This is a genomic window from Streptomyces sp. NBC_00075, assembly GCF_045041225.1.
Lineage (GTDB): Bacteria > Actinomycetota > Actinomycetes > Streptomycetales > Streptomycetaceae > Streptomyces > Streptomyces adonidis.
In genome coordinates, this window is record NZ_CP108243.1 from 455,523 (window position 1) to 1,378,268 (window position 922,746).

At 70.8% G+C, this 922,746-nt stretch carries 772 protein-coding genes, 3 tRNA genes, 1 other RNA gene, 7 pseudogenes and 3 riboswitches (1 of these 786 cut by a window edge); of the genes and pseudogenes, 362 read left to right on the forward strand and 421 right to left on the reverse strand.

Annotated features, from left to right (window positions below):
- Window positions 1–37: 37 nt before the first annotated feature.
- On the forward strand, window positions 38–658 hold the full coding sequence (locus OG787_RS02140; RefSeq protein WP_235472576.1) for an L-threonylcarbamoyladenylate synthase: 621 nt from the start codon (window positions 38–40) through the stop codon (window positions 656–658).
- On the opposite strand, the gene OG787_RS02145 is transcribed toward OG787_RS02140, so the two are convergent.
- The 5 genes from OG787_RS02145 to OG787_RS02165 form a co-directional block, all read right to left on the reverse strand.
- Entirely contained in the window at window positions 644–1,579 is a 936-nt protein-coding gene (locus OG787_RS02145; RefSeq protein WP_369035719.1) for an ROK family protein, read from the reverse strand. The two genes, OG787_RS02140 and OG787_RS02145, sit on opposite strands and share 15 nt — an antisense overlap.
- Before the next feature lie 400 nt (window positions 1,580–1,979).
- A complete protein-coding gene (locus OG787_RS02150; RefSeq protein ID WP_405534116.1) occupies window positions 1,980–3,770 on the reverse strand; it encodes a dipeptide ABC transporter ATP-binding protein in 1,791 nt (596 codons plus the stop codon).
- Complete coding sequence (locus tag OG787_RS02155; RefSeq protein WP_369035676.1) at window positions 3,767–4,651, reverse strand: ABC transporter permease; 885 nt, start codon at window positions 4,649–4,651, stop codon at window positions 3,767–3,769. The genes OG787_RS02150 and OG787_RS02155 overlap by 4 nt, the downstream gene beginning before the upstream one ends.
- Window positions 4,648–5,607 (reverse strand): ABC transporter permease, encoded by a 960-nt coding sequence (locus OG787_RS02160; RefSeq protein WP_369035677.1) that lies wholly within the window; start codon window positions 5,605–5,607, stop codon window positions 4,648–4,650. The genes OG787_RS02155 and OG787_RS02160 overlap by 4 nt, the downstream gene beginning before the upstream one ends.
- Before the next feature lie 10 nt (window positions 5,608–5,617).
- Window positions 5,618–7,414 carry a peptide ABC transporter substrate-binding protein gene (locus OG787_RS02165; protein WP_405534117.1) on the reverse strand — a complete coding sequence of 599 codons (1,797 nt, stop codon included), beginning with the start codon at window positions 7,412–7,414 and terminating at the stop codon, window positions 5,618–5,620.
- A 184-nt stretch (window positions 7,415–7,598) separates the two neighbouring features.
- Between OG787_RS02165 and OG787_RS02170 the strand changes: the two genes are divergently transcribed.
- The 3 genes from OG787_RS02170 (at window position 7,599) to OG787_RS02180 (ending at window position 10,632) form a co-directional block, all read left to right on the forward strand.
- A complete protein-coding gene (locus tag OG787_RS02170) occupies window positions 7,599–8,804 on the forward strand; it encodes an ROK family protein (RefSeq protein WP_369035679.1) in 1,206 nt (401 codons plus the stop codon).
- A 17-nt stretch (window positions 8,805–8,821) separates the two neighbouring features.
- Window positions 8,822–10,345, forward strand: a complete 1,524-nt coding sequence (locus OG787_RS02175; RefSeq protein WP_405534118.1) for a M81 family metallopeptidase — start codon at window positions 8,822–8,824, stop codon at window positions 10,343–10,345.
- Window positions 10,346–10,425: 80 nt separating this feature from the next.
- A complete protein-coding gene (locus OG787_RS02180; RefSeq protein ID WP_235472584.1) occupies window positions 10,426–10,632 on the forward strand; it encodes a hypothetical protein in 207 nt (68 codons plus the stop codon).
- A gap of 100 nt (window positions 10,633–10,732) precedes the next feature.
- Here the strand turns inward: OG787_RS02180 and OG787_RS02185 are convergent, their stop codons facing one another.
- The 6 genes from OG787_RS02185 to OG787_RS02210 form a co-directional block, all read right to left on the reverse strand.
- Complete coding sequence (locus OG787_RS02185; RefSeq protein WP_405534119.1) at window positions 10,733–12,643, reverse strand: DUF2264 domain-containing protein; 1,911 nt, start codon at window positions 12,641–12,643, stop codon at window positions 10,733–10,735.
- Complete coding sequence (locus OG787_RS02190; protein ID WP_369035682.1) at window positions 12,640–13,671, reverse strand: hydroxyacid dehydrogenase; 1,032 nt, start codon at window positions 13,669–13,671, stop codon at window positions 12,640–12,642. Before OG787_RS02190 ends, OG787_RS02185 begins: the two co-directional genes overlap by 4 nt.
- Window positions 13,672–13,736: 65 nt before the next feature.
- Window positions 13,737–14,600: a carbohydrate ABC transporter permease gene (locus OG787_RS02195; RefSeq protein WP_369035683.1), complete on the reverse strand. Its 864-nt coding sequence runs from the start codon at window positions 14,598–14,600 to the stop codon at window positions 13,737–13,739.
- Window positions 14,597–15,586 (reverse strand): carbohydrate ABC transporter permease, encoded by a 990-nt coding sequence (locus tag OG787_RS02200; protein WP_405534120.1) that lies wholly within the window; start codon window positions 15,584–15,586, stop codon window positions 14,597–14,599. Before OG787_RS02200 ends, OG787_RS02195 begins: the two co-directional genes overlap by 4 nt.
- Before the next feature lie 47 nt (window positions 15,587–15,633).
- On the reverse strand, window positions 15,634–16,983 hold the full coding sequence (locus tag OG787_RS02205) for an ABC transporter substrate-binding protein (RefSeq protein WP_405534121.1): 1,350 nt from the start codon (window positions 16,981–16,983) through the stop codon (window positions 15,634–15,636).
- Between the two features lie 102 nt (window positions 16,984–17,085).
- The gene (locus OG787_RS02210) at window positions 17,086–18,186 is read right to left on the reverse strand and encodes a substrate-binding domain-containing protein (protein ID WP_405534122.1); all 1,101 of its coding nucleotides are present in this window, start codon (window positions 18,184–18,186) and stop codon (window positions 17,086–17,088) included.
- A gap of 234 nt (window positions 18,187–18,420) precedes the next feature.
- Between OG787_RS02210 and OG787_RS02215 the strand changes: the two genes are divergently transcribed.
- The gene (locus OG787_RS02215; RefSeq protein ID WP_405534123.1) at window positions 18,421–19,305 is read left to right on the forward strand and encodes an MHYT domain-containing protein; all 885 of its coding nucleotides are present in this window, start codon (window positions 18,421–18,423) and stop codon (window positions 19,303–19,305) included.
- A 137-nt stretch (window positions 19,306–19,442) separates the two neighbouring features.
- Window positions 19,443–20,483, forward strand: a complete 1,041-nt coding sequence (locus OG787_RS02220) for an LLM class flavin-dependent oxidoreductase (protein ID WP_405534124.1) — start codon at window positions 19,443–19,445, stop codon at window positions 20,481–20,483.
- 13 nt (window positions 20,484–20,496) lie between these two features.
- On the opposite strand, the gene OG787_RS02225 is transcribed toward OG787_RS02220, so the two are convergent.
- The gene (locus OG787_RS02225) at window positions 20,497–21,498 is read right to left on the reverse strand and encodes a TauD/TfdA dioxygenase family protein (RefSeq protein WP_369035689.1); all 1,002 of its coding nucleotides are present in this window, start codon (window positions 21,496–21,498) and stop codon (window positions 20,497–20,499) included.
- Between the two features lie 209 nt (window positions 21,499–21,707).
- On the opposite strand from OG787_RS02225, the gene OG787_RS02230 reads away from it, so the two are divergent.
- Entirely contained in the window at window positions 21,708–22,319 is a 612-nt protein-coding gene (locus OG787_RS02230) for an HIT family protein (protein WP_369035690.1), read from the forward strand.
- Between the two features lie 6 nt (window positions 22,320–22,325).
- Here OG787_RS02230 and OG787_RS02235 read toward each other — a convergent pair whose 3' ends face one another.
- A complete protein-coding gene (locus OG787_RS02235; RefSeq protein ID WP_369035691.1) occupies window positions 22,326–23,114 on the reverse strand; it encodes an IclR family transcriptional regulator in 789 nt (262 codons plus the stop codon).
- 212 nt (window positions 23,115–23,326) lie between these two features.
- Here OG787_RS02235 and OG787_RS02240 point away from each other — a divergent pair, with 212 nt between their 5' ends.
- The 10 genes from OG787_RS02240 (at window position 23,327) to OG787_RS02285 (ending at window position 47,652) form a co-directional block, all read left to right on the forward strand.
- Window positions 23,327–24,151, forward strand: a complete 825-nt coding sequence (locus OG787_RS02240) for an AraC family transcriptional regulator (protein ID WP_369035692.1) — start codon at window positions 23,327–23,329, stop codon at window positions 24,149–24,151.
- A gap of 335 nt (window positions 24,152–24,486) precedes the next feature.
- Window positions 24,487–24,753 (forward strand): acyl carrier protein, encoded by a 267-nt coding sequence (locus tag OG787_RS02245; RefSeq protein ID WP_105968940.1) that lies wholly within the window; start codon window positions 24,487–24,489, stop codon window positions 24,751–24,753.
- Window positions 24,737–25,618, forward strand: coding sequence for a thioesterase domain-containing protein (locus tag OG787_RS02250; RefSeq protein ID WP_369035694.1), 882 nt, complete (start codon window positions 24,737–24,739; stop codon window positions 25,616–25,618). Before OG787_RS02245 ends, OG787_RS02250 begins: the two co-directional genes overlap by 17 nt.
- Window positions 25,619–25,725: 107 nt before the next feature.
- The gene (locus OG787_RS02255; protein WP_405534125.1) at window positions 25,726–32,604 is read left to right on the forward strand and encodes an SDR family NAD(P)-dependent oxidoreductase; all 6,879 of its coding nucleotides are present in this window, start codon (window positions 25,726–25,728) and stop codon (window positions 32,602–32,604) included.
- Window positions 32,605–32,690: 86 nt separating this feature from the next.
- Window positions 32,691–40,421 carry a beta-ketoacyl synthase N-terminal-like domain-containing protein gene (locus tag OG787_RS02260; protein ID WP_405534126.1) on the forward strand — a complete coding sequence of 2,577 codons (7,731 nt, stop codon included), beginning with the start codon at window positions 32,691–32,693 and terminating at the stop codon, window positions 40,419–40,421.
- A gap of 26 nt (window positions 40,422–40,447) precedes the next feature.
- Entirely contained in the window at window positions 40,448–42,064 is a 1,617-nt protein-coding gene (locus OG787_RS02265) for a PfaD family polyunsaturated fatty acid/polyketide biosynthesis protein (protein WP_405534127.1), read from the forward strand.
- A complete protein-coding gene (locus OG787_RS02270; protein WP_405534128.1) occupies window positions 42,061–43,797 on the forward strand; it encodes an acyl-CoA dehydrogenase family protein in 1,737 nt (578 codons plus the stop codon). Before OG787_RS02265 ends, OG787_RS02270 begins: the two co-directional genes overlap by 4 nt.
- Before the next feature lie 16 nt (window positions 43,798–43,813).
- Window positions 43,814–45,604, forward strand: a complete 1,791-nt coding sequence (locus tag OG787_RS02275; protein WP_405534129.1) for an acyl-CoA dehydrogenase family protein — start codon at window positions 43,814–43,816, stop codon at window positions 45,602–45,604.
- Between the two features lie 12 nt (window positions 45,605–45,616).
- Window positions 45,617–46,327, forward strand: coding sequence for a 4'-phosphopantetheinyl transferase family protein (locus OG787_RS02280; RefSeq protein WP_405534130.1), 711 nt, complete (start codon window positions 45,617–45,619; stop codon window positions 46,325–46,327).
- Between the two features lie 35 nt (window positions 46,328–46,362).
- On the forward strand, window positions 46,363–47,652 hold the full coding sequence (locus OG787_RS02285) for an NAD(P)/FAD-dependent oxidoreductase (protein WP_405534131.1): 1,290 nt from the start codon (window positions 46,363–46,365) through the stop codon (window positions 47,650–47,652).
- A gap of 5 nt (window positions 47,653–47,657) precedes the next feature.
- On the opposite strand, the gene OG787_RS02290 is transcribed toward OG787_RS02285, so the two are convergent.
- The gene (locus OG787_RS02290; RefSeq protein WP_405534132.1) at window positions 47,658–48,287 is read right to left on the reverse strand and encodes a MerR family transcriptional regulator; all 630 of its coding nucleotides are present in this window, start codon (window positions 48,285–48,287) and stop codon (window positions 47,658–47,660) included.
- A gap of 121 nt (window positions 48,288–48,408) precedes the next feature.
- On the opposite strand from OG787_RS02290, the gene OG787_RS02295 reads away from it, so the two are divergent.
- The 3 genes from OG787_RS02295 to OG787_RS02305 all read left to right on the forward strand — a co-directional run bounded on the left by OG787_RS02295 (window position 48,409) and on the right by OG787_RS02305 (window position 51,016).
- Entirely contained in the window at window positions 48,409–48,831 is a 423-nt protein-coding gene (locus OG787_RS02295; protein WP_405534133.1) for a DUF3291 domain-containing protein, read from the forward strand.
- 89 nt (window positions 48,832–48,920) lie between these two features.
- Window positions 48,921–50,399, forward strand: coding sequence for an MFS transporter (locus tag OG787_RS02300; RefSeq protein ID WP_405534134.1), 1,479 nt, complete (start codon window positions 48,921–48,923; stop codon window positions 50,397–50,399).
- A 182-nt stretch (window positions 50,400–50,581) separates the two neighbouring features.
- Window positions 50,582–51,016, forward strand: coding sequence for a cupin domain-containing protein (locus tag OG787_RS02305; RefSeq protein WP_405534135.1), 435 nt, complete (start codon window positions 50,582–50,584; stop codon window positions 51,014–51,016).
- A 30-nt stretch (window positions 51,017–51,046) separates the two neighbouring features.
- On the opposite strand, the gene OG787_RS02310 is transcribed toward OG787_RS02305, so the two are convergent.
- The 4 genes from OG787_RS02310 to OG787_RS02325 form a co-directional block, all read right to left on the reverse strand.
- On the reverse strand, window positions 51,047–53,413 hold the full coding sequence (locus tag OG787_RS02310) for a SpoIIE family protein phosphatase (RefSeq protein WP_405534136.1): 2,367 nt from the start codon (window positions 53,411–53,413) through the stop codon (window positions 51,047–51,049).
- A 127-nt stretch (window positions 53,414–53,540) separates the two neighbouring features.
- Window positions 53,541–54,008: a peroxiredoxin gene (locus OG787_RS02315; protein WP_369035707.1), complete on the reverse strand. Its 468-nt coding sequence runs from the start codon at window positions 54,006–54,008 to the stop codon at window positions 53,541–53,543.
- The gene (locus OG787_RS02320) at window positions 54,005–54,385 is read right to left on the reverse strand and encodes a DoxX family protein (RefSeq protein WP_369035708.1); all 381 of its coding nucleotides are present in this window, start codon (window positions 54,383–54,385) and stop codon (window positions 54,005–54,007) included. The genes OG787_RS02315 and OG787_RS02320 overlap by 4 nt, the downstream gene beginning before the upstream one ends.
- Before the next feature lie 84 nt (window positions 54,386–54,469).
- Window positions 54,470–55,183: a TetR/AcrR family transcriptional regulator gene (locus OG787_RS02325; RefSeq protein WP_405534137.1), complete on the reverse strand. Its 714-nt coding sequence runs from the start codon at window positions 55,181–55,183 to the stop codon at window positions 54,470–54,472.
- 112 nt (window positions 55,184–55,295) lie between these two features.
- Between OG787_RS02325 and OG787_RS02330 the strand changes: the two genes are divergently transcribed.
- A complete protein-coding gene (locus tag OG787_RS02330; RefSeq protein WP_369035710.1) occupies window positions 55,296–56,069 on the forward strand; it encodes an SDR family oxidoreductase in 774 nt (257 codons plus the stop codon).
- A gap of 95 nt (window positions 56,070–56,164) precedes the next feature.
- On the forward strand, window positions 56,165–57,808 hold the full coding sequence (locus OG787_RS02335; protein ID WP_405534138.1) for an MGH1-like glycoside hydrolase domain-containing protein: 1,644 nt from the start codon (window positions 56,165–56,167) through the stop codon (window positions 57,806–57,808).
- A gap of 120 nt (window positions 57,809–57,928) precedes the next feature.
- Here the strand turns inward: OG787_RS02335 and OG787_RS02340 are convergent, their stop codons facing one another.
- The 5 genes from OG787_RS02340 to OG787_RS02360 all read right to left on the reverse strand — a co-directional run bounded on the left by OG787_RS02340 (window position 57,929) and on the right by OG787_RS02360 (window position 61,235).
- Entirely contained in the window at window positions 57,929–58,450 is a 522-nt protein-coding gene (locus OG787_RS02340; RefSeq protein WP_369035712.1) for a MarR family winged helix-turn-helix transcriptional regulator, read from the reverse strand.
- 30 nt (window positions 58,451–58,480) lie between these two features.
- Window positions 58,481–59,668, reverse strand: coding sequence for an NAD(P)/FAD-dependent oxidoreductase (locus OG787_RS02345; RefSeq protein ID WP_405534139.1), 1,188 nt, complete (start codon window positions 59,666–59,668; stop codon window positions 58,481–58,483).
- Complete coding sequence (locus OG787_RS02350; RefSeq protein ID WP_405540384.1) at window positions 59,665–59,862, reverse strand: ferredoxin; 198 nt, start codon at window positions 59,860–59,862, stop codon at window positions 59,665–59,667. The genes OG787_RS02345 and OG787_RS02350 overlap by 4 nt, the downstream gene beginning before the upstream one ends.
- A gap of 63 nt (window positions 59,863–59,925) precedes the next feature.
- Window positions 59,926–60,630 carry a response regulator transcription factor gene (locus OG787_RS02355; protein WP_369035714.1) on the reverse strand — a complete coding sequence of 235 codons (705 nt, stop codon included), beginning with the start codon at window positions 60,628–60,630 and terminating at the stop codon, window positions 59,926–59,928.
- A gap of 77 nt (window positions 60,631–60,707) precedes the next feature.
- The gene (locus OG787_RS02360; protein ID WP_369035715.1) at window positions 60,708–61,235 is read right to left on the reverse strand and encodes a MarR family winged helix-turn-helix transcriptional regulator; all 528 of its coding nucleotides are present in this window, start codon (window positions 61,233–61,235) and stop codon (window positions 60,708–60,710) included.
- Between the two features lie 313 nt (window positions 61,236–61,548).
- Here OG787_RS02360 and OG787_RS02365 point away from each other — a divergent pair, with 313 nt between their 5' ends.
- Window positions 61,549–62,472 carry an SGNH/GDSL hydrolase family protein gene (locus tag OG787_RS02365; protein WP_405534140.1) on the forward strand — a complete coding sequence of 308 codons (924 nt, stop codon included), beginning with the start codon at window positions 61,549–61,551 and terminating at the stop codon, window positions 62,470–62,472.
- Window positions 62,473–62,540: 68 nt separating this feature from the next.
- On the forward strand, window positions 62,541–63,578 hold the full coding sequence (locus OG787_RS02370; RefSeq protein WP_369035717.1) for a zinc-binding dehydrogenase: 1,038 nt from the start codon (window positions 62,541–62,543) through the stop codon (window positions 63,576–63,578).
- A 96-nt stretch (window positions 63,579–63,674) separates the two neighbouring features.
- On the opposite strand, the gene OG787_RS02375 is transcribed toward OG787_RS02370, so the two are convergent.
- Window positions 63,675–64,901, reverse strand: coding sequence for a cytochrome P450 (locus tag OG787_RS02375; protein ID WP_369037766.1), 1,227 nt, complete (start codon window positions 64,899–64,901; stop codon window positions 63,675–63,677).
- Window positions 64,902–64,985: 84 nt separating this feature from the next.
- Window positions 64,986–65,636 (reverse strand): TetR/AcrR family transcriptional regulator, encoded by a 651-nt coding sequence (locus tag OG787_RS02380; RefSeq protein ID WP_369037765.1) that lies wholly within the window; start codon window positions 65,634–65,636, stop codon window positions 64,986–64,988.
- 159 nt (window positions 65,637–65,795) lie between these two features.
- On the opposite strand from OG787_RS02380, the gene OG787_RS02385 reads away from it, so the two are divergent.
- The gene (locus tag OG787_RS02385; RefSeq protein ID WP_405534141.1) at window positions 65,796–67,316 is read left to right on the forward strand and encodes an MFS transporter; all 1,521 of its coding nucleotides are present in this window, start codon (window positions 65,796–65,798) and stop codon (window positions 67,314–67,316) included.
- Between the two features lie 34 nt (window positions 67,317–67,350).
- Window positions 67,351–68,286: a hydroxymethylbilane synthase gene (gene hemC / locus OG787_RS02390; protein WP_369037763.1), complete on the forward strand. Its 936-nt coding sequence runs from the start codon at window positions 67,351–67,353 to the stop codon at window positions 68,284–68,286.
- Window positions 68,287–68,344: 58 nt separating this feature from the next.
- On the opposite strand, the gene OG787_RS02395 is transcribed toward hemC, so the two are convergent.
- From OG787_RS02395 to OG787_RS02410, 4 genes are all read right to left on the reverse strand, one after another.
- Window positions 68,345–68,902 (reverse strand): hypothetical protein, encoded by a 558-nt coding sequence (locus tag OG787_RS02395; protein ID WP_405534142.1) that lies wholly within the window; start codon window positions 68,900–68,902, stop codon window positions 68,345–68,347.
- 202 nt (window positions 68,903–69,104) lie between these two features.
- A complete protein-coding gene (locus OG787_RS02400; RefSeq protein WP_369037761.1) occupies window positions 69,105–69,956 on the reverse strand; it encodes an ABC transporter permease in 852 nt (283 codons plus the stop codon).
- Window positions 69,916–70,812, reverse strand: a complete 897-nt coding sequence (locus OG787_RS02405) for an ATP-binding cassette domain-containing protein (RefSeq protein ID WP_405534143.1) — start codon at window positions 70,810–70,812, stop codon at window positions 69,916–69,918. Before OG787_RS02405 ends, OG787_RS02400 begins: the two co-directional genes overlap by 41 nt.
- The gene (locus OG787_RS02410) at window positions 70,809–71,264 is read right to left on the reverse strand and encodes a MarR family winged helix-turn-helix transcriptional regulator (RefSeq protein WP_369037759.1); all 456 of its coding nucleotides are present in this window, start codon (window positions 71,262–71,264) and stop codon (window positions 70,809–70,811) included. Before OG787_RS02410 ends, OG787_RS02405 begins: the two co-directional genes overlap by 4 nt.
- A gap of 309 nt (window positions 71,265–71,573) precedes the next feature.
- Between OG787_RS02410 and OG787_RS02415 the strand changes: the two genes are divergently transcribed.
- Window positions 71,574–72,398, forward strand: a complete 825-nt coding sequence (locus OG787_RS02415; protein ID WP_369037758.1) for a SigB/SigF/SigG family RNA polymerase sigma factor — start codon at window positions 71,574–71,576, stop codon at window positions 72,396–72,398.
- Between the two features lie 153 nt (window positions 72,399–72,551).
- Here the strand turns inward: OG787_RS02415 and OG787_RS02420 are convergent, their stop codons facing one another.
- Window positions 72,552–72,899, reverse strand: a complete 348-nt coding sequence (locus OG787_RS02420; RefSeq protein ID WP_405534144.1) for an ANTAR domain-containing protein — start codon at window positions 72,897–72,899, stop codon at window positions 72,552–72,554.
- Window positions 72,900–73,065: 166 nt separating this feature from the next.
- On the opposite strand from OG787_RS02420, the gene OG787_RS02425 reads away from it, so the two are divergent.
- A complete protein-coding gene (locus tag OG787_RS02425; RefSeq protein WP_405534145.1) occupies window positions 73,066–73,878 on the forward strand; it encodes a VOC family protein in 813 nt (270 codons plus the stop codon).
- A gap of 229 nt (window positions 73,879–74,107) precedes the next feature.
- Here OG787_RS02425 and OG787_RS02430 read toward each other — a convergent pair whose 3' ends face one another.
- Window positions 74,108–74,611 (reverse strand): pep a2, encoded by a 504-nt coding sequence (locus tag OG787_RS02430; RefSeq protein WP_405534146.1) that lies wholly within the window; start codon window positions 74,609–74,611, stop codon window positions 74,108–74,110.
- Window positions 74,612–74,849: 238 nt separating this feature from the next.
- Here OG787_RS02430 and OG787_RS02435 point away from each other — a divergent pair, with 238 nt between their 5' ends.
- The 8 genes from OG787_RS02435 to OG787_RS02470 all read left to right on the forward strand — a co-directional run bounded on the left by OG787_RS02435 (window position 74,850) and on the right by OG787_RS02470 (window position 86,467).
- Window positions 74,850–75,146 carry a DUF5133 domain-containing protein gene (locus OG787_RS02435; RefSeq protein ID WP_369037767.1) on the forward strand — a complete coding sequence of 99 codons (297 nt, stop codon included), beginning with the start codon at window positions 74,850–74,852 and terminating at the stop codon, window positions 75,144–75,146.
- Between the two features lie 64 nt (window positions 75,147–75,210).
- Window positions 75,211–77,199 (forward strand): maltotransferase domain-containing protein, encoded by a 1,989-nt coding sequence (locus OG787_RS02440; RefSeq protein ID WP_405534147.1) that lies wholly within the window; start codon window positions 75,211–75,213, stop codon window positions 77,197–77,199.
- Between the two features lie 4 nt (window positions 77,200–77,203).
- On the forward strand, window positions 77,204–78,922 hold the full coding sequence (treS, locus tag OG787_RS02445) for a maltose alpha-D-glucosyltransferase (RefSeq protein ID WP_405534148.1): 1,719 nt from the start codon (window positions 77,204–77,206) through the stop codon (window positions 78,920–78,922).
- A gap of 28 nt (window positions 78,923–78,950) precedes the next feature.
- Complete coding sequence (locus OG787_RS02450; RefSeq protein ID WP_405534149.1) at window positions 78,951–80,327, forward strand: maltokinase N-terminal cap-like domain-containing protein; 1,377 nt, start codon at window positions 78,951–78,953, stop codon at window positions 80,325–80,327.
- A 5-nt stretch (window positions 80,328–80,332) separates the two neighbouring features.
- Window positions 80,333–82,549, forward strand: coding sequence for a 1,4-alpha-glucan branching enzyme (glgB, locus tag OG787_RS02455; RefSeq protein ID WP_405534150.1), 2,217 nt, complete (start codon window positions 80,333–80,335; stop codon window positions 82,547–82,549).
- Between the two features lie 185 nt (window positions 82,550–82,734).
- Window positions 82,735–84,642, forward strand: a complete 1,908-nt coding sequence (locus OG787_RS02460) for a long-chain fatty acid--CoA ligase (protein WP_369031213.1) — start codon at window positions 82,735–82,737, stop codon at window positions 84,640–84,642.
- Between the two features lie 101 nt (window positions 84,643–84,743).
- Window positions 84,744–85,637: a Gfo/Idh/MocA family protein gene (locus OG787_RS02465; protein ID WP_369031212.1), complete on the forward strand. Its 894-nt coding sequence runs from the start codon at window positions 84,744–84,746 to the stop codon at window positions 85,635–85,637.
- Between the two features lie 374 nt (window positions 85,638–86,011).
- Window positions 86,012–86,467, forward strand: a complete 456-nt coding sequence (locus OG787_RS02470; protein WP_369031211.1) for a cyclic nucleotide-binding domain-containing protein — start codon at window positions 86,012–86,014, stop codon at window positions 86,465–86,467.
- Window positions 86,468–86,485: 18 nt separating this feature from the next.
- On the opposite strand, the gene OG787_RS02475 is transcribed toward OG787_RS02470, so the two are convergent.
- Window positions 86,486–87,787: an MFS transporter gene (locus OG787_RS02475; RefSeq protein ID WP_405534151.1), complete on the reverse strand. Its 1,302-nt coding sequence runs from the start codon at window positions 87,785–87,787 to the stop codon at window positions 86,486–86,488.
- A gap of 33 nt (window positions 87,788–87,820) precedes the next feature.
- Window positions 87,821–88,561, reverse strand: coding sequence for a TetR/AcrR family transcriptional regulator (locus OG787_RS02480; RefSeq protein ID WP_405534152.1), 741 nt, complete (start codon window positions 88,559–88,561; stop codon window positions 87,821–87,823).
- Between the two features lie 160 nt (window positions 88,562–88,721).
- Here OG787_RS02480 and OG787_RS02485 point away from each other — a divergent pair, with 160 nt between their 5' ends.
- On the forward strand, window positions 88,722–89,939 hold the full coding sequence (locus OG787_RS02485; RefSeq protein WP_369031208.1) for a saccharopine dehydrogenase family protein: 1,218 nt from the start codon (window positions 88,722–88,724) through the stop codon (window positions 89,937–89,939).
- A gap of 22 nt (window positions 89,940–89,961) precedes the next feature.
- Here the strand turns inward: OG787_RS02485 and OG787_RS02490 are convergent, their stop codons facing one another.
- The gene (locus OG787_RS02490) at window positions 89,962–91,416 is read right to left on the reverse strand and encodes a M1 family metallopeptidase (RefSeq protein ID WP_405534153.1); all 1,455 of its coding nucleotides are present in this window, start codon (window positions 91,414–91,416) and stop codon (window positions 89,962–89,964) included.
- 131 nt (window positions 91,417–91,547) lie between these two features.
- Between OG787_RS02490 and OG787_RS02495 the strand changes: the two genes are divergently transcribed.
- A complete protein-coding gene (locus OG787_RS02495; protein WP_405534154.1) occupies window positions 91,548–91,913 on the forward strand; it encodes a DUF488 domain-containing protein in 366 nt (121 codons plus the stop codon).
- Here OG787_RS02495 and OG787_RS02500 read toward each other — a convergent pair.
- Both OG787_RS02500 and OG787_RS02505 read right to left on the reverse strand, forming a co-directional pair.
- On the reverse strand, window positions 91,910–93,583 hold the full coding sequence (locus OG787_RS02500) for an FAD-binding dehydrogenase (protein ID WP_405534155.1): 1,674 nt from the start codon (window positions 93,581–93,583) through the stop codon (window positions 91,910–91,912). The genes OG787_RS02495 and OG787_RS02500 overlap by 4 nt on opposite strands.
- Before the next feature lie 17 nt (window positions 93,584–93,600).
- Entirely contained in the window at window positions 93,601–94,242 is a 642-nt protein-coding gene (locus tag OG787_RS02505) for a TetR/AcrR family transcriptional regulator (RefSeq protein ID WP_369031204.1), read from the reverse strand.
- A 126-nt stretch (window positions 94,243–94,368) separates the two neighbouring features.
- Here OG787_RS02505 and OG787_RS02510 point away from each other — a divergent pair, with 126 nt between their 5' ends.
- From OG787_RS02510 to OG787_RS02520, 3 genes are all read left to right on the forward strand, one after another.
- Window positions 94,369–94,995: an alpha-ketoglutarate-dependent dioxygenase AlkB gene (locus tag OG787_RS02510; RefSeq protein ID WP_369031203.1), complete on the forward strand. Its 627-nt coding sequence runs from the start codon at window positions 94,369–94,371 to the stop codon at window positions 94,993–94,995.
- 90 nt (window positions 94,996–95,085) lie between these two features.
- The gene (locus OG787_RS02515) at window positions 95,086–95,826 is read left to right on the forward strand and encodes an MBL fold metallo-hydrolase (protein WP_369031202.1); all 741 of its coding nucleotides are present in this window, start codon (window positions 95,086–95,088) and stop codon (window positions 95,824–95,826) included.
- Window positions 95,827–95,890: 64 nt separating this feature from the next.
- Window positions 95,891–97,144: a DUF4032 domain-containing protein gene (locus OG787_RS02520; RefSeq protein WP_369031201.1), complete on the forward strand. Its 1,254-nt coding sequence runs from the start codon at window positions 95,891–95,893 to the stop codon at window positions 97,142–97,144.
- A 1-nt stretch (window position 97,145) separates the two neighbouring features.
- On the opposite strand, the gene OG787_RS02525 is transcribed toward OG787_RS02520, so the two are convergent.
- Window positions 97,146–98,018 (reverse strand): universal stress protein, encoded by an 873-nt coding sequence (locus OG787_RS02525; RefSeq protein WP_405534156.1) that lies wholly within the window; start codon window positions 98,016–98,018, stop codon window positions 97,146–97,148.
- 223 nt (window positions 98,019–98,241) lie between these two features.
- Here OG787_RS02525 and OG787_RS02530 point away from each other — a divergent pair, with 223 nt between their 5' ends.
- The 4 genes from OG787_RS02530 (at window position 98,242) to OG787_RS02545 (ending at window position 104,934) form a co-directional block, all read left to right on the forward strand.
- On the forward strand, window positions 98,242–99,918 hold the full coding sequence (locus OG787_RS02530; RefSeq protein ID WP_369031199.1) for an FAD-dependent oxidoreductase: 1,677 nt from the start codon (window positions 98,242–98,244) through the stop codon (window positions 99,916–99,918).
- Window positions 99,915–101,402, forward strand: coding sequence for an ATP-binding protein (locus tag OG787_RS02535; RefSeq protein ID WP_405534157.1), 1,488 nt, complete (start codon window positions 99,915–99,917; stop codon window positions 101,400–101,402). Before OG787_RS02530 ends, OG787_RS02535 begins: the two co-directional genes overlap by 4 nt.
- Complete coding sequence (locus OG787_RS02540) at window positions 101,399–101,749, forward strand: UBP-type zinc finger domain-containing protein (RefSeq protein WP_369031197.1); 351 nt, start codon at window positions 101,399–101,401, stop codon at window positions 101,747–101,749. Before OG787_RS02535 ends, OG787_RS02540 begins: the two co-directional genes overlap by 4 nt.
- 191 nt (window positions 101,750–101,940) lie before the next feature.
- Window positions 101,941–104,934, forward strand: a complete 2,994-nt coding sequence (locus OG787_RS02545) for an AAA family ATPase (RefSeq protein ID WP_405534158.1) — start codon at window positions 101,941–101,943, stop codon at window positions 104,932–104,934.
- Window positions 104,935–104,955: 21 nt separating this feature from the next.
- Here the strand turns inward: OG787_RS02545 and OG787_RS02550 are convergent, their stop codons facing one another.
- Window positions 104,956–106,137, reverse strand: coding sequence for an ROK family protein (locus OG787_RS02550; protein ID WP_405540385.1), 1,182 nt, complete (start codon window positions 106,135–106,137; stop codon window positions 104,956–104,958).
- Between the two features lie 157 nt (window positions 106,138–106,294).
- On the opposite strand from OG787_RS02550, the gene OG787_RS02555 reads away from it, so the two are divergent.
- Both OG787_RS02555 and OG787_RS02560 read left to right on the forward strand, forming a co-directional pair.
- Complete coding sequence (locus tag OG787_RS02555; protein WP_405534159.1) at window positions 106,295–108,424, forward strand: alpha-galactosidase; 2,130 nt, start codon at window positions 106,295–106,297, stop codon at window positions 108,422–108,424.
- Between the two features lie 112 nt (window positions 108,425–108,536).
- The gene (locus OG787_RS02560) at window positions 108,537–110,207 is read left to right on the forward strand and encodes a CAP domain-containing protein (RefSeq protein ID WP_405534160.1); all 1,671 of its coding nucleotides are present in this window, start codon (window positions 108,537–108,539) and stop codon (window positions 110,205–110,207) included.
- A gap of 8 nt (window positions 110,208–110,215) precedes the next feature.
- Here OG787_RS02560 and OG787_RS02565 read toward each other — a convergent pair whose 3' ends face one another.
- A complete protein-coding gene (locus tag OG787_RS02565; protein ID WP_369031193.1) occupies window positions 110,216–111,031 on the reverse strand; it encodes an SAM-dependent methyltransferase in 816 nt (271 codons plus the stop codon).
- 181 nt (window positions 111,032–111,212) lie between these two features.
- Here OG787_RS02565 and OG787_RS02570 point away from each other — a divergent pair, with 181 nt between their 5' ends.
- The 4 genes from OG787_RS02570 (at window position 111,213) to OG787_RS02585 (ending at window position 115,861) form a co-directional block, all read left to right on the forward strand.
- Entirely contained in the window at window positions 111,213–111,890 is a 678-nt protein-coding gene (locus OG787_RS02570) for an AIM24 family protein (RefSeq protein WP_369031192.1), read from the forward strand.
- Between the two features lie 214 nt (window positions 111,891–112,104).
- On the forward strand, window positions 112,105–113,778 hold the full coding sequence (locus OG787_RS02575; protein WP_405540386.1) for a serine/threonine-protein kinase: 1,674 nt from the start codon (window positions 112,105–112,107) through the stop codon (window positions 113,776–113,778).
- Between the two features lie 168 nt (window positions 113,779–113,946).
- Window positions 113,947–115,089, forward strand: coding sequence for a hypothetical protein (locus tag OG787_RS02580; RefSeq protein ID WP_405534161.1), 1,143 nt, complete (start codon window positions 113,947–113,949; stop codon window positions 115,087–115,089).
- Window positions 115,090–115,189: 100 nt separating this feature from the next.
- Window positions 115,190–115,861 carry a DUF2238 domain-containing protein gene (locus OG787_RS02585; RefSeq protein ID WP_405534162.1) on the forward strand — a complete coding sequence of 224 codons (672 nt, stop codon included), beginning with the start codon at window positions 115,190–115,192 and terminating at the stop codon, window positions 115,859–115,861.
- On the opposite strand, the gene OG787_RS02590 is transcribed toward OG787_RS02585, so the two are convergent.
- Entirely contained in the window at window positions 115,846–116,346 is a 501-nt protein-coding gene (locus OG787_RS02590) for a DUF6328 family protein (protein WP_369031189.1), read from the reverse strand. The two genes, OG787_RS02585 and OG787_RS02590, sit on opposite strands and share 16 nt — an antisense overlap.
- 152 nt (window positions 116,347–116,498) lie before the next feature.
- On the opposite strand from OG787_RS02590, the gene OG787_RS02595 reads away from it, so the two are divergent.
- Window positions 116,499–116,846 (forward strand): hypothetical protein, encoded by a 348-nt coding sequence (locus OG787_RS02595; RefSeq protein WP_369031188.1) that lies wholly within the window; start codon window positions 116,499–116,501, stop codon window positions 116,844–116,846.
- A gap of 18 nt (window positions 116,847–116,864) precedes the next feature.
- On the opposite strand, the gene OG787_RS02600 is transcribed toward OG787_RS02595, so the two are convergent.
- Entirely contained in the window at window positions 116,865–117,848 is a 984-nt protein-coding gene (locus OG787_RS02600) for an aldo/keto reductase (protein WP_405534163.1), read from the reverse strand.
- 253 nt (window positions 117,849–118,101) lie between these two features.
- Here OG787_RS02600 and OG787_RS02605 point away from each other — a divergent pair, with 253 nt between their 5' ends.
- Entirely contained in the window at window positions 118,102–119,829 is a 1,728-nt protein-coding gene (locus OG787_RS02605; protein WP_405534164.1) for a cholesterol oxidase substrate-binding domain-containing protein, read from the forward strand.
- Between the two features lie 7 nt (window positions 119,830–119,836).
- Here OG787_RS02605 and OG787_RS02610 read toward each other — a convergent pair whose 3' ends face one another.
- The 5 genes from OG787_RS02610 to OG787_RS02630 all read right to left on the reverse strand — a co-directional run bounded on the left by OG787_RS02610 (window position 119,837) and on the right by OG787_RS02630 (window position 124,998).
- Entirely contained in the window at window positions 119,837–120,451 is a 615-nt protein-coding gene (locus tag OG787_RS02610; RefSeq protein WP_405534165.1) for a TetR family transcriptional regulator, read from the reverse strand.
- Window positions 120,448–121,947 (reverse strand): MFS transporter, encoded by a 1,500-nt coding sequence (locus tag OG787_RS02615; RefSeq protein ID WP_369031185.1) that lies wholly within the window; start codon window positions 121,945–121,947, stop codon window positions 120,448–120,450. The genes OG787_RS02610 and OG787_RS02615 overlap by 4 nt, the downstream gene beginning before the upstream one ends.
- 105 nt (window positions 121,948–122,052) lie before the next feature.
- Window positions 122,053–123,294, reverse strand: coding sequence for an FAD-dependent monooxygenase (locus OG787_RS02620; RefSeq protein WP_369031184.1), 1,242 nt, complete (start codon window positions 123,292–123,294; stop codon window positions 122,053–122,055).
- A gap of 150 nt (window positions 123,295–123,444) precedes the next feature.
- Window positions 123,445–124,152, reverse strand: coding sequence for a ribonuclease H (locus OG787_RS02625; protein ID WP_369031183.1), 708 nt, complete (start codon window positions 124,150–124,152; stop codon window positions 123,445–123,447).
- Between the two features lie 45 nt (window positions 124,153–124,197).
- Window positions 124,198–124,998: a VOC family protein gene (locus OG787_RS02630; RefSeq protein WP_405534166.1), complete on the reverse strand. Its 801-nt coding sequence runs from the start codon at window positions 124,996–124,998 to the stop codon at window positions 124,198–124,200.
- Between the two features lie 119 nt (window positions 124,999–125,117).
- Between OG787_RS02630 and OG787_RS02635 the strand changes: the two genes are divergently transcribed.
- The 3 genes from OG787_RS02635 (at window position 125,118) to OG787_RS02645 (ending at window position 127,356) form a co-directional block, all read left to right on the forward strand.
- Window positions 125,118–126,134: a zinc-binding alcohol dehydrogenase family protein gene (locus tag OG787_RS02635; RefSeq protein ID WP_405540387.1), complete on the forward strand. Its 1,017-nt coding sequence runs from the start codon at window positions 125,118–125,120 to the stop codon at window positions 126,132–126,134.
- An 84-nt stretch (window positions 126,135–126,218) separates the two neighbouring features.
- Window positions 126,219–126,608, forward strand: coding sequence for a hypothetical protein (locus tag OG787_RS02640; RefSeq protein WP_405534167.1), 390 nt, complete (start codon window positions 126,219–126,221; stop codon window positions 126,606–126,608).
- A gap of 112 nt (window positions 126,609–126,720) precedes the next feature.
- The gene (locus OG787_RS02645) at window positions 126,721–127,356 is read left to right on the forward strand and encodes a DUF3105 domain-containing protein (RefSeq protein ID WP_369031180.1); all 636 of its coding nucleotides are present in this window, start codon (window positions 126,721–126,723) and stop codon (window positions 127,354–127,356) included.
- A gap of 58 nt (window positions 127,357–127,414) precedes the next feature.
- On the opposite strand, the gene OG787_RS02650 is transcribed toward OG787_RS02645, so the two are convergent.
- From OG787_RS02650 to OG787_RS02675, 6 genes are read right to left on the reverse strand one after another with little or no spacing between them, the layout of a single operon-like run.
- Window positions 127,415–128,119 (reverse strand): TetR/AcrR family transcriptional regulator, encoded by a 705-nt coding sequence (locus OG787_RS02650; RefSeq protein ID WP_369031179.1) that lies wholly within the window; start codon window positions 128,117–128,119, stop codon window positions 127,415–127,417.
- The gene (locus OG787_RS02655) at window positions 128,086–130,104 is read right to left on the reverse strand and encodes a CocE/NonD family hydrolase (RefSeq protein ID WP_405534168.1); all 2,019 of its coding nucleotides are present in this window, start codon (window positions 130,102–130,104) and stop codon (window positions 128,086–128,088) included. Before OG787_RS02655 ends, OG787_RS02650 begins: the two co-directional genes overlap by 34 nt.
- The gene (locus OG787_RS02660) at window positions 130,101–131,831 is read right to left on the reverse strand and encodes a dipeptide ABC transporter ATP-binding protein (RefSeq protein WP_405534169.1); all 1,731 of its coding nucleotides are present in this window, start codon (window positions 131,829–131,831) and stop codon (window positions 130,101–130,103) included. Before OG787_RS02660 ends, OG787_RS02655 begins: the two co-directional genes overlap by 4 nt.
- Window positions 131,831–132,697: an ABC transporter permease gene (locus OG787_RS02665; protein ID WP_369031176.1), complete on the reverse strand. Its 867-nt coding sequence runs from the start codon at window positions 132,695–132,697 to the stop codon at window positions 131,831–131,833. The genes OG787_RS02660 and OG787_RS02665 overlap by 1 nt, the downstream gene beginning before the upstream one ends.
- Complete coding sequence (locus OG787_RS02670; RefSeq protein WP_405540389.1) at window positions 132,694–133,650, reverse strand: ABC transporter permease; 957 nt, start codon at window positions 133,648–133,650, stop codon at window positions 132,694–132,696. The genes OG787_RS02665 and OG787_RS02670 overlap by 4 nt, the downstream gene beginning before the upstream one ends.
- A 5-nt stretch (window positions 133,651–133,655) precedes the next feature.
- Window positions 133,656–135,242, reverse strand: a complete 1,587-nt coding sequence (locus OG787_RS02675) for an ABC transporter substrate-binding protein (RefSeq protein WP_405534170.1) — start codon at window positions 135,240–135,242, stop codon at window positions 133,656–133,658.
- An 881-nt stretch (window positions 135,243–136,123) separates the two neighbouring features.
- Here OG787_RS02675 and OG787_RS02680 point away from each other — a divergent pair.
- Together OG787_RS02680 and OG787_RS02685 are read left to right on the forward strand one after the other, a co-directional pair.
- Window positions 136,124–137,008, forward strand: a complete 885-nt coding sequence (locus OG787_RS02680; protein WP_405534171.1) for an aminoglycoside phosphotransferase family protein — start codon at window positions 136,124–136,126, stop codon at window positions 137,006–137,008.
- Between the two features lie 92 nt (window positions 137,009–137,100).
- Complete coding sequence (locus tag OG787_RS02685) at window positions 137,101–138,870, forward strand: ABC transporter ATP-binding protein (protein ID WP_369031173.1); 1,770 nt, start codon at window positions 137,101–137,103, stop codon at window positions 138,868–138,870.
- 52 nt (window positions 138,871–138,922) lie between these two features.
- Here OG787_RS02685 and OG787_RS02690 read toward each other — a convergent pair whose 3' ends face one another.
- The 9 genes from OG787_RS02690 to OG787_RS02730 all read right to left on the reverse strand — a co-directional run bounded on the left by OG787_RS02690 (window position 138,923) and on the right by OG787_RS02730 (window position 147,103).
- Window positions 138,923–139,402 carry a VOC family protein gene (locus OG787_RS02690; protein WP_369031172.1) on the reverse strand — a complete coding sequence of 160 codons (480 nt, stop codon included), beginning with the start codon at window positions 139,400–139,402 and terminating at the stop codon, window positions 138,923–138,925.
- 107 nt (window positions 139,403–139,509) lie between these two features.
- On the reverse strand, window positions 139,510–140,121 hold the full coding sequence (locus OG787_RS02695) for a DinB family protein (RefSeq protein ID WP_369031171.1): 612 nt from the start codon (window positions 140,119–140,121) through the stop codon (window positions 139,510–139,512).
- 40 nt (window positions 140,122–140,161) lie between these two features.
- Window positions 140,162–140,551: a VOC family protein gene (locus OG787_RS02700; RefSeq protein ID WP_369031170.1), complete on the reverse strand. Its 390-nt coding sequence runs from the start codon at window positions 140,549–140,551 to the stop codon at window positions 140,162–140,164.
- Between the two features lie 64 nt (window positions 140,552–140,615).
- Entirely contained in the window at window positions 140,616–141,440 is an 825-nt protein-coding gene (locus tag OG787_RS02705) for an ABC transporter ATP-binding protein (RefSeq protein ID WP_405534172.1), read from the reverse strand.
- On the reverse strand, window positions 141,437–142,420 hold the full coding sequence (locus OG787_RS02710) for an ABC transporter ATP-binding protein (RefSeq protein WP_369031168.1): 984 nt from the start codon (window positions 142,418–142,420) through the stop codon (window positions 141,437–141,439). Before OG787_RS02710 ends, OG787_RS02705 begins: the two co-directional genes overlap by 4 nt.
- 7 nt (window positions 142,421–142,427) lie before the next feature.
- Entirely contained in the window at window positions 142,428–143,294 is an 867-nt protein-coding gene (locus tag OG787_RS02715) for an ABC transporter permease (protein WP_369031167.1), read from the reverse strand.
- Complete coding sequence (locus OG787_RS02720) at window positions 143,291–144,244, reverse strand: ABC transporter permease (RefSeq protein ID WP_405534173.1); 954 nt, start codon at window positions 144,242–144,244, stop codon at window positions 143,291–143,293. The genes OG787_RS02715 and OG787_RS02720 overlap by 4 nt, the downstream gene beginning before the upstream one ends.
- A 5-nt stretch (window positions 144,245–144,249) precedes the next feature.
- Window positions 144,250–145,896: an ABC transporter substrate-binding protein gene (locus tag OG787_RS02725; RefSeq protein ID WP_405534174.1), complete on the reverse strand. Its 1,647-nt coding sequence runs from the start codon at window positions 145,894–145,896 to the stop codon at window positions 144,250–144,252.
- A 52-nt stretch (window positions 145,897–145,948) separates the two neighbouring features.
- A complete protein-coding gene (locus OG787_RS02730) occupies window positions 145,949–147,103 on the reverse strand; it encodes a C45 family autoproteolytic acyltransferase/hydolase (protein WP_405534175.1) in 1,155 nt (384 codons plus the stop codon).
- Window positions 147,104–147,214: 111 nt separating this feature from the next.
- Between OG787_RS02730 and OG787_RS02735 the strand changes: the two genes are divergently transcribed.
- Complete coding sequence (locus OG787_RS02735) at window positions 147,215–148,123, forward strand: MurR/RpiR family transcriptional regulator (protein ID WP_405534176.1); 909 nt, start codon at window positions 147,215–147,217, stop codon at window positions 148,121–148,123.
- Window positions 148,124–148,129: 6 nt separating this feature from the next.
- Here the strand turns inward: OG787_RS02735 and OG787_RS02740 are convergent, their stop codons facing one another.
- The 5 genes from OG787_RS02740 to OG787_RS02760 form a co-directional block, all read right to left on the reverse strand.
- On the reverse strand, window positions 148,130–150,568 hold the full coding sequence (locus OG787_RS02740) for a SpoIIE family protein phosphatase (protein ID WP_405534177.1): 2,439 nt from the start codon (window positions 150,566–150,568) through the stop codon (window positions 148,130–148,132).
- Window positions 150,569–150,737: 169 nt separating this feature from the next.
- Window positions 150,738–151,292 carry an SMI1/KNR4 family protein gene (locus OG787_RS02745; RefSeq protein ID WP_369031161.1) on the reverse strand — a complete coding sequence of 185 codons (555 nt, stop codon included), beginning with the start codon at window positions 151,290–151,292 and terminating at the stop codon, window positions 150,738–150,740.
- Between the two features lie 86 nt (window positions 151,293–151,378).
- Window positions 151,379–152,155, reverse strand: a complete 777-nt coding sequence (locus tag OG787_RS02750) for an ABC transporter ATP-binding protein (protein ID WP_405534178.1) — start codon at window positions 152,153–152,155, stop codon at window positions 151,379–151,381.
- Window positions 152,152–153,192: a FecCD family ABC transporter permease gene (locus tag OG787_RS02755; protein ID WP_405534179.1), complete on the reverse strand. Its 1,041-nt coding sequence runs from the start codon at window positions 153,190–153,192 to the stop codon at window positions 152,152–152,154. Before OG787_RS02755 ends, OG787_RS02750 begins: the two co-directional genes overlap by 4 nt.
- Window positions 153,189–154,220 (reverse strand): ABC transporter substrate-binding protein, encoded by a 1,032-nt coding sequence (locus tag OG787_RS02760; RefSeq protein WP_369031158.1) that lies wholly within the window; start codon window positions 154,218–154,220, stop codon window positions 153,189–153,191. Before OG787_RS02760 ends, OG787_RS02755 begins: the two co-directional genes overlap by 4 nt.
- 38 nt (window positions 154,221–154,258) lie before the next feature.
- A riboswitch (cobalamin riboswitch) is annotated at window positions 154,259–154,441 on the reverse strand.
- Between the two features lie 88 nt (window positions 154,442–154,529).
- On the opposite strand from OG787_RS02760, the gene OG787_RS02765 reads away from it, so the two are divergent.
- Genes OG787_RS02765 through meaB form a run of 3 tightly spaced genes read left to right on the forward strand, consistent with a single transcriptional unit; the run spans window position 154,530 to window position 159,492 of the window.
- Window positions 154,530–156,338, forward strand: coding sequence for a methylmalonyl-CoA mutase family protein (locus tag OG787_RS02765; RefSeq protein ID WP_405534180.1), 1,809 nt, complete (start codon window positions 154,530–154,532; stop codon window positions 156,336–156,338).
- Window positions 156,338–158,512 carry a methylmalonyl-CoA mutase gene (gene scpA / locus OG787_RS02770; protein WP_405534181.1) on the forward strand — a complete coding sequence of 725 codons (2,175 nt, stop codon included), beginning with the start codon at window positions 156,338–156,340 and terminating at the stop codon, window positions 158,510–158,512. The genes OG787_RS02765 and scpA overlap by 1 nt, the downstream gene beginning before the upstream one ends.
- On the forward strand, window positions 158,509–159,492 hold the full coding sequence (gene meaB, locus OG787_RS02775; protein ID WP_405534182.1) for a methylmalonyl Co-A mutase-associated GTPase MeaB: 984 nt from the start codon (window positions 158,509–158,511) through the stop codon (window positions 159,490–159,492). The genes scpA and meaB overlap by 4 nt, the downstream gene beginning before the upstream one ends.
- 131 nt (window positions 159,493–159,623) lie before the next feature.
- Here the strand turns inward: meaB and OG787_RS02780 are convergent, their stop codons facing one another.
- Both OG787_RS02780 and OG787_RS02785 read right to left on the reverse strand, forming a co-directional pair.
- Window positions 159,624–160,037, reverse strand: coding sequence for a BlaI/MecI/CopY family transcriptional regulator (locus OG787_RS02780; protein WP_369031154.1), 414 nt, complete (start codon window positions 160,035–160,037; stop codon window positions 159,624–159,626).
- Window positions 160,038–160,140: 103 nt separating this feature from the next.
- A complete protein-coding gene (locus OG787_RS02785; RefSeq protein WP_369031153.1) occupies window positions 160,141–160,956 on the reverse strand; it encodes a sulfotransferase in 816 nt (271 codons plus the stop codon).
- A 169-nt stretch (window positions 160,957–161,125) separates the two neighbouring features.
- On the opposite strand from OG787_RS02785, the gene OG787_RS02790 reads away from it, so the two are divergent.
- Both OG787_RS02790 and OG787_RS02795 read left to right on the forward strand, forming a co-directional pair.
- Window positions 161,126–161,785 (forward strand): hypothetical protein, encoded by a 660-nt coding sequence (locus OG787_RS02790; RefSeq protein WP_405534183.1) that lies wholly within the window; start codon window positions 161,126–161,128, stop codon window positions 161,783–161,785.
- A gap of 74 nt (window positions 161,786–161,859) precedes the next feature.
- Complete coding sequence (locus OG787_RS02795) at window positions 161,860–162,585, forward strand: DUF1775 domain-containing protein (RefSeq protein ID WP_405534184.1); 726 nt, start codon at window positions 161,860–161,862, stop codon at window positions 162,583–162,585.
- 266 nt (window positions 162,586–162,851) lie between these two features.
- Here the strand turns inward: OG787_RS02795 and OG787_RS02800 are convergent, their stop codons facing one another.
- The gene (locus OG787_RS02800; protein WP_235472678.1) at window positions 162,852–163,211 is read right to left on the reverse strand and encodes a metalloregulator ArsR/SmtB family transcription factor; all 360 of its coding nucleotides are present in this window, start codon (window positions 163,209–163,211) and stop codon (window positions 162,852–162,854) included.
- 149 nt (window positions 163,212–163,360) lie between these two features.
- Here OG787_RS02800 and OG787_RS02805 point away from each other — a divergent pair, with 149 nt between their 5' ends.
- A complete protein-coding gene (locus tag OG787_RS02805; protein WP_405534185.1) occupies window positions 163,361–164,710 on the forward strand; it encodes an MFS transporter in 1,350 nt (449 codons plus the stop codon).
- A gap of 278 nt (window positions 164,711–164,988) precedes the next feature.
- On the opposite strand, the gene OG787_RS02810 is transcribed toward OG787_RS02805, so the two are convergent.
- From OG787_RS02810 to OG787_RS02820, 3 genes are all read right to left on the reverse strand, one after another.
- Complete coding sequence (locus tag OG787_RS02810) at window positions 164,989–165,705, reverse strand: GntR family transcriptional regulator (RefSeq protein WP_405534186.1); 717 nt, start codon at window positions 165,703–165,705, stop codon at window positions 164,989–164,991.
- 137 nt (window positions 165,706–165,842) lie between these two features.
- Window positions 165,843–166,232, reverse strand: coding sequence for a PPOX class F420-dependent oxidoreductase (locus OG787_RS02815; protein ID WP_369031148.1), 390 nt, complete (start codon window positions 166,230–166,232; stop codon window positions 165,843–165,845).
- 102 nt (window positions 166,233–166,334) lie between these two features.
- Window positions 166,335–167,192, reverse strand: coding sequence for an ATP-binding cassette domain-containing protein (locus tag OG787_RS02820; protein WP_405534187.1), 858 nt, complete (start codon window positions 167,190–167,192; stop codon window positions 166,335–166,337).
- A gap of 666 nt (window positions 167,193–167,858) precedes the next feature.
- Between OG787_RS02820 and OG787_RS02825 the strand changes: the two genes are divergently transcribed.
- The 5 genes from OG787_RS02825 (at window position 167,859) to OG787_RS02845 (ending at window position 173,108) form a co-directional block, all read left to right on the forward strand.
- Window positions 167,859–169,103: an NAD(P)/FAD-dependent oxidoreductase gene (locus OG787_RS02825; RefSeq protein WP_405534188.1), complete on the forward strand. Its 1,245-nt coding sequence runs from the start codon at window positions 167,859–167,861 to the stop codon at window positions 169,101–169,103.
- A gap of 100 nt (window positions 169,104–169,203) precedes the next feature.
- Entirely contained in the window at window positions 169,204–170,121 is a 918-nt protein-coding gene (locus tag OG787_RS02830) for a dihydrodipicolinate synthase family protein (RefSeq protein ID WP_405534189.1), read from the forward strand.
- Window positions 170,121–171,194, forward strand: coding sequence for a proline racemase family protein (locus OG787_RS02835; RefSeq protein WP_405534190.1), 1,074 nt, complete (start codon window positions 170,121–170,123; stop codon window positions 171,192–171,194). Before OG787_RS02830 ends, OG787_RS02835 begins: the two co-directional genes overlap by 1 nt.
- Complete coding sequence (locus OG787_RS02840) at window positions 171,194–172,684, forward strand: gamma-aminobutyraldehyde dehydrogenase (RefSeq protein WP_405534191.1); 1,491 nt, start codon at window positions 171,194–171,196, stop codon at window positions 172,682–172,684. Before OG787_RS02835 ends, OG787_RS02840 begins: the two co-directional genes overlap by 1 nt.
- Window positions 172,685–172,703: 19 nt before the next feature.
- Complete coding sequence (locus tag OG787_RS02845) at window positions 172,704–173,108, forward strand: SDR family NAD(P)-dependent oxidoreductase (RefSeq protein ID WP_405534192.1); 405 nt, start codon at window positions 172,704–172,706, stop codon at window positions 173,106–173,108.
- A 93-nt stretch (window positions 173,109–173,201) separates the two neighbouring features.
- Here OG787_RS02845 and OG787_RS02850 read toward each other — a convergent pair whose 3' ends face one another.
- Together OG787_RS02850 and OG787_RS02855 are read right to left on the reverse strand one after the other, a co-directional pair.
- Window positions 173,202–174,197, reverse strand: coding sequence for a M23 family metallopeptidase (locus OG787_RS02850; RefSeq protein WP_405540390.1), 996 nt, complete (start codon window positions 174,195–174,197; stop codon window positions 173,202–173,204).
- A gap of 212 nt (window positions 174,198–174,409) precedes the next feature.
- A complete protein-coding gene (locus tag OG787_RS02855) occupies window positions 174,410–176,068 on the reverse strand; it encodes a tetratricopeptide repeat protein (RefSeq protein ID WP_405534193.1) in 1,659 nt (552 codons plus the stop codon).
- Between the two features lie 210 nt (window positions 176,069–176,278).
- Between OG787_RS02855 and OG787_RS02860 the strand changes: the two genes are divergently transcribed.
- The 6 genes from OG787_RS02860 to OG787_RS02885 all read left to right on the forward strand — a co-directional run bounded on the left by OG787_RS02860 (window position 176,279) and on the right by OG787_RS02885 (window position 181,365).
- Window positions 176,279–177,091: an SAM-dependent methyltransferase gene (locus tag OG787_RS02860; protein ID WP_405534194.1), complete on the forward strand. Its 813-nt coding sequence runs from the start codon at window positions 176,279–176,281 to the stop codon at window positions 177,089–177,091.
- A 91-nt stretch (window positions 177,092–177,182) separates the two neighbouring features.
- Window positions 177,183–177,554 carry a DUF6479 family protein gene (locus OG787_RS02865; protein WP_235472682.1) on the forward strand — a complete coding sequence of 124 codons (372 nt, stop codon included), beginning with the start codon at window positions 177,183–177,185 and terminating at the stop codon, window positions 177,552–177,554.
- A 225-nt stretch (window positions 177,555–177,779) separates the two neighbouring features.
- Complete coding sequence (tgmA, locus tag OG787_RS02870) at window positions 177,780–177,971, forward strand: putative ATP-grasp-modified RiPP (RefSeq protein WP_369031223.1); 192 nt, start codon at window positions 177,780–177,782, stop codon at window positions 177,969–177,971.
- Window positions 177,972–177,987: 16 nt separating this feature from the next.
- Window positions 177,988–178,980, forward strand: a complete 993-nt coding sequence (gene tgmB / locus OG787_RS02875) for an ATP-grasp ribosomal peptide maturase (RefSeq protein WP_369031138.1) — start codon at window positions 177,988–177,990, stop codon at window positions 178,978–178,980.
- A 73-nt stretch (window positions 178,981–179,053) separates the two neighbouring features.
- Window positions 179,054–180,016 carry an LLM class F420-dependent oxidoreductase gene (locus tag OG787_RS02880; RefSeq protein ID WP_405534196.1) on the forward strand — a complete coding sequence of 321 codons (963 nt, stop codon included), beginning with the start codon at window positions 179,054–179,056 and terminating at the stop codon, window positions 180,014–180,016.
- A gap of 161 nt (window positions 180,017–180,177) precedes the next feature.
- Window positions 180,178–181,365, forward strand: a complete 1,188-nt coding sequence (locus OG787_RS02885) for a S1 family peptidase (protein ID WP_369031136.1) — start codon at window positions 180,178–180,180, stop codon at window positions 181,363–181,365.
- 88 nt (window positions 181,366–181,453) lie between these two features.
- On the opposite strand, the gene OG787_RS02890 is transcribed toward OG787_RS02885, so the two are convergent.
- Both OG787_RS02890 and OG787_RS02895 read right to left on the reverse strand, forming a co-directional pair.
- Window positions 181,454–183,883 carry a GH92 family glycosyl hydrolase gene (locus tag OG787_RS02890; RefSeq protein ID WP_405534197.1) on the reverse strand — a complete coding sequence of 810 codons (2,430 nt, stop codon included), beginning with the start codon at window positions 183,881–183,883 and terminating at the stop codon, window positions 181,454–181,456.
- A 1,192-nt stretch (window positions 183,884–185,075) separates the two neighbouring features.
- The gene (locus tag OG787_RS02895) at window positions 185,076–185,945 is read right to left on the reverse strand and encodes a DUF2236 domain-containing protein (protein WP_405534198.1); all 870 of its coding nucleotides are present in this window, start codon (window positions 185,943–185,945) and stop codon (window positions 185,076–185,078) included.
- Window positions 185,946–186,113: 168 nt separating this feature from the next.
- Here OG787_RS02895 and OG787_RS02900 point away from each other — a divergent pair, with 168 nt between their 5' ends.
- Both OG787_RS02900 and rpmF read left to right on the forward strand, forming a co-directional pair.
- Window positions 186,114–187,685: a protein kinase domain-containing protein gene (locus OG787_RS02900; RefSeq protein WP_405534199.1), complete on the forward strand. Its 1,572-nt coding sequence runs from the start codon at window positions 186,114–186,116 to the stop codon at window positions 187,683–187,685.
- 85 nt (window positions 187,686–187,770) lie between these two features.
- On the forward strand, window positions 187,771–187,935 hold the full coding sequence (rpmF, locus tag OG787_RS02905; RefSeq protein ID WP_389356566.1) for a 50S ribosomal protein L32: 165 nt from the start codon (window positions 187,771–187,773) through the stop codon (window positions 187,933–187,935).
- Window positions 187,936–187,962: 27 nt separating this feature from the next.
- Here rpmF and OG787_RS02910 read toward each other — a convergent pair whose 3' ends face one another.
- Together OG787_RS02910 and OG787_RS02915 are read right to left on the reverse strand one after the other, a co-directional pair.
- A complete protein-coding gene (locus OG787_RS02910) occupies window positions 187,963–188,682 on the reverse strand; it encodes a TIGR03943 family putative permease subunit (RefSeq protein ID WP_369031131.1) in 720 nt (239 codons plus the stop codon).
- On the reverse strand, window positions 188,679–189,713 hold the full coding sequence (locus OG787_RS02915; protein ID WP_369031130.1) for a permease: 1,035 nt from the start codon (window positions 189,711–189,713) through the stop codon (window positions 188,679–188,681). Before OG787_RS02915 ends, OG787_RS02910 begins: the two co-directional genes overlap by 4 nt.
- A 120-nt stretch (window positions 189,714–189,833) precedes the next feature.
- On the opposite strand from OG787_RS02915, the gene OG787_RS02920 reads away from it, so the two are divergent.
- From OG787_RS02920 to OG787_RS02930, 3 genes are all read left to right on the forward strand, one after another.
- Window positions 189,834–190,247, forward strand: a complete 414-nt coding sequence (locus tag OG787_RS02920; RefSeq protein ID WP_369031129.1) for a molybdopterin-binding protein — start codon at window positions 189,834–189,836, stop codon at window positions 190,245–190,247.
- Between the two features lie 61 nt (window positions 190,248–190,308).
- On the forward strand, window positions 190,309–191,427 hold the full coding sequence (locus tag OG787_RS02925) for a serine hydrolase domain-containing protein (protein ID WP_405534200.1): 1,119 nt from the start codon (window positions 190,309–190,311) through the stop codon (window positions 191,425–191,427).
- A 17-nt stretch (window positions 191,428–191,444) separates the two neighbouring features.
- A complete protein-coding gene (locus OG787_RS02930) occupies window positions 191,445–192,098 on the forward strand; it encodes a nucleoside/nucleotide kinase family protein (protein ID WP_405534201.1) in 654 nt (217 codons plus the stop codon).
- Between the two features lie 54 nt (window positions 192,099–192,152).
- Here the strand turns inward: OG787_RS02930 and OG787_RS02935 are convergent, their stop codons facing one another.
- The 6 genes from OG787_RS02935 to OG787_RS02960 all read right to left on the reverse strand — a co-directional run bounded on the left by OG787_RS02935 (window position 192,153) and on the right by OG787_RS02960 (window position 200,424).
- On the reverse strand, window positions 192,153–193,991 hold the full coding sequence (locus tag OG787_RS02935) for a hypothetical protein (RefSeq protein WP_405534202.1): 1,839 nt from the start codon (window positions 193,989–193,991) through the stop codon (window positions 192,153–192,155).
- Window positions 193,992–194,041: 50 nt separating this feature from the next.
- A complete protein-coding gene (locus OG787_RS02940; RefSeq protein WP_405534203.1) occupies window positions 194,042–195,760 on the reverse strand; it encodes a hypothetical protein in 1,719 nt (572 codons plus the stop codon).
- A 2-nt stretch (window positions 195,761–195,762) separates the two neighbouring features.
- On the reverse strand, window positions 195,763–196,665 hold the full coding sequence (locus OG787_RS02945; protein ID WP_405534204.1) for a carbohydrate ABC transporter permease: 903 nt from the start codon (window positions 196,663–196,665) through the stop codon (window positions 195,763–195,765).
- The gene (locus tag OG787_RS02950; RefSeq protein ID WP_369031123.1) at window positions 196,662–197,573 is read right to left on the reverse strand and encodes a carbohydrate ABC transporter permease; all 912 of its coding nucleotides are present in this window, start codon (window positions 197,571–197,573) and stop codon (window positions 196,662–196,664) included. Before OG787_RS02950 ends, OG787_RS02945 begins: the two co-directional genes overlap by 4 nt.
- Before the next feature lie 116 nt (window positions 197,574–197,689).
- Complete coding sequence (locus OG787_RS02955; protein WP_369031122.1) at window positions 197,690–199,018, reverse strand: extracellular solute-binding protein; 1,329 nt, start codon at window positions 199,016–199,018, stop codon at window positions 197,690–197,692.
- 275 nt (window positions 199,019–199,293) lie between these two features.
- Window positions 199,294–200,424, reverse strand: a complete 1,131-nt coding sequence (locus tag OG787_RS02960; protein ID WP_369031121.1) for an ROK family transcriptional regulator — start codon at window positions 200,422–200,424, stop codon at window positions 199,294–199,296.
- A gap of 340 nt (window positions 200,425–200,764) precedes the next feature.
- Between OG787_RS02960 and OG787_RS02965 the strand changes: the two genes are divergently transcribed.
- From OG787_RS02965 to OG787_RS02985, 5 genes are all read left to right on the forward strand, one after another.
- A complete protein-coding gene (locus OG787_RS02965) occupies window positions 200,765–201,664 on the forward strand; it encodes an N-acetylglucosamine kinase (RefSeq protein WP_405534205.1) in 900 nt (299 codons plus the stop codon).
- Between the two features lie 196 nt (window positions 201,665–201,860).
- Window positions 201,861–203,822 carry a phosphatase PAP2 family protein gene (locus OG787_RS02970; protein WP_405534206.1) on the forward strand — a complete coding sequence of 654 codons (1,962 nt, stop codon included), beginning with the start codon at window positions 201,861–201,863 and terminating at the stop codon, window positions 203,820–203,822.
- Window positions 203,823–203,920: 98 nt separating this feature from the next.
- Complete coding sequence (locus OG787_RS02975) at window positions 203,921–205,651, forward strand: ArnT family glycosyltransferase (protein WP_405534207.1); 1,731 nt, start codon at window positions 203,921–203,923, stop codon at window positions 205,649–205,651.
- A 47-nt stretch (window positions 205,652–205,698) separates the two neighbouring features.
- Window positions 205,699–206,622, forward strand: coding sequence for a MurR/RpiR family transcriptional regulator (locus tag OG787_RS02980; protein WP_369031117.1), 924 nt, complete (start codon window positions 205,699–205,701; stop codon window positions 206,620–206,622).
- 271 nt (window positions 206,623–206,893) lie between these two features.
- Complete coding sequence (locus OG787_RS02985) at window positions 206,894–207,283, forward strand: hypothetical protein (protein WP_369031116.1); 390 nt, start codon at window positions 206,894–206,896, stop codon at window positions 207,281–207,283.
- A gap of 15 nt (window positions 207,284–207,298) precedes the next feature.
- Here OG787_RS02985 and OG787_RS02990 read toward each other — a convergent pair whose 3' ends face one another.
- Complete coding sequence (locus tag OG787_RS02990) at window positions 207,299–207,964, reverse strand: peptidoglycan-binding protein (RefSeq protein ID WP_405534208.1); 666 nt, start codon at window positions 207,962–207,964, stop codon at window positions 207,299–207,301.
- Window positions 207,965–208,227: 263 nt separating this feature from the next.
- Between OG787_RS02990 and OG787_RS02995 the strand changes: the two genes are divergently transcribed.
- From OG787_RS02995 to OG787_RS03005, 3 genes are all read left to right on the forward strand, one after another.
- Window positions 208,228–208,917: a TetR family transcriptional regulator gene (locus tag OG787_RS02995; RefSeq protein ID WP_405540392.1), complete on the forward strand. Its 690-nt coding sequence runs from the start codon at window positions 208,228–208,230 to the stop codon at window positions 208,915–208,917.
- Between the two features lie 141 nt (window positions 208,918–209,058).
- Entirely contained in the window at window positions 209,059–209,439 is a 381-nt protein-coding gene (locus OG787_RS03000; RefSeq protein ID WP_369031114.1) for a Zn-ribbon domain-containing OB-fold protein, read from the forward strand.
- Window positions 209,440–209,592: 153 nt separating this feature from the next.
- Complete coding sequence (locus OG787_RS03005) at window positions 209,593–212,391, forward strand: hypothetical protein (protein ID WP_405534209.1); 2,799 nt, start codon at window positions 209,593–209,595, stop codon at window positions 212,389–212,391.
- A 108-nt stretch (window positions 212,392–212,499) separates the two neighbouring features.
- On the opposite strand, the gene OG787_RS03010 is transcribed toward OG787_RS03005, so the two are convergent.
- The 10 genes from OG787_RS03010 to OG787_RS03055 form a co-directional block, all read right to left on the reverse strand.
- On the reverse strand, window positions 212,500–214,479 hold the full coding sequence (locus OG787_RS03010) for a hypothetical protein (protein ID WP_405534210.1): 1,980 nt from the start codon (window positions 214,477–214,479) through the stop codon (window positions 212,500–212,502).
- A 109-nt stretch (window positions 214,480–214,588) separates the two neighbouring features.
- Window positions 214,589–215,011 carry a VOC family protein gene (locus tag OG787_RS03015; protein ID WP_405534211.1) on the reverse strand — a complete coding sequence of 141 codons (423 nt, stop codon included), beginning with the start codon at window positions 215,009–215,011 and terminating at the stop codon, window positions 214,589–214,591.
- Entirely contained in the window at window positions 215,008–215,835 is an 828-nt protein-coding gene (locus tag OG787_RS03020; RefSeq protein WP_369031110.1) for an ABC transporter ATP-binding protein, read from the reverse strand. Before OG787_RS03020 ends, OG787_RS03015 begins: the two co-directional genes overlap by 4 nt.
- Complete coding sequence (locus OG787_RS03025) at window positions 215,832–217,205, reverse strand: FAD-binding oxidoreductase (protein ID WP_369031109.1); 1,374 nt, start codon at window positions 217,203–217,205, stop codon at window positions 215,832–215,834. The genes OG787_RS03020 and OG787_RS03025 overlap by 4 nt, the downstream gene beginning before the upstream one ends.
- A gap of 183 nt (window positions 217,206–217,388) precedes the next feature.
- The gene (locus OG787_RS03030) at window positions 217,389–217,775 is read right to left on the reverse strand and encodes a PPOX class F420-dependent oxidoreductase (RefSeq protein WP_405534212.1); all 387 of its coding nucleotides are present in this window, start codon (window positions 217,773–217,775) and stop codon (window positions 217,389–217,391) included.
- 63 nt (window positions 217,776–217,838) lie between these two features.
- A complete protein-coding gene (locus OG787_RS03035; protein WP_405534213.1) occupies window positions 217,839–219,101 on the reverse strand; it encodes a glucarate dehydratase family protein in 1,263 nt (420 codons plus the stop codon).
- Window positions 219,098–220,006 (reverse strand): 5-dehydro-4-deoxyglucarate dehydratase, encoded by a 909-nt coding sequence (locus OG787_RS03040; RefSeq protein ID WP_369031106.1) that lies wholly within the window; start codon window positions 220,004–220,006, stop codon window positions 219,098–219,100. The genes OG787_RS03035 and OG787_RS03040 overlap by 4 nt, the downstream gene beginning before the upstream one ends.
- A 54-nt stretch (window positions 220,007–220,060) precedes the next feature.
- Complete coding sequence (locus OG787_RS03045) at window positions 220,061–221,005, reverse strand: carbohydrate ABC transporter permease (RefSeq protein WP_369031105.1); 945 nt, start codon at window positions 221,003–221,005, stop codon at window positions 220,061–220,063.
- Window positions 221,002–221,928: a carbohydrate ABC transporter permease gene (locus OG787_RS03050; RefSeq protein ID WP_369031104.1), complete on the reverse strand. Its 927-nt coding sequence runs from the start codon at window positions 221,926–221,928 to the stop codon at window positions 221,002–221,004. The genes OG787_RS03045 and OG787_RS03050 overlap by 4 nt, the downstream gene beginning before the upstream one ends.
- A complete protein-coding gene (locus OG787_RS03055; protein WP_405534214.1) occupies window positions 221,925–223,250 on the reverse strand; it encodes a sugar ABC transporter substrate-binding protein in 1,326 nt (441 codons plus the stop codon). Before OG787_RS03055 ends, OG787_RS03050 begins: the two co-directional genes overlap by 4 nt.
- A 166-nt stretch (window positions 223,251–223,416) precedes the next feature.
- Between OG787_RS03055 and OG787_RS03060 the strand changes: the two genes are divergently transcribed.
- The 3 genes from OG787_RS03060 (at window position 223,417) to OG787_RS03070 (ending at window position 226,788) form a co-directional block, all read left to right on the forward strand.
- Window positions 223,417–224,391 carry a hypothetical protein gene (locus OG787_RS03060; RefSeq protein ID WP_405534215.1) on the forward strand — a complete coding sequence of 325 codons (975 nt, stop codon included), beginning with the start codon at window positions 223,417–223,419 and terminating at the stop codon, window positions 224,389–224,391.
- Between the two features lie 95 nt (window positions 224,392–224,486).
- Window positions 224,487–225,308: an SAM-dependent methyltransferase gene (locus OG787_RS03065; protein WP_369031101.1), complete on the forward strand. Its 822-nt coding sequence runs from the start codon at window positions 224,487–224,489 to the stop codon at window positions 225,306–225,308.
- Between the two features lie 118 nt (window positions 225,309–225,426).
- On the forward strand, window positions 225,427–226,788 hold the full coding sequence (locus OG787_RS03070) for a S1 family peptidase (protein WP_369031100.1): 1,362 nt from the start codon (window positions 225,427–225,429) through the stop codon (window positions 226,786–226,788).
- A gap of 161 nt (window positions 226,789–226,949) precedes the next feature.
- Here OG787_RS03070 and OG787_RS03075 read toward each other — a convergent pair whose 3' ends face one another.
- Window positions 226,950–227,135, reverse strand: coding sequence for a hypothetical protein (locus tag OG787_RS03075; protein ID WP_235472719.1), 186 nt, complete (start codon window positions 227,133–227,135; stop codon window positions 226,950–226,952).
- A gap of 49 nt (window positions 227,136–227,184) precedes the next feature.
- Window positions 227,185–228,366, reverse strand: a complete 1,182-nt coding sequence (locus OG787_RS03080; protein WP_405534216.1) for an ROK family protein — start codon at window positions 228,364–228,366, stop codon at window positions 227,185–227,187.
- A 182-nt stretch (window positions 228,367–228,548) separates the two neighbouring features.
- Here OG787_RS03080 and OG787_RS03085 point away from each other — a divergent pair, with 182 nt between their 5' ends.
- From OG787_RS03085 to OG787_RS03100, 4 genes are read left to right on the forward strand one after another with little or no spacing between them, the layout of a single operon-like run.
- Complete coding sequence (locus OG787_RS03085; protein WP_405534217.1) at window positions 228,549–229,451, forward strand: carbohydrate ABC transporter permease; 903 nt, start codon at window positions 228,549–228,551, stop codon at window positions 229,449–229,451.
- A 16-nt stretch (window positions 229,452–229,467) separates the two neighbouring features.
- Entirely contained in the window at window positions 229,468–230,415 is a 948-nt protein-coding gene (locus tag OG787_RS03090) for a carbohydrate ABC transporter permease (protein WP_405534218.1), read from the forward strand.
- Between the two features lie 22 nt (window positions 230,416–230,437).
- Window positions 230,438–231,775: a sugar ABC transporter substrate-binding protein gene (locus OG787_RS03095; RefSeq protein ID WP_369031096.1), complete on the forward strand. Its 1,338-nt coding sequence runs from the start codon at window positions 230,438–230,440 to the stop codon at window positions 231,773–231,775.
- Window positions 231,776–231,789: 14 nt separating this feature from the next.
- Window positions 231,790–232,992, forward strand: coding sequence for a Gfo/Idh/MocA family protein (locus OG787_RS03100; RefSeq protein WP_405534219.1), 1,203 nt, complete (start codon window positions 231,790–231,792; stop codon window positions 232,990–232,992).
- A 42-nt stretch (window positions 232,993–233,034) separates the two neighbouring features.
- On the opposite strand, the gene OG787_RS03105 is transcribed toward OG787_RS03100, so the two are convergent.
- Together OG787_RS03105 and OG787_RS03110 are read right to left on the reverse strand one after the other, a co-directional pair.
- On the reverse strand, window positions 233,035–233,730 hold the full coding sequence (locus OG787_RS03105; protein ID WP_369031094.1) for a L,D-transpeptidase family protein: 696 nt from the start codon (window positions 233,728–233,730) through the stop codon (window positions 233,035–233,037).
- Window positions 233,731–233,813: 83 nt separating this feature from the next.
- Complete coding sequence (locus OG787_RS03110; protein ID WP_369031093.1) at window positions 233,814–234,644, reverse strand: SDR family NAD(P)-dependent oxidoreductase; 831 nt, start codon at window positions 234,642–234,644, stop codon at window positions 233,814–233,816.
- Window positions 234,645–234,693: 49 nt separating this feature from the next.
- On the opposite strand from OG787_RS03110, the gene OG787_RS03115 reads away from it, so the two are divergent.
- Complete coding sequence (locus OG787_RS03115; RefSeq protein ID WP_369031092.1) at window positions 234,694–235,239, forward strand: hypothetical protein; 546 nt, start codon at window positions 234,694–234,696, stop codon at window positions 235,237–235,239.
- Window positions 235,240–235,246: 7 nt separating this feature from the next.
- Here OG787_RS03115 and OG787_RS03120 read toward each other — a convergent pair whose 3' ends face one another.
- The 3 genes from OG787_RS03120 to OG787_RS03130 are packed head-to-tail and all read right to left on the reverse strand — an operon-like array spanning window position 235,247 to window position 237,282.
- On the reverse strand, window positions 235,247–236,173 hold the full coding sequence (locus OG787_RS03120) for an SDR family oxidoreductase (RefSeq protein WP_369031091.1): 927 nt from the start codon (window positions 236,171–236,173) through the stop codon (window positions 235,247–235,249).
- A gap of 58 nt (window positions 236,174–236,231) precedes the next feature.
- Window positions 236,232–236,837, reverse strand: coding sequence for a DUF6624 domain-containing protein (locus OG787_RS03125; protein ID WP_405534220.1), 606 nt, complete (start codon window positions 236,835–236,837; stop codon window positions 236,232–236,234).
- A gap of 25 nt (window positions 236,838–236,862) precedes the next feature.
- On the reverse strand, window positions 236,863–237,282 hold the full coding sequence (locus OG787_RS03130) for an ATP-binding protein (protein WP_369031090.1): 420 nt from the start codon (window positions 237,280–237,282) through the stop codon (window positions 236,863–236,865).
- Window positions 237,283–237,574: 292 nt separating this feature from the next.
- On the opposite strand from OG787_RS03130, the gene OG787_RS03135 reads away from it, so the two are divergent.
- Window positions 237,575–238,411: an SDR family NAD(P)-dependent oxidoreductase gene (locus OG787_RS03135; RefSeq protein ID WP_369031089.1), complete on the forward strand. Its 837-nt coding sequence runs from the start codon at window positions 237,575–237,577 to the stop codon at window positions 238,409–238,411.
- 248 nt (window positions 238,412–238,659) lie between these two features.
- Here OG787_RS03135 and OG787_RS03140 read toward each other — a convergent pair whose 3' ends face one another.
- Window positions 238,660–240,102 carry a hypothetical protein gene (locus tag OG787_RS03140; RefSeq protein WP_369031088.1) on the reverse strand — a complete coding sequence of 481 codons (1,443 nt, stop codon included), beginning with the start codon at window positions 240,100–240,102 and terminating at the stop codon, window positions 238,660–238,662.
- A gap of 310 nt (window positions 240,103–240,412) precedes the next feature.
- Between OG787_RS03140 and OG787_RS03145 the strand changes: the two genes are divergently transcribed.
- The 5 genes from OG787_RS03145 to OG787_RS03165 all read left to right on the forward strand — a co-directional run bounded on the left by OG787_RS03145 (window position 240,413) and on the right by OG787_RS03165 (window position 244,191).
- Window positions 240,413–241,234 (forward strand): helix-turn-helix domain-containing protein, encoded by an 822-nt coding sequence (locus tag OG787_RS03145; protein WP_369031087.1) that lies wholly within the window; start codon window positions 240,413–240,415, stop codon window positions 241,232–241,234.
- A 3-nt stretch (window positions 241,235–241,237) separates the two neighbouring features.
- Window positions 241,238–241,483: a DUF397 domain-containing protein gene (locus tag OG787_RS03150; protein WP_389356625.1), complete on the forward strand. Its 246-nt coding sequence runs from the start codon at window positions 241,238–241,240 to the stop codon at window positions 241,481–241,483.
- 255 nt (window positions 241,484–241,738) lie between these two features.
- Window positions 241,739–242,278, forward strand: a complete 540-nt coding sequence (locus tag OG787_RS03155; protein WP_405534221.1) for a hypothetical protein — start codon at window positions 241,739–241,741, stop codon at window positions 242,276–242,278.
- Between the two features lie 34 nt (window positions 242,279–242,312).
- On the forward strand, window positions 242,313–243,122 hold the full coding sequence (locus tag OG787_RS03160; protein ID WP_369031084.1) for an SAM-dependent methyltransferase: 810 nt from the start codon (window positions 242,313–242,315) through the stop codon (window positions 243,120–243,122).
- Window positions 243,123–243,255: 133 nt separating this feature from the next.
- Window positions 243,256–244,191 carry an alpha/beta hydrolase fold domain-containing protein gene (locus OG787_RS03165; protein ID WP_369031083.1) on the forward strand — a complete coding sequence of 312 codons (936 nt, stop codon included), beginning with the start codon at window positions 243,256–243,258 and terminating at the stop codon, window positions 244,189–244,191.
- A gap of 54 nt (window positions 244,192–244,245) precedes the next feature.
- Here the strand turns inward: OG787_RS03165 and OG787_RS03170 are convergent, their stop codons facing one another.
- The 8 genes from OG787_RS03170 to OG787_RS03205 form a co-directional block, all read right to left on the reverse strand.
- Window positions 244,246–245,154, reverse strand: a complete 909-nt coding sequence (locus OG787_RS03170; RefSeq protein ID WP_405534222.1) for an RNA polymerase sigma-70 factor — start codon at window positions 245,152–245,154, stop codon at window positions 244,246–244,248.
- 133 nt (window positions 245,155–245,287) lie between these two features.
- Window positions 245,288–246,487 (reverse strand): NAD(P)/FAD-dependent oxidoreductase, encoded by a 1,200-nt coding sequence (locus tag OG787_RS03175; protein WP_369031081.1) that lies wholly within the window; start codon window positions 246,485–246,487, stop codon window positions 245,288–245,290.
- A 399-nt stretch (window positions 246,488–246,886) separates the two neighbouring features.
- A complete protein-coding gene (locus tag OG787_RS03180) occupies window positions 246,887–248,224 on the reverse strand; it encodes an MFS transporter (RefSeq protein WP_405534223.1) in 1,338 nt (445 codons plus the stop codon).
- A gap of 154 nt (window positions 248,225–248,378) precedes the next feature.
- The gene (locus OG787_RS03185) at window positions 248,379–249,329 is read right to left on the reverse strand and encodes a catechol 2,3-dioxygenase (protein WP_369031079.1); all 951 of its coding nucleotides are present in this window, start codon (window positions 249,327–249,329) and stop codon (window positions 248,379–248,381) included.
- Window positions 249,329–250,402, reverse strand: a complete 1,074-nt coding sequence (locus OG787_RS03190; protein ID WP_405540393.1) for a 4-oxalomesaconate tautomerase — start codon at window positions 250,400–250,402, stop codon at window positions 249,329–249,331. Before OG787_RS03190 ends, OG787_RS03185 begins: the two co-directional genes overlap by 1 nt.
- Window positions 250,403–250,434: 32 nt before the next feature.
- A complete protein-coding gene (locus OG787_RS03195) occupies window positions 250,435–251,145 on the reverse strand; it encodes a 4-carboxy-4-hydroxy-2-oxoadipate aldolase/oxaloacetate decarboxylase (protein ID WP_369031078.1) in 711 nt (236 codons plus the stop codon).
- Window positions 251,142–251,891, reverse strand: a complete 750-nt coding sequence (locus tag OG787_RS03200; RefSeq protein WP_405534224.1) for a PIG-L deacetylase family protein — start codon at window positions 251,889–251,891, stop codon at window positions 251,142–251,144. The genes OG787_RS03195 and OG787_RS03200 overlap by 4 nt, the downstream gene beginning before the upstream one ends.
- A 128-nt stretch (window positions 251,892–252,019) precedes the next feature.
- Entirely contained in the window at window positions 252,020–252,670 is a 651-nt protein-coding gene (locus tag OG787_RS03205) for a GntR family transcriptional regulator (RefSeq protein WP_369031076.1), read from the reverse strand.
- Window positions 252,671–252,907: 237 nt separating this feature from the next.
- On the opposite strand from OG787_RS03205, the gene OG787_RS03210 reads away from it, so the two are divergent.
- Window positions 252,908–254,983, forward strand: a complete 2,076-nt coding sequence (locus OG787_RS03210; protein ID WP_405534225.1) for a discoidin domain-containing protein — start codon at window positions 252,908–252,910, stop codon at window positions 254,981–254,983.
- A gap of 22 nt (window positions 254,984–255,005) precedes the next feature.
- Window positions 255,006–255,599, forward strand: coding sequence for a TetR/AcrR family transcriptional regulator (locus tag OG787_RS03215; protein WP_405534226.1), 594 nt, complete (start codon window positions 255,006–255,008; stop codon window positions 255,597–255,599).
- 27 nt (window positions 255,600–255,626) lie between these two features.
- On the opposite strand, the gene OG787_RS03220 is transcribed toward OG787_RS03215, so the two are convergent.
- Window positions 255,627–256,475: a DMT family transporter gene (locus tag OG787_RS03220; RefSeq protein ID WP_369031219.1), complete on the reverse strand. Its 849-nt coding sequence runs from the start codon at window positions 256,473–256,475 to the stop codon at window positions 255,627–255,629.
- A 125-nt stretch (window positions 256,476–256,600) separates the two neighbouring features.
- Between OG787_RS03220 and OG787_RS03225 the strand changes: the two genes are divergently transcribed.
- Window positions 256,601–257,479 carry a LysR family transcriptional regulator gene (locus tag OG787_RS03225; RefSeq protein ID WP_369031073.1) on the forward strand — a complete coding sequence of 293 codons (879 nt, stop codon included), beginning with the start codon at window positions 256,601–256,603 and terminating at the stop codon, window positions 257,477–257,479.
- Window positions 257,480–257,561: 82 nt separating this feature from the next.
- Here the strand turns inward: OG787_RS03225 and OG787_RS03230 are convergent, their stop codons facing one another.
- From OG787_RS03230 to OG787_RS03240, 3 genes are read right to left on the reverse strand one after another with little or no spacing between them, the layout of a single operon-like run.
- Window positions 257,562–258,206 carry an NAD(P)H-dependent oxidoreductase gene (locus OG787_RS03230; protein ID WP_405534227.1) on the reverse strand — a complete coding sequence of 215 codons (645 nt, stop codon included), beginning with the start codon at window positions 258,204–258,206 and terminating at the stop codon, window positions 257,562–257,564.
- Window positions 258,207–258,237: 31 nt separating this feature from the next.
- On the reverse strand, window positions 258,238–259,695 hold the full coding sequence (locus OG787_RS03235) for a sensor histidine kinase (RefSeq protein WP_405534228.1): 1,458 nt from the start codon (window positions 259,693–259,695) through the stop codon (window positions 258,238–258,240).
- Window positions 259,692–260,390, reverse strand: a complete 699-nt coding sequence (locus OG787_RS03240) for a response regulator transcription factor (RefSeq protein ID WP_369031070.1) — start codon at window positions 260,388–260,390, stop codon at window positions 259,692–259,694. Before OG787_RS03240 ends, OG787_RS03235 begins: the two co-directional genes overlap by 4 nt.
- A 150-nt stretch (window positions 260,391–260,540) precedes the next feature.
- On the opposite strand from OG787_RS03240, the gene OG787_RS03245 reads away from it, so the two are divergent.
- The 3 genes from OG787_RS03245 to OG787_RS03255 are packed head-to-tail and all read left to right on the forward strand — an operon-like array spanning window position 260,541 to window position 263,341.
- Window positions 260,541–261,878, forward strand: coding sequence for a ferric reductase-like transmembrane domain-containing protein (locus tag OG787_RS03245; RefSeq protein ID WP_369031069.1), 1,338 nt, complete (start codon window positions 260,541–260,543; stop codon window positions 261,876–261,878).
- Between the two features lie 10 nt (window positions 261,879–261,888).
- Window positions 261,889–262,614, forward strand: a complete 726-nt coding sequence (locus tag OG787_RS03250) for an FMN-binding protein (RefSeq protein ID WP_369031068.1) — start codon at window positions 261,889–261,891, stop codon at window positions 262,612–262,614.
- A gap of 4 nt (window positions 262,615–262,618) precedes the next feature.
- Window positions 262,619–263,341: an FAD:protein FMN transferase gene (locus OG787_RS03255; protein ID WP_405534229.1), complete on the forward strand. Its 723-nt coding sequence runs from the start codon at window positions 262,619–262,621 to the stop codon at window positions 263,339–263,341.
- 85 nt (window positions 263,342–263,426) lie between these two features.
- Here OG787_RS03255 and OG787_RS03260 read toward each other — a convergent pair whose 3' ends face one another.
- Together OG787_RS03260 and OG787_RS03265 are read right to left on the reverse strand one after the other, a co-directional pair.
- A complete protein-coding gene (locus OG787_RS03260) occupies window positions 263,427–264,056 on the reverse strand; it encodes an MBL fold metallo-hydrolase (RefSeq protein ID WP_369031066.1) in 630 nt (209 codons plus the stop codon).
- Window positions 264,056–265,141, reverse strand: a complete 1,086-nt coding sequence (locus OG787_RS03265) for an S-(hydroxymethyl)mycothiol dehydrogenase (protein ID WP_405540395.1) — start codon at window positions 265,139–265,141, stop codon at window positions 264,056–264,058. Before OG787_RS03265 ends, OG787_RS03260 begins: the two co-directional genes overlap by 1 nt.
- Before the next feature lie 209 nt (window positions 265,142–265,350).
- Between OG787_RS03265 and OG787_RS03270 the strand changes: the two genes are divergently transcribed.
- Together OG787_RS03270 and OG787_RS03275 are read left to right on the forward strand one after the other, a co-directional pair.
- A complete protein-coding gene (locus tag OG787_RS03270; RefSeq protein WP_405534230.1) occupies window positions 265,351–267,408 on the forward strand; it encodes a rhodanese-like domain-containing protein in 2,058 nt (685 codons plus the stop codon).
- Window positions 267,405–268,151, forward strand: coding sequence for a sulfite exporter TauE/SafE family protein (locus OG787_RS03275; RefSeq protein WP_405534231.1), 747 nt, complete (start codon window positions 267,405–267,407; stop codon window positions 268,149–268,151). The genes OG787_RS03270 and OG787_RS03275 overlap by 4 nt, the downstream gene beginning before the upstream one ends.
- Window positions 268,152–268,244: 93 nt before the next feature.
- On the opposite strand, the gene OG787_RS03280 is transcribed toward OG787_RS03275, so the two are convergent.
- Complete coding sequence (locus OG787_RS03280) at window positions 268,245–268,532, reverse strand: metal-sensitive transcriptional regulator (RefSeq protein WP_105973141.1); 288 nt, start codon at window positions 268,530–268,532, stop codon at window positions 268,245–268,247.
- Window positions 268,533–268,620: 88 nt separating this feature from the next.
- Between OG787_RS03280 and OG787_RS03285 the strand changes: the two genes are divergently transcribed.
- Complete coding sequence (locus OG787_RS03285; RefSeq protein WP_405534232.1) at window positions 268,621–269,241, forward strand: rhodanese-like domain-containing protein; 621 nt, start codon at window positions 268,621–268,623, stop codon at window positions 269,239–269,241.
- On the opposite strand, the gene OG787_RS03290 is transcribed toward OG787_RS03285, so the two are convergent.
- The gene (locus OG787_RS03290) at window positions 269,231–269,824 is read right to left on the reverse strand and encodes a transketolase (protein ID WP_369031062.1); all 594 of its coding nucleotides are present in this window, start codon (window positions 269,822–269,824) and stop codon (window positions 269,231–269,233) included. The two genes, OG787_RS03285 and OG787_RS03290, sit on opposite strands and share 11 nt — an antisense overlap.
- A gap of 257 nt (window positions 269,825–270,081) precedes the next feature.
- Between OG787_RS03290 and OG787_RS03295 the strand changes: the two genes are divergently transcribed.
- From OG787_RS03295 to OG787_RS03310, 4 genes are all read left to right on the forward strand, one after another.
- Complete coding sequence (locus OG787_RS03295) at window positions 270,082–270,864, forward strand: isopentenyl transferase family protein (RefSeq protein ID WP_405534233.1); 783 nt, start codon at window positions 270,082–270,084, stop codon at window positions 270,862–270,864.
- Window positions 270,861–272,237 carry an FAD-binding protein gene (locus OG787_RS03300; RefSeq protein WP_405534234.1) on the forward strand — a complete coding sequence of 459 codons (1,377 nt, stop codon included), beginning with the start codon at window positions 270,861–270,863 and terminating at the stop codon, window positions 272,235–272,237. The genes OG787_RS03295 and OG787_RS03300 overlap by 4 nt, the downstream gene beginning before the upstream one ends.
- 68 nt (window positions 272,238–272,305) lie before the next feature.
- Entirely contained in the window at window positions 272,306–273,862 is a 1,557-nt protein-coding gene (locus OG787_RS03305; RefSeq protein WP_405534235.1) for a TIGR00730 family Rossman fold protein, read from the forward strand.
- Between the two features lie 70 nt (window positions 273,863–273,932).
- Window positions 273,933–275,696 carry an ABC transporter ATP-binding protein gene (locus tag OG787_RS03310; protein ID WP_405534236.1) on the forward strand — a complete coding sequence of 588 codons (1,764 nt, stop codon included), beginning with the start codon at window positions 273,933–273,935 and terminating at the stop codon, window positions 275,694–275,696.
- A gap of 3 nt (window positions 275,697–275,699) precedes the next feature.
- Here OG787_RS03310 and OG787_RS03315 read toward each other — a convergent pair whose 3' ends face one another.
- On the reverse strand, window positions 275,700–276,545 hold the full coding sequence (locus tag OG787_RS03315; RefSeq protein WP_405534237.1) for a (2Fe-2S)-binding protein: 846 nt from the start codon (window positions 276,543–276,545) through the stop codon (window positions 275,700–275,702).
- Window positions 276,546–276,766: 221 nt separating this feature from the next.
- On the opposite strand from OG787_RS03315, the gene OG787_RS03320 reads away from it, so the two are divergent.
- The 9 genes from OG787_RS03320 to OG787_RS03360 all read left to right on the forward strand — a co-directional run bounded on the left by OG787_RS03320 (window position 276,767) and on the right by OG787_RS03360 (window position 287,939).
- Window positions 276,767–277,759, forward strand: coding sequence for a FecCD family ABC transporter permease (locus OG787_RS03320; RefSeq protein WP_405540397.1), 993 nt, complete (start codon window positions 276,767–276,769; stop codon window positions 277,757–277,759).
- Window positions 277,756–278,805 (forward strand): FecCD family ABC transporter permease, encoded by a 1,050-nt coding sequence (locus tag OG787_RS03325; RefSeq protein WP_405534238.1) that lies wholly within the window; start codon window positions 277,756–277,758, stop codon window positions 278,803–278,805. The genes OG787_RS03320 and OG787_RS03325 overlap by 4 nt, the downstream gene beginning before the upstream one ends.
- Window positions 278,802–279,629 carry an ABC transporter ATP-binding protein gene (locus OG787_RS03330; protein ID WP_405534239.1) on the forward strand — a complete coding sequence of 276 codons (828 nt, stop codon included), beginning with the start codon at window positions 278,802–278,804 and terminating at the stop codon, window positions 279,627–279,629. Before OG787_RS03325 ends, OG787_RS03330 begins: the two co-directional genes overlap by 4 nt.
- A gap of 43 nt (window positions 279,630–279,672) precedes the next feature.
- Window positions 279,673–280,716 (forward strand): ABC transporter substrate-binding protein, encoded by a 1,044-nt coding sequence (locus OG787_RS03335; protein WP_405534240.1) that lies wholly within the window; start codon window positions 279,673–279,675, stop codon window positions 280,714–280,716.
- 120 nt (window positions 280,717–280,836) lie between these two features.
- A complete protein-coding gene (locus tag OG787_RS03340) occupies window positions 280,837–282,024 on the forward strand; it encodes an acetyl-CoA carboxylase biotin carboxylase subunit family protein (RefSeq protein WP_369031053.1) in 1,188 nt (395 codons plus the stop codon).
- 14 nt (window positions 282,025–282,038) lie between these two features.
- Window positions 282,039–283,754: an IucA/IucC family protein gene (locus OG787_RS03345; protein WP_405540398.1), complete on the forward strand. Its 1,716-nt coding sequence runs from the start codon at window positions 282,039–282,041 to the stop codon at window positions 283,752–283,754.
- Window positions 283,751–284,962, forward strand: a complete 1,212-nt coding sequence (locus tag OG787_RS03350; RefSeq protein ID WP_405534241.1) for an MFS transporter — start codon at window positions 283,751–283,753, stop codon at window positions 284,960–284,962. Before OG787_RS03345 ends, OG787_RS03350 begins: the two co-directional genes overlap by 4 nt.
- Window positions 284,962–286,731, forward strand: a complete 1,770-nt coding sequence (locus OG787_RS03355; RefSeq protein WP_405534242.1) for an IucA/IucC family protein — start codon at window positions 284,962–284,964, stop codon at window positions 286,729–286,731. The genes OG787_RS03350 and OG787_RS03355 overlap by 1 nt, the downstream gene beginning before the upstream one ends.
- Window positions 286,728–287,939 carry a type III PLP-dependent enzyme gene (locus OG787_RS03360; protein ID WP_405534243.1) on the forward strand — a complete coding sequence of 404 codons (1,212 nt, stop codon included), beginning with the start codon at window positions 286,728–286,730 and terminating at the stop codon, window positions 287,937–287,939. The genes OG787_RS03355 and OG787_RS03360 overlap by 4 nt, the downstream gene beginning before the upstream one ends.
- A 76-nt stretch (window positions 287,940–288,015) precedes the next feature.
- On the opposite strand, the gene OG787_RS03365 is transcribed toward OG787_RS03360, so the two are convergent.
- Window positions 288,016–288,312 (reverse strand): hypothetical protein, encoded by a 297-nt coding sequence (locus tag OG787_RS03365; protein ID WP_369031049.1) that lies wholly within the window; start codon window positions 288,310–288,312, stop codon window positions 288,016–288,018.
- A 173-nt stretch (window positions 288,313–288,485) separates the two neighbouring features.
- On the opposite strand from OG787_RS03365, the gene OG787_RS03370 reads away from it, so the two are divergent.
- Entirely contained in the window at window positions 288,486–288,860 is a 375-nt protein-coding gene (locus OG787_RS03370) for a nuclear transport factor 2 family protein (RefSeq protein ID WP_405534244.1), read from the forward strand.
- Here OG787_RS03370 and OG787_RS03375 read toward each other — a convergent pair whose 3' ends face one another.
- Together OG787_RS03375 and OG787_RS03380 are read right to left on the reverse strand one after the other, a co-directional pair.
- The gene (locus tag OG787_RS03375; RefSeq protein WP_405534245.1) at window positions 288,861–289,835 is read right to left on the reverse strand and encodes a CU044_5270 family protein; all 975 of its coding nucleotides are present in this window, start codon (window positions 289,833–289,835) and stop codon (window positions 288,861–288,863) included. It abuts the gene before it with no gap.
- Entirely contained in the window at window positions 289,828–290,376 is a 549-nt protein-coding gene (locus OG787_RS03380) for an RNA polymerase sigma factor (protein ID WP_369031046.1), read from the reverse strand. The genes OG787_RS03375 and OG787_RS03380 overlap by 8 nt, the downstream gene beginning before the upstream one ends.
- A gap of 105 nt (window positions 290,377–290,481) precedes the next feature.
- On the opposite strand from OG787_RS03380, the gene ctaD reads away from it, so the two are divergent.
- Both ctaD and OG787_RS03390 read left to right on the forward strand, forming a co-directional pair.
- Window positions 290,482–292,119 carry a cytochrome c oxidase subunit I gene (ctaD, locus tag OG787_RS03385; RefSeq protein ID WP_405534246.1) on the forward strand — a complete coding sequence of 546 codons (1,638 nt, stop codon included), beginning with the start codon at window positions 290,482–290,484 and terminating at the stop codon, window positions 292,117–292,119.
- Window positions 292,116–292,472, forward strand: a complete 357-nt coding sequence (locus OG787_RS03390; protein WP_369036941.1) for a hypothetical protein — start codon at window positions 292,116–292,118, stop codon at window positions 292,470–292,472. The genes ctaD and OG787_RS03390 overlap by 4 nt, the downstream gene beginning before the upstream one ends.
- Window positions 292,473–292,596: 124 nt before the next feature.
- Here the strand turns inward: OG787_RS03390 and OG787_RS03395 are convergent, their stop codons facing one another.
- The gene (locus tag OG787_RS03395; RefSeq protein ID WP_405540399.1) at window positions 292,597–293,310 is read right to left on the reverse strand and encodes a TetR/AcrR family transcriptional regulator; all 714 of its coding nucleotides are present in this window, start codon (window positions 293,308–293,310) and stop codon (window positions 292,597–292,599) included.
- A gap of 179 nt (window positions 293,311–293,489) precedes the next feature.
- On the opposite strand from OG787_RS03395, the gene OG787_RS03400 reads away from it, so the two are divergent.
- Window positions 293,490–294,758, forward strand: coding sequence for a YncE family protein (locus tag OG787_RS03400; RefSeq protein WP_369036939.1), 1,269 nt, complete (start codon window positions 293,490–293,492; stop codon window positions 294,756–294,758).
- Window positions 294,759–294,887: 129 nt separating this feature from the next.
- Here OG787_RS03400 and OG787_RS03405 read toward each other — a convergent pair whose 3' ends face one another.
- Window positions 294,888–296,750 (reverse strand): endoglycosylceramidase, encoded by a 1,863-nt coding sequence (locus OG787_RS03405; protein WP_369036938.1) that lies wholly within the window; start codon window positions 296,748–296,750, stop codon window positions 294,888–294,890.
- A gap of 113 nt (window positions 296,751–296,863) precedes the next feature.
- On the opposite strand from OG787_RS03405, the gene OG787_RS03410 reads away from it, so the two are divergent.
- Window positions 296,864–297,970 carry an XdhC family protein gene (locus OG787_RS03410; RefSeq protein ID WP_405534247.1) on the forward strand — a complete coding sequence of 369 codons (1,107 nt, stop codon included), beginning with the start codon at window positions 296,864–296,866 and terminating at the stop codon, window positions 297,968–297,970.
- On the opposite strand, the gene OG787_RS03415 is transcribed toward OG787_RS03410, so the two are convergent.
- Window positions 297,967–298,476 (reverse strand): metallophosphoesterase family protein, encoded by a 510-nt coding sequence (locus OG787_RS03415; protein WP_405534248.1) that lies wholly within the window; start codon window positions 298,474–298,476, stop codon window positions 297,967–297,969. The genes OG787_RS03410 and OG787_RS03415 overlap by 4 nt on opposite strands.
- A gap of 210 nt (window positions 298,477–298,686) precedes the next feature.
- Here OG787_RS03415 and OG787_RS03420 point away from each other — a divergent pair, with 210 nt between their 5' ends.
- Together OG787_RS03420 and rfbC are read left to right on the forward strand one after the other, a co-directional pair.
- Window positions 298,687–300,645: a glycosyltransferase family 2 protein gene (locus OG787_RS03420; RefSeq protein ID WP_405534249.1), complete on the forward strand. Its 1,959-nt coding sequence runs from the start codon at window positions 298,687–298,689 to the stop codon at window positions 300,643–300,645.
- Window positions 300,646–300,649: 4 nt separating this feature from the next.
- Complete coding sequence (gene rfbC, locus OG787_RS03425) at window positions 300,650–301,249, forward strand: dTDP-4-dehydrorhamnose 3,5-epimerase (protein WP_405534250.1); 600 nt, start codon at window positions 300,650–300,652, stop codon at window positions 301,247–301,249.
- Window positions 301,250–301,320: 71 nt separating this feature from the next.
- Here the strand turns inward: rfbC and OG787_RS03430 are convergent, their stop codons facing one another.
- From OG787_RS03430 to OG787_RS03450, 5 genes are all read right to left on the reverse strand, one after another.
- Complete coding sequence (locus OG787_RS03430) at window positions 301,321–302,124, reverse strand: class I SAM-dependent methyltransferase (protein ID WP_235472767.1); 804 nt, start codon at window positions 302,122–302,124, stop codon at window positions 301,321–301,323.
- A complete protein-coding gene (gene rfbD, locus OG787_RS03435; RefSeq protein WP_369036933.1) occupies window positions 302,121–302,996 on the reverse strand; it encodes a dTDP-4-dehydrorhamnose reductase in 876 nt (291 codons plus the stop codon). The genes OG787_RS03430 and rfbD overlap by 4 nt, the downstream gene beginning before the upstream one ends.
- On the reverse strand, window positions 302,993–303,985 hold the full coding sequence (rfbB, locus tag OG787_RS03440; protein ID WP_369036932.1) for a dTDP-glucose 4,6-dehydratase: 993 nt from the start codon (window positions 303,983–303,985) through the stop codon (window positions 302,993–302,995). Before rfbB ends, rfbD begins: the two co-directional genes overlap by 4 nt.
- Window positions 303,982–305,049: a glucose-1-phosphate thymidylyltransferase gene (locus OG787_RS03445; RefSeq protein WP_369036931.1), complete on the reverse strand. Its 1,068-nt coding sequence runs from the start codon at window positions 305,047–305,049 to the stop codon at window positions 303,982–303,984. Before OG787_RS03445 ends, rfbB begins: the two co-directional genes overlap by 4 nt.
- 104 nt (window positions 305,050–305,153) lie before the next feature.
- Window positions 305,154–307,634 carry a SpoIIE family protein phosphatase gene (locus tag OG787_RS03450; RefSeq protein WP_369036930.1) on the reverse strand — a complete coding sequence of 827 codons (2,481 nt, stop codon included), beginning with the start codon at window positions 307,632–307,634 and terminating at the stop codon, window positions 305,154–305,156.
- 636 nt (window positions 307,635–308,270) lie between these two features.
- Between OG787_RS03450 and OG787_RS03455 the strand changes: the two genes are divergently transcribed.
- Window positions 308,271–310,415, forward strand: a complete 2,145-nt coding sequence (locus OG787_RS03455; RefSeq protein ID WP_405534251.1) for a SpoIIE family protein phosphatase — start codon at window positions 308,271–308,273, stop codon at window positions 310,413–310,415.
- Window positions 310,416–311,095: 680 nt separating this feature from the next.
- Here the strand turns inward: OG787_RS03455 and OG787_RS03460 are convergent.
- A complete protein-coding gene (locus tag OG787_RS03460) occupies window positions 311,096–312,526 on the reverse strand; it encodes a S1 family peptidase (protein ID WP_405534252.1) in 1,431 nt (476 codons plus the stop codon).
- A gap of 1,019 nt (window positions 312,527–313,545) precedes the next feature.
- Here OG787_RS03460 and OG787_RS03465 point away from each other — a divergent pair.
- From OG787_RS03465 to OG787_RS03480, 4 genes are all read left to right on the forward strand, one after another.
- A complete protein-coding gene (locus OG787_RS03465) occupies window positions 313,546–313,764 on the forward strand; it encodes a type A2 lantipeptide (RefSeq protein WP_235472776.1) in 219 nt (72 codons plus the stop codon).
- Window positions 313,765–313,894: 130 nt separating this feature from the next.
- Window positions 313,895–314,701 (forward strand): HlyD family efflux transporter periplasmic adaptor subunit, encoded by an 807-nt coding sequence (locus OG787_RS03470; RefSeq protein ID WP_369036927.1) that lies wholly within the window; start codon window positions 313,895–313,897, stop codon window positions 314,699–314,701.
- Complete coding sequence (locus tag OG787_RS03475) at window positions 314,698–316,920, forward strand: NHLP family bacteriocin export ABC transporter peptidase/permease/ATPase subunit (RefSeq protein ID WP_405534253.1); 2,223 nt, start codon at window positions 314,698–314,700, stop codon at window positions 316,918–316,920. The genes OG787_RS03470 and OG787_RS03475 overlap by 4 nt, the downstream gene beginning before the upstream one ends.
- A 1-nt stretch (window position 316,921) precedes the next feature.
- A complete protein-coding gene (locus OG787_RS03480) occupies window positions 316,922–319,741 on the forward strand; it encodes an NHLP bacteriocin export ABC transporter permease/ATPase subunit (RefSeq protein WP_405534254.1) in 2,820 nt (939 codons plus the stop codon).
- Between the two features lie 7 nt (window positions 319,742–319,748).
- Here the strand turns inward: OG787_RS03480 and OG787_RS03485 are convergent, their stop codons facing one another.
- Window positions 319,749–320,597 carry an alpha/beta fold hydrolase gene (locus tag OG787_RS03485; protein WP_369036924.1) on the reverse strand — a complete coding sequence of 283 codons (849 nt, stop codon included), beginning with the start codon at window positions 320,595–320,597 and terminating at the stop codon, window positions 319,749–319,751.
- A 169-nt stretch (window positions 320,598–320,766) separates the two neighbouring features.
- Here OG787_RS03485 and OG787_RS03490 point away from each other — a divergent pair, with 169 nt between their 5' ends.
- From OG787_RS03490 to OG787_RS03500, 3 genes are all read left to right on the forward strand, one after another.
- Window positions 320,767–322,278, forward strand: coding sequence for an MFS transporter (locus tag OG787_RS03490; protein WP_369036923.1), 1,512 nt, complete (start codon window positions 320,767–320,769; stop codon window positions 322,276–322,278).
- Between the two features lie 97 nt (window positions 322,279–322,375).
- Window positions 322,376–322,870, forward strand: coding sequence for a methyltransferase family protein (locus OG787_RS03495; protein ID WP_405534255.1), 495 nt, complete (start codon window positions 322,376–322,378; stop codon window positions 322,868–322,870).
- 149 nt (window positions 322,871–323,019) lie between these two features.
- Window positions 323,020–323,436 carry an STAS domain-containing protein gene (locus tag OG787_RS03500; protein ID WP_405534256.1) on the forward strand — a complete coding sequence of 139 codons (417 nt, stop codon included), beginning with the start codon at window positions 323,020–323,022 and terminating at the stop codon, window positions 323,434–323,436.
- Window positions 323,437–323,574: 138 nt separating this feature from the next.
- Here OG787_RS03500 and OG787_RS03505 read toward each other — a convergent pair whose 3' ends face one another.
- Complete coding sequence (locus OG787_RS03505; protein ID WP_369036920.1) at window positions 323,575–324,009, reverse strand: protease inhibitor; 435 nt, start codon at window positions 324,007–324,009, stop codon at window positions 323,575–323,577.
- A gap of 519 nt (window positions 324,010–324,528) precedes the next feature.
- Here OG787_RS03505 and OG787_RS03510 point away from each other — a divergent pair.
- Complete coding sequence (locus tag OG787_RS03510) at window positions 324,529–326,130, forward strand: purine-cytosine permease family protein (RefSeq protein ID WP_405534257.1); 1,602 nt, start codon at window positions 324,529–324,531, stop codon at window positions 326,128–326,130.
- A gap of 209 nt (window positions 326,131–326,339) precedes the next feature.
- On the opposite strand, the gene OG787_RS03515 is transcribed toward OG787_RS03510, so the two are convergent.
- From OG787_RS03515 to OG787_RS03535, 5 genes are all read right to left on the reverse strand, one after another.
- Complete coding sequence (locus OG787_RS03515; protein ID WP_405534258.1) at window positions 326,340–327,986, reverse strand: RICIN domain-containing protein; 1,647 nt, start codon at window positions 327,984–327,986, stop codon at window positions 326,340–326,342.
- Window positions 327,987–328,457: 471 nt separating this feature from the next.
- A complete protein-coding gene (locus OG787_RS03520) occupies window positions 328,458–328,835 on the reverse strand; it encodes a toxin Doc (RefSeq protein WP_053745133.1) in 378 nt (125 codons plus the stop codon).
- 3 nt (window positions 328,836–328,838) lie between these two features.
- Entirely contained in the window at window positions 328,839–329,084 is a 246-nt protein-coding gene (locus OG787_RS03525) for a hypothetical protein (protein WP_369037932.1), read from the reverse strand.
- A 100-nt stretch (window positions 329,085–329,184) separates the two neighbouring features.
- On the reverse strand, window positions 329,185–331,434 hold the full coding sequence (locus OG787_RS03530; RefSeq protein WP_405534259.1) for a glycoside hydrolase family 9 protein: 2,250 nt from the start codon (window positions 331,432–331,434) through the stop codon (window positions 329,185–329,187).
- Window positions 331,435–331,764: 330 nt separating this feature from the next.
- A complete protein-coding gene (locus OG787_RS03535; RefSeq protein WP_405534260.1) occupies window positions 331,765–334,857 on the reverse strand; it encodes a glycoside hydrolase family 2 TIM barrel-domain containing protein in 3,093 nt (1,030 codons plus the stop codon).
- 285 nt (window positions 334,858–335,142) lie between these two features.
- Between OG787_RS03535 and OG787_RS03540 the strand changes: the two genes are divergently transcribed.
- The 3 genes from OG787_RS03540 (at window position 335,143) to OG787_RS03550 (ending at window position 339,993) form a co-directional block, all read left to right on the forward strand.
- Window positions 335,143–337,527 carry a SpoIIE family protein phosphatase gene (locus tag OG787_RS03540; RefSeq protein ID WP_405534261.1) on the forward strand — a complete coding sequence of 795 codons (2,385 nt, stop codon included), beginning with the start codon at window positions 335,143–335,145 and terminating at the stop codon, window positions 337,525–337,527.
- A 108-nt stretch (window positions 337,528–337,635) separates the two neighbouring features.
- Window positions 337,636–338,208 (forward strand): DUF4232 domain-containing protein, encoded by a 573-nt coding sequence (locus OG787_RS03545; RefSeq protein ID WP_405534262.1) that lies wholly within the window; start codon window positions 337,636–337,638, stop codon window positions 338,206–338,208.
- Window positions 338,209–338,724: 516 nt separating this feature from the next.
- Window positions 338,725–339,993 (forward strand): arsenic transporter, encoded by a 1,269-nt coding sequence (locus tag OG787_RS03550; protein WP_405540400.1) that lies wholly within the window; start codon window positions 338,725–338,727, stop codon window positions 339,991–339,993.
- A 21-nt stretch (window positions 339,994–340,014) separates the two neighbouring features.
- Here the strand turns inward: OG787_RS03550 and OG787_RS03555 are convergent, their stop codons facing one another.
- Both OG787_RS03555 and OG787_RS03560 read right to left on the reverse strand, forming a co-directional pair.
- Entirely contained in the window at window positions 340,015–341,952 is a 1,938-nt protein-coding gene (locus tag OG787_RS03555; RefSeq protein ID WP_405534263.1) for a ricin-type beta-trefoil lectin domain protein, read from the reverse strand.
- A gap of 495 nt (window positions 341,953–342,447) precedes the next feature.
- Window positions 342,448–343,452: a helix-turn-helix domain-containing protein gene (locus OG787_RS03560; protein WP_369032754.1), complete on the reverse strand. Its 1,005-nt coding sequence runs from the start codon at window positions 343,450–343,452 to the stop codon at window positions 342,448–342,450.
- Window positions 343,453–343,515: 63 nt separating this feature from the next.
- Between OG787_RS03560 and OG787_RS03565 the strand changes: the two genes are divergently transcribed.
- The gene (locus OG787_RS03565; protein WP_369032753.1) at window positions 343,516–344,355 is read left to right on the forward strand and encodes a phytanoyl-CoA dioxygenase family protein; all 840 of its coding nucleotides are present in this window, start codon (window positions 343,516–343,518) and stop codon (window positions 344,353–344,355) included.
- Window positions 344,356–344,374: 19 nt separating this feature from the next.
- On the opposite strand, the gene OG787_RS03570 is transcribed toward OG787_RS03565, so the two are convergent.
- Both OG787_RS03570 and OG787_RS03575 read right to left on the reverse strand, forming a co-directional pair.
- On the reverse strand, window positions 344,375–344,971 hold the full coding sequence (locus OG787_RS03570; protein ID WP_405534264.1) for a hypothetical protein: 597 nt from the start codon (window positions 344,969–344,971) through the stop codon (window positions 344,375–344,377).
- A 108-nt stretch (window positions 344,972–345,079) separates the two neighbouring features.
- Entirely contained in the window at window positions 345,080–346,048 is a 969-nt protein-coding gene (locus tag OG787_RS03575) for an aldo/keto reductase (RefSeq protein WP_369032751.1), read from the reverse strand.
- 150 nt (window positions 346,049–346,198) lie between these two features.
- Between OG787_RS03575 and OG787_RS03580 the strand changes: the two genes are divergently transcribed.
- The 6 genes from OG787_RS03580 (at window position 346,199) to OG787_RS03605 (ending at window position 353,360) form a co-directional block, all read left to right on the forward strand.
- Window positions 346,199–347,056, forward strand: coding sequence for an endo alpha-1,4 polygalactosaminidase (locus OG787_RS03580; protein WP_405540402.1), 858 nt, complete (start codon window positions 346,199–346,201; stop codon window positions 347,054–347,056).
- Window positions 347,057–347,179: 123 nt separating this feature from the next.
- Window positions 347,180–349,927: a LuxR C-terminal-related transcriptional regulator gene (locus OG787_RS03585; protein ID WP_369032750.1), complete on the forward strand. Its 2,748-nt coding sequence runs from the start codon at window positions 347,180–347,182 to the stop codon at window positions 349,925–349,927.
- A gap of 99 nt (window positions 349,928–350,026) precedes the next feature.
- Window positions 350,027–350,851, forward strand: a complete 825-nt coding sequence (locus tag OG787_RS03590) for an alpha/beta fold hydrolase (protein WP_389350405.1) — start codon at window positions 350,027–350,029, stop codon at window positions 350,849–350,851.
- Between the two features lie 23 nt (window positions 350,852–350,874).
- Window positions 350,875–351,702: an alpha/beta fold hydrolase gene (locus OG787_RS03595; protein WP_405540403.1), complete on the forward strand. Its 828-nt coding sequence runs from the start codon at window positions 350,875–350,877 to the stop codon at window positions 351,700–351,702.
- A 9-nt stretch (window positions 351,703–351,711) separates the two neighbouring features.
- A complete protein-coding gene (locus OG787_RS03600; RefSeq protein ID WP_405534265.1) occupies window positions 351,712–352,509 on the forward strand; it encodes an alpha/beta hydrolase in 798 nt (265 codons plus the stop codon).
- A gap of 59 nt (window positions 352,510–352,568) precedes the next feature.
- Window positions 352,569–353,360 carry an MBL fold metallo-hydrolase gene (locus OG787_RS03605; protein WP_405534266.1) on the forward strand — a complete coding sequence of 264 codons (792 nt, stop codon included), beginning with the start codon at window positions 352,569–352,571 and terminating at the stop codon, window positions 353,358–353,360.
- 4 nt (window positions 353,361–353,364) lie between these two features.
- Here the strand turns inward: OG787_RS03605 and OG787_RS03610 are convergent, their stop codons facing one another.
- Complete coding sequence (locus OG787_RS03610; protein WP_369032746.1) at window positions 353,365–353,904, reverse strand: flavoprotein; 540 nt, start codon at window positions 353,902–353,904, stop codon at window positions 353,365–353,367.
- A 158-nt stretch (window positions 353,905–354,062) separates the two neighbouring features.
- On the opposite strand from OG787_RS03610, the gene OG787_RS03615 reads away from it, so the two are divergent.
- Window positions 354,063–354,695, forward strand: a complete 633-nt coding sequence (locus tag OG787_RS03615) for a LysE/ArgO family amino acid transporter (protein WP_405534267.1) — start codon at window positions 354,063–354,065, stop codon at window positions 354,693–354,695.
- Window positions 354,696–354,717: 22 nt separating this feature from the next.
- Here the strand turns inward: OG787_RS03615 and OG787_RS03620 are convergent, their stop codons facing one another.
- The gene (locus OG787_RS03620) at window positions 354,718–355,158 is read right to left on the reverse strand and encodes a nuclear transport factor 2 family protein (protein WP_369032744.1); all 441 of its coding nucleotides are present in this window, start codon (window positions 355,156–355,158) and stop codon (window positions 354,718–354,720) included.
- Window positions 355,159–355,304: 146 nt separating this feature from the next.
- Here OG787_RS03620 and OG787_RS03625 point away from each other — a divergent pair, with 146 nt between their 5' ends.
- Complete coding sequence (locus tag OG787_RS03625; RefSeq protein ID WP_369032743.1) at window positions 355,305–355,754, forward strand: nitroreductase family deazaflavin-dependent oxidoreductase; 450 nt, start codon at window positions 355,305–355,307, stop codon at window positions 355,752–355,754.
- 67 nt (window positions 355,755–355,821) lie between these two features.
- Here the strand turns inward: OG787_RS03625 and OG787_RS03630 are convergent, their stop codons facing one another.
- The 3 genes from OG787_RS03630 to OG787_RS03640 form a co-directional block, all read right to left on the reverse strand.
- Complete coding sequence (locus OG787_RS03630; RefSeq protein ID WP_405534268.1) at window positions 355,822–356,817, reverse strand: cation diffusion facilitator family transporter; 996 nt, start codon at window positions 356,815–356,817, stop codon at window positions 355,822–355,824.
- Entirely contained in the window at window positions 356,814–357,206 is a 393-nt protein-coding gene (locus OG787_RS03635; protein WP_369032741.1) for a VOC family protein, read from the reverse strand. The genes OG787_RS03630 and OG787_RS03635 overlap by 4 nt, the downstream gene beginning before the upstream one ends.
- 75 nt (window positions 357,207–357,281) lie before the next feature.
- Complete coding sequence (locus OG787_RS03640; protein WP_369032740.1) at window positions 357,282–358,010, reverse strand: helix-turn-helix domain-containing protein; 729 nt, start codon at window positions 358,008–358,010, stop codon at window positions 357,282–357,284.
- Between the two features lie 165 nt (window positions 358,011–358,175).
- Between OG787_RS03640 and OG787_RS03645 the strand changes: the two genes are divergently transcribed.
- Both OG787_RS03645 and OG787_RS03650 read left to right on the forward strand, forming a co-directional pair.
- Window positions 358,176–359,705 carry an APC family permease gene (locus OG787_RS03645; RefSeq protein ID WP_405534269.1) on the forward strand — a complete coding sequence of 510 codons (1,530 nt, stop codon included), beginning with the start codon at window positions 358,176–358,178 and terminating at the stop codon, window positions 359,703–359,705.
- 128 nt (window positions 359,706–359,833) lie between these two features.
- Window positions 359,834–361,465, forward strand: coding sequence for an amidohydrolase (locus OG787_RS03650; RefSeq protein ID WP_405534270.1), 1,632 nt, complete (start codon window positions 359,834–359,836; stop codon window positions 361,463–361,465).
- Here OG787_RS03650 and OG787_RS03655 read toward each other — a convergent pair whose 3' ends face one another.
- Window positions 361,466–361,975, reverse strand: coding sequence for a GNAT family N-acetyltransferase (locus tag OG787_RS03655; protein ID WP_405534271.1), 510 nt, complete (start codon window positions 361,973–361,975; stop codon window positions 361,466–361,468).
- 124 nt (window positions 361,976–362,099) lie between these two features.
- Here OG787_RS03655 and OG787_RS03660 point away from each other — a divergent pair, with 124 nt between their 5' ends.
- The 3 genes and pseudogenes from OG787_RS03660 to OG787_RS03670 form a co-directional block, all read left to right on the forward strand.
- Complete coding sequence (locus OG787_RS03660; protein WP_235472806.1) at window positions 362,100–362,462, forward strand: DUF1304 domain-containing protein; 363 nt, start codon at window positions 362,100–362,102, stop codon at window positions 362,460–362,462.
- The gene (locus tag OG787_RS03665) at window positions 362,459–363,022 is read left to right on the forward strand and encodes a TetR/AcrR family transcriptional regulator (RefSeq protein ID WP_405534272.1); all 564 of its coding nucleotides are present in this window, start codon (window positions 362,459–362,461) and stop codon (window positions 363,020–363,022) included. The genes OG787_RS03660 and OG787_RS03665 overlap by 4 nt, the downstream gene beginning before the upstream one ends.
- A pseudogene (locus OG787_RS03670) lies at window positions 363,015–363,168 on the forward strand (cobyrinic acid a,c-diamide synthase); the annotation flags it as partial. The gene OG787_RS03665 and the pseudogene OG787_RS03670, both read left to right, overlap by 8 nt.
- A 317-nt stretch (window positions 363,169–363,485) precedes the next feature.
- Here OG787_RS03670 and OG787_RS03675 read toward each other — a convergent pair.
- Both OG787_RS03675 and OG787_RS03680 read right to left on the reverse strand, forming a co-directional pair.
- Window positions 363,486–364,595 (reverse strand): NAD(P)-dependent alcohol dehydrogenase, encoded by a 1,110-nt coding sequence (locus OG787_RS03675; RefSeq protein WP_369032734.1) that lies wholly within the window; start codon window positions 364,593–364,595, stop codon window positions 363,486–363,488.
- A 56-nt stretch (window positions 364,596–364,651) separates the two neighbouring features.
- On the reverse strand, window positions 364,652–366,106 hold the full coding sequence (locus OG787_RS03680; RefSeq protein WP_405534273.1) for an aldehyde dehydrogenase family protein: 1,455 nt from the start codon (window positions 366,104–366,106) through the stop codon (window positions 364,652–364,654).
- 103 nt (window positions 366,107–366,209) lie between these two features.
- Between OG787_RS03680 and OG787_RS03685 the strand changes: the two genes are divergently transcribed.
- A complete protein-coding gene (locus OG787_RS03685; RefSeq protein ID WP_369032732.1) occupies window positions 366,210–366,638 on the forward strand; it encodes a MarR family winged helix-turn-helix transcriptional regulator in 429 nt (142 codons plus the stop codon).
- Window positions 366,639–366,815: 177 nt separating this feature from the next.
- Window positions 366,816–367,196, forward strand: a complete 381-nt coding sequence (locus tag OG787_RS03690; RefSeq protein WP_405534274.1) for an anti-sigma factor antagonist — start codon at window positions 366,816–366,818, stop codon at window positions 367,194–367,196.
- A gap of 27 nt (window positions 367,197–367,223) precedes the next feature.
- On the opposite strand, the gene tuf is transcribed toward OG787_RS03690, so the two are convergent.
- Together tuf and OG787_RS03700 are read right to left on the reverse strand one after the other, a co-directional pair.
- Entirely contained in the window at window positions 367,224–368,417 is a 1,194-nt protein-coding gene (tuf, locus tag OG787_RS03695; RefSeq protein ID WP_369032730.1) for an elongation factor Tu, read from the reverse strand.
- Window positions 368,418–368,498: 81 nt separating this feature from the next.
- On the reverse strand, window positions 368,499–369,449 hold the full coding sequence (locus OG787_RS03700) for a ribose-phosphate diphosphokinase (RefSeq protein WP_369032729.1): 951 nt from the start codon (window positions 369,447–369,449) through the stop codon (window positions 368,499–368,501).
- A 227-nt stretch (window positions 369,450–369,676) separates the two neighbouring features.
- Between OG787_RS03700 and otr(A) the strand changes: the two genes are divergently transcribed.
- The 3 genes from otr(A) (at window position 369,677) to OG787_RS03715 (ending at window position 373,131) form a co-directional block, all read left to right on the forward strand.
- The gene (gene otr(A) / locus OG787_RS03705; protein ID WP_405534275.1) at window positions 369,677–371,563 is read left to right on the forward strand and encodes a tetracycline resistance ribosomal protection protein Otr(A); all 1,887 of its coding nucleotides are present in this window, start codon (window positions 369,677–369,679) and stop codon (window positions 371,561–371,563) included.
- A 97-nt stretch (window positions 371,564–371,660) separates the two neighbouring features.
- Window positions 371,661–372,320 (forward strand): DUF4230 domain-containing protein, encoded by a 660-nt coding sequence (locus OG787_RS03710; protein ID WP_369032727.1) that lies wholly within the window; start codon window positions 371,661–371,663, stop codon window positions 372,318–372,320.
- Window positions 372,321–372,432: 112 nt separating this feature from the next.
- Window positions 372,433–373,131 (forward strand): VanZ family protein, encoded by a 699-nt coding sequence (locus OG787_RS03715; protein WP_405534276.1) that lies wholly within the window; start codon window positions 372,433–372,435, stop codon window positions 373,129–373,131.
- On the opposite strand, the gene OG787_RS03720 is transcribed toward OG787_RS03715, so the two are convergent.
- Window positions 373,132–373,374 carry a hypothetical protein gene (locus OG787_RS03720; protein WP_369032726.1) on the reverse strand — a complete coding sequence of 81 codons (243 nt, stop codon included), beginning with the start codon at window positions 373,372–373,374 and terminating at the stop codon, window positions 373,132–373,134.
- A 123-nt stretch (window positions 373,375–373,497) separates the two neighbouring features.
- On the opposite strand from OG787_RS03720, the gene OG787_RS03725 reads away from it, so the two are divergent.
- Window positions 373,498–374,586, forward strand: a complete 1,089-nt coding sequence (locus OG787_RS03725) for a PHP domain-containing protein (protein ID WP_405534277.1) — start codon at window positions 373,498–373,500, stop codon at window positions 374,584–374,586.
- Window positions 374,587–374,969: 383 nt separating this feature from the next.
- Window positions 374,970–375,932 (forward strand): SDR family NAD(P)-dependent oxidoreductase, encoded by a 963-nt coding sequence (locus OG787_RS03730; protein ID WP_369032724.1) that lies wholly within the window; start codon window positions 374,970–374,972, stop codon window positions 375,930–375,932.
- A 124-nt stretch (window positions 375,933–376,056) separates the two neighbouring features.
- Here OG787_RS03730 and OG787_RS03735 read toward each other — a convergent pair whose 3' ends face one another.
- From OG787_RS03735 to OG787_RS03755, 5 genes are all read right to left on the reverse strand, one after another.
- A complete protein-coding gene (locus OG787_RS03735) occupies window positions 376,057–376,704 on the reverse strand; it encodes a M15 family metallopeptidase (protein ID WP_369032723.1) in 648 nt (215 codons plus the stop codon).
- Window positions 376,705–376,751: 47 nt separating this feature from the next.
- On the reverse strand, window positions 376,752–377,324 hold the full coding sequence (locus tag OG787_RS03740; RefSeq protein WP_369032722.1) for a transcriptional regulator: 573 nt from the start codon (window positions 377,322–377,324) through the stop codon (window positions 376,752–376,754).
- A gap of 22 nt (window positions 377,325–377,346) precedes the next feature.
- On the reverse strand, window positions 377,347–378,885 hold the full coding sequence (locus OG787_RS03745) for a helix-turn-helix domain-containing protein (protein ID WP_405534278.1): 1,539 nt from the start codon (window positions 378,883–378,885) through the stop codon (window positions 377,347–377,349).
- A gap of 75 nt (window positions 378,886–378,960) precedes the next feature.
- A complete protein-coding gene (locus OG787_RS03750) occupies window positions 378,961–379,932 on the reverse strand; it encodes a phosphotransferase family protein (protein ID WP_405534279.1) in 972 nt (323 codons plus the stop codon).
- A gap of 154 nt (window positions 379,933–380,086) precedes the next feature.
- A complete protein-coding gene (locus tag OG787_RS03755) occupies window positions 380,087–380,947 on the reverse strand; it encodes a DUF3626 domain-containing protein (RefSeq protein WP_369032760.1) in 861 nt (286 codons plus the stop codon).
- Window positions 380,948–381,143: 196 nt separating this feature from the next.
- Between OG787_RS03755 and OG787_RS03760 the strand changes: the two genes are divergently transcribed.
- From OG787_RS03760 to OG787_RS03770, 3 genes are all read left to right on the forward strand, one after another.
- On the forward strand, window positions 381,144–382,400 hold the full coding sequence (locus OG787_RS03760; RefSeq protein WP_369032719.1) for an aromatic acid exporter family protein: 1,257 nt from the start codon (window positions 381,144–381,146) through the stop codon (window positions 382,398–382,400).
- Window positions 382,401–382,440: 40 nt separating this feature from the next.
- A complete protein-coding gene (locus tag OG787_RS03765) occupies window positions 382,441–383,469 on the forward strand; it encodes a hypothetical protein (RefSeq protein ID WP_369032718.1) in 1,029 nt (342 codons plus the stop codon).
- 451 nt (window positions 383,470–383,920) lie between these two features.
- On the forward strand, window positions 383,921–385,156 hold the full coding sequence (locus OG787_RS03770) for a lactonase family protein (protein WP_405534280.1): 1,236 nt from the start codon (window positions 383,921–383,923) through the stop codon (window positions 385,154–385,156).
- On the opposite strand, the gene OG787_RS03775 is transcribed toward OG787_RS03770, so the two are convergent.
- On the reverse strand, window positions 385,124–385,849 hold the full coding sequence (locus OG787_RS03775; protein WP_369032716.1) for a DUF2470 domain-containing protein: 726 nt from the start codon (window positions 385,847–385,849) through the stop codon (window positions 385,124–385,126). The genes OG787_RS03770 and OG787_RS03775 overlap by 33 nt on opposite strands.
- Before the next feature lie 105 nt (window positions 385,850–385,954).
- Window positions 385,955–386,563 (reverse strand): TetR/AcrR family transcriptional regulator, encoded by a 609-nt coding sequence (locus OG787_RS03780; RefSeq protein ID WP_405534281.1) that lies wholly within the window; start codon window positions 386,561–386,563, stop codon window positions 385,955–385,957.
- 117 nt (window positions 386,564–386,680) lie between these two features.
- On the opposite strand from OG787_RS03780, the gene OG787_RS03785 reads away from it, so the two are divergent.
- Window positions 386,681–388,150 carry a cytochrome P450 gene (locus OG787_RS03785; RefSeq protein WP_405534282.1) on the forward strand — a complete coding sequence of 490 codons (1,470 nt, stop codon included), beginning with the start codon at window positions 386,681–386,683 and terminating at the stop codon, window positions 388,148–388,150.
- Between the two features lie 107 nt (window positions 388,151–388,257).
- Complete coding sequence (locus tag OG787_RS03790) at window positions 388,258–388,458, forward strand: DUF5999 family protein (RefSeq protein ID WP_369032713.1); 201 nt, start codon at window positions 388,258–388,260, stop codon at window positions 388,456–388,458.
- 18 nt (window positions 388,459–388,476) lie between these two features.
- Here OG787_RS03790 and OG787_RS03795 read toward each other — a convergent pair whose 3' ends face one another.
- The 8 genes from OG787_RS03795 to OG787_RS03830 form a co-directional block, all read right to left on the reverse strand.
- Window positions 388,477–389,781, reverse strand: coding sequence for an alpha/beta fold hydrolase (locus tag OG787_RS03795; RefSeq protein WP_405534283.1), 1,305 nt, complete (start codon window positions 389,779–389,781; stop codon window positions 388,477–388,479).
- Between the two features lie 112 nt (window positions 389,782–389,893).
- Window positions 389,894–390,925 carry a LacI family DNA-binding transcriptional regulator gene (locus OG787_RS03800; RefSeq protein ID WP_235472832.1) on the reverse strand — a complete coding sequence of 344 codons (1,032 nt, stop codon included), beginning with the start codon at window positions 390,923–390,925 and terminating at the stop codon, window positions 389,894–389,896.
- A 92-nt stretch (window positions 390,926–391,017) separates the two neighbouring features.
- A complete protein-coding gene (locus tag OG787_RS03805; protein ID WP_405534284.1) occupies window positions 391,018–392,442 on the reverse strand; it encodes a BNR repeat-containing protein in 1,425 nt (474 codons plus the stop codon).
- A gap of 51 nt (window positions 392,443–392,493) precedes the next feature.
- Window positions 392,494–392,814 carry an L-rhamnose mutarotase gene (locus OG787_RS03810; protein ID WP_330286043.1) on the reverse strand — a complete coding sequence of 107 codons (321 nt, stop codon included), beginning with the start codon at window positions 392,812–392,814 and terminating at the stop codon, window positions 392,494–392,496.
- A gap of 17 nt (window positions 392,815–392,831) precedes the next feature.
- Window positions 392,832–393,914, reverse strand: a complete 1,083-nt coding sequence (gene rhaS, locus OG787_RS03815) for a rhamnose ABC transporter substrate-binding protein (RefSeq protein WP_369032710.1) — start codon at window positions 393,912–393,914, stop codon at window positions 392,832–392,834.
- Window positions 393,915–394,016: 102 nt separating this feature from the next.
- Window positions 394,017–395,012 carry an ABC transporter permease gene (locus OG787_RS03820; protein ID WP_235472836.1) on the reverse strand — a complete coding sequence of 332 codons (996 nt, stop codon included), beginning with the start codon at window positions 395,010–395,012 and terminating at the stop codon, window positions 394,017–394,019.
- Complete coding sequence (locus OG787_RS03825; protein ID WP_369032709.1) at window positions 395,005–396,045, reverse strand: ABC transporter permease; 1,041 nt, start codon at window positions 396,043–396,045, stop codon at window positions 395,005–395,007. Before OG787_RS03825 ends, OG787_RS03820 begins: the two co-directional genes overlap by 8 nt.
- Window positions 396,042–397,559 carry a sugar ABC transporter ATP-binding protein gene (locus OG787_RS03830; RefSeq protein ID WP_405534285.1) on the reverse strand — a complete coding sequence of 506 codons (1,518 nt, stop codon included), beginning with the start codon at window positions 397,557–397,559 and terminating at the stop codon, window positions 396,042–396,044. Before OG787_RS03830 ends, OG787_RS03825 begins: the two co-directional genes overlap by 4 nt.
- Before the next feature lie 288 nt (window positions 397,560–397,847).
- On the opposite strand from OG787_RS03830, the gene rhaI reads away from it, so the two are divergent.
- The 6 genes from rhaI (at window position 397,848) to OG787_RS03860 (ending at window position 405,571) form a co-directional block, all read left to right on the forward strand.
- The gene (rhaI, locus tag OG787_RS03835) at window positions 397,848–399,008 is read left to right on the forward strand and encodes an L-rhamnose isomerase (RefSeq protein ID WP_369032707.1); all 1,161 of its coding nucleotides are present in this window, start codon (window positions 397,848–397,850) and stop codon (window positions 399,006–399,008) included.
- Between the two features lie 109 nt (window positions 399,009–399,117).
- Window positions 399,118–401,157, forward strand: a complete 2,040-nt coding sequence (locus OG787_RS03840; protein ID WP_405534286.1) for a bifunctional aldolase/short-chain dehydrogenase — start codon at window positions 399,118–399,120, stop codon at window positions 401,155–401,157.
- A complete protein-coding gene (locus OG787_RS03845) occupies window positions 401,154–402,617 on the forward strand; it encodes a rhamnulokinase family protein (protein WP_405534287.1) in 1,464 nt (487 codons plus the stop codon). The genes OG787_RS03840 and OG787_RS03845 overlap by 4 nt, the downstream gene beginning before the upstream one ends.
- Before the next feature lie 70 nt (window positions 402,618–402,687).
- On the forward strand, window positions 402,688–403,443 hold the full coding sequence (locus OG787_RS03850) for a (Fe-S)-binding protein (RefSeq protein WP_369032704.1): 756 nt from the start codon (window positions 402,688–402,690) through the stop codon (window positions 403,441–403,443).
- Entirely contained in the window at window positions 403,440–404,921 is a 1,482-nt protein-coding gene (locus tag OG787_RS03855) for a LutB/LldF family L-lactate oxidation iron-sulfur protein (RefSeq protein ID WP_405534288.1), read from the forward strand. Before OG787_RS03850 ends, OG787_RS03855 begins: the two co-directional genes overlap by 4 nt.
- A complete protein-coding gene (locus tag OG787_RS03860; protein WP_405534289.1) occupies window positions 404,918–405,571 on the forward strand; it encodes a lactate utilization protein C in 654 nt (217 codons plus the stop codon). Before OG787_RS03855 ends, OG787_RS03860 begins: the two co-directional genes overlap by 4 nt.
- Window positions 405,572–405,617: 46 nt before the next feature.
- Here OG787_RS03860 and OG787_RS03865 read toward each other — a convergent pair whose 3' ends face one another.
- The gene (locus tag OG787_RS03865) at window positions 405,618–406,211 is read right to left on the reverse strand and encodes a TetR/AcrR family transcriptional regulator (protein WP_405534290.1); all 594 of its coding nucleotides are present in this window, start codon (window positions 406,209–406,211) and stop codon (window positions 405,618–405,620) included.
- Window positions 406,212–406,342: 131 nt separating this feature from the next.
- Between OG787_RS03865 and OG787_RS03870 the strand changes: the two genes are divergently transcribed.
- Window positions 406,343–407,200 (forward strand): AAA family ATPase, encoded by an 858-nt coding sequence (locus tag OG787_RS03870; protein ID WP_369032700.1) that lies wholly within the window; start codon window positions 406,343–406,345, stop codon window positions 407,198–407,200.
- Window positions 407,197–408,579 carry a vWA domain-containing protein gene (locus OG787_RS03875; protein ID WP_405534291.1) on the forward strand — a complete coding sequence of 461 codons (1,383 nt, stop codon included), beginning with the start codon at window positions 407,197–407,199 and terminating at the stop codon, window positions 408,577–408,579. The genes OG787_RS03870 and OG787_RS03875 overlap by 4 nt, the downstream gene beginning before the upstream one ends.
- Before the next feature lie 23 nt (window positions 408,580–408,602).
- Here the strand turns inward: OG787_RS03875 and OG787_RS03880 are convergent, their stop codons facing one another.
- Window positions 408,603–409,304, reverse strand: a complete 702-nt coding sequence (locus tag OG787_RS03880) for an SDR family oxidoreductase (RefSeq protein WP_369032698.1) — start codon at window positions 409,302–409,304, stop codon at window positions 408,603–408,605.
- Window positions 409,305–409,541: 237 nt separating this feature from the next.
- Here OG787_RS03880 and OG787_RS03885 point away from each other — a divergent pair, with 237 nt between their 5' ends.
- Window positions 409,542–410,519, forward strand: a complete 978-nt coding sequence (locus OG787_RS03885; protein ID WP_405534292.1) for an NAD(P)-dependent alcohol dehydrogenase — start codon at window positions 409,542–409,544, stop codon at window positions 410,517–410,519.
- Window positions 410,520–410,556: 37 nt separating this feature from the next.
- Here the strand turns inward: OG787_RS03885 and OG787_RS03890 are convergent, their stop codons facing one another.
- From OG787_RS03890 to OG787_RS03920, 7 genes are all read right to left on the reverse strand, one after another.
- Entirely contained in the window at window positions 410,557–410,925 is a 369-nt protein-coding gene (locus OG787_RS03890) for a cupin domain-containing protein (protein WP_369032696.1), read from the reverse strand.
- Between the two features lie 97 nt (window positions 410,926–411,022).
- A complete protein-coding gene (locus OG787_RS03895) occupies window positions 411,023–412,066 on the reverse strand; it encodes a hypothetical protein (protein ID WP_369032695.1) in 1,044 nt (347 codons plus the stop codon).
- A gap of 127 nt (window positions 412,067–412,193) precedes the next feature.
- Window positions 412,194–412,859 (reverse strand): response regulator, encoded by a 666-nt coding sequence (locus OG787_RS03900; RefSeq protein WP_369032694.1) that lies wholly within the window; start codon window positions 412,857–412,859, stop codon window positions 412,194–412,196.
- Entirely contained in the window at window positions 412,856–414,097 is a 1,242-nt protein-coding gene (locus tag OG787_RS03905; RefSeq protein ID WP_405534293.1) for a sensor histidine kinase, read from the reverse strand. The genes OG787_RS03900 and OG787_RS03905 overlap by 4 nt, the downstream gene beginning before the upstream one ends.
- Window positions 414,098–414,301: 204 nt before the next feature.
- Complete coding sequence (locus OG787_RS03910) at window positions 414,302–415,453, reverse strand: ABC transporter substrate-binding protein (protein ID WP_405534294.1); 1,152 nt, start codon at window positions 415,451–415,453, stop codon at window positions 414,302–414,304.
- 170 nt (window positions 415,454–415,623) lie between these two features.
- Complete coding sequence (locus OG787_RS03915; protein ID WP_405534295.1) at window positions 415,624–416,781, reverse strand: lactate 2-monooxygenase; 1,158 nt, start codon at window positions 416,779–416,781, stop codon at window positions 415,624–415,626.
- Window positions 416,782–416,811: 30 nt separating this feature from the next.
- On the reverse strand, window positions 416,812–417,405 hold the full coding sequence (locus OG787_RS03920; protein ID WP_369032759.1) for a TetR/AcrR family transcriptional regulator: 594 nt from the start codon (window positions 417,403–417,405) through the stop codon (window positions 416,812–416,814).
- 248 nt (window positions 417,406–417,653) lie between these two features.
- On the opposite strand from OG787_RS03920, the gene OG787_RS03925 reads away from it, so the two are divergent.
- The 4 genes from OG787_RS03925 to OG787_RS03940 are packed head-to-tail and all read left to right on the forward strand — an operon-like array spanning window position 417,654 to window position 421,542.
- Window positions 417,654–418,628 carry an SMP-30/gluconolactonase/LRE family protein gene (locus OG787_RS03925; protein ID WP_405534296.1) on the forward strand — a complete coding sequence of 325 codons (975 nt, stop codon included), beginning with the start codon at window positions 417,654–417,656 and terminating at the stop codon, window positions 418,626–418,628.
- 42 nt (window positions 418,629–418,670) lie between these two features.
- Window positions 418,671–419,534 (forward strand): SDR family NAD(P)-dependent oxidoreductase, encoded by an 864-nt coding sequence (locus OG787_RS03930; RefSeq protein WP_369032689.1) that lies wholly within the window; start codon window positions 418,671–418,673, stop codon window positions 419,532–419,534.
- The gene (locus OG787_RS03935; protein WP_369032688.1) at window positions 419,531–420,763 is read left to right on the forward strand and encodes an amino acid deaminase/aldolase; all 1,233 of its coding nucleotides are present in this window, start codon (window positions 419,531–419,533) and stop codon (window positions 420,761–420,763) included. The genes OG787_RS03930 and OG787_RS03935 overlap by 4 nt, the downstream gene beginning before the upstream one ends.
- 2 nt (window positions 420,764–420,765) lie before the next feature.
- On the forward strand, window positions 420,766–421,542 hold the full coding sequence (locus tag OG787_RS03940) for an SDR family NAD(P)-dependent oxidoreductase (RefSeq protein ID WP_405534297.1): 777 nt from the start codon (window positions 420,766–420,768) through the stop codon (window positions 421,540–421,542).
- A 10-nt stretch (window positions 421,543–421,552) separates the two neighbouring features.
- On the opposite strand, the gene OG787_RS03945 is transcribed toward OG787_RS03940, so the two are convergent.
- The gene (locus OG787_RS03945; RefSeq protein WP_369032686.1) at window positions 421,553–423,070 is read right to left on the reverse strand and encodes a carboxylesterase/lipase family protein; all 1,518 of its coding nucleotides are present in this window, start codon (window positions 423,068–423,070) and stop codon (window positions 421,553–421,555) included.
- Window positions 423,071–423,202: 132 nt separating this feature from the next.
- On the opposite strand from OG787_RS03945, the gene OG787_RS03950 reads away from it, so the two are divergent.
- The 7 genes from OG787_RS03950 to OG787_RS03980 all read left to right on the forward strand — a co-directional run bounded on the left by OG787_RS03950 (window position 423,203) and on the right by OG787_RS03980 (window position 429,956).
- Entirely contained in the window at window positions 423,203–424,168 is a 966-nt protein-coding gene (locus OG787_RS03950) for a pirin family protein (RefSeq protein ID WP_405534298.1), read from the forward strand.
- A 107-nt stretch (window positions 424,169–424,275) separates the two neighbouring features.
- The gene (locus OG787_RS03955; RefSeq protein ID WP_405534299.1) at window positions 424,276–426,351 is read left to right on the forward strand and encodes an AAA family ATPase; all 2,076 of its coding nucleotides are present in this window, start codon (window positions 424,276–424,278) and stop codon (window positions 426,349–426,351) included.
- 140 nt (window positions 426,352–426,491) lie between these two features.
- A complete protein-coding gene (locus OG787_RS03960) occupies window positions 426,492–427,847 on the forward strand; it encodes a helix-turn-helix domain-containing protein (RefSeq protein ID WP_405534300.1) in 1,356 nt (451 codons plus the stop codon).
- A 158-nt stretch (window positions 427,848–428,005) separates the two neighbouring features.
- Window positions 428,006–428,509 carry a hypothetical protein gene (locus OG787_RS03965; protein ID WP_369032682.1) on the forward strand — a complete coding sequence of 168 codons (504 nt, stop codon included), beginning with the start codon at window positions 428,006–428,008 and terminating at the stop codon, window positions 428,507–428,509.
- Window positions 428,510–428,629: 120 nt separating this feature from the next.
- Complete coding sequence (locus OG787_RS03970) at window positions 428,630–429,106, forward strand: MarR family winged helix-turn-helix transcriptional regulator (RefSeq protein WP_369032681.1); 477 nt, start codon at window positions 428,630–428,632, stop codon at window positions 429,104–429,106.
- Window positions 429,103–429,549 carry a MarR family winged helix-turn-helix transcriptional regulator gene (locus OG787_RS03975; RefSeq protein ID WP_405534301.1) on the forward strand — a complete coding sequence of 149 codons (447 nt, stop codon included), beginning with the start codon at window positions 429,103–429,105 and terminating at the stop codon, window positions 429,547–429,549. The genes OG787_RS03970 and OG787_RS03975 overlap by 4 nt, the downstream gene beginning before the upstream one ends.
- Window positions 429,550–429,605: 56 nt before the next feature.
- Window positions 429,606–429,956, forward strand: coding sequence for a tetratricopeptide repeat protein (locus tag OG787_RS03980; RefSeq protein ID WP_369032679.1), 351 nt, complete (start codon window positions 429,606–429,608; stop codon window positions 429,954–429,956).
- A 104-nt stretch (window positions 429,957–430,060) separates the two neighbouring features.
- Here OG787_RS03980 and OG787_RS03985 read toward each other — a convergent pair whose 3' ends face one another.
- Window positions 430,061–431,494: a PepSY-associated TM helix domain-containing protein gene (locus OG787_RS03985; protein WP_369032678.1), complete on the reverse strand. Its 1,434-nt coding sequence runs from the start codon at window positions 431,492–431,494 to the stop codon at window positions 430,061–430,063.
- Between the two features lie 175 nt (window positions 431,495–431,669).
- On the opposite strand from OG787_RS03985, the gene OG787_RS03990 reads away from it, so the two are divergent.
- Window positions 431,670–432,311: a peptide deformylase gene (locus OG787_RS03990; RefSeq protein WP_369032677.1), complete on the forward strand. Its 642-nt coding sequence runs from the start codon at window positions 431,670–431,672 to the stop codon at window positions 432,309–432,311.
- A gap of 21 nt (window positions 432,312–432,332) precedes the next feature.
- Here OG787_RS03990 and OG787_RS03995 read toward each other — a convergent pair whose 3' ends face one another.
- Window positions 432,333–433,769 (reverse strand): dihydrolipoyl dehydrogenase family protein, encoded by a 1,437-nt coding sequence (locus OG787_RS03995; protein ID WP_405534302.1) that lies wholly within the window; start codon window positions 433,767–433,769, stop codon window positions 432,333–432,335.
- Window positions 433,770–433,898: 129 nt separating this feature from the next.
- Between OG787_RS03995 and trxA the strand changes: the two genes are divergently transcribed.
- On the forward strand, window positions 433,899–434,267 hold the full coding sequence (gene trxA, locus OG787_RS04000) for a thioredoxin (RefSeq protein WP_369032675.1): 369 nt from the start codon (window positions 433,899–433,901) through the stop codon (window positions 434,265–434,267).
- A 78-nt stretch (window positions 434,268–434,345) separates the two neighbouring features.
- On the opposite strand, the gene OG787_RS04005 is transcribed toward trxA, so the two are convergent.
- The 3 genes from OG787_RS04005 to OG787_RS04015 form a co-directional block, all read right to left on the reverse strand.
- Entirely contained in the window at window positions 434,346–435,791 is a 1,446-nt protein-coding gene (locus OG787_RS04005) for an aldehyde dehydrogenase family protein (protein ID WP_405534303.1), read from the reverse strand.
- 366 nt (window positions 435,792–436,157) lie between these two features.
- Window positions 436,158–437,192 (reverse strand): LacI family DNA-binding transcriptional regulator, encoded by a 1,035-nt coding sequence (locus tag OG787_RS04010; protein WP_405534304.1) that lies wholly within the window; start codon window positions 437,190–437,192, stop codon window positions 436,158–436,160.
- Window positions 437,193–437,501: 309 nt separating this feature from the next.
- On the reverse strand, window positions 437,502–438,176 hold the full coding sequence (locus tag OG787_RS04015) for a TetR/AcrR family transcriptional regulator (RefSeq protein ID WP_405534305.1): 675 nt from the start codon (window positions 438,174–438,176) through the stop codon (window positions 437,502–437,504).
- Window positions 438,177–438,308: 132 nt separating this feature from the next.
- On the opposite strand from OG787_RS04015, the gene OG787_RS04020 reads away from it, so the two are divergent.
- Complete coding sequence (locus OG787_RS04020) at window positions 438,309–438,869, forward strand: NAD(P)H-dependent oxidoreductase (protein ID WP_369032671.1); 561 nt, start codon at window positions 438,309–438,311, stop codon at window positions 438,867–438,869.
- A gap of 172 nt (window positions 438,870–439,041) precedes the next feature.
- Here OG787_RS04020 and OG787_RS04025 read toward each other — a convergent pair whose 3' ends face one another.
- Both OG787_RS04025 and OG787_RS04030 read right to left on the reverse strand, forming a co-directional pair.
- Window positions 439,042–439,923: an LLM class F420-dependent oxidoreductase gene (locus OG787_RS04025; protein ID WP_405534306.1), complete on the reverse strand. Its 882-nt coding sequence runs from the start codon at window positions 439,921–439,923 to the stop codon at window positions 439,042–439,044.
- Window positions 439,924–439,992: 69 nt separating this feature from the next.
- Entirely contained in the window at window positions 439,993–440,976 is a 984-nt protein-coding gene (locus tag OG787_RS04030; RefSeq protein WP_369032669.1) for a TerC family protein, read from the reverse strand.
- A 287-nt stretch (window positions 440,977–441,263) separates the two neighbouring features.
- On the opposite strand from OG787_RS04030, the gene OG787_RS04035 reads away from it, so the two are divergent.
- Window positions 441,264–442,238 carry an alpha/beta hydrolase gene (locus OG787_RS04035; RefSeq protein WP_405534307.1) on the forward strand — a complete coding sequence of 325 codons (975 nt, stop codon included), beginning with the start codon at window positions 441,264–441,266 and terminating at the stop codon, window positions 442,236–442,238.
- 324 nt (window positions 442,239–442,562) lie between these two features.
- Window positions 442,563–443,618 carry a helix-turn-helix domain-containing protein gene (locus tag OG787_RS04040; protein WP_369032667.1) on the forward strand — a complete coding sequence of 352 codons (1,056 nt, stop codon included), beginning with the start codon at window positions 442,563–442,565 and terminating at the stop codon, window positions 443,616–443,618.
- 1 nt (window position 443,619) lies between these two features.
- Here OG787_RS04040 and OG787_RS04045 read toward each other — a convergent pair whose 3' ends face one another.
- From OG787_RS04045 to OG787_RS04055, 3 genes are all read right to left on the reverse strand, one after another.
- Window positions 443,620–444,093 (reverse strand): transposase, encoded by a 474-nt coding sequence (locus tag OG787_RS04045; RefSeq protein WP_369032666.1) that lies wholly within the window; start codon window positions 444,091–444,093, stop codon window positions 443,620–443,622.
- 56 nt (window positions 444,094–444,149) lie between these two features.
- Window positions 444,150–444,827 (reverse strand): ISAs1 family transposase, encoded by a 678-nt coding sequence (locus OG787_RS04050; protein WP_369032664.1) that lies wholly within the window; start codon window positions 444,825–444,827, stop codon window positions 444,150–444,152.
- 400 nt (window positions 444,828–445,227) lie between these two features.
- Window positions 445,228–445,539, reverse strand: coding sequence for an FCD domain-containing protein (locus OG787_RS04055; RefSeq protein WP_405534308.1), 312 nt, complete (start codon window positions 445,537–445,539; stop codon window positions 445,228–445,230).
- Between the two features lie 15 nt (window positions 445,540–445,554).
- On the opposite strand from OG787_RS04055, the gene OG787_RS04060 reads away from it, so the two are divergent.
- Both OG787_RS04060 and OG787_RS04065 read left to right on the forward strand, forming a co-directional pair.
- Window positions 445,555–445,785 carry a hypothetical protein gene (locus OG787_RS04060; protein WP_405534309.1) on the forward strand — a complete coding sequence of 77 codons (231 nt, stop codon included), beginning with the start codon at window positions 445,555–445,557 and terminating at the stop codon, window positions 445,783–445,785.
- Window positions 445,786–446,299: 514 nt separating this feature from the next.
- Window positions 446,300–448,014 (forward strand): annotated as a pseudogene (locus OG787_RS04065) (ricin-type beta-trefoil lectin domain protein).
- 904 nt (window positions 448,015–448,918) lie between these two features.
- On the opposite strand, the pseudogene OG787_RS04070 reads toward OG787_RS04065, so the two are convergent.
- From OG787_RS04070 to OG787_RS04120, 11 genes and pseudogenes are all read right to left on the reverse strand, one after another.
- Window positions 448,919–449,278 (reverse strand): annotated as a pseudogene (locus tag OG787_RS04070) (3-oxoadipyl-CoA thiolase); the annotation flags it as partial.
- A 12-nt stretch (window positions 449,279–449,290) separates the two neighbouring features.
- Window positions 449,291–449,917: a hypothetical protein gene (locus OG787_RS04075; RefSeq protein WP_369032661.1), complete on the reverse strand. Its 627-nt coding sequence runs from the start codon at window positions 449,915–449,917 to the stop codon at window positions 449,291–449,293.
- Window positions 449,907–450,275: a hypothetical protein gene (locus tag OG787_RS04080; RefSeq protein WP_405534310.1), complete on the reverse strand. Its 369-nt coding sequence runs from the start codon at window positions 450,273–450,275 to the stop codon at window positions 449,907–449,909. The genes OG787_RS04075 and OG787_RS04080 overlap by 11 nt, the downstream gene beginning before the upstream one ends.
- 67 nt (window positions 450,276–450,342) lie before the next feature.
- Complete coding sequence (locus OG787_RS04085; RefSeq protein ID WP_405534311.1) at window positions 450,343–451,161, reverse strand: alpha/beta fold hydrolase; 819 nt, start codon at window positions 451,159–451,161, stop codon at window positions 450,343–450,345.
- A 17-nt stretch (window positions 451,162–451,178) separates the two neighbouring features.
- On the reverse strand, window positions 451,179–452,384 hold the full coding sequence (locus tag OG787_RS04090; RefSeq protein WP_369032658.1) for an acetyl-CoA C-acyltransferase: 1,206 nt from the start codon (window positions 452,382–452,384) through the stop codon (window positions 451,179–451,181).
- Window positions 452,381–453,025 (reverse strand): CoA transferase subunit B, encoded by a 645-nt coding sequence (locus OG787_RS04095; RefSeq protein ID WP_405534312.1) that lies wholly within the window; start codon window positions 453,023–453,025, stop codon window positions 452,381–452,383. The genes OG787_RS04090 and OG787_RS04095 overlap by 4 nt, the downstream gene beginning before the upstream one ends.
- Window positions 453,025–453,807: a CoA transferase subunit A gene (locus tag OG787_RS04100; RefSeq protein ID WP_369032656.1), complete on the reverse strand. Its 783-nt coding sequence runs from the start codon at window positions 453,805–453,807 to the stop codon at window positions 453,025–453,027. Before OG787_RS04100 ends, OG787_RS04095 begins: the two co-directional genes overlap by 1 nt.
- Window positions 453,807–454,103, reverse strand: a complete 297-nt coding sequence (catC, locus tag OG787_RS04105; RefSeq protein ID WP_369032655.1) for a muconolactone Delta-isomerase — start codon at window positions 454,101–454,103, stop codon at window positions 453,807–453,809. Before catC ends, OG787_RS04100 begins: the two co-directional genes overlap by 1 nt.
- Window positions 454,104–454,109: 6 nt before the next feature.
- A complete protein-coding gene (gene catA / locus OG787_RS04110; RefSeq protein WP_369032654.1) occupies window positions 454,110–454,964 on the reverse strand; it encodes a catechol 1,2-dioxygenase in 855 nt (284 codons plus the stop codon).
- 39 nt (window positions 454,965–455,003) lie between these two features.
- A complete protein-coding gene (locus OG787_RS04115) occupies window positions 455,004–456,107 on the reverse strand; it encodes a mandelate racemase/muconate lactonizing enzyme family protein (protein WP_369032653.1) in 1,104 nt (367 codons plus the stop codon).
- Window positions 456,104–457,036, reverse strand: a complete 933-nt coding sequence (locus OG787_RS04120; protein ID WP_369032652.1) for a LysR substrate-binding domain-containing protein — start codon at window positions 457,034–457,036, stop codon at window positions 456,104–456,106. Before OG787_RS04120 ends, OG787_RS04115 begins: the two co-directional genes overlap by 4 nt.
- A gap of 234 nt (window positions 457,037–457,270) precedes the next feature.
- Here OG787_RS04120 and benA point away from each other — a divergent pair, with 234 nt between their 5' ends.
- From benA to OG787_RS04150, 6 genes are all read left to right on the forward strand, one after another.
- The gene (benA, locus tag OG787_RS04125) at window positions 457,271–458,617 is read left to right on the forward strand and encodes a benzoate 1,2-dioxygenase large subunit (RefSeq protein ID WP_369032651.1); all 1,347 of its coding nucleotides are present in this window, start codon (window positions 457,271–457,273) and stop codon (window positions 458,615–458,617) included.
- A complete protein-coding gene (gene benB, locus OG787_RS04130) occupies window positions 458,614–459,120 on the forward strand; it encodes a benzoate 1,2-dioxygenase small subunit (RefSeq protein WP_369032650.1) in 507 nt (168 codons plus the stop codon). The genes benA and benB overlap by 4 nt, the downstream gene beginning before the upstream one ends.
- 13 nt (window positions 459,121–459,133) lie before the next feature.
- Window positions 459,134–460,168 (forward strand): benzoate 1,2-dioxygenase electron transfer component BenC, encoded by a 1,035-nt coding sequence (gene benC / locus OG787_RS04135; protein WP_369032649.1) that lies wholly within the window; start codon window positions 459,134–459,136, stop codon window positions 460,166–460,168.
- On the forward strand, window positions 460,165–460,947 hold the full coding sequence (gene benD, locus OG787_RS04140) for a benzoate diol dehydrogenase BenD (protein ID WP_369032648.1): 783 nt from the start codon (window positions 460,165–460,167) through the stop codon (window positions 460,945–460,947). The genes benC and benD overlap by 4 nt, the downstream gene beginning before the upstream one ends.
- Before the next feature lie 142 nt (window positions 460,948–461,089).
- Complete coding sequence (locus tag OG787_RS04145) at window positions 461,090–462,457, forward strand: MFS transporter (protein WP_405534313.1); 1,368 nt, start codon at window positions 461,090–461,092, stop codon at window positions 462,455–462,457.
- Window positions 462,450–465,269 carry an AAA family ATPase gene (locus OG787_RS04150; protein ID WP_405534314.1) on the forward strand — a complete coding sequence of 940 codons (2,820 nt, stop codon included), beginning with the start codon at window positions 462,450–462,452 and terminating at the stop codon, window positions 465,267–465,269. The genes OG787_RS04145 and OG787_RS04150 overlap by 8 nt, the downstream gene beginning before the upstream one ends.
- A 74-nt stretch (window positions 465,270–465,343) precedes the next feature.
- Here the strand turns inward: OG787_RS04150 and OG787_RS04155 are convergent, their stop codons facing one another.
- Entirely contained in the window at window positions 465,344–467,149 is a 1,806-nt protein-coding gene (locus tag OG787_RS04155; RefSeq protein ID WP_405534315.1) for a helix-turn-helix domain-containing protein, read from the reverse strand.
- A gap of 207 nt (window positions 467,150–467,356) precedes the next feature.
- Between OG787_RS04155 and OG787_RS04160 the strand changes: the two genes are divergently transcribed.
- From OG787_RS04160 to OG787_RS04180, 5 genes and pseudogenes are all read left to right on the forward strand, one after another.
- Window positions 467,357–468,163, forward strand: coding sequence for a class II aldolase/adducin family protein (locus tag OG787_RS04160; RefSeq protein ID WP_405534316.1), 807 nt, complete (start codon window positions 467,357–467,359; stop codon window positions 468,161–468,163).
- On the forward strand, window positions 468,160–469,254 hold the full coding sequence (locus OG787_RS04165) for an enolase C-terminal domain-like protein (RefSeq protein ID WP_369037954.1): 1,095 nt from the start codon (window positions 468,160–468,162) through the stop codon (window positions 469,252–469,254). The genes OG787_RS04160 and OG787_RS04165 overlap by 4 nt, the downstream gene beginning before the upstream one ends.
- Window positions 469,255–469,352: 98 nt before the next feature.
- A complete protein-coding gene (locus tag OG787_RS04170; protein WP_405534317.1) occupies window positions 469,353–470,396 on the forward strand; it encodes a carbon-nitrogen hydrolase family protein in 1,044 nt (347 codons plus the stop codon).
- 82 nt (window positions 470,397–470,478) lie between these two features.
- A complete protein-coding gene (locus OG787_RS04175; RefSeq protein ID WP_369032644.1) occupies window positions 470,479–471,018 on the forward strand; it encodes a YbhB/YbcL family Raf kinase inhibitor-like protein in 540 nt (179 codons plus the stop codon).
- A 182-nt stretch (window positions 471,019–471,200) separates the two neighbouring features.
- Window positions 471,201–471,383, forward strand: a pseudogene (locus tag OG787_RS04180) (HAD-IA family hydrolase); the annotation flags it as partial.
- 203 nt (window positions 471,384–471,586) lie between these two features.
- On the opposite strand, the gene OG787_RS04185 reads toward OG787_RS04180, so the two are convergent.
- The 7 genes from OG787_RS04185 to ribA all read right to left on the reverse strand — a co-directional run bounded on the left by OG787_RS04185 (window position 471,587) and on the right by ribA (window position 478,699).
- Entirely contained in the window at window positions 471,587–474,097 is a 2,511-nt protein-coding gene (locus OG787_RS04185; protein WP_405534318.1) for a SpoIIE family protein phosphatase, read from the reverse strand.
- Window positions 474,098–474,465: 368 nt separating this feature from the next.
- Window positions 474,466–474,915: a hypothetical protein gene (locus OG787_RS04190; protein WP_369032252.1), complete on the reverse strand. Its 450-nt coding sequence runs from the start codon at window positions 474,913–474,915 to the stop codon at window positions 474,466–474,468.
- 156 nt (window positions 474,916–475,071) lie between these two features.
- Window positions 475,072–475,728: a hypothetical protein gene (locus tag OG787_RS04195; protein WP_369032251.1), complete on the reverse strand. Its 657-nt coding sequence runs from the start codon at window positions 475,726–475,728 to the stop codon at window positions 475,072–475,074.
- A gap of 155 nt (window positions 475,729–475,883) precedes the next feature.
- Window positions 475,884–476,858, reverse strand: coding sequence for an NADP-dependent oxidoreductase (locus OG787_RS04200; protein ID WP_369032250.1), 975 nt, complete (start codon window positions 476,856–476,858; stop codon window positions 475,884–475,886).
- A 31-nt stretch (window positions 476,859–476,889) separates the two neighbouring features.
- Window positions 476,890–477,681 carry a dioxygenase gene (locus OG787_RS04205; RefSeq protein WP_405534319.1) on the reverse strand — a complete coding sequence of 264 codons (792 nt, stop codon included), beginning with the start codon at window positions 477,679–477,681 and terminating at the stop codon, window positions 476,890–476,892.
- Window positions 477,674–477,970 (reverse strand): DUF2218 domain-containing protein, encoded by a 297-nt coding sequence (locus OG787_RS04210; RefSeq protein WP_405534320.1) that lies wholly within the window; start codon window positions 477,968–477,970, stop codon window positions 477,674–477,676. Before OG787_RS04210 ends, OG787_RS04205 begins: the two co-directional genes overlap by 8 nt.
- Before the next feature lie 57 nt (window positions 477,971–478,027).
- Window positions 478,028–478,699 (reverse strand): GTP cyclohydrolase II, encoded by a 672-nt coding sequence (gene ribA / locus OG787_RS04215; RefSeq protein ID WP_369032247.1) that lies wholly within the window; start codon window positions 478,697–478,699, stop codon window positions 478,028–478,030.
- Between the two features lie 143 nt (window positions 478,700–478,842).
- On the opposite strand from ribA, the gene OG787_RS04220 reads away from it, so the two are divergent.
- The gene (locus OG787_RS04220; protein WP_405534321.1) at window positions 478,843–479,322 is read left to right on the forward strand and encodes a MarR family winged helix-turn-helix transcriptional regulator; all 480 of its coding nucleotides are present in this window, start codon (window positions 478,843–478,845) and stop codon (window positions 479,320–479,322) included.
- Between the two features lie 432 nt (window positions 479,323–479,754).
- Here the strand turns inward: OG787_RS04220 and rnpB are convergent.
- The 3 genes and pseudogenes from rnpB to OG787_RS04235 form a co-directional block, all read right to left on the reverse strand.
- Window positions 479,755–480,152, reverse strand: an RNA gene (rnpB, locus tag OG787_RS04225) — RNase P RNA component class A.
- Between the two features lie 449 nt (window positions 480,153–480,601).
- Window positions 480,602–480,961: pseudogene (locus OG787_RS04230) on the reverse strand (DUF2637 domain-containing protein); the annotation flags it as partial.
- Window positions 480,962–480,994: 33 nt separating this feature from the next.
- Window positions 480,995–482,383: an AbfB domain-containing protein gene (locus tag OG787_RS04235; protein WP_405534322.1), complete on the reverse strand. Its 1,389-nt coding sequence runs from the start codon at window positions 482,381–482,383 to the stop codon at window positions 480,995–480,997.
- Between the two features lie 256 nt (window positions 482,384–482,639).
- On the opposite strand from OG787_RS04235, the gene OG787_RS04240 reads away from it, so the two are divergent.
- The 4 genes from OG787_RS04240 to OG787_RS04255 all read left to right on the forward strand — a co-directional run bounded on the left by OG787_RS04240 (window position 482,640) and on the right by OG787_RS04255 (window position 486,439).
- A complete protein-coding gene (locus OG787_RS04240) occupies window positions 482,640–484,064 on the forward strand; it encodes an amidase (protein ID WP_405534323.1) in 1,425 nt (474 codons plus the stop codon).
- 21 nt (window positions 484,065–484,085) lie between these two features.
- Window positions 484,086–484,310: a hypothetical protein gene (locus OG787_RS04245; protein ID WP_369032243.1), complete on the forward strand. Its 225-nt coding sequence runs from the start codon at window positions 484,086–484,088 to the stop codon at window positions 484,308–484,310.
- A 155-nt stretch (window positions 484,311–484,465) separates the two neighbouring features.
- Window positions 484,466–485,947 carry a flotillin family protein gene (locus OG787_RS04250; protein WP_369032242.1) on the forward strand — a complete coding sequence of 494 codons (1,482 nt, stop codon included), beginning with the start codon at window positions 484,466–484,468 and terminating at the stop codon, window positions 485,945–485,947.
- A gap of 45 nt (window positions 485,948–485,992) precedes the next feature.
- On the forward strand, window positions 485,993–486,439 hold the full coding sequence (locus OG787_RS04255; protein WP_369032241.1) for a type II toxin-antitoxin system PemK/MazF family toxin: 447 nt from the start codon (window positions 485,993–485,995) through the stop codon (window positions 486,437–486,439).
- 77 nt (window positions 486,440–486,516) lie between these two features.
- Here OG787_RS04255 and OG787_RS04260 read toward each other — a convergent pair whose 3' ends face one another.
- Window positions 486,517–487,338, reverse strand: coding sequence for a TIGR02452 family protein (locus OG787_RS04260; RefSeq protein WP_405534324.1), 822 nt, complete (start codon window positions 487,336–487,338; stop codon window positions 486,517–486,519).
- A gap of 278 nt (window positions 487,339–487,616) precedes the next feature.
- Between OG787_RS04260 and egtA the strand changes: the two genes are divergently transcribed.
- From egtA to egtD, 4 genes are read left to right on the forward strand one after another with little or no spacing between them, the layout of a single operon-like run.
- On the forward strand, window positions 487,617–488,948 hold the full coding sequence (gene egtA, locus OG787_RS04265; RefSeq protein ID WP_405534325.1) for an ergothioneine biosynthesis glutamate--cysteine ligase EgtA: 1,332 nt from the start codon (window positions 487,617–487,619) through the stop codon (window positions 488,946–488,948).
- A complete protein-coding gene (egtB, locus tag OG787_RS04270; protein ID WP_405534326.1) occupies window positions 488,945–490,267 on the forward strand; it encodes an ergothioneine biosynthesis protein EgtB in 1,323 nt (440 codons plus the stop codon). The genes egtA and egtB overlap by 4 nt, the downstream gene beginning before the upstream one ends.
- Entirely contained in the window at window positions 490,267–491,067 is an 801-nt protein-coding gene (gene egtC / locus OG787_RS04275; protein WP_405534327.1) for an ergothioneine biosynthesis protein EgtC, read from the forward strand. The genes egtB and egtC overlap by 1 nt, the downstream gene beginning before the upstream one ends.
- Window positions 491,064–492,026, forward strand: a complete 963-nt coding sequence (egtD, locus tag OG787_RS04280) for an L-histidine N(alpha)-methyltransferase (RefSeq protein WP_405534328.1) — start codon at window positions 491,064–491,066, stop codon at window positions 492,024–492,026. Before egtC ends, egtD begins: the two co-directional genes overlap by 4 nt.
- Window positions 492,027–492,062: 36 nt before the next feature.
- On the opposite strand, the gene OG787_RS04285 is transcribed toward egtD, so the two are convergent.
- On the reverse strand, window positions 492,063–493,517 hold the full coding sequence (locus OG787_RS04285) for a glycosyl hydrolase family 28-related protein (protein WP_405534329.1): 1,455 nt from the start codon (window positions 493,515–493,517) through the stop codon (window positions 492,063–492,065).
- Between the two features lie 62 nt (window positions 493,518–493,579).
- Here OG787_RS04285 and OG787_RS04290 point away from each other — a divergent pair, with 62 nt between their 5' ends.
- Entirely contained in the window at window positions 493,580–494,287 is a 708-nt protein-coding gene (locus OG787_RS04290) for a CDP-alcohol phosphatidyltransferase family protein (RefSeq protein ID WP_369032234.1), read from the forward strand.
- On the opposite strand, the gene OG787_RS04295 is transcribed toward OG787_RS04290, so the two are convergent.
- From OG787_RS04295 to OG787_RS04315, 5 genes are all read right to left on the reverse strand, one after another.
- Entirely contained in the window at window positions 494,177–494,725 is a 549-nt protein-coding gene (locus OG787_RS04295) for an adenylyltransferase/cytidyltransferase family protein (protein ID WP_405534330.1), read from the reverse strand. The genes OG787_RS04290 and OG787_RS04295 overlap by 111 nt on opposite strands.
- The gene (locus tag OG787_RS04300) at window positions 494,722–496,257 is read right to left on the reverse strand and encodes a fibronectin type III domain-containing protein (protein ID WP_369032233.1); all 1,536 of its coding nucleotides are present in this window, start codon (window positions 496,255–496,257) and stop codon (window positions 494,722–494,724) included. The genes OG787_RS04295 and OG787_RS04300 overlap by 4 nt, the downstream gene beginning before the upstream one ends.
- Window positions 496,258–496,342: 85 nt before the next feature.
- Window positions 496,343–497,884 carry a lipopolysaccharide biosynthesis protein gene (locus OG787_RS04305; protein ID WP_369032232.1) on the reverse strand — a complete coding sequence of 514 codons (1,542 nt, stop codon included), beginning with the start codon at window positions 497,882–497,884 and terminating at the stop codon, window positions 496,343–496,345.
- Window positions 497,881–499,461, reverse strand: a complete 1,581-nt coding sequence (locus OG787_RS04310) for a hypothetical protein (RefSeq protein ID WP_369032231.1) — start codon at window positions 499,459–499,461, stop codon at window positions 497,881–497,883. Before OG787_RS04310 ends, OG787_RS04305 begins: the two co-directional genes overlap by 4 nt.
- Window positions 499,458–500,942, reverse strand: coding sequence for a hypothetical protein (locus tag OG787_RS04315; protein WP_369032230.1), 1,485 nt, complete (start codon window positions 500,940–500,942; stop codon window positions 499,458–499,460). Before OG787_RS04315 ends, OG787_RS04310 begins: the two co-directional genes overlap by 4 nt.
- Window positions 500,943–501,240: 298 nt before the next feature.
- Between OG787_RS04315 and OG787_RS04320 the strand changes: the two genes are divergently transcribed.
- Window positions 501,241–502,221 (forward strand): NAD-dependent epimerase/dehydratase family protein, encoded by a 981-nt coding sequence (locus tag OG787_RS04320; protein ID WP_405534331.1) that lies wholly within the window; start codon window positions 501,241–501,243, stop codon window positions 502,219–502,221.
- Between the two features lie 32 nt (window positions 502,222–502,253).
- Window positions 502,254–503,453, forward strand: a complete 1,200-nt coding sequence (locus OG787_RS04325) for a glycosyltransferase family 4 protein (protein WP_369032228.1) — start codon at window positions 502,254–502,256, stop codon at window positions 503,451–503,453.
- Window positions 503,454–503,596: 143 nt separating this feature from the next.
- Here OG787_RS04325 and OG787_RS04330 read toward each other — a convergent pair whose 3' ends face one another.
- The 3 genes from OG787_RS04330 to OG787_RS04340 all read right to left on the reverse strand — a co-directional run bounded on the left by OG787_RS04330 (window position 503,597) and on the right by OG787_RS04340 (window position 506,940).
- Window positions 503,597–504,724, reverse strand: coding sequence for a glycosyltransferase (locus OG787_RS04330; protein ID WP_369032227.1), 1,128 nt, complete (start codon window positions 504,722–504,724; stop codon window positions 503,597–503,599).
- Window positions 504,721–505,407 (reverse strand): DapH/DapD/GlmU-related protein, encoded by a 687-nt coding sequence (locus OG787_RS04335; protein WP_405534332.1) that lies wholly within the window; start codon window positions 505,405–505,407, stop codon window positions 504,721–504,723. The genes OG787_RS04330 and OG787_RS04335 overlap by 4 nt, the downstream gene beginning before the upstream one ends.
- 171 nt (window positions 505,408–505,578) lie before the next feature.
- A complete protein-coding gene (locus OG787_RS04340) occupies window positions 505,579–506,940 on the reverse strand; it encodes a sugar transferase (RefSeq protein ID WP_405540405.1) in 1,362 nt (453 codons plus the stop codon).
- A gap of 355 nt (window positions 506,941–507,295) precedes the next feature.
- On the opposite strand from OG787_RS04340, the gene OG787_RS04345 reads away from it, so the two are divergent.
- The gene (locus tag OG787_RS04345) at window positions 507,296–507,511 is read left to right on the forward strand and encodes a dodecin (protein WP_369032224.1); all 216 of its coding nucleotides are present in this window, start codon (window positions 507,296–507,298) and stop codon (window positions 507,509–507,511) included.
- 21 nt (window positions 507,512–507,532) lie between these two features.
- On the opposite strand, the pseudogene OG787_RS04350 reads toward OG787_RS04345, so the two are convergent.
- A pseudogene (locus OG787_RS04350) lies at window positions 507,533–507,721 on the reverse strand (hypothetical protein); the annotation flags it as partial.
- A 191-nt stretch (window positions 507,722–507,912) separates the two neighbouring features.
- Here OG787_RS04350 and OG787_RS04355 point away from each other — a divergent pair.
- From OG787_RS04355 to OG787_RS04380, 6 genes are all read left to right on the forward strand, one after another.
- Window positions 507,913–509,127: a right-handed parallel beta-helix repeat-containing protein gene (locus tag OG787_RS04355; RefSeq protein WP_405534333.1), complete on the forward strand. Its 1,215-nt coding sequence runs from the start codon at window positions 507,913–507,915 to the stop codon at window positions 509,125–509,127.
- A 240-nt stretch (window positions 509,128–509,367) separates the two neighbouring features.
- On the forward strand, window positions 509,368–510,780 hold the full coding sequence (locus OG787_RS04360) for a family 43 glycosylhydrolase (RefSeq protein WP_405540407.1): 1,413 nt from the start codon (window positions 509,368–509,370) through the stop codon (window positions 510,778–510,780).
- A 43-nt stretch (window positions 510,781–510,823) separates the two neighbouring features.
- On the forward strand, window positions 510,824–513,628 hold the full coding sequence (locus tag OG787_RS04365) for a beta-L-arabinofuranosidase domain-containing protein (RefSeq protein ID WP_405534334.1): 2,805 nt from the start codon (window positions 510,824–510,826) through the stop codon (window positions 513,626–513,628).
- A gap of 200 nt (window positions 513,629–513,828) precedes the next feature.
- Window positions 513,829–516,042 carry an MMPL family transporter gene (locus OG787_RS04370; RefSeq protein WP_405534335.1) on the forward strand — a complete coding sequence of 738 codons (2,214 nt, stop codon included), beginning with the start codon at window positions 513,829–513,831 and terminating at the stop codon, window positions 516,040–516,042.
- 114 nt (window positions 516,043–516,156) lie between these two features.
- On the forward strand, window positions 516,157–517,377 hold the full coding sequence (locus OG787_RS04375; RefSeq protein ID WP_369032220.1) for a sensor histidine kinase: 1,221 nt from the start codon (window positions 516,157–516,159) through the stop codon (window positions 517,375–517,377).
- Window positions 517,374–518,054, forward strand: a complete 681-nt coding sequence (locus tag OG787_RS04380; RefSeq protein ID WP_369032219.1) for a response regulator — start codon at window positions 517,374–517,376, stop codon at window positions 518,052–518,054. Before OG787_RS04375 ends, OG787_RS04380 begins: the two co-directional genes overlap by 4 nt.
- A 274-nt stretch (window positions 518,055–518,328) precedes the next feature.
- Here OG787_RS04380 and OG787_RS04385 read toward each other — a convergent pair whose 3' ends face one another.
- The 5 genes from OG787_RS04385 to OG787_RS04405 form a co-directional block, all read right to left on the reverse strand.
- Window positions 518,329–520,515, reverse strand: coding sequence for a hypothetical protein (locus OG787_RS04385; protein WP_405534336.1), 2,187 nt, complete (start codon window positions 520,513–520,515; stop codon window positions 518,329–518,331).
- Window positions 520,516–520,596: 81 nt separating this feature from the next.
- On the reverse strand, window positions 520,597–521,136 hold the full coding sequence (locus OG787_RS04390; protein WP_369032217.1) for a hypothetical protein: 540 nt from the start codon (window positions 521,134–521,136) through the stop codon (window positions 520,597–520,599).
- A 172-nt stretch (window positions 521,137–521,308) separates the two neighbouring features.
- Window positions 521,309–522,541: a cation:proton antiporter gene (locus OG787_RS04395; RefSeq protein ID WP_405534337.1), complete on the reverse strand. Its 1,233-nt coding sequence runs from the start codon at window positions 522,539–522,541 to the stop codon at window positions 521,309–521,311.
- Between the two features lie 7 nt (window positions 522,542–522,548).
- Complete coding sequence (locus tag OG787_RS04400) at window positions 522,549–523,034, reverse strand: cation:proton antiporter regulatory subunit (RefSeq protein WP_369032215.1); 486 nt, start codon at window positions 523,032–523,034, stop codon at window positions 522,549–522,551.
- A 47-nt stretch (window positions 523,035–523,081) separates the two neighbouring features.
- Window positions 523,082–523,612, reverse strand: a complete 531-nt coding sequence (locus OG787_RS04405) for a DinB family protein (RefSeq protein ID WP_405534338.1) — start codon at window positions 523,610–523,612, stop codon at window positions 523,082–523,084.
- A 100-nt stretch (window positions 523,613–523,712) separates the two neighbouring features.
- Between OG787_RS04405 and OG787_RS04410 the strand changes: the two genes are divergently transcribed.
- Window positions 523,713–524,738: an LLM class flavin-dependent oxidoreductase gene (locus OG787_RS04410; RefSeq protein WP_405534339.1), complete on the forward strand. Its 1,026-nt coding sequence runs from the start codon at window positions 523,713–523,715 to the stop codon at window positions 524,736–524,738.
- 110 nt (window positions 524,739–524,848) lie between these two features.
- On the opposite strand, the gene OG787_RS04415 is transcribed toward OG787_RS04410, so the two are convergent.
- The 5 genes from OG787_RS04415 to OG787_RS04435 form a co-directional block, all read right to left on the reverse strand.
- Window positions 524,849–525,631 carry a lysophospholipid acyltransferase family protein gene (locus tag OG787_RS04415; RefSeq protein ID WP_405534340.1) on the reverse strand — a complete coding sequence of 261 codons (783 nt, stop codon included), beginning with the start codon at window positions 525,629–525,631 and terminating at the stop codon, window positions 524,849–524,851.
- Window positions 525,631–526,404, reverse strand: a complete 774-nt coding sequence (locus OG787_RS04420) for a GNAT family N-acetyltransferase (protein WP_369032211.1) — start codon at window positions 526,402–526,404, stop codon at window positions 525,631–525,633. Before OG787_RS04420 ends, OG787_RS04415 begins: the two co-directional genes overlap by 1 nt.
- 219 nt (window positions 526,405–526,623) lie before the next feature.
- On the reverse strand, window positions 526,624–527,373 hold the full coding sequence (locus OG787_RS04425; protein WP_369032210.1) for a succinate dehydrogenase/fumarate reductase iron-sulfur subunit: 750 nt from the start codon (window positions 527,371–527,373) through the stop codon (window positions 526,624–526,626).
- Window positions 527,370–529,316, reverse strand: coding sequence for a fumarate reductase/succinate dehydrogenase flavoprotein subunit (locus tag OG787_RS04430; RefSeq protein WP_405534341.1), 1,947 nt, complete (start codon window positions 529,314–529,316; stop codon window positions 527,370–527,372). The genes OG787_RS04425 and OG787_RS04430 overlap by 4 nt, the downstream gene beginning before the upstream one ends.
- Window position 529,317: 1 nt before the next feature.
- Window positions 529,318–529,989 (reverse strand): succinate dehydrogenase, encoded by a 672-nt coding sequence (locus OG787_RS04435; protein ID WP_369032263.1) that lies wholly within the window; start codon window positions 529,987–529,989, stop codon window positions 529,318–529,320.
- Window positions 529,990–530,120: 131 nt separating this feature from the next.
- On the opposite strand from OG787_RS04435, the gene OG787_RS04440 reads away from it, so the two are divergent.
- Window positions 530,121–531,005: a LysR family transcriptional regulator gene (locus tag OG787_RS04440; protein ID WP_405534342.1), complete on the forward strand. Its 885-nt coding sequence runs from the start codon at window positions 530,121–530,123 to the stop codon at window positions 531,003–531,005.
- A 9-nt stretch (window positions 531,006–531,014) separates the two neighbouring features.
- Here OG787_RS04440 and OG787_RS04445 read toward each other — a convergent pair whose 3' ends face one another.
- The 4 genes from OG787_RS04445 to OG787_RS04460 form a co-directional block, all read right to left on the reverse strand.
- A complete protein-coding gene (locus tag OG787_RS04445) occupies window positions 531,015–531,623 on the reverse strand; it encodes a hypothetical protein (protein ID WP_405534343.1) in 609 nt (202 codons plus the stop codon).
- Window positions 531,624–531,640: 17 nt separating this feature from the next.
- On the reverse strand, window positions 531,641–533,785 hold the full coding sequence (locus OG787_RS04450) for a putative bifunctional diguanylate cyclase/phosphodiesterase (protein WP_405534344.1): 2,145 nt from the start codon (window positions 533,783–533,785) through the stop codon (window positions 531,641–531,643).
- Window positions 533,782–534,594 carry an SAM-dependent methyltransferase gene (locus OG787_RS04455; protein ID WP_405534345.1) on the reverse strand — a complete coding sequence of 271 codons (813 nt, stop codon included), beginning with the start codon at window positions 534,592–534,594 and terminating at the stop codon, window positions 533,782–533,784. The genes OG787_RS04450 and OG787_RS04455 overlap by 4 nt, the downstream gene beginning before the upstream one ends.
- 408 nt (window positions 534,595–535,002) lie before the next feature.
- A complete protein-coding gene (locus OG787_RS04460; protein ID WP_405534346.1) occupies window positions 535,003–535,986 on the reverse strand; it encodes an SCO0930 family lipoprotein in 984 nt (327 codons plus the stop codon).
- A gap of 300 nt (window positions 535,987–536,286) precedes the next feature.
- Between OG787_RS04460 and OG787_RS04465 the strand changes: the two genes are divergently transcribed.
- The 3 genes from OG787_RS04465 (at window position 536,287) to OG787_RS04475 (ending at window position 538,627) form a co-directional block, all read left to right on the forward strand.
- Window positions 536,287–537,042 (forward strand): hypothetical protein, encoded by a 756-nt coding sequence (locus tag OG787_RS04465; RefSeq protein ID WP_405534347.1) that lies wholly within the window; start codon window positions 536,287–536,289, stop codon window positions 537,040–537,042.
- Window positions 537,043–537,060: 18 nt separating this feature from the next.
- Complete coding sequence (locus tag OG787_RS04470) at window positions 537,061–537,825, forward strand: hypothetical protein (RefSeq protein WP_369032203.1); 765 nt, start codon at window positions 537,061–537,063, stop codon at window positions 537,823–537,825.
- Between the two features lie 277 nt (window positions 537,826–538,102).
- Entirely contained in the window at window positions 538,103–538,627 is a 525-nt protein-coding gene (locus OG787_RS04475; RefSeq protein ID WP_369032202.1) for a hypothetical protein, read from the forward strand.
- A gap of 100 nt (window positions 538,628–538,727) precedes the next feature.
- Here OG787_RS04475 and OG787_RS04480 read toward each other — a convergent pair whose 3' ends face one another.
- Window positions 538,728–539,216 carry a hypothetical protein gene (locus OG787_RS04480; RefSeq protein WP_369032201.1) on the reverse strand — a complete coding sequence of 163 codons (489 nt, stop codon included), beginning with the start codon at window positions 539,214–539,216 and terminating at the stop codon, window positions 538,728–538,730.
- 343 nt (window positions 539,217–539,559) lie between these two features.
- Here OG787_RS04480 and OG787_RS04485 point away from each other — a divergent pair, with 343 nt between their 5' ends.
- A complete protein-coding gene (locus tag OG787_RS04485) occupies window positions 539,560–540,222 on the forward strand; it encodes a class F sortase (RefSeq protein WP_369032200.1) in 663 nt (220 codons plus the stop codon).
- 45 nt (window positions 540,223–540,267) lie between these two features.
- Here OG787_RS04485 and OG787_RS04490 read toward each other — a convergent pair whose 3' ends face one another.
- Window positions 540,268–541,113 carry a polysaccharide deacetylase family protein gene (locus OG787_RS04490; RefSeq protein WP_405534348.1) on the reverse strand — a complete coding sequence of 282 codons (846 nt, stop codon included), beginning with the start codon at window positions 541,111–541,113 and terminating at the stop codon, window positions 540,268–540,270.
- Between the two features lie 148 nt (window positions 541,114–541,261).
- On the opposite strand from OG787_RS04490, the gene OG787_RS04495 reads away from it, so the two are divergent.
- The 4 genes from OG787_RS04495 to OG787_RS04510 all read left to right on the forward strand — a co-directional run bounded on the left by OG787_RS04495 (window position 541,262) and on the right by OG787_RS04510 (window position 543,914).
- On the forward strand, window positions 541,262–541,735 hold the full coding sequence (locus tag OG787_RS04495; protein ID WP_405540409.1) for a universal stress protein: 474 nt from the start codon (window positions 541,262–541,264) through the stop codon (window positions 541,733–541,735).
- A 171-nt stretch (window positions 541,736–541,906) separates the two neighbouring features.
- The gene (locus OG787_RS04500; RefSeq protein ID WP_369032198.1) at window positions 541,907–542,455 is read left to right on the forward strand and encodes a sigma-70 family RNA polymerase sigma factor; all 549 of its coding nucleotides are present in this window, start codon (window positions 541,907–541,909) and stop codon (window positions 542,453–542,455) included.
- 148 nt (window positions 542,456–542,603) lie between these two features.
- Complete coding sequence (locus OG787_RS04505; RefSeq protein ID WP_235472915.1) at window positions 542,604–543,119, forward strand: hypothetical protein; 516 nt, start codon at window positions 542,604–542,606, stop codon at window positions 543,117–543,119.
- Window positions 543,120–543,257: 138 nt separating this feature from the next.
- Complete coding sequence (locus OG787_RS04510) at window positions 543,258–543,914, forward strand: zf-HC2 domain-containing protein (protein ID WP_369032197.1); 657 nt, start codon at window positions 543,258–543,260, stop codon at window positions 543,912–543,914.
- An 83-nt stretch (window positions 543,915–543,997) separates the two neighbouring features.
- On the opposite strand, the gene OG787_RS04515 is transcribed toward OG787_RS04510, so the two are convergent.
- The 3 genes from OG787_RS04515 to OG787_RS04525 all read right to left on the reverse strand — a co-directional run bounded on the left by OG787_RS04515 (window position 543,998) and on the right by OG787_RS04525 (window position 547,308).
- On the reverse strand, window positions 543,998–544,861 hold the full coding sequence (locus OG787_RS04515; protein ID WP_405534349.1) for an Fpg/Nei family DNA glycosylase: 864 nt from the start codon (window positions 544,859–544,861) through the stop codon (window positions 543,998–544,000).
- Window positions 544,862–544,892: 31 nt separating this feature from the next.
- The gene (locus tag OG787_RS04520; protein WP_369032195.1) at window positions 544,893–546,980 is read right to left on the reverse strand and encodes a SpoIIE family protein phosphatase; all 2,088 of its coding nucleotides are present in this window, start codon (window positions 546,978–546,980) and stop codon (window positions 544,893–544,895) included.
- A 64-nt stretch (window positions 546,981–547,044) separates the two neighbouring features.
- Window positions 547,045–547,308: a hypothetical protein gene (locus OG787_RS04525; protein WP_369032194.1), complete on the reverse strand. Its 264-nt coding sequence runs from the start codon at window positions 547,306–547,308 to the stop codon at window positions 547,045–547,047.
- Window positions 547,309–547,395: 87 nt separating this feature from the next.
- Here OG787_RS04525 and OG787_RS04530 point away from each other — a divergent pair, with 87 nt between their 5' ends.
- Window positions 547,396–548,823 (forward strand): lipase maturation factor family protein, encoded by a 1,428-nt coding sequence (locus tag OG787_RS04530; protein ID WP_405534350.1) that lies wholly within the window; start codon window positions 547,396–547,398, stop codon window positions 548,821–548,823.
- Here the strand turns inward: OG787_RS04530 and OG787_RS04535 are convergent.
- The 8 genes from OG787_RS04535 to OG787_RS04570 all read right to left on the reverse strand — a co-directional run bounded on the left by OG787_RS04535 (window position 548,811) and on the right by OG787_RS04570 (window position 556,792).
- Complete coding sequence (locus OG787_RS04535; protein WP_405534351.1) at window positions 548,811–549,647, reverse strand: amidohydrolase family protein; 837 nt, start codon at window positions 549,645–549,647, stop codon at window positions 548,811–548,813. The genes OG787_RS04530 and OG787_RS04535 overlap by 13 nt on opposite strands.
- On the reverse strand, window positions 549,644–549,958 hold the full coding sequence (locus OG787_RS04540; RefSeq protein WP_405534352.1) for an L-rhamnose mutarotase: 315 nt from the start codon (window positions 549,956–549,958) through the stop codon (window positions 549,644–549,646). The genes OG787_RS04535 and OG787_RS04540 overlap by 4 nt, the downstream gene beginning before the upstream one ends.
- Window positions 549,955–550,923, reverse strand: a complete 969-nt coding sequence (locus tag OG787_RS04545; protein ID WP_405534353.1) for an aldo/keto reductase — start codon at window positions 550,921–550,923, stop codon at window positions 549,955–549,957. Before OG787_RS04545 ends, OG787_RS04540 begins: the two co-directional genes overlap by 4 nt.
- Complete coding sequence (locus tag OG787_RS04550; protein ID WP_369032189.1) at window positions 550,920–551,675, reverse strand: SDR family NAD(P)-dependent oxidoreductase; 756 nt, start codon at window positions 551,673–551,675, stop codon at window positions 550,920–550,922. The genes OG787_RS04545 and OG787_RS04550 overlap by 4 nt, the downstream gene beginning before the upstream one ends.
- Window positions 551,672–553,012: an L-fuconate dehydratase gene (locus tag OG787_RS04555; protein WP_405534354.1), complete on the reverse strand. Its 1,341-nt coding sequence runs from the start codon at window positions 553,010–553,012 to the stop codon at window positions 551,672–551,674. The genes OG787_RS04550 and OG787_RS04555 overlap by 4 nt, the downstream gene beginning before the upstream one ends.
- A 144-nt stretch (window positions 553,013–553,156) precedes the next feature.
- On the reverse strand, window positions 553,157–554,182 hold the full coding sequence (locus OG787_RS04560; protein ID WP_389350541.1) for an ABC transporter permease: 1,026 nt from the start codon (window positions 554,180–554,182) through the stop codon (window positions 553,157–553,159).
- Window positions 554,175–555,701 (reverse strand): sugar ABC transporter ATP-binding protein, encoded by a 1,527-nt coding sequence (locus tag OG787_RS04565; RefSeq protein WP_405534355.1) that lies wholly within the window; start codon window positions 555,699–555,701, stop codon window positions 554,175–554,177. Before OG787_RS04565 ends, OG787_RS04560 begins: the two co-directional genes overlap by 8 nt.
- Window positions 555,698–556,792, reverse strand: coding sequence for a sugar ABC transporter substrate-binding protein (locus OG787_RS04570; protein ID WP_405534356.1), 1,095 nt, complete (start codon window positions 556,790–556,792; stop codon window positions 555,698–555,700). Before OG787_RS04570 ends, OG787_RS04565 begins: the two co-directional genes overlap by 4 nt.
- Window positions 556,793–556,956: 164 nt before the next feature.
- On the opposite strand from OG787_RS04570, the gene OG787_RS04575 reads away from it, so the two are divergent.
- Complete coding sequence (locus tag OG787_RS04575; RefSeq protein ID WP_369032184.1) at window positions 556,957–557,679, forward strand: FadR/GntR family transcriptional regulator; 723 nt, start codon at window positions 556,957–556,959, stop codon at window positions 557,677–557,679.
- A gap of 133 nt (window positions 557,680–557,812) precedes the next feature.
- On the opposite strand, the gene OG787_RS04580 is transcribed toward OG787_RS04575, so the two are convergent.
- The 6 genes from OG787_RS04580 to OG787_RS04605 are packed head-to-tail and all read right to left on the reverse strand — an operon-like array spanning window position 557,813 to window position 567,346.
- Entirely contained in the window at window positions 557,813–560,833 is a 3,021-nt protein-coding gene (locus OG787_RS04580; RefSeq protein ID WP_405534357.1) for an alpha-mannosidase, read from the reverse strand.
- A 28-nt stretch (window positions 560,834–560,861) separates the two neighbouring features.
- The gene (locus tag OG787_RS04585) at window positions 560,862–562,928 is read right to left on the reverse strand and encodes an endo-beta-N-acetylglucosaminidase (protein ID WP_405534358.1); all 2,067 of its coding nucleotides are present in this window, start codon (window positions 562,926–562,928) and stop codon (window positions 560,862–560,864) included.
- Entirely contained in the window at window positions 562,925–564,181 is a 1,257-nt protein-coding gene (locus OG787_RS04590; protein ID WP_369032181.1) for a glycosyl hydrolase, read from the reverse strand. The genes OG787_RS04585 and OG787_RS04590 overlap by 4 nt, the downstream gene beginning before the upstream one ends.
- Window positions 564,182–564,208: 27 nt before the next feature.
- Window positions 564,209–565,126, reverse strand: a complete 918-nt coding sequence (locus OG787_RS04595; RefSeq protein ID WP_405534359.1) for a carbohydrate ABC transporter permease — start codon at window positions 565,124–565,126, stop codon at window positions 564,209–564,211.
- A complete protein-coding gene (locus OG787_RS04600; protein WP_405534360.1) occupies window positions 565,123–566,046 on the reverse strand; it encodes a carbohydrate ABC transporter permease in 924 nt (307 codons plus the stop codon). Before OG787_RS04600 ends, OG787_RS04595 begins: the two co-directional genes overlap by 4 nt.
- Window positions 566,047–566,053: 7 nt before the next feature.
- On the reverse strand, window positions 566,054–567,346 hold the full coding sequence (locus OG787_RS04605) for an ABC transporter substrate-binding protein (RefSeq protein WP_369032179.1): 1,293 nt from the start codon (window positions 567,344–567,346) through the stop codon (window positions 566,054–566,056).
- Window positions 567,347–567,571: 225 nt separating this feature from the next.
- Between OG787_RS04605 and OG787_RS04610 the strand changes: the two genes are divergently transcribed.
- Window positions 567,572–568,624: a LacI family DNA-binding transcriptional regulator gene (locus OG787_RS04610; protein WP_369032178.1), complete on the forward strand. Its 1,053-nt coding sequence runs from the start codon at window positions 567,572–567,574 to the stop codon at window positions 568,622–568,624.
- Between the two features lie 84 nt (window positions 568,625–568,708).
- On the opposite strand, the gene OG787_RS04615 is transcribed toward OG787_RS04610, so the two are convergent.
- Both OG787_RS04615 and OG787_RS04620 read right to left on the reverse strand, forming a co-directional pair.
- Complete coding sequence (locus OG787_RS04615; RefSeq protein WP_405534361.1) at window positions 568,709–570,256, reverse strand: alpha-L-fucosidase; 1,548 nt, start codon at window positions 570,254–570,256, stop codon at window positions 568,709–568,711.
- 11 nt (window positions 570,257–570,267) lie between these two features.
- A complete protein-coding gene (locus OG787_RS04620) occupies window positions 570,268–572,106 on the reverse strand; it encodes a family 20 glycosylhydrolase (RefSeq protein WP_405534362.1) in 1,839 nt (612 codons plus the stop codon).
- A gap of 353 nt (window positions 572,107–572,459) precedes the next feature.
- On the opposite strand from OG787_RS04620, the gene OG787_RS04625 reads away from it, so the two are divergent.
- The gene (locus OG787_RS04625; RefSeq protein WP_405534363.1) at window positions 572,460–573,803 is read left to right on the forward strand and encodes an amidase; all 1,344 of its coding nucleotides are present in this window, start codon (window positions 572,460–572,462) and stop codon (window positions 573,801–573,803) included.
- 30 nt (window positions 573,804–573,833) lie between these two features.
- Here OG787_RS04625 and OG787_RS04630 read toward each other — a convergent pair whose 3' ends face one another.
- Together OG787_RS04630 and OG787_RS04635 are read right to left on the reverse strand one after the other, a co-directional pair.
- Window positions 573,834–574,322, reverse strand: coding sequence for an N-acetyltransferase family protein (locus tag OG787_RS04630; RefSeq protein ID WP_369032260.1), 489 nt, complete (start codon window positions 574,320–574,322; stop codon window positions 573,834–573,836).
- Window positions 574,323–574,374: 52 nt separating this feature from the next.
- On the reverse strand, window positions 574,375–574,548 hold the full coding sequence (locus tag OG787_RS04635; protein ID WP_369032174.1) for a hypothetical protein: 174 nt from the start codon (window positions 574,546–574,548) through the stop codon (window positions 574,375–574,377).
- A 440-nt stretch (window positions 574,549–574,988) separates the two neighbouring features.
- On the opposite strand from OG787_RS04635, the gene OG787_RS04640 reads away from it, so the two are divergent.
- Both OG787_RS04640 and OG787_RS04645 read left to right on the forward strand, forming a co-directional pair.
- Entirely contained in the window at window positions 574,989–575,438 is a 450-nt protein-coding gene (locus OG787_RS04640; protein ID WP_369032173.1) for a hypothetical protein, read from the forward strand.
- 64 nt (window positions 575,439–575,502) lie between these two features.
- On the forward strand, window positions 575,503–576,264 hold the full coding sequence (locus OG787_RS04645; RefSeq protein ID WP_369032172.1) for an SDR family oxidoreductase: 762 nt from the start codon (window positions 575,503–575,505) through the stop codon (window positions 576,262–576,264).
- A gap of 62 nt (window positions 576,265–576,326) precedes the next feature.
- Here OG787_RS04645 and OG787_RS04650 read toward each other — a convergent pair whose 3' ends face one another.
- The 6 genes from OG787_RS04650 to OG787_RS04675 form a co-directional block, all read right to left on the reverse strand.
- Window positions 576,327–577,829, reverse strand: a complete 1,503-nt coding sequence (locus tag OG787_RS04650; RefSeq protein ID WP_405534364.1) for an SDR family NAD(P)-dependent oxidoreductase — start codon at window positions 577,827–577,829, stop codon at window positions 576,327–576,329.
- Window positions 577,830–577,945: 116 nt separating this feature from the next.
- Window positions 577,946–579,292, reverse strand: coding sequence for a wax ester/triacylglycerol synthase family O-acyltransferase (locus tag OG787_RS04655; RefSeq protein ID WP_369032170.1), 1,347 nt, complete (start codon window positions 579,290–579,292; stop codon window positions 577,946–577,948).
- 189 nt (window positions 579,293–579,481) lie between these two features.
- Window positions 579,482–581,842 carry a GH92 family glycosyl hydrolase gene (locus tag OG787_RS04660; protein ID WP_405540411.1) on the reverse strand — a complete coding sequence of 787 codons (2,361 nt, stop codon included), beginning with the start codon at window positions 581,840–581,842 and terminating at the stop codon, window positions 579,482–579,484.
- Window positions 581,843–581,995: 153 nt separating this feature from the next.
- Window positions 581,996–583,216 carry a glucose-1-phosphate adenylyltransferase gene (glgC, locus tag OG787_RS04665; protein WP_405534365.1) on the reverse strand — a complete coding sequence of 407 codons (1,221 nt, stop codon included), beginning with the start codon at window positions 583,214–583,216 and terminating at the stop codon, window positions 581,996–581,998.
- 53 nt (window positions 583,217–583,269) lie between these two features.
- On the reverse strand, window positions 583,270–584,439 hold the full coding sequence (glgA, locus tag OG787_RS04670) for a glycogen synthase (protein ID WP_405534366.1): 1,170 nt from the start codon (window positions 584,437–584,439) through the stop codon (window positions 583,270–583,272).
- A gap of 37 nt (window positions 584,440–584,476) precedes the next feature.
- Window positions 584,477–585,211 carry an IucA/IucC family C-terminal-domain containing protein gene (locus tag OG787_RS04675; protein ID WP_405534367.1) on the reverse strand — a complete coding sequence of 245 codons (735 nt, stop codon included), beginning with the start codon at window positions 585,209–585,211 and terminating at the stop codon, window positions 584,477–584,479.
- A gap of 227 nt (window positions 585,212–585,438) precedes the next feature.
- On the opposite strand from OG787_RS04675, the gene OG787_RS04680 reads away from it, so the two are divergent.
- On the forward strand, window positions 585,439–586,632 hold the full coding sequence (locus tag OG787_RS04680; RefSeq protein WP_405534368.1) for a DMT family transporter: 1,194 nt from the start codon (window positions 585,439–585,441) through the stop codon (window positions 586,630–586,632).
- Here the strand turns inward: OG787_RS04680 and OG787_RS04685 are convergent.
- Window positions 586,622–587,800, reverse strand: coding sequence for a transglycosylase family protein (locus tag OG787_RS04685; RefSeq protein ID WP_405534369.1), 1,179 nt, complete (start codon window positions 587,798–587,800; stop codon window positions 586,622–586,624). The two genes, OG787_RS04680 and OG787_RS04685, sit on opposite strands and share 11 nt — an antisense overlap.
- A gap of 341 nt (window positions 587,801–588,141) precedes the next feature.
- Between OG787_RS04685 and gndA the strand changes: the two genes are divergently transcribed.
- Window positions 588,142–589,581 carry an NADP-dependent phosphogluconate dehydrogenase gene (gene gndA, locus OG787_RS04690; protein ID WP_369032164.1) on the forward strand — a complete coding sequence of 480 codons (1,440 nt, stop codon included), beginning with the start codon at window positions 588,142–588,144 and terminating at the stop codon, window positions 589,579–589,581.
- Between the two features lie 346 nt (window positions 589,582–589,927).
- On the opposite strand, the gene OG787_RS04695 is transcribed toward gndA, so the two are convergent.
- The 4 genes from OG787_RS04695 to OG787_RS04710 form a co-directional block, all read right to left on the reverse strand.
- Window positions 589,928–590,566 (reverse strand): aspartate/glutamate racemase family protein, encoded by a 639-nt coding sequence (locus OG787_RS04695; protein ID WP_369032163.1) that lies wholly within the window; start codon window positions 590,564–590,566, stop codon window positions 589,928–589,930.
- A gap of 26 nt (window positions 590,567–590,592) precedes the next feature.
- A complete protein-coding gene (locus OG787_RS04700) occupies window positions 590,593–590,940 on the reverse strand; it encodes a GNAT family N-acetyltransferase (RefSeq protein WP_369032162.1) in 348 nt (115 codons plus the stop codon).
- A gap of 46 nt (window positions 590,941–590,986) precedes the next feature.
- Window positions 590,987–591,406: an aspartate 1-decarboxylase gene (gene panD, locus OG787_RS04705; protein WP_405534370.1), complete on the reverse strand. Its 420-nt coding sequence runs from the start codon at window positions 591,404–591,406 to the stop codon at window positions 590,987–590,989.
- Window positions 591,407–591,561: 155 nt separating this feature from the next.
- Window positions 591,562–592,545, reverse strand: a complete 984-nt coding sequence (locus OG787_RS04710) for an aldo/keto reductase (protein ID WP_369032160.1) — start codon at window positions 592,543–592,545, stop codon at window positions 591,562–591,564.
- A gap of 109 nt (window positions 592,546–592,654) precedes the next feature.
- Between OG787_RS04710 and OG787_RS04715 the strand changes: the two genes are divergently transcribed.
- Complete coding sequence (locus OG787_RS04715) at window positions 592,655–593,260, forward strand: TetR family transcriptional regulator (protein WP_369032159.1); 606 nt, start codon at window positions 592,655–592,657, stop codon at window positions 593,258–593,260.
- 239 nt (window positions 593,261–593,499) lie between these two features.
- Here OG787_RS04715 and OG787_RS04720 read toward each other — a convergent pair whose 3' ends face one another.
- The gene (locus OG787_RS04720; RefSeq protein ID WP_369032158.1) at window positions 593,500–594,372 is read right to left on the reverse strand and encodes an SCO6745 family protein; all 873 of its coding nucleotides are present in this window, start codon (window positions 594,370–594,372) and stop codon (window positions 593,500–593,502) included.
- 138 nt (window positions 594,373–594,510) lie between these two features.
- Between OG787_RS04720 and OG787_RS04725 the strand changes: the two genes are divergently transcribed.
- Window positions 594,511–595,839 (forward strand): Gfo/Idh/MocA family protein, encoded by a 1,329-nt coding sequence (locus OG787_RS04725; protein ID WP_405540413.1) that lies wholly within the window; start codon window positions 594,511–594,513, stop codon window positions 595,837–595,839.
- A 2-nt stretch (window positions 595,840–595,841) separates the two neighbouring features.
- Here OG787_RS04725 and OG787_RS04730 read toward each other — a convergent pair whose 3' ends face one another.
- From OG787_RS04730 to OG787_RS04745, 4 genes are all read right to left on the reverse strand, one after another.
- Window positions 595,842–596,522 (reverse strand): response regulator, encoded by a 681-nt coding sequence (locus tag OG787_RS04730; protein WP_369032157.1) that lies wholly within the window; start codon window positions 596,520–596,522, stop codon window positions 595,842–595,844.
- The gene (locus tag OG787_RS04735) at window positions 596,519–597,763 is read right to left on the reverse strand and encodes a sensor histidine kinase (RefSeq protein ID WP_369032156.1); all 1,245 of its coding nucleotides are present in this window, start codon (window positions 597,761–597,763) and stop codon (window positions 596,519–596,521) included. Before OG787_RS04735 ends, OG787_RS04730 begins: the two co-directional genes overlap by 4 nt.
- Window positions 597,764–597,879: 116 nt before the next feature.
- Window positions 597,880–600,153: an MMPL family transporter gene (locus OG787_RS04740; RefSeq protein ID WP_405534371.1), complete on the reverse strand. Its 2,274-nt coding sequence runs from the start codon at window positions 600,151–600,153 to the stop codon at window positions 597,880–597,882.
- 111 nt (window positions 600,154–600,264) lie between these two features.
- The gene (locus OG787_RS04745) at window positions 600,265–602,214 is read right to left on the reverse strand and encodes an ABC transporter ATP-binding protein (protein ID WP_405540415.1); all 1,950 of its coding nucleotides are present in this window, start codon (window positions 602,212–602,214) and stop codon (window positions 600,265–600,267) included.
- A 144-nt stretch (window positions 602,215–602,358) separates the two neighbouring features.
- Here OG787_RS04745 and OG787_RS04750 point away from each other — a divergent pair, with 144 nt between their 5' ends.
- The 3 genes from OG787_RS04750 (at window position 602,359) to OG787_RS04760 (ending at window position 605,886) form a co-directional block, all read left to right on the forward strand.
- Window positions 602,359–603,336 carry a YbhN family protein gene (locus OG787_RS04750; protein WP_405534372.1) on the forward strand — a complete coding sequence of 326 codons (978 nt, stop codon included), beginning with the start codon at window positions 602,359–602,361 and terminating at the stop codon, window positions 603,334–603,336.
- 63 nt (window positions 603,337–603,399) lie between these two features.
- On the forward strand, window positions 603,400–604,587 hold the full coding sequence (locus tag OG787_RS04755; RefSeq protein ID WP_405534373.1) for a GTP-binding protein: 1,188 nt from the start codon (window positions 603,400–603,402) through the stop codon (window positions 604,585–604,587).
- Window positions 604,588–604,788: 201 nt separating this feature from the next.
- Complete coding sequence (locus OG787_RS04760; protein WP_369032153.1) at window positions 604,789–605,886, forward strand: mechanosensitive ion channel family protein; 1,098 nt, start codon at window positions 604,789–604,791, stop codon at window positions 605,884–605,886.
- 7 nt (window positions 605,887–605,893) lie between these two features.
- On the opposite strand, the gene OG787_RS04765 is transcribed toward OG787_RS04760, so the two are convergent.
- Window positions 605,894–607,456: a M1 family metallopeptidase gene (locus OG787_RS04765; protein ID WP_405534374.1), complete on the reverse strand. Its 1,563-nt coding sequence runs from the start codon at window positions 607,454–607,456 to the stop codon at window positions 605,894–605,896.
- A 211-nt stretch (window positions 607,457–607,667) separates the two neighbouring features.
- Between OG787_RS04765 and OG787_RS04770 the strand changes: the two genes are divergently transcribed.
- Window positions 607,668–609,884, forward strand: coding sequence for an NADP-dependent isocitrate dehydrogenase (locus tag OG787_RS04770; protein ID WP_369032151.1), 2,217 nt, complete (start codon window positions 607,668–607,670; stop codon window positions 609,882–609,884).
- A 124-nt stretch (window positions 609,885–610,008) separates the two neighbouring features.
- Here the strand turns inward: OG787_RS04770 and OG787_RS04775 are convergent, their stop codons facing one another.
- Complete coding sequence (locus tag OG787_RS04775; protein ID WP_405534375.1) at window positions 610,009–610,779, reverse strand: FadR/GntR family transcriptional regulator; 771 nt, start codon at window positions 610,777–610,779, stop codon at window positions 610,009–610,011.
- A 283-nt stretch (window positions 610,780–611,062) separates the two neighbouring features.
- Here OG787_RS04775 and OG787_RS04780 point away from each other — a divergent pair, with 283 nt between their 5' ends.
- The 6 genes from OG787_RS04780 to OG787_RS04805 are packed head-to-tail and all read left to right on the forward strand — an operon-like array spanning window position 611,063 to window position 617,777.
- The gene (locus OG787_RS04780; protein WP_369032149.1) at window positions 611,063–611,959 is read left to right on the forward strand and encodes a proline iminopeptidase-family hydrolase; all 897 of its coding nucleotides are present in this window, start codon (window positions 611,063–611,065) and stop codon (window positions 611,957–611,959) included.
- 58 nt (window positions 611,960–612,017) lie between these two features.
- Complete coding sequence (locus OG787_RS04785; RefSeq protein ID WP_405534376.1) at window positions 612,018–613,745, forward strand: ABC transporter substrate-binding protein; 1,728 nt, start codon at window positions 612,018–612,020, stop codon at window positions 613,743–613,745.
- Complete coding sequence (locus tag OG787_RS04790; RefSeq protein ID WP_405534377.1) at window positions 613,742–614,773, forward strand: ABC transporter permease; 1,032 nt, start codon at window positions 613,742–613,744, stop codon at window positions 614,771–614,773. Before OG787_RS04785 ends, OG787_RS04790 begins: the two co-directional genes overlap by 4 nt.
- A gap of 4 nt (window positions 614,774–614,777) precedes the next feature.
- A complete protein-coding gene (locus OG787_RS04795) occupies window positions 614,778–615,746 on the forward strand; it encodes an ABC transporter permease (RefSeq protein WP_369032146.1) in 969 nt (322 codons plus the stop codon).
- Window positions 615,739–616,767, forward strand: a complete 1,029-nt coding sequence (locus OG787_RS04800) for an ABC transporter ATP-binding protein (protein WP_369032145.1) — start codon at window positions 615,739–615,741, stop codon at window positions 616,765–616,767. The genes OG787_RS04795 and OG787_RS04800 overlap by 8 nt, the downstream gene beginning before the upstream one ends.
- Entirely contained in the window at window positions 616,764–617,777 is a 1,014-nt protein-coding gene (locus tag OG787_RS04805; protein ID WP_369032143.1) for an ABC transporter ATP-binding protein, read from the forward strand. Before OG787_RS04800 ends, OG787_RS04805 begins: the two co-directional genes overlap by 4 nt.
- A 49-nt stretch (window positions 617,778–617,826) precedes the next feature.
- Here the strand turns inward: OG787_RS04805 and OG787_RS04810 are convergent, their stop codons facing one another.
- The 3 genes from OG787_RS04810 to OG787_RS04820 form a co-directional block, all read right to left on the reverse strand.
- Window positions 617,827–618,360, reverse strand: coding sequence for a hypothetical protein (locus tag OG787_RS04810; RefSeq protein ID WP_405540417.1), 534 nt, complete (start codon window positions 618,358–618,360; stop codon window positions 617,827–617,829).
- A gap of 65 nt (window positions 618,361–618,425) precedes the next feature.
- A complete protein-coding gene (locus tag OG787_RS04815) occupies window positions 618,426–619,070 on the reverse strand; it encodes an RNA polymerase sigma factor (RefSeq protein WP_369032142.1) in 645 nt (214 codons plus the stop codon).
- 42 nt (window positions 619,071–619,112) lie between these two features.
- Window positions 619,113–620,552, reverse strand: coding sequence for a S8/S53 family peptidase (locus OG787_RS04820; protein ID WP_369032141.1), 1,440 nt, complete (start codon window positions 620,550–620,552; stop codon window positions 619,113–619,115).
- A gap of 186 nt (window positions 620,553–620,738) precedes the next feature.
- Between OG787_RS04820 and OG787_RS04825 the strand changes: the two genes are divergently transcribed.
- Complete coding sequence (locus OG787_RS04825; protein WP_369032140.1) at window positions 620,739–623,345, forward strand: CHAT domain-containing protein; 2,607 nt, start codon at window positions 620,739–620,741, stop codon at window positions 623,343–623,345.
- Window positions 623,346–623,364: 19 nt separating this feature from the next.
- Here OG787_RS04825 and OG787_RS04830 read toward each other — a convergent pair whose 3' ends face one another.
- On the reverse strand, window positions 623,365–625,206 hold the full coding sequence (locus OG787_RS04830; protein ID WP_405534378.1) for a LuxR C-terminal-related transcriptional regulator: 1,842 nt from the start codon (window positions 625,204–625,206) through the stop codon (window positions 623,365–623,367).
- Window positions 625,207–625,306: 100 nt separating this feature from the next.
- On the opposite strand from OG787_RS04830, the gene OG787_RS04835 reads away from it, so the two are divergent.
- Window positions 625,307–626,392 (forward strand): M12 family metallopeptidase, encoded by a 1,086-nt coding sequence (locus OG787_RS04835; RefSeq protein WP_369032138.1) that lies wholly within the window; start codon window positions 625,307–625,309, stop codon window positions 626,390–626,392.
- Between the two features lie 151 nt (window positions 626,393–626,543).
- On the opposite strand, the gene OG787_RS04840 is transcribed toward OG787_RS04835, so the two are convergent.
- The 5 genes from OG787_RS04840 to OG787_RS04860 form a co-directional block, all read right to left on the reverse strand.
- Entirely contained in the window at window positions 626,544–627,920 is a 1,377-nt protein-coding gene (locus OG787_RS04840) for an NtaA/DmoA family FMN-dependent monooxygenase (RefSeq protein ID WP_405534379.1), read from the reverse strand.
- Between the two features lie 23 nt (window positions 627,921–627,943).
- Window positions 627,944–629,164, reverse strand: a complete 1,221-nt coding sequence (locus OG787_RS04845) for an LLM class flavin-dependent oxidoreductase (RefSeq protein WP_369037881.1) — start codon at window positions 629,162–629,164, stop codon at window positions 627,944–627,946.
- Between the two features lie 48 nt (window positions 629,165–629,212).
- The gene (locus OG787_RS04850; RefSeq protein ID WP_369037880.1) at window positions 629,213–629,302 is read right to left on the reverse strand and encodes a putative leader peptide; all 90 of its coding nucleotides are present in this window, start codon (window positions 629,300–629,302) and stop codon (window positions 629,213–629,215) included.
- A gap of 174 nt (window positions 629,303–629,476) precedes the next feature.
- Window positions 629,477–630,346 (reverse strand): glutathione S-transferase C-terminal domain-containing protein, encoded by an 870-nt coding sequence (locus tag OG787_RS04855; RefSeq protein ID WP_405534380.1) that lies wholly within the window; start codon window positions 630,344–630,346, stop codon window positions 629,477–629,479.
- An 89-nt stretch (window positions 630,347–630,435) separates the two neighbouring features.
- The gene (locus OG787_RS04860; RefSeq protein WP_369037878.1) at window positions 630,436–630,555 is read right to left on the reverse strand and encodes a putative leader peptide; all 120 of its coding nucleotides are present in this window, start codon (window positions 630,553–630,555) and stop codon (window positions 630,436–630,438) included.
- A gap of 180 nt (window positions 630,556–630,735) precedes the next feature.
- Between OG787_RS04860 and OG787_RS04865 the strand changes: the two genes are divergently transcribed.
- From OG787_RS04865 to OG787_RS04875, 3 genes are read left to right on the forward strand one after another with little or no spacing between them, the layout of a single operon-like run.
- Window positions 630,736–631,875, forward strand: a complete 1,140-nt coding sequence (locus OG787_RS04865) for an acyl-CoA dehydrogenase (protein WP_405534381.1) — start codon at window positions 630,736–630,738, stop codon at window positions 631,873–631,875.
- Between the two features lie 50 nt (window positions 631,876–631,925).
- Complete coding sequence (locus OG787_RS04870; RefSeq protein ID WP_405534382.1) at window positions 631,926–633,044, forward strand: SDR family oxidoreductase; 1,119 nt, start codon at window positions 631,926–631,928, stop codon at window positions 633,042–633,044.
- Window positions 633,041–634,357 (forward strand): aspartate aminotransferase family protein, encoded by a 1,317-nt coding sequence (locus tag OG787_RS04875; RefSeq protein ID WP_405534383.1) that lies wholly within the window; start codon window positions 633,041–633,043, stop codon window positions 634,355–634,357. Before OG787_RS04870 ends, OG787_RS04875 begins: the two co-directional genes overlap by 4 nt.
- 189 nt (window positions 634,358–634,546) lie before the next feature.
- Here the strand turns inward: OG787_RS04875 and OG787_RS04880 are convergent, their stop codons facing one another.
- The 5 genes from OG787_RS04880 to OG787_RS04900 all read right to left on the reverse strand — a co-directional run bounded on the left by OG787_RS04880 (window position 634,547) and on the right by OG787_RS04900 (window position 640,346).
- Entirely contained in the window at window positions 634,547–636,103 is a 1,557-nt protein-coding gene (locus OG787_RS04880) for an ABC1 kinase family protein (protein ID WP_405534384.1), read from the reverse strand.
- Between the two features lie 82 nt (window positions 636,104–636,185).
- Complete coding sequence (locus tag OG787_RS04885) at window positions 636,186–636,812, reverse strand: hypothetical protein (protein ID WP_405534385.1); 627 nt, start codon at window positions 636,810–636,812, stop codon at window positions 636,186–636,188.
- A gap of 91 nt (window positions 636,813–636,903) precedes the next feature.
- Window positions 636,904–637,431, reverse strand: a complete 528-nt coding sequence (locus OG787_RS04890) for an RNA polymerase sigma factor (RefSeq protein WP_369036890.1) — start codon at window positions 637,429–637,431, stop codon at window positions 636,904–636,906.
- A gap of 298 nt (window positions 637,432–637,729) precedes the next feature.
- On the reverse strand, window positions 637,730–638,191 hold the full coding sequence (locus tag OG787_RS04895) for a (2Fe-2S)-binding protein (protein WP_405534386.1): 462 nt from the start codon (window positions 638,189–638,191) through the stop codon (window positions 637,730–637,732).
- A gap of 46 nt (window positions 638,192–638,237) precedes the next feature.
- Window positions 638,238–640,346, reverse strand: a complete 2,109-nt coding sequence (locus OG787_RS04900) for a molybdopterin cofactor-binding domain-containing protein (RefSeq protein WP_405540418.1) — start codon at window positions 640,344–640,346, stop codon at window positions 638,238–638,240.
- A 287-nt stretch (window positions 640,347–640,633) separates the two neighbouring features.
- Here OG787_RS04900 and OG787_RS04905 point away from each other — a divergent pair, with 287 nt between their 5' ends.
- Both OG787_RS04905 and OG787_RS04910 read left to right on the forward strand, forming a co-directional pair.
- Window positions 640,634–641,320, forward strand: a complete 687-nt coding sequence (locus OG787_RS04905) for a response regulator (RefSeq protein ID WP_405534387.1) — start codon at window positions 640,634–640,636, stop codon at window positions 641,318–641,320.
- The gene (locus tag OG787_RS04910; RefSeq protein WP_369036887.1) at window positions 641,317–642,453 is read left to right on the forward strand and encodes a sensor histidine kinase; all 1,137 of its coding nucleotides are present in this window, start codon (window positions 641,317–641,319) and stop codon (window positions 642,451–642,453) included. The genes OG787_RS04905 and OG787_RS04910 overlap by 4 nt, the downstream gene beginning before the upstream one ends.
- On the opposite strand, the gene fdxA (OG787_RS04915) is transcribed toward OG787_RS04910, so the two are convergent.
- Window positions 642,425–642,766, reverse strand: coding sequence for a ferredoxin (fdxA, locus tag OG787_RS04915; protein WP_369036886.1), 342 nt, complete (start codon window positions 642,764–642,766; stop codon window positions 642,425–642,427). The two genes, OG787_RS04910 and fdxA (OG787_RS04915), sit on opposite strands and share 29 nt — an antisense overlap.
- Before the next feature lies 1 nt (window position 642,767).
- Window positions 642,768–643,790, reverse strand: a complete 1,023-nt coding sequence (locus OG787_RS04920) for an NAD(P)/FAD-dependent oxidoreductase (RefSeq protein WP_369036885.1) — start codon at window positions 643,788–643,790, stop codon at window positions 642,768–642,770.
- 180 nt (window positions 643,791–643,970) lie between these two features.
- Between OG787_RS04920 and OG787_RS04925 the strand changes: the two genes are divergently transcribed.
- Window positions 643,971–644,918, forward strand: coding sequence for an ABC transporter substrate-binding protein (locus OG787_RS04925; protein WP_405534388.1), 948 nt, complete (start codon window positions 643,971–643,973; stop codon window positions 644,916–644,918).
- Here the strand turns inward: OG787_RS04925 and OG787_RS04930 are convergent.
- The 7 genes from OG787_RS04930 to OG787_RS04960 all read right to left on the reverse strand — a co-directional run bounded on the left by OG787_RS04930 (window position 644,887) and on the right by OG787_RS04960 (window position 651,291).
- Window positions 644,887–645,309 carry an acyl dehydratase gene (locus OG787_RS04930; protein WP_369036883.1) on the reverse strand — a complete coding sequence of 141 codons (423 nt, stop codon included), beginning with the start codon at window positions 645,307–645,309 and terminating at the stop codon, window positions 644,887–644,889. The genes OG787_RS04925 and OG787_RS04930 overlap by 32 nt on opposite strands.
- Complete coding sequence (locus OG787_RS04935) at window positions 645,306–645,860, reverse strand: MaoC family dehydratase N-terminal domain-containing protein (protein ID WP_369036882.1); 555 nt, start codon at window positions 645,858–645,860, stop codon at window positions 645,306–645,308. Before OG787_RS04935 ends, OG787_RS04930 begins: the two co-directional genes overlap by 4 nt.
- Window positions 645,857–646,693: an IclR family transcriptional regulator gene (locus OG787_RS04940; RefSeq protein WP_405534389.1), complete on the reverse strand. Its 837-nt coding sequence runs from the start codon at window positions 646,691–646,693 to the stop codon at window positions 645,857–645,859. The genes OG787_RS04935 and OG787_RS04940 overlap by 4 nt, the downstream gene beginning before the upstream one ends.
- A 108-nt stretch (window positions 646,694–646,801) precedes the next feature.
- Window positions 646,802–647,662, reverse strand: coding sequence for an alpha/beta fold hydrolase (locus tag OG787_RS04945; protein WP_369036881.1), 861 nt, complete (start codon window positions 647,660–647,662; stop codon window positions 646,802–646,804).
- The gene (locus OG787_RS04950; RefSeq protein WP_405534390.1) at window positions 647,659–648,615 is read right to left on the reverse strand and encodes a catechol 1,2-dioxygenase; all 957 of its coding nucleotides are present in this window, start codon (window positions 648,613–648,615) and stop codon (window positions 647,659–647,661) included. The genes OG787_RS04945 and OG787_RS04950 overlap by 4 nt, the downstream gene beginning before the upstream one ends.
- Entirely contained in the window at window positions 648,612–649,946 is a 1,335-nt protein-coding gene (locus OG787_RS04955; protein ID WP_405534391.1) for a M20 family metallopeptidase, read from the reverse strand. Before OG787_RS04955 ends, OG787_RS04950 begins: the two co-directional genes overlap by 4 nt.
- 112 nt (window positions 649,947–650,058) lie before the next feature.
- Window positions 650,059–651,291, reverse strand: coding sequence for a Rieske 2Fe-2S domain-containing protein (locus OG787_RS04960; protein WP_369036878.1), 1,233 nt, complete (start codon window positions 651,289–651,291; stop codon window positions 650,059–650,061).
- A 358-nt stretch (window positions 651,292–651,649) separates the two neighbouring features.
- On the opposite strand from OG787_RS04960, the gene OG787_RS04965 reads away from it, so the two are divergent.
- From OG787_RS04965 to OG787_RS04990, 6 genes are all read left to right on the forward strand, one after another.
- A complete protein-coding gene (locus OG787_RS04965) occupies window positions 651,650–652,492 on the forward strand; it encodes an ABC transporter ATP-binding protein (protein WP_405534392.1) in 843 nt (280 codons plus the stop codon).
- Window positions 652,489–653,310, forward strand: coding sequence for an ABC transporter permease (locus OG787_RS04970; RefSeq protein ID WP_369036876.1), 822 nt, complete (start codon window positions 652,489–652,491; stop codon window positions 653,308–653,310). The genes OG787_RS04965 and OG787_RS04970 overlap by 4 nt, the downstream gene beginning before the upstream one ends.
- Window positions 653,307–654,275, forward strand: a complete 969-nt coding sequence (locus OG787_RS04975; protein ID WP_405534393.1) for a zinc-binding alcohol dehydrogenase family protein — start codon at window positions 653,307–653,309, stop codon at window positions 654,273–654,275. The genes OG787_RS04970 and OG787_RS04975 overlap by 4 nt, the downstream gene beginning before the upstream one ends.
- A gap of 89 nt (window positions 654,276–654,364) precedes the next feature.
- Window positions 654,365–655,237, forward strand: coding sequence for an alpha/beta fold hydrolase (locus tag OG787_RS04980; protein ID WP_405540419.1), 873 nt, complete (start codon window positions 654,365–654,367; stop codon window positions 655,235–655,237).
- A 23-nt stretch (window positions 655,238–655,260) separates the two neighbouring features.
- Window positions 655,261–657,573 (forward strand): CoA transferase, encoded by a 2,313-nt coding sequence (locus tag OG787_RS04985; RefSeq protein ID WP_405534394.1) that lies wholly within the window; start codon window positions 655,261–655,263, stop codon window positions 657,571–657,573.
- Window positions 657,570–659,072: an AMP-binding protein gene (locus OG787_RS04990; RefSeq protein WP_405534395.1), complete on the forward strand. Its 1,503-nt coding sequence runs from the start codon at window positions 657,570–657,572 to the stop codon at window positions 659,070–659,072. Before OG787_RS04985 ends, OG787_RS04990 begins: the two co-directional genes overlap by 4 nt.
- Before the next feature lie 33 nt (window positions 659,073–659,105).
- On the opposite strand, the gene OG787_RS04995 is transcribed toward OG787_RS04990, so the two are convergent.
- The 6 genes from OG787_RS04995 to OG787_RS05020 form a co-directional block, all read right to left on the reverse strand.
- The gene (locus OG787_RS04995) at window positions 659,106–659,906 is read right to left on the reverse strand and encodes a sugar phosphate isomerase/epimerase family protein (RefSeq protein ID WP_405534396.1); all 801 of its coding nucleotides are present in this window, start codon (window positions 659,904–659,906) and stop codon (window positions 659,106–659,108) included.
- A 23-nt stretch (window positions 659,907–659,929) separates the two neighbouring features.
- A complete protein-coding gene (locus OG787_RS05000) occupies window positions 659,930–660,772 on the reverse strand; it encodes a carbohydrate ABC transporter permease (protein ID WP_369036871.1) in 843 nt (280 codons plus the stop codon).
- A complete protein-coding gene (locus tag OG787_RS05005; RefSeq protein ID WP_405534397.1) occupies window positions 660,762–661,745 on the reverse strand; it encodes a carbohydrate ABC transporter permease in 984 nt (327 codons plus the stop codon). The genes OG787_RS05000 and OG787_RS05005 overlap by 11 nt, the downstream gene beginning before the upstream one ends.
- Before the next feature lie 10 nt (window positions 661,746–661,755).
- A complete protein-coding gene (locus OG787_RS05010; RefSeq protein WP_369036869.1) occupies window positions 661,756–663,087 on the reverse strand; it encodes an ABC transporter substrate-binding protein in 1,332 nt (443 codons plus the stop codon).
- Window positions 663,088–663,158: 71 nt separating this feature from the next.
- Window positions 663,159–664,277 carry a Gfo/Idh/MocA family protein gene (locus OG787_RS05015; protein WP_405534398.1) on the reverse strand — a complete coding sequence of 373 codons (1,119 nt, stop codon included), beginning with the start codon at window positions 664,275–664,277 and terminating at the stop codon, window positions 663,159–663,161.
- A gap of 155 nt (window positions 664,278–664,432) precedes the next feature.
- Window positions 664,433–665,716 carry an ROK family protein gene (locus OG787_RS05020; protein ID WP_405534399.1) on the reverse strand — a complete coding sequence of 428 codons (1,284 nt, stop codon included), beginning with the start codon at window positions 665,714–665,716 and terminating at the stop codon, window positions 664,433–664,435.
- A gap of 164 nt (window positions 665,717–665,880) precedes the next feature.
- Between OG787_RS05020 and OG787_RS05025 the strand changes: the two genes are divergently transcribed.
- From OG787_RS05025 to OG787_RS05040, 4 genes are all read left to right on the forward strand, one after another.
- Window positions 665,881–667,068, forward strand: a complete 1,188-nt coding sequence (locus tag OG787_RS05025; RefSeq protein ID WP_405534400.1) for a Gfo/Idh/MocA family protein — start codon at window positions 665,881–665,883, stop codon at window positions 667,066–667,068.
- Between the two features lie 54 nt (window positions 667,069–667,122).
- On the forward strand, window positions 667,123–668,043 hold the full coding sequence (locus OG787_RS05030) for a sugar phosphate isomerase/epimerase family protein (RefSeq protein WP_369036865.1): 921 nt from the start codon (window positions 667,123–667,125) through the stop codon (window positions 668,041–668,043).
- A gap of 94 nt (window positions 668,044–668,137) precedes the next feature.
- Complete coding sequence (locus OG787_RS05035) at window positions 668,138–669,274, forward strand: LLM class flavin-dependent oxidoreductase (RefSeq protein WP_405534401.1); 1,137 nt, start codon at window positions 668,138–668,140, stop codon at window positions 669,272–669,274.
- A 215-nt stretch (window positions 669,275–669,489) separates the two neighbouring features.
- Window positions 669,490–670,293, forward strand: a complete 804-nt coding sequence (locus OG787_RS05040) for an alpha/beta fold hydrolase (RefSeq protein WP_405534402.1) — start codon at window positions 669,490–669,492, stop codon at window positions 670,291–670,293.
- Window positions 670,294–670,316: 23 nt separating this feature from the next.
- On the opposite strand, the gene OG787_RS05045 is transcribed toward OG787_RS05040, so the two are convergent.
- Both OG787_RS05045 and OG787_RS05050 read right to left on the reverse strand, forming a co-directional pair.
- Window positions 670,317–671,888, reverse strand: coding sequence for an AbgT family transporter (locus tag OG787_RS05045; protein WP_369037360.1), 1,572 nt, complete (start codon window positions 671,886–671,888; stop codon window positions 670,317–670,319).
- Window positions 671,888–673,186, reverse strand: a complete 1,299-nt coding sequence (locus tag OG787_RS05050) for an amidohydrolase family protein (protein ID WP_369037359.1) — start codon at window positions 673,184–673,186, stop codon at window positions 671,888–671,890. Before OG787_RS05050 ends, OG787_RS05045 begins: the two co-directional genes overlap by 1 nt.
- A 154-nt stretch (window positions 673,187–673,340) precedes the next feature.
- Between OG787_RS05050 and OG787_RS05055 the strand changes: the two genes are divergently transcribed.
- Window positions 673,341–674,381 carry an Lrp/AsnC family transcriptional regulator gene (locus OG787_RS05055; protein ID WP_369037358.1) on the forward strand — a complete coding sequence of 347 codons (1,041 nt, stop codon included), beginning with the start codon at window positions 673,341–673,343 and terminating at the stop codon, window positions 674,379–674,381.
- A 170-nt stretch (window positions 674,382–674,551) separates the two neighbouring features.
- On the opposite strand, the gene OG787_RS05060 is transcribed toward OG787_RS05055, so the two are convergent.
- Entirely contained in the window at window positions 674,552–676,180 is a 1,629-nt protein-coding gene (locus tag OG787_RS05060) for a protease pro-enzyme activation domain-containing protein (RefSeq protein WP_405534403.1), read from the reverse strand.
- 123 nt (window positions 676,181–676,303) lie between these two features.
- Window positions 676,304–679,168 carry an AAA family ATPase gene (locus OG787_RS05065; protein WP_405534404.1) on the reverse strand — a complete coding sequence of 955 codons (2,865 nt, stop codon included), beginning with the start codon at window positions 679,166–679,168 and terminating at the stop codon, window positions 676,304–676,306.
- Between the two features lie 314 nt (window positions 679,169–679,482).
- Window positions 679,483–679,596, forward strand: a riboswitch (SAM riboswitch).
- A gap of 35 nt (window positions 679,597–679,631) precedes the next feature.
- On the opposite strand from OG787_RS05065, the gene OG787_RS05070 reads away from it, so the two are divergent.
- From OG787_RS05070 to OG787_RS05090, 5 genes are all read left to right on the forward strand, one after another.
- Complete coding sequence (locus tag OG787_RS05070; protein ID WP_332874970.1) at window positions 679,632–679,748, forward strand: putative leader peptide; 117 nt, start codon at window positions 679,632–679,634, stop codon at window positions 679,746–679,748.
- Between the two features lie 213 nt (window positions 679,749–679,961).
- Window positions 679,962–681,581 carry an ABC transporter substrate-binding protein gene (locus OG787_RS05075; protein ID WP_405534405.1) on the forward strand — a complete coding sequence of 540 codons (1,620 nt, stop codon included), beginning with the start codon at window positions 679,962–679,964 and terminating at the stop codon, window positions 681,579–681,581.
- A gap of 3 nt (window positions 681,582–681,584) precedes the next feature.
- Window positions 681,585–682,544: an ABC transporter permease gene (locus OG787_RS05080; RefSeq protein ID WP_369037354.1), complete on the forward strand. Its 960-nt coding sequence runs from the start codon at window positions 681,585–681,587 to the stop codon at window positions 682,542–682,544.
- Window positions 682,541–683,482: an ABC transporter permease gene (locus OG787_RS05085; RefSeq protein ID WP_369037353.1), complete on the forward strand. Its 942-nt coding sequence runs from the start codon at window positions 682,541–682,543 to the stop codon at window positions 683,480–683,482. Before OG787_RS05080 ends, OG787_RS05085 begins: the two co-directional genes overlap by 4 nt.
- Entirely contained in the window at window positions 683,479–685,170 is a 1,692-nt protein-coding gene (locus OG787_RS05090) for a dipeptide ABC transporter ATP-binding protein (RefSeq protein ID WP_405534406.1), read from the forward strand. The genes OG787_RS05085 and OG787_RS05090 overlap by 4 nt, the downstream gene beginning before the upstream one ends.
- Before the next feature lie 233 nt (window positions 685,171–685,403).
- Here the strand turns inward: OG787_RS05090 and OG787_RS05095 are convergent.
- Window positions 685,404–685,477, reverse strand: a tRNA-Pro gene (locus OG787_RS05095).
- Between the two features lie 169 nt (window positions 685,478–685,646).
- Between OG787_RS05095 and OG787_RS05100 the strand changes: the two genes are divergently transcribed.
- Window positions 685,647–686,147: an excalibur calcium-binding domain-containing protein gene (locus OG787_RS05100; protein WP_369037351.1), complete on the forward strand. Its 501-nt coding sequence runs from the start codon at window positions 685,647–685,649 to the stop codon at window positions 686,145–686,147.
- 12 nt (window positions 686,148–686,159) lie between these two features.
- Here the strand turns inward: OG787_RS05100 and OG787_RS05105 are convergent, their stop codons facing one another.
- From OG787_RS05105 to OG787_RS05125, 5 genes are all read right to left on the reverse strand, one after another.
- Window positions 686,160–686,927, reverse strand: coding sequence for an NPP1 family protein (locus OG787_RS05105; protein ID WP_405534407.1), 768 nt, complete (start codon window positions 686,925–686,927; stop codon window positions 686,160–686,162).
- 127 nt (window positions 686,928–687,054) lie between these two features.
- Complete coding sequence (locus tag OG787_RS05110) at window positions 687,055–687,966, reverse strand: YceI family protein (protein WP_369037349.1); 912 nt, start codon at window positions 687,964–687,966, stop codon at window positions 687,055–687,057.
- A 76-nt stretch (window positions 687,967–688,042) separates the two neighbouring features.
- Window positions 688,043–689,083 (reverse strand): maleylacetate reductase, encoded by a 1,041-nt coding sequence (locus OG787_RS05115; protein WP_369037362.1) that lies wholly within the window; start codon window positions 689,081–689,083, stop codon window positions 688,043–688,045.
- Window positions 689,084–689,118: 35 nt separating this feature from the next.
- The gene (locus OG787_RS05120; protein WP_405534408.1) at window positions 689,119–690,018 is read right to left on the reverse strand and encodes an intradiol ring-cleavage dioxygenase; all 900 of its coding nucleotides are present in this window, start codon (window positions 690,016–690,018) and stop codon (window positions 689,119–689,121) included.
- 23 nt (window positions 690,019–690,041) lie between these two features.
- The gene (locus OG787_RS05125) at window positions 690,042–691,781 is read right to left on the reverse strand and encodes an FAD-dependent oxidoreductase (protein WP_405534409.1); all 1,740 of its coding nucleotides are present in this window, start codon (window positions 691,779–691,781) and stop codon (window positions 690,042–690,044) included.
- 146 nt (window positions 691,782–691,927) lie between these two features.
- Here OG787_RS05125 and OG787_RS05130 point away from each other — a divergent pair, with 146 nt between their 5' ends.
- The gene (locus tag OG787_RS05130) at window positions 691,928–693,667 is read left to right on the forward strand and encodes a sigma-54-dependent Fis family transcriptional regulator (protein WP_405534410.1); all 1,740 of its coding nucleotides are present in this window, start codon (window positions 691,928–691,930) and stop codon (window positions 693,665–693,667) included.
- Between the two features lie 76 nt (window positions 693,668–693,743).
- On the opposite strand, the gene OG787_RS05135 is transcribed toward OG787_RS05130, so the two are convergent.
- Window positions 693,744–694,793, reverse strand: coding sequence for a LacI family DNA-binding transcriptional regulator (locus tag OG787_RS05135; RefSeq protein WP_369037345.1), 1,050 nt, complete (start codon window positions 694,791–694,793; stop codon window positions 693,744–693,746).
- Between the two features lie 111 nt (window positions 694,794–694,904).
- Between OG787_RS05135 and OG787_RS05140 the strand changes: the two genes are divergently transcribed.
- Complete coding sequence (locus tag OG787_RS05140) at window positions 694,905–696,056, forward strand: Gfo/Idh/MocA family protein (protein ID WP_369037344.1); 1,152 nt, start codon at window positions 694,905–694,907, stop codon at window positions 696,054–696,056.
- Window positions 696,057–696,280: 224 nt separating this feature from the next.
- On the opposite strand, the gene OG787_RS05145 is transcribed toward OG787_RS05140, so the two are convergent.
- Complete coding sequence (locus OG787_RS05145; RefSeq protein WP_405534411.1) at window positions 696,281–697,303, reverse strand: LacI family DNA-binding transcriptional regulator; 1,023 nt, start codon at window positions 697,301–697,303, stop codon at window positions 696,281–696,283.
- 133 nt (window positions 697,304–697,436) lie between these two features.
- Here OG787_RS05145 and OG787_RS05150 point away from each other — a divergent pair, with 133 nt between their 5' ends.
- From OG787_RS05150 to OG787_RS05160, 3 genes are all read left to right on the forward strand, one after another.
- Window positions 697,437–698,615 carry a phytanoyl-CoA dioxygenase family protein gene (locus OG787_RS05150; RefSeq protein ID WP_405534412.1) on the forward strand — a complete coding sequence of 393 codons (1,179 nt, stop codon included), beginning with the start codon at window positions 697,437–697,439 and terminating at the stop codon, window positions 698,613–698,615.
- 13 nt (window positions 698,616–698,628) lie between these two features.
- Entirely contained in the window at window positions 698,629–699,405 is a 777-nt protein-coding gene (locus tag OG787_RS05155; RefSeq protein ID WP_369037896.1) for an SDR family oxidoreductase, read from the forward strand.
- A 64-nt stretch (window positions 699,406–699,469) separates the two neighbouring features.
- The gene (locus tag OG787_RS05160; protein WP_369037897.1) at window positions 699,470–700,474 is read left to right on the forward strand and encodes a Gfo/Idh/MocA family oxidoreductase; all 1,005 of its coding nucleotides are present in this window, start codon (window positions 699,470–699,472) and stop codon (window positions 700,472–700,474) included.
- Between the two features lie 175 nt (window positions 700,475–700,649).
- On the opposite strand, the gene OG787_RS05165 is transcribed toward OG787_RS05160, so the two are convergent.
- The 4 genes from OG787_RS05165 to OG787_RS05180 are packed head-to-tail and all read right to left on the reverse strand — an operon-like array spanning window position 700,650 to window position 704,560.
- A complete protein-coding gene (locus OG787_RS05165) occupies window positions 700,650–701,552 on the reverse strand; it encodes a sugar phosphate isomerase/epimerase family protein (RefSeq protein WP_369037898.1) in 903 nt (300 codons plus the stop codon).
- Complete coding sequence (locus OG787_RS05170) at window positions 701,549–702,463, reverse strand: ATP-binding cassette domain-containing protein (RefSeq protein ID WP_405534413.1); 915 nt, start codon at window positions 702,461–702,463, stop codon at window positions 701,549–701,551. The genes OG787_RS05165 and OG787_RS05170 overlap by 4 nt, the downstream gene beginning before the upstream one ends.
- A 4-nt stretch (window positions 702,464–702,467) precedes the next feature.
- A complete protein-coding gene (locus OG787_RS05175) occupies window positions 702,468–703,541 on the reverse strand; it encodes an ABC transporter permease (RefSeq protein WP_405534414.1) in 1,074 nt (357 codons plus the stop codon).
- Window positions 703,542–703,546: 5 nt separating this feature from the next.
- A complete protein-coding gene (locus OG787_RS05180; protein ID WP_369030889.1) occupies window positions 703,547–704,560 on the reverse strand; it encodes a substrate-binding domain-containing protein in 1,014 nt (337 codons plus the stop codon).
- A 283-nt stretch (window positions 704,561–704,843) separates the two neighbouring features.
- Between OG787_RS05180 and iolC the strand changes: the two genes are divergently transcribed.
- The 6 genes from iolC (at window position 704,844) to OG787_RS05210 (ending at window position 712,204) form a co-directional block, all read left to right on the forward strand.
- Window positions 704,844–705,824 (forward strand): 5-dehydro-2-deoxygluconokinase, encoded by a 981-nt coding sequence (gene iolC, locus OG787_RS05185; protein ID WP_369030890.1) that lies wholly within the window; start codon window positions 704,844–704,846, stop codon window positions 705,822–705,824.
- A gap of 142 nt (window positions 705,825–705,966) precedes the next feature.
- Entirely contained in the window at window positions 705,967–706,845 is an 879-nt protein-coding gene (locus OG787_RS05190) for a deoxyribose-phosphate aldolase (protein ID WP_405534415.1), read from the forward strand.
- Window positions 706,846–707,050: 205 nt separating this feature from the next.
- Window positions 707,051–707,947, forward strand: coding sequence for a 5-deoxy-glucuronate isomerase (gene iolB, locus OG787_RS05195; RefSeq protein WP_405534416.1), 897 nt, complete (start codon window positions 707,051–707,053; stop codon window positions 707,945–707,947).
- Complete coding sequence (iolD, locus tag OG787_RS05200; RefSeq protein ID WP_405534417.1) at window positions 707,947–709,824, forward strand: 3D-(3,5/4)-trihydroxycyclohexane-1,2-dione acylhydrolase (decyclizing); 1,878 nt, start codon at window positions 707,947–707,949, stop codon at window positions 709,822–709,824. Before iolB ends, iolD begins: the two co-directional genes overlap by 1 nt.
- A gap of 50 nt (window positions 709,825–709,874) precedes the next feature.
- Complete coding sequence (locus OG787_RS05205; RefSeq protein ID WP_369030894.1) at window positions 709,875–711,368, forward strand: CoA-acylating methylmalonate-semialdehyde dehydrogenase; 1,494 nt, start codon at window positions 709,875–709,877, stop codon at window positions 711,366–711,368.
- A gap of 50 nt (window positions 711,369–711,418) precedes the next feature.
- Window positions 711,419–712,204: a GntR family transcriptional regulator gene (locus tag OG787_RS05210; RefSeq protein WP_235473398.1), complete on the forward strand. Its 786-nt coding sequence runs from the start codon at window positions 711,419–711,421 to the stop codon at window positions 712,202–712,204.
- Here OG787_RS05210 and OG787_RS05215 read toward each other — a convergent pair.
- On the reverse strand, window positions 712,168–714,297 hold the full coding sequence (locus OG787_RS05215; RefSeq protein ID WP_405534418.1) for a penicillin acylase family protein: 2,130 nt from the start codon (window positions 714,295–714,297) through the stop codon (window positions 712,168–712,170). The genes OG787_RS05210 and OG787_RS05215 overlap by 37 nt on opposite strands.
- A gap of 137 nt (window positions 714,298–714,434) precedes the next feature.
- Here OG787_RS05215 and OG787_RS05220 point away from each other — a divergent pair, with 137 nt between their 5' ends.
- Window positions 714,435–715,025: an isochorismatase family protein gene (locus OG787_RS05220; protein WP_369030896.1), complete on the forward strand. Its 591-nt coding sequence runs from the start codon at window positions 714,435–714,437 to the stop codon at window positions 715,023–715,025.
- Window positions 715,026–715,068: 43 nt separating this feature from the next.
- Here OG787_RS05220 and OG787_RS05225 read toward each other — a convergent pair whose 3' ends face one another.
- The 4 genes from OG787_RS05225 to OG787_RS05240 form a co-directional block, all read right to left on the reverse strand.
- Window positions 715,069–715,305, reverse strand: a complete 237-nt coding sequence (locus OG787_RS05225) for a hypothetical protein (protein WP_369030897.1) — start codon at window positions 715,303–715,305, stop codon at window positions 715,069–715,071.
- Entirely contained in the window at window positions 715,302–716,876 is a 1,575-nt protein-coding gene (locus OG787_RS05230) for an amidohydrolase (protein WP_405534419.1), read from the reverse strand. The genes OG787_RS05225 and OG787_RS05230 overlap by 4 nt, the downstream gene beginning before the upstream one ends.
- A gap of 38 nt (window positions 716,877–716,914) precedes the next feature.
- Complete coding sequence (locus tag OG787_RS05235) at window positions 716,915–717,130, reverse strand: MbtH family protein (protein WP_235473406.1); 216 nt, start codon at window positions 717,128–717,130, stop codon at window positions 716,915–716,917.
- Window positions 717,131–717,199: 69 nt separating this feature from the next.
- Window positions 717,200–739,063, reverse strand: coding sequence for a non-ribosomal peptide synthase/polyketide synthase (locus OG787_RS05240; protein ID WP_405534420.1), 21,864 nt, complete (start codon window positions 739,061–739,063; stop codon window positions 717,200–717,202).
- Between the two features lie 167 nt (window positions 739,064–739,230).
- Here OG787_RS05240 and OG787_RS05245 point away from each other — a divergent pair, with 167 nt between their 5' ends.
- The 4 genes from OG787_RS05245 to OG787_RS05260 all read left to right on the forward strand — a co-directional run bounded on the left by OG787_RS05245 (window position 739,231) and on the right by OG787_RS05260 (window position 743,017).
- Window positions 739,231–740,256 (forward strand): FecCD family ABC transporter permease, encoded by a 1,026-nt coding sequence (locus OG787_RS05245; RefSeq protein ID WP_369030901.1) that lies wholly within the window; start codon window positions 739,231–739,233, stop codon window positions 740,254–740,256.
- 2 nt (window positions 740,257–740,258) lie between these two features.
- Window positions 740,259–741,344: a FecCD family ABC transporter permease gene (locus OG787_RS05250; RefSeq protein WP_369030902.1), complete on the forward strand. Its 1,086-nt coding sequence runs from the start codon at window positions 740,259–740,261 to the stop codon at window positions 741,342–741,344.
- Window positions 741,345–741,422: 78 nt separating this feature from the next.
- Window positions 741,423–742,283: an ABC transporter ATP-binding protein gene (locus OG787_RS05255; protein WP_369031037.1), complete on the forward strand. Its 861-nt coding sequence runs from the start codon at window positions 741,423–741,425 to the stop codon at window positions 742,281–742,283.
- Complete coding sequence (locus OG787_RS05260; RefSeq protein ID WP_369030903.1) at window positions 742,280–743,017, forward strand: hypothetical protein; 738 nt, start codon at window positions 742,280–742,282, stop codon at window positions 743,015–743,017. The genes OG787_RS05255 and OG787_RS05260 overlap by 4 nt, the downstream gene beginning before the upstream one ends.
- 16 nt (window positions 743,018–743,033) lie before the next feature.
- Here the strand turns inward: OG787_RS05260 and OG787_RS05265 are convergent, their stop codons facing one another.
- Together OG787_RS05265 and OG787_RS05270 are read right to left on the reverse strand one after the other, a co-directional pair.
- Window positions 743,034–743,933: a hypothetical protein gene (locus OG787_RS05265; RefSeq protein WP_369030904.1), complete on the reverse strand. Its 900-nt coding sequence runs from the start codon at window positions 743,931–743,933 to the stop codon at window positions 743,034–743,036.
- Window positions 743,934–744,460: 527 nt separating this feature from the next.
- Window positions 744,461–745,408 carry a methionyl-tRNA formyltransferase gene (locus OG787_RS05270; protein ID WP_405534421.1) on the reverse strand — a complete coding sequence of 316 codons (948 nt, stop codon included), beginning with the start codon at window positions 745,406–745,408 and terminating at the stop codon, window positions 744,461–744,463.
- Window positions 745,409–745,492: 84 nt separating this feature from the next.
- Here OG787_RS05270 and OG787_RS05275 point away from each other — a divergent pair, with 84 nt between their 5' ends.
- From OG787_RS05275 to OG787_RS05290, 4 genes are all read left to right on the forward strand, one after another.
- Window positions 745,493–746,845: a lysine N(6)-hydroxylase/L-ornithine N(5)-oxygenase family protein gene (locus OG787_RS05275; RefSeq protein WP_405534422.1), complete on the forward strand. Its 1,353-nt coding sequence runs from the start codon at window positions 745,493–745,495 to the stop codon at window positions 746,843–746,845.
- Between the two features lie 100 nt (window positions 746,846–746,945).
- Window positions 746,946–748,643 carry an ABC transporter ATP-binding protein gene (locus tag OG787_RS05280; RefSeq protein WP_405534423.1) on the forward strand — a complete coding sequence of 566 codons (1,698 nt, stop codon included), beginning with the start codon at window positions 746,946–746,948 and terminating at the stop codon, window positions 748,641–748,643.
- Window positions 748,640–750,469 (forward strand): ABC transporter ATP-binding protein, encoded by a 1,830-nt coding sequence (locus OG787_RS05285; protein ID WP_405534424.1) that lies wholly within the window; start codon window positions 748,640–748,642, stop codon window positions 750,467–750,469. Before OG787_RS05280 ends, OG787_RS05285 begins: the two co-directional genes overlap by 4 nt.
- Window positions 750,469–751,533, forward strand: coding sequence for an iron-siderophore ABC transporter substrate-binding protein (locus OG787_RS05290; protein WP_369030909.1), 1,065 nt, complete (start codon window positions 750,469–750,471; stop codon window positions 751,531–751,533). Before OG787_RS05285 ends, OG787_RS05290 begins: the two co-directional genes overlap by 1 nt.
- 71 nt (window positions 751,534–751,604) lie before the next feature.
- On the opposite strand, the gene OG787_RS05295 is transcribed toward OG787_RS05290, so the two are convergent.
- Complete coding sequence (locus tag OG787_RS05295) at window positions 751,605–753,092, reverse strand: family 43 glycosylhydrolase (protein ID WP_405534425.1); 1,488 nt, start codon at window positions 753,090–753,092, stop codon at window positions 751,605–751,607.
- 293 nt (window positions 753,093–753,385) lie between these two features.
- Between OG787_RS05295 and OG787_RS05300 the strand changes: the two genes are divergently transcribed.
- From OG787_RS05300 to OG787_RS05345, 10 genes are all read left to right on the forward strand, one after another.
- Window positions 753,386–758,602 (forward strand): family 43 glycosylhydrolase, encoded by a 5,217-nt coding sequence (locus tag OG787_RS05300; protein WP_405534426.1) that lies wholly within the window; start codon window positions 753,386–753,388, stop codon window positions 758,600–758,602.
- 288 nt (window positions 758,603–758,890) lie between these two features.
- Entirely contained in the window at window positions 758,891–759,499 is a 609-nt protein-coding gene (locus OG787_RS05305; RefSeq protein WP_369030912.1) for a nitroreductase family protein, read from the forward strand.
- Between the two features lie 145 nt (window positions 759,500–759,644).
- Entirely contained in the window at window positions 759,645–760,679 is a 1,035-nt protein-coding gene (locus tag OG787_RS05310) for an MDR family NADP-dependent oxidoreductase (RefSeq protein ID WP_405534427.1), read from the forward strand.
- Between the two features lie 66 nt (window positions 760,680–760,745).
- Window positions 760,746–761,117 (forward strand): MerR family transcriptional regulator, encoded by a 372-nt coding sequence (locus OG787_RS05315; protein ID WP_405540421.1) that lies wholly within the window; start codon window positions 760,746–760,748, stop codon window positions 761,115–761,117.
- Window positions 761,118–761,261: 144 nt separating this feature from the next.
- The gene (locus OG787_RS05320; RefSeq protein WP_405534428.1) at window positions 761,262–761,591 is read left to right on the forward strand and encodes a cupin domain-containing protein; all 330 of its coding nucleotides are present in this window, start codon (window positions 761,262–761,264) and stop codon (window positions 761,589–761,591) included.
- A 9-nt stretch (window positions 761,592–761,600) separates the two neighbouring features.
- On the forward strand, window positions 761,601–762,788 hold the full coding sequence (locus OG787_RS05325) for a phosphomethylpyrimidine synthase ThiC (RefSeq protein ID WP_405534429.1): 1,188 nt from the start codon (window positions 761,601–761,603) through the stop codon (window positions 762,786–762,788).
- Window positions 762,781–763,500 carry a hypothetical protein gene (locus tag OG787_RS05330; protein WP_405534430.1) on the forward strand — a complete coding sequence of 240 codons (720 nt, stop codon included), beginning with the start codon at window positions 762,781–762,783 and terminating at the stop codon, window positions 763,498–763,500. The genes OG787_RS05325 and OG787_RS05330 overlap by 8 nt, the downstream gene beginning before the upstream one ends.
- 6 nt (window positions 763,501–763,506) lie before the next feature.
- Window positions 763,507–763,977, forward strand: a complete 471-nt coding sequence (locus OG787_RS05335; protein ID WP_405534431.1) for a hypothetical protein — start codon at window positions 763,507–763,509, stop codon at window positions 763,975–763,977.
- Between the two features lie 12 nt (window positions 763,978–763,989).
- The gene (locus OG787_RS05340) at window positions 763,990–764,880 is read left to right on the forward strand and encodes a nucleotidyltransferase domain-containing protein (protein ID WP_405534432.1); all 891 of its coding nucleotides are present in this window, start codon (window positions 763,990–763,992) and stop codon (window positions 764,878–764,880) included.
- On the forward strand, window positions 764,877–765,461 hold the full coding sequence (locus OG787_RS05345; protein WP_405534433.1) for an AAA family ATPase: 585 nt from the start codon (window positions 764,877–764,879) through the stop codon (window positions 765,459–765,461). Before OG787_RS05340 ends, OG787_RS05345 begins: the two co-directional genes overlap by 4 nt.
- Here the strand turns inward: OG787_RS05345 and OG787_RS05350 are convergent.
- The 3 genes from OG787_RS05350 to OG787_RS05360 all read right to left on the reverse strand — a co-directional run bounded on the left by OG787_RS05350 (window position 765,436) and on the right by OG787_RS05360 (window position 766,665).
- Complete coding sequence (locus tag OG787_RS05350) at window positions 765,436–765,837, reverse strand: AMP-binding protein (protein WP_405534434.1); 402 nt, start codon at window positions 765,835–765,837, stop codon at window positions 765,436–765,438. The two genes, OG787_RS05345 and OG787_RS05350, sit on opposite strands and share 26 nt — an antisense overlap.
- Complete coding sequence (locus OG787_RS05355; RefSeq protein ID WP_405534435.1) at window positions 765,797–766,417, reverse strand: condensation domain-containing protein; 621 nt, start codon at window positions 766,415–766,417, stop codon at window positions 765,797–765,799. Before OG787_RS05355 ends, OG787_RS05350 begins: the two co-directional genes overlap by 41 nt.
- Before the next feature lie 174 nt (window positions 766,418–766,591).
- Window positions 766,592–766,665: transfer RNA gene (locus OG787_RS05360), tRNA-Pro, on the reverse strand.
- Window positions 766,666–766,766: 101 nt separating this feature from the next.
- On the opposite strand from OG787_RS05360, the gene OG787_RS05365 reads away from it, so the two are divergent.
- The 4 genes from OG787_RS05365 to OG787_RS05380 all read left to right on the forward strand — a co-directional run bounded on the left by OG787_RS05365 (window position 766,767) and on the right by OG787_RS05380 (window position 770,948).
- A complete protein-coding gene (locus tag OG787_RS05365) occupies window positions 766,767–767,300 on the forward strand; it encodes a DUF309 domain-containing protein (RefSeq protein ID WP_369030920.1) in 534 nt (177 codons plus the stop codon).
- A gap of 48 nt (window positions 767,301–767,348) precedes the next feature.
- The gene (gene cobF / locus OG787_RS05370; protein WP_369030921.1) at window positions 767,349–768,146 is read left to right on the forward strand and encodes a precorrin-6A synthase (deacetylating); all 798 of its coding nucleotides are present in this window, start codon (window positions 767,349–767,351) and stop codon (window positions 768,144–768,146) included.
- Window positions 768,147–768,216: 70 nt separating this feature from the next.
- Window positions 768,217–770,334 (forward strand): MDR family MFS transporter, encoded by a 2,118-nt coding sequence (locus tag OG787_RS05375; RefSeq protein WP_405534436.1) that lies wholly within the window; start codon window positions 768,217–768,219, stop codon window positions 770,332–770,334.
- Between the two features lie 92 nt (window positions 770,335–770,426).
- A complete protein-coding gene (locus tag OG787_RS05380) occupies window positions 770,427–770,948 on the forward strand; it encodes a hypothetical protein (RefSeq protein WP_369030923.1) in 522 nt (173 codons plus the stop codon).
- Here OG787_RS05380 and OG787_RS05385 read toward each other — a convergent pair whose 3' ends face one another.
- Window positions 770,949–771,731: a sulfite exporter TauE/SafE family protein gene (locus tag OG787_RS05385; protein ID WP_405534437.1), complete on the reverse strand. Its 783-nt coding sequence runs from the start codon at window positions 771,729–771,731 to the stop codon at window positions 770,949–770,951. It lies immediately after the preceding gene.
- Window positions 771,732–771,942: 211 nt separating this feature from the next.
- Between OG787_RS05385 and OG787_RS05390 the strand changes: the two genes are divergently transcribed.
- The 3 genes from OG787_RS05390 to OG787_RS05400 all read left to right on the forward strand — a co-directional run bounded on the left by OG787_RS05390 (window position 771,943) and on the right by OG787_RS05400 (window position 773,704).
- Window positions 771,943–772,791 (forward strand): alpha/beta hydrolase, encoded by an 849-nt coding sequence (locus OG787_RS05390; protein WP_405534438.1) that lies wholly within the window; start codon window positions 771,943–771,945, stop codon window positions 772,789–772,791.
- A 115-nt stretch (window positions 772,792–772,906) separates the two neighbouring features.
- Window positions 772,907–773,161, forward strand: coding sequence for a WhiB family transcriptional regulator (locus OG787_RS05395; RefSeq protein ID WP_369030926.1), 255 nt, complete (start codon window positions 772,907–772,909; stop codon window positions 773,159–773,161).
- A 60-nt stretch (window positions 773,162–773,221) separates the two neighbouring features.
- Window positions 773,222–773,704 carry a Dps family protein gene (locus tag OG787_RS05400; RefSeq protein ID WP_369030927.1) on the forward strand — a complete coding sequence of 161 codons (483 nt, stop codon included), beginning with the start codon at window positions 773,222–773,224 and terminating at the stop codon, window positions 773,702–773,704.
- Between the two features lie 28 nt (window positions 773,705–773,732).
- On the opposite strand, the gene OG787_RS05405 is transcribed toward OG787_RS05400, so the two are convergent.
- The 8 genes from OG787_RS05405 to OG787_RS05440 form a co-directional block, all read right to left on the reverse strand.
- Window positions 773,733–774,422 carry an SDR family NAD(P)-dependent oxidoreductase gene (locus OG787_RS05405; RefSeq protein WP_369030928.1) on the reverse strand — a complete coding sequence of 230 codons (690 nt, stop codon included), beginning with the start codon at window positions 774,420–774,422 and terminating at the stop codon, window positions 773,733–773,735.
- On the reverse strand, window positions 774,419–775,324 hold the full coding sequence (locus tag OG787_RS05410; protein WP_369030929.1) for a cupin domain-containing protein: 906 nt from the start codon (window positions 775,322–775,324) through the stop codon (window positions 774,419–774,421). Before OG787_RS05410 ends, OG787_RS05405 begins: the two co-directional genes overlap by 4 nt.
- Window positions 775,321–776,691, reverse strand: a complete 1,371-nt coding sequence (locus OG787_RS05415; RefSeq protein ID WP_369030930.1) for an amidohydrolase family protein — start codon at window positions 776,689–776,691, stop codon at window positions 775,321–775,323. Before OG787_RS05415 ends, OG787_RS05410 begins: the two co-directional genes overlap by 4 nt.
- 59 nt (window positions 776,692–776,750) lie before the next feature.
- Window positions 776,751–777,764, reverse strand: a complete 1,014-nt coding sequence (locus tag OG787_RS05420; protein WP_369030931.1) for an alpha-ketoacid dehydrogenase subunit beta — start codon at window positions 777,762–777,764, stop codon at window positions 776,751–776,753.
- A complete protein-coding gene (locus OG787_RS05425; RefSeq protein WP_405534439.1) occupies window positions 777,752–778,768 on the reverse strand; it encodes a thiamine pyrophosphate-dependent dehydrogenase E1 component subunit alpha in 1,017 nt (338 codons plus the stop codon). The genes OG787_RS05420 and OG787_RS05425 overlap by 13 nt, the downstream gene beginning before the upstream one ends.
- Window positions 778,768–780,102 (reverse strand): M24 family metallopeptidase, encoded by a 1,335-nt coding sequence (locus OG787_RS05430; protein ID WP_369030933.1) that lies wholly within the window; start codon window positions 780,100–780,102, stop codon window positions 778,768–778,770. The genes OG787_RS05425 and OG787_RS05430 overlap by 1 nt, the downstream gene beginning before the upstream one ends.
- Window positions 780,103–780,176: 74 nt before the next feature.
- Window positions 780,177–780,821 carry a helix-turn-helix domain-containing protein gene (locus tag OG787_RS05435; protein ID WP_369030934.1) on the reverse strand — a complete coding sequence of 215 codons (645 nt, stop codon included), beginning with the start codon at window positions 780,819–780,821 and terminating at the stop codon, window positions 780,177–780,179.
- An 81-nt stretch (window positions 780,822–780,902) separates the two neighbouring features.
- A complete protein-coding gene (locus OG787_RS05440) occupies window positions 780,903–782,012 on the reverse strand; it encodes a sensor histidine kinase (protein WP_405534440.1) in 1,110 nt (369 codons plus the stop codon).
- A 210-nt stretch (window positions 782,013–782,222) separates the two neighbouring features.
- On the opposite strand from OG787_RS05440, the gene OG787_RS05445 reads away from it, so the two are divergent.
- The 7 genes from OG787_RS05445 to OG787_RS05475 all read left to right on the forward strand — a co-directional run bounded on the left by OG787_RS05445 (window position 782,223) and on the right by OG787_RS05475 (window position 790,037).
- Window positions 782,223–782,591 (forward strand): DUF4333 domain-containing protein, encoded by a 369-nt coding sequence (locus OG787_RS05445; protein WP_369030936.1) that lies wholly within the window; start codon window positions 782,223–782,225, stop codon window positions 782,589–782,591.
- Window positions 782,592–782,617: 26 nt separating this feature from the next.
- Window positions 782,618–783,304 carry an ABC transporter ATP-binding protein gene (locus OG787_RS05450; protein ID WP_369030937.1) on the forward strand — a complete coding sequence of 229 codons (687 nt, stop codon included), beginning with the start codon at window positions 782,618–782,620 and terminating at the stop codon, window positions 783,302–783,304.
- Between the two features lie 711 nt (window positions 783,305–784,015).
- Window positions 784,016–786,022, forward strand: coding sequence for an FtsX-like permease family protein (locus tag OG787_RS05455; RefSeq protein ID WP_369030938.1), 2,007 nt, complete (start codon window positions 784,016–784,018; stop codon window positions 786,020–786,022).
- A 111-nt stretch (window positions 786,023–786,133) separates the two neighbouring features.
- Complete coding sequence (locus OG787_RS05460) at window positions 786,134–786,847, forward strand: response regulator (protein ID WP_369030939.1); 714 nt, start codon at window positions 786,134–786,136, stop codon at window positions 786,845–786,847.
- An 88-nt stretch (window positions 786,848–786,935) separates the two neighbouring features.
- A complete protein-coding gene (locus OG787_RS05465) occupies window positions 786,936–787,463 on the forward strand; it encodes an NUDIX hydrolase family protein (protein WP_235479796.1) in 528 nt (175 codons plus the stop codon).
- A gap of 210 nt (window positions 787,464–787,673) precedes the next feature.
- Window positions 787,674–787,829 (forward strand): hypothetical protein, encoded by a 156-nt coding sequence (locus OG787_RS05470; RefSeq protein ID WP_235473448.1) that lies wholly within the window; start codon window positions 787,674–787,676, stop codon window positions 787,827–787,829.
- A 306-nt stretch (window positions 787,830–788,135) separates the two neighbouring features.
- Complete coding sequence (locus OG787_RS05475; protein WP_405540422.1) at window positions 788,136–790,037, forward strand: ABC transporter ATP-binding protein; 1,902 nt, start codon at window positions 788,136–788,138, stop codon at window positions 790,035–790,037.
- A gap of 36 nt (window positions 790,038–790,073) precedes the next feature.
- Here OG787_RS05475 and OG787_RS05480 read toward each other — a convergent pair whose 3' ends face one another.
- Window positions 790,074–793,448 (reverse strand): pyruvate carboxylase, encoded by a 3,375-nt coding sequence (locus tag OG787_RS05480; protein ID WP_369030940.1) that lies wholly within the window; start codon window positions 793,446–793,448, stop codon window positions 790,074–790,076.
- A gap of 100 nt (window positions 793,449–793,548) precedes the next feature.
- A complete protein-coding gene (locus tag OG787_RS05485; RefSeq protein ID WP_405534441.1) occupies window positions 793,549–795,390 on the reverse strand; it encodes an ABC transporter ATP-binding protein in 1,842 nt (613 codons plus the stop codon).
- Between the two features lie 158 nt (window positions 795,391–795,548).
- Here OG787_RS05485 and OG787_RS05490 point away from each other — a divergent pair, with 158 nt between their 5' ends.
- Both OG787_RS05490 and OG787_RS05495 read left to right on the forward strand, forming a co-directional pair.
- Window positions 795,549–796,568, forward strand: a complete 1,020-nt coding sequence (locus OG787_RS05490; RefSeq protein ID WP_405534442.1) for a glycoside hydrolase family 43 protein — start codon at window positions 795,549–795,551, stop codon at window positions 796,566–796,568.
- 137 nt (window positions 796,569–796,705) lie between these two features.
- A pseudogene (locus OG787_RS05495) lies at window positions 796,706–796,789 on the forward strand (dihydrofolate reductase); the annotation flags it as partial.
- Between the two features lie 19 nt (window positions 796,790–796,808).
- Here the strand turns inward: OG787_RS05495 and OG787_RS05500 are convergent.
- From OG787_RS05500 to OG787_RS05555, 12 genes are all read right to left on the reverse strand, one after another.
- Window positions 796,809–798,314 (reverse strand): FAD-dependent oxidoreductase, encoded by a 1,506-nt coding sequence (locus OG787_RS05500; RefSeq protein ID WP_369030943.1) that lies wholly within the window; start codon window positions 798,312–798,314, stop codon window positions 796,809–796,811.
- Window positions 798,311–799,312, reverse strand: coding sequence for an ABC transporter ATP-binding protein (locus OG787_RS05505; protein ID WP_405534443.1), 1,002 nt, complete (start codon window positions 799,310–799,312; stop codon window positions 798,311–798,313). Before OG787_RS05505 ends, OG787_RS05500 begins: the two co-directional genes overlap by 4 nt.
- Window positions 799,309–801,039: a dipeptide/oligopeptide/nickel ABC transporter permease/ATP-binding protein gene (locus tag OG787_RS05510; protein ID WP_369030945.1), complete on the reverse strand. Its 1,731-nt coding sequence runs from the start codon at window positions 801,037–801,039 to the stop codon at window positions 799,309–799,311. The genes OG787_RS05505 and OG787_RS05510 overlap by 4 nt, the downstream gene beginning before the upstream one ends.
- Window positions 801,036–801,977, reverse strand: coding sequence for an ABC transporter permease (locus OG787_RS05515; protein WP_369030946.1), 942 nt, complete (start codon window positions 801,975–801,977; stop codon window positions 801,036–801,038). Before OG787_RS05515 ends, OG787_RS05510 begins: the two co-directional genes overlap by 4 nt.
- Window positions 801,978–801,979: 2 nt before the next feature.
- Window positions 801,980–803,506, reverse strand: a complete 1,527-nt coding sequence (locus OG787_RS05520) for an ABC transporter substrate-binding protein (RefSeq protein ID WP_405534444.1) — start codon at window positions 803,504–803,506, stop codon at window positions 801,980–801,982.
- A gap of 30 nt (window positions 803,507–803,536) precedes the next feature.
- On the reverse strand, window positions 803,537–803,869 hold the full coding sequence (fdxA, locus tag OG787_RS05525; RefSeq protein ID WP_369030948.1) for a ferredoxin: 333 nt from the start codon (window positions 803,867–803,869) through the stop codon (window positions 803,537–803,539).
- Window positions 803,866–804,951: a 2-oxoacid:ferredoxin oxidoreductase subunit beta gene (locus OG787_RS05530; RefSeq protein WP_405534445.1), complete on the reverse strand. Its 1,086-nt coding sequence runs from the start codon at window positions 804,949–804,951 to the stop codon at window positions 803,866–803,868. The genes fdxA (OG787_RS05525) and OG787_RS05530 overlap by 4 nt, the downstream gene beginning before the upstream one ends.
- Window positions 804,948–806,831, reverse strand: a complete 1,884-nt coding sequence (locus OG787_RS05535; protein WP_369030949.1) for a 2-oxoacid:acceptor oxidoreductase subunit alpha — start codon at window positions 806,829–806,831, stop codon at window positions 804,948–804,950. Before OG787_RS05535 ends, OG787_RS05530 begins: the two co-directional genes overlap by 4 nt.
- Window positions 806,832–806,939: 108 nt before the next feature.
- Window positions 806,940–807,662, reverse strand: a complete 723-nt coding sequence (locus OG787_RS05540) for a nuclear transport factor 2 family protein (RefSeq protein ID WP_369030950.1) — start codon at window positions 807,660–807,662, stop codon at window positions 806,940–806,942.
- 439 nt (window positions 807,663–808,101) lie between these two features.
- Window positions 808,102–808,404 (reverse strand): hypothetical protein, encoded by a 303-nt coding sequence (locus OG787_RS05545; protein ID WP_369030951.1) that lies wholly within the window; start codon window positions 808,402–808,404, stop codon window positions 808,102–808,104.
- 288 nt (window positions 808,405–808,692) lie between these two features.
- Window positions 808,693–809,463 carry an SDR family NAD(P)-dependent oxidoreductase gene (locus OG787_RS05550; protein WP_369030952.1) on the reverse strand — a complete coding sequence of 257 codons (771 nt, stop codon included), beginning with the start codon at window positions 809,461–809,463 and terminating at the stop codon, window positions 808,693–808,695.
- A gap of 356 nt (window positions 809,464–809,819) precedes the next feature.
- Window positions 809,820–809,893 (reverse strand) — tRNA-Pro (locus tag OG787_RS05555).
- Window positions 809,894–810,042: 149 nt separating this feature from the next.
- Between OG787_RS05555 and OG787_RS05560 the strand changes: the two genes are divergently transcribed.
- Both OG787_RS05560 and OG787_RS05565 read left to right on the forward strand, forming a co-directional pair.
- A complete protein-coding gene (locus OG787_RS05560; protein WP_405534446.1) occupies window positions 810,043–810,750 on the forward strand; it encodes a transketolase in 708 nt (235 codons plus the stop codon).
- Window positions 810,751–810,794: 44 nt separating this feature from the next.
- Window positions 810,795–811,718 (forward strand): transketolase family protein, encoded by a 924-nt coding sequence (locus OG787_RS05565; protein ID WP_405534447.1) that lies wholly within the window; start codon window positions 810,795–810,797, stop codon window positions 811,716–811,718.
- 15 nt (window positions 811,719–811,733) lie between these two features.
- Here the strand turns inward: OG787_RS05565 and OG787_RS05570 are convergent, their stop codons facing one another.
- From OG787_RS05570 to tdh, 4 genes are all read right to left on the reverse strand, one after another.
- The gene (locus OG787_RS05570; RefSeq protein WP_369030955.1) at window positions 811,734–812,093 is read right to left on the reverse strand and encodes an MmcQ/YjbR family DNA-binding protein; all 360 of its coding nucleotides are present in this window, start codon (window positions 812,091–812,093) and stop codon (window positions 811,734–811,736) included.
- A gap of 531 nt (window positions 812,094–812,624) precedes the next feature.
- A complete protein-coding gene (locus tag OG787_RS05575; RefSeq protein ID WP_369030956.1) occupies window positions 812,625–813,527 on the reverse strand; it encodes a LysR family transcriptional regulator in 903 nt (300 codons plus the stop codon).
- 49 nt (window positions 813,528–813,576) lie between these two features.
- Complete coding sequence (locus tag OG787_RS05580; protein ID WP_405534448.1) at window positions 813,577–814,770, reverse strand: glycine C-acetyltransferase; 1,194 nt, start codon at window positions 814,768–814,770, stop codon at window positions 813,577–813,579.
- Window positions 814,771–814,797: 27 nt separating this feature from the next.
- Window positions 814,798–815,826, reverse strand: a complete 1,029-nt coding sequence (tdh, locus tag OG787_RS05585; RefSeq protein WP_369030958.1) for an L-threonine 3-dehydrogenase — start codon at window positions 815,824–815,826, stop codon at window positions 814,798–814,800.
- 291 nt (window positions 815,827–816,117) lie between these two features.
- On the opposite strand from tdh, the gene OG787_RS05590 reads away from it, so the two are divergent.
- Entirely contained in the window at window positions 816,118–818,004 is a 1,887-nt protein-coding gene (locus tag OG787_RS05590; protein ID WP_405534449.1) for a DUF2264 domain-containing protein, read from the forward strand.
- Between the two features lie 27 nt (window positions 818,005–818,031).
- Here the strand turns inward: OG787_RS05590 and OG787_RS05595 are convergent, their stop codons facing one another.
- The 6 genes from OG787_RS05595 to OG787_RS05620 all read right to left on the reverse strand — a co-directional run bounded on the left by OG787_RS05595 (window position 818,032) and on the right by OG787_RS05620 (window position 823,782).
- On the reverse strand, window positions 818,032–818,601 hold the full coding sequence (locus tag OG787_RS05595; protein WP_405534450.1) for a GAF domain-containing protein: 570 nt from the start codon (window positions 818,599–818,601) through the stop codon (window positions 818,032–818,034).
- Window positions 818,598–819,206 carry an ATP/GTP-binding protein gene (locus tag OG787_RS05600; protein WP_369030961.1) on the reverse strand — a complete coding sequence of 203 codons (609 nt, stop codon included), beginning with the start codon at window positions 819,204–819,206 and terminating at the stop codon, window positions 818,598–818,600. The genes OG787_RS05595 and OG787_RS05600 overlap by 4 nt, the downstream gene beginning before the upstream one ends.
- Complete coding sequence (locus tag OG787_RS05605) at window positions 819,184–819,555, reverse strand: DUF742 domain-containing protein (protein WP_235473460.1); 372 nt, start codon at window positions 819,553–819,555, stop codon at window positions 819,184–819,186. The genes OG787_RS05600 and OG787_RS05605 overlap by 23 nt, the downstream gene beginning before the upstream one ends.
- Before the next feature lie 2 nt (window positions 819,556–819,557).
- Entirely contained in the window at window positions 819,558–819,989 is a 432-nt protein-coding gene (locus OG787_RS05610) for a roadblock/LC7 domain-containing protein (protein ID WP_105969869.1), read from the reverse strand.
- 77 nt (window positions 819,990–820,066) lie between these two features.
- A complete protein-coding gene (locus tag OG787_RS05615) occupies window positions 820,067–822,172 on the reverse strand; it encodes an ATP-binding protein (protein WP_369030962.1) in 2,106 nt (701 codons plus the stop codon).
- A 335-nt stretch (window positions 822,173–822,507) separates the two neighbouring features.
- Window positions 822,508–823,782 carry an MBL fold metallo-hydrolase gene (locus tag OG787_RS05620; protein WP_369030963.1) on the reverse strand — a complete coding sequence of 425 codons (1,275 nt, stop codon included), beginning with the start codon at window positions 823,780–823,782 and terminating at the stop codon, window positions 822,508–822,510.
- A gap of 239 nt (window positions 823,783–824,021) precedes the next feature.
- On the opposite strand from OG787_RS05620, the gene OG787_RS05625 reads away from it, so the two are divergent.
- Complete coding sequence (locus tag OG787_RS05625) at window positions 824,022–825,212, forward strand: Glu/Leu/Phe/Val dehydrogenase dimerization domain-containing protein (RefSeq protein WP_369030964.1); 1,191 nt, start codon at window positions 824,022–824,024, stop codon at window positions 825,210–825,212.
- A 111-nt stretch (window positions 825,213–825,323) separates the two neighbouring features.
- Window positions 825,324–825,938, forward strand: a complete 615-nt coding sequence (locus OG787_RS05630; protein WP_369030965.1) for a TetR/AcrR family transcriptional regulator — start codon at window positions 825,324–825,326, stop codon at window positions 825,936–825,938.
- A 220-nt stretch (window positions 825,939–826,158) separates the two neighbouring features.
- On the opposite strand, the gene OG787_RS05635 is transcribed toward OG787_RS05630, so the two are convergent.
- The 5 genes from OG787_RS05635 to OG787_RS05655 all read right to left on the reverse strand — a co-directional run bounded on the left by OG787_RS05635 (window position 826,159) and on the right by OG787_RS05655 (window position 833,436).
- On the reverse strand, window positions 826,159–826,944 hold the full coding sequence (locus tag OG787_RS05635) for an SGNH/GDSL hydrolase family protein (protein WP_235479798.1): 786 nt from the start codon (window positions 826,942–826,944) through the stop codon (window positions 826,159–826,161).
- 122 nt (window positions 826,945–827,066) lie between these two features.
- Entirely contained in the window at window positions 827,067–827,798 is a 732-nt protein-coding gene (locus tag OG787_RS05640) for a DUF6250 domain-containing protein (protein WP_369030966.1), read from the reverse strand.
- Window positions 827,795–829,675 carry a hypothetical protein gene (locus OG787_RS05645; protein WP_405534451.1) on the reverse strand — a complete coding sequence of 627 codons (1,881 nt, stop codon included), beginning with the start codon at window positions 829,673–829,675 and terminating at the stop codon, window positions 827,795–827,797. The genes OG787_RS05640 and OG787_RS05645 overlap by 4 nt, the downstream gene beginning before the upstream one ends.
- Window positions 829,676–829,887: 212 nt before the next feature.
- Window positions 829,888–830,880, reverse strand: coding sequence for a peptidoglycan DD-metalloendopeptidase family protein (locus OG787_RS05650; RefSeq protein ID WP_405534452.1), 993 nt, complete (start codon window positions 830,878–830,880; stop codon window positions 829,888–829,890).
- 4 nt (window positions 830,881–830,884) lie between these two features.
- A riboswitch (cyclic di-AMP (ydaO/yuaA leader) is annotated at window positions 830,885–831,062 on the reverse strand.
- A 292-nt stretch (window positions 831,063–831,354) separates the two neighbouring features.
- Complete coding sequence (locus tag OG787_RS05655; RefSeq protein WP_405540425.1) at window positions 831,355–833,436, reverse strand: alpha-galactosidase; 2,082 nt, start codon at window positions 833,434–833,436, stop codon at window positions 831,355–831,357.
- 169 nt (window positions 833,437–833,605) lie between these two features.
- On the opposite strand from OG787_RS05655, the gene OG787_RS05660 reads away from it, so the two are divergent.
- Window positions 833,606–834,403 (forward strand): tyrosine-protein phosphatase, encoded by a 798-nt coding sequence (locus OG787_RS05660; protein ID WP_369030969.1) that lies wholly within the window; start codon window positions 833,606–833,608, stop codon window positions 834,401–834,403.
- A gap of 21 nt (window positions 834,404–834,424) precedes the next feature.
- Here OG787_RS05660 and OG787_RS05665 read toward each other — a convergent pair whose 3' ends face one another.
- The 20 genes from OG787_RS05665 to OG787_RS05760 form a co-directional block, all read right to left on the reverse strand.
- Window positions 834,425–834,547 carry a DUF6126 family protein gene (locus tag OG787_RS05665; RefSeq protein WP_369030970.1) on the reverse strand — a complete coding sequence of 41 codons (123 nt, stop codon included), beginning with the start codon at window positions 834,545–834,547 and terminating at the stop codon, window positions 834,425–834,427.
- On the reverse strand, window positions 834,544–835,167 hold the full coding sequence (locus OG787_RS05670; RefSeq protein WP_369030971.1) for a helix-turn-helix domain-containing protein: 624 nt from the start codon (window positions 835,165–835,167) through the stop codon (window positions 834,544–834,546). The genes OG787_RS05665 and OG787_RS05670 overlap by 4 nt, the downstream gene beginning before the upstream one ends.
- 90 nt (window positions 835,168–835,257) lie before the next feature.
- On the reverse strand, window positions 835,258–836,667 hold the full coding sequence (locus tag OG787_RS05675; RefSeq protein WP_369030972.1) for an aspartate aminotransferase family protein: 1,410 nt from the start codon (window positions 836,665–836,667) through the stop codon (window positions 835,258–835,260).
- Window positions 836,664–838,589, reverse strand: a complete 1,926-nt coding sequence (dxs, locus tag OG787_RS05680) for a 1-deoxy-D-xylulose-5-phosphate synthase (RefSeq protein WP_369030973.1) — start codon at window positions 838,587–838,589, stop codon at window positions 836,664–836,666. The genes OG787_RS05675 and dxs overlap by 4 nt, the downstream gene beginning before the upstream one ends.
- Before the next feature lie 42 nt (window positions 838,590–838,631).
- The gene (gene ispG / locus OG787_RS05685; RefSeq protein ID WP_369030974.1) at window positions 838,632–839,789 is read right to left on the reverse strand and encodes a flavodoxin-dependent (E)-4-hydroxy-3-methylbut-2-enyl-diphosphate synthase; all 1,158 of its coding nucleotides are present in this window, start codon (window positions 839,787–839,789) and stop codon (window positions 838,632–838,634) included.
- A gap of 4 nt (window positions 839,790–839,793) precedes the next feature.
- A complete protein-coding gene (gene hpnH / locus OG787_RS05690) occupies window positions 839,794–840,816 on the reverse strand; it encodes an adenosyl-hopene transferase HpnH (RefSeq protein WP_369030975.1) in 1,023 nt (340 codons plus the stop codon).
- A gap of 5 nt (window positions 840,817–840,821) precedes the next feature.
- Window positions 840,822–841,457, reverse strand: coding sequence for a 1-hydroxy-2-methyl-2-butenyl 4-diphosphate reductase (locus OG787_RS05695; RefSeq protein ID WP_369030976.1), 636 nt, complete (start codon window positions 841,455–841,457; stop codon window positions 840,822–840,824).
- A complete protein-coding gene (gene shc / locus OG787_RS05700; protein WP_369030977.1) occupies window positions 841,457–843,448 on the reverse strand; it encodes a squalene--hopene cyclase in 1,992 nt (663 codons plus the stop codon). The genes OG787_RS05695 and shc overlap by 1 nt, the downstream gene beginning before the upstream one ends.
- Window positions 843,449–843,560: 112 nt before the next feature.
- Window positions 843,561–844,628, reverse strand: coding sequence for a polyprenyl synthetase family protein (locus OG787_RS05705; protein WP_369030978.1), 1,068 nt, complete (start codon window positions 844,626–844,628; stop codon window positions 843,561–843,563).
- A 62-nt stretch (window positions 844,629–844,690) separates the two neighbouring features.
- Window positions 844,691–846,118 carry a hydroxysqualene dehydroxylase HpnE gene (gene hpnE, locus OG787_RS05710; RefSeq protein WP_405534453.1) on the reverse strand — a complete coding sequence of 476 codons (1,428 nt, stop codon included), beginning with the start codon at window positions 846,116–846,118 and terminating at the stop codon, window positions 844,691–844,693.
- The gene (locus OG787_RS05715; RefSeq protein ID WP_405534454.1) at window positions 846,115–846,255 is read right to left on the reverse strand and encodes a DUF6380 family protein; all 141 of its coding nucleotides are present in this window, start codon (window positions 846,253–846,255) and stop codon (window positions 846,115–846,117) included. The genes hpnE and OG787_RS05715 overlap by 4 nt, the downstream gene beginning before the upstream one ends.
- Entirely contained in the window at window positions 846,255–847,205 is a 951-nt protein-coding gene (gene hpnD / locus OG787_RS05720; protein WP_405534455.1) for a presqualene diphosphate synthase HpnD, read from the reverse strand. Before hpnD ends, OG787_RS05715 begins: the two co-directional genes overlap by 1 nt.
- On the reverse strand, window positions 847,202–848,107 hold the full coding sequence (hpnC, locus tag OG787_RS05725) for a squalene synthase HpnC (RefSeq protein WP_405534456.1): 906 nt from the start codon (window positions 848,105–848,107) through the stop codon (window positions 847,202–847,204). The genes hpnD and hpnC overlap by 4 nt, the downstream gene beginning before the upstream one ends.
- 381 nt (window positions 848,108–848,488) lie before the next feature.
- Complete coding sequence (locus OG787_RS05730) at window positions 848,489–849,268, reverse strand: ABC transporter ATP-binding protein (RefSeq protein ID WP_389350728.1); 780 nt, start codon at window positions 849,266–849,268, stop codon at window positions 848,489–848,491.
- Window positions 849,261–850,190, reverse strand: a complete 930-nt coding sequence (locus tag OG787_RS05735; RefSeq protein WP_405534457.1) for an ABC transporter permease — start codon at window positions 850,188–850,190, stop codon at window positions 849,261–849,263. The genes OG787_RS05730 and OG787_RS05735 overlap by 8 nt, the downstream gene beginning before the upstream one ends.
- A gap of 101 nt (window positions 850,191–850,291) precedes the next feature.
- Window positions 850,292–851,164: a glycosyltransferase family 2 protein gene (locus tag OG787_RS05740; protein WP_369030985.1), complete on the reverse strand. Its 873-nt coding sequence runs from the start codon at window positions 851,162–851,164 to the stop codon at window positions 850,292–850,294.
- Window positions 851,165–851,172: 8 nt separating this feature from the next.
- Complete coding sequence (locus tag OG787_RS05745; protein WP_369030986.1) at window positions 851,173–851,955, reverse strand: CDP-alcohol phosphatidyltransferase family protein; 783 nt, start codon at window positions 851,953–851,955, stop codon at window positions 851,173–851,175.
- The gene (locus OG787_RS05750; RefSeq protein WP_369030987.1) at window positions 851,933–852,994 is read right to left on the reverse strand and encodes an iron-containing alcohol dehydrogenase family protein; all 1,062 of its coding nucleotides are present in this window, start codon (window positions 852,992–852,994) and stop codon (window positions 851,933–851,935) included. Before OG787_RS05750 ends, OG787_RS05745 begins: the two co-directional genes overlap by 23 nt.
- On the reverse strand, window positions 852,982–853,734 hold the full coding sequence (locus OG787_RS05755; protein ID WP_369030988.1) for a sugar phosphate nucleotidyltransferase: 753 nt from the start codon (window positions 853,732–853,734) through the stop codon (window positions 852,982–852,984). The genes OG787_RS05750 and OG787_RS05755 overlap by 13 nt, the downstream gene beginning before the upstream one ends.
- The gene (locus OG787_RS05760; RefSeq protein WP_405534458.1) at window positions 853,731–855,563 is read right to left on the reverse strand and encodes a DUF5941 domain-containing protein; all 1,833 of its coding nucleotides are present in this window, start codon (window positions 855,561–855,563) and stop codon (window positions 853,731–853,733) included. Before OG787_RS05760 ends, OG787_RS05755 begins: the two co-directional genes overlap by 4 nt.
- A gap of 349 nt (window positions 855,564–855,912) precedes the next feature.
- Here OG787_RS05760 and OG787_RS05765 point away from each other — a divergent pair, with 349 nt between their 5' ends.
- Both OG787_RS05765 and idi read left to right on the forward strand, forming a co-directional pair.
- Complete coding sequence (locus tag OG787_RS05765; protein ID WP_405534459.1) at window positions 855,913–856,848, forward strand: cation diffusion facilitator family transporter; 936 nt, start codon at window positions 855,913–855,915, stop codon at window positions 856,846–856,848.
- 232 nt (window positions 856,849–857,080) lie between these two features.
- Complete coding sequence (gene idi / locus OG787_RS05770; RefSeq protein WP_369030991.1) at window positions 857,081–857,677, forward strand: isopentenyl-diphosphate Delta-isomerase; 597 nt, start codon at window positions 857,081–857,083, stop codon at window positions 857,675–857,677.
- Between the two features lie 14 nt (window positions 857,678–857,691).
- Here the strand turns inward: idi and OG787_RS05775 are convergent, their stop codons facing one another.
- Window positions 857,692–858,201: an ATP-binding protein gene (locus OG787_RS05775; RefSeq protein WP_369031042.1), complete on the reverse strand. Its 510-nt coding sequence runs from the start codon at window positions 858,199–858,201 to the stop codon at window positions 857,692–857,694.
- A gap of 243 nt (window positions 858,202–858,444) precedes the next feature.
- On the opposite strand from OG787_RS05775, the gene OG787_RS05780 reads away from it, so the two are divergent.
- Window positions 858,445–859,203 carry an enoyl-CoA hydratase/isomerase family protein gene (locus tag OG787_RS05780; RefSeq protein WP_369030992.1) on the forward strand — a complete coding sequence of 253 codons (759 nt, stop codon included), beginning with the start codon at window positions 858,445–858,447 and terminating at the stop codon, window positions 859,201–859,203.
- On the opposite strand, the gene OG787_RS05785 is transcribed toward OG787_RS05780, so the two are convergent.
- A complete protein-coding gene (locus tag OG787_RS05785; RefSeq protein WP_405534460.1) occupies window positions 859,196–859,831 on the reverse strand; it encodes a DJ-1/PfpI family protein in 636 nt (211 codons plus the stop codon). The genes OG787_RS05780 and OG787_RS05785 overlap by 8 nt on opposite strands.
- 31 nt (window positions 859,832–859,862) lie before the next feature.
- Window positions 859,863–860,822, reverse strand: coding sequence for a GlxA family transcriptional regulator (locus OG787_RS05790; protein WP_405534461.1), 960 nt, complete (start codon window positions 860,820–860,822; stop codon window positions 859,863–859,865).
- 153 nt (window positions 860,823–860,975) lie between these two features.
- Between OG787_RS05790 and OG787_RS05795 the strand changes: the two genes are divergently transcribed.
- Window positions 860,976–861,107, forward strand: coding sequence for an LPFR motif small protein (locus tag OG787_RS05795; protein ID WP_261724130.1), 132 nt, complete (start codon window positions 860,976–860,978; stop codon window positions 861,105–861,107).
- A 105-nt stretch (window positions 861,108–861,212) separates the two neighbouring features.
- Entirely contained in the window at window positions 861,213–863,579 is a 2,367-nt protein-coding gene (locus OG787_RS05800; protein WP_405534462.1) for a Tex family protein, read from the forward strand.
- A gap of 275 nt (window positions 863,580–863,854) precedes the next feature.
- Here the strand turns inward: OG787_RS05800 and OG787_RS05805 are convergent, their stop codons facing one another.
- The gene (locus OG787_RS05805) at window positions 863,855–865,498 is read right to left on the reverse strand and encodes an ABC-F family ATP-binding cassette domain-containing protein (protein WP_405534463.1); all 1,644 of its coding nucleotides are present in this window, start codon (window positions 865,496–865,498) and stop codon (window positions 863,855–863,857) included.
- A gap of 48 nt (window positions 865,499–865,546) precedes the next feature.
- Window positions 865,547–866,590, reverse strand: coding sequence for an oxidoreductase (locus OG787_RS05810; RefSeq protein ID WP_405534464.1), 1,044 nt, complete (start codon window positions 866,588–866,590; stop codon window positions 865,547–865,549).
- 90 nt (window positions 866,591–866,680) lie between these two features.
- Here OG787_RS05810 and OG787_RS05815 point away from each other — a divergent pair, with 90 nt between their 5' ends.
- Entirely contained in the window at window positions 866,681–867,601 is a 921-nt protein-coding gene (locus tag OG787_RS05815) for an FAD-dependent oxidoreductase (RefSeq protein ID WP_405540427.1), read from the forward strand.
- Between the two features lie 167 nt (window positions 867,602–867,768).
- Here the strand turns inward: OG787_RS05815 and OG787_RS05820 are convergent, their stop codons facing one another.
- On the reverse strand, window positions 867,769–869,118 hold the full coding sequence (locus OG787_RS05820; protein WP_405534465.1) for a M14 family metallocarboxypeptidase: 1,350 nt from the start codon (window positions 869,116–869,118) through the stop codon (window positions 867,769–867,771).
- 83 nt (window positions 869,119–869,201) lie between these two features.
- Here OG787_RS05820 and OG787_RS05825 point away from each other — a divergent pair, with 83 nt between their 5' ends.
- Window positions 869,202–869,840: a LysE family translocator gene (locus OG787_RS05825; protein ID WP_405534466.1), complete on the forward strand. Its 639-nt coding sequence runs from the start codon at window positions 869,202–869,204 to the stop codon at window positions 869,838–869,840.
- A 179-nt stretch (window positions 869,841–870,019) separates the two neighbouring features.
- On the opposite strand, the gene OG787_RS05830 is transcribed toward OG787_RS05825, so the two are convergent.
- The 4 genes from OG787_RS05830 to OG787_RS05845 all read right to left on the reverse strand — a co-directional run bounded on the left by OG787_RS05830 (window position 870,020) and on the right by OG787_RS05845 (window position 876,061).
- A complete protein-coding gene (locus OG787_RS05830; RefSeq protein WP_405534467.1) occupies window positions 870,020–872,161 on the reverse strand; it encodes a hypothetical protein in 2,142 nt (713 codons plus the stop codon).
- Window positions 872,162–872,358: 197 nt separating this feature from the next.
- Window positions 872,359–872,697 (reverse strand): helix-turn-helix domain-containing protein, encoded by a 339-nt coding sequence (locus OG787_RS05835; RefSeq protein ID WP_405534468.1) that lies wholly within the window; start codon window positions 872,695–872,697, stop codon window positions 872,359–872,361.
- A 4-nt stretch (window positions 872,698–872,701) separates the two neighbouring features.
- Window positions 872,702–873,868 (reverse strand): site-specific integrase, encoded by a 1,167-nt coding sequence (locus OG787_RS05840; RefSeq protein ID WP_405534469.1) that lies wholly within the window; start codon window positions 873,866–873,868, stop codon window positions 872,702–872,704.
- A 240-nt stretch (window positions 873,869–874,108) separates the two neighbouring features.
- Window positions 874,109–876,061: a Xaa-Pro dipeptidyl-peptidase gene (locus OG787_RS05845; protein WP_405534470.1), complete on the reverse strand. Its 1,953-nt coding sequence runs from the start codon at window positions 876,059–876,061 to the stop codon at window positions 874,109–874,111.
- 164 nt (window positions 876,062–876,225) lie between these two features.
- Here OG787_RS05845 and OG787_RS05850 point away from each other — a divergent pair, with 164 nt between their 5' ends.
- The gene (locus OG787_RS05850; RefSeq protein ID WP_405534471.1) at window positions 876,226–877,737 is read left to right on the forward strand and encodes a M1 family metallopeptidase; all 1,512 of its coding nucleotides are present in this window, start codon (window positions 876,226–876,228) and stop codon (window positions 877,735–877,737) included.
- Here OG787_RS05850 and OG787_RS05855 read toward each other — a convergent pair.
- Entirely contained in the window at window positions 877,728–878,453 is a 726-nt protein-coding gene (locus OG787_RS05855) for an SDR family NAD(P)-dependent oxidoreductase (RefSeq protein ID WP_369031001.1), read from the reverse strand. The genes OG787_RS05850 and OG787_RS05855 overlap by 10 nt on opposite strands.
- A 146-nt stretch (window positions 878,454–878,599) precedes the next feature.
- On the opposite strand from OG787_RS05855, the gene OG787_RS05860 reads away from it, so the two are divergent.
- From OG787_RS05860 to OG787_RS05870, 3 genes are all read left to right on the forward strand, one after another.
- Complete coding sequence (locus OG787_RS05860) at window positions 878,600–879,649, forward strand: ABC transporter permease (RefSeq protein ID WP_369031003.1); 1,050 nt, start codon at window positions 878,600–878,602, stop codon at window positions 879,647–879,649.
- Window positions 879,650–879,725: 76 nt separating this feature from the next.
- Window positions 879,726–880,796, forward strand: a complete 1,071-nt coding sequence (locus tag OG787_RS05865) for a sugar ABC transporter substrate-binding protein (protein WP_405534472.1) — start codon at window positions 879,726–879,728, stop codon at window positions 880,794–880,796.
- Window position 880,797: 1 nt separating this feature from the next.
- Window positions 880,798–882,270 carry a sugar ABC transporter ATP-binding protein gene (locus OG787_RS05870; RefSeq protein ID WP_405534473.1) on the forward strand — a complete coding sequence of 491 codons (1,473 nt, stop codon included), beginning with the start codon at window positions 880,798–880,800 and terminating at the stop codon, window positions 882,268–882,270.
- Window positions 882,271–882,416: 146 nt separating this feature from the next.
- Here the strand turns inward: OG787_RS05870 and OG787_RS05875 are convergent, their stop codons facing one another.
- From OG787_RS05875 to OG787_RS05895, 5 genes are all read right to left on the reverse strand, one after another.
- A complete protein-coding gene (locus OG787_RS05875; RefSeq protein WP_369031008.1) occupies window positions 882,417–883,151 on the reverse strand; it encodes an IclR family transcriptional regulator in 735 nt (244 codons plus the stop codon).
- A gap of 67 nt (window positions 883,152–883,218) precedes the next feature.
- Entirely contained in the window at window positions 883,219–884,865 is a 1,647-nt protein-coding gene (locus OG787_RS05880; RefSeq protein WP_405534474.1) for a thiamine pyrophosphate-binding protein, read from the reverse strand.
- Window positions 884,866–885,202: 337 nt separating this feature from the next.
- A complete protein-coding gene (locus tag OG787_RS05885) occupies window positions 885,203–887,389 on the reverse strand; it encodes a 3-hydroxyacyl-CoA dehydrogenase NAD-binding domain-containing protein (protein WP_405534475.1) in 2,187 nt (728 codons plus the stop codon).
- 112 nt (window positions 887,390–887,501) lie between these two features.
- Entirely contained in the window at window positions 887,502–888,716 is a 1,215-nt protein-coding gene (locus tag OG787_RS05890; RefSeq protein WP_405534476.1) for an acetyl-CoA C-acetyltransferase, read from the reverse strand.
- Between the two features lie 46 nt (window positions 888,717–888,762).
- Complete coding sequence (locus OG787_RS05895; protein WP_369031012.1) at window positions 888,763–889,899, reverse strand: CaiB/BaiF CoA transferase family protein; 1,137 nt, start codon at window positions 889,897–889,899, stop codon at window positions 888,763–888,765.
- 234 nt (window positions 889,900–890,133) lie between these two features.
- On the opposite strand from OG787_RS05895, the gene OG787_RS05900 reads away from it, so the two are divergent.
- Complete coding sequence (locus OG787_RS05900; RefSeq protein WP_369031013.1) at window positions 890,134–891,321, forward strand: trans-acting enoyl reductase family protein; 1,188 nt, start codon at window positions 890,134–890,136, stop codon at window positions 891,319–891,321.
- A gap of 20 nt (window positions 891,322–891,341) precedes the next feature.
- Here OG787_RS05900 and mmpA read toward each other — a convergent pair whose 3' ends face one another.
- The 4 genes from mmpA to OG787_RS05920 form a co-directional block, all read right to left on the reverse strand.
- Window positions 891,342–891,488, reverse strand: a complete 147-nt coding sequence (gene mmpA / locus OG787_RS05905) for a morphogenic membrane protein MmpA (protein ID WP_369031014.1) — start codon at window positions 891,486–891,488, stop codon at window positions 891,342–891,344.
- 69 nt (window positions 891,489–891,557) lie between these two features.
- Window positions 891,558–892,268, reverse strand: a complete 711-nt coding sequence (locus OG787_RS05910) for an endonuclease V (protein WP_405534477.1) — start codon at window positions 892,266–892,268, stop codon at window positions 891,558–891,560.
- Between the two features lie 36 nt (window positions 892,269–892,304).
- Window positions 892,305–892,631, reverse strand: coding sequence for a plasmid stabilization protein (locus OG787_RS05915; RefSeq protein ID WP_405534478.1), 327 nt, complete (start codon window positions 892,629–892,631; stop codon window positions 892,305–892,307).
- 46 nt (window positions 892,632–892,677) lie between these two features.
- Window positions 892,678–893,820, reverse strand: coding sequence for a WD40/YVTN/BNR-like repeat-containing protein (locus tag OG787_RS05920; RefSeq protein ID WP_405534479.1), 1,143 nt, complete (start codon window positions 893,818–893,820; stop codon window positions 892,678–892,680).
- A gap of 203 nt (window positions 893,821–894,023) precedes the next feature.
- Here OG787_RS05920 and OG787_RS05925 point away from each other — a divergent pair, with 203 nt between their 5' ends.
- From OG787_RS05925 to OG787_RS05940, 4 genes are all read left to right on the forward strand, one after another.
- Window positions 894,024–894,383, forward strand: coding sequence for an SsgA family sporulation/cell division regulator (locus OG787_RS05925; RefSeq protein ID WP_369031044.1), 360 nt, complete (start codon window positions 894,024–894,026; stop codon window positions 894,381–894,383).
- A gap of 292 nt (window positions 894,384–894,675) precedes the next feature.
- Window positions 894,676–896,292, forward strand: a complete 1,617-nt coding sequence (locus OG787_RS05930) for an ABC-F family ATP-binding cassette domain-containing protein (RefSeq protein WP_405534480.1) — start codon at window positions 894,676–894,678, stop codon at window positions 896,290–896,292.
- Window positions 896,293–896,406: 114 nt separating this feature from the next.
- Window positions 896,407–897,183 carry a dimethylargininase gene (ddaH, locus tag OG787_RS05935; protein WP_369031019.1) on the forward strand — a complete coding sequence of 259 codons (777 nt, stop codon included), beginning with the start codon at window positions 896,407–896,409 and terminating at the stop codon, window positions 897,181–897,183.
- Window positions 897,184–897,403: 220 nt separating this feature from the next.
- Complete coding sequence (locus tag OG787_RS05940; protein WP_369031020.1) at window positions 897,404–898,381, forward strand: acyl-ACP desaturase; 978 nt, start codon at window positions 897,404–897,406, stop codon at window positions 898,379–898,381.
- A gap of 73 nt (window positions 898,382–898,454) precedes the next feature.
- On the opposite strand, the gene OG787_RS05945 is transcribed toward OG787_RS05940, so the two are convergent.
- The 4 genes from OG787_RS05945 to OG787_RS05960 all read right to left on the reverse strand — a co-directional run bounded on the left by OG787_RS05945 (window position 898,455) and on the right by OG787_RS05960 (window position 902,552).
- On the reverse strand, window positions 898,455–898,622 hold the full coding sequence (locus OG787_RS05945; protein ID WP_405534481.1) for a hypothetical protein: 168 nt from the start codon (window positions 898,620–898,622) through the stop codon (window positions 898,455–898,457).
- Window positions 898,623–898,640: 18 nt separating this feature from the next.
- Complete coding sequence (locus tag OG787_RS05950; protein ID WP_405534482.1) at window positions 898,641–898,784, reverse strand: hypothetical protein; 144 nt, start codon at window positions 898,782–898,784, stop codon at window positions 898,641–898,643.
- Between the two features lie 77 nt (window positions 898,785–898,861).
- Window positions 898,862–902,218, reverse strand: coding sequence for a hypothetical protein (locus OG787_RS05955; protein ID WP_405534483.1), 3,357 nt, complete (start codon window positions 902,216–902,218; stop codon window positions 898,862–898,864).
- Between the two features lie 79 nt (window positions 902,219–902,297).
- Window positions 902,298–902,552, reverse strand: a complete 255-nt coding sequence (locus tag OG787_RS05960; protein WP_405534484.1) for a WhiB family transcriptional regulator — start codon at window positions 902,550–902,552, stop codon at window positions 902,298–902,300.
- A gap of 313 nt (window positions 902,553–902,865) precedes the next feature.
- Here OG787_RS05960 and OG787_RS05965 point away from each other — a divergent pair, with 313 nt between their 5' ends.
- Window positions 902,866–903,660: a VOC family protein gene (locus OG787_RS05965; protein WP_405534485.1), complete on the forward strand. Its 795-nt coding sequence runs from the start codon at window positions 902,866–902,868 to the stop codon at window positions 903,658–903,660.
- A gap of 96 nt (window positions 903,661–903,756) precedes the next feature.
- Here OG787_RS05965 and OG787_RS05970 read toward each other — a convergent pair whose 3' ends face one another.
- Together OG787_RS05970 and OG787_RS05975 are read right to left on the reverse strand one after the other, a co-directional pair.
- Window positions 903,757–904,767 carry a LacI family DNA-binding transcriptional regulator gene (locus OG787_RS05970; protein WP_405534486.1) on the reverse strand — a complete coding sequence of 337 codons (1,011 nt, stop codon included), beginning with the start codon at window positions 904,765–904,767 and terminating at the stop codon, window positions 903,757–903,759.
- A gap of 77 nt (window positions 904,768–904,844) precedes the next feature.
- Window positions 904,845–905,876, reverse strand: a complete 1,032-nt coding sequence (locus OG787_RS05975) for a multicopper oxidase domain-containing protein (RefSeq protein WP_405534487.1) — start codon at window positions 905,874–905,876, stop codon at window positions 904,845–904,847.
- 221 nt (window positions 905,877–906,097) lie between these two features.
- On the opposite strand from OG787_RS05975, the gene OG787_RS05980 reads away from it, so the two are divergent.
- Together OG787_RS05980 and OG787_RS05985 are read left to right on the forward strand one after the other, a co-directional pair.
- A complete protein-coding gene (locus OG787_RS05980; RefSeq protein WP_369031027.1) occupies window positions 906,098–908,578 on the forward strand; it encodes a ThuA domain-containing protein in 2,481 nt (826 codons plus the stop codon).
- Window positions 908,579–908,625: 47 nt separating this feature from the next.
- Window positions 908,626–910,782, forward strand: coding sequence for an OmpL47-type beta-barrel domain-containing protein (locus OG787_RS05985; protein WP_405540429.1), 2,157 nt, complete (start codon window positions 908,626–908,628; stop codon window positions 910,780–910,782).
- 83 nt (window positions 910,783–910,865) lie between these two features.
- On the opposite strand, the gene ligD is transcribed toward OG787_RS05985, so the two are convergent.
- Window positions 910,866–911,876 (reverse strand): non-homologous end-joining DNA ligase, encoded by a 1,011-nt coding sequence (gene ligD / locus OG787_RS05990; protein WP_369031028.1) that lies wholly within the window; start codon window positions 911,874–911,876, stop codon window positions 910,866–910,868.
- Between the two features lie 74 nt (window positions 911,877–911,950).
- Here ligD and OG787_RS05995 point away from each other — a divergent pair, with 74 nt between their 5' ends.
- Both OG787_RS05995 and OG787_RS06000 read left to right on the forward strand, forming a co-directional pair.
- Window positions 911,951–913,021: an ATP-dependent DNA ligase gene (locus OG787_RS05995; RefSeq protein ID WP_405534488.1), complete on the forward strand. Its 1,071-nt coding sequence runs from the start codon at window positions 911,951–911,953 to the stop codon at window positions 913,019–913,021.
- A gap of 134 nt (window positions 913,022–913,155) precedes the next feature.
- Window positions 913,156–914,172, forward strand: a complete 1,017-nt coding sequence (locus OG787_RS06000) for a DUF3048 domain-containing protein (RefSeq protein ID WP_405534489.1) — start codon at window positions 913,156–913,158, stop codon at window positions 914,170–914,172.
- 41 nt (window positions 914,173–914,213) lie between these two features.
- On the opposite strand, the gene OG787_RS06005 is transcribed toward OG787_RS06000, so the two are convergent.
- The 3 genes from OG787_RS06005 to OG787_RS06015 form a co-directional block, all read right to left on the reverse strand.
- Window positions 914,214–914,546, reverse strand: a complete 333-nt coding sequence (locus tag OG787_RS06005; RefSeq protein WP_405534490.1) for a hypothetical protein — start codon at window positions 914,544–914,546, stop codon at window positions 914,214–914,216.
- A 130-nt stretch (window positions 914,547–914,676) separates the two neighbouring features.
- On the reverse strand, window positions 914,677–915,462 hold the full coding sequence (locus OG787_RS06010) for an IclR family transcriptional regulator (RefSeq protein ID WP_405534491.1): 786 nt from the start codon (window positions 915,460–915,462) through the stop codon (window positions 914,677–914,679).
- A 115-nt stretch (window positions 915,463–915,577) separates the two neighbouring features.
- Window positions 915,578–916,042, reverse strand: a complete 465-nt coding sequence (locus tag OG787_RS06015; RefSeq protein WP_369031033.1) for a MarR family winged helix-turn-helix transcriptional regulator — start codon at window positions 916,040–916,042, stop codon at window positions 915,578–915,580.
- 253 nt (window positions 916,043–916,295) lie between these two features.
- Between OG787_RS06015 and OG787_RS06020 the strand changes: the two genes are divergently transcribed.
- The 7 genes in view from OG787_RS06020 to pcaD are tightly spaced (at most 9 nt apart) and all read left to right on the forward strand, a layout consistent with a single transcriptional unit that may run on beyond the window.
- A complete protein-coding gene (locus OG787_RS06020; protein WP_405534492.1) occupies window positions 916,296–917,051 on the forward strand; it encodes a CoA transferase subunit A in 756 nt (251 codons plus the stop codon).
- Complete coding sequence (locus OG787_RS06025) at window positions 917,051–917,698, forward strand: CoA transferase subunit B (protein WP_405534493.1); 648 nt, start codon at window positions 917,051–917,053, stop codon at window positions 917,696–917,698. The genes OG787_RS06020 and OG787_RS06025 overlap by 1 nt, the downstream gene beginning before the upstream one ends.
- The gene (locus tag OG787_RS06030; RefSeq protein ID WP_405534494.1) at window positions 917,695–918,921 is read left to right on the forward strand and encodes a thiolase family protein; all 1,227 of its coding nucleotides are present in this window, start codon (window positions 917,695–917,697) and stop codon (window positions 918,919–918,921) included. The genes OG787_RS06025 and OG787_RS06030 overlap by 4 nt, the downstream gene beginning before the upstream one ends.
- Window positions 918,922–918,930: 9 nt before the next feature.
- Complete coding sequence (gene pcaH / locus OG787_RS06035; RefSeq protein WP_369031858.1) at window positions 918,931–919,704, forward strand: protocatechuate 3,4-dioxygenase subunit beta; 774 nt, start codon at window positions 918,931–918,933, stop codon at window positions 919,702–919,704.
- Window positions 919,704–920,342, forward strand: coding sequence for a protocatechuate 3,4-dioxygenase subunit alpha (gene pcaG, locus OG787_RS06040; RefSeq protein WP_405534495.1), 639 nt, complete (start codon window positions 919,704–919,706; stop codon window positions 920,340–920,342). The genes pcaH and pcaG overlap by 1 nt, the downstream gene beginning before the upstream one ends.
- Window positions 920,339–921,694 carry a 3-carboxy-cis,cis-muconate cycloisomerase gene (gene pcaB / locus OG787_RS06045; RefSeq protein ID WP_405534496.1) on the forward strand — a complete coding sequence of 452 codons (1,356 nt, stop codon included), beginning with the start codon at window positions 920,339–920,341 and terminating at the stop codon, window positions 921,692–921,694. Before pcaG ends, pcaB begins: the two co-directional genes overlap by 4 nt.
- A protein-coding gene (pcaD, locus tag OG787_RS06050; RefSeq protein ID WP_369031855.1) for a 3-oxoadipate enol-lactonase crosses the window boundary here: on the forward strand, window positions 921,691–922,746 show its 5' portion. It continues 87 nt past the right edge of the window; the window shows 1,056 of its 1,143 coding nt (coding positions 1–1,056); it begins with the start codon at window positions 921,691–921,693; its stop codon lies beyond the right edge, outside the window. The genes pcaB and pcaD overlap by 4 nt, the downstream gene beginning before the upstream one ends.

Genomic DNA, 922,746 nt, shown 5'->3' on the forward strand with positions numbered 1-922,746 from the left:
TCCGGAATTTACCTCACGGAGGGCATAGGCTCGGCGGATGGCAAGGTACTTCGACGTCCATCCCGACAACCCGCAGCCCCGCACGATCAGTCAGGTGGCCGACAGCATCCGCTCCGGTGCGCTGATCGCGTATCCGACGGACTCCTGCTTCGCGCTGGGCTGCCAGCTCGGCAGCCGTGACGGCATCGACCGCATCCGGTCGATCCGGCAGCTCGACGACCGTCACCACTTCACCCTCGTGTGCCGGGACTTCGCCCAGCTCGGCCAGTTCGTGCAGGTCGACAACGACGTGTTCCGGGCCGTGAAGGCGTCCACGCCGGGCAGCTACACGTTCATTCTTCCGGCGACCCGCGAGGTGCCGCGCAAGCTGCTGCACCCGAAGAAGAAGACCGTCGGTGTGCGCATCCCCGACCACACGGTCGCGCAGGCTCTGCTGGCCGAGCTGGGTGAACCGCTCCTGTCCAGCACCCTCCTCCTCCCCGACGAGAAGGATCCGCTGACGCAGGGCTGGGAGATCAAGGAGCGGCTCGACCATGTCCTGGACGCGGTCGTCGACTCCGGCGACTGCGGCACGGAGCCGACGACGGTCATCGACTTCTCCAGCGGCGAGGCCGAGATCGTCCGCCGGGGCGCGGGCGACACGTCACGGTTCGAGTGACGGCTCGCTGACCTCGTACGCCCCGAGTTCGTCCCGCGCGCGGGAGGCCGCTCCGACGGCCACGGCGTCGCTGCCGAGCCGGGCCCGTACGACGCTGACGGGCCGTCCGCTGACGGGCGGCTCGGCGGCGAGGGCCGTACGGACGGCCGGTTCGAGCAGCTGCCAGGCACGGCTGACACCGCCGCCGACGACGTAGGCGGTGACGTCGACCAGCCCGGCGGTGATGAGGATCGCGCGGGCGACGGCCTCCCCCGCCTCCTCGTAGACGACGGCGGCGTCGTGGTCACCACCGTCCGCGGCTGCCGCGACCGCTTTCGCGGTGAGCCCGGCGCGTCCGGTGCGTTCCCCGTAGCGTCGCCCGATCGCCCGCCCGGAGGCGAGCGTCTCCAGATGCCCACGGCCACCGCACGTACAGGGCAGGTCGCCGAACCCGGGTACGTGCCCGATCTCCCCGGCGGCCCCGTGCGGACCCTCGTACAGCGCCCCGCCCATCCACAGCGCACCGCCGACCCCGGTGCCCAGCGTCATGCCGAGCACATGGGGTACGCCCGCCACGGCGCCCTTCGTCGCCTCGCCCCGCAGGAACGCGTTGACGTCGTTGTCGAGGTACGCCGGAACCCCGAGCGCGCCCCGGATCGTCGCCGTCACCTCGAACCCGGCCCAGCCGTGGAAGGAGTCACTGACGACGAGCACGCGCCCGGCCTCCGCGTCCACGATCCCCGCAGCGCCGACCCCGACACCGACAAGCCGGGCCGGTGTCCGGGCGAGGAGGCCGGCCAGCGCACCCAGCGCGGCATCGGTTATCGCCTGCCCGCCGTGCGCCGCCGGGGTGGGCACCTCGGCCCGCGCGAGAACCGCGAGGTCGGGCGCGCACAGCACGACCTGGGTGGTCGTCCCGCCGATGTCGACACCGGCGTACACCTCGGGGAGGGGGAGGGTCACGCGGTGGCCCCCGTTGCACTGGGGGTGGTGGTGGCCCGGCGTTGCGGGACCGCGTCGGGCACTGCGGCGATGAGGCGCGGGGTGCGGTCCGTACCGGGACACCGGGAACTCGTCACGCCGAAGCCCCCCTTCCACCGACCGCCGGGGCAGCCCGGTGCTCCGTCCGGCGCCTGCGCTGCGGAATCGGGTCGGGCACCGGGACCGCGGCGATCTGGCACCGGGCGCAGTCCGCGCCGGGGCGCAGGATATTCGCCACGCCGAAGCCCCGTTCCGCCGAGGACGAGGGCGGCCCGGCATTCCGTGCGACGCCGACGTTGCGGGACCGGGGCTTCGCCGATCGGACGCCGGGCGCGGCCCGCACCGGGACGCAGAGAGGTCGTCATACCAAGGTCCCCGTTCCGCCCACCGCCGACGCGGCCCGCCGTTGCATCCGACGATGGCGCTGCACCACCGGATCCGGCACCGGCACGGCCGCGATCAGGCGCCGTGTGTAGTCCGTGCCCGGGTGCAGGAGGGTCGTCTCCGTCGGGCCCTGTTCCTCGACCTGCCCCGCCCGCATCACCACCACGCGCTGTGCGAACTGCTGGACGACGGCGAGGTCGTGGGAGACGAACAGGCAGGCGAAGCCCAGTTCGTCCTGGAGTTCGGTGATGACTTCGAGGACCGTCTGCTGGACGCTCACGTCGAGGGCGCTGGTCGGTTCGTCGGCCACCAGGAGCCGTGGTTCGAGGACGAGCGCGCGGGCCAGGCTGACCCGTTGACGCTGACCGCCGGACAGCTCGCGCGGCCCGCGCCCCGCCAACTCCCTTGGCAGGCGCACCCGTTCGAGCACCTCGGCGACCCGCGCCCGGCGCTCCGCCGCCGGCATGCCCCGGCGGTGGACGCGCAACGGCTCGGCGACGCATTCGCCGACGCTCATCCGCGCGTCCAGGGACGCCACCGGGTCCTGGAGGACCACACCGACCCCGGCCAGCAGAGCGCGCCTTGCGCGTCCCCGGACCCGGCCCAGGTCGGTGCCGAAGAGCGCGACCGAGCCGGACGTCGGCGGGACGAGGCCGAGGGCGACCCGGGCGGCCGTCGACTTGCCGGAGCCCGACTCGCCGACCAGGCCCACCGTTTCGCCGGGGGCGACGGTGAGGGAGACGTCATCGAGGGCCCGTACGGTACGGCGGCCTCGGCCGAAGTGGACGGAGATGTCCCGGAGTTCGACCACGGGAGCGTCGGTGCGGACCTCGGGTGCGGGTGCGGGCGCGTCTCCCGGCTCGGCGACCGTCAGACTCTTGGGTGCGGCGCCCGGGAGCCGCTCCGGCCCATCCCCCGACTCAGCCACCGCCATCCCCTCGGAGCCAGGACCGGAGAACCGCCCCACTCCCTCCCCCGACTCGGCAACCCTGAGTCGCGGCACAGCCGACAGCAGTCGTCGCGTGTACTCGTGCGCGGGCCGCAGCAGCACCTCCTCCACCGGCCCCGTCTCGACGATCTCCCCTTGGAGCATCACGGCGACCCGGTCGGCGAAGTCCGCGACCACGCCCATGTTGTGCGTGACGAGCAGGACGCCGGTGCCGGAGTCGGCGGCCAGCGCGCGCAGGAGGTCGAGGATCTCGGCCTGGACGGTGACGTCGAGGGCGGTGGTCGGTTCGTCGGCGATGAGCAGGCCGGGTGAGTTGGCGATGGCCATGGCGATGACGACGCGTTGGCGCTGGCCGCCGGACAGCTGGAAGGGGAAGGCGGTCGCCCGCTGCTCCGGGTCGGGGATGCCTACGCGGCGCAGGAGGGCGATCGCATCGCCGGCTGCCTCCTTGGCGGAGACGGCGCGGTGGTTGCGTACGACCTCGGCGATCTGGGCGCCGATCCGAGTGAGCGGGTCGAGGGCGGTGGCGGGTTCCTGGAACACCATCGATGCCGTACGGCCGCGCAGGCGGGACAGGTCGGCCTCGCTCGCGCCCACGACGTCCACTCCCCCGATGTCGACCCGGCCCGCCGCCCGGGCGTTGCCCGACAACAGCCCCAGGGCGGCGAGCGCGACCGTCGACTTGCCGGAGCCCGACTCACCGACGAGGGCGAGGGTTTCGCCCGGGCTGACGTGCAGCGACACCTCGCGGACGGCGGGGACGTCGCCGGTCTCCGTGGTGAAGGTGACGTCCAGGTTCTCGATCTCCAGGATGTTCATCCACGCCCCTTGACGTCGAAGGCGTCGCGCAGCCCGTCGCCGATCGCGTTGAACGCGCAGACGACGAGGATGATGGCGAGGCCCGGCGGAACGATGAGCCACCAGCGGCCCGAGTACGCGGCGGTGAGGCCGGCCGACAGCATGCCGCCCCAGTCGGTCGACGGCGGTTGCACGCCGAGGCCGAGGTAGGAGACGTACGCGACGAGCAGGATCGCGTCGGCGACCTGGAAGGTGGCCGCGACGACGATCGTCGACACCGAGTTGGGCAGGATGTGCCGGGCGATGGCACGACCGTGGGTGCCGCCGATCGCGCGCAGGGTGAGGACGTAGTCCCGGTTCTTCAGGGTCAGGGTTTCCGCTCTGATCAGGCGGGACGGTACGAGCCAAGACACCAGGCCCAGGATGACGATCAGGCCCAGGGTGTCCGGAGTCGTGATCGCCGAGACGACGAGCAGGATGAACAGGGCCGGGATGGCGATGCCCGCGTCGACGACGCGCATCATCACCGCGTCGATCCAGCCGCCCGCATAGCCCGCGATCGCGCCCCACAGCGTGCCGATGACGGTGGCGAGGATCCCGGCGGCGAGGCCGACGAGGAGGGACACCTTCCCGCCGTACATCAGGCGCCCGAGTTCGTCGTGGCCGACGGCGTCCGTGCCGAGCCAATGGGAGCCGTTCGGGGCGAGGTTGACCTGGGTGAGGTCGGTGTGGGTCTGGTCGGTGGAGTAGAGGAGCGGGCCCACGAAGCAGAAGAGGAGGAACAGGACGACTACCGCCAGGCCGGCGACCGCGAGTCGGTTGCGCGCGAACCGGCGTAGCGGCAGGCGGTATCCGGCGACCGCCTCCGTCGGTGGGGTCGTCGTCTGGAGTACGGCGCTCATGCTCGGCCTGCCTTCACTCGGGGGTCGACCAGGCGCTGCACGATGTCGGCGAGCAGCGTGCCGACGACGGTCGCGACCGAGATGACGAGGACGCAGCCGAGCAGCACCGGGTAGTCGGAGGACTGGGCCGCGCTCCAGAACAGCAGCCCCATTCCTGGGTAGTTGAAGAGCTGCTCGACGACGAGGGCGCCGCCGAAGAGGACGGGTACGTAGTAGCCGAGCATCGCGACGACGGGTGTGAGGGAGTTGCGGAAGACGTGCCGGCGCAGGATCGCGCCCTGCCGTGAGCCGCCCGCCCGCGCTGTGCGGACGTAGTCCTCGGAGAGGTTCTCCAGCGTCGCGGCGCGCATGTAGCGGCTGAAGACGGCGACCATCGAGGCGGCGCCCGCGACGACCGGCAGGACCAACGCGTTGGGCTGGGAGAGGACTTGCCCGAGAGTCTCGCCCTGGGGGGCCTGGGACGGGAACCAGGGCAGCAGCTGGGTGAAGACCAGCACCAGGATCAGGCCGAGGAAGTACACGGGGGTCGCGTACGCGACGAAGCCGAGCGTGGTGATGACGTAGTCGACGGGCTTGTTGCGCCGTACCGCCTGCCACATGCCCAGTGGGATCGCGAGCAGCAGCCCGGCGAACGCGGACAGGACGGTCAGGACCAGCGTCTTCGGCAGGCGCTGTTCGATGAGCGCGGAGACGGACTCGTTGAGGGTGTACGAGGTGCCGAGGTCGCCGTGGAGCAAGGTGCCCAGGTAGTGGACGTACTGGACGGGCAGCGCCTGGTCCAGGCGCTGTTCGTGGTTGAAGGCGGCGATCTGCTGGGCGGTGGCCTGCGGGCCGAGGATCCCGCGTGCGGGACCCCCGGGCAGCGCGTGCAGGAGGCAGAAGACCACCACGGTCACGATGAGGATCACCGCGAGCGCCTGGAGGATCCGCCTGGTCAGGTAGAGGAAGGTGTCCATGCGAGGGGCCTCAGCTGGTCCACTTCCACTGGGCGGGGTGGAAGTTGGCGAGCGAGTCCTGGGAGAAGCCGCCGAGGCCGTTCTTGACGACGGAGATCTGGTAGACGGGCTCGGGCAGCCAGACCACGGGCAGGTCCTTGGCGAGGGCCGAACTGTAGTCCTGGATGGCCTGGTTGGACGTGGACGTGGTGGAGGCCGTGATCAGCTTGTCGACGTCCGGGTTGGAGTAGTTGCCGAAGTTCGAGCCGCCCTTGGTCTGGAAGAGCGAGTCGCCGGTCGGGAAGGCGTTGAAGTACCAGCTGCCCGCCGTACCGAAGAAGGACAGCTGCCACTTGCAGATGGCCTGGCTCGCGGTGCACTGCGGGGTCTGCGCCAGCACGGAGTTGACGGGCGCGGTCTTGATGGAGAACTTGATGCCGGTCTTCGCGAGGGACGACTGGATCGCGCTCATCATGTTGTCGGTCACGGTCGAACCGGACTGCGACAGCACCTGCATCTCGAACTTCGTTCCCTTGGCGACGCCTTCACCGCACTGGGTCGCTCCGGTGCCCGCGTCCGTGCAGACCATGACCCCGCCCTGCTCGCTCCAACCGTGCCCGGTGAGAAGGGACTTGGCCTCCTCCGTCGAGAAGGGGTACGGGTTGCTCTTCTGGGTGGCGGAGAGGAAGTCGGAGGACTGGGCCTGCGGGATCGGGCCGTAGCCGGGCACGGCGGTGCCGTTGAAGATGACCTTGGCGAGACCGGCCTGGTCGATGGACTTCTGGACGGCCTGGCGGGCGTACAGCTGCTTGAACACGGCTCCCATGGCGGGGTTGTTGAAGTTGTACGGCAGATAGGTGATCGCCCAGCCGGACCAGGGCTGCACGGCGTAGCCCCGGTTGGTGAAGCTGTCCTTCTGGTCGAGGTCGGTGGCCTCGATGTAGCCGTAGTCGACGCTTCCGGAGCGCAGGGCGTTCTTCTCGGCGTCCGCCGTCGTGAACGGCAGCAGGTTGACGGTGGCGATGTTCGCCTTCTCGCCGCCGTCGTACTTGGTGTTGGCGGCGAGGACGACCTTCCCGGAGGTGGCGAACGACTTGATCGAGTAGGGGCCGCTGATGGTCTTCCACAGGGCGTCACTGTCGTAGCCGGAGATGTTCTTCGCGGCCGTGTTGAGGTACGTCCACACCTGCTTGGCGCCCGCGGCGGTCCGGTCGGCGTCGGAGACGGCGGCGGAGGCAGCGGTCCTGTCCCAGGCGTGCTGCGGCAGCGGGGTGATGGCGCTCAGCTCGTTGGCCAGCATCCACTGGGAGTTGTAGGCCTGGTCGAAGGTGATCGTGAAGTGCCGGTCGTCGACGGTCTTGAACGCGGTCCAGTTGTCGGGGGCCTTGCCGGGGTTGTAGCCGGCCCACTCCGCCTTGTTGGCCTTGATGACGTTGAACCAGAACTCGACGTCCCGTGCCGTGATCGGCTTGCCGTCGCTCCAACTCCGGTCGCCGAGCGTGATGGTGACGCTCTTTCCGTCGGCCGCGAAGTCCGCGGCCGTGGCGATGGACGCCTTCTTGTTCCAGGCGATCTTCCCTGTGGAGCCGTCGTACGCGATGAGCGGTTCCCACAGGCTGGCCGCTATGGAGTTGTTGTTGGTGTTGAGGTGCGCCGCGGTGCCGATCGGCAGGATCCAGTTCGGGGTGAAGTTCGCGGGCAGGGCGTAGTTGATGGAGTCCTTCGACGCGGACGACGTGTCACTCGTGCCGGAACAGCCTGCGAGCAGCAGCGCGCTCGCCGAGACGATGACACCGGCGACGAGCGCGGTGCGAGCAGGGGACGACATGGTTCTCCTCGGATCACCGGAGATGTGAGGTGGGGTCGATGAGCCAGTCAACGACTCGCGGGTACGAAGAAACAGACGCCCCGCTGTAAAAAGCCTGTTTCTGCTGTTCTGGAAAAAGCCGGAGGGGGCGATCACCGACGTACGCTCGTCACTCGAAGCCCCGCCGTCGGAAGTTACTTCGCCCATGACCGAAAAAAGTGCCCCGCACCGAAGGACCGCCCCCGGTGTCTCCTCGCTGGCCGAGCGTGTGCTCGAACTGCTGTCCTCCGGGCAGGCGACGACCCGGACCGAGCTGGCCGATCTGCTCGGCGCCGCGCCCTCGACGATCTCCTTCACCGTCGGCCAGCTGGTGACCCACGGGCTGGTCGCGGAGCACGGCACCCGGTCCTCCACCGGCGGGCGGCCGCGGAAGGTGCTGCGGCTCGGCGGCAGCGACGGGTTCGCGGTCGCGGCGGACCTGGGCAGCAGGCATGCCCGGGTCGGGGTGGTGTTCCCCGGGGGCGGGCTCACCGATGTGTCGACGGTGCCGTTCGCCACCGCCGAGGGCCCGGAGGCGGCACTGCCCGGTCTCGCCGAGACCCTGGAGACCCTCGCCGCCCGGCACGGCCGGGAGCTGCTGCGGGGCGTCGGGCTGTGTCTGCCGGGCCCGGTGGACGTCGATTCGGGCGTCGTCACCCTCCCGGCGCGGATGCCCGGCTGGAACAGGTTCCCGGTGCGGGCCTGGCTGGAGGACCGCTTCGGCGTCCCGGCGGCGATCGAGAACGACGCCAACTGCATGGCCGTGGGCGAGCACAGCGTCCAGCCCGCCGAACGGCGCCAGTCGATCATGGTCAAGATGGGCTCCGGCATCGGCGCCGGAGTCATCGCCGACGGCCGGCTGTACCGGGGCGGCACCGGAGCGGCCGGCGAGATCACCCACGTCCGCGTCGAGAACGAGAACGGCACACCCTGTTCGTGCGGCAACACCGGCTGCCTGGAGACGGTCGCGTCGGGGGCGGCGCTGGTGCGGATCCTGCGGGAGCGGGGCGCCCGGGTCGACTCCATCGAGGACGTCGTCAAGCTGGCCACGGACGCCGACCCGGAGGCGACCGGTGCCGTGCGCCGGGCCGGCCGCTATCTCGGCACGGTCCTGTCGGCGAACGTCAACTTCTTCAACCCCGACGCCGTGTATCTCGGGGGCCTGCTGTCGACGCTGGAGCCGTTCGTGGCAGCGGTGCGAAGTCAGCTGTACGAGGGCTGCCATCCGCTGGTGACCGAGCAGCTGGTGATCGAGCGGGCGAGTCTCGGCGCCGACGCCGGACTGGTCGGCGCGGGCCAGTTCGCGCTGCAACGGGCGCTGGCGCACGCCCTGGCGGCCCTGACCGGGCCCTCCCCTTCCCCTCACTCCTGAACCCCTGCCGAGGAGCCATGCCCCAGTCCCGTACCGCCATAGCCCGTCCGGTGATCGCCGTCGCCGGGCTCGGTATCGAGTCGTCGACCTTCTCCCCCGCGCGCACCGAGGCGCCCGCCTTCCATCCGCAGCTCGGCGCGGACGTCCTCACGCGGTACCCGTTCCTGGCCCCCGGCGAGCCGTTGCGGGAGGCGGCCGAGTGGCGGGGCGCGCTGGTCGGCAAGGCGCTGCCCGGCGGGACGGTGACAGCTGCCGCGTTCGCACAGCTCTCCGACGAACTCATCGACCGGCTGCGGGAGTTGGGCCCGCTCGACGGCCTCTGGTACGACATCCACGGCGCGATGACGGTGGAAGGCGTCGACGATGCCGAGGTGGTCCTGCTGGAGCGGATCCGGGAGGTCGTCGGCCCGGATGTGATCGTGTCCACGTCCATGGATCTGCACGGCAATGTGTCGCGCGAGCTGGCTCATCAGAGCGATCTGATCACCTGCTACCGGATGGCCCCGCACGAGGACCACATGGAGACGAAGGAGCGGGCGGTACGGAACCTCGTGGACGTCCTGGTCAGCGGTGCCGCGCGGCCGGTCAAGGCCTGGATCCCGGTGCCGGTGCTGCTGGCCGGGGAGCAGACCTCGACGCGTATCGAGCCCGCCCGGAGCGTCTACGCGGCCGTCGAGGAGGTGGAGGCGGCCGACGGGGTGCTGGATGCCGCGATCTGGGTCGGATACGCGTGGGCCGACGAGCCGCGCAACCGGGCCGCGGTCGTCGTCACGGGGTCCGACGAGGCCGCCGTGTCCGCCGGTGCCGAGCGGCTGGCGCGCGGTTTCTGGGAGGCGCGGAGCAGGTTCGCGTTCGTCGCGCCGACGGGCTCGCTGGACGCGTGTCTGGACGAGGCGCTCGCGTCGGACGCCCGGCCGTACTTCATCAGCGACACCGGCGACAACCCGACGGCGGGCGGTGCGGGTGATGTGACCTGGGGGCTCGGGCGCGTCCTGGACCGGCCCGAGTTCAAGGACCCGGACGGTCCGACCGTGATCTACGCCTCCGTGCCGGGGCCCGCCGCCGTCGAGGCAGCGGTGGCGGCGGGCGTCGGGGCGGTTGTCACGGTCACCGCCGGTGCCGAGGTGGACGACCGGCATGCCGGGCCGCTCACCATGACCGGGGTCGTGCACACGGTGCGGCACGGGGACCGGGACGCCGGGACCGAGGTCGTGCTGCGGGTCGGCAGCGTGCACGTGATCCTCACGCGGCTGCGGAAGCCGTACCACCAAGAGCACGACTTCACCGACCTGGATCTTGATCCGCGCGGTGCCGATCTTGTCCTCGTCAAGATCGGCTATCTCGAACCTGAGCTGTTCGACATGGCTGTGGGGTGGAAGCTGGCGTTGACCCCCGGTGGGGTTGACCAGGATCTGGGGCGGTTGGGGCATCGGCGGATCCGGCGGCCCATGTTTCCGTTCGATGCGGAGATGGGTGCGCCGGATCTTGCGGCGAGGATCATTCCGCCGTCCGACGAGCCGCTGGGCGGGGCTGACGAATAGGGGCCTCGTGGCGGTGCGGGGTGCGCGCGGGGCGTGGGCTGTGCATGGTGGTAGGGAGTCCGGTCGAGCAAGGAGACGTCATGCCGATCAAGCGCTCTGATTCGTCCTCTCCGTCCGACGACAGCACGACCCCGGACGCCCTGCTGCACACCGGTTCCGAGCATGGGGCGTCCGCGGAGGATCTGGTGCTTGCGACGGGACGGGATGTGACTCCGCGAAGTCTGGCGTGGGCGGAGCGGAAGTTGGCGGAGGAGGGTTCTGCTGCGTTGGACAAGTTGCTGCCCTAGGGGTTCGTTGCTGGGAGCGGGTGCGTGGGGGCTGGTCGCGCAGTTCCCCGCGCCCCTAAAGGCGGGCGCGTTGTCGGACTGCGCGACTTCGACGAGCCGCCTAGTTCTGCCGCACCGCCATCGGATCGAAGGTGATCCTGGTACGCACGCCGTGCTCCGCCCAGGTCACCTCTACCGTCGTGTCCGTCACCTCGACCTCGGAGATCACCTGCTCGGGTACCAGCGGGGTCGGGTCCGCCGTGAGAGTCGCCAGAGCCACGTACAGGGACGCGCCCTCGCCCGTCAGGCGTGGGACGACGGCCCAGCGGGTGTAGGCCGTGCCCTGGGGAGCCCGGGTGTCCTCCGCCTCCGGGGTCCAGCCATACAAGCCGTGCAGGGTCGACGTCACCGGCTCCTCGGGGCCCGTCGCCCAGCCGGTGTGCGTGACTCGGGTTCCTGCCGGTGCGCCGATCACGCGGTGGACGCGGAGTTCGTGGCGGCCTCGTACGACCGTGACGCTCTCCACGCGCAGGCCCGGCACCATGGGTGGGCCCGCCGTGAAGACCGGGCGGTGCCAGGAGGCTGCCCAGCCCCAGTCGTCGCCGTGGCCCGCGCCCAGGGGGTGGATACGGCGGCGGACGCTGCCCCGGCCGGCGATCTCCACGGAGAGGTGGTTGTCGGCGATGTTGGCGGGGGCGGTCGGGCCTGAGTGGGTCGAGTAGGCCTGGCGGCCGTAGTGCGGGTCGTTCTCGGCCGCCGTCTCGCCCTCGTGCGGGCGGACGTGGTCGCTGCCGTGGTTGTGGAGTCGTACGATCCCGTCCGCCCGGGTCGACTGCACCAGCAGGCCGGGGGCGGGCAGCGACAGCACCCGGTCGTTCTCCTCCACCGGTGCCTGTTCCTCGCGGTCCGTCCACAGGGGGGCGTCCGCGGGGGCGAGCAGGGAGACGAAGGCCTTCGAGGCCCAGTACGGGGACGCCGGGCCCGAGTATGTCTGGAGGGTGGCCTGGTGGGGGCCGTGCCAGCCGAGGGTGAGCAGGCCGTCCTCAGTCAGGGCGCCCCGGTCCAGGAAGTGGCGGAGACTGCCGCTGATGAGGCGGCGGCTCGTTCCGGGGGTGAGCGGCGTGTCGCCGGTGAGGGCGCCGAGGCCGACGGCCGCCGATGCGGCGAAGCGGTACGAGAGCGAGCGGCCGAAGTGGATCGGGGCGCCGTCTCCGCCGAACATCAGCGCGAAGCCTGCGAGGTGTTCTCGCAGGCGGGGGCCGTAGCGGGCGGACAGTTCGCGGTCTTCACCCAGGTACGCGTCCAGCACCGGGTACAGGTGCAGGGCCCAGCCGTTGTAGTGGTCGAAGGCCCGGCCGTCGCCGTCCGCGTACCAGCCGTCGCCCCGGTACCAGGTCTCCATCAGATCCAGGGCTCGCTCGCGGGCCCGTGCGGTCTCTGTGTCGCCGCGTCCCACGGATTCCAGGAATCCGGCGACCGTGTACGGGAAGAGGTACCAGTTGTTCGGGGCCGGCGTGTGCCGCAGTGAGCCTCGCAGCCATTCCTCCGCGCGGTCCTGTACGGCGGAGTCGAGCCGTTTCCACAGCCAGGGCGCCGTCAGGCGCAGGCCCAGGGCAACCGAGGCCGACTCGACCATCGGCTGGCCCTGGACGTCGTGGTCGAGGATGAGCGGCCAGGATTCCGTGTCCGCGCGGCCGGGCGTGGCGGTGCCCGCCGCGAGGCCCTGGGCGTAGCGGTCGAGCCAGCCGTGCGGGTCGTCACCGTCCGCGCCCGCGACGCGGAAGGCGGCGGCGAGGAAGGTGCGGGCGTAGCCTTCGAGCCCGTCGGAGCGCACGCCCGAGCGTGACGGCACGCCGGGCAGGTCGAGCAGGGCTCCGCCGGGGGTGCTCCAGCGCCAGGCGGCGGCCAGCAGCCCGTCGGCCACGGCCTCCCAGTGGGCCCGTGTGTAGCCGGTGTGCGGGCTCGACTCGCGGTCCTCGGGCGGGAGTTCGAAGGGGATGCCGCTGCTGCTGTTGCGGGTCGTGCTGCTCATGCGAGGAAGGCCAGCCTTTCGCGTCGTACGGGATGGCGGAATCCGGCGCCGGACGCCCAGTGTTCCGTCTCGCCGACGGCGAGGTCGGCAAGGCGGCGCCACTCGTTGCCCTGGGAGCCGGCGAGGTGGGGGGTGAGGAGCGCGTCGGGGCACGTCCACAACGGGTGCTCGGGCGGCAGGACTTCGGGGTCGGTGACGTCGAGCACGGCGCGGACACGGCGCTCCCGGACCGCGTCGGTGAGGGCGTCCTGGTCCACGACGCCTCCCCGGGCGGTGTTGATGAACACGGCGCCCGGGCGCATGGAGTCGAGCAGGGCGCGGCTCACCAGGCCCCGGGTGGCGGGCAGCAGCGGGGTGTGCAGGCTGACCGTGTCGGAGTGGGCGAACAGGGCGTCCAACTCGACTCGTTCCACGCCGAGTTCGGCCGCTTCGGCGTCGGTGACGTAGGGGTCGTACAGGAGGATCTCGAAGTCGTGGGGGTGGAGCAGTTCGATGACTCGGCGGCCGACCAGGGAGGCGGAGACGATGCCCACGGTGCGGCGGTAGTTGCCGATCGTGCGGGAGGTGCGCAGCCAGTCGTCGCGGGTGCGGGTGGTGACGTAGGCCTGGGCGCGTTCCAGGACGTGTTTGCCGGTGAGCAGGATCATGGCGAGGGTGTACTCGGCGACCGGCAGGGCGTTCGCGGCGGCGGCCGACGACACCTCGATGCCGCGTTCCCAGCAGGCCTCGGTGACATGCGGGCGGACACTGCCCGCCGTGTGCACGACCGCCCGCAGCCGGGGTGCCGCCGCGAGGGCGTCGGTGTCGAGTACGGGGCAGCCCCAGCCGGTGACGAGGAGGTCGACGTCGGCGAGGATCTTGCGGGCGCGCTCGGTGCCGAAGTCGTCCAGGACCGGCAGCGGGGCGAGGTCGCAGACGGCGGCGAGGGCGTCCAGCGAGGCGGGGTCGAGGACGGCGGCCGCGGCGTCCGGGGACATGGCGAGGGCGGCGCGGGGGCGGAAGCCGGGGCCCGGCGAGGACACGGTCATTCGGGGTCGGGTACTCCTTGCTGGTCGACGACTTCGACAACTCCGGTACGAGGACCGCTACTTGCTCACTTGACCGAGCCTGCCGTCAGACCGCTGCGCCAGAAGCGTTGCAGCAGGGCGAAGGCGAGGATGAGCGGAACGACGGCGAGCAGGGAGCCCATGATCACCACGGGGTAGTACTCGGGCGACACGGAGGCCGAGCTGTTCCACTGGTACAGGCCGAGGCTGACGGGATAGAGGTCCTGGTCGGAGAGCATCACCATGGGCAGGAAGAAGTTGTTCCAGATGGCGGTGAGCTGGAAGAGGAAGACCGTGACCAGGCCGGGGCCGAGCATCCGCAGCGCCACCCGTACGTAGGTGGTGAGTTCGCCCGCTCCGTCGACGCGCGCGGCCTCCAGGACCTCGTCGGGGACATAGCCCTGGCTGAAGATCCGGCCGAGGTAGACACCGAAGGGGTTGAACAGGACGGGGATGAACACGGCCCAGTAGGTGTTGACGAGGCCGGCCTCCGAGGCCATCAGGTACAGCGGCAGCGCGAGCACCGTCTGCGGCACCATGACGGCCGCCAGGACCAGGCCGAACAGCTTCTCCTTGTGCCGGAAGCCGTACTTGTCGAAGGCGTAACCGCAGGCCACGCTCACCAGCGCACCGATCCCGGCGCCGAGGACGGCGTACAGCAGGCTGTTGCCGTACCAGCGGCTGTACAGGCCGTCGTCCATGGCGAACAGGTCGCGCAGGTTCTGTACGAAGGAGAAGTCGCCCAGCGACAGCAGGTTGCTGCTGAAGAGGGCGTCCCGGTTCTTGCCTGCGGCGAGGACCAGCCACAGGACGGGCAGCAGCGTGTAGAGGACGGAGAGCGCGACGACCACGTTGACCGTGGCCCGGCCGAGCAGGCGCGGGCGCATGAGGGTGCTGTCGCCGGTGCTCATCGGGCCGTCTCCTCGGGGGTGTTGGCGCGGCTGGTCCAGCGGGTGACGCCGTAGGACAGGGCGATCGTGCAGACGAGCAGGACGACCGAGGCGGCTGCCGCCAGGCTGTAGTTGTTGCGGGTGAAGGCGGCGTCGTAGATGTACATGCTGGGCGAGAAGCGGGAGTTGATCATCGGGGAGGACTGGCTGAGCAGCATGGGCTCGGTGAACAGTTGCAGCGCCCAGATCAGGGTGAAGATGGCCACCATGACGATCGACGTGCGGACCAGGGGTGTCTTGACCTGGAGTGCCGTACGGACCGGGCCCGCGCCGTCGACGACCGACGCCTCGATGACCTCTCGGGGTACGGCCTGGAGGGCGGCGTAGAAGACGACCATGTTGTAGCCGAGGTTGCTCCACAGGGCGATGTTCACGATCGACGGGAGCACGGTGTGGATGCCGAGGAAGTCGATGGTGATGTCGGCCTTGGCGAACAGGTCGATCACCGGGCTGATGCCGGGTGTGTAGAGGTACAGCCAGATGAGGGCGGCGATGATGCCGGGCACGGCGTGCGGCAGGAACAGACCGAGCTGGGCCCAGGCGCGCAGCCGTACGACACCGGAGTCGAGGAGCAGAGCGAGGGCGAGCGCGCCGACCACCATCAGAGGGATGTAGATCAGGCAGTACAGGGCGACCGTGCCGAGCCCGGACAGGAACGTCGGGTCGGTGAGGACGGCGGAGTAGCTGCGCAGGCCGACGAAGATCGTGCGTTCGGGGCCGAAGCCGAGGCCGGGCTGGTCGTCGCTGAAGAAACTCAGGTAGATCGCCGTGCCGACGGGGATCAGGAAGACGGTGACGAGGAGGGCGAAGAAGGGGGCCATCAGGACGGCGCACGCGGCGAGTTGACGTCGGTGGGCCCTCTTACGGGCGCGCTGGGCCGAGGCCGGGGCGGCGGTGCGCGAGACGGCGGCAGACACACGGTGCTGGGCCTGGGTGGTCGCGGTCATGGGGTGTCACCTGCCTTTCGGGCGGCGGACCGTACGGAGGTTCTGGCTCATGTGCTGTGCTGAGTGGTCGACAGGCCGAGGGCCTTCAGGTCGGGCATCGTGCCGTCCTGGGCCGCGCGCACGGAGTCGATGAGGGAGCCCTGGCCGCCGCCGACGCGGGCGAAGTTGTCCTGCATCACCCGCTGGGTGGCGGTGAAGCGGGGGCCCCAGACCCAGCCGTCGCGGATCTTGTGGGCCTCCTCCTCGAAGAGGGTGTAGATGTCCTGGCCGCCGTAGTAGGAGCGGTCGAAGGCCTCACGGCCGACGGCGACCAGTGCGGACGCGGCCGGGTACTGGCTGCTGGTGCCGCTGGAGAGACGGGCGCGCAGCGAGTCGGGGTGGGAGACCTGCCAGGCGATGAACTCCAGGGCGGCTTCCGGGTGTCGGCTGTCCTTGGTGACCGCGAAGGTCGAGCCGCCGTGGGTGCCGACGTACGGGCGGCCGGTGTCCCACTGGGGCAGCGGGGCGATCCGCCACTGCTCGGCCTGCGCGGGCCGGGCCTTCATCTGGGCTCCGGCGTCCCAGGCGCCGCTGAGCCGGGTGAGGACCAGGCCGTCGGCGATCTGCGCGTCGGACTGTCTGCTCTCGACGGCGTTCACGAAGACGAGGTCCTCGTCGATGAGGCGCTGCCAGTAGGCGGCGACGCGCCGGGTGGGGGCGTCGGCGAGGGAGACGTTCCAGGCGCCGCCCGCGGTGTCGAACCACTGGGCGCCGGCCTGCCAGGAGTAGGCGGCGAACTGGGTGCCGCCGTCCGTGGGGAAGAGCACCAGCCGTCGGCCGGGCAGCTTGCGGCGGACGGCGCGGGCCAGTTCCTCGAACTCCGCCCAGGTTCCCGGCACTTCGAAGCCGTGCTCGGCGAACAGGTCGGCGCGGTAGTGCATCACCATCGGTTCGACGTCCAACGGGACGCTGAACACGCGCTGTTCGAAGGTGGTGAGGCCGAGGGCCTGGGGCAGCAGCTTGGCGCGCAGTTCGTTGCCGACCATCGAGGTGAGGTCGCGGGCCACGCCGTCGATGGCGAAGCCGGGCACCTGCGGATATTCGATCGTGGCCACGTCGGGGGCGTTGCCCGCGCGGGCCGCGTTGCTGAGTTTGGCGTAGCCGCCCTGACCGCCGGACGGGACCTGTTGATAGTCGACCTGGATGCTGTCGTGGGTGCTGTTGAAGGCGTCCACCACCTCCTGGCTGCCGCGCAGCGCGGACCAGAAGGTGATGCGGGTGACCTTCCCGCCGTCGGCGCGCGAGGCGGAGTCCGCTCCCCCGCTGCACGCGCTCACGGCTCCTGCCAGCGGTAATGCGACCGCCGCGGCGAGCACGGAACGACGGCTTCGTCGACGGGGGTTCTGTCGACCAGGCATGGGTGCCTCCCGTCCTGTTCGATCGAGATACGGGAATCCTCATCGGCCCATCAGAAACGGTCAATAGAGCGATCAGAAGAAAATAAAGCGGTCAAACGATCGCTATATGCTGCGGGTCGACCCTCGCACCTTCAGCTCCGGCAGCAGTTCGATCCGCCGCGCCGGTCCCGCTCCGCTCCCCCGCGGGTCCTTCAGCCGGTGCAGGAGCAGTTCGGCGGCGGCCCGGCCGACCTCGCCCTTGGGCGGGGACACGGCGGTGAGGGGGGTGCTGCCGAGGGCGGCCACGACATCGTCGTACGCGACGACCGAGCAGTCCTCCGGCACCCGTACGCCGTGCGCGGCCAGGTCCTGGACCAGCATCAGGGCGTCCACGTCGCCGTGCAGCACACAGGCCGTGGCGTCCAGTTCGCGCAGGACGCCGGGCAGGTCGACGGCCGGACGGTCCGCGCCGGCCGAGCGGTCGGGGCCCGCTTCGGGCGAACTGAGGGTGAGGGTCCAGGCGTCGAGTTTCGGATGGGCCCCGGCGATCTCGGTGAGGGCTGCGCGCAGGGCCCGTGCGGTGGGGCTGTCGTCGCGGGTGGCGAAGACGATCCTGCGGTGGCCGAGGGCGACGAGGTGCTCCACGGCGAGGTGGGCGCCGTACCAGTGGTCGGAGCAGACCGAGTCCAGGGCGTGCAGCGCGCTGCCGGGGCGTGGCCTGCGCTCCATCAGGACGGTCGGCACGCCCAGCCCGCACAGCCACTTCGCGTCGGCCTCCTCGTCGGCGAGGGTGCGCCAGCGCGGGGCGATCAGCACGCCCCGGGCGCCGTCCGCCAACGCCCGCTCCACCAAAGGGTGTTCGGCGCCGGCGACCTGCGGGGCGATGTGCAGGGCGATGCGTACGCCGGCCTCCTCCAGGACGGGGCGGGCGCCGTGCAGGGTCTCGTAGAGGTAGGAGTGGCGGGCGGGGACGACCAGGACGACGGTGTCGCCGTCGCCCGGTGCCGTGACGTGCTCGGGCGGGGCGTCCGGTACGGGGAGGGTGGAGCGGGCGATGCCGTGGCCACGCCTGAGTCTGCCCTCGCGGGCGAGTTCCTCCACGTCCCGGCGGACGGTGACCACCGAGACCTCCAGCTCGGCGGCGAGATCGGTGACCCGGGCGGCACCACGTGCCTGCACGGCGGCCAGGATCCGCTGCCGCCTCAGTTCGACCGGCTCGCGCATACCGTTCGCTCCATGTTCGTTTGAACGCTTTGCCGCGCAGCATAGCGATCGGCGGGCCGGACGGCGGCACCGCTACCGGAATAGGGGATTCCGACCGGGTCTCATCTTTTCCGATCGACCCTGACCTTCGGTCAAGAAAAATTCACCGAATACTCGTGGTAACTGCTTGCTTTGCTCGCACTTGAGGCGAGAATTTCCCCCCTCAACATGCTGCACCTCGGGGGGAATTGGCATATGCAAGGAACAATTGACGGATTCAGTTACGGGTTCGTCACCCCGGTGGCCGCCTACATCATGGCCTGCCTCGGGAGCGCCCTGGGTCTGCGCTGTGTGGTCAGATCACTGCTCAACCAGGAATCGTGGAAACCGGGTTGGCTGGCGCTGGGGGCGGCGGCCATCGGGTGCGGAATCTGGACCATGCATTTCATCGCGATGATCGGGTTCCAGGTCGAGGAGACCGCGGTCCGGTACGACGTCGGACTGACGGTCACCAGTCTCGCCGTGGCGATGGTCGTCGTCGGAATCGGGGTGTTCGTCGTCGGCTATCGCGGCGCCACACCCGGGACGCTCTCCGTCGCGGGCACCATCACCGGTCTCGGCGTCGCCGCGATGCACTACCTCGGCATGGCGGCGCTCCACCTCAACGGCGAGATCCACTACGACATGGTGACCGTGACGCTCTCCGTGGTGATCGCCGTCGTCGCCGCGACGGCCGCGCTGTGGGCGGCCGTCTCCATCCGGGGATTTCTGACCAGTCTCGGGGCGAGCCTGGTGATGGGGGTCGCCGTCAGCGGGATGCACTACACCGGTATGGCCGCCGTCAGCGTGCATCTGCACGACTCGGGCACCACCACCTGGGCCGGTGACTCACCGACCTCGCTGCTGCTGCCGATGCTGATCGGCCCGGCCATCTTCCTGCTGCTGGCCGCGGTCGTAGTGATGTTCGACCCGCTGCTGGTCCTGGGCGACGGCGAGTGGGGCGGGAAGGGTACCCAGCAGCAGCTCGCGCAGGACACGCGGCAGATCCCGAGGCAGCCGTCGGCCAGGCAGGGCACGGGGCAGGCGTCCCCGAGGTGGCAGCGGACCCCGACCTCGACCCGGACGGATCTTCGCCTGTAGGACACACGCCTGCGGGAGCTTGGCACGGCTCCTGCTGGCCTCCTGGTTCGGGGGCCGAGGTGACCAGGCCGCTGCCCCGGCCGCCTGGCACAATCGACGGCGTGTGAACGTCCGTACGACGATCGTTGGAGGAGCTCGTGCCGTCCCCCTCACAGCCGCTGCGCAAGCTGGGCTTTCTCACCATCGGGCTGTTCGACGGGGACGACCCACGGGCGGGTCACGAGTCGACGCTGGAGATCATCGAGCTGGGTGAGCGGCTGGGCTTCGACAGCGCCTGGCTGCGCCACCGTCATCTCCAGTACGGGATCTCCTCCCCCGTGGCCGTCCTGGCGGCGGCCTCGCAGCGCACCCGCCGGATCGAGCTGGGCACCGCCGTCATCCCGCTGGGCTGGGAGAACCCGCTGCGCCTCGCGGAGGACCTGGCGACCGTGGACATCCTGTCCGGGGGCCGGCTCAACCCGGGGATGAGTGTGGGCCCGCCGATGCACTACGACCAGGTCAAGGACGCCCTCTACCCCGACACGGCGGACGCCGAGGACTTCAGCTACGAGCGTGTCCAGCGGCTGCTGGACCTCGTACGCGGGAAGCCGGCCACCGACTTCAGCGGGGTCGAGGGGTTCGAGGTGTTCTCCGACCGGGTGCAGCCGCATTCCCCGGGGCTGGGGCGGCGGTTGTGGTACGGCGGCGGGAGTGTGCGGTCGGCGAAGTGGGCCGGTGAGCACGGGATGAACTTCCTGACCAGCAGCGTCGTGAAGGCCGAAGGGGGCGAGGGCGGCGAGGGGTCGCCGGACTTCGCCGAGATCCAGCTCGCGGGGATCCGGGCGTTCCGTGACAGTCATCCGGACGGCGAGCGGGCCCGGGTCTCCCAGGGGCTCGTCGTGATTCCCACCGACAGTGCCTCGCCCGAGCAGCGCGCGAAGTACGAGGAGTACGCGGCGAAGCGGCTGCCGCGGACCGCGACCCCGCAGGGTCCCGCGCGGCTGATGTTCGCACCGGACCTCGTCGGGACGTCCGCCGAGATCGCCGAACGCCTGTACGCGCACGTCGCGTTCCAACAGGTCGACGAGGTGGCCTTCGCGCTGCCGTTCACCTTCGACCACGAGGACTACGTCCAGATCCTCACGGACATCGCGACCCGGCTCGGCCCCGCACTGGGCTGGCAGCCGGCCGCCGGCTGATCGGCGGCAGCCTTCACCATCGCCCGGGTTCGGTGCCGGTGACCGGCTCCGACGGCCTGCCGTCGACGCCGGCCGGAATGTCGCCGGTCAGCATCACGCGGTGCATGACCCGGGGGTGGCCGAGGTGGGCGTTGTCGCTGGGGGCGAGGTGGATGGTGGCCCGGTTGTCCCAGAAGGCGACGCTGCCGGGCTCCCAGCGGAACCGGACCGTGTACTCGGGCCTGGTCGCCTGTTCGAGCAGCATCTCCAGGAGCAGACGGCTCTCCGCGCGGGAGACGTCCGTGATCTGCTCCAGGTAGTAGCCGTTGACGAACAGCACCCGCTCCCCCGTCTCCGGGTGGACCCGCACCAAGGGGTGCACCGAGGCGACCTGGTGGTCCAGCAGGTGGCGGAGGTAGGCGTCGTCGCCGGGGCGTGACTGGTAGCCGACGCCGAGCCGGTGCTCGGCCCTGAGTCCGTCCACGAACTCCCGTACGGGCGCGGAGAGTCCGGCGTACGCGGCGGCCAGGTTGGACCAGGTGGTGTCGCCTCCGTACGGCGGTACGGTCTCGGCGCGCAGGACGGTCGCGGCGGGCGGGTCGATACGGGCGCCGTGGTCGCAGTGCCAGCCGCGCAGCAGTGAGTGGCGGCGGCGCTCCAGCCATTCGGCGTGCTCCATGCCGTAGCGGCCGCCCAGTTCCAGGCGGTCGGCGGTCGTCTCGATCTCGGGGAAGTCGGGTGGGGAGGCGCTGCCGCGGCGGCCCAGGACGACCGGCTCGCCGAACCTTCGTGCGAACGCGATGTGGGTGGCGTGGTCGAGCCGCTGACCGCGGAAGAAGACCACCTTCCAGCGCAGGACGGCCGCCCTGATCTCGGCGACCGCCTTGTCGTCGAGGGGCTCGGTCAGGTCTACGCCCGAGATCTCGGCGCCGATGTGTCCGGCGACGGGCCTCACCTCCACGGCGGAGGTAGTTGTCGACCTCAACTCGTGGGCAGGCGGCTGCACTTCGCCGTTCGTGGCGTGGTCCGTCGGCATGCACGCTCCGATCGTGGGGGCTCGTCTCGGGCTGTCGGGCTCGCTTGTGAGCGTAGGCGCTCCGCTGGAGGGGCGGTTCTTCTGCTGCGGGTCCGTCGTGGCTGGTCGCGCAGTTCCCCGCGCTCCTGAAGGGGCGCCCCAGCCGGTGGAGTTCACAGGCACCGGTCGTACGACTGCCCTTACGCCACTCGGTGATGGAGACTGCTCGGGTGACCTTCGAGCCCAGTGACTTCGTTCGGCGGCTGGCTGTCGGGGAACGGCTGTCTGTGCCCGTCGAGTCGGTCGGCGGGTGGGAGACCTTTCCGTTTGAGGTGGTGGACGGGGAGTTGGTGGTCAAGCCGTTGCTGGCGCCCGTGCTCCCCGAGCCCGAGCGGGCCGGGGAGGGCGGGGCCGAGGAGTGCGTGGTCTGTCGTAAGCCCGTGGTGGAGGCGCTCTGGGCGGACGAGCACTGGCGGGTGGACGCGGTCGGCGGGGCTCGGTTGCCCGCTGTCGTGCTGCTCCAGCCGCGCGGGCACTACGACCTGGCCGATCTGCCCGCCGCCCGGTCGGCCGAGCTGGGCCCGTTGTTGCAGCGGGCCGAGCGGGCCGTCCTCGCCGTGGACGGCGTCGCCCGGGTGCACGTCAACCGATGGGGCGACGGCGGCGCCCACCTGCACTTCTGGCTGCTGGCCCGGCCCGCGGGGCTGACCCAGCTGCGCGGCACGTTCCTCCCACTGTGGGAGGAACTCCTGCCCCCGGTACCGGAGTCGGAACGGCTGTCGGCCCATCGGCGGATCGCCACGACACTGGCCGCCGCAGGCGGGACGGCGTACGTGCCGTAGGGCGGGTTACGCGCCCACCCCCGCCATCCGCCACCCCTCCGTGCGGTCGTGCTGGGAGACCGCCTCGGCCGTGGCCAGGACCAGCGGGGTCAGCCGGGACGGCTGGAGCATGCCCAGTGGGGCCACGATGCCGACCGCCGCCACCACCGTGCCGCGCGCGTTGCGCACCGGTGCCGCGATCGCCCCACGGCCCTCGCGCAGGGTGCCGCAGACCACGGCGTACCCCTCGCGTCGGGTCTTGTTGAGGCAGTTCCGCAGGGTGGTGCCGTTGGTGATCGTGGCGGCGGTGTACGCGCGCAGCGGGCCGGCACAGATCTCGTCCTGGAGCGTGGTGCCCGCGTTCGCCAGCAGGACCAGGCCCGTCGCGGTGACGTGCAGCGGGAGCCGGCGGCCGGGGTCGCCCCCATGGGCCGTGAGGCCGGGGTCGTTGGAGAGGAAGGACAGGCAGACGGTCTCCGTTCCTTCGCGCAGGGTGAGTACCGCCGCGCCGCCGCACTGTGCGTGGAGGTCCACGAGGTGCGGCTGTGCGACCTCGGCGAGGTTCGAGTAGCGGGGGGCGAGGGTCGCCGTCTCCCACAGCCTCAGGCCGATGCTGTATCCGCCTTCCTGTCCGCGTTCGAGTGCGCCCCAGCCGTGGAGCTTGTTCACGATGCGATGGACCGTGGCGACCGGAAGACCGGAGCGCCTGCTGATGTCGCTCAGCGTCAGGACGCGGTTGTCACGGTCGAAGACGCCGAGGATGCTGAGCGTCCGGTCGACAACCGAGCGCTCGGGGGCGCCGGGGTGGGTGGTCATCCCGTCTACTTCCCTTCACCTGCACATCATGTGGGGACTGTTGCCTGTGCATGAGCCGGACGTGATCCGGCAACGGGCGGCCACGCCTATCATTGATAGTTAAATAAGCCTGAAGAAAGGTCGATTCCGGAACGCTCATGGTCGATTTCGCTTCGTTACCGATTCCGGTAGTCCCCTACACCCCCGTCTGCAGACCCGGTGTCGGCATGGCCATGACCACGCTTGGCGACGTGCGCAAGAAGGTCTGCGCGGACTTCACCACCGCGCCCCACCGGCTCGACTACCACCAGATCATGCTGGTCGAGGAAGGCGGCGGAGTCTTCACGATCGACTCCACGCCCTACCCGTCCCGAGCGGGCTCCCTGCTGTGGATCCGGCCCAACCAGGTGATCCAGTTCGCGATGCCGTCGGACATGGAAGCCCGTCTCGTCATGTTCACCGAGACGTTCCCCTTGCGGCTGCGAGCGCACATGGGGATGCTCGACGACGTCCTGCGCCCCTCCCACTGGCAGCTCTCCGACGCCGAACTGGACACGTTCCGGCGGGTACTGGACCTGCTACAGGAGGAGTTCGAGCGGCCCGACGAGGGCATGGGCGAGGATCTCCTCAAGCATCTGCTGGCGGTCGCCCTGCTCCACATCGACCAGATGTGCCGCAGCCACCACAGCGACGCGGTGCACAACGGCAGCCCGGCCGGCGAGAACGGCGAACTCTTCCTGCGGTTCCGCCGCGAGCTGGAGGACTCCTACCGCAAGACCCGGCTGGTCGAGGACTACGCCGCCGCGCTCAACTGCACGCCCCGCACCCTGTCCCGGGCCTGCCGCAGTGTCGCCGGCACCACCACCAAGGACCTGATCGACGCCCGCGTCGCCCTGGAGGCGAAGCGCCTGCTGGTCCACACGGACCTGTCCGTCGGCAGCATCGCCCGCCAGCTCGGATTCACCGAAGTCACGAACTTCGGCAAGTTCTTCATACGACGTGTGAATATGACTCCGGGCGCCTTCCGGCGCGGTGCCGGACCGCAGAATGAGGGCTGACGACCACGTTACCGGCCGGAACTTCACTCGCCGGTAACCGATTCGACCTCGCGTTCTACGCCCGTAAACCACGATTTCTTTCCACTCTCCGGAAGAGCGGTTGTCCGGGATTCGACAAGCTGGCAAGACTGTGACCTGCATGCTTCGGGCGGCCACTCCCGAACGCAGCTCCTTTCATGTGGAAGCACATGTCTGGACCAGACAGACCGGATTCCTTCTGCACCTGTCTACTGACGGGTTGTTCTCTGCCGCACCCCGCGTGAAGTCAGTCACAAAAGCGCTGCCGTCCATATCGACCATTTCCGAGAACACGCCCGACGGAAGGACGACACACCATGGCCGTAGTCACCGCTCGTGAGGCCCAGGACTGGCTGATCGAGAAGATCGCCCACCGAATGGGCGTGGCGACGGGCGAGGTCTCGCCCGAGGTGTACTTCGACGAACTCGACCTCGACTCGACCGAGGCGCTCATCCTGGCCGGTGAGATGGAGAACTGGCTCGGCTTCGAGCTGAGCACCACGACCCTCTGGTACCACCCGACCGTGAAGGACCTGGCGGCCTACATAGCCGAGGAGTGCGGCCGTCGTGCGGCCACCGCGTAAGGGTCCGCCGCCGGTCGCCCGCACCTTCCGGACCGCCGTGTCCGGCGGTCCCACGGTGTACGTCGTCCATCCGGGCGCCCTCGCCGTCGAGACGTACGAGGGGCTCGCGGGCGCGCTCCCGGACGGCACCGGGCTCACCGTGCTCGACCTGGGGGCGGTCCCCGAGTACGCGGACGCGGCGCTCACCGGGGGCCGGGCCGCGACCACCGTGGAGGACCTGGCATCCCTGCTGCTGGCCGCGCTGGAGCGGTCGCGGCAGGAGAACGGCCTTACGGCGGAGGCGAGTTGGAGTCTGGCGGGCTGGTCCTTCGGCGGGGTGCTCGCACTGGCGACGACCCGGCTGATGACCGCCGCACGGCTGCCCGCGCGTCTGGTGCTGCTGGACAGCATCGCCCCGGTCGAGGAGTACAAGCAGCCCGACGACGCGCTGCGGCCGGAGCTGCTGCTCAGCTGGTTCGCCATGTATCTGGGCGCCAAGCGGGGCAGGCCGGTCGTGCTCGACCCGGACCGGCTGGCCGGGTGCGGTACGGACGACGGGCTGACCGCCGTCCTCGACGCCGCGACCGCCTCCGGGGCGCTGCTGCCCGACACCCCGCTGCCGGGTCTGCGCAAGCTCTACGACACGTACGTCGACGGCCTGTTGCGCAACAACCGGCTGACGGCACCGCACCACCCCGGATCCGCGCCGCTGCCCCTGACGCTGGTGCAGGCCGAGCGCAGCCTGGTCCCGGCCGACCCCACACTCGGCTGGCGCCCGCTCGCGCCGCACGGCCTCACCACGTACCGCTGTCCCGGCGACCACTACACGATGCTCGCCCGCACGGACTCCCTCGGCGTGATCGCACCGCTGCTCCGGGCGTCCTGACCGAGCCCGTCTCTCCCGCTTCCCCCTCTTCTCTCGTGCGTCATGCGCCGTTCCTCCGAACCGCTGCGGGGCGAATCTCCCCCGCCGTCCGACCAAGAGAGCCTCCCGTGAACGCTTCGCATCCTTCCGAACTCGACCGCCGGCTGGCCCGGGACCCCATCGCGATCGTCGGGCTGTCCGCGCTGTACCCCAAGTCGCGTGATCTGCGCGCCTTCTGGGACAACGTGGTCTCCGCCGCCGACTGCATCGAGGACGTGCCCGAGACCCACTGGAGTGTGGCCGAGCACTACGACGCCGACCCGTCCGCGCCCGACAGGACGTACTCGAAGCGGGGCGGCTTCATCCCGGCCGTCCCGTTCAACCCGCTGGAGTTCGGGCTGCCGCCCAACACCCTCGAAGTCACCGACGTCCTCCAGCTGTTGAGTCTGGTCGTGGCCCGCGATCTGCTCCGGGACGCGGGCTCCGACCAGCGGTGGTACGACGCCTCGCGGACCGGGGTGGTGCTCGGGGTGACCGGCGCCAACCAGCTCACTCAGCCGCTGTCGGCCCGGCTCCAGACCCCGGTCCTCAAGGAGGTCGTGCGCAGTTGCGGGCTCTCGGACCGGGACGCCGACGAGATCGCGGAGAAGTTCAAGCTGGCGTTCGCACCCTGGGAGGAGAACTCCTTCCCCGGCATGCTGGGCAACGTCGTCGCCGGACGGATCGCCAACCGCCTCGACCTGGGCGGCACCAACATGACGATCGACGCGGCCTGCGCCAGTTCACTGGGCGCGGTGAAGGCCGCGGTCAGCGAACTGCTGGAGCGGCGCTCGGACATGATGCTGGTGGGCGGCTGCGACGCCGAGAACACCATCTTCATGTACCTGTGCTTCAGCAAGACGCCCGCGTTCTCCAAGGCCGGCCGCATCCGCCCGTTCGACGAGAGCGCGGACGGCACCCTCATCGGCGAGGGCATCGGCATGCTGGCGCTGCGCCGGCTCTCGGACGCGGAGCGGGACGGCAACCGGATCTACGCGGTGATCCGGGGCATCGGTTCGTCGAGCGACGGCCGGTTCAAGTCCATCTACGCCCCGCGCAAGGAGGGCCAGATGGCCGCCCTGCGCCGCGCGTACGAGGACGCGGACTGCTCCCCCGCCTCGGTCGAGCTGTTCGAGGCGCACGGCACGGGTACGGCGGTCGGCGAGGCGACCGAGCTGTCGGCGCTGTCGGCGGTGGTGTCGGAGCACACGGAGGAGCGGCAGTTCGCGGCGGTCGGCAGTGTGAAGTCGCAGATCGGCCACACCAAGGCGGCGGCCGGCGCGGCCGGCATGATCAAGCTGGCGCTGGCCCTGCACCACAAGCTGCTGCCGCCCACCATCAACGTGGACACCCCGAACCCGGCGCTCGACTGGCCCGAGAGCCCCTTCTACGTCGGCACGCAGACCCGTCCGTGGATCCGTGACCCGCGCAGGGCGCAACGCCGGGCGGGAGTCTCCTCGTTCGGGTTCGGCGGCACCAACTTCCATCTGGTGCTGGAGGAGCACGGCGACGGGGACGACCTGCGGGTGATGTTCCCTGTGAGCCGGATACATGTATGGCATGAACCTGACATGAAAGCGCTGGTACGGGCCCTGGAGGGAGCGGCGCGGCCAAAGCCGACCCCGCCCCCGGCGAACCATCCACGGCTCGCCCTGGTGGCCCGCACCGGGGAGGAACTCGCCGAGCTGCGCGCCCTCGCCGTGACCGAACTGCGGGCCAGGGGCGAGGCCGACTCCTGGACGCACCCCAGGGGTATCTACTTCCGCCGGTCCGCCGCCCCCACCGGGAAGGTGGCCGCGCTGTTCGCGGGGCAGGGCAGCCAGTACGTCGCCCCCGGCCGGACCGCAGTCCTGGCGCTGCCCCCACTGCGGGCGGCCTTCGACCAGGCCAACGCGGCCTTCGGGGACCACGAACTCCCCTTGTCCCGGGTCGCGTTCCCGCCGCCCGCCTTCGACGAGGCGACGCGTACGGCCCAGGAGGGCGCGCTGCGCCGCACGGAGTACGCCCAGCCCGCCATCGGTGCGCTGGCCGCCGGCCACTTCCGCTATCTGGCCGAACTGGGCTTCGACGCCGACGGGTTCCTCGGCCACAGCTTCGGTGAGCTGGCGGCGCTGTGGGCGGCCGGCTCGATCGACGACGACACGTATTTCACCCTGGCCCGGGCGCGGGGCGCCGCGATGGCACCGCCCGCCGAGCCCGGCTTCGACCCCGGGGCGATGGCCGCGGTGACCGCCTCCGCCGGACAGGTGGAGCAACTCCTCGCCGCACACCCCGGGTTGACCGTCTGCAACCGCAACGCGCCGGACCAGGTGGTGGTCGGCGGTGCGACCGACGCCGTGGAGCGGCTGGTGGAGGCGGCGAGCGCGGCCGGCGTGCGGGCTCTGCGGCTGCCGGTGTCGGCGGCCTTCCACACACCGTTCGTCGCCCACGCGGTCGACGCCTTCGGCAGTTCTGTCGCCGACGCACACATCCTCGAACCGCGCCGCCCGGTCTTCGCCAACTCCCCCGGGGCCGCCTACGGTTCGGACCTCGAAGCCAACAGACGCACTCTGGTGGACCAGTTGGTGAAGCCGGTGCAGTTCGCCGACCGGGTCGAGGAGATGTACGCGGCGGGCTTCCGTACGTTCGTCGAGTTCGGCCCCAAGGGTGTGCTGACCCAGCTGGTGCACCGCGTCCTCGGCGAGCGCGAGCACTTCGCGGTCCAGCTCGACCCGGGCAGCGGCGGGGACGCCGACACGGCGTTGAAGCGGGCCGTCGCCCAACTCGCCGTACTCGGAATGCCGTTGGCCACGACCGACCGCTATGTCTCCGAGCCCGAGACCGTCGAGCCGGTGAAGGGCATGACGGTACCGCTCAACGGCATCAACCATGTGCCGCAGGCCCGCAAGGACGCGTACCGGGAGGCGCTGGAGAACGGCTACCGGGTGACGGGCGTGGGCCGGGACGGTGGTGGGGCCGGGGTCGTGGACACCCGCCGGGAGGCCGCGCCGGTGCCAAGTGCCGTGGTCGCGCGGGTTCCCGCGCCGCCGCTCTCCTCACCCGTGACCTCGCCCCTGCCCGCCTCGACCGCGGTAGCCGTACGACCCGTCGCCCAGCCGTCGGCGCCCGCCGCGCCGCCCGTTCCCGCCGCCCACATCCTGGAGAGCGAGCCCGTGGAAGAACACGACCGGACAACCGCCCCGGGCACCGACCGGCTCTCCGGACTGATCGCCGACCATCTGGCCCTGCACGACGACTATCTCCAGGGCCAACTGAACAGCGCCCAGCGCCTGATGGGCATCCTGGAGCGGGCCGACGAGCAGGGCAGAGTCGATGCGGTGATCCCCGGAGTGGCCACCGTGAAGGAACACGGACTGGCCATCGGGCGCACGCATCTGCGGGCCAACGAGATCCTGCGGGACCTGGCCGCCATGGAGATCGGCACGCTGACGCCGACTGCTCCGGCGGTGCCGGCGGCCCCCGTGGCTCCGGCCGCGGTCGCGGCGCCGGTCGTTCCTGCCCCTGTTTCCCTCCCTGTTTCCCTCCCTGCGCCTACGCCTGTCGAGGCACCGGTTGCTTCCGAGCCTCCCTCGACCGACGTCACCGCGGACGACGTACAGGCGGCGCTTCTCGACGTGGTGTCGCAGAAGACCGGCTACCCGGCCGAGATGCTCGACCTCAGCATGGACGTGGAGGCTGACTTGGGCATCGACTCCATCAAACGCGTCGAAATCATGGGCGTCCTCCAGGAACGCTTCCCGAGCCCCACCCCCGTCGGACCCGAACAACTCGCGGAACTCCGCACGCTGAACGAGATCGTCGGCTTCGTGCTCAGTCTCGGTGGTTCGAGCAGCCTCGCTCCTCAGGTCCAGGACGGAGTCCAGGTTGCCGAGGCGATCGGCGCGCAGGACGTGGCGGACGTGCTGCTCGGGGTCGTGTCGGACAAGACGGGGTACCCGGCGGAGACGCTGGACCTGGACATGGACGTCGAGGCCGACCTGGGCATCGACTCCATCAAACGCGTCGAAATCATGGGCGTCCTCCAGGAACGCTTCCCGAGCCCCACCCCCGTCGGACCCGAACAACTCGCGGAACTGCGGACGTTGAACGAGATCGTCGGCTTCATGCTCAGTCTCAACGGTGGTTCCAGCGCCTCGGCCTCAACCCCCGCCGCATCCAAAGCTCCTGTCGTCGACGGTGACGCCGTACGCGGTGCCCTTCTCGACGTGGTGTCGCAGAAGACCGGCTACCCGGCCGAGATGCTCGACCTCGGCATGGACGTCGAGGCGGATCTCGGCATCGACTCCATCAAACGCGTCGAAATCATGGGCGTCCTCCAGGAGCAGTTTCCGAGCCCGACCCCAGTCGGACCCGAACAGCTCGCGGAACTGCGGACGTTGGGCGACATCGTGGGCTTCGTCGCCGGGCTGTCCGGCGCGCCGACCGGCACGGGCGCTTCCCCGTCCCCTGCCGTGGAGCCGCCGGTCCCGCACTCGGTCCCGCAGCCTGTTCCCGAGGTTGCGCCCGTCACCGCGCCGGGCGCGCTCGGCCGTGGACAGGCGTCCCTCGCCGAGTTGCCGACGCCGGACCGGCTCGTCGACGCCTATCCGCTGGGTGCCGCCGCCGTGGTCGTCGACGACGGCAGTGCGGTCGCCGAGGCCTCGGCCGCGCGGCTCGTCTCGACGGGGTGGCGGGTGCGGGTGCTGCGGCTGCCCGGCGTCGCCCAGCGGATCACTGGGGCGACGGATCTGCCCCTGTCCGGCTGGGGAGCGAGTGAACTCGCCGCCCGGTTCGAGGAGTTGGGCGACGAGCGGGTGCACCTCGTGCTCGGGTTCGCCGCGGCCGACCAGCTGCCCTGGGCCGAGGGCGTACGCAGGCTGGCGCACTCCCTCCTCATCGCCAAGCATGCGGTGGGCCCGCTGACCAAGGCCGCCGCAAGCGGTCACCGGGCCGCGTTCGTCACCGTCACCCGGCTCGACGGAACCTTCGGGCTGGGCGGGGTGGACGAGGACGCGGTGCCCGCCGGCGGTGTCGGCGGTCTGGTCAAGACGCTGGCCGTCGAGGCACCCGAGCTGTTCTGCCGGGCCGTCGATCTCGCCCCCACCCTGGGCTCGGCGGAGGCGGCGGAACTGGTCCTGGAGGAGGTGTACGACGCGGGCGCCGGCCCGGTCCAGGTCGGCCGCGACGGGACGCGCCGGGTCGGCCTCACCCTCGACCTCACCCCCGGCGCGGGGGTACGCCCGACCGCGTCGGCCCCCGCCCTCGGCCCCGACGACCTGCTCGTCGTGACCGGCGGCGGGCGCGGGATCACCGCCCGCTGCACGGTGGCCCTGGCCGCCGCGCACCGGCCCGGCCTGCTGCTGCTCGGCCGGACGGCGCTCGGCGAGGAACCCGAGTGGGCGCGCGGGCTGGCCGATGCCGCCGCGCTGAAGGCCGCAGCCGTGGACCAGTTGAAGCGGGCGGGCGAGAAGCCGACGCCGAAGCGGGTCGAGCAGCTGTACCAGGCCGTGGTGGGTGAGCGTGAGGTCCGTTCGACGCTCGCGGAGATCCGGGCGGCGGGCAGCGAGGTCGAGTACGTGGCCGTGGACATCGGCGACGCCGTCGCGACCGCCGCCGCGCTGGCCCCGTACAAGGAGCGGATCACGGGTCTCGTCCACGGGGCCGGTGTGCTCGCGGACCAGCTGATCGCCGCGAAGAAGGCGGCGGAGATCGACCGGGTCTTCTCGGTCAAGCTGGGCGGGCTGCGCTCGGTGGTGGCCGCGCTGCCCGCCGAGAGGTTGCGGCACGTGGTGCTGTTCTCCTCGGTCGCCGGGTTCTTCGGCAACCGGGGACAGTCGGACTACGCGATGGCCAACGAGGTGCTCAACGCCTGGGCCGCCGCCTTCCGGCGCAGCCACCCGGAGGCCCGTGTGACCGCCCTCAACTGGGGTGCCTGGGACAGCGGCATGGTGTCGCCGCAGATCAAGGCGGTGTTCCAGGAGCGGGGCATCGCACTGATCCCGGTGGGGACCGGGACGCTGATGTTCACCGAGCAGTTCGCCCCGGAGCGAGCCGGCGATGTGGTCACGGTGCTCGGACCGACCACGCCTCTGTCGGCGCGCGAGCGCACCGCGCCCACCTCGACGGCCGTACTGGAACGGGATCTCACGGACCTGGTCGCCGATCCGCTCGTCGCGGACCATGTCATCGGGGACGTGCCGGTGCTGCCGGCCGCCGCCGCCCTCGGCTGGGCGGCCGGTGCGGTGGAGCGGTTGACCGGCGGCACGGTCGCGCAGGTGCGGGACTTCGCGGTCCACAAGGGCGTGGTCTTCGACGGTGGCGGCAGCGGTGGGGGCGCTGGCGTCGGCGGGCCCTTCCAGCTCTCCGTAGATCCGACGCCCGACGGCGCCGAGGCCGACGTCACGATCCGCTCGACCGACGCCGACGGCACCGTACGGCCGCACTACGCGGCCCGGGTGACCCTGGGCGACGCCGGTGCCGAGGTGCCGGGGCGGGTGGCCGGGCTGCCCGCGCTGGGCGGCGGCAGTGACGCGCAGGTGTTCTACGCCGACGGCACGCTCTTCCACGGGGCGTCGCTGCGCGGGCTGCGGCGGGTGCTGGCGTCGGGCGCGGACCGGTTGGTCCTGGAGTGCGCGTTGGTCGAACACCGGTCGGCGGGCGGTGCGTTCGGGACGGTCCGGTACGCGCCCGGTACCGCCGATCTGCTGCTCCAGGCCGCGCTGGTGTGGATGCGGCGGCACCGGGACACGGCGAGTCTGCCGATGGGGGTGGCACGGGTCGATCTGTACGAGGCGCTGCCGGACGGGGAGCCGTTCGTCGTGGTGGTGGAGCCTGACCCGGCCTCTGTGAACGGGAACGGGAGCGGGAATCGTACGTCCGCTGCGCTCACAGTGACGGCGTGCGCTCCCGATGGCCGGGTGTTGACTCGGTTCACAGGAGTTTCCCTTGTGTCCACCCCGCAGCTGGCCGCCAAGTTCGCGAGCCGCTGAGCCGACGACCGGACCGGTGGTCACCCCGGCGGAGGGCCTCTGCGGCCTTCCGCCGGGCCCCCGGATCTCTGGAGGGAACAGCCTCAATGAGCAGCAGCAAGTTCGCGATCGTCGGAATCTCCTGCCTCTTCCCCGGGGCGGACACTCCCGGCGCGTTCTGGGACAACCTCCGCGCGGGTGTCGACAGCCGTACGGAGGGCGGGCCGGAGGTCTTCGGCGCCACCGCCGACGGCGACGGCGACGGTATGAAGGGAGCCCCGGGCACGAGGGATCCCGATCACTCCATCACCTGTGTCCGGGGCGGCTTCGTCACCGGCTTCGAGTTCGATCCCACCGGTTTCCTGCTCCGCCCCGAGGATCTCGCCGGGCTCGACCGGGTCTTCCACTGGTCGCTGCACGTGGCCCGCGAGGCGCTGCGGGACAGCGGTCACGACGACCGCCCGGAGCTGCTGGCCCGCACAGGTCTGGTGGTCGGCGACTACTCCTTCCCCACCCCGGCCTCGGCCCGCATCAGCCTGCCCCTCGTCCACGAAGCCGTCCTGGAGGGCCTGCGCCGATCCGGCCACCCGGCACCGGCACCGGGCCCGCTGCTCGACCCGGCCACCGTGTCCCCGGCCGACGCCCGGGTGAGCGGCGCCCCCGCCCGACTGGCAGCCACCGCACTGGGCCTCGGCGGCCCCCGCTACGCCCTGGACGCCGCGTGCTCCTCGGCCCTCTACGCGCTGAAGCTGGCCTGCGACCATCTCGCCGCCGGCCAGGCGGACCTGGTGTTGGCGGGCGGGGTCTGCGCCCCCGACCCCACCCTCATCCACCTCTCCTTCTCCGACCTGCACGCCTATCCCCAGAACGGCGTCAGCCAGCCCTTCGACGCCCGCTCCACCGGCATCCTCACCGGCCAGGGCGCCGGCATGGTCGCCGTACGCAGGCTCGCGGACGCCGTCGCGGACGGCGACCGGATCTACGCGGTGATCGACGGCATCGGCCTGTCGAACGACGGCGCCGGCCGCCATCTCCTCGTACCGAATCCGACGGGACAGCTCGGCTCGTACGAACTCGCCTACGCCCAGGCCGGTTTCGGGCCCGAGCAGGTGGACTACCTGGAGTGCCACGCCACCGGGACGCCCGTGGGCGACGGTACGGAGGCGGAGTCGGTCGCAGCCTGGTTCGGCACCCGGGGCACGATCCCGCCGCTCGGTTCGGTGAAGGGCAACCTCGGCCATCTCCTGACCGTGGCAGGGCTGAGCAGCCTCCTCAAGGTGATCCTGTCGATGGCGCACGGGCATCTCCCGCCGACGATCGGCATCGACCAACCGCTCACCACCCCGGGCACGGGCGAGGTGCCCGTCGTACGGGCGGGCCGCGACTGGCCCGACAGAGGGCCGGGGCCGCGCCGGGCGGCGGTCTCCGCCTTCGGGTTCGGCGGCACGAACGCCCATGTCGTCCTCTCTGAACGGCCGGACAGCGCAGAGGCCGGGGTCACAGAGCCCGTGGTACCCCCCGCCCTCGAAGTCATAGGCCTCGGAGCGCACTTCGGCACCCTCACGGACGTGACCGCCTTCGAACGCGCCCTGCACGACGGCACCGACGCCTTCCGCCCGCTGCCCGAACACCGCTGGCGCGGCCTGGAGGACACGTCCGGCGGCACGCTGGAGCGGGCGGGCCTGAACCGGGCGGCGCTCCCCGAAGGCGGCTTCGTGGACCGGATCGACGTCGATCCGGCCGACCATCGCATCCCCCCGGCCGACCTGCGCAACTACAACCTCCAGCACGCCCTGATGTCGAAGGTCGCCGACGAGGCGCTGCGCGACGCGGGGTACGACCGAACGGTACCGGCGGGCCGCAGGGCGCCCGAGCCGCGCCGGATCGCGGTGGTCGTGGCCATGGAGATCGAACCAAGTGCCCATCTGCACCTGGCCCGTTACGGGCTCGGCGACTTCCTCCGCCGCGCATACACCGACGCCGGCCTGAAGTTGACGGAAACTCAGCTCACCGCACTCGCCACGGTGGCGCGAGAAGGCGTCCACGAGCCGATCGTCGCCAACGAGGTCCTGAGCTACATCGGCAACATCATGGCCAGCCGTATCTCCTCCCTGTGGAATCTCACCGGCCCGTCCTTCACCGTCTCGTCGGACGGCGCAGGCACCGCCGAGGCACTCCAGATCGCCCAACTCCTGTTGCTGGACGAGAGCGTTGAGGCGGTGCTGGTGGGTGCGGTGGATCTCGCGGGCTCGCCCGAGAACCTGCTGCTGCGGGGCGAGAAGCCTGCGTCCAGGGCGGGGTTGAGCTTCGGGGAGGGGCAGCGGGGCCGACGGATCGGCGAGGGCGCGGGGGCTGTTGTCGTCAGGCGTCCCGAGGCGGGGGTGGGTGTGGGTCCCCTCGCGGGTGCGGGCGCAGGCGCAGGCGCAGGCGAGGGTTCGGCTACGGACGCCAGCCGAGGCGCGGGTCCGGACGCGGACGCGAACCAGGGTGCGGGGCCGGCTGCGGGTCCGGGTCCTGGTGCCGGTGGGGCTGCGGGATTCGATTCGGATCCGGGAACCGACCGAGGAGCGGCTGCCGGTGCGGATACGACCCCAGGTGCGGGGCTGGCTCCGGGTCCGGGTGCCGGTGGGGCTGCGGGTCGGGGTGTGGACCCTGCGGCGGAGCCGGGAGCCGACCGAGGCGCGGCTCCGGATCGGGAAGCGGGTCCGAGTGCGGATGCGAACCCCGATGCCGGGGCGGCTGCGGGTCCGGGTGCTGGTGCCGATGGGGCTGCGGGTCGCGGTACGGGTCCAGGTGCGCGGCGCGTATACGCACGGATCGAGTCCGTTGCCGTGCGGCATGCCGCGCCCGTCGGCGGGGTCCTGCCGGAGGCCGATGCGGGTGTGCTCGCCGAGGCTGCCGGGCAGGCGCTGGCCGGTGCCGGGATCGGCCCGGCCGATGTCGGCTATGTCGAGGCCCATGCGGGTGGCACCGCCGGGCAGGACTTCGCCGAACTGGCGGCGCTGGCCCAGGTGTATCCGGCGGGCTCCGGCACGGTGGCGCTGGGCAGCGCCAAGGCGCAGCTCGGTGACACGCAGACCGCCGCCGCGATGGCGGGCCTGCTGCGTGCCGTGCTCTGCCTGCACCACGCCTATGTTCCCGGCGCGCCCGGCTGGCGCAGGCCCGCTCCGGAACTCGCCGAAGACTTCGCCGCCTCGGCGTTCCATGTGCCGGACGCGTCCCGGCCCTGGCTGCGGACCGCGCAGGGGGTACGGCGGTACGCGGCCGTCAGTGCCATCGGCTCGGACGGCGCGCATGCGCATGTCGTCCTGTCCGCCGACCGCACCCGGGGCGAGGCCGCCCGCAGCGACTGGCGCAGGGCCGGCGGCCCGGTGCTGCTGCCGCTCGGCGCAGCCGACCTCGACGGGCTGCTCGCCGAGGTGGACCGGCATCTGGGGCTGTTGGCCGAGGGCGCCGATCCCTACCGACTGGGCCGGGCCGCCGCCGAACGCCTCCCGGGCAGCGCGCTGCGTGTCGTCCTGGTCGGCCGGGACGCCGAACAGCTGCGCACGCAGCTGGAGTTGGCGGCGCGTGACCTACCGGGCGCGGCTGCGAAGGGCGAGGAGTGGACGACCCCGGCAGGAAGTTGCTTCGCGCCGCGGCCGATCGGCCCGGAGGGGAAGGTCGCCCTGGTCTATCCGGGCGCGTTCAACTCGTACCCGGGTCTGGGCCAGGACTTCTTCCGTGCCTTCCCTTCCCTGCTCGACGCCTTCGAGGCCGAAGCCACCGCCCCGGACCGGCTCTTCCGCGCGGCCCAGCTCTATCCGCGTACCCAAGTCACCCCTGACCGACGGGACTTGATGGCGCTGGAGAGCAGGCTCGGCGAGGACATCCCGTTCATGCTCGCCACCGGGACCACCTTCGCGATCCTCTACACCGACCTGGTGCGCGAGCTGCTCGGCGTGCGGGCGCACGGCGCGTTCGGGTACAGCCTGGGCGAGAGCAGCATGCTGTTCGCCACCGGGGGCTGGCAGCGCTCGGCGCGCCGGGACGACCGGATCAGCGCCACTCCCCTGTTCCGCGACCGGCTCTCCGGGCCCCGCCGTACCGTGCGCGAACTGTGGCGGCTGCCGGAGGACACGCCCGACGAGGCGGTGTGGGGCAGCTTCGTCCTGCTGGATTCCGCGGACCGGATCACGGCGGCGCTCTCCCGCCCCGACACGCCCTACGACAAGGTGTTCCTGACCCACGTGAACACGCCTCGCGAGGCCGTGATCGCGGGTGACCCCGCCCAATGCCGTGAGCTGGTCGAGGAGTTGGGCTGTCCGTCGGCGCGCTCCCCGGTCGGCTCCGTGATGCACTGCCCGGTCGTGGACGGGGAGTTGGCCGGCCTGGCCGAACTCAACGACCACCCGACGGGCTCCCCGGACGGCCTCGATCTGCTGAGCGCCTACGACTACGGCTCGGTGACCGCGGCCGAGTCGGAGCGGTCGGAGGTGGCCCGACGGATCGCCCAGACCCTGCGCGGCACGATCGACTTCCCGCGTCTGGTGCGCACCGCCCACGACCGTGGTTTCCGGTATTTCGTCGAGGTCGGACCGGGCGCCACCTGCACCCGCTGGGTGCACGACACCCTCGGCGACGCCGCACACGTGGCGATGCCGGTGGACCGGCGCGGTGTCCCGGCCGCCCGTTCCGTGGCCCAGCTGGCGGCCCGCCTGACCGCGCACGGCCTGCCGGTCGACCTGGCCGCACTGCTCGGCCCGGACCCGACGCCCAGCACCGTCCGACCGGCCCGGCTGCGGGTACCGGTCGGCGGCGGCGCACCCATCCCTGCGGGCATCGCGGCACGGGCGGCCGCCGCCTCGCCGATCACCAGCGCTGCCGTCCGACCCGAGCCCGCACACGCCGGTGCGGTGTCCGTACGCGGCTCAACGGAGCCCGCCATCCCGCCAGTTGACGTCAAGGACGCCCAACCCGCCCGTACGGCGGCCGTCTCGCTGGAGGTACCCGCCCCGATGCCCGCCGACCCGAGCCTCGACGACATCGAGGTCATCACCTTCGACGGCGAACCGATCGCCTTCCTGCCCTGGGCGGAATCGACCGCGCCCACTCCGGCACCGGTGCACCCGTCCGTCGTACGCGAGCGACCGACTCCGACACCGGCCCCCGTTCCGTCCGCCGAGTGGTCGTCGGGCAACCCCGCCGCCGATCTCGTACGGGAGATCCGGCAGCAGATGGTGGCCACGCACTCGGTCGTGATGGAGACACAGCGCGTCCTCCAGGAGAACACCCTGGCCCGTACGGAGGCACTGCTCGAAGGCGTCTTCACACCCACGCCGACCACAGCACCCACCACCCCACCGCCGCCGCAGGCACCCGCGCTCCCCAGCGGCCCGCCCCCGCCCGCCGCCCTCGAAGCCGCACCCCACCCCACCACTCCCCCCAAGGCCCCCGGAGTCATCTGGGACGAGAAGCAGCTCCTCGCCTTCGCCACCGGCCGGATCACGGACGTGTTCGGCCCCGAGTTCGCGGACATCGACGGCTACGCGAAGCGCGTACGGCTGCCCGCGCCCCCGTACCACTTCGTCACCCGGGTCACCGACCTCCGGGCCGAGACGGGCGTCTACGAACCGTCCTTCATCCGCACCGAGTACGACGTGCCGGAGGACGCCTGGTACGCGGTGGACGGTGGGGTGCCGCCGGCCGTGGCCATCGAGGCGGGCCAGTGCGACCTCCTCCTCATCAGCTATCTCGGCATCGACTTCCGCAACAAGGGCGAGCGGGTCTACCGGCTCCTCGACAGCACTCTCGTCTTCCACGGCGACCTGCCGCGAACCGGTCAGACCCTGCGCTACGACATCTCGATCAACCGTTTCGTCCGCCAGGGCGACACCACCCTCTTCTTCTTCAGCTACCTCTGCTACGCCGACGGCGAGCTGATCCTCGAACTCAAGGACGCCAGCGCCGGGTTCTTCACCCAGGCCGAACTCGACACGCCGCTGGGTGTGGTCGTCACCGAGCGGGACCGGAAGCGACGCGCCGCACTGACCAGGGCCTCCTTCAAACCGCTGGCCGACACCGACAAGAACCAACTCACTCCCGCCGACCTCGAGTTGCTGGCCGCCGGGAAGCCCGGTGAGGTGTTCGGACCGCACCACGCCCAGGACGCCGGCCTCAACCCGGCGCTGCGGCTGCCCGACGCCCGACTGCGCATGGTCGACGAGATCCTGATCGACCGTACGGGCGGGCCGCGCGGCCTCGGTGCGATCACCGCGCGCAAGCAACTGGAGCCGGACGCCTGGTACTTCGAGTGCCACTTCCCCGACGATCCGGTGCTGGCCGGGTCGATGGTCGCGGAGGGCGCCGTCCAGACGCTCCAGGCGTATCTGCTCCACCAGGGCATGCACCTTGTCCTGCCCGACGCCCGCTTCCAGACGATCGTCGGACTGGAGACGGAGGTACAGGTCCGCGGCCAGATCACGCCCCAGCACCGGGAGATCCGGTACGAGATCGAGGTCATGGAGCTGACGCTGCTGCCGCGCCCCTCCGTGATCGCCGACGTCCTCGTGTACCTGGGAGACAAGGCGGTGATCCGGATGCGCAACTTCGGCATCCAGATCCGCGAGAAGGACGGTACGCCTTACCGGGCCGGCCCCGGCGGCATCCCGGAGTTCCTGGGCCGACGCAACCGCGACGGCGAGCCCGCCCTGATCAACGAACTCCACCTCGCGCACGCCGCGAAGGGCGACCTCGGCACGGCGATGGGCCCCGAGTTCGACGTGTACAAGGAGAGCCGGGCTCCGTACATCCCCAACGGGGACTTCCAGTTCGTGGACCGCATCATGCAACTCACCGGCACACGAGGCGAGTTGAAACCGGGCGCGGAGATGGTCACGGAGTACGACTCACCGGCGGACGCCTGGTACTACCGCGAGAACGCGCACCCCCACCTGCCCAACTGCGTCCTGATGGAGACCTCGCTCCAGGCAGCCATCCTCAACGGCTACTACCTGGGCGCCACCCTCAAGCAGCCGGAGACCGAGTACTCGATCCGCAACCTCGACGGCAGGGCGACCTACGTCAAGGACATCGACCTGCGCGGCAAGACCATCCGGCACCACTCCACGCTCCTGATGACAAGTGCCGTGTCCGGCGCGGTACTTCAGAACTTCCGGTACGAACTCTCCGCTGACGGCGAGGTCTTCTACACCGGCGAGTCACTCTTCGGCTACTTCAGCGAGGCCGCGCTCACCAACCAGGTCGGCCTGGACAACGGCACGTACGTCGCGCCGTGGATCGAGCAGGAGAAGCCGGACGCCTCCCGCGTCCGCCGTATCGAACTCCCCGACGACGCACCCGCGTTCACCGACCCGACCGGCGGGCGGCTGCATCTTCCCGGCGGTCACTTCCACCTCGTCGACCGCGTGGACCTGGTCACGGACGGCGGCAGGCACGGCGCCGGATACCTCCACGGATACCGCCAGGTCCGCCCCGACGAGTGGTACTTCGACTGCCACTTCCACCGCGACCCGGTGATGCCCGGCTCGCTCGGCGTGGAGGCGATCCTCCAGGGGATGCGCCTGTTCGTGCTGGAGCAGGGCCTCGCCGAGGGGATCGAGAACCCCCGGTTCGGCCTGGCCGTGGACATACCCACCAGCTGGAAGTACCGGGGCCAGATCCTGCGCCACGACGGGGAGTTGAGGTTCGACGTGCACGTCAAGGAGGTCCGCCGGGACGGTGAGCGGCTCGTGGTGATCGCGGACGCCGACCTGTGGAAGCCGGGGCTGCGCATCTACGAACTCACCGACGTGGCCATCGAGGTCGGCCCCGACACCATCCGCGACCAGGCCGTCTGACCGGCTCAGAGGAGACGACCCCGACCATGCACACCCAGACCACTCCTCTGCGGTGGTACGGAGACAGCAGCCCCGGCACCGACCCGGCCGGCATCTACCAGTCCCTCGCCGACCTCGACCGGCCCACCTTCGTCGTCCGCACACCGACCGGCATAGGCGCCGTCTCCGGCGGCGGGGCGACGCCGGGAGACGGACTCCCCCTGCTGGCCGCCGCCGGCCCCCTTCCCCCACGCGCCCTCGGCTCCCCCGCGTTCCTCTCCGCGCACGGCGTCCGGTACGCCTACATGGCGGGCGCGATGGCGGGCGGCATCGCCTCCGCCGATCTGGTGATCGCCCTGGCCAGAGAGGGTTTCCTCGCCTCGTACGGGGCGGCCGGCCTGCTGCCCGAGACCATCGAGAAGGCGCTCACCCGGTTCGCCGCCGAGATCCCGGGACTGCCGTACGCCGTCAATCTGATCCACAGCCCGAGCGAGGAACGCCTGGAGCGGGAAGCGGTGGAGCTGTTCCTGCGCCACGGGGTGCGGTGCGTGGAGGCATCGGCCTTCATGAACCTCAGCCCGCACGTGGTGCGTTACCGCCTGGCAGGCCTGCGCCGGGGCCCGTCCGGCGAGGTCGTGGCCGCTCACCGCCTGATCGCCAAGATCTCCCGCCCGGAGACGGCGGAACGCTTCATGCGCCCCGCGCCGGCAGCAGTGGTGAGTGCCCTCCAAGCCCAGGGTCTGATCACCGCGGACCAGGCCGACCTGGCCAAATACGTCCCGATGGCCGACGACATCACGGTCGAGGGCGACTCGGGCGGCCACACAGACCGCCGCCCCCTCACCGCCCTCCTCCCGACGATCCTCCGCCTGCGCGACACGGTCCAGCACGACCACCGCTATCCCACCCCGATCCGGGTCGGCGCGGCGGGCGGCCTCGGCTGTCCCTCCTCGGTCGCGGCGGCGTTCACCATGGGCGCCGCCTATGTCGTCACCGGCTCGGTCAACCAGTCGTGCGTGGAGTCGGGCGCGTCGAAGCCGACGAAGGCACTGCTGGCGGACGCGGGTATCGCGGACTGTGAGATGGCGCCGGCCGCCGACATGTTCGAAATGGGCGTGGAACTCCAGGTGTTGAAGAAGGGCACGCTCTTCCCCATGCGCGCCAAGCGCCTGTACGAGCTGTACCAGACGTACGACGGCCTGGAGGCGCTGCCCGACAGCGAGCGCGCCCGGCTGGAGACGCAGATCATCCGCCGCCCGCTGGACGACGTCTGGCAGGAGTGCGTCGGTTACTTCGGCCGCCGTGACCCCGAACAACTGGCTCGCGCCGCCGAGAACCCGAAGCGGCGGATGGCGTTGGTGTTCCGCTGGTACCTCGGGATGGCGTCCCGCTGGTCGACGGTGGGCGATCCGGATCGCGTGCTCGACTACCAGGTGTGGTGCGGCCCGGCGATGGGCGCGTTCAACGACTGGGTCACCGCCAGCTATCTCAAGGCCCCGGGCAACCGCCGGGTCGCGGACGTGGCCCACCACCTCATGCGCGGCGCCGCGTTCCACACCCGCCTGGCCCACCTCCGCGTCTCCGGCGTACGGATCCCCGCGTCGGCCGCCGACTACCGCCCCGTCCCCCTGGAACCGCGGGCGGCGCTGGAAGGGACCCGATGAGTGCGTCGCCGACCGCCGAGGAGATCGAGCGCCTGCTGGGCGATCCGTACGACGCGGACAACCCGTACGGATTCGCGGCGGCCGTCCGCCGGGACGAACGGGACGCGTTCCCCGAAGAGCTGAGCGGCGCACTGCGCACGGCGGGCTTCCATCTCAACTACCTGCCGAGGGAATGGGGCGGCCGGTTCGAGTCCTTCGAGCACAGCATGGTCCTGGTCCGCACCGCCGCCCGCCGGGACCTCAACATCATGCCGGCCACGATGTTCGGCATCACCGCGGCGACCTGCCTGGCACTGCACGGCTCGCCGGAGCAGCGGAAGCATGCGGCGGAGATCCTCGCGAGGGGCGGCGCGGTGGGCTTCGCCCTGTCGGAGGCGGAGCACGGCAGCGACCTGCTCGCCAACACGGCCCGCCTCGAACCGACCTCTGACGGCTGGGAGTTGACGGGCGAGAAGTGGATGGTCGGCCTGGGCCACCGCTGCGAGGCCCTGTACCTCGTGGCGCGGACGGGCGGGCGAGGCCCGGGGGCGTTCTCGGCCGTGCTGCTCGACCTCTCCGAAGACGTGAAGCGCAGCCCGGCCGTTCCGGCCTCCGGGATGCGCGGAATCGACTTCGCCCACCTCCGCTTCGACCAACTTCCCGTCCCCGCCGAGGCGTTGGTGGGCCACGAGGGCCAGGCCCTGGAGTCCGTCATGAAGGCCCAGCAGGTGGTCCGGGTGATGAGCATGGCCGGCAGCCTCGGCTGCGCCGACACGGCCCTCCGGCTGGCCCTGGACTTCGCGACGGCCCGCCAGGTGGGCCGTACGACGGTACGCGAATCGCCGTATCCCCGACGGGAGTTGGCGATCGCGTCGGCAGCACTCCTCGCAGCGGACGTCACGGCCTTGACCGCCGCCCGGGGCATCCACGTCTTCCCGGAGGTGTTCAGCGTCTGGGGCTGCGCCGCCAAACACGTGGTCGCGGAGAACACCGACGACCTGATCCGCCGCTGCGCCACGGTCCTGGCAACCCGCGCGGTACTCCGCACGGAGGGCCCGGGCGACGGCCTGTTCCAGAAACTCCAACGAGACGCGTCCATCGTGAGAGTCGTGGACACCAGTCCCCTGGCCAACCTCCGCGCCTACGCGGCCCAACTACCGACACTGGCCCAGGGAAACCCACCCAGGGGTGCGGGGAACTGCGCGACAAGCCCCCACGGCGCAGCAACCGCCCACGAAGAGCACCACCCCATACGCAAGCTCTTCGACCTCACAGAACCCCTCCCCCCATACACCCCCGACCACCTGGACCTGACGGCCCGAGGCAACTCCCCCATAACCACAGCCCTGTTCGATCTGGCACCCCAACTCACCACCCAGTGCGACCGAACGACCGCAACCCTCATCACCCGCCTCACCACCACCCTCACCCAACTCGCCGAGGACATGACAAAGGCCGACCGGGACACCGGCCTGATAGACGCAGCCGAGCGCTTCGCGTACCTCCACGCCGCCGCCTGCGCCCTCCTCCTCTGGTGGGCCAACCCCACCCACCCCCTCTTCGGCACACCCCCAGGCGACACCCGCTGGCTCACAGCCTCCCTCGCCTACCTCCTCGCGAAAGCGGACGGCACCGACCCCCGCCGAGAGGCCCCCGCCCTGCTCCCCGCCCTGGACATCACCACGCAACTCCACACCCGCAACCAACTCTTCTGCGCGCACCCGAAACAACTGACACCAGCCACCGCCCGCTGACCGTTGGAGACACCCCGTGCCGAAGTCGGACCTCACGGAACTGGCCGGTCGGCTGGAACGCCACCTGGGCGATCCGCACGACCCCACCAGCCGTATGCCGTACACCCGCGTCCTCGAATACGACGAACGCGAGGACTATCCCTACGAGTTCGTGAACCTTCTCCAGCGCTGGGGCGCGCTGGACCACTCGCTCCCCCGCGCCCAGGGCGGCAAGGCGGGCGACGTGGAGATCGGCTTCAACCTGATGCGGCTGATCGCCCGCCGGGACCCGACGACCGCGACCGCGTTCATCATCACCAGCCTCAGTTTCATGCCGGCCTGGGTGGCGGGCACCGACGCCCAGAAGCGGGCGATGGTGGACGCCGTCCAGCGCGGCACCCGCTACGCCTGGGGCCTGTCCGAGCGCCGGCACGGCAGTGATCTGCTCGCCAACGAGATGACCGCCGAGAAGACGGCCGGCGGCTATCTCCTCACCGGGGAGAAGTGGCTGATCGGCAACGGCCGGGTCGCCGACGGTCTCAGCATCCACGCCCGTACCGACCCTCGAGGCGGCCCCGGCGGCTACTCCGTCTTCGTCCTCGACAAACGGCAGGCCCCCGCCGGGACCGTGGACGAGCTGCCGCGCGAGCGCATGCACGGACTGCGCGGCCTCGACATGAGCGGTTTCCGCCTCGACCGGGTCTTCGTGCCGGACTCCGCGTTGATCGGCCGCGAAGGGCAGGGCCTGGAGATCGCGCTGAAAACCTCCCAGACAGCTCGCGCTCTCATCAGCGGTATCGCTCTCTCCGCCGTGGACACGGGGCTGCGTGTCACGCTCGACTTCACCGAGCAACGGACGGTCTTCGGCCGCACGGTCACCGATGTCCCGTACTCCCGCCGCCAGTTGGTGGAGTGCTTCGCGGATCTGATGGTCGCCGACGCGGTCAGCCTGGGCGCGGTGCGGGCCCTCCAGGTCGTACCCGAGCAGACCAGCGTGTGGTCGTCCGTCGTCAAGTACTTCGTGCCGACCCTCCTGGAGCGCACCTTCGCCCAGCTCAATGTCGTCCTCGGCGCGCGCTTCTATCTGCGCGACCATCCGCACTACGCGATCCACCAGAAGATGCTGCGTGATCTGCCGGTCGCCAACTTCGCCGACGGCAACACCGTCGTGAACCTCAAGAACATCGCGCTCCAGCTCGACGGACTCCTCACCACGGCCGCCACAGCCGACCGGGCGCTGCGCGAAGAGGCCGCCGAGCGCGCGGCTGTCCTCTTCGGCATCGACCGCGAGCTGCCGCTGTACCGGCCCTGGGACCAGGAGTTGTACAGCCGGGGCCGCGACGACGCCCTCCTCGCCGCTCCCGCCGCACTCGTACGGCTGCGCCGACTGTCCGAGGAGGCCAAGCCCGACGAACGGGACTGGCTGACCCGGGCGGCGGACACGGCGGAGCAACTCCTCGCCGGGGCCGACTCGTTGAGGGAGCGGGTCAAGTCCCTCAAGGCGTCACTCGGCCGCGAGTACGGCCAGTCCGCCGAACTCTTCGACCTGGCCAAGGAGTACTGCCTCCTGCACGCTGCCGCCGCCTGCCTGCACACCCACGTCCACTCCGCCGCCGCACTGGACGCCCCACTGCCCAGCGGCGCACTGCTTCTCCTCCAACTGGAGCGCGTAGGACGGCACTTGCGCCCTCACGAAGCCGTGACCGACGCCGCCGTGGTCGACGACGTGATGCGGGTGCTGCGCCAACTGCACCGGGGGAACCGGTTGTTCTCGTACTGGGAGTTCCCGCTCGCCGAGCGCGGCGACCTGCCCGCCGCCGGACTCTGACCGGCGGGCCCGATGCCGAACCCCGACCGCCACCTGTGGCTGCTGCCCGACTCGGCCGCCGAGTCGTTCATCGCGCGCACGGGCGGTCCGGCCCTGCTCGGCCCGGCCGAGCGCGAACGATGCGAACGCGTCATCGCACCGCCGGAGCAACAGCGCCGACTGGCCGCCCGACTGCTGGCGCGCCACGCACTCAGCGCCCGCACGGGACGACCCCTCAACTTCTGGCGTTTCCGCACCACTTCGGACGGCAGACCGGAACCCGAGCCGTCCACGGACCACCGGCTGCGCTTCAACCTCTCCCACACCGACGGCCTGACCGCCTGCGTGGTCACCGACGCCGGCCGGGCCTGCGGGGTGGACGCCGAACGCTCCCCGGCACGCGCCGACGCGGTCGCACATCTGCCCCGCTTCTTCGCCGACCGGGAACGCACCGAGCTGACCACCGTCCCGGACACCGAACGCCCCGGCCACATCGCCGCCTACTGGGTGCTCAAGGAGGCGTACCTCAAGGCGCTCGGCACCGGCCTGCTCCGGGACCTGTCCACGATCACCTTCACCGGCCTGACCGGCGGACGCATCCGCCTCTACGACACCGGTGAACCCCAACCGACGGGCGAGCACTGGCAGTTCGACCTGATCCACACGAGCCCCGGCCATGTGGTCGCCGTGGCCGTCGAGGCCGGCGCCCCGGGCGGACTGATCACCACCACCCTCACCGACTGACCGACTCACCGACCGCCCGACCCCAAGGAGCCCCGATGTCCGCCAAGCCCAGCATCGCCGTCGTCGGCGGTGGTGTCGCCGGCCTGTCCGCCGCCTACGCCCTGCGCGAGCACGCCGAGATCACCCTGTTCGAACGCGAGGACCACTACGGCGGCCACGCCAACACCGTCGAGGTGGAGGACGCGGGCAGGGTCCTGGGTATCGACACCGCCTTCGTCGTCTTCAACCGCCCCGCCTACCCCAACCTCAGCGGCTTCTTCGACGAACTCGGCGTGGAATCGAAGCAGTTGCTCAGTGGCTTCAACTTCTTCGACCTGACCGAGGGCACCCAGTACGGCAGCGAGGAGATGGATCTGCCCGAGGAGGAGGTGCGCGCCCGCTACCCCGAGGCGTTCCACACGATCTGGCGCGAGGCGCGCCGGTTCCACGAGGAGGGGCGCCGGGACTTCTTCCGCAAGCGCACCGACCTGCCGATGGGCGAGTACCTCGACCGGGGTGGCTACAGCCAGGAGTTCCGGTACGGCTACTTCATCCTGCTGTGCAGCGCGGTGTGGTCGGTGCCCGCCGAACTGGTCTGGGAGATGCCGGCCACGACCGTGATCGCGTTCTTCATGGCCCACGACGAGAGCGGCCTCGGCGGCCGACGCGTGGACTGGCGGACCGTCGGCGGCGGTTCGATCTCGTACGTCCGCAAGGCACTTGCCGCGATCGACCCGAAGGTACGCCTCTCTGAGCCGGTGACCGGCGTCCACCAGGACCAGGACGGGGTCACCGTCCGTACCGCCACCGGCTCCGAGCGCTTCGACCACGTCGTCCTCGCCACGCACGCCGACGTGACCCGCGCCCTGCTGGAGAACCCCACCGACCGCCAGCGCGAGTTGCTGGCACCGCTGCGCTACAACGCCTCCACGGTGGTCCTGCACACCGATCCGTCCGTGATGCCGGCCGACCGGTCCCGCTGGGAGGCGTGGAACTACGGGAAGGTGACGCTGGACGGGCAGCCGCGCACGTACGTGGCCTACTACATGAACAAGCTGCACGGCTTCGAGTCGGAGACCGACTACTTCGTCACCCTCGACTACCCGCTGCCGGTCGCCGAGGACACCGTCATCCGCACCTTCCCCTACGAGCACCCGGTCCTCGACATGGCGATGCGCCGCGCCCAGCAGACCGTCTACGAGGTCAACGAGGGCCCCCGGGTCAAGCTGTGCGGCTCGTACTTCCACTCCAAGCAGCAGTACCACGACCAGATCGGCTCGCACGAGGCCGCGTTCTCGGCGGGCAAGGAGGCGGCGGCCCAGTTGCTCCGCGAACTGGCCGGATAGGCACTTCAGTCGGCCGTCCCGTCCGCGTGCCGCCTCGCCGACTCGTTCTCCTGGGCCATGCGTCGCAGCGCCATCAGCGCGGGCTCCAGGAGGACGGTGAGCAGGAGGGCGCGCTCGGCGACCTCCAACGGGTCCTCGATCCCTTCCAGTTGGTCGAGGTCGAGGACCGCGGTCTGTTCGGCAAGGCGGGCGTACGGCAGAAGCACCCGCCAGTCCAGTGGTGAGCCGAGGGTGCGCAGCGAGGCGAGGGTCTCGGCCAGGGTGGCGCGGGCGGGCGCGGACCCGTGCACGTTCCAGCCCAACTTCTCGATCAGCGCGTCGACTTCGGCCGGTTCCGGGGAGTCCGGCTCCGTCTCGCCGGCCACCTGGATCGCCCCGAGGGTGAGTCCGAGGAGACGGTGGGTGTCGGCCGTGTCCTCGGCGAGCGCGCCCAGCACCTCCCGGGTCGTGCTGACGGACAGGCCGCGTACGCCGATCAGCGCGCGGATCAGCCGCAGTCTGCGCAGGTGGTTCTCGTCGTACTCGGCCTGCGTCGCCGACAGCTGGCGGCCGGCCGGGAGGAGACCTTCGCGGAGGTAGTACTTGATCGTCGGGACAGAGACACCACTACGGCGGCTCAGCTCGGACATACGCATCGGTCGGGCTCCGCTCTGGTCATTGGATACCTCTACTGTCTAACATGGATAGTGGAGGTATCCAAGGATGCCTCGGCTTCACCCTGCCTCTCGGACCGCCTCTCAGAAGAAGGCCGCAGCCATGCCCACCCTGCCCTGGACCAAGGTCGACAAGCCCGCTCCGGACGCGACGGCGTACGTCATGGCGTCCCGCTTCGAGGTCCGCTCCCTCAGGGACGTACCCCGCTTCTTCCTGCGGTCCCTCGCCGCATGGAAGCAGGTGAAGAGCGCGCCCGGCGCGTACGGCGCCTCACTGATCGCCGAACCGCTCAAGCGCACGTTCTGGACACTGTCGGCCTGGGAGGACAAGCAGGCCCTGTACACGTACGCGCGCACCGAGCCCCACAAGTCGATCATGGGCGGTCTGCGCTCCACGATGGACCGCTCGGTCTTCACCTTCTGGGAGACACCGTCGGCGGGCCTGCCCATCGACTGGTCGGACGCACGCGACCGGCTGGCAGCCCAGGAGCGCGCGGACGCCGACGGCGGCTCCCCGGCCGCCTGACCCGGCCTACCCGTCCGTCCCACGGCCCCACCACCCCACCGCCGGATCACTGGATCAGCCACTCCCCTCCCCTAGGAGACTCCCCCGCCATGACCCTGTCCGAAGAGAACCCGGCCCTGGAGGACTCGGCCGGCGCACCGTCGGCCGAGGGCCGGCGTGTGCCGCTGTGGCTCGCGATCGTCGCGTGCAGCGTGCCCATGTTCATGGTCGCGCTCGACAACCTGGTCGTCTCGACCGCCCTGCACACCCTGGCCGTCGACCTCGAGGCGGACACCCAGCAGCTCCAGTGGTTCGTCAACGCCTACGTCCTCAGTTTCGCCTGTCTGCTGATGACGGGAGCCGCGCTCGGTGACCGCTTCGGCCGCCGCACCGTCTTCGTGGTCGGCATCGTCGTCTTCACGCTGGCCTCGGTCGGCTGCGGCCTCTCCGACACCAGCGCGCAGCTGATCACGTTCCGCACCGTGCAGGGTTTCGGCGCCGCCGCCGTGATGCCGCTGTCGCTGACCCTGCTCTCGCAGGCAGTCCCGGACCGGCTGCGCGGGCTGGCGCTCGGTCTGTGGTCAGGAGTCAGCGGGCTCGCCGTCGCGATGGGCCCGGTGGTGGGCGGCGCGGTGGTCGACGGGCTGGACTGGCGGTGGATCTTCTGGATCAACGTGCCGGTGGGCGTCGTAGCCGTGCCGCTGATCCTGCTGACGCTCCGCGAAAGCTCGCTGCCGGGGGTCCGTCTCGACCTGGTCGGTATGGTGCTGGCCGCCGTCGGCCTGTTCGCGCTGGTGTGGGGCATCGTGAACGGCGAGACGGACGGCTGGACCTCCGCCGAGGTGCTCGGCGCGTTCGCCACGGGTGCGGTGCTGCTGACGGTGTTCGTCGCCTGGGAGGCGCGGGTCCCGCAGCCGATGCTGCCGCTGTCCTTCTACAAGGTGCGGGCGTTCACCCTCACCAACATCGTCTCGGCGACCATGTACTTCGGTGTTTTCGGGTCCCTCTTCCTGCTCGCCCAGTACCTCCAGATCGTGCCGCCGCGCACCCCGTTCGAGGCCGGCGTCCGCACCCTGGCCTGGACTCTGATGCCGATGTTCGTCGCCCCCGTCGCCGGCCTCCTCACCGACCGGGTGGGCGGCGGCCGGCTGATGGCGCTCGGCCTCTTCCTCCAGGGCGTCGGGCTCGGCTGGATCAACCTGGTCGCGGGCACCGACACCGCGTACCCCTCCATGGTCGGGCCGATGATCGTGGCCGGTATCGGTATGGGCTTCGTGTTCGCGCCGACGGCGGCCGTCGTGCTGGGCTCGGTCAGCCGCGAGCACGCGGGCAAGGCGTCCGGCGCCAACACCACCGTCCGGGAGATCGGCGGGGCCCTCGGGATCGCCGTGCTGAGCACGGTGTTCGTGGCGCACGGCAGCACGGGTTCGCCGCAGCAGTTCGTGGACGGACTGCACCCGGCGGTGTGGGTCGGCGTCGTCGTGGTGTTCGCGGGCGCGGTGTGCGCACTGGGGATTCCGCGTCACCCACGGCCGGAAGCGGCGGCGGAGGCCCAGATTCCGGCCGGGGCGGTGGCCGAACGGGCCTGACCACCCCGGCCGCCCGCCCTGCGCCGGTGACTGCCCGTCCGTGACGGACGGGCAGTCACCGGCGCGCCCCATCCACCGGGCACCCCTCCCATCCCCCCTTTCCGCCGACCGCACCGCCCCTTAAGGTCACCCTGAGATGTCATGGACGCGCTCACACTCTCGCCCTTGAGGGGACCCCCACCATGCGCAACCTGCTTCGCACCACCACGGCCGGAGCCGTCACCGTCGCCGCGGTCCTCGTCGGCAGCACCGCCCAGGCGACGCCGCCGGGCCCGGGAGTCTCGGGCGTGATCATCGCCCAGAAGACCATCGGCGACACCGACTACACCCTGCGCGAGATCACCATTCCCGCAGGTCAGGCCACCGGCTGGCACTACCACGACGGCCCGGTGTACGCCGTCGTCAAACAGGGCACCCTGAGCCACTTCGACGCCACCTGCGCGTCGGACGGCGTGTATCCGAAGGGCAGCGCCCTCAGCGAGCCGGGCGGTCCCGAGGACGTCCACCTCGGCCGGAATCTGGGCACCGAACCCCTCGTACTGGACGTCCTGTACGTGCTGCCGCACGGCTCGCCCTTCTCGGAGGACGCGCCGAACCCCGGCTGCGACTTCGAGTGACCGGCCATCGGACCGGACCGGCCACGGAGGTCACTCGGCGGGCAGCGGCTGCTCCGCCCAGATCGTCTTGCCGGTGCCCGTCTGACGGCTGCCCCAGCGCTGGGTGAGCTGGGCGACGAGCAGCAGACCGCGGCCGCCCTCGTCGTAGGCGTGCGCCCGGCGCAGATGCGGCGAGGTCGAACTGCCGTCGGAGACCTCGACGATGAGGGCCCGGTCGCGGATCAGCCGGAGCTGGATGGGCGGTTCGCCGTACCGGATGGCGTTGGTGACCAGTTCACTGACGACGAGTTCGGTGACGAAGCCCTCCTCCTCCAGCCCCCAGGCGGCCAGTTGCTCCATCGCGGCCTGGCGGGCGACGGCCACGTGCGCGGGGTCCTGCGGGAGGTCCCAGGTGGCCACCCGACCGGCGCCGAGCGCGTGCGTACGGGCGAGCAGCAGGGCCACGTCGTCCCCCGGCTGCTCGGGCAGCACGGCCTTGAGCACCGCGTCGCACACGGCGTCGAGCGAGGCCCCGGGCAGGTCCAGGGCGCGGCACAACTCGGCGGTGGCGTGGTCGATGTCCCGGTCGCGGTCCTCGATCAGCCCGTCCGTGTAGAGGGCGAGGAGCGAGCCCTCGGGCAGTTTCAGCTCGGTCGCCTCGAAGGGCAGGCCGCCGACGCCGAGCGGCGGTCCCGCCGCCACCTCGATCAGCTCGGGGACACCGCCGGGCGGTACGACGGCGGGCGGCGGGTGTCCCGCGGAGGCGAGGGTCAGCCGACGCGAGACCGGGTCGTAGACGGCGTAGAGGCAGGTGGCGCCCAGTTCGGCGATGTCGTCGCCGTCCTCCTCGTCGGCCAGATGGGTGACCAGGTCGTCGAGGTGGGTGAGGAGTTCGTCCGGCGGGAGATCGACGTCCGCGAGGGTCCGTACGGCCGTCCGCAGCCGTCCCATGGTCGCGGAGGACTGGATGCCGTGGCCGACGACATCGCCGACGCAGAGGGCGACACGGCTGCCGGACAGCGGGATGACGTCGAACCAGTCGCCGCCGATGCCGGCCACCGAGCCGCAGGGCAGATAGCGGTGGGCGACCTCGACGGCCGCCTGGCCGGGCAGTCCCCGGGGCAGCAGGCTGTGCTGGAGGGCCAGCGCGGTGGTGCGTTCACGGGCGAACCGGCGGGCGTTGTCGACACAGACGGCGGCGCGGCTGGCCAGTTCCTCGGCGAGGACGACGTCGTCGTCGGTGTAGGGGTCGGGGCGGGCGATGCGCAGGAAGACGGCGACGCCCAGCGTGGTGCCGCGGGCCCGCAGCGGCACGGTGACCATGGAGTGGACGCCCTTGCGGTACGGGCGGCCGACGGGCTCGCGGGCGTTGCGCTCCGCCACCCACTCGTCGAACGCCTGCTCGCCGGCCCGGCCGAGCAGCGCCCGGCCCTCCGCCATCGCCCGCACGGGCGGGGTGGACGGCGGATAGACGTCCTTCGCGCCCAGCGGTATGACTGCCTCGGGGGTGCCCTCGGTGACGGATCCGTGGGCGACCCGGCGCAGCACGATCTCGTCGGCCGCTGTCGGGGGTTCGTCCGCGCCGAGCACCCAGTCGAGCAGGTCCACGCTGACGAAGTCGGCGAACCGGGGCACGGCCAGTTCGACGAGTTCCTCGGCGGTGCGGACCACGTCGAGGGTGGTCCCGATGGTGGTCGCGGCCTCGTTGAGCAGGGCGAGCCGCCGCCGCGCCCAGTGCTCCTCACTGCTGTCGAACGCGGCGATGCCCACCGAGGTGATCGCGCCCGAGTCGTCGCGCACCGGCCACATTTCGAGGCTCCAGGCGTATTCGCGGCCGTCGTCCGCGTTGATGCCGAAGGTCTCGTAGCGCACGGGGACGCCGGTGCGGGTGACCTCGCGCAGGTTGAGCAGGAATCCCTCGCTGATCCGGTCGTCGGGCACGAAGTTCACGTCCGCGTAGAACTGTCCGACCAGGGCCTGCTCCTCGGCCTTCATCAGGCCGCAGGCGGCGGCGTTGAGCCACAGGTAGCGCTGGTCCGTGTCGAAGGCGGACATCGCCACGGAGGCCTGGCGGATCGCCCGCTCCAGCGGGGCGGGCCCCTGCGCGGTCGTCTGCGGCTCCGGTGCCGTCGGTTCGGGGAGGGCGGTGACGACGAATCCCTGGACGTCGCCGTCCTCGCCCAGTACGGGGCAGGCACTGACAGCGAGTTCGACGCGGTGGCCGTCCCGGTGGCGGAGTACGACCACTCCGGTCGGCTCGGTGAGCGCCGTCGGCGGCAGGGGCTCGGCGAGCAGTGCGGCGGCCGGGCGTCCGACGACGGTCTCGGCCGTGTGTCCCGTCAACCGCCGGGCGCCCTCGCTCCATCCCGTCACCATGCCTCGGGCATCGATGATCACCGCGGCGGCGACTTGTTTCATACGCCCCAGGATGGTCCCTGGGCTCCCTGGCATCAACCCAGATGAACCACCTCGGCACGGCGAGTCCGCGGAACCTGTCCCTCCGCCGGACGGGAGGGACGGCCGGGCGACTCCCCGGGCAGGAAGGTCAGCCCTGATGGGCCCGGAGCGCGTCGAGGGCGCGGTCCGCGTGGGTGTTCATCCGCAGCTCGCTCGTCACCACCTCCAGGACCGTGCGGTCCTGGGCTATGACGAAGGTGACCCGCTTGGTGGGCATCATCGAGAAGCCGCGCTTCACCCCGAACAGCTCACGGACCGTCCCGTCGGTGTCGGACAGCAGCGGCATGCCGAGCGTGTGGCTCTGCGCGAACTCCTGCTGCTTGTCGACCGAGTCCCCGCTGATCCCGACCGGTCGCGCGCCGACGGCGGCGAACTCGGCGGCCAGGTCCCGGAAGTGGCAGGCCTCGGCGGTGCAGCCGGGCGTCAGGGCGGCGGGGTAGAAGAAGAGGACGATCGGCCCGTCGGCGAGGAGTTCGGACAGCCGCCTGGGCGCTCCGCTCTCGTCGGGCAGCTCGAAGTCCTCGATCTTGTCTCCGACGTTCACCTTGCGTGTCATGACCGGCCCTCTCCGTTCTTCGCGACACTGCGTGCCCACAGGACGAGCGGCACCTGGAGCGGCAACCGCGCGATGGCACCGGTCCGCAGGGGTGCGGGCCGGTTTCGCCAGTCGACGGCCATCTTCACGTTGGCCGGGAACACCCCGACGAAGAAGCCCGCCGTGGCGAGCGCGGCGACCCGCCGGGTGCGCGGCAGCGCCACCCCGGCCGCCAGCGCGAGTTCGGCGACACCACTGGCGTACGTCCAGGTCCTGGGCGTGCCCGGCAGTGCGCGCGGCACGATCGCGTCGTACTGGCGGGGCGCGACGAAGTGGGTGACGCCGGCGGCGGCCAGCAGACCGGCGAGCAGCAGGGGCGAGCGTTGGGACCGTGGCACGCTTCCTCCTCGGGTGGTGTGCCGGGCGATCCTACGGGACGGTAATTACGGGCGGAGAGGCGGGTGTTCGACTGTCACACGTGCTCAGGCCGGGGGCTCGCCGGGTTCCGCGAGGGTGCCCAGCCACTGCTGGAGCAGGGCCGCCTCCACCACGGTGAGCTGATGCGGGGGTTCGGCGCGCAGCCGGGCCGCGAGGGTGGCCGCCGCCGTCGGTACAGCGTTCCCCGGGCCGGTGTCGCGCGGTTCGCCGGTGCCCGCGGGGCGGGTGATCGAGTCGATCACCGAGTCGCGCAGCCGGGCGGCGAAGCGGATGTCGGGGTACTGCTCGGGTCTGGTGAGCATGGACAGGGCAGCGCCGACGTTCGCCGCCATGACGACCCGGGTGGCGGCCTCCGGGGGGACGGTCAGCAGTCCGGCCGCCGCGCAGCGCTCCAGCACGCCGTGCAGCAGGGCGTGGGCCTCCTTCGCGGCGGCGGGGGGTGCGGTCAGCTCGGGCGAGTACATCAGGCGGTAGTGGTTGGGGTGGTCCAGCGCGAACCGCATGTGGTTGTCCCAGCCGCGCTTGAGGTCGGCGACGGGGTCGGCGCTGGGGCGGGCGGCGCGCTTGGAGGCGAGGTACTCCTCGAATCCCCGGTCGACCACCGCGGCGAGCAGCCCCGCCTTGTCACCGAAGAGCCGGTAGAGCATCGGCGCCCCCACGCCCGCGGCCTCGCACACGGCGCGCGTCGAGACATCGGCGGCCGGCGCCCCGGCCAGCAGTTCCGTGGCGGCGTCCAGGATCTTCTCTCTCGCGTCCATGCGTTCACGGTACGCCATTCGTAGCGGCGTTACGAGCACCACTTAACATCGCTACGATCCCGTGATACCGTCGATACGAATCGACCGTAACGTCGCTACGAAGGGAACCGCCATGACCGGTCAGCCCAGCACGCCTCCGTCCGACCACCCCCTCACCGGCCCGCGCGTCGCGATCGTCACCGGCGGCTCGCGCGGCATAGGCCGTCAGGTGGCCCAGCAGCTCGCCGCCGACGGATTCGCCGTGGTGGTCGGCTACGCGGGCAACAAGGAGGCCGCCGAGGACGCCGTCAGCACCATCGAGGCCGCCGGCGGCACCGCACTCCCGGCCCGCGCCGACGTCGCCGACGAGAACGACGTGAGCGCCCTGTTCGACCTCGCGGAGAGTACGTACGGCGGAGTCGACGCCGTCGTCCACGCGGCCGGCCGGATGGCCCTGTCGCCGATGGCCGACCTCGACCTGGACGAACTCGACGCCGTGCACCGCACCAACATCCGGGGCACGTTCGTCGTCGACCGCGAGGCGGCGCGCCGGCTGCGGCCGGGCGGAGCGCTCGTCAACTTCTCCACGTCGGTCCTCGGACTGTCGTTCCCGGGATACGGCGCCTATGCGGCGAGCAAGGGCGCCGTCGAGGCCCTCACGCTGATCCTCGCCCGGGAGATGCGCGGCCGGGACATCACCGTCAACGCCGTCGCGCCCGGACCGACGGCCACCGACCTGTTCCTCGACGGGAAGGACGAGGAGACCGTCGCCCGCCTGGCCGCCCAGCCCCCGCTGGAACGCCTGGGCACACCGCAGGACATCGCCTCGGTCGTGTCCTTCCTGGTCGGCCCGACCGGCCACTGGGTCAACGGCCAGGTGCTGCGCGCGAACGGAGGCATCGCCTGATCCGCCCGCGCCCCGGCACGTCACCGTCCACGAGGTGCCGTCGTTCTCCAGGCTCCGGGAGCCGCACGGCTCACGGGGTGCGGAGAGGAATGACCATGACGGCTGCGGAGCAGGACACCGGTGACCGGGACGGCAAGGGAGGCCCGGTCCGCCGACGGGGATTCCTCAAGGCCGCGAGCGGTACGGCGCTCACGGCGGCCGGAGTCGGTGCCGCACCGGCCCCGGCCTCAACCCCCGCCACCGCTGCCCGCACCCGTGCCGTGACCTCCAGGATCGGGGACACCATGCCCGCACTCACCTTCGACGACCCGGCCACCCAGCGACGACTCGGCAGCCTCTACGCGTCCGCGCTCACGGATATGTCCGACCGCAACACCATCGCGGCGGATCCGGCGGTCTACGACAGGGCCGGACTGCTCACCGACCCTCCCGGCACGCTCGTCCGGGCAGGGGCCGGATATCCCGCGCCGCAGCGGTGGACCCGGGACGCGGCCGTCAACGCCTGGAGCGCGGCCTCTCTGCTGGCACCGGACATCGGGCGCAACACCCTGTGGTCGGTGGTGGACCGGGGGCCGGACGGGCTGGTCGTGCAGCAGGACAACCAGTGGTGGGACCAGGTCGTGTGGATCGTGGCCGCCCGGCACCACTACCTGGTCACCGGCGACCGGAACTTCCTGGCCGGGGCGTACGAGACGTCCGTACACACGATGGAGGAACGCGAGGAGCACAGTTTCAACGATTCCTACGAGCTCTTCCGGGGCCCGGGGTTCATGAACGACGGGATCTCCGGATATCCCGATCCGCCCTCGGCCGCGGATGTCCGTTCGTCCTTCGTCCTGGACCATCCGCACACCGCGGACCTTTTGTGCCTGTCGACGAACTGCCTGTACTACGGCGCCCGTTCGGCCCTGGCGGCCATGGCCGACGCGCTGGACAGACCGGTGGAGGCGGCGGCCTGGCGGGCGGCGGCCGAGCGGCTGCGGGCGGCGGTCGACCGGCACCTGTGGCGGCCGGAAGCAGGCACGTACGCGTATCTCGTGCACGGGGGCGGCCCGTTCGCGGGCCGGGTCGACATCTCGCAGGAGGGCGCGGGGCTCGCGCTCGCACTGCTGCTCGGGGTGGCCGACGAGCGGCGGGCGCGGCAGATCCTGGACGGGACGCACTGGCAGCCGCACGGCATCGTCAACGTCTGGCCGCACTTCGCCCGGTTCGGCGCCGGCCGTCCCGGACGGCACAACGTGATGATCTGGCCGATGGTGCACGGCCTGTACGGGCTGGCGGCGGCCGGGGCGGGCCGGACCGAGCAGTTCGCGCGTGCCGTCGAGACCTTCGCGGATCTCGTCACCGGCAGCGGGGGCGACTTCTACGAGGTGTACGACTCGGTGAGCGGAAAGGTCGACGGGGGCTGGCAGAGCGGTGCGAGCGGCAGACCCGAGCACTTTGTCTCACAGCCGCACCAGACCTGGTCGGCGACCGCGTATCTGCGCCTCGTCCATGAGGGCCTGCTCGGCCTGGAGCACTCGGCGGACGCCGTGCGCCTGAGACCGTGCCTGCCGAAGCGATGGGGCCCGGTCCGACTGCGCGGCCTGCGCTGGCGGGGCCTGACTCTGGACATCGCACTGACCGGCGCCGGGAACCGGGTGCACTCCTGCACGGTGGACGGCCGGTCGGGCGCCCCGGTTCTCACGGCGGCCGAACCGGGCAGGCACACGGTCGAGCTGGTGCTCGACGGGGAGTAGGGGGTGGTGCCGTTCGGATCACACCTTGGCCGTGGGGCCCGTCGAAGTCGGCGTGATCCCAACGACAGGCCCTGGCCGATCGCACCGCGGGAACGGTGCGATACGGCACTGGGCGGTGGGTCAGGCGCTGGGGACCGGCTCGGCGGCGCCCTCTTCGCCCTCCTCCTCGAAGGAGTAGGTGAGGAAGTCGTCGACCATCCGGTGGAACAGGCCGGCGAGCTGCTGGAGTTCCTCGGCGGACCAGTTGCCGAGGGCCATCCGCATCCCGCGGATGCTCGCTTCCCGGATGCGTTCGACGGCCTCCTCGCCCGTGGCGGTCAGCTCGATGCGCTGGGCACGACGGTCGTCGGGGTCCGGTACGCGGGTGACGTATCCGGCCTTCTGGAGCTGCTGCACCTGGCGGGTGACATGGGAGGCCTCGACCGCGAGCCGGTTGGCGAGTTCGCCGGGGCGCATCGGTTCCGAGTCGGCGATCTGCCGCAGGAGCGCGGTCGCGGCCCGGTCCAGCGGGACTCCGGCGACCGCCATCAGGCGCTCGTGCTGCCGGGCACGGCTGACCAGATAGGAGATGCGGGTGAGAGCTCGCTCGATCTCGGCCACATCCTTCGGGGCAGGAGGGGTTTTGGGTGGCGGTGTGGACATACCCTCAAGTTTACCATCTCGTTGCGTAACTCAAGTAAATTCCGCCGCCGGGGCCGCTCCCGCCACGGCATCATGCCAGGCGGTGCCCTCCGCGATGGCCTGGCGCCACCGGCGGATCGCCTTCGGCGGCATACCCACGGCCAGGACGCCCACCAGCCGATCGCCCGTGCGGTAGGCGGCCAGGAACCGCCGTTCCGTCAGGTCGCCCTCGACGACGGCGACCTGGTCGTGGCCGCGCAGATAGCCGTACGCCTGGATCTTCATGTCGTACTGGTCGGACCAGAAGTACGGGACCGGTGCGAAGGGCTTGCGTGCGTCCGGGGCGAGGAGGTTGCGGGCCGCCGCCATGCCCTGCTCGGCGGCGTGGGTGCGGTGCTCGATCCGCATCCGGGTGCCGAACAGGGGGTTGTACCAGCGGGCCACGTCACCGGCCGCGTACACGTACGGGGCCGCCGCGCAGTACTCGTCGCAGACCAGACCGTCGTCCAGGGTCAGTCCGCTGCCGGCCAGCCACTCGGTGTTGGGGCTGGAGCCGACGGCCACCAACACCTCCTCGGCGTCGAGGAGTTCACCGTCGGCGAGGCGTACCCCGTCCTCGGTCACCTCGCTCACACCGACACCGGTGCGCAGGTCGACGCCGTGGTCGAGATGGGCCTTGGACAGCACCCGCCCGACCTCCTCGCCGACCGCGTGGGCCAGCGGCACGGGCGCCGGTTCGAGGAGCGTGACCTCGGCGCCGAGCCCCCGGGCCACGGCCGCGGCCTCGGCGCCCAGGAAACCGGCGCCCACCACGATCAGACGGCGACCCGGCGTGAGCCGGTCCCGGAGGGTCAGGGCGTCGTCGAGGGTGCGCAGGACGTGCGCGCCCTCGCCGGGCAGGCGGCGCGGGCGGACTCCGGTGGCCACGATCAGCCCGTCGTACGGGATCCGGGTGCCGTCGGCGAGCGTCACGGTGCGGTCGGCCGGTTCGAGGGCGGTCGCGGCGGTGCCGAGGCGCAGATCGAGGTCGAGCGCGGCGAGGTCGGACTGCTCGCGCAGTGCCAGCCGGTCGGGGTGCCACTCCCCCGCGAGGATCTGCTTCGACAGCGGTGGACGGTCGTACGGGGCCTCGGGTTCGTCCCCGACGAGGGTCAGTGTGCCGTCGTAGCCCTGGCGCCGGAGCGTCTCGGCCGCCGCCAGTCCGGCGGCCGAAGCACCGACGATCAGGATTCGCCTCACTGCTCGACCAGCCGGATGGCCGCCGCCGGGCAGATCGCGACGGCTTCCTGGACGCCCTCGATGAGGCCGGCCTCGGGCGTCTCGTCAAGGACGACGGCGATGCCGTCCTCGTCGCGCTGGTCGAAGACCTCCGGCGAGGCCATCACGCACTGGCCCGAGGCGACGCACTTGGGCTCGTCCAGTTCCACACGCATGGTCATGTAAGTGCTCCTGGTGGTGTTCGTCGTGGTGTGTACGGGTTGAACGGCCGGCCCCGGTCACGGCGTGGAACCGCCGAGCCAGTAGCCGAAACCCCGGCGCGTGTGGATCAGCGCCGGTCTCTCCTGGTTCACCTTGCGGCGCAGCCGGGAGACGAGTTGTTCGATCGCGTTGCCGCCGCGGTACTCGCCCCAGACGTGCCGGGCGATCTGCTCCTTCGACAGCACCTTCCCGGAGTTGACCAGCAGATGGCGCAGCAGCCGGTACTCCGCCGGGGTCAGATCGAGCGGGCGCTGCCCACGGCGCGCCTCGCAGATGGAGTCGTCCAGGGCCAGGTCGCCGTACGACAGCACTCTCAGCTGCCGGGCCGGGCTCCAGCCGCGCAGCAGCACCTGGACGCGGACCAGGACTTCGGAGACGCGGAACGGCGTGGTCACGTAGTCCTGACCGACCCGGCCCATCGCCGACAGCAGCATGCCCAGCGAGTCGGCGGGGGCGAGGAAGAGGACCGCCGGACGTTCACCTGTGACGCGGTGGCGCCGCGCCAGCACGTCCAGGTCCGGCAGTGTCAGGTCGAGCACCACCAGGTCGAAGCGGAAGCCCCCGAGCCGGGTCAGCGCCTCGGTCCCGGAGCCCGCCACGACGACCAGATAGCCCGCCAACTCCAGTGTGGTGGAGAGCAGTTCGGCGATCTCGGGATCACCGGCGATGACGAGGATGTGCTGCCCGTCGCCCGGCGCCGGTTTCTCACTGATGCTCACCATGGAAAGACCGTTCATCTTGGATCCACGCTTCACGTCTCGACAGCTGTACGAGCCACGCGGTCGACCGCCCGGTGCGGTCAGGGGGTGGGGTGGGGTACGGCGGCGCCTCGGCCGTCGTCCGCCTCGATGGCGTACGAGAGCAGATCGTCGACCATCCGGTCCACGAAGGAGGCCAGGCGCCGGAGTTCCTGGGGTGACCAGTCCTCCAGGGCCATCCGCATGGAGTGGCACTTGACCTCCCGGATACGGACGACCGCCTCCTCGCCCGCCGCGGTGAGCCGGATGCGCTGGGCTCGACGGTCATGGGGGTCGGGTACGCGGGTGACGTAACCGGCCTCCTGGAGGCGCTGCACCTGGCGGGTGATGTGCGAGGCCTCCACCGCCAGCAGGTTCGCCAGCTCCCCAGGGCGCAGGAGTCCGGAGTCGGCGATCTGCCGCAGGAGCACCACGGCGGAGCGCTCCAGCGGGATGCCGGCCTGCTCTCTCAGCCGCCCGTGCTCCCTGGAGTGGTTGGCCAGGTGAGCCATCCGGTTGAGATTGCGGTCGATCTCGGCCACGTCCGTCGCCGCCGAAGCGGGGACTTCCGCTGACGGTGGTGTGGGCATGGACGCCACCCTAGCAGTCTGCTTGCGTGACTCAAGCAAAATGACTCACTCCCTTCCCGGGTCCGATATTTAGCTTGCTTGACTCAAGTAACTCACATGTGCTTGCCTGACTCAAGCAAAACGGAATCACCGAAGCCCGCGAAGCGAAGAACCCGCGGGCACCGAGACCGGGGCCGCCTTGAGCGGAGGAGGCCCCGCCGCGCCGCACCCGTGGGGACGGGGATCGGCGCAGTCCTCGGACCCGGCGCCGGACAACTCCCCCCGTCCGGCGCCGGGTCCCAGGACACCAGAAGACGGAAGGCGGGACTCCCCGATGAGGACCTTCGTACGAGCCGGACTGGCCGGGGCGCTCGCGTGCGGCGCGCTGGTCACCGTGCTCACCGTCGGGCGAGATGACGACGACCCGGCTCCCCCGCAGGGCCCGTACGTCGCGCTGGGCGACTCCTTCACCTCCGGCCCCAGGATTCCCGCCCAGACCGGGAAGCCCGCCGGCTGCGACCGTTCCGACCGCAACTACCCCTCCCTGGTCGCGAAGCACCTGGCCCTGGACGTGGCCGACTTCCGCGACATGAGCTGCACCGGCGCCGAGATCGAGGACCTCTCCTCCGCCCAGTCCACGGACGACGGCGTCAACCCGGCCCAGCTGTCCGCGCTCTCCGCGAGGACCGGACTGGTCACCCTCGGCGTGGGCGGCAACGACATCGGCTTCGCCGCCACGGTCCAGGAGTGCGTCAAGAAGGGCGCCGCGTACCGGCTGACCGGCAGCGGCAGGTTCACCGGAAACGACGCGCCGTGTCGCGCGGAGTACGTCTCCGACGGCGCCGACGAGGTGACGGCACGGATCGACGCGGCCGGCGAGCGGCTGGCCGGCGCGCTCTCCGAGGTCGAACGCCGGGCGCCACGGGCCGAGGTGTACGTCGTCGGCTACCCGGCGATCCTGCCGCCCGGCGGGAACCGCTGCGCCGACGACATGACCCTCGCCCCCGATGACGTGCGGTTCCTCGACGCCAAGGAACGGCAGCTCAACAGCGTGCTGCGCGAGCGGGCCGAGGCCGCCGGGGCGGTGTACGTCGACACCTACGGCCCCTCCGTCGGCCGTGACGCCTGTGCGGCTCGGGACACCCGCTGGATCGAGCCCCTGATGCCGGCGGCGGACGCGGCCCCGGTACACCCCAACGAGCGCGGTGAGCGCGGTATGGCCGATGCCGTCGTACGCGCCCTCAGGACTTCGGGATGAGCGCACCCGACCCCCGGATCTCCCCCCACGAAAGCAGCAATTCCCTTACTCAGAAGGCGAGTTACCCCATGACCACCATGAAGTCCGTCAAGACCGGCGCACAGGGCAAGATCGAGGTCGTCGAGGTCGAACGTCCCGTTCCCGGGCCCAAGGACGTGCTCATGCGGGTCCGTGCCTGCGGTATCTGCGGCACCGACACGTTCTTCGTCCACATCGGTGGCAGCCCGTTCGGTCCGGACGGTTCGATGGTCTCCATCCCGCTGGGCCACGAGCCTGCCGGTGAGGTGGTGGAGGTCGGTGCCGAGGTCGAGGGCCTCAAGGCGGGTGACCGGGTGGTCGTCAACCCGCAGGGTGTGTCGTCCGGGATCATCGGCTGTGGTGGCGCGCACGGCGCGATGAGCGAGTACCTGCTCCTCGACGACTGCGAGGTCGGCAAGACGGTCACCGTCTTCCCCGACACCGTCCCGTTCGACATCGCTTCCCTGAACGAGCCGATGGCGGTGGCCCGGCACTGCGTGAACCGCTCCGAGGCCACCCCCGACGACACCGTCGTCGTCTTCGGCGCCGGACCCATCGGACTGGGCGCCACCATCTGGCTCAAGCTGCGCGGCGTCAAGCACGTCGTCGTCGCCGACGTCCTGCCCGAACGCCTGGAGACCGCCCTCGCCGTCGGCGCCGACGCCGTCATCAACTCCAGGACCGAGAACGTCACCGAACGCCTCACCGAACTCCACGGCCAGGCCGCCAACGCCCTCGGCCAGCCCCGCCCCGCCACCGACATCTACATCGACGCCGCCGGCGCCCCCGCCGTCTTCCAGACCGTCGTCGACAACGCCAAATGGAAGGCCAAGCTCGTCATGGTCGCCGTACAGAAGAAGGGCTCCGACATCGACCTCGGCGGCATGCTCCGCAGCGAACTCACCCTCATCGCCTCCCAGGGCTACCCCACCGAGATCTTCGAAGTCACCCCCGAGATCGTCGAACACCACGAACGCTTCGCCAAACTCATCAGCCACCGCATCCCCTTCAACGAGGTCGACACCGCCTTCACCCTCGCCCTCACCCCCGGAGCCGCCGAAAAGGTCGTCGTCACCTTCGACGAGTAGGACGACGGCCGGACCGGCGAGTAGTCAGTAGGGCGAACACGCGGGCGGGGCCCGGGGAGACACGGCTCCCCGGGCCCCGCCGTCACGTACGGGATGTCACCACTCGACCGGGAGTTCGTAGACCCCGTACACCGAGCCGTCGTGCTTGAAGGTGATGTCCTCCAGGTCGGTGGCCAGGCGCAGGGTGGGGATGCGGCGGTACAGCGTGCCGTAGACGATCTCCAGTTCCAGCCTCGCCAGGGGCTGGCCCAGGCACTGGTGCACCCCGAAGCCGAAGGCGATGTGCCGGCGGGCGTCACGGGTGAGGTCCAGGCGGTCGGGGTCGGGGAAGGTGTCCGCGTCCCGGTTGGCGATGTCGTTCGGCGCGATGATGCCCTCGCCGGCCCGGATGACCTCCCCCGCGAACTCGATGTCCTCCAGGGCCGCTCGACGGCGTCCGCTGTGGGCGATGTTGAGGTACCGCAGCAGTTCCTCCACCGCCGAAGCGATCACCTTCGGGTCGTCCGAGTCGCGCAGCAGGGCGAGTTGGCCGGGGTTCTGGAGCAGGGCGAGCGTGCCGAGGGCGATCATGTTGGCGGTCGTCTCATGGCCGGCGACCAGTAGCAGGACGCCCATCTGGGCCGCGTCGTTGCGGCTCAGCTCCCCCGCCTCGATCCGCCCGACCAGGCCGGAGAGGAGGTCGTCGCCCGGGGCGGCGATCTTCGCGGCCATGAGGTCGTCGAGGTAGTCGAGCAGATTGGTGCTGGCGGTCAGGCGCTCCTCGGGATCGATGTCCCGCTTGATCAGGATCTTGCTGCTGTCCTGGAAGAAGTCGTGGTCCGAGTAGGGCACTCCGAGCAGGTCGCAGATGACCAGGGAGGGCAACGGCAGGGCGAACGCCTCGACGAGGTCGACCGGCCGGGGACCGGCCAGCAGGCCGTCGATCAGGTCGTCCGTGAGTTTCTGGATGGCCGGTCTCATCGCCCGGGTGCGTTTCACGGTGAACGCGGCCGTCACCATCCGGCGCAGCCGGGCGTGTTCGGGGTCGTCCTTGAGGATGAAGCTGATGTTCGTCTCGCCGGTCACGGCGCTGGACAGCGGGTAGCCGGGGGTCGCGGGGTCGGAGCTGAGCCGAGGGTCGCCCAAGAGGGTCCGCTGGTCCTCGTACCGGGTCACCAGCCAGGGCGTACTCCCGTTCCACAGCCGGACCCTGCGCAGCCGGGCGTCCTGCTGGAGGTCCCTGAGGACCGGTGGGGGGTCGAAGGGGCAGCGGGCCGCCCGGGACATGGGGAATTCCGGGACCTCGGCCGGGTGTGCGGTGGGGGGATGGGCTGTGCTCGTCATGACGTACTCCGGTACTCCGTGAGTGGGGGGAACGGTGCCTCGTACGTGGTTTCGCCTGCTTCCCTTCGGTGCTGCTCGCGGTGCTCATCCGGTGTGGGTGACCGGTGCCAGCCAGAGTCCGACGACCGCGTCCACCAGACCGGTGGCCGTGTCGTGCCAGTTGGCGCGGGGGGTGGTGCTGTGGTCGGACAGGGCGCGTTCGCGCTCGGCGCACATGTTGAGGATCAAGTGGCGGGCCATGTCGCCCCGTTCGGCCCGGACGTCGGCCGGGAGGTGGGGCAGACAGCGGTTCAGGCCGTCGATGATCTCCCGCAGCCTCGGGGAGGCGAGGGCCTCCTCAGTCATGATCTCGTAGAGGGCGGGATCGGCCATGACCTGGACGCAGAACCGCGCGTACCAGGTGGGGTTGCCGAGGGCCGCGAGGTGCTCGGGGATGGGCCGGACCAGACAGTCCACCCAGTCCCGCAGATCGGCGTCGGCGCGCAGACCGGCCAGGAGCCGCAGGCGCACCTCCTCGATCTCCTGGGCGTGCTTGCGGACGATGGCCCGTACGAGGTCCGCCTTCGTGCCGAAGTGGTAGCCGACCGCCGCGTTGTTGCCCTGTCCGGCCGCCTCGCTGACCCGGCGGTTGGAGACGGCGTACACACCGCGTTCGGCGAAGAGGCGCTCCGCCGCGGTGAGGATCAGCTCGCGGGTCACGCCCGCCCGCTCCTCCCGAACCGTTCTGGCCGGCATGGTCCACCGCCTCACTGGGACTTCGCGTGGCCTGCGACGAGCGGTCCCTCCGGTCGCCGGGCGTTTCCTCAACCCCGCACGATCAGGCAACTCCTGTGGCTAGCCTAAGTCAAGCAACTGACTTAACTTGACGGAAACCGTTCGCCCGGAGGCGCCGACATGTCCGAAGCACCTGCCCGACCTGCGGATTCGGCCGGTCCGGCCGAAACGGGGGTGCCCGGCCCGCCGCGGGCGAACGCCGTCGTGACGGTCCTGGCCTTCGCGGGGATCGTCGTGGCGCTGATGCAGACGCTGGTGATCCCGCTGCTGCCCGAGCTGCCGAAGCTGCTCGACGCCTCCCCCTCGGACGCCACCTGGGCGATCACCGCGACCCTCCTGGCGGGGGCCGTCGCGACGCCGGTCGTCGGACGGCTCGGCGACATGTACGGCAAGCGCCGGATGCTGCTGGCGAGCCTGGCCCTGCTGGTGGCCGGCTCGGTGGTCTGCGCCCTCAGCGACAGCCTGGCCCCGATGCTGGTCGGGCGGACCCTCCAGGGGATGTCGTCCGGGGTGATCGCGCTGGGGATCAGCATCATGCGCGACGAGTTGCCGAGCGAGCGGCTCGCGGGCGCGACCGCGCTGATGAGCGCGTCGCTCGGGGTCGGCGGCGCCCTCGGTCTGCCGGCCGCCGCGTTGCTGGCCGATCACGCGGACTGGCATGTCCTGTTCTGGGCCTCGGCGGGCACGGGTGTCGTGGCCACCGCGCTCGTCGTACGGATCGTGCCGGAGTCGCCGGTGCGCACGGGCGGGCGCTTCGACGTGGTGGGCGCGGCCGGGCTGTCGACGGCACTGGTGTGTCTGCTGCTGGCGATCTCCAAGGGCGCCGGCTGGGGCTGGGGCAGCGCCCGGACCCTGGGTCTGCTGCTCGCGGCGGTCGTCGTGCTGCTGGCCTGGGGCCGCTGGGAGCTGCGCGCCGGGCAGCCCCTGGTGGACCTGCGCACGACCGTCCGCCGCCAGGTGCTGTTCACCAACCTCGCGTCACTCGTGTTCGGCTTCTCGATGTTCGCGATGGTGCTGGTCTTTCCGCAGATCCTTCAGTTGCCCGAGGCGACCGGATACGGTCTGGGCCGGACGATGCTGACCGTCGGCCTGGTCCTGGCCCCGCAGGGCCTGGTGATGATGGCGACGGCCCCGCTCTCGGCCCGCCTGTCGAGGACCAGGGGCCCCAAGGTGACCCTGATGACCGGCGCCCTCGTGGTGGCCGCCGGTTACGGCCTGAGCCTCTTCCTGATGGCCACCGTCTGGCAGCTCGTCCTGGTCTCCTGTGTGATCGGGGCGGGCGTCGGACTCTCGTACGGGGCGATGCCCGCGCTCGTCATGGGGGCGGTCCCGGTCTCGGCGACGGCCGCCGCGAACAGCCTGAACACGCTGATGCGGTCCATCGGTACGGCGGTGTCGAGCGCGGTGGCAGGCGTCGTACTGGCCCGGATGACCACCTCGTTCGGCGGAGTGCCGCTGCCCTCCGAGAACGGGTTCCGGGTGGTGATGGGCATCGGTGCCGGGGCCGCCGTGCTGGCCTTCGGCTTCGCGTCCTTCCTGCCCCGCCGCCAGGCGGGCGCACCGGCCGTGGAGCCCGCCGAGGGGCGGTTGGTGGCTTCCGCGCCGGGTGCGAACTCCCGCGACGAAGCGACCGGTTCGTAGGAGAAGGGGGCCCCGGAGGGTCTATCGTGTCGGCATGTCCGTCCCTGAACTGATCCGTATCGTCTCCCGCGACTCGCCCATGGCCCTGGCCCAGGTGGAGCGGGTACGTGCAGAGCTGGCCGTCGTCCACCCGCACACGCGCACCGAGGTCGTCCCCGTGAAGACGACCGGCGACAAGTGGATGGGCGATCTGTCCAAGGTCGAGGGCAAGGGAGCGTTCACCAAGGAGGTCGACGCCGCGCTGCTGGCCGGTGAGGCCGATCTCGCGGTGCACTGCGTCAAGGACGTGCCCGCCGACCGGCCGCTCCCGAAGGGGACGATGTTCGCCGCGTTCCTCAAGCGGGACGACATCCGCGACGCGCTGATCCACCCGGGCGGTCTGACCCTGGACGAGCTGCCGGACGGCACCCGGATCGGTACGTCCTCGGTGCGCCGGATCGCCCAGCTGGCCGCCTCCCACCCGCACCTGGAGTGCGTGCCGTTCCGTGGCAACGCCAACCGGCGGCTGGAGAAGCTCGCGGCCGGCGAGGCGGACGCGCTGCTCCTCGCGGTGTCCGGCCTTGAGCGCATCGGCCGGATGGACGTGGTCAGCGAGGTCCTCTCCCCCGAGACGATGATGCCGCCGATCGGCGCGGGCATCCTCGCCCTCCAGTGCCGTGAGGGCGACCACGAACTGATCGACGCGGTCAGCGGCCTCGGTGACCCGGACACGCATCGGGAGGCGACGGCCGAGCGGATGTTCCTGCACGTTCTCCAGGGGCACTGCAACAGCCCGATCGCCGGGTACGCGAAGGTGTCCCGCAACGGCGAACTCTCGCTGCGCGCCTGTGTGTTCACCCCGGACGGCAAGGTCCAGCTGAACGCCCACGAGTGGGCGGGCCGACTGGATCCGGCCACGCTCGGTACGTCGGTTGCGGTGGCACTGCTACGGCAGGGCGCGCGCGAGCTGATCGACGACATCGCGCACTGAGGAACGGAACGGGAAGCGGGAATCGATACCGCCCGGCGCGCCGGGCGGTATCGGTCGTTCAGGTGGGTTCCGTCTGGCCCTTCTGGTCCCGCTGTTCCCTCAGGTCCCGCTGTTCCTTCAGGAAGTCGCTCACCTGGACGGCCACGCCGTCCCGGGCCGTGCCGTGGTGCGCGCCGGTGCCGGTGAAGTCCTCGGGGAGGCCGATCCCGCCCGCCCAGAGGTGCCGGGCGGTCCACTCCTCCTCGACGCGCAGCTGGATCTGTACGTCCACCTGCGCCAGGGACGCTTCCGGTCCTGCGGCGTACAGGACGGCCGTGGCGCGGCGCAGCGGGTGGACGTCGAAGCCTTCGATGAACTGCGAGTTCCGCCAGTCGATGAAGGCGCCCTCGCCGTCGGGGCCGAGCCGGACGTCGACCTGGCCGTCCTCCAGATGGACGCCGTAGTGCCGCTCGCCACGGTTCTCGACGGTCACCCGGAGGCTGAAATAGGTCAGCCCCTCGGCGGCGTCGTCGCGCCCGCGCGGCGGTTCGGCCGCCACCAGACGGTGGACGCGGACACGCAGGCCGGCATGCTCGTCGTACTCGTGCCAGTCCCCGACCACGTTCGGCTCGCGCACAGTCCACCTCTCGACCTCGGATGGCTGCTTCCTATCCTTGTGCCCGGCGCACAGTCAAATGAGCAGAATGCGCTGTGGCCAGCGAATTCGCCCCCTTGATCACTGATCAAGCGGTGTGCAGCGGAAATCCGCCGAAGGGCCGCCCAACCTTGGTCGGCCGCGTGCCGCACATCACGTTCCGGTGCATGGTCGTGACCGGCGTTCAGCGGGCCAGCCGACCGAGGAGCGAGGAGGCCGCCACGATGCTCAGGACGGCCGCGAGCAGCAGGACCCCGAAGTCGACGGCGAGGTTGGACGGGGTGCCGAGGAGGAGTCCGCGCAGGGCGTTCACCTGGTAGCTCAGCGGGTTGATCCGGCTGACCGTCTGGAGCCAGCCCGGCATGACGCTCACCGGGTAGAGGGCGTTGGAGCCGAAGAAGAGCGGCATGGTGATGGCCTGGCCGATGCCCATCAGGCGGTCGCGGGTGAGGACGATCCCGGCGATCGTCATCGACAGACAGGAGAAGAAGGCGGAGCCGAGGACGACGGCCGCCGCGACGCCGAGCAGCTTGAGCGGGTTCCAGGTCAGGGCCACGCCGAGGAGGGCGGCGATGACGATCACGACGACGGCCTGGATCAGCGCCTTCACCCCGGCCGCGAAGGCCTTGCCGGTGACGAGGGCCGCGCGCGGGGTGGGGGTGACGAGGAGCTTGGTGAGGATTCCGGCGTCCCGCTCCCAGATGATCATGATGCCGTAGAAGATGGCGATGAACATCGCGGACTGGGCGATGATGCCGGGCGCCAGATAGTCGAGGTAGGGGATGCCGCCGGTCGGTATCGCCTTGATCCTGGTGAAGGTCTCGCCGAAGATCAGCAGCCAGAGGGCGGGCTGGACGGCCCTGGTGTACAGCTCGGTGCGGTCGTGGCGGAGTTTCTGGAGTTCGACGGCGCACATGGCGCCGACCCGGGCGGGCAGCAGCCGCCAGCCCGTTCTGGGCGTGGGCGGTACGAGCAGCAGGTTCAGGGCGGTGGGGTCAGCCGACGCGGGACGCGGTGCGGCGGGTGCTGCGGACATCGCGGAAGTCTCCTGACCGTTCGTCGAGGCCGCTGCCGGCGATGTCCCGGAAGACGTCCTCCAGCGTGGGCGGCGGGGCGGTGTCGGACGCGCCCTCGGCCCGGCGCCGTTCGCCGAGTCCCGCGCGGAGTTCGTCGGGGGTGCCGAGGGCGCGGATGCGGCCGTGGTGCATCAGGGCGATGCGGTCGCAGTACTGGTCGGCCTCGTCCATGTAGTGCGTGGTGACCAGGACGGTCATGCCGGTGGCGGCGCGCACGGCGTCGATGTGCTCCCACACGCCCGTCCTGGCGATGGGGTCGAGTCCGATGGTCGGTTCGTCGAGGATGAGCAGCCGGGGCGCGCTGACCAGCGCCTGGGCGAGTTCGAGCCGGCGCACCATGCCACCGGAGTACGTCCCCGCGAGCCGGTCGGCCGCGTCGCCGAGGCCGACCGCCGCGAGCGCCTGGCCGACCCGTTCGGCGCGTTCCCTGCGCGGGACGTCGAAGACCCGGGCGAACAGGACGACGTTCTCGCGTCCGGTGAGCCCGGAGTCGGCGGACAGCTGCTGCGGCACGTACCCGAGCAGCCGGCGCACCGCCATCCGGTCCCCGGCGGCGTCGTGCCCGAAGACGCGGACCATGCCGGCGGGCACCGGCAGGAGCGTGGTGACGCAGCGGATCGCCGTGGTCTTGCCCGCGCCGTTGGGCCCGAGGAGGCCGAACACCTCCCCCTCCCGGACGCCGAGATCGAGCCCGTCGACGGCGTTGGTCCCACCGAAGGCGTACACGAGTCCGGTACAGCTGACGGCTTCCCGGCTCTCGGCGATGTCAGCGTTCTCCGAGGTCTCGGCGATCTCGGTGGTCCTGTCGTACGTCATGACTCCTCCGCCTCCTCGCGCAGGTTCCGGGCCAGTCTCCGCAGGGCCGGGAGCGCGGCCCGCAGGGCCTCCCGGTCGGCGTCGTCGAGACGCGCCACCTGTCGTCGTACGAGAGCGGTGCGCCGTTCCCGCCAGTCCTCGAGGCGCGCCTCGGCCGCCGGGGTGGGCAGCAGCCGGGCGGCCCGCCGGTCGGCGGGGTCCGTACCGCGGATCAGATAGCCGTCCTTGACCAGCTGGTTCACCAGCGTCGACACGGAGTTGCCCGCGAGGTACAGCTCCCTGGCCGCGTCCGAGATACCGATGCCGGGGCGGTCCATGACCAGGCGCAGCAGCTCGACCTCGGCGCCCCGCAGCCGGGGCACTTTCGTCCCGCTGCGCAGTCGGCGCCGGATGAGCCGCTGGACTCCGAGAAGCGCGTCGGCCAGTTCGTCCGCGAAGGTCGCTGGTTCCACACGCCGAGATTAGCTCTGTGTCAGAGGTATCGGGGAAACGAGGAGGGAAAGGACGAGTCAAGAACATGTATGCGACATCTTCCGTGTCGCCGTGAATCCGCACGGCGATCAGCGAGAGGCAGCAAGTCACTCTTTATGGTGATTTGTTTCCATGTCACCGGGAGCGGGAATTTCCCTTTCAGTGCTTCGGACAGGAGGCACGTCCGTGGGAGCCGGTTCGCCGGGCCTTCGGCCGTCCTCCGTGCGGTCCGTGAGCGCACCCTCCCGCGGTGTCTGTCCAGCCGGCACCGACCGAGGAAGGTGCGCGCGATGCGTATCGCCACGAGAACGAATCGCCATCCGCACGACGACGCCCCCGACACCACCGCCGCCTTCGAACGCCTCGCCCGACTGCCCGAAGGGCCGGAGCGCCACGCCCTCCGCGACGAACTCGTGCAGGCCTGGCTGCCCATGTCGGAGCGGATCGCCGTCCGCTTCCGGGGCCGCGGCGAGGCGCTGGAGGATCTCTACCAGGTCGCGGCCATCGGCCTCGTCAAGGCCGTCGACCACTACGACCCCACGCGCGGCGCCGCCTTCGAGGCCTACGCCGTGCCGACCGTCACCGGTGAGATCAAGCGCCACTTCCGCGACCACCTGTGGGCACTGCATGTGCCGCGCCGCGTCCAGGACCTGCGCAACCGGGTACGCGCCGCCTCCAAGGAACTGTCCGCCACCGTCCCGGGCCGACCCCCGACCGTCGCCGAGATCGCCGCGTACACCGAGCTGAGCGAGAGCGAGGTGCGTACGGGCATGGAGGCACTGGAGTGCTTCTCCGTGCTGTCGCTGGAGGCGGAGCTGCCGCGCACCGACGGGTACGCGCTCGCGGACACGGTCGGCGGAGCCGATCCCGGCTTCGACCTGATCGTGGACCGCGCGGCCGTCAGCCCGTGCCTGCGGGCACTGCCCGAACGGGAGCGGACCATCCTCTACCTGCGGTTCTTCGGCGGGATGACACAGAGCCGGATCGCCCGGCAGCTCGGCATCTCCCAGATGCACGTCTCCCGGCTGCTCAGCGCCTGCTGCGCACGCGTACGCGAGGAACTCGACGTCGACGAGGAACCGTCCGACGGAGAACTGCTCGCCGATGCCTGCTGAGGAACGGCCCCGTACACACCCCAGTCGCCCGGGCAGGTCGTTCACGGCCGGGCGACTGAGGGGCGGGCTCACTGCCGAACCCTCCCGGGAGCGATTCCCCAGCGTGCCCTGCTCCCCGGTGTCACCGCAGGGGCGGGGTTGAAACACCCCCGGTCAGGAATAGCGCTCCGTGTCCGGTGCGCCACCCGGAATCTGGGTGGGTCCGAAGCGGTCCAGCGCGTCTTCCAGTTCGGCACGGATGTCGGACGGCATCTCTCCGTTCCGTCCCCAGATCAGGATCATCTCCGCGAGATTGCGCAGTTTGATGTTGGTGTGCTGGGAGACCTCTTTCAGTACTTCCCAGCCCTGGTCGGGTGTGACCCGCCCCAGCGCGACCATCATGCCGATCGCCTGGTCCACGACGGCATGGGAGGTGACGGCCTCCTTGAGCTGGTCGACCTCGGCCCGCAGAGCGACGACCTGGTCGTCCTCGCTCGGGCCGCCGTCCATGGGCATGGACATGGTCACCTCCGGGTCACGTCAAACGTACTCCCCCATCGTCGCCACAGGGCCTCCCGGGTGCCAACAGGCCCGATCGGGGTACTCGGACAGGCACCGGGACGGGGTTCGGCCGGAGACTGGTGTCCGGCCGGCACACGCCGGTGGACGGAACCAGGACGCGAGTGCCATGAACCACGACACGACACAGCCCAGCGGCGCGACGGACGTCGTCTCGACCCATTCCGTGTTCGGCGCCCCTTGCTGGGTGAGCCTGACCAGCCGCGATCTGCGGGCCACCGAGGCGTTCTACAGCGCCGTACTGGGCTGGCGGTGGCGTTCGGCCCGGCTCGGCGACCGCTTCCGGGTGGCGCTGGTGCAGGGCACACCGGTCGCGGGGATCGCCGCGGTGGCCTCCGTATGGCAGGTGGCGGTCGCCTGGATCCCGTACTTCGCCGTGCCCAGCGCGGACGAGGCGGCGGGCCGGGCCCGCGAGCGCGGCGGTACGACGGCGGTCGGACCGATCTCCTTCCCGCCCGGCCGGGCGGCTCTGCTGGCCGACCGGGACGGGGCGATCTTCGGGATCTGGGAGGGCGAGCTGCTCGCCGGCTGGGAGGCCTGGCGACGCGCGGCACCGGCGTTCGTACGGCTGCACACCCGCGACGCGTTCGACGCGGCCATCTTCTACGGGGAGATCCTGGACTGGGCCTCGGACCGCCCCGGTTGCTGCGAGGTCCACTACGAGGCCGACGAGGTCGTGCTGCGCAGCCGGGGCGATGTCGTGGCCCGTATCGTCTCGGGCGCCCTGGAGGCGGCGCCCGACCCCACGATCCGACCGCACTGGCAGGTCCACTTCGCGGTCGAGGACGTGACGGCCTGCGTCAAGGCCGCGGAGAACAACGGCGGCAGTGTTCTGCGGTACGACGGTTCGGTGCCGTTCGAGGCGGTGCTGCGTGATCCGGACGGGGCGCAGTTCACGGTGACCTCACGCGTCCCGCGCTGACCCCTCAGGCTGCCGGGCGTGCGCGGTGGGCGCCGGCCCTCCACCCCGAACACCACCCCCGCGCTCACCACCGCCGCGCAGAACGCGAGGAGCGCGCACGCCACCTCGTAGTGGACGTACCTGAACACGGTGTGCCCTCTGTGCACTGCGCTCCCCGTGTGCCCCACCCCGGCCCCGGGACAGAGTGTCAACTCCACTGCGCCCCGGGGGAGTCCGGAATGTGCCGCTCCTACACGTTCACGAAGGACTCCCGCGCCCTGCCCGTCGCACCGGCGAAGGACGGGACCACTCGGGGCACCCGGCGCACCTCCCGCAGGGTCGGCGCGGGTCCGGTCGAGACCAGCGGGACGCCTTCGCGGGAGCGGGCCCGGCGCGAGAACCAGATGATCTTGGCGCCGGTGGCCGTGGCACAGCAGCCCCAGCCGTCGCTCAGGGCGGCGATCCACGCCAGACAGCCGCGCAGTTCCCGGTCGGGGCGCAGATCGCGGTCGTGCTCGGCGATGGCCGTGAAGAGGTGCTGGCCGTTCCACCACATCTCGATCACCGCGCGCTTGTCGGTCGCGTGCTCGTCGATGGCACGCAGCAGTACTTCGGTGCCATGACAGACGGGTCCGACGAGGTGCTCCAGGTCCCACAGGCGCAGATGAGCGGCCAGGATGCGCTCGACCTGGCCGACCCGTTCCGGGCAGATCTCCACGTCGAGGTGGTAGTAGCAGGGCTCTGCGGTCTTCATCGTCGTTGGCTCCTCACGGCGGACTCACCCTTCCGAACGCGAAGCGTGAGCACTGTTCGCTTCTGAGTCAGCTCCAGAGTGGGAGCGCTAGTCCATTCGTGCAACACGAGCGCCCCCTGTGATTGTTGAAGACCTAACAAGACGCTGGGTCGCCGCACGTGCACCATGAGTGAAGGTCTCGCCGTGGAAACCACAGAAGTCGCTCAAGCAGTCAGTCATGAGGAAGGGGACCAGCGCCATGCTGCTGCCCGCCAAAGCCGAGGTCGCCCGACAGCTGAACAAGTACCGGGCGTGGGAGCGCGTCATGCTCGCGGCCCCGTCCGACCGTTCGGCGCGCGACAGTTTCGAGGACTCGGGCTACACCTTGTGCGTACTGATGGGGAAGCGGTGCGCGCGCGAGGCCGCACACGCCGCCGAACGCTATCTCCGCACGAGCCTGGTCACCTACCTGCGCGAGCAGGCCGGCTGGACCCACACCGACCGTTTCACCGGGCACGCTCCACCCGCCGTCCAACGCTCCGCCGCAGGCGGATAGCCCACCGGCACCGCCCGCGACGCCCGTCCCGACCCCCGACCCCCGTACGGCAGAGGTGAGACCCATGAGCCCGACTCCGGCCATCGGCCGCATCCCGGTCCGGGACGTGCGCCCGGCCGTCGAGGGCGGCAGACGCCCGGCGAAGGCCGTCGCGGGAGAGACCTTCCAGGTCACTGCGACGGTCTTCCGCGAGGGCCATGACGCGGTCGGCGCGAACGTCGTGCTGTGCGACCCGGAGGGCCGCCCGGGCCCCTGGACACCGATGCGTGAACTCGCCCCGGGTTCCGACCACTGGGGCGCGGACGTCACCCCGGACACGACGGGCCACTGGACCTACCGGGTCGAGGCGTGGGGCGATCCGATCAGTACCTGGCGGCATCACGCGGGCATCAAGATCCCGGCCGGGATCGACACCGGGCTGGTGCTGGAGGAGGGCGCGCTGCTGTACGAGCGTGCCGCCGCAGGTGTGCCGCAGAAGGCGGCCCGTGCTGTCGTGCTGGCCGCCGCACGGGCCCTGGGCGACGACTCGCTCCCTGTCTCGGATCGTCTCGCACCGGCGCTGACCCCGGCGGTGGACGAGGTGCTGGCCCGGTTCCCGTTGCGTGAACTGGTCACGTCCAGTGAGCCGTTGGCGCTGGTGGTGGAGCGGGAGCGGGCGCTGTACGGGGCCTGGTACGAGTTCTTCCCCCGTTCCGAGGGGACGCCCGCGCAGCCGCACGGGACGTTCCGCACGGCCGCGCGGCGGCTGGCGTCGATCGCCGCGATGGGCTTCGACGTCCTCTATCTCCCCCCGATCCACCCCATCGGGCACACCTTCCGCAAGGGCCCCAACAACACCCTCTCCGCCACCCCGGACGATGTGGGCGTGCCGTGGGCGATCGGTTCGGAGGACGGCGGGCACGACGCCGTGCACCCGGATCTCGGGACGCTGGCGGACTTCGACTTCTTCGTCGCCGAGGCCGCCCGCCACGGCCTGGAGATCGCCCTCGACTTCGCCCTCCAGTGCTCCCCGGACCATCCCTGGGTGCAGAAGCACCCCCAGTGGTTCCATCACCGGCCGGACGGGACGATCGCGTACGCGGAGAACCCGCCGAAGAAGTACCAGGACATCTACCCCATCGCCTTCGACGCCGACCTCCCCGGACTCGTCGCGGAGACGGTGCGGGTACTGCGGCACTGGATGGACCACGGGGTGCGGATCTTCCGCGTCGACAACCCGCACACCAAACCCGTCGTCTTCTGGGAACAGGTCATCGCGGACATCAACCGCACCGACCCCGACGTGATCTTCCTCGCGGAGGCGTTCACCCGGCCCGCGATGATGCACACCCTCGCCCAGACCGGCTTCCAGCAGTCCTACACCTACTTCACCTGGCGCACCACGAAACCCGAACTCACCGAATACCTCACCGAACTGTCCGGTGACCCGGCCGCGTACATGCGCCCGAACTTTTTCGTCAACACCCCCGACATCCTCCACGCGTACCTTCAGCAGGGCGGGCGTCCCGCTTTCGAGGCCCGCGCCGTCCTGGCCGCCACCCTCTCCCCCACCTGGGGCGTCTACAGCGGCTACGAACTCTGTGAGAACACCCCTCTGCGCGAGGGCAGCGAAGAATACCTGGACTCCGAGAAATACCAACTGCGTACCCGTGATTGGGAATCCGCCGAGCGGAACGGGCTGTCGATCGCCCCGCTCGTCACCGCCCTCAACCGGATCAGGCGCGACCATCCCGCCCTGCACCGGCTCAGGAATCTGCACTTCCACTCGACCGACAACGACGCGGTGATCGCGTACAGCAAGCGCACCGGCGACGACACGGTCCTGGTGGTCGTGAACCTCGACCCTCACCACACCCAGGAGGCGACGGTCTCGTTGGACATGCCGCAACTCGGCCTGGACGGGCGGGAACCCGAACGGCATTCCCTGACGGTGCATGACGAGTTGAGCGGCGAGACCTACTACTGGGGCCGGACCAACTACGTACGTCTGGAGCCAGGCAGGGCGCCCGCACACGTCTTCCACCTGCTGCGGTACTCGACTGGAGGCCAGTAACGCCGTGACCGTCAACGATCCCGTCCCGGACACCTTCGAGGACACTCCCGCCAAGGACCGGGACCCCGAGTGGTTCAAACGCGCCGTCTTCTACGAGGTCCTCGTCCGCTCCTTCCAGGACAGCAACGGCGACGGAGTCGGCGACCTCAAAGGCCTCACCGCCAAACTCGACTACCTCCAGTGGCTCGGCATCGACTGCCTCTGGCTGCCCCCCTTCTTCAAATCCCCCCTCCGTGACGGCGGTTACGACGTCTCCGACTACACCGCCGTCCTCCCCGAATTCGGCGACCTCGCCGACTTCGTCGAATTCGTCGACGCCGCCCACCAACGCGGCATGCGCGTCATCATCGACTTCGTCATGAACCACACCAGCGACGAACATCCGTGGTTCCAGGAGTCCCGGAGCAACCCCGAAGGCCCGTACGGCGACTACTACGTCTGGGCGGACGACGACAAGCAGTACCAGGACGCCCGGATCATCTTCGTCGACACCGAGGCCTCCAACTGGACCTTCGACCCGGTCCGCAAGCAGTACTACTGGCACCGCTTCTTCTCCCACCAACCCGACCTCAACTACGAGAACCGGGCGGTACAGGAGGAAATTCTGGCGGCTCTCCGATTCTGGCTGGACCTCGGAATCGACGGTTTCCGTCTCGACGCAGTTCCGTACCTGTACCAGGCCGAGGGGACGAACTGCGAGAACCTGCCGCGTACACATGAATTCCTCAAGCATGTCCGCAAGGAGATCGACGCCCACTATCCCGACACGGTGTTGCTGGCGGAGGCGAACCAGTGGCCCGAGGACGTCGTCGACTACTTCGGCGACTATCGCAGCGGCGGGGACGAGTGCCACATGGCGTTCCATTTCCCGGTCATGCCGCGCATCTTCATGGCCGTGCGCCGTGAGTCGCGCTATCCGGTCTCGGAGATCCTCGCGAAGACCCCGGCCATTCCCTCGAACTGCCAGTGGGGCATCTTCCTGCGCAACCACGACGAGCTGACCCTCGAAATGGTCACCGACGAGGAACGCGACTACATGTGGGCCGAATACGCCAAGGACCCGCGTATGCGCGCCAACATCGGCATCCGCCGCCGGCTCGCCCCGCTCCTGGACAACGACCGCAACCAGATCGAACTCTTCACCGCCCTGCTGCTCTCCCTGCCCGGCTCGCCGATCCTCTACTACGGCGACGAGATCGGCATGGGCGACAACATCTGGCTCGGCGACCGCGACGCGGTCCGCACGCCGATGCAGTGGACCCCGGACAGGAACGCCGGCTTCTCCTCCTGCGACCCCGGCCGCCTCTTCCTGCCCACGATCATGGACCCCGTCTACGGCTACCAGGTCACCAACGTCGAAGCCTCCATGTCGTCCCCGTCCTCGCTCCTGCACTGGACCCGGCGCATGATCGAGATCCGGAAGCAGAACCCCGCGTTCGGACTGGGCTCCTACACCGAACTGCCCTCCTCCAACCCGGCCGTGATCGCCTTCCTGCGCGAACACAAGGACGACCTCGTCCTCTGCGTCCACAACTTCTCCCGCTTCGCCCAGCCCACCGAACTCGACCTACGGGCGTTCAGCGGCAGCCACCCGGTCGAACTCATCGGCGGAGTCCGCTTCCCCGCCATCGGCGAACTCCCCTACCTGCTCACCCTCGCAGGACACGGCTTCTACTGGTTCAGGCTCACCCGAGTCACCCCGCGCACTGGCCGACGACATTGAGCGTGTGCCCGCGAAAGGACGCGTCACCATGCCGAAGACCGCTTCTCTTCGCCAGAGCAGGACGGACCTCGCCCGGCCGCTGACCTCGCTCGGTGGGCTGCTGCGCGAATGGCTGCCCCAGCAGCGCTGGTTCGCGGGCAAGGACCGGCCCGTCACGGACCTGGGCCTGCTGTCGATGACCGAGCTGTTTCCGGGCTGCCTCCACCTGCTCGTCCGCACCGGCCACACGCCCGTCCCCGCCCCCGGCGGCACTCCCCCGCCCGGCGACTGCTACCAACTGCTCCTCGGCGTACGGGACCGTATGTCACCGCACCTTCGCCGGACCCTCATCGGCCGCGCGGAGGAAGGGCCCTTGGCGGGGCTGCTGGTCTACGACGCCCTCCAGGACCCCCGGGCGGCGGAACTGCTGCTGGAGCGCCTCCGGCATCCCGGCACGGCCGGCCCCCTGCGTTTCGAGGCCGACCCCGGAGTCACCGTGCCCGCCGGACTCGCCCCGCGGCTCCTCGACGTCGAGCAGTCCAACTCCTCGCTCGTGTACGGCGACTCGTTCATCCTGAAGGTGCTCAGACGCGTCCAGCCGGGTGTCCACCCCGACCTGGAGGTGCCCGCCGCCCTCGCCCGCCAGGGCTGCGCCCGCGTACCCGCCCCCGCCGCCTGGTTCCGGACCGACCTGCCGCAGGACGCGACCCTCGGCGTGCTCCAACCGTTCCTGCCCGGCGCCTCCGACGGCTGGACGCTGGCCCTGCGCGCGCTCGCCTCGGGGCACCCGTTCACCGACGAGGCCCACGAACTGGGCCGCGCCACCGCCGACGTACACCTGGCCCTCGCGACCGCCTTCCCCGGCGACACCCGCAGCATGCGGCACGACACACGTACGGCGGCGGCGATGGCCGAGCGTCTCGATGCCGCCGTACGCCATGTACCGGCGCTGCGGCCGTACGCCCAGGGGCTGCGGGCCGCGTTCGACACGTCGGCCGGGTTCGACGCCGGTCCGGCCGCGCAGCGCGTCCACGGTGATCTGCACCTCGGGCAGGTGCTGTGCACCGGGGGTACCGGCGGGGACTGGTTCGTGATCGACTTCGAGGGTGAGCCGTCCCGTCCCCTCTCCGAGCGCCGCAGCGCCCAGTCACCGGTGCGGGACATCGCGGGCATGCTGCGCTCCTTCGACTACGCCGCCCGTACGCGCCGGCCGTGGCGCCCCGAGTGGGCGCAACACTGCCGGGACGCCTACTGCGCGGGGTACGCGGCCCGGGCCGGCTGGGATCCGCGCCGCATCCCCGGGCTGCTGCGCGCGTACGAGACCGACCGGGCCGTGTACGAGGTCGTGTACGAGGCCCGGCACCGCCCCGACTGGCTCCCCGTCCCCATGGCGGCGATCGAACGACTCGCCGTCCGAGGAGGCTGACCGCTGTGGCCCTGCACGACTCCGCCCTCCCCGACCCGTCCTCCCTGGGCAGACGCGACGCCCTGTGGGACGCCGACGAGCGGCAGCGCCTGCTCTCCGGTACCCATCACGACCCGCACGCGCTGCTCGGCGCGCATCCCGTGCCGGGTGGCGGGGTCGTCTTCCGTGCCCTGCGCCCGCTCGCGCGCGGCGTGAGTGTGGTCGTGGACGGGCGGGTCAATGCCCTCGACGACGACGGTGACGGGTTCTTCAGCGCCCTGATCCCCCTCGATCGCCCCATCGCCGAGACTCCCGACTACACGCTGCTGGTGTCGTACGAGGGCGGTGAGTCGAAGGGCGAGGATCCGTACCGCTTCCTGCCCGCCCTCGGTGAGCTGGACCTGCATCTCATCCGCGAGGGGCGGCACGAGGAGCTGTGGCGGGCGCTGGGCGCCGAGCCGATGACCCACCAGGGCGTCACCGGCACCCGCTTCACCGTCTGGGCACCCAACGCACGCGGAGTCCGGGTGACCGGGGACTTCAACTTCTGGGACGGCGCCGGGTATCCGATGCGGTCGCTCGGTTCCTCCGGGGTATGGGAGCTGTTCGTGCCCGGTGTCGGGGAGGGCGAGCGGTACAAGTTCGAGGTCGTGGCGCGGGACGGCGGCCGGGTCATGAAGGCCGACCCGATGGCCCGGCGGACCGAGGTGCCGCCCGCGACGGCGTCCGTCGTCACGGTCTCCCACTACGAGTGGGGCGACGAGGAGTGGCTCGCGCGCCGGTCCGGCAGTGCCGTGCACGAGGAGCCGTTCTCCGTGTACGAGGTCCATCTGCCGTCCTGGCGCCCGGGGTTGACGTACCGTCAGCTCGCCGATGAACTCCCCTCCTACGTCAGGGACTTGGGCTTCACGCATGTGCAGCTCATGCCGGTCGCCGAGCATCCCTTCGGCGGGTCCTGGGGGTATCAGGTCACCTCCTACTACGCCCCGACCGCCCGGCTGGGTTCCCCCGACGACTTCCGGTATCTGGTCGACGCGCTGCACCGGGCCGGTGTGGGTGTGCTGTTGGACTGGGTTCCGGCGCATTTCCCCAAGGACGACTGGGCGTTGGCCAGGTTCGACGGGGAGCCACTCTACGAGCCCGGCGACTGGCGGCGGGCCGAGCATCCGGACTGGGGTACCTACGAGTTCGACCTCGGGCGGACCGAGGTGCGGAACTTCCTGGTCGCCAACGCCGTGTACTGGTGCGAGGAGTTCCACCTCGACGGGCTGCGGGTCGACGCGGTCGCCTCGATGCTGTACCTCGACTACTCGCGCGACTCCGGGCAGTGGACACCGAACGTGCACGGCGGGCGGGAGGACCTGGACGCGGTCGCCTTCCTCCAGGAGATGAACGCCACCGTGTACCGGCGGGTCCCGGGGGTCATGACGATCGCCGAGGAGTCCACGGCGTGGGGCGGGGTGACCCGGCCGACCGACAGCGGCGGGCTCGGCTTCGGGCTGAAGTGGAACATGGGGTGGATGCACGACTCGCTCGGCTATGTGGGGCACGAGCCGGTCCATCGCAAGTACCACCACCACGAGATGACGTTCTCCATGGTCTACGCGTACAGCGAGAACTACGTCCTGCCCATCTCGCACGACGAGGTCGTCCACGGCAAGGGCTCGCTGGTGTCGAAGATGCCGGGCGACTGGTGGCAGCAACGGGCGAACCACCGCGCGTACCTCGGTTTCATGTGGGCCCATCCCGGCAAGCAGCTCCTCTTCATGGGGCAGGAGTTCGCCCAGGGCTCGGAGTGGTCCGAGGCCGACGGGCCGGACTGGTGGCTGCTGGACAAGGAGTACGCGGCCGAACCCGACCACCGGGGCGTGCGCGATCTGGTCCGCGATCTCAACACCGTCTACCGGCGCACCCCCGCCCTCTGGCAGCGCGACACCGATCCCGCCGGTTTCCGGTGGGTGGCCGGGGACGCCGCCGAGGACAACGTCTTCGCGTTCCTGCGCTACGACGCGGCCGGGGCGCCCCTGTTGGCCGTCAGCAACTTCTCCCCCGTCGTCCGCCACGACTACCGTCTCGACATGCCCGGCTCGGTGCCCGCCTGGCAGGAGGTCCTCAACACGGATGCCGCCCGGTACGGGGGCAGTGATGTCCGCAACTCCGGGCCGGTGAAGTCCCGTTCGTCGAGTGTCCGGCTGACGTTGCCGCCGCTCGCCACGGTGTGGCTGACGCCGGTGCGCGGGTGAGGTGACGCGAGGGGCGCGAGTGGAAAGCGTCTTCCGAACCACTGCCGAAACCACGTCCTGAGCATCTTCGGGAAACCTACTTCACAGTTCCCGACAACAACGTCCGCCACCTGAGCTAGATTCGTTCACCGTCGATAACTCCACTCGTCGGCGCGGTCACAGTCAGTACGATCCAGGAGCAGCGCATGCGCGACTTCGCCCTCGCTCCCCCCACCACCGCACCGCTGACGGGCGGTCTCGCCGACAGTGTCTTCGACACGGCGTTGCGGGAACCCGACCTGCCGCAGCTCGCGCGCCGCCTCGACCCGGCCAAGCCGGACTGGACCGAGGTGAGGGCCGCCGACCTGCGGGACGAGGTCGTCGATCTCGCCAAGGGTTTCGTCGCCTCCGGCATCTCACCGGGCCACCGCGTCGCCATCATGGCCCGCACCCGCTACGAGTGGACGGTGCTCTGCTACGCGCTCTGGGCGGTGGGCGCCGAGGTCGTGCCGATCTACCCGACGTCCTCGCGCGACCAGGTCGCCTGGATCCTCTCGGACTCGCAGTGCAGCGCCGTCGTCGTCGAGGACGAACAGGGCCTGATGACCGTCGGCTCGGTGTGCACCTCGCTGCCCCTGCTGCGCAACGTGTGGCAGCTCGACGACGGAGCCCTGCCCCAACTCGTGGAGCTGGGGCGGCCGGTACCGATGGCCACGGTCGACTCCCTGCGCCGGATCGTGCTGCCGGACTCGACCGCGGTGATCGCCTACACCTCCGGCACGACCGGGCATCCGCGCGGCTGCGCCCTGAGCCACCGCAACCTGGCCAGCCCCTGCGACACCCTGCTCGCGGGCTGGCGGCAGACGGCGGCACCGCCCGGCGAACAGCCCAGGGTCCTCGCCTTCCTGCCCTTCTCGCACGTGTACGGCCTGATGATCCAGGGCCTGTGTCTGCGCGGCGGCATGCTGATGGGGCACGAGCCGGACCTGAGCGGGGACGCGCTGTCGTCGGCGCTGCTCTCCTTCCGGCCGACGTATCTGTACGCGGTGCCTTCGGTGTTCGAGAAGATCTACAAGAACTTCCTGCGCGCCGCCCAGAAGGCCGGCCGGGGCGCCCTGTTCGAGCGGGCCGTCGGCACCGCGCGGGACTTCGCGACGGCTCTCGAACGGCAGCGGCTGGGCACCGGCTCCGGACCCGGATTCGACCTGCGGCTCCAACACGCCCTCTACGAGCGGACGGTGTACCGCAAGCTCCGGGCCGCCCTCGGCGGGCGGGTGTGCGGCGCGGTCTCGGGCGGCTCGCCCCTCAACCGCGAACTGGCCCTGTTCTACGCGGGTATCGGCATCCTCGTCCACGACGGCTACGGCCTCACCGAGACCAGTGGCGGCATCACCGCGCAGCCCGTGGGCCGGGAGAAGTTCGGCACGGTCGGGCAGGCGCTGCCCGGCTCGGAGATCCAGGTCGCGGACGACGGCGAGATCATGGTGTACGGCGCCTCCGTCTTCCAGGGGTACGTCAACGACGACGCCTCCACCCGGGCCGCGCTGTACGGCGGCTGGCTGGCCACCGGGGACATCGGGCGGCTGGACCAGGACGGGTATCTGACGATCACCGGGCGCAAGAAGGACATCATCATCACCAGCAGCGGCAAGAGCGTCGCGCCGGCCGCCCTGGAACAGCGGCTGCGGGTGCATCCGCTGGTGCACCAGGCGGTGATCGTGGGCGACAACCGGCCCTGTGTGGGCGCCCTGATCACCCTCGACCCGGAGTTCCTGGCCCACTGGCGGGGCTCGCTCACCCTCCAGGACGACGCCCCGGAACGGCAGGCGCGTGAGGAGAACGCCCTGCGGGAGGAGATCGGACGGGCCGTGGCCGCCGCCAACAGCACGGTGTCGCGGTCCGAGTCGATCCGGGTGTTCCGGGTCCTCGGGGAGCCCTTCGCCCTCAGCAACGGTCTGCTGACGCCCTCGATGAAGCTGCGCCGGGACGCGATCGTGCGGCACTACGCCGTCGAGATCGACGCGATGTACCAGGCCCGGGCGCCCATCCCCCGGCCGAACCCGGCGGCGGAGGAACTGGCGCGCTGGGAGGACGCCGACAACATGTTCCGCTGAACGGACGGCGCGTACCCAGGGCGGATGTTGGTTGACGGTACGGCGGGCGGGCCCGCAGAGTGATCTCCGTATCGGCCCTCCCGTACGGATTGGACCCTGTCGTGACCAGTACCGCCGCACCGTGGTCGCACCCGCCCGTCAAGGTCGGGCTCGTCGGCGCCGGACCCTGGGCGCAAGGGGTGCACGCGCGCGTGCTGGCCGCCGGCCCCGAGACCGAGCTGGCCGGGGTCTGGGCGCGCCGTCCCGAGGCCGCCCAGGAGACGGCGGCTCCGTACGGGGCGCCGGTCGCCGCCCGGTTCGAGGAACTGCTCGACTCCTGCGAGGCGTTGGCGTTCGCCGTGCCGCCCGCCGTGCAGGCCGAGCTTGCCCTGCGCGCCGCGAAGGCCGGCAAGGCGCTGCTGCTGGAGAAGCCGATCGCGGAGGATCTCGGGGCGGCCCGGCGGCTGGTGGACGCGATCGACGAGGCCGGGGTCGTCTCCCAGGTCACCCTGACCAACCGCTACCACCCCGAGACCCGCCGGTTCCTGGAAGCGGCGGGCGAGGCGGACGTGTTCGGCGCGCGGGCGGCCATTCTCAACGGGGCCTTCCTGGGCGGCGCGTTCTCCACCCCGTGGCGGCTCGAACACGGCGCGCTGCTCGATATCGGGCCGCACGCCCTCGACCTGCTCGACGCGGCCGTGGGACGGATCGTCCGGGTGCGCGGGGCAGGGGATCCGCGCCGCTGGATCGAACTCACCTGTGAGCACGAGAACGGCGCGGTCAGCCAGGCCTCCCTGTCCGGTTCGGTGACTGTGACCCGGAGCGTCTCCCGCATCGAACTCTTCGGTTCCGGCCCGGAGTTGGTGTTCGACAGCACCGACCTCGACCACGAGGAGAGCTGGCCGGTGCTGCGCCGCGAGTTCGCGACCGCCGTACGCACCGGTGTCCCCGGCGAGTTGGACGCCCGTCGGGGCCTGCATCTACAGACGCTGATCGCGCAGGCGTCGGAGGCCTGAGCACCCCCGGACCCCCTGTTCACTCCCCGAAACCCGACGTGACGTGGATCACGCTCTGGTTCGGGGTCGATGCGGAACAACCCGGGGAGGTCGGCCGTTCTTACCTACGTGGCTGCGGAGGGGACAGTGTCCCCGGGCCTCACCTATAGCCCATGGGGAAGATCGTTCGGCTGAAGCCCCATGGAGCCTTTCGCCGAGAGGCGACCGCCCTCCGCGTGCCACCACCTACGGCCCTGGCTGGTCTCCCCCGTCCAGCCAGGGCCTTCTCATGTCAAAAATCGGTCTTGTTCCCTCCGCCGAGGTGCCCGAGACGTCCGCAACGGCTCAAATGGGGGTAGGGGAAGCATCCAGATCGCCGGCGAGGAGCCCTGCTCATGACCAAAGCGACCAAGCTGCTGTCCGCCCTTCCCCCGCCCCGCCGTGAGCGGCTGCTGGCGCTCGCGACCGAGGTGTCCTTTGCCGAGGACCACACGATCTTCGAGGCGGGCGGCACCGCCGACCGTTTCTGGGTCGTCCGCTCCGGCGCGGTCTCCCTGGTCCAGCAGGTGACGCCGGTGCAGCGGGTGACCGTGGCGAGCCTCGGCGCGGGCGATCTGCTCGGCTGGTCCTGGCTCTTCCCGCCCCACCAGTGGGACTTCGGCGCCGAGGCATTCAGTCCCGTACGCGCGTACGAGTTCGACGCCGAGGCGGTGCTCAGGCTCTGCGACGAGGAACCGGCGCTCGGTCTGCAACTGGTGCGGATCATCGCCGAGATCCTCGCCTACCGGCTGGAGCTGACCCGGGGCAAGCTGATGGACCACTACTCCCTGCACAAGCGGGGGCCCGGGTAGGGAGTGCAGGTCCGGTGTTCAGACGCGGTAGCGGCGCAGCGCCGGCATCGCGGCCGCCAGGGCCAGGGTGACGGCGACGACCAGGAGTCCGCCGCCAGCGACGGCCGTGCGGGTGCCCAGAGCAGATGCCGTGGTGCCGTGCAGCAGGTCGGCGAGGCGGGGACCGCCCACGACGACCACCGTGAAGACGCCCTGCATCCGGCCGCGCATCTCGTCGGTCGCCGCCGACAGCAGGATCGCCACCCGGAAGACGCTGGAGACCATGTCGGCGACCCCTGCGGCGACCAGGAACGCCACCGCCACCCAAAGGCTGGTGCTCAGCCCGAAGCCCGTGATCGCCAGCCCCCAGGCGACGACCGCGCCGATCACCATCCAGCCGTGCCGCCGCGCCCGGGAGAACGTGCCGGAGAACAGTCCGCCGACCACCGCGCCCACGGGGATCGCCGCGAACATCAGCCCCAGGGCGAGTCCCTCCCCGTAGGGGGCGTACGTCTGGGCGGCGAGCTGCGGGAACAGGGCACGGGGCATGCCGAAGACCATGGCGACGATGTCCGCGAGGAAGGACAGCAGGAGCACCGTGTGCAGGGCGATGTAGCGGAATCCGGCCAGGACCTCCCGCGCGCCCGCTTTCCGGGTAGCCGCAGGTCCCGGCGGGAGCGCGGGCAGCCGTACGACGGACCACAGGGTGACGCAGAGGGCGAGCGCGTCGATCAGATACAGCTCGGCGAGGCCGATGACGGGTATGAGGGTGCCGGCGAGCAGCGGGCCCGCGACCAGGCCGGTCTGCATGACGGTCGTGCCGAGGGCGTTGGCGGCGGCGAGTTCCTCCTGGGGGACCAGCTGGGCGACGACGGCGCTGCGGGCCGGTGAGTTCAGGCCGAAGAAGGCCTGCTGGAGGGCGAGCAGGATCATCAGGGTCGCCACCGAGTCGAGGCCGACGAGGGCCTGGATCCAGAACAGCAGCGAGGTGACGGCGATGCCGGTGTTGGTGATCAGCAGGAGCTTGCGGCGGTCCATGCTGTCGGCGACCGCGCCGCCCCAGAGGGCGAACACGACGAGGGGCAGGAGTCCGGCGAGGCTCGCGTAGCCGACCCAGGCGGAGGAGCCGGTGATGTCGTAGATCTGTTTGGGCACGGCGACGGCGGTGAGCTGGCTGCCTACGGCGGTGACGGCGGTCGAGGACCACAGGCGGCGGTAGGCGGGGCGGCGCAGGGGCCGGGTGTCCATGGCCCAGCGGCGTCCGGCCGGGCGGGGCTCGTCCGTGGGGGTCTTCGGCTGGGAGTCCTCGTCGCTGCCGGTACTGCTCTCGCTGGGGTCCACTGATGTCCTGGTTGCTAGTTACATCCAATCGGCTCAGCTTTCAATATCACAGGTGTCGCTGGGGCTGCCGGGGCCTTCCACGGCGAGCGTCCGGGCCGCGCTGTCCAGCAGCATGTCGAGGGCCGTCGGATAGGCGCTGGCGACCATGCGGGCGGCGAGCAGCGGGGCCGCCTCGGCGATACGCGGGTGGGTGCTGCGGGGCAGGCGGGCATAGGTCGAGCGCCACATGTCCTCGTCGGCGGTGAGGCTGGCGCGCGGCAGGGCCAGGGAGGCCGCGTCGAGGGCGGCGAAGGCCAGCGTCTGGTCGATGAAGGCGTGGTAGATCCGTACCGTCTCCGGCAGCGGGAAGCCTGCCGTGCGCAGGACGTCGAGGATGGCCTCGTCGGCGGCCAGTTCGTTGGCGCGGCCCGTGACTCGGCTGGCGGTCAGGACGGCGGCCTGCGGATGGCCGACGTACACGGCGTGGATGCGCAGCCCGATGGCCCGCAGGTCCGCCGACCACTCCCCCGTCGGTTGCCAGCCGTGCAGGGCCTGGCCGATGAGGGCGTCGCCGATGGCGAGGGTGAGGTCGTCCATGCCGCGGAAGTAGCGGTAGAGGGTGCTGGGGTCGGCGTCCAGGGCGAGGCCCAGGCGGCGGGCGGTGAGGCCGGCGCTGCCGTGTTCGCGGAGCATGCGCAGGGCGGTGTCGACGATCAGCCGCTCGGACAGCACGGTGCCGCTTCTGGTGGGGCGTCGGCGCCGTCGTTTCTCCTCCGGTACCACCGGTTTCGGCATGGTCGCTCGCCTCCGTGGTTCGTTCGTGGTCCGTTCGCGGGGTCTTATGCCAACGCCATTGACCTTAGACGAGGGCAGGGCGTTGGATCGGCGGACAACGGCATCGGAACCGCCGTAACCACCTGATCCTTCGAAACCTTCGCAAACAGGGAGTTCTGCCATGCGTGTGCTGCTCGTGGGCGCCGGCGGGGTGGGGACCGCGATCACCCGGATCGCCGCCCGTCGCTCCTTCTTCGACCGGATGGTCGTGGCCGACTACGACCCGGCGCGGGCCGAGGCTGCGGTCGAGGCGGTCGGGGACGGGGACCGGTTCGTGGCGGAGCGGGTCGACGCGTCCGACGAGGGCGCGGTGGCGGAGCTGCTGGCCCGGCACGAGTGCGATGTGCTGCTCAACGCGACGGACCCGCGCTTCGTGATGCCGCTGTTCCGCGCGGCCCGCGCCGCCGGGGCCACCTATGTCGACATGGCGATGTCCCTGTCGCGCCCGGATGCCGAGCGGCCGTACGAGGTGTGCGGGGTGAAGCTCGGCGACGAGCAGTTCGCGGCGGCGGACGAGTGGGCGAAGGCGGGCGCTCTGGCCATCGTCGGGATGGGCGTGGAACCGGGCATGTCCGATGTGTTCGCCCGGCACGCCGCCGACGAACTCTTCGACGAGATCGAGGAGATCGGCATCCGCGACGGAGCCAACCTCACCGTCGACGGCTACGACTTCGCGCCGTCCTTCAGCATCTGGACGACGATCGAGGAGTGCCTCAACCCGCCGGTCGTCTACGAGTCCGGCCGGGGCTGGTTCACCACGGAACCCTTCAGCGAGCCGGAGGTGTTCGACTTCCCCGAGGGCATCGGCCCGGTGGAGTGCGTGAACGTGGAGCACGAGGAGGTGCTGCTCGTGCCGCGCTGGATCGACGCACGCCGCGTCACCTTCAAGTACGGCCTGGGCGACGAGTTCATCCAGACCCTCAAGACGCTGCACCTGCTCGGCCTGGACCGCACCGACCCCGTGACCGTCCCGAGCGCCTCAGGACCGGTCGCCGTGTCGCCCCGGGACGTCGTCGCCGCCTGTCTGCCCGACCCGGCGACGCTGGGCGAGCGCATGCACGGCAAGACGTGCGCGGGCACGTGGGTCAAGGGCACGAAGGACGGGGCGCCGCGCGAGGTGTACCTGTACCACGTGGTCGACAACCAGTGGTCCATGGCGGAGTACGGCTCCCAGGCGGTGGTGTGGCAGACGGCCGTCAATCCGGTCGTCGCCCTGGAACTCGTCGCCACCGGCGCCTGGACCGGCTCGGGAGTCCTCGGCCCGGAGGCGTTCCCGGCCCGTCCCTTCCTGGACCTGCTGGAGGCGTACGGCTCGCCGTGGGGCATGCGCGAGCAGTGACGCCTCCAACTGTCCGGCGGTGCTACGGAGCGGACGGCTTGCCCTTGGTGCCGATCCAGGTCTTGAACAGCGGGTCCAGGTCCTTGCCGGAGACGCGCTCGGCGAGGGCGGTGAACTGAGCGGTCGTGCCGTGGCCGTTGCGGTGCTGGGCGGCCCAGGTGCGCAGGATCTTGAAGAACGCCGTGTCACCGACCGCTTGGCGGAGCTTGTGCAGGGCCATGGCGCCGCGCTCGTAGACGGGACTGCCGAAGATGTTCGCGCCGCTGCCCGGAGCGGCGGGCGGGAACGACCACAGGTCGTCGTCGGCCGCCGTGGCGTACAGGCCGTCGAAGGTCTTCTGGGCGCTCGGGCCGCCGTGCTGTTCCGCGTACAGCCACTCCGTGTAGGTCGCGAAGCCCTCGTTGAGCCAGATGTCCTTCCAGCTGGTGAGGGTGACGGAGTCGCCGAACCACTGGTGCGCGCTCTCGTGGACGAGGGTGCTCAGGTCGGGTGCCTGGTCGTACACGGGACGGGTCTGCGTCTCCAGGGCGAAGCCGACCTGCGGGGCGCGGTCGACGATGGCTCCGGCGGCCTTGTACGGGTAGGGACCGAAGAGCTTGGCCTCCCACTCCAGGACGGACGGCAGCTTCTTCAGCACGGGCGCGGCGGCGGTGGCCTCGCGGGGATCGACGGCGTTGTAGACCTTGATGCCGTTCCGGGTGGTGTACTGCTCGACCTTGAACCTGCCGACGGTGGCCGTGGCCAGATAGGAGGCCATCGGCTCGGACTGGCGCCAGCGGAAGGTGGACTTGCCGCCCGCGGTCCTCTGGCCCAGGAAGACGCCGTTGGCGACCGCGGTGCGCCCCTGGGGGACGGTGATCGTGAAGTCGTACGAAGACTTGTCCTTGGGGTGGTTGTTGCCGGGGAACCAGCTCATGGAGCCCTGCGGCTCCCCGGCGACGAACACGCCGTCGTCGGTGGGGATCCAGCCGTCCTTCGAGCCGTCCGGGTCGATGACCGTCTTCGGGACGCCGGAGTAGGTGACGGCGACCTGGAAGGTCTGGTTCTTGTTCAGGGCGCGGCGCGGGCTGACGATCAGTTCCTGCCCGGAGCGCCGGAAACCCGCCTTGACGCGGTCGACGGTGAGGGCGGTGACCTTCAGGCCGCTGAGGTCGAGGTTGAAGCGGGTCAGCTTCTGGGTGGCGCGGACGGTGAGCACGGCCCTGCCGTCGAGGCGGCGGCTGGTGGGGTCGTAGCGGAGGTTCAGGTCGTAGTGGCCGACGTGATAGCCGCCGTTTCCGGACAGCGGGAAGTACGGGTCCCCGACACCGGAGGTGCCGCTCGTCGCGGCTCCCGCCGGTCCTGCGGCGGCCAGCAGGGCCGCGAGGGCGACGGGCACGGTCGCGAGGACGGCGTCCCGGCGGAGGACCGCGGTGCGTGTGCCGGAGTACTTCCTGGGGGGTCTCACGCTAGCTCCTACGGTGTTCGGTCTGATCATCTTCAGGCTTTTCACCCTAGAGGCGCCACCGCACGGAATCCTCCTCCTTTTGGTCAAGTTGCGAGCCCCGGCGACCGGTCGCATCATTCTTTCGGCCAGTGAACCCGTATCTCCCCCGCCGGAGGCCGCTCGTGACCGTCCGCGTCCGCCGTGTCTACGACCCTCCCGAGCCGGACGACGGCGTACGCGTCCTGGTCGACCGGCTGTGGCCGCGCGGCCTGTCCAAGGACGCGGCGCAGGTCGACGAGTGGCCGAAGGCGCTCACCCCGTCCACCGAGCTGCGCCGCTGGTACCACGCCCAAGAGACCGACGCGTACGAGGAGTTCCGGCGCCGGTACGAGGCGGAGCTGGCCGCACCGGAGGCGGCCGAACCCCTCGACGCACTGCGTGAACTGGCTGCCAAGGGCCCGGTGACGCTCGTGAGCGCCACCAAGTCCCTTGAGCGGAGCCATGCTTCGGTACTGGTCGAACTGCTGACGTCCGGCGACGGACCCTAGGCCGTCGCCCGCGCCGCCGCCCGTCCTGCCGCGCGGCCCGAGAAGAGGCAGCCGCCGAGGAAGGTGCCCTCCAGGGCGTTGTAGCCGTGCACGCCACCGCCGCCGAAGCCCGCCACCTCGCCGGCCGCGTACAGGCCCTCGACGGGTTCGCCCGTCGCGCCCAGTGCGCGGGAGTCGAGGTCCGTCTGGATGCCGCCGAGGGTCTTGCGGGTGAGGGTGTGCAACTTGACGCCGATGAGCGGGCCCGCCTCGGGGTCGAGGATGCGGTGCGGGGTGGCCGTGCGGCCGAGCCGGTCGCCGATGTAGCGGCGGGAGTTGCGGATGCCCTGGATCTGGGCGTCCTTGCTGTACGGGTTGGCGATCTGGAGGTCGCGGGCCTCGATCTGGCGGCGCACCTGGGCCGTGTCGAGGAGCGGCTTGTCGGTCAACCCGTTCATCTTGCCGATGAGTCGGTCGAGGTTGTCGGCGACCACGAAGTCCGCGCCGTGCTTCACGAAGTCGGCCACCGGGCCGGGGGCGCCCTTGCCGAGGATGCGTTCCTTGAGGAACGCCTTGCGGTTCTTGGCCGTGATGTCGGGGTTCTGCTCGGAGCCCGACAGCGCGAACTCCTTCTCGATGATCCGCTGGGTGAGGATGAACCAGGAGTGGTCGTGCTCGGCGAGATCCTCGGTGGTGCGCAGGTACTTGAGGGTGCCGAGGGTGTCGTACCCGGGCAGGCAGGGGTCCGGGAGGCGACGGCCCAGTGCGTCGAACCACATGGAGGAGGGGCCGGGCAGGATGCGGATGCCATGGCCGGGCCAGATCGGGTTCCAGTTCTGGATGCCCTCGGTGTAGTGCCACATGCGGTCGCGGTTGACCAGCCGGACTCCGGCCTCGGCGCTGATGTCGAGCATGCGGCCGTCGACGTAGGCGGGCACGCCGGTCACCATGTTGGCCGGTGCCGTGCCGAGCCGCTCGGGCCAGTACTGGCGCACGATGTCGTGGTTGGCGCCGATGCCGCCGGTGGTGACGATCACGGCCTGGGCGGTGAGTTCGAAGTCGCCGATCCGGTCGCGGTTGGACGCCACTCCGCGCGGTGAGGTGTCCTCGGCGAGGACCGTGCCGCGTACCCCGCGCACGGCGCCGTCCGTGACGACGAGCTCGTCGACCTGGTGGCGGTGGTAGAAGGTCAGCAGCCCCGCGCGGGAGGCCTGCTTGGCGCTGAGCACGAACGGCTCGACGACTCCGGTGCCGGTGCCCCAGGAGACGTGGAAGCGCGGTACGGAGTTGCCGTGGCCGTGGGCGCGCAGGTCGCCGCGTTCCGCCCAGCCGACCGTCGGCAGGAACGAGATGCCGTGCCCGGCGAGCCAGGACCGCTTCTCCCCCGCCGCGAACTCGACATAGGCGCGCGCCCATTTGACCGCCCAGGAGTCCTCGTCGTCGACGCGGTCGAACTGGGCGCTGCCCTGCCAGTCGCTCCAGGCGAGGTCGAAGGAGTCCTTGATGCCGACGCGCCGCTGTTCCGGCGAGTCGACGAGGAACAGCCCGCCGAAGGACCAGAAGGCCTGCCCGCCGAGGTTGGCGGCGTTCTCCTGGTCGACGAGCGCGACCCGCCGGCCCTTGCTGGTCAGCTCGTGCGCCGCGACCAGTCCGGCGAGGCCGGCTCCGACGACGATGACGTCCGCATCCATGGCGACCGTTCCCTTTCTCATCCGCCGCTGCGCGCGGCCGGGTTGTCGCTGCCGTGGGTGAGCAGTGCGGTGAGCAGCTGCTTCAGCCACGCGCGCGCGTGCTCGACGTCCTTGTCGAGCAGCAGTTGGGTGGTGACACCGTCGTAGGCGGCGATCACCGCGTGGGCGGCGCCCTCGGCGTCGCCGAGTACGGCGGGCAGTTCGGTGTGTCCGGTGGCCCGGGCGAGCCGGTCCGCGATGGCTCCCCGGAGGCGTTCGCGGTGCTCCAGGAGGGTCTGGGCGACGGCTGGGGACCTGGCGGCGTGGACCAGGAAGTCGGTCTTGACCAGCAGCCAGTCCAGGTCGAGCAGCAGGACCTCGGTGACCCGGTCGACGGCGGCGGGCACATCGAGGTCCGGGCCGTCCAGGGCGAGCGCGCCCGCGACCTGGTCGGCGATCAGACCGGCGCGCTCCCCGTAAAGGGCGAAGAACAGCTCGTCGAGGCTGTCGAAGTTCGAGTAGAAGGCGCCTCTGCTGTAGCCGGCGGCCTCACAGACCTCCTCGATGGAGACCCGCCCGAACCCCTTCGCGGCGAACACCGCGAACGCGGCCTCCAGCAGATTGGCGCGCGTCCGCACGCGCCGTTTGGTCACCCGCCCTGTCGTTCCCTCGACCGCCATGCCCGGCCCTCCGTTCGATACGGGAATGTATCCGATACATCGATGCATCCAAAGGGGTCGGGAGGGACGAGATTCCGCCACACCTAAATAGGAACACCCATTCGAATAGCGGAGTACGCTGGTGCCATGACCGCGCACCTCCAGGGTTCCCTCTTCGACCAGACCGACGAGCTGCGGCTGGGCGCGCTGACCGGGATGCGCCGTACACCGCTCGGTCACGGCGCCTGGATCGACGGACTGCCCGGCTGGCTGAGCGGCGCCGACGCCCTGTTCGAACAGCTGGCCGCCGAGGTCCCCTGGCGGGCCGAGCGCCGCAAGATGTACGACCAGGTCGTGGACGTACCCCGGCTGCTGGCCTTCTACGGCGAGGGGGACGAGCTGCCGCACCCGGTGCTGGCCCGCGCGCGGGACGCGCTCGGCGCGCACTACGCCGCCGAACTCGGGGAGCCGTTCACCACCGCCGGGCTCTGCTACTACCGCGACGGACGGGACAGTGTCGCCTGGCACGGGGACCGGTTCGGGCGTGGTGCGCGGGAGGACACCATGGTCGCGATCCTCTCCGTGGGCGCACCGCGCGACCTGCTGCTGCGGCCGATGCGCGGCGGCGAGACCGTACGGCGTCCGCTGGGGCACGGGGACCTGATCGTGATGGGCGGGTCCTGTCAGCGGACCTGGGAGCACGCCGTGCCCAAGAGCGCACGGGCCACGGGTCCGCGGATCAGCGTCCAGTTCCGGCCGCACGGGGTGCAGTAGGACAGCGGGGGCCCGCCCGGTGGTGATCCACTCCGACGCCGTCTGCTTTGCTGTGCGTCGTCCGGCAGCGAACAGCAGAACGGGAAGATCATGCGGGCAGACGTCCAGCAAGTCGCCGATGGCATTTACCTCGTGCACGGAAGCAACACCAACTGGGTGATCCTCAGCGAGGGGGACGCCGTCACCCTGATCGACACGGGGTATCCCGGGGACCGGCAGCTGGTGCTCGACTCGCTGTCCCAGGTGGGGAGTTCACCGGAGGCGGTCGCGGCGATACTCGTGACGCACGCGCACAACGACCACATCGGCTCGGCCGAGTACCTGCGCTCCACGTACGGCACGCCGGTGCTCACGCACGAGGCCGAAGTGCCACACGCGCGGCGGGACTTCCTGCACCAGGTGAGCGTCGGGGACGTGCTGAGGAACGGGTGGCGGCCCGGCGTACTGCCGTGGGCGGTGCACGCGATCCGCTCCGGCGGTACGGCGCAGGTGCCGGTCATCGAGCCGCAGCCGTTCCCGGAGGCGCTCGACCTGCCGGGCGGGCCCGTCCCCGTGCACACGCCCGGGCACACCGACGGGCACTGTGCCTTCCACCTGCCCGACGCCGGGGTCGTGATCTCGGGCGACGCCCTGGTCAGCGGACACCCGACGTCCCGGCTGAAGGGCCCGCAGCTGCTGCCCGACATGTTCCACCGGGAGCGTGCGCGTGCGGTGGCCTCGCTGGACCTGCTGGAGGGACTCGCGGCCGACGTCGTACTCCCCGGCCATGGTCCCGTGCACCAAGGCAGCGTGCGGGAGGCGGCCGGGCAGGCGCGGGAACGGGCCAAGTGAAGGGGCGTTCTAGAGTGAGCTGACGATCACCGGCGGGACGAGAACGAACGAGAACGGTCAAGCCATGGCATTGCAGATCAGCGCCACCAACCCCGAGCACCCCGTACTGCTGCTCGAACTGCCCTGGCACCTCCCTCTGGAGGAGTGGCCCGACCGCTACCTCGTTCCGCTGCCGCGCGGTATCTCCCGGCACGTCGTGCGCTACGCCCGCGCCGGCGACGAGGTGATCGCCGTCAAGGAACTGGCGGAGCGCCCGGCCCTGCGCGAGTACGAGCTGCTGGTGGACCTGGACCGGCTCGGTATCCCGGCCGTGGACCCCCTGGCCGTGGTCACCGGGCGCGTGGACGATGACGGCGACGCCCTGGAGCCGGTGCTGATCACCCGGCACCTCGGCGGCTCGATGCCGTACCGCTCGATGTTCGAGACGACGATGCGCCCGGCCACCATGCACCGTCTGATGGACGCGCTGGCGGTCCTGCTGGTCCGGCTCCACCTCGCCGGTTTCGCCTGGGGCGACTGCTCCCTCTCCAACACCCTCTTCCGGCGCGACGCGGGCGCGTACGCCGCCTACCTGGTCGACGCCGAGACCGGCGATCTGCACCCGCAGCTCAGCGACGGGCAGCGCGAGTACGACCTCGACCTCGCCCGCGTCAACATCAGCGGTGAACTGCTGGACCTGGAGGCGTCCGGGGCGCTGCACCCCTCCGTGGACCCGATCGAGTTCGGCATGGAGATCTGCGCCCGCTACCAGCGGCTCTGGCAGGAGCTGACCCGCACCTCCGTCTATCCAGCGGGCAAGTACCACTACATCGAGCGCCGCATCCGACGCCTCAACGAACTCGGCTTCGACGTGGCCGAGATGCAGATCCAGCACTCCTCGAACGGTGACACGGTCACCTTCGTACCGAAGGTCGTCGACGCGGGCCACCACCAGCGGCAGCTGCTGCGGCTGACCGGGCTCGACACCGAGGAGAACCAGGCACGGCGGCTCCTCAGCGACCTGGAGAGCTGGATGGCCACCCAGGACGACTACGAGCCGGGCGACCCCCTCGGCGCCAGCCCGGAGGTGCTCGCGCACCGCTGGGTACGGGAGGTGTTCCGGCCGACCGTGCGCGAGGTGCCGCGCGAACTGCGCGGCAACGTGGACCCGGCCGAGATCTACCACCAGCTCCTGGAACACCGCTGGTACCTGTCCGAGCGGGCGCAGCACGACATCGGCCTGGACGAGGCGGTCAAGGACTACATCGCGAACATCCTGCCCAAGGCCCGCCAGTCGCTGCCCCTGCCGACGGACGAGGAAGCGGCGCCGCCCGCCTGAGTCACTCGTGCGGTACGACGGCCACCGGGCAGCGCGCGTGGTGCAGTACGCCGTGGGCGACCGAGCCGATCCGCGCGCCCACGGCCGAGCGGCGGGCGCGCCGCCCGACGACCAGCAGCTGCGCCCGCGAGGCCACCGACAGCAGCACCTCGCCCGCGCTGCCCATCTCCACGTGCTGCGTGACGGGTACATCGGGGAAGCGTTCGATCCAGGGTTCCAGCGCGGCGGCGAGCGCGTTCTTCTCGTACGGTTCCATGCCGCCGGCCTCGTCGAGGAGCTTCAGCGAGCCCGGGCTGTACGCGAACAGCGGCGGCAGGCTCCACGCCCGGACGGCGCGGACGGAGGCGCCGCGAGCCGCCGCGGCCTCGAACGCGAACCGGAGGACCGGCGCGCTCTCCTCCGGGTCGCCGTGCTGCCCCACGACGACCTCGCGCCCGCCGGCCTCGTCGGAGGCACGGTCCTCCGCCCGTACGAGCACCACGGGCCGCGTGGACTCGGCGATCACGTGCTGCCCGACGGAGCCGAGCAGGAACCCGACGAGGACCCCGTGTCCACGGGAGCCGAGCACCAGCAGCTCGGATTCCGCGGCGGCCTCGGCGAGGGTGTGCGTCGTACTGCCCTCGATCACGTCGACGGTGACGTCCAGCTCGGGATGCCGTTCGGCAACGGTCCGCGCGGCCTCGTCCACGCCCTCCCGCACCCACGCGTCATGGGTCTCCCGGGAAGCGGCCCCGAACGCCTGGTCCGGCACCAGCTGCCAGGCGTGCAGCACGCGCAGCGTGAGGTTCCGGCGTACGGACTCGCGGGCCGCCCAGTCCAGGGCCGCGTGACTTTCGGGCGTTCCGTCCACCCCTGCCGTGATCGGGCGCGTCATACGGTTCCCTCCGTGTCGTGATCATGCGTACCGGGCCCAGTCTCCCCTACCGTGTGCCCCCGACTTCGGAGTGGGAACAGGTGATCGTGGACACGGCGGACCCGGTCGCGCCGGGGAGCCGAACCGGAGCGAAGCGGGGCCGTCGAACATACGATGGGGCGGAGGCGGCGCGCCGCACCGGTGACGCCGCCCGGTGAATCCGACCGCTCGGGGTGGGAGACGTATGGCACAGGCCGCGGACGCAGCGCGGACCGTCATCATGACCGTGGACGACGACCCCGGGGTGTCCCGGGCCGTCGCCCGTGACCTGCGGCGGCGCTACGGCGAGTCGTATCGCATCGTGCGCGCGGAGTCCGGCGAGTCCGCGCTGGACGCGTTGCGGGAGCTGAAGTTGCGCGGTGATCTGGTGGCGGTGATCCTGGCCGACTACCGGATGCCGCAGATGAACGGCATCGAGTTCCTCGAACAGGCCCTGGACGTCTATCCGGGCGCCCGGCGCGTGTTGCTGACCGCGTACGCGGACACCAACGCGGCGATCGACGCGATCAACGTCGTCGACCTCGACCACTACCTCCTCAAGCCCTGGGATCCGCCGGAGGAGAAGCTCTATCCGGTGCTCGACGATCTCCTGGAGGCGTGGCGGTGCAGTGACTTCCGGCCGGTGCCGAGCACCAAGGTGGTCGGGCACCGGTGGTCGGCGCGGTCGTCGGACGTACGGGAGTTCCTGGCCCGCAACCAGGTGCCGTACCGCTGGTACTCCACCGAGGAGCCCGAGGGGCAGCGGCTGCTGGCGGCCTGCGGTGAGGACGGGCAGCGGCTGCCGGTCGTGATCACGCCGGACGGTACGCCGCTCGTCGAGCCGGAGGTGCCGGAGCTGGCCGCGCAGGTGGGGCTTGCTACGACGCCCACGGCCGACTTCTACGACCTGGTCGTCATCGGCGGCGGGCCCGCCGGTCTCGGCGCGGCCGTGTACGGGGCCTCCGAGGGGCTGCGGACGGTGCTCGTGGAGCGGTCGGCGACCGGTGGGCAGGCCGGGCAGAGTTCGCGGATCGAGAACTACCTGGGGTTCCCGGACGGGGTGTCCGGCGCCCAGCTCACCGACCGGGCGCGGCGGCAGGCCACGAAGTTCGGCGCGGAGATCCTCTCCGCGCGCGAGGTGACCGGACTTGAGGTGAGCGGTGCGGCGCGGCTCGTGCGGTTCGCGGACGGGTCCGCGATCGCCGCGCACAGCGTCATCCTGGCGACCGGTGTGTCGTACCGGCAGCTGGAGGCGCCCGGGGCCACCGATCTGTCGGGCTGCGGGGTGTTCTACGGGTCGGCGCTGACCGAGGCCGCCTCCTGCCAGGGCCACGACGTGTACATCGTCGGCGGCGCCAACTCGGCCGGGCAGGCGGCGATGTACCTGTCCAGGGGCGCCAAGTCGGTCACGCTGCTGGTGCGCGGGGCGGATCTCACCGCGTCGATGTCGCACTACCTGGTCCAGCAGATCGCCGAGGCGCCGAACATCTCGGTGCGGGCCGCAACGGTCGTCGAGGCCGCGCACGGCGGCGACCATCTGGAGCAGCTGACGTTGCGCGACACGGCGAGCGGGCAGACCGAACTGGTCGACGCGCAGTGGCTGTTCGTGTTCATCGGCGCGGCCCCGCTCACCGACTGGCTGGACGGCACGGTGCTGCGCGACGAGCGCGGCTTCATCCTGGCCGGGCCCGACCTGACCGCCGACGGACGGCCCCCGGCGGACTGGGAGCTGGACCGGCCGCCGTACCACCTGGAGACCAACATCCCCGGCGTGTTCGTCGCGGGGGACGCCCGCGCGGAGTCCGCCAAGCGGGTCGCGTCCGCCGTCGGAGAGGGAGCCATGGCCGTGATGCTCGTACACCGGTATCTGGAGCAGTCGTGAGCGGCCGGCTGATGCCGTGCAGCCCGGCGGAGATCGGCGCGCTGTTCCTGTTCGAGAAGCTCACCGCCGAGCAGCTCGGCAGGCTGTGCGGCGAGGGGCGGGTCGAACTGTTCGACCCCGGACCGGTGTTCGCCGAGGGCGACCCGGCCACGTGCTTCTACGTGATGATCGAGGGCACGGTCGTGATGTCGCGCCGGGTGGGCGGCGACGACGTCGAGGTGAGCCGCACGTCCCAGACCGGGGTGTACGCGGGGGCCGTGCAGGCGTATCTCGGGGACCGGAAGCCACAGGTCTACCGGAACTCGCTGCGGGTCCCGGAACCGACCCGGTTCTTCGTGCTGCCCGCCGACTCGTTCGCCGACATCATGCACGAGTGGTTCCCGATGGCGGTCCATCTCCTGGAGGGGCTGTTCCTCGGTTCGCAGAACACCCAGCGGGCCATCGGACAGCGCGAACGGCTACTGGCGCTGGGCTCGTTGTCCGCCGGCCTCACCCATGAACTCAACAACCCGGCCGCCGCGGCCGTACGGGCCACCTCCTCGCTCCGGGACCGGGTCGCGCACATGCGCCACAAGCTCGGGATCATCGCCTCGGGCCCGTACCAGGGCGACTCCCTGAAGAGCCTGGTCGCCATCCAGGAGCGGACGGCCGAGCGGGTCGCCAAGGCGCAGGCGCTGAGCCCGCTCGAAGCGTCCGACCGGGAGGACGAACTCGCCGACTGGCTCGACGACCACGGCGTCCAGGGCGGCTGGCAGATCGCGCCGACCTTCGTCCAGGGCGGTCTCGACGTCGACTGGCTGGAGCAGGTCGCGGCGGCCGTTGACGACGACATGCTCCCGAACGCCATCGGCTGGCTCAACTACACGGTCGAGACCGAGCTGTTGATGACGGAGATCGAGGACTCCACCACCCGTATCTCGCACCTCGTCGACGCCGCCAAGCAGTACTCGCAACTCGACCGCGCGCCCTACCAGGTGGCCGACGTGCACGAACTCCTCGACAGCACCCTGCTGATGCTGTCCGGCAAGTTCGGTTCGCTCGTCAAGGTCGTGAAGGAGTACGACCGTTCGGTGCCGCGGATTCCGGCCTACCCCGCCGAGCTGAACCAGGTGTGGACGAACCTGATCGACAACGCGGTCTCCGCCATCAACAGCGCGGGCGGCGAAGGCACGTTGACCGTACGGACGGCGCTGGTGCACGACCGGCTGCTGGTGGAGTTCCGCGACACGGGCCCGGGGGTGCCGGCGGAGATCCGCGGCCGGATCTTCGACCCTTTCTTCACCACCAAACCGGTGGGCGAGGGCACGGGGCTGGGGCTCGACATCTCCTGGCGGATCGTCGTCAACAAGCACCACGGCGACCTGAAGGTCGAGTCCGTGCCCGGCGACACCCGCTTCCAGGTGCTGCTGCCTCTGACAGCCGTCGACCCCGACAACGACACAGACACCGCCGGGGACTCCGCCCCGGCCGAGGAGCCGTCATGACCAAGGACACCGGAATCGACCCCAGCGTCCCGCCCAGCGGTGCCGGATGCGTCGAGTGCGACGCCGTCGGCGGCTGGTGGTTCCATCTGCGGCGCTGCGCCCAGTGCGGTCACATCGGCTGCTGCGACGACTCCCCGGCCAAGCACGCCACCGGCCACTTCCGGGAGACCGGCCATCCGGTGATCGCCAGTTACGAGCCGGGCGAACACTGGTTCTGGAACTTCGAGACGAGCGAGCTGTCGGGGTCCGGCCCGGCCCTGGCTCCCCCGGCCAGCCACCCGGCGGACCAGCCGGCTCCGGGGCCGGCTGGACGCGTCCCGCCAAACTGGGCGGAGACCTTGCGCTAACAGCCCTGTTCACACAGGCAGAGGGCACGAGCCCACCAAGGCCCACTGTCCCCAGGCCACCGGCCGCGAGAGAGCCGCAGGGGCGCGCCGGTGTCGAGGGCCCAAGCGCGCGGAGGCCCGAAGGGTCGAGCACGGTTGGGTTCTCGACACCGGCTTAGGCGCCCCGGAGGCGAACGAGCCAGAATAGGGGCGTGCCGCAGAACCTGTTCAACACCCCTCTGATCGGCCGGGACGACGAGTTGGCCCGTCTCTCCGGCGTCCTGGACCGTGCCCGGGTCCGTGAGGCCCGGGCCGTGCTCATCGGCGGGGACGCCGGGGTGGGGAAGACGCGGGTGCTCGCGGAGGTTGCCGGGCAGGCCTCGGAGCGGGGAATGACCGTACTCACGGGACACTGTGTCGATCTCGGTGACGTCGGTCTGCCCTATCTGCCGTTCACCGAGGTCCTCGGGATGCTGGCCGCCGACGAGCGGTTCGCGGGGGCGCTTGCCGCGCATCCCGTGGTCGGGCGGCTGCTCGGGAGCGGGGCCGAGGAGGGGGTGCGGGACGCCGGTGGGCGGCTGCGGCTGTTCGAGGGCATGGCCGGGCTGCTGGCCGATGTCACCGAGGTCGCTCCGCTGCTGCTCGTCCTGGAGGACCTGCACTGGGCTGACCAGTCGTCCCGGGATCTGCTGCGGTTCCTGCTCAGCCGGGGCGTGCTCCAGGGGCCCACGGGTGGGGCGCCGGGGCATCGGCTCGCGGTGTTCGCGTCGTACCGCGCGGACGATCTCCATCGCCGGCATCCGCTGCGCCCGCTCCTCGCGGAGCTGGTGCGGCTGCCCGCCGTGGAGCGGCTGGAGCTGCGGCCGATGGGTGACGCCGAGGTGGCCCGGCTGGTGCGTGCCCTGGGCGAGGGGCCGCTGTCGGACACGACCGTGCGGCGGATCGTCGAGCGTGCCGAGGGCAACGCGTTCTACGCGGAGGAACTGCTCGCGGCCACCGACGCGGAGTCGGGCGGCGTACCCAGTGGGCTCGCCGACGTCCTCCTCATCCGCTTCGAGCAACTGTCCGACACCGCCCAGCAGGTGCTGCGGACGGCCGCCGTCGCCGGGCGGCGGGTCGAGCACGATCTGCTCAGTGACGCCGTCCGACTGCCCGAGGACGAGCTGGAGTCGGCGCTGCGCGAGGCCGTGGGTCGGCAGCTTCTCGTCCCCGGTGAGGGCGACACGTACTCCTTCCGGCACGCGCTGGCCCGTGAGGCGGTCTACGCGGATCTGCTGCCGGGCGAGCGGTCGCGGCTGCACGGGGCGTTCGCACGGCTGCTGTCCGGGCGGGGGCGGCCCGCCGAGAGTGCGGCGGAGCGCGCCCATCACTACCGGGAGAGCCACGACCTGGCCGAGGCGCTCACGGCGTCGCTGGAGGCCGCCGAGCACGCCGACTGTGTGGGCGCGCCCGCGGAGGAGCTGCGGCATCTGGAGGCCGCCCTCGACATGTGGCCGGCGGTGGAGGCGGGCGCGCGTCCCACGGGTGAGGGCCTGGACACGGTGACGCTGATGCTGCGGGCGTCCGCCGCGGCGGCGCACGCCGGGGAGTCGCACCGCGCGGTGTCGCTCACCCGGGCCGCGCTCGCCGGGGTCGGCCAGGACACGGACGCCGAACTCGCGGCCCGCGTCCGCTACACGCTCGCCGACAACCTCATGAACGTCGACCATCTGGCGGCGGCGTTCGCGTACAGCAGCGAGGCGCTGGCCATGATCCCGGCCGATCCTCCCTCCCGGACATGGGTGTGGGCGGCGGCCACCCATGTCATGGCGGCACGGCAGATGGGCGACAACGACACCGCGCTGCGGGTGGCCCGGCAGGCCCTCTCGGTCGCCGAGGAGCTCCAGGTCCTGGACGCGCAGGCCGATCTCCTGATCTCCGTGGCAGGTCTCGAAGCCGGGGGCCGCCGCACACCCCAGGGCCGCGAGCGGCTCCGGGAGGCCCGTGAACTGGCCCGGCGGGCGGGCAGTTCGCCGGTGGAGATGCGCGCGCTGTTCAGCCTCGCGATCGGCTACTACGAGTCAGGGATGCTGGACGAGTGCCTGCCGTGGCTCTCCGAGGGCCTGGACCGCGCCCGTCGTGCCGGTCTCCTCTCCTCGCCCTATCCCCGGGAGATGCGCTACCTGGAGTCCTTGGTGCTGTACACGCTGGGCCGCTGGGACGAGTGCGTCCGCGCGGCGACGGCCGACACCGAGGTGCTCCCCGCGGCCACCGGCTATGTGTCGGGGCCTTCGCTGTACGTGGCTCTGGCCCGCGGCGACCTGGGTGCCGCCGACCGCGCCCGGGACCTGCTCGACGGCCCGTTCGACTGGATGTCGACCATGGTCGCGGGCGTCGTGCTCACGGACGCAGCCGCCATGACAGGGGCCCCGGAGGCGGCGGTGGAGCGGGTGCAGAGCACAGTGAAGGCGCTCACCGACGACGCCGGGGCGCGCCCGGAGGTGGCGGTCCGGCTCGCCGCCCTCGCCCTGGCCGCCGTCGCCGACACGGCCGTACGGCTGCGCGGGTCCGGCGACGAGGCGGGGACGCTTCGCTGGACGGACACGGCGACGGAGCTGCTGGAGCTGGCCCGGTCCCAGGCCCTGAGCGGCCGGGACGGCACTCCGCAGGGCCCCGAAGGGCTGGCCTGGCTGGCCCGTGCCGAGGCGGAGTGGACCCGGGCGACGGGCGGTCCCGAGGCCGAGGCGTGGGAGCGGGCGGTCACCGCGTTCGGTTTCGGTGAGGTGTACGAACAGGCACGCTGCAGAAGGCGCTTCGCCGAGGCCCTGCTGGCGGACGGCCGCCGCGAGGAGGCTGCCGCACAGGCCCGGACGGCACGCGAGACGGCGGTACGACTGGGTGCCGCGCCCCTGCTCCAGGCGCTGGACGCCCTGATCGGGCGCAGCGGAACCACGGCCCCCTCAGGGGCTCTCCGCACCGCCTCGACTCCTCTCACCGCCCGTGAGCAGGAGGTCCTGCGGCTGCTCGCCCTCGGCCGCAGCAACCGTCGGATCGGCGAGGAGTTGTTCATCAGCGGCAAGACGGCCAGTGTCCACGTCTCCAACATCCTGGCCAAGCTGGGCGTCGGGAGCCGGGGGGAGGCGGTGGCGGCCGCCTATCGGGAGGGGCTGATCCCGGCGGGCGGGGCGGCAGGGACCAGGGCGGAGCCGACGCCGGGTTCGGACTGACCCCGAAGTCCCGACCTGCTGCTACTGATCCGCCCTGATGAAGGACCGGATCGCCGTCGCCGCCGCCCCGCGCGCCCACTCCTCGAAGGGCAGCGGCCGGGTCACCAGGTCGCAGCGGGCCGCGGAGCCGAAGGCCGTGGCGGTGAACGCGTCGCGGATCTGCTCGGCGAACAGGTCGTACGCGGCCAGCCCCTCGCCGGAGATGATCACCCGCTCGGGGCCGAGCAGATTGGCCACGGTGGCGATGCCCCGCCCGATCGCCTCTCCGGCCCGCGCGTACACCTCCCGTGCTCCGGGGTGGCCGGCGTGGGCCAGGGCGACCGCCTCGGCGCTGTCGGTGATCGATGCGCCCGTGATCTCCCGGACCCTGGCGACGATCTCCGCGTCCCCCGCGTACGCCTGAAGGCAGCCCCGCTTGCCGCAGTGGCAGACCGGGCCGGCCGAATCGATGGTGACATGCCCGATCTCGCCGGCCACCGAGTGCGCCCCCGCGACCACGCGACCGTGGACCACGAGCCCGCAGCCGATGCCCGCGCCGACGGTCACCACGGCGAAGTCGGAGAGACCCACGCCGGCGCCGAACCACTGCTCGGCGACGGTGAGCGCGCGTACGTCGTTGTCGACCGTGACGGGCAGCCCCGTGGTCATGGCGGCGAGTTCGGCGAGCGGCACCGCACGCCACTCCAGGAACGGCGAGTAGCGTACGGCCCCTTCGACGCGGTCGACCTCTCCGGCGACGGCGATGCCGCAGCCCAGAACCGGCACCCCGAAGCCGTCCGCCTCGGTGAGCAGTTCCCGGACCAGTTCGGCGACCGAGGCCAGCACCGTCTTGGGCGCACGGGCGGGCAGGGGAAGGTGCCGGGCGACGCGGATCCGGCAGCACAGGTCGGTGAGGACGCCGAAGACCTCGTCGCCGGTGATCTTGATGCCGATGAACAGCGCCCGCCCGCCGTCGACGCGGACTGGGCTCGCGGGCCGCCCCACGACAGAACGTACCTCGTCGTCCGCGTCCTCGACCAGATAGCCGGCCTCGATCAGCGGGCGGACCGCCTTCGTGACGGCGGCGGCGGACAGCCCCGCGCGGCGGGCGATGTCGGCGCGGGTGAGCGGGCCGTGGGACAGGACCGTGGTGAAGATCTGCGAGGCGGCGGGCGTATGGGCCGGAAACACCTCGGCACCGAAGGTCGAGGGTGTCGAGGACATCGAGGGCATGGCCGGAACCTAGGTCGCTTATTTTCCGCTGTCAATGAAAGAAGCAGAGATGGAATGAAGTACCACTGCGACCGCCCCTAGACTTACGAAAGACCGAAACCAGCACCCCATTGACACATGATCGATGGTCACGCGAACGTGAGGCACCATGCCGCTGATCTCCCACGACCCGGACACCGGGGTCTGGCTGCTGACCACCCCGAGCACGTCGTACGCGCTGCGGATCGACGAGACCGGCGTGCCCTGTCATCTCGCGTGGGGACCGCGGCTGACGCTGCCGGAGGCGGGCGCGCTCATCGTTCCGGCGGTCGAGTCGGCGAGCAGCTTCGAGGGGCGGCCCCCGGTGGGCGAGGAGCTCCCCGTCGACGGCGGCACCCGCTACGGCCCGCCCTCGCTCCAGGTCAGGTACGCGGACTCATCCCGTGGCTTCGAGTGGGAGCCGATCGGCCACCAGATCCTCGACCCGGCCTCCGGGGCGAGCGAGTTGGTGCTGGAGTTCCGCGACCGCCGCTATCCCCTGCATGTCGCGCTGCACTACGCGGTCCGCGCCGACACGGACGTCATCGAGCGCCGGACCGTGATCCGCAACGCCGGTGACGAGCACCTCGACCTGCTGCGTGCCGACTCCGCCGCCTGGACGCTGCCGCCGCTCCCCGGCTACCGGCTCAGCCATGTCACCGGCCAGTGGTCGGCCGAGAGCCAACTCCGGCGTGACGCCCTGCCGTTCGGCGAGACGGTGCTGACCAGTCGGCGCGGTATCACGAGTCACCACGCCAATCCGTGGGTGATGCTCGACTCGGGCGAGACGAGCGAGGAGTACGGCCGGGTGTGGAGCGCGGCCCTTGCCTGGAGCGGGAGTTGGCGGATCACCGCCCAGCGGACCCCCGACGGGCTGGCCGGGTTTACCGGAGGCGTCGGGCACGAGGGGACGTCGGTACCCCTCGCGCCGGGCGAGGAGTTCGCCACGCCGGTGTTCGCCGGGCTGTGCACGGACGGCGGGTTCGGGGCGGCGAGCCGTGCCTGGCACTCGTACACCACGACTCATGTGCTGCCCCGGGCGCGGGAGTCGGCGCCGGTGCTCTACAACTCGTGGGAGGCCACCGGCTTCGACGTCGACGAGGCGAGCCAGAAGGCGCTGGCCGAGCGGGCCGCCGTACTCGGGGTGGAGCTGTATGTCGTGGACGACGGCTGGTTCGGGGCACGGAGGAGTGACCGTGCGGGACTGGGCGACTGGACGCCGACTCCGGAGCGGTTTCCCGAGGGCCTCGGTCCGCTGGCCGACGCCGTGCACCGGCTCGGGATGCGGTTCGGGATCTGGGTCGAGCCGGAGATGGTCAATCCGGACAGCGCGCTGTACCGCGAGCACCCGGACTGGGTACTGCATGTCCCCGGGCGGGCCCGTACCGAGATGCGCAACCAGCTCGTCCTGAACTTCGCGCGCGACGAGGTGGCCGAGTGGGCGTACGGCTGGCTGACCCGGCTGGTCGGGGACCACGGGGTCGACTTCCTCAAGTGGGACATGAACCGGGCGTTCGGCGAGTCGGGCTGGCCGGAGCAGCGGGACGGCAACGACCGGCTCTGGACGCGGTACGTGGCGAATCTGTACGGCGTCATCGACCGGCTCCGTGCCGACCATCCCGGGCTGCGGGTGGAGACGTGCAGTGGCGGCGGTGGCCGGGTCGACCTCGGCATCCTGTCCCGTACGGATCAGGCGTGGACGTCCGACAACACGGACGCCGTGGACCGGCTGGTGATCCAGCACGGGTTCGGGCAGGTGTATCCGGCCCGTGCCATGTCGGCGTGGGTGACCGACGTGCCCAACCAGCTCACGGCGCGTTCGGTACCGCTGCGGTTCCGTTTCCACGCGGCGATGTGCGGGCTGCTCGGGATCGGCGGTGATCTGACGCGCTGGTCCGAGGAGGAGCTGGCGGAGGGCGCGGCGCTGGTGGCCGAGTACAAGAAGGTGCGGCATGTGGTGCAGCACGGGGAGCTGTACCGGCTGTCGGGGCCGCTCGGTGAGGAGCCGACGGTGGTGGAGTACGTCGGTGAGGGCGGGGCGGAAGCCCTGGTGCTGGGCTTCCGATACGGGCCTCGGCACGGCCTGCCCCGGATTCCGGTGCGGTTGCGGGGGCTGACGCCCGGCGCCCGGTACCGGGACGCGCGTACGGGTGCCGTGCACCATGCGAACGTGCTGAGCGAGTACGGGATGCGGCTCGATCTCGCGCCCGGCGACTGGTCCAGCACGGCCGTGCACCTGGTGCGCGTCGAGGAGTCGTAGCCGACCCTTCCCCCGGTCCGCTGACGCGGGCCGGGGAACTGCGGCGCCCTGGCCGGGCGTTATAGGGGCAACGCCCCCATGGGGCACGAACGACGACCCCAGGGCAGGCGCGATGAGCGAGTTGGTCCCCGGGGGCAACACGCCCCTGCCGGGCGGCACCCTCACGCTCCGGGTGCCGGGCCCGTTCGATGTGAGCGCGCTGGTGACGGACGACGGGGGCAAGGTCGACGGCGACGCCGACTTCGTGTTCTACAACCAGCCGACGGCACCGGGAGCCCGGCTGCACGGCGACACCCTCACCGTCGACCCGGCAGGCCTGCGCCCCGGCGCGACACGCGTCACGGTGGTGGTCAGCGCGGCCGACCCCGGTACGGCGCTGGGCGGGCTGGCCGCGCCGACGCTCAATGTCTCCGGCCCCGGGGGTCGCCCGCTGGCCCGGTTCACACCGCCGCGCCCGCGCCAGGAGACGGTGCTGCTGCTAGCGGAGTTGTATCGGCGGGGCACCGGCTGGAAGCTGCGCGCGCTGGGGCAGGGATACGCAGACGGGCTGGCGGGCCTGGCCCGGGACTTCGGGGTGGATGTCGCGGACGACGGGCCTTCGGCCTCTGCCGGATCAGGCATGGCTGGGGCGGGCATGGCCGGGTCGGGCACGGCTGGGGCGGGCGCAGCTGGGTCCGGCTCGGTCGGGTCGGCCAGGTCGGGCTCGGTCGGATCTGGGTCGGCCAGGTCGGGCATAACCGGATCCGGCACGGCCGGGTCGGGCACGGCTGGATCTGGGTCGGCCGGGTCGGGCTCACCGCTCCCGGCGGCAGGCGCGCCCCCGCGTACCCCGTCCCGCTGGTCCGACGCCGCCTCGCGGTTGTCCGGGGCCGCCTCGCGTCTGTCGGAGGCGGCGGCCTCTCGCCGGTCCCGGTCGGCGGGCACCCCGTCACCGGCCGCCGTGCCCGCCGCCGGTGCGCGCTCCGGGTCCCCGGGCTCCTTCGCCGCAGGACCCGGCCCGCTCTCCCCCGCCGACGGCTTCCTCACCCTCGTCAACTCCGCCCGTGCCGCCGCCGGTTCCCCGCCCGTCTCCCTCGACGAGCGGCTGCGCGCCGCCGCTCAGGCGCACGCCGCCGACATGGCCTCGGCCGGCCGCCTCGGCACCGAGAGCCGGGACGGCACGTCCGTTCACCAGCGCGTCACGGCCGCTGGATACACGTATCTGACGGTCGGCGAGCACCTGGTCTCCGGTCCGCGTACGCCCGAGGAGTTCGTCGACTACTGTCTGCGCACGGAACAGGCCCGACGGACCCTGCACGACCCGGCGTTCACCCAGGTCGGCCTGGCGTACGTCACCGGGTCCCGTACGGGGGACACGTACTGGACCGCGCTCTGGGCCCGGCCCCTCCTGCCCGGGGACCTGGACCGGACGGCCGCCGAGGTCACGGACCTCACCAATCGGGAGCGGGCCCGGGCCGGGCTGCCGCCGCTGGCCACCGACGCCCTGCTCACCCGGGCCGCGCAGGCGCACAGTACGGACATGGTGGTCCGCCAGTTCTACTCCCACACCGGGCCCGACGGCAGCCAGCCGTGGGACCGGGCTGCCGCGGCGGGGTCCACGCGGCGCACGATCGGCGAGAACATCGCGTGCGGGCAGCGCTCGCCCGCCGAGGTCGTGGACGGGTGGATGAACAGTCCCGGCCACCGCGCCAACATCCTCAAGCGGGAGTTCACACACATAGGCATCGGTTTCGCGGGCGGCGGCAAGGCGGGCACGTACTGGACGCAGCTCTTCGGCGCCTGAAGGCCTGCCTACGGCTTGCGCGCGACGCCGCCCAGGGCGATCACGTCCCCCGCACCACGTGCCGTGCCTGGATCGGGGCGCCAGTCGGTGATGGGGACGACACCGGGAGCCAGCAGTTCCAACCCGTCGAAGAAACCGGCGAGTTGCTGCGGGCTCCTCAGGTAGTAGGGCACGGCCCCGCTCTCGTTGTAGAGCCGGGTGGCCTCGACGTTGGCCTTGTTGGTGTCCACGCTGTCGTTGAAGGCGAACCAACTGCCGGGCGGCAGCGCGTCCAGCAGCGCGCGGACGATGCCCCGCGCCTCGTCGTAGTCGGCGATGTGCCCGCTGACCTGCATCAGCGTGAGCGCCACCGGCCGGCTGAGGTCCAGGATCCGTGCCGCTTCCCGGAGCACGGCGTCGGGGTCGTGCAGATCGGCGTCGATGTAGCCGGTCACGCCCTCGGGCGAGCTGGTGAGCAGAGCCGCGGCATGGGTCAGGACGAGGGGGTCGTTGTCCACGTAGACGATGCGGGCGTCGGGGGCGACCCGCTGGGCGATCTCGTGGGTGTTGTCCGCCGTGGGCAGGCCCGTGCCGATGTCGAGAAACTGCCGGATCCCGACCTCGCCGGCCAGATGGCGCACGGCCCGGCCGAGGAAGGCGCGGGAGTCACTGGCGAGGTCGGTGATGCCGGGGAAGATCTCCCGGAAGGCGTCGCCCGCCTCGTGGTCGACCGGGTAGTTGTCCTTGCCGCCGAGCCAGTAGTTCCAGATCCGGGCGGAGTGCGGCACCGTCGTGTCGATCTTCTCCGGCGTCTGAGTGCCGAGGGCGGACGAGTCCTGCGTCACCGGGCAACCTCCTTGTGGCGGAACGTAGTTGGCCCTGCCCTACAACGTAGCGTCACCGCCCTGCCGACAGGGGGTCGTCCGATGCGCAAGGGGGCGCTTCCGGCCGTGTCGCTCCCCCCGGATTCTCCCCGTTCCGCGCGTTCTCCTGGCGGAACGGCACCCTGCGGGACACGATGCCCACATGAAGGGTGACCTCTTTTCCAGTCAGTACATGGTCCAGCCGGCCACAGCGCCCGGGATGACCGTCGAGAACGCCAAGTCCATCAAGTACGCGGTCAACGGGGAGATGTTGGCCCGGCAGGGCGCGATGATCGCCTTCCGCGGCAATCTCCAGTTCGAGCGCAAGGGGCAGGGCGTCGGCGGCATGCTGAAGCGTGCCGTCACGGGTGAGGGGCTGCCGCTGATGGCGGTGCGCGGGCAGGGCGAGGCGTGGTTCGCGCACGAGGCGCAGAGCTGCTTCATCGTCGAGATCGACCCGGGTGACGTCTTCACGGTCAACGGCCGCAACGTGCTGTGCTTCGACGCGTCACTGACGTACGAGATCAAGACCGTGAAGGGGGCGGGGATCAGCGGCGGCGGCCTGTTCAACAGTGTCTTCACCGGGCAGGGGAAGCTCGGCCTGGTCTGCGAGGGCAGTCCGCTGGTGATCCCGGTCTCGCCGCAGTATCCGGTGTACGTCGACACGGACGCCGTCGTCGGCTGGACGGCCAGCCTCCAGACGTCGCTGCACCGTTCGCAGTCCTTCGGCTCGATGATCCGCGGCGGTTCCGGCGAGGCCGCCCAACTGATGCTCCAGGGCGAGGGCTTCGTCGTCGTACGCCCGAGCGAGGCGACCCCGCAGAAGCCCCAGCAGCACTGAGACGGCGGGGGCTGTGCGGGAGATCACGTGGCGAGATCGTGTACAGGCCGACACCTCAGGTCCAGTGAATTCACCCAATTCTTCGCACACGTGCTCGGCACAGATGAATAAAAGGGGAATCGGGCCCTGGAGTTGCCGAATATTTGAACACACCCCGTCGCACCCGTCGTACCTGTGGGAAAGGTGAGAGCCAGGGGTTCAGCGAGGGATGGCCATGGTCAAGGCGCACGTCTCCACACACGAGTTGGTGGCCGGCAGGTACCGACTCCTCGATGTCGTCCATCGCGAAACGAACCGGGTCTCCTGGTACGGCGAGGACACCGCATCCGAGCGCCCGGTCGTCCTGACCCAGATCCAACTCCCGCCCGATCCCCGGGAGCAGACCGCCCGCCGGACCATCGCCCGGGTGATGCGCGCGTCCGAGATCCTCGGGCTGGTGCTGCCCGGGCGGGTGGGCGTCGTGACCGACGTGGTCGAGGAGTTCGGCACGCTGTGGACGGTCGCCGAGTGGATCGACGGCACACCGCTCAGCGAACTCCTGGAGCGGCAGGGCACGTTCAACTACGTACGGGCGGCGCGCATCACGCTCGAAGTGCTCGACGTGCTGGACGCCGCGCACCGCGAGGGCATCGTGCACGGCGAACTCAGCCCCGGCCAGGTGTTCGTACGGGACCAGGGCCCGGTCGTGGTGACCGGCTTCGGCTTGGCCGGCGCCACCTCCGCGTCCCGGGTCGGCGCACCCGCGTACGCCTCGCCGGAGCAGGCCCACGGGGCGCGCGCCGAGCCGTCGGCCGACCTGTGGGCGCTCGGCGCGATCCTCTACGCGATGGCCGAGGGGCGGCCGCCGTTCCGTGACCGGGGGCGGCCCGACGCCACGCTCAAGGCGGTCGACCGGCTGCCGCTGCGCAGCCCGGTGCGCTCCGGTCCCCTCACCCAGGCGATCACGGGGCTGCTGCGCAAGAACGCCCGGGAACGGCTGACCGCTCCGGTGGTCCGGGACGCCCTGGTCCGGGTCATCAGGGAGGACCCCGACACCTCGGACGAGCCGGTGCCCTCCGCCCGGCTGCGCGTCGCCTGTGCCGGTGCCGCAAGGCGTGCCGGCCGGACCTGGAACAGACGCGGCGCGAACAAGCTCGCCGTCGCGGGTACGGCCCTGGCCGCCGTCACGGTCACCGTCGCGGTCCTCGCCACGACGGACAACCTGCCCGGCCTCAATGTCTCCGCGTCCGGCACGGACACCAGCCCCTCGGTCGCCGCCCCGGCCCCGTCGGCCTCCTCCGCCGGCGGGAACACCGCCCTCCCCGAGCTGCCCCCCGAGCCGAGCGCGACCGCCTCCGGGCCGGTCTCACCGTCGGCGTCGGCACCGGCCGCGTCCCCCAAGCCCTCGCCCACCGCCTCGGGCCCCGCCACCGACGCCAACGCGCTGCCCGCCGGGTTCCAGGTGTACAACGCCCCGGAGGGGTTCTCCGTCGCGCTTCCCCAGGGCTGGAAGCGGCTGAGCGAGGACATCTCCCCCGGCAACATCGCCTATCGCATCGTGTTCGGCGCCGACGACGACCCGCGCACACTGACCGTCACCTACAGCGAGGCGCTCCGGGCCGACCCGGTCGCCGTGTGGCGCGACGACGTCCAGCCCGGTCTGATCGCGGCGGGCATCGGCTTCCAGCGGATCGGCGAGATCCGGGCGACGAACTATCGCGGCCGGAGCGCCGCCGACATGGAGTGGACGTCCGACTTCGAGAACATCCGGATCCGTACGTTCGGCCGGGGCTTCCTCACCGGCCAGAACACGGGCTACTCGCTGCGCTGGACGACACCCGCGGCCGACTGGAACGACACCGCCAACCGGCGGGCGCTGGAGACCTTCCTGCGGACCTTCAGAGAGTGAGCAGCGTTCAGTCATGGCTGGGGACACGTGTCGACCACCGGGTGTGCGGGCCCGGTGACAGGCCGGGATCCGGTCGGGCCCGGTCTGCCGAAGCAGCGTCAACGAGCGCATATAGGCTGCCTGTCTGCACCTTCGCAGTCCGTCCAGCCTTGCCCGGGAGAGTCACCTGTGACCGTAGCGATCGCCCCGTCCGAAGCATCGGAGATGCCCGAGCCGTCCGAGACACCGGAGGTGTCCCCCGTGTCCGAGGAGTTCGACGGGTCCGACTGGTCGGAGCCGGCCGCCGAGCCCGACAACGCTTCCTCCGAGGCTTCCGTCGACCTCGACGTGTCTCCGCTCGTGGCGCGTGACGCACAGGAGTTCGGGGCCTACGCGCGGACCGGGGGCTGGGCCTTCGCGCTGAAGGTGGCGCGGAGCGTGCGGCCCGGCGGTGAGTCCGCCGGTGAGACACCGAAGGTCTCCGCCAAGGAGTTCGCCGGGCTCGCCGACTGCTCGCCCGAGCGGGTCATGCGCTACTACAAGGCCTGGGACAAGGCCGCCGACGACGGTGTCGTCCCGCACTTCGAGGCACTCACCCCGGGCCAGGACGTCGAACTCCCGGGCTACGACCTGTGGCTCACGTACTACAGCTCACGTTCCAGCGCCGGTTCGGAGCGCGGCACCGCCATCGCCGAGGCCGCCGAGGCCGAGGGCATCCGGCCGACGAAGGCGCTGGAGGTCGCCGAGAACCCGACCGCGCTGCGGGCCGCGATCATGGCGGACCCCTCGACGGCCCGCGCCGCCCGGCACGCGCTGCTCGACCGGATCAAGGAGGACCCGGATCTCCAGGCCGAGCTGGCGCGCGACATCGTCCGCACCGACGACCTGAAGAAGGCCGTCGCGACCGAGTCCCGGTCCGCCGACCGGGTCGGATACGTCCGCCAGATCGCCGAGTCCGGCCAGGTCAAGACGCCCGCCGGGCAGACGATCGACGCGCCTGTCGACCTGCGCCAGGAGGCGGAGCGTCATCTCTCCCTCCTCGACGAGCTGGACGAGGACGAGGACACCGGCGAGTGGGCGAGCGAGGCCTACGACACCCTCAAGAACCTCGTCGTCGAGGCCGTCGAGGCCGACCCCGAACTGCGCGTCCAGGAACGGCGGACGAAGTTCTACAGCAGCCTGTCGAAGGCGACGAAGGCGTTCGAGGAGCTGACCTTCGACGACGTCGAGGAGTTCGCCGAGGACGACATGGTCCAGCAGCTGGAGGAACTCCAGGAGGCCATCTCCTCGTGCATCTCGGCGCTGCGCGCGTCACGCACCGCACCCGCGTAGGGACTTGGGGACCATGAGCGCCCTGGGCTGAGTACTCGTACTCATGCCCGGGGCCGGGCCGCTCCCCCACGATGATGCTCCCACCACAAGGAGCGTCCCGATGCCCGCAGTCGACACCCTCTCCCCCTCTCTCCCGGCGGCCACCGGCGCCCCGCGACGGCACCTTCCCGTGCTGCTCGCCGGGCTGGTGGCCGTCGGCCTCGCGGTGTCGGTGTGGCAGCCGCACGATCTGATGACCTGGTTCCTGGAGACGGTCTGGATCCTGGTCGGACTGCCCGTGATCGTCCTGACCTGGCGCCGCTTCCCGCTCACCAACCTGCTGTGCTGTCTGCTCGCCCTGCACGCGCTCGTCCTGATGGTCGGCGGCCACTACACCTACGCGCAGGTTCCGCTCGGTGACTGGGCGCGCGACACGTTCGGCCTCGACCGCAATCCGTACGACCGGCTCGGCCACCTCATGCAGGGCTTCGTCCCGGCGATCCTCGTACGGGAGCTGCTGAGCCGTACATCACCGCTGCGCGGGAGCCGCTGGCTCGCGCCGCTGACCGTGTGCGCCTGTCTCGCCTTCAGCGCGGTGTTCGAGATGTTCGAGTGGGCTGCGGCTGTGATCGGCGGCGCTGCGGCCGACGACTTCCTGGCCACGCAGGGCGATGTGTGGGACACGCAGTGGGACATGTTCTGCGCGCTGATCGGGGCGACCGTCTCGCTGCTCGTGCTGAGCCGTGTCCACGACCGGCAGCTCGCGGCGGTGCGCGCTCAGTCCTCGGTGTAGCGGTGGCGCGTCCACATCGGCACCGCGACCCAGCAGGCCAGGTACCAGACGACGACGCCCGCGACCAGCCAGGGCACGAAGTCGTTGTGGGTGGCCACCCGGAGGACCAGCAGCAGCGCGGAGATCATCGTCGCGAACAACAGCACCAGACCGGCGAGGGTCAGCCGTGAGGCCCATTGCACGGCCTCGGGTTTCACCTGGCGGCCGGAGACGATCCGGTGCAGGGCGACCGGTCCGATCAGGGCGCCGGTGGCGGCGGCGCCCAGGACGACGGTGACGATGTAGATCGTGTGCTCCGTGTCGCCCAGTTGCTCGTAGCGCGGGGTGAACACGACGGTCAGCAGGAAGCCGAACAGGATCTGCACACCCGTCTGGGCCACCCGGACCTCCTGGATCAGCTCGCCCCACCTGCGGTCGGCGCGCTCCTCCTCGGTCTCTTCCCGCCCCCGGTCGAGCGTGCCGCCCTCACCGTCGGTGTCCGACATGGTTCCTCCCGGCATCCGCGTCCAGACATGTCTGTCCGGCTCCGAGTGCCCCGTCGAGCGCGGTTCGATCAGATCCGGCAGGACGGTTTGGATGATCGGCGGGGCGGTTACCCGAAGTGCACCACGGTGGCCACAGTGGAGGAGGTCCGGCCATGTCCGGAACGCAGCTCACCCTCACGGTCAGCGGCGGCAACGCCGCCGACGCGCAGACGGTCGTACGGGCCCTGGAGTCGGCCTTCGGACCGGCGGACGAGTTCCCGGGGGACGACGACGGGCACTCCACGGTGCACACGGCCGCGTTCACGGTCGGTACGGAGTCGCACGCGCCCGGTCATCCGGAGCACGAGCCGCTGTCGGCGCCCGTGACGGTCACCGTGCAGGGCACGCCCGAGGCCGTCCGCTGCGCGGGCGCCACCCTCACCGGCACGTTCACCGCCCATGACCGGGGCAGTGTCTCCGGCGACCAGGAGCAGCAACGGCAGCTGCTCCTGGAGCCGTGACACGCGTACGTCCGCCTGCTACCAGCGGCTCTCGACCTGGGCCTTGATCCGGCGGTCGTAGAGGTCCTGGATGGCGGTGAGCGTCTCCTGCGACAGCGGCGGCAGGGCGGCGGTCTCCGCGTTGGCGAGGGCCTGCTCGGCCGAGCGGGCGCCCGGGATCACCGTGGTCACACCCGGCTGCTGGAGGATCCAGCGGAGGGCCAGCTGGGCCGGGGTGTATCCCTCGGGGGCCAGCGCGGAGAACTCGGCCGCCGCCTCGACGCCGGTCGCGTAGTCGACGCCGGAGAAGGTCTCGCCCTGGTCGAAGGACTCGCCGTGGCGGTTGTAGGTGCGGTGGTCGTTCTCGGGGAACACCGTGTCCTTGGTGTACTTGCCCGACAGCAGACCCGAGGCGAGCGGGACCCGGGCGATGATGCCGACACCCGCCTGCTCGGCGGCCGGCAGCACCTCTGCGAGGGGCTTCATGCGGAACGCGTTGAGGATGATCTGCGCGCTGGTCACGCCCGGGCGGGCGATCGCGGTGAGCGCCTCCTCGCAGGTCTCGACGCTGACGCCATACCGCGCGATGCGCCCCTCGTCGACCAGGGTGTCGAGGGCGTCGAAGACCTCGTCGGAGGAGTAGACCGGGGTCGGCGGGCAGTGCAGCTGGACCAGGTCGATCCGGTCGACGCCGAGGTTGCGCCGCGAACGGTCGTTCCAGGCACGGAAGTTGTCGAGGACGTAGTTCTCGGGGATCTGGTCGACCCGACGGCCCATCTTCGTCGCGACCAGAATGTCCAGCTCGGGCCTGCCGCGCAGGAAGGTGGCGATGGTCTGTTCGCTGCGCCCGTCGCCGTACACGTCGGCGGTGTCGAAGAAGGTCACTCCCGACTCGACCGCCGCGTCCAGCACCGCGAGGGCATCCTTGTCCTCGACATCGCCCCAGTCGGCGCCCAACTGCCACGTTCCGAGGCCGATGACCGACGCCGACTGACCCGACCTACCGATTGCACGCTCGTCCATGGCGTCAGTCTGTCATCCGTCCAGCGGACGTGCGGACAGGGGCGCGGACCGGGCGCCTCAGACCTTCACGTCACCCACAAGAGTGAATTGGTGAAAGTCGCAACGAATCCGTGCCGCCAGTCGTCCGGGCGGCTCTGGCGAGCTCCGGTGCACTTCGGCAGCGCCCCAAAGGGGCGCGGGGAACTGCGCGACCAGCCACGACGAACCCGCAGGCCATATACCGCCCTTCCACCGGAGCGCCTAGCGTGACCGGGTGACTGATCAACTGGCGCGAACCGACGACTCCGGCACTCCCTGGACGCGCAGGAGCTTCCTGCTCGGCGCCGCCTCCCTCACCCTTGTGGCGATCGCGGCCGATCCCGCGGTCGCCGCCGCCGAGCTGCCCGACTTCCCCGCGGACGTCACCCCCTACCGCTCCGGCTACCGCAACTGGGTCGGTGAGATCACCGCCGACGGACTCTGGGCCTGCGCCCCCGCCGACCCCGCCCAGGTGGTCGACGTCGTCAACTGGGCCTGGCGGCACGGCTGGACGGTCCGTGCCAGGGGCTCCGCGCACGGCTGGGCGCCCCTGACGATCACCGACGGTACGGAGTCCGGCGCGCCCGTGCTCCTGATCGACACCGCCACCCATCTCACCGGGATCGCCCTGGAGTCGACCGGCCCCGCCGCCGTGCGGGCCGGCACCGGGATCACCCTGGAGGCCCTGCTCACCCACCTGGAGCAGCACGGACTCGGGGTCACCGCCGCGCCCGCGCCCGGCGACCTGACCCTGGGCGGCGCGCTGGCGGTCGACGCCCACGGCACCGCCGTACCGGCCGACGGGGAGACCCGGCAGCCCGGACACACGTACGGCTCGCTCAGCAATCTCGTCCTGTCGCTGACGGCGGTGGTGTGGGACGAGGACGCCGGCGCCTATGTCCTGCGGACGTTCGACCGCGACGAGGCGGACTGCGCGGCGCTCCTCACCCACCTCGGCCGGTCCCTGGTCGTCGAGGTCGTGCTGCGGGTGGGGGCCAACGCGAACCTGCGCTGTGTCAGCCGTACGGACATTCCGGCGTCGGAGCTGTTCGCGGCGCCCGGCAGTGACTCCGGTGCGCGTACCTTCGCGAGCTTCCTCGACGAGGCCGGGCGGGTGGAGACGATCTGGTTCGCCTTCACCGAGTTCCCGTGGCTGAAGGTGTGGAGCGTCGCCCCCACCAGACCGCTCACCTCGCGGCGCGTGTCGTCGCCCTACAACTACCCCTTCTCCGACAACGTCCCGACCCTGGTGGCGGACCTCGTCGGGCGGATCCTGTCCGACGGGGCCTGGTATCTCGCGCCGGTGCTCGGCAACGCACAGCTGGACGTGGCCGCGCTCGGGCTGGTGGCGACGCTGTCGGCGGACATCTGGGGGCCGTCGAAGAACACGCTGCTGTACGTCAAGCCGACGACTCTCCGGGTCACCGCGAACGGCTACGCGGTGCTGACCAGCCGGGACCAAGTGCAGCGCGTGATCGCCGAGTTCACCGCGTTCTACCGGGAACGCCTCGCCGCGTACGCCGCCCTGGGCCGCTTCCCGGTCAACGGCACCGTCGAGATCCGCGCCACCGGCCTCGACCAGCCGGGCGACACCGACTCGGCCGGCGCCCAGGCCCCGCTGCTGTCCGCGCTGCGCCCCGTCGACGGGCACCCCGAGTGGGACACCGCCGTCTGGCTGGACGTCCTGACGCTGCCCGGGACGCCGTACGCGGAGGCGTTCTTCCGCGAACTCGAACAGTTCCTGCTCGACACGTACGACGGCGGGCACGCGCTCACCCGGGTCGAGTGGTCCAAGGGATGGGGGTACACGGACACGGCCGCGTGGAACGACGAGGAGGTCATCGGTACCGCCGTACCTGCCTCCTACGGGGACGGCGTGTGGCAGCAGGCCGTCGGCACCCTGGACCGGCTCGACCCGCACCGGGTGTTCGGGAACGCGTTCCTCGACCGGCTGCTGCGCTGACACCCCGTCAAGGGGTCAGCAGGGCCTGCACGGTGGGCGCGTACAGATCCACGATGTCGTCGATCGTCGCCTCCCGCAGATGCGTTCCCCGGGCGATGCCGTACATGACGCCCAGGCCGAGCAGCGTGCCGACGGCCAGTTCCGCGCGCAGGCCAGTGTCGGGGCCGGTGAGGCGGCCGGCGAGGCGTTCACTCACCTGGGTGCGGAAGTTGGCGCGCATGATGTCGCCGCGGTCGCCTTGGAGGGGGGCGAAGACGATCCGCAGGACGGGGTCGACGCCGCGCTCGGACTGGCCGGTGAGGAGCAGACGGACCATGTGGCGGCCGAGGCCGTCGAGGGGGGCGTCCAGCAGGGCTTCGGCGTCCTGGTCGAAGGACATCACTCGGGTGAAGAGGGCGTCCTTGTTGCCGAAGTACTTGAGGATCAACGGCGGGCTGACACCGGCGCGTTCGGCGACCGCCTTGAGCGTGATGTCCGCCTGCGAGTGGCGGGCGAGGAGATGACGGGCGGCGCGCAGGATGGCGGCCTTCGTCTGTTCCGCGTCCCTGCGCGGGGTCGCCCCCGGGGAGGATGAGGATTCAGTGCCGGCGTCGGTCGTCGGTGGGGTACGCACGGCACTCATGCTCCCTCCATCGCCCCGTCCCGGACGCCCTTGGTACGGCCACGGGCGCGCCGGGGGCCGCCGGTGACCGGGTCGCCGGGGATGGTGAGGGCCGCCGTGCAGGCCAGCAGGGCGACGACGCCCGCCATCCCGAAGGCGAGCAGATAGCCGTGCAGGGTGGGCACCGCCGTACCGGCGACCGGGCTGGTGTGGCGTACCAGCACGGCGACGACGGCGGCACTGCACATGGCCTGGCCGATCGTGCGCATGAGGACGTTGACGCCGTTGGCGGAGGCGGTCTGGCCGGGCGGTACGGCCCGCAGGATCAGCGTGGGCAGGGCCGAGTACGCGAAGGTGGTGCCCAGACCGACGACCGAGGCACCCACGATGATCATCCAGAGGTCGCGGCTGTCCACGATGCGCACGACATAGCCGAGCGCGATGACCGCCGTGCCGATGACCAGGGTGACGCGCGGCCCGTACTTCGCCGAGACCCGGGCCGAGACGGGCGAGAACACCAGCATGACGATGCCGCCGGGCAGCAGGACGAGGCCCGTCTCGACGATGGACAGGCCGAGCCCGTACCCGGTGGCCTCGGGCGCCTGCACCAGCTGGGCCGTCACCAGGGAGTTGGCGTAGAAGGCGAACCCGGTCAGCAGGGCGGCGACATGGGACAGCCCGACCCGGGGCCGGGCCACCAGCCGCAGGTCCACCAGGGGCTCCCGGGCGCGCAGTTGCTGCCACCACCACAGGCCGAGCACCCCGACGGCGCCGAGGAACAGTCCCAGGATGCGCGGGCTGCTCCAGCCCCACTCGCCGCCCTCGACGATCCCGAGCAGCAGACACACCAGCCCGACGGCCAGCCCGAGCGCGCCCACGACGTCGAAGCGCCCCGGCTCCCGGACGGGCGACTCGCGCACCGCCCACCACACGGCCGCCACGCCCAAGGCCCCCAGCCCGGCGGTCGCCCAGAACATGACGTGCCAGTCCGCGTACTGGACGATCAGCGCCGCGAGCGGCAGCCCCAGGGCCGCGCCGATCCCGACGGTGGCGCTCATCAGCGCGACCGCGCTCCCCGTGCGCTCCGGCGGCAGTTCGTCACGCAGGATGCTGATCGAGAGCGGTACGACGGCGGAGGCGGCGCCCTGGAGGGCGCGGGCCGTGATGAGCACACCGATGTCCGACGACAGGGCGCACATGACCGAGCCGACGACCATCAGCGCGAGGCCCGCGATGAGCACCCGCCGCTTGCCGTACATGTCGCCGGCCCGTCCCAGTACCGGGGTGAGGACGGCGCCGGACAGCAGGGTCGCGGTCACCATCCAGGAGACCGCGCCGGGCGAGGAACCGGTCAGCCGGGGCAGATCGGGCAGGAGCGGGATGACGACGGTCTGCTGGACCGCGTAGAGCATCCCGCCGAACGCCAGCGCCGGAACGGTCATCCGCTCGCGCAGGCTCCGCGGAGGCGTGGCCGACGGGCCGGACGACCGGTCGGATATCGGGACAGGCTGGTCCATCGGCACTCCAGCGGCCGGCCGCTCTGCGCGACAAAAAATGAGGTGAATGACGATTCACCATACCGGTGAATCGTCATTCACCCAATGACAGCCGCCGTGACCAGGCTATTTGCCGGAGACCTCGGCCTCTTCGCGGGTACGGGAGGCCAGCACCCGGCTCTGCGCGGTGCGGGCGAGCTTCGGCCCGAGCCAGCGCTTGAACCGGCGCAGCGCTTCGAGGCGGCCCGCCGCCCGGTCGATGCCGTAGTACAGCTGGGGCGGCACATAGGGCAGCAGCGGCGAGTGGCGCTGGCCGAGCAGGGCGAACATCCGGGTCGGGGGCAGCCGGATGTAGCGCGGCAGGTTCTCGTACCACTGGGCGCTGTATCGGGCCGCGCTCTGGATGGAGAGCAGTTCCGACTTGCGCCGCTTCTCGTACGCGGTGAGGGCCACGGGGAGTTCGGCGTACGCACGGAGGGCGTCGGCCAGGGCGATGGCGTCCTCCAGGGCGAGGGTGGTGCCGGCGCCGATGGAGTAGTGCGTGGTGTGGGCGGCGTCACCGAGCAGGACGAGGTTGCCGTGCTGCCAGGTCTGGTTGGTGAGGGTGCGGAAGTTGAGCCACTGGGCGGCGCCGTCGGCGGCGGAACGGCCGATCAGGGGGTGGCCGTCCAGCACGTCGGCGAAGAGCTTCTCCAGCTGGGCGAGACCGTCGGCCTCGTTCGTCCGGTCGAGGCCGAGGCCGGTCCAGGTCTCGGGGGAGCATTCGACGACGCAGGTGCTGTGGTCCTGGCTGTAGCCGTAGCCGTAGCACCAGATCCAGCCGTGCTCCGTCTCCTTGAAGGCGAAGGTGAACGCGTCGAAGACCTTGGTCGTGCCGAGCCAGATGTACCGGTTGCGTCCGGCTCGCAGGCCGGCGCCGAAGTGTTCGGAGTGCTGTTCGCGCAGCGCGCTGTTGACGCCGTCGGCGGCCACGACGAGGTCGGCGTCGACGAGTTCGGCTGCGTCGGTGACGCCGTGCTCGAACTCCAGCCGTACGCCCAGCTGTCGGGCCCGGTCGGCGAGGATGTCGAGGAGCTTGTGGCGGCCGATGCCGAAGCCCTCGTCGCCGGGGTGCCTGGTCGCGCTGTCGCCCACGTGGGCGACTCCGTGGTTCCAGGACACCGAGGCGTCGGCGACGGCCCGCGCGGAGTCGGGGTCGTGCTCGTGGAGCTTGTCGAGCAGGCCCTGCCAGTAGGTGACGCCCCAGCCGTAGGTCGAGCCCGCCGGGTCGCGCTCGTACACGGTGATGTCGTGGGACGGATCCTGGAGCTTCAGCAGGATCGAGAGGTACAGGCCGGCGGGCCCACCTCCGACACAGGCGACCTTCACACACACCCCTAGCGATTACAGAAGGTGGTCATTTCGCGTCGGAGAGTAGCAGGGCGTGGGTTGCGGAAAGTGCAGTTCGTCGGCTGCCGGCCGGTGGGGGCTGGTCACGCAGTTCCCCGCGCCCCTGAGAGGCTGCCCCTGCGGGGCGCCTCAGGGGGCCTCTGCTGTGCGGCACTCCGGGTGGCCCCAGCCCTGGGGGTTCTTGGCGATCGTTTCTCCTGCCGCGTAGGCGCGTCCGCAGACGCAGCGGCCCGGGAACTTTGCCTTGAGGGTGCGGTTGGTGGAGGAGTTGGCGCTGCGCGGCCGAGACGTCTTCGTGCCTGACGTCTTCTTGGGTGTCGAGCGTGGGGTGTCGGGTGAGGCCGGGGGTTCCGGGGAGCCGAGGTCGCTGCCCGCCGACTGCTGGACGATCGCGGCCTGGCTGGCGGCGCGGTCGGCGAAGTCGTTGAGCTTGTCGCCGTCGACCTGGTGGGCGGGGACGTAACGGAACTCGACGGAGCGGCCGTCGAGGAGTTCGTCGATCCGGACGACGAGTTCCTGGTTGGCGACCGGCTTGCCGGCGGACGTCTTCCAGCCCTTGCGCTTCCAGCCGGGCAGCCAGGTGGTGACGGCCTTCATCGCGTACTGGGAGTCCATGCGGATCTCCAGCGGTACGTCCGGGGCGACGGCCGTCAACAGGCGTTCCAGCGCGGTGAGTTCGGCGACGTTGTTGGTGGCTCTGCCGAGCGGCCCGGCCTCCCAGCGGGCGGGACTCTCCGAGCCGTCGGCCACCACCCAGGCCCAGCCCGCGGGTCCCGGATTTCCCTTCGAGGCCCCGTCGCAGGCGGCCACCACTCGTTCACGCATGCGCTCGATCATGCCATGCGCGAACCGGGCCCCCGGCCGCCCCGTTCGGTACCTCGCTCAGTCCACGTCCGTCGACTTGGGCATCTCACCGGCCGTCGTCGTCAGGTCGATGATCGAGAAGTTGGCGCCCTGCGGATCGCTCAGCGCGGCGAACCGGCCGAAGGGGCTGTCCATGGGGCCGAAGCGCAGCACACCGCCGAGCTTGGTGGCGGTGGCGACGGCGTCGTCGCAGTTGGCGACGCTGAAGTAGACGTTGATGTACGGCGGCATCTCGGGCGGGAAGTCGTCCGTCATCCGCATCCGGCCCAGGACGGTTTTCTCGCCCAGGTCGTACATACGGAAGTCGATGGCGTCGTCCTGCATCTGCTTCGCCGAGTAGCCGAAGACGGCCGGGAAGAAGGTGTCCGACTTCTCCACCTCGCGCGTGAAGACCTCGGCCCAGCAGTAGGCGCCGGCCTGTTCCGCTCCCGCTTCGAAGCCTTCGTGGGTACCGGCCTGCCAGACGCCGAAGACGACGCCGCCGGGGTCGCGGGCCAGGCACATGGTGCCGAACTCGCCCACCTGCATCGGCTCCATCAGCAGTTCGCCACCGTTCTCACGGATCTTGGTGGCGGTGGCGGCGGCGTCCGGCGAGGCGAGATACAGACACCACGCGGACTGCCCTTCCTGCCCGGGCATGGGCGGGACGACGGCGGCAACCGCCTTGCCGTCGGCGTAGGCCTGCGTGTAGTTGCCGTACTCCGACGACGACTCGCCGAAGGTCCAGCCCAGCACCTCGCCGTAGAAGCTCTTGGCTCCCTCGACGTCGTTGAACATCGCGTCGGCCCAACAGGGGGTTCCCTCAGGTTGCACGGCCATGATTCCGGCCTCTCCGGTCTCGTCGGGTGGTCCGAATTCTCACGCTAGTCAGGCTTCGGCCGAGGCGCGCGCCGAGCGGCCCGAGCTGTTACAGACTGGAAGGCATGGCCGACGGGACGATGCGTGCGTGGGTGGTGGACCGGCCCGGCCCGGTGGGGCCCGGGGAAGGGCCGTTGCGGCTGGTCGAGAAGCCGGTCCCGGTGCCCGGCGCCGACGAACTCCTCGTGCGTGTGCGCGCGTGCGGGGTGTGCCGGACCGATCTGCATGTCGCCGAGGGGGATCTGCCGGTGCACCGGCCCGGGGTGACGCCCGGGCACGAGGTGGTGGGCGTGGTGGCCGGGGCCGGACCGGCCGTGCGCGGTTTCGCCCTCGGTGACCGGGTGGGTGTGGCCTGGCTGCGTCGCACGGACGGTACCTGTGTCCACTGCCGGCGCGGGGCGGAGAACCTCTGCCCGGCCTCCGAGTACACCGGCTGGGACGCGGACGGCGGCTACGCCGAGTACACGACCGTCCCGGCCGCGTTCGTCCACCGACTCCCCTTCGACGACATCGACGACGTCGCCCTGGCTCCGCTGCTCTGCGCGGGCATCATCGGTCACCGCGCGCTGCGCCGGTGCGCGCTGCCGCCGGGCGGGCGGCTCGGGCTGTACGGGTTCGGCGGCAGCGCCCATCTGTGCGCGCAGGTCGCGCTCGCCGAGGGCGCCAGGGTGCATGTCCTGACCCGGGACCCGGCCGCGCGGCGGCTGGCGCTCGCGCTCGGCGCGGCCTCGGCGCGGGGGGCGTACGACCCGCCGCCGGAGCCGCTGGACAGCGCGATCCTGTTCGCGCCGGTCGGCGACCTCGTACCGGTGGCGCTGCGGGCGCTCGACCGGGGCGGGGTGCTGGCGGTCGCGGGCATCCATCTCAGCGACATCCCACCGCTGCGCTACGACACCGACCTGTTCTACGAGAAGGAGCTGCGCAGCGTCACCTCCAACACCCGCGAGGACGCCCGTGAGTTCCTGTCGCTGGCCGCGCTGCACGGCGTACACGCGACCACGCACACCTGTCCGCTGTCGCGGGCGCCGGAGGCGTTGCGGGATCTCAAGGGCGGGCGGTTCGACGGGGCGGCGGTGTTGGTCAACGATCTGGGGTAGGGCGCGGCAGTAACACAACCCTGCGGTCTGATAATTTCATCGGCGCTTGTCTCCTTGGCCCCTCCCCTATCTTCAGGTGTCCCGATGTCCGCTGCACGGGTGCGTCGCCTCGCGACGCGGCATGCCCGCGGCGGCCTCCCGCATCTGCTGGGCGTCCTGGTTCTCGTCCTCGCGACGTTCGCGTTCTCCTGCGCCGGCTCGCTGCCCTCGCCGGACGCCGGGCCGTCGCGGTCGACGTCGGCGCACGCCGTGCACGCGGCCGACCGGGACCCCTGCCAGGAGGGCCCGCTCCACGGCTGTCACACCCCGGGCCACCACGGTGTCCTCAACCACGCGCCCTTCATCGGCGCGGACCGGGCCGCCGCCCTGGACCAGCTGAGCACCGCGCCCGCCGGGCGCGCTCTCGGCCCGTCCCGGATCCCGGGCAGCGCCCGCCCTCCCGACCTCCACGAGCTGCAACTGCTCAGGGTCTAGGCCGTGTTCGGGCCCGCACCCGCCGGCCCGGCCCCTTCGGCCCCGACCACGATCATCACCCCAGTTCGCAGCGCCGTGCCCGGAGACGGTACGGCCCGGAGAAGGACATCCCATGGGTACATCCAATGCCAAGGCGAAGACCGCGGCCCGCCGCGCCCACATGGAAGAACTGCGCAAGGCCGAGCAGGCTCGTGAGCGCCGGATGCGGCTGCTCACGCTCGGTGCGACCGCCGTCATCCTCGTCGGCCTGGCCGGCGGCGGCTGGCTCCTGATCGACTCCGCCCAGGACAAGGAGGAGGCGAAGGCCGCGCCGATATCGGGCGTGAAGAGCTGGTCCAAGCTCACCCAGAACCACGTCGACACGGCCGTCACCTACAAGATGAGCCCGCCCGTCGGCGGCGACCACAACCAGGTGTGGGTCAACTGCGACCGGCAGGTCTACACGAAGACCGTCCCCAACGAGAACGCGGTGCACGCCCTCGAGCACGGCGCCGTCTGGATCACGTACAACGACAAGGCCGCCAAGGCGGACGTCGAGACGCTGTCCGAGAAGGTGACCAACACGTCGTACACCTTCATGAGTCCGTACGAGGACCAGTCGTCGCCGATCGTGCTGAGCGCCTGGGAGCACCAGCTGAAGGTGGACAAGGCCTCGGACCCGAGGGTCGCGAAGTTCCTCGACAAGTACGTCCAGGGTGAGCAGACGCCCGAGCCCGGTGCCGCGTGCACCAACGGGATGACGCCGTGAACTGAGCGCCGGGTGCGGGGCGTTCACATCGGACGCCCCGCACCGGCGCCCGCGTCGCTCACGCGGACGGCCGAAGTTCCGTCCCGATCAGCCGGTTGAGGTGTCGGCGGGCGTCCTGGGTGCTCAACGGGGGTGCCTGGCGCAGCCGTTGCAGGGCCAGGCCGTCGGCGAGGGCGGCGAAGCGGACGGTGAAGCCGTCGAGGTCGTCGCAGGTGAACTCCCCGTCGGCGACGGCTCGTTCGGCCAGTGCGCGGATCTGGCTGTGCCAGGCCTCGTAGCGCTGGGCCTGGCCGCGCGCGAAGGCCTCGTCGGTCACGCCCCCTTCACCCAAGGAGCCCGCGTTCCAGTAGTCGAACCACATCCGCCAGTGCCGGTCGGTGTCCTCGGTGAACAGCGCGTCGACGAGCAGCCGCAGTGCCTCGGCCCCGCTGCTCGCCCGGTCGGCGGCCTCGTTGAGCGCCGCGTAGTACCGCTCGATGTGCAGCACCATCGCCTCGGAGAGGATCTCCTGGACGCTGCCGAAGTGGTAAGTGACGGTGCCGACCGACACCCCTGCCGCGGCGGCGACGTCGCGCACGCCCACCGCCGCGTATCCGCGCTCCGCTATCAGCGGCACGGCCGCCTCGACGATGAGCCGTCGGCGCACCTCGGTGGGCTGCCGGGTGCGGTCGGCGGCGGCCACGGCGCGGCGGGGGGCCTTCGCGGCGGGCCGGGAGGGCTTGGCGGCCGTCATCCCGAGGTCCTCGGGGTGGTGCGGTGCCATGCGCGCTTGACCACTGTCTCTCCGTTCGCCCGTGCTTCGACGCGACTGTCCATGACGAACTCCGCGGCCGTGGCCCGCAGCTCCGTCCGCGCCATGATCTCAGCGTCCCACTCGTCGCGGTCCGCCCCGCGCCGCAGCCGGATACGCCACTCGGAGACGGCCCGCGCGGACAGCGGGTCGTCGGAGCGGATCCGGTACGTCTCCCGTGCGCTCTCCTCGTACCGCAGGCCGTCCGGATAGGTGCGCGAGCCCCCGTAGTTGGGGTCGACCTCCAGGGTCCACTCCCCCTTGGCGACATCGTGCGTGACGAGCCGTTCGGGTGCCGGGTCGGCGGGCCGGTCGTAGGTCACGGGCAGCGGCGGGGCCTGTTCGGGCTCCTCGAACACGATCGCCTGCGCCTCGTCCGGCGTCTGCCGCATCGGCAGGAGTACGGCGCTGTCGGCCGGTACGACGCGCAGTTCGCCGCGTTCGCCGTGCGGCCACACCCACGGCCAGTAGGCGTCGGAGACGGCCACCCGCACGCGATGGCCGGGCGGGAAGGCGTAACCGATGCCGTTCAGCTCGAACTCGACGTCCTCGTACGCCCCCGGGCTCCACTCCACGGCCTTGTCCCGCCCGTTTCTGCTCAGCAGGTTGAGCACCCCGCGCGTGACGAGCGTCGACGACCCGTCGGGGGCGACGTCGCACAGCCGGGCGATCACATGGGCGCGCGGGGTGGAGCTGTCGAGGCGCAGCCGGACGCGCGGGCGCCCGAGGATCTCGACCCGCTCCGCCAGCACCGGCGAGTCGAAGTACACCGAACGCCCGTCCTCCTCCCGCTGGTCGGGCGGCAGGTCGCTGGCGTTGCCGAAGGGGAAGAAGCGCCCGGCGTCGAGGCCGGTGTGCTGCGGCGAGCGTACGAGGACGGGGGCGTCGCCGGTGCCGAGCGGGCGTGTGTCCCAAGTGACCTTCGGCGAGGGCCAGTTACTCTCCCCCACCCACCTGCCCGGCATCTCCTCGTACGACGTCGCGGGTGGTACCGGGTCGTTGATCCACGCCCGGAGCAAGGGCTCGCGCATGACTCCCGTGTCGATGCCCTTGAGGTGCTGGTCCCACCAGCGCAGGGTCTCCTGGAGGAAGCCGATCGCGGGGCCGGGCGGGAGTCCCCGGTCCGGGTACTGGTGCGACCAGGGGCCGATCAGACCCCGTACGCGGTCCGCGGGCAGGTGTTCCACGAGTCGCAGCACGGCGTCCCGGTACGGGTCGTGCCAGCCACCGACCGCGAGGACGGCCGCGCCGATGGCGTCGTAGTCCTCGCAGACGCTGCCGTGCTTCCAGTAGTCGTCGCGCTGCTGATGGTCCAGCCAGGTGTGCAGGAAGGGTTCGAGGGCGTCGAGGCGCTCGCGCCACATCGGCAGCCAGCGGTCCGCGCCGACGACCGTCGGGTCCGGTGGGCGGGCCGCGAAGGCGAGCATCGTGCCGGCCCAGGCGAGCATGTCGATGCCGAGGACGGCGCCGCCCGTGTAGTGGACGTCGTTGTCGTATCGGTCGTCGGTCGAGCAGACGGTGACGATCGCCTTCAGCGGTTCGGGGGCGAGGGCGGCGATCTGGAGGGAGTTGAAACCGCCCCAGGAGATCCCGAACATGCCGACCGCGCCCGTGCACCAGGCTTGTGCGGCAAGCCAGTTGACGACGTCGACACCGTCCGCGAGTTCCTGGGCGTCGTACTCGTCACCGGGTGTGCCCTCGCTGTCCCCGTGCCCCCGGACGTCGACGCGGACGGAGGCGTAGCCGTGTCCGGCGTACCAGGGGTGGCGCTGGGCGTCGCGGGGGGCCGTCCAGTCGCTCTTGCGGTACGGGAGGTATTCGAGGAGCGCGGGCACCGGGTCCGTGACCGCGTCCGCCGGGCGCCAGATACGGGCGTGCAGGCGGGTCCGGCCGTCCCGGGTGGGGATCCAGACGTCCTCCCGGACGACCTGGCGCTCGAACTCCTCGCGGTACTTCACGAAACTCCTTCGGTGACAAGGGCACCGGCCGCGCGCCAGCGGCGGACCCGGTGTCCGTCGCCGTGCTCGGTCCACTGGTCGTCGGGTTCGGCCGCGTCCTCCCATTCAGGGATGCTCCCGGCGAACGGGCGGGCGTCGGGGTCGGGTTCGAGGGCGGCGGCCATCAACTGGCGGGTGTACGGATGTCCTGGCGAGGCGAACACCGCGTCCGTCGGGCCTTCTTCGACCACGACCCCGCTCCGCAGCACCACCACCCGGTCCGCGATGCCCCGCACGACAGCCAGGTCGTGGCTGATGAAGAGGCAGGCGAGTCGGCGTTCCCGGCGCAGGTCGTCGAGGAGGCGCAGGACGTCTGCCTGGACGGAGACGTCGAGGGCGGTGGTGATCTCGTCGGCGATGAGGACGTCGGGTTCGCCCGCCAACGCCCGCGCGATGCCTATGCGTTGACGCTGGCCGCCGGAGAGCTGGGCGGGCAGCCGGTCGGCGAGGTCGGGGTCGAGCCGGACGTCGGCGATGAGCCGGCGGGCCCGTTCGGCGGCTTGCGTACGGCTGTCCGCCGTACCGAAGAACCGGAGGGGACGACGGATCGCGTCGCCGACCGAGCGGCGGGGGTTGAGGGAGGTGTCCGCGTTCTGGAAGACGAGCTGCACCCGGCGGCGCAGGGAAAGCGGACGCCGCCCGGCGGGCCGGGCCAGGTCGCCCGATTCGTGGGTCATCGTGCCCCCGGACGGGGTGCGCAGCCCGGCGAGGGTCCAGGCGAGCGTCGACTTGCCGCTGCCCGACTCGCCGACGAGGGCGAGGACTTCGCCGCGCCGGACGTCGAAGGAGACGCCGTGCACGGCACGGGTGGATCCGTAGTCGACGGTGACGTCGACGGCCGAGACAGCGACGGGTGAGTCGTCGGGCACGGCCGCCTTCGCGCGCACCTCCCGCTCGCCCGTCTCGCCCACGATCGCGAGCCCGGTGTCGTCGAGGCGCGGCACGCTCGCCAACAGGCGTCTGGTGTACGGGTCTTGGGGCGCCGTGAAGAGCGTCCGCGTGGGCGCCGCCTCCACCACTCGCCCCGAGCGCAGCACGGTCACGTCGTCGGCCATGTGCGCGACGACGCCGAGGTCGTGGCTCACCAGGACGGCGGCCAGGCCGAGTTCGTCGCGCAGGGCGGCGATCAGGTCGAGGACCCCGCGCTGTGTCACCACGTCCAGGCCGGTCGTCGGCTCGTCGAGGACGAGGACCTTGGGGCGGGCCGCGACGGCCATGGCGATGGCGACGCGCTGTTGCTGGCCGCCGGACAGTTCGTGCGGGTAGCGCCGGGCCAGTTCGGCGGGGCGCGGCAGCCGGACCTGTTCCAGCAGGTCGACGACGGGGACGCTGCCGCCCGCCTCCGCGATCTGCCGGCCGATCCGCATGGAGGGGGTGAGCGCGTGGCCGGCGTTCTGGCCGACCATGGCGACGGTGCTGCCCCGCAGCTGCCTCAACTCCCGTGCGGGCAGGGCGAACACGTCCTGTCCGTCCACGACGACCGAGCCGCCGGTGATCCGCGATCCGTGTCGCAGATGCCCCAACAGGGTCGCCGCGACAGTGGACTTGCCGCTGCCGGACTCGCCGACGAGGGCCAGTGTCCGCCCCTGGGCGACCTCCAGCGACACCTCGTGCACGGCGGGCACGTCACGGCCGCCCGAACGGTAGGCCACGGACAGGGAGTTCACGGAGACGATCGAGCCGGACATCAGTTGCCCTCCCTGATCCTGTCGACGCCCCACGCCTTGGACAGGCCGTCGGCCGCGAGGTTGAGCCCGACCACGAGGGTGGCCAGGGCGATGATCGGTGCGAGGCTCGCCATCGGGACGACGGTGATGGCGGTGCGGTTCTCGGCGACCATCAGTCCCCAGTCGGGGGTCGGCGGGTCGGCGCCGAAGCCGAGGAAGGACAGCGAGGAGATCAGCAGGACCACCCAGGAGGCCCGCATCGCGAACTCCACGCACACCACGTCGGTGATGTTCGGCAGGATCTCCCGCCGCAGGATCGCCCAGGTGCCCTCGCCGCGCGCCCGGGCGGCGGTGACGTAGTCGGCGGGTACGACCGCGAGGGCGGCGCCGCGCACGACGCGGACGACCTGGGGGACGTACACGACGGCGATCGCCAGGACGATGACCGACGGGCCGGTGCCGAGGGCGGTCACGATGACGAGCAGCGCCAGGATCGACGGCACGGACAGGATCGCGTCCAGTACACGGCCGAGCACGTCGTCGAACCAGCCGCCGCGCAGCGCCGCCGCACATCCGACGACCGTGCCGAGGGCGACGGTCAGCAGGGTGGCGGCGACCGAGACACCGAGGGCGTAGCGACCGCCGTACAGGACACGGGCGAGGACGTCCCGGCCGTACTGGTCGGTGCCCGCCCAGTGGGACCAGCTCGGGCCCAGCAACGCCTCCGAGGAGTCGTTGGCGATGGGGTCGTAGGAGGTGAGGACGGGCGCGAGCAGGGCGATCAGGACGTGCACGGCGACGATCGCGAGGCCGACGAGGGCGGTGCGCGAGGTGCGCAGGGTGCGCCAGGCGCGGCCTGCCACGGGGGCGAGGGTGAGGGCGGTCATCGGGTCCTCCCGCGCGTACGGAGCTTGGGGTTCAGGGCCATCGCCGTGAGGTCGGCGGCGAGGTTGCAGCACACGTACACGACCGCGCTGACCAGGGCGATGGCCTGGATGACGGGCAGGTCCCGGTTCTGCACGGAGGAGAGCATCAGCTTTCCGACGCCGGGGTAGTTGAAGACGTTCTCGACGACGGCGACCCCGCCCGCGAGCCAGGCGACGTTGAGGGCGATGACGTGCAGGGTGGGCAGGAGCGCGCTCGGCAGGGCGTGCCGGGTGACCACCCGCCAGGTGGTCAGGCCCTTGAGGCGGGCGGTCGTCACGTACTCGCTCGCCATCACGTCGATCACCGAGGTGCGGGCCATACGCACGATGTAGGCGGCCATGACGATGGCCAGGGCGAGGGCCGGAAGCCATACGGCGGGCAGGAGTTGGCCGACGCTCGCCTCGGGTCCGTACAGCACGACCGCCGGGAACCAGGGCAGTGCGACGGAGAAGCAGAGCACCAGGACGGTCGCGACGACGAACTCGGGGACGCTCATGCCGACCAGGCTCACCGTGGAGATGAGGTGGTCGGGCCAACGGTCGCGGTACAGGCCGGCGACGATGCCGAGGACGATCGAGCCGGTGACCGCGAACAGGACGGTGATCAGGGCGATCAGCGCCGAGTTGCCGAGGTACAGGGAGACTTCGCCGCCGACGGCCTTGCCGGAGACGAGCGAGGTGCCGAAGTCCCCGTGCAGGGCGCCACGTACCCAGTCGAAGTAGCGCTCCCAGGCGGGCTGGTCGAGGCCCAACTGGGTGCGCAGGGCGGCGACGGCGTCCGGGGTGGCGTCCTTGCCGAGGATCTGGGTGGCGACGTCGCCGGGGAGTGCCTGGACGGCGAGGAAGACCAGGACGGAGGAGAGGAGGAGGGTGCCGAAGGCGGCGGCGATCCGGCGCGCGACGAAGGTCAGCATGCTCATCACACCCCGTCCTTCAGGCCGATGCCGCGGTAGTCGAACTCGAAGCCGTGCTCGGCGTATCCGCGCACCTTGCGCGAGATCCCGACGAGCCGGTCGGCGAACATCGGGGTCATCGCCCCGCCCTTCTCGATCACCAACGTCTGTGCCTCGCCGTACAGTTCGCGGCGTTTCGTGTCGTCGGTCTCGCGGCGCGCCCGGTCGAGGACGGCGTCGAAGGCCTTGTCGGACCAGGCGGTCTCGTTGTAGGAGGAGCCGCTGCGGAAGATCTGGGTGAAGAGCTGGTCGACGGGTCTGCCGGTGAACCAGTAGGTGGCCATGAGCGGCTTCTTCATCCAGATCTGGGTGTAGTACGAGTCCGCGGCGGCCGTCTTGACCCTGATCCGGATGCCGGCCCGCTTGGCGGAGTCCTGGTAGGCGAGGGCCATCGGCGTGAAGATCGGGTCGTAGGAGGAGGTGTAGAGGTCGACGGCCAACCCCTCCTGCCCTGCCTGCTTCAGCAGGTGGCGGGCCTTCTCCGGGTCGTGCGCCGGGTGTGCGGAGAAGTGGTTGGGGTCGCTCGGCGGTACGGGGTTGTCCCAGCCGGCGGCGCCCGCGCCTTGCAGCGCGACCTTCACCACGTGCTCGGGGTCGTAGGCGAGCTTCATGGCCTGCCTGACCCGTACGTCCGTGAAGGGCTTCTCCGTGGTGAGCATCGGCAGGACGTACCACTGGGCGTTCTTGACGCGGGCGACGGTCGCGCGGTCTGAGGCGGCGACCACGCGGGCGGTGGCGAAGTCGAGGTTGGTCTGGGAGAGCAGATCAACTTGTCCCGCCAGCAGGGCATTTGATCGCGCGGACATGTCGGCGACCGAGTAGAACGCGATCGCGTCGAGGACGGGACGCCCCGCCCAGTGATCCACGTACGCGGTGACCCGGCCGGGTCCGGCGGGCGCGAACGACTCCAGCTTGAAGGGGCCGGTGCCGATGCCCGTACGGCCGATCGAGCGGGCGCTGCCGTCCGGGACGACATAGCAGTTGTAGTGGGTGAGCAGGCTCGGGAACTCGGCGTTCGGGGTCTTCAGCGGGACTACGAGGGTGTGCTCGTCGGGGGTGCGCAGCGCGGCCGGGTCGACCAGCGGGGCGAGAACGGCGGCCTGCGGAGAGGCGGTCGCCTTGTCGAGGATGTGGCGGAGCGTGTAGGCCGCGTCGGCGGAGGTGAAGGCACGCCCGTCGTGGAAGGCGACGCCCTTGCGGAGCCGGAAGGTCCAGGTGCTCGCCTTGGCGTCCGGTTCCCAGGACTCGGCGAGGTCGGGGGCGAGGGTGCCGTCGGCGGCGACGCGGACGAGGCGGTTGTAGAGGGCGCCCAGATATTCGTACGCGGACAGGGCGCTCGCCGGATCGAGGGTCTCGGCGTCGGAGGCGGGCGGCCGGGCGATGCGCAGGGTGCCGCCGCGGTCGGGGGCGCCCTTCTGTACGGCGGCGGGCAGCACCGGCGCGGACGCGGCGCCCGTGCAGCCGGTCAGCAGCCAGGACGCGCCGAGCGAGGCCGCCGAGGCCACACCCGCGGCGAGCACCGACCGCCGTGCCGGGTGGTGGATGTCGGACATGGACCGACCGCCCTTCCCGCTATTCGTTCAGCGGAACGATTAAGTGAAGTCCGTGAACGATAACGAGGGAGCGGTTTCCCGCCAACCCTTCGGCGGCGGAAATTAACCGGGGAAACGCAGTGGTTACGCGCGGACGGGGGCGTTCCGGTCGGCGTGGCGCCGGGCCGACGCGCGCGGCGACGGGCGGGCACGCCGGCCCGGACAGGCCGACGCGCGGTCCCGGACAGGCCGACGCGCGGTCCCCGGACAGACCGGCGCGCGGTCCCCGGACAGACCGGCCGACGGTCCCGTGACGGAGCAACCACGAGCCCCGGACAGGCCAACCCACGGGTCCCGACCAGGCCAACCCACGGTCTCGGACAGGCCGACCCACGGTTCCGTAACGGACCAACCCGCAGTCCCCGACAGGCCGACCCACGCCCCCGTGACGAGCCAACCCGCAGTCCCCGACAGGCCGACCCACGCCCCCGTGACGAGCCAACCCGCAGTCCCCGACAGGCCGACCCACGCCCCCGTGACGAGCCAACCCGCAGTCCCCGACAGGCCGACCCACGCCCCCGTGACGAGCCAACCCGCAGTCTCGTGACGGGCCAACCGCCGTCCCCGACAGACCGGCCCGTAGTCCCGGACAGGCCGACCCGCGCTCCCGTGGCAAGCCAACCCGCACTCCCGGAGAGGCCGGGTCCGGGCTCCCGTAACTGACCAACCCGCAGCCCCGGACAAGCCGACCCCGCAGTCCCGTAACGGACCAACCCGCAGCCCCCACAGGCCGACCCGCGATGCCGTGACGGGACGGCCCGCGGTCCCGACGGCCGCCCGGGTCTCCGTCGTGCCGCCAAATTCGGTGGACTGCGCGCCCGTCGGCCGCTGGGATGGTCGACATGTGTGCCCTGAAGATGCATGCCGACGAGGTGGAGATCCACGCCCCGCTGGTCCAGCGCCTGGTCGCCCGGCAGTTTCCCGAGTGGGCGGAACTGCCCCTGGAGCGGCTGGAGTCCGCCGGGACAGAGAACGCCATGTTCCGGCTCGGGGGCGAGCTGGTGGTCCGGCTGCCGAGGCATCCCGGGGCGGTGGGGAGCATCGAGCACGAGCAGCGCTGGCTGTCCCTGCTGGGGCCCCGGCTGCCGGTCGCCGTGCCCGAGCCGGTCGGGCGGGGCCATGCCGACGAGGGGTTCCCGTGGTGCTGGTCGGTGTACGGCTGGCTGGACGGGCGGAATCCGGTCGCGGGCGCGCTCGACTCCCCCGAGACGCTGGCCAAGGAACTCGCCGACTTCATCCGTGCCCTGCGCCGCGTCGACGCCGGGGACGGGCCGGCCCACTACCGGGCGGTTCCGCTGTCGGCCCGGGACGCGGACACGCGCGCGGCCCTCGCCCAGCTGACGGGCGAGGTGGACACGGAGGCGGTGACGGGCCTGTGGGAGCAGGCCATGCGGGCGCCCGAGCACACGGGACCGACCCTCTGGGCGCACGCCGACCTGTCACCGGGGAACGTACTGGTCACCGAGGGGCGGCTCAGTGCCGTGATCGACTTCGGCTGCACCGGGGTCGGCGATCCGGCCGTCGATCTGATCGTGGCGTGGAATCTGCTGCCCGCCGGTGTCCGTGACACCTTCCGCGAGGCGGTGGGCGCCGACGACGCCGAGTGGGCGCGCGGGCGCGGCTGGGCGCTGTCGATCTCGCTGGTCCAGCTGCCGTACTACCGGGAGACGAACCCGGTGCTCGCGGCGAACTCCCGGCATGTGATCAGGGAGATCCTGGCCGAGTGAAGGAGATCCTCCCATCGGGGTGGTGTAGGCCGACGCACAGAGGGCAGAAAGCGCTTGCCCCAATGCCAGGTTCCCAAGGAGGACCCCCGTCCATGGCGTCGTCCGAGCAGCCACTCGACCACCGTTACCGGGGCGAGCACCCGATACGCACCCTCGCCTATCTGTTCCGCGCCGACCGGTGGCGGCTCGGCGTCGCGCTGGTCGTCTTCACCGTCAAGCACAGCCCGATCTGGCTGCTGCCGCTGATCACCGCGGACATCATCGACACCGTCGTCCAGCACCGCCCGATCGGCGGGCTCTGGCTCAGCTCCGGGGTCATCATGCTGATCCTGGTGATCAATCCGCCGCTGCATCTGCTGTACGTACGGCTGCTGTACGGCAGCGTGCGCCGCATGGGCACCGATCTGCGGTCCGCGCTGTGCACGCGGATGCAGCAGCTGTCGATCGGCTACCACTCACGGGTCAGCGCGGGCGTGCTCCAGGCCAAGGTCGTCCGTGATGTGGAGACCGTCGAGCAGATGATGCAGCAGAGTTCCGACTCGGGGCTCGGCGCGCTCACCGTGCTCATGGGCGGGCTGGTCGTCATCGGGATCCGGACGCCCGAGTTCCTGCCCGTGTTCCTGCTGGTGGTGCCGGTCGCGGCCCTGCTGATCGTCCGGCTGCGGACGCGGCTGCGCGCCCAGAACGAGAGTTTCCGGCACGAGGTCGAGCAACTGTCGTCGCGGGTGAGCGAGATGACCCGGCTGATCTCCGTCACACGGGCGCACGGCCTTGAGGGCAAGGCGCTGGGCCGGATGGACCGCACCCTGCGCCAGGTGCTCACCTCCGGGCTCCGCCTCGACCTCCTCAACGGGCGGTTCGCCTCGCTGGCCTGGGTGTTCCTGAACGCGGTCGGCGTGCTGTTCCTGACGGGCGCGGCGCTCGTCTCTTACTACGGCGTCTGGGGTGTCACCCCGGGCGATGTGGTCATGCTGAGCGCGTTCCTGACCACCCTCACCAACTCGACGACCACGCTCGCGGGGCTCGCGCCGGTCATCACCAAGGGCCTGGAGTCGGTTCGCTCCGTCGGCGAGGTGCTGGAGGCGCCCGAGCTGGAGGACAACGCGGGCAAGATCGCCGTCACCGGGCTGCGGGGCGAGGTGGCCTTCGAGGGTGTGGGTTTCGCGTACGACGAGGGCGGGCGGCCCGCCGTACGGGACTTCGGGCTCACCGTGTCTCCGGGCGAGACGGTCGCACTGGTCGGTGCCTCGGGGGCCGGGAAGTCGACCGTGCTGAACCTCGTGATCGGGTTCATCCGGCCGACCTCGGGGCGGCTGCTGCTCGACGGGACCGATATGAACACGCTGGACCTGCGGACGTATCGGCGGTTCGTGTCGGTGGTGCCGCAGGAGTCGATCCTGTTCGACGGAACGGTCCGGGAGAACGTGGCGTACGGCATGGACGACGCCGACGACGCGGCGGTACGGGCCGCGCTGCGGGACGCCAACGCGCTGGAGTTCGTCGACCGGCTGCCGCACGGCGTCGACACCCTGGTCGGCGAGCACGGCGCCCGGCTGTCCGGGGGCCAGCGGCAGCGCCTCGCCATCGCGCGGGCGCTGATCCGCGACCCCCGGGTGCTGATCCTCGACGAGGCGACCTCGGCGCTGGACACCCGGTCGGAGGCGCTCGTGCAGGAGGCGCTGGGGCGGCTGCTGCACGGACGTACGACGTTCGTGGTCGCGCACCGGCTGTCGACGATCCGGGGCGCCGACCGCATCGTGGTGATGGAGGACGGCGCCGTCCGGGAGATCGGCTCGCACGAGGAGCTGCTGGGGCGCGGCGGGGTCTACTCGGCACTGCACAGCAGCGGTCAGCCGGCCTGAGCCACCGCAGTGCGGGGGTGGCTCAGGCCGGTGCCGACCAGCCGGGTCACCCCTACTCCCCCGCGAACGCCTTCTTCAGGGCGGCGATGTCCAGCTTGCCCATCGCGTACATGGCCTTGGTGGCGCGGACGGCCTTCTCCTGGTCCGGGTCGCTGATCATCTCGATCAGGCCGTCCGGGATGACCTGCCAGGACACGCCGTACTTGTCCTTGAGCCACCCGCAGGGGCCGCCCTCGCCGCCGTCCGTGAGCTTGGCCCAGTAGTGGTCGACCTCGGCCTGGTCGGCGCAGTAGATCTGGAAGGAGATCGCCTCGGTGAACTTGAACATCGGGCCGCCGTTGAGGGCGACGAACTTCTGGCCGTTGGCCACGAAGTCGACGGCCATCACGCCGCCGGCGGGGGCGGGACCGGCCTCGTTGTAGTAGCCGATCTTTCCGAGGGACGAGTTCTTGAAGATCGAGACGTAGAAGTGCGCGGCTTCCTCGGCCGTGCCGTCGAACCAGAGACACGTGGTGAATCCGTCGGTCGTCATGGAGAACCTCCTGGAGCGGGAGACCGGAGCGGGAGAACTGTCACCCCTTTCGACCGATCCTCGTGCGGAAACTCATCGGTGGCGCGGTGAGTTTTCCGAACGGCGGCCTACTGGCCCACGCGGCCGTCGATCCGCTCGCGCAGGAGGTCGGCGTGACCACAGTGCCGCGCGTACTCGTTGACATGCGCCGACAGGACGTCACGGACCTGGAGCTGTACGCCGTGTTCGGCGCCGAAGTCGGAGAAGCCGGCGTTGGTGGTGCCGAGGTCGTCGACGCTCGCGATGAAGCGGTCGGTGCGTTCCGTCTCCAGCCGCCACTGCCGCCAGGCGTCCTCGACGACCGCCGGATCGGCGACCGCGCCGTTCCAGTCGCCGTCGCGGTCCTCCTCGGTGCGGTACAGCTTGGGCGCGTCCTCGCCGGCCATGACCCGGCGGAAGTGCCGCTCGTCCTCGGTGAGATGCCGGATCAGCCCGAGCAGGGACATCGTGGACGGCGGTACGGAGCGCCGCGCCATCTGTTCGGCGTCCAGGCCCGCGCACTTCATCTCCACGGTGAGGCGGAAATGGCGCAGGCCCTCCAGCAGCACACCGCGTTCGTCGACGATCTCGGTCTCGGTCTCGCGTGGATCGTCGTCCGGGTCGACCCACATGTCGTCATAGACGGTCGCGACCGTCCACCGAGTCGTCGTCGTGTCGGTTTCGTGCTCGCGCGAGTCCATGGGGGCATCGTGGCGCCCGTCACCGGGCTCCGCCAACCGATTATTCGGCCTGGTGCACGATCTGGATCAGGTTGCCGCAGGTGTCGTCCAGCACCGCGGTGGTGACCGGGCCCATCTCCGTCGGCTCCTGGGTGAAGCGCACGCCGAGCCCGCGCAGCCGGTCGTACTCCGCGTGCACATCGTCGACGGCGAAGGCGGTGGCCGGGATGCCGTCCTTGACCAGCGCGTCCTTGTACGGCTTCACCGCGGGATGGCCGGAGGGTTCGAGGAGCAGTTCGGTGCCGTCGGGATCCTCGGGCGAGACCACGGTCAGCCAGCGGTCGGCGCCGATCGGGACCTCGGTCTTCTTCACGAAGCCCAGTACCTCCGTGTAGAAGCGCAGGGCCTTGTCCTGGTCGTCGACGAAGACGCTGGTCAGGTGGATCCTCATGGTGCCCTCTCTCGTTCGGGCTCTCTTTTCGGCTCGTGGGGCGTGCGGTGCCCCTCCCGCATCATCACGCAACCAGCGGTCGTACGCCGCCGGGGTCCCAGCCCTCGTGCGGCACCGAGTCGAGCAGGAGCCGGGTGTACGGGTCCTGCGGATCGCTCAGTACCCGCGCCGTCGGTCCCTGCTCGACGACGACTCCGCGCCGCATGACCACCGTCTCGTCCGTGATGTGCTGGACGACGGCCAGGTCATGGCTGACGAAGACCAGGGCGACCCCGGTGTCCCGGCGGATCTCGCCGAGGAGCTGGAGGATCTGCGCCTGGATCGACACGTCCAGCGCGGCGACCGCCTCGTCGAGCACCAGGATGCGGGGGTCGACGGCGAGGGCGCGGGCGATGGCGAGGCGTTGCCGCTGGCCGCCGGAGAGGGCGTGCGGCCGTGCGTCTCCCTCCCGGCTGCCGAGGCCGACCTGGTCGAGCAGCGCGTCGATTCGCGTGTCCGGCTCGGGGTGCCGGTGCAGGCGCAGGGCGGTGCGCAGGCACTGCCGGGAGGTCAGTCGGGGGTCGAGCGAGACATAGGGGTCCTGGAAGACCATCTGGATGTCGCGGGCGCGGGCCAGCCGGTCGCGGCGGCTGAGCCTGCCCCGCCCGTGGGCGCGGTCCTTGCCCTCCACGGTGATCGTGCCGGAGTCGGGCCGGAGCAGGCCGACGAGCATGCGCGCGACCGTGCTCTTGCCTGAGCCCGATTCGCCGACGATGCCGACGGATCCGCCTCGGGGCACGGCGAAGGACACCTGGTCGGCGGCGGTCAAGCGCTCGCCGCCGGGCAGCCGGTAGGTCTTGGTCACGCCGTCCACGACGAGCAGCGGCCGGGTCGGAGGGGTGCCGGTCATGACGTACTCCTGACGGCCGGTCGTACGGACAGGGTGGCGAGGCGTCGACACGCCGCCGTGCCGCCGCCCTCGACGGGGACCGGCTCGGGCGGACCGCTCTCGCACTCGGGCTCGGTGTGGGGGCAGCGCGGGGCGAACGGACAGCCCGTGAAGTGCTCGGCCAGGGACGGGGGTTTGCCGGGGATCGGGCGCAGGACCCGGGTGGTGTCGCCCAGTTCGGGCGAGCAGTCGAGCAGGCCTCGGGTGTAGGGGTGCCGGGCGTCCGTGAAGAGGCGGCCGGCCTGCTGTTCCTCGACGATCCGGCCCGCGTACATGACGTACACGCGGTCGCAGTAGGCGGCGGCGAGTTGCAGGTCGTGGGTGATGAAGAGGAGTCCGAGGTCGCGCTCGGCGCGCAGCTTGCGCAGCAGGGCGAGGATCTCGGCCTGGGTGGTGACGTCCAGGGCGCTGGTCGCCTCGTCGGCGAGGAGGAGGCGGGGTTCGGCGGCGAGGGCGCCGGCGATGACGACGCGTTGCAGCATGCCGCCGGACATCTCGTGCGGGTGCTGGCGGATGCGCTGTTCCGGGTCGGGCAGGCCGACGGCGTCGAGGAGTTCGACGGCGCGGAGGCGGGCGGCACGTTTGTCCGACTGCCCGGTGGCGAGGAGCCGTTCGACGAGGAAGTCGCCGACTCGGCGGACCGGGTTGAGTACGGAGCGGGGGTCCTGGTGGACCATCGCGACCGTCCTGGACCGGTGTTCGCGCAGCCGGGGGCCGTTCATCGTCAGCACGTCGGTGCCGTCGACGAGGGCCCGGCCGGTGGCCTGGGCGCCGTCGGGGAGGATGCGCAGGGCGGCCTTGGCGGTGGTGGACTTGCCGGAGCCGGATTCGCCGACGAGTCCGACGATTTCGCCGGTGCGGACCTGGAGGGAGATGTCGGCGAGCAACGGCCGGGCGGCGCCCGGGAGTTGGACGGTCAGGTTCTCGATGTCGAGCAGCATGCGCGCGCTACCTCCTGGCGCCGAGCCGGTCGGCGGCCCAGACGCCGACCACGTTGAAGGCCACCACGACGGCGGCGATGGCGGTGCCCGGCACGAGTGCGGGGAGCAGGGCGTTCTGGACGATGGCGGCCTGGCCCTCCTGGACCATCAACCCCCAGTCGGAGCTGGGCGGCTGGGCGCCGAAGCCGAGGTAGCTGAGGGTGGCCAGGCCCATCAGGGCCTCGCCGAACAGGACGACGAGGTAGCCGACGACGGACCGGGCCAGGTTGGGCACGAGATGGGCGACGCAGATCCGGGTGCCGCTCATGCCGAGGACCCGGTAGGCGTCGATGTACGCCTTGGACCGCTCGGCCAGCGCGACACTGCGCGTGTACTTGGCGATCGTCGGGGCGTAGGCGAGCCCGAGGGCGATCACGGACGTGGTCATGCCGGCACCGAACACCGCGATGATCAGTACGACGAACAGCAGCCCCGGGAAGGCGTACATGACGTCGGTGATCCGGGACAACAGCGTGTCGACCCAGCCGCCGCGCCACGCGGCGACCGTGCCGAGGGTGACGCCCAGCACGGAGGCGAGCAGCAGCAGGAGCAGCGGCGCGAGCAGGCTGGTGCGGGCGCCGTACAGCACCCGGGAGAGCAGGTCCTGCCCCGAGGCGTCGGTGCCGAGGGGGTGGGCGCCGCTCGTGCCGACCAGGGAGGACGACAGGTCGATGGCGTCCGGGGCGTACGGAGCGAGGAGCGGGGCGAAGCCCGCGGCGAGCACCACGAGGGCGAGGAAGACCGCGGCGACGGTCACGCCCCAGGGGCGGCGGGCCCGTTTCACGGTGACCGGCAGGGCGGCCGCCGGGACGGCCTCGGCGGGGAGGGCGGTCATGCGGTGCTCCTCATGGCGGTCAGGCGGGGGTCGAGCAGGGGGTGCACGAGGTCCACGACGGTGGTGACGACGATGTAGGAGGTGACCATCAGCAGCAGGACCGCCTGGGCGACCGGGAAGTCATGGGTGTTGATGGCGCCGACGAGCAGCGAGCCGATGCCGCTCAGTCCGAAGACGGTCTCGACGGCGACCGTCCCGGCGAGCATGCCCGCGGTGACCAGACCGCACATGGTGACGATGGGGCCGAGGGCGTTGCGCAGGATGTGCCGCCTGATGATCTGCCGTTCGGGCAGTCCCGCCGAGCGGGCCACCGCCACGTGTTCGGCGGCGCCCGCCTCCACCATGGCCTGCCGGGTGACGCGGCTGATGACGGCGAGGGAACCGAGCGCCATGGCCACGGCGGGCAGGGTGAGGTGGTGGAGGGTGCCGCCGACACCCTCGCCGCTGCCGGTCACGGGGAACCAGCCGAGCTTCACCCCGAAGAGGGCGACGAGGGCGATCCCTCCGACGAAGGAGGGCACGGACGCGGCGAGCGTGGTGGTGCCGACGACGGCCGAGTCGGCCCAGCCGCCCTGGCGGATCGCCGCCAGGATGCCCGCGCCGACCCCGAGGACCACGAACAGCACGGTGGCGTACGCGACGAGGACGAGGGTCGTCGGGAATCGCGAGGACAGCAGGTCGGAGACCTGGTCGCTGTACTGGAAGGAGCGGCCGAGGTCGAGGTGGACGCAGTCCCACAGCCAGCGGCCGTACTGGACGACCAGGGGCTCGTCCAGGTGGTACTGGGCGCGGACATTGGCCAGCCGTTCGGGGGTGAGCTTGTCCCGGCCGCCCGCGAGGAAGACGGCGGGGTCGCCGGGGGCCGCGTAGACGGCGGCGAAGATCACGAACGAGGAGGCCAGCAGGGTGGCCAGCAGTCCCGAGAGCCGTCGGCCGATGGCGACGATCATGCGGTTCAGCCCTTCTTGGCGCCGAGCTGTGCGGCCCAGGGAGAGTAGAGGTAGGCCATGGAGGCGGGCGGGCCGGTCAGCTCGCTGTTCAGGGTGAGGACGGTGGGCGTCTGGGCGACCGGGATCCACACGGCCGCGTCCGCGAACTCGCGCTGGATGTCCACGACGAGGGCGGCGCGCTTCTTGTCGTCGATGGTACGAAGGGCCTCCGCGACCTTGGCGTCGTAGTCGGCGCTCTTGAATCCGACCCAGTTGTTCGAGCTGTCGGACAGGGCGTTGTCGTAGAAGCCGATGGGGTCGCTCTTGGAGATGTACCAGTCGGCGACGAGGACGTCGAAGTCGGCGCGGGCGCCCTTGTCTCCGTAGGCCTCCTGGTAGGCGGAGGAGGGCAGGGTCTTGATCTCGCCCTTGAGGCCGAGCCGGGTGAGGGCGGCGCGGACGGCGTTGGCGATGACCAGGCGGCCCTGGGTGCTGTCGGTGCCGATCACGATGGGGCCGGTCGGCGCGGACTTGGCCTGCTTCACGAGTTGCTTGGCCTTGGCGAGATCCTGGCTGGACGGGGTCGCCGGGGCCTCGGTGAGCTGCTTCTGGGCGGCGGCGAAGGTCGCCTTCTCGTAGCCCCAGGAGCCGGAGCCGACAGGGGTGGCCCAGGGTTCGGCGAGGCCGCCGTAGCCGGCCTTGGCTATGCCCGCGCGGTCCAGGACCAGCGAGAGGGCCCTGCGGATGTCCGGGTCGGCGAGGCCGCCGCGTTCGGTGGGCAGGAGGGCGAGGGTGGCGGTGCTCGGGCCGTAGTACTGGGTCAGGCCCTCGGTGTCGCGCAGGGAGGCCGCCGCGCCGGGGGTGTCGGCGTAGGCGCCGTCGGCGGCGCCGGTCTTCAGGGCGTTGACCATCGCGCTGTCGTCGGCCCAGTGGAAGACGACCTGCTGGGTGAGCGGCTTCTTGCCCCAGTAGGAGTCTGAGGCGGTCAGCGTGATGGAGTCGCCGGACTTCCAGCCGCTCAGCTGGTAAGGCCCGGAACAGGCGTCGCCCTGGCCGGGGGTCCCGAAGTCGTCGCCCGCCTTCTTGACCTGCGCGTCGTTGTAGACGAGGCCGGCGTCGCCCGCGAGGGCCTTGGTGAACAGGGCGTCGGGCTGCTTGAACGAGATGGTGATCTCGCGGTCGCCGGTCTTGCTCATCTTGTCGACGTTGCCGAACTCGTCGGACTGCTCCATCTCCGGCTCGGCGTGCCGACGCAGGCTGAACAGCACGTCGTCGGCGGTCATCGCGGACCCGTCGTGGAAGGTGACACCCTCCCGCAGAGTCAGGACGAGGGTCTTCGCGTCCGGTCTGCTCTCCTTCGCCACGAGCGAGGGCTGAACGGACATGTCGGGCTGGAGCTGATAGAGGCGTTCGCAGACGTTGCTGAGGACGGTGCGGCCGGCGCTGCCGCCCTGGGTGTCGAGGTCGAGGGACTCCGGCTCGTCCGCCAGCAGCCAGTTCACGGAGGCGACGGAACCGGTGGCAGGGGCCGTGGTGGGTGTGAGTTCGAGCTTGGTGACGTCGACGGCGGCGCCGTCGCCCGCGGAGGAGCCGGTGTCGGCTCCGCTACAGGCGGCGGTGAGGGCCAGCGCTCCGGCGAGGCCTGCGGCCGCGACAGCGGACTTGAGCTTCATGACAGTGCTCCTGGGCGGAAAACGGGGATCCGGGATTCGGGAGTGGGGGCCTTCAGTTCGGGGCGTGGGGACCGTCGTAGAGGTTCCAGGGGAGGTGCTGGTAATCGTGGTCGCAGGGGGTGCCGGCCGTGACGTGGTAGTCGCCGGCGGTGAGGTCCACGCAGGAGGACACCAGCGTCGTCCAGTGCTTGATCTCGGGTTCTCGCGGGTCGGCGTGGGTGCAGAGCGACTCGGGGTGGCCGAGGTGGTCCGACATCGACTGCTTGATCAGCTTGCGGGTCTCGTCCGGGCCGGTGGCGTCGCGCAGCCGGCGCAGACCTTCCTCGGCGCGTGGCACGCGTACGAGGGAGTCGGGTGACAGGGGCCGGTATCCGTTGGCCAGGGCCGTGGGGACACCCGCCTGGTAGTGGTTGCCGTGCACCAGCAGGCCGTCGGTGGGATACAGCCAGCCGTGCCCGGCCGGGGTGGTCTCCAGGTCGACGGCGAAGCCCTCGCGGCAGGTGAGCAGGGCGTTGCTGGCGATGTGGGCGCGGGTGCGGCACAGGACGTTGAGGGCGTCGGTGATGCTGGGCTGGTCGAGGACACTGCGCCGGATCACGGTCTGGGGCAGGCCGACGGCTTCGTCGAAGCGGCCGCCGAGACCGTTGGCGTTGAGGGCGATCCCCGCCGAGCTGGCTCCCTGGCGGCCGATCTGCCCGGCCTCCACCTGCATCAGCAGGGTCGGCTTGGGCGGCTGGACGATACGGAGCATGACCACGGTGTCCTGGACCCCGGCCCGCCAGTCCCAGTTCTGGCCGGCCCAGACATGGCCGTCGCCGCTGGCGGGCCCGTAGGCGGCGAAGGAGGTGCACCCCTCGGCGGGCTCCTCCTCGCGCACCTCGCCGAACTCGCGCATCCCGCTGAAGGAGTCGTCGTAGATGACCTCGCCGCGCGCGTTCAGCGCCAGTACGTCGAGCAGGTCGACGCCCGCGCCGTCGGCGATGCCCTGCATCTCCTCCACCAGGTGGGGCGCGTAGTCCCGGACGGGGTCGAGCCAGCGGGCGGCGCGGGCGGTGACCTGCTGCCAGGTGAGGCCCGACGAGGCGCCGAAGGCCTCCTCGTAATAGGCGAGGGAAGCCGCCAGTTGTCCGGCCACGGCCTCTCCGTACTGCCTGCCGCGCTGGGCCGGAGTACCGGAGATCTCGACGACCGGAAGACTGTGCTGCATGCGGGGGCTCCTCGAAAGACACATGTGCCGTAACATTCGTTCCGAAAGTTCGACTTTCTGGAACGCGATGTTCAGAGAGTAACGTCGGTGACGTAGGAGTCAATGGCTGTAATGGCGATTTCAAAAACGGGCAGTGCCGCCCCCGGAGGGCTCACGCGTCTGCGCGCCGCCGTCCGCGACCAGTGGGACGAGCTGTCCGCCTCCGAGCAGACCGTCGCGCAGTACCTGGTCAGCGCCCCTGCCGAGAAGCTGATGTTCGCCAGCGCCCAGGAGCTGGGGACCGCCAGCGGCACCAGCAACGCGACGGTCGTACGGGCTCTGCAACGACTCGGTTACGCCGGTCTGCCGGCGCTCAAGCGGGAACTGGCGGCCGACTTCACCGCGGCCACCGCCCCCGATGTCCGGCTGGCGCAGCGCATCGCGCATGTCGGCAAGGACCTGGAGAACATCTGGAGCGACATCTTCGACGAGACCCAGGAGCGCATCGACCAGTGCCGGCGGCTCACCGGGACGGAGGCGCTCGAACGGGCGGTCGCCGCGCTCGCCGACGCCCGTGAGGTGCTGTGTTACGGGGCCGCCGCGTGTGAACTCGGGGCCCGCCACCTCGCCCGGTCGCTCGGCCGGATCGGCCGCCGCGCCCGTTTCGCGGGCGAGACCGGCTTCGCGCTCGCCGACTCGCTGCTCACCCTGGGACAGGGCGACGCCGTGGTGATCTTCCAGCCGGGGCGGCCGCTGCCGGAGCTGACGGTCCTGGTGGAACGGGCCCGCGCGGTCGGCGCCAAGGTCGTGTTCGTCACCGACGAGCTGAGCGAGGCCTTCGAGGACCGCGTCGACGCCGTGCTGATCGCGCCCGGCACACCGACCGGGATCACCAACGAGGTCCTGACCGCCCTGATCGTGGCCGACGCGCTGCTGCTCGCACTGACCGCCCTGGACGAGACGTCGGCGGTCGAGCACTCCCATCAGCTCAACGCCCTGCGGGCTCTGCTGCCGGGGGAACAGGGGAACCGTCGCGGCTGAGGGCTACTACAGGGTGGCGCTGTCCCACACGGCGGAGAGGCCGGTGTCCGATGTCGCGGCATCGTCTATCGGCTGCTCCGCCCAGATGGTCTTGCCGCTGTGGTGGTACCGGCTGCCCCAGCGTCTGCTGAGCTGGGCGACGAGGAAGAGCCCTCGCCCGCCTTCGTCGCCCGCCAGGGCCCGGCGAAGTCGTGGCTGGGTGTTGCTGGAGTCGCGGACCTCGCACACCAGGGTGGTGTCGTCGTGGAAGAGACGCAGACCGACGGTGCCGCCCGCGTACCGCATGGCGTTGGTGACCAGTTCACTGACGGTCAGTTCCGTGGTGAAGGTGAGGTCGTCGAGCCCCCACTCGGCGAGTCTGCGCGCGACGGCGTTCCGGGCTTCGGCGACCGCCGCCGGATCGTCGGGGAACTGCCAGTCCGCGATGTCCGCCGCCGGAAGCAGCCGGGGCCGGGCCAGCAGGAGCGCCATGTCGTCGCGGGGCGGCGCCTCGGCGGCGCGTGCCATGACGGCACTGCCGATCTCCTCCAGCGTCCCGTCGCCCCGGCAGAGGGACGCGAGGGTGTCGAGAAGGTCCCGTGTGCCCTGGTCGGCGTCGCGGGACCCCCGTTCCACGAGGCCGTCGGTGTAGAGCGCGAGGGTGCTGCCGGCTTCCAGGGCGACGGTGGTCACCTCGAAGGGCATGCCCCCGACTCCCAGCGGTGGCCCCGGGGACACCTCGACCGGACGGGCGGTGCCGTCGGGCCCGATCACCGCGGGCGCCGGATGGCCGGCACTGGCGAAGGCGCAGCTGCCGGTGAGCGGGTCGTAGACGGCGTACAGGCAGGTGGCGCCGATGGTGTCCCTGTCCTCGGGATCGGCTTCGTCGGCGAGCTGCTGGACGAGGTCGTCCAGGTGGATGAGGAGTTCCCCCGGCTCCAGTTCGAGGTCGGCGAGCGTACGGATCGCGGTCCGCAGGCGTCCCATGGTCGCCGCGGCGTGCAGCCCGTGGCCGAAGACGTCACCGACGACGAAGGCCACCCGCAGCGAGGGCAGCGGGATGGCGTCGAACCAGTCGCCGCTGATGTCCGCCCCGCCGCCGGCCGGCACATAGCAGCCCGCCGACTCGGCCGCCGCGGTGCTCGTCGTGGCCCTCGGGAGCAGACGCTGCTGGAGTGCGACCGCTGCCCGGTGCTCGCGGGTGTACCGGCGGGCGTTGTCCACGCTGAGCGCGGCCCGTGAGGAGATGTCGAACACGAGGTCCGCGTCCTCCTGCTCGAACGGCTCCGGCTGCTCGGTCCGCCAGACGGCCACGAAACCCAGCAGCAGACCGCGTGCGTACAGCGGCGACACCACGGCGGAGTGGCCCCGCTCGGGCATCACCGCCCGGATCAGTTCCGGGTCGCCGAGGAGGTCGAGCATCTCCTGCCGGGTCGTGTTGTAGACGGTGTCCCCCTGGATGGCGGCCCGCCGCACCTGCGGGACGTCGGGGAAGCGCGGGACCACCCCGCCGACGGGAACGAGTTCGGCGGGCCAGGGCCCGGTGGCCGAGGCGACGGCCACCCGGCGCAGCCGCAGCCAGTCGCCGGGCCGGATCACCTTCGCCGGCTCCTCGCCCTCGATCACGGACTCGGCGATCTCGACCGATGCCATGTCCCCCAGGGCCGGTACCAGCACGTCGGCGATGTCCTGGGCGGTACGGGTCACGTCCAGGGAGGCGCCGATACGCGCCGACGCGTCATGGCCGACCTCGGTGCGCCGTCGCGCCCGCCGCTGCTGCGTGCTGTCGGTGAAGAACGCGGCGATCCCGGTCGGCCGGTCGTGACCGTCCGCGAGCCGGAACGCGGACACGGACACGTACCGCTCCCGCCCTGACCCGTCCGGCGCGCGCATCCGCTGTTCCCGTGCGAGCAACGGCACTCCCGTGTCGAGCACCTGCCGCAGCTGGTCCCCGACGTCCTTGGCGTCCGCCGCGGAGATGACGTCCCCGAGACGGTGCCCGGGGCGCAGCAGCGGCCAGCCGTGCGCCTCGGCGATGACGTTCGTGCGGACGACTCTCAGCTCGGTGTCACAGAGGACGACCCCCAGGAGGGACTGCGCCAGCAGGGCGGTCAGCAGCGACGATCCCTGCTCCTGTTCGCCGTCCTCGCGACTCGGCGCCAGCAGCAGGACGCGCTGGGAGGACCCGCCCAGGGGCACCTCGTCGACGGTGGTGTCGACCGTCCGGCCCGAGACGTGCCGGAACGCGACCCGCCCCGCCGGTACGGCCGGGGAGTCGCCCCGTGCGTGTGCGGGCTCGGCGAGCAGCCGCGCCAGTGGCCGCCCGCAGACCTGCTCGGCCGGCCGCCCCAGCAGTTCCGCCGCCGCCCGTGACCACCCCTGGACGATCCCCGCGCTGTCGAGCAGGACGACGGCAGCCTCGTCGGCCGGGATGTCCACGCCGTCGTGCTCGCTCAGGGCTGCCATGCGCACCTCACCTGCGGCGCTGTCTCCCGCGCCGCGCTCCCCTTCATTATGGTGCGCCGCCCGACACCACGCCCGGCGCCCGCGACAAGGGGAGGCAGGGGCACTTGGTCGCCGAATACGTTATTGCGAAAACCTTGCGACAACGCCCGCCCGAGGCCCCTCCTGCGGGTCACCTCCCCTTGCGCCAGTGCTCGAATCGCGGTTCCGGTGTGAACTCCATGCTGAACGAGGCGAGCTCACCGACGAGGAGCCTGCGCAGGAACTCGACCATGCCCAGGGGGACGACCTCGCACGTCTTCGAGCCGTGGCGGGCGAAGAGCAGGACAGGCCATTTGTCGGGGTCGGGATCGCTGGTCAGCCAGCACAGTATGTCGGCGTGGGACGTGTAGCCCCAGGCGAGGATGTGTTCCGGGTCGAGGTCCAGGTCGTCCTGGTCGGCGCCCTCCTCCTCCCAGGCCAGCTGGGCGTTCCCCGTCTCGTCCTCGAAGTCGTCGGGGGAGAACGGGTAGGCGCCCGTGGGAAACGGCCCGAGGATTCCGACCTCGCCGATCTCCTCCTCCGATTCGATCCCGCCGACGCCGTACACGGACATGAAGTCCCTGTAGTCCCGGGGGAACCCGGTGCCCCACTTCGCCTCGGCCGCCTGCCAGTCGATGTCCTCGCCCGCGTCTGGAGGCGGCGGCAGGAGCTGCCGCAACGCCTCGATCCCCGTGAGGTCTTCCATGGTGGTCCCCGCCCTTCGATCAGGTCGTTCGAAAGTCTAGGGAGCACCACTGACAACGCCTGGGGCCATGCGTTCCCGTGCCTTCCTCACGCCGGCCGGAGCGTCCCGAGGAACCGTACATGCGGCCGGTCCCCGGGCTCGTCGCGGCTGACGGCGGCCTTCACGCCGTACACGTCGGCGATCAGTTCCTCGGTCAGGACGTCACCCGGGCTGCCCGTCGCCACCACCCTGCCCTCCTTGAGCACGACGAGCGCATCGCAGTACATCGCCGCCAGGTTCAGGTCGTGCAGCGCGACGACGGTCGTGACCGGCAGTTCGGCGACCAGGGTCAGGAGGTCCAACTGGTGCTGGATGTCGAGGTGGTTGGTGGGTTCGTCGAGGAGGAGTTCGCGGGGTTCCTGGGCGAGGGCGCGGGCTATCTGGACGCGTTGGCGTTCGCCGCCGGAGAGGGTGTGCCAGAGGCGGGCCGTCCGGTCGGTGAGGCCGGTGCGTTCCAGCGCGGTGTGTACGGCCCTGTCGTCGGCCGGGGTGGCGGGGGTCCAGGCGCGCCGGTGCGGGACGCGGCCGAGGCGTACGACGTCGAGGACGGTCAACTCGGTCTGGGTGTCCGCCTGTTGTTCCACGACCGCGAGGCGGCGGGCGACGGTACGGCGGCCCAGCTCGCGCAGCGGATGGCCGTCGAGGGTGACTACGCCGGAGGAAGGGACGAGGACACCTGCCAGCAGCCTCAACAGGGTTGATTTTCCTGAGCCGTTGGGGCCGAGCAGGCCGGTGACCGAGCCGGGGGCCGGCGTGAGGCTCACGCCGTCGAGGATGAGCTGTCCGGCGGCGGTGCGGGAGACACGGTCGGCGCTGAGGGTCATAGCGGCGCCCTCCGGGTGCGGTACAGGACGAGGACGAAGGCCGGTACGCCGATCAGGGAGGTGACCACGCCCACCGGCACCTCCTGCGGGTCGAGGGCGGTCCGGGCCAGGGTGTCCACCCAGACGAGGAACACCGCCCCGGCGACCGCGGTGACCGGCAGCAGCCGTACATGCCCGGCGCCGGTCAGGGCGCGGGCGGCGTGCGGCAGGACGAGCCCGACGAAGCCGATCGCACCCGCCGAGCTGACCAGGGCGGCCGTGAGCAGGGCGGCCGTGAGCAGGGCGGTGACGCACAGCAGCACCAGCCGGGTCCGGGCCACCGAGACGCCGAGCGTCGCCGCCGCGTCCTGCCCGAAGGCGAAGGCGTCCAGCGTCCTCGCGTACCCGAGGCAGACGGCCAGCGCCGCCACCAGGACCGCCAGACACAGCCACACCTCGTTCCAGCCCGCCCCGCTGAGCGAACCGAGCAGCCAGAACAGCACGCCCCTCGTGGTCTCGGCGTCGGCGGCCGTCAGGACGACGAAGGACGTCAGCGCGGAGAAGAGCTGCATGATCGCCACCCCGGCGAGCACGACCCGGTCCGTCGTGGCACCGAGGGTGTGGCTGAGCAGCAGCACCAGGGCGAAGGAGGCGACGGCCCCGACGAACGCCCCGCCCGACACCGACAGCGCACCGCCGCCCACGCCGAGGACGACGACCACGACGGCGCCGGTGGAGGCCCCGGAGGAGACGCCGAGGACGAAGGGGTCGGCGAGGGGGTTGCGCAGCAGGGACTGCATGACCGCCCCGCACACCGCGAGTCCGGCCCCGCAGACGGCGGCCAGCAGGGTGCGCGGCAGCCGCAGGTTCCAGACGATGCCGTCCCGGATCGGGCTCAACTGCGATTCCTCGCCGCCGAGATGGGCCGCCACCGCCGACCAGACGTCGCCGACGCCGATGTCCGCCGGGCCGATGGTGATGGCCACGGCGACGGACGCGGCGAGCACCGCGAGACCGGTCACCGTCCACAGCACGGTGACCGGCACGGTCCCGGTCATCCGGCGAGCCGGTACTCGCGCAGCGCGGCGGCGACCTTCTCCACGCCCTCGACGGTGCGGATCGTCGGGTTCATGGCCTGCCCGCTGAGCAGCACGTACCGCTTGTTCCTGACCGCCGTCATGTTCTTGGTCGCCGCGTTGGACTCCAGGAAGGCGATCTTCTTCGCGGCGGTCTCGGCGGTCTGTGACTTGCGGGTGAGGTCGCCGATCACCAGGACGTCGGGGTCGCGGTCCGCGACGGTCTCCCAGTTGATCTGCGGCCACTCCTCGGTGGTGTCGTCGAAGACGTTCTTCGCGCCCAGCGCGTCGGTGATGATGCCGGGGGCTCCGCAGCAGCCCGCCATGTACGGGGACTCCTGGTTGGCGAACCAGTACAGGACGGAGCTGTCGGAGGCGTCGATCCCGGCGGTGGCCTTCGTGACGCGCGCCTTCAGGGACTCGACGAGTTCGTCGCCGCGCGCTTCGACGCCGAAGATCTTCGCGAGGTCGCGTATCTCGCCGTAGACCGATTCCATGGTCAGCGGCTTCGTGCGGGTTCCGTCGCCGCCGCCGCTGTTGTCCTTGCCTTCACAGTCGGCGGGCGAGAGATAGGCGGGCACGCCGAGTTCGGTGAACTTCTCGCGCGGGGCGACTCCGCCCTTGGCCAGGGTGGAGGCGAAGGAGGCGGCGACGAAGTCGGGTTCGGTGTCCAGGACCTTCTCGAAGGACGGGGCGTTGTCGGCGAGCCGGGGCACGGTGGCGTTGGCCTTCTCCAGGCCCTTCAGCACCGGGTCGGTCCAGGTGGCGGTGCCTGCCATCCGGTCGGCGAGGCCCAGGGAGAGCATGATCTCGGTGGTGCCCTGGTTGAGGGAGACGGCCCGCTTCGGCGCGGAGGTGATCTCGACGCGCTGCCCACAGTTGTCGAGGGTGAGAGCGGTCGGGTCGGCGGGCGATGCGGGGGTCTCGGTGGACGAGCCGCCGCAGGCCGTCAGGAGAACCGTTCCGGTCAGGAGCAGCGCGGAACGGTGAATTGTGCGGGTGACGGGCACAGAACATCCTCTGGCGTCGAGGGTCCAGGCGCGGGACCCGTTCGGACGGTCGGGCCAGCAGGTCTTCGGACTCGGGGTCACCCGGACGGAGCGCCTTCCCGGATCCTGGTCGGATTCGACCGTCGTCCAGTGGCTCGTGTTGCCCCGCCCGTCACCCTCACCGCTGCGCGTCAGCTCCGGATTCACACCGGATTCCCTTGACTGGCCTCAGGAAATTACCACGTGAGGCCGAGGTCACATTTCGGCCGAGGTCAAGGTCACAGCCTGGCGCTCTGCTGCGGCCGGACCTCTCTGCCCTAGCATCCGGGCATGACAGTCCTGCCCAACGACGGGCTCTCGCTGGCCGCCGAGTTCCCTTCCACGACCCATGAGCAGTGGCAGCGCCTGGTGGAGGGCGTCCTGCGCAAGTCGGGCAAGGAGGTCTCGGGCGCGGCAGCCGAAGACGCGCTGTCCACCACGCTGGAGGACGGGCTCACCACCCACCCCCTCTACACGGCGCGCGACGAGTCCCCCGAGCCCGGCTTCCCCGGCTTCGCCCCCTTCGTACGCGGCGGGCGGCCCGAGGGGAACACCGTCGGCGGCTGGGACGTAAGGCAGCGGCACGCGACCCTCGTCGGCGACGCGGTCCTCGCGGACCTGGAGAACGGCGTCACCTCGCTCTGGCTGACCGTCGGCCCGGACGCGATCCCGGTGTCGTCGCTCGCCCGTGCGCTCGACGGCGTCTACCTCGACCTGGCCCCCGTCGTCCTCGACGCCGGACAGGAAGTGGAGCCCGCCGCACGGGAGTTGCTGCGGCTGTACGAGGAGCGGGGCGTCGCCAAGGAGGCGGCGCGCGGCAGTCTCGGCGGCGACCCGCTGGGCCACGAGGCCCGTACGGGCGAGGAGTTGGCGTTCGCGCCGGTCGTCGAGCTGGCGCGGCTGTGCGCCGAGCAGTACCCGGGACTGCGCGCGCTGACCGTGGACGCGCTGCCGTACCACGAGGCCGGCGGCTCGGCCGCGCAGGAGCTGGGCGCGTCCCTGGCGACCGGGGTGGCCTACCTGCGGGAGCTGACCGAGGCCGGTCTGACCGTCGAACAGGCCTGTGCACAGCTGGAGTTCCGGTACGCGGCCACCGCCGACCAGTTCCTGACGATCGCCAAGCTGCGCGCGGCCCGGCGGCTGTGGGCGCGGGTGGCCGAGGTGTCCGGGGCGCCGGCGGCCGGGGCCCAGGTGCAGCACGCCGTGACCTCGCCGGTGATGATGTCGCGCCGCGACCCGTGGGTGAACATGCTGCGTACGACGGTCGCCACGCTGGCCGCCGGGGTCGGCGGCGCCGACTCGGTCACCGTGCTCCCCTTCGACCACGCGCTGGGCCTGCCGGACGCGTTCGCGCGCCGGATCGCCCGCAACACCTCGACGATCCTGGTCGAGGAGTCGCATCTGGCCCGGGTGATCGACCCGGCGGGCGGCTCCTGGTACGTGGAGCGGCTCACCGACGAACTCGCCCACGCGGGCTGGGAGTTCTTCCAGTGGATCGAGGGGCTGGGCGGCCAGGCCGCCGCCCTGCGCTCCGGGCGCCTCGGCGAGGCGCTGGCCACCACCTGGGCGACCCGCTCCGCCAAGCTGGCCAAACGGCGCGAACCGATCACCGGAGTCAGCGAGTTCCCGAACCTCGCCGAGCGCCTCCCGGATCGCGAGCCCGCGCCCGAGCGACCGTCCGGCGGACTCCCCCGGGTCCGTCGCGACGAGGCGTACGAGGCGCTGCGTGCCCGCTCGGACGCCCACCTCGCCGCCACCGGAACCCGGCCGCGCGTCTACCTCGCGACCATCGGCCCCGCCGCCGCCCACACCGCGCGGACGACCTTCGTCTCGAACCTCTTCCAGGCCGGCGGCATCGAGCCCGTCACGGCGGGCACTTTCGAGGAGAGCGGCGCCACCGAGGCCTGCCTCTGCTCCAGCGACACCCTGTACGAGGAGCAGGCGGCGACCGTGGCCGCGGAACTGAAGGCCGGCGGTGCCTCGCACGTGTTCCTCGCCGGCCGTCCCGGGCAGTACTCGGACGTCGACTCGTACGTCTTCGCGGGCTGCGACGCCGTAGCCGTGCTCTCCGCCACCCTCGACCGCATGGGAGCGTCCTGATGGGAATCCCCGACTTCTCCGGAATCGAACTGGGGACCCCGACCGCCGGTACCGGCGCCACAGACTGGCGTACGGCCGTGAAGGCGGCCACCGGCTCGGACGAGACCTTCTGGGAGACCCCGGAGGGCATCGCGGTCAAGCCGCTCTACACCGGCACCGACCTGGAGGGCCTGGACTTCCTCTCGACGTACCCGGGTGCCGCCCCCTATCTGCGCGGCCCGTACCCGACGATGTACGTCAACCAGCCCTGGACGATCCGCCAGTACGCCGGTTTCTCCACGGCCGAGGAGTCCAACGCGTTCTACCGCCGCAACCTCGCGGCCGGCCAGAAGGGGCTGTCGGTCGCCTTCGACCTGCCCACGCACCGGGGTTACGACAGCGACCACCCGCGCGTGACCGGTGACGTCGGCATGGCGGGCGTGGCCATCGACTCGATCTACGACATGCGGCAGCTCTTCGACGGCATCCCGCTGGACAAGATGACCGTGTCGATGACGATGAACGGCGCCGTGCTCCCCGTACTGGCCCTCTACATCGTGGCGGCGGAGGAACAGGGCGTACCGCCCGAGAAGTTGGCCGGGACCATCCAGAACGACATCCTCAAGGAGTTCATGGTCCGCAACACCTACATCTATCCGCCGAAGCCGTCGATGCGGATCATCTCCGACATCTTCGCGTACACCTCGCAGCGGATGCCCCGCTACAACTCCATCTCGATCTCCGGCTACCACATCCAGGAGGCGGGTGCGACGGCCGACCTGGAGCTGGCGTACACGCTCGCGGACGGGGTGGAGTACATCCGGGCGGGGCGGGACGCGGGGATGGACGTGGACGCGTTCGCGCCCCGGCTGTCCTTCTTCTGGGCGATCGGCATGAACTTCTTCATGGAGATCGCGAAGATGCGCGCGGCGAGGCTCCTCTGGGCCAAGCTGGTCAGGCAGTTCGACCCGCAGAACGCCAAGTCCCTCTCCCTGCGCACCCATTCGCAGACGTCGGGTTGGTCGCTCACGGCGCAGGACGTGTTCAACAACGTGACGCGTACGGCCGTGGAGGCGATGGCCGCGACCCAGGGCCACACCCAGTCGCTGCACACCAACGCCCTCGACGAGGCACTGGCCCTCCCCACCGACTTCTCGGCGCGCATCGCCCGCAACACCCAACTGCTGATCCAGCAGGAGTCGGGCACGACCCGGGTCATCGACCCGTGGGGCGGCAGCGCGTACGTGGAGAAGCTGACGTACGACCTCGCGCGCCGGGCCTGGCAGCACATCGAGGAGGTCGAGGCTGCGGGCGGTATGGCACAGGCCATCGACGCGGGCATCCCCAAGCTCCGGGTCGAGGAGGCGGCGGCGCGCACGCAGGCCCGCATCGACTCGGGGCGCCAGCCGGTGATCGGCGTCAACAAGTACCGCGTGGAGACCGACGAGCAGATCGATGTGTTGAAGGTCGACAACTCCTCCGTACGCACCCAGCAGATCGAGAAGCTGCGGCGGCTGCGGGCGGAGCGCGACGAGCGGGCCTGCCAGGACTCGCTGGACGCGCTCACGCGGGCGGCCGGGGGCGAGGGCAACCTGCTGGAGCTGGCGGTGAACGCGGCCCGCGCGAAGGCGACGGTCGGGGAGATCTCCGACGCGCTGGAGAAGGTGTACGGGCGGCACGCGGGCCAGATCCGTACGATCGCCGGGGTGTACCGCAACGAAGCAGGCGAGTCCCCGTCCGTGGACCGCACCCGGACCCTGGTGGACGCCTTCGAGGAGGCAGAGGGGCGCCGGCCGCGCATCCTGGTCGCCAAGATGGGCCAGGACGGCCACGACCGGGGCCAGAAGGTGATCGCCACCGCCTTCGCCGACCTCGGTTTCGACGTCGACGTCGGCCCGCTGTTCCAGACGCCGGGCGAGGTGGCGCGGCAGGCGGTGGAGGCGGACGTCCACATCGTCGGGGTGTCCTCGCTGGCCGCCGGGCACCTCACCCTCGTACCGGCGCTGCGCGAGGAGCTGGCGGCGGAGGGCCGGGAGGACATCATGATCGTCGTCGGCGGGGTGATCCCGCCGCAGGACGTGCCGACCCTGCTGGAAATGGGCGCGGCGGCCGTGTTCCCGCCCGGGACGGTGATCCCGGACGCGGCGTACGACCTGGTCCAGCGGCTCTCTGCCGACCTCGGGCACGACCTGTGATCGATCTCGACGCGTACGTCAAGGGCGTGCTCGACGGGAAGCGGGCGATCGTGGCGCGTGCCATCACGCTCGTCGAGTCGACACGCCCCCAACACCGGGCGCAGGCCCAGGAGTTGCTGACGGCGCTGCTCCCGCACAGCGGCCGGGCCCGGCGGATCGGGGTCAGCGGGGTGCCCGGGGTCGGGAAGTCGACGTTCATCGACGCGTTCGGCACGATGCTGACCGGGCTCGGACACCGGGTGGCGGTGCTCGCGGTGGACCCGTCGTCCAGCCGTACGGGCGGCTCGATCCTGGGCGACAAGACCCGGATGGAGCGCCTGGCGGTGGACCCGGCGGCGTTCATCCGCCCCTCCCCCACGGCCGGCACGCTCGGCGGGGTCGCCAAGGCGACCCGCGAGTCGATCGTGGTGATGGAGGCGGCGGGTTACGACGTGGTGTTGGTGGAAACGGTCGGCGTCGGCCAGTCCGAGACCGCGGTCGCGAACATGGTCGACTCCTTCCTGCTGCTGACACTGGCCCGCACCGGCGACCAGCTCCAGGGCATCAAGAAGGGCGTCCTGGAACTGGCGGACGTCCTCGCCGTCAACAAGGCGGATGGCCCGCACGAGCGCGACGCCCAGTCCGCCGCACGGGAGTTGGCGGGCGCGCTGCGGCTGATGCACGGCAGGGACACGGCCTGGACACCACCCGTCCTGACATGCAGCGCCCGCGAGGCGACCGGCCTGGACACCGTCTGGGACCGCCTCGAACAACACCGCACCCTGCTCGACTCAACCGGCCGCCTAGCCGCCAAACGCCGCGACCAACAGGTCGACTGGACCTGGACGATGGTCCGCGACGAACTCCTGGGCCGCCTGCACGCGGACGAGGGCGTACGCGCGGTCACACCCGACCTCGAACGACAGGTGAGGGAGGGCGAGTTGACGGCCACGCTTGCGGCTGAGCGCATCCTGAAGGCGTTCGGCGCCGGGGACCGCTGAGGGCAAGGGGGTCCGGGCGGGCCCCTGTGCGGGGCATCGAGCCGCAGATCCCGTCGGCCTCGCCTTCGCGCGCCGGAAGACAACCGGGAACGGCAGGACCAGCGGGAGAAAGACGAACACCCCCATGAGGCTCAGGCTTCCTCTGCTTCTTCGGGGTGCGCTTCCGGTTTCGGCCTCGGTTGCGCCAGCAGTTCGCGCAGCAGTCGCTCGTCGTCCGGGCCGAGCCCGGTGACGAAGCTGGCCAGCACCGCCTCCCGGTCGCTCTCGGCGTCCAGCACCCTGCGCATCCGGTGCGCGGCGAGGCCCGCCTCGTCGGACGTGGAGGTCCAGGAGAAGGAGCGGCCCGCGCGTTCCCGGGTGACCGCGCCCTTGGCCAGCAGCCGGGTGAGGATCGTGATGACGGTCGTATAGGCGAGGTCGCCGCCGAGCCGCTCCTGCACCCAGCCGGCCGTCGCGGGCCCCTCCGCCTCGCGCAGCGCCGACAGGACCAGCGCCTCCAGCTCGCCCTGACCCCGTCGCCGGGGACGCTGCCGGTGATCCGTCACGCCCTGACTCCCCTCCCCCGCCGCCGTCCGTTTCCCGAGCGGACATCGTATAGACGCCGGGAGCCCCGGTCGGCGCCACGCGGGCGGCCGGCTCACCTCCGGCTCAGCAGGAGTACCCCCAGGCGCGGGCGAGGTCGCGCAGTGCTTCCGGAACCTCCTCCGCGTCGGGCAGCGGGCGGGCCTTCTGGATCTTTCCGGACTTGATGTTGTCGCTCCAGTCGCCGATGAACGGCACGAAGGGACCGTGGTCGCCCTTCCGGTAGTCGAGCATCCTCGGTGTCCAGGGCACACCGAGGTACGTACACAGCTCCCGGGTGACCGCCTCGGGCCGCTCCGTCAGATCCTCGTAGCGGACCGTGAGGCCGTCCAGCCCGTTGCGGGCGGCCTCGACCGCCTTCACGTACATGCGCACCTCGCGGACAGTCGCGTCGAGGTCGCGGTCGGGGCGGTTGTTGATCAGGGAACTCACCATCGACGCGGGGTGCCGCAGCAGGAAGATGTACCGGGCCTGCGGCCAGCCCTCCGCGAGCCGCTCCCAGAATCCGGCGTTGCCCGGTGTCTTGTCGACGATGATCTGCTTCCCGCTGCGCACGAGTTCCCGGTGCATGACCCGGTCCCACAGCAGGTGCTCCAACTCGCGCTGGTCGAGATCGAGTTGGGCCATGGCCTTGCTGGTGTACGGCTTGGTGAGGTCGACCGACAGGGTGCGCAGGTGCATCTCGTGGGGCGCGCGGATCTGGGGGTGGCTGTTGAGCAGGACCCGCAGGAGTGTGGAGCCGGAGCGCACGGAGGAGATCACGAACACCGGGTCCGGGACGAGCCGGTGGGCCGACTGCGGCACAGGGGGTTCAGCGAACCGCCGTACCCGCCGCCTCAACCCGCGGGCCACTCGGCGTACTTCCGGACCGACCAGGACCATGACTGTGCCTCCTTGATCCCCCGGTGTACAGAACCCGCACGACCCTCGAACCCCCCTTGGGCGCTTGACCATTCTGTGACCAAAGCCTGGGTCCGCCATGGGAAAGGAATGAGAAATTCCTGAGACCCGACCCCTGCCCGGCCGTCGCATGGTCGATGATGGGCGGATCATGACCACGCCCCGCACTCCGACGACGCTCTCCGCGCCACTGCCCGTGTTCCGGGCAGCGGTGTTCGCGGTCGTCGGTACGGTGCTCGGGGTCAGCGCGCATCATCTGGTCGCCGAGGGGCCGGCTCCGTGGCGGTCGAGCGTGACAGCGGCGGCGCTGCTGTTCGCGGTGGGGCTGGCCGGTACGCGGCGCCCGCGTTCGCTGGCCGCGGTGGTGGTGACGAGCGCGACGGCGCAGTCCGGACTTCATGTGTGGCTGTCGGCCACCCACGCACGCCACACGGCGGTCACGGCCACGGACATGCCCACGCACGCGCATCACGCGATGCCCGCCCATGGGGCCTGGCCGGCGTGGCTGCACGACTCAGGGGCGATGACGGTCCTGCATGCCGTGGCCGCCGTGCTCGTCGCCGTGCTGCTGCACCGGGCGGACGCGGCCTGCTGGTCGCTGGCGCGCGGCCTGACCGGGGCGGTCGACGCGGTACGGACGCGGATCGCGACCGTGCGGGCGCTGCTCGACGGCCGGCCGGTGCCGGCCTGGCGCGGATCGCGGGTGCGCCGTCCGCGCCGGACGGAGCAGCCGCTGTTCAGAGCGGCGTTCCTCTCGGACGTGGTGGTACGACGGGGTCCTCCGGCGGCGTGGCTCGCTCTCGCCAACTGACCCTCCCGGAACGGCCCGTCGCGAGTCGGCCGTTCCGTGCCGGCGCACGCCCGGAAAGACCCGGAGAACCCACCATGTTCACTGCCACCACCCAGCACTTCACCGCACGGCGCCTGGCCCTCACCGCCGCCGCTGCCACCACCCTCGTCCTCCTCGCCGCCGGACCGGCCGCCGCCCATATGGAGGTCGAGTCCGACAAGGCGCAGGCTCTCGCCGAGCACGTCGAGATCTCCTTCCACGCGGAGGCGGAGTCCGACACCGCCGGGATCGCCGAGGTCCGCGTGATCCTGCCGGAGGGGATCGCGCCCGGCGATGTGACGTACGGCGAGGGTCCCAAGGGCTGGAAGTTCGCCACCGCCGACGACGGCTACACCGTCAAGGGCCCGGCCCTCAAGACCGGCGTGAGCGCCGAGTACTCCGTCGTCGTGCGGCAGTTGCCCGACGCGAAGCAGCTTGCCTTCAAGTCGCTGCAGACGTACAGCGACGGCAGTATCGATCGGTGGATCGAGCTGGACGAGGGTGGGGAGCAGCCGGCGCCGGTGCTGAAGCTGAAGGCGGCGGCGCCGGGGGCCAAGCCGATCAGCAGCCCGTCCCCGAGCGAGACGCCGTCGGCGACGCCGACGCCGACGCCGAGTGCCGAGCCCACGAAGGCGTCGGCCTCGCCGGCCGTGGAGACGACGGCGAGCGAGGACGACGGTGGGATGTCGGCGGGGGCCTTGATAGGTATCGGGGCGGCAGTGGTCGTGGTGGCGGGTGCGGCTGCCTATCTGGTACGCCGCCGGGGAGCCACCCAGCAGTAGCCGCCGGGTTTCTTCGCCCCCGCCGCCCCCACCCGTCCCATCCTTCTGGGGGCTGCGCCCCCAGACCCCCGCTGTCGGCCTGAACGGCCTCGTCCTCAAACGCCGGACGGGCTGGAGGGTGAGCTGAACGCGGTTGGCCTCGAACGCCGGCCGAGGTTGATCTTTTAGCCCGTCCGGCGTTTGAGGACAAGGCCCGTAGCGGGGGTCTGGGGGCGCAGCCCCCAGGGATGGGAACGGGTAGGGGCGGCGGGGGCGAGGAAAACCCCTCAGTCGTGCGCCGCCTTGCCGGTCACCCTGTGGTCCGCGTGGCTCAGTGCCTCCATGACCAGGCGCCGCAAGTGCCCGTCACGCAGGCTGTAGTGGACGTACCGCCCCTCCCGCCGCGTCTCCACCAACCCCGCGAGCCGCAGCTTCGCCAGATGCTGGCTCACCGCCGTCCGCGACGCCTCACACCGCTCCGTCAGCGAACCGACGTCCGACTCGCCCTGGGCCAGCAGCCACAGCAGATGCAGCCTTGTCGCGTCGGACAGCAGCGCGAACACCTCGGTCGCCTCCGCGAGCCGCGCACTGTCCGGGGCACGCAGATGCGTATCGGCCGCAGGTGGCAAGGTCTCGCGAGCAGGCATGCCCCCAAGGGTAGGGGGAGGAGGGTCCCGTCGAGGGTGGCCACCGTCCGATTCACGCAAATCATCGTCTACATGTGCGCAGGTGCGCACCTATAGCTAGAGTAGGGAGAGGTCGCGCCCGTTCCCCGTCGCCCTCCAGGGACCGCCGCATGCTCTCCATCCTCCGCAACCGCACCTATCGCCGCCTCTTCACCGCCCAGCTCGTCGCCCTGACCGGCACCGGCCTGGCGACGGTCGCCCTCGCCCTTCTCGCGTACGACCTCGCGGGCGCCGACGCCGGTTCGGTGCTCGGGACGGCACTCGCGGTCAAGATGGCGGCTTACGTCGTCATCGCCCCGGCCGTCGGCGCGGTCGCCGACCGGGTTCCTCGGCGGGCGCTGCTCGTGGGGTCGGACCTCACCCGGGCCGGGGTCGCGCTGCTGCTGCCGTTCGTGGACCAGGTCTGGCAGGTGTACGTCCTGATCTTCCTGTTGCAGGCCGCGTCGGCCGCGTTCACCCCGACCTTCCAGGCCGTCGTACCGGACGTACTGCCCGCCGAACGCGACTACACCCGGGCCCTGTCCCTGTCCCGGCTCGCCTACGACCTGGAGAGCCTGTTCAGCCCGGCCCTCGCCGCCGCGCTGCTGTCCCTGATCACGTACAACTGGCTGTTCCTCGGCACGGTGGCCGGTTTTCTGGCCTCAGCCCTCCTGGTCACCTCCGTCGTACTGCCCAAGCCCGTCAGCTGCACCACCGCCCCGCCCACCGGCAGCGTGTACGCGCGCGCGACCGCCGGCACCCGGCTCTTCCTCGCCGTCCCCCAGCTGCGCGCCCTCCTCGCCCTCGACCTCGCGGTGGCCGCCGCGAGCGCCATGGTCACCGTCAACACCGTGGTGTACGTCCGTGACCTGCTCGACCGGAGCGCCGCCGACGTACCTCTCGCCCTCGGTGCGTTCGGTGCGGGCTCGATGGTCGTGGCGCTGCTCCTGCCCCGGGTTCTCGACCGAGTACCGGACCGTACGGTGATGCTGCGGGGAGCGCTGCTCCTCACCGGCGTCTTCGTCGCGCTCGGCGCCATCACCTCGGCGGGCGGCGGCAGTTGGCGCTGGCCCTCGCTGCTGGCCGTCTGGGCCGCCTTCGGTGCCGCCTGTTCGATGGTGCTCACTCCGACCGGGCGGCTGATCCGCCGGGCGGCGCCGGCCGGGGAGCGGACATCCGCGTTCGCGGCCCAGTTCTCCCTCTCGCACAGTTGCTGGCTGCTGACGTATCCGCTGGCCGGCTGGCTCGGCGCGGTGGCGGGGCTCCGGTCCGCGGTGTTCGCCCTGGGTGCCGTCGCGCTCGTCGGCGCGCTGTTCGCCGTACGGCTGTGGCCTGCGCGGGAACCCGTGCCCGTCGAGCACGAGCACGCCGGTCTGCCCGCCGGGCACCCGCATCTGGCCGACGCACGCCGGGTCGGCGGCGGCTGGCGGCACAGCCACCATCCACTCCTCGACGGGCTGCACGCCCACGCACACGGCTGATCGTCCGGCATCTCCCGACGGACGTCCGGGCCGTCGGCGCGGCCGCGTACCCGCGAGGGCTGCCCACCGCAGTCGGTGCGCACCGCGACGGTGTCCGGCCCGTCGGCGACCGAGTGGCCTCCTCACGCCGGCCACGGCCCCGGCCCCGGCCCCGGTCACAGGTATCGACGTGGGCGAGGGCGGAAGCGGCAACTCCGGCCTCGGGACCGCCCTCTCACCCGCGCCCGGATTCCCTCTGCGCCCGTGCCACCGCCGGACACGCCATCCCGGCGAACTCGTCAGGCGTCAGAGGCGTCGTCGGCGTGCTTCTTCCGCTCCGCGAGCATGCCGAGGAGTTCGTCGGCGCTCGCCATCGTGTGGCGTTCCACCTCCGCCTCGGCGGTGGCCGGGTCGCCGTGGAGGATCGCCTCGATCAGCCGCTCGTGGACATGGAGGGCACGGTCGGGATCCGAGCGGGTGCTCTCGTCGACCGTGATGGCGATGTTGATCTGGGCTTCCACGGTGGGCCACAGGCGTTTCAGCATGGCGTTCCCGGAAGCGGTCCAGACGGTCCGGTGGAGGTTGATGTGGGCTTGGTGGAGGCGGTCCGCGTCCCCGCCGGCGTGGGCCGCCCGGTACTCCTCCCAGCTGCGGCGGAGCTTCTCCTTCCGGGAGCCGTCGGGGTCGTCGGCCAGGTCCCGGGCGGCCAGTTTCTCCAGGGCGACCCGGACCGCGGCCACGTCGGTGATGAACTTCTCGTCGATGGCGGTGACGACGACCCCGCGGTAGGGCTGCTGTTCGAGGAGCCCCTCGTGGGTCAGCTGGTAGATGGCCTCCCGCAGGGTGGGACGGCTGACCCCCAGCTGCTGGGCGATCTGGACCTCCCGGAGCCGTTGCCCCGGTCCCAGCTCTCCGGCCAGGATGGCCCGCCGCAGCTCGTTCACCACGGCGTCACGACGGGTCTGGTTGCTGACCGGTCGGGGCCCGGCGGACGGTCGAGGGGCGTGGTCGCTCATGGGTCCTCCGCAGATTGTCAGACCGCATCTTAGTCACCGCCATGACATCCCCACCGCCATGACATCCCCGTGGTCCGGGACCGGGAGATCCAGGACCGGGCGGGCGGGCCGACCGCTTCGCGGGTTCGCGGGAGTGTTCAGGTGCCGTACTCGGCGACGCGCTCGGCGTGGACGGTCACGACCACCCTCGGTGCCGACTGGGTCTCCTGCCAGGGCCTGCCCGCGTACTTGTGGGAGAGTTCGTCGATCAGTTCGGGGCCGCCGTTCCGGGTGAAGGTGACCGGACCGCGGACCACGACGTAGGTGTAGGGGTTGTCCCGGTCGGTGATCAGGATGCTGGCGCGGGGGTCTCGCAGCAGGTTGAGGTGTTTCACTCGGCCCTCGACGGTGGAGAAGGCGATCCCGTCGCCCGTGGCCTTCACCCAGACCACGGTCTGCTGGGGCAGACCGTCCTTGCCGATCGTGGCTATCGTCGCGTAGTTGGGCGCGGAGGCCAGTTTCCTTGCCAGTTCGGTGAGTCGGGTCATGTCGGCGACCTTTCCGGTGGGAGGCGGAGGATCCGGGAGCGGGTGGCGGCAGGCCCCCCGGGGAGGGGAGGAGCAGTGTGCGGGGGCCTGCCACCGGGCCGTTCAGAAGCGAACAGCGTCGATGAATGCCCGAAGTCCCGGTGTCTGTGGATTGTTGAAGGCCTGCTCCGGTGGTACATCCTCCTTGATCAGGCCGTCCTCGAAGAAGCAGATGCGGTCGGCGGCCTTGGAGGCGAAGGCCATGTCATGGGTGACGATGCCGCAGGCGATGCCTTCCTCCTCCTTCAGCTTGGTCAGTACCCCCAGCACCTCGGCGGCCACCGGCGGATCGAGCGCGGACGTGATCTCGTCGCACAGCAGCAGTCGCGGTCGCATCATCAACGCCCGGGCGATGGCCACCCGTTGGCGTTCGCCGCCGGAGAGCTGGGTGCAGCGGCTGCGCAGATGGTGGGCCATGCCCACGTCGGTCAGGGCTCGTTCGGCCCGGTCCAGGAGCTGGGCCTTCGACTCGCCGAGGGTGAGGCGGGGTGCGACGGTGAGGTTGTCGAAGACGTTCATGTGGGGCCACAGGGTGTAGCTATGGAAGATCATTCCGATCTGGCCGCGGAGGTCCTTCCAGGCGTCCTGATACTCGCCGTCGCGTACGACGGCCTGGCCTGTCTTGACCTTCACGCCGATGCCGTCCGCGATGTTCTCCAGGGGTATCAGGTCGGGTCCGGTGCACGTGCCGTCCGTCTTGACGACGATGGTGGGCGGGGCGTCGGCACAGCCGATCCGCAGCACGCCCGCCTTCTTGATCCTGTCGACCCAGGCGGCCTTGGCGGAGTCACCCGAGTCGGCCACGGTCCGGGTCGCGCCGCCGTCCGAGCCGGCCTTGCCGCCGAAGTAGCCGGCCAGCCAGGCCAGGACGAGAACTCCGACCACGTAGAAGGTGTACCTGCTCTGCTTGGTGAGGGTCATGGCTGGTGCTCCAGTGCCAGAGGCTGAGTGGTGCCGGGGTGTGGCATGGGGGGGATCCGGTCCGTGCGGGGACGGTGCGGGGGTGTGTGCTCGGCGGTCGGAGAGCGAGCGACCCAGGTGACGAAAGAGGCGCCGCCGCAGGCGATGCCTCATGAGACGGAGCGCCCGGCACCTGGAACAGAGCCTGAAGATTGTCTGACAACCAGCGGGATACCGGAAGGCTAGGAACGGGACTCCGCCGTGCCAATAGCCGAAATCGCGATGTTCCACTGAAGCGATCAACCGACCGTGCCGCCCGCGACGATGGCCCACCACCTCGCGAACACCGCTCCGACCTGACCGTAAAGGGAGATCGCGAGGGCCACCCCGGGCAGAGGGCGCCGGCTTTCCCGACGCTCACAAACCGGCCGCGAAATGGACTCGCACCCGCACAGCGCCGCCGAACGCTTCCCCTCAGGGCATTGACCGCACCGGGTGACCCCGTCTAGCGTCCGACCCAGCCGCCGATTGTTTGACAATCTGCGACCTGAAGGGGAAGACCATGAGGTTCAGTCGCACCATGAACGTGGTGGACGTGCTGGACGACCTCTGTTGACGATCTTCAACCGTGCGCGGTTCGGCGGCCCGAGAGACGCTCGAAGCGCCTGTCAGGAGGTACACGACTTCATGCGGACCATCGTTGTGGGAGCCGGGGCCGTCGGTCTGGCGTCCGCCTACCGGCTGGCCAGGAGCGGCTGCGAGGTGACGGTTCTCGACGCCCGGAGCGCGGGCTCCGCCGCCTCGCACGGCAACGCGGCCAAGATCGCCCTCGCGGAGAGCGGCCCGGTGTCGGCGCCGGGCGTGATCCCTCAGTCCCTGAAGTGGATGCTGAAGCCGGACAGCCCGCTGTACGTCAAGCCGTCGCTGAACCCCTCCTTCGTGAGGTTCATGCTGACGATGGCCCGGCACTGCACCGCCCGCGACTTCCGCCAGGGTCTGGAGACGACCCTGCGCCTCGCCGAGGGCACCATGGACCTCCTCGACGACTGGACCCGGGACGGCATCGCCTTCGAGATGCACAAGGCGGGCGTCCTGCTGGCCTTCGAGACACGGGAGCGCTACGAGGAACAGCTCGCCTCACTCGACATCTTCGAGAGCTTCGGCATGGTCGCCGAGCACCTGCACGGGGACGCCGTACAGGCCAGGGAACCGGTGCTGAACAGCCGTATCAAACACGGCCTGTTCTTCCCGGACGACCGCCAGGTCGAGCCCGACTCCCTCACCCGGGGCCTGCTCAAGCGCTGCACCGAGCTGGGCGTCGAGATCCACGAACACACCCCCGTACGCCGTTTCCTGCGCCGGGGCGACGCCGTCACCGGCGTCCTCACCGACAAGGGCGAGTACACGGGCGACACCCTGCTGCTGGCCGGCGGGGTGTGGACCGCCCGCATGGCCGCCCAGCTCGGCGTTCCCCTGCCCATACGCCCCGGCAAGGGATACAGCGTCGACTACTCCCCCTCCCCCGTGCCGCTGCGTACGCCCCTCACGCTGGAGGACGCCCGGGTCGCGGTGACCCCGCTGAACGGCTTCCTGCGGCTGGCGGGAACCATGGAGTTCGGCGGCCTGGAGGAGAGCATCAACCCCCGGCGCATCGCCGCGATCAAGCAGGCGGCCGCCGACTCGCTCACCGGCTGGGACAACCCGCCGGGCGAAGCGAGCCCCTGGGCCGGACTGCGCCCGATGACCCCGGACGGACTGCCGGTCATCGGCCGCCTCGATCCCCTCCCCAACGTCTACGTCGCCTCGGGCCACGGCATGCTCGGGCTCACCCTCGCTCCGGCCACCGCCGAGATCATCACCGAGGCCATCACCACGGGCCGCCTTCCCTCCGTCGCCGAGGCCGTCTCACCGCGCCGCTTCACCCGCCGGTGACCGGCCCGGTCTCCCGCTGCCGACGTGTCTCACCCGTCGGCAAGGGCACCGGCTTCCCACCACTGCCCCTTTCCCTCATGCTGATCTCAGGAGTCCCTACATGAGCGCCCCTCAGTACACCGGCATCCTCGCCGCCGTCGTCACCCCGCTGACCGCGGACGGATCCGCCGTCGACGCCGAGGGCGTCCGGCGCCAGGCCGAGCACATCATCGGCGGCGGCATCCACGGCCTCGTGCCCGGCGGCAGCACCGGCGAGTTCACGACGCTGAGCCTCGACGAACGCAAGCGGGTCACCGAGCTGTACGTCGAGGCCGCCGCCGGACGTGTCCCGGTGGTCGCCGGGACGGGCGCGCTCAGCACGGCGGACACCGTGGAGCTGAGCGTGCACGCGGAGAAGGCGGGCGCGTCCGCCGTGATGATCGTGCCGCCGTTCTACGACGCCCCCACCTTCGACGAGACGCTGGGCTTCTTCGGCACGGTGTCCGACGCCATCGACATCCCGATCATGTACTACAACATCCCGTCGGCCACCGGCGTCAACCTCGCACCCGAGGAGCTGGCGAAGCTGGCCCGGGAGACCGCGGTCACCTCCTACAAGGACACCGGTGGCGACTTCACCTGGTTCTCCACCGTCCAGCAGGAGCACGCGCGGGACATCACCGCCCTCAACGGCTGGGACACCCTCACCTTCGCCGCGCTCGCGAGCGGTGCGCAGGCGGGCGTATGGGGTACCGCCAGCGTGATCCCCGCGCTCTGCGCCGAGTTGTACGACGCCCTCGCCGTCCGCGGTGACCTCGCCGCCGGGCGCGCGCTGTGGGCGAGGATCTTCCCGATCTGCCGGTTCCTGGAGTCCCACAACTACGCGTGCGGCATCAAGACGGGCCTCGAACTGGTCGGCGTCGGTGCCGGCCCGACCCGCCGCCCGGTGCTGCCGCTGGCCCCGCAGTACGTCGAGGAGTTCCGCGAGCTGCTGATCGCCGCCGGGGTCGACGTGGCGGACGAAAGCGTGGCCGCCTGATGCCCTCGTACGGCCGTGTCCACGCCATCGACGTCCATGCCGAGGGCGAGCCCGGCCGTGTCCTGATCGGCAGCCATCTGCACGTCAAGGGCGCCACGATGGCCGAGCGGCTGCGGTACTGCGAGAAGCACCTCGACGACCTGCGCCGGCTGCTGCTCCAGGAGCCGCGCGGCTACCCGGCCCTGTGCGGCGCCCTGGTGCTGCCCCCGGCCGACCCGGCCGCCGACTTCGGCCTGGTGGTGCTGGAGCAGGGCGGGTTCCGCCCCATGTCCGGCTCCAACCTCATCTGCGCGGTCACCGCACTGGTGGAGACGGGCGCGGTGCCGGTGAGCGAGCCGGTCACGGAACTCACCGTGGACACCGCGGTCGGGCTGGTCCGCGTGCGCGCCGAGGTGTCCGGCGGCAAGGCCACCCGGGTCACCTTCGCCAACGTGCCCGCCTTCGCCGTCGCCCTGGACCATGTGCTGGACCTGCCCGAGTACGGCCGTGTCCCGGTCGACATCGTCTTCGGCGGCCAGTTCTTCGTGCAGGCCCGCGCCGCCGACCTCGGCCTCACCCTGGAACGGTCCTCGGCCGGGCAACTCACCCGCGCCGGGGCGGTGTTGCGTACGGCGGCCCAGCAGCAGTTCCCGGTCGGCCATCCGCTCGACCCCGGCATCGACGAGATCGCCCTGACGATGATCCACGGCCCCTCGCCCACGCCGGGCGTCTCCGGCCGCAACACCGTCGTCCTGCCCAACGGCGAGGTGGACCTGGCCGATCCGGCCACCTGGACCGGCTCCCTGGACCGCTCCCCGTGCGGCACCGGCACCTGCGCCCGCATGGCCGCCCTGCACGCCCGCGGCCAACTCCCCTTGGACACAGCGTTCGTCCACGAGTCGATCATCGGGACCACCTTCACGGGCACACTGCTCGACACCGCCCAAGTGGGGCCGTACGAGGCGGTGTTGCCGACGATCAGCGGGCGCGGCTGGATCACCGGGTTCAACCAGTACGTCCTGGACGACACCGACCCCTTCCCGTACGGCTACACCCTCGGCGACCTGTGGGGCGCCACCGAGCAGGAGCGTTGATGGAGACCACCGGCACGCAGTTCATCGCGGGCAAGCGTCGCCCCGGCACGTCCGGCGAGGAGTTCTCGGTGACCAACCCGGCCACCGGAGAGGTCCTCGCGACCGACACCCTGGCCGGCGTCGAGGACGTGGAGGAAGCGGTCGCCGCCGCCCGCGAGGCCTTCGCGGGCTGGTCGCGCACCACGCCCGCCGAACGTTCCGAGGCGCTCCTGCGCTGGGCGGACCGACTCCAGGCGCGCGCCGAGGAGTTCGCCGAGGTCGAGAGCCGTATCGGCGGCAAGCCGATCCGGCTGACGACCGGCTTCGACATCCCCGGCACCATCGACAACGTCCGGTTCTTCGCCGGTGCGGCCCGCAACCTGGAGGGCCGCGCCTCCAGCGAGTACTCCGGCGACCACACCTCCACGATCCGCCGTGAACCCGTCGGCGTCATCGGCTCCGTCTCTCCCTGGAACTACCCGTTGCAGATGGCGGCATGGAAGGTGCTGCCCGCCGTCGCCGCGGGCAACACGATCGTGCTCAAGCCGTCCGAACTCACCCCGCTGACCTCGGTGATGTTCGCGGAGGCGGCCCAGGAGGCGGGTATCCCGGACGGTGTCGTCAACATCGTCACCGGCACCGGTCCCGTCGCCGGGCAGGCGCTGGTCACGCATCCCGACGTCGCCATGGTCTCCTTCACCGGCTCCACGGCGGTCGGCCGCCAGGTCGCCGCCCAGGCGGCCGGGTCGGTCAAGCGCGTCCACCTCGAACTCGGCGGCAAGGCCCCCTTCGTCGTCTTCGACGACGCCGACCTGGAGGCGGCGGCCCGCGGTGCGGTGGCCGGGTCCCTCATCAACGCCGGCCAGGACTGCACGGCCGCGACCCGCGCCTACGTCCAACGCCCGCTGTACGAGGCGTTCGTGGCGCGCGTCGCCGAGCTGATGGACGGCGTATGCCTGGGCCCGGTCGACGATCCGGCCACCGACATGGGCTCCCTGATCTCCCTCCGGCAGCGCGACAAGGTCGCGGGCATGGTCGAGGACGCCCGGCGTTCCGGTGCCACCGTCGTACGCGGCGGGCGGATCCCCGCCGGACCACTCGGCCGGGGCGCCTACTACGAACCCACCCTGATCACCGGCGCCGCGCAGGACTCCGCCATCGTGCAGCAGGAGATCTTCGGCCCGGTCCTCGTCTGCCTGCCGTTCGACGGCGACGACGAGGCGCTCCGCCTCGCCAACGACACGCCGTACGGGCTCGCCGCGTCCGCCTGGACCACGAACGTCTACCGTGCCGGGCGCGCGAGCCGGGAGATCCAGGCGGCTTGTGTCTGGATCAACGACCACATCCCCATCATCAGCGAGATGCCGCACGGCGGCTACAAGACGTCCGGCTTCGGCAAGGACATGTCCGCCTACTCCTTCGACGAGTACACCAACGTCAAGCACGTCGTCTCGGACATCACCGGCGCCGCGCACAAGGGCTGGCACGACACGGTCTTCACCAGCCGCTGAACCCCGGAAGGGGAATGACATGACCGACTCCGCGACCGCCTCCCGTTTCGGGGAGAAGGTCTGTGTCGTCACCGGCGCGGGCGGCGGTATCGGATCCGCGATCGCCCGGCGCCTGGCACGCGAAGGGGCCACCGTCGTGGTCTGTGACGTCGACGGAGCCTCGGCGGACAAAGTCGTCGCGGAGATCACCGCGTCGGGCGGGACGGCCGAGGCCGCGCGGTTCGACCTCGCCGACCCGAGCGCGTGTGCCCAGGCCGTCGACGACGTAGTCGCCCGGCACGGACATCTCGACGTGCTGGTGAACAACGCTGGCGTCAACCGACGCGGCGACCTTCTCGCCCTCTCTCCGGAGGACTGGGAGACGAGCTTCGCCGTCAACGGCCCCTGGGCGAGATCACTCCGCCGCAGGACGTGGCCGAGATGATCGTGTTCCTGGCGTCCGGTCGTTCACGTCATGCGACGGGCGCCACGATCGACATCACCGGCGCGGACTACGTCCGTTGACCATGGCGTCGTATCAGCCGGGTGCCGCCAGCCACGGCTGCGGGTCCGCGTAGTAGCCGTCGTAGATCACCTCGAAGTGCAGGTGCGGCCCGGTGGACAGGCCGGTGGAACCCACCCGGCCGATCGTGGTGCCCGCGGTCACCGTCTGTCCGGCGGTGACGTCGAACGCGGACAGATGGCTGTACGTCGTCTCCAGGCGCTTGCCCTCGATCGTGCCGTGGTCGATGACGATCCGGTTGCCGTACGCCTTGGTCATGGCCGCGAAGACCACCTGGCCCTCGCGGGCGGCGAAGACCTGGGCACCCTGAGGCGCGCCGAAGTCCACGCCGGTGTGGAGTTTGGTCACGCCGGTGAGGGGGTGCTGACGTGATCCGAAGGGGGAGGTGATGACGAGGGTGCTCACGGGGGCGGCGAGGATCGCGCTCGCCGGTCCGCCGCCGGTCACGGGTTCCTGGTCGAACGTCTCGTAGCGCGGGAGCAGTTCCTTGACCTCGGCGAGGTAGGTCCGGGCGCCGTCGGGCACACGCCCCGCTTCGGTGACCTCGTCGATCCCGACGGCGTACGCGGCGAGGGTGAGGTCCACCAGCTCACCGTTGACGGTGCCCTCGGTCCTGAGGTCCGTGATCTTCCGGGCGAGGGAACAGTCCTGGCGGCCGAGGGCCATGATGGCGTCGGCCTCGTCGCGTGGCGAGGAGGTGCCGTTGCCGTCGTCGTCCTTGCCCCAGGTCCGCCACTGCGCAGTGGTGAACCCGGCGATGCCCTGCTCGCCCGTGAGTTCACCGGTGTCGTCGCGCCAGCCCGTGAGCTGGTCGATCTGGGCGGCGAGCACGGACGGCGCGACGACGGTACAGACGGCGGCCTTGCGCAGCCACGGCCCATGGGTCTCGTTGACACCACCCGCGATGCTCTGTCGCGCATCCCCGTCCGAGGACCCACCCCCGGGCAGCCCACCCGTCAGGGCAAGAAAACCGGCGACGACAGCGAGGGTCACCAGACACGGCAACACCATCAGCGTGAAGAAACCCGGCCCACGCCGACGGGGCCCCTGCCGGGCGTTGTCGTCACTCACACACGGACGCTAGCCCGCCCCCCACGGAAGGTCACCAACCTCACGGGCAGACAAGAAGGCAACAACAGACGCCCACAAGGGCATGCCTAAGGGGCGCGGGGAACTGCGCGACCAGCCCCCACCGCCCCGCAGACGACGAACGACCGAAGCCCCTAACAACAACCAACGTCCAAACGACAAAAGCACGAAGCCTCGATCGGCACATCCGCCAGAGCAACCGCAATCTTCAACTGCTGAGCAACAATCCCCGCCTCCCCCACCCGCCCCAGCCGAACCAGACACTCATGAAACCCATGCAGCGCCCACACGTTGCCGGGATGCTGCACCGCACGCGGAAGCGTGTCATCGAGGCCGAGATCAGCCCGATAAACCGCCTCCGCCTCAACAACCCGCCCCTGTTCGAGCAGCAACGCCCCATACGCATGCCGAGTCGGCTGCATCCACCCCCACGGCTCGTCGTAGGGCAGGTTGTCGTCCAGCGAGATCGACCGCTCCAGCGAGGCGAAGGCCGCGTCGAAGTCGCCCTTCCGGTACGCCAGTTCACCGTCGAGCATGGCCGACGCGATGGCCAGGATGTCGGCGCAGGTGTTGTTGAACAGCATCCGGGTCTCCGGGACCCGCACGACCGCCGCACGGAACAGCTCGCGCTCCGTCTCGGCCTCCACGACACGGCCGGTGGCGGAGAGGGCGACCCCTCGGGCGTACCGGATCATCGCCGTCGTCACGCAGTACAGCGACGGGTCGGCGGGCAGCGGCAGTTCGAGGATGTCCGGCCAGCGGCCGAAGCGGATCAGCACATGGACCCGCATGGCGAGGAAGCCCTCCAGCCAGTCGGCCATGGGCGGGCTCTGCACCCGCAGCAGCTCCTCCGGGATGGAGGCCTCCAGTTGTGCGGCGGCCTCCAGCGCGGTCCTTGACTGGCCCAGGAACATCGCGCCGTAGATCTTGAAGTGGTGGTTGTGCGACCGGTACAGGGTGTAGAAGTTCATCGCGCCGGACCGGGCACGGAACTTCTCGTCGGCGGCGATCGCCGTGCTGTTGTCCGCGACCACGCGCCGGTAGTCGCCGCAGAGCACGTCGAGGTGGGTGGGCATGTGCTGGAGGTGGCCGGCGTCGGGGACCAGGCCGCGCAGCCGGTCGGCGACGGGCAGGGCGGTCTCCGGGGTGGCGGACATCTCCATCAGGTGGATGTAGAGGTGCAGGAGGCCCGGGTGGCGTGAGCCCGCGTCGGTGTCGATCGCCCGCTCCAGGACGGCCTTCGCGGCGAGGGTGCGCGAGCCTTCGGCGGGTTCGCCGGTGCGTACGTCCCACAGCTGCCAGGGGGTCAGGTTCATCAGCGCGTCGGCGTACAGGGTGGCCACGTCGAGGTCGTCGGGGGCGAGTTCGTACGCGGTGCGCATGCTGTCCGCGTAGGGCTCGTTCCACACCGAGCAGTCCTCGACGGCCTCCGCCTGCGGGTAGCGGGCCCGCAGGGCGCCGATCAGGGCCTGTTCGACGGGGGTGGTACCGGCCGCCTTCCGGTGCGCGAGTTCGACGGCGGCGTGGGTGCGGGCGACGGTCGTCGTGAGGTCCTCGCCGTCGAAGAACTCCCAGGGCTTGTTGTAGTTGGGGCCGAGGGCGTATGCGATGCCCCAGTGGGCCATGGCGCAGTCGGGGTCGGCAGCGGCGGCGGCCTCGAAGCAGGCGACGGCCTCCTCGTGGTGGAAGCCGTACGTCCACACCAGGCCCCGGTCGAACCACTTCTGGGCCTCGGCGGACGTCGTCGTCACGGTCCGCCCGTGGGTGCCGAGGTCGTAGTCGTAGTGATCCATCCGTGTTCTCCCGGTCTCCCGCTCCGCTGGGGCCTGTCCGGCGAGACTAGAGCCAGGCCGCCGCCCCCGGCAGCACGCGTTCCCGCCGCCTCCCGCCCTGGCCTCCCTGAGCCCGGTCATAAGATCACCCTCGTAGGCGCGAACGATGTTGACGGCCGGGGTGCGTGTCAACGTCCGTGCGGGGTGCGGGAAGTGACGAGAGGAAACGGCGTGAGCGAGCAGGGCAGCACGTCAGAGGGACGCGGCCGGCTGGATACTTCGGTGGCCCACAACGCGAGGGTGTGGAACTACTGGATCGGCGGCAAGGACAACTACGTCGTCGACCAGGGCGTCGGCGACCACATCGACGCCATGTTCCCGCTGATCCGCAGCGTGGCCCGCGCGGACCGCGCCTTCCTCGGGCGGGCCGTGCGCTTCCTGGTCACCGAGCGGGGGGTACGCCAGTTCCTGGACATCGGGACGGGACTGCCGACGGTGGACAACACCCATGAGATCGCCCAGCGCATCGCGCCCGAGTCACGGATCGTGTACGTCGACAACGACCCGATCGTGCTCGCCCACGCCCGGACGCTGCTGACCGGCACCCGTGAGGGGGCCACGGACTACATCGACGCGGACGTCCACCACCCCGATGCCATCGTGAGCCGGGCCGCGGAGACCCTCGACTTCGAGCGGCCCGTCGCCGTGATGATGCTCGGCATCCTGAACTTCGTGCTCGACACCGCCCAGGCGCAGGACATCGTGCGCCAGGTCATGGCGTCGGTGCCCTCCGGCAGCTATCTGGTGCTGACGCATCCCACGACCGACTCGGATCTCGGCGGTGAGGGAAACATCGAGGCGATGAAGTTCTGGAACGAGAACGCCACCCCGCCGATCACCGCACGCCCCCGTGCCGAGGTCGCCGCATTCTTCGACGGCCTGGATCTTCTCGACCCGGGGCTCGTCTCCTGTGCGCAGTGGCGTACGGAGAGCGACTCCGCCGCTACTCTTCCGCAATTCGGCGCCGTCGCCCTGAAGCCCTGACCGGACAAAGCAGGAACCAGGGCGAGCGGGGCAGCGTTTTCTCAGGATCATTTCAGGCGCGTATTCATATGCCGTCGGCGATAATTGACACATGAGTACGGCAACGTCTGAACTACTGGCCGCGTCGAGCGATCTACTCAACGTAACGGCCGCATTTATCGCGGGCCTGTTCATAGCTGGTGCACTGATCTGGGCCTTCTGGTTCGGCATGCGGGTACGGGACCGGGAATCCGCCCGGCCCCGCCCCGACGAACAACCCACACTCCCGCCCTCCGGTCCCGTTCACGAGGTCCGCGAGATGAGGGAGCCCGACGAAATGCCGCGCGCGGCGGCCGAGCGGGAACGGCTCATGCCGTACGAACTCCACCCCGCGTCGACGAAACGACGCAAGGACCAGCAGCGGGGGCGGTGGGACCCCGGTTCCAGCGGCTCCTTCGGCAGTGGCGGTCTGGGACGCCACTGACCCCCCTCCGATCCCTCTGATCCCACCGCGCCCCGGCCCCGCGACCTGCGGAGCGTGGTGCGCGGACTACGGAGAGCTGTCCGGACGCGGTTGTACACAACGTGAGGCAACCATTCACTCGTTCGATTCGTATAACTCCTTGGAGGCGGGGCACGGGGGACGGGACGGTAATCCCGGAGTGCCAGCGTCCACTTGACCGACGTCGTCGCCGATCGAGGAGAAGCGATGCAGCTGTTCGTTCTGAACTACGCGCGCCCAGTTGAGCAGTTGGAGGTGAGCACTCCGTACAGCTATGACTGCGCACTGCAGTTGAATGTGCTTCCGGGCGGGCGGATTGCGGCTCATGACCATGCTGTGATGCGTGAATTCGGAGCCACCACGTCGACCGCCGGTTCCAAGACACACTTCGACGACTGAACATGGATCTGACGCGATGACGGTCCTGGTTCTGACGTCCGAACAGGATGTGACGGCGGATCTCGTGGTGGCCCGGCTGAGCAGCACCGGTATTCCCGTGGTCCGGCTCGATCCCGCCGATCTGCCCGGCGATGTCGCCCTGTCCGGCGAGTATGTGCACGGCGCTTTTCGTGGGCATCTGTCCGTCGGCGGGCGGCTCGTCAGCATGGGCGGGCTGCGGTCCGTGTGGGTGCGCAGGCCCGGGGTTCCGGGGGCACGGGCCGCCGAGCCGTCCGGCTGGCTCACCGAGGAGGCCTCGCAGGCCTTCTACGGCATGCTCCGGGGTACGGGCGCGCGCTGGATGAACCATCCCGACGCGGCCGTCCGGGCCCGTCACAAGCCCTGGCAGCTGCATCTCGCCCAGCGCAGTCGGCTGCCCGTGCCGGCGACGCTGATCACGACGTTCCCGCAGGCCGCCCGTGACTTCGCGCAGCGCTTTCCCGACCTGGTCGTCAAGCCCGTCTCCGGGTCGCATCCGCAGGAGCCGCCCAGGGTGGTGCCGACGAGCCGGGTGGCTCCGGATGTCGACTTCACCGCCGTGGCCTTCGGGCCGACCCTGCTGCAACGCCGGGTCGACAAGCGGGCCGACATCCGTCTGACGGCGGTGGGCGACCGGATCCTCGCCGCCCGCAAGGCCGTCGCATCGGACGCTCATCCCGACGACGTCGACGTGCGTTTCGCTCCCTCGGACGAGCCCTGGCGCCCGGTCGAGGTGTCACCGCGTATGACCGAGGCCGTGCACCGGTATCTACGGGAGGCCGAACTGGCCTACGGGGCCTTCGACTTCGCCGAGGACGCCGACGGCATCTGGTGGTTCCTCGAATGCAATCAGTCGGGCCAGTTCGGCTTCGTCGAGATGGACACCGGGCAGCCGATCGCCCGCTCCGTCGCCGACTGGCTGACCGGGGAAGGGCCCGACGGACAGCCCCATCCGAATGGCCCGCAGGGGTCCGTGCGTACGGCTCCCTGAAGAGGCCGTCGCCGCATGAAAGCCGCATGAAAAGGGCCGTCACCCTCAACATGCCACCCTCTACCGTGAGTTCATGGACTTCAGCGTGGTCGCCGCGGCCCGTGAGGACGGCGGTCCGGTCGACGAACCGGTGCGGGTCGGGGTGGCCGCCGACCGGCTCGGGTTCCGTGAGGTGTGGGCCGGTGAGGGGCCGACGTGGGACGCGTTCGTCCTCGCCACGGCCATCGGCCTCGCGACCGGGCACGTCGCCCTGACCGCCGGTCCCGTGCCCGTCTCCGTACGCGATCCGGCGACGATCGTGCGGGGCGCGGCGTCCGTCGCCGCTGCCGTGGGACGCCCGGTCGGGGTCGCGCTGGGGACCTCCAGCAGACGGGTCGTCGAAGGCGTGCACGGGGTGCCCCGCGTCCGTCCGGCGGCCACGCTCGCGCACAGCGCGGAAGCGGTACGGGGTCTCCTGCACGGGGAGCCGGGCGAGCCGCTCGTGCCCGGGAGCGTCTTCCTGCGGCGGCACCGGCCGCCCGGGGGTCCGCTCACGGTGGCGGCGTTCGGCGACCGGGCGATCTCCGTGGCGGCCACCCACGCCGACCGGCTGGTTCTCGACGTCGTCTCCCCGGAGCAAGTGCGGGAGCTGCGGGGCAAGTTGGACACGGCGTCGAAGCGGGCGGGGCGCATCTCGCCGCCCCGGCTGGCCGCCTGGCTGCCGGTCGCCGTCGGCCCCGGGCCCGAGGCGCTCGACCAGATCCTGCGGAGCGTCGTCGGCTATCTCGCGGTACCGGGCTACAACGACATGTTCGCCGCGGCCGGGTTCGGAACGGCGGTGGCGCTCGCGCGCTCCGGTGCCCCGGTGGACGCGCTGCTCGCCGCGTTGCCGCCGGAGGCCGCGGGCACGGTCGCGCTGGTGGGTGACATCGACGCCGTACGCGACCGGATCGACGCCTATGCCGGGGCCGGGCTGGACGAGATCGCCCTGGTGCCCGCCACCGCCGGTGATCCGGCGGGCGTGCGCACGCTCACGGCCTTGGCGGACCTCGTCTGATCGCTCGTCGGTCCTGCCGCCCACGGGACATCACCGCGACGCGAATTGGTATGGACCTGCCAAGGGTCAGCCGCTAGGCTCTGCCCAGCCACACGTGTGAGAGCGCTCTCAAAGTACCGCCGTTCCACCCCACCTTGCTGGAACAACGAAGGGCAACTCCCTTGAGACGCAGGACGATCACGCGCGCCTCCCTGGCCGCGACACTGCTCATGCTCGGCACCTTCACCACCGCGGGCGTCCTGCCCGCAGTCGCCGACTCCTCCCCCACCGCGAAGTCGACCACCACCTCCGCCTCCTCCGCCGAAGCACCGGCTTCGGCCGGACTTCTCGCCGCCATGCAGCGCGACTTCGGACTGACGAAGCCGCAGGCCGAGGCGCGCCTCGCCGCGGAGAAGACGGCGACGGCCGCCGAGCCGAAGGCCCGCCGGGCCGCGGGTGCCTCCTACGGCGGCTCCTGGTTCGACGCCGACAGCGGCCGGCTGTCCGTCGCCGTCACCCCGGACGCCTCCCCCGCCACCATCAGCGCCGTCCGGGCCACCGGCGCGACCGTCCGCACGGCAGCTCACAGCACCCGGCAACTCGACGCCACGCGGGCCCGCCTCGACAAGCTGGACGCGCCCGACGGAGTCAGCGGCTGGCACGTCGACCCGAAAGGCGGCTCGGTCGTAGTGACCGTCGTCGCCGACCGGCAGGGCGACAACGATGTCGAACAGTTCCTCGACCGCGCCCGTGCCGCAGGTCCCGTCACGGTCGAGAAGACCGCCTCCGCCCCGAGCACCTTCGCCGCCGGAACCGTCGGCGGAGACCCGTACTACACGGGCAACGCCCGCTGTTCCATAGGCTTTTCGGTGTACGGCGGATTCGTGACCGCCGGACACTGCGGCCAGGCGGGCGCCGGGGTCAGCGGCTGGGACGGCTCCTACATCGGCAACTTCCAGGGCTCCACGTTCCCCGGCGACGACTACGCCTGGGTCAACGTGGGCAGCGGCTGGTGGACCGTACCGGTCGTGCTCGGCTGGGGCACGATCCCCGACCGGCTCGTGCGCGGCTCGGCCGTGGCACCCGTCGGCACCTCCATCTGCCGGTCGGGGTCGACCACGCACTGGCACTGCGGGACGGTGGAGGGCCTCAACGAGACCGTCAACTACAGCCAGGGCGCGGTCTATCAGATGACCAAGACGAGCGTGTGCGCCGAACCGGGCGACTCCGGCGGCTCGTTCATCAGCGGCGACCAGGCCCAGGGCGTCACCTCCGGCGGCTGGGGCAACTGCACCAGCGGGGGCCAGACCTGGTTCCAGCCCATCAACGAGATCCTCAGCCGGTACGGCCTGACCCTGCACACAGCCTGAACAGGCCTCTCCTGACCCGGCGTTGGTGAACTCCCCTGTCGGCGGCACGCGGAGCGTACGCGTGCCGCCGACAGCCTTGTCCACTCGATCAGTTCGGCAGGTCGGCCGGGTCGGTCGCCCAGCCCGTGTCCGGCTGCTCGGCGAGACCGAAGGCGAGTGTGCCGCCCCGCAGGGTCAGACCGGAGCCGACCCAAGACCTGCCCTCCGTACGGCCGTTGAGGCGCACGGCATCGACATACACGTGCATGGCGTCGGCCTCGGGGGCGCTGATCCTGATGTCGGTACGGCCCGGGCGGTCCAGCACCGCGGACGGGAAGACCGGGGTGCCCAGCAGCAGGTTCGCGCTGCCCGGGGTCTGCGGATACAGCCCCAGCGCGGAGAAGACGTACCAGGCCGACATGGTGCCGAGGTCGTCGTTGCCGGGCAGACCCGAGGGTCCGGTGCCGTACACGGTGTTCAGGATCTGGCGTACGGTCGCCTGGGTCTTCCAGGGCCGGCCCAGGGCGTTGTAGAGCCAAGGGGCGTGGATTCCGGGCTCGTTGGTGGGGTCGTAGCGCAGGGCGTCACCGCCTCGGACGGACCACGACCCGTCCGGATTGTGGAAGAAGCCGTCGAGGCGGGCGGCGGCCTGTTCGCGGCCGCCCATCGCGGCGGCCAGGCCCTGGACGTCCTGGGGCACCATCCAGGTGTAGGTGGCGCTCGTGCCCTGGGCGAAGCCGCGGTCGCTGCCGGGGCTGAAGGGGGTCACCCAGGAGCCGTCGAGGTTGCGGGCCTGGATGTAACCGCCGGTGGTGGTGGCGTTCGGGTTGAAGACGTTGCGCCAGTAGGCGCCGCGTTCGGCGAGGGCCGCGGCCTCGGTGTCCCGGCCGAGCAGCTTCGCCCACCGGGCGAGGGCGTCGTCGGCGACGGCGTCCTCCAGGGTCTCGGCGGCGCCGCCCCAGCAGTGGCACACGTCCTGGGCGGCGTAGTGCGAGGTCAAGTACTGGGCGAGGTTGGGGCGTTGGCCGACGCACTGGCCCGGGCAACCGGCGTCCAGGAGGCCGTCGGGATGGGGCACGGTGGCCTGCCGCAGGAGTGAGTCGAAGGCGCCCTCGTAGTCGAAGTTGCGTACCCCCATGGCGTAGAAGGTGGCCAGGGTCGCGGCCGACGGGTCGCCGGTCATGACGTGGGTGGCGCCGCTGATGTGCACCCAGCGGTCCCAGACTCCGCCGTTCTGGCGGGCGAAGTTGTAGAGCGACTGGGCGAAGTCGCCCGCCACCGTGGGTTTCAGCAGGGCGAGCAGCTGTATCTGCGCCCGGTACTGGTCCCAGCCGGAGAAGTTGCTGTACTGCGCCCGCTGCCCGCGCGCCAGGCGGTGCACGGCACCGTCCATGCCGTAGTAGCGGCCGTCGGTGTCGCTGATCAGGTTCGGCTGCATGAGGGCGTGGTAGAGCGCGGTGTAGAAGGCGGCACGGCGGGCCGGCTCACCGCCCTCGACGCGTACGGTGTCCAGCTCCCGGTCCCAGGCCCGCGCGCCGGCCTCGGCCACGTCGGCGACGGTCGCGTGCGGCGGGATCTCCCGGCGGAGGTTGGTCTCGGCGCCCGCCTGGCTGACGTACGAGATGCCGATCCGCATCCGGACATCGTTGTCGGAGGACGTGTCGAAGCCGACCCAGCCGCCGGAGCCGCGTCCCGCGCGGGCGGCGCCGGTCGCGTATCCCTCGCCTCCGGAGTCCGTGGTCGAGCCGGGTGAGAGCGTGCTGTCGTGCCAGGTGCCGGTGGTGGCGAAGGCGCGGTCGAAGGAGGCGCTGAAGTACAGCCTGTAGTAGCTCTTGCGGTTGTTGACGCCGCCGTTGGCGCGGCGCCCGCAGAAGGCGCCGGTGAGCACCCAGCCGGTCACCTTGCGGTGGGCGGCGTCGATGTCGATGTGCGCGTTCTCGCTGCCGTTGAGGGAGTTGGAGACCCGGAAGAGGAGGTTCGCGGGCTTGTCGCCCGGGAAGGTGAAGTCGGCGACCCCGGCGCGCCGGCTCACCGCGAGGTCGGCGCTGGCGCCCGACTTCAGACCGAGCGTGTAGCGCCCGGGCACGGCCTCCTCCTCCGCGTGCGAGAAGTCGGCGGCGTAGACGGCGTCCTTGGTGTCCGCCGAGGGCGAGGACGTGACGTCCCCGACGAACGGCATGATCGGTACGTCCCCTGCGGCGCCCGGGTTGCAGCCGGCACCGTTGACATGCGTGAGGCTCAGCCCACGGATACGGGTGACGCCGTACTGATAGCCGTTGGCCGCGCCCGTGCTGGTCTGATCACCCGTCGTACTGGTCGGCGACCAGGCGATCATGCCGTACGGGAGGGTGGCACCGGGGTAGGTGTTGCCGCCGTTCGCGGAGCCGATCAGGGGATCCACGAGCAAGGACGGCCGCTCGGCGGATACCTGCACGGCGGTCGCCGGGGCGGGAACCGCCAGCGCGAGGGCGGTGGTTGTCAGCGCGGCGGCAAGTCGATGTACCAACCGTCTTGCGCTGCACGGCCGTTGAGAGCGCATGGGCACGATCACCTTTCGAAGAGGGGCATTTGGGCATGGGGTGCGGATGAGGGTGGCGCCTGAGGTTAGGAGGTCACGCGGTGGGTGGGAAGTGACGTCGGCGACGGGGTGGTGAAGGAGAGGTGAACGGTGGGGCGGGGGTAGGGAGTTGGGGGTACGGGGCGTTGGCGCCCGGGGTCCGTCGGGGCCGGGGGGCCGGGGGGCCGGGCCTTGCGGCCAAGACCCGGAACCAAAGCCGGAGCCGAAGCCGGGACCGGGACCCGGGCGGAACCGAGACCGGAGCCGGACCTGGACCGGAGTCGGGGGGCGGAGCCGAGGCCCGAACCGGGACCCGGACCGAGGGTGGGACCCGAGCCGGAACCGGGGGCGGGGCAGAACCGGGGCGGAGCCGGAGGCGAGGCTCGGAGCCGGGACCGGGACCAGGACCGGGACCAGGGGCCGAGGGCCGGGACCGGGGCCGGGGGGCCGGGGGCCGGGGGCCGGGACCGGGGCCGGGGCCGGGGGGGCCGGGGGCCGGGGGCCGGGGGCGAAGGCCGGAGCCAGGACCCGGACCGAACTGGAACCGGAACCGGGGGCAGGGACGGAGGCGGGACCCGAGCCGAGGCCCGGAGCATGGGCCCGGACCCGAGCTGGGACCGGAGCCAGGACCGGAGCCAGGACCGGGGCCGGGACCGGAGCCAGGACCGGGGCCGGGGCCGGGGCCGGGACCGGGACCGGGACCGGGACCGGGACCGGAGCCAGGACCGGGACCGGAGCCAGGCCGGGGCCGGGACCGGGACCGGGGCCGGGGCCGGAACTGGGGCCGGGGTCGGGGGCGGGGACGGAGGCGGGACCGGGACCGGGACCGGAACTGGGGCCGGGGTCGGGGGCGGGGACGGAGGCGGGACCGGGACCGGGACCGGAACTGGGGCCGGGACCGGAGCCGGAACTGGGGCCGGGTCGGGGGCGGGGACGGAGGCGGGACCGGAGCCGGGACCGGAGCCTGAACTGGGACCGGGACCGGGGCCTGAACTGGGACCGGAGCCTGAACTGGGGCCGGGGGCGAGGGCCGAAGGCCCGTCAAACCTCGGGCCCCAGGCCCCAGGGCCCAGGCCTCACGGCTCACGGCTCACGGCTCACGGCTCACGGCTCACGGCTCACGGCTCACGGCTCACGGCTCACGGCTCACGGCTCACGGCTCACGGCTCACGGCTCACGGCTCCAGCTTCCTGAGTTGTGTGTTGGTGTAGCGGGTTCGGCGTAGGCGCTCGGGGAGTGGGGTGCGGTAGTCGGGGAGTAGGCGTTGGGCGCGGAACGTGGTTTTCAGGAAGGCTCGGACGGCGCGCTCTCTGCGGGGGCTGAGCCAGCCGATGTCGTGGAGGCGGCAGACTCGCTCGCCGGCGAGGTAGCGGGTCAGGTCTCGGCCGAACGGGCGTAAGGGGGACGGGAACCAACGTTCGGCGAAGAAGTCCATCATCGCGGTCGCCACGCGGTGGCCGGACTCCGTCTGTTCGTACGGCCGGGAGTCGAACTTCTCGGCGAACTCGGTCATCGCGTTCCAGTCCTCGGGGAACGCCTCACCCGTCAAGGGGCCGGACTCTCGTTCCAGGAGGCGGAAGAGCGTTTGCGCCCAGTGGTGCCATGCGGTCTTCATGTTCTCGCTCGTGCCGGGCAGGCCCAGCGAGGTCTGTAGCCGGTCGCCGAACGTGGCCAGCAGGACCAGGGGATAGACGAAGTCGTCGATGTCGTCGAAGTTGCCGGGGAGGTGCGGGGTGCGGCGGGCGACGCTCAGGTGGATGCGGTTCAGGCGTTCGACGGCCTTGCGGCCGGCCTCGCTGGACAGGCCGTCCACCATCCAGGCCGTCAGGAAGTCGTTGCCGTCCTGGAAGCGCCGGCGGGGCCGCGTCTCCAGCTTCGCGGTGTGGGCCAGGGTGGCGGACCCCATGCTCGGCTGCATCATGCGCATCGTGCCGGGATAGATCATCATCGCGAGGGCGAACTCCGGGACGCGGTGGCCGATGTAGAGCGAGATCATCCGCTCCCAGTCGGTCTCCGGGTCCATTCGGGCAAGCTCACGGTCCACCCATCTGTACCTTCGGTGCAACGCCGCTGCCCTCCCCGTACGGAACGGCAAATGCCGTCAAACCCCTTTCTCCACAAGGTAGTTGACGGCACCGGAGGACGAGCCGCTCCGCTATGCTCGGCCCCTTCGAACGGACGACGACCAACCGAACAGGAAACGTGAGCGCACGTGACATCCGGAGACGGCGATCACCCATCGGCGACGCGTTCGGAACGCGGCTCGGGGCACGGCTCAGCACGGCTGATCGCCGGTCGGTATCTGCTCCACGACATCCTCGGCAGGGGCGGCATGGGCACGGTCTGGCGCGCCCACGACCAGCTGCTCGACCGGCCGGTCGCCGCCAAGGAGCTGCACATCCTCACCCACGGCGACGAGGAGCACCGCATCCGGGTGCGCCGCGCCATCCGTGAGGCACGCGCGGTCGCCCGGGTGCCGCACCCCCATGTGGTCGGCGTCCATGACCTGGTCGAGGCCGAGGACCGGCTGTGGATCGTCATGGAACTCGTCAACGGGCCCTCGCTGGCCCACCGGACCGCCGAGACCGGCCCTCTCACGCCGCAGCACACGGCCACTCTGGGTCTCCAGCTGCTCGGCGCGCTGGAAGCCGTGCACAACGCCGGCACCCTGCACCGGGACGTCAAGCCCGCCAACGTCCTGCTGCGCCGCGACGGCAGCGCGGTGCTCACCGACTTCGGCATCGCGGCCCTGGACGACGGCGAGTTCCTGACGACCACCGGCGAGCTGATCGGCTCCCTGGAGTTCATGGCGCCCGAGCGGGTGACGGGGGCGGAGGCCGGTCCGGCGTCCGACCTGTGGTCCCTGGGCGCGACCCTCGCCACGGTCTGCGGCGGGCTGTCCCCGTTCCGCAGACCGGCCGCGCCCGCGACGCTGCACGCGGTGGCGTACGAGGAACCCGTCCTCACGGAGCGGCTGGGCCCGCTGCGCCCGGTCGTCGAGGCGCTGCTGCGCAAGGCCCCGGCGGAGCGCCCCTCGGCAGCCGTCGTACGTTCCGCGTTGCAACGGGTCGCGGCCGGGGAGACGCCGGGGATGTCCGCCGAGCCACTGCCCCCGGCGACCGTGCGCGTACGCCGGCCCTCGCACCCGACGGCCGACGCGGACACGGTGACGAGCGGGCACGGGCGGCCGGTCGCAGCCGGACAGACCGTACCGACGGCGCGGCACACCACATCGCTCAAGCCCCAGCAGCAGTCGTCCCGCTCGACGGGGCCGAAGCGGCTGTTGTGGGCACTGGCCGGGACAGCTGTACTGGCGGCGGGCGTCGTGGGCGGTCTCTTCCTCACGGGGACGCTGCCGTTGAAGGACGGCCCGAAGACGACGACCGTCAATCAGGTCGTGCAGTCGGCGACCGGCTGGCAGCCGGTGACCGGAGCGGCCGTCCGGCGGGGAGACCAGGTCACCGTGCGATTCGTCTCGGGAGAATGGACGGTCGACCACCGGAACATACCCATGACCGGGCCGGCCGGGTACGACGCGGACACCGACGCGTTGCTGGACGGCGCGAAGGACTGCAAGGTCAAACCCGCGGCACCGTTCGGCACCCTGCTGGCCGTCCTCACGGGCACCAAGGACTTCCCCGTCCACTCCGTCGGACGGAAGCTGACCTTCCGAGCGGCCGGGAACGGCACCCTGCAACTGGGCATCAACGACTCCGCCGGGGCCTGCTCCGAGGACAACCGGGGCACGCTGACCGTGCAGGTGAGCGTCACGCACCAGCCCTGACGGACCGGCCACCGACACCAATATTGTTAATGGGATCCATTTTCATGTAGCGTCCTGTCTCGCTCACCGACCGAGGAGGACTCCCATGGCCGTTCCCAAGCGGAAGATGTCCCGCAGCAACACCCGCCACCGCCGCGCCCAGTGGAAGGCGGCCCCGACCCAGCTGGTGCCGGTCACCGTCGACGGGGTCGCGCACATGGTGCCGCAGCGCCTGGTGAAGGCGTACGAACGCGGACTCATCCAGCCCTGACCGGACCTGACCTCCTCGACCCTGGGCTCAGTTGTTCCAGCTCTCGTCGTACGGGTCGCGCGGCGTCGGGACCGGCTTCGCCCCGGTGATGTCGAAGAACGGGATGATGCCGTTGTTCACCGGGTCCTTGGTCCGCTTGGCGGTGTAGGTACCGGTGAGTTCGAGCCAGGTGTCCGGTTGGATGACCGGGGGGATCCGGCCGGTCAGACCGACCTTGACCGGCTGGGCGTCGGCGGCGCAGCAGTTGAGGGCCATCCGGACGAGGTACGGGGTGCCCTTGCCGTCGAGCGCGACGAACCCGGTGATCGTGATCCGCCGGTCCCCCAGCGAGCGCCCGTGGTCGTAGGCCGCACGGCCCGCGTAGTCGACGAGGCTGAGGCGTACGGGGTCACCGGAGGGAAGCGGCGCATAGGCCAGCGGCGCCTGGAGGGCCGTACCCGTGCGCAGGGCGCTGTAGGAGCCCAGGGCGGGCGGGGCGACCAGGATCAGCGCGAGCAGGGGCAGGACCAGGAGCCAGGAGACGCGCGGTTCACGGTGGACGTGAACCTCCTTGCCGGGGCCGGTACCTGCACGCTTCCGCTCGTACCAGACCGTCGCCAGCGCGGCCACGATCAGGACCACTCCGGCGCCGACGACCAGTGGCTGGAGCCCTGCCTTGACGTACCGAAGGTAGAGGTCGGTGGTGCCGGCGTGCACCATCGCTCCGCCGACCAGGAACAGGACGACCGCCTGTGCCTGCCGGTTCACAGGAGCACCGCCCCGACGAGCACCGACGACGCCACGGCCATGACGAAGGTGGCGGGCGCGAAGCGGAGGGCGAAGCCCCGGCCGAAGGTCGCCGTCTGCATGGCGAACAGTTTCAGGTCGATCATCGGGCCGACCACCAGGAACGCCAGCCGGGCCGTGAGCGAGAACTGGGTCAGCGACGCGGCGACGAACGCGTCCGCCTCCGAGCAGATCGACAACAGCACCGCGAGGACGGCGAGCGCGAGGACCGACACCACGGGGTTGTCCGCCGCGAGGCTCAGCCAGCGTTCCGGCACCACGGACTTCAGCGTGGCCGCGGCCATCGCGCCGACGACCAGGAAGCCGCCCGCGTGCATCACGTCGTGCCGTACGGAACTCCAGAACGCGGCGCCCTTGCCGAGGCCCTCGTCCGAGGGATGGGCCGGCGGGCGCAGCCAGTCGGCGCGGCCGAGCCGCTGCCAGAGCCAGCCCATCGCGCAGGCGACCAGCAGACTCGCGACGAACCGGGCGACCACCATCTCCGGTCGGCCGGCGAACGCGATGGCGGTCGCGGTGAGCACGATCGGGTTGATCGCCGGGGCGGAGAGCAGGAACGCCAGCGCCGCCGCCGGGGCGACCCCCCGCCGCACGAGCGCCCCCGCCACCGGCACGGACGCGCACTCGCACCCGGGCAGCACCGCCCCGGCCATCCCCGCGACCGGCACCGCGAGGGCGGGCCTGCTGGGCAGGGCGCGGGCGAAGAACGACGGCGGTACGAACACCGCGAGCAGCGCCGACAGCAACACCCCGAGGACAAGGAAGGGCAGTGCCTGGACGACGACGGCGACGAACACCGTCATCCAGCTCTGCATCACCGGCGCGGACACCGCGCCGCGGATCGGCCCCTGCAGGGCGACCACCAGGATCAGCAGCATGGTCAGGACGAGCGGCGAGTTGAACTGCCAGCCCTGCTGCTCGCCGCCCGGATCCCCCTTCGGCGCCTCCGTGTCGTGGTGGCCGGCCCCGGGCGGGGCCGCTTTGGTGATGCTCACGGGCGAGGTACCTCCGGGCGTGGCCGTGCTGTGTGCGTGCGTTCCCTACCAGTTCAGTACGCCCGGACGGGCGCTGTTGCTCATTTTGCGAGACAGAGGAACGAGCTTAGGTTGGCGCGTATGCAGTCCTACACCATTGGTCAGGCCGCCCGTCTGCTGGGCGTGAGCCCCGACACCGCGAGGCGGTGGGCCGACGCGGGGCGGGTGAAGACCCACCGTGACGAGGGCGGGCGGCGGCTGATCGACGGACGGGATCTGGCCGCGTTCTCGACCGAGTTGGCGAGCGCGAACTCCGGCGCGGGCAGCGGCTCCGGCGAGGAGGAGCCGTCGTACACCTCGGCCCGTAACGCCTTCCCCGGCATCGTCACGGCCGTGAAGCTCGGCGATGTGGCGGCTCAGGTCGAGATCCAGGCGGGCCCCCACCGACTGGTGTCGCTGCTGACCCGGGAGGCCGTGGAGGAACTCGGCCTCGAAGTCGGCGTGGAGGCCACGGCCCGCGTGAAGTCGACGAACGTACATATCGACCGCACCTGATCCGGGGCACGCGACGCAATATTCGGTGGCCGTGTCCGCGGGGCCTGGCTACGGTCGCCGCATGGTGGAGACTTCCGGCACGTGCACCGACCAGTTCGCCTCCGTGCGCGAGGCGCTGGCCGCATCGCTCGACGACAAGGACGTGGGCGCGTCCGTCGCGGTGTACCTGGACGGCGAGCCGGTGGTCGACCTGTGGGGCGGCCACCTCGACGAGGCCCGTACCGTCCCGTGGGAGCGCGACACCCTCACCAACACCTGGTCCACGACCAAGACGATGACGGCCCTGTGCGCCCTGGTCCTCGCCGACCGGGGCGAACTCGACCTGGACGCGCCGGTCGCCCGGTACTGGCCCGAGTTCGCCGCGAACGGCAAGGACGACGTCCTGGTCCGGCATCTGCTGGGCCATACGGCGGGCCTGCCCACCTGGGACGAGCCGATGACGCTCGACGACCTCTACGACTGGCCGACCGCCACCTCCCGGCTCGCCGCCCAGGCCCCGGCCTGGAAGCCCGGCACCGAGGGCGGCTACCACGCCGTCACCTACGGCCACCTGGTCGGCGAGGTGATCCGCCGGGTCACCGGCCGCACCCCGGGTGTGTTCTTCGCCGAGGAGATCGCCGGGCCGCTGGGCGCCGACTTCCACATCGGGCTGCCCGCCGAGCACGACCACCGGGTCGCGCCCGTGATCGCCCCGCCCGAGCGGGTCCTCGACCCGAACGCGGCTCTGCCGCGCGACCGCCCGGGCAACCCCCACCTCCCGCCCGCCACCGGCAACACCGAGGCCTGGCGGCGCGCCGAGATCCCCGCCGCGAACGGCCACGGCAACGCCCGCTCGGTCGCCGCCGTCCAGTCGGTCCTGTCCTGCGGCGGCACCGCACGGGGCGTACGGCTGCTGTCGGAGGCGGGCTGTGAGCGTGTCCTGGAGGAGCAGTTCCGCGGCACGGACAACACCCTGGGTGTGCCCATGCGCTGGGGCATGGGGTACGGCCTGCACAGCGGCCAACTCCCCAACCCCCGCACGTGTTTCTGGGGCGGCTGGGGCGGCTCGATGGTCCTGGTCGACATGGACGCGCGCCTGACCGTGGCGTACGTCATGAACCGGATGCTCGACCCGGAAGGCCTCGGCGACGACCGGGCGTTCATGATCCTGGCGGCGGCCTACGAAGGGCTGTCCGTGTAGGTGAGAGACTCGGCCGCGTGGAACGACCTCCCTCCTCCCCCACGTTCGACGAGCTCCTCGGCCGGGCCCGGGCGCTGGTCAGGGACGACCGGCGTGCCGTGCTCGGTATCGCCGGGAGCCCCGGCGCGGGCAAGACGACGCTCGCCGAGCGGCTCGTCCGGGCTCTGAACGGCGACGGCGCGCCCTGGGTCGCCCATGTGCCGATGGACGGATTCCATCTCGCCGACATCGAGTTGGACCGCCTGGGTCTGCGCGACCGCAAGGGCGCGCCGGACACCTTCGACTCGGCGGGGTACGCCGCGCTGCTGCAACGACTGCGTACCGAGGGCGAGGACGGCATCGTCTACGCCCCGGGGTTCGAACGGGTCCTGGAGCAGCCGATCGCGGGCGCGATCCCAGTCCCGCCGACCGCCCGCCTGATCGTGACGGAGGGCAACTACCTACTCCTGTGGCCCCGGGTCCGCTCGCAACTGGACGAGGTGTGGTTCTGCAAGCTGGACGAACAGGAGCGCCTGCGCCGCCTCATCGCCCGACACGAGGAGTTCGGCAAGACCCACGAGGAGGCGGTGGCGTGGGTCCTGCGCTCGGACCAGCCCAACGCGGACCTGGTAGCGGCAACCCGGGACCGAGCCGACCTGATGGTGAAGACAGGCGGGACCACACCCACCTAGGGGCGCGGGGAACTGCGCGACCAGCCCCCACGGACCCGCAGCCGAAAACGGTGGTCAGCAGCCCGACACAGTCAACTCCGGCTCACCGTGGGCATCGCCCACCGCCTCACCAATGACCGCCGTGAACGCCTCGGTGCGCACCAGCAAACCTTCCGGGCTCGCCTCAAAGACAGGCTCGAACCCGCGACCCCCGTCGCCGTACCGCACGGCGAAGACGGTCAGCCCCTCCGGCGCGCCCGGCACCGGGTCAGCCTCCAGCGCCGTGGAGCTGACCAGATACCGCCACCCCTCGTCGGGGTTGCCGTAGCCGCGCGGGTCGGCGGCAAGCGCGAAGGCCGCCTGTTCCTGGGTCACCTCGCTGCGGGCGTCGAAGTGGTCGACGCCCTCCGGCCCAGGGTGGGTCAGACGCAGGGGACCGGCAGCGGCCACACCGCCGGGTTCGGCCGTACGGCGAACCCGGTCCCCGTCATCCGTGGCGTACGGCAGGCCCACAAGCAAGTACGGCGTGCCGTCGAGCTGTTCGACGGCGACCGTGACCCACAGGGTCGTGCCGTCCGTGACGTACAGGGACCGCACATGGCGCAGGACGTGGTCGCGGCCGACGACCGGCTTGGTGACCAGCTTGGCCGCGAGGCCGTCGGTGCGGACGTCCCGTACCCGGACCTCGCCCATCGGGCGGCAGAGCAGGAAGCCGTCCACGACCGGGCCGAAGCCGTGCTGGCGGTTCACCGCCGCCGGGAGGTAGTACATGCCCGCCGCCTCGACCAGTGACGGGGTCATCTTGCTGTCGAAGGCCACCGACACCGTGCCGGCGCGGAGTTGGTGGCGCAGGGGTGCGGTCGAGGGGGTGCGGTGCCAGGGGGTGGTGTCCTGGATCTGCCAGACCAGCATCCACGCGAAGTGGCCGTCGATCCCGCCGTCCGGCTTGGCCGCGTGGCGGGCCCAGCGGCTGTCGCCCCGGTAGCGGCCGAGGTCGGCGCCGATGCGGTGGCCGAAGTAGCGCAGGCCGAGGACCGATTCGAAGGCGGAGTGCTGTTCGCTGTAGCGGGGGCCGCCGTTGTCGTAACCGCCGTTCGTCAGACGGGCGTCGATGTAGCGGGCCAGTGTCTCGCCGTCCTCCGCGAAGATCTCCTCGCCGCTGATCCGGTGGGCCTGGGCGAGGAAGGAGAGGGAGATCGGGCCGTAGTTGTTGTCGTAGGCGCCGCCGTGCTCGGGCGGCAGGGCCACGCCCCGGTCGCTCACCCGGTGGGCGCGGATCTTGTCGACGTACAGCGAGATCGCGCGCGACCTGACCGACTGCCCTTCCTCGGAAGGGAGATGGGGAGCCAGCATCAGGCCGCCCACCACACAGCCGATGGCCTGGTTGCCTGCCTCCTGCGGGTTGAAGAAGGTCGCCTCGGTCAGCCAGCGCCAGTAGCCGCGCGCCAACTCGACCAGTTCCGCGCGCTGTTCGTCGGCGACGAGCCCCTCGGCCGCGTCCAGGACGTTGACGGCCTGGAGCAGCGCCCACACCGTGCTCGGCCAGTCGCCGATGGGGTGCGCGCCGGACTCCAGTACGTAACGGGCGTACGGGAGACCGGAGTTGCGGATCCGCAGGTTGGGGTAGCCGGGGTTGTCCTCGGTGTAGACGCGCTCGCGGAGGTGGAAGGCGAGGCTGCGGGCCACCGCTTCCGGCAGCCGCGGGTCCTTGCCGCGCTGCCAGGCCAGGGCCAGCAGCGAGGTGACGCCGAGGGAGGTGTCGCCGATGTCGTCGGTGGCGGCGGGGTGTTCGAGGTTGCCGTCGCGGGTGAGGCGAGTGAGCGCCTCACCCACGACGGCGGTCAGGACGGCGTCGTAGTCCGCCGGAGCCGCCGGCAGATCGTGCAACGCCCCTCGCTGGTGCGGGAGATGCAATGCCCTCAGTCCTTCATGACGTGGTTCGTCGGAGTCACAAAGTCACGGAGTCACACGACGAGTGCGGGCCGGTGGGCGCGCAGTGCGACGGTCACAGTGTGCGGGCCGAGTCCGCCGATGTAGACGCGATTCCCGGTCGTCGCGTCGGTGCCACCCACCACGGTGTAGTCCTGGCCCGGGTCGTAGCGCAGTACGTCGCTCCGGTCCGGCCCGGCGAGGGGTTCACCTGCCTGGAGGTTGGCCTCGACGCGGATCTCGTCGTCCCCGACCCGGTAGGTCATGGGCCCGCTCGTCAGGCACCAGCGTCCGTCGCCGATCGGTACGGCGCCCTCCGGCACACCGCCCGGCCGGAAGGTCAGTTCGAGGGACCAGGGCACCGGCGGTCCGCTGATGTCGATGCGCAGGTCGGCGCCGTCCTCCCGCAGTTTCACCTCGACGCGGGTCGTGTGGGAGACCTCGTCCTGAGGGCGGTCCGGGAAGGCCATCGAGGCGGAGAAGCGTCCGTCGTCCACCAGCCGGTAGACGCCGTCGTCCCGCCTGTCGTCCTTCGGGAGCGGCTGGTAGTAGGCGGCCGTGAGGGTCTGGGTGAGCCGGTAGCTGTTGTCGGCGGGCTGTTCCATGTCTGCGGCGCGGAAGGGGCCCAGGTCGAAGAAGCCGCGCGAGAGACGGACCGCGTCGAGGACGGCGTCGCCGGCGAACAGGCGCAGGAAGGTGGGGTTGCAGGCGAGGCCCGAGCGGATGCGCCGGTGTTCGGGCACGTCGGAGCCGCCGTACACCACCGTGTGCGCGGTGGCCGAGACGCGGGTGGCGAGGCGTGCGGTCGTGAGGTACCGGTCGCGCGGAAGTGCCTCCTCGGCCGGGGCCGGCAGGGCGCGGCACAGGTCCGGGGTGAGGAGGGTCTCGGCGAGCAGGTCGGGGTCGTCGATGCCGTCGGCGGCCGCCAGCCGCGCCACCCGGGCGAAGTCGCCCCGGCCGGTGCGGATCGCGAGCAGGCGGTAGTGCGGCAGGTAGGGCGCCAGCGGGAACGGGCCCTTCTGGTCCTGGCGGCGCGAGTGGACGGTCTCCACCGTGCCGTCCGGCCTGATCAGGTCCAGGGTGGTGGCGAGGTTGCGTTCGACGGCGTACAGCAGGTCGGCGCGGCCGAGGACCTCGGCCAGCAGGAGCAGCGACGGGTTGGAGACGTGGGCCGCGTAGTTGGCGCTGCGTTCCGAGTACAGGCCGTCGGCGTCGATGTCGATGCCCTCGGCGAGCCACTCCTCGACGCGGTCGAGCAGGCGGTCGTCCGGGAACGACCGGTGCAGCCGGGCCAGCGCCGCGGACAGCTCCCAGCGGTGGTTCGGGGTGTGCACCCCGCCGGTGAGGAGGCTGCCGGTGGCGGCGCCTGCGATCTCGGCGAGCGCGGCTGTGACATCGCTCAGTTCGGGCCCGGCGCCGGCGGCGAGGACGTGTGCGTCGCACACGTCGTTGACGGTGAAGCCGGAGTCCGGCGGCGACTGCACGTTGTCGCCGCCGGCGAAGAGGCCGGTGTCTGTCTGCGTGGCCCGCAGGGCACGCAGGTGGGTGATCGCGGCGGCGACGGCCTGTCCGCTGGCGTGCAGTGCCGAGTCCGGGGACCGGTAGGCCGCGATCAGGGTCTTCACCCGCCGCGCCAGACCACGGTGCGGCACACCGGCGGGTTCCTCGTCGGGGCGGGCCGCCAGCGGGGCGGCCTGCCGGTCGGCGGCGTGGGCCGCCGCACGGACGAACTCGTGGTCGAGCGGGACGTACAAGGTCAGTCCTTCAGGCCGGCGTTGATGTCGGCGTTCATGACGTACTTCTGGAACACCAGGAAGACGACGATCAGCGGGATCATGGAGATGACCGAACCGCCGAGCAGCACCGACCAGTTGATGTTCTGCGCCCCGACGAGGCTCTGGATGCCGATCTGCACGGTGAACTTCTCGGGGTCGTTCAGCATCAGCAGCGGCCAGATGTAGTCGTTCCACCGCCACTGGAACGACAGGATGGCGAGCGTCAGCGCGATGGGCCGGGAGAGCGGCACCATGATCCGCAGGAAGATCGACAGCTCCTTCGCGCCGTCGATGCGGGCGGCCTCGATGAGCTCGTCAGGGACCGTCAGGAAGAACTGGCGGAACATGAAGCACCCGGTCGCGGTGAGCAGAGCCGGGAGGATGATGCCGGTGAGCGAGTTGTAGAAGCCGAGGTCGCGGACCACCAGGAACAGCGGGGCGAGCATGACCTCGGCCGGCAGCATCGTGGTGGCCAGGATGCAGAGGAAGATGGCCTTGAGCCATTTGTTGTCGTACTTGGCCAGCGCGTACCCGGTGCAGCAGCTGACTCCCACCGTGAGGATCGTCGCGATCACACACACGAGGGTCGTGTTGATGAAGTACTGGGCGAAGTTGGCGCTTGCCCACGCTTCCTTGTAACCCGACACGGTGGGGTTGTGCGGGAACACCGTCAGCGGAAGGGAGAACAGGTCTCCCGCCGGCTTGAAGGAGCTGAGGACGAACCACAGCACCGGAATCCCGTAGAGGCCTGCCAGGAACCACAGCAGAGTCGTCGGGGCGATCGCGCGCCGAAGCCCGCCGGTTGCCGAGCCACGGCGCCTCTTCTTGGAGACGGCCCGTACGGAGTCGGCGTCGACCTTGCGCGGAATGTCTGTGGTTGTCATCGGTTCTCCACCCGCCGGTTGACCATCATCTGGATGATCGCGACGCCCATCAGGATGAGCATGAGCACGAACGACGCGGCGCTCGCGTAGCCGATCTGGCCCGCCTTGAACCCCGTCTGGTAGATGTACTGGACAAGCAGGTTGTTCGACGTTCCGGGTCCGCCGTTGTTGAGGGAGGCGAACACCGCGTATTCCTTCATCGCGTGGATCGTGTTGAGCAGGATGACGATGAAGGAGGTGGGCGCGATGCTCGGCAGTGTGATGCTGATGAACTGGCGCCACGGACCGGCGCCGTCGAGCGAGGCCGCCTCGTAGTACGACGTCGGTACGTTCTTGATCGCCGCGATGAACAGCAGCATGGAGAAGCCCGTCCAGGCCCAGGCCGCCGCCACCACGACCACGATCAGTGACAGGTCCGCGTTCGACTGCCACGGAACGGCGCTTCCGCCGACCTTCTCGATGAGGTAGTTGACCAGTCCGAAGTTCTCACCGAACAGCCATCGCCACAGGACACCCACGATGATGGGCGACAGCAGCCACGGGATGAAGAAGAAGAGACGGGCGACCGACGCGCCCTTGGCGTGCTTGCTCACCACCACGTTGGCGACGAGCAGCGACAACACGAAGTTCAGCGGAACGAAGAGCACGGTGTACAGCAGCGTGCGGGTCGTCGCGTCGTAGAAGGTCGAGTCCCCGAGCAGCTTCTGGTAGTTGTCCAGTCCGACGAACTGGAACGACCCGATGCCCGTGTAGTTCGTGAAGGAGTAAACGAGCCCGATCACCGCCGGCCAGACGAAGAACAGCGCGAAGAGCACGACATTGGCCGCGATGAGGACGAGCGGCGCAAGGGTGTACTTACTGCGGCTCCTGGGCGGGCTCACGGACACGTCCGAGGCTCGTTTTGTCATCTTCCTGACTCCGTGCTGGTGGATGGGATTGCGGTGGGCTCACGCCATGAGCCCGGCATCACGCGGACGTCCAGGTCCGGGCGGCGGTGGCTCGCACCGCCGCCCGGACCTGGGGCCTACGATGCGCCGCCGACCTGCTGGTTGTAGCCGGCCACGATGTTCTCCAGGGCCTTGTCGGCCGACTGCTCGCCGTTGACCGCCTTGCCGATCTCAGCCTTGGTCGGGTCGTCGGTGAGGCTCTTGCCCTTCAGCACCCAGTTCGTCTGGGCGGAGTTGAAGTAGCCGGAGATCGGGGCGTAGAGCGGGATCGACTCGTTGTAGAGCTTGAACGCCGCCTGTGCCGCCTCGGACTTGAAGGGGTACGTCGGGTTCAGACCGCTCTCGACCGGCAGGAAGCCGGACGCCTCGCACAGCACCTTGTAGTTGGCCGGCTCGTACAGCCAGGACAGGAAGTCCTGCGCGGCCTTGGCCGCGTCGGCGTTGTTGTTGAAGCCCACCGTCATGCCGCCGCTGTTGACGTCGCTGGCCTGCACCGGCTCGGCGGGGGTCGGCACGCTCGCCCAGTCGAACTTCGTGATGCTCTCCGCGAAGGCGGGCACCTGCCACACGCCGGACCAGTAGGCGACGACGTCACCGCTCTGGAACATGGCCGACGGGTCGGCGCCGCTGGTCCACACCGACTTCGGGATGGTCTTGTCGTCGTTCCAGCCGACGAAGGTGTTCACGGCCTTCTTGGTCGCGTCGTCCACCGAGAACTTGCCGGAGGAGTCCGCGTGGACGCCCTCCCCGCCGAACTCGTAGATCATGGCGCGCAGCCGGGACGCCGACTGGTCGAACGTCAGGGAGTACTTGGCCTTGGTCTTCTCCCGGACCTCGTTCGCCGCCTTGATGAAGTCGGTCCAGGTCCAGGTCTTCGAGGGCGAGGTCGGGTAGGAGACGCCGGCCTTGTCGAAGAGCGACTTGTTGATGAACATGCCGGACGCGGTGACGTCCGAGGGGATGGACAGCACCTTCCCGGACGAGTCCTTGGCGACGAAGTTGGCGTTGATCTTGTTGGTCTTGTTGTTGGCGATGGAGCTGAGGTCGATCAGCTTGTTCGACCAGATCGGGTCCAGCGCCGGCACGGCCGCCACGTCGGGCAGCGAGTTCGCCTGCGCGGAGTTGCGCAGCTTCGTCGAGTAGCCGTCGTAGGGGATGTTGACGAGCTTGACCTTGACGCCGGTTTCCTTCTCGTACGCCGCCACCGACTTCTTCCAGCCCGCGTCCTGCCCCGGAACCGTGGAGATCCAGAACGTCAGCGACTTGGAAGTACCGCCCGAGTCGCCTCCCCCGCCGCAGGCGGAGAGCAGCAGGGCACCTGCCGAGGCAGCGGCAGCGAGGGGAACCAGGCGGCGCATACCGCCGCGGCCGAGTCGGCGGGAACGCCGCACACCCACAGTGGTCATCTTCGATCCCTTTTTTTCGGTAGGGGCAGAGCACGGCGCCGACCGAGGCGGCACTGGTGCATTTTGCAGGAAGGTTGCTTTCCGGGGGGGCGCAGCCTCGCCCGGCCGCGTCGTCCACGCGGGGCGGGATCCCCGGCCTGCTGGCCGTCACCGCACGGGCACGCCCTCGTGCGGTTGCCGTACGTCGAGTACGGGCGGGAGGCTCGCCCCAAGCCGGCGTCCCGGCCGACTTAGAAAGCGCTTGTCCGGACATTGGCAGACCGAGTCCGAAACCGTCAATGCTTCGTCCGCGCCGCCTCGGTCACGGTTTGGACTCCCCTGACGACCGCGAGCCGCGCAGCGCCCACCACCGTGCCGAGATCACCGACCTGGCTGCTGACCACCTCGGTGGGCCAGCTCAGCCGCTCGAGCTCGGCCCGCACACCGGGCAGGAGCTGCGGAAACGAGCCGGTGCTGCCGCCCAGGACGAGCAGCCCGGGGTCCAGTACGGCGGTCACCGCGGCGGCCAGCCGACCCACGTCCACCGCGTGCCGGTCGACGATCGCGCGGGCCGTGGCGGCGCCCTCCCCGGCCAGCGAAAACAGCCGATCGACCGTACGAGGGCACGAAACGTCGGATTCCGGCCAGACCTCGGCGGCCCGGCGCAGCAGGGAGCGGGCGCCGATGTACTCCTCCAGGGCCTCGTGGCGGGGCTCCAGGTCGTCGTCCCAGGGATAGGGCAGCCGGGCGAGCTCTCCGGCCGCCCCGTTGGCCCCGGCCAGCACATGGCCCCCCACGACGATGCCGAGACCGATACCGACACCGATCCGCAGATAGCCGAAGGTGTGCCGGCCGCGCGCCGCGCCCTCGTGCAGTTCGGCGAGCGCGGCGCAGTTGACGTTGTTCTCCAGGTGGACGGGCACCCCGGGCGGCAGCGCCACGGCCACCGCGTCGAAGACGGGTCCCGCCTTGGCGGTCGCCGGACGTACGGTGCCCTCTTCGGCGCGCGCGGTGACATCACCGACGGCCACGACGATGGTGCGCAGCGGAGCGTCGGCGGGGAGCGCGGACAGCGCTTCGCGCACCACGTCGGCGGCCTCCTCGCGGGAGCCCGTGGCCTCGGCGAGCAGGGTGCCGTCCAGGGCGCAGCCGCGCGCCCGGGTCAGGGCGGGGCCGAGGTCGACGGCGAGTACGGAACCGGCCGCGGGACCGAGTCCGTACACGGCGGCGGAACGGCCCGTACCGCCGGACGCGATGCCCGAGTGGGCGGCGAGCCCGGCGCTCTCCAGCTCCGCCACGGCGGAGGACACGGTCGGCTTCGACAGGCGCGCCAGACTCGCGAGCTGGGGCCGGGTGGCCGTGCCCGCCCCGGCCAGCACGGCGAACACCGCGCTCGCGCTCTCGGTCAGGCGGGGGGCCTTCGCCACGTCGTGTTCCACAGTCTCCCCAAGGTCGAAGGCCGCGCTCCCCCAGCAGCTCGATGTCGTGGGATGCGGCGATGGGACGCCCTGGTACCGCGGTTTCCCGCCGTGTTCCGGCCCGTTCGGACCACCGTCGCGGCCGAGTGCGCGATACCTCTTGACACGCACTGTACTTCGTTAGTTAACTTCCTAACGAATGTCACGGTACTCGCCTGCCGTGTCCGCGAAGAGGCCTGTCCCGGGGCCTCCTTAGCTCTTCCGCAGCTCTTCTGCACGTCAGGTTTTCCCTGCTCCAGACACGGTTCGCCCACCGTCGCAGCCACCGCGCAACGACGAAAGAGGATCCGTGCAGGACTCCGCGCCCATCGCCGTCGGTATCGACGTGGGCGGTACCAAGACCCACCTCCGCGCCGACGCGGGGAGCGTCACCGTCGCCGATCATGTGCGTTCGAGCAGCGGTTGGCGGCCACACGACCCCGTGGCCGCCGCCGACTGGCTGTGCGCCGTGGTCGGCGAGGCGCTGCCCGCGGGCACCCTCCCCTCCTCGGTCGCCGTGGGCGGTCACGCCTGTGAGACGCCCCGGCAGTGCGAGGAGATCCGCTCCGTCCTCCAGGAACGTCTCGGCGTGCCGTGTCTGGTGGTCGGCGACGCCGAACTGCTGGTCCCCGCGGCGGGACTGGACAAGGGGGTCGGCCTGGTCGCCGGCACCGGCTCGGTGGCCGTCGGGCGGCGTTCCGACGGCACTCTCGTCCAGGTCGGCGGCTGGGGTGCCGTGCTCGGCGACGAAGGCGGGGCCGCCGGTCTCGTGCGCGAGGCGGCGCGGGCCGTCTGGGCCGCCCACGACCGGGGCGAGTCACCCGACGCACTCGCCGCGGGGCTCATTTCGGCCTTCGGAGTGAGTGAAGTGCCCGCGCTGGGCGCCGCGTTGGAGAGCGCCACGGATGTCTCGGCCGAGTGGGGCCGGCACTCCCCCGTGGTGTTCGAGGCGGCGGAGAGGGGTTCCCTGATCGCCGAAGAGGTGATCGCGGAGGGCGGCAGGTCGCTCGCGTCGCTCGTCGTGCGGCTCGCCGGACGCGGGGTCCCCGTCGCCGACGTGGTGGTCTCGGGCGGTACGGTGCTCGCCCAACCCGCCCTGCACGACGCGCTGTTGGCGTCCCTTGCCATACTCGTCCCCGGTGCGCGGCTGCGACCGTTGCGGGTGGCGCCGGTGACGGGTGCCGTGGCGCTGGCCCGTTCACTCGTATGACACGTTCCGGCCATTGAGCAATCCCCGGCCGGACATCGCCCGACCGTAGATCTTCACCCGTACGACTCACCCTCATCACAGGCCACCTGTGGCCGGCACGTCTCATGTGCTCGTCCCATGTGCTCGTCGAGGCGCAGTCACCCGCACCACCTTCCCTCCTGGCCGCACGGCCGAAGAACTCCAGAGAGGCACGCGCATGCCGTCTTCAGACGGACTCCACACCACCGCGTCGTCGGTCCGGCCCGCCCTGAACCGGCGGAGCATCCTCAAGACCTCCCTGGCCGCGTCGGCCGGTCTGGTCGTGGCCCCGACCGTGCTCACCTGGGCGAGCGTCGAGGAGGCAAGCGCCGCGACCGCCGCCTCCTCGGTCGAGGCGAGGTCCGCGACGACCGCCGCCGCGTTCGTCGACGACTACACGACCAACATCGTCGCCAACCAGACGCCCGAGACCAACGCGGTGATCCGGATCCTCGGCGGCTTCGCCAAGGTGTGGAAGACCGGCGCCGCCTGGAACACGGGTACGCCGTTGATGGCCGACGTGCTGCGCGCCAACGTGCGCTACTGCGCCCGCCTCACCGGTGCGCGCACCGAGGCGCAGGCGAGGGAGGCGTTCGTCTACGACCGTCAGCACCAGAGCTACGCGATGATCGCCGCCCTCGGCCCGCTGGCCGACCTGTACAAGGCGGGCGCCAAGGCGGTCACGTCGATCACGACGGCGCCGGACACGACGCCCGCGACCACGATCAGCGACTCCGTCCCGGCGGGCGCCCCGGCCGGATCCGCGCTCGGTGCGGGCTCGTACACCTCGGACCTCGGTCAGGTGGCGAAGCTGGTCGACACCGTGCGCGGTCCGTTCGCCTCCGGCAACCCGGCCAAGTTCGCCTTCCAGTACCCGCGTCCGTGGCGCATGAACGAGGACAGCGAGGTCGTCCCCACCGGTGCGACCGACGCGCTCGGTTTCCCGGTGTACGAGTCCGACGTGGTCGTCGTCACGCAGCTGCTGCGGCAGCGCGGCACCAACCCGGCCGAGGACGGCGGCTTCCCCAGCGGCCACACCAACGCCTTCCACCTGGCGGCGCTGGCGTTCGCGTACGCGGTCCCGGAGCGCTTCCAGGAGATCGTGACGCGCGCCTTCGAGCTGAGCCACACCCGGATCATGTCGGGCATGCACTCCCCCGTCGACGTCCTGGGCGGGCGGATCATGGCCACCGCCCTGGCCGCCGCCGCCCTCGCCGACCCGGCCAACGCGAGCCTGAAGGCCGCGGCGCGCTCCCAGGCCCTCGCCTACTTCCAGGCGCAGACCGGCACGACGGCGGACACCCTGTACGCCTACGCGCACTCGGGCACCGACGCGTACGCCGACCGGGACGCCAACGCGCGTACGGTCGAGCCGAAGCTGACGTACATACTCAACCGCAGGGGCCGCGACCAGGCGCTGACCGTGCCCAAGGGCGCGGAGGTGCTGCTCGAGACGCGTCAGCCGTACCTGGACGCGGCGCAGCGGCGCGCGGTGCTGCGCACGACCGCGCTGCCCGCCGGGTATGTCCTGCTCGACGGCGCCGAGCAGTGGGGCCGGCTCAACCTGTTCGCCGCGGCGGACGGTTACGGCTCCTTCGAGTCCGACGTGACCGTGGCGCTGGACGCGGCGGCGGGCGGTTTCGGCGCGGCCGACGCCTGGCGCAACGACATCGACGGCCGGGGCGGACTGACCAAGACGGGCACCGGCACGCTCACGCTGACCGGGCACAACAGCTACACGGGCGGCACGGTCATCGAGGAGGGCACGCTGGTCTCCTCCTCGGCCCACGGTCTTGGCCACGGTGACGTCCAGGTGCGGGGCGGCACGCTGCGGGTGACGGAGCCGGTCCAGCTGCACGGCACGTACTACCAGAAGTCGGCGACGCTCGCGGTGACACTGCGCGCGGGCCGCCGCAAGGAGGTCGTGACGGTGACGCGCCGGGTGATCCTGGAGAAGGGCAGCGTCCTGTCGCTGACCCTCGACTCCGAGAAGCCGCCGGCCGTGGGCAGCGTCGTCTCCGTGATCGAAGCCCCGGTGGTGCGGGGGCAGTTCGACCGTATCGAGGTCGACTCGGACACCGTCCGCGCCGTCCCCGTCTACACCTCGGAGGGTCTGTCGGTACGACTCCTGAAGCGGTAATGCACGCTGCGGGGCGGGAGCTGATGCGAGAGTAGGGCCATGGCCCGGCTCCGGATCACTCCCGCCGCCGCGCGGTCGGCGTCGCCGCGAGGCGGACGATGACGCGCGACCGGCACACGCTTCTCGCCCCGTCCGCCGTCGAGGCCCCGGTAGAGCTGCTCCCCGGCGCCGCTCCCTCGCCCCCGACCGGACGCGCGCGACTGCTCGCCCTTCTGAGACACCACCGGCGCCTGCTGATCCCGCTCGCCGTCGCCGTCCTGCTGCTCCAGATGGCCGTCGCGATGCTCACCACGGCCGTCGAGCAGACGCCCACCATCGACGAGCCCGTGTACGTCGGCACGGCGGCCGTCTACCTCCACGAGCACAGCCTGCGCCTCAACCCCGAGCATCCGCCGCTGGGCAAGCTGATCGTCGCCGCCGGAGTGGCCGCGGCCGGCCCGCACTTCGACCGGCACTTCGAGGGCAACCAGGGCCAGGTGGGCCGCCATCTGCTCTACGAGTCCGGCAACGACCCCTGGCGGCTGATGCTGTGGGCACGCCTGCCGGTGATCGTACTGACGCTGCTCTTCGGTCTTGTGGTGTTCGCCTTCGGCAGTGAACTCGCCGGTGCGGTCGGCGGGTTGGGGGCGCTCGCCCTGTACGCGTTCTCGCCGGACGTCGTCGCGCACGGCTCGCTGGCCACGCTCGACGTACCGGCGGCCGGGTTCGTGCTGACGTCGGTGTGGCTGCTGTGGCGGGCGCGGCGACGGCCCCGGCTGTGTCTCCCGCTCGCCGGGGCGGCGCTCGGAGCGGCCGTCGCCACGAAGATGAACACCCTCGCCGCGGTCCCGGTACTGCTCCTGCTGGCCGGTCTGTCGGTGTGGCACGCCCGGCGGACCTCGGCTCCGGGGGCTCGCAGGAAGCTGCTCGTGCGTGCTCTCGCGGGCGCGGCCCTGGTGGCGCTGGTCGCGGTGGCCGTCGTATGGGCGTCGCATCTCGTCGTCGATCCCCGGCTGCGCTGGACGCCGACCGCGGGCCAGGTCCCGGTGGTGCACGGGCTGCGGGGGCAGCTGGCCGGGCTGCTGCCCTTCCCGGAGGCCTACCGCGACGGGATGCGGATGCAGTTCGGCCTGGAGAACGCGCACTGGGAAGGCTTTCTCTTCGGGCGGCACTACGAGGGTTCCCTCTGGTACTACCTGCCGGCCGCACTCCTGGTGAAGACCCCGCTGGGCATGCTGGCGCTGTGGGCCGCGGGAACGGTCGCGTTTGTGACGTCCCATCAACTCCGGCCGGTGGCACCCTACTTGCTGCTCCCGACGGCCGTGCTGCTGGCCGCCGCCATGGAGGGGGAGCGGAACTTCGGGGTGCGGTACGCCATCTTCGTGCCGATGTTCGGTGCGCTGGCGGCGATCGGGGTGCTCGCGCTGCGGCGACGCTGGGTTCCGTTCGTCGCGGCGGGGCTGCTGGTGTTCGTGGCGGTCAGTTCGCTGCGGACGTTCCCGTTCTATCTGCCGTACGCCAACGAGGCGTTCGGGGGTGCGGCGAAGACGCACGAGCGGCTGCACGACTCCAACGTCGACTGGGGCCAGGACCTCGGGCGGCTCGCGGACCGGCTGCGGAACCGGTACGCGGGCCAGCACGTCTGGCTCGTCTACAAGGGCAGCGGGGTGCCGTCGTACTACGGGATCCACGCGTCCGATCCGCGCCGTCAGCCCGAACGGAAGGTGCGCGGACTGCTGGTGGTGTCGGACTCGTCGATCGCCAAGGCGACGGGCCGGCTGGCGGTGCTGATCCACACCAGCCACGAGGTCGACGAGGTCGGCCACTCGATCACGATCTTCCGCCGGTGAACGGTGAGCTATGTTGAGTCGCTGTGGGAGACGAACGAGGCTCATCGGTGCCATCGCCGCAGCAGGCACGCGCCCAGGCGTCCGCGATCACCTCGGGGAAGACCGCCCCTGAGGCGGAGGCGGCGCCGGCCTCCCGGCTGCGGGAGCTGTTCGACGGGCCCCGGCTCTCCCCCGGACAGCGGCGCATCGCGCAGTATCTGATCGAGCACATCACCGAGGCCGCGTTCCTGTCGATCACGGACCTCGCGGACCGGGTGGGCGTGAGCCAGCCGTCCGTGACCCGGTTCGCGGCGGCCGTCGGCTTCAGCGGCTACCCCGCGCTGCGCGAGCGGCTCCAGGCGATCGCGCTCAGCACCCTCGCGAGCGCGCCGGGCACGGCGGAGGAGAACCGGAGCAACGAACTCCAGGCGGCCGTGGACGCCGAGATCGCCAACCTGGAGAACCTGCGGCGGGACTTCGCCGACCCGGACCGGGTGATCGAGGTCGGCCGCAGCCTGTCGCGCTCGACCCCGCTGACCGTGCTCGGGCTGCGTATCTCCGGGTCGCTGGCCGAGTACTTCGCCTACGCCGCCCGCCGTATCCACCCCGACGTCCGCCTGGTGACCCGGGGCGGCAGTGTCGCCTACGACGCGCTTCTCCAGTCGCGGGAGGCCGGGGGCACCTGGGTGCTGGCCTTCTCGATGCCCCGGCACGCGCAGGAGACGCTCACCGCGGTGCAGGTGGCCCGGCGGGCGGGGCTGCGGGTGGCCCTGATCACCGACCTGGCACTCGGCCCGCTGGCCGACGAGGCCGACATCACCTTCGCCACCGGCACGGGCTCACGGCTGGTCTTCGACTCGTACGCCGGGCCCGCGGTGCTGTCGGCCGCGCTGCTCCAGGCCATGACGGACGCCGATCCGGAGCGGACGCAGGGGCGCCTGGAGGAGTACGAACAGAGCGCCGACCTGCACCAGTTCTTCCTCCGGGACTGAGACCGCTCCCCTCTCATCCACGCAGACCAACATATGGGCGTATGGGCGTTCATCCCGTTTTGTGCATGAATTTTTTCATACTTCTTGCAAACCGGACGGCATATATAAATACTGCTCACGGACCCGCTGCCGCCGTCTCCTACCCGCGTCGGCGCCTCGGGTGTCCGGACGGGTGTCGCCTGCGCGTACGCCCGTTGCGGCCCCGGCCATCCCCTAGGCCGGGGCCGCTGAACACCGTCGCCACCCTGTCGACGCCGCACTCCCGGAAGCGATGACCATGCCTCTGACCTCCACGATCGCCACGCGGACCGGCCCGGACTGGCCGTGTCAGGTCAAGATCCCCGGCAGCTACGACTGGGAGCGCTCGGCGGTCAAATGGCTGCGCGAGCTGGTGCCGACGCGCTACGCGGGCTACCCGACGCTGATCCGCCACCCCGTCCTGCTGGCCCGCCACGCGCACATCCAGGTCCAGCACGAGATCCGGATCGCCCGCACCGCCCTCCAGACGGCCCGCGCCGACCTGCCCGGCCTCGGCCTGAGCGAGTCGGTCATCGAGCACACGATCAAGATGTACGCCGCCGAGGTGCTCCAGCTCCAGCACATCGCCCGCAGCATCCGCGAGGTCACCCAGGCCCTGGTCGACACCCACGCCGCCCGCTGAGGGCCCCGAGGGCGCTCAGGACGCCGTACGGGACTCCAGATCCTTGCGGGTGTCGTCGCCATAGACGCCGGTCTCGTCGCCGCGGATGCCGTACCAGAGCTGGAAGCGGGCCACGGCCTCGGCGAGGGCGGTGTCGTAATTGCCGCTCGTGGCGCCGTCGGTGTAGACGTCCGGGATGCGCAGCAGGCGTTCCTGGAGGTCGGTCACCTCGGGGCCGCTGTCCCCTTCCTTGAGGAAGCCGGGGCCGTCCGGGGCGGCCGGCGCCGACGCGCTGGGGGCCGTCGAGGGAGTGGCGGAAGAGGCCGGTCCGGCCTCCTCGCCCTGGGCGTTGCCCGGGAGCAGCAGGGCCGAGCCGAAGCCGACCAGGGCCGCGGCGCCGACGGCGACCACGACGGCGACGCGGCGCAGGTTCGGCCCGAACCCGAAGCCGGTCCCGGCCTGTTCCCTCCGTTGGGCACGTCTGCGCGGGACGACCGGGGGCAGTTCCTGCGTGGCGTCCTCGGCGCCGGGCGCCGGGGCGGGCAGGGTCACGGCCTCATAGCCCTCAGGCACGGCGGCCATCGCCTCGTCGTGCTCCCGCATGAGCTGCGCCAGCGCCTCGGTACGGCGCCGGCGCAGGACGCGCGTCGGCTCCAGGGTCCGGCGGCGTTCCGGCCGGCCCGGTGCGGGCGGTGTCGACACTCTGCTCCCCTTCCCTGCGTACGGACTGCGGCACGGATTTCTGTCCGTTCCGCACAAGAACCGCGAACGGCGATGCCGTCGGCTCCGTGGAGTGATACGCGGTCGGGGGCCGCCGGGTTCAGCGCGACGGGCGGGGGTTGGCGGAGGTTGCGGGAAACGCGGCGTCGGCCGCGCATCCGGGGCACTCAGTTCCCCGTACGCAGCGCACTGAGTGCCATCGGCCTCGCTCTGATGCTAGTTTCCCGTCCATGACCAAACCGCCCATGCGGGACGCCCTGGTCGCGGCGGCCTTCCAGCTGTTCCTGGAGCGGGGCTACGAGCAGACCACCGTGGACGAGATCGTGGCCCTCGCCGGGGTCGGGCGCCGGTCGTTCTTCCGCTACTTCCCCTCCAAGGAGGACGTGGTCTTCCCGGACCACGAGCGGTGCCTGGCCGACATGACGGCGTACCTCGCCGAGAGCCCCGAGGACGCGGAACCGGTCGGGCGGGTGTGCGCCGCCGCCCGCATGGTGCTGCTCATGTACGCCGAGAACCCGGCCTTCTCCGTCCAGCGCTACCGCCTCACCAAGAAGGTTCCCGGGCTGCGCGCGTCCGAGCTGTCGGTGGTCTGGCGGTACGAGCGGGCCCTGGCCGCGTATCTGCGCGAGCGGTTCGCCGGCCGGCCCGACGGGATGCTGCGGGCCGATGTGATCGCGGCGGCCGTCGTCGCGGCCCACAACAACGCGCTGCGCTCCTGGCTGCGTTCGGACGGGGAGGGCGACGCGACCACGGCCGTCGACCATGCCCTGGACTACGTGAAGGCGGCCTTCGGCACCCCGCCCCAGGGCTCCGGCGGGAACGAGCCCGAAGCCGGGGCCGAGGACGTGGTGGTCCTCGTCTCGCGGCGCGGCGCACCGATGTGGCGGGTCGTCCAGGAGATCGAGTCCGCGCTCACCGAACAGCCCGAGAATTGAGGGTACGCAGTGCCTTTACGCATGACACTGAGTGCCATACGCTGAGGTCGTGCACGGTGGCACGGCGAACCGCGCACTTCGGATTCAGGCCGAGCGCAGGGAGATGACACCGTGTACCACTCACTAGGCGCCACTCGTCCGATGGCCGTCGGTTCCGCCACGGGCCTGCTCGATGCCCCGGCCGACACGAACACCCTGGTCTTCCAGCGCTGCGGCTGGTGCGCCACCGCGATGTACCACCGGCTGCTGTGCCCGGTCTGCGCGGGCAGCGACCTGCGTACGGAGCGCAGTGAGGGCACGGGCACGGTCCGGCACGCCACGGTGGTCCACCGGAACACGCCTGCCGCGCGCAATGTGTCGCTGGTCGAGATGGCCGAGGGCTTCGTCGTACGCGGCCGGGTGATGGGTCCGGCCGCCGGTATCCACAGCGGGGACCGGGTCCGGCTGGCCACCGCGAAGGACCCGGTGCGCGGCGAGCCGGTGTTCCAGCTCCTCGACGAGCCGTACCGCGCCTGGATCTGACGTTCCGGCCGACGGCCTGACGGTCCGTCAACTCCCTTTCCTCCTTCTCCACTTCCCCACAGGCAACCCACAGGTCCCTGATCCCGTCCTCCGGGGCGAGAGGGGCCGTCGGGGAACCGGGGCTCCTGAGCGAGGGCCAGGAGGAGGAGACCATTGCTACGTGCCCGGCGAATATGGGTCACCGCTGCGGCGGTACTCGCGGTGGTGGGGGGATCGCCAGGATGGGCGCAGGCGGAGCCGTCGCCCCGGTCGGAGGTGGCGGCCCAACAGCTGCCCTCCGGCTGGTCGTTCACCGGTGAGGGTGCGGAGCGGCAGCTCGTCTGGCGCTCCGGCAGACCGGTGCCGATGGGTGACGCGCGCGTCGAGTTCTACGCAGGCGACCGGTTGCTCGGTCGGCCCGAGGCGGCGAAGGACGGCCGGACGTTCCGGCTCCCGCTCGAAGACGCCCTGAGCGCCAGGGGACTTCAGGGGACCAAGGGGCTCGCGGACCTCCAAGTGCGCGCCGGTGGCCGCCGGTTGGACGCGGCCGGACCTGCGGCGGCCCCTGAGGAGCGGCGCGCGGCGATCACCCCGCCCGCCCTGGCCCCGGCCAACCCCGTCGACCCCGGCAAGCCGGGTTCGTACCGCACGGTCTCGGGCGAGTACACGCTCGACTCGGTGAAACTGCCCGGGTTCCCCGTGCCGGTGGAGATGAAGGCCGTGGTGGTCGCGCCGACCGGCGCCACCGGCCGCAGGCCGCTCGCGCTGTTCCTGCACGGACGCCACTCCACCTGCTACAAGCCCGGTACCGACGAGATCAGCGGCGCGTGGCCCTGCCCGGCCGGCGAGAAGCAGATCCCGAGCTACCGGGGCTATCTGCGCGACCAGAAACTCCTGGCGTCGCAGGGCTATGTGACGGTGTCGATCTCCGCGAACGGCATCAACGCCCAGGACGCGGAAGCCGAGGACGCCGGGGCGCAGGCCCGCTCCTCCCTCGTCCGGCAGCATCTCGCCCGCTGGGCCGACTGGGCGGCGAACCGGCCCTCGGCACCGGCGGTCGTACGGAACGCTCCGGTCGCCGACCTCTCGCGCGTACTGCTGGTGGGTCACTCGCGGGGCGGTGAGGGCGTGAACCGGGCCGCGATGGACAGCCTGTACCGTCCGCCGGCCGACCAGGACGGGTACGGCGGCCCGGTGCGCTGGAACATCCGGGGTACGGTCCTCATCGGCCCGACGATCTTCGGACAGAACCCGGTCGCCGACGTGCCGTCGGTGACGATCCTGCCGGGCTGCGACGGCGATGTGTCCGATCTCCAGGGCGAGTTGGCCCTGGACGGCACCCGTGGGATCAGCCGGGGCACCGCCCTGCACAGCGCGGTGTACGTGATCGGCGCCAACCACAACTACTTCAACACCGAGTGGACGCCGGGGCAGGCGCAGGCACCGGCGGACGACGACTTCTGGTCGGACCCGGACGCCAAGGACCCGGTGTGCGACGTGGGCGCCCGGACCCGGCTGACCGCCGACCAGCAGCACAAGGCGGGCGCGAGCTATATCGCGGCGGCGGCCCGGCTGTTCGTCGCGGGCGACGACCGGGTACGTCCGCTGCTCGACGGCTCCGGCCGACGGGCCCCGTCCGCCGACCCGGCGCGCGTCCTCACGCACGCCGTGGGCGGGAACCGCGCCGCCGGCATCCTGCCCGACGGCGCGGTGACCGTGCAGGGCGGCGGCGGACGGCTGTGCTCGGCGGTGGACGACCGGGCCTCGGTCAGGTGTCTGGCCGCGGACAGCGGCGGTGAGTCCCCGCACTTCGCGGGCTGGATGACGCGACGGGAGGTCGGCCGCCGCGCGGTCACCTTCAAGTGGTCGCAGCCCGGAACCGCGGTGCACGTGCGTCCCGAGCGGCCGGTGTCCCTCGGCGGTGCCAAGGGCCTCGCCCTGCGTGTCGTCGTGCCGCCCAACACCACCGGAACGCAGCTGGACGTGTCCGTCACCGACACCGCCGGCAAGCGCGCCACCCTCGGCCGGGTCCGGGTGGACGGGCTGCCCGGGAGCAATCGGACGGCCTCGTACTGGGCGCGGGAGGTCCGCGTACCACTGTCCGCCGCCGCCTCCGCCGGGGTCGACCTGCGCAAGATACGGAGCGTGGACCTGACGCCGCGCAGCCGCTCGGGGCAGGCCTGGCTGATCGACGCCTGGAGCTGGCGCCCGGACACGCCCGCCGTGCGGCCGGCCGCGCTGCCGCGCGTCGACATCGGACGCCTCACCGTCAAGGAGGGCGACTCCGGCTCCCGCACCTACCGGGTGCCGGTCCGGGTCGCCGGGCAGGGCGGCGGGAGCGGCGCGGTTCGGGTGTACGTCCAGAACCCCGGGTCGGAGACGGTGACGAACCGGCTGGTGACGGTACGTCCCGGTGAGCAGAGCATCGATGTGCCGGTGACGGTGAAGGGTGACACCCGATACGACTACGACGCCTGGCAGTTCGTGTTCGTGAAGGCGGTGCGCGGGGCGGTGATCGGCTCGTACACCGGCGGGGTGACCGCCCTCAACGACGATCCCCGGCCCACGGTGACCGTCGCTCCGGTCGCGGACCGGGTCACCGAGGGTCAGCGGCTGACGTGGCGCGCGACGCTTTCGGCGCCGTCCGGCACCGACATGAGCGCGATCCTGGAGGTGGTGCCGGTTGGCGGCGGGGCCGAGCTGTCCACGACGGATGTGGATCCGGCGTGGCTGGACGAGGTCTCCGGGGAGTCGCCGTTGCCGGAGCGGGCGTTGTCCTCGATCGAGGGGCTGTATCTGTGGGTGTCGATCCCTCCGGGCGAGGTGAGCGCGGAGTTGAGTATTCCCACGGTTGCGGACTCGGTGGTCGAGGGGGAGGAGTCTGTGCGGGTTCGGGTGACGGACTTCGATGAGGGGACGGGCGAGCCGGTGCCTGGGCCTGAGTTCACGGGGACGGTGTTGGACTCGTTGTAGGGCGTAGTCCGTCGGGTGCGGGTGCGCTGTGGCTGGTCGCGCAGTTCCCCGCGCCCCTGGAATGCGGGCCCGCTGCCCCTTCGGGGCGCGGGCCCGCATTCCAGTTGTCTACAGCACCGTCAGTGTCAGTGCTCCCGTGTATGTCTTGCCCTGCTCCAGCGGGGTTTCTGTGCCGTCCACCGTCAGGGTGAGGGTCTTGCCTGTTGGGGGCTTGACCGTTGCGTCCGTTGCCAGGGTCAGGGTGCTCAGGTAGGACGTGCCCGTGACCGTCCAGGTCGAGCCCGCGTCCAGGGTTACCAGGACGCCGTTGTTCACCACCTCGCTCGGAGTGTTGGTGACCTCGCTGATCTCGCGGTACTGGGCCGAGGTGATGGTGGTGACGTTGTGGCGGGTCGTCGAGGCGGAGATGGCGCCCTCGATGGTGGAGGCGGTGAAGGTGAGGGTCAGGTTCTGGCCCTGGAGGTTGGCGTTGCCGCCGCCTCGTACCGCGTTGTAGAAGTCGCCCTTCAGGGCGATATCCGTGAACGTCGCCTTCGCGTCGGTCGTCTGGGGTGAAGTCGTCACCCAGGTCGCCGACTTCACCGGGTCGGTGGTGGGCTCCGTGTAGGTGCCGATCGTCTCCGTGCGCCAGGGCTTGCCCGTCACCGAGACGCTGCTCGGGCGGTCGGTGTCCATCAGCTGGAAGATGATGCCGTTGCCCGGGTTGATCGTGGCGCCCTGGGAGCCGTCCACGGTGACAGTGCCCGCGACCGCCTTGCACATGAACGCCGTTTCTCCGGTACGGACTTGGGTGCCGCCGTCGATGGCGACGGAGCCGGCGTTGTACCAGAGGACCATGAAGCGGCCCGCGTCGATGGTCGTCGGCCGGACCGGGAGTTTCTCCAACTCGGCGCTCGTCAGGCCTAGTTCGAGGGACTCGTTGAGAGCCGCGACCGCCTCCTTCGTGCTGTCGCCGTAGTGGGCCCGTGCTCCCCAGTGGATGAGGGCGTAGTCCCCGACGTCGAAGGTGCAGCCGAGGAAGTGCTCGGTGACGTTGCCGATGGCGTACGAACCGTAGCCCTGGCCACCGGTGTTGGCGATCGTGCTGTTGATGGCGGTGAGCGTGCAGTAGCTGCCGCCGTCGACCGAGAGGGCGCCCCATTTCTCCGAGGAGACCGTCGAGTTGACGAAGGTCGCCCTGGTGCTCGCGCCGAGCAGGTTGGTGGTGCGGACGTTGCCCGACAGGCCCAGCATCCAGGGGACGTCCATCATGTAGCGGGTGTCGCCGGTGGGGACGTACTCGGTGGGCAGGGTGCCGTCGGCGCAGTGCAGGTGCGAGTTCTTGACGACGACGTTGGCGCCGGCGTCGGCGATGAGCGCCGTACGGACCACGCCCTCGTTCCTGATCGTGGCGCCGTCCACGACGAGGGTGGTGCCCGCGCCGGTGCCGACGACGGAGGCTCCGTAGCCGATGAAGTCGCAGCGGCCGTTGCCCGCGAAGGCGATCCTCGGTCTGGTGAGGGTGTAGGTGGCGCCGCCGGTGACGTACACCCCGTTGAACGCCTCGCCGTTCGAGAGGAGGGCGATGTCGCAGGCCCTGGTGTCGGTGACGGTGCCGCCACGGACGTTCGAGGGCACGGACTTCGCCTCGTTCACGCCGTCGGCGTCGACGTACAGGGCCTGGCGGAAGGGGAAGGTGAGGTCGCTGTAGGCGAGGTCGGTGGCCTCGGCGACCGTCAGGACGACGGTGCCCCGGTAGGTGCCGGCCGCTATGGCGACGGCCCCTCCGCCGTAGCCGTCGGTGAGTTCGGCGAGGTCGCTGCCGGTCTCCACGCCGTTGACGGTGAGGGTGAGCCGGTAGCCGTCCGGGACGGTGATGACACCGCCCTCCGCGATGGTGAGGACGCTCGCCCTGGTCGTCGCGGTCAGCTCCAGGGTCTCGCCGGAGCCGACGGTGATTCTTGTTCCGGGCGCGGCCTGGGCAGTTGTCGCTGTCGTCGCGGTGACCGCCGGTGCGGCGAGGGCGGCGACCGCCACCAGGAGCGCTCGCGGGCGGGACCTGAAGGTGACTTCGCGGTCGGTGAGTTCGGCGAGTTTCTTGTGGGTCACCATCGACTCCCTTGTCTGTTTTCGGGCATGGTCGGCCCACGCTCGGCGTCGGCCGGTCAGAGGTGTGGTGTGGTGGAGTGCGGCGGAGGGAGACGGATCCCGTCCCGGCTCAGATCCTCGGCCGGTCGATCAGTTCGATGAGGTTTCCGTACGGGTCGGCGACGAACGCCATCCGGGCGCCCGGGCGCGGCGCGGAACGCGGTGTCATACGTTCCAGCGCGCCCTTCGCCATCAACCGGGCGTAGGCGACGTCGAGTTCGTCGGGTGTGTCCACGCTCAGACAGAGATGGCCGAGTCCGAGCGTGTGCGCGGCCTCCAACGGGCTGTCGGCCCCGAGGCCGGGGGCCGCGCCCGGGCGGTGGAGCAACTCGACGCGGTAGCCGCTGGCATGACGGAGCATCACCCCTCGCAGGTCGGTGCCGGGGACCGCGAAGGCGTGCTCCACGGTGAGTTCCAGCGCCTCGCCGTACCAGGCGGTCGCAGCCTCCAACTCCGGTACGGAGATACCGACATGGTCGAAGCGCGAGGTCATTTCCGGGTCACCTCGGGACGTGCCTCGGGCCGACTACTGACGTCAGGCGCGCGTTCGCCTCTGATGCGGGACAGCACGCGGGTGCGGAGTTCGGTGAACCGGGGATCCGCGCGGGTGGTCAGCTGGTCGCGATCCGCGCCCAGGGGGATCGTCAACGTCTCCAGGACCGCCGTGGGCTTTCCGCCCAGGACCACGACCCGGTCGCCGAGGTAGACCGCCTCGTCGATGTCATGCGTCACCACAACCACCGTGATCCCCAACCGCCGACGCAGTTCCAGGGTCAGATCCTCCAGGTCGAAGCGGGACTGGGCGTCCACCGAGCCGAACGGCTCGTCCATCAGCAGCACCGGCGCGTCGTACGCCAGACCGCGCGCGATCGCCACCCGCTGCTGCATCCCGCCCGACAGCTGCCAGGGATACTTCTCGCCGACGTCCGCCAGCCCGACCGCCTCCAGGCACTCAAGAGCGCGCTGCCTGCGTACGGCCTTTCTCACGCCCCGCCCCTGGAGCGGGAACGCCACGTTGTCCCACACCCGCATCCACGGCAGCAGCGAACCCCGGTAGTCCTGCGACACCACCGCGATGTCCGCGTGCGGAGCCGACAGCGGCAACTCCCCGTACCGCACCGCCCCTTGAGTCGGCGGCGTCAACCCCGCCAGACACCGCAGCAACGTCGTCTTACCCGCACCCGACGGACCGACGATGCACACCACCTCCCCCGGATCCACCCGCAACGACAACCCACCCAGCACCCGATGCTCCTGCGCACCCCGCCCGAAACTCATCCCGACGTCCTCGACGTACAGGCTGGATCCGCGTGTCATACGACGACTCCGTTGAATCCGGCGGCGGCGTAGGCCGTGGTCGATTCGCGAGGGGTCATGTACGTGTGGAACAGGCCGTCGGGGTCGTACGCGGCCCTGATCGCCTCCAGGCGTGCGGAGTTGGCCGGGCTGAGTCCGTGGTCGGGGCGGTCGGCGAGGTTGTTGTCGGAGAACTGGAGGCCCTTCGACAGGTACTGGATCGCGGCCAGTTGACCGTGCGCCCACCGCTCGTGGGCGAGATCCTCGGCGGGGTCGGTCCAGCCCGCGTTGGGCGACAGATAGACCTTGGCCTGGCTGGACCAGCAGGCGTCGGCCCGTTCCGGGAAGCCGCCCCAGAGCATCCACAGGACATGGCTGGTGGTGTCCGGGATCGAGTCGAAGAGGGTTCGGGAGGCGTCGAGGATCCGCTCGACAGGGCCGTCGGCCCAGATGCCGTCGAGGGCCCAGCGCATGCCGGGCGGGGTGAGCCGGTCGGCGGCGTCGTACAGCTCGGGCATGGTCGTGTCGGCGGCCACGACAGCCCGTATGGCCAGGTCCCGGAAGGGCGCGTCCTCCAGCGGGGCGAGCAACTCGTCGTCCTTGCCGCAGAACGCGGTCGCCGTGAGGGAGACGGTCTTGCGGTCGAGGCCCGGGGTGAAGCCGACTTTCGCCGAGAACTCGACGGCGGGGTCGAGGTCGTCCAGCTTGTCGTACGCCCAGGACAGCACCTCGTCGCGCAGGGCGAGCGGATAACTGTGCACCGTACGGCGGATGCGGCGCGGGCGGTCGTGCAGGGCGAGGTGGAAGCGGGTGACGACGCCGAAGAAGCCGGGGCCGCTCCCCCGCGCCGCCCACAGCAGGTCGGGGTGCGTGGCGTCGGTGGCGCGGTGGACGAGCGTACCGTCGGCGAGGACCACGTCGACGGCCTCGATGCTGAGGCAGGCGGGGCCGAGCCGACGGGAGTCCCAGCCGTAGCCGCCGCCGAGGATGAAGCCGCCGATGCCGACGGTCGGGGCATGTCCGGTGGGGAAGAACAGGCCGTGCGGTTCGAGGAGTTGGAGCAGTTCCGGTCCCTTGACGGCGGGCTGCACGGTGGCCGTCCGCTGCTCCGGGTCGACGGTGATGTCCCGCAGCCGGGACAGGTCGAGCAGCATGCCGCCGTCCCGCACGCCGTTGCCGACCCAGCTGTGTCCGCCGGAGCGGATCCCGACCGTCATTCCCTCGCGGCGGGCGAGCCGTACGGCGGCGACCACGTCCCGCTCGTCCTCGGCGAGGACGATGACGTCGGGGTGGCGCGCGGGTTTGCGTTCGTTCCAGACGGCGTCGAGGCGGGCCTGTTCGTACCGTTCCGCGCCGCGACGGACGACTCGGGCCGGGGACAGCTCATGCATGCCGATCTCCTCACGCGGGGTTCGAGTCGGACACTACTGTCGACACTTTCCGCCTTCAAGGGATCGGACAGCGAAATAGTTGCCATCTCTGCCGACACTAGTTCGCCACGGGGAGCATAAAGAAGGCTCCGCCCGTGCGATGTGCGCACAGGCGGAGCCTCCGCCGACGGTTGTACGAGACCGCTAGGCGAGCGTGATGCGGATGCCGACCGTGCCCGTCTTCCCGCGCCGCAGTCGGCTGCCCAACATGGTGATGCGGCCGAACACCCCGTACTTGCGGGCGAGGAGCTTGCGGTAGGCGTCGGTCGCGGGCCGGTCGAGGATCTCGGCCGTGGCGGGGACCGACTCTCCGGTCGGGTTGCCGCGGACGTCGCAGGGGCCGACCAGGACGTCGGCGCGGTTGCGGATCCGCTTCACCTTCCAGGAGTCCGCCACCGACCAGACGCCGAGGGCGTCCCCGTCCCGCACCACCCAGACCGGGGTGGCGACGGACGTGCCGTTCTTGCGGTAGCTGGTGATCAGCAGGTATTTGCCCGCAGCGAGCCGGTCCAAGGCGCTGGTTTCATCCATGGCCGGGAGTGTAGGCGCCAGGACCCGATCCGGCCCCTGGCACCCTCCCTCACTTGCCGGCCGTCACCAGCGTGGCAGCCGTCGCTCGGACTCCGGCCGGATCCGCCGCATGTACCCGGTGTCGTCGCGGTTCCGGATCCCCGAGTCGAGGTAGCGGCGGTGGGCTCGGGCCAGGGCATCGGGGTCCAGCTCGACGCCCAGGCCGGGGCCCGTCGGTACCTTCACCGCGCCGTCGCGGACCTCGATGGCGCCGGGGACGATCACGTCGTCGGCCGAGTTCCACGGGTAGTGCGTGTCGCAGGAGTGCGCGAGGTTGGGAATGGCCGCGCCGACGTGGGTCATCGCGGCCAGACTGATGCCCAGGTGCGAGTTGGAGTGCATGGACAGCTCGATGCCGAACGCCTCGCAGACGGCGGCCAGTTCACGGGTCCGGCGCAGTCCGCCCCAGTAGTGGTGGTCGGTGAGGAGCACCTGGATCGCGTTCTGTTCGACGGCGGGCCGCAGATGTTCCCAGGCGATCACACACATGTTGGTCGCCAGCGGCATCGCCGCTTCCCTGGCAACCTCCGCCATACCGGGGATGGTGGCGGTCGGGTCCTCCAAGTACTCGATGACACCGTCGAGTTCACGGGCGACGTACTTCGACGTCTCCACCGACCAGGCCGTGTTGGGGTCCAGCCGCAGAGGCCGTCCGGGGAAGGCCTCGGCGAGGGCCTTCATCGCGGCGATCTCCTCGTCGGGCGGGAAGACACCGCCCTTGAGCTTGAACGAGGTGAATCCGTACCGCTGTTGCATCAGCCGGGCCTGTGCGACGACCCCGGCCGGGTCGAGGGCCTCGCCCCATTCGTCGCCGATGGCTTCGCGGCCGTCGAGGGCGGGGTGTTCGGCCCACTTGTAGAAGAGGTACGCGGCGAAGGGCACCGCGTCCCGGACCTTGCCGCCGAGGAGGTCGCTGACCGGGCGGCCGAGCAGCTTGCCCTGGGCGTCGAGGCAGGCGACCTCCACGGCCGAGGTGACCCAGCCGCGTTCGTGGGAGCTGGGCACGGTCGGCGACAGGACGGCGTCGATCGCGGCCGAGATGGCCGTGGTGTCGAAGACGTCCATGCCGACGACGGCCTTCGCGGCCTCCTGGAGCCGTTCGAGGCGGGCGGTGCCGCCGGGCGACTCACCGAGGCCCACCGTGCCGTCCTCCAGGACGAGTTGGAGGATGCAGCGCAGGGCGAGCGGTTCGTGCACCCCGTCCGCGTTGAGGAGGGGCGGGTCGCCGAACGCGATGGGGGTGACGACGAGTTCCCGGATACGGGTGCCAACTCCGGTGCCGCTCATGCGCGGACCGCCTCCAGACCGTGGTCGATGAGTTTCGCCAGCCGGGCCACGTGCTCCGGCGTCGGGTCGAGCAGCGGGGCGCGGACGCCGCCGACGTCCAGGCCCCGGAGGGTCACTCCGGCCTTGATCAGGGACACCGCGTATCCCGGTACCTCGTCGCGGAGTTCGACGAGGGGGCCGTAGAACTCGTCGAGGAGTCTGGTGACCAGGGGCTCGTCACCCTCCCCCAGCGCCCGGTGGAACGCGGTGGCGATCTCCGGGGCGAAGGCGAAGACGGCGGACGAGTAGAGGTCGACGCCGACGCCCTGGTAGGCGGCGGCCGTCATCTCGGCGGTGGGCAGGCCGTTGAAGAAGGCGAAGTCCTCGCCGCCTGGCAGTACGCGGATCGCGCGCACGATGCGGTGCATGCGTTCGAGGTCGCCGATGCCGTCCTTGAGGCCGACGACCCCGGGCAGGGCGGCGATCTCGGCGGCGGTGGCCTCGGTGAGGCGGGCGGTGCCGCGCTGGTAGAAGATCACCGGGAGCCCGGCGGCCGACGTCACCTCACGCGCGTACCGGACGAGGCCCTGCTGCGGTGCGGTCACCAGGTACGGCGGCAGCAGCAGGATGCCGTCGGCGCCGGCCTCCCGGATACGGGTGGCCTGGTCGACGGCCACGGGCAGCGGACCACCGGCGGCGGCCAGGACGGGGACGCGGCCGGCCGTCGTGGCGACCGCGATCCTGGTCGCCTGTTCGATCTCGTCCGGTGTCAGCGCGTGGAACTCGCCGGTGCCGCAGGCGACGAACACCCCGCCGGCGCCGGCCGCGACCCCGGCCTCGATGTGCCGGGCGAGGAGTTCCCCGTCCAGCGATCCGTCCGCCCCGAAGGGCGTGACCGGAAAGAACAGCACTCCTTGGAACTTCATGTCTCCCTCAAACGTGGGGGGTTGATGTCAGCAGGCAGATGTCGACGGTGGGTGTCAGCCCTTGGTGGCACCGGCCGCGATGCCGGTGACCAGCGAGCGCTGGAGGAGCAGATAGACGATCAGGCTGGGTACGAGGGCGATGACCGCGCCCGCCAGCACCACCCCGGAGCCGACCTCGGGGTCGGTGCGCAGGATGGACAGGGCGACGGTGACCGTGTAGTCGGTGGGGTCCTTGGCGGCGATCAGCGGCAGCAGGTACTGGTCCCAGATCATGATGAAGCCGAGGACACCGGCCACGCCGAGCGCGGGCTTGCACAGCGGCAGCACGATCTGCCACAGCATGCGCAGCTCGCCGACGCCGTCGAGGCGGGCGGCCTCCTCGATCTCGTCGGGGATGTCCCTCATGAACTCGGTCAGCATCATCACCGAGAAGCCCCAGGCGCCCAGCGGCAGGATGACGCCCCAGACGGTGCCCTTGAGGTCGAGGTGGACCACCGGGACGTCACCGAGGACCAGCGACAGCGGGATCGCGATGACCTCCTCGGGGAGCATCATCGTCAGCATGAACAGGGTCAGGACCAGGGCCTGGCCACGGAAGCGGTGCCGGGCGAGCGCGTAGGCGGCGAGCGTGCAGACCACGAGCTGGAGGAGCAGTCCGCCGCCCGCTATGACCAGCGAGTTGGAGAAGTAGTCCCAGATGCCGCGCTCGCCGGCCACCGTGAAGTTCAGCAGGGTGCTGTCGTGCGGCAGGAAGGAGAGGGAGGATCCGCTGGCGTTCTTGGTGAAGGCGCCGGAGAGGATCGCGAGGAAGGGCGCGGCGAAGATGGCCAGGGCGATCGCGCAGAGCAGGATCCTCAGGGCCCAGGCGGTGCCCGGCCTGTCGTTCCAGCCGAGGGCGGTGTCGAAGCGGGCCGGTGTGGTCCGCTGTGCCTTGCCGGACTTCCTCGCGGTCTGCTTCGGGACCGTCGTACGGACGGGGTCGATGACGGGGGCGCTCATCGCACGTCTCCCCTCTTGCGGAAGTGGTTGACCGTGACGGTGAGCAGCAGCGTCACGCAGAGCAGCACGACGGAGGCCGCGGACGCGCCGCCGATGTCGTTGCGGGTGAAGCCGAGGGTGTAGGCGCGGGTCATCCAGACCTCGGTGGACCCGGCCGGGCCGCCGCCGGTGAGGACGTACACCTCGGTGAAGACGCGCAGTCCGCGGATCGCGGCGAGGGTGAGGACGATGCCGAGGGCGGGGCGGATCGCGGGGAGGGTGACATACCGCAGCCGCTGCCAGAGGGAGACGCCGTCCATCGCGGCGGCCTCGTACAGGGAGCGGTCGACGCCCGCGAGGCCGGCCATGATGATGACCATGTTGTAAGGGGCCCAGATCCAGATGCCCATGGCCATCGTCGACCAGAGGGCGATGCCCGGGTTGTCGAGGAACTGGACGGGGCCGAGTCCGAAGAAGTGCAGGCCGCTGTTGAGGAGGCCGTCGGAGGTCGGGTAGTACATCAGCCGCCACAGCTCACCGACGACCGCGGTGGCGGTGACGGCGGGCAGGAAGACGGCGGTGCGCACGATCTTCAGCGAGCGGGCCTGGCCCTCCAGGAGCAGGGCGAGGACGAAGCCGAGGAGGATGGCGCCGAGGGACTGGCCGATGCCGAGGACCAGGGTGTGTCCGATGGCGTCCTGGAAGCGGTGGTCGGTCAGGACCCGGGTGTAGTTGTCGAGGCCGGTCCACTTGTCGCCGAGGAAGGGCCGGACGTCGAAGAAGCTGAGCCAGACGCCCTTGGCCATCGGCCAGAACTTGAAGACGAGGGCGAGCAGCAGGCCGGGGGCGAGGAACAGCCACGGCACCACGGACTTCTTGGTGAGGCCCCGGCCCCTGCGCGTCGCGGGCGCGGTCGCCGCGGGGGTGGTCACGGTAGCGGTCATTTCAGCAGGTCCTGGTCCTTGAGGTCACCGTCGAGGGTCTCGTTCAGTTCGCCCAGTTGGGAGCGGACGTCGCTGCCGCAGTACGTGAAGATCGCGTTGAGGCTGTCGGCGGTGTCCTGCTTGATCGGGGCGAAGTCGGGTGCGTTCGGGAACTGCTGCGAGGCGTCCTCGTAGGCCTTCTGCACCACGCTCCAGCGCGGGTCGTCGCGGACCGTGGCCGCGTCGAGCGTGGAGTTCACGGGGATGCGGACGACGGGCTGGTTCTCGCCGGTCATGGCGAGCTTCTGGCCCTCGGGAGAGATGAGGAACGCGGCGAGCGCCTGCTCCTGCTTCGTCTTGCCGGTCCGGGCGCCGAAGTAGATGTTCTCGCCGTCGGCCAGTACGTCACCGCCGACCGGGCCCGCTGGGGCGGGGACGACCTCGTACTTGTCCTTGCCGAGGGTCTGGTCGAAGGTGGCGATGTTGTAGGGGCCGGTCAGGTACATCCCGGCGTTGCCGTCCTGGAAGTTGGTCGCCGTGGAGGTGACGGCGGTCAGGGCCCCGGGCTGGGTGACAGCGTTGTCACCGCAGAACAGGTTGTCCTTCATCCAGGTCACGGTGTTGACGGCGGCGGCCGAGTCCATGGCCGCCTTGTAGGTGCCCTTGCCGTCCGGTTCGACGATCTTCGCGCCGCCCTGCCAGAGGAAGCTGGCGCCCCACCAGGCCGCGTAGCCGTTCTGGGCGCTGCCAGGGACGGCCATGCCGTAGGTGTCGGCCTTGCCGTCGCCGTCCGGGTCGCGGGTGGCGAAGGCCTTCGCGACGCTCAGCATCTCCGGCCAGGTGGTGGGCGCCTTCAGGCCGAGCTTGGCGAGCCAGTCCTTCCTGATCATCAGGGTCTGGGCCTGGCGGGAGTAGGGGATGCCGTAGTGCCTGCCGTCGATGCCGACGGTCGAGGACCATGACTTGGCGGTGATCTGCTCGTGGCCCGCGATCGAGTCGGGGTCGATGGGCTTCAGCAGCCCTTGGCTCTGGTAACTGCCCATCAGCGCCGTGTCGTTGATCATGACGTCCGGCAGGTCCTTGATGGATGCGCGGCTCTGCAACTGCTGGTCGAAGTTGATGACCGGCTGATAGTCGATCTTGATCCCGGTCTTCTTGGTGAAGGCGGCGAACACCCGCTCGTAGGTGGCGGCGGGGTCCGGGTTGCTCCGGGTCCACACCTCCAGCGTGTTCGGGTCGCCGCCGGCGCTGTCGGAGCCGGCTCCGCAGGCGGCCGTTCCGAATGCGAGCCCCGTGGCGACGAGCCCGGCGGTCAGGCGGCGACTTCGTCGGCGATCGCCCATGGAAGTTCTCCGTTCATATTCGTGAACGTCTTTCACGAATCTAAATGATCGCTGTAAGCTACGAACGGTTTCATCCGTATGTCAATACAAGGTTCGGAGTTTTCACGGACGTCACACCAGTCGTCCCACCGCGATAACCAGATGCCCTTTCGGACCCCCGTGGGGGATGCTGGCCGGTGTGACCGAGATCGCCTGCGACGAGTCGGGGTCCGACGGCGAGAACCTGACCGGCGGGAACACCGACGTCTTCGCGCACGGCAGCGTGGACGTGCCCATGGCGGACGCGGCGGCGGCCATCCGGGAGATCCGCGACCGCATCCGGTCGCCCGCCGAGGAGTACAAGGCGAACCATCTGCTCCGGGAGAAGCACCGGGCGGTCCTGGAGTGGACGCTCGGCCCGTCGGGGCCACTGCACGGGTGCGCGTACGTCCATCTCACGGAGAAGACCTTCTTCATGGTCGAGCGGGTCGTCGACCTGCTCCTCGGTGACCCGGCCGGCGCCGCTCCCCTCTTCCGTGCGGGCGCGCACGCCTTCGGGGGCGAGCGCTGGAAGGCGTTCCTGGCGGCGACCAACGCCCTGCTGCGGGTACGCGGTGACGCCGACGCCGGTCCGGGGGCGCCCGTGGACGCGTTCTTCCGTGCGGTGGACGCCCTGGCCGAGCGGGCGCCGGGGCTCGGGGACGAAGCGGTGACCGACGTCCTCAAGCTGCTCGGCGGCGCCCGTTCCCGGGCCGAGGAGCAGCGCGCCCGGCTGCTCGCCGCCCCCGCGCTGATCCCCGTACTGAACCCGCTGCTGCCCGCGATCGTACGGACGGCCGCGTACTGGAGTGCGGGCGGGCGGGCCATCACGCTGGTGCACGACCGGCAGAACATGCTGACCGAGGAGCGCATCGAGTGGCTCAGGGAGACGGCCCGGATCGACGGCCTGCGGCTGGTCGTCGCACGGGACGACACGCGGGTCCAGCTGGCCGACTTCCTCGCCGGGATCGCCCGCAGCATCGCCTCCCACGAGCTGAACGGACGCGGTGACGCGACCCTGACGACGCTGCTGCGGCCGTACGTGGACAGTGGTTCCGCATGGGGCTCCGTCTGGGGCGACGAGCGCAGCAAGCGACCGCTTTTCGGGGCTGTTCACAGCTGATCCGTCACTGCGGCGTCAGGACCCTCGCCAACATCAACAACCTTGTCTAGATTGCCGGTTGACACTCGCTCGCAGGTGCCCCAGGAGCTGCTTCCGTGCCCGAGAACTCGCCGGCCGCGTCGCTGCACGCGCGGATCAACTCACGACAGCCGCACACCGCCCGGATCTGGAACTACTGGCTCGGCGGCCGGGACCACTACGAGGTCGACCGCGCGGCCGGTGACCGCATACGTGAACTGCACCCGGGCATCGGCGAGTACGCCCGCGCGGACCGGCTCTTCCTGGGGCGGGCCGTACGCCATCTGGTCACCGCGTGCGGGATCCGGCAGTTCCTCGACATCGGGACCGGATTGCCGACCGCCGACAACACCCACGAGGTCGCCCAGCGGATCGCGCCGGACGCCCGGGTCGTGTACGTGGACAACGATCCGCTCGTCATGGTCCACGCCCGCGCCCTTCTCACCAGCACACCCGAGGGGCGCACCGACCATCTCGACGAGGACCTGCGCAACGTCGACGCGATCCTCGAACAGGCCGCGCGCACCCTGGACTTCACCCGGCCCGTCGCCCTGATGCTGCTCGGCGTGGTGATCTTCCTCGGCGACGACGAGGACCCGTACGGCGTCGTACGACGGCTGCTGGACGCGCTTCCCCCGGGCAGCCATCTCGCGCTGTCGCACACGATCACCGGCCCGGCGCTGGCCGAGGTGGACGCGGCGGTCCGCTACTGGAACGCGCACGGCACGCCCCGGCTCGTCCAGCGCACCCCCGAGGCGGTGGCACGGTTCTTCGACGGCCTCGAACTCCTGGAACCCGGGGTCGTGTCCTGCTCGCGCTGGCGCCCCGAGGTGTCGCCCACCGGGGACGACGAACCGGCCGAGGTCGCCATGTACTGCGGAGTGGCCCGCAAACCCTGACGGGATCTTGGGTGCGGTGAACACGAACACCCGCTGCCACGTATGGAAGTGAGGGCCACTCAACGACCGGAGGGCCCCGCGGTGTCCACACCGCGAGTTCGGGGTTCGGGAGCCATTGATGAGGCACGCACGACGACGGATCGTCCGGCGAGCGACACGGCTGGCGGCCGTCGGCGGGGTCATCCTCGGCGGACTGATGGTCACCCAGGCCGTGGCGACCGAACCACCACAAGCCACCAACCTGCCCCTCAGCACCGCCCAGGCGGCCGGCAGCACCGGTACCGGCCTCGTCAGCGAACTCGGCAGCGACCGTACGGCGGGCAGCTGGATCGCGGACGACGGGAAACCGGTCGTCGCCGTGACCGACGAGGAGGCGGCGGCGGAGGTCAAGAAGGCGGGCGCCCGGCCCAAGGTCGTCGACTACAGCATGGACACCCTCAAGTCCGCGACGGAGACGCTGCGTTCGGCTCCGCGCGTGGCGGGCACGGCGTGGTCGGTCGACTACACCAAGAACGAGGTGGTGGTCCAGGCCGACACCACGGTGTCGAAGGCCGACTGGGCCAAGCTGTCCGCGGTCGCCGAGGAGATCGGCGGCTCGGTACGCATGGAGCGCACCCGGGGCACCTTCACCACCCGCATCAACGCTGCCCAGCCGATCCTGTCGACCGGCGGACGCTGCTCGGCGGGCTTCAACGTGACCAACGGGACGGCCGACTTCATCCTCACGGCCGGACATTGCGGGCCCAACGGCTCGGTCTGGTTCGCGGACTCCGGGGGCGCGCAGGAGATCGGCAAGACGATCAGCAGCAGCTTCCCGATCAACGACTACTCGCTCGTCCAGTACGACGGCGGCTCGGCCGGTGACGGCGCCGATGTGGTCGCCATCGGTGACGGCCGGGGCGTACGCATCACGGGCGCGGCCGATCCGACCGTCGGCCAGAAGGTGTTCCGCAGCGGCAGTACAACGGGGTTGCGCAACGGTGAGGTGACCGGGCTCAACGCGACGGTCAACTACCCGGAGGGCACGGTGTCGGGTCTGATCGAGACCACCGTGTGCGCCGAATCCGGTGACAGCGGGGGCCCGTTGTTCTCCGAGGGCATCGCGCTCGGGATCACGTCGGGCGGCAACGGGGACTGCACGGCTGGCGGTACGACGTTCTTCCAGCCGGTGACGAAGGCGTTGAGCGCGCTCAACGTTCGGTTGATCGGGCAGACGGGGCAGGCTGCTGCGCCGGCTCCGTCGGCTACGGCTACGCAGAGTGCGATTGCCCCCGGCGATGCGCAGCCGGGTTCTGTGGCGCCGGTTACTGGTGGGTCTGCCGGGGAGGCGCTGTTGGAGCGGCTGTCGGATCCCAAGAACGTGGGGCCTGGGCTGTTGATCGTGGGGGGCAGTCTGATCGCGTTGGTCGCTACGCGGTGGTTCCGGGTGGAGCAGGATCGGCGGGATTATCGGCGGTCCTACTCGGCTACCTGGAGTTGAGGGCTCGGGTAGGTAGGTAGTTCGTTTGCCACCGGGCGGTGGGGGCTGGTCGCGCAGTTCCCCGCGCCCCTTTGGGTGGGCCTTCGCCCCCAAAGGGGCGGACACACTGAAGGCCGGGGCTTCGCGGCCCCGGCCCTGCTGTTGAGATGTCGAACGAAAAGTTACGCGTCGTGCCCGGGGTGCGGGGAGACCGCGGCCCATTCGGCTACGAGCTGCTGATAGGTCAGCCGCTGCTCGGTGCTGAGGATCCCGCCCGACCGGAGCCAGAGGGCCCGGATCTCTTCGTTGACGTCGGCTGCCGATCGATCAGGGGCGGATTGAAGAGTGGTGGACATGCTGTGAAGCATATGCCGACGTAAGTGAAAGCCGAATGGGATAAAACCGATCTTTCCGGCATCACGGACCGTGTTGCTGATCACGTCCGTCGGCCGCTCCGAGCACCAGTACCTGGATGGCGAGTACGGCGGCCCCGCGCGCCCAGTCGTGGAAGTCGGAGACCTTGGTCTCCAGGTTGACCGGGTCCGCGAGCGGATGGCGGTTGGCGAGGATGCTCTCCTCGACCGCTCCCCCGGCCGCCGCCACGAGCCCGACGCCCTCGCCGGCCAGCAGGATCTTCTCGGGCATCGCGAAGTTGGCGATCTGGGCGACGAGCGTGCCGAGGGCGCGCGCCGCCTCGTCGATGACGCGGGCGGCCATGGGGTCGCCCGCGACAGCGCGGGCGAGGATCTCGTCGTAGGTCAGGTCGTGGCCGGTGGCGGCGTGGATCTGGTAGCGGATGCTGGGGATGGTGAGCAGGGAGATGGCGCTGCCGCGCTCGCCGTCGGGGGTGAGCGGGCCGTTCGGGTTGACGATCCAGCGGCGTCCGATGCCCATGCCGTCCTCGGAGGACGGGATCCGCCGGCCGCCGCTGACCAGGCCGTAGCCGAGGCCCGCCCCTATGGTGAGGACGGCGAAGCGGTCCAGGCCCCGGCCCGCACCGAACCAGCTCTCTGCCTCGACGAGGGCGTTCACGTCGTTCTCGACGACCACCCGCAGCCCGGTCCGCTCCTCGACGAGGGCGGCGAGCGGGACGTCGTACCAGTCGAGGAAGACGGAGTCGGCGACCACCGTGCGGTTCTCGACGCGTCCGCCGACACCGATCCCGATACCGGCCACGGCGGGGTGGGCGGCGGTCAGTTCGGCCGTCAACTCGGCGACCACGTCGGCCACTCGGTCCGGGTCATGGGTGGTGAGGGGCCGGTCGAGGCGGGCGACGACCTCGCTGCGGAGGGTGGTGACGACGCCGTAGACCATGTCCGAGGTGATCTTGAAGCCGAGGAAGGCACGGGACTCGGCGACGACGTCGAGGGGCTGCGAAGGGCGCCCCTGACGCACCTCGGCCGGGGAACCGGCGTCGGGCACCTCGACCAGCAGGCCCGATTCGAGCAGTGGCTTGGTCAGCCGGGTGAGGCTGCCGGCCGAGAGGTCCAGCCGCCGGGCCAGTTCGGCGCGGGAGAGCGGGCCGTGGACGAGCACCTCGATCGCCACCGAGCGCTCCCCGGTGCTCAGCGGCGGCCAGCCGTCTGCCAGTGCGGTCATGACGATCAGACCCCTCACCTTTTCTTTTGCTCTGAAACTAACGGAGCGATCATACGTCTCGATACGTCGCGAACACTGTCCCGAAAAAGATATCTCCCCGCACCTTGACGGATGGATTCTTTCGCCTCGAAAGTAAGTGCCCTGAGGACGAGCCGCCGACGAGCAGACGAGGGAGTCGCTCCATGACCGTCGCCTCCACCAGCCCACCCCTGCGTCGACCACGCGGCGACGGCGCGCTCGCGGCGCTGTTCGTCGCCCCGGCGATGCTGGGCTTCCTGGTGTTCCTGCTCTGGCCGACGCTGCGGGGCGTCTACCTGAGCTTCACGCGCTTCAACCTGTTGACCCCGGCCGAGTGGGTGGGGCTCGACAATTATGTCCGAATGGTCAACGACCCCATCTTCTGGGACTCGTTGACGGTGACCGTCGAGTACGTCGTCATCAACATAGGTGTGCAGACGGTGTCGGCGCTCGCCATCGCCGTACTGCTCCAGCGGCTGACCCAGTCGGCGGTGCTGCGCGGGATCGTGCTCACCCCGTATCTGATGTCGAACGTCGTCGCGGGCATCGTCTGGCTCTGGATCCTGGACACCCAGCTCGGCATCGGCAACGAGATCATCGCGGGCCTCGGCTTCGACCGGATCCCGTTCCTCGCGGACGAGACCTGGGCGATCCCGACGATCGCGCTGATCAACGTCTGGCGGCACGTCGGCTACACCGCGCTGCTGCTCTTCGCCGGGCTCCAGGCCATCCCGAACGACATGTACGAGGCGGCCAAGGTGGACGGGGCGAGCGAGTGGCGGATGTTCTGGCGCATCACGATGCCCCTGCTGCGGCCCATCCTCGCGGTGGTCCTGATCATGACGGTGATCGGTTCGTTCCAGGTGTTCGACACGGTCGCGGTGACGACGGCGGGCGGTCCGGCGAACGCCACCAACGTCCTCCAGTTCTACATCTACGGCTCCGCCTTCGGCCGCTTCCAGTTCGGCTACGCCTCCGCGATGTCGGTGGCCCTGCTGGTCGTGCTGAGCGCGATCACCTTCCTCCAGTACCGGCTCACCCGGGCCGGCCAGACCGACCTCGGCTGACCGGAAGGAGCACACAATGACAACACTGACCTCACCGGCTCCGGCCCCGACGCCCACACCGACCAGGGCTGTCGTACGACCGCTGCGGCCCAGGCCCTCTCTCGGGCGGATCGCCGCCTGGGCGGTACTGGCCGCGATCATGCTGGTCACCCTGCTGCCGTTCTACTGGATCCTGCGTACCGCCCTGTCCACCAACACCGGCCTCGCGGCGAACCCCTCCGACCCGCTGCCGGTGGGTCTCACCACCGGCGGGTTCGAGCGGGCGCTCGGGCTCCAGTCGACCAAGGAGGCCATCGCACAGGGCGGCGCGGGCGGCGGTCTGGACTTCTGGCGCTATCTCCTCAACTCGGTGATCGTGTCGACCCTGATCAGCGGCTGCCAGCTCTTCTTCTCGGCGATGGCCGCGTACGCCTTCGCCCGGCTGCGCTGGCGGGGCCGGGACACGGTCTTCGGGCTCTTCCTGGCGGGCCTGATGGTCCCGGCGATCTTCACCCTGCTGCCGAACTTCGTCCTCATCAAGCAACTCGGCCTGGTGGACAACCTGTTGGGCATCGCCCTGCCGACGATGTTCATGACGCCGTTCGCGGTGTTCTTCCTGCGCCAGTTCTTCATGAACGTGCCCCGGGAGGTCGAGGAGGCGGCGCTGCTCGACGGCGCCGGGAAGATCCGGATCTTCTTCCGGGTGATGCTGCCCATGGCGTCGACACCCGTCATCACGCTGGGCGTACTGACGTACATCACTTCCTGGAACGACTACTTCTGGCCGCTGATGGTGTCCTACAGCGACAGCTCGCGCCTGCTCACCGTGGCACTGGCCATGTTCCGCGCGCAGACACCCCAGACCGGCTACGACTGGTCCGGCCTGATGGCGGCCACCCTCATCGCCGCCCTCCCGATGCTCGTGCTCTTCGGCTTCTTCGCACGGCGCATCGTCAGCTCCATCAGCTTCACCGGCGTCAAGTAAGGGGACAGGGATGCGAATTCACATGCGAACGGTCGGCGCGCTGACCGGGGCGCTGGCGCTGTCCCTGGTGACCGGCTGCGCTCAGGGCGGCGCGGCCGGGTCGGGCGGGAACACGGTGACGTACTGGCTGTGGGACGCCAGCCAGCAACCCGCGTACGAGGCTTGCGCGAAGGGGTTCGAGAAGGAGAATCCGGGCCTGACGGTGAAGATCACCCAGATGGGCTGGGCCGACTACTGGACCAAACTCACCGCGAGTTTCATCGCGGGCACCGAGCCGGACGTCTTCACCGACCACATCCAGAAGTTCGGGCAGTTCGCCGATCTGAACGTGCTCGAACCGCTCGACGACCTGGACATCGACGACTCCGCCTACCAGGCGGGTCTTGCCGCCAACTGGAAGGGCCAGGACGGCCACCGCTACGGGACGCCCAAGGACTGGGACACCGTCGCCCTCTTCTACAACCAGAAGATGACCGAGGCGGCCGGGCTCACCGGCGACCAGTTGAACACCCTCTCCTGGAACCCGCAGGACGGCGGCACCTTCGAGAGGGCCATCGCGCACCTGACGGTCGACAAGAACGGCAAGCGCGGGGACGAGAAGGGCTTCGACAAGAACAACGTCAAGGTCTACGGGCTGGCCACGGGCGGCGCCGGCGACGGCGACGGCCAGACCACCTGGAGCCCGTTCACCGCCTCGGCGGGCTGGAAGTACACGGACAAGGCACGCTGGGGCACCAAGTACCAGTACGACAGCGAGACCTTCCAGTCGGTGATCGACTGGTACTTCGGCCTGGCGAAGAAGGGCTACCTCGCGCCCTTCACCGACTACACCGACGGCGCCAACCCGGCCAACGCCCAGCTCGCCTCCGGCAAGGCCGCGGCCTCCTTCGACGGTGCCTGGATGATCTCCACGTACTACGGCACCAAGGGCCTCGACGTCGGCACCGCACCCACGCCGACCGGCCCGACCGGGAAGCGGGCCACCATGATGAACGGCCTCGCCGACTCGGTCACCAAGAACGCCCGCAACAAGGAGGGCGCGAAGAAATGGGTGCGGTACCTGGCCTCCGACGAGTGCCAGCAGACCGTCGGCGGCTACGGGATCGTCTTCCCCGCCACCCTTGGCGGCACCCAGGCGGCTGTGGCGGCGTACAAGAAGAAGGGCATCGACGTGTCCGCGTTCACCGAACCGGTCACCGACAAGAAGAACTCCGCCACCTTCTCCTTCCCGATCACCGACTACGCGGCGGACGTGTACTCCCTGATGCGCCCCGCGATGCAGGACGTCTTCGCCAACAACGCCCCGGTGAGCGGCCTCGACGGGACCAACGACCAGATCAATCTCATCCTCGGACAGTGAAAGGCTCACACTTCATGACGTTCTCCCTCGGCATCGTGGGCGCCGGGCAGTTCTCCGGCCAGTTCGCCAAGCTGTTCCTCGCCCATCCGGGCGTCGGCGAGGTGTACGTGACCGACCTCCTGCCGGAGCGGGCGGAGCAACTCGCCGCAGCCGAAGGCCTGTCGGGCATCTTCCCCTCGTACGAGGCGATGCTGGAGTCGCCGGCGGTCGACGCCGTGGCGATCTTCACCCAGCGCTGGACGCACGGCCCGCTGGTCCTCCAGGGGCTCGGCGCGGGCAAGCACGTGTACTCGGCGGTGCCGATGGCGATCAGCGCGGCGGAGATCGGCGCGATCATCGACGCCGTACGGGCCACCGGGCTCACCTACATGATGGGTGAGACGAGCCAGTACAACCCGGCGACCGTCCACGCCCGCAACCGGATAGCGGAGGGCGCCTTCGGCCGGCTCTTCTACGCCGAGGGCGACTACGTCCACGACATGGACCTCGGGTTCTACGAGGCCTACCAGTACAGCGGCGGCGAGAACTGGAAGGCGACCGCCAGCTATCCCCCGCTCCTCTACCCGACGCACTCGGTGGGCGGGGTGCTCGGCGCCTGGCAGACACACGCGGTGAGCGTGTCGGCGATCGGGGTGCGGGACGAGCGCGGCGACGGGGTGTTCGACAAGGAGGTCAGCCAGTTCGGCAACGACTTCTCCAACGCGAGCGCGCTGTTCGAGGTCGCGGGCGGCGGTTCGTTCCGGACGAACGAGTTCCGCCGGGTCGGCTACCCCTCGCAGATCCGGGAGTCGCGGTTCCGGTTCTTCGGCACGGACGCGAGCATGGAGCAGTTGGCCACGGTCGCCTTCTGGCAGGACAAGAAGGGGGTCACGGACATCAGCGAGCTGCTGGAACCCAAGCCCACCATGGCTGCTGACGATCCGTCACTCCAGCACATCGCCCCGGACCTGCGGGCCGCGTTCACCTCGGGCTCGGCCCCGGTGCACGACCGTTCGCGCCTGCCGAGGGAGTTCGACAACCTGCACAACGGCCACGAGGGCAGCCACCACTTCCTGGTGGACGACTTCGTGACGGCGGTCAACACCCGCACCCTGCCGACGGTGAACGCGTGGGTGGCTGCCCGCTACACCCTGCCGGGCATCGTGGCGCACGACTCGGCACGGCAGGGCGGGGAGCGGCTGGCGATCCCGGACTTCGGGGACGCGCCCGAGGCGTGAGCCCCGCTCCTCGGCGGCGGGAGCGGGGGCGGCCGGGTGCTGTCAGGTGCCCGGCTTGCGCCCGTACACGAAGACGTCGTCGCCGTTCTTCAGGAGCGACCAGTACTTCTTGGCGGTCGTCTTCGTCATGTTGACGCAGCCGTGCGAGCCCGGCGGGTTCCACATGCTGAGGCCGACCGAGTGGAAAGCCTGGCCGCCGTCGAAGAACTGGCTGTAGGGCATGGGCACGTTGTAGATGGACGAGACGTGGTCGATGTCCCGCCAGTAGATCTTCTTCAGGCCGGTGCGGGTCTCGTAGTTGTTGCGGCCGGTGCGGACCGGCACCGGGCCGTAGACGAGACGGCTGCCGTCCTGGATCCAGCTGAGCTGGAGCGTGAGGTTGACGCAGGCGATCCGGCCCTTGTTCGTGGGGCACTTGCCTTCCTTGTTGGGCTTGTTGCCGACGGCCCGCTGCTTCAGCATCAGGTCCATCACGCCCCAGGTGACGGGACCCGCGTAGCCCTGGTTGGGGGTGATGCCGTGCTTGTTCTGGAAGGCGCGGATGGCCTTGCAGTCACCGACCGACTGCACGCCGTCGACGGGCCGCCCGAGGAACTTCTCGACCTTCTTCTGGTACGGGCCGGTCTGTGTCGTACAGCTCGCGGCCTGCGCCGGGGCGGTGCCGAGCACCAGCGTGAGCGGCGCCACCAACGCCGTGATCCCGAGCGCGACGGCTCCTCGTCTGCGTACGTCCCCCATGATGGAACCTCTCTCCTGCGTGTATGTGGCGATATGCACCGAGTGCGGGTTGCGATGTGCGGTCAATGTGCGATCCCTGCCAGCTAGACCGGTGTTTCGGGTGATCGGTTGTAGGGCGGCCCGGGCCGGGACGAAACGGTGACATTGCGGAACCCGGTGTTGATCGCCGTGAGGCCGCCGTCGACGCGCAGGGTGGTGCCGGTGATCCAGGCCGCGTCGCCGGAGGCGAGGAAGGCGACGGCCGCGGCGATGTCCTCCGGTTCGCCGATCCGCCCCAGGGGGTACAGCTCGCGCAGCGCCTCCAACTCCCCCTCACGGCCCGCCCAGGCCGTGGTCCGTACGGTGCCCGGCTCGACCAGGTTGACGCGGACCCCGCGGGCGGCGGCGTGCCCGGCGAGGGTGCGGGTGAGGGAGGCGAGGCCCGCCTTGGCCGCGCTGTAGGCGTGGTTGCCGAAGGACTGCACTCCGTTCACGGAGCCGATGCTCACGACGGCGCCCCGGCCGGAGGCGACCAGGTGCGGAAGCGCGGCCCGGCAGCAGCGGTGCGCGCCGGTCAGGGTGAGGTCGAGATCGCGGTCCCAGGTCTCGTCGAGCTGGTCCTCGAACAGCGGGACGTCGGGCGTACAGCCGTAGGCGTTGTTGACCAGGACGTCGAGCGAGCCGAAGGAGGCGACGGCCTGGGCGACGGCGGCCTCGACCGAGGCACGGTCGGCCACGTCGCACACGAACGCCTCGGCCGCCAGGCCGCGTTCGCGCAGCGCCACCGCCGTGTGCTCGGCCGCGTCGAGGTCGACGTCGGTCACCAGGACCCGCGCGCCCTCCTCGGCCAGCCTGCGCGCGGTGGCCGCGCCGATACCCCGGGCCGCGCCTGTGACCAGAACCCCGTATCCCTCGAAGCGCCGCGTCGATGTCATGGACAGACGGTACTGTCCCGGAGATCAACTGGGCGGATAACGTGCGAACATGTCCGCGTTCATTCAGCAACTCCCCGCTCTCATAGGGGTCGTCATCGGCGCGCTCGGGTCCTACTGGGCCGTCGCACGAGGGGAACGGGTCCGCTCCCGCCGTGAAAGGGAGGCGCGTTGGGAGGAGCGGTTGCTCTCGGTGTACACGGACTACGCGCGGGCGCTCAAGAAGTCGGTCACCCTGACGTACCGGGTCGCGGCGGGTCTCGGCAACGACCCGCATCCGCACCCCCTCACCCCCGAGGAGGCGGCCCCGCTCCTCGCCGAGGCCACCCTCGCCAGGGACCCGTCCGGGGAGGCGCTGCTTCTGCTGGGCGACCCGGAGGTGGTGGCGAAGGCGCGGGAGTGGGTGGCCGTACTGCTGGAGATGGAGAGGTTCCTGCGGGAGCGGACCGAGGATCCGCAGGCGTGGCAGGCGCTGTTGGAGCGTCAGCGGGCCGGACGGGAGGGCTACTACTCGGCCGTACGGAACGATCTGGCCCTGCCACCGGGCCACTCGGCGCGCTGGCCGGTCCTGCCGACGGACCCGGCAGGAGGCGGCTGAAGTACCCCTACCGGTATCCGCTCGCGTCCGCCGGTTTCCCCGCGTCCTGGACCTCGACCAGGTAGCGCCAGGCGTCCGGGCGGCTGCCGTCGAGGTCGGTGAAGCCGTAGACCTGGGCGAGCCCGCCACTGGAGAGGGACTGACCGTTCCAGCGGGCCACTTCGGGGTCGGCCGCCAGGGCCGTCACGGCGCGGCCGACGAAGCGCGGGGTCTCCGAGATGGCGAAGTGCGGGATGCGTTCCAGGGCGTCCCGCCAGTTCTCCTCGCCGACGCCGAAGTGTTCGAGCATCATCTCGGAGCGCAGCCAGCCGGGTGTCAGTGCGACGGCGGTGGCGCCGCGCGGGCCGAGTTCATGGCCGAGGGCGAAGCCCATGCGCAGCACGGACGACTTGGCGAGGTCGTAGAAGAAGGAGAGCCGGTAGTTGTCCCGGTTGTATTCGGTGGTGCCGTCGGTCATCTCGACGACCAGGCCGCCGGGGTTGCGCAGCAGCAGGGGCAGGGCGTGGTGGCTGGTGATGGCGTGGGTCTCGACGGCGAGGCGCAGCAGCCGCAGCCCGTTGTCCAGGTCGTGCTCCCAGACCGGGCTCTCCCACTCGAAGAGGTTCTCACCGCCCCAGACGTCGTTGACGAGGACGTCGAGCCGGTTCCGCTCCTCGGCGATCCGGTCCACCAGGGCCTTGACCTGGGCCGGGTCGAGATGGTCGGTGGGTACGGCGATGCCGTGGCCGCCCGCCGCGGTGACCAGGTCGGCGGTGTCCTCGATGGTCTCCGGGCGGTCGTACTCGGAGCGCTGCTGCCGGGTGCTGCGTCCGGTCACGTAGACGGTCGCCCCGGCGGCCCCGAGTTCCACGGCGATACCGCGTCCGGCGCCTCGGGTCGCGCCCGCGACCAGCGCGACCTTGCCCGTCAGGCTCCGGTTCCTGTCCTGCCGCATGTCCATGGCTCCTCCGTGCGCGATCGACGACCCGACCGACGCGGCCCGTGGACCGGCGTCACGTCCAGGGTGTCGCCAATTCCGGACATCCGCTGTCCGGTATTCCGCTCACGACATGCCGTAGTGCGGGCAGGTGCTCCGCCAGCGGGGCCAGGCCCACGTCCTGGCGGCGCTCCTCGACCGTCTCCGGGTGGCGGATGGGGTACGGGCAGAGGGTGCCGGCGTCGATGCGGGTGCCGTAGAACTGCGGCAGGCCCAGCTCGACCGCGCAGTGGTCGGCGATGTAGGCGTGGTGCACGGCGGGGCAGCCGCCGTCCGCCACGGCCTCGGCGATCAGATCGCGGCAGGTGAGCTGGAAGCCGAGGTCGGCGGTGTGCAGCAGGATCATCAGGGCCGCCGTGGAGGCGGGCTCACCGACCTGACCGGCCTCCGGCCAGCCGCGCCGGGCCACGGCCGCCCTGAGGGCGTCGGCGTTGGCGGCGCGGCACCGGGTGACGAAATGGCGGTTGAGGGCGGTGGGGTCCTCGCGGGCCCGGCGGGTCAGCTGCTGGTCCTCCTCGGCCCTGCGCACCAGTTCGGCGGCCAGCGCGGACCGGGCTCCCGGTGGCGGTTCGGCCGCCGGGCCTTGTGCGTTCTCGGTCTCCATCGGCGGTGCGCTCCTCATGCCGTTCTCCTGCCCCCGACAACCTTCACGTCTTCTCTCCTGTGACCAGCGAGAACCACACCTTCTTGCCCGGCATGCCCGGATCCGGCGGTGCCGTGCCCCAGTCGTCCGCGAGCGCGGCGACGATGGACAGCCCCCGGCCCGACTCCGCCGCGGTGTCGGGGGTACGTGGCCGGGGCAGCCGGGGCGAGGGGTCCGAGAGGGTGACGCGCAGTTCGTGCTCGGTGTGTTCGAGTACGAGGGCGATGGCGTCGGCCGGGCCGGCGCCCCCGTGCCGTACGGCGTTCGCGAACAGCTCGTCCGTCGCGAGGACGGCGTCGTCGAGCAGGTGCGAGAGCTGCCAGAGGGTGAGGTGCGCGGCCACCGTGCGCCGTACCCAGGCCGCGCACGAGGGGTGTGCGGGCACCGCGACCTGGAACAGGCGGGGCCTGCTGAGGGAAATCAAGGAAGCCTCACCATGTAGTTCACGTACACGTACACATCTGCGCCTGCGTCGTCCATGCGGTCCGGTCCGGTGTCGTCCACCGTCCGCCACCCGGCCCGGCACACGGAGGTGCGGCGACGGCCGGGTAAGCCAGGCGGGGATGCCGCGGGTGCCGTCATCAGGACTCCTTCCGGTGCGCCGGAGCGCCGGTGGCTGTTGTCGAAGACAACAGCACCGGGGGCCCACCGGGACAGGGAGTGCGGGGGTTGTCCGGTTGCATATGCGTAGTGGCGGGGGCGGTAGGTTCCCGTTCATGGAGTACGTGAACGAAGGCCGGGCCACCGGCTCGCGGTACCGCTCCGGCGGCCCGGCCGGGGTACGGGGCAAGAGGGTGCTGGTCACCGGGGGCACCCGGGGGCTCGGCGAGCGGATCGTGCGGCTGCTGCTCGCGGAGGGCGCACGGGTGGCGACGTGTGCGCGGGGGGAGTCCGGGCTGGCGTCACTCAGGTCCTCCCTGGACGAGGAGTCACGCGGCCGGCTGCTCACCGAGGTGCTGGACGTGGTGGAGCCCGATCGGCTGGAGGACTTCGCCAGTACTGCGACGAAACGTTTCGGCGGAGCGTTGGACGGCGTCGTCGCGTGTGTCGGGGGCTCCCGGGGCGGGCGACTCGAACGATCGGTCGCGCAGGACTGGACGGCGACCTGGGAGCTGAACGCCGGTCACACGGCGCGGCTCGTCCGGGCCGCGCTGCCGGGGCTGCGGGCGGCAGGCGGCGGCTCGGTCGTCGTGATCGCGTCGATCTCCGGCTGGAAACCGGGACCGTACGCCCAGTACGGCGTGGCCAAGGCCGCCCAGATCCACCTGGCGACCTCGCTGGCGCGCGAACTCGGCCCCGACCGCATCCGCGTGAACGCGGTCTCCCCGGGTTCGATGCTGATTCCCGGTCGCCGCTGGGACCGGATGCGGGTTGAGGAACCTGAGGCGTACGCGGCGTTCACGGCCACCGAGCTGCCCGGCGGCGAGCCGGTCACGCCGGAGGAGGTCGCGGAGGTGGTCGCGTTTCTGTTGTCCGACGCGTCGAGCGGTGTCTCGGGGGCGAATCTGCCCGTGGACCGGGGGCAGAACTCGCCTACGCCGGAAGGGTATTGAGGTAGCGGGCGCAATGGGGCCTGGCTCGAAGAGCTTGGGAAGGTGCGGCGGTTCATTTGGACGCCGGTCTTTTGAGTGTCGCGCGGTTCCTCGCGGCTCCATTGAGGTGGTTCGTTCGGCTTGGGGCCGGTGGGGGCTGGTCGCGCAGTTCCCCGCGCCCCTCAGGGGCGCGTCCGCATCCGGAGTCGGCAGGCACCCGGTGCCGATGACCGATGGCCCCAGTCCCCTTGGCCATCGCAAGGGCTCCGTTATGCCGCCGCCCCCAGTACCGGGCGTGATCTGCGGTCGAACTCCTGCACCATCGGCTCTCCGCGGTGTGGGGCCAGGCGGCCCCGGAAGTCGCGTAGGGCCTGGATCGAGCGTTCGCTGTGGACACCGCTCAGGGCGTCCAGTGCTTCCGTGGCCGTGCTCAACGCCTGGTCCAGGCGGTGTTGTTGGAGGTGGGCCGTGGCCAGTACCGAGCGGCTGATGGCCTGGCGGCGGCGGCGGTCGGCGTGGGCGCGTACGGACTGTTTCGCGGTGTTCTCCGCCTGGGCCGCCCAGCCCAGGTCCCGGAAGCACACCGCCGACTCCGCCTCCAGGTAGTGGTGGTCCAGGAAGCGCACCCAGGGTGACTCCTCGGCGCTGCCCCGGCTCGCGGCCAGTTGCTGTTCGGCCGCGTGCAGGGCGTCGGAGGTCTCGCGGGCGCGGCCGAGCGCCGCGTGTCCCCGGGCGGACATGGCATACAGGCGCATCAGGCCGAGCGGGCTGCCCGCGCCCTTTGCCGTGGCGAGGCCCGCCCGGGCCAGGCACACGCCCTCGTCGGGGCGGCCGAGGCTGGTCGCCAGGTGGGACAGGCCGGCCAGGATCTGCCCGCCGAGCACCCGGTCGCGCCCCTCGGCGCAGAGCCGCAGCCCCTGGGTCATGTAGCGCTGCGCGAGCCCGTACTCCCCCGCGTCGTACGAACTCCAGCCCGCCATCGCCGCGAGGCGGGCCGCGGCGGCGAACAGCTCGCGCAGCCGGCCCGGGGCGAGACCGCGCTGCTGGAGCATGGGGATGATCTCGGTGGACAGGTAGTGCACGATGCTGGTGCGGACCCCGCCGCCCCCGTAGTGGTTGTCCATCTCGTCGAACATGCCGATCATCGCGTGGACCTGTTCCACGGGACCGGCGGCACCCAGAGGCGCGACGGCCACCGACGCGAGGCGCACGGCGTCCCCGTCAGCCGTCCCCTCGTTCTCCAGCAGCCAGAGCAGCCACTCCCGTTGAGGGTTCGTCAGGGCTCCGGCCACGAAGGGGACCGTGCCTAGGAGGGTGCGCCGGGAGATGTCGGTGGAGCCGAGTTCCGCCAGGGTGTGCAGGGTTTCCGCCACGTCCTCGCCGTACACGAGTGCCCTGCCCACGACGGGGCGTTGCTGGTCGGGCACGAAGCCGAGGTCCGCCGGGGAGAGCGGGCGGGCCAGTCGCTCGCTCAGCACCGCGGCGATCAACTCGGGTGTGCCGCCCCGGGGCTGCTGGCCCTGGAGCCAGCGGGTGACCGACGCCTTGTCGTAGTTGGTCTCCACGCCCTGCCGACGGCCCAGTTCGTTGACACGGTGCGCGAGTGAGGCGTACGAGCAGCCGGCGTCCTTGAGCGCGGTCGCCAGTGTCTTGTTGGCTCCGCCCGCGCCCTTGCCCGGGCTTCTCGGTTGTCCGTTCGTCACGGCGGCCATCCAGGGTCTCGCAGTCTCGCAGCACGTCGGTGTGGGGCTTCGTCCCCCGTCCGGAGCTGCCGGGTCGTCAAGTTCCCGGCGGGCGTACGAGGTTCGGTGACTCCGCCGCGCCATGTGCGGCAGGTCACTCGATCACTATGGTGACCGACAGGCACAGCTCGCAACCTTCGTTCTGATAATTTCAGAATGAAGCGCAAAGGCCTGTCGGTGTCAACCGAAGACGTGGCACACTGCCCGCTGTGACGGCGGTCCCCGGAGGTCCCACGTGAGCGAGAACCGCTCAGGCGGCAGTGCCCCCACGGTCCTTCGGATGGTCCTCGGAAAGCGGCTGAGGCATCTGCGGGAGCAGGCGGGGGTGTCGTTCGAGGACGCCGCACGGGCGATCGAGGTCACGCCGTTGACGGTCCGCCGGATGGAGAAGGCCGAGGTCGGCCTCCGCATCCCCTACGTGAAGGAGCTGCTGCGCACTTACGGGGTCCTGGCCGAGGAGGTCGACGACTTCCTCAAGCTGGCCAGGGAGGCCAACAAGCCCGGCTGGTGGTACACGTACCGCGATGTGCTGCCGGACTGGTTCAGCGCCTATGTGAGCCTGGAGAGCGAAGCCACCGTCATCCGGCTCTACGAACCCCACTACGTCCCCGGCCTGTTGCAGACCCACGACTATGCCGCCGCGCTGCTGCGCATCGGCTTTCCCAACGGGAGTCCCGAGGACATCCGGCGCCGGGTCGACCTGCGGCTGAGGCGCCAGGATCTGCTCGACAAGCCCGAGGCGCCCGCCGTCTGGGCCGTACTGGACGAGACCGTGCTGCGCCGGCCCGTGGGCGGGGCCGAGGTGATGCGGGCTCAGATCGACCACCTCATCGAGGTGTTGGCGTACCCGAAGGTCCGTATCCAGATCATGCGCTTCGCCGTGGGCCCGCACCCGGGGGCCTTCGGTCCCTTCCACTACTTCCGCTTCGGCTTCTCCGAACTGCCCGACGTCGTCTACACGGAGAGCCTCGCCGGCGCGCAGTACTTCGACCAGCCCGCCGACGTCGTGATGTACCTGGAGGTACTGGACCGGATGTCCGTTCAGGCGGAGCCGGTCGCTCGGACCAGGGAGACCCTGGCAGCACTGCGTAAGGAGTTGTGAACCATGGCAACCAACGGCCCCATCCACAGCGGGATGCCCGCGTCCGAACTCGGCTCCGAGGGCTGGCACAAGCCCTGGAGCGGCACCAACGGCGGCAGCTGCGTCGAGGCCAAGCGACTGCCCGACGGCAGTGTCGCGTTCCGGCAGTCCAAGGACCCGGACGGGCCCGCGCTGGTCTACTCCCGGGACGAGATGGTGTCGTTCCTGGAGGGCGCCAAGTCCGGCCAGGCCGACTTCCTGATCGCCTGACCTGACGCACCGGCGCACTCCGTCGGCGCACGGCGCACCACCACACCCGCACAACCGGACAACCCGCACGAGCACTCCCGCCGTGCCGAGGTCCCGTACACACTGAGGGAGTTGACGCACAACCTCACGCATCACTGCGAAGACCGAAGGGAGCGGCATGCGTACGCCGCCTCGCGTCCCGGGTCCAGTCATGCCGCCCGGACGTGCCGGCCTCCCCTGCCGGGCCGCTCCCCGACGGGCCGGGACGACCCCGCGATGAACCTTCCGCAGACCACCGCGGAAGCCGTCGCCCGGTACCGCACCCTGGTCGTCGAGGGCCACGAGGGCATCCGCCGGACCCCCGTGTTCGCCGAACTGGCCCGCGCCGGCTTCCTGTTACGGCGGCCGCCGGGCGGTCTGCACCACCTCGACCCGACGCTGCCGTACCGCGAACTGCTGTCGGCACCCGGCCGGCTCGTCATCGAGGGCGGCATCATCAGGGAACTCGTGTACGGGCCGCTGCGTCGCGGACGTTCCCGGGTGACCTGGATCCAGGCACTCGACCACGCCGAAGCGGTCGCGGAACGCGACGGCGCCATGGTCCATCTCGTCGGCGGCGAGCACGGCGACGACGATTCGGAGACCGTGGCCGCGACCCTCGCGTACGCCCGGGTGTTCGGCACGCTCGCCCAGCACGTTCCCGTCGTGACGATCGACGCCGCCGAGTTGCCCGCCGAACCGGGTCGCCGCATCCGTGCACCCGCGTCCCGCCAGTCCCAACTCCGGCAATCGGCACGGCAGTTGACGGTAGGTTAGCGAAGTCCGCGCGAGGCGAGTTCAGGAGAACCCGATGACAGACGGCCGGCCCACCCCCGACCAGGAAGCACTGTCCAAGATCGACACCACGGTGCCGCACTCCGCCCGTATCTGGAACTACTGGATGGGTGGCAAGGACAACTACGAGGTCGACCGCCAGGCGGGCGACGAGTACCGCGAGATCGCCCCCAACATCGAGACGATGGCCCGGGCCTCACGCGTGTACCTGATCCGCGCGGTCACCTTCGTGGCCCGCGAGTGCGGCATCCGCCAGTTCCTCGACATCGGCACCGGCCTGCCGACGTACGACAACACGCACCAGGTGGCCCAGAAGGTGGCCCCCGAGTCGCGCATCGTCTACGTCGACAACGACCCGCTCGTCCTGCGGCACGCCCAGGCGCTACTCACCAGCACCCCCGAAGGCACCACGGACTACGTGGACTCGGATCTGCGCGAGCCCGAGAAGATCATCGAGGCGGCGAGCAGGTTCCTGGACTTCGACAAGCCGGTGGCGCTGATGCTGATGGGCATCCTCGGCCACATCCAGGACTGGGAGGAGGCCAAGTCGATCACGCACCGCCTCCAGGCCGCCCTGCCCCCGGGCAGCTATTTCGTGCACTACGACAGCACGGACACCGACGAGGAACTCAAGCGCGCCCAGCAGGGGTACGACGACACGGGCGCGGTCCCGTACGTACTGCGCAGCCCCGACAAGCTCACCGCGCTCTACGAGGGTCTGGAGCTGCTGGAGCCGGGCATCGTCTCCTGCCCGCTGTGGCGCCCGGAGCCCGGCACCTCGCCGGAGCCGACGGACGTGTACGGGGGGATCGCCTACAAGGCGTAGGGACTGTCCGGCGGACGGCGCCCGGGCGAGTTCCCGGTCGACCGGGCGGCTTCCGCTGTACCGGACGGTCGTGTTTAATGTCAGCCTGTCGATCGACAGGATTCCTGGCAATAGCCCGACCGATCGGAACCGCATGTCCCTCCTGGCCCGGCCTGCGGTGGCCTCCCTCATCGCCAAGACTATGCAACGTCTCGTCACGCTCGCGGAGCGACGGACCAGTGGACGGGGCACCACTGCCGCCGCCCACGCCCGGCTTCCCGAATTCCCGCGCGACACCAGCGAGTTGACGGTCCCTTCGTCGATCGCCCCCGCCCGGGTCACGGTCTACCGGCCCGTGACCGAGGACCCGGCCCCGCCGGTCCACGTCAACTTCCACGGCGGCGGCTTCATCATGGCCGTCACGGAGACGGACGACGCCTTCTGCCGTGCCGTCGCCTCGCTGGCGGGCGTGGTCGTCGTCAACGTCGACTACGTCGTCGCTCCGCAGTACCCGTTCCCGGCCCCGCCCCGGCAGGCGTACGAAGTGGTCCGGTGGATCGCCGAGCACGGCGCCGAACACGGCTGGGACGGCACCCGGCTCACCGTCGGCGGGCAGAGCGCGGGCGGCGGTCTCGCGGCGGCCGTGGCACGCCAGGCCCTGGAGGAGGGCGGCCCCTCGATCGCGCTCCAGGTCCTGCACTACGCGCCGCTCGACCTCGCGACCCCCGCGAAGGACAAGCGGGCGGCGATCGCCAAGCCGATGCTGCGCCCGTGGATGGGCGAGGTGTTCGACAGCGCGTACGTCCCGGACCCGCGCGAGCGCGCCGACCGGCTGGTCTCCCCCGCCCACCCGAAGGAGACCGCGGACCTCAAGGGCATCGCCCCGGCCGTGATCGTCACGGCCGCGCACGACCGCCTCCTCGCGGAGAACGTGCGCTACGCCGAGCGGCTGCGACAGGTGGGCTCGCTGGTCGAGCACCATGACGTGGCGGGCGTCGACCACGGCTACGACCTCAACGACGACGAGAAGGCCCGGGAGATCTACGCCTTCATCGCCCGGCACGTACGGCAGGCCACGGCCGGCGACTGACGCCCCCGCCAGTGACCCGCCGTGACGCATCGACGTTCGCCTCGTCCATCGCGTTCATCGCAGGGTGAGTGGGGTCTCCGTCTCCGCGCGGGTCAGTTTCTCGGGGTTGCGGACGTAGTAGAGGCCGGTGACGCGCGCGTTCTCGATGCTCAGCGCCAGGATCCCGTCGAGTTCGCCGTCCAGGTGTACGGCGAGTGCCGTGCTGCCGTTGACGACGGTCGGGGCGACGGCGACCGGGCTCGTGTTCTTGCCGAGCGCGCCGACCAGGAAGCGGGCCACCTTCTCGGCGCCGTTGATCGGGCGTAGCGCGGCCTGCTTGATGCCGCCGCCGTCGTTGACCATGACGACGTCCGGAGCGAGTACGTCGAGGAGGGTCTGCGGATCCCCGGTCTCCAGTACGCGCTGGAACGACTCCAGGACCGCCCGGCTCTCGTCGGGCGAGACCACCCGGCGGGGGCGGCGGGCGTCGACATGGCGGCGGGCGCGGTGGGCGATCTGCCGGACGGTCGTGGGGGTCTTGTCGACGGCGGCGGCGATCTCGTCGTAACCGGTGTCGAAGACCTCGCGCAGGACGAAGACGGCGCGTTCGGTCGGGGAGAGGGTTTCGAGGACGAGCATCAGGGCCATGGAGACGCTCTCGGCGAGTTCGACGTCCTCGGCGACGTCCGGCGCGGTCAGCAGCGGTTCGGGCAGCCACTGGCCCACGTAGGCCTCCTTGCGGCGGTTCATGGTACGCAGCCGGTTGAGGGCCTGGCGGGTGGTGATCCGGACCAGGTAGGCGCGCTGGTCTCTGACCTGTGCGAGGTCGACCTTGACCCAGCGCAGCCAGGTCTCCTGGAGAACGTCCTCCGCGTCGGCCGCCGAGCCGAGCATCTCGTAGGCGACGGTGAAGAGCAGGTTGCGGTGGGCGACGAACGTCTCGGTCGCCGGGTCGGTCTCATCGGTGCTCGGGCGTGCGTCCACGACATGGTCCTCTTCGTCTTCGTCGACAGCCGAAAGTCGACAGTCAACAGCCGTTTCGTCGACAGGGAGACGTTGCCCGGCCTCCGAATGTGACACGCCGGGCTCTGGCTCCGGCTCCGGCTCCGGCTCCGGTTCAGGCCGCCCGCTCGGCGGTGGTCCGCTTCTGGCCGAGTTCGCTCTGGAGCAGTTCGCGGCGCTTGGCGTCCTTGGTCCACCATGTGCGCGCGCCGGGCTTGCGGGCCTCGTACGACAGCTGCCAGGGGATGCTCCTGCAGATGAGTTCCTTGACCTTGGCGCCCGGCAGGCCGCCGATGTAGTACTTCCTGGCGGTGTCGTCCTTGGTCATGACCTGGAAGATGCCGGCGCGGCGCCCCAGGCTGATGCAGGTGCCGACGAAACCCACCTCGACGGGCACCGGCTGCTCCCCCGCGATCCGGCTCAGCACCGTCTCGGCGGCCTGCGGGCCCAGTTGGACCGCGGCCTGGCAGCTCATCCGGAACGGCAGGTCCGAGGGGGCCGCCGAGTCCCCGGCCGCGACGATGCGTGTGTCGTCCACGCTCGTCAGCGTGTCGTCCGTGATCAGGCGGCCCAGGGCGTCGGTGCGCAGTCCGCTGCGGGCGGCGAGGTCCGGTACGCCGAAACCGGCGGTCCAGATCGTCACCGCGCTGGACAGTTCGCGGCCGTCGGCGAGCCGTACGGCGTCACGGGTCACCGCCGTGACCTTCGTGTCGGGGCCGTCGAGCACGGTCACCCCGAGGGCGGTGAGCCGCTCGGCCACCGAGCGCCGTCCTCGCGGGTGCAGGGACGGGCCGAGCGGGCCGCCGCACACGAGAGTCACGGTGCGGCCCTGCTCGGCCAGCTCGGCGGCGGTCTCGATACCGGTCGGCCCGCCGCCGACGACGGTCACCGGTGCCGTGACGGCCTCGGCGTCGAGGACCGGCCGCAGCCGCTGCGCCTCCTCCAGACCGGCGATCGGGTAGGCGAACTCGGCGGCGCCGGGCACGCTCGGGGCGGCGCTGCCGCTGCCGACCGCGTAGACGAGGTGGTCGTAGCCGACCGTGCCACCGCTCACCAGCGTCACGGCACACCCGGCCGCGTCGATCCGTGCCACGGTGTCCACCACCAGGCGAACCTTCTCGGCGAGAACCTTCCGGTAGTCGACGACCGCCTCGCCGGTGCCGCCCACCATCTGGTGCAGGCGGATCCGGTCGACGAAGGACGGGCGCGGGTTGATCAGGGTGACGCTCACGTCGGCGCGCTGCGTGAGCCGGTTGGCCGCCATGACGCCCGCGTACCCGCCGCCGATCACTACGACCTCGATGTTCCCGGTCATGGTGTCTCTCCTCCGTTGGAACGGCACCCCTTCGAAGGGGGTTCGGCCACAAGACACCGGTCGACGGAGGGCTGTGACAGGTGGGCGCAGAATTTCTTTCGCCCCCGCCGCCCCTACCCGTCCCATCCCTGGGGACTGCCGCCCCCAGACCCCCGCTGTCGGCCTGAACGGCCTCGTCCTCAAACGCCGGACGGGCTGGATGGTGGCGGTCGGTGCTGAAGTGCCAGCCCATCCTCTTCCCCGCCCGCTCATGTTCGCCGCACTTCAGCGCCGGCCGGGGCATTTCAGCCTGTCCGGCGTTTGAGGACGAGCGCGTTCAGCGCGACAGCGGGGGTCTGGGGGCGGCAGCCCCCAGGGATGGGAACGGGTAGGGGCGGCGGGGGCGAGAAATACTCCCGCTCAGCCCGCCGCCGACAGTTCCTCCTCCCGCTTCACCGACGCCCCCTCCCGCACCCCACCCGATCCCGTCAGCGCGACGAACACCGTCGCCAGCACCGCCGCGATGGCGAACGCGGTGAACCCCCAGGTCTCCGACCCGCTCGCCACGAGCCGGCCCCCGAGCCACGGCCCGAACACCGCGCCGAAGCGGCCGATGCCGGACACCCAGCCCACCGCCGTCGCCCGGTTGGCGTCGGTCGAGCGGCCCGCCACCGTCGCGTAGATCATGGCCTGGGCGCTGAAGAGGAACATGCCGGTGAGGAAGACCACGGTGTACGTGAGCGGCAGCGCCATGTGGACACCCAGGAGGTAGACGCCCACTGCCGTGCCCGCGAACCAGATCGTGGCGACACGGGCGGAGCCGTAGCGGTCGGAGCAGCGGCCGGCGACCAGCATGCCCACGATGCCGCCGAGGTTGATGACGATCAGGAAGGAGAGGGAGGAGCCCAGTTCGTAGCCCGCGCCGCGCATCATCGTCGGCAGCCAGTTGCTGACCCCGTAGACGAGCAGCAGGCCGCAGAAGGAGGCCAGCCAGAACAGGGCCGTCGTACGCCACAGGTTGCCGCGGAACAGGGCCGCCACCGCGCTCCAGCGGTCCCCGGCGGCGGAGCGGTCGGGCGCGGCGGCGGGCAGTTCGACGTCGTAGCGGTCGGCGAGGGCCCGGGCCTCCTCGATACGCCCCTTGGCGATCAGGAAGCGCATCGACTCGGGCAGGTACTTCGCGACCAGCGGGACCCCGATCAGGAGCGGGATGACGCAGATCCAGTAGGCGACCCGCCAGCCGTCGGGGCCGCTCGTCCACAGGCCCAGGAAGCCCGCCATGATGCCGCCGGCCTGGTGCGCGGTCATCAGCGTGCCGACGATCAGGGCGCCCCGGCCGCGCGGGGCGTACTCGGAGACCATCGTGATCGTCGTGGGGAGAAGGCCACCGAGGCCAAGGCCGGCGATGAAGCGGCCGAGGCCGAACACCTCGACGCCGGCGGCGACCGCGCACAGGGCGGATGCCAGCGAGAACACGGTGGTGCAGGTGAGGATGACCTTCTTGCGGCCGATCCAGTCGGTGACCGTGCCCGCGGACAGGGCGCCGATCAGCATGCCGAAGGTGGCGTAGCTGCCCAGGTCGCCGGCCTGGGCGGGGACGAGTCCGAGGGCCTTGTGCTCCAGCATGTGGGGCAGTTCGGCGCCGTAGACGAACATGTCGAGGCCGTCGAAGAAGACGACCAGCCAGCACAGGCCGACGACGAGCACGGCCAGTCTGCCGCCGCGAGCGGGCGGGGCGGATGCGGGGGACGGAGACATCGTTGTTTCCTATCGGGAACGGCACACGGGGATGAGATGCGCTCGACCGTAGGGAGCCGTCGCAGGAGTGTCAACGTTTTTGTCAACAATCTCAGGTACGGCGTGGGCCCGCCGTGGTCGGTCATGGCCCGCGCCGCAGGTGGGAGCGTCGGCGTCAGTCGAGCGGAGGCGTTCCGTGCGTATGGAACGACTCGATGGTCTTCAGACCCCACGCCTGGCCCTTGGCCCGCTCCGCCTGGGTCCAGGTGATCAGCGGCCAGTCGGGGGCGAGCACCAGCCGGGTCAGCGGATTGCACAGCTCGATCCGGTTGCCGCCGGGCTCGTAGACGTACAGGAAGAACGTCTGCTGGATGGCGTGCTTGTGCGGGCCGGTCTCGATGTGCACGCCGTTGTCCAGGCACAGGTCGGCGGCGCGCAGGATGTCCTCACGGGTGTCCGTGGCGAACGCGATGTGGTGCAGACGGCCGTTGGAGCCGGACCAGTCCTCCGTGTAGACGATGTCGTACGACTTGTTGGTGAACGTCAGCCACTGCGCTGCCAGGCGTCCTTCGTCGAGGACGATCTGTTCGGTGGGGCGGGCGCCGAGGACGTGCTGGACGAAGCCGACGTTCGAATCGACCGCGGCGGCGAGGAAGTTGACGTGGTCGAGGCGGCGTACGCCGACGCCCGTCGCGGGCTTGGCCTGCGGCTGGTTCTTGAGGCCGGGCCGCAGCTCGGGCGGCGCCTCGTACCACTCGCTCTCCCAGTACAGGGCGTACTCGTGGCCGTCGGGGTCGGTGGTGACGTAGAGCGGGCCGAGGCCGGGCTCGTCCTCGACCCAGCGGCCGGGGCGGCCGGCGTTCTCGGTCTCCTTGACCCGGCGTTGCAGGGCCTCCTCGCTGGAGGCGCGCAGGGCGGTGCGGCGGATGCCGGAGGTCGAGTGGGCGGTGAGGGTGAGGCTGTGGTGCTCGTAGTCGTCCCAGGTCCTCAAGTACACCGAGTCGCCGGAGCGGCCGTTCTCGGTGAGGCCGAGGATCGTGGTGAAGAACCGGACGCTGGCGTCCAGGTCGGGGGTGAGGAGTTCGACATGGCCGAGGTGGGCGATGTCGCCGAGCGGCGGGGTCATCAGCGGCTCCTGACGGGGAGGGGGACGGCGGGGCGGGGGAAGACCGTGCCGTCGAAGATCTTGCGGGCGGTACGGACGACGGCCGTGCGGTGCGCGACCGGGGTGGGGCCGTCGGTGTCGACGACGGAGACGACGGTTTCGACGTCCAGGAATCCGGTGGGGTGTTCGATGCGCAGCGGGGCGTCGTCGTGGGCGGGGAGACGTGCCACGCCCTCCCCGACGGCACCGGGTATGAGCAGCCCGGCGGCGACGCTCGCGGCACCCAGTACGCCGATCGCCGTGTGGCAGCGGACCGGGATGAAGGTGCGGGTCATGACTGCGCCGCCGTGCACGGGCGGGGCGAGCAGGCTGAGCTTGGGCACGGTCGTCGCGGAGACATCCCCGAGGCCCATCAACTTGCCCGCCTCCAGGCGGATTTCACGCAGCCGTTCGTTGAGGGTGACGTTCTCCTCCAGGTCCCCCGGATCCTCGTAACCGGTGACGCCGAGGGCGGAGGCGGCGATCATCACGGTCGGCATGCCGTTGTCGACGCAGGTCACCGGTGTGTCGGCGACGGTGTCCCGGACCCGGCCGGTCGGCAGCAGGGGTCCGCTCCCCCGCCCGAACCCGATCGTCACCGGAGCGGCGCCGCCGGGCACACCGGAGATCTCGGTCGTGCCCTCGTAGACGACACGCCCCTCTGCCGTGGGGAAGGTCGCGGTGGCGTGGTCGCCGCTGTTGACCATGCGGATGCGTACGGAGGTCAACTCCCCGTCGGCCGCGACCAGTCCGCGTTCCACGGCGAACGGGCCGACTCCAGCGAGGAGGTTCCCGCAGTTCTGACGGTCGCTCACCTCCGGTTCCTCGACGCCGACTTGGAGGAACAGATAGTCCACGTCGGCCTGTTCGTCGTCCGAGCGGGAGACGACGGCCACCTTGCTGGTGAGGGGGTGCGCTCCGCCGAGGCCGTCGATCTGGCGGGGGTCGGGGCTGCCCATGACCCGCAGCAGCAGATCGTCGCGGGCGGCGGGGTCGTCCGGCAGGTCCTCGGCGAGGAAGTAGGCGCCCTTGGAGGTGCCGCCCCGCATCAGCATGCAGCGCAGCTCCTCCCCCGGGCCGCCCGCACTCACGAGTCCGCTCCGCCGCGGACGTACTCCTCGTACGACCGGTACGTGACCCCCAGCCGTACGAGCGTCTCGCGCAGCCCGTACCGGTCCAGGCCCAACTGGCCGTCGGCGAAGGCCAGTCGGGACGCCTCCTCCTTCGCGATGCGGGCCTCGGACGCCTTGACGGCCTCGGCCGAGCGGAGCCGGGGGACGACCATCACGCCGTCGTCGTCGGCGATGATCACGTCACCGGGGTGGATCTGCTGGCCGCCCACGACGATCGGGACGTTCACCGAGCCGCCCGTCGCCTTGACCGTGCCCTGTGCGGACACCGCGGCCGACCAGACGGGGAAGTCCATGGCGCGCAGTTCGGCGGTGTCGCGGACGCCGGTGTTGATGACCAGGCCGCGTACGCCCCGGTGCCGGAGTGCGGTGGCGAACAGTTCGCCGAACAGGCCGTCCGTGCACGGGGAGGTGGTGGTGACGACCAGGAGGTCGCCCTCGGCGCACTGTTCGACGGCCGCGTGGATCATGAGGTTGTCGCCGGGCCAGCACAGCGCGGTGACGGCGGTGCCCGCGATGCGGACGTCCTGCTGGATCGGGCGCAGGGCCGGGCCGAGGAGGCCGGTGCGGCCCAGGGCCTCGTGGACGGTGGCCACGCCGTGGCGGGCCAGCTCCTCGACGTCCGCGGCGGCTGCGCGCGGCGGGTTGGTGACGATGACGCCGCTCATGCCAGTTCTCCCGTGACCTGCGGGTAGGGACGCATATATGCCTCGCCGTAAGTGGTGTGCGGGAGGCCGAGGTTGGGGCCGGCGTTCCGCTTGAGCTGGACTCCGCGCCGCTTGGCGAGGTCCGTGTAGTAGTCCCACAGGTGCTGCTGGGCGGACAGGCACTCCATGGCCTTGCGCTTGGTGTCGAACACCTCGGTGATGTCGAGCAGCACCTGCGGGGTGAAGTCGCACATCTCCGGCTGATGGGGTTCGAAGAAGAACACCGGGGGCGCGCCCAGGACTTCGCCGGGGGCCGGGTAGCCGATGGCCTGGGCGAGGATCCGCGCGTCCAGGGCCATCCGGGCGGCGGCCGGGTGGTCGGCGTTGTAGGGGTCGGCGAGCGGGTGGGTGAGGACCACGTCGGGCTGGGTGTCCCGGTAGATCCCCACCAGCCGGTCGGTCAGCTCGGGGGTGGCGAGGAGGGGGTAGTCGCCGGCGTCGAGGAAACGGACCTCGGCGCCGAGCGCGGCGGCGGCCTGCTCGGCCTCGGTCCGGCGTATCCCCTTGATCTCCTCCAGCGACCTGCCCTCCCGCCAGGCCTTGGCGGACTCGCCGCGTTCCCCGTACGACAGGCAGGCGATGACGACCTTCTCGCCACGGGAGGCCGCCAGGGCGATGGCACCTCCCGCCCGCCAGACGAAGTCACCGGCATGGGCGCTGATCACCAGCGTCGAGCGAGCGGCTGCGGGCACCGCACCATGTGTCATTGCAGAAATCTCCTTGGTGGACAGGTCGTTCGGCCCACCTCGGCGGCGTCATCCGCGTGACGTGTCATCCGTGCGGCGCGTTGTTCGCACAACACGCCGCCCGTGCGGCACGTCCTTCGCGCGACACGCTATTCGCGCAACGCGGCGATCACGCTCGTGAGATGGGCGCGAGCGGCCGCTTCGGCCGCCTGCGGGTCCCTGGCCGTGATCGTCTCGACCATGGCCAGGTGTTCACCCAGGGACTGCTGGGGACGCCCCGGTCGCAGCGCGAGCTGGAAACGGTGGCGCACCAACTGGGCGTTGAGCTTCTCCAGCAGTTCCACGGCCGTCTGCTGGCCGGAGAACCGTCTGATCCGGGCGTGCAGATCCTGGTTGAGTTCGGAGTACGTGACCGGCTCACCGTCGGCGACGGCCTTGGCCATCGCCTCGCCGATGCCGGTCAGTTGGGCCAGTTGGTCGTCGGTTGCCGCGACGGCCGCCTTGGCCGCGCACAGCCCTTCGAGGACCATCCGGCACTCGGTGATGGCGACCGCCTCCTCCACGGTCACCACCCGCACCCGCGAGCCACGGTTGCGGATCCGCTCGACGAGTCCCTCCGACTCCAGCTCGATCAGCGCCGCCCGGACGCTGGCCCGTGTCACACCGAACTGCTCGGCGAGTTCGTTCTCCACCAGCCGCTGGGCCGGTGCCATGTCGCCGCGCAGGATCGCCTGCCGCAGCCGCTCCAACGCGTGCTGCTTGGCCTGCTCTCCGGTGCCTGGACGGGCTTGTTTCGGCATGTGCCCTCCTGAGTGAGTGCCTGTCGACGCTAAATCTAGACGGACAACATTGTCAACAATATTGTTCTCCATATTCGCGCACAGTCGACGCGCAGGAAGTGCACAGAAAGTGGCCCTTCGGAGTCGCAACGGTTATCAGGTCAAGCGTCCCGGACTATTGACTCCATCACCCCGCTGTCGCGATCCTCATCACAGAGTTGCGCGAGCCATGACAACCCTGGTGCAAGGACGTGAGTGATGACTGTGCCTGCTGCCTTCCCGCCACGTCCGCGTCGCGGACGCAGACCCCTGACCGTGTTGTCGCTGCTGCTCGCCGTACTGGCGCTGACGCTCGGCACCGTGCCCAGCTCGGCGGCCGGCACGGACTGGTGGACGCCGACCGCGCGACCGACGCCCGACTCCCAGATCAACGTCACGGGTGAGCCCTTCAAGGGCACCAACTCCGCAGGCGAGGTACAGGGGTTCGTCGACGCGCACAACCACCTGTTCTCCAACGAGGCCTTCGGCGGACGCCTGATCTGCGGCAAGGTCTTCTCCACCAGCGGGATCGCGGACGCCCTCAAGGACTGTCCCGAGCACTACCCGGACGGCACCCTCGCGATCTTCGACTACATCACCCACGGCGGCGACGGCAAGCACGACCCGGTCGGCTACCCGACGTTCAAGGACTGGCCCGCGTACGACTCGATGACCCATCAGGCCAACTACTACGCCTGGATCGAGCGCGCCTGGCGTGGCGGCCAGCGCGTGCTGGTCAACGACCTCGTCACCAACGGCGTGATCTGCTCGGTCTACTTCTTCAAGGACCGCAGCTGCGACGAGATGACGTCGATCCGCCTCCAGGCGCAGCTGACCTACGACCTCCAGGACTACATCGACGCGCAGTACGGCGGCACGGGCAAGGGCTGGTTCCGGATCGTCACCGACACCGCGCAGGCCCGTGAGGTGATCAAGGCGGGCAAGCTGGCGGTCGTGCTCGGTGTCGAGACGTCGGAGCCCTTCGGCTGCAAGCAGATCCTGGACATCGCGCAGTGCAGCAAGGCCGACATCGACAAGGGCCTCGACGAGCTGTACGACCTCGGCGTGCGCAGCATGTTCCTGTGCCACAAGTTCGACAACGCGCTGTGCGGGGTGCGGTTCGACGAGGGCGGGCTCGGTACGGCGATCAACGTCGGCCAGTTCCTGTCGACGGGCACCTTCTGGCAGACGGAGACGTGCACGACCGCGATGCACGACAACCCGATCGGCGGCGCCACGGCGACCGACGCGACGGAGGACCTGCCGGCGGGCACCGAGCTGCCGACGTACGACGCGGACGCGCAGTGCAACACCCGGGGGCTCACCGATCTCGGCGAGTACGCGGTGCGCGGCATGATGAAACGCAAGATGATGCTGGAGATCGACCACATGAGCGTCAAGGCCACCGGCCAGGCGCTGGACATCTTCGAGTCCGAGTCCTACCCGGGCGTGCTCTCCTCGCACAGCTGGATGGACCTCAACTGGACCGACCGGGTCTACGGTCTCGGCGGCTTCATCGCCCAGTACATGCACTCCTCCAAGGAGTTCGTCACGGAGGCCGCCCGTACCGACGCCCTGCGCACCAAGTACGGCGTGGGCTACGGCTACGGCACCGACTTCAACGGCATCGGCGACCACCCGGCCCCGCGCGGCACGGACACGGGTACGACGGTGACGTACCCCTTCACCAGTGTCGACGGCGGCTCGGTGATCGACCGCCAGACCACCGGGTCGCGCACCTGGGACATCAACACGGACGGTGCCGCGCACGTCGGGCTGATCCCGGACTGGATCCAGGACATCAAGCAGGTCGGCGGCACGGACGCGGTCAGCGACCTGTTCCGGGGCGCCGAGTCCTACCTCGACACCTGGGGCGCCTCGGAGAACCACAGGGCCGGGGTGAACCTCGCCAAGGGCGTGACGGCGACGGCGAGTTCGTCCGAGTCGAACCCGTTCACCAGCTACCAGCCCGGCCGGGCCGTCGACGGCGACTCGGGCACCCGCTGGGCGAGCGACTGGAGCGACGACCAGTGGCTCCAGCTCGACCTGGGTTCGACGAACCTGGTCAAGCGGGTCACCCTCGACTGGGAGAAGGCGTTCGGCAAGTCGTACCGCGTCGAACTGTCGACGGACGGTACGACCTGGCAGACCGCGTGGTCCACGACCGTCGGCGACGGCGGCCTGGACACGGCGCAGTTCGCGGGAACACCGGCCCGCTATGTGCGCGTCCACGGTCTTGATCGGGGTACGGACTGGGGATACTCGCTCTACGAGGTGGGTGTCTACAGCAGCTGAGTTCCGTACCCAGGGAGAGTTCATGGCACGCAAGCCGTCGGCCGAGCGGCGCCGGCAGCTGACCGAGGCGGCCATCCGCGCGATGACCCGGGACGGCGTCCCCAGGACGACGACCCGGTCCATCGCGGCCGAGGCGGGTGTGTCACTGAGCGTCTTCCACTACTGCTTCGACTCCAAGCAGGCCCTGGTCGAGTCGGTCATGACGACGATCACCGACCACTCCGTCGACGTGGTGCGCGCGGCGATCCAGCCGCAGTCCACCCTCCAGGAGACGATCCGCGCGGGCTTCCACGCGTACTGGGACCATGTGGCCGCCCACCCGGGCGAGCACATGCTGACGTACGAACTCACCCAGTACGCCCTGCGGGAGCCGGGGTTCGCGCATCTGGCCCGCCGGCAGTACGAGCTGTACACCGACACGTACGCCGGACTGCTGGAGCAGCTGCGCGAGAGCATGGGCTTCGAACTGAGCGTGCCCGTCCCGGTGCTGGCCCGCTATCTGGCCGCGATGACGGACGGGCTGACCCTCAACTTCCTTGCCCTCGGCGACGAGAAGGCCTGCGTGGAGATCCTCGACACGGTCACCGACCACGTGGCCTCCCTCGTACGGGAGTAGTCCGTACGGGAGTTGGGGGCGCGTGCCCTAATTCGGCGAGGTCAGGATGGACACCGCGTTGGCGGCGACGATCGCCCCGATGCTCGCCCACTCCAGGGCGCCCAGGTTCTCCCCCAGGCCGAGCCGGCCGACCAGGGCGGCCATCACCGGGTTGACGCTCATGAACAGGCCGAAGAAGCGCGCCGACACCCGGCGCAGGGAGAACACGTCGGCGAGATAGGGCACGGCCGAGGCGAGCACTCCGGCGACGACGGCATAACCGACGGCCGCCGCGGTCGGCGGATGCTCGACGACGAGGACGATCCCGACCGGCAGGAAGACCAGCGCGGAGACGCCCGCGGCGGCGGCCGAACCCTCCGCTCCGGGCAGCCGCCGCCCGACCGCGCGGTTGAGCAGGATGTACGAGGCCCAGCAGGCGGCGGCGAGCAGCCCGAGGCCCATCCCGAGGTAGTCGGCGGACGGCTGGGGGCGCAGCAGCGCGACGACACCGACCGCGGCGATCACCGCGCAGCAGGCGTCCACGCGCCGCCGGGTGGCCGCCAGGGCGACGGCGAGGGGTCCGAGGAACTCCAGGGTGACCGCGAGGCCGAGGCCGATCCGGTCGATGGCGGTGTACAGGGACAGGTTCATCGTCCCGAAGACCAGGGCCAGCAGGAGTACGGGCCCCCACTGGGCGCGGGTGAAGCTCCGCAGGCGGGGCCGGGCGACGGCGAACAGGACGACGGCGGCGACGTACTGGCGGACGGCGACGACCCCGACCGGGCCGAGCACCGGGAAGGCGAGGGAGCCGGTCGCGGCGCCGACCTGGTTGGCCAGCCCGCTGCCGAGCATGACGGCGACGCCGGAGAGCTTTCCGGCGCCGGGCTTCCGGGGCATGAGGGCGACGTCGCTCTCGTGGGCGGGGGCTGCTGTGTGTGCGGGGCCTGCGGGCATACGCCGATCGTGCGCCGGCTCCGTGGATGCGCAAAATGCATGGGCTTCGCCGTCTATACGCTGGAGTCATGGACGCGCTTCAGGGACGGACCCCGCAGATCGAGCTTCGGCAGCTGCGCTGTCTCGTCGCGATCGTCGACGAGGGCACCTTCACGGACGCCGCCATCGCGCTCGGCGTCTCCCAGGCGGCTGTCTCCCGCACCCTGGCCTCACTCGAACAGGCCCTGGGCGTACGGCTGTTGCGGCGGACCTCGCGCGAGGTGAGCGTGACGGGGACCGGGCTTCGGGTGCTGGCGCACGCCCGGCGGGTGCTCGGTGAGGTGGACGACCTGGTCGGGGAGGCGACGTCCGGGCATGCCCGGCTGCGGATCGGGTACGCCTGGTCGGCGGTGGGCCGCCACACCCTCGTCTTCCAGCGCCGCTGGGCCGAACGGCACCCGGAGACGGAGGTCCAGCTCGTCCGGACCAACTCCGGCACCGGTGGGCTGGCGGAGGGGGCGTGCGATCTGGCCGTGGTGCGCCGGCCGCTGGACGGACGGCGGTTCGACTCCGTCGTCCTCGGCCTGGAACGGCGGATGTGTGTCATGGCCGCCGACGATCCGCTGGCGCGGCGGCGGTGGATCCGGCTCACCGACATCAGCGGGCGCACGGTGTTGGTGGACCGGCGGACCGGGACGACCACGGAGGAGTTGTGGCCGCCGGGGTCTCGTCCGGTGGTCCAGGAGACGCACGATGTCGACGACTGGCTGAACTCGATCTCGACGGGCCACTGCGTGGGGCTTACGCCGGAGTCGACCGCACACCAGTATCGGCGGCCCGGGGTGGTCTATCGGGCTGTGCGGGATGCGGAGCCGGTGGTGGTTCGGCTCGCCTGGTGGCGGGACGATCCGCATCCTGCGGGGGCGGCGGTGGTCGAGCTTCTTACCGACCTCTACCGCACGGAGTGACTGCGTCGGCCGAGCGGCTGCCGCGACATGCCGTCGGCCGACTGCTGCGCGGTCGTGGCTTGTCGCGCAGTTCCCCGCGCCCCTATCGGGGCACGTCCAGCAGACGTTCCGCGTACTCCGTCAGGTACTGCTCCCTCTGTTTGGGCGACACCTCGGCCGGGGTCCTGGCCACGAACGGAGGGAGGACGTCGAAGCCCAGGCAGTCGAGGATGCCGTGGTGGATGGGCCAGAGGGCGCGGTCCAGATCGGCGTCGGTGCCGTGGGGGCCGTACAGCCCTGAAGGGGTGCCCGTCGTGGTGCAGATCAGGGCTCGTCTGCCCTTCAGGGGGCCCGTGTCGTAGGCGCGGCCCTCTCCGTAGGCGAAGCCTCGGGCCATCGTGCGGTCGATCCAGCCCTTGAGTATGGCCGGCATTCCGGACCACCACAGGGGGAACTGGAGGATCATCAGATCGCAGCGGGCGACCTTCTCCTGTTCCGCGAGGACGTCGGGCGGGGTCTCGTGGGCCGCCTGGACCCGTTCCTGCTCGGCGGTGACGTCCAGGTAGTCGGGGTCGGTCCAGACGCCGGGGAAGTCGTCGGCGTCGACGGCGGCCTTCCAGCCGAGCCGGTAGAGGTCGCTGACCACGACGTCGTGTCCGGCGCGTCTGAGGACGTCCACGGCTCTGACCTTCAGCGCGCCGTTGAAGGAGCAGAGTTCGGGATGGGCGAAAACGATCAGTACGTTCACTGTGGGGGGTCTCCTCGGATCGTCCGGTCGTTCAGTTCTTCGGAGGTCGGTCCGTCCTGTCGAGCGGGATGCGGAGGGTGAAGGCGGTCGAGCCGGGTCCGCTCGTCAGGTCGAGGGTGCCGCCGTGCGCCTGTGCCAGGGACAGCGCGACCGCGAGGCCGAGGCCGCTGCCGCCCCGGTCGCGGCTGCGGGCCTTGTCGACGCGGTAGAAGCGGTCGAAGACCCGGTCCTGGTCGGCGGCCGGGATGCCGGGGCCGGCGTCGGCGACCCGGACCACCGCGTGGCAGGCGTCGACGGTCACGTCCACGGACACCGGTGTACCGGCCGGCGTGTGCACGGCCGCGTTGGTGAGCAGGTTGTCCAGGACCTGCCGGATACGGAGGGGATCGAGGCGCAGCCGCAGTTCCTTCGGCGCGGCCGTCACCGTCAGGGGGTGCTCCGGGTGGCCCGCGCGGAAGGCGTCGGCCGCCTGGCCGGTCAGGTCCACCAGGTCGGCGGTCTCCGGGCGGAGCGGGGTCTCGATCTGGGCCGCGTCGAGCCGGGCGAGCAGCAGCAGGTCGTCGAGGAGGATGCCCATCCGGGCGGCCTCGGCGCGCAGGCGGGCCAGGTGCTTGTCCCGTTCGCCGGGCTCGTTGGCGGCGGCGTACTGGAAGAGGTCCGCATAGCCCCGTACCGACATCAGAGGGGTACGGAGTTCATGGGAGGCGTCGGCGACGAAGCGGCGCAGGCGCTGTTCGGCCTCCGTACGGACGGCGAGGGAGTCGTCGATGTGTTCGAGCATGGTGTTGAACGCGGTGCGCAGCTCCTCGACCTCGGGACCGCCGTTGCCCCGGTCGGCGCGTACGGGCAGCCGGGCGGAGTCGGTGAAGTCGTGCGAGGTGATGCCACGGGCGGTGTGGGCCATGTCGCTGAGGGGCCTGAGGCCGCGCCGCAGCACCGCGCGGCCGAAGATCACCAGGCCCAGCAGGGCGATGGCGAAGGCGACGACCTGGACCGTGACCAGCTGGTCCATGGTGTTCTCGATGTCGTCCATGGGCGCCGCCGTGACCAGGACGACACCGGACTCGACCTCGCAGGCGCGCAGCCGGTAGGCGTCCCCGTCGATGCGTGCGGTGCGGTAGACGGGGTCGGTGCCCGAGGTCCGCAGGCTCGCGGCGGTGGCGAGGAGCTCCCGGGAGTCGGGCGGCACGTCGGCGGGCTCGCGCAGGACGGGCGTACCGCCGGAGACCTTGTAGGAGGCGGTGTACCAGCCGTAGTACGGCTTGCCCTGCACGCTGCCGTAGTCGACGACGTCCTTGGACTGGGTGATCTGGACGAGCTTCATCTGGTCGCTGAGCTGGCGTTCCAGATAGTCCCGCATGTACATGGAGAGCGCGGCGCCGACGACGGCGAACACGACGAGCGAAAGTACGCCCATGCCCAGCGCCAGCCGTGTGCCCAGCCGCAGTCTGCGGTAGTTCTCCCGGCAGTGGCGGATCGCCCGGATCACTCGGCGACCTGCCGGACCACGTAGCCGACGCCCCGCACGGTGTGGATCAGCGGTTCGTCGTGCTGGTCGGGGTCGTCGAGCTTGCGGCGCAGCCGGCTGACGACGAGTTCCACGACGTTGGACCGACCGCCGAAGCCGTACTCCCAGACATGGTCGAGGATCTGTGCCTTGGTGAGCACGGTCGGCGACTTGCGCATCAGGTAGCGCAGCACCTCGTACTCGGTCGGGGTGAGCGTGAGCCGTTTGTCGCCGCGCCTGACCTCGCGGGTGTCCTCGTCCATCGTCAGGTCGGCCACCCGGAGCACGGAGCGCTGGAAGCCGGGGCCCGCGCTGCGGCGCAGCACGGTGCGCAGCCGGGCCATCAGCTCCTCCACGGCGAAGGGTTTGACCAGGTAGTCGTCGCCGCCCCGGGTGAGCCCCGCGACCCGGTCGGCGACTCCGTCACGGGCGGTGAGGAAGACCACGGGCACCATCGTGCCGGACAGCCGCAGCCGGTCGAGCACGGCGAAGCCGTCGAGGCCCGGAAGCATCAGGTCGAGCACCACGATGTCGGGATGGAACTCGGCGGCCCGGCTCAGCGCCTCCTCACCGGAGTACGCGGTGACCGCCTCCCAGCCCTCGTAGCGGGCGACCGTCGCGACCAGGTCGGCGATGGGCGGGTCGTCGTCCACGACGAGGAGTCGTACTTTTTCCACGTGCTCATAGTGCTCCACGTGGCTCCCGTGCCATACCGCCCTCCCCTCCCTACGCGCGATCGATAACAACTTGAAAGTCCAACGACAGCATTACGACAGCTACCGTCGGTCAAGCTCGGTGTCCCCGGACCCGATCAAGGAGCACTGTCCGTGACGACCGTCCAATCGCCTCCCGCGCCCCCCACGGCGATACGACCCAAAGTGGTGGCCCGCACCGGCCTGTACGCCGTGCTGGCCGCCAACGTGGCCGTCGTGACCGTCTTCTTCACCCAGGCAGGCTTCGCCTCGAACGCGCTGATCGTGATGGGCCGGCTCGCCGGGCTGTACGGCGCGCTCTTCATGGCCTTCCAGCTGGTCCTGGTGGCCCGGCTGCCGTGGCTGGACCACCGCATCGGCATGGACCGGCTGACCTCCTGGCACCGCTGGGTCGGCTTCGGACTGCTGTGGACGCTGATGGCCCACGCGGTGTTCATCGTCTTCGGCTACGCCGAGGGCACGTCCATGGGTCCGGTCGACGAGCTGGTGGAGCTGGCCGAGACCACCGAGGGCGTGCTGCGCGCGATCGTCGCCCTCGTCCTGATCATGATCATCGGCGCGGTCTCGGCGCGCTACGCCCGCCGCCGCCTCGCCTACGAGACCTGGCACTTCATCCACCTCTACACCTATGTGGCGGTGGTCCTGGCGTTCACGCACCAGGTCGGTGTCGGTACGACGTTCACCTCGTCCTCCGCCGCGACGACGTACTGGTGGGCTCTGTGGAGCGTGGCGCTCGGTTCGGTGTTCCTGGGCCGCGTGGTGCTGCCGCTGCGCAAGAACCTCCGTCACCAGCTGCGGGTCTCGGCGGTCGTCCCCGAGGCCGACAACGTCGTGTCGATCTACATGACCGGCCGCGACCTGGACAAGCTGCCCGCCCGCGCCGGCCAGTTCTTCCTGTGGCGGTTCCTCACCAAGGACCGCTGGTGGCAGGCGAACCCGTTCTCGCTGTCGGCAGCGCCCGACGGCAGGTCGCTGCGCCTCACGGCGAAGGTCGCCGGCGACGGCACCGCGACCCTGAAGCACATCCCGGTCGGCACCCGCGTCTTCGCCGAGGGCCCGTACGGCGCCTTCACCTCGATGCACCGCACCCGCCCCGAGGCCGTCCTCATCGCGGGTGGAGTGGGCGTCACGCCGATCCGCGCGCTGCTTGAGGAGATCCAGGGCCACGCCGTGGTGATCTACCGGGTGGCCAGGGACCAGGACGCCGTCCTGTACGAGGAGCTGCGGGACATCGCCCACGCCAAGGGCTGCGAGCTGCACCTGGTGTCCGGGCCGGTCGCCCCCGACAAGCTGGCCCCGGCGGAGCTGGCCAAGCTGGTGCCGGACATCACGGACCGGGACGTCTTCCTGTGCGGCCCGCCGCCCATGATGAACGCGGTGCTGCGCAGCCTGCGGGAACTGGGCGTGCCCAAGTCGCAGACCCACTTCGAGCGCTTCAGCCTGGCCGGATAAGAGGAACGTCGTGAAACGAGCACTGCCTGTACTGGTCCTGAGCATCGCGGGCCTGGTCCCCGTCTGGCTCTACGAGCCGTCGCTGGGCACGACGTCCTCGGAGGCCTCCGCCTCGACCCCGTCCGCGTCCTCCTCCGCGGCTTCGGGCTCCTCCGGTACGTCGTCGACGGTCGTCAAGGGCACGACCGTGACCACCGAGAAGGGTGACGTCCAGGTCGAGGTGACGTTCGCGGGGACGAAGATCTCCTCGGTGCGGATGCTGAAGCAGCCGAACCACCCGCAGACCACCGCCGCCGTGCCGGTCCTGATCAAGGAGACGCTGGCCGCGCAGAGCGCCGACATCGACACCGTGTCCGGCGCGACGATCACGAGCGACGGCTACAAGGAGTCCCTCCAGGCCGCCATCGACTCCCAGGCGGACTCCGCCGCGTCCTCCCCTTCGCCGTCCGCGTCCGCCTCGGCTTCCGCCGAGTCCGCGTCGAAGGTCGTCTCGGGGACCGCGGTGGACACCGAGAAGGGCACCGTCCAGGTCGAGGTGACCTTCGAGGGCGACACGATCGCGTCCGTGAAGATGCTCCAGCAGCCGAACCACCCGCAGACCACGGCGGCCGTGCCGGTGCTGATCGAGGAAACCCTCGCGGCGCAGAGCGCGGACATCGACACGGTGTCGGGTGCGACCATCACGAGCGACGGCTACAAGGAGTCCCTCCAGGCCGCGATCGACGCGAAGGGCTGAGGGGATGCGGCGCGTCGAACACATCATGGGGTTCCCGATCTCGCTGCGGATCGACGACGAGAACGCCCCGGCGGAGGCGGCCGACGCCGTGTTCGCCTGGCTCCACGAGGTCGACGCGCGCTTCAGCCCCTTCAAGGACGACAGCGAGGTGTCCCGCCTCGACCGGGGCGAACTGGAGACCGACGAGCTGAGCACCGACCTCACGGAGGTGCTCGGCCTGTGCGAGGAGTACCGGGTCGCGACCAAGGGCGCCTTCGACGTACGGCTGCCCGGCCGTGGCCTCGATCCGTGCGCGATGGTGAAGGGCTGGGCGGTGCAGCGGGCCGCGGATCTGCTGGCGGCGGCGGGCGTACGGACGTACTGCCTGAACGCCGGTGGTGACGTGGTCGCCGCCGGCCGCCCCTGGCGGGTCGGGGTACGTCATCCCGAGCACGCCGACCAGCTGTGCACGGTGCTGGAGCTGACGGAGGGCGGTGTGGCGACCTCGGCCCGCTATGAGCGCGGCGACCACATCCTCGACGGCCGCACCGGCCGCCCGGCGACCGGGCTGCTGAGCCTGACCGTCGTGGCCGCCACGCTCACCGAGGCGGACGCCACGGCGACGGCGGCGTTCGCGATGGGCGTGGCGGGCGTCGACTGGGCCGCCGCGCGCAAGGGCTGCGAGGTCTTCGCGGTGGACGCCGACCGCCAGGTCCTCCGGACGGCGGGCTTCCCGGTGGCCGCCTGAGGCTGCCTTGGTCGATGTTGTACGTCCGTGTGGGCGCCCTCCGTTGTTGACGGTGGGCGCCCACTGGCGTGCGGTGACCATGGGGTCAGTGGCCGCGGGTGATCCACTCCTCCAGGTGCGGTGCCTCGGCCCCGATGGTGGTGGGGTCGCCGTGTCCGGTGAGGACCTTCGTCTCGGGCGGGAGGGCGAGGAGCCGGTCCCGGATCGAGTCGATGATCGTCGGGAAGTGGGAGTAGGAGCGGCCGGTGGCACCCGGGCCGCCGTTGAAGAGGGTGTCGCCGGTGAAGACGGTGCCGAGGCCCGGGTCATAGAGGCAGACAGCGCCGGGTGCGTGTCCGGGCGTGTGCAGGACCGTCAGGTCGGCGCCGGCGGCCTCGATCACCTGGCCGTCGGCCAGCCAGGCGTCGGGTTCGCGGTCCGGGTGGGTCTGCTTCCACAGGGGCAGGTCGTCGCGGTGGAGCCAGATGGTGGCGCCGGTGAGCGCGGCGAGTGCGGGCGCCGCGTCGATGTGGTCGTTGTGGGCGTGGGTGCAGATGATGGCGGTCAGGCGCCGGTCGCCGACGGCCGCCGCGATGGCGTCGGCGTCATGGGCGGCGTCGATGACGATCGCCTCGTGGTCGTCGCCGACGATCCAGACGTTGTTGTCGACGTCCCAGGTGCCGCCGTCGAGGCTGAACTGCCCGGAGGTGACGAGGCGTTCGATGCGGGCGCCCATCACAGCACCACCACGGAACGCAGCACGTCGCCGCCGTGCATCCGCTCGAACGCCTTCTCCACCTCGTCGAGTTGGATGGTCTCCGTCACGAACTTCGCGAGGTCCAGGCGCCCTTGGAGGTGGAGATCGATGAGCATCGGGAAGTCCCGGGAGGGCAGGCAGTCGCCGTACCAGGACGACTTGAGCGAGCCGCCGCGTCCGAAGACGTCGATCAGCGGAAGCTCCAGCTTCATGTCGGGTGTCGGCACCCCGACCAGGACGACCGTCCCGGCGAGGTCACGGGCGTAGAACGCCTGCTTGTACGTCTCCGGGCGGCCGACCGCCTCGATGACGACGTCGGCGCCGAAGCCGCCGGTCAGTTCCTGGATCGCCTCGACCGGGTCGGTCTCCTTGGAGTTGACCGTGTGCGTGGCGCCCATCGTGCGGGCGGTGGCGAGCTTCCGGTCGTCGATGTCGACGGCGATGATCTTCGCGGCGCCGGCGAGGTTGGCGCCCGCGATGGCGGCGTCGCCGACCCCGCCGCAGCCGATGACGGCGACCGTGTCGCCGCGTCCGACATTGCCGGTGTTGATGGCGGCACCGATACCGGCCATCACTCCGCACCCGAGCAGCCCGGCGACGGCGGCGGAGACCGACGGGTCGACCTTGGTGCACTGCCCGGCCGCGACGAGGGTCTTCTCGGCGAAGGCACCGATACCCAGGGCCGGGGAGAGTTCCGTGCCGTCGGTGAGGGTCATCTTCTGCTTGGCGTTGTGCGTGTTGAAGCAGTACCAGGGCCGCCCGCGCAGACAGGCACGACAGTTCCCGCACACGGCACGCCAGTTGAGGATCACGAAGTCACCGGGGGTGACATCGGTGACGCCCTCCCCCACCGACTCCACGATGCCCGCGGCCTCGTGACCGAGGAGGAAGGGGAAGTCGTCGTTGATCCCGCCCTGCTTGTAGTGCAGGTCGGTGTGGCACACCCCGCAGGCCTGGATCTGCACCACGGCCTCGCCCGGACCGGGGTCGGGCACGACGATCGTCTCGACCCGCACCGGTTCGTTCTTGCCCGGTGCGATCACGCCGCGTACTTCCTGCGCCATGGTGCTGAACCCTTCCATCGGCCAATGTTCGGTTCTTCTCTCCGACCCTACGTGCGACTGATCGGTAACGGCACGTCCAGGGTCGAGCCCGGCGCGACCTGGCCCACGAATACCCCTGGGGGTACCTCTGCTACGGTGATGTATATACCCCCAGGGGTAATTCCACGAGGCTTTCTACGGCTTCACGAGCAAAGGAAAGGGGTGCCGCCATGTACTTCGTCGACCGCATCGACGTTCCCGGACTGGGCAACCGCGGCTATCTGGCGGGCGGGCCGGACCAGGCCGTGGTGGTCGATCCGCCACGGGACATCGACCGGGTGATCGAGGCCGCCGCACGACGGGGTGTGCGCGTCACGCACGTCGTCGAGACGCATGTGCACAACGACTACGTCACCGGGGGCCTGGAGCTGGCCCGGATCACGGGGGCCGCCTACCTGGTCCCGGCGGGCGCGCGGGTGGCGTACGACAGGGTGCCGGTGGCGGACGGGGACAGCGTGGAGATCGAGGCGGGGCTGGTGCTGCGCGCGCTGGCCACGCCCGGGCACACCCCGCACCACACCGCGTACGTCCTGGAGGAGGCCGGCCTGGCCGTGGCCGTGTTCACCGGCGGTTCGCTGCTGATCGGCACGGTCGGACGGCCGGACCTGGTCGAGCCGAGGCTCACCGGGGAACTGGCCCGGGCGCAGCATGCCTCGGCGCACCGACTGGCGGCCGAGCTCCCGGACGAGACGGCCGTACTGCCCACGCACGGCTTCGGCAGCTTCTGTTCGGCCGGGACGGCGGCGGGCGACGACGCCACGACCATCGGCCGGGAACGCGGAGCGAACGAGGCGCTGGTGAAGGACGCCGACACTTTCGTCGCCGACCTGCTCGCCGGGCTCGACGACGTGCCCGCGTACTACGCGCACATGGGCCCGCTGAACTCCGCGGGCCCCGCGCCCGTCGACCTGACTCCGCCGGCCCCGGCGGACGCCGAGGAGATCGCGGCGCGGCTCGCCGCCGGGGAGTGGGTGGTGGACCTGCGCAACCGGGTCGCGTTCGCCGAGGGGCATGTCGCCGGGACGCTCAACTTCGAGGCGGAGGGGCAGCTCGCCACATATCTGGCGTGGCTGCTGCCGTGGGGCAAGCCGGTGACGCTGCTCGCGGAGTCGGCAGACCAACTCGCCCGGGCCCAACGGGAGTTGACCCGGGTAGGCATCGACCGTCCGGCCGCCGCCTCGACGGGCACCCCGGCCGGGTGGCTGCGCCCGGGTGAGCGACCGCGCACGTTCCCGCGCGCCACGTTCGCGGACCTGATGGCCGAACTCACCGACGTCCGACAGGAGTTGGCGGGAGCCGACATCGGCCGCCCCACAGGTTCCCCCGCCCAGTGGCTCCGCCCGGGCGAGCAGCCGCACACCTTGCCACACGGCACTGTCTCCGACCCGGCAGCCCAACTCGCCAGCACCCAGCAGGACTCGGCACGGGACGACAGCAACCGCCCCACCACCACCGGTCGGCGGCCGTTCGCCGGCCCAGCAGGCAAGGAGGACACGCAGGTCGTGATCCTGGACGTGCGGCGGGACTCCGAGCGCGCGGATGGCCACATCGCGGGCTCGCTGCACATCCCGCTCCACCAACTGCGCGACCGGCTCGCGGAGATACCCGACGGGACGGTGTGGGTGCACTGCGCGGGCGGGATGCGCGCCGCGATCGCCGCCTCGCTGCTGGACGCGGCGGGGCGTGTCGTGGTCGCCGTCGACGACGGCTTCGGCGCCGCCCGCGAGGCCGGCCTTCCGATGGCCCGGGTCACCCCGGCCGAGGCCCACGAACTCACGGGCGCGGACGGGACCGCCGTACTCCTGGACGTCCGCGAGGCCGAGGAGTGGGCCGCCGGGCATGCCGTCGATGCGGTGCACGCACCGCTGTCGGCGCTTACAGCGGGCGCCTCGCTGCCGGGGGCGGCGCAGGGGCGCCCACTGATCACGATCTGCCGCTCCGGCAAGCGCTCCCGACAGGCCGCGACACTGCTCACGGCACGCGGCGCGGAGGTGTCCGACGTGATCGGCGGGATGGGGGCGTGGGTGGGGGCGGGTCTGCCGACAGAGACCGGGGGTGGCCTGCCGCCGGAGGCGAACCTGCCGGTGCCGAACGGGAGCGGGACACAGGCCGAGGCAGGTCTGTCGGCAGCGGCCGGAAGCGGGCTCCCGGCCCCGTCGGACCTGTCGGCAGCGACCGCGAGCCGACCGCACACGGCCGCCTTCAGCGATGGCGGAACCGTCGCGTGAGTGCGTTCGTTCTCGCCCTGCTCGCCGGAGCCGTGACCGGTCTCGCGTTGGGGGCGCTCGGAGGCGGTGGCAGTGTGCTGGCCGTGCCCGCGTTGATCTATCTGCTCGGTTTCACCCCGGCCGCGGCCACCACCGCGAGCCTGGCCATAGTCACCGTCACCTCCGCCACCGCGCTGGCCGCGCACGCCCGTGCGAGCACCGTCGAGTGGCGGGCCGGAGCCGTGTTCGCGGCGGCTGGACTCGTGCCCGCGACGCTCGGCGGAGCGGTCAGCGGGCATGTGCCGTCCGCCCTGCTCACCGGCGCGTTCGCGGTGATCGCGGGCCTCGCCGCGTACCGCATGCTGCGCCCATCGGCGTCCGTACGGGAAGGGGTGCCGGTGCGGTCCGTTCAGGTCGCGCAGGCGGGCGCGGGGCTGGGTGCGGTGACCGGGGTACTGGGGGTGGGCGGCGGTTTTCTCGCCGTACCGGCGCTGGTGAACGTCGTCGGGCTGCGGATGCGGGCCGCCGTCGGGACGAGCCTGCTGGTGATCACCGTCAACTCACTGGCCGCACTGCTCGCCCGGGCCGGTACGGCGACCCGTGTCGACTGGGCGCTGGTCGCGCCCTTCGCCGGGGCCGCGATCCTCGGCGCGTGGGACGGCAAACGGCTCGCGGGCCGGGTCTCCGGGAGCCGGCTCCAGCGGATCTTCGCCTGGGTACTGCTGGCGGTGGCCCTGTTCATGCTGGCCGACGCGGTGTTCTGACCGTCACCCGCATACCGCGCCCTCCCGACGGGGAGGCCCCGAAAAGCTCTCCCCCCGCCCATCCACCTCCTACCACTCACCCCTCGGACACCCTCACGCCAGCGACAGGAACAGCTTCTCCAGCCTCGCCCGCATCTGCTCCTTCGTCTCGCCGCTCCGCTCGGCCGCCTCCACATCCGTCAGGCACTGCTGGAGTCCGGTCGCGATGATGGCGAAGCCCGCCCGGTCCAGGGCGCGCGAGGCGGCGGCGAGCTGGGTGACGACCTCCTCGCAGTCGCGGCCCTCCTCGATCATCCGGATCACCCCGGAGATCTGACCCTGCGCCCGGCGCAGCCGATTCAGCACCGACTTCAGCTCATCACCCTCGAACTGCAGCTCCACAACCACTCCTCCACATACCCCGCTACATACCCTTGGGGGTATTTTACCTCCCCCAAGGGTGGACCCCACGAAAGGATCCCAGTCACTCATGACCACCCCCGTCGCCCTCGACACCGACCAGGCCCGCAGCCGCCTGCCGCAGCTGACCGTCATCGATGTCCGCACCCCGGGCGAGTACGCCTCCGGCCATCTCCCCGGCGCCCTCAACATCCCCCTGGATCACGTCCGGCGTGCGCTGCCCGTCCTCAAGGAGGCGGCGGAGCAGGGCGAACTGCTCGTCGTCTGCGCCTCCGGCGCCCGCTCCGAGTCCGCCTGCGCGGTCCTCACCGAGAACGGTGTGCCGGCCATGACCCTGACCGGCGGGACCCAGGGCTGGCGGGACGGGGGACACGAACTGCACCACCCGGCGACCAAGACCCGCGCAGTCTGGTCCATGGAACGTCAGGTCCGCTTCACCGCGGGCACCATCGTCCTCGCGGGCCTCGGGCTGGGCCTTCTGCACCCCGCCTGGCAGTTGCTGTCCGCAGGTGTCGCGGGCGGTCTCGTGTTCTCGGCCGTCGGCAACACCTGCGGCATGGCCTACCTGTTGGCCAGGCTGCCGCACAACCGTCCCCGGCCCGCCGACCTCGACGCCACCCTCACCGCGCTCGCGCAGCGATCCCGGGCACACGCCGGGTCGGCCGGCCACGCCACCGACCTCAGCGCATGAAGTCCCGGACGGCCCGGGCGAGTTCGGTCTCGTCCAGGCCGTCCGGCCCGCCGAGGGCGAGCAGCCGGTGCGGTACGTGGACCAGCGTGCCGGCGACATGATGGGCCGAAGTGCCGCGCGGGCAGGGCTCGACCAGCACCACGTCGGCATGGTCGGCGGCGAGCACGGCGGTGCGCAGTCCGACCTCGTCGAAGGGGCGGACGGTGGCCGTGTAGAGGACGGCGAGGTCCAGTCCGGCCGTGGCCCGCAGCACCGGGTCGAGGGTGGCGCCCACCGCGAGCACCACACCGGCACCTCCCTCCCGGACCGGTTCGAAGCCGTCGGTCGCGCCGTGCGGTTCGGCGTTGGACTCGGCGGACACATGGACGTACGCCTGCTCGCCCCGGGCCATGGCGGTCACGACGGCCCGCCGCACCTCGTCCGGATGACCGGGGACGTACACGGTCCAGCCTGGGCGGGCGACGAACCTCGCCAGTTCCGCCGGGACACCGAAGCCGACGAGGACCCTGGCGTCCGGGCGGCCCGCGTCGCCTCCCGGGAGCGGCAGGGCGTCGGCGGCGGCGAGCAACATCTCGGATTGCACGGTGTCCTCCTGGGTAAGAACCTGACGCACAGCGTGAGGAATTCATTAAAAAAGGCACTTCAGTGCCCGCCTCACACCACTCCGGATTCCCCGGAATTCGACACTCCACTCCGCATTTTCCGGCCTTTAACAACCACAGATGAATGTGGTTGTTTCTTTGCCCTGCCCAGGCTGTGAGCTGGTTTTGACGCAACGTCACACCGTGCTTCTCTTGTCCGTGCTCGACAACGGTTGCACGGATCGGGAGGGAAACTCCGATGGCCGAGAGCCCAGCGGACAGCACGACGGATTGCACGGCTCGTCCTTTTGTTCATCTGATCGCGGGGCCGACGGGGGCGGGGAAGAGCGCGGCGGCCAACGATCTGGCCCGGGTCACCGGCGCCCCGGTGGTCGTCGCCGACCGGCTCCAGTGCTTCACGGACCTGGCCACCACCAGCGCCCGCGCGGGTGGACAGGCCCCGGGTGTACGGCGGCACTGGCTCGGCGACCGGACCGTCGCCGACGGCGACCTCGGCGCGGCAGCGGCCGCCGAGTCCCTGTTCGACCTGGTGGAACGGCTGGGCGCACAGCATCGGTTCGTGATCGTCGAGGGCGGTTCGATCTCCCTGCTGCGGGTCCTGGCCGCACGCTGCGCCGCGCTGCCCTGGCAGCTGTCCGTACGGGTGCTGCCGCTGCCCGCGTACGACGAGTACGTCGAGGTGCTCACCGGCCGGGCGCTGACGATGCTCGCCCCGCCGGCCCCCGACCGCAGCCTCCTGGAGGAACTGGCCGCACTCTGGGTCGATCCCCGGCAACGGCGTTTCGCGGCGTCCGTGAACGGCTTTGAGGCCGTTCTGGAATGCTGTGCGAAATATTCACTGGATGTAGAGACCATTCACAAACAGGCGCTGCCTGCTCCGGTGCTGTCACGGATGGCGTCGCTGATCGCCCTGCGCCATGCCGAACACGGCATTCTACAGAGCCGCGTGTTCACCGAAACTTTCGAGAAACGGGTGCCTGGACCGGTTTTCGATCCCGGCATGCTGGGGTGTGCCGCGTGAAAGGAATAGCAAGCTTCGTTCCCCGGTCGGATCACCTGGTTCCGTTCCCGGAGTCGGCCGACAGGGACGCCGCGAAAACAGTCCAGGCCGCCGACGACTTCGGTCATGTCGTCGGTTCACGGCCGCTCGGCGTGTTCTCGCCCCCGTCCGTGGCCGCACTGTGCGAGTTCGTCGCGGTGGCCGGCCCGCGCGGGCTGCCGGTCAGTGCCCGGGGCGGCGGCTACTCCGTCTACGGCCAGGGCCAGGCGGAGGGCGGGTACGTCGTCGACCTGGGCGCCCTGAACGAGGTGCGCTGTACGCCCGCCGCACGGACGGTGACCGCCGGAGCGGGCGCCCGTTGGAGCGAGGTCGTCCGGGCCGCCCTCGCCGAGGGGCTCACCCCGCCCGTGCTCCCCGACCATCTCGGCGGCAGCGTCGGCGGACTGCTGAGCACCGGCGGCCTCGGCGGCTCCAGCCACCGGCACGGTCTGGTCGCCGACCACGTAAGGGAGTTGGCCGTCGTCACGGGCGCCGGCGAGGAGGTGACCTGCTCGCGCGAGCGCCACCGGGACCTGTTCGACGCCGTGCTGGCGGGCCTCGGCCAGTGCGCGCTGATCGTGCGCGCCACGCTCGACCTGGTCCCCGCCCCCGCCCTGGTCCGCCGTTTCCGCCTCTACCACCACACGCCCGGCACGTTCTTCGCCGACCAGCGGGCCCTCGCCCGCGACGACCGCTTCAGCCATGTGTGCGGCCAGGCACGACCCGCGCTCGACGGCGCCTGGGACTACATGATCGAGGCCGTGGCCCCGCACACCGGCCAACTCCCCGTCGACGACACCCTGTTGACCGGCGGCCTCGAACACGACCGGGACACCGAGGAGATCGAGAACCTCTCGTACGAGGAGTTCCTGCGTCGCATGGACCGCGACGAGCGGATCCTGCGCACCACGGGCGAGTGGCAGCGCCCGCACCCCTGGCTCACGCTCCTCCTCCCGGAGGAGGCCGCCGCCGAGTTCGTCCCGAAGGTGCTGGCCGACCACGCGCAGAACGGCCTGCGCGCCTGCGGAGTGGTCCAGCTGCGCCCGCTCACCTCCCGGGCTCTGCGCGCCCCGCTGCTGCGCAGGCCGCCGGGCGAACTCCTGTGCCTGCTCTCCCTGATGCGCACGGCACCGCCCGGCGCCCCCGAGAACGTACGGGAGGCGGTCGCCGCCAACCGGGCGCTGTACGAGCGGGCGCGCGACCTCGGTGGTGTCCTGCACCCGACCAGCGCGGTGCCGATGACCTCCGGGGACTGGCGGGCCCACTTCGGCCCCGCCTGGGAGACCCTGGCCCGCGCGAAGCACCGCTACGACCCGCACTCCGTCCTCACCCGGGGGTACGGGCTGTGGCCGTGAACTCTGTCAACGCCGTGAACTCCGGCAACGCCGCGCCCCCTGTGAACACCACGACTTCCGCAACCCCTGTGACCTCGGTTCACACGGTCACCGTCTTCTGCGGTGCCTCCGCCGGACACCGCCCCGGTCATCGGGACACCGCCGCCGACCTGGGCCGCGCCCTCGCGAAGGCGGGCCTGCGGCTCGTCTACGGCGGGGCCCGCACCGGCCTCATGGGCGCGCTCGCGGACGCGGCACTGGACAGCGGCGGCAAGGTCACAGGCGTCGTGCCGCGCCGAATGCTGCCGTACGAGATCGCGCACACCGGCCTCAGCGAGCTGGAGGTGGTCGCGGACATCCATGAACGCAAGGCGCGGATGGCGGAGTTGGGCGACGCGTTCGTGGCGTTGCCGGGCGGGCTCGGTACGGCGGAGGAGCTGCTGGAGGCGCTCGCGTGGGCGCAGTTGCGCATCCACCGCAAGCCGTGTCTCCTGCTCGACCCGTACGGCTTCTACCGCCCGCTGCTGACGTTCCTGGAACACGCTCGGGACGAGGGCTTCCTGCATCCCGGGGATCTGGAACGGATCGTGGTGTGTACGTCGGCCGAGGAAGTGATCGCTCAACTGACCGCTCCGGTCCGGCCGTTGCCCGAGGAGGCAGCTTCCGTACACCCGACTCCCGTACGACGGAGGCTTCCTGGCGGCCGGACCGCGTTCCTGTTCTCGGGTGCCGGGTCCCAGCGGCCGGGGATGGGGCGTGAACTCCACGACGCCTTCCCGATGTTCGCGGCGACGCTCAAGGAGGTGTGCGCGGGGCTCGACCCGTATCTGGACGTGCCGCTGCTGGACGTGATGTTCGCCGAGGCCGGGACCCGCACGGCCGCATTGCTGGACCGCATCGCGTTCGGGAATCCGGCGATCTTCGCGCTCCAGGTCGCGCAGTACCGGTTGCTGGAGAGCTGGGGTGTGCGCCCGGACGTGCTGTTCGGGTACTCGGCCGGGCGGATGGCCGCCGCCCACGCCGCCGGGGTGTTCTCGCTGGCGGACGGCTGTCGTGCGGTGGGCACGCTGTCGCGGCTCATGGGCGCGCTGCCGAAGGGGGGTGCGATGGCGGCGGTGGAGGCGTCCCCGGAGGAGCTGCGCCCGGGGCCCGGTGTGGTGGTCGCAGCGGTCAACGGGCCCCGGGCGATGGTGGTTTCGGGCGACCGGGACGCGGTGACGGCCGTACAGGAGGAGTGGGAGAGGCGCGGTCGGCGGACGCGGGTCCTGCGTGCCGATGTGGCCGCCCACTCGCCGCACTTCGATCCGCTCCTCGCCGAATACCGCCGCACTCTGGAGACGCTGGACCTGCACGCCCCACGCCGCCCCCTGATCTCCGACATCACGGCGAAACCGGTCTCCGATGCCGAGGCGTGCGCACCGGAGTTCTGGGTGCGCGAGCTGCGTGAGCCGGTCCGATTCGCGGACGCGGTGGGCCTGTTGGCACGGGACGGGGTGACCACGTATCTCGAACTCGGCCCGGGCGAGGTGCTGGCCGGCATGCTCGGCGACTGTCTGCCCAGCGGGGACACCCCGCCCGTCGTCCTCGCGACGGCGCTGGACTGGCGGGATCTGCGCGTGGAGCACGCGGACAGCCTGCGGCGATAACTGCTACGCCCGCTCTCCCGGCCGCCGACGTAGGGTGAATCTCCCGCCCGTCCGCCCGCCGAGGAGCACCGTGAGCATCGCAGAGCCGAACCCCGCTCCGCCCGCCTGGCGGCTGCTCCTCGGATACGTACGGCCGCATCGGTGGACCCTGCTGGTGGGCGCCCTGCTCTCGCTGGCCACGGGGGCCGCCGGGCTGGCGCTGCCGCTGGTGGCGCGGGGGCTCATCGACGATCTGTCCCACGACCGGACGATCACCAAGGCCCTGCTGCTGATGTCGGCGCTGGTCGTCGCCAACGCGGCGCTGGGCGCGCTGGGTTCGTACGTGCTGCGGCGGACCGCCGAGTCGGTGGTGCTGGGGGCGCGGCGGGCGCTGTCCTCCTATCTGCTGCGGCTGCGGATACCGGCCGTGGACCGGACCGAGCCCGGCGATCTGATGGCCCGGGTCACGTCCGACACGACCCTGTTGCGCGAGGTCACCACCGACTCGCTCGTCGGCCTCGGCACCGGCGGGCTCACCCTGGTGGCGACGGTCGTGATGATGGGCCTGGTCGACCCGGTGCCGCTGGGGGTCACCCTCGCCGTGATCCTGGGCGCGGGGACCGTGCTCGGGGTGATCGTGCCGCGCATCAACAAGGCGAGCCGACGGGCGCAGGACGCGGTCGGTGTCATGGGCGCCTCGCTGGAACGGGTGCTGGGCGCGCTGCGCACGATCAAGGCGTCCGGCGCCGAGCACCGCGAGGAGCGGAACCTGCACGCGGCGGCCGAGGAGTCATGGCGGCAGAGCGTGAGCGCCGCCAAGTGGGCTGCTGCGGCGGGCAATACGGCGGGCCTGGCCATGCAGATCGCGTTCATCACAGTGCTCGCGGTCGGCGGTGCGCGGGTCGCGACGGGCGCGGTCGAGGTCGGCACGCTGGTCGCCTTCCTCCTCTACGTCTTCTATCTGATGTCGCCGATCCAGCAGGTAGTCGGCGCGGTCACGCAGTACCAGACGGGTGCGGCGGCCCTCACCCGTATCCAGGAGGCCCTCGCCCTCCCCGCCGAACCGTCGTCGGCCCACCCGGCGCCCCTCCCGGCCGCCGACGCCGAACCGGCGGCGCTCGCCTTCGAGGAGGTGCGCTTCCGCTACGACGACGATCTGCCGTACGTCCATCACGGCGTGACGTTCGCCGTGCCGGCCCGGGGCATGACGGCGTTCGTCGGCCCGTCCGGCGCGGGCAAGACCACCGTGTTCTCGCTCATCGAACGGTTCTACGACCCCGAGTCCGGCGTGATCACGCTCGACGGCCGGAACGCCGCCGACTGGGAGCTGACCGAACTCCGGTCCGCCATCGGCTATGTCGAGCAGGACGCGCCCGTGCTGTCGGGCTCGCTGCGCGACAACCTGATCCTGGGCAACCCGGAGGCGGACGAGGAGGCGGTCACGCGCGTCGTGAAGACGACCCGGCTCGACGGTCTGGTCTCCCGGCTGCCGCGCGGCCTCGACACGCTGGTCGGGCATCGCGGCACCAAGCTGTCGGGCGGTGAGCGCCAGCGGGTGGCCATCGCCCGTGCGCTGCTGCGCCGGCCCCGGCTGCTCCTGCTCGACGAGGCGACCTCACAGCTGGACGCGGTGAACGAGGCGGCGCTGCGGGACACGGTCGCGGATGTCGCCCGTACGACGACTGTTCTCGTCGTCGCCCACCGGCTGTCGACGGTGACGACGGCGGACCGGATCGTGGTGATGGACGCGGGGCGGGTACGGGCTGTGGGTACCCATCGTGAACTCGTCGCGGGGGACCCGCTGTACGCCGAACTTGCGGCGACGCAGTTCCTGGCGACGACCGACTCCGGCTGAGTCTCAGCTCTCCAGCCTGCGCAGGCGTTCCGTGTCGCAGGTGCGAGGGCAGGTGGAGCAGGCCTCGTCGGGGCGGATCGTGTAGTAGAGGCAGCAGCCGGCGCGGGTGCGGGTCGGGTGGCGCTGCCCTGACGTGTCGGTTAGGTGGCGGAAGTCGGCGCCGCCGGGGTACGGGGAGACGGCGGAGGGCAGCAGTTCGGTGGCCGCGCGGATGGCGTCGCCCTCCCGGCCGAGGACGCGCCCGAGGTACCAGATCCCGGAGACGAGGTCGTCGGAGACCAGGCCCCACAGGGCACGTGATCGCCGACGGGCGACCGGCCCGAGCACGGTGAGCAGCGGGGTCATGTGGTCGGCGACGGCGGAGCGCAACTCGGTGCGCAGGGCCTCCTCGTGCGGGAGCGCGGTGACTCCGGGGAAGGTGGCAGCGGGGTCTCCAGGGAGGCAGGAGAAGGAAGACCCCGGTGTGATCTTGTACTCACCGGTGGCGAGGTCCAGCCGTACGTCCTCGGGCCGGACGCGTGGCACCCGGCGCTCCAGGTACCAGACCCCGCTCATCAGCAGGCCGACCGACCAGGCGTAGTCGTGCAGGGCGCGGGACGCGGCGACATGCGGGCGGGCGGTGTGCCCGTGACGCTCCTGGATCCGCGCCCTCTCGGCCTCGACGAAGGCGTCGAGAGCTTCGTGACTGTCCGTCAACTCAGCACCGGTGAAACCCGCTTGAGAGCCCGTCACACCCGGCCGCGCGACCTGCACGCTGAGCACTTCGCAGATGTCCGTGAGGCGTTGATAGGCGCCGCCGAGCACGCGCGCGGCGGCGGTGGCCGGCGGGGTCTCAAGGGCGACGCTCATCGGTACTCCTGCGCAGAGAGGTGCGGGTGGGGTTAGATAGGCAAGGCTTACCTTACTGGCAAGATCGCAAGGCGGTTACCGGGGTGCCCTTATGCCGATGATCAAGGACCATGCACGTCACAGCGCTTCCACAGCTGGTTGAAAAGTAAAGCATGCCTAACCTAAGCTCCCGGCTCGTGACTGCGACCCTCCGGGGCGCACCGACCGGCGTGACCACCGGTGTGCCCCTTCGTGCCCTGAGGCACCTCCCGATCCTTCTCACCGGACTCGGGGCCCTGGCCCTGATCTCCGCGCTGAGCCTCGCCCTCGGCGCGCGCTCGGTGCCCCTGTCGACGGTGGCCGACGCCCTGTTCGGCGACGCCCAGGGGAGAGACACACTCGTGGTGACCGGGCTGCGGCTGCCACGTACGGTGATCGGGCTCGCGGTCGGTGCGGCGCTCGGGGTCGCCGGGGCGGTCGCCCAGGGCATCACCCGCAATCCGCTCGCTTCACCGACCACCCTCGGGATCAACGCGGGTGCCGGTTTCGCGGTGGTGGTCGCGGTCTTCGCGCTCAAGCTCAACGACCCTGTCGAGTATGTGTGGTTCGCCTTCGCGGGGGCTGCGGGCGCCGCCCTGCTCGCCCAAGCGCTGGCCCGCCGGTCGGGCGACATCGACCCGGTACGGCTCGCGTTGGGCGGCACCGTCCTCCAACTGGTCCTGCTTTCCTGGACGTCGGCGGTGATGCTCCTCAACCAGCGCACCCTGGACGAGGCCCGCTTCTGGCTGGCGGGCTCCCTCTCCGGCCGCACCCTCGCCACCCTCTGGCCGGTACTGCCCTCGCTGCTGCTCGGCCTGTTGGTCGCCCTCTCGGTCTCCCCCGCCCTCAACGCCCTTGCCCTGGGCGACGATTCGGCCCAGGCGTTGGGCGTCCCGGTGGCCCGGATCCGCCTCGCGGGCGGTGTCGCGGTCGTCCTGCTGGCCGGTTCGGCTGTCGCGGTGGCGGGCCCGATCGCGTTCATCGGCCTGGCGGCGCCTCATCTCGTACGTCCGCTGCTGGGCGGGGACCACCGCCTCCTGGTCCCCGGCTGTCTGATCGCCGGTCCCCTGCTCCTGCTCTCGGCCGATGTCCTGGGCCGTCTGGTGATCCGCCCCTCGGAACTGGAGGTCGGCGTCGTGACCGCGTTCCTGGGCGCGCCTCTGCTGGCGCTGCTGGCACGGAAGGTGGCCTCATGACGAGCGCCGCCCTGTTCGCCCGTACGACGTCCAACTCCCGGCTTCTCCTGCGCCGCCTCGTCCTGCTCTACGCCGCCTGCGGTCTCGTCACCCTCTTCGCGCTGCTCACCGTCACCCTCACGACCGGCGAGATGGCGATACCTGCCGATACCGCGCTGCGGGCGCTGGTCGGGCTCGGGGACTCCGGGGACGTACTGGTCGTACAGCAGTTCCGGGCGCCGCGGGCCTTCGCTGCGATCGTCGCCGGGGCCGGGCTCGGCGTCGCCGGGTGTGTGCTCCAGCGGCTGTTCCGGAATCCGCTGGCCTCGCCCGACGTCATGGGCGTGACCGGTGGGGCGTCGCTCGGCGCTGTCTCGCTCCTCGCGGCCGGGGCCTCGCAGACGCTGATCCCCGTCGGCGCGCTGGCCGGAGGGCTGCTCTCGGCGCTGCTGCTCGGTGTGTTCGCCTGGCGTTCGGGGATCGCCGTGACCCGGCTGGTGCTGACCGGGCTCGCCGTGCAGGCGGGCCTCGCCGCCGCCGTGAACCTGCTGATCGTGCGCTTCCCGGCCGAGCTGGCCGGCTCCGCGCTCCAGTGGACCACCGGTTCGGTGTACGGGCGGACGTGGACGGAGGTGTGGGGAGCGGGCGGCGCCATGGTGGCCGCGCTCGCCGTCGCCCTCGTGCTGCACCGGCGGCTCGCCGTGCTGGGCCTCGGGGACGACTCGGCGGGCGCCCTCGGGCTCAGTACCTCCACCGCCCGGCTCCAACTCCTTTTCGTCGCCGTCGTGTTGGCGTCACTGGCCGCCGCGCTCGCCGGCCCGGTGACGTTCGTGGCGCTCGCCGTACCGCACATCGTCCGCTTCCTCACCGGCCCGCCGACCGCCGTCTCACTCGCGCTGGCCGGTCTCACCGGGGCCGTCCTGCTGCTCGCCTCCGACCTGGTCGTCCAGCATCTGCTGCCCGTCGAGGGGCTGCCGGTCGGGGCGGTCACCGCCACGCTCGGCGCGCCCTGGCTGCTGGTGCTGATGTTCCGTCAGAGCAAGCCCGTTCACAGGAGTCACGCATGACCGCCCGGCCGGACACCGTCAACCAGCTGCGCACCGCGGCTCTCGACCTGCGCTACGGCGACCGGCTCGTCGTCGGCGGGCTCGACCTCACGCTCCCCGGCGGCGCCGTGACCGCGATCGTCGGGCCCAACGCCTGTGGGAAATCAACCCTGTTGAGAGGGCTGAGCCGACTCCTCGCGCCCGCCGCCGGGGCCGTCACCCTGGACGGCTCCGACATCCACCGGATGTCCGCGAAGACGCTGGCCCTGCGGATGGGGCTGCTGCCGCAGCAGCCGGTCACTCCGGAGGCGATCACCGTCGAGGCACTCGTACGGCTCGGCCGGTATCCGCACCAGCGGCTGCTGGCCCCTTGGTCGACGGCCGACCAGCGGGCGGTCGACGAGGCCCTGGAGCGCACCGGCACGACCGCGCTGCGCGACCAGCCCGTCGACCGGCTCTCCGGCGGACAGCGCCAACGTGCCTGGATCGCCCTGGCGTTGGCGCAGGACACCGAGCTGCTCCTGCTCGACGAGCCGACCACCTTCCTCGATCTCCGGCACCAGCTCGACGTACTCGATCTGGTCGCCGCCCTGCACGCCGAGGCGGGCCGCACCGTGGTGATGGTGCTGCACGACCTCGGACAGGCCGCCCGCTACGCGGACCACATGGTGGTCCTCAAGGACGGCCGCCTCGCCGCCGCCGGCGCTCCCGCCGACGTGCTCGACGCGGAGCTGGTCAAGTCCGTGTTCGACGTGGACTGCCGGGTCATACCCGACCCGGAGACCGGCACCCCGCTGGTCATACCCAGAGGCAGCGCGGTGCGGCACTCCGCCGCGACCGCGTGACACACCCGCACCACCCGAATCGACAGAAAGACCAACCCCCCTCATGCGCACCACCCCTTCCCTGCCCGGGATCGGCCGGTTCAGCCGCCTCGGCAGGCTCATCGCCCTGCTCCTCACCGTCGTACTCGGCACCGCCGTGCTCGCCGCCTGCGGCAGCGGCGACTCCGACGGCAAGGGCACGGACACCACCGCGAAGGCCGCCGCCGACACCGCCGGCTTCCCGCGCACCCTCGACACCGTCATGGGCGAGGTGAAGATCCCCGCCAAGCCGGAGCGGGTCGTCGTGCTCGACACCGGCGAGCTGGACGACGTCACCCTCCTCGGCATCGATCCGGTCGGCGCGGTCGCCCCGCACTTCAAGTCCGAGGGCGGCTTCCCGACGTACCTGAAGGGCGAGTTGAGCGGCACGAAGGACGTCGGTCCGCTCCTGGAGCCGAACCTCGAACTGATCGCCTCGCTCAAGCCCGACCTGATCCTGTCCTCGAAGATCCGCCACGAGGCCGTCTACGGCAAGCTCAGCGCGATCGCGCCGACCGTCTTCACGGAGACCACCGGCGGTGTCTGGAAGCAGAACCTGAAGGTGCACGCCGAGGCCCTCGGCCTGGAGACAGAGGCCGCCGCCAAGGTCAAGGAGTACGAGACTCGGGCCAAGGTGCTCGGTGCGGCCATCAGGGCGAAGGACAAGGGCACCATGCCGACCGCGTCCGTGGTCCGCTTCATCGCCGGTCCGACCCGCCTCTACCAGTCCAACTCCTACAGCGGTGTCGTCCTGGGCGACATCGGCCTGCTCCGCCCCAAGTCTCAGGTGTCGACCGACCCCGAGGTCACGATGAAGGACGTCAGCCCGGAGCAGATCGACCAGGCCGACGCCGACCTGATCTTCGTCACCGCCGCCGACACCGAGGACAAGACCCAGAAGCAGCAGGTCGTCACCAACCCGGTCTGGAAGAGCCTGCCCGCCGTCAAGAACGGCAAGGTCTTCGAGGTCCCGGACGAGATCTGGATGTCCGGCATCGGCGTCCAGGCCGCCGAACAGATGCTCGCCGACGTGGCCGAGGCCACCGGTGTGCGGCTCCCCAAGGAGTAACTCCCGCTGCACGGGGGCGGGGCGCGCCCTTCTGTACGCGCCCCGCCCCCGGGCCCCCGGCCCGAACCCCCGACCTGGGCCCGAACCCCCCACCCGCTAGCGGAAGTTGTTACACACGTCATGCGTCTGTACCTGCTCGCCCTCAACCCCACCGACTCGGTCACCGAGGGCTTTCTGCCCGCCGCCACCCGACTCGGCCTGGACGTCACCGTGTTGACCGACCAGCCCGACGCCCATCGGGCCGTGTACCCGGACGTCGAGATCCTGGAGTGCGACGTCCGTGACTTCCGGGCCGTCGTCACCCGGATCTCCACGCATCACCGGCCCGACGCCGTCTTCAGCAACAGCGACCATCTCCAGACCCAGGCCGCCCTGGCCGCCGACTACTTCGGCCTGCCCGGCAAGGACTGGCGGGCCGCTCTGGCCTGCAAGGACAAGGCCGAGATGCGGCGCCGACTCGCCGCCGCGGGCGTGGACACCGTGTGGTCCGCCGAGCTGACGGAGACCGGTCCGATCGAGGCCGTCGCGTCGGCCGCGCCGTACCCGTGCGTCCTCAAGCCGCGTGAGGGTGTGGCCAGCGAGGACGTCGTACTCGTCGGCAGCGCCGAGGAGTTGGCGGCCCGCACCAAGGAGATCTTCGCGCGCCGGCCGGGTGCCGTGCTGGTCGTCGAGGAGTATCTGCCCGGCGAGCTGTACACCCTGGAGACGCTCGGCGACGGGCACGTCCGGCACGTCCTGGGCGGATTCCACACCGACGTGTCGCCGCCCCCGTACTTCATCGAGGAGCGACTCGTCTTCGTACCGGCCCACCCCGAGCCGGTCGTCGCGCAGATACTGGCCCAACTCGACGCGCTGGGCGTCGGGTTCGGCGCGTGCCACACCGAGTTCGTGGTGCACGCGGGGCGCGCCCGGATCATCGAGGTCAACTACCGTGCCATCGGCGACCAGGTCGACCTGCTGCTGGCCCGGCTCCTGGAGATCCCGCTCTTCGAGCACATCCTGCGCACCCACCTGGGCGAGCCGCTCCCGGCCGACCTCGGCGTCCGACGCGACGGCGCCGCCCGCCTGGAGTACCCGTGCGCCGACCGCGCGGGCACGCTGGTGTCCGCTCCCCCGGCCAGCGAACTCACCGTGGACGGCGTCCATCTCACGTACCGTCCGTTGCGCGCCATGGGTGAGCGGCACGAGCTGTACCGCACCAACCGCGACTATCTGGGCGTCCTGCGGGCCACCGGCACCGATCAGCCGACGGTCGACCGGGTGTCGGCGGAGTTCCTGGCGGCGCGGCACTGGGAGGTCCAGCCGTGACCGCCGCACCTCCCATGGCTGCCGGAGCCGAGCTGCTCACCCGTGTCCTCAGCGCCCTGCTCCGCGAGGACGTCGTCGGTCTGCGCACCCGGGGCACGCTCACCCACCGCCCGGACGGCATCTGGCTGCGTATGCCGACGGACACCGACGACGCCCTGCTGCTGCCGCTCACCGAGGACGGCTTCCAGTGCGTGTACGCCGCCCGGCTGCCGCTGCTCGTACGCGAGTCGGACGGCGCCGAGCTGACCTCGTACGACACCGTCCTCGCCGAACTGCGCGCTCTGGCCGACCCCGTGGACCGCGACGGCTTCGACGCCTTCGCAGAGGAGTGCCGGCAGACCCTGGCGACCCTGCGGCTGCACGACGCCACCCGGGACGAGATCACCCAGCGGCTGACGGAGCGTCATGGCACCGACCCCGCACGTTGGACGGGCCTGACGGCCTCCCTGGCGTACGACACCCTCGCGGCCCGGATCGACCATCCCGTGTACCCGACGGCACGCGGTCGGTCCGGGCTGGCGGAGGAGCAACTGCGGGCGTACGCACCGGAGTTCCACCCTCGTTTCGCGCTGCGCTGGCTCGGCGTGCCCCGGGAGGCGGTGACCCTCGCGGGAGCGTTGCCGGAAGGCTGGCCGACGCCCGCTGTGCTCGGTATGGAGGATCTGAGCGGCACTCACATCGCCCTGCCCGTGCACCCGTTGACCGTCGGTGCCCCGCTCGACGAGGCGCTGCGGGTCACCGGCTTCGCGGGACGCGCCCGGCTCGCCGACCACGGGTACCTCGAAGTGGTCCCGACGCTGTCGATGCGTACCGTCGCGGTAGCGGCCGATCCCACCCTGCATCTCAAACTCCCCCTGGCCACCGCCACGTTGGGGCTGCGCAACCGACGTTCCATCAAGCCGGGCACGCTCGTCGACGGCGCCGCCGGGCAGCGGCTGATCGAGCGGGTCGTCGAGCGCGAGCCCCGCTTCCGGGGCACCGTTCTGCACGCCGACGAGACCACGTACGCGCACGCCGGACACGAACTCCTGGCCGTCCTGTGCCGCCGCTACCCGGCCGGCCTCGACGACACGGCCGTCGTCCCGCTGGCCGCGCTGCTGGCCGAGGCACCCGGCGGACGGCTGGTCGTCGACCGGCTCGCCGACCGCTTCCACGGCGGGGACCCGCTCGCCCTGCTGGACGCCTGCCTCACCCTCCTCTTCGACTGGCAGACCACCCTCTTCGGCCTCGGCATCGCCCTGGAGTCGCATCAGCAGAACGTGTCGCTGGTCCTGGGGCCCGAACAGGGCCGGGTGCGGCTGCTGTTCAAGGACAACGACGGGCCGCGCATCAACACCGACCGGCTCGCCGCCGCTCTGCCGGGGCCGTGGGGCTTCGACGACGCACGGACCTACGGCACCGAGGACGGGCCGGTCGCCGACGTGTTCGCCACCATCACCGTCCATCTGTGCGCGGGCTCCTACGCGTTCGGGCTCGCCCGGCACGGCCACGCGCCGCTGCCCACACTGCTGGGACTGGTCCACGACCGGCTCTCCGAGGCCGTCGACCGGCTCGGCGGCACCCCGGCCGCCGTACTGCGCAGCCGGATCCTGGACACGCCGCACCTGCCCGTGAAGGCGATGGTCAGCGCCGGAACCCTGCTCAGCAAGGAGCGATCGGGCGCCGCCGACATCAACAAGCACTACACCACCGGCCCCAACTACCTGCTCCAGGGAGGGGATTCGGTATGAGTGCCGAGGCCGCCTGGCGGCTGCCGAGACGCTCCTCGTTCGGCCGGGGCCATGTGCACGCGGTGGCCGCCTGCTACTTCGTCGCGTCCTTCGCCGCCCTGGGTCTTCCCCCGTATCTCACCGAGATCCTCCCGGAGTTGGGCGACCGTTCCGCACGCTGGGCAGGGGTGCTGTACGTGGTCCCGACTGTGTTCGGCGCGCTCGGGGCTCCCCTCTGGGGCAGGCTCGCCGACCGCTACGGCCGCAAACGGCTGTTGCTGCGTGCCCAGTTGGGCCTCGCCGTCGCCTTTCTGCTCGCCGGCTGGGCGGACTCGCTGGCCACGTTCACGGTGGCGCTGATCCTCCAGGGCATCCTCGGCGGCACGTTCGCCGCGTCCAACGGCTACTTGGGGGCCGCGCTGGAGGGCCCTGCCCTGTCGAAGGCGCTCACCCTGATGCAGGGCAGCGCCCGGGCCGCCCTGGTCGTCGCGCCGATCGTCGTCGGCGCGCTGTCCGGCTGGCTGTCGCCGCACCGCCAGTACGCGCTGCTGGCCGTACTCCCGCTCACCGCCGCCCTGTTGCTCGCCGCGCTCCCCGAACCGAGCGAGGAGCAGGCGCCCGAGTCCATACCCGAGACCACCGCGCCCTCCGCCGCGCCGGTGGTCTCCCTGCGCACCCTGTACGCCCTGGAGTTCGCGTTCGTGTTCTCCACCGTCATCTCCTTCCCCTATCTGATCTTCCTGGTCGAGGACCGACTGCCGTGTACGTCGGCCACGTTGTCCGGCGTCCTCTTCGCCCTCCCCCACCTGGTCTACCTGGTGTCGGCGCTGGCGGTGCACTCCGCGGTCCGGGACCGGCCCCGGACCGGGATCGTCCTCGGCTTCGCCTTCATCGCGCTCGGCCTCGCCGGACACGGCGTCGCCGACTCGCTGACCGCGTTGATCGCCGTACGGCTGGTCCTCGGCGTGGGGCTCACGTTCGGCCTGGTGTCCCTGTCCGTGCTGGCCGCCGACTGCGCCAAGGGCCGTGCGCCCGGCGGGATGTTCGGCGCGCTGGAGTTCTTCTCCAAGGCCGGCGCGGTCGCCGCCGGACTCGCCGCGGCGGCGGGCAGCGCCCGTTTCGGCCCGGCCGCGCCGGTACTGACCGGCAGCGGCGCCGCCGCACTCACCGTCCTCGCCTCCCTCTTCCTCCCCAACCCCCGCTCGCACCGCGCCCGTTGGAGCCGCTGATGCCCTCACTGACCGACTCGCCCGCCGCCACAGCCGCCGAACCGCCCGCTGCCGAACCGCGTGTTGCCGAACTCCCCACCGCCGACGACGTGGTGACCCACACCCTCCTCAACTGCCTGCTGCGCGAGGTGTCGGGCCCGGAACGCCAGACCGTCGTCGACAACGGCCACCTCCTGCTCCGCCTCCCCCGCCGCGGAGTTCTCCTGCGGGTCAGCCTCCGCCGTACGTCCCTCCTGGGCGCCCACCGCTTCTCCGGCCCGGTGAGCGAGCAGGCCGGCGACGGCTGGGCGGTGGTCGACTGGCGGCGGCTGGCCGAGTACACCCGCGACGAGCTGTCCCTGCGCACCGGGGAACGCAACGACGAGTTCCTGGACCAGATCACCTCCAGCCACCAGGCCATCACGACCGCACTCGCCCACGAGCGCCCCGCCACCCGGCCGGCCGACCACCCCGCCTCCCACCTCGCCGCCTATCTCGCCTCCGAGCAGTCCCTGCTGTTCGGCCACCGCTTCCACCCCACGCCCAAGGCCCGCACCGGCGACCCGCGCGCCTGGGCGGCGTACGCGCCGGAGACCGGGGCCGTCTTCCCGCTGCGGCATCTCGCCGTACGCGCCCATCTGATCGCCGAGGAGACCGCCGCCCCCTGGGCCACCGCTGCCCTCGACGGTCAGCGCACGGACGTCCCCGACGGCTACCGGCTGCTGCCGACACACCCCTGGCAGTACGAGACCCTGCGCGAACACCCGCTGCTGCGGGCCGCGTTGGAGCGCGGTGATGTCCTGGACCTCGGCCCGGGCGGACGCCCCTTCGCCGCGACCGCGTCCGTGCGGACCCTGTACGACGGCGAGACGTTCCTCAAGTTCAGCCTGAACGTCCGGATCACCAACTGCCTGCGCAAGAACAGCAGTTACGAACTGTCCGGTGCCGTCGCCCTCACCCGCTCCCTCGCCCCGGCCCTCAGCGAGCTGGCCGAACGCTTCCCCGGCAGCGCGGTGCTCCGCGAGCCCGCCTACCGGACGCTGGCCCTGCCCGGCCCCGACGGCACCCCGGACCGCGACCTCTTCGAGGGCTTCGGCGTGATCGTCCGCGAGGGCCTCCCCCGACGCCTCGCACCCGGGGCAACTCCCCTGCTGGCGGCGGCGGTTGCCGACGAGTTCCCGTCGAGCGCCGCGCACGTCTCCCGGCTGCTCACCGACGCGGACCCGGACACGGCCCTCGACTGGTGGTCGACGTACCTCGAACTGCTCGTACCGCCCGTCCTTGCCGCCTACTTCGACCACGGCCTCGTCCTGGAACCGCATCTCCAGAACGTGCTGATCTGCGTGGGCGCCGACGGCCGCCCCGCCCAGGTCCTCTTCCGGGACCTGGAGGGCACCAAGCTGGTCCCCGAGCACCACACCGACACGCTGACCGCCGTACCGGCAGAGGTCGCGGGCCCGATGACGTACGACGCTGAGCGCGGCTGGGACCGGGTCGTCTACTGCCTGCTCGTCAACCACATCGCCGAACTCCTCGCCGCCCTGGCGGACTTGCACCCGGAGGCCGAGGCCGAGCTGTGGGCGCGGGTGCGTGACACGCTCCGGTCCTACGCCGACCGTTCGGGCTGCCCGCCCCGGCTCGCCGCACTGCTCGCCGGGGTGCCGTTGCCCGCGAAGGCAAACCTTCTCACCCGCTGGGAGCGCAAGGCGGACCGCGAGGCAGGATACGTACGGCTGCCGTCCCCGCTCGCCGAGGACATCCTGCGCGACACCACCCGGAGCACCCGATGACCCTCGCCGTGCGCGACCACGCACTGTCCCTGCCCGCCAACGAACTGCCCGCGTACGTCTACGACTTGACGGAGCTGTGCGGTCACGCGGCGATGGTCAGGGCGGCGCTGCCCGAGCGGGTCGAGCTGTACTACGCGGCCAAGGCCAACCCGGAGCCGGAGATCCTGGCCGCGCTCTCGCCGTACGTCGACGGCTACGAGGTCTCCTCGGGCGGCGAACTCGCCCATGTCGCCGACGCGGTGCCGGGCCGGCCGCTGGCGTTCGGCGGGCCGGGGAAGACGCCGGACGAGGTGCTGGCCGCGCTGAAGCAGGGCGTCGACCGGTTCCATGTCGAGAGCGAGCACGAGCTGCGCATGATCGCCGAGTTGACGCGTCACGCAGGACCCGAGCGGCGGGTGGCGGTGCTGGTCCGCGTCAACATCCCCGTGGCGGACGGCTCGTTGGCGGGCAGTTCGCTCACGATGGGCGGACGGCCGACCCCCTTCGGCCTGGACCCGGCCGGAGCCGCGCGGGCGTTCCGGGCACTCACGGACGGGACGTACCCCCAGCTCGAACTGCGCGGAATCCACGCCCACTTGGCGAGCGGACTCGACGCCCGGGAACAGCTGGCGGTGGCGGAGTCCGTGGTGACCTGGGCGGCGGGGCTCGGGGTGCGCATCAGCGAGGTGAACGTCGGCGGTGGGATGGCCGTCGACTACGCCGCCCCGAACCGCCGTTTCGACTGGGCGGCGTTCGGCAGGGGCCTGGCGTGGCTGACCGAGGCGTACCCGGAACTCACCCTGCGTATCGAGCCGGGCCGGGCGCTGACCGCGTACTGCGGCTGGTACGCCACCGAGGTGCTGGATGTGAAGCGGAGCCACGGCGAGGAGTTCGCGGTGGTCCGGGGCGGCACCCACCATCTGCGCACCCCGGCGACGAAGGGCCACGACCAGCCCTGCACGGTGCTGCCGGTGGAAACCTGGCCGCACCCGTGGCCCCGCCCGGCGGCCGAGGAGGCACGGGTCACGCTGGCGGGCCAGCTGTGCACACCGAAGGACGTACTGGCCCGCCGGGTCCCGGTGACGAGACTCCGGGCGGGCGACCGGGTGCTGTTCTCACTGGCGGGCGCCTACGCGTGGAACATCTCCCACCACGACTTCCTGATGCACCCGAGACCCGGTTTCCACTTCCTGGGCACGGAACCGACGACGACGATCAGGCAGAGGTAGCACACAGGAGCGAGGGCCGCCCGGTGCGGCCGGGGGCCCTCGCTTCCTGCTCGTAAGGCTGCGTCTGTTACGTCTGTCAGGCCTCGATGCCCGGCAGCAGCCCGGTAACAGGGGCGGCCATGTCGGTCACCTGGTGCAGCTGCTGGAGGTCGTTCAGCCGGTTGAGCGAGCTGAGCTGGGTGGAGACCCGGGGCAGGTCGTCGTGGTACTGGGCGGGAATCTCGCTCACGGCGAGCGAGTCGAGCTGGGCGATCGGGTTCAGCTTGCCCGCGTTCTGGTCGGCGGCGGGGGCCGCACCGGCCAGCGGGGCGGCGAGGCCGGTGACGCCGACGGCGAGACCAACGGCGGCGGCGATTCGTCGTGTTGAGATCATGCATTCAGCAACGGCCCGCGCCCCTCCCCGGACACGGCCACCCCGCTCTCCTCACTCGTCAGGCTCATCTTCTGCCTGCGCTTGCCGAGGTCACCGGGACGGAGGAGCCTCAGAAGGAGGGGCCCCTCGCGGCCCGCGCCCGACCGGGCCGCGCCCCCTCGGAGGAGGTCACCATGGGCACCGCGGCAAGCCACACCTTCGACACCGAAGCACTGCGCCGGGGCATCGAAGGACAGGACGCGACGGCCCTGCTGTCGCTCTACGCCGACGACGCAGAACTCCGCGTCGTCGACCACAACACCCAGCCCAGCCACCCGATGGTCATGCACGGACGCGACGAGATCAGCACCATGCTGAACGACGTCTACAGCAGGGACATGACCCACAAACTGGAACAGGTCGTCGTCCAGGGCGACCAGGTCGCCTACACCGAGTCCTGTCTGTACCCGGACGGCGTCCGAGTCCTGGCCGGCTCGATGCTGTCCCTCCGCGACGGCAAGATCGTCGACCAGACGGTGTTGCAGGCGTGGGACGAGGAGGGTTCCTGATCAGCGCATCCAGGCGCTGTAATCCATGACGTCGCCCTTCTTGAGGCCCCACTCGGGCTCCGCATAGGTCGCGGTGAGTTCCAGGCCGAGGACGGTGCCGGTGGTCGGGGCCAGGATCAGCATGCGGCGGGCACCGTGGCCGTCGTACACGTACGCCTGGCCGGGGCGGCCGAGCCGGTCCGTCACCCGGCCGACGGGGCGCAGGCCCTCCGCGTCCGCCAGCAGCGCGGCGAGTGCCGCGTTCTCGCGGGCGCCGAGGGTCCAGTGGTCGAGCAACACCCTTACCGCGTCCAGGAGTTCGGGTGTCGTGAGGGGTGTGGTCTGGTGCTGTGCCTCCTGGAGGTAGGCCTTCAGGCGCTCCGGGTCGTGCGGTGGCGGCGACTCGGGTGGGGCGTCGCTCCAGCTCGGACCGAACGTCTGTTCGCTGATGACATGCCCGTCCTCGACCAGGCCGGGTTCGCCGTCCCCCTCGGAGAGGACCGGACGGCCGGGATGCCGGGGATCCGTCGCCACCACCAGCTCCGTATGGCTCGCGTCGGCGTGCCAGCGCACGATGCGCTCGACGGGCAGCGTGATCGGCGGCTTGTCCTCCGACATGCCCATGCTCCACGTCTGTACGTGGGTGCCCCTCCGGAGTTCCGGTGAGCCGTCCGCGGCCGCCGCGTCGGCGATCGCGGCCATCCTGGCCAGGGGTACGGGGGTGGAGCCGGCCTGCACGAGCAGCGGGCGGGGTGCGGCCACAGCCGGGGCCGTGTTCGGGCCCGCGAGGAGGAGGGCCAGCGCGGTCACCGCGACGACGGCGACGGTCGCGAGGCTCCACGTCCAGCGGGTACGGCGACGGCCGAACCGGCCGCTGGTGTGGAGGAGTTGGTTCAGGCGGCGTTCCGCGTCGTGGTCCAGGGGGCCGTCGCCGAAGAGGGGGCCGCCCGCCGGTACCGGGTCGGCGGCGCGCAGCAGGTCGAGTTCGTCAGGCATGGCCGTGTTCCTTCGGGGAGTTCACGTCGGCGGCGAGCGCGGGGCGTATCCGGTCGATCTCGGTTCTCAGCCGGCGCCGGGCCCGGTGCAGCCGCATCGCCGCCGCGCGCGTACCGCACCCCAGGGCCACCGCGACCTCGTCGACGGCGAGTCCCTCCCAGGCCGTCAGGCGCAGTATCTCCTGGTCGGCCGGGGTGAGCCGGCCGAGCGCCTCGTGCACCCAGGCGCCCGGCGACTCGGCGTCGGGGCTCGCCACGACCTGTCTGCCGTGCGCCGTCTCGTCGTTGCCCACCCGGTCGACGAGCCGTCGGCGGCGGCCCTGGCCGCGTACCGCGTTGGCCAGGCAGTTGCGTGCCACGCCGTACAGCCAGGGCAGCGGGGACGCCGGCAGATCGGTACGGCGTCGCCAGGCGACGGTGAAGACGTCCGCCACCACTTCCTCCACCTCGCTCGTACGGCCGTCCAGTCGCCGAGCGACATAGCGGCTGACCGCCCAGTAGTGCTCGCGATAGGCAGCGGCGAAGGTCTCGTCGTTGCTCATGCTCCGTTGGTGTCCGGCAGTCCGCGGATCGTCACACCCGTCTCCGTGATTCTTGTCGCGTCGTCCGAGTGTGACGCCGGGACCGGGCGCGGACACAGGCGGGGCGTGAAGACCATCGAGCTCCCACCCCGCACCACCACCGGTCGCCGAGCCGTCAAGTGGCTCACCACGACGGACCACAAGACGATCGGCACGCTGTATCTGGTGACGTCGTTCGCGTTCTTCTGCATCGGTGGCGTGATGGCGCTGTTCATGCGCGCCGAGCTGGCCCGGCCGGGCCTTCAGATCATGTCGAACGAGCAGTTCAACCAGGCGTTCACGATGCACGGCACGATCATGCTGCTGATGTTCGCGACACCGCTGTTCGCCGGTTTCACCAACTGGATCATGCCGCTCCAGATCGGCGCCCCCGACGTCGCCTTCCCGCGGCTGAACATGTTCGCCTACTGGCTCTACCTGTTCGGCTCGCTCATCGCCGTCGGCGGCTTCCTCACCCCCTCCGGCGCGGCCGACTTCGGCTGGTTCGCCTACTCCCCGCTCTCCGACGCCGTCCGCTCCCCGGGCATCGGCGCCGACCTGTGGATCATGGGCCTGGCCTTCTCCGGCTTCGGCACCATCCTCGGCGCGGTCAACTTCATCACCACCATCATCTGCATGCGCGCCCCCGGCATGACCATGTTCCGCATGCCGATCTTCGTGTGGAACGTGCTGCTGACCGCGGTCCTGGTCCTGCTCGCCTTCCCCGTCCTCGCCGCCGCGCTCTTCGCGCTGGAGGCGGATCGGAAATTCGGGGCACATGTCTTCGACGCCGCGAACGGCGGGGCGTTGCTGTGGCAGCACCTGTTCTGGTTCTTCGGGCATCCAGAGGTGTACATCATCGCCCTGCCGTTCTTCGGCATCATCAGCGAGGTCATCCCGGTCTTCTCCCGCAAGCCGATGTTCGGCTACATGGGCCTGATCGGCGCCACCATCGCCATCGCGGGTCTGTCCGTGACCGTGTGGGCCCACCACATGTACGTCACCGGCGGCGTCCTCCTCCCGTTCTTCTCCTTCATGACGTTCCTCATCGCCGTACCGACCGGCGTGAAGTTCTTCAACTGGATCGGAACCATGTGGAAGGGCTCCCTGTCCTTCGAGACACCGATGCTCTGGGCCACCGGCTTCCTCATCACCTTCACCTTCGGCGGCCTGACCGGGGTGATGCTGGCCTCGCCCCCCATCGACTTCCACGTGTCCGACACGTATTTCGTCGTCGCCCACTTCCATTACGTCGTCTTCGGCACAGTCGTCTTCGCGATGTTCTCCGGCTTCCACTTCTGGTGGCCGAAGTTCACCGGCAAGATGCTCGACGAGCGCCTCGGCAAGATCACGTTCTGGACGCTCTTCATCGGCTTCCACGGCACCTTCCTCGTCCAGCACTGGCTCGGGCCGAACGGTATGGTCCGTCGCATCCCCGACTACCTCGCGGTCGAGGGCCTCACCGCCCTCAACACGATCTCGACGATCAGCTCGTTCCTGCTCGGCCTCTCGGTCCTCCCGTTCTTCTACAACGTCTGGAAGACCGCCAAGTACGGCAAGAAGGTCGAGGTCGACGACCCGTGGGGCTACGGCCGCTCCCTGGAGTGGGCCACGTCCTGCCCGCCCCCGCGCCACAACTTCGTCTCCCTCCCCCGTATCCGCAGCGAATCCCCGGCGTTCGACCTCCACCACGCCACCCCGCAGAGGGAGTTGACCCGACGGTGACCACGAGAGACGACGACCGTCGGACGGACGTGACGAGCCTCGTCAACGAGATCCAGGGGCATCTGCTCATCGCCGCCACGCGTCAGGAGGGACACGAGGCGGCGGCCCGCTTCTCGGCCCGGTTCGACTGGCTGACGAGCCATCAGCGGGCGGAGCTGGAGAGGCAGTTCGAGGCGGAGCAGCTCGCTCTTGCCCGTGCGTCCTGGCAGCGCACCGCTGTGCGCAGTGCGGAGTTGCGGGCCGAGTACGAGGCGAAGTACCTCCGGTTGAAAGGGCGGTTGACGGCCGCGTGTCTGACGCTCGCGGCGATGGCGGTGCCGCTCGGCCTGTTTCTGGCTGCGCTGCGGCGCTAGTCGCTCCGCGGCACGGGTAGTTGCTTGGCCGCGGGGCGGTGGGGGCTGGTCGCGCAGTTCCCCGCGCCCCTTTGGGGCGCGACACTCCCGCCCGCCGGACGGCGGACCCCCGCACGTGTAGCGATCATGACCGCAGGGGGCCGGGATCCGGCTCCGTCTCGGCGCGGGCGGCGCCCTCCCCGTCCACCGGCACCCACCCCGCCGGGCGCAGGATGCCCAGCAGCATCCGCACCAGCTCGTCCACCACCTCGTCCAGCGTGGCGTTCACCCAGCCGGCGCTCCAGTCGTGCAGCAGGCCGTTGACGCTGCCGATGAAGGCGGTCGCGGCGAGCTGGTAGTCGCGTGGCGCCGCCTCTCCCGCGGCGACGGCGGCCTCGGCCTCCGTGCAGATGAGCTTCACCCAGCGGGAGCGGCGGGCCAGCCGCTGTTCCTCCAGGCGGGCGCTGACACCGATGATCTCGACGAAGGTGATGCGGATGCGGCGCGGGTCGGCGGTGACGTTGGCGGCGTAGGCGCGGAAGATCGCGGCGGCGCGTTCGGCGAGGGGCAGGTCCTCGGCGGCGGCCAGCGCGGTGAGCGCCGCCTCCTCGGCCCAGTCGTTGACCAGGAGGTGCAGGGCGGCCAGCACGTCCTCCAGGGTGCGGAACTCCTCGTAGAACTGGCGGGTCGACAGGCCGGCCGCCTCGCTGAGCGCGGCGACGGTCGTCGAGCGGTAGCCCGGGGTGTCGCCGAACAGCTGGAGTGCGGCGTCCAGGAATCGCCCGCGCCGTGCGATCTGCCGTTCCTCGGCCGTCTTGCCCGCGTAACGACCGGTCGGCGCCTTGAGCCTGCCCGCCAATGAACCCTCCTCCGTCGGTCCGGTGGCCAAGTTTGTCGTGTACGCACTCTTGTGGAGAAGGGCACCCCCTCCTTACTTTCCAGTAAGTCCAATCTGAACGTGACCGTGTTCAGATTTTCTCTCACGCATGTCATGCACCCGCCACAGCCCATCGCCCACTCCCGGAGGGGAGAGCACGCATGTCCGCTTCCAGATCCAGGTACCTCTGTGCCATGGCCGCCGCCCTTGTCCTGACCGTCACCGCCCCCGCGAGCGCCGCCGTGGCCGCGACCGACGCCGAGGGCGCCACCGCGGCCGCGAGCCTGCGCGAGGTGATGTTCGTCGGCAACAACTGGGAAGGCACCGCGGACGTCATCAAGTCCACCGGCGACTTCGCCAAGATCGGCCGGATCAACGTCGTACCGGACAAGGAGGCACGGCTGGCCGCGATCAACGCGGACCCGATCAAGTGGATCTACTTCATGGCCATCCGCAACGGCGTGGGCGAGGGCCACGACCAGCTGGTCGACGACATGTACTCCACCCCGGACGGCAAGTCGATGGTGGTGTCCCGGCCGAGCTTCGCCGACGTCGTGTCGATCAACCTGGCCACCGGTGCGATCAACTGGCGCTTCCCCGTGTCGGGTTACCGCTCCGACCACATGGCGGTCTCCCCCGACGGAACACGGGTCGCGGTCTCGGCCTCGATCTCCAACACCGTGCATGTGCTCAACATCAACACCGGTGCGCAGATCGGTTCGTTCAAGACCGGCGACAAGCCGCACGAGAACATCTTCACCAAGGACGGCAAGTACATCTGGAACATGTCCATCGGGGACGTCAACACCTCGCAGGACGCCCCCTGGCAGGACTTCACGAAGGGCGACCGGAAGATCACGGTCGTCGACGCGGCCACCTTCCAGCAGGTGAGGGTGATCGACATGCGGGACCGGCTCGACGCGATCGGGCTCACGGACTACTCGGACGCGGTCCGTCCCGCCGCCTTCTCGCCCGACGAGACGAAGCTGTACTTCCAGGTCTCGTTCTTCAACGGCTTCTTCGAGTACGACATCGCCACCGACCGGATCACCCGGACGAAGACCCTGCCCAAGAACCCGGCGACCAGCGACGACCGCACCACGTTCGTCAACGACTCACGCCACCACGGCATCTCGATGAAGCCGGACGGCACGAAGCTGTGCGTCGCGGGCACGATGGACGACTACGCGACGGTCGTCGACCGTACGACCCTCCAGGAGGGCCCGCTCGTCACCGCCTCGAAGCCCTACTGGGCCACGGTGAGCGGTGACGGCAAGTCCTGCGTGATCTCCGAGAGCGGCGCCGACCAGATCACGGCCATCGACTTCACCACCGGCCAGAAGACGGTGTCGGTCCCGGTCGGCGACCACCCGCAGAGAGTCCGCCTCGCCCATGTCGAGGCGGACTGGACAAGCCCGACAACCAACTGAGGTACCTGTTCTGCTGAAGCCACGCGCGCACCCGCGCCCCTGATCTTTCAGGGGCGCGGGGCTGTGTCAATTTGCGGCTCCGCCGCGTGGGCGCGACAAGCCCCCACCGGCCGGCGGCCGAAGAACTACCTAACTGAACTCGGACGCGGCCCAAGAAGCCAGCTCAGCCCGCGCAGCACTCAGCAGGGTCGCCGAAGGAGCCGTCGCCCCATTCGTCACCAGCGCGTAGTGCAGAACCCCCGAGTCCGCCGCGGTGAGCAGCAACCGCCGACTCCCCGTGCCACCGGGCTCCGTCCCCGCCGCGACAGGCGTCGTCGACGAGTAGGCCGGCGGCCCGTACACCGTGCCGAGGTCGGAGACCACCGTCGTCGTCGCGGTCGGGAAGGACGCCGGCAGATGCAGCTCCGTCGGCGCCGAGATCCCCTTCGAGCGCCACACCAGCACGCTGTACTGCCCCGAGCCCACCAGCGTGGACACGTTCGGCAGCGAACTCGGCACCGGGTTCCAGGTGAGGGTCGTGGAGCCGTCCCGCGAGCGGTCCTCGTAGGTGAAGGCGAGCGTCGTCCCGGCCGTGGCGCCCGGATAGACGCGGTCCAGCATCCGGGCGTCCTGCCGCAGCACCGCCGTACCGGAGTCGTCGAGGCGTACGGCGGACAGGTCCTCGTCGTTCCAGGCGTCGCCGGTGGTGAGGACCTTGTCGGGGTTGTCGTTCATCAGCTCGTTGTGGCGGCCGTTGTAGATGTCCCACTGCCACTGGCTGCCGGAGAGCACCGGCCCCGATCCGCTCGCGCCGGACCACCAACTCGCGCCCTTCACCCGGGAGTCGAGGGCCTGGTACATCGCCTTGTAGACCGTGGGCGCCTTGCCGGAGACCGAGCCGGCCAGCGGGTGGCCGAACTCGCTGATGATCCCGGTCGTCCCGAGGGCGGCGGCCCGGTCGCGGACCGTGCCGAAGTCGGTGACGTACTGGCCGTCCTCGGCGTTGCCCCACATGAAGACGCCGGAGATCGCCTTCTGGTCGTAGAAGTGCGTGTTGAAGACGTAGCGCGTGCCGATGGCTCCCGCGTCGAGCAGTCCGCCCTCCTGCTTCTGGAAGTCGATGTTGGCGTTCCAGAAGAGGTTCGGCTCGACGAAGGCGGGCTTGTCCTGCCAGCCCGCCGCGTCCATCCGGGCGCGGAACTTGACGTAGAAGGGCCAGAGGACGTCCTTCTCCCAAGTCCGGCTGGTCTGACCGGAGTCGAGGGTCCCGAAGTGCGGCTCGTTGTACGGGTCGAAGCCGACGACACCCGTGAACTGGGCGCTGGTGAGGTTTGCCTTGAGGTACGCCATCGTCTTCTGTGCGGTGAGGAGGAACGAGTCCTGGACGCCGTTGGTGTTGTGCCAGAAGTCGTACGTCGCCTCCGTCACCGCCGCGTTGGAGGTGATGTTCTGTCCCCAGAAGGGGCAGATCCCGCAGTACTCGTCCGGGTAGTCACCCAGGTCGACGGCCCACTTGGGGGCGCCGTCGCCGGTGTACCAACTGTCGGAGTCGAAGAGCCAGCGGGAGTAGAGGTCCTGGTGGAAGTCGGGGTAGACGCGGATGCCCGCGTCCAGGAAGGCACCCATCTGAGCGGTGGCGGCGGCCAGATAGCTGCTGCTCACCGTGCCACGTACGGGCTCCGCGTACGCCCACGAGAGCAGGAAGCGGACGCTGTTGCCGCCACCGAGCGCTCGCAGCGCGGTCGCGGACTTCTTGGCGTCGGCGACCGAGGCGAAGGGGAGTCCGTTGTTCTCCTTGAGCTTCGTCTCACCGGAGACGTTGTAGCCGCGGAGCACGACCTCGCGGCCCAGAGCGTCGGTGAACCGACCGTTCTGGACGGTGAGGGTGGTAGAGGTAGGGGTGTCGAACCAGAGGGTGTCGGCCCGGGCGGGCTGGGAGCCGACGGTGGTCAGGAAACCCGTGACCAGGACCAGTACGCCGAGCAGATGCACGCGCAACTTCGACATGTCCATTACAGTCCCGCGCGCATCAGTGGTCGTCAATACCAAGTGACTGTTGAGTAATCTTCAGCTTTTGGCACTGATGGTCGATGATCGAGTCACATGGGCGACAAAAGGAGCGGATCGTGCGTGACATCCTCCCGGCGCTCGGGCGCTGGTACGCGGCGGGCGAACCGTTCGGCCTCGCCACCGTCGTCTCGGTCAGCCGCAGCACGCCCCGCGATCCCGGGGCCGCGATGGCGGTCGGACCCGGTGACGAGGTGGTGGGCAGTGTGTCCGGGGGGTGCGTGGAGGGCGAGGTGTTCGAGCTGGCCCAGGAGGTGGTGGCGGACGGCGAGGCGCGACTCGCGACCTTCGGCTACAGCGACGAGGACGCCTTCGCCGTGGGACTGACCTGCGGCGGCGAGATCACCGTGCTGGTGCGGCCCGTGACGCCCGCCCTCGATCCGTCCTTCGCGGCGGTCGCGAAGGCCGTGGCGGCGGGCCGGCCGGTGACCGTGGCCACCGTGACCGACGGTCCGGCGGCACGCGGCGCCACGCTCGCCGTGTGGCCCGACGAGGTGTCCGGCACGCTCGGCGCGACCGGCCTCGACGTGGCCGTCACCGCCGACGCACGCGGTGAACTCGCCCTCGGGGCAACGGGGTTGCGGCACTACGGGCCCAACGGGGAGCGGCGCGAGGACGCCGTCACCGTGTTCCTGCACTCCTTCGCGCCCCCGCCCCGCATGCTCGTCTTCGGCGCCATCGACTACGCCGCCGCCGTGGCCCGCATCGGCGCCTTCCTCGGCTACCGGGTCACCGTCTGCGACGCGCGCCCGGTCTTCGCCACCCCGAAGCGGTTCCCCGAGGGTGTCGAGGTGGTCGTCGACTGGCCGCACCGCTATCTGCGCGGCACGGACACCGACGAGCGCACGGTGGTGTGCGTCCTGACCCATGACCCGAAGTTCGACGTTCCGCTGCTGGAGGAGGCGCTGCGCCGCCCCGCCGCGTACATCGGGGCGATGGGCAGCCGCCGCACCCACGACGACCGCCGGACCCGGCTGACGGAGGCCGGCCTCACCGGGGCCGAGCTGTCCCGGCTGCGCTCCCCCATCGGGCTGGACCTCGGCGCGCGTACGCCCGAGGAGGTCGCGGTGTCCGTGGCCGCCGAGATCGTCGCGCTGCGGTGGGGCGGCAGCGGGGTCGCGCTGACGGCGACGGCCGGCGCGATCCATCCGCCGAAGGTGGGCTAGCTCCGGCGGGGCGGCAGTCGGTGCAGTTCCACGTCGGTGAGGCGGCCGTCGTGCGTCACCGTCGCCGTCATGTACGTGCAGTGCGGCTGACGGCGGCGGTCGGTCGGCGAGCCGGGGTTCAGCAGCCGGAGGCCGGTGTCCGTCGTGGTGTCCCACGGGATGTGGCTGTGGCCGAACACGAGGACGTCGAGGTCGGGGAAGCGGGTGGTGCAGCGGGCCTCTCGGCCCTGTGCGGGGCCGGTCTCGTGGACGACGCCGAGGCGGAGGCCGCCGAGGTCGGCGTAGGCCACCTCGGGGAGTCTTGCGCGTAGGTCGGGGCCGTCGTTGTTGCCGTATACGCCGATCAGGTGGCGTGAGCGGGCCTCCAGGAGATCGAGGGTGGGTGTGTCGACCCAGTCGCCGGCGTGGATCACTACGTCTGTGTGCGGGAGTTCGGTAAGAAGTTGCGTCGGTAGCTCGCGGGCGCGTTTGGGGAGGTGGGTGTCGGAAAGCAGCAGGAGGCGCACGTTGGTGAGCGTAGGGGGTGCGTAGGGGGTGCCGCGATTTGCCGTTTTGCGGCCGCGGCGCCGTCGTGGCTTGTCGCGCAGTTCCCCGCGCCCCTCAAGGGCGCTGACGCGCCCCTTCGGGCGCGAGGGTCGCGCCCGGTTAGTATCAGGCATCCCGGACCGTGCCGTTGCGGAAACGGGGAGTAAAGCCAAAAGGGGGCTTCCAGCCGCATGCCGGTCAAGGTCAGCGTCATCGTTCCGGTGTACAACCCGGGACCGTACATCGAGGACTGCGTCGCGTCGCTGCTGCGGCAGTCGCTGCCCGCCGACGAGTACGAAGTGATCTTCGTCGACGACGGTTCCACCGACGAGACCCCGGCCCGGCTGGACCAGCTCGCCGCGGAGGAACCGCGTATCCAGGTCATCCACCAGGAGAACTCGGGCTGGTCGGGCAAGCCGCGCAACGTCGGTATCGAGGCCTCGCAGGGCGAGTTCGTGATGTTCGTCGACAACGACGACTATCTCGGTGACGAGGCCCTTGAGCGGATGTACGACTACGGCGTGGCCAACGGTGCCGATGTGATCGTCGGAAAGATGGCCGGCAAGGGCCGCCCGGTGCCGGTGGAGTTGTTCCGGCACAACCACCCCAAGGCCAGTGTCGAGAACGCCCCGCTGATCGACAGTCTCACCCCGCACAAGATGGTCCGGCGGGCCTTTCTCGACCGTATCGGGCTGCGTTTCCCCGAGGGTCGGCGGCGGCTCGAAGACCATGTCTTCGTCACCGAGGCCTATCTGCGCGCGGACAACGTCTCCGTGCTCAGCGACTACGTCTGCTACTACCACGTCAAGCGCGACGACGCCTCGAACGCGGGATTCCAGCGCTTCGACCCCGTGGGGTATTTCCGGAATCTGCGCGAGGCCCTCGATGTCGTCGAGCGGTACACCGAGCCCGGTGCCGTGCGCGACCGGCTGTTCCGGCGCTGGCTGCGCAACGAGATGGTCGAGCGGATGCGCAGCAACCGTCTCCTCAAGCTGCCCGAGGACTACCGCAAGGAGATGTTCGACGAGATCCGCGGGGTCGTCGTCGAGCGCTTCGGGCCGGGTGTCGCCAACGGCATGCAGGAGGCGCAGCGGATCGTCGCGGCGCTGATCGCCGCCGACCGGCTGGACGACGTGATCGCCTTCGCCGAGTGGGAGGCGTCGCTCGCCCCCTCGGCCACTCCCCTGAGTGTCGAGTGGCAGGACGGGGTCCTCCACGTCGGCTTCAGCGCCGAGTTCACCTCCCACGGCAAGCCGATGACGTTCCCCGCCGAGGACGACAGCGACGGCGCCGACCTGGACGGCACGCCCACCGACGCCGACGACGCGATCGCCCGCGTGGCGGCCTCGACCGTCGCCCGGTTCGGGAGCGCGACGGCGGACTTCCTGGTGCGTGAGCGGTCCACGGCCGCCCAGTTCTTCCAGCCGGTGGAGTTGACCCGCGAGACCCTCCCGGCCGACGAGGACGATCAGGTGCGGCTGGTGCTGCGCGGTACGGCCACCGTCGACCCCGGTACGGCGGCGGGCGGTGTCGCCCTCGGCGGCGGTCTGTTCGACGTGTTCGTCCGGATCAAGCTGGGCGGCTGGACCCGTGAGTGCCGTCTCGGCCCGGTCAAACTGGACCCCCGTCCGGTGCCCCCGGCCGGTGTGGTCGCCGGTCGCGTGGTCCTGCCGTACTGGACCGCCAAGCAGGCCACCCTGTCGCTCGATGTCGATCGTGCGGTGAAGGGAGTGGGTCTCGGTCGCCTCAAGCCGGACGATGTCACCGTCACGGGTGACCGGCTGCGTGTCGCGTTGCCGCTGCACGTGCCCGGCGACACCAAGGCGCTGCTGCGCCTGACCTCGGCGACCGCCGCCGCGCCCGTGGACGTGGAGGGCACGCTGTCCGGTGCCTTCTTCGAGGCGACACTGCCCGGCAGCGCGCTGGCCGACGGGACCTGGAAGCCCGCCCTGTGCCTCGCACCCGAGGCCGACGAGCCGCGCTTCCTGGCGATGTCCGTCAGCCTCGCCGCCAAGGCCGGCCGCGTCCAGGTCGTACGGCCGGTCAAGCCGGCCGGGCCGAGCACCGGTCAGAAGGTGGTCCGCAAGGTGCGGCGCACCCTCGGGAAGATCGCCCGCAAGGCCGGGCTGCGACGCGGAAACGGAGCCTGAGACCATGCGCGCACTGGACATCGAAGGCGCCTGGGTACTGGAGCCGAAGATCTTCCCGGACGACCGGGGCAGCTTCCACGAGTGGTACCGCGGCGAGGAGTTCCGCGAGGCCACCGGCTACGACCTCTCCCTCGCCCAGGCCAACTGCTCGGTCTCGCGCCGGGGTGTCGTGCGCGGGGTGCACTTCTCGGACGTACCGCCGAGCCAGGCCAAGTACGTGACGTGCGTGCGCGGCGCGGTCCTGGACGTCGTGGTGGACATCCGGGTCGGCTCGCCCACCTACGGGCAGTGGGAGGCCGTACGCCTCGACGACGACACCCGGCACGCCGTGTTCCTCGCGGAAGGCCTCGGGCACGCCTTCATGGCGCTCACCGACGACGCCACCGTGGTCTACCTGTGCTCGACCGGGTACGCGCCGGGCCGTGAGCACGGCGTGCATCCGCTCGACCCGGCGCTGGGCATCGCCTGGCCCGAGGGCATCGAGCCGGTGCTGTCGGAGAAGGACGCCGAGGCGCCCACGCTGGCGGAGGCCGAGCGGGCCGGGCTGCTGCCGTCGTACGCGGACTGCGCGGCCTACTACGCGGGCCTGCGCGACAAGCAGTAACCGACCCATACGAAATCCCGGGGCCCGGCAGCTGATGAGCTGCCGGGCCCCGGGTTTTGTTCAGTCTGGCGTCAGCGGCTGGTGCTCAGCGGCTCCAGGCTGCGGCGCAGCTGCTCCCAGCCCTTGCCGCGCTTGGTGCCGCGGTTGCGGGAGCGGACGAGCGGGGCCCAGAAGGCGGCCTCGACGAGGGTCTCCGGCTTGACGGCCGGGGTGCGCTCCAGGACGCTCTCGGGGACCTTCTGCGGGTCCGCGACCTCGAACTCCGCGATGATCTCGTCGTACTTGTCCGAGAGCACGGTGTTGTCGGGGTCGGCGCCGAAGACGATGAGCTGTCCGGTGGGCGCGGTGTCGACGAGGACCGTGACCAGGTCGGGGCGGTACCGGGCGAGGATCTCGATCAGCTTGTAGACGTCGCCGGTCCAGGCGTTGGTGTGCCGGTCGCGGGCGGCCTCGTCGATGCTGCGGGGCAGCATGTCGTCGAGGACGATGACGCTGGCCCAGTCCGAGTGCTTCTCGACGTTGATGAAGTCGCGCAGCGCGTACTCGAACAGGTGCATGCCGTCGATGAACGACAGGTCGAGCGTGGTGCGCTGCCAGTAGCCGAACGGGCTGCGGTTGCGGGCCAGGTTGCGCAGCGGGTGCCGGCCGCCCGTGAGGTGGGCGAGGGGGTTCTGCCGGGCGAAGAAGTCGTCGCTGGTGGCCTTGGCGAGATGGACGTCGCAGCGGATCTCGGAGACCACCTTGAACGCGGGGTCGATCGCGATGCTGGGTACCCGGGACAGGGTCAGGCTTCGGCCGTCGTTGACGCCGATCTCCAGGTAGTTCCTGTTCGCGCTGACCTTGTGGAGCTCCCGGAGGAACTCATGACGTTTCACGAGGAAATCTCCTTGCGGATGTGTGGCAGTGCTTCGTGCAGGGCGGTACGCCAGTCACGGAGGGGTCCGAGACCGGTCTGCTGCCAGCGGCCGTGGCCGAGGGCGCTGTATGCGGGCCTGGGTGCGGGCCGGACGAAGGCCGCGCTGGTGGTGGGGCGCACCCGGTCCGGGTCGGCGTCGACGAGGCGGAACACCTCGCGCGCCAGCTCGAACCAGGTTGCCTCGCCGGAGTTGGTGGCGTGGAGAATACCGTTCGCCTCGGGACCGATGCGGGGTCCGAGGTCGGCGATGCGTGCGGCGACGTCCGCGCTCCAAGTGGGCTGACCGCGTTGGTCGTCGACGACGTCGAGGGTGTCCCGACGCGCCTCCAGGTCGATCATCGTACGCACGAAGTTGCCGCCGTGGGCACCGTACAGCCAAGCCGTGCGCAGGACGACGCTCGCGTCGGGCAGCGTGGCCAGGACGGCCTGCTCACCGGCGAGTTTGGTGCGGCCGTACGCCGTGCGCGGGGCCGGGGTGTGGTCCTCGGGGTACGGGGCGCTGCGGGCCTCGCCGTCGAAGACGTAGTCCGTGGAGACGTGGATGAGCCGGGCGCCGTGCTCGGCGCAGGCCTGGGCGAGCAGGCGCGGGCCGACGCCGTTGATGCGGAGCGCGGTGTCCTCGTCCGTCTCGGCGTCGTCGACGGCGGTGTAGGCGGCGCAGTTGACGACCAGGGCGGGCCGGTGCTCGGTGAGGACGCGGCGCACGTCGTCGGGGTCGGTGATGTCCAGGGCGGCGTGGGCGAGGCCCACGACGTCCTCACCGCGCCTGAGGAGTTCCTCGACGGTGTCGCGGCCGAGCATGCCGGCGGCGCCGGTGACCAGCCACTTCATCCCTCGACCTGCTTCGCCGCGGTGCCGACGCGCTGCTTGAGGGGCTCCCACCAGGCGCGGTTGTCGCGGTACCAGGCGACGGTGGCGGCGAGGCCGGTGGCGAAGTCGTGGCGCGGGGTGTAGCCCAGCTCGTCGTGGAGCTTGCTCCAGTCGACGGAGTAGCGCAGGTCGTGGCCCTTGCGGTCCTCGACGTACTCCACGCTGTCCCAGTCGGCCCCGCAGGCCTCCAGGAGCAGCCCGGTGAGTTCCTTGTTGCTCAGTTCCGTGCCGCCGCCGATGTTGTAGACCTCGCCGGGCCGGCCGCCGGTGCGCACCAGGTCGATGCCCTGGCAGTGGTCGTCGACGTGCAGCCAGTCGCGGACGTTGAGGCCCTCGCCGTACAGCGGGACCTTCTTGCCGTCGAGGAGGTTGGTGACGAAGAGCGGGATGACCTTCTCGGGGAACTGGTGCGGCCCGTAGTTGTTGGAGCAGCGGGTGACGCGCACGTCCAGGCCGTGGGTGCGGTGGTAGGCGAGGGCGAGCAGGTCGGAGGAGGCCTTCGACGCCGAGTAGGGCGAGTTGGGGGCCAGCGGGTGGGTCTCCGGCCAGGAGCCGGTCTCGATCGAGCCGTACACCTCGTCGGTGGAGACGTGCACGAAGGGGCCGACGCCGTAGCGCAGGGCCGCGTCAAGGAGCACCTGGGTGCCCACCACGTTGGTGCGGACGAAGTCGGCGGCGCCGTCGATCGAGCGGTCCACGTGGGACTCGGCGGCGAAGTGGACCACCTGGTCGGCCTCGGCCATCAGCTTGTCGACCAGTTCGGCGTCACAGATGTCGCCCTGGACGAACTTCAGCCGGGGATGCCCGGTCGGCAGGTTCTCCAGGGTGCCCGCGTACGTGAGCTTGTCCAGCACCGTGATCCGGGGCGCGTCGGGAGCGTCGGACGCGAGGAGGTTGCGGACGTACATGGAGCCGATGAATCCGGCGGCGCCGGTGACGAGGAGGTTCATGAATGGATCTGCACCTTGCTGTGGTCTCCGAGGACGAGTCGGTGGGCGCTGGGAACACTGGGGGCCGGGGTCACCTCGACATGCCGGCCGATGAGCGAGGACTCGATGCGGCCGACCCCGGCGATGGAGGAGTCGCGCAGCACGATGGAGAACTCCAGCTCGCTGTCGGTGATCCGGCAGTTCTCCGCGAGGGAGGTGAAGGGTCCGACGTAGGAGTCGCTGACGACGGTTCCGGCGCCGATGACGACGGGTCCGACGATCCGGGAGCGGGTGATGCTCGCGCCCTCCTCGATCACCACACGCCCTATGGTCTCGGACGCGTCGTCCACGTCGCCGTCGATCCGCCGCTCCAGGCCCTCCAGGACCATGCGGTTGACCTCCAGCATGTCGGTGACGTTCCCCGTGTCCTTCCAGTAGCCCTTGATGAGCGTGGATCGTACGTCGGACCGGGTGTCGATGAGGTGCTGGATGGCGTGGGTGATCTCCAACTCGCCGCGCCAGGACGGGCGGATGGCGCGTACGGCTTCGTGGATGGCCGGGGTGAAGAGGTACACACCGACGAGCGCGAGGTCGCTCTTGGGGTGCTCGGGCTTCTCCTCCAGGCCGATCACCTGGCCGTCCGCGTCGAGTTCGGCGACGCCGAAGGAGCGCGGGTCGGGGACCTGGGTGAGCAGGATCTGGGCGTCCGGACGCAGTCCGCGGAACTCGTCGACGAGGGCGCTGATGCCGCCGACGATGAAGTTGTCGCCGAGGTACATGACGAAGTCGTCGTCACCGAGGAAGTCCCGGGCGATCAGCACCGCGTGGGCGAGGCCCAGGGGCTTCTCCTGCGGGATGTAGGTGACCTTCAGGCCGAACTTCGAGCCGTCGCCGACCGCTTCCTCGATCTCGGCCGCGGTGTCGCCGACGATCATGCCGACCTCGGTGATGCCCGCGTCGGCGAGGGATTCCAGGCCGTAGAACAGCACGGGTTTGTTGGCCACGGGCACGAGCTGCTTCGCCGAGGTATGGGTGATCGGCCGAAGCCGTGTGCCGGCGCCGCCGGAGAGCACGAGAGCCTTCATCCGTTCACCCTAGCTTCGATTTCCCGGTACGTAATATCCGGTGCCTCTGGGTGACCGGCACGGGTGCATCTCCGGTGCCTCCGGGTGACGGGTGCGGGTGCCTGTCAGGGCTCCAGGACGATCTCGCTCCACACCTGTTTGCCGCCGCTGACCGGGACGGTTCCCCAGGCCGCCGACATGGCCTCGACCAGGAGCATGCCCCGGCCGCCGGTGGCCTCCCAGCCGAGGTTCGTGGGTCTGATGGGGGTGCGGGGCGAGTTGTCGGCGACGGCTACGCGCAGCCGGCCGTTGAAGAGGGTGAGGTCGAGGCGGACCTGGCCGTCGGTGTGCACGAGGGCGTTGGTGACCAGTTCGGACACCACGAGAAGCACGGTGTCCATGTTCTCCTGGATGTTCTCCTGGGCTCCCGCCTCGCCGGACAGGCTCCAGGTGCGCAGGGTGCGCTTGCTGAAGCGGCGGGCGTGCCGGACGGCCTCGGGCACCCGCCACACGGTCCAGCTCTCGCGCAGCGGGCGCTTCTCCATGCCGTCGTAGCGCAGCAGGAGCAGGGCCACGTCGTCGTTGCGGTTGGCGCCCGCGAGCAGGGCGTCGGCGACCAGGCCGAGGTGGGCGGGGTCGGCGGCGGCGAGGTCGGCCGCGAGGGCGTTGAGTCCGTCCTCGACGTCGGTCTCCGCGGACTCGACGAGGCCGTCGGTGGTGAGGGCGAGCAGGGTGCCGGGCTGGAGGCGCAGCATGCTCATCGGGAAGTCGGCCCGGGGCAGCACACCGAGCGGGGGGCCCACGTCGGACTCGGCGACCTCGGTGGTGCCGTCGGGGTGGCGGACGACCGGTGGGAGGTGGCCGGCGCGGACGTACCAGGCGGTGCCCTCCTCCATGTCGACCTCGACGTAGCAGCAGGTGGCGAAGAGGTCGGTCTCCATGTCGGCGAGGAGCCGGTTGGAGTGGGAGACGACGACGTCGGGCGGGTGGCCCTCGACGGCGTAGGCGCGCAGGGCGGTGCGCATCTGGCCCATGAGGGTGGCGGCGCTCGCGTTGTGGCCCTGGACGTCGCCGATGACGAGGGCGACGTGGTTGTCGGGGAGCGGGATCACGTCGTACCAGTCGCCGCCGACCTCCAGGCCCTCGGTGGTCGGCAGGTAGCGGGCCTCGGCGACCCCGCCGGGCAGTTTGGGCAGGCGGCGGGGCAGCAGGGAGCGCTGGAGCATGCCGACGAGTTCGTGTTCGGCGTCGAAGGCGTGGGCGCGGGTGAGGGCCTGGCCGGCGAGGCCCGCGGCGGCGGTGAGCAGGGCGCGTTCGTCGGTGCCGAACTCGTGCGGGCTGTCCCAGCCGATCAGGCAGAGGCCGGCCATCCGGCCGCCGGCGGGCAGCGGCAGTACGGCGAGACCGCCGGGGCCGACGCCGTCGAGCGCGGGCTCCATCTCCGTACCGGCGGGCCAGATCGCGGCGCGGCCCTCGCGCAGGGCGGCGGCCAGCGTGGGCATGGAACGGACGGGTGACTCGGGCCACTCGGAGCGCCATTCGAGGCGCCACGACTCGGGCCAGGCCTCGGGCTCGGGCGGGTCGAGGACGGTGACGACCAGCCGGTCGTTCTCCAGTTCGGCGAGGGCGATCCGGTCGGCCCGCAGCGGTTCGCGCAGCGCGGTGACGACGGCCTGGCTGACGTCGCGGACGGTCCCGGCGGTGGCCAGGGCGGCGGCGAGGCGCTGGACGCGGGCCACGTCGGTGACGCCGGAGCGCAGGGTGGAGGCGTCGCCGACGGTGCCCACGAGCCGGGCGGGCCGGCCCTCCCCGCCGGTCACGAGCCGGCCGCGCAGTCTGAGCCACCTGGGTGGGCCGGCGGGCTGGAGCACCCGGAACTCCAGCTCGCGGTCGCCGATGGACATGTGGTCGGCCTCGACGACGGACATCAGGGAGGGCAGGTCCTCGGGCACGGTCAGCCCGAGCAGGGTCTCGACCTTGCCGTCGAAGTCGGTCCGGTCGAGCGCGAACAGTTCGAGGAGTTCGTCGCCGACCTCGACCCGGCCGGTGTCCATGGCGAGGCTGAAGGCGTTGGCGGGAAGTTCGCCCTGATCCCCGGCGGCGATCGGTGCGGGCCAGGCGACGGCGTCGGCGAGCAGGGCGAGACAGTCCCGGGCGTCGTCGTCGAAGCCGCCGGGACTCTCCGTCACGGCGAGCAGACACCCGCCGTCACCGACGGCCGCCCCCGCGCGGACGGGCAGGGCGGCCAGGTGGACGTCGGCGGTCGGCATCCGCCGTGACTCGGCGCAGTCGGCGAGTTCGCCGGGGCCGAGCCAGACGGGCCTGCCGGTGCGATGAGCCTCGGAGGCGGGCGATCCGCCGGCCACCGCGTAGCTGTCGCGCAGGCCGTACAGCGTGCGGGGCACCCCGGCGGACTCGACGAGACACAGCAGGTCACCGCCGTCACCGGGGGTGTACACGGCGGCGGTGGCCACATCCGCGAAGACGAGCGCCTGTTCGAGGACGCGGCGCAGGTACTCCCGGGGGTCGAGGTCGGCGGGGAGCGTCTTGAGGGCAAGTTCGGCACGCAGCGTTCTCGTGCCGCGTCTCGCGTCCTCACTGACCACGTCGTCATTACAGCGCGTATGGGGCTCCGGCGCAGCCCCTGTGCCGCTCCGACGACACCGGTCGGCCCAGTCCGCACCCCGCACGACGGCCCCACAACAGCCGTGACTCCTGGTGCCCACCCCCGAGCTGTCCACACCGGGCGGCCCTGGTGTTCTCGCCCCCGCCGCCCCTACCCGTTCCCATCCCTGGGGGCTGCCGCCCCCAGACCCCCGCTTGTCGCGCTGAACGCGCTCGTCCTCAAACGCCGGACGGGCTGGGTGGGGGTACGGGTGGGTGGGAAAGTGGCTCGCGCTGGACGCGCTCGTCCTCAAGCGCCAGACAGGCTGGAATGCACAGGCCCGTGCTGACGTGCGGCGGGGGCGAGTGGGCGGGGAAATGGGCGGGCTGGGCGCGGTTGTCCTCGAACGTCGGCCGGGGCTGGATCTTTCAGCCCGTCCGGCGTTTGAGGACAAGGCCCGTTCAGGCCCGTGGCGGGGGTTCGGGGGCGGCAGCCCCCGAGGATGGGAACGGGTAGGGGCGGCGGGGGCGAGAACACCAGCACCGCACCGCGGCGCCGGGCCGTTCGCCGTGCGCCGTGGGGCGAGTGGAGGGAGCCTTGAGCCGGGAGTGCACCGTCCGGTGAGGAGGTGGTCCGCGTGGGCGATGCGCAGGCCTCCGAACGGGGGCGACCGGGCGGCGGTTCCGCGGCGTTCGACAGGCCGCTCCTGTCGCTGGCGCTGGCCGGGATGATGGACGACGTCCAGGCCCACGCGGGCGGCCTGTATCTGCTGGCCCCGGGCGAGTCCGTACTGGAGATGGCCGTCATGGCCGGGCTGCCCCGGGCCTTCGCCGCGCCGTGGGAGCGGGTCGGGCTCGGGTCGCCGGTGCCCGTCGCCCAGGCAGCACGCGAGCGGCGGTTCGTGTGGGTGGGCGGCGAGGAGGACATGGCCCGGCGGTATCCACGGGTCGCCGTCGTGCTGCCGTACCCCTTCGCCCTTGCCGCCCTGCCGGTGGCGACCGACTCGACGGTGTACGGGGCGGTCTTCGTCACCTGGCCCGGTTCGCATCCGCCGGAGCCGTCGGATCAGGAGCGGGAGCGGCTGACCGCGGCCTGCGACCGGCTGGCGCTGCGGCTGGAGCGGGCCGCCGCCGAGCACCGTACGCTGCGGCCCGAGGCGGATCTGCTGGCCACCTGGCCGGGCACGCCAGTGGCCGACACCCTCGGCTCGGTCGAGGCGGCGCGGATGGTGTCACGGCTGCCGTACGGGCTGTGCTCGCTCGATCTGCACGGCCGGGTCGGTTTCGTGAACGCGGCGGCCACCGAGTTGCTGGGGATCCCCGCGGACGGGCTGCTCGGCAGTCGGTTGTGGGCGTCGGTGCCCTGGCTCAACGATCCGATGTACGAGGACCGCTACCGCGCCGCGCTGTTCAGCCTGCACGTCACCTCGTTCGTGGCACTGCGCCCGCCCGGCGACTGGCTGTCGTTCCGGCTGTATCCGAGCACGACCGGACTGAGCGTACGGATCACCAGGGCGCGGGCGGTGGCCGAGCTGGACCGGGCGGAGCGTCGGCCGGGCGGCCCGTCCAGCCTGGTCACGATCTCGCAGGTGCTGTCCCTGGCGGGGGCGCTCACCGAGGCGGCGGGCGTCCAGGACGTGGTCCAGCTGGTCGCGGACGAGATCATGCCGGCGGTGGGCTGCCAGACCCTGGTGATGCTGGGCTCGCGGGGCGGGCGCATGCATGTGGTCGGGCACCGGGGATTCGAGGACCCCGAGCTCGTGGAGCGCTTCGACGGGCTGCCGCTCACCGAGCAGACCCCGGGGACGCAGGTCCTCACCACCGGGGTGCCCGCATTCTTCGAGTCGCGGGGCCAGCTGGACCGGCTGTATCCGGCGGTGCGGGAGGTGCCCGGGACGATGGCGGCCTGGGCGTATCTCCCGCTGATCGCGTCCGGGCGGCCGGTGGGCACGTGCGTACTGGGGTACGCGGAACAGCACGCATTCCCGGCCGACGAGCGCGCCGTCCTGACCAGTCTCGGCGGTCTGATCGCCCAGGCCCTGGAGCGGGCCCTGCTGTACGACGCCAAGCACCGGGTCGCGCACGGCCTCCAGGCCGCCCTGTTGCCCGCTTCCCTGCCGTCGCTGCCCGGATTCGAGGCCGCGGCGCGCTATCTGCCCGCCACCCAGGGCATGGACATCGGCGGCGACTTCTACGACCTGGTGACCTCGCACGGGCGGGCCTCGGCGGTGATCGGGGACGTCCAGGGGCACAACGTGACGGCGGCCGGCCTGATGGGTCAGCTCCGTACGGCCGTACGGGCGTACACGACCGTCGGGCAGGCGCCTGAGGAGGTGATGAGCAGCACCAACCGGCTGCTGATCGACCTCGGGACCGAGTTGTTCGCCAGTTGTCTGTATCTGCGGCTTGACCCGGGATCCGGGCGGGCCGTGATGGCCCGTGCGGGGCATCCGCAGCCACTGCTGAGACGCCCCGACGGTCAGGTACGGGTCCTGGATCTGGCCGGGGGCCCGCTGCTGGGGATCGATGCCTCGGCCTCGTACCCGACGACCGAGGTCGAGCTGCCACCGGGCTCGGTCCTGGCCCTGTACACCGACGGCCTGATCGAGTCCCCGGGCGTCGACATCGACGAGGCGCTCACCGCCCTGGGGCAACGGCTCGCGGAGACCGGCGACCGCCCCCTGGACGAACTCGCCGACGGGCTGATCGAGTTCGGCGCGGGGGCAACGGCCCGGGCGGACGACATCGCACTGCTACTACTGAGAGCACGACCACAGAACTGACGACTCTCGGGGAGGGCCACCCACGCCGAAAACGCGTCCGGAGAGGCGACGGCTGCCGTACGGAAGGGGCGAGCCCGCAGGTGAGCCCTGGTCCGTGCGACGCCCACCTGCGCCGAGGGCACATCCAAGGACGTGACAGCCGCCCCGCGGGAGGGGGGCTGCCCGCCAGCAGCCCCGGACCGTTCGGCATTCAGGGCGAGGCCCGGAACACGCGACGCACACCTGACCCGAGGACGTGTCGGGGCGGCGACAGCCGCCCCACGGGAGGGGGCTGCCCGCCAGCGGCCCCGGACCGTTCAGCGTTCAGGGTGAGGCCTAGGACATGCGACGCACACCTGCGCCAAGGGCCCCTCCGAAGACGTGACAGCCACCCTGTCGGAGGGGGCCCTGCACGCCAGTGGTCCTGGGCCGTACGGCGTTCAGAGCGACGCCCGGGACATGCGACGCGTACCTGCGCCGAGGACGCGTCCGGCGACGTGACAGCCGCCGTGCCGGCGCGGCCGGTCGTCCACCGCCGTCGGGTCGACAGGGCGAGGCCCGGGGCCATGTCACGCACGCGTGGGCCGAACAGGGCGTCGCCGCTGCACCGCCGGAGGCCCCCGCACGCAGAACGGTCCGGCCCTCCCGCCGGAGGGCCGGACCGTTTCACTGGCGGCCGGTACTACTGGTGGTGTGGCCGGTCAGTGGCCTTCGGTCTCCAGACCGGTGCCGTCGTCCACGCCCTCGGTGGCCTGGTCGTCCACACCGCCGAGTTCGTCACCGCCGACCTCTTCACCGAGTCCGGCCTCTTCGCCCGCACCGGCTTCCTCACCGGCACCAGCCTCTTCACCAGCGCCGGCTTCCTCGCCCGCGCCGGCCTCTTCACCAGCGCCGGCCTCTTCGCCCGCGCCCGCTTCCTCGCCCGCGCCCGCTTCCTCGCCCGCGCCGGCCTCCTCGCCCGCACCGGCCTCCTCGCCCGCACCGGCCTCCTCGCCGGCGCCGGCGTCAGCCGCGCCGAGGGTGGCGCCGACGGCCTCCAGGGCCGTGGTGACCGGCTGGAAGAAGGTCTCGCCGCCGACCGTGCAGTCGCCGCTGCCGCCGGAGGTCAGGCCGATCGCGCTGCCGTCCTGGGTGAACAGCGAGCCGCCGCTGTCGCCGGGCTCCGCGCAGACGTTGGTCTGGATGAGGCCGGTGACGGTGCCCTCGGGGTAGTTCACGGTGGCGTCGAGGCCGGTGACCTCACCGTCGTTGAGGCCCGTCGTGGAGCCCATCCGGAAGACCTGCTGGCCGACCTCGGCCTCAGCGGCCTGGAGGATGTCGACGGTCTGGCCGCCGCCGACGTCCACGGTGCTGTCGGCCACGGTCGCCGGATCGTCGTACTTCACGAGTGCGAAGTCTCCGTCACCCGGGAAGGTGGCCGCCTCGACCGTGCCGATCGGCGCGCCGCCCTCCTCCTCCGACCACTCGGCCGCGGCGACACCGCAGTGACCGGCGGTCAGGAAGCCGGGCGTGCCGTCACCGGTCACCACGTTGAAGCCGAGGGAGCAGCGGGCGCCGCCGCCGAAGATGGCGTCGCCGCCCTCCACGGCGAGGGGCTTGAAGGTGCCCGCGCTCTTCTTGATGGTCGCCATGCCCGCGCCGAGGCTCTGGACGGTCGACTCGATGGTGTCCCAGTTGGCGCCGGTGACCGTGCTGTCGGCGGTGACCTGGATCTTGTTGGTCCGGGGGTCGACGGACCAGGCGGTGCCCGGGATGGTCGCCTCGGCCTTGAGCGTCTGCGCGCCGGCCTTCAGCTCCGCGATGCTGTTCTCGACCTCGCGGACGGCTGCTCCGGCCTTCTGGGCCTGGATGATGACGTTGTTGTTGTCACCCTCGACCTCGACGACGTTGATGATGAGCTGCTGCTTGTCGGCGTCGTAGTAGGAGCCCGCGAAGGCGTCCCCGAGCAGTTCCTCCAGCTGCGAGGCGAGATCCGAGGCCGCCGTCGCCTTCAGGGTCTTCGGAGCCGCGCCGTCCGCAGCGTCGGTCTGGGACGCCATGGCGTTGGGCAGCAGCAGTGCCGCCGCGCCGATCGCCGCGACACTGCCCACCGCTATCGCGGCCTTACGCTTCGGAACTCGCTTGTGACTCAACTTCTTGACCTCCTGCGGGGCGGGGTCTTAGCCGCCGATCGTTCTCGGCGACCGACTGGGGCGCCTGGATGGCTGTAGGTACGGACGGTTCACGTGGGGCGTTCAAACGCGTTTGCCAACTCCCTTTGCGAAACAGCGAATCGGCCATTGCCAGGGCCTGACCGAGAGCCGCCGGGAACAACCACCCATATGCCGATGACGCCCGCCGAAGCAGACAAGATCCATTCCACCGGCTCCGTCCTCTGAGCAGTCGATCCCGGCCTACCTGCCGAGGAGTCGGGCCGGCACCGCGCACTGCGGCGAATGCCCTGGTGGGAGTGGTCGTTCGGGGCGGACTCCGGCGGCCGGCGCGGACACCTCGTCGGTGACGCGGTACCGGCTGCACGCAGGGCTTTCGTCCCACTGACCGCGCCCCGCCGGTCCCCGACATATCCGTGCGCGGTGACCGGATCCGATGTCCGGATCGAGCCGGTCCCCCATGCCGCCGCTGCTCGCCCGCATCGCGCTTCCCGATCAAGCCGACGCACAGGAAAGGCACAGCGAAACACTTTCCGTAATCGCCTCATGGCTTTGTGTCGGTCAAACCGATACGAATCCAGGCTTCAGGGAATCTGCACATCGAATACTCAGCGAGGTCACCGCATACTCCGGTTCCGCACATCCGCTCGTTACACGCCACGCCTTTGATGGCGGACTGTCCGATTCAGTCGCGCACCCATGACCGACCCGCGCGCCCGGCCGCAAGGGCCTGGGTGCACCGAAGCCGTGCGGCATGTGAAGAAGTCGCTGCCAAGCCGTGCACACACCCTCACGGTTTGGGGCCTGTGAGGCTCAAGTGCCCTGGTGAGGCGGTTGGTTGATTGGAAGACGGCTGTGCGGGCGTGCTTTGATCCATCGCATCGCAGGGGCCGAACAGGTTCCGGAAACGAGCCTGACCGGCCCTGCGGTCGCGGCCGTCATCTGTCCCCAGAGGGGGCCGCTCTCCCCCTTGAAACACCCATACGAAGGGAAGTTCCATCATGAACTCCACCCCCCAGGTTGCGACCGCCGAGCTGTCGGACGCCGCTCTCGACGCCGTCTCCGGCGGTCTGTCCCTGAACGCTGTCGGCACCGTCACGGGCCTGGTGGACGGCGTCGCCCCCGGCGTGCTCCCGCTGGTCGGCTCGGTCGTCGACACCGTCGAGGGTGTCTCCGGCCTGAACACCGGTGCGGTCACCAACCTGGTCGCCGGTCTCTGATCGACGCCTTGTGCCGCTGAGTCCCGGAACCGTTCGCGGTTCCGGGATTCTCGGTTGCCACAAACCCATCGGCCTTTCCCAGGCACGTCTTCTCCCAGGCAAGTCTTCGTCACGCAGGTGAGGAAAGCCCGTGCAGTTCCGCCAACAGGCCCTCGCCAAGCTCCAGTCGCCCGAAGAGCTGGACCTTCCGGTGCGTTTCGCGCGCCCCCAGGGCTGGCTGGTCCTCTCCGTCACGGTGGTGGTCATGGCCGCCGCGTCCGTATGGGCGGTCACGGGGTCCGTCTCCTCCACGGTGAGCGCGCCCGCCATCCTCACGCACGGGGAGGGCAGTTACGTCCTACAGAGCCCCGTCTCCGGCCAGATCACCGCGGTGCTCGCCGAGGAGGGCGCCCAGCTGCCCGCCGACTCGCCTGTGCTGAAGGTCCGTACGACCTCCGGCGACACCGTCGTGCGCTCGGTCGCCGCGGGCCGGCTCACCGCGCTCGCCGCCACGATCGGCCAGATCATCGGGACGGGAACCAACATCGCGGCCGTGGAGAAGGTCGCCCGCGCGAGCGATCCGCTGTACGCGACGGTGTACGTCCCGGCCGAGAACGCTGCCACGATTCCCGCGAACGCGGCCGTCGACCTGACCGTCCAGACGGCGCCCACCCAGCAGTACGGGGTGCTGCGCGGCCATGTGAAGTCGGTGGACCGGGCTCCCCAGACGCAGCAGCAGATCGGCGCGTTCCTCGGTGACAGCCAGCTGGGCGAGCAGTTCACGAAAAAGGGCCGGCCGGTCGCCGTCCTGGTGAAGCTGGACAAGTCGTCGGCCACGAAGAGCGGTTACGAGTGGTCCTCGGCCGACGGACCGCCGTTCAGGCTCACCTCCATGACCCTGGCCTCGGGCTCGATCCGGCTGGCCGACCAGCGTCCCGTCGATTGGCTGCTGCCGTGAGTCCCGCACAGAACTCCCGGGCCAAGCGCCGCTCGGCCCCGCCCCGGCGCACGGTCCCCAAGGGCAGCGGCAAGTCGGTGCGTACGCCGACCGTGCTCCAGATGGAGGCCGTGGAGTGCGGCGCGGCCTCGCTCGCCATGGTCCTCGGGCACTTCGGCCGGCACATCCCGCTCGAAGAGCTGCGCATCGCCTGCGGTGTCTCCCGGGACGGCTCGCGCGCGAGCAACCTCCTCAAGGCGGCCCGGAGTTACGGTCTGACAGCCAAGGGCATGCAGATGGACACGGCCGCGCTCGCCGAGGTGAACGCGCCCGCGATCCTGTTCTGGGAGTTCAACCACTATGTCGTCTTCGACGGCATGGGCCGCCGCTTCGGCCGACGCGGGGTGTACATCAACGACCCCGGCAAGGGCCGCCGGTTCGTGCCGATGGAGGACTTCGACTCCAGCTTCACCGGTGTCGTCCTGGTCATGGAGCCGGGCCCCGACTTCGAACGCGGCGGGCGCAAACCGGGTGTCCTGGGTGCCATGCCGGCCCGGCTGCGCGGCACTTCGGGCACGATGCCGGCCGCGATCCTGGCGAGTCTGCTGCTCGTGGCGGTGGGCGCCGCGATGCCCGCGCTCAGCCGCACCTACATCGACACGTTCCTCATCGGCGGCCAGACCTCCATGCTCAACGTGCTGTTCGCGTCGATGGGCGCGTGCGTGGCGCTGACCCTCGTACTGACCTGGCTGCAACAGGCGAACCTGCTGCACGGCCGCGTCATCTCCTCGACCCTGAGCAGCGCCCGCTTCCTGCGCCATCTTCTCCGTCTCCCGGTCACCTTCTTCTCCCAGCGCAGCCCGGCCGACCTGGTCCAGCGTCTCCAGTCGAACGACTCGGTGTCCGAGACGCTGGCCCGCGACCTCTCGGCGGCGGGCGTCGACGCGGTCGTCGTCGTGCTGTACGCGGTGCTCCTCTATACGTACGACCCGCAGTTGACGGCCGTCGGCATCGGGGTCGCGCTGCTGAACATCGTGGCCATGCGGGTGGTGATCCGGCTGCGGGCGACCCGTACGGCCAAACTCCGCGCGGACACGGCCCGGTTGACCAACACCGCTTATTCCGGGCTCCAGTTGATCGAGACGATGAAGGCGACCGGCGGCGAGGAGGGCTACTTCCGCAAGTGGGCCGGGCAGCACGCGACCACACTGGAGGAGCAGCAGCGGCTCGGGGTGCCGAGCGCCTGGCTGGGCGTGGTCGCACCGACGCTGGCGACGCTGAACAGCGCGCTGATCCTGTGGATCGGCGGGATGCGGGCGGTCGAGGGCCATATATCCGTGGGTCTGCTGGTCGCCTTCCAAGCCCTGGTCACGCGTTTCACGGCGCCGCTGACCCGCCTGAACGGTGTGGCGGGCCGTATCCAGGACTTCGCGGCGGACGTGGCCCGGCTCAAGGACGTGGAGAACTTCCAGGCGGATCCGCTGTACAACCGGCCGGGCGGCGGTGATTCGACGCGACGCCTGCACGGCCACGTCGAACTCCAGAACATCACCTTCGGCTACAGCCCCCTCGACAAGCCACTCCTCTCCGGCTTCGACCTGACCGTCGGTCCGGGGCAGCAGGTGGCGCTCGTGGGCGGCTCGGGCAGCGGCAAGTCGACGGTCTCCAGGCTGATTTCGGGCCTGTACGCGCCCTGGGAGGGCGTGATCCGGATCGACGGACAGCGCCTGGACGACATTCCGCGCGGCGCGCTCGCGGCCTCGGTCTCCTTCGTCGACCAGGACGTGTTCCTGTTCGAGGGCAGCGTCCGGGACAACGTGGCGCTGTGGGACCCGTCGATCCCGGACGAGTCGGTGGTGGCGGCCCTGGAGGACGCGGCGCTGTACGGCGTCGTCACGCGCAGGCCGGGCGGTATCCACAGCCGGGTCGAGCAGGACGGGCGGAACTTCTCCGGCGGGCAGCGTCAACGCCTGGAGATCGCAAGGGCGTTGGTGCGCAACCCGAGCATTCTCGTCCTCGACGAGGTGACCAGCGCGCTGGACGCGGAGACCGAGCAGACGGTGATCGACAACCTGCGCAAGCGCGGCTGCGCCTGTGTGGTGATCGCCCACCGGCTCTCCACGGTGCGCGACAGCGACGAGATCGTGGTGCTCCAGCACGGCACGATCGTGGAACGTGGGCGGCACGACGCCCTGGTGGCGGCCGGCGGGGCGTACGCCGAGCTGGTCAGGGAGCGATGAGATGACGACCGTTCACGAGGAAGATGTCGTCCTCACCGCGCTCGGCCAGATGGGGACGCGCTACGACCTGTCCGGGCAGACCCGGCTCGACCTCGAAGGCCCGCAGGTGCTGTGGCTGGTCGCGTCCGGCGCGCTCGACCTGTACGCGGTGGACGCCGTGGAGCAGGGCCAGTGGCACCACATCGGCCGCCTTGAGTCGGGCGCGCTGCTGCTCGGCCCGGTCACCGGACCGGAGCACACGCTGGTCGCCCGCCCGGTGCGCGACTGCGTGGTGCACCGCATCGGCCTGCGCGAGCTGTACCAGCAGCCGGACACCCAGACCTGGTCGTACGACGAGTACGGCAACGCCCAGTACGTGCCCCCGGCGACCAGCCCGCTGGAGTACGCCCTGGCCCTGGGCGTCGGCCGTGGCATGTCGGTCCTCTTCCAGGCGCCGATGGCCTCGGAGCGGGCCGCCGCGCCCACCGACGACGACGTGTTCTGGATGCAGGTCCCGCCGGGCAGCGTGCAGTACGGCTCGCTGTACGGCGCCGAGGCCGCCGCCGATCTGCTGATGGACCCCGGGGTCTGGCAGAGCATGGTCGACCAGCAGCACCGGCTGCTCACCACCCTCGACCGGTGGATCGAGCAGTTGGAGCGCCGCCACGAGACCCGTACGGCGGCCGGGATCAAGGCAGGCGAGGCGGTCCGCGCCCAGGCCGACCGGACACTGCTGGCGTCGATCGGCAAGCAGTCGTCGGCGAAGCGCGCTACCACCGCCGACGCCGACGCGACGTACGCGGCCTGCAAGCTGGTCGCCGGGGCAGCCGGGATCACCCTCGCCGAGCCCGCCCAGAGCGGCACCGAGAGCGACCGACTCGACCCGGTCGAACGGATCGCGCTCGCCTCCCGAGTCCGCACCCGGGCCGTCCGGCTCGACGGCCGCTGGTGGCACGACAACGTCGGCCCGCTGGTCGGCCACCGGAGTCTGTCGGGGGCGCCGGTCGCGCTGCTGTGGCGGCGCGGCGGCTATGTGGCCGTACAGCCGTCGTCGGGACGCGAGACGCCGGTGGAGAAGGCGAACGCGGCGGAGTTCGAGGAACGGGCGGTGATGTTCTACCGGCCGCTGCCCGAACGCGGGATGAGTCCGCTGCGGCTGCTCCGGTTCAGCATGGGCGGCAGCCGGGGCGATGTGGTGAACCTGCTGCTGAGCAGTCTGGTGACGATCGCGATCGGCGCACTCGTACCGGTCGCCACCGGCAAGGTGCTCGGCGAGTTCGTGCCGAAGGCGCAGACCACGCTGATCGTGCAGTTCTGTCTGGCCGTGATGATCAGCAGTGTGGTGGCGGCGGCCTTCATGCTGATGCAGAACCTCACCCTGCTCCGGATGGAGGGCCGGATCGAGGCGACCCTCCAACCAGCCGTCTGGGACCGGCTGTTGCGGCTGCCGACGAAGTTCTTCACCGAGCGCTCGACCGGTGAGCTGGCGAGTGCGGCGATGGGCATCAGCGCGATCCGCAAGCTGCTGGCGGGAGTTGCCCCGGTCGTCACCCAGTCGGTGACCGTCGCGGCGATGAACCTGGGCCTGCTCCTCTGGTACAGCGTCCCGATGGCGCTGGCCGCGATCGGCATGCTCGTGGTGATCGCCGCTGTGTTCCTGGGACTTGGCCTCTGGCAGGTCCGCTGGCAGCGGCGCCTGATCGTGCTCTCCAACAAGCTGAACAACCAGGCCTTCCAGACCCTGCGCGGACTGCCCAAACTGCGGGTCGCGGCGGCCGAGAACTACGCGTACGCGGCCTGGGCGGGCGAGTTCGCGCGCAGCCGCGAACTCCAGCAGAAGGTCGGCCGCATCAAGAACCTCACCACGGTCCTGGGCGCGGTCTACCTGCCGATCTGCACGCTGCTGATGTTCATGCTGCTCGCGGGCCCGGCGCGCGGCGAGATGTCGGCGGCGGCCTTCCTCACCTTCAACACCTCGGTGACGATGCTCCTGACCTCGGTCACCCAGCTGACCGGCGCCTTCGTCTCCGGCGTTGCCGCGCTCCCGCTGTACGAGGAGATCAAGCCGGTGCTGGAAGCCACCCCGGAGGTACGCGTCGCGAGCACCCGGCCCGGCGTGCTGACCGGCGCGATCGAGGCCCGCCGACTCGCCTTCCGCTACGCGGACGACGGCCCGCTCGTCCTGGACGACGTGTCCTTCCAGGTGAAGGCGGGAGAGTTTGTGGCGATCGTCGGGCCCAGCGGCTGCGGCAAGTCGACCCTGCTGCGCCTGCTGATCGGCTTCGACAAACCGGTCTCGGGCAGTGTGCTGTACGACGGCCAGGACCTGGGCGCCCTCGACCAGTCCGCCGTACGACGCCAGTGCGGTGTCGTGCTCCAGCACGCCCAGCCGATGACGGGTTCGATCCTGGACGTCATCTGCGGTACGGAGCCCTACACACCGGAGGAGGCGATGGCCGCCGCCGCGATGGCGGGCCTCGCCGAGGACATCCAGCGGATGCCGATGGGGCTGCACACCATCGTCCAGGGCAGCGGCGCGATCTCGGGCGGCCAGCGACAGCGGCTGATGATCGCGCAGGCGCTGATCCGCAGGCCGCGCATCCTCTTCTTCGACGAGGCCACCAGCGCCCTGGACAACGAGACCCAGCGCATCGTCATCGAGAGCACGCGTGCACTGAACGCCACCCGGATCGTGATCGCCCACCGGCTGTCGACGGTGCTGGACGCGGACCGGGTGATCGTGATGGAGGACGGCAAGGTCGCCCAGCAGGGTCCCCCGGCCCAGTTGCTGGCGGACACGGGCGGGCGGCTGCACGAACTCGTGCGACGGCAGCTGGCGTAGGGGATCGTCAGGGCGTCTCCGGCCCGCCCCGCCACAGCTCCGGAACCCGGCCGTCGGCGCCGTACATCTGCGTGGCCAGCACCCGTACGGCCGCCGCGAAGCGGGACGGGTGGCGCAGGAACTCCATGTGGATACCGGGGAACTCCGCCCACGGGACGCCGATCCGGCGGGCGATCTCGATCGACGGCAGGGCGTAGTACGTACCCCGGTCGTCGGCGCCCGCGCCCAGGACGATGGGGAACGGGGCCGCCCGCAGCGCCTCCTCGTCGGGGTGGAAGGCGGCGAAGGCGGGCCATTCGCGGCCGAAGAGGTGGTCGGCGTTGCCCAGGAACCGTTTCCACAGGTCTGCGGGCCAGCGGTAGGAGCCCTCGCCGCGTGTCGTCTCGCCGAAGCGGCGGCCCGCAGCCGGGGCGCCGCCCGCCGCGTACAGGTCGGCCAGTTCGGCGAAGAAACCGCGCCCGGGGGCGCCGTCGGGGAGGACGTTCACGGCGGGCGGTTCATGGGCGATGAGGCCGCGCACGCACTCCGGGTGGAGCGCGGCCAGCGTCAGGCCGATGATCGCGCCGCCGCTGTTGCCGAAGACCAGGGCCCGGCCGCCCGCGAGGTCGCCGACGAGCGCGCGGGCGTCGGCGGCCTGCCGGGGCAACTCCATCGGGCCGTCACCGCCGCCCGTACTGCGGGAGTTGCCGCGCCGGTCGTAGGTGATCACCGTGAAGGCGTCGGCGAGGCCCTCGGCGATCCCGGAGTAGTAGCCGGCGTCTCCCCCGGCACCGCTGATCATCAGCAGGGCCGGACCGACCCCGCGCACCTCGTAGTACAGCTCGGCCCCGTCGACCGCCAGCCTGCCGCTGCGCACGTCCGCACATCCTCCCTAGCGATACTTTCCCGTATCGATACTTTGCCGTTTCGATGAATCTGGTCTAGGCTCGGGGCGTCGGGAGTACGAAACCGTTTCGTTTACGTATTCGTAATCCCTGGTCTCCCTTACTCCTCTTTACGAGCGACCTTCCCTGGAGTGTGCTCAGATGTCCCAGTCCCTGACCGAAGGCGCCCCGAAGGGCGTCGCGAACACCACGGAGAAGGGGTCCGCCGCGCCGAACGCGCAGCGGTGGTGGATCCTCGCGATCATCGGAATCGCGCAGCTGATGGTCGTCCTCGACGCCACCATCGTGAACATCGCGCTCCCCTCCGCCCAGGCCGACCTCGGCTTCTCCGACGGCAACCGGCAGTGGATCGTCACCGCGTACGCGCTGGCCTTCGCCTCCCTGCTGCTGCTCGGCGGCCGGATCGCCGACCTCTTCGGCCGCAAGCCCGCCTTCCTCATCGGTGTCGCCGGATTCGCCGGGGCCTCCGTCCTCGGCGGCGCCGCCAACGGCTTCGAGATGCTGGTCATCGCCCGTGCCCTCCAGGGTGTCTTCGGCGCCCTGCTCGCGCCCGCCGCTCTCTCCCTCCTCAACACGACCTTCACCGACGCCCGCGAGAAAGCCCGCGCGTTCAGCGTGTACGGCGCGATCGCGGGGGCCGGCGGCGCGGTGGGCCTGCTGCTCGGCGGTCTGCTGACCGACGCGCTGGACTGGCGCTGGACGCTGTACGTCAACCTGATCTTCGCCGTCGTCGCGTTCGTGGGCGGCTGGATACTGCTCGGCAACCACCGGGACGCCGCCAACTCCAAGATCGACGTCCCGGGCACCGTACTGGTCGCCGGTGGTCTCTTCTCCGTGGTCTACGGCTTCTCCAACGCCGAGACGCACGACTGGAGTTCACCGCAGACCTGGGGCTTCCTGATCGCGGGCGCACTGCTCCTGGTCGCGTTCACCCAGTGGCAGACCCGCGCCAAGCACCCGCTGCTGCCGATGCGCGTCCTGCTCGACCGGGACCGGGGGGCGTCGTTCCTCACGGTGCTCATCTCCGGCGCGGGCATGTTCGGTGTCTTCCTCTTCCTCACCTACTACCTGCAACTGAACCTCGGCTTCAGCCCCACCAAGACCGGCCTGGCCTTCATGCCGATGATGGCGGCCCTGATGGTCGCGGCCCAGGTGTCCACCACCAAGCTCGTCCCCCGCTTCGGCCCCAAGATCATCATCCCGGCGGGCTTCGCCCTCGGCGCGCTCGGCATGGCCTGGCTGACCGGTATCGGCGTCGGCTCGGACTTCAGCACCGCCGTCCTTCCGCAGCTGTTGGTGATCGGCGTGGGCATGGGCGTCATCATGCCGCCCGCGATGCAGCTGGCGACCAGCGGAATCGGCGCCGAGGACGCGGGAGTGGCCTCCGCGACGGTCAACACCATGCAGCAGGTGGGCGGTTCGATCGGTACGGCGCTGCTGAGCACGCTCGCCGCGAGCGCCGCGACCAACTACCTCTCCGGCCGCAACGCGAGCGACAAGCTGGTCCAGGCCCAGTCGACGATCGAGAGCTACACCACCGCCTTCTGGTGGTCGGCGGGCTTCTTCGCCGCGGGCGCTCTGATCACCTTCCTCCTCTACCGCCCGGGCGTGCCCGCCCAGGACGAGAGCGCCGCCCCGGTCGTCCACATGTGACCCACCCGGGTCGTCCAGGCCGAGGGGCCGCCGTCTTCAGGGAGACGGCGGCCCCTCTCGGCTGTCGCGACGTCCGCCTCGCTGCCATGGTGAAGGCATGCGCAAATCGGCGGCGGCCCTGGGCAGTTCACTCTTCCTGGCACTCGCCCCCGGCACCGTGGCGGTCCTCCTGCCGTGGTGGCTGACGGGCTGGCGGGCCGGCGACTGGTGGCCGCCCGTACGCCTGATGGGCCTGATCCCGCTCGCGGCGGGCACGGCCGTCCTGCTGTCGGCCTTCGTCCGCTTCGTCGCCGAGGGCCTCGGCACCCCGGCCCCGGTCGCCCCCACCGAACACCTGGTCGTCGGCGGCCTCTACCGCTACGTGCGCAACCCGATGTACGTGGCGGTCGTCGCCGCGGTCGCGGGCCAGGCGCTTCTGCTCGCCCGGCCGATCCTGCTCACGTACGGCGCCTGCGCCGGGCTGCTGATGTGGGCGTTCGCGCGCTGGTACGAGGAGCCGGCGCTGGCCGACCGGTTCGGCGCCGAGTACGAGCGTTACCGTCGGTCGGTACCGGGCTGGTGGCCACGACCGCACCCCTGGCACGGGGACTGAGCGCGCACCCCACGGAAACGTCAACCAATACGGCCGTAATTCACCTTGTCGAGTGAATCAGATCTTGTGGGCGGCGCGGCAGGGATGGTCACGACTCCGCCGGGGTAGCTACCGAGATCGAATGCGCCTCATGCAGAGGTGGAGCAGGCATGACGCCGGAAGCCGAAGACCGTTTCCCCGGGCCGCTCGAGCGCACGGCCCCGGACACGTCCGGAGCCCCGCCTCCGACGGCCGGCCCGTATGCCCGTACGTACACGAGCGGGCCGTTCACCGTGGTCGAGGTCACCGGCGAGATCGACCTGGCGACCTCGGGCTTCCTCGCCGAGCACCTGGACGCCGCGACCTCGCGACCCGGCCCGGACGTCCTGGTCGACCTCCGGCGCGTCGACTTCTTCGACTGCTCGGGCCTGCGCGAACTGTGCCGGGCGGACACCCGGGCCCGCGAACGCGGCGGACGTCTGCGCCTGGTCTCCGACACCCCCCGCCTCCACCGTCTGCTGCGCGCATCGGGCCTGCTGCACCGCTTCCCGCCCCTCGCCCGGATCCCCGAGCAGGGGCCCTCATAGATACGTCAAGGGCCGGTCGGCAGCCCCACACCACCGACCGGCCCCGCGGCGAGATCGCGCGGCACCCCGCGACACAGGGATCGCCCTCCCCATCCGCGAGCGTCCTGCGAGGCTCACGGGAGCGCGCGACCCCGGTCCCTAGAACGTGAAGACGGCCGTCCCGTAGGTGCTCTTCACGCACTCGTTCGCGAAAGTCCGCTCATAGGCGACCCGCTGGCCCCGCCACACACCCTCGACGGTGACGACCACGGGGTCGTACTGCTTGGTGCACTTCACGTCGCTTCTCGCCGCAAGGATGCCCAGGTCCCCGCCGACGGCCCGGAGTTCGGCGCAGGCCTCGGAGGCGGCCGGGTGGGTGCCCGAGGGCGTCGGTGCACAGGTGAGGGTGACGGCCCGCTCGGGGGTCACGTCGGCCGAGACCTCACCGTGCCCCACGGTGAGCACCAGGGCCGAGGGTGCGTAGAGCCCGGCGGGGGCGGGCGCCGGAGCAGCGACGGCGGCCCCGGTGAGGGGGCCGCAGACGGCGGTGGCCGTCAGGGTCAGAGTCGCTGCCCAGCGCGCGGTGTTCGGCATTGTGTGCATCCTTCCGCTCAGTTCGATGCGAATCGAAGGTCCAACGGTCCGCATGGGTACTCGATCCCAGCCGGTCGGGCCGGATCGGCGAGCGTGAGTCTGCCGAGTCCGGCGCCGAATCTCATCTCGACCCCATGCGTTTCGGTAACCTTGCGTATTGAATCAGTGGCGTGAAGTTACGCGACTCGAACGCCTGAAGCCCACAACTGGGCGGTCGTTGATCGCCCGGGGCGACCGACTGGCCGGATCCACCAGCCTTTTTAATCGGCCTGAAACATTCCGGTACGGCTGGCGACACGACCGCCGGTTCGACTGCCGCCTCCATGGCGTATCCATCCACAAGAGACACGAAAGATGGATGAAACGTCCTCTGGTGCGGCCTTCGCCGGTCCCCCTACGGTCGGCAGACCACCCGAGGACGGCATCCGCCTGCGCCGCACACCCCAGCGGCGACGGCAGCCCTTCCCTCTGTCCGCGCCACAACGCGCTCCACCGCCGATCCCACCGCTGGAGCCCTCCTTGTCCCCGTCGCCCTCACTGCCAGCCCCTTCCCCTTCTGCCGCGCCACCGGCCCTCACGGAGGTCGAGACGCACGGCGTCGAACGCATTCCCGACGCGGACCGCACCGCGACCCCGCTCGACCTGTTCCGGGTCGCCTTCGGCGGCGCCAACACCTTCTCCACCTGTGTCCTCGGCGCCTTCCCCATCCTGTTCGGCCTCTCCTTCTGGCAGGGCCTCGCGGCCACGCTCCTCGGAGTGGTCGTGGGTGCGCTGATCCTCTGCCCGATGGCGGTCTTCGGCCCGGTCAACGGCACGAACAACGCGGTCTCGTCCTCCGCCCACCTGGGCGTCCACGGCCGCGTGGTGGGCTCCTTCCTCTCCCTCCTCACCGCGATCGCCTTCTTCTCCATCTCGGTGTGGAGCTCCGGCGACGCCCTGGTAGGCGGCGCCCACCGGCTGTTCGGCCTGCCGCGCGGCGATGTGACGTACGGCGTCGCCTACGCGCTCTTCGCCGGGCTGGTGCTGGCGGTGTGCGTGTACGGGTTCCGGTTCATGCTGTTCGTCAACAAGATCGCGGTGGCGTCGGCGACGGTGCTGTTCCTGGTCGGCGCGGTTGCGTTCGCCGGGGACTTCGACCCGTCGTACGCCGGTGTCTTCACGGACTCGGCCGACGCGGCGACGCGGGAGCTGTTCTGGCCGTCCTTCATCGGTGCGGCGCTGATCGTGCTGTCCAACCCGGTGTCGTTCGGCGCGTTCCTCGGGGACTGGTCGCGGTACATCCCGGCGGACACACCGCGCCGCAGGGTGATCGGCGCGGCGTTCCTGTCGCAGTTGGCGACCCTGCTGCCCTTCCTGTTCGGCCTGGCGACCGCGAGCATCATCGCGACGAAGGCACCGGACTACGTCGATCCGGCCGCGCCCGACTTCGTGGGCGGGTTGCTCGCGATCTCGCCGGGCTGGTTCTTCCTGCCGGTGTGCCTGCTGGCGCTGATCGGCGGCATGTCGACAGGCACGACCTCGCTGTACGGGACCGGGCTCGACTTCTCGTCGGTGTTCCCCCGGCTGTCCCGGGTCCGGGCCACCGTGCTGGTCGGTGTGCTGTCGATCGCGTTCATCTTCGTGGGCCGGTTCGGGTTCGACCTCGTCCAGTCGATCTCGACGTTCGCGACGATGATCATCACGTGTACGACGCCGTGGATGGTGGTGATGATCCTGGGCTTCTACACGCGGCGCGGGTGGTACGACCCGGACGCGCTCCAGGTCTTCAACCGGCGTCAGCGGGGCGGGCGTTACTGGTTCGCGCACGGCTGGAACTGGCGGGGCATGACCGCGTGGTGGGTCTCGGCGGTGATCGGTGTGCTGTTCACCAACATCCCGGGGCAGTTCGTCGGGCCGCTGGGGGATCTGGCGAACGGCATCGACATCAGCCTGCCGCTGTCCCTGGCCGTCTCCGCGGTCCTGTTCCTGACGCTGCTGCGGGTGTTTCCGGAACCGCGGGCGGTGTACGGGCCGGAGGGGGCGCGGCTGGCTCGGACGGTGGATGTTCCGGTGCCGCCGGTGAGTGGGCCTGGGGCGGGCGAGGAGGGGTTGCCTGCGGCGCCGGCGGCGGAGCGGGGCTGAGGCTGGGGATTTCCTTCGCCCCCGCCGCCCCTACCCGTTCCCATCCCTGGGGGCTGCGCCCCCAGACCCCCGCTCCGGCCCTGAACGGGCCTTGTCCTCAAACGCCGGACGGGCTGAGTCAGTCAGCCCGTCCGGCGTTTGAGGACAAGGGGGTTCGGGGGCGGAGCCCCCGAGGATGGGACGGGTAGGGGCGGCGGGGGCGGAAAGACCTACGTCGGGTTCGCGTCCACCTGGGCCGCCTCTCCCCTTGGGCCCCCTATCGACAGGGACTCCGGGCTGGCCGTCACCGTGTCCGTCAGCCAACGCTGCTCCGCCGAGCCGTCCCGGACCTTGACGACCACGTCCGCGTCCGGATCGTCCGATGCGGGGGCAACAGCCAGGCCCTCCTCCCAGCGTGGCAGCAACTCCCCCCGCACCGTGAGGTCGTAGCGGACATCGTCCCCCCGCTCGGCGGACGCCGCGGCGCAACGGCCGAGGATGACGACACCGGCGTCGGCGTGCGAGTCCAGGCACAGGTCGGGGTTGGCGACACTGCGCAACAGCCCGTCGTCCTCGTACGACCACATCTGGGTCCACGCGGTCGAGCAGGACGCGAGCCTGGCGACGGCGCCGGCCGTGGCCTTCCCGCCCCGGATGTCGAGGCACAGGTCGGCGGTGACATTGCGCAGCCGGGTCTGCCGGGCCGCGGTCGGGTTGCCGCCCGTCCCGGGCGGTGAGGAGGACACCGCGGGCGGGGTCGGCGAGGCGTCGGGCACCGGGGCGCGTCCGCCGGTCGCGCTGGACGAGGCGGCCGGGTCGGCGCCGCTGCCGTCCTTCGGCCACAGGCCACTGCCCAGGACGACCGCGGCGACGACCGCCGAGGCCAGGCCCACGCTCGTGAGCAGGGTCTTCCTGTTCCGGGGTACGCCCGCGACGGGGCGGCGCGGGGAGGGAATCCGGGAGAGGAGGCGGCTCCGGCCGGCTCCACCGCGCTCGCCTCTGCCGCCGTGCCTGGCATGGCCCCGTGTCCGTGTGCCGACCTCGCCGCGCCCCGGACGCGAGTCGAGATAGCGACGGGCGCCCCAGCCGAGCACGGCCTCGGCGAGCAGCGTGCCCAGGCCGCCCTCGAAATGGCTCAACTGCTCTGCGGCGTAACGGCAGTAGCGGCACTCCACCAGATGCTGCTGGACATCGGGCAGCAGTGCGCCCCCGCGCCGGATAGGAACGTCGAGAAGACGGTTGTAGAACCGGCAGTCCTTGGACGGCGCGAGTTCCCGGTGGGCGCGTACACAGCCCTCACGGAATTGTTCGCGCGCCTGTTCCAGCGAAGCCGCAGCCGTATCCGTGTCCATGCCAAGAAAAACGGCGGGGACATTCATCGGCTCGGCTTCCACCTCGGTGTGCCACAACAGGCACTGCGCGAGTCCGGGAAGGGCCTGGAACGAACGCTCCGCGAGCTTACGGTTTTCCGGCGTCATGGACTTCGCCGCGCGCATACCGCGACCACCCGCCGGTTTCCTCAGGTCCGGGAGTACGTCGGATATGCGGTCGTCGGCGGCCCACTCCCTGACGGTGTCGCGTACGGCCACGAGGAACCGGGGGCGCAGGGCGACGGCCGACTCCGCCCGCATCACCCGCTCCAGGACCTGGTGGAAGGCGGCGGCGGTGACCATCGAGGCGGCCTGGGCCGAAGTGGCGAGGCAGATGACCGCGTACTCGTGGGTCGCCTGCCAGTGCCGCGCCGTCAGAAGAGCGACGGACGGGCCGGTCTCGCCCTCCGGCCTGCTTCTGAGCTGGGCGGCGAGACTCTCGTCCGATTCCCCCGGGACCCCACCGGAGTACGGGGGATAGGACGGACGAGGAGGGGGGGTGGGCACTGAGCGGTTTCCTTCCCACGCGCGGGTGACTCACTGCGGTTCCGGGAAACGGCCCGGACGAGTCCGCACGAAGACCGGCGGCTTTGTGTCCCCCCGCCACCGGTGAACCGAACCCTGCCATTCCCCCTGCACAGGTAGTTCACCCTTGCACAAGTCACTCATGGCCAACAAGGCGCTTGAGCAACATCCATTCATTGAAGGAAAGTCAGCAACAGCAGAAACCACCGGTGGCAGTACCGGCTTTCGGTGTTTTCCCGCGCCCCGTGTGAACCGGATGCACGCGCCGGTGCATCACGCACGCTCCCGGCGCGCGCGAAGGCGGAGTCCACTGGAACCCGGCCCTTCCTCGGAGGCCACGCGCGGGACGGCGGCTCTCCCTCGCGAAACGGCCGCCGACCCCGTTCCTCCCGCCCTCGGTCGGCGGCCCCGAGGGCGGGGCCGAAGCCACCCCCGGCGGCAGAAGATGCCTGCTCAGATCTGCCAGGAGCGCAGCCGGTCGGCCGCGCCGTAGACATCGGTCTTGCCCGAGATCAGGTCCCGGGCGAGGTCGACGAGGGCGCCGTAGGGCGGGTCGATGCCGACGTCGCTGACGAACATGTACGCCACTGCGGTGGCACAGGCGAAGCGGGCGTTGGCCGACGGCAGCGGCTTGAGCAGCGCGAGGGTGTGCAGCAGTGCGGCGGCCCGCCAGGCCGGGTCGGAGTCCACGCCGAGGCGCGGCGGGTCGACCCGGTGGCGGGCCACTGCGGCGACCAGAGCCGAGAAGTCGTTGACCGTGGGCTGGTCCGGCAGGACCTCTTCGTGGCGCTGGAGCAGCCAGGGCACGTCGATGTGGATGACGGGAGCCATCGGTCAGGCGACCCGCCCTTGACCCGGCGCGACCGGTTCGTCCTCGGGGAACGCGGCGGCGAACTCGTCCGCGTGCGCCGCGAAGAACCGCCGGAATTCCTCCGCGCCCTCCTGGAGGGCCCGGTGCCGGGCGATGTCGGCCGCCGCCGCCTCACGCACGAGAGCCTTCATCGACGTACCGCGCTCCTTGGCTATCTGCCGCAGGTCCTCTAGTTCGCGGTCACTGAACTCCACATTCAGAGCTGGCATGCCCCCACGGTACCGCGCCGGTACTTACCCGTAAATACCCCCAGGTCAGGTGGGTAGGGCAGTGGTACCGAGGGGGCGAGGCACAGCTCGGCCGGCCCGGCTAACCCTGGTCGGCGACGAAGGACGCCATCCGGGCCAGGGCGGCGTTCCAGTTGATCGTGTGCTCGTTCGTCGACCAGGACTGGATGTCGTCGATGTAGCAGAACTGGCCGACGCAGCCCTGGAGTCTGCTCTGTGCGTAAGGGTCCTGGATGCTCGAGTTGGGGCCTCCGGCGACTGTGCCGTCGGGCGGGCTCGGCAGGCTCGGGTCGAGCTGCTTCGCGTACCAACGGCTGTGCTGCTGGTGGGAGTTGACCTCGCCGTAGCCCGTCACGTACGACATGTTCAGCGCGTTGCGGCCGAAAATGTAGTCCATGCTCTGGAGCGCGCCGTCGCGGTACTTCGAGGCGCCGCCGATGTCGTACGCGGTGGCGATGACGACGGCGTTGTTGAGGATCTGCGCGTTGGAACCCCAGTCGTACAGGTTGGCGTCGGGGGCGTAGGGCATGCCGTACGGGTGCGCCGCCAGGGTGGCCAGATAGCGGTCGGCGCCCTTGATCACCGACTGGCGGACCTTGTCCCGGCCGGGGAGCCGGTTCGGGACGGTCGCCAGGTCGAGGCGACCGGCCGCGGCGGTCCTGGCCCAGTCGAAGCCGAGGGGGACGAAGATGTCGGCCGTGTGGATCGGCGAGTTCAGGATGTGCTGCTCGAACGCCTTTTCCCCGGTGGTGAGATACAGCTCGGCCGCCGCCCAGTAGAACTCGTCCCGCGCGTCGGTGTCGGGGTAGGCGCCGCCGCCGGTGCCGTCGTTCGGGTCGGGGTGGAGGTCGGGGTGGGCGAGCGCCGCCGTCCAGGCCTTGCGGGCCACCGCGAGGGCGTGCGCGGCGAACGTACGGTCGTAGGGCCGGTACAGGCGGGCTGCCTGGGCCGCCGTGGCCGCGAGGTTGAGGGTGGCCTCGGTGGTCGGCGGGTGCAGTTCTCGCTTCTGCGGGTCGGCGCTCGGCAGCAGCGGCAGCCCGGTCCACTGCTCGTCGTGCATCTTGTGGTGCGCCATGCCGGCGAGCGGCTGCCCGTCGGGCACCTGCATCTTCAGCAGGAACTCCAGTTCCCAACGGGCCTCGTCGAGGACGTCCGGCACCTTGTTGCCGCTCTCCGGGATGTCGAGCGTGCCGTCACCGAGCGCGCCCCGCTGTCCCGTACGGGCGTACAGGGCGCGTTCGTACGTACTGAGCAGCTCCCACGTCGAAATACCGCCGTTGACCACGTACTTGCCGTGATCGCCGGCGTCGTACCAGCCGCCGGTGACATCGAGGGTGTAGTCGCACACACCGGGCTGGCACGGAACGTCGGAGTCACCCTGGTTGGGTGCCACGTCGACGTGGCCGGCGGGGCGGGCGTAGCCGGGGCGCAGGTCGTCGCGGATCTCGATGCCGCTGCGCTGCGTGTAGTAGTACTTCAGGGAGTCCAGCCGCAGCCGGTCATAGGCGCTCGCGTCGATGTCGAAGGGGCGGCTCGTCTCGCCGTCGGCGACCAGGGTGAGGCCGGTGGCGCGTTTGCGGTAGGCACCGAAGTCGATCGAGTGGACGTTCTGCCCGGAGGAGACGTCGGTACCGCGCGGCACGGTCCTGCCGTGGGCGACTGTCGTCCCGTCTGCTTTCTTCAGCTGCCAGGGGAGAGACTGCGTGGAGGCGGTGACCAGCGTGGCGTTCTTCGGCCCGGCGGGGAGATAGGCGACCTGGTTGACCCGTACCCGGGGTCCCGTGTCGGGTTCGTACACCTCGGGCGGGACCCCGCCCAGCAACGAGACGTCGTCCATGCAGAACCGGAAGGGGTCGGCGCTGCCGCCGAGCTGGAAGCCGACCTGGCCCTGGGCGGTGTCGGCGGGTGCGGTGAATGTGTAGGTGTAGGAGTCGCCGGAGACGCTGAGCTGCGGGCTCACCTCGAAATAGGTGTCGTACGGGGAGACGGACAGGCCGACGATCGCCCGGACGACGTGTCCTGCGGGTGTGCCGGTCGCCTTGAAGGCGAAGCGGTACGACTCGCCCTTGACGAGGGTGATGTCGTTCTGGCCGACGGCGGCGTCCCAGCGGTTGGTGGTGCCGCCGGGGACGTCGGCGCAGAGGGCGCCGTCGGCGAGGCCCGCGGTGACGTTGCTGGTCGTCCACCAAGGGGCGGTGGTGGTGTCGAAGGTGCCGTTCTTGACCTGCTCGATCTCGTCGGCTGCGGCGGTGGGGGTGGTGGTCGGGAGGGTGGTGAGGGTTGCTGTGAGGAGGGCGGTGAGGGAGAGCAGGGTGGTTCTGCGTCGATTCACGTCTGGGCTCCTCGGGTGAGGTGGGGGCGCGGGGGGTGAGTGGAGCGGCGCTTGCGGGTGCTGTGGGAGCGCTCCCAGAGGCGGACGTGGCCCATGCTGTGGGAGGTTGCACGGCGCGTCAACGCTCCGAACGGGTTTTTCGCCCCCGCCGCCCCTACCCGTTCCCATCCCTGGAGGCTGCGCCCCCAGACCCCCCTTGTCGCGCTGAACGCGCTCGTCCTCAAACGCCGGACGGGCTGAGTCAGTCAGCCCGTCCGGCGTTTGAGGACAAGGGGGTTCGGGGGCGGAGCCCCCGAGGATGGGACGGGTAGGGGCGGCGGGGGCGAGAAATCAACCCGCCGGGGTCTCCAGTCGGCTGATCCGGATCGCGCCCCGCTCCTCCCCCGGGTAACGGCTCGTCAGGTCCAGCCGCAACCTGCTCCCGCGTACCGCCGCGAAGGTGATCACCGTCGGTGTGTCCGAGCCGTCGGCCCACGCCACGGTCGCCTCCGGCACCGGGGCGTACCGGTCGCCGTCCCCCACCGACACCCCCACCGCCGCAGGCAAGCTGTGCGTCGCGTCCACCGTGAAGGAGACCTCGACCCTCGTGAAGTCCCGCACCCGCCCCCAGTCCACCGACACCCAGTCCTCCCTACGCGCCCCGCTGAACGCCGGCAGCAACGCGGTCGGCGCCTTGTAGAAGCCGTTGGACCAGCCGGTGCCCGGCGCACCGTCGAGCATCGCGGCGGGCAGGGTGTCCGGGCGGCCGGAGTAGCTCGCGTCCGCCAGGGGGTACTCAGGGGTTCCCTGGCCCGGGTCCGGCGCGAAGGGAGCGGCCGGCGTCAGCGCCTCGGCGCGCGACGCGCTCGTACGGACCACGACCGTCCCCGTACGCAGCCCCGCCGCCCGCGCCGTGACCTTCAACCGCCCCGCCTCCGCACCCGCCCGGACGATGGCAAGTGCCTTGCCTCGGAAGGCGGTTCGGGTACTCGCCTGATAGCGCTCCGCGCTCTCCTCGCGCCCGTTGTCGAGCCCCGCCAACGAGCCGCCACCGTCGACCTCGAAGGCGAGCAGATGCTCGGCGTCGGGTACCACCACTCCCCGCGCGTCGACCACGTCAGCCGTCACGAAGCACAGTGAACGGCCGTCCGCCGCAAGGGACTTGCGGTCCGCCGTCAGGCGTATCGCGTGTGCCTCGCCCGCCGTCCGCAGGACGTCCGTCGCCACGACCCGCCCGTCCCGTCGCGCCACCGCCTTCAACTCCCCCGGCGCGTACGGCACATGCCAGGTCAGGTGCAGTTTGCCCGCGCTGCCGTTCGGGCTGGTGTAACTGCCGGGCCAGGCGCCGGAGGTGACCGTCTTGTCGTCGCCCGTCGCCTCCGTGGTCTCCAGGTAGGCACGGCCGTCGACCGTCTGCTTCGTGTCGAACCGCCTTGTGCCGCACGACTTTCCGTTCACGAACAGTTCCACCGTGTCTACGTTCGCGTAGGCCCAGACCTCCACCGTGTCGCCCGGCTCGTGGTTCCACGTCATCGGGAGAAGGTGGACCATCGGTTCGGCCGTCCACTGGCTGCGGAACAGGTGGTACATGTCCTTGGGAAAGCCCGCCGTGTCGACCGCGCCGAAGAAGGACGCCTTCACCGGGAACACGTCGTACGGGGTCGGCTCGCCGATGTAGTCGATGCCCGACCACAGGAACTCGCCCGCGAACCACTTGCGGTCCCGGTCCTTCTTCAGGCCGTACTCGCCGCTCATCGTCCAGGAGGCGAGGTTGTTGTCGTACGACGAGACCGCGCGCTTGCCCGGTGTGTGGTTCTCGCCCGTGTTGAGGCGTTCCGGCTCCTGGTAGACACCCCGCGTCGACGTCTCCGACGAGGACTCCGACTCGAACAGGAACAGGTGCGGATAGCGGGCGTGCAGGGCGTCCACCGAGGCCGCGGTGTTGTAGTTGAGGCCGAGACCGTCGAGCTTGGCCAGGATCAGGTCGCCGGGCGTGCCGGGGGCGGGGACGCTGCGGTGGCGGTGGGAGCCGATCACTACCGGGCGGGTGTCGTCCGACGCCTTCACCGCTGCGATCAGACGGTCCGCCATCGCCAGGCCCGCGGTCGACGTGAACTCGGAGATCTCGTTGCCGATGGACCACATCAGGACGGCCGGTGAGTTGCGGGCCGCCTTCACCATCTCCGTGACGTCCCGGTCCGCCCACTCCTCGAAGAACCGGCCGTAGTCGTAGCGGGTCTTGGGGCTGCGCCAGCAGTCGAAGGCCTCCACCATCATCACGATGCCCAGTTCCTCGCAGACCTGGATCATCTCGGGCGACGGCGGGTTGTGCGAGGTGCGGAAGGCGTTGACGCCCATCGACTTCATGATCGTCATCTGGCGGCGGATCGCGTCGATGCTCACCGCCGCTCCGAGGGCGCCCAGGTCGTGGTGGAGGTCCACTCCCTTGATCTTGTGCTGGGTGCCGTTCAGTTGGAAGCCCTCGTCCGGGTCGAAGCGGAAGCTCCGGATGCCGAAGGTCGTGCGGTGGGTGTCCACCGTGGTGCCGCCGACGCGCAGTTCGGTCTTCAGGGTGTAGCGGTGCGGGGTCTCGATGTCCCACAACTTCGGTTCGGGGAGCGTGAGTTCATGGGTCTGAGTCGACCGGTCGGTGACCGTGACCGTGGACGAGGTGCGGGCCACCGTACGGCCGCGCGGGTCGACGATCCGGGAGACGACCTCGACCTCGGCGGGGGCGCCGGACTCGTTCACCACGGCTGTCAGCGCCCGGACCAGGGCCCGGTCGTCGGTGATCTCCGGCGTCGTGACGTACGTACCCCAGCGCTCCACGTGGACCGGTTCGGTGACCACCAGGCGGGCCTCGCGGTAGATGCCGCTGCCCGAGTACCAGCGGCTGCTGGGCAGCCGGTTCCGCACCTTCACCGCGAGCACGTTCTGGGTGGTGCCGTCGGTGTGGAGGAGGTCGGTGAGGTCGAAGGCGAAGCCCGTGTAGCCGTAGGGGTGGCGGCCGACCTCCGTGCCGTTGCAGTAGACGTACGAGTCCATGTAGACGCCGTCGAACTCCACCGAGATCCGCCTGCCCGCGAGTGCGGGCGGGAGGGTGAAGGTCAGGCGGTACCAGGCGAGGCCGCCGGGGAAGAAGCCGGTTCCGCTCGTCGTGCCGTGGTCGGTGGTCGGGGTGAGTTCGATGCTCCAGTCGTGCGGGACGGCGACCGTCCGCCACGCCGAGTCGTCGTACGCGGGGTCGGGGGCGTTCTCGTACGCGCCCGTGGGGTCGGTGATCCCGCCCGGATCGACCAGCGCGAAGCGCCAGCCGTCCCGGAGCGGGACGGTTCGGCGGGCGGCGCGGTCGGCGGCCCGCGCGTCGGTCGCGGGGCCCAGTAGGACTCCGGCCGCCGGGGCGGACGTACCGGCGATCAGGACCGATCTGCGTGTGACCGTCATGCGGCTCTCCCTCGGCAGGGCCCAGAAGTCTCGTCAGGACCCAGAAGTAATCACAACTGATCGTTACCGAACAGATTCTGACGGTGAGCAACATGCACCCGTCAAGGGTCCGGTGACGTACTTCGGTCTCACCTGTCACAACGGCCTGATTCGCGCCCCGGGCGGTGCCCTTTCCGGCGGCCCGGGGGCAGCGGCGTTCCCGACCACACACGGGCAGAACGCACTACTGTGGAACACCAGTGACGTCCCTTGCTCACTGTGAGTGTTCACGATGGAGTGGCGACGATGAGTCCGGTGTACCCGTTCGACGATGCCGCCACGGCGCGGGCCGTCGTCGACGAGCGGGGCACACTGACCGGCTGGAACGAGGGCGCTCGCAGGCTGCTGGGCTGGTCGGCGGCCGAGGTGCTGGGTCGTCCCGCCGCCTCTCTGCTGGCCGACGGCGGTCCCGACGGGCCCGGCCGCCCGGAGCAGGATCCCTGGTCCGGCACCCTCGCGCTGCGTCACCGCGACGGCCGTACGGTGTCCACCTGGCTCCTCGCCCACCACCGGCCGCCCCCGGACGGCGGCCCGGCCGAGTGGCTCGTCGTCACCCCGCTGGAGGGCGGGCCGCGGCCCGAGAACGACCCGCTGATGCTGGCCGCGCTGGCCCAGGCGCCCTGTGCGACGGCCGTCTACGACGACCGGCTGCGGCTGCACGGCGTGAACGACGCCATGGCCGGGGTCATCGGGCTGCCGCTGGATCGTATCCGGGGGCTCAGGATCGCCGAGATAGGCGGCAAGGAGCGCAGCGCGGAGCTGGAGCAGCACATGCTCGACGTGCTGACCAGCGGCCGGGCGAAGGACGTGCAGACCTATCTACAGACCGGCGGCGAGGACCGCGCGCATGCCTGGCTGGCCCGGCTGGCGCCGCTCAAGGACGCCGAGGGGCGGGTGCGGGGGGTCTGTCTCGCGGCCCACGACTTCACCGAGCAGTACCTCGCCCGGGAGCGGCTCCAGCTGGTCAACGAGGCGAGTGTGCGCATCGGCACCACCCTCGACGTCACCCGAACAGCGCAGGAGCTGGCGGACGTCTGTGTCCCGGCCCTCGCCGACTTCGTCAGCGTCGACCTGCTGGACCCGCCGCAGCACGGCGGCGACCACCGGCCGGCCGAACTGACGGCGCCCATCAGCCTGCGCCGGGCCGCCCACCGCTCGATCCTCCCCGGCAACCCGGAGGCCGTCGCCAAACCGGGACAGCTGGACCAGTACCCCGTCTTCTCGCCCCAGACCGACTCCCTCCTCGCGGGCCGCACCATCGTGGCCACCGTGCCCTCCGGCGACCTCGAACAGTGGCTGGCCTGGGACAAGGCACGCTTCAACCGCGTCAAGGAGTTCGGCATCCACTCCACGATGTCCGTCCCCATAACGGCACGCGGTACGACCCTCGGCGTCGCCGTCCTGACCCGGTACCGGCGACCGGACCCGTTCACCCCCGACGACGTGCTGCTCGCCGAGGAGGTGACCGCCCGGGCCGCCGTCTGTATCGACAACGCCCGCCGGTTCTCCCGCGAACGCGAGACGGCCCTCGCACTACAGCGCAGCCTGCTCCCCCGGACCCTGCCGCGCACCGCCGCCCTCGAAGCGGCCTCGCGTTATCTCCCGGCGGCGCGGGCCGGGGTGGGCGGCGACTGGTTCGACGTGATCCCGCTGTCCGGGATGCGGGTCGCGATGGTCGTCGGGGACGTCGTCGGCCACGGCATCCAGGCCTCCGCCACCATGGGCCGGCTACGCACCGCCGTGCGCACGCTCGCCGACATCGACCTCGCCCCGGACGAGTTGCTGACCCACCTCGACGACCTCGTCGTACGGCTGTCCGCCGAGGCCGGCAGCGAGGGCGGCCCCGGCGAGGTCGGCGCCACCTGTCTGTACGCGGTGTACGACCCGGTGGCGCGACGCTGCACCATCGCCCGAGCCGGGCATCCGCCGCCGGTCATGCTCACGCCGGGCGGCAGACCCCGGCAAGTCCGGCTGCCCGCCGGTCCCCCGCTGGGACTGGGCGGGCTCCCCTTCGAGTCGACGGAACTGGATCTGCCCGAGGGCACGGTCCTCGCCCTCTACACCGACGGGCTGATCGAGAGCCGCGAGCAGGACATCGACACCGGTCACCGGCTGCTGTGCGAAGCGCTGGCGGCGTACGCGGACTCGCTCGACGAGACCTGCGACCGCATCCTGCACACCCTGCTGCCGCCGGGCGGCGCGGCCGACGACGTGGCGCTGCTGCTGGCCCGCACCCAGGGGCTGCCCGCCTCCCGGGTGACGACGTGGGACATCCCGCCGGATCCGGCGCTCGTCGGGCCGATCCGCAAGCAGGTCGGGGAGCAGCTCGACGTCTGGGACCTGAGCGAGGCCGGGTTCACCACCGAGCTGGTGGTGAGCGAGCTGGTCACCAACGCCATCCGGTACGGGTCGCATCCCATCCGGCTGCGCCTCATCCATGACGCGGCCAGGCTGATCTGCGAGGTCTCCGACAGCAGCCACACCGCCCCGCATCTGCGGCGCGCGAGAACCTTCGACGAGGGCGGGCGGGGTCTGCTGCTGGTCGCGCAGCTCACCGAGCGGTGGGGCAGCCGACACACGCCCGACGGGAAGACGATCTGGGCGGAGCTGTCGCTGACGGACGAGGTGTGAGTCCTGACTCAAACGGGGCGTGAACCTTTTTGGCTCGGGCCGCATCGGACACTCGTGACGGTGCACGAGACGCCGTACGCGAAGTGACTTCCAGGAGTGAGTGTCGACATGGCGATCTTCCGTTCATCCCGGGCCGCGCTGCTCGCCTTACCGGTCCTGTTCCTCGGGGCCTGCGACAACGGCGACGGCACGGCTGCCCCGACGGCATCGGCAGCCACTCCTTCGACGGCCGCCCCCTCGACGCCCGCCCCGTCGACCGACGGCACCCGCTGTCGCACCGCCGACCTGAGTGCCTCCGTCGGGCGGCTCGATCCGGGCGCCGGGCAGAAGAACTTCCCCGTCGTCCTCACCAACGACTCCGACCGCGTCTGCACCCTGCGCGGCTACCCGGGCGCCGCCTTCGTGGACGCGGCCGGCAAGCAGCTCGGCCCCGACCCGAAGCGCTCGGAGGCGACGCCGACGACGGTCGAGCTGGCGCCGGGCGGCAGCGCCTGGGCGGGCCTGAGCTTCGCCAACCCGGAGATCAGCGAGGCGGAGACGGCGACCCCGGCCGAGCTGCTGGTGACCCCGCCGGACGAACGGGACCCGCTGAAGGTGCCGTGGGACAAGGGCGAGGTGCCCATCGGCGGAAACGAGTCGTCGGTGTTCCTGACGGTCTTCGGCCCGGGCAGCGGCGCGTGACCTGACTGGAGGCGCCCGACCCGGTGGGCGGGCCGATGAGCGGCGCCCTGACCCGGTGGGCGAGCTGGTGAGCGGCACCCCGGCCCGGCGGGCGAGCCCGTGACCAGCGCCCCTGCCCGGCACTCAACCCCATGACCAGCATCCCGACCCGGGCACGCAAACCCGTGAGCGGTGCCCCCGACCCAGTGAGCGAGCCCGTGACCAGCACCCCGACCCGGGCACGCAACCCCACGACCAGCACCCCAACCCGGTGAGCAACCCCACGACCAGCACCCCGACCCGGGCACGCAACCCCACGACCAGCACCCCAACCCGGTGAGCAACCCCACGACCAGCACCCCCGACCCCAGTGTGCGAGCCCATTACCAGCGCCCTGACCCGGTGGGCGGGCCGGTCAGCGGCGCCCGGCCCGGTGGGGCGAGCCCGTGAGCGGGGCCCCGACCCGGTGGGCAGGTCCCTGACCGCCGCCTGGTTTCATGGGTGGGTTCCGAAATTTCCGTCCCGGAGGACCGAACCCTGAACTCCGCGTCCGCCGAGGCACTGTCCGTCGTGCTGCTCGTCGCCGTCCTGGCCTGCGCCGTCGTCCGCCCCTTCGGGCTGCCGGAGGCGGTCGTGGCGGTTCCCGCCGCCGGGCTCGTGGTCGTCACCGGTGCGATCTCGCCGGAGCACGCGTGGCAGGAGGCCGAGCGGCTCGGGCCGGTGGTCGGCTTCCTCGCGGCCGTGCTGGTGCTGGCCCACTTCTGCGATGTCGAGGGGCTCTTCCGGGCCTGCGGGGCATGGATGGCCCGTCGGGCGGAGAACCGGCCGAAGCGGCTGCTGACCTCGGTCTTCGTGCTCGCCTCGGCGATCACCGCCGTACTGAGTCTGGACGCGACCGTCGTACTGCTGACCCCGGTGGTGTTCGCCACGGCCGCCCGCAGCGGGATCCGGCCCAAGCCGCACTCCTATGCCTGCGCGCATCTGTCGAACACGGCGTCGCTGCTGCTGCCGGTCTCCAACCTCACCAACCTGCTGGCGTTCAGCGCGAGCGGACTGAGCTTCACCCGGTTCGCGGCGCTGATGGCGCTGCCCTGGCTGGTCGCGATCGGCGCCGAGTACCTGGTGTTCCGGCGGTTCTTCGCCGCCGATCTGGCGGTGGCCGCGCAGGACGCCGTGTCCCGGCCGGAGACGGAGGACACGCCCGCGTTCCCCCTGTTCGCCCTTGTCACGGTGGGCTGCACGCTGGCCGGGTTCGTCGTGGCCTCCGCGGTGGGCATCGACCCGGCGTGGGCGGCGCTCGCGGGAGCGCTCGTGCTCGCCGGGCGCGCGCTGCTGCGGCGGCGCGCCACCCCGGTGGCGGTGCTGCGGGCCACGGCGCCCGGGTTCCTCGCGTTCGTGCTGGCGCTGGGCGTCGTCGTCCGCGCGGTCGTGGACAACGGGCTCGCCGACGCGCTGGGCCGGGTGCTGCCCGACGGGACCGGACTGGTCGCGCTGCTCGGGATCGCCGCGCTGGCCGCCGTACTCGCCAATCTGATCAACAACCTGCCCGCGGTGCTGGTACTGCTGCCGCTGACCGCCACGGCCGGTCCGGGTGCGGTGCTCGCCGTGCTGCTCGGGGTGAACATCGGTCCGAACCTGACGTACGCCGGATCGCTGGCGACCCTGCTGTGGCGGCGGATCGTGCACCGCTACGAACACGAGGTCGGGATCGGGGAGTTCACGCGGCTCGGGCTGATCTCCGTGCCGGCCGCGCTGATCCCGGCCGTGGTGGCGCTGTGGGGCTCGCTGCTGGTCGTCGGGGGCTGAGGGGCGGGCGGGGCCCGGTGGTCAGTGGCCTCCCCAGCCGCCGTATCCACCGCCGTAGCCGTAGCCGCCGTATCCGTAGCCGTAGTTGTTGCCGTTGTTCCCGTACTGCCCGTTGGAGGAGCAGGCGTAGTAGCCGTAGTAGTAGCAGGGCACGTTGGACGGGTACGAGGCCGATGGGTTCGGCTGGGCCGTCGACGGGGTCGCGGTCGGCTCGGACGCTGTGGGGGTGGGGGTCGGAGTCGCCGTCGGGGTCGGTGAGGGCTTGGGGCTCTTCTTGACGACCGGGGCGGTGGACTCGGTGGCCGCGTCCCAGTTGACGGCCTCCATCTGGAGCGAGGGCGACGAGGAGTCGAAGACCCAGTGCTGGTCGGCGGACTCCTCGCGGGTCTTGAGGACCAGCGCGGTCTTGCTCTTGGCGTCGGCGGGCGTCAGCGCCAGGTCCTGGTCCCAGCGCGGGACCAGAGTGCCCTGGAGGGTGAAGTCGTAGCGCACGTTCTTGGTGGCGGGCTGGGCGGTGCCCGTGCACGGGGCCAGCTGGACGGAGTAGCCGAGGTGGGAGTCGAGGCAGAGGTCCGGGGCGGCGATGCTGCGCAGCAGGCCGTCCTTCTCGTACGCCCACTGCTGGCCGGCCGCCGACGAGCAGCCGGTCAGCTCGGTCTCCGCGCCCTTGACGGGCTTGCCGCCGACGACGCCGATGCACAGTCCGGACTCGACGTTGTGCAGCCGGCCGAGCAGGGCGCCCTTCGTGGTCTCCCCGGCGCCGATCCAGGAGGGGTCGTTGTCGGAGGTGCCGGAGCCGTTGGTGGCGGTGTCCGAGGGGCTGGTCTCGGCCGTCGGGCCCTCGTCGTCGCCCTGGCCGAGGGCGTTCCACAGGACCAGCGGGAGGAGGACCAGCGCGCTCACGGTCGCGACGGCGAGGGCTCGGTTGCGGCGGCGGACCGCGCGCCGGGCCGCCTTGTGCGCGGAGCGGTGCGATCCGGGGCGGACGACCAGTTCGGTGGAGACGGGTGCCGTGGTGGGCATGGGCGGGGCCTGGGCCAGGACACGCGGCACCGGGAGCAGGCTCTCGACCGTGGCGATCTCGACGATCGGGGCCTGCTCGACCTCCACGATGGCGCTCTCGGCGGCACGTCCCGGGCGTGACTCCAGGTAGGCGCGCGCACCCCAGCCGAGCACGCCCTCGGCCAGCGCGAGGGCGAGGTCGCCGTTGAACTGGTTCAGCTGGTCGGCGGCGTACCGGCAGTGCTTGCAGTCGGCGAGGTGCTTGGCCAGATCGGGGTCGACGTCGAGGCTGCGGCGCCGGCAGGTGACGTCGATCAGCCGGATGTAGCGGCGGCACTCGTCGCGGGGCACGACCTCGCGGTGGACGTGCAGGCACTCCTCGCGCAGGCGGCCACGGGCCCGCCCGAGTTCCACGGCGGCGTCCGCCATGCTCAGGCCCAGCAGGGCGGCGGGTATCTCCAGCGGTTCGCCCTCGACCTCCGCGTGCCACAGCAGACAGCGCGCGGACTGCGAGAGGTTCTGGAACGCCCTGGAGAGCAGCCGCCGGTCGGGGGCGGGCAGCAGTCGGGCGGCGACGCGGTTCCCGCCGCCGGGTGTGGTGCGCAGCTCGGGGTGGAGCATCTCGTGGCGGTGGTCGCTCTCCCACTCGGCCGCGAGACGACGGACGGTGACCAGGAGTTGGGGCCGCCACGCGGAGGTCGGGCCGTTGTGCCTGAGGGATTCCCCGAAGAGGCGGGTGAACGCGGCGGTGGTCAGCATTCCGGCGGGGCGCGCGCCACTGGTGCACAGACGGGCGTAGGCGAAAGCTGCTTCCCAGTGCCGGTCGAGCAGTTCACCGACGGGATGGAGTGCGGGCGTCGTCCCCGTCCACTTCGTCAGCTCGGCGCTGAGTTCGACATCCGAAGCGTCGTAAGCCGGAGCTGGGGTTGGGGAATTCGACAGGCCTGCGTCTTTCACGTCTGCATTCCTCCACGGACAACGCGGGTTTTAGTCCATACCTAGCGGTATGCGACCCGGCCGACGAAACGACAGGATCGGACCAAACGGGGAATCGGCATCGCGAACGCCCGCAGCGGACAGCTCTTTTGGAGCGGGGAGCCAACGGGGACGCCGCGTACGTGCAGGGGGAAAAGAGACTGTCCGCACGCCGACGTGCACACCTTTGCACAGCTCATCGAGCTGGAACAAGAGATCACGCCGTTTTCCGCATTCCAGCACGGACTAATGCAGTTGACGGCGTGTCAATGGGATGCATCTTTTGGGATTGCCACTGTATCAACATCCTCATTGCAAACGGTATTCACTTCGCTCAGGGCTGTTTCGCAACCATTGGCGGTAGTCCACCACCGGTGGCGCAAAACCGTCTGTCCACGCCGTCCCGCCGGCACTTCCTGTGCGTTTCCCCAGCTCACGTTCCGGGTGTGTGGTAGATCCCGGCAACACACGGCGCCGTCACGGGAGTTGACCGGTTCCTTCACCTCGCGGCCCAGGAGCCACCACAGAACCAATAGCGTCATCGGTTACCGCTGGTACGCGCCTGCACAGCGTCCGGTACGCGCCCGGCGGCGTCCCATGGCGTTCGCGGAACACCCGGTTGAAGTGGAACGGGCTGGCGAAGCCGGAGGCGACGGCGACGCGTTCCACCGGCAGGTCGGTGACCTCCAACAGCCGGGCCGCATGGCTCAGTCGGGCCTCGCGCAGTGCCCGCATCGGGGACCTGCCGAGCTGCTCGGTGAAGAGGTGCGCGAACCGCGAGGGCGAGAGCGCGACGCCCTCGGCGAGCGACCGGACGGTGTGCGGGGCGGCGGGATCGGCGGCGATGAGGGCTTCCGCGCGGCTCACGCGGGCGTCGATTCCCGGCCGTTGTGGAAGGGGCCGGGCGGCCGCCGAGGCGAGCAGGACGATTTCCTCCAGGGAACAGAGGGCGAGTTCCCGGGCGGCGGTGCCGTGTGCGACGGCTATCGGACTCTCGGGCGCAGACGGAACAGCGGAATCGGGTGGGTAATTGGGCGGCCTTGTGCCGCTGCCCGGCCAGCGGGCGTCGGACAGCATTCGGGCGAAAGCGGTCGCCATCCGGTCGTGCAGGGCGTCCGGGACGGGAGCGACGACATACATGCCGTCGCCGACGGCGTACGGGCTCAGCCAGGGCGTCCAGGACGGGCGGGCCTGACAGTGCGCCCACCAGAACCGCCAGTGCCGGGCGCCCGGTCGGACCTGATAGCGGTGGCGCACTCCGGGGCCGAGGACGACCAGGTCCCCGGCGCCGGCCCGCACCCCGGCCGCGCCCTGCGTCAGCAGCCCGTGGCCGCCGGTCGTCCAGGTGAACAGCCAGCTGTCGGCGCCCTGCGGCCGGTTGACCGCGTACCCCGGTCCCTCGTCGTAGCGCCCGACGGTCACCAGGCCGGGCGGTGGTGCAGGGACGGCGGTCTCGGGCAATCCGTCAGCGTTCACAGGCATCCTCCCCCGGGGCACGGCACCCCTAGTGTGACGGCGAGTCGCAGCGGACCGAAGGAGTGGACGATGACAGTCACAGGCATCAGCGCCGCTGGCGCTCCCATCCTGCCGGAGGAGGGGCGCCGACGGTTCGAGGAGGACGGATTCACCGTCGTACGGGGTCTGTTCGGGTACGAGGAGATCGCCGCGCTCCGTGCCGGGTTCACGGCGCTGCACGCGGCCGGTCCGGTGCCGGGGCATTTCGAGCCGCGGCCGTCCGGGCAGGACGGGCGTCCGGCCGACCCCTTGGACGCGTATCCGCGCGTGATGCAGCCGCACGAGTTCCACGAGCCGTCGCTCTCCCTGTTGCTGGACCCCCGGCTGCGCGCCGTTCTCGAGGTGCTGCTCGGTGAGGAGGTGCTGGCCGCGCAGAGCATGTTCTATTTCAAGCCGCCGGGTGCCCGGGGGCAGGCGCTGCACCAGGACAACTTCTACCTCCGCGTCGAGCCGGGGACCTGTGTGGCCGCGTGGATCGCCTGCGAGCCGATCGACCGGGACAACGGCGGCCTGGAGGTCGTGCCGGGCACGCACCGGATGGACCTGTTCTGTCCGGAGGAGGCGGACGCCGGGGTGTCCTTCGCCCGGGAGTACGTGCCCCCGCCGCCCGGTCTGGCCACGGTGCCGGTCGACATGGCGCCGGGTGACGTCCTCTTCTTCAACGGCAGCCTGGTGCACGGCTCACAGCCCAACCGCAGCGCCGACCGGTTCCGCCGCTCGTTCATCGGGCACTACGTGGGCCGCTCGGCCGAGCGGATCGGCCACTTCTACCGCACGATCTCCATGGACGGCGACCGGGTCCGGCTGCGCGAGAGCGAGGGGGCGGGGCCGTGCGGTACGGAGTTCGGGGCGGCGTCGGCGCCGCACTGACGGCGGCGCCCGGTCTGCGTCAACCGACCTCGGCGGCCTCGGTCAGCACCGCGAGCCGGGGTCGTACGGCGCGCAACCGGCACCGTATGTCCTCGGCCTCCGCGTGCAGCCGGCGCCCGCGCGACGCGACCTCGGCCCGTCTCGCGACCGTGGTGCGGCCGTCGGACAGTCGGTCCAGCTCGCCCTCCAGCGTGCGCAGGGCACGCCCGAGCGAGCGGCTGCGGACGCCGTCGTCGGCCAGGCTGTCGAGGTCGCGCCGGGCCGCAGCCGTCGACTCCGCGGCGTCGGTGAGGATCGGCCGGCACCCGGTGCGGAACCGCGCGAGGACGTCGAAGAGTTCGGCACGCTCGTCCTCGCCGTCGCGGTGGCTGTCGAGGATCCCGTCCCAGGTGCCGGACCGCCCCCAGAACACCGTTGCCGCTCCGTCCAGTCGGGCCGCCGTGTCGTGCCCGCTGAGCGGGGTCCACGCGTCGAGATCGGTGAAGTGGTCGGCGTAGAAGGTGACGTGCCGGGTGAGGACCTCCTCGGTGCCCGCCACCAGTTGCCGGCACTGCGCGCGGTTCAGGCCGATCCGCTCGTCGATGAGCCGCCGCGTCCCGCAGCGCCTCCTCCGCACGCCCGAGCGCCTGCTCCCGCTTCCGTCCGCCCCGCCCCGCCCCCACGGCCACATACGCCGCCCCCTCCCCGCATGCGGCCCGATCATGCCATGACCGGTCCGGAGCGGTCAGTGGCCGCTGATCGGGTGCGGGGTGTACGGCTGCCCGAGTTCCTCGATCTCCTTGTCGGTCAGGTCGAGGTCCACGGCGGCCACCGCGTCGTCGATGTGGTGCGGCTTGGTCGCGCCGACGATCGGGGCGGTCACCGGGCTCTGGCGGAGCAGCCAGGCAAGGGCCACCTGCGCACGCGGGACGTCCCTCTGGGCAGCGATCCGGGCGACCGCCTCGACGATCGTGCGGTCGCCCTCCGGGTAGAGGGTGCGGCCGAAGTCGTCGCGTTCGCTGCGCCCGGTGGCGGTGCCCCAGTCTCGGGTGAGCCGGCCACGGGCGAGCGGGCTCCACGGCAGGACGCCGACGCCCTGGTCGGCGCAGAGGGGCAGCATCTCGCGCTCCTCCTCACGGTAGAGGAGGTTGTAGTGGTTCTGCATGGACACGAACCGGGTCCAGCCGTGCTCCCGGGCCGTGTACTGGGCCTTCGAGAACTGCCAGGCGTACATCGAACTCGCCCCGATGTAGCGGGCCTTGCCCGCCTTGACGACGTCGTGCAGCGCCTCCATCGTCTCCTCGACCGGGGTGACGGAGTCGTAGCGGTGGATCTGGTAGAGGTCCACGTAGTCGGTGCCGAGGCGGGTGAGGCTGTGGTCGATCTCGGCGAGGATCGCCTTGCGGGACAGACCGCCGCCGTTGGGCCCGGGCCGCATCCGGCCGTGCACCTTCGTGGCCAGCACGATCTCGTCCCGGCGGGCGAAGTCGGCTAGGGCCCTGCCGACGATCTCCTCGCTGGTGCCGTCGGAGTAGACGTTCGCCGTGTCGAAGAAGTTGATCCCGGCGTCGAGGGCCTGGCGGATCAACGGCCGCGACGCCTCCTCGTCGAGGGTCCACTCGTGGGCGCCGCGATCGGGAAGGCCGTAACTCATACAGCCCAGACAGATCCGCGACACGTCCAGACCGGTCGAACCGAGCTTCACATACTGCATCGTTGCTGCTCCCGCCTTCGGCTGACGTCACGGGTACGAGAGCGAGCGTACGTCCTGGCGTGATCACCGGCTCGTGCGGTCTCGGACGTCCGCGCACCGGGGGCTCGCTTGACTGCGGGCGTGCCGGGCGCTTTGATCTTGGTCGTGTGCATCGAGTCCGGCCCAAGTCGCCAGCAGCGCCACGGTGTCCGGGGCGGGATCGTGCTGGCGGCCGTCTGCGCGGCCCTGTGGGGGCTGACGGCGTGCGGTTCGCCGCCGAAGGCGAACGACGAGGACGAGCCCCGGTCGACGCCCTCGGCGGAGATCCGGCTGCCGCCGCTGCACGCCGGTTTCGACTACCAGATCGGCGGCGCCTACCGTCCTCCGGCGGGTGTGCGCATCGTCAGCCGCGACCGTACGGCGGCTCCCGCGCCCGGCCTCTACAACATCTGCTACGTCAACGCCTTCCAGGCCCAGCCGGGCGCCGAGAAGTCCTGGCCCGCCGATCTGCTGCTGCGGGACTCCGGCGGTGAGGTCGTCATCGACGAGGACTGGGACGAGGCGCTGCTCGACATCGGTACGGCGGCGAAGCGGAAGCGGATCGCGGCGCGGGTGAACGAGTGGATCGACGGCTGCGCCGACAAGGGCTTCGACGCGGTGGAGCCCGACAACTACGACAGCTACACCCGCTCCGACGACCTCCTGACCGCCGCCGACGCCACCGCCTTCATCACCCTGCTCTCCCGGCACGCGCACGCCCGTGGGCTGGCCATCGGGCAGAAGAACACCGTGGAACTGGCCGGACTCAGGAAGAAGGCCGGACTGGACTTCGCGGTCGCGGAGGAGTGCGGCGAGTTCGACGAGTGCGGGGAGTACGCGGAGGCGTTCGACGACCGGGTCGTGGTGATCGAGTACACCGACTCCGGACTGCGCAAGGCCGTCGCGAAATTCGGTGGCCGACTGAGCATCGTCCGCAGGGACGTCGACGTGTCGACGCCGGGCACCGATGGATATATCCGCCGGAGTTGAGGGCGGAACCAGGACATTGCCCTCCGATCGGGCACTGGTCCTGCTTGAATGTGAGGGCTTCACAGAAACCGCACAATCAGCCGTCCCCGGCCTCCGACCGGGGTCCTCCTGAAGGGTGTTGGGTTGATCCTCAAAGGGCGTGCGGCAGAAGGGGCGTTACTCGACGGTCTCGTCGGCGACCTCCGCGCGGGACTGAGCCGGGTCGTGCTGCTGCGCGGTGACGCCGGGATCGGGAAGACCGTACTGCTCGACCACGCGGCGACCGAGGCAGCCGAGTTGAGGGTGCTGCGCATCGCGGGTGTCGAGGCGGAGACCGGTTTCCCGTTCGCGGCCCTGCACCGGCTGCTCGTACCGTTCCTGGAGGGGCTCAAGGAGCCCGGTCCGCTGTCGGAGGCCCAGCGCGAGGCGTTGCGGGTGGCCTGCGGACTGGCCGACGGGCCGCCCGCCGACGGTTTCCTCGTCGGGCTCGCGACCCTCACCCTCCTCGCCGAGGCGGCGAAGCGGCGGCCGGTGCTGGCGCTCGTGGACGACGCCCAGTGGCTGGACGAGGAGACCCTGGGCGTGCTGGCGTTCGTCGGGCGCCGGATGCACGCGGAGGGCGTCGGGCTGCTGTTCGCCGCGCGCACCGGGTTCGACGTACCGGCGGGGCTGCCCGTCACCGAAGTCACCGGGCTGGCCGAGCCGTTCGCGCTGGAGCTGCTGCGCGAGACCGTCGCCGGACCGCTGGACGCGCGGGTCGCGGCGCGGATCGTGACCGCCACCGCCGGAAACCCCCTCGCGCTGGCGGACCTCGGCCAGGAACTGTCCGCAGACCAGCTGGCCGGCGGCCTCGCGCTGCCCGAACCCCTGCCGGTGGGCGGGCGGTTGGAGGCGCACTACCTGCAACGGGTGCGCGCACTGCCCAAGGCCACGCAGACCTGGCTGCTGCTGGCCGCCGCCGAACCGGGCGGCGACCTCGGCTATGTCACTGGCGCGGCCGAGCGGCTCGGCATCGGCCCCGAGGCGTCCGGCCCGGCCGAGACCGCCCGGCTGGTGGTGCTGCGGGCCACCGGCGCATTCCGGCATCCGCTGGTGCGTTCCGCGGTGTACGGGGGTGCCACCAGCGTGGAGCGGCGGCGCGCCCACCGTGCGCTGGCCGAGGCCACCGACCGGCCCGCCGACAGCGACCGGCGGGCCTGGCATCTGGCCGCCGCCGCGCTCGGCCCCGACGCCGGGGTCGCGGCGGAGGTGGAGCGCGCGGCCGACCGGGCGGGCGCCCGGGGCGGATTCGCGGCCCGCGCGACCTTCCTCACCCGGGCCGCCGAGCTGACACCCGAGGACGGTGCCCGGGCCGGACGGCTGCTCGCGGCGGCCGAGGCCGCGCTGCGCGCCGGGGCGCCCCTTCAGGCGGAGTCGCTGGTCGACGCGGTGGACGTCGGTCCGCTCGACGCGGTGGGCCGGGGCCGGATCCTGCTGGTCCGGGCCTACGCGGTCCTGGCGCTGGGCGACGCGGACTCCTTCTCACGGGCACCCTCGCTGTGTCTGCGGGCCGCGCTGCTGCTCATCGAGGGGGCGCCGGAGCTGGCCCGCGAGGCGTTCCTCCAGGCGATCCACGGCGTCATCACCGCGGAGCACCTCAGCCGGGACACCTCACCGGCCGAGGTCGCCCGGGCCATCGAGACGCTCGTCCCGCGTTCCGGGTCGGCCACCGGCGTCGATCTCGTGCTGCGCGCGTTCGCCGTGCTGGCCCTCGACGGCTACGAGAGCGCAGTCCCGCATCTGCGGCAGGCCTGCGCGATGGTGCTGGACCCGCGCACGCCCGACGAGCAGGTACTGCGCGCCTTCCTGCCCACCGTCACCATGTCGATGATCCGGTGGGACGAGCGGACACAGACCGCGATCATGCGCCGGGCCGCGGACGTGGCCCGGGCCACCGGCGCGCTCACCCAGCTGGACACCGCCCTGTACTGCTGGGTGATGTCCGAGACGAACCTCGGCCAGTTGTCCGCCGCCGACGCCCTGCACGCGGAGGGCAACCAGATCCGCGCGGCGATCGGCGCCACCGACGACGTCTGGGCGATCTACCGGCATCCCGAACTCCTCGCCTGGCACGGCGACGCCGACGGCCTCGACACCGTTCTGCGAGGTTCGATGGAGGCGGGCACCTGGCTCGGCAACGGCGCGGTCGAATCCATCGCCCGCATCGGGATGACCGTGCTGGCCCTGAGCCGCGGCGACTACGCCACCGCCCGCGACCACTCCCTCGCACTGGTCGAGCACGACGCGTACGGCATCCACTCCCGGCTCCTCCCCCATCTCGTCGAGGCGGCCGTACGCTGCGGCGACCGCGTCCTCGCCACGACCGCCCTGGGGACCCTCACCTCCCGGGCGACGGCCGCCGACACCCCGTGGGGACTGGGGTTGCTGGCCCGCTGCCGGGCCCTGCTCGCCCCGGCCGACGAGGCCGAACCGCTCTACGCCGAGGCGATCGCCCTGCTGTCCGGGACCCGGGCCCGGTCCGATCTGGCGGTCGCCCACCTCCACTACGGCGAGTGGCTGCGCCGCCGCAAGCGCCGCAAGGACGCCCGCGAGCAACTCCGTACGGCGGTGAGCCTGTTCGACGCGATGGGCGCCACGGGCTTCTCGGCGCGCGCCGCCCAGGAACTGGCCGCGACGGGCGAACACCCCCGGCGCGGATCGGCCGGAACAGCCAGCGCGCTCACCCCGCAGGAACTCACCGTCGCCCGTCTCGCGAAGGGCGGCGCGACCAACGCCGAGATCGCCGCCCAGCTGTTCATCAGCGCCAGCACCGTCGACTACCACCTGCGGAAGATCTTCCGGAAGCTCGATGTGACGTCCCGGCGGCAGCTCGCCCAGGCCCCGGGACTCTGATCCGGGGTCACAACTACGCGCTCCACGGGATACGGGGGCCCGCCGGCCCCGACGACGATCAGGGGGTCGGACAAGTCCCGCAGACGGGAGCACACCCCCATGCCATACGTCACCGCAGCGGACGGCGCGGAGATCTTCTACAAGGACTGGGGCCAGGGCCGCCCGGTCGTCCTGGCCCACGGCTGGCCGCTCAATTCGGACAGCTGGGAGGCACAGCAACTGTTCCTGGCCACCCATGGCTTCCGGGCGATCGCGCACGACCGGCGCGGTCACGGCCGTTCCACGCAGACCTGGCACGGCAACGAGATGAACACGTACGCCGACGACCTGGCCACCCTCATCGACACCCTCGACCTGCGGGACGTGACCCTGATCGGGTTCTCGACCGGCGGCGGCGAGGTCGCCCGCTATGTCGGCCGGCACGGCACCGGGCGCGTCGCACAGCTCGCGCTGGTGTCCGCCGTACCGCCGTTCATGCTGAAGACGGACGACAACCCGGGCGGCGTCCCGGGCGAGGTGTTCGACGGGATCCGGGCCGGTTCGCTGGCCGACCGCTCGCAGCTGTACCGGGATCTCGCCGACGGGCCGTTCTTCGGCAACAACCGGCCCGGCGCGAACGTCTCGCAGGGCATCCGGGACGCCTTCTGGCGGCAGAGCCTCCAGGCCGGGCACCGCAACGCCTACGAGAGCATCGCCGCCTTCTCGGCCACCGACTTCCGCGCCGACCTGGACGCTTTCGACGTGCCGACGCTGGTCGTGCACGGCGACGACGACCAGGTCGTGCCGATCGACGTCGGCGGCAGGGCGTCGGCGGCCCGGATCAAGTCGGCCACGCTCAAGGTCTATCCGGGCGCGCCGCACGGCATCACGGACACGCACAAGGACCAACTGAGCGCGGATCTCCTCGACTTCCTCAACTCCTGATCCCCGGAAGGAACTTCGTGAGCATGCGACTCCACCGCACCCTGGGCACGGTCCTCGCGAGCTGCGCCCTGGTCTTCGGTCTGACCGGCGCCGTCGCACACTCCTCCCCCGCGCCCGCCTCGGCGGAGAAGGGCGCCCCCAAGCCGACCGTCGTGCTCGTGCACGGTGTGTTCGCCGACGCGTCGGGCTGGAACGCCACGATCAAGTCCCTTCAGGACGCCGGCTTTCCGGTGATCGCCCCGGCCAACCCGCTGCGCGACCTGACCGCCGACTCCGCTTATGTCTCGTCGGTCGTGGCGAGCATCCCCGGGCCGGTGATCCTGGTCGGCCACTCCTACGGCGGCGAGGTGGTCACCAACGCGGCGCGCGGCCGGGCCAACGTCAAGGCGCTGGTGTACGTCGCCGCCTTCGCGCCCGACCAGGGCGAGACCGCGCTGGACCTGGCCGGGAAGTTCCCCGGCAGCAAGCTGCCGGAGTCCCTGCTGGTACGGACGTATCCGCAGCCGGGCGCCGCCGACGGCCACGACGGCTACATCGACCCGGCGAAGTTCCACGACGTCTTCGCCCAGGACCTGCCGAGGAAGACGACCCAGGTCATGGCGGCGGCCCAACGCCCGGGCAGCCTCGAAGGGCTGAGCAGCGGCAGCGGCGCACCGGCCTGGAAGACCCTGCCGTCCTGGTACGTCATCCCGACCGCCGACAACGTCATCCCGCCCGCCGTCCAGCGCTTCATGGCCGAGCGGGCCGGCAGCCGGACCGTCGAGGTCAAGGGCGCCTCGCACGTGGTGATGATGTCCCGTCCGGAGGTCGTCGTCCGCCAGATCAAGGCCGCGTACCGCGCCACCGACTGAGGAGCACCGATGAGCACTCCCGACACCATCGTCCTGATCCACGGCTTCTGGGTGACACCCCGCAGCTGGGAACACTGGGTCGACCACTACGAGAAGCGCGGCTACCGCGTCCTCGCGCCCGCCTACCCGGGCTTCGAGGTGGAGGTCGAGTCACTGAACGCCGACCCGACGCCGGTCGAGCAGGTCACGGTCCCGCAGATCGTCGAGACCCTGGAGAACGTCGTCCGTTCCCTGGACAAGCCGCCGATCCTCATCGGCCACTCCGCGGGCGGTGTCTTCGTCCAGCTTCTGCTCGACCGGGGCCACGGAGCGGCGGGCGTGGCGATCAACTCGGCGCCGACCGAAGGGGTGGCGGTGCTGCCGCTGACCCAGATCAAGGCGGCCTTCCCGGTCCTCAAGAACCCGGCCAACCGGCACCGGGCGGTCGGTCTGAACTTCGAGCAGTGGCACTACGCGTTCACCAACACGTTCGAGGAGGCCGAGTCCCGGCGACTGTACGAGCGGTACGCGGTCCCGGCGTCCGGCAGCATCTTCTTCGACAGCGCCCTGGCCACCCTGCGCCCCGGCCACCAGAGCACGTACGTCGATTACCACAACGACGACCGCGCACCTCTGCTGTTCGTCTCGGGCGAGCTGGACCATCTGATGCCGCCCAAGGTTCAGCAGTCCAACGCCAAGCACTACAAGTCGAAGACGGTCACGGAGATCAAGGAGTACGAGGGACGGCCGCACCTGCTTCCCGCCGCGCCCGGCTGGGAGCAGATCGCGGACGACGTGCTGGAGTGGGCGGGCCGGCACACCGGTTGACCGCGCGAAACCGACGGAATGAATGATCGGCAACCCGGCGTCCAGAAGGGGATCTCCGTATGACCGAGGCCCGCGTCACGCACATCGGCGGACCGACCACGCTGATCGAGGCGGGCGGCTGGCGGCTGCTGACGGATCCGACGTTCGACCCGCCCGGCCGGCGCTACTCCTTCGGCTGGGGCACCTCGTCGGTGAAGACCTCGGGACCGGCGCTCGCAGCCACCGAACTCCCCTCACTGGACGCCGTGTTGCTGACCCACGACCACCATGGCGACAACCTCGACACAGCGGGCCGGGCCCTGCTGCCCGGGGTGGACGTCGTCCTGACCACACCGTCCGGGGAGCGCAGGCTGGGCGGCAACGCGCACGGCCTCGCCCCCTGGACGACGTACCGCCTGACCGCCCCGGGTCGCCCGACGGTCGAGGTCACGGCGACCCCGGCCCGGCACGGCCCGCCGCTCTCACGCCCGGTGGTCGGCGAGGTGACGGGCTTCGCCCTGCGCTGGGAGGGGCAGCGGCACGGCGCGCTGTGGATCTCCGGGGACACCGTCCTGTACGACGGTGTGCGCGAGGTCGCCCGCCGGCTGACCGTCGGCACGGCGCTCCTGCACCTCGGTGGCGTCCGCTTCCCGCTGACCGGCCCCCTGCGCTACACGATGACGGCGGCCCAAGCGGTGTCCCTGTGCGGCGAGTTGAGACCTCGGACCGCGCTGCCCGTCCACTACGAGGGCTGGCGGCACTTCCAGGAGGGCCGCCGGTCGATCGAGACGGAACTGGCGAAGGCGCCCGACGACATCCGGAAGCGGTTCCGCTGGCTGCCGATGGGAGCACCGCTGGACATCACCGTGTGACCGATCACCGTGTGACGAGCAGCTCCAGTCCTCGCTCCCACCCGAACTCCGGCCGCACGTCGCCCTCTTGGACGTCTCCGGCGTACGGATCCCCGAACCGCACCCCCATCCCGCGCAGCCGTTCCAGACTCGCCCGGTACGCGGGATGGGCGGCCAACGCGTCGCCCACGCACGGCAGTACGGCGATCGGCACGCCCATCCCGTACACCTCGCACAGCGTGCCCAGCGCGAGGGTGTCGGCGATTCCGGCCGCCCACTTGTTGAGGGTGTTGAAGGTGGCGGGCGCGACGAGCACGGCGTCCGGCGCCGGGAAGGGCCGCGGATCACCGGGCTTGCGCCACGCGGACCGGATCGGGCGTCCGGTCTGTGCCTCGACGGCTGCCGGGTCGAAGAATCCCATCGCGAGAGGCGTCGCGATGACCCCGACCTCCCAGTCGCGTTCCTGCGCGGCGGTGATCAACTTGCTGATGTCGGAGGCGATTCCGGCGGCGCAGACGATGACGTAGAGGAAGGGCTTCGGGGCCTGTCGGGTCGTCTCGGTCATCCGGAAACCCTAAATGAGTTGCCGGTACCCGGTCTCCGCCTCCAGGATCACGCCATGTCTACGATCGATGCCCTCCTGCCGCTGATGTCCGCCGCCGCTCGTCCGGTGCGGTCCCAGCAGCAGCCCGGCCGTCCCCGGAGGCCCGTGCTTCCGCGCTCATGACGGCCGCGCTGGTCGCGGGGCTGCTCGCGGGGTACGGCATCGCCATCCCCGTCGGAGCGGTCACGACCTATCTCGTCTCCCTAACCGCCCGTACGACCCTCAGGACCGGTGTCTGTGCCGCTCTCGGCATCGCCACCGCCGACGGTCTCTACGCCCTGCTGGCCGCCCTCGGGGGTTCCGCGCTGGCCGGTGCCCTGGAACCGGTGCTGGTGCCACTGCGCTGGGCGTCCGCCCTGGTGCTGGCCGTGCTCGCGCTCCGGGGCGGGCTCGGCGCCCTGCGCCGGTACCGCGGCGGCGGGCTCTCCACCCGCGCCGACCCGACACCACCGAGTCCGCTCCGGGCGTTCCTCCTGCTGGTCGGCATCACGCTGCTCAACCCCACCACCGTGATCTACTTCGCCGCGCTGGTGCTCGGCAGCCGGGCCTCGGACGCCGTATCCCCTTGGGAACAAGGGGTGTTCGTGCTCGCGGCCTTCCTCGCCTCGGCCAGTTGGCAGCTGCTGGTCGCCTCCGGCGGCGCCCTGCTCGGCCGGGCGCTCACGGGTCGGCGCGGTCGGCTGGTGACGGCCCTCGTGTCCAGCGCGGTGATCATGGCGCTGGCCGTGCGGATGGTGGTGCAGCCGACATGACGCACGACCGCAGGCGTCTTTCTCAGTCGGCGTCCGGTGCGAAGGCCTGGGCGACGGCGAGGCTGTCCTCGTACACGTGATGGCGTACGACGAGACCGTCCCGCACGGTCAGGTGCAGGGCGAACCGGGCGCGGTAGGGGCGCCCGGTGGCCCTGGCCGTCTGCCGGATCTCGCCCAGAACGACCGCGTCCTCGCCGTCGACCAGTACCCGTTCGATCTCGGTGGCGGCCTCGCCCGGGACATGGTGGGCGGCCAGGTCGCGGAAGTGGGCGGCGGCGTCCGGGCGGCCGGCGCGGCGGCGGATCCACGGGGTGGCGGCGCGGCCGTGCTCGTCCTCGGGCCAGTTCAGCCGCCAGTCGAACTCCTCGGCGTACAGGGCCGCGATCCGCTCCGGGTCGCCCTCGCCGATCCGGGCCAGCAGGTCTGCGACGACGGAGCGGGTGGTGGTGGCTGCGGATGTCATGGGTCCCACTGTGGCCGAGGGCGCCGGACGGAGCGATTACCCCGCGGGTAAGGGCCGCTCCGTACGCGCCCGGATGAATCCGCTCCGCCCCGGTGTTGACCCCCGTGAACAGCAGCCACACACGACGACACGATGGGACGTGAGCCATGCCTCTTGAGGGCGAGTACGAAGCCAGTCCGACCCAGTGGGTGCGGGAGCAGGTGGAGTTGTACGAGAGCTCCGGCGGCACCAAGGGAACGACCCTGATGGACACCGGCATGCCGGTGATCCTGCTCACCACCCGGGGCGCCCGGAGCGGCAAGATCCGCAGGACACCGCTGATGCGGGTGGAGCACGACGGGGTGTACGCGGTGGTCGCCTCGCTGGGCGGCGCCCCCAAGCATCCGGTCTGGTACTACAACGTCCTCGCCGATCCGCACGTCGACCTCCAGGACGGGCCGGTGCGCCAGGACTTCGTCGCCCGTGAGGTGACCGGCGAGGAGAAGGCCGCGTGGTGGGAGCGGGCGGTCGCCGCGTATCCCCCGTACGCCGAGTACCAGCAGAAGACCGACCGCGAGATACCCGTGTTCGTCCTCGATCCCTTCGAAGGGAACTGACAACCGCGGGAAAAAAGAATTTCCGGTTCGGGGAGGCATGAAGTCTCCGGCCCCGGGCACCCGAGCCTCAGGCCCCGCCGCGCTCCCCCGTCGCGGCGGGGCTCCTCGCTGCCTCCTTCGCGTCCGCGTCGGTCACGTCGAGGAAGATCTCGCCGGTCTCGGGGACCGCGTCGGCCACGGACCGCTTGATGCGTACGGCGATCTCCTCGACCCGCTCGCTGTCGAGACCGGGGACGAGATCGATCCGGGCGGCCACGAGTGTGGAGTCGAGCCCCATCTTCATCGTGAACAGGGCCTCCACGCTGTCGATCTCGGGCTGGGCCGCCAGCAGTTCGCGGATCTCGCGGCTCAGCTCCGGATCGGCGGCCTCGCCGACGAGCTGGGCGCGGGCGTCCCGGCCCAGCCAGTAGGCGACGCAGACGAGCAGCACCCCGATGGCGAGGGAGGCGGACGCCTCCCACACGACCTGCCCGGTGACCATGTGCAGGGCCATGCCCACGAGGGCGAGCGTCACGCCGAGCACGGCGGTGCCGTCCTCGGCGATCACCGTGCGCAGAGCGGGGTCGCGCAGCGCGCCCGTGCCACCGGAGCCACCTTCCCGGCGCGCCTGGTGCACGGCCCGCAGCAGCGAGGCGCCCTCCGCGAGCAGCGCGACCCCGAGCACGGCCAGGCCCACCACATAGCCGTCGAAAGACTCCTCCGCGCCGCCCCTGAACGCCTCCACGCCCTGGAAGAAGGAGAAGCAGCCGCCCATGACGAAGATGCCGACGGCCGCGAGCAGCGACCAGAAGAACCGTTCCTTGCCGTAGCCGAAGGGGTGCCGCCGGTCGGCGGGGCGGCGGCTGCGGCGCAGGGCGGCGAGCAGGAAGACCTCGTTGAGGCTGTCGGCCACGGAGTGCGCTGCCTCGGACAGCAGCGCGGGCGACCCGCTGACGAGCCCGCCCACGGCCTTGGCGACGACGATCAGCAGATTGGCGCCCAGCGCGACCAGCACGGTCAGCCGTGTCCGCCGGTCCGCGGACGGCGTGCCGTCGCCCTGCTTCCCGTCCCCGCGAGCCGTCAAAGCTGCTCGGACGTCGTCGACACGTCCCGGCGGAGGGTGAAGGTGTGGCCGGCCGGGTCGGCGTACCCCCGCTCCTCGTACGGTGTGCCGGCGTCGTTCGTCTCCAGGGCGCGTCCGCCGAGCCCGACCACCCTGCGTTCCGCCTCGTCGAGATCGCTCACGCGGAAGTCCAGGTGGACCTGGAAGGAAGCCTCGGCGCGTGGCCAGCTCGGTGGGGTCATGTTCGCGTCGAGGCGGAACTCCATCCGGGTGCCCTCGGCGGCCCTGATCTCGATGCGGTTGACGGTCGTCACCGTCTCCTCGGCCTCCAGCAACTCCATGTAGAACGCGGCGAGTTTCTCGGGTTCTGCGCTGTCCAGCACCACAACGCTCGCTGTCACCAAGGTCATGCTTCCTCCGTACGGAGTCCGGGGCGGGTCCGGTCGCCGCTGCCCTCTCCGGTGCGGGTACCCCGCCCACCGGAATCACACGGGATGGGCGCCGCCGGACGCGGTGAGCTGTGCGAGGCGGGCCGCCGCCGCTGTCAGGAAGAGGTCGAGGGCCGCCGGGTAGGAGCTGTGGCGCATGTCCATCACGAGGTGGCGGGCGGTCGCATGGATGTGCGGGTGGGTGTCGGCGGGCAGCCGGGCGTAGGTCGCCCGCCACACCGCCGCCTCGGCCTCGCGGGCGGCCTTCGGCAGCGCGGCGTTCGCCGAGTCGAGGGCGCCGAAGGCGAGCGCCTGGTCGACGAAGGCGTGGTAGATCCGTACCGCCTCGGCGTCCGGGAACCCGGCGCCGCGCAGCACACCGAGGCCCGTCTCCACGGCCTGGATCTCGTACGCCCGTCCGGTCACCCGGAACGAGCTGAGCACCGCCGCCTGCGGCTGGGCGAGTGCTCCGGCGTGCATCCGCAGGCCGAGATCGCGCAGATCGGCGCGCCAGTCGCCGCTGGGGCGCCAGGTGCGCAGCGTACGGCCGATGAGTTCGTCGGCGATGGCGAGCATCAGCTCGTCGGTGTCGCGGAAGTAGCGGTACAGGGCGCTCGGGTCGGCGCCGAGGGCGCGGCCGAGGCGGCGCACGGAGAGAGCTTCGGCGCCGTGTTCGCCGAGCAGCCGCATCGCCGTCTCGACGATCAGTTCCTCGGAGAGGACGACGCCCTGTTTGGTGGGGCGCCTGCGCCGTCGGGCGGCGGGCGGGACGACACGGTCGCTCATCGGCTCCTCCTTGGCGGTGGCTCACGATCATGCGCGGCGCGGTGACCGGTGCGGTGACCGGTGCGGGCACCTTATGACAACACCGTTGACCTGTTAAGGCCCCGGGCAGTTTCATGTGCGTTCACCGGGGTCGACCGAGGCCCCCAGGTGTGAGCGGAGACCGCCATGACCGATCCCCAGCCCTACGGCGCACCCCCACCCGTGTCGTCCGCGCAGCCCGCGCTGCGCAAGTCCCTCGGTGTGCTGGACGGCGTCGCCATCGCCGCGTCCAGCACGGCGGCCACGACGAGCATCGGCATCGGTCTCGGGGTCACGGCCGGGGTGGTCGGGCTGCATCTGCCCGCGATCATGCTGCTGGCGTTCCTGCCGATCCTGGGCATCGCGGGCGCCTACTCCCGGCTCAACCGGGTGGAGCCGAACGCGGGCAACGGCTATGTGTGGGTGGGGCGTTCGCTCAGTCCCTGGCTGGGCTTCATGGTCGGCTGGGTGAACATCGTGGCCGCGGTGGTGTTCCTGGCGTACACCACGGCGGTGACCGGATCGGCGGTGATCCAGCTGGCGGGCGACGCGGGTGTGCACCGGGTGGCCGGGCTGACCCTGGACCCCGGGTCGACCGCCCAGACGACCGGCGTCGGCATCCTGGTCCTCGTCGCCGTCACCCTCACCGCCGTCTCAGGCATCAGAACGGCCGCCCGGCTCCAGGGCGCACTGCTGGTCTTCGAGTACGTCGTCCTGCTGGGCTTCTGCGGATACGGCATCGTCGTCGGCCCGCACCCCTTCAGCCTGAGCTGGTTCGACCCCTTCCAGATCCCCTCGGCGTCGGCGCTCGCGCAGGGCATGCTGCTGTCGGTGTTCTGCTACTGGGGCTTCGAGGCCGCGTTCAGCGTCAACGAGGAGGTGAAGGACCCGAAGCAGGCGTCGCGGGCCGGGATCACCACCCTGGTGACGATGCTGGGGCTGTTCCTGCTCGGCTCGATCGCCTTCCAACGGGTGCTGTCGGAGGGCGAGTTGGCGGGCCACGGCGCCGAAGGCCTGGCGTTCTTCGGCAACCGGCTCGCAGACCAGCCGCTGGCCGCGCTGCCGCTCGTGGCGCTGATGTTCTCGGCCGTGGCCTCCTTGCAGGCCGGGGTGATCCCGACGGCCCGCGCGATGTTCGCGATGAGCCGCGACCGTACGCTCGGCCCGGCCTGGTCCCGGGTCAGCCCCCGGTACGGCACTCCGGCGGCCGGCACGCTGATGATCGGCGCGCTGGCGGCGGCCGTCGCCGGGCTCGCCCTGGTCATCCCGCGCCTCGCCGACATGATCCTGGCGGCGGTCAACGCGATCGGCATGGTCGTCGCCCTCTCGTACGCGCTCACCGCACTCGCCGCCGCCGTGCGCTTCCGGGGGCTGCTGCGCGAGAACTGGCGGGACGGGATACGGGCGGTGGTGCTGCCGGTGTTGAGCGCGGCCACGCTGCTCGGGCTCGGCGGGTATCTCGCCTGGTCCTTCTACACCTCCGCCGACCATCTCGAACTCAGCCCGGACAACGGGTGGTTCCTGCTTCTCGTGCCGTCGCTGATGGTCGCGTCCGGTTTTCTGGCGGCGGCCTGGGCGAAGTGGGGACGTAAGTCGCCGTACTTCAGCACCGGTTTGGGTACTGATGCGGATGCGCCGCAGCTGCTTGCGGTGACGGAGGCATCGTCTGCGCGGTGAGCTCCGCGGGATATGCGGTTCATTTGGCTGCGAGCCGGTGGGGGCTGGTCGCGCCCCGCGGCGGAGCCGCTGATCGATACAGCCCCGCGCCCCTAAAAGGGTGCTCCACACCATCAAGGAAACGGAACATGCACGCTGAACTCCTCTTCACCGGCGGTCCGGTCTTCGCGCCCGGGAGCCCTACAGCCGTCGCGGTCAGCGGCGGGCGGATCGTCGCTGTGGGGCGGGGCGAGGTGAACGATCTGGTCGGGCCGGGGACCGAGGTGGTCGATCTCGCGGGGCGGCTGCTGCTGCCGGGCTTCCAGGACGCGCACGTCCATCCGCTGCCGGCCGGGCTGGAGATGACCCAGTGCGATCTGACCGGCGCGAAGACCGCCGAGGACACGGTGGCCATCGTCCGCGCGTACGCCCTCGCGCATCCCGAGCGGGAGTGGATCACGGGTGGCGGCTGGTCCATGGAGGCCTTCGAAGGGGGCACGCCCACCCGGGAGTTGCTGGACGCGGTGGTCCCGGACCGGCCGGTGTATCTGCCCAACCGGGACCATCACGGGGCCTGGGTCAACACGCGTGCCCTCGAACTCGCGGGCGTCACCCGGGACACCCCGGACCCTGCTGACGGCCGCTTCGAGCGGGACGCCTCGGGCGAGCCGACCGGCATGCTCCAGGAAGGGGCCATGGAGTACGTGGGCCGGCTGACCCCGCCGGTCACGGCGGCGGAACGACGGGCGGCGCTGCTGTCCGCTCAGCGTCGGCTGCACTCGCTCGGTGTCACGGCCTGGCAGGACGCGCTGGTCGGTTCGTTCCTCGGCATGGAGGACCCGTCGGAGACGTATCTCGCCGCCGCCCGGGACGGGTCGCTGACCGCGCGGGTGGTCGGCGCGCTGTGGTGGGACCGGGAGCGCGGGGCCGAGCAGATCCCCGAACTCGTGGAGCGGCGGGCCGCGTTGAGCGGGGGCAGGTTCCGGGCGGGCAGTGTGAAGCTGATGCTGGACGGGGTCGCCGAGACGGGCACGGCCGCGCTGCTCGACCCGTACCTCGACAAGTGCGGCTGCGTCACCGCGAACCGGGGCACGAGTTTCGTGGACGCGGCCGAACTACCCAAGTACGTCACGCAGTTGGACGCCCTCGGCTTCCAGTGCCACTTCCACGCGCTGGGCGACCGGGCGGTACGGGACGCCCTGGACGCCGTCGAGGCCGCGCGCGCCGCGAACGGGCCGAGCGACACCCGGCCGCACCTGGCCCACCTCCAGGTGGTCCACCCGGACGACGTGCCGCGCTTCGCCCGGCTCGGCGCGGTCGCCAACATCCAGGCGCTGTGGGCCATGCACGAACCCCAGATGGACGACCTGACCATCCCCTTCCTCGGTCCCGAACGGGCGGCGTGGCAGTACCCGTTCGGCGCGCTGCTGCGCTCCGGGGCCACTCTGGCGGCGGGCAGCGACTGGCCGGTCAGCAGTCCCGACCCGCTCCAGGCGATCCACGTCGCGGTCAACCGCGCGGCACCGGGCTCCGCGTCGCCCCGGGTGTTCCTCCCCGCCGAACGCATCGGTCTGACGGCCGCCCTCACGGCGTACACCGCGGGTTCGGCGTACGCCAACCACCTGGACGACACGGGCAGTGTGCGCGTCGGGGCGCTGGCCGACCTGACGGTCCTGGACCGCGATCCGTACGCGGGCCCGCCGGAGGCGATCGCGGAGACGAAGGTGGCGCTCACCTATGTGGGCGGTGAGCGGGTGTACGCGGCGGAGGGCGCAGCCTGACTACAGGCCCAGGCCGGTGCCCAGACTCAGGCGCAGTGTCAGGGACTGGGGCGCGAAGCCGTTCCGCTCGTAGAAACGTATGGCGTCCGTGTTGGCCGCGTAGGCGGTCACCTCGGCGTGTGCGGCGCCCTGCTCGCCCGCCCAGCGGACGAAGGCGTCCACCAGGCGTGCCCCGGCCCCCGAACTCCGGTGGGCGGGACGGACGTACACGCTGATCAGGGTGGCGGCCTTCACCGGGCGCATGGCCGTGGGCTCGGTGAGGGAGCCCGTCAGATGACCGACCACCGCGCCGGCGTGCTCGACCGCCAGGACCAGGCGCGCCGGGTCGTCCAGTGCCGCCGCGAACGACGCGGCGGCGTGCTCGCGCGGCCAGTCGGCGTCGACGCTCGGATCACGGGTGCCGGCGTCCTCGGCGAAGAGGGCGGTGCTGGAGGCGACGAGTCCGGGGATGTCGTCGGTGCGGGCGGGGCGGACGGTGGTCGTGCGGTCGGAGGTCGCGGGTTCGGTCATGGTCGGGACGCTATCGGCGGGCTCTGACAACCGGGCCGATTTTCTGGACACCCGTCCATGTATGCTGGCCACCTGTCCATGATGGACACCCGTCCAAGAAACCTGACGTAGGAGTTTGCCGAGCATGGAGACGGTCGCGAACGTGCTGGTCGGTCTGGTGGCCGCGCTGCACGCGTACATCCTGGTGCTGGAGATGTTCCTGTGGCAGCGTCCGCCGGGGCGCAAGTTCCACGGGTTCGACGCGGAGATGGCCCGCGCGACCGCCAAGATGGCCGCCAACCAGGGGCTCTACAACGGGTTTCTCGCGGCGGGCCTGGTCTGGGGGCTGATCGCCGCCGATCCGACCGGATTCCGGGCGCAGGTCTTCTTCCTCTCCTGTGTGATCGTGGCTGGCGTCTACGGCGCCGCGACGGCGAACCGGCGCATCCTGTTCGCCCAGGCACTGCCCGGCGCCATCGCCCTGGCCGCCGTCCTCGTCGCACGGTGACCCGCGGCGAGCCCGAGGACCCGCGGGCCGCCCGCACCCGGGCGAGGCTCCGCGAGGCCCTGCTGGCGGAATGCGCCGAGCACCCCCTGGCGGAGGTCAGCGTCGCGGCACTGGTGCGCAGGGCGGGGGTCGGACGGGCCACCTTCTACGTCCACTATCCCGACCTGGAGGCGCTGGCCGTCGACGCCTGCGCCGATGTCGTACGGGAGGCGGTGGACGCCCTGCATGCCTGGCGCGGGCGGCCCGACCCGGTGATCGCGCCGGTCGCGCTCGTGGAGTTCTTCGCGGACCTCACTTCGCACACCGCGCTGTACCGGGCCCTGCTGAGCGCGGGCGGCGGGGGCCCGTTGGGCCAGGTACTGCACCGGGACCTGCGTGCGCGGAGCCTCGCGGAACGCGAACTCGCGGGGGCGGCGGACGCGCCGCTGGTCGCGTCGGCGGTGGCCGCCACCTTCGCGGGTGTCCTGGCGGACTGGCTGCACGGGCGGATCGAGGCGACGTCGGAGGAGATCGCGCACCAGGTGTGGCAGCTGCTGGTGGCGCTGCACCGGAGCAGGTGAGGTCCTTTCTTCCTCGCCCCCGCCACCCCTACCCGTCCCATCCTTCTGGGGGCTGCGCCCCCAGACCCCCCTATCGCGCTGAACGCGCTCGTCCTCAAACGCCGGACGGGCTGAAATACCAACCCCGGCCGGTGATGAAGAGCGGCGGGGGAAAGGGTGGGCCGAGCACCGTTTGCCCTCGAACGCCGGCCGGGGCTTGATCTTTCAGCCCGTCCGGCGATTCAGGACGAGCGCGTGAGCGCGACCTTCCCACCCAGCCCGTCCGGCGTTTCAGGACAAGGCCGTTCAGGCCGACCGTCCCACCGGCTCATCCCCCGCCATGCCCACCCGCCCCAGGCACCCCCAGCCCGTCCGGCGATTGAGGACGAGGCCGTTCAGGCCGACAAGCGGGGTCTGGGGGCGCAGCCCCCAGGGATGGGAACGGGTAGGGGCGGCGGGGGCGAAAGACCGCGCGGGTCGGCCGTCAGCCGAAGGTCAGTACCGGCTTGATCGTCTTGCCCGCGCTCATGTCCCGTACCGCCTGGTCGATGTCCGCGAACGGGTAGGTGCTGATCAGGCGGTGCAGCGGGAGCCGGCCCGCCTTCACCAGGTCCACCAGGGCCGGGATGAAGGACTGCGTCTCGACGTCGCCCAGGGTGAGGCCCACCACGCGCTTGCCGCCCAGCATCCCGTTGACATCCAGCGCGACCTCCGTACCGAAGGGCGGTGCGCCGACCACGACGAGCGTGCCCCGCTGGGCCAGCGCGTCGACGCCCTGGCGGAGGACGGTGACGTTGCCCGTCGTCTCGACGATGCCGTCGGCTCCCTGGCCGTCGGTGATTCGCGCCACTGCCTCCGCGAGGTCCGACTCTCCCGCGTTGATCGTGTGGGTCGCACCCAACTCCCGCGCCAGCGACAGACGTTCACCGACCCTGTCCACCGCGATGATCCTCGTCGCGGGGGTCAGCGCCGCCGCCATGACCGCCGAGAGACCCACCGCTCCGGCACCGAGGACCAGGACCGTGCTGCCCAGGCCCGGCTTCAGCACGTTCCAGACGGCGCCGACTCCCGTCTGGACTCCGCAGCCCAGCGGGGCGATGGACTCCAGGGGTACGTCCGCGTCGACCTTGACCAGGCTGCGCTGATCGACCAACGCCCGCTCGGCGAACGAGGACTGGCCGAAGAAGTGGCCGCCCAGCTCCGCGCCGTCGCGGCTGATCGTGGCGGTGCCGTCGGCGCGGCGGCCCCCGAGGAGGTTCAGCGGCAGCCAGGTCACGCAGTACGCGGGGTGCCCGTCACGGCAGTTGCGGCAGCCGCCGCAGGAGGTGAAGGACAGGACGACATGGTCGCCGGGCTCGATGCCGGTGACGGCGGAGCCGACCGCCTCGACGACGCCCGCGCCCTCGTGCCCCAGAACTCCGGGAAGGGGGAAGGGCAGTCCTCCGCTCGCCACACCGAGGTCCGTGTGACACAGGCCCGTGGCGACCAGGCGTACGAGCGCCTCGGTGGGCGCGGGATCGGCCAGTTCGACGTCGGAGAGGGTGAAGGGCGCACCGCCGGACTCGACGACCGCGGCACGGGTGGTGATGGACATGCTGAACTCCCTTACGGGCTGAACGAGTTGGCGTGAACGTGACGCAGCTGGCGCACTCAGTCCAGCGAGACGACCACTGACTTGACCTTCGTGTAGGAGGCGAGCGCCTCGGGGCCGTACTCGCGGCCGAAGCCGGAGTCCTTGACGCCGCCGAAGGGGATCGCGGGGTCGAGCATCGCCCAGTCGTTGACCCAGACGATGCCCGCCTGGAGCCGGTTCGCGACGCGGTGCGCACGGGCCAGGTTGGTGGTCTGGACGCCCGAAGCCAGGCCGTACGGCGTGGAGTTGGCGAGTTGGACCGCCTCGTCCTCGGTGTCGAAGGGCTGGACGGTGAGGACCGGGCCGAAGATCTCCTCCTGGACGACCCGGGAGTCGTTGGCGAGGTCGGCGATCACCGTCGGCTTGTAGTAGTAGCCGCCGTCCAGGTCGAGCCGCTCGCCGCCGCAGACGATCCGGGCGCCCTCCTTGCGGGCCAGCGCCACGAACTCCTCGACCTTGCGCAGGTGCTTCTCCCCCGCCATCGGGCCGACCACGGTCTCGGGCAGGCGCGGGTCGCCGACCGGGACGCCGGGCACCGCGTCGGCGAGGATGCCGAGCAGGGTCTCGTACACCGGGCGCGCGACCAGCAGACGCGGGCCGCCCATGCAGAACTGGCCGGTGTTGAAGACGAAGCCCTTGATGACCGCGCCGACCGCCTTCTCGACGTCGGCGTCCTCGAAGACGATGTGGGCCGCGTTGCCGCCCAGCTCCATGGTGACCGGCTTCAAAGCCTCGCCGGCCGCGCTCGCCACATGGCGGCCGATGGCCGTGGAGCCGGTGAAGGCGATCTTGTCGACGCCGGGGTGGCGGAGGAGGGCCTCGCCCGCCACCGGGCCGGTGCCCGTGACGACGTTGACGACGCCGTCCGGTACGCCCGCCTCCTGGAGCAGCTTGGCCATGTAGAGGGCGCTGAGCGGGGTCTCGTCGGCGGGCTTGTGCACCACCGTGTTGCCTGCGGCCAGCGCCGGGCCCAGCTTCGAACCGGCCAGGATCAGCGGGAAGTTGAAGGGCGTGATCGCGGCGACGACGCCGATCGGGTCGCGTTTGGTGTAGGCGAGGGCGTTGTGGACCGTCTCGCGGGTCGCGCCGTCCAGCGAGAAGGCGAGGGCGGCGAAGTACTCGTAGTCGTTGGCCGCGTTCGTCACGTCGACCGCGTGGCACAGGCTGATCGGCTTGCCCACGTCGAGGCTCTCCAGCTGCGCGATCTCATCCGCCTTCTCCCGGATCAGCTGGGCGACCCGGTTCAGGATCCGGCCGCGCTCGCGGCCGCTCATCGCGGGCCACGGGCCGCTCTCGAAGGCCTCGCGCGCCGCCATCACGGCCGCGTCCACGTCGGCCGCCGACGCCTCGGCGACGGTCGTGATGACCGTGCCCCGGGACGGGTCGACCACCTCGGTCCGTGCTCCGTCCGCCGCCTCGCGCCACTGCCCTCCGACGAACAGTCGCCCGGGTTCGATCTCGAAGGTGGTCATCACCGCTCCTCAGCATCGTCGCCAAGATTTCAATCAACAGGATTCCTGTTGGTCCGCAGTCTGATTACAGACAGGTTTCCTGTCAATGCTCTAGTCTCGATCCATGGTCAGCACCAAGGCACCCCCCTCACTGCTCTACATGGTCAAGCAGGTAGAGCTCGTAGTCCGCTCCCATCTGGACGAGCTGGTCAGACCGGCTGGAATCACCGCACTCCAGTACACCTCGCTCACGGTCCTGGAGCGACACGACGGCCTCTCCGCGGCCCAGCTGGCCCGTGACTCCTTCGTCACCGCGCAGTCCATCGCGGATCTCGTCCGGTCCCTGGAGAACCGTGGGCTCGTGCAGCGGGAGCGGAATCCACGCAATCGCCGGGAGCTGCTGATCCTGCTGACCGACGCCGGCCGCGAGCTGCTCGAACGCTTCACGGAACCCGTACGGGAGCTGGAGGAACGGATGATCCGCGACCTCACCTCGCACCAGGCGGACCAGTTCCGTCAGGCCCTGTCCAAGGCCTGGCACTCGCTGTCGTAGTCCCGCCCCGCAGATCGCGGGAGAACGCATGCGAGACTCACATCGATTTCGCAGACATATGTCAATCGAACATGCTCAAATTCACTCCATCGAGGGTAACTTGCAGGGCGGGGAAGTCACTTGTGCTCTCATCCGCGGGTCCCGTCACCTCAGCAGGCGGTTGGAGGCGATGTCGTAGTGCAGCAGGATCCTGCACCGCCCACCCGGCATCTGCGTGTCCACGAGGACCGTGGCCACACCGTGCTGGAGTTCCACGGCGAGATCGACATCGCCGCGGCCGTCGAGATCATCCCGCACCTGGACGCGGCGACCGGACATCCGGACGCCCGGATCGTGATCGACCTGACGGATGTCGAGTTCTTCGACTGCTCGGGGCTGCGTCTGCTGTACCGGGCCCGCCACCGGGTGCTCAGCCACGACGGCCGTCTCCACCTGGTCTGCACGCACCCGCTCACCCTGCGCGTCCTCAAGGTCACCGGACTGGCCACCGTGCTGCCGCCCGCGGCCTCGCTGGACGCGGCCCTGGGGCAGCCCGAGGCCACGTCCGGCACGTTATGACCCCGCCGGGCACCTACCGCGGCGCGCCTACTTCAGGATCTTCGTGACCTGACCCGCGCCCACCGTCCGGCCGCCCTCCCGGATGGCGAACTTCAGCCCCTCCTCCATGGCGATCGGCTGGACCAGCTGCACATGCATCGTGGTGTTGTCGCCCGGCATGACCATCTCGGTGCCCTTCGGCAGGGTCACCACCCCGGTCACGTCTGTCGTCCGGAAGTAGAACTGGGGGCGGTAGTTGTCGAAGAACGGCGTGTGCCGGCCGCCCTCGTCCTTCGACAGGATGTACGACCGCGCCTCGAACTCCGTGTGCGGAGTGACCGATCCGGGCTTGATGACGACCTGGCCGCGCTGGACGTCCTCCCGTTTCACCCCGCGCAGCAGCAGTCCCACGTTCTCCCCCGCCCGGCCCTCGTCGAGGAGCTTGCGGAACATCTCGATGCCGGTGACCGTCGTCTTCGTCTTCTGCTCGTGGATGCCGATGATCTCGACCTCGTGGTTGACGTGCAGCACCCCGCGTTCGATCCGGCCGGTGACGACCGTGCCGCGCCCGGTGATGGTGAACACGTCCTCGATCGGCATCAGGAACGGCCGGTCGACGTCCCGCACCGGCTCGGGCACCGCCGCGTCGACGGCGTCGAGGAGTTCGAGCACCGAGGCGCTCCACTCCGGGTCGCCCTCCAGGGCCCTGAGCGCGGAGACCTTGACGACCGGGACGTCGTCGCCCGGGAACTCGTACTCGGTGAGCAGTTCGCGCACCTCCAGCTCGACGAGTTCGAGGATCTCCTCGTCGTCCACCATGTCCGTCTTGTTGAGCGCGACCACGATGTACGGGACGCCCACCTGCCGGGCCAGCAGCACATGTTCCTTGGTCTGCGGCATCGGCCCGTCGGTGGCCGCGACGACGAGGATCGCGCCGTCCATCTGGGCGGCGCCCGTGATCATGTTCTTGATGTAGTCGGCGTGGCCGGGGCAGTCCACGTGGGCGTAGTGCCTGCGCTCCGTCTGGTACTCGACATGGGCGATCGAGATGGTGATGCCCCGCTGCCGTTCCTCGGGCGCCTTGTCGATCTGGTCGAACGGCGTGTACGGGTTCAGGTCGGGGAACCGGTCGTGCAGCACCTTCGTGATCGCCGCCGTGAGCGTCGTCTTGCCGTGGTCGATGTGCCCGATGGTGCCGATGTTGACGTGGGGCTTGGTCCGTTCGAACTTCACCTTGGCCATGCCGGGCCTCCTGATCACCTGGGGTGACGCGGGGCGTCGCTCCGCCGGATCGACCTCGTACGGGGTCGTCCTTCCTGTCTATTAGGTTCCCGGGGCGTCGAACAGGGCGCTGACGGACTCACCGTTGTGAATGCGACGCACGGCCTCGGCGAGCGCCGGGGCGATGGACAGCACCCGCAGCTTCTCGGTGCGCTCCTCCTCCGCGATCGGCACGGTGTTGGTGCACACGATCTCCAGCACGTCGGGCTGCTCGCTCAGCCGCTTCAGCGCGCCCGCCGCGAACAGCCCGTGGGTACAGGCGACCCGGATCGACCGCGGCTCCAACTCCCGCAGCCGCTCCAGGAGTTCGAGGACCGTGCTGCCCTTGGCGATCTCGTCGTCCAGCACGATGACGTCCCGTCCGGTGACCTTGCCGATCACGGAGCTGATGCTCACCCGGTCGTCCGCGAACCGCTGCTTGGCCCCGGCGGCCACCTCGGCGCCGATCAGCCGGGCGAAGTGCGCGGCCTCCTTGGCGTTGCCGAGGTCGGGCGAGACGACCGTCGTCCGGGACAGGTCGTACTGGCGGAAGTGCGCGGCGAGTTCGCGCAGGGCGTGCAGATGGTCGACCGGTACCGAGAAGAAGCCGTGGACCTGCGGGGAGTGCAGGGTCATCGCGAGGACCCGGCTCGCGCCGGCCGCGACCAGCAGGTCCGCGACCAGGCGCCCGCCGAGCGAGATCCGGGGCATGTCCTTCTTGTCGGAGCGGGCGTAGGCGTAGTGCGGCATGACGACCGAGATCCGCCCGGCGGACGCCCCGCGCGCCGCGTCGCACATCATCAGCAGCTCGACGAGGTGTTCCTGGACCGGGACGACCAGCGGCTGGACGAGGAAGACGTCCCGCTCCCGGCAGTTGGCCTGGAGCTGCACCTCCAGGCAGTCGTTGGCGAACCGGCTGACCTGGGTGGGCCGCAGCGGCACACCCAGGTGCTCGCAGACCTCGGCCGCCAGCTCGGGATGGGCACTACCGCTGAACACGGCGATGTCTCGCACGAACTGCTCCTCGCATGATCATTCGGTCGGCCACGGCCCATCGTACTGGCCACTCCTGGCACTCCGTGCCGCGAAAAACCGGTTGCGGCCGGCCGCCCGGGCCACGCCATGATGGCGGCGGTCGAATCTCCTCGGCTCTCCCCGACCTCAGGAGCACGGAATGCGCCGTTTCCTCGGAACTCTCCGCCGCCCATGCCGGACCACAGTTCTCGAGGACTCGACCACCCATGCACTCCGTGCCCCTCTCGCACACCCTGAACATCGGGATCCTGGCCCACGTCGACGCCGGTAAGACCAGCCTCACCGAGCGGCTGCTGTTCGACGCGGGCGCGATCGACCGGCTCGGCAGCGTCGACGCTGGCGACACCCGTACGGACGACGGCGCGATCGAGCGGCAGCGCGGGATCACGATCCGCTCGGCCGTCGCCGCGTTCACGGCCGGCGACACCCAGATCAACCTCATCGACACCCCGGGGCACTCCGACTTCGTCGCCGAGGTCGAGCGTGCCCTGGAGGTCCTGGACGGGGCGGTGCTGCTGCTGTCGGCCGTGGAGGGCGTCCAGGCGCAGACCCGCGTGCTGATGAGGACGCTGCGGCGGCTGCGGCTGCCCACGCTGGTCTTCGTCAACAAGATCGACCGCGCGGGTGCCCGGTCCGAGGCCCTGCTGGCGGAGATCCGCCGTCGGCTGACCCCGCACATCGTCCCGCTCACCGACGTCGACGCCGTCGGCACCCCGGCCGCCCACACCCGGCCCCGCCCCCTGTCGTTCGCCGCGGAGGCGATCGCCGAGGTCGACCCGGGAATCCTGGCGGCGCTCGTGGATGGCCCCGCACCCGCCCCGGACGACCTGTCCGAGGCCCTCGCGGCCCGCACCGCCGACGGCTCGCTCCATCCGCTCCTCTTCGGCTCCGCGCTGGGCGGCCAGGGCGTACCCGAACTCGTCGGGGCCCTGACCCGGCTGCTCCCCCGCCCCATCCCTACCGCCACCGAAGCGCCCCCGCGCGGCACGGTGTTCGCCGTACGCCCCGCACCGGACGGCGGGCGGACGGCGTATCTGCGGCTGTACGAGAGGCAGGTGACGGAGCGTCAGCGGCTGACCTTCCTGAGGCGCGCGGCCGACGGCCGGACCACCGAGGTCCCCGGCCGGGTCACCGGCCTCGAAGTGATCGGCCGCCAAGGCCCGCTCACCGCTGGGAACATCGCCGCCCTGACCGGTCTCGGCGCCGTCCGGGTCGGCGACCGCCTCGGCGAACTCACCGACCGCGTCCCGCAGTTCGCGCCCCCGACCCTGGAGACCCTGGTCCGCGCCCGGCACCCGGAGCAGTCGGCACGCCTGCGCTCGGCGCTGTTGACCCTGGCCGACCAGGACCCGCTGATCCACGCCCGCCCGGCGACCGACGGCAGCACGGCGCTGCTCCTCTACGGCGAGGTCCAGAAGGAGGTCCTCGCGGCCACCCTCGTCCAGGACTTCGGCATCGACGCCGAGTTCGAGGCGAGCCGTGTCCGGTTCCTGGAGCGGCCCGCGGGCACGGGTGAGGCGTACGAGGAGTACCCGTGGCTCGACCACACCCGCTGCCACGCGTCCGTGGGGCTGCGGGTCGAGCCCGGGCCGCTCGGCTCGGGCGCGGTGTTCTCGTACGAGACCGAACTCGGCGCGCTGCCCCGGGCGTTCCACCAGGCGATCGAGGACACGGTCCACGCGAGCCTGCTGGCCGGTCCGTGCGAGTGGCCGGTCACCGACTGCCGGGTCGTCCTCGTCCGCTCCGGGTTCATCGGGCCGCTCAGCACGGCCGCCGACTTCCGGGCGCTCACGCCGGTGGTGCTGCGCCGCGCGCTGGAGCGGGCGGGGACACGGGTGTACGAGCCGTACCACGCCTTCGAGTTGGAGATCCCGTCCGGCGCGCTGGCCCCGGTGACCGGTCTGCTGGCGTCCCTCGGCGCGGAGTTCGGCCCGACCGAGGGAGGCGGGAGCACGGGAGGCGGGGCCACCTGGCAGCTGACCGGTGCGCTGGCGGCCCGGCGGGTGCGCGAGGCCGAGCTGCGGCTGCCGGGGCTGACGCACGGGGAGGGCGTGTGGTGGTCGCGCCCGTCGGGCGACCGCGCGCTCCGGTAGGCCCCCTCTCAATTGTCCCGATCCATCAACAGAGCGGTCTGACGCGGCATTTGGAGGGCATTCGGTTCAGTACGCAGGAAGAAAGGGGTCCGTCGCCATGACGACGTCCATCAAGGCCGTGCGGCGCATGCCTGTTTGGGCCAAGGTACTGAGTGCCGTGGTGCTGGTGTTCGTGCTGTTGCTGGCCGGGCTACGGCTGGCGGTGCTTCCGGGGCTGGGGGACATCTTCGGGGAGGAGACGAACGACCGTTCAGGGCCCGCGCTCCTCGAATCGATCCAGGACATGAGCCGTTACGAAGCGGCGTCCGGCAACTTCCAGATCGTCGTGGACCTGGAGAAGGACACAAAGTATCTGCCCGACGCGATCAAGGGCACCCGTGTGCTCTATGTGGGTGCGGGCACGGTCGACTCCTATGTCGATCTCGGCAAGATCGCGAAGGACGACGTGACGGTCAACAAGGACCGTACGACCGCGACGCTCCGGCTGCCGCACGCGGCACTCGGCAAGCCCTCGCTGAACCCCGACCGCTCCTATGCCGTCTCCAAGCAGCGCGGCATCTTCGACCGGATAACCGATCTCTTCTCCGACAACCCGAACGACGAACAGGCCGTCCAGAAGCTGGCGGTCCGGCACATCGGCGACGCGGCGAAGGAGAGCGGTCTGACCGCGCGCGCCGAGGAGAACACGACCAGCATGCTCAAGGGTCTGCTCGCCTCCCTCGGCTTCACCACCGTGACCGTGACCTACGGCACCTGAGGGAAACCGGCCTGCCCGGGTCCCGGGATCCGGGCGGGCCGGAGCGGAGTCCTCGGCCTGATCGAGGGTAACCGCCGTTGCACGGGGGTCAGTTGAAGACCGGAGGACGTTGATGGCCCGATCAGCTCCGCGCTCCCTCGCCGCGCTGCGCCTGCGCCCCGCGAAGGCCGAGAGCAAGCCGCCCGAGACCTCGAAGGAGGCCACACCCAAGGCATCGTCGAAGTCGCCGTCGAAGTCCACGCCGAAGCCCGCGGCCAAGTCCGCGCCGAAGTCCCCTTCGAAGTTCCGGAGGACCCCGAAGACCTCGCCGAAACCCGCCCCGAAGCCGCCCGAGAAGGCTCCGCCGAAGCGCCGTCCGTTCGTCTTCCTGGCCCGGCTGCTGACGATTCTGTGCGCCTTCGTGTTCATGGTGGCGTTCGCCGTGATCCTGGCCCGGCTGACCCTGGAGCCGTCCCCGGCGTCCGAGGCCCTGACCCATACCAACCTTCATCCGGGCCGCTCGCTGCGCGCCTATCTGGACCAGCCCGAGATGCGGGACGCCATCCGGCAGATCGGCGGGAACGTGCTGCTCGGCGTGCCCTTCGGCCTCCTGGTGCCCATCGTCCTGCCCAAGGCGCGGGGAGTCCTGCGGGTGCTGTTCCTGACGGCGGCCGTCATGCTCATGGTCGAGCTGGCCCAGGGCACGCTGATCACCGGGCGCGCCTTCGACATCGACGACGTCATCCTCAACACGACAGGCGCGCTGATCGGTTACCTGCTCCTCGGCCGCCGACTGAGCCGCGCGGTGCACGCACCGAGGAAACGGTCGTAGCTATCTCTGCTTTCTGGTCCAGGTGAGTTTGTCGCCGCCGACCCAGCGGATCATGTCCGGATCGTCGAGATCGTGGACCGTGATGCCGGCCGCGGCGGCGACCACCAGTACGTCGGTGAGCGCCCGCGCCGCACCGACCACCTCGCCGTCGATCTCGATGATGCGGAACGGCGGCATGCCCGGCTGCACCCCGAGCACCATGATCCGCGGGTGAGCGATGTACGGGCTCCCGATTTCGGTCATGCATAGAGCGTAGAGCGAATCCGGCCATCATGTACCGGCCACGGAGGGGGCGGCATCGGCACCTCCGCCCCCTCCGTGGTGCGGGCCCGCCGAGCCCGCGCCACGCTGGAGACGGAGGTGACGATGGCGATGTCACTGGATCCCGTCGAGGCACTGGACCGGATCGCCTTCCTGCTGGAGCGCTCCCTGGCCCCCACGTATCGCGTACGGGCGTTCCGTACCGCGATCGACGTGCTGGCGGAGCTGTCCCCGGAGGAGATCCGGCAGCGGGCCGACACCGGCACGCTGGAGTCCCTCAAGGGCATCGGCCCGAAGACGGCGCAGGTGGTGCGTGAGGCGCTGGCCGGTCAGGCGCCCGCCTACCTGGAGAAACTGGAGCGCGAGGAGGGCGTGCCCCCGCCTCTCGGGGACGGGGAACGCCTCCGGGCGCTCCTGCGCGGGGACTGTCATCTGCACTCCGACTGGTCGGACGGCGGCAGCCCGATCGAGGAGATGGGCCGTACGGCGGCGCGGCTCGGGCACGAGTGGGCGGTGCTCACCGATCACTCGCCGCGCCTCACGGTGGCCCGGGGCCTCACCGCCGACCGCCTGCGCGACCAACTGACGGTGATCGAGGAACTGAACGCGACCTGGGCGCCCTTCCGGCTGCTCACCGGCATCGAGTGCGACATCCTCGACGACGGCTCCCTGGACCAGGACCCGGACCTCCTCGATCTGCTGGACGTCGTGGTGGTGTCCGTGCACTCCAAGCTGCGCATGGACGCCCGCTCGATGACCCGCCGGATGGTGGCCGCCGTACGCAACCCGCTGTCGGACGTCCTCGGGCACTGCACCGGTCGGCTGCTGGTCGGGCGGGAGCCCCGGGGCGGCGGTGGCGGACGAGGCGGGCGGGGCGGGGGCAAGGCACGGCCGGAGTCGGAGTTCGACGCGGACGCGGTGTTCGCGGCCTGCGCGGAGACAGGCACGGCGGTGGAGATCAACAGCCGCCCGGAGCGACTGGACCCACCGCGCCGGCTCCTACGACAGGCCGTGGCGGCGGGCGCGCTGTTCTCGATCGACACCGACGCGCACGCGCCGGGCCAGCTGGACTGGCAGATCCATGGCTGCGCCCGCGCGGAGGAGTGCGGGGTACCGGCCGAACGGGTGGTCACGACCTGGCCGGTGGACCAGTTGCTGGCGTGGTCGCGGGAACGCGCGCTGCCGTCGGCCTGAGGGCCTGTCCGGTGCCCCGGGGTGGGGGACGCGTGCCGCTCTGCTGCGGGCGAGTCGCTTGCGGAAGCACCGGCTGCCACCGGGCTGACGTCCCTTCCGGCGGCGGGCCCCCGAAGGGCCCCGGCGGCGTTGTCGCCGACTGGCGGCTCCGCCAGGACCACGTCCCCCCATGAGGCGCTCGTGGAACCGCCCACCGCCACCCCGGGCCGAGGCACCTTCCGGCGACCGGGGCACTGTCCCCGGCGGCGTTGTCGCCGGCCAGGGCTCACGTTCGGTCATGAGGCGCCGCCCGCGTTGCCCCGGCCTCGTCCGGCGGGTCGGCGCCGGGCAGGGAGGCGGTGTCTCTTGACTTCGAGCGTGCTCCAATTCGTAGCGTGCTGTGCATGACCACCGCACAGCACAAGATCGGCTCGGGCTTCGATGCCCGGAGCACCGCCGACGACGTCCTCGCGGGCATCGACCTCTCAGGGAAGCTCGCGCTCGTCACGGGTGGCTACTCGGGCCTCGGCCTGGAGACGACCCGCGCCCTCACCAAGGCGGGCGCGCGGGTCGTCGTACCCGCCCGCCGTCCGGAGCACGCGCGAGAGGAACTGGCCGGCGTCGAGGGTGTCGAGGTGGACGCTCTCGACCTCGGCGACCTGGACAGCGTGCGCGCCTTCGCCGAGCGCTTCCTCGCCTCCGGGCGCCCCCTCGACCTCGTGATCGACAACGCCGGGATCATGGCCTGCCCCGAGACCCGGGTCGGCCCCGGCTGGGAGGCCCAGTTCGCGACGAACCACCTCGGCCACTTCGCGCTCGTCAACCGGCTGTGGCCGGCCATCGCCCCCGGCGGCGCACGCGTCGTCTCCGTCTCCTCACGCGGCCACCACTTCTCCGGCATCCGCTGGGACGACCTCCACTGGCAGCACGGCTACGACAAGTGGGAGGCGTACGGCCAGGCCAAGACGGCCAACGTCCTGTTCGCCGTCCACCTGGACAGGCTCGGCCGCGACGCCGGCGTACGGGCCTTCTCCCTCCACCCCGGTGCCATCTTCACCCCGCTCCAGCGCCACATCCCGATCGCCGAGCAGATCGAACGCGGGTGGCGGGACGCCGAGGGCAACGCGCTCGACCCTGAGGGCTTCAAGACGCCCGAGCAGGGTGCGGCCACTCAGGTGTGGGCCGCTACCTCCCCGCAGCTGGCGGGGATGGGCGGGGTCTACTGCGAGGACTGCGATGTCGCTGAACCCGCCACGCCGGGGGATCAGACCAGTGGGGTGCGGGATTATGCGGTCGATGTGGAGTCGGCTGCGCGGCTGTGGGAGGTGTCGGCGGAGTTGACGGGGGTGAACGCGTTCTCTGCGTGAGCGCTCCGGGGGGTGGGTTGTCGTTCGTCGGCCACCGGCCGGTGGGACTGGGCGCGCAGTTCCCCGCGCCCCTTGCGGGGCGCGTTCCACGCCCGCCCCCCAGGCCGCTCAGCCGGTCCAGCCGTCAGGCGTGCCTGGGGCCGTACAGTGCCGCCGGGGCGCCTGTCGTCAGGGCCCAGTAGCGGTCGCCGTAGGACCAGTGCCACCACTCCGTGGGGTAGTTGACCAGGCCGGCCCCGCTGAGGGCCTTGCCGAGGATCTCTCGGTGGGTGCGGGCCTTGGCGTCGATGTTGGTGGCGTGGGTGTAGCAGGCGCCCGCGCTGTCCTCGGGGTTGGCGTTCATGGCCGTGCCCAGGTCGAGTTCGTGGCCGTCGGTGTCGGCGAGGGTCAGGTCGACGGCGGCGCCCGCGCTGTGCGGGGCGATCTCGGGCGGGGAGACATAGCGGCTGGCCGCGGAACGGAGGCGGTCCTCGGGCCAGTCCGGGTGCTGGGCGCGCAGTTCGGCGGAGTACCCGTCGAAGTAGCGGCGTTGCAGGGCGGGCGGCCGGTAGCCCTCGACGAACAGCAGCCGGATGCCGTCGGGAAGCAGTGCCTGCGCGTCGAGCAGCCGGTCGAGGACGCCCTGCCGCAGATGGAACTGGGCGCCGCCGGACGCCTGTTGCTGCCGGTCGTCTGTGAGCAGGGCGCCACGTACGTCCACCAGACGCTCCCCGCACTCCTCGACGGGTACGGCGGCCACCTTCTCGTCGGACATCAGGATGATCTCACTCATGACACGATCATCTCGCGCCGGCCCGGCCCCGGGTTCGGGGCCGGGGTTCAGGCGGCGAAACCGACGTTCGTGACGTACTCGTACTGGCCCCACTGGGAGCCGAGGTCGACGATCTGGTCGGTCCAGGCGTCGTCGAAGGCCTGGGTGTCGCCGGTGGACCAGGCCTCGACGAGCAGGTCCCAGTGCCGGATGTTGAGGGTGCGGAACTCGACGACGCGCTGGCGCGGCCGGTCCACCTGGGACTGGTTGAGAGGGTGCAGTTCGACTCGCGTGCCCCGGCCCCGGGCGTTGAGCCGCCCGACGAGATACCGGGCGACGTTCTGACGGCGGACCGTCCAGTACGCCTGCTCGATCTTCTCCAGGTTCCGCTTCGACGGACTGCGCCTGCCCTCCAGCCACGCCTTGAGCGTGCGGTCGGTGACCGTCAGCCCCGCCTCCCGTGCCGCCGACCTGGCATGGTCGGTACGCGTGAGGTAGTGCAGCCGTGCCAGCAGCCCGCGCCGGGCCGTGATCGGCGTGACGATCCCGCCCGCCAGCATGTCGAGCCGCCGGGCCACGGCCGCGCTGCCCTTGATGCCCCGGGCACCGTACTTCCCGAACTCGTGGGTGTATTCAGGCATGCACCGCCTCCCTCACTGTCACTCAGTTCTCGTGCTCGCCCGCGGCGGCGGGATCAGTATCCTCGCCGACGGTGTAGGTGTCCTTGATCTTGACCTCGGAAACCCCACGCCCTTCCGGGAAGACACTCCGCCAGTCGCCGATCACATGCAGCTCGTCGGTACCCATCGCGCGCACGACGGTCAGCCCCTCGCCGTACGCCTTGTACGCCTTGGTCCAGAGGTTGGCGAAGGCCTGCGAGCGGATCAGGTGCATCCAGTCGGGGCGGTACAGCTCCCGGTTGTAGTTCGACTCCCCCATGGTGGAGACGAACTTGGAGTACATCGCCTTCACGTATTCGAGGGTGACCTCGTCGTCCTGCTCGATGGCCCGGTCGCGCGCGTCCTTCAGGGCGATCCGGAACTTCTCCAGCAGGTTCTCGGTGGCGCCGGAGGTGAACGACTCGTGGATCTCCGGGGGTTCGCACAGTCCGTACTTCGGCCCGGACAGCCGTAGGAGAAGCCTCAGTGTCGGCTCGGTGACCCACAGCGGACCCGGTTCGTCGCGGTTTCCGATCGGGTTGGGCAGTTCACCCTCGTGGTCCCAGACGGGTGGCGTGATCAGGTGGACGCCTGCCCTGCGGCGGTCGTGGCCGAATCCGGTCGAGTGCTCCAACTGGCCGATGGGGAGGTGGGTCTTGAGCGCGGAGAGGTAGGCGCCGTTGATGTCGAGCGCGGTCACCTCGTGGGCGCCGGGCGGGAGTTCACGGCGGGCCCACTTGGGGCGGGCCTCCCAGATCTGGTCGGCACCGCGTGCGGTCTGCTTGCGCAGGATGTCCGGGATCCAGGGATGCGCCACGACGTCGTACCGCCCGCCCTTGCGGGTCGAGTCGAGCAGCGCCATCGCGTCCGGGATGGCCCGCTTCACCAGCGCGGCGGTCGCCGCGTCGACGTCCCCCTCGTGCTCGGCGAGGGCTCCGGCGACGGCGGCGGCGATCGGATCGGGTTCGTCGGAGACGGTCTGGACGCGACGACCGACGGGGACGACCTTGACGGGCGTCGCGGGGACGACGGCAGTTGCAGCGGGGGCCGCGGGTTTCGCGGTCGCGGGAGGCCCACTGGCCGTGGCCGTCCCTCCCCCGCACTCAACAGGATCGAGGTGCTGCGGGAACCCGGCGACCTGATGACGGGCGGGGTGTCCGCACAGCACACAGGGCTGGGCGACGGAGAGCGTCTCCGACTCGCCCTCGGTCTCCGTTTCCCCCGCCTCCCCCGCCTCCTCCGCCTCCTCCGCTTCCCCTACCTCCTCGGAGGCCTCCTCTTCGGCGTCCTGCTCTGCCTGCGCCTCCAGCCGCGTACGCGCCCCGTCGAGGAAGTAGGCGTACTTCTCGCGCACTTCGCCGCTGGGGTCCCGCCCCGACTCCCACCCTCCGATGGTGGAGGGACTCACCCCGAGGGCCTGCGCCACCTGGGCACGCGAGAGGTTCAACCCTTCCCGCAGCCCGCGCCGCACCTCGACCGAGGGCAGCGGCACCTCCTGACGGGCGCCGGCCAGCAGGGCGTCGATCGCGCCGAAGTCCGTCATCGGGCCACCGACCACCGCACACGTTCTCCCAAAGACAGTTGCACCGCACCAGACTACGCACTGGGACACACCGAACTAGCGCGGGCGGCGCGCGAGTGGAAGATCTCCCAAGGCACCCATCAGCGCAGGCCCGACCACCTCCCGCGCCCACTCCTTCCGCTCCTCCCCCATCTCCCGGGGCACCACCTCGGTCAGCATGATCAGGTACAGGTAGGAGCAGTACAGAGCGATCCGCCGACAGACCCCCTCCTCGAACTCGACCTGCCCTCCGGCATCCCGATAGCCCCGCAGAAACGCCTCGTCGCCCCGGATGTCCCCCAGCAGCGCCAGCGACACGAAGTCGGCCACCGGGTCGCCCCAGAACATGCGCTCGCCGTCGATGAGACCACCGATGCGCGGCGCCCCGGCCGAGCGGTCGACCAGGATGTTGCCCTGCCAGAGGTCGAAGTGGACCAGGTGGGGCACGGTGACCTCGTCGAGGGCGTCGTACGCGTCCCGGGCGGTGCGAGCCACCTCGTCCACCGGAACGGGCAGCCACGCGCCGTAGCGAACGGCGTCGTCGAGCACCGCGTCGAACATCGTCGTGAAGGCGGTACGCCAGTCGGGGGCGAGGGGGCCGAGGGCGCCGGAGGGGTAGCCGAAGGCCGATCCGGTGACCGTGTGCAGACGAGCCACCAGGCCGCCCAGCTCACCCCTCAGGAGCACGCGCTCGGCATCGGTCGGGGAGTCGTCCCACGGGTCGCCCGGGCAGGCGGTCATCAGCAGGTGGCCGTCGCCGAGGGCCACGAGACTCGGCGCCGGTACGCCGACCGTGCCGGCGGCGCGGTAGAACTCCGCCTCGGAGACGAGCAGTCGGGACTCGTGCCGCAGCCCCGGCACTGTCTCCGGCGGCGGGATCTTCAGGACGTACCGGCTGCCGTCGGCCAGCCGAAGCTCCTCGACGGCGTTGTACGTCCCACCGGTGAGCGGACGGCAGCCCACGAGGCTGTCCGGCGGCAGCCCCGCCGAGGTGAGGATCTCTCTGGCCCGCTCCCACGAATCGGTCACCGTCTCCGTGCCTCCCCGTCTCGACCGGCCGCGTCCGCGCCCTGCGTACGGCCCCGGAACAGCGTACGGAAGCGGGTGCGGAACGGGTCGGGAACCGGCCCCGTCCGCCACAGGGCAGGCCAGCCGTCCAGGGACATTCTGGACCCTTTGACGCCTAGTTCGAACGGGCGGTGCCCGCACCCTCCGGGGCGCCGAACCGGGCGAGGCAGTGCCAGACCATCTTCAGGTGCTGGAGTTCATGGCTGCCGGTGCGGACCGCGTCCCCGATGATCCGTGGGTCGAGGCGGCCGTCCTCGGCGATCCGGGCGCCGAGTTCGACGTACTCGGGTCCCCGGTAGTCGGCGTGGCGGCGCAACTCCCCTACGGTGAGCCGGTATCCGGGGTGCCATTCGAGCGGTACGGGCAGTGTGCGGGCCGCCTTCTCCACCGGGGTGCCGCGATAGCTCGCGTCGAGGACCAGCGCCTCGACGTCCCGGTCGAGCAGGACGGGGCCGTGTATCTGGGCCTCGATGTAGTCGTCGAGCGCGTCCCGATCGTCCGCCTCGGCGAGCGCGAGGAGGGACATTCCGGCGGCGACCCCGAAGTGGGCGGGTTCCGCCGCGCTGTCCGGGTAGCAGAAGGTGGCCCGGCCGAGGGCTGCGCCGGTCAGCCGGAAGTGCGAGGAGCCGAACCTCGGGGCGGCGCCGACGACCTGATGGCGGAAGTTCAACGCGCCGTACACCGGGCGCTGGTGGGCGGGCGCGCTGTCGTACGTCCCCGCGAACATCCGGCTCTCCCAGCGCCAGCGGTCGCCGCCGGGACGGGCGGTGAGCCCGCCGTTGCTGGTGCCGGTGACGAACTGCGAGCGGTAGACACCGTCCTGGGCCAGCGCCCGCAGCAACGGCAGTTCGCGGACCGTCCGGTCGGGGTGGAAGTTCAAGGTCACCCGGAGGTCAGGGGACACGGTGGGGCCGGTGGAGAGGGCTGCGACATGGCGGAGCGCCTTCGCGTGCGGGGAATCGGGGTCGTCGGCCATACGGACCAGGAGATCACCGGACGGCCCGAAGATCCACAACGTATTGGTCAACCTGGTCAACAGAACCTGTGGTCAACGAAGGGAAACATCCCTGATCACGTGAGGAACACCTCCCTCCGCCCCGCACGCGCTCGCGGCCTTCCGTGAGTACGCTCGGTCCGTTTGCGGGAAGGACGGGAAGGAGGCGTGCGCGCGCATGCGAGTGATACCCGGTGAGTGGACGGCGTCCGTCGTCCGGTTCGTGGGCAGGCACCGCGAGCCCGTGGTCGTCCAGACGCTGCGGTCGGCGGCCGCCGCGACGATCGCGTACGTCGTCGCCCTCCGCGTCAGTCCCGAGTCCGCGCCGCTCACCGCGCCACTGACCGCGCTCCTGGTCGTCCAGGTCACCCTCTACGCCACGATCAAGACCGGCATCCGCCGGGTGAACTCCGTGGTCGCCGGGGTCGTCATCGCGATCGGCTTCAGTGTGCTGATGGGCCTGACCTGGTGGAGCCTGGGGCTGATCATCCTGGCCTCGCTGGTGGTCGGGCATCTGGTGCGGGTCAGCGAGTTCGTGCCCGAGGTGGCGATCAGCGCGATGCTGGTCCTCGGCGTCACCCGGGTCGGGGACACGGCCTGGGCGCGGGTCCTGGAGACCGTGATCGGCGCGGTCGTCGGGCTCACCTTCAACCTGCTGCTGGCTCCCCCGGTGTGGGTGGAGGCGGCCGGCGAGTCCATCGAGGATCTGGCGCGCCGCGTACGGCAGTTGATGCTGCGGATGGGCGAGGAGGCCGCCGGCCGCACTCCCGTGGACCACGCGACCGCCCGGCTGCACGAGGCCCGTCGGCTCGACCACGACATCGTCGAGGTGGACGCGGCCCTGCAACAGGCCGAGGACAGTCTGCGCCTCAACCCGCGGGTCCGGGAGGGCCTGTTGCACCGAGTGGTGCTGCGCACCGGCCTGGACACGCTGGAGATCTGCACGGTCGTCCTGCGCGTCCTCGCCCGCAGCCTCACCGACCTGGCCAAGGAGCGGGAACCCGAGCCGCTGTTCGCCCCGGAGACGGGCGCCGCGCTGGAGCGGCTGCTGTCCGAGATCGCCGACGCCGTGGTCAGTTTCGCGGTCCTCGTGACCACCGACGTCAGTGTCAGCGCCGAGTCGGCGGAGACCCGGCTCGCCACCGAACTCCGGGCGGCGACAGCGACCCGCGACAAGCTGGCGCAGCTGCTCCTGGCGGAGATCCAGCAGGACGCGGCCCAGTGGCAACTGCACGGGGCCGTCCTGACCGAGGTCAACCGCATCCTCGACGAGCTGGACACCGAGCACCGCTCCCGGCGGCTCCTGGAGGAGCTGGACCGGTGCACCCGCGAGGAGCGGGAGCGGATGCCCCGGCTGACCCGGCTGCGGAAGTACCTGAAGCGGGTGCGCGTGCCGGGCAGGAACCGCGAGGCCGTGTCACGTCGTTCTATGTGACGAAGTCACATGGAACAACTGAGGACCAAGGGGGCGGCGCATGGGTGACTCCGGCGTGCGGATCGAAGGCAACACCCTGCGACTGCCGGGCGGTGTGGCCGTACGGTTCGTCCGCACCCTCCGGCTGCCGGAGACGGGCACGCATCCGCTGCCGCCGGGGCTCGGCGAGTTCCCGGTGCGCCGGGTCGCCGACTACCCCGACACCGTGCCGGAGGCCTGGCGGGCGCGCGGCGGGGTGCTGCTGCCGGTGTATCTGCGCGAGGCGATGTGGCTGAGTTTCGCGGGCACCGTCGAGCCCGCCGCGTTGCAGGTGGGCGTGGGCAAGGTGTGCGCGGTGTCGGGCGAGCCGTGGAGCGACCGGCTGTCGCGGAAGCCGCAGAACTACGTGGTGCTGCCGCGCCAGCCCTGGCTGGACGGCATCAACTCCGGCAAGGGCACCGTACGCCAGTTCGTGGCGGTGCCGCTCGGGCTGGGCGCGACCGTCGAGGGCCAGGTCACGGGCGAGGAGGTGTGGGGCGGCGTACAACTCCAGTCGTTCCCGCTGTCCGACGCGGAACTGGCGAAGTGGCGCGAGGAGGAGCGCCGCCGGGCGGAACGGGCGGCGACCGCCCGGAACCGGGGTTACGGCGGGCCCGTGCCCATGGCGCCCATGGCGATGCCGGCGCCGAGCGGTGCGGCGGCTCCGCAGCGGTCGGGGGCGGCGATGGGGCTGGGGGTCGGTGGCTCGATGCGCCAGGAGGTCTACCGGGACGACCGGCCGCTCAAGGCATGGGCCGAGCGCCCCGCCGGACGCGTGTTCGTACACCTCGTGACGCCGCCCGAATGGCGCCGCATCACGGGCGAGGCGCCGCCTCCGTCACCCGTGGACCGGGCGGCCTACACGAGGGCCGGCCTGCCCTGGTTCGACTACTACGACGAGAACGCGGGGGATCTCGCGCCGACGGATCCCCTCGGGGCCGTGAAACCGGTCGGCGACTGGCTCGGCGACGACCACGAGCCGTGGCAGGAGCCGTCCCCCGGACAGGTGAAGCCCCTGACGGGGAAGCCGGTGGAGGACGGCGACTGGTAGCCGATTTCGCCCCCGCCGCCCCTACCCGTTCCCATCCCTGGGGGCTGCCGCCCCCAGACCCCCGCTGTCGGCCTGAACGGCCTCGTCCTCAAACGCCGGACGGGCTGAGATGCCCCGGCCGGTGCTGACGAGGCGCCGCCTGTGCGGCGGGGGCCGGTGGGCGGGGCAAAGGGGTGGGCTGAGCATGGCTGTCCTCGAACGCCGGCCGGGATTGGTCTTTTAGCCCGTCCGGCGCTTGAGGACGAGGCCGTTCAGGCCGAAGCGGGGGTCTGGGGGCGCAGCCCCCAGAAGGATGGGACGGGTAGGGGCGGCGGGGGCGAAGAAAGAACACCCCCGCACGTTGCAGCCCATGCAACGCCCATTGCTCCTCTTGCACATCACAGGTGATCCACGTCAGAGTTGCTGTCACAGCCGACAACAGCTGAGGCGACCGAGACCCGGGGTGCAGGTAATGAGCGGTGGTACGGACCCGGCGCGAGGTGCGCGCGGCGGCTGGAGCAGGCGCCGGTTCGTGGGTGCGGCGGCAGGCACCGCCGCGGCCGCGTCCGTCCCGGCGCGAGCGATGGCGGCCGTACCGCTGGAACCCGCCACCACGCCGGAATCACCGGCGCCGGAATCATCCGCAGAGGCAGCCCCTCGACCAGCCGCCCCCCGCCCCCTCTTCCTCGGCACCTACACCTCCGTCGAGAACGGCGGCACCGGCATCGGCCTGGCCACCTACGACCCGGAATCGGGGCGGATCACCGGCGCCGGAACCGTCACCGGCGTGGGTGACCCGTCCTACCTCGCCTTGCATCCCGACGGCCGCACCCTGTACGCGGTGAACGAGCGCGAGGACGGCGGCGTGACCGCGATCCGGCTCGGCGGCGAGGGCAAGCCGCATCAGGTGCTCGGCACGCGGAGCACCGGCGGCGCGGGACCGTGTCATCTGTCCGTGCATCCGAGCGGGCGGTGGCTGCTCAGCGCCAACTACGGCTCCGGCAGCGTGGCGGTGCACCCGATCGACGCCTCGGGCACGCTGGGCGAGCGCACCGACCTGGTGACGCACTCCAGTCCGGCGCCAGGCCCGGGTCAACAGGGCCCGCACGCGCACCAGTTCGTCACCAGCCCCGACGGCGGCCATGTCCTCGCGGTCGATCTGGGCACGGACACGGTCTACACGTACCGCCTGGACCTCACGCGCGGCACGCTCACCGAGGTCTCGCGCGACCGGACCCGGCCGGGCGCGGGCCCGCGCGATCTCGCCTTCCACCCCGGTGGGCGGTACGCCTATCTCGCCAACGAGGTCGACAACACGGTCGCCGTGTGTGCCTACTCCCCCGCCACCGGGCGACTGTCCATCGGGGAGGCGCAGTCCACGGGGACCGGTTCGGGCACGAGTTACCCGGCCCAGTTCGTGGTGAGCGCGGACGGGCGGTTCGCGTATCTGGCGAACCGCGGCCACAACAGTCTGACGCGGTACGCCATCGAGGCGGACGGTGCCCGGCTGCGGCTGCTCGACACGGTGCCGGTCGCCGGTGACTTCCCGCGTCAGATCGCCCTCTCCCCGTACGGGAACCTGCTGTTCGCGGCGAACCAGCGGTCGAGCACGGTCAGCGTCTTCCGCGTCGACCCTGCGAGCGGTGAACTGCGGCTCGCGGGCGAGCCGTTCGCGTCACCCGTCGTCGTCTGTGCGCTGCCGCTGTAGCGCGCGGGGGCAGGAGGCGGCGCTGGCCTGGGTCAGGAGGATGTGCATGCGCTCGGTGAGCTGCGCCACGGTGTCGGCGGGCCGGTGGAACGCCAGCCGTACGTCGCCGTGGGCGCGGGCCCGCTCGATGCGCAGGGTGAGTCCGTGCCGGTCGACGGCGAGCGGCTGGACCTTGACGGCGCCATGCAGGCTCTCCGGCTCGACCAGGCGGGTGAGGCGCTCGACGGCGTCGCCGTGGCAGTCGGCGAGGTGGGTCAGCAGGCCGGCCTCGGCCGTGGCCAGCGGGTCGGGCTCGGCGGCGGCGAACTCGTCGAGGTCGACGACGGTGGCACCTGACGTCTGGCGCAGCACCACCCGCGTCGGGCGGAACGCCAGCTGCTCGCCCTCGACGGAGAACCAGCCGGCCATCCACAGCCGGGCGCGGATCCGGTTGCGTACGGGGACGGGCGAGACGTCGGCGAACTCCAGCACGGCCGAGGGCTCGCCGCGCGGGGCGCAGACGGCGGCGGCGAGCAGCGTGCTGTCCGCCGGCACGTCCAGGATCACCCGGCCGTCCTCGCCGACGGTGTGCGCGCCGACGAACTCCTCGCGCCCGCCGTCCGCGGTCACCGCGCAGGACCACGCGGCCGCGAGCACCGAGCGCGCGCGTTCCGCCGCCGCGGGCGCGGCCGTCCAGGTCGGACTGTCACCCATCCCAAACCTCCTTAGGTAAGCCTTGCCTAACCTATCGAAGATCTGGGCGCACGCCAACCACCTCCCGTGATCCTGTGCGATTCCTGTACCGGGTCCAGAGGGCGTTCAGAGCGCGAGCGTGCCCAGCAGCGCCCGCGCACACAACTCCCGCACCTGCTCCCGGGACAGGTCCGAGCCGCGCAGCCACTCCAGGCAGACGGCGGTCGTGAACGCCAGCCAGCCTCGGACGGCGAGGCGCAGTTCGGGCCGCTCCTCGGCCAGTCTCCCGAACTCCGGGTCGGCCGCGAGCGCTTCGAGGATCTGCCGCTCCTGCGTGGCCAACGCCCGCCGGTAGACCTTCCGTACGGCCTGGTCGCCGGAGGCGTCGGCACGGTGGAAGGCGCGATAGCCGTGCGCGTGCTCCTCGACGTACGCGAGGAACGCGTCGAGATTCGCGTCCAGTTGCTCCCGTGCGGGAACGCCCGGGACGGCGGCCGTCATCCGCATCATGCGTTCGCTCTCGCGCTCCACGACCGCCGCGAAGAAGTCCCGCTTGGTCGGGAAGTAGTGGTAAAGCAGCCCGCGCGAGACGCCGGCGATCTCGGCGACCTGCTCGATCCACACCTCGTCGTACGGACTCTCCGAGAACAGACGCGCACCGACCGACAGGAGCTGCTCCCGGCGCTCGCCGGTACTCAGCCGACGGCGCGTGCGCTCCCCCTCTTTCGCGGACATGCCCGCACTTTACTTGAGGCTACTTGACGTCGATTCAACAGCGGGACCAGACTGAAACCGTTATTGAATCCACGTACAACAGGTTCAACACGCCACTGGATCAAGGGAGATGGCGTCATGACCGAGACGGCGACCCGGAGCGCTTCGCCCAGGGGATTCCGCAGTGCCGAGCTGGGCTGGCCGGAGCTGCACCGCATTCCGCGTCCGCCGCGCCGGATACCGCTGCTCGGCGATCTGATCGGCGTCAGCCCGCGCACTCCCCTCCAGGACTCGATGCGCGTCGGGCAGCGGCTGGGGCCGATCTTCCGGCGCAAGGCGTTCGGCAAGGAGATCGTGTTCGTGTGGGGCGCGGATCTCACCGCCGATCTGGCGGACGAGTCGCGCTTCGCCAAGCACGTGGGCCTCGGGGTGGCCAACCTGCGGCCGATCGCCGGGGACGGGCTGTTCACGGCGTACAACCACGAGTCCAACTGGCAGCTGGCGCACGACGTCCTCGCCCCCGGTTTCAGCCGTGAGGCGATGGCCGGCTACCACCCGATGATGCTGGCCGTGGCCGAGCGGCTCACCGACCACTGGGACCGGGAGCTGGCGGCGGGCCGCGCGGTGGACGTGCCCGGTGACATGACGAAGCTGACCCTGGAGACGATCGCCCGCACCGGCTTCGGGCACGACTTCGGCTCGCTCGAACGCGACCGCCCGCACCCCTTCGTGACGGCGATGGTCGGCACCCTGAACCACGCCCAGTACCTGAACGTCGTCCCCGCGCCGCTCGCCCCGCTGCTGCTGCGCCGGGCCACGCGCCGCAACGAGGCGTCCATGGCGTATCTGAACCGCACGGTCGACGACCTCGTACGGGCCCGCCGAGCGTCCGACGGCGACGGCACCGGCGATCTGCTCGACCGGATGCTCGACACCGCCCACCCGGAGACCGGTGAGCGCCTCGCGCCGGAGAACGTGCGCCGGCAGGTGCTCACCTTCCTCATCGCGGGCCACGAGACGACGTCCGGCGCGCTCTCCTTCGCCCTGCACTACCTCTCCCAGCACCCGGAGATCGCCGCCCGCGCCCGCGCCGAGGTGGACCGCGTCTGGGGCGGGGCGGCCGTCCCCGGCTACGACCAGGTCGCCAAACTGCGGTACGTGCGCCGGGTGCTGGACGAGTCGCTGCGGCTGTGGCCGACGGCGCCCGGCTTCTCCCGCGAGGCCCGGCACGACACGGTGCTCGGCGGTGAGCATCCGATGCGGGCGGGCGCCTGGACGCTGGTCCTCGCCCCGCTGCTGCACCGCGACCCGGCCGTCTGGGGCGCCGACGCCGACCGGTTCGACCCGGACCGCTTCGACGCGGCGGCCGTACGCGCCCGCCCCGCCCACGCGTTCAAGCCCTGGGGCACCGGCGCCCGGGCGTGCATCGGCCGCCAGTTCGCGCTGCACGAGGCGACACTCGTCCTCGGCCTGCTGCTGCGCCGCTACGACCTGAAGCCCGACCCGGACTACCGGCTGCGGGTGACGGAACGGCTGACGGTGATGCCGGAGGGGCTGCGGCTGCACCTCGAACGCCGCTCCCCGGGCGAGGAGTTGGCGGCTGCCTGAGCAGAAACCTCACAGATGAATTTCCCGGCGTGTCGGGGTCTCCACATACAGAGGAAAACAACCTCCGCTCTACTACTGAGGCAGACCCCTGACACACGGGAGAGACCATGTGCACCCACCAGCCTCCGTGCCCGTCCGTCGACAGCCCGGACCACGACGCCGCGGTCATCGTCACGGCCCACCCCGAGCAGGGCTGGAACCTGCTCTGCAACGGCACGATCGTCTTCGACGACACCGGCGAACTCCTGCCGGACGGCCGGGCGGTGGGCCCGCTGCGCGGCGTCGGCACCCTGGCCGTCGCCGCCTGACTCACCGGTTGCCCGTCCTCACACCTCGTCGCGGGTCAGGGCCAGCAGCCGGTCGAGTACACGCGGTCCGCCCGCCCGTACCCCGTCGTGCTCGAACTCGTCGGTCACCCAGGTGCGCAGCCCCCGGATCGCCCGCGCGGTCTCCAGGGCGTGGCCCGTGTCGACGTACATGTCGTCGTGGTAGACGGCCGCGGCGACCGGGACCTCGTTGACGGCGAGGCGCGAACGGTCGTACAGGGACGGCCAGTTCGTGTGGGCGGCGAGGAGTTCGGCGGTCTCGCGCAGGGGGCGCAGGGCCGGGTCGACGTCGAACATCCAGGGGTGCACCGACTCGCCGGTGAACAGCAACGGGCCGTCGCCCGCGAGGGACTTGCCCGCGTCGAACTGCGGGAACTCGGCGCGCACCCGCTCGGCGGACCAATCGGTGGGGCGGGAGTCCTGGCCGTAGCAGGCCTCGTGGACAAGGGCGTACAGCGGATGCCCGGCGTACGACAGGAGGCCCTGGGCCTCCTCCAGGAACGCGTCGGAGAGGACCGTGCCGTCGGGGGTGCGGACGAAGGCGTCCTCCAGGAGGTAGTGCAGGCGGTGGCTGCCCTCGCCGCCGCCGAGGACGATGCCGAGGGACTGGAAGGCCTCGACGGTCAGGCGGTAGCCGTTCGGAAGGAGCGGCTCGTGGCCGATCACGTACTCGGCGATGCGTCTCGCGCGTTCCACGTCCTGGGGGTAACGCGCGTAGTGCGCGGCGACCTTGCGTTCGATACGGGGGTAGGCGGCCCGGTAGACGTCGTCCGCGTGTCCGTCGAGGGACGGGAGGCCGCCGGTGATCAGGGCGGCGGTCAGGCCCTCGGGCGCCGTCGACAGGTAGTGCACGGCGCAAAAACCGCCGAAGCTCTGGCCGAGGACGGTCCAGGGGGCGCCGCCGGTGACCGTCGGGCGGATGGCCTCGCAGTCCCGGACGATCGAGTCCGCGCGGAAGCGGGTCAGATAGGCGGCCTGTGCGGCGGGGCCGCCGCGCAGCGGGAGCGTCTGACGGTTGGCGGGGGTGGAGGCGCCGGTGCCGCGCTGGTCGAGGAGGAGGACACGGAACTCCTCCAGGGCCCGGCCGAGCCAGGCCCCCTGGCCGACGAAACGATTCGCCCCGAAGCCAGGACCGCCCTGGAGATAGAGCAGCCACGGCAGGTCGTCCCGGTTCGCCTCGCCGCTCGCGACGACCTCACGGGCGTACAGCTCGATGGTCTCGCCCCCGGGGTCGTCGTGGTCCAGGGGCACGGTGAAGCGGCGGTCGGTGAGGACGACGCCGGGCTGGCGGTAGCTGACGGTCAACGGTGCTCCCGAGACGGTTGGATTCCAGGCCGCCCCAGTTCAGCACATGTTCGCGGCCCTGCCGAGCCCCTGGATCATGACAACGTACTGAACGCGCGATCAGTTCCGGACATCAGCGGGCCGACAGACTGGAGCGGCGGACCACCAGTTCCGGCTGGAGGACGACCCTGCGGTGCTCATGGCGCCTGGGCCCGGTCTCCGTCTCCGCCTCGGTCTCCTCCAGGAGGAGTTCGGCGGCCAGGGCGCCCATGGTGACGGCGGGCTGGCGTACGGAGGTCAGCGGGACGGCCGCCGCGGCGGCGAACTCGATGTCGTCGTAGCCGACGATCGCGAGGTCGTCGGGGACGCCGACGCCGGCCGCGTACATGGCCTGGAGGACGCCGAGGGCGAGCAGGTCGTTGGCGCAGAAGACCGCGGTGGGGCGCTCGGCGAGGCCGAGGAGGCGGGCGCCCGCGTCCCGGCCGGCGGCCACGTCGAGGCGTTCGGTGGGCAGCTCACGCAGGGCCGAGGGGCTGAGGCCGGCCTCGGCGAGCGCGTTCAGGGCGCCCGTGCGGCGGTCGCGGACCTGGTTGAAGCCGGGCGGGCCGCTGACGTACGCGATGGAGCGATGGCCGGCGTCGATGAGATGGCGGACGGCCAGGGCGCCGCCCGCGACGTCGTCCACGGAGACCGAGCACTCGGTGGTGCCCTCGGCGACCCGGTCGACCAGCACGAACGGGATGCCGTGCCGGCGGAAGGAGGCGATGTTGCGGCCGGTCGCGTCGGCCGGGGTGAGCAGCACTCCTCGTACGCGCTGCTCGGCGAAGAGCGACAGGTAGTCGGCCTCCTCGCCGGCGCTCTGGGCGCTGTTGCAGACCATCACACCGAGCCCGGCGTCGCGCGCGGCCCGCTCGGCGCCGCGTGCCACATCGACGAAGAAGGGGTTGCCCATGTCGAGGACGAGCAGCCCCATGATGCGGCTGCGCCCGGCGCGCAGCTGACGCGCGGACTCGCTGCGGACGTAGCCGAGGCGGTCGATCGCGGACAGCACCCGGGCCCGGGTCTCGGTGGCGACCGAGTCCGGACGGTTGATGACGTTCGAGACCGTGCCGACGGAGACTCCGGCGGCACGGGCGACGTCCTTGATACCCACCGGCTGGGCCATCGGGCGGGGACCTCCAGTGAAACGAACGGTGGCGGGCAGGCCCTTACATTAACCGCGGCCTGCCCGACCCTTGGTAATCCGGCCTGATCCGGTCACGCGGGAAGGCTGAAGTCGACGACATGGAGCGCGGACGGCGTCGTACCGCTCGACTTCTCCTGGTAGAGGACGGACAGGACGTTGTCCTGCGCGATCCGCGTCTCGTCGATCACGACCTCACCGAAGGCGTTGAGGGTGCTGCCGTCGTAGAGGATCGTCCAGTCGGTGTACCCGGAGGACTTCGAGGCGCCGGCTATCCGCCCGAAGGGGAAGATCGCGTAGGCGTTGTCGTACTTGTCGAGGACCAGCTTGGTGCGCTGGCTGGAGTTGAGGGGGACCGGGATCTCGGTCTTCTGCCAGGTGCCGGCGGAGTTCTTGCGGACGTGGAAGGCGCGGCCGTTGGCGGTGCGGTTGGTGACGTAGTTCGTCGTGCACTGGCCGAAGCGGCCGGGGACGTAGCTGATGATCGCGTGCGGCAGACCGGACGAGTCGGTGAACTGGCTCTCCTGGTTCATCAGGGAGTGGTCCGGGTTGAGGGAGTCGACGACGAGTCCGCTGTCCGTCACGGCGACCTTGTCGGTGCCGCCGGTGGTGCCGACCGCGGTGCCCGCGTTGTTGCGCCAGGTGCGGCCCCGGTCGTCGGAGTAGACGTAACCGGTGTCGTGGTTGGTGATGCCGCCGCTGTTGCACATCACGGCGCCGTTCTGCTCGCGCCAGGTGAAGAACGAGTGCAGCCGGCCGTTCTTGTCGTAGTCGATGCCGTGCAGGTACATGTTGCGGACCGTCGACGAGCCGTGCTCGCTGGTGTACGTGCCCGTGGAGCTGGTCCACTCGCCGAGCGCCGTCCAGGTCGAACCGTCGTACTCGGCAAGGGCGTTGCGGCCGTTCCCGGAGATACCGACGCGGTAGCTGAGCTGGAGTTTGCCCTCGGGCGTCGAGATGAACTGGGGGTAGGTGAACTGCGTGGTGAGCGCGAGTCCGTCGAGCGTCGACTGGGGTGAGCCGAAGCGGGCGGCGGTCCAGCTGAGCCCGGACGGGTTGTCCATGAGCCCGGCGACCGACTTGACGTAGGTGAAGCCGTCGCTGTGCGAGTCCATGTTGAGGTGGAGCCGGCCGTCGACCTTCGAGACGCCCATGGAGATGACGTTGTGGGAGTCGCTGGCCTTCAGGGTGTGCCCGACCTGGACCGTCGACCAGGTGGTGGCGCCGAGGACGCGGCGGGCGACGACGGCGTTCTTGTCGGCGGTGTACCAGACGGCGTACTGGTAGCCCTTGTAGGTCAACAGGGCGTTCTTCTGGAACGAGTTGTTGTTGACCAGGCCGTCGTACGAGACGAAGAAGACTGCCTGGGAGTCGAGCGTGGTGTTGCCGGTCTGGGTGACCGAGGGGCCGGGGTCGGCGGCGCGGGCGCTGCCGACGGCGAAGGCGGGGGTCACCACGGCACCGGCGAGGGCGGCGCCCAGCAACGTACGTCTTTTCATCTCGGGGGACTCCATTGTCTGGCGAGGTGAGAGAGGAGTTCGAACGGGGGTTCAGGCGAGGTGGAACACCTCGGTGAGGGGCTTCATGGCCTCGTCGGGGCGGGCGCCGTCCAGCGACTCGAAGAACGGCGCCATCTCCGCCTGCCAACGGGCGTTGATCTCTGCGGCCTCCATGCCGGCCTGGGCGGCGGCGAAGTCCTCGGTCTCCAAGTAGCCGACCAGCAGGCCGTCTTCGCGCAGGAAGAGCGAGTAGTTGTGCCAGCCGGTGGCCGAGAGCGCGTCGAGCATCTCGGGCCACACGGCGGCGTGCCGCTCGCGGTACTCGTCGAGGCGGTCCGCCCGGACCTTCAGCAGAAAGCACACGCGCTGCATCAACAGCCCCCAGGGAATCAGAAGTTGAACTGGTCGATGTTGTCCTTGTTGAACACGGTGGGCTTGCCGAGGCTGATCACACCGTCCGCGCCGATCGTGAACGAGCCCATGTCGCCGGCCTTGAAGGTCTCACCCTCCTTGCCGGTGATCTGCCCCGACACCAGCGCGACGGCGGTGTACGCGGCCAGCTCGCCGAGCTTCGCCGGGTCCCACAGCTCGAAGCCCTCGACGGTGCCGTTCTTGACGTACTTGCGCATGTCGTTGGGGGTGCCGAGGCCGGTCAGCTTGACCTTGCCCTTGTACTTCGAGCCGGACAGGTACTGGGCGGCGGCCTTGATGCCGACGGTGGTCGGGGAGATGATCCCCTTCAGGTTCGGGTACTCCTGGAGGAGGCCCTGGGTCTGCTGGAAGGACTGCTGGGCGTCGTCGTTGCCGTACGCGACCTTGACCAGCTTGATGTCCTTGTACTTCGGGTCCTCCAGCTCCTTCTTCATGAAGTCGATCCACACGTTCTGGTTCGTCGCGGTCTGCGCGGCGGACAGGATCGCGATCTCGCCCTTGTAGCCGATCTGTTCGGCGAGCAGCTGCACCTCGGTACGGCCCAGGTCCTCGGCGCTGGCCTGCGAGACGAAGGCGTTGCGACAGTCGGCCTTGGTGTCGGAGTCGTACGTGACGACCTTGATGTCGTTCTTCATGGCCTGCTTGAGCGCGGTGCACAGGGCACCCGGGTCCTGCGCGGACACGGCCATCGCGTCGACCTGCTGCTGGGTGAGCGTGTTGACGTACGACACCTGCCCGGAGGTGTCGGTGGCGCTGGACGGACCGACCTCCTTGTAGGTGGAGCCCAGTGCCTGGAGCGCCTTCTCGCCGCCCTTGTCCGCGGAGGTGAAGTACGGGTTGTTGACCTGCTTCGGCAGGAAGCCGACGGTCAGCCCCTTCTTGGTGGCCGCGTTCGGGTCGGCCTTGCCGGTCGCGGCGGCCGAGGCCCCCTCGTCCTTCACATCCTCCTTGGTGGTACCACCACAGGCGGTGAGGGCCAGAGCGAGCGAGGTGGCCGCGGCGAGCGCCGCGGAGGCACGACGAATGGATGACTTGCGCATGAGGGTTCCTTAGAACAGAGGGTGAGGAGAGACGCCCCGTTTTCAGGGGCGCGGGGAACTGCGCGACCAGCCACAGCCGGTCCGCAGTCTGCGAACAACCGTTTACGTAAGCCTTTGCGAGGCCCGGGCCAGTGAGACCTGCCGAGCAACCCGAGGTCCCAGTACGGAGAGAACCAGCAAGACGCCCGTGACGACGATCTGAGACTGAGCCGAAACGTCCTGAAGGCTCATCACGTTCTGTAGCGCCCCGAGCAGGAACACCCCGGCGATGGCGCCACCCAGCGTGCCCTTCCCCCCGTCGAAGTCGATCCCGCCCAGCAACACGGCGGCGATGACGGACAGTTCAAGCCCGGTGGCGTTGTCATAGCGGGCGCTGGCGTAGTGCAGCGCCCAGAAGATCCCGGTGAGCGAGGCGGTGAGCCCGGTCACCGCGAACAGGATCAGCTTCTGCCGCTTCACCCGGATACCGGCGAAGCGAGCGGCCTCCTCACTCGCCCCGATCGCGAACAGCGACCGGCCGAACGGAGTGGCGTGCAGCACGACCACGGCGATCGCGAGCAGCACCAAGAAGGGCAACAGGGCGTACGGGACGAACGTGTCGCCGATGCGTCCGGCCGCGAAGTCCAGGTACTGCGTGGGGAAGTCGGTCACCGCGTCGGAGCCGAGCACGATCTGTGCGATGCCCCGGTAGGCGGCCATGGTGCCGATGGTGACGGCGAGGGAGGGCAGCCCGAGCCGGGTGACGAGCAGCCCGTTGATCAGTCCGCAGACCACCCCGAGGAGCAGGCAGATCGGGATGATCGTCTCGATCGTCATGCCCTGGTTCCACAGGGCACCCATCACCGCGCCGGAGAGGCCGGCGGTGGAGGCGACCGAGAGGTCGATCTCGCCGGAGACGACGAGAAGGGTCATCGGAAGCGCGATGAGCGCGATCGGGAGGGTGTTGCCGATCAGGAAGGACAGGTTGAGCCCGTTGCCGAACCCGTCCACGAACCCGAAGGACAGCAGGAGGACGACCACGAGGAGGACACCGACGGCGGAGTCCCACCTCTTCAGGGAGGACCCGCGGATCGCGCGCGCGAGTGACGAGTCAGCCATGGCGGGCGTTCCTCTTCTTCAGTGCGGACGCCACGCGCAGGGCGACGATCCGGTCGACGGCGATGGCGAGGATGAGCAGGATGCCGTTGATGGCCATGACCCACACCGAGCTGACGCCGAGGGCGGGCAGCACGCTGTTGATGGAGGTCAGCAGCAGCGCGCCGAGCGCGGCCCCGTAGACGCTGCCGGAGCCGCCGGTGAAGACCACACCGCCGACCACGACCGCGCTGACGACGGTGAGTTCGTAGCCGTTGCCGGTGCTGGAGTCGACGTTGCCGAACCGGGCGAGGTAGAGCGCGCCGGCGAGTCCGGCGAGGGCGCCGCAGAAGGTGTACGCGGTGAGGATCCGCTTGCGCACGGGGATGCCGGCGAGCCGGGCGGCCTCGGGGTTGGAGCCGAGGGCGTACAGCTCACGGCCGCCGCCGAAGTGCTTGAGGTAGTAGGCGGTGGCGATGAGTACGGCGAGTGCGATCAGCGCGAGGTAGGGCACCGCCGAGATGCCGCCGGAGCCGAAGTCGACGAATCCGTCCGGGAGATCGGCCGCCGTGATCTGGCGGGAGCCGACCCAGATGGAGTCGATGCCGCGGATGATGTAGAGCGTGCCGAGGGTGACGACGAGCGCGGGCACCTGCCCGAAGCTGACGAGCAGCCCGTTGAGCAGTCCGAACCCGATACCCATGAGGACGGCCAGGGCGACGGCCACGACGGGGTTTCCGCCGTCCTGGAGGTAGACGCCGGCGGCGAAGGCGCTGATGCCGAGCGTGGAGCCGACGGACAGGTCCACGTTGCGGGTGATGACCACCAGCGACTGGCCGGTGGCGACCAGGACCAGGATCGTCGCGTTCAGCAGCAGGTCCTTGATGCCCTGTTCGGACAGGAACTCGCTGTTGCCGGCCTGGGTGACGGCGATCATCACCAGGAAGACGACCAGGATGGCGAGTTCGCGCATCTTGAAGACGCGGTCCACCAGCCGGGTGGCGCCGGCCTTGGGCACCTCGGCGGCGGGGGCGGGGTTGGGAGCGGTCACCGTCATGCGGCGGCCCTCCCGGTGGCTGCGGCCATCACCGTTTCCTCGGTTGCTTCGGAGCGCGGGATCTCGGCGGTGAGGCGCCCCTCGTGCATCACGAGCACGCGGTCGGCCATACCGAGGATCTCGGGCAGGTCGGAGGAGATCATCAGAACGGCCACCCCGTCGGCGGCCAGCTCGCTGAGCAGGCGGTGCACCTCGGCCTTCGTACCGACGTCGATGCCCCGGGTGGGCTCGTCGACGATCAGCACCCTGGGGCCGGTGGCGAGCCACTTGGCCAGGACGACCTTCTGCTGGTTGCCGCCGGACAGCGTGTTGACGGTGTCGGCGATCCGGGCGTACTTGACCTGGAGCTTGACGGCCCAGTCGAGGGAGCGGCTGCGCTCGGCGCCCCGGTCCATGAGGCCGGCCCTGACGGTCCTACGCAGGCCGGTGAGGCCGATGTTCCGCTCGATGGACATGTCCATCACCAGGCCCTGGGCGCGCCGGTCCTCGGGGACGAGGGCGAGCCCGGCGGCCATGGCCGTGGAGGGGGCGCCGTTGGTGAGGACCGTGCCGTCCACCTCGACCTCGCCGGCGTCCCAGCGGTCGATGCCGAAGACGGCCCGGGCGACCTCGGTACGGCCGGCGCCGACCAGCCCCGCGAGGCCCACGATCTCGCCGTGCCGCACCTCGAAGGAGACGTCGGTGAAGACGCCCTCGCGGGTCAGCCGGCGCACGCTCAGGGCGACCTCGCCGGCCGCCACGTCCTGCTTCGGGTACAGCTCGTCGAGGTCGCGGCCGACCATCCGGCGTACGAGGTCGTCCTCGGTCATGCCGTCGATCGGCTCGCTGGCGATCCAGGCGCCGTCGCGGAGGGTCGTCACCCGTTGGCAGATCTTGAAGATCTCCTCCAGCCGGTGCGAGATGAACAGCACGGCGGCGCCCTGTTCGCGCAGGGTGCGGACGACGCCGAAGAGACGGGCGACCTCGCTGCCGGTGAGGGCGGCGGTCGGCTCGTCCATGATCAGGACGCGGGCGTCGAAGGAGAGGGCCTTGGCGATCTCGACGATCTGCTGGTCCGCGATGGACAGGCCGCGGGCGGGACGGTCGGGGTCGAGTTCGACGCCGAGGCGCCGCATCAGGGCGGCGGTCGCCGAGTGGGTGGCCTTGTGGTCGATCCGGCCGAGGGCTCGGCGCGGTTGGCGGCCCATGAAGATGTTCTCGGCGATCGACAGATCGGGAAAGAGCGTCGGCTCCTGGTAGATCACGGCGATACCGGCGTCGCGGGCGTCACCGGGGCCGTGGAAGACGACGGGCGCGCCGTCGAGCAGCACCTGGCCGGCGTCCGGTCGGTGTACGCCGGCGAGCGTCTTGATGAGGGTCGACTTGCCGGCGCCGTTCTCACCGGCGAGTGCGTGCACTTCACCGGGGAACAGCTCCAGGGAGACGTCCCGCAGGGCACGCACCGCACCGAAGGACTTGGAGATGTCCTTGAGCGCCAGCACTGGGGCCGGCCCCGGGTCGGACGGGTGGGTCATGAGGGCTCCTCGACGACGCCGGTGGGACTGGCCTCACGACGTCGTGAAAGGTTTCAACTGGGTTGCCGGGACGTTAGACATGGGAGCCATGTCACGTCAATGGGTCCGTGTCGAAATTCTTTCGATAGTTGAAGGTCACGGGCAAGTCACGGCAGCCTGAGTTGGTCAGAGGGGTTGACACCCCTTCGGGGGGCTCATAGCTTCCCGTTCTGAATCGTTTCATCAGATCGTCGTTCCGCAGGCTGTTTCCCAGTCGTCGTTCCGACCCGATGTCACAGGAGTCCCGCAGTGACCGAGCGCAGCGCGGTGAAGGCCGCTCTCAAGACCCAGGCCATCGAAACGCCGTCGTGGGCGTACGGGAACTCGGGGACCCGTTTCAAGGTGTTCGCCCAGCCCGGCGTACCCCGCAACCCCTTCGAGAAGCTGGACGACGCCGCCCAGGTGCACGCCTTCACGGGGGTCGCGCCGACCGTCGCGATGCACATTCCGTGGGACAAGGTCGAGGACTACGCGGCCCTGGCGAAGTACGCGGAGGAGCGCGGCCTGAAGCTGGGCGCGATCAACTCGAACACCTTCCAGGACGACGACTACAAACTGGGCAGCATCTGTCACCCGGACGCGGTGGTGCGGCGCAAGGCGCTCGGTCACTTGCTGGAGTGCGTCGACATCATGGATGCGACGGGGTCGAAGGACCTGAAGCTGTGGTTCGCCGACGGGACGAACTATCCCGGTCAGGACGACATCCGTGAGCGGCAGGACCGACTCTCGGAGGCGCTGGCGGCGGTGTACGAGCGGCTCGGCGACGACCAGCGGATGCTCCTCGAGTACAAGTTCTTCGAGCCCGCCTTCTACACGACCGATGTGCCGGACTGGGGGACGGCGTACGCCCACTGCCTGAAGCTCGGGCCGAAGGCTCAGGTCGTCGTCGACACCGGGCACCACGCTCCCGGGACCAACATCGAGTTCATCGTCGCGACGCTGCTGCGCGAGGGGAAGCTCGGGGCGTTCGACTTCAACTCGCGGTTCTATGCGGACGATGACCTGATGGTCGGGTCGGCTGATCCGTTCCAGCTGTTCCGGATCATGTACGAGGTGATCCGGGGTGGGGGGTTCGTGCCTGAGGTGGCGTTCATGCTGGATCAGTGTCACAACATCGAGGCGAAGATCCCGGCGATCATTCGGTCGGTCATGAATGTGCAGGAAGCGACCGCCAAGGCGCTGCTTGTTGATGGGGCGGCGTTGGGGGCTGCTCAGCGGGCCGGGGATGTGCTGGCCGCCAACGCGGTGTTGATGGACGCGTACAACACGGATGTGCGGCCGTTGCTGGTGGAGGTTCGGGAGGAGTTGGGGTTGGACGGGGATCCGATCGCTGCGTATGCCCGGTCCGGGTGGGGTTCGAAGATTGCTGCGGAGCGGGTTGGTGGGGAGCAGGCCGGCTGGGGGGCGTGAGCGTCTGCCGGGTTTCTGTTCAATGCGGAGTGCCGGCCGTCCGTGGCTGGTCGCGCAGTTCCCCGCGCCCCTGAAGGGGCGCTCCACATCACGTAAGGATTGATCTCGCATGGCAACCCATCCTGAAGCCGCCGCCCTCATTGCCCGGTCTCGTCGGCTTGGTGCTGACCCCCGTAATACGAACTACGCCGGTGGGAACACCTCGGCCAAGGGGACCGATGTGGATCCCGTCACCGGGGGTGATGTGGAGCTGATGTGGGTCAAGGGGTCCGGGGGTGATCTGGGGACGCTGACCGAGGGTGGGCTGGCTGTGTTGCGGCTGGACCGGTTGCACGCGCTCAAGGGTGTGTATCCGGGGGTGGAGCGCGAGGACGAGATGGTCGCCGCGTTCGACTACTGCCTGCACGGCAAGGGTGGGGCGGCGCCGTCGATCGACACCGCCATGCACGGACTCGTCGACGCGGCCCACGTGGATCACCTGCACCCCGACTCCGGGATCGCGCTGGCCTGCGCCGCCGACGGGGAGAAGCTGACCGCCGAGTGCTTCGGGGACCGTGTGGTGTGGGTGCCGTGGCGGCGGCCCGGGTTCCAGCTCGGGCTGGACATCGCCGCCGTGAAGGCCGAGAACCCGCAGGCCATCGGGTGCGTCCTCGGCGGGCACGGCATCACCGCCTGGGGCGACACCGCCGAGGAGTGCGAGCGCAACTCGCTGCACATCATCCGTACCGCCGAGGCCTTCCTGGAGGAGAAGGGGAAGGCCGAGCCGTTCGGGCCCGTCGTCGAGGGGTACGGTCCCCTCGCGCCGGGCGAGCGGCGTGAGCGGGCCGCCGCCCTTGCCCCTTACGTCCGGGCCATCGCCTCGCAGGACAAGCCGCAGGTCGGGCACTTCACCGACTCCGACGTCGTGCTGGACTTCGTCTCGCGTGCCGAGCACCCTCGGCTGGCCGCCCTCGGTACTTCCTGCCCCGATCACTTCCTCCGTACGAAGGTCCGGCCGCTCGTCCTCGATCTGCCGGCCTCCGCTCCCCTCGACGAGGCGATCGCACGGCTCAAGGAGCTGCACGCCGAGTACCGCGAGGAGTACGCCGCCTACTACCGGCGCAACGCTCTGCCCGACTCCCCCGCGATGCGCGGCGCCGACCCGGCGATCGTGCTGGTCCCGGGCGTCGGCATGTTCAGCTTCGGCAAGGACAAGCAGACCGCGCGCGTGGCCGGCGAGTTCTACGTCAACGCGATCAACGTGATGCACGGGGCCGAGGCGGTCTCGACGTACGCGCCGATCGAGGAGTCGGAGAAGTTCCGGATCGAGTACTGGGCCCTGGAGGAGGCGAAGCTCCAGCGGATGCCCAAGCCGAAGGCGCTCGCCACTCGGGTCGCACTCGTCACCGGTGCGGGCAGTGGGATCGGGAAGGCCATCGCCGAGCGGCTCGTTGCCGAGGGTGCCTGTGTCGTCGTCGCCGATCTCAACGCGGAGAACGCCGCCGCTGTGGCGGAGGAGCTCGGTGGGCCCGACAAGGCTGTCGCCGTCACCGTGGACGTGACCTCCGAGGAGCAGATCGGCGCGGCCTTCCGGGACGCCGTGCTCGCCTTCGGTGGAGTGGACCTAGTGGTCAACAACGCGGGGATCTCCATCTCCAAGCCGCTGCTGGAGACCTCGGCCCGGGACTGGGATCTCCAGCACGACATCATGGCGCGCGGGTCGTTCCTCGTCTCGCGTGAAGCGGCTCGGGTGATGATCGCCCAGGAGCTGGGCGGTGACGTCGTCTACATCGCGTCCAAGAACGCCGTCTTCGCCGGGCCGAACAACATCGCGTACTCCGCCACCAAGGCCGACCAGGCCCACCAAGTGCGGTTGCTGGCAGCCGAGTTGGGAGCGCACGGTATTCGCGTCAACGGGGTCAACCCCGATGGTGTGGTGCGCGGGTCCGGGATCTTCGCGGGTGGCTGGGGTGCCCAGCGCGCCGCCACGTACGGCATCGAGGAGGAGAAGCTCGGCGAGTTCTACGCCCAGCGGACCATCCTCAAGCGTGAGGTGCTGCCCGAGCACGTCGCCAACGCCGTGTTCGCGCTGACCGGCGGCGAGCTGACGCACACCACGGGGCTGCACGTCCCGGTCGACGCCGGCGTCGCCGCCGCCTTCCTGCGATGAGCGTGATCAAGTCGTACGCCGCGGTCGACCTCGGCGCGTCCAGTGGGCGCGTCATGGTCGGCCGGGTCGGGTCCGACACGCTGGAGCTGACCGAGGCGCACCGGTTCGTGAACCGGCCCGTGCGGGTGCCCGAGGGGCTGCGCTGGGATGTGCTGTCCCTGTACGCGGGGGTGCTGGACGGGCTGCGGGCAGCGGGGCAGGTCGACTCCGTCGGCATCGACAGCTGGGCCGTGGACTACGGCCTGCTGGATCGGGACGGAGCGCTGCTCGGCAATCCGGTGCACTATCGCGACGCCCGTACCGAGGGTGTCGCAGAGAAGGTGTGGGCGTCGGTTCCGGCCGCCGAACTGTACGCGGCGACCGGGTTGCAGTACGCCCCCTTCAACACCCTCTATCAGCTGACGGCGGCTCGCGGGACCCGCCAACTGGCCGCCGCCGAGCGGTTGTTGCTCATCCCTGACCTGCTGACCTACTGGCTGACCGGCGAGGCCGGCACCGAGCTGACCAACGCCTCCACCACCCAGCTGATCGATCCCCGGACCCGCGACTGGGCGCACGACATCGCACGGAAGCTGGACATCGACCTCGGGCTGTTCGCGCCGCTGCGGCAGCCCGGTGATCCGGCGGGCGTGCTGCGCGCCGAGGTGCTGGAGGAGACCGGGCTCACCGGGCCGGTGCCGGTGACCACGGTCGGGTCGCACGACACCGCATCGGCGGTTGCTGCCGTGCCTGCTGTCGACGAGCGGTTCGCCTATATCTGCACCGGCACCTGGTCCCTGGCGGGCCTGGAGCTGGACGCGCCCGTACTCTCCGAGGAGAGTCGGGCCGCCAACTTCACCAACGAGCTGGGGCTCGACGGCACGGTCCGCTATCTGCGCAACATCATGGGGCTGTGGCTGCTCCAGGAGTGCGTACGGGCCTGGGGGGACCCCGAGTTGGGTGCGTTGCTGCGGGCCGCGGCCGAGGTACCGGGGCTGCGGTCCGTGGTGGATGCGGGTGACTCGGCGTTTCTGGCGCCGGGGCGGATGCCGGAGCGGATCGCCGAGGCCTGCCGGGTCTCCGGGCAGCCGGTGCCCGAATCGCCGGGCGAGATCACGCGGTGCATCCTCGACTCCCTCGCCCTCGCGCATCGGCGGGCGGTGGCCGACGCCCAGCGGCTCGCCGGGCATGCCGTCGACGTCGTACACATCGTCGGGGGTGGGACGCGCAACGCGCTGCTGTGCCAACTCACCGCCGATGCCTGCGGGTTGCCGGTGGTGGCGGGTCCGGCCGAGGCCGCCGCGCTCGGCAATGTCCTCGTCCAGGGCCGGGCCCACGGGCTCGTCGGCGACCGTACGGACATGCGCCGGCTGCTCGCCCGTACCCAGCCGCTGACCCGCTACGAGCCGTCCGGTGACCCGGCGGCCTGGCGTGCGGCGGAGGCCCGGCTCACCGAAGCCCGGCTCGCCGAAGGCCGGTGAGGGGGGCTCCCTCCCTGTGCGCCGTCCGCGTACCCTGCACTCATCCGATGATCGACCACTAGGAGCTGCGATGCGTGTCGCCCTGTTCCTGACCTGTGTCAACGACACGCTCTATCCGGACACGGGCCGCGCCGTGGTGAAACTGCTGACCAGGCTGGGCGTCGAGGTCGACTTCCCGATGGCGCAGACCTGCTGCGGGCAGGCGCACTACAACACCGGGTACCGGCATGAGGCCGAGCCGCTCGCCCGGCATTTCTCCGATGTATTCGGGGGGTACGAGGCGATCGTGACGCCCTCCGGGTCGTGCGGGGCGATGGTGCGGGAGCTGTATCCCCGGATGGGTGAGCGGGCGCGGGCCGAGGGGCGCGGGGACACCCTCGCCGCGACCCTGGCACCCGTGGTGCCGAAGACGTACGAGTTGACGGAGTTCCTGGTGGATGTGCTGGGGGTGACCGACGTGGGCGCCTACTACCCGCACACCGTCACCTATCACCCGACCTGTCATGGTCTGCGCGGGCTCGGGCTCGCCGACCGGCCGCGCAGGCTGCTCCAGGCCGTCAAGGGACTGGAGCTGCGCGAGCTGCCGGGTGCCGACGAGTGCTGTGGGTTCGGCGGGACGTTCGCGCTGAAGAACTCCGATGTCTCGGCGGCGATGGGCGCCGACAAGGTGCGCAACGCCGAGTCGACGGGCGCGGAGGTGCTGTGCGCCGCCGACAACTCGTGTCTCATGCACATCGGCGGCACCATGACCCGGCTCTCCACGGGGATGCGGTCGGTACACATCGCGGAGATCCTGGCGAGCACGGAAGAGGAGCCCCTGGCATGAGCGGCGGGACGTTCGTCGGGATGCCGGCCTTTCCCAAGGCGGCCCACGACGCGGTCAACAACCAGACCCTGCGCGGAAATCTGCGCCACGCCACCCACACGATCCGCGGGAAACGGGCGAAGGCCGTCGCGGAGATGTCCGACTGGGCGGAGTTGCGGGAGGCGGGCAAGCGGATCAAGGACCATACGCTCCGTCATCTCGACCGCTATCTCGTCCAGTTGGAGGAGTCGGTCACGGCGGCGGGTGGCCATGTGCACTGGGCCGCCGACGCCGAGGAGGCCAACCGGATCGTCGTCGAACTGGTGCGGATGACCGGGGAGTCGGAGGTCGTCAAGGTCAAGTCGATGGCCACGCAGGAGATCGGGCTCAACGAGGCTCTGGAAGCCGAGGGCATCAGTGCCTACGAGACCGATCTCGCCGAGCTGATCGTGCAGTTGGGCAAGGACCGGCCTTCGCACATTCTCGTCCCGGCGATCCACCGCAACCGGGGTGAGATCCGGGAGATCTTCGCGCGTGAGATGAGCGAGTGGGGCCGCCCGGCCCCCGAGGGCCTCACCGACGCACCCGCCGAACTGGCCGAAGCGGCACGACTCCACCTCCGGGAGAAGTTCCTGCGGGCCAAGGTCGGCGTGTCCGGCGCCAACTTCATGGTCGCCGAGACGGGCACCCTGGTGGTGGTCGAGTCGGAGGGCAACGGGCGGATGTGCCTGACCCTGCCGGAGACGCTGATCTCGGTCGTCGGCATCGAGAAGATCGTGCCAACCTGGCGCGACCTGGAGGTCTTCCTCCAGACCCTCCCCCGCTCCTCGACCGCCGAGCGCATGAACCCGTACACGTCGACGTGGACCGGTACGGCGGACGGCGACGGCCCGCAGACCTTCCATCTGGTCCTGATCGACAACGGCCGCACCGACACCCTCGCCGACGAGGTCGGCCGCCAGGCCCTGCGCTGCATCCGCTGCTCGGCCTGTCTCAACGTCTGCCCGGTGTACGAGCGGGCCGGCGGCCATGCCTACGGCTCCGTCTATCCCGGCCCGATCGGCGCCATCCTCAGCCCCCAACTCCGGGGCACCGCAAGCGAGATCGACGCCTCGCTCCCGTACGCCTCCTCGCTGTGCGGGGCCTGCTACGAGGTGTGCCCGGTCGCGATCGACATCCCCGAGGTGCTGGTGCATCTGCGCGAGCGTGTCGTGGAGGGCGGGCCGGTGACGCGGGAGGGCAACAAGGTCGTCCTGAAGCCGGCGAAGGGCCACGCCGCCGAGCGGGCCGCGATGCGCGCCGCCCGCTGGGCGTTCAGCCACCCCGGCGCCCTGCGCACCGGACAGCGCCTCGCGTCCCGGACGCGCCGCTTCCATCCCCGCACCCTGCCAGGGCCCGGCAAGGCCTGGAGCGACACCCGCGATCTGCCGGCCGTTCCTGCGGAGCCGTTCCGTGACTGGTGGCAGCGCACCAACGGCGGAAAGGACACCCCCAAGTGAACAGCCGCGACCTGATCCTGGGCCGGGTGCGCCGCGCCCTCGCCGACGTGCCGCGCGACGACACACCGTACGACCAGGCCGTCGACCGCGACTATCTGCGCGAGCACGGAAACCGCAGCGTGGAGGAGACGGTCGAACTCCTCGCCGAGAACCTGGCGGACTACCGGGCGATCGTGCACCGCTGCACCGACGACGAGCTGCCGGCACTCCTCGCCGGGATACTGGCCGGACACGGCTCGACCTCGGTGGCCGTACCGCCCGGTCTGGACGAGCGGTGGCTGTCGGCCACCGACGCCGTACGCGTCCCGGACCGGGGCGAGAGCACTCCGTACGACCTGGACCAGGTCGACAGCGTGGTCACGGCCTGCGCCCTCGCCGTCGCCGAGACCGGCACGATCGTCCTGGACGGTTCCCCCGACCAGGGGCGCCGCCGCATCACCCTCGTCCCCGACCACCACATCTGTGTTGTACGGGTCCCCGACCAGGTCGTCTCGTCCGTTCCCCAGGCCCTCGAACTCCTGGACCCGGCACGTCCGTTGACCTGGATCTCGGGTCCTTCAGCCACCAGTGACATCGAGCTGGACCGGGTCGAGGGGGTGCACGGGCCGCGCACTCTGGAGGTGGTGCTGGTGAGTGGTGAGGGCCGCTGATCGGGCCTCCCGTTGTGCGCTGATCGGGTGTCCCGTCGGACGGAGGCTACGCCACTCCCGCCGCGTCCATCAGCGACGCCACCGTCACCGTGGTCAGACCGGCCAGTGACTCGATGCGGGCGCCGGAGCGGGCGCTCGCGCCGTCGAAGACGAGCATCAACTGCCGCGCCAGCAGCTCGGGCTCACGCGCGCCGCCCGCTTCCGCCTGGGCGCGGAACCAGTCCTGGAGGCGCTGCTTGGCCTGCTGGGCGACCACGCTCGCCGGGTGCCCGGGATCCTTCAGCTCGACGAGCGCGGCCAGGAAGGGGCAGCCCTGGTAGCCGGGTTCCGTGGAGGCCTTCTCCAGCCGCTCGAACAGGCCGAGGACGCGCTCGCGCGGGGTGCCGGCGTCCTGCGGGCCGGGCATGAGCTGTTCGGCGTACCCGGCCGAGCGTCGGTCCAGGCTGGCCGCGAGAACCTCGTCCTTGCTCGTGAAGAGCTGGTACATCGACCGCTTGGAGACTCCGGCGGCCTTGCACAACGCCTCGACGCCGATGGAGACGCCGTCGCGGTAGAACAGCTCGGCCGCCGCGTCGAGCAGCCGGTCGCGCGGGGATGCCTTGTCGGGCGCGTTGCCCGGCGCCTTGTCCGTAGTGGCCATACGGCGAGGTTACCTCGCGGACCGACGTGGGGAAACCGATCGGTTCACTCGTGACAGAAGCGGTGACCAAGCGCTTAGATAGTAGATCCGAACCTGTTCGCACCCCATTCGCGCCCACGCTGGAGGCCCCGTTGTTCACATCCGTCGACGACGTCTCCGTGCGCCTCGCCGAGACCGGCTATCTGGCCTCCCCCGCCGTGGCCACCACGGTCTTCCTGGCCGACCGGCTCGGCAAGCCGCTCCTGGTGGAGGGCCCGGCCGGGGTCGGCAAGACCGAGCTGGCCAAGGCCGTCGCCGAGATCGCCGGAGCGGAGCTGATCCGCCTCCAGTGCTACGAGGGCGTCGACGAGTCGAGGGCGCTGTACGAGTGGAACCACGCCAAGCAGCTGCTGCGCATCAGCGCTGGCCGCGACGAGTCGTGGGACGCGACACGCACCGACATATTCAGCGAGGAGTTCCTGCTCCCTCGGCCCCTGCTGACCGCCATTCGCGGCGACGAGCCCAAGGTGCTGCTGATCGACGAGACCGACAAGGCGGACGTCGAGGTGGAGGGCCTGCTCCTCGAAGTGCTCTCCGACTTCCAGGTCACGGTCCCCGAGCTGGGCACCATCACCGCGGCCCGCCGCCCCTTCGTCGTCCTCACCTCCAATGCCAGCCGCGAACTCTCCGAGGCCCTGCGCCGCCGCTGCCTCTTCCTCCACATCGGCTTCCCCGACGCCGAGTTGGAGCGTCGCATCGTACGGCTGAAGGTGCCGGACCTCGACACGGCGCTGGCCGAGTCGGTGGTACGGGTGGTGGGCGCGCTGCGCGCGATGGACCTGCGGAAGGTCCCGTCGGTCTCCGAGACCATCGACTGGGCCCGCACCCTGCTGGCCCTGGGCGCGGACACGCTCGACGAGACGGTCGTACGGGACAGTCTGGGCGTCCTCCTCAAGCACCAGGACGACGTCCTCAAGGCGAGCGCCAAGTTGGACCTGGACGCACTGTGAACGCCCGGTCCACCGACGCCGGTTCTGGCGCCGATGTCGCTGAACGCCTGACAGGACTCGTCGGGGCGCTGCGCTCGCACGGCGTCCGGATCGGCACCGGGGAGACCGTGGACGCGGCCCAGGCGGTGGCCGTACTCGGGTTCGCGGACCGGGAGTTGTTGCGCGAGGGGCTGGCCGCGACCCTGCTGCACGGCACGGACCAGCGTCCGGTGTTCGACCCGGTCTTCGACCTGTATTTTCCCCGGAGTGTCGGAGCGCCCGGCGCTGCTGGGCCCGCGGACCGGGACGAACTGCGGGACCGGCTCGCGGCCGCGCTGGCCGCCAACGACCGGGCGCTGCTTGCTCAGTTGGCCGTCGAGGCGGTCGACGGCTTCGGCGGATACGGCTCCTCGCCGGGGTCCGACGGCTGGTCGTCGTACCAGACGCTGGACCGGCTCCGGCCGCAGACACTGCTGGCCCGGGTGCGGGCGAGCCTCCGCGAGGGCGCCGGGGAGACGGAGTTCGCCGACCGGCTGCTCGACGACGAGATCCGGCGGCGGATCGAGGAGTTCCGGCGGCTGGTCGGCGCGGAGGCCCGGCGCCGGGTTGCCGAGCGGCGCGGCCGGGACGAGATCGCCCGACGGGCGGTGGCCCCGACCGCCGACCGGGTCGACTTCCTGGTCGCCGGACGCGCCCAACTGACCGAACTGCGCAGGGCGGTTCAGCCGCTGGCGCGCAAACTCGCCACCCGGCTGGCCGCGCGCCGCCGCAAGGCCGCACGCGGCTCGATCGACCTGCGGCGCACGGTGCGCGCGTCGCTGTCGACGGGCGGGGTGCCGATGCGGCCCGTACTGCGCCGGCGCCGGCCCGCCCGGCCCGAACTGGTGCTGCTGTGCGATGTGTCGGGCTCGGTGGCCGGTTTCTCCAACTTCACGATGCTGCTGGTGCAGGCGCTGCACGACCAGTTCAGCAAGGTCCGGGTGTTCGCCTTCGTCAACCGCGTCGACGAGGTGACCGGCCTGCTCGTGCACGGCGCCGCCGACCCCGAGGGGCTCGGCGCCCGCATCCGCGCGGAGGCGACTCTGACAGGCTGGCACGGCAGCAGCGACTACGGCGTCGCGCTGGGCGAGTTCAGCGAGCGGTACGGCGACGCCGTCGGCCCGCGTACGACCGTGTTCGTGCTCGGTGACGCCCGTACGAACATGAGCGACCCGAACCTGCCCGCCGTACGGCAGCTGGCCGAACGGGCCCGCCTCGTCTACTGGTTGAACCCCGAGGGACGGTCCCAGTGGGGCACGGGCGACTCGGCGGCGCCCGCGTACGCCAAGCTGGTGGAGATGCGCGAGTGCCGCAACGCCCGCCAACTCGGCGCCCTGATCACCCGGTTGCTGCCGGTGTGACGGCGGCCGGGCAATAGGCGTGACTACGCGGTGAGTTGCGGGTAGAGCACCTCGACGCCCGCCGCGAGGCCCGCCTTCACCTGTCGGCTCAAGTCGTCGGCCAGCACCTCGAAGGCGCCGGACTCGATGCCGTCCAGGGCCTGTGCGGCGACGCCGTCGGGGGTCGACTTGAGGGCGTCGATACCGGCGGTCATGTCCGTGTCGACGTATCCGACGTGCAGACCCGTGACGTCGATGCCGCGCGGCTTCAGGTCGAGGCGCAGGGAGTTGGTCTGAGACCAGAAGGCGGCCTTGGAGGCACTGTAGGAGCCCGCGAGGCCGATCCAGGACAGCACCGAGTGGACGTTGAGGATGTGGCCGCCACCGTTGCGCTCGATGACCGGGACGAAGGCGCGGGTGACGAGGAGGGGGCCGTAGAAGTTGGTCTCGAACTCGCGGCGCACGTCGTCCACGGGCGAGTCCAGGAAGTTGGCGTTCACCGAGGCGCCCGCGTTGTTGATCAGGACGGTCACGTCCTGGGCCCGCTCGGCCGCCGCCGCGACGGACGCGGGGTCGCTCACCTCCAGGGCCAGCGGTACGGCGTCGGGGTGGGTGACGGTCCGGGGGTCGCGTGCCGTGGCGTACACCTTCTTCGCGCCCCGCTCGTAGAGCGCTTCGACCAGCGCCCGTCCGATACCGCGGCTGCCGCCGGTGACGAGGGCGACCGAGCCTTCGATGCGCGTCATGAGGTTCTCCTGGAGCGTGGGACAAGGGGCGGTGCGGGCAGAGCCCGCCTGGACCACCGAGGAAACCGATCGGTTTCCATCTGGCTCCCACGAGAGTAAACCGATCGGTTTCTCAGGGCAAGTGCGGTCGGACCCCTACGGGTCGAATACGGCTTTTCCCGGATACCCGCACCCATGAGGCTCCCCCTACGCTCGCGAGTAGCGGCAGATGCCGTGCGCGAGGGGGGACGGGACAGGATGAAGGCAGTGACTCAGGACGCCTACGGCTCGGCGGACGTGCTGAAGGTGAGCGACATCGACAAGCCGGTGCCGACGGCCCGGCAGGTGCTGGTGCGGGTGCACGCCTCGTCGCTGAACGCGTACGACTGGCATTTCATGCACGGTGACCCGAAGCTGGCGCGCCTCGCGTTCTTCGGGCTGGGCAGGCCCAAGCTGAAGGTCCGGGGCCGGGACTTCGCCGGCCGCGTGGAGGCGGTCGGCAGCGAGGTCAAGGGCATCTCGCTCGGCGACGAGGTGTACGGCGAGGCGGACGGGTCCTTCGCGGAGTACGTGTGCGCGGCCGAGGACTCGGTGGCCCGCAAACCCGCCGGCCTCACCTTCGAACAGGCCGCCGCGATCCCCCTGGCCGCGAACACCGCCCTCATCGGCCTGCGTGATCTGGCCCGGGTGGCGCCGGGGCAGACGGTGCTGATCAACGGCGCGTCGGGCGGCGTGGGCACGTTCGCCGTACAGCTCGCCAAGGCGTACGGCGCGGAGGTGACCGGCGTGTGCCGGACGCGGAACGTGGAGATGGTCGCCTCGCTCGGCGCGGACCACGTCATCGACTACACCCAGGAGAACTTCGCCCTCGGCGACAAGCGCTACGACGTCGTGCTCGACCTGGTCGGCAACCACTCCCTCAGCGCGCTCCGGCGCGTCCTGACACCCACCGGGACGCTTCTGCTGTCGGGCGGCGGGGTGTACGAGGGCGGCAGCCTCGTGGGACCCATGGGGCTGTTCATCAAGCGGAAGCTGGTGGCGCCCTTCGTCCGCCAGCGGCTCCTCGAACTACCGGCGGTGGCGAGCCGGGAGAACCTCACGGCACTGTGCGAGTTGGCGGAGGCGGGGAAGATAGCCCCGGTCATCGACCGTACGTATGCGCTGAACGAGGTTCCCGACGCGATGCGGTATCTCGTGAAGGAGCATGCGCGGGCGAAGGTCGTCATCACGGTCTGAGGCGAACCGGCGTCATCCCTGACAGGGATGGGCTCTGTCAGCTTCCTTCCGGTGCCTTCGCGTAGTCCTGCGCCATGCCTCCCGCGAAGTCGTGGACGATGACCTGCTCGTCGCCGACGACCCACGCGTCGTGCCCGGCCGGACACACGAAGACATCGCCGGGGCCCACCTCGCTCTCGCCGCCGTCGTCCATGCGGATGTGCATCCGGCCCTGGAGGACATAGCCGTTGTGGTGGATCTCGCAGCTCTTCGTGCCCACGATGGGCCCTACGGACTCGGACCAGCGCCAGCCCGGTTCGAAGGTTCCGATGGCGAAGTCGAGCCCCGTGAGGTGTACGGCTTCGAGGTGTCCCCGGGGGAAATCGCGCCGCTCGTCAGGCTTCTCGACTGTCTTGATCTCCAGCATGTCGTGCCTCCCGTCCCCCGTCATGGCTGTCGGACCCCCGCTCCCTTCCATCGTCCGCCTCTCAAGCCGGGGCCGCCATCCGAGCGATGTGCCGGCGTCAGAGTTCGAAGGTCACGAAGCCGTCGTCCGTGTCCGGCCCCGGTGCCGTCACCGTGTAGCCGAAGCGGTCCTTGAGGGAGGTGTCGTCCCAGGGTGCGGCGCGGTCGCGGTAGTTGAAGACGATCTCCTTCTGTGCGCCGCCGCGCTGAAGGATCCGGGACATGGCGATGTCGTCGGGGTGGTGGTGCCGGGCGCCGCTCGTGGAGATCAGATAACGGTCGCAGTCGAGGAGGTCGAGGAGGTCCGTGGAGATGTTGTGCTTGCTGCCGTGGTGGGCGACCTTGAGGACGTCGACATGGAGCCGTCCGCCCGCCGCCTCGGCGCGGGGCCGCAGCGACTCGACGAGCCGACGGTCGTCCGCGTCGCCGGTGAGGACGATCCGCCGGTCCTCGAACTCGAAGAGCAGTCCGATGCTGGAGACGTTCGTCGGTGAGGGGTCCCGCTTGAACGGCGTCGCGGCGAGCTGCTCCACGTCCACAGCGCCGCCGAAGGGCTCGAAGCCGTCCACAGGGGGTGGCTCGTCGGGGTCCCGGCCCGGTATCAGCCCGTGCTCGGCGCACACGTCCACCCACACCGGGGCCAGCCGCTCCAGTTGCAGACGGTCGGGCGAGAGCACCTCCATCGTGGACCCGTCGTCGAACCACCCGATCCGCTGCCCGACCTCGGCACTGCGCCCGCCGAACGCGTCGTTCCAGGGCATGTTCTGCCCCAGCAGCGCACTGGTGAGCCGCTCGCCGTCCTGCGCGCCGAACCCCTCGGCGTCGAGCAGGTGGTCGAAGCCGTTGAACCACACGTCCCCGAACTCCACCGACCGCTCCGGATCCTCCAGCAGGGCGAGTACACCGAGGACATGGTCCTGGTCTACGTGCGTGACGACGAGGACATCGACCAGCCCGTCGAGTCCGGCGAGCACCGGTTTGATCAGCGGATACGTCCCCGCGCGTCCACCGTCGACAAGGATCCGCCGGACGAACGAGTCGTCGCCGTACTCCAGGAGCAGGCAGTCGCCGTCCTCGCCGGGCATCATCGTGAACCGGATCATCGCGGCCTCCCACGGTGGGACAGCGGCATTTCTCCTATTATAATTGGCAATGCCTCGTATGTCCTGGCATACGTCAATGGGCGTCAAGCCCGCCATGGCCAGGAGGAACGACAACTCCCCCGCCAGGTCAGGTGAGTTCGAGTACTCCCCTGCGCACGGCCTCCGACACCGCCGCCGCCCTGTTGTCGACCTTGAGCTTGCGGTAGACGCGCACGAGGTGCGTCTTGACCGTGGCCTCGCTGAGGAACAGCGCCTCGGCGATGGCCCGGTTGCTGCGCCCCTCGGCCATCAGCCGTACGACCTCGATCTCGCGCCCCGTCAACTCGTGCTCCGGGCTGACCACTTGGCCGACGAGTTCCCCGACGATCTCCGGTGCCAGCCCCAGCGCCCCGGCGGCGGCCCCGCGCACCGCGCGGAACAGCTCCTCGGGCGGCCCCGCCTTGAGGACATAGCCGCGGGCGCCCGCCTCCAACGCCCGTACGACATCGGCCCGTCCGGCATAGCTGGTCAGCATCACCACGGCCACGCCGGGTGCCTCGGCGACGAGCCGGCGGATCGCCTCGATCCCGTCGATCCCGCCGCCCGGACTCCCGAACCGGAGGTCCATCAGCGCGACATCGGGAAGCATCCGGGCGACCAGGGAGACAGCCTCCTCACCGCTGCCCGCCTCGGCGATCACATCGAGGTCCGGTTCGCCGTCGAGGAGCGCGCGCAGGCCGGCCCGTACGACGGCGTGGTCGTCCGCGATCAGGACGCGCAGCGGCCCGGTCGCGCCGGGCGGGTCCGCGGTCATCCGGCGGTCGCCGTGGGGACGGGCGCGGCACCGGGTTGGGGCCTGGGCCGCGCGGAGACCGTGGCCCGGATCCGGGTGCCCCGGCCGGGCTCGCCGCGGACGTCGAGGTCACCGCCGTACTCGCGCAGCCGCGCCCGGGCGGCGGGCAGTCCGAAGCCGCGGCCCGGGCCCTGCGAGGTGCGGGCGAAGACCTCGGCCGGGTCGAACCCGACGCCGTCGTCGCTGACTTCGAGGTCCACCCGGTCCGGCCGCCGGCTGAGGGTGACCTGCACGTTCACCGCGTGGGCGTGTTCCCAGACGTTGGCCAGCGTGCTCTGCGCGACGCGGAACAGGGTCGTGGCGGCGTGTTCGTCGAGGACGGGCTGGGGGTCGCCGACCGTCCGGAACCGTACCTGGGCCGCCGTCCCGTCGGCCTGGGAGCGGGCGCACAGGATGCTCAGCGCGCCTTCGAGGCCGGTCTCGGCGACGGTGGACGGGGTGAGGTCCCGGATCATGCGGCGGGTCTCGGTGAGGTTGGTGCCCAGTCCGTCGGCGACCGCGCGGACGCGGGTGCGGGCCACGTCGGGGCGGTCGTCCCAGTCGCGTTCGGCGGCCTGGAGCAGCATGAGCCCGCCGGCGAGTTCCTGGGCGAGGGTGTCGTGCAGATCGCGGGCGATCCGCGTCCGCTCGGCCAGTACTCCCGCCCGGCGCTGCTGCCGGGCGACGAGGTCACGCGTGCCGCGCAGTTCCTCGACGAGATGTCGGCGCTCCTCGGCGTCCCGCTGCTGGGCGCGATAGAGGGCGACGGTGCCCCACACCGCCGCCACGGGCACCAGCACGATGTCCGGGACGAACCGGCCGCTGGCCTCGACCAGTGCCGCAACGAGGACGAGAGTGATGGCGGCGAGGGCGACCATCGCGAACCGACGGCCGAGCACCCGCTGCGCCGCACAGGCCAGCGGCAGGGCACACCACACATAGGCGGAGGTCAGCACGTCCGGGACGAGGAAGAGGAGCGTCCCCCACAGCAGGAGCAGCAGCGGAATCCAGGCGGCCCGCCCGACCGTCCCGAGCCGCTCCCCCAGGACGAGTCCGCCCGCGTAGGTGAGCGCGAGCAGCCCGCTGGCGGTGGCGATATACCAGCACAGCGAGCTGTTCAGCCGGGCGAGCTGCAGAAGCGCGGACGCGACGACGACGAAGAACGCCAGATGCGACACATGCTCCAACGTGGGCCGACTCCCGCGAACACGCTCGAGCACGGCAGATCCCCTTGACCGGACGGTTCCAATCGAACAGAACCCCGATCCTATCGACCGCCTGTATGCCCCGTGTGAGGAGCCGGGCGGCCCAGCTGATCGTGGGTGCGCACCCACGCTCTGCTTTTAGGGGCGCGGGGCTGTATCGATCTGCGGCTCCGCCGCAGGGCGCGACAAGCCCCCACCGACCCGCGGCCAAGGAACCACCTACGCCCCGGGGTGCAACCCCAACCACCCGGGCGTCGGATCCCCCTTCACCTCACCGAAGTACAACGCAAACGTCTGCTTCCACCGCTCGATCCCCGCCCGGTCGGCCATGAACCGCGGAAACCCATCAAGATTCGCGTTCGGGTACGTCCAGATCGGCTTCAACCCACCCGCAGGCGCGACATCCGTCCGAACCGACCAACCGTTGAACGCGTTCTGCTGCTGAGCGACAGACAGCTGCCAGTTGAGATACAGCTTCGCCGCCGCGATGTTCCTGCCCCGCTTGAGAATCCCGGCCCGCTGGCCCCACGCCATGAACGGGTGCCCCTCGGCGACGGCCCACCGCGACGCCGCCGTGGACGGTGCCGTGAGCGAGCCCGAGCCGCCGACGCCGAGCGCCTTCTGCCCGCCGGAGACGGCCAGCCCGGGCGTGTGACTGCCACGGGCGAACCGGACGTCCTGGGCGGCGAACCGGGCCGCCCAGTCCCAGCCGTAGTGGTCGACGTACAGCTTGAAGAGGTAGAGGACGGCGTCGTCGTCGTGCGGGTAGGACGACGCGATCTGTCCCTTCCACTTCGGGTCGATCAGGTCGAGCGGGGACTTCGGGACGTCGGCGCCGACGGCGGCGACGTTGTACGAGTAGCTGAAGCCGATCACCGCGATGGCGGTCCAGGCGCCGTGGCGGTCCTTGAGGCCGTCGTACACCTTGGAGAAGCCCGCCGGCTTGTAGTGCAGCAGCCGGCCCTGCTCGTTCCAGCGGGTGAAGTCCTGGAGGGTCTGGAGCTGGACGACGTCCGGGACGAGGGTGTCGGTCGCGAACTGGTTGTCGACGCGGACGTCGTGGTACTTGCTGTAGTCCACGACGACCTTGAGGTCGATCTCCGGGAAGCGGGCGGCGAAGCCGGCCCGAATGCCGTTGCCCTGGCTGTCGACGTCGCCGCCCGCGTAGATGACGAGCTTGCCGCCCTCGGCGAGCGCCGCCCGGTACAGCTCGTCGAGCGTCCGGGTCTCCTCGGCGCCCGTGGCCGGGCGGGAGCCGGTGGGCGAGGCCGCGGCGGCGGCGGGGGTCCCGGTGGCACCGAGCGCGCCGACGCCGAGGGCCGCTCCGGCTCCGGTGGCGAGTACACGTCGTCTGCTGAGGAAGCTGGACACTCTGCGGGCCTCTCTGATGGGGGGTCTCCTGGGGGGTCTTCGGTTCGATCCTGACGCGAGCGAGAGGGACTTCGCGTCGGCTGGACGGAGCGAGGTGGAGAGCGGCAGGTTGAATCCCCGTTCAACCGATCGGTTGAACGGGGTGGCCGGACAGGCAGGCGATCGGACGGTCAGACGGCCTGGAGTGCCTCGGGTACGAGGTCCTTGAGGGACGGGTAGCCGTCCACGGCCATGATGAGGTCCGTCTCGGCGAGCAGGGCCCGAAGTACGTGGACGATGCCGTCCGTGCCGCCGAGGGCGCAGCCGTAGGCGTACGGGCGGCCGATGCCGACCGCTGTCGCGCCCAGGGCGAGGGCCTTGACGATGTCGGCGCCGCTGCGGACACCGGAGTCGAACAGGACGGGCAGCTCGCCCGCGGCCTCGACGACGCCGGGCAGGACGTTGAGGGCGGGGAGGCCGCCGTTGGCCTGCCGGCCGCCGTGGGTGGAGCAGTAGAGGGCGTCCACTCCCGCGTCGCGGGCACGGCGCGCGTCCTCGGGGTGACAGATGCCCTTGAGGATCAGCGGGAGGTCGGTGAGCGAGCGCAGCCAGTCCAGGTCGTCCCAGGTGAGCGGGTTGCCGAAGATCTGGGCCCAGTGGAGGATCGCGGCCTGCGGATCCTCCTCGGGCGGTCGGCCGAGCGCGGCCCGGAACGCCGGGTCGCTCGTGTAGTTGGCGAGGCAGTGGCCGCGCAGCTGGGGGAAGTTGGCCGTCGCGAGATCCCTGGGGCGCCAGCCGGTGATCCAGGTGTCGAGGGTGACGACGATGCCCCGGTACCCGGCGCGCTCGGCACGCTGGACGAGGCTCTCGGCGATGCTCCGGTCGGTCGGGGTGTAGAGCTGGAAGTAGCCGGGGGTGTCGCCGAGTTCGGCGGCCACGTCCTCCAGCGGGTCGACGGAGAGCGTGGAGGCGACCATCGGCACTCCGGTACGGGCGGCGGCGCGGGCGGCGGCCAGGTCACCGTGTCCGTCCTGGGCGCAGAGTCCGATGACACCGATCGGGGCGAGGAACACCGGCGACGGGAGTGTCGTCCCGAACAGCTCGACGGTCAGGTCCCGTTGGGCGGCGCCGACGAGCATGCGCGGGATCAGGCCCCAGCGGGCGAATGCCTCGACGTTGGCCCGCTGGGTGCGCTCGTCGCCGGCTCCCCCGGCGACGTAGGACCAGACGGACGGCGGGAGCGCGGCCCGGGCCCGCTCCTCCAGCTCGGCGAACTCCATGGGGAAGGTCGGGAGAATACCGCCCAGCCCGTTGAGGTAGATCTCGTTCTGGTAGTCGGCGAACGCCATGCGGACACCCTTTCCCTCAGGTCAAGCGGCTCAGGCGGCTCGCGGCCGGGCGTGCAGGAGGAGGTGATCGGCGAGCATCTCCAGCGCGGCCCGGCTGTCGTCGGTGTTGCGGTCGACGAGCCAGATCATGTTGAGGCCGTCGATCATCGACAGCACGTACCGCGCGAGCACCGGCACGGGCTCCGTCCACTCGATCCCCGCGTTGTCGGCGGCGAGTTCGAGCAGCGAGGCGAAGGCACGCAGGAAGATCTCGTACTGCTTCCCGGCGACGTCCTCGAAGCCGGAGTTGCGCAGCGCGTACTGCGTCAGCTCGTAACTGATCTGGTGCTCGCCGGGGTTGGCCTCGAAGCCCTTCCAGAACGCGTGCAGGCTGTCGAGGACGCTGTCGCGGATGTCCTTGTGCGGGGCGAACAGACCGCGGACCTCGGCGACGTACCGCTCGGTGAGGGTTTCCGTGACGAGTTCGAGCAGTTGGGCCCTGGACTCGAAGCAGTAGTGGAAGGCTCCGAGGGTCATGCCCGCCTCGGTGACCACCGCGCGGGTGGTCGCCTTGGCTACGCCGTCGCGCGCCATGACCCGGATCGCCGCCTCCAGGAGCTCCGCTCTCCGGTCGCTCGCCGCCATGCGGGGCACGCGTTCTCCTCTCCGCACGGGGTCTCACCTGTTGGTTCGGTCGTCAGGATAGCCAACCAACCTCAGAGAAGTAAGTCAATCGTCCAGGACGCTTGACTTACTTCTCTTGCTTGGGCCACCGTAGCGTGCGGGGGACGGGCATGTGGTTCGTTCACCCGCGGGCCGGTGGGGGCTGGTCGCGCAGTTCCCCGCGCCCCTTTCGGGGCGCGACATCCGCTCGGCAGCCTCAGGAGGCAGGTGTGCGACCGAGAACCACAGTCGTGCTGGACGGCTACGGCGTCCTGGAGTCGTTGCGCTGGCATGACGGTGCCCTGTGGTTCTGCGATCTCGCCCATGGGACGGTGCACCGCTGGGACACCCGGGGTGAGCCGGAGACAGTGGTGGAGGTCCCCGGCCGGGCGGGCGGTCTGGGCTGGCTGCCCGACGGGCGGATGCTGGTCGTCTCCATGGACGGGCGCTGTGTGTACCGGCGGGAGACAGATGGCTCGCTGGTCGTGCACGCCGATCTGAACGGCATCGCCGGGGGTCCCGTCAACGACATGTTCGTCGACCGGCTGGGCCGCGCCTACGTCGGCAACTTCGGCTTCGACTATCACGGCTTCGTCCGCCGGCAGCCCAACTCGATGCTCTACGTCCCGCCGGGGCCGCCCAGGACACCGATCGCCTGCCTCTCCCCCGAGGGTGAACTCCTGGGCCTGAGCGAGCCGTTGGTGTTCCCGAACGGCATGTTCCTCCTGGACGACGACTCCACCCTGCTCGTCGCCGAGACCCTCGCGATGCGCCTCACCGCACTCCCCGTCCTCCCCGACGGCCGCCTGGGCCCGCCCCGCCCCTGGGCTCCCCTGATCCCCTCCGCCCTGTGGACGTCCCTCAATCACCCCGGGCTGCTGGGCCGGATTACCCGGCGCGTCTCCGCACTCCTCGACCACAGAGCGATCGCCGACCGCTCCGCAAGCCCCATCGCCCCCGACGGCATCGCACCCGGCCGGGACGGCACGGCATGGGTCGCCAACGCGCTGCGCGGCGAGTGTGTCCGGGTCGGACCCGGCGGCGCGATCCTCGACCGCGTCGCCACCAGCCAACCCACCCTGAGCTGCCTGGTCGCCGGACCCGACGGCAACACCCTGTACGCGGCCACCACACCGACCGACGACCCGCAGCGCGCGGCCGGTCTGGGTGGAGCGCGGCTGGAGGCGTACACCTTGCCCTCCTGACCGCACCCTTCGCCAACCTGCCCTCTTTTCCCGGGAGTTCCCATGCACGCATCTCGAACGGACGGCGCCCCGGCCGCACACGTCGTGCTGATCACCGGCGCCGCGAGCGGCATCGGGGCGGCGACCGCGCGCGAGGCTGTGCGCCGGGGTCACCGGGTCGCGCTCGCCGACATCGACCTGGCCGGAGCGACCCGGATCGCCGACGAACTCGGGCCCGGCGCCCGCGCGTTCGAGCTGGACATCCGTGACGAGGCCGCGTGGGAAACGACGTTGGACGCCGTGGCGGACCAACTCGGCCCGGTGGACGTGCTCGTGAACAACGCGGGGATCATCCACACCGGCTACGCACGCCAGTTGGCGCCGTCCCAGCACCGCCACATGGTCGAGGTGAACCTGCTCGGACCGATCACCGGCATGCTGGCCGCCCTGCCCCGGATGCGCGACCAGGGCCACGGGCACATCGTCACCGTGTGCAGCATGACGTCGTTCCTGCCGCTGCCCGGCTACACCACCTACGGCGCGACCAAACACGGGCTGCGCGCCTTCCACCACAGTGTGGCCATCGAGGAACGGGACGGGCCCGTGACCTTCAGCATCGTCCATCCGCCGGGCACCCGAACGCCCATGCTGGAGCAGGAGATGGCCGACCCCAGCTCGGTGATCACCTTCGCCGAGAAGCCGCTCAGCCCCGAGAAGGTCGCGTCGGTGATCGTCGACGCGATCGAGAAGAAGCCCGTCGAAGTCGTCCACCCCGCCATCGGTGGACGCGTGCAGCGGGCCGCCGGTGTGTTCCCCCGGCTGATGCGCTTTGTGATCCCCAAGGTGGTGGCCATGGCCCAGCGCCGCAGCACGGGTCTCGTCCCGGCCCCGACAGCAGCATCCGAGCAAGGAGACACCGACCGATGACCCTCAACACCACTGCGCCCAGAGCCGGTTCGGCTCCCGCGACCGAGAGCCATTTCGACTCGCTGCGGGCGGCGACCGCCGGCCTCGAACCGCCCTTCGGCGTCATCGACCTGGACGCCTTCGACGCCAACGCCCGCGATCTGGAACGCCGTGCGGGCGGCAAGCCGATCCGGCTGGCCAGCAAGTCGCTGCGCTCCCGCGCCCTCATGCGGCGCGCCCTGGACCGCACGGGATTCGCCGGCATCCTCGGCTTCACCCTGCCCGAAGCCCTGTGGCTGGCCGAGGAGTTCGACGACATCGTCGTCGGCTACCCCACCGCCGACCGCACGGCACTGCGCCGACTCGCCGCCGACGAACGGCTCGCGTCCCGCATCACCCTGATGGTGGACTGCGTCGAGCATCTCGACCTGATCGACGCGGCGACCGGCCCCCGCGAGACCCGTATCCAGGTCTGCCTGGAACTGGACGCGGCCCTGCGTCTGGCGGGCGGCCGGGTCCATCTGGGGCCGCGCCGGTCCCCGGTGCACACCCCGCAGGAGGCGGCGGCGTTCGCGCGCGAGGTCGCGTCCCGGCCGGGCTTCGAGCTGACCGGGATCATGGGGTACGAGGGTCAGGTCGCCGGTCTGGGCGACAACGTGCCCGGCAACGCGCTCAAGCGGGCCGTCGTACGGGCGATGCAGCGTTCCTCCGTCGAGGAGCTGAGCCACCGCCGGGAAGCCGCGGTCGCGGCCGTACGGGCCGTGACACCGCTGCGGTTCGTCAACGGCGGCGGTACGGGCAGCCTGGAGACCACGACCCGCGAGGACTCCGTCACCGAACTCGCGGCGGGCTCCGGCCTGTACGGTCCCGGCCTGTTCGACTTCTACCGCGCCTTCCGGCCCGTCCCGGCGGCCTACTTCGTGCTGCCCGTCGTCCGCCGTCCCTCCTCCTCGGTCGCGACGCTCCTGGGCGGCGGCTGGATCGCGTCCGGGCCGCTCGGCAAGGACCGGCTGCCCACGCTGGCCTGGCCCTTGGGGCTGCGGGTCACCGCCACCGAGTCCTTCGGCGAGGTGCAGACCCCGCTGGTGGGCAAGGCCGCGAGCGTCCTGAACATCGGGGACCGGGTGTGGCTGCGGCACGCCAAGGCCGGTGAGCTGTGCGAGCGCATCGGCGACCTGCATCTGGTCAGCGACGGCGCGGTGGTGGACACCGTGCCCACCTATCGCGGCGAGGGACACCACTTCCTGTGACGGTGACCGCCACGACCATCACCGGCCGGACGGTCCTGATCGTCGGCGCCTCCTCGGGTATCGGCGCGGCGGTGGCCCGGCAGCTCGCCCCGGCGGGCAACCGGCTCGTCCTCACGGCCCGCCGCGCCCCCGAACTGGCCGCTGTGGCCGAGGAGGTACGGGCGGCCGGCAGCGCCTGCCTGGACATCGCCGCCGACGCCCTGGACCCGGAGGCGGCGGCCGGGGTCGTGTCGGCCGCCGTCGCGGAGTTCGGCTCGGTCGACATCGCGCTGCTCAACGCGGGCCAGGGCCCGGACATGCCCATGGACCAGGTCGGCACGGCCGACATCGCACGGATCATGGCGTTGAACTACGACGTCGTCGTCAACTATCTGGTCCCGCTGGTCCGGCAGTTGGGCGAGCAGCCGGGCGGAGGTCTGATCGCCCACACCAACTCCCTCGCGGGGCTGATGGGCATCCCCCGCCAGGGCCCGTACTCGGCGGCGAAGGCGGCCGTACGCACCCTCCTCGACGCCGCGCGCGTCGAACTGGCGCCCAGGGGCATCCGGTTCACCTCGATCCACCCGGGCTTCGTGGGTACGGACCGGGTCGACGGGGACGGTCTGCCCAAGCCGTTCCAGGTCAGCCAGGAGCGCGCGGCCCGGTACGTCGTACGCGCCCTGGAACGGGAGCCGGCGCAGGCCTGTTTCCCCTGGCAGACAACGGCGTTGGTCCGCACGCTGCGTGCCCTGCCCGCGCCGGTCTCCGACCGGGTGCTGCGACTGCTGGCCTCGCGATAGAGCCGGTTCGTCACTCCACCGTCAGGGGCAGCGCGCCGAACGTGTGGCGCTCCCACAGGCGCCGGGAGGCCTCCTCCGGGTAGGCGGTGACGGTCGGTTCGGTGTCGAGGAGCTGGACGAGGCGCCGTCCGGTGTCGTACGCGGGCCAGCCCGGGTCGCCCGTGGCGGCGAAGGAGGTCCAGGCCGAGCGGAGTCGGGCGGAGAGCGCCTCGGCCTCGGGCAGGGGCACGGGCCCCATCAGCATGCCGCCGAGGCCGCCGTCGACGTCGCCGCCGACGCCGAAGGTCAGAGGCACGTCCAGGCCGTGACAGGCGCCCAGGACACCGCCGTTCGCGGGGGCGGCCCAGGTCAGCTCGTAGACGTGGGCCCGGCCGCCCGCCGCGACCTGCGCCTCCGCGAGGTGGATCACGGGCATCCGGAAGAGCCAGTCGGACTGCACGAGTTCGAACAGGTACTCCGCCGAGGCGTCCGGGAACGCGGCACGGTAGGCCTGCTCGGGGTCGGTGCCTGGTCCGAACAGACGCAGGACGGTCGCCGCCAGTTCGTCGTCCACCCGGCCGAACAGCCCGCCGAGCATGAGGAAGAGGCGGTACTCGTCCCGGGTGTGTCCGAGGATCAGCTCCACGTCCCGCGCGGCGCCGCCCGCCAGGGCCTCGAACGGGGTGACGGGCAGCACATCGCCGTCGACGACCGGCGAGAACGGGGTCGGGGTGAGGGCGACCGCGCCCCACCTCGGCACGTACTCGCGCATCCGGGCGCTCAGGATCGCACCTGCCTCGGGCAGCTTGCGCGGGTCCACGCCGGACAGGTCGTCCACGGTCGGGCGCAGCCCGAGTTCACCGGCGAGTGTCTCGGCGATGTCCCCGGCCAGCGCGTCCGAGAAGTACGTGCCGGGCACGCTCTGAAGGATCGCCCGCCGGAACAGTCCGCGCGCCCGCTCCATGCCGAGCAGCGCGGCGATGGAACCGGCACCGGCCGACTCCCCGAAGACGGTGACCCGGTCGGGGTCGCCGCCGAACGCCGCGATGTTCTCTCGTACCCACTCCAGGGCGGCGACCTGGTCGAGCAGTCCCCGGTTGGCCGGGGCGCCCTCGATCCGGGCGAACCCCTCGATGCCGACCCGGTAGTTGAGGGTCACCACGACGGTCCCGCCCTCGCGGGAGAGGCGGTTGCCGTCGTAGTTCGGGTCGTCGGCGGAGCCGAACTTGTAGGCGCCGCCGTAGATCCACACCAGCACCGGGCGGCGCGCCGCCGGGTCCGCGTCGGGCGTCCAGACGTTGACGGTCAGCCAGTCGTCCCCGGCGGACGGGACCTCGGGGCCCATCATCTCCTGCGGCGGCGGAGGCCCGAACGCGAACGTCTCCCGCACCCCGTCCCAGTGCTCGGCCGGCCGCGGCGCCGCGAACCGCAGCTCCCCGACCGGCGGCTGCGCGAACGGAATCCCCCGGAACACCGCGAGGCCACCCTCACGACGCCCACGGACCGCGCCCGCCACCGTGCTGACCTCGGGAAACTCGGCTGCGCTCATCGACAGACCCCTCACGCCGCAGTGAATAGATCTTCACTATACGAACCGCGACGTCAAAGGGGGACCAAGGCTTCCGATTTTCTCGCCTCCGCGAGATGAGGACAGGCCCGCTCCCCCACTAGGTTGTGCGCCATGAGCAACCTTGACCGCGCGCCCGTACCCAGCGTCTGTGGCGGCCGTGGATTCGTCGTCGCCGAACCCGTGCGTGAACTGCTGAGCCCCCGAGTCGTGAAACTCGGCGAGAGCACCGAGGTACGCCGACTGCTGCCCAACCTCGGCCGACGCATGATCGCCGCGTGGGCCTTCGTCGACCACTACGGGCCGGACGACATCGCCGACGAGCCCGGTATGCAGGTGCCGCCGCACCCGCACATGGGCCTCCAGACGGTGAGCTGGCTGCACGAGGGCGAGGTGCTGCACCGCGACTCGACCGGCAGCCTCCAGACGATCCGCCCGCGCGAACTGGGCCTCATGACCTCCGGCCGGGCGATCAGCCACTCCGAGGAGAGCCCCAGGTCCCACGCGCGGTTCCTGCACGGCGCACAGCTCTGGGTCGCCCTCCCCGACAGCGACCGCCACACCGCCCCCCACTTCGAACACCACGCCGACCTGCCCACGGTCACGGCACCCGGCGTGACGGCGACCGTGATCCTCGGCACCCTCGACGGCTCGACCTCGCCCGGCACGACGTACACCCCGATCGTCGGCGCCGACCTGACCCTCGCGGACGGCGCCGACGTACGCCTGCCGCTCGTGCCCGACTTCGAGTACGGGGTGCTGGCGATGTCCGGCGAGGTGCACGTGGACGGGGTGCCGGTACTGCCGGGCTCGATGCTCTACCTCGGCTGCGGCCGCACCGAACTCCCGCTGCGCGCCGCGACGGACGCGAGCGTGATGCTCCTGGGCGGTGAGCCGTTCGAGGAGGAGCTGGTCATGTGGTGGAACTTCATCGGGCGGTCGCAGGAGGAGATCGAGGAGGCCCGGAGGGGCTGGATGGAGGGTTCCCGCTTCGGTGAGGTGAAGGGCTACGACGGAGGGCCGCTGCCTGCTCCGGAACTCCCGCCGGTGGCGCTGAAACCGCGGGGAAGGGTGCGCTGAACCGGCGGTGAGGCGCCGGATCGCAGGCGCACGACATGTGCCTGCCCGGCGCCCGGCAGGCAGCGGGACGCCCACCGGCGAGTCGCGCGATCACTGAGGGAGAGGGCGTGGGGGTGCGTCAAGGCCGTGCGCTGGGGGATGTGCTGGAAGCCGCACGGGACCGGGCGTTCGTCGGCAGGGCAGGGGAACTCGCCCTGTTCCGGGGTGCGTTGGCGGGCGCCCCTGGAGCATTCCCGGTCCACTATCTGCACGGCCCCGGAGGCATCGGCAAGTCGACGCTTCTTCGTCGGTTCGCGCGTGAGGCCCGCCGGGCAGGGCGTCAGGTCGTGGAGGTGGACGGCCGGACGGTCGTCCCGACGCCTCAGGGTTTCATCGCGGCCGTCGGGGAGGCGGTCGGGGAACCGGGGGTGGTGCTGCTGGTGGACACCTTCGAACGCTGCCAGGGTCTGGAGAGCTGGCTGTGCGAGCAGTTCCTGCTCGGGCTGCCGGCGGACGGGGTGGTGGTGATCGCCGGACGCCGGGCGCCCGACGTCCGCTGGACGTCCGATCCTGGGTGGGCGGACCTGCTGCGGGTCACCTCTCTGCGGAACCTGCCCCCCGACGATGCCGCACGGTTGCTGCACGTCCGTGGACTGAAGCCGGAGGCCCACCGGGCAGTGCTGTCCTTCACGGGCGGCAACCCCCTGGCCCTGACGCTGGCGGCGGCCGTGGCCGTCAGGGAGGAGGGAGCCGGGTCCGGCTGGAAGCCGAGCCAGGACGTGATCGCCACCCTGCTGACCGAGCTGCTGGGCGACATTCCCAGCGCGGCACACCGCAGGGCCCTGGAGATCTGCGCCCATTCCCATGTCACCTCGGAGACGCTGCTCCGCGCCCTGATGGGTGCGGAGGGATCCGAGTTGTTCGCGTGGCTGCGCGAGCAGCCCTTCATCGAGCCGACGGGTGCCGGTCTCTTTCCGCACGACGTGGTCCGCGAGGCGCTCGAGGCCGATCTCCGCTGGCGTGACCCCGACGGCTTCGCCGACATGCACAGAACCGTTCACCAGCACCTCGTCGAGCGCGTCCGCACCGCACCGGAGGAGCAGATGCTCTCGGCCACCGGCGCCCTGCTCTACCTCTACCGCAGGGAGGCCTCGGCGAACTTCCGCAAGTGGCGCGAAGGCGGGCATGTCGAGGACGAGCCGTACACGGAGGCCGCCCGGGGACGCGTGCTGGAGCTGGTCGAAAGCGCCGAGGGCGAAGCATCCGCGGCCATCTGCCGGTTCTGGCTCGACCGGCAGCCCGAAGGGTTTCGCGTCTATCGTTCCACGCAGACCGGCGAGATCGTCGCGTTCTTCGCATGGCTGCGCCTGCGGGAGCCGCTGGACACCGGGGTCGACCCGGTGGTCGACGCGGCCTGGGCGCATGCCCGGTCCACCGCGCCGCTGAGGCCCGACGAGCACATGGCGCTGGCCCGTTTCTCCGTGCACCCGCCCCGCTACCAGCGCACCTCGGCGCCGATGGACCTGATGCACTGGCGTGCACTGGGTGAGATCTTCCGGGCCGACCGGCTGGCCTGGACGTTCGTCGTCATGCGCGACAACGGGTACTGGGACGACTACCTGAGCCACTTCGCCATGCCGCCCGACGCCCGCCGGCCCGGCATCGGTCAGCACACCTATGCACTGTTCGGCCACGACTGGCGGGCCCAGCCGGTCGGCTCATGGCTGGCGGCCAGGTCGAACGCGACCCTGTCCGAAGATCCGGGAGCCAGGACACCGCACCACACGCGGGAACACGCGGAACTGGTGGTGCTGTCCAGACCGGAGTTCGACACCGCGGTCCGCGACACGCTGCGCACCCTCCGGCGTCCGGACGTGCTGGCCGACAACCCGCTCAACCGCAGCCGCCTGGTCAGCGAGAGCGGGACGACCCTCACCGAACTCCTCGCCTCCGCCATCGAGGCTCTCCGGGAAGGGCGTTCCGGCGAGAAGCACCACCGTGCCCTCACCACCACCTACCTCGCGGGAACCCCGACCCAGGAGGCCGCCGCCGAACGTCTCGGACTGCCGTTCAGCACCTATCGCAGACATCTCACGAGCGGGATCGACCGCCTCACCGACGTCCTGTGGCGCAGCGAGCTGAACGGAACCAGGATCACCGAGGTGAACCAGGCGCAAGCGGCCGACGGAACGGACCGCGGCTGAGCAGCGAAGTGATCTGGGAAGTGAGCAGTCCCCGCCCGCATGCTTCCCGCAGCATGCGGTCCTCTCGCACGGGACATGAGACAGCGGGGTAATTCAACGTGCCAACGATCAGAACAAGCCGGTCGCGCAATGAAGCACCGGTGAACAGAGGTGTCGGAGACCTGGTTCGCGCACAGCGACGGCGTTCCGGGATGTCGCAGGAGGACCTGGCCGAGAATTCCGGCATCAGCGTTCGCACCATCCGGGAGATCGAGAGCGGTCGTATCAGCGCGCCGCGACCTGCCACGGGACGCTTTCTGGCCGACGCCTTCGGATTGTCCGGACAGAATCGGGCCCAGTTCCTGGTCACCGCCGCCGGCCGCGACCCCTTACGGGCGTCCCCCGACGCGTCGGGCGCCCCGGACCGGCCGGCTTTGCCGAACCCACCGGCCCAACTCCCGGCCGCGTCGGCCGGATTCGCCGGTCGGGTACGCCAACTGGAGTGCCTGACCGAGACGCTTCGCAGCGGAGTGTCGTCGAACGCGCTCGTGATCGCGACGGTGTCGGGCCCCGCGGGCGTGGGCAAGACCGCCCTCGCGGTGGAGTGGGCACACAGGTCGGCCGGTCTTCTGCCGGACGGGCAGTTGTACGTCGACCTGCGTGGCTTCGCTCCGTCCGGTGCTGCCGTCGATCCTCTTGATGTCATCCGCAGCTTCCTCGGTGCCCTCGGTGCCGACCCGGCGCGCGTGCCCGCCGACCCTGCCGGACTGGTGGCTCTCTACCGCAGTGTGATGGCGGGACGACGCATGCTGGTGGTACTGGACAACGCACGCGACGCGGCGCAGGTCCGCCCGCTGCTGCCGGGCGCCGGCGCCAGCATGGTCGTGGTGACGAGCCGGAACCGACTGACCGGACTGGTCGCTGTCGAAGGCGCTCGCCCTGTCGTGCTGGACACACTTTCCCGTGACGAGGGCCGACAGCTCCTGGAAGCCCGGCTGGGCGGAGCCCGGACAGGGGCGGAGCCGGGGGCGGTCGACGACCTCGTCGAGTGGTGCGCCGGACTTCCCCTCGCGCTGACCGCCGTAGCGGCGCGTGCCGCGGTGCACTCGTCCTTCCCGCTGACGGCGCTGGTGAGCGAGCTGCGGCACACCGACACACGTCTCGATCCGCTGGGGGCCGCCGACGGCGCAGCCGACCTGCGGGCCGTCTTCTCGTGGTCCTACCGTCAGCTCAGCCCACCGGGGCAGAGACTCTTCCGCCTGATCGGCCTTCACCCCGGCCCCCACCTGTCCCTCCCGGCCATGGCGAGCCTCGCTGGTGTGAGTCCCGACCACGTAAGGCCGTTGATCACCGAGCTGGCCGACTCGCACCACGTGACCGAGATTCGGCCGGGCAGGTTCGCCCAGCACGACCTGCTCCGGGCCTACGCCGCGGAACTCTGCGGCCGTGCCGAGTCCCGTACGGATCGCGAGACCGCGATCCGACGTCTGCTGGACCACCTGAACAGACGTCAATGAATTCCCGGCACCCGAGAGGCCGCCCGTAGATGCCGGTCAACTGCCGGGTTACCTCCTGTCTCCGTATGCCGTCCCACAGGAAAGTGGAAGCAGGTCGGTTCCACCGAGGAACAGACGGTGCCCCCGGAAATCCGGGGCACTGGACAAGGGAGAGCATTGTGCGAAATCCGCTGCGCAGACGGCTGGTCACATGGCTGACGACCGTGGCCGCGTCTGCCGCCACACTGGTCGGAGTGTCCGGCACGCCCGCCCAGGCGGTGGTGTGGAGCGAGCCGGGATACCTGAGGACTCAGACCGACCGTTGCCTCCAGGCGGTCACCGACGGGGTCCGGACGGCACCGTGCACTCAGATCAACAATCGCGCTTCCTTCAAATGGCGAATGGAAATCGACGGAAAACACCCTGGTCTCGTCCGGTTTCTTCTGGAGGGCTCGGGTTTCTGCCTCGACAGCAACAACGTGACGGTTTATCACACGCCGTGCGAAGCCGAATGGATCGGGCAGTACTGGCATCTGTCGAACACGACGAGCACATTCCTGTGGGGCAACAACAGCTCCAGATTCATGACCGGCTGGGACGCCGGCAATGTCTCCATGGAGCCCCGCGGCGCGAACCAGTCCGCCATGATCTTCAAGCAGGTCTGGCGGTTCGACCCCGTGTAGCCCCCGCGGCAAGGGTGTCGAGCGGCGAGGTCGGGGGCCGTGCTCCGGTGGGATCCGGTGAGATTTTCACAGCCATGGACATAGTAGTCATGGACATAATAGCCATGTACTGTATCCGGCATGAGTAAGACATCCGAGGGCGCGACCCCCGGCTACCTGGTCTGGCGACTGTCGACGAAGTGGCGCGTGGCCGTCGACCGGGCGGTCGCGCCCCTCGGGCTGACCCACGCGCAGTACTCGCTCGTCGCCTCGCTGTACGGCATGCGGCGAGCCGGCCTGCGCCCCAGTCAGCGCCGGCTCGCCGACCACACAGGCCTCGAACCGCTGTACGTGTCGAAGCTCGCGCGCGCCCTGGAGACCGCCGGCCTGCTGGAGCGCACCCGGGACCCGCAGGACCCGCGCGCGGTTCAGCTGGCCCTCACCGAGGAGGGCAGCGAGGTCGCCCGGCGCGCGATCAAGGTCGTACAGGGGCTGCTTCAGCAGTTGCTTGAGCCCCTCGGCGGCCTGGACAGCGAGCGCACCCGGGAGTTCACCCGCGACCTGGCACTGCTGCTCGACACCCCGCTCCACGCCGACCCCGAGAAGGAGCAGTCATGACCACAGCCCCCACCTCACCCGCGCTCAACCCTCGCGTCATAGCCCTGGCCCACTACGCCGCTCGCGGTGTCCTGGAAAACGTGCTGGCCCGTCACGGCGTCACCTTCCAGCAGTCGGTGACGCTCAGGCTCACCGTCGTCGCCGACGGGCCCGTCGACCGCGAGCACCTCGTCGGTGAGATCGTCGACGCGCTGAAGATCGACAAGGCCGACGCGCACACGGTCGTCGACGAACTCGTCGGGGGCGGGCTGCTGACAGCCGATTCCGCCCTGCTCACGGTCACGGACGCGGGACGCGAGCTGTACCGCACCACCAGCGCCGAGACCGCCCCCTACTCCGCGCGGATCTACGCCGGCATCCCGGACGGGGATCTGGCCGTCGTCGGCCGGGTGCTGTCGCTGATCACCGAGCGGGCCAACGCGGAGCTGGCCGCCATGGCCTGACCAGCGGTGGAATGAACGACCGCCCGGGTCGGTTACCGCCTCCGAAGGAGGCACGAGTGAAGACCACGACGGACACGTACTACGACCACGGGACGGCGGCGGAGCGCTGGGAGCGGGCGCGGCTGTTCTTCGACGCCAAGGACTACGCCGCTGCGGCGCGGGTACTGGGCGGGCTGGTCGAGGAGGTGCCGGAGCAGACCGCACCCCGGCTGCTGCTGGCGCGCGCCTACTACCACTCGGCCCAACTGCGGCGCGCGGAGGCCGAGTTGCTCGTCCTGGTCGAGCGCGACCCGGTGGAGCAGTACGCCCGGCTGCTGCTCGGACGCACCCTCCAGCGCCAGGGCCGCCACGAGGAGGCCACCCCGCACATGAAGCTCGCCTCGGCCCTCGCGGGCGACTTCGAGTAGATCCCCGTACGACGGACACGACAGGCACAACGACGGCCCGGCTCCCCGGACAGGGGCCGGGCCGTTTCGTCTCCACTCCCTACTCCCTGCTTACTGCTTACTGCTTACTGCGCGCCTGCCCGTTCCTTGTACGTCCGGTTGCCGCGCCGGTGGTCGATCTCGCCCAGGATCACGTCGACGGCGATGAAGACGGCGAGCGGAATGCCGAGCAGCGGAACGAAGTAGCCCACGACGGCCACGACCGCCATCAGCGGTACGAGGAGCAGCGGGGGCACCTGCTGCCAGGCGCCGCGCGGGATCGGGCGGCCGAAGGCGGAGGCCCGGCCGCGCAGCCACCACATCCGGTAGCCCCACAGGATGAGAAGGACCAGGGAGGCCGCCAGGGCCATCAGGACGAGTTGGTTGACGATCCCGAACAGGACGCCGGTGTGGGCGTCGATGCCCCAGCGGGTCAGCTTCGCGAGTACCGGGTAGTCCGCGAACCGGACGGTGTCGAGGACCTCGCCGCTCGTCGGGTCGACGGCGACCGCGTCCTGCTTGGTGGGCCAGCTGCGCTGGACCTGCTTGACGACGTACGCGGAGGTCTCGTCGGCGGGCGGGACGATCTCGACGGGGTCGCTCAGGCCCTCGGCGCGGGCCGAGGCGAGGACCTTGTCGAGGCCGACGCCGTGCTCGGTGGTGCTCCCGGAACCGGCCGCCGCGTCGTGCCCCGTGTGCTCGCCGCCCGCCGCGGAGGAGACCGACGGGGTGGACTGGCCGAGGGAGGTGCGCAGGACGTCGATGTTGGCGCCCGCGTAGGCCGACCAGGTCAGGCCGGTCGCGGAGAGGAAGATGAAGCCGACCGAGGCCCAGACGCCGACGGTGCCGTGCAGGCCGAGGGTGCGGCGGCGTCCGCTGGTGCCGCGTATCTTGCGCTGCGAACGGCGGCGGGCGAACCACAGCACCAGACCGCCGCCCGCGATCACCCACAGCCAGCTCGCGGCGAGTTCGCTGTAGAGGCGGCCGTTCTCGCCGAGGTGCAGATCGCGGTGGAACTCGTCGATCCAGGTCCGCACCGGCAGCGCACCCGTCGACCCGTACTGTTCGAGCGCGCCCTCCACCTTCGCGGTGTACGGGTCGACGAACACGGCCAGCGTGTGAGTCTCGCCGACACCGGACACGCCGGACAGCATGACCCGCGTCGTCTCGTCGTCCTGGGGCGAGGGGCGTACGGCCGTCACGGTGCCCTCGGGGTGGGCCTCGCGGGCGGCGGCCACCTGCTCGGAGATCGGCAGCTTGGTGTCCCCGACGGAGACGGTCATCTCATCGGCGTAGATGATCTTTTCGGCCTGGAACGAGGCCGCGTACAGAAAGCCGGTCAGAGCGGCGACCAGCAGGAACGGGGCGACGAGCACGCCCGCGTAGAAGTGCAGCCGCAGCACGAGCGGGCGGAGCGTGGCGGCTGCGGACGGTTTCGCCGGGGCGGAGGGTTTCGACGCGTCCGGCGAATCCGGGGACTCCGGGGATTCGTCCGTCGTGGTCGTGGGAGCGGTGGACATCGGCGGGGTCTCCGGAGGGCTGGGGACGGTGAGCGGGGGGGGCGGCCGTACGGGCGTACAGCTGTGGGGGCGGTCCAGTAGTCGGATGGACGGGCCGTCGAGTTCCCGGCACCTCAAGTGGCGTACGTCACACGGCGGGACGTCGGTTGTCAGAGGTGCGTGACATCCTGGCGCCATGGCAACTCCCCATGACCCGAACGCCCTTGCCGACCATGTCGAGCGACTCCTCGCCGTCGGCGGCCCGTTGCCGATCGTCGCCGCCGGAGACCCGGTACTGCGGCGCGCCTCCGTGCCCTTCGACGGGCAGCTCGGTCCGGAGCTGCTGACCCGCTTCGTGGAGGCGCTGCGCGAGACCATGCGCGATGCCCCGGGCGTCGGTCTGGCGGCCCCTCAGGTCGGGGTGGGGCTGCGGATCGCGGTCATCGAGGACCCGGCTCCGGTGCCGGAGGAGGTGCGGGTGGTGCGCGGGCGGGTGCCGCTGCCGTTCCGGGTGATCGTGAATCCGGCGTACGAGGCGGTCGGCACCGAGCGGGCCGCGTTCTTCGAGGGCTGTCTGAGCGTGCCGGGCTGGCAGGCGGTGGTGTCCCGGCCCGCGGCGGTACGGCTCACGGGCCAGGACGAGTACGGACGTGCGGTGGACGAGGTGTTCACGGGGTGGCCGGCCCGGATCGTCCAGCACGAGACCGACCATCTGGACGGCACGCTCTATCTGGACCGCGCCGAACTGCGCTCGCTGTCCTCCAGCGCGGCCATGGTGGAGCGGTGGGGCCAGCCGACCCCGGCGGAGGCGGCCGAGGAACTGGGCTTCCCCCTCTGACCGCCTCCCGTGCGCTCGCCCCTACTTCCCGTCGCGGAACGCCTCCAGCAGCCGCAGCCAGACCTCACTGATCGTCGGATACGACGGCACCGCGTGCCACAGCCGGCTCAGCGGCACCTCGCCGGCGACGGCGACGGTCGCCGAGTGGATCAGCTCGCCGACGCCAGGGCCGACGAAGGTCACGCCGAGCAGGGTCTCGCTGTCCAGGTCGACGACCATGCGGGCGCGTCCCCGGTAGCCGTCGGCGTACAGGCCCGCGCCCGCGACCGAGGAGAACTCCACGTCGACCGCGCGCACCCGGCGGCCCGCCTGCTCCGCCTCGGCCAGGGAGAGGCCGACCGCCGAAGCCTCCGGGTCGGTGAAGACGACCTGCGGGACCGCGCCGTGGTCGGCGGTGGCCGCGTGGGCGCCCCAGGGGTCGGTCTCCAGGAGCGGTACACCGGCCGCGCGGGCGGCGATGGCGGCGCCCGCGATCCGGGCCTGGTACTTGCCCTGGTGGGTGAGGAGGGCGCGGTGGTTGACGTCGCCGACCCCGTACAGCCACTCGCTGCCGGTGACCCGGAGGCTGTCGTCGACGGGCAGCCAGGAGCCCGGTTCCAGGCCGACCGTGTCGAGGCCGATGTCGTCGGTGCGCGGGGCGCGGCCGACGGCGAAGAGGATCTCGTCGGCCTCGATCCGGTCGCCGGTGTCGGTGACCGCCACGACGGTGCCGTTCTCCCTGGTCACCGACCGGACCGAGGTCCCCGTACGGACGTCCGTGCCCGCCTCCGCCAGCGCCTCGGCGACCAGCTCGCCGGCGAACGGCTCCATGCGGGGCAGCAGGCCCTTGCCCCGGACCAGCAGGGTGACCTGGGAGCCGAGTGCCTGCCAGGCCGTGGCCATCTCGACGGCGACGACACCGCCGCCGACCACGATCAGTCGGCCGGGCACCGACTTGGCGCTGGTCGCCTCCCGGCTCGTCCAGGGCCCGACCTCGGCGAGACCCGGCAGGTCGGGCAGCTGGGCGCGGGTGCCCGTGCACACGGCGACCGCGTGCCGGGCGGTGAGCACGCGCGTCGAGCCGTCCTCTCCGGTCACCGTCACCGTGCGGGGCCCGGCCAGGCGCCCCTGGCCCCGGTAGAGGTCGGCGCCGATGGAGTCGAGCCAGCCGATCTGTCCGTCGTCCTGCCAGTTCGAGGTCTCGTAGTCGCGGTGGGCGAGGACCGCCTCGGCGTCCAGGGAGCCCTGCACGAGGTGGCTCAGACCTGGCACGCGGCGGGCGTCGGCGCGGGCGATGACCGGGCGCAGCAGGGCCTTGCTGGGCATACAGGCCCAGTAGGAACACTCGCCGCCGACCAGTTCGCTCTCCACGATCGCGGTGGAGAGGCCGGCCGCGCGGGTGCGGTCGGCCACGTTCTCCCCCACGGGTCCGGCACCCAGCACCACTACGTCGTACACGTTGGATTCCGTTTCCGTCATGGGGCCAGTCTGGTGGGTGGTGTGGCCCGTGGCCACACGGGTACGCGCGCGGAATACGCCGTCGCCGGGGCGTGTTGTGCGAGCGCGACTCACCGGTAACGACCCGACAGCAGGAAGAGGAATCAGGTCATGAGCAGCACCGTGGAGCTGACCAAGGAGAACTTCGACCAGACGGTCACGGAGAACGAGTTCGTGCTGATCGACTTCTGGGCATCGTGGTGCGGACCGTGCCGTCAGTTCGCCCCGGTGTACGAGAAGGCCGCCGACGAGAACCCCGATCTGGTGTTCGGCAAGGTGGACACGGAGGCCCAGCCGGAGCTGGCACAGGCCTTCGGTATCCAGTCCATCCCGACCCTGATGATCGTCCGCGACCAGGTCGCCGTCTTCGCCCAGCCGGGCGCCCTCCCCGAGGCCGCCCTGACGGACGTCATCGGCCAGGCGCGCAAGCTGGACATGGACGAGGTCCGCAAGTCGGTGGCGGCCCAGCAGGCGAAGTAGCCCGCGCCCCGAAGGGGCGCGGGGAACTGCGCGACCAGCCCCCACCGGGCTCGCAGCCGACAACGCACCGGAGGCGTTCTAGAAGGGGTACGGCGCCACATCCCCCCGCACGGTGGTCCACCGCACGTCGGTGAACGCCTCCAGGTTCGACTCCCCACCGAACCGCGCACCGGTCCCGGAGGCCGCAACCCCACCGAACGGCGCCACGGCCTCGTCGTTGACCGTCTGGTCATTGATGTGCACGATCCCGGTCGGAATGCGCTCGGCGAGGTCGAGCCCGCGCGCGGTGTCACGAGTGACGATGCCGAGCGACAACCCGTAGGGCCCGACGGCGGCAAGGGCGGCGGCCTCGTCAGCGGTGGCGAACGACCGTACGGGCGCGACCGGACCGAAAACCTCCTCCGCGTACGCGGGCGTGCTGTCGTCGACGTCGGCGAGAACCGTAGGCCGGTAGAACAGCTCCTCGTGCGTGCCGCCGGCCGCAAGCCTCGCACCGCTCGCCGTGCTGGACTCCACCAGCCCGTGGACCTTGGCGAGCTGCGCGCCGTCGATGATCGGGCCGAGGTGGACGTGGGCGCGGTGCGGGTCGCCGACGGCGAGGGAGTCGGCCTTGGCGGCGAGCCGCTCGACGTACTCCCCGTACAGCGACTGGTGGACGAGGTGGCGGCCGGTCGTCATGCAGATCTGGCCCTGGTGGAAGAAGGAGCCCCACGCGGCGGTGGAGATCACCGCGTCGAGGTCGGCGTCCTCCAGGACGATCATGGCGGAGTTGCCGCCGAGTTCCAGGTGGGCCCGCTTGAGGTGCCGGCCGGCCGCCTCGCCGACGGCGCGGCCCGCAGCTGTGGAGCCGGTGAAGGAGATGACGGGGACGAGCGGGTCGGCGACCAGGGCCTGGCCCGCGTCGGGGCCGCCGGGCAGCACGTGCAGCAGGTCCTCGGGCAGGCCCGCCTCGGCGAAGATCGCGGCCAGGGACAGCCCGCCGCAGACCGCCGTACGCGGGTCCGGCTTCAGGACGACCGCGTTGCCGAGCGCGAGCGCCGGGGCGACGGAGCGGATGGAGAGGATCAGCGGGGCGTTGAACGGCGAGATCACACCGACCACCCCGACGGGCACCCGGCGCGTGTAGGACAGCCGGGGCGCCTCGGAGGGCAGCACCTGTCCGGCGGGGCGGGACGCGAGGGCGGCGGCCTCGTAGCACTCCTGGGCGGCGACGTGCAGCTCGAACTCGGCCTTGCCGGGGATCGAGCCGGACTCGCGGACGATCCAGTCGCGCAGTTCCTCGGCGTGCTCGGCGAAGAGGTCCCCGGCCTTGCGGAGCACCCCGGCGCGGACGAAGTGCGGGGTACGTGCCCATGCCGCCTGGGCGGTACGGGCGGCCTGCGCGGCCGGTCCGACGTCCTCACCGGTGGCGAGCACGACCGTGCCGAGCGCCTCGCCGGTGGCAGGCTCGGTGACGGTGTACTCGGGGCCCGAAAGGGGACGGGCGGCGTGGGACTGCCAGGTCTTGGGGTCGAGCAACGGCATTGCGGCTCTCCGTTCAGTCACCGGCGGGACGCGCGGAGCGAACGCGGGTCCCGTTGTGGTTCGCGGCCGTCCGTCGGCCGCGGAGCGGGATGCGGTGACCCGGCGCACGGCAGAGCAGCACGCGGTGTCCGGTGTTCGACGACATCCCCATCTGGTTGAGCGTGCAACATCCTATGGCCTGTCAGCCGAATCGGGCCGACGCAAAGCAACGGCACTTCACCCGCACACACCAGTCCCACCACAGCCAGACAGCCGGCCACCGAGACGCGCCCCAAAGGGGCGCGAGGAACTGCGCGACCAGCCCCCACCAGCCCGCAGAGAACCCCAAACCTCACGCACCCGACCCCACAAGCCCAGCGCAGCGGCTCAGCTGGAGTCGCGGTGGACGAGTGTCGCGCCCAGGACGTTGTGGGTCTCGGGGGCGGCCCCGGGATTGCGCACCGCGCGGTCGACGAGTTCGGCGAGGTCCTTCCCGGCCGGGAGTTCGATGTGGACCGTGCTCAGTGTGGGCCGCAGCAGCCGGCCGAGGACCAGGTCGTCGGCGCCGACCAGCGCCGTGTCGTCGGGGACGGTGACGCCCGCGTCCTGAAGGGCGCGCATCAGGAGCATCGCGTACTCGTCGTTGAACGCGAAGACACCGTCCAGGCCGAGTTCGGGCCAGCGAGCGGCGAGGCGGGCCGCGGACTCCTCCTCGTAGGCGAGCGACAGGACGGTCACGGAGGCGTCCGTACCCTCCACCGCTCTGCGCACCCCGTCGAGACGGGGCTTGGAGAAGACCTTCATGCCCGGCTCCTCGGGCACGACTACACCGATCCGACGGCGGCCACGGGCGTACAGGTGCGCGCCCGCGCTGCGGCCGACACCCTCGTGGTCGATGAGCATGCTGTGCGCGCCCTCGATGCGCTCGGAACCGAGCGTGACGACGGCCCGCGCACCGGAGCGCTTGAGGACGGCCACGCCCTGCGGTCCGAGCCCGCCGACGGGCACGAGGACGGCGGCGGGGCGCAGCTCGGCCCAGGCCCGGGCGGCCTCGTCGCCGCGCAGACCGACCGAGGCGTACTGCACGACGGTGTAGTCGAGCCGGCTGAGCGCCCACTGGAGTTCGTTGATGAACTGGCTGTAGAGCGGGCCGATCGGCACGTTCGGGGCGGGCATCAGGACCATCCGGCTGTGGCCGGCCCGCAGACTGCGGGCCGCCGCGTGCGGAACGTACCCGAGTTCCTCCGCGGCCTCGTGGACGCGGCGGCGGGTGGGTTCGCTGATCCGGACGGCACTGGTGTTGTTGAGGACGTAGGAGACGGTTGCGCGCGAGACGCCGGCCAGGCGGGCCACATCCGCGCTCGTGGGCACGGAGCGTGGCTGGGACGTCGCCGGGGCGGCCGAATTCGGTATCTGCACCATGACGTACGGCATCTTTGCAGAAGCTCGGGGCAAGGGTCGGAGCGGGGGAACTTCGCAATCGATCCGGTAGCAAAGGCGGTTGACGAAAGCGCTTCAGGAAAGCGCTTTACTGAAACGCTTCAGAAAGATCATTCAAAGATCGTTTCGGATTGCCGAGGCCTGCTGGACCACGGGTTCAGGGCCCGATCCCGAACAGCCGCGCACCGAACGCGCTTTCCGGACAGCCCGCGCCAAGTCCCGGACGGATTGCACTGGTTGATCACCCGTGCGGGCCGGAGCACGCGCCGGGCAATTGGCCGAAACTCGCGGTCAATACGAAGGCGTACCGCCGGCGATCCGGTCGACGAGGTCGATCCAGCCCGCCTCCAGCCGCGCCGTCGGCATCCCGCACTGCTTGGTCAAGTGGTGGACAAGGGCCGGATCCAGATAGCCCATCAGCGTTTTCGCGAGAAGTTCGCAGTCGGCGTCCGGAATGGCCTGCCGCAGCAGCAGGGCGACGTGCCCGGACAGCACCATGCGGGGTGCGGAAGCGAAGCGGCGGCCCGGTTCGCCCTCGGCGGCCAGTTGCAGTTCCAGTTCGTCCGCGGTCCTGCGCAGCACCGCGACACCGAAGGCGTGCAGCCGCTCCACCGGCGGCGCCCCCGGTCCGAGCGGTGGAGGGCCGGACAGGAAGGCGGCCTGGAGCTTCTTCTCGGAGTGGTCGAGCAGCGCCATCAGCAGACCGGTGCGGTCCCCGAAACGCCGGAACACGGTCCCCTTGCCGACCTGCGCCGCGGCGGCCACCGCCTCCATGGTGACGCATCCCACACCGCACCGCTCCACCAGCTGCGCGGCGGCCTCCAGCAGCCGGGCGCGGTTGCGCGCGGCGTCGGCACGCAGGCACGGCTCGTCGGCCTCGGGGCCGACACCGGCGCCCAGTTCGAGCAAACGGGGTTCGTCGGCCCACCCCAGGGGCTTCGGGAAGGGCGGCAGGGACTCGGACATGAAGCCAGCGTAACGCCCAGGAATGAAACTGGACCCTGGTCCGTTTAGATGCTACAACTTTAAACGGACCTCGGTCCGGATCGTAACGGCAATGTTTCAGCCCCCCCCTGTACAGCCCCTGTGGAGTCCCCCATGTCTGTTCGCATCCTTGCTCTCGTCGGCAGCCTTCGTGCCGGTTCCCACAACCGTCAGCTCGCCGAGGCTGCCGTGAAGCTCGCCCCCGAGGGCGCCGAGGTCGTGCTGTACGAAGGCCTTGCCGACATCCCGTTCTACAACGAGGACATCGACGTCGAGGGCAGCGTCCCGGCCGCCGCCGCCGCGCTGCGCGAGGCCGCCGGCACCGCCGATGCCCTGCTGCTCTTCTCCCCCGAGTACAACGGCACGATTCCGGCCGTCCTGAAGAACGCCATCGACTGGCTGTCCCGCCCGTACGGCGCCGGTGCCCTCGCCGACAAGCCGGTCGCCGTCGTCGGCACCGCCTTCGGCCAGTTCGGCGGCGTCTGGGCGCAGGACGAGACCCGCAAGGCCGTGGGCATCGCCGGCGCCAAGGTCCTCGAGGACGTCAAGCTCTCCATCCCCGGCTCCGTGGTCCGCTTCGCCGAGACCCACCCCGCCGACGACGCCGAGGTCGCCGCGCAGCTGACCGAGGTCATCGCTCTGATCCACGGCCAGGCCGCGCCCGCCGCCGCCTGATCGACGTACGCATGACGACGTACGCATGACGACGTACGCATGACGACGTACGCATGGAGGAAGGGCCGGAGCCCCGCGCGGGCTCCGGCCCTTCCTCCTGTCTCGTCCGGGCCCTCTTTCCTGCCCGCTTCGAGCCCTCTTTCCTGTCCCCGTGGCCCCTGGTGCCCCGCTCTCAGCCCAGTTCGGCCGCGCGGCGCGCCGCCGGGGCCACGAACTGCTCGATCCACGCGGCCGGTTCACCCGTGACCGGGCCCAGCATGACCGTCTCGATGCCGAACTTGGCGTAGCCCTCGATGTCCCGGACGAAGGCGTCGACGTCGTTCTCGGCCAGCGCGTCGCCCATGTAGAGAAGCGTCCTGGTGATGTCGTCGTACGGGCGTCCGACGCTGTCGCAGTGGCCGCGCAGGACGTCGAGCTTGTGCGCGACCTCCTCCGGGCTGGTGGCGAACAGGTTGCAGGCGTCCGCGTACTGGGCGACCAGGCGCAGTGTCTTCCGCTCCCCGCCGCCGCCGATCATGATCTCCGGGTGCGGCGAGCTGACGGACGCCGGGACGCAGAGGGTCTCGGCGAGTCGGTAGTGGGTGCCCTCGAAGGGGCCGTTGTCGTCCGGGTCCCACATCTGGAGGCAGATCCGCAGGGTCTCCTCCAGCCGCTCGAACCGCTGGGCCGTCGCCGGGTACGGCACCCCGAGCCCCTCGTGCTCACGGTCGTACCAGGCGGCCCCGATACCGAGGGTGGCCCGGCCGCCGGACAGGACGTCGAGCGTGGTGGCGATCTTGGCGAGCAGTCCGGGGTGGCGGTACGTCACCCCGGTCACCAGCGCGCCGAGGCGGACCGTGGAGGTGTGGGCCGCGAGGAAGCCGAGGGTCGTGTAGGCCTCCAGCATGGGGTCCTCGGCGCCGCCGTTGAACTCCATCTGGAAGTAGTGGTCCATGACCGTGAGCCGGTGGACGCCCGCGGCCTCGGCCGCGGCACCGGCCGCCGCCAGTTCGGGGCCGAGCGCGGCGGCACCCGAGGAGTGGTTGAACCTGTTGATGTGCACGCCGAGCCGCATGTCCGTCTCCGTTCGCCTGCATCCAGCGGTGTTCTCCGAGCGACGCTAGTTCTTGGAGCGCACACCAAGTCAAGCCCGGGCGTTGGCCTCGGCCTCCGCCTCCTCCTGCTTCTTCGAGGCCCGCAGGCTGGTCACGGTCGTGACGGCCAGGACGAGGACGATGAAGCCGAGCGAGAAGGGGATGGAGATCTCCGGGACGTGGACGCCGGACTCGTGCAGTGCGTGCAGCACCAGTTTCACGCCGATGAAGCCGAGGATGATCGACAGGCCGTACGAGAGGTGGACCAGCTTCTTCAGCAGGCCGCCGATGAGGAAGTACAGCTGGCGCAGGCCCATCAGGGCGAAGGCGTTGGCGGTGAAGACGATGTACGGGTCCTGGGTCAGCCCGTAGATGGCGGGGATCGAGTCGAGCGCGAACAGGACGTCCGTGGACCCGATCGCGAGCATGACCACCATCATCGGCGTCATGATCCGCTTGCCGTTCTCGACGATGAACAGCTTGGTGCCGTGATACCGGTCGGCGACGCCGAACTTCGCCTCCGCCATCTTGAGCAGCTTGTTCTCCTCGTACTCTTCGGCCCCCTCCTCGTGCGAACCCTTCTTGGCGTCCTGGACGAGCTTCCAGGCGGTCCAGATGAGGAAGGCGCCGAAGATGTAGAAGACCCACGAGAACGTGGAGATGATCGCCGCGCCGGCCGCGATGAACCCGGCCCGCAGTACGAGGGCGACGAGCACGCCGACCATCAGCACCCGCTGCTGGTACTGCGAGGGCACCGCGAACTTGCCCATGATCAGGACGAAGACGAAGAGGTTGTCGACGCTCAGCGACTTCTCGGTGATGTACCCGGCGAAGAACTCGCCGGTGGGCTTGGACCCGCCGTAGATCAGCAGCCCGAGCCCGAACAGACAGGCGAGGACCACCCACACCACGGTCCAGGTGCCGGCCTCCTTCAGTGACACGTCGTGGGGCTTGCGGCCGATGAAGAAGTCGACGGCGACGAGGACGCAGAGGGCGACGACGGTCAGCGCCCAGACGGCGAAAGAGACGTTCACAGGTACTCCAAAGAAAAGATGTGCAATGGCAGCGTTGTCATCGCCGGAGATCACTTCCACCCCGAAGCGGTGAACAACGGCCCATTACCTGGCAAAATCCCAGGTCATCAGCGTGTGCAGGGTTCCGGCCGAGGCTGGGCCGCCCGGGCTACCCGCCGAATGGCGGGCAAGTCCCGCCGGACGGCGGCGCTCCGGAATGCGGTGGACGCGCGGATCATCCTCGTACGAGCCGCAGCACGCAGCACCCAGCACCCAGCACCCAGCACGCAGCATGAGGAGCAGAAGCAATGACGCTTACGCCGCCCCCGTTCGACCCCGAACTCGCCGCCGTCCTGGAGATGCTCAAGGACGCGGTGCCGCCCCAGCTGACCATGGACGAGATCGAGGCCACCCGCAACGGGCCCGGTCTCGCGATGCTGGCGGACCTTGACCTGACGGTCGGCGGGGCCTTCGAGGTCGAGGACCGGGTCGTGCCGGGCCCCGAGAACGCGCCCGACATCTCGCTGCTGATCTGTCGCCCGACCGCGCCGGCGACACAGATTCCACTCCCCGTGATCTACCACGTCCACGGCGGCGGCATGGTCATCGGCAACAACCGCGTCGGCGTGGACGCCGCACTGCGGTGGGCCAAGGAGCTGGACGCGGTGGTGGTGTCGGTGGAGTACCGCCTGGCGCCGGAACACCCACACCCCGCACCCATCGACGACGTCTACGCCGGACTGCTGTGGACCGCGGACCACGCCGCCGAGTTCGGCGCCGACCCGGACCGGATCGTCATCGCCGGCGCGAGCGCGGGCGGTGGCCTGACGGCCGCGCTGGCGCTGCTCCTCAGGGACCGCAAGGGTCCGCGGCCTCTCGGGCAGCTGCTGATGTGCCCGATGCTCGACGACCGCAACGAGACCGTTTCCTCGCACCAGATGGCGGGCCTCGGCGTGTGGGACCGCACGGCCAACGAAACGGGCTGGACGGCGCTGCTGGGCGCGGAGCGCGGTGGCCCGGACGTCTCCCCGTACGCCGCCCCGGCCCGCGCGGAGGACCTGTCCGGCCTGCCCCCGGCCTTCCTCGACGTAGGCTCCGCCGAAACCTTCCGCGACGAGGTGGTGTCCTACGCCACCCGCCTGTGGCACGCAGGCGGGTCCGCCGAGTTGCACGTCTGGCCGGGCGGCTTCCACGGCTTCGACGGCTTCGCCCCCCAGGCAACCCTCTCCCAGGCCTGCCAGACGGCCCAGACGGCGTGGCTACGGAGGCTGCTGGCGGAGTAAGGGGGGCGAGGGGCCGGTTGTTCACTGCGGGCCCGGTGGGGGCTGGCCGCGCAGTTCCCCGCGCCCCTGGGGGGCTGCGCCCCCAAAGACCCCTACCGCACCCCCAGGGACGCGGAGTATGGGGGCGCAGCCCCCACAGGGGCGCGAGGAACTGCGCGGCCAGCCCCCACCGAACCCGCACCAGACCACCGGGCCACACCCCCCAAAGGTGGGGGTATGGGGGCGCAGCCCCCATAGGGGCGCGGGGAACTGCGCGACCAGCCCCCACCGGGCCCGCAGGCAAAGAACTCCCCTAAACTCGCCCCCATGCCTCACCATGGGGCCATGAAAGAGCTGGCGGGGCGCCTCACCGCGCTGGATCCGGACGCCGGCGCCGCCGTCCGGGTCATCGCCTACTTCGACCGCCTGGCCGAGCACCGCGCCGGGCTTGAGGCGCTGGTGCGCGGCGCCGCCGTCCTGGCCGGCTGCCCCGCACGGCTCGCAGACGCCGGCCGCCGCGTGCACCTGCGCGTCGAGACCGACGGCCGCCGCCGCGACACGGACCAGCCGCCCGACCCCGCCTGGCCGTCCGCCCCGCTGTCCCCGGACACCGCCCCGGCCCTGTGGCTGGAGCGAGCCGGAGCGCCCAGCGTCGTCGACGCGGTGATCCTGGAACGCGCGGCGGCAGCCATCCGTACCGTCCTCGACCGCACCCGCGGCCGCGCACCGGCGGCCCGCGCCGACGACCCGGCGCTCGTCGAGACCCTCCTCGACCCCACCGCCCCCGAGCAGGTACGGCTGCACGCCGCCCGCGCGCTCGGCCTGGACCCCGCCGCCCCGGCCCGCGCGATCGCCCCGCTCGACGGCCCGCCCCGCATCCTGGCCGCTGCCGCACTCCGCAGGCCCACCCCCGTCGAGGGCGGCCCGGACTCGCCGGATCACGTCGGATCCCCCGACCCCGCTCTCCCGCCCGGCCGGGTCGGCGTCGGCCCCGCCGTGCCGGTGCTGGACCTGCCGGGCTCCTGGACAGCCGCCCGCACCGCGCTCCGGTTCACCGCCGACGGCACCCCGCACTCCCCCGGCCCCCGGGTCGTCTACGCCGATGAGCTCGGCGGCATCGGGCTGCTCGCCGAGCTGGTGGTGCCGGGGGCCGATCCGCCGCCCGATGTGCAGTCACTGGAGGCGGCGGTCGCGGACGCGCCCTGGATGCTGGCGACGTTGCACGCCGTCGCCTCGACGGCGAGCCTGCGGGGAGCCGCCGTCGAGATCAACGTCCACCACTCCACGCTCCAGGACCGGTTGGGCCACGCCGAGGCGCTGCTCGGGTGGCCCGTCCGTACTCCGCAGGGCAGGCTCAGACTGCAACTGGCCCTGACCATGCGGCATTTGGGGCGCGCGTAACTCACGTTGGCGGCAAGGGAGTTACGCCCAGGCCGTCACCGGCACGAACGAGCTGTCCCGGCGGGAATTTCACCCAGTTCAAATAACCCTCTCCTGACCTGCACCAGGGTCTTTGAGAAGTGATCTTGTGTCCGGGTTCGTCATGCCAGCCCGAGGCGGTGAGGGGCCGTAGGTGGTCACGGGCGGTGCGGCGGAGGGCGGCTGCGATGTTGGTGTGGCCGTCCTGGCGGTGGATACCGATGGCGAGGTTGCGCAGGCCGGCCATGACGCGGGGCAGGCGGCGGCTGCGGGTCTTGGAGGCGTCCTCGTGGAAGGTGCGGTCGCGGACGTGGTGCAGCTGGCTCTCGATGCGCCAGTGGCCACGGATCCAGGTGGCGAGTTCGCTGCCCGTGGCCGCACCGGGCGGCAGGCTCGTGACCAGGTAGATCCGCTCGATCGTCAGTTTGCCCGTGCCCAGATCGCCTCTCCAGCGCACGACTTGGAGGGCCTGGCGGGCGTGGGGGTAGTCGAGGTGGGCGAACGTGGCGGTCTTCAGACGGCGGATCTCGTCGCGGTGGTGGGCCGTCCGCGTTCGTAGTGGTCCAGGCGGACGTCGCGCCAGGGCAGGCGCCGGACGCTCTCGTGGAGAGCGGGGTGGTTCCTTTTCACCACGGCGAGGTAGTGGGCTCCGCGTTTGTGCAGGTAGGTGGCGTGGTCGTGCTGGGTGTGCAGGGCGTCGGCGGTGATGACGGCGCTGGTCAGATCGATGCTGTCCAGGAGTGGAGCGAAGGCCGGGATCTCGTTGCTCTTCCCGTCGATCTGTCGTTGGGCGAGGACCTGGTCGCTATGCATCATCGCTGCGATCAGGGCGACGGCCGGCTGTTTCGCGGTGCGGGAACCGCGGAGAGTCTTGCCGTCGACGGCGATGATCTTCCGTCCCGAGGCTGGGGTCTTGCGTTCCTGGAGGAAGTGTCCGATGGCGCGGTCCAGTGCGTCACCGTCCGCGGCGGCCAGGACGAGGCGGATGGTCGTGGCATGGGGCGGGCGGATCAGGCCGGTCAGCGGATCGGGCCGGAAGCCGAGCAGGGCCAGGACGCGCTGCGGGGCGTCGGCGACCCACTCGCCGATCGCTGTGATCGAGGCAGCGCCGGCCAGAACGGCGGCGGCCGCAGCGGTGAGCAGAGCTGTCCATGGGTGACGGATACCTCGACGGGCTCGCGGGTCAGGCACCGTGGCTAGATAATTCCGCAGGTCAGCGACTGTTTTCAGCGGGGCAGGGCCGGAGGCGTCCCCAGTTGCCGGAGACATGACGGCATGCGGGAAGATGGGTGCGCAGGCATGGACTCGCTCGGTGGTCATACGGACTCGACACCCACATGATCACCAGCATCCATGCCTGTTCTGCATCCAGGGTCGCTGCCGACAGAAGCTGACAAGACGTCACATCCGGTGCCCAGCAGGCGAACCACCCACCTCAAGACTTCTCTAGGGCCCTGCGGGTGGAGAGGCGTGGTGAGTGTCCGCAGTGTCGGTGCGGAGCCGATTACGCCACTTCACGCTGTGGATCGGGCCACCACCCGGCACGGCAACCACACATAGGGCATACCACCACCGACCTCGGCAGCTCTCTTCAGGAGCCGGCTGAGGCGAAGCGCGCGGCCCCACGGACGTTCCAGGGGTCGTGGGTAGCGTCGAGCCCCGCGATGGAGGTGAGGGCGGTGCGCGCGAGATGTTGGGCAATCAACTGACCACACCGTGTCGCTGCACGTTTCTGGGCGGCGTCGAGGATGGCGGCGTGCTCGTCATGGGCAATGCGCGTGACCTCGGCAACATCGACGGTTGACACGCGGTAACGGCGGTAGCGTTCGGCGTGGTCCCACAGCTCCTCTAGCTGGCAACGCATTCGTTCGCCCACCTTGCTGAACAGCGTGGTGTGAAACACCCGGTGGTGCAGGCGGTGGCAGGCGAGGTCGATGTCACGGGACTGAGGGCCGTACTGGAGGCGCACCCCTGGACCGACATGACCACCGACTGCTCCTGGTCGTCGGCCCGGTTCAAGGAGTACGGCAACTCCGGCCTCGGAGCCGGCGTCGGCGCGAACGCGCCGAAGCTGACCGACGCCGAGGCCGGTGACCACACCGCCCAGAAGTACCTGGCCGGCACGGACGGATGGAACCCGGTCCAGTGACCGCGACCGGAATGACAGACGCACCGCCAACCAGAGGCGCCCCCGCCCTCGCGGCACGGTGAACCACGGCGGGGCCGGGACAGCACGACCGTCCCGGCCCCGCCGTCACGTCCTCCACAAGCTTCGGACCGCTTCGCCGTCACCCTGACCGACTCCAGCCGGCGGACACGTGACCGTATACCTCCCGGGAGCCTCGCGGTCGCGCAGTCCTGCGCACACGCCGAGCCACACCAGGACTTCAGAGTGCGGCTCGATCTTCCGCAGGGCAGCGGCGGCTGAGGCGATGCGGGCCACGATGGCTGCGGGCGACGGAACACCAGTCGATTCGCTCCGCCCGCCCGGACGGCGCCCCGATCCCGCGGGGGTCTCGCGGTCACCGGCAGCGGCCGGAAGAACAGAACTCGCCACCGGGCAACGGATTTTCCTGTTCCACCTCTTGGCGTGGGCACGCTTCTTGGCTGCCATGCGATGGATTTCTTTGGAAAATGATCCATTCTCCGCACGGAAGGTCCCGATGTCGAACAAGATTGCACGAAGATGGACCAGACGCGTCGCCGCGCAGGTCCTCGTCCTCGGCCTCGCTCTCGCCGGTCTGGCCTCCTTCGACCGGCAGGCACCGTCGGTCCCCCTGTCCTCCGATCCGGCCGCCGTCAGCACCAACCAGATCGGTGTCACCCCGCCACCGTTGGGCTGGGCGTCCTGGAACAGCTTCGCCAGCAGCATCGACTACAACACCATCAAGGCCCAGGCCGACGCCTTGGCTGGTGGCAGGGCGACCGCGACGCCAACGGCAACATCGTGGTGGACGAGAACCTGTGGCCCGGCGGCATGAAGGCGATGGCCGACTACATCCACAGCAAGGGTCTCAAGGCCGGCATCCACACCGACGCGGGCAAGCAGGGCTGCGGCTACTACTACCCCACCACCCGGCTACGGGCACCGGCGACCTGTGGCGCACCAGCAACGACATCATCTTCTGGGGACAGACCCCGGACACGGCCAAGATGCTCACCAATTTCGACCAGGCCATCCACCCCGCGGCCCAGCACACCGGGTACTGCAACGACCCCGACATGCTGATGGTCGGCATGAACGGTCTGAGCGTGGCTCAGAACCGGCTGCACATGAGCCTGTGGGCGATATCCGGTGCCCCGATGCTGGCCGGCAACAACCTGGGCACGATGAGCACCACGACCCGCGACATCCTCACCCGGCCCGAGGTCCTCGCCATCGACGAGGACGCGCGCGGCCTGAAGGGCGTCAAGGTGGCCGAGGACACCCGGAACCAGCAGGTGTACTCGAAGGTGCTTGCCGGCACCGGAAAGCGCGCCGTGCTGCTGCTCAACCGCACCGGCTCCGCCGCCTCGATGACCGTCCGCTGGGCCGACCTCGGTCTGACCACCGCCTCCGCCTCCGTGCGCAACACCTGGTCGCGCAGCGACGCCGGCTCCTTTGCCACCGGCTACACCACGACCGTCTCGGCGAACGACGCCGTGCTGCTCACGGTCTCCGGCACCGAGGCGTCCGGCTCGACGTACGAGGACACCAGCACCGCGACCACGCCCGCCTTCACCGGCGTCACCACCGGCGCCGCAGGCACCAAGCTGGTCGACATCACCTATGCCAACGGAGGCAGCTCGGCCCGTAAGGCCACCATCCAGGTCAACGGCCAGTACAAGTACCAGGCGTCCTTCCCGCCGACCGGCTCCGCCACGACCTACCGGACCGTGTCCGTGCTGGCCCACATGGCCAAGGGGACGAACACCGTGACGTTCGCCGCCGTCTCCGGCAGCACCGCCCCCGACATCGACGCGATCCGTGTCCAGGGGGTCCCGGGCACCAACGGCGTCGCGCTCACCGGTGCTGCCTCGAACCGCTGCCTCGGCTTCGAGAAGAACACTGTCGCGGGCGGCAGCCAGGCCATCCTGTGGGACTGCTTCGGCGGCCGGAACGAGATCTTCGCCCAGACCTCGCGGGGCGAGCTCGTCGTCTACGGCAACAAGTGCCTGGACGCCGACAACAACGGCACCGCCAACGGCACCAAGGTCATCCTCTTGGACTGTACCAACGGCACGAACCAGAAAGTGGACCGTCAACTCCAACGGCAGCATCACCAACAACCTGTCGGGCCTCTGCCTGGACGCCGACGGAGCCGCGACCGTGAATGGCACCAAGGTGATCCTGTGGACCTGCAACGGCCAGACCAACCAGAGGTGGACGCTCCACTGACCTCCGCCACGGTCTCGCAACCCTCGTGGCAGTCATGAACCCGAGTGCGGGCAACCGGAGCCACCGGCTGCCCGCACTCAGCAGCCGCAACCACAACCGGCTGGCGCAGACCTGGGTCCACCGCCCGCAAGTGCCCACCGTGCAACCATCGCCGCCGCTCAGGGACTTACCTGGTTCCAAGGCGTCGGGCTGCTCCACGGCGAGATGCCCGACGGCGACCGTCTCCAGCCTGGCGCGGGGAATCCCGTCCGCCGGTCCTTCGGCGTGGTGCAAGGGGGCCACGTCGTGGATGTTCTCGACGACGAGGGTGTGAGCGGTGATCCGGGCCAGTTCGGGTCGCAGGTCACAGGCGGCGAGGGCGTCGCAGCAGGGCACGGCCGAGGGGAGCTTCGGCCGTATCCGGTTCGGCGAACCAAGGTCCGGGACTGCTCACCAGCAGTGGCTCCGTCCGCTTGAGCCGTACCAGTGGGCGCGCTCCCGTCAGGCTCCGGCGGGCCGATGCGGGCGGACGAGCCGATCAGCCCCAACGGGGCGACACGGTCGGGGTGTTGGACCGCGGCATGGGCCCGGATGGCGCCGCTCAGGGAGAGCCCGCGTAGTGGAAGCGATCCCGGCCCTGGTGGTCGACGAGGTCGAGGACCAGACACACGAGGTTCTCGCCGTCGTGCCGTCCGGTTCGGGGACGGGGAGCAGGCCGCTCGGTGAACCGATGTATCCGGGGAGGTCAAGGCTCACGACCCGGAAGCGTCGGGAGAGGCCGGGCACTGCATCAGCCAGATGGTCGTCGATGTGCCCAGGAAGGCCCCGAGGACCAACAGCGGCCCCCGTCCGGGCCGACGGCTTGGTGATGCAGCAGTTGCAGAGAGGTCACTGCGGCTCCTGTGGGCGTGTACTGCGGCGCGGCTCAACGTTCGAGCGCGAGGGCGAGGCTTTGGCCGACGCCGATGCACAGGGTGACGACTCCGGCTCCGGTGCCCTTGCGGGCGAGTTGGTGGGCGACAGTGCTGACGAGGCGGGCACCGGAGGCGTCGAGGGGGTGGGGGGCGATGGCGTCGCCCTGGGGGTTGAGGATCTCCGGGTCGTACTCGGGCCATTCGGCGACGCGGCCGAGAACCTGGGGTGCGAAGGCCTCGTCGAGTTCGAGAGTGGACAGGTCAGCGAAGGTCTTTCCGGCCTTGGCCAGCGCGCGGTTGACGGCCTCGACCGGGGCCAGTCCGAAGTAGTGCGGGCTGAGGGTGGAGGTTCCGGAAGCGGAGACGCGGGCGGGCCACGGAGGTCACGCCGTCGTACGTCCCGTGCCGGGTTCCCCGCCGACGTAGACCGGCGTGCCCGGCACGGGTTCCGTGGTCCGCACAGCGGGACGCCGGCTGGAGCCGACGATTCGGGCCGTCCCGTCCGTCCCGCCCAGCTGTTCGAACTCGAAGAGCACACCCTCCGCCCCGGGTGCGACGGCCTGGTACCGGACGGCGACGTCTCGCCCCGAGGCCAGCTCGGCCGAGCGGACCGTATGGGGCTGCGGGCATGCGCCGACGCCCCGGCGGACGATACCGACCGCGAGTTCACGCAGCCGGATGTCGTCGATGAGGTCGAGGAGTTCCACGGCTGCGGGGTTCGCCGGCACCACACCCTCGCCGAGCACGAGCACGGGCCGGTTGCGTCCGGCCGCCGCCGTCTGGAAGGCGGCCAGCATCCGCTGTTCGGCGCGGCGCGTGGACCGCAGCAGCCGTTCCTCGATGTCGCGGGCCGCGCGTGCGATGAGCGGGGCGAGCAGGGGAGAGTCGTTCCTCGTGTCACACGTGATGCCGAGGACGCCCACCAGCCGGCGGGTAACCGGGTGGGTGATCGGATGCCCGTAGCAGCTGAACGCTTTGAACGGCTCCAGGTAGTGCTCGTCACCGTGCACCGCGATACCACGGCACAGTTCGTGTGCCGTGGCGATCGAGTTCGTGCCGGTCGTCCTCCAGGAAGACCCCGCCCGTCACCACCCCTAGGGCCTCCAGCCGGTCGTGCAGCCGTCGGGCGCCGATGGGCATGTCCACGATCCGCGACTCACGGTCGGTGAACAGCACGCAGAAGTCCCCGTCGCCGAGTTGCTCGGCGAGTTCGGCGAGCACCGGCTCGGCAGCCGCCACCGGACGGCTGCGCCGGTCCACCGCGTCCGGGTCGAAGCGCAGGTTCGGGGCCTCGGGGCTGAGCCCGCTCATCTCGGAGCGCCACCAGCAGTGGGCGATCTCCGGACGGAGCGTGTCACTGGGCTGCACAGCGGCCTCCGGTGAACTACGTGCCGCGTCTTTGCGGCTTGGCGCTGACATACGCGGAGCGAGCGGATCAGTCGGGCAGGGGAATCCGCGTCCCGTCCTCCTCTTGGGCTACGGACAGGTGCGCGGTGAGCACGTCCTGCAGGGCCCTGGGCCGCTCGGCGGCGAGGTGGCCGCAGGCGATGGTCTTCAGTACGGCGTGCGGGATGCCGTCGGCGAGTTCCCGCGCGTGCTCCAGCGGCGTTGCTGTGTCGAGGGTGCCCCCGACGACGAGGGTGGGGGCGCTGATCGCCGCGAGGTCGGGGCGCAGGTCGTAGTCGGCGAGGGCGTCGCAGCAGGCCGCGTATCCGACCGGGTCGGCGTCGGCGAGGTTGCCGAGCAGTCTGCGGCCGAAGGGGGTGTCGGCGAAGTCGGCCGAGGCGAACCAGCGGCCCGGGCTGGTCTCCAGCAGCGGAGCTGTTCCCTTGCGCCGCACCAGATCGGCCCGCTCGTGCCACGGTCGCGCGGCGCCGAAGTGCGCGGAGGAACAGACCAGGGCCAGGGAGGCGATCCGGTCCGGATCACGCGCTGCGAGGTGGGCGCCGACGGCTCCGCCCATGGAGATGCCCGCGTAGTGGAACCGGTCCCAGCCGTGGTGGTCGGCGAGGGCGAGCACCAGCGACGCGAGGTCCTCGACCGTCGTACGGCCGGGCTCGGCGTCGGGCAGGACATCGGACGTGGAACCGCCGTGTCCGGGCAGGTCGAAGCGCAGTACCCGGAAACGGCGGGTCAGGGAAGGCAGTTGGGGTTCCCAGACCGCCTTGGAGGTGCCCAGGGACGGGCCGAGGAGCAGGGGCGGGGCGTCCGCCGGTCCGACGACGTGGTGGTGCGGGAGCGGGGAGGCGGGCACGGCGGCTCCTGGAGGTTTCACCGGCGTTCGAGGACCAGGGCGAGGCCCTGGCCGACGCCGATGCAGAGCGTGGCGACTCCGACGCCGCCGCCCTTGCGGGCGAGTTGGTGGGCGACGGTGCCGGTCAGGCGCGCACCAGAGGCACCGAGGGGGTGGCCCAGCGCGATGGCGCCGCCCCGCGGGTTGAGGATCGCCGGGTCGAACTCGGGCCACTCGGCCACGCAGCCCAGGACCTGGGCGGCGAACGCCTCGTTCAGCTCCAGCACCGACAGGTCGTCGAACCTCCTGCCCGCCTTGGCGAGAGCCCGGTTGACCGCCTCCACGGGGCCGAGCCCGAAGTAGTGCGGGTCGATCGCGGAGACGCCGGTCGCCGAGACGCGGGCCAGCGGTTCGCGGCCGGTGGCCGTCAGACCCTTCTCGTCGACGAGGAGCAGAGCGGCGGCGCCGTCGTTCAGGGGGGAGGCGTTTCCTGCGGTGACAGTCCCCGCAGAGGTACGGAAGGACGGCTTCAGCCTGGCCATGGCGCTCAGTGACGCATCCGGCCGTACGCATTCGTCGGCGTCGAAGACCACCGGCTCGCCCTTGCGCCGCGGTATCGGCACCGGTACGAGTTCGGCGTCGAACAGGCCTGCCTGCTGGGCGCGCGCGGCCTTCTGGTGGCTGGCGAGCGCGAACTCGTCCTGCTGCTCACGGCTGATCCTGTGCTTCTCGGCGATCAACTCCGCGCTCTCGCCCAGCGGGACGGTCCACTGCGGGTCCATCCCCGGGTTGACCATCCGCCAGCCCAGCGTGGTCGAGTACAGCTCGGCGTGGCCGGCCGGGAACGGCCGGTCCGACTTGGGCAACACGTACGGCGCCCGCGTCATCGACTCGACGCCACCCGCTACGGCGATGGAGGCGTCCCCGACCGCGATGGCGCGGGCGGCCTGGATGACCGCTTCGAGGCCGGAGGCGCACAGCCGGTTGACGGTCACGCCCGGCACGGAGGTCGGGAGCCCCGCCAGCAGCCCGGCCATGCGGCCGACGTTGCGGTTCTCCTCACCGGCGCCGTTGGCATTGCCGAAGTACACGTCGTCGATCCGCGAGGGGTCCAGGTCCGGCGTACGGCCGAGGAGTTCACGGATGGCGTGGGCGCCCAGGTCGTCCGGACGCACCGACGCGAGAGCGCCGCTGTAGCGGCCGATCGGGGTGCGGACCGCGTCGACGATGTAGACGGTCTTCACTTGAGGTCCTCCGCGACGGTCAGCTTGGCGTCGGTCTTGGCGATGACGTCGTCGACGGTGACTCCGGGGGCGACCTCGGTCAACACCAGTCCGTGCGGTGTCACGTCGAGCACGGCGAGATCGGTGATGACACGGTTCACACACGCCTTGCCCGTGAGCGGCAGCGCACACTCCGAGAGGATCTTCGGGTAGCCGTCCTTGGCGGAGTGGGTCATCACGACGATGACCGTGCGGGCGCCGTGGACGAGGTCCATCGCCCCGCCGATCCCGGTGACCAGCTTCCCCGGGATCGCCCAGTTCGCCAGGTCCCCCTTCGCCGACACCTGCATGGCGCCGAGCACGGCGACGTCGATGTGTCCGCCGCGGATCATCGAGAACGACAGTGCCGAGTCGAAGAAGGAGGCACCCGGCAGGACGGTGACCGTCTCCTTGCCCGCGTTGATCAGGTCCGGGTCGACCTGCTCCTCAGTCGGGTACGGACCGGTGCCGAGGATGCCGTTCTCCGACTCCAGGATCACCTCGACGCCGACAGGAAGGTAGTTGGGGATCAGCGTCGGCAGACCGATGCCGAGGTTGACGTACTGCCCGTCCCGCAGTTCGCGCGCGGCCCGGGCGGCCATCTGCTCGCGTGTCCAGGCCATCAGCGGCTCACCGTTCTCTCTGCCACGGGCACCGAGATCGTCCGCTGCTCGATCTTCTTGTCGGCCGCCTGTCCGGCGGTGAGGGCGACCACGCGCTGTACGAAGATGCCCGGCAGGTGCACGGCGTCCGGCTCGATCTCGCCGGGTTCCACGAGCTCCTCGACCTCGGCGATGGTCACCTTGCCGGCCATGGCGGCGAGCGGGTTGAAGTTCCGGGTGGACTTGTTGAACACGAGATTCCCGTGCCGGTCTCCCCGCCAGGCCCGTACCAGCGCGAAGTCGGTACGGATTCCGCGCTCCAGCACGTACTCCGTGCCGTCGAACTCCCGCACCTCCTTCGGCGGCGAAGCCAGCGCCACCCCGCCGGAGCCGTCGTACCGCCACGGCAGTCCGCCCTCGGCGACCTGCGTGCCCACCCCGGCCGGAGTGAAGAAGGCCGGGATGCCGGCCCCGCCGGCCCGCAGGCGCTCGGCCAGCGTGCCCTGCGGGATCAGCTCGACTTCCAGTTCCCCGGCCAGGTACTGCCGGGCGAACTCCTTGTTCGCGCCGATGTAGGAGCCCGTCACCCGGGCGATCCGGCCGACGGCCAGCAGCACCGCGAGGCCGGAGTCCATCGCCCCGCAGTTGTTCGACACCACCGACAGCCCGGCCACACCCCGCTCGTACAAGGCCTGGATCAGCACGTTCGGCACACCGCTGAGCCCGAACCCGCCGACGGCGAGCGACGCGCCGTCCGGCACGTCGGCCACCGCCTCCGGGGCCGTGGCCACCACCTTGTCCATCACGCCACGACCTCACCGGCGGCGAGGTCGGACGGGTGCTGGGCCAGCGGTGTCACGTCGACCTTCATGAAGGGGAAGAGGGGGAGGTTCCACAGGAGGCGGTGCAGTGCCTCGTTGTCGGCGACGTCGAAGACGCTGATGTTGGCGTACTGCCCGACGCACCGCCAGATGTGCACCCACTCCCCCGACTTCTGCAGTTCCTGGCAGTACGCCTTCTCACGTGCCACCAGGTCCGCGCGGACCCCGGGGTCGAGGTCGCGTGGAATCGCGACGTCCATCCGTACCGCGAACAGCACCGCGCATCACGCCTTGTCGAGGACGAAGTCGTACGTGACCTCGTTGCCGTCGCCGTCCGCGACCGGAGTCGGGGCGAGGATCAGTTCGGGCTTCACGGCCTGGGCGATGTCGTCCTCGACGTGGCTGCCGCCCTGGAAGTACAGCTGGGTGGTGATGAGCTGGTGGCCCGGGGCCGACACCTTCAGGTGGAGGTGGGCGGGGCGCCACGCGTGCCAGCCCGCGGCGGCGATGAGCCGGCCGCAGGAGCCGTCGGTCGGGATCTGGTACGGAGCCGGCTCGATGGTGCGGATCCAGAAGTGGCCGGTGTCGTCGGCGACGACCGTGCCCCGCAGGTTCCACTCCGGCAGGCCGGGCGCGAACTGCGAGTAGTAGCCGTCGTTGTCGGCGTGCCAGATCTCGACGAGGGCTCCCGCCAGCGGCGATCCGTCCACGGCCGTCACCTGCCCCTGGAAGAGCAGCGGGGTGCCCTCCTCGGTCTGGCGCGTCGGCAGCTGCGCCTCGGCGGGCAGGCGGGGGGCGTCCGGGATGTAGTAGGGGCCCTCGATGGTGCCCTTGCTGCCCTCGCGGTTCTCGTTCGCGACCTCCTCGACGACGTGCTCCAGCCACACGTCGAGGAAGAGCGGCCACTCGCCGTCCTCGCCGACCTGGATCAGCCAGGACTTGAGCACGTCGTACTCGGCGTAGGTCACCTTGTGGCGGCGGATGATGTCATGGGCCGCGGTGAGGAGTTCGGTGACGAGGGTGTCGACGCGCTCGGTGTCGACGTCGATCCCGTCCGTGCGCTGCTTGGTGCGGAACTGCTCGGTGGCGGCGGCTCCGGAGGCGGCGGCGGTGGCCTGCTCGATGGTGGTGTCGGTCATGGTGATCCCGTCCCTTGAAAGTCGTGTCGTGAAGGTGTGTCAGCAGTCCTGGCGGTAACGCGCCAGCTTCTCGGGGTCGATGTCGATGCCGAGTCCGGCGCCCTCGCGGATGCGCAGGGTGCCGTTCTCGATGGTCAGCGGCTCGGTGAGGAGGTCGTCGGTCATGTCGAGGAAGTTGGACAGCTCGCCCGCGTACCGAGCGCTGGTGCGGTGGGCGGCGCCGAAGGCGACCGTGCACAACGTGCCGATCTGGCCGTCGATCTGATTGCCCATCACCACCTCGACGCCCAGGCCCTCGCACTCGTGCAGCACACGCTGCGAGGCTGTGAAACCGGTACGCGCCGTCTTGATGCTGATCGCGGTGGCCGATCCGCCGAGGAGTTCCCGGGTCACCTCCGCGGCCCGGGTGGCGCTCTCGTCGGCGATGAACGGAACCGGGCTCCGCGCGACCAGCCAGCGACGGCCGAGTACGTCGTCGGCGGGGCAGAGTTCCTCGGCGAACGTCAGGCCGAGGTCGGCCATCTCGCGCAGGGCGCGGGCGGACTCGGACGCGGTCCAGCCCCGGTTGCCGTCGATGTAGAGCTCCGCGTCCGGGCCGAGGGCCTCGCGCAGCGCGCGGCATGCCTCGACGTCCTGCGTGTAGGGCCGGCGCCCGACCTTCACCTTGAAGGTGGTGACGCCGTACGTGTCCCGGATGCGCTCCACCTCGGCGACCATCTCGTCGGCGGGCGCGAAGCCGACCATGTGGCTGACCCGCATACGGTCCGTGTAGCCGCCGAGGAGGCCGGAGACCGGCATACCGGCGGCCTGGCCGAGGACGTCCCACAGCGCCATGTCGATGGCGGCCTTGGCGGTCGGATTGCCGACGGTCCGGTCGAGCCGCTCGTGGACCGCCTCCCGCTCCAGCGCCGTCAGGCCCAGGATCTGCGGGGCGAAGAGCTTGTCGATCACCGCGACGATCGACTCCTGGGTCTCGCCATAGGTGTAAGGGCGGGGCGGTGCCTCGGCGGTCCCCGTCAGACCCTCGTCCGTATGCACCCGCACCAGTACGTGATCGGCGGTGTGCACCTCTCCGCTCGCGAACTTCAGCGGTTTCCGGTAGGGGATCGCGAAAGGCACGGCTTCCACTGCGGTGATTTTCACGGCGTTTCCCCTGTGCTCTCGTGAATTTCCTGTCCGGTGACCGCCAGGAACACGTCGTTTCTTTCGAGTACGTCCAGCAGGCGCCCCAGCAGCGGCGATTCGTCGTCCGCCCGCCAGGCCAGCACCAGGGGGACGGACAGCGCGTCCACGATGTCCTTGCACACCACGCCCTCGCGGGGTGCGGAGCGGATCGAGTCGGGCAGGACCGCGACGCCCAGGCCGGCGGCGACCATGGCCAGGGCGGCCGAGGTCTCGGTGACCTCGTAGGCGGAGTGCGGGTAGAAGCCGGAGGCGAGGCAGCTGCGAACCACGGCGTCGTGGACGACGGAGCCGAGCGTGGCGCCGTACATGACGAAGTCCTCGTGCCGCAGTTGCTCCACGTGGACGGTGTCCGCCTCGGCGAGCCAGTGCCCCTCGGGGACGGCGGCGACGAGTGGTTCCTCCGCGATGAGGCGGTGGGCGATGCCCTCCTGCCGGATCGGCGGGCGCAGCAGGCCGATGTCGAGGCGGCGCTCGGTCAGCCCCAACTCCTGTGCGGGCGTGAGCATCTCGGTGTGCACCTCCATCATCGTGTGCGGCAGCTCGCGCTTCACCAGCCGGGCGAGTGCGGGCAGTTGGCGGTACGAGGCGGAGCCCGTCAGGCCGACCCGGAGCACCCCCTCCACCCCGTCGGCGAAGCGCGCGACCCGGGCGACCGCCTCGTCGACGGCCTGGAGGATGCGCTCCACGTCGGTGCGGAACACCTCGCCCGCCCCGGTCAGGGCAACCTGACGGGTGGTACGGGTGAAGAGCTCCACGCCCAGTTCCTTCTCCAGTCGGCGGATCGCCTGGGAGAGCGGCGGCTGGGCCATGTGGAGGACTTCCGCGGCCTTTCCGAAATGACGTGTTTCGGCGACGGCCGCGAAATACCGAAGATGCCTGAGTTCCATCGGGCTGCCCCCATCCTTTCGGGGCCCTCGAATGCACCTCAGCGTAGGAAGCGAATCCGGTACCCACAAATATCTTGTTGCAGCGTATTGAGACTCCCGTGATATCAATACCCCCCTTGGTCAACCCTGGGGAAATGTCTGGGGCCGACTCTTCACCGCGCTGTCATGGTGCTGAAAAGCAATGGCAACGAGGCCGCCGGCTTGCGGCCTGGTCGAGGTGAAAGGGACGGGATCATGGCCGAGGACTTCAGCCGGGCGCAGACCATCCTCGAAGACGCCCTCGTGGAGGACCCCGCAAGCGGTGTGTACCGGGTGCGGCGGAACGTCTTCACCGACGAGGAGCTCTTCGAACTGGAGATGAAACACATCTTCGAGGGGAACTGGGTCTATCTCGCCCACGAGAGCCAGATCCCGGAGGTCGGCGACTACTTCACCACCTACATCGGCCGGCAGCCCGTGGTCATCTCCCGGGACAAGCAGGGCGAGCTGCACTGCCTGATCAACGCGTGCAGCCACCGCGGCGCGATGCTGTGCCGCAGGAAGACCGACAACCGCACCACCTTCACCTGCCCGTTCCACGGCTGGACGTTCAACAACAGCGGCAAGCTGCTGAAGGTCAAGGACCCGCGCGAGGCCGGCTACCCGGAGCAGTTCAACACCGACGGCTCGCACGACCTGAAGAAGGTCGCCCGCTTCGAGAGCTACCGCGGCTTCCTCTTCGGCAGCCTCAACCCGGACGTCAAGCCCCTCACCGAGCACCTCGGCGACGCGGCGGTCGTGATCGACATGGTCGTGGACCAGTCGCCGGAGGGCCTGGAGGTGCTGCGCGGCTCGTCGACGTACCACTACGACGGGAACTGGAAGCTCCAGGCGGAGAACGGCGCCGACGGCTACCACGTCTCCGCCACCCACTGGAACTACGCGGCCACCCAGGCCCGCCGTACCTCCGGCGAGTCGAAGAACGACACCAAGACGATGGACGCCGGCGGCTGGTCCAAGCAGAAGGGCGGCTTCTACTCCTTCGACCACGGCCACCTGCTGCTGTGGACGAAGTGGCTCGACCCGACCAACCGTCCGCTGTACGAGAAGCGCGACGAGCTGGCGGCAGAGTTCGGGGCGGAGAAGGCCGACTGGATGATCGGCGTGTCCCGGAATCTGTGCCTGTACCCGAACGTCTACTTGATGGACCAGTTCAGCTCGCAGATCCGGCACTTCCGGCCGATCTCCGTCGACAAGACCGAGGTCACCATCTACTGCATCGCCCCCAAGGGCGAGCCGGCCGAGGACCGCGCCCGCCGGATCCGGCAGTACGAGGACTTCTTCAACGCCACCGGCATGGCCACCCCGGACGACCTGGAGGAGTTCCGCTCCTGCCAGAAGACCTACCTGGCGGAGTCGATGCCGTGGAACGACCTCAGCCGCGGCGCCGTGCACCAGATCGACGGCCCGGACGAGGACGCCAAGAAGATCGGCATCAACCCCGTTGCCAGCGGGGTGCGCACAGAGGACGAGGGGCTCTACCCCATTCAGCACGGCTACTGGCTGCGGACCCTGCGCAAGGCGCTGGAGGTGGCGAAGTGAGCACGGCAGTCGAAGAGATCACGCTCGAAGGCATCCGCCGGTTCCTCTACCGCGAGGCCCGTCACCTCGACGACCGCGAGTTCGAGAAGTGGCTGGAGTGCTACCACCCGGACGCCGAGTTCTGGATGCCGGCCTGGGCCGACGACGACCAGCTCACCCGCGATCCGCAGCGCGAGATCTCGCTGGTCTACTACCCGAACCGCGGTGGTCTGGAGGACCGCGTCTTCCGCATCCGCACCGACCGCTCCAGCGCGACGAGCCTGCCCGAGCCGCGCACCGGCCACAACATCACCAACGTCGAGGTCACCGGCCGCGACGGTGACCTGGTGGACGTGCGCTTCAACTGGTTCACGCTCTACTACCGCTACCAGACGACCGACACGTACTTCGGCACGTCCTTCTACCGCCTCGACCTCTCCGGCCCGGCCCCGCTGATCACCCGGAAGAAGGTCGTCCTGAAGAACGACTACGTGCATCACGTCGTCGACATCTACCACGTCTGAAACGAGCACCCTCATGACATTCCAGGTCGCCCTGGGCTTCGAGGACGGCATCACCCGGTTCATCGAGTGCCGACCGGGAGAAACGGTCGCCGACGCCTCGTACAAGGCCCGCATCAACATCCCCCTCGACTGCCGCGACGGCGCCTGTGGGACATGCAAGTCGGTCTGCGAGTCCGGCAGTTACGACGGCGGTGACTACATCGACGAGGCGCTGACGGAGGACGAGGCGGCCCTCGGCTACTGCCTGCCCTGCCAGATGACCCCGCACAGCGACCTCGTGCTGCGCATTCCGTCCACCTCGGCGGCCGCGAAGACCGCGGCGGCCTCCCACACCGCCACGCTGGTGGACATCCAGCGGCACTCCCCCACCACCGTCGGCTTCACCCTCGACGTCGGCAACCGCGCGGCACTGGGCTTCCTGCCCGGCCAGTACGTCAACATCGCGGTCCCGGGGACGGACCAGGCCCGGTCGTACTCCTTCAGCTCCGGCCCGAACCAGCAGCTCGTCTCGTTCCTCGTACGCCTCGCCGAGGGCGGCGCGATGTCCTCGTACCTCGCCGAACGCGCGCAGGTGGGCGACCGCCTCGACTTCACCGGGCCGATGGGCGGTTTCTATCTGCGTGAACTCGCCCGCCCCGCCCTGTTCCTGGCCGGCGGCACCGGACTCGCACCGCTGCTGTCGATGCTGGAACGCCTGGCCCAGAACCCGGAAGCGCGGCAGCCCGTCCACCTGCTCTACGGCGTCACCACCGACCAGGACCTCGTCCATCTGGACACCCTGGAGGACTACGCCGGGGTCATCCCGTCGTTCACCTTCGACCACTGCGTGGCCGACCCGTCCAGCAGCGCCCGGAACAAGGGGTTCGTCACGAACCTGATCGACGCCAAAACTCTCCACGACGGCGACGCGGACGTCTACCTCTGCGGGCCGCCGGCGATGGTCGAGGGGGTGCGGGGGCACATCGCGTCGCTCGGCGTGACGCCGGCGAGCTTCCACTACGAGAAGTTCACCCCGGCGGCCGTACGGCAGACAGCGGAGGCGGCATGAGCGCGCAGGTGCACACGGACCGGTTCGCGGGGAAGAAGGTGCTGGTCACCGGCGCGGCCCAGGGCATCGGGCTCACAGTCGCCCGCCGTCTGACCGCCGAGTCGGCCGAACTCACTCTCGTCGACCGCTCCGAGCTGGTGCACGAGGTCGCGGCCGGACTCGGCGCACACTCCGTCACCGCCGACCTGGAGTCCTACGGCGGGGCGGAGGCGGCGGTCGCCTCCGCCCTGGAGCACCACGGCCGGATCGACGTCCTGGTCAACAACGTGGGCGGCGCGATCAACTTCAAGCCGTTCACCGAGTTCACCGCCGACGAGATCCAGGCGGAGATCACCCGCTCACTGATGACCACGCTGTGGTCCTGCCGCGCGGTGCTGCCGACGCTGACGGAGCAGGGCCACGGCGTGATCGTCAACGTCTCCTCGTGCGCGACCCGCGGTATCCACCGCATCCCGTACTCCGCGGCAAAGGGCGGCATCAACGCGCTCACCGCGTCACTCGCCTTCGAGTGTGCCGACGCCGGCGTCCGCGTGGTCGCCACCGCGCCGGGCGGCACCGAGGCGCCCCCGCGCCGGATCTCCCGGGGCACCCCGGCACCGCGGACGGCACAGGAGAAGGACTGGTTCCAGGCCCACATCGACCAGACCCTCTCCTCCAGCCTGCTGAACCGCTACGGCACGCTCGACGAGCAGGCCGCCGCGATCTGCTTCCTCGCCTCCGACGAGGCCTCCTACATCACCGGCACGGTGCTCCCCGTCGCCGGCGGAGACCTCGGCTGACACCTCCTGCTCCCCGTCCCCACCTCCCCCACACGCCTGATGCCCCCCACCTCCCCAGTACCGCATGCCGCTGCCCGGGGTCCCCCCATGCCCGGACAGCGGAGGCAGACCCATCCGCTCCCGTGAAAAAGGGGTCACCACGATGAACACTCAGCAGCCGAGAACAGCCGACCCACGGCAGCGCGCCACGCTGCGCTGGATCGTCGCCATCACCTTCGTCGCCCTCCTCTTCGACGGCTACGACCTCGTCGTCTACGGCACCGTCGTCCCCGTCCTCCTACGGGACCCGAGCCAGATCGGCCAGCTCACCACCGGCCAGGCGGGCGCCCTCGGTTCCTACGCGCTGGTGGGCGTCATGGTCGGCGCCCTGCTCGCCGGAGCCGTCGGCGACCACATCGGGCGGCGACGCGTCACGCTGGTCGGCATCGTCTGGTTCTCCGTCGCCATGGGGCTGAGTTCCTTCGCCACCGACATCGCCGTCTTCGGCTTCCTGCGCTTCCTCACCGGCATCGGGGTGGGCACGCTGGTGGCCACCGCGGGTGCCGTGATCGCCGAGTTCGCCCCGCCCCACCGCCGTAACGTCTACAACGCGATCGTCTACAGCGGCGTCCCCGCCGGTGGCGTCCTCGCGGCCCTGCTGGCGCTCGCCTCCGGCGGGGACAACTGGCGCCTGCTGTTCCTCTTCGGCGCCGCGCCCCTCGTGATCCTGCTGCCCGTCGCGCTGCTGCGCCTGCCCGAGTCACCGAAGTGGCTGCTCGCCCGCGGACACGTGGCACGGGCCCGCGAGGTCGCCGCGCGCACCGGGGTCGCCCTGCCCGACGCGGCACCGGCCGAGGCACCGGAGAAGACCAAGGTCGGCTTCGCTGCACTCGCCACCCGCCGCTACGCCCTGCCCACCCTGCTCCTCGGCCTGATGAGCTGCTCGGGCCTGCTGCTCACCTACGCCCTGAACACCTGGCTGCCGGAGATCATGGGCCAGAGCGGCTTCGGCAAGTCGTACGCCCTGCTCTTCCTGCTCACCCTGAACGGCGGCGCCATCATCGGCGGCCTTCTCGCCTCGCGTTCCGCCGACCGGCTCGGCCCCCAGCGAGTGATCGCCACGACGTTCGTGCTGGCCGCCGCCTCCCTGTGTCTGCTCCCGTTCGGGCTGTCGCTCGGCGTTCTGCTGGCCCTGGTCGCGACCGCGGGCGTGGGCACCATCGGCACTCAGGTCCTCATCTACGGCTTTGTCTCCAACTATTACGACACCCCGGCCCGTGCGGCGGGCGTCGCCTGGTGCGCGGGATTCGGCCGGCTCGGCGGCATCGGCGGCCCTCTCGTCGGCGGGGCGCTCATGAGCGCCGGGCTCGCCCCGCGCCACGCCTTCTACGTCTTCGCCGGAGTCGCCCTGGTCGGAGCGCTCGTCACCTGCTTCGTCCCGCGCCCGGCGGCCGAGCGCACGAAGGCCCGGTCCGCTTCCGTGACCGAGCCTCTCGCGAGTGGCGGTGCTAGCGTGCTGGCACATGAATGACCGCCCTGAACAGCGGCAACGCCTGATCGGGCGGGTCGGCGAGAGCACCGCGCTGACCCGCGCGATCGGCGCCGCCTGCGCGGGCCACCCCTCGTTGGTCCTGGTCGAGGGACCGGCGGGCATCGGCAAGACGGCCCTCGTCGAACACGCCCTCGGGGCCCACCGGCCACACGACGACACGCCCGTTCCCGGTGTCCTGCGCGTGGCCGGAGTGTCCTGGGAGTCCGGTCTGCCCCTGGGGATCACGGAACAGCTCATGCAGGCCGGTGCGCCCGGCTCCGCCGTGACCGTGCCGGACCCCGCCTCCCCGCAGGCGGTCCTGGACACCGGCCGGCTTCTGCACCGCCAGTGGGCGGCCCGGCAGGAGCTGGGGCCGTTCGTGGTGATCGTCGAGGACGCCCACTGGGCCGATGTGGAGAGCCTGCGCGCGATCCGCTCCGCGGTGCGCCGGATGGCGCGGGAGAAGGTCCTCGTCGTGCTGGTCGCCCGCGACGCACCGTACGAACTGAACGGGACGCGAGGCCCCGGCGAGAACCTGCCGGACCTGGCCCCCACAGTGCTGCGGACCCTGGAGTTCCTCGACGGCTGTCGCGACGACGCCGTACGGCTGCGGCCCCTGTCCCCCGAGGAGGTCGGGACACTGGCCCGCGAGATCGAGGGCGTCGCTCTGGACCTGTCCGCGGCTCGGCACCTGTGCCGCCACACCCTGGGCAATCCCCGCCACGTCACCCAGTTGCTGCGTGAGCTGCCCCGCGAGACCTGGCAGGACTGGCGGCCCGATCTGCCCGCTCCCGTGCGCTACGCCTCGGCCGTCCGGCACCGTCTCGCCCGGTGCGGTGACGCGGCCCGGGCCCTGGTGGAGGCGTGTGCCGTCCTGGCGGACGACGTGTCGCTCGCCGAGGCCGCCGCGCTCGCGGACATCGACGACCCGTTGCCCGCCGTGGACGAGGCGCGGGCGGCGGGGCTGCTGACCGCGACCGTCGATCCCGGACGCACCCTGCTGGCCTTCGCCCACCCGCTGATCCGGGCCGCCGTCCTCACGGGCATCGACCTGGCCCGGCGCGCCGCGCTGCACCGCCGGGCGGCGGCGACCGTCGAGGGCCCCGGCCGACGGCTGATGCACCAGGTGGCCGCGGCCACCACCGTGGACGGGAAGCTCGCCGAGGAACTCGACCAGTACGCGGCCGAGCGGGCCCTGGCCGGGGAGTGGGCCGCGGTGGCCGACATCCTGGTCCGCGCCGGCCGGCTCAGTCCCGCCCGCGCCCTTCGCCAGGACCGGCTGCTGCGAGCCGTCGACGCCATGATCGGTGCCGGGGACGTGCCGCAGGCCGCCGGCTTCGCCGCGGAGCTGGAGAGCTTCCCGGCCGGCATCCTGCGCGACGTGGTCCTCGCCTACCTGGCGATCATGCGCGGACGCCCGTCGGAGGCCGAGGTGTTCCTGACCCAGGCGGAGGAACGCTGCGACCCGGAACACGATCCCGAGACGATGGCGAAACTCTGCCAGCGCCGCGTCCTGCACGCGCTCGGGCGCTGGGATCCGCCCGATCTCGTCGCCTGGGCCCGCCGGGCCGTCGAACTGGCGGATCCCGGCGACCCGTCGGCCGTCGAATCGGAGGCCATCCTGGGTCTCGGGCTCGCCGCCATGGGCCGTCCGGAGGAAGCCCTGGCGGCGTACGAGGCCGCCGCCGCCAAACTGCCCGGCGGCGCCCAGCCCCAACGATTTCAGCTCGGCCGCGGCTGGGTGGACCTCGCCCTCGACGACCCCGAGGCCGCACGCCGCAGACTGGAGGCCGCCGTCCCCACCGGCTACCGGATGGGCTCCACCCGTATCTCCCTGTGGGCCCAGGGCTGGCTGGCCCGCACCCAGTTCGCCCTGGGGGCCTGGCAGGAGGCCGTCGAGACCGTGCAGCGCGCGGCGGCCCGTCTCGCCGAGGTGCGCATCGAACTCGTCCGTCCGCTGGTCCACTGGACCGGCGCCCAGCTACACGCCCTGCGCGGCGACTGGGACCTGGCCGACCACCACCTGGGCGAGGCCGCCGCCGACCTGCACCACTACGAGGTCATGCTGGTCCCGGCCTGCCTGGCCCGCGCCCAGGTCGCCGAGGCACGCGGCGACTACGCACGAGCCCTCGAAGCACTGTCCCCCCTCGCCCACCTGCCCGCCCGGGAGGCCATCGACGAGCCGGGGTTCTGGCCCTGGCAGGACGTGTACGCCAACGCCCTCGTGATGACCGGCCAGTTGGACGAGGCGGACGCGTTCCTCACCCCGTACGAGGACCTCGCCGCACGCCGTGCCCACCGCTCCACCCGGGCCCGGCTCGGTCTGGCCCGCGGGCGGCTCACCGCCGCGCGCGGCGACATCGACACCTCCCGCGAGGAGTTCGAACAGGCCCTCGCCCACCTGGACAACCTGCCCCTCCCCTACGACCGGGCCCGCGTCAACTTCGCCTACGGCCAGACCCTGCGCCGTGCGGGCAAGCGCCGCGAGGCCGACACCGTCCTCCAGAACGCTCGCGACGCCTACGCCACCCTCGGCGCCCGCACCTACGTCGAGCGCTGCGACCGCGAACTCAAGGCGGGCGGCCTGCACACCGGCCGCACCACCCCCGCCCTCTCCCGGCTCACGCCCCAGGAACAGGCCGTGGCCCAGCTCGTCGCCGCCGGAGCCACCAACCAGCAGACGGCCCTCGACATGTTCATCTCCGTCAAGACCGTCCAGTACCACCTCACACACATCTACGCGAAGCTCGGCATCCGCTCCCGCAGCGAACTCGCCGCCCGCTTCCGGGAGACCCCGCCCCAGGACGACTGACGGCAGCGCCCTGAGGACGTGGGGCCCGGCACGGTCACGCCTCCACACTCTGCGGCTCCGCGACGGCCGGTACGTCAGTCGACCTGCTCAATCCGCTGGGCCAATTCATGGAGATGGACCGCGAGCTGAAGCCTCAGGGCGTTGTCCGGCTGCTGCCATTCGGGGCCGAGCAGGCCGCCGATGCGCTCGATCCGCTTGAGGAGCGTGTTGGTGTGGATGTGCAGGGCGCGGGCGGTTGCGGCGAGGTTGCGGGAACTGGCGAAGTACGCGGTGAGGGTGCCCAGGAGGTCGGTGCCGCGTTCGGTGTCGTGGGCGAGGAGTTGGCCGAGGGAGTCGTCGAGGAAGGCTCCGAGATCCTGGTCCCGGTCGGGATCGAACAGGACGGTGTACATCGCGAGCCGCTCGGTGGTGGTCCCGCCGTCCCGCACCCCGATCCCGCGCAGTACTCGGCAGCAGCGGCTCGCCAGGGTGACGCTGCCTCCGAGTGGTTCCGCACCGGGCCGAACAGGCGCCGCACAGACGAGGGCAGGGGTGTCGAGCACGTGGCGGAGTCTCTGGTGGACGCTCGTCGCGGCCGCTGTCGCGTCCTGGGCGCGGATCAGGGCGACGGGGACGCCGAGGTGCTCGCCCGCCAGACCGTCGTACTCCTGCGCGAGGCCGTGCAGCAGGCGGGTCGTGTCGCCGAGCCGGTCCTTCGCCGCGTCGACCACCAGGACGGTGTCGAGATGTCCGGGCTCGATGTGCCGGGCGCGGGCGCGCAGCGCGAGTTCGGTGGAGAACGGGCGCGGGGCGGTGAGGAGTTGGGTGAGGAGTTCGCCCCGGACGCGTTCCTCGGCCCGGACGACGGCGTCCTGGGTCAGGGTCAGCAGGGCCGCGGTCTGTGCCGCGCGTTCGAGGATGCGTGCCTCGACCGGGTCCGGGTCGCCGTGGCGGGACAGGACGAGGGCGCCCATGTGGGTGGCGCCGACGACGACCGCCGCCACGGTGTGCCGCAGGGTGTCGCCACGCTCGACGGTGACACAGCGCCCGGACCTGCGGCTCTCCTCGATGCCGGGGGCGACCGCCTCGGCCATGGGCGGGGAGGCGGAAAGGACGGCGTGCTCACGGACCTGTGCCTCGCCCTCGTCGGCAGGCTCTCCGCGGGCGACGAGGACACGCTGGGCGTGGTCGAGGACGAGGACTCCACCGCCCAGGGTGTCCACGACGAGATCGGCGACGGCGCCCACGTCACCGCCGGCCAGCACCACACGGGTGAGCGCCTCGTGGACGGCCTCGGCCGCCTCGATCGTGGCGTACGCCGTCTCCAGGGCGTGCAGCGCGCGGCGGCTCTCGTCGTAGAGCCGGGCGTTCTCCAGCGCCACCGCCGCGTGGTCGCCGAAGGCGCTCAGCAGGGCGACATCGTCCCGGACGAACGGCCGCTCCTGACGGTTCGCCGCGATCAGCGTGCCGAGGAACCGGCCACCCGCGATCAGCGGGACCCCGAGCATCGACACGATGCCCTCCGCCTCGATGGAACTGTCGATACCCGGATGGTGGACGATCTCGGTCGACGCCAGATAGTCACTCGCCCAGTACGGGGCCCGGGTCGTGGCCACCCGCCCGGCGATGCCGACATGGGCAGGACCGTGCGTCCGCTCGGCGAACCCGGGGGTGACCGTCCCTGCCGTGGCGCGCACCCGCAGATACGCCCCGTCCTCCTCCAGCACCGCCAGATACGCGAGATCGGTACCGATCAGGTCATGAGCGTGCCCGACGACACTGGCCAGCACCTCCTCGACTCCGCGCAGCACGGTCAGCGACCGTGCCGTGGCGTACAGACTGGACAGCTCCCGCTCCCGACGACGCTGGCGTTCGAGCAGCTCATCCGCGGTGCTGTCCATGAGACGTCCTAGGTCACAGCCGTCAACGAGTGTGTGAATCATACGCCCGACATGCAATGAGAGTGGAGAGTTCACACCTCTGCCCGGCCAGGATACGGCCGTAGCCTTCCCGACAACGAGCGGTGGACGTCCTCGCCGCCCACCCCGCACGGCCGTTCCCGGCCTCCCTGATCGCCCGATCCCTAGATCGCCCGGGAAGGATCACCCATGATCACCACCTCCCACCCGACAAGCGGTGCCGCCTGGGACCGCATCGCGCTTCCCGACCCCACGGTCCGCGAGCGCGTCAGCCCGGAGGAATGGGCCGTACGAGTCGATCTGGCCGCCTGCTACCGGCTGATCGCCCGGTACGGCTGGACGGACATGATCTACAACCACATCTCCGCCCGGGTGCCCGGCCGTCACGACCGGTTCCTGATCAACGCTTTCGGCCTGCTCTACGAAGAGATCTGCGCGTCGAACCTGGTCACGGTCGACCTGGCGGGCAACGTCCTGGACGGCCCCGAGTCGGGCGCCAATCCGGCCGGCTTCATCATCCACTCCGCCATCCACCAGGCCCGTCCCGAGGTGGCGTGCGTGCTGCACACCCACAGCAAGGCCGGGTCCGCAGTGGCGGCCCAGCCGCGCGGCCTGCTCGACATCAGCCAGCACGCCATGCGCTTCCACGGCCGGCTGGCCTACCACGACTTCGCCGGCATCGTGCTGGACCAGGCAATGCAGGACAAGCTCGTCGGCGACCTCGGTGACAAACGGGCGCTGATCCTGCGCAACCACGGCCTGCTCACCACCGGCGAGGACGTCCGCTCGGCCTTCGAGGACCTCTACTACCTCGAACTGGCCTGCCAGATCCAGGTCACCGCCCAGGCCAGCGGCGCGGTCATCGAGTGCGACGAGGAGATCGCCGAGCACACGGCCGGACAGTTCGACACCTCCAACGAGGCCTTCATCCACGGCCGCGACTGGGCCGCCCTGCGCCGCATGCTCGACCGCGTCGACCCCTCGTACGCGCAGTGAACCGTCCGATGGGCAACGAGCGGCTCACCGTGCGTTCGGTCCGGGCGCGCGCCGTGAACGTCCCCCTGGCCCGGCCGGTCCGCACGGCGGTCGGCGACGTTCCCACGGCGCCGCTCGTCCTGATCGACGTCGACACCCACGAGGGAATCCACGGCCGTTCGTACATCTTCGGCTACACGGACCGGACGCTCGGCGCCCTGGTCCGCCTCATCACGGACATCGGGCCGGAACTCGCCGGAAAGTCCGTGGCTCCGGCCGAGCGCATGCGCGACTTCGACCGCCGCTTCAAACTCCTCGGCTGGCAGGGCCTGGTGGGCATGGTCGTGGGCGGTCTCGACATGGCGCTGTGGGACGCCCTCGGCCAGGCGGCCGGGCTCCCCGTCGTCGCCCTGCTCGGCGGCGAGCCCAAACCCCTTCCGGCGTACGACAGTTACGGCGTCGTCGACCCGGTCCAGGACGCTCCGGTCCTGGAGAAGGCGGTAGCCCGCGGCTTCCGCGGCATCAAGATCAAGCTCGCCGGACGGACCGCCGAGGACGACGTGAACGTCGTACGAGAGGTCCGGGAAACCATCGGCCCCGATGTGGCGCTCATGGTCGACTACAACCAGTCGCTCACTCCCACCGAGGCCGTGAAGCGGATCAACCGCCTCGCCGCGTACGACCTCGCTTGGGTGGAGGAACCGGTGCCCGCCGACGACCTGCACGGCCACGCCGCTGTCCGCCGCGCCTCGCCGGTGCCCATACAGACGGGTGAGAACTGGTGGTTCCCGCGCGGTATGGCGAACGCCGTCACCGTCCGGGCCAGTGATCTCTGCATGCTGGACATCATGAAGATCGGCGGCGTGACCGGCTGGCTCCAGGCCATGGGCCAGGCCGACGCCGCCTCGCTCCCCCTGTCCAGCCACCTCTTCATGGAAGCCAGCGCGCACACCCTGGCTGTGACACCGACAGCCCACTGGCTGGAGCACCTCGACTTCGCCGGACCCCTGCTGGCCGAGCCCTTACAGCCGGTCGACGGCACGATCACCGCGCGAGGCCCCGGCCTCGGCATCACCTGGGACGAGGAGGCCATCACCCGCTTCAGCCACTGAGAGCCGCTGAGAGTTTCCGAGCCGGACCGTCACCCACCCGCACTGGAGGACACCGCTCCCCCATGCACACCTGATCCAATTGAGATGGAGTACGAGACGTGTCTTCCGTAGTGCGTGTAGCGGCCGTACAGGCCGAACCCAAGTGGCTGGACCTCGACGCCGGGGTGGACCACGCCGTGGACCTGATCGCCCAGGCCGCCGCCGGCGGAGCCGAGCTGGTCGCCTTCCCCGAGGTGTTCCTGCCCGGCTACCCGTGGTGGATCTGGCTGGACTCCCCCCTCGCCGGCATGCAGTACGTCCCCCGGTACGCGGACAACTCCATGACCCGCGACGGAGAACACCTCGCCCGTATCGCCGCGGCCGCCGCCGAGCACCGCATCTTCGTCGTCCTCGGCTTCGCCGAACGCACCGTCACCGGCAGCCTCTACATGGCCCAGGCCACCATCGACGACACCGGCCGCGTCCTCGCCGTACGCCGCAAACTCAAGCCCACCCACGCCGAACGCACCGTCTTCGGCGAGGGCGACGGCAGCGACATCCAGGTCCACGAGACCAGACTCGGCCGCCTCGGCGCGCTGAACTGCGCCGAGCACATCCAGCCGCTGACCAAGTACACGATGTACAGCAAGGGCGAGCAGATCCACGTCGCGTCCTGGCCGAGCTTCTCCGTCTACCGGGGCATGGCGACCGCGCTCGGGCCCGAGGTGAACACGGCCGTCAGCCTGGTCTACGCCGTCGAGGGCCAGACCTTCGTCCTCGCGCCCTGCGCCACGGTCGGCCAGGCGGGACAGGACCTGTTCTGCGACACCGACGCCAAGCGGGAACTCCTCCTCCAGGGCGGCGGATTCACCCGCATCTACGGCCCCGAGGGCACCGAACTCGCCAAGCCCCTGCCCGAGACCGAGGAGGGCATCCTCTACGCCGACCTCGACTCCGACCTCCTCGCCATCGCCAAACACGCCTACGACCCGGCCGGCCACTACTCCCGCCCCGACGTCTTCCGCCTCACGTTCAACCCGAACGCGACCCACGCGGTCCAGCACGTCGGCCCCACCGGCGACGCGGCGGTCACAGGACGCGGTTCCGCTGTCGCCTCCACCGAGCCAGCCGAATCCGGCACGGACACGGCCGTGGCGGACTGAACACGGGAGGGCGGGACTGGGTGACCGTCCCGCCCTCCACCCCTCCCCCATGGACGACTGATTCCGTGAAAGGAACGACGCCATGAGCGCCAACGACCCCTTCGCCCGCCTCCCCGAGGCAGCGACCTTCACCCTCACCAGCACCACACTCACCGACGGCGCCCCACTGCCCGTCGAGCAGATGTCCGGCCTCTTCGGCATCCCGGGCGGCAAGGACGTCTCCCCGCAACTGTCCTGGAGCGACGCCCCCGAGGGCACCCGGAGCTACGCCGTCACGATGTACGACCCGGACGCCCCGACCGGCTCCGGCTTCTGGCACTGGGCCGTGGCCGACCTCCCCGCCACCGTCACCGACCTGCCCGAGGGCGTCGGCGACGACACCGGATCCAACCTGCCCGAGGGCGCCTTCCAGGTACCCAACGACGCCCGCACCGGACGCTTCATCGGCGCGGCCCCGCCGGCCGGACACGGCGCCCACCGCTACGTCTTCGTGGTGCACGCCCTCGACGTCGAGAACATCGCCATCCCGACCGACTCCACCCCCGCCTTCCTCGGCTTCACCATGGCCCGCCACATCCTCGGCCGCGCGATCCTCACCGCCACCGCCGAGACCCCCGCCTGACCATCACGTCGGACAGGCCGCCAGGCCGCCAGGCTGGAGGAGACCGCATTGCGCGTTCTGTTCATCGGTGCTCGTCTCATGCCTGCCCGCGACCCGAGGTGGGTGTGAGCGGTGGCGCGTGACCTGGTGCGGAACTCACCGCCCCGGACGCCTCGGTCCCCTACCCCGACACCGAACCCGTCCTGCGCGCACCGCGTGAACGCGGACTGCGCATCGGCATCGTCAGCGACTTCGCCCGGGACCTGCGCACCCACCTCGCCCACCACGGGCTGGACGCCCTGATCGACACCTGCGTCATCTCCTACGAGCTGGGCCGCGAGAAACCCGACCCGCAGCTGTTCCTCAAAGCCTGCGCTGACCTCGGCGCGGACCGCCACGCCACCCTCATGGTCGGCGACAACCCCGTCCGCGGCGGCGGGGCGACCCCTGCGGCCTGCGCACCTACATCCTGTCCGCCGAACACCGCACCGGTGAGCGCGGCCTGGCGGACGTGCTGCGACTCGTGCTCGGCTGCTGGGGAACAGACCCGCTCCCACTCCTCAGGCTCGTCCTCGCTCGCGCGGAAGTGTCAGCCGTCGTCGGGGCCAACCCCGCAAGGGCTGTCTCCATCAGTGGGCTGGTCGGGGGTGGGCAGGGGCTGTTCGGTCCAGATGGTCTTTCCGGTGCTGGTGTGGCGGGTGCCCCAGCGCTCGGTGAGCTGAGCCACGATGAACAGACCGCGGCCGCCCTCGTCGAAGACGCGGGCGCGTCGCAGGTGGGGGGCGGTACTGCTGGCGTCGGAGACCTCGCAGATGAGGGCGGTGTCGTGGATCAGCCGCAGTTGGACGGGAGGGCCGCCGTAGCGGATGGCGTTGGTGACCAGTTCACTGACGACGAGTTCGGTGGTGAAGGCGGCGTCCTCCAGGTTCCAGTCGGACAGCTGGGCGCAGGCCAGTTCGCGGGCGCGGGCGACGACCGCCGGATCGGCAGGCAGGTCCCAGGTGGCGACCCGGTCGGAACCCAGGGCCCGGGTCCGGGCCAGGAGGAGGGCCGCGTCGTCGGTGCGCCGCTCGGGCAGCACGCTGCGCAGGGCCGCCTCGCACGTTTCCTCCAGGGGGCGGCCGGGTGTGGCGAGGGCTTCACGGAGAAGGGCGTATCCGTCGTCCGGATCGCGGTCGGGGGTTTCGAGGAGACCGTCGGTGTAGAGGACCAGGACGCTCCCTTCCGGAAGGTCGAACTCCGCGACCTCGAAGGGCAGGCCGCCGACCCCCAGCGGGGGGCCCGCGGGAACGTCGAGGAGGTCGACCGCGCCGTCCGGGGTGGCCAGGGCCGGCGGGGGATGGCCTGCCCTGGCCGCGGAGCAGTGCCGGGAGATGGGGTCGTAGACGGCGTACAGGCAGGTGGCACCGACCTCGCTCGCGTACTCCTCGGCCGGGTCGATGTCATCGTCCGCCGAGTTCTCGCGGTCCAGGCGCAGGACGAGGTCGTCGAGCTGGGTGAGCAGTTCGTCGGGTGTCAGGTCCATGTCCGCGAGGGTGCGTACCGCGCCGCGCAGCCGGCCCATGGTGGCGGAGGCGCGGATGCCGTGGCCGACGACGTCTCCCACCACCAGGGCCACCCGGGCTCCGGACAGCGGGATGACGTCGAACCAGTCGCCGCCGATCCCGGCGCTGGACTGGGCCGGCAGGTAGCGAGAGGCCACTTCCACGGCGGCCTGCCGGGGCGCGTGGTGCGGCAGGAGGCTGCGTTGCAGGGCAAGGGCCACCGCGCGTTCGCGGGAGTAGCGGCGGGCGTTGTCGACGCACAGCGCGGCGCGGGCCGCCAGCTCCTCCGCCAGGAGCAGGTCGTCCTCGCCGAACGGATCCGCCGTGCGATGGCGGGCGAGGATCGCCAGCCCCAGGGTGGCACCCCGGGCCCGCAGAGGCGCCATCATCATCGAGTGCATGCCGTGGACCCGGATGCTGCGGGCGCGCTCAGGGGAGTCCGCCGCCCACCACCGCAGGGTCTCGGCATCGATCTGGTGCCGTGAGGCCCGGCCGGCGGCCAGGGCGCGACCCGGGGGCGAGCCCGCGGAGTAGGTGTGTGTCGCTCCGAGCGGAACCGCTGCCTCGGGGCAGCCGGGAAGCACGGAGCGCTGGGCGGCGCGGCGGAAGACCAGGAGGCCGCCGGGGGGAGCCGCGTCCGCGTCCTGGCCCTGGACGGCGCTGTCCAGCAGGTCCACGACGACGAAGTCGGCGAGGTGGTCCGTTGCGACTTCCGCCAGTTCGTCGGCCGTGCGGGTCAGGTCGAGCGTGGTGCCGATGCGCAGTCCGGCCTCGTTCAGCACGCTCAGCCGCCGACGGGCCCGGAACTGCTCCGTGGTGTCCACCGCCGCCAGGGACATGGCCCGCACATGGCCCGCGGGGTCCTTCACCGGGTACAGGGACAGCAGCCACGTACGGGTGTCCCCGAGGGCTTGCATAAACGCCTCGCGGGTCACCGTCTCCCCGCCCCGCAGTACCCGTTCCACGACCTCGGCGAGATCATCCATACCCTTGAGATGGCCGGATTCCCCGATACGCACGCCGAGAAGGTCCCGTTCGGGCTCGCCCACGGCGCGTTCCATCGACGCGTTGAGGGCGATGGCCAGCGCCTGACGGTCGAAGAGCGCCATGGGAAGCGGAATCTGGTCCAGCGCCCACTGCTTGAGCGTCGCCGTCTCCGGTTCGCCCCCGGCGCCTTCCGTTTCCGTGGCCGTCGCACCGGGCTGCTCCGGCTCGGTGACAGTGAGGAACCAGTGCGATTCGCCGTCCGCGTCCAGCAAGGAGTGTGCCTCGACCGACAGATCCACCCGGTGTCCGTCACGGTGCCGCACAGCGACCTGCCCGCTCCAGCCCTCCCGCGCGGCACATCGGGTCGCGACGGTCGCCGGAAGGGAGTCGGCAAGCAGCCCGGCAGCCGGCTGGCCGACGACCTCAACAGGCTCGTAGCCAAGGAGCGTACGCGCTCCGGGACTCCACGCGGTCACCAGTCCGTGGCCGTCCACCGCCGCTGATGCGGTCTTCTCCGACGTCGGCCCCGCGCGGCTCAGGCCGACCGTGGCCGCGCCGTCTCTGTCCATGGGCACAACTCTCGCCTGCCGCAGCAGCCACCTCCGATCCTGGCGGACCCGTCCGCGGCGTCACCTCCAGATTGCTCCCTTCCCTCCGCCCGCACAAGCGCACCGGGCAGGGTGCGGAAACACTGCGGAGCACACAGAGAGTGGGTGAACTGCGGGTGGTGAACTGCCACGACATGCCTGGCGGGGCGGGACAGTCGCGCTGTCCCGCCCCGCCGTGGGCTTCTCCGTCGCCGCGGGCGGTGCGGTCGGCGGCCTCGGAGTCGACCGCGTCCGGCCCACGGGCGGGGCGAGCGCGCCCCCCCTCCGCCGCGCCGCGGTCCCGGCCGCTTGTGCCGTGCCGGAGCCGGGGGCCTACGGGGTGGGCATGACTACGGGATCGAGACCCGGTACACGCCGCTGGAGATGTCGGCTGCCGTAGGCGTGACGGTCACGCCGCCGAGGGACTGCGTCCGCCGAGGTGTCGCCGGGTCGTCCCAGTCGCACTTGTTGCCCTCCCAGGCGGAGATGCCGTAGGTGGTACCCGCGGTGACCTGGTAGTCGGTGGCGATGACAGGCCGGGGCCAGACGCCGGAGACGCCGTACTCGCTCACGCACGTGACGGAGGTGCCGTCGTCGATCCGGAGACTGCCGAAGGACACGATGGAGGTGCCTTCCCCTCGGACCTGCGCCGGCACCTCGACGGTGAGTGAGGCCGTGGAGGCGGCGGACGCCGCGGGCGCCGCGGCGAGGGCAGTAGCACTCGTGACGGCCAGCAGGGCGGTCACGCCGACGGACCGGGCCGTGCGGCGCATGCTGCCGTGGAGGTGCTTGAGTCGCATGTCTTCTCCAAGTGGTGAGATGAACTTGAACTCTCAAGAATTTTGTGGAACCAGTGTTGCCGGAGGGGCACCGACGCAGGGAGAGCGATTTGGGCCATCCTGGTCCGCCGCCGGGTGGCTCGTGGCATCACCGTCTTCAGGTATGCCGTAGGGCATCTATTCGGCGAAGACGTACTGCTCGACGATCAGCCCCTTCTCCCGCCTGGCGAAGGTGACCGTCCGGTTGCCGAGGGCGGTGCCGTGGATGGCGCAGCTCCAGCCCGGGTACACGCCGGCGGCGCGGCGGAGCCCCTCGTCGTCGGGGTTGGTGAGGGTGAGCGAGGGGCGCGCGGTCGGCCGGGGAGCCTCTTCGGAGGGCAGTTCCCGCATGAAGAGGATCTCGCGGACGATCTGGCCGCTCCGCCACTGGGCGACGGTCGCCATCCGGACCCCCATGGCGGGGATGCCGCCGATGGTGGCCGTCCAGTCGCCCCGCGCCACATTGGGCTGATGGGTGACGACGAGGGCGTCGGGGACTTCCACCTGGAACTGGTGCATGGCGGCGATGTGCGGCTCGACGCCTTCGGTGATGACCCCGCCCCACTCCACGACGACATCGGCGGCGTGGTAGTGCCGCTGCATGTCCATGTCCTTGTTGTTCCAGGCGACGAAGTCCGCGATGTGGAAGTCCTTCGTGTTCGCCAGCTCCAGCTGGAACCGGCTCCCGTGCCGCAAGGGCGAGGCCGCCGCCGGAGTGGCGAGCGCGGGGATCGCCACCGCGGGGACACCGACCGCCGCGGCGCCGAGCAGCCCTCTTCGGGTGAGATGTGACATGTGTGCCTCCTGTGTTTCAAAGGACGAGGAGCCAGGTGGGCCCTCGTACGTGTGGGGAGATGCGGCCCGTAGGGGGGCGGGCCCGCGAGGGAAGAAGGCCACCCGTTGCCACGGGCAGGGCGCGGCAGGCGGCGCGAACGCCCGCACTGCGTGGGTCAGGGCAGGATGACCGTCTTGCCGCGGGCGTGGCCGGAGCGGGCGCGGCTCACGGCGGCCGGGGCGTCGGCCAAGGGGATCTCGGCATCTATCGTGATGCGGAGCTTGCCCGCGGCGGCGAGCGCGGCGAGAGCTTCCAGCTCTTCCCGGCTGGGGTCGTTGGCGAGGTTGACCCCATGAATCTCGCGGGCGGCCAGGGCCTCGGGATCTGCGGCGTAATTGGTGCTGATGAACGTGCCGCCGGGCCTGAGCAGACTCGTCAGGGCGTCGATGCTGCCGCCGGGATGGGTGATCAGGTCGAGGACCGCGTCGATGCCGTCGGGGTGGGCGGCCAGGACCTGTTCGGCGGTGGGTGCGGCGGTGAAGTCGATGGTCTGGTGGGCGCCGAGGCCACGGAGGTGGTCGCCGAGGTCGGGTGGGGCGGTGGCCAGTACCCGGGCTCCCTGGAGGGCGGCGAACTGGATGGCGGACTGACCCACTCCTCCGGAGGCGCCGTTGATGAGGATGACGTGTCCGGTGTCGAGCCGGGCGGCCTCGATGGCCTGGTAGGCGGTGACGCCGGCGGTGGGCAGCGCCGCCGCGACGAGGAACGGCAGGCTGTCGGGCATGCGCGCGACTTTGCCGTCCTCGGCGATCAGGACGTACTCGGCGTACGAGCCTCGCCCGAGCCGAACGTCCATGAACTGGCCGTACACGGTGTCGCCGGGCCGGAAGCGGGTCACGCCGGGGCCGATGCCCGCGACCACGCCGGCGCCGTCCGAGCCCATGACGAGGGGGAATTCGTGCTCGACCACGCCTTTCAGGGCCCCCTCGGCGACCTTCCAGTCGAAGGGGTTGAGCCCCGTGGCGTGCAGGCGGACCAGCAGTTCGCCCGGGCCCGGCTGCGGTACGGGAATGTCGGTGAGCAGCGGTTCGGCTCCGAAGCCGGTGATGATGACGGCTTTCACGGCGATGCCTCTCTTCTCTGCTGTCATCCGTGCTTGCTCGGGCGGGAGTTGACGGGTCTCAGCCGATCCGCACGGACCGTTTCGCCATGCCGAACCAGAAGCCGTCGATCACGGTGCGCTGATCGGCGAGTTCTTCATGGCCCGCGCCGAGGGTGACGAACAAGGGGGCGAAGTGCTCGGTACGGGGGTGAGCGAACCGTGCCGCCGGCGCCTTGTGCCGAAAGTCCACGAGGGCGTCCAGATCCCCGGTTTCCAGGGCGCGTCGGCCCCAGTCGTCGAACTCCGCCATCACCGAGGAGACCTCGTTGTCGAAGTTCATGGCACGCAGGTTGTGGGTGAAGAAGCCGCTGCCGACGATCAGTACCCCCTCATCCCGCAGCGGTGCCAGCTTCCGGCCGATCTCCATGAGCTTCACCGGGTCGAGGGTGGGCATCGAGACCTGGAGAACGGGGATGTCGGCGTCCGGATACATCTCGACGAGCGGCACGTACGCGCCGTGGTCCAGGCCGCGGTCGGGGAAGTCCTGCACCGGCGCACCAGGGCCACGCAGCAACTTGCGCACCGATGCCGCGAGTTCGGGAGCACCGGGCGCCGCGTAGGTCACCTGGTAGTACTTCTCGGGGAATCCCCAGAAGTCGTGGACGAGTGGCACGGTTTCCGTGGCGCCGAGAGCGAACGGGGCCTCCTCCCAGTGCGCGGAGACCATCAGGATCGCCTTGGGCCGGGGCATGTCCGCGGACAAGGCCGCCAGTTGGCCGGGCCAGACCGGGTCGTCGGCCAGAAGCGGCGCCCCGTGAGAGAGATAGACGGCGGGCAACCGGCCGGCGGGCATGGCCGTACTGTCAGTCATGGCGAGGCGCTTCCCAGGGGACGGTCAACTCGTTGCGGCGGCCGAAACGCTCGAGATGGCTGCCCACGACGTCCTGGATGGCGGCGAGCGCGGGAACGTCGGGTGCGCTGACCTGGATCAACAGGTGGTCGTCTGCGGGCTGGAGCACGACGACGGTTTCCTGGAAGGTGAGGCGGTGCCCGCCGTCGGGTGCCTCCTCAACCGGGATCTTCCGGCCGAAGTGCGAAGCGAGCTGTTTGGCAAAGCGCGGTGCCGCATCGGTGGCGACGCGGGCGTGGGAGTTGGGCATGGCAGGGCTCCGGGGTGGATGTTTTGCGTTGTGATCCGTGCCGTCTGCGGCGGCAGGTCAGCCGACCAACTCGGCGAGACCGGCTGTTTCGGGCAGCTCGATGGTGTGGTGGGTGTGCCGGATCTTGGCGTGCAGGTAGCGGACATTGCTGTCGGTGGCGAAGACACCGGTGGGCCGGGTGACGCGAACGCTGACGCCCAGCTCCCGCAACTGCCGAGCCTTGTCGGGGTTGTTGGTCAGCAGGTCCAGCTCGGCGATGTCGAGGGCGGTGAGCATCTGGGCGGCTGCGGTGTAGTCGCGGTCGTCCTCGGGCAGGCCGAGCGCGGTGTTGGCCTCGTACGTGTCCAGGCCCGCGTCCTGCAGGGCGTAGGCGTCCAGTTTGTTGTACAGACCGATGCCGCGGCCCTCCTGGCGGAGGTAGAGCAGGACGCCTCCGGTCTCGGCGATGTGCTCCACGGCTTCACGCAGCTGAGGGCCGCAGTCGCAGCGCGTTGAGCCGAACACGTCCCCGGTCAGGCACTCGGAGTGCAGCCGCACCAGCGGTGCCGGGGCCGCCGCCGGGTCGCCGAGGACGAGCGCCACGTGCTCCTTGCCGTCGGCCAGACCACGGAACGTGACGGCCTCTGCGGCAGCCTCATAGCCATCGGCGAAACGCAGCGGGACGGTCACGCGAGTGCGCACCGAAGCACCGGCGAGAAGGGCCTGGCCCGAGGAATGGGTGACGTCCATGACTGCTCCTGCGACGATCGAAGGAACCCGCGAGGTTCAAATTTGAAATGAGACGTCCCGACCATAACGCTAGTTTCAAATTTGAACAACCCTGGGAACGAGTGGTCATGTTCGAATTTGAACGACGGATGTACTGTGGAGGCATGGCCCAACCACCGTGGTTGAACGAGGAAGAGTCGCGAGCCTGGTACGCCTTCGTCGGCGCCGGGGCGCTCATCAACCGACGCCTGGACCAGCAGCTCAAGGAGGACGTGGGGATCACGCACCTCCAGTACGAGATCCTCGTCCGCCTCAACATGGCACCGGACCGCGAGATGCGTATGAGCGGCCTCGCCGACGCGCTGTACAACTCCAAGAGTGGCCTGACGTATCAGATCACCCAGATGGAGAAGAGCGGACTGGTGCTCCGCCGCTGCTGCCCCAGCGACGTACGTGCGGTCTACGCGGTCATCACCGACGCCGGCCGGCGCATGCTGGAGCGTGCGGCCCCCGGCCACGTCGCACTCGTCCGGGAGTTGCTCGTCGACGTACTCACTCCGCAGCAGCTCACGGCCATCGCCGACGGCCTGGGCGAAGTCAACCGCCGCGCACAGGACCAGGAACCGGTCTCCCCCACGCGGTAGGCTCGCCCATTACCCCTCACCCAGTGGCGCCCACTCGTCCGCCGAGAGCTGTCCCGTCGCACAACTCAGGCGCGGTCAACTCCACGATCGCGCCGACAGAGGCATTTGCGTAGAGGGCCAAGAGGGCATCGAGGCTGTTGCCGGCGCGCTGGGCCACCTCGGCCAGCTCCGAGTGAGGGCGGGGGCAGCGCGAGATCGCAGGTTTCGAGCGGAACCCGGTGACAGGTGCGCAACTGATGACCGCTCCATATTCGGTGACCGTCGACTCTCGTCGACCGTGCCGACCATCTCGACATTCTCCCGCAACAGGGCCACCAGGTGCAGCGGGAGCGGCACCACCCTGGTGCCTCCCGGCGACCGACCCTTCAGCCCGCGCTCGTCGGGCAGGCGACCGGTGCCGGGAGCCCCGGGCCTGCAAGAACAGGGCAAAGGAAGACGAGTCGGGCTGTACGCCGGGTTCTGTCGCCCGGTCGCCTCGCGGCGCCCGGGGAGACGGACATCCATCCAGGCCGGCGTTGCCGCCGGCCTCGTGCGGTCTACCCGCGGACTCGCGCGGGCAGCCCTCGAACGTCCGCGCAGAGCGCGCCTCTTACAGCGACTCCTTTTGACCTTGCTCCGGGTGGGGTTTACCTAGCTGCCCAGGTCGCCCTGAGCACTGGTGGTCTCTTACACCACCGTTTCACCCTTACCGAGGATCAGGATCCCCGGCGGTCTGTTTTCTGTGGCACTGTCCCGCGGGTCACCCCGGGTGGCCGTTAGCCATCGCCCTGCCCTGTTGACCACGTTGGTCGCCGACACGGTGAGGCCAATCGGACCGCAGCCCCTCCTCTCCGTCTGTCGGATCGCGCAACGCCTCAGCGTCAATACTGCCCTCCCGGATCCCCCTGACGAGATTGACCAACTGTCTCGACCGGCCGGCGCCGACATGGAGCTCTTTCCGCAGAGTCTCAGCCGACGCGGGACGCTGGTGAACCTCCCGGTGCTGCGCATCAATCACCCGGGCCCGTGCCAGCAGCGGATCGCCACCCTGCCCTGGCTGCCCGTTCACCCTGGCAGGGGTTGCTGTCTCAGGCGGGGCGAGACCGCGATCCTTCGGCACAGCCGGGCGGTGGACAAGGAGTTCCACTGACAACAGCAGGGCGACCGGTGGCCACCCGGCGACCAACACCGGCTTCCACGCCGGAGCCGGGGCCGCCTCGATGTCCGCCGCCAGCGAGACCACGATCCCCAGCAGGAAAGCCGACCACACCGCGCCTCGGGCACGCCGCGTGCCGGGCCCGGTGGGCTTGAGCAGGCCGACCGTCGCCAAGATCGAGAGCCCGTCCACGGACAGCGGCCACAACAAGTCGCTGACACGATCCGCTCCGCCCTGCATCGCGAACGCCCGCTGATGCACGTACGAGGCATACGCAGCGACCCCTGCGACGGTCAGACCGCACAGGGGTCGCACCCGGACATCCGGATCAAGCACGCGCCGACGGTTCCGACGAACTCCGACACCCTCCTCCGACCGAGTCATCACGACCTCGCCCTCGCCCAGCCCGTTGCACATCCATTGCACACTCGGCCGGGAACTCCCGGGAACTCCCGGGAACTCCCGGGAATACGAGGGAACTGGAGGGAAGTGTTCCGCAGCCATCGACGCTCCGCCCCAGGTCAGCAAGGGTCCAGCTCAGGCCCAGGCCGTCACCGGCACGAACGAGCTGTCCTGGCGGAAGGTGTCCGTACCGTCCGTCACGTCCACGCGCAGCTGGTAGTTGTAGTGGCGCAGGAAGTAGCCGGGGTAGTTGTACGACTCGAAGCGGATCGAGCCCGACGTCGTGCCCGTCCGGGCGATGAACGTGGCGTCCTTCGCGAAGGTCGTCGTACCGTCGTTGGCATCGAAGCGGGCGCGGTAGTTGTAGTGGCGGAGGTAGTTGCCCGAACTGTCCCTGAAGGAGTAGCCGTTGGCGTCCGCCAGGCCCGCCACCACCGTGAAGGTGGCCGCCGTCTTGACCGCGCTGGTGCTGGAGCTGGTCACCACGGGGAGGTTGAGCAGCGAGGACTCCACCGTCCAGTACCGCGTCGAGTAGTTGACCGACTGGAAGGAGCGCGTGACGCCCTTCGACAGGGTCGGGCCGCCGCTGACCGTCTCCTTGATGACGGTGAAGTGGCGTGCCGTGCCGGACACCACGGGCAGTGCCTTGGGCGCGGTCCAGGTGGCGAACGTGTCGTAGCTGTCGCTGTAGTAGTAGTACCCGTCGCCGTAGCCGTCGAAGAAGATCCGCCAGCCGCCGTTGTCGAGCTGGATCACGGACGGGCCCTCGCGATAGCTGCCCCAGCCGGCCCAGTTGCCGGTCTTCGAGATCGTGTAGGGCCCGGCGAGGCTGGTCGCGGTGGCGTACTCGATGTACTTCGTCGTCTCGTTCTTCGTGAAGGCGTGGTAGGTCGAGCCGTTCTTCACGATGTACGTGTCGATGTGGTTCGAGCCGATGCCGGACAGGGCGACCGGTGAACTCCACGCGGTGAGCGCGCTGTTGGTCGCCTTGAGCAGATACGGGGTGAAGATCCACTCGTCGCTGGTGACCGAGCAGGACACGATGACGTTCACGCTGCCGTCGCTGTCGACGAACCACTCGGGCGCCCACGCGCGGGAGAGGTTGGTGATCGGGACCGTGTAGTCGTACAGGAAGGTCCAGTTGACGCGGTCCGTGCTGCGGGCGAAGCCGATGGTGGTGCTGGTGTCCTGCCAGGTGTGCGTGGTGTAGGTGACGTAGTAGTAGCCGTTGGTGTGCTTGAACACGCTCGCGTCGCGGATGCGGTTGCTGGGCGGGGTGTAGGCCGAGGACTGCACGAGCCGGAAGTCGGTGGCGTCGTCGGACTGGTAGACGTTCACCGTGCCGTCGTTGCTGTTGAGGAACGGCACGATGGTGTAACGCGTTGCGGAGCCACTGGGCGGGGCCGCCGCGGCGGCGGTGCCGAGCAGTCCGGGGAATTCACCCAGGACGAGCGCGGAAGCGGGCAGAGCGGCCAGCGCGCGCAGGAGGCTGCGGCGGGAGGGGGTGGGGCGGGGTCTGGTCACGAGCGGCTCCTTGACGATCCGACCGACGGCTCTCCACGTTCGAGATTGCGAACGCAGTTCGGTAAATCGGTCAGACCGTAGGTCCGAGTCGTGCGCACGTCAATACTTCCGACACGCTCCGGACCTGTGAACTTCCGCCTGGCCGCGCCACATTCGACATACCGCACCGCGCCGCCGCGCCAGCCGTTACCGTTCGGTAGGAAGCTGTGAAATCGCTATGGGGAACACACCGCCGCAGCGCGACGGAGGTGTCCGTATGACTGCCGAGCGTGCCGCCGGACTCGCGGAGTGCGCCCGTGCGCTGGCCGCCGGCGAGGTGACCTCGCGGACGCTCGTCGAGCAGACCCTCGCCCGGATCGGGGCGAGCCAGCCCTCCCTCAACGCCTTCCGGCTCGTGCGGGCCGAGGCGGCGCTCGCCGAAGCCGACGCCGCCGACCGGGAGTTGGCGGCGGGCGGGCGCCGGCCGCTGCTCGGCGTCCCGGTGGCCGTGAAGGACGACACGGACGTGGCGGGCGAGCCGACCGCGTTCGGCTGCCCCGGCGAGTTCCCGCCGGTGGCCGAGGACGGCGAGGCGGTACGGCGGCTGCGCGCGGCCGGTGCGATCGTCGTCGGCAAGACCAACACCTGCGAGCTGGGCCAGTGGCCCTTCACCGAGGGCCCCGCCTTCGGCGCCACCCGCAACCCCTGGCACCAGGGCCACACCCCGGGCGGCTCGTCCGGCGGTTCGGCCGCCGCCGTCGCCGCCGGCCTGGTTCCCGCCGCCCTCGGCTCGGACGGCGCCGGCTCGGTGCGCATCCCCGCCTCCTGGACCCAGCTGATCGGCATCAAGCCGCAGCGCGGACGCGTCTCGACCTGGCCGCGCCCCGAGTCCTTCCAGGGCATCACGGTCAACGGCACCCTGGCCCGTACGGTCGCGGACGCGGCCCTCCTCCTGGACGCGGCGAGCGGCAACCATGTACGGGACCTGCACCAGCCGCCGTCGATCAGCGCATCGGAGGCGGCAGGCCGCGACCCCGGGCGGCTGCGCATCGCGCTCTCCCTCAAACCGCCGTTCACCGCGCTGCCCGCCCGGCTCCAGCCCGACGTACGGGCCAGGATCGTCCAACTCGCGGAGAAACTTGCCTCGTTGGGCCACACGGTGGAGGAGGCCAACCCCGCGTACGGGCAGATCGGGCTCACTTTCATCCCCCGCGCCACCGCCGGTCTCGCCGAGCGGGTCCGCGAGGCCCCGTTCCCCGCGCTCCTGGACCGGCGCACCCGGGACGCCGCCCGGCTGGGCCGGCTGCTCGGCGGGCCCCCGCTGCGGCTGGCCCGGCGTGCGGAGTCCGCTTTGCAGCGGCGGATCGGCGCCTTGTTCTCCTCGTACGACGTGATCCTCGCGCCGACCACGGCCGCTCCCCCGCCGCGCATCGGGGCGATGCTGCCGCTGAACGGGTTCGCGACCGACCGCGCGATGATCGCCGCCTGTCCGTACGCCTGGCCGTGGAACGTGCTGGGCTGGCCCGGGGTGAACGTCCCGGCCGGGTTCGTGGGCGAAGGGCTGCCGGTGGGCGCCCAGTTGCTCGGTCCGGCGAACAGTGAGCCGCTGCTCGTCTCGCTGGCCGCGCAGTTGGAGGCCGACCTGCGCTGGCACGAGCGGTGGCCGCCGTTCGAACCCGTCGCCGACTCGGCAGCGGCATAAGGGGGTTTCGGCCCGTACGCTGTGACCATGGACGACGCGCCGATGGTCGGCTTGATGGGGCGGGTGACCGGCACGATCGGACCGGGGCTGGTCGGCGAGGTGATCGTCCGGGTGCGCGGCGGGGCCGAGCACTTCCTGGCGTACCCGGCCGCCGCGCAGGACCGTATCGAGCGGGGGACGGTGGTGATGGTCGTGGAGTATCTGCCGCCGCGGACCGTCTACGTCACCGCCGCGTACGACAGTTGAGTCCGGCCGGGCACACCGGGTGACCGATTCGTCTGCGGATGATCACGTGTGCGTCAAACTTGCAACAAGGATTCGTCAGCTTCTGTACCCCTGCCCCGCGCAGGAGCACCCTTGCCTTCGTTCGGTGCCGAAAGGGCACCATGCAAAGGGGGCGTATGCCGATGTTCGTCGGCGTCGTTGCGGGGATCGCGGTAGCCGGGATCCTCGTGCTCATCGGTGTGTTCAAGATGATGTGGCGGGTCGCTGAACCCAACGAGGCACTCATCATCTCCGGTTCCAAGCACAGGACCGAAGGCCTTGAGGAAGGCATGGGGTTCCGGATCGTCACGGGGCGCGGCACCCTCGTGCTGCCCGGGATGCAGGCGGTGCGCAAGATCTCGCTCGATCTGAACGAGACCGAACTGCACGTGGACTGCGTGACCACCCAGGGAATTCCGCTCAAGGTGCGGGGCGTGGTCATCTTCAAGGTGGGCGACGACTTCGTGTCGATCGCCAACGCGGGCCGCCGTTTCCTCGACCAGCAGAAGATGATGGCGGAGCGGGTGCACAACGTGTTCGCCGGTCATCTGCGGTCCATCGTCGGCGGGTTGACCGTCGAGGAGATGATCCGCGACCGGGAGAAGCTCACCGGGCAGACCCGGGCCGCGTGCGGGACCGAGATGGAGAAGCTCGGGCTGATCGTCGACTCTCTCCAGATCCACGAGATCGAGGACCCGACCGGGTACATCAAGAACCTCGCCATGCCGCACGCCGCCGCCGTCCAGCGGGACGCGCGGATCGCGCAGGCCGAGGCCAACCGACTCGCCACCGAGGCCGAACAGAAGGCCGCGGCCCGGATGTCGGAGGCCACCCGCGACAGCGAGATCCTCCAGGCCGGGTACCAGGCGGAGCGCGACAAGGCGGCGGCGAAGGCCCGCCAGGCCGGACCCCTCGCGGATGCCGCCGCCCGGCAGGACGTCGTCGTCCAGGAGACCCGTATCGCCGAACTCGACGCCCTGCGCCGGGAACAGCAGCTCCAGGCGGACGTCCGCAAGCCGGCGGACGCGCAGGCCTACGAGACGCGGGCGCGGGCCGAGGCCGAGCGTGACGCGCGTATCTCGGCGGCGCAGGCCAAGGCCAAGGAGACCGAACTCGCGGCCCTGGCCGAGGCGAACCGGGTCAAGACGGCCGCGACCGCCGAGGCCGAGGCGACCAAGGCACGGGGTGCGGCCGCCGCGATGGCGACCAAGGCCACCGGTGAGGCCGAGGCTGCTGCATCGCAGGCCAAGGGCCTCGCCGCCGCCGAGGCCACTCGCGCACAAGGGCTCGCGGAGGCGGAGGCCATCAAGGCGCGGGCCGCGGCTCTCGCGGAGAACCAGGAGGCCGTGGTCGCCCAGCAACTCGCCGAGAACTGGCCGGAGATCGTGAAGGCCGGTGCGTCCGCGTTCGGCAGCGTGGACAACATGGTGGTGCTCAACGGGGCGGATGGCATGGCGGAGATGCTTGCCAAGGCGCTCACGATGGGCGGTACCGGGCTGGGGCTGGCGCGACAGCTACTCGCGTCCATGAACCAGAACGGGCAGGCGGTGAACGGGACTTCGGCGCTGAACGGGGTGGCGGGTCCTGAAGTGCAGAAGGTGGCGGTGGAGAAGGACTAGGGGTGATGCGTGGAAGGGCAGTCCGCAGGCTCTAACGTGAGCCTCGTGACTGCCTTTCCCGATGCCGATGTTCCGGGGCGTTTTGGCCCCTCCGCCACCACCGAGGCCGATCCTCGCGATGTGGGGCGGGTGCGTACGGAGTACTCGCCCGCCCACGACGGGGATCCCGATCCCGGGGAGATCGTGTGGACCTGGGTGCCTTTTGAGGAGAACGACGGGAGGGGCAAGGACCGGCCCGTCCTTGTTGTCGCTCGGGAGGCTGCCGGGACGTTTCTTGCCGTGCAGCTGTCCAGTAAGCGGCATGACGGGGATCGGGAGTGGGTCGCCATTGGGAGCGGGCCATGGGATCGGACCGGGCGCGATTCCTGGGTTGATGTGGATCGGGTGCTGCGGCTGTTCGAGGACGGGATGCGGCGGGAGGCTTGTGCGTTGGATCGTATGCGGTTCAACTCTGTTGTTCGGCGGTTGCAGGAGCGGTATGGGTGGCGGTGAGGTCTGGTTGTTCGTCGGGTGCGCGCCGGTGGGGGCTGGTCGCGCAGTTCCCCGCGCCCCTAAAAGCCGGCCTCGCCCTAGGGGGCGCTCACTCCAGCGAACATGTGTTCAAATGCGGTCCTTGTCGTCGCGGCCCTCGTGCGGTCCAGGATCGCGAAGACCACCCTCTCGAATCTGCCCTCGAAACGGCCGCCCACCAGCAGGTCTCTGAACGTTTCCGCCACGGTGCGCGGGTCGTTCTGGAAGACTCCGCAGCCCCATGCGCCCAGGACCAGGCGTTGGTAGCCCTCTGTCGCTGCCGTTTCCAGGACCCGTTCCGCCCTGCTCGCCAGGGCGCCCGGGATTTTTGAGGTTCGCTCCGGGGTCGTGCGTCGGATCACTCCCGCGTTCGGGGCCGCCGAGGTCAGGAAGCCCGCCGTGTGCGGGGTGTCCAGGAGGTGGCCCCGGTCGTCCCGGAAGATCGGGACCTCGGGTGAATGGATGACGCGGTCCGTGTAGAACGGGTCGCGGTGGGTGCGGTGGTGGTCGTAGAACTCGCGCACCTCCAGCAGGCAGGTGTACAGCGCCGAGGCCCGGCACAGGGCCTCTTCCTGGGCCTGGGCGCCGTTCAGGTAGCCGCCGCCCGGGTTGCGGGCCGAGGAGAAGTTCAGGACCGCCACCGGGCCGGGGAGGCGGCGTGCCGCCTCCAGGCTGCTCTCGCCGGTGACCTCGAAGGCCGTGGCGAGGGGTGCGGGTGCCGGGGGGACATCCAGCGAGGCCGGGCCGTACAGGCGTGTGCCCGCTCGGGCGGCCTTGATCGCCGCGGCGAGTCGTACCTCGCGTCCGTCGGACGCTCGGTAGGAACCGGCCGCGACGATCTCCTCCGTACCACGGGCGAGGTCACGCAGGCGGGCGCTCATGGCGCCACCCCCGTGTGCGCCATGACCGTGCCTGGTACTCGCTCCCCCGCCGTGCTCATGCAGGCATCGTGGGTGATGCTGGACATGCGGTGCAACAGAGTTTCCCGGGTCGGCGAACGGCCCGGAAACACCACGGAAACGGAGATCCACCGTCCCGTAAGTGCCCATGTGCACCCTTGTGCGATTCGGCGCGAGGGGTTTGGGTGGGACGAGCGTTGCCTGACCGGCCCACCCGAAGCCGGGCCGGCGGCATGGTGGAATCTCAGGAGGATCCCTACATGTCCGATGCGTCCACTGCCACTTCGGCGAGTGGCTGTACCAAACGCCGCACCGCCCTCTCCGAGGCCGAGGTCGAAGCCCTCGTCCGGGGAATCTGTTTCAAGACCGGACCACCTCGTACCCTCGGCGTCGAGGTGGAATGGCTCGTCCATGAGCTGCGGCAGCCGCAGCTCCCCGTGACACCCGCACGGCTCGAAGCGGCCTACGCTTCCCTGCGGACCCTGCCTCTCAGGTCGGCGCTCACCGTCGAACCGGGCGGTCAGCTGGAACTCAGTTCCGCTCCCGCCGACACCCTGATGGAGTGCATCGGATCCGTCTCCGCCGACCTGGACGCCGTCCGCGCCGTACTGCGCGAGGACGGTCTCGGCCTGGTCGGCATCGGCCAGGACCCTTGGCACCCGCCCAGGCGTTTCCTGCACGAGCCGCGCTACGACGCCCTGGAGCGCTCCCTCGACCTCACCGGCCCGGCAGGCCGCGCCATGATGTGCACCTCGGCCTCCGTGCAGGTGTGTCTCGACGCCGGTAACGAGGAGCCGGGGCCTCTCGGGCACGGACGGCGCTGGTGGCTCGCGCATCAGCTCGGCGCGGTCCTCGTGGCCGCCTTCGCCAACTCCCCGCTCGCCGTGCGCCATCCCACCGGCTGGCGTTCCACCCGGCAGGTGCTGTGGATGGAGATCGGCGCCGGACGGGCGGGCGCGCCCGCTCTGGACGCCGACCCTCGCCACGCGTGGGCCGAGCACGTGCTCGACGCCCCGGTGATGTGCATACGACGGGACAGCGGGCCCTGGGACGTGCCGGAGGACGGGCTGACGTTCCGGGAGTGGATCCGGTCCGGGGTGCCCCGGCCGCCGACGCAGGAGGATCTCGACTACCACCTGACGACCCTGTTCCCGCCGGTCAGACCGCGGGGCCATCTCGAACTGCGCATGATCGACGCGCAGCCGGGCGACGACGGCTGGATCGTCCCGCTCGCCGTCACGGCGGCGCTCTTCGACGACCCCGAGGCGGCCGAGCGGGCCTACCGGGCGGTCAAGCCGCTCGCCGAGCGCACCCAGTCACTGCCCGCCCCGCACAACCCGCTGTGGGCCGACGCGGCCCGCTACGGACTGACCGACCCGGAGCTGCACGAGGTGGCCGTCGTCTGTTTCTCGGCCGCCCTGGAGGCACTGCCCCGGATGGGCGCGAGCCAGGAGGTCGTCGGCGCTGTCGCCGCGTACCTCGACCGCTATGTCATACCGGGTCGTTGCCCCGCCGACGACCTGCTCGACCGCCTGGGCGGCACGGACCGGCGTGCGCACGGGACCTCGTACGGGAAGGATCTCCGCACATGACCGACCCCGCCCTGGATCCGGAGACACTCCGGGAGCGTGCCCTGGCGGCGCTCACCACCGCGCGGGCGCGAACCGCGCTCCTCACCACCGTGGACGATCCCGAACTCACCGCCCAGCACTCGCCGTTGATGTCCCCGCTGGTGTGGGACCTCGCGCACATCGGCAACCAGGAGGAGATGTGGCTGCTGCGGGCGGTCGCCGGGCGGGAGCCGATGCGGCCCGAGATCGACGGCCTGTACGACGCCTTCGAGCACTCGCGCGCCGAACGGCCCTCGCTGCCGCTGCTGCCACCCGACGAGGCCCGTAAGTACGCGGCGGAGGTGCGCGGCCGGGCCCTGGACGTGCTGGAGAGCGCCGCGTTCGAGGGAACGGGCGCACGGCTGACCGAGGCCGGGTTCGCCTTCGGGATGATCGCCCAGCACGAACAGCAGCACGACGAGACGATGCTGATCACCCATCAGCTGAGGAAGGGACCGGCGGTGCTCCATGCCCCCGATCCCGCTCCCGCTCCCCTGTTCACAGGTCCGGCCGAAGTCCTGGTCCCCGGTGGGCCGTTCATCATGGGCACCTCCGCCGAGCCATGGGCCCTGGACAACGAACGACCCGCGCACCGGAGGGAAGTGGCGTCCTTCTTCATCGACACGACCCCGGTCACGAACGCCGCCTATCAGGCGTTCATCGCGGCCGGCGGCTACGACGACCCGCGCTGGTGGACACCGGACGGCTGGGCACACATCCGCCAACACTCGCTGTACGCACCGCAGTTCTGGTTCCGGGACGGCGGGCAGTGGCTGCGGCGGCGGTTCGGGGTCACCGAGGTGGTACCGCCCGACGAGCCCGTCGTGCACGTCTGCTGGTACGAGGCGGACGCGTACGCCCGCTGGGCCGGGCGCCGGCTGCCCACCGAGGAGGAGTGGGAGAAGGCCGCCCGGCACGACCCGGCGACCGGCCGCTCGACGCGCTACCCGTGGGGCGACACCGACCCCGGGCCCGAGCACGCGAACCTCGGTCAGCGGCATCTGCGGCCGGCGCCCGCCGGTTCGTATCCGGCCGGTGAATCGCCGCTCGGGGTACGGCAGTTGATCGGTGACGTGTGGGAGTGGACGGCGAGCGACTTCGCGCCGTACCCGGGGTTCAGCATGTTCCCGTACAAGGAGTACTCGGAGGTGTTCTTCGGGCCCGAGTACAAGGTGCTGCGCGGCGGTTCGTTCGCCGTGGACGCGGTGGCCTGCCGGGGTACGTTCCGCAACTGGGACTATCCGATCCGGCGGCAGATCTTCTCCGGGTTCCGCACCGCCCGCACCCCGGAGGCCGTCTGATGTGCCGTCAACTCGCCTATCTGGGGCCTCCGGAGGCGATCGGCAGCCTCGTCGTGGAGCCGCCGCACGGGGTGTACCGGCAGTCGTGGGCGCCCCGGCACCAGCGGTACGGCACCGTCAACGCCGATGGTTTCGGGGTCGGTTGGTACGCCGAGGGCGATCCGGTACCGGCCCGCTACCGGCGTACCGGGCCCGTCTGGGCGGACCCGTCCTTCGCCGACCTCGCCCGGGTCGTACGTACCGGCGCGCTGCTCGCCGCCGTACGGGACGCGACGGTGGCGGGCGCCGACGGGGAGGCAGCGGCGGCGCCGTTCGCCGCCGGTGCCTGGCTGTTCGGGCACAACGGGGCGGTGAAGGGCTGGCCGGGGTCGCTCGCGCCGCTCGTACAGGCGCTGCCCGCCGAGGAGTTGCTGTCGATGGAGGCGCGCTGCGACTCGGCGTTCGTGTGGGCGCTGGTGCTGCACCGGCTGCGTGCCGGTGACGATGTCGGGCAGGCGCTGGCCCGGACGGTCCTGGAGGTCGCCGAGGCGGCCCCCGGGTCCCGGCTCAACCTGCTGCTCACCGACGGCACGACGATCGCCGCGACCACCTGGGGCGACACGCTCTTCCACCTCACCGGGCCAGGACCGCGCACGGTCGTGGCCTCCGAACCGTACGACGACGATCCCCGCTGGCAGGAGGTACCCGACCGCACCCTCGTCATCGCGAGCCGCACCGAGGTACGGCTCACCCCGCTCCAGGACTTGAGCGACACGAGCGGCGACATGGCATCCGTACCACCCGAGGAGCTTCGTACGTGAGTCCGTTCCTGGTCACCCGCACCCTGCCCGAGGACGCCACGGAGGCCGCCCTGCGCGCCGACGTTCTCCACGGGCTCACCCGCACACCCAAGACACTCCCGCCGAAGTGGTTCTACGACGCGCACGGCAGCGAACTCTTCGATCAGATCACCGAGTTGGACGAGTACTACCCGACCCGGGCCGAGCGCGAGATCCTCGTCGCGCGGGCCGGGGAGATCGCCGCCGTGACCGGTGCGCGCACGCTGGTCGAGCTGGGTTCCGGCTCGTCGGAGAAGACGCGGTACCTGCTGGACGCGCTGACGGAGCTGGAGACCTATGTCCCGGTCGACGTCAGTGAGAGCGCGCTGCGGCAGGCCGGCGAGGCGCTGATCGCCGAGCGGCCGGGGCTCGGTGTGCACGCCCTGATCGCCGACTTCACCGGCGGTCTGGCGCTGCCTGGCACGCCCGGGCCCCGGCTGGTGGCGTTCCTCGGCGGCACGATCGGCAATCTGCTGCCCGCCGAGCGGGCCGGCTTCCTGTCCTCGGTCCGCGCCCTGCTGTCGCCGGGCGACGCGCTGCTGCTCGGCACGGACCTGGTCAAGGACGCGTCGGTGCTGGTCCCGGCGTACGACGACGCGGCGGGGGTGACGGCCGCGTTCAACAAGAACGTACTGACCGTCGTCAACCGCGAGTTGGGCGCCGACTTCGACCCCGACGCCTTCGAGCACGTGGCGCTGTGGGACTCGGAGAACGAGTGGATCGAGATGCGGCTGCGCTCGCTCACCGAGCAGACCGTGAAGATCCCCGCACTCGATCTCGCCGTGGACTTCGCGGCGGGCGAGGAACTGCGTACGGAGGTGTCGGCGAAGTTCCGGAAGGAGGGTGTGGGCGCCGAACTGGCCGCTGCCGGACTGGAGTTGCGGCACTGGTGGACGGACGGCGCGGACCGCTTCGCGCTGTCGCTGAGCGTGGTGCGCTGACGGCTCGGCTCACCGCGGGCCGGCGTCCGGAACGCATCACCCGCCGGCCGCCGGCGCCGCGGAGGGCGGCGGGCTCGGGGTGGGCGGGGCGGCATCAGCGGCGGGCGGCGGCGGGCTCCCGGGTGCCACCGGGCTGGTCGTGGAGCCCGGGCCGCCGGGGTCGGCCTGCGTGGGCGTGTCGTCGGTGCGGGGGACGTCCAGGCAGTCGACGAAGCTGACGAAGTCGGTGCTGTCGGCGACCACGAACGCGCTCACCGCGTGGCTGCGCAGCAGGCACATGTCGTAGCGGGCGACGGCCGACAGGGGATGCCGCCGGCCGTCGGTCCGGTATTCGTGGTGGCCCACCAACTGGCAGGAGTCGTAGCGGATCAACGGCCCTCGCGGCCCCACCGAGTAGCGGTGCGGGCGCACGTCGGCGGAGAAGTCCCGGAAGGCGTTCCCGGTGTCGTCGCAGTCGCTGAAGTGGATCGTTCCGCTCCTCCATTCGCTGTCGATGATCCGCACGTTCGGGTTGCGCACCTCGAACCGGATGTCCTGGGCGTGGAACCGCTGCACCGAGTCATGGTGCTGGGCGACGGGGAAGCGGAAGAACGTGCTGCTGACGCCGTACTCCTCGGTGCTCACCGGGCGGGTGCCGGTGATGATGTACGAGCCGCCCCGGCAGGTGATCGATCCGCCGTAGGGGAACTCGAGGAAGTTGCCCCACTCGTACTCAACCTTCATGTCGGTGAACCAGTAGTTGAGGAACTGGTCCTGGTCGTTGGCGTCCGCCTGCCCGCGCCGGGTCAGACCCGAGTACAGGAAGGCCCGGCGGTAGCTGCCGCCGACCCGGCACGCCTCCCACCGCATCTCCGAGTTGGTGTCCGTACCCTCCAGGGCGAGCCCGAACTCCCACTCCCCCATCCACTCGCACTCGGAGAACCGGTAGTCCTGCGCCTGCCCGGTGGAGTACGAGCTGAAGAAGGAGGCACCCGGTGTGGCCGAGCGGAACTGCATGCGCTCGAAGGAGACGTTCGACCAGATGTCCTCGTTGCGGCACAGATAGGAGCCCGGGCCGGCATTCGGGCGGAAGACGAGGGTGGTCATACGCTTGCCCGCCCCGACGAAGCGCAGCCCGTTGGCCGGCCGCAGCGGAGCGACTCCGTTCATCAGCGCGTTCGGACGCGTGATGAGGAACTCGCCGGCGGGAATCCAGATCACCGTGCGTCCGACGCCGCCGGAGACCTGGGTGGCGGCGAGACGGTAGGCACGCTCGAACGCCGCGCTGTCGTCGGTCCGTCCGTCGCCCACCGCGCCGAGCTGCGTCACATCGATCACTCGGAGCAGCGGGTCGCCGGAGGGACGCCCTCGCCAGGGTTCAAAGGGGCCGCCCGGTGGGGCGGGAGTGCCCTCCGGCCCCACGGCGGCGGATGCACTGTGGGCTGTCAGGGCCGTCGCGGCCAGCACCGTCGCTCCGCCACGCAGAAGTTGACGACGGCTCACACGAGACATGGAGCCTCCCCTTTCTGCCATGATTGCCTTCTCTCTAACGTTTTGCCCCATAAAGGAGGATAATGTCAGAATTTACTGCGGTACTCAGACAGCTGTCGGCGGCACAGAAGCCCTCGAAGGGGGTGTCGCTCTACACCCTGTTCATCAACCGTCCGGCCGGTCGTGTACTGGCCGCGCTGGCCTACCGGGTGGGGGCGACGCCGAATCAGCTGACCGTGCTCGGCGCCCTGTTCACCTTCCCGGCCCTGGCCGCGGTGGCTCTGCTGCCACCCGGGCCGACGATGGCGGTCTGCGTCGGCGCGGCCCTGGCCGTGGGGTTCGCCCTGGACGCGGCCGACGGTCAGCTGGCGCGGGGTCAGCGCTCGGGGAGCCCGTCGGGCGAGTGGCTCGACCATGTCCTGGACTGCGTCAAGATCGTCGCCCTCCACCTGGTGGTGCTGGTGTCGTTCTACCGGTTCTTCTCCCTGCCGGGCCCGGAGTTTCTCCTGGCACCGATGCTGTTCCAGCTCGCGGCCGTGGTGATCTTCTTCGCCGGGATTCTGACGGACAAGCTCAAGCGGCGGACACCGGGTGATGTCCCGGCGCCGACTGGGCCGGTCCCAGCACTGAGATCCGTGCTGCTCCTCCCGGTCGACTACGGCCTGACCTGCGTCAGCTTCCTATTCCTGGGGAGTCAGGAGGTCTTCCTTTCGGTGTACTGCGCGCTGCTGCTCGCCCATGTCCTGTTCATGGCCGCCTTCCTGGGGAAGTGGTTCCGCGAGCTGCGCTGAGGGCATCTCCGTCGGCTCGTGCGCCGAGAGCAGCTGAAGGGCGCCGCGCAGCAGGGTGCTGGAGGTGTGCGCGGTGTACGGGAAGTAGACGACTTCGACACCGACCGGGGCGAAGCGGCGCTCGAGCTCTTCCCACTTGGGGGTTCCCCGCCAGTCGTCACCCTTGAAGATGACGTGGAAACCGACCCGCTTCCATGTCTTCAGCTTGTCGACGTCCGCCTCCACGACGGCCTCGTCCACGTAACGCACGCTACGGACGATGTCCAGGCGCTCGGCGAGCGGAACGACGGGCAGCCTGCCCTTCAGGCGTGCGGCAAGGTCGTCGGAGGTAACCCCCGCGACGAGACGGTCGCAGTGCCGGCGTGCCTCACGCAGGATGTTGAGGTGCCCGACGTGGAACAGGTCGTAGACGCCGGGGGCGAATCCGATGCGGGTCACCGCGTCTCACCCTTGGCCCGCTCCTCCGCCTTCGGCACGGTCACGCTCAGGGCGGCGGACTTGGGCGAGGTGTTCGTCCCGTCCGTCACCTCGATCGCGTACCGGTGGCTCGTGCCCGCGGCCACGGAGTCGGTGTAGCTCATCCGCGGACGGTCCCAGTAGGCGGACGACTTGGTCCGCCGTGCCACGAGCTTCCCGTCCCGGTAGATCTTGTACGTCAGCTGGGCGTCGTCCCGGTCCCATGAGGTGCGCCAGGCGAGGGTGACCCTGCCGGGGTCGGTGTCGGCCACCGAGAGGGCGGGAACCATCGGCGCTCCGGTGTCGCGGCTCCCGAAGCGGGTGAGGCCCTGCTGCGGTTTGTTGTTGACCGTGGTGAACTCGCCGCCCGCCCACAGGATGCCGCGTCCCACCTCCAGGGTGCGGGGACCCACGTGTTCGCCCAGTCCGTCGTTGGTGTCGGGGAACCAGTGCAGGATCCTGCGGTCGTTGAGCTGCTGGGCCAGCAGGTGCTGCCGGTCTCCCCTTTCGGGGAACCCTCCGGGCGTCTCGGCGCAGTCGTGCGCGTGTGAGGCGCTGTACAGGACGCCCTTGTAGGGCAGCAGGGCCTGGGTGGCGCCGCGGCAGGTGTCCCTCCACAGAAGGGTGTTGTTCGTCAGCCGGCCGGCGATGCGGCCGTCGAAGATGCCCCTGCCGTGGCCCTCGGCGCCCACGTAGAAGCGGGTGCTGTCGCGCGCGATGGCCTTCACCGACGACTGGGACGGGAACCATCCAGGATAGGAGAGCACCGTCCCGCCGGTGGTGGGGTTCAGGGCGACCAGCGAACGGTCCTGGCGTCCGTTGACCGACTCGAAGTCGCCTCCGACGAAGACGCGCCCGTGCGAGGTCGCGGCCGACAGGGCGCGCACCGGGTGGTCGAGGGTCGCCGAGAAGGGCAGCAGGGAGCCCTTTGGGGAGATGGCGGCGACACGCTGCCTCACCTTGCCGTCGACGCGGCCGAAGTCACCGCCCAGGTACACCGCGCTGTCCGTCACGTCGATGGCCCGCACGGTGGCGGACACCGCCGGGCGGAAGCTCTCGCGCAGCGAGCAGCCTGCGGTGTTGAGAGCGACCGCGCTGGCCACGCTGGTGGATCTGACGCGGTTGAAGGAACCGCCCACGTACAGCACGCGGCCGTCCGCCGAGGCCTTCATGGCCCGCACGGTGCGGCCCAGGCCGGTGAAGGACGGGGCACAGGGCAGCAGCTTGCCCGTCACCGCGTCGAAGGCGGCGAAGTTGTGGCGTTCCACCTCGCCCCGGCCGGGCTCGGCACCGGGTGGGCGGACCGAGTCGAAGGTGCCTCCGACGTAGACGACGCCGTTCGCGGAGGCCAGCGACCAGACGATGCCGTTCGTCTGCCAGGTGGCCAGCGGATCGGCGGTGAACGTCCCGTCGGCGGCAGCGACGGGGAAGGCTTCGAGCAGGGCCGTGGTGCAGACGAGGGCGGTGACAGCCGCCGTCGTGACCGATTTCGTGCGGAGCTTTCTCAGGCGCAAGGGACACCCCGGTGGCAGTTGTGGGAGTGGTACGGAGGAGGTGACGCCGACAGGGTGAGCCCGGACGGTACGACCGTGTCTGGGCTCATGCAGCGCGTCGGCGCAGCACTCCGACCAGCTCGCTCACTCTCAGCGGCGTCCTATATCGCCACAAACTAGTAGCAAATACACATATTCCCAAGACCATTCCCACGGCGAGTCCTGTCGGTGTGTCACCTGCCAGCGCGCGGGAGGCCGCCAGGGCGACCGCGACGAACAGACCGGCGGCCAGGGCGTTCACGTAGCCGCGGCTCACGGAGGTGAAGCCGAGGCCCAGCCGGATGAGTACGGCCGCCGCGAGGTTCTCCACGACGATGGCCGCACCCCAGGACGCGGCGGCGCCGAGCACACCCCAGGCCGGCACGGCGAACACGCCGACGGCCAGCTGCACCGCGAACGCCGCGGCGGTGACGGCCAGGTGCCAGGAGCTGCGGCCGGCCATGAGGAGCACGGTCTGGGCGTTGCCGACCGCGACATTGACCATCGAGGCGGCGCACAGCAGCACCAGGGCGGGCGCACCGTCGACGAACTCCGGCCCGAAGACGGACAGAACGGTCCGCGGAAAGCCGGCGACGAGGAGGAACAGGGGCCAGGAGAAGAGCACGATCCAGCAGGTCGAGACGCGGTGCAGATCGTGCGCCTCGGCGGCCTTGTCGACGGCGAGCAGGCGGCTGATCTCCGGTGCGGAGGCGAGCCGGACGGCCAGCTGGATGAGGGCGCCCGCGGTGACGACGCGGCCGATCGCCGTGTAGACCCCCGCGTCGTCGGCCGTGGCCATGATCGACAGCAGGATGACGCCGACCCATACGGCGCTGATGTCGAAGACGGAGGAGACCGCGCGGGGTGCGGCGAAACCCCAGAAGGTCCGCCAGGGCACGGACCCGGGTCCCGTGGTGTACGGCGTACCGTGGCCGGCGCGGCAGCGGCGCAGGGCGAACCAGGCGGCCACGGAGCCGGCCAGCGCGGGCAGCAGCCAGGCCGAGGCCAGGGCCAGCAGTCCGGGCGCGTAGCAGGCCACAGGGACGGCGATCAGCACGCGCAGCACCGGTTTGCCGATCTGCTCCACGCCGACGAACGGCACGACCGTGCCGTAGCCCCGGGTGGCGGCGAGCAGGATCGTGCCCACGGTGGCGGCGGGCAGGAAGAGTCCGAAGAGCCGGACGAGGGCGACGGCGTCCGCGGGGGGCAGGTGGGGCAGGAGCGTGGTGGCCACCGACGGGAACAGCAGCAGGGGCACGGCGGCCGTGGTGCCGGCCAGGGCCGCCGGCAGGGCGGCCGTGCGCAGCAGCGCCCCCACCGAGCGGCCGTCGTCGACGGCGAGGTCGCGCGGGACGAAGCGGACAAGCCCGGTGTCGGCACCGAGCTTGCAGGCGTTGCTGAGAATGGTGAACAGGGCGACGCCCGTGAAGATCGCTCCCGCTCCGTTCGCTCCGACGGCCCGGGTGATCAGGCCGACGAAGACGAAGGAGAAGACGGCGTTCGCGAGAGACCCCGCCATCCCCCACCAGCCGCCCCGTGCGGCCGCGGCCACCCCGCTCGGGGCGGTGGCCCCGGCGCGGCGGCGAGCGGTCGCTTCGGGTGCGGTCATCGGCGGGTGACGGTGAGCGTGCCGTCGTACAGGGGAAGGTCCATGGTCGAGGTGTCGACGGGCGACACGCGACCGTTCTTCCGGCGGCGGAACAGCGCGCGCAGCCGTCGGCGTGGGCGCCCGGCATCGAGGACCGCCCCCAGGAGGCGTCCGCCGGAGCAGCCGATCAGCTCCTGCACCTGCCGGAGGTCGTCGCGCCGGGTGCCGTCGAGGCCGGTGACCACGAGGATGCCGTCGACGCGCTGAGCGACCGCCAGCACGTCGGCGTGCTCGAGGAAGGGCCCCGTGACGACGACGGTGGAGATGTCGGTCTCGGACCCCGTCCGGTCGGTCCCGGAGAGGGCGGCCCGGGTGTACGGGCCGGTGTGGCCGCCCGAGGAGAAGGTGAGGCGTCCGGTCACGTCGGCGTCGACGAGGACGCCGCTCTCGGAGCGGAACCCCTCCTTCAGGGCGGGGGCTTCGTACGGCAGCAGCGGCAGTCGTCCGGCCAGTCCGGAGGTGTCGGGGGCGGCGTCCACCAGCAGCACGTCGCCACCTTCCTCGGCGAGGGCCGCGGCCAGGTTGGCGCCGACCTCCTCGGCGGCGTCGGCACGCCGGGGGGCCACGACCAGGACGCTGCCGGGGCCGGCCGGGCTGCCGAACTGCCGCAGACGGAAGGCCAGGGCCCGGTACGCCTCCGTGCGAGGACTGTCCGTGTGGCCGACCGTCAGCAGCGCGTCGTCGCCCCCGTCGTCCGAGGGCAGGAGGCCGAGCACCGGGGCGCCCAGGGCGGCCCGTACCTCACCCACCGACCGGACCCGGGTGTCCAGGGCGGAGCGCATCCAGGCCAGCACGATGCCGAGGAGGAGACCGCAGGCCAGTCCGACGGCGAGCAGGGTCTTCCGACCGGGGCCCACGGGCAGGGTCGGGGCCACGGCCCTGCGCACGATGTCACCGCCGTCGGTGTCGCGGGACTTGATGTCGAGGACCTTCTTCTGCAGGTTGTAGAGCTGGTTCTGCGCGGCGGGCTTCGCGGTCGCCCGCTCCAGCTGGTTCTGGGCCAGCCGCTGGTTCAGCACGGTGATCTGCTGCTCCAGAGCGCGGGTGGCCCGCAGCACCGTGGCGTCGTTGCGGCTCTTGCGGTCGGCGAGGTAGGCCTCGGCGAAGGCGTTGGCGCCGCGCGCCGCGCGCTGGGGCCCGCGGGCGGTGAACTCGAAGCGGAGTACCTGGGACTTCAGCGGATTGGTGACCCGCACCCGGGCGCCGAGCGTGCCGGCCTGGTTGTCGGGGCGACCCAGGAGTCGTGGCACGCGGTGGGAGACGGCCGCGCTGGCGGCGATCCGCTGCTCGGTGCTCATACTGACCTGGTTGTCGGCGGAGACGCCGACCGCGCCGAAGGGGTCGGTGGTGGAGCGCACGAGGACTTCGCTGGTGGCGGTGTAGGTGTGAGCTCGCTGCAGCGACAGCGCCAGCCCGCCGAGGAGTCCCAGGAGGATTCCCAGCGTGATCAGGACGCGGTGGCGCAGGAGTCGGCGCAGTTGGTCGCGTAGCTGGTCCGGCTCGTCGTACCGGTCGTCGATGGGGGTGGGGCCGGTCACGGGTGCCCTCCTGTTCCGGGGATCGATGCATGACGGGTGGGTGCGGTCGGCGCCGCCGATGAGGGGAACCGGGATGTCCTGACGGTCGGGATGCTGATGAGCAGCGGGATGGCCAGCAGCAGGGTCAGTGGGCCCGCGATGCCGAGCAGGCTGCCGCGCAGGAGGACCATCTGGTAGAAGGCGAAGGCGGGGACCATGAGGGCGGCGACGGTGTCCGGCCGGTCGCGCAGCCGGTGGCGTACGTCGTCCGCACGCCGCCCGAACGCGCCGAGCAGGAGGAACACGATGACCACCGCGTAGGGGCCTGCCCACAGGTAGCTCTCGATCCACAGGGGCGCGGAGAGGTTGAGGAAGTCGTACCCCGCGTACCTGGCCAGGGTGATGCCGGTGTCGTCGGGTTTCCCGGGCCACATCGAGCGCGGCACCGCGAACAGCGGGGGGCCGAGCGCGTCCTGCGGGGAGAACCCGTTCTCCCGGGCGTAGTCGAGTCCGGTCTGCACCTGCTGGAAGGCGTCGTAGTCGCCGTTGGTGGTGAACTGGTCGGCGAGGGAGACGACGGCGACGTCCTCCCGCTCGCTGTAGCGGAAGTAGTCGCTGTACGGGAAGACGAGCAGGAGCGCCGCGATGAGAGCGGCCGCCGCGATGCGGAAGGCACGGGGCCGGCACAGCCGGGGCGCGGTGAACAGCAGGGTCAGCAGGACCGTGCCGACCCAGAACCGCGGCTTGCTGATGGGGTTGTTGACGACGGCGTTCAGCGCGAGGAGCACAGGCAGCAGCAGCCAGCGGACGCCGCGCAGCCATCGGTCGCCGCCGGGCAGGCGGGGTACGCGCAGCAGGCCCAGCAGCGCCCAGAAAGCGGGCACGGACAGCGACCAGCTGAGCAGCACCTGCATGAAGCCGCCCTGCCCGTTGTCGGGGGCACCGACCTCGGTGATGGCCTGACGACTTGTGAAGTACGCGCCGAGACGGCCGGGTTGGCCCGAGATCAGCAGCACCGCCAGGGCGAGGGCGAGCCCGCACAGTGCCAGCAGCCGCCAGGGGGAAAGACGCCGGGAGAGAAGTCGTTCCAGGAATCCCGGTGGAGCACAGGCCGCGCGGGCGTGGCCACGGCGGGCGGCGAGGGCCGTTCCGGCGCTGTAGGCGACGAGACCCAGTTCGACGACGGCCACCGCCTGGAAGGCGGTCACCTCGCTGGTCCGGTTGGGCCACGGGTAGGTGTCGGCGGCGAGCATAGCCAAGGGGGCCAGACCGAGCCAGATGTAGACGAAGACCCAGAAACCGAAGGCGATGAACCGCACGGTGCCCGCGGTGAGCACGCGGGCGAGCGCACCGCCGGTGTGCGCCACGACGACACCTTGCAGGGCCAGTGCGGCCGACAGGTGCACGCCGTCCGACTGGAGGATCAGCCCCGGCAGCAGGACGGTCAGCACCACGGCCCAGAGGGAAACCGCAGCCACACTGCGGACGCGAGCGTCCTGCATCCCGACCTCTCTGCCGAGTGAGCATTCTGGACGAAACATCATCGAACGATATATAGCGTGCTTAATTAGCAAATCGCCCCAGGCGCGCACGAATCCTTGACTTCGGCGCCGCCACCTCGGCGAGAGAGCCATCGGGTGATCTTGTTCATCGGGTGGCGTGCCATTTACCGCAAATCATGACAAGTCTGCATAGCTTATCGCGCAGGTCTCCGCGCAGCCCGGTGATGGACCGGCGTCACGAGCAGCGGCGGGCCGGCTGACCTCAGATCAGATCTCCGGATTCCCAGAGGAGTTGCGCATGAGCAAGCGGGTCGACGTCGTCGTCGCTGGAGGCGGCGGATTCATCGGTGGTCATCTCGTGGGCGACCTGCTCGCCCAGGGGCTGACCGTCCGCTCCATCGACATCAAGCCCCGGCACGAGTGGTACCAGGTCCACGAGGACGCCGAGAACGTGATCGCCGACCTGTCGCTCCTGGACAGTGCTCGCGCGGGCGTCCGGGACGCCCGGCAGGTGTACATGCTCGCCGCCGACATGGGCGGCATGGGCTTCATCGAGAACAACAAGGCCGCCTGCATGATGTCGGTGCTGACCAGCACCCACATGCTCCAGGCGGCGCACGAGGCCGGCGTGGAGCGCTACTTCTACTCCTCGTCCGCCTGCGTCTACGCGGCCGACAAGCAGACCGACCCGAACGTCACCGCCTTGAAGGAGGAGGACGCCTATCCGGCGCTGCCGGAGGACGGCTACGGCTGGGAGAAGCTCTTCTCCGAGCGGATGTGCCGTCACTACACCGAGGACCACGGGTTCGTCACCCGCGTCGCCCGCTACCACAACGTGTACGGCCCGCACGGCACCTGGACCGGCGGACGGGAGAAGGCTCCGGCCGCGGTGTGCCGGAAGGTGGCCGAGGCGGTCCTCTCCGGTGACCACCGGCTGCAGATCTGGGGCGACGGACAGCAGAGCCGCTCCTTCATGTACATCGACGACTGCCTCCACGGCAGCCAGACGATCATGCACGGGGACAGCGGTGTACCGGTCAACCTCGGATCGTCGGAACTGGTGACCATCAACCAGCTCGTCGACATCGTCGAGCGGATCGCCGGCGTCCGCTGCGAGCGCGCCCACCGGCTCGACGCCCCGCAGGGCGTGCGCGGGCGCAACTCCGACAACACCCTGATCCGCGAGATCTACGGATGGGAGCCGTCGGTCTCCCTCGTCGACGGTCTGGAGAAGACCTACGCGTGGGTCTACGACCAGGTCAAGCGCTCCCACCAGTGACACCCGACCGAGCACCAGGACACCGCGAGCCGATGAGGATCCTCGTCCACGACTACAGCGGCCACCCGTTCCAGGCCCAGCTCAGCCGGGAGCTGGCACGCCGCGGTCACGATGTCGTCCACTCCACGTGTACGGCCTACGTCTCCGGCAAGGGCAACCTCGCCGAAGACACCCCCGGCCTCCGCTTCGTCACCATCGGGGACAGCACCGCGCTCAGGAAGGAGGCGTACTTCCGCCGGCTCCATCAGGAGACCCTGCTGGGCCTCGAACTGGCCCGGCAGGTACGGCGCGAGAAGCCCGATGTGGTGATGCTGTCCAATCTGCCCATTCCGGTGCTGGTCGTGGCGGCGGCCGTGCTGAGGCGGCTGCGCATCCCCTGGGTGCTGTGGCACCAGGACGTGACCGCCGTCGCACTCAAGCGCTTCGCCGCCGCCGACGTCGCGAAGTCGATGGGCGTCGCCGCCACCATCTTCGGGGCGGGCGAGAAGTGGTCGGCGCGCCGGGCCTCGGCCATCGTGGTGATCGCCGAGTCATTCGTGCGGATCCACGAGCAGTGGGGCACCGCCGGCAAGGTCACCGTCATTCCCAACTGGGCACCGCTGGACGAGATCGTGCCGGTGGCCCGAGCCAACGCCTGGTCGGCCGAGCAGGGTCTGAGCGGAGTGCGGACCATGCTGTACTCCGGCACCCTGGGGCTGAAACACAATCCGGTCCTGCTGGTGCAGCTGGCCGAACGGTTGCGGGACCGCGGCGCTCCGGTGCGTCTCGTCGTCGTCAACGACGGTCCGGCCGTGCCCGTCCTCCGGGAGGCCGCGGCCGCCCGCGGCGTCGAGCTGACGTTGCTGCCCTTCCAACCCTACGAGCGGCTGCCCGAGGTCCTGGGCACCGGCGACCTCCTCGTTGTTCTCCTGGCGGCGGACGCGGGGGAGTTCTCCGTCCCGTCCAAGACACTGTCCTATCTGTGCGCCGGGCGTCCCGTGCTCGGCCTGATGCCCGCCGACAACCTGGCCGCGCAGCTGCTGCGCGAGGCGGGGTCGGCTGTCTTCCCGCCGGAGGAGTCCTCACTCGACGACGCCTTCGCCTGGGTCCAGGAGGTCCTGTCCGACCCGGCGCGTTCCGAAGCGCTCGGCAAGGAGAGCCGCGCACTGGCCGAACGGGAGTTCGCATTGGAGGACTGCGCCTCGCGCTTCGAGGACATCCTCCGGACGGCGAAGCGCCGCGCCGCACGCTGACCGGTCCGCCGCGGGAGTCCGCCGTTCTCCTCACGGACGGCGGCTCACCGGCCCGCCTCCCCTGGTCGGTCGAAGCCGCCGGCCACCCAGGGCTCGCCGTCGATCCGGCGGGTCCGAGGTGGCCGGCGGTCGTCGCGCCTGTGTCACCCCGCGCCCGGCCGGTCCTGGTAGATGCCCTCGAGCTGGTCCACGACGGCCCGGATGGAGAACACCTCGTCGATCGCGCGGCGACCCGCCTCGGCCAGTCGGCTGCGCAGTTGTTCGTCGACGAGGAGCGCGGCCACCGCATCGGCCAGGGCCTCCGGGCTGCCGTCGGTCACCAGCGCCGCCTGTCCGCGCTCCAGTTCGGCCGCGATGCCGCTGCTGTCCGTGCACACGACCGGTGTTCCCTCGGCCAGTGCCTCCAGGACCGTCATCGGGAACGGCTCATGCACGCTCGGCAGGACGTACACGGCGGCTCTCCGGTAGGCCTCGAGCGCCGCGGAGTGCTCCAGCGCGCCGCCGTAGGAGACCACATCCGTCAGCCCGCGGTCCATGACGAGCCCGTTCACCGCCGCGAGGGATCCCTCGTCCGCTCCGTACAGCGTGAAGCGTGCCTCGGGGATCTCCTTGTGGACCAGGGCGGCCATCTCGACGAACGCCTCGGGGCGCTTGCGCGGGTGCAGCCGGGCGAGGAAGATCACCTGGTTGTCGTCCCTCGGCCGAGTGCCCGGCCGCTCGCCGGACGTGCGCAGGCCGTTGGGCAGTGACACCAGCGGTGGCCCGTCCGGGCCCAGCACCTCGGTCAGTGCCCGTCGCTCCCGCTCGGTGAGCACCAGGCAGCAGCGTGCCCGGCGCAGCAGGGGCACGTACAGACTGTCGAACACCCGCGCGACGAGACCTGTGCGGGGCTCGACCATGCCGTGCGTCTGGGTGACGAAGTCCGTGCGCCGGAGCCGGGCGACGGCGAGCCCGGCGAGGGAAACGAGGTCCCGTCCCGCATGAAGGTGAACGGTGTCGGCGCGCCCCATGGTCCGCCACAGGTCCCACAGCAGCAGGGGATGCGCGAGTCCGAGGCACCCTCGGCCCGGGACGAGGCGCCGTGCCGGGCGGGAGACGAAACGGACGGTTCCGACACGCTCCGAAGCGCGGGCCCTGCCCCGCCACAGCGACACCAGCGTGACGTCGTGACCGCGGGCGGCGCATTCCTCGAGCTGGGCGACGGCCACGCTCGTCGGACCGCCGAAGGCCCCGTCGTCGCTGACGAGCGTGACCACATGGACCAGTCTCATGCCGTGACTCCCTTCGCTGATACGGCCGGGGCCGCTCCCGGCGTGCCGCTCGCCGTCAGGACCGAGCCGGGCGCCAGGTCCCGGTGCGCGACGGCACCGGCCCCCACCACCGCGTCCCGGCCGACGGTGACGCCGCGCAGCACGACGGCGCGGGCCGCAACCCAGCAGCCCGGCTCCAGCCGGATGGGGCCGTTGTCGAACTCGAAGGTGGCGGAACGACGGAGATGGCTGCCCGTGCACAGCAGCGCACTCTGGGAGACGCAGCAGTCCTGGCCGATCGTCACCGGTTCCAGGTTGAGGATCCAGGCGTCCTCGCCGATCCACACGTCGTCGCCGATGTCCAGCTTCCACGGCCAGTGCACGCGCACCCCGCGCCGGATCAGCACCCGCTCTCCGACACGGGCGCCGAAGGCACGCAGCAGTACCGGCCGCCACCGGGCCGGGAACCACCATTTGACGAAGAGCAGATGGAGAGCCGCGAACCAGGCCGCCTGGACCAGCAGGGGGCGGCCTTTCTCGTAGCCGGCACCGGTGAAGCCGCGCAGGGATCGCGCCACGACCGCGCGGTACGCCGTCTTCCCTGCCGCGTCACCCGCGTGCGGGGCGGCTCCGGGCGGTGCGACTGCGGGCTCTGCTGCTTCGGGCTGTGCGGCCGCGGGCTGTGCGGCTGTGGTCTTTGCCATGACGGTGTCCCTTCGGGGGGCCCAAGACGTCCACGTCCGCGATCCTTCACGGCCCCGAGGACGGAGCACCTTCGATCACCGCGTGTTGGCGGCAGACCTGCCTGGATGGAGGACCGCCCGTGGGGCGTGCCGGTCCGGCCGACGGCACGCCCCACGGGCCCACACTCCTGTTCAGTAGGCGCCTTGGCCGTCCAGCACCGCGCGCACGGTACGGGCCATGACGTTCATGTCCCCGGTCAGCGACCAGTTGTCGACGTAACGCAGGTCGAGTGCGACCGTTTCACGCCAGGACAGGTCGGACCGGCCGCTCACCTGCCACAGCCCGGTCAGGCCCGGTTTGACACTGAGCCGGCGCATCTCGATCCCGTTGTACTTGACGACCTCCTCGGGCAACGGGGGACGTGGACCGACCAGGGACATGTGGCCGAAGAGGATGTTGAACAACTGGGGCAGTTCGTCCAGCGAGTAACGCCGCAGGATCCGGCCGACCGGGGTGACCCGGGGGTCCCGCCGCATCTTGAACATGTGCCCGTCGTTCTCGTTCTCCGCCTCCAGACCGCTCTTGAGCCGGTCCGCGCCGACCACCATGGTGCGGAACTTCCACATGGCGAACTGCCGCATGTTCCAGCCGACCCGGGTCTGGCGGTAGACGACCGGACCCGGCGAGCCGAGCCGGACGGCCAGCGCCAGCACGAGCAGCAGCGGTGAGAGCAGGAGGAGGAGCACCAGGGCGCCCACCCGGTCCAGCACGGCCTTCGCCACGGTGTGCGCGCCGCGCTGCAGCGGTGGTGCGATGTGCAGCAGGGTGAGTCCGGCCGCCGAGGTCAGCCGCATCCGCCGGCGTGCCACGTCCACGACGCCGGGCAGCACCATGAGGGAGCGGCCCCTGTCGTGCAGCATCCAGGACAGCCGGCGCACCCGGTCGCCCGACATGTGCCGGCCCGGCGCCACGAAGATCAGGTCGGCCGCGAGTTTGTCGGCCGCCCCGAGCACGGCCGCGGCGTCCTCCTCGGGCGTCTCGGGCGCCTCGCAGGGCAGCCGCACGCACACCTGCACCCCGGAGCGCACGTCGCCCTCTCCCACCGGGCAGGAGCCGACGATCACGTACTCGTGGTCCGTGCGCTGGGAGAGCTGCTCCACCACCGCGTCGACCGTCGGTGGTTCGCCGACGATCACCACGTGACGCAGGGCGCGGGCCTCCCGGCGGGCGGCCAGCAGGTGACGGTGAATCATCTTCTGACAGACCCCCGTGACGACCAGCGCGGGGATCAGTGCCGTGAACGCCTCGGCGGGCACGCTGTCCAGTCCGCAGACCACACGAAGCGTCGCCAGGGCGCCGACCAGGACCAGCCAGTCCCGTATGACGGCCCGGAGGCCGCCTCCGTCGCCCCAGGCCGAGGGCGTGTTGCGCTTACTCACCAGCCCGATCAGCGGCCACAGCAGGGCTGCGGTGGCCGCCAGGCGCAGCGGGTGCGGTTCTTCGACCTCCACGAACGTCGCAGCGACCGGCAGGGCCGCGGCAAGTAGGTCCACACAGACCGAGAAGGGGCGATACCACTGCGCCCACGTTTCCTCACGGTGGACGGGGCGGCGCGCCACGGTAGTCGGCGCCTGTCGGGACATCGCGATTCTGAACCGCCGCATGGTCTCCTCTCAACCCCTGATCGGCAGATCTCGGGCACAGCCGCGTGAACCACCACGCGTGCGGTCCCATCTCCTGACGTGATTCTTATATCATCAGATGGGTTGGCATATCGTACTTTTATCCCCTCCTGTGTGTCCGGGACGCCTCGCGCTCCGCCGCCGCTTGGGGCACGGTGGAGTGACGCGCCCCACACACCGGACACAGGTGACGCCACGCCGCCGTCACCGCGGAGAGGAGCCCCGCATGTCGAACCACACCTATCGGGTCACGGAGATCGTCGGCACCTCGCACGAGGGGGTCGACCAGGCCGTCCGCAACGGCATCACCCGCGCCTCGCAGACCCTCCGCAACCTCGACTGGTTCGAGATCACGCAGGTCAGGGGCCAGATCGTGGACGGGCAGGTCGAGCACTACCAGGTCGGGCTGAAGGTCGGTTTCCGGTTGGAGGACGGCGAGTAACCGTAGTGGGCGACCGCCGCAGGTCCGGCCCTCACCCTCCCGCGCATCCTTCGGCGCGCCGGACTCGGCCGTGCAGCGGGCCCGTACGACGCTGAAGCCAGCCCGTTCCGCGTCCTGGCAGACGAGTTCGTCGTCCACCAGGACGCGGAGCGCGCGGCCCTGGTCCAGTCGGATCCGGATCTCCGGCCCACGGCTCCGAGGCGGCCCGCGCCTGCCGGTTCAGGGGCGCGGCGAGGTGCCCAGGAACCGGTGGAGACGAGAACCGCAGCGATCGCGTATCTGATCGCTCGCCGTCCCAGGCTCACGACCCATCACCCGGTTCAGTCGACCGACCCGGCAACCTCCACGGCACCGGCGGCCACTCCTTGGCGACAGAGCCGAGGCAGAGGCGGGAGCCGTACATGCGCAACGCAGCGATCCGGACGGGAACGGCGGTCCTGGGCACCGCGTTAATGACAGCGGGGATGCTCGTGGGCGCCGCCGAGGGGGCGAGTGCCGCGACGACCCTCGTCGTGGCGACAGATGGCGACGACTCGGCGCCGGGCACGCCCGCGCACCCCCTGAGAACCATCCAGAAGGCCGTCGACCTGGCGAAGCCGGGCGACACGATCACCGTACGCGGGGGCACCTACGCGCTCACCGACAACATCACCATCGCCACCTCCGGCACCGCGTCCCAACCCATCACCCTGGGCGGCTACCCGGGCGAACGGGTCGTGATCGACGGGGAGCGACTGCCGGCGAGCCACACGCCGGTCGGCGGCAGCATCCCGCGTGCCGAGCGCGGCGCGATCCACCAGGAGGCCTCCTACTGGCGGATCTCGGGGCTGGAGATCGTGAACGGGCCGTACGGCGTGTACTGCGACGGCTGCGACAACAACGTCTTCGCCCGCCTGATCACCCACGACAACTACGAATCCGGTTTCCAGCTCCAGGGCGCCTCCGCCCACAACCAGATCCTGGAGCTGGACAGTTACGGCAACCACGACCCGCGCAAGAACGGCGAGAGCGCGGACGGGCTGGCCGTCAAGGAGGGCAGCGGGACCGGCAACGTCGTGCGGGGCGCGCGGCTGTGGAACAACGTCGACGACGGCTTCGACGCCTGGAAGTTCACCTCGCCGATCACGATCGAGAACACCATCGCGTACGGCAACGGCGTCAACCGCTGGAACTTCCCCGACTTCGCGGGCGACGGCAACGGCTTCAAGCTCGGCGGCGGCACACCGGCGCCCGCCGCGGCACACGTCCTGCGCAACACGGCCGCGTTCAGGAACGCGGCGCACGGCATCACGGACAACGGCAATCCGGGCGCGATCGCCATCAGCCGCAGTACCGCGTACGGGAACGCGGGCACCGGCTTCGACGTGGACACCTCCGGGGGACGCGCCACCCTCAACGCCAACCTGTCGGTCGCCGACGGACGGGCCGTCGCCCTCGGCTCCGCCACCGTCTCCACCGGCAACTCCTGGGATCTGGGCGGCACTTGGAACGCCGCGTCGGTACTGAGCACCGACCCGGCGGCCATCACCGGCTCGCGTCGGGCGGACGGTTCGCTGCCCGCCGCTCCCAACTTCCTTGTGCCGCGCGCCGGTACGAACATCGGGGCCCGTTTCTAGGCGATCTTCGGCGGGCGTATCGGGGTGCGTATCGGTGGCGTGAGCGATCAACCGGAATTCAACCTGTCGGAAACATTGACTCGCTCACGCCCCATACCTATCTTTCGGTCGAACCTCCGTACACCGTTCCATATATCGAACAATGTCGGCCAGGGAACAGGCCGCTGAAGGAGACTCGCCGTGGACCGCACCCGCAGCAGCTCGACCAGCAGACGCACGCTCCTCAAAGCCTGCACGGCCCTGGTCGTCGCCGTGACCGTGCCCGTCGCCGTCGGTACCCCGGTGTTCGCCGCCGTCCCGGCCTCCCCGGCCGTCACCTTCACCAACCCGATCGCCGCGCAGCGCGCCGACCCGCACATCTACAAGCACACCGACGGCTACTACTACTTCACGGCCACGGTCCCCGCGTACGACAAGATCGTGCTGCGCCGGGCCACCACGCTCCAGGGTCTGGCGTCGGCCGCCGAGACGACCATCTGGACCAAGCACGCCAGCGGTGAGATGGGCGCCCACATCTGGGCTCCGGAGATCCACTACATCGACGGCAAGTGGTACATCTACTTCGCGGCCGGCGCCTCCAACGACATCTGGAAGATCCGGCCGTACGTCCTGGAGTCCTCGGCCGCCAACCCGATCACCGGGACCTGGACCGAGAAGGGCCGGATCGCGCTGCCGCTGGACACCTTCTCGCTCGACGCGACGACCTTCGTGGTGAACGGGACGCGCTATCTGAGCTGGGCGCAGAACGACCCGGCCGTCGGCGACGGCACCAACATCTACCTCGCGAAGATGTCCAACCCCTGGACGATCAGCGGCACTCCGGCGATGATCTCCCGGCCCACGCTGTCCTGGGAGATCATCGGGCACACGGTGAACGAGGGACCGTCGGTCATCCAGCGGGGCGGCAAGGTCTTCATGGCCTTCTCCGCGAGCGCCACCGACGCCAACTACTGCCTGGGCCTGCTCACCGCGTCCGCCTCCGCCGATCTGCTCAACCCGGCCTCCTGGACGAAGACTTCGACGCCGGTGTTCACGAGCAACGCCTCGACCGGGCAGTACGGGCCGGGCCACAACACGTTCACGGTCTCCGAGGACGGCAAGTCCGACGTCCTCGTCTACCACGACCGCAACTACAAGGACATCAGCGGCGATCCGCTCAACGACCCCAACCGGCGCACCCGTTACCAGAAGCTGTACTGGAACGCCGACGGCACCCCGAACTTCGGCATCCCGGTCTCCGACGGGCTCACCCCGGTCCGCTTCTCCTCGTTCAACTACCCCGACCGGTACATCCGGCACTGGGAGTTCCGGGCGAAGATCGAGGCGAACGTCACCAACCTCGCCGACTCGCAGTTCCGGATCGTCACCGGGCTGACCGGCTCGGGGACCGTCTCGCTGGAGTCGGCGAACTTCCCCGGCTACTACCTCCGGCACAAGAACTACGAGCTGTGGGTGGAGAAGAACGACGGCACGGCCACCTTCCTGGCCGACGCCTCCTTCACCCGCCGGGCGGGCCTCGCCGACGCGGCCGGGGTGTCCTTCGAGTCGTACAACTTCCCGGGCCGTTTCATCCGGCACTACAACAGCCTGCTCCAGCTCCAGCCGCTCAGCACCTCCCTGGACCAGCAGGACGCGACCTACTACGCCGAGTAGAGCCCAGGTCAGACACGTCGGACACCTCAGAGACGAGGCATATGTGACCCCCCATCTGTCGAGACGGTTCCTGCTCCAGAGCGCGATCCTCGCGGCGGCGGCACCCGCGTTCGCCTACGCGGCCTCCGGCCGGGCCGCCGCCGCAGCCCTGCCCGCGCCGTCCGCCTGGACGCTGCGCCCGTTCGAACTGAAGGAGGTCTCGCTCGGCTCGGGCGTCTTCTCGAGCAAGCGCCAGCTGATGCTGGACCACGGACGCGGCTACGACGTGAACCGGCTGCTCCAGGTGTTCCGCGCCAACGCGGGCCTCTCCACCGGCGGCGCGGTCGCCCCGGGCGGCTGGGAGGGCCTGGACGGCGAGGCCAACGGCAACCTGCGCGGCCACTACACCGGGCACTTCCTCAGCATGCTGTCGCAGGCCTACGCGAGCACCGGCGACCAGACCTACGCCACCAAGATCGGGACGATGCTCGGCGCGCTGACCGACGTACGCGCGGCCCTGCGCACCGACCCGCGCATGCTCACCGTCACCGGCAAGTGGGGCGGCGCGCACGAGAACGTCCGGGGCTCCTACCAGTACGTCGACCTCCCGGCGGCGGTCCTGGGCGGTGCCGCGGCGATCACCCTGTCGATCTGGGTCAAGCCCACCCACGACGCCAACTGGCAGCGCGTCTTCGACTTCGGCAACAACACCACCCGGTACATGTACCTGGCCTCCCGCAACGCGAGCGGCGTGCCGCGCTTCGCCATCACCACCAACGGCGCCGGCGCCGAACAGGGCCTCAACGGCACCGCCGCGCTGCCGCTGAACCAGTGGAGCCACCTCGCGGTGACCATCTCCGGCACCACGGGCACCCTCTACGTCAACGGGACCGCCGTCGCGACGAACACCGCGATGACCGTCAACCCGTCCGTCCTGGGCACCCTGACGAACAACTGGCTCGGCCGCTCCAACTACTCCGGCGACCCGGTCTACGCGGGCGCCTTCGACGAGTTCAACGTCTACTCGCGCGCCCTGACCGCCGCCGACATCACCTCGCTCCAGGGCAACGAGGCCAAGAACTCCTCCGCCGGGCTGGGCAACCTCGCCTCGTACTACTTCTCCGCCACCACCGGCTCCACCTTCGGCGACGCCTCCGGGCGCGGACTGACCGCCACCCTGCGCCGCACCTGGGGCGGCCCGAGCCACCAGGGCTTCCTCGCCGCCTACCCGGAGACGCAGTTCATCGCGCTGGAGTCGATGACCAGCGGCGACTACACGAAGGTGTGGGCGCCCTACTACACGGCGCACAAGATCCTCAAGGGTCTGCTGGACGCCTATCTCGCCACGGACGACGCCCGGGCGCTCGACCTCGCGTCGGGCATGTGCGACTGGATGTACTCCCGGCTGTCCAAACTGCCCGACGCCACGCTCCAGCGGATGTGGGGGATCTTCTCCAGCGGTGAGTTCGGCGGCATCGTCGAGACGATCGTCGACCTCTACTCGATCACCGGCAAGGCCGAACACCTCGCCCTGGCCAAGCTGTTCGACCTCGACACGCTCATCGACGCGTGCGCGGCGAACAACGACATCCTCGACGGCCTGCACGCCAACCAGCACATCCCGATCTTCACCGGATACGTCCGGCTGTACGACGCGACGGGTGAGACGCGCTATCTGACCGCCGCGAAGAACTTCTGGGGCATGGTGATCCCGCAGCGCATGTACGGGATCGGCGGCACCAGCACGGGCGAGTTCTGGAGGGCGCGCGGGGCGATCGCGGGCACGATCAGCGACACCAACGCCGAGACGTGCTGCGCGTACAACCTGCTCAAGCTGAGCCGGATGCTGTTCTTCCACGAGCAGGACCCGAAGTACATGGACTACTACGAGCGGGCCCTCTACAACCAGGTGCTCGGCTCCAAGCAGGACAAGGCCGACGCCGAGAAGCCACTCGTCACGTACTTCATCGGGCTCACGCCCGGGCACGTGCGCGACTACACGCCCAAGCAGGGCACCACCTGCTGCGAGGGCACCGGCATGGAGAGCGCCACCAAGTACCAGGACTCGGTGTACTTCAAGTCGGCCGACGGCGCCTCCCTGTACGTCAACCTGTACAGCCCCTCCACCCTGACCTGGGCCGAGAAGGGCGTCACGGTCACCCAGGCCACCACGTATCCGCAGGAGCAGGGCACCACGCTCACCTTCGGGGGCGGCAGCGCGGCCTTCGCGCTGCGGCTGCGGGTGCCGGTGTGGGCGACGGCCGGGTTCCAGGTGACCGTCAACGGGCAGGCGGTGAGCGGGACTCCGGTCGCCGGGAGCTACTTCGCGGTGTCGCGGACCTGGCGTGCCGGGGATGTCGTACGGATCAGCGTGCCGTTCCGGCTGCGGGTCGAGAAGGCGCTCGACGACCCGTCGCTCCAGACCCTGTTCTACGGTCCGGTGAACCTGGTCGCCCGGAGCACGAGCACCAGCTATCTGTCCTTCGCGCTGTACCGCAACGCGGCGCTCTCGGGTGATCTGCTGCCCTCCCTGACGCCGGTGAGCGGCAAGCCGTTGCACTACACGCTCAACGGCACCGAGTTCGCCCCCTTCTCCGAGGGGACCGAGGACCCGACGCACGCCTACGTCCGGCGCACCGAGCCGACCGTCGTGTTCGGGACCGTCTCCTCCGGGGTCGCCAATCCGGCGAAGGCCGACGGCACCACACTGCTCGACGAGATCTGGGCCGGGGCGCCCTTCGCGAACAAGGCGACGCTGGTCTCCCGGGTGCAGTCGACGACGGCCGCCTGGGTGACGGCGGGGCTGCTCACGCAGGCGAACGCGAACACGGTCGTGAGTACGGCGCAGGGCGCGTCGTACGTGTCCTGACCGTCGTAGGTCTGCTGATCGTCGCGGGCGGTACCCCTACCCGAGGGGTACCGCCCGTCGGCCGCAGGAACGACCGGTGAGGGCTGTGTACTGCGTTCTCAGTAGTCGCGATTGTCGACAGGTGCACGACGACGGGAGGGGGTCGGTACCGGGAGCCTTGGCAGGTACCCGAGATCCGACGATCTGGAGACCTCCCCCTCGTGGCTACCTTCCTGTACAAACTGGGCCGACTGGCCTTCCGGCGGCGCTGGTACGTCGCCCTGATGTGGGTGGCGGTGCTCGCCGCCGTCGGTGCCGGTGCGGCCACGGCGCCCGCCGCTCCCGACGCGGACAACACGATGCCTGGGATCGAGTCCCAGAAGGCATTCGACCTGATGGACCAGCGCTTCCCCGGCTCCAACGCACATGGCGCCAGTGCCCGGGTGGTCTTCGTGGCCCCGGGCGGCGAGAAGGTCACCGCCACCGAGAATCGGGCGGCGATCGAGAAGTTCGTCGGCGAGGTGGGCGACGGTTCACAGGTCTCGTCCGCCGCCGATCCCTTCCAGGCCAAGGCGGTCAGCGAGGACGCCTCGACCGCGTACTCCACCGTCAGCTACAAGGCGAAGCCCGACGATCTCAGCGACGCCACCAAGAACCATCTCAAGGCCGCCATCAAGGAGGCCCAGGGCTCGGGGCTGACCGTCGAGGTCGGCGGTACGGCGCTGGCGACGACTCCCGCGGCGGGCGCTACGGCCGAGGCGATCGGTATCGCCATCGCGGCCCTCGTCCTCCTCATCACCTTCGGCTCGATGGCCGCAGCCGGGCTGCCGCTGCTGACCGCGGTCATCGGGGTGGGCGTCAGCATGGCCTCGATCCTGGCGCTGAGCAGCGCGCTCGGGCTGTCGTCGACGACCGGGACGCTCGCCAGCATGCTGGGTCTGGCCTGCGGTATCGACTACGCGGTGTTCATCGTGTCCCGGTACCGGGAGGAGCGCGGCAAGGGGCACAGCCCGCAGGAGGCGGCGGCGCTCGCGACAGGCACCGCCGGTTCGGCGGTCGTCTTCGCCGGGCTGACCGTCGTCATCGCGCTGGCCGGGCTCATGGTGGTCGGCGTGCCGATGCTGACGAAGATGGGGCTCGCGGCGGCGGGCGCGGTCGGTGTCGGTGTGCTCGTCGCGCTGACGCTGGTCCCGGCCCTGGTGGGCTTCTGGCCGAACGCGCTCCTCTCGCGCTCCGCCCGCAAGGCCGGACGGATCAAGCCGGCCGCCGAGCACAACGGCGGCACCCGCTGGGCCCGGTTCGTGCTGCGCCGTCCGATCCCGGTGCTGATCGCCTCGGTGGCCGGTCTCGGCGCCCTCGCGATACCGGTGATGGACCTCCAGCTGGGCACGTCCGGCGACGAGGCCAAGCCGACCTCCACCACCGAGCGCCGCGCCTACGACGACCTCGCGACGGCCTTCGGCCCCGGCTTCAACGGCCCGCTGACGATCGTCGTGGACGCCAAGGGTGCCCCCGACGCCAAGAGTGCGGTGGCGACGATCTCCGAGAAGATCGCCGCCACGAAGGGGGTCGTGTCCGTCTCCCAGGCCCGCTTCAACTCGGCCGGTGACACGGCGATCTTCTCCGCGGTCCCGGCCGACGCGCCGACCGACAAGAAGACGCAGGACCTCGTGAAGAAGATCCGGTCCGAGCGGCCGGCGACGGTGGCCGGCACGGACGCGGAGTTCAGCGTCACCGGCACCACGGCGGCCAACATCGACGTCGCCCAGAAGATGCAGGACGCGCTGATCCCGTACCTGATCGTGGTCGTGGGTCTGGCCATCGTGCTGCTCCTGCTGGTCTTCCGGTCGATCCTCGTACCGATCAAGGCGGCCCTCGGCTTCCTCCTCTCCGTCCTGGCGGCGCTCGGTTCCGTGATCGCGGTGTTCCAGTGGGGATGGGGCGCGGACCTGCTCGGGGTGGAGACCACCGGTCCGATCATGAGCATGATGCCGATCTTCCTGGTGGGCATCGTCTTCGGACTCGCGATGGACTACGAGGTGTTCCTGGTCGCCCGGATGCGGGAGGCGTACGTCCACGGGGACGAGCCCGCGCAGGCGGTCGTCACCGGGTTCCGGTACAGCGCCCGGGTCGTCGTCGCCGCCGCGCTGATCATGATGGCCGTCTTCTCCGGGTTCATCGGAGCCGGCGAGTCCATCATCAAGATGATCGGCTTCGGACTGGCCGTGGCCGTCCTGTTCGACGCCTTCGTCGTCCGGATGGCGCTCGTCCCCGCCGTACTGGCGCTGCTCGGCAAGGCCGCCTGGTGGATGCCGGGCTGGCTGGACAAGGTGCTGCCCCGGGTCGACGTGGAGGGCGAGGCCCTCGCGCACAGGGCGGCCACACCCGAAGACGGGGCGGACGGTACGGCGGACCGGGAGGCGGTCCGGGTCTGACGAATCGGCCGTACGCCCTGGGGGTCGCCCGTGCTGGACACACGGGCGGCCCTCGCCGGACGTCATGACGCACTGTCGTGGACCATGGGTCCACGCCCCCTGACCGGAGAAACGATGAGCATCGATCTGGAGCGCTCCATGGCACGCCATCCCCGTGTCGTCGACACGGTGACCGTCGTGACCCTGTTCGCCCTCTTCCTGATCGGCGCCCGGGTCACCCTCCCCGGCTCCACCCCGCCGGAGGGCCTGTGGCCCGCCGTGCTCATCGCCGTCAACGCGTGCACGGGCGTGCTCCTGAGCCGCAGCCATCCCCGTACGGCCGTCATGGTGACCACGGTCTGTGCCATGACCGCGAGCGCGCTCGGCTATCTGCTCACCGTGCTGATGCTGGCGCCCGCCATGGTCGCGATCTACTGGCTGGCCATCCTCACCGACCGGCGGACGACCCGGATCTACACCATCGGCATGATCGTCCTGCTGGTGGCGACGGCCACCCTCCTGGACCCGGTCGACCATCCGCTCGTCCTCAAGACGGTCGCGCCCATCGCCTACGTACTGGTCCCGGTCGCCACCGGCAGTTCCCGGCGGATGCGCCACGCCTATCTGGAGGCCGTGCACGCCCGTGCCGAGCACGCCGAGCGGACCCGCGACGAGGAGGCCCGTCACCGGGTGACCGAGGAGCGCATGCGCATCGCGCGGGAGCTGCACGACGTCGTCGCCCACCATCTGGCCCTGGCCAACGCCCAGGCGACCACGGCCGCGCACCTCGCGCGCAGCAACCCGGAGCAGACCCGCCGGATGCTGAACGACCTCACCGGCACGACCTCGTCGGCGCTGCGCGAACTCAAGGCCACCGTCGGCCTGCTGCGCCACGCCGACGACATCGACGCCCCGTTGGAACCCGCCCCCGGGCTCTCCCGGCTGCCCGAGCTGATCGACACGGTCCAGTCGGCCGGGCTCACCGTCACCCTCACCACCGTGGGCGAGGAGCGCCCGCTGTCCCCGGGGGTGGACCTGACGGCGTACCGGATCGTGCAGGAGGCGCTCACCAACATCACCAAGCACGCCGTCGGCGCGACGGCATGCGTGCGGCTCGCGTACTCGGCGGACCGGCTGACCATCACGGTCACCAACAACGCCGCCGCCGTCACGGTCCCCGCCGGTCCCGCCCCGGCCGCGCCCGCGCGCGGGTTCGGTCTCATCGGGATGCGGGAGCGCGCCCAGTCCGTCGGCGGCAACCTGGAGGCAGGACACCGCCCCGAGGGCGGCTACGAGGTCTCCACCGCGCTGCCCCTCTACCCTCAGTCCTCCCGAGAAGAAGAGCGCACCTCATGACGATTCGCGTCCTGCTCGCCGACGACCAGGCCCTGCTACGGGCGACGTTCCGGATCCTGATCGACTCCGAGACCGACATGACCGTGGTCGGCGAGGCCACCGACGGCCGGGAAGCGGTCGAGCTGACCCGCACCCACCTCCCCGACCTGGTCCTGATGGACATCCGGATGCCCGGCACCGACGGCCTGGCCGCCACCGCCGCGATCTGCGCCGACCCGGAACTGTCCGCGACACGGGTACTGATCCTGACGACGTTCGAGACGGACGAGTACGTGGCCCAGGCGCTGCGGTCCGGCGCCAGCGGCTTCCTGGGCAAGGACGTCACCGCCGAGGCGCTCCTCGCCGGCATCCGCACGGTGGCCGCCGGTGAGTCCCTCCTCTCCCCCAACGCGACCCGCACCCTCATCACCCGCTTCCTCAACTCCCCCGCTCCGGGCACCCAGTTGGCGACTCCGGAGGGGCTCGCGGCGCTCACGACCCGCGAACGGGAGGTGATGTGCCTGGCGGCCGAGGGCGGCTCGAACGACGAGATTGCGGAGAAGCTGTACGTCAGCCCGCTGACCGTCCGCACCCATGTCCACCGCGCGATGACGAAGCTGGGCGCCCGCGACCGGGCCCAACTGGTCGTCATCGCCTATCAGTCGGGGCTGGTGCGACCCCTGCCGCCCGAGGCGTAGTCGGGAGTCTTCCCTTGCCGGACGTTGCTCATCCCGCTCTACGGGCGCGCGGCGGACGCTGCGTGGAGATCGGCACGGGTCTCAACACCCGGTTCGAGCGGCCGGACAACGGCACCGGTGCACTGGTTCGACCACGACGTGCTCGGCGACATGGCGGCCCGGATGCGCCGGCGCTGTGACGACCCCGACGGTGTCGCGCCGCCTGCCCCTCCCCTACCGGCTGTTGCTCGCGGTGCTGGGGAGGGCCAGGCGGCGGGACATGGAGTCGTCCGGTTCAATCTGTTCCGGTGTGGGGGCTGAGTCCGTCGGTTCCCTTTGCCTGACCACGGCGGTACGCGAACCAGCCGGCCGCGGTGAGCGCGGCGGCGGCCCCTGCCATCCCCAGGACGCCCACGCCGGTGGAGGCGAGGCTGCCGCCGGTGGAGCCGGTGGCCGTGGTGCCGCCGGTGGTGGAGCCCGAGCCGCCGGTGGTGTCGGTGCCACCCGTGGTGCCGCCCCCGGTCGTGCTTCCTCCGGTGGAACTGCCGCCCGTCGTACCTCCGTCGGTGCTGTCGCCGGTGGTGCCGCCGTCGGTTCCACCGGTCGTGCCGCCGTCGGTGTCGCCGCCCGTGTCTCCCCCGGTGTCGCCGCCGGTGGTCGACTCTGCGGTCACGGTGAGGGTGACGGGCGTGGTGCGGGTGGTGCCGGCCGTGTTGGTGAACTCGGCGCGGTAGCGGTGGCCGTCGTGGCCGGTCCCGGCGGTGAAGGCGTACGTGTTCGCCGTCGCGTCCGGCAGGTCCTGCCAGGTCTGGGCCCCGTCCGTGCTGACCTGCCAGCGCACGGTCGGTTCCGGCGTGCCCTCCGCCTGGGCGATGAGGGTGACCGTGTCGCCGACCGTGACCGTCTGGTCGGTCGGTGCCTGGACGACCTTGGGTGACACGAACCGGTCCAGTTTGACGACCTTGCCCTCGGCGGGGCTGGTGACATGGACCGTCCTGCCGTCGGCGGCGACGGTGATCGCGGCCGAGCCGAGCTGGGAGTGGTTGCCCGGCAGCGGCACCGCTTCCACCGCGGCCTGGTACGTCGTCGTGTCGTACACGGCGAGCGAGCCGTTGTTGTCGCCGCCGCTGCCGTTGTCGCCGTTGTCCTGCCGGACGACGAAGACACTGCCCGTCGACGGGTCGAACGCGGCCGCGGCGGGCTCGTCGGTGCCCTCGACGGTGGCGAGGAGTTTCGCGTCCTGGTCGAAGACGAGCACCGAACTGCCCACGCCCACCCAGACGTTGCCGGTCGCGGGGTCGATCTCGACGAACCCGATGGTCTCGTCCGGGAGTTCGGCGGTCGCCGTGACGGCGAAGGTGCCGGTGTCGACGCGGCGCAGCTGTCCGGCGGAGGATCCCGCGGACCAGAGGGCGGCCCGGGTGGAGTCGACGGCGATCCGGCGTCCGCCGTCCAGGGTGAGGGTCCGGCGGACGGCTCCGGTGGCCGTCTCCAGCTCGGAGAGGGTGGCGCCCTGGGCGACCAGGACGCTGTCGGCGGTGGTGCCGGGGGCGAGGTCGGTGATGGTCGCGCCGGTCAGCCAGACGCCCTTGGCGCTCGCGTCGCCGTCCTTCGCGGTGCCGATGCCGCGCAGGGGGTAGCGGTAGAGGACGCCGTCCCCGGGGAGTGCGGCGGCGATCTGGGCGGCTGCGGCGGTGCGCAGGACGCCGTTGGTGCCAGGGGCCTGGGTGATGTGGCTGCGGACTGCGCCGGTGACCGGGTCGAGGACGTACAGGCCGCGCTCGTCGACGTCGGCCGTGTCGGCGAGGTTGTCCGAACCGACGTACAGCTTCCCGGAGTCGGGGTGCAGCAGCACGTCGAGCGGTTTGCCGGTGGTGGTGAACTCGGCCGCCTGCCGGTAGCTGACGGTCCCGGCGGGTACGTCGACGCCCTCGCCGCCGCCTCCGGGCTCCTGACCGGTGAAGGTGACGGGGACGCGCACGTCCTGGGAGCGGTCGCCGCTGCCCCGGTGGTCGACGCGGGTGACGATCGCGCAGGACACGGCGGCGCAGTCGAGGCCGTCGCCCGCTGCCTTGATGTCGAGGGTCACGTCGAAGGTGCCGCCGTCGCCGTACGCCACGGCGAGGTCGCCCTCGTAGGTGTCGCCCTTGGGCACGATCCAGCGGGAGGCCGCGCCGTCGCCGGAGGTGTCGGCGCCGCCCAGGCAGGGGCTGGGGACACGGTTGTCGCCGTTGTCCTTGCAGAGGGCGACGTAGATGCCCTTGGTCTGGTCGTATCCCGCGCCGGTGACCTGGAGGGTCTCGCCGTCGGGCGCGAGACCTGCGGAGGCGGAGACGGTGAGCCGCTGGCCCTCTTTGCCGAGGGCGGTTTTCGGCGTGTCGGCGGCCTGGGCACCGGAGCCGGCGCCGAGGGTGGCGAGCGAGAGGGCGGAGGCGGCGGAGAGCGAGGCCGCCGCCCAGAGTCTGCGGCGTGAATGTGTCATGGGGTCCTCGGGGTGGGCCAGGCGGGCGGGGGCCCGGCCGGGTATCGACCGGCCGGGCCCCGTTCTGTGACTGCGGGACGACTACTGGAAGGTGATCGGCACGTGGACGTCGTACTTGCGGTCGTTCGTGTCGAAGTGGTCGGCGCGGGTCACGACGGCACAGGTGACGTCCTCGCCGCAGACCTGGCCGTCGTCGAGGGTGGCCTTGACGTAGATCTGCACGCTGAAGGTGCCGCCGGTGCCGAACGTGGAGCTGTTGGCGAAGAGGCCGCCGAAGGTGTTGTTGATCCAGTGCGAGGCACCGGTCGAACCGCTCTCGTCCTGGCCGCCGAGGCAGGGTGTCGGCTTGTTGACGCCCGCGGCGCCGTCCACCGCGCACAGGCCGACGTAGATGCCCTGGCCGGTGTTGTAGCCGCTGCCCGTGACGGTGATGACCTGGCCCGTCGCGGCGGCGGTGTCGGGCGCCGTGAGCGACAGGTTGTAGGTGGTGGTGCCGTCGACGACGGTACGGGTCGAGGTCGCGGCGGACGCCGAGGTGGCGAGACCCAGGGTCAGCGCGGCGGAGGCGACGACGGCGAGACCGGCACGGACGGCGGTACGTACGGACAGCGGAGATCTCATGATCGGGGAGACACCTTTCTCAACTGACAGTTAGGTAAGGCATACCTAACTTCAAGCCGAGAGGAATGTCAACGGGAAGCAAAGGGAACGTCAATCTCCCCAGGAGGTACGGCAGTTGAGGCAACGCAGAAGCCACCCACCGCCGGGGTGGGTGGCTTCGTTGGGACCCTCTTCAGTCGCCGACAGTCGTGGGCTGCACCGCCTCGTCCGTGGGCGCCTCTGCCGGGGTCTCGGGCCGGGTGCGCCGGGCTCGCCACGCGCCGACGCGGGCGGCCAGGGGCTCGGTCCAGCGGGCGGTGAGCGGGCCCGCGACGACCAGGATCAGGACGTACGCCGTCGCCAGTGGACCGAGGTCGGACTCGACGCCCGCGGTGACCGCGAGGCCCGCGATGACGATGGAGAACTCACCGCGGGCGACCAGCGCGCCGCCCGCGCGCCAGCGGCCCTTGACCGAGATTCCGGCGCGCCGAGCCGCCCAGTAGCCGGTGGCGATCTTCGTCAACGCCGTGACGGCGGCCAGGCCGAGGGCGGGCAGCAGGACGGGCGGGATGCTGGCCGGGTCGGTGTGCAGCCCGAAGAAGACGAAGAAGATGGCCGCGAAGAGGTCCCTGAGCGGACTGAGCAGGGTGTGCGCGCCCTCCGCGACCTCCCCGGACAGCGCGATCCCGACGAGGAACGCCCCTACGGCGGCGGAGACCTGGAGCTGCTGGGCGATGCCCGCGACGAGGATGGTCAGGCCGAGGACGACCAGCAGCAGCTTCTCCGGATCGTCGCTGGAGACGAAGCGGGAGATGACCCGGCCGAAGCGGACGGCCAGGAACAGCACCAGTCCGGCGGCCCCGAGCGCGATCGCCAGGGTGACACTGCCGGCGGCGAGCGAGACGCCGGCCACCAGCGCGGTGACGATGGGCAGATAGACCGCCATCGCCAGGTCCTCCAGGACCAGGATGCTCAGGATGACCGGGGTCTCCCGGTTGCCGACCCGGCCCAGGTCGCCCAGCACCTTCGCGATGACTCCGGAGGACGAGATCCAGGTGACCCCGGCGAGCACGACGGCGGCGACCGGACCCCAGCCGAGCAGCAGTGCGGCGGCGGCACCGGGCAGCGCGTTCAGGGTGAAGTCGACCAGCCCTGCCGGGTAGTGGGACTTGAGGTTGGAGACGAGATCGCTGGCCGTGTACTCCAGACCGAGCATCAACAGCAGGAGTATGACGCCGATTTCGGCGCCGGTGGCGATGAACTCCTCGCTCGCGCCGAGCGGCAGCAGCCCGCCTTCGCCGAAGGCGAGACCGGCGAGCAGATAGAGGGGTATCGGGGAGAAGCTCAGCCGGGCGGCCATCCGGCCGAGCAGTCCGAGCGCGAGGATGATGGAGCCGAACTCGATCAGCAGGACCTGGGAGTGCATGGCGATGTCACTCCCGTCCGAGTATCGCCGCGGCCGCGTCGACGCCCTCGCGGGTGCCGATCACGATGATCACGTCCCCGCCCGCGAGCCGGAAGTCGGGCGCCGGGGAGGGGATCGCCTCCGCCCGCCGCAGTACGGCGACCACGGACGCGCCGGTTTCCGTCCGCATCCGCGTCTCCCCGAGCACCCGCCCGTTCCAGTGCGAGCCGCCGGCCACCTCGATCCGCTCCGCCACCAGCCCCAGCGGAGTGGTGGACAGCAGACTGGAGCTGTGGTGCGACGGACTCAGCGCATCGATCAGGGAGGCGGCCTCGGGCGCGGTCAGCCGCAGCGACTGGGCGCACGACTCCGGATCGTCGGCCCGGTACAGGTTGACGGTACGGCCACCGTCGCGGTGGGCCACGACCGACAGATGCCGTTGCTCACGCGTGACCAGGTCGTACTGAACTCCGATACCCGGCAGCGGAGTCGCCCGCAGGCGTGGCGCAGACACGTTGAATCCCCTTGCTGATTGACGGTGTTGAACTTGTTTGTCGGGGCTCAGGCCCCCGTGACCCCGTCGACGAGTTCGCGCAGCAGGTCGGCGTGGCCGTTGTGGCGGGCGTACTCCTCGATCATGTGCACCATGATCCAACGCAGCGAGATCCCCTGGCCACCGACGTGGGCCGCCTCCGCCTCGGAGAGCCGCCCGGACTCGTCCAACGAGGCTGCGTCGGCAACGAGTTGACGACTCCGAGCGATCTCCGCCCGCCAGACGTCCAGAGCCTCGTCGAGCCCGCGCCCGGGGACGAGGGTGTACCCGTCCCCTTTGCCCTCAGCGTAGACGAGAGGCACATCCAGACCCGCGAACACCCGCTGGAACCAGTTCCGTTCGACCTCGGCGAGATGCTGGACGAGCCCGAGCAGGGTCAGCTCGGAGGGCGCCGCCGAAGCCAGGCGTAACTGCCGGTCGTCGAGGCCCTGACACTTCAGGGCGAGCGTGGCCCGGTGGAAGTCGAGCCAGGCACTCAGCATGACGCGCTCGTCGGCGTACGCAGGAGGTATGGGCCGTCCGTCCGGTGTGGTCGACATGTACAGCACCCTCGCACAGGTGCCCGGTGACCCGCGAGGAATAGCGGCGGCCGGAAGATCGCTGACAAGGACACACTCAAGGATGTCCGGAGCAGCAGCCATGCCGAACCCAGCACCGCACCCCGCCCCAGGCTCGGCCCTGTCGGCGACCCGCTTCTCCGTCCTGGACCGCTCCCGCACCCGGGAGGGCCGCCCGGACGCCGAGGCCCTCCGGGACACGGTCGCGCTGGCCCGGGAGGCGGAGCGACTCGGCTTCCACCGCTTCTGGGTCTCGGAGCACCACGGCGTGCCCGGGGTCGCCGGTTCCGCGCCGACGGTACTGGCCGCAGCCGTCGCAGCAGCGACACGCACGATCCGGGTGGGCACGGGCGGGGTGATGCTCCCGAATCACCAACCCCTGGTGGTGGCCGAGCAGTTCGGGGTCCTGGAATCCCTCTTCCCGGGCCGGATCGACATGGGCCTGGGCCGCTCGGTCGGCTTCACCGACGGCGTACGCAGAGCCCTGGGCCGCGACAAGGACATGGCCGAGGACTTCGCCGCCCAGCTCGACGAACTGCTCGGCTGGTTCGCCGGCACCTCCCCGACGGGAGTGCACGCCCGCCCCGCCGAGGGCCTCACCGTCCCGCCCTTCGTCCTCGCGATGGGCGAGGGCGCCACGATCGCCGCCCGAGCGGGCCTGCCCATGGTCATCGGCGACCTGCGCTCCCGCGACCGAATGCTCCGCGGCATCGACACGTACCGCGCCGCATTCCGCCCGTCGCCCTGGGCGAGCGAGCCGTACGTGGTGATCTCGGGAACGGTAGCGGTGGCCGCCACCCAGGAGGAGGCCCGCCGGCTCCTCATCCCCGAGGCCTGGTCGATGGCGCACTCCCGCACCCACGGCACCTTCCCACCGCTGCCGCCCGCGGAAGAGGTCGAGTCCCGCAAGATGACGACGAAGGAGCGCGGCTTCTACGAGTCCGGGCTCGCGGGCCAACTCGCCGGAACGGCGGAAGAGGTGGCCCACGAACTGGAGACGGTACTGAAGGAAACGGCGGCCCAGGAGTTCCTGGTCACGACCAGCACGTACGACCGGGATGCCTTGCTGGACTCCTACAGCAGACTGGCAGACCTGCTGCGGGCCTGAAAGGGGAGGCGGCGCAGCCGCCCTTCTTCCAGGGGCGCGGGGCTGTGTCGATCTGCGGCTCCGCCGCGGGGCGCGACCAGCCACAACGAACCCGCACCCGCCCACGACGGCTAATGCACCCCCACGACCGGCGGCTGCGCCGCACGCGCAAGAGCACGCCGGTCCGGATGGCTACCCGGCGCTATCGCACCCTGCACCTCCACCTCCGCCACCAGCCCCCGAGCCGATACGACCCGCCACACCGAAGTCAACAACGAGTCCTCCCCCACGAACGCAGGCGCAGTACTCGCCGCTCCCCCGGCGAGCCGATAATGCAGACGCACCGGCTGCACAGGCACCCCCGCATCCAGGGCGGCCTGGAACACCGCCCGCCGAAAGTGCCCCTGAGCCTTCCCGCACCAGGTACTGCCCTCGGGGAAGGCGACAACCGCCGTCCCCTCACGCAACGCCTCCGCGATCTTCCCGACCGTCTGCGGCAACGCCCGCAACCGGTCCCGCTCGATGAACAGCGCCCCGCTGCTCGCGGTCAGCGCGCCAGCCACCGGCCACCCCCGGATCTCGGCCTTGGCCAGCATCCTGGCGGGCCGTACGGCGGCCATCAACGGGATGTCCAGCCACGAGATGTGGTTGGCGACCATCAGGAGGCCACCGGAGGGCGCGGTGGGGCCGGTCACCCTGAGCCGGACCCCCGCCGACCGCACGATGACGCGGACCCAGAGCCGTACCCACCCGGCAGGGATTCTCCTGCCGAGCGGGCACAGCGTGATGCCGGCGAGCAGGACGACCAGGACGGTCATCAGTCGCAGGACGGCCAGGGGTGGGGCCGTCGTGGCACCCTTCGTCTCCACGCACGCTCTGGGGGTGCAGGGCGCGCTGGGCAGCCAGACGCTCATCAGGCCGGGACGAGGGAGAGGAAGTGCCGCAGATAGCGCTGGTTGATCCGGCGCATCGACAGCAGCACGTACAGGTCGGCGACCCCGAAGTCCGGGTCGTGGGCGGGCTCCCCGCAGACCCAGGCGCCGAGGCGGACGTAGCCGCGCAGCAGCGGGGGCAGTTCGGTGCGGCCGGTGGGACGGGTCACGCCCTCGGCGGACCAGGGCAGCAGCGGACGTACCCGGAACTCCTCCGGGGCCAGGTGCCGGTCGCGGACGCGGTCCCAGGTGCCGGCGGCGAGGGTGCCGCCGTCGGAGAGCGGGATGGAGCAGCAGCCGGCCAGCCAGTCGTGGCCGCGGTCGACCATGTAGCGGGCGATCCCGGCCCAGATGAGGCCGATGACGGTTCCGTCGCGGTGGTCGGGGTGGACGCAGGAGCGGCCGACCTCGACGAGGCCGGGGCGGATCGCGTCGAGCGGGGAGATGTCGAACTCGCCCTCGGAGTACAGGCGTCCGGCTATCGCGGCCCGCTCCGGGGGCAGCAGCCGGTAGGTGCCGACTACCTGGCCGGTGACGGTGTCGCGGACCAGCAGGTGGTCGCAGTACGCGTCGAAGGGGTCGACGTCGAGGCCGGGCTGCGGGGAGGACAGCAGGGCGCCGAGTTCACCGGCGAAGACGTCGTGGCGCAGCCGCTGGGCGGCGCGTACGTCGTCCTCGTCGCGGGCGAGGGTGACGGTGTAGCGGGTGGGTGCGGCGGGGAGCGGGGGACGTTCGATGGTGGAAACGCCGGTCATGGCTCTCTCCTGGTCACGGGCCGGGGACGGCGAGGCGGCGAGCTGGCCGGTCCCGTTACGTCCGGCCGCATCAGTTCTTCCGACCTCGGCTGTCCGGCGCGTGACCCTCGAAGAGAGTGCGGGTGTGAGCTTGTTGAATGCCAGGGGTGCCTGGCGGGACCGGCAATGAGCACCACTGCCGGTCCCGCCCGTCCGCACCTTGTCGGCGAACGTCTGGGGTCAGCGCCTGGACGCTTTACGGGTCGCCCGCAGCCACTCCTTGTTCATCCCGGTGATGGAGACGAGCGGGATGCCCTTCGGACAGGCGGTCGCGCACTCGCCGGCCAGCGTGCACCCGCCGAACCCCTCCTCGTCCATCTGCGCGACCATGTCGAGGACCCGGGTCTCGCGCTCGGGCGCGCCCTGCGGCAGCACGTTGAGGTGGTTGACCTTGGCGGAGGTGAAGAGCATCGCCGCGCCGTTCGGACAGGCGGCCACACAGGCCCCGCAGCCGATGCACTCGGCGTGCTCGAAGGCGAAGTCGGCGTCCGGTTTCGGTACGGGGGTGGCGTGGGCCTCGGGGGCGGCGCCGGTCGGGGCGGTGACGTAGCCGCCGGCCTGGATGATCCGGTCGAAGGCGGACCGGTCCACGACGAGATCCTTGACGACCGGGAAGGCGGCGGCGCGCCACGGCTCGACGTCGATGGTGTCGCCGTCCGCGAAGGACCGCATGTGGAGCTGGCAGGTGGTGGTGCGCTCGGGCCCGTGCGCGTCGCCGTTGATGACGAGCGAGCAGGCGCCGCAGATGCCCTCGCGGCAGTCGTGGTCGAAGGCGACGGGGTCCTCGCCCTTGAGGATGAGTTCCTCGTTGAGGGTGTCGAGCATCTCCAGGAAGGACATGTCGGCCGAGATGCCGTCCACCTCGTACGTGGACATGGCGCCGTCGGCGTCGGCGTTGCGCTGCCGCCAGACGCGCAGGGTGAGCTTCATGCGTAGCTCCGCTGGGTGGGGTGGACGTACTCGAAGACGAGGTCTTCCTTGTGGAGGGTCGGGGCCTCGCCCGTCCCCGTGAACTCCCAGGCGGCGGCGTACGAGAACTCCTCGTCCCGGCGCTCCGCCTCGCCGTCCGGGGTCTGGGACTCCTCGCGGAAGTGACCGCCGCAGGACTCGGCGCGGTGCAGGGCGTCGAGGCACATCAGCTCGGCCAGTTCGAGGTAGTCGACGATGCGGTTGGCCTTCTCCAGCGACTGGTTGAACTCCTCGCCGGTGCCCGGGACCTTGATCCGCCGCCAGAACTCCTCGCGGATCTGCGGGATGCGCTCCAGAGCCTTCCGCAGGCCGCTGTCGCTGCGCGCCATCCCGCAGAACTCCCACATCAGTTCGCCGAGTTCACGGTGGAAGGAGTCGGGGGTGCGGTCGCCGTCGACGGAGAGGAGGAGGTGGAGACGGTCCTCGGTCTCCGCCAACACCTCCTGTACGACGGGGTGTTGGGCGTCCACCGGGTCCTGGCCGGGGTGGCGGGCCAGGTAGTCGTTGATGGTGGCCGGGAGGACGAAGTAGCCGTCGGCGAGGCCCTGCATCAGCGCGGAGGCGCCGAGGCGGTTGGCGCCGTGGTCGGAGAAGTTGGCCTCGCCGATCGCGAACAGACCGGGGACGGTGGTCTGGAGGTCGTAGTCGACCCAGAGGCCGCCCATCGTGTAGTGCACGGCGGGATAGATCCGCATGGGGACCGTGTACGGGTCCTCGGCGGTGATCCGCGCGTACATGTCGAAGAGGTTGCCGTACTTCTCCTCGACGGCCTTGCGTCCCATCCGCCGGACGGCGTCGGCGAAGTCGAGGTAGACGCCCTGTCCGCCGGGTCCGACACCGCGCCCCTCGTCGCACACGTTCTTGGCGGCACGGGAGGCGATGTCACGGGGCACCAGGTTGCCGAAGGAGGGGTAGATGCGCTCCAGGTAGTAGTCGCGCTCGTCCTCGGGGATCTCGTTCGCGGGCCGCCGGTCCCCCTTGGCCTTGGGCACCCAGATCCGGCCGTCGTTGCGCAGCGACTCGCTCATCAGGGTGAGCTTGGACTGGTGATCGCCGGTACGCGGGATGCAGGTCGGATGGATCTGGGTGAAGCAGGGGTTGGCGAAGTGGGCGCCGCGCCGGTGGGCCCGCCAGACGGCGGTGGCGTTGGAGTTCATGGCGTTCGTCGAGAGGTAGAAGACGTTGCCGTAGCCGCCACTCGCGAGGACGACGGCGTCCGCGAAGTGGCTGGAGATCTCGCCGGTGATCAGGTCCCGGGCGACGATCCCGCGGGCCCGTCCGTCGACGACGATCAGGTCGAGCATCTCGGTGCGTGCGTGCATCTCGATGTTCCCGGCGGCGATCTGCCTGCTGAGGGCCTGATAGGCGCCGAGGAGCAGCTGCTGACCCGTCTGGCCGCGGGCGTAGAAGGTCCGCGAGACCTGGACGCCGCCGAAGGACCGGGTGTCGAGGAGTCCGCCGTACTCGCGGGCGAAGGGCACGCCCTGGGCGACGCACTGGTCGATGATCTCGACGGAGATCTGCGCCAGCCGGTGCACGTTCGACTCGCGGGCGCGGAAGTCGCCGCCCTTGACGGTGTCGTAGAACAGCCGGTGCACGGAGTCGCCGTCGTTGCGGTAGTTCTTCGCCGCGTTGATTCCGCCCTGAGCGGCGATCGAGTGGGCGCGGCGCGGGGAGTCCTGGTAGCAGAACTGGACGACGTGGTAGCCCTGTTCGGCGAGCGTGGCACCAGCGGAACCGCCAGCCAGCCCGGTCCCGACGACGATGACGGTGTGCTTGCGCCGGTTGGCGGGGTTGACGAGCTTGGCCTCGAAACGGCGCGTGTCCCAGCGCTCGTTGACGGGCCCGGCGGGCGCCTTCTGATCGACGAGGGGCTCGCCGGTGACGTATTCGGTGTAGGTCATTTCAGCTCACCACTCCGGTCATGACGCCCACGGGTACGGCGAGGAAGCCGGCCGTGAGCAGCAGCGCGAGGACGTCGGCGACGGTCTTGAGGGCGCGGTCGCGGGTGCGGCTGCCGACGCCGAGGGTCTGGGCGGCGCTCCAGAAGCCGTGCCGGATGTGCAGGCCGAGGGCGAGCATCGCGACGATGTAGATGACGTTGCCGTACCAGGTGGAGAAGGTGTCGACGACGTTCTGGTAGGGGTGACCTTCCTGGAAGCCGCCCGAGTGCACGGTGCCGGTGGTCAGGTCGAGGATGTGCCAGACGATGAAGAGGCCGAGGATGATCCCGCCCCAGCGCATGGTGCGCGTCGCGTAGCTTGCCCGCGCCTTCTTGTGCACGTACTTGCTCGGCCGGGCCCGGATGTCGCGGCGGCTGAGCTGGTAGGCGGAGGTGGCGTGGGCGACGACGGCGACCACGAGGACGATCCGGATGAGCCAGAGCGTCCACTCGTAGTGCATGAAGGGCTCGCCGACCGTGCGCAGCCAGTGGGCGTAGTGGTTGAACTCGCCGGGCCCGAAGAAGATCTTCAGGTTTCCGATCATGTGGACGACGAGATAGAGCAGCATGATCAGGCCGCTCACGGCCATCACGGTCTTCTTGCCGACGGACGAGTCCCACACGGTACGCGCCATCGACGGCCGTCGGTCCGTCCGCGTTGCCAGAGCCATGGTTCAAGACGCTAAGCGGCGGGACCCCGATCGGTCCAAGACATGGTCCGGCTCGTTTCGATAGCCAGTGCCTATGCAAGCAGTACGCTGGCCGCATGCAGTTCCAGCAGCTCCAGTACTTCGTGGCGGTCGCCGAGACCCGGCACTTCACCCGTGCCGCGGATCTCGTCCATGTCGCACAGCCGTCGCTGTCCCAGCAGATCAAGGCGCTGGAGCGGGAGTTGGGGGCCGAACTGTTCCTCCGGGCGCGCGGCAACATCACGCTCACGGACGCCGGCGAGGCGCTCCTGCCGCTGGCCCGGCGCATCCTGGCCGACGCGGACACGGCCCGGCACGAGGTGCAGGAGCTGGTCCAGCTCCGGGCGGGCCGGATCCGGCTGGGCGCGACCCCGAGCCTGTGCACGGGGCTGCTGCCGGAGGTGCTGCGCGCGTTCCACGACCGCTATCCCGGCATCCGGCTGCTGATCGAGGAGGGCGGCTCGCACGACCTCGTACGGCAGCTGGCTCGCGGCGCCCTGGACCTGGCGCTGGTCGTCCTGCCGCTGCCGACCCCGTCACCGGCGCTGACCACACTGGAGGTGCTGCGCGAGGACCTGGTGGTGGTGTCGTCCCCCGAGGCGCCCGCACCCGGCCGGGGCCGGCGGACCGTCAGCATCGCCGACCTGGAGGGCGAGCGCCTGGTGATGTTCCGGCACGGCTACGACCTGCGGGAGCTGACCGTGGCCGCGTGTCGCTCCGCCGGGTTCGAGCCGGAGTTCGCGGTGGAGGGCGGCGAGATGGACGCGGTGCTGGGGTTCGTCCGGGCGGGGCTGGGGGTGGCCGTCGTACCGCGCATGGTGGCCGGCCGGGCGGGGCGCGGGCTGCGGGTCACGCCCCTGGCCCGGCCGGGGCTGTTCCGGGCGATCGCGCTTGCGCACCGCAGCGATGTGGCGCCGCCGCGCGCGGCACGGGAGTTGCAGCGGATGCTGCTGGAGCGCTGACCGCCGGTGTCAGCCGGTCAGCCCCCGGACCGCCGCGACCAGTGCGCAGCCCGCCGCGCACACGGCCAGGGTGTCGGCGGTCGGCGACCAGCGGAACCGGCGCCGGACCCCGGCCCCGGTGGGCGCGTCGCGGTACCGCAGGACATGGGCCTTCTGCGCGTCGACGCAGACCCTGGTGAAGTCGTAGAGCAGGTCCCAGAGCGAGCCGTAGAGCAGGTAGGAGTCGAACTCCGCGCCGTCCTTGGTCACCAGCACGAGGGAGATACGCCACTCGCCCCGCACCGCGTCCACCTGCCGGACCTCGGCGCAGGGCACCGTGATGCGGCGCAGCGCGCTGTAGCGGAGGATCTCGCCGGGCCGCAGCACCAGTTTGACCAGGGAGAACCGCCAGAAGACGGACGCGTGGACGAGCAGCAGGGCCGCGAGCGCCCAGCGTCCCGCCGACGACAGCCCGGATGCGGACAGCGGGATCGCCACCGCCGCGCCCACGACGGCGAGCGCGGCCAGCCGCAGGGGTACGACCCGCAGCCAGCGGCGGAAGACGGTCTGCGGCGATCGGTGCACCCGCCACATCCACGGGGTGGCGGGCCCGTACCAGATGTCGGGCGCGGATGGCACCGGCCGGGAAGGCACCGTCAGCCCGTCGCGTCCGCCAGAACCAGGTCGTGCAGGCGGTCCGGCGGGCCGGGGCGGGCGTAGTACCAGCCCTGGGCGGTGTCGCAGCCGAGTATGCGGAGTTGTTCGGCCTGGGCGCCCGTCTCCACTCCCTCGACCGTGACCGCGAGGTTCAGGCTGTGGGCCAGGGAGACGATTCCCTCGACGATCTTGAGGTCGACGGGGTCCGCCGGGAACTGCTGCATGCCCTGGGTGAAGGAGCGGTCCAGCTTGAGGATGCTCACCGGGAGGCGGCGCAGGTTGGCGAGGTTCGAGTAGCCGGTGCCGAAGTCGTCGAGGGCGATGTCGACGCCCATTTCCGCGAGGCGGCGCAGGGGTTTGAGGAGGTCGTCGTCGGCGCCGATCAGGGCCGACTCCGTCACCTCCAGGCACAGCACCTCCGGCTCCAGGCCCGCCCGTTCCAGGATGTCCACCGTGTCCTGGACGAGGCCGGGGTGGGTGAGCTGGCAGGGGGACAGGTTGACGTTGATGCGCAGGGGGCCGCCTGCCGGGTGGCCTCCGTACCGTTCCTGCCAGTCGCGGGCCTGGCGCACCGACTGTTCCAGGACCCAGCGGCCCAGCGGGACGATCAGGCCGGTGTGTTCGGCGAGCGGGATGAAGCGGTCGGGGCCGAGGACGCCGTGCTGCGGGTGCAGCCAGCGCACCAGGGCCTCGGCGCCACGGACGCTGCCGTCGCCGAGGTTGACCAGGGGCTGGTACTCGATGAAGAACTCGCTCCGGTCCAGCGCGGCCGGCAGGGCCGTCGTCAGGCCGTGGCGGGTGATCGCCTTCAAGTCGGCCTCGGGATCGGCGAGTTCGAAGCGGTTGCCGCCCGCTGACTTGGCCCGGTACATGGTGATGTCGGCGCTGCGGAGCACCTCCGCGGGGCCCCGCTCCCCCGCCGGGCCCTCGACGATGCCGATGCTGCCGCGCACGGTCAGCTCACGGCCGTCGACGCTGACCGGGGCGACCAGCGCGTGCATGATGCGGGCGGCGAGTTCGTCGACCTCGGCCTCGGTGTCGGGGCCGGTGGTCAGCGCCACGAACTCGTCCCCGCCCAGCCGGGCCACCATCTCGCCCGGCGCGGTCGCACAGGACTGGAGCCGGTCGGCGACCTCGACGAGCAGCCGGTCGCCGGCCGCGTGGCCGAGGCTGTCGTTGATGGTCTTGAAACCGTCCAGGTCCAAGTAGCAGAGGCCGAAGCGCTGGCCTTCCCCCGCCGTCACGGCCTTCTCCAGGCGTTCGAAGAACAGCGTGCGGTTGGGCAGCCCGGTGAGCGCGTCGTGCGTGGCCTCGTAGCGCAGCCGGAGGTTGAGGAGCCGGCGCTCGGTGGTGTCCTCCATGAGGGCCAGCTGGTACTGCGGCCGGCCGTCGGCGTCCCGGAGGAGGGAGACCGTGAGGTTGGTCCACAGGACCGTTCCGTCGGGGCGGTAGAACGCCTTCTCGACGTGGTAGTGCTCGCGCTCGCCGCGGACGAGTTCCTCGTAGAGCTTCCAGACCTGCGGTGCGTCGTCCGGGTGGGTCCAGTCCGTGACCTTGCGGCTCCGTACGGTCTGCTCCGAGCCGCCGAACATGCGTTGCAGGGCGCCGTTGAACTGGAGGATGTTGCCGTCGAGATCGGAGATGGCGATGCCTATGGCCGCGCCCTCGAAGACCGCGCGGAAGCGGGCCTCACTGTCGTGCAGCGCCTCGGCGACCGTGCTGCGCGCGCTCTGCGCGGCCCACGCGATCGCCTCCTGCTCGGCCAGCGTCCGCTCGCGCAGCGCCCCGGCGTATCCGGCGGCCATGGCGTGCTGGAGCCTCGACGCACGGTTGCGCAGATCCTCCTGCGGGCCGTCCTCACCGCAGTACAGCACCAGATAGGCGTCCACGCAGTCGAGCGAGCGGCTGAGCGCCTCGGGGTCGGTGCAGTGCATGGCGACCAGCGCGGCACCGACCGCCCGGCCCTCCTCGGCGTCGAACGTCCTGGCCCGCAGCGCCTCGCTCAACCGCCCGGCGAGCGGCAGGAGTTGCTCCTCGAACTCCGGCCGGGTGAGCGACGTGGAGGTCACCTGGTACACCGACCGGCTCCAGATGGTCGCGAACCGGCGCAGTCTGTCCTGGGGCCCGTCCGGCTCCGCGGTCACGCCGTACGCCCCACGCCGGCGAATCCGGAGAAGGAGTACGCGTCCTCGTCCTCCGGTGCCGTCTCCGGCCGCCAGTGCGGCATCGGCACCAGTCCCGGTTCCACCATGTCGTACCCCTCGAAGAACCGCGCGATCGAGTCGCGCGAGCGCATGACCAGCGGGTTGCGAATGTCCTTGTATACGTCGACCGCGCCCTCGGCCCGCTCCGGCGGCAACGGGATTCCCTCGTACGAGGCATGGGACAGGACGAGCAGGCTGCCGGGCGCGAGCGCGTCGCGCAGCTCGGCGACCGCCGCGTACGGGTCGTCCATGTCTTCCACGAAGTGCAGTATGGCAACGAGAAGCAGGGCCACTGGCCGATTCTGGTCGATCAGCCCCCGCACCTGCGGGCTGTCCAGGATCTCCCGGGGCTTGCGCAGATCGGCCGCGAGGACGTCCGCGTGCTCGTCACCGGCCAGGACCGTCTGGCTGTGTGCGACGGCAACCGGGTCGTGGTCGACGTGCATCACCCGGGCCTGCGGGCTGACCGCCCGCACCACCTCGTGGACGCTGCCGAAGGTGGGAATGCCGGAGCCGATGTCGAGGAACTGGCTGATGCCCTCGGCGGCCGCGAATCGAACGGCCCGGCGCATGAACGCACGGTTCGCCTGCGCGATCTTCGGAAGTCCCGGCAAGAACTCCATGGCCCGGCGGGCCGCTTCCCGGTCGACCTCGAAGTTGTGCGAACCGCCCAGGTAGAAGTCATGGATCCGGGAGACGCTCGGCACCGAGATGTCGATGCCCCGGGGGGCCCAGGCGGGACGCTCCATCTATCTCTCTCCCAGGAGTTGGCAGGCGTTGGCGCTCCAGTGTTCGAGCTGAGGTTACTGATCGCCTGCCAAAGGAGCGAGCGGAAACGGAAATTGACCATCCGTTCCCGGTCACTGCCTGCGGCACGTGCCGAATTGGCGTACCGCGAACTCGCTGTCGAACTCTCTACGAAATGTATCCGGAGCAATCCAAAGAGTTCGCAAGGGTTACGAACAGTCGCCGCCGACTCCCGTGGAAATACGGCGAGTCGGGGATGATTCACCGGCAAATCGCCCTGTTGGTCGACGCGTTGCGGAGTCACGGAGTCACCCGGACATGCCGAAGCGGCCTGCTCCCTTCACGCCACACGGACTGTGCGGCACGAAGGGAGCAGGCCCGGAGAAGTCGGCTTCCCCTACTGCCGGTTACTACTCGTTCGGCGCGCCGACGAGCTTGCCGTCGGGTGCCACGGCGTACCAAGTGCCGCCGACGCCCTGGCCGTTGGTGTCGCCGGGCTCCTTGTCGTTGATGAAGGTGTAGATGGGCGAGCAGTTGACCGTCATCTGCTTGGCGCCGTTGTCGGGCCGGGTGAAGCTCATCAGGCCCTTCTTCTGGACACCCTTGGTGTCGTTGACCTCGACCGGCGCGACGACCGGCCACTTCTCGAGGCAGGCGCCGACACAGGCGGAGACGGGCTTCGGCCAGGCCTCGTCCTTGATGAAGCGGTAGACCGTCATGCCGTTCTTGTCGACGACGATCTCACCGAGCTTGGGGTCGTTGCGGGTGGACAGGCCCGGCAGCGAGGCCAGCGTGGCCTTCTTGCCGTCGGGAGCGAGGCCGTACCACTTGCCGCCCACACCCTGGCCCTTGATGTCACCGGCCGCGGTGTCCTTGGCGTAGTAGTAGGCGGGCCAGCCGCCGACCGTCAGCTGCTTGGTGCCGTCGGCGCGGGTCACTTCGCCGAGCAGCGCTGCATCGATACCGGCACCGGCCGTGACATCGTCCGCCGGAACCGGCGGCCAGGCGGTGGCGCAGTCGCCGTCACAGTTGGACTTCGGCGGTTCGGCCGTGTCCGCGTCGAAACGGTAGATCGTACGGCCGGAGCTGCTGGCCAGCACCTTGCCGATCTCCGCGCTGGCGACCACGTTCAGCTGGCCCGCAGCGGCGGAGTCGCCCGCGGCGGCCTGCTCTCCATTGGCATTCGCACCGGTGTCGGTACCCGTATCGGTACCGGTGCCCGTACCGGCCGTGCTCGTACCGGCCGTGGACCCGTAGCCACCGGCGGCGGGGGCCGCCGCACCGACGTTCTGGCTGCTCGTGTCGGTGGCCTTGTCCTGACCGCACGCCGTCGTAAGCGCCAGCACGGCCGCAGCTGACGCTACGAGTGAGGCGCTCCGCCAGGAGGTCTTCATAATTGAAACTCCCCGTAATCGTTAGGGTGTTGCGACGCCCTGCTGGGCCGCCGCACGGTCCTAGGTACGGGCGGGGATGGTCACTGTGTTCAACCACTGCACAAATTTCTTTCGGATCCCTGTGGCCCCACCCGTCCCTGCTCGCACACCCTCATCCGTCGCACCTCGCACACGAGGACGGGTCACGGGCCGCATCTAGAACGCGTGATCCAAACCGCGGCACGACATATGTCACTCGTTCGGGGCAATCTCCTCGCGCTCCCGCGCGCGCGGGAGCGCCCAGCACACATGATCTTCGTCGTGTATGGACCCACACGGACCCGATTCGCCCTCGCCATACGGGTGTTGGCGCTGCTGGTGCTGACCTGGCTGCTCGTCGGCGTGCCGATCGGCACGGCCGGCGCGACGACCTGTGTCTCCGTCGCCACCGCCCAGGGCGCCGGCACATCGGTGACGGTCACGGGGAACGGCGCCGCGGTCACGGTCGACACCGGCGTCCCGGCCACCGACGGAGACGGAAACGGCTGGTCGGTCGGCGTGGGCAACGGCGGAGCGGCGGTCACCGGAAACGGTACGACGGTGGTCGTCGGCACCGGCTCCTGGTGCCCGACCCCGACACCACCGCCGCCCTGCCCCACCCCGACGCCGACACCGACGCCGTCACCGACCCCCACACCGACGCCGACTCCGCCGCCCACACCCACGCCCACGAAGGAGCCGCCGCCACCACCGAAGCCGAGTCCCACCCCGACACCGACCCCGAAGCCCCCTCCCCCGCAGAAGCCGGCACCGGTACCGGAGCCACCGGCCGTTCCGCCCGCCCCGGCTCCGCCGCCGCCTCCCGCGCCGGCGCCCACCCCCTCGTACACACCGACGCGCACCCCGAAGCCGAGCCCGAGCCCGACTCCGACGGCGTCACCGACGACGGTGAGTTATCCGCCGTACCACGTGTCCGCCCGCAAACGGACCGTCCGCAGTGGCCCGTCGCTCGTCTCGTTCACGCTGCTCGTCACCCTGCCCGCACTGATCGCCGTCATCGCACTGCGTCCGCGCTGACCTCTTGGAGGCATCCCCTTGTCGGAATGGCTTGTTCTCGCCGTCGCGATCGCGGCCGCGTGCGCGGTCGTCGTCGTCATCACTGTCGTACGGGATCGCAGGGCCCCGGAGGACGAGGATCCGTCCGACACCCCGGACGTGATCGAGTACATGACGATGTGGATCGGTGTGGTCTACGCCATCGTGCTGGGCCTGGCCATCGCGGGCGTCTGGGAGGCTCGCGGCGTCGCCCAGGACCATGTGTCGACCGAGGCGCACGCGCTGCACGAGATCTCCGAGCGCGTCCGGGTCTATCCGCCCGACGTCCGTGACCGCATTCGGGACGATGTCAACGCCTATGTCGGACACGTCGTCAAGACCGAGTGGAAGGAGATGTCCGACAACGGCAAGGTGACCGAGCGCGGCGACCAGCTGCTGGACCGTATCCGCGCCGACGTCACGGACTACGAGCCGAAGACGGACTTCCAGGCACAGGCCTACCAGCCGCTCCTGGACCAGGTGACCACGGCGGACCAGGCCCGTACGGCCCGCGCCGACTCGACCGGGCCGACCATGCCGGGCGTCGTGTGGTTCGGCCTGATCGCGGGGGGCCTGATCACGGTCGGGATGATCTTCGCCCTCCAGATCCGCCGCACACCCCGCGAGATGATCCTCGCCGGGCTGTTCTCCACCCTCATCGCGTTCCTGCTCTTCCTCATCTGGGACTTCGACGCGCCCTACAGCCGTGGCATCACCGCCACGGCGGATCCGTTCCTGACGCTCTTTCCGGGCGCGGACCGCTGAGACCGTCCACGGATGACCGCTCGCGACCGGTGGGGACCGGCTGACGGTTCCTCACCGGCCGCGACCACGGGGGACACCCGCCACGCGCGTGTGTCCCCCGACTCGCTCAACGGAGTCCCCTGACCGGCCCACATCCGTGCCCCATTCGCACGACACCGATCGCGCGTACGCACACGTGTTCCTAGCGTTTCGGTCATCGAGGTGCATTTCTGGCGCGAACGGTATGGCGCGAGCGGAAAAGGTCCGCAGCTGCTCCTCGGGGACCCGGAGGACACACATGCGCGCGATACGCGTCGCCTCGGCCGCACTGCTGGGCGTCACCGCCCTCACCCTCGCCTCGCCCGCCGCCCACGCGGCCGTCTCGGACAACAGCGTCACGTCGTTCGGGTTCAGTGTCGTGCCCTCGACCATCGCGGCGGGCGGACAGGTCACCCTGCGCGTGGACAACTGCAACGACGACACCCGGGTGTCCTCCGGTGTGTTCGATCCGGTCACCATCCCGAAGGGCCAGTCGTCGGTGACGGCGAAGGTCGACTGGGACGCCGAACCGGGGGCCGCGTACCGGGTGACGTTCACCTGCGGCGGCGAGAACGGCCACACCGACCTCACCATCGCCGGCGGCAACCCGGGCAACCCGACGCACTACCCCGTGCCGATCCAGCGGGGTGTGCACGCGGGCGAGGGCGGCAGTGTCGCCGGCTTCGACCTCAAGGAGATCGGCCTCGGCGCGGCGCTCATCACGGGATCGCTGGCGGTGGCGTACCACTTCTCCCGCCGCGGTACGGGCGACGGCAGCGCCTGACGACCCGTCGGCACCCGCACAGCCCTTCGCCCCGGATACCCGTCAGGGTCCGGGGCGAAGGGCTGTCGACGTGCGGTCCGCGCTCCGAAGGGGATGAGCGTCAGATCCGGTTCTCGGACCGGCGGCGCATCCAGAACACACCACCACCGACGAGTGCGGCGGCCACAAGACCGCCACCGATCGCCATGTCGGTCGGCGTGGCCCCGGTGGAGCTGCTGCCGCCGAGACCGCCCCGGACACCGCCGATGACCGTGAAGACACTGGTGAAGGTCTTCGACCTGTTCTCACAGTTGGTGGTGACGCTGTACGAACCCGCGGTGGCGTTCGAGTTGACGGTCACCGTCGCCGTCGCCGTGTTGCCGCCCATCGACTTCAGCTTGGTCGCCGGGAAGGCGTTCGAGCTGACGGTGCTGCCGTTCATGGTGCAGGCGGAACCGTTGACCGTGAGGACCAGCTGGCCGCCCGGGGCGATGACGCTCGGTGCGGCGGTGACGCTGGTCGGCTGGTCCCAGGCCGAGGCCGCCGGGGCGGCGAGCCCCACCGCGGCAGCCGTGGCGGCAGACACCACCAGGGCACGAGTAGTACGCATGTTGAACCTCCGCGGAAGGCGCCCCGGGACCCGTCCCCGGTCGATCGGCGAGAAAACGCCTCCCAGACGAACCCTCAGATGCCGTGCCCGCAGCCGCATTTCGGGAATGGTCCGTCCTGGTGAGGGGACACGCCGGGCAATGACCGCACAATCAGATATTGCCGCAGGTCACGGACCGTCAGAAAAATACTTTTTCCCGCGACCCGGATGGCTCACGAACGCGTCACGGACGACACACGCGCCACCCGTTCGCTGCTGCCCCGTCGCCGGTTTCCCGCCGGGCACTTAGCGTTCTCGTATGCGCGATTGACCCGGCGACGGCCGGGTCGAGAGGGGATGGCGAATGTCTGCGTCCGAGCTGGCGGAAGAGGAGGAGCGGCGGAAGAAGCGCGCTCCGTGGGGCGTGATAGCGCTTGTTCTGCTGACCGGCCTCGCTCTCATTCGGAACGGTTCGGGAGAGTTCGACGTGGGCCCGCCGCAGCCCGCGTCGGCGGCGGCAGCGGACAGCCGGCTCCCGGGCGGCACCTTCTCCAGCACCCCGGCCGCACTGCCGTACTCCGTGGTCGACCGGGTGCGGATCCCCGCGATCCAGGTCGACGCACCGGTACTGCCGGTGGGTCTGGACGCGGCCGGGTGGGTGGACGCCCCGCCGGCGGAGGACCCGAATCTGGCGGGCTGGTTCACCGGTGCCGTGTCGCCCGGCGAGAAGGGCACCGCGGTGGTCGTCGGCCATGTCGACAACAAACAGGGCCCCGCCGTGTTCTACGGACTCGGGGCCCTCAAGAAGGGACACCGCGTCGAGGTCCAGCGCCAGGACGGAAAAGTGGCCGTCTTCGAGATCTACGGCATCGAGGTCTTCGAGAAGAACAACTTCCCCGGCGACCGCGTATACGGCAGCAGGAACACCCCGGAACTGCGGGTCATCACCTGCGGGGGCGGTTTCTCCAAGCAGAACGGCTACAACGGAAACGTCGTCGTTTTCGCCCGCCTGGTCGAGGTCCGCTGAGCGTTCCCCGACCGGGCGGGCGAAAGCCCGTACCTGGTGATTCCGTTATGTGTAATGCCGTGTCGGTACGGTGATGTGATAGCCGGAATCCAGCAGTTCCGGCAGATAGTCGCGCAGCGCCCGGACGCTCTGCGAACGGTCTCCGCCGGCGTCGTGCGAGAGCACCACGACCCCCGGGGCGGCGCCGCGCTCGACCCGGTCGACGATGGTGTCGGCGCCCGGGGCCATCCAGTCGAGGGTGTCGACGGTCCAGGCGAGGGGCTCCATGCCGAGGTCGGCGCCGATCTGGAAGGCGGCCCGGTTCCAGGCGCCGTAGGGGGCGCGGAACCAGACGGGCGCCTCGCCGCAGGCGTCCTGGACGACCTCGCTGGTGCGCTCCATCTGCCAGCGGATCTTGCCGCGCGTGAGGCGGGTGAGCAGCGGGTGGGACCAGGTGTGGTTGCCGACGACGTGTCCGTCCTCGGTCATCTCGGCGAGCAGGTCCTTGTTGTGGACGGCCATCTCCCCGCACACGAAGAACATCGCGCGGACGTCGTGCTCGCGCAGGGTCCGCAGGATGTCCGGGGTGTAGCGGGGGTCGGGGCCGTCGTCGAAGGTCAGCACCATGGTGCGGCCACGTCCGGACACCCGCAGCAGGGGCTCGTGACGGACCAGGGTGCGCCCGTGGGCGGCGGCGGGCGGCGGGCCGTAACCGGTGAGGGGCTCCAGGCGGTACGCGGAGGGCTTGAGCGCGCGGTGCGCCGGGGGGCCGGCGGCGGGGGCGGCGGGCTCGGCGGCCGGGGTCCCGTCCGGGCCCGCGGTGAGCAGCGCGGCCGTACCGGCCGCTCCCACGGCGGCGACCCCGCCGATCGTCAACACCCGGCGCCGTGTGATCAACTGATCCTTCGTCATGACTCATGAGTCGCCCGGTACGGACCCGACGCCCCGCATCGGCACCGGTGCGGCGGCAGGAAAGCACCCGCCTGGACCAGTACGCGCCGATCAGGCCCTCCCCCCGCGTCTCCTGCGGGCCCCGGGCGCCCGATAGCCTCGCGGTGTGATGGAAGAGCAGCACTCAGCCCGGTCAGGGCACCAGTTCGAGCGGGGTACGGACGGTCCGAAGGTCATCGTGGTCGGCGTCGACGGCTCCGACTCCTCGCTCCGCGCCGCCGCCTACGCCGCGGGACTGGCCCGGCGCCAGCACGCGCTGCTCGCCCTGGTGTACGTCCAGCCGGTGATGGCGGCGGGCGCCGCGTTCGGGGCGCCGGTGGCGGAGACGACGGACCAGATCGCCGAGGACCTCATCGCACAGATTCGCGAGGGCACGGAACAGGTCAAGGGGATCTTCGACGTCCGCTGGGAGTTCCACACGTTCCGCGGGGACCCGTACGCCGGGATGGTGAAGGCCGCCGACGAACTCAAGGCGGACGCGGTGGTCGTCGGGGCGTCCGAGCAGGCGGGCCACCGGATCATCGGCTCGGTCGCGATCCGGCTGGTGAAGGCGGGCCGCTGGCCGGTGACGGTCGTGCCGTAGCGGTGGCCCCTGGCGCCGCTGACCCCGTCGTCGGACCGGCCGGTGACTGCTGGGATGAGGAATGCGCCGTTCAGACCGTTCGTCGCACCGTTCGTCGACGGGTCCGACCGTCCGCCGCACACTCCGGTCCGCTCTCTGTCCCGAATCGGGACCTTGCGATGCCATACGGCCATGACGGCCGGAACCACCATCACCCACGGGACGACGACCGCCGAGCACGAGCTGGCCGCGCTTCAGCGCGAGCACGGCCGACCGCTCTTCGCCCTGCTGCTGCGCCTGTGCGACGGCGACCGGCAGCGCGCCGAGGACCTGGTGCAGGAGACCCTCGTACGCGCCTGGCAGCACCCCGAGGCGCTGCGCGCCGACGACTTCGAGTCCGTACGGCCCTGGCTGATGACCGTGGGGCGGCGGCTCGCCATCGACGCGCGGCGGGCCCGGCAGGCGCGGCCCGCCGAGGTCGGGGACGCGATCCTGGAGAACGCGCGGGTGTGTGCCGATCACGCGGAACGGTCCGCGGCGACCCTCGATGTGCGGGAGGCTGTGAAGACACTCACTCCCGAGCATCGTGAAGTCCTGGTGCTCGTGTACTTCCAGGGGGCGAGTGTGGCGGAGGCCGCCACGGCGCTGGGTATCCCGCCCGGTACGGTGAAGTCTCGCGCGTATTACGCGCTGCGCGCCCTGCGCCGAGTCCTGCCGGGTTATGCGGCCGACCTGCGGTGAAACCAATGGTCGAGTCAAACCTCGGTAAAGCGCCTTGCTGAGGACCATGGTTGAGCCATCAGCTGTCTTCATCCGTGTTCCGGACTGGCACCAGTCCCGGATGCCCGGGGTCGGGCGACGCGCACGCACCGGAGGAAGGCAGGAAGGGATGCTGCACAGAGGTCAAGAGAGCACGGACGGCGCCGGCGGGGGCGAACTCACCGTCCCCATGGCCTGGTTGTACGCCGAGTACATCGCCGACGAGCTGCTGCGGACGGGCGACCTGATGCCGCCCACGTCCTTCGAGTTCCGCGCGGGTCGGGACGCGCTGGCACTCACCATCTTCCTCTCCGACACCAGCGGGGAACTCTCGGGCATCCGGGTCATCACGCAACTGGAGAAGTGGCTTTCGCTCACGGCGTACGACCAGCCCTGGCAGGACTGGGTCCGCGAACGTATGTCCAGGTTGGCGGCCGACGCACTCGACTCGGGGGCGCCGGCACCGGACTTGGACCTTGCCGCCGCCGCCTGGCGCTGGCTGGAGGAGACCGAACTGCTCGCCCCGGACCTGGACGCCGTTCCAGGAGGTGGGCCCGTACTCGGTGAGGACGACGGACCGAAGGTGTGGACCCCGGCCTGGCGGCTCGGACTGCCGCTGGGGCATCTGGCGATCCATCTTTTTTAAATCACACCAATCCGCGGGCCCCACCGCTCCGAACACCTAAGGTCTCGATTCGGTATGGGGCTTGAGTGATTCCGCGGTCCGGTGCGTACCGGTGGGAGCAACACCACCCCACCCGTACCATCGGCACGAGGATTCGGCATGAGGTCCCTGGAACGGCATCGCGACGTCGGCGCATACGCGCTCGGCGTGCTCGACGAGGCGGAGGCCTTCCGCTTCGAGGACCACCTCATGGAGTGCCCCCAGTGCGCGGTCCAAGTGACCGAATTCGGCTCCGCCACACGGCAGTTGCTGCTGTACAAGCGGGCCACGCCGCGCTCCGTGCACCCCATGGCCCAACCCGGTCCCAGGCTTCTGGACCGGCTGCTCGGTGAGGTCGCGTCCCGGCAGCGGGCCGGGCGGCGGCGCTGGCTGTTCGCCGTGGCCGCCGCGGTGGTCTTCGCCGTGGCCGGGCCCGGTATCGCCATCATGGCGGGCGGCGGTGACGCGGACCGGACGCAGACGGTCGCCGCGACCGACGAGCGGTCGGGCGTCTGGGCGCAGGTCACCAGTGAGAACACGGTCTGGGGGAGCCAGATCGAGTTGAAGGTGAAGGACGGGGCCGGGCCCCGCGCGTGTCATCTCGTCGCTGTTTCGGACGATGGCACGGAGGAGACGCTGACGAACTGGAACGTGCCCGAGCATGACGCTCGCGCCAGCACGATGATGGGGGCGTCTACTTTTCATCCTGACCAGATCGATCGGTATGAGTTGCGTACGACCGATGGGTTGCATCTGGTCACGCTTGACGCGCCGTGAGGTTGTATTTCGGGTGCTGCGCCGTTGTGGCTGGTCGCGCAGTTCCCCGCGCCCCTTTCGGTGCGCCCCTTCGGGGCGCTACCTCACTTCAATAGGCGGGACATTCGTCTGTCCGCCAGGGGTTTGCCGCCTGTTTGGCAGGTTGGGCAGTACTGGAGTGATGAGTCGCTGAAGGAGACCTCTCGGACTGTGTCTCCGCAGATCGGGCAGGGTTCGCCGGTTCGGCCGTGGACTTTGAGGCCGGTTTTCTTCTCCGCCTTCAGGCGGCCGGCCGCCAGGCCGCGGGAGCGTTCGATCGCCTCGGTCAGGGTTTTGCGCAGGGCCTCGTACAGCCGTCCGTTCTCCTCGGGTGTGAGTGAGGCGGCCAGTTTGAACGGGGACATTCGCGCGGCGTGCAGGATCTCGTCGCTGTAGGCGTTCCCCACTCCCGCGATCAGGCTCTGGTCGCGCAGCGCGCCCTTGAGCCGGCGCCGCTCCCCCGCCAGCAGACCGGCCAGCCGCTCCTCGTCGAAGTCGTCGGCCAGCGGGTCGGGGCCGAGGCGGGCCACGCCGGGCACGTCCTGGGGGTCGTGTACGACGTACACCGCGAGCCGTTTCTGCGTGCCGGCCTCGGTGAGGTCGAAGCCCTCCCCCGTCTCCAGGGCGACACGCAGTGCGAGCGGGCCCTTTCCGGGTTTCGGCGGGCCGTCCGGGAGGCGGTCGCGCCAGTGCAGCCAGCCCGCGCGGGCCAGGTGGGTCACGAAGTGCGGGCCGCCGTCGGTGACCAGGTCGAGGAACTTGCCGTGCCGGTGCACGGCGGTGACCTCGCGGCCCTCCAGGGCGGTGAGCGGGGGGTCGTACGTCTTCAGGACGCTGATCGCGACGGGCAGCACACGGACCACCTCGTGGCCCACGAGCCGTTCGGTCAGGAAGTCCCTGAGCGCCTCGACCTCGGGAAGTTCCGGCATACGTCCAGGGTGCCACCGCCCGCCCGCGTGCTCAGCTTCTGGGTGGCACCGCGAACTCGCACCACACGACCTTGCCGCCGCCGCGCGCCTCCACGCCCCAGGTGTCGGAGAGGAGGTCGACCAGGAGCAGACCGCGCCCGGAGACCCCGGACTCGCCGGCATCCCGGCGGCGCGGCAGGGCGCTGGAGGAGTCCTCGACCTCGACGCGCAGCCTGCGTTCGGGGGCGGTCAGCACGCGCAGGGTGACGATCGCCGGGCCCTCGGTGTGCATCAGGGCGTTGGTGATCAGCTCGTCCGCGATCAGTTCGACCTCGTCGGCGCGTTCGCGGGCGCCCCAGGCCCGGACGGCGGCGCCGATCATGTGCCGGGCCTCGCTCAGCGCGTCGGGGTCGGCCTGTGCGACGTGCTGCTGGAGCCGCCCGCCGGACTGTACGGCGGCCAGGCCCCGGCGGCGCAGGAGCAGCAGGGCCACGTCGTCGTCGCCGCCCCGCTCGTCGGCGACCTCGATGAGGCGGTCGGCCAGTTCCCAGGCGCTCTCGGGGCCCGCGGCGATGAGCGCCTTGAGGGTCCGCATCCCGTCGTCGAGGTCGGCGCCGGGCTCCTCGATGAGCCCGTCGGTGCACAGCACCAGGGTCTCGCCGGGGTCCAGTTCGAGGATGGCCACCGGGTAGGCGAGGCGTCCGAACTCGGCGGAGAGGCCGAGGGGCAGCCCGCCGTCGACCGGGACGCGCCGGCAGGTGCCGTCGGCGTTTCGCACCAGCGGGTCGAGATGGCCGGCCCGGACCACCTGGACCACGCCGGTGGCCAGGTCGGCCTCCGCGTACAGACAGGTCGCGAAGCGGTCGGTGTCGAGTTCGTCGAGGAAGACGGAGGCGCGGGCCATCACCGTGGCGGGCGGGTGCCCCTCGGCCGCGTAGGCCTTCAGGACGATCCGCAGCTGGCCCATGACGGCCGCGGCGTGCGTGTCGTGGCCCTGGACGTCCCCGATGACCGCGCCGACCCGGCCGCCCGGCAGCGGGATCACGTCGTACCAGTCGCCGCCGATGTCCCGGCCGAGCTGGCCGCCGGAGGAGGCGGCGCGGTAGCGGACGGCGATGTCGGCGCCGGGCACGCTGGGGATGGTGCGCGGCAGCATGGCCTGCTGGAGACCCTGGGCGAGGTCCTTCTCCTGCTCGTAGAGCATGGCCCGCTGGAGGCACTGCGCGATGCTGGTGCCGAGGGCGACGAGGACGGCCCGGTCCTCCGCCGAGAAGCCGTAGCGGTCGTTGTAGAGCAGGCCCATCGCGCCGATCGGCCGGGCCTGCGCGATGAGCGGCAGGTAGGCGGCCGAGGTGACCTTCAGGTCGACGAGATGCGGCCACAGGACCGGGTATCCGGCCGCGAACTCCTCGGGCGACTCGATGAACCTCGGGCTGAGGGTCCGTACGACGTCGCCCATCGGGTAGGGCTCGTCGATCCGTGTGATGCGGGTGCCGGGCACGGAGGCGCCCGCCGGGCCCTCGGCGACCAGGCGGATCCGGCCGGCCTCCACCAGGCCCATGACGAGGCTGGCGGCGCCGAGGTGGGGGACGCCGGGCGAGTTCGTGAGGACGTCGATGACGTCCTCCACGGTGCGGGCGTGCGCGAGGGCCGCGGTGATGACCTGCACGACGTTGATCTGGCGGCGCCTGACCTCGTCCTTGGCGGCCTGTTCGGTACGGGTCTGGCTGTCCCGCAACTCCTGCGTGGCGTCGCGGACGATGCCAATGACGCGGCGCGGGCGGCCCGTCTCGTCCCGGCGGATGTAGCCCTGGGTGTGGGTCCACTGGAGGCTTCCGTCGCGGCGGCGGAGGCGGAAGTAGACGCCGTAGTTCTCGCTGCCGTCCTTCATGGCCTCGGAGACCACGGAGTCGATCCGGAGGCCTTCCATCCGGGGCACTCGCACGCCCAGGCTCTCGGGGTGGCCGTCGTATTCGTCGGGGCGCAGGTCGAAGATCTCGTGTGCCAACGCGTCCATGTGGAACAGACCGGCGTCCAGGTCCCAGTCGAACGTCCCCATACGGTTGAGCGCCAGAATCGGATCCGGGTGGGCGGGCCAGTCGTCCGGGAGTGACAGGGCGCTCGCTCCCCGATCAGCCATGGGGCCACCTTGCCAGTGTTTGGCTGATTCTTCGACTTGTCCGACGGCTTTCGTCGGGCATCGTTCACTCGCCGACACCCTCGCAGGGGTCGTACGGGGCATACGAACCGTATGCGGTGCTTGTCTCGTCGGGAATCAAGCCGCCGCCGTCGGGAAGGTCGGGGATCTCCGGGACGGTGTCGGGGCCGATCTCGTCGCAGACGTCCTGGGCCGTGCCGAAGCCGAGGTCGTCCGGGGACACGACCTCCTCGCCGGGCGGGTCGCCCTCCCAGCCGCCGACGATCAGGGCTGCCGAGAGTGCACAGGCGGTGACAAGGGTTCGGTGCATTCCCCATTGTCTGCGTCACCCACTCGGCGCACGCAAGCCGAGACGGTCACCCAGCGTCACAATGGAGGAGAGAGGAGAGGGGTCCGCGTGGAGTGGTTCACCGCATCCGAGTACTGGCTGAGCCGTGTGCTCTTCCAGCGGGGTCTGGCCTGCGTCTATCTGGTCGCGTTCCTCGGCGCGGCCCTCCAGTTCCGGGCGCTGATCGGCGAGCGGGGCATGCTGCCGGTCCCCCGGCTGGTCGCCCATGTGCCGTTCCAGCAGGCACCGAGCGTGTTCCAACTCCACTACTCCGACCGCTTCTTCGCCGTCTGGGCCTGGACCGGGTGTGCGGTGTCGGTGGCGCTGCTCGCCGGGCTGGACGCGCAACTCCCGCTCTGGGCGGGCATGTTGCTGTGGCTGCTGCCGTGGGCGATGTATCTGTCGATCGTCAACGTCGGCCAGACCTGGTACGGCTTCGGCTGGGAGTCGCTGCTCCTGGAGGTCGGATTCCTCGCCGTGTTCCTCGGCAACGACGAGGTCGCACCGCCGGTGGTGGTGCTGTTCCTGCTGCGCTGGATCCTGTTCCGGGTGGAGTTCGGCGCCGGTCTGATCAAGATGCGCGGCGACACGTGCTGGCGGAAGCTGACCTGTCTCGACTTCCACCACGAGACACAGCCGATGCCGGGCCCGCTGAGCTGGTTCTTCCACCACCTCCCCAGGCCGGTGCACCGGGTCGAGACAGCGGCGAACCATGTCACCCAACTCGCCGTCCCTGTCCTCCTGTTCACTCCACAACCCGTGGCGACGGCGGCAGCGTCCCTGATGATCGTCACCCAGCTGTGGCTGGTTCTGTCGGGCAACTTCGCCTGGCTGAACTGGCTCACGATCGTGCTGGCCCTGTCGGCGGTACGCCTCCCGGACACGGCACCGACATCCGTCCCGGACACCCCGCTCTGGTACAAGATCGTGGTCCTGTCCGTCGCCACGGCACTGCTGAGCCTCAGTTACCGCCCCGTCCGCAACATGATCTCGCGCCGCCAGGTCATGAACCGCTCCTTCGACCCCCTCCATCTGGTCAACACCTACGGCGCCTTCGGCAGCGTCAGCCGCATCCGGTACGAGGTGGTCGTCGAGGGCACGGCCGACGCCGTACCGCGCGAGGAATCCGACTGGCGGGAGTACGAGTTCAAGGGCAAGCCGGGTCAACCGGGGCGCTGGCCACGCCAGTTCGCGCCCTACCATCTGCGGCTCGACTGGATGATGTGGTTCGCCGCGCTGTCGCCCGCGTACGCCGGATCGTGGTTCGGCCCGATGACCGAACGCCTCCTGGAGAACGACCGCGACACACTCCGCCTGCTGCGCCACTCCCCGTTCCCGCCGGACGCGCCCCCGCGCTACGTCCGCGCCCGCCTCTTCCGCTACCGGTACACGACCTGGCGGGAGCTGCGGGCGACGGGGGCGTGCTGGGAGCGGGTGTACGTACGGGAGTTCATGCCGCCGACGCGGCTGGTCGCCGGACCGGCTCAGAGGCCGTAGACGCGGCTCGTGGTGCCCGCGAAGACCTGCTCGCGTTCGCCCGCATCGAGGGAGGCGGTCAACTCCTGGGCCAGGGACAAGACTTGGCCGTACGACGCGACGAGCGTGCACACCGGCCAGTCCGAGCCGAACATCAACCGGTCCGGCCCGAAGGCGTCCAGGGCCGTCTCGGCGTACGGGCGCAGGTCGTCCAGGGTCCAGGCCGTGGGGTCGGCCTCGGTGACCAGACCGGAGAGTTTGCCGGCCGTGTTGGGCAGGGCGGCCAGGGAGCGCAGGTCCGAGGCCCAGGGTTCCAGGGCGCCGGAGACGATCGGCGGCTTGCCCAAGTGGTCGAGGACGAAGGTGAGTTGAGGCAGCGACTCGGCCGCCTTCACGCACGCGGGCAGCTGGTGCGGCAGGACGACCAGGTCGTACACCAGGCCCGCTTCGGCGACGGCGGCAAGACCACGGCGGACGTCCGGGCGCAGCAGCCACTCCGGGTCCGGCTCGCCCTGGACCTGGTGGCGGATGCCCTTCAGGTAGGCGCCGCCGGGGAGTTCACGCAGTCTGGCCAGCTCGTCGGCGATGTCGGTCCGGGTCAGGTCGGTCCAGCCGACGACGCCCGCGATCAGTTCGTGCTCCGCCGCGAGTGCCAGGAACTCCGGGGTCTCCTCGGACACGGTGATCGTCTGGACGAGGACCGTGCGGTCGACTCCGGCCGCGCGGGCCTCAGGCGCGAGGTCCGCCATGGTGAAGTCCCGCCGCAGCGGGCTGTCTTCCGCGATCCAGTCCTGGTCCCGGACCGAGAGGTCCCACACGTGGTGGTGCGCGTCCACGACGGTCACGGCAGCTCCCACACGACCGGCAGGCCGGCGTCGGCGCCTTCGTCGGAGTAGTCGTGCACCACGTCGAGGAGTTCGGCCATCCGGGCCTGCCAGGCCACGTTGACCGGCAGCTTCTCCAACTCGGTGAGGAGCCGGGCGTAGTCCTCGCACTCCAGGACGTGGAAGAGGTCGGTGCCGCTGCGCCAGATCGTCCAGGAGGTGGCGCCGGCGGCACGGATCGCGTCGGTCAGTTCGACGGGGACCTCGCGGTGGGCTGCGTCGTACTCGGCGACGCGGTCGGCGCGGACCTTGGTGTGCAGGGCGACTCTCATGACGGCTCCTCGGTGGTCAGGAGCCCGGTGGCACGCAGTTCCTGCCAGAAGGCGGAAGGTACCGGAGTCGCGAACTGGGCGGCCGCGTCCTGGACTTCGGCCACCGAGCGGGCGCCCACCAGCACGCTCGCGACGGCCGGGTGGGCCGCGCAGAAGTCGAGGGCGGCGGCCCGCAGGGTGATGCCGTGCCGCTCGGCGATCTCCCGCATGCACAGGGCGCGTTGCAGCAAGTCCCCAGGCGCTTCGGAGTAGTTGTAGGTGGCTCCCGGCTTCGGGTCCGCCAGGAGACCGGAGTTGAAGGTGCCCCCGATCACCACGGAGACGCCTCGTTCGACTGCGGCGGGCAGGAGGTCGGTGAGGGCGCTCTGGTCGAGCAGGGTGTAGCGGCCCGCGCACAGCACCACATCGACGTCCGTGTCGCGGACGAAGCGGGTGAGCATCGCCGTCTGGTTCATCCCGGCGCCGATCGCGCCGACCACGCCCTCCGAGCGGAGCTTCTCCAGGGCCGGATAGCCCTCGTGGAAGGCCTGTTCGGCGTGGTCGTCGGGGTCGTGGAGGTAGACGACGTCCACGCGGTCGAGGCCGAGCCGTTCGAGGCTGGCCTCCAGGGTGCGGCGTACGCCGTCGGCGCTGAAGTCCCAGACGCGGTGCAGGGTGGCGGGGACCGCGAAGCCGTTGGCGAGGTCGTCGCCTCCGCCCTGGGCGGGCTCCAGTCGGCGTCCGACCTTCGTGGAGACCGTGTACTCCGCGCGGGGGTGGGCGCTCAGGGCCTGGCCAAGTCGGCGTTCGGACAGGCCGAGGCCGTAGTGCGGGGCGGTGTCGAAGTAGCGGATGCCGCTCTCCCAGGCGGCGGTCACGGCCGCGTGCGCCTGTTCGTCGGTCACCTCGGTGAAGAGGTTGCCGATGACGGCGCCGCCGAAGCCGAGCCCGCTGACCGGGACACCGCTGCCGCCGAGCGTGCTCACTGGCCCACCGGCCGCAGCCGCAGGCCCTGCATGCCGCCGTCGACGGCGAGGGACGTGCCGGTGGTGGCGCCGGACAGGGGGCTCGCCAAGTAGGCGATGGCGCCCGCGACCTCGGCGGCCGAGACCAGCCGGCCGCTGGGCTGACGGGCCTCCAGTGCGGCGCGCTCGGCGGCCGGGTCGGGGGCCGCGTCGAGGAGGCGGCCGACCCACGGGGTGTCGGCCGTGCCCGGGTTGACGCAGTTCACACGGACGCCCTCGCGGAGGTGGTCGGCGGCCATGGCGAGGGTGAGCGAGTACACGGCGCCCTTGGTGGCGCTGTACAGGGCGCGCTGCGGCAGGCCGGCCGTGGCGGCGATCGAGCAGGTGTTGACGATGGCGGCATGCGCCGAGTTCCGCAGATGCGGCAGCGCGGCGCGGGCGACACGGACCATGCCGACCACGTTGACGTCGAAAACGCGGTGCCACTGCTCGTCGTCGTTGTCCTCGACGGTGCCCTGGGCGCCGATCCCGGCGTTGTTGACCAGCACGTCGAGGCCGCCGAGGTCGGCGACGGCGGCGGCCACCGCCTCCCGCACGGACGTGTCGTCGGTGACGTCGGCCCGGTACCCGAGCAGCGGCTTCTCGACCGACGACGGGTCCAGGTCGAGGACGGCGACCTGTGCGCCACGCGCCGCCAGCAGCTCCGCGGCGGCCCGGCCGATGCCGGACGCGCCGCCCGTGACCAGCGCCTTGAGACCCTCGAAGTCGGTCATGCGGCCTGCCCCTTCTCCTTCGCCAGGTCGGCGGCCCAGAAGGTGCCGCCGGGGAACGTGAACTCCGCGATGGACTCCGGCCGCATGGTCGCGGAGAAGCCCGGCGCGGTCGGTGCCCGGTAATGACCTTGCCCGATCACCACGGGGTCGAGGAAGTGGCCGTGCAGATGATCGACGTACTCGATGACCCGGTTCTCGGTCGTCCCGGCCAGGGCGACGTAGTCGAACATCGACAGGTGCTGGACGAGTTCGCACAGGCCGACGCCGCCCGCGTGCGGGCAGACGGGGACGCCGAACTTGGCCGCGAGGAGCAGGATGGCGAGGTTCTCGTTGACACCGCCGACACGGGCCGCGTCGATCTGCACGACGTCGATGGCGTCGGCCTGGAGGAGCTGCTTGAAGACGACCCGGTTCTGGACGTGTTCGCCGGTGGCGACCTTGACGGGGGCCACGGCCCGGCGGATCGCGGCGTGGCCGAGGATGTCGTCGGGGCTGGTGGGTTCCTCGATCCAGTAGGGGTCGAACTCGGCGAGCGCCTTGGTCCAGCGGATCGCCTCGTCGACATCCCAGCGCTGGTTGGCGTCGATCGCCATCCGGATGTCAGGCCCGACGACGGATCGGGCGACTCGGCAACGGCGTACGTCGTCGTCGAGGTCCGCTCCGACCTTGAGCTTGATCTGGGTGAAGCCGTCGGCGACGGCCTCGGCTGCGAGCCGGGTGAGCTTCTCGTCGTCGTAGCCGAGCCAGCCGGCGGAGGTGGTGTAGGCGGGGAAGCCCTTCGCCAGCAGGTCGGCCGTACGTTCGACCGCACCTTCCCGGCCCTGGCGCAGCAGGTCGAGGGCCTCCTCGGGGGTGAGCGCGTCGGTGAGATACCGGAAGTCGATCTGCCGGACGAGCCACTCGGGCTCGGCCTCTGCGAGCAACTGCCACAGCGGCTGACCAGCCCGTTTCGCAGCAAGATCCCACACGGCGTTGACGACGGCACCGATCGCCATGTGCATCACGCCCTTCTCGGGGCCGAGCCAGCGCAGCTGACTGTCGCCGATCAGGTCGCGGTTCAGGGTGCCCGGGTCCGCGCACAACTCGTCGACGGACCGGCCGACCACATGCCCGCGCAGCGCGTCGATCGCGGCGACCTGGACCTCGTTGCCCCGCCCGATGGTGAAGGTGAACCCATGCCCCTCGTGCCCGTCGGCCGCGTCGGTACGCAGCACGACATAGGCCGCCGAGTAGTCGGGGTCTGGATTCATCGCGTCGGAGCCGTCCAGCTCGCGCGAGGTGGGGAACCGGATGTCGTAGGTGTCGACCGCGATGACGCGGGCGGTGGTCGGTGACACGGAATGCCTTTCGGTCAGGGACAGGGGTAGGGGATGGCTCTGTGCCGGATGAGGTGACGCGCCCTTAAGGGGCGCGGGGAACTGCGCGACAAGCCCCCACGGGCCGCAGACGACAAACCACAGATCCAGCCGAGCTCTTGGTCATTAGTCCTGAGCACGCCCTGTCGTCACTCTGGCGATCATGAGCGCAACCAGGATGATTCCGCCGTATATCGCCTGAATCCAGAACGAGGGCACCTGAGCCAAGGTCAGCAGATTCTGCACAACCCCCAGCAACAACACCCCGGTCAACGCCCCGAACATCGTCCCCTTGCCCCCATCGAGGCTGATCCCCCCGATGACAGCAGCCGCGAACACGGTGAAGATCATGTTGTTGCCCTGGTTCGCACTGATCGCCCCGACATACCCCGTCTGCATGATCCCCCCGACAGAGGCAAGCACACCGGCGACGACAAACACCCCGAGCATCACCCGCTCGACCCGGATCCCCGCGGCGCGCGCCGCATCCGCGTTGCCGCCGATCGCGTACAACGCGCGCCCGACCCGGTGATACCTGAGCACAAGCCCGGCGACGGCGAAGCACGCCCCGGCCACCCACACCGACATAGGCACGCTGAGGAACGTGGTGGTGGCGAGGGAGTAGAAGGAGTCGGGCATGCCGAACAGGGTCTTTCCCTTGGTCGCGCCGACGAGCAGCCCGCGCAGCACAATGAGCATCGCGAGCGTGACGATGAACGCGTTGAGTTTGAACTTGACGACGAGGATGCCGTTGAAAGCTCCGACGACACCTCCGGCGACGAGGATCGCCAACAGGGCCAGTACGGCAGGGAATTCGGTCCCCCAGCCGGACTGCGCGACCGGCAGCACGAGCAGCGCGCCGACGGCCGGGGCGATGCCGACGACCGACTCCAGGGAGAGGTCGAACTTGCCGGTGATGAGGACGAGCGACTCGGCGAGCACGACCATCGCGAGGGCGGCGGAGGCACCGAGGATCGAGATCAGGTTGCGCTCGGTGAGGAACGAGTCGTTGACCACCGTACCGAGCACCATGAGCAGCAACAGGGCTGGTACGAGGGCGAGTTCGCGGGCGCGGCGGAGGAGTACGGTCTTGGCCGAGCGCGGGTCCGGGGCCCGTAGGGGGGCGAGCGGCGGGGCCTTGGTATCAGCCATGGTCCACTCCTTCGATGGAGGCGATCAGCTCGTGGTCCCGCCAACCCGCCTCGTGCTCGGCGACGACGCGGCCGTGGAAGAGGACGAGGACGCGGTCGCAGCGGCGCAGGTCGTCGAGTTCGTCGGAGACGACCAGGACGGCGGTGCCGTCCTCGCGGGCGCTGTCCATACGGGCGAGGAGCGACTCCTTGGACTTCACGTCGACGCCCGCGGTGGGGTTGATGAGGACGAGCAGTTTGGGGTCGGAGGCGAGGGCGCGGGCCATGACGACCTTCTGCGCGTTGCCGCCGGACAGGTCGGAGACGGGCTGGTCGGGTCCCTCGGTGTGGATGTCGAGGCGTTCGATGAGGGCGGTGGCGAACCCGCGTTTGCGGTCGCCGGAGACGAAGCCGTACCGGCCGAGGCGCCGCAGGACGCTCATGGTGGCGTTGTCGCCGACTGTCATGCCGGAGACCAGCCCCTGTTCGTGCCGGTCGCGCGGCACGCAGGCGACGCCCGCCGTGAGCGCCGCCTGCACATCGCCGAACGGCAGCCGTCCGCCGTCGAGTCGGGCGCCTCCACCGGTCGGCGTGTGGAGCCCGGCGAAGGACTCGGCCAACTCGATCTTCCCGCTCCCACTGGACCCGGCGAGCCCGACGACCTCGCCGCGGCGCACGGTCAGGTCGATGTTCTCGTACGCCGGTGAGGTGAGCCCCTCGGCGGCCAGCAGCACCGGCGCGCCCGCCTCAACTCCCTTGGGGGTGAAGGCCTGTTCAGCGATGGTCTCCCCTGCCATGGCCTCCACCAGGGCCGTGCGCGGGAGGTCGGCGACGGGGGCTGTGGTGATCCAGCGGGCGTCCCGCAGGACGGTCACCGTCTGGCACACCTCGTACACCTCCTGGAGGTGATGCGAGATGAACAGGAAGGTGACGCCCGAGTCCTGGAGTGCGCGCATCCGGGTGAAGAGCCGGTCGATCTCCCGGCTGTCGAGCTGGGCGGTCGGTTCGTCGAGGACGATGAAGCGGGCGCCGAAGCTCAACGCCCGTGCGATCTCGACCATTTGGCGGTCCTCGACCTTGAGGTCGGCGGTGCGTGCCTCCGGGTCGACGTGCACGTCCCAGGTACCGAGGAGTTCGGCGGCCTCGGTGCGCAGCCGCCGCCAGCTGATGACTCCCCCGCGGCCGGTCGGCTGCCGGTTGATGAAGAGGTTCTCGGCGACCGTCAACTCGGGTACGACGGTGGGCTTTTGGTAGACGCAGGCCACCTTGGAACGCCAGGCGTCGCGGTCGGCGAGCGGGGGCGAGGGCTGTCCGTCGAAGCGGACCGTGCCCTCGTCGGGTGCCTGGAGGCCGGTGAGGATGGTGACCAGGGTGGACTTTCCGGCGCCGTTACGGCCGACGAGGGCGTGCGACTCACCTGCCAGGACGGTCAGTCGACCGTCCTGGAGCGCGGTGGTGGGGCCGTACCGCTTGGTGATGCCGCGCGCCTCGACGAGCGGCACGAGAGGGGTGTCCGGGTTCTCCCGTGGTTGGCTGCTCATCCGACCGTGTTGCCCCAGAGCGCGGCGTCGTCGACGTTGTCCTTGGTGACCAGGGGTGCGGGCAGCTGGTCCTCCAGGATGCCGCTGGGCAGCTTGACGATCGTGGAGTCGTGGTCGGTCGGGCCGGGCTCGAACGTCTTCCCCTCCATCGCCGCCTTGATGTAGTACATGCCGTACTTGGCGTAGAGGTCGGCGGGCTGGGAGACGGTCGCGTCGATCTCGCCCTTGCGGATGGCGTCGAACTCCTGCGGGATCCCGTCGTTCGAGACGATCGAGATGTGCCCGGCCTGGCCCGTCTTCTTCAGCATTCCCTTGGACTTCAGGGTCTGGAGGGTGGGCGCGAGATAGACGCCGCCGGCCTGCATGTAGATGCCCTTGATGTCCGGGTTGGCGTTGAGGAGCGTGTCGAGCTTGGAGGCGGCCGTGTCCGACTCCCACTTGGCCGGTATCTCCAGCACCTTCAGCTTCGGGAACTTCTCCTTCACACAGGCCCGGAACGCCTCCGACCGGTCCCGCCCGTTGACCGACGCGAGATCGCCCATGATCTGCACGACCTTGCCCGAGGTGATGTGCTCACCGAGGTACTGGCAGGCCTTCTCGCCGTACGCGACGTTGTTGGCGCGTACGACCATGGCGACCTTGCCCTTCTCGGGCGCCACGTCGACGGCGACGACGGGCACGCCCTTGCGCTCGGCCTGGTCGAGGCCGGCCTCGATGGCGGCGCTGTCGAGGGGCGCGACGACGAGCCCCTTCACTCCCTGGTTGAGCTGGTTGTTGATGTCGGTGATCTGCTGCGAGGGGTCGCTGTTGGAGTTGACGGTCTTCAGCGCGTCCACTCCCTCGGTCTTGGCCATCTTCGGCACGTAGTCGTTGTACGACTGCCAGAACGGCGAGGTCAGCAGCGGCAGGATCACGCCGACCTTGCCCGTCCCGTCGCCGTCACTGCCGCCCGAGGCGACGGTGTCCTTGGTGCTGCCGCAGGCGCTGAGCACCAGGCCGGTACAGGCGGCCAGGGCCACCGCACCGAGCACCCGCGCCCTGCCCCGCTTCTCCCGCCGTGTCTCCCGCTTCCCCACTGTTCTGTCGAGCATCTGGCAGCTCCTCATCGAGCGTGATCGAGCAGATGCCCGCATATTTATCAGACCACTTCGGGGTTGGAACACCCCACAGGGCCAATTTTCCTCGATTCTGACCGTAGTGGTCCGACCAACCTGCTGGTTAGACTGCGGCGCACCCGGCGACAGGAGGACACGGCATGGACGAGATCCCGGCCGGCAGCACAGAGGCGGCCCCGCAGAAGGGCACGGTGACGCAGCGCGCCATCGAGCAGATCAAGGCGATGATCGGCGAGGGCCGGCTGGAGCCGGGCCAGCGGCTGCCCACCGAGCGTGATCTGGCCGTCCGGCTGGGCATCTCGCGCAGTTCGATGCGGGAGGCGATCCGGGCGCTCACGGTGATGGGCGTGCTGGAGGCCCGGCACGGCTCGGGCATCTACGTGACCCAGCTGGAGGCCGGCGACCTGCTGGAGACCTTCGGTGTGGTCGCGGACCTCTCGCGGGGCCCGCGGCTGGTCGAGCTCCTTGAGGTCCGGCGCATCCTGGAGTCGACGGCGACCGCGCTGGCCGCCGCACGGATCACCCCTGACCAGCTCGCGGAGGTGGAGAAGCACCTCACGGCGATGAACGCCACCGACGATCCCGAGGAGATCCTCGCCCACGACCTCGCCTTCCATCGCGAGATCGCCGGGGCGGCGGGCAACGACACGATGGCCGCGATTCTTGAGGGCCTCTCCTCACGTACGTTCCGCGCCCGGGTCTGGCGTGGGTACCAGGAGGAGGGCGCGTTCGCGCGCACGCGCCGCGAGCACGCGGCGATCCACCGTGCGCTGGTCGCCCACGATCCGGAGGCGGCGCGGGCTGCGGCTGCGGCGCATGTGGGTGAGGTGGAGGAATGGCTGCGGGCCCAGCTCGAAACGTGAGCGAAGCGCTGCACTGAATGCGCGGTGCGGAATCTGCGGATCCGCTGTGGCTGGTCGCGCAGTTCCCCGCGCCCCTAAAGGGGCACGGTTCCGCACCCGACTTCCCCGGCGCCGCTGGGCCCTGCGGTAGCTGCTACTGAGCCCGTACGAACCTCAGCGTCACCAGTTCGAACGGGCGCAGGCGTACGGCGATCCGGGCGCCGTCGCGCTGAGGTGCCGCCGCCTCCGCGAGTGGGCGTTCCAGCAGGTCGGTGACCGTGACGGACGTGAACCCGAAGCCGGCGGTGAGCGTGGCGCGGGCGCGTCCGCCGTGGGCCTCGTGGAAGCGGACCACGACATCGCCGCTGCCGTCGTCGGCGAGCTTCACGGCGCTGACGACGACCGCGTCCCGGTCGACACTCACCAGCGGGGCCACGTCCCGCGCGCCGGTCACTCGCCGCTCCGGCAGGTTGATCCGCCAGCCCTCGCGCACCGCGTCGCCGATCCCCGCGCCCGGTACCAGTGCGTGCCGGAAGCGGTGGACGCCCTGGTCTGTCTCGGGGTCGGGGAAGCGCGGTGCGCGCAGGAGGGAGACGCGGACCGTGGTGGTCGTACCGGAGTCGCTGTCACGGACACTTCGGGTGACGTCATGGCCGTACGTCGAGTCGTTGACGATCGCGACGCCCCAGTCCGGCTCCGCCACGTGGACGAAGCGGTGGTTGCACGCCTCGAACTTGGCCGCCTCCCATGAGGTGTTGGTGTGCGTGGGACGGTGGAAGTGCCCGAACTGGGTCTCGGACGCGTACCGTTCGGCGTGCACGTCGAGCGGGAAGGCGAGCTTGAGGAACTTCTCGGTCTCGTGCCAGTCGACCTCCGTGTCGATCAGCAGCTTCCGCTCCCCCGGCGGCAGCGTCAGCACCTGGGTGATGCGCGACGCGCCGAAGGACCGTACGACCCGCAGCGACTCGCCGTCCTCACCTGCGGTGATCTCATCGACGTCGGTCAGGTCGGTGACCGTGTTGCGGTAGAACTCGTCGACGTCCCAGGCGTCCCACATGTTCGGGAAGTCGGGGTGGAGCTGGAGGAGGTTGGCGGCGTGGCCGGGGGCGACGGTCTCGCGGTCGGCCTTGATGTCGTACGCCGACACCACGAGCCCCGCCGCGTCGATCTCGACCCGGAGTAGCCCGTTGTCGAGGGTGTAGCCGCCGGCGAGGCGGGGCGCGAGTGCCGTTTCGCCGATGGTCTCCGGGGTACGGGCAGCGCCCGCCGGGACCCCATCCCGGCTGTGGGGCGCGGAGTTGAAGACGAACTCCGTCGTACCCTCCCCCGCCAGGGCGTGTTGGGCCGCGTCGATGATGCCGTTCAGCTCGGCGGCGAGGCGGTCGTAGGTGGCGCGTGCCTCGCGGTGCACCCAGGCGATCGACGAGCCGGGCAGGATGTCGTGGAACTGGTGGAGCAGGACCGTCTTCCAGATGCGGTCCAACTCCTCGTACGGGTAAGGGAATCCGGCACGGACGGCCGCGGTCGCCGCCCACAGTTCGGCCTCGCGGAGCAGGTGCTCGCTGCGGCGGTTGCCCTGCTTGGTCTTCGCCTGGCTGGTGAGGGTGGCGCGGTGCAGTTCGAGGTACAACTCACCCACCCAGACAGGCGCGTTGGGGTATTCGGCCTCGGCCTTCGCGAAGAACTCGCCGGGGGTCTCCCACTCCACGGTGGCCGAGCCTTCGAGGTTGCCCAGCCGGGCCGCCTTGGCGACCATCTCGCGGGTGGTGCCGCCGCCTCCGTCGCCCCAGCCGGTCGGTGCGAGGGAGTGCCGGGCGACGCCCTTGTCCTTGAAGTTGCGGGCCGCGTGGGCGATCTCGCTGCCCTTCATCGAGCAGTTGTAGGTGTCGACGGGCGGGAAGTGCGTGAAGATCCGGGTACCGTCGATGCCCTCCCACTGGAAGGTGTGGTGCGGGAACTTGTTGGTCTGCGACCACGAGATCTTCTGTGTCAGCAGCCACTTGGAGCCGGCCGCCTTGATGATCTGCGGGAGTCCGGCGGCGAAGCCGAAGGTGTCGGGCAGCCACGCCTCGTCGTTCTCGATGCCGAACTCGTCGAGGAAGAACCGCTTCCCGTGCACGAACTGACGGGCCATCGCCTCCGAGCCCGGCATGTTGGTGTCCGACTCCACCCACATGCCCCCGGCCGGCACGAACCGCCCGTCGGCGACCGCCTTCTTCACCCGGGCCCACACCTCGGGCCGGTGCTCCTTCACCCACGCCCACTGCTGGGCCTGCGACATGGCGAAGACGAACTCGGGCTCGTCCTCGATCAGCGCGGTCATGTTCGCCGTCGTACGGGCCACTTTGCGCACCGTCTCGCGCAGCGGCCACAGCCACGCCGAGTCGATGTGGGCGTGGCCGACGGCGCTGATGCGGTGGGCGGAGGATACGGCGGGCTCGGACAGCACGGTCTCCAGGCGGGCCCGCGCCTGGGCCGCCGTACCGCCCACGTCCTGGAGGTCGACGGCGTCCAGCGCCTTCTCCACCGCCCGCAGGATCTCCCAGCGGCGCGCCGACTCCACAGGCAGCTCGGCCATCAGCTCGCCGAGCACCTCCAGGTCGATCACCAGCTGCCAGACCGTCTCGTCGAAGACGGCCAGGTCCATGCGGGTGAGGGTGTACTGCGGTTCGCTGCCCGCGGTCTCCTTGTCGCCCAACTGGGTGGGCAGGAAGGGGTGGTAGTCGAGGATGACGGGGTTGGACGCGGCCTCGATGTGCAGCCGCACCTCCTCGCCGCCCTCGACCGGCGCCCCGATCCGCACCCACTGGTTGCGCGGGTTGAGCCCCTTCACAGGGGTGCCGTCGGGCCGGTACACCAGGCCCTCGCACTGGAAGCCGGGCATGTTCTCGTCGAAGCCGAGGTCGAGGAGGGCCTCGACGGTCCGCCCGGCCCACGCCTGCGGGACGGTTCCGGTGACCCGGAACCAGCTGGTGCCCCAGGGCGCGCCCCACCGGGCGCCCACCTCGATCGGCTCGGGCACGCCGGCCAGCCCCTCGGCGACGGGCACCGGCTCTCCGGGGGCGTGCCACACGGCGACGTCCAGCGGTACGGACTCGGGGTACACGGCGGGGCGGATACGTTCGTCGAGGACACGCTTCAGACGGCCCTCGACCAGGTTGCGGTCGTCATGCATGCGGGGTGCTCCGTAATCGGCTGGGGGGTTACCAGGTGTGCGTGACGGTCACGGGGGCCGACGCGGTGTACAGCTCCCCTACGGCGCGCACCTCGAACCGTGCGATCTGCTCGCCCTGTTCGGGTGCGAGGCCGGCGACGAAGAACGCCCGCTGGCCGGTGGCGCCGAGGAAGCGGCGGGTTCCGTCGGGGAGTACGCGGTGGAGGGTGTGGTGGCGTACGGGGACCGAGCCCGGGGCGGGAGTCCAGGCGAAGCGCAGGTCGCCTCCGGTGGCGCCGGTGATCTGTACGTCGGCCGGGGCGGCGGGCGTCTCGACGCCGTTGTGAACAGCGATGCCACCCAGCCGCCACTGAACCGGGTCAACACCGGTCGGGGTGAGCCGGACGCCGAGCGCGTGAACGGTCCCGTTGGTGGTCAGGTCTGTGAGCGGCACGGTCACGGTCTGCCAGCCGTTGATCGAGTTCACAGGCATGCCACTGTTGGCCAAGTTCACGGGCGTACCGCTGTTGACCGAGTTCACAGGGATATACGTGTACGGCGGTGTCGCACCGGGCGCGCTCGGCTCGGCGGTGGCAACGGCCAGCTCGACGTTCACACCCCCAGCGTCCGTGCGATGCGTCAGCTCGACAACCGTGTTCACACCGATCGGCAGCCGAGTCGCGTACACATCGACCGTGACTGGCTCATCCAGTGAGCCACTGACCAGGACACTGCTGCCACCACGCCAGGCATCGGCGAAGTCGAACGAGACCGCGGGCCGCACCCCCTCCGTCCGCACCACCCACCGTCGCGACGGCAGCCGGTCCTGGAGCCCGAGATGGTTCCAGGCCGCGTCCGAGGTGACCGCCCCCTCCTCGTACCACCGCACCCCGTGCCCGGTGTTGAACACACTGGCGAACGGAACCGACGTCACCGTCGACCGGTCCGCGACCGACACCGCAGGCGCCCGCCAGCTGTCCGTCCCGTCGGGCGCGGCCGGGTCCAGTGACCGTCCGGTCCAGAAGCGGTCGTCGGCCGCGTGGAAGTCGCCGGGGGTGCGGCCGGCGGGCAGGTGGTTGCGGGTCCACTCGGGCCGGTAGAACCCCAGCGAGACGACGTGCGCCTTGTTGGTCGGCACGATGGCGTCCCAGTTCACGGAGGAGTTCCAGCCGTTCGCCTCCACGTCCACGCCAGCCCACAACTCGTACCGGCTGCGCCCGAGTTGGTCGGCGGTCGTACCGGACGACGTCAGCTTCGCCGCCGTCCAGCGGAAGTCCACGAACATCGAGTCGGCGGCCTGGAAAAAGGCCTGGTTCTGGCTGTTGAGCGCGCCCTGCCAGCTCACCGTGCCGTTCACCGTCATCGAGTCGTACCAGGTCACCCGCTGCCCCGCCGCCACGGACAGCGCCTTCAACTCCCGTACGAAACCGAGCATGTCGGTGCCGAGTGCGGTGTTGCCCCCGCTGGTCTCGGCGTTGACGAACCAGCCGTCGAAGCCGTACGCCGCCGCGACGGCGACGAGTTGGGCGGCCAGCGGATAGCGGCCCGCGGCGTCCTTCTGCACCAGGTCGCGCGTCCACTGCAACTGGCCGCCGTAGGCGACGGGCGGCAGGAAGATGTTGCCGAGGACGGGTACGCCGTGCCGGTGGGCGGCGTCGACGATCGGCGCGTTCGGCGCGAGGATCAGGCCCTCGCCGGACGAGCCGCCCCAGAAGACGAGTTCGTCGATGTACGCCCAGTGGGTGAGCGCGTAGTAGTCGGCGGTGGCCGAGCCCTGGGAGGGGTTGGAGGCGGTCGGGCCGAACGAGACAAGCGACTGGACGCGGGCCTGGCCGGACCGGGCGGTCGCGTTGGCCGGGGTCGGGGTGAACCGGGCGGCGAGCGGCACGGACGCCGTGTTGAAGGCGAGGTCGGCGTCACCGGCCGCGCTCCAGGCCTTCAGGCTGCGCCAGGTGATGCCCGCGCCCGGGGTGCCCGAGGGCAGGGAGTCCGGGTACCAGTAGGAGGCGTACGGCGGTGTCGCGGCGGCGGTCGCCGAGGCTGCCGAGGCCGGAAGTGCCGGGAGCAGGGCGGCTGTTGTGGCGGCGAGCAGGACGGTGCGTCTGGTGGGGTTCACGAGCGGGTGCCTCCTTGTGGGGTGGGGAGTACCTGGTCGGGAGTGACGACTTCGGTGATGCCACGCGCGGCGAGGTGGGCCGGGTCGTCCGCGCGCGAGTCCAGGACGGTGGTCGGTCGGGCCCCGTCGGCGGTGAGCCGGAAGAACGCGTCGAAGACCGGCCCGCCGGGTGCGCAGGCCGAGCGGGCAGCGGGGTCCGCCGGTATGACGAGCGCGGTGGTCCGGGACTTCGGGGTGTACGTGCGCTCGCGGGCCGCGCGCTCCAACACCCGGGCGGCGTCCTTGGGTTGCCGGTCGTTGGTCAACAGGCCGAGACCGTACTCGAGTTCGGGGAAGTCGGCGAGGTCGCGGGAGACGTCGTGGGAGCACCACCACGTGATGCCCCACAGGTCGGGGCAGTCGAGGGCGTTCGCGACGGTCGCCTCGGTGAAGGCGGCGGCGTGCTCGGCGGGGACCAGTGGCGCGGGCGCCCCGACCTCCTGGAGCCAGACCGGACGGCCCGGATCGTCGGCCCACGCCTTGCTCAACTCGACGAGATACGCGGCGTGGTGCTCGGCCGGGACGGAAGTACGGCCGTGCCGCTGGGCGGTGCCGTTGAACACCCAGGAGTGCACGGCGGTGACCGCGCCGCGCCGGGCGGCCTGGGCCGGGGTGAACGGCTGGTCGTCCTGGTACCAGGTCGCGTCGTACTCGGCGTGCAGATGCAGCCTGCCCGGAGCGCCCTCCTCGCAGGCGGCGAGCATCCGCTCCAGCCAGGCGTCGATCTGGTCGGCGGTCGCCCGGTCCGGGTCCGGATGGGGGCCCGCCGAGAACTGGTTGACCTCGTTGCCGAGGGTCATGCCGATGAAGTTGGGCCGGTCGGCGAGGGCGGCGGCGAGCGTGCGCAGGTAGACCGCCTGCCCCTCGACGACCTCCGGGTCGGTGAAGAGGTTCCGCCGGTGCCAGGTCCGTGTCCAGGCCGGCAGGAAGTCGAAGCTGCTCAAGTGCCCCTGAAGTCCGTCCACGTTGACGTCGAGGTCGAACTCGGCGGCGGCGTCCGCGAGTTGGACGAGCTGCTCGACGGCCCGGGGGCGGATCAGTGTGCGGTTGGGCTGGAAGTAGGGCCAGAGCGGGAAGACCCGGATGTGGTCGAGTCCGAGGTCCGCGATGGAGTCGAGGTCGGCGCGTACGGAGTCGAGGTCGAAGTCGAGCCAGTGGTGGAACCACCCTTCGCTCGGGGTGTAGTTGACGCCGAAGCGCACGGCGGAAGGCATACGGTGTCCTTGCACTCGATGGGGGTGTCAGCCCTTGACGGCGCCCTCGCCCACCCCACGGAAGAAGTACCGCTGGAGACAGGCGAAGAGGGCGATCAGCGGTGCCACCGCGATGACCGTGCCGGCGGCGACGAGCCGTTCGTCGTTGGCGAAGGTGCCGTGCAGATAGTTGAGGCCGATGGTCAGGGTGAACTTGGACGGGTCGCTGAGCACGATGAGCGGCCACAGGAAGTCGTCCCAGGCACCCATGAAGGCGAAGATCGCGACGACGGCGAGGGTGCCCTTCACCGACGGCAGCGCGATCCGCAGGAACCGCTGCCAGGAGTTGGCTCCGTCGACGAAGGCCGCCTCCTCGATCTCGTAGGGGAGGTTGAGGAAGGCGTTGCGCATCAGCAGGACGTTCATGGCGCCGACGCAGCCGGGCAGGACGACCCCGATGAGGGTGTTGTTCAGGCCGAGTTCCCGCATGGTCGTGAACTGGGCGATGATGATGCCCTCCACGGGCACGAGCATCGCTAGGATGAAGGCGAGCGTGGCCACGCGGCGGCCTCGGTAGCGCAGCCGGGCCAGTGCGTAGCCCGCGAGTGCCGAACCGACGCAGTTGGTCACGACGTTGGCGCCGGCGACCTTCAGGGAGTTGAGGGCGTAGTCCCAGACGGGGATGGTGTCGGCGACGCGTTCGTAGTTGTGGAGGGTCGGGTCGCCCGGCAGGAACTTCGGCGGGGAGCTGAAGATGTCCTCGGTCGGGCCTTTGAGGGATGTCGACAGCTGCCACAGGAACGGGCCGACGGTCAGGGCGAGGACGCCGATCAACAGGGCGTAGCGCAGGGCGAGTTCCCAGGCGCGGACGCGTCGGCCGTGCTCGTCCACGACCCGTCCCTTCCGGACGGGCGCCGGGCGCTCGGTCGGACGTACCGCCGATGGCTGTTTCTCCAGCACGCTCACGGGGTGTCCTCCCTGCGGTCGGCGCGCAGGACGAGGAGCATCAGCGCGACGGTGACGGCGAAGACGACGACGGAGAGGGCGGAGGCGTAGCCGACGCGGCCGGTGAGGCCGGTGCCGGTGCGCTGGACCAGCATGACGAGGGTGGTGTCCTCGCCCGCGGGGCCGCCGTCCGGGCCGGCCATCAGGTACACCTCGGAGAACACCTTGAACGCGGCGACCGAGGACAGCGCGCCGACCAGGACCATCGTGGAGCGGACGGCGGGCACGGTGACCGTGAGGAAGCGGCGTACCGCGCCCGCGCCGTCCACGGCTGCGGCCTCGTGGAGTTCGCGCGGGACGTTGGCGAGCGCCGCGAGGTAAATGATCATGTAGTAGCCGAGGCCCTTCCAGACCGTGACGGCCATGGCGCTCAGCAGAAGCAGCCACTGGTCGCTGAGGAAGCCGACCCGGCCGACGCCGATCGCCTCCAACAGCGAGTTGACCAGGCCGCGTTCGTCGAGCAGCCACACCCAGATGAGCCCGACGACGACGATCGACGCGACGACCGGGGTGTAGAAGGCCGACCGGAAGAAGGTGATGCCGGGGATGTTCTTCTGGACCAGCAGCGCGAGCAGCAGGGGCAGCAGGACGAGCGCGGGGACGACCCCGACGACGTACAGCGTGCTGTTGCGCAGGCCGATCCAGAACATGTCGTCGTGCAGCAGCTCACGGAAGTTGGCGAGGCCCACGAACTCGCCGGGGATCAGGGTCCTGCGGTCGGTGAAGGAGTTGATCAGGGTGGAGACGAACGGGTAGAGGATGAAGGCGCCGACGATCAGCAGCCCGGGGGCGGCGAACAGCCAGGGGCTGGTGGGCAGTTGACGCCGTACGGATACCAACCGCCCCGGCCGCCGCACACGTTCGGTTGCGGGACTGGCCATGTCGGCCTCAGCCCTGCTGCTGGAGGAGCCGGTCACAGGCCTTGACAGCGTTGTCGAGAGCTTCCTCGGGGCTCTGCTTCCCCTGGAGCGCCCGTGCCACGGAGTTGCGCAGTTCGGTCTTCATCTGCTCGCTGAACAGCACGGGCGTGTAATTGACCGCGTTCTTGAGGGACTTGGCGGCGGCGATCCGCACCCGGGTATCGTCGGTGCCGTCCTCCTCGGTGAAGTACGGGTCGTCGAGCGAGCCGGCCGTGCTGGGGAAGATGGCGACCTTCTTGGCGAACGACATCTGGTGCTCGGCGTCGGTGACGTAGTGCGCGAAGGCGACGGCGGCGGGCTTGCGCTTGCTCTGCGCGTTCACCATCACGCCCATGACGTACATGTTGACCTTGCCGGTGCTGGTGATCTGGTCGGTGATGCCGATGTTCTTGTACAGGTTCGGCGCCTGCTTCTTGAAGTTGCCGAGGTCCAGGGCACTGCCCGGGTTCATGGCGACGGCGCCGGTCAGGAACTTCTTCCCTGACGACTCGGGGGTCGCGGTCAGCGCCTGCGGGTCGAGCGCCTTGGCGTCGTACAACTCCTTGTACTTGGTGAGGAGTTCGACTCCCTTGGCGTCGTTGAAGGCGAAGGCGGTACCGGCGTCGTTCATGAGGGGGACGCCGTAGCGGCCGAAGTCCTCGATGGTGGGCACGTTGGCGAGCGTGGCGACCTTGCCGTCGCTCTTCTGCGCCAACTCCAGGGCGTCGGCGAAGAGTTCGTCGTACGTCTTGGGCGGCTGCTCGGGGTCGAGGCCCGCCTCCGTGAACAGGGACTTGTTGTAGAAGAGCGGGCCGGTGTTCAGATACCAGGGGAAGGCGTACGTCCCGGTCATGCCCGGGATCTCATGGCTCGCCCAGGCCCCCGGCAGATACTCACTCTTGTACTGGGCGGCGGCCTTGTCGAGGTCGAGCGCGAGGCCGGCCTTGGCGAGCGGGGCGACGAGGTCCGGCGAGACGTTGACGACGTCGGGCAGGGTGCCGCCCGCCGCGTCCGCGCTGATCTTGTCGGCGTAACCCTCGGCGGGCTGGTCGATCCACTTCACGTCGGTACCCGGGTACTTCTTCTCGAAGTCGGCGACGAGCCCCTCGAAGTACGACTTGAAGTTGGCGCGGAGGTTCCAGGTCTGGAAGGTGATGTCGCCCTCGATCTTGCCGGAGGCGTCGGTGGAACCACTGTCGCCGCTCCCGGAGCCGCAGGCGCTCAGCGGCAGGACGACGGCGATGACGGCAGCGGTGGCGAGAACTCTGCGGGGGATGCGCACGGCGGACGGGCTCCTTTGCGGCGGCGGTGGCCAATGGTGCCGGGGCAGACCCTGCACGCCCCGCGCCGGGCAAGTCAATGGATTCCGCTCAGCTAAATTCATTAGTTGGTCAACATGCCAGGTCAGATAGTTGAGTTGGCGGTATTGCGGCCGATCACTAATGCGCTTTAGGCTTGCCGGGCTCAAGCGCATTAGTACACAGCCACCGGGAATTGGGGAGCAGGGATGCCGGCCAAGCGGTCGCCCGCGCGCAGACCGACGATGAAGGACATCGCACAGCGCGCCGGGGTCTCCGAGAGCGCGGTCTCCTTCGCACTCAACGGCCGCCCGGGAGTCTCCGAGGTCACCCGGGACCGAGTGCGGCGGGTCGCCGAGCAGCTGGGCTGGCGACCCAGCACCGCGGCGCGCGCACTGTCCGGTGAGGGCGCGGCCACGGTGGGGCTGGTGGTGGCGCGCCCGGCCGACACCCTGGGCGTCGACTCCTTCTTCCTCCAGCTCATCTCGGGCATCCAGGAAGTGCTGGCGGAGCGTCATCTCGGCCTGCTCTTCCAGGTGTTGGAGGGCGTCGACGACGAGTGCGCGGTGTACCGCCGCTGGTGGGCGGAGCACCGGGTCGACGGTGTGCTGGTCGTCGACCCACGCACGGACGACCCGCGCCCCGGCCTCCTCGACGAACTGGGCCTGCCCGCCGTGGTGATCGGCGGCGCCCCGGACGAACGGCACCCCGGCTGGTCGACGGTGTGGGCGGACGACGCGGGCGCGATGGCCTCGGTCGTGGACCGGCTGTACGCGCTGGGCCACCGCCGGATCACGCACATCGCGGGGCTCCCCGGCCTCGCGCACACCGAGCGCCGGATCCGTACGCTGCGCGCCGAGGCCGAGCGGCGCGGCCTGACGGAGGTCCGTTCGGTGACCACGGACTACTCGGACGCGCAGGGCGCCGCCGTCACCCGGGGTGTCCTGAGCGGCGACGCTCCCCCGACCGCCCTGGTCTACGACAACGACGTGATGGCGCTCGCCGGAGTCGCCGCCGCGACAGAACTCGGTTTCTCGGTGCCGGCGGACGTGTCGGTGGTGTCCTGGGAGGACTCGGCGCTGTGCCGGATGGTCAAGCCGTGGCTGTCGGCGCTGTCGCGGGACACGGTGGAGTTCGGCCGTACGGCGGCCCAGGAGCTGACGGCGCTGCTGGACGGCGGCCCGGCGCGGACCGTACGCGTACCGGTGCCGCGGCTGATCGAGCGGGACAGCACGGGCCCCTGCGGAGCAGGGGCCCTCTGAACCGCGCGGGGTGGACGCCGTACCCCCGTGTGTACCCCCGTACCCTTGCACGGCGTCCACCCCGCACCCCGTAGACATGAGTCCTCAGACCCGGGATTGATACAGCCCGAACTCCGCGATCCGAACGGTCGACCGCGCCTGTGTCACCCGGACCCGCCACCGCCGCGCCCGAACCGGCGTCGCCAGCAACAGAATCCGGCTCGCGCCGATCGTGCCCGCGCCCGTGACCTTGGTCCAGCGCCCCCCGGTGAACGCCTCAACGACGAAGGCTTCGACCTGTTGCCCGTGCTGGATGTCCTCCGCGAGGCGCATCCGGTCCGCCGCCAGCTCCCTGCCGAGGTCGACGGTGACGACACCCGGAGTCCGGGTCACTGAGGCGCCGATCGTCAGGTCGGCCGGCAGCTCGCTGTCGACCCGCTCCCGGAACTCCCGCAGCCGGGTGACGTCGGAGGCGGCGAGGAGGCCGTCCGTGTCCGGCGGGACGTTGAGGAGGAGGACGGCGTTGCGGCCGACCGAGCCGAAGTAGATCTCGGTCAACTGGTCGACCGTCTTGGGCTGTTGGTCGGCGTGGTAGAACCAGCCGTCGCGGATGGAGACGTCGCACTCGGCGGGCCACCACTGGAGGTAGTCCGTCACGGGGTGAGCCTTCACCAGGGCGTCCCGGCTGCCCTCGTCCGGGGTGTCGTAGGACAGGGCCCAGTCGGTGCGGCCGTACTGGTTCTCCTTGACCGGGATGACGCTCCACTCGTCCTCGCGCGCGGTTCCGCCCTCGTTGCCGACCCAGCGCAGATCGGGGCCGGTGACGGCGATCGCGGCGTCCGGGGCGAGGGTCCGCACCAGGGTGTACCAGCTGTCCCAGTCGTAGCTCTCCACCTTGTCGGGCGGGATGTGGCCCTGGGCGCCGTCGAACCACACCTCGTCGACGGTCCCGTACTCGGTGAGCACCTCGTACAGCGTGTTGAGCATGTGGGCGCCGTAGTCGGTCGCGTCGAGCGTGTAGAAACGCTCCGGCGACCGGTCGTCGCCCGCCAGGAGCGTCGGGACGGTGTGCGGGGAACGGACGCTGCCGTTGGCGTAGACGCCGTGGAGGTACTGGTTCTCGTCGGCCGGGGAGATGTACACGCCGACCTTCAGCCCGTACCGGCGCATGGAATCGGCGAACGAACGCAGCACATCACCCTGCCCACCTCGCCAACTGCTCGATGCCACCGAGTGATCGGTGTACCGAGAGGGGTAGAGGACGAAGCCGTCGTGGTGCTTGACGGTGAGGATGGCGAGCTTGAAGCCGCCGTCGCGCAGGGCTCGCGCCCACTGGTCGGTGTCGAGCCCGGCCGGCTGGAAGACGTTCGGGTCCTCGTCGCCGGTACCCCATTCGAGGCCGGTGAAGGTGTTCACGCCGAAGTGCAGGAACGCGGTCCGCTCCAGCCGCTGCCAGGCGATCTGCCGTGCGGTGGGCCGGACTTGGGAGGCCTTGCGGACGAGATCGGCCGCGCTGTCGGCCGGGGACACGGGGATGCGGTAGAGGGGGTCTTCCGCCGCCTCGGCGGCTGCCGCGACCGACGTGACCGAGGGGAGTCCGGTCACGGCAAGCGTGGTGGCTGCGGTGACGAAGATGCGTCTGGAGATGGTCATGGGGTGTCTCCTCAGCTCAGGTGCCAGACAGCGGGCGGGCGTTGGTCGGTGGGGTACTGCACGATCCGGCCGTCGTCCGAGACGGTCAGCGCCATCTGCGTGATCGCGTTGACGAGCAGGTAGCCGCCCGCCACCGGCGCCAGCTGCCAGCGCTGGAGGGTGCTCGTGGCGTCACAGCTGTCCCAGGTCGCCTGGACGCCGGGCTGCAACGGCACGTTGAGGGTGAGCTTGCCGCCACTGATCGCCAGGCAACCCGCCGACGTACGCAGCGTCACATAACCGTCCGCCGTGCGCCGCACCTCGGCGACAAGGGAAGCGGCGCCGGCCGTCAACGTGTACGTCCCGTCCGCGACCGACACCCGGGTCAGGTCCCGCCAGCCGGGCGCGTGCCCGACAGCCGTCCCCCGCGCGGTGAACCGGTCGTACGTGGCGTCGGGATGCGGATCGCCCCAGGTGGCCTGCGCGACGTGCCGCAGCGCGGGGTCGGTGTCGACGGCGACCTCGTTCTCGGTCTCACCGCGCCCGTTGTCCGGCCAGAGGCTGATCTTCGCGCCGGTGATCCCCTGGCTGGAGGCGACCTTCTCGCCCTCGAAGCTGCGCGGGTCCCAACTCTGGTCGTACAGGCCCTTGGTGTCGCTGTGGAAGCCACCCCGGACGAGGTACAGCGCATAGGCCGCGTTCATCAACGGGTAGCCCTGGGCGAGGAGTTGGCTCGGCTTCACGGCCACGTTGATCCAGTGCTCGACCGTGGTGCCCGCGGTCACCGGCACCGTGTTGGCGCCGGTGAGCCCGTCGTTCCAGATGCGCAGCTTCTTGCCCTTGGCGGTCACATAGGCCTGGACGCGGTTGACGAAGTCGATGAAGGCGTCCTGGGGTGTGGCGTTCGCCCCGTACTTCTCCTGCGCATACCGCAGCACCTGCGGGTACTTGGCGAAGTCGGAGCCGAGCATGTACTCGTCGGCGCCCATGTGCCAGGAGCCGCCGGTGAACACCTGGGCGTACTCGTCGATCAGGCTCGTGTAGTAGTCGAAGGCGGCCGGCTGGGTGATGTCGAGCCGGCTGGGCTGCTTGTTGCCGTCGGAGTCGGTGAGCTGGAGATCGGGACGGTTCTCGATCCAGGGGTCCATGTGGCCCGGGGAGTTGATCTCCGGAATGATCTCGACGTGGTACTTGTCACCGAGGGCGACGAGCCGCCGGATCTCGTCCTTGGTGTAGTAGCCCCAGGTGTTGGCCTCGGGGTGGGCGTCGCTCTTCACCTTGAGTTCCAGGAGCAGCTGGTTGAGCTTGTGGTACGCCATGTCGCGTACGAGGTTCTCCAGCCACGCGGTCGAGATGTGGATGTAGCAGGCGCACACGCCGACACCCCGCTCCGCGTACCGGGGCACGTCGACCGTGCGTCCGGCGGGGATCCGGTCGCCCTGGGCGAGGAGTTGGAGGACGGTGCGGGTGCCGTAGAAGGCGCCGCGCTCGGTCGCGCCGGTGACCGACAGCCGTGCGCCTGCCCGGAGTTCGTACCCCTCGGCGCCCAACGCGGCCCTGCCCGACTGGACATCGATAACGATGTCACCGGTACGCGCGCCACCGCTGACGACGGGTACGTCGCCATGCCCCGCGTCGCGCAGATCGTCGGCGAGGGTGTCCGCGATCCTGCGTTCGGGCGCTGTGTCGGCGACCAACCGGGCAGAGGCATCGAACTTGTAACTCCCCCGCTCCGGGGTCCAGTTGGTGAGCGCGGGCACGGTGACCGGAACACTCGCCGCCACCGTCTGCGCGACGGCCGGAACCGGGGCGGCGAGCAGCAGGAAGGCCACCAGCACACCCAGAAGCCGACGTCTTGGATACCTACTCATCTGGAAGCTCCCATTCATCGGAGGTGTGATGATTGAGCGCGCCTCAGGTGCTGTCAATGGGGTCCGGAGTCAGGGAAGTTCGGCCAGTGATCGGATGACCAGCGGCTCTATGGCCGGAGCCGGGCGCCCCGGCGGGCAAAAAGTCCAAGAGGCCCGGCCCGAATGTCCAAGCTCGACACCTTCGACGCCCCTGGATCCCCAGGCCCGACATCCCTGGATCCCCAGGTCCGACACCACAGGCCCTCAGGCCCGACACCCCCGGGCCCGACGACTCTCGACGCCACTTGTACTCACGAGTAGCCTCATCGCCTCACGCGTAGCACGATGTGTCGCATCCACCCCGAGGAGCCCCCGTGACCAGCTGGGCCGGCCGTACCGCCACCGAGATCGCCGCCGCCGTACGCGAGAAGCGCGTGACGCCCCGTGAAGTCGTGGCCGAACATCTGGCGCGGATCGAACTGCTGGACGCCCGCGTCGGAGCGTTCCGCCGACTGCGGGCCCAGGAGGCCCTGGCCGAGGCGGACGAGGTGGCCGCCCGCACCGATCTGGCCGACCTGCCGCTCGCGGGCGTACCCCTGGCGGTCAAGGACAACCTGGCTGTGCGCGGCGAGTCGACCCGGCACGGCACCTCGGCGACGCCGGACACCCCCGCCGACCACGACCATGTCACCGTGGCCCGGCTCCGCGCGGCGGGCGCGATCGTCGTCGGCGTCACCAATGTGCCCGAGCTGTGCATCTGGGGCACCACCGAGGGCACCCTCGGCACGGCCCGCAACCCGTGGGACACCACCCGTACGGCAGGCGGTTCGTCGGGTGGCAGCGCGGCGGCCGTCGGCGCCGGGATGGTGCCGATCGCGCTCGGCAACGACGGGATGGGCTCGCTGCGCATCCCCGCCGCCAACTGCGGTGTCGTCACCATCAAGCCGGGCCTCGGGGTCGTCCCGGCGGGCATCGGCAACGGCGACTGGTTCGGCATGTCCGAGAACGGCCCGCTGGCGACGACGGTCGAGGACGCCCGTCTGATGCTGTCGATCCTCGCGGACACCGAGTTCGTACGGTCGGACGCGCACGCCGGCCGCAAGGTCGCCCTCTCGGTCCGCAGCCCCATCACCGGCGTCACCATCAGCAGGCCGTACGTGTCCGCCGCGCGCGAGGCCGCCGCCCTGCTGGACGGCGCCGGTCACCAGGTGCGGCCCGCCGACCCGCCGTACCCGCTGTCGATCGGCGTCACCTCCTTCACGCACTGGACGGCGGGCACGGCACGCGACGCGGAGGGCTTCGACAAGAGCGGGCTGACCCGGCGCACCCGCGTGCACGCGGCCATCGGGCGTCGCTTCGTCGGCTACGTCGAGCGGGGACAGCACAAGGAGCAACTGCGCCGACGCCTGGAGCCGTTCTTCGCCGAGCACGACGTCCTGCTCACGCCGGCACTCGCCCGCCGCTCCCCCGCGGCAGCCGCCTGGCACGAGCGGGGCTGGCTGCGCAACATCCTCGCCAACACCAACTACTCGCCGATGACGCCCCCGTGGAACCTGACGGGCTGGCCGGCGATGGCCGTACCCTTCGGCACCCTGCCCTCGGGCGCGCCCTGCGCCGTACAGCTCGTGGGCCGCCCGGGCTCGGAGGCCGTACTCCTTGACATGGCACAGCAGTTGGAGGAGCTGCACCCCTGGCAGCGGACGGCTCCGCTCGCCTAGAGAGCCCCTGAGCCCCGAGCGGGGTGGCGGTCAGTCGGCCAAGGCCTTGTGCATGATGTGCAGGCCCACCCGGCCGTGCCGGGGATGGTCGAACGCGTCCGGGACCGTGCCCAGGATCGTGAAGCCGAGCGAAGTCCACAGCTTGACCGCCGGGTTGGTCTCGACGACCGCGTTGAAGACCATCCCCCGATAGCCGTGGGCCTCGGCCTCGCTGAGGACGTGTGAGGCGAGCGCGCGGCCGATGCCACGGCCGCCGCAGTCGGGGTCGACCATGAAGCCGGCGTTGGCGATACGGGCCGCGGGGCCACCGTAGTTGGGGGTGAGAAAGGCTGAGCCGACGACAGCCCCCGCGCCGTCCTCGGCGACGTACACACGCTTGGCCGGGCTCATCCACAGGGCGCGGGCCGCTTCCTCGGAGGTGTCCGGGTCCCAGGTATAGGTCTCGGCGGCGGCGACGATGCGGTGCCAGAACGGCCAGATCCGCGGCCAGTCACCGGCCGCGGCTTCCCTGATGATCAGCATGGACGTGAGTTTTGTGGCACGCCCATGCCGACGTCAATCTCGACGGGTGCTAGTCGACGCTGGGCAGGATGTGCGGCTCGGCGAGGTCGTCCTCATAACCCGCCAGGCGGATCGGGGCCGACCTGGCCCACACGTCGAGGCTGCCGAGCCGGTCGCTCCGGTCGACAGGTGCCTCCGTGCGTTCCTCGGGGCCTTGTTCGAGATTCGTCTTCTCCGGTGTCACCGCGCACTCCTTATGTGTCGGGTCACCCTCAGGACAATCGGGACCAGTCTGATGCCGGTCGCTCCACATCCACTCGGGTCTGGGTCAAGAGCAGTCAGGACGCGGTGGCGCCGGTAACGGACCGTGGGTGTGGGTGGAACCCAGTCGTGCTGCCCGTCGGCTCCAGTATTAACCAAATGAGCGCATGCCCGCTCGATGGGGTGAAAACAAGCGGTAAAGATCTCACGTCGCTCAGTGTTCATTCAGCCATAATCTGGGGTTGTTTGTTACCTGGCGCACGGTTTGAGCATCACCCGTACGGCTCAACCGACGGACCCTCGTACGGCATTGCCGGAACACGTCCGGCAGTTCAGCTCCCGTTGGCCCGCGCGCAAGTCGCCCATGATCTGCTGCCCGAAGGCAACGGCTGGTCCCGCGGTAGGACTCGGGAGGACTGACGCATGGAGCTGCGCGGCGTCGAGGAGCTGATGGATCTGCTGCACGCCTGCCGGGGCACCCCCGAGCCCGGCGGCGGCCCCGTCGACCTGCATCAGCACGCGCTCCAGACGGCCGCCCTGCTGCGCCGAAGTCGCCCGGCCGACAAGGAACTCCAGATCGCGGGCCTGGTCCACGTCACAGGCCGGCTCCTGGCCCCCGGCGACCCCACCCGCCACGCCCGTACGGCGGCGGACGCCGTACGGCACCTGCTCGGCGAACGGGTGGCCCGCCTCGTACAGGACAGCCCGCACGCCACGGACCTGGACCCGCACGTCGACGCCGACACCCTGACCCTGCGCCAGGCGGACGAGGCCGGCCGCGCCCCGGGCTTCGACGCGGGCGTCCTGGAGGACTGGCGCACCCTGCTGGAACTCGTCGCGGAACAGCACTCCCGCCTGGGCGCCGTGGACTGAACCCCCTCAACCCTCGTACGCCTGAGGGCTGTTGACTGACGGTCCGTCATGAGACGGTACGCGGATGACGTCGCCGTACGGACTGGACGGACGGGTCGCCCTGGTCACCGGGGGCACGCGAGGCATCGGGCTGGCTGTCGCGGAGGCGCTGGTGCGGGCGGGAGCGCAGGTGTGCGTAACGGCCCGCGATCCGGACGGGGTTGCGCGGGCCGCCAGGACACTCGGCGGCATCGGCCTGGCGGGCAACGCCGCCGATCCCGCACACCTCTCCCTGTTGACCGAGTTCACACTCGACACCTTCGGTCGCATCGACATCGTCGTGAACAACGCGGCCACCAACCAGCCCTACGGCCCGCTCATGGACGCGAACCCGGACGAATGGCGCACTGCCTTCACCACGAACGTCGAGGCTCCTCTACGCCTGACGCAGCACGTGTGGCGGGCCTGGATGCGCGAACACGGCGGCACGATCATCAACATCTGCACGGAGGGCGCCACCCACGTAGGCCCCGACATCGGCTCATACGGCACCACCAAGGCGGCCCTGCTCCACCTCACCCAACAACTGGCGGGCGAACTGGCCCCCAAGGTCCGAGTCAACTCGGTCTCCCCCGGCCTGGTCCGCACAGAAATGGCCCGCTTCGTATGGGAGCCGAACGAGAAAGAGATCGCGTCCGGCCTCCCCCTGGCCCGAATCGGCGAACCCAAGGACATCGCCCAAGCGGTCCTGTGGCTGGCATCAGACGCAGCAGAATGGGTGACTGGAGCCGACCTACTGGTGGACGGCGGCACAAGAGTCAGAGCGGCACTCCAGCGAACCTTTTAGGGGCGCGCGGGGAACTGCGCGACAAGCCCCCACCGCCCCGCAGACGCACCCCAAACCCCCGCCTACCACTTACCAGGCGCGTAGTCCTTCAAGAACACCCCGTACAGATCCTCGCCCAACTCCCCCCGCACGACCGGGTCGTATACACGAGCCGCACCATCCACAAGATCAAGCGGCGCATGGAACCCCTCATCGGCCAAGCGCAGCTTGTCGTAGTGAGGCCGCTCGTCAGTGATCCACCCCGTGTCCACCGAGGTCATCAAAATACCGTCGGCCTGGAACATCTCCTGCGCACTGGTCCGCGTCACCATGTTCATCGCGGCCTTCGCCGCATTCGTGTTCGGATGCCCCGCACCCTTGTACCCACGCCCGAACACCCCCTCCATCGCCGATACATTGACGACATACGCCCGCTTGCTCACCGCGTCCCGCGCAGCCGCTGCCATCGCCGGCCGCAACTTGCTGATCAGGATGAACGGCGCCGTGTAGTTGCACAGCTGGGTTTCGAGCAGCTCCACCGGAGAGATCTGCTCGATCGTCTGCACCCACGTGTTGGTGTCGACCACGTCCGGGACAAGACCCCCCGCGTCGATGGCCGTGCCGTCCAGGTGCCGGGCGACGCTCGCGTTGCCCGCGACGAGAGCGAGGTCGGCGACCTGCTGGGCGTCGAGGCCGCTGATGCCGACGGACAGCGCGGCCAGTCCGTCGACCGCGCCGGACCCGAAGGCGCCGATCACCCGGTGGGCGGGCAGTTCCCCGGCGGGCAGCGGCGCGCTCTCGCCCTCGACCAGGGCGGCGTACGCGGAGGGCAGCCGGCGTACCGTCTGGGTCGCGTTGTTGATCAAGATGTCGAGCGGTCCCTGCTCGGCGATCTGGTCGGCCAGGGCCACGACCTGGGCCGGGTCGCGCAGGTCGGTGCCGACGACCTCCAGCCGGTGCAGCCAGTCGGCCGAGTCGTCCATGGCCTTGAAGCGGCGGATGGCGTCCTTCGGGAACCGCGTGGTGATCGTGGTGTGCGCGCCGTCGCGCAGCAGCCGCAGCGCGATGTACATACCGATCTTGGCCCGGCCGCCGGTGAGCAGCGCGCGCTTGCCGGTGAGGTCGGTGCGGGCGTCGCGGCGGGAGCGGTTGAGGGCGGCGCAGTCCTGGCAGAGCTGGTGGTAGAAGTAGTCGACCTCGACGTAGCGGGTCTTGCAGGTGTAGCAGGAGCGCGGGCGCTGGAGTATCCCGGCGATCTGCCCCTCCTCGGTCACCGACGACGGGAGGATGCCCTCGGTCTCGTCGTCGATGCGCTGGGCGGAGCCGGTCGCCGTGGACTCGGTGACCGCCTTGTCGTGGGCGGTCTTGGCGGCCCGGCGCTCCTGCCGGCGGCGCTGCTTGACCGTGCGGTAGACACCGGCGGTGGCGCGGCGCACGGCGATGGCGTCGGGGTGGTCGACGTCCAGCTTGTCGAGTTCTTCGAGCACGCTGAGGCAGACGGCCATGCGCTCGGGGTCGATGCCGGGACCGTAGGACATGTCGTCCTGGCCGTCCACAGCCGTCGGGCCGTCCTCTGTCACCGTCATCGCGCTGCCGTTCCCTGGGGTCGCCTTCGTGGCGCTCCGACCGCGCCCGCTCTCGAACAGGCGATTTTACGGAAGCCCGACCCCAGTCACCAAACCCGCGACGATCATGACGCCGCTCAGGGGGCGCAGACGGCGACCAGCGCCTCCACCTCGGCCGTGACCGCGGCGGCGAACCGATCAAGGTCCGGCACGGCTTCCGCGTCCGCGACCAGCCCGAAGTGAACCTGCCCCCGATAGGTCGAGATGGCGACCGCCAGCGACTGTCCCTGGGCGAGCGGAGCGAAGGGGTAGACCTCGACGAGCGGGTTGCCACCGAGCCTCAGCCCGAGGCTGGGCAGCGGCACGCTGGTGACGAGGATGTCGAACCAGAGCCGGGCCGCCTGCTTCACCAGCGGTCCGCCGAGCCGGTGCCCGAGCGGCGGCACATGGTCGGCGAGCAGCGCGACCGCGCCCGCGCCCCGTCCGGGCCCGGCGTCCTTGTTTCGGTCCATGGCCCAGCGCACGGAGTCGAGGCGCCGCAGCGGATCCGGATCGTCGACGGGCAGTCGCATCAGGTACCCGGAGAGCCGGTTGCCCTGCGGATGCGCGGTGCGCGGACGCCGCTTGGACACGGGGATGAGCGCGCGCGGTGCGACTCCCTCGCTGCCGTCGCCGCGCTCGTCGAGCCAGCGCCGCAGTGCCCCGGCGACGACGGCGATGAGTACGTCGTTCACGGTGCCGCCGGCCGTCTTGCGCACCAGGTGGATGTCGTCGAGGTCGAGGAGGACTCCGGCGGTACGACGGGTGCCGCTCGGTTCGGCGACGAGCGCGGCGGAGGAGCGCGCGCCCAGGGTGTCCAGGCTGGACCGGGCGACGGAGGCACCGATGTCCAGCGCGCGCCCCACGTCGGAGAAGGCACCGCGCACCATCCCGGGCAGCTTGCGCACGTCCGGGAAGAAGCCGCCGGCCGGCGGTTCGGGGCGCGGGCGAGGTCCCGGCAGGTCGAGGGGGTCCATGACACCGGCGGCGAGGGTCAGCGCGCGCAGGCCGTCGGCGAGGGCGTGGTGGAACTTGAAGAGCACGGCGAAGGAGGTCCCGTCCTCGCCGGGCAGGACATGCGCCTCCCATGGCGGCCGGCCGCGCTCCAGGGAGCGTTCCATGAGCCGTCCGGCCTCGGCGTGGAAGTCGGCGGTCGGGGCGTGCAGCCGTACGTGGTCGAGCGGGTCGAAGTCCGGTGCGGTCTCGCGGGTGGCGCCCCCGAAGGCCAGCGGGAGCAGCGGCTGCCAGACGTCCCGGATGCGCATCCGCAGTCCGGGTACTCCGGCGGCGCGGGCGGCGAGGAGGTCGGCCGCGTGGGCTCCGGCGGTGGGCGAGTGGGACGAGAACACGCCGAGGGCACCCAGGTGCATGGGGTGCAGGTCGGAATCCATGTTCCAGAACGCCAGGTCGAGGGGGGCGAGCAGGTCCGAGGTCTCAGAGGTCAAGGGATCGCTCTCGCGTCGACGACGGGTGAGCCAGCAGTCAATCGCCTGCGGCCGATTACGGTCAAGTACGATCAAGCTACGCACAGTTAACAACGGATTAAGTCCCGCTGCTCCGCGAGCAGCGGGACTTGAGTGACTGATGAGGTTACGTCAGCCCACTCGGGCAGCCACAGAGCCGCTACAGGCCCGCTATTTCAGGGCGGGCGGCGCCGCATCCGTGCCCGTACCCCACCCGGACGGCTCCGAGCCGACCGTGAACTCCAGCGCACGCGCACCCCGTAGCAACGCGCTCGTCACATACGTACGGCTGTACGAAGTTCCGTCGACGGCCACCGACTGGACGTACCGTCGGCTGTCCGACGTACCCGGTGCCGTCACCGTGAGGGCGCCGAGCGGGTGGTAGCGGCGGTCAAGGGCGAGGTCGACCCGGTCGAAGACGGGGGTGGACAGGCCCCAGGTGTCGTAGCCGGGCTGTACCGGGAAGATCCCGATCGCGGACAGGACGTGCCAGGCGGACATCGTGCCCATGTCGTCGTTGCCCGTCATACCGGTCGGGCCGTCGGTGAAAAGGGTCAGCGCGGCGTGCACGACCTCCGTCGTCTTCCAGGGCTGGCCGGTGGAGAGATAGGTGTACGGGGCGGTGAGGTCGACCTCGTTCTGGGGGTTGTACTTGTCCGCGTTGTAGTAGGCGTACGGGCCGTTCACCCACACCTCGCGGGCCGTCCCGGCCGGGTCCGCCTTCATCTGGTCGTACGCGAAGAAGGCGTCGAGCCGGTCGTTGGCGGCCTGCCGACCCCCGAGCAGGTCCACCAGGCCCGGCAGATCCTGCGGGACCAGCCACTGGTACTGCCAGGCGGTGCCCTCGTGGAACCCCTCCCCCCTGGCCGGATCGGCGTCGCCGGTGAAGGCTCCCGAGCCGTCCCGGGGGCGGAAGAAGCCGGTCGCGGGGTCGAAGACGGCACGGTAGTTCTGCGCCCGGCGGGCGTATCGGTCGGCGTCGGCCTTGTGGCCCAGGTCGCGGGCCATCTGGGCCAGCATCGCGTCGGACAGGGCGTATTCGAGGGTGACGGAGGCGCCCCAGTGGTAGTCCGAGTCGCCGGGCTTGGTGCGTGGGCGGCCCTTGAGGTAAGGCGCGAAGCCGTTCGCGATGTACTCCTGGTTGGCCTCGCGCCCCAGCATGGGCAAGGCGGTGGGCGGGACGCCGTCGGCGTTCTTCCTGAGGGCGCGGTAGGTCCGCTCCTCGTGGCCGTGCAGCAGGCCCTGCTGGTAGGCGTGGGTGAGGAACGGGGTGACCGGGTCGCCGGTCATGATGTTCGTCTCGACGGTGCCGTAGCCCCACTTGGGCAGCCAGCCGCCCTCCTCGTCGATCTTCAGCACCGAGAGCGCCATGTCACGGGCCTCGCGGGGCGCGAGCAGCGACAGGAGCTGGGCCTGGGTGCGGTAGGTGTCCCAGAGGGACCAGTTCTGGTAGTACGTGAAGTCCCGCGCGCGGTGGATCCTCAGGTCCCAGCCGGTGTAGCGGCCGTCGGCGTCGCTGCCGATGTTGGGGGCGAGGAAGCTCCGGTACAGGGACGAGTAGAAGGCCCGCCGGAGCGTCTCCGAGCCGCCGGTCACACGCACGTCGGCCAGCCGCGCCTCCCAGGCCGCCCTGGCCGCCTCCCGTACGGCGCCGAACGAACGTCCGCCCTCGGCGCTCAGGTTGCCGGCGGCGCCCTCCGCGTCGACGTACGACAGTGCGGTGGTCGCCTCGACGGTGCGGTCCCCGTCGGTCGTGTCGAAGCGGACGTAGGCACCGTCGCCGCCGGTCCGGGACCCGTCGGTGACCGTGCTGCCGTCCCAGGTGCCGTACGCCGTGAACGGGCGGTCGAAGCGGGTGATCGTGTGGACGGTGTACGGCTTGGTGCCCCGGCAGAATCCGGAGCCGGTGATCGTCGTACGGACGGTCCGGTCGTCGAGGATCTCGACCCGGTTCGCGACCTTGGTGTGCAGGGACTGGCCCGCGTTGAGGAGCACGTTGGCCTTGGTGGTCGGCGGGAAGGTGTAGCGCTGGACGCCGGTGCGGGCGGTCGCCGTCAGTTCGGCGTCGATGCCCGAATCCAGGCCCACCCGGTAGTAGCCGGGAGTGGCGCGCTCCTGGTCGTGGCCGTACTCGGCGGCGTAGGTCGCGTGGTCGGTGCTCGTGATGTCGCCGGTCGTCGGGAGGACCGGCAGGTCGCCGCCGATCCGGCAGCCGACGCCGGAGAGGTGGACGAGGGAGAAGCCCCGGACGCGGGTCTGGGAGTAGCGGTAGCCGGTCTTGTGTCCGGTGTCGGGCGACAGCTGCACCATGCCGAAGGGCACGGTCGCGCCGGGGAAGGTGTTGCCCTCGTTCTCGGTGCCGATGAACGGGTTGACGAGGTCGGTGAGCCGCTCGTCACGGGCATGGGCGGCGGGTGCGGAGAGCGCGCCCGCGAACAGGGCGGCGGCCGTCACGGCCCCCGCGGTGCGCAGCGTCCATCTCACAGGGCGGTCCTCCGTGGGCTCGGGCCGGATGGCGGTCGTGTCCCGCATCCGTTCCTCGCCGGGCGCCCCGATCCGCGCCGTAGCCGGCGCGGTCACCTCGCGGCCGTACGGCATCAGCCCGTTCGGCTCACTGGCCCCGGACATGCCGACGGCCCCGGTGAGCACGGACTCACCGGGGCCGTCGGGGCGTGGGCGTACCGCCTACGACACGTGCTGGCCCTTCCCGAGGGCGATCACTCCGCCCTTGGAGACGGTGTACAGGTCGGAGTCGCGCTCCGGGTTGACGCCGATCGTCGCGCCCGGCGGGACCTCGACGTTCTTGTCCAGGACGGCCCCGCGCACGATCGCGCCCCGCCCGATGCGCACGTTGTCGTGCAGGATCGACCCCTGCACCACCGCGCCCGGATCGACACGCACCCCGGGCGAGAGCACCGACCGCGTCACCTGCCCGCGTATCAGGCACCCCGCGCTGATGATCGACTCACTGGCGATGCCGCCGGAGTTGAAGCGGGCGGGCGACAGCTGGCCGGAGTGGGTGTAGACCGGCCAGCTGCGGTTGTAGAGGTTGAAGGCGGGACGCTCGGCGATGAGGTCCATATGGGCGTCGTAGTACGCGTCGAGCGTGCCGACGTCCCGCCAGTAGCCCTGGTCGCGTGTCGTCTCGCCGGGGACGTGGTTCTCGCTGAAGTCGTACAGCTGGGCCTCGCCCCGCTCGGTGAGCGCGGGCAGTATCGAACCGCCCATGTCGTGCACGGAGTCGCCGTCCTCGGCGTCCCGCTGGAGTGCCTCTATCAGGGCCTTGGTGGTGAAGATGTAGTTGCCCATCGAGGCGAACACCGACTCGGGGTCGTCGGCCAGTCCGGGCGGGTCGGCGGGCTTCTCCAGGAAGCCCTGCACGGTCTGGTTGTCGGTGCCGGGGCTGATCACACCGAAGGACGACGACTCGGTGCGCGGCACCCGGATGCCCGCGACCGTGACCCCGGCGCCGCTGTCGATGTGCTGGTTGATCATCTGGCGGGGGTCCATGCGGTACACGTGGTCGGCGCCGAACACGGCGACGTAGTCGGGCTGTTCGTCGTGCACGAGGTTCAGGGACTGGAGGATCGCGTCGGCACTGCCCAGGTACCAGCGCGGGCCGAGGCGCTGCTGGGCGGGGACCGGCGTGACGTAGTTGCCGAGCAGGCTGGACATCCGCCAGGTGGTGGTGATGTGGCGGTCCAGCGAGTGCGACTTGTACTGCGTGAGCACGCAGATGCGCATGATGTCACCGTTGACGAGGTTGGACAGGACGAAGTCGACCAGGCGATACGTTCCGCCAAAGGTGACCGCCGGTTTCGCGCGGTCCGCGGTCAGGGGCATCAGGCGTTTGCCCTCTCCGCCCGCCAGTACGATCCCGAGCACAGAAGGTCCACCACGACGCATCGCCGCTCCCCTCACCGTGGTTGTGCAGGTTGCTTGCCCGTACGCCGGTCCCGCTAAGCCTGTTGACCTTTTTTGAGGATCTCCTCGTAGAGCCGCACGGTCCGCCGGGCCACCGCGTCCCAGCCGAACTCGCCCACCGCACGCTCCCGTCCGGCCTCCCCCATGCGCCGGGCGCCCTCCGGATCACCGAGCACGGAGTCCAGGGCCCGCGCGAGGTCCGCCTCGAAGGCCCCCGGGTCCTCGTCCAGGGACACGAGCACGCCGGTCTTCCCGTCGTCGACCACCTCGGGGATGCCCCCGACCCGCGAGGCAACGACGGGAGTTCCGCAGGCCATCGCCTCCAGGTTGACGATGCCCAGTGGCTCGTACACCGAAGGACAGACGAACACGGCGGCGTGCGTGAGGAGTTGGATGACGTCCGGGCGCGGCAGCATCTGCGGGATCCAGAACACGCCCTCGCGTACGGCGCTCAGCTCCTGGAAGAGTTCGCGGAACTCCCGGTCGATCTCCGGGGTGTCGGGGGCACCCGCGCACAGCACGACCTGGGCCGCCGGGTCGATGTCCCGTACCGCGCGCAGCAGATGGGGGACGCCCTTCTGCCGGGTGATGCGGCCGACGAACAGGACGTACGGGCGGTCGGGGTCGACACCGATGCGGGTGAGGGCGTCGGTGCCGTGGTCGGGGCGGTAGAGGGTGGTGTCGATGCCGTTGTGCACGACATGGACGGTGGCCGGGTCGAGGGCCGGGTAGCAGGCGAGGATGTCCTCGCGCATGGCCCCGGACACGGCGATCACGGCGTCGGCGGCCTCGACGGCGGTGCGTTCGGCCCAGCTCGACAGGGCGTATCCGCCGCCGAGTTGCTCGGCCTTCCAGGGGCGCAGGGGCTCCAGGGAGTGGGCGGTCATCACGTGCGGAATGCCGTACAGGAGCTTGGCGAAGTGGCCGGCCAGGTTGGCGTACCAGGTGTGGGAGTGGACGAGTTCGCGGCCTTCGAGGGCGGCGGCGATGGACAGGTCCGTGGAGAAGGTGCGCAGGGCGTCGTTGGCGGTGTCGAGCGACGGCCAGGACCGGTGGCGGATGACGCCGACGCCTCGGCCCTCGCCCCAGCAGTGCACCTCCAGGTCGGTGAGGGCGCCCAACTCCCGGGCCAGGAACTCGACATGGACACCCGCACCGCCGTACACATCCGGCGGGTACTCCCGGGTCAGCAGGCCCACACGCACCCAAAACTCCCTGTCTCGGCGGTTGGTTCCCACATGGTCACCCAGATGCGTCTCCCGGGGAAGACCGTGGGGGCCTGGTGAAGCAGCAGTCTCCGCAGATCCCGCCGCCGGGCACCCGGTAGTAGAGGCAGCAGCTGCGGCGTCGGAAGGCAGTGCCGGTGAGGGTGCCGGTCGGGGCGAGGCGGGGGTGGGTGAACAGTTCGGCGGCGAGGGTGCGGGCGTGTGCGGCGGCCTCCGGTGCCGTCCCGCGGGCCCAGCGGTCGAGTTCGCGGGCCGCGCCGGCCAGCGCGGAGCCCGCGTTGCCCCACAGCAGGCCCTCGGCGACGCCGTACCGGGCGCGCAGGGCGGCCGTGAGGGGTTCCAGGTGCCCTCGTACGACGATGTCCGCGACCGTCGCCGCGTCGGCGGGCCGGGGGCGTACCTCCGTCAGCCACAGGTCGTCGGGGGCGCTCGCGGCGGCGTCCCAGAGGAGGCGGCGGGGGTCGAGGTCGGGGACGCCGCCGTACAGGACCGCGCAGCCCAGCGCGACGGACCACAGTCTGGCCGCGAGCGCCTGTTGGGCGATGGACGCGGAAACCCGCAGCTCAGGGGTATGGAGACGGTCCGCAACCGTTTGGACACGGAAAGTTATGGAATCCGCGTAAACGTCCTCGCCGCGATGTGCGTAGGCCTGCGCGAGCGTCGGGGGTCGTGCGGCGGGTGCTCCGGCCGTGCGTAGTACGAAGAAGCCGCCGAGCGGTCGGAGGGCCGTGAGATCCGGGTCGAGGTCCACGGGGAGCAGTAGTACCAAGGAGAGCCGTAGTCGTGCGCAGCGGCTTCACCTCCGCGTCACCCACCCTGGGGAGGACGTTGGGCGCCACGTACTCCATCGGCAGTAGGACCCAATGGATGCTCTGGTACGACGACGGGGCGCGCGCGAGGGGGGATCGTAGTCACTATGGAAGCCGACCGTTCGCCGCGCCGGGCCCCGGGCCAGCGCCGCACGCAGAGGAGTTGCTCATGAGCGCCCTCGCGTTGTCCATCCTGCTGTCGCTCGTCTCCGCTGTCGCCTACGCGGGCGGAGCGATCGTGCAGGAACGTGTCGCTGATTCCGAACACGGCCGGTCCTACGCGCCGATGCGCAGGCCGGTCTGGTGGGCCGCCGTGGCGCTGAACGGCTTCGGCGGCGTGCTGCACGTGGTGGCGCTGGCCTACGGGCCGCTGAGCGTCGTCCAGCCCATGGGCGCCCTGACGATCGTGTTCGCGCTGCCGATGGCGGCCCTGTTCGTGCGGCGCAAGGCCGGGGCGACCGCCTGGCGGGGCGCGATCATGGCGACGCTCGGACTCGCGGGTCTGCTGTCCCTGGTCGGCGCGTCCGACGCGCAGTCCCTGGGCACGACCGAGCGGGTGCTGCTGGCCGTGGTCACCGGCTCCGCGGTGGTGACGCTGATGGTGGCGGGCCGCGCGGCACACCGGCACCCGGCGGTGCGCAGCACGCTGCTCGCGATCGCGTCCGGTATCGCCTTCGGTATGTCGTCGGTGTTCACGAAGGTGGTCGCCGTGGACTGGTCCGGCGGCATCACGGCCGCGGATCTGCCCACGCTGGCCCTGATCGCCGTGCTCGGTGTCTCCGGTCTGCTGCTCTCGCAGGCTGCCTACCGGGGCGGCGGCCTCGCGGCCCCGCTCGCGACGCTGACGGTCGTGAACCCGGTGGTGGCGGCCGCGGTCGGCATCACGATGTTCGGCGAGACCTTCCGGTACGGCACCACGGGCACCATCCTCGCGCTGAGCTGCGGTGTGGTCGCCGCCGGCGGCCTGATCCTGCTCACCACGGAACGGCTACAGCACAGCACCCACACCGACGAGCTGCCTGTGTTTCCTGACCCTGCATCCCCTGTTCCCCCTGTTTCAGCGCACTCGGCCCCGGAGCGGACAGAAGCCGGGCACGACGAGGAAACGGCGGAAGTGAGCGGCGAGACGGCTCCCGGGCCGGTCCCGGCCGAGGTCCTGTCGGCGCTCGCGGGACTTCCCCCGCAGCCCGACGCACCCGCCCACGAGGACGATCTGGTGGCGGCCAACGCGGCGGTGCCGGCGCCCGAGCAGGAGGTGCCCGTCGAGGGCCCGCCCGTCCACTTCGGGCCCTTCTACGGCGTCCCGTACGTAGCGATCCCGATCCCCGCCCTCGACCGGCACCGCACGCGGGTCAAATCCTGACGCCGCCGGCCCGGAGATAGGCCACCGGGTCGATGTCGGTACCGAAGCCGGGCCCCGTCCGCACCTCGAAGTGCAGATGCGGGCCCGTGCTGTTGCCCGTGGAGCCGGAGCGCCCGATGCGCTGCCCGGCCGACACGGACTGGCCCGCCTTCACGGAGATCGCCGACAGATGGGCGTACTGCGAGTAGCGGCCGTCGGCGTGCCGGATCACCACCTGGTACCCGAACGATCCGCCCCAGCCCGCGTCGACGACCTCGCCCGCCCCGACCGACTTCACCGAGGTGCCGGTGGGCACCGGGAAGTCGACGCCCGTGTGGTAGCCCTTCGACCAGGAGGAACCCGCCTTGTGGTACGGCGTCCCGGTCGCGGCGCTCACGGGCGCGCTGAGCGTGGTGGTGGTCGCGGGGGCCCTGGTCGCGGCGACCTTCTCGACGGCGCGCGAAGGGGCCTGCTCCGTCTTGGGCTTGGCCTTGCGCGCGGGCTCGGCGGTGGCGGGTGCTGCGGGCGCGGTCTTCGTACGGAGGTTCAGCCGCTGGCCGGGGACGATCAGGTCCGGATCGGCGCCGACCGTCGTGCGGTTGGCGGCGTAGAGGCGCTGCCAGCCGCCCCGGACGTCGCGTTCGTCGGCGATGCCGGAGAGCGTGTCGCCGTGCACGACGGTGTACATCTGGGCGGTGCCCGCCTGGGACTGGGGCGTGGTCTGCGGCTTGACGTCGCGGACGGTCCGCTGGGTCTTGGGCTGGGACTTCCGTTCCGAGGTGCCCGAGGGGTTGATGTCGGGGGTGTCGCCGCCGCGGGTGAGGCCCGCGCGGACCGAGCAGACGGGCCAGGCGCCGGGGCCCTGCCCCTTGAGCACCTTCTCGGCCACGGCTATCTGCTGGTCCTTGGTGGCCAGATCCGCGCGTCCCGCGTAGACCGTGCCGCCGTACGCCTCCCAGGTGGACTGGCTGAACTGGAGTCCGCCGTAGTACCCGTTGCCGGTGTTGATGTTCCAGTCGTTGGTGGACTCGCAGGCCGCGACCTTGTTCCAGGTACTCACGTCCGCCGCGTCCGCCGCTCCGGCACCGACGAACGGCAGCGCGATACCGGCGCTGCCCGCGGTGACGGTGAGAGAGGCCCGGTTGATCCGGTTCGGCTGGTACCGGCGGTGCTTGCCGCGTACGGCCATGGAAGAGCCCCCCTCACCCTCACCCAATACCAGGAGCCGCAAAAGTAAGCGCTGCGAACAGGCCATGACAAGACGGCAAATCAGCCTCCGTACGGCCGAAGTACGCCTGATGAGACACCGAAGTGGCCGGGAATACGGGTCTGTTGCGTAAACGCTGAGGCAGGAGGGGGTTCTGGTGCGTATCTGCGTACGCAGGAACGGTGGACCCGGATGTGCGGTCGGCCTACCGGCACGTCAGGATGGCCCGAAGGGCAATACTGGCGAGCACGGCACAAACGGCACCATCGCTTCCAGGACCCACCGGCACCACCGTTTTCCAGGACCCACTAGGAGCCATCCGCATGAGCAACTCAGCCCAGATCGGCGTCACGGGACTCGCGGTGATGGGCCGCAACCTCGCCCGCAACTTCGCGCGCAACGGCTACACGGTCGCGCTGCACAACCGGACGGCGGCGCGTACGCACGCTCTGGTCGAGGAGTTCGGGACCGAGGGCGACTTCATCGCGGCCGACACCGCCAAGGAGTTCGTGGCCGCGCTGGAGAGGCCGCGCCGCCTGGTCGTCATGGTGAAGGCCGGTGAGCCGACCGACGCCGTGATCCAGGAGTTCGCCCCGCTCCTGGAGCCCGGCGACATGATCATCGACGGCGGCAACGCGCACTTCGCGGACACCCGGCGCCGTGAGCGCGAGCTGCGTGAGCAGGGCATCCACTTCGTCGGCATGGGCGTCTCGGGCGGCGAGGAGGGCGCGCTGCTCGGCCCGAGCATCATGCCGGGCGGCCCGGTCGAGTCGTACGACTCCCTCGGCCCGATGCTGGAGAAGATCTCCGCGAAGGCGGCGGACGGCACCCCCTGTGTGTCGCACGTGGGTCCGGACGGCGCCGGCCACTTCGTGAAGATGGTCCACAACGGCATCGAGTACGCCGACATGCAGCTGATCGGCGAGGCGTACCAGCTGCTGCGCGATGTCGCCGGGTACTCCCCCGCGCAGATCGCCGACATCTTCCGCACCTGGAACACGGGCCGTCTCGACTCCTACCTGATCGAGATCACCGCCGAGGTGCTGTCGCACGTGGACGCGGCGACGGGCAAACCGTTCGTGGACGTCGTGGTGGACCAGGCCGAGCAGAAGGGCACCGGCCGCTGGACCGTGCAGATCGCCCTCGACCTGGGCGTGCCGGTGTCGGGCATCGCCGAGGCGGTGTTCGCCCGCTCGCTGTCCGGCCACGCGGCGCTGCGCGAGGCCTCGCGCGACCTGGCGGGCCCGAAGGCGACCCCGCTGAGCGAGTCGGAGGCGGCGGCCTTCGCCGACCGTGTCGAGCAGGCGCTGTACGCGTCGAAGATCGTGTCGTACACGCAGGGCTTCCACGAGATCGCGGCGGGCGGCGCCGAGTACGACTGGAACATCGACCTCGGTGCGGTGTCCGCGCTCTGGCGTGGCGGCTGCATCATCCGGGCGGCGTTCCTGGACCGGATCCGCGCCGCGTACGACACGCGGGCGGATCTGCCGAGCCTGCTGTCCGACGAGACGTTCGCGCGGGAGATCGCGGGGGCGCAGGACGACTGGCGCGAGGTGCTGGTCGCGGCGACGCGGCAGGGTGTGCCGACGCCGGGGTTCGCTGCCGCCCTCGCGTACTACGACGCGCTGCGTGCGGAGCGGTTGCCTGCGGCGCTTACGCAGGGGCAGCGGGACTTCTTCGGCGCGCACACCTACCGGCGGACGGACCGGGAAGGGGCGTTCCACACGCTGTGGGGCGGGGACCGGTCCGAGGTGACCGGCTGAGGGTCGTCGCTCCGCGGGGTGGGTGGTTTTTTGGCTGCCCGCCCGGTGGGGGCTTGTCGCGCAGTTCCCCGCGCCCCTTCAGGGGCGCGGTTGCGCACCCGGTGTTTTGGGGCCTGCCCACGTTCAGGACAGTGGTGGGCCCGGTTCTGGGGCGGGGGTTGGTTCGGGGCCCGGGGGTTGTGGGACCGGGTCCGGGGGTGTCGGGGGTGGGGCGGGGTCCGGGAAGGGGCCCGGAGTGGGGCTCGGTGGTACGGGGTGCGGGTCCGGGTGGGTCACGGGGTCCTCCAGCCAGTCGGTGCTTCGGCTCTGGACTCCTTCCCCGCGTACCCGACCGACGCGCCCTCACTCACTCCAGACGGGTCACGGCCGCCGCCAGGCCCAGGCGGGGGCTGGACAGCACCGGCACCGGCGTCGTCGTCAGCGGCTGGGCCGGGGTCATGGAGGCCTGGGCGAGGATGATCGCGTCGGCACTGTCGCCCGGGATCGAGTCCAGCGCGTCGGCCACCGTCCGGACGTAGGACTCCGTGTCGCCCGCCTGGAAGAGGGTCCAGGCGCCGTCGACGAACAGTGTCCGTACCTCGGTGGGGAGCCCGGCGCGGCGCGCCTCCTCCTCGACGAGGGTGACCGTCGGCCCGAACGTGCTCTCCGAGGTCGCGACGACGACCACCCTCGGGCCGATGGCCACCGCGGCGGCGGCCATCGGACGGTCGACGCGCAGCACGGGCACCCCGACCTCGTCGGCGGCCTCCTCCGCGACACCGCCGATGGAGGAGCAGGTGCAGAGGACGGCCACGGCACCGTCGGCGACCGCCTGTTCCAGGACCGACCGTACGTCGTCCGCCACGGACTCGGGGCCTGCCGCCCGGGCCCTGGTCAGCAGGTCCTCGTGGACGACGTGGGTGAGTTCCAGGCCCTGGTGGTCCTCGTCACGCAGGGCGTCGAACACCGGGACGTGCACGGGTGAGGTGTGCAGCAGGGCGAGCATGGTGAGGCGAGTCCCCTTGTCGGACGTCAGAAGCGGTCGGGGTGCGCCACGAGCCACTCCTTGGCGGCCTGGATGAGCCCGGGGTCCGCCGCCGGGGCCTCGGCAGGGTGACGCTCGGCCCACTTCACGACGTACGGGCAGAGGGGGGCCACGACGATGCCCTCGCGGGCGGCCATGACGTACAGCTCGCGGGCCAGCGAGCCCGCGATGCCCTTTCCCTCGTGCGCCGGCTCGACGATCGTGTGGACCGGGACCAGCGCGCGTCCACGTGCGGCCAGGACGAAGTACTCGATGTGACCCACGACTTCACCCGCCGCCACCGCCTCCAGGCGGCCCGCCGTCCGGTCGTCACGGATCTCGATGTCGCTGCTCATGGACACTCCCCTCGAAGGTTCACCGATACGCCGATACGCCGGATCGTCAGGCCGTGGCCGCCTGCGGGCTGCGTTCCTGGTCCGAGCCCGGCACCGGCTCGGCCGGGTCGGCGCCCAGCGCCACGACGCGGTTGCGGTGGTCCACATGGACCACCTTCGGCCGCAGCGCCCGCGCCTCGGCGTCGGTCACCTGAGCGTATCCGATGATGATCACCAGATCTCCGGGATGGACGAGGTGGGCCGCCGCCCCGTTGATCCCGACGACACCCGACCCCCGTTCGCCCTCGATGACGTACGTCTCCAGCCGGGCGCCGTTGGTGATGTCGACGATGTGCACGAGTTCGCCGGGCAGCAGGTCGGCGGCGTCGAGGAGGTCGGCGTCGATGGTCACGGAGCCGACGTAGTGCAGGTCGGCCTGGGTGACGGTGGCTCGGTGGATCTTGGACCGGAACATGGTGCGCAGCATGGAGATACTCCCGAAAGCTAGGCTCCCTGCCTGCGTCTATGCAGGTCAAGGGCTGTTTCCTCACCTTGGCGAGGACTCGCGAGTCGAGTGCGACCAGCCTACGCAACGACTGCCGTCCACCTCCGTGATACGCACCACTGCGGCCCGGGAGGGCGTCAGATCCAGGTGGGCACGTGCTCCTCGGCGTAGCGGGCGCCGAAGCCGCCGTGGGGCAGGATCTCGTCGATCGCAGACAGATCGGCGTCGGTCAGGGTGACATCCGCGGCGCCCGCGTTCTCCTCGATGCGCTTCGGGCTGCGCGTGCCGGGGATGGGCACGATGTGCTCGCCGCGGGTGAGCAGCCAGGCCAGGGCCAGTTGGGAGACGGTGATGCCCTTGGCGGCGGCCAGTTCGCCGAGCCGGGTGACGGCGTCGACGTTCTTCTCGAAGTTGCCGGGCTGCCAGCGCGGGTCGCTGTTGCGCATGTCGGTGGCGTCGTACTCGCCGGCCGGCCTGGCGGTGCCGGTGATGAAGCCGCGGCCCAGCGGGGAGTAGGCGACGAAGCCGATGCCGAGTTCGTCGAGGACGGGGAAGAGCTGCTCGACGTCGCGCTCGAAGAGGCTGTACTCGGTCTGGAGGACGGAGACCGGCTGTACGGCGTGGGCCCTGCGGATCGTCTCCGGACCCGCCTCGCTCAGACCGAAGTACGTCACCTTGCCCGCGTCGATCAGCTCCTTCACGGCGCCCGCGACGTCCTCGATCGGCACGTCCGGGTCCACGCGGTGCTGGTAGAAGACATCGATGTGGTCGACGCCGAGGTGGCGCAGGCTGTCGTCGGCGACCCGGCGGATGTTGTCGGGGCGGCTGTTGAGGCCGAAGCCCTTGGACAGGTCGGTCAGGTCGAAGCCGAACTTGGTGGCCAGGACCACCTCGTCGCGGAAGTCCTTGACCGCCTTGCCGACCAGGATCTCGTTGGAGCCGGTGCCCCAGCCGTAGAGCTCGGCGGTGTCGATGAAGGTGACGCCCAGCTCGTGGGCGCGCCGGATGGCGGCGACGCCCTCCTGCTCGTCGCCGGGGCCGTAGGCCATCGTCAGGCCCATCGCGCCGTAGCCGATCTCCGAGACGGTCAGACCCTCGCTGCCGAGTGTGCGGTGCTGCATGACGTGACCACTCCCCAATTTCCGCGCCAAACCAAAACTTTCGTTTTGACTGTACGCCTCGGCGGCCACCGTTGCCAAACAAACCTTTTCGGGTGGGTACTCTTCAGCCATGAGCCCTTCGACCAGCGCGGATTCGACCCGCGACCGCATCGTCACCGCGGCGAGGGCCGAGTTCGCCCGGTACGGGATCGCCGGTGCGCGGATCACCCGTATCGCCAAGGCCGCGAGGACCAGTTCGGAACGCCTCTACGCGTACTTCCGCAGCAAGGAGGAGTTGTACGCGTTCGTCTCCGAGCAGGAGATGGCGGCGGTGGCCGAGGCGACCCGTCTCGACCCCACCGACCTGCCCGAGTACGCCGGGCGGGTGCACGACTACCTCATCCGCCACCCCGACCGCTTCCGGCTCATGAGCTGGGGCCGGCTGGAGATGGCGGGCGACCCCGCCGACCTCGCCATGCGGGAGACCGTCCGCCGCAAGGTCGAACAACTCCACCGGGCTCAGGAGGCCGGCCAGCTGGATCCCTCCTGGGAGCCCATCGACATCCTCGTCTTCGTCAACCAGATCGCCATGGCCTGGCCCAGCCAGCTCGATCTTGTCGAGGCGGCCGGCGACCGGGTCCGCGACCCCTCCCTGGCGGCCCGTCGGGCCGCTGTCGTCGCCGCCGTGCGGCGCCTCTTTCCCGCCGCCGTCGACAAGGGCCCGGCGCCCGGCTGAGGCGCCCTTGGCCAGTGCCTGGTGACGATCCGTGAACCCGTCTACGCGGGCCACGGGGCAGTGAGGCGGCGGTCAAGGGTGTACCTGGGGACAGCAGTCCGGGGCTCAGCCGAGTGCGGGCCTGCGCACAGCTCCCCAGGGAGAGGACGGCCGGTCGCGCCGCGCTGGACGCCGCACTCGTGCCCGTGCCGATCAGGTCCTGGCCCGCAACCTCCGGCGAGCCGCTCCGACCGGCCGCGTCACTGCTTGCCGAGCAGATCCCTCGGAAACGCCCCCGCGACGACCGCGGCCTTGGCGAACCCCGCCCCCAGGACCGTCAGGCGTGCCACGCCCTCCGGGCCCAGGTGCTCGAACGGGGCCCGGTCCATACGGTCGGTCGCCTGCTCGATGTCCTCGCGGAGCGCGACGCCCCGGTCGGTGAGTTCGCCGGTGGCGCCGTCCAGCAGTCCTCGGTCCCGCAGCCGGGCCGTCGCCGCGTTCCAGTCGTCCTGGGTCCAACCACGGGTGGTCATCACCCACTTCGGGGTCAGACCCTTGCCCGTGGCGGTGTGGGTCACCATCGCCTCCAGGCCGTCGAGACCCGCGGACATCAGCGCGGCCAGGTGCCCGTCGCCCCGGTGCTCACGCAGCAGGGTCGCCGCGTGCCAGAACGCCAGGTGCGGCTCGTCCGGGACGGCGAGGTCGGCGTGGGCCGAGTAGAGCGGCCGGGCACCGCGCCCGCAGGCCTCGGCGGCGCGCAGCGCGAGTCGCGCGGCCTCCGCCATCTCCGCGGATGCCAGGGCCTCCTCGCCCAGCAGCCGGCGCAGCGTCGCGTCGACGGCACGCGCGCGTGCCGCGAGGACGTCGGCGGGGGCGGCGATCGACCACACCGCGGGGACGTGCCGGGACACGAGGTCGTGCTTGTAGTTGTAGAAGGCCGCCGTCACGGCGCCGGCTCCGACCGGCCCCAGCGCCGCCGACCGTGCGGCCAGATTGACGGCATGGGGATGGGTGATCCCGAGAGTTCCCAGCTCCCGGCCCAGATCGGGCGAGAAGTAGTGCGCCGCGTGCAGGGAGTTGAGCGGACCGTTGCAGCGTCGGACGGCGAGCGGCTCAAGGGCGGCAGTAGTCATGTCCGGCAGGTTACCGGTTGGCTACTACACGCATATAGTCCGCCGGGAGCTCCGTCGTGGACTGGCCGACCACCGGGGCGGGCAGCTGTGTAGCCGAGTACGCCTCCTCGTTCGCCCCACCGAATGGAGACCCGCATGATGTCCGACACCGCACGCCGCCGCGCCGCCGTGGTCGGTCTCGGCGCCCGGGCCCGGCTGTTCACCGAGGCACTGGCCGGTCCCCGCGCGGACCGGTTCGAGCTGGCCGGCCTCTGCGATGTCAACTCCCGCCGGATGGCGGTCCACAACGGCTGGCTCGCGGACGCCGACCCGGGCCGGGAGCCCGTACCCGCGTACGCCGCCGAGGACTTCGACGAGATGCTGCGCCGCGAGCGGATCGACCTCGTCGTGGTCACCTCCGTGGACCGCACCCACGACGACTACATCGTGCGCGCCCTGGAGGCGGGCTGCGACGTGGTCACCGAGAAGCCGATGACGACCGACGCCGACAAGGCCCGCCGCGTCCTGGACGCCGTCGGACGCACCGGCCGCGAGGTGCGGGTCGCGTTCAACTACCGCTACAACCCGGTGCATTCGGCCGTACGGGAGCTGCTCGCGGCCGGGGAGATCGGCGAGGTCGGGTCGGTGCACTTCGAGTGGCTCCTCGACCTGCGCCACGGCGCCGACTACTTCCGCCGCTGGCACCGCGAGAAGGCCGACTCCGGTGGGCTGATGGTGCACAAGGCCACGCACCACTTCGACCTGGTCAACTGGTGGCTCGGCACCGAGCCCGAAACCGTGTACGCGCAGGGCGGGTTGTTCTTCTACGGCGACGAGGCCGGCCGGCGCCGCGGCCTCGCCCGGGACTACACCCGCGCCCACGGCTCCCCCGCCGCCCAGGACGACCCGTTCGCCGTACACCTCGAGGACTCGCCCGTGCTCAGCGCGCTGTACCTGGACGCGGAGGCCGAGGACGGCTACCACCGCGACCAGAACGTGTTCGGGCCCGGTGTGACGATCGAGGACGACATGGCGGTCCTGGTGCGGTACGCGTCCGGTGCGACGCTGACGTACCACCTGACGGCGTACGCCCCCTGGGAGGGATACCGGATCGCCTTCAACGGCAGCGAGGGGCGGCTGGAACTGCTGGTGGAGGAGTCGACGTGGACCCGTCCCCGGGTCCCGGTGAGCGGCTCCGGGCCCGTGCTGCACGGCGCGGAGGTGGCCGACACCGTCGGGCGTACGGAGCTGACGCTGCGCCGTTTCTGGGAGGAGCCGCGCGAGATCAAGACCGCCACCGGCGAGGGCGGGCACGGGGGCGGCGATGCGCGCATGCTCCAGGACGTGTTCGGCGCCCGGGTCGAGGACCCTCTGCACCGGGCGGCGGACGCGGCCGACGGCGCCCGTTCCCTGGTCACCGGCCTGGCCGCGAACCGCTCCTTCGAGACGGGGCTTCCGGTGCGGACCCGGGATCTGCTGGACCTCTGACGTCAGAGGTCGCGCACGACGGCCCGTACGAGTCCGGTCTGGTAGGCGATGACCACGAGCTGGGCGCGGTCGCGGGCGCCGAGCTTGGTCAGGGAGCGCTGGATGTGGGTGCGGACGGTGAGCACGCTGAGGACCAGCTCCTCGGCGATCTCGGCGTTCGACCTGCCCTGGGCGGCGAGGGCGGTGACCTCGCGTTCGCGCGGGGTGAGGTCGGCGAGGCGTTCCGGGGGTGCGAGGAGGCCGCCGGGGGCGGGTGCGGTGAGGAAGCGGGTGATGAGGGCGCGGGTGGCGCCGGGCGAGAGGAGGGCCTCGCCGGAGGCGACCGTGCGGATGCCGGTGAGGAGGGCGTCGGTGGTGACGTACTTGCCGAGGAAGCCGCTGGCGCCGACGCGCAGTGCGTGGGCGACGTACTCCTCGGTCTCGAACATGGTGAGGATGAGGACGCGGGTGCCGGCCAGTTCGGGGTCGGCGCAGATCTCGGCGGTGGCGGCGAGACCGTCCGAGCCGGGCATCCGGATGTCCATGAGGACGATGTCGGGGCGGTGGGTGCGGGCGAGGTCGACGGCCTCGTCGCCGTTGGCGGCCTCGCCGACCACCTCCATGTCGGCGCAGGAGTCGATCAGCAGCCGGAACGTACCGCGCAGCAGGGCCTGGTCGTCGGCGAGCAGGACTCGGATCGTCACGCGGTGGCCTCGTCTTCTTTCCGGTCCGCTCCCGGGGCGCGCGAGTGCGGCTCCTCGTCAGGGGCGAGGGGGTGCAGCGGGAGTGCGGTGGTGACCTCGAAGCCGCCGTCGGGGCGGGGCCCGGCGTACAGGTCGCCGCCGACGGAGTGGGCGCGCTCACGCATGCCCATCAGACCGTAGCCGCCGCCCGGTACCGACGGGGTCGTGGCCGCCGCGTCGTTGGTGACCGAGATCAGCAGCCGGGAGGCGGAGTACGAGAGCCCGACGCGGGCCCCTTTGCCGGCGCCGTGCTTGGTGACGTTGGTGAGGGCCTCCTGGATGATCCGGTACGCCGTCAGGTCCACGCCCGGTGACAGGGGCCGGGGTTCCCCGTCGGTCGTGACGGTGACCTCGATACCGGCGGTCTCGCAGGTCGCGATCAGCTCGGAGAGGCGGTTCAGTCCGGGGGCCGGTTCCAGGGAGTCGGTGTCGGAATCGCCGGTCTGGCGCAACACCCCTACCGTGGCCCGGAGTTCGAGCAGCGCGGAGGACGTGGTGGCGCTCAGCTCGTCGAGCAGCTTCTGCGCCTGTTCGGGGTGGGTGGGCGCGAGGTGGCGGGCGGTACCGGCCTGGGCGTTGGCGACGGCCATGTGGTGGGCGACGACGTCGTGGAGTTCGCGGGCGATGCGCATCCGTTCCTCGGCGACCCGCAGCCGGGCCTCCTCCTCGCGGGTGCGCTCGGCGTACGCGGCGCGTGCTTGTACGGAGTCCATGTAGTCGCGGCGCAGCCGGTCCCGGCTCCCGCCGACCAGGGGCAGCATCAGCCACAGCACGGGGCCGATGGTGCGCAGCAGGAGCATCTCGTCCGTGGGTCTGTCGAACACGGCGGCGGTGACCACAACGGCGATGGTCACCGCACCGTACACGCGTGTGGTCCTGGGATCGGTGCCGGCGGCCAGCCGGTACAGGGCGATCATCAGGGGCGCGAGCAGCAGGGGTGACACCAGGTAGCCCAGGACCACGGTGATCACCGTGCAGACCGTGGCCACGACGAGCGCGCCGCGCGGATAGGTGCGTGCCCTCAGCTGGGCGAGACAGGAGACGGCCGCGAGGGCTTCGGCGGGCCAGTCCTCGGGCGGCTGGGTGACCCCGGGGATGGCGATCGAGGCACCGAGCGTCACGGTGCCGAGCAGTGCGAGGACCATGATCACGTCCGTGGCCGTGATCCGGCGTCCTGGAAAGCGCTCCAGGGTGGTGGTCATGTGTCTCTCCGGGGGAAGGGCGTGAGCCCATGGTGGACGACACGGCACGAAATGCCGCATGGGCCGCCCGTGGCCTTCGCCACGGGCGGCCCTGGGAGGGGCCGAGGCCGGCCCGGTCAGACGCGGGCCTCGACCGGCTCGTCCGGGGACGGGTCCGGTACGGAGGCGGGTCCCTGGCGGCTGCTGAGGGCCTCGCCCTCCACGTCGACGCGAGGCAGCAGCCGGTCGAGTCGGCGGGGCAGCCACCAGGCCCTGTCGCCGAGCAGGGCGAGGACGGCGGGCACGAGCGCCATCCGGACGACGAACGCGTCGAGGAGTACGGCGGTGGCCAGGCCGAACCCGATCATCTTGATCATGGAGTCGTGCTCGCCGATGAAGCCCGCGAAGACGGCGATCATGATCAGCGCGGCGGCCACGACGACCCGGGCGCTGTGCCGGAATCCGGAGACGACCGCCTGCTCGGCCGACTCGCCGTGGACGTACGCCTCCCGCATGCGGGACACGAGGAAGACCTCGTAGTCCATGGCGAGCCCGAAGACGATGCCGACGAGGAAGATCGGCATCAGGCTCATGATCGGCCCGGTCTGTTCCACACCGAACAGGCCTGCCCCGTGGCCCTGTTGGAAGACCACGACGACCGCGCCGAGCGCTGCGAGGACCGAGAGGAGGAAGCCGAGGGCCGCCTTCAGCGGGACGAGCAGGGACCGGAAGACCACCAGCAGGAGGACGACCGCCAGGCCGACCACGGTGATCAGGTACGGGACCAGCGCCGCCTGGACCTTCGCGGAGATGTCGATGTTCAGGGCCGTGGTGCCGGTGACCTCGAAGGTGGCCCCGTCGGCCGCCGCCTCGGTCGCGGGGCGGGTGTCGCGGATGGTCGTGACGAGGGTCTTGGTCCGCTCGTCGGTGGGGCTGGTGGACGGGGTCGCGGTGAACACGGCGGTGTCCGCCGCGTCGTTGAAGCGCGGCGTCGTGACGGAGACGATCCCCTTCGTGGCACCGATCCTCTCCCCGATGCCCGCCACGGCCGTCTTCGGGTCGGCCACGCCCTTGGCGTCGACCACGATGGTCAGCGGTCCGTTGAAGCCGGGGCCGAAGCCTTCGGCGAGGGCGTCGTAGGCGCGGCGCTCGGTGGTCGAGGTGGACTTGGCCTCGTCGCCCGGCATGCCCAGTTGCAGGGACGTCATCGGTATCGCCAGGGCGCCGAGACCCAGAACGCCCAGGATCAGTACGGGGATCGGGCGGCGCAGCACGAAGCGGGCCCAGCGGGTACCGAGGTTGCTCTCGCCGTCCGGCCGGGACGCGACCCCCTTCTGGGAGGCGGCCGTCTGTTGGGTGGCGGCCACCTTCTCCTGCCGCCTCGCCTCCTTGCGTGCCGTCCTCGGCAGCACGGCGCCCGGCCAGAAGCCCAGCACCGCCGGGACGACGGTCAGGGCGATGACGACGGCGACGACGACCGCGCCGGCCGCCGCGAGACCCATCTTGGTGAGCATCGGGATGCCGACCACCGCGAGTCCGGCCAGGGCGATGACCACGGTGAGGCCCGCGAAGACGACCGCCGATCCGGCCGTGCCCACGGCCAGCCCGGTCGCCTCCTCGGGGGTGTGTCCCTTGGCGCCTTCCTCGCGGTAGCGGGAGACGACGAACAGGGCGTAGTCGATGCCGACCGCGAGGCCCAGCATCATCGCGAGGGTGCCGGTGTTGGTGGACAGGCCGAGGGCGTCGGCCAGGACCGTGATCGTGAACATGGTGATGCCGACACCGAGGATCGCCGTCAGCAGGGGCAGCCCGGCCGCCGCGAGCGAGCCGAAGGTGATCAGCAGCACCACGGCTGCCATCGAGATACCGATGATCTCGGCCACGCCGCCCGGTCCGCCTCCGCCGTCCATCGCGTCGCCGCCCGCCTCGACCGTCAGACCGGCCTCCCGGGCCTGGTCGGCGGCCTTTTCGACGGCCGTCCGGCTGGCGTCGGTGATCTCGGACGACTTCACCTTGTAGGTGACGGTCGCGTACGCCGTCGAGGCGTCCTTGCTCACCGCCTTCGACGTGAACGGGTCGGCGACACCGGCGACCTGGGTGCCGTCGCCCAGGGCGTCCACGGCCTCCTCGACGGCCTTCCTGTTCTCGGTGGCGGTGACCTTCTGTCCGTCCGGGGCGACGAACACCACCCGGGCGGTGGCGCCGTCGGCGGCGGCGCCGGGAAAACGCTCTCCCATCAGGTCGAACGCCTTCTGCGACTCGATGCCGGGCATCGAGAACTCCTCGTCGGCGGCCCCCGGCGCCCGCAGGGCGCCCAGCCCCACGGCGGTCAGTACGGCCAGCCAGGCCAGGACGACGTAACCGCGCCGCCGGAAGGCCAGACGGCCCAGTCGATACAGAAAAGTAGCCACGTAAGGGGACCTCACCTCGGGTTTCACGTACCCGAACAGGCTGTCCCGTCGAGGGCCCTGCGGTCGTCGTCCCAGTACTGGCACTTGGACCTACCGAAACGGGAGGAGCACCTACCGAAACGGCAGTACATCGGTGGCGGTCTGTCTCCTGCTCAGGTATGCCGTCGCGTCCTCCGGTACGTCCGTCACCGACGGGCCGGTCTCCGTCCGGTCGCCGAACTGCGTCCGGTACAGCTGTGCGTACCGGCCGTCCAGGGCCAGGAGTTCGTCGTGCGTGCCGCGTTCCAGGATGCGGCCGGCCTCGATCACGAGGATCAGGTCGGCCGCGCGGATCGTGGAGAGGCGGTGGGCGATCACGACGGCCGTGCGGTCGGACAGGGCTTCCGCCAGGGCCTCCTGGACCGCGGCCTCCGAGGTGTTGTCGAGGTGGGCCGTCGCCTCGTCGAGGACGACGACGCGCTGGCGGGCCAGGAGCAGCCGGGCGATGGTCATGCGCTGGCGTTCGCCGCCGGAGAGGCGGTAGCCGCGTTCGCCGACCACCGTGTCCAGGCCGTCGGGCAGCGCGCGGACCAGGTCGTCGAGGCGGGCCCGGGTCAGGGCCTCCCACAGCTCGTCGTCCGTCGCGGTGGGGCGGGCGAGGGCCAGGTTGGCGCGCACGGTGTCGTGGAAGAGGTGGCCGTCCTGGGTGACCATGCCGAGGGTGCCGCGCAGGGAGGCGGCGCTCAGGTCGCGGACGTCGACGCCGCCGATGCGTACGGCGCCCTCGTCGGTGTCGTACAGGCGGGGCAGGAGTTGTCCGATGGTCGACTTTCCGGCGCCGGAGGAGCCGACGAGGGCGATGGTCTGGCCGGGTTCGGCGCGGAAACTGACGCCGTGCAGGACCTCCGTGCCGCCTCGGGTGTCCAGGGCGGCCACTTCCTCCAGGGAGGCGAGGGAGACGCGGTCGGCGGCGGGGTAGGCGAAGCGGACGTTGTCGAACTCCACCGCGACCGGGCCCTCGGGGACCTCGCGGGCGTCCGGTTTCTCCTCGATGAGGGGCTTCAGGTCGAGCACCTCGAAGACGCGCTCGAAGCTCACCAGGGCGCTCATCACCTCGACGCGTGCCCCTGCGAGCGCCGTGAGCGGCGCGTACATCCGGGTCAGGAGGAGCGCGAGCGCGACGACGGCGCCCGGTTCCAGGGTGCCGCGCAGGGCGAACCAGCCGCCGAGTCCGTAGACCAGGGCGAGTGCCAGGGCGGACACCAGGGTGAGGGCGGTGATGAAGGCCGACTGCGCGAGGGCGGTCCGTACGCCGATGTCCCGTACCCGGCGGGCGCGGGCCGCGAACTGGGCGGACTCCTCGTCGGGCCGTCCGAAGAGCTTGACGAGGGTGGCGCCGGGGGCCGAGAAGCGCTCGGTCATCCGGGTGCCCATCGACGCGTTGAGGTCGGCGGCCTCGCGCTGGAGCCGGGCCATCCGGCTGCCCATCCGGCGGGCGGGGACGACGAACACCGGCAGCAGGACGAGGGCGAGCAGGGTGATCTGCCAGGACAGGGTGAGCATCACGGCGAGTGTGAGCACCAGCGTGACCAGGTTGCTCACCACCCCGGACAGGGTGTTGCTGAACGCGCGCTGCGCGCCGATGACGTCGTTGTTGAGCCGGGAGACCAGTGCTCCCGTGCGGGTGCGGGTGAAGAAGGCGACCGGCATGCGCTGCACATGGTCGAACACGGCCGTCCGCAGATCGAGGATGAGTCCTTCCCCGAGCTTCGCCGAGAGCCAGCGGCCGAGAATCCCGAGGGCCGCTTCGGCGACCGCGATGAGCGCGATCAGCAGCGCGAGCCGGACGACCGTGCTCTCGTCGCCGCCCGACACGATCGTGTCGACGACGCGGCCGGCGAGGACGGGGGTCGCGACGGCGAGCAGCGCGGTCAGCACACTCAGGACGACGAAGCGCGTGATGCGGCGGCGGTGCGGGCGTGCGAACTCGGCGATGCGGCGCAGGGTCGCGCGGGCGAAGGGGCGCCGCTCCTGATGGGCGGTCATGACGCTCTGAAGCTGCGTCCAGGCGGTGGTTTCCATGCTCATGGCAGCGACCGTACGACCTCAAGCAACATTGAGGTCAAGCGTCGGCGGTCCGCCCCTCTCCGCCGTTGCCCGGGTGGACAGCCAAAGGTCGTGCTCCCGCAACCCGATGTTGGTGCGGTGCGGAAAACCTCTCCGAACGTGACCGTGGTTTCTCCCTCCCCGTCCTCCCCCGCTCCGCCCCGACGTCGGCGCATACCGGTGCGCCAGATCCTGTGCCTGCTTCCTCTCGCTCTCGTCACCGTGGTGGCGGTGCGTCACCGGGACGTGCTCGCCGCGGGCTTCGGCCATCTGGCGAGCGCCAAGTGGCCCTGGCTGCTGGCGGCGGCCTGCGCGACCTGTCTGACCTGGGTGGCCGCCGCCGTCAGCCGACAGGGTGCCGTCGTCGAGCGGCTGCCCCGACTGCGGCTGCTCGCCACGCAGTTCGCGGCGGGCTCGGCCAACCATCTGCTGCCGACGGGGCTCGGCGCGAGCGCGGTGAACCTGCGGTTCATGACGGTGTGCGGTCTGCCGCTGGCCCGTTCCTCGGCGGCGCTCGCCCTGTATCTGCTGGCGGAGGTCGTCGGCCGGCTGGGTCTGCTGGCCGCCCTGCTGATCGCGTTCCCGCACGCCCTGAAACTCGGCGGCCTCGTCCCCGACTCGGCGCTCGGCCCGCTGCTCATCGGCATCTGTACGGTCCTGCTGGTGGCGGCGGGCGCGCTGGCCTGCGTACGCCGGCTGCGCACGGCCGCGCTCTCCTTCCTGCGCACGGCGCTCGGCGAGGCCCGATCCGTGCACATGCGACCGTCGCGGGCCCTTGCACTGTGGGGTGGTTCGCTGGCGTTCCCGGCGTTGCAGGCCGCCGGACTGGCCGCCGTGGGGATGGCGTTGGGGCTGCCGGTGCCGCCCTGGCACATGGCGCTCGCCTACCTCGCCGCGACGGTCGCCGTGGCGCTGATACCCACGCCCGGCGGTATCGGCTCGGTCGAGGCGGCGCTGATCGTGGCCCTGGTCGCGGTGGGCGCGCCGGTGACGGTCGCCACGGCGGTGGTGCTGGCGTTCCGGATCATCACCGTCTGGGTGCCGCTGCTGCCGGGGGCGTTGACGCTGGGGGCGCTGGTGCGGCTCAAGGTGATCTGACGCCCGAGCTGACACCCGAGACCGTTTGTGAAAATGGTTTCCAATAAGCTAGCGTGCGGAGGCATGCCCACCACTTCCGCCGGCCCCCGGCTGCCCGTGACCGTGCTCTCCGGCTTTCTCGGCGCCGGAAAGACGACGCTGCTCAACCACCTTCTCGGCAACCGTCAGGGCCTGCGGGTCGCGGTCATCGTGAACGACATGAGCGAGATCAACATCGACGCGTCCCTCGTCCGGGACGGCGGCGCCCTCTCCCGTACGGAGGAGCGGCTGGTGGAGATGACCAACGGCTGCATCTGCTGCACCCTGCGGGACGATCTCCTGGAGGAGGTCGAGAAGCTCGCCCGCGCCGGCCGCTTCGACTACTTGCTCATCGAGAGCTCCGGAATCTCCGAACCCATGCCCGTCGCGGCCACCTTCGCCTTCGGTCGCGACGACGGCGCGAGCCTGCTGGACGTGTCCCGGCTCGACACCATGGTCACAGTCGTGGACGCGGTGAACTTCCTGCCCGAACTGGACCGCGGCGACGACCTGCTGGAGCGCGGGATCACCCCCGTCGAGGGCGACGAGCGCACGGTGAGCGATCTGCTCGTCGACCAGATCGAGTTCGCCGACGTCATCCTCCTCAACAAGACGGACCTGGTCCCCGAGGAGACGGCGGACCGCCTGGAGGCGACCCTGCGGCGCCTCAATCCGGCCGCCCGTGTGCACCGCACGGTCCGCGGCACGATCGACCCCGCCGAACTCCTCGGCACCGGCCTGTTCGACCTGGAGAAGGCCGAGCAGGCCCCGGGCTGGGTGGCCGAGTTGAACGGCGACCACGTCCCGGAGACGGAGGAGTACGGCATCTCCTCGCTCGTCCTGCGCGACCCGCGCCCCTTCCACCCGACCCGCCTCTGGGACCTCCTCACCGGCCCGCTCGACACGGGCGAATACGGCCAGGTGCTGCGCTCCAAGGGCTTCTTCACCCTCGCCTCCCGCCCCGGCACGACAGGACTGTGGTCGCAGGCGGGCGCGGTGGCCCGCTTCGAACCTCTGGCGGCGGGCGGCGAATCCCCCGTACAGGGCCAGGAGTTGGTGTTCATCGGCACCGATCTGCGCCGTCAGTCGCTGCGACTGGCGCTTTCGCGCTGCCTGTTGACGGAGGCGGAACTGGCCGTGTACGCAGGTGACTTGGCACACACTGCGTACGAGGACCCCTTCCCCGTATGGGAGGTGCACCCTGCGGACGTCTGCGATGCGCTCCCCGTCTGAGCTGCTCGATGGCGGGTTCCGCACCGCTCGGTGCCGAGCGGTCGATCGGATGCGGCAGGATGAGTGATCACCGGACTTCGTACAGACGTCCGGACTTTGATCGCATTCTCAAGACGTTTCGAACAGGTGGCACGTGACGAGACTTCACATCCGGCCGTCGGTGGCGCGGGGCGCCGCAGATCCACTCCTCGGAGGTGACCGGTGAAGCGAGAACTCACCGTGGACGATCTGGTCGTCGCGGGCATCGCCGTGGCCGTGGGCCTGCTGGCGGCCTTCCTGCTGCGGATGCTGCTGCGCTGGCTGGGCAGGCACGCGGACCGCACCCGCTGGAGCGGGGACGACGTCATCGTGGACGCGGTGCGCACGGTGGTGCCCTGGTCGGCGTTCACCGCCGGCGTGGCGGTGGCCGCCGCGGCGCTGCCGCTGACGAAGACCGTCGGACACAACGTCAACCAGACACTGACCGTGCTGCTGATCGGCGTCACGACGCTGACGGTCGCCAGAGTGGTCAGCACCCTGGTGCGGACGGTCACCCAGTCCAGGTCGGCGGTCGCCGGATCGGCGACGATCTTCGTCAACATCATCAGGGTCGTCATCCTGGCCCTGGGTTTCCTGGTCGTGCTACAGACACTGGGCGTGTCCATAGCGCCGATGCTCACCGCCCTGGGAGTCGGCGGTCTGGCCGTCGCGCTCGCCCTCCAGGACACCCTCGCCAACCTCTTCGCGGGCATCCACATCCTGGCCTCGAAGACCGTCCAGCCCGGTGACTACATCCGGCTGAGCAGCGGCGAGGAGGGATACGTCGAGGACATCAACTGGCGGCAGACGACGGTCCGCAACCTCTCCAACAACCTGGTCGTCATCCCCAACGGGGAGCTCGCCAAGACGAACATGACCAACTTCATGCGTCCCGAGCAGATGCTGACGATCCTGGTCCAGGCCGGGGTGGCGTACGACAGCGACCTGGAGCACGTCGAGAAGGTGACCATCGAGGTCGTCGCCGAGGTGATGACCGAGATCACCGGCGCCGTCCCCGACCACGAGCCGCTCGTCCGGTTCCACACCTTCGGCGACTCGCGGATCGGGTTCACCGTCATCCTGGGCGTCGGCGAGTTCAGCGACCAGTTCCGGATCAAGCACGAGTTCATCAAGCGCCTGCACAAGCGCTACCGCGCGGAGGGCATCCGGATCCCGGCGCCCACCCGCACGGTGGCTTTGCAGCAGGGCGCGGTGGTGATCCCGCAGCAGCGCGGCACCGAGGTCGAGCCGGGCGAGATGTCCTCGGCCCGGCTCGACTGAGGGTGCGTCAGAGGGTCGCCGAGTTGTCGTGGTGACCGGCCGCCGTACGGCTGCGCGGAGCGAGTGACGTGGTCACCGGGGTGACCGTCCAGTCCGGGTGACCGGGCATCCGCGGTGTCGTGGTGCCGTACAGCCAGTCCCGCAGGAAGCCGGACAGGTCCTGGCCGGAGACCTCGGAGGCGACCGAGATGTAGTTCTCGGTCGTCGCCGAGGCGCCCCGGTAGCGGTCGAGGAAGGTGCGCTCGATCGCGGTGAAGGTGGCCTCGCCGACGAGTTGGCGCAGCGCGTAGAGGACGAGGACACCGCCCAGATAGCGCTGGCTGTCGAAGAGGTTGGCCTCGTTCGGCGCCGCGACCGGCCCGGAGTCGTGGCGCCACTGGTCGCCGCGCGCGTACGTGTTCTTCATCCGGGCTTCCATGGTGGTCAGGCCGATGGAGTCGGCCCAGCCGCGCTCGTAGCGGTAGAGCAGCCCGTAGAAGTCGGCGTGGCCCTCGTTGATCCACAGGTCGGCCCAGGTGCCGGGGCTGACGCTGTTGCCGAAGTAGGAGTGGACCAGCTCGTGCATCATGTGCGAGCCGATCTTCGATTCCTCCTGGAGGAGGTAGTTCGGCTTGTAGAGCGTGAGGGTCTGTGTCTCCAGGCCCGTGAAGTCGAAGGCGGCCGGGTCGTCGGAGTTGCACGGCAGCAGACCGTACGTCTCGAACGGGTAGGCGCCGAGCCGCTGTTCGACCCACGCCACCAGGTTCGGGGTGAGCGCCAGCGCCGGTTCGAGGGCCTCGGCGCGCGCGACCGGGACGACGTCCCGCAGGGGCAGCCCGTGCGGGCCCTGCCGGTCCCTGATCACGTAGTCGCCGACGGTGATCTGCACGATCTCGGTGGCGATCGGCGAGCGCGAGCGGTAGGTGTACGCGGTCCGGTCACCGCTCAGGCTCTCGGTGCGGACGAGGGCGCCGCTGGCGACTCCGCGCAGGTTGTTCGGGACGGTGAGCCGGAAGGTGAAGTCGGCCTTGTCGACCGGGTGGTCGTTGCACGGGAAGACGGTGTGCGCGGAGTTGGGCTGCGGGCACACCGCGAAGCCGTCGGGGGTGGCGACCCAGGCGGTGTGGCTCAGGACGCGGCGCGGGTCGGCGCCGTACTCGACACAGACCGTCGTCCAGGTGCCCTTCCGCAGCGTCCGGGCGGGGGTGATCCTCAGCTTCTCGTCGACCTGCTCGTACGTGGCCGTGCGGCCGTCGACGCGGACGGAGCGGATGTCCAGGCCGAGGGAGTCGAGCGAGAACCGGGTCAGGGCCTGGGTGGTGCGGATGCGCAGGGTCGCCTTGCCGTCGACCAGCTTGGTCGTGGCGTCGTAGGCGAGGTCGAGGTGGTAGTCGGAGACGCGGTAGCCGTCGTTCCCGAGGCTCGGGTAGACGGGGTCACCGAGGGTCTCGGGGCCCGGTCCGGCGCTTCCCCCGGAAGCACCCTTGGTGGTCCCCCCGGACGCCGCGTGGGCCGAGGGAGCCAGGGTCGTCGCCGCGGCCGTGCCGAGCAGAACAACCGCCGGTGCCGTCAGTCTGGTGCGATATCTCATGATTCGCTTTCGCTCGGGCGGCCGGGTGGTCAAGGCCGGCCGCCGGATCTTGTGTGCGGGTCTACCACCTAGACCACAAGATCGGCGGAATCGGTTGCACGCCTGTCCGAACGGACTGCAATCGAGTTCGGTACAGACCGCTGTCGAGTGAGACCCGATCACGAGATATCTTGATGTCGAGCAATGTTGCAGACGTGGAGCGGAGCACCCGGTGACTGACTCGACCATCATTTACACGCACACTGACGAGGCGCCCGCCCTGGCGACCCACTCGTTCCTGCCCGTGATCCAGGCGTACGCCTCGCAGGCCGGGGTGAACGTCGAGACCCGGGACATCTCGCTGGCCGGCCGCATCATCGCCGTCTTCCCGGAGTACCTGGAGGAGGGCCAGCGCATCGCGGACGCCCTCGCCGAGCTGGGTGAGCTGGCGAAGACGCCCGAGGCGAACATCATCAAGCTGCCGAACGTGTCGGCGTCGATCCCGCAGCTCAAGGCCGCCGTCGCGGAGCTTCAGAGCCAGGGCTACGCGCTGCCCGACTACCCGGACGACCCGAAGTCCGACGAGGAGCGCGACATCCGCGCCCGCTACGACAAGATCAAGGGTTCCGCCGTGAACCCGGTCCTGCGTGAGGGCAACTCGGACCGCCGCGCCCCCGCCTCCGTGAAGAACTACGCCAAGACCCACCCGCACCGCATGGGCGCCTGGACCTCGGAGTCCAAGACGAACGTGGCGACGATGGGCCAGAACGACTTCCGCTCCACCGAGAAGTCCGCGGTGATCTCCGAGGCCGGTTCGCTGCGCATCGAGCTGGTGGGCGAGGACGGCTCGACCAGCGTCCTGCGCGAGTCCGTACCCGTCCTCGCGGACGAGGTCGTCGATGCCTCCGTGCTGCACGTCGCCGCGCTGCGCGAGTTCCTCACCGCGCAGATCGCCCGCGCCAAGGCCGAGGGCGTGCTGTTCTCCGTCCACCTCAAGGCCACGATGATGAAGGTCTCCGACCCGATCATCTTCGGTCACGTCGTACGCGCCTTCTTCCCGAAGACGTTCGCGCAGTACGGCGAGACGCTCGCCGCGGCCGGGCTGTCCCCGAACGACGGTCTCGGCGGCATCTACAAGGGCCTGGAGGCCCTCCCCGACGGCACCGCGATCAAGGCGTCCTTCGACGCCGAGCTGGCCGAGGGCCCGGCGCTGGCCATGGTCGACTCCGACAAGGGGATCACCAACCTGCACGTGCCGTCCGACGTCATCGTCGACGCGTCGATGCCGGCCATGATCCGCACCTCCGGCCACATGTGGGGCCCGGACGGCGCCGAGGCCGACACCCTCGCGGTCCTCCCGGACTCCTCCTACGCCGGCGTCTACCAGGTCGCGATCGACGACTGCCGCGCCAACGGCGCCTACGACCCGTCGACCATGGGCTCCGTCCCGAACGTCGGTCTGATGGCGCAGAAGGCCGAGGAGTACGGCAGCCACGACAAGACCTTCGAGATCCCGGCCGCCGGTACGGTCCGCCTCGTCGACGAGGCCGGCAACGTGGTCATCGAGCAGGCCGTCGCCGCCGGTGACATCTTCCGCGCCTGCCAGACCAAGGACGCGCCGATCAAGGACTGGGTGAAGCTGGCCGTCACGCGTGCGCGTGCCACCGGCGACCCCGCCGTGTTCTGGCTGGACGAGACCCGCGCGCACGACGCCAACCTGATCGCCAAGGTCAACGCGTACCTGCCGGAGCACGACACCGAGGGCCTGGACATCCGGATCCTCAACCCGGTCGAGGCGACCAAGCTGTCGGTGGAGCGGATCCGGCGCGGCGAGAACACGATCTCGGTGACGGGCAATGTGCTGCGTGACTACCTCACCGACCTGTTCCCGATCCTGGAGCTGGGCACCAGCGCCAAGATGCTGTCGGTCGTCCCGCTGATGGCGGGCGGCGGTCTGTTCGAGACGGGCGCCGGTGGCTCCGCCCCGAAGCACGTCCAGCAGCTCGTCAAGGAGAACTACCTGCGGTGGGACAGCCTGGGTGAGTTCTTCGCGCTCGCGGCCAGCTTCGAGCACCTCGCGACGACGACCGGCAACGCGCGTGCGCAGGTTCTCGCCGACACGCTGGACCGGGCTACGGCGACCTTCCTCAACGAGGACAAGTCGCCCACCCGTCGCGTCGGTGGTATCGACAACCGGGGGAGCCACTTCTTCCTGTCGCTGTACTGGGCGCAGGAGTTGGCCGCACAGACGGATGACGCGGAGCTGGCGAAGTCGTTCGCCTCGTTCGCGTCGGCGTTGACCGCCAACGCGGACGCGATTGTCGCTGAGCTGATCGCCGTTCAGGGCAAGCCCGCCGACATCGGGGGGTACTACCAGCCGGACGTCGAGAAGGCGAAGACGGTCATGCGTCCTTCTGCCACGTGGAACGAGACGCTGGCGACGCTGTAACTCCGCTGGTTCGGCAGTTTGTCTGCTGCGGCCCGGTGGGGGCTTGTCGCGCGGTTCCCCGCGCCCCTTCGGGGCTCGGGGAGCCGCACCGGCGCCCCACCGGGCCGTTCGTTTTCGCTGGCCCTCACGTCGGAGGCGTGGCCCTGACCCTGGCCAGTACCTCGCGGATCATGTCCGCGCTGATGGTGAAGTGTTCGCGGGCCATCTGCTCCGCCCGCTCGGGGTCGCCGGAGGCGATTGCTTCGTAGAGGGCCTTGTGGTCCTCGCCGCCTCGGTGAAAGTGGGTGCGTTCGCCCTTGCCCCAAGGCTCCACCGGAAAGCCGAGGCTGGCGCGGGCCAGTAGGTCGCGGCTGAGCATCGCGATCTGGGGGTTGTGGGTGGCCTCGCAGATGCTGCGGTGGAAGGCGCTGTCGGCGGCGTGTTCCTCGCGCGGGTCGCCTGCGGAGAGGTAGGCCGTCAGGGCCTCGCGCATGGGTACGAGGTCCTCCGGGCGTCGGCGCCTGGCCGCTGTCGCCGCCACCATGCCCTCCACCAGGCCGCGCAGGTCGAAGAGCTGCTCCAGCTCCGCCCAGCGCGGCACCAGGGTGCGCCGGACGGCGGCGCCGGAGGACTCGCTCCAGCTGTCGCGGACGTAGGCGCCGCCGTTGCGGCCGCGCCGGATCTCGATCACGCCGACCGCCTGGAGCCGGCCCACCGCCTCGCGCACCGTGGGGCGGCTCACCCCGAGCAGCGTGATCAGCTCGCGCTCGACCGGCAGCCGCTCCCCCGGCAGGAAGTCGCCGACGGCGATCGCGGTGAGCAGCCGGTCGGAGACCTCGTCGACCGCCGAGGCCACCCGCACCGGACGCAGTTCGGGTGAGGGGGCGCCGGCCCCTGACAGGGCACGGTCGAGCACCCTCGAGAACTCGTCGGCGTGGCCCGACGACTCGGACGACTCGGACGACTCGGACGGCTCCTGCGGCTCCAGTGGCTCTCGTGCGACGGTCAGCGGTCCTCCCCGGTCGGGCGCGGGTTCCGGGCGCGTAAACGCGCAGTTACTTCTGCCGGGCCTGCGCTAAAAGGCCTTAAAAGGTCTTGTGGACTGAGCATTTACCCAAACAGTATGTCAGCCATCCACAGACACCAACCCGTTTAAGACACGGACTGGCCTGATTCTGCCTGCCCCCGGAGGCTTCTCAGTGGCGATCCCCGAACCGAACCACACCGGGACCATCGACTTCAACGGCTGGTCCACCTGGTACCGGATCACCGGCGACCCCGGCCGGACACCGCTGGTGGTCCTGCACGGCGGCCCGGGTGCCGGGCACGACTACACGCTCCGCATCGCGGGCATCGCCCGACAGGGCCGCCCGGTGATCCACTACGACCAGCTCGGCATCGGGCACTCCACCCATCTGCCCGACGAGGGCGCCGACTTCTGGACCGTCCAGCTCTTCCTCGACGAACTCGACAACCTGCTCAAGGAGTTGGGGATCGCCGACGGCTACCACCTGCTCGGCCAGTCCTGGGGCGGCATGCTCGCCGCCGAGCATGCCGTGCGTCGGCCGTCGGGGCTGCGGGGGCTGGTCATCGCCAACTCCCCCGCCTCCATGGAGCTCTGGCTGGCCGGCGCCGCCGAACTCCGTGCCGCGCTGCCGCCCGAGGTCCAGGAGACCCTGCTCGCCCACGAGGCCGCCGGGACCACCGACCACCCCGACTACCAGGCCGCCGAGCAGGTCTTCTACGAGCGCCATGTGTGCCGTACGGTCCCGGTGCCCGCCGAGGTCCAGGCCACCTGGGACAACATCGCGGCCGACCCGACCGTCTACCACACGATGAACGGGCCGAACGAGTTCCATGTCGTCGGCACCATGAAGGACTGGTCGGTCGTCGACCGGCTCCATCTGATCGAGGCGCCGACCCTGCTGGTGTCCGGCCGCTTCGACGAGGCGACGCCCGACACACTGCGGCCCTTCGCCGACCACATCCCCGATGTGCGCTGGCACATGTTCGAGCACTCCAGCCATATGCCGCACGTCGAGGAGGAGGAGCTGTACCTCCGGGTCGTCGGCGACTTCCTCGACTCCACCGACTGAGTCATCCCCCTCACCCTTCATGGTCTTCAACACCCGCTCCACCGACGGGAGTTCCCCGATGCCCCGGACCACCAGACGTACCGTCCTCGCCGCCGTGACCGCCGCCCTCGCCCTCACCGCGACCGCCTGTTCGTCCTCCGACGACGGCGGCTCGTCCGACCCGACCTCGACCGCCGGCGGCGGCGCCCAGTCGAGCGCCTTCCAGCCCGCGCACAAGGGCGGCACACTGAAGCTGGTCGCCCACGCGGCCGCCGGAAGCCTCGATCCGCAGGTCAACTACACGCTCCAGTACTGGCAGTTGTACCAGTCGATGTACGACGGTCTGCTGGCGTTCAAGAAGACCGGCGGGCAGCAGTCGTTCACCGTCGTCCCCGATCTGGCGGCGGCCATGCCGGTGGTCAGCAACGGCGGGAAGACGTACACCTTCACGCTCCGCAAGGGCATCAAGTTCTCCACCGGCAAGGCGGTGACCACGGACGACGTGGTGGCCTCCTTCCAGCGGATATTCAAGGTGTCCAGCCCCACCGCGGGCACCTTCTACAACGGCATCGTCGGCGCGGACGCCTGTCTCAAGACGCCCGCGTCCTGCACGCTCGCCAAGGGTGTCGTCGGTGACGCGGCGGCCGGCACGGTCACCGTCAACCTGACCGCGCCGGACCCGGAGTTCCCGTACAAGCTGGCCGTCCCGCACGCCAGTGTGCTGCCGAAGGACTCGCCGACGAAGGACGCGGGGACCAAGCCGCTGCCGACGACCGGCCCCTACATGGCGGCCTCGTACGACCCGAACCGGGCGCTGAAACTGGTGCGCAACCCGTACTTCAAGGAGTGGTCGCGCGAGGCGCAGCCGCAGGCCTACGCCGACAACGTCGACTACACCTTCGGGCAGACCGTCGAGTCGGAGGTGACCGCCGTGCAGAACGGCTCGGCGGACTGGATGTACGACCCGCCGCCCGCCGACCGGCTGAGCGAGATCGGCACGCAGTACGCCTCCCAGGCGCACGTCAATCCGCTGACCGCGTTCTGGTACGTCACCCTGAACGTCAACTCGGCCCCGTTCAACAACAAGTTGGCGCGTCAGGCCATCAACTGGGCGATCGACCGGGAAGCGGTGGTCGGGCTGTACGGCGGCAAGAACCTCGCCTCTCCCGCGTGCACGATCCTGCCGCCGGGCTTCCCTGGACACGTCGACAAGTGCCAGTACACGAAGGGCGGCGGCAAGACCTGGTCGGCGCCGGATCTCGCCAAGGCGAAGGCGCTGATCAAGCAGTCGGGGACGGCCGGTCAGGAGGTCGGCATCGTCGTCCAGGACGACGAGGTCAACAAGTCGATCGGGCAGTACCTTCAGAGCCTGCTGACCCAGCTCGGCTACAAGGCGACGCTCAAGCCGCTGTCCGGGAACATCCAGTTCACGTACATCCAGAACACCAAGAACAAGGTGCAGTTGGCGCTGACGTCCTGGTACCAGGACTATCCGGCGGCCTCCGACTTCCTCAACGTGCTGCTGTCCTGCGCCTCGTTCCACCCGGGCAGCGACTCCAGCATCAACATCTCCGGGTTCTGCGACAAGGGCATCGACGCGCGGATGCAGACCGCGCTGAAGACCGGGCAGACCGACCAGAAGGCCGCCGACCAGCAGTGGGCGGCCATCGACCAGGACATCATGACCGAGTCACCGGTGGTCCCGGTGATCAACCCGAAGATCATCGACTTCACGTCGAAGCGGGTCGGCAACTACCAGTTCAGCAAGCAGTTCTACATGCTCGTCGGGCAGTTGTGGGTCAAGTGAGCGGCACAACAGCCCAGTTGGCCCCCGTCGAGGCCCGGCGTCGCTCGCCGGGCCCCTGGCGGACCGCCGCCGCCGATCTGTTGCGCAACAGGTCGGCGGTGGCCGCGGCCCTCGTCCTGCTCGCCATCGTCACGGTGACCCTGCTGGCCCCGCTGTATGCCGACCACATCGCGCACACCGACCCGTTCCAGTCCCATGTCTCCGGAACGACGGTCGTGGACGGCAAGAAGGTGCCCGTGCTGACGCCCAGCACCACCGGGCTCGGTCTCGGTGTCACGCCCATCGGGCCCACCTGGGACTTCGGCCACTACTTCCTCGGCGCCGACAACCAGGGCCGGGACGTGATGGCGCGGCTGCTGTACGGCGGTCGTACCAGTCTCTTCATCGGGGTCATGGCCGCGCTGGTGTGCTGTGTCATCGGTACGGCCGTCGGGGTCGTCGCCGGGTACGCGGGCGGGGTCGTCGACGCGGTCATCTCCCGTGTCCTGGACGTCATCTGGGCCTTTCCGGTGTATCTGCTGGCCATCTGTCTGTCCGTGGTCGTGCTCACCGACGGGCTCAGTCTCGGGCCGGTCACCGTCGAGGCCGGGAGTCTGTGGCTGCCGGTCGTGATCATCGCGGCGATCTACGTCCCGTACGTGGCCCGGCCGATGCGTGGGCAGGTGCTGGTGCTGCGGAACAAGGAGTTCATCCAGGCGTCCGTCGGGTCGGGCGCGCCCGCGCTGCGCGTGATGCGCCGGGAGGTGCTGCCGAACGTGCTGCCCACGGCGATCGTGTTCCTGCCGCTGATGACCGCGCTCGCGATGCTCACGGAGTCGGCGCTGTCCTTCCTGTCGGTCGGCGTGCAGCCGCCCGACGCCAGCTGGGGCACGATCATCGAGGACGGCCTCGGGCTGCTGTACACCCGTCCGACCGTGACGATCGCGCCCGGGCTGCTCATCGCGCTGACGACGGCGGCCCTCAACGTCCTCGGCGACGGGGTGCGCGACGCCCTCGACCCGAGCGCCCGGCTGCGGGGAGGGGTGTGATCCGATGCTGTACTTCGCGCTCCGGCGCTTCCTCTCCGCCCTGCTGGTGATGTTCTCGATCAGCGTCCTGGTGTTCCTGATCTTCTTCGCCACCCCGGGAGTCGACCCCGCCGCCCGGATCGCGGGCCGCAACGCCGACCCGGCCACCCTCGCCCAGGTCCGCCACTCCTTCGGCCTCGACCGGCCGCTGCCCGTCCGCTATCTGCTGATGATGCGGCACCTGCTGATCGACCGGGACCTGGAGTCGTTCGTCAACCGCGGCTCGAAGGTCGTCCCGCAGATCGTGCAGGCCATGCCCGTGACGCTGTCGCTGGTCATCGGGGCGGCGGTCATCTGGATGACGGTCGGCATCCTCATGGGCACGGCCGCCGCCGCTCTGCGCGGTACGGCCGCGGACCCGGTGATCATGCTGGTGGGTGTCGTCGGCGTCTCGCTGCCCGCCTACTGGCTCGGCGAGGTCGTCAACCTCCTCACCCAGAAACGCCTGCACGACTCGGTGTTCTCCTGGGTACCGCCACCCGGGTACGTCGAACTGGGCAAGGACCCCGGCCAGTGGGCCCTGCATCTGCTCTTCCCCTGGCTGACCCTGGCGCTGCTGTACGCCGGAATCTACGCCCGGCTGCTGCGCGGCGAGGTCGTCAGCGCGCTCGGCGAGGACTACGTACGCACCGCCCGTGCCAAGGGCCTGTCCGAGCGGCGGATCCTGGTCCGGCACGCGCTGCGCTGCTCGCTCATCCCGATCGTGTCGCTGTTCGGCCTGGACTTCGGCGCACTGGTGGGCGGCGCGGCCCTGCTCACCGAGGTCGTCTTCGGCCTGCCGGGCGTCGGCAAGCTGACCTTCGACGCGCTACAGAACCTGGACCTGCCCGTGATCATGGGGACGGTCATGTACGCGGCGTTCTTCGTGGTCCTCGCCAATGCCCTGGTCGACATCCTGTACGCGCGACTCGATCCGAGGGCCCGCCATGCCTGAACCCCTTCTGGATGTACGGGACTTGCGGATCTCCTTCCGCACCCGCACCGGCACCGTCACCGCCGTGGACGGGCTCTCCTTCTCCGTCGCGCCCGGCGAGATCCTGGGCGTGGTCGGCGAGTCGGGCTCCGGCAAGAGTGTCTCGATGCTGGCCGTGCTGCGGCTGCTGACCAGTCCGAACGTCACCGTCACCGGCCAAGTCCTCTTCCGTGGACGGGACTTGCTCACCCTCCCCGACAAGGAGATGCGGTCGGTGCGCGGCCGGGAGATCGCCATGGTCTTCCAGGACCCGATGACCGCGCTGACGCCGGTCTACACGGTCGGCTGGCAGATCGCCGAGCAGATCCGGGCACACGAGAAGGTGTCCAAGAAGGAGGCGCTCGCGCGGGCGGTCGGACTGCTGTCGGACGTGGGCATCCCGGACGCCGGTTCGCGCGTGAACTCCTACCCGCACGAGTTCTCGGGCGGGATGCGGCAACGGGCGGTCATCGCGATGGCCCTCGCCTGCGGACCTGCGCTGCTGATCGCCGACGAGCCGACCACCGCGCTCGACGTGACCATCCAGGCCCAGATCCTGGACCTGATGCGGGAGTTGAACGCGCGCGGCTCGGCGGTCGTCATCATCACCCACGACATGGGTGTGGTGTCCGAGGTCGCCGACCGGGTGCTGGTCATGTACGGCGGCCGGGCCGCCGAGGAGGGCCCGCGCCGGGCCGTGTTCCACGGTCCCCGACACCCGTACACCTGGGGCCTGCTCGACTCGGTGCCCCGGGTCGGCGGCCCGCGCCTGCGCCGACTGCCCACCATCGCGGGCGTACCCGTGTCTCCGGACAGCGTCCCGGAGGGCTGCGCGTTCGCGCCGCGCTGTCCGGCCCGGCACGACCGGTGCGACGAACGCCCGGTGCTGAGCGGCGAGTCGGGACACCTCGACGCCTGCTGGCTGCCGGCCGGGGAACGCGCTTCGGCCCGCACTGCGGCCCGCTCGACACCGGACACCCTCGACAGGAAGGCGGCGCCGTGACCACGGATCCCCAGGCGGGCGTGCTGCTGCGTGCCACCGACGTCACCAAGCACTACCGTCTGCGCGGTGACTCCCTCACCCGGCGCCACAAGGTGCTGCGGGCCGTGGACGGGGTCTCGCTGGAGGTGCGCCGGGGTGAGACCCTCGGCGTCGTCGGCGAGTCCGGGTGCGGCAAGTCCACCCTGGGGCGCTGTCTCGTCCGGCTCACCGACATCACGGGCGGGCGGGTCGAGTTCGACGGGCAGGACATCACCACCCTGTCCGCGCGCCGGCTGCGCCCCGTACGGCCCGGGATGCAGCTCGTGTTCCAGGACCCGCAGGCCTCCCTGAACCCGCGCCGCCGCGCCGGGGAGATCGTCGCCGAGCCGCTGCTCATCCATCGGTACGGGGACGGCGCCGCCGTCCGGCGGCGGGTGGCCGAGCTGTTCGACGTGGTGGGGTTGTCTGCGGGCCATCTCGATCGCTACCCGCACGAGTTCTCGGGCGGCCAGCGTCAACGCATCGGTATCGCACGGGCGTTGGCGACCTCCCCGAAGCTGATCGTCGCCGACGAGCCGGTGTCCGCGCTCGACGTGTCGATCCAGGCGCAGGTGCTGAACCTGTTCGCGGATCTCCAGGACGAGTTCGGGCTGACGTACGTCTTCATCGCGCACGACCTGGGTGTGGTCCGCCATGTCTCGGACCGGATCGCGGTCATGTACCTCGGCGAGATCGTCGAACTCGCGGACACGGAGACGCTGTACGGGGCTCCCGCGCATCCCTACACCGAGGCGCTGATGTCGGCGGTGCCGGAGATCGACGACGGGACCGGCGACCCGGACGCACCGCGCCGGGAGCGGATCGTCCTCACCGGGGACGTACCCGATCCGGCGGCCAGACCGGCCGGTTGCGCGTTCCACACACGGTGTCCGTACGCGCGGGAGGTGTGTGCGGTGCAGCGCCCCCCGTTGGCCACGACGGCCTCCGGGCGCGCTGTCGCCTGCCACTATCCGCTGGTCGCGGCCGCCTAGGAACAGCAGCGGGGGCGGGCCCACTTGGGCCCGCCCCGCCGGCCGTGCGTCAGGCGCGCAGCCACTCCGTGACGACGACCTCCGCGTCCGTCCTCAGCCGGAGCGCGAACGGGCCGCTGACGTGCAGGTCGCCGGTGAAGCGGCCCATGTCGTCGGCCGTGAGGGTGGGCGGCGAGGAGAGCTGCGGGCCGCTCAGCACCTCGATACTGGCCTCCTGGGGTGGCAGCACCTGGCCCATCAGACCGTGCGCGCTCACCTCGACGTCGACCGTCAGCTCACCCGTGCGGAAGGTCAGCATCCGGGGCGCGTCCACGACTCCTCTGACGGGGATGCCGTGGACGAGCGAGTCGAAGGTCAGCTCGGCCAGTTGGGAGTCGAGCGAGTAGAGGGTGTAGGCCTCGACGGCGGTCTGCTGGAGCTGCGCCGGAACCGGGTCCATGATGGCCGCGGCCTGGCGCAGCGTCTCCTCCAGCAGGTCGTTGTCCAGCGAGTCGTCGCCCTCGAACTCCGCTAAGTCGTCGGCTTCGCCGTCCAGTTCGTCGTCGAAGCCGTCCGTGTCATCTGTGTCATCAGTGCTGTTCATGTCGGCCGTGCCGTCCAAGTCGTCGGAGTCGTGGGGTAATCCGTCGCTGTCGTGCGTGTTGTCGTTCACAGCACCCCCCGGGCCGCGAGCCGTACCCGCAGCCTGCGCAGGCAGCGCTGGCGGAGGGGGCCGATGCTGCCCACGGCGATGCCGAGGCCGGCAGAGATCTCCTGGTAGCTGGGCGGCGGCGCGGACATCAGGATGCGCAGCAACTGCCTGCACCGGGCGCCCAGTTCCTCGAACTCCTGCCATAACTTCCGGATGCGCTCCGCCTCGGCGGACGCCTCCTCGGACTCGATCACCCACTGCTCGGGCGTACGGTCGTCGCTGATCCGGTCGAGCAGCTGGGCGTCGTCCGTCGGGGTCATCCGGTGGGTGCTCTTGATGACCTTGAGGCACTCGTGCCGTGCGGTGCTCGCGAGCCACGAACCCGCCTTCTCCGGTTCACGGATACGGCCCAGATGCTGGGCGAAGCGGAACCAGACGGTCGAGTACACCTCGTGCGCGTCCGCGTCGGACAGCCGGTGGGCGCGCGCCACCGACCACACCAGTGGGCTCAACCCTTCCACCAGCGCTTTCCAGCCCGCCGCGTCGCCGTCGACGGCGGCTTGGACCAATGCGCCGACCGCAGCTCGGTCCACGTCCCCACCCCTCGTGTACGGCAAGTCATCGTACGCCGTGGAAGGGGGTGCTCCACTCGTCCTGCGCATGGTCCTCACTCGATTGGTCCTTGTACGGAGGCCGGTTGACCTCTATACGACGGGCGGGATGTTCACGACCGGCACCGGGCTCCAGGTGGGCGGGATCAGTGCCGGTACGACCGCGCCCCGGACCTCCGCGAACTCGGTGTTCGCCGCGAGGAGTTGCTGTCGGGCGGCGCGCGGGTCGGTCTCCTTGTGGGCGGTCATGTGGGCGGCGATCATCGCGACGACCAGCGGGGTGGCGAACGAGGTGCCGCTCCACTGCGCGAACCCCGCGAACTGCACCTGGTCCGGGGTGCCCGAGGTGGTCTCGTACTCCCCCGTGAGCAGACCGAGGTGCTGGGGGGCCTGGCAGGTGCAGGCGTAGGTGAAGCCGTGGCGGCAGGAGTCGTACGTGCTGTGGTGGTAGGTGTACGGCACCGGGGTCTGGAAACCCGTCAGCGCGCCGGTGAGGCGCTCGCCGGGGGCGTAGACCCGTACCCAGGGGCCGTGGTTGCTGAAGCAGGCGCCGAACTCGCCGTCGCTGCGCAGGGCGCCGACCGAGATCACGGACTGGGCGTACTCGGGCTTGTCGGCGTAGGCGGCGGGCCAGAAGGGGGTCGCGCTGGCGTTGTTGCCTGCGGCGGCGACCAACAGGGTGCGCGGCTGCTCGCGGAGGGCCTCCATGAACGCGGTGAGGCCGAGCAGGCCTTCCGTGCTGCCGTTCGACGTGCCCGCGGAGAGGCTGATGAGGGGCGGCCAGCCGTCGCGCTCGACGGCCTCGAAGAGCTTGTCGCCGAACTCGGACTCCAGGATCGCGCCCGCGTCGTTGAGGGTGTTGCGGGACACGATGTTCGTGTTGGGGGCGACGGCCGCGACGAGCCCCGAGATGAACGTGCCGTGCCCCGCGTACTGCCGGAGCACGCCGTTCGCGTCGCACTCGTCGATCTGGGTGTCGCCCTGGACGTGGGCCATGGCCGGGTAGGAGGCGTAGTCGTTCATGAGGCCGGTGTCGATGACCAGGACACCGACGGCGCTGTCCGCGTCGTAGCCGCTCTCGGCCACCGTCGGGTTGGGTCCCGCGCTGTACGCGACGGGTACGGGCTCGTCGCCCGGGCAGGCGTTGACGGCGATGTGCACCACGTGGTTACGGCTGACCAGGCGCCGCCGCGCGTTGCCCTCGGCCTCCCTGAGCGCGCGCAGTGCGCCCGCCACCGCGCGGTCGCCGCGCCGGCCGCCCTCACCGGGGTCGCCGACCCGGATGCGGGTGATGCCCGAGCGGTTGGTCTCCGGGCTGTCGCGGCGCACCTCGTCGGCGGTCAGGCCGGCGAAGGTGGTGAAGTGCGCGCGTACGGTGTCCTCGACGAGGCGTGCCTCCTCGCCGTCGCGGGCCAGGACGACGCCCTTCTCGTAGATGAACTCGGCCGCGTCGTCCGGCCCCGTCGCCAGCTCCACGCCGGGCATGGAGCGCTGGATGTGGTCGAACTGCTCCTGGAAACGCTGCGGTGCCATGGAATGTCCTCCCCCTGGAACTGATCCCCTTCTTGCCTCTGTTGCTGATATTGAGAGCCACGGGGTCGCCGCGTGATACAGGGGCCGCGGCACATTTCCTGATACAGGGGTCGATCGGCGTCGGACAGTGGGTTGTCCATGGCTAAACCTGTGTGACGCGGGGCGCGGAGCACTACCATCCGTTAAGTGACTGCGGGAAGCGACACGGTTCTCGAACTACTGCCGATGGTGTTCGCCCGCCCGAAGGACGCGCTCGCGCGGGCGGAGACTGTCCTCGGCAACGATCCGACGCCGCTGCACGCCTCCGTCGCCCATCAGGTGATCGGTATGTGGCAGCGGGACTTCGGCGACATGCGCATCGCCCTGCGTCATCTGCGGCGCGCCCGCGACCTGGCGGCGGACGCCGGTTCCGCGGAGCGCGAGGCGGACGTCCTCGGCACGCTCGGCGTGGCGCTGGTCCACGCGGGCCGTACCCGGCAGGGCCTGGAGGCGTTCGAGCAGGGCGTCGACCGGGGTACGGGGCACACCCGCGCGCGTGTGCTGTACCGGCGGGCGTACGCGTGGTGGGTGCTGGGGCATCATCGCGAGGCGCTGGACGACGTACGGCGGGCCATTCCCGTGCTGCGGCAGGCGGAGGACGTCATCTGGACGGCGCGGGCGCTGACGCTGCGGGCGACCGTGCATCTGGCGCTCGGGCGCCCCGAGCGGGCCGACGCGGACTTCACCGCCGCCGAGCAGATGTGGGACACCACCGGGCAGGACCACGACAAGGCGGACGTCGTGGAGAGCCGGGCGCTGGCCGCGTACCGGGCGGGTGACATCCCGGCGGCGCTGCGGCTGTTCGACGAGGCGGCGGAGCGGTACGCCCGGCTGGGCACGCCGATCTTCGTGTTCTACATCCGCCGCTGCGAGGTGCTGATGGCGGCCGGGCTGGCCCGCGAGGCGGTCACGGAGGCCGACGCGGCGCTCGGTGTGCTCGACGGGATCGGTGGCCAGAGCACCCGCAAGGCGGAGCTGCTGCTGACCGCCGCGAAGGCCGCGCGGCTCGCGGACGATCCGCACACGGCGATCGCCCGCGCGGCCGTGGCCGTGAGGCTGTTCGCGGGGCAGCGGCGCAGTTGGTGGGAGGCGCACGCGCGGCTGGTGCTGATCGAGGCGCGGGTCGCGACCGGGCGGAAGTCCGGGCGGCTGGTGGCGGACGCGGCGGCGCTGGCCGAGCGGCTGGCCGCGTTCGGTTCGCCGTCCGCGCCCGAGGCGTCGCTGCTCGCGGGGCGGATCGCGCTCGCGCTGGGCTGGACGGAGGACGCGGAGAAGCATCTGCGTGTGGCCGCGCGCAGTCGGCGCGTCGGTCCGCCGCTGGCGCGGATGACGGGCTGGGCGGCGCAGGCGCTGCGCGCGGAGGCGGCAGGGTCGGCGCGGGGTGTGCTGGAGGCCTGTCGACGTGGGCTCGCCGTCCTGGACGACCACCGGATGACGCTCGGCGCCTCGGAGCTGCGGGCCCGGGCGACGGCGCAGGGCGCCGAACTGGCCGCGCTGGCCCAGCGGGCGTCGCTGGAGTCCGGCGGTCCTCGGCGGCTGCTGGTGTGGAGCGAGCGGTGGCGGGCCACGGTCCTGTCGGCGCCGCCGACCCGGCCGCCCGACGACCCGGCGCTCGGGCAGAGCCTCACCGCGTTCCGGGAGATCGCCGCCCGCGCGGAGGAGGCCCGGGTCGACGGCCGCCCGGTACCGGCGCTTGAGCGTGAACAGCGGCGCCTGGAACGGGAGGTGCGCTCCCGCACCCTGCACATCCGTGGCGAGTCCGGCGGCGACGGGCACCGCTTCGACCCGGCCCGGCTGCTCGAACGCCTGGGCAGCGGTGGGCGGTTGATCGAGATCGCGGTGGTCGACGGCCAGGTGCAGGTGCTGCTGTGCGGCGAGGGAAAGGTACGCCGCTTCGAGGCGGGCCTGTTGGCTCACGCGGTGACGGAGGCCGAACACGTCCAGGCGGGGCTCCGACGGCTCGCGCACCCGGGAGCGGAGGCCAGGCTGCCGGTCCTGGAGGCGTCGGGCCGCAGGCTGGAGGAACTGCTGCTGGGCGCGGCGGTACCGCACCTGGGCACGGGCCCGGTGATCGTGGTCCCCCCGGGAAGCCTCCACCGGGTCCCCTGGGCCCTCCTCCCCTCCCTCCGCGACCGCGTGCTCAGCGTGTCCCCGTCGGCGAGCAGCTGGCTGCGCGCCCAGGAGACGGGCCCCCCGCCGGGCGGCCGGCACGTCCTGGTCCGGGGCCCCGGCCTGGCGAGCGGCGGCGCGGAGGTCCCCGACCTGGTCGACCGTTACGGCAGACCGACGGTCCTCGAACACGAGGGCGCACGGGTGCCGGCGGTGCTGGAGGCGTTGGACGGGGCCGCACTGGCCCATATCGCGGCCCACGGCACGTTCCGGGCGGACAGTCCCCTGTTCTCATCACTCCGCATGGCCGACGGCCCCCTGATCGTCCACGACTTCGAACGCCTGGACCGCAGCCCGTACCGCATCATCCTGTCGAGCTGCGACACCGGCCGCCTGGCGACGGTGGGCGCGGACGAACTCCTGGGCCTGGTAACGGCGTTGCTCCCCCTGGGCACAGCAGGCGTGGTGGCGAGCAGCGCCCCGGTCAACGACGCGGCGGTGGTCCCCCTGATGCTGGCCCTCCACAAGGGCCTCAGCGCGGGCCTCTCGTTGGCGGAGGCCCTGCGGGACGCCCGGGCGGCGCTGCCCGGGGATGCGACGCATCAGGCGACGGGGTGGGCGTTCTCGGCGTTCGGGTCGGCGTGAGCCCACTCCCTGACGTCGGTCACGCCGACCGTGTCGTCGGGGGCTCCTCCAGGAGCCACGGCAGAGCCGTTCGGTCGCTTGCGCCGAGGCGGGTGTAGGCGCTGTACAGGTGGTTTCCCACTGTGCGGATGGACAGGGTCAGGCGGTCCGCGATCTCGCGGTTGGTCAGGCCTGCTGCCGCCAGGGTGACGATCTGGCGTTGGCGGGTGGTGAGTTCGCCGAGGGTCAGCGCGGACAGGGCCGGGGTGCGGGCGCCCTGGCAGCGGCGGGCCAGGGTCATCGCCCGGGAGCGGGACCTGCGGGCCGCCCGTGGGTCGCGGTGCACCGGGACTGCCTGGGCGTGTGCCTCGGCGGCGAAGAGCAACAGGCCACGGCGTTCCAGGAGTTCGGCGGCGCGGTCCAGGGCGGGGCCGTCCTGGCGGACCAGCGCGTCCGCGTGCCGGGCCAGGGGTTCCGCCTCCTCGGCGGGCAGTTGGGCCAGTCGGTCCGCCACCAGGTGCGGGGCGCCCAGGCGTACGGCGTCGTACAGGACGTACGCCTCCCCCTCACCCCTGGCTTCGGGGGCCGTGGCCGATCGCAGTGCGCCCTCGGTGTCGCCGTGTGCCGCGCGCAGCCAGGTGGTCGCCCGGCCGGGGGGCGCCTCGCCCGCGGTCGTGACCTCGTTCAACTGGGCTGCCGCCAGCGCCAGTTCCGTACGGCAGAACGGGTCGTCCGGGGTGCCGCGCAGGCCCTCCCTGGCCCAGGAAAGGGCCTCGCGCAGCTCTCCTCGCAGCCGGGCGAAGCGGGAGCGGACGGTCGCGTAGGAGGCGGGGACCGACCTTTCGGCCGCCAGCCAGTCTCCTATCGGGCCCGTCGGGTCCTGGACGTCCGTGCGCTCGATCCGGTCGGCCAACTCCGCCTGCTCGGCGTCCAGGGCGGACCCCCACTCCGCCGCGGGGCGGGACAGTCGCCTCGCGCGGAGTCGGCCCGCGCCCGCGCGGAGCACCGGGCCGTGCAGGGGGTGGGCCAGGCGGACCTCGGACCGGGCGTCCACCTGGATCAGGCCGTCGGCTTCCAGGCTCTCCAGCGCGCGCAGGTCCAGGTCGGACAGGGCCAGTGGGAGTGGTTCGCTGAACGCCAGGCGTTCCAGCGTGTTCCGTTCCTCGGAGGTGGTGTGGTTCAGGGCCTCGTCCGTCCGTTCGCGTACCGCAGGCGTCACCGGTACCGGGCCCCGCCACATCAACTCGTCCGAGGTCAGAGTCAGTTCGCCGCTCTCGCGTACCGCCCCGATCAGGTCGCGCAGCAGGCGCAGGTCTCCCTGGCAGAGGTGGTGGAGGCGGCGCGCCGTGAGCGGCTCGACCGGGGCGCCCGCGCCTGCCGCGATCAGCTGCGCGGTCTCCTCGCGGGGCAGTGGCTTCAGGGGCAGGCGTGGCAGCACCTCGCCCGTCCAGAGGCGGGACACCGCGCCGGGTGCCGGGGAGCCGTCCGTCGCCACCACCAGCAGCCGGGTGCGGCCGTTCACGGCGAGCTGGTGGACCAGGGCGGCCGAGGAGTCGTCCAGCAGATGGGCGTCGTCGACCAGCAAGGTCCGTACGCCGGAGAGGAGTTGGACCGCGCGGTGCAGGGAGACCTGTTCCGGGAGGAGGTGGGCGAAGGCTGCGAAGGGGGTGTCCCGGGTCTCGGGCGTGCCGCTCACCTTGGCGCAGTCGGTGCCCCGCACCACCTCCGTGACGAGACGGGTCTTGCCGTGTCCGGCCGGACCCGTCACCACGACGCCGTGCCGTTCCGCCGCCAACGACCGGCGGAGCAGCTCCAGTTCGTCGTCCCGGCCGGTGAACGGCCAGGGCAGTTCCAGGGTCTGCGCGTCCCGTTCGAAAGTCATCACGTTGAACAAGAGCCGGGCTACTCAGCTTTGATACAGGCCGACTTGAGTAGCCCCCGACTCAGGCGCCCGAGCACCTGTGAGCCGCAACCTGTTCCCCATGAACGCACGGTTCTGCTCACTCCCGCAGCAACCGGCCCCCACGTTCGCCCCGGGGTTGCCGGCCGAGCGGCTCAGCGCGCTCCTCTCCGGGCGTCTGATGTGGGTGAACGGCACCGTGCTCCACTACTACTTCTTCGACCGGGACAGCGACGGCTCGGTCATCCCCCTGCCGGGGACCGGGGAGACCCGGTGGGAGTCATGGGTCGGCGCCGAGGCACAGCGCGATGTCGTCCGTGACTGCTTCCGGGAGTGGCTCGACCTGGGGATCGGGCTGTCCTTCGTGGAGGTGCGCGACCGCTCGGAGGCCGAACTGCGCATCGGGTTCCAGACCGGTGACGGTTCGTACTCCACGGTCGGGCGGGACGCACTGTCGGTGGGCCTGGGGCGGCGCACGATGAATTTCGGGTGGGACCTGACCGCGCCGGGGGAACGCGCGACGGCCCTGCACGAGATCGGGCACGCCCTGGGCCTGCTGCACGAGCACCAGAACCCCTTCGCCGGCATCCACTGGGACGACGAGGCGGTGTACGACGACCTGGCGGGGCCACCGAACTTCTGGGGCCGCGACAAGACCTACTTCAACATTCTCCGCAAGCTCGACCCGGACGAGGTCAACGGCTCCGTCTGGGACCCGCTGTCGATCATGGAGTATCCGTTCTCGGCGGGGCTGATCCTGGAACCGGAGCAGTTCCGGTCCGGGGTCGTGCCTCCGGGGACGCTCTCCCCGGCCGACAAGGAGTTCGTGCTCCGCTGGTATCCGCCGACGGGCACACCCGGGCCGGCCGAACTCGTGCCGTTCCGGTCCGCTCCTCTGCGGCTCGGGGCGGGTGAGCAGGCCGACTTCGGTATCGCGCCGCCGGAGACCCGCGACTACACCGTGGGCACCTTCGGGGAGAGCGACACGGTCGTCGCGGTCTTCGAGGAGATCGACGGCGAGCCCCGTTACCTCTCCGCCGAGGACGACGGCGGCACTCCGCACAACGCCCACGTCAGGGTCCGGCTCGTCAAGGGCCGCAACTACTTCGTCCGCGTCAGGCTCTACTCCACGTGGGGATCGGGGGAGACGGCCGTCATGTGCTGGTGATGCTGGGGGCAGAGACCAGCACATGACGGCCGACGCGGACGAACCAGACCACCTTCGGGCTCCCGGGGGAGCGGTCGAGGACGTCACCTTCATGGGGGAGGGTGACGTCCTCGACCACGCCATGCCCGTATGTCCCCAGGTCCCTGGGTCCCTAGGAAGCCGCCCGCTCCCCCGCCGTCTCGGCGTCGGGGTGGGCGAGGCCGAGGTGGTCGCGGAGGGTCGTGCCCTCGTACTCCGTACGGAAGACGCCCCGCTCCTGGAGCAGCGGGACCACCGTGTCGGCGAAGCCGTCGAGGCCGCCCGGGGTGATGTGCGGGACCAGGATGAAGCCGTCGCTCGCGTCGGCCTGGACGAAGTCGTTGATGGTGGCGGCGACGGTGGCCGGGGTGCCGACGAAGTTCTGCCGGTTGCCGGTCTCGATGACGAGGTCGCGGATGGACCAGTTGTTGGCCTCGGCGCGCTCCCGCCACTCGCGGGCGGTGGCCAGCGGGTCGCGGTACATCCGCACCTGGGCCCGGCCCCGGGCGACGGTGTGTTCGCCGAGGTCGGGGTCGATGTCGGGGAGCGGGCCGTCCGGGTCGTACGCGGACAGGTCACGGTTCCAGACGAACTCCAGGTGCTTGATCGCCGTGGCCCCGCTGACCTGCTGGCGGCGCACCTCGTGGGCGAGTTCCTCCGCCTCGGCGTCGGTGTCGCCGAGGACGAAGCTCGCGGCGGGCAGGATCAGCAACTGGTCGGCGCGGCGGCCGTACCTGGCGAGGCGCCCCTTGACGTCCGTGTTGAACTCCTGGCCCTCCTTCAGGGTGGCGTACCGGCTGAAGATCGCGTCGGCGGTCGACGCGGCGAACTCGCGCCCCTCGTCGGAGTCACCGGCCTGGAAGATCACCGGACGGCCCTGCGGGGAGCGGGGCACGTTGAACTGCCCCTCGATGTCGAAGTGCTGACCGGCATGGACAAAGGCGCCGGCCTTCGCGTCCCGCAGGAAGGTGCCGGTCTCCTGGTCGGCGAGGATCTCGTCGCCCCGCCACGAGTCGAACAGCTCACCCGCTGTCTGGAGGAACTCCTTGGCCCGTGAGTAGCGCTCGCTCTGCGGGAGGAAACCGCCACGCCGGAAGTTCTCGCCGGTGAAGGCGTCCCAGGAGGTGACGACGTTCCAGGCGGCGCGGCCGTCGGAGAGGTGGTCGAGGCTGGCGAACTGGCGGGCCACCTCGTAGGGCTCGTTGAAGGTGGAGTTGATGGTGCCGGTCAGGCCGAGGTGCTCGGTGACGGCGGCGAGCGCGGTGAGGACGGTGAAGGTGTCGGGCCTGCCGACGACGTCCAAGTCGTAGATCTTTCCGCCCTGTTCGCGCAGCCGCAGCCCCTCGGCGAGGAACAGGAAGTCGAACTTGGCGCGTTCGGCGGTCTGCGCGAAGTGGACGAAGGAGCTGAACTCGATATGGCTGCCGGCCTTCGGGTCGCTCCACACGGTGGTGTTGTTGACACCGGGGAAGTGCGCGGCCAGATGGATCTGCTTCAGCGGCTTGCTCATGATGTCAGGGGATCCTTTCCCGCTCAGACGGCGGCAGTGCCGGCGTAGCGGTTGGCGGGACGGGACAGGCCGAGCAGTCCGCGCAGGGTGTCGGCCTCGTACGCCTGCCGGAAGACGCCTCGGCGCTGGAGTTCGGGGACCAGCTTCTGGGTGATCGCCGGGAGGTCGTGCCCGACGACGGCGGGCCGCAGCCGGAAACCGCTCAGCCCGGCCGACGCCAACTCCTGGAGCAGATCGGCGAGTTGCGCGGGCGTCCCGGCGAAGATCCGGGCGTCGCTGGTGTATTCGTTCCCGGCGAGGGTGTCGAGCCGCTCCCGACGGGCTGTGGCCGCGGCCGATGTGTCGTCAAGGAAGACGACCAAGTCACCGAAGACGTGCAGGAGTTCACCGGCACGCCCGGCCGCCGACTGCTCGCCGCGGATCTCCTCGACGATGGCATGCGCCTGGCCGGCATCGTGCGGGGTCACGTATCCGACGTCGGCCGAGCGGGCCACCAGCCGGTACGGGACGGTCGCGTGGGCCAGCGCGGTGACGACCGGCTGCCCCTGCGGCGGCCGAGGCGTGATCGACGGCCCCTTGACGCTGAAGTGCGGCCCCTCGAAGTCGATGTAGTGCAGCTTCTCCCGGTCGACGAACCGCCCGGTGGCGGCGTCCCGGATCTCCGCGTCGTCCTCCCAGCTGTCCCACAGCCGACGTACCACCTCCACGTAGTCGGCGGCCTCGTCGAAGAGTTCACCCACCGAATCCCAGGTACGCGGGTCGTTCAGCGGGCCGAGCTGCGGTATCTGACGGCGGCCGAAGTGGGCGGCCTCGTTCTGCCGGGCGGTGATCTGGACACGCAGGCCCGCGCGCCCGGTGCTCACATAGTCGAGCGTGGCGATCGCCTTGGAGAGATGGAACGGCTCGGTGTGGGTCGTGACGACCGTCGGGACGATACCGATGTGCCGGGTCAACGGCGCCACCCGCGCCGCGATCAGCACCGCGTCGAGACGACCCCGGACCTGATCGGTACGGCCGTCAGGATCAACGAGATGCGAGGACTGAAGACCGAGACCGTCCTCGATGGTCACGAAGTCGAGCAGTCCACGCTCGGCCTCGGCGACCAGATCGGCCCAGTAGCGGGCGGTGAACAGCTCCCGGGGCCGCGCGACAGGCTCACGCCAGGCGGCCGGATGCCAGCCGGCACCGTCCAGAGCGACGGCAAGGTGCAGAGAAGTGGGAGAGGAAGAGGGTGACGAGGACACGAAAGTAGCGCCTTCCTGATCGACCGTACGAAGAGACGAGACAGCGAGTCAGGAACAACAGAGCGCGCCGGCGACACGCACCAGGTCGATGTGCCGCCGCGAGTACAGCCTCGGACGACAGCGGATGGGCTTCAGCACGACGTCGTCAACAAGAGGACGAGATCGCGTGTTCCGCCACTTTGTGTCGGCGGGATGAAATCCGCCCGGCTTCAACCGGGCCGAGCGGATCGGCCGGCGGCCCGGCAACGCGCCCCAAAGGGGCGCGGGGAACTGCGCGACCAGCCCTCACCGGGCCCGCAGCCAACATCCCACCTACCCGGCGGAACGCGAAGCGTGAGCCGCCCAGTCCAGAATCTGCACGGCAGCCCCCGCAGCCTCCAGCCCCTGGCAATCCGCATGGTGCCGCCGGGCAATGGCTTCAAGATCGAGGTGCCGACCGAACGCCGGGTGAGCGGCGAGACGGCGGGCGTAAGCCCACAGCGCCGGATGATCGGCAACCCGATGCACAGCAGCCGCGTCCAGGTGCCACCGGTGCACCGTGTCGAGCCGAACCAGACTCACCCACAACTCCACATCCGCCGCAGTCAGTCGCTCACCGAGCAGATACGGATCAGCGGCAAGCCGTGCGTCCAGCGACCCCAGCGTCCGCAGCAGCGAGCCAAGCGCGTCTGCACGGTCGACATCCTCACCGCCGGCGTCTCCCGCCCGCTGCGCCGCCGCGTCGATCCCTTGCGCGCACAACCGCTCGACCGCCTCGATCTCCCCCTCCAGACCGCACGGGTACAGCGCGAACCGCCCCGCGCCGAAGTGCCGGGCCAGATCGCGCAGGATGTCCGGGGTGTACGTGCTGACGATCCGCCCCGACCAGTCGTCGCTGAGCACCGGGACGGTCGCCGCACCGGAGTAGCGGTGCGCGCTCGCCTCGTACAGCGGGCGCAGTGCGGAGTGTTCGCCGCCGGGCGCGTCGGGCACGGCGGGCAGCTCGGTCACCGGACAGGCCGCGTCGAGGCCGAGCAGGCTGTGGGTGACGGCGATCCGGAGACAGTCGGGGTCGGCCGGGGACAGGTGGAGGCGGTAGCGGCGCGGCACGGCGTAGTGGCCGCTGCGCGCGTCCCGGCCGAGCCGACCGCGGAAGGCGGGGGTGGGGCGGGCGGCGGTGGCGGCCAGTGGTGTGACGGTCATGAGTCTCCCCAGGGTGTGGTGCGCAGACGTACGCGCGGCGGAAGGCGTAGTCGGGCCCGTCGGTCCGGCGGCGTGGGTGACGGCCGGGCTCAGCGCAGGCGGCGGATGGCGCTGCGGAGGCGCTGGAGGTCGATGTGACGGCGGGAGGTCAGCAGCGGGGTCGGCCGGGGTGCGGAAACCACCCGACTGGCGTTCGACTCCACGCGCATCACGTTTCCCTACCTTTTCACTAGGATTCCCATGGGGAGTGTCGATCGGGTCGCGTCCCACGTCAAGGGCGTCTCGTACGTCGGACGATGCCGAGGGGTCCTCGCGGTGGGCTCGTAAAGCTCGTGAAGAGAGAAACGAAGCGCTTACGGCATCCGAGGACCAAGGAAGCAGGGGACGACATGAGATTCCTGGAGCGCGAGCGCGCGGCCCTCACCAAGTTGCTGCCCGGCCTCGACGAGGGGCTGCGGGCCCTGCCGCTGATGACGCTGGAGAGCCCGCACAGTCCGGGCATCGGGTTGTTCCGGGAGTGCGGGGGCCCGGGGCTGCTCGCGCCGACGGCCTTGCAGGGGCGGGGCGCCACCGCCCTCGAAGCGGTACGGGTGCAGCGGGCGCTGGGCAGCCGGTCACCCTCGCTGGCGGTGGCGACGACCATGCACCACTTCTCGATGGCCACGCTCGTCGGGCTGAGCGAGTCCAGTGGGGGCGAGGGTCTGGAGTGGATGCTCGTCCAGGGCGTCGCGACCGACAACCGGCTGATGGCGTCCGGCTTCGCGGAGGGCCGCAGCGGCAGCGGCATCCTCTCCCCCGCGATGTCCGCCAAGGTGACCCCGGAGGGCGTACGCATCACCGGCGTGAAACAGCCGTGCAGCCTGGCCCGCTCCATGGACCTGCTCACCGCGAGCGTGATGGTGCCGTGCGAGACCGGCGAGGGTGAGGAACTGGCCGTGGCACTCGTGCCGGCGGAGACGGAGGGACTGAGCGTCAGCGGCTTCTGGTCGAGCAGCTTCCTCGCGGGCGCCGAGAGCGACCGGGTCACGCTGGACGACGTACTCGTGCCACCGGAACTGCTGGTGCGCACCGCGTCCCCCGCCGGGGCGCGGCTCGACGAGGTGCAGACCGCCGGGCTCGTCTGGTTCGAGCTGCTGATGACCGGCAGCTATCTCGGCGCCGCGAGCGCCCTGGTGGAGCGGGTGCTGCGCGCCGACCGGGTGCCCGAGGCCGAACGGGTGCGGCTGCTGGTGGAGGCGGAGGGCGCGATGGCCGCCGTGGAGGGCCTGGCCCGGCGGGTGGAAGAGGGCTCCCCCGACGAGTCCGCGCTCGCCGACTCGCTGTACGTCCGCTACACCGTGCAGGACGCGCTCGCCCGTATCGTCCCGCGCGCGGTGGAACTCCTCGGCGGGCTCCGCTTCATGACCTCGGACGAGGTCGGCTACCTCGCCGCCTGCACCAACGGCCTCGCCCTGCACCCGCCGTCGCGGTCCCGGATGACGGGCCCGCTGGCCGCGTATCTGGCCGAGGCACCACTGACGATCGCCTGAACCTCTCCCACAGCACTAGCACTGGCACTTCGTACGAGGGGAACTTCGCCATGCTCAAATCCCGGCCCAGTGACCGACCCGGTACCCGCCCCACCGTGCTGCTCACCGGCGGCACCGGAGTGCTCGGCAGAGCCCTGATCGAGGAGCTGCGGCCCGACTTCCGCATCGTCTGCCTGCGTCATCGCACCCCGGTCCACGAACCCGGGGTACGGGAGTTCCGAGCCGATCTGATGGAACCTCAACTCGGCCTGTCCGTACCCGAGTTCGTTCGCCTCGCCGCCGAGGTCGACCTCGTGCTGCACTCGGCCGCCGCCACCAACTGGCAGTGGGAGCCCGAGCTGATCCGGCGCGCCAATCTCGACGGCACCCGTACGATGCTCGCCCTCGCCGCCCTCGCCGACGCGCCCTTCTTCCACATGAGCACCGCCTTCGTGGCCAATCCGCTGGCCCCGGAGGAACAGGAGCGTTTCCCGGGCGCCGCCGCGTATCTCGCCTCGAAGCGTGATGCCGAGCAGGCGGTACGGGAAGCGCCGGTGCCCGGGGTGATCCTGCGGCCGTCGGTGGTGATGGGCGACTCGGTGACCGGCCGGATCGCCGGGATGCAGGGGCTGACGCGGGCACTGGGAGCCATCGTCAAGGGCCAGGTTCCCGTCATGCCGGGTGGGCCCGACTCGCGGATCGACATGGTGCCGCAGGATCTCGTCGCCCGTGCGGTGGGCGACCTGATGCGCGGTGGGGTCAGCGAGGGCGAGTACTGGCTGACGGCCGGTTCGGAGGTGCTGCTCCAGACCGAAGTCATCGACACCTGCCTGGAGTTCGCCGAACGCTACGGGCCCCGGCCGCATGCGCCCCGGCTGATCCCGCTGGAGTCGGTGCACCGACTGCTGCTGCCGCTGATCGAGGGGCCGACCTTTCCGGAGTCGCTGCGGCGCCGCTTCCACACGTACGCCGAACTGCTGCTGGTCTTCCAGCGGGCGCTGCCCTTCGAGTCGTCCCTCGGTATGCCGCACTGCGGACGGGCGGTGTCCAAGGAGGAGCTGCGCGAGGCCCTGGTGCGCAATCTGGTCGCCTGGGCCGCCCGCCCCGGCGGAATGCGCGGCCGGCAACTCATCCAGTCGGCGAGCACTCCGGCTCACGAGGCAGTCCAGGCAAGGGAGTTGGCATCATGACCACCGTTCCGATCGACTCCCCGCTCCGGCCGGACACCGACACGATGGCCGACAACCGCGCCCACATCACCCGGCTCTACCGCGAGCGTCTCTCCTCCGGCCGTGCCGTCATGGGCACCGTGCTCGGCGGCATGCTGGAGACGGCCTCCGACGGGGCGTGGATCTTCACCGACGACGGCCGCCGCTACCTCGACTTCGGCGGGTACGGGGTCTTCATCCTGGGCCACCGGCACCCGGCCGTGACGGCGGCCGTGCACTGCCAGGTGGACGCCCATCCGCTGGCTTCCCGGGTCTTCCTGGAGCCGGTCGCGGCCCGCGCCGCCGAGGCGCTCACCCCGCACACCCCGGCCGGCCTCGACCGCGTCCACTTCGTCAACTCCGGTGCGGAGGCGACCGAGGCGGGCCTGAAGCTGGCTCGCGCCCATGGACACACCGCCCTGGTCAGCATGTCCTCCGGCTACCACGGCAAGACCCTGGGCGCGCTCTCCGCCACCGCCAACACCAAGTACCAGGAGCCGTTCCGCCCGCTGCTCCCGGACACCGAGGTCGTCCCGTACGGCGATCCGGGCGCCCTGGCAGCCGTACTCGGTCTGCTCGGCGAACGGGCCTGTGTGATCGTCGAGCCGGTGCAGGGCGAGGGCGGGGTACGGATTCCGCCGCCCGGCTATCTGGCGGAGGTGAGCCGGCTGTGCCGGGCGTACGGCGCCTTCCTGATCGTCGACGAGATCCAGACGGGGCTGGGGCGGCTGGGCTCGTGGTGGGGACTGGACGGTGAGGGGCAGAAGGGCGTCGAGGTCGCCGGGGAGGTCACGCCGGACGTCCTGCTCGTCGGGAAAGGGCTGAGCGGCGGGGTGGTGCCCGTCGCGGCGATGGTCGCGACGGAGGCTGCGTACGGGCCGTTCTCCCGCGACCCCTACCTCCACACCTCCACCTTCGCCGCCTCGCCGATCGCCTGCGCGGCGGCGCGGGCCGCGGTCGAGGCGCTGGACAGGGAGGACGTCGTCGCCCGAGCCCGCGGGCTCGGCGAGCGTCTGCGCGGGGGCGTACAGGCGGTCTGCGCGCCGTACTTGGGCGGGCTGGTCCAAGAGGTGCGCGGGCGGGGGCTGTTGATCGGCCTGGAGTTCAGCGAGGAGCGGGCCGTCGGTGAGCTGATCCTCGAACTGGTCGGCCGGGGCATCCTCGTGAACCACTCCCTCAACGCCTCCCGGGTGCTGCGCCTGACCCCGCCCGCGATCGTCGGCGACGACGAGGTACGCCTCTTCCTGACGAGCCTGGCGGAGTCGCTGCACGACGTGGCGCGGCGGATGGGCTAGGGCCTGTCCGGCGGATCAGGTCGCAGTGAATCAACGGCGCCGCGTCATCGCCGGTGAGCGGGGGCTGGTGCGTGCGGCTGCAAGGCGGGGGAGGGCGTCGACGCGGTGGAGGTCCCCCCCTCCGGGGGAGTGTGTGCCAGACCCCGCGTCTGCGGCATGATCCGCCGGACAGGCCCCAAGGCCGACGCGTCAGTGGGGCGGGCGGCGGCGGTCGAAGAGGAAGGCGGCGGCGCCGAGCGCCAGCAGGCCCCTCGACGGCGTCCAGGGCCGCTGCCCGCCCATGCCCGCCGGGGTGTGCGGTTCATGGAGCTGGAGGGCGAACTGCCGGCCGGCGGCGTCGGAGAGGAGGCTGCGCAGCTGCTCGGGTGCGGACACGGCGAAGGACAGGAAGTCCATCGTGTTGCGGGCCGCCTGGTCGAGAGAGAAGTACTCGCGCAGCAGGGCCATGACGATCCCCCGCGCCTCCGCCCGGAAGACCTCCGCGAGGGCGATGTCCGGTGCGAGACAGCGCACCGAACCCTCCAGGTTGGCGAAGGACTTGCCCAGCAGGGAGATGGCGGGCGCCGAGCCGATGCCCCGCTTGGTCGCCTTCTCCAGGACGGTCGTCAGGGACACCCCGAAGTTGATGTCCTCCAGGGAGGCCGTGGCGACCTTGGGAACGAGCGCGGCCATGTCGGCGGCGAACGCCGGCAGGTTCGACCAGGGCGTGACGCGCCCCATGTCCGCCCAGGCCCAGGCGAGTCCGTGGCCGTCGTTCTGGGCCAGAGCCATGAGGAGAGGCAGGAGTTGCAGGCTCGTACGACGGTCGAGGCGGCCGATCATGCCCCAGTCGATGAGCGTGGCGGGGCCGCCGGGCAGCGCGAAGACGTTGCCCGCGTGCGGGTCCGCGTGGAACATGCGGTCGACGAAGTAGCCGCGGTACATGAAGCGCAGCAGGTCCTTGCCGATGTCCGTGCGCTCGCGGTCGCTGAACTCGCCGCGGTCCAGGTGCCGTACGGAGGAACCTGGCGCGAGGGACTGCACCAGCACCTTGGGGGTGGCGTGGATGACCCGGGGCACGGCGAGGGTCGGATAGCGGCGGATGTGTTCGCGGGCCTCGTCCATGTTGCGGGCCTCGCCGGTGAAGTCGAGCTCCGGTTCCATGGCGTCGAAGATCGAGCCGAGCATCGCCTCCATGTCGATGACCTCGTTGAACCGGGGCGCGGTACGGGCGAGGATCCTGGACGCCCTGCGCATCAGGGCCATGTCCGCGCGGACCGCGTCCCGGATGCCGGGCCGCTGCACCTTCACCACCGCCGGGCGCCCGCCGGGCAGGGTGACCCGGTACACCTGGGCGAGGGAGGCCGCGCCCAGCGGTCGTACGGTGTCGATGTCGTCGAAGCGGCGCTTCCAGTCCGGTCCCAGCTGATCCCGGAGGACGGGTTCGAAGACGGCGAAGGGCTGGACGTCGACCTGGTCGTGCAGGTTCTGGAGCTCGGCGATCATCGAGGCGGGCACCATGTCGGGCCGGGTGGAGAGGATCTGACCGAGCTTCACGTAGAACGGGCCGAGGCTTTCGAGGGCGTGCCGTACGGCTCTGGCGCGCCGGGTGCCGTCGCCGCCCTCGCCGTCCTCGGCGGGTTCTCCGTCGGTTCCGCGCCGGGTGCGGCGCCGGTCCCGGGCCAGTCGGCCGGCCTCTTCGGCCGCGAGTCCTCCCAGTACCTTCACCACCAGCCGGAGCCGGTTGCCGAGCGGGGCACTGCCCATGTGTCACGACCTTCTGTGTGTGCTGCGTTTCCTGAGACCGGCGGGGCGGGTCCGGCCCCGCCCCGCCGTCACGCGCCCCGCGTCAGCTCTTGCGTGCCGCCGACGGCCGGCTGCCGGCGCCCGTCACCGCTCCGGCGACTCCCTGCACGCTCTCCAGTACGCCGACCAGGTTGGCGACCAGTTCGGAGAGCTGGGCGATCTGCCGTGGCAGTGCGGCCAGCCCCTCCGCCATGTCGGCCGCTCCGGACACGGCCGACGCGGCCCCGCCCGCCACCTGTCCGAGCGCGGCCAGCGGGTTGCCCGCGCCCGCCATGCCGCCCAGCGCGGCGAGCGGATTCGCTCCCCCGGCCGCGAGTGCGGCGAGGGGGTTCGGAGCCGCGCCGGTGAGGGCGGCCAAGGGGTTGGGGGCGCCGCTCGTCAGTGCGGCGAGCGGGTTGGCGGCGCCGACTCCGGCGGCGGCGTTGGCCGCGTTCGCCAGGGCCGCCACGGGATTGGCGACCCCGCCGAGTGCCGAGAGCGCGCTGACGGTACGCAGCACATCCCCGGGCAATGCGTTCAGCGCCTGGTAAGGATTCGCCGCGGTGAGCCAGTCCACAGCGTGGGAGTCGTCGTTCCTTCGGTCGAGAATGTCGTCGAAGGCCTTCTTCGTGCTGTCGGCGATATCGCCGATGAAGTCCTTGATCGTATCCTGAGTATTGTTCCTGCCCACTGAAACTGCCTTCCCTGTCGACTCAACTCCCGTAATCCGGAAGTCGTTCACAAGAGGCCGGACATGAACCGAGAATGAATTCGGCCGTCCGTTACCTGGGATGTGCTGCGGCCCCGTCCAGCGTCTGGGCACACACGAGCCTCAGCCGTGCCCGTCCCCGCGTGAACGCACCCTCGGCCGCCTTCAGCGAGATCTGGTGCATACGGGCGAACTCCATCGTGGAGATACCGTCGGCGCGGGCCAGCATGACCTGGCGCTCACGGCCCCGCAGCTGCTGGACCTGGCGCAGCAGCCAGCGTCCGAAGTCCTCGTCGCACACGTCCTCGTCCGGCAGCTCGGGCCTGCTGACGTGCGCGGTACGGCCCACAAGGCGCCGTCTGCGCTCCAGTTCACGGTAGTGGTCGACGCACAGCCGCAGCGCGACCGAGGTCAGAAAGGGTCCGATCCGCTCCGGGTCCAGATTGTCGTGGGCCGCCGCCCGCAGCATTGCCTCCTGGACGCAGTCCTCCGCGTCCTGGGCGGTCGGGAGCCGCCGGCGGACCAGCCGCATCAGCCGTTCCCGATGGCCGACGATCTCTTCCCAGATCACTAACTCGTCCGCGCGGTCTTCCGAATTCATGCAGTACACGGCCCCGAAATTTTCCTGTTCCCCGACTCGACGGGAAAGGACTGTCCGGGTCAACTCACGGACAAACCGAGCCGATTGCGCACCACTCGTCCGAATGGAAAACGAAAGAACCGACTCCGGGCCACGGCACATCGTGCTATAAAAATCCGTACCGCTGCCGGATCGGTCAATTTCCGCAGAAACGTCACATCAGGTCCAGGGTGAATTAATTACCCTCGGCAGCATACCCATCTCGGCCACCGGGGAACTTAACTCGCCAATACCGGCCGACCTGCTTTCGCTCCGGAGGTCAGTGGTCGGTCGCCGCGGCGGCCTGTTTGACGGCTTCGCGGATCCGGCAGTACGTGCCGCAGCGGCAGACGTTCTCGATCGCGTCGATGTCCGCGTCCGTCGGTTCGGAGGTCCGCTGGAGCAGCGCCGCCGCGGCCATGATCTGCCCCGGCTGGCAGAAGCCGCACTGCGCCACGTCCTGGTCGAGCCAGGCCTGTTGGACGGGGTGCAGGGTGTCGCCGTCGGCGAGTCCCTCGATGGTGGTGACCCTGCGGTCGGCGCAGTCGGCGACGGGCACGACACAGGGCTGGATCTCCGCGCCGTCGAGATGGCTGGTGCAGGCCCGGCAGACCCCGACCCCGCAGCCGTACTTGGGGCCGGTCACGTGCAGCAGGTCGCGCAGCACCCACAGCAGCGGCATGTCGGCCGGGGCCTCGACGGTGACCGGCTTGCCGTTGAGGACGAAGGTGTAGCTGGGCATCAGGACCTCTCGGGGGGGCGGAGTAGGAGCCGGAGTCGACGGCCGGTCAGAAGGTGAGGGGGAAGCGGCGGGGCTTGGTGCCGGTGGCCCGGGCGTACGCGTTGGCGACCGCGCCCGCCGCGGCCGGCACCCCGAGTTCTCCGGCTCCGCCGGGCTCGCCCTTGGACGGCATGATGTGCGCCTCGAAGTGCAGGGGGGCGTGCCGCTGGCGGGCGTAGTGGAAGTCGGCGAAGCTGCCCTCGCGGACGGCACCCCGGTCGATGTGGAGGCCGGCCCGCAGGATCGTGGAGATGCCGTCGATCGTCGTACCCATGAGCTGGGCCTCGAGTCCGCGTGGGTTCACGGCCGTTCCGACGTCGGCCGCCATCACCGCCCTGGTGACGCGGGGGTTCTTCGGGTCGGTGGCATCGATCTCGATCAGACAGGCCACGCAGGAGCCGTACTCCTCGTGGACGGCCATGCCCTGTCCGTGTCCGGCCGGCAGGGCCCGCCCCCAACTCCCGGCGGACGCCGCCTTGTCGAGCACGGCGCGTACGGCCTTGCTGCGAAGTGTGGTGCGCCGGAAGGCGACCGGGTCCTTGCCGAGGCCGCGGGCGATCTCGTCGACCATGATCTCCTCGACGGTCCGGGTCGTCCCGGAGTCCACCGAGCGCCAGGCGCCGAGGGGTATCGCCGCCAGCTCGATGCCGCCCGAATCCCCGGACAGCTGACCGAAGTTGTACAGCCCGCTGTCGCTGGGGAGCGGGCCCGCCTCCCGGACGCGTCCCGCCCGCGCGGCCATGGCCCTCGCTCCGCCGTTCGCGGCGAGGCCCTCGTACGACTCACTGACCGAGGCCGTGGAGTGGACGAAGGCCACCACCCGGCCGCCCGCGTGGCTGGCTCGGATCCGGTGATGGGTGGCCGGGCGCATCTGGCCGTGCCGCAGGTCGTCGCTGCGGCTCCACATCAATTTGACGGGCCGGCGGGCCGCCTTGGAGACGAGGGCGGCCTCCAGGGCGAAGTCGTAGTTGAGCCGTCGTCCGAACGAGCCGCCGCCCCGCATGACATGGACCTTGACCTTCGACGGCGGGAGTCCGACCGCCGAGGCGATGCTGTCGCGGGCGTCCATCGGTGTCTGGGTGGAGAACCACAGTTCGGCGCGGTCCGCGCGGACGTCGGCCACCGTGGTCAGCACTTCCATCGGGGCATGGCTGACGAACGCGAACTCGAACTCGCCGGTCACCTGCGTCGATCCGCTCGGCGCGGTGCCCAGCGGGGGTACGGCGGCACGCAGCCGGGATCTGATGGCGGTGTCGGAGAGCGCGGCCAGCGGGCCCGGGGCCCAGGTGATGCGCAGGGCGTCGCGGGCCTCGAAGGCGTGGTGGAAGGTGTCGGCGACGACGGCGACCCCGCCCGCGACCCGGACGACCGCGCGGACGCCGGGCATGGCGCGGGCCGCCCGGTCGTCGAGCGTGCGGATCTTCCCTCCGAGCGTCGGCGGCCGGGCCACGACGGTCGGCTTCGCGCCGGGCACCCGCACATCCCCGGCGTACTGCGCCTTGCCGGTGACGAGGTCCCGGGCGTCGATCCGGGTCGTCGGTTTGCCGATCACCTTGTGCCGTGAGGCCGGTTTGGGCCTGCTGGACACGGCCGGGCGGGTCACCTGCGCGGCGACCGCGGTCAGCGAGCCGTAGGTGGCGGTACGCCCGTCCGGTGCGACCACCATCGTGTTGCGGGTGCGCAGTGTGCGCGCGGGGAGTCGCCAGCGCCGGGCGGCGGCGGTCACCAGGCGGGCCCGCGCGGTGGCGGCGAGCGCCCGGGCAGGACCGTACAGCGAGCTGACCGAGTTCGAACCGCCGGTGTACTGGCTGCCCTTGGTGCGGGCGTCGGCGAGCGGGATGTCGACGTCGGCGAGGCGGGCGTCCAGTTCCTCGGCGATCATCATGGCGACGGCGGTGGTGACGCCCTGGCCGACCTCGACGCGCGGCAGCCGGACGACGACCCGGTTCGCCGCGGTGACCTCCAGGACCAGCATCTCGTCGTCGTCACCGGTCACCACGACACCGGACCGCGCGCTCGCGTCCGCCGTGGAGCTCTCGGCGCCTTCGGCCGAGGACGTGTCACAGCCGATCGGCGCGGCCACGGTCAGGGTGGTGGCGGCCAGTGAGTAGACCATGAACCTCCGACGGGACCACTGCCGTTCCATCGCCACCCCTGTCGCTTCCTGTCACTCACCGTCGGTCTCCGACGAGTCGTCGCCGCGCCCGCTGTCCGTGCGTCTCCTGTGTATGAGGGGCCGGGCGGCTTTCTGGTTGCGTGCCTGCGCCGTCCGGTCCGCGACGGTTCCCCCCGGACGGCTGGAAGCCTCCCCCCAGGTGGCTGGAGTGTCCAGGGATGGCGTTCTACCGGGGCTTTCGCCGTTCTAAGGTCGGGAGACGACTTCGACGGCAAGGCGGAACGTACGTGATCCGGGTAGTGGTGGTGGACGACGAGGCCCTGGTGCGGTCCGGCTTCAGGCTGATCCTGAGCGCGGCCGACGACATCGAGGTCGTCGCGACCACGGCGGGCGCCGGCGCCGTCGACACCGTACGGCGGGAGCGCCCCGATGTCGTCCTGCTGGACATCCGGATGCCGGACGTCGACGGTCTGACCGTGCTGCGGGAGGTACGGGAGCTGCCGGAGCCCCCGGTCGTGGCGATGCTGACGACGTTCGACGCCGACGAGTACATCCTGACCGCCCTTCGCTCCGGCGCCGCCGGCTTTCTGCTGAAGGACACCGAGCCTGACCAACTCGCCCAGCTGGTACGGAGCTTGGCGGCGGGCGGGGTCGTCATGTCGCCGAAGGCCTCCCGTGCCGTCTGGCAGAGTCATCCCGGAGGCGCGGCCCGCGCCGAGGATCCCGAGGCCGCCCGGGTGGGCCGGCTCAGTGAGCGTGAGCGTGAGGTTCTGGTGCTGGTCGCGGAGGGGCTGTCCAACGCGGACATCGGCACCCGCATCCACCTCAGCGCGGGCACGGTCAAGGACCATGTCAGCGCGATCCTCACCAAGTTGAGGGTGAGCAGCCGGGTGCAGGCGGCGCTGCTCGCCCAGCGGGCCGGGCTGCTCGACGGGCCGTTCGGCGAGGGGTACCGGCCGGAGTCCGGGCGGTGAGCGCGGCCGACGCGCGCCCGGCCTGGTGGACGCGGGTCCCGGACCGGGGCATCGACGCCGTGGTGGTCGCCGTCGCGGCCGTGGACGCGTTGATCAGCCTGTTCGGGGAGTCGCCCGCCTCGGTCGCGGCCGCCGTACTTGCCTGCGGGGCAGTGGTGTTCCGTCGGCGGTTCCCGCTGGCGGTCTTCCTGCTGACCCTGCCCGCGAGCCTGATGCTGGACCTCGTGTTCGCCCCGTTCGCCGCGCTGTTCACGCTCGCCGAACAGTCCCGGGACCGCCGTCTGCTCGCCTTCTGCGCCCTGCTGTTCGCGATGGCATCGGCCGCGCCCTGGCCGCTGGACGACCTGTCCTCGCACGACCGTGCCTGGACCGTCGTCTCCTTCTTCTACACCCTGGCCTCCGCCGCCGCCCCCGTCCTCCTGGGCCAACTCCTCCAGGCCCGGCGGGACTTGTCGGGGCGGCTCGTCGAGATCGAGGAGGCGCGGGAGCACGAACGGCTGCTGCACTCCCAGGCCGTGCTGGCCCGGGAACGCGCCCAGCTCGCCCGGGAGATGCACGACGTCGTCTCCCACCAGGTGAGCCTCATCGCCGTACAGGCCGGAGCGCTCCAAGTCGCCGCGAAGGAGCCGGAGTTCAAGGAGGGTGCCCGCACGATCCGCGCCCTCAGCGTCGACACCCTGGACGAACTCCGCCATATGGTCACCCTGTTGCGGGCCTCGGGCGGCAGGGCCACCGAGCTGACTCCGCAGCCCACCCTGGCCGACCTCCACCGGCTCGTCTCGACGAGCGGTATAGAGACCGAGCTGACCGGTGAGCTCCCCCCGGACATCGGCACCCCGGCCCAGCGCGCCGTCTACCGGACCGTGCAGGAGGCCCTCACCAACGTACGCAAACACGCTCCCGGGGCCCGTGCGACGGTCCAGCTGTGGCGTGCCCCGGACGGTGCCGGATTCGGCGTGACCGTCACCAACACGCCCCCGACCCGCCCGTCCCTGCCCCTGCCCGGCTCCCACCAGGGCCTCGTCGGCCTCCGGGAACGCGCCGAACTCCTGCACGGCACCTTCCGGTCGGGGCCCACTCCCGAGGGCGGCTACCAGGTCAGGCTCAGGATCCCGGCCGGCTCGGCCCCGTAGAGCCGATCAGGGCGGTGTCGGTGCCGACGGGACCGAAGGCGTTCGCGCCGCCCGGAGTGCCGAGCGGGGCGTCGCGGCCCGGCAGGGGTTCGTCGAAGAAGCGGCGGTTGTCGGTGCGGTGCTCGGGGTCGGCGAGGCGGTCGACGGCGATCGCCTGTTCCGGGCAGGCCGTCTCGCAGGCGCCGCAGTCGATGCATTCGGCCGGGTTGATGTAGAGCTTGCGCTCGCCCTCGTAGATGCAGTCGACCGGGCACTCCTCGACGCAGGACCGGTCCATGATGTCGACGCAGGCCGGGCCGATGACGTAGGCCATGTCAGTTCTCCTTCTCTGTCGAGTGCCCCGGGAACAGGGCCGCGTCCGGGTCGATGACGGTGGCGGCGTTGTTGACGGCGGTGGCGACCTCGCCGAAGCCGACGGAGATCAGCCGCACCTTGCCCGGGTAGTCGGTGATGTCTCCGGCGGCGTACACGCGGGGCAGGTTGGTGGCCATGCGGGTGTCCACGGCGATCCGGCGGGCCTGGAGCGTCAGCCCCCAGTCCGTCAGCGGGCCCAGGTCGGCGAGGAAGCCGAGGGCGGCGACGACCGTGCGCGCCGGGAGCAGCCGGGTGGCCTTGGTGGTGCGGTGGCGGACCTCGACCTGTTCGACGTACGAGTCGCCGTGCAGGGCGCTCACCTCGCAGTCGGTGATGATCTCGATGCCGAGGGCGCGGACCTTGTCCACGCTCGCGCGGTGGGCCCGGAACCGTTCGGTGCGGTGCACCAGACGGACGGAGCGGGCGAGCGGGGCGAGGGTCGCGGCCCAGTCGAAGGCGCTGTCGCCGCCGCCGACGACCACGACGTCGTGGCCGGTGTGCGCGGCGGGGTCGGGGACGAAGTAGACCTGCCCGCGGCCGAGATAGCCCTCGCCCGCCGGGAGCGGCCGGGGCGTGAAGGTGCCCACGCCGCCGGTGATGACGACCGCGCCGGCCCGGACCGTGCTCCCCCGGTCGCCGCGTACGACCGGGCGGCCGTCGGGGCCGTGGGTCAGGGTCACCGCGCGTTCTCCGAGGAGGTAGCGGGGGCCGTACGGCTCGGCCTGGGCGACCAGGTTGGCCACCAGGTCACGGCCGCGTACGGCGGGGAAGCCGGCGATGTCGAAGATGGGCTTCTCGGGGTACATGGCGCTGATCTGGCCGCCGCACTGGGGCAGGACGTCGATGACCGCCACGCGAAGGCCTCGGAAGCCCGCGTAGTAGGCGCCGTACAGGCCCGCGGGCCCGGCGCCGACGATCAGGATGTCCGTCTCGATCGTGCGCGACTCGTCCGTGGTCGTCGGCAGGTCGGTGAGAACGCTCATGGTTCCGGACGGTACGAGCGGTACGCGGTCCGGTCCCACGGGATCGGTCCGGTGAGCAGGACGCCCCGCTTAACGGACCGGGCGGCGCGCTGGGAACGTCTGCGGTACGAGATTTCCGGCCACGCACGGGAGTACGACATGCGGACAGCAGCCAGAATCGGACTCAGTACCCGGAGCACCTTGACCGTCGCCTGTGCGGCACTGCTCCTCACCACGGCCTGTACGGCCGGGACGACCGACTCGACGGGGGTGTCGGCGGCGGGGAAACCGACGGTACACCTCGCCCTCGGGGTCGACGCCTCGTACGCCCCCATCTATCTGGCCGTCGAACGCGGCATGTTCGCGGACGCGGGCGTCAACGTCGAGCTGGTGAAGACCGAGGGCGGCCCGGCGGCGTCCGAGGCGGTGACTGCGGGCACCGCGCAGATCGGGCTCAACTCCGACTCCACCGCCCTGCCGCTGATGGTGACCAACCCCGACCTGCGGGCCCTGGGCGTCTTCCAGACCTCGGACCGCTACCTCAAGGTCGTCCTGCGCGACGGCATCGACTCCCCGAAGCAGATCAGGACCATGGCGTCGATCGGCGGCCTCGGCCTCTACTCCACGCACCGGTATCTGCTGCACAACGGCATCGACCCCGACTCCGTGAAGATCGTGGAGAGTTCACCGCCGGAGATCCCCGGCCTGCTGGAGCAGGGCTCGATCGACGCGTACATCCTCTACGAGCCCTGGGCGACCCGGGGCGACGAGGGGGGCGGTCACATCGCCGGGCGCATCGGCGACTTCGGGGTGCGGTACGTGCAGTGGCTGCTGGCCGACCAGAGCTGGCTCAAGGACAACGAGGAGGTCGCCGGCAAGATCTTCAAGGTGGTGGCCGAGGCCGACAAGCTCGTCACCAGCGATCCCGCCGCCGCGGCGAAGGCGTCCAACGCGCAGGTCAAGCTGCCCGAGGACCAGACGGTGAAGGTCCTGCCGGAGATCACCTTCGCCGCGCGCGGCATCACCGACTCGGACCTCACCGAGTCGAAGAAGATCGTCGACTTCTTCCTCCAGCAGAAGCTGCTCAAGAAGTCGCCGGACCTCGACACCACCCTGCTCAAGGGCTGGTACGAGCAGCACGCCAAGTGAGTTCGACGCTTCCCGTGACGCAGGGGGCGCCGTCCTCCTTGAGCACGGCGGCGTCGAGCGTGACCCGCGTTCCCTCGTCGTAGGGCTCCACCGTGCGTACCGTCGCGGTCCAGGTGAGCTGCTCACCGGCCACGGCGGTGGCCCGGTTGCGCCAGCTCACCGACGCCAACTCGGCCTCGGGTCCGGCCCAGTCGAGGGCGTGCCGGGTGAGGGTCTCGCCGTGCAGGGTGGACTGGACGACGACGTCCGGGAAGCCCTCGGTGGCGGCGAACGCGGCGTCGTAGTGGATGCGGTGGGAGTTCCAGGAGACGGCGCTGAACCGGAACAGTTGCAGGTGGCTGTGGTGGTAGGTCTGCTGCGGGCAGGTCTGGCCCGCGGTGGGAGCGGTCATGCGGCGGCTCCACCGGCGGGGCGGGGGACGTCTTCGGCGGGTGCGTCGGGCAGGTCGAGTACGACGACCGTCTCGTCCATGGCCATGAGTTCGGCTCCGTCCTCCACTGTGAAACGGGTCGTGATGCCGAGCAGGACGAACTCGCCCGACCGGCCGTTGCGGTGGTCGGCCGAGGTGATGGCCCGTTCCGCGGTGACCCGGGTGCCCGCGAGCACCGGTCCGCCGAGGCGGACGGACTGGCCGCCGTGCACATGGCGTACCGGCAGTCCTGCGGTGCAAGGTGCTTCCCGGGCGGCGAGCCCGTCGCGTTGCAGGTCGTCCTCGGTCGGGCCGTCCTGCCAGCTCAGCGTCCCGGCGAGGAAGAGCGGCGGAGCGACCACGGGCTCCCCGGCGGCCTCCTGGGCACGGGCGCGGCGGATGTAGTCGTCGTCGTTCAGGGAGGCCGCGTACCGGCAGAAGTCCTTGACGGCCAGGACGCCGCAGTCCTCGTGCTCCCACTCCCCGATCAGCTTCCGGGCCCTGCCGAGCACCTCCTCCAGTGCCGCGCTCACCGCAGCGACCTGCTGATGCCGAGGGCCGCCGCGCGCAGCGCGACCGCGTGGCCGGGGGGATCCATCCGATAGGTGGGCGCGGTGATGGACAGCGCGCCCACCAGGGTGTCCTGGCGGCTGAAGACGGGCACGGCCATGCTCGTGTAGCCGAGGCGGATCTCCTCGGCCTCGGTGGCGATGCGCTCCGCCCGGATGCGTTCCACCTGGGCGCGCAGCCGGCCGGGCGAGGTCACCGTGTGCCGGGTGAAGGGTTTCAGGCCGTTTCTGACGACCTCGGCGAACAGGGTGGGCGGGGAGAAGGCGAGGATCGCCTTGCCGGTGGCCGTGCAGTACAGCGGGAGCCGGCCCGCCACCCGGGACTCCTGGTTCAGCCCGCGGTGCGGGAAGAGTTTCTCCAGGTAGACGACGTCGAGGCTGTCGTGGATGGCGAAGTGGATGGTCTCCTGGGTGGCCAGCAGCAGGTCCTCCATGTACGGCTGGGCCACCTCGCGCAGGATGCGCTGCCGGTGCACGCGCTGGCCGATCTCGAACAGGCGCAGCCCGAGCCGGTAGTCGCAGCCCGCGCGCTCCAGGAGCCCCCACATCACCAGTTCCTGGGCGAGCCGGTGCACGGTGGCCTTGGCGACGCCGGTACGGCGGACCAGTTCGGCGAGGGAGAGGCTGTCGTCCTCGGCGGTGAACGCCTCCAGGATCGGCCTGACCTTGCCCAGGACCGAGTTCATGGGGTCCGGGCCGGGATCCGCGTCCCGGGGAACGGCCGAGGGGATGCCCGACGGGAAGTCCGGCGAGATGTTCGAAGCGGTGTTCGACGGGGTGGTGGCGGTCACGGTCATGGGAAGTACCTCCCGGTCGGTCGTTGCCCTCCGGAGAACGGAACCACGGCCTCATGGACGGTGGCCATGGTCGGTTGTTAATTCACGGTGACCCGGAGCCGGGGCCCGTCAGCGCGCCGCGTCGAGGAAGGCCAGGCTGAGCGGGTTGTAGAGGTCGGCCTTCTCGTGCTGCGGCCAGTGTCCGCACTCGTTGAAGATCTCCAGGCGGGCGCCGGGGATGGCGGCGGCGATGGCCTCGGCCTCCGGGACGTCGCCGAACGGGTTCTTGTTGGCCCACACCACGAGCGTGGGCGCCTTGATCCTGGCCATGCGGTCCGGCCGGAGGAGGTTGCGCTCCCGGGTCTCCACCTCCTGGAGGGCCAGCAGGTTGTGCAGGTTCCGCTGGAACTCGGGCTGGTGGTAGATCTCGTACCGCACCTCGGTCAGTTCGTTGCCGAAGTCGTCGTCCCACTCGGCCCACAGCAGGCGCAGCCGGTCGCGGGTGAGGGAGATGTCGTCCTCCAGGGCGGCGGCCCGCGTCGAGGTCTTGAGCCGTTCCATCACCGCAGGGTTGACCTTCGTGCCGCCCATGCACAGCAGTTGCAGCGAGGCGACCCGGTCCGGGTACTCGCTCGCTGCCCAGGACGACACCCAGCCGCCCAGCGACTCACCGACCAGGTGGGCTCGTTCGGCGCCGACGGCGTCCAGGTAGGACATCAAGTGCTCGACGTAGGCGGGGATCTCGCCGGGCCGGTCGGGCTTGCCGGTGTAGCCGTGGCCGAGCATGTCGACGGCGTGGCAGCGGTAGCCGGCCGAGGCGTGCACCGGGATGTTCTTGACGAACGCCTCCAGGTGGCCGGTCGTGCCGTGCAGGAACACGACGTGCTCGCCGTCCTCGGGACCGGCCTGAAGGGCGCGCGTCCTGATGTCGCCGGTCTCGACGTAGGCGTGCCGGTAGTCGATGCCCGACAGTGCGGTCCAGATGCTCATCGCTGCCTCTCCTCGGTGTGTACGGGGTCCAGGACGGCGACCGCCATCCCGGTGAGCCACTCGGGCATGGGCTCGTACGCCAGGCGCCGGCCGGGGGCGTGGTCGAGCAGGGCCGTCATCAGCAGCCAGGTGCGGATCTCCTGGGCGCCGTTGCCGGCGGTCTTCTCCACGTCCTCGGTGGTGAGTCCGGTGACGCGGTGGGTCTCGCCGCGCTCGACGAGGGACAGGAACTCGTCGTCCCACTCCGGGTTGAGCGCGGCCTCGGCGGCGCGGATGATCTCGCGGCGCCGGACGTCGTAGTCCTGCCAGTTGGTGCGCCCGTCGAGCCAGGCGCCGACCATGAACTCCTCGTCGTCGCCGTGCGGTTCGCGCCAGTCGGGCCAGGGCAGCCGGTGCGAGAGCCCGCCGGAGCCGATGACGGCCACCCGGCGGTTGCCGGGGAAGGCCAGCACGGCTTCCCTGATCGCGCGGCCCAGGCGCTCGCAGCGGTCGAGGGTCGGCAGCGGCGGGGCGAAGACGTTGATGACGATCGGTACGAGGTCCACGTCGAGTCCGTCGAGGAGGTACTGGACGGCGTGCGACTGCCCGTGGTCGATCTGGAGCCGGGCGGAGAAGGCCGCGTCGAAGCGGCCGCCCTCCACAAGGGAACCCGCGATGTACCGGGCGAGCGGCACATCCACCGGCAGCGGCCCCTTCGGGGTGCCGGACTCGCCGCTCGCCACGCACTCCCCCACCCCGATGGTGAAGCTGGGGATCAGGTCCAGCCAGAAGCCGCGGAAGTGGTTGGAACCGACGAGGATCACCGTGTCGGGCCGGGCGGCGGCGAGTTCGTCGCGCGCGGTCTTCAGGGCGTCGCGGAAGCGCTCGGCGCGGTCCTTGTGGAGGGTCTGCTCCCAGTGGGTGTTCATCAGCGTGCTGTGCGAGGCGCCGACGCCCAGGACGATCTCGGTCATACCGCTTCCTCCAGCTCGGCGCGGGTCCGGGTGACGGTGTCGACCGCCGTTCGGACCAGATGGCGCGTCAGCTTCTCCATGGCCCGTACGGAGACGGTGTTCATGCCCCGGGCGAAGTCGATCTCGAAGGGCGCGTCGGCGACCTTCGGCATGCCGACCCGGACGGTGGGGATGCCCCGGCCGCGCAGGATGTTGGCGTCGGTGGCCCCGCTGTTGCCCGCGATCACCTCGTGCTGTCGACCCTCCAGAGCGGCCCAACTCGCCTTGGCCGTACGGCAGATGAAGCTTTCGGGGTCGGTACGCGTCCCGGGGATCGCGAGGATCATCTCCGTACTGACGTCGATTCCCGGCAGCTTCTCCCGTACGGCGTCGATGGCCGCGGCGAACTCCCGCTTGGCCTCCATCGGCGTCGTGTCGGGCCCGATCCGCAGGTCCACCTTGAGGGTGCAGGCGGCCGGGGTGACGGCGGCCATGCGGGGCCAGCCGCCGCGTACGGAGGAGACGATGCCCTGCGGGGCGACCGTGCCGCCGGTGTGCCGCTCGGCGTACTCGGCGAACCACTCCTCCAGGTGCTGGACGACCTCGCCGGCGCGGGCGATGGCGTTGTCGTACGGGAGCCGGTGGCGCGAGCCGACGTAGGTGTGCGTGCCGCGGACGGTGACCTCGAACCAGACGAGGCCGACCTCGTCCCAGGAGACCGTCCAGCCGGGCTTGGCGATGACCGCGTAGTCGGTCCACACGCCCTGTTCCAGGAGGAACGAACAGCCTACGCCCTGGCCTGTGTTGAGCCGCGCGCTGCCCGGCCGGGCGTTGGTGGGCATACCGCCCGCGCCGAAGGCCGCGACCAGATCACCCGTGAGCGGGATGCCTGCGCGGGCGATCGCCTCGGCGGCCATCATCACGCAGGCCGCGTGCCCCTTGGGGTTGGAGGCGCCGAGGCCGGTCACCAGGTCGCCCTGGACGGTGGCCCTGGGGCGCATGTCGTCCCTCAACTCCGGGCCGATCCAGGGGAGATCCTCGCTCTCCTCGCCCACGGTCAGGGTGTCGACGGGCGCGTAGAGCATGAGGTCGGGGCCGGTGCCGTCGCCGGGGAGGCGGGCCCAGGCGTTGGCCTGGCGGTCGTCCAGCGGCTGGACCCGGGCGTGGCATCCCGAGGTCTTCAGCGTGTCGGCGATGTGGGCGGCGAGCGGGGCCTCGTCGCCGGTGGGGCTCGAGATGTCGACGAGGCCGGTGATCAGGTCGCGCAGCCGGTCGCCGGTGATGTGCCGCCAGGCGTCCTCGGTCCAGGCGCGGCGGTGGGTGTCGAGCCCGTCCAGGCCGTCGCCGCTCATTGGTTGATCCTGTGGACCTGGGTCATGGTGGTGCGCGCGAAGCGCTTCCTGGCGATGGGGAGCCCGATGGCGATCGCGGCCCCGGCCAGCAGGGTGAGCAGGGTACGCACGCTCACGCCTCCTTCTCTGTAGCTGAGTCGGCGCCCGCCGCGGCCAGCTTCTTGCCGTACTCCTCCTCGCTGAGGTTCCGCCAGGCGGTCAGCGAGATGTCGGGGCGGTAGAGCTTCTCCGGGGGTGCGTCGGTGACGTCGACCATCCAGGCGTCCTGACCGGAGAACTGGCCGTGGAACAGCCAGCGGATGGCGCCCAGGTACTTGGCGTAGAAGCGGAGGGTCTGCCAGCCCTCGGTGAAGTTGACCATCACGCCGACGTAGTTGTGGTGGTCGGCGTCGACGGGGACGTAGAACTCGTAGTGGATGAAGTTGGGGTAGGCGATGCGCAGGATGCCGGGCATCGCCAGGGACGCGAAGCCGGGGAACTCCTGGGCCTCGATCGTCTCGTTGACCTTGTCGGCCTTGCCGGTGTTGCCGATGTTGAAGGTTTCCTTCGGCGGCCGGTACTTCCACCAGCGCTTGTTGGACCAGTGGCCGACACCGGGGAAGTCGGCCTCCCAGTACACCTCGTCCTGGACCCGGAAGATCCAGCGGCCCTTGGGCACGATCCGGGTGATGTTCCAGGTGGGCATCGGCTTGAAGAGCCGCCAGAGGGCCGTGCGATGCAGGTACTTGGCGTGGCCCTCGTCGAAGCCGTTCTCGCAGGCGAAGCGCCAGTTGCCGCCGCGCGGCTCGATCCGGCCGCCCATCACGAAGCCGTTGCCGACGAGTTCCTCGGGCAGCTGGGTGTCGATGGGGTGGGGTTCCTCGTCGGCGACGGGGATGTACACCCACACCATGCCGAGGCGCTCCTCGACGGCGTACGTCCGTACCTCGACCTTGCCGGTCAGTCGGCAGCCGGGGCCGTCGGTGATGACCGCGGCCAGCTTGCCGGTGGGCAGGTCGAACGTCCAGCCGTGGTACGGGCAGCTGACGGTGCCGGGGAACTGCTGGTTGCCCTCGGAGAGCGGTACCCCGCGGTGCGGGCAGCGGTTGTGCAGCGCGTACGCCTTGCCCGCGTCCCGGATCAGCGTGATCTTCTCGCCGCAGATCGTGAACGGGAGCGGTTTCTCGGTGATGTGGCTGGCCCAGGTGACCGGGTACCAGTACCCGCGGAAACCTGCTCCGGCACCGTCGTAGTGGGGCCACGTCGACCAGTCCTGCCGGCCGGGCGCACCCGTCGCCGTGCGCTTCGCCCGGCCCGCCCTGCGGGGGGCGAGCGATCCTCCACCCGTCGTCTCACCCGTCGTCATCGTGCGTGACCTCCTGCTGGCGTCTGCTGCCGTCGGGACATGGCGTAGAGCATCGGCGGTGGCGCCGGGTCCGCCAACGGACCCGTTCCGCTGAACAGACCGCCCGTCCCGGTCCCCCGGCGTCCCGTTCAGCGGACCCGCACCCGTGCGGGTGGGCGGCGCGCTGTCCTACGGTTCGGCCAGGCCCGGTCGTCGAACCCCGTCGAACTCCCGACCTCCGCCCGGAGGGCGGGTCGCGCCGGGGGGCGCCGGACGTCGCGAGGCGGCCGGGAATGCGACGACCGGGCCTGGGGCCCTCACCCCGCCGATGACCTGTCGAACACCCGGTGGTCAGCCACCGGCAGACGAAGGGATCGTGATGACGAAGGCCATGGAGGCCGAACCGGCGCGCGCCCCGGCAACGGACAGGCGCGGTGCGGCCGTTCGGGTCGAGGGGGTCGACATCCGGTTCGGCTCCTTCCACGCCGTACGGGACGTGTCGCTCGACATCGCCGCCGGAGAGTTCCTGTGCCTGCTCGGGCCGAGCGGGTGCGGCAAGTCCACCCTGCTGTCCGCGCTGGCCGGGTTCGTCGCCCCGCACGACGGCAGTCTCACCGTCGACGGCGCCCCGGTGACCGGGCCCGGCCCGGAACTCGGGATGGTGTTCCAGAGCAGCGAGGCGCTCTTCGACTGGATGACGGTCCGCCAGAACGTGGCGTTCGGGCCCCGGATGCGCGGGGGTTCACGTGCCGAGCAGACCGCGCTGGCCGACGAGTACCTGGGCCTGGTCGGGCTCAGGCACTGCGCCGACCGCTTCCCGGGCCAGCTGTCCGGCGGGATGCGCCAGCGCGTGCAGATCGCGCGCGTGCTGGCCAACCGGCCGAGCGTCGTGCTGATGGACGAGCCGTTCGGGGCGCTGGACGCGCAGACCCGGCAGGTGATGCAGGACGAGATGGACCGTATCCGGCGGGTGTCGGGCTGCACGGTCGTGTTCGTCACGCACGACATCGACGAGGCGATCCTCCTCGCCGACCGGATCGCCGTGATGACGGCGGGCCCGGCCGCGTCCATCAAGTCCGTCTACCCGGTGGACCTGCCCAGGCCCCGGGACGTCACCGAACCGTCCGCCGCCGAACTGCGCCACCGCCTCCGCCAGGACATCGGCGAAGAGGTGCGCAAGGCCCTGCGCGACCAGGGGCTCGCCCTTGAGGAGGACCTGTGACCACCGCGACCCTCGACAGCGCCCCGAAGCCGCGCGTCGAACGCCGTCCGGCGGGCGCCGCCCGGCCGGGGCTCCGCACGGCCGGCCTCTATGTCGTGTCCGTCCTGCTCGGCGTCGGCGTCTGGCAGCTGCTGGCGATGCACTACGGCCCCTCGCTCGTGGCGTCGCCCCGGGAGACCCTGTCGGCGGCCGGTGATCTGGCCGCCGACGGCACGCTCACCAACTCGGTCATCGCGTCGAGCCGCCGCATCCTGATCGGCTGGGGGCTCGGGCTCCTGGTGGGCATACCGGTCGGGCTGCTCATCGGGCAGATCCGGATCGTGCGCCAACTCCTGGAGCCGTACATCGAGTTCTTCCGGTTCATCCCGCCGGTCGCCTTCGTGACCCTGGCGGTGGTGTGGCTGGGCATCGGCGAGTCGTCGAAGGTCGTGCTGATCTTCTACACGTCGGTCTTCATCGTCATCCTCAACACCAGTGCCGGGGTGATGGCGGTGAGCGAGTCGAAGCTGCGGGCCGCCGCGAGCCTGGGCGCCGGCCGCCGGCAGATCCTGACCGGGATCGTGCTGCCGTCGACGGTGCCGCACATCGTCACCGGGGCGCGGCTTGCGATGGGCAACAGCTTCCTGACCATCGTCTCGGCGGAGATCGTCGCCGCCCAGGTGGGACTGGGCTCGCTGATCTGGACCTCCCGCAACTACGGCCGCATCGACTGGGTCTTCGTCGGGATCATCACCCTGGGCATCCTCGGGTTCGTCTTCGACCGCGTGCTGCGGATCGTCGCGTCCCGCGTCCTGCGTCGATACGGAGTGAAGCTGTGAGCAGCGAGTACACCACCGGGGACACGTCACGCGCCCTGGTCCTGGAGGAGTTCGGCTCCCTGCCCCGGCTGGTCGAACGGCCGGTGCCCGCACCCGCGCCCGGCGTGACCGTCGTACGGATGCTGGCGGCGCAGGTGGGCCATCTCGATCTCAACATCGTGGACGGGAGGTTCGGGATCCTGCCCGATCTTCCGGTGGTGCCGGGCACCAACGGCAGCGGGATCGTGCTGAGTTCGGACTCGCATCCCGAGGGGAGCCTGGTCAGGGTCAACGGCAAGGGGGTGGGGCTGCGGCGGGACGGCTGCTGGGCGGAGCACGTCGTGGTGCCGGACGCGGCCGTGACGGCGGTGCCCGCGGGCACGGACCCCGCGCTGGCGTGCGGTTTCTTCTCCCCGGCCGGCACTGCCTGGGCGGCCGTGCACTCCGTCGCCGCCGTACGGCCGGGCGAGCGGGTCCTGGTGACCGGGGCGGCCGGTGCGGTGGGTTCCCTGACGGTGCAGGTCGCGGCACGGGCCGGGGCCGAGGTGATCGGCGTGGTCGGCCGGCCGGCGAAGCTGGACCACGTACCCCCGGCCGCGAAGGCGGTGCTGGCGGCCGAGCTGTCCCTGGAATCGGTGGGCGGGCCGATCGACGCGCTCATCGACACCGTCGGCGGGCCCGTCCTGCGGGACGCCCTCGATCTGGTGCGCCCGCGCGGACGTGCCGTCCTCGTCGGCTACACCGCCGGGCGCGAGTTCGGTGTGGACCTCGCGGACTTCCTGCTGGCCGACGTGTCGCTGCTGCCCGTGAACCTGATGACACGGGGCCGGGAGGTCGCCGCCGACGCCGAACGCCTGCTGACGGAGCTGAGTTCGGGCGAACTGACCCTGCCCATCGAACGCCACTCCCCCGAGCGGCTCGCCGAGGCGGTGACCCGGCTGCGCAGCGGGGAGGCCATCGGCAAGGTCGTTCTCGAACTCGGCTGAAGCGCACCGCAGTTGACCAACAGCCCGTTGAGCGGACCCGTTCCCTTGGGCGGACGGCACTCCCACCGGACGATCGGAACATGGATCTCATGGACCTCATGGACATTCAGGCCCCGCCGAAGGGTGCCTACGCGACGGCGGACGGCGTCGACTACCACTACATCGAGCTGGGCGAACCCGGGGGCAGCCCCACGGTCTTCCTGCACGGCGGCGGCCCCGGCTGCACCGGCTGGTCCGACTTCGGCCAGGTGGCCCCGCTGTTCGCCGAGGACCGCCGCTGCTTCCTTGTCGACATCCTCCAGTACGGCAAGTCCGCGAAGCCCGTCATCGAGGGCCCCATGTGGGACTACCACGCGGCCAAGACCGTGGCCCTGCTGGACACCCTCGGCATCGAGCGCGCCGACTTCGTCTGCAACTCCTGGGGCGGCACGATCGCGCTCAACCTGGCCGCCAAGTACCCCGAGCGCGTACGGTCGTTGGTGATCACCGGCAGCATGCCCGTCTTCCACGGCCCGCTCGCCCCGCTCCCGGAGGGTGGTCGCCGCGGCCGAAACGCCCGCGACGTCTACTACGGCGGCACCGGCCCGTCCCGGCAGAAGATGCGGGAGCTGATCGCCCGCCTGGAGTGGTACGACGCGGACGCCGTCCCCGAGGGCACGGTGACCCTGCGCTACGAGCAGAGCCTCGACCCCGAGGAGACGGCACTCGCCGGCGCGTCGGACAACCCGCGCGGCGACTGGCAGGACCTGACCGCCGAACTCGGCCGGATCACCGCGCCGGTGCTCTTCCTGTGGGGCATGTACGACGCCTTCCTGACCCCGGACTATCCGCTGATGCTGGCGCGCATGATCCCGAAGGGGAACCTGCATGTGATGAGCGAGGTCTCCCACCATCCGCAGGAGGAACGGCCGTACGACTACCACGCGGCCGTGACAGGCTTCCTGAACCAGCGCCACGGCTGAGGCCGGAGAGGCGGGAGAAAGACGTGACCACAGCAGTCCCGCGGGTCGTCGAGCTGACCAGCCCCTTCACCCGCTTCGCCGGCCGACTGCTGGTCGGCCTGGGTTACGAGGTGGTACTGGTGGAGCCCCCGGAGGGCGACCCCGACCGGCACGGCCCCGACGGCCACGACTTCGCCCACTGGCACGCCGGCAAACGCTCGGTGACCCTCGACCGGGGCACCCCCGAGGGCACGCACGCGCTGCGCGGACTGCTGGCGGGCGCCGACGCCGTCCTCGACGGGACGGAGGGCGGGGTGCGCACACTCGCCGAGGGGATCGATCACCTCGTACACGTCCGTGTCACCCCGTTCGGTCTCGTCGGGCCGCGCAGCGACTGGCAGGGCGGCGATCTCGTGGTGGCCGCGACGGGCGGGATGCTCGCCCAGGTCGGCGACCCCGACGGCCCGCCCCTGCGGCTGCCGGAGAACCAGGCCGAACACCTCGCGGGCGTCAACGCGGCCATCGCCGTCCTGCTGGGCCTGCGGGCGCGCCGCCGGGGACCGGGCCAGTTGATCGACGTCTCCGCGCAGGCGTGCGTCGCCGCCGCCCTGGAGGCGGGCACCCTCGCCTATCTGCACGAGGACCGGGTACCGCCCCGCCCCGGACGCGTGCACCCCCTGGTCCCGCACGGCCTGTTCCGGGCCGCCGACGGCTACCTGGGCGGCGGCCTCGGCGGCAGCCCGCGCATGTGGGACGCGCTGCTGGCCTGGCTGGTCGAGGAGGACGCGGCGGCCGATCTCGCCGAGCCGAGATGGCAGGACCCCGTCGAGCGCAAGACGCACCAGGAGCACGTCTTCAAGGTCGTCCAGGATTTCGTGGGCCGGTGGCCCAAGGCGGAGTTCGCGGAGCGCGCCCAGGCCCGGAAACTGCCGTGGGCGGCCGTGGACCTGCCCGCCGAGCTGCCGGACAACCCCCAGCTCACCGACCGTGGCTTCTTCACCCAGGTCGAGGGCCGCACCGACCTGGGCTTCCCGTTCGCGTTCCCGGAAGGGCACCGGATCAGCTCGCCGGCCGTGCCGAGGCCGGGCGCCGACCAGGCCCTGCTGGACGCGCCGCGCACGGTACGACCGGTCGTCACCGACTCCCCCACCCTGCCCGCCCTGGACGGCGTACGGGTCCTGGACCTGACATGGGTGCTGGCGGGCCCGTACTGCACGAAGGTCCTCGCCGACCACGGCGCCGACGTCATCAAGGTCGAGTCCGCCGGGCGTCCCGACCCGACCCGGTTCGCGCCCTTCATGCATCTCTCGCGCGGCCCGCACACTGACCCGGACACCAACGGCTACTTCAACGAGGTCAACCGGAACAAGCGGGGCATCGCGCTGGACACGCGGACCGAGGAGGGCGTGGCGGTGCTGCGCGACCTCGTCGCCAACTGCGACGTCCTCGTCGAGAACTTCAGCGCCTCGGTCATGAAGAAGCTCGGCCTCGGCTACGAGACGCTGCGCGAGATCAACCCCGGCATCGTCTACCTGAGCATGTCGGGCATGGGCCACACCGGTCCGCGCGCCGACTGGGTGTCGTACGCCGACACGGTCTCGGCGGCCGGCGGGCTGACCGGGCTCACGGGCTGGGGAACGGACGACGTGGTGGGCGTCATCTACGGGCACGGGGACATCGTCGCGGGCCTCCAGGGTGCGCTGGCCACGGTCGCCGCGCTGGAGCACCGGGCCGAGACCGGCCGGGGACAGCACATCGACCTGTCCCAACTTGAGGCGATCGCCGCCCACATGGGCACGAGCGTCCTCACCTCCGCACGGTCGCCGATGGGCAACTCGCACCCCCGCTGGAGCCCGCAGGGCGTGTACCGGAGCCTGGGCGCGGACCGCTGGCTGGCGGTCAGTGTGCGCTCCGACGAGGAGTGGGCGGGCATGTGCGAGGTGATCGGGCGCCTCGAACTGGCCTCCGACACACGGCTGTCGACGGCCGAGGGGCGCCGGAAGGAGAGCGCCCTGGTCGACGGTGTCCTCGGCGAGTGGGCGCGCACCCTGCCCGCCGACGCCGCCGCCGAGCTGTTGCAGGAGCGCGGGGTGCCCGCCGGGGCGGTCCAGGACGGGCGTGAACTCGTCGAGCACGACCCGCAGTTGAGGGCCCGAGGCTTCTACGTCCGGGTCGAGCACCCGGCCGCGGGCTCGTTCCTCCAGGAGGGCGTGCCCATCCGGCTCACCCGGACACCGGGCGGGATCCGCAGGCCCGCTCCCCTCCTCGGCGCGGACACCGAGGAGGTACTGAGGGAGGTGGCGGGCATCTCGCCCGAGCGGCTGCGACTGCTGTACGAGGCCGGGGTGTTGCGTTGATCTCGACCCTGCCGGAACTCGTCGACACGGCGGCCGGCACGTTCGGCGACCGGGTCTTCCTGCGCATCGGGGACACGACACGGACGTACGCCGAGACCCGCGAGGCCACGGCCACCATGGCCGGGGCGCTCGCCGCGCAGGGCTGCCGGCCGGGCGACCGGGTCGCGGCCCTGCTGTCCAACCGGGTCGAGCTGGTCGACCTGGTCCTCGGCTGCGCCTGGCTGGGCGCGGTCGTGGTGCCGTTGAACACCGCGCTGCGGGGGCGCTCCCTGCGGCACGTCCTGCACGAGGCGCAGCCGCGATTCCTGTACGCCGAGCCCGAGTTGGCGCGTCTCGCGGTCGAGGCGGGACACCGGGGAGGGGTGTGGGTGGCCGGCGACGCGGATGTCCCCGCGCCCGGTGTCACCGCCCCGCTCCCGCCCGCCCCGGTCCGGCCGGAGGACACCACCGCCGTCCTCTTCACCTCGGGCACGACGGGGACGTCACGCGGAGTCCGTTGCCCCCAGGGCCAGTTCGTCCACTGGGGCCGCAATGTCGCGGACGCCCTGCGTCTCACCGCCGACGACACGCTCCACACCGCCCTCCCCCTGTTCCACACCAATGCCCTCAACACCCTGGCGCAGGTCATGACGGTGGGCGCGAGCTGCACGGTCGACGCCCGGTTCTCCGCCTCGCGGTACTGGTCGCGGGTGACGGACTCCGGTGCCACGGTCGTCCATCTGCTCGGCGCGATGGCGCCCATGCTGCTGGCCCAGCCGCCGGGGCCGTACGACCGCGCCCACCGGGTGCGGTGCGGTCTGTCCCCGGCGACCCCGGCCGCCGCCTGGGAGGCCTTCCGGGCACGGTTCGGTGTCACCCTCGTCGACGGGTTCGGCTCCACGGAGACGAACCTCGTCCTCGGGTCCACGCCGGAGGAGTACCGGCCCGGATACATGGGCACCCTGCGCGAGGGTTTCTCCGCGCGGGTGGTGGACGAGGGCCTGGCACCGGTCGCGGACGGCACACCCGGCGAACTCCTCGTCCGCAGCCACCGGTTGAACGCGTTCTCGACCGGCTACCTGGGCGAGCCCACGCTGCCCTCCGACTCCTGGCGGCGTACCGGTGACCGGGTGATCCGTGAACCCGACGGCTGGTACCGCTTCGTCGACCGCATCAAGGACGTCATCCGCCGCCGGGGCGAGAACATCTCCTCCGGCGAGGTCGAGTCGGTGGTCCGTTCCCATCCGGCGGTCGCCGAGGCAGCGGCATTTCCGGTCGCCTCCGAGCTGGCCGAGGACGAGGTGATGGTCGCGGTGGTGGTCCGGGCGGGCGGCGCACTGGATCCGGCGGACCTGGCCCGGCACTGCGCGCACGAACTGCCCGCGTTCGCCGTGCCCCGGTACATCGAGACGGTGGCGGAACTGCCGCTCACCGAGACCGGGAAGATCCGCAAGGCCGTGCTGCGGGAGCGCGGCGTCACGGCCGGCACCTGGGACCGCGTCGGGGGCCACCCCGGATGACACATGAGGTGGCCCCGTACGTCGCCGTGCGGCTCACTCCTGGTCGGCCCGGCGCGCCTTGAGCCAGGCCACGCTGTCGGCGACCAGGTCGAAGATGTCCGCCCCCTCGGCGATCCCGTCCGCCTCGATGATGTGCGCACGGATCGAGTCCCGGCCGGCGTCGAGGGCGTCGGCCAGCGCCACCGTGCCCCGGCCGGCCGCGACCTGCGGCTCGCCGCGGACCGCCGGTCCGTCCTTCACATGGACCAGCCGCACCCGTTCGCCGAGCCTGGCGACCACCTCGGCGGGCACCTGGCCGGCGGTCTGCGCCCAGTACAGATCGACCTCGGCGACGACCGACGGGTCGAGGGCGTCCCAGAGCACGTCGTAGCCGTACCGGCCGTCGTCGAGCGGCGTCCACTCCCACTCGTGGTTGTGGTAGCCGACCCCCAGACCGTGCGTGGCCGCCGCCTTGGCCAGGGCGTTCAACCGGTCGGCGTACCGGAGCACGCCCGCCGTGGAGACCAGGGCGTCCCGGGTGAATCCGGGGAGCGCGTCCGGGGTGGAGGCGATGGCGACGGGGGCGCCCAGTTCGGCCAGCTCCTCGAAGAACCAGCCGGGGTCCTCCGCGTCCGGGAGCCGGGCGTGGGTGGAGGACACCGTCAGTCCGGCGGCGTCGATGTCGGCCTTCAGGGCGCGGGCCTCGGCGAGCCGCGCGGCCCGGTCCAGGTCGCTGCGGCCCAGCCGGAAGGGCTCGACCGTGGTCACGCCGAGTCCGGCGACCCTGGCGAGCGTGGCGGGACGGTCCGCCATGACGTCCATCAGGGTGTACAGCTGGAGGCCGATGGCGGGCATGTCCGACTCCCCTTTCGAGTACGTCACTTGACTGCCCCCGCGGTGAATCCGGCGACGAGGTAGCGCTGGAGGAGCAGGAATCCGGCGACCACCGGAACGGACACGACCAGCGAGGCGGCCATGATCTGGTTCCAGTAGACGTTCACCTCCGTGGAGTAGGCCTGGAGGCCTATGGCCAGGGTGCGGGTCTCCTCGCTGGTGAGGACCGAGGCGAAGAGCACCTCGCCCCAGGCCGTCATGAAGGCGTAGATCGACACGGCGACGATTCCCGGTGTCGCGGCGGGCACGATGATCTGGAGCAGTGTGCGCAGCGGCCCCGCACCGTCCATCTTCGCGGCCTCGTCGAGTTCGCGTGGCACCGATTCGAAGTATCCGACCAGCATCCACACCGCGAACGGGAGGGAGAAGGTCAGATAGGTGAGGGTGAGGCCGGTACGGGTGCCCACGAGGTCGGTGCCGAAGTTCTGGTCGGCGTAGACGAACAGCAGGTACAGCGGCAGCAGGAACAGGATCCCGGGGAACATCTGGGTGGCCAGCACCGCGCCCTTGAAGGCGGTGCCGCCGCGGAAGTTCCAGCGGCTCATCGCGTAGGAGGCGAAGACCGCCACCAGCACCGAGAGCACCGTGGCGGTCACGGCCACGATCAGCGAGTTCACGAAGTACTGGGCCAGCGGCACGGTCTGCCAGATGTCGGCGAAGGACTGGAGCGTCGGGGAGGTGGGAATCCAGGTGAACTCGCCCTGTACGTCCGGGAGCGACTTCAGCGACGAGGTCACCATGACGTACAGCGGGGTGGCGACGAACAGCGACAGCAGGGTGAGGGTGACGTACCGGAACAGCCGGTAGCCCGGGGTGTCATGAGTCATGGCTCTTCCTCCGGGTGAGGGCGAAGTAGCAGGCGCTGACCAGCAGCAGGAACAGCAGGAGCAGGACGCTCATGGCCGAGCCGAGGCCGAAGTTCCAGGTGGCGAACGAACTCTCGTAGATGTGCACGGAGATGAGGTCCCCCGCGGGCGGGGCGCCGGCGCCGAACAGGACGTACGGCGTGTTGAAGTCGTTGAAGGTGTGCAGGAACATCACGAGCACCAGCACCCGGTTGACCGGCGAGAGCAACGGCAGGGTGATGGACCGCAGTTGCCGCCAGGGCCCGGCTCCGTCGATGCTCGACGCCTCGTACACGTCCTGCGGGATCGCCTGCATGCCGGCCATGAGGAACAGGAAGGCGAACGGCCACATGCGCCAGATCGCGACGACGCACTCCGCCCAGAACGCGTTCTGGCCGATCAGCCAGAACGGGTTGCCGTCGGTCAGCCCGGCCTGGCCGAGCAGGTGGTTGAGCATGCCGTTGTCGCGCTGGAAGATGAAACGCCAGGTGATGACCGAGGCGTACGCGGGCAGGGCGTAGGGCACGAGGAACAGCGTCCGCAGCAGGCCCCGGCCGCGGAAGGGACGCTGGAGGGCGAGCGCCGCCGCCATGCCCATGAGCCAGGTCGCGGACAGCACGACGGCCGTGAAGGCGAGGGTGACCAGGAACGACTGGAGCAGGGACTTTCCCGTCGGGCCGTCGAGGTCCAGGACGAACCTGAAGTTCCCGAGGCCCGCGAAGGGCGCCTCCCACCAGTGGCTGATCTGGTACTGCGTCACCCGCAGCACGCTCATCGCCGTGCCGAGCACGATGGGCACGAAGTGGATGAGCAGTTCGAGCGCCAGAGCGGGCAGCAGGAAGAGGTACGGGATCCACTTGCGGTTGCTCCCGCGGGCGCGTCGGCGTTCGGGGCGCCGCGGCTTGTCCGGGGTCTCGGGAGTCTCACGTGTCCCGGAGGGACTGATGACTGCCATCGGGAAGCTCCTAGCTGCCGGCTTCGAGCTTCTGGTTGGCCGCGGCCATCTCATCCTTGATGGCGGCCTTCCCGGGCTGGTCCCCGGTCGCGGTCCGGGCCGCGAAACCGTTCATCGCCGAGCCGACCAGGGTCTCGAACTGTGCTTCCTCGGTGATCTGCGGAAGCGGCTGGGACCGGTCGGCGAGGGTGTCGCGGGCCACGGCCAGTGCGGGGGTCTCGAACGCCGGGTCCTCGGCGTCCGTGACCGAGGGCAGCGTCCCGTAGACCTTGTTGAGGGTCACCTGCTCACCGGCGCTGGTCAGGAACTTCACGAACTGCGTGGCGCCTTCGGGGTTCCCGGTGTTCTTGAAGATCGCCACGTTGATCCCGCCGACGAAGGACCCGATGTCCTTGCCGCCCGCGGGCGGTTGGTCCTGGGCGGGCACGGGTGCGACGCCGTAGTCGTCCGCCGTCATCTCGAACTGGCTCAGCGTCAGGCCCGTCGAGGCCTGGGCGAGGATCATCCCGGCCTTGCCCGCCGCGAAGTTCTGCGTCATCGCGGTCTTGTCGGCGACCTCCGCGTCCGAGGGGTTGGCGATGCCGTCCTCGCCCATCCAGGACAGCCACTGGTCGATCCCGTCGACCATCCCCGTGTCGGCGAACTTCGGGGTGTGGCCGTCGAAGACCTCGGCTCCGTGCTGGGTGCCGAGGATGTACGCGAGATGCGCGGCGTACGAGGGGGAGGCACCCTGCATGCCCAGACCCCACTGGTCGGTCTTGCCGTCGCCGTCGGTGTCCTTGGTGAGCTTGCGCCCGGCGGAGACGAACTCGCTCCAGGTCTTGGGCGGCGCGCTGATCCCGGCCGCCTTGAACAGCTTCTTGCTGTAGTACAGCTCGTAGGCGTTGGTGTAGAGCGGCAGGCTCATCGGGTCCTCGCCGGTGGCGCCCGTCGACTTCAGCGCCGTCGGCAGGAAGCGGGACGCGCCGCCGACCTCGGCCAGCTTCGCCTTGTCCCACGGTACGAAGGCGCCGGTGGCCTGTAGCGAGGCGGACCAGGTGTTGCCGATGTTCAGGACGTCGGGGCCCTTGCCGCTGGTCGTCGCCGCGAGGATGCGGTTGAGCAGGTCCGCCGAGGGAATGACCTCCAGCTCGACCTTGACGCCGGTCTGTTTCGTGAACTTGTCGATCTCCGGCTGGAGGATCTTCTTGTCCGCGTCGAGGCTGGCGCTCTGGTTGGTGGCCCAGTAGGTGATGGTGTCGGCGCCGGACGAGGAGGTCGAGCCGCCGCCGCACGCGGTGACACCGGCGCCGGCCAGTACGGCCGCCGTCGCGAGTGCCGCCGTGCGAATCGCACGCTGCATGGGAGTTCCTTTCGAGGGTGGGTCGTGCTGGTACTTCGATCCGCGGCCGGCGTGCGGGGCCGGGGGGAGACTCAGGCGGAGGCGGAGTCGGCTGCCGCGACCGGCGCGGGCTGCACAGCCGTGCTCTTGATCGCACGCACCCCGTCGGCGAAGGTCGACTGCTCGATCGCTTCGAGGACTTCGAGGACGTGCAGGGCGAACTCGCCCGAGACGCGCAGGGGTTCGCCGCTCAGCGACTCGACCAGGTCGTTGACACCGTGCCCGCGGAAGAGCCGTACGGCCGGGTCACAGGTCGGCGGGAGCACCGGGGGAAGCTCCGACCAGTCCGCGTCCGTACGGCGCTTGATGAGGACGGGGGCGTCGTGGTGGTTCGGATTGGGGATGTTCAGCGTGCCCTCGGTGCCGTACACCTCGATGTGGGGCAGCGTCATGTCCCAGATGTCGAAGCTGTAGAGGGTGGAGACGATCACGCCGGAGACCGTGCGCAGGATCGAGGCGGTGGTCGTCGGCACGGTCACCTCGACCTCGTCGACGACCCGGTCCGGCGCGGTGACGGCGATCCGGGGAGTCGGGATCGCGCTGGTCCCGACGACCTCGGCGACGGGCCCGAGCAGGTTCACCAGGGCGGCCACATGGTAGGGGCCCCAGTCGAGGGTCGGTCCGCCTCCGGGCTGGTAGAAGAACCCGGGGTTGGGGTGTTTCGTCTCGACCCTGGGCGACCGGACGAAGGACGTCGCGGCGAACGGAGTACCGATCAGACCGCGGTCGACGGCCGCGCGGGCCGTCTGACCGGCCGTGCCGAGGAAGGTGTCGGGGGCGCCGGCGAGGACCCGGCCGGCGGCACGCGCCTGGTCGAGGTTGGCACGGGCCAGTTCGGCCGTCGCCGCGAGGGGCTTCTCGCTGTACACGTGCTTGCCCGCGGCGAGCGCGTCCCGGGTGACCTCCCAGTGGGCGACGGGGGGCGTGATGTTGACGACGACGTCCACGTCCGGGTCGGCGTAGAGCTCCTCGGGCGTGCCGTACGCGGGGATCGCGTGGAGTTCGGCCTTGGCGCGGGCCCTGCCGACGTCGATGTCGGCGACCCGGACGACGGGCAGATCGCCGTACCAGGCGAGCCCCAGGGCGTATGCGTCGAAGACGACGCCCGCACCGACGACGCCGATGTTTGCGCGAGGGGTGGGTCGGTTCACCGTGTCTCCCAAGTCTGGTTCGCGCGGAGCGAATCCGCCGGTTGGATGAGACCGGACGTGCGAGACGTGTCGGAAGCTAGTGGCCTCCGTGGGGAGCGTAGAAGCGCGATGTTCCGTTGAACGGACCGCTGGGTGAACGACTCGGTGAAAGGCCGTCACCTCGCCGGGTGTGCGCCCCGCACGGTGCCGTGCCTGTCGTCCTGGTCCAGGAAGCGGCCGATCCCGGTCGGCGACAGCAGGTGCTCGACGCCGAGCACCATCGCCCCGACCATCGACGCGTCCCTCCCCAGCACGCTGCGGGTGATGGTCAGTTCACGGGTGGCGAGGGGCAGGGCCTGCCGGTACACCACCCCGCGCACCGCGGAGAGCAGATCGTCGCTCGCCTCCACGACCTCGCCGCCGACGACGACATGGCGCGGATTCAGCATGTGGATGCACAGGGCGACGACTTCCCCCAGGGTGGCCCCCGCCGCGCGGACCGCCCGCAGCTCGTCCGGCAGACCGTCCCGCAGCCGCCCCAGGAAGGCCCGCATCGCGGCGTCGTCCGCCGCCGTGCCCGCCGGCGCGTAGTCGCCGTCCGCCGCACCGGGCGGCGCGTGGCGGCGGGCGAGCGCCCCGATGGACGCCAGTGCCTCGACACAGCCGACCTTGCCGCACCGGCACACCACGTCGTCGGCGCCGGGGGCGCGGATGTGCCCGATGTCCCCGGCCGCGCCGTCGGCGCCTCGGTGGAGCGTTCCGTCGGCGAGCACGAACCCGGCCCCGATGCCGGCGCCGACGGTCACGAAGAACACGGGCAGTTGCTCGGGCGGCACGGTGCGCGCCTCGCCGAGGGCCATGAGGTTGACGTCGTTGTCGACCAGGACGGGGCAGTCGAACTCGGCGGCGAGCCGCTCGGCCACCGGGAAGCCGTCCCAGCCCGGCATGATCGGCGGGCGGACGGCCATGCCCCGCGCCACGTCCACCGGGCCCGGCAGGCCGACGACCAGGACACGCGGCCGGTCCGCCGGGATCCCGGCCTGTTCCAGCAGGCCGGCGAACCGGTCCGCGAGGAACGACAGGGTGAGCTGCGGGCCCTCGGCGAGCCGCCAGGGGAGGGTCAGTTCGGCGAGGACCCGCTGGGTCAGGTCCGCCACCACACAGCGCGCCGAGAAGGCGGAGAGGTCGGCGATGAGCACGACGCCCGCGTCGCCCGCGAGAGAGAGCCGCAGTGCCGGCCGGCCCCTGCCGCCGCCCGAGGCATCGTCGCCGTGCAGCAGGCCGGCGTCCACCAGATCCTGCACGTGGGTGTGGATCGAGGACCGCGAGAGCCCGGTGAGCCGGGACAGGTCGAGGCGGTGGGCCGCCTCGCCCGCCGCGACCAGACGGGCGATCCGGCTGCGGACCGCGTCGGGGTGACGGCGCGAGCCGCTGCCCGGTGCACCCAGTCGTGCTGCCATGTCCACTCCCTTATGACGCCGGTGACGGGCGGCGACGGCGGCCAATTATTCCAAAAACAACATTATTCATGGGGGTGTTCCGGCAGAACAACAGCTCATATTGTTGGCAGCGGATGAGGCCGGTACAGGCGGGTTCCGTACGGCAGTTGCCGAAAGGACCTTGCATGACCGCCCCGATAGGGCACACCCTCCGCATCGACAGCACACACGTACGACGTCCACGGGCACCGCGACCTCGGGTCGCCGTCCTCGGCGCCGGAATGATCGCGGGGGTTCACCTCCGCAGCGCACGCGCGGCCGGCGCGGAAGTGGTCGGCGTCCTGGCCTCCTCACCGGAGCGGAGCCGGGCGGCGGCACGGAACTGGCAGGTCGAGGTCGCGTATCCCGACGTCGACGCCGTCCTGGGCGACCCCGGCATCGATGTCGTCCACGTCTGTACGCCCAACCACCTGCACGTGTCCCAGGCCCGCGACGCGCTGCTGGCGGGAAAACACGTCATCTGCGAGAAGCCCCTCGCCACGTCGGCGGCCGAGGCCCGGCTGCTCGCCGACACCGCCGCGACGTCGGGCCTGGTCGCCACCGTGCCGTTCGTCTACCGCTACCACCCCATGGTCCGCGAACTGCGGGCTCGGGTGTCGGCTGGCGACTTCGGTCCCTGGCAGCTGCTGCACGGTTCGTATCTCCAGGACTGGCTGCTGATGCCCGAGCACACCAACTGGCGGGTGGACCCGGCGCTCGGCGGCGCCTCAAGGGCTTTCGCCGACATCGGCTCGCACTGGTTCGACCTGGTGGAATGGGTGGCCGGGGTCCGGCTCGCGGAGGTACTGGCCGAGGCCACCACGACGGTGGCCGAACGGCCCGACGCCGGAGGCCCGTCGTTCTCGGGCCGCGCTCTCGCCGGCTCCGCACGCGTCCCGGTCACCACTGAGGACGCGCTCGGCGTTCTCGGTCGGACGACGGACGGAGTGCTGGTGTCCGCGACCGTCTCCCAGGTCTCGGCCGGCCGGAAGAACCGGCTGTGGCTCGAACTCGACGGCGCCGACGCCAGCGCCGTGTTCGACCAGGAACTGCCGGAATCCCTGTGGCTCGGCCACCAGAACCGCACCGAGACGGTGGTACGCGACCCGGCGTCGAACTCCGCCGACGCGGCCCGGCTCTCGATCGTGCCCGCCGGGCACGCCCAGGGCTATCTGGAGTGTTTCGAGCACTTCGTCAAGGACTCCTACGCCGCCCTCCACGGCGAGGCCCCCGACGGCCTCCCCACCGTCCTGGACGGAGTGCGGTCCGCCCATCTCGTCGACGCCGTCATGACCTCGGCGGACCGGCGCGTGTGGACCACCGTCCCCGGCTGACCTCCACCCCGCTCCCCCGTTCCCCAAGTCGTCACTCAGCGAAGGACCAGCGCCATGAAACTCGGACTTCTGACAGCGTGCCTCCCCGGCCTGTCCCTGGAGGAGATCGCCACCTGGGCCGCCGGCGAGGGGTACCAGAGCCTCGAGGTCGCGGTGTGGCCGGACGGCCGCGGTCGCGACTTCGAAGCCTCCCATCTGCCCGTCGCGGCCTTCTCGGAGGCCGACGAGGACGCCACCCGTGAACTGCTGCGCCGCACCGGCCTGGAGATCAGCTCGCTGGCCTACTACGAGAACAACCTGCACCCCGACCCGGTGGCCCGGGAGGCGATCCGGACCCACCTCAAGCGTGTGATCGATGTGGCGGCGCGGCTGGGGGTGGAGTCGGTCGGCACGTTCATCGGGCGCGATCCGGGGCTCAGCGTCGCGGAGAACCTGCGCGAGGGCGAGAAGATCCTGCCCGAGCTGGTGGACCACGCGACGGAGCGCGGGGTCAGGATCGTGATCGAGAACTGTGTGATGGAGGGCTGGCACCCCGACGGCTATCCGGGCAACCTCGCCTACTCGCCCGAGCTGTGGGAGTGGATGTTCGGCCTCGGGTTCTACCTCAACTGGGACCCCTCGCACCTGACCTGGATCGGCGTCGACCCCCTCACGACCATCGAGCCGTACATCGACCGGATCGCCCACACCCAGGCCAAGGACGTGGAGACCTTCCCCGGCAGGCGTGACCGGTTCGGCTTCTTCGGCACCGTGAACAAGGGCGGCAACCCCTGGGAGACGGGCTGGTGGCGCTACCGTGTGCCGGGCCTGGGCGAGGTGGACTGGCGCCGTGTCGTCGACCGGTTCCACGAACTCGGATACACGGGCACCCTCTCCGTCGAACACGAGGACCCCGTCTGGTCCGGGACTCCGGAAAAGGTGAAACAGGGCCTGCGGATCGCCCACAGGACACTGCGTCCGCTCCTCGTGGAGTGAAGTGGGGTGATTCCGCCTCACGCGGAGCACTGCGTCCCGCTGGCCGGACCGATCCCATGGGGCCGGAGCCGTGGCCGTCCCTACGCTCCCGACCATGAGCGCTCTTCCAGACAGACACGGACAGGACGGACAGGGGCAGGACGGACAGGGACGACCACTCACGGGCGACGCACGGCCCCCGTCGCAGGGCACGGCACCGGCCACCCTGCGCATCGGTGTCCGCGTACCTCCCTGCGACCGGGCGGACCGGGTGCTCGAAACCGTGCGCCGCGCCGAGGAGCTGGGCTTCGACGACGTCTGGTTCCCCGACTCCCAGCTGCTGTGGCGGGACGTGTTCACCACCCTGACCGCCGCCGCCCTGGGCACCGGGCGGATCGGGCTGGGCACCGCCGTCACCAACCTGGCGACCCGGCACCCGGCGGTCGTCGCCTCGGCCGCGCGCAGCGTGGCCGAACTGGCACCCGGCAGATTCACACTCGGCCTCGGCGTGGGCAACAGCTCGGTGGGGCCCGTCGGACTGCGCCAGACCACCTCGGCGGCGATGCGTGAAGGGCTGCGCATGGTGAGGGCGTTGCTGGACGGCGAGGAGTGGGACTTCGGGGGCGGGGCCAGGTCCCGGCTGCGTGATCCGCGCCCCGAAGTCCCCCTGCACCTGGCGGCGAGCGGCCCGAAGAACCTGCGGCTCGCGGGCGAGATCGCCGACGGTGTGATCCTCCTCAGCGGCATCTCGCCGAGGACGCTCACGAGCGCCACCGCACGCGTCCGCGAGGGCGCCGAGGCGGCGGGCCGTGACGCCGACGCCCTGCCGCTGACCGTCTCCGCGTTCTGCGCGGTGACCGACGACGTCGAGGCCGAGGCCCAACTCCTCAAGCCCGTCTGCGCGTCGATCGCCCAGAACGGCGGAGCAGGTTTTCTTGCCCTCGCGGGCATCGACGTCGACGTTCCCGCGACCGTCGAGGACGTCTACCCGGACCTCGTGCACGCCGAGGACTGGAAGGCCGCCGTGGAGATCTGCTCGGAGTGGATCAGCGACGAGGCGGCAGTCCAATTCGCCCGGGAGTTCTGCCTGTTCGGCACGGCCGACCACATCGCGTCCCGGCTCCGCGACCTCGACTCCGCCGGGGTGTCCGGGGTGTTGCTGCAACACGTCGGCTCCTACGACCCACCCACCGACCTGATCGAGTCCGTCGGCGCCTCCGTACTGCCGGCGCTCTCCCTCAAGGTGCCTTAGTGCAGGGGTGCGTTGTCGGCTGCGGGCTGGTGGGGGCTGGTCGCGCAGTTCCCCGCGCCCCTTAAAAGCGATCGGCGCCGGGCGCATACCTAGGGGCGCGGGGCTGTATTGAATTTGCGGCTACCGCCGCGTGGGCGCGACCAGCCACGACGCACGCAGCCGACAACGCACCACCCACCCACCCCCGTACAGGAACAGGAAAAGGCAGGTCACCGATGACGAACCCCCTGAACACCCTGCGGAAGGGCTACGCGCCCAGCCCCTTCGGACAGTTGCACTACGTCGAGTGCGGCACGGGCGACCCCGTGCTGATGCTGCACCAGACCCCGCGCTCCTGGACCGAGTACCTCGACGTGCTGCCGCTGGTCGGCGCCACGCACCGGGCGATCTCCATGGACACCCTCGGCTACGGCGCCTCCGCGAAGCCCGAGGGGCCGCATTCGATCGAGCGGTTCGCCGATGCCGCCGACGCCCTGATCGAGGCGTTGGGACTGGAGCGCTTCCATCTCGTCGGGCATCACACGGGCGGGGTGATCGCGGTGGAGCTGGCCGCCCGGCATCAGGACCGGGTCGCCGGACTGCTGCTGTCCGCCACGCCGTTCGTCGACGAGGAGAAGCGGCGCACGGCGGGTGAGCGCAAACAGATCGACCATGTGGTCCCCCGGCCCGACGGCTCGCATCTCGTGGAGCTGTGGAACCACCGCCGCGGCTTCTACCAGCTCGGCGAGGAAGCCGCCCTCAACCGTTTCATGGTGGACGCCCTGACCGTCCTCGACCGGGTCGAGGAGGGCCACGAGGCGGTCCGGCGGTACGCCATGGACCAGCGGCTGCCGTACATCACCGCCCCCACCCTCGCCGTCTGCGCGCCCGGCGACCACTACTCCCTGCCCGGGCTCGAGAAGTTCGCCGCCGCGCTGGGCTGCGAGACCCGGGTGCTGTCGGGCGGGCACGTGCCCGTCCCGGAGCAACTGCCGCACGAGTTCGCCGAGGTGGTCCGGGAATGGGCGACGCGGGGCTGATCGGCGGCAGCCCCGCGCCACGATCACGGGAGGCCGATGTGCGCGCCCGGGCCGAGGGGCAGGTCGAAGCCGTAGAAGATGCCGAGGATCGCCAGCCAGATCGCCATGAACGGCACCACGAAGATGGCGAGCCGGGAGATGAGTGTGCCGAGGCGGGCGTCCGGCTCGTACTGGCGGAGCATCGCCAGGATCAGGAACAGGTAGGGGTTCATCGGGGTGATGACGCCGGTGGCCGAGTCCCCGATCCGGAACGCCGCCTGGGTGAGGGCCGGGCTCATCCCCATCAGCATGAACGCGGGGATGAAGACCGGCCCGACCAGCGACCACAGGGCGGAGCCGGAGAGGATGAACAGGTTGAGACAGGAGACCAGCAGGACGAACACGATGATCGCCCAGAAGCCGGTCACCCCCATGGACTTGAACAGGGCGGCGCCCTTCACGGCCAGCAGCACACCCACGTTGGACCAGGTGAACAGGGCGATGACCTGCGCGGCGACGAACATCATCACGAGGTAGCCGGACATGCTCTTCACGGACTCGGTGACGGCCGTCGCCACGTCCTCGGCGCCGGTGAGCTTCTTCACCGTGAAGCCGTAGGTCAGCCCGGCAAGCAGGAACGCCCCGAAGAGCACCGGCACGATGCCCGAGAGGAACGGCGAGGGCACGAAGGCCCCGCCCTCGCCGCGCAGCGGAGCCCCGGCCGGCAGCCAGAGGGCCAGCACCCCGCCCAGGTAGGCGAGGACGACCAGACCGGTGTAGAGCAGCCCACGCCGCTGGACGGGAGTGAGCGTGAGGTCCTGCTGCTCGGGCTCGTCCGCGCCGGCCTCGTACGTGCCCAGGCGCGGTTCGAGGACCCGGCTGATGAGAAAGCCGCCGACCGCCGCGAGGACGACACTGCTTGCCGCGGTGAAGAAGTAGTTGATCAGCAGATGGATGTCGAGGCCCTCGGCAGCCGGGAGCACCGAGGCGGCCTGCTGGGTGATGCCCACGTAGAGGGCGTCGAGCGAGCCGATGGTGAACCCGGCGGCGTAGCCCGCGGTCACGCAGGCGAAGCCCCCGATGAGGCCCGCGACGGGGTGACGTCCGGCGCTCTTGAAGACCAGCGCGGCGAGCGGCGGCAGCACGATGGCGGCGACGTCGCTCATCATGTGCGCCTGGCTGGCGATCAGCGCCACCGCGTACGGGAGCACCGGGCGCGGCACTCTCGCCAGGGTGGCCCGCATCACGGTCTCCAGCAGGCCGGTCTTCTCCGCGAGCCCGACCACCATGATCAGCACCAGGACGGCGCCGATCGGCGGGAACGTGGCGAAGTTGACGATGAGGTTCTCCACCAGCCAGCGCACACCGTCGCCGCTGAAGAGCCCGGTGATGTGCTTGGTCTCGTCGGTGCCGGGCACCTTGACGGACACGCCGGCCAGTTCGAGGCCGGTGGAGACGGCGGCCAGCAGCAGGAAGAGGCCGGCGAAGAGGACGATCGGGTTGGGCAGGGCGTTGCCCACCCGCTCGATGAGGGAGAGCACCCGGTCGAGGCCGCTCGGCCGGCCGGTCTCCGGGGACTTGCTGTCCGGTGCTGGGAGGTCGGTCAGTGAGGACATCACGGTTGCCTTCCGGTCGGGGCGGCTGGGAGCGGGAGGTCGAGCAGGTCCTTGCGTACGACGCCGTCCTGGACGACGCAGACGATGCGGGCGGGATCGCCGAGGACGCCGATGTCGGTGAGCGGGTCGCCGTCGCAGAGGATCAGGTCGGCTGTGCGGCCGGCGGTCAGGGTGCCCAACCGGTCGGCCACGCCGAGGAGCTCGGCGGAGGTACGGGTCCCGGCGACGATGGCGTCCATCGGGTCCATGCCGAGGTCCACCAGGTAGCTGAGTTCCATCAGGTTCACGCCGTGCGGGCCGACGGCGGCGTCGGTGCCGAGCGCGATCCGGGCACCGTACTCGATGGCGCGGGCGATGTTCTCCTTGGTCAGCCCGGACCAGCGGACCTTCTTCTGGTAGTGGTAGTCGGGCATCGTGTCCTTGTTGATGCCGGCGTAGACGGTGGACAGCGTCGGCACGACGAAGGTGCCCTGCTCGCCCGCCATGTACAAGGCCTGCTCGTCGAGCCCGTAGCCGTGCTCGATGCTGGTCACCCCGCCCCGCAGCGCGTTCAGGATGCCCGCGTTGCCCTGGGCGTGGGCGGCGACCGGCTTGCCGCCGTGGCGCCGCGCCTCGTCGACGACGGCCCGGATCTCCTCCTCCAGGAGGCCCTCGTCGTCGGGCTGGTCGTAGGGGCTGCCCATACCGCCGGTGGCGCAGATCTTCACCAGGTCGGCGCCCTCGCGCAGCACCCGGCGCACGGCGAGCCGGGCCTCGTCCGCCGTGTCGGCGATCTCGGACATCCCGGCGCTGAGGTCGGTGCCGTCGGGCAGCCGTACGTCGGCGTGGCCACCGGTGTGGCTGATGATCCGTACGGCCGTGTGCAACCGTGGACCGACGATCCGGCCGGTCTCGACAGCGGTACGGTAGCCCGCACTCAGCCCGCCCAGGTCGCGGGCGCTGGTGATGCCCGCGTCGAGGGTCTGGCGCAGCCGCCCGGCGGTGTCCAGGGTGACCAGGACGGGGTCGAGTTCGGCGCGGCGGCCGGGCGGGGAGCCCTGCGCGTAGGCGAGGTGGACATGGCAGTCGAAGAAGCCGGGCAGTACGGTACGGCCGCCCGCGTCGATCTCGCGGACCGGGGAAGCATTCTCGGAAGCCGGGGGCGCCGTCGCGGCGGGTCCGGCGTAGGTGAGGGTTCCCTCCGCGTCGACGGCGACGACGGCGTCGTCCACGGGGGCCGCGCCGGTGCCGTCGATGAGCCGGGCATGGTGGATCCGCAGGGCGGTGCGGGGTGCCTCGGGGGTCGTGGCATTCGTCATCGGATGCGGTCACTCCTCTGTTGTCGGGGACTGCCGGAAGCGGTCCGGGCCGGTCGGGGTCAGGAGAAGGGAGTGTGGGATGCGCGGAAGTACTCCGGGTCACCACGCAGATTTCACGTCCGATTCCCCGGGTGTGCGCAGGGATGTGCCGCCCATGGGGGTGCAGGATTCCGCCACCGTGGAGGCCGACGGACTCGACGAGCTGGACCGGGGTGTCGTGCACGCCCTACAGATCCATCCCAGGGCGCCCTGGAAGCTGGTCGGTGAGGTGCTCGGGGTCAACCCGGTGACGGCGGCCCGCCGTTGGCACCGGCTGACCGAGGCGGGGCTGGCGTGGGTGACCGCATACCCCCGGCTGTCCAACTCGCGGATCGTGGTGACCGCCGTGGTCGAGGTGGACACCGAGCCGGGCACCGCTCCGGACGTGGCTCGGGCCCTCGCGGCGGATCCGGCGGTGACGAACATCAAGCTCACGGCGGGCGGCCGGGACCTGGTGGCCTCGGTGGTGACCCGGAGCCTGGACGAACTGGCGCACCTCACCACGCTGTTGTTCCAGCGGACACCCGGGGTACGGGCGACCCGCACCCATGTGTCGACCGGCCTCCCGACCGAGGGCAGCCGGTGGCGGCTGCGCAGCCTGGACGCCGTCCAGAGCGCCCGTATCGAGGCGGCCCTGCCCCCGCCGTGCCGGCCCGCGGACGAGGCCGGCTGGGACGCCCTGGACGCCCACCTGCTCGAACTGCTCAGCACGGACGGCCGGTTGTCCCTGCGGGACCTGTCGGCGGCGACGGACACCAGCCTCACCACGGTCCGCCGCAGACTCCAGTCGCTGCTCACCTCACGCCTGAGCCTGCGTTGCGATCTGGCCCGGCCGCTGTCGGGCTGGCCGCTGTCCGCCGTGTACTTCGCCTCCGTACCGGGTCAGTTCGTGGCGGAGACCAGCAGGGCGCTGTCCGGGGTGCGCGAGGTCCGCTCGTGCGCGATCACCGCGGGCCCGCACAACCTGGTGATCGACGTGTGGCTGCGGGACCTGCACGACGTGCACGACTTCGAGGCCCATCTGTCCCGGCAGTTGCCGCGTCTCACGGTCGACGACCGCTCGGTGGTGCTGCGGACGGTCAAGCACATGGGGCGGCTGCTGGACCGGGAGGGGCGGTGCGTGGGGGTGGTGCCCCTGCGGCATCCGCAGGGGTGACGCTCCGCTGGGTGCCAGTCGGTGTTGTCGGTTCGCTGCGGCGGCGTTGTGGCTGGTCGCGCCCACGCGGCGGAGCCGCATATCGATACAGCCCCGCGCCCCTTTGGGGCGCCGACAGCGCGGGTCGGGAGTCGTCCCGGCCCGCGCTGTGGTGTGTTCGGTCGGCTCGGTCAGCCGAGGAGCTTGCTTGCCAGGGTCGCCGCGTTGTACGAGCCCCAGCCGGTGGTGAAGTCCCAGCCGGTGGCGGCGGAGTAGGCGCCGTTGCTGCCGCTGGTGATGTCGTGGAAGCCGGTGCCGCTCGCCGAGTAGAGGGCGGGGTTGGCGAAGCCGAGGTTGGCCTCGCCGGCCGCCGCGGCCTGCTGGTTGTAGAGGGCCGCGAAGGCCGCCCACTCCGGCGCCGCCGCGCTCGTACCGCCCACCGAGGACCAGGAGCCCTGGGAGTAGATCGAGACGCCGGGGCTGGGGTTGGCGTGCGCCGAGACGTCCGGGACCTGGCGGTAGCCGCCGCCCGCGCTCTTCTGGACGGCCGTCTGCCAGCTGGGGATCTTGAAGACGGAGGACTTGCCGCCACCGCCGCCGGACCAGGCCACCTCCTTGCTGAAGGCGTTGGCGGAGGTCACGGTCAGCTTGGTGCCGCCGACGCCGGTCACGTACGGGTCGCTGGCCGGGTAGTCGACGGAGGTGCCGCCGTCGCCCGCGTCGTCGGAGCCGTCGTCGCCGGAGGCCGCGTAGAAGCCGAGGCCCTGGGCGGCGCCCGCCTTGAAGACGGCGTCCACTGCGTTGATGTTGGAGGTGGTGCGGGCGCTCTCGGCGGCGCCCCAGCTGATCGACGTGGTCGGGATGCCGCTGTCGACGATGGCCTGGTACGTGTCGACCTCGCCGGCGTCGGAGTTGGGGCCCTCGAAGACGGTGACGTTCGCCTTGGGGGCGATGGCGTGCAGGACCTCGATGTCCAGCTCGACCTCGACCTGGCCGTCGCCGAGCGCGCCCGAGCCGCCGTCCACCTTGGACACGGTCGGGGTGGGCGAGCCCAGGCTGTAGTTGGTGTCGTACTTGGTGATGTTGGACTGCTGGAAGCCGTCGAACTCCAGCAGCGCGATCTTCTGGCCGCTGCCGGTGTAGGTGCCGGAGACGTTGTAGCCGCCCTTGAGCTGGGCCGGGGTGTAGCCGCCGCCCGGGCCGTTGCGGGGCGCGACACGGGACGTCGACTGGTGGTGCAGCTGGACGCGGTTGTTGAGGCCCGCCACATCACTGACCAGGGCGGCGACCGAGGACGGCAGGGTCGGCGCGGCGTCGTTGGCGTAGAAGGAACGTCCGGACGCCGTGTCCTTCCAGGTCGACAGCTTGGTGCCGAAGGCCTTCTCCAGCTGGGCGGCCGTGCCGCTGGCGTCGACGAGCAGGTTGCCCGAGTGGACCTTGCCGACGGTCAGGCCCTGCGCGCGGAGGTAGTCCTTGACCTGCTCGACCTCGGCGTCGGTCCGGCCGAAGCGGGCCGCGAACTGGCTCTTCGTCAGATAGTGGCCGTAGGAACTCGACTTGGGATCGCTGACCTTGGCGACGAAGGTGTCGAGCGCCTTGGCGTTTCTGGGGGTGAGGCTGATCGCCACCGCTATGCGCTTCCCGGCGGCGACCTTGCCGGTGCGGGTCGCGTGGATGTTCAGGCCCTTGAGGACGTCTCCGGTGACGGCCGCCCGAGTCGCGTGCGGCTGCGCGATGTTCGCCGCGTAGGCGGTGGGGACGGCTGCGGCGAGCAGGACCGGTGCGGCGACCAGTCCGAGCAGTTTCAGACGTGACTTCACTGACGTCCTCCGAGGAGTGGGGGGTGGCTGTCCCAGAAGCGGAACGGCTTCACCGTAGGAACGGCGGCCCCTCCCCCATAAGCGGGGGAACCCTTGCTCTCCGTGTTAACTGCGCATGTCACGTCAACGGCGTGTGTCGGGTGTGCGGGACATTCGGATCCGCCCGGGCTGACTCACCGTCACTCCCTGTGTCACGGGGGTCACTTGGTCGTCGTCGCCGTATCCCACGGCGGCCCCGGAGGCGAGGACGGCGACCGCCATCGCGTGCGCGAGCGCGGTGCGTGAACGGACGCCGAGCTTGCGGTAGACCCGCGAGAGGGCGCCCTCCACCGTCTTGACGCTGATGAACAGCCGTGCGGCGACTTCCCTGTTGGTGGCCCCGCCGCCGACGAGTTCGGCGATCCTGGCCTCCGTGGGGGTGAGTTCGGGGCCGCCGGCCTCACCGGCGCGGTCCCCGGCGTCCAGCCGCACCAGCTCGTCCCGGGCGCGTGCCGCGAGGGGAGCGGCGCCGATCCGGGTCGCGGTCTCCGCCGCCTCGCGCAGGACCGTCCGCGCCGCGCTCCGGTGCCGTGCGCGGCGCTCGACCGTGCCGAGGGCGATCAGGGCGCGCACCAGCTCGACGGGCAACGGGAGCCGACGCAGCCGGTCCACGGCGGTACGCAGCCGCAGCGCCCCCTCCTTCGCCCGGCCGAGTGCCGCCTCCCGCAGCCCCTCCGCCCGGTCCAGAGCCGCCAGTACGCTCCCGGGCGCATCGCGGGACACCCGCGTACGGGCATCCTGGAGGACGGCTCCGGCCGCGTCCGTCTCGCCCAGGACGACCAGGGCCTCGGCCAGGTCGGCGTACCAGTGCAGCAGCGGCGGGTCGGCCGCGCACATCGCCTCACCCAGCCGCTTGACGCGTTGCAGTGTCTCGACGGCGGCAGCGGCACCCCGTGGGTCGCCGTCGAGCAGCTGGGCCTGGCCGAGCACCGCCAGCGCGCGCAGCAGGAACAGCCGGTCGCCGTCCGCCTCGGAGGCCCGTACCGCCTGTTCGGCGAGGCGCCGGGCCTCCTCCGCGGTGCCGCCGGCGGTCGCCGCGAGCGCCGCCGCGTACAGGGCGGGCGCGGTCTGGACGCCCGTCCCGGTCAGGGTGCGCGAGCAGCGGGCGGCGGTGCGCAGCGCCTCCCCGCAGTGCCCGGCGCGCACCTGGATACGGGTCAGCGCGACCAGGGTCGCCACGGTCTCCTCGACCCCGGCGAACGCGCCGATCTCCGCGAGGAGCCGGGTGACACGCTCCCCGGCCTCGACGACCCTGTCGGAGTCGAGGGCGAGGATCGCACGCATCCGGATCAGTCCCCAGCTGTCCGGGCCGGCGTCGGCGCCGCCGGCCAGGGCGAGCGCCTCCTCCAGGGCCGCGTCGGCGGCGACCGGTTCGCCGGCCAGGGACAGCACCCGGGCGAGGGTGGCGAGGGCCCCGATCCTGGTGTCCGTGTCACCGACCGACCGCCCCTGCCGGGCGGCGCGCCGGGCATGCCGGGCCGCGTCCGCCAACTCCCCGCACAGCAGCCCCCGTACGGCCGCCCAGTAGTGCAGCCAGGCCTCCGCCTCCGGGTCGCCGGCCGCGTCCCGCAGGCCCTCCTCGATCAGGTCACGGGTGCCCTCCAGCGCCTGCCCGGCATTGCGCAGCAGGATCACCCGGGCCCGGGCCCGCCGCCGCGCGGAGCCCGACCCGGCGAGGACGGTTCGGGCCGCCCGGGCGGCCTCCTCCGACAGCCCGCCGTCGCAGGCGTATTCGGCGGCGGCGAGCAGCCGGTCGGCGCGCTCCTCGGGGCGGTCGGCGGGAGTACGCAGGGCGGCGAGCCCGGCGAGTTCGAAGGCGGCGTCGGGGGTGCCGTCGCGGCGTACGGCCTCGGCCGCCGACATCAGTGTGCGGGCGGTGGTCTCGTCCTCGTACGGGTGGGCGAGGGCAAGATGGCGGGCCTGTTCCACGGGCTCGGTGGCGGCGCGGGCCAGGAGGGCGTGCGCCTCGCGGCGCCCGTGTTCCGGTGCGTCGGCGTAGACGGCGGCCCGGAGCAGCGGATGCCGGAACCGTACGGTGCCGTGGGCGTCGGCCTCCGCGACGCCGATGCGTTCGGCCGCCGCGAGATCGGCGGCGGGGTCGGGGAGTCCGGCGGCGCGCAGGAGGGTGAGGGTGGCATGGGCGGCGGCGCTCGTGACGAGGAGGGTGTGCTGAGCCGGCTGCGGCAACGAGCGTGTCCGGTCGAGGAGTCGGTCGCGGAGTCTTCGGGGTACGGGCAGTGGCCGGCCGAAGGGCACCGGGTCGCGCGGGGCGGCTCGCGCCAACTCCTGTGCGTACGACGGGTTTCCGGCGGCGGTGTCCTGGATCGCCCGCAGGACGCCCGGCGGTGGTTCGGCGCCGACGGTGGTGCGCACGAGGTGGGCCACCTCGTCGTCGCCGAGCGGTGGCACGGGGAGTTCGACGGTGTCCGGCGGGCAGCAGCGCAGCCGTTCGGGCTGCTCGCCCTCGGCCACCCGCTCGGTGGCCACCATCCGGATGCCGAGGCCCTCGACCCGGCGTACGGCGAAGGCGAGGACCTCGGCGGTCGGCTCGTCGAGCCACTGGAGACCGTCGACGACCAGCAGGACAGGGCCTGCGGCGGCGAGGGCGCGCAGCACTTCGAGGACGGCGACACGCACCGCGAGAAGGCTCCGGCCGTCGGTGGGTTCGCGGCCGAGGAGCAGGGCCGCCCGCAGTGCCGCCCGGGGTTCGGACGGCAGTGCCTCCAGGCAGCCCTCCGGCACCCGGGCGAACAGGTCGACGAGACCGCCGAACGGGAGCCGGACGTCCTCCGGGGCGGGCGAGCAGTACAGCACTGTTCCCGGCGCGGACGTCATGAGGGCGGCCACGAGCGTGGACCTGCCGATGCCCTCGGGGCCGTGGAGGAGCACTCCGTGACGCTCCGTCAAAACCGCCCGGGCGGTGTCGAGCAGCTCGCGTCGACCGCTCACCGGCGGTACACCCGTGGCGGTCGCCCACGCCCGGCCCCGGAGCCGGGGGCGGGGCCGTCGGCTCGTCGGGGGCGGGGCGCGGGGCACTGGATCATGTGCTCATGACAGCCCTGGTGGATTCGGCTTGTCAATGCGGTCACCGCGGCGGTGCCGTCGGCAACAGCGGCTCGGTCGCCTGGAGTTCCGCCTCGCGCGGGGCACGGAGGAGGTTCGTCCCCCGCGCTGTCCCGGCACGTGAGACGGACCGCCTTCCCGCGCAGGATGCCCCTTTCCGGCATTGACGTACGACAAGACCGCTCCGTACGATCGCGTCCGGCATTGAGTGTCAGCGTCAAGCCCTGGCTCGCTGACCGGCAACCCTCCCGCGCGGTGGGGTGCTCCAGGTGAAAGCCCGGCGGGATCACCGACGATTCCCGCAAGCGCGTGGCCCCTCGACCGGGGCCGGAGATCAGGGAGGACCGGTATGCGGCACAGCGGTGACCTGCCTGCCTCCTTCGCCGACGCCACGCCCTTCTCCCGGCTCTCGCGCCGACGCCACATCGATCTGAAGCGCTCCACCAGCTGCCTCTGTCGATCCTGACGAGCCCGGCCCGCGCCGGTTGACGTCCGTCACCGGCCGGCGCCTCTGCGCGCTTTCCCCCTGCCACCGCTCCCGGTGTCGCCTCCCCCTGACCACATGTCTGTACAGCGCTCCCCCGCGGCCGGTGTCGAGCCGGCCGGGGCCGCACACCCATGCACGGCCGTGCCTCGCACGGCACCCCGTGCCTGGTGATACGAGTAGGAGAAACCCTCCGTGACAGCACTCCCGGATTCCAGACTCTCCCGTCGGGCGCCCCTGGCCGCCCTGCTGACCGCCAGTGTTCTGCTGACCGCCTGCGGGTCGGGCGGTGACGACACCAGCGGCGGAAGCGGCCGGCCGAAGTCCGGGGGCACCCTGACCTTCGCGGTGGGTTCCGACGCCGGCTGCGTGGACCCGCAGCAGTCCGGCAGCAACGAAAGCATCTACTCGGTACGCCAGACCGTGGACTCCCTCACCGACCAGGACCCCGAGACCGGCAAGATCGTGCCGTGGCTCGCCAAGAACTGGGACATCAACGCCGACGCGACACAGTTCACGTTCCATCTGCGGTCGGGCGTCACCTTCAGCGACGGGTCGAAGCTGACCGCGCAGGTCGTCAAGGACAACTTCGACGCGGTGCCGAAGCTCGGCGCGCTGGGCAGTCTCCCCCAGGGTTATCTGAGCAGCGTCGAGAGCACCACCGTGGTGGACCCGCTCACCGTCAAGGTCACCTTCAAGGAGCCCAACGCCCAGTTCCTGCAAGCGACTTCGACCCACTCGCTGGGCATCGAGTCGTCGGCGAGCGTGAAGAGGTCCCCGCAGCAGAAGTGCAGCGAGGGCGCGATCGGGTCCGGGCCGTTCGTGCTGAAGCAGTATGTGCAGAACCAGTCGATCACCCTGGTCAAGCGCACCGGGTACGACTGGGGCTCCGCGCTGTGGTCCAAGAAGGGCGAGGCCTATCTGGACAAGCTGGTGTTCAAGGTCGTGCCCGAGGCGGGGGTGCGGGCCGGCAGTCTCCAGTCCGGGCAGGTGGACGCGATCAGCAGCGTCGGCAGGGCCAACGAGGCGGCGCTCGGGGGCGGTCAGGTCACGCTGCTGCGCCGGGCGAACCCCGGTGTGGTGTTCGGCCTGGGGGTCAACAACTCGCGGCCGGTGCTGAAGGACGCGAAGGTGCGGCAGGCGATCCTGGCCGCCGTCGACCGCAAGCAGATAGCCGACACCGTCTTCCCGACCGGCACCCGGCCGGCGACCAGCGTCCTGGCGCACACGACGCCCGACTACACGGACCTCTCCGCCGACCTCGCCTTCGACGCGGCCAAGGCCAAGTCCCTGCTGGACGAGGCCGGTTGGAAGACGGGCAGCGACGGCATCCGCGCCAAGGACGGCAAGAAGCTGAGCCTGACCATCGCCTGGTTCCCCAACGCCGCCACCAACCAGCCCGCGCTGGAGCTGGTCCAGCAGCAGCTGAAGGACGTCGGGATCGACGTGGTGCTCAAGCAGGGCCAGGTCAGCCAGTTCGCCACCACGCTCCAGGGCGGCGACTTCGACCTGGTGTGGAGCAACGTGACCCGCGCCGACCCCGACATCCTGCGCAGCTCCTTCTCCAGCAAGCTGGCCAACTTCTACCGTCTGCCCGCCAGTTCGCTCGACACGACGCTGGCCGGGCAGGCCGCGACCACGGACGCCACCGAGCGACAGCAGCTGGTGACCGAGGCGCAGAAGCTGATCGTGGATAACGCGTACAACGTCCCGGTGGTGGAGCTCCAGACCCAGCTGGCCGTGACGAAGAAGGTCCACGGTCTCGCCTTCGACTCGGGCAGCCGGGTCCAGTTGCACGACACCTGGATCGGCTAGGACATGCGCCGGTATGTGATCAAGCGGCTGGCGCAGGCGGTCGGGGTGCTGTGGGCGGCGTACACGGTGTCGTTCCTGGTGCTGGACTTCCTGCCCGGTGACCCGGTCACCGCGATGGCGAGTGCGGGGATGGACTCCGGGCAGGTGGATCCGGCCCAACTCGCCGCGCTGCGGCACGAGTACGGCTTCGACAAGCCGGTGCTCGTGCAGTACGCCGACCATCTGGGCCGGGCGGTGCGCGGCGACTTCGGCGACGCGATCTCCACCGGCCGCCCGGTGGCCTCCACGGTGGCCGACGCGCTGCCGCAGACGCTCCAGCTGACCGGCACCGCGCTGCTCCTCGCGGTGCTGTTCGGCGCCGGTCTCGCGGTGGTGGCGACGTACACCTCGCGGCGGTGGCTGCGGCAGTTGCTGCTGTCGCTGCCCCCGCTCGGGGTGTCGGTCCCGACGTTCTGGGTGGGGCTGCTGCTCGTCGAGACGTTCTCCTTCCGGCTGCGCTGGTTCCCGGCGTTCGGCAACGACGGGTTCCAGGGGCTGGTGCTGCCCGCTGTCACGCTGGCGATCCCGACCGGCGCGCAGGTCGCGCAGGTGCTGGCCAAGAGCCTGCTCACGGCCCTGGACCAGGCCTATGTGGAGACCGCGCGGGCCAAGGGCGCCGGCCGGTGGCGGGTGCATCTGCGGCACGCGCTGCGCAACGCGTCGCTGCCCGCGCTGACGGTCGTCGGTCTGCTGGTCGGGCAGCTGGTCGCCGGTTCGGTGGTCGTCGAGACGGTCTTCTCCCGCGACGGACTGGGCCGGGTCACCGCGGCCGCGGTCACCTCCCAGGACATCCCGCTGGTCCAGGGGGTGGTGGTGTTCGGGGCGCTGATCTTCGTGGCGACGAATCTCCTCGTCGACCTCGTCTATCCGCTCCTCGACCCGCGGATCGTGGTCGCTTCGGACAGGGGGGCGGGCTTCGCATGAGCCAGAGTCTCGCCAAGGACGTCGACGGCGTGGCCGGCCGGGCGGAGGCCGCTCCCGGTCCCGCCCGCCCGGTCGGGGCCGGGTCCCCCACGGACCCGGGCCGTCGCCGGACCGACGTACGGGAGGTGCTGCGGTTCCTGCTGCGCCGTCCCGGTCTGCTGCTGTCGGCCGTCGTCGTGGTGCTGGTGGTGCTGGCCTCCTTCTGGCCGGACCTCTTCACCTCGCAGGACCCGTTGAAGGGGGTGCCGTCCGAGAACTTCCGTGATCCGAGCGGGAGTCACTGGTTCGGTACGGACGAACTGGGCCGCGATGTGTTCTCCCGCGTGGTCCACGGCGCCCAGCTCTCCCTCAAGGCCACGATCATCGCGGTCCTGGTCGCGTTCGTGGTCGGCGGTCTGCTCGGTGTGGTCGCCGGGTTCGTGGGCCGCTGGGTGGACGACGTGCTGATGCGTTTCGTCGACGTCCTCCTCTCCATCCCCGCGCTGTTCCTGTCGCTGGCCCTCGTCACCGCGCTCGGGTACGGGACGGTGAAGGTGGCGGTCGCGGTGGGCATCGCGAGCGTCGCCTCCTTCGCCCGGGTGGCGCGCGCCGAGGTGCTGCGGGTACGGCAGGCGGTGTTCGTCGAGGCGTCCCGCGCGAGCGGGGCCCGCTGGTACTCGGTGCTGGGACGGCACGTCCTGCCCAACGCGGCCGGCCCGGTGATCGTCCTGGCGACGCTGGACTTCGGCGCCTCGATCCTGGCCGTGTCGGCGCTCAGCTTCCTCGGCTACGGCGCTCCGCCACCGGCCCCGGAGTGGGGGACGTTGATCTCCGACGGCCGCAACTACCTGGCGAACGCCTGGTGGTTGACCGCGCTGCCCGGTCTGGCCATCGCCGCGACCGTGCTGGCCACCAACCGTATCGCCCGGGCGCTGGACGGCGAGTGGTCCCGGCGATGACCGACGTACAAGAGAACGGTGAGGACGTGACCGCACCACTGCTGGAGATCCGCGGCCTGTCGGTGTCGTACCGCACCCGTGGCAGTGCCGTACCGGCGGTGCGGGGCGTGGACCTCGACGTCCGGCCCGGGCAGGTGACCGCCGTGGTCGGCGAGTCCGGCTCCGGCAAGAGCACCACGGCGCACGCCGTCACCCGGCTGCTTGCGGCGAACGGCACCATCGACGCGGGCACGGTCCGCTTCGGCCGGCACGACCTGGCGACGCTGTCGGAGGCGGAGCTGCGCACCGTGCGCGGCGCACAGATCGGGCTGGTCCCGCAGGACCCGACGGTCTCGCTCAACCCGGTCAAGCGGATCGGCGAACAGGTCGCCGAGGTGCTGCGCATCCACGGTCTGGCGACCCGTCGTACGGCGGCCGCCGACGCGGTCGCGGTACTGGACCGGGCGGGGCTGCCCGACGCGGCCGTCCGTGCCCGGCAGTACCCGCACGAACTGTCCGGCGGTATGCGGCAGCGGGTGCTGATCGCCATCGCCATCGCCGCGAAGCCCAGGCTGATCATCGCCGACGAGCCGACCAGCGCGCTCGACGTCACCGTGCAGCGCGTCATCCTCGACCATCTCCAGCATCTCACCGAGGAGTTGGGCACGGCGATCCTGCTGGTGACCCATGACCTCGGGGTGGCCGCCGACCGCTCCCAGCGGCTGGTGGTGATGGAGCAGGGCAGGGTCGTCGAGGCGGGTGAGACCCGTGCCGTCCTGGCCGACCCCCAACACGAGTACACACGGCGGCTGTTGGCCAGCGCCCCGAGCCTCACCACGGCCCGCTCCCGCACCCCTGCGTCCGCCGCACCGGCCGACGAAACAACTCCCCTGGCCGAAGTACGCAACCTGGTCAAGGAGTTCAGGCTGCCGCGCACCGGCGGCGAGGCCCGCACCCTGCGCGCGGTGGACGACGTCAGCTTCACCCTGCGTCGCGGCCGGACCCTCGCCCTGGTCGGCGAATCGGGCTCGGGCAAGTCGACCACCGCCAGGCTGGTCCTCCGCCTCACCGAACCGACCTCCGGACAGCTCCTGTTCGACGGCACCGATGTCACCCGGGCCAAGGGCGCCCAGGTCAGACAGCTGCGCCGACGCGCCCAGCTCATCTACCAGAACCCGTACGCGTCCCTCGACCCGCGCTTCTCCATCGCCGAGGTGATCACCGAGCCGCTGCGGGCGTTCAAGGTCGGCGACCGCGCCTCCCGGCTCGCCCGGGCCGGCGACCTGCTGGACCGGGTCGCGCTGCCGGCCTCGACGCTGGAGCGCCGCCCGGCGGAGCTGTCGGGCGGACAGCGGCAGCGCGTCGCCATCGCTCGCGCCCTCGCCCTCTCCCCCGACCTGGTGGTGTGCGACGAGCCGGTCTCCGCGCTCGACGTGTCGGTCCAGGCCCAAGTCCTGGAACTGCTGGCCGAGTTGCAGGCGGACACCGGTGTCGCGTACCTCTTCATCTCCCACGACCTGGCCGTCGTACGGCAGATCGCGCACCAGGTCGCCGTCATGCGGGCCGGGCGCGTCGTGGAGACGGGACCGCCCGAGGACCTGTTCACCGAGCCCCGCCACGAGTACACCCGCGAGCTGCTCGCGGCGATCCCCGGCAGCCGCCTCGCCGACACCACCGCGAAACCGATCCCGAGCCGAGGACCGGCATGACCACTCCCACCATCACCTCGTCGGCGGACGCGATGGACCGTTCGACGCCACCGCCGGCCCCGGACCGCCCACGCCGTACACGGTGCCGGTCCCGGTCTCCACGTTCCCCTTCGCCGCACCGGAGGACGAACGCCTGATCACCGGCGACCCCGCCCGAGCGTCCAGAAGCGCCGCCGGAACGCGCGAAGGGGCCCTCGCGGACCACCGCCCGCGAGGGCCCCTTTGTCACACCGTCGGGACGACAGGATTTGAACCTGCGACCCCTTGACCCCCAGTCAAGTGCGCTACCAAGCTGCGCCACGTCCCGGTGCGTCGACCCGCGGTTGCCCCGCGTGATCGCACAGACAAACCCTACCGCACAGCCGCCCGTGCCTCCGAGGGGTCACGGAACGGTCACCGAGGTATCAAGGGCCCCTTACCGCATCATCCGCCGCACTACCGTCGACCCACCTGAAACACGACCCAGGGGGACGACCATGAGCAACCCGTACAACACCGCCGGCACCCCGCAACCGGCTCCGATACCGGGTCCCGGGCCGGACCGGCAGAGCCCGAGATGGGCCCGCAAGAGATTCGTACTGCCCGCCCTCGGGCTGGCGCTCTTCATCGGTGTCGGCATCGGCACGAGCGACGACGGCAAGGAGCCGGTGTCCGCCGACCCGCAACCGACCGCGACCGTCACGGCCACGGCGACCGCGACGGTCACCGCCACCGAGACGGCCGCACCCGAACCCGCCCCGACGGTCACGGTGTTGGCGACCAGGACCGTCACGGCCGAACCGGCGGCCGACACCGACACCGACACGGGTTCCGGCTCCGACGACGGCTCTGGATCCGATTCCGGCTCCGGTGACGAGAGCGTGTACTACGACAACTGCACCGCGGCCCGCGCCGCCGGTGCCGCCCCGGTGCGTGTCGGCGATCCGGGCTACGGACGGCATCTCGACCGGGACGGCGACGGGGTCGGCTGCGAGTGACCCCCGCGAGGGTCAGGCGTTCGGGTCGAACGTGATGCCCGCCGGCATGGCAGCCGCCAGGTGGGAGTTGAAACTGCCGTCCTTGAGGCCGAAGTTGGCGCTGCCCCAGTTGGCGGAGGTCAGGATGTCACGGATGCCCGACGGGTAGCCGTTCCAGCCGACCAGGGCCGGGAACTGCCAGGTCCCCTTGTGGTTCTCCGGCGGCTCGTCGTTGGTGTTCGCGAGGCGGAAGCAGTGCGTGCTGATGCCGTCCTTGTGGTAGACGATCTTGGGGTGGGTGCCGTCCCAGCGGACCTGGCTGCGGTCGTAGATGCTGAAACTGCCGTGGTTGGACGTCGAGACGTACTGCGCCACGTTGTTCTGCACCCACACCACCACGTGCTCCCAGTCGTGCCGGTGCCCGCCGATGCTGCTGCCCGCGAGTGCCTGGTCCTTCTCGAAGTAGAGGCCATAGATGATCGCGCACCAGCCGTTGTTGCACTTGTAGCGGGAGTAGCCGTTGGTGTTGTCGAGGTCGGAGGCGTCACGGCACGAGCCGTTGAGGGCGCCGGTCGGGTTGAGGCCGCCGTTGAGGGTGCCCGTGGGGCCGATGGCGGGGGTGGAGTAGCAGCCGTCCGTGTCGTAGTCGTAGGCAGGCTGGTACGTCTGCTCGGTGCTGTCCGCGTTGGCAGGCAGGGCCGCGGGCGGGGCGGCGAGGGCGGTGCCGGGAAAGGCGACGAGCAGCGCGATCGCGCTGCCGAGGACGAGCGAGGCTCTGCGGATGCGCACACGTCTCTTCACTGGGGGCCTCCTGATCGACGTCCGGGGTGCGGGGCTCGGCCAGATTGGCATGCCCATATCACGGATGGGTCACTCGGAAGGAAAGCTTCAGGGGCGCCCGGCGGACGTGTCGGCCACTCCGCGTCCGCTACTTCGGCGGCGTGGGTGTGTCGTGCGTCCGGTACATGGCCTGTACGTCCAGCTCCAGTTGGACGGTCGGACCGACCACCGCGATGCCACGGGCCAGCATCGAACGCCAGTTGAGGGTGTAGTCCTCCCGGTGCAGCTCGGCCCTGGCGAGGGCGGCGCAGCGCAACTCCTCGCCGTAGCCACCGTTCACCGTGCCCAGGTACGTGGTCTCCAGCCCCACCGAACGCGTCACCCCGTGCATGGTCAGCGTGCCCTGCAACGTCCACTTGCTGCCGCCGCGGTACGCGAACCGCGTGCTCGCGAAGTCGATGTACGGGAAGCGCTCGACGTCGAGGAAGTCGGCGGACCGCAGATGGTTGTCCCGGGTGTTGTTGCCCGTGGTGATGCTCGACGCGTCGATCCGGACGGACACCCGGGAGTCCGTCATCTGCTGGGCCACCTGGATGCCGCCCTCGAACCGCTCGAACCGGCCGTGCACGTTCGCCATCCCGACGTGCTTGGCGATGAACCGGATCGCCGTGTGCGGCGGATCGAAGAGCCAGGTGCCGGGCAGGGGAAGGTCCAGCTGACGGGCCGGCTCCAACTGGACGCGTTCCGTCGGGAGCACGGTGTCGCCGACGACCTCGACCGTCTCGCGGTACGGCGTCAGCCCCTCCGCCGCGACCATCAGGCTGTAGCGGCCCGGCGGCAGGACCGCCAGGAAGAAGCCGTACGGGTCCGTCGTACCGCGCGCCATCACATGGTGGATGTCGACCGCCGACACGGTCACATCGGCGCCGCCCATCGGCTGGCCCAGCGGGTCCAGTACCTCGCAGCCGAGGGCGCCCGCGCCCGGCGGCAGGGGAACGGAGAGGCCCGCGCGGTCGGCGACGTCCTTGGAACGCAGGCGCCTGAACAGTGCGAGGGCCATGGGTTCACCTTTTCTTTCTGTCTTCGTTCGTCGTTCCGTGTTCGCGTGGAGCGTGGGCGGGGTGCGGGACCAGGTCCTAGAGCGACCCGGGCGCCGCACCCCGGTACGCCGCCCGCAGCACCCCGAGCACGCCCTCCGCCGTGACCTCGCGCGGGTTGGCGTACGGCTGCCCGGTGACCTGGTCCGCCGCCACCGTCAAGTCGGCCTCGGTGAGGCCGAGTTCGGCGAGGGAGCGCGGGGCGCCGAGGCGTCCGGCCAGTTCCCACAGGGCCGTTGGGGCATCGGCCGCGCCGCCCAGGGCACGGGCGACGGCGTCGGCCGCGTCCGGTGCGGCGGGCGCGTTGTAGGCCAACGCGTAGGGCAGGACGACCGTGTGGGTCTCGGCGTGCGGCAGGCCGAAGGTGCCACCGAGGACATGGCACAGCTTGTGGTGCAGGCCCATGGTGGTGGCGCCGAGGCAGGAGCCGCACAGCCACGCCCCGTACAGGGCCCGGCCGCGCGCGTCGAGGGACGCGGGGTCGGCGGCCACGTCCGGGAGCGCCTCGGCCATCGCCCGTACGCCCTCCCGCGCCATCAGGGAGACGATCGGCGAGATGTCGGGGGCGTACAGGGCCTCGACGGCGTGCGCGATGGCGTTGATTCCGCTGGTGACGGAGAGCGGGACGGGCAGGGAGAGGGTCAGTTCGGGGTCGTACACGACGCTGCGCGGGAGGACGGTCCGGTCGCGGCCGGTGCGTTTCACGCCGTCCTCGGTCAGGCCCCAGACGGGGGTCATCTCCGAGCCGGCGTAGGTGGAGGGCACGGCGATCAGCGGCAGCCCGGTGCGCAGCGCGATCGCCTTCCCCAGCCCGATCGCGGAGCCGCCGCCGACGGCCACACACCCGTCGGCGCCCGCCGCGAGCGCCACCTCGACGGCCCGGTCGGCGACTTCGACGGGTACGTGCATCCGCGCCTCGTCGTGCAGACCCGCCAGAGCAGGTCCGAGCGAATCGGCGACGGCCTGCGCGGTGTCCTTGCCGCGTGCCCCGCACACCACCAACAGCCGCCGCAGACCGAGCCGTTCGGCCTCCCCGGCCGTGGCGGTCACGGCGGCCCCGGCCCGCAGCACGACCCGCATCGGCTGGGCCTCGTACACGAAGTCCGGTGCACCGATCACGAGTTCTTCTCCAGGACCAGGTCGAAGCGTGCGTGGCGGAACGGGTTCGGTACGCCGAACTCCCGTGCCAGGGAAGGGTCGTCGGTCTCGCTGAAGTCCTGGACGAGGCTCTCCTTGACCGCGAACACGGCGTCCGAGTCGAGGTAGTCGCTGCCCGCGACGAAGATGTGGGTGGTGACGGGCTCGTGGCCCTCGGCCGTGGCGATGAAGTGGATGTGGGCCGGGCGGTAGGGGTGTCGGCCGGTGGCGTCGAGGAGTTCGCCGACCGGGCCGTCCGTGGGGATCGGGTACGGGCTCGGCACGCACGTGCGGAACCAGAAGCGGCCCTCCGCGTCCGCGGTGAAGAGTCCTCGGCCGTTGCCCGGTGGTTGTACGTCCGGCTGCTGGACGTCGTAGTAGCCCTCGGCGTCCGCCTGCCAGACGTCGAGTACCGCGCCCGGCAGCGGAGTTCCGTCCCGGTCGAGCACCCGGCCGCTGACCACGCAGGGCTCGCCGGTGCCCACCAGGTCGATGTCGGCGCCGAGTTCGCGTACCGGCGACTCGGTCATGTGGAAGGGGCCGAGGACGGTCGACTCGGTGGCGCCCGTGTCGCAGTGGCCGTTGAGGGTCTCCACCAGCATCGAGACGCCGAGGACGTCCGACAGCAGGATGAACTCCTGCCGGGTGTCCGTGCAGGACTGTCCGGTGGCCGTCAGGAAGCCGATGGCCCGCTCCCACTCCGCCATCGTCGGCTCGGTCTCCCGTACGAAGGCGTGCAGATGCCGGGTGAGGGCGGTGAGCAGTTCGCGCAGACGTGGGTCGGCGGTCCCGCTCATGCTGTCGACGACCGCTTCGGTGACGGCCGTCGTGAATCCGGCGCCCTCACCCGTGTCGGTTCCCGTGGTGTCCGTGCTCATTCCGTGCTCCTCGTCCCGTCCCGTCAGGCATGTCCGAGGATCTGCCGCAACGCGTCCGTCAGCAACTGTTCGGCGTTCTCGGCCGCTTCGGCGTGTCGGAAGGCGACGAACCCGTCCGGGCGTACGAGGAGCACGCCCGCGTCGGACACCTCACTGAGGCCGGCCCAGTCGCCGTACGGGTCCTCGTACTCCTGGCCGGGGCCGACGACGACCGTGGCGATGTCGAGGGGCTGGGCCTTCGCCGCGCGGACCCAGGCGTCGCCGCCGATGCCGGTGAGGAGGGTGAAGCGGCCCCGGCCCACGGTGTCGAGGGTGGACAGGGTGCGGGTGCCGGACGTGAGCCAGGCGTGCGGAAGCTTCGCGCCGGGGCGGGTGGAGGGCTGGTGGTGCAGCTCGGGGTCGCGGGCGAAGCCGGGGTCGGGGGTGCCGTCGGGGACGATCGCGGCGGACTCGTAGCGCTGGTTGAGGTCGACTCCGTGGGCGTTGAACTCGTACACCTTGGCGGCGATCGCCTCACGCAGCCGGGCGCGCTGTTTCGCGGCGGCCTCGGTGGCGTCCTTGCGGGCGGCGATGTTGGCCCACAGCTCCTCGGGGGTCTGCGGGGAGAGCCCGTCGAGCGCCTCGAAGATCGGGGCGGTCTCGGCGATGGACTTGTTGGCGCGGGTGACGATCTGTTTGCCTATGGGGGCGCGTTCGGCGGTGTAGGTGTCGAGCAGCGCGGGGGTGGCGACCCCGTCGAGGACCAGTTTCAGCTTCCAGGCGAGGTTGTAGGCGTCCTGGACGGAGGTGTTCGAGCCGAGCCCGTTGGACGGCGGGTGCCGGTGGACGGCGTCGCCGGCGCAGAACACCCGCCCGTTGGCGTAGGTCTCGGCGTACATCTCGTTGACCGTCCAGGCCGAGGACGACTTGATGGTGAGGGGGATGTCGTCGTCGCCGACGAGCCTGCGCACGATCGACTCGGCGTACTCGGTGGTGAGGTCGGGGGCGCCGGCGGTGACGTCGTACCCCCAGACGATCATCCACTCGTTCCAGGGGCGGACGTTGCGGACGAGGCCCGCGCCGATGCCGCCGACGGTGGCGCCCGGGGCGAGGACCCAGTAGAGGGTGGAGGGGCGATGAGCCGTGTACGCGCTGAGGTCGGCGTCGAAGACGATGTTGATGCTGCCCGCGACGCCCATCTGTCCGCCCATGGGCAGTCCGGCGTCCTCGGCGACCTTGGAACGGCCGCCGTCGGCACCGATCAGATAGCGGGCGCGGATCTCGTACGTGTCGCCGCGCAGCCGGTCGCGGACGGTGGCCGTGACACCGGACGCGTCCTGAGTGTGCGTCAGATACTCGGTCTGGAAGCGAAGTCGGGTGCCGCGCGCGACGGCCGCGTCGACGAGGACCGGCTCCATCAGATGCTGCGGCATATCGCACATGCGCGTCGGGCTGGCCAGTTCGTGCGCGGCCTGGACGAGCGGGTCGTTGCCCCAGGAGCGGACGCGGCCCAGCTCCTCGCCGGCCAGGCTGGTGCAGAAGGTGGTGTTGCCCATGAGGTGCTGGGGCGTGGCCCTGGCGACCACGCCCTCCTCGACACCGAGGTCGCGCAGGACCTCCATCGTGCGCTGGTTGGTGATGTGCGCGCGGGGTGTGTCGGCGAGGCTCGCGTACCGGGTGACGACGATGTTGGGCACGCCGTAGGTGCTCAACGCGAGCGCGGCCGACGCCCCGGCCGGGCCGCTGCCCACGATCAGTACGTCGGTGTCGACAACGGTGTGCACGGGAGACGCTCCAGATTCCGGACGGACGGCCATCCGTGATCGTGGAGCGGAACGGCGGTTTCCGGGTGTCTCAATACGAGACACTTCACGCTTCTCAGCACCTCTCCGACGGTCTCCGGCCCCGGCCCGATACCGTGAGTGGTGCCATGACCACAGCCGAAGAATCCCCCGCCCTCCTCCTGCTCAGTCAGGCACGTCAGCGGTTCCTGACCGGGCGTCCGCTGCCCGACGACGTCCCCGACGAGACCGTCGCCGCCTGGCGGCGCGCCCGCTTCCTCGGTGTACGGCACGATGTGCGCGAGCCCGCCTCCGTCGACGGTCTGGTGGTCGGGTCGGCGTTGCTGGCGGCGGCCGGGCCGGTCCTCGAACGGCTCGCCCCGGCGCTCGGCACCGGCCGGTGGGCGCTGCTGCTGACCGACGAGCGGCTGCGGGTGCTGTGGTCGGCGGGCGGTGCGCCCGGCGGGGAGCTGCGCCGAGATCTGGCCGAGCGGGAGGTCGGGCACAACAGCGCGGCGCTCGCCCTGCGCACCCGGCAGCGGGCCGAGGTGCACGGCCCCGAGCACTTCCTCGACGTGTGGCAGAACGTGTCGGCGGTCAGCGTGCCGGTGTTCGCCCCGGAGTCCGGCCGCCCCCTCGGCACGATCACGGTCGCCTCAGGTCTGTGCGCCGACGCCGGCCCGCATCCCGGTGCCGCCCTGGCGGAGGCCGCAGCGGCGGCGGTCGAGACGGAGCTGCTGGCCCGCTCCCGCTCGGCGGAACGGACACTCCTCGACGCCTACACCCGCGCGACAGGCGGACCGGCCGGCGTTCCGGAGCAGCGGGCGGTGGTGGCCCTGGACGGGCGCAGCCGGCTGGTGAGCGAGGCGGCGGTGCGGCTGGTGTCGCCACAGGTGCTGGAGTCGCTGGAGCGGGGCGCGCGGGCGCTGTTGCGGTCGGCGGCGCCTGTCGAGTCGTACGACATCGCGCTGCCCGAAGGGGCGGGCTGCACCGCCGAGTTCCGTCCGGTGCGGGAGCAGGGCGGTGGCCGGGTGCTCGGGATCGTCGCCGTGCTGGAGCCGGTCACCGAGGGTGCGGTGGTACGGGCGTTGCCGCGTCCGGCGGCGGGGCGGCTGGCCGGGAGTTCGGTGCCGTGGCGCCACGCGGTGGGCCGGGCAAGGGAGTTGGCGCACGGCAGCGAACCGCTCCTGCTGACCGGGGAGCGCGGCTCCGGCAAGACCGCTCTGGCCCGCGAACTGCTCGACGGCACCGAGCCGTTGGTCCTCGACGCCGCCGAGGCGCCGGAACTTGGCCTGGCGGACGGCACGTTGACGGTTGACCGCCCGCTCCTCCTCCGGCACGCCGAACGGCTCGCGCAGTCGGACGTCGCCGCCCTGAACGGCCTCCTCGACGAGCATCCGGACGTCCACCTGCTGGCGACGTACACACCGGGCACTCCCCCGGGCCCGTGTCTCCAACGGCTCCTGGACACCCTGGCCACCCGCTCGGTCGCCCTGCCCGCGCTGCGTGAACGCACGGAGGACATCCGGGAGTTGCTCCCGGCGCTGGCCCCGAGGCCGGTCGACGGCACACCGCCGCTGACCTGGACACTGGACGCGCTGCGGGCGCTGGAGCGGTACCCGTGGCCCGGGAACCTGACCGAACTCGCCCACCTGGTACGGACGTTGGCGGAGCACCGGCGGGCGTCGGGGCCGGTCCGGCGGGCCGAACTCCCGGACCCGGTAAGGGAAGGGCCCGCCGCGCGCCCGCTCAGCCCGATGGAGCACGCCGAACGCACCGCGATCCTGGAGGCGCTGCGCCGCAACGGCGGCAACAAGGCCCGTACGGCGACGGCCCTGGGCATCGCCCGCGCGACGCTGTACCGGAAGCTGCGGGAGTACCGGGCCTGAGGCGGCTTCACGGACCTGGGGCCGCCTGCCGTTCGGACCACGGGGGCCGGGGCTCCATCGCCCCGCTCACCGGTGCTCACGAAGTGCCGTCGCTTCCTTTCGGCCCGCTCCGCACGACAGACCCTGCGGCCGGCGGTGCCGTCGTCCCCCGGATCTCCAGGGTCGGGGCGGCCAGGTGGACGCTGACCGGGCCGGCGGGCAGGTCGAGCCGGTCGAGGAGGCAGCGGGCGGCGCGGCGGCCGACCTCGTGGCCGGCGTTGTCCACGGTGGTCAGCCAGACATGGCGCAGCCGGGAGATGTTCGTGTTGTCGTAGCCGATGACCGACAGATCGCGCGGGACGCTCAGCCCCAGTTCCTCGGCGGCGGAGAACGCGCCCACGGCAGTCATGTCGTTGACGGCGAAGACGGCGGTGGGCCGATCGGCGGGGTCCCCGAGCAGCCGGACGGTGCTGCGGTAGCCGCCCTCCTCGGTCAGGTCGCCGGCCTCGACGAGCGCGCCGTCCGCCAGACCGTGCGCGCGCATGGTCGCCTCGAAGCTGCGCCGACGCAGCTCGCCGACGGCGCCGTACCCGGCGATGTGGGCGATCCGGCGGTGGCCCAGCCCGATCAGGTACTCGGTGGCGATCCGGGCGCCGTGCTCGTCGTCGTTGGCGACCACGTCGACGCCGGGCAGCACGGGCTCGCGGGCGCCCGCGACGACGACCGGGATGCGCTCGGCGAGGGTGCCGAGGACCGCGGGGTCGGGCAGGGTGCCGACCACGATCAGGCCGTCGACGCCGAGGTCGCGGAAGGGGCCGGTGAGGTCCTGGCCGCTGCGCCGGTTGAGCCGGGCGTCGGCGAGCAGCATGTGCAGACCGTTGTCGTGGAGGAGGGAGTTGAGTCCGTCGAGCAGGTCGACGAACCAGGGGTTTCGCAGGTCGTTGAGGAGGACGCCGACGGTACGGGTGCGCTGTTCGCTGAGGCTGCGCGCGGCGGCGTTCGGGCGGTAGCCCAGCTCCCGTACGGCGAGCTGGACGGCCTCGCGCTTCTCGGGCCGCACCTGTTCGGAGCCGCGCAGCACCAGCGAGACCAGGGACTTCGACACACCGGCGCGTTCGGCGACGTCTCGGATGGTCGGTGGTCTCATGCCTTGGACCGTTCCACAGGCCTCCATGTCCTGTCAAAGGGTTGACAGCAAAGGCCGAAGGCATCGAGGGTGAGTGGGAAATGTTCTGGACCGGTCCAAAGAGGGGCTGTCATGGCAAGTACGCTCGGTGTCGCCGTCGTGGGGTTCGGCTGGATGGGACGGGTGCACACCCAGGCGTACGTACGCCTGGCGCACCACTTCCCACAGCTGGGGCTGCGGCCCGAACTGGTCATGGTCGCCGAGGAGGTGCCGGGCCGGGCCGAGGAGGCCGCCGCGCAGTTCGGGTTCGCCTCGACGGCCCGTGACTGGCGTGCCGTGGCCGCCGATCCGCGCGTGCAGGCGGTCAGCATCACCGCGCCGAACTTCCTGCACCGGGAGATCGGCGTCGCGATGGCCGAGGCGGGCAAGCACATCTGGATCGAGAAGCCGGTGGGCCTGTCGGGGGCCGACGCGGGCGCGGTCGCCGACGCGGTCGCCAAGGCCGGCGTCCAGGGCACGGTCGGCTTCAACTACCGCAACGCGCCTGCCGTGGAGCGGGCCAGGCAGCTCATCGCCTCCGGCGAGATCGGCACGGTCACGCATGTCCGCGTGCGCCTCTTCAGCGACTACGCGGCCCATCCGGACGGGGCGCTGACCTGGCGGTACGAGCGGGAGCGCGGCGGTAGCGGAGTGCTGGGCGACCTCGCCTCGCACGGCGCGGACCTGGCCCGTTTCCTGCTCGGCGACATCTCCGCGCTGATCGCCGACACGGCGGTGTTCGTGCCCGAGCGGGCCCGGCCGACGGGTGCGACGGCCGGGCATTCGCGGGCGTCGGGTGGTGAGTTGGGGCCCGTGGAGAACGAGGACTACGTGTCCTGCCTGCTGCGGTTCGCCTCCGGTGCGCGGGGTGTCCTGGAGGCGTGCCGGGTCTCTGTCGGGGAGCAGAACAACTACGGGTTCGAGGTGCACGGGACGAAGGGTGCGGTGTTCTGGGACTTCCGGCGGATGAACGAGCTGGGTGTGAGTACGGGGGCGTCGTATCAGGATCAGCCGGTGAGCACGGTGTTCGTCGGGCCGGGGGACGGGGAGTTCGGGGCGTTTCAGCCGGGGGCGGCGAATGCGATGGGGTACGACGATCTGAAGGTGATCGAGGCGTATCGGTTCGTGCGGTCGGTGGCTGAGGGGACGGCGTACGGGGCGACGTTGGCGGATGCGGTGCGGAGCGCTGCCGCGCTGGATGCGATGAGTCGGTCGGTGGAGTCGGGGGGGTGGGAGACGGTGTGACGCGGTGGGGGGCAGCATCTTCTTCGCCCCCGCCGCCCCTACCCGTCCCATCCTTCTGGGGGCTGCGCCCCCAGACCCCCCCCTTTGTCCTCAAACGCCGGACGGGCTGACTATCCAGCCCGTCCGGCGTTTGAGGACGAGGCCGTTCAGGCCGACAGCGGGGGTCTGGGGGCGCAGCCCCCAGGGGATGGGAACGGGTAGGGGCGGCGGGGGCGAGACACAGTTCACCGTGGTGGCATGTTGTACGGCGTGACCACCTGGATTGCTGACGGCTGGGTCGGGGCGGCCGGGGGTAGCGCGCCGTGGGCGCGCATTACCGTGCGGCAGGCCTCGTGCATGTCCTGGCGGAGGTCGTGGTGGAGGACCGCGGAGAGGCGCTGTTCGCGCAGGAGGCGGGTGTTGTCGTGGTCGAGGTCGTGGGCGACGAACACCGCGCACTCGCGGCCCAGGTCCTCGAAGGCGCGTAGCGTCGCGATGTTGCCGCCGCCGATCGAGTAGACCGCCCGGATGCCGAGGTCGCGCTTCAGGGCGTCGCGGACCAGGTCGTACTGGGTGGCGTCCAGGCCCTGGCCCTCGGTGATCTCGACGAGGGCGCGCCCGGGGTGCCGGGCCCGCATGGCGCCCCGGAAACCCATCTCCCGCTCCTCCTCGTTGCGGAAGAAACCGCTGCTGAGGCTGGTGAGGACGTTGCCGGGGCGCTCGCCGAGCCACTGGCCCATGAGGTAGGCGGCGGTGGCGCCCGCAGCCCGGTTGTCGATACCGACGTAGGCGAGGCGGGCACTGGAGGGCAGGTCGGTCACCAGGGTGACGACCGGGATCCCGGCGGCCACCAGGTGGCCGACGGCGGCCGTGATCTCGGGGACGTCCGGTGCCTTGACGATGACGCCCTGGGAGCCTCGCCGGGCGATGCGGTCGAGGGCCGCCGTCAGTTCCGCGACCGGTCCGGTCTCGCGGAAGTGGAAGCGGGAGCGTACGACGGCCGGGTGGAGGGCGGGCAGTTCGGCCTCCAGGGCCGCCCGGACGGCGGTGGTGAACCGCTCGGGCGCCTGCATCACGATGTCGATCATGAACGTACGGCCGACCAGCCGGACCTGGGTGCGCTGCCGGTCCAGGTCCGCGATGGCCTGCCGTACCTCCCGCTGGGTGCTCTCGCGGACGCCGCCCCGGCCGTTCAGGACGCGGTCGACGGTGGCCTCGCTGAGGCCCGCCTGACGTGCGATCTCCCGGATCGGATAGGGGTGGCCCATGGGGAGGTTCCTCGGCTTCGTGTTGAGGGGTTTTTGATGGCCGTCTGCCGGTTGTTTGACGAGTTTGTCATGACAACAATGACAGCAACAGGTAGCCGTTGATGATCGAGAGAAGACCGAGAGAAGGACGACGATGTCCCTCACCGCCGCACAACGCCCTGCGTGGCTGTCCGAGCAGGACTGCGACCTCGACGCCTTCCGCGCCGAGGTCGAGCGGACGACCGACGCCGCCGACTACCCGTACGCGACCGCCGTCGAGCGGAACGTCCTCGTCTACGACAGTGAGCGGCTGCGGGCCGCCGTCACCACGCCGGATGAGCGCCGGGAGGTCCTTGCGGAGCTGGTCCGGGCGCTCACCGACGGCCCCGGCATCGTGGTCCTCGAGCGGGCCTTCGCCGATCTGTCGGTCGTGGACCGGGCGACCGCCGCCTTCGAGGCGCTCATCACCGAGCAGCGGGCGGCCGGGACCGTCGCGGGCGACCACTTCGCCAAGCCGGGTGCCAACGACCGGGTGTGGAACGCCCTGGAGAAGACGGCCCTGCGCGCGCCGGAGGCGTTCGCCGACTACTACGCCAACGACATCATCGCGCTCGTCTCGACGGCCTGGCTCGGCCCTGGCTACCAGGTCACCTCGCAGATCAACGTGGTCAACCCGGGCGGCGCCGCGCAGAGCCCGCACCGCGACTACCACCTCGGCTTCCTGTCCAACGAGGCGGCAGCGGCGTTCCCGGCGCACGTCCACCGGCTCTCCCCCGTACTGACGCTCCAGGGCGCGGTCGCCCACTGCGACATGCCCGTCGAGTCCGGGCCGACGCTGTACCTGCCGTACTCGCAGTCGTACGAGCCCGGTTATCTGGCCTGGCGGCGCCCGGAGTTCGTCGAGTACTTCGCCGCCCATCATGTGCAGCTGCCGCTGGCGAAGGGCGACGCGGTGTTCTTCAACCCGGCGCTCTTCCACGCGGCCGGCACCAACCGGTCCGCGGACATCCGCCGGATGGCGAACCTCCTCCAGGTGTCCTCCGCGTTCGGGCGGGCCATGGAGACCGTGGACCGGGAGGCGACCGTCAACGCGCTCTACCCGGTGCTGCTCGCCCGCAAGGCCGAGGGCGTGGACGAGGCCTGGCTGGACGCGGTCGTCGCGGCCTCGGCCGAGGGCTACCCCTTCCCCACCAACCTCGACCGGGATCCGCCGGTCGACGGACTGGCCCCGCCCTCGCAGGCGGACCTCGTACGGCGTGCGCTGCGCGAGGAGTGGACCCCCGAGGCGCTCCGCGAGGCACTGCGGGCCGGCGCCGAACGACGTGAGAGCTGAGGAACCGAACGGTATGGGACTTCTCCAGGACAAGGTCGTCCTCGTCAACGGCGGCAGTCAGGGCGTCGGCGCGGCCATCGCCCGGGCCGCCGTCCGCGAGGGCGCCGTCGTCGCGGTGTCCGGGCGGCGCCCGGAGCCCGGCGAGGCGCTGGTCGCGGAGCTGACGGCGACGGGCGGCAAGGCCATGTTCGTACGGGCCGACCTCGCGGACGCCGAGCAGGCGAAGGCGTCCGTGGCCGAGGTGGTCGCCGCGCACGGCCGGATCGACTGCCTGGTCAACTCGGCCGGCCTGACCTCGCGCGGCACGCTGCTCGACACCACGCCCGAGCTGTTCGACGCGCACATCGCGATCAACCTCAAGGCGCCGTTCTTCGCCATGCAGGCGGCGGTGGCGGACATGGTGGCGCGCAAGGCGCCCGGCACGGTCGTCAACATCATCACGTCCTCCGCGCACGGCGGACAGCCCTTCCTGGCCCCGTACGTCGCGGCGAAGGCCGGCCTCATCGGCCTGACCCGCAACGCGGCGCACGCGCACCGCTGGGACCGGGTCCGGATCAACGGCCTGAACATCGGCTGGACGGCGACCGAGGGCGAGGACGCCACCCAGCGGGCCTTCCACGGCGCGGAGGACGGCTGGCTCGACCAGGCCGCCGAACGCCTGCCCATGGGCAAGCTCGGCCAGCCGGACGAGATCGCCGACTTCGTGGTCCTCCTGCTGTCCGACCGGTCGGGCGTGGTCACCGGTTCGGTGATCGACTGGGACCAGAACGTCCTCGGCGGCCTGGACTGACCCTCTTCCTCTCCTCCCCCGGCAAGACACCCGCACCACCATTCACCAAGGAGCAGCACACCCCATGCGCATCGGAATCCTCGGCCTCGGCCGCATCGGCGCCTTCCACGCCGAGACCCTCTCCGGTCTCGACGCCGTCGACTCCCTCGTCGTCAGCGACCCGTTCGCGGAGGCCGCCAAGGCAGCCGCGGAGCGCTTCGGCGCCCAGGTGGCGGACTCCCCCGAGGCACTCCTGGCCGCCGGTGTCGACGGTGTCGTCGTCGCCGCCGCGACGGACGCCCATCCGTCCCTGATCCTCGCCGCCGTCGAGGCGGGCATCCCGGTGTTCTGCGAGAAGCCGGTGGCCCGCTCGATGGCCGAGGGCGTCGCGGTGCTCAACGCCGTCAAGGACAGCGGCGTCGAGATCCAGATCGGCTACCAGCGCCGCTTCGACGCGGGCTTCACCGCCGCCCGCAACGCCGTCCAGAGCGGCGAGTTGGGCCTCCTGCACTCCATCCGGTCGACCACACTGGACCCGGCGCCGCCGCCGGCCGCGTACATCGCCGCGTCGGGTGGCATCTTCCGGGACTGTTCGGTGCACGACTTCGACATCCTGCGCTGGGTGACGGGCCGCGAGGTGACCGAGGTGTACGCGGTCGGCGGCAACCGGGGCGCCGACTACATCAAGGAGGCGGGCGACGCCGACACCACCGGCGCGATCCTCACCCTGGACGACGGCACGATCGCCGTGGTCTCCAACTCCCGCCACAATGCCCGGGGTTACGACGTCCGTATGGACCTGCACGGCTTCAAGGACAGCATCTCGGTGGGCCTGGAGGACAAGCTCCCGCTGCGCTCCGTGGAGCCGGGTGTCACCTTCCCGGCGGGCGTCCCGCACGACTTCTTCATGGACCGCTTCATCCCGGCCTACCGCGCCGAACTGACGGCGTTCACAGAGGTCGTCGCAGGCACCCGCACGTCCCCCTGCACGGTCGCCGAGGCCCTGGAGGCGGGTTGGATCGCGGACGCGTGCACCCTGTCCCTCCAGGAGCACCGCCCGGTACGCATCGAGGAAGTACGCACAGTCTGAGCGGACTCGACAAACCGAACGGCCCGCGCTGTCAGCACAGCGCGGGCCGTTCAACGTGTTCCAACGATTCGGTACTACTCAACAGGCGGCGCGGGGGACATACCTAGGGGCGCGGGGAACTGCGCGACAAGCCACGAACCACCCGCACCCGCCGACCAACCGCACAACCCCGGACCTACGCCCCACAGGACCGAAGGAACTGCCGCGTACGCACAGCGATAGGCAACGGCCTGTCCGGCTCACACGGATACATGTCCTGCTCGACAATCGCGAACAGATCCACGCCAAGCCCCTGCGCAGCAGTCAGCACAGGCCCCAACTCCGGCACCCCAGAGGGCGGTTCACACATGACCCCCCGCTGCACGGCCGGCCCGAACGGCACCCCGTTCTCGACCACGTCGGCCAGGATCGCCGGATCCACCTGCTTGAGGTGCAGATACCCGATCCGCTCACCGTACGTCTCGATCAGCTTGACGCTGTCGCCACCGCAGTAGGCGTAATGCCCGGTGTCCAGGCACAGATTGACCACGTCGGAGTCCGTCGCGTCGAGGAACTGCTCGACGTGCGCCTCGGTGTCGATGTGGGTGTCCGCGTGCGGATGGACGACGATGTCGAGCCCGTACGTCTCCTTGACCTCGCGCCCGAGCCGTTCCATGCCCCGGGCGAGGTGACCCCACTGCTCGGCGGTGAGTTCCGCCGGCTCCAGGATCTCGGCGGTCTTGTCGTCCCGCCAGAACGACGGGATGACGACCAGGTGCTTCGCGTCCATCGCCTGGGTGAGCGCGGCGACCTGGCTGACGTGCTCCCAGGTCGACTCCCACACGGACGGACCCCGGTGCAGGCCGGTGAAGACGGTACCGGCCGACACCTTCAGGTCACGCTTGACGATCTCGTCCGTCAGCCGGGCCGGGTCGGTCGGCAGATAGCCGTACGGGCCCAGTTCGATCCAGCGGTAGCCGGCCTCGGAGACCTCGTCCAGGAACCGTTCCCACGGCACCTGGACCGGGTCCTCGGGAAACCAGACGCCCCAGGAGTCCGGCGCCGAGCCGACCCGGATGCGGTCGAGCGGAGTCGTCATGACTTCGTCCCTTCCGAGGAGGCGGTGCCCGACGTCTGGAGATCCTCCACTTCGGGGAGTTCTTCGACGTCGACGCCGCGTACCTGGGCCAACTCGTGCTTGAGGGCTGCGAGTTCGGCGCCGCCGGCCATGTGGTTGGTGAGTTCTTCGAGGCTGACCTCGCTGCGGGCGGCGCTCAACTCCATGGTGCCCAGGCGCAGGACGCTGAAGTGGTCGCCGACCATGTAGGCGTGGTGCGGGTTGTGGGTGATGAAGATGACCCCGAGGCCCTTGTCCCGCGCGGCCGCGATGTACTTCAGCACCACCCCGGACTGCTTGACACCGAGGGCCGCGGTGGGCTCGTCGAGGATGAGGACGCGGGCGCCGAAGTAGACGGCGCGGGCGATGGCCACGGACTGGCGCTGACCGCCGGAGAGGGTGCCGATGGGCTGGTCGAGGTCGTCCAGGACGATGCCCATGTTGCGCAGTTCCGCGTCCGCGGTCTCCTTCATCTTCTCGATGTCGAGGCGGCGCACGGGCCAGGGGCCCTTGGTCATCTCGGAGCCGAGGAAGAAGTTGCGCCACACCGGCATCAGCGGGACGGTCGCCAGGTCCTGGTAGACCGTCGCGATACCGGCGTCCAGCGCCTCACGGGGCGTGCCGAAGTGCACCGGGGTGCCGTCGACGAGGAGTTCGCCCTCGGTGTGCTGGTGCAGCCCGGAGATGATTTTGATCAGCGTCGACTTGCCGGCGCCGTTGTCGCCGAGCACGCAGGTGACCTGACCGGAACGGACCGTGAGGTTCACGCCGTGCAGGGCACGGATGTTGCCGTACGACTTGCCGGTGTCGCGCAGCTCGACGATCGGCTTGCCGTCCTCGGGCGAACTCTCTTTGGTGAGCGTGCCGTTGGGGGAGGTTTCGTTGGTTGTCATGCGATCACCTCCGGGTCGCCTGGCGGCGGACCCACAGATTGACGAGGGCGGCGACCAGGAGCATCACGCCGAGGAACGCCTTGAACCAGTCCGGGTTCCAGTTGGCGTACACGATCCCCTGGGAGACCATGCCGAAGATGAACGCACCGATCACCGGGCCCACCGCCGAGCCGTAACCACCGGTCAGCAGACAGCCGCCGATCACCGCCGCGATGATGTACAGGAACTCGTTGCCCACGCCTTCACCGGACTGCACCGTGTTGAACGAGAACAGCAGGTGCATCCCCACGAACCAGGCACCCGCGCCCACACCCATGAACAGCGCGATCTTCGTGAACTTGACCGGGACACCGACAGCGCGGGCGCTGTCCTGGCTGCCGCCCACCGCGAAGATCCAGTTGCCGAACTTGGTGCGCAGCAGGATCCAGGTCGCGATGGCCGCGAACACCAGCCAGTACACGATCGTGATCTTGAAGTTCACGTCGCCGATGCTGAACTCGGACGCGAAGACCTTCTTGGCCTGGTCGAAGCCGTCCATGTCCGAGATCGAGTCGGACGCCACGTTCCCCGTGAAGATCTTCGTCACGGCGAGGTTCGCGCCCTGAAGGATCAGGAACGAGCCAAGGGTGACCAGGAAGCTCGGCAGCCCGGTCTTGATCAGCAGCCAGCCGTTGAACGCCCCCACCGCCAGCGACACGACCAGCGCGACGATCACGCCCGTCCACACGTTCATCGACAGCTGGAAGCTGAGGATCGCGGCGGTGAGCGCCGAGGTGGTGACCGCGACACCGGCGGACAGGTCGAACTCCCCGCCGATCATCAACAGGGCCACCGGCAACGCCATGATGCCCATGACGGAGGCCTGGTAGAGCACGGTCGCGAGGGCGCTGGTCTCCCGGAAGGAAGGCGCCACCGCGAAGAAGAACACGTACACACCGATGGCGGCGATGAGGGCGCCGACCTCGGGGCGGGCGAGCAGCCTGCGCCCCAGGGACCGCTGGTTGGTGCGGCCGTCCTTCTGAGTGGCCGGCGGAGCCGGCGGCGAGGAACTCGCCGCCGGTGCCGTTGTCTGACTCATGGTCATCACCGAGTGCCCTTGGCGGCGAACGCGGCGATCTCCTTGACGTTGGTCTTGTCGACGAAGGCGGGACCGGTCAGCACGGGCTGCTCGCCACCACCGCTGTAGTTGCCGTTGTTCTTGAACAGCCACAGACCGTCGACGGCCAAGTAGCCCTGGAGGTAGGGCTGCTGGTCGACCGCGAACTGGATGGTGCCCGCCGCGATGGCGTCCGTCAGCTCCTTGTTGAGGTCGAAGGTCGCGACCTTCGCCTTGCTGTTGGCGTCGCTCACGGACTGGACGGCGGTCAGCGCGTAGGGGGCGCCGAGCGCGACCACGTAGTCGATGGCCTTGTCCTGGTTGAGCTTCGCGGTGATCGTCGACTTCACGGACGGCATGTCAGTGCCGTTGACGTTGAGGACCTCCAGCGTGCCGGTGAAGGTCTTCTTCACACCGTCACAACGCTGCGTGAGTCCGACGTTGCCCTGCTCCTGGACCACACAGACGGCTTTCTTCGAGCCGAGTTCGTTCAGCTTCTTGCCGAACGCCTCGCCCGCGACGGACTCGTCCTGACCGAAGAACTGCTGGAGACCGAGGGTCTGCCAGTCGCTCAGACCGGAGTTGAGACCGACGACGGGGATGCCCGCAGCCGTCGCCTTGGCCACGACGTCCTTCATGGCGTCCGGCTTGGCCAGCGTGATGGCGATGCCGTCGACCTTCTGGTCGATCGCGTTCTGCACCAGGTTGGCCTGGTTGCCCGCGTTCGGGTCGGCCGAGTAGATGAGCTTGACGTTGTCCTTGTCCGCGGCGGCCTGGGCGCCCTTGCGGACGATGTCCCAGAAGGTGTCACCGGGGGCCTGGTGGGTGACCAGGGCGACGGTCATCTGGGGGGTGGTGGCCTTGCCCGCAGAGGCGTCGGTGCCGCCCTCCTCCGAGTCCTTGCCGCCGGAACTGCTGGAGCAGCCCGCAAGGACCAGGGCCGCTGCCGCGGCAGCGGCAACAACGGGGGCGATTCTGCGGGAGCGAGAAGAGCGGTCCATCTTTCCTGCACCTCACTGTGCGACCGGGGAGAGGGTGGGGATCTTAGCGATCCCGGGCCCGGGTCCCGGAGGTCCGGGCCGTGTGCCGCGAACACGGCAGTCGTGTTGGGACCGAATCCAAATGCTTGGAACTGTCCGCTGTCAATACTTTGTTAAGACATCATTTCACAAGCAGGTCAGAATGTAAGAACAAACCCTTGACAGCGTCGCCCTCCGAGTCCTACACCTGGGAGACGACAGGCCCCTCGGGACCCGCATCCTCCGCAGCTCGAAGGAGCATCGCATGACCGAGTCAGCCCCGCCCTTCGACCTGGTCACCATGGGCCGCATCGGAGTTGATCTCTATCCGATGCAGTCCGGTGTACCGCTGACCCTAGTGCAGACGTTCGGAAAATTTCTCGGTGGGTCCGCCGCCAACGTCGCGGTCGCGGCCGCCCGTCTGGGCCGTTCCGCGGCCGTCGTGACCCGTACCGGAACGGACCCTTTCGGCGACTATCTGCACCAAGCGCTCAAGGAATTCGGGGTCGACGACCGCTGGGTGACGCCCGTGGAGGGCCTTCAGACTCCGGTCACATTCTGCGAACTTTTTCCGCCGGACGACTTCCCGCTGTACTTCTACCGTCGGCCGACCGCCCCTGACCTGCAGATACGCACCGAGGAGCTGGACTTCTTCGGAATCCGGGCGGCCCGCGTCTTCTGGATCACCGGCACCGGCCTGAGCGAGGAACCGAGCCGCTCGGCCACACTCGCCGCCCTCAAGGCCCGCGACCGGTCGGGCACCACGGTGTTCGACCTGGACTGGCGGCCCGCGCTTTGGGGCAGCACAGCCTGGGGAGACCCCGAGGAAGCCCGCCCGTACTACGCCGAGGCCCTGCGCCACGCGACCGTGGCGGTCGGCAACCTCGACGAGTGCGAGATCGCCACCGGCGTACGCGAACCACGCGCCTGCGCCGAGGAGTTGCTCGCCGCCGGGGTCGAACTGGCCGTCGTCAAGCAGGGCCCGAAAGGCGTGCTGGCGGTGCATCGCGACGGCACCACGGCCGAGGTCCCGCCGGTGCCCGTCGAGGTCGTCAACGGCCTGGGCGCGGGCGACGCGTTCGGCGGCGCGCTGTGCCACGGGCTGCTGTCCGGCTGGGAGCTGGAGCGGACCATGCGGTACGCCAACGCGGCCGGCGCCCTCGTCGCCTCCCGCCTCGCCTGCTCGTCCGCGATGCCGACCGAGTCCGAGGTCGACGGCCTCCTCGCGAGCGGATCGCGCCGATGAAGCCACCCCGGCCACCGAAACGACTCAAACCTGTGCAGCCCCAGCAACCTGTGAACGAGCACGGGACGGCGGCGACCCCGGCGATCCCCGCAACCCCGGGGACGGCCGACCGGGCGCCCCTGCCCCCCGAACGGAGCCTGTTTTGACCATCAGCATCGCCGATCTCGCCACGCTGAGAGCCCGGCACCCGGAGGCCGTCGCGGAGGCCGCCGCCCGCCGGGTCCGGCGGCCCCTGATCGGCGACAGCGGGCGGCTCATGATCGTGGCCGCCGACCATCCGGCGCGCGGCGCCCTGGGCGTCGGCGACCGTCCGCTGGCCATGGCCAACCGCGCCGACCTGCTGGAACGCCTGTGCGTGGCACTGTCGCGGCCCGGTGTGGACGGGGTGCTGGCCACCGCCGACATCCTGGACGACCTGCTGCTGCTCGGCGTGCTCGACGACAAGGTTGTCATGGGGTCGATGAACCGCGGCGGGCTGGCCGGCGCGGTCTTCGAGATGGACGACCGCTTCACCGGCCACCGCGCCGAGGACATCGCCCGGCTGCGCTTCGACGCGGGCAAGCTGCTGCTGCGCATCAACTACGACGACCCGGGCTCGCTCACCACCCTGGAGTCCACCGCGCGGGCCGTGGACGACATGGCGGCGCTCCGACTGCCGCTGTTCGTCGAGCCGTTCATCTCGCAGCGGGTCGACGGCCGGGTACGCAGCGATCTGTCCGCCGAGGCGGTCACCCGCTCGATCGCCATAGCGTCGGGGCTCGGCGGCACCTCCGCCTACACCTGGCTGAAACTCCCCGTCACGCACGACCCGGACGACATGGCCGAGGTGCTGGAGACGTCGACACTGCCCGCCGTGCTGCTGGGCGGCGAGGTCGGCGACGACCAGGAGGGCGCGTACGAGAAGTGGCGCAAGGCGCTGCGGCTGCCGACCGTGCAGGGTCTGGTCGTGGGCAGGTCGCTGCTCTACCCGTCTTCGGGCAGTGTGGAGACGGCCGTGGACACGGCGGTGGGGTTGCTGTGAACCGAGTCAACGGCAGGCTCGCCGTGAACCGTGGCCGCGAAGGCGTGGCCGTGAACCGAGGCAACGAAGGCACGGCTGTGAACAGGGTCAACACGGGACCCACTGTGAACGCGGCCGAAACGGAATCCGCCGTGAACCGGAGCGACACGGATCCCGCTGTGAACACGGGTGACAACAGATCCGCCGTGAACAGGAGTGACAGACCATGACCACCGCCTACCACCTCCCGGCAGGCAAGGCCCTCGGCGGCCCGTACGTCGTCGATGTCAACCCCGAGAAGGCCGGCTGGGGCTACTCCAGCCTCCGGGTGCTGGAGCTGCCCCCGGGCGGCTCGCACGCCGTCTCCACCGGCGACAGCGAGTGGATCGTGCTCTCCCTCAGCGGTTCCTGCACCGTCGAGGCGACGGACGATTTCGGTCACTCCACCTTCGAGGTGCACGGCCGCGAAAGCGTCTTCAGCGGCGTCAGCGACTTCGTGTACGTGCCACGTGACGCCCGTGCGACCATCACCTCCCCCGCCGGCGGGCGCTTCGCCCTCACCGGTGCCCGCTGCACCCGGCGGCTGCCGGCCCGCTACGGCCCCGCCTCCTCCGTCCCGGTGGAGCTGCGTGGCACCGGGAACTCCTCCCGGCAGGTCAACAACTTCGGCGCGGCGGGTGTCTTCGAGTGCGACAAGCTGATCGCCGTGGAGGTGATCACGCCCGGCGGGAACTGGTCGTCCTTCCCGCCGCACAAGCACGACGAGCACCGGCCCGGCGAGGAGTCCGTGCTCGAAGAGATCTACTACTTCGAGTTCGCGGACCACGAGGGCACGCCCGGCCTCGGCTACCAGCGGGTCTCCCCGTCCGGCCAGGGCCGGAACACGGATGTGCTGGCCGAGGTGCGCGGTGGGGACGTCGTCCTCATCCCCGACGGCTGGCACGGACCCTCCATGGCCGTGCCCGGCCACCACATGTACTACCTGAACGTCATGGCGGGCCCCGAGGCCGACCGTGCCTGGCTGATCTGCGACCACCCCGATCACGCCTGGGTCCGCGGCACTTGGCCCGAGCAGCCCGTCGACCCCCGCCTTCCCCTCTACACGGCCCCGGAGAAGTCCTGATGAGCACCACCCCTACCCGCCGTCTGACCGTCGCCCAGGCGTTGGTGCGGTTCCTGTCCGTCCAGTACACGGAGCGTGACGGCGTACGCCACCGGCTCATCGCCGGAACGTGGGGCATTTTCGGCCACGGCAATGTGGCGGGCCTCGGTCAGGCGCTGCTGGAGGCCGGTGAGGACGCGATGCCGTTCCACCAGGGCCGCAACGAGCAGGCGATGGTCCACGCGGCCGTCGGCTACGCCCGCCAGCTGAACCGGCTCTCGACGCAGGCCGTCACGACGTCCATCGGCCCGGGCGCCACCAACCTGGTCACCGGCGCCGCGCTGGCCACGATCAACCGTCTCCCGGTGCTCCTGCTCCCCGGCGACTACTTCGCGACGCGCAGCGCGGACCCGCTGCTCCAGCAGCTGGAGCACCCGGTCGAGGCGGACCTGTCCGTCAACGACACCCTGCGCCCCGTCTCGCGCTACTTCGACCGGGTGACGCGCCCCGAGGCGCTGATCCCGTCCGCGCTGAACGCCGTACGCGTCCTCACGGACCCGGTGGAGACGGGTGCCGTCACGCTCGCGCTGCCGCAGGACGTGCAGGCGGAGGCGTACGACTGGCCGGAGGAGTTCTTCGCCGAGCGCGTCTGGCACGTCCGGCGTCCCGCGCCCGACCCGTACGAGCTGGCCGAGGCGGTTCAGGCGATCCGGGCCGCCGAGCGTCCGCTGATCGTCGCGGGCGGCGGAATCCACCACAGCCAGGCCGAAGACGCGCTGAAGGCCCTGGTGGACGCCACCGGCATCCCCGTGGCCTCCACGCAGGCCGGCAAGGGCTCCCTGCGCTACGACCACCCCGCCGACCTGGGCGGCATCGGCCACACCGGCACGGCCGTCAGCGACGACCTGGCCCGCACCGCCGACCTGATCATCGGCGTCGGCACGCGCTACACGGACTTCACGACCGCCTCGAACACACTGTTCCAGGACCCCGGCGTACGGTTCCTCAACCTCAACATCACCGCCTTCGACGCCCACAAGCTGGCGGCGCGGACGCTGGTCTGCGACGCGCGGGCGGGCCTCACGGCGTTGACGGAGGCGTTGTCCGATCACCGTGTGAACTCGGTTTACGAAGCCGAGTACGGTGCCGGGAAGGCTCGCTGGGAGCAGGTCGTTGACACCGCGTTCAGCGCTGCCGACGAGAACTCCGTGCCCACCCAGACCCAGGTCCTTGGCGCCCTGGACTCGGTCGTCGGGGACGACGATGTGATCATCAACGCGGCCGGTTCGCTCCCCGGCGATCTGCACAAGCTGTGGCGGGCTCGCAGCCCCCGCCAGTACCACCTGGAGTACGGCTTCTCCTGCATGGGCTACGAGATCCCCGCCGGGATCGGTGTCCAGCAGGCCGCCCCGGACACCCCGGTCTGGTCGCTGGTCGGCGACGGCACCTACCTGATGATGCCGACGGAGATCGTCACCGCCGTCCAGGAGGGCCTGCCGGTCAACCTGGTCCTGATCCAGAACCACGGGTACGCCTCCATCGGCGGCCTCTCCGAGTCGGTCGGCGGCGAGCGCTTCGGCACGCCCTACCGCTTCCGGGCCGCCGACGGCACCTTCACCGGCGCCCCGCTCCCGGTCGACCTCGCGGCCAACGCGGCCAGCCTCGGCATGGACGTCCTGCGCGCCAAGACCATCGGCGAGCTGCGTACCGCCCTGGCGACCGCCCGCGAGTCGGACCGCCCGACCTGCGTGTACGTCGAGACCGACCCGGCGCCGACCGCTCCCCCGGCGGAGGCCTGGTGGGACGTACCGGTTGCCGAGACGGCCGTCCGCGAGGCAGCCGTACAGGCGCGTGTCACGTACGACCGCCAGGTCGTCGACCGCCGCCGGCACCTCTGACCCACCGGCCCCCTCCCCCAGGGGGCCGTACCCCCTGAAAGGCCCGCACCATGAAGACCATCACCCACTGGATCGACGGCAAGCCCGTCGAAAGCACGTCCGGCCGTTTCGGTGCCGTATACAACCCGGCCACCGGAGCGCAGGAGAAGCAGGTCGCCTTCGCGTCGGTGGACGAGGTGGACGCCGCGGTCGCCTCCGCGAAGGCCGCGTACGAGACGTGGGGCGCGGCCTCGCTCGCCAAGCGGACGGCGGTGCTGTTCAAGTACCGGGAGCTGCTGGACGCGCATCGCGACGAGATCGCGGCGCTGATCACCGCCGAGCACGGCAAGGTGCACAGCGACGCGCTCGGCGAGGTGGCTCGGGGGATGGAGATCGTCGAGCTGGCCTGCGGGATCAGTGTGCAGTTGAAGGGCGAGCTGTCGACGGAGGTGGCGACCCGGGTCGATGTCTCGTCGATCCGGCAGCCGTTGGGGGTCGTCGCGGGCATCACGCCGTTCAACTTCCCCGCCATGGTGCCGATGTGGATGTTCCCGCTGGCGATCGCGTGCGGCAACACCTTCGTGCTGAAGCCCTCCGAGAAGGACCCGTCGGCGTCCTACCGGCTGGCCGAACTGGCCTCCGAGGCGGGCCTTCCGGACGGTGTGCTGAACATCGTGCAGGGCGACAAGGTGGCCGTGGACCGCATCCTGGAGCACCCGGACATCGAGGCGGTGTCGTTCGTCGGCTCGACGCCGATCGCAAAGTACATCCAGCTCAAGGCAGTTGAGCACGGCAAGCGCGTCCAGGCGCTGGGCGGCGCCAAGAACCACATGCTGGTGCTGCCGGACGCCGATCTGGACTACGCGGCCGACCAGGCGATCAACGCGGCCTACGGTTCGGCGGGCGAGCGCTGTATGGCGGTGTCGGTCGTGGTCGCGGTCGGTGACACGGGCGACGAGCTGGTCGGCCGGATCGCCGAGCGGGCGAAGAGCCTGCGCATCGGCCCCGGCACCGACCCCGAGTCGGAGATGGGTCCGCTGATCACGCGCGAGCACCGCGACAAGGTGGCCTCGTACGTGGCGGGCGCCGAGGCACAGGGTGCGGAGGTCGTCGTCGACGGCACCGGCTACACGGTGGCGGGCCACGAGGACGGCTTCTTCCTCGGCGTATCGCTGCTGGACAAGGTGCCGGTGACGGCGGACGCGTACCGTGACGAGATCTTCGGTCCGGTGCTGTGCGTGGTGCGCACGGAGACGTACGACGAGGCCATCGCGCTGATCAACGGCTCGCGTTGGGGCAACGGTACGGCGATCTTCACCCGGGACGGCGGCGCCGCCCGCCGCTTCCAGCTGGAGGTGAAGGCGGGCATGGTCGGCGTGAACGTGCCGATCCCGGTGCCGGTCGGCTACCACTCCTTCGGTGGCTGGAAGGACTCCCTCTTCGGCGATCTGCACATCTACGGCAACGACGGCATCGCCTTCTACACCCAGGGGAAGGTCATCACCACGCGCTGGCCCGATCCGTCCGACGGCGGTATCAACCTCGGTTTCCCCAGCCATTCCTGACAGAGCATCACCATCTGACGCAACGTCATTACCTGAAGGGAGGTGCCCCGGTGGCGACACCCGGTGATCGTGCCCGTGCGGTGTCCGGCTCCCCGCTCGACACCCTGGACTTCACGCTGGACCGCTCCAGCCCGGTCCCGCTCTACTACCAGCTGGCTCAGCAGCTGGAGGCGGCGATCGAGCACGGAGTCCTGGCGCCGGGCAATCTCCTGGGCAACGAGATCGACCTGTCGGTCCGGCTCGGCCTGTCCAGACCCACGGTCCGCCAGGCGATCCAGTCCCTGGTGGACAAGGGCCTGCTGGTACGCCGTAGAGGCGTCGGTACGCAGGTCGTGCACAGCCAGGTCAAGCGCCCGCTCGAACTGAGCAGTCTGTACGACGACTTGGAGGCGGCCGGACAGGGGCCGACCACCCAGGTCCTGCGCAACGAGGGACAGCCGGCGTCCGCCGAGGTCGCCGCCGCTCTCGGGGTGAAGGAGGGCAGCGAGGTCGTCGTGCTGGAGCGGCTGCGCTGCACGCACGGCGAGCCGGTGGCGTTCCTCGTCAACTACCTGCCCTCGGGACTCCTCGAACTCGACGCCGCCCGGCTGGAGTCGACGGGCCTGTACCGGATGCTGCGCGGCGCGGGAATCACCCTGCACAGCGCCCGGCAGACCGTCGGCGCCCGCTCGGCCACCGAGGCCGAGGCCAAACGCCTGGAGGAGCCGGAGGGCGCCGCCCTGCTCACCATGCAGCGCACGGCGTACGACGACACCGGACGGGCCGTGGAGTACGGCACGCACATCTACCGGGCGTCGCGCTACGCCTTCGACTTCCAGCTGCTGATGCGACCCTGAGTCCCGTCCCCGCTGCCCTCGTCGTCCTCCTCCGTGAGGTGCGCGAAGTCGGTGACGACGGGGGCGAGTCGGCCGGTTGCCCACAGGGGCAGCTGGTCTCGGTGGTGTGCGTTACCGGCGACGCCGATCGCGCCCAGCGGGACGATCCAGAGGCTGTTGTCACGGTCGGCGAGGTCCCATACGTACCGGGCGGAGGGGCCTCGTGAGCTGAGGTCGGTGAGGCCGGGGACGCTGGAGGTGGCGAGGACGCAGTCGTGGTCGCCGCCGAGTCCGGGCCACGGCTCCTCGTCGCCGCTGCCGGGGAACACCCTCAGCGGGGCGAGGCGGTGCAGTTCGCCCCAGGTCACCGGGTCAGCTCCTGCGGTCTCCTCCAGCGCGTCGGCGACGATGCCGGGGAGGTCGAGGCCGGGGAGCAGGTCGGTGGCCAGGAGGTTCTCCAGGGCGAACGCGACCTTGCCGGTGAGGTTCAGCCAGGGCTCGAACACCGCCGGACAGGGCAGCGGCCCGGCGAGGCTCTTCAGCTGCGGGGCGGCGGCGATCCGGCGTACGACGGCCGAGCGAAGGCGGGCGTAGTCCGCGGCGGCCGTGCTGTCGGCGTCCATCCGGCGGTCCCAGGCGAGGAGACGCTCGCGCAGGCCTGCGGCGGCGGGGGTGCGGGGGTCTGTTTCCGCGACTCGGTCCAACAGGGGTGCGGCTGAGGGGAGTTGGGTGTCCATGTGGACGGTCGTCATCTCCGGGGCCGTCCAGTCGTGGGAGCGGCGGAGCAGTTCGGTGATGCGGTCGGCGCGGTGGGGCGGGGCGAACTCCGCGCCGAGGGGGGTGGCGATGCCGCGGGCGTTGGCCATGACGGCGAGGTCGTCGACCTCGGCGCGCGGGGTGTCGTGGCGGCCCCGCCAGTCGTGGCCCGGCTGCCAAGCGGGGACGACCCGCAGGGTGTTGTCGCGGTGGCGGACCGGGACGAACCCGGCGACCCGGTGCAGCAGACCACCCTCCGTGTCTGCGGCGTGGACGACGTTCACGGGCTCGATCCAGCGGTCGAACGCCCGGTCGACGTCGGCGACGGTGCGGGCGTGCAGCAGGGCCGGGAGCGCGGCGAAGCCGAGGTCGGCGGTGACGCGGGGCGGGTAGCGCAGGCTGATGACGGTCGCCTCGCCGCCCACGCCGTCGAGGTTCCCGGTGTCGCCGATGATGACCGGGCCGCGTTCCGTCTCGATCACGTCGACGTCGACCGGGTCACCGCCCGCGACCTCGACGGTCTCCCGGCGCCGGTGGAGGACGGGTCGCCGGCCGTCGGGGCCCAGCGCCTCCACCTGGCCGCCCTCCGTACCGCGCAGCTGCTCCTCGTACAGGTCGTGGTAGTCGGCCATGGCGTTGGTGATGGCCCAGGCGACCGTGCCGGTGTGGCCGAAGTGGGCGATTCCCGGGACGCCCGGTACGGCGAAGCCGACGACGTCGAACTCCGGGCAGGAGAGGTGGAGTTGCTGATAGAAGCCGGGGTTCTGGAGGGGCCGGTGGGGGTCGCCCGCGATGATCGGGGCGCCGTGTGCGGTGCGGTGTCCGGGGACGAGCCAGCCGTTGGAGCCGGCGGTGCCGGGGCCGTCCGTGGCGAAGAGTTCGAGGGCGTGGTCGCCGAGGCGGCGGGCGACCTCCTCGCGCCACAGCTTGGTCGGGAAGCCCGCGAACAGGATGTGGTGGGCGAGCCAGACACCGAGGGGCGTCCACGGCCGCCAGGGGGTCGGCGCGAGTCCGGTCGCCGCGAACTCCGGTGCGGCGGCGGCCCCTTGCTCCAGACCGGCGTTGACCCCGTCGACGTACTCGGTGACCCAGGCAGCGGTGGCGGGGTCGAGGGCGTCGAAGCAGCGGCGGGCGGTGTCGTCGAGGCGCGCCCGGCGGGCGAGGAGGTCCCAGGAGAGGGCGGGGGTGCCGAGGAAGGCGGCCGCGGTGCCCTGGGAGCGGTGGCGTTCGACCTCGATCTGCCAGGCGCGGTCGCGGGCGGCGTTCCGGCCCTGTCCGTGGGCGAGTTGGAGGGGGTCGGCGGCACGGAGGTGCGGGATGCCCCAGGCATCGCGGTAGGTACGGCTCCTGCTCGGCACTGGCTGGGCTCCCTGCACTCTGGGCATCCTGTCGACCGGATACCCCTGAACACCGACACGGAAAGTTAGCTTAGGCTAAGCTAACTTCACGGGAAGCGGCTCGTGTCATGCACGCCGTCAGGGGGAGGTACCACGCCATGGGCGCACCAGTCGTCGGCTCCTATCCGATGCCCGACAGCTCCGCCGTACCGAGCCCGGCCCATCCCTGGGCCATCGATCCGGCACGCGCCGCCCTGCTCGTCCACGACATGCAGAATCCCTTCGTCCAGGCGTTTCCGGAGGGCGGCTCGCCCGTCGTGGAGCTGGTCGAGAACATCGCGACCCTGCGCGAGCTGGCCGGCACGCTGGGCATGCCCGTCGTCTTCAGCGCCGAGACCAACGCGGCCTCGATCGTCCCCCGGCTCGCTCCGCGCGTGGGCGAGCATCTGCTGCTGAACGTGCGCCACAACGCCTTCCTGCGCAGCCATCTCGGCCGGCTGCTGCGCGAGTCGGGACGGGACCAGCTCATCCTGTGCGGGGTCCGCGCCCACCTCGGAATACTGCTGACGGCGGCGGACGCCTTCATGCACGACATCCAGCCGTTCATCGTCGCCGACGCGGTGGCCGACGACTGCGCGGAGGACCATGTCATGGCCCTCAAGTGGGTGGCACGCACGGGAGTCGTGTGCACCACCGACCAGCTGCTGCGGGAACTGCTGCACGGAAAGGCCGCCGCACAAGGGTTCTGATGCTTCGTCAAAATCCTGTACTCATACGGCTGTTGGGATACCGCTATCGGGAGCAGGGCCGTCCCGGATACTCCGCGCTCTCCGGTACGCCCGCCGCGCGCATCCTGCGCAGCACCTCGCCCCGGATCGCCTCGTCGTCGATGTAGAGGGGGCAGTTGACGTCCCGGTCGAACACCAGGACTTCCCCGGCGGTGTCCCAGAGCACCCATCGGGGTGCGTGGGGCGAGTCCTGCCACAGCTGGGTGTAGTCGCCGATGACGTCCGTCGTCGGAGCGCTCACAGCGTTCCCTCCTCGGTCTCCCGGCCGTCGACGAGTGTCGCCACGACCTCGATGTCCCCGATGCGCGAGCTGTCGACGCTCGTGGGATCGTCTCCCAGAACGACGACATCGGCACGCCTGCCCGGCGTGAGGCTTCCCACGCTGTCCTCCCAGCGGCAGGCCCAGGCGCCGTCGACGGTGTACGCGCGCAGCGCCTCGTCGACGGTGACGCCCTCGTCCGGACCGATCAACTGCCCTGACAGCGAGGCCCGTTCGACCATGAACTGGATGGCCCGGAGCGGCGACCCGTCCGTCACCGGCCGGTCGGAACTGCCCACCAGCCGGATGCCGTGCTCCAGGAAGCCGCGCCCCCGGTACAGCCAGGGCGCCCGCTCCTCCCCCATGATCGACGCGTAGTCGTCGCCGAAGTACCGCAGGAAGTTGGGCTGTACGACGGCCGTCGCACCGAGCGCCGCCAGCCGGGGCAGCTGATCGGGCCGGATCAGCCCGGCGTGCTCGATCCGGTGCCGGGCGCCCGGCCGGGGCCGCAGCCGCTGCGCCTCCTCCAGCGCGCCGATCGCCACGTCGGCCGCACGGTCGCCGATGGCGTGCACCGCGAGCTGCCAGCCGGCGAGATGCCCGTCCACGATGGTCCGGGTGAGGAGTTCGGGGTCCTCCTGCAACTGCCCTGCGGTGTCGAGCCCTTGATAGGGGCTGCTGAGCGCGGCGGTACGGGCCATCATGCCGCCGTCGGTGTACACCTTCAGCGCGCCGACGGACAGCCAGTCGTCGCCGAGGCCGGTACGCAGCCCGAGGTCGATGGCGCGCGGGATGCCGTCGTCCTCGTGCGCGGTGACGGGGTGCAGCCGGTCGGCGGCCACCATCAGCTGGACCCGCAGGGGCAACAGGCCACGTTCCCGGGCGAGTTGGTAGGCGCCCAGCTCGACCGGGCTGTTGCCGAGCAGGGCGCCGCCGATGCCCGCCTCGGCGCACGCGGTGACTCCCTCGGCGAGGCAGGCCCGGGCGGCCCGTCCGATGGCCTCCGCCAACTCCTCCTGGGAGTGCGGGAGTCGGAGCGCGCGGGCCGCGCCCATGGCTCCTTCGGCGAGGAAGGCGCCCTCGTGCGGGACGAGGCCGGGCAGCAGGTCCAGCACCGGGCTGCTGACCGCGCAGCCGTGCCCGGAGTCGTGCATCAGGAGCACCTTGCGGCCGGCGGCGGCCTTGTCCAGTTCGGCGAGGGTCAGATGCCGGCCGAGCCCCCGCTGGTCGTACCCCGCGACGTCCACCCAGCCGCCGGGCGCCACCTGCGCCGCCGCCTCGGCCACGACCGCGAGCACGTCCTCGACCCGGTCGCACGGCGCGACCGTGGGCGTGGCCGCCTTGAACCCCGTCCAGGCCAGGTGCCCATGGCTGTCGATGAACCCGGGCAGCACGGTCGCGCCCTGGAGGTCGATCACCCGCTCGGCGGGCAGCCCGGTCACCGCCTCGTCCAGGCCCACGATCCGGCCTCGCCAGATGCCCAGGTCGTGGGCGACGGGGTGGTCGGGGTCCATGGTGAGGATGCGGGCGTTGGTCAGTCGCGTGGTGAGCATGGGGAGTCAGTTCCTCGTCGAGAGTACGGATCCGGGCTTCAGGCGCTCGGCTCCATGCGCTCCACGAGGCTCTTGGGCCGCATGTCCGTCCAGTTGGTCTCGATGTGGTCGAGGCACTCCTGGCGGGGCGCCGGGCCGTGGACGACGGTCCAGCCGGCCGGGACGTCGACGAAGTCGGGCCAAAGGCTGTGCTGGCCCTCGTCGTTGACGAGCACGGAGTAGACGCCGTCGGGGTTCTCGAAGGGGTTCGTCATGGGGGTGTTCCTCTCTCAGTGGCTACTGCGGGTGCAGGGGGTTCGGTGGGTGGTCCGTTGGTCGGTCGGTCAGTTGGTTCGGCGGGAGTCGGCGAGGGTCTCCGCCCGGTCCACCAGCGCCCCGAGCGCCCGGAACCAGCGTTCGGCGAGATCCCGTACCGCCTCTTCGGGCAGGACGCCGGGGGCGTAGGTCCAGTGGGCGGAGAGTTCGGGGCCGCCCGGGAGGTCCTCGGTCAGGGCGTTGACGGTCAGGGCGTGGGACAGGGGCATGCCGGGATCGGCTTCCAGGTCGGACGCGTCGGCCTCGGGGGCGTACGACCAGTCGGTGGCCTCGGGGACGCCGAAGCGGCCCATGTAGTTGAACTCGATCTGCGGGCGCGCGAGTTGGGCCAGTTCCGGGCCTGTCTCGGGGTTGAGGTACCGGAGCAGTCCGTGTCCGATGCCGGACATCGGCGGGGCGGTCACGTGCTCCCGTACGCGGGCGAGGGCCGTATCGAGCGCGGGGCCGCCGGCGAGCGCGTCGCCGAGGTCCACGGTCCCGGTGTCCAGCCGTACCGGCACGACCGTGGTGAACCAGCCGACCGTACGGGACAGATCGGCGTCCCCGGCCAACTCGTCCTCGCGGCCGTGTCCTTCGAGGTCGACGAGGACGGACCCGCCGGACGCGGACCCCCGCCAGTCGGCCACGGCGAGGGCGAGCGCGGTCAGCAGGACGTCGTTGACGCTCGCCCCGAAGGCTGCGGGTACGCGGCTGAGCAGCGGCTGCGTACGGTCGGCCGGAAGGGTGAGGGACAAGTGGCGCGAGGCCTCGGTGACATCGCGTTCCGGGTCGAGGGGCCGCAGCAGCGGAAGGGGGTCGGCGTCCGCCAACACCCGGTGCCACAAGGGGAGTTCGTCCTCGGTCGCCGGCTCGACGGCTCGCTGGGCGAGCAGCTCCGACCACCTGCGGAAGGACAGGTCGACCGGTGCCAGGGCGGGCGTCCGGCCCTCCTTCACCTCGCTCCATGCGGCGGCGAGATCGGGCAGCAGCACGCGCCAGGACACGCCGTCCACGACCAGGTGGTGGATGAGCAGGAGCAGTCGGCCGGGGCTGTCCGGGCCCGCGTCGAACCACACGCCCTGGATCATCCGCCCGCCGTCCGGGTCGAGCCGCGTCTGCGCGGCTCGTGCCTGCTCGGCGACGACCTCCCGCAGCGCGACCTCATCGGCACCGGCGATGTCCGCCCGGACCAGCCAGGACTCCGGGGTGAGACTTCCCGTCGGCGGTACGTGCAACGACCAGCGCCCGATCCGCTCCAGCCGGGCCCGCAGCAGGTCGTGCCGGTCGGTGACGGCCTGGAGTACGGCGTGCAGCGCGGCCCCGTCGAGTCCGGCCGGGGTCTGGACGAACGCGGCCTGGTGGTAGCCCGCGATCGGTCCGCCGAGTTCGCGCAGGGCGTGCATGATCGGCGTCAGCGGCACGGTGCCGGAGCCGTCGTCGTGCGCGGGCCGGGCGGAGTCGGCGTCCAGTTCCGTGGCGACGGTGGCCAGGGCGGCGACCGTACGGTGCTGGAAGACCTGGCGCGGGGTGATCCGCAGCCCGGCCGCGCGGGCCCGGCTGACCAGTTGCATGGCGACGATGCTGTCTCCGCCGAGGGTGAAGAAGTCGTCGTCGGCGCCGATCTCGGGCAGGCCGAGGACTTCGGCGAACCGGGCGCAGAGGGTGCGTTCGAGGTCGTTCGCGGGCGCCCGGCCACCGGCGGCGCCGGTGAACTGCGGGGCGGGGAGCGCCCGGCGGTCGAGCTTGCCGTTGGAGAGCAGCGGCAGCTCGTCGAGGACGACCACGGCGGCCGGGACCATGTAGTCGGGCAGGGCTGCCGCGACCTGGGCGCGCAGGTCGGAGGGGTCCGGGGCGGTGGCGCCCTCGGCCGGGACGACGTACGCGGCCAGTTGCTTGATCCTCGGGCGGTCCTCGCGGGCGACGACCACGACCTGGCCGACCGTCGGCTGCCGGTCGAGGACAGCCTCGATCTCGGCGAGTTCGATACGGAAACCGCGGATCTTCACCTGGTCGTCGGCGCGGCCGAGGTATTCGAGCGTTCCCTCGGTTGTCCAGCGTGCCAGGTCACCCGTGCGGTACATGCGTGAACCGAGTTCACCAAAGGGATCGGCTGTGAACCGTTCGGCCGTGAGTTCCGGGCGACCGAGGTATCCACGGGCCAGCCCCTCCCCCGCGAGATACAGCTCACCGGTGACACCCGGCGGCACGGGCCGCAGCCCGGCATCGAGCACATACGCACGCGCGTTCCCCACGGGCCGCCCGACGACCGGCCGCTCGCTCTCCCGCACCCGTGCGGCGAGCGCGTCGACGGTCGCCTCGGTGGGCCCGTACAGGTTGAAGGCCTCGGTGTTCGGCAGCGCGGCCAGTTCGCTCCACAGCGCGTCCGGCACGGCCTCGCCTCCCACACCCACCACCGCGAGCGGGCACTCCCCGTCCTTGATCAGCCCACTGTCGGCCATCTGGGCCAGGAACGACGGCGTGACCTCGATGAAGTCGATGCCCTCCGCCCGGATGGCGGCGGCGGTCAGCTCGGGGTCGCGGCGGGTCTCGTCGTCGAGGATGTGCAGCGCGTGCCCGTCGAGCAGCCACAGTTGCGGCTGCCAGGACGCGTCGAACGAGAACGACCAGAAGTGCCCGACCCGCAGATGCCGCCGCCCGGTGTTCGCCTTGGCAAGATCGTGCAGGGCGCGCCGGTGACTGTGGAAGAGGTTCGCCACGCTCCGGTGGCAGACCACGACTCCCTTGGGCCGCCCGGTGGAACCCGAGGTGTAGATGACGTACGCCGGGTGCTCCGGATCGGGACCGGCGGCCGGGTTGTCGGCGGGCTGCGCGGCCAGTCGTACGGCGGTGTCGTCGGTGTCGAGCAGCAGGCGCGGTACGTCGCTGTCGGGCAGGCCGGCGGTGAGCGCCTCGGTGGTGAGGACGAGCTGGGGCTCGGCGTCGTCGAGCATCGCGAGTACGCGCTCGGTGGGCAGGTCCGCGTCGATGGGCAGATAGGCGGCGCCCGACTTGAGTACGGCGAGGATCGCGAGCAGGAAGTCCGCCGTGCGCGGCAGCGACAGGGCGACGATCCGCTCGGGTCCGGCGCCGTGTTCGGCGAGCAGCCGGGCGAGTCGGTTGGCGCGCTCGTTCAGCTCGGCGAAGGTCCAGGCGACGGGCCCTGCGACGACGGCCACGGCATCGGGAGCCGCAGCGGCCTGTGTCTCGAAGAGCGCGGGCACGGTGGTCGGCCCGTCGGTGTCCGGCAGGCGGGTGTCGTTCCAGGTCTCCAGGACGGTGTGGCGTTCCTCGGGGGTGAGGATGTCGACACGGCCCAGGGGCTGTTCGACGTCGGTGGTCATCGCCTCGAAGAGGCGGACCATGGCGGCGGTGATGCGTTCGGCCGCCGTCCGGTCGAAGAGGTCGGTCCTGAACTCGGCGGTCAGGCGCAGCCGTTCGGCCGGTTCGACGGCCCAGGCGAACGGATAGTGCGTCGAGTCCTGGTGGTCGCGCACCTCCATCCGCAGTCCGCCGCTGCCCTCTCCGCCGATCTCGCCGCCGTCCGGGTAGGACTCGAAGACGACGAGCGTGTCGAACAACTCGCCTAGTCCTGCCCGCCGTTGGATGTCGGCGAGCCCGAGGTGCTGGTGGTCGAGGAGCCGTGACTGCTCGTCCTGGAGCCGGTCGAGGAACGCGGCGAGCGACTCGCGCTCGTCGATACGGACCCGCACCGGCACGGTGTTGATGAACAGCCCGATCATCGCTTCGACACCGGCCAGCTCCGGCGGCCGTCCGGACACGGTCGCACCGAACACCACATCGGTACGCCCGGTGAGCCGACCGAGTACGACGCTCCAGGCGCCCTGTACAAGGGAGTTGACGGTCAGCCCGCGCGAACGGGCCAGTGCGGTCAGCGAGTCGGTCAGCTCGGGCGTCAGGAAGGTGGTGAGCGTTTCGGGCACGACCGGCGCCCGGTTGGGGTCGGCGGGGACGAGATGCGTGGGCTCCTCGAGCCCGTCGAGGGCCTCGGCCCAGGCGGCGGCGGAGGCATCGGCGTCCTGCTGACCGAGCCAGGCCAGATACTCCTTGTACGGGACGGGAGTTGGGAGTGCGGAGGCGGATGCGGTTTCAGCTTCCGCGTACAGGGCGGACAGTTCGGCCGCCAGCCGGGGTACCGACCAGCCGTCGAGCAGCAGGTGCTGGTGCGACAGCACGAGCCGGTGCCGGGCGTCCCCGAGCTTCACCAACATCAGCCGCAGCAGCGGCGGTTGGGCCGGGTCGAAGCGCCGTCGCTCCTGGTCGAGCGCCTTGGTCCACCGCTCGTCGCGGGTGTCCGCGTCGAGTTCCGAGAGGTCGAACTGTCGCCAGGGAAGTGCGGCGGTACGCGGTACGACGGCCACGGGGCGCCCCGACGTTAGGTACCGGAAGCCGGCGCGCAGGTTCCCGTGCCGGTCGAGCAGCGCCTGACCGGCGTCGCGCAGCCGTACGGCGTCCAGCGGCCCGTCGATGTCGTACGCCACCTGCACGGTGTAGACGTCGGGTCCCTCGTCCCCGGAGTCGAAGGAGGCGTGGAACAGCAGCCCTGCCTGGAGCGGCGTCAGCGGCAGGATCTCGGCGGCGCCGAAGCCGGCGACCTCGGTGCGCTCCTCGTCGGTGAGGGCGAGGAGCGCGGTGAGCGAGGCGTCGGTGGCGGGTGTGTCGCCGGGCCCGTTGTCACCGTTCAGGTCGCGGGCCGCGGCGGCCAGCCCGGCGGCCGTCTTGTGGCGGAAGACGTCACGCGGGCTGACCGCCAGCCCAGCCGCACGCACGCGTGCGACCAGCTGCATGGCGACGATGCTGTCGCCGCCGAGGGTGAAGAAGTCGTCGTCCACGCCGACTCGTTCGAGGTTCAGTACGTCCGCGAACAGTCGGCAGAGGATCTCCTCGCGCGGGGTGCGCGGGAGCGTGTCGGTGGTCTCGGTGGCGAAGTCGGGGGCGGGGAGGGCACGGCGGTCGAGCTTGCCGCTGGGGGTGAGGGGCAGCGCGTCCAGGACGACGAAGGCAGCGGGGACCATGTGCTCGGGGAGCGCGGCGGCCGCGTGGGCGCGGAGGGCGGCAGAATCGGGCGTGCGTTCGGGGGTGGCCGGTACGACGTAGGCGACGAGTCGCTGATCGCGGGCGACGACACTCACGTGCCCGACGGTCTCGTGGCGGGCGAGAACGGACTCGATCTCACCCAGCTCGATACGGAAGCCGCGGACCTTGACCTGGTCGTCGGTCCGGCCCAGGTATTCGAGCGTTCCCTCAGTTGTCCACCGTGCCAGGTCACCCGTGCGGTACATGCGTGAACCGAGTTCACCAAAGGGATCGGCTGTGAACCGCTCCGCCGTCAGCCCCGGCCGACCGAGGTAACCACGGGCCAGCTGGACACCAGCCAGGTACAGCTCCCCCGCCACACCCGGCGGAACCGGCCGCAACGCCCCATCCAGAACATATGCACGCGTGTTCCACACCGGACGACCGATCGACACCCGGCCGGAGCCCTCGGAGACCTGACCCGCCGTGACGTCGACCGACGCCTCCGTCGGCCCGTACAGGTTGTGCAACTCGGCCGGCAGCACGGCGTGGAACCGCTCCGCGAGTTCGAGAGGCAGTGCCTCGCCGCTGCACAGGACGCGACGCAGACCCGTGCAGTTCGCGGCGGTGGGCTCGTCGAGGAAGGCGCGCAGCATCGAGGGCACGAAGTGCACGGTGGTGACGGCCTGTTGCCGGATCAGCTCGGCCAGGTAGACGGGGTCCTTGTGCCCCTCGGGCTTGGCGACGACGAGGGTCGCGCCGGTGATGAGGGGCCAGAAGAACTCCCACACCGACACGTCGAAGCTGGACGGCGTCTTCTGGAGCACACGGTCGTCCGCGCCCAGCCCGTACTCGTCCTGCATCCACAGCAGACGGTTGACGATGCCCTCGTGCGGCACCACAACACCCTTGGGACGCCCGGTCGAACCGGAGGTATAGATGACGTACGCCGGGCTCAACGGGTCGTACGAGAACGGGAGTTCAGGGCCCGCCGGTCCATCCGGGAGCGCGTCCCGGATGACGGTCACCGGGCGGGCGTCCGCCAGCATGAACGCCAGCCGCTCCTCCGGGTAGTCGGCGTCCAGCGGCAGATAGGCGGCCCCGGTCCGGTGGACCGCGAGCAGGGCGACGATCAGTTCGGTGGAGCGGGGCAGTGCGACGGCGACGGTCTGTTCGGGAGCGGCGCCCAGGCCGGTCAGGACGCGTGCGGTGTGCTCGACCCGGGAGTCCAACTCGGCGTATGTCAGGCGCTGTTCGCCGAAGACGACGGCGGTCGCGTCCGGCGTACGGGCCACCTGGGCCCGGAACAGCTCGGGCAGGCTGGTGGCCGGGACCTCGCGGGTGGTGCCGTTCCAGTCGCCCAGAACGAGCTGCCGTTCGGTCTCCTCCAGCACCTCCAAGTCCCGTACCCGCACGTCGGGTTCGGCCGCCACCTGCTTCAGGAGCCGCATCAGCCGCCCCGCGAGCCGCTCGACCGTGCCGTGGTCGAACAGGTCGGCGCTGTACTCGATCCACCCCTGGATGCCGGACCCGTCGCCCTGCTCGATGAAGTCGAAGCTCAGATCGAACTTGGCGCTCTGCTGCCGGAGCGGCTCACGGCTCGCCGCCAGCCCCGGGAAGTCGGGGCTGCCGCCGGGGTCGCCGAGGTAGACGACCATGACCTGGAACAAGGGGTGCCTGGCCAGTGAGCGGGTCGGGTTGAGGGCCTCCACCAGGCGTTCGAACGGCAGATCCTGGTGCTCGTAGGCGGCGAGGTCGGTGTCGCGCACCCGGTCGAGCAGTTCGGCGAAGGTCGGGGCGCCCGACAAGTCGGTACGCAGGACGAGGGAGTTGACGAAGAACCCGATCAGGTCCTCCAGCTTCTCGTCGCCACGGCCCGAGATGGGGGTGCCGAGCGGGATGTCGTCCCCGGCACCGAGCCGGTGCAGCAGCACGGCCACGGCCGCCTGGGCGACCATGAACATGCTGGCGCCGTGCCGGTTCGCGAGGCCACGCAGGGCGCGTTCCAGCTCACCGTCGAGGGTCAGCCCGACGGCACCACCACGCTGGCTGCCCTCCGGCAGACGCGGGCGGTCGGCCGGGAGGACCAGCTCTTCGGGAAGCCCGGCCAAGGCCTGTTCCCAGTAGGCGAGTTGGCGGACGTGCAGGCTGGCGGGGTCGGAGTCCTCGCCGAGGAGCCGGTGGTGCCACAGGGTGTAGTCGGCGTACTGCACGGGCAGCGGCGCCCACTCCGGCGCACGGCCTTCGCATCGGGCGCGGTAGGCCGTGGCGAGGTCGCGCCACAGGGGACGGTCCGACCATTCGTCGCCTGCGATGTGGTGCAGGACGAGGAGCAGGATGTATTCCTGCGGAGCAGTCTCGAACACATGGGCCCGCAGCGGCAGTTCACGGTCCAGCTCGAAGCCACGCGCGGCGGCGCCGTCCAGCCGCTCGGCGAGTTCGGCCTCGGTGACCCGCTCGTGGTGCACCGGGATCTCGAACTCGTCCGGACCCAGGACGAGTTGGTGGGCGCGGCCGTCGTGGTCGGGGAACACCGTGCGAAGGCTCTCGTGGCGCACCGCGAGATCCCGGACGGCGGTGGTCAGGGCGTCGAGTTGCAGGGCGCCGGTCAGCCGCCAGGCCGCCGGGATGTTGTACGTGGCTCCGGGGCCGTCGATGCGGTGCAGCAGCCACAGCCGCTGCTGGGCGAAGGACAGGGGCAGGGGCTCGTCCCCGTCCCTGTCGTGGGCGAGGGGTGCGAGCGTGGGCAGGGCCGTGTCGGTGCCCTCGCCGAGACGCTCGGCCAGGCGGGCGGGGGTGGGGGCCTCGAAGACGGTACGGACGGTGAGGTCGGTGCCCAGCGCCGTGCGGACACGGCTGACCAGTCGCATCGCGAGGAGCGAGTGACCGCCGAAGGCGAAGAAGTCGTCGTCCACGCCGACTCGTTCGACGTTCAGTACGTCCGCGAACAGGCCGCAGAGGATTTCTTCGTGCGGGGTGCGCGGCAGGCCCTCGCCCGCTCCGGCCGCCGCCGAGAAGTCGGGAGCGGGGAGGGCCTTGCGGTCGAGCTTGCCGTTGGGAGTGAGGGGCAGCGCGTCCAGGACGACGAAGGCGGCGGGGACCATGTGCTCGGGGAGCGCGGCGGCCGCGTGTCGACGGAGTGCAGAGCCGTCGATGGCAGCGGCGGCGGCCGGGACGACGTACGCGACGAGCCGCTGATCGCGGGCGACGACACTCACATGCCCGACGGACTCGTGACGAGCGAGAACGGACTCGATCTCACCCAGCTCGATACGGAACCCACGAATCTTGACCTGGTCATCGGTCCGGCCCAGGTATTCAAGTGTTCCCTCAGTTGTCCAGCGTGCCAGGTCGCCGGTCCGATACATGCGTGAACCGAGTTCACCAAAGGGATCCGCTGTGAACCGCTCCGCAGTCAGTCCCGGCCGACCGAGATAGCCACGCGCCAACTGCACACCGGCCAGATACAGCTCCCCCGCCACCCCCGGCGGAACCGGCCGCAACGCACCATCCAGAACATACGTACGCGTGTTCCACACCGGACGACCGATCGACACCCGATCGGTCGCCTCCGTCACCTGACCGGCGGTGACGTCCACCGACGCCTCCGTCGGCCCGTACAGGTTGTGCAGCTCGGCGGGGAGTACCGCACGGAAGCGCTGGGCCAGCTCGTCCGGCAGCGCCTCCCCACTGCACATCACCCGCCGCAGCCCCAGGCAGCCCGCCGCCGAGGGCTCCTCCAGGAACAGCTGGAGCATCGACGGCACGAAGTGCACGGTCGTGATGCCCTGCTCCTGGATCACCTCGGCCAGATAGGCGGGGTCCTTGTGCCCCTCCGGCCTGGCCACCACCAGCGCGGCGCCGGTGATCAGCGGCCAGAAGAACTCCCACACCGACACGTCGAAGCTGGACGGCGTCTTCTGGAGCACACGGTCGTCGCCGGTCAGCCCGTACTCGTCCTGCATCCACAACAGACGGTTGACGATGCCCTCGTGCGGCACCACGACACCCTTGGGACGCCCGGTCGAACCAGAGGTGTAGATGACGTACGCCGGACTCAACGGATCGTAACTGTCCGGAAGTTCAGCGCCCACCGGCCCCTCCGGCAGCGCATCCCGGATCACCGTCACCGGGCGGGCGTCCGCCAGCATGAACGCCAGCCGCTCCTCCGGGTAGTCGGCGTCCAGCGGAAGATACGCCCCGCCCGCACGATGGACGGCCAGCAGCGCCACCACCAGGTCCACCGAGCGGGGCAGCGCGACGGCGACCGTCCGCTCCGGGCCCACTCCCATGCCGGCCAGCACGCCCGCCGTACGCTCGACGCGTTCGTCCAACTCGGCGTATGTCAGCCGCTCTTCGCCGAAGACCAGGGCCAGTGCGTCCGGTGTACGGGCCACCTGCGCCCGGAACAGTGCGGGCAGGCTGGTGGCCGCCACCTGGCGGTCGGCGCCGTTCCAGTCACTCAGGACAACCTGCCGTTCGGACTCCTCCAGTACCTCCAAGTCCTGTACCAGGACGTCGGGTTCACCGGCCACCTGCTCCAGCAGCCGTACCAGGCGCCCGGCAGTGCGGGTGGCCGTCGCCTCGTCGCAGAGGTCGGTCGCGTACTCCAGGAGGAGGGCCAGGCGGTCCGAGTCGTCCACGAAGGTGAAGTGGAGGTCGAACTTGGCCATGCCGGTGTCCATGTCGAACCAGTCGGTCGGCATGCCGAGCACATCGGGGTCGCCGTCAGGCCGGTAGTGGTAGCCGAGCATGACCTGGAAGAGCGGGTTGCGGCCGGGCACACGGGCCGGGTTGACGGCCTCCACGACTTGGTCGAAGGGCAGATCTTGGTGCTCGAACGCGGCCAGGGAGGATTCCCGCACCCTTGCCGCCAGTTGACGGAACGTCAGCTCGTCGCCCGACACGTCCGTCCGCAGCACGAGCGTGTTGACGAAGAAACCGACGAGGTCGTCGAGCGCGTCGTCCGTGCGGCCCGCGATCGGGGCGCCGAGGGGGATGTCGTCCCCGGCGCCGAGGCGGTGCAGCAGCGCGGCCGTGGCGGCCTGGAACAGCATGAACATGCTGGTGCCGGTGGTACCGGACAGATCGCGCAGGGCGAGGCCGGTGTCGGCGGGCAGTTCCAGCCTGACCTTGCCGCCGCGCCCGGTGGGCTCGGCGGGCCGGGGCCGGTCGAGGGGCAGGTGCAGCTCCGCCGGGAGGTCCCGCAAAGTCTCAGTCCAGTGGGCGAGTTGGGCCTCGCCGACCTGCCCGAGCAACGACTCCTGCCAGAGGGTGTAGTCGGCGTACTGGACCGGCAGCGGCGCCCACTCGGGGGCGCGGCCCGCGCGCCGGGTCCGGTAGGCGGTCGTCAGATCGGCCAGGAAGGGGCGGTCGGACCACTCGTCAGTCGTGATGTGGTGGAGGACGACGGCCACGACATGGTCGGCCGGGCCGACCCTCAACACCTCGCACCGCAGCGGGAGTTCACTCGTGAGATCGAAGGGGCGGCGCTGCGCAGACTCGATCCGGTCGGCCAACTCCCCCGCCCCGCAGTCCGTCACGGTGAACTCGGGGTCGGCCTCGGCTGCCGCGACGATGAGCTGGTACGGCTCGCCGTCCTGCTCGGGGAACATCGTCCTGAGCGCTTCATGGCGTCCCGCGACATCCCGTACGGCCGCCCGGAGCGCGTCGAGGTCCAGGTCTCCACGGAGTCGGAAGACGAGCGGGAAGTTGTAGGCGACGCCGCTGCCGGTGATCCGTTCGACCAGCCACAGGCGGCGCTGCGCGGCCGAGAGGGGGATGCGCTCGGGCCGGGTGGCGGGAGCGACGGCCGGTCGGGCCGGGCGTGAGCTGTCGGCGCGGGCCGCGAGCTGCTCGGGCGTGGGTGCCTCGAACAGGTCCCGGATGGCCAGCTCGGCGCCCAGTTCGGTGCGGGCGCGGCTGATCAGACGGGTGGCGAGGAGAGAGTGGCCGCCAAGGTCGAAGAAGCCGTCCTCGGCGCCGACTTCGGGCAGGCCGAGCACCTCGGCGAAGAGCCGGCAGAGCACCTCTTCCTGCGGGGTGCGCGGGCCTCGGCCGGTGCCGAGGGCGACGGCAGGTTCGGCGTCGGGCAGGGCACGGACGTCCAGCTTGCCGTTGTCGTTCATGGGCAGCCGGTCGAGGGTGACGAACGCGGCCGGGACCATGTACTCGGGCAGCCGCTGCTTGAGGTCCTCGCGGAGCTGCCGGATCAGGCTGTTGGCGTCGCGGGCGGCCGTCGGGGAGTTGGCGTACGGGGCCGCCCCGCCGCCGGGGAGATAGAGCCCGGCGGTGAGTGAAGGCACCTCGCCGGGGACGAACACGGCGTCGTACGTGCCAGGTTGGGCGGACCAGGTGGTCAGGACGCGGTGACCGAGTTCGGCCGCGAGGTCGCGCAGCGCCTCCGAGTCGACTCCCCCGGCGGTGCCGATACGGGCGTCGGGGATGCCGGTGAGGCGCAGGGGCACCTCGGCCAGCAGCTCCGCCAAGTCACCACCTTCGGCGCCGAATCGGTCGGCGTCGAAGGGGAGGGTCGGCACATCGGCCAACCGCAGGCCCGGCTCGTCGGCGTACAGGACGGCGTCGTAGCGGTAGCGGGTGAGTTCGTTGTGGTGGCGGGCCTGCTTGGTGCGGAGGTCGACGCCGTAGCCGAGGGTGGTGAAGTAGTCGGGGTCGACGAGGAGTTCCTTCTCCAGGCGCAGGCCGCGTTCGACGGCCCGGCCCAGCGCATCGCCGCTGACGCCCTTCGCCTCCTGGATCTCGGTCTGGAAGGTGCGGGCGAGCCGCAGGTTGCGGACGTCGCCGACGAACAGCGCGCCGCCGGGAGCCAGCAGCCCCATCGCGCCCTGGATCACCGAGGTCAGGTAGTCGATGCTGGGGAAGTACTGGATGACGGAGTTGATGACGACGGTGTCGAAGTAGCCGTCGCCGGGCAGGCCGGTGAGGTCGTCGGCGGGCTGGGCGCGGAGCGTGACCCTGGAGGCCAACTCCGGGTCCTGGAGCAGCTCCTGGCCGATCTTGCGGATGACGGGGGCGGCGAAGTCGGTGGCCCAGTAGGCCTCGGCCTCCGGGGCGAGCTTGGACAGGAGCAGGCCCGAGCCGACGCCGATCTCAAGAATCCTGCGCGGCGCCAGGGAGCGGATGCGCTCCACGGTGGCCTCGCGCCACTCCCGCATGTGGTCGAAGGGGATGGGCTGACCGTCGTACGACGAATCCCAGCCCGCGTACTCCTCGGTGAAGACGGCGGTGCTGATCTCCTCGTACTCGTCGGAGTAGATCTCCTGCCACTCGCCGACCTGGTCGCGCTCGGCGGAATCCCGGTCGGAGCCCGCGAGTTGGGCGGGGACGACGTAGCCGACGAGGCGCTCGTCGCGGACGATCACGGCGGCGTGGGCGACCCGCTCGTGCTGGGCGAGGACGGTCTCGATCTCGCCCAGCTCGACGCGGTAGCCACGGATCTTGACCTGGTCGTCGGTGCGGCCGAGGAAGTCGAGGTTGCCGTCGGGGTTGCGGCGCACCAGGTCACCGGTGCGGTACATGCGCTCGCCGGGTTCACCGAACGGGTCGGCGACGAACCGTTCGGCGCTGAGGGACGGCCGGTTGAGGTAGCCGCGTGCCAGACCGATCCCGGCGATGTACAGCTCCCCCGGCACACCTTCCGGCACCGGGCGCAGCCAGGCGTCCAGGATGTGGGCGCGGGTGCCACGGATCGGACGACCGACGGTCGGGGTGGCACTGTCGAGGGTGCCACCACCCAGCGTGTTGATCGTGTACTCGGTCGGCCCGTAGAGGTTGTAGCCGTACGTGCCCTCGGTGTCCCGGAGCCGGTTCCACACCGTCTCCGACACGGCCTCGCCGCCGAGGAGGACCAGCGGCGGGCAGTGTCCCTCCAACAGGCCTTCCTCGATGAGGAGATGGGCGTAGGTCGGGGTCACGTTGACGACGTCGACGCGATGGCGTTCGCAGTAGGCGACCAGGGCTTCGGCGTCGCGCCTCAACTCCTCGTCGCAGATGTGGACTTCATGTCCCTCGACCAGCCACAGCAGCTCCTCCCACGACATGTCGAAGGCGAAGGACACGGTGTGCGCGATGCGCAGCCGCCGTCCGCCCGCCGACGCGATCGCCGGTTCGAAGATCTCCTTCTGGTGGTTGAGCTGCATGTTGGTGAGGCCCCGGTACGGCGTGACGACACCCTTGGGGCGGCCGGTGGAACCGGACGTGTAGATGACGTACGCCGGGTGTTCCAGGCTGAAGGCGACGGAGACCAAGTCGCCGGGCAGCGCGCCCAGTTCAGTGGCGATCGCCGGGTCGTCGAGCAGGACGCGAGGTGTCTCGCCGATGAGCCGCGCGGACACGGCGGCCGTGGACAGGAGCATCGTCGGGCGGGCGTCGTCGAGCATCGCGGCGAGCCGGTCGTCCGGGTAGTCCAGCTCCAGCGGCAGATAGGCGGCGCCCGTGCGCAGTACGGCGAACAGGGCGACGACCATGTCCAGGGAGCGGGGCAGCCCGAGGGCGACGACCCGCTCGGGGGCGGCGCCCCGCGCGATGAGCAGCCGGGCCATCTGGTTGATGCGGGTGTCGAGTTCGGCGTAGGTGAGGGTGCGGTCGCCGAAGACGACGGCCGTCGAGTCGGGGGTGGCGGCGGCCTGGGCGGCCAGCAGGTCGGCGATCGTCTCCGTGGGGTCGGGGACGCGTCCGGCGGCCCGCTCCTGCTCCAACTCGGTGTGTTCGGCGGGGAGTAGCGGGTCGAGGCCGCCCACGGGGGCGTCGAGATCGTGCGTGAGCCGGTCCAGGAGGAGGGTGAAGCGGTCGAGCAGGTCCTGGGCCTGGGGGCGGGCGATGACGTCGGCCCGGTGGGTCAGGGTGACCTGGATGGAGCGGCCCGGGGTCACGACGAGGTTGACCGGGTAGTGGGTCGCGTCGACGTTGGCGACGGCGGTGGCGCCGTGCCGGTCGCTCAGCTCGGCGAGCCGCTCCTCGGTGTCGTTGTTGCGCAGCACGAACAGGGTGTCGAAGAGCCGCCGATGCCCGGTCTCGGCTTGCAGCACACCCAGGCCGAGGTACTCGTACGGCATGACGGCGAGGCGCTCGTCCTGGACGCGGCGCAGCAGCCCGAGCACCGGCTCGGCCGGGTCGTAGGCGATGCGGGCGGGGACGGTGTTGAGGAACATGCCGATGACGTTCTCGATGTCCGGCACCTCGCTCGGCCGGCCGGCGACGGTCGTGCCGAAGACGACGTCGGTACGGCCGGTCGCGCTCGCCAGGGTGAGCCCCCAGGCCGCGTTGAGCACGGTGTTGAGGGTCAGCCCGTGTGCCCGTCCGAGGGCGCGCAGCCGCTCGCCCACCTCGTCCGGGACGAGGGTGTCGAGGCTGGCCGGGATGTCCGGTTCGAGGCCCTGGTCGGCGGCGGCGAGCAGGGTGGGCTCGTCGAGTCCGGCGAGGGCGCGGCGCCAAGCGCCGGTGGCGACGGCCGTGTCCTGGACCTCCAACCAGGTCAGATAGTCACGGTAGTTGCCGGGCGCGGGCAGGGTGCTCGCGTCGCCGCCGTTCTCGTACAGGGCGAAGAGCTGGTCGAGGAAGATCCAGGCGGACCAGCCGTCCCAGAGGAGCAGATGACGCCCGACGACCAGCCGGTCGCCCCGGTCCGCGCCGAGGCGGACGAGGAGCATCCGGAAGAGCAGCGGCCGGGTGAGGTCGAAACGGCGGGAGCGCTCGGCTTCGGTCAACTCCCGCAGCCGGATGTCCTGTTCGTCCGTCGGGAGCCCGGACAGGTCGACCTCTTCGAGCGGGATCTCGGGGTCGCGCACGATGAACTGCACCGGCTGGCGCAGGCCCTCGCTGGTGAACCCGGCGCGCAGGCTGGGGTTGCGGGTCAGCAAGACCCGTACGGCGGCACGGAGTCGGTCGGTGTCGAGGGGTTCGGCGAGGTCGAAGGACTCGTGGACGGTGTAGACGTCCAGGGCGCTGTCGTCGTACGTGGAGTGGAAGAACAGGCCTTCCTGGAGGGGGGCCAGCGGCCAGATGTCCTCGACGGGGTCGGGGCTGAGCCGGTGGACGCGCTCGGTCTCCTCGGCCGTGAGGGCGAACGAGGAGCGCAGGGCGGCCACTTCGGCCACGAGTGTCGCCGCTGCGGCGAGGGCGGCCGGGGTGCGGTGCTCGAAGACGTCACGCGGATTCAGGTCCAGGCCGGCCCGGCGGGCGCGGCTGGAGACGCCGATGGAGGTGATGCTGTCGCCGCCGAGCATGAAGAAGTCGTCGTCGATCCCGACCTCGTCGAGCTTCAGTACGGCCGCGAAGATCCCGGTGAGGGCGTGCTCACGCTCGTTGCGCGGGGCTCGTGTCTCCGCCCGTACCGCCTGCGGGGCGGGCAGCGCGGCCCGGTCGAGCTTGCCGCTCGGGGTGAGCGGAAGGGCGTCGAGGACGACGTAGGCGGCCGGGATGACGGCGGCGGGCAGTTCCTCGCCGAGCGCGGCCTGGAGTTCGGCGGGCGACGGGACTTCGGCGTCGCGGGCCGGCACGACGTACGCGACCAGTTGGCCGCCGTTCACGGTGACGGCGGACTGCGCGACCGTCGGCTGACGGGTCAACGCGGCCTCGATCTCGCCGAGTTCGATCCGGTTGCCCCTGATCTTCACCTGACGGTCGGTGCGGCCGAGGTACTCGATCACCCCGTCGGCGCGGCGGCGCACGAGGTCACCAGTGCGGTACATGCGCTCGCCGGGCTCCCCGTACGGGTCGGCGACGAAGCGCTCGGCGGTCAGCTCCGGCCGGGCGTGATAGCCACGCGCCAGCTGAACACCCGTCAAGTACAGCTCGCCGGGGACCCCTTCGGGCGCCGGGCGCAGGCAGGAGTCGAGGACACGCAGGCCCGTGTTCCACACCGGACGTCCGATGGGCACGGTGGTTCCGGGCGTGCCGTCGTACGGGTGGTAGGTGACATCGACGGCGGCCTCGGTGGGGCCGTACAGGTTGTGCAGCGGTACGCCGGTCAGCTCGCGCCAGCGGGCGGCGGCAGCGCCGGGCAGCGCCTCGCCACTGCTGAAGACGTTGCGCAGGGACACGGCCCAGCTCGGGTCGGTCGTGATCTCGTCGGACTGGAGGAAGGCCTCCAGCATCGACGGCACGAAGTGCATCGTGGTGATGCCCTGTTCGCGGATCAGCCCGGCGAGATAGGCGGGGTCGCGGTGTCCGTCCGGGCGGGCGAGGACCACGGCGGCGCCCTCGCACAGCGCCCAGAAGAACTCCCAGACGCTGACGTCGAAGCTGGCCGGGGTCTTCTGCAACACCCGGTCGGCAGCGGTCAGTTCGTAGGCGCCCTGCATCCAGGACAGCCGGTTGACGATGGCCCGGTGAGTGACGACGACACCCTTGGGGCGGCCGGTGGAGCCGGAGGTGTAGATCAGGTAGGCCGGGTCGTCGGGGTGGGCGGGGAGCGGCTCGGGGCCGATCTCCTCGGCCGGGGTGTCGAGCAGCAGGAGGGCCTGCCCCGGGGGCAGTTGGGGTGCCGTCGCCGAGGTGGTGACCACCGTTTCCGCGCCGGAGTCGGCGAGCATGTGCGCCACCCGGTCGGCCGGGTAGTCCACGTCGACCGGCAGGTAGGCGGCACCCGACTTCAGGACGCCGAGCAGCGCGACCATCAGCTCGGCCGAGCGCGGGACGGCGACGGCGACGACCGTGCCGGGGTGTGCGCCCCGGGCGGTCAGTCGACGCGCCAACTTCCCTGCTCTGGAGTCGAGTTCGGAGTAAGTGAGCGCCTCGCCGTCGTACACGACCGCGGTCGCTTGCGGAGTGCGGGCCACCTGAGCCTCGAAGGCCGCGGCGAGGGTCGTGGCCGGGATGTCACGCTGCTCGCCCGCCGGGTGCGCGGCGAGGAGTTCGTCGGCCGACAGCAGGTCCACGTCGGCGGCGGACTGTGCCGGGTCGGCTGCCAGGGCGTGCAGGATGCGGGAGAGCCGGTCCGCGATCCGGCGTACCGCGTCGGCGTCGAGTCGCTGGGCGTGGTGCTTGAGCCGCAGGTCGAGGCGTCGGCCGGGCTTGACGATCAGGGCGAGCGGATAGTGGACGGCGTCATGGAACTCGTGGCCAGTCAGGCGGAGCGTGCCGCTCGGGTCGGCGAGGTCGGTCGCGGCCGGGTAGTTCTCGAAGACGACGAGGGTGTCGAAGAGTTCACCGGCGCCCGCGAGGCCCGCGACGCGCTGGAGTTCGGCGAGGCCGAGGTGCTGGTGGTCCAGCAGCTGGGACTGCTCGTCCTGGAGGCGAGCCAGGAGACCGGCAAGGGTGTCGGAGGGCTCCCAACGGAAGCGCGTCGGGAGGGTGTTGATGAACAGGCCGATCATCGACTCGATGCCCTCGACCTCGGCGTCACGCCCCGAGACGGTGGTACCGAACACCACGTCCTGGCGTGCCGTGAGCCGGCCGATGAGCAGGCCCCAGGCGCCCTGGACGACCGTGCCGAGGGTCACGCCGTTCTCCCGGGCCCGCGCGGCCAGTCGGGCGGTGACCTGCTCGGACAGTTCGAGGCGGACCTGCGCGGGCTCGACGGGCGTACCGTCGGCCGGGGTCTCGACGAGCCGCGTCGGCTCCTCGACCCCGGCGAGAGCCGTCCGCCAGGCGGTACGTGCGGCCTCACGGTCGGCGCCGGCCAGGCGGCGCAGGTAGGCGCTGTACGGCGCGGGCTGCGGCAGCGCGGCCGGGATCTCCCCGTAGGAGGCCATCAGTTCGCGATGCAGGACGGGCAACGACCAACCATCGGCGACGATGTGATGGAACGTCAGAAGTAGTCGGCTGCGGTGCTCGTCGAGGCGGATCAGCGCGCAGCGCATGAGCGGCGGGTTCGCGAGGTCGAAACGGCGGGTGCGTTCGGCGGCGGCGACCGCGTCGGCCAGCGGGACGCGGGCGGGCCCGTCGTGGACGGTCAGGTCGACTTCCCGCCAAGGGAGTTCGAGGTCCCCGGCGATGATCTGCACGGGCTGCCCGTCCGGGCGGCGACGGAAGCAGGCGCGCAACGGGGCGTGCCGGTCCAGGATGCGCTGGGCGGCCTTGCGCAGGGCTTCGCCGTCGACCGGGCCGGTCAGTTCGAGGGCCTGCTGGACGACGTACGCGTCCAGGTCTGCGCCGTCGACGAGGGAGTGGAAGCAGAAGCCCTCCTGGAGGGGGCTCAGCGGCAGCGCCTCCTCGACGGTGACCGGGAACTCGCCCTGGATCTCGGCGAGTTCGGTCGCGGTGAGAACGACCAGCGGGGCGCCCGGCTCGGCGGACTCCTCAGCCACTTCCCCGGCCGCTGCCGCGAGTGCGGCGACCGTGCGGTGTTTGAAGACGTCCCGTGAGCTGAGGCGCAGGCCCGCGCGGCGGGCGTGGACGAGGAGTTGGATGGCGGTGATGCTGTCGCCGCCGAGGGCGAAGAAGTCGTCGTCGATGGTGACCGAGCGCAGCCCGAGGACGTCGGCGCAGGCCGCGCAGAGGAGTTCCTCGCGGGCGTCGCGGGGCGGGCGGCCCGCACTGAGGGCGCCGTAGTCGGGGGTCGGGAGTGCGGCGGCGTCGAGCTTGCCGCTCGGGGTGACCGGGAGACGGTCGAGGGGGACGACGGCCGCCGGGACCATGTACTCGGGGAGTTGGTCGGCGGCGTACGAACGCAGCGTCCGCATCAGGGCGTTGATGTCCCGGAAGGGTGCCGGGCGGTTGGCGTGCGGGGCGGTGCCGGACGGGCGGTAGAGGCCGGTGAGCGGGGTGTCCCCGAGGGCGAACACGACGTCGAGGCTGCCGTCGTCGGCGGTGCCGTTCCAGGTGACGGCGGTCCGGTGGCCGGAGCGGGCACCGAGAGCGTGGAAGACCTCGGGGTCCGGGGCGTCCGCCGTACGGCTGCTGTCGTCCAGGGCGGACAGGGCGGCCAGGTCCTCGGCGAGGCGGGCATTGGGCACACCGGTGACCCGGAGCAGTCCGGGCCCGTCGGCCAGGAGGGCTTCGAGGGCCTCGGGACCGCTCCAGACGATCTCCGTACCGGCGACCGGTGCCACAGCCGCCGTCTGCTTGCTGAGGACGACGTCGTAGCGGTACCGGGTCAGTTCGTTGTGGTGGGCGCCGCGCTTGACGTGGATCTCGGCGTCGAAGCCGTCGAGGGCCGCGAAGTAGTCGGGGTCCAGGAGGAGTTCGCCCTCCCAGGCGACCGACCGCTCGACGGCGGCCCGCAGGGCCTGCTTGTCGTCCGCGTCGCCTGTTCGGCGGCTCTCGACGGCCGCGCGCAGGCAGCGCAGGAGGCGGGCGTTGCGGACGTCGCCGATGAACAGCCGGCCGCCGGGCGCGAGGAGCGTGCCGATCGCCCGGACGACATCGGTCAGATAGTCGGCGCTCGGGAAGTACTGGGCGACGGAGTTGATGACGACGGTGTCGAAGTGAGCGGCCGGAAGTCCGCTCACATCGTGCGCGGGCTGGGCCGACAGCCGTACGCGGTCGGCGAGTTCGGGGACCGCCTCGACCTGGGTGCGCAGGGCGCGTACGGCCTCCTCGGAGAGGTCGGTGCCCCAGTACTCGTCGCAGTCGGGAGCGATACGGGCGAGGATCAGACCGCTGCCGACGCCGATCTCCAGTACGCGGCGGGGTGCGAGTTCCGTGATGCGGGCGACGGTCGCCGCACGCCACTCGCGCATCTCCTCGACGGGGATGGGCAGCCCGTCGTACATGCTGTTCCAGCCCGCGAAGTTCTCGCGCAGCCCTGCCGGACCTTCCGTGCCGCCCTCCGATCCGGCGGCGGAGTAGAGCAGTTCGTGCAGGTCCTTCCACTCCTGGACCTGGTCGGCGGTGTCGTGGTGGGCCGTGTCGGCGTCCAGCGCGGGCACGACGTACGCGGCGAGGCGGCGGTCGCCGGGGCGGTCCTCGCGTACGACGACCGCTGCCTGGTCGACCGCAGGGTGGGCGCGGAGCACGGACTCGATCTCGCCGGGCTCGATTCGGAAGCCGCGGATCTTGACCTGCGAGTCGGCGCGGCCGAGGAACACCAGCCGGCCGTCGGCCTGCCGGCGGACCAAGTCGCCTGTGCGGTAAAGGCGTTCGCCGGGTGCGCCGAACGGGTCGGCGACGAACCGCTCGGCGGTCAGGTCGGGCCGCCCGAGGTAGCCACGGGCGAGCCCGGCGCCGCCGAGGTACAACTCGCCCGGGACACCGGCCGGGACGGGCTTCAGACGGGCGTCGAGGACGTACGCGCGCGTGCCCGGGTCCGGGATGCCGATGGGGACGATCGAGCCGGCCGGGATGTCGGGGTCGCACAGGCCGAGGGTCGAGTTGGTGGTGGCCTCGGTGGGGCCGTACGCGTTGAACATCATCCTGCCCCGCGCGTACCGCCCGACCAGCTCGGGCGAGACGCGCTCGGTGCCCGCGAGCAGGGTGGCGGGCGGGAGTTCGACGTCCTCGGGCATCGCCGCCAGCAGGGCGGGCGGAAGGATCATGAACGTGATGCCGTGGGCGTGGGCGTAGTCGGCCAACGCCGGGCCGGGCACCCGGCGTTCGGACGGCACGACGACGAGCCGGCCGCCGGACAGCAGGCCGAGGCACAGGTCCCAGAAGGCCACGTCGAAGCTGGGCGAGGCGAACTGGAGCACCCGGCTGTGCGGGCCGATCCCGAACCGCTCGCTCTGCGTGGCGACCAGCTTGGCGACGCCCGCGTGGGTGAGGACGACGCCCTTGGGGCGGCCGGTGGAGCCGGAGGTGTAGATGACGTACGCGGCGTTGGCGATCGTCAGCGCGCTAGGATCGGCGCCCGTCGGCTGCTGCCCCGCCAACTCCCGTACGGTGTCCGGCGCGTCGAGGACCAGGATCTCCGTGCCGTCGTTCGCCGGGATGTCCACGGCGACCTCGGCGGTCGTGACCAGGCAGACGGGGTGGGCGTCGGCGAGCATGTACGAGATGCGGTCGGCCGGGTAGTCGGTGTCGACCGGGAGGTAGGCGGCGCCGGACTTCAGCACCGCGACCTCGGCGACGATCAGCTCCGCCGAGCGGGGCACCGCGAGGGCGACCACGCGCTCGGGTCCGGCTCCCCGGGCGATCAGGGCGGCGGCCAACCGGCCCGCCCGCTCGTCCAGTTCGGCGTAGGTGAGCGAGGTGTCCTCGAAGACCAGCGCGATCTCGTCCGGGCGCTCCCGCACCTGGTCGGCGAACATCTCGGGCCAGGTGCGCAGGGGGATGTCGTGGTCGGTGTCGTTCCAGTCGCGCAGGACGCGGCCGTGCTCCTCGGCGTCGAGCAGCGCCAACTCGCCGACGGGGGTGTGCGGGTGGGCGAGGGCGTCGGCGAGCAGGGTCGTGTAGTGGCCGGCCATGCGCTCGGCGGTCGCGGCCTCGAAGAGGTCCTCGCGGTAGGTCACCCGCAGTTCACCGGCGTGGACGGCGAGAGCGAGGTCGAGCAGCTCCTCGCCGGTCGGCACGTCACCGAACGCCGCGTTGAACAGCAGTCCGCCGCCCCGGGTGGGCTCCGGCCGCAACCAGTCCGCCAGCGTGGCGTGTTCGACCCGGTGGGCCAGGGCCTCCTCGCGCGCGTCGGTCACCCGCCGCACGAGGTCCGTGAAGGAGGCGCCGCCGTCGACAGCGATCCGCAGCGGCAGACCCTCGTACCCGAAGGTGATGTCGTGGGCGCCGCTGTAGCGGTGCAGCAGGGCGGCGTACACGGCCAGCAGAATCGATTCGGTGGGTGCGACCGGCGCGGCCAACGGGCGACGCAGCGTGTGTCGTTCACCGGAGGGGCGCAATGGGTACGGAAAGTCGACCGGGAGAGCGGTCTCCTGCGGGAGCGGTTCGAGCAGCCGTCGCCAGAAGGCCGAGAGCGCGCCTTCCGCGTCGTCGTCGATACCGAGCACACGTACTTCGAAACCGGACACAGGCGACCGTGCCTCCAGGGTGTACGGACCGGCTCAGCCGGAGGACCGCGGGCCATACTAAGGTAAGCATTACCTAACCAAAAGACCCCAGTCCTGGCAGACCCCATTCCCACCACTACTATTAAGGTCTGCCTAACCTAAGGGAGTTACCCGTTGGAGACCGCACGGTGACGCGGGGCAGAAGGGTTCGCCCCGTTCTTCTTGTGGCGGTGCTGGGCGCCGTCCTGCTCGGACTGTGTCTTCTGTCACTCGCCCTCGGCGCGGCCAGTATTCCGCCCGATCAGGTGGTGCGAGCGCTGTTCGGTGACGCGCCCAGCCGGTTCGTCGACAACGTCATCTGGTCGGCACGGGTGCCTCGTACGACCCTCGGGCTGGCGGCCGGGGCGGCGCTCGGTCTGTCGGGCGCGCTGATGCAGGCGCTGACCCGCAATCCGCTCGCGGACCCGGGGATCCTCGGAGTCAGCGCCGGTGCCTCGTTCGCGATCGTGCTGGCTGTCGGCGTGTTCGGATTCGGGTCGTTCTACGGGTACGTGTGGTTCGCGTTCGCGGGTGCGATGGCGGCCAGCGTCCTCGTGTACTTCCTGGGCAGGCTCGGGCGCTCCGGGCTCACCCCGGTCAAACTGGCGCTCTCCGGCATCGCGGTGACCTCCCTCCTCTCCTCCCTGACCAGCGCGATCGTCCTCACCGACGCCGACGCGCTCAACCGCTACCGCTTCTGGTCGGCGGGTTCGATGGCCGACCAGGACGGCGACACCGTCCTGCGGATCCTGCCCTTCCTCGCCGTGGGCGCACTGCTGGCCTTCGCCTCCGCGCCCGCCCTCAACAGCATGGCCCTGGGCGACGACGTCGCGGCCTCGCTCGGCCGGCGCCTCGGCCTGGTGCGGCTCCAGGGCGTCACGGCGGTCACTCTGCTGACCGGGGCGGCGGTCGCGGTCATCGGCCCGGTCGTCTTCATCGGGCTCGTCGTGCCGCATGTCGCCCGGGTGCTGGCCCAGATGGCGGGGATCGGCCCCGACCAGCGCTGGCTGCTGCCGATGTCCGCCGTACTCGCGCCGAGTCTGCTGCTCGCCGCGGACATCATCGGGCGCCTGATCGCCCGGCCCGTCGAGGTCCAGGCCGGGGTGATCGTCGCCTTCATCGGGGGGCCGTTCTTCATCGCCCTGGTGCGGCGGCGGAAACTGGCGGAGGTGTGAACATGACGAACCCCAAAGCCACGTTGGAGCCCGCTCGCCCTTCCGGCCGCGTCCAGCGCACCTATCGCCTGACGGTCCCCCCGGTCTCCGGGATCCTCCGCCCCCGCCTGGTGACGGTCGGCGCACTGCTCGCCGTGGGCACGTTCCTGCTCTTCTGCTGGAGTCTGACGATCGGCGACTACCCGATCGCCTTCGGGGACGTCGTACGCGCCCTGGTCGGCTCCGGCGACCCCGGTACCGTGCTCGTCGTCCAGGAACTGCGGCTGCCGCGCGCCCTGGTGGGGCTGCTGGCCGGGATCGCGTTCGGGGTGTCCGGCGGGCTGTTCCAGACCATGACCCGCAATCCGCTGGCCAGCCCCGACATGATCGGCCTCACCCAGGGCGCGGGCATGTTCGTGGTCGCCGGCATCGTCCTGGGCTGGGACGGCGGCCTCGGCACCCAGACGCTCGGGCTGCTCGGCGCCCTGACCACGGCGCTCCTCGTGTACGCGCTGGCCTGGCGACGTGGGACCACCGGCTACCGGATCATCCTGGTCGGCATCGGCGTCGCCTGGATCTGTACGAGCGCCACCGACTACCTGGTCGCCAAGGGCGGCCGGTTCCAGGCGCAGGCCGCGCTGGGCTGGCTGGTCGGCAACCTCAACGGCCGTACGTGGTCGGACGTCGGGCCGCTCGCGATCGCCCTGGCGGTCCTCCTCCCTACGGCGCTGCTGCTGGGCAGGCTGCTGCGTACGCTCCAGCTGGGCGACGACGTGGCGACCGGTCTCGGGACCCGCGTCCAGCCCGTACGCCTGGCCATCCTGCTCTCCGGCGTCGGCCTGATCGCCTTCGCGACGGCCTCCGCCGGTCCGGTCGCCTTCGTGGCGCTGGCCGCCCCGCAGATCGCCCAGCGCCTCGCACGCACCGCCTGGCCGCCCACGGTCGCGTCCGGTCTGACCGGGGCGCTGATGGTGCTGGGCAGCGATCTGATCGCCCGTACGCTGATCTCCGGCACGGAACTGCCGGTCGGAATCGTCACCGGCGTGCTCGGCGCGCCCGTCCTGCTCTGGCTGCTCGTCCGCGCCAACCGCGCGGGTTCAGGAGGCTGATCCCCCATGTCGACGGACCCCACGATGCCGGCTGACGCCCTGTCCACGGCCGAGGCCACGACCACCACCGAGGACGCCATGCTCCCGGCGGACCCTCTGCCCACCACCACCCGGGAGCCGGTCGCCGACCCGGACCTGAGAGCGACGGGCCTGCGGCTGTCGTACGACAACCGGGTGGTCGTGGACGGCCTGGATCTGGCGGTGCCGCCCGGCCGGATCACGGCGATAGTCGGCGCCAACGCGTGTGGAAAGTCAACGCTGTTGCGGGCCCTGGCGCGGCTGCTCGCACCGCGCGAGGGCGCGGTCCACCTGGACGGCCGTGCCCTGCACTCCATCCCCACAAGGGAGTTGGCGCAGCGCCTGGGCATCCTGCCCCAAAGCCCGGTGGCGCCCGAGGGGTTGACGGTCATCGACCTGGTCAACCGGGGCCGTTCGCCGCACCAGACCTGGTGGCGGCAGTGGTCGAAGGCGGACGAGCAGGCCGTGCACGAGGCGCTCGCCGCGACCAACATGACCGACCTCGCGGATCGTCCGGTGGACGAGCTGTCCGGGGGTCAGCGGCAGCGGGCGTGGATCGCGATGGCGGTCGCCCAGGGCACGCCCGTACTCCTGCTCGACGAACCGACGACGTATCTCGACCTGGCCCACCAGATCGATGTGTTGGACCTCATCACGGACCTCAACCGGCGCGAGAACCGCACGGTGGTGATGGTCCTGCACGACCTCAACCAGGCCTGCCGGTACGCCGATCACGTCGTCGCCATGAAGTCCGGGCGGATCGTGGCGGAGGGACCGCCGGCGGAGGTCATCACGGCGGAGACGGTGGAGGACGTGTTCGACCTGAACTGCCGCATCACGCTGGACCCGGTCAGCGACACACCGATGGTCATTCCCATGGGCCGCCACCATCAGGACGTACGTGCTAAGACAACCCCATGACCTTGAGAACCGAGCGAACCGACGCGCGTACGTGGCCGGTTGAGCAGCTGAAGGAACTGTTCAGCGAGAGCTTCCCGGAGTTCATCACGGCCGACCGGCTGGTGCCGGAGTACATAGGCCGGGTCCGGGAGTGGTTCGCCGCCTGGAACCTCACGCTGGTGGACGAAGGCGAGGTGCCGGTGGCGGCAGGCTGGGGTGTGCCGGTCCGCTGGGACGGGTCGGTCGAGGGGCTGCCGTCCGGGTACACGGACTCCCTGGTGCGGGCGGTCGAGGGCCACGAGCAAGGCGTGCCGCCGGACACCCTGGTGATCTGCGGCGCGGTCGTCACCCCCGCGCTCAAGGGGCGCGGCCTGGCGGGCGAGACACTGACGGCACTGCGTCGCACCGCCCTGGACTCCGGTCTGACCCGAGTGATCGCTCCGGTCCGCCCGACGACCAAGGCACGCTACCCACTGACCCCGATCGAGACCTTCATGCACTGGCGCCGCCCCGACGGCACCGCCCTCGACCCGTGGATCCGCACTCACGAACGGCTGGGCGCCGAACTCCTGGCCGCGGCCCCGGTCTCCCAGACGATGACCGGCACGGTCGCCGAGTGGGAGCGGTGGACCGGCCTCGCCCTCCCCGCGTCCGGCGAGTACGTCATTCCGGACGGCCTGAGCCTGCTCCGCGTCGACCGCACCGCCGACGAGGGCGTGTACCAGGAGCCGAACATCTGGATGCGGCACGTGTAGGCGTACTGCGTACCGGTCAGCCCGCCTTCGCCGGGTCGGTTCCGTACAGGGTGGCGGCGGCCACGGCCTGCTTCACCGCACATGTCTCCTGTTCGTCCGCCGGGGCGGCCCACAGGGGTATCAGGCGTGACGCGTTGGACGAGGAGTCCATCCGCAGGTAGTGGCAGACGCCGTTGACGCGCAGGGCGACGACGTAGACGTCGGCGCCGAGGACCTGTCCGGCGACCTCGCTCACGGTGTCCCCCGTGGCAACCAGCCTCCTCTCCTTCAGGAAGTCCGTGGCGCCCTGCGGGGTGTGGGCGTAGCCGGCAGTCGCCAACCGCCGGTACGCGAACGCCCCGGTGGGCTGCCGGTCGAGCAGCACACCCAGCTGCGCGACGAGGCTGCCGGGCTTGCCGTCGGTCCTGGTGTCCGGACAGGTCATGGCCGACCGCTCCACGCTGTGGGCGCCGAAGCCGAACGTGTAGCGGTAGCAGCGGACGGGATAGGCGTTCGCGGCGACGGTATCCTTGCCGGGCGGCACCAGTCCCAGCATCACCTGTGCCGTATGGACTTTGGCGCCGGACCTGCCCTGCGCCGTACCTGCGCTGAGCACCACTCCGCCGTGCGCCTCGGTCTGGGCGACGATCGTGCCCTCGGTGAACTGGCCCCCGTAGGTGTGCCCCGGTGAGTAGAAGCCCGAGTTCAGGTCGCCGCGCAGATCCTGGGCGAGCCCGGCGGCCTGTGCGTCGACGGCGGACGTGTCCCGAGCGGTGAGCCGCTGGTGGAGCAGGGTGCCGGCCACGCCCGCGGCCCCGGCGACGAGCGCCGTCGTCACGAACAGCAGGGCCCGCACCCAGGCGCCACGCCCGCGCACCGACCTGGCCCCCGCAACGGACTCCCGGTCCCGCGGAGCCTCCACCATGCGCGCCGCCATGTGCTTCCCCTGCCCGTTAGCCGCCTCAACTCGCTTTCCGCAGCCAGATATTGCCACTTGCCGGTGACGCCTCCGCAGTGCCCCTGCACCCAGGCGTCGGCCCGAACCCCGGACACCACGTTCCGCCGCGGCGGTCCCTCCGGGACGGTCGGGTCGTCGAAGTCCTTGGCCGGATCGTGGGTCACGCCCAGGCGGCGCATCACCGCCCGGTCCGGTCAGCGATACGCCGATGGTGATCCCGATGCGCCGCCATCACGGGGATCGGTGGTTTTTCCTCGCCCCCGCCGCCCCTACCCGTCCCATCCTCGGGGCGCTGCCCCCGAACCCCCGTATCGCGCTGAACGCGCTCGTCCTCAAACGCCGGACGGGCTGGATGTGGTGCCGGCCGATGCTTGATCTTTCAGCCCAGGCCCAGGTATCTCAGCCCGTCCGGCGTTTGAGGACGAGGCCGTTCAGGCCGACAGCGGGGGTCTGGGGGCGCAGCCCCCAGGGATGGGAACGGGTAGGGGCGGCGGGGGCGAGAAACGTCAGGGACGCGCCGTCAGGTACCCGCCCATCGTCCGGAAGTACTCCGTCGCCGCGATCTCCGACCCGTCCTCCGTCCGGACCCGCTTCACCAACAGGCCCCGCAGCCGCCCGTTCCGCGCCTCCGCGCCCGCGACCACCACGATGCCGTCGCCCTCGCGGATGAAGATGCGGCCGGGGGTGCCGCCGTAACAGCCCTCCGAGACCGCGGCCTCGACTATGCGTATCCGCTGACCCTTGTGGTGGGTGAACGCGTTCGGGTACGGGTCCGACTGAGCACGGATCAGGCGCTCAATCGCCTCCGCCGGCCAGCTCCAGTCGATGCGGCTGTCCTCCAGCGACCGCTTGTGGAAGAAGCTCGCCCTGCTGCGGTCCTGCGGGATCCACTCCGCGCGGCCCGATGCGATGAGTGCGAGGGACTCGTGGACCACCGGTGTGATCAAGTCCACAGTGCGGTGGAAGAGATCAGTCACCGTATCGCGCGCGCCGACCGGGATCGCGCGCTGAAGCAGCACGTCACCGGCGTCCAGCTCCGCGTTCATGCGATGGGCGGTGACTCCGACCTCCCGTTCGCCGTTGATGAGCGCCCAGATCAGCGGGGAGAAGCCCGCGTACGCCGGGAGGAGGGAGTCGTGGATGTTGAGCGTGCCGTGTGCCGGGAGGTCGAAGATCTCGGGGGGCAGCACCGTGCGCCAGTTGTTGGCGACGATCAGGTCCGGCCCCAACTCCCGCAAGGCGCCCAGGAGTTCGGGGTCGTCCGGGCGGTTGCGCAGCAACACGGGAATGCCGTGCTTCTCGGCGAGGTCGGCCACCGAGTCGTCCCAGATTTTTTCGTATACGTGGTCGCTCTTGGGGTGGGTGACCGCCATGACCACCTCGTGATCGGAGTCCAGCAGGGCCTGGAGCGTGCGGTGCCCCCAGGTCTGATAGCCGAACATGACGACCCGCATAGTCGATCCTTCCGTAGGACACACCATTGCAAGGTAAGGCTAACCTTATTTAACATCAGTGCGCCTAGGGGAAGGGAAGTTGCGGTGAACGCACTGCACGACGAACCGGACGCCATCCATGACGTGCTCGGTATCGGCTTCGGCCCGTCAAATCTGGCGCTGGCCATAGCCATCGCGGAACACAACGCACAAGCCGCGCCTGAGGAGCGCATTCGCGCCGAGTTTCTGGAGCGCCAGCCACGGTTCGGCTGGCACCGCGGCATGCTCATCGACGACGCGACCATGCAGGTGTCCTTTCTCAAGGACCTGGTCACCATGCGCAACCCGACCAGCGACTTCAGCTTCCTGTGCTTCCTGCGGGACCGTGGCCGGCTGGTGGACTTCCTCAACGCGAAGACGCTCTTCCCGCTGCGGATCGAGTTCCACGAGTACTTCGAGTGGGCGGCGGGCCGGGTCGCGGACCAGGTCACGTACGACGCGGAGGTCGTGTCCGTCGAGCCTGTGCTGACCGAGGGCGGCGAGGTCCGCTGGTTCGACGTCGTCAGCCGCGTACCCGGCCGGCCGGAGCGTACGGTGGTCCGCCGGGCCCGCAACATCTCGGTGGCCGTCGGTCTCGAACCGCATGTGCCGCCCGGCACCGCGCTGTCCGACCGCATCTGGCACAACAGCGAACTGGTCCCGCGCACCCGCGAGTTGAGCGGTACGGGTGCCTCCGTGGACCGCATTCTCGTCCTCGGCGCGGGCCAGAGCGGCGCCGAGGCGGTCGACTTCCTGCACCGCTCCTTCCCCGACACCGAGGTCTGCGCGGTGTTCGCCAAATACGGCTACACGCCCGCGGACGACAGCCCGTTCGCCAACCGGATCTTCGACCCGGAGGCGGTGGACGTCTACTTCCGGTCCCGGCCGGAGGTTAAGCAGTCGCTGTACGACTACCACCGAAGCACCAACTACTCGGTGGTGGACATGGACCTGATCGAGTCGCTGTACGCCACGATGTACCGCGAGAAGGTCCAGGGCAACGAGCGGCTGCGGATGCGCAACGTCTCCCGCATCCGGGACGTCGAGCAGCTCGACGACCGGCTGGACGTCACCGTCGAGTATCTCCCCACCGGGGAACGGGAGGTGCTCTCCTGCGACGTGCTCGTGCACGCCACCGGATACCGGCCCCGGGACCTCGACACCCTGCTGGGCAGAGCGGCGAAACTCTGCCTGCGCGACGACAACGACGCCGTCCGGGTCGGCCGCGACCACCGGGTCGAGGCGGCGCCCGAAGTCACCGCCGGCATCTACCTCCAGGGCGCGACCGAGCACACGCACGGTCTCACCTCGACGCTGCTGTCGACGACCGCCGTTCGCTCGGGAGAGATCCTCGACTCCCTGCTCGACCGTCGCACGGTCGACGCGGGCGCGAGCGCTGGGCAACCATCTTCAACTTAGAGTAGCCTCACCTAAGTTTTAGGCCTGCCCAAGTGCACGTACACGCACTTAGGCAGGCCTTACCGGCCCAAACCGTCGTCCGATCCCAGAGGGGTTACGGGTGAGTAGTCCTTCACAGCTGTCGGGGCGGGACGTCCTGCGACAGACCGTCAGAGGGCAGCGGCGCGATGTCGCCGTCGGCTCGCTGCTCGGCTCCGGCCACCAGTTGGGCGAGGCCATGGTGCCGGTCCTGATCGGTCTGGTCATCGACCGCGCCGTCACGGACTCCGACACCGGCTCCCTGGTGAGCTGGCTCGTCGTCCTCGCCGTCGTCTACGTCGGTCTCGCGCTGAGCTGGCGCTTCAGCGCCTGGTCCGCCGACCGGGCCGCCGCCCAGGCCGAGCACACCCTCCGCATCTCCCTCGTACGCCGGGTCCTGGCCCCCGGGGGCGGCGCGGAGGAGGGCCGGCTGCCCGGCGCCCTCGCCAACATCGCCACCGAGGACGCCAAACGAGTCGGCGCCGTCAACATGGCCGCCATGGCCGGGATTTCGGCCCTCGCCGGCGTCCTCGTCAGCGCGGTCGTCCTGCTGCGTACGTCCGTCACGCTCGGCCTGGTCGTGCTGCTCGGCACTCCGGTGCTGCTGTGGCTGGGCCATCTGCTGAGCAAGCCGCTGGAGTCGCGCAGCGAGGCCGAGCAGGAGCGGGCCGCGCACGCGTCGGCGGTCGCCGCCGATCTGGTGGCAGGTCTGCGTGTCCTCAAGGGCATCGGCGGCGAGTCGACCGCCCTGGCCCGCTACCGCACGACCAGCCGCGACTCCCTCCAGGCCACCCTGAAGGCGGCCCGCGCGCAGGCCTTCCAGAGCGGCATGGTGCTCACCCTCACGGGTTGCCTCATCGCCGCCGTCGCCCTGGTCGGCGGCCGACTCGCGGCCCAAGGGGACATCAGTCTCGGCCAGTTGGTGTCGGCGGTCGGACTCGCCCTCTTCCTCCTCGGCCCGTTGGAAGTCCTCGCGTGGGTCAACGCCGAGCTGGCCCAGGGCCGCGCCTCGGCGACCCGGATCGCGGAGGTGCTGGCCGCACCGCACACCATCACCCCGGGCACCGCGGCCCTGGCCGAGCCGGTGCGCGGCGCGGTCCGCCTCACCGGCGTCAGCCTCGGCGGACTCCGGGGCCTCGACCTCGACATCGCGCCGGGCGAGCTGCTCGGCGTGGTCGCGACCGACCCCGCGCACGCCACCGACCTGCTGCGCTGTCTGGCCCGTCGCTCCGACCCGGAGACGGGCACCGTCGAGCTGGACGGCATCCCCCTGCGGGACCTGGACCCGGCCGAGCTGCGCACCGCGCTGCTGGTGGCCGAGCACGACGCTGACCTCTTCGAGGGCACCGTCCGCAGCAACGTCACGGCGGCCGCTCCCGACGGGGCCGACCCGGAACCGGCGATGACGGCGGCCGGGGTGGCCCAGGTCGCGCAGACCCTCCCTGACGGCGAGGACACGGCGGTCAGTGAGCAGGGCCGTTCCCTCTCCGGCGGGCAGCGTCAACGCGTCGCGCTGGCCAGGGCGTTGGCGGCCGAGCGGCCCGTCCTGGTGGTCCACGATCCGACGACCGCCGTCGACACGGTGACCGAGGCGGGCATCGCCACCGGAGTCCGGGAGATCCGCAAGGGCCGTACGACGGTGCTGGTGACCACGAGTCCCGCACTGCTGTCGGTCACCGACCGGGTCGTCCTGCTGGAGGACGGACGGGTGACCGAAACGGCCCCGCACGCCGATCTGATACACCGTCACGAGACCTACCGAGCGGCGGTGCTGTCATGACCGACCACGAACTCCCCGGCACGACACGGGAGTTGCTGCCCACGGCGACGCCCCGGCGCACCCGTGCCGCCGTCGGCGAACTGGTCCGCCCACACCGCGGGCTCGCCATCGGCGCGTTCGCCGTGATGGTCGCGGCGACCGGTGTCGGACTGCTCGTCCAGCCGCTGCTCGGCCGCATGGTGGACCTGGTCGCCGACCACCGCCCGCCGGACGAACTCACCCTGCCCGTCGTCCTCCTGGTCCTGGTGGCCGTCGCCCAGGGCGGCACCACCACACTCGGGCTGTCCCTGGTGTCCCGGCTCGGCGAGACCGTACTGGCCCAGCTGCGCGAGCGGTTCGTCGAGCGGGCGCTGCAACTGCCCCTGGAGCAGGTGGAGAAGGCCGGCTCCGGCGACCTCAACGCCCGCGTCACCCGGGATGTCTCCGTGGTCGGCGAGGCGGTGCGCAACGCACTGCCCGAGCTGGCCCGTTCCCTGCTCGCCATCGTGCTGACCTTCGCCGCGCTGGCCGCACTGGACTGGCGCTTCCTGCTGGCCGCACTGCTCGCGGTGCCCATCCAGGCGGGGACCGCGCGGTGGTACGTACGCAACGCGGTGCCCCTGTACGCCGAGCAGCGCATCGCCATGGGGTCCCAGCAGCAGCAGCTCCTGGACACGATCGCGGGCGCCGGGACCGTACGGGCGTTCCGGCTGGAGGAGCCGCACACCGAGTCGGTGACCCGACGGTCGTCCGCCGCCGTCGCGCTGACGATGCGGGGCGTGCGGCTGGTGCTGGGCTTCTACAACCGGCTGCACATCGCCGAGTACACCGGTCTGGCTGCCGTCCTGGTCACCGGGTTCCTGCTGGTTCGCGCCGACTCCGTGTCCATCGGTACGGCGACGGCAGCCGCGCTCTACTTCCACAGCCTCTTCGGTCCGGTCAACCAGGCCCTGGCCCTGCTCGACGACGCCCAGTCGGCGACGGCGGCGCTGGCCCGGCTGGTCGGCGTCGCGGACGTACCGGCCCCCGAGGCCACTCCCCCGGCGCCCACCGCGCAGCACCGGGAGCCCGGCACGGTCACCGTGACCGGCGTGCACCACGAGTACGTACCGGGGCGTCCCGTCCTTCGGGACGTGCATCTCACGCTCGCCGCCGGGGAGCGCGTCGCGCTGGTCGGGCCGAGCGGCGCGGGCAAGACGACGCTCGCCAAGCTCATCGCGGGGGTGCACGAGCCGACCTCCGGCACGGTCCACCTCACCGGTGCGTCAACGAGCGCCGACAGCTTGCGAGTTGCCCTGGTCACCCAGGAGACGCACGTCTTCGCGGGCCCGCTCGCCGACGATCTGCGGCTCGCGCGCGCCGACGCGACGGACGAGTCACTGCGCTCGGCCCTGACCGAAGTGGACGCGCTGGACTGGGTGTCGGCGCTGCCCGAGGGCCTGGACACCGTCGTCGGCGAGGGCGGGCACCGGCTCACCGCCGCCCAGGTGCAGCAACTCGCCCTGGCCCGGCTGGTGCTGGCGGATCCGCCGGTCGCCGTGCTGGACGAGGCGACGGCCGAGGCCGGCAGTACCGGAGCGCGGCTGCTGGAGAAGGCAGCCGACCGGGCGATCGAGGACCGTACGGCCCTCGTGGTCGCCCACCGCCTCACCCAGGCCGCGGACGCGGACCGGATCGTCGTCATGGACGGCGGCCGGATCGTGGAGAGCGGAACCCATGACGAGCTGTGCGCGGCAGCCGGCACCTACGCCTCCCTGTGGCAGGCCTGGTCCGGCACCCGTTCCACAGCCGAGAAGCCCCCCACGCCCCGTCCCAGCACCGACACCACCACCATGAAGGACCACTGATGCTCGGCTCTCCCAGAGGCACTCGGCTCGCCGCGGCGCTCACCTCCGTACTGCTCCTCTTCGGTACCGCCACCGCCTGCGGTTCCGACGACGACTCCTCAGACACGGCGGGCTCCGAGGCCACCGCGTCGACCAGCTCCGCGTTCCCGGTGACCCTGACGCACAAGTACGGCAGCACCACCATCGAGTCCGAGCCGAAGCGGATCGTCACGGTCGGTCTGACCGACCAGGACGCCGTGCTCGCGCTGGGCAAGGTGCCGGTCGGTACGACCGAGTGGCTGGGCGGCTACAAGGGCGCCATCGGCCCGTGGGCCGCGGACAAGCTGGGCAGCGCGGCGGTGCCGACCGTCCTCAAGGACACCGGCACGGGCCCGTCGGCGGAGAAGATCGCCGCGCTCAGGCCCGACCTGATCCTCGCGGTCTACAGCGGTCTGACGAAGGCGCAGTACGACACGCTGTCGAAGTTCGCCCCGGTGGTGGCCCAGCCGAAGGAGTACAACGACTTCGGTGTGCCGTGGCAGGACCAGACCGAGATCATCGGCAAGGCGCTCGGCCAGGAGGCCAAGGCGAAGGAGCTGGTCACCGGCGTCGAGACCGACTTCAAGACGGCTGCCTCCGAGCACCCCGAGTTCGCCGGCAAGACCGGCCTGATGGCGACCCCGTACGAGGGCATCTTCGTCTTCGGCAGCCAGGACCCGCGCTCGCGCGTCCTCACGAACCTCGGTTTCAAGCTGCCCACCGACCTGGACAAGGTGATCGGTGACGAGTTCGGCGCGAACATCAGCAAGGAGCGCACCGACCTCCTGAACACGGACGCGATCGTGTGGATCGTCGCCGACACCACCAAGGACAAGGCGACGCTGCGCAAGGACGCCCTGTACGCGGACCTGAAGGTGGCCAAGGAGGACCGTGAGGTCTTCGTCAAGGAGAGCAGCGACTACGGCAACTCCGTGTCGTTCGTGTCGGTGCTGAGCCTGCCGTACATGCTGGAGCGGCTGGTCCCGCAGCTGTCGGCGGCCGTCGACGGCAAGACGGACACGAAGGTGACCGAGCCCACGAGCTGACGTCTCCTCACATGGCTGTGGCCCGACCGGAGTTGCGGTCGGGCCACAGCCACATGGGGACTACTGCCGGCTCACGTGGTGGGCCTGATCTGCCACTGCTGGCAGTTGTTGTTCAGCCAGGTCCACTGGCGTACGTCGGCGCCGTTCGCGCCGGAGCAGTCGGCGACGTCGGCGACCTTGCCGGTGGACTCGTTCACGATGCGCACGTAGTCACCGGTGGCCGTGTAAACCAGCCTGAACTTCTGGCAGTTGTTGTTCAGCCAGGACCACTGGCGCAGATCCGTGCCGTCGGCGGTGGCGCAGTCAGCGGTGTCCATCACCTTGCCGGTGGCGACGTTGACCAGCCGGCTGGTGTCGTTGGCCTGGTCCTCGATGCGCCACTTCTGGTTGGCGCCGCCGTTGCACGTCCACTGGAAGATGTTGGTGCCGTCGGCGGTGTTCCCGCCCTCCACGTCGAGGCACTTGCCGCTGTTGCGATTCACCAGCGTGTACGCGGTCGGGGTCACCGCGGTCTCACCCGCCGGGCCGGGAAGCGTGGTGCCGAGCGCGACCGGGGTGCCGAAGTTCGGCGTGCCGTCGGCGTTCCAGGTGAACTTCTGGGCGCGGGTGGTCCGGCCGTTGCCGCAGCCGCCCGAGGCCGAGTTGTTGGCGTGGTAGACGATCCAGTTCTCGGTGCCGTCCGGCGAGGTGAAGAACCCGTTGTGGCCCGGCCCGTAGACCCCGGCGGCGTCGTTGCGCTGGAAGACGGGCGTCTGCTTCTTCGTCCAGGACGATGCCAACAGCGGGTCGGTGCCGGTGAGTTCGAGCTGACCGAGCTTGTAGTCGGCGGTCTGGCAGTAGCTCGCGGAGAAGGTGAGGAACGTCCGGCCGTCGTGGTAGAGCGGCTCGGGCCCCTCGTTGACGGGCGCCCCAGAGGTCTCCCAGGCCAGCGTCGGCTGGGAGATCAGGCTGAAGGTGGAGCCGCTGATGGTGTACGGGTTGGTCATCGGCGCGATGACGAGGCTCTGCTTGCTGCCGCCGATGGCACCGCTGCCGACCAGGTAGAGCTTGCTGTTGTACTTCAGCACGGTGGCGTCGATGAGCCAGCCGCCCGGGTCGAGGTTGGACCCGGTGAGCTGGTTCTTGAAGGTGTACGGACCCATCGGGTCGGTGCCGGCACTCTCCACGACGTACGTCCGCTGCTGGTCGCAACAGGCGGCCCCGCTCGGCGCGCCGGAGTAGTACAGATACCAGTGGCCGTCGAAGAAGTGCAGCTCGGGCGCCCAGAAGTTGTTGTTGCGGGTCGAGGTGGTGTCGCTCCAGACCTGCACGCTGGGAGCCGTCGAAAGACCGGCCAGGGTCGGTGACTTGCGCATGGTCAGGACGCCGGTGAAGGACGTGGTGACCAGGTAGTAGTTGCCGTTGTAGTACTCGAGCCAGGGGTCGGCGCCCTTCTGCGACTTGACCGGGTTCGTGTACGGGCGCCCCTCGGCCGCGACGGCGGGCTGAATGCCCACGACGGGCACGAGCAGCGCGAGAAGCGCTGCCAGGAGGGTCAACCAGTGACGGGTACGGAACACAACAGGTCCCCTTCTTATGGCCACATTGTTCACGTTGTTCGAAATCCCGGACTATGTACGTAACTTCGACCAGAACATAGGTACGCGAGGTGCACACGTCAACGCTTGTGACAGCTTCGGTTCCGGTTGACGTCCGGCGCGTTAAAACAAGTTGTCCGACCTGCCGAACGTCGTTCGAAAAGTCTTGACGCCCCTGGTCGCAGCGATTGACACTCTCGCAACGCGAGGACACACAGACGAAATCTGCGCCCCTCCGTCACCTCCCCCGTGCCTGAGCAGAGGAAGCCGAAACGATGCACCTCCCGAGATCGCGCGGCCGTACCAGACGCTGGTCGGAACGGCTCGCCGGACTGACCGCCGCTTCGCTTCTCCTCGGCCTCGCCGGGCCGTTGGCGCTGTCCGCCCCCGCCCAGGCAGCCGCGGCCGACATCACCGACGGTCTGGCCCTCTGGTACAAGCTCGACGCGGCCTCCGGCACCGCGGTCGCCGACGCCTCGGGCAACGGCCGTACCGGCACGGTGAACGGCACGGCCGGCTGGTCCAACTCCGGTGAGGGGCTCGCCTTCAACGGTTCCGACACCTACATCAAGGTGCCGGACAACATCATGAGCGGGCTGAACTCGATCACCGTCTCGATGGACGTGAAGGTCGACACCGCCCAGTCCAACCCGTACTTCATCTACGGCTTCGGCAACACCAGCGGCTCGGCCGGCAACGGCTACCTGTTCACCACGGGCAACTCCTTCCGGACCTCCATCGCCAGCGGCAACTGGTCGACGGAGCAGACGACCCGGTCCGCGGGCACCAACCTCCAGCGCGCGGTGTGGAAGCAGATCACCTACACCCAGACCGGCAACACGGGCGTGCTCTACGAGGACGGCGTGGAGGTCGGCCGCAACACCGCGATCACCCTCACCCCCGGCTCCATCGGCTCGGGCACGACCACCGCCAACTACATAGGCAAGTCTGTCTATCCCGGCGACAACCTCTTCAAGGGCAACATCCGCGACTTCCGGGTCTACGACCGGGCACTGGCGAACACCGAGGTCGAGGAACTCTCCCTCCCCGTCGCCACACAGGGCGTCGCCGCCGACAAGTCGGCCCTGACACTGGGCGACACGAGCGCGGTGATCGCCGATCTGACCCTGCCGAGTGCGGGCCCGGCGGGCGGTTCCGCCATCACCTGGGCGACCGACAACGCCTCGGTGGTGTCGGCGACCGGCGCCGTGACCCGCCCGGCCGCCGGCCGGCCCGACGGCCACGTGACGCTCACGGCGACCCTCAAGAAGGGCCCGGTGAGCGACACCAAGACCTTCGACGTCACGGTCCCGGCCACCTTCGACGACACGACGGCCACCCAGAAGGCCGCCGAGGCACTCACCGTCCCGAACATCGACGACGTACGGGGGAACCTCACGCTCCCCTCAACGGGCGTCTACGGCACGGCGGTTGCCTGGTCCTCGGCGAACCCGGACGTCATCACGGCCGACGGCGTGGTCCACCGCCCCGCGCACGGCGACGGCGGTACGACGGTCGACCTGACCGCGACCGTCACCAAGGGCACGGCCACCACGACCCGCACGCTGACCGCCGAGGTCCCCGAACTCCCCGCGAAGGAAGCCCTCAAGGGCTACATGTTCAGCTACTTCACCGGCGAGGGCACCTCGGACGGCGAACAGCTCTACGCGGCCCTCAGCAAGGGCAACGACCCGCTGAAGTGGCGGGAGTTGAACGACGGCAAGCCCGTCCTGACCTCCACGCTCGGCGAGAAGGGCCTGCGCGACCCGTTCATCATCCGCTCCCCCGAGGGCGACAAGTTCTACCAGATCGCCACCGACCTGCGGATCTACGGCAACGGCGACTGGGACGCCTCCCAGCGCACCGGCAGCAAGTCCATCATGGTGTGGGAGTCCACGGACCTGGTGAACTGGACCAACCAGCGCCTGGTGAAGGTCTCCCCGGACTCGGCAGGCAACACCTGGGCCCCCGAGGCGTACTACGACGAGAAGCTCGGCGAGTACGTGGTCTTCTGGGCGTCGAAGCTGTACACCACCGCCGACCACTCCGGCGACACGTACAACCGCATGATGTACGCGACGACCCGTGACTTCTACACCTTCAGCGAGCCCAAGGTCTGGGTCGACCGCGGCTACTCGGTCATCGACTCCACGGTCGTCCAGCACGACGGCGAGTACTACCGCCTGTCCAAGGACGAGCGGAACAACAGCTCCTCCACGCCCAACAGCAAGTTCATCTTCGAGGAGAAGAGCGACTCGCTGAAGAACCTCTCCTGGACCGCCGTCGCCGAGGGCATCGGCAAGGGCGTGATGAGCGCGGCCGAGGGTCCGTTGGTGTTCAAGTCGAACACCGAGGAGAAGTGGTACGCGTTCCTCGACGAGTTCGGCGGTCGCGGCTACATCCCCTTCGAGACGACGGACCTGGACTCCGGCGTCTGGACCCCGTCCACCGGCTACGACCTGCCGTCAAAGCCCCGCCACGGCACGGTACTTCCGGTCACCCAGTCCGAGTACGACCGGCTCCTGAAGACCTACCAGCCGGACCAGATCATCACGAGCGCCGAGGACGTCAAGGTCGAGACGCGCATCGGTGACGCCCCGGTCCTGCCCGCCACCGTCATCGCCGAGTCCGCGGACGGTGTGAAGCGGCCCGTCGCCGTCACCTGGAAGGCCGTGGCCGAGTCGCAGTACGCGCAGGCCGGCACCTTCACCGTGCAGGGCGATCTGGCGGGCGACTCCGCGATCGGGGTCACCGCCGAGGTCACGGTCTCCGCCGAGGGCCCGGACGTCCCGGCCGACCTGCTCCTGCACTACGACTTCGACGAGACCGGCGGCAGCATCGCCCGCGACTCCAGCGGCCACGGCTACCACGGCACCTACGTCCGAACTCCCGACTTCGGTACGGGAGTCGAGGGCGGCTCCTTCAAGATGTCCGGCGGCAACAGCAGCTCCAGCTCGCCGTACGTCAAGATCCCGGGCGGGGTCCTGAAGGACACCACCAGCGTCACCGTCTCCACGTACGTGAAGTGGAAGGGCGGCGACAACTTCCAGTGGCTGTTCGGCCTCGGCCCCGACAGCAACAAGTACCTGTTCGCCACGCCGTCCAACGGCGGCGGGAAGCTGTTCTCCGCGATCACCAGGGCGACTTGGTCCGGGGAGAAGCAGATGATCGGCGGCTCGCAGCTCACCGCCGGTCAGTGGAAGCACCTCACCGTCACGCTGAACGGCGAGACCGAGACGGCGATCCTCTATGTCGACGGCGCCGAGGCGGCCCGCGTCAGCGGTGTCACCGTCAAGCCGTCCGAGCTGTACGACTCCGCGAAGGACTACTCCGGCTACATCGGCAAGTCCCTGTACTCGCCGGACCCGTACTTCGGCGGCGAGGTCGACGACTTCCGGATCTACAACCGGGCCCTGACGCCCGCCGAGGTCCTGGAGATCAGCGGCAACACCACCGGCATCGCCGCGGCGACCCACCCGGCGCTGAAGACCGACGCGATCATCACCGACAAGGACAGCAGGATCGTCCTGCCGCTCACCCCGGGCAGTGATGTCACCGCCCTGGCACCGGAGTTCACCCTGGCCCACGGCGCGAGCATCAGCCCCGCCTCCGGCACGCTGCGCGACTTCACCAAGCCGGTCACGTACGAGGTCAGCGGCTCCGACGGCAAGAAGCGCACCTGGACGGTGTCGGCCGTGGAGATGAAGAGCCCGGTGCTGCCGGGCCTGAACGCGGACCCGAACATCGTCCGCTTCGGCGACACCTTCTACATCTACCCGACCACCGACGGCTTCGAGGGCTGGAGCGGTACGCAGTTCAAGGCGTACTCCTCCAAGGACCTGGTCCACTGGACCGACCACGGCGTCATCCTGGACCTCGGTCCCGACGTCTCCTGGGCCGACAGCCGCGCCTGGGCGCCGGCGATGGAGGAGAGGGACGGCAAGTACTACTTCTACTTCTGCGCCGACGCGAACATCGGTGTCGCGGTCTCCGACTCGCCCACCGGCCCGTTCAAGGACGCGCTCGGCAAGCCGCTGCTGAAGGCCGGTGACTACACGGGCCAGATGATCGACCCGGCGGTCTTCACCGACGACGACGGCACGTCCTACCTCTACTGGGGCAACGGCCGCGCCTACGTGGTCCCGCTGGGCGACGACATGGTCTCCTTCGACGCCTCGAAGGTCACCAACATCACGCCGAGCAACTACAACGAGGGCTCCTTCGTCATCAAGCGCAAGGGCACCTACTACTTCATGTGGTCGGAGAACGACACACGTGACGAGAACTACCAGGTCGCCTACGCCACCGGCCCCTCGCCCACCGGCCCCTGGACCAAGCAGGGCGTGATCCTGGAGAAGGACCTCTCGCTCGGCATCAAGGGCCCCGGCCACCACTCGGTGGTCAACGTCCCGAACACCGACGACTGGTACATCGCCTACCACCGCTTCGCGATCCCCGGCGGCGACGGCATGCACCGCGAAACGACCATCGACAAGCTGGAGTTCGACGCCGACGGTCTGATCAAGAAGGTCGTCCCGACTCTGTCGAGCATCGACCCGGTGACGATCGTCCACGCGGGAGCGGACACAACGGGCCAGGAGGGCAGCGCGATCCCGCTCACGGGCACCATCTCCGGGGCAGGCACCCCGAGTTGGAGCGTCGGGGCGACAACCCCCTGCACGATCTCGAACAGGACGGCCATCCCGGCATCCCTCACCTGCACGGACAACGGCACGTACGAGGTCACCCTGACCGGAGGCCGCAGCACCGACACCCTGACGGTGACGGTCACCAACGCACCCCCGTCGATCACCTCGGCCCAGGGCCCCAAGACCCCGGTACCGGCGGGCAAGCGCACCCCGGCCGCCCTCACGGTGAAGTTCACCGACCCGGGCCGCTCCGACACCCACACCTGCGCCATCGACTGGAAGGACGGCACCACCCCGACGCCCGGCAGGGTCACCGGCGGCCTCTGCGAGGCGACCCACGCCTACCTCACGGCGGGCATCTTCCGCCCGACGGTCACGGTCACGGACGACGACGGGGCCTCGGACACGGTCCAGCTCCCCGAGCTGGTCGTGTACAACCCCGCCGGCCGCGCGACGGGCATCGGCGTGATCCCGTCCCGGGCGGGCGCCTACCCGGCCGACCCGGCACTGACCGGCAAGGCGGGCTTCTCCTTCGGCGCCTTCTACAAGAAGGGGGCGACGGTCCCGACGGGCACGGCGTCCTTCGACTTCGCGGCGGGCGGCAAGTCCAAGGTGGGCGTACGACTGCGCTCCACGTCCTCCGACTGGCTGGTGGTGACGGGCTCCAAGGCCGTGTACCAGGGCTCCGGCTCGGTCAACGGCAAGAGCGGCTACGCCTTCCTCATCACCGCGACCGACGGACCGGACACCTTCCGCATCCGGATCTGGCAGAAGTCCACCGGGGACGTCGTGTACGACAACCTCACAGGGACCGCGACGAAGGGCATCGCCATCGGCCACTAGGCCGGATGCACTGATCGCGCCGGACAGCAGCACCCGAGGGCGCGTACACCGAGCAGGGCCCGACAGCCCGCCCGGTGTACGCGCCCTCGGCGTTCTGGTGCCCGGCGCTCCCCATGTGGTTACCTGGCCGCATGACCGTGCTCGTGTCCCGCCGCCACGTCGACTACGCACGTGTCACCACCATGGGTTGTCCGTCCGCGAGCTGACACCACGCTCCGGCGTCTCCGGCCTCCGGCCGCCCCCCCCTTCTCGTCACCGCAACCGCGCTGCCCATGAAAGGCACCTCGCATGTCCCCCCGTACCGCGAACACCGCCGTGGCCGTCCACCCCCTGCTCGCCGAACGCTGGAGCCCGCGTTCGTTCGACGCCGCCCACACGATCGGTGACGAGGAGCTCGTCTCCCTGCTGGAGGCGGCCCGCTGGGCTCCCTCCGCCTACAACAGGCAGCCGTGGCGCTTCCTGGTCGGCCGCCGTGGCGACTCGACGTACGAGCAGATCCTCGGTGCCCTCGGGAGCACCAACCGCCGCTGGGCGGGGAACAGCTCGCTGCTCGTCGCGGCGGTCGCCGGGGAGCGCCTGGACGACGGGACCCCGCTGTACGGCTCCGCGTACGACACCGGGCTCGCGGTGGCCCAGCTGTCGGTGCAGGCACACGCGCTGGGGCTGCACACCCACCAGATGGGCGGCTTCGACCGGGACCGGCTGCGCACCTCGCTGGGCGTCCCCGACGGCTACCAGCCCCAGTCCGTCACCGCGATCGGAGCCCTGGCCGCGCCGGACCGCCTCCCGCCGGACCTGCGCGACCGCGAGACCGCCACCCGTGAACGGCGGCCCCTGTCGGAGACCTTCTTCGCTGAGCAGTGGGGCACGCCGCTCCCGGTCCGGCACGAGGACTGAGAGCGCCACTCCGGGCACCCACCGGGCCGGCAGGCTTGCCTCTGACGCATACGTCAGGGATTAGCGTGCGTCGACCGCCACGGCCGAACTGCGGCCGTGGCGCCGATTTCCGACGCCCCGTCAACTGACGCCTGGAGTTGCCGAGATGAGCACCGACACACCGTCCACGACCCGGGAGATCCGACTCGTCGCCATGCCCGGTCACCTGCCCGGGCCCGACCACCTGTCCGTCGTCGAGACGCCGCTGCCCGCGCCAGGACCGGGCCAAGTCGTCGTCCGCAACAGGTACTTCCTCGTCTTCCCGGGGCTGCGCACGCTCATCGGGGGCAAGGCCGACGGCGTACCGCTGCCTCCCGTGCGTGTCGGTGACGCGCTGTTCGGTCCCGCCGTCGGCGAGGTCGTCGCCGTGGGCCCCGGCAGCGGTCTGCGCCCGGGCGACGAGGTGACCCATCTGCTCGGCTGGCGGGAACACGCCCTGCTGGCCGGGACCGACTGCGCACCGCTGGGCGACGCGCTGCCCGACCCCGTGGCGTATCTGTCGTCAGGGGCACCCGCGTACGCGGCGTTCTCCCGGATCGCCGCGGTGCGCCCCGGCGACACGGTCCTGGTCACCGGAGCGGCGGGAGCCGTGGGCACCCTGGCGGGACAACTGGCCAGGCTGCTGGGGGCCGGCCGGGTCATCGGCAGCACCCGCTCCCCGCACAAGGCGGAACGGCTCCGGGCCGAACTCGGTTACGACGCCGTGCTGCTGCCGGGCGCGACCCCGTTCGCCGAGCAACTGGCCGCCGCCGCGCCCGACGGCATCGACGTCCTGCTGGACACGGTCGGCGGCGAGCAGCTGACCGCGGCCGTCGGCGCGGCCCGTCGCGGCGCACGGTTCGCGCTGGTCGGCGCGCTCTCCGGTCAGCTGTCGGCGGACCCGGACGGCGACGGCGCCACTTCCCCCGCGGAGATCGACAGCTTCCGGATCATCAACCTCGGCATCACGCTCCACGGAATCAGCAGCACCGACCTCGGCCCGATCACGGCTGAGTGGACCAAGCGCTTCGGCGAGTGGCTGCGCTCCGGCGAGATCGTCCTGCCCCAGATGCGGATCCCGGGCATCGATCGGGCTCCCGGAGCGTTGCAGGAACTGTTCGAGGGGCGGCACACCGGGACGGTCGTCGTGGAACTCCCGTGACGGTGAGGTGACGGCGCGCTCCTCGAACCTGTGAACGACACGACACGGGTGAAGGCGAGGAGCGGGATGCGGATCGGGGACGCGGCGGCAGCGGCGGGCACGACACCAAGGGCACTACGGTTCTACGAGGAGCGCGGTCTGCTGCCCTCGCCGCCGCGCACGGCAGCCGGACAGCGCGAGTACGGTCAGGACCACGTGGCCCGGGTCAGGGTGATCCGCGAACTGCTCGCCCTCGGGCTCACCGTGGACGACCTGTGCGGCTTCGCCGACCGCATCCCGCTGCTCGTCGACAACCCGAGCCGCCGGTGCAGCGGCTCCGAACCGGACGGCCCCGGCAGCGGCGTCGTGAACCGCAGGCTGGCGGCCCTCGACGCCGAGATCGACCGCCTGACCCGGCTGCGCACCCGGCTGGCGGAGCAGACGGCCGCGCCGAAATAGATAATTGCAGACTGTGCGACAAAAGTACCCTCGCACACCGGCCTGCCGACATCGCTTCACCCATAACACCTGTACTCATAGTCCGCCGGCTGCTATTATCACCCGACTAGGCCTTTGAGTAGATCCGGGCTTCGGGGGGCGAGATTGATCGTCAAAGCGCAGCAAGTGGCCGCACGAAATGTCAATTCCGACTTAGAGATCCTGCCACTGTACAACGGTGCGGGATTTCCTTTCGACGTGGCGCGGGCAAAGCTGGACGGTGAGCATCCGCTTTGCGTCAACCACGTAAGCGACAGAATCTACTACTTCCTCTCCGGCGAAGCGAAAGTAACCGTCGAGGACAGGACCTATGCGGCCGGTCCGGGTGACACAGTGATCGTCCGGAAGGGCGAACCCCACGGGCTCCTCGGATCTGCGGAATACCTTGTGGTGACATCACCCTCCTTCAAACCGGAAAACGAGTCCTGGCTTTAAGGAAGCCGTATGAGGACGATCAGGATCGGCAATCCTGGACGGGGGCGGGAGACCCTCCCCTGCGGTGTGGGTGAGCGAACCGTCATCATCGCGAGCGTCGGCACATCACAGTCTTCGGACTCCACGGGCGACGAGTTCAACAAATGTCTCGCCGCCGCGCGCGCCGGCGCTCAGGTGGTCGCCGACCACAGTTTCTACGGCGACATCGCCGCCTTCCACAACCGCGTCGCGAAAGAAGTGGACGCCTGTCTTTCGACAGTGACCTGCTACGAGTTCGCCGCCAGACACCCGCAACGCGAGTGGAACACCCTCGACGGCCGCCGCATGCTGGACCTCGTCGCCGAACAGGCGGCGCGCGGAGTCGACCTGATGACCATTCACGCGTCCTTGACCCGTGAGGACGCCGCCCATGTCGACGACAACGCCCGGCTCATCCCCACGACGAGCAAGGGCGGCGGCATCATCGCCAACTACATCCGTCTCACCCGTCGCGAGAACCCCTACTTCGAATACTTCGACGACCTCCTGGACATCCTGGCCGAGGCGGGCGTCACCCTCTCTCTCGGTACGACCTTTCGTGCCGCGTCGGTGTGCGACGGATGGGACGAACTCATGGCCGGCGAAATGCGCCGCATGGGAGCGCTGGTCGACCGGGCGCTGGCCCGCGGTGTGCCCGTCATGGTCGAGGGCATCGGACACTCCGCCGTCTCCGCAATACCCACCTACATCCGTCTGGCCAAGGCGTACTGCCGTGGAGTGCCGTACCGCGTACTGCCGATGGCGACCGACAGGGCACTCGGGTTCGACCACATCTCAGGGGCGATCGCCGCCACCGTGGCGGTTGCCAACGGCGCCGACGTGGTGACCGCGATGAGCCGGGCGGAGCATATCGGTCTTCCCACCTGGGTAGATATGGAAGAAGGCATCGTGGCCACCAGGGTGGCCGCGGTCTGTGGGGAACTGACGAAACTCAAGGATTACGAGAGTGAGCGTCGGATGAGCCGCGCCAGATGGGCTCAGGGCTGCAAGGGGGACTGGAGAATGGCCGTTTATCCCGAGGGTGCGGAAAGAGCACTCCAGCAACACGGACGCTTGGACGACCATCTGATCCGGTGCAGCATGTGCGGTGATTTCTGTGGAATCACCGCGGGGATCGCGGCCGTGAACCTCGGCCCCACACGGTTGATCGATGATTGAGTGGATATCCCGTCGGGCCAATCCGGTCACCCTCGGCATCACCTTCCTGACAGCGGCGCTCACCGGGCTCTACACCAACATTCTCACCTCCCGTATGGACGGCGACCGCGGGATCGGATTCGGAGAGGCGTTCGGTAATCTCGGTCTCTGGCATGGACTGCTCCTTCTCGTCGTCGCACTGCTGGTATTGCAGTACAGGATCTCCACGCACACAGAGAGATTTCTCGGCACTCAGTCCGACGACCTGATCGATGAAATCCTGAAGGCGGCGGCACAGTCCCTGATCTTCCCGAACACCCACAGGAACATCCGTGGCTTCGTCAAGGTCTACGAACCCCGGGGTGATCAACTGCGCGTCCGTTACTCCCACAACGCGTACGCCGATGCCGAGCGCATAGTCTCCTATCCCGCCAGTTTCGGGGTGAGCGGGCAGGCATTCACCCAGCAGCACGCGGTCTTCGGCGAATTGGCGCCCGGTCATCTGGACCAGTACGGACCTGAACTCCGGGCCCAGATACACCCCGACATCCGTATGGTCATCGCCGCCCCGCTGATGAGATCGGTGGACGCGCGGACCCGGCCCCTGGGTGTGCTGACCTTCGACAGCACCCTGCTGGCGCACGAACTGGGCATGGAGAAGCCGGAGGCGAAAGCCCTTGTCCAACAATGGGCGGACGTGATCGCCCAGTTGCTGATCGCGAAGGGGATCTGATCAGGGATGCCGATCGAACTCACCCTCACCCCAGGTTTCCCCCGCTACGCCAGGGCCCTGCTGACGACAGCGGCACAGCTCTTCCACCCCGCCGACGGCACGGGGCCCGTCGGCGGGGTGCGCGCGGGAGCGGTCCTGCAGGACGGGAGCGGGCGCGCGTTCACAGCCGCGTCACCGGCGTACCCCGGCGGCCCTTGCGCGGAAGCGGCGGTCCTCGCCTCGGCCCGGTCCGCCGGCGACCCCGATCCGCGCGTCCTCGCCGTGGTGAGCGCCGCCGCACACGGCACCGGCATCGCACTGCCCTGCGGCGGCTGCCGACAGCTCCTGTGCGACGCGGCGTACGCCAACGGCAGGGACATCGAGATCTACTGCGCCGACACCTCCCTCTCCGCCGTCGTCCTGGTCACCGCCACCGAGCTGCTCCCCCTGTCGCCGGGGATCCCGGTCGCCCCCGGCCTTCCCGGCGCCACGGGGTGAGGCGGCCGGGCCATGCGAGAGTACGGATTCGTACGTACCCGGAGAGCCGTCTACCGTCTGTTCGGCCGTCACCATCCCCCCGGCCAGGTCCTGTTGCTCCTGCGCTACTACTGGTCGGCGGGAATGTGGCGCAAACCCCCGGTCTTCGCGGCCGAGGTCATCGCCGGTGACATCCTCGACCGGTACGACCTCCCCCTGCGCGAGGTCCAGCACTACGGCATCACTCTTGGTGCCGGTGCGCCGGATCCGGGCTCGTACGCCGAGTACTTCGACCCGCTGAGGACAGCCGACGACTCCGCGGCCCGCGACATCGCACGATCCGCGCATCTCCCCGAGGGGCAGGTGGGCGTCACCGGCTCCCATCTCGTCGGCCTGGCCCACCCCGGCTCCGACCTGGACCTGGTCGTCTACGGCAAGGACGGCCCCGCCGCCGGGGCGGAGATCCTCAGGGCCAGATCCCTCTCCCACGAGGCCGCCGCCGCGACCTCCACCACCATGCAGAGGCTCCGGGCTCTCAACGGCGCCCCCGTGCCGCGCGAGGACCGGCGCAACATCTTCAAGGGCGCCGTCCGGGAGGGCGCCACCGTACGCAAGCTCGATCTGCACTATGCCATGAGCCCGGAGGATCTCGTGCCGGGCGGTCTGCCCCGAAGCAGCCGGTTGGGTGAGCGGTGGCTCCGCCGGATGACCGTCGTCGAGGCCGGCGACCGCCATCTGTTCCCCGCGCACGTGATCTGCCGTATGGCGAACGGGTACGAGTACCGCACCTGGATCAGCGACCACGTGCTCAGCATGCTCCTGCCCGGCGACCGGTTCTCGGCCGTGTGCACCGAGGTCGCGGTCGAGCCGGACGGTGTCGTCCAGTACGTGGCGCGAGCCGTCACCGAAGTCGACCTGCGGTGAGTGCCGCCACCCTCATAGCGTTCGAGGGACTGAACGGAGTCGGCAAAACCACACTGGCCCGAGCGGTGGCGGAAATACTGAGCCTGCCCTGTGTGGCGACCCCTCCCGCGGCCGCCGCCGCGGCACGCGCCGTCTTCGACGAAGCGCCGTTCTCCCAGGCCGCGTTGTTGTTCTACCTCAGCTGGGTCAAGCACGTCAGCGACGAGGTGTCAGCGGGCCGTCTCGGCCCGGTCGTGCTCTGCGACCGCTATGTCGCCTCCACCCGAGCCTACTTCACGGCGGCGGGCCTGCGCTCGGCCGAACATCTGATCCACGGCCTGGACATCCTCCCGCCGACCCTGACCGTCCTGGTCACGGCCGACGAGCCCGTTCGCCGCAAACGCCTCAGCTCCCGCCCCCGCCGCCGGTCCATCGACCTGTCCACCGAGGACGACGACTTCCGACGAACGGTCCTCGCGGTCTACCGCGACTGCCACCCCCTGTACGAGGCCGACTCGACGACCTGCCCCGCCGAACCCCTCGCCCGCCGCACGGCCGCCGACCTGCATGCCGTCCTCAGGGCGCGGACACAGCGGAGGTGACGGTGGCGAGGACGGGCTGGGCCGACTCGTGCGTGAGAAAGAAGTGCCCGCCGGAGAAGGTGTGCTGGGCGAAGGGGCCGCTGCACACGTCGGCCCAGGACGCGAGGTCCGAGCAGTTCGGGGTCTTCGAGTATCTCCTCCCCAACTCATCGGCCTGCTCGCGCAGCGCAGCATCCGTGAGGACAACATCCGCGCCCGTCTCGACCGTGATCGTCTGACGGTGGGCGAGCGGATAGCGCACGTCCAGCGGCACGTAGAAGCCGCCCGTCTTCATCACCGCGAGCAGCGCCACGACCAGCTCAGCCGAGTTCTCCATCAGGACGGCGACCCCGCGTTCAGGGCCGACGCCCGCCGCGACCAGCCGCCCCTCGCGCACCGTTCCACTCGGTCAGGAACCGCTCCTTCTCACCGGGCAGCAGCACATTCACCTGGCTCAGCGGCCGGTCCGGGGTCTCCACCACATCACGCAGGAAGCCCGCCCACCGGTGGAAGATATCCACCGCGGTCGCTTCGTCGAACACGTCGGTGCTGTACTCGATCAAACCCTCAATCCCCTGAGGCGTTCCGTCCTCGGCAAAGAAATCGAGCATGTTGAAGTTCGGATCGAACTTCGACGTCCCCCAACTGACCTGGAAAGTGGACAAACGCAGGCCGGGAAGCTCCAGTTCTGCCTGCGCATTGTTCTGAAGCGCCAGCATCACCTGGAACAGCAGATTGTGCGCCACCGTCCGCGCCGGGTTGAGCACCTCAACCAGAAGATCGAACGGAACATCCTGGTGGTCATAGGCCGTCAGCGCCACCTCCCGCGCCCGGCCGAGAACTTCAGCGAAACTCGGATCCCCCGACGTGTCCGTCCGCAGAACCAGAGTATTCAGAAACAACCCGACGAGATCGTCCCAACGCATCATCCATGCGCCCGGGGACCGGCGTACCGATCGGAATGTCCGTCCCCACACCAAGCCCCCTCAGCAAAGCCGCCAGGCTCGCCTGAGGTTTCTACGGCTACCCCGTTGGGGAGGTTCACTGACTCCGCCCGAAATTTTTGAACCTGACCCCGACCGGTCCCCAAAATGATCGAGGGGCGGTTTCGGATTTCTCCGAAACCGCCCCTGACCTGCGACTCGTTCGAGTCGGGACGACAGGATTTGAACCTGCGACCCCTTGACCCCCAGTCAAGTGCGCTACCAAGCTGCGCCACGTCCCGGTGCGTCCATCCGCGGTTGCCCCGCGTGATCACGCGAACAGAACTTTACCCCACGTCAGGGGCTGCCCCGAAGCCGACGGGATCCGCGCGACAATCGGTGTATGGGCAGTGCATCGGAGCGTCGGGCGGCAGTGGGCGGTCGGGATCGGGACGAGGAGGGGCGGGCGCGCAACGCCCGGCCCCGGGACGGGCTCGGGCGCCCGCTGCCGTACGGCGAGCACGGGGTGGCCCGGCAGCCCGAAGGCGTCGTACGCCGTCCCGAGGAGACCGTCGCCGAGGCCCAGGCGCTGCTGGACGCGGGGAAACCGTTCCACGCGCACGAGGTCTTCGAGGACGCCTGGAAGTCGGGCCCTGATCAGGACCGCGGCCTGTGGCGGGGGCTCGCGCAGCTGGCCGTGGGGCTCACGCACACCGCGCGCGGGAACGTCACCGGCGGGGTGCGACTGCTGCGGCGCGGCGCCGGTGCGGTCGAGGAATGGGCAACCGGGGATGCGCGTTCGAGGCCGTACGGGATGGACCTCGCCGGGGTCGTGGCCTGGGCGCGGGAGCTGGCGGCGGAGGTGGAGCGGGACGCCGTGGCCGTCGACGCGGGGGCTCGGGCGCCGCGTCTGTCGGGCGGTACGGCCGGCGGCTGACCAGGGGCGACCATCGCGTTGTCAGTGGGGTGGGGCAGACTCGGGGGCGTGCGGAAGATTCATGTCATCGGTATCGGCGCGGGCGACCCCGACCAGCTCACCCTGCAAGCGGTCAGGGCGCTGCGGAGCACCGACGTGTTCTTCGTCCTGGACAAGGGCGAGGCCAAGTCCGACCTGGTCGGGCTGCGCAGGCAACTGCTCGACACGCATGTGCCGGAAGGGACGTACCGCCTGGTCGAGGCGCGCGACCCGGACCGCGACCGGACGGCCGGGGGCGGCGCGTACGCCCCTGCCGTCGGGGACTGGCGCAGCGCCCGGGCCGAGATCTACGAGCGGCTGATCGCCGGGGAACTCGGCGCGGACGAGAGCGGGGCGTTCCTGGTGTGGGGCGATCCGTCGCTGTACGACAGCACGCTCGGGATTCTGGAGGAGATCCTCGGGCGGGGCGCGGTGGAGTTCGAGTACGACGTCGTGCCCGGCATCAGCAGTGTCTCGGCGCTCGTCGCCCGGCACCGCACCGGGCTCAACCGGGTCGCGCGGCCCGTCCAGATCACCACCGGGCGGCGGCTGGCCGAGGGTTTCCCCGCCGGTGTCGACGACGTGGTGGTGATGCTCGACGCACATCAGGCCTTCCGGGAGTACGCCGGTGAGGACATCGACATCTACTGGGGTGCCTACATAGGCACCCCGGACGAGATCCTGGTCTCCGGGCCGATCGCCGAGGCCGGTCCCCGCATCGAGCGGCTGCGCGCGGAGGCCCGGGAGCGCAAGGGCTGGATCATGGACACGTATCTGCTGCGGCGGAATCCCGAGGTTCGCGCGCCCGGGAACCCTTACCCGGAGTAGCCGTGATCGGTGGCGCCCGAGCGGACCGTCACCCCTTGCACGGGTGCACCACCGGTGTGATCGTGACCTCGTGACAGTCGCCGAGGACACCGCGCCTCCCGCCGCAGCGCAGCCACCCGTGCTGGACCGCCGCCGACGCAACGTCGTCTTCGTCACGATCATGCTCGGCATGCTGCTGGCGGCCTTGGACCAGACGATCGTCGGCACGGCCCTGCCGACGATCGTGTCGGACCTGGGCGGTGCCGAGCACATGTCGTGGGTGGTGACGTCGTATCTGCTGGCGGAGACCGTGGCCACGGTGCTCGTCGGCAAGTTCGGCGACCTGTTCGGCCGGAAGGTGGTCTTCCAGGTCTCGGCGATCGTCTTCATCACGGGGTCGTTCCTGTGCGGGCTGGCCACGAACATGACGCTGCTGATCGCCTGGCGGGCCTTGCAGGGCATCGGCGCGGGCGGGCTGATGGTCACGGCGATGGCCCTGATCGCGGATGTGATCCCGCTGCGGGAGCGCGGCAAGTACCAGGGCGCGATCGGGGCCGTGTTCGGGGTGGCGACGGTCATCGGGCCGTTGCTCGGCGGTCTGTTCACGGACCATCTGACCTGGCGCTGGGCGTTCTACGTCAACGTCCCGATCGCGATCGTCGTCGTGATCGCGGCCGCCCGCACCATCCCGGTGGTGAAGTCGGCGGTGCGGCCGGTCATCGACTATCTGGGCATCACGTTCGTGGCGATCGGCGCCAGCGCGCTGATCCTGGCGACGAGTTGGGGCGGCACCGAGTACGCGTGGGGTTCCGGCGTCATCATCGCGCTGTTCGTCGGCGGCGCCGTCTCACTGGGCCTGTTCTGCTGGGCCGAGTCCCGCGCGGCCGAACCGACGCTGCCGATGCGGCTGTTCGCCAACCCCGTCTTCACGGTCTGCTCGATCCTCAGCTTCATCGTCGGCTTCGCGATGCTCGGCGCGATGACGTACCTGCCGACCTTCCTCCAGTACGTGGACGGCGACTCGGCGACGGTCTCCGGCGTACGGACCCTCCCCATGGTTCTCGGCCTGTTGATCGCGTCGGTCTTCAGCGGCAACGTGGTCAGCAAGACCGGCCAGTACCGCTACTTCCCGATCATCGGCTCGGCGGTGATGGGTGTGGGCCTGTATCTCCTCTCCCTGATGGACGCGTCGACGAACACCTGGCTGGCCTCGCTGTACATGTTCGTCCTCGGCACCGGTATCGGCCTGGGCATGCAGGTGCTGACGATCGCCGTGCAGAACACCGTCGAGTACGCCGACCTCGGCACCGCGACCTCCGGCGTCACCTTCTTCCGTACGCTCGGCAGCTCGTTCGGCACGGCGGTCTTCGGCACGATCTACACCAACTCGCTGACCCCGAACCTCTCCGAGGGCATCGAGGAAGCCGTACGCACGGGCGCGGCGGACACGGCCACCATCACCCAGGCGGCGACCAGCCCGGAGGGCCTGCACAACCTCCCCTCCGAGGCGGCCGATCCGATCATCCACGCATACGCGGACACCATCCAGACCGTCTTCCTGTGGACCGTGCCGGTCGCGCTGGTCGGCTTCGTCGTCGCCCTGTTCCTGAAACAGGTCCAGCTGCGCGACAGCGCCCGTATGGCGTCGACGGACATGGGCGACGGCTTCGCGAAGCCGTCGACCGCGGACTCACGGCGCCTGCTGGAAGCCTCCGTCGGAAAGATCATCGGCAGTACGGATCTGGACACCGCGCGCCGGATCGTCAGCGACTCCGACACCCGGCTCGACATCGCGGGCGCCTGGGCCGTCATGCAGGTCGAACTGTTCACCCGCATGGTCGGCCACGCGAGCCTGGGCCTGATCGCGGCCCGCCGCCATATGCCGCCCGAGGTACTCCTCCCGGTCTTCGACCGCATGGTGGAGGAGGGCTACCTGACCCGCACGGGCACCTTCTTCTCCCACACGGAGGCCGGGGCCCGCGAGGCACAGGTGATCGGCAAGGCATGGGGCGCCTGGCTGGCCGGCCGAGTGGAACAGGACCTGGGGCACCCCTCGGGCGACGACCTGCGCACCGCGGTGGACACCATTGCCAAACGCCTCCTGGTGGAGGACCTCAGCAGCGGCTTGCCGAGCCGGCCTGCGGCACTGGCGGGTTCGGGTTCGGGTACAGGTGGGGGGACGTCCGGTTCCCAGCCGAGGCAAGGGTGAGCCACGGACAGGTGTCGGACGTCCGGCTGCGGGAGGCCGTCGCCTCGACAATCCAGGTGCCCCGAGGCCGGGGTCGCGGCCATACTCCTGTCATGTCCCCGACCCCGGTCCGCTTCCGCGATCCCCGCAGCACGGTGTACGACTTCATCGGCTCGGTACTGGTGCGCTGCCCGCGTTGCGACCGGACGGCCCATGTCCAGCGGAACCCGCACGAGCCGGACCTGGAGCCCTCGTCGGTGCTGTTCGCGCCGCGGCGTCTCGTGTGCACCGGCTGCGGGCTGTCCCGTACGTGGTCCGGCCGATCGGTCAGCTTCTCGGGCAGCTCGGCCGCCCCGGCGCGCGACCCCTACTTCGGCATCCCGGTCCGGCTACAGACGGAGACCCGCCACGGATGGCTGTGGGCGTACAACCTCGAACACCTCGCCCACATCAGGCAGTTCGTCGCCGCCTCCCTGCGCGAGCGGGCCCCCTGGTACGACACCGGTCGGAAGATGACCCTGGTCGCCCGGCTACCGGTATGGATCAAGAGCGCCAAGAACCGGGACGAGGTACTGCGCGCCGCCGACCGCGTCCAGGCAACTGTGAGCACAAGCCGCCACCCGAACCCCCGCTGATCAGCGGAGCAGCAGCTGCGCCCCGCCCACCACCGTCGCCGCGATCACCAGTTGTTCGAACAATCGCTGGTTGATTCGGCTCACAGCCCATTTGCCGATGAACGCCCCGGGGATCACGAACACCACGAGTGCGGCGTCAAGGAGCAGGGAGTGGCCGTCGATCAGGCCCAGGCCGGCGCTGAAGGGGACCTTCGAGACGTTGACGATCAGGAAGAAGAACGCCGACGTGCCCAGGAAGCCGAGCTTTCGGAAGCCGGCCGACAGGAGGTACATCGACATGACCGGGCCGCCCGCGTTGGCGACCATCGTCGTGAAGCCGCCGAGGACTCCGTACGAGCGGGCCTTGATACGGCCGGCGGGTGTGCTCACCGCGTCCGGATCGTCCTCCTCCGCTTCCGCCTCCGCCCGGCGTCGGCGCCACACCGTCACCCCGGCCATCAGCAGCAGGATCGCCCCGATCGAGGTCCGTACGACCTCGTCGTCAGCCCACACCAGGAACACCGTGCCGACGACCACGCCCACCGCGACCGCCGGGAACAGTCGCCACAGCGTCGGCCAGTGGGCGTGTCTGCGGTAGGTCAGGACGGCGAGGACGTCCCCCGCGATCAGGATCGGCAGCAGTACGCCGGTGGACTCGCGGGCGGGCAGGACGGCCGCGAAGATCGCCAGGCTGACCGTGTTGGCCCCGCTGACGGCGGTCTTCGAGAAGCCGACGAGCAGCGCCGCGGCGGCCAGCGCGGCGAACTCCCAGTGCGTTATGTGCCAGAGCGTCATCGTGTTCATGCGGAGACCGATGCTATGCCCACCGAACTGGCCGCCGTAAGGAGCGTCTCGCCAGGTGACCCCTGCCCCACGTGGCCCCTGTCCGAGTCGGACCATCGACGGTGGCCGACGCGTCACCGTGGACCGGCCGCCCCTCCCCTGGGAAGATCCAGCCACACCCTTGCGCGCAGCACCTTCCACTCACCCCGTCCACGACGCAGCCGGAGGAGCCATGGCCGAGTTCCGCGAGTACGTCCTCACCGGCACCAGAGGTGCGATCGCCGTCCGCGAATGGCCCCGCCCCGCCCCGAGCGATTCCGAACGTCCGCTCGAACCGCCCCGCTATCTCGCCCTTCTCTCCCACGGGTACGCCGAACACGTGGGCCGCTACGAGGAACTCGCCGACGTCCTCGTGGCCCACGGCGCGACCGTCCTCGGCCCCGATCACCAGGGGCACGGCAGGTCGGCGGGCGAACGGGCGGTGATCGACGACTTCGAGGACGTCGTCACCGATCTGCACACCGTCGCCGACCTTGCCCGGGCAGCCCACCCCGGCGTACCGGTCGTCCTGATCGGCCACTCCACCGGCGGTCTCGTCGCGGCCCGCTTCGCCCAGCGGTACCGCGGTGAACTGGCCGCTCTCGTGCTCTCCGCGCCCGTGCTCGGCAACTGGGACCTCCCGGGGCGGCTGCTCGCGCTCGACGAGATCCCCGACCGGCCCATCAGCCCGGCCGCGCTCTCCCGCGACCCCGCGGTCCGGGCGGCGTACGCGGCGGACCCGCTGGTCTGGCACGGTCCGATGAAGCGGCCGACGTTGGAGGCCTTCGTACGGACGCTGGAGACCGTCGCGAAGAGCGGTGACATCGGAGCGCTGCCGCTGCTGTGGCTGCACGGCGACGACGACCGGCTCGTCCCGCTCGCCGGGAGCCGCGTCGGCGTCGAGGAGCTGCGCGGCTTCGACTGGACCGAGCGGATCTTCCCGGGCTCCCGGCACGACGTCTTCCTGGAGACGAACCGGACGGCGGCCTTCAACGAACTGACCGCCTTCATGGACCGCGTGCTCGCCACCCGGGTCGCATGACCCCGTTCCCGCCCGGCTGATCCCCCTCCCCTCCTGCCCCCGCTCACCCTTCCCCCGCTCCACGCGGCCGATTCCCTCACGTTTCCGCCCATCCGTCCTGGGAACCCGCGTCCCCATGGAGTGGTTGCGGCAAGCAGCCTGCGCGGGAGAGGACCCGGAACTGTTCTTCCCCGTGGGCACGGCAGGGCCGGCGCTGCGGGACATCGCCACCGCGAAACGCGTGTGCGCCCGCTGCCCGGTGGCCGCGCAGTGCCTGGACTGGGCCCTGCGCAGCGGCCAGACGTCGGGTGTGTGGGGCGGCACCTGCGAAGACGAACGCGCCGAGCTGCTCCGTCCCGCCAGAGAAACCGCCAGAGACCGGGTCCGGTGACGGGAGGACGGGAAACCGGGCCACCGCAGCACACACGCCGTATCACGAGGAGGAGCACCCATGACTGTCGTCAAGAGCAGCCTGCCCGAGCCGGAGCGCCGGATCACCGGTGACGCCCTGCAAGGGACCCTGGTGGATCTGCTGGCGCTGTCGCTGATCGGGAAGCAGGCCCACTGGAACATCGTGGGGCCGAGGTTCCGTTCGATACATCTGCAACTCGACGAGGTCGTGACGGCGGCCCGCGGGTTCTCCGACACCGTCGCGGAGCGCGCGGCGGCGCTCGGTGTGCCGCCGGACGGCCGTCCCGAGACCATCGCCTCGTCCCTCCCGTTCCAGGACCCGAAGGACGGCTGGCTACAGGACACGGAGGTCGTACAGCTCCTTGTCGACGCGCTGGCGACGGCGATCGGCCGTCTGCGCGAGCGCATCGACGCGACGGAGAAGGCCGACCCGGTGACCCAGGATCTGCTGATCGGCATCACGGCCGAACTGGAGAAGCAGCGCTGGATGTTCGAGGCGGAGAACGCACAGCACGCCAACTGACCTGCTCCTCTTCGGACTTGCGGACTGCTCACCCCAACAGCCAGCCCCCGTCCACGCTCAGGTCGATCGCGTTGACGGACCGGTTGCGCAGCAGGAAGTCCACGGCGTCCACCACGTCGGCCATCGTGGCGAGTCGGCCAGCGGGTGTGCGGGCGCGCAGGCCCTCCAGCACCTCCGCGGGCTTGTTCCGCCAGTACGGGCTGTCGCCGACCACCCCCGGGTGCACGGCGTTCACCCGGATCGGCGCGAGTTCGACCGCGAGGGTACGGACGAGCCCGGTCACGCCTGCGTTGACGGTCGCCACCGTCGTCGCACCCGGGTAGGGCCGTTCCTTGGCCTGACCGCCGAACAGCACGATGGCACTCGCGTCGTGGAGACGCGGGCGCAGCGTGTGCACGACCTCGGTGTAGCCGACGAGTTTGAGGGTGACGAGATGGAGGGCCGCGTCGATGTCGTACTCGGTGACCCGGTTCTCGTCACGCGAGACACCGGCGAGGACGAGATGGTCGACCCGCTCCACGTCGGCGAGCGCGGCGGCGATGTCCCGAGGCCGCGAGAGGTCGAGGGCCAGCCCCCGGGCGCCGATCTCCTTGCCCACCGTGTCGGCGCGATCGGCGTCGCGGCCGGTGAGGACGACCTCGTCGCCGCGTTCGACGCGGGCGCGGGCGAACTCGCGGCCGATTCCGGACGTACCGCCGACAACGACCACACTGCTCATGCCCGTTCCTCCCCGTCGCCCGCGTTGCCCAGTACGTCCCTCAGGTGGTCCCAGTCCCGGGTGAACCGGTAGGAGTGGCGCGGCGGTGGCTGCGGGGCCTGGGTCTCCAGCCAACGGACGGGCCCGTCACCGGCGTTGGTGAAGCCGTGCACACAACCGGCGCCCGCCCAGGCCGTGTCGCCGGGGCGGAGGCGATGACGTTCGCCGTCGAAGGTGGCGTCGACCACCCCTTCGAGGATCAAGTACGTCTCCTCGAAGGGGTGGTCGTGCGTCCCGGCGACGCCGTCGGGCGCGTACTGCACCATGAACATCGTCGACGCGACCGCACCCAGATCGCTGTCGACCATCATCTTCACGGTGATCCCGCTGTAGACGAGCAGCGCGGTGCGCATGCTCGCCGACACGGCCAGGAGATCCTGGGACTGTTTTCCGGGGTCCATCTGGGCGGGCTCGAAGTGGCCGAACGACCGGGTACGCGGGTCGCGTACGTCGATCCGCACGGGCTCGCGCTCCGGCAACGCGAGCACGGCCCAGGTGTCGTGCCCGTAGCGGGCGCGCGGCACGGGCGCGAGCATGTCGGCCCAACGCCCGCCCGTCCCACCGGAGTTGTCACCGCGCCAGGCATGCGCCACGCCGGTCGGGAGGAGCCCGTAGTCGCCCTCCTCCAGGAGGTACGAGCCCTCGGGCACATCGAGGATCACGCTCCCGTCGAGCACATGGAAGCTCTCCTCGTACGAGTGCACGTGCGCGCCCACCGCGCCGTCCGGCCGTATCTCGCACAGGCCGAAGCCGGTGTGTACGCTCCCGTCCTCCTCGCCGATGACCGTGCGGCGTCTGAACCCGCCGCTGTCGTACGGGAGTTGCGGCGCATCCGCCGCGTACCGCACCACGAAGTCCGTCATGCCCCGTTCCTCGCCGCCTTCGCCGCATGTTCCGCCTTCGCGGCCAGCAGCCGGTCACGGGACTCCTCGACGAGCCGCCTGGCCCGTCCGGTGTCGGCGAGCAGTTTCCCGTCGCGCTTGAGCACGGCACCGTCGACGATCACCGTCTCGACGTTGGACACGTCCGCCGACAGGGTCACCGCGGCGGTCGCGTCGTGCACCGGCGCCATGTTCAGGGCCGTCGCGTCGAGTGCGACGACGTCGGCACGCTTGCCGGGGGTCAGGGAGCCGGTGCGGTCTTCGAGGCCCGCGACATGGGCACCGTTGACCGTGGCCAGCTCCAGCATCTGACGTGCCGTCAACATCGTTGCGGGAACCGGGACATCGGCCTGCCAGGACTCGGCGTTCACGCGAGCGCGTTCGGCGCCGAAGGCCGCGCGGATCTGGGTGAACATGTCGCCGGGCACGGTGGTGACGACGTCGATGCTGAGCGACGGCCGCAGTCCGTGCTCGATCGCCTTCATGACGGGCGGCCAGCCGTGCCCCATCTGCGTCTCGACCTGCGGCGCGATCGACACCGTACCGCCGCTGTCGGCGACCATCCGCCACTCGTCCTCGCTGAGGTAGCAGCAGTGGATGTAGGTGGTGTCGGCGCCCAGCAGGCCCAGTTCGTGGAGCTGCTTCACCATGCCGAAGCGGCCCGCGAGCCGGCCCATGGCGACGTGCACGGTGATCGGGATGTCCAGTTCGCGGGCGAGGGCCCATTCGGCGGTGACGACGTCGTTGGTGCAGAAGCCGGGGCCGCGCGTGGCCAGCGCCATCGTCAACAGGCCGCTGTCGGAGGCGAAGTGGCTGGAGCGGATGCGCCGTACGTCGTCGCCCGGTATCGCGATCTTGCTCTCGAACCAGTAGTCGGCGAGGGAGGTGTTGGCGCTGCCGTAGGCGTACTGGGCGCGGATTCCCGTCTCCGTGAGGGCCTTCACGGCGGCGTCCGGGTGCTCGGGCGTGTTGTTGATGTGGGACCAGTCGACGAGGGTGGTGATGCCGGCGTTCAGGCATTCCAGCGCGCCCGCGAGGTTGCCCGCGTACACGTCCTCGGGGGTGTAGAGGGGGGCGAAGGTGTCGAGGACGTCCACGAAGTAGTCGTCGAGGGTGGCGTCGGGGGCGCAGCCGCGGATCGGCGCCTCCCAGGTGTGGCGGTGGGTGTCGACGAAGCCGGGGATCACGATGCGGCCCGTCATGTCGAGCACGTCGGCGTCCGCGCCGATCTCGCGCTGGACCGCGACGATCCTCCCGTCCTCGATCAGGACGTCGCCCTGGGGCAGTTCCCCGATGTCGGGGTCCATGGAGATCACATGGCCGGAGCGCAGAAGCAGACGATCGGTCATCGCCCTTCCTCCCATGGAGAGTTGGTACGGATCTCGGTAGGCGATCTGGCTGGGCGATCTCAGTAGGCCGAGAGGGCACGGACGGCCGTCACGACCTTGTCCACGGTGGGGATGACGCGCTCCTCCAGCGCATCGGCGAACGGCAGCGGGACGCACTCCCCCGCCACCCGTCGCACCGGCGCGTCGAGCAGTCCGAACCCCTCGTCGGCGACGACGGACGCGAGCGTCGCGCCCCATCCGCCCTGGTAGGGGTTCTCCTCGACAATCGTAAGTCGCGAGGTCTTCCCCAGCGAGGCGAGCACGGTGCTGACGTCCAGCGGCACCAGACAGCGCAGGTCGACGACCTCCGCGTCGATACCCTCCGTGACCAGCCGTTCGGCGGCGGCCAGCGCGACCGGGACCATCGAGGCGAGGGCCACGAGCGTGATGTCGGCGCCCTCGCGGACGACGGCCGCCTTCCCCAGTTCCACCACATGGTCCGGTGGCGCGGGCGGGCCCTTGCTCGCGAAGAGCCCCTTGTGCTCGAAGAAGACCACGGGGTCGTCGCTGCGAATGGCGGCCGCCATCATGCCGACGACGTCGGCGGGTGTCGACGGTGCTGCGATCTTCAGTCCGGGCACGGTGAACGCCCAGTTCTCGGTGGCCTGCGAGTGCTGCGCCCCGAAGCCGAGCCCACCGCCGTTCGCGGTGCGGACGACGAGCGGCACGGTCACCTGACCACCCGTCATATACCGCACTTTCGGTATCTCGTTGGCGAGGTAGTCCCAGCAACAGGCCAGGAAGTCGGAGAACATGATCTCGGCGACGGGCCGCATCCCGGTCATGGCGGCGCCCATCGCGGTGCCCACGATGGCCTGTTCGGAGATGGGCGTGTCCCACACGCGCTCGGGCCCGAACTCCTTGAACAGTCCGGCGGTCGTCTTGAACACCCCGCCGGCCTCACCGATGTCCTCCCCGAGGCACACGACCGCCGGATCGCGCCGCATCTCCCGCGCGATGCCCTCGGCGACGGCTTCCCGATAGGTGATCTGCCGCTGTGCGGAAGCTTCTTGAGTCTCCGTCAGGTTCGCCATGCCGCACCTCCGTCCGCCCATACGTCGGTCAGCGCCTCGGCCGGATCGGGCGCGGGCGCCGCCTTCGCGGCCTCAACCGCGTCTCGTACGACCGCAGTTGCCCGCTCGTCGACGGCGACGATCGCCTCCGCCGGAACACCCAGTTCGGCGAGCCGACCCCGCGCGAGGTCCAACGGGTCGCGCTTGAGCCAGCGTTCGACCTCCTCGGCAGGCCGATAGGTGGCCGGGTCGGCGCGGCTGTGCCCGTAGTGGCGGTAGGTCTCGGCCTCCAGGAGGGCGGGCCCGTCTCCTGCCCGGGCCCGCCGCGCGAGCCGGTCCACCGCCTCCCGGACCAGCACCACGTCGTTGCCGTCGACGACCTCGCCCGGAATGCCGTACGCCGGGGCCCGGTCGGCGGCCGGCCGGGGCACCGCAGTGACGTCCGCGATCGCCGTGTACTCCATGTAGAGGTTGTTCTCGCAGATGAACAGCACGGGCAGTTTCCATACGGCGGCCAGGTTGAGGGCCTCGTGGAAGGCGCCGATGTTGGTCGCGCCGTCGCCGAAGAAGGCGACCGCGAGCTGGTCGGTGCCGCGCAGCCGGGCCGACCAGGCGGCGCCGACGGCCATGGGGAGATGGGCGCCGACGATGGCGTACGAGCCGAGCATGCCGGCGGACGCCTTGGTGAGGTGCATGGAGCCGCCCTTGGCCTTGCAGAGCCCGGTCGCGCGGCTCATCAGTTCGGCGAGGCACTCCTCGGGGGTGGCGCCGCGCGCGAGGGCGTGGTGGTGACCCCGGTAGGTGGCGAAGACGTAGTCGTCGTCGCGCAGGGCGGCGCTCGTACCGACGGCGATGGCCTCGTGTCCGGCGGCGAGATGGGTGGTGCCCTTGACCAGTCCCGACAGGAAGAGGTCGTGGGCCGCCTTCTCCGTACGACGGATGACGGCCATCTGCTCGTAGAGGGCGAGGAGTTCGTCCCCGGTGATGCCGGCGACCGTGGCGCGTCCGGTCTCCCTGGTGTCCATCAACCGCTCCCGTTCCTGCGGGTGTTGAGGTGGGACTGGGCTTCGCGGCGGGTGTTGAGTTCGCCGCCGACCGTCCAGTACTTGCGGCCCGCGACCAGGAGTTCCTCGGCCGGGAACTTGGTGATGACCTCGCAGCCGTCGGCGGTGACGACGATCTCCTCCTCGATGCGTGCCGCCGTCCAGCCGTCGGAGGCCGGCCAGTAGGTCTCCAGGGCGAACACCATGCCCTCTTCGAGGACTTCGGGGTGGTCGAGGGAGACGAGGCGGCTGAAGATGGGCTTCTCCCAGATGGACAGGCCGACCCCGTGGCCGTACTGGAGCGCGAAGGCCGCGGTCTCGTCCGGGAAGCCGAACTCCTCGGCGCGCGGCCACACTTGGACGATGTCGGCGGTGGTCGCGCCCGGCCGGACCAGGGCGATCGCCTCGTCCATGTACTCCCGGCAGCGGACGTACGCGTCGCGCTGGGCGCCGGATGCGCTGCCGACGGCGAACGTGCGGTAGTAGCAGGTGCGGTAGCCGAGGTGGCTGTGCAGGATGTCGAAGAAGGCGGGGTCGCCGGGACGGATCAGGCGGTCGCTGTAGACGTGCGGGTGCGGTGAACAGCGTTCCCCGGAGATGGCGTTGACGCCTTCGACGTACTCGCTGCCCAGGTCGTACAGCACCTTGCTGACGAGTCCGACGCACTCGTTCTCGCGGACGCCGGGGCGGAGGTAGCCGTACAGCTCCTCGTAGGCCGCGTCGACCATCGCGCAGGCCTGGGTGAGCAGGGAGATCTCGTCCGGGGTCTTCGTGCGGCGGGCCTGGAGGAAGACCTGCTGGCCGTCGACGACGTCGATGCCCTCGGCGCGCAGGGCCATCAGGATCGGCATCTCGGCGAGGTCGACGCCGAGCGGTTCGTCTCCGAGGCCGTGGGCGCGCAGCTCGGTGGCGATCTTGCGGGCCACGTCCTCGGCGATGCCCGCGTCCGGGTGGAAGGCGCCGCGCAGGGTGGAGATCCCGGCGCGGGCGCCGGTGGGCGGGACGTCCTTGCCGTCGCTGTAGTCGAGCCAGGGGTTGTAGAGCTGGTGGTGGCGGGCGGCGGAGCCGAAGTCCCAGAGGACCGGTTCGCCGCCGCGCACCAGCAGTGCGAAGCGGATCAGCTTGTCCATGGCCCACGTGCCGATGTGGGTGGACGTCATGTAGCGGATGTTGGCGAAGTCGAAGCTGAGAACCGCGCCCAGCTCGGATCGGTTCAGGGCCTGGTGGAGCCTGGCCAGCCGCTCCCCGCGCAGCCTGTCCAGGTCGACGCGCTGTTCCCAGTCGACGGCATTGGGTCCGAAAGTGCGGATCGCCATGGCGACCACCCCCACTTCGGAGTGAACGACTCGACGGCCCGGGTGTCAACTATTACTGAACAGTCTGTTCGATGTCAGGAGCTGCTCTCGCTGAACACGAACCACACGCCGACGGCCGGTTCCGCCCTGTCATTGCGGTACCGGTGCGGGGTCGTCGACTCGAAGCACACGGCATCACCGGGACGCAGGGTGTGCTCGTCGAAACCGAGGGTGAGGACCAGCTCGCCCGAGGTCAGATAGCCGTACTCGGTGCCCGCGTGCCGCATCAGCCCGCCGCTGCTCGACGAGGAACCGCCGGGCCGGTAGGTCACCAGCAGGAAGTCGACATCCGTCCCCGGGACATGCCCGAGCCGCTCCCACACGACGCCCGAGTCCAGCTCGATCGTCTCCCGCTCACCCGCTCCCACCAGCGGGCCGATCCGTCGGCCGGGGTCGGCGGCGAAGGCGGCGAGGGCATGCATGACGGTGGCGCCGGCGACCAGCGGGGACTCGCGGACGGCTTCTGCGGGCGTGTCGAAGAGGGACTCGACGGAGATGGCGAGGGCTGTGGTGATCGCGTACAGGGTGCTGACCGACGGCTGGCTCTTGCCGGTCTCGATCTGGGAGACGAGGCTGGCGGAGACCCCGATCTCACGCGCGAGCCCCCGCAGGCTCATCCCCCGTTCGAGGCGCGCCTGCCGGATCCGCGCCCCTACGGGCGGCACGCCGGCGGATGGCACGGGCGGCTCTCCTCACTGTCAGTGGTGTGTAGTGTTATTGAACAGCACATCTCGGCCGTGCCACCAGAGAACTCCACCGGGTCACGCGTTCTCCGTGGGGAAGAGTGCCCACACCTCCCATCCCTCCGTGTGTCCGGCCAGTGGCCCGGCGCGCAGGTCGCCGCCGAGGGCCGTGACGCGTTCCGTGAGGCCGACCAGGCCGAAGCCGCCGCCGTGCGCTGCGGCCGGGAGCTGGGTGCCGCCCCGCCCGTCGTTGGTCACGGCGACCTCCAGGCTGCGGCCGTGATAGCGGAGCCGGACGGTGATCTCGGTGGCGTCGGCCGCGTGCCGTCGTACGTTCGTCAGCGCTTCCTGCACCACCCGGAACGCGGCGGCCTGCACCTCGTGCGGAAGGTCGTCCGGCACGGCGGGTTCGCGGTCCAGGGTGACGTGCTGGACCGGGCTCGCGAAGCCGTCCGTCAGCTCCACGATGCCGGCCAGGTCTCCGACGGGTCTGCGGTCGGCGGAGTCCGGGCCACTGTCGCGGAGCACGCCCACGGTCCGGCGCATGGACGCCAGGGCCTCCGTGGCCGCCCGTTCGATGCCCGCGAGGACCGTGTCGAGGTTCTCCGGCTGGGTGGTCGCCATCATGCGGGCCATCTGGGTCTGGACGAGAATGCCGGTGACATGGTGGGCGACGAAGTCGTGCAGGTCGGCGGCGATCGCCACCCGTTCCGAGCGCCGCGTCGCGTTGATCGCCATGTTCCGCCGGTAGTCCAGCGCGCGCAGATACCCGGCCAGTCCGGCGACGAGGCCGACCAGGACGAGGCCTATCAGCATGAACCCCAGCAGGCTTGACTCGTCGTGCTGATAGAAGCGCGCGGGGGACGCGAGCAGCGCGGCACCGTTCAGGACCCCGCAGACGACGGCCCAGGGCTGAGGGCAGCGCCGGACCGCGATGAACAGCAGGCTAAGCAGGATCCCGGTCTCGCCCGGGCCGAACGGGGCCTGCTCGTCAAGCAGCACCGAACCGGCCGTGAACAGCAGCGAGGCAACGGCCGGTACGCCCGTACGCAGCGGCGGGGTGAACCAGTCGGGGCGCCGCCCGGCCGGCCACAGCAGAGCGGCGAGCCCGATGACCAGGACGACCACGGTGGGCCAGACGTCGTAGCCACTGTCCTCGGCACTGAGCAGGTCCACGACCGCGGCCATGACCAGGAGCGAGACAACGAAACCCCGGACACAACCGCGGGGCGGATCCGATTGCATGCGGATCACCGTAAGCGCGGACGGCGGCGACGGGATCGGCCGAATGGTCGAGAAGCGGTCCGTGAAGGATGGCCGGACGGCCGAGGCGGGCGCCTGGGCCCGGGGGAGAGAGTGGAGCCACTTCCCACCCGGCCCCACCGTCAGGAGTACAACATGCAGCGCAAGGCTCTCATCAGCGTGATCGGCGGTGCGACCGCCGCGGTCGCCCTGGCCGGTGTCGGCACCCATCTGCTCGCGGGTACCGAGTCGACGACCTCCCTGGACCGGTACACGACAGTGACGGTGGACGGTCACAAGGCCCTGTCGGCCAAGATCGTCGCGGGCCGCGCCGAGAGCAAGTTCCACCCGCTCCCCTGGGTGGGCACAGAGGTCTCCGGCGTCTCCTGTCCGACCGGCCTGAAGGCCGTGACCGGCGCGAGCATCACGTGCACGGGCCGCACCGGCAAGGGCAAGGACATAGACATACCGGTCACCGTCGTGAAGGCGACGAATACGTCCGTGACCTGGAAGTTCGAGCGCTGAGCAGCGACGAGGAGAACGAGCAAATCATGAGTACTGTCCTGGCCGGTCACGGCCTCACCAAGAAGTACGGCTCCACCACCGCGCTGCACGGCGTCGATGTGGAGGTCGCCGCCCGGGAGTCGCTCGCGATCATGGGTCCGTCGGGGTCCGGAAAGTCGACCCTCCTGCACACCCTCGCCGGAGTCGTCCGGCCGGACGGCGGCGAGGTCCTGCTGCACGGCGAGCGCATCGACAACCTGGGCGAGAACCGGCTGAGCGATCTGCGCCGCAAGCGGTTCGGATTCGTGTTCCAGTTCGGCCAGTTGCTGCCCGAACTGCCCGCCGAGGAGAACATCGCGCTGCCACTGATGCTGGACGGCCTGCCCCGCGGCCGGTCCGTCTCCCTGGCCCGCCGCTGGTTCGCCCCGCTCGGCCTCGACGGCCTGGAGAAGCGCCGCCCGGGTCAGCTGTCCGGCGGTCAGGCTCAGCGCGTCGCGATAGCCCGGGCCCTGGTCGTCCAGCCCGACGTGGTCTTCGCGGACGAGCCGACCGGCGCTCTGGACCAGGCCACGAGCGAGGAGGTCATCCGGCTCCTGACCTCGGTCACCCGCGAGCAGGGCGCCTCCCTGGTGATGGTCACGCACGACCCGGACGTCGCCGCCCACTGCGACCGCGTCCTCCAGGTCCGCGACGGCCGGATAACGAGCCACCAGCAGTACACGGTGAGGCCCTGAGCGGACGGGGCAGGGCCTGCGAGGCGCCGCCCTCCTTATCGGCCACCTCTGCCACGAACCACGGCGCCGACGCCCCACCTGAGACAAGCGGCCCCACCGCACAGCCCTCCCGCTGCCACCGCGCTCCCGACCCACCTCTTCTCTGCCACGACCCTCCACTCCGACACCCCGCCGACCAAGCGACCCCGACTACATCGCCGTCCCGCCGCTCCCAGCCCCTCTCTTCTGCCACGGCCCGCGACTCCGACACCTCTCCTGCCAAGCGGCCCCACTGCATCGGTCCCCGGCATCGCTCTCCGCGGCCACGGGCCAGCCGCTCCGACGCCCGGCCTGACAAGCGGACCACCACGTCGCCCTCCCGCTGTCCCCCTCCTCTGTCACGGCCCGCAACTCCGACGCCCCGCTGGCCAAGCGATCCCCACCGCATCGCCCTCTCTCCGTCCTCCCCTCTGCCACAGGCCGCCGCCCACGCCCCTCGACCGCCGGCGGCCCCGCCCTCCAGCACGCCCACACCCCTTGCCTCCGCCCAGCCCCTTGCCCTCCGGCCGTTCCCGTCCCAACCCACCGCGCCCGCGTCCCACGCCCCACGCCCCACGCCCCACGCCCCACGCCCTGCGCCCCACGCCCTGCGCCCTGCGCCCTGCGCCCGCACACCCGATCACGCCCCCTCTCCTCTCCCTCTCCACTCGTCCCAATCCCCCCGGAGCCCAAATGTCCTCGCCCGTCCCACAGTTGACGTGGTTCCTCGTGCGCCGATCCGGTCGGCGCGGTCTGTACAGCCAGTTGCTGGCGGCCGGTGCCGCGGCCGTCGGTGCGCTGATCCTGCTGGTGCTGACGGCCGCCTACTTCGGCAGTGACACCCGTGCCCACGCCACGGCCTGGCGCACCCCGGCACCCGACCGGCACGGCACGGCCGTACAGACACTCGGCACGACGTACCTCGGCGACCGGCCCATCACCGTTGTGTCGCTCGCCCAGTTGTCCGGCCGCAGAGCCACTCCCGCACCCCCGGGGCTGACCGGGTTCCCCAAGCCGGGGCAGGTGTACGTCTCGCCCGCCCTGGCCGACCTGCTGCACAGGACACCGGCGAAGCAACTCGCCGGTCGATTCCCGAAGGTGTCCTCGTACGGCACCATCGGCGAGGCCGGTCTCGGGGCGCCCCAGGAGCTGGTGGCGGTCGTGGGGAGGGCCGCATCCGACCCCGCGGTCTCCAGCGCGGCCGAACCGCTCGGCATGTTCGGCCAGTTCGGCGGTCAGACCGCACGCGCGGTGGTCTCCGGCTTCGACGGCGGCGAGGTCAGTGTCTTCACCTCGTCGGACAAGCCCGCGGTGTCGATCGGGGTGGCGATCGTCGCCGTACCCGTGATCGTGCTCGCGGCGGCAGCCGGTCGGCTCGGCGCGGCCCGGCGCGAGCAACGGCTCGCCGCGCTGCGGCTGGCCGGGGCGACTCCGCGCCAGATCCTCGGGATGACCGGCCTGGAGTCGGCGGTCGTCGGCGCGGCCGGGGCCCTCGTCGGTGCACTCGCCTATTGCCTGCTGCTGCCCGCACTCGCGGAGATCCCGTTCGGGATCGGCACCTGGTACACCGACCAACTGTGGGTGGGGCTGCCGTGGCTGCTGGGGATCGTCACCTTCGTGGCCGGACTCATCGCGGTGAGCGCGATGTTGACGCTGCGTCAGGTGGCGACCTCGCCGTTGGGTGTGGCCCAGCAGGCGGACCCGCGCCGCACCAATCTCATCCGTCTGATCCTCTTCGTGGCCGTCCTGCTCTACATCTATGTGACGGCCTCGTCGGGCGGTTCCGGCCCCGGTCAGCAGCTCGCGATGCTGCTCATGTTCTACGGCGCCTTCTGGCTGCTCGGCCCCTGGGTCGTGGACCGGCTCGGCCGGATCACGGCCCGCTTCGCCCGCCGTCCGGCGACCCTGCTGGCGGCGCGCCGGCTGAGCGACGACCCGCGCGGGTCGTGGCGTACCGTCAGCGGCCTGGTCCTCGCCGGGTTCGTGGCCGGATTCTTCACCGTGGGCAACGTGGGCATCGACGACTACCGCTTCCCCGGCCAGGTCGCCATAGCCACCTCAAGCACCGCCACGGCCCGCACCGCCGCCACCGAGGCCCGTACGTTGCTCCACGCGGCCGGGGTGAAGGCGACCGTCACCGCGAGCGACGGCGACGCCGAGATCCTGAGCAGCACCCCTGGAGTCGTGGTCCACGTCTCCGGCGGAGCGGCGCAGGTAGACACCGCGGTCACCGCCCTGTCACACGTGGTTCCGGGCCAACTCCCGTACACCCAGGCCTACGTCAACGCCGAGAACCAGGTCTTCACCGGCCGGCTGGGCGAACTCGGCACCGCCGCTCTCGCGGTCAGCTTCCTCGTCGCGACCGCATCCGCCGGACTGACCGCCGCCGCGAACGTCCTCGACCGGCGCCGCGTCTACGCCCTGCTGCGGCTGGCCGGCACCCCGTTGAAGCTCCTCGACCGGGCCAGGTTCCGCGAGACGGTCCTCCCGCTGGTCGTCCTCGCCGGGGGCACCACCGCGGCCGGTGTCTATGCCGCCTTCCAGGTCAACAAGCTGTTCGACAGCACGATCAGCACCTCCGGCGCGGTGACCCTGGCGGTGTGCGTGACCGTGGGCGCGCTGGCCATGTTCGCGGCGATCGGAGCGAGCAGGCCACTGCTGCGGGCGGTCACACAGGACCCGGCGCAGACGGCGGACTGAGCGGGCTGAACGGACCGACAAGAGACCGCGCCCTCCCCCGACCACAGACCACACGCCGCCGCAGACCACACACCACTCCTCCCCCTCCCACCCCTGAGGCATGATCGAGCCATGACCCCCGCCCCGCCGAGTCCCCCGATCCGCGTCCTGATCGCCGACGACCAGGACATGGTCCGTACGGGTTTCCGTTTCTTCCTGGACGCCCAGCCCGACATCACCGTGGTCGCGGAGGCCGCCGACGGCGAGGAGGCGGTGGCGCTGGCCCGCAGTGAGCGTCCGGACGTATGCCTGCTGGACATCCGGATGCCCAGGCTCGACGGCCTGGAGGCGACCCGGCTGCTGGCCGGTCCCGGGGTCGCCGACCCGATGCGGGTCGTCGTGGTCACCACCTTCGACCTCGACGAATACGTGTACGGAGCACTGCGCGGGGGCGCCTGCGGGTTCCTGCTCAAGGACTCGGGGCCCACCCTGCTCGCGGAGGCGGTACGGGCCGCGGCGGCCGGTGACTCCCTCGTGTCGCCGTCGGTCACGGTCCGGCTCCTCGAGCACATCACCGGAGCCCAGACCACCGGGTCCCGTCCGACGGCCCCGCCGCCCCCGGTCTCCGCGGCGATACTCAAGGAACCGCTCACCGACCGGGAACTCGACGTGGTCCGGCTGGTCGCCCTCGGGCACACCAACGCCGAGATCGCCTCCGCGTTGTTCGTCTCCCTCTCCACGGTCAAGACGCACCTGTCGAGCGTGCAGCTGAAGCTGGCCGCCCGGAACCGGGTGGAGATCGCGGCCTGGGCCTGGCAGAACGGGCACGCGCGCCCGGAGGCGTGAGGTCCCGCGCCTCCGATGTGGCGCGTTCGACGTGGAACGGCTATGCAGAAACAGGACGAGTTGAAAGTACGATCAGCCAATGTCTGACATGATCGAAACCACGCCCGGCTGGCTGGCACCCGACGAGCTCGAACAGGCTCGCGCGAAGATGCCGATCCTGTACGTCGAAGCCGTACCGGTGCGCGTCGACGACAACGGCGAAGTCTCCAGCATCGGCCTGCTCCTGCGCATCGGCTCGGACGGCACGGTCAGCCGCGCCCTGGTGTCGGGCCGCGTCCTGCACCACGAGCGGGTGCGCGACGCCCTCCTGCGCAACCTGGAGAAGGACCTCGGCCCGGTCGCCCTGCCCCGGGTCCCGGCCTCCCCCCAGCCCTTCACCGTCGCGGAGTACTTCCCGACGCTGGGGGTCACCCCGTTCCACGACCCGCGCCAGCACGCGGTGTCCCTCGCCTACATCGTCCCGGTGGCCGGCGACTGCCGCCCCCGCCAGGACGCCCTGGACCTGGTCTGGTTCAGCCCCGAGGAAGCCTCCTCCCCGCTGGTGCAGAACGAGATGCCGGGCGGCCAGGGAGTCCTCCTCAAGCAGGCCCTCGCCCATGTCGGCCGCCTGTCCTGAGCTGGGCGGACAATCAAAACCCAGGAATTACCAAGGTTCTCACAGCATTCCCATGGCAATTGAATTCTGAGATTTCGACTAACACCGCACGAGGCCGTGTTAAGTTTTCTTTCATCAGGGCGGCGGGAAAGTCCGGGGCGAGAGCCCTGAGCCTCTCTCCGTCCAAGCGGAATCGTCCCGTGCAGTACTGGAAACTCAGAAGGAGTCAGTATGAGCTTCAGGATTATTGCCCCGCTCACCCCGCAGCGGAACGCGAACGCGAACCCGAACGCCAACCAGTTCCCGCAGCCCCCGCAGGACGCGCAGCAGGCACGCCGTCGGCGCCCGCGACCCGGCGAGCCCGTCCCGCCCCGGGCCGGCAACTGACGCAATCCCTGCTCACACGGGAGGGCCGGTGGTGTTCCACCGGCCCTCCCGGCGTTTCCGCACCGCTCCGCTGCACTGTGCACGGACTGTGGATCTCCCCGGAAACACCTGGCGATCGGGCAAAGTCCCGGAAACCGCGGGAGCTTGCTCCGTAAAGTCATGCATCACAGGAGAATCATGCGTGCGACCAAAACCAGGGGCAATTCAGGGACCGACCATCCGCGAAGCGTCCCACCGGGTATCGAATTGTCCGAATACGGGTTCCCGATCAATTCGGAAAAGAATGCGGGGAGCAATTCGGGCGAGATATACGACGAACCGGACGACAGCTACGTCGAAGACGAATACGAATCGTCCGCCACCCCCACCGTCCCCGCCCGTACGGCCTTCCGTCGTTTCTGGCCGCTGACGAAGGGGCTGCGGCGCTGGCTCGTGGCCGTCTGGCTGTGCACGGTGCTCGGCGCGCTCGCCGAGACGTCCGCCATCCTGCTCTTCGGCGACCTCACCGACAACGCGCTCCAGAACGGCTCGCTGGACGCCTTCTGGACACCCGCGGCGCAGTGGCTGGGCATCGCCGTGGTGGGCGCGGCCATCGGGTACGCGGGCGGTTCCCTCTCCGTGTGGGTGTCGGAGCGGTTCGTGATGCGGCTGCGCGAACGGGTCTTCGACCATGTGCAGAAGCTGCCCCCGCACTTCTTCCAGCGCCACCGCCAGGGCGATCTGCTCTCCCGGCTGACCGGTGACATCGAGGCCATCGAACAGATGGCCGTCTCCGGCCTCATCGGCACCGCGTCCGCGCTGTTCAGTGCCGTTTTCTACGCGGCGGCCGCGTTCTGGCTGCAGTGGGACCTGGCTGCGGTGACCTTCGCCCTCGCCCCTCTGTTCTGGCTGGCCGCACGGAGGTTCTCCGCCGGCGTCAAGTCCGTGGCCAGGGACGGCCGGGTAGCCGACGGCGCGGTGACCTCCGTGGTGGAGGAGTCCCTCGGCAACCTCGTCCTCACCCAGGCGTACGGCCGTGAGGACGCCGAGCGGCGCAAGCTGAAGCAGGAGGCGACGGCGTGGTTCCGGGCCTCCGTGCGCTCGGCCCGGCTCAACCAGGCGTACGGGCAGCTCGTGCAGGTCATCGAGACGATCTGTGTGCTGGCCGTGATCGGTATCGGCGTGTGGGAGATCTCCGAGGGGCAGATGACGCTCGGTCAGCTGCTCGCGTTCGCCGCCCTCCTCAGCTACCTCTACCCGCCGATCCGCAGCCTCGCCCAGCTGGGCCTCGTCATCACAGCCGCCACGGCCGGCGCCGAACGGCTCATCGAGGTGCTGGACTCCCGACCCGCCGTCAGCGACCCGACCGGACCCGAGCGCGCCGGGACCCGGCGTCCCGACGGCAGCGTCGAGGTGCGGGACGTCTCCTTCCGCTACCCGGGAGCCGACGCCACGGCGCTCGACTCACTGTCCTTCACCGTGCGCCCCGGTGAACTGGTGATCGTCACCGGGCCGAGCGGCGCCGGAAAGTCCACCCTGTCCAAGCTCCTGCTGCGCTTCTACGACCCCGACTCAGGCGCCGTCCTCCTGGACGGCACCCCGCTCAGGGACTTCCCCCTGGACCGGCTGCGCGAGTACATCGCCCTGCTGCCCCAGGAGACCCTGGTCCTGCACGACACGGTCCGCGCCAACATCGCCTGCGGCCGGCCCGGCGCCAGCGACCACGCCATCGAGGAGGCGGCCCGTACGGCCGACGCGCACGACTTCATCACCGCGCTCCCCGACGGGTACGACACCCGGGTCGACCCCAACTCGGCACGCCTGTCCGGCGGCCAGCTGCAGCGCCTCGCCATCGCCCGGGCCGTACTGCGCGACGCGCCGGTCCTCGTCCTCGACGAGCCCACGACCGGCCTCGACGCGATCGCCTCCCGCCGCATCGTCGAACCGCTGCGCCGTCTGATGGCCGGCCGCACCACCATCGTGATCACACACGACCTGGATCTGGCCCCCGACGCCGACCGCATCCTCGTCATCGACCGGGGCCGCATCACAGAGTCCGGCCGCCACGACGAACTCCTCGCCCTCGGCGGCACCTACGCCCACCTGTACAGCTCCCGGACAGAGACGTCGGCGGGACCGGCCGAGCCGTTCCCGCCGATGTTCGCGCCTCCCCAGTACGCCGTGTTCACCGGCCCCGAGGGCTACTACTACGGCGGACAGGCGTCCTGAGTCCCCTGAGAACCCTGAGAGCCGACTGTGGCGGCCTCAGCCGATCTCGACGAGCAGATCGCCGCCCTCCACCTGCTGGATCCGGTTGATGGCCAGCCGCGTCACCTTCCCTGCCTTCGAGGCGGTGACCGCGGCCTCCATCTTCATCGCCTCGATGGTGGCCACCGTGGCACCGGCCGCCACCTCGTCGCCCTCGGCGACAGCTAGGGTCACGACCCCGGCGAACGGCGCGGCGACATGGCCGGGGTTGGCCCGGTCGGCCTTCTCCGTCGCCGGGATGTCTGAGGCGACCGAGGTGTCGCGCACCTGGATCGGGCGCAGCTGGCCGTTCAGGGCGGACATCACCGTACGCATACCGCGTTCGTCGGCCTCGCCCACGGCCTCCAGCTCGATGAGCAGCCGTACACCCGGTTCGAGGTCGACGACGTACTCCTTCCCGGGACGCAGCCCGTAGAAGAAGTCCTTGCTGTCCAGGACGCTGGTGTCGCCGTAGGTCTGACGGTGTGTCTCGTACTCGCGGGTCGGCCCGGGGAACAGCAGCCGGTTGAGGGTCGACCGCCGCTCCTTCACCAGCCCCTCGCGGTCGTCCGCGGTCAGTTCCTGGACGGGCTTGGGGGCGGCGCGGCCCTCCAGGGCCTTGGTGCGGAACGGCTCCGGCCAGCCGCCGGGCGGGTTGCCCAGCTCGCCGCGCAGGAAGCCGATGACGGAGTCGGGGATGTCGAACCTGTTCGGCGTCGCCTCGAAGTCCTTCGGCGAGACATCGGCGCCCACCAGGTGGAGCGCGAGGTCACCGACCACCTTCGACGAAGGCGTCACCTTCACCAGCCGGCCGAGGATGCGGTCGGCGGCGGCGTACATCGCCTCGATCGCCTCGAAGCGGTCGCCGAGACCCAGCGCCACCGCCTGGGTGCGCAGGTTGGAGAGCTGACCGCCGGGGATCTCGTGGTGGTAGACCCGCCCGGTCGGCGCGGCCAGGCCCGCCTCGAAGGGCGCGTAGATCTTGCGGACGCTCTCCCAGTACGGCTCCAGGTCGCCCACGGCGGCGAGGCTCAGCCCGGTGGACCGCTCGGAGTAGTCGGTCGCGGCGACGATGCCCGACAGCGACGGCTGCGAGGTGGTGCCCGCCATCGACGCCACCGCCCCGTCGACCGCGTCCACGCCCGCCTGGATCGCGGCGAGGTAGGTGGCCAGTTGACCGCCCGCCGTGTCGTGGGTGTGCAGATGCACCGGCAGCTCGAACTCGCGGCGCAGTGCCGATACGAGGGTCGCGGCGGCCGGAGCCCTCAGCAGGCCCGCCATGTCCTTGACGGCCAGGACGTGCGCGCCCGCCTCGACGATCTGTTCGGCCAGTCGGAGGTAGTAGTCGAGGGTGTAGAGCCGCTCGGACGGATCGGACAGGTCGGCGGTGTAGCAGAGGGCGACCTCGGCGATCGCCGTGCCCGTCTCCCGTACGGCGTCGATCGCGGGCCGCATCTGCCCCACGTCGTTCAGCGCGTCGAAGATCCGGAAGATGTCGATGCCGGTGGCCGCGGCCTCCTGCACGAAGGCGTCGGTCACCTCGGTGGGGTACGGCGTGTAGCCGACGGTGTTGCGGCCGCGCAGCAGCATCTGGAGGCAGATGTTGGGCACGGCCTCGCGGAGTGCGGCCAGGCGTTCCCACGGGTCCTCTGCGAGGAAGCGAAGGGCGACGTCGTAGGTGGCGCCTCCCCAGCACTCCAGGGAGAGCAGCTCGGGCAGGGTGCGCGCCACGACCGGGGCGACGGCGAGCATGTCCTTCGTACGGACCCGGGTGGCGAGCAGCGACTGGTGGGCGTCGCGGAACGTGGTGTCGGTGACGCCGATGGCCGGTGACTCGCGCAGCCAGCGGGCGAAGCCCTCCGGGCCGAGTTCGACGAGCCGCTGCCGGGATCCGGCGGGCGGTTCCCCTGCCGACAGGGCCGGGATCTTGGTGACCGGGTCGCTCAGCTCGGGCCGTTCGCCGTGCGGCTTGTTCACGGTGACGTCGGCGAGGTAGGTGAGCAGCTTCGTGCCCCGGTCGGCGGAGTGACGTGCCGTGAGCAGATGCGGGCGCTTCTCGATGAACGACGTCGTGACCCGGCCGCCCCGGAAGTCCGGGTCGTCGAGCACGGCCTGGAGGAACGGGATGTTGGTGGCCACGCCCCGGATGCGGAACTCGGCCACGGCACGCCGGGCCCTGCTGATCGCGGTCCCGAAGTCACGGCCCCGGCAGGTGAGTTTGACCAGCATCGAGTCGAAGTGCGCGCTGATCTCCGTACCGGCGTGGGTGGTGCCGCCGTCCAGCCGGATGCCCGAGCCGCCGGGTGAGCGGTAGGCGCTGATCCGGCCGGTGTCGGGGCGGAAGCCGTTGGCCGGGTCCTCGGTGGTGATACGGCACTGGAGTGCGGCCCCGTGCAGGGTGACCGTCTCCTGGGAGAGCCCGAGGTCGGCGAGAGTCTCGCCGGAGGCGATGCGCAGCTGGGACTGGACGAGGTCGACGTCGGTGACCTCCTCGGTGACCGTGTGTTCGACCTGGATGCGCGGGTTCATCTCGATGAAGTGGTAGTTGCCCTCGCGGTCGAGGAGGAACTCCACGGTGCCGGCGTTGCGGTAGCCGATCTCCCGGGCGAACCGCACGGCATCCGCGCAGATCCGGTCGCGCAGTTCCGGGTCGAGGTTCGGCGCGGGGGCCAGCTCGATCACCTTCTGGTGGCGGCGCTGGACCGAACAGTCGCGTTCGAACAGGTGGATGACATTGCCCTCGCCGTCGGCGAGGATCTGCACCTCGATGTGACGGGGTTCGACGACGGCCTTCTCCAGGAAGACCGTGGAGTCGCCGAACGCGGAGGCCGCCTCGCGCGCCGCGGCCTCGATGGACTCGCGCAGCTGGGCGGGGTCCTCGACCCGCCGCATCCCGCGCCCGCCACCGCCGGCGACGGCCTTGACGAAGACCGGGAAGCCGATGTCCTCGGCGGCGCGGACGAGTTCGTCCACGTCGGAGGAGGGTTCCGAGGAGCCGAGCACCGGTACGCCGGCCGCGCGGGCGGCGGCCACCGCACGCGCCTTGTTGCCGGTCAGCTCCAGCGTGTCCGCGCTCGGCCCGACGAAGGTGATGCCGGCCTCCTCGCAGGCCCGCGCCAGATCGGGGTTCTCCGACAGGAACCCGTAGCCCGGGTACACGGCGTCCGCTCCCGCCTGTCGCGCGGCGCGAACGATCTCCTCCACGGAGAGGTACGCCCGCACCGGGTGTCCCGGCTCGCCGATCTCGTACGCCTCGTCGGCCTTCAACCGGTGCAGTGAATTGCGGTCCTCGTGCGGGAAGACGGCCACGGTCCGCGCGCCCAGCTCATAGCCGGCTCGGAACGCCCGAATCGCGATCTCACCACGGTTGGCGACCAGCACCTTGCGGAACATCAATGGATCCCTTCAGCCTGCCGGTGACGCGCCCCATGGTGTCGGCCCGGCCCGACTTGCGCCATGTGAACCGGGCCACTAACAGCCACGAATGCCACGTCTAGAGCAGATCGGCCCGCGCGGGGCTGTCGTCCACAGGGTCGTCGAAGGACTCGTCGTCGAGGAAGCCGCCCGACTGGTGCTGCCACAGCTTGGCGTACGCGCCCTCCGTCGCGAGGAGTTCCTGGTGCGTGCCCTGCTCGACGATCCGGCCGCGGTCGAGGACGACGAGCCGGTCCATGGAGGCGACCGTGCTCAGCCGGTGCGCCACGACGAGCGCCGTCCGTCCCTCCATGAGCCGCCACAGCGCCTCCTGGACGAGGATCTCGCTCTCGGAGTCGAGGGCGCTGGTGGCCTCGTCGAGCAGCAGGATCGGCGCGTCGCGCAGGATCGCCCGCGCGAGGGCGACCCGCTGGCGCTGGCCGCCGGACAGCTTGACCCCGCGCTCGCCGACCATGGTGTCGAAGCCCTCCGGCAGCGCGTCGGCGAACTCCGTGACATGGGCCGCCTCGGCCGCGCGGCGGATCTCGGCGTCGGTGGCGTCCGGGCGGGCGAACGCGATGTTGTCCCGCAGGGTGCGGTGGAACATCGCCGGGTCCTGCGGCACGTAGGCGATCAGGCTGCGCAGATCGGTCTGGCGCAGTCGGCTGATGTCCTGGCCGCCGATCAGGATCCGGCCGGAGTCGATGTCCGTCATACGCAGCAGCAGCCTGCTGAGCGTGGTCTTGCCTCCGCCGGACCGGCCGACGAGCCCGATCCTGGACCCGCTGGGCACGGCCAGGTCGAGTCCCTGGAAGAGAGGTTCCGCGCCCGCGTGGGCGAAGGTCACGTTCTCGAAGCGGACGTCGGCGGCCCGGGACAGCAGGGCCTCCGGGGACTCCGGGTCGAGCACGGTCGGCGACGTCAGCAGCAGCTCGGTGAACTGCGCGGCCTCCGTCATCGAGCTTTCGAGCCGACGGTAGATCTGGTTGAACTCGAACATGATCCGCGTGGCGTTCGTGTAGTACGTGAAGGCGACGACGACCGCCTCCACGCCGTGCCCGCCTCCGGCGAGGGTGACCGCGAGCAGCAGACCCAGGGCGTTGGTCAGCACGGACAGGGGCGCGACCAGCGTGTCGATGCGCAGGTTGCCGTAGTCCCACGACCGCAGCATGAGCCGCCGCGAGGCCGCGACACGGGACCGGTGTTCGGCCGCCTCGCGCTCCTCGGCGGCGAACGCCCGCACGGTGTCCATGTTCATGAGGCTGTCGGCGACATGGCCCGAGACCCGGGCGATGGCCTCCTCGCGTTTGTCGACGAGGGCCTGACGGCGGCGGATGAGCGGCACCACGCACACCGCCGTCAGCGCGATCATCGCCAACAGGCCGACGACGAGCAGGGGTTCGTAGCGCCACAGCACCACCGACCCGAACAGGAGCGGCACCAGACTGCCCACGACCTGGAACGTGATCGTGTCGACGAACTCCTCGAACCGGGAGGCGAAGCTCAGGACCCGTTTGGTCAGCGACCCGGCGAAGTTGTCGTGGAAGAACGAGGCGTCCTTGGCGAACAGTTCGTCCATGCCGATCACGTACAGATGCTCGATGCCCCGGGCGTCGACGCGGTTCAGACAGTGCAGGCCCCCGCGCCACAGCACCTCCGCGAGGAGCAGAACACCGCCGAAGCCGAGGACGTACGGCAGCGTGGCGCCGACGCTGATCCCGTCCTCGCCCGCGATACGGCCGACGAGCTTCGCGACGATCAGCGGCGCGATGTAGTTGATCCCGATATTGCCGAGCGCCGGCAGCAGCATCGCGGGTACGGTCAGCCGCCGGAGGCGGGCCAACTCCCGTCCGTAGTAACGAAGGGCGAGGAGCACCGAGCCTCGGCCCGGTGAGAACTCGCGCGATTCAGGCGATTCCATGCCAACCCTGTGGTGTCGAAACGGCGGCCCGCTACGCATTTCGGGCATCGCAGTGTCCCGCGACGACGCCGGGGCAGTCCAAGCGTTTTTCTCAGCCACGGACTTGGCCGACAACCCGGCCAACAGGGGGCCTTGCAGGGGCGACGTATTCTTCGACCATGGCTGACACCGAACCGATGCGGCTTCCCGACATGCCGCTGCACGATCCGTTCGTCGTCGCCGACGAGGAGACCCGCACCTACTACCTCTACACGTCCAACGACCCGTCCGTGTCGGGCGTGGACGGCATCGGCACGATGGTCTACCGCAGCCAGGATCTGCGCGACTGGACGCGCCCCGTCGTGGTCTTCCTCGCCGCCGAGCAGCAGGGGATCTGGGCGACCGACGGCGGCTGGGCGCCGGAGGTGCACGAATGGGGCGGCCGGTACTACCTGTTCACCACACTCCACAACGAGGACCGACCGCTTCCGCTGCCTCCGCCCGACCAGTGGGGTACGCCGTTCCAGGTCCCGTCCTACATGCGCGGCACGATCACGGCCGTGTCCTCCTCGCTGCTGGGCCCGTTCACGGTTGTCGACCCCGCGCGCCCCACCCCGCCCGCGAACCTGATGACCCTCGACGGCACGCTGTACGTCGACCCGTCCGGGCAGCCGTGGATGGTGTACGCGCACGAGTGGTTGCAGACCATCGACGGAACCATGGAAGCGATCCGCCTGGCCCCGGACCTGTCCCGCACGATCGGAGACCCGGTCTTCCTGTTCAAGGCCTCGGACGCGTCCTGGATCACCGAGGAGATCCCCGCAGGCCGGCCGCACCAGCTCGCGCCCTACGTCACCGACGGCCCCCAACTCCACCGCACCCCCGACGGCTCCCTGCTCATGCTGTGGTCGACGTACGAGAAGAACGTGGCCGGCAAGGACGGGACGATCAGCGGCGGTTACGTGCAGACCTACGCCGCCTCGAAGTCGGGCGGCATCGAGGGGCCTTGGCGGCAGCACCGGCCGCTGGTCCGCGAGGACAGCGGCCACGGCATGCTCTTCCACACGTTCGAAGGCCGACTGATGATGATCCTCCACCGCCCCTTCGAGAACGCGCGGGGCAAGCTGTACGAGATGGAGTTCGCCGGCCAGGAGCTACGGGTGCTGCGGCGACGCGCCGACCTGGACGGCGGCGGCTGACATTACTCCGCGGACACACCGGAGGCCGCCTTCCCCTCACTGAGAACGGCTGCATCGTCGACTCGGATGGCGGCATCGACTGGACGGAGCCCGACGCGCATGTCTTCCGCTTCTGGATCGACGAGATCCGACACCACGAGCGCCGCGTGGACCTCGAAGTCGTCGAGACCCGCACCTTCAACTCGAAAGTCGTCCACCTCCGCCACCGCGTGGCTCGCTGAGTTCCACCGGCGCTCCCCGCTACCCGGTGGCGGCGCGGATCCCGGCAATACGACCCGAACTGATCGCCCAGGACAGCGGAGTGCCGAACCGGTGCTCGTCAAAGCCGATCCAGCCGCCGACGACCGAGCCGGCCCCGAACAGTCCAGGGATGGGCCGGGACCGCGGGTCGAGCACCCGCAGGTGCTGGTCGGTCCGCAGCGGCCCGGCGGTGTCGATCATGAGCGGCCGGAACCGCAGCGCGTAGAACGGCGGCTTGCGCAGCGGGACCAGATGCTCGGGGTCCTTGGCCCACATCGCGTCACGCCCCGCGTCGCAGTAGCCGTTGTATTCCTGCACGGTGGCGCCCAACGCCTCCGGGTCGGCACCGATCCAGCGCGCGATCTCCGACCAGTCGTCGGCCGAGACACACCAGTCCTTGTTCGCCGGATCGGCCAGAGTGTCACGCAGCGTGGTGCGGTAGCCCCCGGCGACCCAGGTTCCCGGATCGTCCTCACCGGGACGCGCCTCTCCGGCGAACGGGTCCGGCTGGTCGATGACGTACTGCACCAAGGCGTCGTCGAACAGTGCGAACCCGGCCATGCCGGGCTGGGCGATCAACGCGTTGGTGGTGGCGTTGACCGTGCCGGTCGACTCGTCGAGGAAGCGATCGCCGCGTGCGTTCACCCAGAGGCAGCGAGGCTCCATGCCCGCGCGGTTCGGCTTGTTCTTCTTGGTCTTGAAGCTGTAGCAGTTCTCCTTGATGAGGAACGAACGGCCGCCGGTGTCGGCTCCGACCGCACGGGCGAGGGCGATTCCGTCGCCCGCGAGTCGCTTGGTGTCGGTCCAGTACACGTCCTCGTCGTAGACACCGGGGAACTTCTCGTGCAGCAGGTCGACGTTTCCGGTGAAGCCCCCGGTGGCGAGTACGACCCGCGGGGTCCCGATCGTGATCCTGCCGTCCCTGGTGTCGGCCACCACCGCGCTCACCCCGGTGTCCGGCGAGCCGATGATCTCGACCGCCGCTGCCTTGGTGAGAATCTGGCCACCATCGGCGGTGAAGCGCTTGGACAGCGCCTCCATCACCCGCTGGAAGCTGCCAGGGTGGTTGGACCATCCGCTGGGCTCCACACCCAGATCCCTGCCCACCATGGGCCGGTAGCCGATACCGCGGTCCTCCAGCCACTGCACCGTCTCGTCGGCCTCGTCCACCCACAGCCGGACAAGCCTGGGATCCACACCGTCGTAATGGTGATACGCCATCGTGTCCCGGAAGACGGTGTCGGGCGAGTTCCCGAGGCCGGCCTCACGCTGGGACCTGCTCCGCACCGCGAACAGGAACCCGCCGGACATACCGGCGTTGCCGCCCACGAGCGGGCGCTTCTCCAGCACCACGACCCGGTCAAGTCCGTGTTCCTGTGCGGTGATCGCGGCCGGCAGCCCGGCCCCACCGGCCCCGATCACCACCAGGTCCGCCGTCAGTTCGCCGCTGAGCGGCGCGGGCGCCACGTTCAATGAGTAGGGCTGGTCCGGGGTCATATCGCTCATGCGGTTGCTCCTTCAGGTGTGGGGTTGTCGGCGGTGTAGAGGTGGCAGGCGACCGTCCGGCCATCGAGGAGGGTGGCGGCCGGCCGCCGGCTCCGGCACGTCGGCGTGGCATGCGGGCAACGTGGTGCGAAGGGGCAGCCTTGCGGCGTGTGCCCTGTCCCCTCCCGGCCGGCGACCGGGTCGGCCTGCTTCCGGGCTGCTCGGCGTTTGCGCTGGCGGAGCGGGTCGGCCACGGGTGAGCTGGCGATCAACGCCTGGGTGTAGGGGTGCAGCGGCCGGCACAGGACGTCCTGCATGGTTCCGCTCTCCATGACTCGCCCGCGGTAGAGCACGACCACTCGTTGGGCGATGGCCGCGACCACCGCGAGGTTGTGCGCGACGAACAACATCGCTGTTCCCCGTTCGCGGCTGAGGCCGGTCATCAGGTCGAGCATCCGTGCCTGGGTGACCACGTCGAGGGCGCTGGTCGGTTCGTCGCAGATGACAAGCGCCGGATCGGTGGAGATCGCCCTCGCGATGGCGATGCGCTGACGCTGGCCTCCGGAGAACGCGCTCGGGTAGCGGTCGATCGCGTCTGCGGGCAGGCCGACCCGGGTCAGCAGCTCCTCGATCCGTGTGCGGGCGTCCGCGGCATTGAACCTGCCGTGGACTTCGAGGGGTTCACCCAGCGTCGTGCCGATGGTGCGTGCCGGATTGAGCGAGGCGTAGGGGTCCTGGAAGACGACCTGGAGCCCGGTGGACAGATCCCGTCGTTCGGCGGCGTGCCGGTGGGTGATGTCCTGGCCGCCCAGGTGGATGGTGCCCCGCGCCGGGGCCGTCAGGCCGAGAATCGCCCTGCCCACCGTCGACTTGCCCGAGCCCGACTCGCCCACCAGGCCCACGATCTCCCCGTGGCCGACCGTGAGGCTCACGTCGTCGACCGCCTTGGTGGGCCTGGAGCGCCACCCGCTCCTGTACTCCACGCAGAGGTCCCTGACGTCCAACAGGGGTGTGCTCATCCCCAGCTCCTTTCCTCGCCCGCGTCGACCGGAAGCCGGGGTGTCGCCGCGACCAGCGTGCGGGTGTATTCCTGGGCGGGCGACAGCAGCACCGCCTCCGTGGTGCCCTCCTCGATCAGACGGCCGTCCGACATGACCGCGACCCGGTCGCAGATGTCGGCGACCACACCGAGGTCGTGGGTGACCAGCAGAAGCGTCAGTGAGGACTCCTCCCGCAGATACAGCAGGAGATCGATGATCTCCGCCTGGACGGTGACGTCGAGCGCGGCGGTGGGTTCGTCGGCGACCAGCACATCGGGCTCGCCGCTGAGGGCGAGCGCGATCGCCACCCGCTGTGCGATCCCGCCGGAGAGCTGGTGGGGATAGCGGCGGGCGACCGCGGCCGGATCGGGCAGGCCGACACGAGTCAGCAGACTCAGCGCGATCCGCCGGGCCTCCCGCCGACGCACGCGCCGATGCAGGCAGATGATCTCGTCCAGTTGCGAGCCGACGGTGAAGGAGGGGTCGAGCGCGGCCATCGGTTCCTGGGCCACAAGGCCTATTCGGGACCCGCGGACCTTGCGCAGTCGCGCCTCGTTCAGGCGCAGCAGGTCCTCGCCGTGGAGCAGCACGCGGCCGGAGGTGACCCGCCCGGGCGGCGGCACCAGCCCGAGGATGGACAGCGCGGTGGTTGTCTTGCCGGATCCGGACTCGCCGACCAGGCCGAACACCTCGCCGCGCCGCAGTTGGAAGCCGACGTCCCGGACCACGGCCCGGTCGCTGCCGCCCTGTCCCGGGTAGCACACGTGCAGCCGATCGACCGTCAGCACCGCGTCCGACGCCGGCGCGGGCGCGGCCGCTCCGTCCGCGGGCACATCCGGCACCGGCCGTCGCGGGTCGGGCAGTTGCGAGGGACGCCGGTGCCCGCTCAGCGCGTCCAGCAGGGCGTGGCCGACGAGGTTGAGGGCCAGCACGGTCGCGGTGAGGGCGACTCCGACCGGCACCATCAGCCACGGGTGCTGGTCGATGTTCTGTGCGGCGTTCAGGGTCATCTGACCCCAGCTCGGGGTCTCCGGCGAGAAGCCGAGGCCGAGGAAGGACAGGGAGGTCAGGAACAGGAACGTGCCGCTGTACTGGAGGACTGTCTGGACGATGAGGGGACCGGTGACGTTGGGCAGGATGTGCCGGGCCAGGATCCGCGGGCGCGACAGCCGGGAGACCAGCGCGGCGTCGACGTAGGACAGGTCTCGTGCGGCGGCCGTCGAGGTGCGCACGACCCGGAAGAGGGCGCCGCTGGTCAGCACGCCGAAGGCGATGGCCATCACGATCAGGTTGTTGTCGGTCACCGCGGCGATGGCCAGCACCACCACCAGCCCCGGCAGCGCGAACAGGATGTCGACGACGAAGGTGGCGGCGGCGTCGACCCGCCCCGACAGGTAGCCCGCGAGCAGCCCGCCGGGTACGGCGATCACCAAGGACACGCCTACCGGGATGAGCGCGGTCAGCAGCAGTCCGCCTCCGCCGTGCAGCAGCCGCGAGAAGATGTCGCGGCCGAGTTCGTCGGAGCCCAGCCAGTGCAGTGCACCGGGCCCGCTGAAGGTGTTGGACAGGTCCTGTTCCAGTGGGTCGATGGGCGCGAGCACCGACGCCAGCGCACACGCCACGCTGATCCCGATCAGCCAGATGAGGCTCGCCCAGACCGCCGGGCGGGCGAGCGCCCTGCGCAGGGCTGTGAGGGACGGGGTCATGAGAACCGGATCCTTGGGTTGAGGGCCGCGGCCACCACATCGGTCAGCAGGTTGACGGCGACGATGATGAGGCTGAAGGCCAGCACCGCGCCCTGCACGACCGGAAGATCGTGCTGGCGGATCGAGCTGAGCATCAGCGTGCCCACGCCGGGCAGGTTGAAGATCGCCTCGATCACCATGACCCCGCCGAGGGCGAACACGAATCCGAGGCTGGCCACGGTCACCACCGGGCCGCTTGCGTTGCGCAGCACGTGCCTGCACACGATCCGCCTGTGGGACAGCCCGTTCGCCGCGAGCGTGCGAACGTAGTCGCGCGAGAGCTGCTCGACAACGCCCACGCGCGTCTGGAACGCCACCGGTCCCACCCCCGCCAGCCCCACGGCGACCATCGGCAGGATCAGGTGCGACAGCCACTCCCCCGGTGAGGCGGTGAAAGCCACGTACCCGGTGGCCGGAAACACCGGGAGCCGGATGGCGAAGGCGAACACGAGCAGTCCCGCGAGCCAGAAGCTCGGAACCGCCATGCCGATGCTGGCCCCCCACATGACCGCACGGTCCACCAGGCCGCCCCGCACGGCCGCGACCGTCCCGAGGGCGACGCCGACCAGGAGGGTGAACACCGTGGCGAGCACGGCGACCGACAGCGTGACCGGCAGCGCGCTGACGAGGGAGTCGGCCACCGTCTGGTTCGACACCAGCGACACCCCCAGGTCGCCGTGGAACAGGCCGCCGAGCCAGTCGCCGTACTGGACGATTGCCGGCCGGTCCAGTCCCAGCGAGGCCCGGAGTTCGGCCACTTGGTCCGCCGTGGCTCCCGTACCGAGCAGAAACGACGCCGGGTCCCCAGGAACAAGCTGGACCAGCAGAAACGTGAGCGTGGCGACGATCGCCATGATGGGCACCACGGAGGCGAGCCGCCGCAAGCACAGTCGGAGCATGGTCACTCAACTCCGACCGGCGTCAAGTGGTACAGCATCGGTGCACCGGCCCGAGCGGGCTCGACCACCTTGACGACGGCCGGGTCGTAGGCGTGCAACTGGCTGCTCAGCGCCGGGATCACGTACCACGCCTGCTCCGCGGCGTACTCGGCCAGCTCTGCGTACAACCGCTTCTGCTCGTCTCCTTCGGCTGACACGGCCTCCGCCAGCAGGGCATTCACCTTCGGGTTGCTGTTGCCGAGCGGGTTCATCGCGGAACTCTTCGTCATCGTGAAGGTGAAGTCGCTGTAGGGGAGCCCGGTCACCGACAGGAGACCCGTGGCCATCGCCCACTTGCCGGAGTTGGTCTGCTGCACGAGGTCGTCACCGTGGTTGCTGAGCTGCACGTCGATACCGACCTTGCGGAGATAGCCGGCGAGGGCCTGGGCCATCTGGTCCCACTGCGGGTTGTTCAGCACCTTGACCGAGAACCCGTTCGGGTAGCCGGCCTGGCGCAGGAGCCGCTTGGCCTTGGCCACGTCGTAGGTGTAGTAGCTGTCGATGCTCCGGCCGTAGCCGAGACTGTCCGGTCCGAACGGTGTCGAGGCGTTGGCGACCCCTTGGCCGTCGAGCACGGACTTGAGGATCGTCTGCCGGTCGATCGCGTAGTTCATGGCCTGCCGGACGCGCACATCACCGAGCGGCTTGTTGATCTCGCCGGCGGTGTCGAAGATCGTGAAACCGAAGAAGGCGGCTGCGGCGCCCTGGGCGACCTTCCACCCGCTGATCTCCGTTCCCGCCGCCACGATCGTGTAGTCGATCTGGCCGCTGCGCGCCGCGTTGTCGGTGGCAGTGGGGTCGGCCATCAGCTGCACCACCAGCTTTTCGAAGCGGGGCCACTGGGCGGCCGTCGCCCAGTAGTTCTCGTTCCGGGTGAACGCGTAGGTCTTGTTCGGCGTCGTGCCTCTCTTGTCGAGGACGTAGGGGCCGGATCCGACCGCTGTGTCGGCGAGCGCGGCGGGGTTCTTGAGGGCGGTGGGGCTCACCATCCAGCCGGCCTGCTGGGAGAACCCGTAGGGCAGGTCGGGCTGCGGAGCCGTCAGGTTGAAGCGCACCTCGGTCTTGGACACGACGTCGACCGACCGGATGTATGAGAGGTAGGGCTGCGCCGCCACGTTCGACGGGGTGACCGACTTGGCGTACTCGATATTGGCCTTGACGGTCTCCGCGTCGAAGCTCGCGCCATCGGTGAAGACCACATCGGTGCGCAGCTCCATCACCAAGGTCTTGGCGTCGCTGTAATCCCATGAGGTGGCCAGCCACGGGACCACGGTGCCGTCGGCGTCGATATGGGTGAGCGTGTCGTACGTAGCGGCTGCCACGTACTGGCTCAGCTGGGTCTTCCACGGGTCCATCGAATTTCCCGTCGGGAACGCGGACATCGTGAAGGTTTTCTGTCCGGATCCGCCCGTGCCCGTGCCCGAGCCGGCACAGCCGGTGGCGGCCACCAGGACGGATGATCCGATGAGGGACAACGCTGTACGCCTCAACACCATGAACTCCTCAATGTCGGCTCTGGCTCAACGAGGTATGTGCTGGTCTCTGGGTGGAAATTCGGCGACGAGCGGGGCGTCCGCCGATATCGGGCCGGTCGCGGAGGCACCTCCTGGAGAGCCGAGGCCGGCGAAGAAGACCTCACCGGCGTGGGTGAATGCGGTCCACTCCGGCGGCATGTCCTCGGAATAGAAGATCGCCTCGACCGGGCACACGGGTTCACAGGCGCCGCAGTCGACGCATTCCTCCGGGTGGATGTAGAGCATGCGCTCGCCCTCGTAGATGCAGTCCACGGGGCATTCCTCCACGCATGCCCGGTCCTTCAGGTCCACGCAGGGCTGTGCGATGACGTACGTCATGGGGTGTTCCTCCGATCCGGTTCCACGGTCCAGGCGTCGCGGCCTCGCAGCAGGTCCCGCAGGGTGGCGCCGCCCCCGCTCAGCGCCGCCTGCTGCCGTACCAGGTCGTCGTAGGTGGGACGCCGGGCCGCCCTGAACACCCCGACAGGCACGACGGGGCCGTGGCCCCCGCTGTCCAGCCGGGACAGGGCGAACGCCTGCGTGGGGTCGTCGGCCGTGGCGTCGTGCACGACCAGGGCGTCCTCGCCCGTCTCGGCGACCGGGGCCACCCGCAGTCCGCCGGTACGGGGGTCGCGCGTGACGCCGTACTCCCCCTCGGCGCCGAAGCGCACCGGCTCCCCGTCGCACAGCGGGACGATCCGTTGGACGCGCTCCCGGGGATCCTTCACGGCGTCGAAGGCGCCGTCGTTGAAGACCGGGCAGTTCTGGTAGATCTCCACCAGGGCCGTCCCCCTGTGTTCGGCCGCCGCCCTCAGTACCTCGGTGAGTTGCGCGCGGTCGGAGTCCAGGGCCCGGGCCACGAAGGTCGCCTCCGCGCCGAGGGCGAGCGAGACCGGGTTGAATGGGTGGTCGACCGAGCCCAGTGGGGTCGACCTGGTGACCGTCCCGGGTTCCGAGGTGGGTGAGTACTGGCCCTTGGTCAGTCCGTAGATCCGGTTGTTGAACAGCAGGATCTTCAGGTTGACGTTGCGCCGCAGGGCGTGGATGAGGTGGTTTCCCCCGATGGACAGCGCGTCACCGTCACCCGTGACCACCCAGACGCTGAGATCCGGGCGGGTGACGGCGAGGCCGGTGGCCAGGGTGGGGGCGCGGCCGTGCACGGAGTGCATTCCGTAGGTGTCGAGGTAGTACGGGAAGCGGGACGAGCAGCCGATGCCCGAGATGAAGACGATGTTCTCGCGGCGCAGTCCGAGTTCGGGCAGAAAGGACTGGACCGCGGCCAGTACGGCGTAGTCCCCGCAGCCGGGGCACCAGCGGACTTCCTGGTCCGAACGGTAGTCCTTGGCGGCCTGCGGCCCGTCGGCCGAGGGCACGCCGTCCAGGCCGTGCCTGCCCGGCATGCCCAGCTCGGTCGTGGTCATGCCGGTTCTCCTTTGATCACGGACACGAGGGCGTCTGCGAGTTCCTCGGCTCCGAAGGGTTGGCCGGTGACCTTCGAACGGCTGACCACATCCACTCCGTACGCGGCGCGCAGGAGCCCGGCGAGCTGGCCGAGGTTCATCTCGGGCACCACCACCTGCCGGTAGGCACGCAGAACCGTGCCGAGATTGGCGGGGAAGGGCCGCAGATGCCGCAGATGGGTCTGGGCCACGGGCAGTCCGCGCGCCCGCACCCGGCGGCAGGCCGCACCGATCGGCCCGTACGTCGAACCCCAGCCGAGCACCAGGACGTCCGCCCGCCCGTCGGGGTCCTCGACCTCGATGTCGGGCACGTCCACGCCGTCGACCTTCGCCTGGCGCAGCCGGACCATGCGCTCGTGGTTGGCCGAGTCGTAGGAGATCGTTCCCGGACCGTCGGACTTCTCCAGGCCGCCGATGCGGTGCTCCAGGCCCGGCGTGCCCGGGATCGCCCACGGCCGGGCCAGGGTGGTCCGGTCGCGCAGATACGGCCAGAACGCCCCTGACCCGTCCGGGGCGTTGGGCTCGGTCGCGAATTCCACGCGCAGGTCCGGCAGGTCGTCGGGCTCCGGGATCCGCCACGGTTCGGAGCCGTTGGCCAGTGCTCCGTCCGACAGGAGCAGGACCGGGGTGCGGTAGGCGAGCGCGATCCGGGCCGCTTCCAGAGCGGCGTCGAAGCAGTCGCCGGGCGAGCGCGGGGCGATGACGGGCAGCGGGGCCTCACCGTTGCGGCCGTGCATGGCCTGGAGCAGGTCGGACTGCTCGGTCTTGGTGGGCAGTCCGGTGGACGGGCCGCCGCGCTGGACGTCGATCACGACCAGTGGCAGCTCGGTCATCACCGCCAGGCCGAGGATCTCGCTCTTCAGGGCGAGCCCCGGCCCTGAGGTGGAGGTGACTCCCAGCGCCCCGCCGAAGGCCGCGCCGAGGGCGGCTCCGATCCCGGCGATCTCGTCCTCCGCCTGGAGGGTGAGGACGCCGAACTCCTTGTGCCGGGCGAGTTCGTGGAGGATGTCGGAGGCCGGGGTGATCGGGTAGCTGCCGAGCAGCACGGGAAGACCCGCTCGCTGTCCGGCGGCGGTCAGTCCGAGCGCGAGCGCGGTGTTGCCGGTGATCTGCCGATACGTGCCGGGCGGCAGATCGGCGGGGGCGATCTCGTAGGTGGTGGCGAACGCCTCCGTGGTCTCACCGTAGTTCCAGCCCGTCCGGAAGGCGGTGACGTTGGCCTCGGCCACCTCCGGGCGGTCGGCGAACTTCCGCCGCAGGAAGGCCTCGGTGCCGGCGGTGGGGCGGCCGTACATCCAGGCGATCAGGCCCAAGGCGAACATGTTCTTCGCCCGCTCCGCGTCCTTGCGGGACAGACCGCTGTCGGCGAGCGCGCCACGCGTCAGGCTGCTCATGGGCACCTGGTGCACGACGCGTCCGCTCAGGGTCGCGTCCTCCAGCGGTGACGTCGCGTAGTCCGCGCGCTGCAGGTTGCGGCGGGTGAACTCATCGGTGTTGACGATCACGGTCGCGCCGGGCGGCAGGTCGGCGGCGTTTGCCCTGAGAGCCGCCGGGTTCATGGCGACGAGCACGTCGGGGCGGTCGCCGGCAGTGAGGATGTCGTAGTCGGCGAAGTGCACCTGGAACGAGGAGACACCCGCCGCCGTGCCCTGCGGGGCGCGGATCTCGGCCGGGAAGTCCGGGCGGGTCGCCAGGTCGTTGCCGAACGCGGCGCTGTCGGCGGACAGCCGGTCGCCCGCGAGTTGCATGCCGTCGCCGGAGTCGCCGGCGAAGCGGATGACGACGCGCTCCAGGCGCACGGGAGGACGCGGGACGGTGCGTGAGGTGACGCGCGAGGTCACAGCAGTCCTCCTGGATCGCCGCAGGCGAGCGGGGCACGGCGGTTCCGCGTGGCAGGCAGAGGGGACACGAAGGCCTCCAGTACGTTGCTTTCGACGTCTGACGTGCTGTCAGTAGCTGAAGGTCTCGCTGAAGGTGCGGTACGGCTCGGGCATGCGTGGCAGGTCCTGCGGCAACTGGGTGTGGCTGTAGACCTTGTAGGTCTCCTCCTCGATGTCGGGGCGCGGCATTTCCACCGGAGGGCCGCCGACGCCCATCGGCGCTTCGGCGGTCAGATCCGCCCAGCTCTCGCCGACCGGGGTGAAGAAGTCCGTGTAGACGTGCATGTGCCAGATCTTCCAGTGGCCCTTCTCGCGGACGAGGTCGACGCCGTACTTCTCCCAGATCCAGTGCGCGACGGGCTTGTAGTCGGGCGGCATGATCTCGGTGACCTGGCCCGGGGAGTACCACATGCCCTTGGCGGTCTCTCCGTCGCCGGCGATCTCGATGATCGGCGTGGTCAACGGGTGCATGAGCAGGGTGCCGACGCCCAGGTTGTCGTCGGACTCCGCCAGTTCGGGGTAGTGCTGACGCAGCAGCTTGAGGTTGGCCCGCTGCATCATGCGGCACAGCTCGCCGTAGTAGTAGTTGATGGACTCGTAGCCGACGAAGTAACCCTGGTTCTGCGCGAAGGTGGGCTCCGGGGTCTCCTTGACCCAGATCGCCTCCAGTTCCTCGGCGTTCTTGCCGAGCCCGTGGTAGTAGGCGTGCCGGCTCATCACGTTCTGGACCTCGTGGATGTCCAGGACCTTCTGGATCTTCTGCTCGGCGGTCAGTCGGGCGGTGTCGCTCATGTACGACTCCTCTGCGATGGGGTTGGTCAGGCGGGCCGGTCGGTGTATGACCAGGCTTCGTCGAACGTCCGGTGCGGCGGCCGGCGGATCGAGGACTCGACCCGGTTCTGGTGACAGGTCGTGCGGAAGACGGTGCAGATGTGGAAGTGCCGGAACTTCCACGCGCCGCCCTCCTCTCTTCTCGTCCCTTGTGGTCGAAGGCCGTGGCCGAAGCCGTCGTGGCGGGAGCGAGCACCCTGGGCACGCGCGGGCGGCGCTGCTCGGCATGGGTGTCGATACGCGTCGCGGGGCAGCTCACCGACGGTCGTCACCAGCCCGTTCACCGGTCCCGCCGGCGGCCCGTCGCCGACGGCGAACAGTCGGGACGCCGAGTTCGGGGGGACGCGACCGTCGCTGGAGAAGGCGGGGTGGCGCAGGTGAAGGGTGCGGTGACGCCGTGTCAGGCGTGACGCGCGAGGCCGTGGACCGGCCCCGGGCGGGACCCGTCTCTCAGCAACGTACGGGCGCTGGGCGTCGCGTGGGCCGGGCGGCACGGCCGGCCCGTGTACATCACCGTGGAAGCCTTCTTGCAGCCCCTCGGCGTGGGCATCGAGCCGCCGAGAGCGCTCATGGACGGTCCCGCGTCATGACGACGGCCGTCGGGGAAGGAAAGGAGCCGCCGCGTGGCAGCGGACCCGACCGGCACGCACCGCACGGCGAGCCTGCCGCAGCGGCGGCCCGGCTCGAACGTGATGGTGGTCATGCGGCGTTCCTTCGGTTCTGGGGACCGCATCGGCGGCTCCGGTGTCGTCACACTAGCGAGCGCGGTCCGTGGTCGGAAGCGGCCGGAAATCGCGTCACGGCATGCATGGCATGCGACATGAGTATGTGCACTCCAACCCCTTGTGCGTCGTCCGGGGAAGGAGGCAGGCCCCCTCAAGCTCCACGTGGGGCGCACCGCACCTACTCGCCGGTGGCGACGCGAAATGCCTGTTGTGCGGAAGATCGCGTACGTTGACGCCCACGTCGTCGGCTCCGGGGTGCGGGCCGGTCACCCCGCCATCGCGCTGTCGCCGCCGTCGACCATGAGGTTGGCGCCGTTGACGAAGGCCGCCTCGTCGGAGCAGAGGAACGCCGCGGCGCGTGCGATGTCCTCCGGCTGCCCCACCCGACCTACCGGGATCCGCGCCTCCAACTGGGCTTTCGGCCCGTTCGGGTCATCGAGGAAGGGCGCGGTCGCGGAGGTGCGGGTCATACCGGGCGCGACGGTGTTGACGCGGATGTGGTGCGGGGCACCGGCCGCACAGAGGTGCTTGCTCATCGCCAGTACCCCGCCCTTGGCGGCACCGTGCGGCACCATCGGCATGAACGGGGCGCCCCGCACGGCGGCGACCGACGCGACGTTGAGAACCGCGCCGCCGCCCCGGGCGATCAGGTACGGCCAGGCCGCCTGCGTGCAGAAGTACGGGATGTCGAGCTCGTTCTTGATGGTGAAGTACCAGTCCTCGGCGGGCATCGTCTCGAACGGCCCGTTCCGCAGCGCCGAGGCGTTGTTGTAGAGGATGTCGATACCGCCGAAGGCGGCGATGCCGGCCTCGATCCACTCCCGGGCACCGCCCTCGGTCGACAGGTCGACGCCTGCGAGGGACTTCATGGCGCCCCCGGCTTTCTCCACGAGCGCGACCGTTTCGGCGGCGGAGTCGGCATCGATGTCGCAGCCGAATACCGTGGCCCCTTCCGCAGCGAATATCTGGGCAGCGGCCCGTCCTATTCCGGCCCCCGTTCCGCTGATGAAGGCGATTTTTCCAGCCAGTCGATCCATGATGGCCATTCCCCTTTTCCCATGCCGCCGGAGTGCGGTGCTGGAAGCGTAGTTACGCCTTATGTGCGAGAACAAGAATTGGCGTCATACAGGGGCATCGCGTTCTCGGATGGCTGGTATGACCGCCGCTTCCACATCCCCTTCAGGGAGACCCGAAGCATGCCGACGTCAACTACACGGCCGCAGCGATCGCGAATTCGGTGGAGTTTCCCGAAAAGGAGGAATTAAAAACATCCACCGTTGACCTGGACAATGCCGGTGGCCAGCGGCATGCGCAACCTCGAAGATCGGAACCAACCCACACGAAAAAGGGCCCCCACAAGCTCTCGCCTGTGAAGACCCTTCGTCTCACACCGTCGGGACGACAGGATTTGAACCTGCGACCCCTTGACCCCCAGTCAAGTGCGCTACCAAGCTGCGCCACGTCCCGGTGCCGTCTGACCTGGGGTTTCCCCTGGCCGAACGCGCATGGAAACAATACCGCACTCGGGCCGATGATCGCGCACTCCTTTGTTCGCGCTGGTATCCACGCCGCCGGCCCTTGACCTCAAGTTTGGTCGAGGTCGCACGATCGTCTGCATGACGATCACAACGGCACACGGTCACACGTACGACTACGCCGAGTTGTCCCAGCTCATGGGGCTGATGACCGGCGACGAGAAGCACGGGCCGGCGGCGACCTCCACGCTGGACGTGCTCTGGGTGCTCTACGACCGGGTCCTGCGGGTCGGCCCGGACCGGGTGACGGACCCCGAGCGGGACCGGTTCCTCCTCTCCAAGGGGCACGGGCCCATGGCGTACTACGCGGTGCTCGCCGCCAAGGGCTTCCTGCCCGTGGACTGGCTGCCGGGCTTCGGCTCGTACGACTCGCCCCTCGGCCACCACCCCGACCGGGTGCTGGTGCCGGGGGCCGAGATCGGCAGCGGCTCGCTCGGGCACGGTCTGCCGATCGCCGTCGGTACGGCACTGGGGCTGCGCGCCCAGGGGCTGGACGGGCCGGCGGTGTGGGTGCTGACCGGGGACGCCGAACTGGACGAGGGCAGCAATCACGAGGCGATCGCCTTCGCCGGTCCCGCCGGTCTCGACCGGCTGCACACCGTCGTCGTCGACAACTCCTCCGCCAGCCATGCCCGGCCCGGCGGTATCGCCGCCCGCTTCGAGGCCGCGGGCTGGTCCACGGCAACGGTCGACGGCCGTGACCACGAGGCCCTGTACACCGCCTTCACGGCACCGCATCCCGGCCGCCCGCACATGGTCGTGGCGCGGGTCGAACCGAAGACCGGCTGAACGTACGGCTGCCAGTCCAACCAACCCGAAAGGAACTGTTCCCCATGGACACCATGCGTGACCGCTTCGCCCCCGTTCTCTCCCAGCTGCTCGACGAGGACCCGCGCATCGCCGTCGTACTCGCCGAGATCGGAGCAGACGGGTTCACGGAGACACGGGCCCGGCATCCCGACCGGGTGATCAACGTCGGCATCCGTGAGCAGCTGCTCGTCGCCGCGGGCGCGGGCCTGGCGCTCACCGGTATGCGCCCGGTCGTGCACACCTTCGCGAGCTTCCTCGTCGAGCGGCCCTTCGAGCAGGTCAAGCTGGACCTCGGGCACCAGGACGCCGGCGCCGTGCTGGTGAGCGCCGCCGCCTCCTTCGACTGGCCCGCGGGCGGCTTCACGCACATGTCACCGGGTGACCTGGCCCTCCTCGACACCCTGGACGGCTGGACCGTCCATGTGCCGGGGCACCCCGACGAGGCCGAGACCCTGCTGCGGCACGCGGTCGCCGCGGGCGACGACAAGGTGTACGTACGGCTCTCGGTGCAGTCCAACGCGGACGCGCTCCCGGTCGACGGCGCCCGGGTCCTCACCCTCCGCGAGGGCCGCTCCGGTGTCGTGATCGCCGTCGGACCGATGCTCGACGCGGTACTCGCCGCCACGGACGGGCTCGACGTCACCGTCCTGTACGCGACGACCGTACGGCCCTTCGACACGGCCGCGTTGCGCCGGGCCACGGAGGCGGCGGGCACCGACGTCGTCCTCGTCGAGCCGTACCTCGCGGGCACGTCGACGGCCGTCGTGAACGACGCGCTCGCCGATGTGCCCCACCGGGTGCTGGGCCTGGGCGTGGGCCGCCGCGAACTCCGCAAGTACGGGGAGATCGACGAGCACATCACCGCGCACGGGCTCGACGCACGGACGCTCCGGGAGCGGATCCAGGTGTTCGTGGCGGCCGGGCACCTCTCCTCCGTACGTACCTGAGCGCCCCGTTCGGGTTCAGCCGGCACCTGGCGGCCCCAACTCCGGGTAGGCGTCCACCAGTCGGGGCGGGGCCGCCTGGCGCCAGGAGTCGGCGAGGATGTCGCGCAGCTCGTCCTCGTCCTCCAGGGCGGCCAGGCGGACCCTGACCCAGGCGAACCCCGCCTCGTGGTCTGCGATCCAGAACTTCTCCGGCTCCGCCAGGACCAGTTCGTCGCGCTCCTCCTTCGGGCAGCGCACGGCGATGGAGGTCTCGTCCTCGGGCAGCGTGGCGAACATCTTCCCGGCGACCCGGAACGTGGGCATGCCCCAGGCGATCTTCTCCGTCGTGTCCGGCAGGGAGAGGGAGATACGGCGTACGTCTTCGGCTTCCGGCATGCAACGCACCGTAGCCAATGCCACTGACAATCACCCGGCGAGTGCGTCGCGCTCCGCGCCGGGGTGTACTCGGGGTGCCGGTGAACGGGTCTGGTGCGTCGAACCAGGAGAAGACGGAGCCTCCGACATCAGCCGCCTGCGCGGCGGGCAGCACGACGCCGGTCCCGCGCGAGCCAGGTCGAGCGCGGCGCGAGCGGGCAACCGCCGGCAGCCACACCGAACGCGGGGCAAGCCGACAACCCCCGGCAGCGCCGCCGGCCGCCGATCGACGGGGCAAACTCGCGTCCGCGACCCGAACCGCCGGACCGGTGTCCCTACCCCTACGCCAGCACGCCGAACGCGGGGCATACCGACAACCCCCGGCAGCGCCGCCGATCGGCGGGGCAGCCTCGCGTCCCCGACCCGAACCGCCGGACCGGTCCCTACCCCTGCGCCGCGGCGCCGAGCGCGGGGCAAGCCGGCAACCGACGACAGCCCCGCCCATCGGCGGCAGCAAGCCCGCGTCCGCGACCCGATCCCCCGGACGGACCCCTACCCCTGCGCCGCCGCGCCGAGCGCCTCCAACACCGGGCGGATCAGCGGGTGTTCCTCCGCTCCCCTGCGTACCGCCGCGAAGACCCGCCGCGTGGGAGCGACCCCGTCGACCGGGCACACGACCACGCCCGTCAGGTCCATGCCGCGCAGGGCCGAGCGCGGTACGAGAGCCACGCCCGCGTCGGCCGAGGCGAGGGCGACGACCGCGCGGAAGTCGTCGGAGGAGTGTTCGAGGCGGGGGCGGAAACCGGCGTTCTCGCAGGCCAGGACGACCACCTCATGGCAGGGATTGCCGGGGTAGGGGCCGATCCACGAGTCCTTGGCGAGTTCGGCGAGCGGCACCTCCCGGGCGTCGGCCAGGCGGTGGGTGACCGGGACGACCGCGTCGAAGGGCTCGGCGTAGAGCGGGACGTGGGTGAGGCGGGGGTCGTCGGCGGGCGGCGCTCCCCGGTACTCGACGGCCACCGCGACGTCGACCTGCCGGTCGAGCACCATCGGCAGGCTGGCGTCGCCCTCGGCGTCCTGGACGCGGATCCGGATGCCGGGGGCGGTCCCGGCGAGGCGGGCCAGGGCGGGGGCGACGACCAGGGCGATGCCTGTCGCGAAGGCGGCGACGGTGACCGTGCCCGCTGCACCCGAGTCGTACGCGGCCAGCTCGGCCTCGGCGCGCTCCAGCTGGGCGAGGACGACGTTGGTGTGCGCGAGCAGGATCTCGCCGGCCGCGGTCAGCCGTACGCCCTTGGCACCGCGCTCCACCAGACGGTGGCCGGTCTCCTGTTCCAGGGCGGCCAGCTGCTGGGAGACGGCGGAGGGGGTGAGGTACAGCGCGGCGGCAGCCGCCGTCACCGTACGGTGGTCCGCCACCGCACGGAGGATGTGGAGCCGCCGCGCTTCGATCATGCGATCGATTATCCAGTACGTCCGGAACCGTATGTCCGGGGCGATCCGCTCAGCCCTCCAGCTCCGCCCGAGCCGCGACAAAGGCGTCGACCGCCCGGTTCACGTCCTCGATGGAGTGCGCCGCCGACAGCTGGACGCGGATCCGGGCCTTGCCCTGCGGCACGACCGGGTACGAGAAGCCGATCACGTACACACCGCGCTCCAGCAGCAGCTCCGCCAGACGGCCGGCCTTCGTGGCGTCGCCGATCATCACGGGCGCGATGGCGTGGTCGCCGGGGAGGACGTCGAAGCCCTCCTCGGTCATCCGGCGGCGGAACAGGGCGGTGTTCTCGGCGAGCCGGGTCCGCAGGTCGTCCGCCGACTCCAGCAGGTCGAGCACCTTCAGGGAGGCGGCGGCGATCACCGGGGCAAGCGTGTTCGAGAACAGGTACGGGCGGGAGCGCTGACGCAGGAGTGCGACGATCTCGGCACGGGCGGCCACGTAACCCCCGGAGGCTCCGCCCAGCGCCTTGCCCAGCGTGCCCGTGATGATGTCCACGCGGTCCATGACGCCGTGCAGTTCGGGGGTGCCCCGGCCGCCGGGGCCGACGAAGCCGACGGCGTGCGAGTCGTCGACCATGACCATCGCGTCGTAGCGGTCGGCGAGGTCGCAGATCTCGCCGAGGGGTGCCACGTATCCGTCCATGGAGAACACACCGTCGGTGACGATCAGACGGCGCCGTGCGTCGGACGCGTCCTTCAACTGCCGTTCCAGATCGGCGAGATCACGGTTGGCGTAGCGGAAGCGGCGGGCCTTGGACAGGCGGATGCCGTCGATGATCGAGGCGTGGTTGAGGGCGTCGGAGATCACCGCGTCCTCGGCGTCGAGGAGGGTCTCGAAGACGCCTCCGTTGGCGTCGAAGCAGGAGGAGTAGAGGATCGTGTCCTCCTGTCCGAGGAACGCCGAAAGACGGGCCTCCAGCTCCTTGTGCACCTCCCGCGTACCGCAGATGAAGCGCACGGAGGCCATGCCGTAGCCCCAGCGGTCGAGGGCCTCGTGGGCGGCGGCCACGACCTCGGGGTGGTCGGCGAGGCCGAGGTAGTTGTTGGCGCAGAAGTTGAGGACCTCACCGGGGCGCCCGCCCGAGGTGACGGCGACGGTCGCGGACTGCGGGCTGCCGATGACGCGCTCGGGCTTGTGCAGCCCGGCGGCGCGGATCTCGTCGAGGGTGGCGCGCAGGTCGTCGCGCACGGAGTCGAACATGCCAAAGCTCCTAAAGATGCAGGTGACTTACGCGGTCCAGTCGAGGATGACCTTGCCGCCCCGGCCGCTCGCCGCGTCCGCGAAGGCGGCCTCGTGGTCGCCGATGTCGTACCGGCCGGTGATGACCGGGGTGAGGTCGAGGCCGCCCTCAAGGAGCACCGACATCGCGTACCAGGTCTCGAACATCTCACGGCCGTAGATGCCCTTGATGGTGATCATGGAGGTGACGATCCGGGCCCAGTCGACCGGGAACTCCTCGGACGGCAGGCCCAGCATGGCTATGCGTCCGCCGTGCGTCATGTTGGCGATCATGTCGCGCAGCGCCTCGGGGTGGCCGGACATCTCCAGGCCGATGTCGAAGCCCTCGCGCAGGCCGAGGGCGCGCTGGCCGTCGGCGACGGTCGCGCCGGAGACGTTCAGCGCCAGGCTCGCGCCGATCTTGCGCGCCAGTTCCAGCCGTTCCTCGCTGACGTCGGTGACGACGACGTTCCGCGCCCCCGCGTGCCGGGCCACCGCCGCCGCCATCAGCCCGATCGGACCGGCCCCGGTGATCAGGACGTCCTCGCCGACCAGCGGAAACGACAGCGCGGTGTGCACGGCGTTGCCGAAGGGGTCGAAGATCGCCGCCACGTCGAGGTCCACGGGCACCCGGTGCACCCACACGTTGGCGGCGGGCAGCACCACGTACTCCGCGAAGGCACCGTCCCGGCCGACTCCGAGCCCCACCGTGGCCCGGCACAGATGGCGGCGCCCGGCGAGGCAGTTGCGGCACCGGCCGCACACCAGGTGTCCCTCGCCGCTGACCCGGTCGCCGACAGCGATGTCGGTGACATCGCGCCCGGTCCCGACGACCTCGCCGACGAACTCGTGCCCGACGACGAGCGGCGTACGGATCGCCTGCCGTGCCCAGCCGTCCCAGGCCCGTATGTGCAGGTCGGTGCCGCAGATGCCGGTTCTCAGCACCTTGATCAGTACGTCACCGGGGCCGACGGCCGGTTCCGGTACGTCCACGAGCCACAGCCCGGGCTCCGCCTTCTCCTTGACGAGCGCCTTCAACGCAACGGCTCCTGTGGGTAGAACCCCGGGGCAGGGCACACCGAAGCAGCCCGTGCCGGGGAGAGGGATGGCATCGACGGCCAGACCGACGAGAACGCGAGGTGAAATCTGCCGTACGGCGACTCCCGGGTCCATCGAGGTTTTCTTAAGCGCCGCCGCAGCTTTCCTTCACGCCCGGCGCGCAGCCGTTGATCCGACCGGAACCAGCAGCCGTATCCCTTCCGAGAGACCGCGCGAACTCATATGTGAACCCGCTCATGTGCAAAGCCGATGAAGGAGTCAGGAACCGACATGCCCGCACCGCACTTGGCGCTCCCGCCCAACGACCGGGTCCTGTCGCTGTTCACCGGCTGGACCCGGGCACACTGGGAGGCGCTCGCCGACCGGCAGTTGGAGGCGCTGGTCCCCCATGCGACGCCGGGTCTCGCGCAGTACCGGCTGCCGGGCCGGAACTCCTCGGCGGGCGTGGTGTCGGACGGTCTCGAGGGTTTCGCTCGGTCGTTCCTGCTGGCCTCCTTCCGGATCGCGGGGGCGGCGGGCGACGTGGATTCACGTCTCGTGGAACGCTACGCGCAGGGTCTGACAACGGGCACGGACCGTGACAGCGGCGAGGCCTGGCCCGAACTCACCGACCGCTCCCAGCCCATGAACGAAGCGGCCTCGATCGCCATCGGGCTGCACGAGACCCGCCCCTGGATCTGGGACCGGCTCGACGTGGACGTCCAGGAGCGGATCGTCGACTGGCTGTGGGGGTTCGTGGGCCGCCGCACCCGGGACGACAGCGGGCGGCTGTGCCAGGTCGTCGCCGAACAGTTCCTGGCCTCCGTGGGCGCGCCGCACCGCCAGGAGGACATCGACGGCGGCCTCGACCGGCTCGACGACTGGTATGTCGGCGGCGGCTGGTACAGCGACGGAGACGGCCGTACGTTCGACTACTACGTCGGCTGGGCGCTGCACCTCTATCCGCTGCTGTGGTGCCGGATGACGGGCGGCGAGGACGGCGGGCGCGGCCGGGTCCACCGTCGCCGGCTGGCCCAGTTCCTCGCCTCCTACCCCCAGTTCTTCGGGGCGGACGGCGCCCCCGTCCACCAGGGCCGCTCCCTGACGTACCGTTTCGCCGCGACCGCCCCCGTCTGGCTGGGCGCCCTCGCCGAGTGCACTCCCCTGGCCCCGGGGCTGACCCGGCGGCTGGCCTCGGGCGCGGTGGCGCACTTCGTGGAGCGCGGGGTGCCCGACGAGCGCGGGCTGCTGCCGCTGGGCTGGTACGGCACGTTCCTGCCGGCGACCCAGGCGTATTCGGGGCCCGGATCGCCGTACTGGTCGAGCATGGCCTTCCTGGGCCTGCTGCTGCCCCCGGAGCACCTGGTGTGGACGGCACCCGAACGCCCGCTGCCCGTCGAGGAGTCCGACCAGTACACGGCGCTCCCGGGACCGGGCTGGCTGCTGCACGGCACGCGGCACGACGGCATCGTGCGGCTCGTCAACCACGGCAGCGACCACAACCCGATGGAGGGACCCGCCGCCGACGACCCGCACTACGCCAAGTTCGGCTACTCGACCGCCACCGCACCGGAGACGGGCGCGGTGGCCTGGCAGCGGAACGTGGACGGCCACCTGGCGCTGCTCGCCCCCGACGGCACGGCGTCACGGAGGTGCAGAATCCTTCCGCTGCACTGCTCGGGGAAGGTCGCCGCCTCCCGGTACGAGGCCGAACTCCCCGGCGTGGAAGGAGAGTTCCGGGTCGAGTCGACGAGCGTGCTGCACGGCTCCTGGGAGATCCGCGTGCACCGCGTCCAGGCACCGGCCGAGGCTTCGGTCCGGGAGGGCGGTTACGCGGTGGCCGACACCGCCCTGCCCGAGGCCGAGCGGGGCGACGGCTGGGCCCTGACCCGTAACGGCGCCGGGCTGACCAGTGTGGTCGTCGCGCTGCACGGCTGGGACGAGGCGACGGGCGTGGCCCGCGAGGTCGACGCGAACGCCTTCGGCCCGCACTCGGCGACGCCGTACCTCCAGCGCGCGGCCGAATCCCCGGGCGCGAGCAGGCTGTTCGTGACCCTGGTCGCGCTGACCCGGGACGCGGTGCATCCGCAGGCCCTGCGCGAGGCGGTGTCGTGCGCGGTGACGGAGGAGGGCCGTGCCCTGATCATGTTCCCGGACGGCGAGACGGTCTCCGTGTGACGCGGACGTCCCGCGCCGGGACAGGCCCTACCCGGGCGCCAGCTGCCCGACCAGCTCCGCCGCCATCGCCTTGATGGTCTCCAGCCCCGCCCTCCCCCAGGGGCGCGGTTCGAGGTCGGCGGCGCACACCGTGCCCAGCGCCATGCCCGTGGAGTCGATCAGCGGCGCGCCCAGATACGAGCGGATGCCGAACTCGTCGACGACCGGGTTGCCCGCGAACCGCGGATAGTCGCGGACGTCCTCCAGGACGAGCGCCTTGCGCCGGACCACGACGTGCGGGCAGAACCCGTGGTCGCGCGGCAGCCGCCGGCCCACGCGCGGCTTCTCCTCGTCGGAGTCGGCGCCGGTCCGTCCGGAAGTGCCGGTGTCGGCCGGAACATGGAGCCCGGCGAAGAACTGCCGTTCCTCGCCGATGAAGTTGACCATCGCGTAGGGCGCGCCGACCAGCTCCGCGAGGCGGTCCGCGAAGGCGTCCAGGGCGGGCTCGGGCCGTTCCCCGAGGCCGAGTCCACGCAGTCGGCGGATGCGGGCGGGGGCGTCCTTGTCCTCGGGAGTCAGCAGCAGACGACCGGCCGGGCGCGGCGGGTCGTAGCTCATGGGCGGGCTCCCTCACTGTGGGCGGTGGGTGCGGGCGCGGGCGCGTGGGCGAGCAGATGCCGTACGAGGGTGAGCAGGGTCTGTACCCCCGAACTGGAGATCCGGGCGTCGCAGCGCACGATCGGGATGTCGGGGTCGAGATCGATCGCGGCGCGCACCTCCTCGGGGTCGTAGCGGTACGAGCCGTCGAACTCGTTGATCGCCACGATGAAGCCGAGGCCGCGCTGTTCGAAGAAGTCGACGGCCGCGAAGCAGTCCTCCAGGCGCCGGGTGTCGGCCAGGATGACCGCGCCGAGCGCGCCCTCGGACAGTTCGTCCCACATGAACCAGAACCGTTCCTGTCCGGGCGTACCGAACAGATAGAGGACGTGTTCGGGGTCCAGGGTGATACGGCCGAAGTCCATCGCCACGGTGGTCTCGACCTTGTTCTCGATGCCTTCGAGACTGTCGGTCGAGGCGCTGACCGTGGTGAGCAGTTCCTCCGTGCTGAGCGGCGCGATCTCGCTCACCGCGCCGACGAGGGTCGTCTTGCCGACTCCGAATCCTCCCGCCACCAGGATCTTCAATGCGGTGGGGAAGGGATCAGAGCTGTCGTCGTAGTCCATCGAGCACTGCCTCCAGAAGAGACCGGTCAGTGGGGTTGTGGTAGAACTCGGGCGGTTTCGTCGTGAGTGCCCCGCAGTCGACGAGGTCGGACAGCAACACCTTGGTGACGGCCGCCGGCAGTTTCAGATGGGCGGCCACCTCGGCGACCGAGACGGGCACCCGGCAGAGGTCGATCGCCTGGGCGTGTTCGGGGCCGAGGTAGCCGAGCGGGGTGTTCCCGGTGGCCATCACCTGGGACATGAGGTCGAGGGCGGTGGTCGGCCGGGTCCGGCCGTTGCTGACGGTGTAGGGGCGCACGAGCCGTCCGGCCGCGTCGTCGAGCCAGGGCCCGTCGCCGGCCGCCGTCACGCTCAAGGCCTCATCGCCGAGGGTTCGGCGGACTGCCGGGGCGCGGTCATCAGGTAGGGGCGGACGCTCTTGACCAGCATCGCCATCTCGTAGCCGAGCACGGCGGCGTCGGCCTCGCGGCCGGCCAGCACGGCGAGACAGGTGCCGGAGCCGGCAGTGGTGACGAACAGGAGGGTCGAGTCGAGTTCGACGACGACCTGCCGGACCTCACCGCCGTCCCCGAACCGGACGCCCGCGCTGCGTCCGAGGGAGTAGAGACCGGAGGCCAGTGCGGCCATGTGGTCGGCGCTGTCCGGGTCGAGGCCGTGGACGGACTTCACGAGTCCGTCGCAGGACAGGAGTACCGCGCTCGTGGTGTGCGGTACGCGCTGGACGAGGCCGCTCATCAGCCAGTCGAGATCGGATACATGGCCGGTCGGCACATCGCTCGCCATGGTGGATCGACTCCTTGGGGTACGAAGGTCTGCGGGAGCGCTGGAGGTGGGGGCAGGGGTGGAACAGCGGGGGGTGGTCATCCGGCCGGTGCGCTCCCGTCGTGCCGGGCAGTGAGGTCCAGGTCGTGTCCGGGCGCGCGCAGTCGGTGCACCTCGGCTATGTGGGACGGGTCCGGGGACGGTACGTCGTCGATACGGCCCGCGGCGGAGGGCGGCGGAGGGGTGTCGGGGCCGGTCGGCCGCATGGAGACCCGCTCCCTGGACAGCGGCTCCAGGGGTACGGCGTCCGGCGCGGCGGGGCGCGGGGGCTCCGCGTACGTCGGTTCCGTGGGCGCGGACGGCCTGGCGGCCGGTTCCCCGTACGCAGCCGCGTACTCCCTCTCCATCGCGGCGATGGCCGGGTCCGTGTAGCCGGGCTCCAGCTGGCGCGCCTCGGCGAGCCCGATGCCGCGCTGGAAGGCGGCCATGAGGCCGGGGTCGTGTCCGACGAGTTCGCCCTCGGGGCGGGGCGCCGCCGGGCCGCCGCGCAGCTGGGGCGCGATGTGTTCCTGGGCGCGGCGGCGGGGCAGCTGGGGCTTGCCCATGGTGCCGCGCACGGCGCCGTTCCGGGGAGCGGTCGGCGCGGCCACGTTGTCCGCGACGGTCCGCCGGTCGTCGGGTCGGATGCCGGGCATCGCCTCCGCGGGGTTGGGCCGCTCCCCCTGGGCCCCGCGTACGGGCAGCGGCACCGGGCCCCGGCCGTTCGGCGCCGGTGCGGCTGGCCGGGCCGCCTCCGGGCGTCGGCGCGTCGAACCGGCGGACGGTGTACCAGGTCCGGGGGTTCCGGGCGCCGACGGCCGTCCCTCTTGGCCGGCGGCCGACGGACGCTGCCGGGGTGGCTCGGCCACCCGACGCATGCCGCCGGTCTCCTGGACAGGGGGCTGAGCCGGGTCCTGGGGTCGGGACTGCGGTACGCCCCCGGATCCGCCCGGAGGCGTGTCCGTGCCCAACAGCCCCTGCGGCACGACGAGTACGGCCTGCACACCGCCGTAGATGTTGGTCTGGAGGCGGACGTGGATGCCGTGCCTGCGGGCCAGCTGGGAGACCACGAAGAGTCCGATGCGGCCGTCCTGGAGCAGGCTGGCGACATTGACCTGGTCGGGGTCGGTGAGCAGCGTGTTCATCTTGTGCTGTTCGCCCACGGGCATGCCGAGGCCGCGGTCCTCGACCTCGACGGCGAGCCCCGAGGTGACGAGGTTGGCGCGCAGCAGCACTTGGGTGTGCGGGGCGGAGAACACGGTGGCGTTCTCGACGAGTTCGGCGAGGAGGTGGATGACGTCGGCGACGGCGTGGCCGCGCAGGGTGCCGTCGATCGGGGGCACGAGTTTGACCCGCGAGTACTGCTCGACCTCCGCGATGGCCGAGCGGAGCACCTCCGTCATGGAGACCGGGTTGCTCCACTGGCGGCGGGAGACGGCGCCGCCGAGCACGGCGAGGTTCTCGGCGTGCCGCCGGATGCGGGTCGCGAGGTGGTCGACGTGGAAGAGGCCCTTGAGAAGGTCGGGGTCCTCGATCTCGTGTTCCAGCTCGTCGAGGATGGAGATCTCGCGGTGCACGAGCGACTGGAGGCGCCGGGCGAGGTTGACGAAGACCTCGACCTTCTGTTCGCTGCCCGCCTGGCTGGAGAGCTGCGAGGCCTGGACGACGGCGGTGACGGCACCGTCGTGGGCACGGGCGAGGTCGGCGCCGAGGAGTTCGAAGTCGTCGGCGTCGGCCGCGGGCACACCGCGTGTCCTGCGGGCCGGCGGTGCGTCCCCGCGCCGCAGCGCCTCGACGAGGGCGCGCAGGTCGGCCTCGCCGCGGGCGCTGGTGCGGCGCAGGGCGGCGAGGCGTTCGTGCACGGATCTGGCGGCGCGGTCGGCGGCCACCAGTGCGATCACGATGCCCCCGAGGGCGACCGCGAACGCGCCGGCGAGCACGGCGAACAGGGTGAGGGTGGGCCGCACCCCGGCGGAGCGGACGATGAACAGGACGGCGGCGCAGGCGCTGAGGGCGACCGCGAGCGGCGGCAGCACGGCGAGCCGCATGAGCTGGGGCCGTATGTGGGTCTCGGGCAGCGAGGGGACGGAACGGGCGACCGGCCGACCGTGCCGCCCGCCCTCACGGCGGTCTGCGCGGGGGGCCGGTGCTCGGAGGTGAGACATCTTCGTCCTCGTACTGGTGCGTCGGGACCTGGGGATCGCGCGTCGAGAGCCGAAAAAACGGCCCTGTGTCGCCCGGCGGCCACTCACAGTAGTCGCCAACGCAACATGTGCGGTGGTCAGTTGACAAACTCCCCCGGAGAGCGCCCCGCTCTGGTATGAGACCCCGCACGGCAGACCGACAATCACCTCGGACGTACGTTCCCCTACCCCTGCCAATCGATCGAGGCTGGTCAGAACCGGTCACGAGCAAAAGGCGAGAGCCGGGGAGCAGCCTGCTCCCCGGCTCTCGCCGTCCGTACGACTGTCCGACTGTCGCCCGTTTTCGCCCCGCGCGATCAGCCCGCGGACACCGCCTTGGGCTCCCCGCTGCCGTCGGCAGCACCCCCCTGAATGTCACCGGCCGTGTCGGTCGGGGCGTCATCCACATCAGCCGTACGAGTGATATCGGCCGTACGACGGACATCGGCCGACTCGTCGGCGTCGAGCGTCGGCCAGCCGCCCGGCGGGGTCAGGGCCACGCCCCGCCACCAGGGATCCGAGGGGACGGTCTCGGCCGTGGGTTCGAAGGGCTCACCCGGGTGCGGCAGCCCGATCCGCGTCCCGGCCTTGCGGGCGGCGGCGATCGTGCCCTCGCCGGGGTCCGACCACGCGTGCGCCGCCAGATTGAACGTGCCCCAGTGGATCGGCAGCATCAGACCGCTCGGCGTCCCGCCCTGGAGGTCGAGGTGGGCGCGCATGCCCTCCTCCGGGGTCATGTGGATGTCGGGCCAGAACTCGCTGTAGGCCCCGATCTGGATCATCGTGGCGTCGAACGGGCCGTGGTCGGCGCCGATGTCCCGGAAGCCCTCGAAGTACCCGGTGTCACCGCTGTGGTAGACGCGGTGCTCCGCGCCCTCGACGACCCAGGAGGCCCACAGGGTGTGCTGGGTGTTGCGCAGTCCCCGGCCGCAGAAGTGGCGGGCCGGGGTGGCGGTCAGGGTGAGGCCGCCGACCTTCGTCGACTCGTGCCAGTCCAGCTCGCGCAGCCGGTCGGCGGAGACGCCCCAGCGCTCCAGATGGGCGCCGACGCCGAGCGGGACCGCGAACAGCGTGTCCGTGTCGGCCAGCGCCTTGATCGTGGGCATGTCCAGATGGTCGTAGTGGTCGTGCGAGATGACGACGACGTCGACCGGGCCGAGCGCGGCCAGCGGCAGGGGCACCGGATGCAGCCGCTTGGGCCCGGCGAAGGCGAACGGCGAACAGCGCTCGCCCCAGACGGGGTCGAAGAGCACCCGCTGTCCGTCGATCTCGGTGAGCACGCTGGAGTGGCCCATCCAGGTCAGCCGGAGACCGGTGACCGGGGGCTTGGCGAGGTCGGCGAGCGTCGTGGCGTGCACCGGCACCGTGCCGGCCGGGGCGCGGCGGACCCGGTCCTCCTTGCGCAGGGAGGATTTCGCGAACTCCAGCATGGCGCCGTCCGGCCGGGGCGTACCCGGCGGGTTCTGGAAGACGCCGTCCGCGAAGTGGGGCGATCTGCGGATCCGTGCCAGGCGCTCCCCGCTCGGGTCCGCGCCGAAGGCGGCGGGCCGCAGCGCGCGCAGCCGGGAGCTCGGAGGGGGGAATCCGGTCACGGTACCTCCAGGTGGAGTCGGTCAGGCATTCCATTATGGTCGCCGCCTCTGACACTCCGGCGTCGCGCGAGCGTCGGCCGGGTCTTTCCAAGGAAACTCCAACGCTCGGGACGGCGAATCGATTCCGGGGCGACGAAGAGCGACCACCCGGACACAGGTGGTGCATGCGGCGGCGAGGCGCGCGGAGCCGAGGGTGCACGGACGCACGTAACTGAACGGCGAGTCAGTATATTGCCCGCATGGCAACCTCTCAGGGCACTCCCCTGCTCTCCCTCACCTGGACCGATCACCTCACCGGCCGCCAGGGCTTCCTCGTCGTGGACAGACTGGTGCGGGGCGTGTCCAGCGGCGGGCTGCGGATGCGCGAGGGCTGCACCCTGGACGAGGTCGCCGGGCTCGCCCGGGGCATGACCATGAAGGAAGCCCTGCACTACAACCCCGAGGGCCGCTACGTCCCCCTGGGCGGCGCCAAGGGCGGAGTCGACTGCGACCCCCAGGACCCGGGGGCGTACGGCCTGCTGGTGCGCTATCTGCGCGCGATGCGGCCGTACGTCGAGAGCGTGTGGACCACGGGCGAGGACCTGGGCCTCACCCAGGATCTCGTCGACCGGGCGGCGGCCGAGGCCGGGCTCGTGTCGTCGATCCAGGCGGTCTATCCGCTGCTGGACGACGAGAGCGCGGCCCGCGCACGGCTCGCCGACGCGTTCGCGGCCGAGGTGGACGGCATCGGGCTCGACGAGCTGGTCGGCGGCTGCGGGGTCGCGGAGTCCGTGCTCGCGGCGCTCGACCGGGCCGAGGTGCCGTACGCCGGGACACGCGTCGCCGTACAGGGGCTCGGCACGATGGGCGGGGCCACGGCACGCTTCCTCACGCGCGCGGGACTCACGGTGGTGGCCGTCTCCGACATCAAGGGCACGATCGCCAACCCGGCCGGACTCGACATCGAGGCGCTGCTCGCGGGCCGCGACTCGTACGGGACCGTGGACCGCGCGGTGCTGCGCCCCGAGGACCGCGAACTGCCGGGCGAGGCCTGGCTGTCCGTGCCCGCGGAGGTGCTGGTGCCGGCCGCGGTCTCGTACGCCGTCGACACCGGGAACCAGGAGCGGATCACCGCCCGTTGGGTTGTCGAGGCCGCCAACATGCCCGTACTGCCGGAGGCCGAGGAGCTGCTCGCCGCGCGCGGCATCGTCGTACTGCCGGACGTGGTCGTCAACTCCGGGACGAACGCCTGGTGGTGGTGGACGCTGTTCGGGGACATCGGCGCGGACCCGGAGGAGGCGTTCGCGTACACCCGGCGCTCGATGCGCGCCCTGATCGACCAGGTGCTCGCGCGCGCGGAGACCGACGGGACGACTCCCCGGGCGGCGGCGCACGCGATCGTGGAGGAGCGGCTGCCGGTGATCGCGGAGCGGTTCGGCTGGTATCGGTGACGGTGTCCGGCCGCGCGCCCCTTCCGTGCGAACCGGCCACATCGGCGGGGATTTACAGGCATTGACGGACCTGCCCCGACATCGTGTCCGGTGACGGATTACTGTGACGGCGTGGCAAGAGTGCGGTTGAGCGTGGCCGAGCGGCGCGAGGAGTTGCTGCGGGCCGCCATCGAGCAGATCGAGGCGCGGGGCGTGGCGGCGGTCAGGATCGCCGACGTGGCGGCCACCCTCGGGGTGAGCAACGCGCTGGTGCTGTACCACTTCTCGACCAAGGAGAAGCTGGTCGCCGCAGCGTTCCGGTACGCGGCCGAGGCCGACCTCGCCCACCTGGCCAAACTCCTCGGACGCCGCTCCCCTGCCCTGCGCCGACTGCGGTCCGCGGTGCGCTGGTACGCACCGACCGGTCAGGCCAAGGGCTGGCGGCTGTGGATCGAGGGGTGGGCGGTGTCCCTGCGCGACCCTGCGCTGCGGGAGGTCGCCGGGGACCTGGACCGGCGTTGGAAGGCCGCGATCACCGAGGTCATCGCGGAGGGCGTCGCCGCCGGCGAGTTCGAGTGCCCCGACCCGACGGGTACGGCGATGCGGCTCACGGCGCTGCTGGACGGGCTGGCGGTCCAGATGACGGCGTACGAGGGGGTGTCGCGTGCGCGGGCCGAGCAGTGGGTGGACGCTGCGTTGGCTGGGGAACTGGGGCTTGAGCGGGCGGCGTTGACTTCGGGCAGGTGAGTTTCGTGGCCGTCGGCTGGGGACTGTACCCCCAGACCCCCCTTCGGCCTCAACGGCCTCGTCCTCAAACGCCGGACGGGCTGGGATGACCGGGACCGGCGCTCAAAGGCAACCGAAGGCCGCGCACCCGCACCCGCACCCGCACCCGCACCCGCACCCGCACCCGCACCCGCACCCGCACCCGCACCCGGGCAGTGCCCCGAGCCCTAACCCGAAACCCTCACGCGACCCACTCGATCCGGCTCTTGATGTCGTCCGGCGACAGACTCCCCTTCGCCGTCACATGGTCCCCCGACGACTCGCCCCGCAGCCGCCGCCCGATCCACGGCACCAGATACTCCCGCGCCCAGTGGACGTCGTCGCGGCGGATCTCCAAGGTGCCTCGGGGAGGCAGTGCGGGCCAGGGCTGGTCCGGGTCGGCCGGGATCTCCAGGCCGAGGACCTGGCCCGCGCGCAGTGCCACGCGTGTGTGGCCCTCGGGCGAGAGGTGCAGCCGGTCGCCGTCCCAGGCCCTGCGGTCCTGGATGGTCTTCAGGGACCACAGATCGAGCACCGGACAGCCGTAGCGGTCGGCGATGGCCCGGATATGGCCGTTGTACGTGGCGATCTTGCCCCGCATGTGCTTCAGCACGGGCACGTTGCGGGTGTCGAAGCCCGTCGTCACCATGACCGTGCCGACCACCGAGGTGAGATCGACGATCGCCCGCTCGAAGCGCTCGGCGAGTTCGTCGGGGTCGCTGCCGGGCCGGATGATGTCGTTGCCGCCCGCACAGAACGAGACCATGTCGGGCGCCAGTTCCTTGGCCTGCGGAAGCTGCTCGGCCACGATCTGGTCGAGCAGCCTCCCGCGTATCGCGAGGTTGGTGTAGTCGAAGTCGCCCTCCGGGCGCCGGTCCGCGAGCAGTACCGCGAACCGGTCGGCCCAGCCGACGAACGCCCCGTCGGGGCCGGGGTCGCCGACGCCTTCGGTGAAGCTGTCCCCCACCGCCACGTACGACCCGATCACTGCTCTGCTGCCATTCTTCGAATCGTCTGCCACATCGGTCCATGATTCACCTAGCGATGTGAGCTACGCGACCGTAGGAAAGGGTTGACTCGCGGTGAGATAAGCCACTCGTCAAGTATTGGTCAACCCGGAATAACAGGGAGACGCAGCTCACGGACGCTGAAATCGGTGATCCGGAAGTGACTCCACGTCGTACGGAAGGCGAAGTGCCCACTCGTGTACGGCTCCGGGTCGCTGTAGTCGAAGACGAGCCGCCCGTTGTTCCACCAGCGGACCGTCGAACCGGCCGAGACGATCCGCACCCGATGCGGCTCGTTCGGGACCAGCAGCGGCTCCGTGTAATCGTAGATCAGCGGGCGCACACCGGCCTCACCGACGTAACGGCGCAGCCTGGTCGTCGTGTTGGTGTTGGCGCCGTAGCCGACGTAGTACGTCTTGAGGTAGTCGTACTCCGCGAGGGCGCCGCCCCGAGGGGTGGCGAAGAGGTCGTCCGGGGAGCGGACGTCGACGGCGTTCCAGAAGTTGTTCAGGTCGGACACGCGGTCGTTGACCCCGCCCGCCGAGACCGGCGTCGCCGTGTACTCGATGACGTACGGGCCTTGCAGCTTCCGCTTGAACCAGATCGTCGCGCCGCTCGGTACGTCGACCTCCAGCACGCCCCGGGCCGCCGTGACGCTGCCGCCGTCCTGGAGTTCGACGGCCCACTGGCCCAGGCCGTGCCGGAAGTCGTCGCGGGCGATGAGCCGTCCGCGGTGGTGGTGGACCGGCGAGGCACTCGCCTGGCCGGCCGGGGCCAGGGCCGCCAGCGCCCCGCCGACGGCCAGGGCTCCGAAGGCTCTACGGGTGGTCGTCACGAGGCAGCTCCCTTGGTGGTCGTGATCGAGGGCTTCGGCACCCTGCGGGTCTCGGTGCCGAGGTAGTAGTCCGTGTACGTCGACTGGAGATAGCCGCGAACGGTCCAGCCAAGGCGGTACGCGGGGTTCTGGGCGAGCGTGTAGACGCGGGTGCTCGTCGGTTCGGTGGTCGTGTAGAGGCGCAGTGCGCTGTGGTCGGCGGTCTCGGCGAGGATCTCCTCGCGCCAGTCGCCGATCAGGTCACCGTAGAAAGGGGTTGCGTTGCGCGGGCCGGAGACGACCTCGGACGGCTCGAAGATCCTCGTGCTCGTCTCGGTCTTAGGATCCCACTGCTCCACGTGCGTGTAGTCGAGGAGTTCGGCCGCCTTGTCGCCGTCCCACCAGATGCGGAAGTTGACGCTCGGCGTGGTCGTGGAGACCTTGCCGTCCTGGACGTTGCGTACGCCCGCGCCGGGGGCCGTGACATCGGCGGTGGAGGTCCAGTACTCGTAGCCGGGGTGGCCGGGGTCGATGTCGGCGGCGTTGCCCCGGCCGACGTCGATGTCGGTGTCGTTCTCCCAGCTCGCGGGGTGCTGCCCGGTCACCAGACGCTCACCGGTGTCGGCGTCGTAGTAGTACCAGGGGAACTTCGGTACGACGCCCAACTCGGCCTGCTGGATGGCGAATCCCTCCAGCCCCGGGCGGTCGGGGTCGAGGTCGGCGATGTCGAAGCGGTCGCCGTGTCCGGCGCCGTCGACGACGTACCGGAGGGTGCCGTCGCTGTTGACCACGTAGTTGCCGTCGGCGATCTCGTCCCGGCCGTCCTGGTCGACGTCGACCGTGCGGATCTGGTGGAAGCTGGTCGCGCCGCTCGCCGCCGGGACCGCGTACTTCCAACGCCTGCTCAGATCCTGGCCGTTGAAGTCCCAGGCCTGGATGAGGATGCGGAACGCACCGCGCCTGGCGCCTACCCGGGTGACCAACTTCGTGACCAGGCTGGGGTGTTCACCGTCGAGGTAGGCGATGCCGAAGTGGCCTCCGGACGGGCCGTCGGCGAACAGGTCGTCGGGCACGGGCTGGCGGGTGCGTTCGGTTCCCGTGGCTCCGTCGATCACCGAAACGAACTGGTCGGCTGGCGAGTTGGCGGTGACCTTCGCTCCGTCCGCGAAGATGGTGCCGTCGGCCGTGTGCACCAGCACCTCGGCCCTGCCGTCGCCGTCGAGGTCGTACACCGTGACGTTGTCGTCGTTGCGGTAGCCGCCGATGGGCGTGGAACCGCTGATCGCCGCGGGGGCAGGGTCGTTGGCGCCGTTTCCGCTGACCTGGGTGTAGGAGCCGGGACCCAGGTCGACCCGCCACAGCCGCTCGCCGGTGAGCGCGTACGCCTCCAACAGGTCGGGCCTGTCCCGGGTTTGGGAGAGTCTGCTGACGACGAGTTCATAGCGTCCGTCGCCGTCCAGGTCGCCGGGCCAGGCGTGCTGCACGCTGTAGCCGTCGGCGGCGGCGAGAGGGATCTCCGCGTAGCCCTTGTCGAACGCGAGGGCCGAACTCGGCCGCAGCTCACGCCCGTTGACGACTGCCCGGACGCTGTAGGCGCCCACGCCCCGACTGTTGTCCTGGTACGTCGTGGACCTGACGATCGGCGCGGTGTTGAGGCGACGCCCACCCTTGTACACGTTGAAGGCGATCGCGTTGCCATGGCGTGCGTACTCGGTGCCGAGCAGCCGCCAGCTGAGGAAGGTGCCCTTGCCCGACGGTACGGCGACCAGGCCTCGGTCGAGGTTCTCGACCACCCGGCGCGGGGGCTCGACCGCGTGTCCGACGGGCGCGGAGAGCGCCCCGGCCGTCAGGATCGCGGCGACGACGGCGCCGGTTCTTCGGCGTCGACTGGAATGCACAGGTCCTCCGTAGACAGTCGCAGAGAGTAGAAAGCGCTTGCGCAGCAACGGAGTTCACTGTGCCCCCACCTTCTCGCCCTGTCGACGCTCCGGGCACACGCGCCACAAGACTGCAATGCGATGATCATGGAAGGACACATACGGACACGCCGAAGGCCGGACCCGGGGATCGGGGTCCGGCCTTCGGCGGATGCTGCCTCGGAGAGCCTGTGTCAGCCGACGGCGACACCCTTCGAGCGGAGGTACGCGACCGGGTCCACGTCGGAGCCGTAGTCCGGGGTGGTGCGGATCTCGAAGTGCAGGTGCGGTCCGGTCACGTTGCCGGTGGCACCGGAGAGGCCGACCTGCTGACCCTCGGTCACGGTCTGGCCGGCCGAGACGGAGAGCTGCGAGAGGTGGGCGTACTGGGCGTAGTAGCCGTCGGCGAGCTTGATGACGACCTGGTTGCCGTACGCGCCGCCCCAGCCCGCGGAGACGACCGTGCCGGCGCCGACAGCCTTGAGGGAGGTGCCGGTCGGGACGACGAAGTCGACGCCCGTGTGGTAGCCGCTGGACCACATGCTGCCCGACACGTGGTAGGCGGTGCCGATGGTGGCGCCTGCCACGGGGAGGGTGAAGCCGCTGGAGCTGCCGGTGTCGGCGGCCTCGGTCGTCGTCGAGGTGTCGGCCTTCGCGCTCTCGGCGGCCGGCTTGGACGTCTCCGTCCGGGTCGACTCGGAGGACGACGTCTTCGACTTCGCCGAAGACGAAGAGGAGGAAGAAGAGGAAGGCGAAGAGGTCGACGCGGCCTTCTTGCCGATCGTCAGCTTCAGACCGGGGTGGATCAGGCTCGGGTCGGCGCCGATGGCGGTCCGGTTGTCCGAGTAGAGCTTCTGCCAGCCACCGCTGACGCTCTGCTCCCGGGCGATCTTCGAGAGGTAGTCGCCGGCCTGGACCGAGTAGGTCCTGACGCTCGCCTTCTTGGCGGCGGAAGGCGTGGAAGCGGCGGCCTTTTCCGTCTTCGCGGAAACGGACTCGGCCGATACGGACTTGGCCGATTCCGAAAGTGAGGAAACGGACTGGGCGGTGGACTCCGCCGTGGCCGCATGGGCGCCGGTGGCTCCCAGAAGCGGCAGTGCGAGAGCCGCTCCGCCGGTTCCGGCAACGGCTATCGAACGGGTGAAACGCTGGGACCTCGGACGGCGGTGCTTACCCTTCGCGGGCATGACGAATTCCTCTCCGTCGCCTGCGAGGTGAGCTGTCGGGTGCGGACTGGAGATGTCCGGCCACGCCTGAACGTGACTTAACCCCAAGCCTGTTCCAGAGACCGGAACAGGCGTTCTACCTGTGGGTCCCCCGCTCCTGCCGTTGTCGGGTGTTCGATGCGGGCTCCGGGCGGCGGCAGGATTGGGCGTCCGTCCGGATTGGTGGCGAACGTAAGCGACCAAGACGCACGGAAACAAGCCTGAGGTTCCCTGTGTACGGGTTTTCTGTGATCCTCCCCAGAATTCCCCGTCACTGTCCGTGAATTACGGATCTTTCCACCCCATGAAGTCCCTTAAAACACGCCGAAATTACGTGAACATGACGGCGACGCACGGTCACGAATATGACGCTGCTCACTCGCCTGATTCACAGCAACCTTTATTCCCAGGCGAGTTGGAACGAAGACGCCATAGAGGCTATATAGGACAGAAGCATCAGATGCGACGCAGCCGGAGAACTGCCGCATCGAGGTCACCCTTGAGGCCGGTCCGCAGTCCGTGGTGCAACAGCACGGCACCTCGGTGGACTTCGCCCGTTTCGCGGCATTCGTACGTCGCCGAGGGGTCGAGTCCGCGCAGCCGCAGCGCCGGTACCGGCTCGCCGTGGTGCTGCGCCTGGAGCCAGGCGAGGACGACGGCCTCGTCCCCGAGCACGTACTGCACAGCGCTCAGTCCGCCGGTCGGCCGCCGCAGCCGGTAGAGGTCTCCGCGCTGCACGACGGACCGGATCTCCTTGTACAGCGCCACCCACTCCCCCGCCTCGGCCAGCTCCTCCTCGGTCCATGTGGTGAGGTCGCCACCGACGCCGAGCACCCCGGCCATCGCGCTCACGAACCGGAACCGCAGCGAGCTGACCCGGCCGTTGAGCTGGGTGTTCGGGCTGTCGGTGACCCACGCGGCCATGACCCGCGCCGGATGGATCTGACTGAAGCCCTCCTGGATGGCGAGCCGGTCGAGCGGGTCGGTGTTGTCGGAGGTCCACACCTGGTCCGTACGGGCGAGGACACCGAGGTCGATCCGGCCGCCACCGCCCGAGCAGGACTCGAAGGCGACGTCCGGGTGGGCGGCCCGCAGGCGGTCCAGCAGGGCGTACAGCCCGTGCACATGGTCGACCCACAGGCGCTGCGGGTAGTCCTCGCCGGGCCAGCCGGCGTCGGTGAAGCAGCGGTTGAAGTCCCACTTCACATAGTCGATCGGGGCGCTGGAGAGCAGCCCGTCGAGCTGCTCCCAGAGGTACTGCCGGACATCCTCGCGCGCGAGGTTCAGTACGAGCTGATTGCGGAACTCCGTCCGCTTTCGTCCCGGTTGGAACTGCACCCAGTCGGGGTGCGCGCGGTACAGCTCGCTGTCCGGGTTGACCATCTCGGGCTCGACCCAGATGCCGAACCGCATCCCCAGGGCGTGCACGTACTCGGCGAGCGGCTTCAGTCCCGCCGGGAAGCGGTCGGGGTTGGGCGTCCAGTCGCCGAGGCCGGCCCGGTCGCTGGTGCGGGTCCCGAACCAGCCGTCGTCCACGACGAACAGCTCGACACCGATCGCGGCGGCCCGCCGGGCCAGCGTCCCCTGCTGCTCCTCGGAGATGTCGAACTCCGTGGCCTCCCAGGAGTTGTAGAGCACGGGCCGGTCCCGGTCGGCGTCCGGCACGACGAACGCGCGCTGGTACGCATGCCACGCCCGGCTCGCCCCGCCGTGCCCGGAGTCGGTCCACAGCCCCGCGAAGACCGGCGTGACGAAGGACTCCCCGGCCGACAGCCGAAGCAGCCCGGAGTCGTCGTACCCCGCCCCGCCGGTGATCTGCACGCGCGCGTCGGGCAGTTGGGCGACGGCGATCCGCCACGACCCGGACCAGCCGAGCGCGCACGCGTACACCTCGCCGCGCTCCTCGGTCGCGTCGGTGTCGAGCGCCACCCAGGGCAGATGCTGATGCCCGGTGTGTCCGCGCCGGCTGCCGATGACCTTCTCACCGTAGGTGAGGTCGGTCCTCACGAGCCGGGACTCGGCGGCCCAGCGCCCGTGCAGCTGGGAGAGGCACCACCCGTCGCGGTCGGGGAGCGTCCAGGTGGCGGAGTCGGCGCGGAGCAGCTCCAGGGGGCCGGTTCCGTCGGGCGCGTCATGGGTGAGGGTCACCCAGCGCTCGACCACGTCGTGGCGCATCCGGTAGTGGAGCGTGATGGCCAGCCCGGTGTCCCGGAACGTCAGCCGGAGCTCGTCGCCCTCCGTCTCGTACGCCTCGAACCGCCATTCGGTGCCCCGGCGCTCGTCGGTCCGCACGGACAGCGCGGGCCGTACGAAACGGGGGCCGCCCTCGACCGGGTACTCCTCGCGGCCGTCGAGCGGGGACTCGAAGGGCCAGTAGTCCGGCAGCGGACGGAGGGCGAGCGCCTCCGCGTCGGCGAGGGCGATCCGCGGGCCCCAGTGCAGATGCAGCAGTTCGTCGTCCTCGGTGAGATGGACGGCGTAACTGCTCGTGGGCCCCGAGAGAAGCCACGTACGACCGGTTCCGGCGATTTCCAGCATCATGTCCCCACAGATCCGAACAGGCACGCTCAAGTCTCAACATCATCCGCGCCAGGGCCCTGGACGGCAACGCCTGTGGATAACTCCTTGGCCCGTTCACCCATGTCGTATCGTCGAAGCGCGCCCGTCGACGAGCAGCGTCCGCGGGGCGGTGTGGGAGGGAGCCCTCGTGACGCAGCAGGTCCCGTCGACCGAGCCCGAGCTGGGCGGCGTACGAAACTTCCGTGACGTGGGCGGACTGCCGACCGTGGACGGCCGGCGGGTGGCGCCCGGGAGGCTGTTCCGCAGCGGTCATCTCGCCCACGCGACCGACGAGGACGCGGCCTTCCTCGGCTCCCTGGGGCTGCACACGATCTTCGACTTCCGGAACGCGGCGGACATCAAACTGGAGGGGCAGGACGTCGAGCTGGCGGGTGTGCGCAACGTGAACATCCCGCTGTCCGACCCGGCGCACGGCGCGGAGTTCTGGAAGATGGTCCGGGACGGCGATCTCGACGAGCTGCGCAGCCTGCTGGCCGACGGCAAGGGCGAGCAGCGAATGATCAACTCCTACCGCGAGATCATCCGGGACCGCACGGCGGAGCACTCCCGGATGCTGCACGCGCTGGCCGAGGACAGTGTCCCGGCCCTGATGCACTGCGCGGCCGGCAAGGACCGCGCGGGGCTGTCCATCGCGGTGACACTGCTCGCCGTCGGGGTGGAGCGCGACGCCATCGTGGCCGACTACATGGAGTCGAACGCGCAGCACCGCCGCTACAAGGTGCGTCGCAACGGCTCCGGCGCCCAGGTCTACAGCCCCGAGGTCCTGGAGCTGCTCAATCCGCTCTTCGGCACCCGGCCCGAGTATCTGACGACGGCCATGGAGACGGTCGAGGAGACCTGGGGCAGCGTCGACAGCTATCTGGCGCAGGGACTGGGTGTCACTCCGGAGACCCGGGAGCGGCTGCGCGAGCGGCTCCTGGACTGAGCCTGCCGCCGCCCGTGCGGACTACTGGTTCGCGCCCACCTCGAACAGCAGGTAGATGAAGGCCGCGAAGACGTGGCCGACCGCGATGTAGATGATCAGCCGGACCCACAGGGCCCGGGGGAACTTCTCTTCCATGTCGGTCATGGCGTGACTCCAGGGGTCGGGCCGAGGCAGAGTCCGGCGGAGGGGCTCTGTAGGAGGGTGTGGACGAAGAGCAGGTCGGTGCCGTCGCGGCCGTCGGCGGCGAGGCGGTGCGGGGTCAGCGAGTCGAAGTGGGCGCTGTCCCCCGGCGCGAGGATGTGCGCGGTGTCCCCGAGGCGCAGCCGCAGCCGCCCCTTGAGGACGTACAGCCACTCCTCGCCGGGATGGACGCGCACGATGTCGCCCTGCGCCCCGTACGGCACATGGACGCGCAGCGCCTGCATCCCGCGTCCGGAGGCACCGGCCTGCCAGTACGACCAGCCGCCGGCGGCCGTCGGCTCCATGTCGGCGGCGCGCACGACGGCGTCCCGGTCGGCGACCGTCTCACCGAGCAGTTCGGAAACCGTCGTACTGTAGATACGCGCGAGCCCGAGCAGCATCGGCAGCGAGGGCTGGCGCTGCCCCGTCTCCAGACGGGAGAGGTGGGCGGGCGACAGCCCGGCGGCCCGGGCGGCGGCCTCCAGGGTGAGGGCGGCCCTGCGGCGCAGCGCACGGAGCTGCGGTGCGACGGCGGGCAGGTCCTCGACCGGCCCGGACTCCTCGGGAAGGCTCATGCCCTCCATTCAGCCGCAGTTTTGCCTCCGGGGCAAACTTCTTGCCTCAGAGGCAAAATCGTTCTGTTCCACTCCCCTCGCCGCCCCGTGCTCCCTCCCCTACCTGTTGGCCACCGCCTGCTTGACCAGCGTCTTTCCGAAGTCCCACATCAGCCCGCTCCCGCCGTGCGCGTCGTCCATCACGGCGGTGAAGGCGTCCACGAACCGGTCCACCTCACGTTCGCCGACGACGAGCGGCGGAATCAGCTTGATCACCTCCAGGTGATCGCCGGAGACCTGGGTGAGGATCCGGTGCCGTTGCAGCAGCGGTACGACGACCATCTGGGCGAAGAGCCCCTTGCGCGCCGCCTGGAGCATGGTCCAACGGCTGCGCAGCTTCAGCGACTTGGGCTTCCCGAACTCGATGCCGATCATCAGGCCCCGGCCGCGTACGTCGGCCAGCAGCTCGTACTTGTCGACCAGTGCCGCCAGCCGCGACCTCAACTGGTCCCCCGTGGCCCGGGCGTTGGCGACGATCTGCTCGTTCTCCATGACCGACAGCACGGCGAGGCCCGCCGCCATGGCCTGGGCGTTGCCCCCGAAGCTGGCCGAGTGCACGAGGACGCGGTCGATCGACGAGTAGACCTTCTTGAAGATCCACTCCTTGCCGAGCGTGGCCCCGACGGGCACATACCCGCCGGACAGCGCCTTCGCCACGCACACCAGGTCGGGCTCGACCCCCTCCTCGTGCTGGTAGGCGTAGAAGTCGCCGGTCCGCCCGAGCCCGGTCTGCACCTCGTCCGCGATGAGCAGCGCCTTGTGCTTGTGCAGCAGTTCCTGGGCTGCGCGCAGATATCCGGGCGGTGCCTCGTGCACGCCCTTGCCCTGGATCGGCTCGACGATCAGGGCTGCCACGTCGCCCTTCTTCAACTCCCGTGCCAGGGCGTCGAGATCACCGAGCGGGACGGCGGTGTCGGGCAGCAGCGGGGCGAAGCCGTCCCGGAAGCCGTCCTCGCCGTTGACGGAGAGGGAGCCGGTGGTCAGTCCGTGGAAGGCGTGCGAGCAGTAGAGGACGCGCGGCTTCCCGGTGGCGTACCGGGCGAACTTGAGCGCGGTCTCCACGGCCTCCGTGCCGCTGTTGCCGAAGAACACCCGGTCCAGATGCGGACTGTGGGTGAGGAGCCGCTCCGCGAGCAGTCCGGGCAGTGGCTGGCAGTCGAAGCGGGTGAGGTCGGCGAGCTGGGCGTCGAGGACGTCGTGCAGCGCCTTGCGGACCACGGGGTGATGGCGGCCGAGGCCCATCACCCCGAACCCGGCGAGCATGTCGAGGTAGTCGGCGCCGTCCGCGTCCCAGAAGTACGCGCCCTCGGCCCGCTCGTAGACCTTGTCGAAGCCGATGGTGTGCAGCATGCGCGGGAGCTGGTGGTTGAGGTGCCTGGCGTGCAGCTCGTAGCGTTCGGCGCCGCGCTCGGCCAGCAGCGCGCCGAGGTCGAACTCCCCCGACGGGGAACCGGGTTCAGCGGTCGTCATTCCTGTTTCTCCTTGGCCTTCCCCTTGGGCGGCTCTTCCTTGGACAGCTCTTCCTTGACGGCCAGCCCGGCGCTGATCCGTCCCGCGATCTCGACGGGCGTGAGGCCGATGTCGGCGAGCACCTCACCGCGCTTGGCGTGCGCGAGGAACTGCTCCGGGATCCCGAACCGCCGTACGGGCACGTCGACATCGGCATCGCCGAGGGCCAGCGCGACCGCCGCGCCGACGCCGGACGCCCGGCTGTTGTCCTCGACGACGGCCACCATGCGGTGTTCGGCGGCGAGGCCCGGCAGCGCGGGGTCGACGGGCTTGACCCAACGCGGGTCCACGACCGTGCAGTTGATGCCGCGTGCCTCCAGCAGCTCGGCGGCCTGGAGGCATACCGGCGCCATCACCCCGACGGCCACCAGCAGCACGTCGGCGGCCTTCTCGGACCGGTGCAGCAGATGCATCCCGCCCACATGGCCGACCGCCTCGATCGCCGGCCCCACGGACTCCTTGGGGAAGCGGATCAGCGTGGGCGCGTCGTCGACGGCCACCGCCTCCCGCAGTTGGGCGCGGAGTTGGTCGGCGTCGCGCGGGGCGGCGATGCGGAGTCCGGGCACGACCTGGAGGATGGACAGGTCCCACATGCCGTTGTGCGACGCTCCGTCAACTCCCGTGACACCGGCGCGGTCCAGCACGAAGGTCACCCCGCACCGGTGCAGCGCGATGTCCATCAGCAACTGGTCGAAGGCACGGTTGAGGAAGGTGGCGTACACGGCGACGACGGGATGCAGACCCCCTGTCGCCAGTCCCGCCGCCGACACGGCCGCGTGCTGCTCGGCGATCCCGACGTCCCACACCCGGTCGGGGAACCGCTCGGCGAACTTGCCGAGGCCCACGGGATGCAGCATGGCCGCGGTGATCGCGACGACGTCGTCCCGCTCCTCCCCGATCCGCACGATCTCGTCGCCGAACACCGACGTCCAGGAAGGCCCGTTGGAGGGCGCGAGCGGCTCGCAGGTGAGCGGGTCCATCACCCCGACGGTGTGGAAGTGGTCCTCTTCGTGCGAGCGCGCGGGCTCGTAACCGCGGCCCTTCTCCGTCAGACAGTGGATGAGCACGGGCCCGTGGAACCTCTTCGCGCGCCGCAGCGCGGACTCCACGGCCCCGATGTCGTGCCCGTCGATCGGGCCGACGTACTTCAGCCCCAGGTCCTCGAACATGCCCTGCGGCGCGAACGCGTCCTTGAACCCCTTCTTCGCGCCGTGCAGCGACTCGTAGATGGTGTTGCCGATCACCGGGGTGCGCAGCAGGACGTCCTTGCCCCAGGCCAGCACCTGCTCGTAGCTGTCCGTCGTGCGCAGGGTCGCGAGGTGGTTGGCGAGGCCGCCTATGGTCGGCGAGTAGGAGCGTTCGTTGTCGTTGACGACGATGATCAGCGGCCGGTCCTTGGCCGCCGCGATGTTGTTGAGCGCCTCCCAGGCCATCCCGCCGGTGAGCGCGCCGTCGCCGATCACCGCGACGACATGCCCCTTCTCGCCCTGCACCTGGCGGGCCTTGGCGAGCCCGTCGGCCCAGCCGAGCGCGGTGGACGCGTGGCTGTTCTCGATGACGTCGTGCTCGGACTCCTCCCGCGAGGGATAGCCGGACAGGCCACCCTTGCCGCGCAGCTTGGAGAAGTCCTGACGCCCTGTCAGGAGTTTGTGTACGTAGCTCTGGTGGCCGGTGTCCCACAGGATGCGGTCGACCGGTGACTCGAAGACCCGGTGGAGCGCGATGGAGAGTTCCACCACCCCCAGGTTGGGCCCGAGATGGCCGCCGGTCCTGGCGACCGCGTGCACCAGGAACTCCCGTATCTCGTCGGACAGTTCACCGAGTTCCGCCTCGGACAGCGCCTTCAGGTCGCGTGGTCCCCGGATGTTCTCCAGAATCGTCACGCTCGGGCCCCCTCTTCTTCCGTACTCATCAGCCCGTACTGATCAGCTCACGGTGACCGCCGGCTCCCCCGACGCGACGCCGTCCTGCTCCATCTGTTCGGCGATCTTCATCGCCTCCTCGATCAGGGTCTCCACGATCTTCGACTCGGGCACGGTCTTGATGACCTCGCCCTTGACGAAGATCTGCCCTTTTCCGTTGCCGGAGGCGACCCCGAGGTCCGCCTCGCGCGCCTCGCCGGGGCCGTTGACCACACACCCCATGACCGCGACGCGCAACGGCACTTCCATGCCCTCCAGACCTGCCGTGACCTGGTCGGCGAGCTTGTACACGTCGACCTGGGCCCGCCCGCAGGACGGGCAGGACACGATCTCCAGCCGCCGTTGCCTGAGGTTCAGCGACTCCAGGATCTGGATGCCGACCTTGACCTCCTCGGCGGGCGGCGCGGACAGCGAGACCCGGATGGTGTCCCCGATGCCCTCGCTGAGCAACGCCCCGAAGGCGACAGCGGACTTGATGGTCCCCTGGAAGGCGGGACCGGCCTCCGTCACACCCAAGTGCAGCGGGTAGTCGCACTGTTCGGCGAGCTGCCGGTAGGCGTTCACCATGATCACCGGGTCGTTGTGCTTGACGGAGATCTTGATGTCCCGGAACCCGTGCTCCTCGAACAGCGACGCCTCCCACAGCGCCGACTCGACGAGCGCCTCCGGCGTCGCCTTCCCGTACTTCTGGAGCAGCCTCCGGTCCAGCGAACCGGCGTTGACCCCGATCCGGATCGGCGTGCCGTGATCGCCTGCGGCCCGCGCGATCTCCCGCACCTTGTCGTCGAACTGCTTGATGTTCCCGGGATTGACGCGAACCGCCGCACAGCCGGCCTCGATCGCGGCGAACACGTACTTCGGCTGGAAGTGGATGTCCGCGATCACCGGGATCTGCGACTTGCGCGCGATCGTCGCCAGGGCGTCCGCGTCGTCCTGCGTCGGGCACGCCACGCGGACGATCTGGCAGCCGGACGCGGTGAGTTCGGCGATCTGCTGGAGCGTGGCGCCGATGTCCGACGTACGCGTCGTCGTCATCGACTGCACGGACACCGGGGCCCCGCCCCCGACCGCCACCGGCCCGACCTCGATGCGCCGGGAGACCCGGCGCTCGGCGATCGGACGGACCGGTACCTCGGGAACGCCCAAGGAGATGGCGGTCACGACGTCACTCCCTGTTCCCGGCGACGGTCTCGCGCATGGCTCGCAGCGACTCCTTCAGGGACCCCATGGTGGCCATGACGGCCGTCGGCTCGTACCCGCAGTGCGCCATGCAGTTGGCACACCGGTCGTCCTTGCCACGGCCGTAGGAGTCCCAGTCGGTCTTCTCGATGAGGTCCTTGTACGTGGTCACGTACCCGTCGCTCATCAGGTAGCAGGGCTTCTGCCAGCCGAACAGCGAGTAGTTCGGGATCGCCCACGCCGTGCACGGGAAGTCGGCCTTGCCCTCCAGGAAGTCCAGGAAGAGCGGGGAGTGGTTGAGCCGCCAGCGCCGCCGGTTGCCGCCGCCGAAGGCCTTCTTGAACAGCTCCCGGGTCTGCTCGACGCCGAGGAAGTGCTCCTGGTCGGGGGCCTTCTCGTAGGCGTAGGCGGGCGAGATCATCATCTCGTCGACCTGGAGCTCGTCGTTGAGGAAGTTGAGCACCTCGATGACGGTCTGCGGGGTGTCGGTGTTGAAGAAGGTCGAGTTGGTGGTGACCCGGAAACCGCGCTTCTTCGCCTCCTTGATGGCGGCCACGGCCTCGTCGAACACCCCCTCCTTCGCGACGGACTCGTCGTGCCGCTCACGCAGACCGTCGATGTGCACGGCGAACGCGAAGAACGGCGAGGGCTTGAACTTGTCCATCTTCTTGCGCAGCAGCACGGCGTTGGTGCAGAGGAAGACGTACTTCTTCTTCGCCACCAACTGCCGCACGATCTCGTCGATATGAGGGTGCATCAGGGGTTCGCCGCCCGCGATGGACACCATCGGCGCCCCGGACTCCAGCACCGCACCGACCGCCTGGGCGACCGGCATGCGCTGCTTGAGCACACCCGCCGGATGCTGGATCTTGCCGCAGCCCTCGCACTTGAGGTTGCAGGCGTAGAGCGGTTCGAGTTCGACGATCAGCGGGAACTTGTCCCGCTTGCGGAGTTTCTGTTCGGCCAAATATGTAGCGATCTTGATGGTCTGGCGGAGCGGCATGGCCATCTGACTCACCTCCTGGGGAGCAGCAAGGAACGGTGCCATTCGACAAATGCTGGAAGGACCGAACGAAGAACGCGGAAAGCCGATATTCCACCGCGTACCGTGCCGATCCGGACGAGTTCATGTTCTGGAGCGTCCACGACCACCCGTACGGCCGCAACCGGGCGCACGCCCGTGCGCACGGCGCTGTGGAGCGTGGCCGCCGATTCCATGTCGACCGCGATTGCGCCGGTCGCAAGCAGATCCGACCGTTCGTGACCTCGTACGACGTGGTCGGAGCCGGTGAGAGGGCCGGTGTGGACGGTGCGCCCGGGTACGGCACGCACCAGTTCCCTGACGAGAAGTTCGACGCCGTCACAGCGCGTGACGCCGCGTGGATCCCGGGTCTCCTCGGCGACCACCAGGTCACCGGGGTGCATTCCGGGGGCAAGTCCCGCGCAGAAGCCCGTGGCCAGCACGACGGCGTCGCGCAGCGCCGGGTCGGCGAGGGCCCGGGTGACGGCCGCCTCGGCCGCCTCGGGCCCCATGCCCGTACGCAGCACGGTGACGGGCCCGTCGCCGCGGGTGCCCCGGCGCAGGGCGAGCCGTTCGATGCCGAGCGCGCAGGCGATCAGCAGCGGGGCCGGCTCGGGCTTCCTGTCCATCAGCCCCCCTTGGCGTCGGCGAACGGCTCTCCGTGGACGTACCGGCCGAGCGCGGTGAGCGGGAAGACCTGGCGGTAGAGGTGGTAGTTGATCGAGAAGTCCCAGGGGAAGCCGGTGCCGGTGAAGTACGGCTCGTCCCAGGAGCCGTCCGGCAGCTGGGTCGCGGCGAGCCATTCGACTCCGCGTTCGACGGCCTTGGAGTCGTGCTCCCCGGCGGCCAGCAGGGCGAGCAGCGCCCAGGCCGTCTGGGAGGCGGTGGAGGCACCCCGGCCGCTCCAGCCCTTGCTGTCGTTGTAGGAGCGCAGGTCCTCGCCCCAGCCGCCGTCGTCGTTCTGGACCTTCTCCAGCCAGTCCACCGCGCGCCGGATCGCCGGATGTGCGGCGGCCAGACCTGCGGCGGTCAGCGCGGGCACCACCGAGCCGGTGCCGTAGACGTAGTTGACTCCCCAGCGGCCGAACCACGAGCCGTCGGCCTCCTGTTCGGCGAGCAGCCACTCGATGCCGCGCCGGGTGCGCGGATCGTGGGACATGCCCTCGACGGCGAGCATCTCCACGACATGCGCGGTGACGTCGGCGGACGGGGGGTCGATGACCTCGCCGAAGTCGCAGAACGGCAGCTTGTTGGGGAGCGGGCTGGTGTTGTCGACGTCGAAGGCACCCCAGGCGCCGTTCTTCGACTGCATCCCGAGGTTCCAGCGGACCCCGCGCCCGATGGCCTTCTCGACCCGCTCCGGATCGTGGTGCCGGACGCGGCGCAGTGCGAGGACGACCTCGGCGGTGTCGTCGATGTCGGGGTAGTTGTCGTTGTGGAACTCGAACGCCCAGCCGCCCGGCGGGAGTTCGGGCCGGCGTACGGACCAGTCGCCGGGCCGGACGATCTGCTCGCCCAGCATCCAGTCGGCGGCCTTGACCAGTTGGGGGTGGTCGGCGGGCACACCCGCGTCGGCGAGGGCGATGACCGCGAGGCAGGTGTCCCACACCGGCGACTGGCAGGCCTCGATCATCCGGGCGCCGTCCTCGCGCCACACCGTGAAGCGGTCCAGGGACTCCAACCCGGCCCGCATGACAGGGTGTTCGAGGTCGTAGCCGAGCAGGTGCAGGGCGATCACCGAGTAGACGGCGGGCGGCTGGATGCCGCCCCAGCAGCCGTCGTTCTCCTGGCGCTCGATGATCCAGCGGGCGGCGGCGTTCATGGCGGCCTTGCGCAGCCTGCGCAGCGCGACCTTGCGGTAGCCGTGCAGGGCCTTGTCGAGCCGCTGGAAGGCACCGTCCCAACTCACCAGCGGAGCAAAGGACTTGCCCGGGTTGGGCACCTCGGGGTCGGTGTGCAGCTCGTCGAGCGGGAAGGGCGCCGGACGGACCGGACGCTTGGCGCTGACGATGGTGAGCGGCACGATGGTCTGCCGGGCCCAGCAGCCGAAGTCGTAGATGTTGAGCGGCATCCACTTCGGGAAGTAGATGAGTTCCGGCGGGAGTTCGGGGAGGTCGTCCCACTTCCACCAGCCGAACAGGGCCAGCCAGATCCGGGTGAAGACCCGGGCGGCGGCGATGCCTCCCCGGTCACGGATCCAGGCGGACGCCTTCGCCATGTGCGGCGCGTCCGGGGCGTCCCCGGCCAGCCGCAGGGCGACGTACGCCTCGATAGTGGCGGAGAGTTCGGCGGGTCCGCCGTAGAAGGTGGCCCAGGTGCCGTCGTCGCGCTGCTCGCCGCGGATGAACAACGCGGCCGCCTGGGTGGTCTGTTCGTCGCGGATGCCCAGGAACTGGCGGAGCAGCAGATCCTCGGCGTCCATCGTGACGTTGGTCTCGAGGTCGCCCTTCCACCAGCCCTGGGCGTCCTGCCGCGCGAGCAGATGTTCGGTGGCGCGCCTGACGGCACGCGCGGCGGCATCATGAACCCCTGCCGCCACTGGGGCGTCGGTGTCGGTTTCGCTGGCCGAGGCAGCGCGGGGCTGTAGTGCCCCGGTGCTTCCGTCGGTCGTCGCTGTCATGGCTTCCCCTTCGTGCAGTGGATGTCTCTGCTGTGGGTCCGCCGTCGGCCGATGCGCCGCTGGAACGCGGCGCCGGCCGGCGACTACGCGAGGCTTATTCGACCGATAGTGATCATCTCTTTCGTACGACGACGAAGTCGGCGAGCGCCTTGAACTGCGCACGCACCCGGTCGGGCATGTCGATCGCGTTCAGCGCGTCGACGGCGATGGTGTGCTGTCGGCGCGCCTCCTCGGCGGTCCACTCCCGGCCGCCCGCCTGTTCGATCAGGGCGGCGCGGACGGCGAACTCCTCCTCGGAGAAGTTCTCGAAGTCGCTGCTCTTCGCGTCGGCGGCGAGGAGTTCGCCGAGTTGTTCGGCGGCCGGGCCGCTCGCCGCGAGGGCGGCGACGACGGGCAGGGACTTCTTGCGCTGGCGCAGATCGCTCCAGGTCTGCTTGCCGGTGGCCTCCGGGTCGCCCCAGATGCCGAGGAGGTCGTCGACGGCCTGGAAGGCCAGGCCGAGGTGGTAGCCGTACTTCTCCAGGGTGTCGGCGGTGCGGTCGTCCGCTCCGCCGAGTACCGCGCCGATGGAGCTGGCGCAGGCGAGCAGGGCGCCGGTCTTGTTGCCCTCCATCTCCAGGCACTCCTCGACGCTGACGCGGTCGCGGTGCTCGTAGGAGATGTCCTGCGCCTGGCCGTCGATGAGGGCGCGGGTCGCGGTGGTGAGGCGGCGGGTGGCACGCCCTGCCTCTACGGTGCCGAGTTCCAGGAGGATCTCGTTGGCCAGCGCGAACAGGGCGTCGCCGACGAGGATGGCCTGGGCGGGGCCGTGCACCTTCCAGACCGTGTCGCGGTGGCGGCGCTGTTCGTCGCCGTCCATCAGGTCGTCGTGCAGCAGCGAGAAGTTGTGCACCAGCTCGACGGCGACCGCACCGGGGATGCCGACCTCGGGGTCGGCGCCGGTGACCTCGGCGGACAGGACGGCGAGCGCGGGGCGTACGGCCTTGCCGCCGTCGCCGGCAGCGGGCCTGCCCTGGGCGTCGATCCAGCCGAAGTGGTAGGCGGAGACGGTGTCCATAGGGGCCGCGAGACGGTCGATCGCCGTCCGCAGCACCGGAGTTGCCAGGGTCCGGCCGCGCTCCAGGAGCGCGGTCACGTCCACTACGTCGGCAGCCTTCGGGGCCGGGGGCACAGTGGGCACAGTCTCTCCTCTTGATGCGGTGCTGGGGGTGCGGTGACCTGCCGCGTGCTGATGATCGAGCATCAGGCTGCCTCCTCCACGTCGAAGAGGTGGTGGCGGGGCCGGCCCAGGGCGCCCAGCGCGGCGCCGGCCGCACTGACGCCGCTGCGGACCGCACTCTCCATGGTCGCGGGCCACCCCGTGGCGGTCCACGAACCGGCCAGGTACAGGCCGGGGGTCTTGGTGCGGGCGCCGGGCCGCAGCCGTCCGACGCCGGGGGTGGGGGCGAACGTCGCTGTCCGCTCCCGGGTGACGAAGAAGTCCCGTACCTCGGCGCCCCGCGCGCGGGGCAACAGCCGCTCCAGCTCCGGCAGATACCGCTCGCGCAGCGCCGCCACGGGTTCGTCGATCTCGTTGTGCGCCGCCGACTGCGACAGCGCCAGGTACTGGCCGTCGCCGCCGAGCCCGGACGCCTCGGTCCGGTCGAACACCCACTGCACCGGGCTGCCGAGCGCCGCGAGGAACGGCGTGCTCAGCACCTTCCGGTCGTACACCACATGCACGTTGAGGATGGGCGCGGTGCCGATCTCCAGCAGTCGCTCGGGGGCGTCGAGCGCACCCGCGGGCAGAAGATCGTGCGCCTCCTGCTGGGCCACGGCGAGCACGACGGCGTCCGCGTCGAGCGTCTCGCCGGGAACCTGAACGGTCCAGCGGCCGTTCTCGCTGTGTTGGATGGTTTGGATGGAGGTGACGCGTGTACGGACTTCGGTACGCACGCCCGCGGAGTCGAGCGCCTTGCGGGCCAGAGTGTCGTGCAGTTCGCCCAGCGGGACGCGCGCCCAGCCGATGTCGGCCGCGCCCGGGTCGGACAGCAGACCGGTCTTGAACACCATCGCGGCGAGCCCGAGGGACGAGTCCCCGGCCACCGCGTTGAGGGTGGCGACCCCCACCAGGTCCCACAGTGCCTCGACGGCACGCGGCGACTGACCGTGCGCGGCCAGCCAGCTGCCGAAGTCCTGTGCGTCCAGCGCCGGGTCGGCGAGGTCCAGTGCCTTGAGCGCGACTGCGGCACGCCCTACTCTGGCGCGCTCCGCGAGCGAGAGGTGCGGATACGTGGCCAGGCTGCGCCCGAGATGCAGAGGTACGGGCAGCGGATCGCGCCGAAGTCTGCCCAGGCGCCGTCCGGCGGGTTTCGCCACGTCGACGACCGGCACGTCGAGACGTGCCTGCACCGGGGCGAGTTCGGCGGCGTCGATGCGGTCGAGGAACCAGCGGTAGGCGGTGCAGCAACGCAGGTACACATGCTGGCCGTTGTCGACGGTGAGTCCGTCGCGCTGGAAGGAGAAGGCGAGCCCGCCGAGCCGCGGCCGGCCTTCGAGCAGGGTGACGCGGACCCCGGCGTCGGCCAGGGACAGTGCCGTGGTGATGCCCGCCAGTCCGCCGCCGACCACCACGGCGGTCTTCTCGCCGTGGTGGCCCGGACGTTCTCCGGGCTGCGTACCGTCGCTCATCGCGCACTCCCCCCTGTGCACCCGCCGCGCCGGATGGACGCCGCACGGCAGGCCGTTGAAGTCAGGGACGCCGTCCCCGACCGGAGGGTTGCGCGCCGTTTCGTCTCGGTCACATCACCTTGGGACGAATTGTCCATCAGGCCCGCCTCCTGACGGTCCGCCGGGAGACATACCGGGCGTCCAGACCGGACAGACCGCGCACCGCGACGTACGCCTTCTCGCGTCCGGGCAGCGAGACCCGGCCGCGCAGCACGGCCTCCGGCTCGCGTTCGATGCGGTCGAGGAGCCGTCGGTAGATGCCGGCCATGGCGGCGACACAGGCGCCGCTGCGCCGGTCGAGCATCGGCAGCAGCCGGTAGCCCTCGGCGAACAGGGCGCGGGCGCGCCGTACTTCGAAGTGGACGAGGCCCGCGAAGTCGGAGCCCTCCGGCGGGTTCGGCCCGTTGAACCCGGCCGAGCAGCCGAACTTGGCGAGGTCGTCGGAGGGCAGATAGGTCCGCCCGCCCTCGGCGTCCTCGCGGACGTCGCGCAGGATGTTGGTGAGCTGGAGCGCGAGCCCCAGCGTGTCGGCGTACTCCGAGGCGCGTTCCGCTCCCCGCGCGCCCTTCTCCGTGCCGAACACGCCCAGGGACAGCCGCCCGATGGCCCCGGCCACACAGCGGCAGTAGACCTTCAGGTCGTCCCAGGTCTCGTAGGTCTCACCGCGTACGTCCATCAGGACGCCGTCGATGAGTTCGTCGAGGCCGCCGAGCGGGATCGGGAAGTGCGTCCCCGCGTGACTGAGGGCGACCGCGACGGGATCGGTGTCGTCCTCGTCGACCGCACCCTCGCGCACCCGGGTGAGCAGTGCTCTGGTGTCCTCCAGTCGTGCCGCCTTGACCTCGGGGGCCAGTGTGCCGTCACCGATGTCGTCGACGCGCCGCGAGAACGCGTACAGGGCGGACATGGCGCGCCGCTTCGGCGTCGGCAGCAGTCTGATGCCGTACGCGAAGTTGCGGGCCTGCTGCCCGGTGACGGACTCGCAGTAGGTGTAGGCGGCGAGTACCGGTGCGGACACGTGTGGTTCCGACTCCACGGTCCGGATCACCCCTCTCCTCGCAGGGTTGTGCCCACCTGGCGCAGCAACTGGATCCTGCCGGGCTTGGGCGGGCCGGGAAGTACGTCGTATTCGGCGGCGGCGATCGCTTGGATTGCCGCTTTTCCCCCCGCCACGAAACCCGCGAGCAGCAGCTTCAGCCTGCCGTGGACGCTACCCACGAGGGGGGTGCCTTCATTCAGCAGGTCACGCGCGCGTTCCGCTTCGTATGCGATCAGTGCGCGCACCGACGCTCCTGCGGTGGGGACGGCGAGATCCGCCTCCTGGACGTGAAAGCGCTTCATGTCCTGGGCGGGCAGATAGATCCGGTCGCGGCCGAGGTCCTCGGCGACGTCCTGGAGGTGTTCGACGATCTGGAGGGCCGTGCACACGGCGTCCGAGTGGCGGATCCGCTCGGGTGTCGCGGTGCCGGTGACGGCGAGGACGAGGCGACCGACGGGGTTGGCGGAAAGCTCGCAGTAGGCGAGGAGGTCGTCGTACGTCTCGTACCGCTTGACCTGCTGGTCCTGGCGGTTGGCGGCGATCAGGCCGAGGAACGGCTCGGGGGTGAGGGCGCGGCGGCGCACCGTCGGCCGGAGCCGGCGCAGGAGGGGGTGGTGCGGGGTACCGTCGAAGACTCTGCGCAGGTCGGTCTCGAAGGCGTCGAGGAGGGCGAGCCGGTCGTCGGCCGCTTCGGGGGCGACGCCGAGCAGCCGGGCGTCGGCGCCGCCGGGGGCCAGGTCACCGTCACCGATGTCGTCGACGAGGCGGGCGAAGCCGTAGACGGCCATGAGGTCGGTGCGCCAGGCCTTGGGCAGGAAGAACGGTGCCACGGGGAAGTTCTCGTCCGCGGCCTTGTCGAGCGTGCCGCGCTCCGGGTCGGCGGCGGTGCGCGCATGACCGGTCGCCGTCACCGTTCACTGCCCGGGGCGGGGACGGCACACGCTGTGGGGAGCTGGGGAGTTTCCGTAGCCATCGCCGTCACATCTCCCGTTCTACACTGCTGACCCAATGGGCACTATTTCGGACACGCCGCCCAGCCGTCCGCGCGGCGGTCCGATGCCGGGTGTCGCGCGGTATCGCCCTACTTGCCGCGATTCAGCACTGGTACAGCTTACGTTGTACAACGCGGCGTGGTCCGTCGGGGTGTCCTGCGCATCACAAGAACGAACCGATTGGCGTCAAGATTCCTGGGGCGGGCCGGAGTTGACGTTTCCTTTGCAGACGCGGGGCCCCGCCGGAACAGTTCCGGCGGGGCCCCGATTTCACCCGGCGACCCGCCGGGCGACTGTCCGCTACTTGCCGGTGAACTTCTCGTACTCCTTGAGCACCTCGTCCGTCGGCCCGTCCATGCGCAGTTCACCGCGTTCCAGCCACAGGACGCGGTCGCAGGTGTCGCGGATGGACTTGTTGTTGTGACTGACGAGGAACACCGTGCCCGCGTGCTTGCGCAGTTCCCGGATGCGGTCCTCGGAGCGCTTCTGGAAGGACCGGTCACCGGTCGCCAGGGCCTCGTCGATCATCAGTACGTCGTGGTCCTTGGCGGCGGCGATGGAGAACCGCAGCCGCGCGGCCATGCCGGAGGAGTAGGTGCGCATCGGCAGGGTGATGAAGTCGCCCTTCTCGTTGATGCCCGAGAAGTCGACGATCTGCTGGTAGCGCTCCTTGATCTCCTCGCGGGACATACCCATCGCGAGGCCGCCCAATATGACGTTCCGTTCGCCCGTGAGGTCGTTCATCAGGGCGGCGTTGACGCCGAGCAGGGAGGGCTGCCCGTCCGTGTACACGTGCCCCTTCTCGGCGGGGAGCAGGCCGGCGATGGCGCGCAGCAGGGTCGACTTGCCCGAGCCGTTGGAGCCGATCAGACCGACGGCCTCACCCCGGTAGGAGACAAAGGAGACACCTCGTACGGCGTGCACCTTGCGCACACCCGGTGACTCGCCGCGCTTCACGATGCGGCTCAGGGCGGAGGTGGCGCTGCCCTTGCCGGTCTTGGCGCCGTTGACGCGGTAGACGATGTGGAGTTCGTCCGCGATGACAGTGGGGATCTTGTCCCCGGGAATCGGGTCAGCCACGGCCGTACCTCTCCTCCGACTGCCAGAAGTACACGAAGCCGCCGAGGGCGAACAGCACGGCCCAGCCGCCCGCGACCGCCCAGACGTGCGGCGGCAGGTTCTCCGAGCCGTAGCCGTCGATGAGCGCGAAGCGCATCAGGTCCATGTAGATGGCGGCGGGGTTCCACTGGAGGACGTCGGCGAGCCACTGGGGCTTGTCGGCGAGCATGACCGGGATGGAGAACATCACGCCGGACGCGTACATCCACGTACGCATCACGAACGGCATCAGCTGGGCGAGGTCCGGGGTGGACGCGCCCCACCGGGCCATGATCAGCGCGAGGCCGGTGTTGAAGAGGAACTGGAGGACCAGCGCCGGGACGATCAGCAGCCAGGACAGCTTGGGGTAGCTGCCGAAGCCGATCGACACCACGAACAGCACGATCATCGAGAAGAGCAGCTGCTGGAGCTGCTGGAGCGCGAAGGAGACCGGCAGGGCGGCGCGCGGGAAGTGCAGGGCGCGCACCAGACCGAGGTTGCCGGAGATCGCGCGGACGCCCGCCATCACCGAACTCTGCGTGAAGGTGAACACGAAGACGCCCGTGACGAGGAACGGGATGTACACCTCGCGGGGCATACCGCGGTCGGCTTCGAGGATCACGCCGAAGATGAAGAAGTACACGGCCGCGTTCAGCAGCGGTGTGGCCACCTGCCACAGCTGGCCGAGTTTGGCCTGGCTGTACTGGGCGGTCAGTTTCGCCTGCGAGAAGGCGAGGATGAAGTGACGCCGTCCCCACAACTGGCGGACGTACTCGACGAGTCGGGGACGGGCGCCGCTCACGGCGAGCCCGTACTTCGCGGCGAGTCCGGCCGCGGAGAGGCCGTCGTCGGGTGACGGTCGGTCGCTCACCGCGACACCGCCGTCATGCGTTGTCTCACTCACAAATGGAAACTTTCGTCTTCAATATGCGCAGCTGAACGGGGCAGAGCGCGGGCCGGGGAACAGAGTGCGGTCGGCCCGCGGGGGCACTGGGTAAGAGCTTCTCAGATCACTGGGGGGCGGCCCAGTCGGGTCAGCCGCCACACCGTACGCCACCGGATGGGCCGGCGGGGTCCGCACGGGGTGGTCAGGCCCTCCTTGAACCCGCCCCACCAGGCTCTGAGTGCCGGGCGGGAGGGCCTTCGGAGGAGTGTGAGGAGCAGCCAGTCCCCCAGGTACACGGGTACGAGGGGGGCCGGAAGGTTGCGGCGGGCCAGCCAGACCCGGTTGCGGGCGACCATGCGGTGGTAGACCGCGTGCCGGGAGGGCGCGGTCGTGGGGTGGTAGAGCAGCATGTCGGCCCGGTAGTCGATCATCCAGCCCGCGTCGAGGGCCCGCCAGGCCAGGTCGGTCTCCTCGTGGGCGTAGAAGAACTCCTCGGGGAGGATGCCCACTTCGGCGAAGACCTTGGTGCGGACGGCGTTGGCGCCGCCCAGGAAACTGGTGACGCGGGAGCTGCGCATCGGGTCCGTGGTGCCCGGGCGGGGCACATGGCGGCGCTGGGTGAGGCCGGTGTCGGGGTCGGCGATGCGGAAGCTGATGATGCCGAGTTCCGGGTCGTCGGTGAAGGCACGGCGGCACAGCTCGGCGGTGTCCTGGTGGCCGAGGAGGCCGTCGTCGTCGAGGAACATCAGGATGTCGACCTCGCTCCCGGCCGGGCCGAACGCCTCGATGCCCACGTTGCGTCCGCCGGGGATGCCGAGGTTCTCGGGCAGTTCGATGCTCCGTACGCCCTCGGGGAGGTCGGGGACGGGCGAGCCGTTGCCGACCACGACGACCTCGACCGGGTCGCCCTCCTGTTTGGCGATGGAGTCGACGAGGGCGCGCAGTTCGTCGGGGCGGTTGCCCATGGTGATGATCACCGCGCCGACTCTCATGGCGCTCCTCACCGGAGCCTGCTGGAGGCGAGGATGGACACGAGGTGCAGCACGGTCTGGAGGATGGCGATACCGGCCAGTACGGCGATTCCGAGGCGGGTCCAGAACAGGTCGCCGCCGAAGGCGTCGAGGATCGCCACGAAGAGGATGAAGAGGCTCGCCTCGACGCCGCCGATCAGCCGGTGGAACTTCAGGGCGGCGGCGGCCTTGCGGGCCAGGGCGAGCCCCTCGGACCGCGGCACCGACAACTCCTCCTTGGCGGCCTCCAGGCCGCTGCGGGAGCGGGCCACGTCCACCAGGTCGGTCTCCGCCTTGATCAGGATCGCACCGAGGGCGGCCAGGGTGCCGAGGAACGCCCACAGCCACTCGGGGCTCCCGGAGCCGTCCCAGAGGTCGGCGCCGCGCAGCCCGAAGCCGATGAGCAGGGCCGACTCGGAGAGGTAGTGGCCGATGCGGTCGAGGTACACGCCGGTGATCGAGGTCTGGTTCCGCCAGCGGGCGATCTCGCCGTCGACGCAGTCGAGGAGCAGGTACAGCTGGATCAGTACGGCACCGAGAATCGCCCCGGTGAGGCCGGGCACCAGGAGGGCCGCGCCCGCCAGACCGCCCGCGACGACCATCAGGTACGTGAGCTGGTTGGGCGTGATCCTGGTGTCCACCAGGTACGGGTCGACCCGCAGGGACACCTCGCGCATGTAGAGGCGTCCCGCCCAGTGCTCGCCGCTGCGCCGGTCCTTCACCCCTTCGGGGTGGACGACGGGGCGTAGTTCAGCTACCGATGGCCTTGACATAGTCCGCGTACGTGTCCTTGATCTGGTCGTTCGTGAGGTCGAGGTGTTCCAGGATCGTGTAGCGACCGGGTCTGGTCTGCGGGGCGTACTCGACGACCCGTACGAACTCGTCCGTGGTGAAGCCGATCTCCTCCGGCAGCACCGGCAGCCCGTGCCGGCGCAGCACCTCGGCCATGTACGCCGCTTCCTCGGCCGCGCCCCGCAGGTACATGGCGAAGGCGGCGCCGAGGCCGCACTGTTCGCCGTGGCTGGCGGCGCGCTTGGGGTACAGCAGGTCGAAGGCGTGGTTGATCTCGTGGCAGGCGCCGGAGGACGGGCGGGAGTCGCCCGACACCGACATGGCGATACCGGTGAGGACCAGTGCCTCGGCCAGCACCTGGAGGAACGCGTTGTCGCCGACCCCGCCGGGGTGGCGCAGGACCGCCTCGCCGGCCTGGCGGGCCATCGCGGCGGCGAGGCCGTCGACCTTCTCGCCGTTGACCTCGCTGGCCAGCTCCCAGTCGGCGACCGCCGAGATGTTCGACATGGCGTCGCCGATCCCGGAGCGCACGAACCGCGCAGGGGCCTCGCGGATCACATCGAGGTCGATGACGACGGCGATCGGGTTCGGTACGCCGTACGAGCCACGCCCCGCGTCGTTGTCGAGGGTGGCGACCGGGGAGCACAGGCCGTCGTGCGCGAGGTTGGTGGCGACGGCGACCAGCGGCAGGCCCACGCGGGCCGCGGCGAACTTGGCGCAGTCGATGATCCGGCCGCCGCCGAGGCCGACGACGGCGTCGTAGTGGCCGGACTTGATGGCGTCGGCCAGTCGGATCGCGTCGTCGATGGTGCCGCCGGCGACCTCGTACCAGCTCGCGCCGGGCAGCGCCGGGGCGAGCCGGGCGCGCAGCTTGGCGCCGGAGCCGGCGCTGATCGCGACGGCGATCTTCCCGGAGTGCGAGATCCGCTGGTCGAACAGCACGTCCGCCAGATGGTTCAGGGCCCCCCGGCGGATGTCGACGACGACCGGCGAGGGGATCAGCCTCGTCAGTACCGGCACGCGATCTCCCGTCCTCGGGCGAGATCGTCGTGGTTGTCTATCTCGACCCACGGGACCTCGCCTATGGGTGCCACGTCGATCCGGAAGCCGCGGTCGACCAGTTCCTGGTAGCCGTGCTCGTAGAACTGCTGGGGGTCGGTCTCCCACACGGTCTTCAGGGCGTCGGCCAGGTCGGCGGCGGCGGCGCCCTCGATGAGGGTGACGCCGATGTACTCGCCGGTGGCCTCGGCCGGGTCCATCAGCTTGGTGATCCTGCGCACGCCCTTCTCCGGGTCCACGATCACCTTCATCTCCTCGTCGGCGAGATCCTTCACCGTGTCGAGGGCCAGGATGATGCGCTTCCCGTCGCCGCGCGCGGCGAGCAGGGTCTTCTCGACGGAGACGGGGTGCACGGTGTCGCCGTTGGCGAGGATGACCCCGTCGGCGAGGGCGTCCCGGCCGCACCAGAGGGAGTAGGCGTTGTTCCACTCCTCGGCGCGGTCGTTGTCGATGAGGGTGAGCTTCAGCCCGTACTTCTCCTCCAGGGCCGCCTGCCGCTCGTACACGGTCTCCTTGCGGTATCCGACGATGATCGCGGCCTCGGTGAGGCCTATCTCGGCGAAGTTGGCGAGGGTGAGGTCGAGGACGGTGGGGCCGTCCTCGTCGCCCGCGGGGCCGACCGGCACGAGAGCCTTGGGCAGGCTGTCGGTGTAGGGGCGCAGACGCCGTCCGGCGCCGGCCGCCAGCACGAGGCCGATCATGCGGGTTCTCCTTCGTCGTGTACGGCGGGCGCGCCGCCCTGGTGGGCGGTCACCCAGTAGCGGATGCTCTCGGCGAGCACCAGCAGGGCCACGGCCACGGCGAGGACCGTGAGCGCGACCACGAACTGCGAGGCACTGAGCAGTGCGGCCAGTACGACGACCACCAGCGTCCGGCCCTCGTGCCCTCCGCTCGCCCGTACCAGCCAGCGCGGGGGCGCTCCGGCGTTGCCACGGATGCGGTACACCGTGTCGTAGTGATGGTAGGCGACGGCGGCCACGAGGCCGAAAGCCGCGGGAAGTGCTCCGTTTACCTCCGCTTTGCCCGCGAGAAGGAGGACTGTGCCGTATTCGGCAGCCCTGAAGACCGGGGGTACGAGCCAGTCGAGGCGGCCCGTGAGGGGCAGTGCGACCGCGCCGGCCGCGCCGAGCACGTACAGCGCGGCGAAGGCGACGGACACCCAACTGCCGTAGGGGAACAGCCACACGGCGCCGGTCAGCAGGACCGTGAATTCCAGCGCCGCGAGGAAGCGCGAAGTCGGATTGGGCATGGGGATGCGCCCGAGCAGCTCCGCGAGCGGACCGCTGTCCGCGAGGTCCGCCAGGGCGCGCGTCGCCCGTTCGGTGCGCTGGGCCGTTCGGGTGAGTGAACGCAGGACACGGCCCGCCGTGGTGTACGTCGCGGCGAAGCCGCAGCCGATGAGCAGCACGGTCAGGGTGGTCCGGGGGGTGGTGAGCGCCGTGAGGACGGCGATCAGGGCCCAGCGCTCGCCGATCGGCAGGACGATCATCCGCCGTACCCAGACCGTCCAGCCGACGCTGTCGAGGCGGTCGGAGAGGGCGGCCGTGGGGCTGGTGTTGGCGGTGGCGTCGTGGTTGGCCTCGTTGAAGGAGAAGTCCACGACGTGCCGGCAGGTCTGGAGGATCATCGCGCCGAGGGCGAGGGCCCATACGTCGTCGCCGCCCCGGGCCGCGCCCAGTGCGAGGCCCGCGTAGTAGGCGTACTCCTTGGCGCGGTCGAAGGTGGCGTCCAGCCAGGCGCCGAGCGTCGAGTACTGGAGGGAGTAACGGGCGAGCTGACCGTCCGTGCAGTCCAGGACGAAGGAGACGAGCAGGAGCACGCCGGCGAGGACGAAGCCGCCGCGGGTGCCGGTGGCCGCGCAGCCGGCCGCGATCAGCGCGGTGAGCAGCGAGGCGGTGGTGACCTGGTTCGGGGTGAGGCCGCGGCGGGCGCACCAGCGGGCCAGGTAGCGGGAGTACGGGCTGACGCAGAAGGTGGTGAAGAAGCCGTCCCGGGACTTCACGGCCGACTTCAGGCGTACGGCCTCGTCGTCGACGCCGGCGACGGCCTGCCGTGCCTCGTCCAGGGCCTGCGGGTCCGCGGGGACCGCGGCGGTCAGGCTGCCCAGCTCGGGGCGGTGCACGTCGGCGCCGTCCGCCTCCAGGGCGAGGGCGACGCGGTCGGCGAGACTGTCCACGGCGACGGCGGAGCCCGCCTTGCCGGGGCCCGTCGGGGCGTCCGCGTCCGTGGAGATCTCCCGGGCCAGCACGCGGGTCAGGGCCGTGCGGCCGGCGTCGGGCTGGGCCGTCACGGCGCCCGGTACCGCGGCGAGCGGAAAGCGGGGGTCGGTGAGGCCGAGGCGCAGGGCGTGGAGGTGGCCGACGAAGCGGGCGTCGACGATGGCGACCCGTTCGTCGCAGGGCGACTCGGCGAGGAGGGTCTCGGTGCCGGCGACGTCGGTCGCGCTCCGCACGTCGAAGCCGAGGGACCGCAGATCGTCCTCGATCGACGATCCGGGAACCGGCTGACCCGTGAGGATGGCGGTCGGCAACCGAACTCACTCCCTGGACACCGACGCGTGCACGCCGGTCATTTACATGATGGTGGGGGAAACCCTGACCCACGGTGGCCGGGCAGCATGTCGGCAGAGGCTATCGGATGAGGCCGCGCCCGTGTTCACCGGCTGTTCACGGCCCCCCGCCGTGACCGAGGTCGGGGACCATCGCGACCGCTGCCGCCGAACCCGTACCCGGGCGATCTCCGCACCCCTGACCTGCGATTCGTTTCCGCAGGTCAGGGCACATGACAACGGTGTTCAGCGTCGCGTTGCCACATACCCCCCACCCGTAGTTCACTGTGATCACGGGACGGGGTTCGGGACGACACAGGAGGCGGCTTCCATGGGGGCTGGGCATGATCACGGACACGCGCACGGCGCGCCGACCACGGGTACGGCGGCAGCGGCGTACCAGGGGCGGCTGCGTATCGCGCTGGCCATCACGCTCACCGTCATGGTGGTCGAGGTCGTGGGCGGGGCCGTCGCCGACTCCCTCGCGCTGATCGCGGACGCGGCACACATGGCGACGGACGCGCTGGGGCTCGGCATGGCCCTGCTCGCGATCCACTTCGCGAACCGCCCGCCGAGCGGCAACCGCACCTTCGGGTACGCCCGCGCCGAGATCCTCGCCGCGCTCGCCAACTGTCTGCTGCTGCTCGGCGTCGGCGGATACGTCCTGTACGAGGCGATCCAGCGGTTCGTCACGCCCGTCGAGACCGCGGGCGGCGTGACCGTCGTCTTCGGTCTGATCGGTCTGGTCGCGAACATGATCTCGCTGACGCTGCTGATGCGCGGCCAGAAGGAGAGCCTGAACGTGCGCGGCGCCTTCCTGGAGGTCGCGGCGGACGCGCTGGGCTCGCTCGCGGTGCTGATCTCGGCGCTGGTCATCATGGCCACGGGCTGGCAGCGGGCCGACCCCATCGCCTCGGTCGCCATCGGACTGATGATCGTCCCGCGCACCGTGAAGCTGCTGCGCGAGACCCTGAACGTGCTCCTGGAGGCCGCTCCCCGGGGCGTCGACATGGCGGAGATGCGGGCCCACATACTGGCGCTGCCCGGCGTGGAGGACGTACACGATCTGCACGCCTGGACGATCACCTCCGGTATGCCGGTGCTGTCGGCGCACGTGGTCGTCAGTTCGGACGTGCTGAGCGGGACAGGGCACGAGAAGATGCTGCACGAGCTCCAGGGCTGCCTGGGCGACCACTTCGACGTGGAGCACTGCACCTTCCAGCTGGAGCCGGGCGGGCACGCGGAGCACGAGTCCATCTGCCACTGAGCCCGTTCCTCGGGCCGTCCCGACCGGAACGCAGCCGTCCGGCGCGCGCCCGCGTCCCCTTCTTCAAGCCCCCCTTCCGGGCGGTTCCACGGCCGGGGAACAGGGCACGATTGACTATCCGGTCGCTGTCCGGGGGCTTTCGCGCCGGACATGCGGGGGGTGCCGCGAAGTGCCGGGAGTGCCGGATTCGTACGGCAGACTTGGGGCTCGAAGACCGAGGCGAAGGATGGGTATGCCGATCACACCTGCCACCGCGACGCACAACAGTTCGTCGAACGGCACCGCAGAAGCGATCTTGCTCGAGCTGGTCGACGAGAACGGTACGACGATCGGAACCGCCGAGAAGCTCTCCGCCCATCAGCCGCCGGGTCTGCTGCACCGGGCGTTCTCCGTCTTTCTCTTCGACGAGCAGGGCCGGCTGCTGCTCCAGCAGCGCGCGCTGGGCAAGTACCACTCCCCCGGTGTCTGGTCCAACACCTGCTGCGGCCACCCCTACCCCGGTGAGGCGCCCTTCGCGGCGGCGGCCCGGCGGACGTACGAGGAGCTGGGGATCTCCCCGTCGCTGCTCGCCGAGGCGGGCACGGTCCGCTACAACCATCCCGACCCGGAGTCGGGCCTGGTGGAGCAGGAGTACAACCATCTGTTCGTCGGGATGGCGCAGTCGCCGCTCGCGCCGGACCCGGAGGAGGTCGGGGACACGGCCTTCGTGACCCCGGCGGAGCTGGCGGAGCGGCATGCGAAGGAGCCGTTCTCGGCCTGGTTCATGACCGTCCTCGACGCGGCCCGCCCGGCGGTCCGGGAGCTGACGGGCCCGACGGCCGGCTGGTGACGACCGGGTGACCGCTAGGGCAGCAGCGGTGCGGGTTTGAGCGGCAGGGCCGCCCAGACGACCTTGCCTCCGCTCGCCGTGTGTTCGATGTCGCACACCCCGCCCGCCTCCCTGGCGATCTCGCGGACCAGGAGCAGTCCGCGTCCGCCGGTCCGGCCGTGGTCGGCCTCCAGGGCGGTCGGGCGGTAGGGGTGGTTGTCCTCCACGGACACCCGCACCCACTCCGCGCCGACGGCGACCTCCACGGCGAGCGTCGGCGACAGCAGCGCCGCGTGCCGGACGGCGTTGGTCGCCAGCTCCGAGACGATCAGCAGCAGTCCGTGCACCAGGTCAGGCGAGGCGGGTACGCCCTGCCGGTACAACAGGTCCCGGACGGCGTGCCGCGCCTGCGGGACGGAGGCGTCGACAGCGGGAGCGGTGAACCTCCAGACCCCTTCGTAGGGAAGCGGATCCAGGGGTCTCCGCTCCAGGGGCACGCCGTCGTCCGCTGGGCGTGCGTCCGACTCGCGCCCATGGTTCTCCATCGTCCGGTCGCCGCCCTCGCGCTCGATTGTCACCACACGACGAGTGTTGGTAACGCCGGGCCCCCACCGGAGAACTGAACAGAAGTCAGCACGTATCGAGCGCTTCTGATGGATGAGGCGCTGCGCATGCATATATGCGATCGCGCCTGGTCACAACCTGTCGCCTTCATGAACTATTCGGGTTGTACGGGTTTGCCTGCCGCCCTCGTCGGGCGTTCGGCACCGGCGGATACGATCCGGCCCATGGAGCCGCAGCTGACCCACAGTGCCGCCGACGGTATCGCCACCGTCGTCATCCGCAACCCGGCCAAGCGCAACGCCATGACGGCCGGCATGTGGCGGGCGCTGCCGCCGCTGCTCGACACCCTGGCCGCCGATCCGGACGTACGGGTCCTGGTGCTCACGGGGGCGGGCGGGACGTTCTGTGCGGGGGCCGACATCTCGACGCTCCAGGGCTCGCCGGAGGAGGCGCAGCGGCTGGCCGTGCGGGCGGAGGACACGCTCGCGGCCTTCCCGAAGCCGACGCTGGCTGCGGTCCGCGGGCACTGTGTGGGCGGCGGGGCGCAGCTCGCGGCGGCCTGCGATCTGCGGTTCGCGGAGGAGGGGGCCCTGTTCGGGGTGACACCGGCGAAGCTGGGCCTGGTGTACCCCGCGTCGTCCACCCGCCGGTTGGCAGCCCTGGTCGGCCCGGCGACGGCCAAGTACCTCCTCTTCTCGGGCGAGCTGATCGACACGGAACGGGCGCTGCGCACCGGCTTCCTCGACGAGGTGCTGCCCGGCGACGAACTCGACAAGCGGGTCGCGGAGTTCACCCGCGTCCTCGGCTCACGCTCAGGCCTCACCCAGGCGGCGGCGAAGGAGTTCGCGAACGGGCGCACCGACCGGGACGCGTACTGGGCCGAGCAGGCGCGGGAGAGCGGCGAGGCGGCGGAGGGGGTCGCCGCGTTCCTGGAACGCCGGCGGCCGGAGTTCTCCTGGACGGGGCCGGTGTCGTCTACGTGACGACGAACCGGCTGCGGGAGCGCAGGAGTTCGACCACGTGGGCGGGTGCCTTGTGCGGGGCGCCGGCGTCGTAGGGCGGCTGCGGATCGTACTCCGTGGCGAGTTGTACGGCCTGGGCGTGCTCGTCGCCCGCGATCCGGCCGGTCAGTGCGAGGGCCATGTCGATGCCGGAGGAGACCCCGGCGGAGGTGACGTACTTGCCGTCCGTCACGACCCGCTCTCCCGTGGGCTCGGCGCCGTACTTCGTGAGCTGTCCCAGCGCGAGCCAGTGCGAGGTCGCGCGGCGGCCGTCGAGCAGTCCGGCAGCGGCCAGGAGCAGGGAGCCGGTGCACACGGAAGTCGTCCAGACGCTGGTGGCGTCGGCGGTGCGCAGCCAGCCGAGCAGGGCCTCGTTCTCCATCTGCGCGGACTGACCCGGGCCACCGGGAACGACCACGATGTCGGGGTTCGGCACGTCGGTGAGCGTGCGGTCGGCGGTGAGCGCGAGGGTGCCGCTGTCGTTGCGGACGGGCCCGGTCTCCTCGGCGACGAAGACGGTCTCCGCGTCCGGAAGCCGCGCCAGGATCTCGAACGGGCCGACGACGTCGAGGGCGGTGAAGCGGTCGAAGAGCAGCAGGGCGATCTGCATGGCAGGCCTTTCAGCAGGCGGTGGACACGGATCAGGGGGTGGCCGCCGGGTGAAAGCGGCGGCGGTATTCGGCCGGGGCCGTGCCGAGGCCCCTGACGAAGGCGCGGCGCATGGCCTCCGGGGTGCCGTAGCCGCTGGCCCGCGAGATGCCCTCGATGCCGTCGGAGGTGTCCTCCAGGAGGCGGCGGGCGTGTTCGAGGCGGACCCCGTCGACGTACCGGCCGGGGGTCATGCCGGTCTCGGTGCGGAAGGCACGGGCGAAGTGGCGGGGTGAGAGTCGGGCGCGGGCCGCGAGGGACTCGACGCTCAGGTCGTCGTCCGGGTGTTCGGAGATCCAGTGCTGGACCTCACGGAGCGGCTCGCGCTGCGCGGTCTGCACGGTGAGCTGGGCGCTGAACTGGGCCTGGTTTCCCGGCCGGCGCAGGAAGACGACCAGATGACGGGCGACGGCGAGCGCGGTGTCGCGGCCGAGGTCCTCCTCCACGAGCGCGAGGGTGAGGTCGATCCCGGCGGTGACACCGGCCGAGGTGGCCACCTTGCCGTCGCGTACGTAGATGGGCTCGGGGTCGACCTCGACGGCCGGGTGGTCGCGGGCGAGCTTGTCGCAGTAGGCCCAGTGGGTGGTCACGCGCAGGCCGTCCAGGAGACCTGCGGCGGCGAGCAGGATCGCTCCCGTGCAGACGGACACCAGCCGTTCGGCGCGCGGCCCGTGCACGCGCAGCCAGTCGACCAGGCGCGGGTCGGCGGAGCGGCTGCCCCGCCCGCCCGGGACCAGGAGGGTGTGCGGCGCGGGTGCGTCGGCGAGAGTCCCGTCCGGTACGAGGGTGAGGCCGCTGGAAGTGCGTACGGGATCGCCGGTCAGCGAGGCCGTACGGACGCGGTAGCTGCCCGGGCGCTGTGTGGAGGCCCCCACGAGCACCTCGACAGGGCCCGTGACATCGAGGCTCTGGACGTCGTCGAACAGGACGACGAGGACGGTTCGCTGCACCATGTCCCGATTCTTGACGGGCACGGGCGATGGCGGCAATGACAAGTTTCCCACCTTTCCTGCCAACGGCGCAGCGGGACGGGCACGCATGGGAGGCGATCTCCGAGGTACCCGGTTGTTCCGGCCGTGGTGGCCGGGAGACGAGAGGAGAGTCGCGTGTTCCGTGCGATCGCAGACGTACTGCGCCAGATCGGTGGCGCCATAGCCACCGTCGTGACCCTGCCGTTCCGGGCGCTGGCCCGGTTGTTCGGCGGGGCCTCGGGGTCGACTCGTCGCCGACGAGCCTGACCCGGGGGCCGCCCCGGCCCGCCGGTCCGGCGGCCTGATCCCCGGTTGTCGGTGCCACCTGCCACAATTGCCGCGCAACCTCAGTGGAGAAGGCGGTACGGGATCGTGACGACACCCCTCGTAGGGTCCATCGAAGGCAGGATCGCCGAGGAACTCGGCGTACGGGAGCGGCAGGTGAGAGCCGCCGTCGAGTTGCTCGACGGGGGTTCGACGGTTCCCTTCATCGCCCGCTACCGCAAGGAAGCGACCGAGATGCTCGACGATGCGCAGCTGCGCACGTTGGAGGAGCGGCTGCGCTATCTGCGGGAGCTGGAGGAGCGGCGGGCCGCGATCCTCGAATCGGTGCGCGAGCAGGGCAAGCTGACGCCCGAGGCCGAGGCGCAGATCCGCGGTGCGGAGACGAAGGCGCGCCTGGAGGACATCTATCTGCCGTTCAAGCCGAAGCGGCGGACGAAGGCGCAGATCGCGCGCGAGGCGGGCCTGGAGCCGCTGGCCGAGGGCCTGCTCGGCGACCCGTCCGTCGACCCGCTGGCGGCCGCCGCGGCCTTCGTGGACGCCGACAAGGGCGTCGCCGATCCGCAGGCCGCGCTGGACGGCGCCCGCGCGATCCTCACCGAGCGGTTCTCGGAGGACGCCGACCTGATCGGCGAGGTGCGCGAGCGCATGTGGGTGCGCGGGCGGCTGGCCGCCAAGGTCAAGGAGGGCAAGGAGGAGGCGGGCGCCAAGTTCGCCGACTACTTCGACTTCGCCGAGCCCTTCACCGCCCTGCCCTCGCACCGCATCCTCGCGATGCTCCGCGGCGAGAAGGAGGACGTCCTCGACCTGGTCCTGGATCCGGAGGAGCCGACGGAGGGCCCTTCCTCGTACGAGGGGATCATCGCCCACCGGTTCGGGGTCGCGGAGCGCGGCCGGCCCGGCGACAAGTGGCTGATCGACACCGTGCGCTGGGCCTGGCGGACACGGATCCTGGTGCACCTCGGCATCGACGTACGCCTTCGGCTGCGTACGGTCGCGGAGGACGAGGCGGTCAACGTGTTCGCGGCGAACCTGCGCGACCTGCTGCTCGCCGCTCCGGCCGGCACGCGCGCGACGCTGGGGCTCGACCCCGGGTTCCGTACGGGCGTGAAGGTGGCCGTGGTGGACGCGACGGGCAAGGTCGTCGCCACGGACGTGATCTATCCGCACGTCCCCGCGAACAAGTGGGACGAGGCGCTGGCCAAGCTGGCGCGGCTCGCCAAGCAGCACGCGGTCGAGCTGGTCGCGATCGGCAACGGTACGGCGTCCCGCGAGACCGACAAGCTCGCCGGTGAACTCATCACCAAGCACCCGGAGTTGAAGCTCACCAAGGTGATGGTGTCCGAGGCGGGCGCGTCCGTGTACTCGGCGTCGGCGTTCGCCTCGCAGGAGCTGCCGGACATGGACGTGTCGCTGCGCGGGGCGGTGTCGATCGCGCGGCGGTTGCAGGACCCGCTGGCCGAGCTGGTGAAGATCGACCCGAAGTCGATCGGGGTCGGGCAGTACCAGCACGACCTGTCCGAGGTGAAGCTGTCGCGGTCGCTGGACGCGGTGGTGGAGGACTGTGTGAACGGTGTCGGGGTCGACGTCAACACGGCGTCCGCGCCGCTGCTGTCGCGGGTCTCCGGCATCTCCTCCGGGCTCGCGGAGAACATCGTCGCGCACCGGGACGCCAACGGGCCCTTCAAGTCGCGGTCCCAGCTGAAGGGGGTCGCGCGGCTCGGGCCGAAGGCGTACGAGCAGTGTGCGGGGTTCCTGCGGATCCGGGGCGGGGACGATCCGCTGGACGCGTCCAGTGTGCACCCGGAGGCGTATCCGGTGGTGCGGCGGATGGTGAAGTCGGCGGGGAGCGGGGTGGCTTCGCTGGTCGGCAACACCGCAGTACTGCGATCACTGCGGCCCGATGACTTCGTCGACGAGACGTTCGGTCTGCCGACGGTGACGGACATCCTGCGCGAGCTGGAGAAGCCCGGGCGCGACCCTCGGCCCGCCTTCAAGACGGCCACTTTCAAGGACGGGGTCGAGAAGATCGGCGACCTGTCCTCCGGGATGGTGCTGGAGGGGGTGGTCACGAACGTGGCGGCCTTCGGGGCGTTCGTGGATGTCGGTGTCCACCAGGACGGGCTGGTGCATGTGTCGGCGATGTCCAAGACGTTCGTCAAGGACCCGCACGACGTGGTGAAGTCCGGGGACATCGTCAAGGTGAAGGTGCTTGACGTGGACATTCCCCGGAAGCGGATTTCGCTGACGCTGCGGTTGGACGACGAGGCGGTGCCCTCCGGGGAGGGGCAGGGGCAGGGCGGGGGCCGGCCTCAGCAGCGTGGCGGGCGGCCGCCTCAGCCTCGGCAGCAGCGGCAGGGGGGCGGGGGCGCTCGGCAGGGGGCGCCCGCGCCGGGGAACAGTGCGATGGCTGATGCGTTGCGGAAGGCGGGGTTGGTGGATCCCAAGCGACGGTGAGCTCTGATGCCGGGTGCCCTTTGTTGTCAGGGCACCCGGCGCTGGTGCCGAGGGGTGGGTCGCGCAGCCCGGCGCTCACGGGGTGCCGCCTGCGCCCACCCGTGCCGCCCCTAGCGGCACGCATGCCCGCAGCTAGGCGGGGCGTGCCCCTTCAGGGGCGCGGGGAACTGCGCGCTCAACCCCCACCGGCCCGCAGCCGAACGGATCGGGACGGACGGGCTTTAGGGGCGCGGGGAACTGCGCGACCAGCCCCCACCGGGCCGCGGCCGAGCAAACTACGGCAGCTCCGACACCTTGCCGTCCGCTACCTCGAAGCGGCGCGTCACCCGTACCGCGTCCAGCATTCTGCGGTCGTGGGTCACCAGGAGGAGCGTGCCCTCGTAGGAGTCGAGGGCCTGTTCCAGTTGTTCGATCGCCGGGAGGTCGAGGTGGTTGGTCGGTTCGTCCAGGACCAGGAGGTTCACGCCCCTGCCCTGGAGCAGCGCCAGGGCTGATCTCGTGCGCTCGCCCGGGGAGAGGGTCGCTGCGGGCCGTAGCACATGCTCCGCCTTCAGGCCGAACTTGGCCAGGAGGGTGCGGACCTCCGCCGGCTCCGTGTCCGGGACCGCCTCGCAGAACGCGTCCAGCAGGGCCTCCGGGCCGTGGAAGAGCTTGCGGGCCTGGTCCACCTCACCGACCACCACACCCGAGCCGAGCGCCGCGTGCCCCGCGTCCAGGGGGACCCGGCCCAGCAGGGCGCCCAGGAACGTCGACTTGCCCGCGCCGTTCGCTCCCGTGACCGCGATCCGGTCCGCCCAGTCGATCTGGACGCTCACCGGACCGAGCGTGAAGCCCGCGCGGCGCACCTCCGCGTCCCGCAGGGTGGCGACGACCGAGCCGGAGCGCGGCGCCGCCGCGATCTCCATGCGCAGTTCCCACTCCTTGCGCGGCTCCTCGACCACGTCCAGGCGTTCGATCATGCGCTGCGTCTGGCGGGCCTTCGCGGCCTGCTTCTCACTCGCCTCGCTGCGGAACTTGCGGCCGATCTTGTCGTTGTCGTTGTTCGCCTTGCGCCGGGCGTTCTTGACACCCTTGTCCATCCAGCCGCGCTGCATCTGGGCCCGGTCCTGAAGCGCGGAGCGTTTGTCGGCGTACTCCTCGAAGTCGTCGCGGGCGTGCCTGCGGGCGACCTCCCGCTCCTCCAGATACGCCTCGTAGCCACCGCCGTACAGCCTGATCTGCTGCTGGACAAGGTCGAGTTCGAGGACCTTCGTCACGGTGCGGGTGAGGAACTCCCGGTCGTGGCTGACGACGAGCGTGCCCGCGCGCAGCCCCTTGACGAAGCGTTCCAGGCGTTCGAGGCCGTCGAGGTCCAGGTCGTTCGTCGGTTCGTCGAGGAGGAAGACGTCGTAGCGGGACAACAAGAGTGAAGCCAGGCCCGCTCTTGCCGCCTGGCCGCCCGACAGGGATGTCATCGGCTGGTCCAGGTCCACCGTCAGGGCCAGGGAGTCCGCGACCTCCTCCGCCCGCTCGTCGAGGTCGGCGCCGCCGAGGTCGAGCCAGCGCTCCAGGCTTGTCGAGTACGCGTCGTCCGCACCCGGGGCCCCGTCCACCAGCATCTGTGTCGCCTCGTCCATGACCCGCTGGGCTTCGGCCACACCCGTGCGGCGCGCGAGGAAATCGCGTACGGTCTCGCCCTCCCGGCGCTCCGGCTCCTGCGGGAGATGGCCGACGCTCGCGGTCGGCGGGGAGAGGCGCAGTTCGCCCTGCTCGGGCGGGAGCAGCCCGGCGAGCATCTTCAGCAGCGTGGACTTGCCCGCGCCGTTGGCTCCGACCAGCCCGATCACGTCTCCGGGCGCGACGACGAGGTCGAGCCCGGAGAAGAGCGAGCGGTCGCCGTGGCCGGCGGCGAGGTTCTTGGCGACGAGGGTGGCAGTCATCAGGGTGCCGATCCTAGCTGCCGTCCATGGGCCGCCGCGTCCACGATTTCACCTCGCCATCGGCTCCACCAGCACGGTTCCCGACGTACGCGCCACGATGAACGACTCCCCCTTCACCGCCTTCGCGTCCAGGGCGATGCGGTGCCGACCCGGTTCGAGGATGCCGTCGAAGACCTCCTGGGCCTGGGTGCGGTACAGGCGGTCCTGGCGGTACGCGGTGAGGTGGACGCGGCACGTGGAGGTGACCTCTATGCCCGCCTCGCCGTCGGCCGCGACCAGGCGGGTGAGGCGGCGCCGTTCCAACGGGCTGCGGTCCAGGGCGTGTTCGATCTGGGCGACGAGGAGCGGGACGATCGGGGCGAGCCCGTCGACGTACGCCACCTCGACGCCCGCGTGTTCGAAGGAACGGCGTACGGAGGCGCGTTCCTCCTCGTCGATCGCGCGGCCGAAGGCGACGGCACCGTAGCCGCGCAGCTCGTCGGCGGGGACGTCCGTGGCGTCCCGGGTGATGTCCGCGCCGATGCCGATGGTGCGCAGGGCGGCGGCGAGCTTGGCGAGGACGGCGACCCGGGCGCCGATCAGCAGGACCCGGCGGCGGGCCGCGCCCGGCTCCACGGCCTCCGCCGCCTCCGCGGTGTCGAGGAGGGACCCGAGGGCCTCCCGGTATTCGGCGCCCGGGAAACGGAAGGGCCCGATGCCGTGGTAGCCGTTCTGCTCCAGGTCGGCGTGGGTGTCCGTCTGCCAGGCGAAGTCGCGCCACACATAGTCGTCGCCGTCCTTCTCGATGGCCGCCGTCACGGCACCGCACGCGAGGTCCGCGCACTCGGGACAGCCGTAGATGATGTAACGGCCGCCCTCCAGGGGAGCCTCGGCCTCCAGGAGCAGGCCGCGGACCTGGGCGGTGAAGATCGCGGGCGGGACGTCGGAGGCGAGCGGGGAGACAGCGTCGAGGTCGGAGAGCTGGTAGAGGAGGGGACGGCCGTCGACGATGAAGTCGAGGAAGTCCCGGTGGACTTGGTAGTCACCGTTGGCGAGGACTCCACCGGCACGCATCGCCGGTGCCAGGCCGAAGGTGGCGTACTCGGCAGACATGTTGTGAGTATCCCCAGACTGGGAGTGATCTGAGCACGGCATGACATATTCCGCTAACGTCCCCGCGTGGAGACGCGGCGGAGTGGTGAAGTGATCGTGGTCGGCGGCGGGGTCATCGGCCTGACGACTGCGGTGGTGCTGGCCGAGCAGGGCCGACGGGTCAGGGTGTGGCAGAGGGAGCCCGCCGAGCGGACCACCTCGGCAGTTGCGGGTGCGCTGTGGTGGCCGTACCGGATCGAGCCGGAGGCGCTCACCGGGGAGTGGGCGCTCGCGTCGTTCTCCGTCTACGAGGCGTTGGCGAAGCGGCCCGGGGAGACGGGCGTACGCATGGTCGAGGGTGTACAGGCCGGGCAGCGGCTGGACGAGCTGGGTCCCTGGGCCGCGCGGGTACCGGGGCTGCGGGAGACGGGTGAGGGGCTTCGGGTCCGGCTGCCGTTGATCGACATGCCGGTGCATCTGGGGTGGCTGCGGGAACGGTTCCTCGCGGCGGGCGGGGTCGTGGAGGAACGGTCCGTCGAGAGTCTCGCCGAGGCGACCGGGGCCGACGGGGTGGATGTCGTCGTCAACTGCACGGGGCTCGGGGCGCGCGATCTTGTGCCCGATCCGGCGGTACGTCCTGTACGGGGGCAGTTGGTCGTCGTGGAGAACCCGGGGATCACTACGTGGTTCACGGCGGCGGACCACTCCGGCTCGAAGACCACGTACTTCTTTCCGCAGCCGGGTGGGCTGATCCTGGGCGGTACGGCTGAGGAGGACGAGTGGTCGCTGGTGCCTGATCCGGCGGTGGCCGAGGAGATCGTGCGGCGCTGTGCGGAGGTTCGGCCGGCGATTGCCGCTGCGCGGGTGCTGGGTCATCGGGTTGGGCTGCGGCCCGCCCGTGACGCGGTGCGGTTGGATCGTGAACTGGTCGATGGTGGGCGGGTGTTGGTGCACAACTATGGGCATGGTGGGGCGGGGGTCACGGTCGCTTGGGGGTGTGCGGCCGACGCTGCGCGGCTTGTCGGGGGGTGAGTGGTTTTTTGTTCTTTGGCCGCGGGTCGGTGGGGGCTGGTCGCGCCCGCGCGGCGGAGCCGCATATATCGACACAGCCCCGCGCCCCTGTCGGGGGGCGCTGTCGCGCCTCCCCGACTTCAACGCCCCGCACCGTCCGCCCCACGCCCTGCGCCGCGGACGCTCGCTCAGCAGTCCGTGTCCTCCTCCCCCACCGTCAAGTTGTACGGGGCCCGCTCGTCCAGAAGCAGCGGTACTAGGGCGCGCAGCGACTGGCGCAGGGGGACATAGGCGCCGTCCCCCTCCGACCTCACCCGTACTCCGTGCAGCGCCAGCTCGTCGGCCACCTCCTCGTACTGCTCGCCCGTGAGCCGGTAGCCGCATGCCGGGTTCTCGATGACCTCGGACGGTTCGGCCGGGTCGTTGTCCGCGCCGCCGAGGTAGACCGGGCCGGTGTCCCGGTAACCGGTCAGGCGGGCGGCGGCGGTTGCCGTGTCGACCTGTCGGCCCCGTTCTCCGGCGAAGCTGAACAGGCCCTTCAGGGCGGCCAGTTGGGAGTTCACCCGGCGTCGGTTGTTGTCCGGCTCCGGTGTTCCCTCCGTCAATGGCTCCACGCGGCTCTCGATCAGCAGTCCGACCGAATGCTTCACGCCGGACATGTTCCGCAGGATGCGCTCCTGCCCGTCCCCGGCGACCCGGCGGATCGGGTCACCGGTGACGGGGTCGGTCCAGATGCCGTACGTGCCGGTGGTGAACCCGGCGCTTCCGGCGGCCGGCCGAACGTACGCCTGGGACAGGGTCTGTGCCTCGGTGTGGACGGCCGCGTCGGTGTTGAGGTTGCGCGGCCAGAGGTCGAACAGCTCCTTGTCGTAGTAAAGGGGTGTGGCGCCGTACTCGTGCAGGTCGTAAACGACGTCGGGTTGGCGGTCGCGCAGGACCGCCGCCATCGCGCGCGCTTCCGCCGTCTGGAGGGACAGGTGGTCACGGTTGATGTCGATGCCGTCGCTGTTGCCCCGGGTGTCGGCGGCCCGGCCGTCGGGGTTGGCCGTGGGGACGACGAGCACGGTGGTGCGGGACAGGAACTCCTTCGTCCGCGCGTCCTTCGCGTACGCCAGGTCGCGGATCGTCGTCAGGCAGGCCTCGCGGCCGGACGGCTCGTCGCCGTGCTGGCTACAGATGAGCAACACGGTGCGGGTGGTCGGGCGTTCGCCGATGCGTACGAGTTGGAGGGGGCGGTTCTGTTTGGTGGTGCCGATGCCGGTGAGGGTCACGCGGTCGCTCGCCCGGTCTACGGCGGTGAGGAAGTCCTGCTCCTCGGGCTGGCTGGTCCAGCGGGCGCCGTTCGTCTGCTCGAATCCGGTGCGTGGGCAAGCCGACGGGTTCGTGGATTCCTGGAGGGGAAATCCAGAGAACCGGAGGGTGGCTGCGCCTCGGGAGGCAGAGTAGCCCGTGGGTTCCGGGCTGCTGGTTGGCTTCGACAGTTCACTTCGGCTCCGCGCTTGATCCGCGCCAGTGCCTGGTGCGGAGTGCTTGGCCATGGCTTGACGCTCTGGCGCGTCTCAGGCCCTGCATGGCGAAAAGGAGCTGAGGGGCGGAACCTGGCCGTGCTTCCATGGGCGCCATGGTGTCTGCTGAGCGTTTACTTGCCTTCGCGGCTATGTCGTTCCTGTTGATCGTGATCCCCGGGCCCAGTGTGCTGTTCGTGATCGGGCGGGCGCTGGCTCAGGGGCGTCGGGCTGCGCTGACCACTGTCGTGGGGAACACGTTGGGCGCCTATGTGCTCATCGTGGCCGTGGCTCTCGGGGTCGGGTCGATCGTGGAACGCTCCGTCTTGGTCTTCACGGTGCTGAAACTGGCCGGGGCCGGCTACTTGGTGTATCTGGGTGTCAAGGCGTGGCGGCAACGCCGCTCGTTGCAGGCCACGTTCGCTGCTGACAAGGCCCCGCAGGGCAGACTGCGCACGTTGTGGGAGGGGTTCGCGGTCGGTGTGGCCAACCCCAAGACCATTGTGTTCTTCGCCGCCGTGCTGCCGCAGTTCGTCGACCGCGCCCAAGGACACGTCGTGGTTCAGATGCTGTTGCTCGGGCTGGTCTTCAACATCATCGCGGTGGCCTGCGACAGCCTGTGGGGACTGGCCGCGGCGACCGGACGGGACTGGTTCGCCCGCTCACCCCAGCGGCTCTCTCTGGTCGGAGGAGTCGGCGGGCTCGCGATGATCGGCCTCGGTGTCACTGTCGCCGCGACAGGACGCAAGGACTGATCATCCCGTATCAGGCAGGCGTGCCGGGTCAGCTGGCGGCGGCTCGTTCGGCCTGGCTTTTGTATGGGCGAGGCGGTAGGAGTCTGTGCTGGTCTTTATGATGCTCCCACCACAAGAAGAGGGGTGGGGCCGCCCCTGACCAGCGAGCGGGGCCGCGAACCGACGTCAAAGCCAGTTGGTCATGCCTGAGTTGGATCTTTGATGAAGCGGTGAGGATGTGCGGCCTTGACGTACTTCATCGCTGTATCGGGGGCCATCCCGAAGACACGCATGAGGTGGACGGGGTCGGCGGTCTCGTGCGCTTCGTCGAGGATCCGGTCGATCAGGAGCTTCTGCGGCTGGAGCCCGACGTGCCTGAAGATCGGCTGGAGACCGTATTTGGCAACCGGTGGCCCGCCGGGATCGAGTGCGGTGACCTGCGTGACGAACAGGTGTGGATTGGTGCTGCGGGGCCAGCGCCCGGCTCGTTCGCGAAGCCATTCGGTGAGGAGTCTCAGGGTCAGCTCATCGAGGTAGACGGTGCGCTTGTCGCCGCGTCGGTGAGCGATCAGACGGCCGGTGGACCGGTTCAGGTCCGTCAGTTGCAGGCGTCGGATCTCCGTCGATCCCAGCGCATGGATCGCGACCAGGGCGACAACGGCCTTGGCCATTGCGGTCGGTGCCCTGTCCAACAGGCCGGCGAGACGGTCGGACGGAATCCGTCGTGGTGCGTTGTTGACGTAGGTGGCGGAGACATTGCGGGCGGGATCACGGAAGATGATCCGCTCCCGCTTCAGGGCCCGAAACAGGGATCGCAGGGCGCCGTGGACGCCGTGGGCCGGATTCCCGGTGCGTGCGCTGACGGCGTCTTCGATGTCCTTCGGTGTGATCTCGCGCAGGCTCTCGACGCGCCTGCCCCACTTCTGCAGGACGGGGACGTGGTAGTGGGCATAGCGGCGGATGGTGCCCCAGTCCATCGCCGGGGAGGGGCGGCGGCCTTCTCCCCGAAGGACGCGGACCCAGACCTTCACCTCGTCCTGCAGGTGCTCGGGGACCGTATCGAGGAGCCTTTCGACGGCTGCCTGTTCGGGGTCGGTCCGCTCCAGCGGGACCAGGAGGCCGCGCTCGCTGAGGAAGGGGACGATCCGTCGGCCGCCCCAGCTGGAGCCGAACCGGGCGACCTCCCGGACGTCGGCCTCGTGAAGGGGGGCGTCGACGCCGAGCCAGGCGGCGAGGAACCGCAGAGTCCGCAGGTTGACGGCTCGGGTCATGGTGTTCCACTGCTGCTCTTTGGCGAACGTCCGGAATTCTTCGGTGAGTTGAGTTGCCTGCGGGGTGAGTACGGGTAGTTGCGCGTACTTCAGACGGCCCCATTGGCGAGCATGGACCGGAGCGGAGGTCGGGAAGAGTTCCAGCTGTCCGGGGCTGACCAGCATCGCTGAAGGGACGCGGGAATCTTCCCGGGTGACCTTCTCCCGCTGCAGAACGGAACGACGCCCCTTGCCGCGGACGTAGTCACCAGGCCGGGCGTTGTTGAGGCCGGGAGCGTAGCCGCCGAACCAGAGCTGCTCGACCACGGGGCCGTCATCGAGGTGTTCGTAGAGCACCTGGTGACAGAAGCGGCACTTGCCGTCCTTGAGCGGCCAGGTCCGGCCGCAGCGGTCGCAGCCAGCCGTCACCCGACCCGGGTGGCGGGCCCACTCGCGGCAGCAGTCGCAGAGCGGTTTGGCGTCTCCGGCCCAGGCCAGGCAGTGCTCGCAGGAGACCATCTGCCGCCATTGGCACTGATAGTCGGCCTGGGCGAGGCCGGAGCCGAGGCGGCGCCGGAGCAGTCCGGCCTCCTTGAGGACCGAGGCAACCGTGGGCCGCATCCGTGGCAGTTCCGCGACGACGTACTCGTCGATCAGGCGCTCTCCGGGCTCTCTCGCGGCCAGCGCCAGCACCACCATTTCCACCGCGCTGAATCGCCAACCGGCGCTCAGGCCACGTCGTTCACGGATCCGGTCGGCGGCGTGAAGGACGTCAGGCATCTCCGCAAAGGGCCGGTCGGCGATCCGCTGGGCATGCTCGCTGGTGAACGTCCTTGCCATCCGGGGCAGCAGGGGAAGCTGCCCTGCGACCTGCGGCGGGCAGACGCGGGGATCGTTCTGCAGGTCCCGGACGCCACGACCGTGGCGTCCCTTCCAGGCATCGGCGGGCGGTGCGTCGATGGGCCGGGCCCGCCTGCGGCAGACGTATCCGTTCGGGTTGCGGACACCCGGCATCCGCAGGGAGAGCTGGAGGTCACGGACCGGCCCAGGGCTGTTCCGGACCGCGCTGCGAGTCCACTCAAGATCCGGCATCAGCCGGACCTCGACCGTGCAAGGGCGGCAGATTCCGTCCTGGTCGACCCTGGACTCGTGCCGACAACGGCGGCAAATGCTGTCGCCGCCGCCACGGGGTGCCCAGTTGATGCAGGTGGTGCAGCTGCCCATGGGCCGCAGCGGCCCCCAACCGTGGCAGCGGTCGCACTCGCCGATCTTCACTTCCCTCGGGTGCATCAGTTCGGCGGCAGCCCACGCCGAGCATTGCCACCACTCCGGGGGACCGGCCGGACAGAACTGCCGTCCCTCTGCTGGCCGACGGCCCGCTGCTGCGGTTGGTCCCGCTCAGCCTGGTGCTGCTGCGGCTCGGCCTCCATCAGGTCGGCGACCGTGCAGTCCAGAGCCGCGCAGATCTTGTCCAGGTCTTCCAGCCGGACCGTGATCGGCTTGTTCGACCACAGGGCAGCGACCTTGCTCAAGGATGGGGAGAACCCCACCTCCTGAAAGGCCGTCTGCAACTGTGTCGGCCGCCAGATGTCCCGTTGGGCCGCCACCATGCGCAGGTTCCACTTCACCGTCTTATGCCTCTCCACTCAGGCGTCGCACCGCGCGGTGCGACGCTGCCAGACTCGCCGTTTCCGGGTCGGCCTTGACCGATCCGAGGTATCCGACCGTGGTGGTCGCCCACTCGTGCCCGAGGATCTTCTGGACATCCCACAGCGGCATGCCCGACTCGTAGTGGTGCGTCGCGCACGCGTGTCGCAGCAGGTGCGGGTGAAGCTTGGTGACCGGGCCGCTCAGGTGCAGTTTTGAGGCGGCTTTGAGAGACCTGCGGAAGGCGTCCGAGCCGACCGACGGCGCGATCGGGAGGTTCAGCGAGGCGACCGCCGTCGGCAGTCGCTCCGAGGGCCAGAGCGGAGCACACGGGTCAGTGGGGTCGTCGGCGAATTCTCCGCGGATCTCCTCGATGTACCACCACAGAAGCTGGCGGCCCTCGGCGAACAAGTATGCCTCCCGCTCGCGCGGGCCCGAGGCTCTCGCGCCCTTGCCCTGGACTACGAAGCGCCCCCACTGGCCGAGCTCCCAGTGGATGTCGCCGATACGCACCGTGCACAACTCGGTCGCGCGGACGCCGGAGATGTAGGCGATCTTCGCCATGCAATAGTCGCGTACGGCCACCGGATACTTGCGGGCGTTCGGCAGGTCGTGGCGCCAGGCGGCAAAGAACTCCGTCGTAGCCCGCTTCGACGGCGGGATGCGCAGGCCGAACTCGCCCCGGTGGTGCGGGCGGTTGAACGGGTCGATCGGCGACTCGACCGACGCACCGAACCGCCGGAAAATCTCGCCCGCGTAGCGCTGTTCCAGAAAGGCGAAGAAACCATCGATGTTGACCATCTTCTGGCGGTTGGTGCGATGTGAACGCTTGCCTGGACCTGCGAAGTAACAGTCGAGCTGCCGTGAGGTGAGTCGCCACGGAACGGTGTCGTAGAAGCCGCAGACCTCGATGACGGGCTGAACGAGCTTGCGCAGTGTCGTCGCCGCAAGGCCGGCCACGTCCCGGGCCCAGGTGTACTCGGCGACGACGTCGTGGAAGAACGCGACCTCGTCTCCGTTGTCGGCGATCGCGGCAGCTCGGCGCTGCAAGGTCAGCACGTCCGCCAGACCGTCCCCCGGCGGCTGTGGCTCGCTTGTCGCCGGGGCTGCCGGTGGCACCACCGACAGCCGACGACTTCCTGAATCCACCATAGACAGGCAAATTACGGGGATCGCTCGCAGAATCTGCTAGTTATCCCCAAGTTCCCACACCAACGAGTGACTGACGGGTACACAGCATCGACCTGCCGAGATGCGGTTACGCCATCATGAGATCGACAAGGGAACCCGTCGGACAACCACTTGGCGCCGGTTGGGCCTCGGCGGCATAGGCGGGGGCCGACAGTAAGGGTGCGGCGAGAGCCGCTGCGATCAGCACGGCCAGACGCGGGTTCATATCGCTCCCGGGATGCGGTGGGCGGCGCGCGGGTCGCGTACGCCGTCGAGGACGGACGGGGTCGGGGTGGCCGCGACGGTACCCGTCGTGGCCCGCGCGAACGCGCCCGCACCGCCGACGAGGGGGACCCTGGCCGTCGTACGGGACAGGTCGAGCGTGAGGGTCGGAGTGGTCGACGGCGGGTCGATGAGGTCCTTGTCGGTGCCCGCGACGATCAGGGCGAGGCGGTGGCCCGCCGGGATCACGTGGTCGGTGGCGTGGAGATCGAGGGTGATCGTGTAGCGCTTGCCCGGGGTGAGCGGGACGCCCTTCGTGGCCGAGGCGTGGTTGCCCAGGTCGGCCCAGCCGCGGCTGATGATCGTGTAGTCGACGGCGGTCGTCTTCGCCTGGGTCGAGCGGAAGCAGGAGCTGTCGCCGGTGGTGCTCGGGCCCCAGCAGGTGCGGTCGGTGAGGGTGGTGATGCCCTCGGCGGGGTCGGCGTAGTCCCGGATGGTGTCGGGGCCCAGGTCGACCAGGACGGCGGTGAGGTGGGCCGTGGTGGTGCTCGGGGTGGCGGTTACGGTCACCGTGGACGAGCCGGACACGCGCAGGTCGGCGGCCAGTGGCTCGGTGGTGAAGCCGGCCTTGCCCGGTGTCGAACTGTCGATCTGCGCCGACCAGTCGGTCTCGCTCAGGGTCGGGTCGTCGGTGAACTTCTCCGTGCCGGACTGCTTGCGCAGGCCCAGGGTGCCGACGCCGGGCTGTGCGCCGCTGCCGGGGCGCAAGGCCACCGTGTCCGTGGCGCGGGGCGGCCAGGTGTTCGAGGTGACCCACTGGTCGGGGTGGCGCTCGATGTCGGCCATGGGCTCGTCGTCGATGCCGTTGTCGTAGCCGAGGAGTTCATGGTCGAACCAGCGGTGCAGGGTGTCCACCCAGGCGGCCCGGCGGAAGTCGAAGGGGTCGACGTGGCCGGTCTGGGAGAGCCAGATCTTGCGCTCGACGCGGTTCTTCGCGAGGGCGTCCCACCACTGGCCGAAGTGCTTGGGGCGGACGTTGAGGTCCTGCTGACCGTGGATGACGAAGACGCTGGCCTTGATCTTCCGGGCGTCCTTCACATAGTCGCGCTCGGTCCAGAAGCGGGTCCAGTCGCCGGTGCGCGGGGCTCCGTCGACGATCTTCTGCTGGACGGCGGCGCACTTGGCGCGGGCGGCCGGGCTCTCCACGTAGTTCGACAGCCATTCGGGGCCGGAGTCGTAGAGGGGGGCGCCCTTGGCGAAGTAGTAGTCGTACCAGGAGGAGATGGCGCTGATCGGGACGATCGTCTCCAGGCCCTTGACGCCCGTGGCGGCGACGCCGTTGGCGATCGTGCCGTCGTAGCTCTTGCCGATCATGCCCGTCTTGCCGTTGGTCCAGGTCGCCTTGGCGCGGTCGGTGCCGGTGCGGGTCGTGTAGCCCTTGGCCCGGCCGTTCAGCCAGTCGACGACGGCCTTCGCGGACTGGATGTCGGAGCGTCCGCCGACGTCGACACAGCCGTCGGAGCGGTTGGTGCCGGCCAGGTCGACACCGACGAAGGCGTAGCCGCGCGGTACGAAGTAGTTGTCGTAGAACAGCGGCATCTGGACAACGTTGCCGTTCGCGTCGTATGTCTTGCGCTGGCTCTCGTTGCCGCGTCCGCAGCAGGAGTAGTAGGGGCTGGCGTCCATGATCACGGGTATCTTGCGGCCCTGCGCGGCGAGTTCGCGCGGCCGGACGATGTCGACGGCCACGCGGTCGGTCTTCCCGTCGCTGTCGCCGTCGAGTCCGGTGTCCACCCAGACGGCCTCGCGGATGGCGTTGTCGTACGAGTAGACGGGTCTGCTCTCCCGTGGGGCGCTGTGGGCGACGGCCGGGGTGAGCAGGGCGGCCACGAGGGCGGCGGTGGCCGCCGTCGCGAGCGTTCTCCAGGTCGTGAGGCGCGTGCGTTTCGGCATGTGCCGGACGGTACTGCGGTCAACTCCCGTGCAAAAGAGGGTCTCTTGGGCCCATGACGGCCGAATGGCGATCGTGTGACAGGGGTGGTTGTGGACACTCCCGCTCCCACAGGTGATGAATAGGCTGCGAACAGACTTCACGCCCCCCACGACTTGGAGCTTTCGTGCACCGCAGATTCATCCCGTCGGGCGCACTCGCGACGGCCTCGCTCATGCTGGCGATCCCGGCGTCCGCCGCGAGTTACTCCCCCGGCGCACCGGGCATCGGCGACCCCTACTATCCGGCGTACGGCAATGGCGGATACGACGTCTCGCACTACGACCTGCGGCTCAAGTACCAGCCCGCGACGGACGAGTTGGAGGGCACGGCGACCCTTCTCGCGAAGACGACCCAGGATCTGTCGCGGTTCGATCTGGACTTTCTGCTGGACGTCAGCGAGGTACGGGTCAACGGCATCCGCGCCGCCTTCGCCACCTCCGGCGAGCACGAGCTGGAGATCACTCCGCGCACTCCCCTGGCCAAGGGCACGGCGGTCACGGTCGTCGTGCGGTACAGCGGAGTTCCCTCGTCGAAGCAGGCGTACGGCTTCACGAGCTGGCACCGCACCCCTGACGGTGGCGTGGGCGCCAACGAGCCCGAGGCTGCCTGGTGGTGGTTCCCCAGCAACGACCACCCGCTCGACAAGGCCACGTACGACGTCTCGGTGCTCGTCCCGGACGGCTCGCAGGCGATCTCCAACGGCACGCTCCAGTCGACGAGTTCACGCCTCGGCTGGACCCGCTGGAACTGGCGCTCCAACAAACCGCAGGCCACGTATCTCGCCACGCTCGCGGTCGGGAAGTTCGACGTCACGACCGGGACGACCGAGAGCGGCATTCCGGTGGTCAACGCCTACAGCAAGGACCTCGGCGACAACTACGGGGCCGCGCGAGCGAGCATCGAACGGACCGGGGAGGTCGCCGACTGGCTGGCGGAGTACTTCGGCCCGTACCCGTTCAACGCGCTCGGCGGATACGTCCCGAACACCAACACCGGGTACGCCCTGGAGACACAGACCCGGCCCTTCTACAGCCCTCGCCAGTTCGCGAACGGGACGAACGTCTCCGTCGTCGTCCATGAGCTGGCCCACCAGTGGTACGGAGACGCGGTGTCCGTCGCCGGCTGGAAGGACATCTGGGTCAACGAGGGCTTCGCGCGGTACGCGCAGTGGCTGTGGTCCGAGCACGAGGACGAGGGCACGGCACAGGAACTCGCCGACTACGTGTACGCCGTCCACCCGGCCGACGACCCGTTCTGGACCGTGAAGCCGGGCGACCCGGGCCCCGAGAACCAGTTCCACCTGGCCGTCTACGACCGGGGCGCACTGGCCCTCCAGGCGCTGCGCAACGAGATCGGCGACGCGGACTTCTTCGCGATCCTGAAGGGGTGGCCCACGAAGTTCGCGTACGGGAACGCTTCTGTCGCCGACTTCCAGGCGTACGCCGAACAGGTGTCCGGCGAGTCGTTGGGGGCGCTGTTCGACACCTGGCTGTTCAAGGCGTCGAAGCCGACGGTTCCGGCGACGGCGCGAGCATCGGCATCGGTGGCTCCCGTGATGCCGAAGTCGTGGAAGGAGATCGCGGCGACCAACTCGGTGCACGAACAGGGCCATCGGGCTTCCGGGCCTCACAAGTAGGCAGATCCGCCTGATACATTGAGGGTCTGGCCGGTCAGGAATCCGCTGCCCTCGTCGATCACGTACAGCAGTGTCGAGACGAGGTCGGACGGCAACTGCGTGCGAGGTACGGCCTGTTGGGCGCGGACGTGCTCGAAGCCGCCGTCCGCGCCGACGGTCCGTTCGGCGGTCGCCGTGCGGACCATGCTGGGGGCGATCGCGTTGACCGTGATACCGCAGGGGCCGAGGGCCGAGGCCAGGGAGCGGGTGAAGCCGATCAGGCCCATCTTCGAGGTGACGTAAGGAACCATTGTCGGCGGGGCGGTGAGGACGGCCGCCGAGGCGATGTTCACGATGCGCCCCCAGCCCGCCGCCCTGAGGTGCGGCAGCACGGCCTGGGTGACCAGGAACGGTGCCTCCAGGTTCACGCGCATCACGCGCCGCCACTCCTGCGGGGTCGTCTCCTCGAAGGGCGCGGAGGGGTAGACGCCCGCGTTGTTGACGAGGATGTGCAGGGTGCCGAAGCGGTCGATGACGCGTTCAAGTGCCTGCCGTACCTGGGTCTCGTCGGTGACGTCGGCGGTCAGCTCCAGGTAGTCCAGGACCTTTCCGGCGGTCTCGGGTTGCGGTACGAGGTCCAGGCCCGCGACCCGGTAGCCGTGGCCCGCGAGCGCGACGGCGAACTCGTGGCCGAGGCCCTGTGCCGCGCCGGTCACCAGTGCGGTACGCGTCTCCATGGGGCGAGTGTGATGAGGCACCGGCCGCTCGGCAAGAACGCATTTCACTCGCCGGAACGGCCCGGTTGCCGCCCGCGCCCAAGGGGCCCACGCTGCGGGGCACCCCCCAGCCGCCTTTGCAGCCGCCCGTACGGGAGCCGTGCCCGATGACCGAGACCGAGCGTGCCGTGGACGACGCCGAGCGCGCCCGCGAACAGGACGGCGGGCGGCGGCGGTTCAGGGTGCCGCCGCGGCTCGCCGGGCTGTTGCCGCGCCGGGTGGTGCGGGACGAACTGGGCGTTCTGCTCGTCCTGGGGCTGCTGATCGCGGGCATCGGCATCCCGTATCCCGACTTCCTGGCCGGCGACAATCTGCTGTCCACCGCGCACAACTCCGTGTACATCTCGCTGATGGCGTGCGGGATGGTGTTCGCGCTCGCCATGCGCGAGGTCGATCTGTCGGTGGGCGGCAGTTACGCGATGTGCCTGGTGGTGGGGGCGCTGCTGGTGCGGGAGGGCACACCTCCTTGGCTCGCGGTGCCGGTGATGCTGGCCACCGGGATCCTGCTCGGGGTGTTCAACGCGCTGGTCACGACGCTGCTCGCGCTGCCGTCGTTCATTGTCACGCTGGGCACGCTGCTGCTGTTCCGGGGTGTCGGGCTGGCCCTCGCGGACGGCAAGCAGATCACCGATCTGCCGTTGGACGACTCGTTCTTCACCCTCGCGGGCGGCGACGCGGGCGGAGTCCCGTTCGCGCTCTGGGTGCTGCTCGCGGTGGTCGTCGTCCTGTCGGTGGTGCTCGCCCGCACCCGCTTCGGAGCCCGGGTGCGGGCGATCGGGTCGAATCCCGACGCCGCCGAGTTCAGCGGAATACCCGTCGTACGGACCCGAGTTCAGGCCCTCGCCCTGTCCGGCCTCACCACGGCCTGCGCCGCCGCCCTCGCCCTCGCCTTCTACGGCGCCGGCGACCCGACGCTCGGCCAGGGCTACGAGTTGCAGGCCATCGCCGCGTGCATCATCGGCGGCACCCCGCTGGCCGGCGGACGCGGTTCGGTGATCGGCGCGGTGGCCGGGGCGATGATCCTGTCGGTCGTGGCCGCCGGGCTCGTGTTCTTCGAAGTCCCCATCAACTGGACGTCGTTCGCGACCGGCGGGGTCATCCTCGTCGCGGTCGCGGCCGACAGCGCGCTGCGGCGGACCGGACGCCGACGCAGGTAACTCCCTCCACCTCGCTGCCGATCCCCCACACCGACACACCAAGTGCCCCTGTGAGCCGCTCCCTTGGAGGCCCTGAATGCACCGCCGACTCCGTACGCTGTCCGCCGCCCTCGGCGCGCTGGTGCTGATGACCGCCGCCGGATGCGGCGACTCCGACAGCAGTTCCGCCGGTTCGGGCGGAAAGCTCAACATGGGCATCGCGGTCGCCAACATCTCGCTGAACTTCGCGCACGAGATGGTCCTCGGCGCGGAGAGCGCCGCCGACCACGCGGGGAACATCGACTTCAAGGCGGTCGGTCCACCCAACACCGACGGCCCCGCCGAGGTGCAGCTCTTCCAGAACCTCACCGCCCGCGCCAAGGACGGCATCGTCCTGGAGAACCTCGACCCGCCGATCTTCACCCGGCCCGCCGCCCGCGCCGTCGACCAGGGCATCCCGATCGTCGCCCTGGACACCTCCCCCACCGACGGCAGCAAGGTCACCTTCTATGTGGGCAACGACAACTACGCGCTGGGCGAGTTGATGGCCACGGAGGCCCTGAAGCGGCTCGGCGCCGACCCGAAGGGCGAGATCGTCATCGGCGTGCCCAACCCCGGGACGCCGGTGCTCGACAACAGGGCCAAGGGCATCGCCGACACGTTCAAGAAGGAGGCGCCGAACGTGAAGATCCTCGGCCCCTTCCAGACGTACAGCGATCCCGGCCAGAACTACAGTTCCTGGTCGGCGCAGGTCAACGCGCACCCGGACGCGCTCGCCTTCCTCGGGGTCGGGGACGCCGACAGCTACAACCTCGCCAAGATCAAGAAGGCGGAGGGCGGCGAGTGGCTGACAGCGGGCTTCGACGTCGACCCCAAGACGCTCGACGCGGTCAAGGACGGCTCGAACTTCGTCACCATCGACCCGCAGCACTTCCTCAAGGGCTATCTGTCGACGGCGATGATGATCGAGGCGGTCCGGGAGAACGACGGGAAGCTGCTCGACGGCTGGTTCCTGTCTCCAGGCGGGGTCGTGGACTCCACCAACATCGACGAGATCATCACCCGCCAGAAGTCCGCTGACGCGGCGTACGACTGGTACAAGCCGACGATCGACAAGCTCCTCGGCGACCAGCAGGCCAACCTCAAGCCGCTGAAGGACGCACGCTGAGATGACGTACGGCGATGTCCTGGTGGCGCAGGGACTGGTCAAGTCGTACGGCGGGGTACGGGCGTTGGACGGGGCCGGGATCAGGCTGCGGGGCGGTGAGGTGCACGCGCTGGTCGGTGAGAACGGGGCCGGCAAGTCCACGCTGGTACGCATCCTTTCGGGGACGCTGACGGCGGACGAAGGGGCGGTACGACTGGCCGGCGACACGCAAATCGCGGTCGTCTCCCAGGAGTTGAGCCTCTTCCCCGACCTCACCGTCCGGGAGAACCTCTTCCCGCACCGGCCGCCGCGCCGCTTCGGCCTGCTCGACCACGGCGCCATGGACCGGGCGGCCCGGCCGGTCCTCGCCGACCTGGGCCTCGATGTCGAACCGGGCACCCTGCTCGGCGAACTCCCACTGGCCGACCAGCAGTTGACGGAGATCGCCCGGGCCCTGCTGCGCCGCCCCGGACTCCTCGTGCTCGACGAACCGACGTCGGCGCTCCCGGCCGCCGCCGTGGACCGCCTCGAACGGGTTCTGCGCACCCTCACGGGTCGGGGCATCGCGGTCCTGTACGTCACCCACTTCCTGGAGGAGGTGATGCGCTTCGCGCAGCGCGTGACGGTCCTGCGGGACGGCCGGGTCGCGCTGGCCGGGGTGCCACGCGCCGAACTCGACGTCCCCGAGCTGGTGACGGCGATGCTCGGCGGCCGGCCCGAGCCACCGGCCCGCCGGACGCGCAGGGCGGCCGACACCTCACCGCCACCGGTGGTGCTGTCCGGGGTGAGCGTGCCCGGGCGGCTCACGGATGTGACGTTCACCGTGCGGGCGGGCGAGGTCGTCGGGGTCGCGGGGCTCCAAGGGGCGGGCCATCTGGGCGCGTTGGAGGTGGTGTGCGGCCGTACGGCGGTCTCCGCGGGGCGGGTCGACATAGGAGGCCGGGGGCAGCCCCGCTCGCTGCGGGACGCGGTACGGGCCGGGGTCGCGTTCGTACCGAGCGACCGGAAGCGGTACGGACTGATGACCGGGCGCACGGTGTGGGAGAACGCGACGGCGGTGAGCTGGCTGGCGCTGGGGCGGGGTGGTGTCATGCCGTCTCGCACCGAACTCGTCGGCAGGACCGCTGAACTGACGGAGCGTCTGCGGCTGCGCGGTGGCCCGCACGACGTCGTGGGCCGGCTCTCCGGCGGCAACCAGCAGAAGGTCGTCTTCGCGAAGTGGCTCGCGACCGAGCCGAGGATCGTGGTCCTGGACGATCCGACCCGGGGCGTCGACGTCGGCGTACGGGCCGAGATGCACCGTATCGTCGGCGAGTTGGCGGCGGGCGGCGCGGCCGTCCTGGTCGCCTCGACGGACCTCGCCGAACTGACGGAGGTGTGCGACCGGGTGCTGGTGTTCGTGCGGGGGCGGATCACGGCGGAGGTGCACGGGGAGCGGCTGACGGAGCACGAGTTGGCGGTGGCGATTCAGCGGGGGGTGCCGAGGGCGGAGTGAGGGGGAGTGCGGTGCGGGCGCGCGTGGCTGAGGCGCGGTGCGAGTGGGGGCGCGTTAAGCGGTTCGTCGCTGAAGCGCGGTGCGGGTGAGGGGCCGGCGGAGGGGCGCGGTAAGCAGTTCGTGGCGAGCGGCAGGCGGTGCTCGGTTCAGGCCGAGAGTCGCCTCGTCAGTGCCCGGGCCGCCGCGCACACATGGGCGCCGACCCGGTCCACGTCGAGGCGGCGGGTGCCGCCGGTGACCGAGATGGCGGCGACGGGACGGGAGCCGCGGCCGTAGACCGGGGCCGCGACCGCCGAGATGCCGACCTCGGCCTCCTCCAGGTTGACGCCGTAGCCACGGGCCCGGGTCAGGGCCAGGTCGCGGGCGAGCTGGCCGGGCAGGGTGAGGGTGCGCGGCGTGAGGCGGGGCAGGGAGGCCCGGGGCAGCCGGGGGTCGTGGGCGAGGAAGATCTTGCCGGTGGCCGTGCAGTGGGCGGGGAGCCGGCCTCCGGTGCGGGAGACGATCGGGGTCGCGCGGCGGCCGGTGATCTTCTCCAGGAACAGGGTGTCGGTGCCGTCGGGCACGGCCAGGTGCACGTTCTCCTTCGTCGCGTCGTGCAGGTCGCCGAGGAACGGCAGTGCCGTGTCCCGGAGTTCACGTATCGACGGCGCGGACTGGCCGAGGACGAAGAGGGCCAGACCGATGCGGTACGAGCCCTCGGGGGTGCGTTCGACGAGCCCCAGCCGGACGAGTTCGCCGATCAGCCGGTGCGCGGTCGGTTTGGGCAGCCCGGTGCGCAGGGCGAGTTCGGCGAGGCTCAGCGCGGTGTCGGCGTCACCGCAGACTCGCAGCAGCGTCACGCCCCGCGCGAGCACCGACTTCGGAACCGGTCCGTCCGTCATGGGGAGATGGTCGGGCCCGGGGGGCCGGGTGACAAGACGCGCGTGGCTATGAGTCCGGAACGTCTCCTTACTGCTGCCGCAGCGGTACGTCGAGCAGCAGCGGCCGTGTCAACTCCCCTGCCCCGGCGACGATCTCCCGTACGTGCTCGGCGCCGGTCGCCCGTACCGCGTCGACGCCGAAGAAGCGGGCCGCCTGGGTGAAGTCGAGCGGCCCCAACTCCGTGCCGGGGCACACACCTTGGCCGCCCATCGCCGCGTACGTGTCCTGGAGGGTCTGGTAGACGCCGTTGTTCATGACGACGAAGAGCACGGGGACCTGCGTACGGGCCGCGCTCCACAGCCCCTGGAGCCCGAACAGGGCACACCCGTCCCCGAGTACGGCGACGACCGGCCGCCCGGGCTCGGCGAGCGAGCGTCCGACGGCGGCGCCGATGCCCCAGCCGAGCCCGCCGCCGACGGTGTGCGTATAGCTTCCGGGCCGGTCGAGCCGTACGAGCCGGCGCAGCAACAGCCCTGCCGTGATGGCCTCTTCGACCACCACGGCGTCCGGCGGCAGCCCCCGGGCCACGGCGTGCGCGGCGGCCCAGGGCGCGAGCGGCGCCGGGGAGTACGCGGCCAGGGCGGCGGCCTCCGCGCGCTCCCGCTCGGCGGTGTGCCGCTCACCGGCGCGCAGGATCCGGGCCTTCGCGGTATGCGCGGGCACCTGGCTGCGCAGCAGCTCGGCGAGCTTGTCGAGGGAGGGCGCGAGCGCGCCCACCAGCCCGGCGGCGACCGGGAAGTTGCGGCCGATCTCGTCCGGGTCGGAGTCCAGCTGTACGACGTGGATGCCGGGCGGGAGCGCGGGCCCGGGCGTGTAGTGGTGGGGCGTGAAGGCGTGGGCGCCGACGATCAGGACGGTGTCGTACGGGGAGAGCGCGGCGCGGATCGCGTCGTGGCGGGGCGGGAGCATGCCCGCGTGGAGGGGGTGGGTGGTCGGGAAGTCGAGCCAGTCGGCCATGGGCTGGTGATGGACGGTGGCACCGCAGGCCTCGGCGGTCCTGACCAGGGCGTTCACCGCGTCCTCGCGGCCGACTCCGTCACCGGCGACGATCACGGGGCGGGCGGCGGCGCCGAGGATGACGGCGGCCCGGTCGAGGCCTGCGGCCTGGCCGGGCGGGGGTGGGACGCTCCGGACCGGCACCTCGACCTCGGTGTCCTCGGCGAACAGGTCCATGGGGACGGAGAGGAAGACGGGCCCGGCGGGGGGCCTGACGGCCAGGGCGAAGGCGCGGCGCAGGGCGAGGGGGAGGTCGTGGGCGTGCTGGATGTCGAAGGTGGCCTTAACGGCGGGGGCGGCGAGGGAGACGAGGTCGCCGGAGAGCATCGGGTCCTGCTGGAGGTGCCTGCGGTCCTGCTGGCCCGCCATCACGACGAGGGGGGTGCGGGAGCGGCGGGCGTTGAGCAGTCCGATCAGGCCGTTGGCGAGTCCGGCGGCGATGTGGAGGCTGACGAAGGCGGGGCGGCCGGTGGCGCGGGCGTATCCGTCGGCCATGGAGACGACGGCGCCTTCGTGGACGCCGAGGATGTAGGCAGGGGTGTCGCCCTCGGAGTCGCCCTCGGTGTGCGCGAGGGCGGCGAGGAAGGGGAGTTCTGTGGTGCCGGGGTTGCCGAAGACGCGGTCCACGCCTTCGCCGCGCAGGATCTCCAGCAGGGCGAGGGCGGGACGGGATCCCATGGGGGCTCCTCGGGGGCGGGGAGATGAGGACCGGTTGCTGGTCAGCGTCCGGGGCGAGCGGACGAGGAGCAAGCGAGTCGTGTCGCTGAGCGATACGCTTCCTCGCCCCCGCCGCCCCTACCCGTCCCATCCTTCTGGGGGCTGCGCCCCCAGACCCCCGCTGTCGGCCTGAACGCCTCGTCCTCAAACGCCGGACGGGCTGGATGGTGCCGACCGGTGCTTGATCTTCTAGCCCGTCCGGCGTTTGAGGACAAGGCCCGTTCAGGGCCGGAGCGGGGGTTTGGGGGCGGCAGCCCCCAAGGGACGGGAACGGGTAGGGGCAGCGGGGGCGAAAGAACTACCGGTCCCCGAACGGCTCCCCCTTCTCCGCCCGCTCCACCAGCAACCCCGGCGGAGCAAACCGCTCCCCGTACCGCTCCGCCAACTCCCGCGCCCGCGCCACGAACCCCGGCAGGCCGCCCTCGTAGCCGTTGATGTACTGGAGGACACCCCCGGTCCACCCCGGGAACCCGATCCCGAAGATCGAGCCGATGTTGGCGTCGGCGACCGACGTCAGTACGCCCTCCTCCAGCAGCCGCACCGTGTCCAGCGCCTCAGAGAACAGCATCCGTTCCTGCATGTCCTTGAAGGGGACCTGTACCCCCTCCGCGCTCTCGCCGCGCCCGAAGTGCTCCCGCAACCCAGGCCACAGCCCGGCCCGCCTGCCGTCCACCCCGTACTCGTAGAACCCCGCGCCCCCACTCCGCCCGGTGCGCCCGAACTCGTCCACCATCCGGTCGATCACCGCCTCCGCGGGATGCGTGGGCCACGTACCGCCCGCCTCCTCCACCGCCCGTTTGGACTCCGCCCGGATCTTGCGCGGCAGCGTCAGCGTCAGTTCGTCCATCAGGGACAGCACCTTCGCCGGGTAGCCCGCCTGCGCCGCCGCCTGTTCGACCGACGCGGGCTCGATGCCCTCGCCGACCATCGCCACACCCTCGTTGATGAAGTGCCCGATGACCCGTGAGGTGAAGAAGCCACGCGAGTCGTTGACGACGATCGGGGTCTTCCTGATCTGGCGGACCAGGTCGAAGGCGCGCGCCAGCGCCGCCTCCCCCGTCCGCTCGCCCTTGATGATCTCGACGAGCGGCATCTTGTCGACCGGCGAGAAGAAGTGCAGCCCGACGAAGTCCGACTGGCGTTCGACTCCTTCGGCCAGGGCGGTGATGGGGAGTGTGGAGGTGTTCGAACACAGCAGCGCGTCCGGATCGACGATGTGCTGGATCTCCTGGAACACCTTGTGCTTCAGCGCCGGGTCCTCGAAGACCGCCTCGATGACCGCGTCGCAACCGGCCGCGTCCTGCGGGTCGGCGCTCGGCGTGATGCGGGCCAGCAGCTCGTCCGCCTTCTCCTGCGTCGTACGCCCCCGGGAGACCGCTTTCGCGCACAGCTTCTCGGAGTAGTTCTTGCCCCGTGCCGCCGCTTCCGGCGACACGTCCTTCAACACCACCTCGATGCCCGCGCGGGCGCACGAGTACGCGATTCCCGCGCCCATCATCCCGGCGCCCAGCACCGCCACCTTGCGCACCGGGCGCGGCTCGAAGCCCTTGGGCCGGTTGGCGCCCGAGTTGACGGCCTGGAGGTCGAAGAAGAACGCCTGGATCATGTTCTTCGAGGTCTGTCCGGCGGCCAGTTCCACGAAGTAGCGGGCCTCGATGACCTGCGCGGTCTCGAAGTCGACCTGGGCGCCCTCGACGGCCGCCGCGAGGATGGCGCGCGGGGCCGGGTAGGGCGCGCCGTTCGTCTGCTTGCGGAGGTTGGCGGGGAAGGCGGGCAGGTTCGCCGCGAACCTGGGGCTGGCGGGGGTGCCGCCCGGGATGCGGTAGCCGGGCTTGTCCCAGGGCTGCTGCGACTCGGGGTTGGCGTCGATGAAGGCGCAGGCCTTGGCCAGCAACTCGTCCTGGGTGGCGGCGACTTCGTCGATGAGGCCGTTCTTCAGGGCGCGCGGGGCGCTGTACTGGGTGCCCTGGAGCAGCACCTTCAGCAGCGCGTCGGCGATGCCCAGCATGCGTACCGTACGGACGACCCCGCCGCCTCCGGGGAGGAGACCGAGGGTGACCTCGGGGCAGCCGATCTTCGTGCCCGGCGTGTCCAGCGCGATCCGGTGGTGGCAGGCCAGCGCGAGTTCGTAACCGCCGCCCAGGGCCGCGCCGTTCATCGCCGCGACCACGGGCTTGCCCAGGGTCTCGATGCGGCGCAGGTTCCGCTTGATGGCGAGGCCGCCGTCGAACAGTTCCTGGGCCGTGTCGGGGGTGACCCGGATGAGGTCGCGCAGGTCGCCGCCCGCGAAGAACGTCTTCTTGGCGGAGGTGAGGATGATCCCGCGGATCGTGTCCTTCTCGGCCTCCAGACGGTCGGTGACCACCGCGAGGGAGTCCCGGAACGCCTGGTTCATGGTGTTCGCGGACTGGTCCGGGTCGTCGAGGACGAGGGTGACGAGACCGGTGCGGTCCTGTTCCCAGCGGATGGTGGTGCTCTGTGTCATGACGGGGATCTCCGTAGAAGCTCAGAAGTCTCTTGATGCCGCCGAATCCCTCGAATCCGCCGCTGTGGACAACCCGGCCGATTCGGCTGATTCAGCTGATTCCGCCGGGAGTTCAGACCCGCTCGACGATCGTCGCGATGCCCATCCCGCCGCCCACGCAGAGCGTGGCGAGGCCGTACCGCTTGTCCTGGCGCTCCAGTTCGTCGATGAGCGTGCCGAGGATCATCGCGCCGGTGGCGCCCAGCGGGTGGCCGAGCGCGATGGCGCCGCCGTTGACGTTGACCTTGTCGAGGGAGAGGCCCATGTCGCGGGCGAAGCGGAGGACGACGGCCGCGAACGCCTCGTTGATCTCGACGAGGTCGATGTCGTCGATGGTCAGCCCGGCCTTGGCGAGCGCCTTGCGGGTGGCGGGCGCCGGGCCGGTGAGCATGATGGTGGGCTCGGATCCGGAGACGGCGGCGGAGACGATCCGCGCGCGCGGACGCAGCCCGTAGCGCTCGCCGACCTCCTTGGAGCCGATGGCGACCAGCGAGGCGCCGTCGACGATGCCGGAGGAGTTGCCCGCGTGGTGGACGTGGTCGATCTTCTCGACCCAGTGGTACGTCTGGAGGGCCACGGCGTCGAAGCCGCCCAGGTCGCCGATGTCCGCGAACGACGGCTTGAGCCGGGCCAGGGAGTCGGCGGTGGTGCCGGGGCGCAGGTGTTCGTCGTGGTCGAGGACGATCAGGCCGTTGCGGTCCTTCACCGGAACGAGGGATCGCTCGAAGCGGCCGTCCTTCACGGCGCTCGCCGCCCGCTCCTGGGACAGCGCCGCGTACTCGTCGACGTCGCGCCGCGAGAACCCCTCGATGGTGGCGATGAGGTCGGCGCCGATGCCCTGCGGCACGAAGTTGACGGCCAGGTTGGTCATCGGGTCGTTGAACCAGGCGCCGCCGTCCGAGGCCATGGGTACCCGGGACATGGACTCGACGCCGCCCGCGAGGACGAGGTCCTCCCAGCCCGAACGCACCTTGGCGGCGGCCATGTTGACGGCCTCCAGACCCGACGCACAGAAGCGGTTCTCCTGGACGCCGGCCACCGTGTCCGGCAGTCCCGCGACGACGGCGGCGACGCGCGCGATGTCGGAGCCCTGGTCGCCGACCGGTCCGACGACGCCCAGCACGATGTCGTCGATCGCGGCCGGGTCGAGGTCCGGGAAGCGGTTCCTGATCTCGTGGATGAGGCCCACGACGAGGTCGACGGGCTTGGTGCCGTGCAGGGATCCGTTCGCCTTGCCGCGCCCGCGCGGGGTGCGGATCGCGTCGTACACGTACGCTTCGGTACTCACTGGAGGGCCTTTCGGGGTGGGGTGGGCGAGCGGGCGTCGGCCGGGGTCAGCCGCCATCCTTCAGGAGTCGGGGCACGTCCCAGTCGCGCGCCACGTCCGCCGTGTCGGCGCCGGGCTGGGCGGGGCCGCTGTGGATCGACGTGTGGGTCACGGAGAAGCGGGGCGCGGGGGCGGGCTGGGTGATGCCGCCGTGGTCGGTGAAGGTGCCGCGGGCGGCCAGGTGCGGGTGGTGCGGGGCCTCGCGCAGCGAGAGGACGGGCGCCACACAGGCGTCGGAGCCCTCGAAGACCGCCGTCCACTCGTCCCTCGTACGGGCCTTGAAGCGGGCGGTGACGGCCTCGCGCAGGTCGTTCCAGCGGGTGATGTCCTTGCGGGCTGCGGAGTGGTCCTGGAGGCCGAGCAGGTCGAGGAACTCCTCGTAGAACTGGGGTTCCAGCGCGCCGACCGCCATGTACCGGCCGTCGGCGGTCTCGTACGTCCCGTAGTACGGGCAGCCGCCGTCGAGGAGGTTGGCGCCGCGCCGGTCCTGCCAGCCGCCCGCCGCGAGCATGCCGTGGAGCATGGTGGCGAGGTGGGCCGCGCCGTCGACGATCGCGGCGTCCACGACCTGCCCGGCGCCCGTGGCGCGCGCGTGGTGGAGGGCGGCGAGGACCCCGACGACCAGGTAGAGGGAGCCGCCCGCGTAGTCGCCGAGGAGGTTGGCCGGGGCGGGCGGCGGGGCGTCCGGGCTGCCGATCAGGCCGAGGGTGCCGGTCGGGGCGAGGTAGGCGATGTCGTGCCCGGCGCGGCGGGCGAGCGGGCCCTCCTGGCCCCAGCCCGTCATCCGGCCGTAGACGAGCCTCGGGTTGCGGGCGTGGCAGCTCTCGGGCCCGACGCCGAGGCGCTCGGCGACACCGGGGCGGTAGCCCTCGACCAGGATGTCGGCGCGGGCGGCGAGGTCGAGGACGCGGGAGGGACCGTCGGGTGCCTTGAGGTCGACGATCACCGATCGTTTGTTGCGGTTCGTCACGTCGTACTCGGGGTCGATGGCGAGTCCGGTGCCCCCGGGCCGGTCCACGCGGACCACGTCGGCGCCCAGGTCGGCGAGGAGCATGGCGGCGAACGGACCGGGCCCGATGCCCGCCAGCTCGACCACCCGCACCCCCGCGAGCGGACCGCTGCCCGCCTCCCCTGCCACCGACATCGAGCCCCCCACTCCCGTGACACAACCGACATGACACCAGCGATGCTAGGAACGCCCCGCTGCTCCGCACAAGGCTTCGCCGGGCACATATTAAGCAAGCGCTTGGCCAAAACTCCCTCGTTCCGGCCGTGGACCGGCCGGCGAATCGACGACGGACCGGGCGCACGACCCCACGCTCCCTCACGCTAGCCTCGACCACCGACAACGGCGCGGGACCGCACAATGAGAGGTGTCATGAGCAGGCCGAGCAGGATGGAACGCCCGTACGACATCGTGCTGTTCGGAGCCACCGGCTTCGTCGGCGCGCTCACCGCCGAGTACCTCGCCGCGCACGCGCCCGACGGTCTGCGCTGGGCGGTCGCCGGCCGCAGCCGGGACAGACTGGAGTCGCTGCGCGAGCGCCTCGCGGGCGTCGGCAAGGCCGCCGAGGTCGGGGTGCTGGAGGCGGACGTGTCCGATCCGGCGTCGCTGCGCGCCCTCGCGGAGCACGCGCGCGTGCTGGCCACGACGGTGGGCCCCTATCTGACGTACGGCGAGGAACTGGTCGCCGCCTGCGCGGACGCCGGCACCGACTACCTCGACCTCAGCGGTGAGCCCGAGTTCGTGGACCTGATGTACGTCCGGCACGACGCACGCGCGCGGGAGACCGGTGCCCGGCTGGTGCACGCGGCCGGTTTCGACTCCGTACCGCACGACCTGGGCGCGTACTTCACCGTCGCCCAGCTGCCCGAGGGGGTGCCGCTGACCGTGGACGGGTTCGTGCGCGCCGACGCGATGTTCTCGGGCGGCACCTTCGCCTCCGCGCTCAACCAGTTCTCCCGGGGACCGCGGATGCTGGCCGCCGCCCGCGACCGCCGACGCCACGAGCCACGGCTGCTGGGCCGCCGGGCGACCGCCCCCACGGGCACTCCCCGGTACGCCAAGGAGGTCGACGCCTGGGCGCTGCCGCTGCCCACCATCGACCCGCAGGTCGTGGTGCGTTCGGCCCGCGCGCTGGAACGGTACGGCCCCGATTTCCGTTACCGCCACTACGCGGCGGTACGGCGGCTGCCCTTCGCGCTGGGCGGGGTGGCCGGGGCCGGTGCGGTGTTCGCGGCGGCCCAGGTTCCGCCCGTGCGGCGCTGGTTGTCCGGGCGGCTGGAGCCGGGGGACGGGCCCAGCGCGGAGAAGCGGGCGAAGAGCTGGTTCTCCGTGCGGTTCGTGGGCGAGGGCGGCGGCCGGCGGGTGTTCACGGAGGTCGCGGGCGGCGACCCAGGCTACGACGAGACGGCGAAGATGTTCGCCGAGTCGGCGCTCTCCCTGGCCTTCGACGACCTCCCGCCGACGTCCGGGCAGGTCACCACCGCGGTGGCGATGGGCGACGCGCTGATCGAACGCCTGCGCAAGGCGGGGATCACGTTCCGGGTGGCGTCGAGTCGCTGACGGACGGGCCCGTCAGAGGGTCACTGGGCCCAGCCCGTGACCGTGTAGATCATGCCGAAGATCCAGGCGAGTCCCGCCAGTACGGCGACGATCAGCGCGGCCGTGACGGCCCGCTCGACGGGCTGGGCGGGGCTGGCGGCGGGCTTCGGGGCGCGGTGCGTGGTCATGGACACAGCCTGCCGACAGCTCCGGCCCACCGACATCCGTACAGATACTCAGAACACATACTCAGATGATCATTCGAGTCCGTCACCGGCGGCTTCCTTCAGTGCCCGCCGGCACAGGGCGTCCGCCCGGCGGGTCGTCTCCGGGAGGCGGTAGTCCGGGGTGAGCGCCAGGACGTGGGCGCAGGCCGTGTCGAGGGTCATGCGGTGACCGACCGAGACGAACACCGGCTTGACGGCCTCCCGGGTGCGCAGGGCGCGGCCGACCTCCTCGGGGCCCGCCAGGAGCGGGGCCGCCGATCCGCGCGGGGCGCCCGGCTCCTCGTACGAGAAGGTGAACGGGTTCTTCGCGACGCCGATCGTCGGGAGCCCGGTGAGGACGCCGAGGTGGCTGGCGAGGCCGAAGCGGCGCGGATGGGCCAGGCCGTAGCCGTCGCAGACGACGAGGCCGGGCGGTACGGGCAGCGCCTCCAGGGCGGCCAGGACGGCCGGGATCTCACGGAACGCGAGCAATCCGGGCACGTACGGGAAGGGGACCCGTCCGACGGCCGTGGCCTCGGCGACGACGTCGAGGCTCGCCGCGTCCAGGACGACCGCGGCGGCCACGACGAGGTCCCGTTCGTCGTCGTAGGCGACGTCGACACCCGTGACGTGTCCCGTCCCGGCCGGCGGTCCCGGCTCGTCGAGCACCACCCGCAGCCGCAGCTCGTCCTGGACCGCGCGGGCGTCCGCCTCGGTCGTGGGCCAGTCCGCCGGAACGGGCACGCTCGTCGTCATCTCCATGATGACGACGAGCGTACGACCCGCGCGCGCGGGAGGTCACTTGCCGCCGAGGGCCCGCTTCAGCTGCTCCTTGTTCATGTCCGAGCGGCCGTGCACGTTCCGCCGCCTGGCCTCCTCGTAGAGCTGGTCGTACGTCGGTCCCTGGGCGCCCTTGTGCGAGCGCCGACCGCCGCGCTCGGCGGACGACATGTCCTGGACGGACGTACGGCTGGCGGTCTTCGACTCGCCGGCGCGGGCGCGTTCCTTGTTGACGGTCCGCGCGGCGATCTCCTCGGCGCGCTTCTCGCTCTCGCCCCGGTCGAGCGCGCTCTCCTTGATGTGTTCGTACTGGCGTTCCCGCTTGGGGCTCGCACCGCGTGGCATGGCCGTTCACTCCCTTCGCTCGGGTCGGTGAACGGGTACCCAGGCCTCATGATTCGAGCCGGGCCACGCGCCCCTTCTCCCCGGCGGCCCAGCAGCCCAGGTCGGGGGTGCAGTCCACGGTGTCGTACGAGCCCGTGTCGACGGTCTTCCAGGTGCGCCCGGCGTCCGTGGTGAGGTCGGTGCCGGTCGGGCCGACCGCCAGCGCGGCCGTGCGGCTGTGCGGGAGCCAGGCGACGCCGGAGCGGTAGGCGGGCGGGGGCGTGGCCGCGGTGGTCCAGGTACGGCCGCCGTCCGTGGTGACCGCTCCCGCGCGCGGGGAGGCCTGGTCGGCGCGGTAGTCGCCGCCGACGGCGAGTCCGTGCGTACGGTCGCGGAAGGCGAGCGCGAAGACACCGCGCGCCCCGTCGCCCGCCGGGATCGGTGTGTCGGACGCCGTCCAGGTGAGCCCCCGGTCCGCGGAGTGCAGCACACGCGCGCGTGCACCCCCGCCCGTGGCCAGCCAGACATCGCGCGGCCCCGAGCTGACCAGGCACTGCCCGCTCGCCGCGAAGCCCGCCTCGCCCTCCAGCGCGGCCGGCATGCCGTCGTCGGGGAGCACCTTCCAGGAGCGTCCGCCGTCGCTGGTGGAGAGGATGCGGAACCTGCCGTCGACCGGGTCGCTCATCGCGAGGCCGTGGCGGGGGTCGAAGAAGGTGAGGCAGTCGTAGAAGGCCTTGGCGTCGGTGTTGCGGAAGGACTCGGTCCAGGTCTCACCGCCGTCGTCGGTGCGGTAGACCCGGGAGGCCTCGCCCTCGCCGATGGCCAGGACCACGGCCCGCCGCGCGTCGAACGCCTCGATGTCCCGGAACTGGAGTTCGGCCGCGCCCGGCGGAGAGACGTTCCGCCAGCTCGCCCCGCCGTCGGTGGTGCGCAGTACGGTGCCCGCCGTGCCGGCGACCCAGGCGGTGTTCCGGCTGACGGCGGACAGTCCGCGGAACCGCACGTCGGCGGCGCCGCTGTCCTTCGGCGCCCAGTGCGGCGCCCGGTGCCCGGAGACGGCTCCGGTCGCCTCGTACGCCTGTGCGGGGGCGGCCAGTCCGGCGGCGACGGCGGCGAGTGCCGCCGCGTACGCACCCGCCACCACGGCCCGCTTCGTCCGGCTCGCCCGTATCGTCCGTCCCGGCTGTCGCTTCGCGCTCAAGATCCTCATGGCGGGCGAAAGTAGCAGGGAATGAACTCGGTGACAGAGGTCACTAGAAATTCAGGTGCACTGATTGGCTCATTCCGGCGTCTCCTTCAGTGTGCGGCCCGTTCCATCCAGGAGTCCGGCCAACCGTCACAAGGGAGCAGGCGTTGTCCACCACCGTCATCGAACAACTCGTAGAAGCCCGTCTCGTCGCCGCCGCACCGCGGATGCCGAGCATTCCCGCAACGCTCACCTACGACCGCAGCGACCCGTTCGCGGTCCGGATGACCTTCCCCGCGCCGGCCACGCTGGAGGGCGTGGAGGTCTGCTGGACGTTCGCCCGCGAACTCCTCTCCGACGGCATGCGGGAGCCGCAGGGCCACGGCGACGTCCGGGTGCGGCCGTACGGCTACGACCGTACGGTCCTGGAGTTCCACGCCCCCGAGGGCACCGCGGTCGTCCATGTCCGCTCGGGCGAGCTGCGGCGCTTCCTGGCGTCCACGACCGAGCTGGTGCCCGTCGGCCTGGAGCACCTCCAGACCGACCTGGACCACGACCTGGCGGAGCTGATGCGCGACGCCCTGTGACAGCCCCGCTCGATGCGTTTAATCCTTTGACAGCCTGAAACGCCTCTTCCTACGCTGACAGCGGTCCTGTTGCCGTCGATTGGAGAAGGACGTTGCTCTACTGAGGTCCTGAGACACCGCGCCCCACACCCTCCAGTGGTGTGTCCGCGCAGCGTGCGACCTCGGTGTTCGAGCCGTCCGTGCCTCCCTCCGGAGCAGGGCCTTTCTCGTGTCACCCGGACACTCCCGCCCGCCGCCCGTCGGTGTCTCGATACGCGCTTGCCCAGACCCCATCAAGCAACCGCGAGGCCGTATGTCCGCCACCACCTCCATCGCCGTCACCTCCCTGTCCTTCGCCTGGCCCGACGGCACCCCCGTCTTCGAAGGCCTCGACGTAGCCGTCGGCCCCGGCCGCACCGGACTCGTCGGCGTCAACGGCTCAGGAAAATCAACCCTGTTGAAGCTGATCGCCGGTCAGCTCCGCCCCGTCGACGGCATCGTCCGTGTCGCGGGCGAGATCGGCTACCTCCCGCAGAACGTCACCCTCGACACCGCCCTGCGCGTCGACGAGGCCCTCGACATCTCCGCCAAGCGGGCCGCGCTGCACGCGATCGAGGCGGGTGACGTGTCCGAGGGGCACTTCGAGACGATCGGCGACGACTGGGACGTAGAAGAGCGCGCCCTTGTCACGCTCGGCGAACTCGGGCTCGGCCACATCGAGTTGGACCGCACGATCGGCGAGATCTCCGGCGGCGAGTCGGTCCTGCTGCGACTGGCCGCACTGCTCCTCGACCGTCCGGACGTCCTCCTGCTGGACGAGCCGACCAACAACCTGGATCTGTACGCGCGTCGACGCCTCTACACGGCCGTCTCGTCCTGGCCCGGGGTGATGGTCGTCGTCAGCCACGACCGTGAACTCCTGGACCTGGTCGACCAGATCGCCGATCTGCGCTCCGGCGAGGTCACCTGGTACGGCGGCAACTTCTCGGCGTACGAGGAGGTGCTCGCCACCGAACAGGAGGCGGCCGAGCGGATGGTGCGCGTCGCCGAGGCCGACCTGAAGAAGCAGAAGCGCGAACTGGCCGACGCACAGGTCAAGTTGGCCCGCCGCAAGAAGTACGGGCAGAAGATGGCCGAGCAGAAGCGCGAGCCGAAGATCGTCATGGGGGCGCGCAAACGGTCCGCCCAGGAGTCGGCGGGCAAGCACCGCATCATGCACGAGGAGCGGCTCGCCGGCGCCAAGGAACGGCTCGACGAGGCAGTGGACGCCGTACGGGACGACGACGAGATCCGCGTCGACCTGCCGTACACGGCCGTGCCTCCGGGCCGTACCGTACTCACGCTCCTGGACCTGGAGTTGGCGTACGGAGCGAGCGTGGGCTCGTTCGATCTGCGCGGGCCCGAGCGGGTCGCGCTGATCGGGCGCAACGGCGCGGGCAAGACGACCCTGCTGCGGACGGTCTCCGGGGACCTGGCCCCGGTCTCCGGAGAGGCACGCGCGCACGTGCCGCTGCGTTTTCTGCCGCAGCGGCTCGACGTTCTCGACGACGAGCTGACCGTCGCCGAGAACGTGGCCCGGTTCTCGCCCGCCGCCACCAACAACCGGGTCCGTGCCCGGCTGGCCCGCTTCCTGTTCCGGGGCGCCCGCGCCGACCAGCCGGCGGGGACCCTGTCGGGCGGTGAACGCTTCCGCGCCGCCCTGGCCGCCCTGATGCTGGCCGAGCCCGCACCCCAGCTGCTGATGCTGGACGAGCCGACCAACAACCTGGACATGGCGAGCGCCCGACAGCTCACGACGGCCCTGGAGTCGTACGAGGGCGCGCTGATCGTCGCCAGCCACGACCTGCCGTTCCTGGAGTCGATCGGGATCACCCGATGGCTGCTCCTGGACGGCGAACTGAGGGAGATCGGCCCGGAGGAGGTGGGGTGACGCGAGAGTCCTGGGCGGACGTGCGGGCCCCGTTCTGACCTCCGGGGCTTTTGTCCGCGCCGACCCGCCCTGCATGATGTGCGCGGACGCCCCCTGCGATTCGGAGTTCCGCCCGTGCCCAGCAAGAAGGCCCTCATACGTCGCCCCAGCCCACGCCTGGCCGAAGGCCTCGTCACGCACATCGAGCGCGAGGAGGTCGACGCGGACCTCGCCGCACGGCAGTGGGAGGCGTACGCGGAAGCCCTGCGCACGCACGGCTGGGAGACCGTCGAGGTCGATCCGGCGGACGACTGCCCGGACTCGGTGTTCGTCGAGGACGCGGTGGTCGTCCACCGGAACGTCGCGCTGATCGCCCGGCCCGGCGCCGCGTCCCGGCGCGGCGAGACCGGCGGCGTCGAGGAGGCGGTGGCCCGCCTCGGCTGCTCCGTGAACTGGGTCTGGGAGCCGGGCACGCTGGAGGGCGGCGACGTCCTCAAGATCGGCGACACCCTCTACGTCGGGCGGGGCGGGCGGACGAACGCCGCCGGGGTGCAGCAGCTCAAGGCCGTGTTCGAACCGCTCGGCGCCCGGGTCGTCGCCGTACCGGTGAGCAAGGTGCTGCATCTGAAGTCGGCGGTCACGGCGCTGCCGGACGGGACCGTGATCGGGTACCCGCCGCTGGTGGACACCCCGTCCCTCTTCCCGCGCTTCCTGCCGGTGCCGGAGGAGTCGGGGGCGCACGTGGTGCTGCTGGGCGGCGGAAAGCTGCTGATGGCGGCGAGCGCGCCGAAGACGGCCGAGCTGCTCGCCGACCTCGGCCACGAGCCGGTGGTCGTCGACATCAGCGAGTTCGAGAAGCTCGAGGGCTGTGTGACATGCCTCTCGGTGAGACTGCGCGACCTGTACATCTGACCGGGCGATCGGGGTACCCGTTCGGCCCTGGCCTGCGGGTCCGGGGCCGTGGCGCGTCCTCGGCACGCATCGGCGCGTACCCGCTGATCAGCGGTCTTTACAACACCCTTAACCTACGGTGTCGTAACCTACGGGAACGTAGCCTACGATGCCGTAGGTTGAGTTCCCGAAAGTCCCCGGCAGTCCGCGCGTTCCGCTCGCACGTCATTCTGGAGCATTCATGACGATCACTTCTCCGCACCTCGGCAGTCCGTCCGGCGCCTGGACCGACGCCCGGCTGCTGTTCGCCCTGGAAGAAGTGGTCGAGACGGAACTCAACCGGCATCTGAAGGTCGCCAAGGACTGGATGCCGCACGAGTACGTGCCGTGGAGCGACGCCCGCAACTTCCCCGGTTTCTTCGAGGACGGCGAGGCCTGGGGCAAGGAGCAGTCCAAGGTCACCGAGCTGGGCCGGATCGCCCTGGTCGTCAACCTCCTCACCGAGGACAACCTCCCCAGCTACCACCACGAGATCGCCAGCCTGTTCGGCCGCGACGGCGCCTGGGGCACCTGGGTGCACCGCTGGACGGCCGAGGAGGGCCGGCACGGCATCGTGATGCGCGACTACCTGCTCGCCTCGCGCGCGGTCGACCCGGACAAGCTGGAAGCCTTCCGGATGGCCCACATGGCAGAGGGCTTCGAGTCGGACAACCGGCACTCGATGCTGCACTCGGTGGCGTACGTGGCCTTCCAGGAGCTGGCCACCCGCGTCTCGCACCGCAACACCGGCCACCAGTCCGGCGACCCGGTCTGCGACCGCATGCTGGCCCGCATCGCGACCGACGAGAACCTGCACATGGTCTTCTACCGCAACCTCCTGAAGGCCGCCTTCGACCTCGCGCCCGACCTGACCATGCAGGCCGTCCGGGACGTGATCGTCAACTTCCGGATGCCCGGTCACGGCATGCCCGGCTTCGAGCGGGCCGCCGCGCAGATGGCGATCGGCGAGGTCTACAACATGCGCATCCACCACGACGACGTCCTCCAGCCGGTCCTGCGCCACCTGAAGGTCATGGACATGAGCGACCTGGGCCCCGAGGGCCTCCAGGCGCAGGAGGAGCTGGGCATGTTCATGGGCGGCCTGGACTCGGAGGCCTCGAAGTTCGACGAGAAGCTCGCGGCCCGCAAGGCCCGCATGGCGGCCCGCGCCGCCGGCTGACCTGCCCCGGCACAGGTGATCCCGACCGACCCGCTTTTCTGCTGGGAGTCCGGCGGTCGCCCAACGCGAAGACTCACTCGTACGCCGTCACCTCATCCAGCGCCGCGTCCCGCACGTCGGCCTCGGGGTGACGGCGCAGTGCTGCCAGGCCCTCGCGCCAAGGCGCTACGGGCGCCCAGCACTCGCGGGCCTCCGGCGGGCCCGCTTGCCCGCCGGAGGCCCGCAGCGGAGCCGCCGGCATCACAACCCCCGGGAAAACTCACTCGTACGCCGTCACCTCATCCAGCGCCGCATCCCGCACATCAGCCTCCAGGTGGCGGCGCAGAGCTGCCAGACACTCGCGCCACGGCCCCGCCCAGTCCGTACGGCCGCCCGCCGCGCCGACGACGGCCACCACGAACACCGGTGACCCCGGCCCGGGCCTGCTTGACCGCCGGAGGCCCGCAGCGGAGCCGCCGGCATCACAGCCCCCGCGAAGACTCACTCGTACGCCGTCACCTCATCCAGCGCCGCGTCCCGCACGTCGGCCTCGGGGTGGCGGCGCAGTGCTGTCAGGCGCTCGCGCCAGGGTGCGGACCAGTTCGTGCGGTTGCCGAGTGCTCCGGTGACGGCGACCGCGAGCAGGCCCTCGGTATGGCCTCCGTGGGTGGTCAGACGGCCGGCCTCGGCCAGCAGGGCCTCGGGGTCGCCCTCCTGTTCCCGGCTCTCCAGGCGTGCGCCGAGTTCGGCGGCGGTGCGGACGGCGAGGGCGGGGCGACCCGCGGTGAGCGCGGCCAGCCGGCCGAGGTGGGGCGGCTGTGCGTCGAGGTCCAGGTGGTGCGCCGCCAGGGTTGCGGCCTGCGGTACGTGGGTGTCGTACCCGGCGAGCAGCTCGCTCGCGGCGAGGGCGGCGGGCCGGGCTGCTTCGGTGGCCGGCCTGCCGTGCTGGACGAGGCAGGAGACGAGGTACTCCACACGCCGGCGGGCCGGACGGTCGCGCCGCTCCCCCGCGTCCAGGTCCGCGTCGTCGGCCGCCGGGTGCTCGGCGAGGGTCCGCAGGGCCTCCAGGAGCCAGTGGGCGCCCTGCGGGGAGCCCTCTGCGACGGTCACCAGGCCTCTGGCCGCCACCTGCCAGTTCGTCCGGTCGTCGAGGTCGGTCGCGGCCCGGACCAGCACCGCGGGCGCGTCCGGCGACCAGGGCGTCCAGTGGGCCAGGGCGCCCAGGGCGAGGGCCGCGGTCTCGGGGTCGTCGGTGGCGCACACGGCGTGCACGAGGTGGGCGTAGCGCTCGCGGTGGGGTTCGGGCAGGTCGAGGGGGCGGACCCGCAGCACGGCCCGGCGCAGCACCGGCTCGGCGCCGGCCGCGTCGCGCAGCACCTCCCAGACCGGCTCGTGTGCGACCAGCGCGCCCGCGAAGGCCACACACGCGGTACGGACGTCACGGTGGGCGCCGGGCCGCCCGTACGTCTCGCAGAGCAGCGTCGCGGCCGACCGGGCCGGGAGACGGGTCGCGGCCAGCCGGACAGCCTCCTTGCGGCTGGTCACCTTGACGTCCGGCGCGCGCAGCACCTCCGCCAGTTGTCCGGCCAGCAGCGACGGCGGCGCGGAGCGGGAGGCGCGGGTGGCCGCGTATACGGCGACGCGGGCCCGGTCGCCGCCCGCGTGCGCGAGCAGTTCGGGCAGCGCCTCGTGCGGCCGGTCGGTCCGGGAGAGCGCGGCGAGGGCCGCCTCGGCGAGGACGACGTCCCCGGACCCGGTCCACTGGCGGACGAGCGCGGCGCCGAACTCCGGGACGTACGCGGCCTGTTGGATCGCGCCGACCCGACGGTACAGCGGCAGCGCGGAGTCGTCGGCGACATCCGCCAACTGCCGTACCAACTCCTGCTGCTGGCGGGGCCGCCAGCGTCGGACGCCATCGTGACCCGGTGCGGTCCAGGGTTCGCGCTTCGGCAGGAAGCGGCCGTACGGCGGGGTCTCGGCGAGGAACGGATCGAGCAGATCGGTGCGGCGGTGGGCGAGGACGCGCCACACCGACGGCAGTGCTCCGGCGGAGGGTTCGTGGGCCAGGATGCGCGCGACGCGTTCGTCGCGGGTGGCGTGGGGCTCCAGCCAGAGGTCGATCGCCGTGCGTACGGTCGCGTCCTTGCCGCCGTAGCGGATCGCCTGCCAGAGCAGGTCCTGGAGTTCGGGCATACCGGCGGCGCGACGTCCGACGGCCCGGGTGAGGGCGAACACGAGGCTGTAGTCGGCCTTTTCGGCGCCCGCCTCGATCCAGGGTCGCAGCGCCTCGTACACACGGTGTTCCTGGCCGCGCGGGAGCGTCCGGTCGAGACGGCCGAGGTCGGCCGTGCCGGTGTGGCCGGTGATGCGGACCAGGGTGCGCAGCGCCCAGTTCACCAACTCCCTCGGCCCGCCCGCCGCGTGCTCGCGCAGCACCCCGAGGGCGAGGGTGCTGAGCCGCTGCCGGGTGACGGCGGAGGAGTCCCGGGCCTCCACGGCGTCGGCCGTGATCCGGTCGAGGTGCGGTTCGGCGTCCTCGGTGAACAGCGCCGCGCGAACGTCGACCAGCGCCCCCAACGCGGCCGAGCGAACGGGGTCCTGCTCGTTACGCAGCCGTCCCATGTCCGACAGCACGGCGGTGACGGCGTCCGGGTCGGCGGAGCGCTCGGCGTTGCGGATCAGCAACGGCCAGGCCAGGGCGCGGTCTTCGGCGGCGGGGCGGCGGGTGGCGTCGATGAGCGCGGGGCGTGCCTCGTCGACGGGCAGGAACGATTCGACGAGGAGTACGGCGTGCCAGGCGGCGCCCCGCTCACGGGCGGCGGCGGCCGTCCGACGGGCCTCGTCGGGTGCGTGGGTGCGCGGCAGCGCCGCCAGGACGGCGTGGTCGACGGTGGCGGAAGCCGTACCCCGCCCCTCCTGCACGGCCGTGAGGAAGGCATGGCGCCGGCCGGGCGGCATGGCGGCGAGCAGCACCGGGAGGTCTCCGGAAGCCGCCAACACCCTGCCGTAGGCGATGAGTTCGGGGGCTCCGGAGCGGGCCAGTGTGCGCAGCGCGGAGGTGTTCAGCGAGCGCACACCCACACCGGCCCAGCCGGGCGTGCCGAGCAGGCGCAGGACGCGCTCGGGGGCCACGGCGGCGAACAGGCCCATGCGGGAGGCGAGTTGACGGGGGAACACCCTGGGCGGCCGTCGTTCCAGGAAGCCGAGGACGCGCAGCGGATCGTGCGGTGCGACGGCGGCCACGGCTCCGCCGAAGGGCTCCCACCAGGAGTCGTACAGCGCGGTCGGCAGTTCGGCCAACTCCCGTTCCAACACGTCGAGCAGGAGGTCGGGATGGCGTCGGGCGAGCGCCCGGGAGCCGTCGAAGGCGTGGAACATCTCGGGGAGCAGCCGCGCCACCGTCTCCGTCGAACAGCCGGGCAGCAGTCGTGCCGCCTCGGCGTCTCCCCAGTCCTGCCGTACTCCGTCGAGCAGCCGGTCGGCGAGTGCGGTGCGCCCGCCCGCGACGATCGCGCGCAGCAGATCCCGGCGTACCGTCTCGGAGGCGTCGGTGAGTCCCGACTCGTAGGCGGAGTCGGGGACTTGGAGGCTGTCGGCGACCTGAAGGGCATGGCCGCGCACAAAGGGGTCGGGATCGGCGATCCGGTCCGCGATCCATTCGGCGTCGCGCCCGACGGCCGCGGCGACGATCGCCAGGTCACGTCCGTACGACCCGCGTTCCTCCAGCTCCGTCAACACCTGTCGCAACGGCGCGAACTCCCGTGCGCGTGCGGCGAGTTCGCGCATGCGCTGCGGATACGGAAGCGGGTCGAGAGCGTTCAGCAGACTGTCGACCTGCTGGTGCGGGGTACGGAGCATGAGCTGGATTGTGCCCGCTCGGCAGCGGTCGGCGTACGGGAATTGCCGTCCGAGAGGCCGGCGGGAGGTGGGCGGGAAGTCAGTGGGAGGTGGGCGAGGTGCGCCGGAGGTGGAGCCGCTCCTTCTCGGAGAGGCCGCCCCAGACCCCGAACCGTTCGTCGTTGGTGAGCGCGTACTCCAGGCAGGCGGGGCGCATCTCGCACATCCCGCAGATGCGCTTCGCCTCGCGCACCGAGCTGCCCGGCTCGGGGAAGAAGAAGTCGGCCCCGGTCTCCGCGCACAGGGCCTGCGCCTGCCAGGCGCTGTCCATCGGGGTGATCGTCTCGTAGTGCATGCACGAGATCGTGCCGGACGGTGAAAAACGTTCGCTCAACGTCCGATCAACGCCGGACACCGGGGCCGTCCGTCGCGCGGCCCCGGCATCCCGCCGGTCGCACGATCATGCTCCCGCCGGATGCGCGAGCGCACGGCGGCGCGCGGAACGTGTTGGAACAAGGCGCGCCTTCGTCCTCACTCAGGGTGACCACCTCCAATGCCTGCCGCCCGCTGCGGCACTCCGGCAGCGATTGTCAGTGGGCGGTGCAAGACTCGGCAGAGCAGGCAACGGGGGCTCCGCACGAGGGCGGGCCCCACAGAGGAGGGCAATGATGCTCACCACCCGTTTCGTGACCGGCGCTCCCAACTGGATCGATCTCGGCACCCCCGACATCGAGGGCGCCACCGCCTTCTACCGTGCGCTCTTCGGCTGGGACTTCCGGTCGGCGGGCCCCGAGGCCGGCGGGTACGGCTTCTTCCAGCTGGGCGGGAGGACCGCCGGGGGCGGTATGCAGATGACCGAGGAGCAGGGGGGTGCGCCGTCCTGGACGGTGTCCTTCCAGACCTCGGACGTCGACGCCACCGTCAAGGCCGCCGAGCAGGCCGGGGGCGCCGCGCCGATGCCGGCCATGGACGTGATGGACGCGGGCCGGATGGCCGTCCTCACCGATAGCGCAGGCGCGGTCTTCGGCCTCTGGCAGCCCGCCCGGATCAAGGGCCTCGAAGTGACCGGCGAGCCCGGGTCCCTGTGCTGGGTGGAGCTGTACACGCATGACGTGCCCAAGGCCGCCGCGTTCTACGGCAAGGTGCTGGGCCTGGAGACGTCGGGGGTGCAGTTCCCGGGCGGCTCGTACACCTGCGTGAACCCGGCGGGCGCCGGGGAGGACGCGATGTTCGGCGGCGTCATCGACATCGCCGACGACCCGACCGGCACGGAGACCACCCCGTACTGGCTCCCGTACTTCGAGGTCCCCGACGCCGGTGCGACCGTCGCCAAGGCCCAGGAACTCGGCGGCCAGGTCCGCATGCCGGCCACGGAGGTGGCGAGCGTAGGCACCATCGCCAAGCTGACGGACCCGTACGGAGCGCGGTTCGCGGTGATCAAGAGCGTGCCGACGCAGATGTAAGGAGGGCGCCCAAGGGCGCGCCCCAAAGGGGCGCGGGGAACTGCGCGACAAGCCCCCACCGGCCGACAGCCAACAGCCTGCCTGTCCCGCAGAGCACTACGCAGAGTCACGCCGAACCAACGTCGTCGGCAGCACCACACTGGACGCCGCATCCACCCCGCCCCCCAGCAACAGCCGCGCCATCAACCTCCCCATCTCCTCGATGGGCTGCCGCACCGTGGTCAACGGGGGATCCGTCTGCTCAGCAACCGCCAGCATGTCGTCGAAGCCAACCACAGCAACATCCGACGGCACCCCCAGCCCACGTTCACGCAGAACACGCAACGCACCCGACGCGGCAAGATCGTTCGCGGCGAACACGGCGTCCAAGTCCGGACGCCGGTCCAACAGTTCACGCATCGCGCGCTCCCCGCCGGCCGGCGTGAAGTCGCTCTCGGCGATCAGCCGCAGGTCGGCGTCGGGCGCGACCTCCCGGAACCCGTCGAGCCGGTCCGCCGCCGAGGTCTGGTCGAGGGGACCCGTGATGTGCGCGATGCGCGTCCGCCCGAGGTCGACGAGATGCTGGACGGCGGCCCGGGCGCCGCCCCGGTTGTCGCTGTCGACGTACACGGCGTCGCGCGTGCCCTCGCTCCAGTCGGGCCGGCCCCCGAACACGGTGGGTACGCCGGCGCGCTGGACCAGGCCGGGCAGTGGGTCGTCGAGGTGCAGGGAGAAGACGAGCGCGCCGTCGACATGCCCGCCGGCGAGATACCGGCCGACGCGGGAGTGGTCGTCGCGCCCTTCGGTGAGCAGCAGCACGAGCTGGGAGTCGTGGGCCGTCAACTCCTTGCTGATTCCGCGGAGTTGGAGGGCGAAGAAGGGGTCGGCGAAGACCCGGGTCTCCGGCTCGGCGATGACGACGGCGACGGCGTCGTGCCGCCGGGTCACCAGGGAGCGGGCCGCCTGGTTGGGCACGTATCCGAGTTCCTCCACGGCCTGCCTGACCCGTTCGACGAGGGGTTCGCGTACGCCGTCCCCGCCGTTCACGACCCGCGACGCGGTGGCCCGGGAGACCCCTGCCCGTGCGGCGACGGCCTCCAGGGTGGGACGCGACGCGGTTTCGGTCACTTCGGGGCTCCTCATCGGCGGGTTGCCGATCAGGATAGTCCCGGCCGGGCACCGGATGAGAGCGCTCTCGGGCCGGGTCAGTGCTCGTGCGACAGCTGCTGCTCCCCCGCCCCGCCAGAAACACCCGCAGTACCCGCAGTACCCGCGGAGCCCGCCGCACCGTGCGGCTCGTACCCGGGAATCGTCCCGTCCGTCTTCTTCACCAGGAACAGCCCCGCCATCCCCATGTCCGAGTGGCTCTGGACATGGCAGTGGTACATCCACGCGCCCGCGCCGACCCCCTCCCCCGCGATCACCTGGAAGCCGAAGGAGTCCGCCGGGCCCACGATCTTGTTGTCGAGGACCTGACTCGGGTCGTCGGGGCCGGTGAGCAGGCCGGTGCGGTTGTCCGCCCAGCGATGACCGTGCATATGGAAGGTGTGGTAGTACTCGCCGTGCGTGATCATCACGAACTCGACGCGATCCCCCACCGTGGCCTCGAAGTCGGGGCCCTGATGCCCGGGCCGGTTGTTGATCGTCATGTCGTTGAAGACGATCGTGTACGTCGTGTCCGGGAGGATGTCCCCCTTGCGCCGGACGATCACCGGGCCGTAGAGGCCCTTGCGGATGCCGCCTGTGCCGTGTTCGGTGCCGACGACATGGTCGTGGTAGTGCCAGTAACCGGCGCTGCCCGCCCGCCAGGTGCCGTCCGTGCGACGGCCCGGGGAGTGGGTGCGCCAGGTGTAGGTGCGGCTGCCGCCGGGCTCGACCTCGCTGCGGCTCAGCTTCGTGCCGTCGCTGGAGATCTCGTAGTCCAGACCGTGGACGTGCAGACTCACGGCCACGTCCGTCGTGTTCTCCAGGGTGATGTGCGCCGTGTCGCCCTCGTTCAGCTCGATCAGGGGGCCGGGGACGGACGCGGTGCCCTTCGCGAAGCCGTAACCCATCTGCCCGTCGGCGAGCCGCTCGGCGTACAGCTGGATGTGCCGCACCTCGCCGCCGGCGGGGGCCGTCTTCGGGGGTAATACGGCTGCGGCGGTCGCGCTGCCTGCCTCCGGGGCGACCGACAACGATGTCGCGACGGCCGCGCCGCCGAGCAGCATCCGCCGGTTGAAGTCACGTCTGTCCATGCCGAACTCCCCACCCTGGTACGGAAGATGCGCAGCGGGAACGAGAGGAACCGCTGAGACGGTAGCGGCCCGGCACCCGTTTATCCACACCCAGGACAAAGTTCGTGCGATCCCGGTCATTCCTCTTGGCGGGCCGCCCAAAGGGGTCTAGCTTCCTTGGCGTTTGCTGTGACCGAAGAGGGGTGGGTGACCACGTGCGGTTCACATCGCATCAAAAACCTATGGCCTTACGAGGGTTGAGCGGGCGGAGACGTACCTGGGCGGCCACCGTCGCCGCCACGGTCGTCACCGCCGGGCTGCTGTCGGGGCCCGCCGCGAGTGCGCGGCCGGCTCCGGACCCGTCATTGACAACGATGTCCGTGAAGTCGCCGCCCGGCGGCAGCGGTGTACGTGTCCTGGTCTTCCACGGTTCGGCGGCGGCCGGGGACGAGTCGCCGGTCGTGAACGCCGGGATCGAGGCGATCGAGCGGATCGGGCTGTCCGGCCCGGTGGAACAGCGCTACGAGGTCGAGGCCACGGGCGACGCCTCCGTGTTCACGGACGGGGCCCGCCTCGGGACCTTCAACGCGATCGTCTTCCTGACCGGGGGCGGTGACGTCCTCGACCCGGAGCAGGAGGCCGGGTTGGAGACCTACATGGAGGCCGGCGGCGGCTTCGTCGGTATCCATGACGCGGCCCGGGCGGAACCGTACTCCGACTGGTTCACGGGGCTGGTGGGCGCCCGACCGGCGGCGACCAGCCCAACGGCCGTACAACGGGCGACCGTTGAGGTCGGCGACCGTCGGCATCCGGCCACCAAGGATCTGCCGGTGCAGTGGAAGCGGCCGGACCAGTGGCTGAACTGGGTGAAGAACCCGTCCGGCGAGGTGCACACCGTGGCCCGGGTGCGCGAGTCGACGTACACGCCCGGTGCGAGCGCCAACGGCTGGGACCACCCGGTGAGTTGGTGCCGTGACTACGACGGCGGGCGCTCCTTCTACACCGCGATGGGCGGCACGGTGTCGTCGTACGACGAGACGGACTTCCGTACCCATCTGCGCGGGGCGCTGCTGTGGACGACACGGCTGGCCCAGGCCGACTGCAAGGCCACCATCAACGCCAGTTACAGGGCGGAGCGGCTGACGCAGCCCAACCAGGCGGGGCAGAACGACCAGATCGGTGAGCCGCACGGGCTGGTGACCGCGCCCGACGGGCGGGTGTTCTACATCGGCCGGGGCGGCGCCGACTCCTCCCAGCCGGTGGTCACCGACTGGAACAACCCGAACATCGGCAAGGGCAGGGGACAGATCCACGTCTACGACCCGAGGACCAAGAAGGTCACTCTGGCGGGCGAGTTGAGCGTCTTCGGCAACAAGGGCGGCGGGGACGAACTGATCAAGGTCGAGGAGGGGCTGCTCGGGATCGAGCTGGATCCGTCCTTCGAGCGCAACGGCTGGGTGTATCTCCACTACACGCCCCACTCGCGGATCAACCGTGACACCAGGATGGCCGAGCGGTACGTCTCCCGCTTCACGCTGGACCTGGCCACCAACCGGCTCGACCTGAACAGCGAGAAGGTGCTGCTCAAGTGGCCGGTGCAGATCCACAGTTGCTGTCACTCGGGCGGCGGGATGGCCTGGGACTCCAAGGGCAATCTGTACATCGCCACCGGTGACAACAACTCCAGTCAGTTCAGCGATGGTTACTCCGGCAACAACCCCCAACCCGCCTACAAGGGCGTGTCGTTCGCCGACGCCCGGCGCACCGCCGGCAACACCAACAACCTCAACGGCAAGATCCTGCGCATCCATCCGGAGGCCGACGGCACGTACACACTGCCCCAGGGCAACCTGTTCACGGGCCAGGAGACCGACGAGGGCGGTGGCAAGACCCGCGGTGAGATCTATGTGATGGGGGTCAGGAACCCGGCCCGTATCGCCGTCGACAGGACGACGGACACGCTGTACGCGGGCTGGGTCGGTCCGGACGCGGGCGCGCCCTCGACGACCTGGGGTCCGGCGAAGTACGACACGTTCGCGGTCATCACCAAGGCGAGCAACCGGGGTTGGCCGTACTGCATGGGCAACAAGCAGCCCTATCGTGACCGCAATCTGCCCGATCCGTCGAAGCCGCTGGGCTGGTACGACTGCGACCACCCGAAGAACGAGTCGCCGAACAACGACGGTCTGGTCAACCTGCCGCCGGTCACCGGCAACAACATCTGGTACTCGCCCCAGGGCGGCGCCCCGGACTTCCCGCGCGACGCGAACGGCATTCCGTCCTACAAGCAGGCGGAGAGCACCTACCTGCTGCCGTGGCTGAAGGGCGGCGGCCAGGCCGCGATGAACGGTCCGGTGTACCGCTACGACGCGGCGAGCGCGAGCACGACCAAGTGGCCGGCCTACTGGGACGGCAAGTGGTTCGTGGGCGACTTCTACGACGCCGACCAGCCGCGCAACGCGGTGCTCATGGATCCGAAGACCCAGGGCGACGGCGGACTGCCCGTCCACTCCGAGTCGTTGAAGAAGATCGTGCCGATCGGGAACGACGGCATCAAGAACCTCATGGACTGGAAGTTCGGTCCCGACGGCGCGCTGTACGTCCTCGACTACGGCCGGGGTTTCTTCACCTCGGACGCCAAGTCGGCGCTGTGGCGGGTCACTTACACCGGCGGGGGCCCGACGCCCGCGGTCGGCGATCTCGCGAGGGGAGCAGCGGAGTGACACGCGGACGCAGACACCTCTGGACGGCCCTGTTGGCGTCCCTGTTGATGGTCCTCGGACTGACGTCGGCGGCGGGGGCACGCACCGCTGCCGAGCCGACGGCCGAGCCCGCCGCCGCTCAGGTCCTCACCTGGACGGCGGGCGACGACATCACGAAGTACGCCTCCGCACCGGCAACCGCCGTGGCGGGCGCGACGACGATCGTCTTCGAGAACAGCACGGCGACCGGCAGCACCATGGGAATGCCGCACACGTTGACGTTCGACGTCGTCGACCCCGAGTACAACAACGACGTGCCACTCAACATCCTGGCCAACCCGAACGACGACCAGGGCGGCCGGCACACCGCCGAGGTCACGCTCACCCCCGGCCGCTACCGCTACTACTGCACGATCCCGGGCCACGGCCAGATGCAGGGCATTCTCGTGGTGACGGAGGGCTCCGGCTCCGACACGACGGCCCCGGAGACCTCGGCGACCGTGACCGGCGCACAGAACTCCCAGGGCCAGTACGTCGGTTCGGCGAGCGTGGCGATCGGCGCGACCGACGCGGGTTCGGGCGTCGACCGGGTCGAGTACGCGGTCGGGGCGGACGGCGCGTGGCAGGCGTACACCACGCCGGTGGTGATCGACCAGGTCGGTGACCATGCGGTGCGCTACCGGGCGTTCGACAAGGCGGGCAACGCGGCCGCCGAGAAGAGCGTCGCGTTCACCGTGGTCCCGCCGCCGACGGAGGACACGGCGCCACCGGAGACCTCGGCGACGGTGAGCGGCGAGCAGAACCCGGACGGGGCGTATCTCGACATGGCGACGGTGACCGTCTCCGCGTCGGACACCGGGTCCGGGGTCAACACCGTCGAGTACGCGGTGAACAGCGGGAGTTGGCAGCCGTACACCGGGCCGGTGATGGTGCATCAGGTCGGCAGTCACACCGTCCGATACCGCGCCACCGACAAGGCGGGCAACGTCTCCGCCGAGAAGAGCGTCGCGTTCACGGTCGTCGCACAGCCCGCCGAGGACACGACTCCTCCGGTGACCGGCGTGACAGTCGAGGGCACCCGGAACGCGAACGGCGCCTACGTCAACACCGCCAAGGTGACCATCAGCGCCACGGACCACGGCGGCTCGGGTGTCGCCACGGTCGAGTACTCGCTCGACGGCGGTCCCTATCTGGCGTACACCGCGCCGGTGGTGGTCGACCGGGCGGGCGCGCACACCGTGACGTACCGGGCGAGCGACAAGGCGGGCAACACCAGCGACGCCCGCTCGGTGAGCCTCACGATCGTGGCGGGCGGCGGGGTTCCGGCGCCCAACTGCCCCGAGTACGACGAGCGGTTGACGGTGATCGTCGGCACGGTCGACTCGGGTGTGCCGAACCGGGTGACGAACAACCGTTGCCGGATAGGCGAGTTGATCGAGGACGAACGCGAATGGACGTCCCACGCCCTGTTCCTCAAGCACGTACGGACCGTCCTCGACCAGCTCTTCAAGGACGGCGCCATCGACGAGCGTGAGGACGCGGCGATCGACGAGGCGGCCCGCGAGTCCGGCATCGGCAAGCCGGGCCAGACCGAGGGCTACCGCACGATCCTGGACGGTACGGCCGCGGCCTTCGCCAAGTGGCAGCAGGTGGGCGGCGGTTCGTTCGCGCCGAACGGCGACGGGTCGATCACCAGCGGCACGACGGTCGGGGGTCTGGGCATGCTGTGGTTCCCGGAGCGGAAGTACGGGGACTTCTCCCTCAAGCTCCAGTGGCGTGACGACGCACCGGGCACGGGCAACGCCAACTCCGGTGTGTTCGTGCGCTTCCCGTGGGTCCACGACCACCCGGAGGAGGCACGCCCGGAGTGGGTCGCCATCAAGTACGGGCACGAGGTGCAGGTGCTCGACCGGCCCGACGGCGACATGTACAAGACGGGCTCGATCTACGGCTTCGACCGCGTAGGGCTCGCCGGGGCCGGGGTCACCCAGAAGGGCACCTGGAACGACTACGAGATCCGGGTGGTCGACCAGCACTACTCGATCTACCGCAACGGCGTCCTGATCAACGAGTTCGACAACAACGGCGGCCAGGACTTCACCCCGCCCCGCTCGGACGACCCGGGCACGGACGGGCGGCGGTTCGCGTCCGGATACATCGGCCTCCAGGTGCACGGCACGACCGACGTGGTCTCGTACCGGGACATCCGGATCAAGGACCTGTGAGACGGGCGATACCTCCAACACCCTTGACAGAAAGGCGAGTCAGAGAGAACTAGGCAGTCTCCGTGGCAGCCAAGTCGGCGAACTCAGTCCTTCCGGGCCCGACTTGGCTGCACACGTTTGGGCTCACCCGGCATCTTCGGGTACTCCGGCGGATACGGCAGATCGCCGAGTCCGTGCTCGTGTTCGTCGCGGCGGGCGAGTTCGAGCAGGGCGTCGAGGGAGAAGGCGTGGTCGTCCATGTCGCCGTGCACGTCGCCGAGTCGGGCGAACCGCTCGGGCATGGTGGCGAGGTCGAAGTCGCGGGGCTGCGCGTCACCGACCTCGTCCCACGTCAACGGCGCCGAGACAGGGGCGTGCGGCCGAGGCCGTACGGAGTAGGCGGAAGCGATGGTGCGGTCCCTCGCGGTCTGGTTGTAGTCGACGAAGATCCGCTCCCCGCGTTCCTCCTTCCACCACTTGGTCGTCACCTGCTCCGGCATCCGCCGCTCCAGCTCCCGCCCGACGGCGATCGCCGCCCGCCGCACCTGCGTGAACGTCCACCGCGGCTCGATCGGCACGAAGACATGCAGCCCCCGCCCGCCGGAGGTCTTGGGCCAGCCGCGCAGCCCCCCGAACTCGTCGAGCACGGCCCGCAGTTCGTGCGCGGCCCGGACGGCGTCGCCGTAGTCCGTTCCCGGCTGCGGATCGAGGTCGATCCGAAGTTCGTCGGGACTGTCGACATCGGCACGCCGCACCGGCCACGGATGGAAGGTGAGAGTCCCGAACTGGGCGGCCCACAGCACGGCGGCGACCTCGGTCGGACACATCTCGTCGGCGCTGCGACCGCTGGGAAAGGTGATGTGGGCGGTCGGAATCCAGTCGGGCATGTTCTTGGGCGCCCGCTTCTGGAAGAAGTTCTCCCCGGCCACCCCGTCCGGGTACCGCTCCAGGGTGGTGGGCCGGTCGCGCAGCGCACGCAGGATGCCGGGGCCGACGGCGAGGTAGTACTGGGCGAGATCGAGCTTGGTGAACCCACGCTCCGGAAAGAAGACCTTGCCCGGGCTGGACAGCCGTACCGTCCGCCCGAACGCCTCCAACTCCACCGCTTCGCCCATGGGAGCCACGGTAGGCGTCCCGCGTGAAGCTCGCATACCGGGCGATTACGGGCGGGGGCGCGCAGAATCGAACCATGGATCTCCCGGTCATGCCCCCCGTAAAACCCATGCTCGCCAAGTCCGTCGCCAGGATCCCCCCGGACATGCACTACGAGGCGAAGTGGGACGGCTTCCGGGCCATCGTGTTCCGGGACGGGGCCGAAGTCGAGATCGGGAGCCGCACCGGCAAGTCCCTGACCAGGTACTTTCCCGAACTGGTGGCCGCCCTGCTGGAGCGGTTGCCCGAGCGCTGCGTGCTGGACGGGGAGATCGTGATCGCGCTCGGTGGGCGGCTCGACTTCGACGCGCTGACCGAGCGGATCCACCCGGCCGCGTCCCGGGTGCGGACGCTGGCCGAGCGGACGCCCGCCTCGTTCGTCGCGTTCGATCTGCTGGCGCTGGCCGACGAGTCGCTCCTCGACGTTCCGCTGACCGACCGGCGCGCGCTGCTCACCATGGCCTTGTCCGGCGTGACCGCGCCCGTGCATGTGGCGCCGGCGACCACCGACATCGAGGTCGCGCAGCGCTGGTTCGAGCAGTACGAGGGGGCGGGGCTCGACGGGGTCATCGCCAAGCCGCTCAGCCTGCTCTACCGGCAGGACGAGCGGGCCATGTTCAAGGTCAAGCACGAGCGGACGGCCGATGTCGTGGTCGCCGGGTACCGGCTGCACAAGAGCGGGCCGATCGTGGGTTCGCTGCTGCTCGGGCTGTACGACGCCCGGGGCACCCTCCAGCACGTCGGGGTGAGCGCCGCGTTCCCGATGAAGCGGCGGGCCGAACTCGTCGAGGAACTGGAGCCGCTGCGGCTGGCGGACGTGAGCGACCATCCGTGGGCCGCCTGGGCGGACGAGGCGGCGCACGAGGCCTCGCGGCTGCCGGGGGCGCCGAGCCGGTGGTCGACGAAGAAGGACTTCTCATGGATCCCGTTGCGGCCCGAACTGGTGGCCGAGGTGGCGTACGACCACATGGAGAACGGCGTGCGCTTCCGGCACACGGCCCGTTTCCGCCGCTGGCGCCCGGACCGTACGGCCGACAGCTGCACGTACGACCAGTTGGAGGAGCCGGTGGGGTACGACCTCTCGGAGATCCTCGGTCCGGAGGGCTGAGGCCACCGCCGGGGAACCTCAGCCGTGGGCCGTTCGACCCCTTCGCCCCGCGCGATCAGAATCAATCGGGTATGGCCACCAATGAACAGATAAGCGCACAATCGTAGAGATACGGACTGGTGGCGACGGTGGACATGCGACAGATCGCGCGAACGGCACGCACACGGCGCCGCGGAACGGCCACGGCGGCGCTGGTGGCGGCGGCCGCGGTGACGGCCTCCCTGATGGCCGGCTGCACCTCGGACGACCGCCCCTCCGACGACGGGCGCGGGCAGACCCACAGCCGCAGCCAGGAGCCCGACCAGCGCGAATCCGAGGGGCACGACCCGATGAGCGTCGGCTCGGCCCTCGCCGTGAAGATCGACAACGTCCCCGCGGCCCGCCCGCAGACGGGCCTGGAGGCGGCGGACATCGTGTACGCCGAGCAGGTCGAGGGCGGTCTGAGCCGGCTGATGGCGGTGTACGCGACGCGGCTGCCGAAGGCCGTCGGGCCGGTACGCAGCGCACGCGAGTCCGACCTGGAGCTGCTCCGCCAGTTCCACGAGCCGACGCTCGCCTTCTCCGGCGCCCAGGGCAAGCTGCTGCCGCTGATCGACAAGGCGCCGCTGAACGCCGAGTCGCCGTCGGCGGCCGCTTCCGGCGCCTACTACCGGGGCGCCGGCAAGGTGGCGCCGCACAACCTTTACCTGCGACCGCAGCGGCTGCTCGACGCCGTGCCCGGAGCGGCCGCGCTGACGACCGGCTTCCGGTACGGCGCCGCCCCCGAGGGCGGGACCCCGGCGAAGTCGCGCACCGTCCGCTTCCCGTCGGCGCGCTTCACCTTCACCTGGGCCGCGGACCGGCACGGCTGGCTGGTGTCGATGGACGGCACCCCGACCCTCGCGACCGACGGCAAGCGCCTCGCCACTCCGACGGTCGTCGTGCAGTACGTGAAGGTGCGCGAGTCGCGGTTCCACGACGTCCTCGGCAACAACTCCCCGTACACCCAGACCGTGGGCTCGGGCCGGGCCCAAGTCCTGCGCGACGGACGGGTGTTCGAGGTGGAGTGGCGGCGCGGGGCAGCCACGGACGGGACGGACTTCACGACGGCGGACGGCACGCCGGTGAACTTCGCGCAGGGGCAGGTGTGGGTGGTGTTCGCGACGGCCTGACCGAGTCCGACCGCGCGCAGGGCTCAGGCGCCGCGTAGGGCTCAGGCGCGGTGGCCCAGGCGTTCCTCGATCGCCGACTCCGCGTCCGCCCGGGCAGCGCCGAGCACCTCCCGCGCCTCCTCGGCCGAGGCGAGACCGAGGGCCGCCGCAATCTCCGGCCAGCCTGTCCCGGCAGCGAGCAGTGCCTCGGCGGCCGCTCCGGCGGCGACGAGCGAGGCACGACGGGCGCGGTCCAGTTCGGCGAGCGTACGCAGCAGGTCGGGCGCCGTCGCGGCATCGGCGAGACCGTCCTGCGCCGTGCGGCGGGCCTGGTCTGCGGTGACCCACCAGTCGGCGGGGGTGTGCGGGGGCCGGGTGACGAGGGTCGGGCTCACGGGGGTTCGCCTTCCGTACCGGGTGGCGCGCTGTGCGGGCTTCCAGGGTAACCCTGATAGTCCGTACAGCGGAACGCTTGGTCCGGCCAGCGGACCAACACTGTTCCATCGCCGGCCCCGACCGACCACCTCACGCTTCGAACGGCAACCCCGCCCGCCCCAGCTCCCCCGCCGCCCCGCGCAGCGCCCCCGCGAATCGCGCCACCCGCTCCTCCGTGAACCGTGTACTCGGTCCACCGAAGGACAGCGCGGCCACCACGGCCCCGCTCCTCCCCCGTACCGGAACGGCCACCGCAGACAGACCCTCCTCGCGCTCGCCGTGGCTGACGGCATACCCGTGGTCGCGGGCCTCCTCGATCCAGCGCCGCAGGGTCGTCAGATGTCCGGCGCCGTACGGTGAGGCCTCCGCGACCCGGAGCAGCAACGCGTCCGGGGCGTCGAGAAGCAGGGCCTTGGCCACGCCGCCCGCCCAGAGCGGGAGTTCGTCGCCCACGCGCACGACCTGGCGCAGCGCCTGCGGTCCCTCCTCCTGAGCGATGCAGACCCGGCGGATGTCCCGCCGTACGTACAGATGCACGGTCTCCTTGTGCTCGGCGGCGAGGTCGCGCAGCAGGGCCTGAGCCATGGCCGGGAGCCGCCAGGCCTGTTCGGCGAGCCGGGACCAGCGCAGGAGCGCGGGGCCCGCGATGTAGCGGCCGTGCTCGTCGACCCAGAGGAGTCCGTTGAGCCGCAGGGTCTGGAGCAGGCGCAGCACGGTGGTCTTCGGCAGACCGGAGGCGCTGACGATCTCGCGGATGGTCAGCGCGGGACGGACCTCGTCGAAGAGCCCGAGAATGTCGATGGCCCGCTGGACGGTACGCATCCCCGCGGGTTCGGACTCGGTCGCGGTCCCTGCCCCGGATGCTCCGGCTGCCATTCCTGTTCCTCCTCGGCTCCTGACCGGCCGTCCCCTGGTCCGTGCGGCGGTCTCGCCCTGCACGGTATCCGTTCCAGGTCCGCTCAGCGGACCCGGTGGCAGGGAGGGAACCAGGTCAGCGCTGGGAGGCGAGCGGTTCCGCCGGGTTGCGCAGGCCTTCCGCCGCGTCGGCTACGCGCTGGATCAGGTCGAGGAACACGGCCTGTTCGGCGGCGGAGAGCGGGGCCAGGAAGACCTGGTTCATCCGGGCCGTCCGCACGGTCAGCTTGCGGTGGGTGCGCACACCGTCGTCCGTGGGGCGCAGCAGGGAGCGGCGGCCGTCCTCCGGGTCGCGCACCTTGTCGATGAGGGCCCGGCGGCCGAGCCTGCTGACGACCTCGGCGACCGTGGACCGGTCGAGGCCCACCCGCTCCCCGACCGTGCGCTGGTCCATGCCGGGTTCGGCGACCAGCGCGTTCAGGACCGCGAACTGCGGTGAGGTGATCTCCTCGGAGACCATCGTGTTCCACAGCAGGTAGTGCGCCTGCTGGAGTCGCCGGGCGAGGTGCCCGGGGTGGGTGGAGAGGTCCACCGCGGCCATGTCCGCTCCTGGGGTCGTCTGCTTGAGCGCGCAGAATTTCGTTGGTGTACTGACGATACAGCCCGACGCCCACCCTGTCTCCAGCTTGTCGATACGGCCTCCACCTGCTGTTTTCTCGCACCTCTTGACGGCATGACCAGCGAGTGGCAGCGTGAGGGAAACCTCGCCGAAATACTCAGTGCCCTGAGTAATCGCGCACGGGACACGCACAGAGCACGCTTGGAAGACGCTCGGAAGAGATGGGGCTTCACGGATGGACAAGGTGGTCGCCACGGCTTTGGAGGCGGTGGCCGATGTGCCGGACGGTGCGTCGCTCGCGGTGGGTGGTTTCGGGCTGAGCGGTGTGCCGAACGTGCTGATCCAGGCGTTGTACGAGCGCGGGGTCGCGGGGTTGTCGGTGGTGTCGAACAACTGCGGTGCCATGGAGTCGGGTCTGGCGGTGCTGCTCGCGGCGGGCCGGATCGCCCGGGTGACGGGTTCGTACATCGGTGCGAACAAGGAGTTCGCGCGGCAGTATCTGGCGGGTGAGCTGGAGGTGGAGCTGATCCCGCAGGGCACGCTGGCGGAGCGGCTGCGGGCCGGCGGGGCCGGCATCCCGGCCTTCTTCACTCCGGCCGGGGTGGGCACCCAGGTCGCGGAGGGCGGACTGCCCTGGCGCTACGACGGCCAGGGGGGTGTCTCGCTGGCCTCGCCGGCGAAGGAGGTGCGGGAGTTCGACGGCATCGAGTATGTGCTGGAGCGGGGGATCCGTACCGACTTCGCGCTGGTGCGGGCGGCGAAGGGCGACCGGCACGGGAATCTGGTGTTCAGCAAGTCCACCCGGAACTTCAACCCCCTCTCCGCCATGGCCGGCCGGATCACCGTCGCCGAGGTGGAGGAGCTGGTCGAGCCGGGCGCCATCGACCCGGACGCCGTGCATCTGCCGGGCATCTTCGTGCAGCGGGTGATCGCGCTGACGCCCGGGCAGGCGGCCGACAAGAAGATCGAGCAGCGGACGGTGAGCAGCTGATGGCCTGGACACGTGAACAGATGGCCGCCCGTGCCGCCCGCGAACTGCGCGACGGGCAGTACGTGAACCTGGGCATCGGGTTGCCGACGCTGATCCCCAACTACCTCCCTGCGGGGGTGGAGGTGGTCCTGGAGTCGGAGAACGGCATCCTGGGCACCGGCCCCTACCCCACCGACGACCAGGTCGACCCCGACCTGATCAACGCGGGCAAGGAGACCGTGACCGTCCTGCCGGGGGCTTCCTTCTTCGACTCGGCGCTGTCCTTCGGGATGATCCGGGGCGGGCACATCGACGTCGCCGTGCTGGGCGCGATGCAGGTCTCGGCGGGCGGCGACCTGGCGAACTGGGCCATCCCCGGGAAGCTGATCACCGGGATCGGCGGCGCCATGGACCTCGTCCACGGGGCCCGCACGGTCATCGTCGTCATGACGCACACCGCGAAGGACGGCTCTCCGAAGATCCTGGAGCAGTGTGAACTGCCGCTCACCGGCAGGGCGTGTGTGAACCGGGTCATCACCGATCTGGGTGTTCTCGACGTCACCACCGGCGGGCTGGTGCTCGTCGAGAGGGCGCCGGGTGTCACGGCCGAGGAGATCGTGACGAAGACCGCCGCGAAGATCCGCATCCCCGAGGAGATCCAGCCATGACGCACGGCCTGTCCCGCGGCCTCAAGGACGTCTACATCGTCGACGCCGTCCGCACCCCGATCGGCCGCTACAACGGCGCCCTGGCCTCGGTGCGCCCGGACGACCTCGGCGCCCACGCCCTCCGCGCACTCCTCGCCCGTACGCCCGGCCTGGACCCTGCCCGGATCGAGGACGTGTACTTCGGCAACGCCAACGGCGCCGGCGAGGAGAACCGCAACGTCGCCCGCATGGCCGCCCTCCTCGCTGGCCTGCCCACCTCCGTCCCCGGAGTCACGGTCAACCGCCTGTGCGCCTCCGGCCTCGAAGCCGTCATCCAGGCCGCCCGCGCCATCGCCCTCGGCGACGCCTCCATCGCCCTGGCCGGCGGTGTCGAGTCGATGACCCGCGCGCCCTACGTCCTGCCCAAGAACGACCGCGCCTTCCCCGCCGGGCACACCGAGCTGTACTCGACCACCCTCGGCTGGCGCATGACCAACCCGAAGATGGACCCGCAGTGGACCATCCCCCTCGGCGAGAGCGCGGAGTTGATCGCCGACAAGCACAAGATCACCCGGGAGCAGCAGGACGAGTTCGCCCTCGCCAGCCACCACAAGGCCGCCGCAGCACAGCAGGCGGGCCTGTTCGACGCCGAACTCGCCCCCGTGACCATCCCCCAGCGCAAGGGCGACCCGGTCGTCTTCGGCGCCGACGAATGCGTCCGCGCCGACGCCTCCCTCGCCGCCATGGCCAAGCTGAAGCCGTCCTTCCGCACGGAGGGCGGCACGGTCACCGCGGGCAACGCCTCCCCCCTCAACGACGGCGCCGCCGCCCTCCTCCTCACCGACGAGGAGGGCCTGAAGGCCACCGGCCGCGAACCCCTCGCCCGCATCTCCGCCACCGGCGTCTCCGCGCTCGACCCGGACTACTTCGGCCTCGCCCCCGTCGAAGCCGTCAACCGCGCCCTCGCCAAAGCCGGCAGGACATTCGACGACCTGACCACCCTCGAACTCAACGAGGCGTTCGCCGCCCAGGTCCTCGGATGCGTCGCCGAATGGCCCGAGTTCGACCCCGCCATCCTCAACCCCCAGGGCGGCGCCATCGCCCTCGGCCACCCGCTCGGCGCATCCGGCGCCCGCCTCGCCACAACCGTCGCCCACCAACTCGCCCGCCAGGGCACGGGAGTCGGTGTGGCCACCCTCTGCATCGGCGTCGGCCAGGGCCTCGCCCTCGTCCTCGAACGCTAGGAACTCCCCATGGCTCTCACCCAGTCGGACATCGACAACGAAATGGGCGACCTCCAGGACGCCTACGACAAGGCCGTCGCCGAAGGCGCCCCCGTACAGAACCATCCGCCACGCGACTACGCCCCGTACCGCAGTTCGCTGCTGCGCTACCCGAAACAGCCGCTGGTCGCGGTGAACGGCGGGGACCCGGAGACGGTCGAGCTGTCGGGGCCGGTGTTCGGTGCCACCGACATCACCGACATCGACAGCGACCTCACCGTCCAGCACCAGGGCGAGCCGCTCGGCGAGCGCATCACCGTCTCCGGCCGGCTCCTCGACCGCAACGGGCGTCCCGTGCGCGGCCAGTTGATCGAGCTGTGGCAGGCCAACGCCTCCGGCCGGTACGCACATCTGCGGGACCAGCACCCGGCGCCGCTCGACCCCAACTTCACCGGTGTGGGGCGGGTCCTGACGGATGCTCAGGGACGGTACAAGTTCACGACGATCAAGCCGGGCGCGTACCCGTGGCGCAACCACACCAACGCGTGGCGGCCCGCACACATCCACTTCTCGGTGTTCGGCACGGCGTTCACGCAGCGGCTCGTGACCCAGATGTACTTCCCGAACGACCCGCTGTTCCGCTACGACCCGATCCTGCGCTCGGTGACCGACGAGGCCGCCCGTGACCGGCTGGTCGCCCAGTACAACCACGACCTGTCCCAGCCCGAGTTCTCGCTCGGCTACGAGTGGGACATCGTCCTCGACGGTCCCTCCGCCACCTGGATCGAAGAAGGCCGCGACTGATGAGCGTCTCCCAGAAGTCCCAGCTGTCCCCGACGGAGACCCCGGAGTCCCCGGAGTCCCCGGAGTCCCCGGAGTCCCCGGAGAACCTTCTCCCCACCCCGTCCCACACCGTCGGCCCCTTCTACGGGTACGCCCTCCCCTTCCCCGAGGGCGAGCAGGTCGCGCCCAAGGGCCACCCGGACACGATCACCGTCCACGGGTACGTCCTGGACGGCGAGGGCGACCCGATCCCCGACGCCCTGCTGGAGTTCTGGCAGGCGGCGCCCGACGGCTCTCTGACCGGCGCCCCCGGCTCCCTGCGCCGCAACCCGGTGACGGGCGGCTATCTGGGCCGCAACGGCACCGACTTCACGGGCTTCGGTCGGGTCGCCACGGACGCCGACGGCCATTTCGCCCTGTACACACTGCCCCCGGGCAACTCCGGTCTGCCGTACATCAGCGTGTGCGTGTTCGCGCGCGGTCTGCTGCACCACCTGTACACGCGGGCGTATCTGGCGGACGGCGCCGACCCGCTGCTCGACTCCCTGTCCGCCGAGCGGCGCGCCACGCTGATCGCCGCCGAGGGCGACCGGCGGACGTACCGTTTCGACATCCGCCTTCAGGGCGAGGGCGAGACGGTCTTCCTGGAGTTCGAGTGACACCACCTGCCGATGCCGCTACCACCGACGACGCCGACACCGGCCTGCTCTCCCCCGGGTGGGCCGGTTCCCCGGCGGCCTCCGCGACGAGCGACACCGCGTATCTACGGGCGCTGCTGGACGCCGAGGCCGCGCTGACCCGTGCCCAGGCCGGGCTGGGGCTGGCTCCGGCGGAGGCGGCCACGGCGGTCGACGCGGCAGCCGACCAGGCAGCCTCCTTCGACGTACGGTCGATCGCGCTGCGCGCCCGGTCCGGCGGCAACCCGGTGATCCCGCTGGTCGCGGACCTGACGGCGGCGGTCGGCGCGGAGTACGGGCCGTACGTCCACCGGGGTGCCACCAGCCAGGACATCCTGGACACGGCGACGATGCTGGTCGCCGCCCGCACCCTGGACCTGGTCCTCGCGGACCTCGACCGCACCGCCCGGGCCCTCGCCCGGCTCGCCGCCGAGCACCGCGACACCGCGATGCCGGGCCGCACCCTCACCCAGCACGCCGTACCGACGACCTTCGGCTTGAAGGCGGCGGGCTGGCGCTCGCTGGTCCTGGACGCACACGACCGTCTGACGGCCGTACGTCACACACTCCCCGCCCAACTCGGCGGCGCCGCAGGCACGTTGGCCGCGTTCGCCGCGTACGGAACCACCGACTCACAGGCCCTTGTCGCCGCCTACGCCCGTGAACTCGGCCTTGCCGAACCGCTGTTGCCCTGGCACACCCTGCGGACCCCCGTCGCGGATCTCGCCGGAGCACTCGCCTTCACCGCGGGCGCCCTCGGGAAGATCGCCGCCGACGTACTCACCCTCGCCCGTACCGAGATCGCCGAGGTGTCCGAGGGCAGCGGCGGCGGTTCGTCCGCGATGCCGCACAAGGCAAATCCCGTACGGTCGACGCTGATCGCGGCCGCCGCCCGGCGCGCACCGCAGCTCGCGGCCACCCTGTACGGCGCTCTCGTCGCCGAGGACGAGCGGCCGGCCGGTGCCTGGCACGCCGAGTGGGAGCCGCTCAGGGAGCTGTTGCGGGTCACCGGAGGCGCCGCCAGGGACGCCGTCGAACTGACCGGGGGACTGCGGGTCCACGCGGACACCATGCACCAACACCTGGGTCTCACCCACGGGTTGATCGTCTCCGAGCGGCTGGCCGCCGAACTCGCGCCCGTGCTGGGCCGGGCCCGTGCGAAGGCCCTGCTCACCGAAGTGGCCGCCCGTACCTACTCCGAGGGCCGGACGCTTGCCGAACTCCTCGCCGAGGAGCCGGAGTTGAAGGATCTCCCTCTCGACGACCTGACCGACCCCGCCCGTTACACCGGCTCCGCCGGAGACCTCACCGACCGTGCTCTGGAGCGACCGTGACCGACAAGCTGCTGCACCACCGCGTCGAGGGCTCCGCCACCGCTCCCCCGCTGCTGCTCGGGCCCTCGCTCGGGACGTCGTACGCCCTCTGGGACAAGGTGGCGCCCGAGCTGTCCGTCACGCATCGCGTGGTCCGCTGGGACCTGCCGGGGCACGGGGGTTCGGCGCCCGGCCTGATCGGACCGGGGGCCACCGTCGGTGATCTCGCCGCGCTGGTACTCGCCCTCGCCGACTCGCTCGGGATCGAGCAATTCGCCTACGCGGGCGTGTCGTTGGGCGGTGCCGTCGGTCTGCATCTGGCCCTCCACCACCCCGAGCGCGTGTCCTCGCTCGCCGTGCTCTGCTCCTCGGCCCACTTCAACGGCAGCAAGCCGTGGGAGGAGCGGGCCGCACTGGTGCGGAGCGAGGGGCTGGCCGGGCTCGCGGAGAGTGCCGACGCGCGCTGGTTCACGTCCGGGTTCACCGTGCCGGAGCTGGTGGCGGATCACCGGAACGCCGATCCTGACGCGTACGCCGCCTGCTGCGACGCGCTGGGCGCCTTCGACCTGCGCGACCGGCTGGCCGAGATCGGTGTGCCCACGCTGCTCGTCGCCGGACGGCAGGACCCGGCCACTCCCCCGGCCCATCTGCGGGAGATCGCGGACGCCGTGCCCGGTGCGACGCTCGTCGAGCTGCCGGGCGCCTCGCATCTGGCGGTCGCGCAGTGCCCGGAGGCCGTACTGGCCGCGCTGCGCCCGCACTTCGGGGCGGTGCCCCTGCGGGGCATGGAGGTGCGGCGGCAGGTGCTCGGTGACGCGCACGTGGACCGGGCCCAGTCGCGCCAGACGCCCTTCACGGCCCGTTTCCAGGACTTCATCTCGCGCTACGCGTGGGGCGAGATCTGGACCGACCCGACGCTCACCCGGCGCGAGCGCAGCATGATCACGCTGACGGCGCTGGTCGCGCACGGCCACTACGACGAGCTGGCGATGCATGTCCGGGCCGCTCGCCGCAACGGGCTCACCCCCGAGGAGATCGGCGCGGTGCTGCTCCAGACGGCCGTGTACTGCGGG

What these genes read in the sequence shown, in the direction of transcription:
- scpA (WP_405534181.1), top strand. Translation starts at nt 156,338, where the DNA reads ATGGGAATCCCCGACTTCTCCGGAATCGAACTGGGGACCCCGACCGCC.
- OG787_RS03345 (WP_405540398.1), top strand. Translation starts at nt 282,039, where the DNA reads ATGGCTGCCGGAGCCGAGCTGCTCACCCGTGTCCTCAGCGCCCTGCTC.
- OG787_RS02500 (WP_405534155.1), bottom strand. Translation starts at nt 93,583, where the DNA reads ATGGATGCGGACGTCATCGTCGTCGGAGCCGGCCTCGCCGGACTGGTC.
- OG787_RS02790 (WP_405534183.1), top strand. Translation starts at nt 161,126, where the DNA reads ATGACCACGCCCCGCACTCCGACGACGCTCTCCGCGCCACTGCCCGTG.
- OG787_RS03975 (WP_405534301.1), top strand. Translation starts at nt 429,103, where the DNA reads ATGACCACAGCCCCCACCTCACCCGCGCTCAACCCTCGCGTCATAGCC.
- OG787_RS05820 (WP_405534465.1), bottom strand. Translation starts at nt 869,118, where the DNA reads ATGGCCAAGCACTCCGCACCAGGCACTGGCGCGGATCAAGCGCGGAGC.
- OG787_RS05500 (WP_369030943.1), bottom strand. Translation starts at nt 798,314, where the DNA reads ATGAGCGATATGACCCCGGACCAGCCCTACTCATTGAACGTGGCGCCC.
- OG787_RS06010 (WP_405534491.1), bottom strand. Translation starts at nt 915,462, where the DNA reads ATGGCAGCCGGAGCATCCGGGGCAGGGACCGCGACCGAGTCCGAACCC.
- OG787_RS05050 (WP_369037359.1), bottom strand. Translation starts at nt 673,186, where the DNA reads ATGACGAATGCCACGACCCCCGAGGCACCCCGCACCGCCCTGCGGATC.
- OG787_RS03560 (WP_369032754.1), bottom strand. Translation starts at nt 343,452, where the DNA reads ATGCCTGTGAACGCTGACGGATTGCCCGAGACCGCCGTCCCTGCACCA.
- OG787_RS03040 (WP_369031106.1), bottom strand. Translation starts at nt 220,006, where the DNA reads ATGAAGTTCCAAGGAGTGCTGTTCTTTCCGGTCACGCCCTTCGGGGCG.
- OG787_RS05000 (WP_369036871.1), bottom strand. Translation starts at nt 660,772, where the DNA reads ATGACTCATGACACCCCGGGCTACCGGCTGTTCCGGTACGTCACCCTC.
- OG787_RS04890 (WP_369036890.1), bottom strand. Translation starts at nt 637,431, where the DNA reads ATGAATTCGGAAGACCGCGCGGACGAGTTAGTGATCTGGGAAGAGATC.
- OG787_RS04020 (WP_369032671.1), top strand. Translation starts at nt 438,309, where the DNA reads ATGTCTGTTCGCATCCTTGCTCTCGTCGGCAGCCTTCGTGCCGGTTCC.
- OG787_RS04540 (WP_405534352.1), bottom strand. Translation starts at nt 549,958, where the DNA reads ATGAGAGTCGCCCTGCACACCAAGGTCCGCGCCGACCGCGTCGCCGAG.
- OG787_RS04940 (WP_405534389.1), bottom strand. Translation starts at nt 646,693, where the DNA reads ATGACCGTGACCGCCACCACCCCGTCGAACACCGCTTCGAACATCTCG.
- OG787_RS03225 (WP_369031073.1), top strand. Translation starts at nt 256,601, where the DNA reads ATGGACGCGCTTCAGGGACGGACCCCGCAGATCGAGCTTCGGCAGCTG.
- OG787_RS03200 (WP_405534224.1), bottom strand. Translation starts at nt 251,891, where the DNA reads ATGACACATGGTGCGGTGCCCGCAGCCGCTCGCTCGACGCTGGTGATC.
- OG787_RS04490 (WP_405534348.1), bottom strand. Translation starts at nt 541,113, where the DNA reads ATGACGAAGGATCAGTTGATCACACGGCGCCGGGTGTTGACGATCGGC.
- OG787_RS05205 (WP_369030894.1), top strand. Translation starts at nt 709,875, where the DNA reads ATGAAGACCATCACCCACTGGATCGACGGCAAGCCCGTCGAAAGCACG.
- OG787_RS02330 (WP_369035710.1), top strand. Translation starts at nt 55,296, where the DNA reads ATGACCGGTCAGCCCAGCACGCCTCCGTCCGACCACCCCCTCACCGGC.
- OG787_RS05615 (WP_369030962.1), bottom strand. Translation starts at nt 822,172, where the DNA reads ATGTCTCACCTCCGAGCACCGGCCCCCCGCGCAGACCGCCGTGAGGGC.
- OG787_RS02920 (WP_369031129.1), top strand. Translation starts at nt 189,834, where the DNA reads ATGCAGTCCTACACCATTGGTCAGGCCGCCCGTCTGCTGGGCGTGAGC.
- OG787_RS04735 (WP_369032156.1), bottom strand. Translation starts at nt 597,763, where the DNA reads ATGACCACCACCCTGGAGCGCTTTCCAGGACGCCGGATCACGGCCACG.
- OG787_RS04880 (WP_405534384.1), bottom strand. Translation starts at nt 636,103, where the DNA reads ATGGGCAGTGCCCCGCTCGGCAACCGGCTCCGGCTGGTGGTGAAGGTA.
- OG787_RS05900 (WP_369031013.1), top strand. Translation starts at nt 890,134, where the DNA reads ATGAGCAGGCCGAGCAGGATGGAACGCCCGTACGACATCGTGCTGTTC.
- OG787_RS05695 (WP_369030976.1), bottom strand. Translation starts at nt 841,457, where the DNA reads ATGGACAGGAAGCCCGAGCCGGCCCCGCTGCTGATCGCCTGCGCGCTC.
- OG787_RS03325 (WP_405534238.1), top strand. Translation starts at nt 277,756, where the DNA reads ATGACGAGCGCCGCCCTGTTCGCCCGTACGACGTCCAACTCCCGGCTT.
- OG787_RS03355 (WP_405534242.1), top strand. Translation starts at nt 284,962, where the DNA reads ATGCCCTCACTGACCGACTCGCCCGCCGCCACAGCCGCCGAACCGCCC.
- OG787_RS03850 (WP_369032704.1), top strand. Translation starts at nt 402,688, where the DNA reads ATGCGTGTCGCCCTGTTCCTGACCTGTGTCAACGACACGCTCTATCCG.
- OG787_RS02305 (WP_405534135.1), top strand. Translation starts at nt 50,582, where the DNA reads ATGCGCAACCTGCTTCGCACCACCACGGCCGGAGCCGTCACCGTCGCC.
- ligD (WP_369031028.1), bottom strand. Translation starts at nt 911,876, where the DNA reads ATGGGCGAAGCGGTGGAGTTGGAGGCGTTCGGGCGGACGGTACGGCTG.
- OG787_RS02370 (WP_369035717.1), top strand. Translation starts at nt 62,541, where the DNA reads ATGACCACCATGAAGTCCGTCAAGACCGGCGCACAGGGCAAGATCGAG.
- OG787_RS02695 (WP_369031171.1), bottom strand. Translation starts at nt 140,121, where the DNA reads ATGGACTCGCGCGAGCACGAAACCGACACGACGACGACTCGGTGGACG.
- OG787_RS02310 (WP_405534136.1), bottom strand. Translation starts at nt 53,413, where the DNA reads ATGAAACAAGTCGCCGCCGCGGTGATCATCGATGCCCGAGGCATGGTG.
- OG787_RS03880 (WP_369032698.1), bottom strand. Translation starts at nt 409,304, where the DNA reads ATGACGCGCATCGAAGGCTCGGTCGCCCTCGTCACCGGCGGCAGCCGC.
- OG787_RS03210 (WP_405534225.1), top strand. Translation starts at nt 252,908, where the DNA reads ATGACTGTGCCTGCTGCCTTCCCGCCACGTCCGCGTCGCGGACGCAGA.
- OG787_RS05070 (WP_332874970.1), top strand. Translation starts at nt 679,632, where the DNA reads ATGCGGCACAGCGGTGACCTGCCTGCCTCCTTCGCCGACGCCACGCCC.
- OG787_RS02575 (WP_405540386.1), top strand. Translation starts at nt 112,105, where the DNA reads ATGGTCAAGGCGCACGTCTCCACACACGAGTTGGTGGCCGGCAGGTAC.
- OG787_RS03270 (WP_405534230.1), top strand. Translation starts at nt 265,351, where the DNA reads ATGTACTTCGTCGACCGCATCGACGTTCCCGGACTGGGCAACCGCGGC.
- OG787_RS03105 (WP_369031094.1), bottom strand. Translation starts at nt 233,730, where the DNA reads ATGGGGGACGTACGCAGACGAGGAGCCGTCGCGCTCGGGATCACGGCG.
- OG787_RS03755 (WP_369032760.1), bottom strand. Translation starts at nt 380,947, where the DNA reads ATGGCCGACGACCCCGATTCCCCGCACGCGAAGGCGCTCCGCCATGTC.
- OG787_RS03765 (WP_369032718.1), top strand. Translation starts at nt 382,441, where the DNA reads ATGGGTGACTCCGGCGTGCGGATCGAAGGCAACACCCTGCGACTGCCG.
- OG787_RS03725 (WP_405534277.1), top strand. Translation starts at nt 373,498, where the DNA reads ATGGCGATGTCACTGGATCCCGTCGAGGCACTGGACCGGATCGCCTTC.
- OG787_RS03180 (WP_405534223.1), bottom strand. Translation starts at nt 248,224, where the DNA reads ATGTCTCCGTCCCCCGCATCCGCCCCGCCCGCTCGCGGCGGCAGACTG.
- OG787_RS04460 (WP_405534346.1), bottom strand. Translation starts at nt 535,986, where the DNA reads ATGAAGACCTCCTGGCGGAGCGCCTCACTCGTAGCGTCAGCTGCGGCC.
- OG787_RS05220 (WP_369030896.1), top strand. Translation starts at nt 714,435, where the DNA reads ATGGGCGCACCAGTCGTCGGCTCCTATCCGATGCCCGACAGCTCCGCC.
- OG787_RS04390 (WP_369032217.1), bottom strand. Translation starts at nt 521,136, where the DNA reads ATGAGATCTCCGCTGTCCGTACGTACCGCCGTCCGTGCCGGTCTCGCC.
- OG787_RS02685 (WP_369031173.1), top strand. Translation starts at nt 137,101, where the DNA reads ATGGCGTCGTCCGAGCAGCCACTCGACCACCGTTACCGGGGCGAGCAC.
- OG787_RS04835 (WP_369032138.1), top strand. Translation starts at nt 625,307, where the DNA reads ATGAACGCACGGTTCTGCTCACTCCCGCAGCAACCGGCCCCCACGTTC.
- OG787_RS02560 (WP_405534160.1), top strand. Translation starts at nt 108,537, where the DNA reads ATGAGCGAGTTGGTCCCCGGGGGCAACACGCCCCTGCCGGGCGGCACC.
- OG787_RS02415 (WP_369037758.1), top strand. Translation starts at nt 71,574, where the DNA reads ATGCGTATCGCCACGAGAACGAATCGCCATCCGCACGACGACGCCCCC.
- OG787_RS02505 (WP_369031204.1), bottom strand. Translation starts at nt 94,242, where the DNA reads ATGGCGGTCGAGGGAACGACAGGGCGGGTGACCAAACGGCGCGTGCGG.
- OG787_RS05875 (WP_369031008.1), bottom strand. Translation starts at nt 883,151, where the DNA reads ATGACGGACGGACCGGTTCCGAAGTCGGTGCTCGCGCGGGGCGTGACG.
- OG787_RS03720 (WP_369032726.1), bottom strand. Translation starts at nt 373,374, where the DNA reads ATGACCGAAATCGGGAGCCCGTACATCGCTCACCCGCGGATCATGGTG.
- OG787_RS02350 (WP_405540384.1), bottom strand. Translation starts at nt 59,862, where the DNA reads ATGCGTGTGGAACTGGACGAGCCCAAGTGCGTCGCCTCGGGCCAGTGC.
- OG787_RS05885 (WP_405534475.1), bottom strand. Translation starts at nt 887,389, where the DNA reads ATGACACAGAGCACCACCATCCGCTGGGAACAGGACCGCACCGGTCTC.
- OG787_RS02665 (WP_369031176.1), bottom strand. Translation starts at nt 132,697, where the DNA reads ATGACCGCCCTCACCCTCGCCCCCGTGGCAGGCCGCGCCTGGCGCACC.
- OG787_RS03070 (WP_369031100.1), top strand. Translation starts at nt 225,427, where the DNA reads ATGAGGCACGCACGACGACGGATCGTCCGGCGAGCGACACGGCTGGCG.
- OG787_RS05135 (WP_369037345.1), bottom strand. Translation starts at nt 694,793, where the DNA reads ATGAGACCACCGACCATCCGAGACGTCGCCGAACGCGCCGGTGTGTCG.
- OG787_RS03260 (WP_369031066.1), bottom strand. Translation starts at nt 264,056, where the DNA reads ATGGGCGCCCGCATCGAACGCCTCGTCACCTCCGGGCAGTTCAGCCTC.
- OG787_RS05715 (WP_405534454.1), bottom strand. Translation starts at nt 846,255, where the DNA reads ATGGACAATTCGTCCCAAGGTGATGTGACCGAGACGAAACGGCGCGCA.
- OG787_RS03370 (WP_405534244.1), top strand. Translation starts at nt 288,486, where the DNA reads ATGGGCACCGCGGCAAGCCACACCTTCGACACCGAAGCACTGCGCCGG.
- OG787_RS05230 (WP_405534419.1), bottom strand. Translation starts at nt 716,876, where the DNA reads ATGCTCACCACGCGACTGACCAACGCCCGCATCCTCACCATGGACCCC.
- OG787_RS02850 (WP_405540390.1), bottom strand. Translation starts at nt 174,197, where the DNA reads ATGGTGTTGCCGTGTCTGGTGACCCTCGCTGTCGTCGCCGGTTTTCTT.
- shc (WP_369030977.1), bottom strand. Translation starts at nt 843,448, where the DNA reads ATGACAGCGACGACCGACGGAAGCACCGGGGCACTACAGCCCCGCGCT.
- OG787_RS05790 (WP_405534461.1), bottom strand. Translation starts at nt 860,822, where the DNA reads ATGGTGCAGCGAACCGTCCTCGTCGTCCTGTTCGACGACGTCCAGAGC.
- OG787_RS02470 (WP_369031211.1), top strand. Translation starts at nt 86,012, where the DNA reads ATGACCAAAGCGACCAAGCTGCTGTCCGCCCTTCCCCCGCCCCGCCGT.
- OG787_RS04175 (WP_369032644.1), top strand. Translation starts at nt 470,479, where the DNA reads ATGAGCGCCAACGACCCCTTCGCCCGCCTCCCCGAGGCAGCGACCTTC.
- OG787_RS02295 (WP_405534133.1), top strand. Translation starts at nt 48,409, where the DNA reads ATGCCCACCCTGCCCTGGACCAAGGTCGACAAGCCCGCTCCGGACGCG.
- OG787_RS04005 (WP_405534303.1), bottom strand. Translation starts at nt 435,791, where the DNA reads ATGCCGTTGCTCGACCCCAAGACCTGGCAGTCCCACGCCGCCCGTCCC.
- rhaS (WP_369032710.1), bottom strand. Translation starts at nt 393,914, where the DNA reads ATGCGCAAGTCATCCATTCGTCGTGCCTCCGCGGCGCTCGCCGCGGCC.
- OG787_RS02625 (WP_369031183.1), bottom strand. Translation starts at nt 124,152, where the DNA reads ATGATCGAGCGCATGCGTGAACGAGTGGTGGCCGCCTGCGACGGGGCC.
- OG787_RS03035 (WP_405534213.1), bottom strand. Translation starts at nt 219,101, where the DNA reads ATGAGCGGCACCGGAGTTGGCACCCGTATCCGGGAACTCGTCGTCACC.
- OG787_RS03745 (WP_405534278.1), bottom strand. Translation starts at nt 378,885, where the DNA reads ATGACGGACTTCGGCGCGATCGACGCCCTGCTGGCCGGCGCCCGTCAG.
- rfbD (WP_369036933.1), bottom strand. Translation starts at nt 302,996, where the DNA reads ATGAAGTGGCTGGTCACCGGCGCCGCCGGCATGCTCGGCCGCGACACC.
- OG787_RS02955 (WP_369031122.1), bottom strand. Translation starts at nt 199,018, where the DNA reads ATGACCACTGTGGGTGTGCGGCGTTCCCGCCGACTCGGCCGCGGCGGT.
- OG787_RS05470 (WP_235473448.1), top strand. Translation starts at nt 787,674, where the DNA reads ATGAGCTTCAGGATTATTGCCCCGCTCACCCCGCAGCGGAACGCGAAC.
- OG787_RS05425 (WP_405534439.1), bottom strand. Translation starts at nt 778,768, where the DNA reads ATGGACACCAGGGAGACCGGACGCGCCACGGTCGCCGGCATCACCGGG.
- OG787_RS04995 (WP_405534396.1), bottom strand. Translation starts at nt 659,906, where the DNA reads ATGCCCGCCATCGGCCTCCAGCTGTACACCCTGATGGACGTCATGGCG.
- iolC (WP_369030890.1), top strand. Translation starts at nt 704,844, where the DNA reads ATGACCGAGTCAGCCCCGCCCTTCGACCTGGTCACCATGGGCCGCATC.
- OG787_RS02950 (WP_369031123.1), bottom strand. Translation starts at nt 197,573, where the DNA reads ATGACAAAACGAGCCTCGGACGTGTCCGTGAGCCCGCCCAGGAGCCGC.
- OG787_RS03590 (WP_389350405.1), top strand. Translation starts at nt 350,027, where the DNA reads ATGCCATACGTCACCGCAGCGGACGGCGCGGAGATCTTCTACAAGGAC.
- OG787_RS03445 (WP_369036931.1), bottom strand. Translation starts at nt 305,049, where the DNA reads ATGAAGGCTCTCGTGCTCTCCGGCGGCGCCGGCACACGGCTTCGGCCG.
- OG787_RS02925 (WP_405534200.1), top strand. Translation starts at nt 190,309, where the DNA reads ATGGTGGAGACTTCCGGCACGTGCACCGACCAGTTCGCCTCCGTGCGC.
- OG787_RS05985 (WP_405540429.1), top strand. Translation starts at nt 908,626, where the DNA reads ATGGTCCTCGGACTGACGTCGGCGGCGGGGGCACGCACCGCTGCCGAG.
- OG787_RS05380 (WP_369030923.1), top strand. Translation starts at nt 770,427, where the DNA reads ATGTCCCCGACCCCGGTCCGCTTCCGCGATCCCCGCAGCACGGTGTAC.
- OG787_RS04510 (WP_369032197.1), top strand. Translation starts at nt 543,258, where the DNA reads ATGAGGTCCCTGGAACGGCATCGCGACGTCGGCGCATACGCGCTCGGC.
- OG787_RS04785 (WP_405534376.1), top strand. Translation starts at nt 612,018, where the DNA reads ATGCCCCGGACCACCAGACGTACCGTCCTCGCCGCCGTGACCGCCGCC.
- OG787_RS03295 (WP_405534233.1), top strand. Translation starts at nt 270,082, where the DNA reads ATGGCCGAGAGCCCAGCGGACAGCACGACGGATTGCACGGCTCGTCCT.
- OG787_RS04640 (WP_369032173.1), top strand. Translation starts at nt 574,989, where the DNA reads ATGGAGCTGCGCGGCGTCGAGGAGCTGATGGATCTGCTGCACGCCTGC.
- OG787_RS04700 (WP_369032162.1), bottom strand. Translation starts at nt 590,940, where the DNA reads ATGAGCAGCGACATCGAGATCCGTGACGACCGGACGGCGGGCCGCCTG.
- OG787_RS04475 (WP_369032202.1), top strand. Translation starts at nt 538,103, where the DNA reads ATGCGCGCGATACGCGTCGCCTCGGCCGCACTGCTGGGCGTCACCGCC.
- OG787_RS04160 (WP_405534316.1), top strand. Translation starts at nt 467,357, where the DNA reads ATGATCACCACCTCCCACCCGACAAGCGGTGCCGCCTGGGACCGCATC.
- OG787_RS05130 (WP_405534410.1), top strand. Translation starts at nt 691,928, where the DNA reads ATGACCACAGCCGAAGAATCCCCCGCCCTCCTCCTGCTCAGTCAGGCA.
- OG787_RS02170 (WP_369035679.1), top strand. Translation starts at nt 7,599, where the DNA reads ATGACCGAAAAAAGTGCCCCGCACCGAAGGACCGCCCCCGGTGTCTCC.
- OG787_RS03760 (WP_369032719.1), top strand. Translation starts at nt 381,144, where the DNA reads ATGCGAGTGATACCCGGTGAGTGGACGGCGTCCGTCGTCCGGTTCGTG.
- OG787_RS02725 (WP_405534174.1), bottom strand. Translation starts at nt 145,896, where the DNA reads ATGAAGCTCAAGTCCGCTGTCGCGGCCGCAGGCCTCGCCGGAGCGCTG.
- OG787_RS02420 (WP_405534144.1), bottom strand. Translation starts at nt 72,899, where the DNA reads ATGTCCATGCCCATGGACGGCGGCCCGAGCGAGGACGACCAGGTCGTC.
- OG787_RS02635 (WP_405540387.1), top strand. Translation starts at nt 125,118, where the DNA reads ATGCGTGCGTGGGTGGTGGACCGGCCCGGCCCGGTGGGGCCCGGGGAA.
- OG787_RS05895 (WP_369031012.1), bottom strand. Translation starts at nt 889,899, where the DNA reads ATGTCGGTGGCAGGGGAGGCGGGCAGCGGTCCGCTCGCGGGGGTGCGG.
- OG787_RS02240 (WP_369035692.1), top strand. Translation starts at nt 23,327, where the DNA reads ATGACCACGCTTGGCGACGTGCGCAAGAAGGTCTGCGCGGACTTCACC.
- OG787_RS02180 (WP_235472584.1), top strand. Translation starts at nt 10,426, where the DNA reads ATGCCGATCAAGCGCTCTGATTCGTCCTCTCCGTCCGACGACAGCACG.
- OG787_RS04810 (WP_405540417.1), bottom strand. Translation starts at nt 618,360, where the DNA reads ATGAACAGCACTGATGACACAGATGACACGGACGGCTTCGACGACGAA.
- OG787_RS03085 (WP_405534217.1), top strand. Translation starts at nt 228,549, where the DNA reads ATGACCGTCGCCTCCACCAGCCCACCCCTGCGTCGACCACGCGGCGAC.
- OG787_RS05310 (WP_405534427.1), top strand. Translation starts at nt 759,645, where the DNA reads ATGAGCACCGACACACCGTCCACGACCCGGGAGATCCGACTCGTCGCC.
- OG787_RS05960 (WP_405534484.1), bottom strand. Translation starts at nt 902,552, where the DNA reads ATGCACTACGAGACGATCACCCCGATGGACAGCGCCTGGCAGGCGCAG.
- OG787_RS02235 (WP_369035691.1), bottom strand. Translation starts at nt 23,114, where the DNA reads ATGACCACCCACCCCGGCGCCCCCGAGCGCTCGGTTGTCGACCGGACG.
- OG787_RS02755 (WP_405534179.1), bottom strand. Translation starts at nt 153,192, where the DNA reads ATGACCGGGACCGTGCCGGTCACCGTGCTGTGGACGGTGACCGGTCTC.
- OG787_RS05335 (WP_405534431.1), top strand. Translation starts at nt 763,507, where the DNA reads ATGCCGATCGAACTCACCCTCACCCCAGGTTTCCCCCGCTACGCCAGG.
- hemC (WP_369037763.1), top strand. Translation starts at nt 67,351, where the DNA reads ATGTCCGTCCCTGAACTGATCCGTATCGTCTCCCGCGACTCGCCCATG.
- OG787_RS04645 (WP_369032172.1), top strand. Translation starts at nt 575,503, where the DNA reads ATGACGTCGCCGTACGGACTGGACGGACGGGTCGCCCTGGTCACCGGG.
- OG787_RS03115 (WP_369031092.1), top strand. Translation starts at nt 234,694, where the DNA reads ATGTCCGCGTTCATTCAGCAACTCCCCGCTCTCATAGGGGTCGTCATC.
- OG787_RS02205 (WP_405534121.1), bottom strand. Translation starts at nt 16,983, where the DNA reads ATGCCTGGTCGACAGAACCCCCGTCGACGAAGCCGTCGTTCCGTGCTC.
- OG787_RS05005 (WP_405534397.1), bottom strand. Translation starts at nt 661,745, where the DNA reads ATGGCAGTCATCAGTCCCTCCGGGACACGTGAGACTCCCGAGACCCCG.
- OG787_RS02360 (WP_369035715.1), bottom strand. Translation starts at nt 61,235, where the DNA reads ATGCCCACACCACCGTCAGCGGAAGTCCCCGCTTCGGCGGCGACGGAC.
- OG787_RS05825 (WP_405534466.1), top strand. Translation starts at nt 869,202, where the DNA reads ATGGTGTCTGCTGAGCGTTTACTTGCCTTCGCGGCTATGTCGTTCCTG.
- OG787_RS06025 (WP_405534493.1), top strand. Translation starts at nt 917,051, where the DNA reads ATGGCCTGGACACGTGAACAGATGGCCGCCCGTGCCGCCCGCGAACTG.
- OG787_RS05570 (WP_369030955.1), bottom strand. Translation starts at nt 812,093, where the DNA reads ATGCCGGAAGCCGAAGACGTACGCCGTATCTCCCTCTCCCTGCCGGAC.
- OG787_RS02600 (WP_405534163.1), bottom strand. Translation starts at nt 117,848, where the DNA reads ATGGACGAGCGTGCAATCGGTAGGTCGGGTCAGTCGGCGTCGGTCATC.
- OG787_RS04260 (WP_405534324.1), bottom strand. Translation starts at nt 487,338, where the DNA reads ATGAGCGCCCGCCTGCGTGACCTCGCCCGTGGTACGGAGGAGATCGTC.
- OG787_RS02670 (WP_405540389.1), bottom strand. Translation starts at nt 133,650, where the DNA reads ATGCTGACCTTCGTCGCGCGCCGGATCGCCGCCGCCTTCGGCACCCTC.
- OG787_RS05080 (WP_369037354.1), top strand. Translation starts at nt 681,585, where the DNA reads ATGCGCCGGTATGTGATCAAGCGGCTGGCGCAGGCGGTCGGGGTGCTG.
- OG787_RS04040 (WP_369032667.1), top strand. Translation starts at nt 442,563, where the DNA reads ATGAAAGAGCTGGCGGGGCGCCTCACCGCGCTGGATCCGGACGCCGGC.
- OG787_RS04710 (WP_369032160.1), bottom strand. Translation starts at nt 592,545, where the DNA reads ATGCAGCACCGCACACTCGGCAGCGAGGGTCTGACCGTCTCGGAGATC.
- OG787_RS05925 (WP_369031044.1), top strand. Translation starts at nt 894,024, where the DNA reads ATGCCGAGCATTCCCGCAACGCTCACCTACGACCGCAGCGACCCGTTC.
- gndA (WP_369032164.1), top strand. Translation starts at nt 588,142, where the DNA reads ATGAGCAACTCAGCCCAGATCGGCGTCACGGGACTCGCGGTGATGGGC.
- OG787_RS03165 (WP_369031083.1), top strand. Translation starts at nt 243,256, where the DNA reads ATGTCCCTCCTGGCCCGGCCTGCGGTGGCCTCCCTCATCGCCAAGACT.
- OG787_RS04570 (WP_405534356.1), bottom strand. Translation starts at nt 556,792, where the DNA reads ATGCTCGACAGAACAGTGGGGAAGCGGGAGACACGGCGGGAGAAGCGG.
- rfbC (WP_405534250.1), top strand. Translation starts at nt 300,650, where the DNA reads ATGCGCGCACTGGACATCGAAGGCGCCTGGGTACTGGAGCCGAAGATC.
- OG787_RS04680 (WP_405534368.1), top strand. Translation starts at nt 585,439, where the DNA reads ATGAGCGCCCTCGCGTTGTCCATCCTGCTGTCGCTCGTCTCCGCTGTC.
- OG787_RS05030 (WP_369036865.1), top strand. Translation starts at nt 667,123, where the DNA reads ATGAAACTCGGACTTCTGACAGCGTGCCTCCCCGGCCTGTCCCTGGAG.
- OG787_RS03715 (WP_405534276.1), top strand. Translation starts at nt 372,433, where the DNA reads ATGGCCCGATCAGCTCCGCGCTCCCTCGCCGCGCTGCGCCTGCGCCCC.
- OG787_RS05780 (WP_369030992.1), top strand. Translation starts at nt 858,445, where the DNA reads ATGGAGCCGCAGCTGACCCACAGTGCCGCCGACGGTATCGCCACCGTC.
- OG787_RS06015 (WP_369031033.1), bottom strand. Translation starts at nt 916,042, where the DNA reads ATGGCCGCGGTGGACCTCTCCACCCACCCCGGGCACCTCGCCCGGCGA.
- OG787_RS03830 (WP_405534285.1), bottom strand. Translation starts at nt 397,559, where the DNA reads ATGACCCACCCGTCCGACCCGGGGCCGGCCCCAGTGCTGGCGCTCAAG.
- OG787_RS02190 (WP_369035682.1), bottom strand. Translation starts at nt 13,671, where the DNA reads ATGACCGTGTCCTCGCCGGGCCCCGGCTTCCGCCCCCGCGCCGCCCTC.
- OG787_RS04930 (WP_369036883.1), bottom strand. Translation starts at nt 645,309, where the DNA reads ATGACCGCTCCCACCGCGGGCCAGACCTGCCCGCAGCAGACCTACCAC.
- OG787_RS03730 (WP_369032724.1), top strand. Translation starts at nt 374,970, where the DNA reads ATGACCACCGCACAGCACAAGATCGGCTCGGGCTTCGATGCCCGGAGC.
- OG787_RS04100 (WP_369032656.1), bottom strand. Translation starts at nt 453,807, where the DNA reads ATGGACAAGGTGGTGGCCACGGCCCCGGAGGCGGTGGCCGACGTGCCG.
- OG787_RS05505 (WP_405534443.1), bottom strand. Translation starts at nt 799,312, where the DNA reads ATGAGCACACCCCTGTTGGACGTCAGGGACCTCTGCGTGGAGTACAGG.
- benC (WP_369032649.1), top strand. Translation starts at nt 459,134, where the DNA reads ATGACATTCCAGGTCGCCCTGGGCTTCGAGGACGGCATCACCCGGTTC.
- OG787_RS05290 (WP_369030909.1), top strand. Translation starts at nt 750,469, where the DNA reads ATGCTCGGCTCTCCCAGAGGCACTCGGCTCGCCGCGGCGCTCACCTCC.
- OG787_RS03125 (WP_405534220.1), bottom strand. Translation starts at nt 236,837, where the DNA reads ATGAGGAGCGCACCGCCGATGGAGACCGAGAACGCACAAGGCCCGGCG.
- OG787_RS02490 (WP_405534153.1), bottom strand. Translation starts at nt 91,416, where the DNA reads ATGATCAGACCGAACACCGTAGGAGCTAGCGTGAGACCCCCCAGGAAG.
- OG787_RS03840 (WP_405534286.1), top strand. Translation starts at nt 399,118, where the DNA reads ATGGCAACCCATCCTGAAGCCGCCGCCCTCATTGCCCGGTCTCGTCGG.
- OG787_RS05995 (WP_405534488.1), top strand. Translation starts at nt 911,951, where the DNA reads ATGGATCTCCCGGTCATGCCCCCCGTAAAACCCATGCTCGCCAAGTCC.
- OG787_RS02195 (WP_369035683.1), bottom strand. Translation starts at nt 14,600, where the DNA reads ATGAGCACCGGCGACAGCACCCTCATGCGCCCGCGCCTGCTCGGCCGG.
- OG787_RS04405 (WP_405534338.1), bottom strand. Translation starts at nt 523,612, where the DNA reads ATGTCGACCACACCGGACGGACGGCCCATACCTCCTGCGTACGCCGAC.
- OG787_RS04285 (WP_405534329.1), bottom strand. Translation starts at nt 493,517, where the DNA reads ATGTCTCGTGTGAGCCGTCGTCAACTTCTGCGTGGCGGAGCGACGGTG.
- OG787_RS04485 (WP_369032200.1), top strand. Translation starts at nt 539,560, where the DNA reads ATGTCTGCGTCCGAGCTGGCGGAAGAGGAGGAGCGGCGGAAGAAGCGC.
- hpnH (WP_369030975.1), bottom strand. Translation starts at nt 840,816, where the DNA reads ATGGCCATGCCGCTCCGCCAGACCATCAAGATCGCTACATATTTGGCC.
- OG787_RS03605 (WP_405534266.1), top strand. Translation starts at nt 352,569, where the DNA reads ATGACCGAGGCCCGCGTCACGCACATCGGCGGACCGACCACGCTGATC.
- OG787_RS05110 (WP_369037349.1), bottom strand. Translation starts at nt 687,966, where the DNA reads ATGGCCCTCGCACTGTTCAGGCGCCTGCGTTCCAAGGACGTCGCCGAC.
- OG787_RS02385 (WP_405534141.1), top strand. Translation starts at nt 65,796, where the DNA reads ATGTCCGAAGCACCTGCCCGACCTGCGGATTCGGCCGGTCCGGCCGAA.
- OG787_RS05670 (WP_369030971.1), bottom strand. Translation starts at nt 835,167, where the DNA reads ATGGAGGGCATGAGCCTTCCCGAGGAGTCCGGGCCGGTCGAGGACCTG.
- OG787_RS04420 (WP_369032211.1), bottom strand. Translation starts at nt 526,404, where the DNA reads ATGACCGGCGTTTCCACCATCGAACGTCCCCCGCTCCCCGCCGCACCC.
- OG787_RS02805 (WP_405534185.1), top strand. Translation starts at nt 163,361, where the DNA reads ATGCTCTCCATCCTCCGCAACCGCACCTATCGCCGCCTCTTCACCGCC.
- OG787_RS05655 (WP_405540425.1), bottom strand. Translation starts at nt 833,436, where the DNA reads ATGCTGGAAATCGCCGGAACCGGTCGTACGTGGCTTCTCTCGGGGCCC.
- OG787_RS05260 (WP_369030903.1), top strand. Translation starts at nt 742,280, where the DNA reads ATGACCTTGAGAACCGAGCGAACCGACGCGCGTACGTGGCCGGTTGAG.
- OG787_RS02460 (WP_369031213.1), top strand. Translation starts at nt 82,735, where the DNA reads ATGCGCGACTTCGCCCTCGCTCCCCCCACCACCGCACCGCTGACGGGC.
- OG787_RS03640 (WP_369032740.1), bottom strand. Translation starts at nt 358,010, where the DNA reads ATGAGCGACCGTGTCGTCCCGCCCGCCGCCCGACGGCGCAGGCGCCCC.
- OG787_RS03015 (WP_405534211.1), bottom strand. Translation starts at nt 215,011, where the DNA reads ATGACCTCGCGCTTCGACCATGTCGGTATCTCCGTACCGGAGTTGGAG.
- OG787_RS05170 (WP_405534413.1), bottom strand. Translation starts at nt 702,463, where the DNA reads ATGACAACCAACGAAACCTCCCCCAACGGCACGCTCACCAAAGAGAGT.
- OG787_RS05040 (WP_405534402.1), top strand. Translation starts at nt 669,490, where the DNA reads ATGACGAACCCCCTGAACACCCTGCGGAAGGGCTACGCGCCCAGCCCC.
- fdxA (WP_369030948.1), bottom strand. Translation starts at nt 803,869, where the DNA reads ATGACGTACGTCATCGCACAGCCCTGCGTGGACCTGAAGGACCGGGCA.
- OG787_RS03645 (WP_405534269.1), top strand. Translation starts at nt 358,176, where the DNA reads ATGACCGATCCCCAGCCCTACGGCGCACCCCCACCCGTGTCGTCCGCG.
- OG787_RS05530 (WP_405534445.1), bottom strand. Translation starts at nt 804,951, where the DNA reads ATGACCACGACCGAGCTGGGCATGCCGGGCAGGCACGGCCTGGACGGC.
- OG787_RS05510 (WP_369030945.1), bottom strand. Translation starts at nt 801,039, where the DNA reads ATGACCCCGTCCCTCACAGCCCTGCGCAGGGCGCTCGCCCGCCCGGCG.
- OG787_RS02720 (WP_405534173.1), bottom strand. Translation starts at nt 144,244, where the DNA reads ATGATCGTCGCCATCGGCCGACGGCTCTCGGGACTGCTGGCCACCCTG.
- OG787_RS03120 (WP_369031091.1), bottom strand. Translation starts at nt 236,173, where the DNA reads ATGCGGCAGGACAGGAACCGGAGCCTGACGGGCAAGGTCGCGCTGGTC.
- rpmF (WP_389356566.1), top strand. Translation starts at nt 187,771, where the DNA reads ATGGCCGTTCCCAAGCGGAAGATGTCCCGCAGCAACACCCGCCACCGC.
- OG787_RS05430 (WP_369030933.1), bottom strand. Translation starts at nt 780,102, where the DNA reads ATGGCGATCCGCACTTTCGGACCCAATGCCGTCGACTGGGAACAGCGC.
- OG787_RS05165 (WP_369037898.1), bottom strand. Translation starts at nt 701,552, where the DNA reads ATGACGACTCCGCTCGACCGCATCCGGGTCGGCTCGGCGCCGGACTCC.
- OG787_RS02985 (WP_369031116.1), top strand. Translation starts at nt 206,894, where the DNA reads ATGACCATGCCTCTGACCTCCACGATCGCCACGCGGACCGGCCCGGAC.
- OG787_RS02430 (WP_405534146.1), bottom strand. Translation starts at nt 74,611, where the DNA reads ATGAAGACCGCAGAGCCCTGCTACTACCACCTCGACGTGGAGATCTGC.
- OG787_RS04830 (WP_405534378.1), bottom strand. Translation starts at nt 625,206, where the DNA reads ATGACTTTCGAACGGGACGCGCAGACCCTGGAACTGCCCTGGCCGTTC.
- OG787_RS04185 (WP_405534318.1), bottom strand. Translation starts at nt 474,097, where the DNA reads ATGGACAGAGACGGCGCGGCCACGGTCGGCCTGAGCCGCGCGGGGCCG.
- OG787_RS04950 (WP_405534390.1), bottom strand. Translation starts at nt 648,615, where the DNA reads ATGACCGAGATCGTCCTGGGCGTCGGCGCCTCGCACAGCACGCTGATG.
- OG787_RS05155 (WP_369037896.1), top strand. Translation starts at nt 698,629, where the DNA reads ATGGGACTTCTCCAGGACAAGGTCGTCCTCGTCAACGGCGGCAGTCAG.
- OG787_RS02540 (WP_369031197.1), top strand. Translation starts at nt 101,399, where the DNA reads ATGACCAAGGACACCGGAATCGACCCCAGCGTCCCGCCCAGCGGTGCC.
- OG787_RS05515 (WP_369030946.1), bottom strand. Translation starts at nt 801,977, where the DNA reads ATGCTCCGACTGTGCTTGCGGCGGCTCGCCTCCGTGGTGCCCATCATG.
- OG787_RS05120 (WP_405534408.1), bottom strand. Translation starts at nt 690,018, where the DNA reads ATGAGCACGGACACCACGGGAACCGACACGGGTGAGGGCGCCGGATTC.
- OG787_RS05565 (WP_405534447.1), top strand. Translation starts at nt 810,795, where the DNA reads ATGGACACCATGCGTGACCGCTTCGCCCCCGTTCTCTCCCAGCTGCTC.
- OG787_RS04580 (WP_405534357.1), bottom strand. Translation starts at nt 560,833, where the DNA reads ATGCATGACGACCGCAACCTGGTCGAGGGCCGTCTGAAGCGTGTCCTC.
- OG787_RS05465 (WP_235479796.1), top strand. Translation starts at nt 786,936, where the DNA reads ATGATCGAAACCACGCCCGGCTGGCTGGCACCCGACGAGCTCGAACAG.
- OG787_RS03930 (WP_369032689.1), top strand. Translation starts at nt 418,671, where the DNA reads ATGCACGCATCTCGAACGGACGGCGCCCCGGCCGCACACGTCGTGCTG.
- OG787_RS03480 (WP_405534254.1), top strand. Translation starts at nt 316,922, where the DNA reads ATGACGACCGTTCACGAGGAAGATGTCGTCCTCACCGCGCTCGGCCAG.
- OG787_RS04600 (WP_405534360.1), bottom strand. Translation starts at nt 566,046, where the DNA reads ATGGCCAGTCCCGCAACCGAACGTGTGCGGCGGCCGGGGCGGTTGGTA.
- OG787_RS03205 (WP_369031076.1), bottom strand. Translation starts at nt 252,670, where the DNA reads ATGCCGAAACAAGCCCGTCCAGGCACCGGAGAGCAGGCCAAGCAGCAC.
- OG787_RS05880 (WP_405534474.1), bottom strand. Translation starts at nt 884,865, where the DNA reads ATGGGATCCCGTCCCGCCCTCGCCCTGCTGGAGATCCTGCGCGGCGAA.
- OG787_RS05930 (WP_405534480.1), top strand. Translation starts at nt 894,676, where the DNA reads ATGTCCGCCACCACCTCCATCGCCGTCACCTCCCTGTCCTTCGCCTGG.
- OG787_RS05025 (WP_405534400.1), top strand. Translation starts at nt 665,881, where the DNA reads ATGACCGCCCCGATAGGGCACACCCTCCGCATCGACAGCACACACGTA.
- OG787_RS02280 (WP_405534130.1), top strand. Translation starts at nt 45,617, where the DNA reads ATGCCGAACCCCGACCGCCACCTGTGGCTGCTGCCCGACTCGGCCGCC.
- OG787_RS04820 (WP_369032141.1), bottom strand. Translation starts at nt 620,552, where the DNA reads ATGGCACCGCAGCGTTTCCAGGAGCAGTTCGACCACATCCAGCGCTCC.
- hpnE (WP_405534453.1), bottom strand. Translation starts at nt 846,118, where the DNA reads ATGAGCGACGGTACGCAGCCCGGAGAACGTCCGGGCCACCACGGCGAG.
- OG787_RS03185 (WP_369031079.1), bottom strand. Translation starts at nt 249,329, where the DNA reads ATGACCCCGCCGCTCGGCGACATCGCCCACCTCGGCCATGTCGAACTC.
- OG787_RS02550 (WP_405540385.1), bottom strand. Translation starts at nt 106,137, where the DNA reads ATGTCCTCGACACCCTCGACCTTCGGTGCCGAGGTGTTTCCGGCCCAT.
- OG787_RS03865 (WP_405534290.1), bottom strand. Translation starts at nt 406,211, where the DNA reads ATGGCCACTACGGACAAGGCGCCGGGCAACGCGCCCGACAAGGCATCC.
- OG787_RS05085 (WP_369037353.1), top strand. Translation starts at nt 682,541, where the DNA reads ATGAGCCAGAGTCTCGCCAAGGACGTCGACGGCGTGGCCGGCCGGGCG.
- OG787_RS05910 (WP_405534477.1), bottom strand. Translation starts at nt 892,268, where the DNA reads ATGGAGATGACGACGAGCGTGCCCGTTCCGGCGGACTGGCCCACGACC.
- OG787_RS04870 (WP_405534382.1), top strand. Translation starts at nt 631,926, where the DNA reads ATGCTCAAATCCCGGCCCAGTGACCGACCCGGTACCCGCCCCACCGTG.
- egtA (WP_405534325.1), top strand. Translation starts at nt 487,617, where the DNA reads ATGTCCGATGCGTCCACTGCCACTTCGGCGAGTGGCTGTACCAAACGC.
- OG787_RS02315 (WP_369035707.1), bottom strand. Translation starts at nt 54,008, where the DNA reads ATGACACGCAAGGTGAACGTCGGAGACAAGATCGAGGACTTCGAGCTG.
- OG787_RS02515 (WP_369031202.1), top strand. Translation starts at nt 95,086, where the DNA reads ATGCGGGCAGACGTCCAGCAAGTCGCCGATGGCATTTACCTCGTGCAC.
- OG787_RS04200 (WP_369032250.1), bottom strand. Translation starts at nt 476,858, where the DNA reads ATGACAGCAGAGAAGAGAGGCATCGCCGTGAAAGCCGTCATCATCACC.
- OG787_RS04955 (WP_405534391.1), bottom strand. Translation starts at nt 649,946, where the DNA reads ATGAGCGGCGACGGCCTGGACGGGCTCGACACCCACCGCCGCGCCTGG.
- OG787_RS02355 (WP_369035714.1), bottom strand. Translation starts at nt 60,630, where the DNA reads ATGGTGAGCATCAGTGAGAAACCGGCGCCGGGCGACGGGCAGCACATC.
- OG787_RS02335 (WP_405534138.1), top strand. Translation starts at nt 56,165, where the DNA reads ATGACGGCTGCGGAGCAGGACACCGGTGACCGGGACGGCAAGGGAGGC.
- OG787_RS02440 (WP_405534147.1), top strand. Translation starts at nt 75,211, where the DNA reads ATGAGCCCGACTCCGGCCATCGGCCGCATCCCGGTCCGGGACGTGCGC.
- OG787_RS04900 (WP_405540418.1), bottom strand. Translation starts at nt 640,346, where the DNA reads ATGGTCTACTCACTGGCCGCCACCACCCTGACCGTGGCCGCGCCGATC.
- OG787_RS04025 (WP_405534306.1), bottom strand. Translation starts at nt 439,923, where the DNA reads ATGCGGCTCGGCGTGCACATCAACAGGTTCAACCACTCCTCGGGTGCC.
- OG787_RS02610 (WP_405534165.1), bottom strand. Translation starts at nt 120,451, where the DNA reads ATGAGTGCCGTGCGTACCCCACCGACGACCGACGCCGGCACTGAATCC.
- OG787_RS02820 (WP_405534187.1), bottom strand. Translation starts at nt 167,192, where the DNA reads ATGACCCTCACCAAGCAGAGCAGGTACACCTTCTACGTGGTCGGAGTT.
- OG787_RS02735 (WP_405534176.1), top strand. Translation starts at nt 147,215, where the DNA reads ATGGCGATTTCAAAAACGGGCAGTGCCGCCCCCGGAGGGCTCACGCGT.
- OG787_RS03785 (WP_405534282.1), top strand. Translation starts at nt 386,681, where the DNA reads ATGACCGAGACGGCGACCCGGAGCGCTTCGCCCAGGGGATTCCGCAGT.
- OG787_RS05665 (WP_369030970.1), bottom strand. Translation starts at nt 834,547, where the DNA reads ATGACCGACATGGAAGAGAAGTTCCCCCGGGCCCTGTGGGTCCGGCTG.
- panD (WP_405534370.1), bottom strand. Translation starts at nt 591,406, where the DNA reads ATGCTGCGCACCATGTTCCGGTCCAAGATCCACCGAGCCACCGTCACC.
- OG787_RS02890 (WP_405534197.1), bottom strand. Translation starts at nt 183,883, where the DNA reads ATGCGCTCTCAACGGCCGTGCAGCGCAAGACGGTTGGTACATCGACTT.
- OG787_RS02375 (WP_369037766.1), bottom strand. Translation starts at nt 64,901, where the DNA reads ATGACGAGCACAGCCCATCCCCCCACCGCACACCCGGCCGAGGTCCCG.
- OG787_RS02715 (WP_369031167.1), bottom strand. Translation starts at nt 143,294, where the DNA reads ATGACCGCCCTCCCCGCCGAGGCCGTCCCGGCGGCCGCCCTGCCGGTC.
- OG787_RS04550 (WP_369032189.1), bottom strand. Translation starts at nt 551,675, where the DNA reads ATGACCGACTTCGAGGGTCTCAAGGCGCTGGTCACGGGCGGCGCGTCC.
- OG787_RS03050 (WP_369031104.1), bottom strand. Translation starts at nt 221,928, where the DNA reads ATGACCGCTACCGTGACCACCCCCGCGGCGACCGCGCCCGCGACGCGC.
- egtB (WP_405534326.1), top strand. Translation starts at nt 488,945, where the DNA reads ATGACCGACCCCGCCCTGGATCCGGAGACACTCCGGGAGCGTGCCCTG.
- OG787_RS05675 (WP_369030972.1), bottom strand. Translation starts at nt 836,667, where the DNA reads ATGACGACCGCTGAACCCGGTTCCCCGTCGGGGGAGTTCGACCTCGGC.
- OG787_RS05400 (WP_369030927.1), top strand. Translation starts at nt 773,222, where the DNA reads ATGACTGTCGTCAAGAGCAGCCTGCCCGAGCCGGAGCGCCGGATCACC.
- OG787_RS02730 (WP_405534175.1), bottom strand. Translation starts at nt 147,103, where the DNA reads ATGCAGCACAGTCTTCCGGTCGTCGAGATCTCCGGTACTCCGGCCCAG.
- OG787_RS05325 (WP_405534429.1), top strand. Translation starts at nt 761,601, where the DNA reads ATGAGGACGATCAGGATCGGCAATCCTGGACGGGGGCGGGAGACCCTC.
- OG787_RS05755 (WP_369030988.1), bottom strand. Translation starts at nt 853,734, where the DNA reads ATGATCGGCCTCGTGCTGGCGGCCGGCGCCGGACGGCGTCTGCGCCCC.
- OG787_RS05490 (WP_405534442.1), top strand. Translation starts at nt 795,549, where the DNA reads ATGGCTGACACCGAACCGATGCGGCTTCCCGACATGCCGCTGCACGAT.
- OG787_RS04415 (WP_405534340.1), bottom strand. Translation starts at nt 525,631, where the DNA reads ATGAGCGTCTGGCTGCCCAGCGCGCCCTGCACCCCCAGAGCGTGCGTG.
- catA (WP_369032654.1), bottom strand. Translation starts at nt 454,964, where the DNA reads ATGACCGACACCACCATCGAGCAGGCCACCGCCGCCGCCTCCGGAGCC.
- OG787_RS02945 (WP_405534204.1), bottom strand. Translation starts at nt 196,665, where the DNA reads ATGACAACCACAGACATTCCGCGCAAGGTCGACGCCGACTCCGTACGG.
- OG787_RS04650 (WP_405534364.1), bottom strand. Translation starts at nt 577,829, where the DNA reads ATGACGGTGACAGAGGACGGCCCGACGGCTGTGGACGGCCAGGACGAC.
- egtC (WP_405534327.1), top strand. Translation starts at nt 490,267, where the DNA reads ATGTGCCGTCAACTCGCCTATCTGGGGCCTCCGGAGGCGATCGGCAGC.
- OG787_RS03655 (WP_405534271.1), bottom strand. Translation starts at nt 361,975, where the DNA reads ATGACCGAACCCGCGACCTCCGACCGCACGACCACCGTCCGCCCCGCC.
- OG787_RS02160 (WP_369035677.1), bottom strand. Translation starts at nt 5,607, where the DNA reads ATGGACACCTTCCTCTACCTGACCAGGCGGATCCTCCAGGCGCTCGCG.
- OG787_RS05650 (WP_405534452.1), bottom strand. Translation starts at nt 830,880, where the DNA reads ATGCCCGCGAAGGGTAAGCACCGCCGTCCGAGGTCCCAGCGTTTCACC.
- OG787_RS04155 (WP_405534315.1), bottom strand. Translation starts at nt 467,149, where the DNA reads ATGGACAGCACCGCGGATGAGCTGCTCGAACGCCAGCGTCGTCGGGAG.
- OG787_RS03810 (WP_330286043.1), bottom strand. Translation starts at nt 392,814, where the DNA reads ATGCAGCGCGTGTGCTTTCTGCTGAAGGTCCGGGCGGACCGCCTCGAC.
- OG787_RS04860 (WP_369037878.1), bottom strand. Translation starts at nt 630,555, where the DNA reads ATGCGCGTGGAGTCGAACGCCAGTCGGGTGGTTTCCGCACCCCGGCCG.
- OG787_RS03600 (WP_405534265.1), top strand. Translation starts at nt 351,712, where the DNA reads ATGAGCACTCCCGACACCATCGTCCTGATCCACGGCTTCTGGGTGACA.
- OG787_RS04855 (WP_405534380.1), bottom strand. Translation starts at nt 630,346, where the DNA reads ATGACCGTCACACCACTGGCCGCCACCGCCGCCCGCCCCACCCCCGCC.
- OG787_RS05940 (WP_369031020.1), top strand. Translation starts at nt 897,404, where the DNA reads ATGACGATCACTTCTCCGCACCTCGGCAGTCCGTCCGGCGCCTGGACC.
- OG787_RS02380 (WP_369037765.1), bottom strand. Translation starts at nt 65,636, where the DNA reads ATGCCGGCCAGAACGGTTCGGGAGGAGCGGGCGGGCGTGACCCGCGAG.
- OG787_RS05235 (WP_235473406.1), bottom strand. Translation starts at nt 717,130, where the DNA reads ATGACGAACCCCTTCGAGAACCCCGACGGCGTCTACTCCGTGCTCGTC.
- OG787_RS04875 (WP_405534383.1), top strand. Translation starts at nt 633,041, where the DNA reads ATGACCACCGTTCCGATCGACTCCCCGCTCCGGCCGGACACCGACACG.
- OG787_RS04505 (WP_235472915.1), top strand. Translation starts at nt 542,604, where the DNA reads ATGCTGCACAGAGGTCAAGAGAGCACGGACGGCGCCGGCGGGGGCGAA.
- OG787_RS03075 (WP_235472719.1), bottom strand. Translation starts at nt 227,135, where the DNA reads ATGCTTCACAGCATGTCCACCACTCTTCAATCCGCCCCTGATCGATCG.
- OG787_RS02140 (WP_235472576.1), top strand. Translation starts at nt 38, where the DNA reads ATGGCAAGGTACTTCGACGTCCATCCCGACAACCCGCAGCCCCGCACG.
- OG787_RS03775 (WP_369032716.1), bottom strand. Translation starts at nt 385,849, where the DNA reads ATGGGTGACAGTCCGACCTGGACGGCCGCGCCCGCGGCGGCGGAACGC.
- OG787_RS05575 (WP_369030956.1), bottom strand. Translation starts at nt 813,527, where the DNA reads ATGATCGAAGCGCGGCGGCTCCACATCCTCCGTGCGGTGGCGGACCAC.
- OG787_RS06000 (WP_405534489.1), top strand. Translation starts at nt 913,156, where the DNA reads ATGCGACAGATCGCGCGAACGGCACGCACACGGCGCCGCGGAACGGCC.
- OG787_RS03405 (WP_369036938.1), bottom strand. Translation starts at nt 296,750, where the DNA reads ATGGACATGTCGAAGTTGCGCGTGCATCTGCTCGGCGTACTGGTCCTG.
- OG787_RS05610 (WP_105969869.1), bottom strand. Translation starts at nt 819,989, where the DNA reads ATGGCGAGCGATGTGCCGACCGGCCATGTATCCGATCTCGACTGGCTG.
- OG787_RS03895 (WP_369032695.1), bottom strand. Translation starts at nt 412,066, where the DNA reads ATGATCCGGTTCACGATGATGCCCGGCGAGGACGGCGACTGCCTGCTC.
- OG787_RS05805 (WP_405534463.1), bottom strand. Translation starts at nt 865,498, where the DNA reads ATGACTGCCACCCTCGTCGCCAAGAACCTCGCCGCCGGCCACGGCGAC.
- OG787_RS03825 (WP_369032709.1), bottom strand. Translation starts at nt 396,045, where the DNA reads ATGACGGTGACCGCTCCCAACCCCGCCCCCGCCGCCGAGGTGCCCAAG.
- OG787_RS03680 (WP_405534273.1), bottom strand. Translation starts at nt 366,106, where the DNA reads ATGACCACCTTCGAGATCGAACCCGGGCGACTGTTCGTCGGAGGGCAG.
- OG787_RS02810 (WP_405534186.1), bottom strand. Translation starts at nt 165,705, where the DNA reads ATGAGCGACCACGCCCCTCGACCGTCCGCCGGGCCCCGACCGGTCAGC.
- OG787_RS02795 (WP_405534184.1), top strand. Translation starts at nt 161,860, where the DNA reads ATGTTCACTGCCACCACCCAGCACTTCACCGCACGGCGCCTGGCCCTC.
- OG787_RS02835 (WP_405534190.1), top strand. Translation starts at nt 170,121, where the DNA reads ATGCCCTCGTACGGCCGTGTCCACGCCATCGACGTCCATGCCGAGGGC.
- OG787_RS05550 (WP_369030952.1), bottom strand. Translation starts at nt 809,463, where the DNA reads ATGGATCGACTGGCTGGAAAAATCGCCTTCATCAGCGGAACGGGGGCC.
- OG787_RS03055 (WP_405534214.1), bottom strand. Translation starts at nt 223,250, where the DNA reads ATGGGCGATCGCCGACGAAGTCGCCGCCTGACCGCCGGGCTCGTCGCC.
- OG787_RS03285 (WP_405534232.1), top strand. Translation starts at nt 268,621, where the DNA reads ATGACCACCCCCGTCGCCCTCGACACCGACCAGGCCCGCAGCCGCCTG.
- OG787_RS02615 (WP_369031185.1), bottom strand. Translation starts at nt 121,947, where the DNA reads ATGGACCAGCCTGTCCCGATATCCGACCGGTCGTCCGGCCCGTCGGCC.
- OG787_RS02405 (WP_405534143.1), bottom strand. Translation starts at nt 70,812, where the DNA reads ATGACGTACGACAGGACCACCGAGATCGCCGAGACCTCGGAGAACGCT.
- OG787_RS04010 (WP_405534304.1), bottom strand. Translation starts at nt 437,192, where the DNA reads ATGGTGCAGATACCGAATTCGGCCGCCCCGGCGACGTCCCAGCCACGC.
- OG787_RS02525 (WP_405534156.1), bottom strand. Translation starts at nt 98,018, where the DNA reads ATGACGCGCCCGATCACGGCAGGGGTGGACGGAACGCCCGAAAGTCAC.
- OG787_RS04620 (WP_405534362.1), bottom strand. Translation starts at nt 572,106, where the DNA reads ATGAGTAGGTATCCAAGACGTCGGCTTCTGGGTGTGCTGGTGGCCTTC.
- OG787_RS04520 (WP_369032195.1), bottom strand. Translation starts at nt 546,980, where the DNA reads ATGGCTGATCGGGGAGCGAGCGCCCTGTCACTCCCGGACGACTGGCCC.
- OG787_RS05785 (WP_405534460.1), bottom strand. Translation starts at nt 859,831, where the DNA reads ATGCAGATCGCCCTGCTGCTCTTCGACCGCTTCACCGCCCTCGACGTC.
- OG787_RS03525 (WP_369037932.1), bottom strand. Translation starts at nt 329,084, where the DNA reads ATGCCAGCTCTGAATGTGGAGTTCAGTGACCGCGAACTAGAGGACCTG.
- OG787_RS04120 (WP_369032652.1), bottom strand. Translation starts at nt 457,036, where the DNA reads ATGGAACTCAGGCATCTTCGGTATTTCGCGGCCGTCGCCGAAACACGT.
- OG787_RS02765 (WP_405534180.1), top strand. Translation starts at nt 154,530, where the DNA reads ATGACAGTCCTGCCCAACGACGGGCTCTCGCTGGCCGCCGAGTTCCCT.
- OG787_RS03995 (WP_405534302.1), bottom strand. Translation starts at nt 433,769, where the DNA reads ATGACGGAAACGGAATCCAACGTGTACGACGTAGTGGTGCTGGGTGCC.
- OG787_RS04725 (WP_405540413.1), top strand. Translation starts at nt 594,511, where the DNA reads ATGTCCGACACCGCACGCCGCCGCGCCGCCGTGGTCGGTCTCGGCGCC.
- OG787_RS04410 (WP_405534339.1), top strand. Translation starts at nt 523,713, where the DNA reads ATGCCGAACCCAGCACCGCACCCCGCCCCAGGCTCGGCCCTGTCGGCG.
- OG787_RS02855 (WP_405534193.1), bottom strand. Translation starts at nt 176,068, where the DNA reads ATGGATCACTACGACTACGACCTCGGCACCCACGGGCGGACCGTGACG.
- OG787_RS04035 (WP_405534307.1), top strand. Translation starts at nt 441,264, where the DNA reads ATGACGCTTACGCCGCCCCCGTTCGACCCCGAACTCGCCGCCGTCCTG.
- OG787_RS05440 (WP_405534440.1), bottom strand. Translation starts at nt 782,012, where the DNA reads ATGGCCGCGGTCGTGGACCTGCTCAGTGCCGAGGACAGTGGCTACGAC.
- OG787_RS02485 (WP_369031208.1), top strand. Translation starts at nt 88,722, where the DNA reads ATGCGTGTGCTGCTCGTGGGCGCCGGCGGGGTGGGGACCGCGATCACC.
- OG787_RS04325 (WP_369032228.1), top strand. Translation starts at nt 502,254, where the DNA reads ATGAGGATCCTCGTCCACGACTACAGCGGCCACCCGTTCCAGGCCCAG.
- OG787_RS03920 (WP_369032759.1), bottom strand. Translation starts at nt 417,405, where the DNA reads ATGGCGGCGAGCGACCGGAGAGCGGAGCTCCTGGAGGCGGCGATCCGG.
- benD (WP_369032648.1), top strand. Translation starts at nt 460,165, where the DNA reads ATGAGCGCGCAGGTGCACACGGACCGGTTCGCGGGGAAGAAGGTGCTG.
- OG787_RS04240 (WP_405534323.1), top strand. Translation starts at nt 482,640, where the DNA reads ATGACTGCCGAGCGTGCCGCCGGACTCGCGGAGTGCGCCCGTGCGCTG.
- OG787_RS04500 (WP_369032198.1), top strand. Translation starts at nt 541,907, where the DNA reads ATGACGGCCGGAACCACCATCACCCACGGGACGACGACCGCCGAGCAC.
- OG787_RS02995 (WP_405540392.1), top strand. Translation starts at nt 208,228, where the DNA reads ATGCGGGACGCCCTGGTCGCGGCGGCCTTCCAGCTGTTCCTGGAGCGG.
- OG787_RS03610 (WP_369032746.1), bottom strand. Translation starts at nt 353,904, where the DNA reads ATGACCGAGACGACCCGACAGGCCCCGAAGCCCTTCCTCTACGTCATC.
- OG787_RS05045 (WP_369037360.1), bottom strand. Translation starts at nt 671,888, where the DNA reads ATGTCCTCACTGACCGACCTCCCAGCACCGGACAGCAAGTCCCCGGAG.
- OG787_RS03635 (WP_369032741.1), bottom strand. Translation starts at nt 357,206, where the DNA reads ATGACCTTGGTGACAGCGAGCGTTGTGGTGCTGGACAGCGCAGAACCC.
- OG787_RS02645 (WP_369031180.1), top strand. Translation starts at nt 126,721, where the DNA reads ATGGGTACATCCAATGCCAAGGCGAAGACCGCGGCCCGCCGCGCCCAC.
- OG787_RS05265 (WP_369030904.1), bottom strand. Translation starts at nt 743,933, where the DNA reads ATGGCGGCGCGCATGGTGGAGGCTCCGCGGGACCGGGAGTCCGTTGCG.
- OG787_RS02825 (WP_405534188.1), top strand. Translation starts at nt 167,859, where the DNA reads ATGCGGACCATCGTTGTGGGAGCCGGGGCCGTCGGTCTGGCGTCCGCC.
- OG787_RS03885 (WP_405534292.1), top strand. Translation starts at nt 409,542, where the DNA reads ATGAAGGCAGTGACTCAGGACGCCTACGGCTCGGCGGACGTGCTGAAG.
- OG787_RS02570 (WP_369031192.1), top strand. Translation starts at nt 111,213, where the DNA reads ATGAAGGGTGACCTCTTTTCCAGTCAGTACATGGTCCAGCCGGCCACA.
- OG787_RS05455 (WP_369030938.1), top strand. Translation starts at nt 784,016, where the DNA reads ATGTCCTCGCCCGTCCCACAGTTGACGTGGTTCCTCGTGCGCCGATCC.
- OG787_RS04865 (WP_405534381.1), top strand. Translation starts at nt 630,736, where the DNA reads ATGAGATTCCTGGAGCGCGAGCGCGCGGCCCTCACCAAGTTGCTGCCC.
- OG787_RS04190 (WP_369032252.1), bottom strand. Translation starts at nt 474,915, where the DNA reads ATGCGACTCAAGCACCTCCACGGCAGCATGCGCCGCACGGCCCGGTCC.
- OG787_RS03340 (WP_369031053.1), top strand. Translation starts at nt 280,837, where the DNA reads ATGCGTCTGTACCTGCTCGCCCTCAACCCCACCGACTCGGTCACCGAG.
- OG787_RS04660 (WP_405540411.1), bottom strand. Translation starts at nt 581,842, where the DNA reads ATGCGGGACACGACCGCCATCCGGCCCGAGCCCACGGAGGACCGCCCT.
- OG787_RS04150 (WP_405534314.1), top strand. Translation starts at nt 462,450, where the DNA reads ATGAATGACCGCCCTGAACAGCGGCAACGCCTGATCGGGCGGGTCGGC.
- OG787_RS04395 (WP_405534337.1), bottom strand. Translation starts at nt 522,541, where the DNA reads ATGCACTCCCAGGTCCTGCTGATCGAGTTCGGCTCCATCATCCTCGCG.
- OG787_RS05330 (WP_405534430.1), top strand. Translation starts at nt 762,781, where the DNA reads ATGATTGAGTGGATATCCCGTCGGGCCAATCCGGTCACCCTCGGCATC.
- OG787_RS02840 (WP_405534191.1), top strand. Translation starts at nt 171,194, where the DNA reads ATGGAGACCACCGGCACGCAGTTCATCGCGGGCAAGCGTCGCCCCGGC.
- pcaH (WP_369031858.1), top strand. Translation starts at nt 918,931, where the DNA reads ATGGCTCTCACCCAGTCGGACATCGACAACGAAATGGGCGACCTCCAG.
- OG787_RS03360 (WP_405534243.1), top strand. Translation starts at nt 286,728, where the DNA reads ATGACCCTCGCCGTGCGCGACCACGCACTGTCCCTGCCCGCCAACGAA.
- OG787_RS05385 (WP_405534437.1), bottom strand. Translation starts at nt 771,731, where the DNA reads ATGAACACGATGACGCTCTGGCACATAACGCACTGGGAGTTCGCCGCG.
- OG787_RS05915 (WP_405534478.1), bottom strand. Translation starts at nt 892,631, where the DNA reads ATGCCACGCGGTGCGAGCCCCAAGCGGGAACGCCAGTACGAACACATC.
- OG787_RS04015 (WP_405534305.1), bottom strand. Translation starts at nt 438,176, where the DNA reads ATGTCCGAGTCCCTGCCGCCCTTCCCGAAGCCCCTGGGGTGGGCCGAC.
- OG787_RS02690 (WP_369031172.1), bottom strand. Translation starts at nt 139,402, where the DNA reads ATGACGACCGACGGATTCACCACGTGTCTCTGGTTCGACGGCACGGCC.
- OG787_RS04440 (WP_405534342.1), top strand. Translation starts at nt 530,121, where the DNA reads ATGCAGTTCCAGCAGCTCCAGTACTTCGTGGCGGTCGCCGAGACCCGG.
- OG787_RS03030 (WP_405534212.1), bottom strand. Translation starts at nt 217,775, where the DNA reads ATGGATGAAACCAGCGCCTTGGACCGGCTCGCTGCGGGCAAATACCTG.
- OG787_RS05855 (WP_369031001.1), bottom strand. Translation starts at nt 878,453, where the DNA reads ATGGAGACGCGTACCGCACTGGTGACCGGCGCGGCACAGGGCCTCGGC.
- OG787_RS02650 (WP_369031179.1), bottom strand. Translation starts at nt 128,119, where the DNA reads ATGGCACCGCACCACCCCGAGGACCTCGGGATGACGGCCGCCAAGCCC.
- OG787_RS02450 (WP_405534149.1), top strand. Translation starts at nt 78,951, where the DNA reads ATGCCGAAGACCGCTTCTCTTCGCCAGAGCAGGACGGACCTCGCCCGG.
- OG787_RS03190 (WP_405540393.1), bottom strand. Translation starts at nt 250,402, where the DNA reads ATGCTGATGCGGGGCGGCACCTCCAAGGGCGCCTACTTCCTCGCCGAG.
- OG787_RS04720 (WP_369032158.1), bottom strand. Translation starts at nt 594,372, where the DNA reads ATGACTACTGCCGCCCTTGAGCCGCTCGCCGTCCGACGCTGCAACGGT.
- OG787_RS03540 (WP_405534261.1), top strand. Translation starts at nt 335,143, where the DNA reads ATGAGTCCGGTGTACCCGTTCGACGATGCCGCCACGGCGCGGGCCGTC.
- OG787_RS05740 (WP_369030985.1), bottom strand. Translation starts at nt 851,164, where the DNA reads ATGAGAGTCGGCGCGGTGATCATCACCATGGGCAACCGCCCCGACGAA.
- OG787_RS05980 (WP_369031027.1), top strand. Translation starts at nt 906,098, where the DNA reads ATGGCCTTACGAGGGTTGAGCGGGCGGAGACGTACCTGGGCGGCCACC.
- OG787_RS02215 (WP_405534123.1), top strand. Translation starts at nt 18,421, where the DNA reads ATGCAAGGAACAATTGACGGATTCAGTTACGGGTTCGTCACCCCGGTG.
- trxA (WP_369032675.1), top strand. Translation starts at nt 433,899, where the DNA reads ATGAGCAGCACCGTGGAGCTGACCAAGGAGAACTTCGACCAGACGGTC.
- OG787_RS02265 (WP_405534127.1), top strand. Translation starts at nt 40,448, where the DNA reads ATGCACACCCAGACCACTCCTCTGCGGTGGTACGGAGACAGCAGCCCC.
- OG787_RS04565 (WP_405534355.1), bottom strand. Translation starts at nt 555,701, where the DNA reads ATGAGCAGCCAACCACGGGAGAACCCGGACACCCCTCTCGTGCCGCTC.
- OG787_RS03380 (WP_369031046.1), bottom strand. Translation starts at nt 290,376, where the DNA reads ATGAGCAACGACGAGACCTTCGCCGCTGCCTATCGCGAGCACTACTGG.
- OG787_RS05810 (WP_405534464.1), bottom strand. Translation starts at nt 866,590, where the DNA reads ATGTCTGCCGAGTACGCCACCTTCGGCCTGGCACCGGCGATGCGTGCC.
- OG787_RS02705 (WP_405534172.1), bottom strand. Translation starts at nt 141,440, where the DNA reads ATGACCGGCACCCCTCCGACCCGGCCGCTGCTCGTCGTGGACGGCGTG.
- OG787_RS02740 (WP_405534177.1), bottom strand. Translation starts at nt 150,568, where the DNA reads ATGGCAGCCCTGAGCGAGCACGACGGCGTGGACATCCCGGCCGACGAG.
- OG787_RS05055 (WP_369037358.1), top strand. Translation starts at nt 673,341, where the DNA reads ATGGGGGTGCAGGATTCCGCCACCGTGGAGGCCGACGGACTCGACGAG.
- OG787_RS03780 (WP_405534281.1), bottom strand. Translation starts at nt 386,563, where the DNA reads ATGTCCGCGAAAGAGGGGGAGCGCACGCGCCGTCGGCTGAGTACCGGC.
- OG787_RS05765 (WP_405534459.1), top strand. Translation starts at nt 855,913, where the DNA reads ATGGGGGCTGGGCATGATCACGGACACGCGCACGGCGCGCCGACCACG.
- OG787_RS05865 (WP_405534472.1), top strand. Translation starts at nt 879,726, where the DNA reads ATGCACCGCCGACTCCGTACGCTGTCCGCCGCCCTCGGCGCGCTGGTG.
- OG787_RS05340 (WP_405534432.1), top strand. Translation starts at nt 763,990, where the DNA reads ATGCGAGAGTACGGATTCGTACGTACCCGGAGAGCCGTCTACCGTCTG.
- OG787_RS02425 (WP_405534145.1), top strand. Translation starts at nt 73,066, where the DNA reads ATGAACCACGACACGACACAGCCCAGCGGCGCGACGGACGTCGTCTCG.
- OG787_RS03330 (WP_405534239.1), top strand. Translation starts at nt 278,802, where the DNA reads ATGACCGCCCGGCCGGACACCGTCAACCAGCTGCGCACCGCGGCTCTC.
- OG787_RS02640 (WP_405534167.1), top strand. Translation starts at nt 126,219, where the DNA reads ATGTCCGCTGCACGGGTGCGTCGCCTCGCGACGCGGCATGCCCGCGGC.
- OG787_RS04290 (WP_369032234.1), top strand. Translation starts at nt 493,580, where the DNA reads ATGTCAGAATTTACTGCGGTACTCAGACAGCTGTCGGCGGCACAGAAG.
- OG787_RS04335 (WP_405534332.1), bottom strand. Translation starts at nt 505,407, where the DNA reads ATGGCAAAGACCACAGCCGCACAGCCCGCGGCCGCACAGCCCGAAGCA.
- glgC (WP_405534365.1), bottom strand. Translation starts at nt 583,216, where the DNA reads ATGCGTCGTGGTGGACCTTCTGTGCTCGGGATCGTACTGGCGGGCGGA.
- OG787_RS03890 (WP_369032696.1), bottom strand. Translation starts at nt 410,925, where the DNA reads ATGCTGGAGATCAAGACAGTCGAGAAGCCTGACGAGCGGCGCGATTTC.
- OG787_RS03990 (WP_369032677.1), top strand. Translation starts at nt 431,670, where the DNA reads ATGGCAACTCCCCATGACCCGAACGCCCTTGCCGACCATGTCGAGCGA.
- OG787_RS02325 (WP_405534137.1), bottom strand. Translation starts at nt 55,183, where the DNA reads ATGGACGCGAGAGAGAAGATCCTGGACGCCGCCACGGAACTGCTGGCC.
- OG787_RS05255 (WP_369031037.1), top strand. Translation starts at nt 741,423, where the DNA reads ATGCTCCCGGCGGACCCTCTGCCCACCACCACCCGGGAGCCGGTCGCC.
- OG787_RS02880 (WP_405534196.1), top strand. Translation starts at nt 179,054, where the DNA reads ATGGACTTCAGCGTGGTCGCCGCGGCCCGTGAGGACGGCGGTCCGGTC.
- OG787_RS03025 (WP_369031109.1), bottom strand. Translation starts at nt 217,205, where the DNA reads ATGCATGAGCTGTCCCCGGCCCGAGTCGTCCGTCGCGGCGCGGAACGG.
- OG787_RS02150 (WP_405534116.1), bottom strand. Translation starts at nt 3,770, where the DNA reads ATGAACATCCTGGAGATCGAGAACCTGGACGTCACCTTCACCACGGAG.
- OG787_RS05270 (WP_405534421.1), bottom strand. Translation starts at nt 745,408, where the DNA reads ATGCGGGTCGTCATGTTCGGCTATCAGACCTGGGGGCACCGCACGCTC.
- OG787_RS04895 (WP_405534386.1), bottom strand. Translation starts at nt 638,191, where the DNA reads ATGCCCAGCTACACCTTCGTCCTCAACGGCAAGCCGGTCACCGTCGAG.
- OG787_RS04435 (WP_369032263.1), bottom strand. Translation starts at nt 529,989, where the DNA reads ATGGCGCGTACCGTGTGGGACTCGTCCGTCGGCAAGAAGACCGTGATG.
- OG787_RS05540 (WP_369030950.1), bottom strand. Translation starts at nt 807,662, where the DNA reads ATGAGCGACACCGCCCGACTGACCGCCGAGCAGAAGATCCAGAAGGTC.
- OG787_RS04610 (WP_369032178.1), top strand. Translation starts at nt 567,572, where the DNA reads ATGCCGGCCAAGCGGTCGCCCGCGCGCAGACCGACGATGAAGGACATC.
- OG787_RS04695 (WP_369032163.1), bottom strand. Translation starts at nt 590,566, where the DNA reads ATGCTCGCCCTGCTGCACACCTCACCCGTGCACGTCCCGGTGTTCGAC.
- OG787_RS05395 (WP_369030926.1), top strand. Translation starts at nt 772,907, where the DNA reads ATGGAGTGGTTGCGGCAAGCAGCCTGCGCGGGAGAGGACCCGGAACTG.
- ribA (WP_369032247.1), bottom strand. Translation starts at nt 478,699, where the DNA reads ATGGACGTCACCCATTCCTCGGGCCAGGCCCTTCTCGCCGGTGCTTCG.
- OG787_RS04375 (WP_369032220.1), top strand. Translation starts at nt 516,157, where the DNA reads ATGAGCATCGATCTGGAGCGCTCCATGGCACGCCATCCCCGTGTCGTC.
- OG787_RS03145 (WP_369031087.1), top strand. Translation starts at nt 240,413, where the DNA reads ATGGTCCTCGGAAAGCGGCTGAGGCATCTGCGGGAGCAGGCGGGGGTG.
- OG787_RS04715 (WP_369032159.1), top strand. Translation starts at nt 592,655, where the DNA reads ATGAGCCCTTCGACCAGCGCGGATTCGACCCGCGACCGCATCGTCACC.
- OG787_RS05115 (WP_369037362.1), bottom strand. Translation starts at nt 689,083, where the DNA reads ATGCGGGTCGTGCTGCGGGCCGGGGCCGCCGTGACCGCCACGGCCGGG.
- benA (WP_369032651.1), top strand. Translation starts at nt 457,271, where the DNA reads ATGGCCGAGGACTTCAGCCGGGCGCAGACCATCCTCGAAGACGCCCTC.
- OG787_RS03740 (WP_369032722.1), bottom strand. Translation starts at nt 377,324, where the DNA reads ATGCCTGAATACACCCACGAGTTCGGGAAGTACGGTGCCCGGGGCATC.
- OG787_RS03095 (WP_369031096.1), top strand. Translation starts at nt 230,438, where the DNA reads ATGCGAACGGTCGGCGCGCTGACCGGGGCGCTGGCGCTGTCCCTGGTG.
- OG787_RS04590 (WP_369032181.1), bottom strand. Translation starts at nt 564,181, where the DNA reads ATGCCTTCCGCCGTGCGCTTCGGCGTCAACTACACCCCGAGCGAAGGG.
- OG787_RS05250 (WP_369030902.1), top strand. Translation starts at nt 740,259, where the DNA reads ATGACGAACCCCAAAGCCACGTTGGAGCCCGCTCGCCCTTCCGGCCGC.
- OG787_RS02435 (WP_369037767.1), top strand. Translation starts at nt 74,850, where the DNA reads ATGCTGCTGCCCGCCAAAGCCGAGGTCGCCCGACAGCTGAACAAGTAC.
- OG787_RS03195 (WP_369031078.1), bottom strand. Translation starts at nt 251,145, where the DNA reads ATGAGCGGCGTCATCGTCACCAACCCGCCGCGCGCAGCCGCCGCGGAC.
- OG787_RS04765 (WP_405534374.1), bottom strand. Translation starts at nt 607,456, where the DNA reads ATGAGATATCGCACCAGACTGACGGCACCGGCGGTTGTTCTGCTCGGC.
- OG787_RS03090 (WP_405534218.1), top strand. Translation starts at nt 229,468, where the DNA reads ATGACAACACTGACCTCACCGGCTCCGGCCCCGACGCCCACACCGACC.
- OG787_RS04430 (WP_405534341.1), bottom strand. Translation starts at nt 529,316, where the DNA reads ATGACCTACACCGAATACGTCACCGGCGAGCCCCTCGTCGATCAGAAG.
- idi (WP_369030991.1), top strand. Translation starts at nt 857,081, where the DNA reads ATGCCGATCACACCTGCCACCGCGACGCACAACAGTTCGTCGAACGGC.
- OG787_RS02340 (WP_369035712.1), bottom strand. Translation starts at nt 58,450, where the DNA reads ATGTCCACACCGCCACCCAAAACCCCTCCTGCCCCGAAGGATGTGGCC.
- OG787_RS02200 (WP_405534120.1), bottom strand. Translation starts at nt 15,586, where the DNA reads ATGACCGCGACCACCCAGGCCCAGCACCGTGTGTCTGCCGCCGTCTCG.
- OG787_RS03420 (WP_405534249.1), top strand. Translation starts at nt 298,687, where the DNA reads ATGCCGGTCAAGGTCAGCGTCATCGTTCCGGTGTACAACCCGGGACCG.
- OG787_RS02260 (WP_405534126.1), top strand. Translation starts at nt 32,691, where the DNA reads ATGAGCAGCAGCAAGTTCGCGATCGTCGGAATCTCCTGCCTCTTCCCC.
- OG787_RS03100 (WP_405534219.1), top strand. Translation starts at nt 231,790, where the DNA reads ATGACGTTCTCCCTCGGCATCGTGGGCGCCGGGCAGTTCTCCGGCCAG.
- OG787_RS03770 (WP_405534280.1), top strand. Translation starts at nt 383,921, where the DNA reads ATGAGCGGTGGTACGGACCCGGCGCGAGGTGCGCGCGGCGGCTGGAGC.
- OG787_RS04145 (WP_405534313.1), top strand. Translation starts at nt 461,090, where the DNA reads ATGAACACTCAGCAGCCGAGAACAGCCGACCCACGGCAGCGCGCCACG.
- OG787_RS03400 (WP_369036939.1), top strand. Translation starts at nt 293,490, where the DNA reads ATGTCCGCTTCCAGATCCAGGTACCTCTGTGCCATGGCCGCCGCCCTT.
- OG787_RS02865 (WP_235472682.1), top strand. Translation starts at nt 177,183, where the DNA reads ATGAGTACGGCAACGTCTGAACTACTGGCCGCGTCGAGCGATCTACTC.
- OG787_RS05480 (WP_369030940.1), bottom strand. Translation starts at nt 793,448, where the DNA reads ATGTTCCGCAAGGTGCTGGTCGCCAACCGTGGTGAGATCGCGATTCGG.
- OG787_RS04095 (WP_405534312.1), bottom strand. Translation starts at nt 453,025, where the DNA reads ATGGCCTGGACACGCGAGCAGATGGCCGCCCGGGCCGCGCGCGAACTG.
- OG787_RS03595 (WP_405540403.1), top strand. Translation starts at nt 350,875, where the DNA reads ATGCGACTCCACCGCACCCTGGGCACGGTCCTCGCGAGCTGCGCCCTG.
- OG787_RS02530 (WP_369031199.1), top strand. Translation starts at nt 98,242, where the DNA reads ATGGCACAGGCCGCGGACGCAGCGCGGACCGTCATCATGACCGTGGAC.
- OG787_RS04980 (WP_405540419.1), top strand. Translation starts at nt 654,365, where the DNA reads ATGGACCTCATGGACATTCAGGCCCCGCCGAAGGGTGCCTACGCGACG.
- OG787_RS04480 (WP_369032201.1), bottom strand. Translation starts at nt 539,216, where the DNA reads ATGCGTACTACTCGTGCCCTGGTGGTGTCTGCCGCCACGGCTGCCGCG.
- OG787_RS03790 (WP_369032713.1), top strand. Translation starts at nt 388,258, where the DNA reads ATGTGCACCCACCAGCCTCCGTGCCCGTCCGTCGACAGCCCGGACCAC.
- OG787_RS02845 (WP_405534192.1), top strand. Translation starts at nt 172,704, where the DNA reads ATGACCGACTCCGCGACCGCCTCCCGTTTCGGGGAGAAGGTCTGTGTC.
- OG787_RS05560 (WP_405534446.1), top strand. Translation starts at nt 810,043, where the DNA reads ATGACGATCACAACGGCACACGGTCACACGTACGACTACGCCGAGTTG.
- OG787_RS02785 (WP_369031153.1), bottom strand. Translation starts at nt 160,956, where the DNA reads ATGGTCCTGGTCGGTCCGGAAGTACGCCGAGTGGCCCGCGGGTTGAGG.
- OG787_RS02270 (WP_405534128.1), top strand. Translation starts at nt 42,061, where the DNA reads ATGAGTGCGTCGCCGACCGCCGAGGAGATCGAGCGCCTGCTGGGCGAT.
- OG787_RS03650 (WP_405534270.1), top strand. Translation starts at nt 359,834, where the DNA reads ATGCACGCTGAACTCCTCTTCACCGGCGGTCCGGTCTTCGCGCCCGGG.
- OG787_RS05445 (WP_369030936.1), top strand. Translation starts at nt 782,223, where the DNA reads ATGCAGCGCAAGGCTCTCATCAGCGTGATCGGCGGTGCGACCGCCGCG.
- OG787_RS04685 (WP_405534369.1), bottom strand. Translation starts at nt 587,800, where the DNA reads ATGGCCGTACGCGGCAAGCACCGCCGGTACCAGCCGAACCGGATCAAC.
- OG787_RS03110 (WP_369031093.1), bottom strand. Translation starts at nt 234,644, where the DNA reads ATGACATCGACGCGGCGCTTCGAGGGATACGGGGTTCTGGTCACAGGC.
- OG787_RS04815 (WP_369032142.1), bottom strand. Translation starts at nt 619,070, where the DNA reads ATGCGCAGGACGAGTGGAGCACCCCCTTCCACGGCGTACGATGACTTG.
- OG787_RS05175 (WP_405534414.1), bottom strand. Translation starts at nt 703,541, where the DNA reads ATGAGTCAGACAACGGCACCGGCGGCGAGTTCCTCGCCGCCGGCTCCG.
- OG787_RS05150 (WP_405534412.1), top strand. Translation starts at nt 697,437, where the DNA reads ATGTCCCTCACCGCCGCACAACGCCCTGCGTGGCTGTCCGAGCAGGAC.
- OG787_RS05870 (WP_405534473.1), top strand. Translation starts at nt 880,798, where the DNA reads ATGACGTACGGCGATGTCCTGGTGGCGCAGGGACTGGTCAAGTCGTAC.
- OG787_RS02555 (WP_405534159.1), top strand. Translation starts at nt 106,295, where the DNA reads ATGCCGCTGATCTCCCACGACCCGGACACCGGGGTCTGGCTGCTGACC.
- OG787_RS04305 (WP_369032232.1), bottom strand. Translation starts at nt 497,884, where the DNA reads ATGACCGCACCCGAAGCGACCGCTCGCCGCCGCGCCGGGGCCACCGCC.
- OG787_RS03155 (WP_405534221.1), top strand. Translation starts at nt 241,739, where the DNA reads ATGAACCTTCCGCAGACCACCGCGGAAGCCGTCGCCCGGTACCGCACC.
- OG787_RS05010 (WP_369036869.1), bottom strand. Translation starts at nt 663,087, where the DNA reads ATGCAGCGTGCGATTCGCACGGCGGCACTCGCGACGGCGGCCGTACTG.
- OG787_RS03500 (WP_405534256.1), top strand. Translation starts at nt 323,020, where the DNA reads ATGACGCCGGAAGCCGAAGACCGTTTCCCCGGGCCGCTCGAGCGCACG.
- OG787_RS02585 (WP_405534162.1), top strand. Translation starts at nt 115,190, where the DNA reads ATGCCCGCAGTCGACACCCTCTCCCCCTCTCTCCCGGCGGCCACCGGC.
- OG787_RS05460 (WP_369030939.1), top strand. Translation starts at nt 786,134, where the DNA reads ATGACCCCCGCCCCGCCGAGTCCCCCGATCCGCGTCCTGATCGCCGAC.
- OG787_RS02630 (WP_405534166.1), bottom strand. Translation starts at nt 124,998, where the DNA reads ATGGCCGTGCAACCTGAGGGAACCCCCTGTTGGGCCGACGCGATGTTC.
- OG787_RS03265 (WP_405540395.1), bottom strand. Translation starts at nt 265,141, where the DNA reads ATGGCGCAGGAAGTACGCGGCGTGATCGCACCGGGCAAGAACGAACCG.
- fdxA (WP_369036886.1), bottom strand. Translation starts at nt 642,766, where the DNA reads ATGGCCTACGTCATCGGCCCGGCCTGCGTCGACATCATGGACCGGTCC.
- OG787_RS04615 (WP_405534361.1), bottom strand. Translation starts at nt 570,256, where the DNA reads ATGACCATCTCCAGACGCATCTTCGTCACCGCAGCCACCACGCTTGCC.
- OG787_RS02285 (WP_405534131.1), top strand. Translation starts at nt 46,363, where the DNA reads ATGTCCGCCAAGCCCAGCATCGCCGTCGTCGGCGGTGGTGTCGCCGGC.
- OG787_RS05945 (WP_405534481.1), bottom strand. Translation starts at nt 898,622, where the DNA reads ATGCCGGCGGCTCCGCTGCGGGCCTCCGGCGGGCAAGCGGGCCCGCCG.
- OG787_RS02365 (WP_405534140.1), top strand. Translation starts at nt 61,549, where the DNA reads ATGAGGACCTTCGTACGAGCCGGACTGGCCGGGGCGCTCGCGTGCGGC.
- OG787_RS02300 (WP_405534134.1), top strand. Translation starts at nt 48,921, where the DNA reads ATGACCCTGTCCGAAGAGAACCCGGCCCTGGAGGACTCGGCCGGCGCA.
- OG787_RS05300 (WP_405534426.1), top strand. Translation starts at nt 753,386, where the DNA reads ATGCACCTCCCGAGATCGCGCGGCCGTACCAGACGCTGGTCGGAACGG.
- OG787_RS03565 (WP_369032753.1), top strand. Translation starts at nt 343,516, where the DNA reads ATGACAGTCACAGGCATCAGCGCCGCTGGCGCTCCCATCCTGCCGGAG.
- OG787_RS05580 (WP_405534448.1), bottom strand. Translation starts at nt 814,770, where the DNA reads ATGTTCGACTCCGTGCGCGACGACCTGCGCGCCACCCTCGACGAGATC.
- OG787_RS04560 (WP_389350541.1), bottom strand. Translation starts at nt 554,182, where the DNA reads ATGGCTGATACCAAGGCCCCGCCGCTCGCCCCCCTACGGGCCCCGGAC.
- OG787_RS03710 (WP_369032727.1), top strand. Translation starts at nt 371,661, where the DNA reads ATGACGACGTCCATCAAGGCCGTGCGGCGCATGCCTGTTTGGGCCAAG.
- OG787_RS05860 (WP_369031003.1), top strand. Translation starts at nt 878,600, where the DNA reads ATGACCGAGACCGAGCGTGCCGTGGACGACGCCGAGCGCGCCCGCGAA.
- OG787_RS03080 (WP_405534216.1), bottom strand. Translation starts at nt 228,366, where the DNA reads ATGACCGCACTGGCAGACGGCTGGCCGCCGCTGAGCACCGGGGAGCGC.
- OG787_RS05145 (WP_405534411.1), bottom strand. Translation starts at nt 697,303, where the DNA reads ATGGGCCACCCCTATCCGATCCGGGAGATCGCACGTCAGGCGGGCCTC.
- OG787_RS02815 (WP_369031148.1), bottom strand. Translation starts at nt 166,232, where the DNA reads ATGACCCGACTCACCGAACTGGCAAGGAAACTGGCCTCCGCGCCCAAC.
- OG787_RS04495 (WP_405540409.1), top strand. Translation starts at nt 541,262, where the DNA reads ATGGAAGAGCAGCACTCAGCCCGGTCAGGGCACCAGTTCGAGCGGGGT.
- OG787_RS04965 (WP_405534392.1), top strand. Translation starts at nt 651,650, where the DNA reads ATGACGAAGGCCATGGAGGCCGAACCGGCGCGCGCCCCGGCAACGGAC.
- OG787_RS05840 (WP_405534469.1), bottom strand. Translation starts at nt 873,868, where the DNA reads ATGGTGGATTCAGGAAGTCGTCGGCTGTCGGTGGTGCCACCGGCAGCC.
- OG787_RS03915 (WP_405534295.1), bottom strand. Translation starts at nt 416,781, where the DNA reads ATGGCGTTCGCCGACTACCAGAACGAGATCTACCTCAACGGGCTGGGC.
- OG787_RS05415 (WP_369030930.1), bottom strand. Translation starts at nt 776,691, where the DNA reads ATGACCGATCGTCTGCTTCTGCGCTCCGGCCATGTGATCTCCATGGAC.
- OG787_RS03215 (WP_405534226.1), top strand. Translation starts at nt 255,006, where the DNA reads ATGGCACGCAAGCCGTCGGCCGAGCGGCGCCGGCAGCTGACCGAGGCG.
- OG787_RS03135 (WP_369031089.1), top strand. Translation starts at nt 237,575, where the DNA reads ATGGAGTACGTGAACGAAGGCCGGGCCACCGGCTCGCGGTACCGCTCC.
- OG787_RS03335 (WP_405534240.1), top strand. Translation starts at nt 279,673, where the DNA reads ATGCGCACCACCCCTTCCCTGCCCGGGATCGGCCGGTTCAGCCGCCTC.
- OG787_RS04800 (WP_369032145.1), top strand. Translation starts at nt 615,739, where the DNA reads ATGCCTGAACCCCTTCTGGATGTACGGGACTTGCGGATCTCCTTCCGC.
- OG787_RS02745 (WP_369031161.1), bottom strand. Translation starts at nt 151,292, where the DNA reads ATGGAAGACCTCACGGGGATCGAGGCGTTGCGGCAGCTCCTGCCGCCG.
- OG787_RS04425 (WP_369032210.1), bottom strand. Translation starts at nt 527,373, where the DNA reads ATGAAGCTCACCCTGCGCGTCTGGCGGCAGCGCAACGCCGACGCCGAC.
- OG787_RS03350 (WP_405534241.1), top strand. Translation starts at nt 283,751, where the DNA reads ATGAGTGCCGAGGCCGCCTGGCGGCTGCCGAGACGCTCCTCGTTCGGC.
- OG787_RS03855 (WP_405534288.1), top strand. Translation starts at nt 403,440, where the DNA reads ATGAGCGGCGGGACGTTCGTCGGGATGCCGGCCTTTCCCAAGGCGGCC.
- OG787_RS02590 (WP_369031189.1), bottom strand. Translation starts at nt 116,346, where the DNA reads ATGTCGGACACCGACGGTGAGGGCGGCACGCTCGACCGGGGGCGGGAA.
- OG787_RS02710 (WP_369031168.1), bottom strand. Translation starts at nt 142,420, where the DNA reads ATGCTGCTCGACATCGAGAACCTGACCGTCCAACTCCCGGGCGCCGCC.
- OG787_RS02830 (WP_405534189.1), top strand. Translation starts at nt 169,204, where the DNA reads ATGAGCGCCCCTCAGTACACCGGCATCCTCGCCGCCGTCGTCACCCCG.
- OG787_RS02680 (WP_405534171.1), top strand. Translation starts at nt 136,124, where the DNA reads ATGTGTGCCCTGAAGATGCATGCCGACGAGGTGGAGATCCACGCCCCG.
- OG787_RS04250 (WP_369032242.1), top strand. Translation starts at nt 484,466, where the DNA reads ATGCCGATGTTCGTCGGCGTCGTTGCGGGGATCGCGGTAGCCGGGATC.
- rfbB (WP_369036932.1), bottom strand. Translation starts at nt 303,985, where the DNA reads ATGAACCTCCTCGTCACCGGCGCCGCCGGATTCATCGGCTCCATGTAC.
- OG787_RS03685 (WP_369032732.1), top strand. Translation starts at nt 366,210, where the DNA reads ATGGTCAGCACCAAGGCACCCCCCTCACTGCTCTACATGGTCAAGCAG.
- OG787_RS04205 (WP_405534319.1), bottom strand. Translation starts at nt 477,681, where the DNA reads ATGACTGACAGTACGGCCATGCCCGCCGGCCGGTTGCCCGCCGTCTAT.
- OG787_RS04330 (WP_369032227.1), bottom strand. Translation starts at nt 504,724, where the DNA reads ATGAGACTGGTCCATGTGGTCACGCTCGTCAGCGACGACGGGGCCTTC.
- OG787_RS04315 (WP_369032230.1), bottom strand. Translation starts at nt 500,942, where the DNA reads ATGCAGGACGCTCGCGTCCGCAGTGTGGCTGCGGTTTCCCTCTGGGCC.
- OG787_RS04960 (WP_369036878.1), bottom strand. Translation starts at nt 651,291, where the DNA reads ATGACGACGGGTGAGACGACGGGTGGAGGATCGCTCGCCCCCCGCAGG.
- OG787_RS05365 (WP_369030920.1), top strand. Translation starts at nt 766,767, where the DNA reads ATGGGCAGTGCATCGGAGCGTCGGGCGGCAGTGGGCGGTCGGGATCGG.
- OG787_RS05450 (WP_369030937.1), top strand. Translation starts at nt 782,618, where the DNA reads ATGAGTACTGTCCTGGCCGGTCACGGCCTCACCAAGAAGTACGGCTCC.
- OG787_RS02510 (WP_369031203.1), top strand. Translation starts at nt 94,369, where the DNA reads ATGACCGCGCACCTCCAGGGTTCCCTCTTCGACCAGACCGACGAGCTG.
- OG787_RS02245 (WP_105968940.1), top strand. Translation starts at nt 24,487, where the DNA reads ATGGCCGTAGTCACCGCTCGTGAGGCCCAGGACTGGCTGATCGAGAAG.
- OG787_RS05035 (WP_405534401.1), top strand. Translation starts at nt 668,138, where the DNA reads ATGAGCGCTCTTCCAGACAGACACGGACAGGACGGACAGGGGCAGGAC.
- OG787_RS03365 (WP_369031049.1), bottom strand. Translation starts at nt 288,312, where the DNA reads ATGATCTCAACACGACGAATCGCCGCCGCCGTTGGTCTCGCCGTCGGC.
- OG787_RS05420 (WP_369030931.1), bottom strand. Translation starts at nt 777,764, where the DNA reads ATGGCGAACCTGACGGAGACTCAAGAAGCTTCCGCACAGCGGCAGATC.
- OG787_RS03800 (WP_235472832.1), bottom strand. Translation starts at nt 390,925, where the DNA reads ATGGCCCAGCCGGTGGGTATCAAGGACGTCGCCCGTGCCGCCGGAGTC.
- iolB (WP_405534416.1), top strand. Translation starts at nt 707,051, where the DNA reads ATGACCACCGCCTACCACCTCCCGGCAGGCAAGGCCCTCGGCGGCCCG.
- OG787_RS03520 (WP_053745133.1), bottom strand. Translation starts at nt 328,835, where the DNA reads ATGGCTCCCGTCATCCACATCGACGTGCCCTGGCTGCTCCAGCGCCAC.
- OG787_RS04525 (WP_369032194.1), bottom strand. Translation starts at nt 547,308, where the DNA reads ATGCACCGAACCCTTGTCACCGCCTGTGCACTCTCGGCAGCCCTGATC.
- OG787_RS05975 (WP_405534487.1), bottom strand. Translation starts at nt 905,876, where the DNA reads ATGGACAGACGTGACTTCAACCGGCGGATGCTGCTCGGCGGCGCGGCC.
- OG787_RS04195 (WP_369032251.1), bottom strand. Translation starts at nt 475,728, where the DNA reads ATGTCACATCTCACCCGAAGAGGGCTGCTCGGCGCCGCGGCGGTCGGT.
- OG787_RS04745 (WP_405540415.1), bottom strand. Translation starts at nt 602,214, where the DNA reads ATGGAAACCACCGCCTGGACGCAGCTTCAGAGCGTCATGACCGCCCAT.
- OG787_RS06030 (WP_405534494.1), top strand. Translation starts at nt 917,695, where the DNA reads ATGACGCACGGCCTGTCCCGCGGCCTCAAGGACGTCTACATCGTCGAC.
- OG787_RS05315 (WP_405540421.1), top strand. Translation starts at nt 760,746, where the DNA reads ATGCGGATCGGGGACGCGGCGGCAGCGGCGGGCACGACACCAAGGGCA.
- OG787_RS03020 (WP_369031110.1), bottom strand. Translation starts at nt 215,835, where the DNA reads ATGACACGCGGATCCAGCCTGTACGTCGAGGACGTCGGGATGAGTTTC.
- OG787_RS03140 (WP_369031088.1), bottom strand. Translation starts at nt 240,102, where the DNA reads ATGGCCGCCGTGACGAACGGACAACCGAGAAGCCCGGGCAAGGGCGCG.
- OG787_RS02480 (WP_405534152.1), bottom strand. Translation starts at nt 88,561, where the DNA reads ATGCCGAAACCGGTGGTACCGGAGGAGAAACGACGGCGCCGACGCCCC.
- tgmA (WP_369031223.1), top strand. Translation starts at nt 177,780, where the DNA reads ATGCAGCTGTTCGTTCTGAACTACGCGCGCCCAGTTGAGCAGTTGGAG.
- OG787_RS04515 (WP_405534349.1), bottom strand. Translation starts at nt 544,861, where the DNA reads ATGCCGGAACTTCCCGAGGTCGAGGCGCTCAGGGACTTCCTGACCGAA.
- OG787_RS05920 (WP_405534479.1), bottom strand. Translation starts at nt 893,820, where the DNA reads ATGAGGATCTTGAGCGCGAAGCGACAGCCGGGACGGACGATACGGGCG.
- OG787_RS03935 (WP_369032688.1), top strand. Translation starts at nt 419,531, where the DNA reads ATGACCCTCAACACCACTGCGCCCAGAGCCGGTTCGGCTCCCGCGACC.
- OG787_RS05160 (WP_369037897.1), top strand. Translation starts at nt 699,470, where the DNA reads ATGCGCATCGGAATCCTCGGCCTCGGCCGCATCGGCGCCTTCCACGCC.
- OG787_RS04795 (WP_369032146.1), top strand. Translation starts at nt 614,778, where the DNA reads ATGCTGTACTTCGCGCTCCGGCGCTTCCTCTCCGCCCTGCTGGTGATG.
- OG787_RS03315 (WP_405534237.1), bottom strand. Translation starts at nt 276,545, where the DNA reads ATGAGCGTCGCCCTTGAGACCCCGCCGGCCACCGCCGCCGCGCGCGTG.
- OG787_RS05410 (WP_369030929.1), bottom strand. Translation starts at nt 775,324, where the DNA reads ATGACGGACTTCGTGGTGCGGTACGCGGCGGATGCGCCGCAACTCCCG.
- OG787_RS03150 (WP_389356625.1), top strand. Translation starts at nt 241,238, where the DNA reads ATGGCAACCAACGGCCCCATCCACAGCGGGATGCCCGCGTCCGAACTC.
- OG787_RS05285 (WP_405534424.1), top strand. Translation starts at nt 748,640, where the DNA reads ATGACCGACCACGAACTCCCCGGCACGACACGGGAGTTGCTGCCCACG.
- OG787_RS05830 (WP_405534467.1), bottom strand. Translation starts at nt 872,161, where the DNA reads ATGCCGGATCTTGAGTGGACTCGCAGCGCGGTCCGGAACAGCCCTGGG.
- OG787_RS05100 (WP_369037351.1), top strand. Translation starts at nt 685,647, where the DNA reads ATGAGCAACCCGTACAACACCGCCGGCACCCCGCAACCGGCTCCGATA.
- OG787_RS05485 (WP_405534441.1), bottom strand. Translation starts at nt 795,390, where the DNA reads ATGGAATCGCCTGAATCGCGCGAGTTCTCACCGGGCCGAGGCTCGGTG.
- OG787_RS03535 (WP_405534260.1), bottom strand. Translation starts at nt 334,857, where the DNA reads ATGACGGTCACACGCAGATCGGTCCTGATCGCCGGTACGTCCGCCCCG.
- OG787_RS05595 (WP_405534450.1), bottom strand. Translation starts at nt 818,601, where the DNA reads ATGAGCTACGACCCGCCGCGCCCGGCCGGTCGTCTGCTGCTGACTCCC.
- OG787_RS04345 (WP_369032224.1), top strand. Translation starts at nt 507,296, where the DNA reads ATGTCGAACCACACCTATCGGGTCACGGAGATCGTCGGCACCTCGCAC.
- OG787_RS04355 (WP_405534333.1), top strand. Translation starts at nt 507,913, where the DNA reads ATGCGCAACGCAGCGATCCGGACGGGAACGGCGGTCCTGGGCACCGCG.
- OG787_RS03465 (WP_235472776.1), top strand. Translation starts at nt 313,546, where the DNA reads ATGAACTCCACCCCCCAGGTTGCGACCGCCGAGCTGTCGGACGCCGCT.
- OG787_RS03545 (WP_405534262.1), top strand. Translation starts at nt 337,636, where the DNA reads ATGGCGATCTTCCGTTCATCCCGGGCCGCGCTGCTCGCCTTACCGGTC.
- OG787_RS02210 (WP_405534122.1), bottom strand. Translation starts at nt 18,186, where the DNA reads ATGCGCGAGCCGGTCGAACTGAGGCGGCAGCGGATCCTGGCCGCCGTG.
- OG787_RS03495 (WP_405534255.1), top strand. Translation starts at nt 322,376, where the DNA reads ATGCGCAAATCGGCGGCGGCCCTGGGCAGTTCACTCTTCCTGGCACTC.
- OG787_RS04575 (WP_369032184.1), top strand. Translation starts at nt 556,957, where the DNA reads ATGGACGAGATCCCGGCCGGCAGCACAGAGGCGGCCCCGCAGAAGGGC.
- OG787_RS05745 (WP_369030986.1), bottom strand. Translation starts at nt 851,955, where the DNA reads ATGTCAAGGCCATCGGTAGCTGAACTACGCCCCGTCGTCCACCCCGAA.
- iolD (WP_405534417.1), top strand. Translation starts at nt 707,947, where the DNA reads ATGAGCACCACCCCTACCCGCCGTCTGACCGTCGCCCAGGCGTTGGTG.
- OG787_RS02660 (WP_405534169.1), bottom strand. Translation starts at nt 131,831, where the DNA reads ATGTCCGGCTCGATCGTCTCCGTGAACTCCCTGTCCGTGGCCTACCGT.
- OG787_RS04320 (WP_405534331.1), top strand. Translation starts at nt 501,241, where the DNA reads ATGAGCAAGCGGGTCGACGTCGTCGTCGCTGGAGGCGGCGGATTCATC.
- OG787_RS05590 (WP_405534449.1), top strand. Translation starts at nt 816,118, where the DNA reads ATGCCCGCACCGCACTTGGCGCTCCCGCCCAACGACCGGGTCCTGTCG.
- OG787_RS04840 (WP_405534379.1), bottom strand. Translation starts at nt 627,920, where the DNA reads ATGAGCAAGCCGCTGAAGCAGATCCATCTGGCCGCGCACTTCCCCGGT.
- OG787_RS02290 (WP_405534132.1), bottom strand. Translation starts at nt 48,287, where the DNA reads ATGCGTATGTCCGAGCTGAGCCGCCGTAGTGGTGTCTCTGTCCCGACG.
- OG787_RS05405 (WP_369030928.1), bottom strand. Translation starts at nt 774,422, where the DNA reads ATGAGCAGTGTGGTCGTTGTCGGCGGTACGTCCGGAATCGGCCGCGAG.
- OG787_RS02750 (WP_405534178.1), bottom strand. Translation starts at nt 152,155, where the DNA reads ATGACCCTCAGCGCCGACCGTGTCTCCCGCACCGCCGCCGGACAGCTC.
- OG787_RS03045 (WP_369031105.1), bottom strand. Translation starts at nt 221,005, where the DNA reads ATGAGCGCCCCCGTCATCGACCCCGTCCGTACGACGGTCCCGAAGCAG.
- OG787_RS03490 (WP_369036923.1), top strand. Translation starts at nt 320,767, where the DNA reads ATGTCCCAGTCCCTGACCGAAGGCGCCCCGAAGGGCGTCGCGAACACC.
- OG787_RS06020 (WP_405534492.1), top strand. Translation starts at nt 916,296, where the DNA reads ATGGACAAGGTGGTCGCCACGGCTTTGGAGGCGGTGGCCGATGTGCCG.
- tuf (WP_369032730.1), bottom strand. Translation starts at nt 368,417, where the DNA reads ATGGCCAAGGTGAAGTTCGAACGGACCAAGCCCCACGTCAACATCGGC.
- OG787_RS05140 (WP_369037344.1), top strand. Translation starts at nt 694,905, where the DNA reads ATGGCAAGTACGCTCGGTGTCGCCGTCGTGGGGTTCGGCTGGATGGGA.
- OG787_RS04210 (WP_405534320.1), bottom strand. Translation starts at nt 477,970, where the DNA reads ATGCCCAACTCCCACGCCCGCGTCGCCACCGATGCGGCACCGCGCTTT.
- OG787_RS02225 (WP_369035689.1), bottom strand. Translation starts at nt 21,498, where the DNA reads ATGCCGACGGACCACGCCACGAACGGCGAAGTGCAGCCGCCTGCCCAC.
- OG787_RS02165 (WP_405534117.1), bottom strand. Translation starts at nt 7,414, where the DNA reads ATGTCGTCCCCTGCTCGCACCGCGCTCGTCGCCGGTGTCATCGTCTCG.
- OG787_RS03970 (WP_369032681.1), top strand. Translation starts at nt 428,630, where the DNA reads ATGAGTAAGACATCCGAGGGCGCGACCCCCGGCTACCTGGTCTGGCGA.
- OG787_RS03675 (WP_369032734.1), bottom strand. Translation starts at nt 364,595, where the DNA reads ATGTCCATCACCACCCGTGCCGCGGTCGTCGAGTCCGGCGGTGCGCCC.
- OG787_RS03985 (WP_369032678.1), bottom strand. Translation starts at nt 431,494, where the DNA reads ATGTCCACCGCTCCCACGACCACGACGGACGAATCCCCGGAGTCCCCG.
- tgmB (WP_369031138.1), top strand. Translation starts at nt 177,988, where the DNA reads ATGACGGTCCTGGTTCTGACGTCCGAACAGGATGTGACGGCGGATCTC.
- OG787_RS03505 (WP_369036920.1), bottom strand. Translation starts at nt 324,009, where the DNA reads ATGCCGAACACCGCGCGCTGGGCAGCGACTCTGACCCTGACGGCCACC.
- OG787_RS04755 (WP_405534373.1), top strand. Translation starts at nt 603,400, where the DNA reads ATGCCCACCACTTCCGCCGGCCCCCGGCTGCCCGTGACCGTGCTCTCC.
- OG787_RS02175 (WP_405534118.1), top strand. Translation starts at nt 8,822, where the DNA reads ATGCCCCAGTCCCGTACCGCCATAGCCCGTCCGGTGATCGCCGTCGCC.
- OG787_RS02700 (WP_369031170.1), bottom strand. Translation starts at nt 140,551, where the DNA reads ATGAGGATCCACCTGACCAGCGTCTTCGTCGACGACCAGGACAAGGCC.
- OG787_RS05965 (WP_405534485.1), top strand. Translation starts at nt 902,866, where the DNA reads ATGCTCACCACCCGTTTCGTGACCGGCGCTCCCAACTGGATCGATCTC.
- OG787_RS04380 (WP_369032219.1), top strand. Translation starts at nt 517,374, where the DNA reads ATGACGATTCGCGTCCTGCTCGCCGACGACCAGGCCCTGCTACGGGCG.
- OG787_RS03060 (WP_405534215.1), top strand. Translation starts at nt 223,417, where the DNA reads ATGCTGGCCGGTGTGACCGAGATCGCCTGCGACGAGTCGGGGTCCGAC.
- OG787_RS02970 (WP_405534206.1), top strand. Translation starts at nt 201,861, where the DNA reads ATGCCGTCTTCAGACGGACTCCACACCACCGCGTCGTCGGTCCGGCCC.
- OG787_RS02185 (WP_405534119.1), bottom strand. Translation starts at nt 12,643, where the DNA reads ATGAGCAGCACGACCCGCAACAGCAGCAGCGGCATCCCCTTCGAACTC.
- OG787_RS03945 (WP_369032686.1), bottom strand. Translation starts at nt 423,070, where the DNA reads ATGAGCGCAGCCGAGTTTCCCGAGGTCAGCACGGTGGCGGGCGCGGTC.
- OG787_RS02520 (WP_369031201.1), top strand. Translation starts at nt 95,891, where the DNA reads ATGGCATTGCAGATCAGCGCCACCAACCCCGAGCACCCCGTACTGCTG.
- OG787_RS03950 (WP_405534298.1), top strand. Translation starts at nt 423,203, where the DNA reads ATGAGCAACCTTGACCGCGCGCCCGTACCCAGCGTCTGTGGCGGCCGT.
- OG787_RS05775 (WP_369031042.1), bottom strand. Translation starts at nt 858,201, where the DNA reads ATGGAGAACCATGGGCGCGAGTCGGACGCACGCCCAGCGGACGACGGC.
- OG787_RS05545 (WP_369030951.1), bottom strand. Translation starts at nt 808,404, where the DNA reads ATGACCACCATCACGTTCGAGCCGGGCCGCCGCTGCGGCAGGCTCGCC.
- OG787_RS05305 (WP_369030912.1), top strand. Translation starts at nt 758,891, where the DNA reads ATGTCCCCCCGTACCGCGAACACCGCCGTGGCCGTCCACCCCCTGCTC.
- OG787_RS04945 (WP_369036881.1), bottom strand. Translation starts at nt 647,662, where the DNA reads ATGAGCATCTGGACCGCACTGTCGGGCATCGACTACCGGCACGCCTAC.
- OG787_RS03620 (WP_369032744.1), bottom strand. Translation starts at nt 355,158, where the DNA reads ATGACATCCGCAGCCACCACCACCCGCTCCGTCGTCGCAGACCTGCTG.
- OG787_RS05020 (WP_405534399.1), bottom strand. Translation starts at nt 665,716, where the DNA reads ATGGCAGCACGACTGGGTGCACCGGGCAGCGGCTCGCGCCGTCACCCC.
- OG787_RS03900 (WP_369032694.1), bottom strand. Translation starts at nt 412,859, where the DNA reads ATGACCGCGGACCCGCCCGGCGCGACCGGGCCGCTGCGCGTCCTGATC.
- OG787_RS03575 (WP_369032751.1), bottom strand. Translation starts at nt 346,048, where the DNA reads ATGCAGTATGTGAAGCTCGGTTCGACCGGTCTGGACGTGTCGCGGATC.
- OG787_RS02675 (WP_405534170.1), bottom strand. Translation starts at nt 135,242, where the DNA reads ATGTCCGACATCCACCACCCGGCACGGCGGTCGGTGCTCGCCGCGGGT.
- OG787_RS03160 (WP_369031084.1), top strand. Translation starts at nt 242,313, where the DNA reads ATGACAGACGGCCGGCCCACCCCCGACCAGGAAGCACTGTCCAAGATC.
- OG787_RS03805 (WP_405534284.1), bottom strand. Translation starts at nt 392,442, where the DNA reads ATGAAAAGACGTACGTTGCTGGGCGCCGCCCTCGCCGGTGCCGTGGTG.
- OG787_RS03255 (WP_405534229.1), top strand. Translation starts at nt 262,619, where the DNA reads ATGCGGCGCGTCGAACACATCATGGGGTTCCCGATCTCGCTGCGGATC.
- OG787_RS05625 (WP_369030964.1), top strand. Translation starts at nt 824,022, where the DNA reads ATGGCAACCTCTCAGGGCACTCCCCTGCTCTCCCTCACCTGGACCGAT.
- OG787_RS03615 (WP_405534267.1), top strand. Translation starts at nt 354,063, where the DNA reads ATGACGGCCGCGCTGGTCGCGGGGCTGCTCGCGGGGTACGGCATCGCC.
- OG787_RS03220 (WP_369031219.1), bottom strand. Translation starts at nt 256,475, where the DNA reads ATGCCCCGGAAGCCCGGCGCCGGAAAGCTCTCCGGCGTCGCCGTCATG.
- OG787_RS02800 (WP_235472678.1), bottom strand. Translation starts at nt 163,211, where the DNA reads ATGCCTGCTCGCGAGACCTTGCCACCTGCGGCCGATACGCATCTGCGT.
- OG787_RS02975 (WP_405534207.1), top strand. Translation starts at nt 203,921, where the DNA reads ATGACGCGCGACCGGCACACGCTTCTCGCCCCGTCCGCCGTCGAGGCC.
- OG787_RS05845 (WP_405534470.1), bottom strand. Translation starts at nt 876,061, where the DNA reads ATGCCGAAACGCACGCGCCTCACGACCTGGAGAACGCTCGCGACGGCG.
- pcaG (WP_405534495.1), top strand. Translation starts at nt 919,704, where the DNA reads ATGAGCGTCTCCCAGAAGTCCCAGCTGTCCCCGACGGAGACCCCGGAG.
- OG787_RS03660 (WP_235472806.1), top strand. Translation starts at nt 362,100, where the DNA reads ATGGAGACGGTCGCGAACGTGCTGGTCGGTCTGGTGGCCGCGCTGCAC.
- OG787_RS03175 (WP_369031081.1), bottom strand. Translation starts at nt 246,487, where the DNA reads ATGACCGGGAACATCGAGGTCGTAGTGATCGGCGGCGGGTACGCGGGC.
- OG787_RS05090 (WP_405534406.1), top strand. Translation starts at nt 683,479, where the DNA reads ATGACCGACGTACAAGAGAACGGTGAGGACGTGACCGCACCACTGCTG.
- OG787_RS03625 (WP_369032743.1), top strand. Translation starts at nt 355,305, where the DNA reads ATGCCTCTTGAGGGCGAGTACGAAGCCAGTCCGACCCAGTGGGTGCGG.
- OG787_RS05180 (WP_369030889.1), bottom strand. Translation starts at nt 704,560, where the DNA reads ATGGACCGCTCTTCTCGCTCCCGCAGAATCGCCCCCGTTGTTGCCGCT.
- OG787_RS03735 (WP_369032723.1), bottom strand. Translation starts at nt 376,704, where the DNA reads ATGAGTGAGATCATCCTGATGTCCGACGAGAAGGTGGCCGCCGTACCC.
- OG787_RS05390 (WP_405534438.1), top strand. Translation starts at nt 771,943, where the DNA reads ATGGCCGAGTTCCGCGAGTACGTCCTCACCGGCACCAGAGGTGCGATC.
- OG787_RS05955 (WP_405534483.1), bottom strand. Translation starts at nt 902,218, where the DNA reads ATGCTCCGTACCCCGCACCAGCAGGTCGACAGTCTGCTGAACGCTCTC.
- OG787_RS02595 (WP_369031188.1), top strand. Translation starts at nt 116,499, where the DNA reads ATGTCCGGAACGCAGCTCACCCTCACGGTCAGCGGCGGCAACGCCGCC.
- OG787_RS05600 (WP_369030961.1), bottom strand. Translation starts at nt 819,206, where the DNA reads ATGGACTACGACGACAGCTCTGATCCCTTCCCCACCGCATTGAAGATC.
- OG787_RS03375 (WP_405534245.1), bottom strand. Translation starts at nt 289,835, where the DNA reads ATGCCTGACGAACTCGACCTGCTGCGCGCCGCCGACCCGGTACCGGCG.
- OG787_RS04920 (WP_369036885.1), bottom strand. Translation starts at nt 643,790, where the DNA reads ATGAGCGTTCTCACCGACCTGCCGACGACCACGGACGAGTCGCGCACG.
- OG787_RS02400 (WP_369037761.1), bottom strand. Translation starts at nt 69,956, where the DNA reads ATGTCCGCAGCACCCGCCGCACCGCGTCCCGCGTCGGCTGACCCCACC.
- OG787_RS02155 (WP_369035676.1), bottom strand. Translation starts at nt 4,651, where the DNA reads ATGAGCGCCGTACTCCAGACGACGACCCCACCGACGGAGGCGGTCGCC.
- OG787_RS04455 (WP_405534345.1), bottom strand. Translation starts at nt 534,594, where the DNA reads ATGGAGCGTCCCGCCTGGGCCCCCCGGGGCATCGACATCTCGGTGCCG.
- OG787_RS03845 (WP_405534287.1), top strand. Translation starts at nt 401,154, where the DNA reads ATGAGCGTGATCAAGTCGTACGCCGCGGTCGACCTCGGCGCGTCCAGT.
- OG787_RS03000 (WP_369031114.1), top strand. Translation starts at nt 209,059, where the DNA reads ATGGCCGTCGGTTCCGCCACGGGCCTGCTCGATGCCCCGGCCGACACG.
- OG787_RS04220 (WP_405534321.1), top strand. Translation starts at nt 478,843, where the DNA reads ATGGCCCAACCACCGTGGTTGAACGAGGAAGAGTCGCGAGCCTGGTAC.
- OG787_RS03820 (WP_235472836.1), bottom strand. Translation starts at nt 395,012, where the DNA reads ATGGCTGACTCGTCACTCGCGCGCGCGATCCGCGGGTCCTCCCTGAAG.
- mmpA (WP_369031014.1), bottom strand. Translation starts at nt 891,488, where the DNA reads ATGACCACGCACCGCGCCCCGAAGCCCGCCGCCAGCCCCGCCCAGCCC.
- OG787_RS04385 (WP_405534336.1), bottom strand. Translation starts at nt 520,515, where the DNA reads ATGACACATTCACGCCGCAGACTCTGGGCGGCGGCCTCGCTCTCCGCC.